854 protein-coding genes, 7 tRNA genes, 1 other RNA gene, 21 pseudogenes, 1 CRISPR repeat array, 2 riboswitches and 1 other annotated feature (1 of these 887 cut by a window edge) are annotated in these 896,540 nt (G+C 68.0%); of the genes and pseudogenes, 405 read left to right on the top strand and 478 right to left on the bottom strand.

The genetic code is table 11. The features are described from left to right. From LOS78_RS05365 to LOS78_RS05340, 6 genes are all read left to right on the top strand, one after another. On the top strand, positions 1–340 hold the 3' portion of the coding sequence (locus LOS78_RS05365; RefSeq protein WP_028711329.1) for an O-acetyl-ADP-ribose deacetylase. Its footprint begins 170 nt before the window's first position; the window shows 340 of its 510 coding nt (coding positions 171–510); its start codon lies beyond the left edge, outside the window; the stop codon is at positions 338–340. A 79-nt stretch (positions 341–419) separates the two neighbouring features. Next, positions 420–2,348, top strand: a complete 1,929-nt coding sequence (locus tag LOS78_RS05360; protein ID WP_230375970.1) for a biotin carboxylase N-terminal domain-containing protein — start codon at positions 420–422, stop codon at positions 2,346–2,348. Beyond that, a complete protein-coding gene (locus LOS78_RS05355) occupies positions 2,345–2,998 on the top strand; it encodes a glutathione S-transferase family protein (protein WP_230375968.1) in 654 nt (217 codons plus the stop codon). Before LOS78_RS05360 ends, LOS78_RS05355 begins: the two co-directional genes overlap by 4 nt. Beyond that, positions 2,985–3,839 carry a hydroxymethylglutaryl-CoA lyase gene (locus LOS78_RS05350; protein WP_230375967.1) on the top strand — a complete coding sequence of 285 codons (855 nt, stop codon included), beginning with the start codon at positions 2,985–2,987 and terminating at the stop codon, positions 3,837–3,839. The genes LOS78_RS05355 and LOS78_RS05350 overlap by 14 nt, the downstream gene beginning before the upstream one ends. Further along, positions 3,836–4,621 (top strand): crotonase/enoyl-CoA hydratase family protein, encoded by a 786-nt coding sequence (locus LOS78_RS05345; protein WP_230375964.1) that lies wholly within the window; start codon positions 3,836–3,838, stop codon positions 4,619–4,621. Before LOS78_RS05350 ends, LOS78_RS05345 begins: the two co-directional genes overlap by 4 nt. A gap of 279 nt (positions 4,622–4,900) precedes the next feature. Beyond that, positions 4,901–6,097, top strand: coding sequence for an MFS transporter (locus tag LOS78_RS05340; protein WP_230375963.1), 1,197 nt, complete (start codon positions 4,901–4,903; stop codon positions 6,095–6,097). Here the strand turns inward: LOS78_RS05340 and LOS78_RS05335 are convergent. After that, a complete protein-coding gene (locus LOS78_RS05335) occupies positions 6,008–6,775 on the bottom strand; it encodes a DUF599 domain-containing protein (protein ID WP_230375962.1) in 768 nt (255 codons plus the stop codon). The genes LOS78_RS05340 and LOS78_RS05335 overlap by 90 nt on opposite strands. 92 nt (positions 6,776–6,867) lie before the next feature. Here LOS78_RS05335 and LOS78_RS05330 point away from each other — a divergent pair, with 92 nt between their 5' ends. Then, on the top strand, positions 6,868–7,110 hold the full coding sequence (locus LOS78_RS05330) for a YdcH family protein (RefSeq protein WP_028711322.1): 243 nt from the start codon (positions 6,868–6,870) through the stop codon (positions 7,108–7,110). 217 nt (positions 7,111–7,327) lie between these two features. Next, a complete protein-coding gene (locus tag LOS78_RS05325; protein WP_028711321.1) occupies positions 7,328–7,774 on the top strand; it encodes an Hsp20 family protein in 447 nt (148 codons plus the stop codon). A 187-nt stretch (positions 7,775–7,961) separates the two neighbouring features. Here LOS78_RS05325 and recR read toward each other — a convergent pair whose 3' ends face one another. From recR to LOS78_RS05305, 4 genes are read right to left on the bottom strand one after another with little or no spacing between them, the layout of a single operon-like run. Then, positions 7,962–8,564, bottom strand: a complete 603-nt coding sequence (gene recR / locus LOS78_RS05320; RefSeq protein WP_028711320.1) for a recombination mediator RecR — start codon at positions 8,562–8,564, stop codon at positions 7,962–7,964. Positions 8,565–8,567: 3 nt separating this feature from the next. Then, positions 8,568–8,909, bottom strand: a complete 342-nt coding sequence (locus tag LOS78_RS05315; protein WP_230375961.1) for a YbaB/EbfC family nucleoid-associated protein — start codon at positions 8,907–8,909, stop codon at positions 8,568–8,570. A 3-nt stretch (positions 8,910–8,912) separates the two neighbouring features. Further along, positions 8,913–10,697, bottom strand: a complete 1,785-nt coding sequence (locus LOS78_RS05310) for a DNA polymerase III subunit gamma/tau (protein WP_230375957.1) — start codon at positions 10,695–10,697, stop codon at positions 8,913–8,915. A gap of 59 nt (positions 10,698–10,756) precedes the next feature. Further along, on the bottom strand, positions 10,757–11,053 hold the full coding sequence (locus LOS78_RS05305) for a DUF2218 domain-containing protein (RefSeq protein ID WP_230375955.1): 297 nt from the start codon (positions 11,051–11,053) through the stop codon (positions 10,757–10,759). Between the two features lie 108 nt (positions 11,054–11,161). Between LOS78_RS05305 and LOS78_RS05300 the strand changes: the two genes are divergently transcribed. The 5 genes from LOS78_RS05300 (at position 11,162) to LOS78_RS05280 (ending at position 15,034) form a co-directional block, all read left to right on the top strand. Further along, positions 11,162–12,124: a serine hydrolase gene (locus LOS78_RS05300; RefSeq protein WP_230375954.1), complete on the top strand. Its 963-nt coding sequence runs from the start codon at positions 11,162–11,164 to the stop codon at positions 12,122–12,124. Positions 12,125–12,248: 124 nt separating this feature from the next. Then, complete coding sequence (locus LOS78_RS05295; RefSeq protein WP_230375953.1) at positions 12,249–14,063, top strand: ABC-F family ATP-binding cassette domain-containing protein; 1,815 nt, start codon at positions 12,249–12,251, stop codon at positions 14,061–14,063. Between the two features lie 203 nt (positions 14,064–14,266). Then, positions 14,267–14,473: a cold-shock protein gene (locus tag LOS78_RS05290; protein ID WP_028711314.1), complete on the top strand. Its 207-nt coding sequence runs from the start codon at positions 14,267–14,269 to the stop codon at positions 14,471–14,473. A gap of 67 nt (positions 14,474–14,540) precedes the next feature. After that, a complete protein-coding gene (locus LOS78_RS05285; protein ID WP_230375949.1) occupies positions 14,541–14,750 on the top strand; it encodes a hypothetical protein in 210 nt (69 codons plus the stop codon). Between the two features lie 134 nt (positions 14,751–14,884). Beyond that, positions 14,885–15,034, top strand: coding sequence for a hypothetical protein (locus LOS78_RS05280; protein WP_156929399.1), 150 nt, complete (start codon positions 14,885–14,887; stop codon positions 15,032–15,034). A 626-nt stretch (positions 15,035–15,660) separates the two neighbouring features. On the opposite strand, the gene groL is transcribed toward LOS78_RS05280, so the two are convergent. Continuing rightward, complete coding sequence (groL, locus tag LOS78_RS05275; RefSeq protein ID WP_028711312.1) at positions 15,661–17,298, bottom strand: chaperonin GroEL; 1,638 nt, start codon at positions 17,296–17,298, stop codon at positions 15,661–15,663. A gap of 38 nt (positions 17,299–17,336) precedes the next feature. Then, a complete protein-coding gene (locus tag LOS78_RS05270) occupies positions 17,337–17,624 on the bottom strand; it encodes a co-chaperone GroES (protein WP_028711311.1) in 288 nt (95 codons plus the stop codon). 197 nt (positions 17,625–17,821) lie between these two features. Here LOS78_RS05270 and LOS78_RS05265 point away from each other — a divergent pair, with 197 nt between their 5' ends. The 10 genes from LOS78_RS05265 (at position 17,822) to LOS78_RS05220 (ending at position 26,066) form a co-directional block, all read left to right on the top strand. Then, on the top strand, positions 17,822–19,123 hold the full coding sequence (locus LOS78_RS05265) for a glycosyltransferase family 4 protein (protein ID WP_028711310.1): 1,302 nt from the start codon (positions 17,822–17,824) through the stop codon (positions 19,121–19,123). A gap of 66 nt (positions 19,124–19,189) precedes the next feature. Beyond that, the gene (locus LOS78_RS05260) at positions 19,190–20,233 is read left to right on the top strand and encodes a TraB/GumN family protein (protein WP_028711309.1); all 1,044 of its coding nucleotides are present in this window, start codon (positions 19,190–19,192) and stop codon (positions 20,231–20,233) included. Next, positions 20,223–20,558, top strand: a complete 336-nt coding sequence (locus LOS78_RS05255; RefSeq protein WP_028711308.1) for a DUF4440 domain-containing protein — start codon at positions 20,223–20,225, stop codon at positions 20,556–20,558. Before LOS78_RS05260 ends, LOS78_RS05255 begins: the two co-directional genes overlap by 11 nt. Then, entirely contained in the window at positions 20,558–21,199 is a 642-nt protein-coding gene (locus LOS78_RS05250) for a DUF1345 domain-containing protein (protein WP_230375948.1), read from the top strand. The genes LOS78_RS05255 and LOS78_RS05250 overlap by 1 nt, the downstream gene beginning before the upstream one ends. A 66-nt stretch (positions 21,200–21,265) precedes the next feature. Continuing rightward, the gene (locus tag LOS78_RS05245; protein ID WP_028711306.1) at positions 21,266–22,186 is read left to right on the top strand and encodes a manganese-dependent inorganic pyrophosphatase; all 921 of its coding nucleotides are present in this window, start codon (positions 21,266–21,268) and stop codon (positions 22,184–22,186) included. A gap of 16 nt (positions 22,187–22,202) precedes the next feature. Further along, positions 22,203–23,072, top strand: coding sequence for a TIGR01459 family HAD-type hydrolase (locus LOS78_RS05240; RefSeq protein WP_230375946.1), 870 nt, complete (start codon positions 22,203–22,205; stop codon positions 23,070–23,072). 108 nt (positions 23,073–23,180) lie between these two features. Next, positions 23,181–23,624 carry a MaoC family dehydratase gene (locus tag LOS78_RS05235; protein ID WP_028711304.1) on the top strand — a complete coding sequence of 148 codons (444 nt, stop codon included), beginning with the start codon at positions 23,181–23,183 and terminating at the stop codon, positions 23,622–23,624. Positions 23,625–23,656: 32 nt separating this feature from the next. Then, on the top strand, positions 23,657–24,586 hold the full coding sequence (locus tag LOS78_RS05230) for a bifunctional riboflavin kinase/FAD synthetase (protein WP_028711303.1): 930 nt from the start codon (positions 23,657–23,659) through the stop codon (positions 24,584–24,586). After that, on the top strand, positions 24,586–25,026 hold the full coding sequence (locus tag LOS78_RS05225; protein WP_028711302.1) for a YcgN family cysteine cluster protein: 441 nt from the start codon (positions 24,586–24,588) through the stop codon (positions 25,024–25,026). Before LOS78_RS05230 ends, LOS78_RS05225 begins: the two co-directional genes overlap by 1 nt. Next, on the top strand, positions 25,023–26,066 hold the full coding sequence (locus LOS78_RS05220; protein WP_230375939.1) for a low specificity L-threonine aldolase: 1,044 nt from the start codon (positions 25,023–25,025) through the stop codon (positions 26,064–26,066). The genes LOS78_RS05225 and LOS78_RS05220 overlap by 4 nt, the downstream gene beginning before the upstream one ends. Here the strand turns inward: LOS78_RS05220 and LOS78_RS05215 are convergent. Genes LOS78_RS05215 through LOS78_RS05205 form a run of 3 tightly spaced genes read right to left on the bottom strand, consistent with a single transcriptional unit; the run spans position 26,063 to position 28,172 of the window. Beyond that, positions 26,063–26,482 (bottom strand): CinA family protein, encoded by a 420-nt coding sequence (locus LOS78_RS05215; RefSeq protein WP_230376971.1) that lies wholly within the window; start codon positions 26,480–26,482, stop codon positions 26,063–26,065. The genes LOS78_RS05220 and LOS78_RS05215 overlap by 4 nt on opposite strands. A 44-nt stretch (positions 26,483–26,526) precedes the next feature. Beyond that, positions 26,527–27,027, bottom strand: coding sequence for a phosphatidylglycerophosphatase A (locus LOS78_RS05210; protein ID WP_028716471.1), 501 nt, complete (start codon positions 27,025–27,027; stop codon positions 26,527–26,529). A 2-nt stretch (positions 27,028–27,029) separates the two neighbouring features. Beyond that, the gene (locus tag LOS78_RS05205) at positions 27,030–28,172 is read right to left on the bottom strand and encodes a bifunctional 2-C-methyl-D-erythritol 4-phosphate cytidylyltransferase/2-C-methyl-D-erythritol 2,4-cyclodiphosphate synthase (protein ID WP_028711298.1); all 1,143 of its coding nucleotides are present in this window, start codon (positions 28,170–28,172) and stop codon (positions 27,030–27,032) included. A 149-nt stretch (positions 28,173–28,321) separates the two neighbouring features. Here LOS78_RS05205 and rpiA point away from each other — a divergent pair, with 149 nt between their 5' ends. Genes rpiA through hflC form a run of 4 tightly spaced genes read left to right on the top strand, consistent with a single transcriptional unit; the run spans position 28,322 to position 32,847 of the window. Then, on the top strand, positions 28,322–29,047 hold the full coding sequence (rpiA, locus tag LOS78_RS05200) for a ribose-5-phosphate isomerase RpiA (protein ID WP_028711297.1): 726 nt from the start codon (positions 28,322–28,324) through the stop codon (positions 29,045–29,047). Further along, positions 29,044–30,444 carry a glutathione-disulfide reductase gene (gorA, locus tag LOS78_RS05195; RefSeq protein ID WP_230375937.1) on the top strand — a complete coding sequence of 467 codons (1,401 nt, stop codon included), beginning with the start codon at positions 29,044–29,046 and terminating at the stop codon, positions 30,442–30,444. Before rpiA ends, gorA begins: the two co-directional genes overlap by 4 nt. A 58-nt stretch (positions 30,445–30,502) precedes the next feature. Further along, entirely contained in the window at positions 30,503–31,732 is a 1,230-nt protein-coding gene (gene hflK / locus LOS78_RS05190) for an FtsH protease activity modulator HflK (protein ID WP_028711295.1), read from the top strand. Further along, entirely contained in the window at positions 31,732–32,847 is a 1,116-nt protein-coding gene (gene hflC, locus LOS78_RS05185) for a protease modulator HflC (protein WP_028711294.1), read from the top strand. Before hflK ends, hflC begins: the two co-directional genes overlap by 1 nt. A 114-nt stretch (positions 32,848–32,961) precedes the next feature. Here the strand turns inward: hflC and LOS78_RS05180 are convergent, their stop codons facing one another. Then, entirely contained in the window at positions 32,962–34,152 is a 1,191-nt protein-coding gene (locus tag LOS78_RS05180; RefSeq protein ID WP_028711293.1) for an AI-2E family transporter, read from the bottom strand. A 167-nt stretch (positions 34,153–34,319) separates the two neighbouring features. After that, positions 34,320–34,451, top strand: a riboswitch (TPP riboswitch). A gap of 66 nt (positions 34,452–34,517) precedes the next feature. On the opposite strand from LOS78_RS05180, the gene LOS78_RS05175 reads away from it, so the two are divergent. Next, complete coding sequence (locus LOS78_RS05175) at positions 34,518–35,159, top strand: TenA family protein (protein WP_230375933.1); 642 nt, start codon at positions 34,518–34,520, stop codon at positions 35,157–35,159. 3 nt (positions 35,160–35,162) lie between these two features. Here the strand turns inward: LOS78_RS05175 and LOS78_RS05170 are convergent, their stop codons facing one another. Together LOS78_RS05170 and LOS78_RS05165 are read right to left on the bottom strand one after the other, a co-directional pair. After that, positions 35,163–35,612: an NUDIX hydrolase gene (locus LOS78_RS05170; RefSeq protein ID WP_230375931.1), complete on the bottom strand. Its 450-nt coding sequence runs from the start codon at positions 35,610–35,612 to the stop codon at positions 35,163–35,165. Between the two features lie 94 nt (positions 35,613–35,706). After that, the gene (locus tag LOS78_RS05165; RefSeq protein ID WP_028711290.1) at positions 35,707–36,027 is read right to left on the bottom strand and encodes an FYDLN acid domain-containing protein; all 321 of its coding nucleotides are present in this window, start codon (positions 36,025–36,027) and stop codon (positions 35,707–35,709) included. A gap of 149 nt (positions 36,028–36,176) precedes the next feature. Here LOS78_RS05165 and LOS78_RS05160 point away from each other — a divergent pair, with 149 nt between their 5' ends. Further along, positions 36,177–36,860: a M48 family metallopeptidase gene (locus LOS78_RS05160; protein WP_230375929.1), complete on the top strand. Its 684-nt coding sequence runs from the start codon at positions 36,177–36,179 to the stop codon at positions 36,858–36,860. A 44-nt stretch (positions 36,861–36,904) separates the two neighbouring features. Continuing rightward, positions 36,905–37,549: a GntR family transcriptional regulator gene (locus LOS78_RS05155; RefSeq protein WP_028711288.1), complete on the top strand. Its 645-nt coding sequence runs from the start codon at positions 36,905–36,907 to the stop codon at positions 37,547–37,549. Between the two features lie 73 nt (positions 37,550–37,622). Here LOS78_RS05155 and LOS78_RS05150 read toward each other — a convergent pair whose 3' ends face one another. From LOS78_RS05150 to scpA, 4 genes are all read right to left on the bottom strand, one after another. Next, positions 37,623–38,939, bottom strand: a complete 1,317-nt coding sequence (locus LOS78_RS05150) for a homoserine dehydrogenase (protein ID WP_028711287.1) — start codon at positions 38,937–38,939, stop codon at positions 37,623–37,625. A gap of 64 nt (positions 38,940–39,003) precedes the next feature. After that, a complete protein-coding gene (locus LOS78_RS05145; RefSeq protein ID WP_028711286.1) occupies positions 39,004–39,537 on the bottom strand; it encodes a hypothetical protein in 534 nt (177 codons plus the stop codon). Between the two features lie 205 nt (positions 39,538–39,742). After that, positions 39,743–40,231, bottom strand: coding sequence for a GNAT family N-acetyltransferase (locus LOS78_RS05140; RefSeq protein ID WP_230375928.1), 489 nt, complete (start codon positions 40,229–40,231; stop codon positions 39,743–39,745). A 118-nt stretch (positions 40,232–40,349) separates the two neighbouring features. Then, positions 40,350–42,494, bottom strand: coding sequence for a methylmalonyl-CoA mutase (gene scpA, locus LOS78_RS05135; RefSeq protein ID WP_028711284.1), 2,145 nt, complete (start codon positions 42,492–42,494; stop codon positions 40,350–40,352). Between the two features lie 57 nt (positions 42,495–42,551). Between scpA and LOS78_RS05130 the strand changes: the two genes are divergently transcribed. Together LOS78_RS05130 and LOS78_RS05125 are read left to right on the top strand one after the other, a co-directional pair. Then, entirely contained in the window at positions 42,552–43,076 is a 525-nt protein-coding gene (locus tag LOS78_RS05130) for a DUF4174 domain-containing protein (protein ID WP_230375926.1), read from the top strand. Between the two features lie 99 nt (positions 43,077–43,175). Continuing rightward, a complete protein-coding gene (locus LOS78_RS05125; RefSeq protein WP_230375925.1) occupies positions 43,176–43,358 on the top strand; it encodes a hypothetical protein in 183 nt (60 codons plus the stop codon). On the opposite strand, the gene LOS78_RS05120 is transcribed toward LOS78_RS05125, so the two are convergent. The 8 genes from LOS78_RS05120 to LOS78_RS05090 all read right to left on the bottom strand — a co-directional run bounded on the left by LOS78_RS05120 (position 43,324) and on the right by LOS78_RS05090 (position 49,926). Next, complete coding sequence (locus tag LOS78_RS05120; protein WP_230375924.1) at positions 43,324–43,983, bottom strand: hypothetical protein; 660 nt, start codon at positions 43,981–43,983, stop codon at positions 43,324–43,326. The genes LOS78_RS05125 and LOS78_RS05120 overlap by 35 nt on opposite strands. A 49-nt stretch (positions 43,984–44,032) precedes the next feature. Next, complete coding sequence (locus LOS78_RS05115) at positions 44,033–46,090, bottom strand: acetyl/propionyl/methylcrotonyl-CoA carboxylase subunit alpha (RefSeq protein WP_028711280.1); 2,058 nt, start codon at positions 46,088–46,090, stop codon at positions 44,033–44,035. 96 nt (positions 46,091–46,186) lie between these two features. Beyond that, complete coding sequence (locus tag LOS78_RS05110; protein WP_028711279.1) at positions 46,187–46,414, bottom strand: hypothetical protein; 228 nt, start codon at positions 46,412–46,414, stop codon at positions 46,187–46,189. Between the two features lie 66 nt (positions 46,415–46,480). Continuing rightward, entirely contained in the window at positions 46,481–46,726 is a 246-nt protein-coding gene (locus LOS78_RS05105) for a hypothetical protein (RefSeq protein ID WP_028711278.1), read from the bottom strand. Positions 46,727–46,883: 157 nt separating this feature from the next. Next, positions 46,884–47,306 carry a hypothetical protein gene (locus LOS78_RS05100; RefSeq protein ID WP_230375921.1) on the bottom strand — a complete coding sequence of 141 codons (423 nt, stop codon included), beginning with the start codon at positions 47,304–47,306 and terminating at the stop codon, positions 46,884–46,886. Between the two features lie 93 nt (positions 47,307–47,399). Next, entirely contained in the window at positions 47,400–47,531 is a 132-nt protein-coding gene (locus LOS78_RS22000) for a hypothetical protein (RefSeq protein ID WP_256380431.1), read from the bottom strand. 184 nt (positions 47,532–47,715) lie between these two features. Further along, positions 47,716–48,369, bottom strand: a complete 654-nt coding sequence (locus tag LOS78_RS05095; RefSeq protein ID WP_230375920.1) for a DUF6497 family protein — start codon at positions 48,367–48,369, stop codon at positions 47,716–47,718. A gap of 24 nt (positions 48,370–48,393) precedes the next feature. Further along, complete coding sequence (locus LOS78_RS05090) at positions 48,394–49,926, bottom strand: acyl-CoA carboxylase subunit beta (RefSeq protein WP_028716477.1); 1,533 nt, start codon at positions 49,924–49,926, stop codon at positions 48,394–48,396. A 158-nt stretch (positions 49,927–50,084) separates the two neighbouring features. Here LOS78_RS05090 and alr point away from each other — a divergent pair, with 158 nt between their 5' ends. The 6 genes from alr to LOS78_RS05060 all read left to right on the top strand — a co-directional run bounded on the left by alr (position 50,085) and on the right by LOS78_RS05060 (position 55,267). Further along, positions 50,085–51,104, top strand: coding sequence for an alanine racemase (gene alr / locus LOS78_RS05085; protein ID WP_230375918.1), 1,020 nt, complete (start codon positions 50,085–50,087; stop codon positions 51,102–51,104). Beyond that, the gene (locus LOS78_RS05080; RefSeq protein ID WP_028711273.1) at positions 51,101–51,859 is read left to right on the top strand and encodes an ABC transporter permease; all 759 of its coding nucleotides are present in this window, start codon (positions 51,101–51,103) and stop codon (positions 51,857–51,859) included. The genes alr and LOS78_RS05080 overlap by 4 nt, the downstream gene beginning before the upstream one ends. Next, positions 51,859–52,596, top strand: a complete 738-nt coding sequence (locus LOS78_RS05075) for an ABC transporter ATP-binding protein (protein ID WP_230375916.1) — start codon at positions 51,859–51,861, stop codon at positions 52,594–52,596. Before LOS78_RS05080 ends, LOS78_RS05075 begins: the two co-directional genes overlap by 1 nt. 115 nt (positions 52,597–52,711) lie before the next feature. After that, entirely contained in the window at positions 52,712–53,821 is a 1,110-nt protein-coding gene (locus LOS78_RS05070; protein WP_036697444.1) for a PhoH family protein, read from the top strand. Continuing rightward, the gene (gene ybeY / locus LOS78_RS05065; RefSeq protein ID WP_051416111.1) at positions 53,814–54,338 is read left to right on the top strand and encodes an rRNA maturation RNase YbeY; all 525 of its coding nucleotides are present in this window, start codon (positions 53,814–53,816) and stop codon (positions 54,336–54,338) included. The genes LOS78_RS05070 and ybeY overlap by 8 nt, the downstream gene beginning before the upstream one ends. After that, positions 54,335–55,267: a CBS domain-containing protein gene (locus LOS78_RS05060; RefSeq protein ID WP_230375914.1), complete on the top strand. Its 933-nt coding sequence runs from the start codon at positions 54,335–54,337 to the stop codon at positions 55,265–55,267. The genes ybeY and LOS78_RS05060 overlap by 4 nt, the downstream gene beginning before the upstream one ends. A 4-nt stretch (positions 55,268–55,271) precedes the next feature. Here the strand turns inward: LOS78_RS05060 and LOS78_RS05055 are convergent, their stop codons facing one another. The 12 genes and pseudogenes from LOS78_RS05055 to LOS78_RS05000 form a co-directional block, all read right to left on the bottom strand. After that, positions 55,272–56,081 (bottom strand): GNAT family N-acetyltransferase, encoded by an 810-nt coding sequence (locus LOS78_RS05055; protein ID WP_230375911.1) that lies wholly within the window; start codon positions 56,079–56,081, stop codon positions 55,272–55,274. Between the two features lie 261 nt (positions 56,082–56,342). Then, complete coding sequence (locus LOS78_RS05050; RefSeq protein WP_230375909.1) at positions 56,343–58,100, bottom strand: Eco57I restriction-modification methylase domain-containing protein; 1,758 nt, start codon at positions 58,098–58,100, stop codon at positions 56,343–56,345. After that, positions 58,097–59,068 (bottom strand): XamI family restriction endonuclease, encoded by a 972-nt coding sequence (locus LOS78_RS05045; RefSeq protein ID WP_230375907.1) that lies wholly within the window; start codon positions 59,066–59,068, stop codon positions 58,097–58,099. Before LOS78_RS05045 ends, LOS78_RS05050 begins: the two co-directional genes overlap by 4 nt. After that, entirely contained in the window at positions 59,058–59,225 is a 168-nt protein-coding gene (locus LOS78_RS05040) for a hypothetical protein (protein WP_230375905.1), read from the bottom strand. The genes LOS78_RS05045 and LOS78_RS05040 overlap by 11 nt, the downstream gene beginning before the upstream one ends. 94 nt (positions 59,226–59,319) lie before the next feature. After that, complete coding sequence (gene trbL / locus LOS78_RS05035) at positions 59,320–60,702, bottom strand: P-type conjugative transfer protein TrbL (RefSeq protein WP_230375904.1); 1,383 nt, start codon at positions 60,700–60,702, stop codon at positions 59,320–59,322. Further along, a complete protein-coding gene (gene trbK, locus LOS78_RS05030; protein ID WP_230375903.1) occupies positions 60,702–60,965 on the bottom strand; it encodes an entry exclusion lipoprotein TrbK in 264 nt (87 codons plus the stop codon). The genes trbL and trbK overlap by 1 nt, the downstream gene beginning before the upstream one ends. 15 nt (positions 60,966–60,980) lie before the next feature. Next, a pseudogene (locus LOS78_RS05025) lies at positions 60,981–61,340 on the bottom strand (conjugal transfer protein TrbJ); the annotation flags it as partial. A gap of 123 nt (positions 61,341–61,463) precedes the next feature. After that, the gene (gene istB / locus LOS78_RS05020; RefSeq protein WP_024843951.1) at positions 61,464–62,192 is read right to left on the bottom strand and encodes an IS21-like element ISPkr1 family helper ATPase IstB; all 729 of its coding nucleotides are present in this window, start codon (positions 62,190–62,192) and stop codon (positions 61,464–61,466) included. After that, positions 62,122–63,690: an IS21 family transposase gene (gene istA / locus LOS78_RS05015; protein ID WP_028717560.1), complete on the bottom strand. Its 1,569-nt coding sequence runs from the start codon at positions 63,688–63,690 to the stop codon at positions 62,122–62,124. The genes istB (LOS78_RS05020) and istA (LOS78_RS05015) overlap by 71 nt, the downstream gene beginning before the upstream one ends. Before the next feature lie 99 nt (positions 63,691–63,789). Continuing rightward, positions 63,790–63,927, bottom strand: a pseudogene (locus tag LOS78_RS05010) (Arm DNA-binding domain-containing protein); the annotation flags it as partial. Positions 63,928–64,232: 305 nt separating this feature from the next. After that, a complete protein-coding gene (gene guaA / locus LOS78_RS05005) occupies positions 64,233–65,792 on the bottom strand; it encodes a glutamine-hydrolyzing GMP synthase (RefSeq protein WP_230375902.1) in 1,560 nt (519 codons plus the stop codon). Between the two features lie 189 nt (positions 65,793–65,981). Beyond that, positions 65,982–66,593: a thiamine phosphate synthase gene (locus LOS78_RS05000; RefSeq protein ID WP_230375900.1), complete on the bottom strand. Its 612-nt coding sequence runs from the start codon at positions 66,591–66,593 to the stop codon at positions 65,982–65,984. 75 nt (positions 66,594–66,668) lie between these two features. Between LOS78_RS05000 and LOS78_RS04995 the strand changes: the two genes are divergently transcribed. Genes LOS78_RS04995 through LOS78_RS04985 form a run of 3 tightly spaced genes read left to right on the top strand, consistent with a single transcriptional unit; the run spans position 66,669 to position 70,079 of the window. Beyond that, entirely contained in the window at positions 66,669–67,409 is a 741-nt protein-coding gene (locus LOS78_RS04995) for an RNA methyltransferase (RefSeq protein ID WP_230375899.1), read from the top strand. A gap of 55 nt (positions 67,410–67,464) precedes the next feature. After that, positions 67,465–68,610 carry a heme A synthase gene (gene ctaA / locus LOS78_RS04990; protein WP_230375898.1) on the top strand — a complete coding sequence of 382 codons (1,146 nt, stop codon included), beginning with the start codon at positions 67,465–67,467 and terminating at the stop codon, positions 68,608–68,610. Continuing rightward, a complete protein-coding gene (locus tag LOS78_RS04985) occupies positions 68,607–70,079 on the top strand; it encodes a carboxypeptidase M32 (RefSeq protein ID WP_028711263.1) in 1,473 nt (490 codons plus the stop codon). Before ctaA ends, LOS78_RS04985 begins: the two co-directional genes overlap by 4 nt. 76 nt (positions 70,080–70,155) lie before the next feature. Here LOS78_RS04985 and LOS78_RS04980 read toward each other — a convergent pair whose 3' ends face one another. The 5 genes from LOS78_RS04980 to LOS78_RS04960 are packed head-to-tail and all read right to left on the bottom strand — an operon-like array spanning position 70,156 to position 74,824. Then, positions 70,156–71,502, bottom strand: coding sequence for a cytochrome P450 (locus LOS78_RS04980; RefSeq protein ID WP_230375897.1), 1,347 nt, complete (start codon positions 71,500–71,502; stop codon positions 70,156–70,158). Then, entirely contained in the window at positions 71,499–72,698 is a 1,200-nt protein-coding gene (locus tag LOS78_RS04975; protein WP_230375895.1) for a hypothetical protein, read from the bottom strand. The genes LOS78_RS04980 and LOS78_RS04975 overlap by 4 nt, the downstream gene beginning before the upstream one ends. A gap of 54 nt (positions 72,699–72,752) precedes the next feature. Continuing rightward, positions 72,753–73,439 (bottom strand): M48 family metallopeptidase, encoded by a 687-nt coding sequence (locus tag LOS78_RS04970; protein ID WP_028711260.1) that lies wholly within the window; start codon positions 73,437–73,439, stop codon positions 72,753–72,755. A 27-nt stretch (positions 73,440–73,466) separates the two neighbouring features. Then, positions 73,467–74,648, bottom strand: a complete 1,182-nt coding sequence (locus LOS78_RS04965; protein WP_230375893.1) for a VWA domain-containing protein — start codon at positions 74,646–74,648, stop codon at positions 73,467–73,469. Then, on the bottom strand, positions 74,648–74,824 hold the full coding sequence (locus LOS78_RS04960; RefSeq protein ID WP_156929398.1) for a hypothetical protein: 177 nt from the start codon (positions 74,822–74,824) through the stop codon (positions 74,648–74,650). Before LOS78_RS04960 ends, LOS78_RS04965 begins: the two co-directional genes overlap by 1 nt. A 107-nt stretch (positions 74,825–74,931) precedes the next feature. Here LOS78_RS04960 and LOS78_RS04955 point away from each other — a divergent pair, with 107 nt between their 5' ends. Continuing rightward, the gene (locus tag LOS78_RS04955) at positions 74,932–76,056 is read left to right on the top strand and encodes a Ppx/GppA phosphatase family protein (protein WP_230375891.1); all 1,125 of its coding nucleotides are present in this window, start codon (positions 74,932–74,934) and stop codon (positions 76,054–76,056) included. 1 nt (position 76,057) lies between these two features. After that, positions 76,058–76,828, top strand: coding sequence for an RlmE family RNA methyltransferase (locus LOS78_RS04950; protein WP_028711257.1), 771 nt, complete (start codon positions 76,058–76,060; stop codon positions 76,826–76,828). Positions 76,829–77,277: 449 nt separating this feature from the next. Here LOS78_RS04950 and LOS78_RS04945 read toward each other — a convergent pair whose 3' ends face one another. Beyond that, complete coding sequence (locus LOS78_RS04945) at positions 77,278–78,360, bottom strand: AraC family transcriptional regulator (RefSeq protein ID WP_230375889.1); 1,083 nt, start codon at positions 78,358–78,360, stop codon at positions 77,278–77,280. Positions 78,361–78,477: 117 nt separating this feature from the next. Further along, entirely contained in the window at positions 78,478–79,362 is an 885-nt protein-coding gene (gene miaA / locus LOS78_RS04940; protein ID WP_230375887.1) for a tRNA (adenosine(37)-N6)-dimethylallyltransferase MiaA, read from the bottom strand. A gap of 86 nt (positions 79,363–79,448) precedes the next feature. Here miaA and pyrH point away from each other — a divergent pair, with 86 nt between their 5' ends. From pyrH to LOS78_RS04900, 8 genes are all read left to right on the top strand, one after another. Next, positions 79,449–80,183, top strand: a complete 735-nt coding sequence (pyrH, locus tag LOS78_RS04935; protein ID WP_028711254.1) for a UMP kinase — start codon at positions 79,449–79,451, stop codon at positions 80,181–80,183. Positions 80,184–80,263: 80 nt separating this feature from the next. Next, entirely contained in the window at positions 80,264–80,827 is a 564-nt protein-coding gene (frr, locus tag LOS78_RS04930) for a ribosome recycling factor (RefSeq protein WP_024844454.1), read from the top strand. Positions 80,828–80,831: 4 nt separating this feature from the next. Beyond that, complete coding sequence (gene uppS / locus LOS78_RS04925) at positions 80,832–81,566, top strand: polyprenyl diphosphate synthase (RefSeq protein WP_028711253.1); 735 nt, start codon at positions 80,832–80,834, stop codon at positions 81,564–81,566. Continuing rightward, positions 81,563–82,417: a phosphatidate cytidylyltransferase gene (locus LOS78_RS04920; RefSeq protein ID WP_230375885.1), complete on the top strand. Its 855-nt coding sequence runs from the start codon at positions 81,563–81,565 to the stop codon at positions 82,415–82,417. Before uppS ends, LOS78_RS04920 begins: the two co-directional genes overlap by 4 nt. A 4-nt stretch (positions 82,418–82,421) precedes the next feature. Continuing rightward, positions 82,422–83,594 (top strand): 1-deoxy-D-xylulose-5-phosphate reductoisomerase, encoded by a 1,173-nt coding sequence (gene dxr, locus LOS78_RS04915; RefSeq protein WP_028716483.1) that lies wholly within the window; start codon positions 82,422–82,424, stop codon positions 83,592–83,594. Then, positions 83,591–84,916: an RIP metalloprotease RseP gene (rseP, locus tag LOS78_RS04910; RefSeq protein WP_230375881.1), complete on the top strand. Its 1,326-nt coding sequence runs from the start codon at positions 83,591–83,593 to the stop codon at positions 84,914–84,916. Before dxr ends, rseP begins: the two co-directional genes overlap by 4 nt. Positions 84,917–85,019: 103 nt before the next feature. After that, positions 85,020–87,356, top strand: a complete 2,337-nt coding sequence (gene bamA / locus LOS78_RS04905) for an outer membrane protein assembly factor BamA (RefSeq protein ID WP_230375879.1) — start codon at positions 85,020–85,022, stop codon at positions 87,354–87,356. Continuing rightward, positions 87,356–88,123, top strand: a complete 768-nt coding sequence (locus LOS78_RS04900) for an OmpH family outer membrane protein (protein WP_230375877.1) — start codon at positions 87,356–87,358, stop codon at positions 88,121–88,123. Before bamA ends, LOS78_RS04900 begins: the two co-directional genes overlap by 1 nt. 126 nt (positions 88,124–88,249) lie before the next feature. Here LOS78_RS04900 and LOS78_RS04895 read toward each other — a convergent pair whose 3' ends face one another. Together LOS78_RS04895 and LOS78_RS04890 are read right to left on the bottom strand one after the other, a co-directional pair. After that, a complete protein-coding gene (locus tag LOS78_RS04895) occupies positions 88,250–89,197 on the bottom strand; it encodes a nucleoside hydrolase (protein ID WP_230375876.1) in 948 nt (315 codons plus the stop codon). Positions 89,198–89,264: 67 nt separating this feature from the next. Continuing rightward, a complete protein-coding gene (locus tag LOS78_RS04890) occupies positions 89,265–91,721 on the bottom strand; it encodes a penicillin acylase family protein (RefSeq protein WP_230375875.1) in 2,457 nt (818 codons plus the stop codon). 129 nt (positions 91,722–91,850) lie between these two features. Between LOS78_RS04890 and LOS78_RS04885 the strand changes: the two genes are divergently transcribed. From LOS78_RS04885 to LOS78_RS04860, 6 genes are all read left to right on the top strand, one after another. Next, on the top strand, positions 91,851–92,717 hold the full coding sequence (locus LOS78_RS04885) for an NAD(P)-dependent oxidoreductase (RefSeq protein ID WP_230375872.1): 867 nt from the start codon (positions 91,851–91,853) through the stop codon (positions 92,715–92,717). Between the two features lie 48 nt (positions 92,718–92,765). Continuing rightward, positions 92,766–92,841: transfer RNA gene (locus tag LOS78_RS04880), tRNA-Val, on the top strand. An 18-nt stretch (positions 92,842–92,859) separates the two neighbouring features. Continuing rightward, positions 92,860–93,921 carry a CaiB/BaiF CoA-transferase family protein gene (locus LOS78_RS04875; protein ID WP_230375870.1) on the top strand — a complete coding sequence of 354 codons (1,062 nt, stop codon included), beginning with the start codon at positions 92,860–92,862 and terminating at the stop codon, positions 93,919–93,921. A gap of 188 nt (positions 93,922–94,109) precedes the next feature. Continuing rightward, positions 94,110–94,532, top strand: a complete 423-nt coding sequence (gene rplU / locus LOS78_RS04870) for a 50S ribosomal protein L21 (protein ID WP_230375868.1) — start codon at positions 94,110–94,112, stop codon at positions 94,530–94,532. Between the two features lie 19 nt (positions 94,533–94,551). Next, complete coding sequence (gene rpmA, locus LOS78_RS04865) at positions 94,552–94,824, top strand: 50S ribosomal protein L27 (RefSeq protein WP_028711243.1); 273 nt, start codon at positions 94,552–94,554, stop codon at positions 94,822–94,824. Positions 94,825–94,933: 109 nt separating this feature from the next. Beyond that, positions 94,934–95,479 (top strand): GNAT family N-acetyltransferase, encoded by a 546-nt coding sequence (locus LOS78_RS04860; RefSeq protein WP_028711242.1) that lies wholly within the window; start codon positions 94,934–94,936, stop codon positions 95,477–95,479. 766 nt (positions 95,480–96,245) lie between these two features. Here LOS78_RS04860 and LOS78_RS04855 read toward each other — a convergent pair. Continuing rightward, positions 96,246–96,752 carry a hypothetical protein gene (locus LOS78_RS04855; RefSeq protein WP_230375866.1) on the bottom strand — a complete coding sequence of 169 codons (507 nt, stop codon included), beginning with the start codon at positions 96,750–96,752 and terminating at the stop codon, positions 96,246–96,248. A 127-nt stretch (positions 96,753–96,879) separates the two neighbouring features. On the opposite strand from LOS78_RS04855, the gene LOS78_RS04850 reads away from it, so the two are divergent. Further along, positions 96,880–97,287 (top strand): SufE family protein, encoded by a 408-nt coding sequence (locus tag LOS78_RS04850; protein WP_028711240.1) that lies wholly within the window; start codon positions 96,880–96,882, stop codon positions 97,285–97,287. Between the two features lie 9 nt (positions 97,288–97,296). Here LOS78_RS04850 and mnmA read toward each other — a convergent pair whose 3' ends face one another. Continuing rightward, entirely contained in the window at positions 97,297–98,466 is a 1,170-nt protein-coding gene (gene mnmA / locus LOS78_RS04845; RefSeq protein WP_230375865.1) for a tRNA 2-thiouridine(34) synthase MnmA, read from the bottom strand. Between the two features lie 167 nt (positions 98,467–98,633). Between mnmA and LOS78_RS04840 the strand changes: the two genes are divergently transcribed. The 4 genes from LOS78_RS04840 to recG all read left to right on the top strand — a co-directional run bounded on the left by LOS78_RS04840 (position 98,634) and on the right by recG (position 104,190). Then, positions 98,634–98,909: a DUF1153 domain-containing protein gene (locus LOS78_RS04840; RefSeq protein ID WP_028716488.1), complete on the top strand. Its 276-nt coding sequence runs from the start codon at positions 98,634–98,636 to the stop codon at positions 98,907–98,909. 92 nt (positions 98,910–99,001) lie between these two features. Further along, positions 99,002–99,718 (top strand): response regulator transcription factor CtrA, encoded by a 717-nt coding sequence (gene ctrA, locus LOS78_RS04835; protein WP_028711237.1) that lies wholly within the window; start codon positions 99,002–99,004, stop codon positions 99,716–99,718. A 102-nt stretch (positions 99,719–99,820) separates the two neighbouring features. Next, positions 99,821–102,103, top strand: a complete 2,283-nt coding sequence (ligA, locus tag LOS78_RS04830; RefSeq protein WP_230375860.1) for an NAD-dependent DNA ligase LigA — start codon at positions 99,821–99,823, stop codon at positions 102,101–102,103. Then, complete coding sequence (recG, locus tag LOS78_RS04825) at positions 102,079–104,190, top strand: ATP-dependent DNA helicase RecG (RefSeq protein WP_230375856.1); 2,112 nt, start codon at positions 102,079–102,081, stop codon at positions 104,188–104,190. The genes ligA and recG overlap by 25 nt, the downstream gene beginning before the upstream one ends. A 371-nt stretch (positions 104,191–104,561) precedes the next feature. Here the strand turns inward: recG and LOS78_RS04820 are convergent, their stop codons facing one another. Continuing rightward, positions 104,562–104,996, bottom strand: a complete 435-nt coding sequence (locus LOS78_RS04820; RefSeq protein ID WP_230375855.1) for an iron-sulfur cluster assembly scaffold protein — start codon at positions 104,994–104,996, stop codon at positions 104,562–104,564. A 60-nt stretch (positions 104,997–105,056) separates the two neighbouring features. Between LOS78_RS04820 and hisI the strand changes: the two genes are divergently transcribed. Then, positions 105,057–105,416, top strand: coding sequence for a phosphoribosyl-AMP cyclohydrolase (gene hisI / locus LOS78_RS04815; protein ID WP_028711233.1), 360 nt, complete (start codon positions 105,057–105,059; stop codon positions 105,414–105,416). Here hisI and gluQRS read toward each other — a convergent pair. From gluQRS to LOS78_RS04800, 3 genes are all read right to left on the bottom strand, one after another. Next, entirely contained in the window at positions 105,405–106,265 is an 861-nt protein-coding gene (gluQRS, locus tag LOS78_RS04810; RefSeq protein ID WP_230375850.1) for a tRNA glutamyl-Q(34) synthetase GluQRS, read from the bottom strand. The two genes, hisI and gluQRS, sit on opposite strands and share 12 nt — an antisense overlap. Then, the gene (gene trmFO, locus LOS78_RS04805) at positions 106,244–107,584 is read right to left on the bottom strand and encodes a methylenetetrahydrofolate--tRNA-(uracil(54)-C(5))-methyltransferase (FADH(2)-oxidizing) TrmFO (protein ID WP_230375845.1); all 1,341 of its coding nucleotides are present in this window, start codon (positions 107,582–107,584) and stop codon (positions 106,244–106,246) included. Before trmFO ends, gluQRS begins: the two co-directional genes overlap by 22 nt. 115 nt (positions 107,585–107,699) lie before the next feature. Then, on the bottom strand, positions 107,700–108,329 hold the full coding sequence (locus LOS78_RS04800; protein WP_028711230.1) for a 50S ribosomal protein L25/general stress protein Ctc: 630 nt from the start codon (positions 108,327–108,329) through the stop codon (positions 107,700–107,702). Positions 108,330–108,512: 183 nt separating this feature from the next. Between LOS78_RS04800 and LOS78_RS04795 the strand changes: the two genes are divergently transcribed. Continuing rightward, positions 108,513–109,505 carry an acyltransferase gene (locus LOS78_RS04795; RefSeq protein WP_230375839.1) on the top strand — a complete coding sequence of 331 codons (993 nt, stop codon included), beginning with the start codon at positions 108,513–108,515 and terminating at the stop codon, positions 109,503–109,505. Positions 109,506–109,511: 6 nt separating this feature from the next. On the opposite strand, the gene LOS78_RS04790 is transcribed toward LOS78_RS04795, so the two are convergent. Next, the gene (locus tag LOS78_RS04790; RefSeq protein WP_230375836.1) at positions 109,512–110,675 is read right to left on the bottom strand and encodes an alpha-hydroxy acid oxidase; all 1,164 of its coding nucleotides are present in this window, start codon (positions 110,673–110,675) and stop codon (positions 109,512–109,514) included. A gap of 9 nt (positions 110,676–110,684) precedes the next feature. Further along, entirely contained in the window at positions 110,685–111,041 is a 357-nt protein-coding gene (locus tag LOS78_RS04785) for a hypothetical protein (protein ID WP_230375835.1), read from the bottom strand. 81 nt (positions 111,042–111,122) lie between these two features. Between LOS78_RS04785 and LOS78_RS04780 the strand changes: the two genes are divergently transcribed. The 3 genes from LOS78_RS04780 (at position 111,123) to rpoD (ending at position 115,804) form a co-directional block, all read left to right on the top strand. Continuing rightward, positions 111,123–111,731 carry a TetR/AcrR family transcriptional regulator gene (locus tag LOS78_RS04780; protein ID WP_230375833.1) on the top strand — a complete coding sequence of 203 codons (609 nt, stop codon included), beginning with the start codon at positions 111,123–111,125 and terminating at the stop codon, positions 111,729–111,731. 16 nt (positions 111,732–111,747) lie between these two features. Further along, positions 111,748–113,676 (top strand): DNA primase, encoded by a 1,929-nt coding sequence (gene dnaG, locus LOS78_RS04775; protein WP_230375832.1) that lies wholly within the window; start codon positions 111,748–111,750, stop codon positions 113,674–113,676. 139 nt (positions 113,677–113,815) lie between these two features. After that, a complete protein-coding gene (gene rpoD / locus LOS78_RS04770) occupies positions 113,816–115,804 on the top strand; it encodes an RNA polymerase sigma factor RpoD (protein WP_028711224.1) in 1,989 nt (662 codons plus the stop codon). Positions 115,805–115,859: 55 nt separating this feature from the next. Here rpoD and LOS78_RS04765 read toward each other — a convergent pair whose 3' ends face one another. Next, positions 115,860–116,408 (bottom strand): NADPH-dependent FMN reductase, encoded by a 549-nt coding sequence (locus LOS78_RS04765; protein WP_230375831.1) that lies wholly within the window; start codon positions 116,406–116,408, stop codon positions 115,860–115,862. A 166-nt stretch (positions 116,409–116,574) separates the two neighbouring features. Between LOS78_RS04765 and rmuC the strand changes: the two genes are divergently transcribed. The 6 genes from rmuC (at position 116,575) to LOS78_RS04735 (ending at position 121,903) form a co-directional block, all read left to right on the top strand. Continuing rightward, complete coding sequence (rmuC, locus tag LOS78_RS04760) at positions 116,575–118,014, top strand: DNA recombination protein RmuC (RefSeq protein ID WP_230375830.1); 1,440 nt, start codon at positions 116,575–116,577, stop codon at positions 118,012–118,014. Beyond that, positions 118,011–118,436: a secondary thiamine-phosphate synthase enzyme YjbQ gene (locus LOS78_RS04755; RefSeq protein ID WP_230375827.1), complete on the top strand. Its 426-nt coding sequence runs from the start codon at positions 118,011–118,013 to the stop codon at positions 118,434–118,436. The genes rmuC and LOS78_RS04755 overlap by 4 nt, the downstream gene beginning before the upstream one ends. A gap of 93 nt (positions 118,437–118,529) precedes the next feature. After that, positions 118,530–119,399: an ABC transporter permease gene (locus LOS78_RS04750; protein ID WP_028711220.1), complete on the top strand. Its 870-nt coding sequence runs from the start codon at positions 118,530–118,532 to the stop codon at positions 119,397–119,399. Further along, positions 119,396–120,202 carry an ABC transporter permease gene (locus LOS78_RS04745; RefSeq protein WP_230375824.1) on the top strand — a complete coding sequence of 269 codons (807 nt, stop codon included), beginning with the start codon at positions 119,396–119,398 and terminating at the stop codon, positions 120,200–120,202. Before LOS78_RS04750 ends, LOS78_RS04745 begins: the two co-directional genes overlap by 4 nt. Before the next feature lie 65 nt (positions 120,203–120,267). Further along, positions 120,268–121,365: an ABC transporter ATP-binding protein gene (locus tag LOS78_RS04740; protein ID WP_230376970.1), complete on the top strand. Its 1,098-nt coding sequence runs from the start codon at positions 120,268–120,270 to the stop codon at positions 121,363–121,365. 97 nt (positions 121,366–121,462) lie between these two features. Further along, the gene (locus LOS78_RS04735; RefSeq protein WP_028711217.1) at positions 121,463–121,903 is read left to right on the top strand and encodes a pore-forming ESAT-6 family protein; all 441 of its coding nucleotides are present in this window, start codon (positions 121,463–121,465) and stop codon (positions 121,901–121,903) included. 88 nt (positions 121,904–121,991) lie between these two features. Here LOS78_RS04735 and LOS78_RS04730 read toward each other — a convergent pair whose 3' ends face one another. Continuing rightward, positions 121,992–122,333 (bottom strand): MmcQ/YjbR family DNA-binding protein, encoded by a 342-nt coding sequence (locus tag LOS78_RS04730; RefSeq protein WP_028711216.1) that lies wholly within the window; start codon positions 122,331–122,333, stop codon positions 121,992–121,994. A gap of 155 nt (positions 122,334–122,488) precedes the next feature. On the opposite strand from LOS78_RS04730, the gene cysS reads away from it, so the two are divergent. Genes cysS through LOS78_RS04715 form a run of 3 tightly spaced genes read left to right on the top strand, consistent with a single transcriptional unit; the run spans position 122,489 to position 126,351 of the window. Next, positions 122,489–123,877 (top strand): cysteine--tRNA ligase, encoded by a 1,389-nt coding sequence (gene cysS, locus LOS78_RS04725; RefSeq protein ID WP_230375823.1) that lies wholly within the window; start codon positions 122,489–122,491, stop codon positions 123,875–123,877. A gap of 33 nt (positions 123,878–123,910) precedes the next feature. Beyond that, on the top strand, positions 123,911–125,533 hold the full coding sequence (gene cimA, locus LOS78_RS04720) for a citramalate synthase (RefSeq protein WP_230375822.1): 1,623 nt from the start codon (positions 123,911–123,913) through the stop codon (positions 125,531–125,533). Then, a complete protein-coding gene (locus LOS78_RS04715) occupies positions 125,530–126,351 on the top strand; it encodes a squalene/phytoene synthase family protein (protein ID WP_230375821.1) in 822 nt (273 codons plus the stop codon). Before cimA ends, LOS78_RS04715 begins: the two co-directional genes overlap by 4 nt. A 48-nt stretch (positions 126,352–126,399) precedes the next feature. Here the strand turns inward: LOS78_RS04715 and eno are convergent, their stop codons facing one another. From eno to LOS78_RS04695, 4 genes are all read right to left on the bottom strand, one after another. After that, positions 126,400–127,677: a phosphopyruvate hydratase gene (eno, locus tag LOS78_RS04710; RefSeq protein WP_230375820.1), complete on the bottom strand. Its 1,278-nt coding sequence runs from the start codon at positions 127,675–127,677 to the stop codon at positions 126,400–126,402. 66 nt (positions 127,678–127,743) lie between these two features. Next, the gene (locus LOS78_RS04705; RefSeq protein ID WP_028711212.1) at positions 127,744–128,526 is read right to left on the bottom strand and encodes an endonuclease/exonuclease/phosphatase family protein; all 783 of its coding nucleotides are present in this window, start codon (positions 128,524–128,526) and stop codon (positions 127,744–127,746) included. Between the two features lie 18 nt (positions 128,527–128,544). Further along, positions 128,545–129,960 carry a YdiU family protein gene (locus tag LOS78_RS04700; protein ID WP_230375818.1) on the bottom strand — a complete coding sequence of 472 codons (1,416 nt, stop codon included), beginning with the start codon at positions 129,958–129,960 and terminating at the stop codon, positions 128,545–128,547. Between the two features lie 61 nt (positions 129,961–130,021). Next, on the bottom strand, positions 130,022–130,360 hold the full coding sequence (locus LOS78_RS04695; protein ID WP_028711210.1) for a multidrug efflux SMR transporter: 339 nt from the start codon (positions 130,358–130,360) through the stop codon (positions 130,022–130,024). Positions 130,361–130,503: 143 nt separating this feature from the next. Here LOS78_RS04695 and obgE point away from each other — a divergent pair, with 143 nt between their 5' ends. Both obgE and proB read left to right on the top strand, forming a co-directional pair. Further along, positions 130,504–131,535 carry a GTPase ObgE gene (gene obgE / locus LOS78_RS04690; RefSeq protein WP_230375817.1) on the top strand — a complete coding sequence of 344 codons (1,032 nt, stop codon included), beginning with the start codon at positions 130,504–130,506 and terminating at the stop codon, positions 131,533–131,535. Continuing rightward, positions 131,523–132,635, top strand: coding sequence for a glutamate 5-kinase (gene proB / locus LOS78_RS04685; protein WP_230375811.1), 1,113 nt, complete (start codon positions 131,523–131,525; stop codon positions 132,633–132,635). Before obgE ends, proB begins: the two co-directional genes overlap by 13 nt. A gap of 136 nt (positions 132,636–132,771) precedes the next feature. Here proB and LOS78_RS04680 read toward each other — a convergent pair whose 3' ends face one another. Beyond that, positions 132,772–133,659 carry a 1-acyl-sn-glycerol-3-phosphate acyltransferase gene (locus tag LOS78_RS04680; protein ID WP_371824695.1) on the bottom strand — a complete coding sequence of 296 codons (888 nt, stop codon included), beginning with the start codon at positions 133,657–133,659 and terminating at the stop codon, positions 132,772–132,774. A gap of 71 nt (positions 133,660–133,730) precedes the next feature. Then, the gene (pepN, locus tag LOS78_RS04675; RefSeq protein WP_230375809.1) at positions 133,731–136,274 is read right to left on the bottom strand and encodes an aminopeptidase N; all 2,544 of its coding nucleotides are present in this window, start codon (positions 136,272–136,274) and stop codon (positions 133,731–133,733) included. Between the two features lie 149 nt (positions 136,275–136,423). Between pepN and LOS78_RS04670 the strand changes: the two genes are divergently transcribed. The 6 genes from LOS78_RS04670 to LOS78_RS04645 all read left to right on the top strand — a co-directional run bounded on the left by LOS78_RS04670 (position 136,424) and on the right by LOS78_RS04645 (position 143,650). Next, positions 136,424–137,068 carry a hypothetical protein gene (locus tag LOS78_RS04670; protein ID WP_230375808.1) on the top strand — a complete coding sequence of 215 codons (645 nt, stop codon included), beginning with the start codon at positions 136,424–136,426 and terminating at the stop codon, positions 137,066–137,068. 171 nt (positions 137,069–137,239) lie between these two features. Next, positions 137,240–139,387, top strand: coding sequence for a malate synthase G (locus LOS78_RS04665; RefSeq protein WP_230375807.1), 2,148 nt, complete (start codon positions 137,240–137,242; stop codon positions 139,385–139,387). Beyond that, on the top strand, positions 139,384–139,833 hold the full coding sequence (locus LOS78_RS04660; RefSeq protein ID WP_230375806.1) for an isoprenylcysteine carboxylmethyltransferase family protein: 450 nt from the start codon (positions 139,384–139,386) through the stop codon (positions 139,831–139,833). Before LOS78_RS04665 ends, LOS78_RS04660 begins: the two co-directional genes overlap by 4 nt. 10 nt (positions 139,834–139,843) lie before the next feature. After that, complete coding sequence (locus LOS78_RS04655; protein ID WP_230375804.1) at positions 139,844–140,524, top strand: D-lyxose/D-mannose family sugar isomerase; 681 nt, start codon at positions 139,844–139,846, stop codon at positions 140,522–140,524. Between the two features lie 95 nt (positions 140,525–140,619). Further along, positions 140,620–142,194, top strand: a complete 1,575-nt coding sequence (locus LOS78_RS04650) for a Re/Si-specific NAD(P)(+) transhydrogenase subunit alpha (RefSeq protein ID WP_230375802.1) — start codon at positions 140,620–140,622, stop codon at positions 142,192–142,194. 13 nt (positions 142,195–142,207) lie between these two features. After that, positions 142,208–143,650, top strand: coding sequence for an NAD(P)(+) transhydrogenase (Re/Si-specific) subunit beta (locus LOS78_RS04645; RefSeq protein WP_230375799.1), 1,443 nt, complete (start codon positions 142,208–142,210; stop codon positions 143,648–143,650). 71 nt (positions 143,651–143,721) lie between these two features. Here LOS78_RS04645 and LOS78_RS04640 read toward each other — a convergent pair whose 3' ends face one another. Both LOS78_RS04640 and LOS78_RS04635 read right to left on the bottom strand, forming a co-directional pair. Continuing rightward, on the bottom strand, positions 143,722–143,988 hold the full coding sequence (locus tag LOS78_RS04640; protein ID WP_028711199.1) for a hypothetical protein: 267 nt from the start codon (positions 143,986–143,988) through the stop codon (positions 143,722–143,724). A 141-nt stretch (positions 143,989–144,129) separates the two neighbouring features. Then, positions 144,130–144,639: a murein L,D-transpeptidase family protein gene (locus tag LOS78_RS04635; RefSeq protein ID WP_028711198.1), complete on the bottom strand. Its 510-nt coding sequence runs from the start codon at positions 144,637–144,639 to the stop codon at positions 144,130–144,132. A 176-nt stretch (positions 144,640–144,815) separates the two neighbouring features. Here LOS78_RS04635 and LOS78_RS04630 point away from each other — a divergent pair, with 176 nt between their 5' ends. Both LOS78_RS04630 and LOS78_RS04625 read left to right on the top strand, forming a co-directional pair. Beyond that, positions 144,816–146,114, top strand: coding sequence for a DUF3422 family protein (locus tag LOS78_RS04630; RefSeq protein WP_230375793.1), 1,299 nt, complete (start codon positions 144,816–144,818; stop codon positions 146,112–146,114). Positions 146,115–146,249: 135 nt separating this feature from the next. Next, a complete protein-coding gene (locus LOS78_RS04625; protein ID WP_230375791.1) occupies positions 146,250–146,594 on the top strand; it encodes an arsenate reductase family protein in 345 nt (114 codons plus the stop codon). Between the two features lie 9 nt (positions 146,595–146,603). Here the strand turns inward: LOS78_RS04625 and LOS78_RS04620 are convergent, their stop codons facing one another. From LOS78_RS04620 to LOS78_RS04580, 9 genes are all read right to left on the bottom strand, one after another. Beyond that, complete coding sequence (locus tag LOS78_RS04620; protein ID WP_230375789.1) at positions 146,604–147,209, bottom strand: YitT family protein; 606 nt, start codon at positions 147,207–147,209, stop codon at positions 146,604–146,606. 55 nt (positions 147,210–147,264) lie between these two features. After that, the gene (locus LOS78_RS04615; RefSeq protein WP_230375787.1) at positions 147,265–148,263 is read right to left on the bottom strand and encodes an ABC transporter substrate-binding protein; all 999 of its coding nucleotides are present in this window, start codon (positions 148,261–148,263) and stop codon (positions 147,265–147,267) included. Positions 148,264–148,341: 78 nt separating this feature from the next. Then, positions 148,342–149,763, bottom strand: coding sequence for a mannose-1-phosphate guanylyltransferase/mannose-6-phosphate isomerase (locus tag LOS78_RS04610; RefSeq protein ID WP_230375785.1), 1,422 nt, complete (start codon positions 149,761–149,763; stop codon positions 148,342–148,344). A 146-nt stretch (positions 149,764–149,909) separates the two neighbouring features. Beyond that, on the bottom strand, positions 149,910–150,857 hold the full coding sequence (locus LOS78_RS04605; protein WP_230375782.1) for a glyoxylate/hydroxypyruvate reductase A: 948 nt from the start codon (positions 150,855–150,857) through the stop codon (positions 149,910–149,912). Then, positions 150,835–151,977 (bottom strand): rod shape-determining protein RodA, encoded by a 1,143-nt coding sequence (gene rodA / locus LOS78_RS04600; protein ID WP_028711191.1) that lies wholly within the window; start codon positions 151,975–151,977, stop codon positions 150,835–150,837. Before rodA ends, LOS78_RS04605 begins: the two co-directional genes overlap by 23 nt. Before the next feature lie 3 nt (positions 151,978–151,980). Next, entirely contained in the window at positions 151,981–153,924 is a 1,944-nt protein-coding gene (gene mrdA / locus LOS78_RS04595; RefSeq protein WP_230375778.1) for a penicillin-binding protein 2, read from the bottom strand. 3 nt (positions 153,925–153,927) lie between these two features. Further along, positions 153,928–154,458, bottom strand: coding sequence for a rod shape-determining protein MreD (locus tag LOS78_RS04590; protein WP_230375777.1), 531 nt, complete (start codon positions 154,456–154,458; stop codon positions 153,928–153,930). Then, complete coding sequence (mreC, locus tag LOS78_RS04585) at positions 154,451–155,383, bottom strand: rod shape-determining protein MreC (protein ID WP_230375774.1); 933 nt, start codon at positions 155,381–155,383, stop codon at positions 154,451–154,453. The genes LOS78_RS04590 and mreC overlap by 8 nt, the downstream gene beginning before the upstream one ends. A gap of 13 nt (positions 155,384–155,396) precedes the next feature. After that, a complete protein-coding gene (locus LOS78_RS04580) occupies positions 155,397–156,431 on the bottom strand; it encodes a rod shape-determining protein (protein ID WP_028711187.1) in 1,035 nt (344 codons plus the stop codon). Between the two features lie 255 nt (positions 156,432–156,686). On the opposite strand from LOS78_RS04580, the gene LOS78_RS04575 reads away from it, so the two are divergent. Continuing rightward, positions 156,687–157,526 carry a putative rhamnosyl transferase gene (locus tag LOS78_RS04575; protein ID WP_230375772.1) on the top strand — a complete coding sequence of 280 codons (840 nt, stop codon included), beginning with the start codon at positions 156,687–156,689 and terminating at the stop codon, positions 157,524–157,526. Positions 157,527–157,559: 33 nt separating this feature from the next. On the opposite strand, the gene LOS78_RS04570 is transcribed toward LOS78_RS04575, so the two are convergent. Continuing rightward, the gene (locus tag LOS78_RS04570) at positions 157,560–159,122 is read right to left on the bottom strand and encodes a 2-isopropylmalate synthase (protein ID WP_028711185.1); all 1,563 of its coding nucleotides are present in this window, start codon (positions 159,120–159,122) and stop codon (positions 157,560–157,562) included. A gap of 347 nt (positions 159,123–159,469) precedes the next feature. Further along, positions 159,470–160,732 carry a phosphoribosylamine--glycine ligase gene (purD, locus tag LOS78_RS04565; RefSeq protein ID WP_230375771.1) on the bottom strand — a complete coding sequence of 421 codons (1,263 nt, stop codon included), beginning with the start codon at positions 160,730–160,732 and terminating at the stop codon, positions 159,470–159,472. 109 nt (positions 160,733–160,841) lie between these two features. Between purD and xseA the strand changes: the two genes are divergently transcribed. Continuing rightward, entirely contained in the window at positions 160,842–162,401 is a 1,560-nt protein-coding gene (gene xseA / locus LOS78_RS04560) for an exodeoxyribonuclease VII large subunit (RefSeq protein WP_230375769.1), read from the top strand. An 83-nt stretch (positions 162,402–162,484) separates the two neighbouring features. Here the strand turns inward: xseA and LOS78_RS04555 are convergent, their stop codons facing one another. The 4 genes from LOS78_RS04555 to LOS78_RS04540 all read right to left on the bottom strand — a co-directional run bounded on the left by LOS78_RS04555 (position 162,485) and on the right by LOS78_RS04540 (position 166,465). Next, positions 162,485–163,744: an MFS transporter gene (locus LOS78_RS04555; RefSeq protein ID WP_371824694.1), complete on the bottom strand. Its 1,260-nt coding sequence runs from the start codon at positions 163,742–163,744 to the stop codon at positions 162,485–162,487. 7 nt (positions 163,745–163,751) lie between these two features. Then, the gene (eda, locus tag LOS78_RS04550; RefSeq protein WP_230375766.1) at positions 163,752–164,390 is read right to left on the bottom strand and encodes a bifunctional 4-hydroxy-2-oxoglutarate aldolase/2-dehydro-3-deoxy-phosphogluconate aldolase; all 639 of its coding nucleotides are present in this window, start codon (positions 164,388–164,390) and stop codon (positions 163,752–163,754) included. A gap of 185 nt (positions 164,391–164,575) precedes the next feature. Continuing rightward, positions 164,576–165,238 carry a DUF1190 domain-containing protein gene (locus tag LOS78_RS04545; RefSeq protein WP_051416108.1) on the bottom strand — a complete coding sequence of 221 codons (663 nt, stop codon included), beginning with the start codon at positions 165,236–165,238 and terminating at the stop codon, positions 164,576–164,578. 3 nt (positions 165,239–165,241) lie between these two features. Continuing rightward, positions 165,242–166,465, bottom strand: a complete 1,224-nt coding sequence (locus LOS78_RS04540; RefSeq protein ID WP_230375765.1) for a glutathionylspermidine synthase family protein — start codon at positions 166,463–166,465, stop codon at positions 165,242–165,244. Positions 166,466–166,795: 330 nt separating this feature from the next. Between LOS78_RS04540 and LOS78_RS04535 the strand changes: the two genes are divergently transcribed. The 5 genes from LOS78_RS04535 to LOS78_RS04515 all read left to right on the top strand — a co-directional run bounded on the left by LOS78_RS04535 (position 166,796) and on the right by LOS78_RS04515 (position 172,053). Further along, the gene (locus tag LOS78_RS04535; RefSeq protein WP_230375764.1) at positions 166,796–168,397 is read left to right on the top strand and encodes an ABC transporter substrate-binding protein; all 1,602 of its coding nucleotides are present in this window, start codon (positions 166,796–166,798) and stop codon (positions 168,395–168,397) included. A gap of 108 nt (positions 168,398–168,505) precedes the next feature. After that, entirely contained in the window at positions 168,506–169,498 is a 993-nt protein-coding gene (locus tag LOS78_RS04530) for an ABC transporter permease (RefSeq protein WP_230376968.1), read from the top strand. Further along, positions 169,495–170,400, top strand: coding sequence for a nickel transporter permease (nikC, locus tag LOS78_RS04525; RefSeq protein WP_230375762.1), 906 nt, complete (start codon positions 169,495–169,497; stop codon positions 170,398–170,400). The genes LOS78_RS04530 and nikC overlap by 4 nt, the downstream gene beginning before the upstream one ends. Beyond that, the gene (locus LOS78_RS04520) at positions 170,397–171,251 is read left to right on the top strand and encodes an ABC transporter ATP-binding protein (RefSeq protein WP_230375760.1); all 855 of its coding nucleotides are present in this window, start codon (positions 170,397–170,399) and stop codon (positions 171,249–171,251) included. Before nikC ends, LOS78_RS04520 begins: the two co-directional genes overlap by 4 nt. A gap of 46 nt (positions 171,252–171,297) precedes the next feature. Then, a complete protein-coding gene (locus LOS78_RS04515) occupies positions 171,298–172,053 on the top strand; it encodes an ABC transporter ATP-binding protein (RefSeq protein WP_230375759.1) in 756 nt (251 codons plus the stop codon). Here LOS78_RS04515 and LOS78_RS04510 read toward each other — a convergent pair. Continuing rightward, complete coding sequence (locus LOS78_RS04510; RefSeq protein WP_230375755.1) at positions 172,050–172,754, bottom strand: VIT family protein; 705 nt, start codon at positions 172,752–172,754, stop codon at positions 172,050–172,052. The genes LOS78_RS04515 and LOS78_RS04510 overlap by 4 nt on opposite strands. Before the next feature lie 126 nt (positions 172,755–172,880). Here LOS78_RS04510 and LOS78_RS04505 point away from each other — a divergent pair, with 126 nt between their 5' ends. Both LOS78_RS04505 and LOS78_RS04500 read left to right on the top strand, forming a co-directional pair. Beyond that, positions 172,881–174,326: an aldehyde dehydrogenase family protein gene (locus tag LOS78_RS04505; protein ID WP_230375753.1), complete on the top strand. Its 1,446-nt coding sequence runs from the start codon at positions 172,881–172,883 to the stop codon at positions 174,324–174,326. A gap of 16 nt (positions 174,327–174,342) precedes the next feature. Continuing rightward, positions 174,343–175,086, top strand: a complete 744-nt coding sequence (locus tag LOS78_RS04500; protein WP_028717571.1) for an SDR family oxidoreductase — start codon at positions 174,343–174,345, stop codon at positions 175,084–175,086. On the opposite strand, the gene LOS78_RS04495 is transcribed toward LOS78_RS04500, so the two are convergent. The 4 genes from LOS78_RS04495 to LOS78_RS04480 are packed head-to-tail and all read right to left on the bottom strand — an operon-like array spanning position 175,083 to position 178,537. Further along, the gene (locus tag LOS78_RS04495) at positions 175,083–175,913 is read right to left on the bottom strand and encodes a metal ABC transporter permease (protein ID WP_230376967.1); all 831 of its coding nucleotides are present in this window, start codon (positions 175,911–175,913) and stop codon (positions 175,083–175,085) included. The genes LOS78_RS04500 and LOS78_RS04495 overlap by 4 nt on opposite strands. Continuing rightward, the gene (locus LOS78_RS04490; RefSeq protein WP_028711169.1) at positions 175,913–176,773 is read right to left on the bottom strand and encodes a metal ABC transporter permease; all 861 of its coding nucleotides are present in this window, start codon (positions 176,771–176,773) and stop codon (positions 175,913–175,915) included. Before LOS78_RS04490 ends, LOS78_RS04495 begins: the two co-directional genes overlap by 1 nt. After that, positions 176,770–177,639, bottom strand: coding sequence for a manganese/iron ABC transporter ATP-binding protein (locus LOS78_RS04485; RefSeq protein ID WP_230375751.1), 870 nt, complete (start codon positions 177,637–177,639; stop codon positions 176,770–176,772). The genes LOS78_RS04490 and LOS78_RS04485 overlap by 4 nt, the downstream gene beginning before the upstream one ends. Continuing rightward, a complete protein-coding gene (locus LOS78_RS04480) occupies positions 177,632–178,537 on the bottom strand; it encodes a metal ABC transporter substrate-binding protein (protein ID WP_230375749.1) in 906 nt (301 codons plus the stop codon). Before LOS78_RS04480 ends, LOS78_RS04485 begins: the two co-directional genes overlap by 8 nt. A 105-nt stretch (positions 178,538–178,642) precedes the next feature. Between LOS78_RS04480 and LOS78_RS04475 the strand changes: the two genes are divergently transcribed. Further along, positions 178,643–179,065, top strand: a complete 423-nt coding sequence (locus LOS78_RS04475) for a Fur family transcriptional regulator (protein ID WP_230375747.1) — start codon at positions 178,643–178,645, stop codon at positions 179,063–179,065. Continuing rightward, positions 179,062–179,421, top strand: coding sequence for a YigZ family protein (locus LOS78_RS04470; RefSeq protein ID WP_198019299.1), 360 nt, complete (start codon positions 179,062–179,064; stop codon positions 179,419–179,421). The genes LOS78_RS04475 and LOS78_RS04470 overlap by 4 nt, the downstream gene beginning before the upstream one ends. Here LOS78_RS04470 and LOS78_RS04465 read toward each other — a convergent pair. Genes LOS78_RS04465 through pth form a run of 3 tightly spaced genes read right to left on the bottom strand, consistent with a single transcriptional unit; the run spans position 179,418 to position 181,551 of the window. After that, positions 179,418–179,792, bottom strand: coding sequence for a DUF2237 family protein (locus LOS78_RS04465; RefSeq protein ID WP_156929395.1), 375 nt, complete (start codon positions 179,790–179,792; stop codon positions 179,418–179,420). The genes LOS78_RS04470 and LOS78_RS04465 overlap by 4 nt on opposite strands. Then, positions 179,792–180,847, bottom strand: coding sequence for a DUF2332 domain-containing protein (locus LOS78_RS04460; protein ID WP_230375745.1), 1,056 nt, complete (start codon positions 180,845–180,847; stop codon positions 179,792–179,794). Before LOS78_RS04460 ends, LOS78_RS04465 begins: the two co-directional genes overlap by 1 nt. Next, entirely contained in the window at positions 180,844–181,551 is a 708-nt protein-coding gene (pth, locus tag LOS78_RS04455; protein WP_230375744.1) for an aminoacyl-tRNA hydrolase, read from the bottom strand. Before pth ends, LOS78_RS04460 begins: the two co-directional genes overlap by 4 nt. 196 nt (positions 181,552–181,747) lie before the next feature. Here pth and LOS78_RS04450 point away from each other — a divergent pair, with 196 nt between their 5' ends. The 5 genes from LOS78_RS04450 (at position 181,748) to LOS78_RS04430 (ending at position 185,691) form a co-directional block, all read left to right on the top strand. Then, complete coding sequence (locus LOS78_RS04450; RefSeq protein WP_230375743.1) at positions 181,748–182,377, top strand: ATP-dependent Clp protease proteolytic subunit; 630 nt, start codon at positions 181,748–181,750, stop codon at positions 182,375–182,377. A 161-nt stretch (positions 182,378–182,538) separates the two neighbouring features. Then, positions 182,539–183,804, top strand: a complete 1,266-nt coding sequence (gene clpX / locus LOS78_RS04445; protein ID WP_028711160.1) for an ATP-dependent Clp protease ATP-binding subunit ClpX — start codon at positions 182,539–182,541, stop codon at positions 183,802–183,804. Between the two features lie 537 nt (positions 183,805–184,341). Further along, positions 184,342–184,716: an NADH:ubiquinone oxidoreductase subunit NDUFA12 gene (locus LOS78_RS04440; RefSeq protein ID WP_230375742.1), complete on the top strand. Its 375-nt coding sequence runs from the start codon at positions 184,342–184,344 to the stop codon at positions 184,714–184,716. 4 nt (positions 184,717–184,720) lie between these two features. Beyond that, positions 184,721–185,191 carry an outer membrane lipid asymmetry maintenance protein MlaD gene (mlaD, locus tag LOS78_RS04435; protein ID WP_028711158.1) on the top strand — a complete coding sequence of 157 codons (471 nt, stop codon included), beginning with the start codon at positions 184,721–184,723 and terminating at the stop codon, positions 185,189–185,191. Continuing rightward, entirely contained in the window at positions 185,188–185,691 is a 504-nt protein-coding gene (locus LOS78_RS04430; RefSeq protein ID WP_230375739.1) for a DUF2155 domain-containing protein, read from the top strand. The genes mlaD and LOS78_RS04430 overlap by 4 nt, the downstream gene beginning before the upstream one ends. Here the strand turns inward: LOS78_RS04430 and aat are convergent. The 6 genes from aat to tkt all read right to left on the bottom strand — a co-directional run bounded on the left by aat (position 185,655) and on the right by tkt (position 192,411). Continuing rightward, a complete protein-coding gene (gene aat / locus LOS78_RS04425; RefSeq protein ID WP_230375737.1) occupies positions 185,655–186,293 on the bottom strand; it encodes a leucyl/phenylalanyl-tRNA--protein transferase in 639 nt (212 codons plus the stop codon). The genes LOS78_RS04430 and aat overlap by 37 nt on opposite strands. Before the next feature lie 35 nt (positions 186,294–186,328). Continuing rightward, a complete protein-coding gene (accC, locus tag LOS78_RS04420) occupies positions 186,329–187,678 on the bottom strand; it encodes an acetyl-CoA carboxylase biotin carboxylase subunit (RefSeq protein ID WP_028711155.1) in 1,350 nt (449 codons plus the stop codon). A 7-nt stretch (positions 187,679–187,685) separates the two neighbouring features. After that, positions 187,686–188,207, bottom strand: a complete 522-nt coding sequence (accB, locus tag LOS78_RS04415; protein ID WP_230375713.1) for an acetyl-CoA carboxylase biotin carboxyl carrier protein — start codon at positions 188,205–188,207, stop codon at positions 187,686–187,688. Between the two features lie 103 nt (positions 188,208–188,310). After that, the gene (locus LOS78_RS04410; RefSeq protein ID WP_051416105.1) at positions 188,311–189,201 is read right to left on the bottom strand and encodes a lysophospholipid acyltransferase family protein; all 891 of its coding nucleotides are present in this window, start codon (positions 189,199–189,201) and stop codon (positions 188,311–188,313) included. Between the two features lie 26 nt (positions 189,202–189,227). Then, the gene (locus LOS78_RS04405) at positions 189,228–190,154 is read right to left on the bottom strand and encodes a DMT family transporter (protein ID WP_230375712.1); all 927 of its coding nucleotides are present in this window, start codon (positions 190,152–190,154) and stop codon (positions 189,228–189,230) included. A gap of 238 nt (positions 190,155–190,392) precedes the next feature. Then, positions 190,393–192,411 (bottom strand): transketolase, encoded by a 2,019-nt coding sequence (tkt, locus tag LOS78_RS04400; RefSeq protein WP_230375709.1) that lies wholly within the window; start codon positions 192,409–192,411, stop codon positions 190,393–190,395. A 93-nt stretch (positions 192,412–192,504) separates the two neighbouring features. Between tkt and LOS78_RS04395 the strand changes: the two genes are divergently transcribed. Next, positions 192,505–194,448, top strand: a complete 1,944-nt coding sequence (locus tag LOS78_RS04395) for a hypothetical protein (protein WP_230375706.1) — start codon at positions 192,505–192,507, stop codon at positions 194,446–194,448. 90 nt (positions 194,449–194,538) lie between these two features. After that, positions 194,539–196,029 (top strand): nucleobase:cation symporter-2 family protein, encoded by a 1,491-nt coding sequence (locus LOS78_RS04390; protein WP_028711149.1) that lies wholly within the window; start codon positions 194,539–194,541, stop codon positions 196,027–196,029. On the opposite strand, the gene LOS78_RS04385 is transcribed toward LOS78_RS04390, so the two are convergent. Genes LOS78_RS04385 through LOS78_RS04370 form a run of 4 tightly spaced genes read right to left on the bottom strand, consistent with a single transcriptional unit; the run spans position 196,023 to position 200,248 of the window. After that, positions 196,023–197,405, bottom strand: a complete 1,383-nt coding sequence (locus LOS78_RS04385) for an HlyC/CorC family transporter (protein ID WP_230375702.1) — start codon at positions 197,403–197,405, stop codon at positions 196,023–196,025. The genes LOS78_RS04390 and LOS78_RS04385 overlap by 7 nt on opposite strands. Continuing rightward, on the bottom strand, positions 197,402–198,373 hold the full coding sequence (locus LOS78_RS04380; protein WP_028711147.1) for a tyrosine recombinase: 972 nt from the start codon (positions 198,371–198,373) through the stop codon (positions 197,402–197,404). The genes LOS78_RS04385 and LOS78_RS04380 overlap by 4 nt, the downstream gene beginning before the upstream one ends. Further along, positions 198,370–200,004, bottom strand: a complete 1,635-nt coding sequence (locus tag LOS78_RS04375) for a hypothetical protein (protein WP_230375692.1) — start codon at positions 200,002–200,004, stop codon at positions 198,370–198,372. Before LOS78_RS04375 ends, LOS78_RS04380 begins: the two co-directional genes overlap by 4 nt. Then, positions 199,991–200,248, bottom strand: coding sequence for a hypothetical protein (locus tag LOS78_RS04370; RefSeq protein ID WP_230375682.1), 258 nt, complete (start codon positions 200,246–200,248; stop codon positions 199,991–199,993). The genes LOS78_RS04375 and LOS78_RS04370 overlap by 14 nt, the downstream gene beginning before the upstream one ends. Positions 200,249–200,374: 126 nt before the next feature. Between LOS78_RS04370 and LOS78_RS04365 the strand changes: the two genes are divergently transcribed. Beyond that, complete coding sequence (locus LOS78_RS04365) at positions 200,375–200,911, top strand: shikimate kinase (protein WP_028711144.1); 537 nt, start codon at positions 200,375–200,377, stop codon at positions 200,909–200,911. Further along, on the top strand, positions 200,908–202,011 hold the full coding sequence (gene aroB / locus LOS78_RS04360) for a 3-dehydroquinate synthase (protein WP_230375680.1): 1,104 nt from the start codon (positions 200,908–200,910) through the stop codon (positions 202,009–202,011). Before LOS78_RS04365 ends, aroB begins: the two co-directional genes overlap by 4 nt. Here aroB and mnhG read toward each other — a convergent pair. The 16 genes from mnhG to proS form a co-directional block, all read right to left on the bottom strand. Continuing rightward, positions 202,008–202,454, bottom strand: coding sequence for a monovalent cation/H(+) antiporter subunit G (gene mnhG / locus LOS78_RS04355; RefSeq protein WP_230375679.1), 447 nt, complete (start codon positions 202,452–202,454; stop codon positions 202,008–202,010). The two genes, aroB and mnhG, sit on opposite strands and share 4 nt — an antisense overlap. Beyond that, positions 202,451–202,732: a K+/H+ antiporter subunit F gene (locus tag LOS78_RS04350; protein WP_028717579.1), complete on the bottom strand. Its 282-nt coding sequence runs from the start codon at positions 202,730–202,732 to the stop codon at positions 202,451–202,453. Before LOS78_RS04350 ends, mnhG begins: the two co-directional genes overlap by 4 nt. After that, positions 202,729–203,217, bottom strand: a complete 489-nt coding sequence (locus tag LOS78_RS04345; RefSeq protein ID WP_028717580.1) for a Na+/H+ antiporter subunit E — start codon at positions 203,215–203,217, stop codon at positions 202,729–202,731. The genes LOS78_RS04350 and LOS78_RS04345 overlap by 4 nt, the downstream gene beginning before the upstream one ends. Beyond that, positions 203,214–204,935, bottom strand: coding sequence for a monovalent cation/H+ antiporter subunit D (locus LOS78_RS04340; protein ID WP_371824693.1), 1,722 nt, complete (start codon positions 204,933–204,935; stop codon positions 203,214–203,216). The genes LOS78_RS04345 and LOS78_RS04340 overlap by 4 nt, the downstream gene beginning before the upstream one ends. Next, the gene (locus tag LOS78_RS04335; RefSeq protein WP_028711139.1) at positions 204,932–205,273 is read right to left on the bottom strand and encodes a Na+/H+ antiporter subunit C; all 342 of its coding nucleotides are present in this window, start codon (positions 205,271–205,273) and stop codon (positions 204,932–204,934) included. The genes LOS78_RS04340 and LOS78_RS04335 overlap by 4 nt, the downstream gene beginning before the upstream one ends. Then, positions 205,264–208,152 carry a monovalent cation/H+ antiporter subunit A gene (locus LOS78_RS04330; protein WP_230375676.1) on the bottom strand — a complete coding sequence of 963 codons (2,889 nt, stop codon included), beginning with the start codon at positions 208,150–208,152 and terminating at the stop codon, positions 205,264–205,266. The genes LOS78_RS04335 and LOS78_RS04330 overlap by 10 nt, the downstream gene beginning before the upstream one ends. Positions 208,153–208,297: 145 nt before the next feature. After that, positions 208,298–209,557: a type III PLP-dependent enzyme gene (locus tag LOS78_RS04325; RefSeq protein WP_230375672.1), complete on the bottom strand. Its 1,260-nt coding sequence runs from the start codon at positions 209,555–209,557 to the stop codon at positions 208,298–208,300. Then, on the bottom strand, positions 209,550–209,786 hold the full coding sequence (locus tag LOS78_RS04320) for an acyl carrier protein (RefSeq protein ID WP_028711136.1): 237 nt from the start codon (positions 209,784–209,786) through the stop codon (positions 209,550–209,552). Before LOS78_RS04320 ends, LOS78_RS04325 begins: the two co-directional genes overlap by 8 nt. 19 nt (positions 209,787–209,805) lie before the next feature. Further along, on the bottom strand, positions 209,806–211,377 hold the full coding sequence (locus tag LOS78_RS04315) for an AMP-binding protein (RefSeq protein WP_230375670.1): 1,572 nt from the start codon (positions 211,375–211,377) through the stop codon (positions 209,806–209,808). After that, complete coding sequence (locus LOS78_RS04310; protein WP_230375663.1) at positions 211,370–211,906, bottom strand: serine O-acetyltransferase; 537 nt, start codon at positions 211,904–211,906, stop codon at positions 211,370–211,372. The genes LOS78_RS04315 and LOS78_RS04310 overlap by 8 nt, the downstream gene beginning before the upstream one ends. A 99-nt stretch (positions 211,907–212,005) precedes the next feature. Next, entirely contained in the window at positions 212,006–213,058 is a 1,053-nt protein-coding gene (locus tag LOS78_RS04305; RefSeq protein WP_230375661.1) for a glycosyltransferase family 61 protein, read from the bottom strand. 63 nt (positions 213,059–213,121) lie between these two features. Beyond that, positions 213,122–214,282 (bottom strand): SGNH/GDSL hydrolase family protein, encoded by a 1,161-nt coding sequence (locus LOS78_RS04300; protein WP_230375659.1) that lies wholly within the window; start codon positions 214,280–214,282, stop codon positions 213,122–213,124. Positions 214,283–214,362: 80 nt separating this feature from the next. Continuing rightward, complete coding sequence (locus tag LOS78_RS04295; protein WP_230375657.1) at positions 214,363–215,532, bottom strand: DegT/DnrJ/EryC1/StrS aminotransferase family protein; 1,170 nt, start codon at positions 215,530–215,532, stop codon at positions 214,363–214,365. Further along, positions 215,529–216,452, bottom strand: a complete 924-nt coding sequence (locus LOS78_RS04290) for a GDP-L-fucose synthase (protein WP_230375656.1) — start codon at positions 216,450–216,452, stop codon at positions 215,529–215,531. The genes LOS78_RS04295 and LOS78_RS04290 overlap by 4 nt, the downstream gene beginning before the upstream one ends. Further along, entirely contained in the window at positions 216,453–217,577 is a 1,125-nt protein-coding gene (gene gmd, locus LOS78_RS04285) for a GDP-mannose 4,6-dehydratase (protein WP_230375654.1), read from the bottom strand. A gap of 186 nt (positions 217,578–217,763) precedes the next feature. Then, positions 217,764–219,116, bottom strand: a complete 1,353-nt coding sequence (gene proS, locus LOS78_RS04280; RefSeq protein ID WP_230375651.1) for a proline--tRNA ligase — start codon at positions 219,114–219,116, stop codon at positions 217,764–217,766. 140 nt (positions 219,117–219,256) lie between these two features. On the opposite strand from proS, the gene LOS78_RS04275 reads away from it, so the two are divergent. The 4 genes from LOS78_RS04275 (at position 219,257) to ppx (ending at position 225,047) form a co-directional block, all read left to right on the top strand. Further along, positions 219,257–220,549 carry an AI-2E family transporter gene (locus LOS78_RS04275; RefSeq protein WP_230375648.1) on the top strand — a complete coding sequence of 431 codons (1,293 nt, stop codon included), beginning with the start codon at positions 219,257–219,259 and terminating at the stop codon, positions 220,547–220,549. 3 nt (positions 220,550–220,552) lie between these two features. Further along, the gene (locus LOS78_RS04270; RefSeq protein WP_230375646.1) at positions 220,553–221,242 is read left to right on the top strand and encodes a DnaA ATPase domain-containing protein; all 690 of its coding nucleotides are present in this window, start codon (positions 220,553–220,555) and stop codon (positions 221,240–221,242) included. A 30-nt stretch (positions 221,243–221,272) separates the two neighbouring features. After that, on the top strand, positions 221,273–223,438 hold the full coding sequence (locus tag LOS78_RS04265) for an RNA degradosome polyphosphate kinase (RefSeq protein ID WP_028711126.1): 2,166 nt from the start codon (positions 221,273–221,275) through the stop codon (positions 223,436–223,438). A 67-nt stretch (positions 223,439–223,505) separates the two neighbouring features. Next, positions 223,506–225,047 carry an exopolyphosphatase gene (ppx, locus tag LOS78_RS04260; protein ID WP_230375642.1) on the top strand — a complete coding sequence of 514 codons (1,542 nt, stop codon included), beginning with the start codon at positions 223,506–223,508 and terminating at the stop codon, positions 225,045–225,047. 179 nt (positions 225,048–225,226) lie between these two features. On the opposite strand, the gene LOS78_RS04255 is transcribed toward ppx, so the two are convergent. Continuing rightward, entirely contained in the window at positions 225,227–226,276 is a 1,050-nt protein-coding gene (locus LOS78_RS04255; RefSeq protein WP_230375640.1) for a dipeptidase, read from the bottom strand. Between the two features lie 114 nt (positions 226,277–226,390). Between LOS78_RS04255 and LOS78_RS04250 the strand changes: the two genes are divergently transcribed. The 3 genes from LOS78_RS04250 (at position 226,391) to LOS78_RS04240 (ending at position 227,845) form a co-directional block, all read left to right on the top strand. Further along, positions 226,391–226,726 carry an antibiotic biosynthesis monooxygenase gene (locus LOS78_RS04250; protein WP_028711123.1) on the top strand — a complete coding sequence of 112 codons (336 nt, stop codon included), beginning with the start codon at positions 226,391–226,393 and terminating at the stop codon, positions 226,724–226,726. 90 nt (positions 226,727–226,816) lie between these two features. Further along, positions 226,817–227,452, top strand: a complete 636-nt coding sequence (parA, locus tag LOS78_RS04245) for a ParA family partition ATPase (protein ID WP_028711122.1) — start codon at positions 226,817–226,819, stop codon at positions 227,450–227,452. Between the two features lie 108 nt (positions 227,453–227,560). Next, entirely contained in the window at positions 227,561–227,845 is a 285-nt protein-coding gene (locus LOS78_RS04240) for an I78 family peptidase inhibitor (RefSeq protein ID WP_028711121.1), read from the top strand. A gap of 86 nt (positions 227,846–227,931) precedes the next feature. On the opposite strand, the gene uvrB is transcribed toward LOS78_RS04240, so the two are convergent. Beyond that, a complete protein-coding gene (uvrB, locus tag LOS78_RS04235) occupies positions 227,932–230,118 on the bottom strand; it encodes an excinuclease ABC subunit UvrB (protein WP_230375627.1) in 2,187 nt (728 codons plus the stop codon). A gap of 187 nt (positions 230,119–230,305) precedes the next feature. Here uvrB and LOS78_RS04230 point away from each other — a divergent pair, with 187 nt between their 5' ends. After that, entirely contained in the window at positions 230,306–230,617 is a 312-nt protein-coding gene (locus LOS78_RS04230; protein WP_028711119.1) for an ETC complex I subunit, read from the top strand. 134 nt (positions 230,618–230,751) lie between these two features. On the opposite strand, the gene LOS78_RS04225 is transcribed toward LOS78_RS04230, so the two are convergent. The 11 genes from LOS78_RS04225 to secG all read right to left on the bottom strand — a co-directional run bounded on the left by LOS78_RS04225 (position 230,752) and on the right by secG (position 240,248). Continuing rightward, complete coding sequence (locus LOS78_RS04225; protein ID WP_028717588.1) at positions 230,752–232,083, bottom strand: glutamine synthetase family protein; 1,332 nt, start codon at positions 232,081–232,083, stop codon at positions 230,752–230,754. Positions 232,084–232,086: 3 nt separating this feature from the next. Continuing rightward, on the bottom strand, positions 232,087–232,914 hold the full coding sequence (locus LOS78_RS04220; protein WP_028711117.1) for an ABC transporter permease: 828 nt from the start codon (positions 232,912–232,914) through the stop codon (positions 232,087–232,089). Beyond that, on the bottom strand, positions 232,911–233,789 hold the full coding sequence (locus LOS78_RS04215; protein ID WP_230375624.1) for an ABC transporter permease: 879 nt from the start codon (positions 233,787–233,789) through the stop codon (positions 232,911–232,913). The genes LOS78_RS04220 and LOS78_RS04215 overlap by 4 nt, the downstream gene beginning before the upstream one ends. Positions 233,790–233,835: 46 nt before the next feature. Then, positions 233,836–234,558 (bottom strand): transporter substrate-binding domain-containing protein, encoded by a 723-nt coding sequence (locus LOS78_RS04210; RefSeq protein ID WP_230375621.1) that lies wholly within the window; start codon positions 234,556–234,558, stop codon positions 233,836–233,838. A 21-nt stretch (positions 234,559–234,579) separates the two neighbouring features. Further along, complete coding sequence (locus tag LOS78_RS04205; protein ID WP_305802564.1) at positions 234,580–235,404, bottom strand: ABC transporter ATP-binding protein; 825 nt, start codon at positions 235,402–235,404, stop codon at positions 234,580–234,582. A 136-nt stretch (positions 235,405–235,540) separates the two neighbouring features. Continuing rightward, positions 235,541–236,002, bottom strand: a complete 462-nt coding sequence (locus tag LOS78_RS04200; RefSeq protein ID WP_028711113.1) for a TerB family tellurite resistance protein — start codon at positions 236,000–236,002, stop codon at positions 235,541–235,543. A 52-nt stretch (positions 236,003–236,054) separates the two neighbouring features. Continuing rightward, on the bottom strand, positions 236,055–236,351 hold the full coding sequence (locus tag LOS78_RS04195; protein WP_230375617.1) for a DUF1330 domain-containing protein: 297 nt from the start codon (positions 236,349–236,351) through the stop codon (positions 236,055–236,057). 70 nt (positions 236,352–236,421) lie between these two features. Continuing rightward, a complete protein-coding gene (gene ppk2 / locus LOS78_RS04190; protein WP_230375615.1) occupies positions 236,422–237,330 on the bottom strand; it encodes a polyphosphate kinase 2 in 909 nt (302 codons plus the stop codon). A gap of 75 nt (positions 237,331–237,405) precedes the next feature. Then, complete coding sequence (locus LOS78_RS04185; RefSeq protein WP_230375590.1) at positions 237,406–237,858, bottom strand: hypothetical protein; 453 nt, start codon at positions 237,856–237,858, stop codon at positions 237,406–237,408. A gap of 48 nt (positions 237,859–237,906) precedes the next feature. Then, positions 237,907–239,550: a CTP synthase gene (locus LOS78_RS04180; RefSeq protein ID WP_028711109.1), complete on the bottom strand. Its 1,644-nt coding sequence runs from the start codon at positions 239,548–239,550 to the stop codon at positions 237,907–237,909. Between the two features lie 146 nt (positions 239,551–239,696). Beyond that, positions 239,697–240,248, bottom strand: coding sequence for a preprotein translocase subunit SecG (gene secG, locus LOS78_RS04175; protein WP_371824692.1), 552 nt, complete (start codon positions 240,246–240,248; stop codon positions 239,697–239,699). Between the two features lie 54 nt (positions 240,249–240,302). Between secG and LOS78_RS04170 the strand changes: the two genes are divergently transcribed. Beyond that, a complete protein-coding gene (locus LOS78_RS04170) occupies positions 240,303–241,736 on the top strand; it encodes a cobyric acid synthase (RefSeq protein WP_230375582.1) in 1,434 nt (477 codons plus the stop codon). Here LOS78_RS04170 and LOS78_RS04165 read toward each other — a convergent pair. The 4 genes from LOS78_RS04165 to gltX all read right to left on the bottom strand — a co-directional run bounded on the left by LOS78_RS04165 (position 241,733) and on the right by gltX (position 245,708). Next, the gene (locus LOS78_RS04165) at positions 241,733–242,386 is read right to left on the bottom strand and encodes an SDR family oxidoreductase (protein WP_028717593.1); all 654 of its coding nucleotides are present in this window, start codon (positions 242,384–242,386) and stop codon (positions 241,733–241,735) included. The two genes, LOS78_RS04170 and LOS78_RS04165, sit on opposite strands and share 4 nt — an antisense overlap. Then, positions 242,383–242,886 (bottom strand): DUF1284 domain-containing protein, encoded by a 504-nt coding sequence (locus LOS78_RS04160; RefSeq protein ID WP_230375581.1) that lies wholly within the window; start codon positions 242,884–242,886, stop codon positions 242,383–242,385. The genes LOS78_RS04165 and LOS78_RS04160 overlap by 4 nt, the downstream gene beginning before the upstream one ends. 68 nt (positions 242,887–242,954) lie before the next feature. Next, positions 242,955–244,247 carry a citrate synthase gene (gene gltA / locus LOS78_RS04155; protein ID WP_028711105.1) on the bottom strand — a complete coding sequence of 431 codons (1,293 nt, stop codon included), beginning with the start codon at positions 244,245–244,247 and terminating at the stop codon, positions 242,955–242,957. Between the two features lie 54 nt (positions 244,248–244,301). Next, the gene (gltX, locus tag LOS78_RS04150; RefSeq protein ID WP_230375572.1) at positions 244,302–245,708 is read right to left on the bottom strand and encodes a glutamate--tRNA ligase; all 1,407 of its coding nucleotides are present in this window, start codon (positions 245,706–245,708) and stop codon (positions 244,302–244,304) included. A gap of 240 nt (positions 245,709–245,948) precedes the next feature. On the opposite strand from gltX, the gene LOS78_RS04145 reads away from it, so the two are divergent. The 3 genes from LOS78_RS04145 (at position 245,949) to LOS78_RS04135 (ending at position 249,606) form a co-directional block, all read left to right on the top strand. Beyond that, positions 245,949–248,006: a ComEC/Rec2 family competence protein gene (locus LOS78_RS04145; protein ID WP_230375566.1), complete on the top strand. Its 2,058-nt coding sequence runs from the start codon at positions 245,949–245,951 to the stop codon at positions 248,004–248,006. A gap of 74 nt (positions 248,007–248,080) precedes the next feature. Next, positions 248,081–248,614 (top strand): heme NO-binding domain-containing protein, encoded by a 534-nt coding sequence (locus tag LOS78_RS04140; protein WP_230375564.1) that lies wholly within the window; start codon positions 248,081–248,083, stop codon positions 248,612–248,614. 41 nt (positions 248,615–248,655) lie between these two features. Then, on the top strand, positions 248,656–249,606 hold the full coding sequence (locus tag LOS78_RS04135) for a GGDEF domain-containing protein (RefSeq protein ID WP_230375555.1): 951 nt from the start codon (positions 248,656–248,658) through the stop codon (positions 249,604–249,606). Between the two features lie 208 nt (positions 249,607–249,814). On the opposite strand, the gene LOS78_RS04130 is transcribed toward LOS78_RS04135, so the two are convergent. Then, a tRNA-Gln gene (locus tag LOS78_RS04130) sits at positions 249,815–249,889 on the bottom strand. 95 nt (positions 249,890–249,984) lie between these two features. Between LOS78_RS04130 and LOS78_RS04125 the strand changes: the two genes are divergently transcribed. After that, positions 249,985–251,193: an NAD(P)/FAD-dependent oxidoreductase gene (locus tag LOS78_RS04125; RefSeq protein WP_230375553.1), complete on the top strand. Its 1,209-nt coding sequence runs from the start codon at positions 249,985–249,987 to the stop codon at positions 251,191–251,193. Here LOS78_RS04125 and kdsA read toward each other — a convergent pair whose 3' ends face one another. The 3 genes from kdsA to LOS78_RS04110 are packed head-to-tail and all read right to left on the bottom strand — an operon-like array spanning position 251,194 to position 254,448. Further along, positions 251,194–252,027: a 3-deoxy-8-phosphooctulonate synthase gene (kdsA, locus tag LOS78_RS04120; protein WP_230375550.1), complete on the bottom strand. Its 834-nt coding sequence runs from the start codon at positions 252,025–252,027 to the stop codon at positions 251,194–251,196. After that, complete coding sequence (locus LOS78_RS04115) at positions 252,024–253,811, bottom strand: capsule biosynthesis protein (RefSeq protein ID WP_230375547.1); 1,788 nt, start codon at positions 253,809–253,811, stop codon at positions 252,024–252,026. Before LOS78_RS04115 ends, kdsA begins: the two co-directional genes overlap by 4 nt. Continuing rightward, complete coding sequence (locus tag LOS78_RS04110) at positions 253,795–254,448, bottom strand: ABC transporter ATP-binding protein (RefSeq protein WP_028714290.1); 654 nt, start codon at positions 254,446–254,448, stop codon at positions 253,795–253,797. The genes LOS78_RS04115 and LOS78_RS04110 overlap by 17 nt, the downstream gene beginning before the upstream one ends. A gap of 201 nt (positions 254,449–254,649) precedes the next feature. Between LOS78_RS04110 and LOS78_RS04105 the strand changes: the two genes are divergently transcribed. Together LOS78_RS04105 and LOS78_RS04100 are read left to right on the top strand one after the other, a co-directional pair. Further along, complete coding sequence (locus LOS78_RS04105; protein WP_028714291.1) at positions 254,650–255,267, top strand: uracil-DNA glycosylase family protein; 618 nt, start codon at positions 254,650–254,652, stop codon at positions 255,265–255,267. Beyond that, positions 255,251–256,003: an SseB family protein gene (locus LOS78_RS04100; RefSeq protein WP_230375546.1), complete on the top strand. Its 753-nt coding sequence runs from the start codon at positions 255,251–255,253 to the stop codon at positions 256,001–256,003. Before LOS78_RS04105 ends, LOS78_RS04100 begins: the two co-directional genes overlap by 17 nt. A 75-nt stretch (positions 256,004–256,078) precedes the next feature. Here the strand turns inward: LOS78_RS04100 and LOS78_RS04095 are convergent, their stop codons facing one another. Next, positions 256,079–256,639, bottom strand: a complete 561-nt coding sequence (locus tag LOS78_RS04095) for a DUF882 domain-containing protein (RefSeq protein ID WP_028714293.1) — start codon at positions 256,637–256,639, stop codon at positions 256,079–256,081. Between the two features lie 305 nt (positions 256,640–256,944). On the opposite strand from LOS78_RS04095, the gene LOS78_RS04090 reads away from it, so the two are divergent. From LOS78_RS04090 to LOS78_RS04070, 5 genes are all read left to right on the top strand, one after another. Continuing rightward, complete coding sequence (locus tag LOS78_RS04090; RefSeq protein WP_230375538.1) at positions 256,945–258,579, top strand: murein L,D-transpeptidase; 1,635 nt, start codon at positions 256,945–256,947, stop codon at positions 258,577–258,579. 26 nt (positions 258,580–258,605) lie between these two features. Next, entirely contained in the window at positions 258,606–259,700 is a 1,095-nt protein-coding gene (gene lpxD / locus LOS78_RS04085; protein ID WP_230375528.1) for a UDP-3-O-(3-hydroxymyristoyl)glucosamine N-acyltransferase, read from the top strand. 46 nt (positions 259,701–259,746) lie between these two features. Beyond that, positions 259,747–260,007 carry an acyl carrier protein gene (locus tag LOS78_RS04080; protein ID WP_028714296.1) on the top strand — a complete coding sequence of 87 codons (261 nt, stop codon included), beginning with the start codon at positions 259,747–259,749 and terminating at the stop codon, positions 260,005–260,007. Between the two features lie 137 nt (positions 260,008–260,144). Next, positions 260,145–261,353: a beta-ketoacyl synthase gene (locus LOS78_RS04075; protein WP_028714297.1), complete on the top strand. Its 1,209-nt coding sequence runs from the start codon at positions 260,145–260,147 to the stop codon at positions 261,351–261,353. A 180-nt stretch (positions 261,354–261,533) separates the two neighbouring features. Then, positions 261,534–261,857 (top strand): 2Fe-2S iron-sulfur cluster-binding protein, encoded by a 324-nt coding sequence (locus LOS78_RS04070; protein ID WP_028714298.1) that lies wholly within the window; start codon positions 261,534–261,536, stop codon positions 261,855–261,857. Positions 261,858–261,875: 18 nt separating this feature from the next. Here LOS78_RS04070 and LOS78_RS04065 read toward each other — a convergent pair whose 3' ends face one another. The 6 genes from LOS78_RS04065 to LOS78_RS04040 form a co-directional block, all read right to left on the bottom strand. Continuing rightward, positions 261,876–262,511: a TetR/AcrR family transcriptional regulator gene (locus LOS78_RS04065; RefSeq protein WP_230375513.1), complete on the bottom strand. Its 636-nt coding sequence runs from the start codon at positions 262,509–262,511 to the stop codon at positions 261,876–261,878. A gap of 84 nt (positions 262,512–262,595) precedes the next feature. Then, on the bottom strand, positions 262,596–264,416 hold the full coding sequence (gene typA / locus LOS78_RS04060; protein ID WP_028714300.1) for a translational GTPase TypA: 1,821 nt from the start codon (positions 264,414–264,416) through the stop codon (positions 262,596–262,598). Between the two features lie 75 nt (positions 264,417–264,491). Further along, positions 264,492–264,647 carry a hypothetical protein gene (locus tag LOS78_RS04055; protein WP_156929530.1) on the bottom strand — a complete coding sequence of 52 codons (156 nt, stop codon included), beginning with the start codon at positions 264,645–264,647 and terminating at the stop codon, positions 264,492–264,494. 19 nt (positions 264,648–264,666) lie between these two features. Next, entirely contained in the window at positions 264,667–265,095 is a 429-nt protein-coding gene (locus LOS78_RS04050; RefSeq protein WP_028714301.1) for a TIGR01244 family sulfur transferase, read from the bottom strand. A gap of 114 nt (positions 265,096–265,209) precedes the next feature. Next, the gene (gph, locus tag LOS78_RS04045) at positions 265,210–265,893 is read right to left on the bottom strand and encodes a phosphoglycolate phosphatase (RefSeq protein WP_230375511.1); all 684 of its coding nucleotides are present in this window, start codon (positions 265,891–265,893) and stop codon (positions 265,210–265,212) included. Beyond that, positions 265,894–266,445 carry a thioredoxin family protein gene (locus LOS78_RS04040; protein WP_230375497.1) on the bottom strand — a complete coding sequence of 184 codons (552 nt, stop codon included), beginning with the start codon at positions 266,443–266,445 and terminating at the stop codon, positions 265,894–265,896. 980 nt (positions 266,446–267,425) lie between these two features. On the opposite strand from LOS78_RS04040, the gene LOS78_RS04035 reads away from it, so the two are divergent. Further along, positions 267,426–267,590, top strand: a complete 165-nt coding sequence (locus LOS78_RS04035; RefSeq protein WP_156929531.1) for a hypothetical protein — start codon at positions 267,426–267,428, stop codon at positions 267,588–267,590. After that, positions 267,587–268,297 carry an AAA family ATPase gene (locus LOS78_RS04030; protein ID WP_051416342.1) on the top strand — a complete coding sequence of 237 codons (711 nt, stop codon included), beginning with the start codon at positions 267,587–267,589 and terminating at the stop codon, positions 268,295–268,297. The genes LOS78_RS04035 and LOS78_RS04030 overlap by 4 nt, the downstream gene beginning before the upstream one ends. On the opposite strand, the gene LOS78_RS22075 is transcribed toward LOS78_RS04030, so the two are convergent. After that, a complete protein-coding gene (locus LOS78_RS22075) occupies positions 268,204–268,443 on the bottom strand; it encodes a DUF4011 domain-containing protein (protein ID WP_371824691.1) in 240 nt (79 codons plus the stop codon). The two genes, LOS78_RS04030 and LOS78_RS22075, sit on opposite strands and share 94 nt — an antisense overlap. 64 nt (positions 268,444–268,507) lie before the next feature. Here LOS78_RS22075 and LOS78_RS04025 point away from each other — a divergent pair, with 64 nt between their 5' ends. The 4 genes from LOS78_RS04025 (at position 268,508) to LOS78_RS04010 (ending at position 271,579) form a co-directional block, all read left to right on the top strand. Next, positions 268,508–269,440, top strand: a complete 933-nt coding sequence (locus tag LOS78_RS04025; protein WP_230375481.1) for an IS5 family transposase — start codon at positions 268,508–268,510, stop codon at positions 269,438–269,440. A gap of 62 nt (positions 269,441–269,502) precedes the next feature. Then, positions 269,503–269,772, top strand: a complete 270-nt coding sequence (locus LOS78_RS04020) for an IS66 family insertion sequence element accessory protein TnpB (RefSeq protein ID WP_230375478.1) — start codon at positions 269,503–269,505, stop codon at positions 269,770–269,772. Then, complete coding sequence (gene tnpB / locus LOS78_RS04015) at positions 269,769–270,116, top strand: IS66 family insertion sequence element accessory protein TnpB (protein WP_028714527.1); 348 nt, start codon at positions 269,769–269,771, stop codon at positions 270,114–270,116. Before LOS78_RS04020 ends, tnpB begins: the two co-directional genes overlap by 4 nt. 59 nt (positions 270,117–270,175) lie before the next feature. After that, the gene (locus tag LOS78_RS04010; protein ID WP_230375465.1) at positions 270,176–271,579 is read left to right on the top strand and encodes an IS66 family transposase; all 1,404 of its coding nucleotides are present in this window, start codon (positions 270,176–270,178) and stop codon (positions 271,577–271,579) included. Here the strand turns inward: LOS78_RS04010 and LOS78_RS04005 are convergent. Further along, positions 271,470–272,654 (bottom strand): IS110 family transposase, encoded by a 1,185-nt coding sequence (locus LOS78_RS04005; RefSeq protein ID WP_230376962.1) that lies wholly within the window; start codon positions 272,652–272,654, stop codon positions 271,470–271,472. The two genes, LOS78_RS04010 and LOS78_RS04005, sit on opposite strands and share 110 nt — an antisense overlap. Positions 272,655–272,913: 259 nt before the next feature. On the opposite strand from LOS78_RS04005, the pseudogene LOS78_RS04000 reads away from it, so the two are divergent. The 3 pseudogenes from LOS78_RS04000 to LOS78_RS03990 all read left to right on the top strand — a co-directional run. Continuing rightward, positions 272,914–273,143, top strand: a pseudogene (locus LOS78_RS04000) (transposase domain-containing protein); the annotation flags it as partial. Positions 273,144–273,241: 98 nt separating this feature from the next. Then, positions 273,242–273,844, top strand: a pseudogene (locus LOS78_RS03995) (IS3 family transposase); the annotation flags it as partial. Between the two features lie 21 nt (positions 273,845–273,865). Beyond that, positions 273,866–274,606: pseudogene (locus tag LOS78_RS03990) on the top strand (IS256 family transposase); the annotation flags it as partial. Between the two features lie 142 nt (positions 274,607–274,748). After that, positions 274,749–275,034: direct repeats of the CRISPR family, unit length 25 nt; unit sequence GGTTTCACGCGCGCGCGAGAGAGAG. A gap of 68 nt (positions 275,035–275,102) precedes the next feature. Here LOS78_RS03990 and LOS78_RS03985 read toward each other — a convergent pair. The 3 genes from LOS78_RS03985 to LOS78_RS03975 form a co-directional block, all read right to left on the bottom strand. Next, entirely contained in the window at positions 275,103–276,200 is a 1,098-nt protein-coding gene (locus LOS78_RS03985; RefSeq protein WP_230375460.1) for an alpha-hydroxy acid oxidase, read from the bottom strand. Further along, complete coding sequence (locus LOS78_RS03980; RefSeq protein ID WP_230375458.1) at positions 276,197–276,880, bottom strand: Fe2+-dependent dioxygenase; 684 nt, start codon at positions 276,878–276,880, stop codon at positions 276,197–276,199. The genes LOS78_RS03985 and LOS78_RS03980 overlap by 4 nt, the downstream gene beginning before the upstream one ends. A 129-nt stretch (positions 276,881–277,009) precedes the next feature. Then, positions 277,010–279,265: a TonB-dependent siderophore receptor gene (locus tag LOS78_RS03975; protein WP_230375455.1), complete on the bottom strand. Its 2,256-nt coding sequence runs from the start codon at positions 279,263–279,265 to the stop codon at positions 277,010–277,012. 377 nt (positions 279,266–279,642) lie between these two features. Beyond that, positions 279,643–279,832: riboswitch (cobalamin riboswitch) on the top strand. Between the two features lie 90 nt (positions 279,833–279,922). Between LOS78_RS03975 and nrdH the strand changes: the two genes are divergently transcribed. The 4 genes from nrdH to nrdF all read left to right on the top strand — a co-directional run bounded on the left by nrdH (position 279,923) and on the right by nrdF (position 283,726). Further along, positions 279,923–280,144 (top strand): glutaredoxin-like protein NrdH, encoded by a 222-nt coding sequence (gene nrdH, locus LOS78_RS03970; RefSeq protein ID WP_028714309.1) that lies wholly within the window; start codon positions 279,923–279,925, stop codon positions 280,142–280,144. A gap of 10 nt (positions 280,145–280,154) precedes the next feature. Beyond that, a complete protein-coding gene (nrdI, locus tag LOS78_RS03965) occupies positions 280,155–280,583 on the top strand; it encodes a class Ib ribonucleoside-diphosphate reductase assembly flavoprotein NrdI (RefSeq protein WP_230375452.1) in 429 nt (142 codons plus the stop codon). Beyond that, the gene (nrdE, locus tag LOS78_RS03960) at positions 280,565–282,691 is read left to right on the top strand and encodes a class 1b ribonucleoside-diphosphate reductase subunit alpha (RefSeq protein WP_230375449.1); all 2,127 of its coding nucleotides are present in this window, start codon (positions 280,565–280,567) and stop codon (positions 282,689–282,691) included. Before nrdI ends, nrdE begins: the two co-directional genes overlap by 19 nt. A gap of 63 nt (positions 282,692–282,754) precedes the next feature. Continuing rightward, positions 282,755–283,726: a class 1b ribonucleoside-diphosphate reductase subunit beta gene (gene nrdF / locus LOS78_RS03955; RefSeq protein WP_028714312.1), complete on the top strand. Its 972-nt coding sequence runs from the start codon at positions 282,755–282,757 to the stop codon at positions 283,724–283,726. Here the strand turns inward: nrdF and LOS78_RS03950 are convergent. Next, positions 283,723–284,688, bottom strand: a complete 966-nt coding sequence (locus tag LOS78_RS03950) for a bile acid:sodium symporter family protein (RefSeq protein WP_230375447.1) — start codon at positions 284,686–284,688, stop codon at positions 283,723–283,725. The two genes, nrdF and LOS78_RS03950, sit on opposite strands and share 4 nt — an antisense overlap. A 145-nt stretch (positions 284,689–284,833) precedes the next feature. Here LOS78_RS03950 and LOS78_RS03945 point away from each other — a divergent pair, with 145 nt between their 5' ends. After that, complete coding sequence (locus tag LOS78_RS03945) at positions 284,834–286,030, top strand: PLP-dependent aminotransferase family protein (protein ID WP_230375445.1); 1,197 nt, start codon at positions 284,834–284,836, stop codon at positions 286,028–286,030. 290 nt (positions 286,031–286,320) lie between these two features. Here the strand turns inward: LOS78_RS03945 and glpK are convergent, their stop codons facing one another. The 8 genes from glpK to glpD form a co-directional block, all read right to left on the bottom strand. Continuing rightward, positions 286,321–287,808 carry a glycerol kinase GlpK gene (gene glpK, locus LOS78_RS03940; protein WP_230375436.1) on the bottom strand — a complete coding sequence of 496 codons (1,488 nt, stop codon included), beginning with the start codon at positions 287,806–287,808 and terminating at the stop codon, positions 286,321–286,323. A gap of 90 nt (positions 287,809–287,898) precedes the next feature. Beyond that, positions 287,899–289,620 carry an ABC transporter substrate-binding protein gene (locus LOS78_RS03935; RefSeq protein ID WP_230375434.1) on the bottom strand — a complete coding sequence of 574 codons (1,722 nt, stop codon included), beginning with the start codon at positions 289,618–289,620 and terminating at the stop codon, positions 287,899–287,901. A 79-nt stretch (positions 289,621–289,699) separates the two neighbouring features. Further along, a complete protein-coding gene (locus LOS78_RS03930) occupies positions 289,700–290,125 on the bottom strand; it encodes a DUF2160 domain-containing protein (RefSeq protein ID WP_230375432.1) in 426 nt (141 codons plus the stop codon). Next, on the bottom strand, positions 290,125–290,928 hold the full coding sequence (locus tag LOS78_RS03925; RefSeq protein ID WP_011750615.1) for a carbohydrate ABC transporter permease: 804 nt from the start codon (positions 290,926–290,928) through the stop codon (positions 290,125–290,127). Before LOS78_RS03925 ends, LOS78_RS03930 begins: the two co-directional genes overlap by 1 nt. Further along, a complete protein-coding gene (locus tag LOS78_RS03920; protein ID WP_028713886.1) occupies positions 290,928–291,815 on the bottom strand; it encodes a carbohydrate ABC transporter permease in 888 nt (295 codons plus the stop codon). Before LOS78_RS03920 ends, LOS78_RS03925 begins: the two co-directional genes overlap by 1 nt. Beyond that, positions 291,815–292,900 carry an ABC transporter ATP-binding protein gene (locus LOS78_RS03915; protein WP_230375430.1) on the bottom strand — a complete coding sequence of 362 codons (1,086 nt, stop codon included), beginning with the start codon at positions 292,898–292,900 and terminating at the stop codon, positions 291,815–291,817. The genes LOS78_RS03920 and LOS78_RS03915 overlap by 1 nt, the downstream gene beginning before the upstream one ends. Before the next feature lies 1 nt (position 292,901). Beyond that, a complete protein-coding gene (locus LOS78_RS03910) occupies positions 292,902–293,981 on the bottom strand; it encodes an ABC transporter ATP-binding protein (RefSeq protein ID WP_230375427.1) in 1,080 nt (359 codons plus the stop codon). Positions 293,982–293,993: 12 nt separating this feature from the next. Then, complete coding sequence (gene glpD, locus LOS78_RS03905) at positions 293,994–295,577, bottom strand: glycerol-3-phosphate dehydrogenase (RefSeq protein WP_230375425.1); 1,584 nt, start codon at positions 295,575–295,577, stop codon at positions 293,994–293,996. Positions 295,578–296,023: 446 nt separating this feature from the next. On the opposite strand from glpD, the gene cysD reads away from it, so the two are divergent. The 12 genes from cysD (at position 296,024) to LOS78_RS03845 (ending at position 311,987) form a co-directional block, all read left to right on the top strand. Then, on the top strand, positions 296,024–296,959 hold the full coding sequence (gene cysD / locus LOS78_RS03900; protein WP_051416303.1) for a sulfate adenylyltransferase subunit CysD: 936 nt from the start codon (positions 296,024–296,026) through the stop codon (positions 296,957–296,959). Position 296,960: 1 nt separating this feature from the next. Next, complete coding sequence (gene cysN / locus LOS78_RS03895) at positions 296,961–298,883, top strand: sulfate adenylyltransferase subunit CysN (RefSeq protein WP_230375423.1); 1,923 nt, start codon at positions 296,961–296,963, stop codon at positions 298,881–298,883. A 559-nt stretch (positions 298,884–299,442) separates the two neighbouring features. Next, positions 299,443–301,254, top strand: a complete 1,812-nt coding sequence (locus LOS78_RS03890; RefSeq protein WP_230375421.1) for a polysaccharide pyruvyl transferase family protein — start codon at positions 299,443–299,445, stop codon at positions 301,252–301,254. A 15-nt stretch (positions 301,255–301,269) separates the two neighbouring features. Then, positions 301,270–302,436: a hypothetical protein gene (locus tag LOS78_RS03885; RefSeq protein ID WP_028713893.1), complete on the top strand. Its 1,167-nt coding sequence runs from the start codon at positions 301,270–301,272 to the stop codon at positions 302,434–302,436. Beyond that, positions 302,436–303,113 carry an ABC transporter ATP-binding protein gene (locus tag LOS78_RS03880; protein ID WP_028713894.1) on the top strand — a complete coding sequence of 226 codons (678 nt, stop codon included), beginning with the start codon at positions 302,436–302,438 and terminating at the stop codon, positions 303,111–303,113. Before LOS78_RS03885 ends, LOS78_RS03880 begins: the two co-directional genes overlap by 1 nt. Positions 303,114–303,129: 16 nt before the next feature. Then, complete coding sequence (locus LOS78_RS03875) at positions 303,130–303,915, top strand: ABC transporter permease (protein WP_230375418.1); 786 nt, start codon at positions 303,130–303,132, stop codon at positions 303,913–303,915. 270 nt (positions 303,916–304,185) lie between these two features. Next, positions 304,186–306,177 carry a polysaccharide pyruvyl transferase family protein gene (locus tag LOS78_RS03870; protein WP_230375414.1) on the top strand — a complete coding sequence of 664 codons (1,992 nt, stop codon included), beginning with the start codon at positions 304,186–304,188 and terminating at the stop codon, positions 306,175–306,177. Positions 306,178–306,190: 13 nt separating this feature from the next. Further along, positions 306,191–306,970, top strand: coding sequence for a class I SAM-dependent methyltransferase (locus LOS78_RS03865; protein ID WP_230375411.1), 780 nt, complete (start codon positions 306,191–306,193; stop codon positions 306,968–306,970). A 71-nt stretch (positions 306,971–307,041) separates the two neighbouring features. Continuing rightward, on the top strand, positions 307,042–308,154 hold the full coding sequence (locus LOS78_RS03860) for a sulfotransferase domain-containing protein (RefSeq protein ID WP_230375409.1): 1,113 nt from the start codon (positions 307,042–307,044) through the stop codon (positions 308,152–308,154). A 136-nt stretch (positions 308,155–308,290) separates the two neighbouring features. Further along, a complete protein-coding gene (locus tag LOS78_RS03855) occupies positions 308,291–310,021 on the top strand; it encodes an FAD-dependent oxidoreductase (RefSeq protein ID WP_230375405.1) in 1,731 nt (576 codons plus the stop codon). 35 nt (positions 310,022–310,056) lie between these two features. Next, on the top strand, positions 310,057–310,572 hold the full coding sequence (locus tag LOS78_RS03850; RefSeq protein ID WP_230375402.1) for a hypothetical protein: 516 nt from the start codon (positions 310,057–310,059) through the stop codon (positions 310,570–310,572). Positions 310,573–310,802: 230 nt separating this feature from the next. Then, complete coding sequence (locus LOS78_RS03845) at positions 310,803–311,987, top strand: hypothetical protein (protein WP_230375399.1); 1,185 nt, start codon at positions 310,803–310,805, stop codon at positions 311,985–311,987. Between the two features lie 16 nt (positions 311,988–312,003). Here LOS78_RS03845 and LOS78_RS03840 read toward each other — a convergent pair whose 3' ends face one another. Next, positions 312,004–313,623: an FAD-dependent oxidoreductase gene (locus LOS78_RS03840; RefSeq protein WP_230375397.1), complete on the bottom strand. Its 1,620-nt coding sequence runs from the start codon at positions 313,621–313,623 to the stop codon at positions 312,004–312,006. A 137-nt stretch (positions 313,624–313,760) separates the two neighbouring features. Here LOS78_RS03840 and LOS78_RS03835 point away from each other — a divergent pair, with 137 nt between their 5' ends. The 9 genes from LOS78_RS03835 to LOS78_RS03795 all read left to right on the top strand — a co-directional run bounded on the left by LOS78_RS03835 (position 313,761) and on the right by LOS78_RS03795 (position 323,099). After that, a complete protein-coding gene (locus tag LOS78_RS03835) occupies positions 313,761–314,441 on the top strand; it encodes a GntR family transcriptional regulator (protein ID WP_028713900.1) in 681 nt (226 codons plus the stop codon). A gap of 24 nt (positions 314,442–314,465) precedes the next feature. Beyond that, on the top strand, positions 314,466–315,446 hold the full coding sequence (locus LOS78_RS03830) for a TRAP transporter substrate-binding protein (protein WP_028713901.1): 981 nt from the start codon (positions 314,466–314,468) through the stop codon (positions 315,444–315,446). Between the two features lie 78 nt (positions 315,447–315,524). Further along, positions 315,525–316,013: a TRAP transporter small permease gene (locus LOS78_RS03825; protein WP_036698818.1), complete on the top strand. Its 489-nt coding sequence runs from the start codon at positions 315,525–315,527 to the stop codon at positions 316,011–316,013. 3 nt (positions 316,014–316,016) lie between these two features. Next, a complete protein-coding gene (locus LOS78_RS03820; protein ID WP_230375383.1) occupies positions 316,017–317,297 on the top strand; it encodes a TRAP transporter large permease in 1,281 nt (426 codons plus the stop codon). Between the two features lies 1 nt (position 317,298). Then, complete coding sequence (locus LOS78_RS03815) at positions 317,299–318,342, top strand: L-idonate 5-dehydrogenase (protein ID WP_230375381.1); 1,044 nt, start codon at positions 317,299–317,301, stop codon at positions 318,340–318,342. Positions 318,343–318,346: 4 nt separating this feature from the next. Next, complete coding sequence (locus tag LOS78_RS03810; RefSeq protein WP_230375380.1) at positions 318,347–319,504, top strand: alpha-hydroxy acid oxidase; 1,158 nt, start codon at positions 318,347–318,349, stop codon at positions 319,502–319,504. Positions 319,505–319,522: 18 nt separating this feature from the next. After that, the gene (gene uxuA / locus LOS78_RS03805) at positions 319,523–320,731 is read left to right on the top strand and encodes a mannonate dehydratase (protein ID WP_230375378.1); all 1,209 of its coding nucleotides are present in this window, start codon (positions 319,523–319,525) and stop codon (positions 320,729–320,731) included. Next, complete coding sequence (locus tag LOS78_RS03800) at positions 320,728–322,176, top strand: mannitol dehydrogenase family protein (RefSeq protein ID WP_230375375.1); 1,449 nt, start codon at positions 320,728–320,730, stop codon at positions 322,174–322,176. The genes uxuA and LOS78_RS03800 overlap by 4 nt, the downstream gene beginning before the upstream one ends. After that, a complete protein-coding gene (locus LOS78_RS03795) occupies positions 322,173–323,099 on the top strand; it encodes a sugar kinase (RefSeq protein WP_230375372.1) in 927 nt (308 codons plus the stop codon). The genes LOS78_RS03800 and LOS78_RS03795 overlap by 4 nt, the downstream gene beginning before the upstream one ends. Here LOS78_RS03795 and LOS78_RS03790 read toward each other — a convergent pair. The 4 genes from LOS78_RS03790 to LOS78_RS03775 are packed head-to-tail and all read right to left on the bottom strand — an operon-like array spanning position 323,096 to position 325,110. After that, positions 323,096–323,575 (bottom strand): DUF6691 family protein, encoded by a 480-nt coding sequence (locus tag LOS78_RS03790; protein ID WP_230375369.1) that lies wholly within the window; start codon positions 323,573–323,575, stop codon positions 323,096–323,098. The two genes, LOS78_RS03795 and LOS78_RS03790, sit on opposite strands and share 4 nt — an antisense overlap. 1 nt (position 323,576) lies before the next feature. Next, positions 323,577–324,017 (bottom strand): YeeE/YedE family protein, encoded by a 441-nt coding sequence (locus LOS78_RS03785; RefSeq protein WP_028713909.1) that lies wholly within the window; start codon positions 324,015–324,017, stop codon positions 323,577–323,579. Further along, positions 324,014–324,217 (bottom strand): DUF2892 domain-containing protein, encoded by a 204-nt coding sequence (locus tag LOS78_RS03780; RefSeq protein ID WP_028713910.1) that lies wholly within the window; start codon positions 324,215–324,217, stop codon positions 324,014–324,016. The genes LOS78_RS03785 and LOS78_RS03780 overlap by 4 nt, the downstream gene beginning before the upstream one ends. 14 nt (positions 324,218–324,231) lie before the next feature. Continuing rightward, on the bottom strand, positions 324,232–325,110 hold the full coding sequence (locus LOS78_RS03775; protein ID WP_028713911.1) for an MBL fold metallo-hydrolase: 879 nt from the start codon (positions 325,108–325,110) through the stop codon (positions 324,232–324,234). Between the two features lie 822 nt (positions 325,111–325,932). On the opposite strand from LOS78_RS03775, the gene LOS78_RS03770 reads away from it, so the two are divergent. Genes LOS78_RS03770 through LOS78_RS03760 form a run of 3 tightly spaced genes read left to right on the top strand, consistent with a single transcriptional unit; the run spans position 325,933 to position 329,982 of the window. Then, positions 325,933–326,961, top strand: coding sequence for a hypothetical protein (locus LOS78_RS03770; RefSeq protein WP_230375366.1), 1,029 nt, complete (start codon positions 325,933–325,935; stop codon positions 326,959–326,961). After that, complete coding sequence (locus tag LOS78_RS03765) at positions 326,958–328,796, top strand: glycosyltransferase (protein ID WP_230375358.1); 1,839 nt, start codon at positions 326,958–326,960, stop codon at positions 328,794–328,796. Before LOS78_RS03770 ends, LOS78_RS03765 begins: the two co-directional genes overlap by 4 nt. 34 nt (positions 328,797–328,830) lie before the next feature. Further along, positions 328,831–329,982 (top strand): UDP-galactopyranose mutase, encoded by a 1,152-nt coding sequence (locus LOS78_RS03760; protein WP_230375348.1) that lies wholly within the window; start codon positions 328,831–328,833, stop codon positions 329,980–329,982. 91 nt (positions 329,983–330,073) lie between these two features. On the opposite strand, the gene LOS78_RS03755 is transcribed toward LOS78_RS03760, so the two are convergent. The 4 genes from LOS78_RS03755 to LOS78_RS03740 form a co-directional block, all read right to left on the bottom strand. Continuing rightward, on the bottom strand, positions 330,074–331,453 hold the full coding sequence (locus LOS78_RS03755; protein ID WP_230375347.1) for an efflux transporter outer membrane subunit: 1,380 nt from the start codon (positions 331,451–331,453) through the stop codon (positions 330,074–330,076). Between the two features lie 101 nt (positions 331,454–331,554). Next, positions 331,555–334,680 (bottom strand): efflux RND transporter permease subunit, encoded by a 3,126-nt coding sequence (locus LOS78_RS03750; protein WP_230375345.1) that lies wholly within the window; start codon positions 334,678–334,680, stop codon positions 331,555–331,557. A gap of 4 nt (positions 334,681–334,684) precedes the next feature. After that, complete coding sequence (locus tag LOS78_RS03745; protein ID WP_230375343.1) at positions 334,685–335,866, bottom strand: efflux RND transporter periplasmic adaptor subunit; 1,182 nt, start codon at positions 335,864–335,866, stop codon at positions 334,685–334,687. 39 nt (positions 335,867–335,905) lie between these two features. Next, on the bottom strand, positions 335,906–336,472 hold the full coding sequence (locus LOS78_RS03740) for a TetR/AcrR family transcriptional regulator (protein ID WP_230375342.1): 567 nt from the start codon (positions 336,470–336,472) through the stop codon (positions 335,906–335,908). 279 nt (positions 336,473–336,751) lie between these two features. Here LOS78_RS03740 and LOS78_RS03735 point away from each other — a divergent pair, with 279 nt between their 5' ends. Then, positions 336,752–337,960 carry an MFS transporter gene (locus tag LOS78_RS03735; RefSeq protein WP_230375341.1) on the top strand — a complete coding sequence of 403 codons (1,209 nt, stop codon included), beginning with the start codon at positions 336,752–336,754 and terminating at the stop codon, positions 337,958–337,960. Positions 337,961–338,084: 124 nt separating this feature from the next. Here the strand turns inward: LOS78_RS03735 and LOS78_RS03730 are convergent, their stop codons facing one another. The 13 genes from LOS78_RS03730 to tauA all read right to left on the bottom strand — a co-directional run bounded on the left by LOS78_RS03730 (position 338,085) and on the right by tauA (position 353,948). Continuing rightward, entirely contained in the window at positions 338,085–338,852 is a 768-nt protein-coding gene (locus LOS78_RS03730; RefSeq protein WP_230375339.1) for an ABC transporter ATP-binding protein, read from the bottom strand. After that, positions 338,849–340,819, bottom strand: coding sequence for a Fe(3+)-hydroxamate ABC transporter permease FhuB (gene fhuB / locus LOS78_RS03725; RefSeq protein WP_230375336.1), 1,971 nt, complete (start codon positions 340,817–340,819; stop codon positions 338,849–338,851). The genes LOS78_RS03730 and fhuB overlap by 4 nt, the downstream gene beginning before the upstream one ends. Continuing rightward, complete coding sequence (locus LOS78_RS03720) at positions 340,816–341,697, bottom strand: ABC transporter substrate-binding protein (RefSeq protein ID WP_028713921.1); 882 nt, start codon at positions 341,695–341,697, stop codon at positions 340,816–340,818. Before LOS78_RS03720 ends, fhuB begins: the two co-directional genes overlap by 4 nt. Continuing rightward, the gene (locus LOS78_RS03715) at positions 341,691–343,835 is read right to left on the bottom strand and encodes a TonB-dependent siderophore receptor (RefSeq protein WP_230375335.1); all 2,145 of its coding nucleotides are present in this window, start codon (positions 343,833–343,835) and stop codon (positions 341,691–341,693) included. Before LOS78_RS03715 ends, LOS78_RS03720 begins: the two co-directional genes overlap by 7 nt. A gap of 86 nt (positions 343,836–343,921) precedes the next feature. After that, complete coding sequence (locus LOS78_RS03710) at positions 343,922–344,821, bottom strand: AraC family transcriptional regulator (RefSeq protein ID WP_230375334.1); 900 nt, start codon at positions 344,819–344,821, stop codon at positions 343,922–343,924. A 478-nt stretch (positions 344,822–345,299) separates the two neighbouring features. Continuing rightward, positions 345,300–346,259, bottom strand: a complete 960-nt coding sequence (pta, locus tag LOS78_RS03705; RefSeq protein WP_230375333.1) for a phosphate acetyltransferase — start codon at positions 346,257–346,259, stop codon at positions 345,300–345,302. A gap of 4 nt (positions 346,260–346,263) precedes the next feature. Continuing rightward, positions 346,264–347,280, bottom strand: coding sequence for a YeiH family protein (locus tag LOS78_RS03700; RefSeq protein ID WP_230375331.1), 1,017 nt, complete (start codon positions 347,278–347,280; stop codon positions 346,264–346,266). Positions 347,281–347,538: 258 nt separating this feature from the next. Then, positions 347,539–349,320 carry a sulfoacetaldehyde acetyltransferase gene (xsc, locus tag LOS78_RS03695; RefSeq protein ID WP_230375329.1) on the bottom strand — a complete coding sequence of 594 codons (1,782 nt, stop codon included), beginning with the start codon at positions 349,318–349,320 and terminating at the stop codon, positions 347,539–347,541. A gap of 12 nt (positions 349,321–349,332) precedes the next feature. Next, a complete protein-coding gene (locus LOS78_RS03690; RefSeq protein WP_230375327.1) occupies positions 349,333–350,724 on the bottom strand; it encodes an FAD-binding oxidoreductase in 1,392 nt (463 codons plus the stop codon). Positions 350,725–350,732: 8 nt separating this feature from the next. Beyond that, positions 350,733–351,149, bottom strand: a complete 417-nt coding sequence (locus LOS78_RS03685; protein WP_028713702.1) for a nuclear transport factor 2 family protein — start codon at positions 351,147–351,149, stop codon at positions 350,733–350,735. Positions 351,150–351,238: 89 nt separating this feature from the next. Further along, positions 351,239–352,066, bottom strand: a complete 828-nt coding sequence (locus LOS78_RS03680) for an ABC transporter permease subunit (protein ID WP_230375322.1) — start codon at positions 352,064–352,066, stop codon at positions 351,239–351,241. Further along, entirely contained in the window at positions 352,059–352,868 is an 810-nt protein-coding gene (locus LOS78_RS03675; RefSeq protein ID WP_024845520.1) for a taurine ABC transporter ATP-binding protein, read from the bottom strand. Before LOS78_RS03675 ends, LOS78_RS03680 begins: the two co-directional genes overlap by 8 nt. A 63-nt stretch (positions 352,869–352,931) precedes the next feature. Further along, positions 352,932–353,948, bottom strand: coding sequence for a taurine ABC transporter substrate-binding protein (gene tauA / locus LOS78_RS03670; RefSeq protein ID WP_230375320.1), 1,017 nt, complete (start codon positions 353,946–353,948; stop codon positions 352,932–352,934). Between the two features lie 168 nt (positions 353,949–354,116). On the opposite strand from tauA, the gene LOS78_RS03665 reads away from it, so the two are divergent. The 5 genes from LOS78_RS03665 to LOS78_RS03645 all read left to right on the top strand — a co-directional run bounded on the left by LOS78_RS03665 (position 354,117) and on the right by LOS78_RS03645 (position 359,592). Beyond that, positions 354,117–355,604, top strand: a complete 1,488-nt coding sequence (locus tag LOS78_RS03665) for a PLP-dependent aminotransferase family protein (protein WP_230375318.1) — start codon at positions 354,117–354,119, stop codon at positions 355,602–355,604. Positions 355,605–356,196: 592 nt separating this feature from the next. Further along, positions 356,197–356,706: a bifunctional 3-hydroxydecanoyl-ACP dehydratase/trans-2-decenoyl-ACP isomerase gene (gene fabA / locus LOS78_RS03660; RefSeq protein ID WP_028713698.1), complete on the top strand. Its 510-nt coding sequence runs from the start codon at positions 356,197–356,199 to the stop codon at positions 356,704–356,706. A 21-nt stretch (positions 356,707–356,727) separates the two neighbouring features. Further along, positions 356,728–357,957 carry a beta-ketoacyl-ACP synthase I gene (fabB, locus tag LOS78_RS03655; RefSeq protein ID WP_230375316.1) on the top strand — a complete coding sequence of 410 codons (1,230 nt, stop codon included), beginning with the start codon at positions 356,728–356,730 and terminating at the stop codon, positions 357,955–357,957. 19 nt (positions 357,958–357,976) lie between these two features. Beyond that, on the top strand, positions 357,977–358,765 hold the full coding sequence (locus LOS78_RS03650; protein ID WP_028713696.1) for an enoyl-ACP reductase: 789 nt from the start codon (positions 357,977–357,979) through the stop codon (positions 358,763–358,765). Then, complete coding sequence (locus tag LOS78_RS03645; protein WP_230375314.1) at positions 358,765–359,592, top strand: alpha/beta fold hydrolase; 828 nt, start codon at positions 358,765–358,767, stop codon at positions 359,590–359,592. Before LOS78_RS03650 ends, LOS78_RS03645 begins: the two co-directional genes overlap by 1 nt. 184 nt (positions 359,593–359,776) lie before the next feature. Here LOS78_RS03645 and putA read toward each other — a convergent pair whose 3' ends face one another. Then, positions 359,777–363,196, bottom strand: a complete 3,420-nt coding sequence (gene putA, locus LOS78_RS03640) for a bifunctional proline dehydrogenase/L-glutamate gamma-semialdehyde dehydrogenase PutA (protein WP_230375312.1) — start codon at positions 363,194–363,196, stop codon at positions 359,777–359,779. 109 nt (positions 363,197–363,305) lie between these two features. Between putA and LOS78_RS03635 the strand changes: the two genes are divergently transcribed. Next, the gene (locus LOS78_RS03635; RefSeq protein ID WP_028713693.1) at positions 363,306–363,770 is read left to right on the top strand and encodes an Lrp/AsnC family transcriptional regulator; all 465 of its coding nucleotides are present in this window, start codon (positions 363,306–363,308) and stop codon (positions 363,768–363,770) included. Here the strand turns inward: LOS78_RS03635 and LOS78_RS03630 are convergent. Further along, positions 363,767–364,801: an Ldh family oxidoreductase gene (locus LOS78_RS03630; protein ID WP_305802559.1), complete on the bottom strand. Its 1,035-nt coding sequence runs from the start codon at positions 364,799–364,801 to the stop codon at positions 363,767–363,769. The two genes, LOS78_RS03635 and LOS78_RS03630, sit on opposite strands and share 4 nt — an antisense overlap. 209 nt (positions 364,802–365,010) lie before the next feature. On the opposite strand from LOS78_RS03630, the gene LOS78_RS03625 reads away from it, so the two are divergent. From LOS78_RS03625 to LOS78_RS03530, 20 genes are all read left to right on the top strand, one after another. Further along, entirely contained in the window at positions 365,011–365,907 is an 897-nt protein-coding gene (locus LOS78_RS03625) for a LysR family transcriptional regulator (RefSeq protein WP_230375311.1), read from the top strand. A 161-nt stretch (positions 365,908–366,068) separates the two neighbouring features. After that, entirely contained in the window at positions 366,069–367,475 is a 1,407-nt protein-coding gene (aspA, locus tag LOS78_RS03620; protein ID WP_036698625.1) for an aspartate ammonia-lyase, read from the top strand. A gap of 336 nt (positions 367,476–367,811) precedes the next feature. Then, entirely contained in the window at positions 367,812–369,386 is a 1,575-nt protein-coding gene (locus LOS78_RS03615; RefSeq protein WP_230375310.1) for a phage tail sheath C-terminal domain-containing protein, read from the top strand. Between the two features lie 12 nt (positions 369,387–369,398). Next, a complete protein-coding gene (locus tag LOS78_RS03610; protein WP_028713688.1) occupies positions 369,399–369,926 on the top strand; it encodes a phage tail protein in 528 nt (175 codons plus the stop codon). 21 nt (positions 369,927–369,947) lie between these two features. Further along, positions 369,948–370,610 carry a hypothetical protein gene (locus LOS78_RS03605; RefSeq protein ID WP_230375306.1) on the top strand — a complete coding sequence of 221 codons (663 nt, stop codon included), beginning with the start codon at positions 369,948–369,950 and terminating at the stop codon, positions 370,608–370,610. Beyond that, on the top strand, positions 370,607–371,347 hold the full coding sequence (locus tag LOS78_RS03600; RefSeq protein WP_230375305.1) for a hypothetical protein: 741 nt from the start codon (positions 370,607–370,609) through the stop codon (positions 371,345–371,347). Before LOS78_RS03605 ends, LOS78_RS03600 begins: the two co-directional genes overlap by 4 nt. Before the next feature lies 1 nt (position 371,348). Continuing rightward, positions 371,349–372,662 (top strand): DUF4255 domain-containing protein, encoded by a 1,314-nt coding sequence (locus tag LOS78_RS03595; protein WP_230375304.1) that lies wholly within the window; start codon positions 371,349–371,351, stop codon positions 372,660–372,662. Continuing rightward, on the top strand, positions 372,659–374,455 hold the full coding sequence (locus LOS78_RS03590) for an AAA family ATPase (protein ID WP_230375303.1): 1,797 nt from the start codon (positions 372,659–372,661) through the stop codon (positions 374,453–374,455). Before LOS78_RS03595 ends, LOS78_RS03590 begins: the two co-directional genes overlap by 4 nt. Next, a complete protein-coding gene (locus LOS78_RS03585; RefSeq protein ID WP_230375302.1) occupies positions 374,452–374,703 on the top strand; it encodes a hypothetical protein in 252 nt (83 codons plus the stop codon). Before LOS78_RS03590 ends, LOS78_RS03585 begins: the two co-directional genes overlap by 4 nt. Continuing rightward, positions 374,700–379,775, top strand: a complete 5,076-nt coding sequence (locus LOS78_RS03580) for a hypothetical protein (RefSeq protein WP_230375301.1) — start codon at positions 374,700–374,702, stop codon at positions 379,773–379,775. The genes LOS78_RS03585 and LOS78_RS03580 overlap by 4 nt, the downstream gene beginning before the upstream one ends. Next, complete coding sequence (locus LOS78_RS03575; protein ID WP_230375300.1) at positions 379,776–380,420, top strand: hypothetical protein; 645 nt, start codon at positions 379,776–379,778, stop codon at positions 380,418–380,420. A gap of 7 nt (positions 380,421–380,427) precedes the next feature. Then, the gene (locus LOS78_RS03570; RefSeq protein WP_051416282.1) at positions 380,428–380,715 is read left to right on the top strand and encodes a tail protein X; all 288 of its coding nucleotides are present in this window, start codon (positions 380,428–380,430) and stop codon (positions 380,713–380,715) included. A gap of 1 nt (position 380,716) precedes the next feature. Beyond that, positions 380,717–381,859 carry a hypothetical protein gene (locus LOS78_RS03565; protein ID WP_230375299.1) on the top strand — a complete coding sequence of 381 codons (1,143 nt, stop codon included), beginning with the start codon at positions 380,717–380,719 and terminating at the stop codon, positions 381,857–381,859. Then, positions 381,856–382,353: a phage baseplate assembly protein V gene (locus LOS78_RS03560; protein WP_028713684.1), complete on the top strand. Its 498-nt coding sequence runs from the start codon at positions 381,856–381,858 to the stop codon at positions 382,351–382,353. The genes LOS78_RS03565 and LOS78_RS03560 overlap by 4 nt, the downstream gene beginning before the upstream one ends. Next, positions 382,353–382,679, top strand: coding sequence for a hypothetical protein (locus tag LOS78_RS03555; protein WP_036698593.1), 327 nt, complete (start codon positions 382,353–382,355; stop codon positions 382,677–382,679). The genes LOS78_RS03560 and LOS78_RS03555 overlap by 1 nt, the downstream gene beginning before the upstream one ends. Beyond that, entirely contained in the window at positions 382,676–383,038 is a 363-nt protein-coding gene (locus LOS78_RS03550; RefSeq protein WP_028713682.1) for a GPW/gp25 family protein, read from the top strand. The genes LOS78_RS03555 and LOS78_RS03550 overlap by 4 nt, the downstream gene beginning before the upstream one ends. 3 nt (positions 383,039–383,041) lie before the next feature. Then, entirely contained in the window at positions 383,042–385,549 is a 2,508-nt protein-coding gene (locus LOS78_RS03545; protein WP_230375298.1) for a baseplate J/gp47 family protein, read from the top strand. After that, entirely contained in the window at positions 385,546–388,200 is a 2,655-nt protein-coding gene (locus tag LOS78_RS03540; protein ID WP_230376945.1) for a putative baseplate assembly protein, read from the top strand. The genes LOS78_RS03545 and LOS78_RS03540 overlap by 4 nt, the downstream gene beginning before the upstream one ends. Continuing rightward, positions 388,197–390,266 (top strand): hypothetical protein, encoded by a 2,070-nt coding sequence (locus LOS78_RS03535; protein ID WP_230376944.1) that lies wholly within the window; start codon positions 388,197–388,199, stop codon positions 390,264–390,266. The genes LOS78_RS03540 and LOS78_RS03535 overlap by 4 nt, the downstream gene beginning before the upstream one ends. A gap of 24 nt (positions 390,267–390,290) precedes the next feature. Beyond that, positions 390,291–393,143: a DUF6519 domain-containing protein gene (locus tag LOS78_RS03530; RefSeq protein ID WP_230376943.1), complete on the top strand. Its 2,853-nt coding sequence runs from the start codon at positions 390,291–390,293 to the stop codon at positions 393,141–393,143. 198 nt (positions 393,144–393,341) lie between these two features. Here the strand turns inward: LOS78_RS03530 and LOS78_RS03525 are convergent, their stop codons facing one another. Beyond that, positions 393,342–394,544 carry a pyridoxal phosphate-dependent aminotransferase gene (locus tag LOS78_RS03525; protein WP_230376942.1) on the bottom strand — a complete coding sequence of 401 codons (1,203 nt, stop codon included), beginning with the start codon at positions 394,542–394,544 and terminating at the stop codon, positions 393,342–393,344. A 70-nt stretch (positions 394,545–394,614) separates the two neighbouring features. On the opposite strand from LOS78_RS03525, the gene LOS78_RS03520 reads away from it, so the two are divergent. Both LOS78_RS03520 and LOS78_RS03515 read left to right on the top strand, forming a co-directional pair. After that, on the top strand, positions 394,615–394,896 hold the full coding sequence (locus tag LOS78_RS03520) for a succinate dehydrogenase assembly factor 2 (RefSeq protein ID WP_028713677.1): 282 nt from the start codon (positions 394,615–394,617) through the stop codon (positions 394,894–394,896). A gap of 91 nt (positions 394,897–394,987) precedes the next feature. Beyond that, entirely contained in the window at positions 394,988–395,503 is a 516-nt protein-coding gene (locus LOS78_RS03515) for a MarR family winged helix-turn-helix transcriptional regulator (protein ID WP_371255997.1), read from the top strand. A gap of 237 nt (positions 395,504–395,740) precedes the next feature. On the opposite strand, the gene LOS78_RS03510 is transcribed toward LOS78_RS03515, so the two are convergent. Continuing rightward, a complete protein-coding gene (locus LOS78_RS03510; protein ID WP_028713675.1) occupies positions 395,741–396,169 on the bottom strand; it encodes a VOC family protein in 429 nt (142 codons plus the stop codon). Between the two features lie 156 nt (positions 396,170–396,325). Here LOS78_RS03510 and thyX point away from each other — a divergent pair, with 156 nt between their 5' ends. Then, positions 396,326–397,231 carry an FAD-dependent thymidylate synthase gene (thyX, locus tag LOS78_RS03505; RefSeq protein WP_028717142.1) on the top strand — a complete coding sequence of 302 codons (906 nt, stop codon included), beginning with the start codon at positions 396,326–396,328 and terminating at the stop codon, positions 397,229–397,231. Between the two features lie 120 nt (positions 397,232–397,351). Then, positions 397,352–398,338 (top strand): BMP family protein, encoded by a 987-nt coding sequence (locus tag LOS78_RS03500; protein ID WP_230376941.1) that lies wholly within the window; start codon positions 397,352–397,354, stop codon positions 398,336–398,338. 20 nt (positions 398,339–398,358) lie between these two features. Here the strand turns inward: LOS78_RS03500 and LOS78_RS03495 are convergent, their stop codons facing one another. Next, on the bottom strand, positions 398,359–399,141 hold the full coding sequence (locus LOS78_RS03495; protein WP_230376940.1) for a 3-hydroxybutyrate dehydrogenase: 783 nt from the start codon (positions 399,139–399,141) through the stop codon (positions 398,359–398,361). A gap of 396 nt (positions 399,142–399,537) precedes the next feature. Here LOS78_RS03495 and LOS78_RS03490 point away from each other — a divergent pair, with 396 nt between their 5' ends. Genes LOS78_RS03490 through LOS78_RS03485 form a run of 3 tightly spaced genes read left to right on the top strand, consistent with a single transcriptional unit; the run spans position 399,538 to position 401,863 of the window. Continuing rightward, positions 399,538–401,394, top strand: a complete 1,857-nt coding sequence (locus LOS78_RS03490; RefSeq protein WP_230376939.1) for an extracellular solute-binding protein — start codon at positions 399,538–399,540, stop codon at positions 401,392–401,394. Beyond that, the gene (locus LOS78_RS21995; RefSeq protein WP_256380445.1) at positions 401,391–401,525 is read left to right on the top strand and encodes a hypothetical protein; all 135 of its coding nucleotides are present in this window, start codon (positions 401,391–401,393) and stop codon (positions 401,523–401,525) included. Before LOS78_RS03490 ends, LOS78_RS21995 begins: the two co-directional genes overlap by 4 nt. Beyond that, positions 401,525–401,863, top strand: a complete 339-nt coding sequence (locus LOS78_RS03485; protein WP_028713670.1) for a hypothetical protein — start codon at positions 401,525–401,527, stop codon at positions 401,861–401,863. The genes LOS78_RS21995 and LOS78_RS03485 overlap by 1 nt, the downstream gene beginning before the upstream one ends. A gap of 349 nt (positions 401,864–402,212) precedes the next feature. On the opposite strand, the gene xth is transcribed toward LOS78_RS03485, so the two are convergent. Together xth and LOS78_RS03475 are read right to left on the bottom strand one after the other, a co-directional pair. Next, on the bottom strand, positions 402,213–402,998 hold the full coding sequence (gene xth, locus LOS78_RS03480; protein ID WP_230376938.1) for an exodeoxyribonuclease III: 786 nt from the start codon (positions 402,996–402,998) through the stop codon (positions 402,213–402,215). Between the two features lie 54 nt (positions 402,999–403,052). Then, the gene (locus tag LOS78_RS03475) at positions 403,053–403,388 is read right to left on the bottom strand and encodes an iron-sulfur cluster assembly accessory protein (protein ID WP_230376936.1); all 336 of its coding nucleotides are present in this window, start codon (positions 403,386–403,388) and stop codon (positions 403,053–403,055) included. Positions 403,389–403,460: 72 nt separating this feature from the next. Between LOS78_RS03475 and LOS78_RS03470 the strand changes: the two genes are divergently transcribed. Continuing rightward, positions 403,461–404,597: a deoxyguanosinetriphosphate triphosphohydrolase gene (locus tag LOS78_RS03470; protein ID WP_028713667.1), complete on the top strand. Its 1,137-nt coding sequence runs from the start codon at positions 403,461–403,463 to the stop codon at positions 404,595–404,597. A gap of 93 nt (positions 404,598–404,690) precedes the next feature. Here the strand turns inward: LOS78_RS03470 and LOS78_RS03465 are convergent, their stop codons facing one another. Both LOS78_RS03465 and LOS78_RS03460 read right to left on the bottom strand, forming a co-directional pair. Then, positions 404,691–405,044, bottom strand: a complete 354-nt coding sequence (locus tag LOS78_RS03465) for a DUF305 domain-containing protein (RefSeq protein ID WP_230376935.1) — start codon at positions 405,042–405,044, stop codon at positions 404,691–404,693. A 70-nt stretch (positions 405,045–405,114) separates the two neighbouring features. Further along, positions 405,115–406,008 carry a DMT family transporter gene (locus tag LOS78_RS03460; protein WP_230376934.1) on the bottom strand — a complete coding sequence of 298 codons (894 nt, stop codon included), beginning with the start codon at positions 406,006–406,008 and terminating at the stop codon, positions 405,115–405,117. 105 nt (positions 406,009–406,113) lie between these two features. Here LOS78_RS03460 and LOS78_RS03455 point away from each other — a divergent pair, with 105 nt between their 5' ends. The 6 genes from LOS78_RS03455 to LOS78_RS03430 all read left to right on the top strand — a co-directional run bounded on the left by LOS78_RS03455 (position 406,114) and on the right by LOS78_RS03430 (position 414,472). Beyond that, entirely contained in the window at positions 406,114–406,536 is a 423-nt protein-coding gene (locus LOS78_RS03455; RefSeq protein ID WP_028713664.1) for an OsmC family protein, read from the top strand. Positions 406,537–407,168: 632 nt separating this feature from the next. Then, on the top strand, positions 407,169–408,389 hold the full coding sequence (locus tag LOS78_RS03450) for an efflux RND transporter periplasmic adaptor subunit (protein ID WP_230376933.1): 1,221 nt from the start codon (positions 407,169–407,171) through the stop codon (positions 408,387–408,389). Between the two features lies 1 nt (position 408,390). Beyond that, positions 408,391–410,346, top strand: coding sequence for a MacB family efflux pump subunit (locus LOS78_RS03445; RefSeq protein ID WP_230376959.1), 1,956 nt, complete (start codon positions 408,391–408,393; stop codon positions 410,344–410,346). A gap of 209 nt (positions 410,347–410,555) precedes the next feature. Further along, complete coding sequence (locus LOS78_RS03440) at positions 410,556–411,686, top strand: carboxylate-amine ligase (protein ID WP_230376932.1); 1,131 nt, start codon at positions 410,556–410,558, stop codon at positions 411,684–411,686. Between the two features lie 104 nt (positions 411,687–411,790). Beyond that, a complete protein-coding gene (locus LOS78_RS03435; protein WP_028713661.1) occupies positions 411,791–412,288 on the top strand; it encodes a superoxide dismutase family protein in 498 nt (165 codons plus the stop codon). A 483-nt stretch (positions 412,289–412,771) separates the two neighbouring features. Further along, positions 412,772–414,472 carry an ABC transporter ATP-binding protein gene (locus LOS78_RS03430; RefSeq protein ID WP_230376931.1) on the top strand — a complete coding sequence of 567 codons (1,701 nt, stop codon included), beginning with the start codon at positions 412,772–412,774 and terminating at the stop codon, positions 414,470–414,472. A gap of 113 nt (positions 414,473–414,585) precedes the next feature. On the opposite strand, the gene LOS78_RS03425 is transcribed toward LOS78_RS03430, so the two are convergent. Then, positions 414,586–416,637, bottom strand: a complete 2,052-nt coding sequence (locus LOS78_RS03425; protein WP_230376930.1) for a TonB-dependent receptor domain-containing protein — start codon at positions 416,635–416,637, stop codon at positions 414,586–414,588. Between the two features lie 150 nt (positions 416,638–416,787). Here LOS78_RS03425 and LOS78_RS03420 point away from each other — a divergent pair, with 150 nt between their 5' ends. Genes LOS78_RS03420 through LOS78_RS03405 form a run of 4 tightly spaced genes read left to right on the top strand, consistent with a single transcriptional unit; the run spans position 416,788 to position 420,549 of the window. Continuing rightward, positions 416,788–417,828, top strand: coding sequence for a hemin-degrading factor (locus LOS78_RS03420; RefSeq protein ID WP_230376929.1), 1,041 nt, complete (start codon positions 416,788–416,790; stop codon positions 417,826–417,828). Further along, positions 417,825–418,703 (top strand): hemin ABC transporter substrate-binding protein, encoded by an 879-nt coding sequence (locus LOS78_RS03415; protein ID WP_230376927.1) that lies wholly within the window; start codon positions 417,825–417,827, stop codon positions 418,701–418,703. The genes LOS78_RS03420 and LOS78_RS03415 overlap by 4 nt, the downstream gene beginning before the upstream one ends. Continuing rightward, entirely contained in the window at positions 418,703–419,779 is a 1,077-nt protein-coding gene (locus LOS78_RS03410) for an iron ABC transporter permease (RefSeq protein WP_230376926.1), read from the top strand. The genes LOS78_RS03415 and LOS78_RS03410 overlap by 1 nt, the downstream gene beginning before the upstream one ends. After that, positions 419,776–420,549 carry a heme ABC transporter ATP-binding protein gene (locus tag LOS78_RS03405; RefSeq protein WP_230376925.1) on the top strand — a complete coding sequence of 258 codons (774 nt, stop codon included), beginning with the start codon at positions 419,776–419,778 and terminating at the stop codon, positions 420,547–420,549. Before LOS78_RS03410 ends, LOS78_RS03405 begins: the two co-directional genes overlap by 4 nt. On the opposite strand, the gene LOS78_RS03400 is transcribed toward LOS78_RS03405, so the two are convergent. Both LOS78_RS03400 and LOS78_RS03395 read right to left on the bottom strand, forming a co-directional pair. Beyond that, the gene (locus LOS78_RS03400) at positions 420,477–421,766 is read right to left on the bottom strand and encodes an ABC transporter substrate-binding protein (RefSeq protein ID WP_230376924.1); all 1,290 of its coding nucleotides are present in this window, start codon (positions 421,764–421,766) and stop codon (positions 420,477–420,479) included. The two genes, LOS78_RS03405 and LOS78_RS03400, sit on opposite strands and share 73 nt — an antisense overlap. Beyond that, complete coding sequence (locus LOS78_RS03395) at positions 421,705–423,813, bottom strand: hypothetical protein (RefSeq protein ID WP_230376923.1); 2,109 nt, start codon at positions 423,811–423,813, stop codon at positions 421,705–421,707. The genes LOS78_RS03400 and LOS78_RS03395 overlap by 62 nt, the downstream gene beginning before the upstream one ends. A gap of 157 nt (positions 423,814–423,970) precedes the next feature. Between LOS78_RS03395 and LOS78_RS03390 the strand changes: the two genes are divergently transcribed. The 4 genes from LOS78_RS03390 to LOS78_RS03375 all read left to right on the top strand — a co-directional run bounded on the left by LOS78_RS03390 (position 423,971) and on the right by LOS78_RS03375 (position 429,265). After that, positions 423,971–424,315, top strand: coding sequence for a hypothetical protein (locus LOS78_RS03390; protein ID WP_230376921.1), 345 nt, complete (start codon positions 423,971–423,973; stop codon positions 424,313–424,315). A gap of 56 nt (positions 424,316–424,371) precedes the next feature. After that, positions 424,372–426,327, top strand: a complete 1,956-nt coding sequence (locus LOS78_RS03385; RefSeq protein WP_230376919.1) for a glucosaminidase domain-containing protein — start codon at positions 424,372–424,374, stop codon at positions 426,325–426,327. Positions 426,328–426,423: 96 nt separating this feature from the next. After that, on the top strand, positions 426,424–427,422 hold the full coding sequence (locus LOS78_RS03380; protein WP_230376917.1) for a zinc-dependent alcohol dehydrogenase family protein: 999 nt from the start codon (positions 426,424–426,426) through the stop codon (positions 427,420–427,422). 64 nt (positions 427,423–427,486) lie between these two features. After that, positions 427,487–429,265 (top strand): alpha/beta hydrolase, encoded by a 1,779-nt coding sequence (locus tag LOS78_RS03375; protein WP_230376915.1) that lies wholly within the window; start codon positions 427,487–427,489, stop codon positions 429,263–429,265. 32 nt (positions 429,266–429,297) lie between these two features. Here LOS78_RS03375 and LOS78_RS03370 read toward each other — a convergent pair whose 3' ends face one another. The 6 genes from LOS78_RS03370 to LOS78_RS03345 form a co-directional block, all read right to left on the bottom strand. Next, positions 429,298–430,401 carry an acetate/propionate family kinase gene (locus LOS78_RS03370; protein WP_230376914.1) on the bottom strand — a complete coding sequence of 368 codons (1,104 nt, stop codon included), beginning with the start codon at positions 430,399–430,401 and terminating at the stop codon, positions 429,298–429,300. After that, on the bottom strand, positions 430,398–431,324 hold the full coding sequence (locus tag LOS78_RS03365) for a bifunctional enoyl-CoA hydratase/phosphate acetyltransferase (protein WP_230376913.1): 927 nt from the start codon (positions 431,322–431,324) through the stop codon (positions 430,398–430,400). Before LOS78_RS03365 ends, LOS78_RS03370 begins: the two co-directional genes overlap by 4 nt. A 426-nt stretch (positions 431,325–431,750) precedes the next feature. Continuing rightward, positions 431,751–433,466: a cation acetate symporter gene (locus LOS78_RS03360; protein ID WP_230376912.1), complete on the bottom strand. Its 1,716-nt coding sequence runs from the start codon at positions 433,464–433,466 to the stop codon at positions 431,751–431,753. Beyond that, positions 433,463–433,771: a DUF485 domain-containing protein gene (locus tag LOS78_RS03355; RefSeq protein WP_028713648.1), complete on the bottom strand. Its 309-nt coding sequence runs from the start codon at positions 433,769–433,771 to the stop codon at positions 433,463–433,465. Before LOS78_RS03355 ends, LOS78_RS03360 begins: the two co-directional genes overlap by 4 nt. 190 nt (positions 433,772–433,961) lie before the next feature. Next, complete coding sequence (acs, locus tag LOS78_RS03350) at positions 433,962–435,917, bottom strand: acetate--CoA ligase (RefSeq protein ID WP_028717134.1); 1,956 nt, start codon at positions 435,915–435,917, stop codon at positions 433,962–433,964. Positions 435,918–436,089: 172 nt separating this feature from the next. Next, a complete protein-coding gene (locus LOS78_RS03345; RefSeq protein WP_230376911.1) occupies positions 436,090–437,016 on the bottom strand; it encodes a LysR family transcriptional regulator in 927 nt (308 codons plus the stop codon). Between the two features lie 160 nt (positions 437,017–437,176). On the opposite strand from LOS78_RS03345, the gene LOS78_RS03340 reads away from it, so the two are divergent. Together LOS78_RS03340 and metB are read left to right on the top strand one after the other, a co-directional pair. Beyond that, entirely contained in the window at positions 437,177–437,815 is a 639-nt protein-coding gene (locus LOS78_RS03340) for a peroxiredoxin (protein ID WP_230376910.1), read from the top strand. A gap of 22 nt (positions 437,816–437,837) precedes the next feature. Then, positions 437,838–439,001 carry a cystathionine gamma-synthase gene (gene metB / locus LOS78_RS03335; protein ID WP_230376909.1) on the top strand — a complete coding sequence of 388 codons (1,164 nt, stop codon included), beginning with the start codon at positions 437,838–437,840 and terminating at the stop codon, positions 438,999–439,001. Between the two features lie 281 nt (positions 439,002–439,282). On the opposite strand, the gene LOS78_RS03330 is transcribed toward metB, so the two are convergent. Genes LOS78_RS03330 through LOS78_RS03295 form a run of 8 tightly spaced genes read right to left on the bottom strand, consistent with a single transcriptional unit; the run spans position 439,283 to position 448,460 of the window. Continuing rightward, positions 439,283–440,209, bottom strand: a complete 927-nt coding sequence (locus LOS78_RS03330; RefSeq protein ID WP_230376908.1) for an FAD:protein FMN transferase — start codon at positions 440,207–440,209, stop codon at positions 439,283–439,285. Beyond that, positions 440,206–440,781: a nitrous oxide reductase accessory protein NosL gene (locus tag LOS78_RS03325; protein WP_230376906.1), complete on the bottom strand. Its 576-nt coding sequence runs from the start codon at positions 440,779–440,781 to the stop codon at positions 440,206–440,208. Before LOS78_RS03325 ends, LOS78_RS03330 begins: the two co-directional genes overlap by 4 nt. After that, positions 440,778–441,602: an ABC transporter permease gene (locus tag LOS78_RS03320; RefSeq protein ID WP_036698743.1), complete on the bottom strand. Its 825-nt coding sequence runs from the start codon at positions 441,600–441,602 to the stop codon at positions 440,778–440,780. The genes LOS78_RS03325 and LOS78_RS03320 overlap by 4 nt, the downstream gene beginning before the upstream one ends. Beyond that, on the bottom strand, positions 441,599–442,498 hold the full coding sequence (locus LOS78_RS03315) for an ABC transporter ATP-binding protein (protein WP_230376904.1): 900 nt from the start codon (positions 442,496–442,498) through the stop codon (positions 441,599–441,601). Before LOS78_RS03315 ends, LOS78_RS03320 begins: the two co-directional genes overlap by 4 nt. Then, positions 442,464–443,795, bottom strand: a complete 1,332-nt coding sequence (locus LOS78_RS03310; protein ID WP_230376902.1) for a nitrous oxide reductase family maturation protein NosD — start codon at positions 443,793–443,795, stop codon at positions 442,464–442,466. Before LOS78_RS03310 ends, LOS78_RS03315 begins: the two co-directional genes overlap by 35 nt. Before the next feature lie 5 nt (positions 443,796–443,800). Beyond that, a complete protein-coding gene (gene nosZ, locus LOS78_RS03305) occupies positions 443,801–445,759 on the bottom strand; it encodes a TAT-dependent nitrous-oxide reductase (RefSeq protein WP_230376901.1) in 1,959 nt (652 codons plus the stop codon). Between the two features lie 17 nt (positions 445,760–445,776). After that, positions 445,777–447,954, bottom strand: a complete 2,178-nt coding sequence (locus LOS78_RS03300; protein ID WP_230376899.1) for a NosR/NirI family protein — start codon at positions 447,952–447,954, stop codon at positions 445,777–445,779. Continuing rightward, positions 447,951–448,460, bottom strand: coding sequence for a hypothetical protein (locus LOS78_RS03295; protein WP_230376898.1), 510 nt, complete (start codon positions 448,458–448,460; stop codon positions 447,951–447,953). Before LOS78_RS03295 ends, LOS78_RS03300 begins: the two co-directional genes overlap by 4 nt. 225 nt (positions 448,461–448,685) lie before the next feature. Here LOS78_RS03295 and LOS78_RS03290 point away from each other — a divergent pair, with 225 nt between their 5' ends. Next, the gene (locus tag LOS78_RS03290) at positions 448,686–449,129 is read left to right on the top strand and encodes a pseudoazurin (RefSeq protein ID WP_028714700.1); all 444 of its coding nucleotides are present in this window, start codon (positions 448,686–448,688) and stop codon (positions 449,127–449,129) included. 151 nt (positions 449,130–449,280) lie between these two features. Next, positions 449,281–449,553: a DUF6522 family protein gene (locus tag LOS78_RS03285; RefSeq protein ID WP_028714701.1), complete on the top strand. Its 273-nt coding sequence runs from the start codon at positions 449,281–449,283 to the stop codon at positions 449,551–449,553. 50 nt (positions 449,554–449,603) lie between these two features. Here the strand turns inward: LOS78_RS03285 and ric are convergent, their stop codons facing one another. The 3 genes from ric to LOS78_RS03270 are packed head-to-tail and all read right to left on the bottom strand — an operon-like array spanning position 449,604 to position 452,312. Continuing rightward, positions 449,604–450,269 carry an iron-sulfur cluster repair di-iron protein gene (ric, locus tag LOS78_RS03280; protein ID WP_028714702.1) on the bottom strand — a complete coding sequence of 222 codons (666 nt, stop codon included), beginning with the start codon at positions 450,267–450,269 and terminating at the stop codon, positions 449,604–449,606. Continuing rightward, entirely contained in the window at positions 450,262–450,846 is a 585-nt protein-coding gene (locus LOS78_RS03275; RefSeq protein ID WP_230376897.1) for a UbiX family flavin prenyltransferase, read from the bottom strand. The genes ric and LOS78_RS03275 overlap by 8 nt, the downstream gene beginning before the upstream one ends. After that, positions 450,843–452,312: a UbiD family decarboxylase gene (locus LOS78_RS03270; protein ID WP_230376896.1), complete on the bottom strand. Its 1,470-nt coding sequence runs from the start codon at positions 452,310–452,312 to the stop codon at positions 450,843–450,845. The genes LOS78_RS03275 and LOS78_RS03270 overlap by 4 nt, the downstream gene beginning before the upstream one ends. A 121-nt stretch (positions 452,313–452,433) precedes the next feature. Here LOS78_RS03270 and LOS78_RS03265 point away from each other — a divergent pair, with 121 nt between their 5' ends. Genes LOS78_RS03265 through LOS78_RS03250 form a run of 4 tightly spaced genes read left to right on the top strand, consistent with a single transcriptional unit; the run spans position 452,434 to position 456,090 of the window. After that, entirely contained in the window at positions 452,434–452,967 is a 534-nt protein-coding gene (locus LOS78_RS03265; protein ID WP_230376894.1) for an SCP2 domain-containing protein, read from the top strand. Continuing rightward, a complete protein-coding gene (locus tag LOS78_RS03260; RefSeq protein WP_230376958.1) occupies positions 452,967–453,959 on the top strand; it encodes a peptidase U32 family protein in 993 nt (330 codons plus the stop codon). Before LOS78_RS03265 ends, LOS78_RS03260 begins: the two co-directional genes overlap by 1 nt. A gap of 2 nt (positions 453,960–453,961) precedes the next feature. Continuing rightward, positions 453,962–454,852, top strand: a complete 891-nt coding sequence (locus tag LOS78_RS03255; RefSeq protein ID WP_230376957.1) for a U32 family peptidase — start codon at positions 453,962–453,964, stop codon at positions 454,850–454,852. 23 nt (positions 454,853–454,875) lie between these two features. Continuing rightward, positions 454,876–456,090 carry an NnrS family protein gene (locus tag LOS78_RS03250; RefSeq protein ID WP_230376893.1) on the top strand — a complete coding sequence of 405 codons (1,215 nt, stop codon included), beginning with the start codon at positions 454,876–454,878 and terminating at the stop codon, positions 456,088–456,090. A gap of 58 nt (positions 456,091–456,148) precedes the next feature. On the opposite strand, the gene LOS78_RS03245 is transcribed toward LOS78_RS03250, so the two are convergent. The 7 genes from LOS78_RS03245 to LOS78_RS03215 are packed head-to-tail and all read right to left on the bottom strand — an operon-like array spanning position 456,149 to position 466,829. After that, complete coding sequence (locus LOS78_RS03245) at positions 456,149–456,661, bottom strand: DUF2478 domain-containing protein (protein WP_230376892.1); 513 nt, start codon at positions 456,659–456,661, stop codon at positions 456,149–456,151. Further along, complete coding sequence (locus tag LOS78_RS03240) at positions 456,661–457,464, bottom strand: peptidyl-prolyl cis-trans isomerase (RefSeq protein ID WP_230376891.1); 804 nt, start codon at positions 457,462–457,464, stop codon at positions 456,661–456,663. The genes LOS78_RS03245 and LOS78_RS03240 overlap by 1 nt, the downstream gene beginning before the upstream one ends. A gap of 5 nt (positions 457,465–457,469) precedes the next feature. Next, entirely contained in the window at positions 457,470–458,156 is a 687-nt protein-coding gene (gene narI, locus LOS78_RS03235) for a respiratory nitrate reductase subunit gamma (protein ID WP_230376890.1), read from the bottom strand. 13 nt (positions 458,157–458,169) lie between these two features. After that, positions 458,170–458,859: a nitrate reductase molybdenum cofactor assembly chaperone gene (gene narJ / locus LOS78_RS03230; protein ID WP_028714712.1), complete on the bottom strand. Its 690-nt coding sequence runs from the start codon at positions 458,857–458,859 to the stop codon at positions 458,170–458,172. Continuing rightward, complete coding sequence (gene narH / locus LOS78_RS03225; protein ID WP_028714713.1) at positions 458,856–460,373, bottom strand: nitrate reductase subunit beta; 1,518 nt, start codon at positions 460,371–460,373, stop codon at positions 458,856–458,858. The genes narJ and narH overlap by 4 nt, the downstream gene beginning before the upstream one ends. Further along, positions 460,370–464,119: a nitrate reductase subunit alpha gene (locus LOS78_RS03220; protein WP_230376889.1), complete on the bottom strand. Its 3,750-nt coding sequence runs from the start codon at positions 464,117–464,119 to the stop codon at positions 460,370–460,372. Before LOS78_RS03220 ends, narH begins: the two co-directional genes overlap by 4 nt. Before the next feature lie 19 nt (positions 464,120–464,138). Further along, on the bottom strand, positions 464,139–466,829 hold the full coding sequence (locus tag LOS78_RS03215) for an MFS transporter (RefSeq protein WP_230376888.1): 2,691 nt from the start codon (positions 466,827–466,829) through the stop codon (positions 464,139–464,141). A 299-nt stretch (positions 466,830–467,128) separates the two neighbouring features. Here LOS78_RS03215 and LOS78_RS03210 point away from each other — a divergent pair, with 299 nt between their 5' ends. The 3 genes from LOS78_RS03210 to LOS78_RS03200 all read left to right on the top strand — a co-directional run bounded on the left by LOS78_RS03210 (position 467,129) and on the right by LOS78_RS03200 (position 470,049). Next, positions 467,129–467,833, top strand: a complete 705-nt coding sequence (locus LOS78_RS03210) for a cyclic nucleotide-binding domain-containing protein (protein WP_230376887.1) — start codon at positions 467,129–467,131, stop codon at positions 467,831–467,833. A 99-nt stretch (positions 467,834–467,932) separates the two neighbouring features. Next, the gene (gene ada / locus LOS78_RS03205) at positions 467,933–468,994 is read left to right on the top strand and encodes a bifunctional DNA-binding transcriptional regulator/O6-methylguanine-DNA methyltransferase Ada (protein WP_230376886.1); all 1,062 of its coding nucleotides are present in this window, start codon (positions 467,933–467,935) and stop codon (positions 468,992–468,994) included. A 74-nt stretch (positions 468,995–469,068) separates the two neighbouring features. Then, the gene (locus tag LOS78_RS03200) at positions 469,069–470,049 is read left to right on the top strand and encodes a siderophore-interacting protein (protein WP_230376885.1); all 981 of its coding nucleotides are present in this window, start codon (positions 469,069–469,071) and stop codon (positions 470,047–470,049) included. Positions 470,050–470,053: 4 nt separating this feature from the next. Here the strand turns inward: LOS78_RS03200 and LOS78_RS03195 are convergent, their stop codons facing one another. Continuing rightward, on the bottom strand, positions 470,054–471,244 hold the full coding sequence (locus LOS78_RS03195) for a multidrug effflux MFS transporter (protein WP_028714719.1): 1,191 nt from the start codon (positions 471,242–471,244) through the stop codon (positions 470,054–470,056). 465 nt (positions 471,245–471,709) lie between these two features. Here LOS78_RS03195 and LOS78_RS03190 point away from each other — a divergent pair, with 465 nt between their 5' ends. From LOS78_RS03190 to larB, 13 genes are all read left to right on the top strand, one after another. Next, positions 471,710–472,330 carry a FadR/GntR family transcriptional regulator gene (locus LOS78_RS03190; protein ID WP_230376884.1) on the top strand — a complete coding sequence of 207 codons (621 nt, stop codon included), beginning with the start codon at positions 471,710–471,712 and terminating at the stop codon, positions 472,328–472,330. Positions 472,331–472,537: 207 nt separating this feature from the next. Then, positions 472,538–473,491 (top strand): asparaginase, encoded by a 954-nt coding sequence (locus LOS78_RS03185; RefSeq protein WP_230376883.1) that lies wholly within the window; start codon positions 472,538–472,540, stop codon positions 473,489–473,491. Between the two features lie 690 nt (positions 473,492–474,181). Then, positions 474,182–474,391 carry a hypothetical protein gene (locus tag LOS78_RS03180; protein WP_230376882.1) on the top strand — a complete coding sequence of 70 codons (210 nt, stop codon included), beginning with the start codon at positions 474,182–474,184 and terminating at the stop codon, positions 474,389–474,391. Positions 474,392–474,545: 154 nt separating this feature from the next. Next, positions 474,546–475,463, top strand: a complete 918-nt coding sequence (gcvA, locus tag LOS78_RS03175; protein ID WP_230376881.1) for a transcriptional regulator GcvA — start codon at positions 474,546–474,548, stop codon at positions 475,461–475,463. A gap of 94 nt (positions 475,464–475,557) precedes the next feature. After that, on the top strand, positions 475,558–476,847 hold the full coding sequence (locus tag LOS78_RS03170; RefSeq protein WP_230376880.1) for an FAD-dependent oxidoreductase: 1,290 nt from the start codon (positions 475,558–475,560) through the stop codon (positions 476,845–476,847). After that, on the top strand, positions 476,844–477,341 hold the full coding sequence (locus tag LOS78_RS03165; RefSeq protein ID WP_230376879.1) for an alcohol dehydrogenase catalytic domain-containing protein: 498 nt from the start codon (positions 476,844–476,846) through the stop codon (positions 477,339–477,341). The genes LOS78_RS03170 and LOS78_RS03165 overlap by 4 nt, the downstream gene beginning before the upstream one ends. After that, a complete protein-coding gene (locus tag LOS78_RS03160) occupies positions 477,328–478,008 on the top strand; it encodes a cupin domain-containing protein (RefSeq protein ID WP_028717281.1) in 681 nt (226 codons plus the stop codon). The genes LOS78_RS03165 and LOS78_RS03160 overlap by 14 nt, the downstream gene beginning before the upstream one ends. Before the next feature lie 343 nt (positions 478,009–478,351). Next, on the top strand, positions 478,352–478,924 hold the full coding sequence (locus LOS78_RS03155) for a hypothetical protein (protein ID WP_051476485.1): 573 nt from the start codon (positions 478,352–478,354) through the stop codon (positions 478,922–478,924). Between the two features lie 196 nt (positions 478,925–479,120). Further along, complete coding sequence (locus LOS78_RS03150; protein WP_230376877.1) at positions 479,121–480,908, top strand: hypothetical protein; 1,788 nt, start codon at positions 479,121–479,123, stop codon at positions 480,906–480,908. Next, positions 480,908–481,432 (top strand): nickel insertion protein, encoded by a 525-nt coding sequence (gene larC, locus LOS78_RS03145; RefSeq protein ID WP_028717283.1) that lies wholly within the window; start codon positions 480,908–480,910, stop codon positions 481,430–481,432. The genes LOS78_RS03150 and larC overlap by 1 nt, the downstream gene beginning before the upstream one ends. Before the next feature lie 29 nt (positions 481,433–481,461). Continuing rightward, positions 481,462–482,736, top strand: a complete 1,275-nt coding sequence (locus LOS78_RS03140) for a LarC family nickel insertion protein (protein ID WP_230376876.1) — start codon at positions 481,462–481,464, stop codon at positions 482,734–482,736. After that, entirely contained in the window at positions 482,736–483,539 is an 804-nt protein-coding gene (locus tag LOS78_RS03135; RefSeq protein ID WP_230376874.1) for an adenine nucleotide alpha hydrolase, read from the top strand. The genes LOS78_RS03140 and LOS78_RS03135 overlap by 1 nt, the downstream gene beginning before the upstream one ends. After that, positions 483,536–484,219, top strand: a complete 684-nt coding sequence (larB, locus tag LOS78_RS03130; protein ID WP_230376873.1) for a nickel pincer cofactor biosynthesis protein LarB — start codon at positions 483,536–483,538, stop codon at positions 484,217–484,219. Before LOS78_RS03135 ends, larB begins: the two co-directional genes overlap by 4 nt. 60 nt (positions 484,220–484,279) lie before the next feature. Here larB and LOS78_RS03125 read toward each other — a convergent pair whose 3' ends face one another. From LOS78_RS03125 to panE, 7 genes are all read right to left on the bottom strand, one after another. Next, entirely contained in the window at positions 484,280–484,555 is a 276-nt protein-coding gene (locus tag LOS78_RS03125) for a YciI family protein (RefSeq protein WP_230376871.1), read from the bottom strand. Between the two features lie 54 nt (positions 484,556–484,609). After that, the gene (locus LOS78_RS03120; RefSeq protein WP_230376869.1) at positions 484,610–484,936 is read right to left on the bottom strand and encodes a sulfite exporter TauE/SafE family protein; all 327 of its coding nucleotides are present in this window, start codon (positions 484,934–484,936) and stop codon (positions 484,610–484,612) included. An 80-nt stretch (positions 484,937–485,016) separates the two neighbouring features. Beyond that, on the bottom strand, positions 485,017–485,883 hold the full coding sequence (locus LOS78_RS03115) for an MBL fold metallo-hydrolase (protein ID WP_230376867.1): 867 nt from the start codon (positions 485,881–485,883) through the stop codon (positions 485,017–485,019). Positions 485,884–485,905: 22 nt separating this feature from the next. Beyond that, a complete protein-coding gene (locus LOS78_RS03110; RefSeq protein ID WP_230376866.1) occupies positions 485,906–488,716 on the bottom strand; it encodes an FAD-binding and (Fe-S)-binding domain-containing protein in 2,811 nt (936 codons plus the stop codon). Positions 488,717–488,721: 5 nt separating this feature from the next. Then, on the bottom strand, positions 488,722–489,564 hold the full coding sequence (sseA, locus tag LOS78_RS03105) for a 3-mercaptopyruvate sulfurtransferase (protein ID WP_230376865.1): 843 nt from the start codon (positions 489,562–489,564) through the stop codon (positions 488,722–488,724). A 32-nt stretch (positions 489,565–489,596) separates the two neighbouring features. After that, positions 489,597–490,787 carry a mandelate racemase/muconate lactonizing enzyme family protein gene (locus tag LOS78_RS03100; protein WP_230376864.1) on the bottom strand — a complete coding sequence of 397 codons (1,191 nt, stop codon included), beginning with the start codon at positions 490,785–490,787 and terminating at the stop codon, positions 489,597–489,599. Positions 490,788–490,826: 39 nt separating this feature from the next. Then, positions 490,827–491,741 (bottom strand): 2-dehydropantoate 2-reductase, encoded by a 915-nt coding sequence (gene panE / locus LOS78_RS03095; RefSeq protein WP_230376862.1) that lies wholly within the window; start codon positions 491,739–491,741, stop codon positions 490,827–490,829. Positions 491,742–492,078: 337 nt separating this feature from the next. Between panE and purU the strand changes: the two genes are divergently transcribed. From purU to LOS78_RS03045, 10 genes and pseudogenes are all read left to right on the top strand, one after another. Then, the gene (purU, locus tag LOS78_RS03090) at positions 492,079–492,933 is read left to right on the top strand and encodes a formyltetrahydrofolate deformylase (RefSeq protein WP_230376860.1); all 855 of its coding nucleotides are present in this window, start codon (positions 492,079–492,081) and stop codon (positions 492,931–492,933) included. A 14-nt stretch (positions 492,934–492,947) separates the two neighbouring features. Continuing rightward, positions 492,948–493,169 (top strand): annotated as a pseudogene (locus LOS78_RS22070) (hypothetical protein); the annotation flags it as partial. Further along, positions 493,166–494,074 carry a fumarylacetoacetate hydrolase family protein gene (locus tag LOS78_RS03080; RefSeq protein WP_230376858.1) on the top strand — a complete coding sequence of 303 codons (909 nt, stop codon included), beginning with the start codon at positions 493,166–493,168 and terminating at the stop codon, positions 494,072–494,074. The pseudogene LOS78_RS22070 and the gene LOS78_RS03080, both read left to right, overlap by 4 nt. Before the next feature lie 83 nt (positions 494,075–494,157). Continuing rightward, the gene (locus LOS78_RS03075; RefSeq protein ID WP_230376856.1) at positions 494,158–495,738 is read left to right on the top strand and encodes an ABC transporter substrate-binding protein; all 1,581 of its coding nucleotides are present in this window, start codon (positions 494,158–494,160) and stop codon (positions 495,736–495,738) included. Further along, positions 495,723–496,754 (top strand): ABC transporter permease, encoded by a 1,032-nt coding sequence (locus tag LOS78_RS03070; RefSeq protein WP_230376855.1) that lies wholly within the window; start codon positions 495,723–495,725, stop codon positions 496,752–496,754. Before LOS78_RS03075 ends, LOS78_RS03070 begins: the two co-directional genes overlap by 16 nt. Then, positions 496,751–497,602, top strand: a complete 852-nt coding sequence (locus LOS78_RS03065; protein WP_230376853.1) for an ABC transporter permease — start codon at positions 496,751–496,753, stop codon at positions 497,600–497,602. Before LOS78_RS03070 ends, LOS78_RS03065 begins: the two co-directional genes overlap by 4 nt. Beyond that, positions 497,599–498,291: an ATP-binding cassette domain-containing protein gene (locus LOS78_RS03060; RefSeq protein WP_230376851.1), complete on the top strand. Its 693-nt coding sequence runs from the start codon at positions 497,599–497,601 to the stop codon at positions 498,289–498,291. Before LOS78_RS03065 ends, LOS78_RS03060 begins: the two co-directional genes overlap by 4 nt. Further along, positions 498,284–498,898: an ABC transporter ATP-binding protein gene (locus LOS78_RS03055; protein WP_230376849.1), complete on the top strand. Its 615-nt coding sequence runs from the start codon at positions 498,284–498,286 to the stop codon at positions 498,896–498,898. The genes LOS78_RS03060 and LOS78_RS03055 overlap by 8 nt, the downstream gene beginning before the upstream one ends. Before the next feature lie 370 nt (positions 498,899–499,268). Next, complete coding sequence (locus LOS78_RS03050; RefSeq protein WP_230376848.1) at positions 499,269–499,853, top strand: cysteine hydrolase family protein; 585 nt, start codon at positions 499,269–499,271, stop codon at positions 499,851–499,853. Between the two features lie 334 nt (positions 499,854–500,187). Then, positions 500,188–500,943 (top strand): hypothetical protein, encoded by a 756-nt coding sequence (locus LOS78_RS03045; RefSeq protein WP_230376847.1) that lies wholly within the window; start codon positions 500,188–500,190, stop codon positions 500,941–500,943. A gap of 1 nt (position 500,944) precedes the next feature. On the opposite strand, the gene LOS78_RS03040 is transcribed toward LOS78_RS03045, so the two are convergent. Both LOS78_RS03040 and LOS78_RS03035 read right to left on the bottom strand, forming a co-directional pair. Continuing rightward, complete coding sequence (locus LOS78_RS03040) at positions 500,945–501,328, bottom strand: hypothetical protein (RefSeq protein WP_230376846.1); 384 nt, start codon at positions 501,326–501,328, stop codon at positions 500,945–500,947. A gap of 54 nt (positions 501,329–501,382) precedes the next feature. Next, positions 501,383–502,780, bottom strand: a complete 1,398-nt coding sequence (locus tag LOS78_RS03035) for a hypothetical protein (RefSeq protein ID WP_230376845.1) — start codon at positions 502,778–502,780, stop codon at positions 501,383–501,385. A gap of 359 nt (positions 502,781–503,139) precedes the next feature. Here LOS78_RS03035 and LOS78_RS03030 point away from each other — a divergent pair, with 359 nt between their 5' ends. Next, positions 503,140–503,382: a hypothetical protein gene (locus tag LOS78_RS03030; RefSeq protein WP_230376844.1), complete on the top strand. Its 243-nt coding sequence runs from the start codon at positions 503,140–503,142 to the stop codon at positions 503,380–503,382. A gap of 99 nt (positions 503,383–503,481) precedes the next feature. After that, positions 503,482–503,955, top strand: coding sequence for a sigma-70 family RNA polymerase sigma factor (locus LOS78_RS03025; protein WP_028712651.1), 474 nt, complete (start codon positions 503,482–503,484; stop codon positions 503,953–503,955). A gap of 898 nt (positions 503,956–504,853) precedes the next feature. Here LOS78_RS03025 and LOS78_RS03020 read toward each other — a convergent pair. Further along, positions 504,854–505,351: a ferritin-like domain-containing protein gene (locus tag LOS78_RS03020; RefSeq protein ID WP_028712650.1), complete on the bottom strand. Its 498-nt coding sequence runs from the start codon at positions 505,349–505,351 to the stop codon at positions 504,854–504,856. 159 nt (positions 505,352–505,510) lie between these two features. Between LOS78_RS03020 and LOS78_RS03015 the strand changes: the two genes are divergently transcribed. Genes LOS78_RS03015 through LOS78_RS03005 form a run of 3 tightly spaced genes read left to right on the top strand, consistent with a single transcriptional unit; the run spans position 505,511 to position 507,305 of the window. Further along, positions 505,511–506,197 (top strand): hypothetical protein, encoded by a 687-nt coding sequence (locus LOS78_RS03015; RefSeq protein WP_230376843.1) that lies wholly within the window; start codon positions 505,511–505,513, stop codon positions 506,195–506,197. Next, the gene (locus LOS78_RS03010; protein WP_230376842.1) at positions 506,194–507,051 is read left to right on the top strand and encodes a glucose 1-dehydrogenase; all 858 of its coding nucleotides are present in this window, start codon (positions 506,194–506,196) and stop codon (positions 507,049–507,051) included. The genes LOS78_RS03015 and LOS78_RS03010 overlap by 4 nt, the downstream gene beginning before the upstream one ends. A gap of 29 nt (positions 507,052–507,080) precedes the next feature. After that, the gene (locus tag LOS78_RS03005) at positions 507,081–507,305 is read left to right on the top strand and encodes a hypothetical protein (protein WP_028712647.1); all 225 of its coding nucleotides are present in this window, start codon (positions 507,081–507,083) and stop codon (positions 507,303–507,305) included. A gap of 289 nt (positions 507,306–507,594) precedes the next feature. Here LOS78_RS03005 and LOS78_RS03000 read toward each other — a convergent pair whose 3' ends face one another. Further along, complete coding sequence (locus tag LOS78_RS03000) at positions 507,595–507,801, bottom strand: hypothetical protein (RefSeq protein ID WP_036697140.1); 207 nt, start codon at positions 507,799–507,801, stop codon at positions 507,595–507,597. 69 nt (positions 507,802–507,870) lie between these two features. After that, positions 507,871–508,167 (bottom strand): PRC-barrel domain-containing protein, encoded by a 297-nt coding sequence (locus LOS78_RS02995; protein WP_028712646.1) that lies wholly within the window; start codon positions 508,165–508,167, stop codon positions 507,871–507,873. A 149-nt stretch (positions 508,168–508,316) separates the two neighbouring features. On the opposite strand from LOS78_RS02995, the gene LOS78_RS02990 reads away from it, so the two are divergent. From LOS78_RS02990 to LOS78_RS02975, 4 genes are all read left to right on the top strand, one after another. Continuing rightward, positions 508,317–509,195 carry a photosystem reaction center protein H gene (locus tag LOS78_RS02990; RefSeq protein WP_230376840.1) on the top strand — a complete coding sequence of 293 codons (879 nt, stop codon included), beginning with the start codon at positions 508,317–508,319 and terminating at the stop codon, positions 509,193–509,195. A gap of 66 nt (positions 509,196–509,261) precedes the next feature. Continuing rightward, positions 509,262–509,771 (top strand): hypothetical protein, encoded by a 510-nt coding sequence (locus LOS78_RS02985; RefSeq protein WP_230376838.1) that lies wholly within the window; start codon positions 509,262–509,264, stop codon positions 509,769–509,771. A gap of 9 nt (positions 509,772–509,780) precedes the next feature. Next, the gene (locus LOS78_RS02980; RefSeq protein WP_028712644.1) at positions 509,781–510,224 is read left to right on the top strand and encodes a DUF421 domain-containing protein; all 444 of its coding nucleotides are present in this window, start codon (positions 509,781–509,783) and stop codon (positions 510,222–510,224) included. Positions 510,225–510,308: 84 nt separating this feature from the next. Then, on the top strand, positions 510,309–511,139 hold the full coding sequence (locus LOS78_RS02975; RefSeq protein ID WP_036697138.1) for a Ku protein: 831 nt from the start codon (positions 510,309–510,311) through the stop codon (positions 511,137–511,139). A 51-nt stretch (positions 511,140–511,190) separates the two neighbouring features. On the opposite strand, the gene LOS78_RS02970 is transcribed toward LOS78_RS02975, so the two are convergent. Then, positions 511,191–512,363: a zinc-dependent alcohol dehydrogenase gene (locus tag LOS78_RS02970; RefSeq protein WP_230376836.1), complete on the bottom strand. Its 1,173-nt coding sequence runs from the start codon at positions 512,361–512,363 to the stop codon at positions 511,191–511,193. Then, positions 512,363–512,992, bottom strand: a complete 630-nt coding sequence (locus tag LOS78_RS02965; protein WP_230376835.1) for a cyclase — start codon at positions 512,990–512,992, stop codon at positions 512,363–512,365. Before LOS78_RS02965 ends, LOS78_RS02970 begins: the two co-directional genes overlap by 1 nt. 201 nt (positions 512,993–513,193) lie before the next feature. Here LOS78_RS02965 and LOS78_RS02960 point away from each other — a divergent pair, with 201 nt between their 5' ends. After that, a complete protein-coding gene (locus LOS78_RS02960) occupies positions 513,194–513,802 on the top strand; it encodes a UdgX family uracil-DNA binding protein (RefSeq protein ID WP_230376833.1) in 609 nt (202 codons plus the stop codon). Between the two features lie 203 nt (positions 513,803–514,005). Continuing rightward, complete coding sequence (ligD, locus tag LOS78_RS02955) at positions 514,006–516,567, top strand: DNA ligase D (RefSeq protein ID WP_230376831.1); 2,562 nt, start codon at positions 514,006–514,008, stop codon at positions 516,565–516,567. On the opposite strand, the gene LOS78_RS02950 is transcribed toward ligD, so the two are convergent. The 4 genes from LOS78_RS02950 to LOS78_RS02935 all read right to left on the bottom strand — a co-directional run bounded on the left by LOS78_RS02950 (position 516,564) and on the right by LOS78_RS02935 (position 519,163). After that, positions 516,564–517,370, bottom strand: coding sequence for a Ku protein (locus tag LOS78_RS02950; protein ID WP_230376830.1), 807 nt, complete (start codon positions 517,368–517,370; stop codon positions 516,564–516,566). The genes ligD and LOS78_RS02950 overlap by 4 nt on opposite strands. Then, positions 517,370–517,648, bottom strand: a complete 279-nt coding sequence (locus LOS78_RS02945; protein ID WP_230376829.1) for a hypothetical protein — start codon at positions 517,646–517,648, stop codon at positions 517,370–517,372. Before LOS78_RS02945 ends, LOS78_RS02950 begins: the two co-directional genes overlap by 1 nt. 634 nt (positions 517,649–518,282) lie before the next feature. Beyond that, positions 518,283–518,650: RNase P RNA component class A (rnpB, locus tag LOS78_RS02940), an RNA gene on the bottom strand. Between the two features lie 156 nt (positions 518,651–518,806). Then, the gene (locus tag LOS78_RS02935) at positions 518,807–519,163 is read right to left on the bottom strand and encodes a helix-turn-helix domain-containing protein (RefSeq protein ID WP_230376828.1); all 357 of its coding nucleotides are present in this window, start codon (positions 519,161–519,163) and stop codon (positions 518,807–518,809) included. Positions 519,164–519,210: 47 nt separating this feature from the next. Here LOS78_RS02935 and LOS78_RS02930 point away from each other — a divergent pair, with 47 nt between their 5' ends. Further along, complete coding sequence (locus LOS78_RS02930; RefSeq protein ID WP_230376826.1) at positions 519,211–520,077, top strand: NAD(P)H-binding protein; 867 nt, start codon at positions 519,211–519,213, stop codon at positions 520,075–520,077. Here LOS78_RS02930 and LOS78_RS02925 read toward each other — a convergent pair. From LOS78_RS02925 to LOS78_RS02905, 5 genes are all read right to left on the bottom strand, one after another. Then, positions 520,074–522,485 carry an ATP-dependent helicase gene (locus LOS78_RS02925; RefSeq protein WP_230376824.1) on the bottom strand — a complete coding sequence of 804 codons (2,412 nt, stop codon included), beginning with the start codon at positions 522,483–522,485 and terminating at the stop codon, positions 520,074–520,076. The genes LOS78_RS02930 and LOS78_RS02925 overlap by 4 nt on opposite strands. Before the next feature lie 59 nt (positions 522,486–522,544). Further along, positions 522,545–523,588 carry a GTP cyclohydrolase FolE2 gene (gene folE2, locus LOS78_RS02920; RefSeq protein ID WP_371824704.1) on the bottom strand — a complete coding sequence of 348 codons (1,044 nt, stop codon included), beginning with the start codon at positions 523,586–523,588 and terminating at the stop codon, positions 522,545–522,547. Between the two features lie 25 nt (positions 523,589–523,613). Further along, positions 523,614–524,810: an O-succinylhomoserine sulfhydrylase gene (gene metZ / locus LOS78_RS02915; RefSeq protein ID WP_230376821.1), complete on the bottom strand. Its 1,197-nt coding sequence runs from the start codon at positions 524,808–524,810 to the stop codon at positions 523,614–523,616. A gap of 70 nt (positions 524,811–524,880) precedes the next feature. Continuing rightward, positions 524,881–525,486 (bottom strand): inner membrane-spanning protein YciB, encoded by a 606-nt coding sequence (locus LOS78_RS02910; RefSeq protein WP_230376820.1) that lies wholly within the window; start codon positions 525,484–525,486, stop codon positions 524,881–524,883. Between the two features lie 67 nt (positions 525,487–525,553). Beyond that, a complete protein-coding gene (locus tag LOS78_RS02905; RefSeq protein WP_230376819.1) occupies positions 525,554–526,636 on the bottom strand; it encodes a thioredoxin family protein in 1,083 nt (360 codons plus the stop codon). A gap of 257 nt (positions 526,637–526,893) precedes the next feature. On the opposite strand from LOS78_RS02905, the gene acnA reads away from it, so the two are divergent. Further along, the gene (gene acnA, locus LOS78_RS02900) at positions 526,894–529,653 is read left to right on the top strand and encodes an aconitate hydratase AcnA (RefSeq protein WP_230376818.1); all 2,760 of its coding nucleotides are present in this window, start codon (positions 526,894–526,896) and stop codon (positions 529,651–529,653) included. Between the two features lie 125 nt (positions 529,654–529,778). Here the strand turns inward: acnA and LOS78_RS02895 are convergent, their stop codons facing one another. Together LOS78_RS02895 and rpsD are read right to left on the bottom strand one after the other, a co-directional pair. Next, positions 529,779–530,384, bottom strand: a complete 606-nt coding sequence (locus LOS78_RS02895) for a hypothetical protein (RefSeq protein ID WP_028712630.1) — start codon at positions 530,382–530,384, stop codon at positions 529,779–529,781. A gap of 204 nt (positions 530,385–530,588) precedes the next feature. Beyond that, the gene (rpsD, locus tag LOS78_RS02890; protein ID WP_230376817.1) at positions 530,589–531,209 is read right to left on the bottom strand and encodes a 30S ribosomal protein S4; all 621 of its coding nucleotides are present in this window, start codon (positions 531,207–531,209) and stop codon (positions 530,589–530,591) included. A gap of 195 nt (positions 531,210–531,404) precedes the next feature. Between rpsD and LOS78_RS02885 the strand changes: the two genes are divergently transcribed. From LOS78_RS02885 to LOS78_RS02865, 5 genes are all read left to right on the top strand, one after another. Next, positions 531,405–531,776, top strand: coding sequence for an iron-sulfur cluster assembly accessory protein (locus LOS78_RS02885; RefSeq protein WP_230376816.1), 372 nt, complete (start codon positions 531,405–531,407; stop codon positions 531,774–531,776). Positions 531,777–531,877: 101 nt separating this feature from the next. After that, positions 531,878–532,612 (top strand): triose-phosphate isomerase, encoded by a 735-nt coding sequence (tpiA, locus tag LOS78_RS02880; protein ID WP_230376814.1) that lies wholly within the window; start codon positions 531,878–531,880, stop codon positions 532,610–532,612. Positions 532,613–532,744: 132 nt separating this feature from the next. Then, positions 532,745–533,791, top strand: coding sequence for a methionine ABC transporter ATP-binding protein (locus tag LOS78_RS02875; protein WP_028712627.1), 1,047 nt, complete (start codon positions 532,745–532,747; stop codon positions 533,789–533,791). Beyond that, the gene (locus LOS78_RS02870; RefSeq protein ID WP_028712626.1) at positions 533,781–534,455 is read left to right on the top strand and encodes a methionine ABC transporter permease; all 675 of its coding nucleotides are present in this window, start codon (positions 533,781–533,783) and stop codon (positions 534,453–534,455) included. Before LOS78_RS02875 ends, LOS78_RS02870 begins: the two co-directional genes overlap by 11 nt. A gap of 16 nt (positions 534,456–534,471) precedes the next feature. Continuing rightward, positions 534,472–535,254, top strand: coding sequence for a MetQ/NlpA family ABC transporter substrate-binding protein (locus tag LOS78_RS02865; RefSeq protein ID WP_230376813.1), 783 nt, complete (start codon positions 534,472–534,474; stop codon positions 535,252–535,254). Positions 535,255–535,364: 110 nt separating this feature from the next. On the opposite strand, the gene LOS78_RS02860 is transcribed toward LOS78_RS02865, so the two are convergent. Both LOS78_RS02860 and LOS78_RS02855 read right to left on the bottom strand, forming a co-directional pair. Beyond that, entirely contained in the window at positions 535,365–536,867 is a 1,503-nt protein-coding gene (locus tag LOS78_RS02860; protein WP_230376812.1) for an acetyl-CoA hydrolase/transferase family protein, read from the bottom strand. Between the two features lie 140 nt (positions 536,868–537,007). Beyond that, positions 537,008–537,433, bottom strand: a complete 426-nt coding sequence (locus LOS78_RS02855; RefSeq protein ID WP_230376811.1) for a DoxX family protein — start codon at positions 537,431–537,433, stop codon at positions 537,008–537,010. A 111-nt stretch (positions 537,434–537,544) separates the two neighbouring features. Between LOS78_RS02855 and LOS78_RS02850 the strand changes: the two genes are divergently transcribed. After that, positions 537,545–538,456 (top strand): LysR family transcriptional regulator, encoded by a 912-nt coding sequence (locus LOS78_RS02850; protein WP_028712622.1) that lies wholly within the window; start codon positions 537,545–537,547, stop codon positions 538,454–538,456. On the opposite strand, the gene LOS78_RS02845 is transcribed toward LOS78_RS02850, so the two are convergent. The 10 genes from LOS78_RS02845 to coxB form a co-directional block, all read right to left on the bottom strand. Further along, entirely contained in the window at positions 538,419–539,819 is a 1,401-nt protein-coding gene (locus LOS78_RS02845; RefSeq protein ID WP_230376810.1) for an FAD-binding oxidoreductase, read from the bottom strand. The two genes, LOS78_RS02850 and LOS78_RS02845, sit on opposite strands and share 38 nt — an antisense overlap. Further along, positions 539,819–540,400: a GNAT family N-acetyltransferase gene (locus LOS78_RS02840; protein WP_028712620.1), complete on the bottom strand. Its 582-nt coding sequence runs from the start codon at positions 540,398–540,400 to the stop codon at positions 539,819–539,821. Before LOS78_RS02840 ends, LOS78_RS02845 begins: the two co-directional genes overlap by 1 nt. Beyond that, complete coding sequence (locus tag LOS78_RS02835) at positions 540,400–541,608, bottom strand: pitrilysin family protein (RefSeq protein WP_230376956.1); 1,209 nt, start codon at positions 541,606–541,608, stop codon at positions 540,400–540,402. The genes LOS78_RS02840 and LOS78_RS02835 overlap by 1 nt, the downstream gene beginning before the upstream one ends. A gap of 53 nt (positions 541,609–541,661) precedes the next feature. Next, on the bottom strand, positions 541,662–543,050 hold the full coding sequence (thrC, locus tag LOS78_RS02830) for a threonine synthase (protein ID WP_028712618.1): 1,389 nt from the start codon (positions 543,048–543,050) through the stop codon (positions 541,662–541,664). 9 nt (positions 543,051–543,059) lie between these two features. Beyond that, positions 543,060–543,731 carry an SURF1 family protein gene (locus LOS78_RS02825; protein WP_028712617.1) on the bottom strand — a complete coding sequence of 224 codons (672 nt, stop codon included), beginning with the start codon at positions 543,729–543,731 and terminating at the stop codon, positions 543,060–543,062. Between the two features lie 65 nt (positions 543,732–543,796). Further along, positions 543,797–544,597 (bottom strand): cytochrome c oxidase subunit 3, encoded by an 801-nt coding sequence (locus tag LOS78_RS02820; RefSeq protein WP_028712616.1) that lies wholly within the window; start codon positions 544,595–544,597, stop codon positions 543,797–543,799. A gap of 34 nt (positions 544,598–544,631) precedes the next feature. Beyond that, the gene (locus tag LOS78_RS02815; RefSeq protein ID WP_028712615.1) at positions 544,632–545,216 is read right to left on the bottom strand and encodes a cytochrome c oxidase assembly protein; all 585 of its coding nucleotides are present in this window, start codon (positions 545,214–545,216) and stop codon (positions 544,632–544,634) included. After that, on the bottom strand, positions 545,213–545,488 hold the full coding sequence (locus tag LOS78_RS02810) for a hypothetical protein (RefSeq protein ID WP_028712614.1): 276 nt from the start codon (positions 545,486–545,488) through the stop codon (positions 545,213–545,215). The genes LOS78_RS02815 and LOS78_RS02810 overlap by 4 nt, the downstream gene beginning before the upstream one ends. After that, on the bottom strand, positions 545,482–546,399 hold the full coding sequence (gene cyoE, locus LOS78_RS02805; protein ID WP_230376809.1) for a heme o synthase: 918 nt from the start codon (positions 546,397–546,399) through the stop codon (positions 545,482–545,484). The genes LOS78_RS02810 and cyoE overlap by 7 nt, the downstream gene beginning before the upstream one ends. Before the next feature lie 9 nt (positions 546,400–546,408). After that, positions 546,409–547,302 (bottom strand): cytochrome c oxidase subunit II, encoded by an 894-nt coding sequence (coxB, locus tag LOS78_RS02800; protein WP_036697134.1) that lies wholly within the window; start codon positions 547,300–547,302, stop codon positions 546,409–546,411. Positions 547,303–547,466: 164 nt separating this feature from the next. Between coxB and tldD the strand changes: the two genes are divergently transcribed. The 3 genes from tldD to LOS78_RS02785 all read left to right on the top strand — a co-directional run bounded on the left by tldD (position 547,467) and on the right by LOS78_RS02785 (position 552,644). Further along, positions 547,467–548,888, top strand: a complete 1,422-nt coding sequence (gene tldD, locus LOS78_RS02795; protein ID WP_230376808.1) for a metalloprotease TldD — start codon at positions 547,467–547,469, stop codon at positions 548,886–548,888. Positions 548,889–548,994: 106 nt separating this feature from the next. Then, positions 548,995–550,275 carry a DNA-processing protein DprA gene (gene dprA / locus LOS78_RS02790; protein ID WP_230376807.1) on the top strand — a complete coding sequence of 427 codons (1,281 nt, stop codon included), beginning with the start codon at positions 548,995–548,997 and terminating at the stop codon, positions 550,273–550,275. 131 nt (positions 550,276–550,406) lie between these two features. Then, positions 550,407–552,644 carry an OmpA family protein gene (locus LOS78_RS02785; RefSeq protein WP_230376805.1) on the top strand — a complete coding sequence of 746 codons (2,238 nt, stop codon included), beginning with the start codon at positions 550,407–550,409 and terminating at the stop codon, positions 552,642–552,644. A 697-nt stretch (positions 552,645–553,341) separates the two neighbouring features. Here LOS78_RS02785 and phoB read toward each other — a convergent pair. The 7 genes from phoB to aroC all read right to left on the bottom strand — a co-directional run bounded on the left by phoB (position 553,342) and on the right by aroC (position 560,558). Continuing rightward, positions 553,342–554,031, bottom strand: a complete 690-nt coding sequence (gene phoB, locus LOS78_RS02780) for a phosphate regulon transcriptional regulator PhoB (RefSeq protein WP_028712608.1) — start codon at positions 554,029–554,031, stop codon at positions 553,342–553,344. 3 nt (positions 554,032–554,034) lie between these two features. Continuing rightward, positions 554,035–554,745, bottom strand: coding sequence for a phosphate signaling complex protein PhoU (phoU, locus tag LOS78_RS02775; protein WP_028712607.1), 711 nt, complete (start codon positions 554,743–554,745; stop codon positions 554,035–554,037). A gap of 17 nt (positions 554,746–554,762) precedes the next feature. Beyond that, positions 554,763–555,560: a phosphate ABC transporter ATP-binding protein PstB gene (pstB, locus tag LOS78_RS02770; RefSeq protein WP_028712606.1), complete on the bottom strand. Its 798-nt coding sequence runs from the start codon at positions 555,558–555,560 to the stop codon at positions 554,763–554,765. A gap of 20 nt (positions 555,561–555,580) precedes the next feature. After that, positions 555,581–556,924, bottom strand: coding sequence for a phosphate ABC transporter permease PstA (gene pstA / locus LOS78_RS02765; RefSeq protein ID WP_230376803.1), 1,344 nt, complete (start codon positions 556,922–556,924; stop codon positions 555,581–555,583). After that, the gene (pstC, locus tag LOS78_RS02760; protein WP_028712604.1) at positions 556,921–558,111 is read right to left on the bottom strand and encodes a phosphate ABC transporter permease subunit PstC; all 1,191 of its coding nucleotides are present in this window, start codon (positions 558,109–558,111) and stop codon (positions 556,921–556,923) included. Before pstC ends, pstA begins: the two co-directional genes overlap by 4 nt. A gap of 61 nt (positions 558,112–558,172) precedes the next feature. Then, positions 558,173–559,201, bottom strand: coding sequence for a substrate-binding domain-containing protein (locus LOS78_RS02755; RefSeq protein WP_028712603.1), 1,029 nt, complete (start codon positions 559,199–559,201; stop codon positions 558,173–558,175). A 256-nt stretch (positions 559,202–559,457) separates the two neighbouring features. Further along, complete coding sequence (gene aroC, locus LOS78_RS02750) at positions 559,458–560,558, bottom strand: chorismate synthase (RefSeq protein WP_230376802.1); 1,101 nt, start codon at positions 560,556–560,558, stop codon at positions 559,458–559,460. Between the two features lie 253 nt (positions 560,559–560,811). On the opposite strand from aroC, the gene LOS78_RS02745 reads away from it, so the two are divergent. Further along, on the top strand, positions 560,812–563,355 hold the full coding sequence (locus tag LOS78_RS02745; RefSeq protein ID WP_230376801.1) for a calcium-binding protein: 2,544 nt from the start codon (positions 560,812–560,814) through the stop codon (positions 563,353–563,355). Positions 563,356–563,508: 153 nt separating this feature from the next. On the opposite strand, the gene carB is transcribed toward LOS78_RS02745, so the two are convergent. The 8 genes from carB to LOS78_RS02705 form a co-directional block, all read right to left on the bottom strand. Then, positions 563,509–566,841 (bottom strand): carbamoyl-phosphate synthase large subunit, encoded by a 3,333-nt coding sequence (carB, locus tag LOS78_RS02740; RefSeq protein ID WP_230376800.1) that lies wholly within the window; start codon positions 566,839–566,841, stop codon positions 563,509–563,511. Positions 566,842–567,030: 189 nt separating this feature from the next. Then, positions 567,031–567,555 (bottom strand): TIGR00645 family protein, encoded by a 525-nt coding sequence (locus LOS78_RS02735; RefSeq protein ID WP_028716352.1) that lies wholly within the window; start codon positions 567,553–567,555, stop codon positions 567,031–567,033. 126 nt (positions 567,556–567,681) lie between these two features. Beyond that, a complete protein-coding gene (locus LOS78_RS02730; RefSeq protein ID WP_084648056.1) occupies positions 567,682–568,401 on the bottom strand; it encodes a sulfate/molybdate ABC transporter ATP-binding protein in 720 nt (239 codons plus the stop codon). A 16-nt stretch (positions 568,402–568,417) separates the two neighbouring features. After that, positions 568,418–569,305, bottom strand: a complete 888-nt coding sequence (gene cysW, locus LOS78_RS02725; RefSeq protein WP_028712599.1) for a sulfate ABC transporter permease subunit CysW — start codon at positions 569,303–569,305, stop codon at positions 568,418–568,420. After that, a complete protein-coding gene (gene cysT, locus LOS78_RS02720; RefSeq protein WP_028716351.1) occupies positions 569,298–570,137 on the bottom strand; it encodes a sulfate ABC transporter permease subunit CysT in 840 nt (279 codons plus the stop codon). The genes cysW and cysT overlap by 8 nt, the downstream gene beginning before the upstream one ends. A 3-nt stretch (positions 570,138–570,140) precedes the next feature. Then, a complete protein-coding gene (locus LOS78_RS02715; protein ID WP_028712597.1) occupies positions 570,141–571,283 on the bottom strand; it encodes a sulfate ABC transporter substrate-binding protein in 1,143 nt (380 codons plus the stop codon). A gap of 332 nt (positions 571,284–571,615) precedes the next feature. After that, entirely contained in the window at positions 571,616–571,978 is a 363-nt protein-coding gene (locus LOS78_RS02710; RefSeq protein ID WP_028712596.1) for a cell division protein ZapA, read from the bottom strand. A gap of 3 nt (positions 571,979–571,981) precedes the next feature. Further along, complete coding sequence (locus LOS78_RS02705) at positions 571,982–572,605, bottom strand: hypothetical protein (RefSeq protein ID WP_230376799.1); 624 nt, start codon at positions 572,603–572,605, stop codon at positions 571,982–571,984. A 179-nt stretch (positions 572,606–572,784) separates the two neighbouring features. On the opposite strand from LOS78_RS02705, the gene hisB reads away from it, so the two are divergent. After that, complete coding sequence (gene hisB, locus LOS78_RS02700) at positions 572,785–573,372, top strand: imidazoleglycerol-phosphate dehydratase HisB (protein ID WP_230376798.1); 588 nt, start codon at positions 572,785–572,787, stop codon at positions 573,370–573,372. Next, positions 573,372–574,001 carry an imidazole glycerol phosphate synthase subunit HisH gene (gene hisH, locus LOS78_RS02695; protein ID WP_028712593.1) on the top strand — a complete coding sequence of 210 codons (630 nt, stop codon included), beginning with the start codon at positions 573,372–573,374 and terminating at the stop codon, positions 573,999–574,001. Before hisB ends, hisH begins: the two co-directional genes overlap by 1 nt. A 70-nt stretch (positions 574,002–574,071) precedes the next feature. Here the strand turns inward: hisH and LOS78_RS02690 are convergent, their stop codons facing one another. Beyond that, entirely contained in the window at positions 574,072–574,458 is a 387-nt protein-coding gene (locus LOS78_RS02690; protein ID WP_230376797.1) for a DUF2147 domain-containing protein, read from the bottom strand. Positions 574,459–574,629: 171 nt separating this feature from the next. On the opposite strand from LOS78_RS02690, the gene hisA reads away from it, so the two are divergent. The 4 genes from hisA to LOS78_RS02670 are packed head-to-tail and all read left to right on the top strand — an operon-like array spanning position 574,630 to position 576,962. Next, a complete protein-coding gene (gene hisA, locus LOS78_RS02685; RefSeq protein ID WP_028712591.1) occupies positions 574,630–575,346 on the top strand; it encodes a 1-(5-phosphoribosyl)-5-[(5-phosphoribosylamino)methylideneamino]imidazole-4-carboxamide isomerase in 717 nt (238 codons plus the stop codon). A gap of 26 nt (positions 575,347–575,372) precedes the next feature. After that, a complete protein-coding gene (gene hisF, locus LOS78_RS02680; protein ID WP_028712590.1) occupies positions 575,373–576,134 on the top strand; it encodes an imidazole glycerol phosphate synthase subunit HisF in 762 nt (253 codons plus the stop codon). Then, positions 576,131–576,457 carry a phosphoribosyl-ATP diphosphatase gene (locus LOS78_RS02675; protein ID WP_028716346.1) on the top strand — a complete coding sequence of 109 codons (327 nt, stop codon included), beginning with the start codon at positions 576,131–576,133 and terminating at the stop codon, positions 576,455–576,457. Before hisF ends, LOS78_RS02675 begins: the two co-directional genes overlap by 4 nt. Positions 576,458–576,461: 4 nt before the next feature. Beyond that, positions 576,462–576,962 (top strand): MgtC/SapB family protein, encoded by a 501-nt coding sequence (locus tag LOS78_RS02670; RefSeq protein WP_028712588.1) that lies wholly within the window; start codon positions 576,462–576,464, stop codon positions 576,960–576,962. Here the strand turns inward: LOS78_RS02670 and rnd are convergent. The 3 genes from rnd to LOS78_RS02655 all read right to left on the bottom strand — a co-directional run bounded on the left by rnd (position 576,959) and on the right by LOS78_RS02655 (position 580,186). Then, on the bottom strand, positions 576,959–578,128 hold the full coding sequence (gene rnd / locus LOS78_RS02665) for a ribonuclease D (RefSeq protein WP_371824707.1): 1,170 nt from the start codon (positions 578,126–578,128) through the stop codon (positions 576,959–576,961). The two genes, LOS78_RS02670 and rnd, sit on opposite strands and share 4 nt — an antisense overlap. A gap of 128 nt (positions 578,129–578,256) precedes the next feature. Continuing rightward, positions 578,257–579,387: a tRNA guanosine(34) transglycosylase Tgt gene (tgt, locus tag LOS78_RS02660; RefSeq protein WP_230376795.1), complete on the bottom strand. Its 1,131-nt coding sequence runs from the start codon at positions 579,385–579,387 to the stop codon at positions 578,257–578,259. 43 nt (positions 579,388–579,430) lie between these two features. Next, positions 579,431–580,186, bottom strand: a complete 756-nt coding sequence (locus tag LOS78_RS02655; protein WP_028712584.1) for a GNAT family N-acetyltransferase — start codon at positions 580,184–580,186, stop codon at positions 579,431–579,433. Between the two features lie 98 nt (positions 580,187–580,284). On the opposite strand from LOS78_RS02655, the gene msrB reads away from it, so the two are divergent. Next, positions 580,285–580,677, top strand: a complete 393-nt coding sequence (gene msrB, locus LOS78_RS02650; RefSeq protein ID WP_028712583.1) for a peptide-methionine (R)-S-oxide reductase MsrB — start codon at positions 580,285–580,287, stop codon at positions 580,675–580,677. A gap of 23 nt (positions 580,678–580,700) precedes the next feature. On the opposite strand, the gene LOS78_RS02645 is transcribed toward msrB, so the two are convergent. Next, entirely contained in the window at positions 580,701–581,156 is a 456-nt protein-coding gene (locus LOS78_RS02645; protein WP_051416190.1) for an outer membrane protein assembly factor BamE, read from the bottom strand. Between the two features lie 114 nt (positions 581,157–581,270). Between LOS78_RS02645 and LOS78_RS02640 the strand changes: the two genes are divergently transcribed. Next, on the top strand, positions 581,271–581,798 hold the full coding sequence (locus tag LOS78_RS02640) for a DUF177 domain-containing protein (RefSeq protein WP_230376794.1): 528 nt from the start codon (positions 581,271–581,273) through the stop codon (positions 581,796–581,798). A 1-nt stretch (position 581,799) separates the two neighbouring features. Here LOS78_RS02640 and betA read toward each other — a convergent pair whose 3' ends face one another. From betA to betI, 3 genes are all read right to left on the bottom strand, one after another. Then, positions 581,800–583,452 carry a choline dehydrogenase gene (gene betA / locus LOS78_RS02635; protein WP_230376793.1) on the bottom strand — a complete coding sequence of 551 codons (1,653 nt, stop codon included), beginning with the start codon at positions 583,450–583,452 and terminating at the stop codon, positions 581,800–581,802. An 81-nt stretch (positions 583,453–583,533) separates the two neighbouring features. Continuing rightward, on the bottom strand, positions 583,534–584,979 hold the full coding sequence (gene betB / locus LOS78_RS02630) for a betaine-aldehyde dehydrogenase (protein ID WP_230376792.1): 1,446 nt from the start codon (positions 584,977–584,979) through the stop codon (positions 583,534–583,536). Then, positions 584,976–585,545 carry a transcriptional regulator BetI gene (betI, locus tag LOS78_RS02625; protein ID WP_028712578.1) on the bottom strand — a complete coding sequence of 190 codons (570 nt, stop codon included), beginning with the start codon at positions 585,543–585,545 and terminating at the stop codon, positions 584,976–584,978. The genes betB and betI overlap by 4 nt, the downstream gene beginning before the upstream one ends. Positions 585,546–585,675: 130 nt before the next feature. On the opposite strand from betI, the gene choX reads away from it, so the two are divergent. The 4 genes from choX (at position 585,676) to LOS78_RS02605 (ending at position 589,248) form a co-directional block, all read left to right on the top strand. After that, positions 585,676–586,629, top strand: a complete 954-nt coding sequence (gene choX, locus LOS78_RS02620) for a choline ABC transporter substrate-binding protein (protein WP_028712577.1) — start codon at positions 585,676–585,678, stop codon at positions 586,627–586,629. A gap of 151 nt (positions 586,630–586,780) precedes the next feature. Then, positions 586,781–587,632, top strand: a complete 852-nt coding sequence (gene choW / locus LOS78_RS02615) for a choline ABC transporter permease subunit (RefSeq protein WP_028712576.1) — start codon at positions 586,781–586,783, stop codon at positions 587,630–587,632. Further along, complete coding sequence (gene choV / locus LOS78_RS02610) at positions 587,625–588,683, top strand: choline ABC transporter ATP-binding protein (protein WP_028712575.1); 1,059 nt, start codon at positions 587,625–587,627, stop codon at positions 588,681–588,683. Before choW ends, choV begins: the two co-directional genes overlap by 8 nt. 343 nt (positions 588,684–589,026) lie before the next feature. Continuing rightward, on the top strand, positions 589,027–589,248 hold the full coding sequence (locus LOS78_RS02605) for a hypothetical protein (protein WP_028712574.1): 222 nt from the start codon (positions 589,027–589,029) through the stop codon (positions 589,246–589,248). Here LOS78_RS02605 and LOS78_RS02600 read toward each other — a convergent pair. Together LOS78_RS02600 and LOS78_RS02595 are read right to left on the bottom strand one after the other, a co-directional pair. After that, the gene (locus LOS78_RS02600; RefSeq protein ID WP_028712573.1) at positions 589,245–590,156 is read right to left on the bottom strand and encodes a DMT family transporter; all 912 of its coding nucleotides are present in this window, start codon (positions 590,154–590,156) and stop codon (positions 589,245–589,247) included. The genes LOS78_RS02605 and LOS78_RS02600 overlap by 4 nt on opposite strands. Positions 590,157–590,194: 38 nt before the next feature. Continuing rightward, complete coding sequence (locus LOS78_RS02595) at positions 590,195–590,791, bottom strand: LysE/ArgO family amino acid transporter (RefSeq protein WP_230376791.1); 597 nt, start codon at positions 590,789–590,791, stop codon at positions 590,195–590,197. An 82-nt stretch (positions 590,792–590,873) separates the two neighbouring features. On the opposite strand from LOS78_RS02595, the gene LOS78_RS02590 reads away from it, so the two are divergent. Continuing rightward, the gene (locus tag LOS78_RS02590; protein WP_230376790.1) at positions 590,874–591,743 is read left to right on the top strand and encodes a LysR family transcriptional regulator ArgP; all 870 of its coding nucleotides are present in this window, start codon (positions 590,874–590,876) and stop codon (positions 591,741–591,743) included. 39 nt (positions 591,744–591,782) lie between these two features. Here the strand turns inward: LOS78_RS02590 and LOS78_RS02585 are convergent, their stop codons facing one another. The 9 genes from LOS78_RS02585 to LOS78_RS02545 all read right to left on the bottom strand — a co-directional run bounded on the left by LOS78_RS02585 (position 591,783) and on the right by LOS78_RS02545 (position 597,576). Next, positions 591,783–592,523 carry a YebC/PmpR family DNA-binding transcriptional regulator gene (locus LOS78_RS02585; RefSeq protein WP_028712570.1) on the bottom strand — a complete coding sequence of 247 codons (741 nt, stop codon included), beginning with the start codon at positions 592,521–592,523 and terminating at the stop codon, positions 591,783–591,785. A gap of 64 nt (positions 592,524–592,587) precedes the next feature. Beyond that, the gene (locus tag LOS78_RS02580; RefSeq protein ID WP_371255954.1) at positions 592,588–592,848 is read right to left on the bottom strand and encodes a ribbon-helix-helix domain-containing protein; all 261 of its coding nucleotides are present in this window, start codon (positions 592,846–592,848) and stop codon (positions 592,588–592,590) included. Further along, positions 592,835–593,038 carry a DUF4169 family protein gene (locus tag LOS78_RS02575; protein WP_028712568.1) on the bottom strand — a complete coding sequence of 68 codons (204 nt, stop codon included), beginning with the start codon at positions 593,036–593,038 and terminating at the stop codon, positions 592,835–592,837. The genes LOS78_RS02580 and LOS78_RS02575 overlap by 14 nt, the downstream gene beginning before the upstream one ends. Position 593,039: 1 nt before the next feature. Further along, entirely contained in the window at positions 593,040–594,437 is a 1,398-nt protein-coding gene (gene fumC, locus LOS78_RS02570; protein ID WP_230376789.1) for a class II fumarate hydratase, read from the bottom strand. A gap of 92 nt (positions 594,438–594,529) precedes the next feature. Next, complete coding sequence (locus LOS78_RS02565; RefSeq protein WP_230376788.1) at positions 594,530–595,003, bottom strand: SspB family protein; 474 nt, start codon at positions 595,001–595,003, stop codon at positions 594,530–594,532. A gap of 165 nt (positions 595,004–595,168) precedes the next feature. After that, positions 595,169–595,245 (bottom strand) — tRNA-Asp (locus LOS78_RS02560). Positions 595,246–595,275: 30 nt separating this feature from the next. Continuing rightward, positions 595,276–595,352, bottom strand: a tRNA-Asp gene (locus LOS78_RS02555). 141 nt (positions 595,353–595,493) lie between these two features. After that, a complete protein-coding gene (locus LOS78_RS02550) occupies positions 595,494–596,315 on the bottom strand; it encodes a PRC-barrel domain-containing protein (protein ID WP_230376787.1) in 822 nt (273 codons plus the stop codon). Between the two features lie 157 nt (positions 596,316–596,472). Beyond that, a complete protein-coding gene (locus LOS78_RS02545) occupies positions 596,473–597,576 on the bottom strand; it encodes an anhydro-N-acetylmuramic acid kinase (protein WP_230376786.1) in 1,104 nt (367 codons plus the stop codon). Between the two features lie 58 nt (positions 597,577–597,634). Here LOS78_RS02545 and tyrS point away from each other — a divergent pair, with 58 nt between their 5' ends. Further along, positions 597,635–598,879, top strand: a complete 1,245-nt coding sequence (gene tyrS, locus LOS78_RS02540; RefSeq protein WP_230376785.1) for a tyrosine--tRNA ligase — start codon at positions 597,635–597,637, stop codon at positions 598,877–598,879. A 122-nt stretch (positions 598,880–599,001) separates the two neighbouring features. Here the strand turns inward: tyrS and LOS78_RS02535 are convergent, their stop codons facing one another. The 4 genes from LOS78_RS02535 to LOS78_RS02520 are packed head-to-tail and all read right to left on the bottom strand — an operon-like array spanning position 599,002 to position 601,231. After that, positions 599,002–599,562, bottom strand: a complete 561-nt coding sequence (locus tag LOS78_RS02535; protein WP_230376784.1) for a DUF2585 domain-containing protein — start codon at positions 599,560–599,562, stop codon at positions 599,002–599,004. A gap of 48 nt (positions 599,563–599,610) precedes the next feature. After that, a complete protein-coding gene (locus tag LOS78_RS02530; protein ID WP_230376783.1) occupies positions 599,611–600,066 on the bottom strand; it encodes a YaiI/YqxD family protein in 456 nt (151 codons plus the stop codon). Positions 600,067–600,126: 60 nt separating this feature from the next. Further along, positions 600,127–600,732 (bottom strand): peptidylprolyl isomerase, encoded by a 606-nt coding sequence (locus LOS78_RS02525; protein ID WP_230376782.1) that lies wholly within the window; start codon positions 600,730–600,732, stop codon positions 600,127–600,129. Then, positions 600,722–601,231 carry a peptidylprolyl isomerase gene (locus LOS78_RS02520; RefSeq protein WP_028712560.1) on the bottom strand — a complete coding sequence of 170 codons (510 nt, stop codon included), beginning with the start codon at positions 601,229–601,231 and terminating at the stop codon, positions 600,722–600,724. Before LOS78_RS02520 ends, LOS78_RS02525 begins: the two co-directional genes overlap by 11 nt. Positions 601,232–601,409: 178 nt before the next feature. Between LOS78_RS02520 and pgk the strand changes: the two genes are divergently transcribed. Continuing rightward, positions 601,410–602,606 carry a phosphoglycerate kinase gene (gene pgk, locus LOS78_RS02515; RefSeq protein WP_230376781.1) on the top strand — a complete coding sequence of 399 codons (1,197 nt, stop codon included), beginning with the start codon at positions 601,410–601,412 and terminating at the stop codon, positions 602,604–602,606. A gap of 44 nt (positions 602,607–602,650) precedes the next feature. On the opposite strand, the gene LOS78_RS02510 is transcribed toward pgk, so the two are convergent. Next, on the bottom strand, positions 602,651–602,836 hold the full coding sequence (locus LOS78_RS02510) for a hypothetical protein (protein ID WP_230376780.1): 186 nt from the start codon (positions 602,834–602,836) through the stop codon (positions 602,651–602,653). 409 nt (positions 602,837–603,245) lie between these two features. Between LOS78_RS02510 and LOS78_RS02505 the strand changes: the two genes are divergently transcribed. Beyond that, positions 603,246–604,175, top strand: a complete 930-nt coding sequence (locus LOS78_RS02505) for a class I fructose-bisphosphate aldolase (protein WP_230376778.1) — start codon at positions 603,246–603,248, stop codon at positions 604,173–604,175. Between the two features lie 128 nt (positions 604,176–604,303). Then, positions 604,304–605,347, top strand: a complete 1,044-nt coding sequence (ftsY, locus tag LOS78_RS02500; RefSeq protein WP_230376776.1) for a signal recognition particle-docking protein FtsY — start codon at positions 604,304–604,306, stop codon at positions 605,345–605,347. A gap of 51 nt (positions 605,348–605,398) precedes the next feature. Here ftsY and LOS78_RS02495 read toward each other — a convergent pair whose 3' ends face one another. Genes LOS78_RS02495 through hisS form a run of 4 tightly spaced genes read right to left on the bottom strand, consistent with a single transcriptional unit; the run spans position 605,399 to position 609,060 of the window. Next, positions 605,399–605,770 (bottom strand): hypothetical protein, encoded by a 372-nt coding sequence (locus LOS78_RS02495; protein WP_230376774.1) that lies wholly within the window; start codon positions 605,768–605,770, stop codon positions 605,399–605,401. Between the two features lie 52 nt (positions 605,771–605,822). Beyond that, positions 605,823–606,500, bottom strand: coding sequence for an ATP phosphoribosyltransferase (gene hisG, locus LOS78_RS02490; RefSeq protein WP_028712554.1), 678 nt, complete (start codon positions 606,498–606,500; stop codon positions 605,823–605,825). Further along, the gene (locus LOS78_RS02485; RefSeq protein WP_230376773.1) at positions 606,497–607,579 is read right to left on the bottom strand and encodes an ATP phosphoribosyltransferase regulatory subunit; all 1,083 of its coding nucleotides are present in this window, start codon (positions 607,577–607,579) and stop codon (positions 606,497–606,499) included. The genes hisG and LOS78_RS02485 overlap by 4 nt, the downstream gene beginning before the upstream one ends. After that, a complete protein-coding gene (gene hisS / locus LOS78_RS02480) occupies positions 607,576–609,060 on the bottom strand; it encodes a histidine--tRNA ligase (RefSeq protein WP_230376771.1) in 1,485 nt (494 codons plus the stop codon). Before hisS ends, LOS78_RS02485 begins: the two co-directional genes overlap by 4 nt. 48 nt (positions 609,061–609,108) lie before the next feature. On the opposite strand from hisS, the gene LOS78_RS02475 reads away from it, so the two are divergent. After that, positions 609,109–609,324 (top strand): SlyX family protein, encoded by a 216-nt coding sequence (locus LOS78_RS02475; protein WP_230376769.1) that lies wholly within the window; start codon positions 609,109–609,111, stop codon positions 609,322–609,324. Between the two features lie 70 nt (positions 609,325–609,394). Here LOS78_RS02475 and LOS78_RS02470 read toward each other — a convergent pair whose 3' ends face one another. The 3 genes from LOS78_RS02470 to LOS78_RS02460 all read right to left on the bottom strand — a co-directional run bounded on the left by LOS78_RS02470 (position 609,395) and on the right by LOS78_RS02460 (position 615,237). Continuing rightward, positions 609,395–609,904: a DUF4177 domain-containing protein gene (locus LOS78_RS02470; RefSeq protein ID WP_230376767.1), complete on the bottom strand. Its 510-nt coding sequence runs from the start codon at positions 609,902–609,904 to the stop codon at positions 609,395–609,397. A 223-nt stretch (positions 609,905–610,127) separates the two neighbouring features. Continuing rightward, the gene (gene gatB, locus LOS78_RS02465; protein ID WP_028716342.1) at positions 610,128–611,642 is read right to left on the bottom strand and encodes an Asp-tRNA(Asn)/Glu-tRNA(Gln) amidotransferase subunit GatB; all 1,515 of its coding nucleotides are present in this window, start codon (positions 611,640–611,642) and stop codon (positions 610,128–610,130) included. A 283-nt stretch (positions 611,643–611,925) separates the two neighbouring features. Next, on the bottom strand, positions 611,926–615,237 hold the full coding sequence (locus LOS78_RS02460) for a hypothetical protein (protein WP_230376766.1): 3,312 nt from the start codon (positions 615,235–615,237) through the stop codon (positions 611,926–611,928). A 148-nt stretch (positions 615,238–615,385) separates the two neighbouring features. On the opposite strand from LOS78_RS02460, the gene LOS78_RS02455 reads away from it, so the two are divergent. Then, positions 615,386–616,219 (top strand): SIMPL domain-containing protein, encoded by an 834-nt coding sequence (locus tag LOS78_RS02455; RefSeq protein WP_230376765.1) that lies wholly within the window; start codon positions 615,386–615,388, stop codon positions 616,217–616,219. Between the two features lie 39 nt (positions 616,220–616,258). Here LOS78_RS02455 and LOS78_RS02450 read toward each other — a convergent pair whose 3' ends face one another. The 3 genes from LOS78_RS02450 to metH form a co-directional block, all read right to left on the bottom strand. After that, the gene (locus tag LOS78_RS02450; RefSeq protein WP_230376764.1) at positions 616,259–617,545 is read right to left on the bottom strand and encodes an O-acetylhomoserine aminocarboxypropyltransferase/cysteine synthase family protein; all 1,287 of its coding nucleotides are present in this window, start codon (positions 617,543–617,545) and stop codon (positions 616,259–616,261) included. A gap of 380 nt (positions 617,546–617,925) precedes the next feature. Further along, positions 617,926–618,012, bottom strand: a tRNA-Leu gene (locus LOS78_RS02445). Positions 618,013–618,090: 78 nt separating this feature from the next. Further along, positions 618,091–621,852: a methionine synthase gene (metH, locus tag LOS78_RS02440; protein WP_230376762.1), complete on the bottom strand. Its 3,762-nt coding sequence runs from the start codon at positions 621,850–621,852 to the stop codon at positions 618,091–618,093. Between the two features lie 231 nt (positions 621,853–622,083). Between metH and lipB the strand changes: the two genes are divergently transcribed. From lipB to LOS78_RS02420, 4 genes are all read left to right on the top strand, one after another. Next, a complete protein-coding gene (gene lipB / locus LOS78_RS02435; protein WP_230376760.1) occupies positions 622,084–622,740 on the top strand; it encodes a lipoyl(octanoyl) transferase LipB in 657 nt (218 codons plus the stop codon). Between the two features lie 140 nt (positions 622,741–622,880). Then, a complete protein-coding gene (locus LOS78_RS02430) occupies positions 622,881–623,354 on the top strand; it encodes a cytochrome c family protein (protein WP_028712543.1) in 474 nt (157 codons plus the stop codon). Between the two features lie 173 nt (positions 623,355–623,527). Beyond that, entirely contained in the window at positions 623,528–625,204 is a 1,677-nt protein-coding gene (ctaD, locus tag LOS78_RS02425) for a cytochrome c oxidase subunit I (protein ID WP_028712542.1), read from the top strand. Between the two features lie 4 nt (positions 625,205–625,208). Then, positions 625,209–625,703, top strand: a complete 495-nt coding sequence (locus tag LOS78_RS02420) for a DUF2244 domain-containing protein (RefSeq protein WP_230376758.1) — start codon at positions 625,209–625,211, stop codon at positions 625,701–625,703. A gap of 245 nt (positions 625,704–625,948) precedes the next feature. Here the strand turns inward: LOS78_RS02420 and LOS78_RS02415 are convergent, their stop codons facing one another. The 3 genes from LOS78_RS02415 to LOS78_RS02405 all read right to left on the bottom strand — a co-directional run bounded on the left by LOS78_RS02415 (position 625,949) and on the right by LOS78_RS02405 (position 630,358). Continuing rightward, a complete protein-coding gene (locus tag LOS78_RS02415) occupies positions 625,949–626,500 on the bottom strand; it encodes a hypothetical protein (protein ID WP_051416188.1) in 552 nt (183 codons plus the stop codon). 191 nt (positions 626,501–626,691) lie between these two features. Next, positions 626,692–629,187, bottom strand: a complete 2,496-nt coding sequence (locus LOS78_RS02410) for an FAD-dependent oxidoreductase (RefSeq protein WP_230376756.1) — start codon at positions 629,185–629,187, stop codon at positions 626,692–626,694. A gap of 160 nt (positions 629,188–629,347) precedes the next feature. Beyond that, on the bottom strand, positions 629,348–630,358 hold the full coding sequence (locus LOS78_RS02405) for a D-glycerate dehydrogenase (RefSeq protein WP_036697122.1): 1,011 nt from the start codon (positions 630,356–630,358) through the stop codon (positions 629,348–629,350). Positions 630,359–630,449: 91 nt separating this feature from the next. On the opposite strand from LOS78_RS02405, the gene LOS78_RS02400 reads away from it, so the two are divergent. After that, the gene (locus LOS78_RS02400; protein WP_230376755.1) at positions 630,450–631,052 is read left to right on the top strand and encodes an SH3 domain-containing protein; all 603 of its coding nucleotides are present in this window, start codon (positions 630,450–630,452) and stop codon (positions 631,050–631,052) included. Between the two features lie 23 nt (positions 631,053–631,075). Here LOS78_RS02400 and LOS78_RS02395 read toward each other — a convergent pair whose 3' ends face one another. The 6 genes from LOS78_RS02395 to infC form a co-directional block, all read right to left on the bottom strand. Continuing rightward, a complete protein-coding gene (locus LOS78_RS02395) occupies positions 631,076–631,852 on the bottom strand; it encodes a class I SAM-dependent methyltransferase (protein ID WP_230376753.1) in 777 nt (258 codons plus the stop codon). A gap of 231 nt (positions 631,853–632,083) precedes the next feature. Next, positions 632,084–632,518 (bottom strand): hypothetical protein, encoded by a 435-nt coding sequence (locus tag LOS78_RS02390; RefSeq protein ID WP_028712537.1) that lies wholly within the window; start codon positions 632,516–632,518, stop codon positions 632,084–632,086. 17 nt (positions 632,519–632,535) lie between these two features. Continuing rightward, complete coding sequence (locus LOS78_RS02385; protein WP_230376752.1) at positions 632,536–634,572, bottom strand: M3 family metallopeptidase; 2,037 nt, start codon at positions 634,570–634,572, stop codon at positions 632,536–632,538. 33 nt (positions 634,573–634,605) lie between these two features. Continuing rightward, a complete protein-coding gene (locus LOS78_RS02380; RefSeq protein WP_371824706.1) occupies positions 634,606–635,640 on the bottom strand; it encodes a ThiF family adenylyltransferase in 1,035 nt (344 codons plus the stop codon). A 22-nt stretch (positions 635,641–635,662) separates the two neighbouring features. Further along, on the bottom strand, positions 635,663–636,124 hold the full coding sequence (gene dut / locus LOS78_RS02375) for a dUTP diphosphatase (protein ID WP_230376750.1): 462 nt from the start codon (positions 636,122–636,124) through the stop codon (positions 635,663–635,665). 12 nt (positions 636,125–636,136) lie between these two features. Beyond that, positions 636,137–636,676 carry a translation initiation factor IF-3 gene (gene infC, locus LOS78_RS02370; RefSeq protein WP_028712654.1) on the bottom strand — a complete coding sequence of 180 codons (540 nt, stop codon included), beginning with the start codon at positions 636,674–636,676 and terminating at the stop codon, positions 636,137–636,139. Positions 636,677–636,910: 234 nt separating this feature from the next. Here infC and LOS78_RS02365 point away from each other — a divergent pair, with 234 nt between their 5' ends. Genes LOS78_RS02365 through LOS78_RS02355 form a run of 3 tightly spaced genes read left to right on the top strand, consistent with a single transcriptional unit; the run spans position 636,911 to position 639,716 of the window. Then, the gene (locus LOS78_RS02365) at positions 636,911–637,534 is read left to right on the top strand and encodes a hypothetical protein (RefSeq protein ID WP_230376749.1); all 624 of its coding nucleotides are present in this window, start codon (positions 636,911–636,913) and stop codon (positions 637,532–637,534) included. After that, the gene (locus LOS78_RS02360) at positions 637,531–638,406 is read left to right on the top strand and encodes a glycosyltransferase family 2 protein (RefSeq protein ID WP_230376748.1); all 876 of its coding nucleotides are present in this window, start codon (positions 637,531–637,533) and stop codon (positions 638,404–638,406) included. Before LOS78_RS02365 ends, LOS78_RS02360 begins: the two co-directional genes overlap by 4 nt. Further along, positions 638,397–639,716, top strand: a complete 1,320-nt coding sequence (locus LOS78_RS02355; protein ID WP_230376746.1) for an anti-phage deoxyguanosine triphosphatase — start codon at positions 638,397–638,399, stop codon at positions 639,714–639,716. Before LOS78_RS02360 ends, LOS78_RS02355 begins: the two co-directional genes overlap by 10 nt. Here the strand turns inward: LOS78_RS02355 and LOS78_RS02350 are convergent. Next, the gene (locus tag LOS78_RS02350; RefSeq protein ID WP_230376744.1) at positions 639,713–641,002 is read right to left on the bottom strand and encodes a sorbosone dehydrogenase family protein; all 1,290 of its coding nucleotides are present in this window, start codon (positions 641,000–641,002) and stop codon (positions 639,713–639,715) included. The genes LOS78_RS02355 and LOS78_RS02350 overlap by 4 nt on opposite strands. A 123-nt stretch (positions 641,003–641,125) precedes the next feature. Between LOS78_RS02350 and LOS78_RS02345 the strand changes: the two genes are divergently transcribed. Continuing rightward, positions 641,126–642,175: an alkane 1-monooxygenase gene (locus LOS78_RS02345; protein WP_230376743.1), complete on the top strand. Its 1,050-nt coding sequence runs from the start codon at positions 641,126–641,128 to the stop codon at positions 642,173–642,175. A 57-nt stretch (positions 642,176–642,232) separates the two neighbouring features. Here the strand turns inward: LOS78_RS02345 and pgi are convergent, their stop codons facing one another. From pgi to LOS78_RS02320, 5 genes are all read right to left on the bottom strand, one after another. Next, the gene (pgi, locus tag LOS78_RS02340) at positions 642,233–643,837 is read right to left on the bottom strand and encodes a glucose-6-phosphate isomerase (protein ID WP_230376742.1); all 1,605 of its coding nucleotides are present in this window, start codon (positions 643,835–643,837) and stop codon (positions 642,233–642,235) included. Between the two features lies 1 nt (position 643,838). Then, a complete protein-coding gene (gene pgl / locus LOS78_RS02335) occupies positions 643,839–644,513 on the bottom strand; it encodes a 6-phosphogluconolactonase (protein WP_036697114.1) in 675 nt (224 codons plus the stop codon). Next, entirely contained in the window at positions 644,510–645,961 is a 1,452-nt protein-coding gene (zwf, locus tag LOS78_RS02330) for a glucose-6-phosphate dehydrogenase (protein ID WP_230376741.1), read from the bottom strand. Before zwf ends, pgl begins: the two co-directional genes overlap by 4 nt. 76 nt (positions 645,962–646,037) lie before the next feature. After that, on the bottom strand, positions 646,038–646,631 hold the full coding sequence (locus LOS78_RS02325) for an RSP_2648 family PIN domain-containing protein (RefSeq protein ID WP_230376740.1): 594 nt from the start codon (positions 646,629–646,631) through the stop codon (positions 646,038–646,040). Beyond that, complete coding sequence (locus tag LOS78_RS02320) at positions 646,628–647,824, bottom strand: RSP_2647 family RNA methyltransferase (RefSeq protein ID WP_230376739.1); 1,197 nt, start codon at positions 647,822–647,824, stop codon at positions 646,628–646,630. The genes LOS78_RS02325 and LOS78_RS02320 overlap by 4 nt, the downstream gene beginning before the upstream one ends. 115 nt (positions 647,825–647,939) lie before the next feature. Here LOS78_RS02320 and edd point away from each other — a divergent pair, with 115 nt between their 5' ends. Next, positions 647,940–649,742: a phosphogluconate dehydratase gene (gene edd / locus LOS78_RS02315; RefSeq protein ID WP_230376738.1), complete on the top strand. Its 1,803-nt coding sequence runs from the start codon at positions 647,940–647,942 to the stop codon at positions 649,740–649,742. A gap of 25 nt (positions 649,743–649,767) precedes the next feature. Here the strand turns inward: edd and LOS78_RS02310 are convergent, their stop codons facing one another. The 7 genes from LOS78_RS02310 to LOS78_RS02280 form a co-directional block, all read right to left on the bottom strand. Beyond that, positions 649,768–650,301: a PAS domain S-box protein gene (locus LOS78_RS02310; RefSeq protein ID WP_230376737.1), complete on the bottom strand. Its 534-nt coding sequence runs from the start codon at positions 650,299–650,301 to the stop codon at positions 649,768–649,770. Between the two features lie 76 nt (positions 650,302–650,377). After that, positions 650,378–650,773 carry a low molecular weight phosphatase family protein gene (locus tag LOS78_RS02305; protein ID WP_230376953.1) on the bottom strand — a complete coding sequence of 132 codons (396 nt, stop codon included), beginning with the start codon at positions 650,771–650,773 and terminating at the stop codon, positions 650,378–650,380. A gap of 66 nt (positions 650,774–650,839) precedes the next feature. Further along, the gene (locus LOS78_RS02300) at positions 650,840–651,328 is read right to left on the bottom strand and encodes a UPF0262 family protein (RefSeq protein ID WP_230376736.1); all 489 of its coding nucleotides are present in this window, start codon (positions 651,326–651,328) and stop codon (positions 650,840–650,842) included. Beyond that, on the bottom strand, positions 651,325–652,635 hold the full coding sequence (gene hisD, locus LOS78_RS02295; protein WP_230376735.1) for a histidinol dehydrogenase: 1,311 nt from the start codon (positions 652,633–652,635) through the stop codon (positions 651,325–651,327). The genes LOS78_RS02300 and hisD overlap by 4 nt, the downstream gene beginning before the upstream one ends. A gap of 228 nt (positions 652,636–652,863) precedes the next feature. Next, positions 652,864–653,343 carry a DUF2948 family protein gene (locus LOS78_RS02290; protein WP_028712520.1) on the bottom strand — a complete coding sequence of 160 codons (480 nt, stop codon included), beginning with the start codon at positions 653,341–653,343 and terminating at the stop codon, positions 652,864–652,866. Continuing rightward, positions 653,336–654,619 carry a UDP-N-acetylglucosamine 1-carboxyvinyltransferase gene (gene murA / locus LOS78_RS02285; protein WP_028712519.1) on the bottom strand — a complete coding sequence of 428 codons (1,284 nt, stop codon included), beginning with the start codon at positions 654,617–654,619 and terminating at the stop codon, positions 653,336–653,338. Before murA ends, LOS78_RS02290 begins: the two co-directional genes overlap by 8 nt. Next, positions 654,620–654,808: a hypothetical protein gene (locus LOS78_RS02280; protein WP_084648050.1), complete on the bottom strand. Its 189-nt coding sequence runs from the start codon at positions 654,806–654,808 to the stop codon at positions 654,620–654,622. It lies immediately after the preceding gene. 143 nt (positions 654,809–654,951) lie between these two features. Between LOS78_RS02280 and LOS78_RS02275 the strand changes: the two genes are divergently transcribed. The 5 genes from LOS78_RS02275 (at position 654,952) to LOS78_RS02255 (ending at position 659,259) form a co-directional block, all read left to right on the top strand. Next, positions 654,952–655,026: transfer RNA gene (locus LOS78_RS02275), tRNA-Thr, on the top strand. Between the two features lie 739 nt (positions 655,027–655,765). Next, positions 655,766–657,604: a calcium-binding protein gene (locus LOS78_RS02270; protein ID WP_084648049.1), complete on the top strand. Its 1,839-nt coding sequence runs from the start codon at positions 655,766–655,768 to the stop codon at positions 657,602–657,604. Positions 657,605–657,796: 192 nt separating this feature from the next. Beyond that, positions 657,797–657,997: a hypothetical protein gene (locus LOS78_RS02265; RefSeq protein WP_156929448.1), complete on the top strand. Its 201-nt coding sequence runs from the start codon at positions 657,797–657,799 to the stop codon at positions 657,995–657,997. A gap of 136 nt (positions 657,998–658,133) precedes the next feature. Further along, the gene (locus LOS78_RS02260) at positions 658,134–658,880 is read left to right on the top strand and encodes a sulfite exporter TauE/SafE family protein (RefSeq protein ID WP_028712518.1); all 747 of its coding nucleotides are present in this window, start codon (positions 658,134–658,136) and stop codon (positions 658,878–658,880) included. Positions 658,881–658,908: 28 nt separating this feature from the next. Then, positions 658,909–659,259 (top strand): RidA family protein, encoded by a 351-nt coding sequence (locus LOS78_RS02255; RefSeq protein ID WP_230376734.1) that lies wholly within the window; start codon positions 658,909–658,911, stop codon positions 659,257–659,259. Here the strand turns inward: LOS78_RS02255 and lpxB are convergent. The 8 genes and pseudogenes from lpxB to LOS78_RS02215 form a co-directional block, all read right to left on the bottom strand. After that, the gene (gene lpxB / locus LOS78_RS02250) at positions 659,234–660,397 is read right to left on the bottom strand and encodes a lipid-A-disaccharide synthase (protein WP_230376733.1); all 1,164 of its coding nucleotides are present in this window, start codon (positions 660,395–660,397) and stop codon (positions 659,234–659,236) included. The two genes, LOS78_RS02255 and lpxB, sit on opposite strands and share 26 nt — an antisense overlap. Positions 660,398–660,556: 159 nt before the next feature. Further along, entirely contained in the window at positions 660,557–661,354 is a 798-nt protein-coding gene (locus LOS78_RS02245; protein WP_028712515.1) for an LpxI family protein, read from the bottom strand. Next, positions 661,351–662,136, bottom strand: coding sequence for an acyl-ACP--UDP-N-acetylglucosamine O-acyltransferase (lpxA, locus tag LOS78_RS02240; protein WP_028712514.1), 786 nt, complete (start codon positions 662,134–662,136; stop codon positions 661,351–661,353). The genes LOS78_RS02245 and lpxA overlap by 4 nt, the downstream gene beginning before the upstream one ends. Then, positions 662,129–662,620 carry a 3-hydroxyacyl-ACP dehydratase FabZ gene (gene fabZ, locus LOS78_RS02235; RefSeq protein WP_051416184.1) on the bottom strand — a complete coding sequence of 164 codons (492 nt, stop codon included), beginning with the start codon at positions 662,618–662,620 and terminating at the stop codon, positions 662,129–662,131. The genes lpxA and fabZ overlap by 8 nt, the downstream gene beginning before the upstream one ends. Positions 662,621–662,685: 65 nt before the next feature. Next, positions 662,686–664,794 carry a hypothetical protein gene (locus LOS78_RS02230; RefSeq protein ID WP_230376725.1) on the bottom strand — a complete coding sequence of 703 codons (2,109 nt, stop codon included), beginning with the start codon at positions 664,792–664,794 and terminating at the stop codon, positions 662,686–662,688. Continuing rightward, positions 664,791–667,540: pseudogene (locus LOS78_RS02225) on the bottom strand (DUF4159 domain-containing protein). Before LOS78_RS02225 ends, LOS78_RS02230 begins: the two are co-directional and overlap by 4 nt. Further along, positions 667,540–668,409 carry a DUF58 domain-containing protein gene (locus LOS78_RS02220; RefSeq protein WP_230376723.1) on the bottom strand — a complete coding sequence of 290 codons (870 nt, stop codon included), beginning with the start codon at positions 668,407–668,409 and terminating at the stop codon, positions 667,540–667,542. Before LOS78_RS02220 ends, LOS78_RS02225 begins: the two are co-directional and overlap by 1 nt. Then, complete coding sequence (locus LOS78_RS02215; protein WP_230376713.1) at positions 668,406–669,407, bottom strand: MoxR family ATPase; 1,002 nt, start codon at positions 669,405–669,407, stop codon at positions 668,406–668,408. The genes LOS78_RS02220 and LOS78_RS02215 overlap by 4 nt, the downstream gene beginning before the upstream one ends. Before the next feature lie 61 nt (positions 669,408–669,468). Between LOS78_RS02215 and LOS78_RS02210 the strand changes: the two genes are divergently transcribed. Next, positions 669,469–670,014, top strand: coding sequence for a DUF1285 domain-containing protein (locus LOS78_RS02210; RefSeq protein WP_230376706.1), 546 nt, complete (start codon positions 669,469–669,471; stop codon positions 670,012–670,014). 2 nt (positions 670,015–670,016) lie between these two features. Beyond that, the gene (locus LOS78_RS02205; protein WP_230376697.1) at positions 670,017–670,772 is read left to right on the top strand and encodes a hydroxypyruvate isomerase family protein; all 756 of its coding nucleotides are present in this window, start codon (positions 670,017–670,019) and stop codon (positions 670,770–670,772) included. A gap of 169 nt (positions 670,773–670,941) precedes the next feature. Here the strand turns inward: LOS78_RS02205 and LOS78_RS02200 are convergent, their stop codons facing one another. From LOS78_RS02200 to LOS78_RS02180, 5 genes are all read right to left on the bottom strand, one after another. Beyond that, complete coding sequence (locus tag LOS78_RS02200) at positions 670,942–671,571, bottom strand: FMN-binding negative transcriptional regulator (protein ID WP_028716331.1); 630 nt, start codon at positions 671,569–671,571, stop codon at positions 670,942–670,944. A gap of 91 nt (positions 671,572–671,662) precedes the next feature. Further along, the gene (locus LOS78_RS02195) at positions 671,663–673,993 is read right to left on the bottom strand and encodes an aldehyde dehydrogenase family protein (protein ID WP_230376695.1); all 2,331 of its coding nucleotides are present in this window, start codon (positions 673,991–673,993) and stop codon (positions 671,663–671,665) included. Positions 673,994–673,995: 2 nt separating this feature from the next. Further along, positions 673,996–674,940 carry a deoxyribose-phosphate aldolase gene (deoC, locus tag LOS78_RS02190; RefSeq protein ID WP_230376678.1) on the bottom strand — a complete coding sequence of 315 codons (945 nt, stop codon included), beginning with the start codon at positions 674,938–674,940 and terminating at the stop codon, positions 673,996–673,998. A gap of 3 nt (positions 674,941–674,943) precedes the next feature. Continuing rightward, entirely contained in the window at positions 674,944–675,603 is a 660-nt protein-coding gene (locus LOS78_RS02185) for a DUF1523 family protein (protein WP_230376676.1), read from the bottom strand. A 10-nt stretch (positions 675,604–675,613) separates the two neighbouring features. Beyond that, positions 675,614–675,895 carry a hypothetical protein gene (locus LOS78_RS02180; RefSeq protein ID WP_028712503.1) on the bottom strand — a complete coding sequence of 94 codons (282 nt, stop codon included), beginning with the start codon at positions 675,893–675,895 and terminating at the stop codon, positions 675,614–675,616. A gap of 104 nt (positions 675,896–675,999) precedes the next feature. Here LOS78_RS02180 and LOS78_RS02175 point away from each other — a divergent pair, with 104 nt between their 5' ends. The 5 genes from LOS78_RS02175 (at position 676,000) to LOS78_RS02155 (ending at position 681,591) form a co-directional block, all read left to right on the top strand. Continuing rightward, the gene (locus LOS78_RS02175; protein WP_230376674.1) at positions 676,000–677,301 is read left to right on the top strand and encodes an acetylornithine deacetylase/succinyl-diaminopimelate desuccinylase family protein; all 1,302 of its coding nucleotides are present in this window, start codon (positions 676,000–676,002) and stop codon (positions 677,299–677,301) included. A gap of 35 nt (positions 677,302–677,336) precedes the next feature. Next, positions 677,337–677,630: a septum formation initiator family protein gene (locus LOS78_RS02170; protein WP_028712501.1), complete on the top strand. Its 294-nt coding sequence runs from the start codon at positions 677,337–677,339 to the stop codon at positions 677,628–677,630. A 223-nt stretch (positions 677,631–677,853) separates the two neighbouring features. After that, complete coding sequence (gene pdhA / locus LOS78_RS02165) at positions 677,854–678,885, top strand: pyruvate dehydrogenase (acetyl-transferring) E1 component subunit alpha (protein WP_028712500.1); 1,032 nt, start codon at positions 677,854–677,856, stop codon at positions 678,883–678,885. A 12-nt stretch (positions 678,886–678,897) separates the two neighbouring features. Next, entirely contained in the window at positions 678,898–680,280 is a 1,383-nt protein-coding gene (locus tag LOS78_RS02160) for a pyruvate dehydrogenase complex E1 component subunit beta (protein WP_230376673.1), read from the top strand. A 12-nt stretch (positions 680,281–680,292) separates the two neighbouring features. Then, the gene (locus LOS78_RS02155) at positions 680,293–681,591 is read left to right on the top strand and encodes a pyruvate dehydrogenase complex dihydrolipoamide acetyltransferase (protein ID WP_230376672.1); all 1,299 of its coding nucleotides are present in this window, start codon (positions 680,293–680,295) and stop codon (positions 681,589–681,591) included. 102 nt (positions 681,592–681,693) lie between these two features. On the opposite strand, the gene LOS78_RS02150 is transcribed toward LOS78_RS02155, so the two are convergent. The 3 genes from LOS78_RS02150 to LOS78_RS02140 form a co-directional block, all read right to left on the bottom strand. Next, positions 681,694–684,750 (bottom strand): efflux RND transporter permease subunit, encoded by a 3,057-nt coding sequence (locus tag LOS78_RS02150; RefSeq protein ID WP_230376671.1) that lies wholly within the window; start codon positions 684,748–684,750, stop codon positions 681,694–681,696. Beyond that, a complete protein-coding gene (locus LOS78_RS02145) occupies positions 684,747–685,913 on the bottom strand; it encodes an efflux RND transporter periplasmic adaptor subunit (protein ID WP_230376670.1) in 1,167 nt (388 codons plus the stop codon). Before LOS78_RS02145 ends, LOS78_RS02150 begins: the two co-directional genes overlap by 4 nt. Before the next feature lie 69 nt (positions 685,914–685,982). Beyond that, on the bottom strand, positions 685,983–686,765 hold the full coding sequence (locus LOS78_RS02140) for a division plane positioning ATPase MipZ (protein ID WP_028712495.1): 783 nt from the start codon (positions 686,763–686,765) through the stop codon (positions 685,983–685,985). A gap of 269 nt (positions 686,766–687,034) precedes the next feature. On the opposite strand from LOS78_RS02140, the gene LOS78_RS02135 reads away from it, so the two are divergent. Together LOS78_RS02135 and LOS78_RS02130 are read left to right on the top strand one after the other, a co-directional pair. Continuing rightward, positions 687,035–687,283: a hypothetical protein gene (locus LOS78_RS02135; RefSeq protein WP_230376669.1), complete on the top strand. Its 249-nt coding sequence runs from the start codon at positions 687,035–687,037 to the stop codon at positions 687,281–687,283. Beyond that, positions 687,280–687,486: a hypothetical protein gene (locus LOS78_RS02130; RefSeq protein WP_028712493.1), complete on the top strand. Its 207-nt coding sequence runs from the start codon at positions 687,280–687,282 to the stop codon at positions 687,484–687,486. Before LOS78_RS02135 ends, LOS78_RS02130 begins: the two co-directional genes overlap by 4 nt. 120 nt (positions 687,487–687,606) lie before the next feature. Here LOS78_RS02130 and rpmE read toward each other — a convergent pair whose 3' ends face one another. From rpmE to ffh, 8 genes are all read right to left on the bottom strand, one after another. Beyond that, complete coding sequence (gene rpmE, locus LOS78_RS02125) at positions 687,607–687,828, bottom strand: 50S ribosomal protein L31 (protein WP_010395846.1); 222 nt, start codon at positions 687,826–687,828, stop codon at positions 687,607–687,609. 11 nt (positions 687,829–687,839) lie between these two features. Next, positions 687,840–688,220, bottom strand: coding sequence for a 50S ribosomal protein L19 (gene rplS / locus LOS78_RS02120; RefSeq protein ID WP_028712492.1), 381 nt, complete (start codon positions 688,218–688,220; stop codon positions 687,840–687,842). A 2-nt stretch (positions 688,221–688,222) separates the two neighbouring features. Then, the gene (gene trmD / locus LOS78_RS02115) at positions 688,223–689,089 is read right to left on the bottom strand and encodes a tRNA (guanosine(37)-N1)-methyltransferase TrmD (protein WP_028712491.1); all 867 of its coding nucleotides are present in this window, start codon (positions 689,087–689,089) and stop codon (positions 688,223–688,225) included. Further along, on the bottom strand, positions 689,086–689,589 hold the full coding sequence (gene rimM, locus LOS78_RS02110) for a ribosome maturation factor RimM (RefSeq protein ID WP_230376668.1): 504 nt from the start codon (positions 689,587–689,589) through the stop codon (positions 689,086–689,088). Before rimM ends, trmD begins: the two co-directional genes overlap by 4 nt. Beyond that, a complete protein-coding gene (gene rpsP, locus LOS78_RS02105) occupies positions 689,589–689,963 on the bottom strand; it encodes a 30S ribosomal protein S16 (protein WP_028712489.1) in 375 nt (124 codons plus the stop codon). The genes rimM and rpsP overlap by 1 nt, the downstream gene beginning before the upstream one ends. A 93-nt stretch (positions 689,964–690,056) precedes the next feature. Further along, the gene (locus LOS78_RS02100; protein ID WP_028712488.1) at positions 690,057–690,353 is read right to left on the bottom strand and encodes a chorismate mutase; all 297 of its coding nucleotides are present in this window, start codon (positions 690,351–690,353) and stop codon (positions 690,057–690,059) included. Positions 690,354–690,413: 60 nt separating this feature from the next. Beyond that, positions 690,414–690,944 (bottom strand): GNAT family N-acetyltransferase, encoded by a 531-nt coding sequence (locus LOS78_RS02095; RefSeq protein WP_230376667.1) that lies wholly within the window; start codon positions 690,942–690,944, stop codon positions 690,414–690,416. Then, on the bottom strand, positions 690,945–692,441 hold the full coding sequence (ffh, locus tag LOS78_RS02090) for a signal recognition particle protein (protein ID WP_230376666.1): 1,497 nt from the start codon (positions 692,439–692,441) through the stop codon (positions 690,945–690,947). 232 nt (positions 692,442–692,673) lie between these two features. Between ffh and LOS78_RS02085 the strand changes: the two genes are divergently transcribed. Then, on the top strand, positions 692,674–693,243 hold the full coding sequence (locus LOS78_RS02085; protein WP_230376665.1) for a peroxidase-related enzyme: 570 nt from the start codon (positions 692,674–692,676) through the stop codon (positions 693,241–693,243). Further along, positions 693,243–694,148, top strand: coding sequence for a DMT family transporter (locus LOS78_RS02080; protein ID WP_230376664.1), 906 nt, complete (start codon positions 693,243–693,245; stop codon positions 694,146–694,148). Before LOS78_RS02085 ends, LOS78_RS02080 begins: the two co-directional genes overlap by 1 nt. Positions 694,149–694,248: 100 nt before the next feature. Here LOS78_RS02080 and LOS78_RS02075 read toward each other — a convergent pair whose 3' ends face one another. Continuing rightward, positions 694,249–696,207, bottom strand: coding sequence for a protein meaA (locus tag LOS78_RS02075; protein WP_028716325.1), 1,959 nt, complete (start codon positions 696,205–696,207; stop codon positions 694,249–694,251). 269 nt (positions 696,208–696,476) lie between these two features. On the opposite strand from LOS78_RS02075, the gene LOS78_RS02070 reads away from it, so the two are divergent. From LOS78_RS02070 to LOS78_RS02055, 4 genes are all read left to right on the top strand, one after another. After that, a complete protein-coding gene (locus tag LOS78_RS02070; RefSeq protein ID WP_230376663.1) occupies positions 696,477–697,349 on the top strand; it encodes an alpha/beta hydrolase in 873 nt (290 codons plus the stop codon). Positions 697,350–697,532: 183 nt separating this feature from the next. Continuing rightward, entirely contained in the window at positions 697,533–698,822 is a 1,290-nt protein-coding gene (gene ccrA / locus LOS78_RS02065) for a crotonyl-CoA carboxylase/reductase (protein WP_028712482.1), read from the top strand. Positions 698,823–699,089: 267 nt separating this feature from the next. Further along, entirely contained in the window at positions 699,090–700,451 is a 1,362-nt protein-coding gene (gdhA, locus tag LOS78_RS02060; RefSeq protein WP_028712481.1) for an NADP-specific glutamate dehydrogenase, read from the top strand. A gap of 95 nt (positions 700,452–700,546) precedes the next feature. Beyond that, positions 700,547–701,152 (top strand): gamma-glutamyl kinase, encoded by a 606-nt coding sequence (locus LOS78_RS02055; protein WP_230376662.1) that lies wholly within the window; start codon positions 700,547–700,549, stop codon positions 701,150–701,152. Here the strand turns inward: LOS78_RS02055 and LOS78_RS02050 are convergent. Beyond that, positions 701,140–701,592 (bottom strand): type II toxin-antitoxin system RatA family toxin, encoded by a 453-nt coding sequence (locus LOS78_RS02050; RefSeq protein WP_028712479.1) that lies wholly within the window; start codon positions 701,590–701,592, stop codon positions 701,140–701,142. The two genes, LOS78_RS02055 and LOS78_RS02050, sit on opposite strands and share 13 nt — an antisense overlap. A gap of 55 nt (positions 701,593–701,647) precedes the next feature. Here LOS78_RS02050 and LOS78_RS02045 point away from each other — a divergent pair, with 55 nt between their 5' ends. Continuing rightward, on the top strand, positions 701,648–701,836 hold the full coding sequence (locus LOS78_RS02045; RefSeq protein WP_028712478.1) for a hypothetical protein: 189 nt from the start codon (positions 701,648–701,650) through the stop codon (positions 701,834–701,836). A gap of 92 nt (positions 701,837–701,928) precedes the next feature. On the opposite strand, the gene LOS78_RS02040 is transcribed toward LOS78_RS02045, so the two are convergent. Continuing rightward, entirely contained in the window at positions 701,929–702,780 is an 852-nt protein-coding gene (locus LOS78_RS02040; RefSeq protein ID WP_230376661.1) for a neutral zinc metallopeptidase, read from the bottom strand. A 131-nt stretch (positions 702,781–702,911) separates the two neighbouring features. Between LOS78_RS02040 and LOS78_RS02035 the strand changes: the two genes are divergently transcribed. The 4 genes from LOS78_RS02035 (at position 702,912) to LOS78_RS02020 (ending at position 708,022) form a co-directional block, all read left to right on the top strand. Beyond that, on the top strand, positions 702,912–703,508 hold the full coding sequence (locus tag LOS78_RS02035; RefSeq protein WP_028712476.1) for a DedA family protein: 597 nt from the start codon (positions 702,912–702,914) through the stop codon (positions 703,506–703,508). Between the two features lie 53 nt (positions 703,509–703,561). Next, positions 703,562–704,056, top strand: coding sequence for a disulfide bond formation protein B (locus LOS78_RS02030; RefSeq protein WP_230376660.1), 495 nt, complete (start codon positions 703,562–703,564; stop codon positions 704,054–704,056). Positions 704,057–704,150: 94 nt separating this feature from the next. Next, positions 704,151–706,895: a DNA gyrase subunit A gene (gene gyrA / locus LOS78_RS02025; RefSeq protein WP_371824703.1), complete on the top strand. Its 2,745-nt coding sequence runs from the start codon at positions 704,151–704,153 to the stop codon at positions 706,893–706,895. 56 nt (positions 706,896–706,951) lie between these two features. Continuing rightward, positions 706,952–708,022 (top strand): AI-2E family transporter, encoded by a 1,071-nt coding sequence (locus LOS78_RS02020; protein ID WP_028712473.1) that lies wholly within the window; start codon positions 706,952–706,954, stop codon positions 708,020–708,022. 85 nt (positions 708,023–708,107) lie between these two features. On the opposite strand, the gene LOS78_RS02015 is transcribed toward LOS78_RS02020, so the two are convergent. Genes LOS78_RS02015 through LOS78_RS02005 form a run of 3 tightly spaced genes read right to left on the bottom strand, consistent with a single transcriptional unit; the run spans position 708,108 to position 712,724 of the window. Continuing rightward, positions 708,108–710,543, bottom strand: a complete 2,436-nt coding sequence (locus LOS78_RS02015) for a DUF3772 domain-containing protein (RefSeq protein WP_230376659.1) — start codon at positions 710,541–710,543, stop codon at positions 708,108–708,110. Positions 710,544–710,551: 8 nt separating this feature from the next. Continuing rightward, positions 710,552–711,583: a cysteine synthase A gene (locus LOS78_RS02010; RefSeq protein ID WP_230376658.1), complete on the bottom strand. Its 1,032-nt coding sequence runs from the start codon at positions 711,581–711,583 to the stop codon at positions 710,552–710,554. A 46-nt stretch (positions 711,584–711,629) separates the two neighbouring features. Beyond that, positions 711,630–712,724: an NUDIX domain-containing protein gene (locus tag LOS78_RS02005; RefSeq protein WP_305802563.1), complete on the bottom strand. Its 1,095-nt coding sequence runs from the start codon at positions 712,722–712,724 to the stop codon at positions 711,630–711,632. 149 nt (positions 712,725–712,873) lie between these two features. Between LOS78_RS02005 and LOS78_RS02000 the strand changes: the two genes are divergently transcribed. From LOS78_RS02000 to LOS78_RS01990, 3 genes are all read left to right on the top strand, one after another. Continuing rightward, a tRNA-Ser gene (locus LOS78_RS02000) sits at positions 712,874–712,963 on the top strand. A gap of 247 nt (positions 712,964–713,210) precedes the next feature. Then, on the top strand, positions 713,211–714,656 hold the full coding sequence (locus LOS78_RS01995; RefSeq protein WP_230376657.1) for a DUF4942 domain-containing protein: 1,446 nt from the start codon (positions 713,211–713,213) through the stop codon (positions 714,654–714,656). Further along, positions 714,649–715,629, top strand: coding sequence for a DUF5131 family protein (locus tag LOS78_RS01990; protein ID WP_230376656.1), 981 nt, complete (start codon positions 714,649–714,651; stop codon positions 715,627–715,629). The genes LOS78_RS01995 and LOS78_RS01990 overlap by 8 nt, the downstream gene beginning before the upstream one ends. A 4-nt stretch (positions 715,630–715,633) precedes the next feature. Here the strand turns inward: LOS78_RS01990 and LOS78_RS01985 are convergent, their stop codons facing one another. Next, a complete protein-coding gene (locus tag LOS78_RS01985) occupies positions 715,634–715,840 on the bottom strand; it encodes a hypothetical protein (RefSeq protein ID WP_230376655.1) in 207 nt (68 codons plus the stop codon). A gap of 79 nt (positions 715,841–715,919) precedes the next feature. On the opposite strand from LOS78_RS01985, the gene LOS78_RS01980 reads away from it, so the two are divergent. From LOS78_RS01980 to LOS78_RS01955, 6 genes are read left to right on the top strand one after another with little or no spacing between them, the layout of a single operon-like run. Then, positions 715,920–716,144, top strand: coding sequence for a hypothetical protein (locus LOS78_RS01980; protein WP_230376654.1), 225 nt, complete (start codon positions 715,920–715,922; stop codon positions 716,142–716,144). A 1-nt stretch (position 716,145) separates the two neighbouring features. Then, a complete protein-coding gene (locus LOS78_RS01975) occupies positions 716,146–716,862 on the top strand; it encodes a hypothetical protein (protein WP_230376653.1) in 717 nt (238 codons plus the stop codon). Next, on the top strand, positions 716,859–717,233 hold the full coding sequence (locus LOS78_RS01970) for an HNH endonuclease (RefSeq protein ID WP_230376652.1): 375 nt from the start codon (positions 716,859–716,861) through the stop codon (positions 717,231–717,233). The genes LOS78_RS01975 and LOS78_RS01970 overlap by 4 nt, the downstream gene beginning before the upstream one ends. 11 nt (positions 717,234–717,244) lie before the next feature. Then, on the top strand, positions 717,245–717,448 hold the full coding sequence (locus LOS78_RS01965; RefSeq protein ID WP_230376651.1) for a hypothetical protein: 204 nt from the start codon (positions 717,245–717,247) through the stop codon (positions 717,446–717,448). Beyond that, positions 717,445–717,735, top strand: coding sequence for a hypothetical protein (locus LOS78_RS01960; RefSeq protein WP_230376650.1), 291 nt, complete (start codon positions 717,445–717,447; stop codon positions 717,733–717,735). Before LOS78_RS01965 ends, LOS78_RS01960 begins: the two co-directional genes overlap by 4 nt. Beyond that, positions 717,732–717,962: a hypothetical protein gene (locus LOS78_RS01955; protein ID WP_230376649.1), complete on the top strand. Its 231-nt coding sequence runs from the start codon at positions 717,732–717,734 to the stop codon at positions 717,960–717,962. Before LOS78_RS01960 ends, LOS78_RS01955 begins: the two co-directional genes overlap by 4 nt. A gap of 178 nt (positions 717,963–718,140) precedes the next feature. Here LOS78_RS01955 and LOS78_RS01950 read toward each other — a convergent pair whose 3' ends face one another. Together LOS78_RS01950 and LOS78_RS01945 are read right to left on the bottom strand one after the other, a co-directional pair. Then, positions 718,141–718,398, bottom strand: a complete 258-nt coding sequence (locus tag LOS78_RS01950; protein ID WP_230376648.1) for a hypothetical protein — start codon at positions 718,396–718,398, stop codon at positions 718,141–718,143. Further along, a complete protein-coding gene (locus LOS78_RS01945; protein WP_230376647.1) occupies positions 718,380–718,733 on the bottom strand; it encodes a hypothetical protein in 354 nt (117 codons plus the stop codon). Before LOS78_RS01945 ends, LOS78_RS01950 begins: the two co-directional genes overlap by 19 nt. Before the next feature lie 102 nt (positions 718,734–718,835). Here LOS78_RS01945 and LOS78_RS01940 point away from each other — a divergent pair, with 102 nt between their 5' ends. Further along, positions 718,836–720,008: a UMUC-like DNA-repair protein gene (locus LOS78_RS01940; RefSeq protein ID WP_230376646.1), complete on the top strand. Its 1,173-nt coding sequence runs from the start codon at positions 718,836–718,838 to the stop codon at positions 720,006–720,008. Positions 720,009–720,024: 16 nt separating this feature from the next. On the opposite strand, the gene LOS78_RS01935 is transcribed toward LOS78_RS01940, so the two are convergent. From LOS78_RS01935 to LOS78_RS01715, 45 genes are all read right to left on the bottom strand, one after another. Further along, positions 720,025–721,704, bottom strand: coding sequence for an ATP-dependent endonuclease (locus LOS78_RS01935; protein WP_230376645.1), 1,680 nt, complete (start codon positions 721,702–721,704; stop codon positions 720,025–720,027). 49 nt (positions 721,705–721,753) lie between these two features. Then, positions 721,754–722,473 carry an SOS response-associated peptidase gene (locus tag LOS78_RS01930; protein ID WP_230376644.1) on the bottom strand — a complete coding sequence of 240 codons (720 nt, stop codon included), beginning with the start codon at positions 722,471–722,473 and terminating at the stop codon, positions 721,754–721,756. Next, the gene (locus LOS78_RS01925; protein WP_230376643.1) at positions 722,470–723,015 is read right to left on the bottom strand and encodes a hypothetical protein; all 546 of its coding nucleotides are present in this window, start codon (positions 723,013–723,015) and stop codon (positions 722,470–722,472) included. The genes LOS78_RS01930 and LOS78_RS01925 overlap by 4 nt, the downstream gene beginning before the upstream one ends. Before the next feature lies 1 nt (position 723,016). Beyond that, positions 723,017–723,751, bottom strand: a complete 735-nt coding sequence (locus LOS78_RS01920; RefSeq protein WP_230376642.1) for a peptidoglycan-binding protein — start codon at positions 723,749–723,751, stop codon at positions 723,017–723,019. Between the two features lie 99 nt (positions 723,752–723,850). Beyond that, positions 723,851–724,219, bottom strand: coding sequence for a hypothetical protein (locus LOS78_RS01915; RefSeq protein ID WP_230376641.1), 369 nt, complete (start codon positions 724,217–724,219; stop codon positions 723,851–723,853). After that, a complete protein-coding gene (locus LOS78_RS01910; protein ID WP_230376640.1) occupies positions 724,216–725,073 on the bottom strand; it encodes a hypothetical protein in 858 nt (285 codons plus the stop codon). Before LOS78_RS01910 ends, LOS78_RS01915 begins: the two co-directional genes overlap by 4 nt. Next, entirely contained in the window at positions 725,073–725,318 is a 246-nt protein-coding gene (locus LOS78_RS01905) for a hypothetical protein (protein WP_230376639.1), read from the bottom strand. The genes LOS78_RS01910 and LOS78_RS01905 overlap by 1 nt, the downstream gene beginning before the upstream one ends. 107 nt (positions 725,319–725,425) lie before the next feature. Then, positions 725,426–726,145 carry a hypothetical protein gene (locus LOS78_RS01900; RefSeq protein WP_230376638.1) on the bottom strand — a complete coding sequence of 240 codons (720 nt, stop codon included), beginning with the start codon at positions 726,143–726,145 and terminating at the stop codon, positions 725,426–725,428. Between the two features lie 10 nt (positions 726,146–726,155). Continuing rightward, positions 726,156–729,908 (bottom strand): hypothetical protein, encoded by a 3,753-nt coding sequence (locus tag LOS78_RS01895; RefSeq protein WP_230376637.1) that lies wholly within the window; start codon positions 729,906–729,908, stop codon positions 726,156–726,158. A gap of 92 nt (positions 729,909–730,000) precedes the next feature. Then, the gene (locus LOS78_RS01890; RefSeq protein WP_230376636.1) at positions 730,001–740,248 is read right to left on the bottom strand and encodes a PLxRFG domain-containing protein; all 10,248 of its coding nucleotides are present in this window, start codon (positions 740,246–740,248) and stop codon (positions 730,001–730,003) included. A gap of 158 nt (positions 740,249–740,406) precedes the next feature. Beyond that, positions 740,407–742,506 carry a hypothetical protein gene (locus tag LOS78_RS01885; RefSeq protein WP_230376635.1) on the bottom strand — a complete coding sequence of 700 codons (2,100 nt, stop codon included), beginning with the start codon at positions 742,504–742,506 and terminating at the stop codon, positions 740,407–740,409. A 12-nt stretch (positions 742,507–742,518) separates the two neighbouring features. After that, positions 742,519–743,262, bottom strand: a complete 744-nt coding sequence (locus LOS78_RS01880; RefSeq protein WP_230376634.1) for a hypothetical protein — start codon at positions 743,260–743,262, stop codon at positions 742,519–742,521. A 1-nt stretch (position 743,263) separates the two neighbouring features. Then, positions 743,264–743,551: a hypothetical protein gene (locus LOS78_RS01875; protein ID WP_230376633.1), complete on the bottom strand. Its 288-nt coding sequence runs from the start codon at positions 743,549–743,551 to the stop codon at positions 743,264–743,266. Then, positions 743,548–744,486, bottom strand: a complete 939-nt coding sequence (locus LOS78_RS01870; RefSeq protein WP_230376632.1) for a tail fiber domain-containing protein — start codon at positions 744,484–744,486, stop codon at positions 743,548–743,550. The genes LOS78_RS01875 and LOS78_RS01870 overlap by 4 nt, the downstream gene beginning before the upstream one ends. Before the next feature lie 13 nt (positions 744,487–744,499). Further along, positions 744,500–744,976, bottom strand: coding sequence for a hypothetical protein (locus LOS78_RS01865; RefSeq protein WP_230376631.1), 477 nt, complete (start codon positions 744,974–744,976; stop codon positions 744,500–744,502). Between the two features lie 12 nt (positions 744,977–744,988). Beyond that, on the bottom strand, positions 744,989–745,402 hold the full coding sequence (locus LOS78_RS01860; protein ID WP_230376630.1) for a tail fiber assembly protein: 414 nt from the start codon (positions 745,400–745,402) through the stop codon (positions 744,989–744,991). Continuing rightward, positions 745,399–746,004 (bottom strand): hypothetical protein, encoded by a 606-nt coding sequence (locus tag LOS78_RS01855; protein WP_230376629.1) that lies wholly within the window; start codon positions 746,002–746,004, stop codon positions 745,399–745,401. Before LOS78_RS01855 ends, LOS78_RS01860 begins: the two co-directional genes overlap by 4 nt. Then, positions 746,001–747,779, bottom strand: a complete 1,779-nt coding sequence (locus LOS78_RS01850) for a hypothetical protein (RefSeq protein WP_230376628.1) — start codon at positions 747,777–747,779, stop codon at positions 746,001–746,003. The genes LOS78_RS01855 and LOS78_RS01850 overlap by 4 nt, the downstream gene beginning before the upstream one ends. Next, positions 747,779–748,435, bottom strand: coding sequence for a hypothetical protein (locus LOS78_RS01845; RefSeq protein WP_230376627.1), 657 nt, complete (start codon positions 748,433–748,435; stop codon positions 747,779–747,781). The genes LOS78_RS01850 and LOS78_RS01845 overlap by 1 nt, the downstream gene beginning before the upstream one ends. A gap of 11 nt (positions 748,436–748,446) precedes the next feature. Next, positions 748,447–749,133, bottom strand: a complete 687-nt coding sequence (locus LOS78_RS01840; protein ID WP_230376626.1) for a DUF6682 family protein — start codon at positions 749,131–749,133, stop codon at positions 748,447–748,449. A 12-nt stretch (positions 749,134–749,145) separates the two neighbouring features. Further along, on the bottom strand, positions 749,146–749,646 hold the full coding sequence (locus LOS78_RS01835; RefSeq protein WP_230376625.1) for a hypothetical protein: 501 nt from the start codon (positions 749,644–749,646) through the stop codon (positions 749,146–749,148). A 62-nt stretch (positions 749,647–749,708) separates the two neighbouring features. Then, complete coding sequence (locus tag LOS78_RS01830; RefSeq protein ID WP_230376624.1) at positions 749,709–750,158, bottom strand: hypothetical protein; 450 nt, start codon at positions 750,156–750,158, stop codon at positions 749,709–749,711. Positions 750,159–750,221: 63 nt separating this feature from the next. Continuing rightward, complete coding sequence (locus tag LOS78_RS01825; protein ID WP_230376623.1) at positions 750,222–751,328, bottom strand: N4-gp56 family major capsid protein; 1,107 nt, start codon at positions 751,326–751,328, stop codon at positions 750,222–750,224. Positions 751,329–751,437: 109 nt separating this feature from the next. After that, on the bottom strand, positions 751,438–751,623 hold the full coding sequence (locus LOS78_RS01820) for a hypothetical protein (RefSeq protein WP_230376622.1): 186 nt from the start codon (positions 751,621–751,623) through the stop codon (positions 751,438–751,440). Between the two features lie 18 nt (positions 751,624–751,641). Further along, positions 751,642–752,706 carry a hypothetical protein gene (locus LOS78_RS01815; protein ID WP_230376621.1) on the bottom strand — a complete coding sequence of 355 codons (1,065 nt, stop codon included), beginning with the start codon at positions 752,704–752,706 and terminating at the stop codon, positions 751,642–751,644. A gap of 1 nt (position 752,707) precedes the next feature. Next, a complete protein-coding gene (locus LOS78_RS01810) occupies positions 752,708–753,016 on the bottom strand; it encodes a hypothetical protein (protein WP_230376620.1) in 309 nt (102 codons plus the stop codon). Beyond that, entirely contained in the window at positions 753,013–755,310 is a 2,298-nt protein-coding gene (locus LOS78_RS01805; RefSeq protein ID WP_230376619.1) for a hypothetical protein, read from the bottom strand. Before LOS78_RS01805 ends, LOS78_RS01810 begins: the two co-directional genes overlap by 4 nt. Continuing rightward, complete coding sequence (locus LOS78_RS01800) at positions 755,297–755,815, bottom strand: hypothetical protein (protein ID WP_230376618.1); 519 nt, start codon at positions 755,813–755,815, stop codon at positions 755,297–755,299. Before LOS78_RS01800 ends, LOS78_RS01805 begins: the two co-directional genes overlap by 14 nt. After that, the gene (locus tag LOS78_RS01795) at positions 755,812–756,036 is read right to left on the bottom strand and encodes a hypothetical protein (protein ID WP_230376617.1); all 225 of its coding nucleotides are present in this window, start codon (positions 756,034–756,036) and stop codon (positions 755,812–755,814) included. Before LOS78_RS01795 ends, LOS78_RS01800 begins: the two co-directional genes overlap by 4 nt. Further along, positions 756,033–756,296 carry a glutaredoxin family protein gene (locus tag LOS78_RS01790; protein ID WP_230376616.1) on the bottom strand — a complete coding sequence of 88 codons (264 nt, stop codon included), beginning with the start codon at positions 756,294–756,296 and terminating at the stop codon, positions 756,033–756,035. The genes LOS78_RS01795 and LOS78_RS01790 overlap by 4 nt, the downstream gene beginning before the upstream one ends. Further along, on the bottom strand, positions 756,293–756,457 hold the full coding sequence (locus LOS78_RS01785) for a hypothetical protein (protein WP_230376615.1): 165 nt from the start codon (positions 756,455–756,457) through the stop codon (positions 756,293–756,295). The genes LOS78_RS01790 and LOS78_RS01785 overlap by 4 nt, the downstream gene beginning before the upstream one ends. Further along, entirely contained in the window at positions 756,454–758,055 is a 1,602-nt protein-coding gene (locus LOS78_RS01780) for a hypothetical protein (RefSeq protein ID WP_230376614.1), read from the bottom strand. The genes LOS78_RS01785 and LOS78_RS01780 overlap by 4 nt, the downstream gene beginning before the upstream one ends. Then, complete coding sequence (locus tag LOS78_RS01775) at positions 758,052–758,672, bottom strand: terminase small subunit (RefSeq protein ID WP_230376613.1); 621 nt, start codon at positions 758,670–758,672, stop codon at positions 758,052–758,054. The genes LOS78_RS01780 and LOS78_RS01775 overlap by 4 nt, the downstream gene beginning before the upstream one ends. A gap of 80 nt (positions 758,673–758,752) precedes the next feature. Further along, positions 758,753–759,472 carry a hypothetical protein gene (locus tag LOS78_RS01770; RefSeq protein ID WP_230376612.1) on the bottom strand — a complete coding sequence of 240 codons (720 nt, stop codon included), beginning with the start codon at positions 759,470–759,472 and terminating at the stop codon, positions 758,753–758,755. 26 nt (positions 759,473–759,498) lie between these two features. After that, complete coding sequence (locus LOS78_RS01765; RefSeq protein WP_230376611.1) at positions 759,499–759,975, bottom strand: hypothetical protein; 477 nt, start codon at positions 759,973–759,975, stop codon at positions 759,499–759,501. Then, positions 759,875–760,765: a hypothetical protein gene (locus tag LOS78_RS01760; RefSeq protein ID WP_230376610.1), complete on the bottom strand. Its 891-nt coding sequence runs from the start codon at positions 760,763–760,765 to the stop codon at positions 759,875–759,877. Before LOS78_RS01760 ends, LOS78_RS01765 begins: the two co-directional genes overlap by 101 nt. Continuing rightward, on the bottom strand, positions 760,765–761,271 hold the full coding sequence (locus tag LOS78_RS01755) for a hypothetical protein (protein ID WP_230376609.1): 507 nt from the start codon (positions 761,269–761,271) through the stop codon (positions 760,765–760,767). The genes LOS78_RS01760 and LOS78_RS01755 overlap by 1 nt, the downstream gene beginning before the upstream one ends. Beyond that, a complete protein-coding gene (locus LOS78_RS01750; protein WP_230376608.1) occupies positions 761,268–761,759 on the bottom strand; it encodes a phage N-6-adenine-methyltransferase in 492 nt (163 codons plus the stop codon). Before LOS78_RS01750 ends, LOS78_RS01755 begins: the two co-directional genes overlap by 4 nt. Next, positions 761,756–762,757, bottom strand: coding sequence for a phosphoadenosine phosphosulfate reductase family protein (locus LOS78_RS01745; RefSeq protein ID WP_230376607.1), 1,002 nt, complete (start codon positions 762,755–762,757; stop codon positions 761,756–761,758). The genes LOS78_RS01750 and LOS78_RS01745 overlap by 4 nt, the downstream gene beginning before the upstream one ends. Further along, positions 762,754–763,464, bottom strand: coding sequence for a hypothetical protein (locus LOS78_RS01740; RefSeq protein ID WP_230376606.1), 711 nt, complete (start codon positions 763,462–763,464; stop codon positions 762,754–762,756). The genes LOS78_RS01745 and LOS78_RS01740 overlap by 4 nt, the downstream gene beginning before the upstream one ends. After that, complete coding sequence (locus LOS78_RS01735; protein ID WP_230376605.1) at positions 763,461–763,985, bottom strand: NUMOD1 domain-containing DNA-binding protein; 525 nt, start codon at positions 763,983–763,985, stop codon at positions 763,461–763,463. Before LOS78_RS01735 ends, LOS78_RS01740 begins: the two co-directional genes overlap by 4 nt. Continuing rightward, positions 763,975–764,184, bottom strand: a complete 210-nt coding sequence (locus tag LOS78_RS01730) for a hypothetical protein (protein ID WP_230376604.1) — start codon at positions 764,182–764,184, stop codon at positions 763,975–763,977. The genes LOS78_RS01735 and LOS78_RS01730 overlap by 11 nt, the downstream gene beginning before the upstream one ends. Positions 764,185–764,194: 10 nt before the next feature. Then, a complete protein-coding gene (locus LOS78_RS01725) occupies positions 764,195–764,509 on the bottom strand; it encodes a hypothetical protein (protein ID WP_230376603.1) in 315 nt (104 codons plus the stop codon). Between the two features lie 11 nt (positions 764,510–764,520). Beyond that, on the bottom strand, positions 764,521–765,081 hold the full coding sequence (locus LOS78_RS01720; protein WP_230376602.1) for an MT-A70 family methyltransferase: 561 nt from the start codon (positions 765,079–765,081) through the stop codon (positions 764,521–764,523). After that, entirely contained in the window at positions 765,078–765,269 is a 192-nt protein-coding gene (locus LOS78_RS01715) for a hypothetical protein (protein WP_230376601.1), read from the bottom strand. Before LOS78_RS01715 ends, LOS78_RS01720 begins: the two co-directional genes overlap by 4 nt. Positions 765,270–765,575: 306 nt before the next feature. Between LOS78_RS01715 and LOS78_RS01710 the strand changes: the two genes are divergently transcribed. From LOS78_RS01710 to LOS78_RS01630, 17 genes are all read left to right on the top strand, one after another. After that, complete coding sequence (locus tag LOS78_RS01710) at positions 765,576–765,944, top strand: hypothetical protein (protein WP_230376600.1); 369 nt, start codon at positions 765,576–765,578, stop codon at positions 765,942–765,944. Between the two features lie 167 nt (positions 765,945–766,111). Continuing rightward, positions 766,112–766,309 (top strand): hypothetical protein, encoded by a 198-nt coding sequence (locus LOS78_RS01705; RefSeq protein WP_230376599.1) that lies wholly within the window; start codon positions 766,112–766,114, stop codon positions 766,307–766,309. Between the two features lie 167 nt (positions 766,310–766,476). After that, positions 766,477–766,818 (top strand): hypothetical protein, encoded by a 342-nt coding sequence (locus LOS78_RS01700; RefSeq protein WP_230376598.1) that lies wholly within the window; start codon positions 766,477–766,479, stop codon positions 766,816–766,818. Between the two features lie 131 nt (positions 766,819–766,949). Continuing rightward, complete coding sequence (locus LOS78_RS01695; protein ID WP_230376597.1) at positions 766,950–767,186, top strand: hypothetical protein; 237 nt, start codon at positions 766,950–766,952, stop codon at positions 767,184–767,186. Continuing rightward, complete coding sequence (locus LOS78_RS01690) at positions 767,183–767,383, top strand: hypothetical protein (protein ID WP_230376596.1); 201 nt, start codon at positions 767,183–767,185, stop codon at positions 767,381–767,383. The genes LOS78_RS01695 and LOS78_RS01690 overlap by 4 nt, the downstream gene beginning before the upstream one ends. After that, complete coding sequence (locus LOS78_RS01685; RefSeq protein WP_230376595.1) at positions 767,380–767,760, top strand: hypothetical protein; 381 nt, start codon at positions 767,380–767,382, stop codon at positions 767,758–767,760. Before LOS78_RS01690 ends, LOS78_RS01685 begins: the two co-directional genes overlap by 4 nt. Before the next feature lie 12 nt (positions 767,761–767,772). After that, positions 767,773–768,051: a hypothetical protein gene (locus tag LOS78_RS01680; protein ID WP_230376594.1), complete on the top strand. Its 279-nt coding sequence runs from the start codon at positions 767,773–767,775 to the stop codon at positions 768,049–768,051. Then, positions 768,051–768,818: a hypothetical protein gene (locus LOS78_RS01675; protein ID WP_230376593.1), complete on the top strand. Its 768-nt coding sequence runs from the start codon at positions 768,051–768,053 to the stop codon at positions 768,816–768,818. The genes LOS78_RS01680 and LOS78_RS01675 overlap by 1 nt, the downstream gene beginning before the upstream one ends. Next, on the top strand, positions 768,818–770,101 hold the full coding sequence (locus LOS78_RS01670; RefSeq protein WP_230376592.1) for a recombinase RecT: 1,284 nt from the start codon (positions 768,818–768,820) through the stop codon (positions 770,099–770,101). The genes LOS78_RS01675 and LOS78_RS01670 overlap by 1 nt, the downstream gene beginning before the upstream one ends. Further along, positions 770,098–770,337: a hypothetical protein gene (locus LOS78_RS01665; RefSeq protein ID WP_230376591.1), complete on the top strand. Its 240-nt coding sequence runs from the start codon at positions 770,098–770,100 to the stop codon at positions 770,335–770,337. The genes LOS78_RS01670 and LOS78_RS01665 overlap by 4 nt, the downstream gene beginning before the upstream one ends. A gap of 47 nt (positions 770,338–770,384) precedes the next feature. After that, on the top strand, positions 770,385–770,756 hold the full coding sequence (locus LOS78_RS01660) for a hypothetical protein (protein WP_230376590.1): 372 nt from the start codon (positions 770,385–770,387) through the stop codon (positions 770,754–770,756). Between the two features lie 11 nt (positions 770,757–770,767). Continuing rightward, entirely contained in the window at positions 770,768–771,745 is a 978-nt protein-coding gene (locus tag LOS78_RS01655; RefSeq protein WP_230376589.1) for a DUF2303 family protein, read from the top strand. After that, positions 771,742–771,963, top strand: coding sequence for a hypothetical protein (locus tag LOS78_RS01650; RefSeq protein ID WP_230376588.1), 222 nt, complete (start codon positions 771,742–771,744; stop codon positions 771,961–771,963). The genes LOS78_RS01655 and LOS78_RS01650 overlap by 4 nt, the downstream gene beginning before the upstream one ends. A gap of 58 nt (positions 771,964–772,021) precedes the next feature. Next, on the top strand, positions 772,022–772,261 hold the full coding sequence (locus tag LOS78_RS01645; RefSeq protein ID WP_230376587.1) for a hypothetical protein: 240 nt from the start codon (positions 772,022–772,024) through the stop codon (positions 772,259–772,261). Then, positions 772,261–772,434, top strand: coding sequence for a hypothetical protein (locus LOS78_RS01640; protein WP_230376586.1), 174 nt, complete (start codon positions 772,261–772,263; stop codon positions 772,432–772,434). Before LOS78_RS01645 ends, LOS78_RS01640 begins: the two co-directional genes overlap by 1 nt. Next, a complete protein-coding gene (locus LOS78_RS01635; RefSeq protein WP_230376585.1) occupies positions 772,434–772,661 on the top strand; it encodes a hypothetical protein in 228 nt (75 codons plus the stop codon). Before LOS78_RS01640 ends, LOS78_RS01635 begins: the two co-directional genes overlap by 1 nt. Continuing rightward, a complete protein-coding gene (locus tag LOS78_RS01630) occupies positions 772,661–772,927 on the top strand; it encodes a hypothetical protein (RefSeq protein ID WP_230376584.1) in 267 nt (88 codons plus the stop codon). Before LOS78_RS01635 ends, LOS78_RS01630 begins: the two co-directional genes overlap by 1 nt. Here the strand turns inward: LOS78_RS01630 and LOS78_RS01625 are convergent. Next, entirely contained in the window at positions 772,924–774,213 is a 1,290-nt protein-coding gene (locus LOS78_RS01625) for a DUF6538 domain-containing protein (RefSeq protein ID WP_230376583.1), read from the bottom strand. The genes LOS78_RS01630 and LOS78_RS01625 overlap by 4 nt on opposite strands. Before the next feature lie 623 nt (positions 774,214–774,836). On the opposite strand from LOS78_RS01625, the gene LOS78_RS01620 reads away from it, so the two are divergent. Together LOS78_RS01620 and LOS78_RS01615 are read left to right on the top strand one after the other, a co-directional pair. Continuing rightward, complete coding sequence (locus tag LOS78_RS01620; protein ID WP_230376582.1) at positions 774,837–775,208, top strand: hypothetical protein; 372 nt, start codon at positions 774,837–774,839, stop codon at positions 775,206–775,208. Positions 775,209–775,270: 62 nt separating this feature from the next. Continuing rightward, positions 775,271–775,471 (top strand): hypothetical protein, encoded by a 201-nt coding sequence (locus LOS78_RS01615; RefSeq protein WP_230376581.1) that lies wholly within the window; start codon positions 775,271–775,273, stop codon positions 775,469–775,471. Between the two features lie 54 nt (positions 775,472–775,525). Here the strand turns inward: LOS78_RS01615 and LOS78_RS01610 are convergent, their stop codons facing one another. After that, positions 775,526–775,996 carry a DUF983 domain-containing protein gene (locus LOS78_RS01610; RefSeq protein ID WP_230376580.1) on the bottom strand — a complete coding sequence of 157 codons (471 nt, stop codon included), beginning with the start codon at positions 775,994–775,996 and terminating at the stop codon, positions 775,526–775,528. A gap of 531 nt (positions 775,997–776,527) precedes the next feature. On the opposite strand from LOS78_RS01610, the pseudogene LOS78_RS01605 reads away from it, so the two are divergent. Then, a pseudogene (locus tag LOS78_RS01605) lies at positions 776,528–776,692 on the top strand (IS5/IS1182 family transposase); the annotation flags it as partial. Here LOS78_RS01605 and LOS78_RS01600 read toward each other — a convergent pair. The 6 genes from LOS78_RS01600 to LOS78_RS01575 all read right to left on the bottom strand — a co-directional run bounded on the left by LOS78_RS01600 (position 776,676) and on the right by LOS78_RS01575 (position 783,574). Next, positions 776,676–777,803: a glycoside hydrolase family 105 protein gene (locus LOS78_RS01600; protein WP_230376579.1), complete on the bottom strand. Its 1,128-nt coding sequence runs from the start codon at positions 777,801–777,803 to the stop codon at positions 776,676–776,678. The pseudogene LOS78_RS01605 and the gene LOS78_RS01600 sit on opposite strands and share 17 nt — an antisense overlap. Continuing rightward, on the bottom strand, positions 777,800–779,344 hold the full coding sequence (locus LOS78_RS01595) for a glycoside hydrolase family 28 protein (RefSeq protein ID WP_230376578.1): 1,545 nt from the start codon (positions 779,342–779,344) through the stop codon (positions 777,800–777,802). The genes LOS78_RS01600 and LOS78_RS01595 overlap by 4 nt, the downstream gene beginning before the upstream one ends. A gap of 70 nt (positions 779,345–779,414) precedes the next feature. Further along, the gene (locus tag LOS78_RS01590) at positions 779,415–780,671 is read right to left on the bottom strand and encodes an ABC transporter substrate-binding protein (RefSeq protein WP_230376577.1); all 1,257 of its coding nucleotides are present in this window, start codon (positions 780,669–780,671) and stop codon (positions 779,415–779,417) included. Between the two features lie 21 nt (positions 780,672–780,692). Next, positions 780,693–781,802 (bottom strand): ABC transporter ATP-binding protein, encoded by a 1,110-nt coding sequence (locus LOS78_RS01585; RefSeq protein WP_230376576.1) that lies wholly within the window; start codon positions 781,800–781,802, stop codon positions 780,693–780,695. Beyond that, positions 781,802–782,683 carry a carbohydrate ABC transporter permease gene (locus LOS78_RS01580; RefSeq protein WP_230376575.1) on the bottom strand — a complete coding sequence of 294 codons (882 nt, stop codon included), beginning with the start codon at positions 782,681–782,683 and terminating at the stop codon, positions 781,802–781,804. The genes LOS78_RS01585 and LOS78_RS01580 overlap by 1 nt, the downstream gene beginning before the upstream one ends. A 9-nt stretch (positions 782,684–782,692) precedes the next feature. Beyond that, positions 782,693–783,574, bottom strand: a complete 882-nt coding sequence (locus tag LOS78_RS01575; protein ID WP_028716297.1) for a carbohydrate ABC transporter permease — start codon at positions 783,572–783,574, stop codon at positions 782,693–782,695. Positions 783,575–783,791: 217 nt separating this feature from the next. On the opposite strand from LOS78_RS01575, the gene LOS78_RS01570 reads away from it, so the two are divergent. Then, complete coding sequence (locus LOS78_RS01570; RefSeq protein WP_230376574.1) at positions 783,792–784,721, top strand: helix-turn-helix domain-containing protein; 930 nt, start codon at positions 783,792–783,794, stop codon at positions 784,719–784,721. Here the strand turns inward: LOS78_RS01570 and LOS78_RS01565 are convergent, their stop codons facing one another. The 5 genes from LOS78_RS01565 to kduI form a co-directional block, all read right to left on the bottom strand. Then, positions 784,722–785,582, bottom strand: a complete 861-nt coding sequence (locus LOS78_RS01565) for an amidohydrolase family protein (protein ID WP_230376573.1) — start codon at positions 785,580–785,582, stop codon at positions 784,722–784,724. Then, a complete protein-coding gene (locus LOS78_RS01560) occupies positions 785,579–786,715 on the bottom strand; it encodes a mandelate racemase/muconate lactonizing enzyme family protein (protein WP_230376572.1) in 1,137 nt (378 codons plus the stop codon). The genes LOS78_RS01565 and LOS78_RS01560 overlap by 4 nt, the downstream gene beginning before the upstream one ends. Before the next feature lie 7 nt (positions 786,716–786,722). Then, on the bottom strand, positions 786,723–787,628 hold the full coding sequence (kdgD, locus tag LOS78_RS01555) for a 5-dehydro-4-deoxyglucarate dehydratase (protein WP_230376571.1): 906 nt from the start codon (positions 787,626–787,628) through the stop codon (positions 786,723–786,725). A 90-nt stretch (positions 787,629–787,718) separates the two neighbouring features. After that, positions 787,719–788,459, bottom strand: coding sequence for a 2-dehydro-3-deoxy-D-gluconate 5-dehydrogenase KduD (kduD, locus tag LOS78_RS01550; protein ID WP_230376570.1), 741 nt, complete (start codon positions 788,457–788,459; stop codon positions 787,719–787,721). Then, a complete protein-coding gene (gene kduI, locus LOS78_RS01545; RefSeq protein WP_028716291.1) occupies positions 788,456–789,280 on the bottom strand; it encodes a 5-dehydro-4-deoxy-D-glucuronate isomerase in 825 nt (274 codons plus the stop codon). Before kduI ends, kduD begins: the two co-directional genes overlap by 4 nt. Before the next feature lie 119 nt (positions 789,281–789,399). Here kduI and LOS78_RS01540 point away from each other — a divergent pair, with 119 nt between their 5' ends. From LOS78_RS01540 to LOS78_RS01490, 11 genes are all read left to right on the top strand, one after another. Beyond that, entirely contained in the window at positions 789,400–790,311 is a 912-nt protein-coding gene (locus LOS78_RS01540; RefSeq protein ID WP_230376569.1) for a sugar kinase, read from the top strand. Beyond that, on the top strand, positions 790,308–791,126 hold the full coding sequence (locus LOS78_RS01535) for an NAD(P)-dependent oxidoreductase (RefSeq protein WP_230376568.1): 819 nt from the start codon (positions 790,308–790,310) through the stop codon (positions 791,124–791,126). The genes LOS78_RS01540 and LOS78_RS01535 overlap by 4 nt, the downstream gene beginning before the upstream one ends. Beyond that, the gene (locus LOS78_RS01530; RefSeq protein ID WP_230376567.1) at positions 791,123–792,637 is read left to right on the top strand and encodes an aldehyde dehydrogenase (NADP(+)); all 1,515 of its coding nucleotides are present in this window, start codon (positions 791,123–791,125) and stop codon (positions 792,635–792,637) included. Before LOS78_RS01535 ends, LOS78_RS01530 begins: the two co-directional genes overlap by 4 nt. 65 nt (positions 792,638–792,702) lie before the next feature. After that, positions 792,703–793,452, top strand: coding sequence for a FadR/GntR family transcriptional regulator (locus LOS78_RS01525; protein ID WP_028716287.1), 750 nt, complete (start codon positions 792,703–792,705; stop codon positions 793,450–793,452). Positions 793,453–793,497: 45 nt separating this feature from the next. Next, positions 793,498–794,580 (top strand): dienelactone hydrolase family protein, encoded by a 1,083-nt coding sequence (locus tag LOS78_RS01520; protein ID WP_230376566.1) that lies wholly within the window; start codon positions 793,498–793,500, stop codon positions 794,578–794,580. A gap of 40 nt (positions 794,581–794,620) precedes the next feature. Continuing rightward, on the top strand, positions 794,621–795,361 hold the full coding sequence (locus LOS78_RS01515) for a FadR/GntR family transcriptional regulator (RefSeq protein WP_084648046.1): 741 nt from the start codon (positions 794,621–794,623) through the stop codon (positions 795,359–795,361). 65 nt (positions 795,362–795,426) lie between these two features. Next, a complete protein-coding gene (locus LOS78_RS01510; RefSeq protein WP_230376565.1) occupies positions 795,427–795,741 on the top strand; it encodes a cupin domain-containing protein in 315 nt (104 codons plus the stop codon). Between the two features lie 109 nt (positions 795,742–795,850). Continuing rightward, the gene (locus tag LOS78_RS01505) at positions 795,851–796,873 is read left to right on the top strand and encodes an ABC transporter permease (RefSeq protein ID WP_230376564.1); all 1,023 of its coding nucleotides are present in this window, start codon (positions 795,851–795,853) and stop codon (positions 796,871–796,873) included. Beyond that, on the top strand, positions 796,870–797,748 hold the full coding sequence (locus tag LOS78_RS01500) for an ABC transporter permease (protein ID WP_028716283.1): 879 nt from the start codon (positions 796,870–796,872) through the stop codon (positions 797,746–797,748). Before LOS78_RS01505 ends, LOS78_RS01500 begins: the two co-directional genes overlap by 4 nt. A gap of 4 nt (positions 797,749–797,752) precedes the next feature. Further along, positions 797,753–798,592 carry an ABC transporter ATP-binding protein gene (locus LOS78_RS01495; protein WP_230376563.1) on the top strand — a complete coding sequence of 280 codons (840 nt, stop codon included), beginning with the start codon at positions 797,753–797,755 and terminating at the stop codon, positions 798,590–798,592. Then, the gene (locus tag LOS78_RS01490) at positions 798,589–799,338 is read left to right on the top strand and encodes an ABC transporter ATP-binding protein (protein WP_028716281.1); all 750 of its coding nucleotides are present in this window, start codon (positions 798,589–798,591) and stop codon (positions 799,336–799,338) included. Before LOS78_RS01495 ends, LOS78_RS01490 begins: the two co-directional genes overlap by 4 nt. Positions 799,339–799,485: 147 nt before the next feature. Here LOS78_RS01490 and LOS78_RS01485 read toward each other — a convergent pair whose 3' ends face one another. The 3 genes from LOS78_RS01485 to LOS78_RS01475 form a co-directional block, all read right to left on the bottom strand. After that, on the bottom strand, positions 799,486–801,084 hold the full coding sequence (locus LOS78_RS01485) for an ABC transporter substrate-binding protein (RefSeq protein WP_230376562.1): 1,599 nt from the start codon (positions 801,082–801,084) through the stop codon (positions 799,486–799,488). Between the two features lie 73 nt (positions 801,085–801,157). After that, positions 801,158–801,787: an SGNH/GDSL hydrolase family protein gene (locus LOS78_RS01480; protein ID WP_230376561.1), complete on the bottom strand. Its 630-nt coding sequence runs from the start codon at positions 801,785–801,787 to the stop codon at positions 801,158–801,160. A gap of 15 nt (positions 801,788–801,802) precedes the next feature. Beyond that, on the bottom strand, positions 801,803–802,951 hold the full coding sequence (locus tag LOS78_RS01475) for a mandelate racemase family protein (protein WP_028716278.1): 1,149 nt from the start codon (positions 802,949–802,951) through the stop codon (positions 801,803–801,805). Between the two features lie 547 nt (positions 802,952–803,498). Between LOS78_RS01475 and LOS78_RS01470 the strand changes: the two genes are divergently transcribed. Continuing rightward, positions 803,499–804,119, top strand: coding sequence for a TetR/AcrR family transcriptional regulator (locus tag LOS78_RS01470; RefSeq protein WP_051476359.1), 621 nt, complete (start codon positions 803,499–803,501; stop codon positions 804,117–804,119). Between the two features lie 63 nt (positions 804,120–804,182). On the opposite strand, the gene LOS78_RS01465 is transcribed toward LOS78_RS01470, so the two are convergent. Further along, on the bottom strand, positions 804,183–805,427 hold the full coding sequence (locus LOS78_RS01465) for an MFS transporter (RefSeq protein ID WP_230376560.1): 1,245 nt from the start codon (positions 805,425–805,427) through the stop codon (positions 804,183–804,185). A gap of 646 nt (positions 805,428–806,073) precedes the next feature. Between LOS78_RS01465 and LOS78_RS01460 the strand changes: the two genes are divergently transcribed. Further along, on the top strand, positions 806,074–807,279 hold the full coding sequence (locus tag LOS78_RS01460) for a GMC oxidoreductase (RefSeq protein WP_230376559.1): 1,206 nt from the start codon (positions 806,074–806,076) through the stop codon (positions 807,277–807,279). Between the two features lie 47 nt (positions 807,280–807,326). Here LOS78_RS01460 and LOS78_RS01455 read toward each other — a convergent pair whose 3' ends face one another. Both LOS78_RS01455 and LOS78_RS01450 read right to left on the bottom strand, forming a co-directional pair. Further along, positions 807,327–807,719: a DUF6379 domain-containing protein gene (locus LOS78_RS01455; protein WP_230376558.1), complete on the bottom strand. Its 393-nt coding sequence runs from the start codon at positions 807,717–807,719 to the stop codon at positions 807,327–807,329. A gap of 11 nt (positions 807,720–807,730) precedes the next feature. Beyond that, positions 807,731–808,729 carry a sugar phosphate isomerase/epimerase gene (locus LOS78_RS01450; protein WP_230376557.1) on the bottom strand — a complete coding sequence of 333 codons (999 nt, stop codon included), beginning with the start codon at positions 808,727–808,729 and terminating at the stop codon, positions 807,731–807,733. Between the two features lie 120 nt (positions 808,730–808,849). Here LOS78_RS01450 and LOS78_RS01445 point away from each other — a divergent pair, with 120 nt between their 5' ends. The 7 genes from LOS78_RS01445 (at position 808,850) to LOS78_RS01415 (ending at position 817,111) form a co-directional block, all read left to right on the top strand. Then, positions 808,850–810,253, top strand: coding sequence for an MFS transporter (locus LOS78_RS01445; RefSeq protein WP_230376556.1), 1,404 nt, complete (start codon positions 808,850–808,852; stop codon positions 810,251–810,253). A 121-nt stretch (positions 810,254–810,374) separates the two neighbouring features. Then, positions 810,375–811,496 (top strand): LLM class flavin-dependent oxidoreductase, encoded by a 1,122-nt coding sequence (locus LOS78_RS01440; RefSeq protein ID WP_028716273.1) that lies wholly within the window; start codon positions 810,375–810,377, stop codon positions 811,494–811,496. Continuing rightward, a complete protein-coding gene (locus LOS78_RS01435) occupies positions 811,493–812,086 on the top strand; it encodes an NADPH-dependent FMN reductase (RefSeq protein WP_230376555.1) in 594 nt (197 codons plus the stop codon). The genes LOS78_RS01440 and LOS78_RS01435 overlap by 4 nt, the downstream gene beginning before the upstream one ends. Further along, on the top strand, positions 812,086–814,452 hold the full coding sequence (locus LOS78_RS01430) for a glycoside hydrolase family 3 protein (RefSeq protein WP_230376554.1): 2,367 nt from the start codon (positions 812,086–812,088) through the stop codon (positions 814,450–814,452). Before LOS78_RS01435 ends, LOS78_RS01430 begins: the two co-directional genes overlap by 1 nt. A 165-nt stretch (positions 814,453–814,617) precedes the next feature. Beyond that, on the top strand, positions 814,618–815,601 hold the full coding sequence (locus tag LOS78_RS01425) for a VOC family protein (RefSeq protein ID WP_230376553.1): 984 nt from the start codon (positions 814,618–814,620) through the stop codon (positions 815,599–815,601). After that, on the top strand, positions 815,598–815,984 hold the full coding sequence (locus LOS78_RS01420) for a Rieske (2Fe-2S) protein (RefSeq protein WP_230376552.1): 387 nt from the start codon (positions 815,598–815,600) through the stop codon (positions 815,982–815,984). Before LOS78_RS01425 ends, LOS78_RS01420 begins: the two co-directional genes overlap by 4 nt. Further along, positions 815,981–817,111, top strand: coding sequence for an FAD-dependent oxidoreductase (locus LOS78_RS01415; protein ID WP_230376551.1), 1,131 nt, complete (start codon positions 815,981–815,983; stop codon positions 817,109–817,111). The genes LOS78_RS01420 and LOS78_RS01415 overlap by 4 nt, the downstream gene beginning before the upstream one ends. A gap of 242 nt (positions 817,112–817,353) precedes the next feature. On the opposite strand, the gene LOS78_RS01410 is transcribed toward LOS78_RS01415, so the two are convergent. The 5 genes from LOS78_RS01410 to LOS78_RS01390 are packed head-to-tail and all read right to left on the bottom strand — an operon-like array spanning position 817,354 to position 822,627. Further along, the gene (locus LOS78_RS01410; RefSeq protein WP_230376550.1) at positions 817,354–818,490 is read right to left on the bottom strand and encodes a Gfo/Idh/MocA family protein; all 1,137 of its coding nucleotides are present in this window, start codon (positions 818,488–818,490) and stop codon (positions 817,354–817,356) included. Beyond that, positions 818,487–819,560 (bottom strand): sugar phosphate isomerase/epimerase, encoded by a 1,074-nt coding sequence (locus LOS78_RS01405; RefSeq protein ID WP_230376549.1) that lies wholly within the window; start codon positions 819,558–819,560, stop codon positions 818,487–818,489. Before LOS78_RS01405 ends, LOS78_RS01410 begins: the two co-directional genes overlap by 4 nt. Positions 819,561–819,611: 51 nt before the next feature. Then, positions 819,612–821,240 (bottom strand): GMC family oxidoreductase, encoded by a 1,629-nt coding sequence (locus tag LOS78_RS01400; protein WP_230376548.1) that lies wholly within the window; start codon positions 821,238–821,240, stop codon positions 819,612–819,614. Between the two features lie 9 nt (positions 821,241–821,249). After that, on the bottom strand, positions 821,250–822,251 hold the full coding sequence (locus LOS78_RS01395; RefSeq protein WP_230376547.1) for a sugar phosphate isomerase/epimerase: 1,002 nt from the start codon (positions 822,249–822,251) through the stop codon (positions 821,250–821,252). A 1-nt stretch (position 822,252) separates the two neighbouring features. Further along, on the bottom strand, positions 822,253–822,627 hold the full coding sequence (locus tag LOS78_RS01390) for a DUF6379 domain-containing protein (protein ID WP_230376546.1): 375 nt from the start codon (positions 822,625–822,627) through the stop codon (positions 822,253–822,255). A 193-nt stretch (positions 822,628–822,820) separates the two neighbouring features. On the opposite strand from LOS78_RS01390, the gene LOS78_RS01385 reads away from it, so the two are divergent. Continuing rightward, positions 822,821–823,528 carry a TetR/AcrR family transcriptional regulator gene (locus tag LOS78_RS01385; RefSeq protein ID WP_230376545.1) on the top strand — a complete coding sequence of 236 codons (708 nt, stop codon included), beginning with the start codon at positions 822,821–822,823 and terminating at the stop codon, positions 823,526–823,528. A 32-nt stretch (positions 823,529–823,560) separates the two neighbouring features. Here the strand turns inward: LOS78_RS01385 and LOS78_RS01380 are convergent, their stop codons facing one another. The 13 genes and pseudogenes from LOS78_RS01380 to LOS78_RS01320 all read right to left on the bottom strand — a co-directional run bounded on the left by LOS78_RS01380 (position 823,561) and on the right by LOS78_RS01320 (position 832,009). Next, positions 823,561–824,334 (bottom strand): cyclase family protein, encoded by a 774-nt coding sequence (locus tag LOS78_RS01380; protein ID WP_028716266.1) that lies wholly within the window; start codon positions 824,332–824,334, stop codon positions 823,561–823,563. Then, entirely contained in the window at positions 824,331–825,290 is a 960-nt protein-coding gene (locus LOS78_RS01375) for a fumarylacetoacetate hydrolase family protein (protein ID WP_230376544.1), read from the bottom strand. Before LOS78_RS01375 ends, LOS78_RS01380 begins: the two co-directional genes overlap by 4 nt. Next, on the bottom strand, positions 825,287–826,447 hold the full coding sequence (locus tag LOS78_RS01370; RefSeq protein WP_230376543.1) for a S9 family peptidase: 1,161 nt from the start codon (positions 826,445–826,447) through the stop codon (positions 825,287–825,289). The genes LOS78_RS01375 and LOS78_RS01370 overlap by 4 nt, the downstream gene beginning before the upstream one ends. Positions 826,448–826,637: 190 nt before the next feature. Then, positions 826,638–827,714, bottom strand: coding sequence for a hypothetical protein (locus LOS78_RS01365; RefSeq protein ID WP_230376542.1), 1,077 nt, complete (start codon positions 827,712–827,714; stop codon positions 826,638–826,640). Between the two features lie 109 nt (positions 827,715–827,823). Then, positions 827,824–828,732, bottom strand: a complete 909-nt coding sequence (locus LOS78_RS01360; RefSeq protein WP_230376541.1) for a LysR family transcriptional regulator — start codon at positions 828,730–828,732, stop codon at positions 827,824–827,826. A 72-nt stretch (positions 828,733–828,804) separates the two neighbouring features. After that, a complete protein-coding gene (locus LOS78_RS01355) occupies positions 828,805–829,143 on the bottom strand; it encodes a DUF2200 family protein (RefSeq protein WP_230376539.1) in 339 nt (112 codons plus the stop codon). Positions 829,144–829,171: 28 nt separating this feature from the next. After that, complete coding sequence (locus LOS78_RS01350; RefSeq protein ID WP_230376537.1) at positions 829,172–829,534, bottom strand: hypothetical protein; 363 nt, start codon at positions 829,532–829,534, stop codon at positions 829,172–829,174. A 217-nt stretch (positions 829,535–829,751) separates the two neighbouring features. Then, a pseudogene (locus LOS78_RS01345) lies at positions 829,752–829,835 on the bottom strand (plasmid pRiA4b ORF-3 family protein); the annotation flags it as partial. A gap of 30 nt (positions 829,836–829,865) precedes the next feature. Beyond that, positions 829,866–830,381: a hypothetical protein gene (locus LOS78_RS01340; protein ID WP_230376536.1), complete on the bottom strand. Its 516-nt coding sequence runs from the start codon at positions 830,379–830,381 to the stop codon at positions 829,866–829,868. A gap of 179 nt (positions 830,382–830,560) precedes the next feature. After that, the gene (locus LOS78_RS01335; RefSeq protein ID WP_230376534.1) at positions 830,561–831,043 is read right to left on the bottom strand and encodes a class I SAM-dependent methyltransferase; all 483 of its coding nucleotides are present in this window, start codon (positions 831,041–831,043) and stop codon (positions 830,561–830,563) included. Beyond that, on the bottom strand, positions 831,001–831,411 hold the full coding sequence (locus tag LOS78_RS01330; protein ID WP_230376532.1) for a VOC family protein: 411 nt from the start codon (positions 831,409–831,411) through the stop codon (positions 831,001–831,003). Before LOS78_RS01330 ends, LOS78_RS01335 begins: the two co-directional genes overlap by 43 nt. Positions 831,412–831,434: 23 nt before the next feature. Next, a complete protein-coding gene (locus tag LOS78_RS01325) occupies positions 831,435–831,656 on the bottom strand; it encodes a hypothetical protein (protein WP_230376530.1) in 222 nt (73 codons plus the stop codon). Between the two features lie 155 nt (positions 831,657–831,811). Next, the gene (locus LOS78_RS01320; RefSeq protein WP_230376529.1) at positions 831,812–832,009 is read right to left on the bottom strand and encodes a DUF1127 domain-containing protein; all 198 of its coding nucleotides are present in this window, start codon (positions 832,007–832,009) and stop codon (positions 831,812–831,814) included. Between the two features lie 363 nt (positions 832,010–832,372). Continuing rightward, positions 832,373–832,430: a sequence feature (sul1 is cis-regulatory element that is thought to sense ions involved in sulfur or methionine metabolism; They are found in Alphaproteobacteria), on the top strand. A gap of 74 nt (positions 832,431–832,504) precedes the next feature. On the opposite strand from LOS78_RS01320, the gene LOS78_RS01315 reads away from it, so the two are divergent. The 6 genes and pseudogenes from LOS78_RS01315 to arsH all read left to right on the top strand — a co-directional run bounded on the left by LOS78_RS01315 (position 832,505) and on the right by arsH (position 837,786). After that, the gene (locus tag LOS78_RS01315) at positions 832,505–833,995 is read left to right on the top strand and encodes a SulP family inorganic anion transporter (RefSeq protein WP_230376527.1); all 1,491 of its coding nucleotides are present in this window, start codon (positions 832,505–832,507) and stop codon (positions 833,993–833,995) included. 692 nt (positions 833,996–834,687) lie between these two features. Further along, positions 834,688–835,050, top strand: coding sequence for a helix-turn-helix transcriptional regulator (locus tag LOS78_RS01310; RefSeq protein WP_024844636.1), 363 nt, complete (start codon positions 834,688–834,690; stop codon positions 835,048–835,050). Continuing rightward, a pseudogene (locus LOS78_RS01305) lies at positions 835,043–835,540 on the top strand (arsenate reductase ArsC); the annotation flags it as partial. The gene LOS78_RS01310 and the pseudogene LOS78_RS01305, both read left to right, overlap by 8 nt. A 30-nt stretch (positions 835,541–835,570) precedes the next feature. Continuing rightward, positions 835,571–835,996 (top strand): arsenate reductase (glutaredoxin), encoded by a 426-nt coding sequence (gene arsC / locus LOS78_RS01300; protein ID WP_230376949.1) that lies wholly within the window; start codon positions 835,571–835,573, stop codon positions 835,994–835,996. Positions 835,997–836,008: 12 nt separating this feature from the next. After that, positions 836,009–837,082: an ACR3 family arsenite efflux transporter gene (gene arsB / locus LOS78_RS01295; RefSeq protein WP_011749402.1), complete on the top strand. Its 1,074-nt coding sequence runs from the start codon at positions 836,009–836,011 to the stop codon at positions 837,080–837,082. After that, entirely contained in the window at positions 837,079–837,786 is a 708-nt protein-coding gene (gene arsH, locus LOS78_RS01290) for an arsenical resistance protein ArsH (RefSeq protein ID WP_011749401.1), read from the top strand. The genes arsB and arsH overlap by 4 nt, the downstream gene beginning before the upstream one ends. A 193-nt stretch (positions 837,787–837,979) precedes the next feature. Here arsH and LOS78_RS01285 read toward each other — a convergent pair. Then, positions 837,980–838,585: pseudogene (locus LOS78_RS01285) on the bottom strand (transposase); the annotation flags it as partial. Positions 838,586–838,877: 292 nt separating this feature from the next. Continuing rightward, entirely contained in the window at positions 838,878–840,050 is a 1,173-nt protein-coding gene (gene ampC / locus LOS78_RS01280) for a class C beta-lactamase (RefSeq protein ID WP_230376526.1), read from the bottom strand. 126 nt (positions 840,051–840,176) lie between these two features. Between ampC and LOS78_RS01275 the strand changes: the two genes are divergently transcribed. Further along, positions 840,177–841,052 carry a LysR family transcriptional regulator gene (locus tag LOS78_RS01275; protein ID WP_230376525.1) on the top strand — a complete coding sequence of 292 codons (876 nt, stop codon included), beginning with the start codon at positions 840,177–840,179 and terminating at the stop codon, positions 841,050–841,052. A gap of 148 nt (positions 841,053–841,200) precedes the next feature. Here LOS78_RS01275 and LOS78_RS01270 read toward each other — a convergent pair. The 9 genes and pseudogenes from LOS78_RS01270 to LOS78_RS01230 all read right to left on the bottom strand — a co-directional run bounded on the left by LOS78_RS01270 (position 841,201) and on the right by LOS78_RS01230 (position 848,471). Then, positions 841,201–842,699 (bottom strand): annotated as a pseudogene (locus LOS78_RS01270) (IS66 family transposase). 59 nt (positions 842,700–842,758) lie between these two features. Continuing rightward, positions 842,759–842,875, bottom strand: a pseudogene (locus LOS78_RS01265) (IS66 family insertion sequence element accessory protein TnpB); the annotation flags it as partial. 14 nt (positions 842,876–842,889) lie between these two features. Next, a complete protein-coding gene (locus tag LOS78_RS01260; RefSeq protein ID WP_230376524.1) occupies positions 842,890–843,405 on the bottom strand; it encodes a TetR/AcrR family transcriptional regulator in 516 nt (171 codons plus the stop codon). Positions 843,406–843,476: 71 nt separating this feature from the next. After that, positions 843,477–843,923, bottom strand: a pseudogene (locus LOS78_RS01255) (FAD-dependent monooxygenase); the annotation flags it as partial. Then, positions 843,818–844,225, bottom strand: a complete 408-nt coding sequence (locus LOS78_RS01250; protein ID WP_230376984.1) for a hypothetical protein — start codon at positions 844,223–844,225, stop codon at positions 843,818–843,820. The pseudogene LOS78_RS01255 and the gene LOS78_RS01250, both read right to left, overlap by 106 nt. 2 nt (positions 844,226–844,227) lie before the next feature. Beyond that, positions 844,228–845,841, bottom strand: coding sequence for an acyl-CoA dehydrogenase family protein (locus LOS78_RS01245; protein WP_230376522.1), 1,614 nt, complete (start codon positions 845,839–845,841; stop codon positions 844,228–844,230). Continuing rightward, a complete protein-coding gene (locus LOS78_RS01240) occupies positions 845,838–846,719 on the bottom strand; it encodes an amidohydrolase family protein (protein WP_305802562.1) in 882 nt (293 codons plus the stop codon). Before LOS78_RS01240 ends, LOS78_RS01245 begins: the two co-directional genes overlap by 4 nt. 13 nt (positions 846,720–846,732) lie before the next feature. Continuing rightward, a complete protein-coding gene (gene mhpT / locus LOS78_RS01235) occupies positions 846,733–847,941 on the bottom strand; it encodes a 3-(3-hydroxy-phenyl)propionate transporter MhpT (protein ID WP_230376521.1) in 1,209 nt (402 codons plus the stop codon). A 53-nt stretch (positions 847,942–847,994) separates the two neighbouring features. Next, positions 847,995–848,471 (bottom strand): MarR family winged helix-turn-helix transcriptional regulator, encoded by a 477-nt coding sequence (locus tag LOS78_RS01230; protein WP_230376519.1) that lies wholly within the window; start codon positions 848,469–848,471, stop codon positions 847,995–847,997. A 139-nt stretch (positions 848,472–848,610) separates the two neighbouring features. On the opposite strand from LOS78_RS01230, the gene LOS78_RS01225 reads away from it, so the two are divergent. The 4 genes and pseudogenes from LOS78_RS01225 to LOS78_RS01210 form a co-directional block, all read left to right on the top strand. Next, the gene (locus LOS78_RS01225) at positions 848,611–850,062 is read left to right on the top strand and encodes an aldehyde dehydrogenase (RefSeq protein ID WP_230376518.1); all 1,452 of its coding nucleotides are present in this window, start codon (positions 848,611–848,613) and stop codon (positions 850,060–850,062) included. Positions 850,063–850,143: 81 nt separating this feature from the next. Continuing rightward, complete coding sequence (locus tag LOS78_RS01220) at positions 850,144–850,971, top strand: p-hydroxycinnamoyl CoA hydratase/lyase (protein ID WP_230376517.1); 828 nt, start codon at positions 850,144–850,146, stop codon at positions 850,969–850,971. A 24-nt stretch (positions 850,972–850,995) separates the two neighbouring features. Continuing rightward, entirely contained in the window at positions 850,996–852,483 is a 1,488-nt protein-coding gene (locus LOS78_RS01215; protein ID WP_230376516.1) for an AMP-binding protein, read from the top strand. A gap of 221 nt (positions 852,484–852,704) precedes the next feature. Then, a pseudogene (locus LOS78_RS01210) lies at positions 852,705–852,868 on the top strand (IS5/IS1182 family transposase); the annotation flags it as partial. A gap of 159 nt (positions 852,869–853,027) precedes the next feature. On the opposite strand, the gene LOS78_RS01205 reads toward LOS78_RS01210, so the two are convergent. The 3 genes from LOS78_RS01205 to LOS78_RS01195 all read right to left on the bottom strand — a co-directional run bounded on the left by LOS78_RS01205 (position 853,028) and on the right by LOS78_RS01195 (position 855,961). Beyond that, positions 853,028–854,857: an SLC13 family permease gene (locus LOS78_RS01205; protein ID WP_230376515.1), complete on the bottom strand. Its 1,830-nt coding sequence runs from the start codon at positions 854,855–854,857 to the stop codon at positions 853,028–853,030. A 574-nt stretch (positions 854,858–855,431) separates the two neighbouring features. Next, positions 855,432–855,731: a CcdB family protein gene (locus LOS78_RS01200; RefSeq protein ID WP_230376510.1), complete on the bottom strand. Its 300-nt coding sequence runs from the start codon at positions 855,729–855,731 to the stop codon at positions 855,432–855,434. Further along, on the bottom strand, positions 855,731–855,961 hold the full coding sequence (locus tag LOS78_RS01195; RefSeq protein ID WP_230376509.1) for a type II toxin-antitoxin system CcdA family antitoxin: 231 nt from the start codon (positions 855,959–855,961) through the stop codon (positions 855,731–855,733). Before LOS78_RS01195 ends, LOS78_RS01200 begins: the two co-directional genes overlap by 1 nt. On the opposite strand from LOS78_RS01195, the gene LOS78_RS01190 reads away from it, so the two are divergent. After that, positions 855,960–856,187 (top strand): hypothetical protein, encoded by a 228-nt coding sequence (locus LOS78_RS01190; protein WP_230376508.1) that lies wholly within the window; start codon positions 855,960–855,962, stop codon positions 856,185–856,187. The two genes, LOS78_RS01195 and LOS78_RS01190, sit on opposite strands and share 2 nt — an antisense overlap. A 192-nt stretch (positions 856,188–856,379) precedes the next feature. Then, positions 856,380–857,087: pseudogene (locus LOS78_RS01185) on the top strand (type I restriction-modification system subunit M N-terminal domain-containing protein); the annotation flags it as partial. Positions 857,088–857,327: 240 nt separating this feature from the next. On the opposite strand, the pseudogene LOS78_RS01180 reads toward LOS78_RS01185, so the two are convergent. Beyond that, a pseudogene (locus tag LOS78_RS01180) lies at positions 857,328–857,525 on the bottom strand (transposase); the annotation flags it as partial. Between the two features lie 224 nt (positions 857,526–857,749). Here LOS78_RS01180 and LOS78_RS01175 point away from each other — a divergent pair. Further along, a protein-coding gene (locus LOS78_RS01175; RefSeq protein WP_371824702.1) for an IS5 family transposase occupies positions 857,750–858,465 on the top strand; the annotation gives its coding sequence in 2 pieces (ribosomal slippage) (positions 857,750–858,070 and positions 858,073–858,465; 714 coding nt in all). Positions 858,466–858,572: 107 nt separating this feature from the next. Here the strand turns inward: LOS78_RS01175 and istB (LOS78_RS01170) are convergent. After that, complete coding sequence (gene istB, locus LOS78_RS01170; protein ID WP_024843951.1) at positions 858,573–859,301, bottom strand: IS21-like element ISPkr1 family helper ATPase IstB; 729 nt, start codon at positions 859,299–859,301, stop codon at positions 858,573–858,575. Continuing rightward, on the bottom strand, positions 859,231–860,799 hold the full coding sequence (gene istA / locus LOS78_RS01165) for an IS21 family transposase (protein WP_028717560.1): 1,569 nt from the start codon (positions 860,797–860,799) through the stop codon (positions 859,231–859,233). The genes istB (LOS78_RS01170) and istA (LOS78_RS01165) overlap by 71 nt, the downstream gene beginning before the upstream one ends. Positions 860,800–861,222: 423 nt before the next feature. Here istA (LOS78_RS01165) and LOS78_RS22065 point away from each other — a divergent pair, with 423 nt between their 5' ends. After that, a complete protein-coding gene (locus LOS78_RS22065) occupies positions 861,223–861,354 on the top strand; it encodes a transposase (protein WP_198019401.1) in 132 nt (43 codons plus the stop codon). A gap of 121 nt (positions 861,355–861,475) precedes the next feature. After that, positions 861,476–861,862, top strand: a pseudogene (locus tag LOS78_RS01160) (transposase); the annotation flags it as partial. A 147-nt stretch (positions 861,863–862,009) separates the two neighbouring features. Here LOS78_RS01160 and LOS78_RS01155 read toward each other — a convergent pair. The 7 genes from LOS78_RS01155 to LOS78_RS01125 form a co-directional block, all read right to left on the bottom strand. Beyond that, the gene (locus tag LOS78_RS01155; protein WP_036714651.1) at positions 862,010–862,270 is read right to left on the bottom strand and encodes a hypothetical protein; all 261 of its coding nucleotides are present in this window, start codon (positions 862,268–862,270) and stop codon (positions 862,010–862,012) included. 155 nt (positions 862,271–862,425) lie between these two features. Continuing rightward, positions 862,426–864,195, bottom strand: coding sequence for an alpha/beta fold hydrolase (locus tag LOS78_RS01150; RefSeq protein WP_028714576.1), 1,770 nt, complete (start codon positions 864,193–864,195; stop codon positions 862,426–862,428). Between the two features lie 341 nt (positions 864,196–864,536). Continuing rightward, positions 864,537–866,159, bottom strand: coding sequence for an ABC transporter ATP-binding protein (locus tag LOS78_RS01145; RefSeq protein WP_028714575.1), 1,623 nt, complete (start codon positions 866,157–866,159; stop codon positions 864,537–864,539). Further along, positions 866,152–867,066, bottom strand: a complete 915-nt coding sequence (locus LOS78_RS01140; RefSeq protein ID WP_028714574.1) for an ABC transporter permease — start codon at positions 867,064–867,066, stop codon at positions 866,152–866,154. Before LOS78_RS01140 ends, LOS78_RS01145 begins: the two co-directional genes overlap by 8 nt. A 3-nt stretch (positions 867,067–867,069) precedes the next feature. Further along, positions 867,070–867,984, bottom strand: coding sequence for an ABC transporter permease (locus LOS78_RS01135; RefSeq protein ID WP_028714573.1), 915 nt, complete (start codon positions 867,982–867,984; stop codon positions 867,070–867,072). 52 nt (positions 867,985–868,036) lie between these two features. Next, positions 868,037–869,539: an ABC transporter substrate-binding protein gene (locus LOS78_RS01130; protein WP_147427940.1), complete on the bottom strand. Its 1,503-nt coding sequence runs from the start codon at positions 869,537–869,539 to the stop codon at positions 868,037–868,039. A 28-nt stretch (positions 869,540–869,567) separates the two neighbouring features. Next, positions 869,568–870,449, bottom strand: a complete 882-nt coding sequence (locus LOS78_RS01125; RefSeq protein WP_230376507.1) for a DMT family transporter — start codon at positions 870,447–870,449, stop codon at positions 869,568–869,570. Positions 870,450–870,694: 245 nt separating this feature from the next. On the opposite strand from LOS78_RS01125, the gene LOS78_RS01120 reads away from it, so the two are divergent. The 7 genes and pseudogenes from LOS78_RS01120 to LOS78_RS01090 form a co-directional block, all read left to right on the top strand. Continuing rightward, positions 870,695–871,882, top strand: coding sequence for an exo-alpha-sialidase (locus tag LOS78_RS01120; protein ID WP_028714570.1), 1,188 nt, complete (start codon positions 870,695–870,697; stop codon positions 871,880–871,882). Then, positions 871,879–872,829 (top strand): 4-hydroxythreonine-4-phosphate dehydrogenase PdxA, encoded by a 951-nt coding sequence (gene pdxA, locus LOS78_RS01115; RefSeq protein WP_028714569.1) that lies wholly within the window; start codon positions 871,879–871,881, stop codon positions 872,827–872,829. The genes LOS78_RS01120 and pdxA overlap by 4 nt, the downstream gene beginning before the upstream one ends. Then, positions 872,826–873,737 carry a dihydrodipicolinate synthase family protein gene (locus LOS78_RS01110; RefSeq protein WP_028714568.1) on the top strand — a complete coding sequence of 304 codons (912 nt, stop codon included), beginning with the start codon at positions 872,826–872,828 and terminating at the stop codon, positions 873,735–873,737. The genes pdxA and LOS78_RS01110 overlap by 4 nt, the downstream gene beginning before the upstream one ends. Further along, positions 873,734–874,843 carry an iron-containing alcohol dehydrogenase gene (locus tag LOS78_RS01105; RefSeq protein WP_176224566.1) on the top strand — a complete coding sequence of 370 codons (1,110 nt, stop codon included), beginning with the start codon at positions 873,734–873,736 and terminating at the stop codon, positions 874,841–874,843. Before LOS78_RS01110 ends, LOS78_RS01105 begins: the two co-directional genes overlap by 4 nt. 11 nt (positions 874,844–874,854) lie before the next feature. Beyond that, positions 874,855–875,871: a four-carbon acid sugar kinase family protein gene (locus LOS78_RS01100; RefSeq protein ID WP_028714566.1), complete on the top strand. Its 1,017-nt coding sequence runs from the start codon at positions 874,855–874,857 to the stop codon at positions 875,869–875,871. After that, positions 875,871–876,629, top strand: a complete 759-nt coding sequence (locus tag LOS78_RS01095; RefSeq protein WP_010397930.1) for a FadR/GntR family transcriptional regulator — start codon at positions 875,871–875,873, stop codon at positions 876,627–876,629. The genes LOS78_RS01100 and LOS78_RS01095 overlap by 1 nt, the downstream gene beginning before the upstream one ends. Positions 876,630–877,154: 525 nt before the next feature. Beyond that, a pseudogene (locus tag LOS78_RS01090) lies at positions 877,155–877,295 on the top strand (IS256 family transposase); the annotation flags it as partial. A 2-nt stretch (positions 877,296–877,297) separates the two neighbouring features. Here the strand turns inward: LOS78_RS01090 and LOS78_RS01085 are convergent. Then, positions 877,298–878,079 (bottom strand): IS5 family transposase gene (locus LOS78_RS01085; protein ID WP_085999836.1). Its coding sequence is split into 2 segments (ribosomal slippage): positions 877,298–877,737 and positions 877,737–878,079, totalling 783 coding nucleotides; the frame shifts between segments, so codons are not numbered across the junction. A gap of 343 nt (positions 878,080–878,422) precedes the next feature. On the opposite strand from LOS78_RS01085, the gene LOS78_RS01080 reads away from it, so the two are divergent. The 5 genes and pseudogenes from LOS78_RS01080 to LOS78_RS01060 form a co-directional block, all read left to right on the top strand. Next, complete coding sequence (locus LOS78_RS01080; protein ID WP_230376505.1) at positions 878,423–879,310, top strand: LysR family transcriptional regulator; 888 nt, start codon at positions 878,423–878,425, stop codon at positions 879,308–879,310. Between the two features lie 188 nt (positions 879,311–879,498). Next, on the top strand, positions 879,499–880,497 hold the full coding sequence (trbB, locus tag LOS78_RS01075; RefSeq protein WP_230376504.1) for a P-type conjugative transfer ATPase TrbB: 999 nt from the start codon (positions 879,499–879,501) through the stop codon (positions 880,495–880,497). Next, positions 880,494–880,826 carry a TrbC/VirB2 family protein gene (locus LOS78_RS01070; RefSeq protein ID WP_230376501.1) on the top strand — a complete coding sequence of 111 codons (333 nt, stop codon included), beginning with the start codon at positions 880,494–880,496 and terminating at the stop codon, positions 880,824–880,826. The genes trbB and LOS78_RS01070 overlap by 4 nt, the downstream gene beginning before the upstream one ends. After that, positions 880,826–881,074: pseudogene (locus LOS78_RS01065) on the top strand (VirB3 family type IV secretion system protein); the annotation flags it as partial. The gene LOS78_RS01070 and the pseudogene LOS78_RS01065, both read left to right, overlap by 1 nt. Then, positions 881,063–881,194 (top strand): annotated as a pseudogene (locus LOS78_RS01060) (DUF2274 domain-containing protein); the annotation flags it as partial. The pseudogenes LOS78_RS01065 and LOS78_RS01060, both read left to right, overlap by 12 nt. Before the next feature lie 98 nt (positions 881,195–881,292). On the opposite strand, the gene LOS78_RS01055 reads toward LOS78_RS01060, so the two are convergent. Genes LOS78_RS01055 through LOS78_RS01035 form a run of 5 tightly spaced genes read right to left on the bottom strand, consistent with a single transcriptional unit; the run spans position 881,293 to position 885,842 of the window. Next, on the bottom strand, positions 881,293–882,582 hold the full coding sequence (locus LOS78_RS01055) for a TRAP transporter large permease (protein WP_230376500.1): 1,290 nt from the start codon (positions 882,580–882,582) through the stop codon (positions 881,293–881,295). Between the two features lies 1 nt (position 882,583). Next, positions 882,584–883,090: a TRAP transporter small permease gene (locus LOS78_RS01050; protein ID WP_230376499.1), complete on the bottom strand. Its 507-nt coding sequence runs from the start codon at positions 883,088–883,090 to the stop codon at positions 882,584–882,586. 31 nt (positions 883,091–883,121) lie between these two features. Further along, positions 883,122–884,108 (bottom strand): TRAP transporter substrate-binding protein DctP, encoded by a 987-nt coding sequence (gene dctP / locus LOS78_RS01045; protein WP_230376498.1) that lies wholly within the window; start codon positions 884,106–884,108, stop codon positions 883,122–883,124. Positions 884,109–884,160: 52 nt separating this feature from the next. Beyond that, positions 884,161–885,480 (bottom strand): FAD-binding oxidoreductase, encoded by a 1,320-nt coding sequence (locus LOS78_RS01040; protein ID WP_230376497.1) that lies wholly within the window; start codon positions 885,478–885,480, stop codon positions 884,161–884,163. Continuing rightward, entirely contained in the window at positions 885,477–885,842 is a 366-nt protein-coding gene (locus tag LOS78_RS01035) for an ethanolamine utilization protein EutQ (protein WP_230376496.1), read from the bottom strand. The genes LOS78_RS01040 and LOS78_RS01035 overlap by 4 nt, the downstream gene beginning before the upstream one ends. 103 nt (positions 885,843–885,945) lie before the next feature. Here LOS78_RS01035 and LOS78_RS01030 point away from each other — a divergent pair, with 103 nt between their 5' ends. Then, the gene (locus LOS78_RS01030) at positions 885,946–886,635 is read left to right on the top strand and encodes a TetR/AcrR family transcriptional regulator (RefSeq protein ID WP_230376495.1); all 690 of its coding nucleotides are present in this window, start codon (positions 885,946–885,948) and stop codon (positions 886,633–886,635) included. A gap of 153 nt (positions 886,636–886,788) precedes the next feature. Here LOS78_RS01030 and LOS78_RS01025 read toward each other — a convergent pair whose 3' ends face one another. From LOS78_RS01025 to LOS78_RS00975, 11 genes are all read right to left on the bottom strand, one after another. Beyond that, positions 886,789–887,205, bottom strand: a complete 417-nt coding sequence (locus tag LOS78_RS01025) for a CopG family transcriptional regulator (protein ID WP_230376494.1) — start codon at positions 887,203–887,205, stop codon at positions 886,789–886,791. Positions 887,206–887,208: 3 nt separating this feature from the next. Continuing rightward, a complete protein-coding gene (locus tag LOS78_RS01020) occupies positions 887,209–889,230 on the bottom strand; it encodes a conjugal transfer protein TraG (RefSeq protein WP_230376493.1) in 2,022 nt (673 codons plus the stop codon). A gap of 175 nt (positions 889,231–889,405) precedes the next feature. Next, positions 889,406–889,840, bottom strand: a complete 435-nt coding sequence (locus LOS78_RS01015; RefSeq protein WP_230376492.1) for a PIN domain-containing protein — start codon at positions 889,838–889,840, stop codon at positions 889,406–889,408. A 3-nt stretch (positions 889,841–889,843) separates the two neighbouring features. Next, positions 889,844–890,095, bottom strand: a complete 252-nt coding sequence (locus LOS78_RS01010) for a type II toxin-antitoxin system Phd/YefM family antitoxin (protein ID WP_230376491.1) — start codon at positions 890,093–890,095, stop codon at positions 889,844–889,846. Between the two features lie 68 nt (positions 890,096–890,163). Beyond that, a complete protein-coding gene (locus LOS78_RS01005; protein ID WP_230376490.1) occupies positions 890,164–891,900 on the bottom strand; it encodes a VirD2 family relaxase/mobilization nuclease in 1,737 nt (578 codons plus the stop codon). Positions 891,901–892,147: 247 nt separating this feature from the next. Beyond that, a complete protein-coding gene (locus LOS78_RS01000) occupies positions 892,148–892,726 on the bottom strand; it encodes a hypothetical protein (protein ID WP_230376489.1) in 579 nt (192 codons plus the stop codon). A 49-nt stretch (positions 892,727–892,775) separates the two neighbouring features. Then, positions 892,776–893,603, bottom strand: a complete 828-nt coding sequence (locus LOS78_RS00995; RefSeq protein ID WP_230376488.1) for a lytic transglycosylase domain-containing protein — start codon at positions 893,601–893,603, stop codon at positions 892,776–892,778. 3 nt (positions 893,604–893,606) lie between these two features. Further along, a complete protein-coding gene (locus LOS78_RS00990; protein ID WP_112888738.1) occupies positions 893,607–893,942 on the bottom strand; it encodes a DUF736 domain-containing protein in 336 nt (111 codons plus the stop codon). Positions 893,943–893,976: 34 nt separating this feature from the next. Further along, positions 893,977–894,543, bottom strand: a complete 567-nt coding sequence (locus LOS78_RS00985) for a S26 family signal peptidase (protein WP_230376487.1) — start codon at positions 894,541–894,543, stop codon at positions 893,977–893,979. After that, entirely contained in the window at positions 894,540–895,985 is a 1,446-nt protein-coding gene (locus tag LOS78_RS00980) for a DNA cytosine methyltransferase (protein ID WP_230376486.1), read from the bottom strand. Before LOS78_RS00980 ends, LOS78_RS00985 begins: the two co-directional genes overlap by 4 nt. Next, a complete protein-coding gene (locus LOS78_RS00975) occupies positions 895,982–896,482 on the bottom strand; it encodes a DUF2840 domain-containing protein (RefSeq protein WP_230376485.1) in 501 nt (166 codons plus the stop codon). Before LOS78_RS00975 ends, LOS78_RS00980 begins: the two co-directional genes overlap by 4 nt. Between the last annotated feature and the right edge of the window lie 58 nt (positions 896,483–896,540).

Here is an 896,540-nt window from a genome sequence, read left to right as displayed (position 1 = left end):
CCCGACCGGCGAGGCCCGCATCACCCGCGGCTACGCCCTGCCGGCCCGCTACGTGATCCATGCCGTCGGCCCGGTCTGGCGGGGCGGCGGGGCGGAGGAGGACGCGCTGCTCGCCAGCGCCTATCGCCACAGCCTGCTCCTCGCCCAGGCCCATGACCTCGCCCGCATCGCCTTCCCGGCGATCTCGACCGGCATCTACGGCTTCCCGGCCGACCGCGCCGCCCGCATCGCCGTGGCCACCATCCTCGGCCACGGCGCCGGCCTCGAAGTCACGCTGGTCGGCTTCGACGCCGCCAGCCACGCCACGCTCCGCCGGGCGGTGGACGAGGCCCGCCGATGATTTCTCCGTTTCCCAAATACTCCACGGGGGTCCGGGGGTGTGAAACCCCCGGCGCCGCCCGCGCCACGAGGAGCCGCCCATGTTCCAGAAGATCCTGATCGCCAACCGCGGCGAGATCGCCTGCCGGGTCATCGACACCGCCCGCAAGCTGGGCGTGCGGACCGCCGCGGTCTATTCCGAGGCCGACCGCGGCGCGCGCCACGTCGCCATGGCCGACGAGGCCGTTCCCATCGGCGGCCCGGCGCCCCGGGACAGCTACCTGCGCGGCGACGTCATCATCCAGGCCGCGCGCGAGACCGGCGCGCAGGCCATCCATCCCGGCTATGGCTTCCTCAGCGAGAACCCGGATTTCGTCGATGCGGTGAATGCGGCGGGTCTGGTCTTCATCGGCCCCTCGGCGCAGGCGATCCGCAAGATGGGCCTCAAGGACGCGGCCAAGGCGCTGATGGCCGAGGCCGGCGTGCCGGTCGTGCCGGGCTATCACGGCGAGAACCAGGAGGCGGAGCACCTCCAGGCCCAGGCCGACGCGATCGGCTATCCGGTGCTGATCAAGGCTGTGGCCGGCGGCGGCGGCAAGGGCATGCGGCTGGTCGAGCGCGCGCGGGATTTCCCCGCCGCGCTGCACTCCGCGCAGGGCGAGGCCGCCACCGCCTTCGGCAACCCGGCGGTTCTGATCGAGAAATACATCCGGCAGCCGCGCCATATCGAGGTGCAGGTCTTCGGCGACGGGACCCGCGCGCTGCACCTGTTCGAACGCGACTGTTCGCTTCAACGCCGCCACCAGAAGGTGATCGAGGAAGCCCCGGCCCCCGGCATGACCCCCGAGATGCGGGCCGCCATGGGCGCGGCCGCCACCCGCGCCGCCGAGGCCATCGGCTATGCCGGCGCCGGCACCGTCGAATTCATCGTCGACGGCAGCCAGGGCCTGCGCCCCGACGGTTTCTGGTTCATGGAGATGAACACCCGCCTGCAGGTCGAGCATCCGGTGACCGAACTGATCACCGGCGTCGATCTGGTCGAATGGCAGCTGCGCGTCGCCAGCGGCGAGTCCCTGCCGGCGCGGCAGGAGGACCTGACCATCACCGGCCATGCCTTCGAGGCCCGGCTCTATGCCGAGGACGTGCCCGCGGGTTTCCTGCCCGCCACCGGAACCCTTGCGCATCTGCGCTTTCCCGACCATGCCCGGATCGAGACCGGGGTGCGGCCCGGCGACACCATCTCGCCCTGGTATGATCCGATGATCGCCAAGATCGTCACCCATGGCGCGACGCGCGCCATCGCGCTGCGGGCGCTGGAATCGGCGCTGGTCGATACCGAGGTGGCGGGCTCGGTCACCAATGTCGATTTCCTCATCGCGCTGACCCGGCACGAGGGTTTCGGCAAGGGCGAGGTCGATACCGGCCTGATCGCCCGCGACCTTCAGGCGCTGGTCGCCGCCGCCGAGCCCGATCCGCGGGCGAAGGCGCTGGCGGTCCTCGGCCTTGCCGGGCTCGACGATCCCCGGATCCGCGGCGGCATCACCCTCTGGCAGCCGCTGCGCCGCACCATCGCCTGGGAGGGCGGCGAGGCGGTGCTGGAGGTGCTCGGCCCCGGCGCCGCCCGCGTGACGCTGGAGGGCAGCACGCATGAGATCGGCTATGAGGGGGGGCGCTGGTGGGTCGACGGCAGCCCGCGCCGCTCGCGCATCGTCAACCATGCGGCGGGAAGCAGCGTCTTCGGCGGCCGCTCGCTGACGCTCGCCCCCCTCGACCCGCTGGCCCGCGGCGGCGAGGAGGCGGGCGGCGGCATGACGCTTTCGCCCATGCCCGGCCTCGTCAAGGCGATCTTCGTCGAGCCGGGGCAGGAGGTGGCGGCGGGCGAGCCTCTGGCGATCCTCGAGGCGATGAAGATGGAGCATACGCTGACCGCCGCCCGCGCGGGCAAGGTGGCCGAGGTGCTGGCGGCCGCCGGCGATCAGGTCGAGGCCGGCGCCGCCCTGATCCGGCTGGAGGAGGAAGAAGACGCATGATCCTGCATCACGTGCCCGGCTCGCGCTCGATGCGCGTGCTCTGGCTGATCGAGGAACTGGGGCTCGATTGCGAATTGCGGCTCTGGTCGCTGACCGATGGCGGCCTGCGCAGTCCCGAATTCCGCGCCCTGTCGCCGGCCGGCCGCATCCCGGCGCTGGAGGTGGACGGCCGCGCCATCTTCGAATCCGGCGCCATCCTGCAATACCTGACCGAGCGCGAGGGCAGGCTGGCCCCGAAACCCGGCGAGCCCGAGCGCGGCGATTTCCTGGAATGGGTGCATTTCGCCGAGACGCAGGCGAATATCCTGCAGGCCCTGAACATCCACCATATCTTCCTGCGGCCCGAAAGCGCGCGCTCGATCCCGCTGATGCGCCTCGACACGAAACGGCTGGCCGTGACCGCCCGGGCGCTGGACGATCATCTGGCGGGGCGCGAGACGCTGCTCTCCGGGTTTTCCGCCGCCGATTGCATGCTGGGCTTCAATATCGAGGCGCTGTTCCGCTTCCTGCCCGCCGCCGACCACCCGGCGCTGGCGGCCTATCGCGACCGCATGACGGCGCGCCCCGCCTATCGCCGCGCCGCCACCCGCGCCGGGGGCGACGCGATCTATGACCGCGATTTCTACGAGGTGCCCGATGTCCCGGGTTGAGATCTTCGAAGTCGGCCCGCGCGACGGGCTGCAGAACGAAAAGCGCCCGATCCCGGCGGCGGAAAAGATCGCGCTGGTCGACCTGCTGTCGCAGGCCGGCTTCCGGCGCATCGAGGTGACCAGCTTCGTGCCGCCGAAATGGGTGCCGCAGATGGCTGATGCGGCCGAGGTCATGGCCGGCATCGCCCGCCGGCCCGGCATCCGCTACGCGGTGCTGACCCCGAACCTGCGCGGCTACGAGGCGGCGCGCGCGGCCGGCGCCGACGAGGTGGCGATCTTCGCCTCGGCCTCGGAAGGCTTCTCGCGCGCCAACCTGAACGCCAGCATCGCCGAAAGCCTGGAACGCTTCGCCCCGGTGGCCGAGGCGGCGCGGGCCGACGGCATTCCGCTGCGCGGCTATGTCTCGGTGGTGACGGATTGCCCCTTCGACGGGCCGGTGCCGCCCGCGAATGTCGCCCGCGTCGCGGCCGCCCTGCGCGACATGGGCTGCTACGAGGTCAGCCTGGGCGACACCATCGGCCAGGGCCGGCCCGAGACCATCGACGCCATGCTCTCCGCCGTGCTGCAGGAACTGCCGCCCGACAGGCTGGCCGGCCATTACCACGACACCGCCGGCCGGGCGCTGGAGAATATCGACGCGAGCCTGGCGCGCGGGCTGCGGGTCTTCGACGCCGCTGTGGGGGGCCTGGGCGGCTGCCCCTATGCGCCGGGCGCCGCCGGCAATGTCGCGACGGAAAAGGTCGCCGCGCATCTGGCCGCGCAGGGCCACGACACCGGGCTCGACCTCGCGGTGGTCGACGAGGCCGCCGCCATGGCGCGCGCGATGAGAGGAGGAGCATGATGGAGACGATCCGCATCGATACCGACGCCCGCGGCGTGGCGCATCTGTGGCTGGCGCGCGCGGACAAGCACAATGCGTTGTCGGCGCAGATGATCCGCGAATTGACCGAAGCCGCCCGGGCGCTCGGCGCCGATCCGGCGGTGCGCGTCGTGGTGCTGGCGGCCGAGGGCAAGAGCTTCTGCGCCGGCGGCGATCTGGGCTGGATGCAGGAGCAGATGCGCGCCGATGCCGAGACCCGCCGGGCCGGCGCCCGCGAGCTCGCCATGATGCTGAACGCGCTGAACACCCTGCCGAAACCGCTGATCGGCCGGGTGCAGGGCAACGCCTTCGGCGGCGGCATCGGCATGATCTCGGTCTGCGACCTGGCCGTGGCGGTGCCCGAGGCGCGCTTCGGCCTGACCGAGACGCGGCTCGGCCTGATCCCCGCCACCATCGGCCCCTATGTTCTGGCGCGGATGGGCGAGGACAAGGCGCGGCGCGTCTTCATGTCCGCCCGCCTCTTCGGCGCCGAGGAGGCGATGCGGCTGAACCTGCTGGCAAGCCTTGCCGATGCCGAGACCCTGGACGCGGCCGTCGAGGCCGAGGTGGTGCCCTATCTCTCCTGCGCCCCCGGCGCGGTGGCGGCGGCCAAGCGCCTGATCCGCCGCCTCGGCCCCCCCGTCGGCGAGGCCGAGATCGAGGCCAGCATCCAGGCCCTCGTCGATGTCTGGGAGGGCGACGAGGCGCCCGAGGGCATCGCCGCCTTCTTCGACAGGCGCAAGCCGCGCTGGCAGTCCGGCTGAGGCGCCGGCCGGGGCAGCTTCACCGTTTTCCAAGTACTCATTCCGGAAAGCGACCCGAGCCGGGGCGGCAATGTCGGGCCTGCAGATCGACGCCGCGCCGGCTGGCCCTGCCGCTTTCGAGTATTTGAAAACGGTGAAGACGGGCGCAGCGCGCTTTCCGCAGCCTTGCGCCTTTTGCATGTCTGGACTTCGCCGGACCCGGCTTGGCGGCATATGGTCGCATCTGTTAACGCTATCGGGCCTTTGCTTTCCCCACATGCCAGCCCGGAAGGTGCCGCCATGCCGCCGCAGCCGAATCTCAAGCTTGCCATTCTTGCCCTTGGTCTTGGCGCTTTCGCCATCGGAACATCGGAATTCGCCGCCATGGGGCTTCTGCCCTGGTATGCCGGCGATCTCGGCATCACCGAGCCGCAGGCGGGCCATGTGGTGTCCGCCTATGCGCTGGGCGTGGTGGTGGGCGCGCCGGTCACCTCGATCCTGGGCGCCCGGCTGCCGCGGCGGCGCTATCTGGCGGCGCTGATCGCGGTCTATGGCGCGATGAACCTGCTGGCGGCGGTGTTGCCGGGCTATGGCACGCTGGTCGGCACGCGCTTCCTGGCCGGGCTGCCGCATGGCGGCTTCCTGGGCGTGGCCATGCTGTTCGCCGCCGATGCCCTGCCCCGCGAGCAGCGTGCCAAGGGGGTGACTCAGGTGCTTCTGGGCCTGACCATCGCCAATATCGCCGGGGTGCCGCTGGCCGGCATCCTGGGGCAGGGCTTCGGCTGGCGCTGGGGCTTCGCGCTGCCGGGCGTGCTGGCGCTGCTGGCCGGCTGGCTGATCCTGCGGCTGGCGCCGCGGGTCGGCGCGCCGAAGGACGCGCGGCCGTTTGACGAGCTCAAGGCGCTGGGAAATCCGGCGGTGGTGCTGATCCTGCTGGTCGGGGCCATCGGCTTCGGCGGGCTGTTTGCGGTCTATTCCTATCTCTCGGCCGCGATCCTGGCGACGACGCAGCCGCCGGGCTGGGCGATTCCGGCCACGCTTTCGGCCTTCGGCATCGGCGGCACCCTGGGCAGCATCGTCGCGGCGCGGCTGACCATGCGCTATGGCAGCTGGGGCGCGGCGTTGCAGCTGATGCTGTTCATGGCGGCGGCGCAGGCTTTCGCGGCCTATGCGGTGGGCGACTGGGTGCTGATGCTGGCATCCTCGGTCGCGCTGGGGCTGGGCTCGGGCATGGTGGTGCCGCTGCAGACCCGGCTGATGGACGTGGCAGGCCGGGCGCAGAGCATGGCCGCCGCGATGAATCACGCCGCCTTCAACGCCGCCAATGCGCTGGGGCCCTGGCTGGCGGGCCTGGCGCTGTCGGCGGGCTGGGGCTGGCGTTCTTCGGGCGTGGTGGCGGTGGCGCTGTCAGCGGCGGGGCTGGTCGCCCTCGGCCTCGCCTGGCAGCGGGCCCGTCTCGCCGGGCACCAGCTGCAGGAGCGCCCGGCGCGAGTGTGAGGCGAATTCCCGCCGCCACGAGATGAAGAGCACATAGCTGGTGGCCAGGAACAGGCCCAGCGGCCCCGCCAGCCAGCCGAGCGCTCCCAGCGCGAAATAGACGCAGCGCAGCCCCGAGTTGAAGCTTTTCGCCGCGGTGATGTTGATGTCGGCGGCCTGCATGGCCAGCGGCATGGCGCGCGGGTCCTCGGGCTCGTTCGGGACCGAGGCCATGATGATCGCGCAATAGCCGAACAGCCGGTGCGACCAGACGAAGCGCAAGAGCGCGTTGGCCACGAAGAACAGCACCACGACGATCTTGATTTCCCATTTCAGCGCCGGGACATGGCCCAGGTCGAACTGGCGCGCCACTCCGGCAAGCTGGTCGGTATTGCCGATCAGCGCCAGCCCGCCGCCCACCGCGATCAGGCAGGCCGAGGCGAAGAAGGCGGTCCCCTCGCGCAGCGTCGTCAGGATATTGCTGTCGAAGATGCGCGGGTCGCGTGTGATGAATTGTCGCATCCACTCGCGGCGATAGGCCTTCATCAGCACCGAGACCGAGGGATGGCGGCGCGGCGGGCGCTCGGTGATCCAGCCGATGCCGAACCAGGCCAGGAAAAGCCAGAGCAATGCGGCGAGATCCGCCGGCGACAGGGGGCCCAGCACCAGGGGCGCGATCGGGGATGAGTTCGGATTCATGGCGCGGTTCTACCCCTGCGGTCTTGCTGTTGCCAGCCGGCGTTCCGGCGGCTATCCAATGGCCGGTTATCTTTGTCCCGGAGTATAATGATATGGCAGCACCCCACGCCATCCACGAGGAATTTCCGAACGATACGGCGCGCATTCACGAGCTGAAGGTCTCGGACGCGCATTTCGCCCGCCTGCTGGCGGAATATGACGAGGTGAACGACCAGGTGGCGGGCGCCGAAAGCCGCCACACCCCGATGTCGGAAGAGGCGGAGACCGCCCTGCGCAAGCAGCGCGCCGCGCTGAAGGACGAGATCGCCCGCATGCTGGCCGGCGCCAGCGCCTGATGCCGGATCTGGCCGCGGGCCGTCAGGCGGCCGCGGCGCCATGAACGACGGGCGCGCGGCGGGTCCGCGCCCCCTTTCCGGCCCGCGGTTCCGGGCTTGAAAGCCGCAACGCGCATTCCTACCTGAAATCCTGCCGGACGGCCCTTGCGGCGCCGGCGGACCTGCCCGCCCGGATCGGGGGGCAAGCCTTTGTATCGCTTTGATGAAAGGATGCGAAATGCGCAACTTCGACCTGACTCCGCTTTATCGTGCTTCGGTCGGCTTCGACCGCATGGCCGATGTCATGGACCGTGCCCTCTCGGCCGATATCGCGAGCTATCCCCCCTACAATATCGAAAAGACCGGCGAGAACGCCTATCGCATCTCGATCGCCGTCGCCGGCTTCGCGGCCGACGACCTGAGCGTCGAGGTCAAGGACGGCGCCGTCATCGTCTCGGGCAAGAAGGCCGCCGAGGACGAAGGCCGCAGCTATCTGCATCGCGGCATCGCCACCCGCGCCTTCGAACGCCGCTTTACCCTGGCCGATCATGTCCGCGTCGAGGGCGCGAGCCATGAGGACGGCATGCTGAACATCGACCTGGTGCGCGAGATCCCCGAGGCGCTGAAGCCACGCCGGATCGAGATCGCCAAGCCGGCGAAGGCGGTGGAAAAGCTGGACGCCTGAGCTTCGGTTTAAGGAGGCGGGGGCGCCGCCCCCGCACCCCCGGAGTATTTGAAAAACGGAGAAAGTCAGGGGGCGCCGGTTGCAGCGCCCCTTTTGTCATGCGCGCTGCCGGCCCCTTTTCAGGCGTCTTTCTCTGTTTCAAAAATACCCCGGGGTCCGGGGCGGAGCCCCGGCGCGGCGGGTGCCGCTAGAGCCTGCGGCGGGCGCGCAGCGCCGCGGTGATGGTGCCGTCGTCGAGATAGTCGAGCTCGCCGCCGATGGGCACGCCCTGCGCCAGGCCGGTGACGGCGACGCCGGTCTGGGCCAGCGCCTCGGCGATGTAATGCGCGGTGGTCTGGCCCTCGATGGTGGCTGAAAGGGCGAGGATGACCTCGGTGACGTTTTCCTCGGCGATGCGGGCGATCAGCTGCGGGATGCGCAGGTCCTCGGGGCCGATCTCGTCCAGCGCCGAAAGGCTGCCGCCCAGCACGTGATAGCGGCCGTGGAAGGCGCGGCCGCGTTCCAGGGCCCAGAGGTCGGCCACGTCGGTCACCACGCAGATCTCGCCGGTGGCGCGGGCCGGGTCCTCGCAGATCGCGCAGATATCGGACTGGGTGATGTTGCCGCAGACCAGGCATTCGCGGGCGTTTTCCGCCACGCTGGCCATCAGCGCCGCCAGCTGCGCCATCTGTCCGGCGCGGCGGCGGATCAGCTGCAGCACGATGCGCCGCGCCGAGCGCGGCCCGAGCCCCGGCAGCCGCGCCATGGTGGCGATCAGCGTCTCGATCTCGTCGCCGGAGGCGGGCGGCATCGGTCAGAAGGGCATCTTCATGTCGGCCGGCAGGCCGAGTTCGCGGGTCAGGCGGGCCATTTCCTCGGCGGTCTTGTCCTGGGCGCGGCGCTGCGCGTCCTTGATCGCGGCCAGGATCAGGTCCTCGACCACCTCCTTGTCCTCGGCCTTGAAGATCGAGGGATCGATGTCGAGCGCCGTCAGCTCGCCCTTGGCCGTCGCGGTGGCCTTGACCAGACCGGCCCCGGCCTCGCCGGTGACGGTCAGGCGCGCCAGCCCCTCCTGCATCTCGGTCATCTTGCCCTGCATCTGCTGGGCGGCTTCCATCATCTTGGACAGATCCATGTCGCCAAGGCCCTTGAACATCGCCTAATCCTCGTCCTCGAAAGGGTCCCATTCCTCGACCTCGGCCACCGGGCCTTCGGTCAGCTCATGCGGGGATGTATCCTCGCCCGCCGGTTTTTCAACCGCGGCCGGCATCGGGACAGGCCGGATCCGGGTGATCTTCGCGCCGGGGAAGGCGGCGAAGATCGCCTGCACCGTCGGGTTCTGCATGGCGCGGGCGCGGGCGGCGGCCTCGCGCGCGGCGCGCTGTTCGCTGATCGTCGGCTCGCCGGGTTCCGAGGTCACCGTCACCGCCCAGCGATGGCCGCCGGTCCAGCCGCGCAGCCGTTCCGCCAGCCGCTGCGCAAAGTCGCGCGGCGCGTCGTCGGTGGGCTGGAACTCGATCCGGCCCGGCGAATAGCGCACCAGGCGCAGGTGATCCTCGACATCCAGCAGAAGCTTCATGTCGCGCATGCGCCGGATCAGCTCCAGCACCGATTCGAAATCGGGAAAACCGGCCAGCGCGTCGGGCGAGACCGCCAGCGCCGCGGCGCTGCCGTCCTGGCGGACGGCGACCGGGGCGCGGGGGGCGGCGGCGCGGGGCGCATCCTGGCGCGCCTCGCCGCGCGCGGCGGGCGGTGCGGCGCTGCGGCTGAACGCGCCCGCCGCGGCGCTGGCCTGAACCTTGCGGATCAGCGCCTCGGGGTCGGGCAGGTCGGCGACATGGGTCAGGCGGATGATCGCCATCTCGGCCGCCATCATGGCGTTCGGGGCCTGGCCCACCTCCTCGAGCGCCTTGAGCAGCATCTGCCACAACCGGGTCAGCGCCCGCATCGGCACCTTTTCCGCGATCTGCTGGCCGCGGGCGCGCTCGTCCGGGCCGATGGTGGGGTCGGCCAGCGCCTCGGGGGTGATCTTCACGATCGAGACCCAATGCGTGATCTCGGCCAGGTCGCGCAGCACCGCCATCGGGTCGGCGCCATCGGCATATTGCGCCTGCAATTCGGCCAGCGCCTCGGCCGCCGCGCCGCGCAGGATCATGTCGAACAGGTCGAGCACCCGGCCACGGTCGGCCAGCCCCAGCATGGCCCGGACCTGCGCCGCCGTCGTCTCGCCCGCGCCGTGGCTGATGGCCTGGTCCAGAAGGCTGGTCGCGTCGCGGGCCGAGCCCTCGGCGGCGCGGGTGATCAGCGCCAGCGCGTCGTCGGTGATCTGCGCGCCTTCGGCCGAGGCGATGCGGCGCAGCAGCGCGATCATCACCTCGGGCTCGATGCGGCGCAGGTCGAAGCGCTGGCAGCGCGACAGCACCGTCACCGGCACCTTGCGGATTTCCGTGGTGGCGAAGATGAATTTCACATGCGGCGGCGGTTCCTCCAGCGTCTTCAGAAGCGCGTTGAAGGCGCTGGTGGACAGCATGTGGACTTCGTCGATGATATAGATCTTGTAGCGCGCCGAGGCCGCGCGATAGTGAACCGATTCAATGATTTCCCGGATATCGTTCACACCGGTTCTAGATGCGGCGTCCATCTCCATCACGTCGACATGCCGGCCTTCGGAGATCGCCACGCAATGCTCGCAGACCCCGCAGGGTTCGGTCGTCGGGCCGCCCTGGCCGTCCGGGCCGGTGCAGTTCAGCCCCTTGGCGATGATGCGCGCGGTGGTGGTCTTGCCGGTGCCGCGGATGCCGGTCATCACGAAGGCCTGGGCGATGCGGTCCGCCGCGAAGGCGTTCTTCAGCGTGCGGACCATGGCGTCTTGGCCGACCAGATCGGCAAAGGTCTCGGGGCGGTATTTCCGCGCCAGCACTTGATAGGTCTGTTCTTCGCTCATGCACCGGCCTTTCGTGATCGGCGCAGATTAGCGGCCCGGCCCCGGGGCGGCAACCGCCCTCAGGCCGGTTGCCAGTCGAAGGCCAGCTCTTCGCGGAAGGCGAAGCGGGCGATGTGGCTGTCGACGATGTGGCGCATATGCGCGGTGGTCTCCTCGGGGGCCTCCAGCCGGATCTCCAGCGCCTCGGGCGTGGCGGTCAGCGTCACGGTGCGGTCCTCGGGCATGGCGATGCGGCCGCGGCTCGCGTCGAACTCGACCTCGAACTTGTGCGCCCAGTGCTTGCAGAGCTGTTGCAGGTAGCGGCTGGCATTCGGCGTCGCCACGCGGCAGGTCGAAAGGATGACGGTCTGGGACATAGGCTTTCCTGTCTTGCGGGTCCGGCTGGCGGCGGCTGGCGGACATGAAAGGGGTCACGAATGGGTGAGCCTGCTCGGCCCGGACCCGGTGTCTCCCATATAACCCGGATGAAGCGACGTTCAATCCTGCTGGCCCTGCCTCTTCTGGCGATGCCGCGCCTGATGCGCGGCGCGCCCACCGCGGTGCTGGAGGCGGTGGACCTGCCGCAGCTGCGCGCCATCGCCGTCTGGCGCGACGGCGAGGAGGTGGCGGCGCGCGGCTTCGGCGGCTTCACCCCGGACAGGCCGACCAACATCAAGTCGGCCTCGAAATCCATCGTCTCGGCCCTGGCCGGCATCGCCATCGCGCGCGGGCTGTTTTCCGGCACCGACCAGAGGGTGGCCGAACTGCTGCGCGCCGACCTGCCTGCCGATCCCGATCCGCGCCTCGCCCGGCTGACGCTGGGTCATCTTCTGTCGATGCAGGCGGGGCTGGAACGGCAGTCGGGGCCGAATTACGGGGCCTGGGTCAGCAGCCGCAACTGGGTGCGCGCGGCGCTGGCCGCGCCCTTCGTCGCCGATCCCGGGCAGGGGATGCTCTATTCCACCGCCTCGACGCATCTGGTCTCGGCCATGCTGGCGCGGGCCTCCGGGCGCTCGACCCTGGCGCTGGCGCGCGACTGGCTGGAGATTCCCGGCTTTTCCATCGCCGCCTGGGACCGCGATCCGCAGGGCATCCATCTGGGCGGCAACCAGATGGCGATGAGCACCCGCAGCCTGCTCTCCTTCGGCGCCGCCTATGCCGCGGGCGGGCAGGGGGTGATCCCGCCGGGCTGGATCGCGGAAAGCTGGCGGCCGCGCACCCGCTCGATCTTCAACGGCGAGGAATATGGCTATGGCTGGTTCATCAGCCGCATCGCCGGCCGGCCGGTGCGTTACGGCTGGGGCTATGGCGGGCAGATGATCTATGTCTTTCCGGGGACCGTGCCGGTCGCCATCGCCATGACCTCGGATCCCGACCAGCCCTCGGCGCGCTCGGGCTATCGCCGCGACCTGCACGCGCTGGCCGGCCGGCTGGTGGCGGCGCTGTGATTCCTGCACGGCTTCTCTGTTTCAAAATACCCCGGGGGAGGCCCGCAGGGCCGGGGGCAGAGCCCCCTTCCGCCCACATCCGTCCCCCGTTGACCCGGCCAGCGGCGCGGCCTATCTGCGGGCCATGGCACGCGCTCCGCTTCTGCAACTCACCGATATTTCCCTGACCTTCGGCGGCAATCCCGTCTTTGACGGGCTGGACCTGACCGTCCAGCAAGGCGACCGGCTGGCGCTGGTCGGCCGCAACGGCTCGGGCAAGTCGACGCTGATGAAGGTCATGGCCGGGCTGGTCGAGCCCGATGCCGGCCAAGTCATCACCCCCGCCGGCACCCGCGTCGGCTATATGGAGCAGGACCCGGACCTGTCGGCTTTCGCCACCCTGGGCGATTTCGCGCGCGCCGACCTTGGCGATGCCGAGGGCTACCGCGTCGAGATGGCGGCCGAGGGGCTGAAATTCGACCCCGACCGCCCGGTCGCCACCGCCTCGGGCGGCGAGCGGCGGCGGGCGGCGCTGGCCCGGCTGCTGGCCGAGGCGCCGGAACTCATGCTGCTGGACGAGCCGACCAACCATCTCGACATCGAGGCGATCGGCTGGCTCGAGGAGCAGCTTGCGGCAACCAGGGCGGGTTTCGTGCTGATCTCGCACGACCGGGCCTTCCTGCGGGCGCTGACCCGGGCGACGCTGTGGATCGACCGCGGCGAGGTGCGCCGCCAGGACCGGGGCTTCGAACATTTCGAGGATTGGCGCGAAACCGTCTGGGCGGCCGAGGACGAGGCGCGCCACAAGCTCGACCGCAAGATCAAGGCCGAGGCCCGCTGGGCGGTCGAGGGCATCAGCGCCCGGCGCAAGCGCAACCAGGGCCGGGTCCGCGCCCTGGCGGCGCTGCGCGAGGAGCGCGCCGGCCAGATCCGCCGCCAGGGCACCGCGGCCATGGAACTGGACGCGGGGCCGCAATCCGGCAAGCGGGTGATCGACGCCAAGGGGATTTCCAAGTCCTTCGGCGAGCGGGTGATCCTGAAACCCTTCGACCTGCGGGTGCTGCGTGGCGACCGGGTGGCCTTCGTCGGCCCGAACGGCGTCGGCAAGACCACGCTGATCAAGATTCTGACCGGCGAGATCGCGCCCGATACCGGCATCGTCAAGCACGGCACCAATCTGGAAATCGCGGTCTTCGACCAGGCGCGCAGCGCCATAGACGAGACGGTGACGCTGTGGGACGCGCTGGCGGGCGATCCGTCCATGCGGGTCTCGGGACGCTCGGACCAGGTCATGGTCCGCGGCAATCCGCGCCATGTCGTCGCCTATCTCAAGGATTTCCTGTTCGACGAGGCACAGGCGCGGGCGCCGGTCGGCAGCCTCTCGGGCGGCGAGAAGGCGCGGCTCTTGCTGGCGCGGATCATGGCGAAACCCTCGAACCTGCTGGTGCTGGACGAGCCGACCAACGATCTGGACGTGGAAACGCTGGACCTCTTGCAGGACATCCTTGGCGATTACGACGGCACCGTGCTGCTGGTCAGCCACGACCGCGACTTCATCGACCGGGTGGCCACCACCACCGTGGCGATGGAGGGCGACGGCCGCGCCGTGATCTATCCCGGCGGCTGGTCGGACTATCGCGCGCAGCGCCCCGATACCGCGCCCGCGCCCGAGGCGGCGAAGCCGGCGGCGGCGGCCGCGGCAAGGCCCGCGCTGAAGCCCGCGGCCGAACGCGCCGGGCTGAGCTTTACCGAGAGGAAGCGGCTGGAGGCGCTGCCCGCGATCATCGAGCGGCTGGAGGCCGAGATCGGCAAGCTGACCGCATTCCTCGCCCAGCCCGACCTGTTCCAGACCGCCCCGGCGAAATTCGCCAAGGCCAGCGCAGGGCTGGCCGAGCGCCAGCAGGCGCTGGCCGCCGCGGAAGAGGAATGGCTGGAGCTGGCCGGCCGCGACGAGGGCTGAGCGGCTTCGCGCCGGCGGGTTTTCGGCGGCGCGGAGAACAAAGATAGTTTCGCCCCTTGCATTTCGGCCCGATGCGCGCCATGTAATGCTGGCTACGTTATTTCTTCCGCATCCTGTCTCCTTCCGGCTTCAGACTGTGTTACGATCTGACTAAGCCGGGTCGCCGCATGTCGCGGGCGACAATCCATGAAGGAGATATCACGATGGCCAACGGCACCGTGAAATGGTTCAACAGCACCAAAGGCTTCGGCTTCATCGCTCCGGCGAACGGCGGCAAGGATGTGTTCGTGCACATCTCGGCGCTCGAGCGGGCGAATATCCAGCATCTGGCCGACGGCCAGTCCGTGACCTTTGAAATCGAGACCGGCCGCGACGGCCGCCAGTCGGCGCGCGATCTGGCGCTGGCCTGATTTCGGCAAGCCGATTGCGACAAGGGGACCGGCCGATCCTGGCCGGGCCCATCCTGCGGAGGCTGGCATGGCACCCAAGGACAGACTGAAAGGGCTTTTCCGCGCGCCGGCGCCGCTGACCGCGATGGACCGGACGACCTCGGAAGCCCGGCAGATCATCAGCGAGCAGACCCGGCGCCGTGAGGAACTGACTGCCAGCCTGCGCGCCGCGCGGCTGGCCCGAGAGGCCTCGGACGCCGCCAAGGGCTCCGCGCCCACCGGCAAGCGCAAGAAGTAAGGCGCAGGCCAGGGCAGCCGTTTCGGCCCGCCCGCAATGTTTCCAGGATCGTGGTTCGTCCCCCCGACATCCTTCGCCCCTTGCGGGTCGCGGGTCGGGTGGGGCTGCCCAATAACACAAGAAAAGGCAAGACAATGGCAAGAACGCCCAACAGACGCGCGAACCGCAGGAAGATCACGCAAAGGCATCAGGACAAGCGCCGGCTGGCGATCATGTTCCTGAACAAGCAGAACGATGCCTCGGCGGTTGCCGAATGCGACCGCAAGGCAGCCGGGGCGCGATAGCCCCGAACCGCCGGGTTCCCGTCGCGCAACGGTCCGCGGGCCGAGAAGGGGCGAAGGGACTCGCCCGGCAGCGGATCACCCCGCGGCAGCCGAGCTGCCGGGGGCTTTGGCAGATCCGCAGCCACGAACTTCCCATCCGATCAGAACCCAGGCAAATCCTGCCGCCTCATGGTGCCGGGCTGCCCCGGCGATAGGCCGCGGCCGGTTTTGGGCGTGATCGGGGCCAGCCCGCCGTTTTCCGTGACGCCGTGGTCCGGCAGGGAAAGGACGGTGCAAGGTCAGGTCGATCCCGCCCATCTGTCGTTCCCGTCCAGGCTCCCGTCAGCCTGATGAACGGCCGGCGCAGGTCATGCCCACGACCGACAGCCACCAACAAATCGGCAGACAAGGCGGCCTCGATCACCAGCGCCCCCTTCGATGCCGCGGACCGGCGGCGATATTGGCGTGCCCGGTCGCCGAGGCTGACGATCCCCCCGACACCGACACCCGATTCAGCGTGCTCGATGCGACCTGAAGGCGCTCTTTTTGCTGCGTTTTCGGGGGTGAGGCGATGGGATGCCGGCTGCCGATATGAAGAAGGCCGCCCCTTTCGGGACGGCCCAATGCTTCGCCAAAGGCGGGGCTGCTTACATCATGCCGCCCATGCCGCCCATGTCGGGCATGCCGCCGGCCGGAGCTTTCGGCTCGGGCTTCTCGGCGATCATGGCTTCGGTGGTGATCAGCAGGCCGGCGACCGAGGCGGCGTCTTCCAGCGCGGTGCGCACGACTTTCGCCGGGTCGATCACGCCGAACTTGAACATGTCGCCATATTCTTCGGTCTGGGCGTTGAAGCCGAAGGCCTTGTCCGAGGATTCGCGCACCTTGCCGGCCACCACGGCGCCGTCCACGCCGGCGTTCTCGGCGATCTGGCGCATCGGGGCTTCCAGCGCGCGACGGATGATCGCAATGCCGGCTTCCTGGTCCGAGTTCGCGCCGGTCAGGCCTTCCAGGGCCTTGGCGCCCTGCACCAGGGCCACGCCGCCGCCGACCACGATGCCTTCCTGCACCGCCGCGCGGGTCGCGTTCAGCGCGTCGTCGACGCGGTCCTTGCGCTCCTTGACCTCGATCTCGGTCATGCCGCCGACGCGGATGACGGCGACGCCGCCGGCCAGTTTCGCGACACGCTCCTGCAGCTTCTCGCGGTCGTAGTCCGAGGTGGTTTCCTCGATCTGCTGGCGGATCTGCGACACGCGGGCCTCGATCTCGGCCTTCTCACCGGCACCGTCGACGATGGTGGTGTTGTCCTTGTTGATCGAGATCTTCTTGGCGCGGCCGAGCATGTCGATGGTGACGTTTTCCAGCTTCATGCCTAGGTCTTCCGAGATCACCTGGCCGCCGGTCAGGATCGCGATGTCCTGCAGCATGGCCTTGCGGCGGTCGCCGAAGCCCGGAGCCTTGACGGCGGCGATCTTCAGGCCGCCGCGCAGCTTGTTGACGACCAGCGTGGCCAGCGCCTCGCCCTCGACGTCCTCGGCCACGATCAGCAGCGGCTTCTGCGACTGGATCACCGATTCCAGCAGCGGGACCATCGGCTGCAGCGACGACAGCTTCTTCTCGTGCAGCAGGATGTAGGCATCCTCCAGCTCGGCGATCATCTTGTCGGCATTGGTCACGAAATAGGGCGAGAGGTAGCCGCGGTCGAACTGCATGCCTTCGACGACCTCGACCTCGGTCTCCATGCCCTTGTTCTCTTCGACGGTGATCACACCCTCGTTGCCGACGCGCTGCATGGCTTCGGCGATCTGCTGGCCGATGAAGCTTTCGCCGTTGGCCGAGATGGTGCCGACCTGCGCCACTTCGGACGAGTCGTTGACCGGACGGGCGGCGGCCTTGATGGCCTCGACCACTTTCGCGGTGGCAACGTCGATGCCGCGCTTCAGGTCCATCGGGTTCATGCCGGCGGCGACCGCCTTCATGCCCTCTTTCACGATGGCCTGGGCCAGCACGGTGGCGGTGGTGGTGCCGTCGCCGGCCTCGTCATTGGTGCGCGAAGCGACTTCGCGGACCATCTGGGCGCCCATGTTCTCGAACTTGTCCGAGAGCTCGATCTCCTTGGCGACCGAGACGCCGTCCTTGGTGATGCGCGGCGCGCCGAAGGACTTGTCGATCACCACGTTGCGGCCTTTCGGGCCCAGCGTCACCTTGACCGCATCGGCCAGGATGTTCACGCCCTTCAGCATGCGGTCGCGGGCGTCGGTGTTGAACTTGACTTCTTTCGCAGCCATTTGAATCGCTCCTTGAATGGGTTATCTGGAAGGGACGATCAGGCGATGATGCCCAGGATGTCGCTTTCCTTCATGATCAGCAGCTCTTCGCCGTCGATCGTGACCTCGGTGCCCGACCATTTGCCGAAGAGCACCCGGTCGCCGGCCTTGACCGCGGGCGCGATCAGTTCGCCCGAATCCTTGCGCGCGCCTTCGCCGGCGGCGATGATCTCGCCCTCGGCGGGTTTCTCTTTCGCGCTGTCGGGGATGATCAGGCCGCCCTTGGTCTTTTCGTCCGACTGGACGCGACGGACCAGAACGCGGTCATGCAGCGGTTTGAAAGCCATTGTAGAACACTCCGGTGTTTCAGGTTGCAGTGTTGCAGCTGTTGGCACTCGGCTCCGGTGAGTGCCAATGACGCCCATCTAGGCGCGTGCGCGCGGGCTGTCAACGGTCCACGATCGGGAAATTTCATCGCGAAATCCGCTTGACGCGCTTTCTGCGCCGCGGCTAGGCCGAAGGGGAAGCAGCGCGGGCGGAACTGATGGTGGAACGGCGTCTGAAGGCCCTTGTCATTGCCGAGGCGGCGAACCCCGAATGGGTCTCGGTCCCGCTGGTCGGCTGGTCGCTGGCCCATGCGCTGCGCGCGGTGGCCGATGTCCATATCGTCACCCAGGTCCGCAACCGCGAGGCGATCCTGCGCGCCGGCCTGGTCGAGGGGCGCGACTTCACCGCCATCGACAGCGAGAAGCTGGCCGCGCCGATGTGGCGGCTGGCCGAGCGGCTCAGCATGGGCAAGGGCGTTGGCTGGACCATGAAGACCGCGGTCTCGACCCTGGGCTACGGCTATTTCGAGCGGCTGGTCTGGCGCGCCTTCGGCGAGCGGATCCGCGCCGGCGCATATGACGTCGTGCATCGGGTGACGCCGCTGACGCCCACCGCGAACAGCCGCATCGCGCCGCTCTGCGCCCGCGCCGGCGTGCCTTTCGTGCTGGGACCGCTGAACGGCGGCGTCCCCTGGCCCCGGGGCTTCGACAGCGAGCGGCGGCGGGAAAAGGAATGGCTGTCCTATGTGCGCGGCGCCTACAAGGCGCTGCCGGGCAGGGGGGCGATGCTGCGCCATGCCGCGGCGATCATCTGCGGCTCGATGCACACCCTGGGCGAGATCCCGGCGCGGTACCGCCACAAGACCGTCTGGCTGCCCGAGAACGCCATCGATCCCGCGCGCTTCAGCCTGACCGCGCCCCAGCCCGGGACCCTGCCGCTGCGCGGCTGCTTCATCGGCCGCCTCGTGCCCTACAAGGGGGCCGACATGGCGGTCGAGGCGGCGCTGCCGCTGCTGCGCGCCGGGCAGCTGACGCTGGATATCGTCGGCGACGGGCCGCAGGGCGACAGCCTGCGCGCGATGGTGGCGCGCGAGGGGGTGGAGCAGGCGGTCCGGTTCCACGGCTGGCTGCCGCACGAGCAGGTGCAGGGCGTCGCGTCGCAGGCGCAGCTGCTGGTCTTTCCCTCGGTGCGGGAATTCGGCGGCGGGGTGGTGCTGGAGGCGATGGCGCTCGGCGTGGTGCCGGTGGTCGCGGATTACGCCGGGCCGGGCGAGCTGGTCGATCAGGCGACCGGCTTTCGCATTCCCATGGGCAGCCGGGCCGAGCTGGTGGCGGGACTGCGCGCGCGGCTCGAGGCCATCGCCGCCGATCCGGCGGTGCTGCCGGGGATGGCGGCGGCGGCGCAGGCCCGCGTCATGCGCGATTTCACCTGGTCCGCCAAGGCCGCGCAGGTCGAGCGCATCTGGCGCGCGGTGGCCGCCGGGGCGCCGCCGCCGCAGGAACTGCCGCTGCCCGGCTAGGCTGGCGCCGCCAGCGCGCCCGTGCCATGCTGCCCGCCACATGTCGATGCTGCTGGAACCGAACAGATGCGCCTCAAGCCGATCCTGACCGCCCTGCTTGCCGCCGCCGCCCTGGCCCTGCCCGCGGCGGCGCAGGACTGCGTGGGGCAGAACCTGTTCGAGCGCATGACGCCGGAACGGCGGGCCGAGCTGGACGCCGCGGCCGAGGGCGTGCCCTATCGCCACGGCCTGTTCTGGCGCGCCGAGAAGGGCGACCGGCGGGTCACGCTGCTGGGCACCTATCACTTCGCCGATCCGCGCCATGACCTGACCATGCGGCATTTCGGCCCCGAGATCGACGCGGCAGCCCTGCTGCTGGTCGAGGCCGGCCCCGAGGAAGAGGCGCGGCTGGCCGAGGCCATGACCTCGGACCCCTCCCTGCTGGTCGATCCCGAGGGGCCGACCCTGCCCGAGCGGCTGACGGAGGCGGAATGGAAATCGCTTGCCGCGGCGCTCGAGGCGCGGGGCCTGCCGGCGGTCATCGCCAGCCGGCTGCGGCCCTGGTATGTGGCGGTGATGCTGGGCGTCTCGCCCTGCATGATGCGGGTGATCGAGGAAAAGGGCGATCCCGGCGGCCTGGATCACCTTCTGGTCGGGCGTGCCGAGGCCGCCGGCGTGCCGGTCCGGGCGCTGGAGCCCTGGGACACGGTCTTCACCCTTTTCGAGGGCATGACCCCCAAGGAGGAAGAGGACATGATCCGCGCCGCCATGCCCGCCGCGCAATATGCCGACGATTACGCGGTGACGCTGGCGGATACCTATTTCGCCGGCGACAGCTGGAAGATCTGGGAATTCGGCCGCTTCGACGCCTATGACCATTCCGGGCTGACCCGGGCCGAGATCGACGGGCAGATGCGGCTGGCGCAGGAAAAGCTGATGGACCAGCGGAACGAAAGCTGGATCGAACCCATTGAACAGGCAGCGGCCGAGGCGGCCGGGCAGGGCAAGGCCGTGGTCGTCGGCTTCGGCGCGCTGCACCTGCCGGGCGAGCATGGCGTGCTGCGATTGCTGGAAAACAGGGGCTGGACCATCAGCCCGATCACGGTGGAGGGGAAAGGCGATGGCGGATGAGCTCTGGCGCGAGGAACGCGAATTCTGGCTGGCGGGCGTGGCCGAGGCGGCGCGCAAGCTGGACGGGTCCTGCCTGATGGCCTTTGCGCCCACGGGCATCCTGAATCGCGCCGCGGCGGTCGCCGCCCTGCAATCCGCCCCGCGCTGGCAAGAGGTGACCATGGCCGAGCGCGCCAGCATCGAGACCGACGAGGTCTGCGTGCTGGCCTATCACGCCACCGCCCGCCGCGCCGGGGCCGAGACCTATCGCGCGCTTTGCACCACGACCTGGATCCGCCGCGCCGGCGACTGGCGCATCCTTCAGCACCAGCAGACCCGGGTCTGATGCTGCAGGACCTGCGCAGGCATCTGCGCTTCCTGCTCAGCTTCGCGCTTGGCCTGGCGGCCGGGCTGGCCTTCTACCGGCTGCAGGCCGTGGACCGGCTGCTGATCTTCTCGGTGCTGTTCTGCGCTGCCTATCTGGCGCTGACCGGGCTGCTGATGCGCGGCATCGGCGCCGAGGAGCTGCGCCGGCAGGCCGACCGCGACGACGAGAGCATGGTGCTGATCGTGCCGCTGGCGGGCGGCGCGGTGGCGATCAGCCTGGCCGCCATCCTGCTGACGATCCGCGACCCCCATGCCGGGATCGCGCTGCGCCCGATGCTGGCCCTGGCCTCGGTGCCGCTGGGCTGGGCGATGATCCACACCGTCATGGCCTTCCACTATGCCAGCCTGTGGTATGCGCGCGGGCCGGACGGGACAGAGGCGCGGGGACTGGGCTTTCCCGGCCTTGCCCATGGCGGGGATGCGGGGATCTGGGATTTCCTCTATTACAGCTTCACGCTGGGCATGGCGGCCCAGACCGCCGACGTGACGGCGCAGAGCACGCGGATGCGGCGGGTGACGCTGTTCCATTCCGCCTTCTCGTTCTTCTACAACACGGTGCTGCTGGCGCTGGCGGTGAACGCGGCGGTCTCGCTGGGTTGATAGACATTGCCGGGCCGCGCCCCTATAACGCCGGCGAATTTTCCGCCCAAGCTTCAGGGGATCCCCATGATCAAGGTTTTCGGCCACAAGGCCCCCGACACCGATTCGACCGGCTCGCCCATCATCTGGGCCTGGTATCTGTCCGAGGTGCGCAAGACCCCGGCCAAACCCGTGCTGCAGGGCGAGCCGAACACCGAAGCCGCCTGGATGCTGGCGAAATGGGGCCTCGACAAGCCCGAGATCATCGCGGATGTGGCGCCGGGCGAGCAATGCGTGGTGGTGGACACCAACAACCCCGCCGAGCTGCCCGATTCGCTGGCCGAGGCCGATGTGATCGAGATCATCGACCACCACCTGCTGGCCGGCGGTATCAAGACCCGCCTGCCGATCAACATCACCATCCGGCCGCTGGCCTGCACCGCGACGATCATGCACGACCTGATCGGCGACGAGGACCTGGCCCGCGCGCCCCGCGCCGTCAAGGGCGCCATGCTGACCTGCATCCTGTCGGACACGCTGGAATTCCGCAGCCCGACCACCACCCCGCATGACCGCTTCGTGGCCGAGAAGCTGGCGAAGGACCTGGGCGTCTCGATCCCCGATTATGCCGCCGAGATGTTCGCGGCCAAGTCCGACGTCTCGGCCTTTACCGAGGAGGCGCTGCTGCGCATGGACAGCAAGGAATACGCGCTCGGCGGCAAGCAGCTGCGCGTCTCGGTGCTGGAGACCACGGCGCCGCAGGTGCTGCTGGATCGCAAGGACGCGCTGATCGCCGCCATGCCGGCCGTGGCCGCCGCCGACGGCGCCGACGAGGTGCTGCTGTTCATCGTCGACATCCTGAACGAGGAAGCCACCCTCCTGGTGCCGAACGACTTCGTGAAGCAGGTCGCCGAGAAAAGCTTCAACGCTGCCGTCTCGGGCGACACGGTGGTGCTGCCCGGCATCATGTCGCGCAAGAAGCAGATCATCCCGGCGCTGGCCGTCTGACCCGAAGGGCCCTTCCATGACGCAGATCATCCGCGCGCTCGACGAGATCGCGCTGAACTACGACGTGCTGTTCTGTGACCTCTGGGGTTGCCTGCACAATGGCGTCGCGGCCTTTCCCGCCGCCGTCGCCGCGCTGCAGGGCTTCCGCGCGAATGGCGGGCGGGTGGTGCTGCTGACCAATGCGCCGCGGCCGCAGCAATACGTGGCCGCGCAGCTTGACCGCATGGGCGTGCCGCGCGACGCCTGGGACGCCATCGTCAGCTCGGGCGACGCGGCGCAGGATGCGATGTTCGCCGGTGCCGTCGGCCGCCGCGTCTGGGCCATCGCCCAGCCCAAGGACGAGGGCTTCTTTGCCGATATCCCCGAGGAATGGCGCGACGCCCCGCCGATCGCCCGCGTGCCTCTGGAAGAGGCCGAGGGCATCGTCTGCTGCGGGTTGTTCGACGACCTGACCGAGGTGCCCGAGGATTATCGCGGCCGGCTGATGCTGGCGCGCGAACGCGGGCTGAAGCTGCTTTGCGCCAATCCCGATGTGGTGGTGGACATGGGCGAAAAGCGGCTTTACTGCGCCGGGGCGCTGGCCGAGCTTTACGAGGATCTGGGCGGCACGTCGCTTTACTTCGGCAAGCCGCATCCGCCGATCTACGACCTGGCGCGCCGCCGGCTGGGGCTGGAGGACAATGCCCGCATCCTGGCCATCGGCGACGGCATCGCCACCGACATCGCCGGCGCCGCGGGCGAGGGGCTGGATGCGCTGTTCGTGACCGGGGGCCTCGGCTTCGACCAGTTCGGCCCGGATGTCGAGAATCCCGACCCGGCCCGGCTTGCCGAATGGCTGGCGCTGCGCTCGCAGGATCCGGCCTACAGCATCGGCCGGCTGCGCTGAACGGTTCGGTAACAATCAGTCTTTCTGGCTGGTGACTGTGTTATTTTGTTGCGCGATGGTGTTTTTGCTGCTATGCAGCATGGAGCCACTCATCGGGAGCACTGAATGATGCTGGACAACCTGCCGCGCGGCACGATCGTCATCGAGGATCTCGAGGTCGGGATGATGCGCTACCTGCAGAAGGTAGTGACCGACGAGGATATCGAGATGTTCGCCAAGGTCTCGACCGACCGCAATCCGGTGCATCTGGACGAGGCCTATGCGCAGGACACCATCTTCGAGGGCCGCATCGCCCATGGCATGCTGACGGCCGGGCTGATCTCGGCGGTGATCGGCGAGCAGCTGCCCGGCCATGGCACGGTCTATCTGGGCCAGACGCTGAAATTCATGGCTCCGGTGCGGCCGGGCGATCTGGTGCGCGCCGAGGTCACGGTCGAGGCGATCGACCATACAAAGCGCCGCGTGACCCTTGCAACCCGCTGCCTTGTCGGTGATACGGTCGTCCTGAAAGGTGAGGCCGTCGTCCTGGCGCCAAGCCGTAAATTCGACTGACAGGGCCGGCCTTCGGCCCATCGGGGGCCCGATTGCGCATCCATCACGACTGGAAAGCTCTGCCGCTCGATGCCCGCGGGGCCACCGTCGCCATGGGCAATTTCGACGGCGTGCATCTTGGCCATCGCTCGGTGATCGACGCGGCGCGGGCCGCCTGCGACGCGCCCCTGGGCGTCATCACCTTCGAGCCGCATCCGCGCGAGTTCTTCGCGCCCGAAGGCCCCGCCTTCCGGCTGATGAACGCGGAATCGCGGGCGAACCGGCTGGCGCGGCTGGGCGTGGACCATCTTTACGAACTGCCCTTCGACGCGGTGCTGGCCGGGCTTTCGCCCGAGGGCTTCGCGCGCGAGGTGCTGGTCGACGGGCTGGGCGTGCGCCATATCACCGTGGGCGCGGATTTCTGCTTCGGCCGCAAGCGTTCCGGCAATGCGCAGGTCCTGGCGCGGCTGGGGCGAGAGCTGGGCTTCGGCGTCACCGTCGCGCCGCTGGTCGGCAATGGCGAGGTGGAATACAGTTCGACCGCGATCCGCAAGGCGCTGGCCGAGGGCCGTACCCGCGAGGCCGAGCGCATGCTGGGCCATTGGCACCGCATCGACGGCGAGGTGCTGCACGGCGACAAGCGCGGCCGCGACCTGGGCTATCCGACCGCGAACATGGCGGTGGAGGGGCTGCACCTGCCGGCACTGGGCATCTATGCCGTCCTGGTCGATGTGCTGACCGGGCCGGACCGCGGCAGCTACAAGGGCGTGGCCAGCCTCGGCGTGCGGCCGATGTTCGGCGAGAACCGGCCCAATCTGGAAGTGCATATCTTCGATTTCGCCGCCGATCTCTATGGTCAGCACCTTTCGGTGGCGCTGGTCGAATATCTGCGCCCCGAGGCGAAGTTCGACGGCCTGCCGGCGCTGATCGCGCAGATGGACCGCGACAGCGCCCAGGCGCGCGAGATCCTGGCGACCCGCTGATGCGCCCCCGGTTCTGGGAGCTGCCGCTGGCCAGCCTCGATCAGCAGGAATGGGAGGCGCTATGCGACGGCTGCGGCAAGTGCTGCCTCAACAAGATCGAATACGAGGATACCGGCGAGCTGGCCTTTACCCGCGTCGCCTGCCGGTTGCTCGACGGCCAGTCCTGCCAATGCATGAGCTATGCCAACCGCCATGATTTCGTCCCCGATTGCGTGGTCCTGACCCCGAAGAAGCTCAAGGATATCGCCTGGTGGCTGCCTTCGACCTGCGCCTACAGGTTGCGCGCCGAGGGCAAGCCGCTCTACGACTGGCACTACCTGATTTCGGGGGATCGCGAATCGGTGCACCGCGCCGGCGCCTCGGTGCGCGGCTGGACCGTCAGCGAGCTTACGGTGACCGAGGACGACTGGGACGAGTATATCATCGAGGATCTGGCATGAACTTTGCCTCGGACAATGCGGGGGGCGTGCATCCCCGCATCATGGCGGCGCTGGCGGCCGCGAATGAAGGCCATCTGCCCTCCTATGGCGGCGACAGCGTCACCCGCGCGGCGCAGGACCGCGTGCGCGAGCTGTTCGATGCGCCCGAGGCGGCGGTGCATTTCGTGCCCACCGGCACCGCGGCCAATGCGCTGGCGCTGTCGCTGCTCTCGCCCGGCTGGGGCAAGATCTTCTGCCATGCCGACGCGCATGTGCAGACCAGCGAGGCCGGGGCGCCGGAATTCTTCACCGCCGGCGCGAAGCTGGTCCCGGTGCCCGGCACCGGCGGCAAGATCACCCCCGAGGCGCTGGCCGAGGCGCTGCATGTCCACGGCCGCGACGCGGTCCATGCCGGGCGCAATGCGGCGCTGACCCTGACCAACGCCACCGAATGGGGCACGGTCTACGGCCCGGACGAGGTCGCGGCGCTGGCGGGGCTGGCGCGCGAACACGGGCTGGGCGTGCATATGGACGGGGCGCGCTTCGCCAATGCGCTGGCCAGCCTCGACGTCTCGCCCGCCGACCTGACCTGGCGGGCGGGGGTCGACATCCTGTCGCTGGGCGGCACCAAGAACGGCTGCATGGGCGTCGAGACGGTGGTGATCTTCGACCCGGCGCTTTCCGAGGAGTTCGAGTTCCGCCGCAAGCGCGCCGGGGCGCTGATCTCGAAGCACCGCTTCCTTTCGGCGCAGGTCCTGGCCTGGCTTGAGGGTGAGCTGTGGCTGCAGCTGGCGCGGCATGCCAATGCCATGGCGCATGAGCTGGCGCTGGGTCTGGCGCGGCTGCCGGGGGTGCGCATCGATCAGCGCGTCGAGTCGAACGCGGTCTTTGCCACCATCCCGCGCGAATTGCATGGCCGGGCCTGCGCCAGCGGCATCTGCTATCACCTCTGGCCGCATACCCAGGATGCCGAGGGCGAGGAGCCGGTCTCGATCCGGCTGGTCTGCGGCTGGGACACGCGGCTGGACGACGTGACCGCGGCCCTGCGGGCGCTGGCCTAGAGCAGCGCCGCCTTCAGCAGCGCCAGCGCGTGCTCGACCGTGGCGGCGCGCACCGCGGCGCGGCCGCGCGGGCCGAATTCCACCGTTTCCGTCCGCACGCCGCCCGCATCGGCAAGGCCGAAGCAGACCCGGCCCTCGGGCTTGTGTTCCGACCCGCCCGGCCCGGCGATGCCGGTGACGGCGACCGCGACGCCGGCCTGCGAGCGCGCCAGCGCGCCTTGGGCCATCTCGGCGGCGATCTCCTCGCTGACCGCACCATGCGTCTCCAGCGTCTCGGGGCGGATGCCCAGCATCTCGATCTTGGCGGCGTTGGAATAGGTGACGAAGCCCCGGTCCACCGCATCCGAGGAGCCCGGCACATCGGTCAGCCGCCCGGCGATCAGCCCGCCGGTGCAGCTTTCCGCCGTGGCGATCATCACCCCGCGCTTGCGTGCCAGATCAAGGATTTCCGCGGGATCGGTCACGACAGCATCGGCTCCAGCAGCGCATGGTAAAGCCCGGCCAGCATGACCGAGACCAGCCCGGCGAACAACCCGGCCCAGAGGTCGTCCAGCATCACCCCCGCCGCGCCGCCGCGCCGGTCGGCCCGGCCCACCAGCCAGGGCTTCCAGATGTCGAAGAGCCGGAACAGCAGGAAGGGCGCGACGAAACCGGGCCAGGCATCCAGGATCGAAACGCCGTGCCGCGCCAGCGGGATCACCGTGAAGCTCATGGCCAGCCACTGGCCCGCGACCTCATCGATGACGATCCAGGACGGGTCCTTGTCGGCGCTGCCCTCCAGCACCCGCGGCACCGCCCAGAAGCCCAAGAGCACCGCCAGCACCACGCCGGCCGGCACCAGCCAGGGGCTGAGCCATTCATGGGCCGCCACCCCCAGCGCCACGGCCGCCGCCGAACCCCAGGTGCCCGGCGCGGGGCGCAGGTGGCCGATGCCGAAGAAGCTCGCGATCATCCGTTCCATCGTCACCCCCCGACCAGCGTGGCGGTGGCGATGGCGGCGATGCCTTCCTCGCGCCCGGTAAAGCCCAGCCGTTCCGAGGTGGTGGCCTTGACGCTGACCCGGTCGGGCTCGACGCCGATGATTTCGGACAGGCGCAGCGCCATGGCGCCGGCATGCGGGCCGACCTTGGGCCGCTCGCAGATCAGCGTCACGTCGGCATTCGAGATCTCATAGCCCATCTGCCGGGCCAGCATCGCGGCGTGGCGCAGGAAGATGTGGCTTTCCGCGCCCTTCCATTGCGGGTCCGAGGGCGGGAAATGCCGGCCGATATCGCCCTGCGCCAGCGCGCCATAAAGCGCGTCGGTCAGGGCATGCATCCCCACATCGGCATCGGAATGGCCCAAGAGCGCCTTGTCATGCGGGATCTTTACCCCGCAAAGCCAGACATGGTCGCCTTCGGTAAAGGCGTGCACGTCGAAACCGTTGCCAAGCCGGATGTCCATCGCGTCCCCCAGGATACGCTCGGCCCGGGCGAAATCGCCGGGCCAGGTCAGTTTCAGATTGTCCTCGTCGCCCGGCGTCACGGCGACGGGCAGGCCGGCACGGATCGCCAGTTCCACGTCATCCGCCGCGCCCCCGGGATGGGCGCGATGCGCGGCCAGGATGGCGTCCAGCGCGAAACCCTGCGGGGTCTGGGCGCGGAACAGCCCCTCGCGGCTGGCGGTGGCGGCGACGCGCCCGTCCTCGGCCCGCCAGAGCGCATCGGTGACCGGCAGGGCGGGGGCGGCGGCGGGGCTGCCCGCCTCCAGCGCCTCGATGACGCCGGCGATCACGCGGGGCGAGACCAGCGGCCGGGCGCCGTCATGGATCAGCACATGGGTGACGCCGCTGCCCTCCAGGCTCTCCAGCGCCGCGCGCACGCTGTCGCTGCGCGTGGCGCCGCCCGCGACCAGCACGACCGGGCCGGCAAGCTCGGCCACGCCGCGCGCCATGTCCTCGGGCGCCAGCGTCACCACGATGCGCGGGAAGCCGGCAAAGGCGGCGATGCTGCGCTCCAGCACGGTTTGCCCGGCAAGAGGGCGCCATTGCTTGGGCGGGCCGTCTCCGGCGCGGGTGCCGCGGCCGGCGGCGGTGATGATGGCGGCATATGTGGCGGGTATCGTCATGGCCGCCAGATTTAGGTCAGCCGCCGCCCCGAGGCAATCGCCGCAAGGCAGGCGTTTCGTCGCGGCCAAAAGACGCAGCCGGCAGTAGCCCATGGCGCGGCTTCTGCGTATAAGGACGCGAGCCTGCCATTCTGCCAAGGACCCCTGCCATGACCGACCCCGCCATCGCCGACCTTTCCAAGGATGCCGCCGCCCGTGCCGCCGTGGCGCTGGTCGAGCCGGGGATGCGGCTGGGCCTGGGCACCGGCTCGACCGCCGCGATCTTCGTGCGCCGCCTCGCGCAGCGGGTCAGGGAGGAAGGCTTCGAGCTGCGCTGCGCCGCGACCTCGAAGGCGACGGCCGAACTGGCGGGTGCGCTGGGGCTGAAGGTCGAGGAGCTGGACGATATCGGCTGGCTGGACCTGACCATCGACGGCGCCGACGAGGTGGACCCGGACCTGAACCTGATCAAGGGCGGCGGGGCGGCGCATCTGCGCGAAAAGATCGTCGCCACCGCTTCGGACCGCATGGTGGTCATCGCCGACCAGGGCAAGGTGGTGGACAGGCTGGGCGCCTTTCACCTGCCGGTCGAGGTGATTCCCTTCGGCTGGCAGGCCACGAAGACGCTGATCCAGCGGGCGCTGGACCGGCTGGACCTGACCCGGCGCCCGATCCTGCTGCGCAAGCGCGGCGAGCAGACGCTGCTGACCGACGAGGGCAACCTGATCCTGGACCTGGCGCTGGAATCCATCCCGGACGCCGAGGAACTGGCGGCCGAGCTGTCCTCCATCGCCGGGGTGGTTGAACACGGGCTTTTCCTGAATATCTGCGAGCTTGCGATCATCGGCTGCCCGGACGGCTCGGTGGTGGAACTGCGGCGCGAGGACATGGCATGAAATTCGACTACGACCTTTTCGTCATCGGCGGCGGCTCGGGCGGGGTGCGCGCGGCGCGGATCGCGGCCAGCGAATACGGCGCCCGCGTCGGCCTGGCCGAGGAAAGCCGCATGGGCGGCACCTGCGTCATCCGCGGCTGCGTGCCCAAGAAGCTGATGATCTTCGCCTCGCAGGCCGGGGCGGCCGCGGCCGAATCGCGCGGCTATGGCTGGCAGGGCGCCAGCGAGGGCCGCTTCGACTGGGCCGAGTTCCACGGCAAGCTCGGGCGCGAGCTCGACCGGCTGGAGGGCGCCTATACCTCGGGGCTGGTCAATGCCGGGGTCGATGTGCATATCCAGCGCGCCCGGCTGCACGACGCCCATACGGTCGAGCTGGCGGACGGCCAGCGCCTGACGGCCAAGCATATCCTGATCGCGGTCGGCGGCCGGCCGCAGCGCCCCGACATTCCGGGCAAGGAGCTGGGGCTGATCTCGGACGACCTGTTCACGATGGAAAATCTGCCGGGCCGGATGCTGGTGGTGGGCGGCGGCTTCATCGCCTGCGAATTCGCCACCATCCTGCAGGGCCTCGGCTGCGCCACCGCGCTGGCCTATCGCGGCGATGCGGTGCTGCGCGGCTTCGATGCCGAGATGCGCCGCCATGTCACCGAGCAGCTGCGCGCCATCGGCGTCGATGTGCGGCTGAACACCAATCCGGTGCGGCTGGACCGCGAGGGGGCGGCCATCCGCGCCACCTTCGAGGACGACAGCAGCGAGATCTTCGACGCGGTGATGTTCGCCACCGGCCGCGCGCCCTATACCAAGGGGCTGGGGCTCGAGGAGGCGGGCGTCCGGCTGGGCCGCAAGGGCGAGGTCCTGGTGGACGAATGGTCGCAAAGCTCGGTGCCCTCGATCTATGCCGTCGGCGACGTGACCGACCGGGTGAACCTGACCCCGGTGGCGATCCGCGAGGGGCACAGCTTCGCCGACACGGTCTTCGGCGCCCGGCCCCGCAAGGTCGATCACCGGCTGGTGGCGGGGGCGGTCTATACCCGCCCGCATGAGCTGGCGACCATCGGCCTGACCGAGGAGGAGGCCGAGGCCTGCGGTCCCGCCGACATCTATGTCGCCAGCTTCCGGCCCATGCGCTCGCTTTTCGCCGGCTCGGATGCGCGGGCGGTGATGAAGCTGGTGGTGGATGCCGCAACCGACAAGGTGCTGGGCTGCCACATCTTCGGCCCCGAGGCGGGCGAGATGATCCAGATGGTCGCGGTGCCGATGGGCATGGGCGCCACCAAGGCCGATTTCGACGCCGCCATCGCCGTGCATCCGACCCTGGCCGAAGAGCTTGTGACCATGCGCAGGCCCACCCGCCGGGTCGGGGCGGCAAATCTGGACAAACCCGTCGCATCGGCTTGATTTTCCGGCCGAAGCCACCAGTTTCAACCACACGGACGTAAAGCGAGGCACGAGATTTATGGCAGGACAAGGCCCCTGGGGCGGCGGCGGAGATGATGGCAAGGGCGGCAGAGAGCCGCCGCAGGGGGGCGGCCAGCGTCCCTGGGGCGGGCCGGGGGGCGGCAAGGACGACCGTCCGCAGGGGCCGCGCCGGGGCGACCAGATCCCCGAGATCGAGGAACTGGTGCGCAAGGGCCAGGACCGTCTGCGGGTGCTGATGGGCGGCAAGGGGCCGGGCGGCGGCAATCGCGGCGGCGGTCCGCGCCGTCCGCAGGGCCCGCAATTCCAGATGAACCGCGGCACCTGGGGCATCGCGGCGCTTGCCGTCGTGGCGCTTTGGGCCTTTTCCAGCTTCTACACCGTCAAGCCCGAGGAACGCGCGGTCGAGCTGCTGTTCGGCAAGCCCGTCGGCACCGGCGAGCCGGGCCTCAACTTCGCGCCCTGGCCGGTCGTCACCGCCGAGGTGGTGCAGGTCTCGGGCGAACGGACCACGGAAATCGGCACCGGCCGCGCGGGGCCGATGGATTCGGGGCTGATGCTGACCCGCGACCAGAACATCGTGGACATGGCCTATCAGGTGGTCTGGAACATCTCGGACCCCGAGAAATTCCTGTTCAACCTCGCCGATCCCGAGGACACGATCCGCGCGGTTTCGGAATCGGCCATGCGCGACATCGTGGCGCGGTCCGAACTGGCGCCGATCCTGAACCGCGACCGCGGCGCCATCGCCGACGACCTCAAGCTGGCGGTGCAGAACACGCTGAACGCCTATGAGGCGGGGATCAACGTGCTGCGCGTCAACTTGGACCGCGCCGACCCGCCGCGCGAGGTGATCGACAGCTTCCGCGAGGTGCAGGCCGCCCAGCAGGAACGCGACCGGCTGGAGAAAGAGGCCGACGCCTATGCGAACCGCGTGCTGGCCAGCGCCCGGGGCGAGGCCGCCGCCGTGATCGAACGCGCCGAGGCCTATCGCGCCGAGGCGGTGAACACCGCCGAGGGCGAGGCCGCGCGCTTCAACTCGGTCTATGACGAATATGTGAAGGCGCCGGAGGTGACGCGCCGCCGGATGTATCTGGAGACCATGGAGAAGGTTCTGGGCGGGGTGAACAAGGTCATCCTCGACGGCGAGGCGGGGCCGGGCGTGGTGCCCTATCTGCCGCTGGATCAGTTGCGCAGCGGGGCGCCGGCTTCCGGCAACCGCAATACGGGCAACGCCAATTCGGGCAACACCAGCGGGGGGAACCAGTGATGAACCGTGCAATCTCGCTTCTGGCGCTGCCCTTCCTGGTCGTGGTGGCGGTCCTGGTCATCTCCTCGCTCTATATCGTCGATGTGCGTGAAAAGGCGCTTGTCCTGCGCTTCGGCGAAGTGGTCGACGTGCGCGAGGAGCCGGGCCTGGGCGTCAAGGTGCCCTTCCTCGACAATGTGGTGAAATACGACGCCCGCATCCTCGGCCTGCCGACCCCGCCGATGGAGGTCACGCCGCTGGACGACCGCCGTCTGGTGGTCGATGCCTTCGCGCGCTGGCAGATCACCGACGTGGTGCAGTTCCGCCGCGCGGTGGGTGCGGGCGGCATCGAATTCGCGCAGCGCCGGCTTGAGCCGATCGTGACCAATGCGATCCGGCAGGTGCTGGGCTCGGTGCCCTCGACCACGGTGCTGTCGGACGACCGGACGCCGTTGATGAATCGCATCCGCGACCTGTCGCGCGACGATGCCCGCGACCTGGGCATCCGCGTCATCGACGTGCGCCTGACCCGCACCGACCTGCCCGAGCAGAACCTGACCGCGACCTATGCCCGGATGCGTGCCGAGCGCGAGCGCGAGGCCGCCGACGAGATCGCCCGCGGTGGCGAGGCCGCGCAGCGCGTCCGCGCCGCCGCCGACCGCACCGTGGTCGAGCTGACCTCCGAGGCGCGGAAGCGCGCCGAGGTGGTGCGCGGCGAAGCCGATGCCCGCCGCAACGCCATCTATGCCGATGCCTTCGGCCGCGACCCCGAGTTCTTTGCCTTCACCCGCTCGATGACCTCCTATGAGCGGGCGCTGCGGGGCGAGAACAGCTCGCTGGTGATCCAGCCGCAGGGCGAGTTCTTCGACTACCTGCGCAACGACGGGGCCGACCGGGCCAATCCGGTGCCGGTGCCCCGGCCGGCCTCGACCCCCGCCGCGGACGAGGACGAAGCCGAGGCCGAGAGCTCGGGCGCGATCGCACCCGGCGAGGCCGTCGCCCCGACCGAGACCAATCGCGAGGGCGAGCCGCTGGGCGCCGGTGCCGGCGTGACGCTGACGCCGCTGCCGGAATCGCTGGCCGCGCCGCCGCAGGAGGACCCCGTGGTGCCTCCGGCGCCGCTTCCGGCGGATTGATCGGGACGCCGGCCCCGACGGAAGCCCGGCAGCAACAGGAAAGGCGGGACGCATCTGCGCCCCGCCTTTTTCCATGTTCCGCCGTTCATGCGCCGGGGGCCGGTCAGGCCCCGGTCATTCCAGGCCGATCAGCTTGCTGTCCTGCCGCTGCTCTTCTTCGGCAAGCTCGCGCTGCCATTCCCGCCAGATCGAGACCAGCAGCGCCATCAGCACCGGGCCGACGAACAGCCCGACGATGCCCATGGTCTTGACCCCGCCGATCAGGCCGAAAAAGGTCGGCAGGAACGGCAGCTTGACCGGGCCGCCGACCAGAACCGGGCGGATGGTCTTGTCCACCACGAACAGCTCGCAGGTGCCCCAGACGAACAGCGCCGCCCCCTCGACGGGCGAGCCGCTGGCCACCAGATAGGCCGAGACCAGGGTGAAGGACAGCGGCGCGCCGCCCGGGATCAGCGCCATGAAGCCGGTGATCACCCCGAAGGTCACCGGCGAGGGCACGCCGGCCAGCCAATAGGCCACGCCCAGGATCACCCCCTCGCCGATGGCGATCAGGGTCATGCCCGTCACGGTCGAGCTGATCGTCGCGGGCACGACGCGCGACAGCCTGCTCCAGCGGTCGGGCAGGATGCGGCGGCCGACCTGGTCGATCTGCGCCACGATCTTGTCGCCGTCGCGATACAGCACGAACAGGGTAATCAGCATGAACAGCAAGGTCAGCGCCAGATGGAAGGCCAGCGTCCCCGCCGTCACCGCGCCGCGATAGATCGCCCCGATATTCGAGCCGCTGACCAGCTGCACGATCTCGCTGATGCCGCCGGGCCGGCCGATATAGGTCTGCCAGTTCTCGTCCAGCCAGTCGCCGACCTGCGGCAGCTCGACCATCCAGCCCGGCGTCGGCGCGCCTGAGCTGTTGACCACGATCGCCCAGTTGATCCAGTCGCGCAGCTCGCGGAAGGCATAGATCAGCGCCATGGCGATGGGGATCAGCAGGAAGCAGACCAGCACCAGCACCAGCACCGTCGCCGCCCCGGTGCGGCCCAGGTTCAGCTGGCGGGCGGCGCGCTCGCGCAGGGGCCAGCTGGCCAGCGCGATCACCATGGCCGCCAGCACCGGCACCAGGAAGCCGTGGAAGAAATAGATCGAGGCCGCCACGATGGCCAGCAGCAGCCAGCGCGCGGCCGAGATATTGGTCAGAAGCGGCGGCCGGTGCAGGCGCAGCCCGACCTGTTTCGGGCTCTGCCGCGAGGCGGCGGGATCGTTCAGTTCTGTCGCGGTCGTGGGTTTCGGCATTTCGCCCGTCGTCATGGTCCCGGTCCTGACTGCGGGCGGGTAGCGCCCGCCCTGCGGCAACGAGATAACATCTCGCCCCCGGCTGCAAGACGCAATGCCGCGCCGCAGCCGGCCGGTTCCGGATTTCGCGGCTCACGATCTTGTGGGCAGGCCGTGACAGCCGCCGCGCCGCGCGCTAGTCTGGCGCCACCAAGGGGAGTCCCGGCAAGGGGCTGAGAGACCGCTGGCCTCGATCGACCCGACGACGGGCGGCGCGGTGACCCTTCGAACCTGATCCGGATCATGCCGGCGAAGGGATGGGAAGGATGCGCCTGTCTTTTGCCGGCCTCACCGCGAGGCCGAACTGCAACCCGGTCTCGCCCCAAGCCATGAGGGCCCCGATGACCGAGAGCTTTTTCGAAACCCTGCGCCGGGAATGCGCCGCGGACTGGACCGCCGCCGTCGAGCACCGCTTCGTGCGCGAGCTGTTCGCCGGCAGCATCGCGGATGCGGCGATGGCGCGTTACCTGGTGCAGGATCACCGCTTTCTCGACGCCTTCCTGACGCTTCTGGGCGCGGCCATCGCCTCGGCCGACCGCTTCGAATCGCGGCTGCGCTTCGGGCGTTTCGCCGGCATGGTCTCGGGCGAGGAAAACGACTATTTCCTGCGCGCCTTCGCGGCGCTCGGCGTGGACGAGGCGGATCGCGCCGCCACCCCCGACAGCGCGCCCACCGCGGGGTTCCAGGCGCTGATGCGCGAAGCGGCGGCGACGCGCAGCTATCCCGCCGTGCTGGCGGTGTTGAACGTGGCCGAGGGGCTTTACCTTGACTGGGCCAGCCGCGCGCCGCAGCCGCTGCCCGAGCGTTTCGTCCATGCCGAATGGATCACGCTGCACGACAATGCCTTCTTCCGGGATTTCGTCGGCTTCCTGCGCGAGGAGTTCGACCGGGCCGGGCCCGGAGCGGTGGATCAGGCGCGCGACTTCTTCCGGCGCGCCGTCACGCTGGAACGGGCGTTTTTCGACGAGGTCTACGCGGCCTGACGGTCAATCCTCGACGATCTCGATCTCGGGCGGGCTGCCGGGCGGCCCGTTCGCGCGATAGTCCAGCACGATACGCGGCAGCGCGGCCGGGGCCAGCCGCTCGCCGGTATGGCGCATCTCGGGCAGGCTCCACCAGCGGAATTCGCGGATGGCGCCGGCCTCGGGCGCGTTCCGGATCACCGGCACGAAATCCGGGGTCTCGATCAGGAAATAGTCCTCGGACTGCCGCCAGCGGCGCTGCCGCAGCGTCATCGCGACGCGGCGGCGCCAGACCAGCGGGCCAAGCGCGGGCAGGGCGAAGCCCAGTTCCTCGGCCAGTTCGCGGCGCAGGGTCTGCTCGGCGGTCTCGCCGGGCTCGGCGCCGCCGCCGGGGGTGATCCACCAGTCGCCGGTGCCGTAATCGACGCGCATCAGCAGCACCCGGTCGTCCGGGGTCAGCAAGATGGCGCGCATGGCCTGTCTGTCGATGATCCGCATCTTCGGCCGCCAAAGGAAAGGCCCCGGCCGCGGGTCGCGTTCCGGGGCCTGGACCAGTCGGGACGAGGGCTTATTCGTCGTCGCTCTCGGGCACGTCGGCGATGTCGTCCAGCGACATGTCGCCGTCGTCGTCGTCGTCCAGCAGATCGTCGTCCAGATCGCCGGTATCGGCGTCGTCGTCCAGATCCTCGTCATCGACCAGATCGGTCTGGTCCTCTTCCCGCGCCGCGGTCTTTTCCGAGATCAGCGAGCGCGAGCGGCCGTTGGTCAGGCTTTCCAGCGTGAATTCTGCGCCGCAGGCGGGGCAGGTCATCGGGTCGTTTCTCAGGTCGTAGAAGCGCGTGGCGCAATGGGGGCAAAGGCGTTTCGTGCCCCATTCCTCTTTGGGCATGGTATTCTCTTTTTCTGCCGCGTTCAGGTAAATCCGCTGTCCCCTGCCATAGCCGCGCGGGGCTGTCAAAGCCTTTTCCCCTTGCGGGCGGGTGGCGGTGCAGGGGAAAGATGGGGCAACAGGCGGACCATCGCAAGATGCGGGACAAGATGGACAGGATTCTGGTCGGAGGCGACATTCCGGTGACGCTGCGGCGCTCGGCCCGGGCGCGGCGCATGACGCTGCGCGTGGCGCGGGCGGGGGGCGAGGTGGTGCTGACCCTGCCCAGCCGCACCAGCCTTTCGGACGGCCGCGCCTTTGCCGAGTCGCGGGCCGAGTGGCTGCGCCGCACCCGGGCCGAAATGCCGGCGCTGCAGCTTGCCGAGCATGGCGCGCTGCTGCCGGTCGAGGGGCGGCTGCGCCGCATCACCCCGGCCGGCACGCGCCGGGTCGAGCTGACCGACGAGGCGCTGCTGGTGCCGCAGGCCCGGCCGGCCGGCGTGGTGGTGGAAGTCTGGCTGAAGCATCTGGCGCAGGCCCGGCTGGTCGCGGCCTGCGACCGCCACGCGGCGGCGCTGGGGCGTGGCTTCCGGGCGCTGGCGCTGCGCGACACGCGCTCGCGCTGGGGCAGCTGCACCCATGACGGGCGGTTGATGTTCTCGTGGCGCCTCGCCATGGCGCCGCCCGAGGTGCTGGACTATGTCGCGGCGCATGAGGTGGCGCATCTGGCGCATATGGACCATTCGCCGGCCTTCTGGGCCGCGACCGGGCGGCTGATGCCGGATTACGCGCGCCACCGCGCCTGGCTGCGCAGGCACGGCCACGAGCTGCTGGCCTGGCGGTTCCGCCTCTGACGTGCGGACTTGACGGCGCCCGGTTTTGTGATCACAGCTGGCGCATGACTGCTTCGCGTTCCTCGGAAAGTTCCGCCCATGAGCGGCTTTATCGCAACCTGCGCCAGCGCATCATGCTGGGCGAACTGCCGCCCGGCCTGGCGCTGACCCTGCGCGGCATCGCCGCCGAGCATCGCGTCTCGATGACCCCGGCGCGCGAGGCGGTGCGGCGGCTGGTGGCCGAGGGGGCGCTGTCGCTCTCCTCCTCGGGGCGGATCACCACGCCGGAGCTTTCGGTCGAGCGCATCGAGGAACTGGCGGCGCTGCGCGGGCTGATCGAGCCGGAACTGGCCGCCCGCGCCCTGCCGCGCGCCCATCAGGCGCTGATCGAGCGCATGGCGGTGATCAACGCCGCCATCGGCGAGGCGGCGGAAAGCCATGACGCGATCGGCTATATCCGCACCAACCTGGAATTCCACCGGCTGCTCTACCTGCGCGCCCAGGCGCCGGCGATGCTGGCCATCGTCGAGACGGTCTGGCTGCAGCTCGGCCCGACCATGCGCGCGCTCTACGGCCGGGTCAAGCGCAACGAGCCGCCGCGCCATCACCGCATGATCCTGGCCTCGCTGCGCGCCGGGGACGAGCCGGGGCTGCGGCTGGCGGTCCGGGCCGACGTGACCCACGGCCTGCGCCACCTGGGCACGGCCTGAACCCGGCGCGGCCATTTCTTCGTTACAGAAATCCCCGAATCCGGCAGCGCGGGCGGGCGCGGCCGGCGCCGGATCAGACCTCCTCGATCCGCAGCTCGACCGGCTCGCCGGCGATGACGCCGGTGCGGGGCAGGGCCTCGATGGCGTGGTCGATGGCCTCGGGGGTGGTCTTGTGGGTGACGATCAGCACCGGCGCGATGCCCTCGCTGTGGGAATGGCCGTATTGCCGCATGCGGTCGATCGAGATGCCGCTGTCGCCCAGCACCGAGGCCACCTTGGCCAGCGCCCCCGGCTTGTCGGTCAGCTGCAGGCGGATGTAATAGGCCGCCGGCACCGCCGTGCGCGCCGGTTGCGGGCTGGCCAGCGTCTCGGCGGGCTGGCCGAAGCTCGGCATCCTGACGCCGCGCGCGATCTCGACCACGTCTGACATCACCGCGCTGGCGGTCGGGCCCTCGCCGGCGCCGGCGCCGCGCAGCACGATCTGGCCGACCGCATCGCCCTCGATCACCACCATGTTGGTGCCGCCCTGCAATTGCCCCAAGGGGCTGTCGGCGGGCACGAGGCAGGGCGACATGCGCTGTTCCAGCCCGCGCCCGGTCATCTGTGCCACCCCCAGCAGCTTGATGCGATAGCCCATGTCGGCGGCGCGGCGGATGTCGTCGATGCTGACCCGCTCGATGCCCTCGATCTCGACCGCGTCGAAGCTGGGGCGGGTGCCGAAGGCGATGGCGGCCAGGATGGCCAGCTTGTGGCTGGCGTCGATGCCGCCCACGTCCAGCGTCGGGTCGGCCTCCAGATAGCCCAGCTGCCGCGCCTCCTCGAAGACCGTCTCATAGGGCAGGCCGGCGCTTTCCATCCGGGTCAGGATATAGTTGCAGGTGCCGTTCATCACCCCCATGACGCGGCGGATCTCGTTGCCGGAAAGCGACTCGGTCATGGTCTTGATCACCGGGATGCCCCCGGCCACGGCGGCCTCGAAGCGGATCACCCGGCCATGGGCCTCGGCCAGTTCCGCCAGCTCCTGGCCGTGGATCGCCAGCAGCGCCTTGTTGGCGGTCACCACATCCTTGCCGGCGCGCAACGCGGCGGTCACTGCCTCGCGGGCGATGCCCTCGTCGCCGCCGATCAGCTCGACCAGGACGTCCACGTCCTCGCGCAGCGCCAGGGCGCGGGCGTCGTCTTCCCAGGCATAGCCGGACAGGTCCAGGTCGCGGTTCTTCATCCGGTCGCGGGCGCTGACGGCGGTGATGGCGATGGGCCGGCCGGCGCGCAGGCCCAGCAGGGCGGCGTGTTTCTGGATGATCTTGACGGTGCCGGTGCCGACCGTCCCGAGACCAGCGATGCCGAGACGAAGCGGAGAGGCGTTTTGCCCCTGGTTCTGGGCGGACATATGAAACTCTTATCTATGGACGAAGCGGTGTTAGCGGATGGCGCGCGGGCTTGCAACGCAAGGCTTACGCCTCGTCGTCCCCGGCCCAATAGCCTTGCACGCCGGTGGCGCGCATCACCCGCAGCACCCGGGTGCCGATCTCGACCGTCTCCTCGCGGATGCGGTTCAGGTCGTCGATGCCCAGCGGATCGCGCTGCACCTCGCCCCTGGTGCTGACGAAGGCCGGATGCCAGCGCCCGCGATGCTCGGTCGGACGCCAGGAGGCATGGCAGAGCAGGTTGCGCAGCAGCCGGATCTCGGCCAGCCGGTCGGTGATGCGGCTGCGGTCGCGCAAGCCGGGATAGCGGCTCATGGCGGCGTCCAGCTGCTCGATCAGCGTGCCCATGGAATCATCGGCGACGGCGCCCATGCGGGTCAGCCAGGTCTGCAGCTCGGCCTCGGTCAGGTCGTCGGCCAGCCGGGCGCGGTCGAGCGCATAGATGGTGCGCTTGATGATCTCCTCCAGCCAGCCGAAATTCGCCACGCATTGCCCCAGCGCGGCGGCGAAATCCGGCGGCAGGGTGTAATGGGTCTCGGGCGGCGCGCCTATCCTCGCCATGGCCCACCGATGCGGCCGGGGGGCGGGGGCCTGCGGCCTCGGCCCGCGTCCCGCGGGGCCGGGGGAAGGACCCCGACGGATGGATCGCGCACCGGGTCTCCCTCGCCGGTGATGCCGGTGATCCGCCTGCCCCGTCCGTTGTCCATCCTGCCTCCGCGTTCCGGGCGCGAGTGTTCCACAGCGTCCGGCGACAGGCAAGGCGCGGTCAGAGGATCTTCTGCAGCAGCACCAGGTCCAGCCAGCGGCCGAACTTGCGCCCGGCCTGCCGCACAAGCCCGGCCGGCCCATAGCCGATGGCGCGGTGAAAGGCGATCGCGGCCTCGTTCTCGGCCGAGACGGCGGCGATCATGCCATGCGCGCCGGCGGCGCGGGCGTGATCCTCCAGCGCCGCCATCAGCGCCCGGCCGACCCCGCGCCTGCGCGCGGCCGCCGCCAGGATGATGGTGTGCTCCATGCAATGCGCATAGCCGTTGCCGCTGCGGAACTGGTCATAGCTCGCCAGCCCCAGCACCTCGCCCGCCTCTTCGGCGACCAGGAACGCCCGCCCCGCCGCCCGGCGCCCGGCGATCATGCGCGCCAGCCCCTCCGCGGTCTTCTCCTCGCTCGAGAAGGTGACCGTCGTCTCGCGGATCAGCGGATTCCAGAAATCCAGGATGGCGGCCAGGTCGCGCTCCTCGGCAGGTCGGATGATCATGGGCTTGCTCCGGTTGGAAGCCGCGGCCCGATCCCTCGCGCGGCGGCTGGCCATCTTCTCTGTTTCACAAATACCCATGCAACGGCGCCGGCAAGAGGCGCCGTTGCCGGCGGGGCGCCTAGGCCGCCCGCGCCTCGCGGATCAGGCTCAGGATGTCGCGCGCCGCCGAGGGGATGTTGGTCCCCGGCCCGAAGATCGCCTTCACCCCGGCCTTCTTCAGGAAATCGTAATCCTGCTGCGGGATGACGCCGCCGCAGATCACGATGATGTCGCCGGCGCCCTGGTCCTTCAAGGCCGCGATCAGCTTCGGCGCCAGGGTCTTGTGGCCCGCCGCCTGAGACGAGATGCCCACCACATGCACGTCGTTGTCGATGGCGTCCTGCGCGGCTTCCTCGGGGGTCTGGAACAGCGGCCCCACATCGACGTCGAAGCCGATATCGGCGAAGGCGGTGGCGATCACCTTGGCGCCGCGGTCATGGCCGTCCTGGCCCATCTTGACCACCAGCATGCGCGGGCGGCGACCCTCCTGCTCGGCGAAGGTCTCGACGTCGCGCTGGATCTGCGCGAAATCGTCGTCGCCCTCATAGGCGGCGCCATAGACGCCGGCCAGCGTCTTAACCTCGGCCCGGTGGCGGCCGAATTCCTTCTCCATCGCCATGCTGATCTCTCCCACGCTGGCCCGGGCGCGCGCGGCCTCGACCGCCGCCTCGAGCAGGTTGCCGCCTTCCTTGGCCCGGCGCGTCAGCTCGTCCAGCGCCGCCTGGCATTTCGCCTCGTCCCGCGCCGCGCGCATCGCCTGCAGCCGGGCGATCTGCGCCTCGCGCACCTTCATGTTGTCGATGTCGAGGATGTCGATCGGGTCTTCCTTGGCCAGCCGATACTTGTTCACCCCGACGATCACCTCGTCGCCGCGGTCGATCATGGCCTGGCGGCGGGCGGCGCTTTCCTCGATGCGCAGCTTGGGCATCCCCGAGGCCACGGCCTTGGTCATGCCGCCCATGGCCTCGACCTCCTCGATCAGCGCCCAGGCCTTCTCGGCCAGCTCATGGGTCAGGCTCTCGACGTAATAGGAACCCGCCAGCGGATCGACGACATGTGTGATGCCGGTCTCTTCCTGCAGGATCAGCTGGGTGTTGCGGGCGATGCGGGCGCTGAACTCGGTCGGCAGCGCGATGGCCTCGTCCAGCGCGTTGGTGTGCAGCGACTGCGTGCCGCCAAGCGCCGCGGCCATCGCCTCGTAGGCGGTGCGCACCACGTTGTTGTAGGGGTCCTGTTCCTGCAGGCTGACGCCCGAGGTCTGGCAATGCGTGCGCAGCATCAGGCTGCCCGGCTTCTTCGGGTCGAACTCCTTCATGATGCGCGTCCACAGCAGGCGCGCGGCGCGCAGCTTGGCCGCCTCCATGAAGAAATTCATGCCGATGGCGAAGAAGAAGGACAGCCGCCCGGCAAACTGGTCCACGTCCATGCCGGCCTTCAAAGCGGCACGGACATATTCGCGCCCGTCGGCCAGCGTATAGGCCAGCTCCTGCACCAGGTTCGCGCCCGCCTCCTGCATGTGATAGCCCGAGATCGAGATCGAGTTGAACCTGGGCATCTCGTTCGAGGTGTATTCGATGATGTCCGCGATGATCCGCATCGAGGGCTCGGGCGGATAGATATAGGTGTTGCGGACCATGAACTCCTTGAGGATGTCGTTCTGGATGGTCCCGGACAGCACGGCGCGGGAATGGCCCTGTTCCTCGCCCGTCACGATGAAATTGGCCAGCACCGGGATCACCGCGCCGTTCATGGTCATGGACACGGAAACTTTATCCAGCGGGATGCCGTCGAACAGGATCTTCATGTCCTCGACGCTGTCGATGGCGACGCCGGCCTTGCCCACGTCGCCCTCGACCCGGGGATGGTCGCTGTCATAGCCGCGATGCGTGGCCAGGTCGAAGGCGACCGAGACGCCCTGCTGGCCCGCCGCCAGCGCCTTGCGATAGAAGGCGTTCGATTCCTCGGCAGTGGAAAACCCCGCATATTGCCGGATGGTCCAGGGCCGGCCGGCATACATGGTGGCGCGCGGGCCGCGGGTATAGGGCTCGATCCCGGGCAGGCTGCCCAGATGCGGCAGGTCGCGGACGTCCTCTTCGGTATAGAGCGGCTTGACCTCGATTCCCTCCAGCGTGTGCCAGGTCAGGCTGTCCGGATCGGCGCCTTTCAGCTCCTTGCTGGCGAGCCTGCGCCATTCCTCCAGGGAGGCTTTCGTGTTTTCGCTCATCTTGCATCCTTTCCCATGGCCCCTCTGCTCTTATATGAAGAGAGAGTAGAGGGGGCGATGAAACTGAAACGGTTGATTTTTCTGGCGGCGGTGCCGCTTCTGGCGGCGATGGGGCCCAGGCCCGAGGGCGAGGCCGACGGCCATCGCCCGTATGTCCGCGGCGAAGTGCCCGCCGCGCGCAGCGAAGGCACGGCCGCGCCCGCCGGGCCGGCAGAGCGCGAACTGACCGTGCTGCCGGCGGCCGAGGCCGACCCGGCGGAATTCATGTGGCAGGCCCGGCCGGTGGTGATCTTTGCCGATACGGCGGCCGACCCGGCCTTCGTCGAGCAGCTGACCGCCCTGCAGCGCGATCCGGCGCCGCTCTTGGCCCGCGACGTGGTGGTGGTGACCGATACCGACCCGGCCACGGCCAGCGTCTGGCGCCGGCAATTGCGCCCCGAGGGGTTTTCGCTGGTGCTGATGGACAAGGACGGCCAGGTCAAGCAGCGCAAGCCCGTGCCCTGGTCGGTGCGCGAGATCACCCGCGCCATCGACAAGTTCCCGCTGCGCCTGCGCGAGATCGGCCGGGCCGGGCTGCCATAGGATGTTGCGAAAATCGCAACTCCTTCATTGCGACAAGGGGCTTGACGCCTTATCTTGAGGCCAGGGCAGACGTGCTGCCCGCTGCAAAGGAGCTGTGCCATGGCGAAATCGTCCCTGACGCGCGTGACCGACGAGGCCGCTCCGCCCCGGCCGCGCAAGCCGGACACGGCCACCGAACAGGTGATCGATCGGCTGCGCCGCACCCGCAGCGCGAATGAAATCACCAGCGTCATCGGCCTGAAGCCCATCAGAGGCCGCTCCGGTCCGAAGATCGCCTATTGAGGCGATCACGCAGCCCGGCCAATTCGCCGGGCAAGGTGGCGGCGATCAGCCGGGCCGCATCCTCGCGCTGCTTGCGCAGCATGGCCTGGATCTCGGCCTCGCCGCCGCGCAGGCTGGCGGTCAGCACTTCCAGGACGTCCAGCCCGGCCTCGCGCGCTTCCTGGTTCAGCAGGATATAGTCCAGCATCATGTCGGCCGCGCTCTCGGGACGGCTGCGGGCCATGCGGCGGATGGATTCGGCCATGGAATCCATGACCGCGATCAGCCGGTAATAGATGACCACCGGGTCGATCACACCCCCCGGCAGCAGGTGGATGTCCGGCAGCACGGCGCGAAAGATGCGGTCGTTGCCGCTATGGGCGATGACCAGGCCGGCATTGCCTTCCTCGATCTGCGACAGCAGCGTGTCAAAGCGCCCGTCCTGCACCTGGCGCTCCAGCGCGACGACATGGGCGCGCACCTCGGCCAGCAGCGCGCGCTGCATGTCATCGACCCGCTCGGCCCGCAGCTTGGCATCGCGGCGGCGGTTCTGGAAGGCGACGACCCACCAGCCCGTGGCGATGAACAGCCCGGCGATCACCGCCTGCTGTGCATGGGGGCTGAGATAGTCGTCGAAAACCGGCATGATCCCCGATCCCTTGGCCGGGCGCTGGCGGGCGCCCGGCGGTTGCCTGTCACTCGAACTCGATGATCACGTCATCGACCTTGAGGCTTTCGCCCGGCTGGGCGTTGACGGATTTCACCACCGCCTTCCTTTCGGCGCGCAGGATGTTTTCCATCTTCATCGCCTCGACCGTGGCCAGCGCCTGGCCTTCCTGCACCTCGTCGCCGGTCTCGACATTGATCCGCACGATCAGGCCCGGCATCGGGCAGAGCAGGAATTTCGAGGTGTCCGGCGGCAGTTTCTCGGGCATCAGCCGCGCCAGCTCGGCGGCGCGCGGGCGGCGGACATAGGTCTTCAGGTCCGCGCCCCGCACCCGCAGCCGGAAGCCCGAGGGCAGCCGGTCCACCTTCATCACCAGCGGCGAGCCGTCGACGGACAGCCGTGCCAGCGACTGCCCCGGCAGCCAGTCGCTTTCGACGCGCAGCTTGCGCCCGTCGATCTCGACCGTCGAGCCCTGGCGGTCGGCGGTGATGCGCACCGGGATCTCCTTGCCGGCGACGAAGACGACCCAATGCTCGCCGACATGGCGCTCGTGATTGTCGAGCCGGCCCGAAATGCGGGCGCGCCGGATCTCGGCCACGCGATGCATGGCCGCGGCCGAGGCGGCGACGCGGGTGATCTCGGCATCGGGCAGCGTCGCGCCCAGGAAGCCGTCGGGATATTCCTCGGCGATGAAGGCGGTCGAGATGTCGCCCGAGACGAATTTCGGATGGTCCATCACCGCCGACAGGAAAGGCAGGTTGTGGCCGATGCCCTCGACCTCGAACTCGTCCAGCGCCAGCCGCATCTGCTCGATGGCGGCCTCGCGGGTCGGTGCCCAGGTGCAGAGCTTGGCGATCATCGGGTCGTAATACATGCTGATCTCGCCGCCCTCGTAGACGCCGGTATCGTTGCGCACCCCGGTCGCGGCGACCGGCGGATGGTCGCCGGGATGGGCGGGCACCCAGCGGTCGGCCTCGACCATCGGCCCGGCGGCGGTCTCGGCCGGCGGGCGATAGCGGGTCAGCCGGCCGATCGAGGGCAGGAAGTTGCGATAGGGATCCTCGGCATAGAGCCGGCTTTCGATGGCCCAGCCGTTGATCTTCAGGTCCGCCTGGGCGAAGGGCAGGGGCTCGCCCGCCGCGACGCGGATCATCTGCTCGACCAGGTCGATGCCGGTGATCAGCTCGGTCACCGGATGCTCGACCTGCAGGCGGGTGTTCATTTCCAGGAAATAGAAGTTCTTGTCGGCATCGACGATGAATTCGACCGTGCCGGCGCTGGTATAGCCCACCGCCTTGGCCAGCGCGCAGGCCTGCTCGCCCATGGCCCTGCGGGTCGCCTCGTCGAGGAAGGGCGAGGGGGCTTCCTCGATCACCTTCTGGTTGCGGCGCTGGATCGAGCATTCGCGCTCGTGCAGGTAGACGCAATTGCCGTGCTTGTCGGCCAGCACCTGGATCTCGATATGGCGCGGCTGGGTGACGAATTTCTCGATGAAGATGCGGTCGTCGCCGAAGCTGTTCGCCGCCTCGTTCTTCGAGGATTCGAAGCCCTCGCGCGCCTCCTGATCGTTCCAGGCGATGCGCATGCCCTTGCCGCCGCCGCCGGCGCTGGCCTTGATCATCACCGGATAGCCGATCTGCCCCGAGATCTTCACCGCCTCATCGGCATCGGCGATCAGGCCCATATAGCCCGGAACCGTGCTGACCCCGGCCTCCTGCGCCAGTTTCTTCGAGGTGATCTTGTCACCCATCGCCTCGATGGCGGGCGAGGGCGGGCCGATGAAGGTGACGCCTTCCTTCTCCAGCGCCTCGGCGAATTTCATGTTCTCGGACAGGAAGCCGTAGCCGGGATGCACCGCCTCGGCCCCGGTCTGCCGGATCGCCTCCATGATCTTGTCGATCACGATATAGGACTGGTTTGCGGGGGGCGGGCCGATATGGATAGCCTCGTCGGCCATCTTGACATGCAGCGCGTTGCGGTCGGCGTCGGAATAGACGGCGACGGTCTGGATGCCCATCTTCTTGGCGGTCTTGATGACCCGGCAGGCGATCTCGCCCCGGTTGGCGATCAGGATTTTCTTGAACATGCTTCTTTCCCTTGGGGCAGATCCCGGACGTGAAAAAGCCGCCCCGGCAGGGTGCCGGGACGGCCTGAAAACGGCAATGGGTTATGGCCGCGCGGCTTAGTAGCGGCGGTTCGGCTCGCAGAGGCGGACGTCGTCGCAAAGCGCGCCGGCGGCAGCGCCGATGGCCGCGCCCTTGGCGACGTTATGGCCGCCGACATAGGCAGCGGTTGCGCCGACGCCGGCGCCGATGAGGCCGCGGTCCATGTCGGTCGGGTTGATGCCTTGGGTGCAGCCGGCCAGGCCGAACAGGCCAAGGCCGAGCGCGAGGACGAGTTTCTTGGACATCTCGTTTGCTCCGGGATGCGGGCTGCGGCGCGGGCGGTCTGCCCTGCGCTGTCGGCCCTGTTGAAATCAGTAGCGGCGCTGGCAGACGCCAGCGTCGTCGCAAAGCGCGCCGCCAGCCGCGCCGATGAGCGCGCCGGTGGCAACGTCACCGTCGATGATCTTTGCCACGGCCGCACCGGCCAGCGCCCCGCCGGCCGCGCGCTGCGCGTCGGGCGAGAGGGTCGCGCCGCCGCCATAGCCCTGTTCGCAGGCGGCAAGGCCGGCGACCAGCAGGACCGCGCCGGAAAGACGGAGGATGACGGATTTTTGCATAGCTTTTTGCCTGTATTATGGACCCGGTTACGGGCCGTTGATGAGAGAGGTGCCCACAATATTGCATGCAGCATTTCGGGAAGAAACTGACAACGGTGTGAAAACGCGTCACTACGCGGCAATCCGCCCATCCGCGGCCCGTCCGTTCCCTGGCCGATCATCGACGCGGGTCCTCGTCTTCGTCGTCCCAGTCCTCGTCGTCCCAATCGGCCTCGTCCCAGTCGAATTCCGGGGCGTCCTCGGCGAAGAGTTCCGGAAAGCCTGCCTCGGCGCGCTTCAGGTCCACGCGCAGCAGCTGGTCGTAATCGGTGGGATCAAGCTTGCCGACCGGCACCACCTCGCGCCCGATCAGCCAGGACAGCCGCCCGGCGTCGAGATTGCCGCGCTGAAAGGGTTCCTCGCCGAAATGCTCGATCAGCGCGGCCAGAAAGGCGGTATCGGCGCGGCGGTCGGCCGGCTTGCGGTCGCGATAGCGCTCGCGCCGGACCAGGGGGGTCGCCCCCTTCTTGTTGGCGCGGCGGATGGTGAACTGGAAATCGGTGCCGGGAAGGCGGCCCGGAAAGCCGCGATGCTTCAGCATGTCTTGCCCCCTTGGATGATTGCGTGATCGCGCGGGGGGCGGGCGGGACGCGGATGGCGCGGGCCGCCTTGCAGCCCGCGCGCGGCCAATGGCTCAGTTGGCGCCGTATTTGCCCTGGAAGACCGGCTCGGGCTGGACCGGAATCGGGGTGACTTCGGGCTCTTTCTTGGCGCAGGCCGCGGCGAGGCCAACGAGAACGAGGGCCAGTGCAAGCTTCTTCGACATGTCGTCGTGCTCCTGTAATGCGGGACGCTTGCGTCCCGACTGCTCGGTTGAGATTCGGCCGCCCCATGCGGCCGCGGCGCCATCATAGCCAGCGCCGCGCAGTGCCGACAGGCACCCCGCAGGCAGGCGGGCGCTGCTGCGGGCGGCTGTGGCAGGCTTGCATCAGGGCGCGGGGAAACGGCCATCACCACGGCTCCCATTCGCAGACGTCGCGGTCGGGAGGCAGGCGGAAGGCCTCGAACAGCTGCACCGCCTCGGGGTCCAGCGCCCCGAAGGGCAGTTCGCGATCCGAAAGGCTGATGATGATCTGGCTGGGCCGCGGCGCGGGCGCGGCGATGCGGGGCAGGGCCCAGTTCTCGCACAGCCAGACGATATCGTCATGCACCGGGTCCTGGGCCAGCACATCGGGCGCGGCGGGCAGCACCGGCTCGCCGATCAGCGCGTCCGCGGCCTGCTCGTCGGCTTCGTCGGGGATATCGGCCTCGGTCAGATCCTCCAGCGCCGCGGGGTCGATCAGCCCGTCATCGGGCTCGGCGCCCCCGGTCTCGCCGCTTTCGGTGTCGATCTCGATCGGGCCGCGGGCCTCGTCATCCGCGAAATCCGTGGCCGGGCCGCTGGTCGCCGGCACGCGCTGCGCCAGGTCGGGCATGACGAAGCGGAAGCGATAGGTCAGGCCGAAGCCGCCGGCATCGTCGTGCCGCGTCTCCTGCCAGCGCACCACGGCGCCCGAGGGCAGGGTGATGTCGCCCGCGGTATCCTGCGCCAGCGCAGCGCCCGCTGCCCCGGCCAGAACGGCCGGAGGCACCAGCGCAAAGCCGATCGCCGCAAGTCCCGACATGCTTCCTCCCTCGGTCGTCCGCCGTTACAGCGGGATGTTGTCGTGCTTCTTCCAGGGGTTCGACAGCTTCTTGCCGCGCAGGCTGGCAAAGGCGCGCGCCACGCGGCGGCGCGTCGAATGCGGCTGGATCACTTCGTCGATGAAGCCCTTTTCGGCGGCTACGAAGGGATTGGCGAAGCGGTCCTCGTAATCCTTGGTGCGCGAGGCGATCTTTTCGGCATCGCCGAGCTCGCTGCGATACAGGATCTCGACCGCGCCCTTGGCGCCCATCACCGCGATTTCCGCCGTGGGCCAGGCATAGTTGAAATCGCCGCGCAGGTGCTTGGAGGCCATGACGTCATAGGCGCCGCCATAGGCCTTGCGGGTGATGACGGTCACCTTCGGCACCGTCGCCTCGCCATAGGCAAAGAGCAGCTTCGCGCCGTGCTTGATGACGCCGCCATATTCCTGCCCGGTGCCCGGCAGGAAGCCCGGCACGTCGACGAAGGTCAGGATCGGGATCTCGAAGGCGTCGCAGAAGCGCACGAAGCGCGCCGCCTTGCGCGAACTGTCGATGTCGAGGCAGCCGGCCAGCACCATCGGCTGGTTGGCGACCACGCCGACGGTCTGGCCCTCGATGCGGATGAAGCCGGTGATGATATTGGCGGCGAAATCCTTCTGGATCTCGTAGAAATCGCCCTCGTCCGCGACCTTCAGGATCAGTTCCTTCATGTCATAGGGCTGGTTCGGGTTGTCGGGGATCAGCGTGTCGAGGCTGGGCTCGATCCGGTTCGGGTCGTCGAAGAACGGCCGGGTCGGCGCCTTCTCGCGGTTGTTGAGCGGCAAGAGGTCGACCAGCCGGCGGATTTCCGACATCGCCTCGACGTCGTTTTCAAAGGCGCCGTCGGCGACCGAGGATTTCTTGGTATGGGTCGAGGCGCCGCCCAGCTGCTCGGCCGTCACCACCTCGTTCGTCACCGTCTTGACCACGTCGGGGCCGGTCACGAACATGTAGGAGGTGTCCTTGACCATGAAGATGAAGTCGGTCATCGCCGGCGAATAGACCGCGCCGCCGGCGCAGGGGCCCATGATGACGCTGATCTGCGGCACCACGCCCGAGGCCATGATGTTGCGCTGGAACACGTCCGCGTAACCGGCGAGGCTGGCCACGCCCTCCTGGATGCGCGCGCCGCCCGAATCGTTCAGCCCGATCACCGGGGCGCCGTTCTGCACCGCCATGTCCATGATCTTGCAGATCTTCTGCGCATGGGTTTCCGACAGCGAGCCGCCGAAGACGGTGAAGTCCTGCGAAAACACATAGACCATGCGGCCGTTGATCGTGCCCCAGCCGGTGACGACGCCGTCGCCATAGGGGCGGTCCTCCTCCATGCCGAAATCGGTCGAGCGGTGGCGGACGAACATGTCGAATTCCTCGAAGGAGCCCTCGTCCAGCAGCAGCTCGAGCCGCTCGCGCGCGGTCAGCTTGCCGCGGGCGTGCTGGGCGTCGATGCGCCGCTGCCCGCCGCCCAGCCGCGCATCGCGGCGGCGCGATTCCAGTTCGCCGAGGATGTCCTTCATGAGCCGTCTCCCTTTGGGTTTGGCGCAAACTATCGGCTCGGCGCCCATGCGGGAAGCAGAAAGGCGAAAATTTGCAAAATATGCTAGCCAATTGCGCTGCAAATAGCAAAATTGGCAAAAGCCTTGACGCCGCCATGGGCAAGAGCCATGCCGCTGCCATGGGACTCGTCATCGATATTCCGGCCATCGTGGCCAACTGGAAGGCGCTTGCGGCCAAGGCCCCCGGCGCGCGGGCGGCGGCCGTCGTCAAGGCCGACGCCTATGGGCTGGGCGCGGATCGCGTGGCGCCGGCGCTTCATGCGGCAGGCGTGCGGGATTTCTTCGTGGCTCTGGCCTCGGAGGGACAGGCGATCCGGCCGCTTCTGCCCGAGGATGCGCGTATCTTCGTGCTGTCGGGCCATATGGAGGGCGCCGACCTGGCCGGGCTGATTCCGCTGCTGAACAGCCCCGAGCAGTTCTTTCGCGACCGGGCGCTGCGGCCGCGCGGAGCCTTCGGCATCCAGCTTGACAGCGGCATGAACCGGCTGGGCTTCGAGCCCGGCGAATGGGCCGCGGTCCGGGCCGAGGCGCTGGCCGGCGGGCCGGCTCTGATCATGTCGCACCTGGCCTGCGCCGACGAGCCGGACCATGCGGCCAATGCCCGGCAACTCGCCGCCTTCCGCGCCATGACCGAGGGCGTGGCCGCGCCGCGCTCGCTGGCGGCGACGGGGGGCATCCTGCTGGGGCCGGACTATCATTTCGACCTGGTGCGGCCCGGCATCGGGCTTTACGGCGGCGAGCCCTTTGGCGATGCGCAGCCGGTGGTCACGCTGGCGCTGCCGGTGATCCAGACGCGCGAGGTGAAACCCGGCGAATCCGTGGGCTACGGCTATGCCTGGACCGCCGCGCGCCCGTCGCGGGTGGCGACGGTGGCCGCAGGCTATGCCGACGGGCTGGCGCGGGCCCTGGCGCGGGACGGCAAGCTGAGCCTTTGGGCCGGCGAGCGCGCCTGCCCGGTGATCGGCCGCATCTCGATGGACCTGATCACCGTCGACGTGACCGACCTGCCCGACGTGCCGCCGGCGCTGGAGATCCTGAATGCCCGGCAGGGCGTCGACGACCTGGCGGCGCTGTCCGGCACCATCGGCTACGAGATCCTGACCTCGCTCGGCCGGCGCTACGAGCGTCGCTGGCTGTGAACCCGATCCGGCTGACCGGCAGGGCGGCGATCGGCCTTGCCCGGATGACGGGCCGGGTGGCGATCTTTGCCGCCCGCGGGCTGGCGCGTGCCGGGCAGCACCCGGCGGAGCTGGCGCGGCAGGTCATGCAGATCGGCTGGCTGTCGCTGCCGGTGGTGGGGCTGACGGCGCTGTTCACCGGCGCGGCGCTGGCCCTGCAGATCCATTCCGGGGGCGAACGTTTCCAGGCCGGGGACGTGGTGCCCGCCATCGTCGCCATCGGCATGGCGCGCGAACTGGGCCCGGTGCTGGGCGGGCTGATGGTCGCGGCCCGGGTCGCCAGCGCCATCGCGGCCGAGCTGGGCACCATGCGGGTGACCGAGCAGATCGACGCGCTGGTGACGCTGTCCACCGATCCCATGGGCTGGCTGGTCTCGCCCCGGCTCTGGGCGGCGCTTCTGTGCGTGCCGGTTCTGGTGGGCGTCGGCGACGTGATCGGCATCATGGGCGGCTGGTTGATCGGGGTGAATGCGCTGGGGTTCAACTCGGCGCTCTACCTGTCCAATTCCTGGGCCTATCTGGAAAGCTGGGACGTGGTCTCGGGCCTGCTGAAGGGCGCGGTCTTCGGGCTGATCGTGGCGCTGTCGGGCTGCTGGTTCGGCATGACGGCCGCCGGCGGCGCGGCCGGGGTCGGACGGGCGACGACCAATGCCGTGGTCGCGGCCTCGGTTGGCATCCTCGCTGCCAATTTCGCGCTGACGGGGCTGTTCTTCTGATGCTCTCGGTGCGCGGCCTGTGCAAAGCCTATGGCGCCAAGCGGGTGCTGGACGGCGTGGACCTGGACCTGGCCGAGGGCGAAAGCCTGGTGGTCATCGGCGGCTCGGGCACCGGCAAGTCGGTGCTCCTGCGCTGTATCCTGGGGCTGGAGACGCCCGATGCCGGCGCGATCCTGTGGCAGGGCCGGCCGCTGGCCGGGCAGCGGGGCGCGTTCATGGAGCATTTCGGCATGCTGTTCCAGAACGCGGCGCTGTTCGACAGCCTGCCCGTCTGGCGCAACGTCGCCTTTCGGCTGCTGCGGACCATGCCCAGGGCACGCGCCCGCGCCATCGCCGTGGAAAAGCTGGCCCGCGTCGGCCTTGGCCCCGAGGTGGCCGATCTTTACCCGGCCGAGCTGTCGGGGGGCATGCGCAAGCGCGCCGGGTTGGCCCGCGCCATCGCCGCCGACCCGAAGGTGATCTTCTTCGACGAGCCGACGACCGGGCTGGACCCGATCCGGGCGGCGGCGATCAACGCGCTGATCCGCGGCATCGTGGACGAGACCGGCGCCACCGCCATCACCATCACCCATGACATGAGCTCGGTGCGCAGCATCGCCGACCGCGTGGCGCTGCTGGACCGAGGGCGGGTCCGCTGGCAGGGCGGGGTCGCCGAAATGGACGCGGCCGAGGACGACTACCTGCGGGATTTCGTCGCAGGCCGGGCCCGCCCCATGGCGCGGGGTCCCGGCGCGTGATGCCCGTTTTTCCGCCGAATCGGCTGCAAATCCAAAACAGCGGGGCCGCCCCCCTTGTGCGAATCCCGCGCAGTTGCAACCATGAGTTACTGAGAATCCCACCTCGGAGACGAATTTGGGTCTGACCCCTACGCATCCCGCGACCGCGACCCCCGGCGAAACCCTGCTGGAATTTCACGACAACCGGCTGCTGATCGACCTGTGCGGCCCGCATGACCGCTATCTCGCCCGCATCGAGGAGGCGCTAAAGGTGCATATCCTGCGACGCGGCAACCTCTTGTCGGTCGTCGGCCCCGTCGAGGCCCAGGCCGAGGCGGCGCAGGTGCTGCGCGCGCTTTACGCCAGGCTGGAACAGGGCCGCCCGGTCGAGATGGCCGAGGTCGAGGCGGCGCTGCGCATGGGCAGCGAGACGGTGACCGAAGGGCCCAGCCCGGCCGAGCAGCTGGAGATGTTCCAGACCGGCCCGATCGAGCTGCGCACCCGCAAGAAGACCGTCGAGCCGCGCACCGACGCGCAAAAGGAATACGTCCGCGCGCTTTTCGCCAACGAGCTGGCCTTCGGCATCGGCCCGGCCGGCACCGGCAAGACCTATCTGGCGGTGGCGGTGGGCGTGACCATGCTGATCGGCGGCCATGTCGACCGCATCATCCTGTCGCGCCCGGCCGTCGAGGCGGGCGAGCGGCTGGGCTTCCTGCCCGGCGACATGAAGGAGAAGGTCGATCCCTACATGCAGCCGCTCTATGACGCGCTGAACGATTTCCTGCCCAGCAAGCAGATGCAGAAGCTGATGGAGGAAAAGCGCATCGAGATCGCGCCCCTGGCATTCATGCGCGGCCGGACGCTGTCGAACAGCTTCGTGGTGCTGGACGAGGCGCAGAACGCCACCACCATGCAGATGAAGATGTTCCTGACCCGGCTGGGCGAGGGCTCGCGCATGGTCGTGACCGGCGACCGCACCCAGATCGACCTGCCGCGCGGCGTGCATTCCGGCCTGGTCGATGCCGAGAAGATCCTCAAGAACATCAAGGGCATCAGCTTCAGCTATTTCACCGCCAAGGACGTGGTGCGCCATTCGCTGGTCGCCCGCATCATCGAGGCCTACGACGCCGAGGCCGAGGCGGCGCTGGCCCGCGGCGAGATCTTCGACGAGCGCGGCCAGCGCATCCCCCGCCGCGAGCCGCGGCTGGCGGGCGGCGGCATGGCAGGAGGGGCGGGCGATGCCTGAGGCCGGAACCGCCCGCGACGAGGCGCCGGAGATCGTCGACATCGTGCTGGAGGACGACCGCTGGGAGGATGCCGGCCTGCCCGCCATGGCCGAGCGCGCCGCCCGCGCCGTGGGCGAATGGCTGGACCTGGGCGCGTTCCAGGTGGTGGTCATGGGCTGCGACGACGCCCGCATCGCCGCGCTGAACGCCGAGTTCCGCGGCAAGCCCAAGCCGACGAATGTGCTGAGCTGGCCCTCGACCGAGTTCGAGCCGCGCGCCCCGGGCGCCCGCCCCGAGCCGCCCGGGGACGAGGAGCTGGGCGATATCGCCATTTCCTACGACACCTGCCTGCGCGAGGCCGAGGCGCAGGGCAAGCCCTTCGCCGATCACGCCACGCATCTTCTTGTCCATGCAATGCTGCATCTTGCAGGATATGACCATATCGACGACGAGGATGCCGAAACCATGGAGGATGCCGAACGCTCGATCCTGGGCAGGCTGGGCATCCCCGATCCTTATCTGGAACACGAGACATGAGTAACGACCGAAGTCCCGACACGCCCGTCTCTGCCGAACCCGCCTCATGGGCGGATGGCATCGGCGGGGACGGGCGTGACCTGCCGCAATCGCGCGGCTTTCTGGGGCGCATCCTCGGCGCCCTGGGCGGCGGAGAGCCCGAGCCGGAAGGCGCCGAGGATCGCGACAAGGGGCCGGCCGCCGCCCCGGCGGGCGTGCCTGGCATGGTCAACCTGCGGCGGATGCGCGTCGATGACGTCGCCATTCCCAAGGCGGAAATCGCCGCCGCCCCGGTGACCGCCAGCCTGCCGGAGCTGGTCGAGATGTTCCGCGAGCACGGCTTTTCCCGCATCCCGGTGTTTCGCGGCACGCTCGACAGTCCGCTGGGGCTGATCCATCTCAAGGATCTGGCGCTGAAATACGGCTTCGGCGCCCAGGTCCCGGTCAAGTTCGCGCTGCGCCCGATGCTGCGGCCGCTGCTTTACGTGCCGCCCTCGATGCCCATCGGCGTGCTCCTGCAGCAGATGCAGCAGAAGCGCATCCACATGGCGCTGGTGATCGACGAATATGGCGGCGTGGACGGGCTGGTCACCATCGAGGACCTGATCGAGCAGGTCATCGGCGAGATCGAGGACGAGCATGACGAGATCGAGGGCGGCCTGGTCATCCAGGAAAAGCCCGGGCAATGGCTGATCCAGGCCCGCGCCGCGCTTGAGGATGTCGAGGCGCAGACCGGGCTGCGCCTTGCCACCGACGAGGAAGAGGAAGAAATCGACACGCTGGGCGGGCTGATCTTCATGCTGACCGGTCGCGTGCCGGTGCGCGGCGAGGTGATCCCGCATGAAAGCGGCGCCGAATTCGAGATCGTCGACGCCGATCCGCGCCGGGTCAAGCGCGTGCGGCTCCGGCTGCCGCAGCAGGAGCCACCGCCGGCCGAGACCGAAAGCTGAAGCGTCAGAGCGCGGCGAAGGCCGGGGCGTGGGCGATGCGGCTGCCTGCGGGCAGCTGCGGCCCCAGCGCCATCAGATGCGGCCCGGCATAGGGCGAATCCAGCTCGGCCGGCGCAAAGCCGAAGCGGCCGTAATAGGCCGGGTCGCCCAGGACCACGATGGTATGGCCGTCGAATGCGGCAAGCGCGGCACGGACCAGCGCCTCGCCGATGCCGCGCGACTGCACGGCGGGATGCACGGCCAGCGGCGCCAGCGCCAGCGCCGGCGCCTCGGCCCGAAGCGGCGACAGGGCGACATGGCCGACGAGGGTGCCTCCCGCCTCGGCGACCAGCGACAGGGCAAGGCTGCCCTCGGCCCGCAAAGCCTCGACCAGGCGCGCCTCGTCCTCGCCGCCGAAGGCGCGGGTCAGCAGGTCCGAGACGGCGGCGCGGTCATGCGCCATCTCGGCCCGCAGGCGCGGCATCGGTTCGCTGCGGGTGAAATCGCGCCGGATGCCATGGCTCTCGCGGCCCCAGCGGCTGTCCTTCAACCGGTCGCGATGCGCCTGGAAGGCGGCCTCGTCGGCATAAAGCTCGTTCAGTTCCCAGACCAGCGGATCCTCGGCCTGGGCAAGGTCGAAGCGCAGGTTGCCGGGCTCGGCCCGGCTCAGTTCGGCATGTTCGGTCAGCAGGTCCAGCGCCAGCAGCATCTGCGCGGCGTCCTGGCAGATCAGCCGGCCCGAAAGCGAGACCAGCGGCCGGTCCAGCCGGATCTCCTCGCCGCCCAAAGCCACAGGGGGGGCGGGGTTGTGGTTATGTCCGCAGGCGCAACTCATGGCAGGATCCTTGTTGTGAACGGTTGCCGCAATGGCAGGCCGGGGGGAACCGGCAGCGTTCCCGGGGCCGAAGCCGTTAGCGGCGGCAACCTTATCGGGCGGCATTAAGCCGGCCTTGTCAATTTGCAAAGCCGCGCCTTGCGCCGGATGCGGCCCCCGAAACGAAAAGGGCAGCCCCTCGGCTGCCCTTCGGGGTCACTCCCACTCTATTATAAATAGCGTTAAAAAATACTTTTATTTCAGAGCTGTACGTGGGCAAGCCTACCCGGTACCACGAGAAATACCATGCTCAGCTTTACCATTAAAAAGCTGCGCTTCACGATCTTTCCGATTTCGAGCTATCGCTTCGGAAACAGCTTCACCCTCGCGTAGTCCATACAGCTCGCGAGCGTTAGTCGTTGAGATAAACGCCGGCAGGTCGGTACTTAAGCTCTCATCGTCCAGAAAGGCAGGCTCAAACATCTCCACTTGCTTCCCTTGAGGAGCGAGTTGAGGTAGGCAGCGAATCAGTCCATCGACACTGACACTTCGTAGCTCCCTTGGCTCCATCTTATGAAGCCCACCGCCATAAACTCGACCGCTTCCAAGTAGCTCCTCTGAGGTAATAGCATTGAGAAACTCCCAGATGCTTCGCTTCAGGTCTAAATCAGAATCAAGAAGACTCGCCAAGCTCGGCTTCGGATAAAGAAGTAGATATGTGTTGCAGGCAGTAGCACGCGAGTGATTGAGGAAAAACCGGAAGGGTCGCTTTCCCTCTTTCTGCCTACCCATATACGTACACAGAAAGGGCGCGGCAGGTCGCTTCTCCTGCGCATACCAAGGTGAGCGTGAACGACATAGGTAGCCTTCTGCAACAGGCTTTTCACCAACGGTTCCCTTGTCGAGATAGGCTTTCAAGGCGGGATATCGACATGCGATCTCGGACTCCGAAAGACGAGTATCGAGCAAGAAAAGTTGCTTTTCGAGCATCGGAATGCCGTCCTCATCAGCCAGTATCTCATCGTTGGGCAGATAACGGGCACTCGGTAAAACCGGCGTAAAGCATTCGAAAGGCAAGCCCCTCTCATCAATTTGGGAGCGGGTCATTATGAAGAAACTGTTATCGCCCGTTGCCAGGCCGCGCTTCACCTCAAACAAGTCACCAATAGTAGTGCGCCCTTTAGCAGCAGCACCGTCCGCCATCGGGTAACGGGTCCATTTGGGCTCTAGCTGGAGCAAAGCGGCAGAAACTCTTCGCTGCATGGCAGGGGCAGCCAGCGTGCCACCGTAGCTGAAAAGGACCTCATGGTTTTTGGGCGGCTTCGCGTTCCGGAACCACACAACAGCGGATGAGACAAGCGCATCCGCGAACTGCGCGTCGGCCGGATCAAAACGATGAATTTGCAGGAGAGTCACCTTATTTAAAAGGTATTGCTTGACCTGTTTGCCATAATTCACGTCCATAAACTCGCTGGGAATCAACCAACCAGCGACACCCCCCTCCTCCATCCAAGGATGGGATAGCCCCATAAAATAACAGTAAAGACCGGAAAGCCCATTGATCCGGACGCCGCAGGCTGCTTCGGTGCCGAGCTGAAGACGGGTCTTAGTTTCGGAATCAAGATGATGATGCCTTACGTAGGGCGGGTTGCAGATAATGACGTTCGCCCTCTCATGCCTTCCTGGTTGCGCTTGTGTAAAGTCACCAAGCCTCAGGTCTAAGGCATGCTCCTTCCACAATTCTTGAGCAGGGCCATAATAGTGCGAATCGACCTCGAAGCCGGTGGCGCGCTCAATCTGCTCGGCTGGCGTCGTAGCAAGCAAAGCGGAATAGAATGAGCCGGTACCAATTCCGGGGTCGAGAAAACGAACACGCTCACCCGGTGGAAGAAGGTTAACGCCATGGGAAACAATTTCCCTCGCGAGCGTAGTCGGGGTAGCAAACTGGCCCATGCGATTGCGATCTTCAGAGGTTTTCTGTTCATCAAGCAAGGCTTGAAGATTGAGCCGCTTAGCCTCAATCCTATCCCACTCGGTCATAAACCAAACCCCTCCAGATCATCGATACGGTGCTCCCACACCCAATCAATACCTTCAGCAGCCTCGTAACCAAGATAACCACTATCGAAGTATCCGCACAAAAAGAGGATGAACTCTATCGGTCGTATATGTCCGTAGGTTGCACGGAGCTGGTTGACCTTCTGGGCCTCTTCCTTACGGCGCTTGTTGGTGTTGGTGAAGTCACCTGCAGACTTGGCTTCGATCAACAGCGGATAATCGCCCTTTGTCGCAGACTTCCGCATAACCACAGTGTCAACGGGGATATTAATGCTTGCATCGCCGCCTTCACCGTTGGTTACTGGTATATTCATGCGGAAACTGTAGGTCCCTGGGGGCATAGTGTCGAAAGTGACATTCGACCGTGCAGGGAGCTGGGAATATCCTCGCTCCTCTAGCCAATTAGCGATATAGGCAAGCTGCCTTTGTTCCTGAGCATTGCGGATGATCGGGTTTGCTACAGAGCCACAAAGACGGTCGGCAACGATGGTAGCAGCGCGATGGATTTCGACTTCAGTCGCTGGGGCTGAACGCTTCATCCACACAAAAATGTCGGGGTCAGCCAGTCGTTCGATGACGGCTGCCATCTTTACCAGTTCGCGATCAATATCAGCGGCAGCCATCCGAACAGGAAGCTGTTTTTCTTTCTCCATCCTTTTGACCATACTGCTGGACACGCCTGCCAGCCCGATAAGTCTATCCACAGCTAATGGGGGGCAAGTTGACATCCGCAAAGTCGGCAGGACACCCGGCCATTTGCGAAGAATTTCAGGACGAATGTTGGTCAAGTTCTCGGTAGACTTAAGAGTCTCCTCGACGTCCTTAGTGGTCTGGATACGAGTTTCCCTAAAGGCAGTCGGCGCGAAATTTATGAACCAGTCATTGTACATATCAACTGAACGCGCTATGTCAGCCTTCCAGAGATGAGGCTTATCAAGGTTAACCGGCATTCTGCATCTTCTTAGTCTTTTGATAGGCGTCCCACATGCGCTCAAAGAGCTTGCGAATGGATATTCCCTCACGAACAGCTTCCTCCTTGACCTTCAAGGCCAGGGAGGGAGTCATGCTGACCCCTATGATTTTTCTAGGTTTTATGTTGTCGGCCATAGGCACCTCTCAAATATATCTAATCGGACCTTGAGGCATTGTCGACAAGTCGACTCGGCAGGTCAACGAGATTCAGGAAAAAGAGGCGCGTCGGTCACACCTCCCGCTTAGTGTTGCCGTCGCTTTCACCGCCCAAGCTATTACCGCCAAAGGAATGCGAGCTTTCACGGATCGTAGATGCCAAACGACCACCGACTGTATCAGCCACACGTTCTTTGAATTTCTCAGCCATCATCGAGCCAGCGCCCTTGACCAAATTTCCGACTGCCCCCGCAGAAAGGCTTGCTGCCTGTTTGATGCCGCCACCAGGGCTGCCGGCGTTACCACCAAAGCCAGCCGCTTGAGCAAACGGTGTACTGCCGGTATCGCTGCCATCTCCTGAGTTAGCTCCACCGCTACCAACACTGCTGCTCGACATTCCTCCCATGCTGGGCATGTCGCCTCCGCTCGACATCGAGGCTTGTGCCTTATCGAACGCCGCCTTGATGGCTGAACCGCCACCCGCCAGGTTTGCAGCACCACCCATGACGGCTGAACCTGCCACGCTTGCTGCGCCCGCTGCCATTCCAGCCGCCCCCATAACGGCACCTACCGCAGCTCCAGTACCGAAGTTGCCGATGCCGCCGGCAGACCCGATGCTGGACCCGGTGACAATTCCGGCTACCATCGGTGGCACCCGGTTAACCAGTGACAACAACGCCATGCAGAACACCAACATGACGCCCAGCTCTTCGAAGTTGAGCACGTTCTGGTTCATCCTGGTGTAGAAGGTCGACAGCATGTCGTTACCAATGCCAACCAGCAGCACCATGGTGATGATCTGAACGGCAACGCCAAGGACGGTCTTGTAGTAGTTGATCGCCATGTCTGAAGTCCAGCGCGATCCGCCGAACCCCAGGAAGAAGATGCCCGCGTAGGCCATTAGCCAGGCCGCAACAAGCATCAGCAGCATGTTGACGGCGACCAGACCCAGAAGAAGCATAATCGCCGCGCTTAGCACCGCACCCACCAGGCTATCGACCGGCGACCAAGCTGATAGGTTGTTGACGGCTTGCTTCCAGATCATAAAGCCTACGTCGACGATGCCGGACGGCGTGACCGAGGACACGCCAGCCGCCTGCTCACCGATTCTGGCCAATGATTGGATGATCGAGTTGGCAAACGCCGGCCCATTGACCAGCAGCCACCAGAAGAAGCCAGTGAAGATGATGAAACGGACCAGCTCCGCGAAGAACTCGCCAATGTCTGCTTTGCGCAAGGCCATCATTCCGAACGTCCAGACCATCGAGATCACCACCAGCGTCCAGAACAGCCACGACGCAGCATCGATAATCACGTGCTGCCAACTGGCTGCTCGGGTGGCGTAATCGGTTACTACCTGGTCGAGAATCCCTTGGTTGGTCAGGTTTGCACTGGCGAGGCTCGAATGCAGCACCAGGACCCCGCCGCTCAGGATTGCTCTAGTCATGGTCTTCATCAGTTGCCCTCCCGATGTTGCGGCTCGGTCAACTCCAGCCAGTTAAGCGGCTGCTCTGTGGGGGCAATGCCGCTGCCTGCCGGCCGGCGCGAGCACAACCCGGCAAATGTCTCCCGAGTTGTCTTGTCCTGGATCTTCATGATCTCTCCCATCTGGCAGTTGGCATCGTTCACCTCCGGCATGGTCGGGGCGGGTGGGGTGTTGTCGCAGCCAGTGATGGCGAGAAGGAAGCCTGCCAGCATCGGAATAGTTAATTTGTTCATGGGTGCCTCTCCTTGTCAGCGGGCCAGTTCGAGCCAGTTCTTGGGACTGTTGGTCGGCGCTATCCGCGATTCGGTGGAAGCGGCATGGGCAGCCTGTTGTTTCGCATCGAGGTCGGCCTCGGCTTGCATCCGTGTTGCAATGACCTGGTGCTGTGCAAGCAACATGGCACGCATCTGCAAGAGCTGATTGGCCTGCTGGCTGGCAAGCTGGTTGGCATAGCCGAGGGCCTGCATTTGTCCGTCCGCACCCTGCGCGCTGTGCTGGAGACGTTCCAGTGTGCGGGCGTCTGATTGCAGCGCATCTTGCTGCTGTTTCAGGGTATGGAACAGGTCATCATTGGCGCGCTTCTGGCTTTCGCTCCCCAGACTGTCAATCGGCACGCAACTTTGACCCCCTTTCGGCGCCCAATAATGACCCCGCTTGGTCAGCACGGGTAGCTGGCCCGATGCGGTGTAGCCTCCATACAGCGCAACCGGATCGGGCCAGCGGCGTCTCGGTCATTCCCGCGTCTTGAAGCGCCAGCTCTCGTTGCCGGTCTCGACGATGTCACAGTGATGGGTCAGTCGGTCGAGGAGCGCCGTTGTCATCTTCGCGTCTCCGAAGACGGTCGGCCATTCGCCGAAGTCGAGGTTCGTCGTCACGATGATCGAGGTGCGTTCGTAAAGGCGACTGATGAGGTGGAACAGGAGCTGGCCACCCGTCTGGGCGAACGGCAGATATCCCAACTCGTCGAGGATCAGGAAGTCGAGGCGGCACAGGAGATCCGCAGTGCGTCCCTGTCGGTCGGCGCGGGCTTCGGCGTCCAGCTTGTTCACCAGGTCCACGACGTTGAAGAAGCGGCCGCGCTTGCCACGGCGGATGCAGGCCCGGGCGATGCTGACGGCAAGGTGGGATTTGCCGGTCCCGGTGCCGCCGATGAGGACGACGTTACGCTGATGCTCGAGGAACTCTCCGGAGGCCAGATCGCGCACCAGCGTTTCGTTTACGGGCGTGTCTTCGAAGCTGAACTCGTCGACTTCCTTGGCCAAGGGCAGCTTGGCGATGGTCATCTGGTATTTGATCGAGCGAGCTTGTTTCTCGCTGATCTCGGCGTTCAGCAGGTCGCCCACGATTTGCTGCGGTTCGTGCTGTCGCTTCACCGCCGTGGCGATGATCTCATCGTAGGCGGCCTTCATGCCGTAGAGCTTCAACTGGCCCATCGCGTCCAGCACCTGTGATCTTTCCATGGCGGGGTCTCCTGAGGCTGTCGTAGCGTTTGCAGTCGGCCACGGGCTCGCAGGTCAGGCGCAACGCGTCCGGCGTGGCGATGGTCAACGGAGGTGGTGGCTCGCGATGTCGGGCCAGGATGTTCAGAACGACCGATGCCGCCGGGGCGCCTTCGGTCAGGGCCTCGACGCAGGCAGCCTCGACGGCTTCCAGTCCATCCGTTGGGATCATGCTCAGGATCTGGACCATCTGACGGTCACCGTTCGGCACGCGCCCCAGCTTACGCTGGACGCGTCGTATCGCCGGCGGCAGTTCCCATTCCTTGAAGGGAGCGCCGTTTCGAAGGGCGCCGGGCTTGCGGGCCAGCACCGGGATGTAGTGCAGCGGGTCATAGATGGCCTTGTCGCGCCCGAAGGCGCGGTCGTGCCGGCCGACGATCTTGCCGTCCTGCCAGACCTCGACCCGCTCGGCATAGGCGCGGATCTCGACCGGACGGCCGACGGCGCGACCATCGACCGAGTAGCGGTTCTTGTCGAACCTAACGAGGCAGGTCTTGGACACCGAGGCCGGCACGGCATGGAATCCGTCGAAAGGGCCGACGTAGGGCACCAGGCTCGCCCGCTCATCCTGGAACACGTCCCAGATTGTCCGATCACGCAATTCCTGGTGCGGATGGGCCTTGGCCCAGGCAATACAGCGATCCTGAAGCCAGGCGTTGAGTTCCGCGTAGCTCTTGAAGCGCGGCCGCGGCACGAAGAACCGCCGCCGGACAACGCCAACCTGGTTCTCTACTTGTCCCTTCTCCCAGCCGGACGCGGGGGTGCAGGCGACGGGATCGACAAGGTAGTGTCCGCACATCTGCTGGAACCGGCGATTATACGCGCGGTCGCGGCCGACGAAGATCGTGTCCACCGCCGTCTTCATGTTGTCGTAGATCCCACGCGCACAGGCGCCGCCGAAGAAGGCAAAGGCCTTGTCATGGGCATCGAACACCATTTCCTGCGTCTCTCGCGGGTAGGCCCGGACGAATAGCATCCGGCTATGACAAAGCCGGACGTGAGCCACCTTCACCGTGGTGGTCACGCCGTCGATCAGAACGACCTCGTGACTCCAGTCGAACTGGTAGGCTTCACCCGGATCGAAGCTCAGTGGCACATAGGCGGCGGCTGACGCTTCCTGCTCCGCCTGCGACCACGAAGCCGCATAGCGTCGGACCGCGTCGTAGCCGCCGTCATATCCGAGGGCCCTGAGCTCTTCGAAAATCCGGATGCGGGTCAGCCGCTCGCGCTTCGGCTTGCGCGCATTCGCCGCCAGCATCTCGTCGAGCTTGCCTTTCCAGGGACCGATCTTCGGCTGCGGTTGGACGGTTCGCTCGTAAGTCATCTCCGTTGCGCCGGACCGGATCACCTTCCGAACCGTGTTCCGCGATACCCGCAGCTCTCGGCAGATATGCTTGATCGACTTCTTGTCCTGGAAATACGCCCGGCGGATCTTCGCAATCGTCTCCACAACCAGCATCCCACACTGTGCCCCCCGATAGCCTCGGAGGCATCATGACCATCAGCGTAAGGGGGTCATTTTTGGAAGCCGATTACCCCGTTACGGGGTCAATTTTGCACGCCGGTTCACAGAGTAGTTGTAACGAAAGGAGATCGAGCCGGCTGGAGTCACAGCCGCATAAAGACCATCCCGATCATTCACCTTGTAGAGCTTGTCCCGAGGCTTGAGGTTGCGCAGCTTGGTATCAGTCAGCATTGTCCTTCTCCTTTCTCAATTTTGATACCATGCTGAAAAACACCGAAAAAACGCGCCATTTCTCCATATAAAACAATGGGTTATTAAGTTTTGATACCATGCTCTCACAAAAAACTTCAGCATGGTATCGGCATCTGCCATGGTATCGCCAGCCGATAGTACCAGCTTTAATGCCATGCTCAAGCGGTGCTTGACACTTCCTTCTGTTGCCAGACCCTGCCAGAATAAAATACAAAAAAGCCCGCAGTTACGCGGGCTTCAGAGCATTTTATGCCGTCAGGTGCCTGACTTTGCCAGACGCCGGATCATTCCCACTCGATGGTGCCCGGCGGCTTCGAGGTGATGTCATAGGTGCAGCGGTTGATGCCCTTGACCTCGTTGATGATCCGCGTCGCGGTCTCGCCCAGGAACTCGTGGCTGAACGGATAGTAATCCGCCGTCATGCCGTCCACCGAGGTCACCGCCCGCAGCGCGCAGGCATAGTCATAGGTGCGCCCGTCGCCCATCACGCCCACGGTGCGCACCGGCAGGATGGCGACGAAGGCCTGCCAGATCTCGTCGTAAAGCCCGTGCTTGCGGATCTGGTCGATGAAGACCGCATCGGCCTTGCGCAGGATGTCCAGCTTGTCGCGGGTGATCTCTCCGGGGCAGCGGATGGCGAGGCCGGGGCCGGGGAAGGGGTGGCGGCCGATGAATTTCTCGGGCAGGCCCAGCTCGCGGCCGAGCGCGCGCACCTCGTCCTTGAAGAGCTCGCGCAAGGGCTCGACCAGCTTCAGCCCCATCTTCTCGGGCAGGCCACCGACATTGTGGTGGCTCTTGATGGTGACCGAGGGGCCGCCCGAGAAGCTGACCGATTCGATCACGTCCGGGTAAAGCGTGCCCTGGGCCAGGAATTCCGCGCCCTCGATCCCGCTCGCGTATTTCTGGAACACGTCGATGAACAGCTTGCCGATGGTCTTGCGCTTGACCTCCGGGTCGGCGACGCCCTCCAGCGCGGACAGGAACAGCTCGCTCTCGTCGGCATGGATCAGCGGGATGTTGTAATTGTCGCGGAACATGGTCACGACTTCCTCGGCCTCGTTCAGCCGCAAAAGCCCGTGATCGACGAAGACGCAGGTCAGCTGGTCGCCGATCGCCTCGTGGATCAGCACCGCGGCGACCGAGCTGTCGACGCCGCCCGAAAGCCCGCAGATGACGCGCTTGTCGCCCACCTGCTCGCGGATCTTGCGGATCGCCTCCTGGCGATAGCTGGCCATGGTCCAGTCGCCGGTAAAGCCGGCCATGCGCACGAAATTCTCCAGCATGCGGCGGCCGTTCGGGGTGTGATGCACTTCGGGATGGAACTGCACGGCGAAGAATTTGCGCGCTTCGTCCGCGATCATGGCGAAGGGAGCGTTGGGCGAAGTGCCGATGACCTCGAAACCGGGCGCGAGCTGCGTCACCCGGTCGCCGTGGCTCATCCAGACTTCCTCGCGGCCGGTGTCGAACAGGCCGGCGAAGATGCCGTCGCCCTTGTGGCCCTCGGCGGGTGCGATGAAGGCGCGGCCGTATTCGGCGTGATGGCCCGATTCGACGCGGCCGCCCAGCTGCTCCATCATCACCTGCTGGCCATAGCAGATGCCGAAGACCGGGACCTGCAGCTCGAACAGGCTCTGCGGCGCGCGCGGCGAATCCGCCTGGGTGACGGAGGCGGGACCGCCCGACAGGATCACGGCCTGCGGGCCGAAGTCTTTCAGGAAGGCGTCGTCCACCGCGTTGAACGGGTGGATTTCGCAATAGACGTTCAGCTCGCGCAGGCGGCGCGCAATCAGCTGCGTGACCTGGGAGCCGAAATCGATGATGAGAAGGCGCTGATGCTGGGTCATGGCAAGGCTTTAGGCCGCGGCAATGCGCTTCGCAAGAGGGCTGACGCATCGCCGGCTGCAGCGCCGCCGGGGGTATTTGAAAAACAGAGAAGGCCGGCCGTCGCGCCTCTACCGACGGTGCGGTCCAGTCGGGGCCAGTCGTCTTCTCTGTTTTTCAAATACCCCCGGCAAGAGCTGCCACCGGCACCTTCAGCGCCAGAGATGCCCCAAGGCTTCGACCGGATCCGGTTCCGCCCAGATCTCTGCCCCCAGGGCGATGAAGTCGGTCAGCGGCGCCAACTGGCCGATCAGCGCCGGGGTCAGGGCGCCCTCGGCGACCACCGGGATCTCGATCATCTCGGACCACCACTGGAACAGGTCCAGCGGCGCCGTCTCGCCCTGGCCGAGCGCCGTGGCGCCGCAGGGGCCGAAGCTGACGTAATCCGCCCCGGCCTCGGCCGCGTTCATGCCGTCATGGCGCGAGGTTCCGCAGAAGGCGCCGACGATGGCGTCCTGGCCCAGCTCCTTGCGGGCATGGCGCACGCCGCGCGCGCCGTTGCTCAGGTGCACGCCGTCCAGCCCGTGGCGTTGCGCCAGCTGCACATGGTCCTCGATCACCACCGCCACGTCGCGGGCATGGGCGATCTCGCGCGCGAGATCTGCGATGCGGCCCAGCTCCTCCTCGGTGCCGGCGCCGGGGATGCGCAGGCAGGCGACGGGAAAGCGGTCCATGACCTCGGCCAGCATCGGCCCCAGCGTCGAGGCGGCAGCGCCGACCGGGGTGATCAGGTAGAGTTGCGGCGTGTTGGGCTGGTCTGTCATGGCGCTGTCATCCCTCGTGTTCCGTCCGCAGATAGCGCAGCGCCGCGCGCCTTGCCAGTAGGTCTGCGGAAGGATATGGCCGCGCGCATGGAACCCGCGATCATTCTCGTCCGCCCGCAGATGGGCGAAAACATCGGCGCGGCCGCGCGCGCCATGCTGAATTTCGGCCTGACCGACATGCGGCTGGTGGCGCCGCGCGACGGCTGGCCGAACCCGCGCGCCGTGGCCATGGCCTCGGGCGCCGCCGGCCGGGTGCTGGACCGGGCGCGGGTGTTCGCCACGCTGGCCGAGGCCATGGCGGACGTGGATCACGCCTATGCCACCACCGCGCGCGGGCGCGAGTTGACCAAGCCGGTCCTGACCCCGGCCACGGCCATGGCCGATGCCCGCGAGCGGGTGGCGCAGGGCGGCCGGGTGGCGGTGATCTTCGGTCCCGAGCGCGCCGGGCTGGAGAACGAGGATGTGGCGCGGGCCAATGCCATCATCACCGTGCCGGTCAATCCCGCCTTTCCCTCGCTGAACCTGGCGCAGGCGGTGCTGCTGACCGGTTATGAATGGGCGCAGGACAGCCTGCCGCCCCAGCCCGCCCCGCAGGGCCGCCGTCCCGATGGCGAGGCGCCCGCGACGCGGCTCGAGATCGAGCGTCTGGCCGATCACTGGGAGGAGCGGCTGGTCGAGGCCGGCTTCTTCTTCCCGCCCGAGAAGGCGCCGGCGATGAAGCTGACGCTGCGCAACCTTTGGTCGCGCCTGCCGCTGACCCGGGCAGACACGCGCATCTTCCACGGCATGCTGCGGCAGTTGATCCGTCGCGGCTGATTGATTTCCGGGCGCGCGCGGGCCAAGGTCGCGCCCGATCGAGAAGGAAGCTGACATGGCAAGACGTCCCGTCTTTCAGGAAGTCACCGAGACGACCCCGCAGAGCACGCCGCCCGCAGGCGGCATGATCGACGCCGGCAACAAGGGCGCGCGCGGCGCGATCCGCATCTGGCTGATCGTGCTGTTTGTCATGGTCGCGGCGATGATCGCGCTTGGCGGCGCGACGCGGCTGACCGGCTCGGGCCTGTCGATCACCGAATGGAAGCCGGTGACCGGCGCGATCCCGCCGATGGACGCCGCCGCCTGGCAGGCCGAGTTCGACAAATACCGGCAGATCCCGCAGTTCCAGCTGGTCAATTCCGACATGGACCTGGCCAGCTTCAAGCGGATCTACTGGTGGGAATGGTCGCACCGGCTGCTGGGGCGGCTGGTGGGGCTGGTCTGGGCGCTGGGTTTCCTGTTCTTCCTGGCGACGAAGCGCATCCCCGCGGGCTGGACGCCGCGGCTGCTGTTGCTGGGCGTGCTGGGCGGCGCCCAGGGGGCCATCGGCTGGTGGATGGTGCATTCGGGCCTGTCGGGTGAGATGGTGCGGGTGGCCTCCTATCGGCTGGCGACGCATCTCGGGCTGGCCTTCGCCATTCTCGGGCTGATCGCCTGGTATGTGCTGGCCCTGTCGCGCTCCGAGGCGGCGCTTCTGCGCGCCCGGCGGGCGGGCGAGGCGAAGCTTTTCTCGATGACCACCGGGCTGATGCACCTGGCCTTCGTCCAGATCCTGCTGGGGGCGCTGGTCGCGGGGATCGATGCCGGGCGCATGTATACCGGCTGGCCGACCATGGGCGGAGAATGGATTCCGTCGGCGATCTGGGACGCGGCCCTGGGTTGGCGGAATTTCTTCGAAAACCCGGCTCTGGTGCAGTTCATCCACCGCATGACCGGCTATCTGCTGGCGATTTTCGCCGTGGTGGTGTTCCTGCGCGCCCGCCGCTCGCCGCATCCGGTGACGCGCGGCGCCTATGCCGCGATGCTGGCCGCCTTGGCGGTGCAGGTGCTTTTGGGCATCATGAACGTGCTGCACGCCTCGCCGCTGCCTTTGGCACTGGCGCATCAGATCGGAGCCGTGGCACTGTTTACGCTGATCCTGCGCGCGCGCCACCATGCGCGCTATCCTTTTGAAACCTCGGTCCGGGGGACTGTCCGATGAGCGCCTTCGACGAACTTCTCGCCTTCCAGCGCCAGACCGAGGCGCTGTCCTCGGTTGCCGAGCGGCTGGCCTGGGACCAGGAAACCGTGATGCCGCGCGGCGCCGTCGAACAGCGCGCCGAGGAAATGGCGGCGATGGAATCGGTGCTGCACGAGCGGCGCACCGATCCGCGCCTGGGCGAATGGCTGGACCAGGCCGAGCCCGAGGATGACGAGGATGCCCGCATCATCGAGCTGATCGCGCGCGATCATCGCCGCGCCTCGCGCATTCCCGCGCGGCTGGCGACGGAACTGGCGCGGCAGACCTCGCTGGCGCAGGGCATCTGGGCCGAGGCCCGTGCCAAGGACGCGCCCGAGGATTTCCTGCCGGTGCTGAACGACATCCTGATGCTCAAGCGCGAGGAGGCGGCGGCGCTGGCCGATGGCGGCGATCTCTACGACGCGCTGCTGGACGATTACGAGCCGGGCACCACCCAGGCCGAGATCGCGCGGCTTTTCGACGCGATGCGGCCGCGGCTGGTGGCGCTGCGCGAGGACGTGCTGGGCGCCGACTACCAGCCGCAGCCGCTGACCGGGCATTTCCCGCAGGAAACCCAGCTGCGCCTGGCCCGCACCTGCGCCACCGCCTTCGGCTACGACTGGACGCGCGGGCGCATGGACATCGCCGTCCACCCGTTCAGCTCGGGGCGCTGGCAGGACAGCCGCATCACCACCCGGGTGGTCGAGACCGACCCGTTCAATTGCCTTTATTCCACCATCCACGAGGTCGGGCATTCCAGCTACGAGCTGGGCATCGACCCCGATTATGCCTTCACGCCGCTGGGCCGCGGCGTCTCGATGGGCGCGCATGAAAGCCAGAGCCGGATCTACGAGAACCAGATCGGCCGCAGCCGCGCCTTTACCGGCTGGCTCTACCGGCGCATGTCGGATGCCTTCGGCGGCCTGTCGCTGCCGGACGCGGATGCCTTCTATGCCACGGTGAACCGCGTCACGCCCGGCTTCATCCGCACGGAATCCGACGAGGTGCAATACAATCTGCACATCATGCTGCGCTTTGATATCGAACGCGACCTGATCGCCGGGCGGCTGGATGTCGAGGATCTGGTCGAGGCCTGGAACGCCCGTTTCCTCAAGGATTTCGGCGTCGCGGTGGACCGGCCGGCCAATGGCGTGTTGCAGGACGTGCATTGGGCTGTGGGGCTGTTTGGCTATTTCCCCACCTATGCGCTGGGGAATGTCTATGCCGGCTGCCTGCATGCCGCGCTGCGCGCCGCGGTCCCCGATCTCGACGAGGCGCTGGCGCGCGGCGAGGCCGACCCGGCGGTGGAATGGCTGCGCGAGAACATGCAGCGCCATGGCGGGCTTTATCCGCCGCGCGAGCTGATCGAGCGCGCTACCGGCGCCGATGTCAGCGAGAAGCCGCTTCTCGACTACCTGGAGGAGAAATTCTCGGCCATCTACCGGCTTTGAGCTTGGGCTAGAGTATTTGGAAAACGGTGAAGGAGGGCCGCAGCGCCTTGGCTTTCACCGTTTTTCAAGTACTCATTCAACGTTTCGACAGGCGCAAGTGGATGCCGTTCTTGCCCCGCAGCGTCAGGCGCATGATCGGCACGGGTCTTTCGGGTCCGGGTTCCAGCCGGTAGGCCCCGACCAGGGCCGAGAGGATCAGCGGCCCCTCGATCATCGCGAAGCCGGCGCCCGGGCAGGCGCGCGGGCCGGCCGAGAAGGGGATGAAGGCGTCGCGCTGGCAGGCCTTGCCGTTCTCGGTCTCCCAGCGGCCGGGGTCGAACCGGTCGGGATTGTCCCATAGCCGTTCATGGCGGTGCAGGTGCCAGGGCGACAGCACCAGCTGCGCGCCTTGGGGGGCCTTGCGGCCGCGCAGGCTCTCGGCCCGGGCGCATTGCCGCACGGTCATGGCGACGGGCGGGTAGAGCCGCAGCGCCTCGCGGAAGACGGCGCGGGCCAGCGGCAGGTTGCGGACCGTGCCGAAATCGGCGGCGAGGTTCTGCCGCGCCTCCTTGGCCAGCCGGTCCTGACAGTCCGGGCTTTCCGCCAGCAGGTAAAGCGCCCAGGCCAGGGCCGAGGCGCCGGTCTCGTGGCCGGCGAGGAAGAAGGTCGCGACCTCGTCGATCATCTCGGCTTCGCTGAAGGTCCGGCCGGTCTGCGGGTCGGGGGTGGTCATGATCTTGGTGGCGAGGTCTGGCGGCGCGGTGCCGGCGGCGATCTCGGCGGCGCGGGCCGCGACCAGCTGGCGGATCAGGCCGCGGATGCGGCGCGCCGTCTCGCGCACCCGGCGGGTGTGCAGCCGCGCCCAGCGGGGCAGGGCCATCAGCCCGCCCAGGTTGACCATCGGCTGCGCCTCCTGATGCTCGCGGAAGGCTTGGAAGACCTGGGCGGCGGTCGCATCCTCGATCGGGATCGAGAACAGGGTGCGGAAGATCACGTCGGCGGCGACATGGCTGGTCTGGGGTTCGATGTCGATCTCGGTCCCGTTGGCCAGCGGCGCCAGCCGGGCCACGCCGGCCTGGGCCGCATCCCACATCGCCGGGAAGGCCTCGCGCAGCCTTCCGCCCTCGAAGGCGGGGTCGATGATGCGGCGCTGGCGCAGCCAGGTCTCGCCGTTCGAGATGAAGCTGGAATTGCCGAGCAGCGGCTGCAGCCCCGCCGCCATGCGCGGCGATTTCGGGAAGTCCATCGGCCGCTTCTTCAGGATCAGCTCGACCAGCGCCGGATCGTTGCAGGTGAAGCTGTGGATGAAGGGGCCGCGGAACTCGGCCATCCAGGCGCGATAGAGCCGGTCGGATTGCGCCGACAGGATGTCGCGCCGGAAGTCGCGGATGAAGCGCCAGACCGAACCGCGGCCCTGCCGCGCCGGGGGCTTGGGCGGGATCATGTCATCGTCCAGCGGTTCACGGCCCGCGCGATCCGGCCCGGCGAATGGCCGCGCCCGGCGAAGCGCCGGCCAAGCGTCAAGGGCCCGGCAGTGATGGCGAAATAGTCGTAATCGCCCGGCCGGTCGAAGGCGCAGAGATACTGGAAATGCAGCCGGAACCAGCGCCCGCGCAGCGCGCGCCGCTTTTCGGGAGAGAGCGTGCGGGTGAAGGCGGCGGAAAGCACCAGCGGATGGCGGCGATCCGGCGGCTCGACGCCCGAGACCGCGACCGGATCGCAGAGGCCGAACGAGCAGGCATCGCCCGGCGCGGTGACGTCTACCCAGTCCAGTTCCTCGCGCGCCGAGAGAAAGCGCAGGTCGGCGCGCAGCCGGTTCGCGCGCGGCAGGAACGACGCCATCGGCACGACATGGCCCAGCGAGAGATAGGAGAGGCGGGGCCCTGACGCCGGCACCCGGCCCGAGCGGATCAGGTCCGCCAGCACCGAGACGCCCAGATAGGCGCCCGAGCTGTGGCCGACCACCAGCACCTCGTCCCAGTCGCCCGCCAGCACCTCGGCGATGCGGTCGGCGAATTGCGCCAGCCGCGCCTCGAGCGCCGGGGGATAGGCGCCTTGTCCCTGGGCGGTGAAGGCATAGTCATGCATCAGATACCAGGCGAAGATCTTGCCGTCGATGCGCCGCCACAGATGCAGCCCGGCCCAGGTCAGCCCCAGCATGACAGGCCCGCCCAGCCACCAGCCGAGCCCGGTCAGTCGCCCCAGCGCCCAGCCGATCAGCGCCCCGGCCAGCGCCGAGACCAGCAGCTGCGCCAGCAGCACAACCACCGGGTAGAGCGCCGCGATCACCGGGCCGCGACGCAGCCGCATCAGCCGGAACAGCGCCCCCGAGCCGATATAGGCCCAGGCGGTGCGGAACAGCTGGCCATAGGTCGCGAGGATGCCCTGGCCCATCGAGCCCTGCACGATGTCGGCCCAGACCAGCACCTCGAACTCGGCCTCGGCCTGCCGGCCGGCGAAATCGCCCAGGACGCCCCAGCCGAAGCCGTTGCGGTCGCGGCGCGGGCCGAAGGTCAGCCCGTAGCCCGAGATGCGTGCCTGTTCTGCCCCCTCGCGCTTGTAAAGCTCGCGATAGCGGCGGGGCGGGATCGGGTCATAGCCCGGGATGTAGAGCACGCGGCGGCGAAAGGGGCGGGTCATGAAATAAACGCTTGCTTGCGCAGGCAGAATAGCCCATCCGCGCGGGCCCGCAAGTCAGGCCGCGCCCCAGCGCGCCTCGAGCTTCTCGATGGCGGCGATGCGCGCCTCGGCCGGGGGGTGCGAGAGCAGCCAGGCCGGTGCGCCCGCCCGGCCCCCGCCCGCCAGCCGGTCCAGCTTGCGAAACAGGCTTTTCTGCGGCGCGGTGCCCAGCCCGGCCTTGACCATCAGCGCGCTGGCGAAGGCGTCGGCCTCGAACTCGTCCTGGCGCGACAGCCGGGCGGCGATGGCGCTGGCGGCGATATTGGCGATCCAGACGCCGATGCCGGGCAGGAAGCGGCCCAGCACGCCCGCCAGCACCATGCGCACCACGTTCTGGCCGGCGAAATCCACCATGCGGCGACGGGTATGGCCGTGGGCGACATGGCCCAGCTCATGCGCGATGACCGATGCCAGCTCGGCCTCGGTCACCTCGCCACGGTCCAGCCGGTCGAGGAAGCCGCGGGTCAGGAAGATGCGGCCGTCGGGTGCGGCCAGCCCGTTCACATGGCCGACCTCGTAGACATGGGCCCGCACCTCGGGCAGGTCCATGGCCCGGCCCAGCCGCTCCAGCATCGGCAGCAGCCGGGGATGGCGCAGCGGCGTGGACTTGGCGTTCAGCTCGGCCTTCAGCCGCCATGCGGAAAAGAACCACATCGCGGCGGCATAAAGCAGGATCAGCAGGATCGGCGTGAGCTTCAGCATGCCGCCAATATGGGGGGTGTGGCGGGATCAGCCAAGGAGGCGCATGGCCTGGGTCAGCCCCTCCAGCGTCAGGGGCTGCATGCGGTCCTCGAAGATCTCGCGGATCATGGCGATGGACCGGGTATGGCCCCAATGCGCGCGCGGCACCGGGTTCAGCCAGACATGGTCGGGCCAGGTCTCGCGCAGGCGGCGCAGCCAGGTCTCGCCCGATTCGGGGTTCCAATGCTCGTTGGCGCCGCCGGGGATGGCGATCTCATAGGGCGACATCGAGGCGTCGCCGACGAAGATCGCCTTGTAGTCGCGGCCGAAGCGGTTGATGACCTCCCAGGTCGGCGTCGTCTCGGTCCAGCGGCGGCGGTTGTCCTTCCACAGTGCTTCATAGACGCAGTTGTGGAAATAGAAATGCTCCAGGTGCTTGAACTCGGCGCGGGCGGCCGAGAACAGCTCGTCCACCAGCCGGGAATGGTCGTCCATGCTGCCGCCGGCATCCAGGAACAGCAGCACCTTCACGGCATTGTGTCGCTCGGGCCGGGTCTGCACGTCGATATAGCCGTGCTCGGCGCTGGCGCGGATGGTGCCGGGCAGGTCCAGCTCCTCCAGCGCACCGTGGCGGGCCCATTGCCGCAGCCGCTTCAGCGCCACCTTGATGTTGCGGGTGCCAAGCTCGACCGAATCGTCGAAATCGCGGAATTCGCGCTTGTCCCAGACCTTGACCGCGCGGCGGTGGCGGCTCTCGTGCTGGCCGATCCGCACGCCCTCCGGGTTGTAGCCATAGGCGCCGAAGGGCGAGGTGCCGGCGGTGCCGATCCACTTGTTGCCGCCCTGGTGGCGGCCCTGCTGCTCGGCCAGCCGTTCGCGCAGGCGCTTCATCAGCTCCTCGAAACTGCCGGCGCCCTCGACCGCGGCGCGCTCCTCGGGCGTCAAGAGCTTCTCGGCCAGCTTTTCCAGCCATTCGCGCGGGATCGAGACCTCGTTCACCAGCGCCTCGACGGGGATCTCGTCAAGGCCCGAGAAGGCTTCGGCAAAGGCGCGGTCGAACCGGTCGATATGCGCCTCGTTCTTGACCAGGGTGGCGCGGGCGAGGTGATAGAAGCCCTCGGGCGTCCAGTCCGACAGCCCGGCCTGCAGCCCCGCGAGCAGGTCCAGGTATTCCCGCAGGCTGGCCGGCACCCCATGGCGGCGCAGACTGTCGAGGAAGGGCCGGAACATCAGCCCATCCGGCTGAGGAATATGGTGAGGAATATCCCCAGCACGGTCAGCGCCAGGGCATGGGCGGCGGCATATTGCAGCTTGTCGGCGCGGCTGCCGCCGGCTTTCGCGGCGCGCATCCAGCCGATCGCTGCGCCAAGGATGAATGCGGCGATCACGATCATGGGGCAGGGCATAGCCCGCCCCCGCGCCCCTGTCGAGGGGCAGGCCCCTGAACGCCCCCCTTGAAGGCGTGGCGGGCGCAGGTTACTTTCGGACCAACTTGTTATCGGAGGGCGTGACCATGGCGCCCAGGCGTCCTGCGGGTGCGGACGCGTTCCCGAGAAAAACGGTCGAGCCTTTCGCCACCCGCCCGGCCGAGGACGGGCTGCTCTATGCGGCCTTGGATCTTGGCACGAACAGCTGCCGGATGCTGATTGCCCGCCCCGCGGGCAGCCAGTTCCAGGTGGTCGACAGTTTCTCGAAGCCGGTCCAGCTGGGCCACGGCCTCGAGGCATCAGGCAGGCTGTCGCGTCCCTCGATGGCGCGGACGGTGCATGCCCTGCAGGTGTGCCGGCGCAAGCTCGAGGCGCACAAGGTCACGCGCATGCGCCTGGTCGCGACCGAGGCTTGCCGGCGGGCGCGCAACAGCCGCGACTTCCTGCGCATGATCCGGCGCGAGACCGGGCTGCCGGTCGAGATCATCGACGCCGAGGAGGAGGCGCGGCTGGCGGTGATCTCCTGCGCGCCGCTGGTCAGCCAGCGCACCGAGCAATTGCTGGTCGTCGATATCGGCGGCGGCTCGACCGAGCTGGTCTGGATCGACCTCGAGGATGTCGAGCCCAAGGAACGGTCGCGCGCCATCATGCGGCTGGGCGACGGCTTTCGCGATCCCCTGCCGGGCGGGGCGCGGGTGGTGGATTGGATCAGCGTGCCGCTGGGCGTCGCCACGTTGCGCGACCAGTTCGAGGATGTCGAGGACGATCAGGGCCGCTTCGCGCTGATGTCCTGGCATTTCGAGGAGATGCTGGCGGATTTCACGCCCTATTCCCTGGCCCAGACCATGGAGGAAGGCTTCCAGATCATCGGCACCTCGGGCACGGTGACGACGGTGGCGGCCAGCCATCTGGGCCTGCGCCGCTATGACCGGACCAAGGTGGACGGGCTGACCATGACCTCGGCGCAGATCGACCGGGTGATCCGCGACTACCTGGCGCTTGGACCCGAGGGGCGGCGCGCCGATCCCCGCATCGGGCGCGAGCGCCACGCGCTGATCATGTCGGGCGCCGCGATCCTGCAGACGCTGATGCGGGTCTGGCCGACGACGCGGCTGTCGGTCGCGGATCGCGGCCTGCGCGAGGGGCTGCTTTATGCGCAGATGGTCAAGGACGGGGTGCTGGCCCCGGATGGCATGAACGGGGTGGCATGAGATGAGCGACGACAAGAAGCCGGGTTCGGGACGCAAGAGCTCGGGCCGCGGCCAGCGCGACCTGCGGGTGCGGGTGAAATCGGCCAAGGGGCGCAAGCTGTCGAGCACGCTCTGGCTGGAGCGGCAGCTGAACGATCCCTATGTCGCGAGGGCGAAGCGCGAGGGCTATCGCGGCCGCGCCGCCTACAAGATCCTGGAGCTGGACGACAAGTATCGCTTCCTGGTGCCGGGCGCGCGGGTGGTCGATCTGGGCTGCGCGCCCGGCGGCTGGTGCCAGGTGGCGGTGGCGCGCGTCAACGCGCTTGGCGAGAAGCCCGGCAAGAAGGTCGGCAGGGTGCTGGGCGTGGACCTGCAGGAGGTGGATCCCATCGCCGGGGCCGAGATCCATCAGCTGGACTTCCTGTCGGACGGCGCGGACGAGCAGGTCAAGGCCTGGCTGGGCGGGCGCGCCGATGTGGTGATGTCGGACATGGCGGCGGCCTCGTCCGGGCACAAGGGCACCGACCACCTGCGCATCGTGGCGCTGGTCGAGGCGGCGGCGCAGCTGGCCTTCGACGTGCTGGAGCCGGGCGGCACCTTCGTCGCCAAGGTGCTGGCGGGCGGGGCCGAGACCGAGATGCAGGCCATGCTCAAGCGCAATTTCCGCAAGGTGGCGAATGTGAAACCGCCGGCCAGCCGCTCGGATTCCTCGGAGAAATTCGTGGTGGCGCAAGGGTTCCGGGGCCGGGGGGACGAGGCTGCCCCAGAGGGCGGGCCGGCTGATCCGGACTGAGGCGGCTGTGCCGCGCCGCGAGATTCGCGGAGGCGCGGGGTTCGAGCACGGCGGCGCCGGATATGGCGTCGTCCAAGGCAACAGGCCGGGGGATCCGGTCTGAGTGTCCGGCGCGTGCCGAAGCGGCCCCGCAACGGATCGAAGCGGCAGGCATCCCCCGCGGCCGGGGGCGGGCTTGTCCGTTCCGCGCCGGCAAGCCAGGCAGCCGACAATCGTGGCACTGGCAGGGTTCATCAAGGCGGGGAAAGGCCGGGCTGGACAAGCCGGTTCGCCTGACTCCACCGCTCCGGCTTCGGCAGGTTTGCGCGGCTTGCGGTGCGGCTTCGGGCGCGACGCGCTCTTTGGCGCATGGGCCCCGTGCCGCGTTCCGTGCTGCACGCCGGCGGGCGACCGTGATGGCGCAGCGGCCCCGGGATGGCGGAGAGGCGGTTCCGAACCTTTCGGCCCCATCAGCCGGGATCGCCGGGCGGGACGCCGCGGGCGTCCCGCATCAGCGCGCGATAGGCTTCGGGCGTGCGGCCGGTCGCGGCCTGGAAGGCGCGCATGAAATGGCCAAGCCCGGCATAGCCCAGCTCCTCGGCGATCTCGGGGATCGGCTTGGCGCTGGCGCGCAGCGCCTCGGTCGCGGCTTGCAGCCGCAGGTCGTAGAGCAGGTCCAGCGCGCCGCGCCCCCGGCTCTGGCGGCAGGCGCGGTCCAGATGCGCCTGCGTGCAGCCCAGCCGCCCGGCCATTTCCGCGATGGTCTGGCTGCGGTCGAGCTCTTGCCGGGCGAGTTGCAGGAAGCGTTCGGTCAGCGGCCGCGCCTCGGCGATGCTGTCGCCGCGCGGTTCGGGCCGGCCCGGCCGGTCCTCAAGCCGGGACAGCGCCACCGCGATCAGGCCCAGTTGATGGCGCGTCGCCTCGTCGCCCCCGGGATGGCGCGCCGCTCCCTCGGCCAGGGCGAGGATGGCGGGGCCCAGAATCCCGGCATCCTCGGGCGCGGGCAGGCCGCAGCGAAAGCCCCGGGGCAGAGGCTGGTCGCGGAACCAGTCGGGCGGGATCAGCAGCGCCTGGCCCGCGACATCCGGCGGCGGCTTCAGCGAAAAGGCGGTGCCGGCGGGAATGAAGGCCAGGCGCCCGCCGGTGACGGGGCGGTTGTGGCGCGGAAACTGCACCGTGACCATGCCCGAGCCGGGCCGGATCAGCACATGATCGCCGCGGACGCGCGGGGCGGGCGGGGCGGTCCGGCTGCGCGTGGCGCCGCCCCAATGGAAGCCGGAAAGCGGAATCAGCCGCAAGCCGTCGCCGGGCCGGCCCCGGGGCAGGGCGCGCGGAGCAGGCCGGTCCGGCGCGGCCTCGGTCGTGCCGGCGACGGTCGGGGCCAGGACCGAGGGCCTTTGCGCCTGCGCCGCCGCCGGCTGCGATTCGCGCTGCAACCGGGGGTCGTGCTCGGCCGGTTCCATGATCCCCGGCGCGGTGATGCCGGCCGCCAGCAGCCGGGCCGCCGCGGGATCGGAATCGGTGCTGTCGAAGGCGCGAAAGGCTTTGTTCATAAGGGCGCGGCTTTCAGCAAATCCATAAACACAACCTAGACTCCGGGCGCGGGTTCCCGAAGCGTTTACACAGCTTATGGTTGCCAAAAGTTTAATATGTCTCTTTTTCGTGACGGCTCAGCGGCCGGTCTCGATCCAGCGCCAGTCGCGCATCCGGCCGCGAAAGAAGCTGCGCTGCGCCTTGGCATATTGCCGGGTGGCGGTGATCGCCCGCTCTGCCGCCTCGTCGAGGTCGAGCGCGCCTTGCAGATGCGCCACCAGCTCGGGCGCGCCGATGGCCTTGGCCCAGAGCGCGTCGGGGGTCCAATGCGGCAGCATCGCCCGCACCTCCTCCAGCGCGCCCTGGTCGAGCATCAGGCGAAAGCGCCGGGCGATGCGCCCGGCCAGCCAGTCGCGGTCGGATTGCAGCACCAGCCGATGCGCGGCGTCAGGCGCGATCAGTGGCGGCGGCGTTTCCGCCTGCCATGCGGCGATGCCGCGGCCCGTGGTCCTGAGCACCTCCCAGGCGCGCTGCACGCGCACCGGGTTCTGCAGGTCGATGCGCGCGCGGGTCGGCGAATCGAGCCCGGCGATCATCTGCGCCAGCCCGTCGGGTTCGCGCAGAAGCGCGTCGGCGCGGGCGCGGATCTCGGGCGGGGTGGGCGGGATGACGGCCAGCCCGCGGGTCAGCGCGTTCAGGTATAGGCCTGTGCCGCCGACCACGATCAGCCGGCCGCGCAGCGCCGCGACCTCGGCCAGCCATTCGCCCACGGAATAAAGCCGCCCCGGCGCGACATGGCCGTAGAGCGCATGCGGCGCGCGGGCCTCGTCCTCGGCCGGCGGACGCGCGGTCAGCACCCGCCAGCAGGACCAGACCTGCAGCGCATCGGCATTGACCACGGTGCCGCCCTGCGTCTCGGCGATCTGCAGCGCCAGCGCGGATTTGCCGCTGGCGGTCGGCCCGGCGATCAGCACATGACGCGCGGGATCGAGCTCGGCCAGGATCTGGTGACGCAGGGTCATTTCGGCATCCGTCGGCGGCGGTTGAACATGGGGCCTGTTTGCGACATTTTGCGCGCCGATGAAACTCCCGCGAAAAAGGTGAACCCATGTCGGAAAGCGCGTCCAAGACCCCCGGAAGCTATTCGCGCGTCATGCTGAAGATTTCGGGCGAGGCGCTGATGGGCGACCAGGGCTACGGCCTGCATCCGCCGACCGTCGCCCGCATCGCGCAGGAGGTCAAATCCGTCCATGACATGGGCATCGAGATCTGCATGGTCATCGGCGGCGGCAACATCTTCCGCGGGCTGCAGGGCAGCGCCCAGGGCATGGAGCGGGCGACCGCCGACTACATGGGCATGCTCGCCACGGTGATGAACGCGCTGGCCATGCAGGCGGCGCTGGAGGCGCTGAAGATCCACACCCGGGTGATCTCGGCCATCCGCATGGACGAGGTCTGCGAGCCCTATATCCGCCGCCGCGCCGTCCGCCACCTGGAAAAGAAGCGCGTCTGCATCTTCGCCGCCGGCACCGGCAACCCCTATTTCACCACCGACACCGCCGCCACCCTGCGCGCCAACGAGATGAATTGCGAGGCGATCTTCAAGGGCACCAAGGTCGACGGCGTCTATGACAAGGACCCGAACAAGTTCGCGGATGCCAAGCGCTACGAGGACGTGACCTATGACGAGGTGCTGCAGAAGCATCTGGGGGTCATGGACGCTTCGGCCATCGCGCTGGCGCGCGACAACGACCTGCCGATCATCGTCTTCTCGCTGGACGAGCCGGGCGGTTTCCGGGGGATTCTGGCCGGCAGCGGCACATATACGCGCGTGCACGGGTAAAATCCCCGTATAGGCTTTGCCATGCGGGCGTGGCTCGGCTAAAAGCCCTGAAAACCACAGCACAGAGGCCATGACCGAGCATGTCCGACGAGATCGAGATCGATACCGACGACCTGGAACGCCGCATGAAGGGCGCGATGGAATCCCTGCGCCATGAATTCGCGTCGCTGCGCACCGGCCGCGCCTCGGCCAGCATGGTCGAGCCGATCATGGTCGATGCCTATGGCTCGCCCACGCCGATCAACCAGATCGGCACGGTGAACGTGCCCGAGCCGCGCATGGTCACGATCAACATCTGGGACAAGGCGCTGGTCGGCAAGGCCGAGAAGGCGATCCGCGAATCGGGCCTGGGCATCAACCCGCAGCTCAACGGCACCATCATCATGCTGCCGATCCCCGAGCTGAACGAGGAGCGCCGGCGCGAGCTGACCCGCGTCGCCGCGCAATATGCCGAACATGCCCGCGTCGCCATCCGCAACGTGCGCCGCGACGGCATGGACCAGATCAAGAAGGCCAAGTCCTCGGGCATGTCCGAAGACGACCAGAAGTTCTGGGAAACCGCGGTGCAGGAGCTGACCGACAAGATGATCGCCTCGGTCGACCAGGCGCTCGAGGCGAAGCAAGCCGAAATCATGCAGGTCTGATCGCATGGCCGAGATCGCAGCCAGCCTGGCGAAGTCCGAGGGACAGGGACAGCGGCCCCGTCACGTCGCCATCATCATGGATGGCAACGGCCGCTGGGCCAAGAACCGGGGCTGGCCGCGCCTCGTCGGCCATCGGCGCGGCGCCGAGCGCGTCAAGCAGATCGTCCGCGCCTGCCCCGATCTCGGGGTGAACTGGCTGACGGTCTATGCCTTCTCGACCGAGAACTGGAAACGCTCGACCGAGGAGGTGCTGGGCCTGATGGCCATCTTCGCCCGCTATATCGAGCGCGAGGCCGACGGGCTTTCCGCCGAGGGCGTGCGCATGCGCTTCATCGGCGGGCGCGAGCGGCTGGAGCCCAAGCTGCAGCGGCTGATGAACGGGATCGAGGCGCGCACCGCCGGCAACACCCGGCTGAACCTGACCGTGGCGATCAATTACGGCGGCCGGGACGAGCTGACCCGGGCGGCAGCGCGGCTGGCGGCCCGCATCGCCCGCGGCGAGATCGCCGAGCCGACCGAGGCCGATCTGGCCGATTGCCTGGACACCGCCGGCCATCCCGATCCCGATCTGGTGATCCGCACCTCGGGCGAGACCCGGACCTCGAATTTCCTGCCCTTCCAGGCCGCCTATTCGGAATATGAGTTCACGCCGACGCTCTGGCCGGATTTCACGCCCGACCACCTGGCCGAGATCCTGGACCGCTACGGGCTGCGCGAGCGGCGCTTCGGCGGCGCATGAGCGGCAAGGGGCCACAGCCGGGCCGGTTGCGCGGCGCCCTGCAGCGCGGGCGCGACAAATGGGCCGACCTCTGGCCGCGCGTCCTGTCGGGCGCGGTGCTGGCGGTGCTGGGGCTCTTGCTGCTGCTGTCCTCGGGGCTGTGGATCCGGCTGGGCGTCTCGGCCGTCATCGGCGTGATGATGTGGGAGCTGGCGCGGCTGACCGGCTGGCGCCACCCCGAGTTCCACAGCCCGCGCCATCCGGTGCTGATCGGCATCTTGTCGGGGCTGGTGATGGTGGCGATGCTGGTGTTGCCCGGCGACTGGCCCCTGGCGCTGGCGCTGGTGCCGATGCTGGCCGGCTGGCACGGCACGCATGAGCACGAGCGGCCGGCCTATCTGCTGTTCACCCTGGCGATCCTGGGCTCGGGCTATGCGCTGGTGGTGATCCGCGAGGTGATGGGCCTGCCCACCCTGGCCTGGATCGTCGGCACCGTGGTGCTGTCCGACCTGCTGGGCTATTTCGCCGGCCGCAAGCTGGGCGGGCCGCGCTTCTGGCCGGCGATCAGCCCCAAGAAGACCTGGAGCGGCACCGTGGCCGGCTGGGCCGGCGCGCTGGCTCTGGCTCTGACGCTGGTGCTGGCCGGGCAGGCGCCCTGGCCGGTGCTGATCCTCGGTCCGCTGATCGCGGTGGCCGGGCAGTTCGGCGACATCGCGGAAAGCTGGCTCAAGCGCCGGGTCGGGGTCAAGGACAGTTCCGAGCTGATCCCCGGCCATGGCGGCGCCATGGACCGGTTCGACGCCATGGCGGGGGCGCTGCTGGTGGCGCTGGTTCTGCTGGTCGTCAATCTCTTGCCAGTGATCGGAGGCTGAGACGATGCGCAGCATATCGGTGCTGGGCGCGACCGGGTCGGTCGGCGAAAGCGCGTTCGATCTGTTGATGCGGGCCGGCGGGCCGGAGCGATTCCGCACCATCGCCCTGACCGGCGGCGGCAATGTCGCGCGCCTGGCCCAGATGGCTCGGGCGCTGCGGGCCGGGATCGCTGTCACCGCCTGGCCGGAATGCCTGCCCGCGCTGCGCGCGGCGCTGGCCGGCAGCGGCATCGAGGCCGCGGCCGGGGCCGACGCCGTCGCCGAGGCGGCCGCCCGTCCGGCCGACTGGACGCTGTCCGCCATCGTCGGCGCGGCGGGCCTGCCGCCGGGGCTGGAGGTGCTCAAGCGCGGCGGCACGCTGGCGCTCGCCAACAAGGAAACCCTGGTCGCCGCCGGGCCGCTGGTTATGGCCCGCGCCCGCGAGACCGGCGCGCGGATCCTGCCGGTCGATTCCGAACATTCCGCGATCTTTCAGGCGCTTCAGGGCGAAGATCTCGATTCCGTCGAGCATGTGACCATCACCGCTTCGGGCGGCGCCTTCCGCGACTGGCCGCTGGAGCGGCTGGCGCAGGCCACGGTGGCCGAGGCCAGCCGGCATCCGAACTGGGACATGGGCCAACGCATCACCATCGACAGCGCCAGCATGTTCAACAAGGCGCTGGAGGTCATCGAGGCACATGAATTCTTCGGCCTCGGCATTGACCGGCTGCGGGTGCTGGTGCATCCGCAATCGATCATCCACGCCATGGTCACGCATCGCGACGGCGGCAGCATCGCGCATCTGGGGGCGCCGGACATGCGCCACGCCATCGGCTATGCGCTGAACTGGCCGGCGCGCGCCGCCCTGCCGGTGCCGGCGCTGGATCTGGCGGCGCTCGGCAGCCTGACCTTTGCCGAGCCGGACGAGGCGCGCTGGCCGGCGCTGCGCCTGGCGCGCGAGGCGATCACCGCCGGCGGCGCTGCCGGTGCGGTGCTGAACGCCGCCAAGGAGCAGGCGCTGGACGACTTCATCGCCGGCCGCATCCGCTTTACCGACATGGCCCCGGCGGTCGAGCACGCGCTGGAACAGGCCGCGCGCGAGCCCGGCTTCGCCCGAAGCCCGCGCGATCTCGGCGAGGTGCTGCACTGGGACGGTTTCGCCCGGCGGGCGGCGGCGCAATGGCAGGGGGCGGCATGAGCGTGGCTCTGGACATGATGGGCGGCTTCCTGTGGACGGCGGCGGCCTTCATCGTGGCGCTGTCGGTCATCGTCACCGTGCACGAATACGGCCATTACATCATCGGCCGGCTCTGCGGCATCAAGGCCGAGGTGTTTTCGCTGGGCTTCGGGCCCCGGCTCGCCGCGCGGCGCGACCGGCACGGCACGGTCTGGCAGGTGGCGGCGATCCCGCTGGGCGGCTATGTGCGCTTTCTGGGCGATGCCGATGCGGCCAGCGCCGGCTCGGTGCCGGTCGAACCGGCCCGCGCGCGCCAGAGCCTGACCGGCGCGCCGCTCTGGGCGCGCTTCGCCACCGTGGCGGCGGGGCCGGCGTTCAACTTCGCCCTGTCGATCCTGGTCTTTGCCGGCATGGCGATCTGGCAGGGCCTGCCGGTCGACGAGGTCGAGGTCGGCCGCCTGCACCCGACCCCTCCGGGGGTCGAGATGCAGCTGCAACCCGGCGACCGCATCCTGGCGCTGGACGGCCGGCCGGTCGCGAGCTGGCGCGATCTGGGCGCGGCGGCGGCCGAGCTGCCCTCGCAGCCCGTCCATGACTGGACCGTGCTGCGCGACGGCGCCGAAATCACCGTGCCCGGCCCCGATCCCATGCCGCCGCTGGTCACCGGCATCGCGCCGCGCAGCCCGGCGGCCTCGGCGGGGCTGAAGCCGGGCGACGTGATCCTGGCCATCGACGGCGCGCCGGTCTCGCGCTTCGACGAGCTGCGGGCGCATGTGGCCGAGGCCGAGGGCCGGCCGGTGCTGCTGAAGGTCTGGCGCGAGGGCGAGGGCGTGGCCGATTATACCCTGGCCGCGCGCGAGCAGGACCTGCCCACGGATGACGGCTATACCCGGCGCTGGCTGATCGGCGTGACCGGCGGCGGCACCTATTTCGAGCCGGCGACCCGTCCGGCCGGCCTGGCCGAGGCGCTGGGGATCGGCGCCGCGCGCACCTGGGACATCATCGCCTCGTCGGTCTCGGGGCTCTGGGCGATGATCAGCGGGCAGATCGGCAGCTGCAACCTCGGCGGCGCCATCTCGATCGCCGAGACCACGGGGCAGGCGGCCTCGGCGGGCGGCGGCAATTTCATCTGGTGGATCGCGGTGCTGTCGGCTGCCATCGGTTTCCTGAACCTGCTGCCGGTGCCGGTGCTGGATGGCGGGCACCTGATGTTCTATCTCTACGAGGCGGTGGCGGGCCGGCGGCCGTCGGACCGGGTGATGGACATCCTGTCGGCTCTGGGGCTGGCGGCGGTGCTGTCGCTGATGGTTCTGGGCCTCACCAACGATCTTTTCTGCCCCTGACCGGCCCTGACCTTTTGACAGTCCCGCCCGCTTCGCTGTATCCATCGGGGCAAATCCGGTGGGGCCAACCCGCCGGGCAACGCATTACTCGCGAGGGGCGGCGATGACGGACAGGAAACTCGGCAAGGGCGCACTGGCGCTGATCTCGGCGTTGGCAGTGGCCGCGCCTGTCGCAATGACGGCCGTGCCCGCCTCGGCCTATGTCTTCAGCAACGTGCGGATCGAGGGCAACCAGCGGATCGAACCCGCGACCATCCTGTCCCATCTGGACCTGCCGCGCGGCCAGGACGTTTCGGCGGGGGCGCTGAACGACGCGCTGCAGCGGCTGCAGAATTCCGGCCTGTTCGAGACGGTCGAGCTGGTGCCCTCGGGCGGCACGCTGGTGGTGCGGGTGGCGGAATATCCCACCATCAACACCATCGCCTTCGAGGGCAACAAGCGGCTCAAGGACGAGAACCTGGCCGAGATCGTCAAGTCCCAGTCGCGCCGGGTCTATTCGCCCGCCCAGGCCGAGGCCGACGCCGCCGCGATCAGCCAGGTCTATGCCTCGCAGGGGCGCCTGGCCGCCCGGGTCGATCCGCGCATCATCCGCCGCGGCAGCAACCAGGTCGATCTGGTCTTCGAGATCCGCGAAGGCGACGTGACCGAGATCGAGCGCATCGGCTTCGTCGGCAACCGGGCCTTTTCCGACCGCCGGTTGCGCAACGTGCTGCAGACCAAGCAGGCCGGCATCCTGCGCACCTTCATCCGCCGCGACACCTTCGCCCCCGACCGCATCGCGCTGGACGAGAAGCTGCTGACCGATTTCTACCGCTCGCGCGGCTATGCCGATTTCCGCGTCCAGGCCGTGGCGCCCGAACTGGCGCGCGAACGCGACGCCTTCTACATCACCTTCCAGATCCAGGAAGGCCCGCGCTATACCTTCGGCAATGTCACCACCGTCAGCGAGATTCCGGGCGTCGATGCGGCCGAGTTCGGGGCCCAGAACCGGGTCAAGCGCGGCGCCGTCTACAACCCCACCGTGATCGACACCACCATCCGCCGGATGGAGGCGCTGGCGCTGCGCAAGGGGCTGGACTTCGTCAATATCGAGCCGCGCATCACCCGCAACGAGCGCAACCAGACGCTGGACCTGACCTTCGCCCTGACCCGCGGCCAGCGCGTCTTCGTCGAGCGCATCGACATCGAAGGCAACACCACCACGCTTGACGAGGTGATCCGCCGCCAGTTCACCACGGTGGAAGGCGACCCCTTCAACCCGCGCGAGATCCGCAATTCCGCCGAGCGGCTGCGGGCGCTGGAATATTTCTCGGACGTGCAGGCCGAAAGCCGTCCCGGATCGTCGCCCGAGCAGGTCATCGTCGACGTGAACGTCGAGGAGCAGCCGACCGGCAGCCTGAGCTTCGGCGTCAGCTACGGCGTGGCCAGCGGCGTGGGCTTCAACGCCGCGCTGTCGGAAAAGAACTTCCTGGGCCGCGGGCAGGAGGTGAGCCTGTCCTTCGCCACCGGCTCGGGCACGCAATCCTCGGGCCTGACCTTCATCGAGCCGTATTTCCTGGGCCGCAACCTCAAGGCGCGGGCGCAGGTCTGGTACAACACCACCGACCGGCTGAATTCGGATTACAACACCCGCACCGTGGGCGTGCTGACCGGGATGGAGTTCCCGATCTCGGAAAACGGCCGGCTCGAACTGCGCTACAAGCTCAGCAAGGACACGCTCTTCGACGTGGACCCGATCCATGTCGATCCGGAAAGCGGCCGCATCGCCGGCTCGTCGCCGATCCTCTACAACGAGCAGGGCGGTTTCTTCACCTCGGCGGTCGGCTATACCTACAGCTATGACAGCCGCATCGCCGGGCTCGATCCGCTGACCAGCTATCGGCTGCGCTTCAGCCAGGATTATGCCGGCCTGGGCGGCGACGTGAAATCGGTCACCAGCACGCTTTACGCGGGCGTCGAAAGCCGGGCCTGGCGCGAAAGCGTGACCATGCTGGCCGAGTTCGAGGCGGGCGCCGTGCATATGCTGGACGACCAGAGCAGCCGGTTCATGAACCGCTTTACCGGCAACAGCAAGGTCCGCGGCTTCGAGCCGAACGGCTTCGGCCCGCGCGACCTCGAGGCGCCGAACCAGGACGCGCTTGGCGGCAACTATTTCTGGGCGCTGCGCACCGAGCTGCAGTTCCCGCTGGGCCTGCCCGAGGAATACGGCATCACCGGCGGCCTGTTCGCCGATGCCGGTTCGGTCTGGGGGCTGGACAACCGCATCGGCGCCAATGGCGTCGAGGTCGACGACGGCATGAAGATCCGCGCCGCGATCGGCGCCTCGGTCTTCTGGACCACGCCGATCGGGCCGCTGCGCTTCAACTTCGCCAAGGCCCTCAAGAAAGAGGACTATGACGAAGAGCAGGCCTTCGACCTGACCATCTCGACCCGGTTCTGATGCTCCGGCGGCGGGGCATCGCGGCGTTCCTGGCGCTGGCTGCCCTGCTGGCAGCCGGGCCCGGCGCTCTGGCCCAGCAGCAGGGCGCATCGCCGCCCCCTGCCGACTCTCCCGGCCGTTCGGTGCCGCCCATCGTCGTGGACACGCCGCCGCCCAACGGCGATGCGGTGCTGCCGGTGCTCACGCTGGACCAGGATACGCTTTACCTGCGGTCGCAATGGGGCCAGCGCGTGCAGGACGAGCTGGAGCAGCGCGGGCGCGAGATCGCGGCCGAAAACGACCGTCTGGCCGATCAATTCTCGGCCGAGGAGCAGCAGCTGACCGCCCTGCGCCAGACCCTGCCGCCAGACGAGTTCCGCCAGCGCGCCGACGAATTCGACAAGCGCGTGGTCGAGGTCCGCCGCGCCCGCGACGCCGCCGCCCGCGAATTGCAGGCCGAGGCGGATGAGGAACGCCAGGCCTTCTTCCGTGCCGCGCTGCCGGTGCTGGCGGCGCTGATGCGCGAGCGGGGCGCGGTGGTGGTTCTGGACCAGCGCGCGATCTTCGTCGCCGCGCAAGCCATCGACGTCACCGAGCTGCTGATCGAGCGCATGGACCGCGAGGTGGGGCCGGGCCCCTTGGATGAGCCGGCCGAAAGCGAGGCGCCGGACCCCGCCACGCCCGGCGAAGCGCCTGCCGAGGCCCCGGCCGAAGCACCTGCGGAAGCGCCCGGGGAGGGCGGCCCGCAGCCGGAGGCGCCGGATACGCCCGAGGCGGCGGAGCAGTAGGCGGCGGATGTCCAGCCTCGCCGCTACGGCTGCGGCCGGAGCCGACCGGCGGGCCGGGGCAATGGCGAGGCGCGGATTTTCTGCCGCATTCCGGCCCCGGGGGCGGCAGGCGTCCGGAACGCGGACCTAGCCGACGCGGCGGTCCAGCGCGCCGATGCGTTCCGTCAGCAGGGAAAAGAAGCCCTGCGGCTCGACATCGCGGATGAAGGTGGCGTTCGGGGTCCGTCCGCTGACCCGCCACCAATCGGCGACGGTCATGCCCAGCGTGTATTCGCCCTGAGTCTCGATCTCGACATTGATGTAGCGGCCCGAGAACAGCTCGGGCTTCAGGAGCCAGGCGATGGTGCAGGGGTCGTGCAGGGGGGCGCCCTCGCTGCCGTATTTCTCGCGGTCGAAACGCTCGAAGAAATCGGTCCAGCTGGCGACCGCCTGGCCGACCCGGCCCATGGCGCGCATGCCCTCGACCCAGGCGCGGCTGGTCAGGGCGCGGTGCGTCACGTCCAGCGGCATCACCGTCAGCGGCGCGCCGCTGGCAAAGACCAGTTTTGCCGCCTCGGGATCGACATAGATGTTGAACTCGGCGGTGGGGGTGATGTTGCCGACCTCGAAATAGGCGCCGCCCATCAGCACGATCTCCTGCACGCGCGGGACAATGTCGGGCGCGCGCCGGAAGGCGGTGGCGATATTGGTCAGCGGGCCGATCGGCACCAGGGTGACGCTGCCCGGCTTCTCGCGGCGCAGGGTCTCGATCAGGAAGTCCACGGCATGGCCCGGGGCAAGGGGCATGGCCGGCTCGGGCAGGGTGACGCCGTCGAGCCCGGTCTTGCCGTGCACGTGCTCGGCGGTGACCAGCTGGCGGCTGAGCGGCGCGTCGCAGCCGGCATGGACCGGCAGGTCCGGGCGGCCGGCCAGCTCGCAGACCATCCGGGCGTTCCGCTCGGTGTGGTGCAGCGGCACGTTGCCGGCGACCACGCTGAGGCCCAGCACCTCCAGCTCGGGGCTGGCCAGCGCCAGCAGGATGGCGACCGCGTCGTCCTGGCCCGGATCGGTGTCGATGATGATCTTGCGCGCCATGGGTTTCCCTTTGCTGCGTTTGCGGGGGCAGGGAAGCCCGGCCGGAGCCGGGATGCAAGCCCCCTTTCTAGCCGCCGGCCGGCCGCAGATGGGTGATGCCCGCAGCTGCCGCGCGCGCCAGCGCCGGGTCGAGCGACATCACCACATATTCGCCGCGCCGCCACAGCTCGGCCATGTCGTCGTAATGGCGCGAGAGCGGATGGCCGGACTGCCCGGTCGAGATGATGAAGACCGAGCTGTCGGGATCGGCCAGGTCATAGACCCCGCGATAGGCCGCGCCCGTTACGTTCAGCCAGGGATTGCGGCCATGGCCGAGGAACCCGGCCTGGGCGATGGTGGAACTGCCGCCCGAGGTCGGCTGGATCAGGTTCACGATGTAAGAGATGCCGCGCATGTCCCCCAGCGCCGGATGGACGTGCCGGGCGCGGTGCAGGTCGCCCCAGCGCCAGCTGGCGAGGTCGGGCCCGAAGCGCGCGACCAGATCCAGCAGCGCCGCGTCCAGCGCCTGCCGGGCGATCTGGGTGCAGGTCTCGACCGGGGCGGATTGCCGGATGTCGCACCAGGCCGAGGCGCCTCCGATGTCGCGGAATACCCGGTCGATGAAATCGGGATAGAGCTGGGTCAGCGCGTCGGCCAGCGGCCCGAGATCGTCGCGCACCAGCCGGTCCTGCAGCGCCCGCATCCAGGCGGCATAGATCATCGGCTCGGGCAGGTGCTCGCTCATGGCGCCGTCCCAATTGGCCAGCAGCGCCAGCGCGTCCTGGCGCAGCCGTTCGGGCGTGCCCTGGGCGGCGGGCTCGCCGGTGAACCACAGCTCGGCGCCGACCAGCGGCAGCAGGGCGCGGGCGACCGGGCTGACGATGTCGTTCTGCGCGGCGATGAAGCTGTCGCGGGAATGCACCTCGCGCGTGTCGATCAGATGGCGTAGCCGGTTCAGCCGGTGGCCGTCGCCCCAGTCATGGCCAAGCCCGCCCGCGCCCGGCGGCGCCGCGCCGGTCGCGGCCACGATGCCGCTTTCCGGGCTGAGCCGGGTCAGCTCGGCGGGGGCGGGGCTGAGCCCCTGCCAGCGGTTCTCGGCGATCCAGCCCGGCGCGGGCAGGCGTCCCGCCGTCTGGTGGCCCGGCGGGCGATGCGGCACGGCGCCGGCCAGGACCTCGCCCACGCCTTGCGCGTCGGCCAGCGTCACCGTCAGGGCCGGGGCGATCATCTCGCGCAGCGCCCCGGCCGCCGCCTGCCGGTCCTGCGCCCGCATCAGCCCGATCAGCGCCGTCATGCTGCGGTCGTTGCCATAGCCGCCGGTCCAGGCCAGCGCCGCGACATGGCCGGCGGGCAGGATGGTGGCGATGTCCAGATGCGCGCCGGGAATGACCGGGCCGTTTTCCGTCTCGCGCAGGGTGATGGTCTGCGGCTCGGCGCCGCGGATGCGCAGGGTCTCGCGCCGGGTGGTGAATTCGGTCCAGCCGCTCGCGCCGCGATAGCGGTTCGGGTCGCCGGGCTGCACTTCCTCGATATACAGGTCCTGGTCGTCGATCTGCGCCGAGGTGATGCCCCAGGCAAGGCCGGTGTTGCGCCCGGACAGCACGGCGGGAATGCCGGGGATGGTGCCGCCGATCACCCCGCCCGAGCGAAGCTCGATCCGCGCCAGATACCACAGGCCCGGCGCGGTCAGGGCGAATTGCGGGTCGTTGGCCAGAAGCGCGCCGCCCGCCGCCGTGCGCCCGGCCGCGGCGGCAAAGCCGTTGGCCGAGGCGCCCGCCGCCGGCGCGAGGTAGCCCGCCAGCGTCGCGGTCCAGTCCCGTGGCCCGGTGCCGCGTTCCGGCGCGGCGAATCGCGCGCCGGGGAATAATGTGGCATAGGCCGGCAGGGGCGGCTCTCCGCGCATCGCGACCAGCTCCTGCCCGCGTTCGGGGACGGCCAGAGACAGCCGCGCCCGCAGCACCTCGCGCCGCATCTGCACGCTGGACGAGGCGGCCAGCAGCTTCAGGATCGCCAGCGAATCCGCCGGTTCCCAATAGGCGATATCCTCGGGATAGAGGAAGAATTCCGGCGCGCCGCGCCCGCGCGCGCCCAGGTTGACCTGTTCGATCCAGGCATTGACGCCCTCGGCATAGGCCTGCAGCGCCTCCAGCACCTCGGGGTCCTGCGCCTGAAGCGAGGCGCGGGCGTTGCGGTAAAGCCCCAGCCGCCGCGCCAGGTCGTCGGCCGAAAGCGCGCCGATGCCATAGATCTCGGCCAGCCGGCCCTGCGCGGCGCGGCGCAGGACGGTCATCTGGAACAGCCGGTCCTGCGCATGGGCAAGGCCAAGCGCGAAGAACACGTCGCGGTCGCTTTCCCCGAAGATATGCGGCACGTCCTCGGTGGTGCGCACGATCTCGACCGGGGCCGAGATGCCCTGGACCGCATAGCTGCCGTCGTAATCGGGCAGCGAGCGGATGGCGAAATACCAGGCCAGCGCCACCAGCGCGACGGTCAGAAAGATCAGCCCGACCGTCAGGCGCACAAGCCAGCGGAAAAGTGTCACCATGAAAAGGCGCGGTCCCGAGCTTGGGCGCGAGAGGTTGACCCCCGCGCCGGGTGATGAAATTCATCGGGGTGAATAGGGCAGGGCGCGTGCCGGATCAACGCGCCTTTACCAGATGAGGGAGAGAATCTGATGGCACGCGTGGCATTTCTGGGACTTGGGGTGATGGGCTTTCCCATGGCGGGGCACCTGGCCGCCGCCGGGCACGAGGTGACGGTCTGGAACCGTAGCCCCGCCAAGGCCGAGGCCTGGGCCGGGCGCCACAAGGGCCGTGTGGCGGCCACCGCTCGCGAGGCGGCCGAGGGCGCGGAATTCGTCATGGCCTGCGTCGGCAATGACGACGACCTGCGCCAGGTCTGCCTGGGCGAGGCCGGTGCCTTTGCCGGCATGGGCAAGGGCGCGGTCTTCGTCGATCACACCACGGTTTCGGCGGCGGTGACGCGCGAGCTTTCGGCGCTGGCGGCCGAGGCGGGGCTGGGCTTCGTCGACGCACCGGTCTCGGGCGGGCAGGCGGGGGCCGAGAACGGCCAGCTTTCGGTGATGTGCGGCGGCACGCCGGCCGATTACGCCCAGGCCGAGCCGGTGATCGCCGCCTATGCCAAGATCTGCAGGCTCATGGGCCCCTCGGGCGCGGGGCAGCTGACCAAGATGTGCAACCAGATCGCCATTGCCGGGCTGGTGCAGGGCCTGTCGGAATCGCTGCATTTCGCCGAGAAGGCGGGGCTGTCGATCCCCGAGGTGGTCGAGGTCATCAGCCAGGGCGCCGCCGGCAGCTGGCAGATGGCGAACCGTCACCAGACCATGGCCGAGAACCGCTTCGACTTCGGCTTCGCGGTGGACTGGATGCGCAAGGACCTGGCCATCTGCCTCGCCGCCGCGGACGAGACCGGCGCCAGCCTGCCGGTGACGGCGCTGGTCGACCAGTTCTACAAGGAGGTGCAGGCCATGGGCGGCGGGCGCTGGGACACCTCGTCGCTGATCGCGAGGCTGCGCAAGTGACGCCCGCGCTTGCCAAGGGCGCGGGGATCGCGCTATCAGCCGGCTCGGGGGCGGTTAGCTCAGTTGGTAGAGCGTCTCGTTTACACCGAGAATGCCGGGGGTTCGAGTCCCTCACCGCCCACCACTCTCCCGGAGCCCGGCCATGAGCGGAACCCTGTCCAGCCTGCGCATCGTCGAGATCGCCGGCATCGGCCCCACGCCCTTTTCTGCCATGTGGCTGGCCGATCACGGCGCGCAGGTGGTCCGCATCGCCCGGCCCGGCTCGCCGCAGATCTTTCCGATGAAGCGGGACGTGCTGGATCGCGGCCGTGACTGGCTGGAGCTGGACCTGAAATCGCCCGAGGGCCGCGGGATCGCGCGCGGCCTGATCCTGCGCGCCGATGCGGTGATCGAGGGCATGCGCCCCGGCGTGATGGAGCGGCTGGGCCTCGGCCCCGGGGATTTCCCGGAAAACCCGCGGCTGGTCTATGGCCGGATGACCGGCTGGGGGCAGACCGGCCCGCTGGCGCATTCCGCCGGCCACGACCTGACCTATCTGGCGATCACCGGCGCGCTTTCCGCCATCGGCCCGCGCGATCACCCGGTGCCGCCGCTGAACCTGGTCGGCGATTTCGCCGCCGGCTCGATGTATCTGGTCGCCGGCATGCTGGCGGCGATCCTGCGGGCGCGCGAGACCGGGCGGGGACAGGTGGTCGATGCCGCCATCACCGACGGGGTGGCGCATCTGATGGCGATGATCTCGGGGCTGCGCGTCAACGGGCTCTGGCGCGACGAGCGCCAGGCGAACCTGCTGGACGGCGGCGCGCCCTATTACAGCTGCTATCCCTGCGCCTGCGGCGGCTTCCTCGCCGTCGGCGCCATCGAGCCGCAGTTCTGGGCCGAGCTGGTCCGGCGTCTGGGGCTTTCCGAAGCCGATCTGCCCGACCGTAGCGATCCGGCGAACTGGACCGCGCTGCGCGAGACCCTGGCGGCGCGGATCGCCACACGCAGCCGCGACGACTGGGCGGCCGAGCTGGAGGGGACGGATGCCTGCGCCGCTCCGGTGCTCTCCATCGCCGAGGCGCCGAGCCATGCGCATAACCGGGCGCGCGGGGCCTATCTGGGCGATGATCCGCGCCCGGCGCCGCTTTTGTTGCGCGAGCCGGCCAGCCTGCGCGAGGGGCGGCGGCTCTCGGCGGAGGAGGCGCGCGATCTGTGGCGCTGAGCCGCCATTCCTGTTGACTTGCCCGGCCGAATCCGCGATATACCCGCGACCGGCCGGGCGCATGTCCGTTGCCGGCATCATATTTTGAATCTCACCCGGGAATGGGTGCGCTGTCCGAAGGCGGGGCCTGGCCCCATCAACATCCGCGATGCGGGGCCGAAGGACGCGGCAGAGCAAGGAAAGACGGAATGTTCGCAGTTCTCAAGACGGGCGGCAAGCAGTACCGGGTTCAGGCCGGCGACGTGCTGCGCGTCGAAAAGCTGAACGCCGAAGCCGGCGACAAGGTCCAGTTCAACGACGTGCTGATGATCGGCGCCACCGTGGGCGCGCCGCTGGTCGCGGGTGCGGCCGTGCAGGCCGAGGTCATCGACACCATCAAGGCCGACAAGGTCATTACCTATGTCAAGCGCCGCCGGAAGCATTCCTCGCAGCGCACCCGCGGCCATCGCCAGCAGCTGACGCTGGTCCGCATCACCGAGCTGCTTGAAAAGGGCGGCGACAAGACCGATGTGAAACCTGCCGTCGGCGCCCGCACCAAGCTCGAGGCGGCCGAACAACCGGCGAAAGCCAAGAAGTCGAAAGCCGAAGCCTCGGCCGAAGACGCCAACTGAGGCAGAAGGAGACTGAGCCATGGCACATAAGAAAGCAGGCGGTTCGTCCCGCAACGGCCGCGATTCGGCCGGTCGTCGTCTCGGCGTGAAACTCTATGGCGGCCAGCAGGCCGTCGCCGGCAACATCATCGTGCGTCAGCGCGGCACCACCTGGTGGCCGGGCCAGAACGTCGGCATGGGCCGCGACCATACGCTGTTCGCGCTGACGGACGGCCAGGTGACTTTCAAGAAGGGCCTCAAGGGCCGCACCTTCATTTCCGTGCTTCCCGCCAATGTCGAGGCCGCCGAGTAAGCCGATTTTAACACTCGGGTGCTAAAAGGGGATCGGCCGCAGCCGGTCCCCTTCGCGTTTTCGGAATCCGCACCCATATCATTGCGAGTAATTGGGGGAGAATAGAGACATGAACGAATTGATTGCCTCGGATGCGCGGCAGATCGAGATCGTGACCGAGCGTTTCGTCCTGCGCCCGCTTCGGGCGTCGGATGCGGGGCTCATCGCGCATTACACTGCCGATCGACGCGTGGCCGAGGGAACCCGTTCGATCCCGCACCCCTTGCCGCCCGGCGCGGCCGAAGCCTATGTCCGCCGCGCCATGTCGGCCGACCGGGACGAGGATGTCTGGGCCATCGACGGTTCGGCCAACAAGCTGGCCGAGCTGCTGGGCGTGGTCTCGCTGACCCGGATCGACAAGGAACAGTCCGAATTGGGCTTCTGGATCGGCGCGGGGTTCTGGAATACCGGCTTCGCGACCGAGGCGGTCTCGGCCCTGGTCGAGGCGAACCCGCACCGCTCGCGCACCCTGTTCGCCGAGGCGTTCCAGGACAATCCCGGCTCGGCCCGGGTGCTCACCAATTGCGGCTTCGAATATCTCGGCGATGCCGAAAGCTGGTCGGTGGCACGCGATGCGCGGGTACCGACCTGGACCTATCTGCGCAAGATGTCCTGACCGCCAAGCCCGCGTGGCGCGCGCAGAAGCCTGCCCGCGCCGCGAAGGCCGGGTCGGGCAATTAGGCCCCGGCCTTGCGAGCAGGGCCGGGGCGCGTGCGGCTGTTCGCACGGGCTTTCCGGCCCGGACTGGCCGCTCTCCAAGGGGCATCCCCTTGTCCGGGGCGGGCTCAAAGCTCGGCAAACATCTTCTCGCCTTTTGGCCCGAAGAGCGCGCGGCATCACCAGCGGAGCTTTCTTCCACCCTTCCGTCGCAGCAGCGCGTCTCAAAACAGCCCGCAAGGCCCCGAAGCGCGCCGGCCGGAGGAGGCTGTTCCGCAATCGCTATAGCCCTCCTCTGCGGTGCCCCCCTGCCGGCGCCATTGCCCCGAGCAACTGCGCGTGCCGGCCTCCGCCGCAGCAGCGCGAAACGACCAATCCTGCATCACCCAGGGGCGTCCGGCCGTTTCACCCCAGCCCGGGAATATGCGGCCCGGGCCGCCCGCTGTCCCGGGGGAGGCCAGGCATCAAGACCGGCAGGGCCGGCCGGCATCCGCCTTGTCCCTCGCCGCACCCGAAATCGGGCCCGCCATCTGGCCTGACCCGGACGGTCCGTCAAGGCTTCGATCAGACCGGCTCGGCCCTGCCGGAAGCCCGCCGTCCCAAGCTGCGGCGCAGTTGTGCCCTACCCGGGCTTTCTCTGTTTCATAAATACCATGTCGCGACCGTGCCGCAAAACCCGCGGCTGCCGGTGTTTCCGGCTCCGCAGCCCGCTCCGCCTGTGACCCTCAGCGCCGCAGGCTTACGGAATTGCTCGCGCCCGAGATCACCACCTCGCGCAGATCCGGCAGGACGGCATTCGGGATGACCAGCGCCACCGTTGCCGCATCGGCAAGCGGATTGGCCGGGTTGGCCGCGGCGAAGGTGTCGGGTTGCGGCGGCTTGCCGACCAGACGCAGGCGCAGCACGCCGTTCTCGTCCGGGCGGATGCGTCCCTTGGGCATGGGAACCTCGGTCACCAGCGCCAGGTCCCACCAGGCCTTGCTGGCGGCCAGCCCGGTCACGACCAGCATCCGCCCCTCGTAGAGCGGTTCCCACCTCGCTCCGGTGACATGGGCCAGCGGCACGCGGCCGTCATTCACCGTGGTCGGATAGCCGCCCTCGGGCTCCAGCGTCTGCGTCTGCGGCGCGCTGCCGAACCAGCGCATCGGGTTCCAGCTGCTGTCTCCCATGCGGCCGCAGCCCGCCAGCACCAGCGCCGCACAGGCAAGAATGCCCAAGGTTCCTGACCGCATGAAGCCTGCCCCCGTTTTCCCGCTTCTTTGCGGCAGTGATAGGCCAAGATGCGCGGGGGCGAAAGCCTCTTTGACCTCGCCGACCCATCGCGCTATGCAAGATCGCCCGACGCGAGAGGATGCCCCGATGGCCACGCCCGCCTTTGAAGAGATCGCCGAGACCTTCGATTTTCTCGAGGACTGGGAAGAGCGCTATCGCCATGTCATCGAGCTGGGCAAGGCGATGCCGCCCATGGACCCCTCGCTGCAGGTGCCCGCCACCAAGGTCGAGGGCTGCGCCAGCCAGGTCTGGATCATGCCCCGGATCGAGGGCGGCCATTTCGATTTCCAGGGCGACAGCGATGCGCTGATCGTGCGCGGGCTGATCGCCATCCTGCACGCGCTTTATTCCGGCGTGCCGGTGCGCGAGGTGCCGGCGATCGACGCCAGCGCCGAGCTTGGCCGGCTGGGGCTGGAGGAACATCTTTCGGCGCAGCGGTCCAACGGGTTGCGCGCCATGGTCGAGCGCATCCGGCTGCTGGCCGCAGCGGCCTGAACCCGACTGTCAGCCGCCGCGCCGGTGCGAGATCCAGCCGCCGCCCAGCACGCGGCTGCCCTCGGTGGCATAGAACACGCAGGCCTGGCCGGGGCTGACGCCTTCTTCCGGGGCCAGCAGTTCGACCTCGGCGCGCCGCTCGCCGGTCACGCGCAGGATTGCCGGCCGCGGCGGCCGGGTCGAGCGGATGCGGGCGGTGATGGCGATCTCGCCCTCGAAGGGCGCGTCGCCCAGCCAGTTCACCTCGGTTACCGGCACGATCTTCGTCGCCAGCGCCTGCTTGGGGCCGACGACGACCCGCCGCGTCTCGGGCTCCAGCCGCACGACATAGAGCGGATCGCCGAGGCCGCCGATGCCCAGGCCGCGGCGCTGGCCGATGGTGTAATGGATCACGCCGCGATGCGTGCCCAGCACATTGCCGTCCATGTCCACGATCTCGCCCGGATCGGCCGAGCCGGGGCGCAGCTTCTCGATCACGCTGGCGTAATTGCCGTCCGGCACGAAGCAGATGTCCTGGCTGTCGGGCTTGTCGGCGACCGACAGCCCGTATTGCGCCGCCAGCGCCCGGGTCTCGGCCTTGCTGGCCAGGCCGCCCAGCGGGAAACGCAGGAAATCCAGCTGCTCCTGGGTGGTCGAGAACAGGAAATAGCTCTGGTCGCGGGCGGGATCGGCGGCCATGTGCAATTCGGCGCCCTTCGCGCCGTCGAAGCGGCGGATGTAATGCCCCGTCGCCATGCAATCGGCATCGAGTTCGCGCGCGGTCTGCAAGAGATCGCGGAACTTGACCCGCTCGTTGCAGCGGATGCAGGGCACCGGGGTGGCGCCGGCCAGATAGGCGTCGGCGAATTCCTCGATCACCGATTCCCGGAACTTGTTCTCGTAATCCAGCACGTAATGCGGAAAGCCGATGCGCTCGGCCACCCGGCGGGCGTCGTGGATGTCCTGCCCGGCGCAGCAGGCGCCCTTTTTCGCCAGCGCCGCACCGTGGTCGTAAAGCTGCAGCGTCACGCCGATCACGTCATAGCCCTGCGCCGCCAGCATCGCCGCCACCACCGAGCTGTCGACGCCGCCGGACATGGCGACGACCACGCGCGTCTGCGCCGGGGGCTTGGCAAAGCCCAGCGAGTTCACGGTCGAATCGGGTGCGGCCGGGCGCAGAGAGGAAGCTGGCGCTGTCATGGATCGTCCTTTCGCGGGGGCGCATGTCGTCCGGGCCCCGCAGTTCCCAACATTTATAGGAAAAATCCGGCAATTCTCAAGGGCGGGGAGCGGAAAAACCCGGCGTGACTTCACCTCGACTTAAGAAGTTTGCGGCAGAACGGGGCAAGGAAGACAAGGACTTGCCGATGTTTCTGAAGAAAACCCCCGGCCCGCGCACCGCGATCCTGCCCGATGGCAGCATTCTGTCCCTGGCCGACCTGCCCGATCCGCAGACCCGCTGGGTGGCCAGCCGCAAGGCGGCGGTCGTGGATGCCGTGCAATATGGGCTGCTGGCGCGGGAGGAGGCGATTCGCCGCTACGGCCTGACCGAGGAGGAGTTCGACGCCTGGGCCAGCGCCTTTCGCCGTCACGGACGCAATGCGCTGAAAATCACGCAGTTGCAGAGATTTCGGCAACCGTAAGTTGAGACATATTTGATGATTTATCCGGTAACGTGATATTAACCTTTTGCGGAGAAATTTTACCAGTCGTCTGGTTAGCAAGGGGAAAAGACATGCGAATCCTTCTCGTGGAGGATGATCCGACCACGGCCCGCAGCATCGAGCTGATGCTGACTCATGCGAGCTATAATGTTTATCGCACCGATATGGGCGAGGAAGGCATCGACCTGGCCAAGCTCTATGACTACGATCTGATCCTGCTGGATCTGGACCTGCCGGACATGCACGGGATGGAGGTGCTGCGGCAGATTCGCATGTCGCGCATCGATACGCCGATCCTGATCCTGACCGGCTCGGACGATACCGAAAGCAAGCTGCGCGGCTTCGGCTTCGGCGCCGACGACTACATGACCAAGCCCTTCAACCGCGACGAGCTGATCGCCCGCATCCAGGCCATCATCCGCCGCTCCAAGGGGCACAGCCAGTCGGTGATCCGCACCGGCGATATGGTGGTGAACCTGGACGCGCGCTCGGTCGAGGTGGGCGGGCGGCCGGTCAACCTGACCGGCAAGGAATACCAGATCCTGGAACTGCTCAGCCTGCGCAAGGGCACGACGCTGACCAAGGAGATGTTCCTCAACCATCTCTATGGCGGCATGGACGAGCCCGAGCTGAAGATCATCGACGTCTTCGTCTGCAAGCTGCGCAAGAAGCTGGCCGCGGCGATGAACGGCGAAAGCCATATCGAGACTGTCTGGGGCAGGGGCTATGTCCTGCGCGATCCGGTGGTCGAGACGCCGAACCCCGAACGCATGGCGCTGCGCGCCTGACGCGGCCCGCGCGGCCGGGTGCTGGACAATCCGGCCCCGGCCCCGCTATCACCTTTCCCCGGATCATGGCCCGCAAGGGCCGGCAGGCAGGCGGAGGGCAGGATGGCCGGAGAAGACGAGGAGCAGGCTGTTCCCGCAGCGGAATCGGCCCGGCCACCGGTCTCCGGTCTGGATGCAGGGGCAGCGGCCGAGGAGCATGCGCGGCTGAGCGAACTGGTGGCGCGCGCCAACCTGGCCTATTACCAGCAGGACGCGCCCTTCATCAGCGACGCGGAATACGATGCCGGCAAGCGTCGGCTCGAAGAGATCGAGGCGCGCTTCCCCCAGCTTGCGCATCCGGCCAGCCCGACGGCGCAGGTCGGGGCCGCGCCCGACACCCGCTTCGCCAAGATCCCGCATCGCCTGCCGATGCTGTCGCTGGAAAACGGCTTCAGCCAGGGCGATGTCGAGGCTTTCGTGCAGCGGGTGCGCTCGTTCCTGAACCTCGCGCCCGGCACGGTGCTGGAGATCACCGCCGAGCCGAAGATCGACGGGTTGTCGCTGTCCCTGCGCTACGAGGGCGGGCGACTGATCCAGGCCGCCACCCGCGGCGACGGCGCGGTGGGCGAGAACGTGACCGCCAACGCCCGCACCATCGCCGACATTCCCGAGCGACTTGCCGGCGACGGCTGGCCCGAGGTGCTGGAGATCCGCGGCGAAGTCTACATGTCGCATGCGGATTTCGAGACGCTGAACCAGTCCGACAGCGGCCGGGTCTTTGCCAACCCGCGCAATGCGGCGGCGGGCTCGCTGCGCCAGCTCGACCCTGCGGTGACGGCGGCGCGGCCGCTGCGTTTCTTCGCCTATGCCTGGGGCGAGGTCAGCGCGCCCTTCGCCGACACGCAGATGGAAGCGGTGCGGCGGATGCAGGATTTCGGCTTCCAGACCAATCCGCTGACCCGGATCTGCGCCTCGGTTCAGGACATGCTGGCCGCCTGGGCTGAGATCGAGCAGATGCGCGCGACGCTTGGCTATGACATCGATGGCGTGGTCTACAAGGTGAACGACCTCGGCTATCAGGCGCGGCTCGGCATGCGCTCGACCACGCCGCGATGGGCGCTGGCGCACAAGTTCCCGGCCGAGCGCGCCTGGACCCGGCTGGAAGCCATCGACATCCAGGTCGGCCGCACCGGCGCGCTGAGCCCGGTGGCGCGGCTGCATCCGGTGACGGTGGGCGGCGTCGTCGTCTCGAACGCCACGCTGCACAACGAGGATTACATCGCCGGCCGCGGCGCCGACGGCAGCGAGATCCGCGGCGGCAAGGACATCCGCATCGGCGACTGGGTCGAGGTCTATCGCGCCGGCGACGTGATCCCCAAGGTCGCGGACGTGGACCTGGCCAAGCGCCCGCCCGAGTCGGTTCCCTATGCTTTCCCCGAGACCTGCCCGGAATGCGGCTCGCCCGCCATAAGGGAAGAGGGCGACTCGGTCCGGCGCTGCACCGGCGGGCTGATCTGCCCGGCCCAGGCGGTCGAGAAGCTGCGCCATTTCGTCTCGCGCGCCGCCTTCGACATCGAGGGGCTGGGCGCCAAGCTGGTCGAAGAGCTGTTCCGCGACGGCTGGATCGCCGAGCCGGCCGACATCTTCACCCTGCAGGACCGCTACGGCCCCGGCCAGCTGACCCAGCTGAAGAACCGTGAGGGCTGGGGCGAGAAAAGCGCCGCCAGCCTGTTCCAAGCCATCAAGAAGCGCCGCGAGATCCCGCTGGCGCGGCTGCTTTTCGCCCTTGGCATCCGTCATGTCGGCGAGGTTGCGGCGCAGGATCTCGCCCGCCATTACGGCAGCTGGGAGGCGCTGGAGGCGGCGCTCGACACCGCGCGCCCGGCGGCTGTGGCGCATCGCCTGGCCGAAGAGGCGGCCCAGGTTGAGCGCGCGGCGGCCGCGGCCGAAGGCCGCCGTGCCCGGCCATCCGAGGCGCGCGCCGCGGCGCTGGCGCAGGTCGATCTGCCGCCCAAGGCCAGCGCGGCCTGGGCCGGGCTGATCGCCGCCGACGGCATCGGCCCGGTGCTGGCCATGTCGCTGTCGGACGCCTTCGCCAATGCGCGCGAGCGGGCGGCGATCGACCGGCTGGTTGGCTTTCTGACCGTGCTGCCGCCCGAGAAGCGCGCCGCCGACAGCGCCATCACCGGCAAGACCCTGGTCTTTACCGGCACGCTGGAAAAGATGACGCGGGCCGAGGCCAAGGCGCGGGCCGAGGCGCTTGGCGCCCATGTCGCGGGCTCGGTCTCGGCCAAGACCGACCTGCTGATCGCCGGCCCCGGCGCCGGATCGAAGGCGAAGAAGGCCGCCGAACTGGGCATCAAGGTTATCGACGAGGACGAATGGCTGGCGATCGCCCAGGGGTGACGGGCCGCCCGCCGGCGCTGTTTCCGCTGTTCGCGGGTGTCGAGACCCTGCCCGGAGTCGGCCTGCGCGCGGCCGAGGCCTTTGCCCAGATGGGCGTGACGCGGCTGCGCGACCTGATCCTGACCCTGCCGCATTCCGGCATCCGCCGCCGCCCGATCGCCCGGCTGGCCGATGCCCGCCCGCCCGAGATCGTCACCGTTGCGATCACCGTGCAGCGCCACAGCCCGCCCACGGCCAAGGGCCGGCCCTGGCGGGTGCATTGCTCGGACGGCAGCGCCGACCTGCAGCTGGTCTTTTTCCATCCGCGCAAGGACTGGATCGAAAGCCAGCTGCCTTTGGGCGCGCGGCGGCTGGTTTCCGGCAAGATCGAGCTGTTCGACGGCATGGCGCAGATGGTGCATCCCGACCATATCGGCGCCGAAGGCTCGGTGCCGCCGCCGGATTTCGAGCCGGTCTATCCGCTCTCGGGCCGGCTGACTCAGGGTGTGGTGCAAAAGGCGGTGGGGGCCGCGATGGGGCGGCTGCCGCAGGCGGGGGAATGGATCGACGCCTCGGTCCTGGCGCGCGAGGGTTGGCCGGCCTGGGCCGAGGCGCTGGCCCGCGCCCATGCGCCGGAAGGGCCGGCCGGCCTGTCGCCGACCGATCCGGCACGCGCCCGGCTGGCCTATGACGAGCTGTTCGCGCATCAGATGACCCTGGCGCTCTTGCGCCGCGACCGGCGGCGGCAGGCGGGGCTGGCCACGCAGGGCGACGGGCATCTGCGCGCCAAGGTGCTGGCCGGGCTGCCCTGGCCGCCGACCGGGGCGCAGGCCCGCGCGGTCGAGGAGATCGCCGGTGACATGGCCGCGCCGCGGCGGATGAACCGGCTGTTGCAGGGCGATGTCGGGGCCGGCAAGACGCTGGTCGCCTTCCTCGCGCTGCTGGTCGCGGTCGAGGCGGGCGGGCAGGGCGTGCTGATGGCCCCGACCGAGATCCTGGCCCGCCAGCATTTCCGCGCGCTGGAGCCGCTGGCGCGGCTGGCCGGCATCCGGCTGGAGGCGCTGACCGGCCGCGACAAGGGCGACGCCCGCACCAATATCCTGACCGACCTGGCCGAGGGGCGGATCGACATTCTGGTCGGCACCCATGCGGTGATCCAGAAATCGGTCGAATTCCACGACCTGCGGCTGGCCATCGTCGACGAACAGCACCGCTTCGGCGTCAACCAGCGCATGGAACTGGGCGCCAAGGGCGGGCATCTGCCGCCCGACATGCTGGTGATGACGGCAACACCGATCCCGCGATCCTTGGCGCTGGCGCAATTCGGCGACATGGACTTGTCGGTGCTGGACGAAAAGCCCGCTGGCCGGCAGCCGGTCCGCACCACGGTGGTCTCGGACGCGCGCATGGCCGAAGTGGTGGAGCATCTGGCCCGGGCGCTCGACACCGGCGCCCGGGCCTATTGGGTCTGCCCGCTGGTCGAGGAGAGCGAGGCCATCGACCTGACCGCGGCCGAGGCGCGCTTCCAGGAGCTGCGGGCGCGGTTCGGCGAGCAGGTGCGGCTGGTTCACGGCCAGATGCCGCCGGAGGAACGCGACGCGGCGATGGCCGATTTCGCCGCCGGCCGGGCGCGCATCCTGGTCGCGACCACGGTGATCGAGGTCGGCGTCGACGTGCCCGAGGCGACGATCATGGTGATCGAGCGCGCCGAAAGCTTCGGCCTGGCGCAGCTGCATCAGCTGCGCGGCCGGGTCGGGCGCGGCTCGGGCGCCTCAAGCTGCCTGCTGATGTATCACGAGCCGCTGTCCGAGACCGGGCGGCGGCGCCTGACCATCCTGCGCGAGACCGAGGACGGCTTCCGCATCGCCGAGGAGGATCTGGCGATGCGCGGCGCCGGCGACGTGATCGGCACCGCGCAATCCGGCCTGCCGCGGTTCCGCATCGCCGACCTGGAACGCCAGGCCGGGCTGATGGCGCTGGCGCGCAAGGACGCGCAGAGCTTCCTGGAGCGCGACCCGGCCATGGAGAGCGGGCGCGGCCAGGCCGTGCGGCTGCTGCTGTGGCTGATGGAGCAGGATCGCGCCATCCGACTGATCAGCGCCGGATAGATGTTCGCAGGAGGTTCTTAAAAAGTTCTTTACTTTGTTCGCAACTCATGAGAACAAACCATAAACGAACTGTGGAGAGACCTCATGACCCGCGAATCCCTCTCTGACCTGCTCGGCACCGTCGCGATTTCGGTGACCGCGATCATCCTGTTTTCGCTGCCCTCGATCCTGGCGGCCTGATCCTCACTGCCCCGCGCAATCGACGGCCCTTCGCCTGGGGCCGGAACCTTCCCCCGGACGATCATGCGCGCAACTGCCGGTCCCTTGCGGGCCGGCTTTTCTTTTTCGCCTCCGGCGGGAGTATTTGGAAAACGGTGAAGGCGGGCGGGGCGCGCCTCCGGCGGGGGTATTTGGGGGAACGAAGAAGCCGGTCAGGCCGAGGCGTCGATGGCGCCGAGCAGCGCCTCCCAGGCCAGCAGGATCGAGGCGTGGCGGTTCGGGAAGTCGCGGGCGGGCAGCAGGGCTTCCAGTTCCTCGAAGGGCGGCGCAGGGGCGGGGCCGTCGGATTTCAGCATGGCCTGCAATGCGTCGCGGGCGCGGGCGATCTCGTCGCGGGTGCGGCCGAGCGCAGTGCGGCCCAGAACCCCGGCAGAAGCCTGGCCCAGGGCGCAGGCCCGCACCTCCTGCGCGAAATCGGCGATGCGGCCGTCCCGCAGCGCCACATGCGCCGTGACCGAGGAGCCGCATTGCGGCGAGCGGCGATGCGCGCTGCCCGTGGCATGGTCGAGCTTGCCCAGATGCGGGATGTCCGAGGCCAGCGCCAGGATGCGCCGCGAATAGAGCTGCATCAGGTCGCTGTCGGACATGGTCTTTTCCCTTGCTGCCGTCGGGTCTAGATAGGTGCGGTGCAGCCGAAAGGAAAGCCGATGTTCGACCCTGCCAGCCTGAAATATGACGCGAACGGGCTGATTCCCGCCATCGCGCAGGATCATCGCAGCGGCGAGGTGCTGATGATGGCCTGGATGAATGCCGAAGCCGTCCGACAGACGCTGGAGAGCGGGCGGGTGACTTATTGGTCACGCTCGCGCCAGGGCTTCTGGGTCAAGGGCGAAAGCTCGGGCCATGTGCAGAAGCTGGTCGAGCTGCGGCTGGATTGCGACCGCGACTGTCTGCTGCTGCTGGTCGACCAGCATGGGCCGGCCTGCCACACCAACCGGCGCAGCTGTTTCTACACCGCTATCCGCGAGGGGAAAGAGGTCGAGATCATGGCGCCGTCAGAAGCCTAGCTGGCGGCGGATCTGCGCGGCGCTGGTGCCTTCGTCGCGGAAAAGCTTCAGCGCGCGGGCGTCGTCCCGCTTGGCGAGGCGCTTGCCCTGCTCGTCCCGGATCAGCCGGTGGTGGTGGTAGCGTGGCGTCGGAAGCTCCAGCAATTTCTGAAGAATGATATGGATATATGTTGAATCCAAAAGATCTTTCCCGCGCGTCACCAGGGTGATGCCTTGGGCGGCATCGTCCACCACCACCGCCAGGTGGTAGCTGGTGCCCATGCCGCGCCGTGCCAGCACCACGTCGCCGATCCCGGCGACGAAGTCCCGCGCGGTGAGGCGATGCGGCAGCCCGGGGGCGATGTTCTGGTCGAGAAAGACGATCTCGTCAAGCCCGAGATGGTCGAGCGCCTGGGCGGCGTTCAGGCGGATGGCGTCGTCCGGCCCGGCCTCGGCCATAGAACGGTGGCGGCAGGTGCCGGGATAGACCGGGCCGTCAGGGCCGATCACGGCCGCGCCCTCTTGCGGGGCCGAGAGCGCGGCGCGGATATCGGCGCGGCGGCAGCGGCAGGGATAGGTCAGGCCCAGCCCCGCCAGCCGGTCCAGCGCCGCCTGATAGGCGGGCAGGCGTTCGGACTGGCGCATGACCGGCTGCGGCCAGTCGAGGCCCAGCCAGTGCAGGTCCTCGGCGATCAGCGCCTCGTATTCCGGGCGGCAGCGACTTTGGTCGATATCCTCGATGCGCAGCAGGAACTGGCCGGGATCGGCAAGGCGCGCGGCGGTCAGGGCCGCGAAGGCATGGCCCAGATGCAGCGGCCCGGTCGGCGAGGGGGCGAACCGCGTCCAGTTCAACTCTGCCCCGCAAGCCATTGCCGGAAATCGGCTTTCGCGCGGTCGGTATAGGCCGGGTAGCGGTCCTTGCGCCCCTTGCGGCCGCCGCGCATCGCGTCCAGCGGCGGGTAGAGGCCGAAATTCACGTTCATCGGCTGGAAGGTCCTGGCATCCGCGCCGCCGGTGATGTGATTGACCAGCGCACCCATCGAGGTGGTGGCTGGCGGCGGCGGCAGGTCGCGCCCTAGCGCCTCGGCCGCGGCCATGCGGCCAGCGAGCAGACCCATGGCGGCGGATTCGACATAGCCCTCGACCCCTGTCACCTGGCCGGCGAAGCGCAGGTTCGGGCGCGCGCGCAGCCGCAACCGGTCGTCGATCAGCCGCGGCGAATTCAGGAAACTGTTGCGGTGGATGCCGCCCAGCCGCGCGAAGCTGGCATTCTGCAATCCGGGAATACGGCGGAAAACATCCACTTGCGCGCCGTATTTCATCTTTGTCTGGAAGCCGACGATATTGTAGAGCGTCCCCAGCGCATTATCGCGGCGCAGCTGCACCACGGCATGGGGTTTTTCGGCCGGGTTATGGGCGTTGGTCAGGCCCACGGGTTTCATCGGACCGTGGCGCAGGGTCTCGCGGCCGCGTTCGGCCATGATCTCGATCGGCAGGCAGCCGTCGAAATAGCCGGCCGTTTCCCCCTCGTGGAACTCGGTCTTGTCGGCGGCGAGCAGCGCGTCGATGAAGCCCTCGTAATCCGCGCGCGTCATCGGGCAGTTGATATAGGCGGTGCGCTCTTCCTCGGTCTCGCCCTTGTCGTAGCGGCTTTGCCGCCAGCAGATCGACATGTCGATGCTGTCGGCATGGACGATGGGGGCGATAGCGTCGAAGAAGGCGAGCGAGCCCTCGCCGGTCAGGTTGCGGATCGACTGGCCGAGCGCCTCGGAGGTCAGCGGGCCGGTGGCGACGATCCAGCGCCCCTCGCAGGGCAGCTCGCAGATCTCGCCCGGCGCGAAGCTGACCAGCGGCTCGTCGCGCAACGCCCGGGTCACGGCCTGCGAGAAGGCGTCGCGGTCCACGGCCAACGCGCCGCCGGCGGGCAGGCGGTGACGTTCGGCCATGGCCATGATGAGCCCGCCCGCGACCCGCATTTCCCAATGCAGCTGGCCCACGGCGTTCATGCGGTCGTCGTCCGAGCGGAAGCTGTTCGAGCAGACCATCTCGGCGCAATCGCCGGTGCGGTGGGCGAAGGTCGCGACCTGGGGCCGCATCTCGTGCAGCACCACGGGCACGCCGGCGCGGGCGATCTGCCAGGCGGCTTCGGACCCGGCAAGGCCGGCGCCGATGATATGGATCGGTTCCATGCGTTTCCCCTTCGCGTCAGGCGCGATGTCCTAGCAATCGCCGGGCCCGGCGGCAAGAGAAAGGGCGGCGCCCGCAGGGGTGCCGCCCGATGTGATTCGCAGCTGAAGCCGGCGATCAGGCCTCGGTGGCCTCGTCTTCGGCGGCTGCGGCTTCCTCGTTATCGGCCGAGCGCAGGCCCGAGGGCGCGGCGATGTTGGCGATGACGAAGTTGCGGTCGATGGTCGGCTTCACGCCGGCCGGCAGCACCACGTCGTTGATGTGGATGGTGTCGCCGATCTGCTTGCCGGTCAGGTCCACGGTGATCTGCTCGGGGATGTCCGAGGCGGTCACGACCAGCTCGACCTCGGGGCGCACCACGACCAGCGTGCCGCCGCGCTTGAGGCCGGGGGCGGCGTCGTGATTTTCAAAGTTCACGTGGATGAACAGGTTCACGCGGGTGTTGCGGTGCAGGCGCATGAAGTCGATATGCGTCGGCAGGTCCTTGACCACGTCGCGCTGGACGCCGCGGCAGACGACGCGCACGTCGTCCTGGCCCTCGACCTTCAGGTTCCACAGCGTGGACATGAAGCGGCCGGCGCGCAGTTTGGTCAGCAGCGAGTTGAACTCGATTTGGATCGGCTGCGGCTCCTTGCCGTCGCCATAAACGATGCCGGGCACCTTGCCTTCGCGGCGAGCTTGGCGGGCGGCCCCCTTGCCTGTCCCCGCGCGTGCCTCGGCCACCAGATCCGGGATCTCTTTGGCCATGATGGTATTCCTTTGCTAAGCGTTCGCGGCCATCCTCCAAGGGTGCATGGCCGAAGCCGCGCCTATAGCGCGACGTCATTCGGATGTGAAGCGAAAAAACAGTTGCATGCCGCGGGAAAAATGCTTGTCAGATAGTCCTCGCTGGTTGCAAAGCTTGCGCCAGTGGGGGTCGGGGTTTTCGCGTTGCATCGTATTCATTCGCTGGACTATCTCAAGCTGGGATTGGCGGTCCTGGTCGCCTTTGCGCATACCTACTGGTTGCAGACCAACATGACGCCGCGGCTGTTCATGATCGGCAACGGGCTGATGCGGGTCATGGTGCCGACCTTCTGCATCGTGGCGGGCTATTTCCTCTATTCGGCGGTGGCGCGCGGCAAGGGCGTCAAGTGGCTGTGGCGCGTCGCGGCGCTCTACCTGTTCTGGATGGCGGTCTATCTGCCCTTCTGGCTGGATCAGGTGCATGGGCTCGGCTCGCTGGTCAAGACCTTGGCCTGGGGCTATTTCCACCTGTGGTTCATGGCCGGCATCCTGGTCGCGGGCGCGGTGATCCTGCTTCTGCGCGGCTTTGCCCGCAAGCTGGCGCCGGCCTATGAATACCGCATCCTGCTGGCGGCGGTGGCGGTCTGCGCCGTGATCGGGCTGGTGCTGCAATATGTCGCCCTGTCCGGGGTCATGCAGATCGGCGTGAAGAAATTCTCGAACGGGCTGTTCATGTGCTTCCCCTTCGTGGCGATCGGCTATCTCTGCGGCCGCCGCGTGGCCCGGCTGGGGATGGAGGGGCTGCCGCCGCGCTGGCTGGTGCTGGCCTGCACCCTTGGCGGGGCCGGGCTGCTGATGATCGAGGCCTGGCTGGTCCAGGCCTGGCGCAGCGATCAGGTGATGCTGGACATCCCCGTCAGCGCCTATGTCGCGGCGCCGGCGCTGTTCATGGCGACGCTCGGCACCGCCATGCCTCCGCCGCCGATCCGGCTGGATCCGATCTCGGCCATGATCTATTTCATGCATGTGATGGCGCTGTTCCTGGCCAATGCTTTGGGGGTGCGGGACCTGGCCGGGCTCATGCTGTTCGGCGTCGGGCTGCCGACCCTCGCGGCGCTGCTGCTGGGCCGGCTGCCGATCCCCGGCTTCGGCAAGGACAAGCGGCAAAGGCAGGAGCATCATCCCGCCCGGCCCTGAACGGGCTCAGGCCCAGGGCTGCAGGAAATCCGGCGGCACCAGCAGGTTGTGGCGGCCGAGGGCCTTCACGTCCCGCTCGCCGCACAGCGCCATGGTGATGTCCAGCTCCTTGCGGATCACCTCGAGCGCCGCGGTCACGCCCGCCTCGCCCATGGCGCCCAGCCCGTAGACGAAGGCGCGGCCGATATGGGTGGCATGCGCCCCCATCGCCAGCGCCTTCAGCACGTCCTGGCCCGAGCGGATGCCGCTGTCGAGATGGATCTCGACCCGGTCGCCCACTGCCTTGACGATCTCGGGCAGCATGCGGATCGAGCTGACAGCGCCGTCCAGCTGCCGGCCGCCATGGTTGCTGACGATGATCGCATCGGCGCCGAAATCGGCGGCCATGCGGGCGTCCTCGGGATCGTTGATGCCCTTGAGGATCAGCTTGCCGCCCCAGAGGTCGCGGATGCGGGCGACCTTGCCCCAGTCGAGCTGCGGGTCGAACTGCTCGGCCGTCCAGGCGATCAGCGACGAGGGATCGCCCACGCCCTTGGCATGGCCGACGATATTGCCGAAGAAGCGGCGCTTCGTGCGCAGCATCTCGATGCCCCAGCGCCATTTCGTCGCCAGGTCCAGCAGCACCGGCAGGGTCAGCCGGGGGGGCGCCGACAGGCCGTTCTTCAGGTCCTTGTGGCGCTGGCCGAGGATCTGCAGGTCCAGCGTCAGCACCAGCGCCGAGCAATGGGCGCGCCGGGCCCGCTCGATGATCGCCTCAAGGAATTCCTGGTCGCGCATGACGTAGAGCTGGAACCAGAACGGCGCCTGCACCGCCTCGGCCACGTCCTCGATCGAGCAGATCGACATGGTGGACAGCGTGAAGGGCACGCCAAAGGCCTTCGCGGCGCGCGCCGCCTTGATCTCGCCATCGGCGCATTGCATGCCGGTCATGCCGACCGGGGCCAGGGCCACCGGCATGGCGACCCGTTCCCCGATCATCGTGCTTTCGGTGCTGCGCCCCGTCATGTCCACCGCGACGCGCTGGCGCAGCTTGATGCGCTGGAAATCCGTGCAGTTCTCGCGGAAGGTGCTCTCGCTATAGCTGCCGCTTTCGGCATAGTCGTAGAACATGCGCGGCACGCGCCGGCGATAGATGGCCTTGAGGTCGTCGATGCAGGTGATGACCGGCATGGGCTCTCCTTAATCCGGCGCGCAACCGGCGTCGCCCTCGGGGCAGTCGCCGGACAGGGATTGTTGCGACAGCGCCGTGGCGCGGGCGCGCAGCGCCTCGGCGCGGCGCCGCAACTCGGCGTCGTTGGCCACCGGCCCCGCGGCAGAGCGGCCCGCCAGCACCCGCCCGCGCGCGTCCAGCGCGCCGCCGACCGCCGTCGGGTCCTGGGCGGCGTCTGCGGCATGGCCGGGCAGGGCGGGCTCGGCCAGCAGCCGGTCGGTCGGCATCAGCGCGGGATAGTCGCCGCCGGCATCGCCGCAGCCGGCCAGCATCGCCAGCGCCAGCACGCCCCAGATCCGCCCCATGCCGTTCCCCCGCCTTTCCATGCGCCGGACCATAGGCCCAGGGCGGCGGCGGGGGCAAGATGCGGTCTTTACCTTGCCGCGGGTCGCCGCCTAGAAGGCGGCATGGCAAGGACCCAGGGCTCAAGGGCAGAGATCACCGGACCGCTGATCCGCGACACGGCGCGCAAGCTGTTCGCGCGCCACGGCTATGCGGCGGTCTCGATGCGGCAGATCGCGGCCGAGGTGGGGGTGCAGGTCGGCGCGCTTTACGCCTACACGCCCGACAAGCAGGCGCTGCTGGCCGACCTGCTGCGGGTGCATATGGAGGAACTGCTGGCCGCCTGGCGCGACGATCCCGCGCGCCCGGCGCTGGTCCGGCTGGAAACCTTCCTGCGCTTTCACATCCAGACCAGCCTGGAGCGTCCCGAGGCGGTGTTCCTGTCCTATATGGAGCTGCGCAACCTGACGCCCGAGAACCGCGCCGAGATCGCTGCCCTGCGCCGCCGCTACGAGGACGCGCTGGAGGCGATCCTGATCGCCGGCGAGGCCGAGGGCGCGATGACGGTGCCCGACACGCGGCTGGCCACCATGGCGCTGATCGCCATGCTGACAGGCGTCACCAACTGGTATCGCGAGGGCGGGCGGCTGGACCAGGAGCGGGTGGTCGCGGTCTATTGGGAACTGGTGCGCGGGGCCGTCGGTGCGAATCCCCTTTTCAACCGGCGGTCCTGATCCGATATAAGACGGCATGAGCCTGCCGCCCCAGTTCCTCGACGAAATCCGCGCCCGCGTGCCCTTGTCGCGGGTGATCGGCCGCAAGGTGGTCTGGGACCTGCGGCGCTCGAATCAGGCCAAGGGCGACTGGTGGGCGCCCTGTCCCTTCCACGGGGAAAAGACCGCCTCCTTCCATGTCGACGACCAGAAGGGCTTTTATTACTGCTTCGGCTGCCACGCGAAAGGCGACGCGCTGACCTTCCTGCGCGAGGCCGAGGGCATGGGCTTCCTGGAAGCAGTGGAACTGCTGGCCTCCGAGGCCGGCCTGCAGATGCCCGAGCGCGACCCGCGCCAGGTGCAGCGCGCCGACCGCCGCACGGAACTGGTCGAGGTGATGGAACAGGCGGTGCGCTGGTTCCGCCTGCAGCTGGGCATGGGCGTGGCCGAGCAGGCGCGCGCCTATCTGGCCCGCCGCGGGCTGGACGAGGCTGCCTGCGAACGCTTCGGCATCGGCTTTGCCCCGGACCAGCGCCAGGGCCTGTTCAACGCCCTGCGCGCCAAGGGCATCGCCGAGGCGCTGATCGTCGAGGCCGGGCTGGCGGCCAAGCCCGACGACGGCGGCGCGCCCTTCGACCGCTTCCGCGGCCGCATCACCTTCCCGATCCGCGACGGGCGCGGGCGCTGCATTGCCTTCGGCGGCCGGGCGATGGACCCGAACGCGCGGGCGAAATACCTGAACTCTCCCGAGACGCCGCTCTTCGACAAGGGCCGCAACCTCTACAATATCGGCCCGGCGCGGGCGGCGGTGGCCAAGGGCAAGCCGCTGGTGGTGGCCGAGGGCTACATGGACGTGATCGCCCTGGTCCGCGCCGGGTTCGAGGGCGCGGTGGCGCCGCTGGGCACCGCCATCACCGAGGACCAGCTGCGGCTGATGTGGCGCATCTCGCCCGAGCCTGTGATCGCGCTCGATGGCGACGAGGCGGGGCTGCGCGCGGCGATGCGGCTGATCGACCTGGCGCTGCCGATGACCGGGCCGGGGCAGGCGCTGCGCTTTGCCTTCCTGCCGCAGGGGCTGGACCCCGACGACCTGATCCGCGCCCGCGGCGCCGGCGCCATGGCGGCGGTGCTGGACGAGGCGCGGCCGCTGGTCGACCTGCTCTGGCGGCGCGAGACCGAGGGCCGGGTCTTCGACAGCCCCGAACGCCGCGCGGCGCTGGACAAGGCGCTTGGCGAGGCGGTGGCGAAGATCCCCGACAAGGACACCCGCGACCATTATCATGCGGTGCTGCGCAACCTGAAATGGCAGCTCTTCGGCAACCGCCGCCGCGATGCCGCCCCGGCGCGCCCGCCGCGCGAGGGCTGGCAGGGGCAGGCGCGCAATCCGCGCTTCCAGCCCGTCGCGCCGGCGGCGCCGACGCGCGCCTCGCGCCTGTCCTCGCCCGAAGCCGGCGAGCATGAGGCGGAACGGCTGATCGAGGCCATGGTGCTGGCGATCTGCGCCACCTATCCCGGCCTGATCGCCCCGGTCGAATCGCGGCTGGAACGGCTGGAGCCGCAGGATGCCGACCGGGCGGCGCTGATCCACGACCTGCTTTCCGGCACCCAGTCGCAGGCGGGGCAGCGCGCCCTTGAAAGCATCATGGCCGACCCCCATGTGAGGGCGGCTCCGGCCATCCTGCGCCCGCATGACGGCGATGCCGCGGCGGGCATCCTGGCCAACGCCCTTGACCGGATCGAGGCCCGCCGTGCCGCGCGCGAGGAAATCGCCCGCGCCGAGGCCGAGATCGAGGGGCTGGCGGATGAGGGGCTGACCTGGCGCATGGCGCAATCCGCCCGCGCCCGGCAGCAGGCCGATCACCCGTCGCTGGCCGATCTGTCGGATCTGGGCGAGGACAGCGACAGCTACAGGGCCATCCTGGACGCGGCCCTGAAGAACGAGATCTGGCGCAAGCCGCGCCGCTGACAGGCGCGAATCGCCGGCGCCGAATCACCTTGGCCGGGGCCGGGCCGCGGGCTTTGAATCCCCCCGCGATTCGGATAGAACCGGCCGATAGCCGATCCCGATTCGCTGATTCGCGAATCACCGCTTCAAGGGAGCCAGCATGGCAGCCAACGACGACGACCAGAAGCCCGACACCAAGGACGACGATCATTCGCTGGACATGTCGCAGGCTGCGGTCAAGCGCATGATCGCCGAAGGGCGTGAGCGCGGCTTCATCACCTATGACCAGCTCAATGCCGTCCTGCCGCCCGAACAGGTCAGCTCGGATCAGATCGAGGACGTGATGTCCATGCTGTCCGAAATGGACATCCGCGTGGTCGAGACCGACGAGGAGGCCGAGGAGGCCGAGCAGGGCGGCGAGCTGGCCACCACCGGCTCGGGCTCGCGCGAGATCGCCGTCGCCACCGCCGAGACCGAGAAGCTGGACCGCACCGACGACCCGGTGCGCATGTATCTGCGCGAGATGGGTTCGGTCGAGCTTCTGTCGCGCGAGGGCGAGATCGCCATCGCCAAGCGCATCGAGGCCGGCCGCAACACCATGATCGCCGGGCTTTGCGAAAGCCCGCTGACCTTCAAGGCCATCACCATGTGGCGCCAGGAGCTTCTGGACGAGGACATCCTGCTGCGCGACGTGATCGACCTCGAAACCACCTTCGGCCGCTCGATGGACGAGGAGGGCGAGGAAGAGGAGGTGCTGCCGACCGACACCCGCCCGGCCGCCAATTCCGGCGGCGCGCCCCGCGAAGAGGAAGAACTGGACGCCGACGGCAATCCGATGGGCCGGGGCGAGGACGACGAGGATGACGACGACGGCCAGAACCTGTCGCTGGCCGCGATGGAAGCCTCGCTGAAGCCCAAGGTGCTGGAGACGCTGGAGGCGATCGCCCGGGGCTACGAAGAGCTGGCGCATATGCAGGACAACCGCATGTCCGCCACGCTGAACGAGGACGGCACCTTCTCGGCCGCGCAGGAGAACGCCTATCAGGAACTGCGCTCGCGCATCGTGGCGCTGGTGAACGAGCTGCACCTGCACAACAACCGCATCGAGGCGCTGGTCGATCAGATCTACGGCATCAACCGCCGCATCGTCACCATCGATTCCAACATGGTGAAGCTGGCCGATGCCGCCCGCATCAACCGCCGCGAATTCATCGACGCCTATCGCGGCAGCGAGCTCGACCCGACCTGGGTCGACCGGATGATGGAGCACAAGGGCCGCGGCTGGCAGGCGCTGTTCGAGAAGTCCCGCAGCCAGGTGGAAAACCTGCGCGCCGAGATGGCCATGGTCGGCCAGCATGTCGGCGTCGATATCGAGGAATTCCGCCGCATCGTCAGCCAAGTTCAGCGCGGCGAGAAGGAATCGCGCCAGGCCAAGAAGGAAATGGTCGAGGCGAACCTGCGGCTGGTGATCTCGATCGCCAAGAAATACACGAACAGGGGCCTGCAATTCCTTGATCTTATTCAGGAAGGCAATATCGGCCTGATGAAGGCCGTGGACAAGTTCGAGTATCGCCGCGGCTACAAGTTCTCGACCTATGCCACCTGGTGGATCCGCCAGGCCATTACCCGCTCCATCGCCGACCAGGCCCGCACCATCCGCATCCCGGTGCACATGATCGAGACGATCAACAAGCTGGTGCGCACCGGCCGCCAGATGCTGCACGAGATCGGTCGCGAACCCACGCCCGAGGAACTGGCCGAAAAGCTGCAGATGCCGCTGGAAAAGGTCCGCAAGGTGATGAAGATCGCCAAGGAGCCGATCTCGCTCGAAACCCCCATCGGGGACGAGGAGGACAGCCAACTCGGCGATTTCATCGAGGACAAGAATGCCGTCCTGCCGCTGGACAGCGCCATTCAGGAAAACCTGAAGGAGACCACCACGCGGGTGCTGGCATCGCTGACGCCGCGCGAGGAGCGGGTGCTGCGCATGCGCTTCGGCATCGGCATGAACACCGACCACACGCTGGAAGAGGTCGGCCAGCAGTTCAGCGTCACGCGCGAGCGTATCCGCCAGATCGAGGCCAAGGCGCTGCGCAAGCTCAAGCATCCCAGCCGGTCGCGCAAGCTGCGGTCCTTCCTGGACCAGTAACCGCCGGGATCAGGGAAAAGGCCGCGCCCTCGGGCGCGGCCTTTTCATGTCGCGCTCAGCCGTGCTTCTCGATCCAGTCCGCGAAGGCATCGACGAAGCCTTGCAGGAATTTCGCGGTCTTTTCGTCGGCGACGCTTCCATCGGCGGCATAGGCTTCGGCATGCCACTGGATATAGGCCTCGGGCATGCTCATCATCACCGTGCCGACATGGAGCAGGTCGTTCTTCAGCCGCGCCTGCGCCAGCGCCGCGCCGATCACCCCGGGCGAGGTGCCGGTCACGGCCGCGGGCTTGCCCTTCCACGAGTTCTGGCCATAGGGCCGGGTGCCCCAATCGATGGCGTTCTTGATCACGCCGGGATAGCTGCGGTTGTATTCCGGCGTGATCGCCAGCACCGCGTCGGAATGCTCGACACGGTCCTTGATCCGCAGCACCGATTCGGGCGGCGCGGCCCAGAGATCCTCGTCGTAATGCGGCAGATCGCCGATATGCAGCAGGTGGAACTGCAACCGGCCCTCGGCCAGTTTCTGCAATGCCTTCATCAGCCTGTGGTTGAGCGATTCCTTGCGGAGCGAGCCCACCATGACGGCGACGGTCTTGACCATGCCGGTTCTCCTCTTGCGGTTTTCCGGCGCAGGCTAGGGGCGCGATCCGGGCAAGGAAAGAGGGCGGCGCGCTTGCATTCTGGGGGGAAAAGGTGAACAGTGACGGCCAAGCGGCGCATGACCGCGGACCGGAAAGGCGCAAGGGCCGATGGGCGAGGCGGAAAACATGCAGGCATGGTTGGCGGATGCGGGCAATCTGCGATTGTTGCTGATCGCGGCGCTGGCGGCCTTGGCCTGCTGCCTCGTTGCGCTGTGGCGAACGCGGCGTTCGGCAGAAACGGCCGCCACGCTGGCCCGGGGGCGCGAGGCCGAATTGCAGGCGCGTCTTGAGGCCGAGGCGGCCGAGCTGCACGGCCAGCGGCTTGCCGTCGGCCGGCTGGAGACGCGGGCGGAATCGCAGGCGCTGCGGTTGCAGGAGCTGATCGAGGAGCGCGACGGGCTGACCGATGCGCTGCATCGCGAACGCCAGCAGGTCTCGCGCCTCGAACGCGAGCTGGCCGAGACCCGGCTCGCAGCACAGAAGGACCGCGAGGCGGCCGAGCGCGACATTGCCACCCTGCGCGAGCTGCGCGAGGAGATGACCGGACAGTTCCGCCTGCTGGCCAACGAGACGCTGAAATCCCAGGGCAGCGAGATGCAGAAGGCGCATGGCGAGCAGCTTTCGGCGCTGCTGACCCCGTTCCGCGATCAGGTGCACCGCTTCCAGACCGAGCTGCAGGCCCGCAACAAGGCCACCGACGAGGAGCGCGCCCGGCTGCGCGAGCAGATCGAATACCTGCACAAGCGGTCCGAGGACATCTCGCGCGAGGCGGTGGCGCTGACCCGGGCGCTGAAGGGCGACAGCCAGAAGCGCGGCGCCTGGGGCGAGATGATCCTGGAACGCATCCTGGAGGATTCCGGCCTGATCGCCGGCACGCATTACGACACGCAGTCGAGCCATCGCGACGCCGACGGCAAGCTGTGGCGGCCCGACGTGATTGTGAAGATGCCTCAGAAGAAGCTTCTGGTGATCGACAGCAAGGTCTCGCTGAACGCCTATGAAGAGGCGGTGAATGCCGAGGACATGCCGACCCGCGACGCCGCGCTGCGCCGGCATGTCGCCTCGGTCCGCGCCCATGTCGCCGGGCTGGCGGCCAAGGGCTATCAGGCGATCGACGAGGGCTCGGTCGATTACGTGCTGATGTTCATTCCCGTCGAAGGCGCGTTTTCCGAGGCGCTGCGCGTCGATCCCGACCTGGCGCGGCATGCGATGGAGAACCGGGTGGGGCTGGCGACGCCGACCACGCTGATGCTGACGCTGCGCACCGTCGACCACATCTGGACGGTCGAGCGGCGCGAATCGAACGCCATGCAGATCGCCGCCCGCGCCGGCCAGCTTTACGACAAGCTGCACGGCTTCGTCTCGGCCGTCGAGGATGTCGGCACCGCGCTGGAGCGGGCGCAGAAAAGCCATGCCACCGCCATGGACCGGCTGACGCGCGGCCCGGGCAATGTGATCCGCCAGGCCGAGATGCTGCGCGAACTGGGCGCGCGCACGCAGAAGCGCATCGGCCTGGACCATGACGGCGCCGCGCTGCTGGAAGCGCCCGGCGAGGCGGCGGAATGAGCGCGACCCGCTTCGCCATCCAGACCCGCGGCCCGGCCTGCCACGACTTCACCGCCGAGGTCGCCGGCTGGCTGCGCGGCATCGGCGCGGTGGACGGGGTGGTGACGCTGTTCGTGCGCCATACCTCCTGCTCGCTGCTGGTGCAGGAAAACGCCGACCCGGATGTGCAGCGCGATCTGCTGGCCTGGCTCGACCGCATCGCGCCTCCGGCCGATCATCCCGCGATGCATTACCTGACGCATCGGGCCGAGGGGCCGGACGACATGCCGGCGCATCTCAAGGCGGCGATCCTGCCGGTCAGCCTGCAGATCCCGGTCGCGCATGGCCGGATGGAACTGGGCAGCTGGCAGGGCATCTATCTGGTCGAGCATCGGGCACGCCCGCATCGCCGCGAGGTGGCGGCGCATTTCCAGGCGGCCTGAGGCCGGCTCGCCGCGCCGCAGGAAAACCCTTTTCCTCGCGGCGCGGATATGGAAACCTGCCACCCCAAGCGACAGGGATTCACAGGGCGGGGCATGGCGTCAGGAAACCGATCTCAGACGGCTCAGGGCCTGACCCTGATCGCGCCGCCGCTGGCCTATGCCGTGCTGGTGCTGGCGGCGCCGCTGCTGACCATCCTGGCCTATTCCTTCTTCAAGGACGGCTACCTGACGGTGATCCGCGAATTCACGCTGGAGAACTACCGCGCCGTCTGGGCCGATCCGATCTTTCACCGCATCATGCTGCGCTCGCTGGTGGTGGCGGCGCTGGTCACGCTGGCGACGGTGGTGCTGGCCTTTCCGGTGGCCTATTTCCTGTCCTTCGCCGTCGCGCCGCAGAAAAAGGCCATGTGGCTGTTTCTGATCACCATCCCGTTCTGGACCAGCTACCTGATCCGGGTTTTCCTGTGGAAGGTGATCCTGGGCTATAACGGCGTCATCAATTCTGGCCTCAAGACGCTGGGCATCATCGAGCAGCCGCTGACCTTCATCCTCTACAACGTGAATTCGATGGTCATCACGCTGGCCCATGCCTATGCGCCCTTCGCCATCCTGCCGATCTTCATCGCGCTGGAAAAGATCGACCGCTCGCTTCTGGAGGCCGGGCGCGACCTGGGCGAAAGCCGCGCCATGACCTTCTGGCGCGTCACCCTGCCGCTGGCCATGCCCGGCGTGGTGGCGGCGGCGCTGATCGTCTTCATCCCGACCATCGGCGATTATGTCACCCCGGCGCTGATCGGCGGCGGCAAGATCCCGATGATCGCCAATATGATCCAGGCGCAGATGCTCGACCTCGACAACCGGCCGATGGGCTCGGCGCTGGCGGTGACCGCCATGCTGATCGTGGCGGTCATCAGCCTGGTCTTCATCGCCCTGAACCGCCGCTTCCTGAAGGTGCGGCAATGAAGGGCGGGGGGCTGCGCGCCTATGCGCTGATCTATCTGCTGTTCCTTTACGCGCCGATCCTGCTTCTGCCGATCTTTGCCTTCAATTCCGGCACGATCATCGCCTTTCCGCTGCGGGGCTTCACCACGGAATGGTTCGCGCAGATGTGGGGCAACGCCTCGCTGCGCCGGGCGCTGACCAATTCGCTGACCATCGCCGTCAGCGCCTCGATCCTGGCGACCTGCCTTGGCATCTTCGCCGCGCGCGCCTCGACCCGGTTCGAGTTTCCGGGCAAGGGGCCGATCATGGGGCTGATCATGCTGCCCCTGGTGCTGCCCGAGATCATCGTCTCGATCTCGCTTCTGGTGGTGCTCCTGTCGCTGGGGGTCAAGCTCAGCATCCTGACGGTGATCATCGGCCATACGCTGATCTGCATGCCCTATGCGACGGTGATCCTGTCCACCGCCTTCAACTCGCTCGACCGGTCGCTGGAGGAGGCGGCCTATGACCTGGGCGAGACGCGGATCAGCGCCTTCCGGCTGGTGATCCTGCCGCTGGTCATGCCGGGCATCATCTCGTCGCTGCTGATGAGCTTCACCATCAGCCTCGACGAGTTCATCATCGCCTTCTTCCTGGCCGGGAACGAGCCGACGCTGCCCACCTATATCTTCAGCCAGCTGCGCTTTCCCAAGCAGATCCCGATGATCATGGCGCTGGGGACGGTGCTGGTGGTCATGTCGATCCTGCTTCTGACCGTCGCCGAATATTTCCGCCGCCGCGGCATCGCGAAAACCGGCGCCAAGGATACCGGAGGTTTCCTGTGACGACCCCAAACCCGGGCCCGAAAACCACCGCCGCCCATCGCGCCGCCATGGCCGGCGCGAAGCCGATGATCGAGATCCGCGAGGTGCAGAAGCATTACGGGGATTATCACGCCCTGCGCGGCATCGACCTGACCATCCGGGCGGGCGAGTTCTTTTCGCTGCTGGGCCCCTCGGGCTGCGGCAAGACCACGCTTCTGCGCACCATCGCCGGGTTCGAGGACATCTCCTCGGGCGTGGTGTTGATCGACGGGCAGGACATGCAGGACGTGCCGGCGAACCGGCGGCCGACGAACATGGTATTCCAGTCCTATGCCATCTTCCCGCATCTGACCGTGGCCGAGAATGTCGGCTTCGGGCTACGCCGCGATCCGCGCCCGCGCGCCGAGAAGGCGGCGGCGGTCGATGAGGCGCTGGAGATGGTCGGGCTCAAGGGCTATGGCGCCCGCGCCAGCCATGCGCTGTCCGGTGGGCAGCGCCAGCGGGTGGCGCTGGCCCGGGCGCTGATCCTGAAGCCCAAGGTGCTGCTGCTCGATGAGCCGCTTTCGGCGCTGGACCGCAAGATGCGCGAGCAGATGCAGGTCGAGCTGATCAAGCTGCAGCGCCAGGTCGGCATCACCTTCGTTCTGGTCACCCATGATCAGGAAGAGGCGCTGGTCATGTCCGACCGCATCGCGGTGATGTTCGAGGGCCAGATCGCCCAGCTCGACGGGCCCGAGGCGCTTTATGCCCGCCCCACCAGCCGCCGGGTGGCGAATTTCATCGGCGTGATGAACTTCCTGCCGGCGCGGGTGCTGGGCGAGACCGGCGAGGCCGTGCAGATCGAGGCGCCGGGCCTGGGCCGCGTCGATATTCCCCTGGCCAATGTCAGCCGCGCCGATCCGGGCGACGACGGCCCCTCGATCGGCTTCCGGCCCGAGGCGGTCTCGCTGGTGGCGCCCGGCGCGCAGGGCACGAACCGGGTGGCCGAAGGGGTGATCGACGAGGTCGTCTATTACGGCGACATGACCTATTACGACGTGCGGCTGGACGGCTCGGGCTCGTTCGACGGCCAGGCCCGCCCGGTGCGCATCGCCATGCGCAACGTCTTCGGTCGCGAGGTGCAGGATGTCGGCACCCGCGCGAATGTGAGCTGGTCCCCGGGCTCGCTGGTGCTTTTCCGCTGATCCGGCGGGAAGGCGGCCGCGGCATTCCGCCGACCCGGTTTGCGGCCCCGGCTGGGGCGTGCCACAGTCCCGGCACACGCAACAGACGGAGATCGAGATGATCGCACGTTTCGCAATTCTGCCCGCCCTGGCCCTTGGCCTGACCGCAGGCGTCGCCCTGGCGCAAGAAGCGCCTGCCCCGGCCGATCCCGCCGCCCCGGCGACGACCGAGGCGCCGGCCGCCGTGCCCGCGCAGGACGATGGCGCCGCCTATGAAAGCGCGCGCAACCAGCTGGGCGTCCTGGGCTATTGCCAGGAGAAGGGCCATATCGACGGCAAGGCGGTCGAGATCCAGACCAAGCTTCTGGCGATGATCCCGGCGGGCGACGCGGCCCGGGGCGATGCGGCCGAAGCCAAGGGCAAGGAAGGCACCGTCGCGGCCATGGGCGTCGAGCGCACGCTGGCCGATGCCGCGGCCGAGCAGAACACCACCGAAGAGGCGCTGTGCCAGCAGATGGAGGCGCTGCTGCAGCAGCTGGCCTCGCAGGTTCCGGCCTGACGCCTGGCTTTCGGCGGGGGCCAGTCGCTCGGCCCCTGCCTCTGGCCGGTTCCCTCGCCCTTGCGGGAAAGGGAGCCGGCCGTTTTCGTCACAAGGGCGGCAGCGCGGCCTGGACCTTCTTCGGCAGCTTGCCGCGCACCAGCCGGTAGGAATGGCGGATGCGGTGCGCCAGTTCGTCCGGGGCCGAATCGAGCGGCAGGGCGACCCAGCTGCGATGCAGATAGGCCGCGCGCTCGGCCACGCCGGTCTCGATCAGGAATTCGGCCATCTCGACGCTGTCGGTCTTGACCGAGACATGGGTGCCGACGGTGCCGGTCACCGCGAAGGTCTTGCCGCCGATCTTCCAGCAATCATGGCCGCCGCCCCAGGGATCCGACCATTCGGACCCGGGCTGCGCGGCGCAGATCTCGTTGACCAGTTCGCGGCTCATGGCCCGAGTTTTGCAGCCTCTCTTGGCATAGGCAAGACAATGCGTTATGGCGGGCGCATGAAGGCAGGAACCGCCACCATCCGCTGCATCATTACCGGCTGAAATTTCAGGCGGGCGGTTCACGGTGACCAGTTGACGCCCGCAAAGGGGAAGTCATGGTCGAGATCAGGCTGACGAATACCAGGACGCGGCGGAAAGAGACGTTCCGGCCCATCGATCCGCAAAACGTGCGGCTCTATCTCTGCGGGCCGACGGTCTATGACCGGGCGCATCTGGGCAATGCCCGGCCGGTGGTGGTGATCGACGTGCTGGTGCGGCTGCTGCGCCATGCCTACGGCGCGGATCACGTCACCTATGTGCGCAACTTCACCGACGTCGACGACAAGATCAACGCCGCTGCCCTGGCCCGCAAGGAGGCCGGCGCCCTGGGCACGCTGGAGGCGCTGATCCGCGAGCGCACGCAGGAAACCATCGGCTGGTATCATGCCGACATGGATGCGCTGGGGGCGGAGCGTCCGGACCATGAGCCCCGCGCCACCGATTACATCGCCCAGATGATCGCCATGATCGAGACCTTGATCGCCGGCGGCCATGCCTATGCGCGCGACGGCCATGTGCTGTTCCGGGTGCGCAGCTTTGCCGATTACGGCCAGCTCTCGGGGCGTTCGGTCGACGACATGATCGCCGGCGCCCGGGTCGAGGTCGCGCCCTTCAAGGAAGACCCGATGGACTTCGTGCTGTGGAAGCCCTCGGACGACGAACTGCCGGGCTGGGACAGCCCCTGGGGCCGGGGCCGCCCGGGCTGGCATATCGAATGCTCGGCCATGTCCTACGAACTGCTGGGCGAAAGCTTCGACATCCATGCCGGCGGCATCGACCTGCAATTCCCGCATCACGAGAACGAGATCGCGCAAAGCTGCTGCGCCCATCCGCACGGGGATTTCGCCCGCGTCTGGCTGCATAACGAGATGCTGCAGGTCGAGGGCAAGAAGATGTCCAAGTCCCTGGGCAATTTCTTCACCGTCCGCGACCTTCTGGATCAGGGCATCCCGGGCGAGGTGATCCGCTTCGTGCTGCTGTCCACGCATTACCGCAAGCCGATGGACTGGACGGCCGAGAAGGCGCGCGAGGCCGAGGCCGTGCTGCGCAAGTGGCGCGGCCTTGTCGCGGGCATCGACCCCGCGCCAAGCCCGGCCCCCGCCGTCCTCTCCGCGCTTGCCGACGACCTGAATACCGCGGGGGCGATCGCGGCCTTGCACGAGATGGCGGGGCAGGGCGATGCGCCCGGGCTGCTTGCCGGCGCCCGGATGCTGGGGCTGCTGACCGAGGAACTGGCCGGCTGGATCGCTGCAGGTCCCGACCTGTCGCCCTGGGCCGGGCGCATGACGGCCTTGCGGGCCGAGGCCAAGGCCAGCAAGGATTTCTCGGCCGTCGATGCGCTCAAGCAGCGCCTGCTTTCCGCCGGGGTCGAGGTCCGCATGGGGCCGGCCGGGGTCGAGCTTCTGCCCGGCCCGGATTTCGACGCCGCGAAACTGCCCGAATAACCGCATGCCAGCCAGCCGAAAGGGGCCGCCCCGATGACGCGCCAGCGCCTTTACCTTTACGACACCACGCTGCGCGACGGGCAGCAGACCCAGGGCGTGCAGTTTTCCGCCGCCGAGAAGGCCGAGATCGCGCAGATGCTGGACCGGTTGGGCGTGGATTACATCGAGGGCGGCTGGCCGGGCGCCAACCCGACCGACAGCGATTTCTTCGCCCAGGCGCCGGCGACCCGCGCCACCATGACCGCCTTCGGCATGACCAAGCGCGCCGGTCGCTCGGCCGATAACGACGACGTGCTGGCGGCGGTGATGAACGCGGGCACCCGCGCGGTCTGCCTGGTCGGCAAGACGCATCCCTTCCATGTCCGCGAGGCGCTGGGGATCTCGCTGGAGGAGAACCTCGAAAACATCCGCGTCTCGGTCGCGCATCTGGTGGCCCAAGGGCGCGAGGCGCTGTTCGATGCCGAGCATTTCTTCGACGGCCATGCCGAGGACCCGGATTACGCGCTGGCCTGCCTGCATGCGGCGCGGGAGGCGGGCGCGCGCTGGATCGTGCTGTGCGACACCAATGGCGGCACCCTGCCCGAGCGGGTGGGGCAAGTGACCCGTGCGGTGATCGCCGGCGGCATCCCGGGCGAGCGGCTGGGCATCCATTGCCATGACGATACCGGCAATGCCGTGGCCTGCACCCTGGCCGCCGTCGATGCCGGCGCGCGCCAGGTCCAGGGCACGCTGAACGGGTTGGGCGAGCGCTGCGGCAATGCCAGCCTGACCAGCATCATCCCGACCCTGCTGCTGAAGGAGCCCTATCGCTCGGCGCTGGAAACCGGGATTTCGGCCGAGGGGCTGGCTGGCCTGACCCGCATCTCGCGCCGGCTGGACGAGATATTGAACCGCGCGCCCAGCCGCGGCGCGCCCTATGTCGGCAGTTCGGCCTTCGCCCACAAGGCCGGGCTGCATGCCAGCGCCATCCTGAAAAATCCGGCGACCTACGAGCATGTCGATCCGGCCACCGTGGGCAACGAGCGTATCATCCCGATGTCGAACCAGGCCGGGCAGTCGAACCTGCGCGCCCGTCTGGCCGAGGCGGGGATCGAGGTCGGCCGCGACGATCCGGCGCTGGCGCGCATCCTCGATCTGGTCAAGGCGCGCGAGGATGCCGGCTATGCCTATGACGGCGCCCAGGCCAGTTTCGAGCTGCTGGCCCTGGCCGAGCTGGGCCGGATGCAGCACTATTTCTCGGTCGAGCGCTACCGCGTCACCGTCGAGCGGCGCCGGAACGCGCTGGGGCGGCGCATCTCGGTCTCGGAAGCCGTGGTGGTGGTGCAGATCGGTGGTGAGCGCATGCTCTCGGTCAGCGAGAGCATGGATGCCGAGGGGCATGACCGCGGCCCGGTCAACGCGCTGTGGCGGGCGCTGGCCAAGGATCTGGGCCCCTACCAGGCCGCCATCGACGACATGCATCTGGTGGATTTCCGCGTCCGCATCACCGGCGAAGGGGTCGAGGCGACGACGCGGGTCATCATCGACAGCGCCGACGGCCATGGCAACCGCTGGTCCACCGTCGGCGTGTCGCCCAACATCGTCGATGCCAGTTTCGAGGCGCTGGTCGATGCGATCCGCTGGAAGCTGATCCGCGACAGGGTGGCGCCGGCATGAGCCTTGACGACTGCGCCCAGGCATTGCGCGACCACGATCCCGACCGTTTCGGCATCTGCCTGCTGGTGCCGGCCGAGGCGCGGCCGAAGCTCATGTCGCTTTATGCGCTGAACCTGGAACTGGCGCGGGCGCCGCTCGCCTCGGCCGAGCCGCTGATCGCCGAGATGCGGCTGCAATGGTGGATCGAGCGGCTGGAGGAGATCGGCGCCGGCAAGCCGCAAGCGCATGAATTGCTGACGCCGCTGGCCGAAGCCTGGGGGCCGCGCGCTGCCGCCTTCGCCGTGCTGGCCGAAGCCCGCCGCCGGGATGCGGCGCGCGAGCCGCTGGTCGGGCCGGATGCCGTCGCCGGTTATGTGCGGGATACGGCGGTGCCGCTGGCGCAATTCGCGGCCGAGGCCCTGGGCCGGGGTGGCGCCGGGGGCTTCGCGCCCCCGGACCCCCGCGGGATATTTGGGCAAGAAAGAAATGCAGGGCCCGCGGCAAGGGTGGTCGCCGCCCAGGCCGAAGGCGTGGGGCTGGCGCATTGGCTGGCCGCGCTGCCGGCCTTGCAGGGGCTGGGGCTGGGGCTTTGGGATCCCTCGGCCGGGGTGTTGGGGCAGATTGCCGGCCAGGCCCGCGCGAAACTCGCCGAGGCGAAGGCGCAGCGCCGCCATGTGCCGCGCCGGCTGGCGCCGGTGCTGTTTGCTGGCGCGGGGACCCGGGCGGTGCTGCAGGCGGCGCCGCGGGGGATCGAGGCGCTGGCCGGCGCCGGGCCTTCGGAATTCCGCCGCCGGCTTGCGCTTGGCGCCTTTGCGCTGACGCATCGCTGGTGGATATGAAAAGGGCGGCCAGCGGGGCCGCCCTTCGTCATTCGGGTGTCGCGGGGCTCAGCCGCGCAGGATGGATTTCCCGGCATATTCGGCGGCGGCGCCCAGCATTTCCTCGATGCGGATCAGCTGGTTGTATTTCGCCAGCCGGTCCGAGCGCGCAAGCGAGCCGGTCTTGATCTGGCCGCAATTCGTCGCCACGGCCAGGTCGGCGATGGTGGCGTCCTCGGTCTCGCCCGAGCGGTGCGACATCACCGAGGTATAGCGCGCCCGGTCGGCCATGCGCACCGCGTCCAGCGTCTCGGTCAGGGTGCCGATCTGGTTGACCTTGACCAGCAGCGAGTTGCCGCAGCCCTTGGCGATGCCTTCGGCCAGACGCGCCGGGTTGGTCACGAAGAGGTCGTCGCCGACCAGCTGCACCCGGCCGCCCAGCGTGTCGGTCAAGAGCTTCCAGCCGTCCCAGTCGTCCTCGGCGCAGCCGTCCTCGATCGACAGGATCGGGTAGTCGTTGCAGAGCGCCTCAAGGTAGGCGACGTTCTCGGCCGGGGTCAGCGACTTGCCCTCGCCGGCCATCTCGTATTTGCCGCCCTTGAAATATTCGGTCGAGGCGCAGTCCAGCGCCAGCATGATGTCGTCGCCGGGCTGGTAGCCGGCCTTCTCGATGGCCTTGAGGATGAAGTCCAGCGCGTCGCGGGTGCTGGAGAGGTTCGGCGCGAAGCCGCCCTCGTCGCCGACGCCGGTGGCGAGGCCAGCCGAGGACAGTTCCTTCTTCAGCGTGTGGAACACTTCCGAGCCCATGCGCACGGCCTCGCGGATGTTCTCCGCCGCGACCGGCATGATCATGAATTCCTGGATGTCGATCGGGTTGTCGGCATGTTCGCCGCCGTTGATGATGTTCATCATCGGCACCGGCAGCACGCGGGCGCCCGCGCCGCCGACATAGCGGTAGAGCGGCTGCGAGCAGGCCTCGGCCGCGGCCTTGGCCACCGCCAGCGACACGCCCAGGATGGCATTGGCACCCAGCCGGCCCTTGTTCGGGGTGCCGTCCAGCTCGATCATCATGCGGTCGATGGCGACCTGCTCGGTCGCATCCTCGCCGATCAGGTTCTCGGCGATCTCGCCGTTGACGGCGGCGACGGCCTCCAGCACGCCCTTGCCCAGGTAGCGGGCCTTGTCGCCGTCGCGCTTTTCCACCGCCTCATGCGCGCCGGTCGAGGCGCCCGAAGGAACCGCCGCCCGGCCCATGGTGCCGTCTTCCAGCGTCACATCGACCTCGACCGTCGGATTGCCCCGGCTGTCCAGTATCTCGCGCGCGAATATGTCGATGATGGCCGTCATGTCTGCGTCCCTCTTCCTGACAGGTGTTGGCGGCTGTTTAGCCGACGGGGCCGGGACGGGAAAGCGTCATTCTGTCCCGGCAATCCCATCCTGGCCGGGAATGCGCGAGGTGATGCGCGCCGGGTGATAGCCGCAGGGCACCTCCTCATGCGCGTTGACCGCCAGGTCGGCCCAGACCGGCAGATGGTCAGAGGCCTGCCGCGCGGTCTCGTTGTCGAGGACGCCGCAATCCAGCACCTCGATGCTGCGCGAGACGGCGAAGCGGTCATAGCGCAGGCGCGGGAAGGGCGCGGGCCAGCTGGGGCCCGGGGTGACGACGCGCAGCGCCTCCAGCGCCTCGAGCCCGCGCGAATCGTGCCATTCGTTGAAATCGCCGGTCAGCGCCATCCGGTCGTGGCCGATACGCCGGGCCTGGGCGATGATGCGCGACAGCTGCGCGCGGCGCGACGAGCGGATCAGCCCCAGATGCACCGCCACCACCGTCAGCCCCGGCAGGCGCAGCACCAGCGCGCCGCGCGGTTCGATCCCCGGCAGCGGCAGGCGGCGGATCGCCGCCTTGTCGCGCAGTTCCGGCCGCAACAGGATGGTCTGCCCGTGCCAGCCCAGCGAATTCTCGCCGGTGCCGATGAACGGGGCGGGCACCATGCCGGTGGTCTTTTCGATCAGCTTGCGCGGCAGCGCCTCGGGCCGGGCGCCGAAGCGGAAATCCACCTCTTGCAGGGCGATCACGTCGGCGCCCAGTTCGGCGATGACGGCAAGGTTGCGTTCGGGTGCGTGCGGGCCGGTCATGCCGCGGCACTTGTGCAGGTTGTAGCTGGCCAGTCTCAGTTGGTCGGGGCTTTTCGGCATGGGGCCTTTCGCTGCTGCTCAGGTGCCGCAGAAGGTGCGGCGGACGATCTCCTCGGGCGCCGGGGCCAGCGCATAGGGCTGCCATTCCGGCCGGTCCTCGAAGGGCGCGCGCAACGCCGCGTCGAGCGCGTGGAAGGGCGCGTAATCGCCCTCGCGCCCGGCGGCGATGGCTTCCTCGATGCGGTGGTTGCGCGGGATGCGGCGCGGATTGGCGCGGGCCATGACCGCTGCGGCGTCCGGCAGGTCGCGGATGCGCGCCTGCCAGCCCTCGGCCCAGGCGTCGAACTGCTGGGGCGCGGCGAATTCCTCGCGCGCGCGACCGTCCGCCAGCCCGGCGAAGCTGCGGGTGAAATCCGCCTCCTCGGCCGCCATCAGCGTCAAGAGCCGCTCGATCAGCGCGCGATCCTCGGGGCGCGGCGCGGCGATGCCCAGCTTGGCGGCGAAGCGTTTCAGCCATTCGGCCTGATAGAGGTCCGGGAAGCTGTGGACGATGCGCGTCGCCTCGGCCACCGCCGCCTCGTCATTGCCCATCAGCGGCACCAGGCAGCTGGCGAATTGCGCCAGGTTCCAGACCGCGATGTTCGGCTGCTCGTTCCAGGCATAGCGGCCATGGGCGTCGATCGAGCTGAATACCTTGTCGGGCCGGTAGCCGTCCATGAAGGCGCAGGGGCCGTAGTCGATGGTCTCGCCCGAGATCGACATGTTGTCGGTATTCATCACCCCGTGGATGAAGCCGAGCGCCATCCAGCCGGCGATGGTGGCCGCCTGCCGCTCGACCACGCGCTGCAGCAGGTCCGCCGCGCCGGATGCCTCGGGATAGTGCCGGGCGATGACGTGATCGGCCAGCAGCTGCAGCCGCTCGCGGTCGCCGCGGGCGGCGTAGAATTCGAAGGTGCCGACGCGGATATGGCTGGAAGCGACGCGGGTCAGCACCGCGCCGGGCAGCAGCGTCTCGCGGATCACCGTCTCGCCGGTGGTGACGGCGGCCAATGCCCGCGTCGTCGGGATGCCGAAGGCGGCCATGAACTCGCTGACCAGGTATTCGCGCAGCACCGGGCCCAGCCAGGCCCGGCCGTCGCCGCGGCGCGAGAAGGGCGTCGGGCCCGCGCCCTTCAGCTGGATGTCGAAGCGCGCGCCGTCCGGCGCCACCACCTCGCCCAGCAGCACCGCGCGCCCATCGCCCAGCTGCGGCACGAAGCCGCCGAACTGGTGGCCGGCATAGGCCTGGGCGATGGGCTCGGCCCCTTCGGGCAGGTCGTTGCCGGCCAGCATCGCCACCCCTTCGGGTCCGGCAAGCCAATCGGCATCGAGGCCGAGACGCTCGGCCAGCGGCCGGTTCAGCGCCACCAGCTTCGGGTCGCGCACCGGCGTCGGACGGGTGCGGGTGAAGAAACCTTCCGGCAGTCGGGCATAGCTGTTGTCGAAGTGGATCATCGCGCCCTCCATTCGAACATTATCTAGACCCGATTGCCGGAATGTTAAGGGCGGATCGGGTTCAATGCGTCACGCTGCCCGAGAACAGGTTCACGATGACGACACCCGCGACGATCATGGTCAGCCCGACCACCGCCGCGAAATCCAGCCTCTGGCCAAAGACGAAAAGCCCGATCAGCGAGACCAGCACGATCCCCAGCCCGCTCCAGATCGCATAGGCGATGCCCAGCGGCATGGCCCGGAGCGCCAGCGACAGGAAATAGAACGATGCCGCATAGCACAGCCCCATCAGCAGCGTGGGCACCAGCCGGGTGAACTGTTCGCTGCGTTGCAGGAAGGTGGTGCCGACAACCTCCAGGGTGATGGCGGTGAAAAGCGTGGCATAGGTCAGGACCGGCATGGCGTCTCCACAGGTTCGTCGCCGGCCCATCTAGCCAGAGGCACGAGGGAAAGTCACGCCGTCCCGGCAGCGCGCCCTTGAACCGAATGGCCCAAGCGCGTATCCCACCCTCTGCCCCGTTTCCGCCGCAAGGATGCCGCCCCGTGAAATTTCTCGATCTCGCCAAGGTCTATGTCCGCTCGGGCGGCGGGGGCGCGGGCTGCGTGTCCTTCCGCCGCGAGAAATTCATCGAATATGGCGGGCCGGACGGCGGCGACGGCGGCAAGGGCGGCGATGTCTGGGCCGAGGCGGTGGATGGGCTGAACACGCTGATCGACTTCCGCTTCCAGCAGCATTTCTTCGCCAGGTCCGGCGGGCACGGCATGGGCGCACAGCGCACCGGCGCCAGCGGGGACGATATCGTGCTGCGTGTCCCGGTCGGCACCGAGATCCTCGAGGAGGATCAGGAGACGGTGATCGCCGACCTGACCGAGCCCGGACAGCGCGTGCTGCTGGCCCGGGGCGGTAATGGCGGCTTCGGCAACCTGCATTTCAAAAGCTCGACCAACCGGGCGCCGCGCCACGCCAATCCCGGCCAGCCGGGGGTGGAGCGCACGCTGTGGCTGCGGCTGAAGCTGATCGCCGATGCCGGGCTGGTGGGGCTGCCGAATGCCGGGAAATCGACCTTCCTGTCGGCGGTGTCGAACGCCCGGCCCAAGATCGCCGACTATCCCTTCACCACGCTGCACCCGAACCTGGGCGTGGTCGGCGTGGACGGGCATGAATTCGTCATGGCCGACATCCCCGGCCTGATCGAGGGGGCAAGCGAGGGCAGGGGCCTCGGCGATCAGTTCCTGGGCCATGTCGAGCGTTCGCGCGTGCTTCTGCATCTGGTCGACGGCACCGCCGAAGATGTGGCGCAGGACGCCCGCACCATCCTGACCGAGCTTGCGGCCTATTCCCCGGCGCTGGCGGAAAAGCCGCGGGTGACGGCGCTGAACAAGATCGACGCGCTCGACCCCGAGACGCTGGCCGAGCGCAAGGCGGCGCTGGAGGCCGAGATCGGCGGCCCGGTCCTGCTGATGTCCGGCGTCTCGCGCGAAGGCGTGACCGAGGTCCTGCGCGCGCTCTGGGCGCGGATCGCTCCCTCGCGCAAGCCGGCCGAGGATCGGGAAGACAAGCCGTGGCAGCCGTGACGCCGGAACTGGGCCGCGCGCAGCGGCTGGTGGTCAAGATCGGCTCGGCGCTGCTGGTGAACGGCGCGGGGCTGCGCGCCGAATGGCTGCGCGCGCTTTGCGACGACGTGGCCCAGGCGCGGGCGCGGGGCACGGATGTGGTGCTGGTCTCCTCGGGCGCCATCGCGCTGGGGCGGCAGGTGCTGGGCCTGTCCGCCGGCCCCCTGCGGGTCGAACAGTCGCAGGCAGCGGCGGCGGTGGGCCAGATCAAGCTGGCCCGCGCCTATGAGGAGGCGCTGGCCCCGCATGGCGTCAAGACCGCGCAGCTGCTGGTGACGCTGGACGACACCACCGACCGCCGCCGTTACCTCAACAGCCGCGCCACCATGCAGACGCTGCTGGGCCTCGGCGTGGTGCCGATCGTGAACGAGAACGACACCGTGGCCACCGACGAGATCCGCTTCGGCGACAACGACCGGCTGGCGGCGCAGATCGCGGTGACCTGCGGGGCCGACCAGCTCTTGCTGCTGTCGGACGTGGACGGGCTCTATACCGCCAATCCCAAGACCGACCCCTCTGCGCGCCACCTGCCGGTGGTCGAACAGATCACGCCGGAGATCGAGGCCATGGGCGGCGACCCGATCTCGGGCGTCAGCAAGGGCGGCATGAAGACCAAGCTCTTGGCGGCGCGCACGGCGGTGGCGGGCGGCTGCGCCATGGCCATCGCCGAGGGCTCGGTCCTGAACCCGCTCTCGGCCGTCGCGAATGGCGCGCGCGTGACCTGGTTCCTGCCCGATACCGACCCGCAGGCGGCGCGCAAGCGCTGGATCGCGGCGATGAAGCCCAAGGGCGAGATCACCGTCGACGCCGGCGCGGCGCGGGCGCTGGGGCAGGGCAAGTCGCTGCTGCCGGCCGGCGTGGCCGCCGTCTCGGGCCGCTTCGGCCGCGGCGATCCGGTGGTGGTGCAGGACGGCAAGGGCGCGCGTCTGGCCTGCGGCCTCGTGCGCTATTCCTCGACCGAGGCGCGCGCCATCGCCGGCCACCGCAGCGACGAGATCGAGGGCATCCTGGGCTATCCCGGCCGCGCCGCGCTGATCCATCGCGACGACATGGTGGTGTGAGCCCCGTTTTCGCACCAAGCTTGGGCGTCACGGTCGCAGGAGTATTTTGGGAAACGGTGAAGGGCATTGGCGCCGCACCGCTTTTCACCGTTTCCCAAATACTCCTGCGAGTTTTCAGTCCCGGCGGCGTCGCCCCTCACTCGATCGGGCGCGGCTTGGCGAGCGCGTGGCGGCGCTGGAACAGCCCGCGGATCTGCGACATGCGCACGGCGTTCTGGCCCGGCGCGGGCAGGGCCAGAACCGCGTCCCGCAGCAGCGCGATGCCGTCCTCGCTGCGGCCGGGCAGCGACGCGGCCGGGATCGGGGGGCCGATGGTCACGCGGAAGGGCTGGCCCGCCTTGTTCAGCACCTCGTTGAACAGCGTCACGTCGCGCAGCGTCGGGTGGATCGCGTCGAGCAGGTAGAACAGCGCCGAGTTCCGGGCGCGGATGCGCAGCGGGATGATCGGCGCGTCGAACTTCTTCGCGATCATTGCCGCGCTGGCCATCCAGGGCCGTTCGTGCAGCGTCAGGCCGCGGCGCTTGGCCAGCCGGCCCGAGGGAAAGATCAGGCCGATCCGCCCGCGTCCCAGCGCCTCGCGCGTGTAATCCATGGTGGCGCGGGTCTTGGCGTGGCTGCGCTTTTCGACGCGCCATTCCACCGGGGCGATCAGGCTGTCGAATTGCGGCAGGATGCGCAGGATGTCGTGATTGGCATAGACGAACAGGTCGTCGCGCACCGCCGCGATCACCGCGTTCAGCATGATGCCGTCGGCGATGCCGGTCGGGTGGTTCGAGACGATCAGCGCCGGGCCGGTGGCCGGGATATGCTCGAGTCCCTCGACCCGCAGGTCGCGCAGGATCAGCGCGGCAATGCGGCGCATGACCTCGTCCGTCGGCAGGTCGCGGTATTCGGCCGCCAGGTCCAGCGTGCGCGGATAGCGCAGGAGCCACATCAGCGCCCGACGCGCCAGAGCGTGGTGCCTCCGGCCCGAAAAAAGCCAGGGCGCCCGCTCGGCAATCAGCGGATCGAGACGGCGTTTCATGTCCTCGCGGGCATCCATGGGGCCAGTATTGCCGCGCCCGCCGGATACCCGCAAGGGTGGTTCGACCGGGGTCAGGCGCCACCGGCAAGGATGCGCGTAACCATCTCGGAGGTATTGCGCGACAGCCCGGGCATGGCGGCCAGCCGGCCGAGCGCGGCGCGGGCATGGGCCTGCCTGCCGGCATCGTAGCGCGTCCAGGTCTCGAAGGCCGAGCACAGGCGCGCCGTGGTCTGCGGGTTCACCGGATCGAGCCGCATCAGCCAGTCCACGGTGAAATCGTAGCCCGAGCCGTCGGCGGCGTGGAAGGCGGCATGGTTCGCGGTCAGCCCGCCGATCAGGGCGCGGAAGCGGTTGGGGTTCTTCCAGTCGAAATCCGGCCGCGCGGCAAGGTCGCGGGCGCGGGCCACGGCGCGGCCGGGCGCGGCGCGCAGCGGCTGGACCATGAACCACTTGTCCATGACCAGCCGGTTCCCGGCGAATTCCCGCGCAAAGGCGGCAAGCGCCTCGGCATCCCGGCCGGCGGCGATCAGGCATTCCAGCGCCCCCTGCCGCTCGGTCATGTTCGAGGCGGCGTCGAACAGCGCCTCGGCCCGCGCGCCGCCGTCGATGCGCGACAGCAGGCCCAGGCAGGCCAGGCGCAGGCTGCGCCGCGCCGCGCCCTCGGCATCGGGCCGGTAGGGGCCGGGGGTCTGCATCGCCTCGTAGAGCCGGGCCAGCGCCGGCTCATGCGTTTGGGCGATGTCGCGGGCCAGCGCCTCGCGCCCGGCATGGATGGCGTCGGGGTCGGGGATCTGGCCGCGGGCGGCGATGGTCGTCGCGATCTCTTCCTCGCCGGGCAGCGCCAGGCAGAGCGCGGCGAAGGCGGGGTCGGCCTCGGCATCGTCCAGCAGCCCGCCGATGGCGCGGCTGAACCCGGTGCCGCCTTCGCCCCCGGCGGCCCGCGCGATCAGCCCGTCCAGCGCCAGATCGTGGCCGGCCTGCCAGCGCGCATAGGGGTCGGTGTCATGCGCCAGCAGCAGCGCCTGCTCGTCCGCGGCGATCTCGCGCGCGACCGTCACCGGCGCCGAGAAGCCGCGCAGCAGCGAGACCACCGGCCGCGCGCCCAGCCCGTCGAAATGGAAGCTCTGCTCGGCCTCGGTCATCTCCAGCACCGTGGTCGGCAGCACCTCGTCGCCATTGGGGCCGATCAGGCCGAGCGCGATGGGAATGACCCGCGGCGGCTTTTCCGGCTGGCCGGGGGTGGGCGCGGTCTCCTGGCGGAAATTCAGGGTAAGCCGGCCGTTCTGCCAGTCCTCGGAGAGCGCCAGCCGGGGCGTGCCGGCATCGGTATACCAGTGCTTGAACTGGGTCAGGTCGCGGCCGGTGGCGTCCTCGAAGACCTTGATCCAGTCCTCGATGGTGCAGGCCTGGCCGTCATGGCGGTCGAAATACAGGTCGAGCGCGCGGCGATAGCCCTGATCGCCCACCAGCCGCTTGAGCATGCCGATGACCTCGGCGCCCTTTTCATAGACCGTGGCGGTGTAGAAATTGTTGATCTCCTGGTAATGATCGGGGCGCGGCGGATGCGCCAAGGGGCCCGCATCCTCGCGGAACTGGCGGGCGCGCAGGGTCTGCACGTCATGGATGCGCTTGACCGCGGCCGAGCGCATGTCGCTGGTGAACTGCTGGTCGCGGAACACCGTCAGCCCTTCCTTCAGGCAAAGCTGGAACCAGTCGCGGCAGGTGATGCGGTTGCCGGTCCAGTTGTGGAAATATTCATGGCCGATCACGCCCTCGATGCGCTCGTAATCGCCGTCGGTCGCGGTCTCGGCACTGGCCAGCACCAGCTTGGAGTTGAAGATGTTCAGCCCCTTGTTCTCCATCGCGCCCATGTTGAAATCGTCCACCGCGACGATGTTGAACACGTCGAGATCGTATTCGCGCCCGTAGGCCTCTTCGTCCCATTTCATCGAGCGGATCAGCGATTCCATCGCATAGCCGGCGCGGTCCTGGTCGCCGGGGCGCACCCAGACGTTCAGCGCCACCTTGCGGCCCGACATGGTGGTGAAGCTGTCCGGGACCGCCACCAGATCCCCCGCGACCAGCGCGAACAGATAGGCGGGCTTCGGCCAGGGATCGTGCCAGACGGCCTGGCCCGGCGCCTGCGAGACCGGGTTGCCGTTCGACAAGAGCACCGGCTTGTCCGAGCGGATGGTGACGCGGAAGGGCGCCATCACGTCCGGGCGGTCGGGATACCAGGTGATGTGGCGGAAACCCTCGGCCTCGCATTGCGTGCAGAACATGCCGCCCGACAGGTAAAGCCCCTCCAGCGCGGTATTCGCCTCGGGGTCGATCTCGACCTCGGCGGCGAAGGTGAAGGCGTCGGGCAGGTCGGCGGCGGGGATCACCAGCCGCTCGCCCGCGGCTTGCGCGGGGTCGAGCGGGCGGCCGTCGATCGCCAGCGACAGCGTCTTCAGCCCGGCCCCGTCCAGCACCAGGTCGCCCGCGCCCTTGCGGCGGAAGTCGATCTGCGAGCGCACCCGCGTCGCGCGGGGGACGAGGTCGAATTCCAGCCGGGTCTCGGCGATCTCGTAGGGATAGGGGCGCCAGTCGGCGAGATATTGCGTGACGGTCATGCGGCACCTTCCGGGCAGGTGAAAAAAATCGACGGCACAGGGGAACTTGTGCGAAACCCAAGTGTTAGACGCAGGATAGCCGGGTCGCAAGCCGGGGTCCGTCCCGGCCGACCAGCAGCAAGCGCCAACCAGAAGAGCGAGGAACAAGCATGGCCCATTACGACCCGAACGATCCGAAACGGACGGAAGGCACCGATCCGCAACGCCCGGCCGCCGCGCCCGAAACCTATGTCGAGCCGGTCGAGCGTCGCGCCTCGCCGCTGCCGCTGATCATCGGCATCCTGCTGGCCCTGGCCATCGCCTATTTCGTGCTGCAGTATTTCATGGGCCGCGACCAGGGCGCGACCACCACCGGCGAGGATGCCGCGGTGACCACCACCGAACCCGTCGACGGCGCCACCACCGAGCCGATCGGCACCACGACCGAGCCCGCCGCCGACGCGGCCTCGGATGCGGCGACCGCCGCCGAGGATGCCGCCGAAGCCGCGGGAGAAGCCGCCAGCGAGGCCGCCACCGCCGCCGAGGATGCCGCAGATGCCGCCGGCACCGCGGTGAACGACGCGGTCGAGGACGCCACCAGCGCGGCCGGCGAAGCCGCCCAGGACGCCGCCGAAGCCGCGGGCGAGGCCGCGACCTCTGCACAGGAAGCCGCCGAGAGCGCCGCCGAGGCGACGGGCGAGGCGATGCAGGACGCCGGCGAGGCGCTGGACGACGCCATCACCGTGGAAGAGCCGGAGACCACCACGCCTCCGGCCGGTGAAACCACCACCACGCCGCCGCCGGCCAACAACTGATCGCCCCTTGGGGCTGCACGCCGCCGTCCGGTCCTCCGGGCGGCGGATTTTCAATTTATCCGCAAGAGTGAATTGCGGAACGCTTGAGGATCGGGCCGGTTGAAACGGGCGGCCGTTTGGCATACCACGGTGCACCAAGCCAGCCGGACATTTGAAGCAAGGGGAAATGCCATGGGTCGCGTGGAAAAGGCAGGATTGCGGGTCGACGAGACGCTTGCCGCCTTCATCAACGAACGTGCGCTGCCCGGCAGCGGCGTCGAGCCGCGCCGTTTCTGGGAAGGGCTCTCGACTTTGATCCATGAGTTCGGCCCCCGCAACCGGGCGCTGTTGGACAAGCGCGACGAGCTGCAATCGGCCATCGACGCCTGGCATATCGCCCATCGCGCCGAGCCGAAGGATGCCGGCGCATACCGCGATTTCCTGACCGAGATCGGCTATCTGGTCCCCGAGGGCGAGGATTTCCAGATCGAGACCCCCGAGACCGATCCGGAATTCTCCAGCATCGCGGGGCCGCAACTGGTGGTGCCGATCACCAATGCGCGCTACGCGCTGAACGCCGCCAATGCCCGCTGGGGCAGCCTTTATGACGCCCTTTACGGCACCGATGCCCTGGGCGACCTGCCGCAGGGCAAGGGCTACGACGCCGCGCGCGGCGACCGGGTGATCGCCTGGGGCCGCGATTTCCTCGACACCGCCGCGCCGCTGGCCGAGGGCTCCTGGGACGGGATCGACGGGCTGTCGGTCAGGAATGGCGCGCTGGTCCCGGCACTGCGCGACGCCGCCAAGTTCGCCGGTCATCGCGGCGAGGCCGAAAATCCGACCGACATCTTCCTGAAGAACCACGGGCTGCTGATCCGCATCGTCCTCGATCCGTCCACCTCGGTCGGCGGGCAGGACAAGGCCGGCATCGCGGACATCGTGATCGAATCGGCGCTGTCGGCGATCATGGATTGCGAGGATTCCGTCGCCTGCGTCGACGGCGCGGACAAGGCGCTGGCCTATGCCAACTGGCTGGGCCTGATGGACGGCACCCTGGCCGAAGAGGTCGAGAAGGGCGGCAAGACCTTCACCCGCCGCCTGAACCCGGACGTGACCTTCACCGCGCCCGACGGCTCGGAGGTCACCGCCAAGGGCCGGGCGCTGATGCTGGTGCGCAATGTCGGCCACCTGATGACCACCCCGGCCGTGCTGGACCGCGAGGGCAACGAGGTCTTCGAGGGCCTGCTGGACGCCATGGTCACCACGCTTTGCGCCAAGCGCGACCTGGACCGCGCGGGGCCGAAGAACTCGGTCACGCAGTCGATCTATGTGGTCAAGCCCAAGATGCACGGGCCGGAGGAAGTCACCTTCGCCTCCGAGACCTTCGATTTCGTCGAGGAGGTGCTGGGCCTGCCGCGTCACACCGTCAAGCTGGGCATCATGGACGAGGAGCGCCGCACCTCGGCCAATCTCAAGGAATGCATCCGTGCCGCGAAGCACCGGGTGGCCTTCATCAATACCGGCTTCCTCGACCGCACCGGGGACGAGATCCACACCTCGATGGAGGCGGGCGCCATGCTCGCCAAGGGCGAGATGAAGACCCAGCCCTGGATTTCCGCCTATGAGGACCGCAACGTCGATATCGGTCTGGCCTGCGGGCTGGCCGGCAAGGCGCAGATCGGCAAGGGCATGTGGGCGATCCCGGACCGCATGGCCGAGATGCTCGAGCAGAAGATCGCCCATCCCATGGCCGGCGCCAACACCGCCTGGGTGCCCAGCCCGACCGCAGCGACCCTGCACGCGACGCATTACCACAAGGTCGACGTCTTCGCCCGCCAGGCGCAGATCGCGGCCCTGCGCCGGCCCGCGCGGCTGGATGACCTGCTGACCATCCCCCTGGCCGGCGGCCGCAACTACAGCGAGGAGGAGATCGCCCGCGAGCTGGAGAACAATTGCCAGGGCATCCTTGGCTATGTGGTGCGCTGGATTGACCAGGGGGTCGGCTGCTCGAAGGTGCCGGACATCAACGACGTGGGCCTGATGGAGGACCGCGCCACGCTGCGCATCTCGGCCCAGTCGCTGGCGAACTGGCTGCATCACGGCATCGTCACCGACCGGCAGGTCATGGATGCCTTCCGCAAGATGGCCGCGGTGGTGGACCGCCAGAACGCCGGCGACCCGGCCTATCTGCCCATGGCGCCCGGCTATGACGGCGTGGCCTTCCAGGCGGCCTGCGACCTGGTCTTCCTGGGCCGCATGCAGCCCTCGGGCTATACCGAGCCGGTGCTGCATGCCCGCCGCCTGCAGGCCAAGGCCGAGCGGGCGCAGCAGGCCGCGTGATCGTCGCGCGGCTGGCCGCCCTGCCGCCGGTCTGGCTGGCGCTTTTCGCGCTGGCCGGGGCGGGGGCGGGATGGCTGATCCCGCTGCCCCTGCCCGGAGGGCTGCGCGGGGCGGGTCTGGTCCTGATCGGTGCCGCGCTGGCGCTGATGCTCTGGGCGGCGCTGACAATGGCGCGGGCCCGCACCACCGTCATGCCCGGCCGCCGGCCCGAGGCGCTGGTGACCGGCGGACCGTTCCGCTTCTCGCGCAATCCGATCTATCTGGGCGACGTGATTCTGCTGGCCGGGCTGATGCTGGCGCTGGCGGCGCCCGCGGGGCTGTTGGTGGTGCCGGCCTTTGCCCTGTTCCTGCAGCGCCGCTTCATCCTGCGCGAAGAGGCGGTGATTGCCGCGGCTTTCGGTTCCGCCTATGACCGCTATAGGATGCAGGTCAGGCGCTGGATCTAGGGAGGTCATCATGGAACGCACGCGCATCAACCGCATCATGGCCGAGGCGGCCGAGCTGATCGGCAAGGCAGGCTTCCACCTGCCGCCCTTCGCGCATTGGAGCCCCGAGGAGTTCCGCGCCCGCGCCACCCCCGCCATCCGCGAGGGGCGGCTGGGCTGGGACATCACCGATTACGGCCAGGGCGATTTCGACCGGCTCGGTCTGTTTCTTTTTACCCTGCGCAATGGCCGGCTGGCCGACCTGCAGGCCGGGCGGGGCATGGTCTATGCCGAAAAGCTGCTGATTTCGCAGGAAAACCAGATCAGCCCGATGCATACCCATGTCATCAAGACCGAGGATATCATCAACCGCTGGGGCGCCACCCTGGCCATCCGGCTCTGCGGTTCGGACGCGCAGGGCCGCATGGACCGCAATGCGCCTTGCCGGGTCGATTGCGACGGCATCCCGCGCGAGGTGGCGGCGGGCGGGGTGCTGCGGCTGGGGCCGGGCGAATCCGTGACCCTGCGGCCCGGGGACTGGCATGAATTCTGGGCCGAGGGCGGGCCGGTGCTGATCGGCGAGGTCTCGACGGTAAACGACGATCTGACCGACAATATCTTCGCGGCCCCCATCGGCAGGTTCGCGAATGTCGTCGAGGACGAGGCGCCGCTGCACCTTCTGGTCAGCGATTACGATTCTGACGTGACGTAACATTTCCGGATCGCTCCCGCCGTCACGCCCTTGTGAAAGATTATTGCGCTCTGCTATGGGGGACGTTGGAAGTCGCTAACAGGGGAGATCGCCTGGTGAAGATCGGCGGATTGAGAGAGCGTTTTGGGGGTGAGGCGCGTGTTGCGGTGACTCCGTCCTCTGCGGCGCATCTGCAGAAGCTTGGGCATGAGGTTTACGTCGAGGCGGGCGCCGGGGTTCGTGCGGGGTTTTCGGACGCGGCCTATGAGGCGGCCGGGGTCGCGGTTCTGCCGGACGCCGCGGCGCTGATCGGCGCGGTGGACGTGGTGGTCAAGGTGCGGCCGCCCGAGCCCGGGGAACTGCGGCAGATGCGGCGCGGCCAGGTGCTGATCTCGCATTTCTGGCCGGCGCAGAACCCGGACCTGCTGGAGCTGGCGCGCGAGCAGGGCGTCACCGCCATCGCCATGGACATGGTGCCGCGCATCTCGCGGGCGCAGAAGATGGATGCGCTGAGCTCGATGGCCAATATCGCCGGCTACCGGGCGGTGATCGAGGCGGCGAACAATTTCGGCCGCTTCTTCACCGGCCAGGTGACGGCGGCGGGCAAGGTGCCGCCGGCCAAGGTGCTGGTGGTGGGCGCCGGCGTCGCCGGGCTTGCCGCCATCGGCGCCGCGGTCAGCCTGGGCGCGCAGGTCCATGCCTTCGACGTGCGCCCCGAGGTGGCCGAGCAGATCGAATCGATGGGCGCGGAATTCGTCTATCTGGACTTCCAGGACCAGGTGCAGGACGGGGCCGCCACCGGCGGCTATGCCGCGCCCTCCTCGCCCGAGTTCCGCGAAAAGCAGCTCGAGAAGTTCCGCGAACTGGCGCCCGAGATGGACATCGTCATCACCACGGCGCTGATCCCCGGCCGCGACGCGCCGAAGCTGTGGACCGCCGACATGGTCGCGGCGATGAAGACCGGCTCGGTCATCGTCGACCTGGCGGCCGAGCGCGGCGGCAATTGCGAGCTGACCGTCCCGGACGAGCGCATCGTCACCGAAAACGGCGTGGTGGTGATCGGCTATACCGATTTCCCGTCGAGGATGGGGGCGCAAGCCTCTGTACTTTATGGCAACAACATCCGCCACATGCTCTCGGACCTGACGCCGGGCAAGGACGGCGTCATCGTCCAGAACATGGAGGACGACGTGATCCGCGGCTCGACCGTCACCCATGACGGCGACGTGACCTGGCCGCCGCCGCCGCCCAAGGTCGCGGCCATCGCCGCCGCGAAGCCCAAGGAAAAGCCCAAGGAGCCGACCCCCGAGGAACGGCGCGCGCAGGAAATCGCCGCCTTCCGCGCCCAGACCCGCAGCCAGGTGACGCTGCTCGGCGCGGGGGCGGTGCTGATGCTGCTGGTGGGGCTGTTCGCGCCCGCAAGCTTCCTGTCGCATTTCATCGTCTTCGTGCTGGCGGTCTTCGTCGGCTTCCAGGTGATCTGGAACGTCAGCCATTCGCTGCACACGCCCTTGATGGCGATCACCAACGCCATCTCCTCGATCATCATCGTCGGCGCGCTGCTGCAGATCGGCTCGGGCGGCTGGCTGGTGGTGCTTCTGGCGGCGCTGTCGGTGCTGATGGCGGGCGTCAACATCTTCGGCGGCTTCCTGGTCACGCGCCGGATGCTCGCCATGTTCCAGAAGTCGTAAGGGGAGAGGGCGCATGGAATACGGATTCACCACCGCCGCCTATGTGGTCGCGGCCGTGCTGTTCATCCTGTCCCTGGGCGGGCTCTCGGGCCAGGAAAGCGCCAAGCGCGCGGTCTGGTACGGCATCGCGGCCATGGCGCTGGCGGTGGTCGCGACGCTGATCGGGCCGGGCTATGGCAATTGGGGGCTGACGCTGGTCATGCTGGCCATCGGCGGCGCCGTGGGCTGGGTCGTGGCCAAGCGGGTGCAGATGACCGAGATGCCGCAGCTGGTCGCGGCCATGCACAGCCTGGTCGGCCTGGCCGCGGTGCTGATCGGCTTCAACGCCCAGTTCGAGCTGGCGCGGGTGATCCGCGCCCGCGCCACGGATGCCGCCGCGCATTTCGAGGGCTTCGCCGCGGTGCTGGCGCACAAGACCCCGGCCGAGATCGCCATGCTGAAGGTCGAGGTCTTCCTGGGCATCTTCATCGGCGCGGTGACCTTCACCGGCTCGGTGGTGGCCTTCGGCAAGCTGGCGGGCAAGATCGACGGCAAGCCCCGCAAGCTGCCGGGCGGGCATATGCTGAACGCCGGCGCGGCGGCGCTGTCGGTGCTGCTGGGCATCCTCTATTGCGCCGGGATCGGGCCGGCGGTGCCGTGGCTGCTGCTGATCACGCTGCTGGCCTTCTTCATCGGCTATCACCTGATCATGGGCATCGGCGGCGCCGACATGCCGGTGGTGGTGTCGATGCTGAACAGCTATTCCGGCTGGGCGGCGGCGGCGATCGGCTTCACGCTGGGCAACGACCTGTTGATCGTGGTGGGCGCGCTGGTCGGCTCCTCGGGTGCGATCCTGAGCTACATCATGTGCAAGGCGATGAACCGCAATTTCGTCAGCGTGATCCTGGGCGGCTTCGGCGGCGAGGCGGGCCCGGCGATGGAGATCGAGGGCGAGCAGGTGGCCATCGACGCCGACAGCGTGGCGGCGGCCTTGAACGATGCCGACGAGATCATCATCGTGCCGGGCTATGGCATGGCGGTGGCGCAGGCGCAGCAATCGGTGTCGGAGCTGACCCGCAAGCTGCGCGCCAAGGGCAAGACCGTGCGCTTCGCCATCCATCCGGTGGCGGGCCGCCTGCCGGGGCACATGAACGTGCTCCTGGCCGAGGCCAAGGTGCCCTATGACATCGTGCTGGAGATGGACGAGATCAACGAGGATTTCCCCTCGACCGACGTGGCGATCGTGATCGGCTCGAACGACATCGTGAACCCGGCGGCGCAGGAGGACCCCAACAGCCCCATCGCCGGCATGCCGGTGCTGGAGGTGTGGAAGGCCAAGCAGGTCTTCGTCAGCAAGCGCGGCCAGGGCACCGGCTATTCCGGCATCGAGAACCCGCTCTTCTACAAGGAAAACACCCGCATGTTCTACGGCGACGCAAAGAAATCCATCGACCAGCTCCTGCCCATGATCGAGTGAGGGGGGAATGACGAAAGCGGGCCGCGAGGCCCGCTTTTTCATATCCGCGCCTTTAGTCCCGGGTCCCGGCTTCAGATCGCATCCAGCATCGACTTGATGACATCGGTGGGCAGGGCGGGATGCAGTGCCAGCTTGCGGGTGCGCTTGCCCTTGCGCGGGATCAGCAGCGCGCAGCGCGTGGCAAGCGCAAGCGAGCCCTCGCCCGACTGGGCGATGGCCCCCGCCCGCCAGCGCGAATGCGGACCGAAACGCATGATGCTTTCGATGGTGCCGGGCACATAGCCCTCGGTCTCGGCCGAATCGATCAGGGCGTCGTGGATGATGGGGGGCAGATACATGGGCGCCGGCATTCGAGGATCAACATTTCAGACATGTGTTAATCCGCGGCGGCCGCGATGAGTATATGCCCTTTTGAACAGGTCTGCCATACAAGCCATGCGCGTATCGCGCCGGCCCGGTTCGTCCGCTGGCCGAAAGGCTCAGGGCGTGATCAGGATCGGCGTGCCGTCGCGCACCATGGCGTAGATATCCTCGACCTCGGCATCGGTGACGGAGATGCAGCCGGCCGTCCAGTCGTGGCGCAGCTTGGAGAGCGCCCGCCCCTCGGGGCCCTGGCCATGGATGAAGATGTCGCTGCCGGCGCTGCGCCCGATGGCTGCCGCCAGGGCCTTGTCCTGCGCATTGGGATAGGAGATCCCGATGGACAGGTGGTAGCGGCTGTCGGGATTGCGGCGGTCGATGAAATAGAGCCCCTCGGGGGTCTTGCCGTCGCCCTCGAACTGCTTGTGGCCTATGGGCTCGTTGCCCAGCCCGATGCGATAGGCTTTCAGCACCGTATTGCCGCTGAGCAGCAGCATCTGCCGCGCGCCCTTGTTGACCACGACCTGCGTGACCGGAGGGCCGGAATAGGTCTTGAACTTGCTGGGCGCGCAGGCGGCAAGCCCAAGGATAAGCGCGATGGCGCAGATGCGACTCAGCCAGCCTGTCATGCGATGCCCTCGATCCGGTGTTTTGCCTTATTTTGCCTGTCCCGCGCCCGCTGGGCAATGCGGCAGGCTTCACGAAATCCTGATGCGCCGGGCGGCGGCGTGGCAGATTTGCCAGCGCCGCGAAATCGCCGGGCTTTCCTGTTGCGGGAAAGATGGCCGCGGCTAATCATGCGGCCATGAACGACGAAGACGAACACCCCCAGCGTTACGCCCTGGTGAACGAGTTGCATGCCCGGCCCTCGCCGCGGCTTCGGGCGCCCTGCACCGCGGTCTTTCTGGCGATCAAGGAGCCGCGCGACGCCGCCAACCGCGACCGGGCCCGGGACGTGGCGCATCTGGCCGAGCTTTGCGCCCGGCACGGCGCGCCGCGCCCCGACACCAGCGCCGGGCATTACGCGGCGCAGCTGGGCCGCCATCAGCTGCGCTGGGAAAGCCATACCGAGTTCGTCACCTATGCCGCCTTCGCGCCCGGCCTGCCGCCGCGGCCCTTCGACCCCTCGGCCGGGGCGATCTTTCCGCATGACTGGCAGCACCACGCGCCGGGCAAGCGCATTGCCGCGGTGATGATCCAGGTCGATATCCTGCCGGACGATCCGGCCGACATCCTGCCGCGCCTGTCGGAATGGTTCGCGGCCGACAGCATGGCCTCGGTCTGGGTGCTGGAGGAGGCGGCGGTGGTGGCCGGCGATTTCCGCATCGATCCGGCCGGCTGGATGCGCTTTGCGCTGTTCGTCAAGCCCGGCACCCAATCGGGCCGGATCGGCCGCATCGTCCAGCGCCTGCTGGATCTCGAAACCTATCGCGCCATGTCCATGCTGGGCCTGGGCCGCGCCCGCGAACTGACCCGGCAGTTGAACGCGCTGGACCCGCAGCTCAGCGACATCGTCCAGGGCATGAGCGACGACAGCCGCCCCGCCGACGCGGTGCTGCAAGACCTGCTCTCGGTCTCGACCCGGCTGGAGAGCGCGGCGACCCAGCACGCCTTCCGCTTCGGCGCCAATGCGGCCTATGAGGCCATCGTCATGGACCGCGTCGCCTCGCTGCGCGAGTCGCGCTTTCTCGGCGGGCAGATGCTGACCGAGTTCATGGCGCGGCGCTATCTGCCCGCCATGCGGACCGCGAAATCGGCCGAGAAGCGGCTCTCGGCCATGCTGGACCGCAGCGAGCGCGCCGGCGAGCTGCTGCGCACCCGCGTCGACGTGCAGCGCAGCGCCCAGAATCAGGAGTTGATGCAGCGCATGGACCGCCGCGCCGACCTGCAATTGCGGCTGCAGCACACGGTCGAGGGGCTGTCGGTCGTGGCGATCAGCTATTACGCGGTCGGCCTGCTGGGCTATGCGCTTTATCCGCTGGCCCATGCGCTGCATATCGACAAGGCGGTGCTGGTCGCGGCGCTGACGCCGGTCGCGGTGCTTGGCGTCTGGCTGGGCATGCGGCGCATCCGGGCGCGGCTGCATGACGGCAGCGGCCACTAGCGCCGGCCGCGGGCTTGGCCGATAAGGCGCGCAATCCGTGACCCGAAGAAGGAGAGAATCGGTGAGACAGGCCCTTTCCCTTTGCGCGGTGCTGGCCCTTGCGGCCTGCGGCGTGCCCCTGGTGCCCTTCGTCTGATGGCGGGGCGGCTCATGATGTATGGCCTCGGCCATTGCTCGACCTGCCAGAAGGCGCAGGCCGAGCTGGAGGCCGCGGGCTGGCAGGTCGAATTCCGCGACGTGGCCAAGGCGCCGCTGGACCGGGAGGAATGGCAGCGCATGATCGCCGAGTTCGGCGAGAAGCTGGTCAACCGCGCCAGCCTGACCTGGCGCGGCATGTCCGAGGAGGAGCGCGCAGGCACGCCCCTGCAGATGCTTTCGGCCAAGCCCTCGCTGATGAAGCGCCCGGCCATCGTCCAGGACAACAAGCGCCTGCTGGGCTGGACCGCGAACGTCAAGCGCGCGCTGGGGGTGGCGGCCTAGGCCGCCCCTTCACACGACATAGCGGTCGCGGCGGTGGTTGATCGCGATCACCAGGTTCAGCACCAGCGCGCCCAGAAAGGACCAGGCGACGCTTTGCCAGTCGCGCAGCATCAGCGCCGCCAGGAACAGGCAGGCGTCGAAGATCAGCTGCGTCCAGCCGGCGCGAAAGCCTGTCGCGTCCTGCAGATACAGCGCCACGATGCCGATCCCGCCCAGCGAGGCGCCGTGCCGGAACAGCGCCAGCAGCGCCGAACCGGTCAGGAATCCGACCAGCACCGCGCCCACCGCGGGATGGACATGGCCGAATTCCAGCCCGGCCGGCAGGACCGCGACCAGGACCGACATCGCCGCCACGGCGATGAAGGTCTTGAGCATGAAGCCCAGCCCCAGCCGCCGGTAGCCCAGCCAGTAGAAGGGCAGGTTCACCACGAAGAACACCGGCGCGAAGCCCCAGCCGGTGGCATAGGAGATCAGGATCGCCAGCCCCGCCGTCTGGCCGGTGACGAAGCCCAGATGGGTCAGCAGCAGCACGCCGGTCGCGGCCATGAAGCTGCCATAGGCCAGACCTTGCGCGTCCTCGATCGGGCTGTGGCGGCGGGGGGATGTGTCGCTCATCCGCCCCTCTTGCCCGCGGCGGCGAGGGGCGGCAAGGGGGGCGGGCTGGGACGGATCAGCGCAGGGGCGTGACGTCGGGTCCCTCGGCGGCAACGGCGGCAGCCTCGGCCGGGGCCGCCTTCCGCGAGATCCGGGCGGTGAAGGCGTCGCTCGGGTCGCGGCGCAGCACGGCCTGGGACCCGCCGACGCGCAGGGCCTCGACCGTGCGGCGGTATTCCGCCTCGTCCAGCGCCCCGCCGGCCGAAAGCAGCGGGCCGATCCGGCGCAGCATTGCGGCCTGCCGCTGCACCGCCGCCTCGTCCGGATCGGGGCCGAGGATCAGCCGCGCGGTTTCCTCGGGATTTTCCGCCGCCTCGCGCCAGCCCTTCATGCTGGCGCGCAGAAATCCCGCCAGTTGCGCCTCGGCCTCGGGCCCGGCCAGCTGCCCGGCAAGAACGTAAAGCCCGTCCTCAAGCACCGAGGCGCCCTGGTCCCGCGGGTCGAGCTCGATCAGGCCCTCGCCCGGCAGCGGGTCGTAGCTCAGCGTGCTGATGCAGGCAGCCTGCTTCTGGCGCAGCATCTCGGCGCCCGGCCATTGCGCCAGCAGCGCGACGCCGGACAGGCTGTCGTCGGGGACCAGTCCCAGCCGGTTCAGCCAGGCCCGCAGCGGATAGTCCGTGCCCCCGAACCAGCTGCCGATGGTCTTGCCGCGCAGATCGGCGGCGCCGGCCACGCCCGTCTCGCGCAGGCAGGTCAGCCGGAGCGCCGGATGGGCGAAGATCTGGCCGATATTGACCACCGGCAGGCCGTTTTCCCGCGCCAGCAGCGCGGTGGGCAGCCATTCCACCGCCAGGTCCGCCTCGCCCCGCGCCAGCGCCTCGAAGGGCGGCGCGCCGTCGGCGGGGCGCAGGGTGACGGTCAGCCCTTCCTCGGCATAATGGCCGCGCGCCTCGGCCAGCAGGAAGCCGGCGGATTCTGCCAGGGCCGGGCCGCGCAGCTGCACGGTCAGTTCCCCGGCCCGTGCAGTCAGCGCGGCCAGCGTCAGGGCCAGGGCGGGAAGCAGGGATTTCGTCATCCGTCTCATCGCCGGCCATGGTTAGACGGCCCGGTTCAGCGGCGCAAGCAATCGCGCCGCACGATGCCGCGAGCGGCGTCAGTCGCGCGAATAGATGTCCTCGTAGCGCACGATGTCGTCCTCGCCCAGATAGGCGCCGGTCTGCACCTCGATCAGCACCATCGGCACCTTGCCGGGATTCTCCATCCGGTGCACGGCGCCCAGCGGCACATAGATCGACTGGTTCTCGGTCACCAGCGTCTCGGTGTCGTTCACCGTCACCCGCGCCGTGCCGCTGACCACGATCCAGTGCTCCGAACGGTGGAAATGCGATTGCAGCGACAGCGCGCCGCCCGGGTTGACCACGATGCGCTTGACCTGGAAGCGGTCGGCCAGCGCCAGCGTCTCGAACCAGCCCCAGGGGCGGTGGTCGCGCAGGAAGGTCTCGGCCTGCCGGGCGCCCTTGGCCTTCAGCGCCGAGACCGCCTTCCTGACCTCTTGCGCGCGGTCCATGCCGGCGACCAGCACCGCGTCCTTGGTGGCAACGACCATCACGTCCTTCAGCCCGATGCCCACCACCTCCATCCCCTCGTCCTGCGAGCGCAGCAGCACGTTGTCGCAATCGATGGCGGTCGAGCGGCGGTCGGTGACGGCGCCGCGTTCGGCCGGCGCGGCGGCCTGCGCCTCGTGCCAGACCGCGTCCCAGCCGCCAAGATCCGACCAATAGCCCGAAAAGCGCACCACCGACAGATTGTCGGCCTTTTCCAGCACCGCGTAATCCACCGAGCGGTCGGGCAGCTGCTCCCAGGGCTCGGGCGCCAGCCGCAGGAAGCCGAGATCCGTCTGGGCCTCGGCCAGCGCCGCCTCGACGGGGGGCAGGTATTCCGGCGCATGGGCCCTGAACGCCTCGACCATCGTTCGGGCGGCAAACAGGAAGATCCCGGCATTCCACAGGAAATTGCCCTGCGCGATCATCTGCGCCGCTTTCTCGGCATCGGGCTTCTCGACGAAGCGTTTCAGCACCAGCGGGCCTTCGCCCTCGTCCTCGGCCTCCATGTAGCCATAGCCGGTTTCGGGCCGGGTGGGGGCGATGCCGAAGGTGACGATGCGGCCCGCCTGCGCGGCGGGCAGGCCCAGATCGACGGCGCGGCCGAAGGCCTCGGCATCGGGCACCACATGGTCCGAGGGCGCGACCAGCAGCACCGCATCGGGGTCCTTTTCGGCGGCGCTCAGCGCGGCGGCCAGGATGGCGGGGGCGGTGTTGCGGCCAGCGGGCTCGATCAGGATGGCCGCGGGCGCGATGCCGATCTGGTCCAGCTGCTCGGCGACGATGAAGCGGAAATCGGCATTGGTCATCACCAGCGGCGCGCCGTAGCGCGGACCGTGAAGCCGGCGGGCCGAGGCCTGGAACAGGCTTTCCTCGCCCACCAAGGGCGCGAATTGCTTGGGAAAGCTCTTGCGCGAGACGGGCCACAGCCGGGTGCCCGATCCTCCGGCCAGCAGAACAGGGGTGATCGTCATGAAAATCGCTCCATCGGCCCGGGGGCCGTTTCATCCGCTTTCGTTATCCGCCGGCAGCCTTTCGCGCGCAACTTGCGCAAACCGTCAGGGCGGCGGGGCGTGGTCCCCGGAATAGCATGCCGGGCCCGAAGCGGCAAATCCGCCGGTCAATAGCCCCGCGCCCGGTCCACCAGATGCAGCAGCGGCTGGCCGCGCATGGCGCGGCGCAGGTTCTCGGCCGCGACCGGCGCGGCGCTGGAGGGCCGGGTCTCGGCCGCCACATGCGGGGTGACGGTGATGCGCGGATGGCGCCAGAACGGATGTTCTGGCGGCAAGGGTTCGTGCCGGAACACGTCCAGCACCGCGCGCGCCGCCGGGTCGCGGTCCAGCGCCGCGATCAGCGCCGGTTCGTCGATCAGCGTGCCGCGCCCGGCATTGATGATCGTCGCGCCCGCCGGCAGCAGCGCCAGCCGTTCGGCGTTCAGCAGGTCGCGGGTCTCGGCCGTGTCGGGTAGCAGGCAGACCAGGATCTCGGCGCGGCGCAGGGCCTCGGGCAGGGCCGCGCCGGGCAGGACCTCGATCCCCGGCACGGCGCGGCCGGATGCGGACCAGCCGGTGACCCGGAAACCCAGCCCCGCCAAGGCCGAGGCCACGGCCCGCCCCAGTTCGCCCATGCCCAGCACGGTGACGCCGCGCCCGGCGGCCAGCGGCGGGGTCAGGTGGTTGCGCCAGACCCCGTCCTGCGCATGGCGGTCCATGCCCAGATGCGCCCGCAGCGCCCAGCCGGTGCAATATTCCACCATGCCCTGCGCCAGGCCCGGATCGACCATCCGGCACAGCGGCTGCGTCAGGGTCGGGTTGGTCACGATGCGCTCGACCCCCGCCCAGAGGCTTTGCACGACGCGGGCGCGGGTGAAGGGAGTGAAATCCAGCGTGGCGCCGTCCTCGGGATAGCCGGGCGCATAGATCAGCGCGTCGAAACCGGCCGGATCGCCGTCGCGGCGCAGATCCATCTCGGGGCAGGCGGCACGCAGGGCGGGCGCCCAGGCGTCCCACAGCCGGGCAGGGGCGGCGAACAGCACCCGCATCCGGTCAGCCCCGCGGCCGGTGGACATGGGCCGATTGCACGATGCCGAAGGCCATCAGCAGGATCATCAGCGAGGTCCCCCCATAGCTGACCAGCGGCAGGGGCGAGCCCTTGGCGGGCAGCATCCCCATCACCGTGGCCATGTTGATCGAGAAATACAGGAAGAACGTCCCGGCGATGCCGATGGTCATCAGGCTGGCGAAGCGGTCGCGGTTGGTCAGGGCCGAATACATGCAGAAGCCCAGGATCAGCACATAGAGCATCAGCAGCGAGCCGGCGCCGACAAAGCCGAATTCCTCGGCCAGCGAGGTGAAGATGAAGTCGGTATGCTTCTCGGGCAGGAAGTTCAGCCGCGACTGCGTGCCCTGCATGAAGCCGCGCCCCGACCAGCCGCCCGATCCCAGCGCGATCTGCGCCTGGGCGATGTTGTAGCCGGCCCCCAGCGGGTCCGAGCTTGGGTCGAGGAAGGTGTCGATGCGGCGGAACTGGTAATCGTGCAGCAATTGCCAGTCGGTGCCCCGGCTCTCCATCACCGCGGTGATGCCGGCGACGACGATGGCGACGACGCCGGCGAAATACCACAGGCTGACGCCGGCGGCGAACATGACGATGCCGCCCCCGGCGATCAGCATGATCGAGGTGCCGAGGTCGGGCTGCATCAGCACCAGCCCGGTCGGCAGCAGGATCAGGATCACCGGGATCAGCACCCAGAACGGGCGCGAGACCTTTTCGACCGGCAGCCAGTCGTAATAGGCGGCCAGCGTCATCACGAAGGCCACCTTGGTCAGCTCGGACGGCTGGATGCGGATCGGCCCCAGCACCAGCCAGCGCTGCGCGCCCATGCCGACATGGCCGATCACCTCGACCAGGATCAGCAGGCCCACGCAGATCACGTAAGAGGCCACCGAGATCGAGCGCCAGAACCAGATCGGCACGAAGGCCAGCGCGAACATCAGCACCATGCCGACGGCGAAGCGTTCCATCTGCGGCCCGGCCCATCGGTCCATCTCGCCGCCCGAGACGGAATAGAGCATCAGGAAACCGATGCAGCTGACGGCGGTGACCAGAAAGACCAGCGGCCAGTTCAGATGCAGGATCTTGCGCCAGCCGGTCGGCACCTGTGCGACGTGATAGTCGAGATAGCTCATGCGTCAGGCCTTTGCGCGCTCTTGCCCCTTGCGGGCCGAGGGGATCAGGTTCATGCGCGACCACATCTCCTGCACCTTGGCGCGCTCGCCCTCGGGATAGGCGGAAAGCGGCGGCAGCCCGTCCGCCAGCGCGTAAAGCAGGATGTCGCGGGCGATGGGCGCGGCCACGGCCGAGCCGCCGCCGCCATGCTCGACCACCACCGAGACCGCATAGCGCGGCATGTCATAGGGCGCGAAGCAGACGAACAGCGCATGGTCCCGCCGGTTCCAGGGCAGCTGCTCGTTCGAGATGACCCCGCGGGCGCGTTCGGCGGCGGTGATGTTGCGCACCTGCGAGGTGCCGGTCTTGCCCGCCATCTGCCATTCCGGCGCGATGATGCGTGAGCGCCGCGCCGTGCCGTGGCTGCCGTTCATCACCGCGTCCATGCCGGCCCGCGCCGTGCGCAGGTGCAGCGGGTTGATGTCCAGCTCCGGCCATTCCGGCAGCGGCTCGGCCTGGCCGTCGATGGCGCGCACCAGCCGCGGCGCCACCGCCCGCCCCGTCGCCACCCGCGCCGTCATCACCGCCAGTTGCAGCGGCGAGGCCAGCACATAGCCCTGGCCGATCGAGGCGTTGAGCGAATCGCCGACCTGCCATTCCTGGGAATAGCGCGCCCGCTTCCAGGCGCGGTCGGGGGCGATGCCCTCGGCGATGGCAGACATCGGCAGCTCGTGGCGCACGCCGATGCCCAGCTTGCGCGCCATGGCGGCGATGCGGTCGATGCCGACGCGCTGCGCCAGCTCGTAGTAATAGACGTCGCAGGACTGTTCGAGGCTGCGCACCGCATCGATGGTGCCGTGGCCGCCCCGGCTCCAGCAATGGAAGCGGCGGCCGGCGACCTGGGTATAGCCCGGGCAGAAGAAGCGCGAGCCGGGATTGATCACCCCGGATTCCAGCCCGGCCAGCAGCGTCACCATCTTGAAGGTCGAGCCGGGCGGATAGACGCCCTGCACGGTCTTGTCGGCCAGCGGCCGGTGGTCGTGGTTCATCAGCGCCCGGTAATCCGGCCCCGAGATGCCGCGCACGAACTTGTTCGGGTCGAAGACCGGCGAGGACGAGATGGCCAGGATGTCGCCATTGGTCACGTCCATCACCACGGCGGCGGCGCTTTCGTTGCCCAGCCGCTGGGTGGCGTAATTCTGCAGCCCGGCGTCCAGCGTGGTCTGCACCGTGGCGCCCTGCTGGCCTTCCTGCCGCGACAGCTCGCGCATCTCGCGCCCGGCGCTGTTCACCTCGACCCGGCGCGAGCCGGCCTTGCCGCGCAGCGACTCCTCCAGCTTGGCCTCCATGCCGACCTTGCCCAGCTGGAACTCGGGCAGGCGCAGCACCGGGTCCGGATCCTCGATCTTCGACAGGTCGTAATCCGAGACCGGGCCGACATAGCCCAGCACATGCGCGAAATCGCCGGCGCGCGGATAGCTGCGCGACAGGCCCGCCTCGGGCGTGACGCCCGGCAGGGCGGGGGCGTTGAGCGCGATCGAGGAAAACTCGGCCCAGCTCAGCCGGTCGGCGACCAGCACCGGGGTGACGGCGCTGCGCTTGCGGATCTCTTCCAGGATCTCGGCGGCTTGGCGGTCGGACATCGGGATGATGTGACGCAGCCGGGCGATCACGGTCGAGATGTCGCCGGCCTCCTCGCGGGTCAGGGTGACGCGGTAGTTCTGCTCGTTCCCGGCGATGATCGTGCCGTGGCGGTCCAGGATCAGCCCGCGCGCCGGCGGCAGCAGCCGGATCTTGATCGAATTGCCGTCCGACAGCATGCGATACTGGTCGGCATGCTCGATCTGCATCGAGCGCAGCTTCAGCCCCAGTGCCGAGACCACCGCTGCCTGGATCGCCCCCAGCATCAGCACCCGGCGGGTGATGAGGCGGCTGCTTTCGGCGATTTCGCGTTCCGACTTGCGCATGGCTCAGCGATGCCTCGTGTCTCGTTCGGCGCGGCCACGCGGCAGGCCCAGCACCCAGCCGGCAAGCCCCGCGACCAGCGGATAGGCCGCGACCGTGGCGATGTATTGCAGGATCACCTGCCCGAAGGGCGGCAGGGGCAGGAAGAAGATCACCAGCAGGAAGCGGTTCGCCACCATCATCAAGGCCAGAAGCATCGCCACGCGCAACCATTCAACCATGAAAGGCAGCTCTCGCCAACGCTGCTCGCGCTTGCGGGCGGCCTCGGTGCCGATCACGGCCAGCGCTGCGCCCAGCCCGATGGGGTGAAGCAGCAGGATGTCCTCGATCAGGAACAGGACGGCGATGGTCAGCACCGGGACCTGTTCGGGGCGGCGCAGCACCCAGACCAGCGCCAGGCACAGCCCCAGGTCCGGCCCCGGCCAGCCGATGCGGCCCGGCGCCAGCGGCAGCAGCCGCCAGAACAGGATCGCCAGGAACAGCGCCACGAACAGCGCCTGTCCCAGCAGCCGCTGGCGGCGGGCCGGCTCAATCATCCGCGGCCTCGGCCTCGGCGCCGGCCGCTTGCAGGTCGGACAGCGGCGGCAGCGGCGGGCCGATGAAATCGGCGCTCGGCGGCGGGATCAGCAGTCCGGTATCCGAGAGTTGCTCGGCCGGGTGGCTGCGCAGCACCCGCAGGAATTCCAGCCGCCCGTAATCGGCGGCCAGCCGCACCCGCAGCCGGCCGTCGCTGGCCAGCGCCACCTGGCCGACCGGCAGGCCCGGCGGGAACACGCCGCCGTCGCCCGAGCTGACCACCCGGTCGCCGGGGCGCAGGTTCTCGGGGCTTTCGATGAAGTCCAGCGCCGGCAGGGCGGTGTTGTCGCCGGTCAGCAGCGCGTGCTGGCCCGAGGGCAGGATGGTCACCGGGATGCGGCTGGAGGGATCGGTCAGCAGCATGACCCGGCTGGTGGTCTGCCCGACGCCCGAGATGCGCCCGACGAGCCCCAGCCCGTCCATGGTCGCCCAGCCGTCCAGGATGCCGTCGCGCGCGCCGACGTTCAGCAGCACCGATTGCCGGAAGGCCGTGCCGCTGTCGGTCAGCACCACCCCCGAGACCGAGGTCAGGGCCGGATCGATCCGCACGCTGTTCTGCGCCAGCAGCTTGGCGTTTTCCTGCTCCAGCTGCACGGCGGCCTCTTTCCAGGCCGACATCTTCTGCAGCTCGCGGCGCAATTCCTGATTCTGCTCGTAGAGCCGGGCATAGGACTGGAAGCCCGCCACCATGCGCGAGACCCGGGTCACCGGCGCCATCACCCAGTCGAAGCTGGGCACGAAGCGGTCGATGAAGGCCGCGCGCATGCGTTCGGCCCTGGGACTGTCGATCTGCCAGAACAGGAACACCGCCAGCAGGAACAGCACCAGCAGCGAAACCAGGATGCGGCGGACCGGAGCCGCGTAATCAGGGCCCTTGCGCGCCATGGGCCGAACCCGCTCAGCTGTCGTAATCGATCACGTGGCGCAGCTGCTTCTCGAATTCAAGGGCCTTGCCGGTGCCCAGCGCCACGCAGCTCATCGGCTGGTCGGCCAAGCTGATCATCAGCCCGGTCTGTTCGCGCAGCGCCAGGTCCAGCTCGCCCAGCATGGCGCCGCCGCCGGTCAACATCACGCCGCGGTCCACGATGTCGGCGGCAAGATCCGGCGGCGTCGCCTCCAGCGCCACCATCACCGATTCGCAGATCTGCTGCACCGGCTCGGCCAGCGCCTCGGCGACCATGGCCTGGGTGATCTCCATCTCCTTGGGGATGCCGTTCAGAAGGTCACGGCCGCGCACCATGATCGTGGCGCCGCGCCCGTCGTCGGGCATGCGGGCGGTGCCGATCTGGGTCTTGACCCGCTCGGCCGTCGATTCGCCGATCAGCAGGTTGTGGTTGCGGCGCAGGTAGTTGATCAGCGCGTCATCCATGCGGTCGCCGCCGATGCGGACCGAACGGGCATAGACCACGTCGCCCAGGGACAGCACGGCGACCTCGGTGGTGCCGCCGCCGATATCCACGACCATGCTGCCGGTCGGCTCGGTGATCGGCATGCCGGCGCCGATGGCGGCGGCGATGGGTTCCGCGATCAGCCCGGCGCGGCGGGCACCGGCCGAGAGCACCGACTGGCGGATGGCGCGCTTCTCGACCGGGGTGGCGCCATGCGGCACGCAGACGATGATCTTCGGCTTCGAGAAGGTGGTGCGCTTGAATACCTTCTTGATGAAATGCTTGATCATTTCCTCGGCGCTGTCGAAATCGGCGATCACGCCCTCGCGCATCGGCCGGATGGCCTCGATGCTGCCCGGGGTGCGGCCCAGCATCAGCTTGGCGTCCTCGCCCACGGCCAGCACCTGCTTCTTGCCGTCCTTGACGTGATAGGCGACGACCGAAGGCTCGTTCAGGATGATGCCCTTGCCCTTGACATAGACCAGCGTGTTCGCGGTCCCCAGGTCGATCGCGATATCGGTGGAAAACAACCCGCCAAAGGCCATGTGACTACCCCTTCTGCCGTCCCTGCCATGACGGCCGTTTTCGCCGTTCTTTGCGAACGGACATTGCCCGATTGCCCCGGCGAGTCGCCCCCGCCAAGGTGTTGGACATATAGGCCGGGGCCGGGCTGGGGAAAACCAGAAAATTCCATTCCGCCGATGTCGTGGCGGCGATCCGCGGGCCCTGCCGCGTCGCTTGACCGGGCAGCGCCGCCTGCTAGGCTGCCGCCGGTTCTGGTCGCCAGGAAGGGGCAGGGTTTGCGGGACGATATCGTGGGGATCTGCCGCTTTTCCTTCCTGGGGAAATGCGACTGGGCCGAGACTGCCGGGCAGGGCGGCAACGCCCCCGCGCTGATGGCGCGGCGCCGCGCCATGCTCTACGCGCCCGAGCGGCTGGCGCGCCGCTTCGCCGCCTTCGAGACGCTCTGCCTGCCCTCGGTCAGGGCGCAGACCGACGCGGATTTCCGCTTCTGGATCCTGACCTCGCCCGAGATGCCGCGCGAATGGCTGGAGCGGCTGCGCGATCTTTGCGCAGGCCTGCCGCAGATCCGGCTGATCGTCTCGGACAAGCGCGAGACGGTGAACGCGCTGCGCGAGCCGCTGCGCGAGGCGGCCGATGCGGCCGGCCGGCCGGTGATCCAGTTCCGCGTCGACGACGACGACGCCTTCAGCCGCCACCATGTCGCCCGCATCCGCGGCCATGCAAGGCGCTTTTCAGACCTGCCGGCCTTCGCTCTCAGCTATCCGCAGGGCCTGGTCATGGGCAGCTACGAGGGCGAGCCGATCAGCTACTGGCGCGCGCATCAGCCCTTCCTGGGCGCCGGCGCGGCGGTGCGGATGCGCGGCGCGGGCCGCTGCATCTATGCCTACAACCATTTCCAGCTGCCCAAGCATTTCCCGGCCTTCACCGATATCGGCGGGCTCGGCTATCTGCAGACCCGCTGGGACGAGGGCGATTCCGTCGCCACCATCGTCGCGAAATTCCCGAAATGGTTCCAGCGGCTGGACCCGGACGCCTTCCAGCAGGCGCTGGCCGAGGATTTCCCCTTCCTGCAGGGCGTCGACCTGGGCTTCGTGGAACGCAAGGGGGCGGCCTGACAGCCGCCCCCTCTTACGCCATTTCGTGGCGGATCAGTGCGAATACATGCTGACCTGCTTGGCGTCGGCGCCTTCGCCGACCATGTCGCGGCGCACCTTCAGCCGGTTCAGCGCGCCGACATAGGCCTTCACGCTGGCCAGGATGGTGTCGGTATCCGAGGCCTGGCCGGTGGCGATGCGGCCTTCCTCCTCCATGCGCACGCTGACGGTGGCCTGGGCATCGGTGCCCTCGGTCACCGCATGGACCTGATACAGCTGCAGATGCGCCTTGTGCGGCCAGATCGCCTTGACGGCGTTGAAACAGGCATCGACCGGGCCGTCGCCGGTGGCATGGACGGTCTTTTCCTCGCCGCCGACCGTCATGGTCAGGTCGGCCGACTGCCCGTCCGTGCCGCAGACCACGCGCAGGTGCTTCACCTGCAGGTAATCGTGCTCGGTATTGGCGGCGCTGTCCTGCATCAGCGCCACCAGGTCGTCGTCGTAGATCTCTTTCTTGCGGTCGGCCAGGGCCTTGAAGCGCACGAAGATGTCCTTCAGCTGGTTGTCGCCCAGCTCATAGCCCAGGTCGCGCAGTTTCGAGCGCAGCGCGGCGCGGCCCGAATGCTTGCCCATGGCGATATTGGCCTCGTTCAGGCCGATATCGGCGGGGCGCATGATCTCGAAGGTCTCGACATTCTTCAGCACGCCGTCCTGGTGGATGCCGGATTCGTGCAGGAAGGCGTTCTTGCCGACGATGGCCTTGTTGAACTGCACCGGAAAGCCCGAGACCTGGCTGACCCGACGCGAGATGCCCATGATCTTCGTCGTGTCGATGCCGGTCGTATAGGGCATGATGTCGTGGCGCACCTTCAGCGCCATCACCACCTCTTCCAGCGCGGTGTTGCCGGCCCGCTCGCCCAGCCCGTTGATGGTGCATTCGATCTGCCGCGCGCCGGCCTCGACGGCGGCCAGGGCATTGGCGGTCGCCATGCCCAGGTCGTTGTGGCAATGCGTGGCGAAGACCACCCCGTCGGCGCCCGGCACCCGTTCCAGCAGCATGCGGATCAGCGCGGCCGATTCGCGCGGCGCGGTATAGCCCACGGTGTCGGGGATGTTGATGGTGGTGGCGCCGGCCTTGATGGCGATCTCGACCACCCGGCACAGGTAGTCGTGCTCGGTCCGGGTGGCGTCCATCGGCGACCATTGCACGTCGTCGCACAGGTTGCGGGCATGGCTCACGGTCTGCTCGATCCGCTCGGCCATCTGGTCCATGTCCAGGTTCGGGATGGCCCGGTGCAGGGGCGAGGTGCCGATAAAGGTGTGGATGCGCGGGCGCTTGGCGTGCCTCACCGCCTCCCAGCAGCGGTCGATATCGGGGAACTGGGCGCGGGCCAGGCCGCAGATCACACTGTTCTGCGCCTGCTTGGCGATCTCGCTCACGGCGGCGAAATCGCCCTCCGAGGCGATGGGAAAGCCCGCCTCGATGATGTCCACGCCCATCTCGTCCAGCATCTGGGCGATTTCCAGCTTCTCGGCATGGGTCATGGTGGCGCCGGGCGATTGCTCGCCGTCGCGCAGGGTGGTGTCAAAGATCAAGACGCGGTTCGGATCGGTCATGTCGGTTCTTTCTTACGCGGGAATTCGGGGTTCAGAAGCCAAGCCGGGCGCGAACCAGACTGAGCGGCGGCCCGGAAGACCCGCTCAGCGCAGCGTAAGAAGAAGCAGACCGCGGAGGTTCACGGCAATACGCGCGCCATCATGCGCGTGCGGGGCCGTGGCAATGATCTGCTGCATCCGAGTCATGGCGCGAACTATAAGACCCGCGCCACCGGCTTGAAAAGACGAAAAACACGCTGCCGCAGCAATTTCCCGCCCCGCAGCCGGCACGGGCGTTGCCGCCCCGCACCGCCGCCTGCTTCACCGTTTTCCAAATACTCCTGCGCCCGTGCCGCCGGTGCGGCAGCTCAAAGCGCGCGCCAGCCGATGTCGCGGCGGCAGAAGCCCCCCGGCCAGTCAATGGCATCGGCCAGCGCATAGGCGCGCGCATGCGCCTCGGCTAGGGTGGCGCCGCGCCCGGTTGCCGCCAGCACCCGGCCGCCCGTGGCGACGATCTGCCCGTCGCGGCGCGCGGTGCCGGCATGGAAGACCATGCGGAAACTGTCCTCGGCCAGCGCGTCGAGCCCGCGGATGGCGCTGCCCTTCTCATGGCTGCCGGGATAGCCCTTCGCGGCCAGCACCACGGTCAGGGCATGGTCGTCGGCCCAGCTGACCGAGGCCGTGCCCAGCCGGCCCTCGGCGCAGGCCAGGATCAGGTCCAGCGCCTGGGCGCCCAGCCGCATCATCAGCACCTGGCATTCCGGGTCGCCGAAGCGGACATTGTATTCCACCAGCCGCGCCCGCCCGTCCCGGATCATCAGCCCGGCATAAAGCACGCCCTGGAACGGCGTGCCGCGCCGCGCCATCTCGGCCACCGTGGGGCGGACGATCTCGGCCATGACCGCATCCTGGATCTCCGCCGTCAGCACCGGGGCCGGGGAATAGGCGCCCATGCCGCCGGTATTCGGTCCGGTATCGCCGTCGCCCACGCGCTTGTGGTCCTGCGCCGTGCCGATCGGCAGGCAGTCCACCCCGTCGCAAAGCACGAAGAAGCTCGCCTCCTCGCCTTCCATGAATTCCTCGATCACCACCTCGGCCCCGGCCGCGCCGAAGGCGCCGCCGAAGGCGTCATCGATGGCGGCGATGGCCTCGGCCTCGGTCATGGCCACGGTCACGCCCTTGCCGGCGGCCAGCCCGTCGGCCTTGACGACGATGGGCGCCCCCTGCGCGCGGATATAGGCCCGCGCCGGCTCGGCGGCGTCGAAGCGCGCCCAGGCGGCAGTCGGCGCGCCGCAGGCGTCGCAAACCTCCTTGGTGAAGGCTTTCGAGGCTTCCAGCATCGCCGCCGCCCGGGACGGGCCGAAGACCAGGATGCCCGCCGCCCGCAGCTCGTCGGCGACGCCCGCTGCCAGGGGCGCCTCGGGGCCGATCACCACCAGGTCGATGGCGTTCTCCTCGCAAAAGCCGATCACGGCGGGGCCGGACAGGATGTCCAGATCCGCCAGCCGCGCCAGCGGCTCCATTCCGGCATTGCCCGGCGCGACGAACAGCCGGTCGCATTTCGGATTCTGCCGGATCGCCCAGGCCAGCGCATGTTCGCGCCCGCCGCTGCCGAGGATCAGGATGTTCATGCGGAAAGGCCCCTTTGCGAATGGTCCCGCGCCTTCTAGGAACTGGCCCGGCCCGGATCAATCCCCCAAGCCCCTTGATCCCGCCCGCGCCCCGCGCCACAACCGGGCCATGGAGCTTTTCGAAGACACGCCCGCCAGCAACGCCCATGAATTCACCGTCTCGGAAATCTCGGGCGCGGTGAAGCGCGTGATCGAGGGCGAGTTCGGCCGCGTCCGCGTGCGCGGCGAGATCGGCCGCGTCTCGCGCCCCTCCTCGGGGCATCTCTATTTCGACCTCAAGGACGAACGCGCCTGCATCGCCGCCGTCACTTGGAAGGGCCAGGCCGCGCGTCTCTCGACCCGACCCGAGGAGGGGATCGAGGTCATCGCCACCGGCCGGCTGACCACCTTTCCCGGCCAGTCGAAATATCAGCTGATCGTCGAGGAGATCGAGCCCGCCGGCGCCGGCGCGCTGATGATGATGCTGGAAAAGCGCCGCAAGGCGCTGGCGGCCGAGGGGCTGTTCGACGAATCGCGCAAGCGGCCGCTGCCCTACCTGCCGCGGGTGATCGGCGTCGTGACCTCGCCCTCGGGCGCGGTGATCCGCGACATCCTGCACAGGTTGCGCGACCGTTTCCCGACGCGGGTGCTGATCTGGCCGGTGGCGGTGCAGGGCGAGGGCTGCGCGCCGCAGGTCGCCGCCGCGATCCAGGGCTTCAACGCGCTGCCCGGGGACGGGCCGATCCCGCGCCCCGAGCTGATCATCGTCGCGCGCGGCGGCGGCAGCCTGGAAGACCTGTGGGGCTTCAACGAGGAAGCCGTGGTCCGCGCCGCGGCGGCCAGCGACATCCCGCTGATCTCGGCCGTGGGGCACGAGACCGACACCACGCTGATCGACTTCGCCGCGGACCGCCGGGCGCCGACGCCGACCGCGGCCGCCGAGATGGCGGTGCCGGTGCGCGCCGAACTGGCCGCCCGGCTGGCCGAGATGCGGGCGCGGATCATGCGCGCCGCCCAGACCGGCAACCAGCGCCAGCGCCAGCGGCTGGCCGACCTGGGCCGGGCGCTCGGCCGGCCGCAGGCGCTGACCGATCCGGCGCGGCAGCGCTTCGACCTGTTCGCCGAACGGCTGGAACCGGCGCTGCGCGGCTTCGTGCGCGCCCGCCGCGACCGGCTGAACGCGCTGCCGCTGTCGCTCTCGGCATTGCGCGCCATGCTGCGCAACCGGCGCGAGGCGCTGCAGGCCCATCGGCAGCGCCTGCCGCTCTGCCTGGCCCGGCTGCGGCAGCGCAAGGCCGAGCGCCTGGCCGATCTGGGCCAGCGGCTGGAACGTGCCCGGTCGCGGATGCTGGGCGACAGCGCCCGGCAGATTGCCCGCGACCGGAACGCCCTGGACCAGCTCGGCACGCGTCTCGCCGCCGGCGCCGCGCGCATCCTGCCGCCGCGCCGCGAGACGCTGGAGCGGCTGGACCGCCTGCGCCAGACGCTGGGCTATCGCGAGACCCTGCGCCGCGGCTTCGCGGTCGTCCACGGCCCCGCGGGCCTGATCACCGCCGCTGCCGAGGCGGCGCAAACCCCGCGCTTCGAGATCGAGTTCCTCGACGGCCGCATGGCGGCGCGCTCCGACGCGCCCCCGGCCAAGCCGGCCCGCAGGCCAAGGCAGCCCAGGGACCAGAAATCCCTGTTCTAGCTTCTTTCTTGCCCAAATATCCCGGGGGAGCGTCTGGCGCACCCCGTCGAGGGGTGCGGCAGGCGCGGGGGGCAGAGCCCCCCTTACCGCGCGATCTCCCGCGGCCGCAGCATCAGCCAGAGCAGCGCCCCGCCGGCCAGCACCAGGAAGGGCAGCATGGCCAGGTTGACCGCGCTCCAGCCCGCCTGGGCCGAGCCGCCCATGCAGTTCATCAGCCCGCCCGAGGACAGCGAGGCCAGGAACACGCCGGAAAACACCACGGCGTCGTTCAGGCCCTGCACCCGCTCGCGCTCCTCGGGGCGATAGGCGCGGGTCAGCATGGCGGTGGCGCCGATATAGCCGAAGTTCCAGCCCAGCCCGAGCAGGATCATGGCCAGGAAGAAATGCGTGAGCTCCACCCCCGACAGCGCCACCGCGCCGGCGCCGGCCAGGATCGCCAGGCCCAGCATGACGATGCGCGTGGCGCCGAAACGGGCGATCAGATGGCCGGTGAAGAACGAGGGCGCGAACATCGCCAGCACATGGCCCGAGACGATGTTCGCCGCGTCCGCCGTGGCGAAGCCGCAGCCGACCACCGCCAGCGGCGCCGAGGTCATCACCAGGTTCATCAGCGCATAGGAGACCATGCCGCAGATCATCGCCACGGCGATCTGCGGCACGCGCAGCAGCGCGCCCAGCGGCCGGCCTTGGGCGCGGCCCCTGGCGGGCGCGGGCGGGCGCGGGATGTCGAGAAAGGCGAAGATCACCGGCCCGAGCAGGTTCAGCCCGATGATGGCGGCATAGGTGGCGAGGAAGGGGATGGCGGTCAGCTCGGCGGTCAGGCGCACCAGGACCGGGCCGGTGAAGGCGGCGGCAAGCCCCCCGGCCAGCACCCAGGAAATGGCGCGCGATTGGAACTCGGGCGGGGCGCAATCGGTGGCGGCGAAGCGGAAGAAGCCCTGCGCCGCCATATAGACCCCGGTGAACAGCGCGCTGGCGGTGAAAAGCCAGAAATTGCCCGCCGACAGCGCATAGGCGGCAATCCCCGCCCCCAGCGCCGCCGAGCCGCAGGAGAGCAGGAACCCCGCCCGCCGCCCATGCCGGCGCATGAATCCCGAAAGCGGCCGGGCCGACAGCGCCGAGCCCAGGATCATCATCGACAGGGGCAGAGTGGCGATGCAGGGATTGGGGCTGAGCATCTGGCCCGCCAGCCCGCCGACGATGAAGATCATCGACATCTGCGCCCCCAAAAGCGCCTGGGCCAGCAGCAGCACGACGACATTGCGCCGGGCGCGGCGCATGGCGTCGGAACCGGTCAGGACCGGCTGGCCATCGCCGGGGGTGGTCGCGTCGGGGGCGGTCATCGCAGGCTCATCTCAGCGCGAAAGCCTCGCGGGCGCGGGTTTCGATGGCCGCCCAATCGCCGGCGGCGACATCGGCATCCGGCGCGATCCAGCTGCCGCCGACGCAGACCACGTTCGGCAGCGCCAGGTAGTCCGGGGCGTTCTGCGGGGTCACGCCCCCGGTCGGGCAGAAGCTGACCTGCGGCAGCGGCCCGGCCAGGGATTTCAGCGATTTCGCCCCGCCCGCCGCCTCGGCAGGGAAGAATTTCAGCATGGAATAGCCCAGTTCCATCGCCCGCATCATCTCGGAGGCGGTGACGGCGCCGGGCAGGAGCGGCAGGCCGATCTCCTCGCAGGCCCGGGCCAGCCGCTCGGTCAGGCCGGGCGAGACGGCGAAGCTGGCCCCGGCATCCTTGGCGCGCCTTGCGTCCTCGGGGGTCAGCACCGTGCCGGCGCCGACATGGCCGCCCTGGACCTTGGCCATTTCGCGGATGACGTCGAGCGCGGCGGGGGTGCGCAGGGTCACCTCGAGCACCGGCAGGCCGCCGGCCACCAGGGCCGTGGCCAGCCCCTCGGCGCGGCCGGCATCGCCCACGACCAGGACCGGGATCACCGGGGCGAGTTCGCAAAGCGCGCGGGTGTTCTGGGACTGGGTCTCGGGGGTCATGGCGGGGCCTCGTTCTTGCGGAAACTGCCGGCAGGTTGCGCTTTTCCGCGCGGTTGCGCAAGGGCTCGTGTTAGCGTTAACTGCCGTCCTGGTCGGCGGCTTTGCCGGGGAAGGGGGCTGTCCGCCCCCTCTTGCGGCTGGCGCCGCAATTCACCCCCGAGGATATTTCGGCAAGAAAGAAACCCTCAGCCGCCGAAACTGCTGCGGCCGCCCGAGCGTGCGGTGGCCGAGGCGCCGAAGCCGCCGCGCTGGCTGACCTGGGCCGCGCTCATCGGCGGCTTGCCGATGGTCGAGGGCGCGCGCTGGAAGGTCGTGGCCGGCACCTTGCCGGCGCCGCGGTTGCTGGCGAAGCTCTGGTCGCCCTTGGGGGTCGAATAGCGCCCGTCGGCGGTGTTCACCATCGGCTGCGAGGAGATGCCGCCGCCGCGCGACAGCATCGAGCCCATCATGTAGCCGACCAGCAGCGGCATGAAGGAAAAGCCGCCGCCGGAATTCTGCGCCTCCTGCGTCTGCGTTGGGTCGCCGCCGCAATTGCCGGCGCCATGCTCCTGCTCGCACAGTTCCTTCGATTCGTAGCGCGGCGCGGTTTCCAGGAATTCCTGCCGGGCGGCGGCGAAGTTCTGGCGGCAGTCCTCCTCGGTGAACCACAGGGTTTCCTGCTTGCTGGCGGCGATGCAGCTTTCCAGGTCGGGAAAGCTTTGCGCGTCCATGCGGTCGTCCTCGCAGCCGGCCAGCGCCAGGGTGGCGGTTCCGGCCAGCACCAGCGCGACATGGCGGCCGCGCTTGCGAAGGCTGTGGCTGCGGGCGGGACGGGGGACGGGGTTGGAACGGGAAAATGCGTCGGTCATGGATCAGCCCTCGATGAAATGCGGCTTGAAGCGCGACAGGTTGTGGGTGATGCGCGAGCGATCCTCGCGCAGGCCGAGGCCGCAGCAGTTTTCGCCGACGATCCAGGCGCCGAGCACCGGGTGGAAGCCGCCGAAATCCGGGAGGGGCGCCAGGCCCTGCAGGATCATCGGGTGGTGCGAATAGCTGTCGTCGCCGGTGCGCGCCGTTTCGCGGCCCTGTTCGTGGATGACGACCCCCGCGCCCTCGCGCGAGAAGATCGGCTTGGTCACATGGCCGCGCGCCAGCGCGTCGCGCGCCGCCTCGAAGGCCTCGGCCACGGCGGGGGCGGGGCTGCCGCCGGACAGCGCGTCCTGCACATCCGCGAGGAAGAAGGCCGGCAGCAGGTTCGGATGGCCGGGGAACATCTGCCAGAGCAGCGGCAGGATGGCCTTGTTCGACAGGATCGCCTTCCAGGGCGGCTCGATGAAGCGGGTGCCCGAGCTTTGCAGATGCGCGGCGAAATCGTCGCGCAGCATGTCCTCCCAGGGGTAGAGCTTGAAGAGCGTGCCGATGACGCGGGATTGCTCGTCGGCGAACTGGCCCTCCTCGGTCAGGCCGATCTGCCGGAGCGCGGTGAAATGCGCGCCCAGGCCCGCCTCGCGCGCGGCCCAGGCCAGGGTCTCGACGGTGGCGTAATCCTCGGGGTTGTCGGGATCGGCGGCGAAATGCACCTCCTCGCCGTCGGCGCAGATCTGCGTCCAGCGCGCCACGATCGCCTCGTGGATGCTGTTGAACTGGTCGCAATCCTCGCCCAGCACCCCCGCCGCCTGTTGCTGTTCGAACCAGAGCCACTGGAAGCTGGCGGATTCGTAGAGCGAGGTCGGCGTGTCGGCATTGTATTCCAGCAGCTTCGCCGGGCCGCTGCCGTCATAGGCGAGGTCCATGCGGCCATAGAGCTCGGGTTCGCCGCGCGCCCAGCTCGATGCGATCAGGTCCCAGTGCTGGCGCGGGATGTCCAGCCGGGTCAGCCAGGCCTCGTCGCGGACGGTGCGGTCCACCGCCTCGCGGCACAGCGCATGCAGCTCGGTGGCGGGGGCCTCGATATCCTCCTCGATCTGGCGCAGGGTGAAGCGATAGGCGCTGGTCTCGTCCCAATAGGGCTCGCCGCCCATGTCGGCGAAGGTGAAGCCGAGCTCCTTGGCCTCGTCGCGCCAGCCGGGCCGTTCGGGAAGGGTGCGTTTTTCCATGGTCTCTCCTTCCGCCCGAGATAGGGCGGTGGGCCGGGCGGGCGCAACCCCGCATGGCGATTTTCGGGCGCGGTCCGCCGACGCGGGCCCGGCGGCCGGCGCGGCAAGGCGCCGCGGGGCGGGGCGGTTATCCGTCGCGGCCTTCGCCCGCGGCCGGGCCCCGCCAGCGCCGGCCCGTCGGGACCGGAAGCGCGCCGGACGGCGGCGGCGGCGCGGCGCGGGAAAATCTCGGGACCGGCACGCGGGGCTTGCGGCAGGCCGGGCTTCGCGCCAATCTGCTACCATTCCAGCCCCGCGAGCGACGGGGCGCGACAACAGGGATGATCCATCATGCAGAACCGTTTCCCGCTTCGCGCGCTGCTTCTGGCTTCGGCCATGTCTCTGGGGGTGGCGGCGCCGGCCGCCTGGGCCGAGACCCCTGCCGACACGCTGGTCATCGCCCATCAGATTGACGACATCATCAGCCTCGATCCCGGGCAGAGCTTCGAATTCTCGGGGCAGGACGTGGTTCACAGCCTCTATGACCGGCTGGTCGATTTCGACCCGCTGGACCTGAATGCCGGCATCAAGCCCAGCCTCGCGGAAAGCTGGGAGGTCAGCGAGGACGGCAAGACCATCACCCTGACCATGCGCGAGGGGGTGAAGTTCCATTCCGGCAATCCGGTGCGGGCCGAGGACGCCGCCTGGTCGCTGCAGCGCGCCGTCAAGCTGAACAAGTCGCCGGCCTTCATCCTGAACCAGTTCGGCTTCACCGCCGAGAACGTGGACGAGCGCGTGACCTTCGACGGCAACAGGCTGATCCTGCAGCTGGACCAGCCCTATGCGCAAAGCTTCGTGCTGAACTGCCTGGCCTCCGAGGTCGGCTCGGTCATCGACAAGGAAACCGCGATGAGCCATGCCGAGGGCGAGGATTTCGGCAATGCCTGGCTGTCCACCAACGGCGCGGGCTCGGGGCCCTACACCCTGACCGCCTGGCGGCCGAACGAGGCGGTGCAGCTGGCCGCCAACGAGGAATACTGGCAGGGCGCGCCGGTGATGAAGCGAGTGATCGTGCGCCATGTGCAGGAGAGCAGCGCCCAGCGGCTGCTGCTGGAACAGGGCGATATCGACGTGGCCCGCAACCTGACCCCGACGGATGTCGATGGCATCGCCGGCAACGACAGGCTGAAGGTCGCGGACGAGCTGCGCGGCCGCATCCTCTACATGGGGCTGAGCCAGAAGGATCCGCTGCTGTCCCGGCCCGAAATGGTCGAGGCGATGAAATACCTGATCGACTACGCGGGCATGGAGTCGAGTTTCCTCAAGGGCCAGTGGAAGGTGCATCAGAACTTCCTGCCCGAGGGCTATCTGGGCGCCTCGGACGAGAACCTCTGGACCCATGACATCGAGAAGGCCCGCCAGATCCTGACCGATGCCGGCATCACCTCGGGCACGGTCAAGACCATCGTGCGCGACATCCGCGAATATGTCGACGCGGCCCAGACCCTGCAGGCGGCCATGGCGCAGGTCGGCCTGACGCTGGAGATCCAGCAGATGACCGGGGCGCAGGTGCTCGACGCCTATCGCGCCCGGCAGGTGCCGATCTTCATCGGCGAATGGGGCCCGGATTACGCCGATCCGAACACCAATGCCTCGACCTTCGCCCATAACCCGAACAATGCCGACGATGCCGGCCTGTCGCAGCTGGCCTGGCGCAACAGCTGGGCGGTGCCCGAGGAGATGAATCGCGCCGTCGAGGCCGCCACGCTGGAGGGCGACACCGACAAGCGCGTGCAGATGTATCTGGACATCCAGAGCCAGTATCGAGAGATCGCACCGATCATCCCGATGTTCCAGAAGATCGAGCAGGTGGCGATGCAGCAGAACGTGCAGAACTGGACCTCGGGCGGTTCGGTCACCTCGGTCAACTATCGGCAGGTGACGAAGGAATAAGGCGTGGTCCATCCCGACCTGACCGGTCCGCCGGGACAGGGCGCGCCGCCCCCGGCGGGCGGCGCGACCCCCGGCCGGGGCGCGCGGCTGCGGCGCCGGGCGCGAAGCCTGGGCGGCATCCTGCTGTCGCTGGCGCTGACGCTGCTTGGCCTGTTGCTGGTCACCTTCGTCATCGGCCGGGTCATGCCGATCGACCCGGTGCTGAAGGTGGTGGGCGAGCGCGCGACACAGGCGCAATATGACGCGGCCTTCCAGGCCATGGGACTGGACAAGCCGATCTGGCAGCAGTTCCTGCGCTACATGGCCGAGGTGCTGCAGGGCGATTTCGGCCGCTCGATCTCGACCGGGCATCCGGTGGCGCAGGACCTGCGGCGGGTGTTCCCGGCGACGGTCGAGCTGGCGACGCTGGGCACGCTGATCGGCGTCTGCGTGGGCGTGCCCTTGGGCGTGGTCGCCGCGGCGCGCCGGGGTGGCTGGATCGACCAGATCGCCCGCGTGGTGGCTCTGGTGGGCTATTCCATGCCGATCTTCTGGCTGGGGCTGATGGGGCTCTTGCTGTTCTACGGCATCCTCGGCTGGGTCGGCGGGCCGGGCCGGCAGGGCATCATATACGACGGCATGGTGCCGACCGTCACCGGGCTGATCCTGGTCGACAGCCTGGCCGCCGGCGACTGGGCCGCCTTCCGCGACGCCTTTAGCCATATCGTGCTGCCGGCCAGCCTGCTGGGCTATTTCAGCCTCGCCTATATCAGCCGCATGACGCGCAGCTTCATGCTGGAGCAGCTTTCGGCGGAATATGTCGTCACCGCCCGCGTCAAGGGCCTGTCCGAGCGGCGGGTGGTCTGGGGCCATGCCTTCCGCAACATCCTTGTGCCGCTGATCACGGTGATCGCGCTCAGCTTCGGCTCGCTTCTGGAAGGGTCGGTGCTGACCGAGATCGTGTTCTCCTGGCCCGGCATCGGCCAATACATCACCAAGGCGCTGCTGGCCGGCGACATGAACGCGGTGCTGGGCGGCACGGTGGTGGTCGGCACCTGCTTCGTGGCGCTGAACCTGCTGTCCGACATCCTCTACCGCCTGCTGGACCCGAGGGCGACATGACCGAGACGACCCGCGCATGGCTTCTGTCCGACGCGCCGCAGACCCGGCGGCAGGCGCGGCTGGGGGCGATCTACCAGGGCTGGCTGACCTTTCGCGCCAACCGGCTGGCCATGGTCGGGCTGGCGATCCTGGTCCTGCTGGTGCTGGTCGCCGCCTTCGCGCCCTGGATCGCGCCGCAGAATCCCTATGCCCAGAACCTGGCCGAGCGGCTGAAGCCGCCTTCGGCGCAGCACTGGCTGGGCACGGACGCGCTGGGCCGGGACATCCTGTCGCGGCTGATCCATGGCTCGCGCGTGACGCTGTTCATCGTCGGCACGGTGGCGCTGATCGCGCCGGTGATCGGGCTTTTCGTCGGCACGGTGGCGGGTTTCGCCGGCGGCTGGGTCGATCAGGTGCTGATGCGCATCACCGACATCTTCCTGGCCTTCCCCAAGCTGATCCTGGCGCTGGCCTTCGTCGCGGCGCTCGGCCCCGGCATCGGCAACGCGGTCCTTGCGCTGGCGATCACCTCATGGCCGCCCTATGCGCGCCTGGCGCGGGCCGAGACGCTGACCATCCGCAATGCCGACTATATCGCCGCCGCCCGGCTGCAGGGCGCAGGGCCGCTGCGGCTGCTGATCGGCCATGTCTGGCCGCTCTGCGTCAGCTCGCTGATCGTACGGGTGGCGCTGGACATGGCGGGGATCATCCTCTCCGCCGCCGGGCTGGGCTTCCTTGGCCTCGGCGCGCAGCCGCCGATGCCGGAATGGGGGGCGATGATCTCGGACGGGCGCACCTATATCCTGGACTTCTGGTGGGTCGCGGCCATGCCCGGCATGGCGATCTTTGTCGTCAGCCTGGCCTTCAACCTGCTCGGCGACGGCTTGCGCGACGTGCTGGACCCCAAGGGAGGCCGGGAATGACCCCGCTGCTTTCCGTCCGGGACCTGCGCGTCAGCTTCCCGACCCGCTCGGGCCGTTTCGAGGCGGTGCGCGGCGTCAGCTTCGACCTTGGCCGCGAAAGGCTGGGCGTGGTCGGCGAAAGCGGCTCGGGCAAGTCGATGACCGGCCGCGCCATCCTCGGCCTGGTGCGTCCGCCGGGCACGGTCGCGGCCGGGCGCATGGAGCTTGGCGGCCAATCGATCCTGAACCTGCCCGAGCGGCGCATGCGCCGGTTGCGCGGCGCGCGCATCAGCATGGTGATGCAGGACCCCAAGTTCAGCCTGAACCCGGTGATGACCGTGGGCCGGCAGATCATGGAGGGCTACCGGCTGCATAGCGGCGAAAGCCGCGCCGCGGCCCGCGACAAGGCGCTGGAAATGCTGCGCGCCGTGCAGATCCGCGATCCCGAGCGGGTCTTTCACGCCTATCCGCACGAGGTCTCGGGCGGCATGGGCCAGCGGATCATGATCGCGATGATGCTGGCCCCGGACCCCGAGATCCTGATCGCGGACGAGCCGACCTCGGCGCTGGACGTCTCGGTCAGGAACGAGGTGCTGCGCATCCTGGACCGGCTGGTCTCTGCCCGCGGCATGGGGCTGATCTTCATCAGCCACGACCTGAACCTGGTGGCGCAGTTCTGCGACCGCGTCCTCATCATGTATGCCGGCCGCGTGGTCGAGGAACTGCCCGCCCGCGACCTGCATGCCGCGAAACACCCCTATACCCAAGGCCTCCTGAACAGCCTGCCGCGGCTCGACCGGCCGGTGGACCGGCTCGCGGTCCTGCAAAGGCAACAGGGCTGGCGCGACGCCCCGCCGGCGGGAGCCCCGTGATGGCTCTTCACCGTTTTCCAAATACTCATCCGCCCCGGTGCCGCCCATGCTGACGGTCGAGAATCTGGACGTCTGGTTCGGCCATGCGCCCGAGCGCGTCGATGCGGTCCGATCCGCCAGCTTTACCGTCGCGCGGGGCGAAAGCTTCGGCCTCGTCGGCGAAAGCGGCTCGGGCAAGTCGACCATCCTGCGCGCCATCGCCGGGCTGATCGACAGCTGGTCCGGCCGCATCGAGGTGGCGGGAGAGGCCATTGCCGGCCGCCGCCGCTCGCGCGGCTTCCACAAGACGGTGCAGATGGTGTTCCAGGATCCCTATGCCAGCCTGCATCCGCGCCATTCCGTGGACCGGGTCCTGTCGGAAACCCTGCGCCTGCAGGGCATGGACGGCATCGACCGGCGCATCGCCCGGCTTCTGGACCAGGTCGGGCTGGGGCAGGGCTTCCGCTTCCGCTATCCGCATCAGCTGTCCGGCGGCCAGCGCCAGCGCGTCGCCATCGCCCGGGCGCTGGCCGCCGAGCCGAAACTGCTGCTGCTGGACGAGCCGACCTCGGCGCTGGATGTCAGCGTGCAGGCCGAGATCCTGAACCTGCTCTGCGATATCCGGGCCGAACGCGGGCTGACCTATGTGATGGTCAGCCACGACCTGGCGGTGGTGGCACATATGTGCGACCGGCTGGCGGTGATGCGCGAAGGCCGGATCGTCGAAGAGATGGATGCCGCCGCCCTGCGCGCCCGCCGGGCGCGGGGCGATTACGCCCGGGCGCTGATCGCCGCCAGCACCGGCTACAGCCGCGACGCCTAGACCGCCACCCCGACCAGCTTGCCGATCCCGGCGGTGACCGCCAGCGCCACGATGCCGCCCAGGATCACCCGCAGCGCCGCCCGGCCGGGCGGCGCGCCGCCGGCCCAGGCCCCCAGCGCGCCCAGCACCCCCAGCGCCGCCACCACGGCGACCAGCACGCTGGCGATGACCGCGCCGCCCGGCGCCAGGATCGCCGCCAGCAGCGGCACCGCCGCCGCGATGCTGAAGGTCGCGGCCGAGGCCAGCGCCGCCTGCAGCGGGTTGGCGTTCGAGGCCTCGCTGAGCCCCAGCTCGTCGCGCACATGCGCGGCCAGCGCGTCATGCTCGGTCACCTCGCGCGCGGCCTGCAGGGCGGTGCCGGGCGTCATGCCCCGCGATTCGTAGATCGCGGCCAGCTCGTGCAGCTCTTCCTCGGGCATCTCGCGCAGGGCTGCATGCTCGCGGGCGATATCGGCGCGCTCGGTATCCGATTGCGAGCTGACCGAGACATATTCGCCCATGGCCATGGACATCGCCCCGGCGACCAGCCCGGCCAGCCCGGCGATCAGGATCGCCTCGGGCCCCGGATCGGCCGCCGCCACCCCGACGATCAGCGCCCCCACCGAGACGATGCCGTCATTCGCCCCCAGCACCGAGGCGCGCAGCCAGCCCATGCGGCTGACGTAATGCGGATCGTCGGGATGGGCGCTCGGCTGGGTCATCTGGGTCCTCGGCTATTGCTGTTTCGGGCCAGCTTAACGGCCCGGACCGCATTTGCCAGCCTTGCGTCCCGCGACCGGCGCCGTCACGCTGGCGGCGGACGAATCCCGCCGAAAAGGAGGCAAAGAATGCAGCACGGCCCGACCCTGCCGCCCGCGCGGAACCTGATCGGCGGCGCCTGGCTGCCGGCTGCCTCGGGACGCGAGATGCCGATGATCTCGCCCATCGACGGCCGGCCCTTCGCCGCCATCGCCGATTCCGGGCCGGAGGATGTCGACGCCGCAATCCGCGCCGCCCGCGCCGCCTTCGAGGGGGATTGGGGCCGGCTGACCGCCGCCGAGCGCGGCCGGCTGATGCTGCGCCTGGCCCTGCGCATCGAGGCCGAGGCCGAGGCGCTTGCCCGGCTGGAAACCCACGACAACGGCAAGCCCGTCGCCCAGTCCCGTGCCGACATGGCGGCGCTGGCGCGCTATTTCGAATATTACGGCGGTGCGGCGGACAAGCTGCATGGCGAGGTGATCCCGTTCCTGAACGGCTATGACGTGACGGCGCTGCGCGAGCCGCATGGCGTCACCGGCCATATCATCCCCTGGAACTATCCGGTGCAGATCTTCGGCCGCTCGGTCGGGGCGGCGCTGGCCATGGGCAATGCGACGGTGACCAAGCCGGCCGAGGATGCCTGCCTGACCATCCTGCGCATCGGCGAACTGGCGGCCGAGACCGGCTTTCCGCCCGGCGCCATCAACATCGTCACCGGGCGCGGCGCGGTGGCAGGGCAGGCGCTGGCCGAGCATCCCGGCGTCGATTTCATCAGCTTCACCGGCTCGCCCGAGGTCGGGCAGGCCATCCAGATCGCGGCGGCGCGCAACCACATTCCCTGCACGCTGGAACTGGGCGGCAAGTCGCCGCAGATCGTCTTCGAGGATGCCGATCTTGAGGCCGCGGCCCCGGTCATCGTCAACGCCATCGTGCAGAACGGTGGCCAGACCTGCTCGGCCGGCTCGCGCGTGCTGATCCAGCGCGGCATCTGGGACCGGCTGATGGCGATGCTGGCCGAACGCTTCGCCGCGGTCGTGGCCGGGCCGGCCGAGGGCGCGCTGCTGGGCCCGCTGATCTCGGCCCGGCAGAAGGCGCGGGTCGAACGTTACATCGCCGAGGCCGCAGCCCCGCTGATCGCGCGCGGTGCCGTGGCCGCGGATGCGCCGGCGGCGGGCTTCTATGTCGCGCCGGCGCTGTTCGGGCCGGTCGATCCCCAAAGCCCGCTGGCGCAGGAAGAGATCTTCGGCCCGGTGCTGGCCGCCATCCCCTTCGACACCGAGGCCGAGGCGGTGGCCATCGCCAACGGCACCGAATACGGGCTGGTCGCCGGCATCTGGACGCGCGACGGCGACCGGCAGGCGCGCATGGCCCGCGCCATGCGCTGCGGGCAGGTCTTCATCAACGGCTACGGCGCCGGCGGCGGGATCGAACTGCCCTTCGGCGGGGTGCGCAAATCCGGCCATGGGCGCGAAAAGGGCTTCGTTGCCCTTTACGAATTCTCGCGGCTGAAAACCGTCGTTCATCGTTTCGCATAAAAAAGGGGAAGAGATCATGCGGCTTCAGGGCAAGACGGCATTGGTGACCGGCGGCGGTTCGGGCTTCGGGCGCGGCATTGCCGAGCGTTTCGCGCGCGAGGGCGCGCGGGTGGCGGTGCTGGACATCAACGCCGACACCGCCGGGGCGGTGGCCTCGGGCATCGAGGGCCTCGCCATCCCCTGCGACGTGAGCCGGGGCGATCAGGTCCGCGCGGCGGTGGAGAAGGCGCGCGAGAGCTTCGGCAGCCTCGACATCGTGGTGAACAATGCCGGCTGGACCACGCCGAACGGCCCGCTGCTCGACACCGACGAGGCGGCGTTCCGCAAGATCTACGACATCAACGTGCTGTCGATCTTTCACATGACCCATGCCGTGCTGCCGCATTGGCGGGCGCGCGGGCAGGGGGTGATGATCAATGTCAGCTCGACTGCCGGCATAAGGCCGCGTCCGGGGCTGAGCTGGTATAACTCCTCGAAAGGCGCGGTGAACACCCTGACCCGCAGCCTGGCGGCGGAACTGGCGCCCGAGGGCATCCGGGTGAACGCCATCGCCCCGGTGATGGGCGAGACCGGGATGCTGGAGCGGTTCATGGGCTGCGAGGACACGCCCGAGAACCGCGCCCGCTTCCTTGCCACCATCCCGCTGGGCCGGCTGTCGACGCCGCGCGACATCGCCAACGCGGCGCTTTACCTCGCCTCGGACGAGGCCGATTTCATCACCGGCGTCATCCTCGAGGTCGATGGCGGGCGGACGGTCTAGCCCGCTGCCTGCGCGCGCCGCGTGGCGATGCTGCGCCACAGGAAGGCCAGCACGAACAGCGCCGTCAGCACCAGCACGATGGTCGGTGCAGGCGCGCTGTTCAGCCAGAAGCTGGCCCAGACCCCGCTGACCGCCGCGAAGGCCGCGACGCCGACCGCGGTGGCCAGCATGGCCGGCAGCCGCCGCGTGACCAGGAAGGCCACCGCCCCCGGCGCGATCAGCAGCGCCACCGCCAGGATGATGCCGACCGCGCTGAGCATGGCGACGACGGTGGCCGAGATCATGGCAAGCAGCCCGTAATTCAGCACGGCCAGCGCCAGCCCCGAGACCCGCGCCTGCACCGGGTCGAAGGCCAGAAGCGCGAAGTCCCGCCATTTCAGCACCAGCGCCAGCCCGACCACGGCCGAGATGCCGCCGGCCAGCCGCAGGTCTTCGGGGCCGACGCCCAGCATGTTGCCGAACAGGATGTGATCCAGGTGCAGGTCGGTCCGGATGGCGGTGTAAAGCACCACCCCCAGCCCGAACATGCCCGACATGACCACGCCCAGCACCGTGTCGGCCTTGACCCGGCTGTTGCCCTGCAGCCAGCCCGACAGCATGGCGCAGCCCAGCCCGGCCAGGAAGGCGCCAAGGATCAGCGGCAGGCCGGCGACATGGGCCAGCACCACGCCCGGCAGCACCGCATGGCTGACGGCATCGCCCATCAGCGACCAGCCCTTGAGCACCAGGAAGCAGGACAGAAGCCCGGCGGGCAGGGCGATCATCAGCCCGATCAGCGCCGCGTCGCGCATGAAGGGAAAGGAAAACGGCAGCAGCAGCCAGTCCATCATGCGGCCTCCTCCAGCGCCGCGCGGGCCCGGCGGCGGGCGGCGAGCAGGCCGTGCTTGGGCGCCAGCAGGAAGACGGCCAGGAAGATCAGCGTCTGCAGGCAGACGATCACCCCGCCGGTCGCGCCGTCGAGGAAGAACGAGACATAGGCCCCCAGTGCCGAGGTGGTCGAGCCGATGGCCACCGAGATCAGGATCAGCCGCGGAAAGCGGTCGGTCAGCAGATAGGCGGTCGCGCCCGGCGTCACCACCAGCGCCACGACCAGGAAGGCGCCGACGGTCTGCATCGCCGCCACCGTGCAGGCCGAAAGCAGGGTGAAGAACAGCACCTTCAGCGCCTGCGGGTTCAGCCCGACGGTGCGGGCATGGCTCTCGTCGAAGAACACCACCATCAGGTCGCGCCATTTCGCCGCCAGGATCAGCAGCGAAAGGCCGCCGATCAGCGCCAGCTGCAGCGTGTCGCCGGGGGTGATCGCCAGGATGTTGCCCATGGTGATGGTCTGCACGCTGACCGCCATCGGATTGAGCGAGACCATGAACAGCCCCAGCCCGAAGAAGCCGGTGAAGATCAGCCCGATGATCGCGTCCTCGCGCAATCCGCTGCGCTTGTTCAGGAACAGCATGGTCAGCGCGGCAAGCCCGCCCGACAGGAACGCCCCCAGCGCGAAGGGCAGGCCCAGCATGTAGGCCCCGGCGACGCCCGGCACGATGGAATGCGACAGCGCGTCGCCGATCAGCGACCAGCCTTTGAGCATCAGATAGGCCGAGAGGAAGGCGCAGACCCCGCCGACCAGGGCCGAGACCCAGATCGCATTGGTCATGTAGCCGTATTCGAAGGGCACCAGCAGCGTGCGGATCATTTCGAGGCCGCCTCTTCCTCGCGCGCGCTGCGCTGCCTGTCGTCGTAGAAGACCAGCGGCCGCTCGTCGTCCGACAGCACGGTCAGCGCGCGCGGATCGTCGTCGTCATGCAGGCGCCGCCCGCCCAGCACGAAATGCCGCAGCACGCCGCCGAAGGCCAGGCGCAGGTTGTCGGGGGTAAAGACCTCGGCCGTCGGCCCATGGGCCAGCACGGTGTTCTTCACCAGCACCACCCGGTCGCAATATTCCGGCACCGAGCCGAGGTCGTGGGTCGAGACCAGCATGACCCGTCCCTCCTCCCGCATCTGCTGCAACAGCGCGATGATGGCGGATTCGGTCTTGACGTCCACGCCGGTGAAGGGCTCGTCCAGCAGGATGACCCGGGCGCCCTGCGCCAAGGCCCGGGCCAGGAAGACGCGCTTCTTCTGCCCGCCCGAAAGCTCGCCGATCTGGCGGTGGCGGAAATCCTGCATGTTCACGCGCGCCAGCGCCTCGTCCACGGCGCAGCGGTCCTCGGGCCGCGCGCGGCGCAGGAAGCCCATATGGCCGTAGCGGCCCATCATCACCACGTCCTCGACCAGCACCGGGAAGGTCCAGTCCACCTCCTCGGCCTGCGGGACATAGGCGATCAGGTTCCGGCGCAGCGCCTGCGGCACGGTCAGGCCCAGCACCCGCACCTTGCCGGCGGCGGCCGGCACGAAGCCCATCAGCGCCTTGAACAGCGTGGATTTCCCCGAGCCGTTCACCCCCACCAGCGCCGTGACCGAGGCTTGCGGCACCGAAAAGCTGGCATCGCGCAAGGCGGTGAAGCCGTTGCGATAGGCCACCGTCAGGTTGGATACCGCGATGCCGGGGGCGTCATCCATCGGACAGCCCCTTGACGATGGTCTCGGACGTCACGCGCAGCAGGTCCAGATAGGTCGGCACCGGCCCGTCCGGATCGGACAGGCTGTCGACGTAAAGCACGCCGCCATAGCGCGCCCCGGTCTCGGCGGCGATCTGCCGGGCCGGGCGGTCCGAGACGGTGCTTTCCGAGAACACCACCGGAATCCGGTGCTGCTTGATCGCATCGACGACGCGGCGCACCTGCTGGGGTGTGCCCTGGGCATCGGCGTTGATCGGCCACAGGAACAGCTCGTTCAGGTGGAAATCGCGCGCAAGGTAAGAGAAGGCGCCCTCCGATGTCACCAGCCAGCGCCGTTCCTCGGGCAGGGCGCGGGCGGCGTCGCGCAGCGGACCGATGGTGCGCGCGATCTCGCCCTTGTAGCGGCCGGCATTGGCGCGATAGCTGCCCTCGCCCTCGGGATCGACCTGGGACAGGGCGGCGGCGATGTTGTCCACATAGACCAGCGCCGTATCCAGCGCCATCCAGGCATGCGGGTTGGGCTTGCCGTCGTATTGCCCGCCCGAGATCGGCATCGGTTCGATCCTCTCGGTCAGCGTGGCCGAGGGCAGGTCGCCCAGGTTGCGCAGGAACTGCTCGAACCACAGCTCGAGGTTCAGCCCGTTGCGCAGGATCAGGCGGGCGTCGCGGGCGCCGATCAGGTCGCTGGGCGTCGGTTCGTAATTGTGGATCTCGGCCCCCGGCTTGGTGATCGAGACCACCTCGGCCCGGTCGCCCGCCACGTTGCGCGCCATGTCGGCGATGATGGTGAAGGTGGTCGCCACCTTGAGCCGGCCCGCCTGCGCCAGCGCCGGGGCGGGAAGGATGGCGGGGGCGGCAAGCCCGGCAAGGGCCGTGGTCAGGAATGTTCTGCGTTTCATGATCCGATTCTTCTGCTCTGGGCCTCGTTCTGCCGCTGTTATCTGCGAATGATTCTCAACTGTCAAGCCAGTTGCAATTTCTTCGCATCTGGGCCAGAAAACCGCATGGAGATCGAGCCCCGTGCCCAAGCCTTCGAGGACGCGCTGCGCCGTGCCGGCGTGCGCATCACCCGCCAGCGCGCCGCGCTGCTGCGGGTGCTGGCGGCGGCCGAGGATCATCCCGACGCGACGCAGCTGCATCAGCGGGCGACGGCCGCCGGGGCAGGGGTGTCGCTGGCGACGGTCTATCGCACGCTTTCCGCGCTCGAAGCGCAGGGCGTGATCCAGAAGCTGGAATTCGAGGGCGAGCCGGCGCGGTTCGAGCCCGCCGACGGCACCCATCACGACCACATGATCGACGTCGAGACCGGCGAGGTGATGGAATTCGTCAACGAGCGTATCGAGCGGCTGCAGGCCGAGATCGCCGCCGAGATGGGCTACGAGATCGTCCGCCACCGGCTGGAGCTTTACGTCCGGCGCCGCCGATGAGCCTGACGGTCTTCGACAAGATCATCTCGGATCGCGGCTCGCGCTATGCGGTGTCGGGCGGGCCGGCGCGGACCCGGGCCGAGGCCGAGGCGCTGCTGGCCGAGCTGAAGCGCAACAAGCGTTTCGCCAAGGCCACGCATAACAGCTGGGCCGCGATCCTGTCGGGCGAGGCGCTGCGCGACGACGACGGCGAAAGCGGCGCCGGCCAGATCATCCTGCAGATGCTGGAACGCGCCGGGCTGACCGACCATGTGGTGATCGTGACGCGCTGGTATGGCGGCAAGCATCTGGGCGGCGACCGCTTTCGCCACGTCGTCGATGCGGTGCGGCATTATCTGGCGCAGAGCGGGCGCTAGCCTTCGCGTCCGACCGCATGGGCCTGCAGCAGCTCCAGCGGCACGATCTCCAGCGTGCGGGCATGGGTGGCCTCCAGCACCACCTCGGGCGCGGCGAATTCCTGCGCCGCCTGCAGGAAGCGGGCAGCGCAAAGGCACCAGCGGTCGCCCGGCTTCAGCCCCGGAAAGCGGAATTCGGGCCGCGGCGTGCTCAGGTCGTTGCCCAGGTATTTCGACAGCGCCAGGAACTCGGCGGTGACGATGACGCAGACCGTGTGCCGGCCGCGATCCTCGGGGCCGGTATTGCAGCAGCCGTCGCGGAAGAATCCGGTCAGCGGCGCGGTCGAGCAGGTCTCGAGCCTGCCGCCAAGAACGTTGAGCGCGGGGTCCATCACAGGGTCTCCTTCGGCTGCCAGCCGATCCAGCGGCCGTGGAAATCCGCCCGGCCGAGGCTCCATTCGCGCATCCCGCCGCCGCTCCAGAGTCGCAGGACCAGCGCCGCGCCCTCGCCGCCATCGGCCTCCATCGACAGATGCGCCAGCGGCCGGTCGGGACTTGCCCCGTCCCCGGCGGCCCGCAGCGCGGATTCGACGAGCGCCCGCGTGGGGGCGGGAAAATACTGCGCCGCCACGGTATGATAGACAAGCCTGCCATGCGCGCAAGGCTCGGCAAGCCGGGCCGCGAGCCATGCGCCGGCATCGCCGCGATCCACCTGCGGCGGATGCCGCCCGGCCAGCGCCAGCGCCGCCTGCATCCGCTCCAGCCGCGCCCGCTGATCCGCCCAGACATAGGCCAGCAGCCGCAAACCGTCCCGCGCCGGGTCCAGCGGGTTCAGGTCCACGCCGCGGGCCGCGCCGATCGCCAGAGCCGCTGGGGCCGGGGCCGCGCCGCGCCATTGCGGGTTCAGCCAGACGGACTCCCCCTCGTCGGCCAGCAGGGACGGGGCGTATTCCTCTGCATCCCCAAGCCGGTAGCGTGGAAAGTTCAGGTTGAGTCCCGCGCTGGCGCCCAGCTCCAGCAGGTCGAAGCGGCGCCCGGGCAGCAGGGCGCCGATAAACCAGCAGGCCGCGATCAGCGCCGCGGCCCGGGCGACCTCGTTGGTCTGCGGCGCATGCTCGACCCATTCGAGCATATGCGCTTCATCGCGATGAATTGCCTGTGAAATCCTGTCATGCAGCCGGTCATCGTCGGGTTCGGCATAGGCCTGGGCGAGTTCCGGGTCGCGTCCGGTCAGGACCAGCGCGTGCAGCGCCCCGCAAAGCCGCAGCGGCACCGAGTCGGCGCGGTGGCTGGCATCGCCGGGCCATGTCCGCACCCGGCGCGCCAGCGCCCCGTCATCCCCGGCCAGGATCAGCGCCAGCTGCTCGCAGACCCGCGCCGTCAGGGGAGAGCCGAGCGCGCGGCAGGCTTCGGCCTGCAGGGCGAATGCCGCGCGCCAGGCGGTCACCGGAACCGCTCGGTCAGCGCCCTCAGGCGGTCGGAAAGGCTGGGCGGCTCGGCGGCGGAATCGTTGGCGGGTTTCGCCGCGGGCTTGGCCGGCGACGCCTTGCCGGGAAGGTCCGGCCGCGTGCCGCTGTTGCGCGCCGGCGCCACCCGCGCCGCGACCGCGTTCATGAAGCGCGCATCCTCGCCGGCGGCCAGCGCCGCCGCCCCGTCCGAGATGCCGCGCAGCAGGTCGTCCAGCCCGGCCTGCTCGGCCTTGGCGAAATCCGACAGCACGTAGCCGGCGACGCGGTCCTTGTCGCCGGGATGGCCGATGCCGATGCGCAGCCGGCGATAGCCCTCGCCGATATGCTGGTGCAGCGAGCGCAGCCCGTTATGCCCGGCATGTCCGCCGCCGGTCTTGAGCCGCACCTTGCCCGGCGCGAGGTCCAGCTCGTCATGCAGCACGATCACGTCCTGGGGCGCGAGCTTCAGATAGCGCATCGCCTCGCCGACCGACTGGCCGGACAGGTTCATGAAGGTGCCGGGCTTGAGCAGGGCGACCCGCTCCTCGCCCAGCCGGCCCTCGCAAACCTCGCCCTGGAAGCGGCTGCGCCAGGGGGGGAAGCCGTGGTCCGAGGCGATGCGCTCCACCGCCATGAAGCCCACATTGTGCCGGTTGGCTGCGTATTTCGCGCCCGGATTGCCCAGGCCGACGATCAGTTTCATGCGTCTCTCCGTCGCTCGGGCGCCAGATTACCGGCCTGGCCGAAAAGGGGCAAATTTTATCGCTCTCTTGTCCTCGCGGCCCGGCGTTACTAAGACTCTGTCAACCTTTCGCGTCTAAGAGCGGTCCCGGGGGACAAGGCCCTTGGGACGAATCGCGAAACGGGCAGGCCAGGCAGGGACAAAAGCAAGGACAGACATGCACGATCCGGCAGAATTCTACATGAACACGCTCGTCCCCATGGTCGTCGAACAGACCAGCCGCGGCGAACGTGCCTATGACATCTTCTCGCGCCTGCTGAAGGAAAGGATCATCTTCCTCTCCGGCCCGGTGCATGACGGCATGGCGACGCTGATCTCGGCGCAGCTCCTGTTCCTTGAGGCGGAGAACCCGACCAAGGACATCAGCATGTATATCAACAGCCCCGGCGGCGTGGTGACCGCGGGCCTGTCGATCTATGACACGATGCAATACATCAGGCCGCGCGTCTCGACCCTGGTGGTCGGGCAGGCGGCCTCGATGGGCTCGCTGCTTCTGTGCGCCGGCCAGCCGGGGCATCGCTTCTCGCTTCCGAACAGCCGCATCATGGTGCACCAGCCCTCGGGCGGCTTCCAGGGCCAGGCCACCGACATCCTGATCCACGCGCGCGAGACCGAAAAGCTCAAGCGCCGCCTGAACGAGATCTATGTCGCTCATACCGGCCGCACCCTGGAGGAAGTCGAGGAGGCGCTGGAGCGCGACCGCTTCATGTCGCCCCAAGAGGCCAAGGACTGGGGTCTGATCGACGAGATCCTGACGGCGCGCGGCAAGGCCGAGCCGGACAAGTGATCACGGCTTCGGGAAGCTGCCGGGGCTGGCGTTTTGGGGATTGTGACGGGCCGGGGTGGCTCGTAACATGATGGCGACGCGGGACGTGGTCCGACCATGTCCGAAACAGGCGGTCGTCCGGCGCTTTTGCCGGGCCTCCGGGGCAATACGAGGATGAACTGATGGCCAATCCGACCGGCGGCGACAGCAAGAACACGCTCTACTGCAGCTTCTGCGGCAAGAGCCAGCATGAGGTGCGCAAGCTGATTGCCGGTCCGACCGTGTTCATCTGCGATGAATGCGTCGAGCTTTGCATGGACATCATCCGCGAAGAGACCAAGACTTCGGCGTTGAAGTCCGGCGACGGCGTGCCCAGCCCGCGCGAGATCTGCAACGTGCTGGACGATTACGTCATCGGCCAGGAACATGCCAAGCGCGTGCTCTCGGTCGCGGTGCACAACCACTACAAGCGGCTGAACCACAGCTCCAAGAGCGATATCGAGCTGGCGAAGTCGAACATCCTGCTGATCGGCCCGACCGGCTGCGGCAAGACGCTGCTGGCCCAGACGCTGGCGCGCATCCTGGACGTGCCCTTCACCATGGCCGACGCCACCACGCTGACCGAGGCCGGCTATGTCGGCGAGGATGTGGAAAACATCATCCTGAAGCTGCTGCAGGCCAGCGAATACAATGTCGAGCGGGCGCAGCGCGGCATCGTCTATATCGACGAGGTCGACAAGATCACCCGCAAGTCCGACAATCCCTCGATCACCCGCGACGTCTCGGGCGAGGGCGTGCAGCAGGCGCTGCTGAAGATCATGGAGGGCACGGTCGCCTCGGTGCCGCCCCAGGGCGGGCGCAAGCATCCGCAGCAGGAATTCCTGCAGGTGGACACGACCAACATCCTGTTCATCTGCGGCGGCGCCTTCGCCGGGCTGGACCGCATCATCGCGCAGCGCAACAAGGGCACGGCGATGGGCTTCGGCGCCGCGGTCAAGGAAGACGACGACAAGGGCGTGGGCGAGCTCTTCAAGCAGCTCGAACCCGAGGATCTGCTGAAATTCGGCCTGATCCCGGAATTCGTCGGCCGCCTGCCGGTCATCGCCACCCTGGGCGACCTGGACGAATCGGCGCTGATCACCATCCTGACCCAGCCCAAGAACGCGCTGGTCAAGCAGTATCAGCGGCTCTTCGATCTGGAGGGCGTGAAGCTGACCTTCACCGAGGATGCGCTGACCGCCATCGCCCGCCGCGCCATCAAGCGCAAGACCGGCGCCCGCGGGCTGCGCTCGATCATGGAGGACATTCTGCTCGACACCATGTTCGACCTGCCCGGCATGGACAGCGTCGAGGAGGTGGTGGTCAACGAGGAGGCGGTGGACAATCCCACGGCCAAGCCGCTGCTGATCCACACGGATGCGAAAAAGGAAACCGCGACCGCGGGCTGACGCGCGACGCGGGCGCAGCAACGGGCCAGAAGGGGCGGGGCGCGCGCAAGCTGCGGCAACGGTCCTTGCCAGGGCGCCGGGAGGACTCGCGCCATCATCGGCCGTGCCGCCAGCATTGCCGGCTGTTCGCGCAAGTTCGCCTTCGCGCAAGCGTGTCGATCGCGTGGATGGTCAGCACGGCCGGCGCCGCATGTCGCGGCCGCAGGCTGTGGGCGGGGTGCTGAGCTTGCCGAGAAACCGCAGCCGCCGCGCCGCCGATGAAGGATGCGACCGGTCTTGGGTCAGGATCGCTTTGCCGCTCGCGGCGCCGCGTGGTCGGCGGCCGCTTCGGGCGTTTACTGTGGCGGCGTGGCCGGTTGGGACAGGCGAAACGCCTCGGCGCCGTAACGGGCAGGGCGGGCACCGCTTGTCGGGGCTCGCGGCCGGCGAGGCCCTGCGGCGATCCGTCCGCCGGCGGCTGGCGGTCCAAGCCTCTCTGGACCTTGGCCGCAACTTGCGCCATATCTCGGCCGACACCCTATGAAGAGGTTCGCACCCATGTCGTTTCTGCTTCGCTTTCTGACCTGGTGGAACAGCCAGACCCTGAACACCCAGGTCTGGACCAAGCTTTACGGCGCAAAGGTCGGAGAGGACGATCAGGGCAACATCTATTACCAGTCCCGCGACAGCAAGCGGCGCTGGGTGATCTATAACGGCGAAGCCGAGGCGAGCCGGGTGTCGCCGGAATGGCACGGCTGGCTGCACCACACCTTCCAGGAGCCGCCGACCAGCGAGCCGCTGGCCCACAAGCCTTGGGAAAAGCCGCATGAGCCGAACCAGACCGGCACGCCGGCGGCCTATCATCCGGCCGGTTCGCTCTATCGTGCCCAGCCGGTCGAGCGCCGCGACTACGACGCCTGGCAGCCCGAGTAAGCCCATGAACAGCGCCGCGGAACGAGCCGAGCTTTGGGTTGGCGCGGCCGTTCTGGCCGTGGCGGCCGGCTTTCTGGTCTGGTCCACCTCGGGCGGCAGCCGGCTCGCCGCGCAGCTGGGCGGCGGCTATGAGCTGCGCGCGGCCTTTCCCAATGTCGACGGCATCGAGGTCGGCACCGATGTGCGGGTGGCGGGCGTCCGGGTCGGGCGGGTCGTCGCCGTCGACCTGAACCCGCAGACCTATCTGGCCGAGGCGCGGCTGCGCCTGCCCGAATCCATCCGCCTGCCCGCCGACAGCGCCGCGCTGATCCAGTCGGACGGGCTGCTGGGCGGCGCCTATATCGAGCTGCAGCCCGGCGGGGCGCCCGAGGACCTCGAGCCCGGCGCCGAGATCGAGGATGTGCAGGGCGCGGTCAGCCTGATCTCGCTGATGATGAAATTCGTGGATTCGCAAAGTTCGGAGGACGGCCAATGACGCATCTTTTGCCCCGCGCCTGCCTGTGCCTGCTGCTGGCCGCCGGCCCCGCCCTGGCCCAGTCTCCCGAGGAGGAGGACCTGGCCGAGGATCAGCAACTGATGGTCGATCCGGCCTTCAGCGACGACCCCGAGGCGGTGGTCCCGGCCGAGCCCTCGGCAGCCGAGCGTCAGCGGGCGGCCGAGCAGGCCCGGGGCCCGGAAACCGCGCGCGGCAGCGGCGCGCAGCTGCGCGGGCTCGACAAGATCACCGGCAGGACCGAGGATTTCACCCTGACCGTGGGGGAATCGGTCGCCTTCGGCCGGCTCGAGGTCAACCTGGCCGAATGCCGCTATCCGGCCGCCGACCCGACCTCGGACGCCTATGCCGAGCTGACGATCACCGACAGCCGGGCCAATGCGCGGCTGTTCGCCGGCTGGATGATCGCCTCGTCCCCGGCGCTCTCGGCGCTGGACGATTCGCGTTACGATGTCTGGGTGATTTCCTGCACCAGGGCTTGAAGCCCGGGCAGCGCATGCGCGGTGAAATCCGCCCGGACCTGCAGCGCCGCCGCCAGCCGCCGGCGATAATCCATCCGCATGATGGTCTGCCCGCCCATCGAGGCCAGGTGCGGGCTGGGATATTGCGTGTCCCACAGCGTGAAGCCGCAGCGCGCCAGATGCGAGGACATCCAGATCAGCGCCGCCTTTGAGGCATTGGTCCGGCGCGAGAACATGCTTTCGGCAAAGAAGGCCCCGCCCAGCGTCAGCCCGAACATGCCGCCGATCAGCGCGTCGCCGGCGCGGATCTCCAGCGAATGCGCGTGCCCCATGCGGAACAGGTCCCGGTAGAGCGCGAAGAGCGGCGCGTTGATCCAGGTCTCGGCCCGGTCGGCGCAGCCCTCGACGACGCCCGCGAAGTCCTGGTCGATGGTCGCCCGCCAGTCGCAGCGCCGCAGAAAGCGCCGCATCGAGCGCGAGACATGCACCCCGCCCACCGGCAGGATGCCGCGCAGCGCCGGCTCGAACCAGTAGAGCTGCGAATCCGTGGCGGATTGCGCCATCGGGAACACGCCCTGGGCATAGGCGGCCAGCATCCGTTCGGCGGTCAGGCCCCCGCTCATGCGCAGGGCCTCTGTCGCGCCGGCAGCCGCATCGGTCAGGCGGCGGCCATCTCGGCCAGCCAGCGTTCCAGCCAGTGGATCGAATAATCGCCGCGCTGGATGTCGGGATTCTCGATCAGCGCCCGGAACAGCGGCACGGTGGTGTCGATCCCGTCCACGATCAGCTCGCCGAGCGCCCGGTTCAGCCGCGCCAGCGCCTCTTCCCGGTCGCGGCCGTGCACGATCAGCTTGCCGATCAGGCTGTCGTAGAAGGGCGGGATGCGATAGCCGTCATAGATCGCCGAATCCATCCGCACGCCCAGCCCCCCGGGCGCGTGATATTGCGAGATGGTGCCGGGCGAGGGGGTGAAGTTCGGCAGTTTCTCGGCATTGATCCGCACCTCGATGGCATGGCCGGAGATCTTCAGATCCTCCTGGCGGAACTCCATCTCTTCGCCGGCGGCGACCAGGATCTGCTGGCGCACCAGATCGACGCCGAAGATCGCCTCGGTCACGGGATGCTCGACCTGCAGGCGGGTGTTCATCTCGATGAAATAGAATTCGCCGTCCTCGAACAGGAACTCGATGGTGCCGGCGCCGCGATAGCCGATCTTGGCCATGGCATTGGCGCAGATGCCGCCGATCCGGGCGCGCTGCTCGGCGGTGATGACCGGGCCGGGGGCTTCCTCCAGCACCTTCTGGTGGCGGCGCTGCAGCGAACAGTCGCGCTCGCCCAGATGCACCGCGCGGCCGCGACCGTCGCCGAAGACCTGGATCTCGATATGGCGCGGGCGCTGCAGGTATTTCTCGATATAGACCTCGTCATTGCCGAAGGCCGCCTTGGCCTCGGCACGGGCGGTGCGGAAGGCGTTTTCCAGCGCGGCCTCGTCATGGGCGACCTTCATGCCGCGCCCGCCGCCGCCGGCGGTGGCCTTGATGATGACCGGATAGCCGATCCGGGCGGCGATCTGCCGGGCCGCGGCCACGTCCGCCACCCCGCCGTCCGAGCCGGGCACCACCGGAATGCCCAGCGATTTCGCGGTTTCCTTGGCGGTGATCTTGTCGCCCATGATGCGGATATGTTCCGCCGAAGGGCCGATGAAGGTGATGCCGTGATCCTCGACCATCTGCACGAAGCCGGCATTCTCGGAGAGGAAGCCATAGCCGGGATGGATGGCCTGGGCACCGGTAATCTCGCAGGCCGAGATGATGGCCGGCTGCGACAGGTAGCTGTCGGTCGAGGGCGGCGGACCGATGCAGACCGATTCGTCGGCCATGCGCACATGCATGGCATCGGCATCGGCGGTGGAATGCACCGCAACCGAGGCGATGCCCATCTCGCGGCAGGCGCGGATCACGCGAAGCGCGATCTCGCCGCGGTTGGCGATCAGGATCTTGTCGAACATCCCGGCCTCACTCGACGACCATCAGGGGGGCGCCGAATTCGACCGGGCTGCCGTCGTCGACCAGGATGCGCTTGACCGTGCCCGAGCGGGGCGAGGGGATATGATTCATGGTCTTCATCGCCTCGACGATCATCAGCGTCTCGCCCTCCTTCACCTGCTGGCCGATGCTGACGAAGGGCGTCGCGCCGGGCTCGGGCGCCAGATAGGCGGTGCCGACCATGGGCGAGGTGACGACGCCGGGCAGGCTGGCCGGGTCCTCGTTGCCGGTCGGGGCCGGGGCGGCGGAAGCCGCGGGGGCGGCCGGAGCGGCGGGCGCCGGGGCGGCGGCGGGCGCGGCCATGGCCTGGATGATCTGCTTGTTCTGCTTGGAGAGGCTGACGGTCAGCCGGTCGTTCTCGTCATATTCGCGCTTGACGGTCAGCTCGGTCAGCTCGTTGCGATTGAGCAGTTCGGCCAGGGCTTGGATGAAGGCGACATCGCCCTCGTGATGGCGCTTCTCGTGACCAGCGTTCTTGGATTCGTCGCTCATGCCGTCCTCTGGATGTCGTTGTCGGGGCCCGCGTTCTGCTTGCGCGGCGGATTTGGGCGTTCTTATAGACCGGTGGACAACCCAAGGGAAAGGGATTCGCCGCCTAGCCCCTGCGTTTCCAGCGCCGGTGCACCCAGAACCATTGCTCCATATGGGCGCGGACCAGCCGCTCCAGATCGTCGTTCAGCGCCTGCATCATGGCCGCGGCTTCGCCATGCGGCACCGGCGCGCCGACCTCGACCCGGAAGCTCAGCCCGTCGGGTTGGCGCACCCCGGCGATGGGCAGGATCAGCGCGTCATAGCGCAGCGCCAGCTCGGCCGGGGTCAGCACGGTCCTGGACGGCAGGCCGAAGAAGCGCAGCTCGGCGCCGTGATCGTCGAACTGGTCGAAGCCCAGGGCCAGCCAGCCGCCGCCCTTCAGAAAACGCAGCATCGCGGCCAGCCCGGCGCGGCCGCGCGGGAACATCGGCTGCGAGATGGCGTTCAGCGCCGGGATGTAATGGCGGTTGAATGCTTCGTTGTTCATCGGCCGGTAGAGCGCGCCGACCGGCCAGCCGCGCCCGGCCAGCGCCGCGCGCATGGCGTCGTAATTGCCGAAATGCGCGGCGGCCAAGATGACGGGCCGGCCCGCCGCGGCCGCCTGCTCCAGCGCCGGAAGCCCGGGCCCGGTCAGCGGATCCGAGGCGCGGATGCGGTCGGTGAACTCCTCGCCCGAATAGGTCTCGGCCAGCGAGCGGCCGGCATTGTCCGGCACGGCGCGGGTCAGGCGGCGGATCTCGGCCGGGGGCAGGTCGGGGCAGGCCATGGCGAGATTGGCGCGGATGCGCCTGCGCCAGCCGGCAAGCGGGCCCAGGACATGGGCGAAGAACCAGCCCATGACCGGGATGCGCCGTTCGTAGGGCAGGATGCGGGCCAGGCCCATCAGCGCCAGAAAGGCGCCGTTGGCGATGCGGTCGCGCAGGCTGATGGGCTCGGGGGTTTCGGTCTCGCTCATCGCGGTCCTGCCTTCTGGGCTTCGATTCACGCGGGCCGGTGCATGGCGCGGGCCTCGCGCATCCAGACATATATGCCAGCGGCCACGATGATCAACGCGCCGACAAGGGTCCAGAGGTCGGGCAGGGTGCCCCAGAACAGCCAGCCCCAGAGCCCGGCCCAGATCAGCCCGGTATAGCCGAAGGGGGCGATGGCGGCGGCCTCGGCCAGCGAGAAGGCCCGGATCAGCAGCGTCTGCGCCGCGGTGCCGAGCCCGCCGAGCAGCAGGAAGGCCCAGATGTCGCCCGCCGCGATGGGCTGCCAGAAGAACGGCACCGCCAGGGTAGTGAGGATCGAGCCGACCAGCGCCGACCAGAGGACCGAGGTCGCGGTGGAATCGCTCCGCGCGATGCGGGTCAGGATCGCGCCGGCGGCATAGGTGAAGGCCGCGACCAGCGCCAGCAGCGCCGCGGGATGGAAGACCCCGGCGCCGGGGCGGATGATGATCAGCGCGCCGCAAAGCGCGGCAAGGATGCCGAGGATGCGCCGGATGCCGATGGATTCGCCCAGGAAGATCGCGGCGCCCAGCGTGATCAACACCGGGTTGATGTCCATGATCGCGGTGGCCTCGGCCAGGCCGATGAATTGCAAGGCGCTGAAGAACAGCAGGATCGAGCCGAGCTGCGTCACGCCGCGGAAGAACTGCACCACCGGGCGCCGGGTGGCCAGGGCGCTGCGCAGCCGCGGCGCGAAGATGACCGCGACGATGGCCAGGTTGGTGACGAAGCGCACCCAAACCACCTGCACCGGATGGTAGAGCGTCGAGAGATGCTTGCCGGTCGCATCCATCAGCGTGAACAGGAAGATCGCCAGCAGCAGGAGCAGGATGCCGCGCAGCTGCGTGGACCGCGCGGGATCGCCCGCGGGCGCGAGGATCGGCGGCAAGGCGCCGGGGCTGGGTTGGGGCGGTGTCATGGCGGGTCCCTCTTGTCCCCGGGGTTATGCCCGCGGGCGGCGGCGGGGTCCATGGGGGGCGGCGCGAGGGCCGGGCCGCGCCGTCGCATGAGTATTTGGGAAACGGTGAAAGGCAGCCGTGGCGGCTTTCCCGGAGCGCCGGGGCATGGGTATTCGGGGGAACGAAGAAGCCGGCGGGATGGGACGGGCCGGCGGGATGGGAGGGGGCCGCGCCGGGGCGGGCGCGGCCCGTAAGTGCTTAGCCGAGCAGGCGGCGGGCCTCGGCGACGGCGGCCTCGGCGGTGATGCCGAACTCCTTGTAGAGCGTGGGCGCCGGGGCCGAGGCGCCGAAACCGGTCATGCCGATGAAGCCCGAGGTCTCCTCGCGCCCGCGCTCGCCCAGAAGCAGCCAGTCCCAGGGCTGGCGCACCGCGGCCTCGATGGCGATGCGCACGGTGCCGGCCGGCAGCACCTGCTGGCGATATTCGGCCTCCTGGTCGCGGAAGAGCTCCATCGACGGCACCGAGACCACGCGGGTCGGCACGCCCTCGGCCTCGAGCGTCTCGCGCGCGGCCACGGCGATTTCCACCTCGGAGCCCGAGGCCATCAGGATCACCCGGGGCGCGGCGCTGGCCTCGCGCAGCACATAGGCGCCCCTGGCGGTCAGGTTCTCGCCCGCATCCTCGCGCAGCAGCGGCAGGTTCTGGCGCGACAGCGCCATGACCGTCGGGGTCGATTCGCTCGACAGCGCGATTTCCCAGGCCTCGGCGGTCTCGATCAGGTCGCAGGGGCGCAGGGTCAGCGTGTTGGGGGTGGCGCGGCAGATCGCCAGATGCTCGACCGGCTGGTGGGTCGGGCCGTCCTCGCCCAGGCCGATGCTGTCATGGGTCATGACATAGGTCACCGGCAGGCCCATCAGCGCCGAAAGCCGCATGGCGCCGCGCGCATAGTCGGTGAAGCACATGAAGGTGCCGCCATAGGGGCGCAGCCCGCCATGCAGCCAGATGCCGTTCATCGCCGCGGCCATGCCGTGTTCGCGGATGCCGTAATGGACATAGCGGCCCTTGCGGTTTTCCGGGATGAAGATGCCCAGATCCTTGGTCTTGGTGTTGTTCGAGCCGGTCAGGTCCGCCGAGCCGCCCAGCGTCTCGGGCAGTTCGGGGTTCACCACCTCCAGCACCATCTCGCTGGCCTTGCGGGTCGCGACCTTGGGCTTGCTGGCCAGCGCCTGTTCCTTGAGCGCCGCGATGGTGGGCGCCAGCCGGTCGCTGACGCCGCCCGAGATGCGGCGGGCGAATTCGTCGCGGTTCTCGGCCGCATCGACGCGGGCCGCCCAGGCCTCGCGCTCGGCCCGGCCGCGGGCGCCGATGGCGCGCCAGTCGGCCAGGATGTCCTCGGGCACGGTGAAGGCGGGCGAATCCCAGCCCAGCACCTCGCGCGCGGCGGAGATCTCGGACGCCCCCAGCGCCGAGCCGTGCACGCCCGAGCTGTCCTGCTTGTTCGGCGCGCCGTAGCCGATGATGGTCTTGCAGGCGACGAGGACCGGGCGGTCGTCCTTGCCGCTGGCGGCATCGGCCAGCGCGCGCTCGATATCGGCGGGGTCGTGGCCGTCGCAGGAAAGGGTGCGCCAGCCCGAGGCTTCGAAGCGTTTCAGTTGGTCCGTCGAATCCGACAGCGACACCCGGCCGTCGATGGTGATGTCGTTATTGTCCCAGAGCACGATCAGGTTCTTCAGCTTCTGGTGGCCGGCCAGACCGACGGCTTCCTGGCTGATGCCCTCCATCAGGCAGCCGTCGCCGGCGATGACCCAGGTCTTGTGGCTGCACAGCGCCTCGCCGAACTGGGCGCGCATCGCCTCTTCGGCGATGGCGAAGCCGACGGCGGTGGCGATGCCCTGGCCCAGCGGGCCGGTCGTCGTCTCGACGCCCTCGGCATGGCCGAATTCCGGATGGCCGGCGGTGATCGAGCCCCATTGCCGGAAATTGCGGATCTGGTCGATCGACATCTGCTCGTATCCGGTCAGGTAGAGCAGCGAATAGATCAGCATCGAACCGTGGCCGGCCGACAGCACGAAGCGGTCGCGGTCGAACCAGTTCGGCGCGGCGGCGTCGAATTTCAGGTGGTTGCGGAACAGGACTGTGGCGACGTCGGCCATGCCCATCGGCATGCCGGGATGGCCCGAATTCGCGGCCTCGACGGCGTCCATCGAGAGGGCGCGGATGGCGTTTGCGAGACGCCAGTGAGCGGGATCGGCCTTGCGGCGGGCGGCGATGTCCATATCGGGATTCCGTGCTGTTGTGTGGCGGCACGCCCTGATAGGCAGGAGGGCGGGCGGTTGCAAGCCGCAAGGGCGGCGAAGGGGCGGTTTCGCATGACGAAGGACCATGCCATCATCGGTTTCCGGCAGGATCGGATCGGCGCGCGGCTGATCTGCCTGCTCAATGTCATGCGCCTGTCGCGCAAGTTCGGCGTCCCCGGCCGCTATCTCTGGCTCTCGGAGCCCGAGGGTCCCTATCCCGAACTGGCCGATCCCCGCGATTTCCTGGCCCCCGATTTCGTGGCCGCGCATATCGACATCGTCGCGCGCCCGCCCGGCCGGACGGGCCTGCGCAACCTTCCCGCCGTGGCGCCGGGCATGAACAGCGCCGGCTTCGCCCGCAGCTTGGCCGAGGGACGGCGCTATGAATGCGACGCCATGTCCGAGATCATCCGCTTCATGGACGAAACCGAGGCGGATGCCGCAGAGGGCCTGCGCGCGGCCGCGGCGGAGCTTGCCCTGTCGCCGCGGCTGACGCGTGCCTTGGCGCGGGCCCGGCGCATCCTGGCGCAGGCCGGCGGCGGCCAGCCCGCCGCCATCCATGTGCGGCGCGGCGACATCCTGGACGGCGATCCCTGGTCCTATTCCTCCTGGGCGTCGAAATATGTGCCCGACGAGTTCTTCCGCGCCTTCGTCGCCCGCGCCGAAGGGCCGGTCATCGCCTTTTCCGACACGCCTGCGGCGGTCGAGCATCTGCGCCAGGGCGATCCGCGCCTGGTGCCCGTGCACGAGCTGCTGAAGGCCGGCGCCCTGTCCGCGGCCGAGCGCGACCTGCTTGAGCTCTTGCTGATGGCCGGCTGCGCCGAGGTCGGGGCGCCCAGCCACAGCGCATTCTCGCGTGCGGCGGCGATGATCGGGCATTGCCGCATCGTGGCCCTGCCGGCCGCGCTGCAGGCCGGGCCGCGGCTTGCGGCCTATGATGCGCTTCTGGACCGGGTGATCGCGCGGCCCGACAGTTTCTTCGCGCCCGGCGATCTGGCGCAGAGCGTCAGCTATGCCGCGCGCCATGCCGCAAGCTGCGGGCGCGGCGGCGAACTGGTCGACGCGCTGGCCGGGCGCCGCGACCTGCTGGAGCGGTTCCCGTTTCTTTACAGGGAGCTGGCCCTGGCCGCCTGGTCGGCGCGACGCAGGCAGAAGGCGCGGCGGTTGGCGCAGCAGGGCCTTGACGCGCCCTTGATGCGCAACCGCGACAAGCCGCAATGCCGGCAGGTGCTGCTGGTGACCGGCGAGCAGGGGCCGGAGCTCGAGGCCGACTTTCTCGGCATGCTCTTCACCGGCCGCGCGGCCGAGGGCCCGATCATGCCGGCGCTGGCGCATCGGCTGATCCGCGGCGGCGGCCCCGCCGCCCGGGCGCTGTGCTATGCGCCCGACCTGCTGCCCAGCCATGCCCAGCCGGATCCGGAGAATGGCAAGGGAAGGCTCCTGCCGCTCTGGACGCTGCGCATCGACTGGTCGGAATTCGTCCGAGACCCCGGCCCGCAGCGCGAATTGCTGCTTTGGCCCGACCTTTGGCGCAAGATCGCACCGGGGGCGGAAAAGCTGCAGCAGATCGAGGCGGCGCTGGCCCGGGGCGAAAGCCCTGGGCTTGACGAAAGGGATGCGGCCTGGCTGGGCTTTTGCGCCTCGGTCCTGCGGCTGCATGGCCGGCTGAACCGGGCCTTCGCGCTGCTGCACTGGCTGGATGCGGCGCGGCCCGCGCAGATGCTGACCCACAAGCGGCTGGCCGATGCCTGCTTCGCCGCCGGCAATCGCAAGGCCGGCGACCGCTGGCTGGGCTCGGCGCTGGCGCTGGCGCCCGACCAGCCAATGCTGCGCCTGTCCGCCGCCCTGCGCGCCGCCGAGGCGCAGGACGGCGCGCGCGCCGAGGCGCATCTGCAGGCGGCCCGGGCGGCCTGGCCCGGGCTGGGCCTGACCGAGACCCTGGGCCGCGCGCTGCGCAGGCAGATGCCTGCCGGCGCGCCCGCCTGCGCCGCAGAACCCGGCGCGACGCCGGGCTGACCGCGTCTGCGTCACAAAGGATTTGCCAAAACCCCGCTGGCCAAGCAATCTGGCAGAAAAAGCAATGCCTTTCGGCAACAGGGGGAAATGATGGCACGAGTTGCGACATCCGCGGTCGACCCGGTCGACGAGATCCTGCCGCCGGTCCGCATGGCGACATTGGGCCTGCAGCACGTCTTGGTGATGTATGCCGGCGCGGTGGCCGTGCCGCTGATCGTCGGCCGGGCGCTGAAGCTCTCGCCCGAGGACGTGGCCTTCCTGATCTCGGCCGACCTGTTCTGCTGCGGCATCGCCACCATCATCCAGTCGCTGGGCATGACGCGCTGGTTCGGCATCCAGCTGCCGGTGATGATGGGGGTGACCTTCGCCTCGGTCGGGCCGATGGTGGCGATGGCGAATGCCTATCCGGGACCGGAGGGCGCGCGGATGATCTTCGGCGCCATCATCGGCGCGGGGATCGTCGCCATGATCCTGGCGCCCTTCGTCGGCCGGATGCTGAAATTCTTTCCGCCGCTGGTCACCGGCACGATCATCCTGGTGATCGGCGTGACGCTGATGCGGGTGGGGATCAACTGGATCTTTGGCAACCCGGTCGGGCCGACCGCACCCAAGGTCGTGGACCCGGTCGCCATGGGCTGGCTGAACCAGCTGAAGGAGCTGGCCGGGACCGGCGCCGTCCCGGCCCTGCCGGACGGCTTTGCCCCGGCGCCCAGCGTGCAGAACCCGCTTTACGCCCAGCCCGTCAACATCGTCATCTCCGGGGTGGTGCTGGTGGCGATCCTGCTGATCGCGCGCTTCGGCCGCGGTTTCGTCGCCAATATCGCGGTGCTGCTGGGCATGCTGATCGGCGCGGCGCTGACCATCGCCCTGGGCCAGATGACCTTCGAGAAGGTCGCCGAAGCGCATTGGTTCGGCATCGTCACCCCCTTCCATTTCGGCACGCCGATCTTCGATCCGGTGCTGATCGTGACCATGGTTCTGGTGATGATCGTGGTGATGATCGAATCGACGGGCATGTTCCTGGCGCTCGGCGACATGACCGGCCGCGAGATCACCCCGCAGCGGCTGAGCGCCGGGCTGCGCACCGACGGCCTCGGCACGCTGATCGGCGGCATCTTCAACACCTTCCCCTATACCTCCTTCAGCCAGAACGTCGGCCTTGTCGGCGTCACCGGCATCAAGAGCCGCTATATCTGCGTCGCCGGCGGGCTGATCCTGATCCTGTTCGGGCTGGTGCCCAAGATGGGCGCGGCGGTGGAATCGCTGCCGACCCCGGTGCTGGGCGGGGCGGGGCTCGTCATGTTCGGCATGGTGGCGGCGACGGGGATCCGCATCCTCTCGACGGTGGATTTCGCCGGCAACCGCAACAACCTGTTCGTGGTGGCGGTGGCGCTTGGCTTCGGGATGATCCCGCTGATCGCGCCCGATTTCAAGCAATGGATGCCGCATGCCATCCACCCGCTGGTCGAATCGGGCATCCTGCTGGCCACCATCGCGGCGGTGGCGCTGAATGCCTTCTTCAACGGCACCGGCGGCGATGTCGAGGACGCCAAGCGCGCCGCCAGCATGGCCGATCACTGATCGGCGGCGGGCTCGCCGGTCGGGGCCGCCTCGGCCAGCGGCCGGATGCGCAGCCGGGTGACGCGGTTCTCGCGCCGCGCAACGACTTCGAAACGGTAGCCCTGGAACGAGAACACCTGGCCCGGTGTCGGGATCGACTGGGCCATGTGGATCACCAGGCCGGCGACGGTATTGGCCTCGTCGTCGGGCAGCGACCAGTCCAGCGCCCGGTTCAGGTCGCGGATGGTCATGGCGCCGTCGACCAGATAGTCGCCCTGGGCGTTCGGCACCAGCGACTGCGCGGCCTCCATGTCATGCTCGTCGGTGATCTCGCCCACGATCTCCTCGAGGATGTCTTCCAGCGTGATCAGCCCGCGCAGGCTGCCGTATTCGTCCACCACCAGCGCGAAATGCGTGCGCCGTTTCAGGAATTCGCGCATCTGCTCGTCCAGCGAGGTGGTGTCGGGCACGAAATAGGGCGGCATGGCGGTGCTGAGCACGTCGAAGTTGCGCAGCGCCTCGGGGCCGCTGTCCTGCAGCGCCTTGCGCACTCCGCGCAACAGGTCCTTGGCATGGATCACGCCGACGACGTTCTCGCGCTCGCCGCGATAGACGGGCAGGCGGGTATGCGGGCTTTTCAGCACCCGGTCCAGCACCTCATCGGCGGAAAGGTCGGCGTCGATCATCTCGATCCGCGACCGGTGCAGCATGATCTCCTCGACCGAGCGGTCGCCGAGGTCCAGCGCGCCCATCAGCCGGTCGCGCTCCTCCTTCTGCACGGCGCCGCTGGACTGGGCGATGGCCAGCGCGCCGGCGATCTCTTCCTGGACGGAAAAGACGGGGCCGGAATCGTCGGCGCGCACCCCGAACAGGGCCAGGATGCCGCGCACCACCAGCCGCACCACCATGACCACCGGGGCGAGGATGCGGGTGCTGATGCCGATCGGGCGGGCGACGCGGCTGGCCAGGTCCTCGGGCGCCAGGATGGCATAGGTCTTGGGCAGCACCTCGGAAAAGACCAGCACCAGCGCGGTCATCACCAGCGTCGCCGCCGCCACGCCGCCCGAGCCCAGCAGCCGGGTGAACAGCGCCGTCGCCAGGCTGGCGGCCAGGATGTTGACGACATTGTTGCCCAGCAGGATCGAGCCGATCAGGCTTTCGCTGTCCTCGGTCACCTCCAGCGCCTTTTGCGCGCCCGCATCGCCCTTGTCGGCGCGCGCCCGCAGCTTGCTGCGACTCGAGGCGGTCAAAGCGGTCTCGGAGCCCGAGAAGAAGGCCGAGAGGGCCAGCAGCACCAGGATCGCCGCGCCGGTCAGCCAGAAGGCCAGGTCGTAGTCCGCCGACCCGGCGGCAGGCGCAGGGACGGCGGCGGCCGCTGCCGTGGCCAGGGCGATCATGGCGCTTTCCCGTTGCGGCCGCGCCGCGCCAGCGGATGGTGGTTCAGCACCAGGTCGCGCATCCGCCCGTCCATGACATGGGTATAGATCTCGGTCGTGCCCAGATCGGCATGGCCCAGCAGCGTCTGGATGGCGCGCAGGTCGGCGCCGCCTTCCAGAAGATGCGTGGCGAAGGCGTGGCGGATCACATGCGGCGAGACGCGGGCCGGGTCGATCCCGGCCGCCAGCGCCAGCTGGCCCAGCAGGTTGTTCATCGCCTGCCGGGTCATGTGCCCTTCGCGGCTGGCGGCGGGGAACAGCCAGCGCGCGCCCTTGCCGGCGACCAGCCGGCCCAGCGGGCTTTCGGCGGGGGCCTCGTCGCGGCGCTTCAGCCAGGCGGCGAGCGCCCGGCGGGCCGGATCGCTCAGCGGCACCATGCGCTCCTTGCCGCCCTTGCCCCGGATGAGCAGCAGCGCCGGATCGCCCCGGCAGGCGCCGACCGGCAGCGACACCAGCTCGCTTACCCGCATGCCGGTGGCATAGATCAGCTCGACCAGCGCCAGGTTGCGCGCGCGCTCGGTCTCGTTGCGGCCGATGCGGGGCAGGGCGTCCAGCATGGCCTGCACCTCGGCGCGGTCCAGCACCTTGGGCAGGCGCTGCATCCGGCCCGGCCCGCTGATGCGGCAGGCCGGATCGTCCTCGCGCCAATCTTCTTCGAGCGCGAAGCGGAACAGCTGCCGGATCGCCGACAGCCGCCGCGCCCGCGTCGCCCGCGACAGGCCCTGGGCGTCGCAATGAAGCAGGTAGTCCTCGATCCCGTCGCGGGTGACGGTCAGCAGGCTGCCGCCGCGCGCCGCAAGCCAGCCGGCGAAATCCTTCAGGTCGCGGCCATAGGCCAGCAGCGTGTTGCGCGCCGCCCCCGCCTCGGCCGCCTGCGCGTCGAGAAAGGCCGAGATCCGGCCCTGATCGCCAAGCCGGCCGCCGCTCACGGTGCGCCGCCGCCCGGTCCGGGCGTCATCACCGGGGCCAGGACCAGCTCGACCGCGGCCTGACGCGCGATCTCCTGCTGGCCCAGCACCCGCAGCACGCGCAGGCCCTGCGCCGCGCGCGGCAGGTCACCGTCAAGCCCGGCATCCACGTCGGCAAGGGCGGCCAGCAGCGCCTCGCCCCGGCGGTTTGCCAGGATCAGCTGCGCCGCGCCCTGCGGCAGGTCCTGTTCCGAAGGGCCCAGAAAGGCGGGGAAAAGCTGCGCCGCGCGCGGCTCGCCCTCGCCCGGGGGCGGCGCGGATTCGGGCTCGCCCTCGGCGAAGCGCAAGAGCCACAGATCGAAGGGCTCGGCATCGGCGGGCGGGCTCTGCGCCACCTGCGGCTGCGCGGCCTGCAGCGCCAGCCAGAGCGCGATCTGCCCGGGCCTGCCGTCCAGCCCCAGCGCCCCGACCTCGGCCCCGACCATATCGGCCAGCGCCGGGCCGAGGCCGGCCTGGACCATGGCGTCGAAGGCGGCGGGCAGGGTCCGCGCCACCGCATCCGCGTCGCGCAGCAGCAGCGCATCGGCCAGCGCCTGCACGGCGGCGGCGCGGTCCCAGACCCCGCCCGAGGCGGCGGGCTTCTGCTCCAGATAGATCATGCGCAGCTGCGAGGCCGGGATGGCGCCGGCCCGCGCCAGCCGCTCGGCCGCGTCCAGCCGGGCCTTCCAGCCCTCGTTCTGGTCCAGGTCGGCCAGGGCGAAGGCCAGCGGCAGGCTGGACGAGGACAGGGGCTGGCCGATCGCCTCGTGCAGGCGCAGCTCCAGCGGCGTCACCACCTGCGGCGGCACCAGCTCCTCGCTGCTGTCGGAATAGCCGTCGTCGAGATATTGCGCCAGCAGCGCCGCCATCTGCGGGTCGATCCGGCCCATGGTTTCGGCGCCGTGAAAGACCAGCGCGGCGGCGGTCCAGTCGCCGCCGAGCGCCAGGCAGAAGATCCGTGCCGGGAAGCTGGGGGCGACCCCGGGGGTGCGGTCCATGATCTCGCAGGCATGCGCCTCGTCGCCGGACAGCAGCGCGATGTCGAAAAGGCGCCGGAAGCGCTCCGGATCGCCGGGACCGGCCGCCTTCAGCAGCTCCTTGGCGGCGCCGGTCGCGCCCATGTCCAGAAGCTTGTCCACGCGCGCCAGGAACAGCGCGCCTTCCTGCCCGGCCTCGGTCCGGGGCGGGCGCAGCTGTGCGGCCAGCAGCCGCCGCTCCAGCCGCCGCAGCGCCGGCAGGCGCGGGTTCGAGCTGCGGATCAGCCGCACCAGCACCGCCGCGTCGCTGTCGCCCCAGAGATCCGCCGGCAGTCCCGCCGCCCGGGGCGAGACGGTGCCCTTGCCGTCGGGATTGCCCTCGCCCAGCCGGGTCACGCCGACCGGCTCGACCGCGCCGGTCGGGGCGATGTCGCGCTTGGACCGGCGCTTGAGTTCGGGCGGCCGCGGATCGCCGGGCCGCCATGAGGAGATGCTGCCCGGCTCCTGCACGCTGCCCGACAGCCAGTCGCTGGCCGAAAGCGGCGGTTTGGCCCCGGCCGGCTGGGCCAGCGCCAGCCCCGCCGCCACGGCGCAGATCAGGGCGCGGGCAAGGCCGGAGCTGTCAGTCGAGGTCATCTTGCCCAGCCCCCGCATCGGCCCCGGACGGGCCGGCATCGCCGGCCGCCGCGGCGGTTGCGGTTCCGGCAGGATTGCCGGCGGCGGCCTCGGCGGCCGGGGCCGGGGTCTCGGCGCCCAGGTCCAGCTCGACCGGCATCCGCATCTCGCGCGGGTCCGAGCTCATGTCGCCGAAATAGGCATAGCCGGCCAGGCCCGCCAGAATCAGGATGACCAGAACCACCACCACCTTCAAAAGCCGCATGAAATGCCCCTTCCGCCTCGATCAGGAATGCCGGTCTGCTGCCGGCTCGCGCGAAATATATATGGCATTTCCCGAAAGATCACGCCATCAGTCACTCCGGTTGCAAAAGGCGGGATGCGGGTGGTGATGCGGCGTAACATCGTGCTGATCGGGATGATGGGGGCGGGAAAGACCGCGATCGGGGGCGAGCTTGCGCGCCGCCTGCGCCGGCCGTTCCACGACACCGACGCCGAGATCGAGCGCGCCGCCGCGATGACCATCCCGGAAATCTTTGCCCGCGACGGCGAGGAGTTCTTCCGAGCCCGCGAATCGGAGGTGCTGGGCCGGGTGCTGGCCTCGGGCCCCGGCATCGTCTCGACCGGCGGCGGCGCCTGGCTGCGCCCCGAGAACCGTGCCCGCATCGGCGGCGAAGGCGTCTCGGTCTGGCTGGACTGTGATCTCGAGACGCTCTGGCACCGGGTCCGGCACCGGCCGACCCGGCCCCTGCTGCAGACCCCCGACCCGCGCGGCACGCTCGAGCGGCTGCTGGCCGAGCGCAGCCCGGTCTATGCGCTGGCCGATATCCGCGTCCCCGCGCAACGCGGCGACAGCATCGAGCAGACGGCAAATCGCGTGCTGGCCGCCATCGGCGCGCATGATCCGGCGATCCTGGAGGATAAATGAGCATCGACACCGTTCACGTGGATCTGGGCGCGCGTTCCTATGACGTGCGCATCGGCCAGGGCCTGCTGGCGCGCGCCGGCGACGAGATCGTCGCGCTGGCCGGCAAGCGCCGCGTCGCCATCCTGACCGACGAGACGGTCGCCGGCCTGCACCTGCCGGCGCTGCGCGAGGCGCTGGCCCGGCACGGCATCGCGGCGCCGGCGCTGGCCTTGCCCGCGGGCGAGGCCACGAAATCCTGGGCCGAGCTGGGCCGCGCCGTGGAATGGCTGCTGGCGCAGAAGGTCGAGCGCAAGGATCTGGTCATCGCGCTTGGCGGCGGGGTGATCGGCGATCTGGCCGGATTCGCCGCCGCGATCCTGCGCCGCGGCGTACGCTTCGTGCAGATTCCGACCACGCTGCTGGCGCAGGTTGACAGCTCGGTGGGCGGCAAGACCGGCATCAACAGCCCGCAGGGCAAGAACCTGATCGGCGCCTTCCACCAGCCTGCGCTGGTCCTGGCCGATATCGACGTGCTGGGCACGCTGGCGCCGCGCGATTTCCGCGCCGGCTATGGCGAGGTGGCGAAATACGGGCTTCTGGGCGACGAGGATTTCTTCGGCTGGCTCGAGGCCAATGCCACGGCGCTGGCCCGCGATCCGGCGTTGCGCCAGCGCGCCGTGCGCCATTCGGTGGCGATGAAGGCCGGCATCGTCCAGCGCGACGAGACCGAGCAGGGCGAGCGCGCGCTGCTGAATCTGGGCCATACCTTCGGCCATGCGCTGGAATCGGCGACCGGCTATTCCGACCGGCTTCTGCATGGCGAAGGCGTGGCCATCGGCTGCACCCTGGCCTTCGAGCTGTCCGCGCGGATGGGCCTGTGCAGCCAGGAGGCGCCGTCGCGCGTCGCCGCGCATTTCGCCGCCATGGGCCTGCCGGCGCGCATCCGCGACATTCCGGGCGAGCTGCCGGACGACGAGGCGCTGATCGCGCTGATGGCGCAGGACAAGAAGGTGCAGAACGGAAAGCTGCGCTTCGTCCTGGCGCGCGGCATCGGCCAGGCCTTCGTCACCGATGCGGTCCAGCCGACGCTGCTGCGGCAGGTCCTGGCGGACTCGCGCTAGGGTCGCGGCTCTCCGGTCTCGGCCCCGGCCTCCGCATCGGTTCCCGCCTCGGCTTCGGCCTCGATATCGTCGAGGGGCGGCGGTTCGGTGCGGCGGCGGGGCGGCACCGCCTCGTTATGGCCCAGCTTGCGGTCGCGGTCCCGGCGCAGCGCGGCGCGGCCCAGCATCAGCAGGGTGATCGGCGTGGTGGCCATGATGAAGATGCCGATCATCAGCTCGTGCACCACCGCCCGCCCCTCGGCCAGCGAGAACATCAGCATCGAGGCCAGGATGATCAGCAGCGTGCCGTAGCTGTAGCCCAGCGTCGGCGCGTGCAGCCGCTGGTAGAAGCTTTTCAGCCGCACCAGCCCGACCCCGCCCAGCAGGGTCAGCGTGGCCCCGATCACCACGAACAGCGCCACGACAAGCGCGGCCCAGGGCGGCAGCTGGTGCAGATGCGTCATTCGATCACCTCGCCGCGCATCAGGAACTTGGCCGCGCAGACCGTGGTGACGAAGCCCAGCACGGCGATGACCAGCGCGCCCTCGAAGAAGAAGACATTGCCGTTGACCATGCCGATGACCAGAAACAGCAGCATGGCGTTGATATACATGGTATCCAGCCCCAGCACGCGATCCTGGGCGCGCGGGCCGCGCAGCATGCGCCAGCAAGCCAGCGCCAGCGCCAGGATCAGGGCGATCTGGGCATAGCCCAGGGCGAAACGCAGGATCTCGGCGGTCATTCGAATATCTCCATCAGCAGCGTCTCGTAGCGGTCGTGGATCAGGCTCTGCCAGTCGGCGTCGCTGCGCAGGTCGAGGACATGCAGCAGCAGCCGTCCTTCCTCCTGGTCGAACTCGATCCAGGCGGTGCCGGGCGTGCCGGTCAGGATGATCGCCAGCACCGCGATGGCATTGGGGTCGCGCAGGGCCAGGGTCAACTCGACGAAGCCCGAATTGTATTTCGGATGGTCGGGCCCCAGGAGCAGCACCCGCGCCACGGTGATGTTCGAGCGCAGGATGTCCACCGCCACGATCGCCATCAGCTTCGGGATCGCCAGCCAGCGCCGGAATACCGGCTTCGGCGGGTGCAGATGCTCGACCGACCAGCCCGCCCCCAGCGCGATCAGCGTGCCGAGCAGCAGATGGCCCAGGGTGAAGGCGGTCAGGAACAGCCACATCACCACCAGCGCGGCCGAGAGCAGGGGATGGGGCACGAGCCGGCTCATTCCGTCTCCTCCCCGTCGTTGCCGGGCTGCGGATCGGGGGCAAGGTTCTGCACCGGGGCCGAGCGAATGTCCTGCGCCTCGGCCAGAACCGCCTTGCGATAGACGCCGGGCTCGAGCAGCGCACTGGCGGTGGCGCTGGTATAGCCCAGCAGCGCCTCGGACCGCACGGTCTGCACCGCGATCATGCCCAAGAGCATGACCACCGGCACGACCTCGAGCGCCAGGATGCGCGGCGTCGGACCCTCTTCGGCCCAGAAGCGCCGGATGCCGAAGCGCATCAGCGAGATCAGCGCCCCGAGGCCGGACAGGATCAGCATGGCGGCATAGGTCCACAGGATCAGCGGCAGATGGCCGGCGGCAGGCAGGTTGTCCTGCACCGCACCGCGCAGGATGGCGAACTTGCCGATGAAGCCGGGCATCGGCGGCAGGCCGGCGATCATCGCCGCCACCAGGCTGAAGCAGATGGCCATGGTCAGCCAGCTGACCGTGCGATGGCTGGCCGGGGCCGGGGCGTCCTCGACCGTGTCCAGGCCCATCGGCGCCCAGCGTTCGCTGAGCGGGTCGAAGCCGTCCCCCTCGGTTGGGGCGTCGTCGTCGCCCTCGTCGTTGCGGCTGACCGGCTCGGCGATCAGGAAGAAGGCCGAGATCGCCGCGGTCGAGCCGACCATGTAGTAAAGCGCGCCCCCCAGCATCGAGCTGCCGCCGCCGGCCTGGGCGAAGCCGATCGAGGCCAGAACCGTGCCCGAGGAGATGATCGCCAGATAGCCGCCCTTGCGCGACAGGTCCGGAGTGCCGAGGATGCCGATCATGCCGAAGCCCATGGTCAGCACGCCGCCGATCATCAGCACCGGCGCGCCGAACCCCGCCGACGGCCCCGCATCCGGCCCCAGCACCAGCAGCGACAGCCGCAGGATGACATAGATCCCGACCTTGGTCATGATCGCCATGATCGCCGCCGCGGGCGGCGAGGCCGAGCCATAGGTCGAGGGCAGCCAGAAGCACAGCGGCCAGGCGGCCGCCTTGATCAGGAAGGCCAGCCCCAGGAAGGTGGCGGCGGCATGGAACAGCAGCCGCTCGGCATCGTTGAGCCAGTAGAGCGCCCGGCCGATATCGGCCATGTTCAGCGTGCCGGTGGTGCCGTAGACCAGCGCCACCCCGATCAGGAAGAACAGCGAGGCGGCGAGGTTCACCGCCAGGTAATGCAGCCCGGCCTTGATCCGCTCGGGGCCCGAGCCGTGCAGCATCAGACCGTAGGAGGCGGCCAGCATCACCTCGAAGAAGACGAAGAGGTTGAACAGGTCCCCGGTCAGGAACGAACCGTTGACCCCGGCCAGCAGGAACTGGAACATGCTGTGGTAATGCTGGCCCTTGCCGTGCCAGCCGGCGGCGGCATAGATCAGCGAAGGCGCAGCCAGCAGCGCCGTCAGCATCACCATCATCGCCGACAGCCGGTCCAGCACCAGCACGATGCCGATGGGCACCGGCCAGTCGCCCAGCCGGTAGAGCCCGACCACGGTGCCGCCCTGTTCGGTGGCGGATTTCACGTCGGCCATCAGCTCGACCGAGGCGAGGAAGGTCAGCCCGACCGCCACGAGCCCCATGATCAGCTTGGTCTGCCGGTTGCGGTCGCTGTAGAACAGCATGACCGCCCCCGCCACCAGCGGGATCAGGATCGGCGCGATCATCAGATGGTCGGGCGTGGTGCCGTTGTTCATCATTCGCGCTCCCTGCCGTCGACATGGTCGGTGCCGCTTACCCCGCGCGAGGCGATCATCAGGACGAGAAACAGCGCGGTGGTGGCGAAGCTGATGACGATGGCGGTCAGCACCAGCGCCTGCGGCAACGGGTCGGCATAGGCGGTCGGATCGACGAAGCCGCCCTTGGGCATGATCGGCGCGGCGCCGACATAGAGCCGGCCCATGGCGAAGATGAACAGGTTCACGCCATAGGCCAGCAGGCACAGCCCGACGATGACCTGATAGGAGCGCGGGCGCAGCAGCAGCCAGACGCCGGAGCCGACCAGCACGCCGATGGCAAGGGCCAGGATCAGTTCCATTCGCTCGTCTCCTCGCTGGCTTCGGCCGTCCGGGCGCGGGGGGCGACGCGCAGCGACTGGTGGGCGATGGCGATCAGCATCAGCACGATGGCGCCCAGCACCAGCGAGAACACCCCGAAATCGAACAGCATCGCGGTCGAGAACGGCACCTTGCCGATCACCGGGATGTCCAGATACTGCGCATGCGCGCTGAGGAAGGGATAGCCGAAGATCCAGGACCCGGCCCCCACCGCCGCCGAGATGGTCAGCCCCGAGGCCATCCAGCGCACCGGCAGCACGGTGATCCGCGCCTCGACCCAGCGCACATTGGCGGCGACATATTGCAGCAGCAGGCCCACCGCCAAGGTGACGCCGGCGGCGAAGCCCCCGCCCGGCAGGTCATGGCCGCGGAAGAACAGATAGGCCGACAGCGCGATGATCGGCGCGAACATCCATTGCATCAGCACCGAGGGCACGAAAAGATAGGCTTCTAGCGCCTGTTCCTCGGCGTCGAGCTGCGGGCGCGGGCGCTCGACGCTTTCCGGCGCCGGGCGGAAGCGGCGCAAGAGCGCATAGACCGTCAGCCCGACGATGGCGAGCACGGTGATCTCGCCGAAGGTGTCGAAGGCGCGGAAATCGACCAGGATGACGTTGACGACATTGGTGCCGCCGCCCTCGACATAGGCGTTGCGCAGGAACCAGTCGCCGACCGAGGCGCCGGGCGGGGTCAGCAGCACCGCCAGCGCCAGCGCCGTCATGCCGGTGCCGCAGGCCAGCGCGATCAGCAGGTCGCGGCTGCGGCGTGCCCGGGCGACCAGCGTGTTGTCGCCGGGGATCTCCTCGTCGCGCTTGGGCAGCCAGCGCAGGCCCAGCAGCAAGAGCGTGGTGGTGGCGATCTCGACCAGCAGCTGGGTCACGGCCAGGTCGGGGGCCGAGAGCCAGACGAAGGTGGCGCAGGTCACCAGCCCGGCGCCGCCCATCAGCACCAGGGCCGCGAAACGGTGATACTTGGCCTGCCAGGCGGCGCCGACGGCGCAGGTGCCGCCGACCAGCCACAACAGGGCAAAGACCAGCTCGCTGGCGCCGATCTCGGGCATCGGCACGTTCCAGTCCAGCAGGCGCAGCACGAACCAGGACCCGGCCAACGACAGCAGCACCATGACCCGCAGCTGCGTCTGCAGCGTGTTGGTGGAGAGCACCCGCAACGCGAATCGCGGCAGGCGGATGGTGAAGGCCTGCAGCAGCCAGTCGAAGCCGCGCGCGAAGTCCAGCCGCCGCATCAGCCGCGTGCCGTCCTCGCCCGAATCGATCAGCCGGCGCGGCAGCAGATAGAGCAGCGCGCCCAGCGACATGGCGATCAGGCTCATGATCAGGGGCGGGGTGACGCCGTGCCAGACCTTCAGGCTGAAATGCGGCAGTTCCGGGCCGACCACGGCCATGCTGGCGGTCTGCAGCCAGATGCCCAGCACCTGCTGCGGGAACATGCCGACCGCAAGGCAGATCGCCACCAGGATCGCCACCGGAAGGCGCATCAGCAGCGGCGGCTCGTGCGGTTCCCGCGGCAGGTCGGTGGCGGTGGGGCCGAAGAACACGGTGACGATGAAGCGCAGCGAATAGGCGGCGCTGAACGCCCCGGCCAGCACCGCGACATAGGGCGCGAAATTGTCGAGCGAGCCGCCGTTGTTCCAGACATAGGTCGCCTCGAAGAACATCTCCTTCGACAGGAAGCCGTTGAGCAGCGGCACCCCGGCCATGGCGCCCGAGGCGATGATCGCCAGCGTCGCCGTGACCGGCATCACCCGGGCCAGGCCCGACAGGCGGCGCATGTCGCGGGTGCCGGTCTCGTGGTCGATGATGCCGGCGGCCATGAACAGCGAGGCCTTGAAGACCGCATGGTTGACGATGTGGAACACCGCCGCGATCAGCGCGAAGGGGCTGCCGATCCCGGCCAGCGCGGTGATCAGGCCCAGGTGGCTGATGGTCGAATAGGCCAGCAGTCCCTTGAGGTCGTGGCGGAACAGCGCCACCACCGCGCCCAGCAGCAGCGTGGTCATGCCGATGCCGGTGACGATCTGGAACCAGGCATCCGTGCCCCCCAGAGCCGGATGGAAGCGCAGCAGCACGAAGACCCCGGCCTTCACCATGGTCGCCGAATGCAGATAGGCCGAGACCGGAGTGGGCGCCGCCATGGCGTTGGGCAGCCAGAAGTGGAACGGGAACTGCGCCGATTTGGTGAAGGCGCCCAGCACGAACAGGATCAGCACCGCGGGATAAAGCCGGTGGCTGGTGATCTGCGGCCCCGCGGCCAGCACCGCGTCCAGGTCGTAGCTGCCGGCGATCTGGCCCAGGATGATCATCGCCACCATCAGGCACAGCCCGCCCGAGGCGGTCACGATCAGCGACATCCGCGCCCCGTCGCGGGCGTCCTGCCGCTGGAACCAGTAGCCGATCAGCAGGAAGGACACGATGCTGGTCAGTTCCCAGAACACCACCAGCATGATGATGTTGCCCGACAGCAGAAGCCCCGACATGGCGCCGGAAAAGGCCAGCAGGCAGGAATAAAGCCGCGGCACCGGGTCGTCGGGAGACATGTAATAGCGCGCATAGAGGATGACGAGAAAGCCGATCCCCGCCACCAGCACCATGAACAGCCAGGAAAAGCCGTCGATCCGGAAGGTCAGGTCCAGCCCGATCGAGCTGACCCAGTGGAAGGTGCCGGTGATGTGCTGCCCCTCGGTCACGGCGGGATAGAGCACGCCCAGGATCACCAGGACGACGATCATCGTCAGCCCGGCCAGCCAGGCTTCGGCGTTGCGTGCCCCTATGGGAAGCGTGGCCGCCAGGGCGGCCGACACGAATGGCGTCAGAACAAGCAAGAGCAACAGGTTCTGTTCGACCATCGTGTTCCTTTTCCGGTTCGGGGTGCGCGCAGATAATAGACGCGCAGGCCCGGAAAACACAACCGACCGGGTCGAGAAAAACGACGCAAAAATCCAAGATCAGGAATATTTTATCGCGCTGCCGCGCAAGGCGCCGCGCCGGGGCCTAGCGGTCCCGGATTCGCGTCACGTCGCGCATCTGACCGCCGGTGACCAGCACCTCGACGGGCGTGGGATGGCTGATGAAATGCAGCGGGCTGGCGGTCGGCCCATAGGCGCCGCAGGCATGGATGGCGATCAGGTCGCCTTCCTCCAGCCGCGGCAGCGCCACGCTGCCGCCCAGCTTGTCGATCGAGGTGCAGAGCGGGCCGGAAATATCCTGCTTCTCCTCGGGCCGCGCGCCGTTCTCGTCGCCGCCCACCCGGTGCATGACGTAATTGCGCCGCAGCACCATGCCGAAATTGCCCGAGGCCGCGAGGTTGCCGTTCAGCCCGCCGTCGCAGATGGCGATTCGCGTGCCGCGCGATTGCTTGACCGAGACGACGCGGGTCAGGAACCGGCCCGCCGGCCCGACCAGGTAGCGGCCCAGTTCCAGCACCAGCCGGGTCGCGGGAAATTGCGCGGCGAAGGCGTCGAGTTCGGGGCCGATCTCGGCCGCGATGGCGGCGAGGTCCAGCGCGCTGTCGCCGGGGTGGTAGGGGATGCCCAGCCCGGCGCCGAAGATCAGCTTCTCGGGGTTCAGGTCCAGCGCCGCGCAGGTGTCGGAAAACACCTGCATGAAGATGCGCCAGTTCTCGCAGATCGCCTCGGGCTTGAGGCATTGCGTGCCGGAATAGATGTGCAGCCCGATGATGCGCAGGTTCGGCAGGGCGGCGATCTGCGGCAGGATCTCGGCCGCGTCCTCGACATCGATGCCGAAGGGGCTGGGCCGGCCGGCCATCTGGTCGCCGAAGCCCTTGGGCACCCGCGCCGGCGCGATGCGGATCAGCACCGGCTGGACGCGGCCCAGCTCGGCGGCGATGGCATCGGCCAGCCGCGCCTCGCGCAGGCTTTCCAGCACCAGCTCGCCCAGGCCCGCCCCGATGGCGGGGCGCAGCTCGGCATCGCGCTTGGCCGGGCCGGTGAAGCTGACCTTCGCCGCATCCCAGCCCGCCTCCCGGCTCAGCGCGAATTCGCCGCCCGAGGAGATGTCGAGATAGTCCAGCCGGCCCCGCATCCAGTCCAGCAGGGCCGGGTTCGGGTTGCTCTTGACCGCGAAGCTGACGGCGAACCAGCGCCCCAGATGCGCGCGCAGATGCGCGAGCCGGGCCTCGATCTCGTCGGTGGCATAGACATAGGCGGGGGTGCCGAAACGCGCGGCGGCCTCGGCCAGCTGCCGGTCCAGCGCGGCCGGATCGGTCGCCGGATCAGTCGCCGCATCAGTCAAGGGATTGCACATAGGCGAGGATGGCGTCGACCGTGTCGAAATTGTCCAGCGTCACGTCGCCCGGCTGCACCCGCACGCCGGCATGCTGCTCGACGAAGGAAATCAGCCCGACCATCGCCACCGAATCCAGCATCCCGGTCGAGAAGAGTTCGGTATCGCCCTCCAGCGGCGTGTCGATGTTCAGCTCGCTGCGGATGTAGCGGATCAGCTCGTCCTTGCTCAGGCTCATGGATTCAATGCCTTTCTGGTCAGTTCTGCAATGCGGCCTTGGCGGCGGAAATGATGGCGGGGCGGTCCAGCTTGCCGCTGGCGGTGCGCGGCATGGCGCCCTGCCAGGGATGGTATCGCTGCGGACGCATGTAATGCGGCATCGCCCGGGCGCAATGCGCGGCCAGCGCGGTTTCGTCGGCCTGCGGCAGATAGGTCACGACCGCGTGAACCGCCTGGCCCAGATCGGCATCCTCGACCCCGAAGGCCACCACGTCGGTCACCAGCCCGCTTTGCGAGATCGCATCCTCGACCTCGGTCGGCGACAGGCGAAAGCCGAGCGTCTTGATCATCTCGTCCATGCGGCTGACGAACCACAGGTCGCCGTCCTCGTCGACGCGCACCAGATCGCCCGACCAGACCACCGGCTCGTCGCCCAGCAGATGCGCCAGTTCGGGGCAGGGGCGGATCTTCTGTGCCGTCACCTCGGGCTTTTCCCAATAGCCCATGCTGACCAGCGGGCCGGCATGGACCAGCTCGCCCTGTTCGCCGGGACCGGCCGGGCCCTCGCCATGCTTGACGGCGAAGACCTGCGCGTTCGGGATCTGCCGGCCGATCGAGCCCATCTTGGCCGCGAATTTCTCGGGCGGCAGATAGGTCGAGCGGAAGGCCTCGGTCAGCCCATACATCAGGTAGATGTCGACGCCCGGGAATACCTGCGGCAGCAGCTCCAGGATGTTCGGGGGGATCTTGCCGCCGGTATTGGTGATGCGCCGCAGCGCCGGCAGGTCGGTCGGGCGGTCCACCAGCAGCCGCACGATCTGGTTCCACAGGGGCGGCACGCCGGCGATTCCCGTCACCGATTCGGCCTGGGCCATGCGGATGATCTCGGCCGGCATGGTCAGCGGCTGGTGCACCACCGTCCCGCCCGTCAGCAGCATGGTGGTCAGCTGGTTCAGCCCGGCGTCGAAACTGTAGGGCAGCACCGAAAGCAGCCGGTCGCTTTCGTCCAGCCCCAGATAGTCCGCGACCGAGATGGCGCCCACGCGGATGTTGCGGTGGCTGAGCATCACCCCCTTGGGCGCGCCGGTCGAGCCCGAGGTGTAGATGATCATCGCCAATCCGCGCGGGTCGGGTTCGTCGGGCGCGGAAGCCTGGTCGGCGGCAAGCGCCCCCCAGGGGTCCGCGCCCTGGACAAGGCCCTCGGCCTTGCCCTGAACAAGATAGGCTGTGCCCTTTGGCAAGGCATGTTCGCCCACGAGCGCCTCCAGCGCGTTGCGGGGCAGGATCACCGCGCGCGCCCGGCTGTCGCGGGCGACATAGGCCAGCTGCGCGGGTGTCCAGCGGATGTTCACGTTGACGACCACGGCGCCCATCTTCCAGGCGCCGAACATGGCCGCGACCTCGTCGATGCCCTTGCGCAGATGCACGATCACCCGGTCGCCGGGCCGGATGCCGCGCCGGACCAGCCAGTCGGCGACGCGCCCGGCCTCGGCCGCCAGTTCGGCATAGGTGACCGCGCGGCCCTGATCCACGGCGGCGGTCTTGCCCGGGCGGGCGGGCAGGTTGTCGGCCAGCAGGCGCCACATGCTGCGGTCGAAATCGTCACTCATGGGCGGGGGCCTTCTTCCTGGCGGCAAAGATCGGCAGGCTGGGATAGATCTTGGCGGGAGAGCCGATCACCACCGAATCCGGCGGCACATTGGTCGTCACCGCGGTATTGGCGCCGATCCGCACCCGGTCCCCGATGGTGATCGGGCCCAGCACGCAGGAATTCACGCCGATGAACACGTCGTCGCCGATCACCGGCGCGCCCGGGCCCATATTGGTGCCGATGGTGACGTTGTGCATCACCCCGCAGCGGTCGCCGATGACCACGTCGGGATGGATGGACAGCGAGCCCTCGGCATGGATGATGTGGAAATCCTTGCCCAGCCGCACCTGCGGCGGGATCCAGACCTTGGTCACGTTCAGGATCAGCACCTTCATCAGCGCGTAGGGCTTGCTGGCCAGCCAGCGCAGCAGCGGATTCTTCAGCCCGATGGCCCAACGGCCGTAGCGATAGACGGCAAGCGAGACGAAGGCGGGTTCGGTCAGCGAACGGCCGTGTCGTCTGTAGTCGTCCCGGAGAGTTTCAAACATCACCATACACTTGTTTAATGACTTCGGCGGGAAATAAGCTCGCCCGGCCCCATATTCCGATCTCTCGCCGCAAACTCAACCTGACTGTTAGGACGGGTTTCAGGGGTTTTCGGCGGCGATCAGGTCCAGGGTGCGCCGAATCTGGTCCCATTCGACCCGGTAGCCGCCCGCCGTTCCCTCGCCGACCACCATGGCGTAGCGCTGCTGCCAGCAATCCGTCAGCAGCTTCAGCGAGGTCGTCACCCGGTCCGCCGGCTGCAGCGTCAGCACCGTGCCGCCCGGGGCCATGGCGACCACGCCATGGGCGAGCTGGCTGCCCTCGACGCCCACCACCAGCCGGGCGGCGCCCGCCGCCTCGGCCATCTGGTCGGCGTCGTGGCGGTCGATATAGAGCGTGCGGAAACCGTATTCGGCCTCCAGCCGCTCGGCGATCTCGGCCTCGTTCTCCAGGATGCGGGCATCGCCGCTGGCGCCGCGGAAGATGAAGACGCCGGGCAGGGGCTTCAGCGCGCGGTCCTTGAGGATGCGGGCGCGATTCTCTTGCGCGCGGGCGCGGCGGTGGCTGTTGTTGTGCAGGTCGTCGAACAGGATCAATTCGTCGAAATGCGCATCGCCGATGCGCCGGGGCGTCATGTCCAGCAATTCCTCGTAACGCGCGATATGGCCGCCGCGGGCAGGGGCAGAGGTTGCGGGCGCGCCGGCCGCCTCGGCCAGACGATAGGCGAGGCAGTCGTTCAAGAGCCAGTTGCCGAACCAGCGGTTGCCGATCCAGCTTTCGTAAAGCGCGCCCGACAGGCTTTCGCGCGGGCGGGCATAGGTCAGGCCGGAATGCCTGCGCTGGCGCAGGTGACGCTCGCCCCCCAGGGCATGCAGCACGCCGTCGACGAAATCGACGTCGCGAAAGCGGTAGCCCATGGTCGGCGGCGTGCGCTCGGCGGGGTCGCCCTGCATCTGCGCCAGAATGTCGGGCAGGGCGCCGAATTCGGTGCGCGCGATATGGTCGATCTGGTCGGGCAGCCAGATGCCCGGCGTGATCTCGACCACCTCGGCGGGGCAGATCTCCCAGCGTTCGACGGCGGTGTCGAAGAAATCCGCCTGGCCCAGACCGAAAAGACGACGCAGGCGGTTATGGATCGGTCTGAGGGAATGCATGGCGGCTCGGCTGGGCAGGTTCGGGACGAGTTTGAGGTCGCAAGGCGGCGCGTGCAAGCGGGATCAGCCGCTTCCGCCGGAATCCGGCGCCGTCAACGCCTGGATCAGCGTCCTGGCGATCATGGCATGGTCCGCGGCGGAAGGGTGCCACAGGCAGGCATTGCGTTTCGGGTCGCCCAGAACGACCAGCCGGTTGGCAATGCCCCTGGCGGTCAGCAGGTCCGAGGCGCTGCGATGCGCCTCGACCAGTTCGGGCCCGTATTCGCCGAAGGCAAGCAGGACGATCTGCGCACCGGGATTTTCCTGCATGCGGGCGGCGGCGAAATCGGCCAGCGCCGGGGCGAAATCACGGCGCAGCTGGCTCGGGTCGCTCCAGCGTTCGCCCGGAGCGAGCGCCGAGCCGAAGACATTCGAGCCGAGCGCGATGACGACGATATCGGCCTGGCGCTGGGGCAGGGCGGTCGCTTCGGCATCCCCCGGCAGGGCCAGCGGATAGAGCCGCTCCATGGTGCGCTCGGGGTCGGCGCCGCCATAGTTGCGCAAGAGCCCGATGCCCGAGCGGGCGACCATCCGGTAATCCGCATCCAGCGCCGCCGCCACCTGCGGGCCGAAGCTGCGGCTGGTATCGGTGGCGGCATAGACCTCCTCCTCGCTGCAATCGCGGCGCTCGGCGGTATTGGCGAAGCCCAGCGTGTCGGAATCGCCGATGAACTCGATCAGCCTCGGGACGGGCTCGGGCGGAGGCAGCGCCGCGGCCGAGCCGTACAGGAAGAAGCCGCCGAACAGCGCCGGTTCCCAGGATTCGCTGATCTTTTCGGCGCGGACCTCGTGCGGGCCGGGGGCCAGCCCCTCGATTCGCAAGTCCTGCCGGCCCGGGCGCGAAAGCTCGACCGCCTCGCCGTCCAGGATCACCCGCCAGCGATTGACCGCATCGTCGAAGCGCAGGGTGATTCCCGTCCCCGCGAACCGGGCCGAGGCGTGGAACCCTGGCCATTCGTGGCGATAGCCTTCGCCCGAGGAATCGGCCGCTACGCGGCCCGTCACCTGGGCAGGCAGGGCGGTCAACCGGGGCTGCGGCGCGACCAGCCGCGCCTGGAAGCCCAGGCCTTCGGCGAGGAGGAGCTGCGGCACCGGCGTCGCCGGGCGCGGCGGTTCTGGCCAGGCGACAAACGCGACCAGCGCGGCGAGCCCCAGGCCGAAAACCCCGGCGCCGATCCGTTTCATCCGTCCCGCACTCATGACCACCCATCCGCCGCCCGCATTCACGATCCTGACCAGGCCCTGCCGGCAAGTCCAGCGTCCGGTCAGGCGCGGAACCCGGCCAGAATCCCGACCGCGTCCCGGATGTCATAATGATGATTGCCGATGAAGAAACCGTTAAGGTCGATCTCCTCGGCATGGGTCATCGGCCCGTGCAGGCTGTGATCCATTAGCCGCAGCACGGGATTTTTCGTAAAATTGCCGCTGACGATGGGCCGGGCCTCGAATCCCAGCGCCTCGAGCCGGCCCAGAACCTTGCGCCGCGCAAGGCCCGTTTCCGGCCGCAGCACCAGCGAAAATCCGAACCAGCTGCTTTCGCCGGTCTCGCGCTGGATGCGGAACAGCGGATGATCCGCCATCGCCTGCTGCCAGAGCGCGCCGTTCGCGCGCCGCCCCTCGATCAGCCGCGGCAGCTTGGCCAGCTGCGCCCGCCCCAGCGCCCCCGACATCTCCAGCGGGCGCAGGTTGTAGCCGGGCAGGACGAAGCGGAAGCTTTCCTCGAAGGGATCGTCGCTCTTCTCGCCGGTGACGCGGTTGAATTTCGGCAGGTTGCGCGTCCAGCCATGCGCCCGCAGCGCCAGCAGGATATGGTAAAGCTCCTCGTCGTCGGTGACGACCAGCCCGCCCTCCATGGTCGAGATATGGTGCGAGAAGAAGGTGGAAAACGTCCCCATCACCCCGAATGTGCCGCATTGCCGGCCGCCGAAGGTGGCGCCCATCGATTCGCAATTGTCCTCGATCAGCACGATGCTGCGCTCGCGGATAAGGGCGCGGATCGCGTCGAAATCGTTGGGATTGCCCAGCAGGTTCACCGCCATGACGGCGCGGGTGCGCTCGGTGATCGCCCCGGCCAGCGCGGCCAGGTCATAATTCAGCGTCTCGCGGTCGATATCGACGAATTTCAGATGCAGCCCGTATTGGTGCAGCGGAAAGAAGGTGGTGGACCAGGAGACCGCCGGCACGATCACCTCGTCCCCCGGCGCCAGCCGCAGGGCGGGGTTCTGGGTATGGCGCAGCGCCGCCACCATGGCGAGATTGGCCGAGGAACCCGAATTCACCATCACCGCGTAACGGCTGCCGGTGAAGCGGGCGAATTCTGCCTCGAAGGCCGCGACCTCGGGCCCCATGGAAAAGCGATCCGAATCGATCACCCGCTGCAGCGCCGCCCGTTCCGCCTCGTCCCAGCTGGAGGTGGCAAGGGGAAAGCGGCTCATGGCTGCTGCTCCAGATACCAGGCATAGGTGGCGGCGATGCCCTCGCGCAGCCCGGTCCGCGGCGCCCAGCCCCATTCCGCCTGCCGCGCCACGGACAGGAGCTTGCGCCGCATGCCCACCGGCTTGCCCAGGTCGTGGGTGAAGCGGCCCTGCCAGCCGATCACCTCGGCCACGATGCGGTAATAATCGGCGATGGCGTGATCGTCCCCCGGCCCGACATTCATCACCGGCGGCAGAACCGAGGGATCGGCCAGCGCCCGCAGGATCGCCTCGGCCAGGTCGCCGACATACATGAACTCGCGCCGCGCCGTGCCGTCTCCCCAGATCTCGACCGTCTCATGGCCCTCGACCCGGGCACGGTGGATCTTGTGGATGATCGCCGGCAGCAGATGCGACTGCCGGGGGTCGAACTTGTCATGCGGGCCATAGAGGTTGCAGGGGATCAGCGTGCGCCATTGCAGACCGCGATCCTCGCGGCAGGCATAGTCCACCAGCCGCATCGCCAGGATCTTGGCCAGCGCATAGCCCTCGTTGGTGGGCTCCAGCGCGCCGGTCAGGATCTGTTCCTCGGACAGGTCGCGGCCCAGTTCGCGCGGATAGACGCAGCTCGAACTCAGGTTGATCAGCACCGGCACCCCGGCCTCGCGGCAGGCGGTGACGAGGTTCAGGCCGATCCGGGCGTTTTCGGCCAGGAACCGCACCGGCTCGGCCATGTTGGCCTGGATGCCGCCGACCACGCCCGCGGCGTGGACCACCGCGTCGGGGCGATGCCGCGCCAGCCAGTCGCGCAGGGCGCGGTCGTCGCACAGGTCCAACTCGGCCCGCGAGGGCGCCAGCAGCTCCCAGGCGGCGATGCCCGGATGGGCGCGCAGGTTCCGCCCGACCATGCCGTTTCCGCCGGTGACGAACAGCCGTGCCATCTAGCGCCCCCCGGCCGAGACCGGCAGGCCCAGCCCGTGACGCTTCAGCAGCGCATGGCGGCGCGCCACCTGCAGATCGGCGGCGACCATCTCGGCGATCATCTCGCGCAGGCCGGTCTCGGGCCGCCAGCCCAGTTGCTGATGCGCCTTGGCCGCGTCGCCCAGCAGGCTCGCCACCTCGGCGGGGCGGAAATATTTCGGATCCACCCGCATCACCACGTCGCCCCGCCCGACCGCCGGCGCGAGGTCGCCGGAAACCGAGGCGACCACGGCAACCTCGTCCACGCCCGCACCGCGGAACTCCAGCGCGATGCCCAGCTCTTCCGCGGCCCAGATCAGGAACTGGCGCACGGAATGCTGCTCGCCGGTGGCGATGACGTAATCGTCGGGCGCGTCGCATTGCAACATCAGCCATTGCATCCGCACATAGTCGCGGGCATGGCCCCAGTCGCGCAGCGCGTCCAGGTTGCCCATGTAGAGGCAGCTTTCCACCCCCTGCGCGATATTCGCCAGCCCGCGGGTGATCTTGCGGGTGACGAAGGTCTCGCCGCGGCGCGGGCTTTCGTGGTTGAACAGGATGCCGTTGCAGGCGAAAAGCCCGTAGGCCTCGCGATAGTTCACCGTGATCCAATAGGCATAAAGCTTGGCCACGGCATAGGGGCTGCGGGGATGGAAGGGCGTGCGCTCGGTCTGCGGCGTCTCGCGCACCAGCCCGTAAAGCTCCGAGCTCGAGGCCTGGTAATAGCGCGTCACCCCCTCCAGCCCCAGGAAGCGGATCGCCTCCAGAAGCCGCAGCGCCCCCAGCCCATCCACGTCGGCAGTATATTCCGGCGCCTCGAAACTGACCGCGACATGGGACTGCGCGCCCAGGTTATAGACCTCGTCGGGCCGCACCTCGGCCATGATCCGGGTCAGGCTGGAGCTGTCGGTCAGATCCCCGTAATGCAGGAAGAAGCGCGGCGCGGCCTCATGCGGGTCCTGGAAGATGTGATCGATGCGCTGGGTGTTGAAGGACGAGGCGCGGCGCTTGATGCCATGCACCTCATAGCCCTTTTCCAGCAGGAACTCGGCCAGATAGGAGCCGTCCTGCCCGGTCACCCCGGTGATGAGCGCCTTCTTCACCATCCATCCTCCTGGCCGGGCTTCTTTGCTCTTCAAATACCCATGCGACCGCGCAAGCTTCGCTGTCCTCCGGGTATTTTCAGAGCAAAGAAGACACAGGCGCGGCCCCAAGATCCTTCTGCCCGGCGCCCGCTTTCACCGTTTTTCAAATACTCCCGCGGCCGCACCACCGGCACGGCCGCCCGATCTTCATAGCGCCGCGTCGAAGACCGGCCGGTAGATCTCCTTCAGCCGCGCCACCGCCTCCTGCGGCGACATCTCGATCGACTCGCCGGTGCGGCGCGCGGTCAGCTCGACCTTGTTCGCAGCCAGGCCGCGCGGCCCGACGGTGATCCGCCAGGGCAGGCCGATCAGGTCCATGGTGGCGAATTTCGCCCCCGCGCGCTCGTCGCGGTCGTCATAAAGCGGGTCCAGCCCCTGCGCCTTCAGCTCGGCGTAAAGCGCCTCGCAGGCCCCGTCGGTCGAGGCGTCGCCCTGCTTGAGGTTGACGATGCCGACATGGAAGGGCGTCACGCCCTCGGGCCAGACGATGCCCTTGTCGTCATGGCTGGCCTCGATGATCGCGCCCAGCAGGCGGCTGACGCCGATGCCGTGCGAACCCATATGCACCGGCACGCGCTGGCCGTCCGGGCCGACCACCGTGGCGCCCATCGGCTCGGAATACTTGGTGCCGAAATAGAAGATCTGCCCGACCTCGATGCCGCGCGCCTGGCGGCGGCGGGCCTCGGGAACCTGCTCGAACAGCGCCGGGTCGTGGGTCTCGTCGGTGCGGGCGTAGCGGCTCGTGAATTCCTCAAGCACCGCCTGGCATTGTTCCACGCTGTCATAGTCGATGGCGCGGTCGCCGAATTTCAGGTCGGTGATCTCGCTGTCGTAGAAGACCTCGGATTCGCCGGTCTCGGCCAGCACCAGGAATTCATGGGTATAGTCGCCGCCGATCGGGCCGCCGTCCGCGCGCATCGGGATGGCCTGCAGCCCCATGCGCTCATAGCTGCGCAGATAGCTGACCAGGTGGCGATTATAGGCGTGCAGCGCGTCCTCTTTCGTCAGGTCGAAATTGTAGCCGTCCTTCATCAGGAATTCGCGGCCGCGCATGACGCCGAAGCGCGGGCGGATCTCGTCGCGGAACTTCCACTGGATGTGATACAGCGTCAGCGGCAGGTCCTTGTAGCTGTTCACATGCGACCGGAAGATGTCGGTGATCATCTCCTCGTTCGTGGGGCCATAGAGCAGGTCGCGCTTGTGGCGGTCCTTGATGCGCAGCATCTCCTCGCCGTAATCGTCATAGCGGCCGCTCTCGCGCCACAGGTCGGCCGCCTGCAGGGTCGGCATCAGCATGGCGATATGGCCGGCGCGGGCCTGTTCCTCATGCACGATCTGCTCGATGCGCCTGAGCACCTTGAAGCCCAGCGGCAGCCAGGAATAGATGCCCGCCGCCTGCTGCTTGATCATGCCGGCGCGCAGCATCAGCCGGTGGCTGACGATCTGGGCCTCTTTGGGGTCTTCCTTCAGGACGGGCATGAAATAGCGCGTGAGACGCATGGCGAAATCCTCGATATGGCCGGCACGGGTTAGCGCAGAGCGTCCGGCGGGGCAACGCCCTTCCTTGCAAGCGGCGGCGGGACCGTCCACATAGGAACGCGGACGCGAGGACGGGAGCGACAAGACCCATGCAATTGCCGGTGCAGAAACAGATCCTGTATTGGGGCGGGGCGCTGGCCGTCCTGCTGCTGGCGCTCTGGGGGCTGGGCAATGCCATCATGCCCTTCATCATGGGCGCGGCGGTGGCCTATCTCTTCGACCCGCTGGCCGACCGGCTGGAGCGGCTGGGCCTGTCGCGCACCGCCGCGGTCGTCATCATCACGCTTTGCGGCCTGCTGCTGGTGGTGGCGCTGTTTTTGCTGCTGGTGCCGGTGCTGGTGCGCCAGACCACGGCGCTGATCGAGACGGCGCCGCAGATGTTCCAGCAGCTGCAGCGGTTCCTGATGACCCGCTTTCCCGAGATCTTCACCGAGGGCAGCCCGGTCAACACCGCGCTGACCAACATGGGCCAGCAGATCAGCGAGCGCGGCGGTCAGCTGGTCAGCACCGTGCTGGGCTCGGTCATGGGCGTGGTCAGCATGGTCATGCTGGTGGTGATCGTGCCGGTCGTGGCCTTCTACCTGCTGCTCGACTGGGACAACATGGTGGACCGGCTGGACGAGCTGCTGCCGCGCGAGCATGCCGGCACCATCCGCCGCCTGGGGCATGAGATCGATGCGGCGCTGTCGGGTTTCGTGCGCGGGCAGGGCATGGTGATCCTGATCCTGGGCACCTTCTATTCGGTCTGCCTGGGCCTGATCGGGCTGCCCTTCGGGGTGGCGATCGGGGTGATCGCCGCCTCGCTCTCGTTCATCCCCTATGTCGGCGTGGTGATCGGCGGCGTGACCGCCATCGGCGTGGCGCTGTTTTCCTTCTGGGGCGAGCCGGTCTGGATCGGCGCAGTGATCGCGGTCTTCGTCCTGGGCCAGATCGTCGAGGGCAACTACCTGCAGCCCAAGATCGTCGGCGGCCATGTCGGGCTGCATCCGGTCTGGCTGATGCTGGCCCTGACCGTCTTCGGCACGCTGTTCGGCTTCGTCGGCCTTCTGGTCGCGGTGCCGGCGGCGGCGGCGCTTGGCGTGCTGGTGCGCTTCGGCGTCGGTCGCTACAAGGAAAGCGCGCTTTACACCGGGCGCGAGGTCCCCTCGCCGCCCCCGCCGCCGACGCTGGTCGAACTGGTGCCGCGCGGCACCTCCGAGCGCGCGCGCCAGCTGGCGCAGATGTCGCGCGACGTGGCGGTGGCCGAGATCCAGCGCGAGGAGCATCTGGCGCATCTGCTGGAGGAGCACCAGCACCGCCAGGAGGCCGGCGTGGTCCCCGATGTCGAAGGCCCGCCCTCGCCCTCGGAACTCTGGGCCGAGGCCCGCGAGAGCCGGGAAGGCAAGGGCGGCTGAACGGTGGCAAGGCAGCTGACCCTGGACCTGACGATGCCGCCGGCCTCGTCGCGCGACGATTTCCTGATTACCGCCGCCAATCGCGACGCGCTGGCCATGCTGGACGCGCCCGAGCGCTGGCCGCAGGGGCGTCTGCTGCTGATCGGCGGTCCCGGATCGGGCAAGTCGCATCTGGTCGGCTTCTGGGCGGCCGAACATGGTGCCCCCGTCAGCCACGGCTGGACGCTGTCGCCCGACGCCGTGGACGAGCTGGTCCGGCCGGGCGGCGCTCTGGTCGTCGAGGACGCGCATGAGATCGGCGGCAACGCCACGGCCGAGCAGGGGCTGTTCCATCTGTGGAACCTCGCCGGTGCGCGGCAGGCGCTGCTGCTGATCACCGCGCGCACGGCGCCGCGCGACTGGGGCGTGGCGCTGCCCGACCTGCGCTCGCGGCTGGAGACGGCGGCGCAGGCGGTGCTCGGCCCGCCCGACGACGCGCTGCTGCCGGCGGTGCTGGTCAAGCTGTTCGCGGACCGCCAGATCCAGGTCGCGCCCGAGGTGGTGGACTGGCTGGTGCTGCGCATGGAGCGCGACCTGGGCCTAGCCCGCCGCCTGGTTGCCGCCATCGACCGCGAATCGCTGGCCGACCGCCGCGCCATCACCCGGCGCCTGGCCGCCGAGCTTCTGGACAAGCTCACCCCTGCCGACGCATGATCCGCCGGCATTTCCCTAGCCCGCAGTGACATGACCCAAGCCGATTTCCTGAAATCCCCATTTCCCGCCCCGCGCGCGCTGCCCGATGGCACGCCCGAGGGGTCGGCGCGCTTCTTCAACCGCGAGATCAGCTGGCTCGCCTTCAACTGGCGGGTGCTGGACGAGGCGCGCAACCCGCGCGTGCCGCTGCTGGAGCGGCTGCGCTTCCTGTCGATCTCGGCCACCAATCTGGACGAGTTCTACACCGTCCGCGTCGCCGGCCTGCGCGAACTGGTGCGCGAGGGCAACACCACCCTTTCCGATGACGGGCTGACCGCGGCCGAGCAGCTGGCGCTGGTCAATGCCGATGCGCGCCGGCTGATGGGCGCGCAGCAGGCGGTCTGGAACGGGTTGCGCCGCGAGATGGAGCAGGCCGACATCGCCATCCTGTCGCGCGGCCGCGTGACCCGCGCCGAGGAGGAATTCCTGCGCCGGCATTTCATGGATCAGGTATTCCCGGTGCTGTCGCCGCTGGCCATCGACCCGGCCCATCCCTTTCCCTTCATCCCGAACGCGGGCTTTTCGCTGGCGCTGGAGCTGGCGCGGGAAAGCGACGGCCAGCAGATGCAGGCGCTGCTGCCGATCCCGCAGCAGATCGCCCGTTTCATCCCGCTGCCGGGCGGCAAGCGGTTCCTGCGGCTGGAAGACCTGCTGCTCATGCATCTGCCCAGCCTGTTCCCCGGCTATCGCGACATCGGCCATTGCGCCTTCCGCGTGCTGCGCGACAGCGATCTTGAGGTCGAGGAAGAGGCCGAGGACCTGGTGCGCGAATTCGAGACCGCGCTGAAGCGCCGCCGCCGCGGCAGCGTCATCCGGCTGAAGATCACCGCCGGCGCACCCGACCGGCTGCGCCGGCTGATCATGGAGGAGCTGGACGTCGATCCCGAGGAGGTGGTCGAGGTCGAGGGCCTGTTGGGCATGGCCGACCTGCGCGAACTGGTGCTGGACAGCCGCCGCGACCTGCAATGGCCCAGCTTCACCCCGCGGGTGCCGGAACGCGTGCAGGACCATGACGGCGACATGTTCGCGGCCATCCGGCAAAAGGACATGCTGCTGCATCACCCCTACGAGACCTTCGACATGGTGGTGCGCTTCCTGGCGCAGGCCGCGCGCGATCCGGACGTGCTGGCGATCAAGCAGACGCTCTACCGCACCTCGCGCGACAGCCCGATCGTCGACGCGCTTTGCGAGGCGGCCGAATCGGGCAAGTCGGTGACGGCGCTGGTCGAGCTGAAGGCGCGCTTCGACGAGGCCGCCAACATCCGCCAGTCGCGGCGGCTGGAACGCTCGGGCGCGCATGTCGTCTATGGCTTCATGCAATACAAGACCCATGCCAAGATCAGCGCCGTGGTGCGGCGCGAGGGCGACCAGCTGGTGACCTATACCCATTTCGGCACCGGCAACTATCATCCGATCACCGCGCGCATCTATACCGACCTGTCGCTGTTCACCTGCGATCCGGCGCTGGGGCGCGACGCCTCCAAGGTGTTCAACTTCCTGTCCGGCTATGTGCAGCCGGACGGGCTGGAGAACATGGCGATCTCGCCCATCGATCTCAAGGAGACCCTGCTGGAGCTGATCGCCCGCGAGGCCGAGTTCGCCCGCCGCGGCCGGCAGGCCGAGATCTGGGCCAAGATGAACAGCCTGATCGAAAAGGACGTGATCGAGGCGCTTTATGCCGCCAGCCAGGCGGGCGTCCGGATCAACCTGGTGATCCGCGGCATCTGCGGGCTGCGGCCCGGCATCGCCGGCCTGTCGGAAAACATCCGGGTGAAGTCCATCGTCGGGCGCTTTCTGGAACATTCGCGGATCGTCTGCTTCGGCAACGGCTTCGGCCTGCCCTCCAAGCGCGCCCGGGTCTTCATCAGCTCGGCCGACTGGATGGGTCGCAACCTGAACCGCCGGGTCGAGACGCTGATCGAATGCTTCAACGAGACGGTGAAGGCGCAGATCACCAGCCAGGTCATGGCCGCGAACATGGCGGACGAGGCGCAAAGCTGGCTTTTGCAACCCGACGGGCGCTATCTGCGCTATCTGCCGGCGGGGCGGGACGACCTGTTCTGCTGTCACAGGTTCTTCATGGAAAACCCCTCATTGTCGGGACGCGGCAGCGCGGGTGCCCGTGACGTTCCGGCTTTGATGCACTCGACGGATTGACGCGAAGGGGGCAATTGCCCCATCCAAGGCGCGCGCCCGGCGCGGTAACGGAATCGAGAGGAACCCGATGAACGGCATCTTGACCGCAAGCGGAGAAACCATCGAACCCTTCGGGCGCTCGCTGTTCGAGCGGGCCTCGGAACGGGCGCTGAGCCGGGTGGGCGTGGTCGATGTCGGTTCGAACTCGATCCGCATGGTGGTGTTCGATGGCGCGGCGCGCTCGCCTGCCTATTTCTACAACGAAAAGGTCATGGCCGGGCTGGGGCAGGGGCTGGCCACCACCGGCCGGCTGAATCCCGAGGGCGTGCGCCGCGGCATGGCGGCCCTGCGCCGCTTTGCCGTGCTGGCCGACAGCATGGGCATCAAGCCGCTGACCTGCGTCGCCACCGCTGCCGTCCGCGAGGCCGAGGACGGCCCCGCCTTCCGCAAGGCGGTCGAGAAGGAGACGGGGCTGAAGCTGCTGGTCATCGACGGCGAGGAAGAGGCGCGGCTGTCGGCGCAGGGCGTGCTGCTGGGCTGGCCGGATGCCAGGGGCCTGGTCTGCGACATCGGCGGCAACTCGATGGAGCTGGCCGAGGTGGCGAACGGCAAGGTCGGCCGCCGCATCTCGACGCCGCTGGGCCCGTTCCGGCTGCAGCAGGTCAAGGGCGGCGCCTCGGGCCTGCGCGACCATATCCGGGACACCATCGAAAAGGCCGCCGCCCGGCTGGGCCGGGGGCACGACCAGATCTATCTGGTCGGCGGCTCGTGGCGCGCCATCGCCCGGCTGGACATGGAGCGGGCGAAATATCCGATGACGGTGCTGCACGAATATCGCATGTCGCCCGATGCCGTCGCCGAAACGGTGAAATGGATCGCCGGTAAATCCGTCTCCGAGATGCGGGCGATGACCGGCATCTCGCAAAGCCGGATGGAGCTGGTGCCGCTGGCCAGCCAGGTGCTGCGCCAGCTGGTGCAGAGCATGCAGCCGAAATCGCTGGCCGTTTCGTCCTATGGCATCCGCGAGGGGCTGCTCTACGAGCAGATGCCGGCCGGGCTGCGCTCGCGCGATCCGCTGATCGAGGCGGCGCGCTTCGCCGAGCGGCAGATGGCGCGGATGCCGGGCTTCGGCAAGCGGCTCTATCAGTTCCTCGAGCCGCTGTTCGGCGACCTGCCGACCGAGCGCGACCGGCTGGTCAAGGCCGCCTGCCTGCTGCACGACACGACCTGGCGCACGCATCCCGATTATCGCGCCGATGCCTGTTTCGACAATGTGACGCGGGCCAACATGGCGGCGCTGTCGCATCCCGAGCGGGTGTTTCTGGGCCTGTCGCTCTTGCATCGCTACAAGAACAGCCGCGCCAACTCGCCCATGGCGCCGCTTTTCGCGCTGCTCTCGGAGAAGGAGATCCGCGAGGCCGAGGTTCTGGGCAAGGCGATGCGCTTCGGCGCCATGTTCTCGGTCAAGGACCCGGCCGAGGCGGGGACGCTGAAGCTGCAGCCCAGGAAGAAGCAGTTGGAGCTGAAGCTGACCCGGACCGGCCGGGCGCTGCTGGGCGAGGTGGCCGAGGCGCGGTTCCGCGCGCTGGCCGAGGCGCTGGGAGTCGCGCCGGTGGTGACGCAGGGCTGACCGGCCGGCCGCTCGCGGCCGCCATCCTGTCCGAACCGACAACTTCCCCGCGCCGGCCGCTCGTGGCATTCCTGCGCTCACGGGGGCGACGATCCCGGTGTTGTTGCCAAGTGTCTGGTTTCGGATCGACAGCCCCCGACGACTTCCGGACGGCGAGGGCGGTGACGAGGGCGGGGCGTTCAGGCGCCCCAGGTCCTTTCCAGCACCGAAAGCCAGTTCCTCCAGGCGATCTTTTCGACCAGGTCGCGGCCGTAGCCATGCGCCTGCATCGCCTGCAGAAGCTTCGGCAGCGCCGAGGCGTCGGCCAGGTCCTCGGGCATGTCGGCGCCGTCGAAATCCGAGCCGAGCGCGACGCCGTCCTCGCCCAGCAAGGACAGGAGATGGTCCAGATGGCGCAGCATGATCCCGAACCCCTGCATCGGCTCGCGCCGCCCCTCGGGATGCAGGAAGCCGACGGCAAAATTCAGCCCGACCAGCCCGCCCGATTCGGCGATCATCCGCAGCTGGCGGTCAGTCAGGTTGCGCGAACTGGGCGCGACGGCATGGGCGCAGCTGTGGCTGGCGACCAGCGGCGCATCCGAAAGCCGCGCCACATCGTCGACGCCCTTTTCGTTCAGATGCGACAGGTCCAGCATGATGCGCAGCCGGTTGCATTCGCGCACCAGATCCTTGCCCGCCTCGGTCAGCCCCGGCCCGGTATCGGGCGAGGCGGGGAAGGCAAAGGGCACGCCATGGCCGTAGCGCGTCGGCCGCGACCAGACCGGCCCCAGCGAACGCAGGCCCATCGCGTGCCAGACATGCAGCGCGTCCAGGTCGGGGATCGGCTCGGCCCCCTCGATATGCAGGATCGCGGCGATGCGGCCGGCCTCGATGCTGGCGCGCAGTTCGGCGGCCGTGCGGCAGATGTCCAGCATGCCGCTCCGCGCCATCGCCATCAGCTGCCCGGCCTGGGCGATGGCATGGGGCAGGGCCTCGGCGGCCGGCACCTCGGGTGGCAGGTCCAGGGCGAAGGGCGGGTTCTTCTTCAGCATTGCCGCCACCGCGTCGTCGGGACCGGCGGGCGAGGGCGTCCAGATGGCGAAGAAGCCGCCGGCGAAGCCGCCCGCCTTCATTCGCGGCAGGTCCAGGTGGCCGGTTCCGTCGCCCTGAAGCCAGAGCCGGTCGCGGCCGGGCCCCGCAGCCACCATGCGCTGCAGGAAATCGTTGTGACCGTCGAAGACCGGAATCATGGCATCTCCTTCTTGCTGGGGCGCCGCCACCATGGCGCGAACGGAAAACCGCTGCAACCTGCCGCGCTTCGCCGTAAGCTGGGGCCACAGCTAGGCAAGCAGGAGCCCAAAGCCATGACCCGCATCGACAAGGAATTCTCCGGCCAGACCGTGATCTGCACCTTCGAGGTGACGCCCGGAACCGCGCATGACGTGCTGGACGCGCTGAACGATGCCTATGACCAGGTGATCCGCCACCAGCCCGGCTACGTCTCGGGCGCGGTGCATCTGAACGACGCCCAGACCCGCATCTGCACCTATTCGCAGTGGCGCGACCGGCGCGACTATCAGGCCATGCTGCGCCACCCCGAGATGCGCAGCCGCAACCGCGCCATCCACGGCATGTGCCGCCATTTCGAGCCGGTGATGTACGAGGTGGTCGATACCTGGCAGGTACATGGCCACGGCTGATGCTGCGGCTGCGAAAAAGCCGTGCATTGCGCCGGCTTACCCCCTAGTCTGGCGGAAAACAGTCGGGCGGAAGCCGGAACGGAGGGGCTCATGGCGGGACGCATCATTACCATTGCCCAGCAGAAGGGCGGCTCGGGCAAGACCACCATCGCGGTCAACCTGGCGGTGGCCCTGCGCGGGCGCGGCCATTCCGTCGCCCTGCTGGACACCGATCCGCAGGGCAGCATGGGGCGCTGGTTCCTGGAGCGGCTGGAGCGGCTTGGCGAAGACGAGGCGTTGGAATTCACCACCTCCTCGGCCTGGGGCGCCAGCTACGAATCCGACAAGCTGAAGAAACGCTTCGATTTCGTCATCATCGATACGCCGCCCAAGATCGACAGCGACCTGCGCCCGGCGCTGCGCGTGGCCGATCTGGTGCTGGTGCCGGTGGCGACCAGCCATGTCGACCTGTGGGCGACCGAGGGCGTGCTGGACCTGGCCCGGCGCGAGAAATGCGACACGCTGATCGTGCTGAACCGCACCCGCTCGCATGCCCGGCTGACCGGCGAGGTGGCCGAGGGGGCCGCCGCTCTGGGGGCCGATGTGGCGGCGGCGCAGCTCGCCAACCGCGTCGCCTATGCCGAGGCGCTGGGGCAGGGGCTGGGTGCGGGCGAGCGGGCGCGCAACGCCACCGCCCGGGCCGAGATCGATGCGCTGGCGGAAGAGGTGCTGGCGAGCCTGGGCTGAGCCTGGGCCGCCATCCGCGGAAATCCGCCGGCCGGGACGGGGGCGGGAAACCATCGGCTGCGCTGGGGCGTTGGCGGGGCAGCAAGTCCAGACTCTCATGAGGTCAAGATGAAACTCCCGCTTTCCCTTGCCGTTCTGGCAGCTCCGCTCGCTTTGGCCGCCTGCACCCCGGAAGCCCCGCCGCCCGAGCCGCCGCTGGCCTCGGCCGACCCCTGCGGCGCGGCGCGCTACAGCCACCTGATCGGCCAGACCTCGCCCACCATCACCGTGCCCGAAGGGCAGATGTATCGCATCGCCCGCGAGGATCAGCCGATGACCATGGAGATGATCCAGGATCGCCTGACCTTCATCGTGGACAACCGCGGCAAGCTGCTTTCGGTCAGCTGCAGCTGACCGGCCCTGCGCCGCCGGACCAGCTTCCGGTGCCTTGACCGGCGGAAGCGGGGTGCGGGAAAGGTCCGCCCCGACGCGGCCGCGGATCAGCTGCGGCGGCGCGACCGCTTGTTGCCGCCGCGCTGGCCGGCGCGCCCGGCGGTCGAGCGTCCCGAGGATTTGACCGCCGCCTCGGCCGCCTCCTCGATGGCGGATTGCCGGGCCAGCGGGTCGTCGGCCACGGCCAGCTCCACCGCCTCCAACCGCTTGACCTCGTCGCGCAGCCGCGCGGCCTCCTCGAATTCCAGGTTCTCGGCCGCCTTGCGCATCTGCGCCCGCAGCGCGTCCAGATGCGCCGCCAGATTGGCGCCGACCAGCGGCTTCTCGACCCGCGTCGTGATGCGCGCCTGATCGGTATCGCCCTGCCACAGCCCGGCCAGCACGTCCTCGACATTCTTCCGCACGGTCTGCGGCGTGATCCCATGCGCTTCGTTATAGGCGATCTGCTTCTGGCGCCGGCGCTCGGTCTCGGCCATGGCGCGTTCCATGCTGCCGGTGATGCGGTCGGCATACATGATGACGCGGCCGTCGGCGTTGCGCGCCGCCCGGCCGATGGTCTGGATCAGCGAGGTTTCCGAGCGCAGGAACCCCTCCTTGTCGGCATCGAGGATCGCCACCAGCCCGCATTCGGGAATGTCCAGCCCCTCGCGCAGCAGGTTGATGCCGACCAGCACGTCGAAGGCCCCCAGCCGCAGGTCGCGCAGGATCTCGATGCGCTCGATCGTGTCGATGTCGCTGTGCATGTAGCGCACGCGAATGCCCTGTTCGTGCAGGTATTCGGTCAGGTCCTCGGCCATGCGCTTGGTCAGCGTGGTGACCAGCGTGCGATAGCCTTGCGCCGCGACCTTGCGCACCTCGTCCAGCAGATCGTCCACCTGCATCTCGACCGGGCGGATCTCGACCTGCGGATCCAGAAGGCCGGTGGGGCGGATGACCTGCTCGGTGAAGACGCCGCCGGTCTGGTCCAGCTCCCATTGCGCCGGCGTGGCGCTGACAAAGACGGATTGCGGCCGCATCGCGTCCCATTCCTCGAATTTCAGCGGCCGGTTGTCCATGCAGCTGGGCAGGCGGAAGCCATGCTCGGCCAGGGTGAACTTGCGCCGGAAGTCGCCGCGATACATGCCGCCGATCTGCGGCACCGAGACATGCGATTCGTCGGCAAAGACGATGGCGTTGTCGGGGATGAACTCGAACAGCGTCGGCGGCGGCTCGCCCGGCGCACGGCCGGTCAGATAGCGGGAATAGTTCTCGATCCCGTTGCAAACGCCTGTCGCTTCAAGCATTTCCAGGTCGAAATTCGTGCGCTGCTCCAGCCGCTGGGCTTCCAGCAGCTTGCCCTCGTCGGTCAGCTGTTTCAGCCGTGCCTGAAGTTCGGCCCGTATCCCCTTGATTGCCTGCTGCAATGTCGGGCGCGGGGTGACGTAGTGGCTGTTGGCATAGATGCGGATCTGCTGGAAGCTGTCGGTCTTGGCGCCGGTCAGCGGATCGAATTCGGTAATCGATTCAAGCTCGTTTCCGAAAAAGTCGAATCGCCAGGCCCGGTCTTCCAGGTGGGCCGGCCAGACCTCGATCACATCGCCGCGCACCCGGAAGCCGCCGCGCTGGAAGGCGGCGTCGAGGCGGCGGTATTGCTGCGCCACCAGTTCGGCCAGGAATTCGCGCTGATCGTAGAGCTGGCCGACCACCATGTCCTGGGTCATCGCCGAATAGGTCTCGACCGAGCCGATGCCGTAGATGCAGCTGACCGAGGCGACGATGATCACGTCGTCGCGCTCCAGCAGCGCCCGGGTGGCCGAATGGCGCATCCGGTCGATGGCCTCGTTGATCTGCGATTCCTTCTCGATATAGGTGTCGGAACGCGGCACATAGGCTTCGGGCTGATAGTAGTCGTAATAGCTGACGAAATATTCCACGGCGTTGTCGGGAAAGAAGCCCTTGAATTCGCCGTATAATTGCGCCGCCAAGGTCTTGTTCGGAGCCAGGATGATGGCGGGGCGCTGGGTTTCCTCGATCACCTTGGCCATGGTGAAGGTCTTGCCGGTGCCGGTGGCGCCCAGCAGCACCTGGTCGCGCTCGCCCGCCATCACGCCCTGCGCCAGCTCGGCGATGGCGGTGGGCTGGTCGCCGGCGGGCTGGAATTCGGAACGCATGACGAAGCGCCTGCCGCCCTCGAGCTTGGGCCGGGTCACCTCGGGAAAGCGCGCGATGGGGGCGTTGGTGTTGTTGTGACCCATGGTTTCACCTTTGTTCCTGCCCGGGTGAATCTGGCGCATTCGCGCCGCGATGCAACCCCGGGACGCGAATATTGCGCAGTTTCGCCGCGCCAGGCCGGCCGGCATGGTGGGAATCGCGCGACGAGCATCTTGATCGCCCGCCCTGCATCGGGGATAAGGCGACAAGCAAGAACAGAGGGTTCCCGCCATGCGTGTCCGCATCTACAAGCCCGCCCGCAACGCCATGCAATCCGGCACGGCCCGCAGCAAGAACTGGGTTCTGGACTTTCCGCCCGCCGATCCGCGCGCCATCGATCCGCTGATGGGCTGGACCAGCAGCGACGACACCCAGAGCCAGGTTCGCCTGCGCTTCGAAACCCGCAAGCAGGCCGAGGACTATGCCCGCGAGCATGGCCTGGACTACGAGGTGATCGAGCCGCATACCCGCGCCCCGAACATCCGGCCCCGCGGCTATGGCGAGAATTTCGCCAGCGACCGCCGCGCGCCCTGGACGCATTGAGCGCGCCTCCGGATTCGGGTATTTGCAAAACAGAGAAGGCCGGGGCGTCGCGCCCCGGCTTCTTCGTTCCCTGAAGGCTCGAATCCCTGACGCGGCCACGGCTGGCTTGGCTGCGGCTTGATCCGCAGCCGTCTTCAGACGGTGTCGAGATAAAGCTCGACCGTCTCCTCGTCCGAAAGCTCGGCCATGTAGCGCAGTTCCTGCCGCTTGGTCATGACGAAATTCTCGATCAGATGCGCCGGAAAGACGCGCTTGATCTCGGGCGAGGCGGCGAAGGCGTCGATGGCCTCGCCCCAGCTGCCGGGAAGCTGTTCCAGTCCCAGCTCATAGGCATTGCCCTTGATCGGCGGCGGCGGCTCGGCCTTGTCCTCGATGCCGTTCAGCGCCGCGCCCAGCACCGCCGCGACGGTCAGATAGGGATTCACGTCGCCGCCGGCCACGCGATGCTCGATCCGCCGCGCCTTGGGGCCCGAGGAGGGGATGCGGATGGCCGAGGTCCGGTTCTCATAGGCCCAGCCGATGCCGGTCGGCGCATGGGCGTTGGGTACCAGCCGGTCGTAGCTGTTCTCGTGCGGGGCGAACAGCAGGGTCGAGCCGGGCATGGCCGCCAGGCAGCCGGCGACGGCATGGCGCAGCACCTCCGAGCCCTCGTCGCCGCCATTGTCGAAGACGTTGCGGCCCTGCCGGTCCAGTACCGAGAAATGCATGTGCATGCCCGAACCGTTCCATTCCTCGTAGGGCTTGGCCATGAAGGAGCCGGCAAAGCCGTATTGCCGCGCCAGCCCCTTGACCAGCAGCTTGAACAGCCAGGCGTCGTCGGCGGCTTTCAGCGGGTCGGGCTGGTGCATCAGGTTGATCTCGAACTGGCCCGGAGCGGCTTCCGAGATCGCGGTATCGGCGGGAATGTCCATCGCCTCGCAGGCGTCATAGAGCGCGGTGAAGAAGCGGTCGAAGGCGTCGAGGGCGCGCAGGCTCAGCGTCTCGGCCCCGGTGCGGCGCTTGCCCGAGCGTGGGCTGGGCGGCACGCGCAGCTGGCCGCCGGAATCGTCGATCAGGAAGAATTCCAGCTCGGTCGCCACCACCGGGGTCAGGCCGGCGGCCTTGTAGCGATCCACGACGCGGGCCAGCGCCTGGCGCGGGTCGCCCTCATAGGGGCGGCCGTCCAGGTGGAACATCCAGATCGGCAGAAGGCCGGTCGGCGCCTCCAGCCAGGGCATGGGCATGAAGCCGCGCTCGGTCGGCAGCAGCAAGCCGTCGGGGTCGCCGGCCTGGAAGACCAGCGGGCTGTCCTCGATATCCTCGCCCCAGATGTCCATGTTCAGCACCGAGAACGGAAATTTCGTGCCCTCGGTCAGGACCTTGTCGGCGAAACGTGCCGGAACCCGCTTGCCGCGCGCCACACCGTTGAGGTCGGCGGCCGCGATGCGGATGGTCTTGACGTCGGGATGCTCGCGCAGCCAGTCCATGGATCACCTGATGAGATTGGGCCTGTAACGGATCTTCTTCGCCGCGCCGGGAAGATGGCGGTTCAGCCTGCGGTTGGCGAGACCGAACAGCGCGATCAGGCCGATCGTCAGCAGGACGAAATAGGCCGCGACGATCGGATAGGCGATGAAGGGATTGAAGGTCTTGTCCGCGAAATAGCTGGCGTAATAAAGCGCGTCGCCCCGCTGCTGAAAGGCCGGAAAACCCGAAAAGAACACCAGCGTCGTGGCATGGAACAGAAAGATCGCCTCGTTGGTATAGGCCGGCCAGGCCAGACGCATCGCGGTCGGCCAGACCACGCGGCGATAGCGGGTCCAGCCGGTCATGCCATAGGCGTCGGCGGCCTCCAGCTCGCCCTTGGGCAGGTTGCGCAGCGCGCCGTAGAAGATCTCGGCCGAATAGGCGGCGGTGTTCAGCACCAGCACAAGCAGCGCCCCGGCCCAGGCCCGCGTCATCCAGCTGGTCTGCACGGTGATGCCGAAGACGTCGATGCCGGCGCGCGGCAGCTGCACCAGCAGCTCATAGGCCAGGAAGAACTGGATGAAGAGCGGGCTGCCGCGGAACAGGAAGATGAACCACTCGGCCGGCTTGCGGACCCAGCGATTGCCGCTGGCCTTGGCCACGGCCAGCAGATTGGCGAGGAAGAAGCCGAAAAACAGCGCCAGCGCCGCGAAATAGATGTTCCAGATCAGCCCCGAGCCGATCAGCGTGACCTGCTCGCAAAGCGTGAACCCGCTGCGCGGCAAGAGCCTTTCGCCGATGCCGATGGCGCGCAGCCCGTAATCCTGGATGGTCTGCAGGCACTGGCTCATGTCGCGGCCTTTCGCATCGCCTCGCCGGCGGCGGTGGCCTGGCCGGCCGAGAGCCGCGCCCGGATACGGTCGAAGATCCGTTCCGAGCCCCAGGTCATCAGCAGGTAGAACACCAGGATGGCGAGGAAATAGTAAAGCCGCCAGTCGGGATGCGGATAGGCATAGGCGCGGGTCTTGGCGCCGCCCAGCTCGCGCGCCCAGTAGACGATGTCCTCGACCCCCAGCACGAACAGCAGCGGCGTGGACTTGATCAGGATCATCCACAGATTGGCGAGGCCCGGCAGGGCATAGGTCCACATCTGCGGGATCAGGATGCGCCGGTTCACCTGCCGCGGGCTCATGCCATAGGCCTCGGCGGTTTCCAGCTGGGCACGGGGCACGGCGTTCATCGCGCCATGCAGCACATTGGCGGCGAAGGCCCCGAAGACCACCGAAAAGGCGATCACCGCCAGGAAGATGCCATAGAGCTGATGCACCCATTCCGGCGAGGTCGAGAGTGGCAGCTTGGCCGCCGCGCAGACGATGAACTCGTTGCCCTGCCGCACCGGCACCGAAGGGTCGCAATAGACGCGCGAGCGCAGCCATTCCAGGCCCTGGTCCAGTGCGATGGGTACGAAAAGGAAGAAGATGATGTCGGGCACGCCGCGCACCATCGAGGTATAGATGCGCCCGAACCAGCGCAGCGGCGTCATGCGCGAGCGCGCGGCCAGCGCGCCGCCGAACCCGAAAAGCAGCGCCGCCGGCGCGGTGACGGCCAGGAGCAGCAGCACCGTGCCGAAGGACAGGTAGAACAGCATGTGATTGCCGGTCGTCAGATAGCATGACAACCAGGCAAGCCCTTGCAGGGCGGAAGGGTCGGTGCAGTAGGAAAACATCGTGCCGCCGGTTGGGCCGCCGCGGGATTGCCGCGGCGGCGTCAGGTCATTCGTAGGTCTGCGCGTCCTCGCCGAAATGCTTCTTGATCAGCTCGTTCAGGCTGCCGTCCTGCTTCATCGCGCCGATCGCCGCGTTCAGCTTTTCGCGCAGCTCGTTGTCGGACTGGCGCACGCCGATGCCGATGCCCTCGTCCAGCCGGACCTGCTCGCCGACGAAGATCAGGTCCTCGCTGTCCTCGACGAAGGGGCGCATGACCTCGTGGTCGCCGAAGGCCGCGTCGGCCTCGCCATTGCGGACGGCGGCGAAGACCTGGTCGATATTCGGATATTCCAGCATCGTGGCCTGCGTATCGGCGATATGGGAGGCCTGGACCGTCCCGATCTGGACCGCGACGATGCCGGTTTCCAGATTGGCCCCCTCTTCAAGCGCGACATAGGACGAGGGCGCGGGGGGCAGATAGTTCTCGGTGAAGGCGATGGCCTGCTTGCGCTCTTCGTTGATGCTCATCGCCGCCATGATCGCGTCGTAATTCGACGAGACGAGGTTCGGGATGATCGAATCCCAGTCGTTCTTGACCCAGGTGCATTGCAGTTCGGCGCGCTGGCACAGCTCGTTGCCCAGCTCGACCTCGAACCCGGCCACCTGCCCCTGATCGTTGATGAAGTTGTAGGGAGGATAGGCGCCCTCGGTGGCGATGCGCACCGTCTGCGCCACACCCATGCTCGTGGTCAGGGCCAGCGCCGCGGCTGCAAGCATGATCTTCTTCATTTCAACTCTCCTGTTGGTTTTTCATTCGGCCATGGACGCGCTCAGGAACTGGCGCAGCCGTTCGGAGCGCGGCGCGCCGAAAAGCTGCGCCGGCGGCCCCTCTTCCTCGATCCGGCCCTGATGCAGGAAGACGACGTGGTCGCTGACATCGGCCGCCAGCCGCATGTCATGGGTGACCAGCAGCATGGTGCAATGCTCGGTAGCCAGCGCCTTGATGACGCGCACCACCTCCTGCTGCAATTCCGGGTCCAGCGCGCTGGTCGGCTCGTCCAGAAGCAGCGCCTTGGGCTCCATGCAGAGCGCGCGGGCGATGGCGGCGCGCTGCTGCTGGCCGCCCGACAGCTGCGCGGGCCAGGCGTCGGCCTTGTCGCCGATGCCGACCTTGGCCAGCAATTCGCGCGCCCGCACCTCGACCTCGGCCGGGCTGCGCTTCAGCACATGGACCGGCGCCTCCATCACGTTCTGCAGGATGGTCATGTGCGACCACAGGTTGAACTGCTGGAACACCATGGACAGGTTGGTGCGCAGCCGCGTGACCTGGGCGCGGTCGGCGGGCACCCGCGCCAGCCCGGTGCCGCGCCAGCGCACAGCCTCGCCCTCGAACAGGATCTCGCCCTGCTGGCTGTCCTCGAGCAGGTTGCAGCAGCGCAAGAGCGTCGACTTGCCCGAGCCGGAAGAGCCGATCAGGCTGATGACATGGCCGCGCGGGGCGGTCAGGCTGACGCCCTTGATGACCTGCAGCGGGCCATAGGCCTTGTGCAGGTCCCGGATTTCTATCACCGGCACGCGGGCCGAAGCGCGGGCCGAAGCGGGGGCCGAAGCGGGGGCCGGATGGGCGGCGGCCATGGTCGGTTCTGTCTGGCTCATGCGGATATGAGGCGATATTTGCCGGGCGATTGCAACGCTTTCCTCGCCGGCTTTCCTGTCGGGGCCGGGGGGACCCGGGGAGGGCCGGCGACGGGCGGATGGCGGGGATGCGGGCTCATTCCTCGGACAGGCCCAGCCCCACCAGCGCCCTTTGCCGGGCCAGCGCCGAATCGCGGTCGTTCACGCCGAGAAGCCCCGCGACCAGCCGCACGAGCGATTCCTCGTCGGCGTTGCGGTTTCCGTCGGCATAGGCGACCTCCCACATGGCGGCGATGATCTCCTGCCGGTCCAGCAGGTCCACCCGTTCCTTGATGATGCGGGTGAAACGCACGGTATCGGGGGCCTCGGCCTCGATCATCTCGGCCGCCGCGCGCCGTTCGGCTGCCTCGGCGGCGCCAAGGCCCCGGCGCCGGGCCAGCACCTGGTCGATGCGCTGCTGCTCGGCCTTGCCGTAGTGATCGTCGGCGCGGGCCAGGCGGACCAGCAGGGATGCGACGGCGACCTCGGCATCCTGCCCGTGCAGGTGCGAGGATTCGGGGGCGTCGATGAAAAGGCGGCTTAGAAGATTGCGGAACATGGCCGGATATTAAGGCATTTTCGCGCCGCAACAATATGGCGGGCGAAATTTGTCAGGCAGGTTCCCAGCCCTCGACGATGGCGAGGTCGGCGACCGAGCAGGGCTGCCGCAGCGCCAGCGCCGCCTGGTATTCCGGACTGTGATAGCAGGCGCGGGCGGTCTCCAGGTCGGCGAATTCGACCACCACGGTGCGGGGGCGCATCTGGCCCTCGACCACCTCCAGCGCGCCGCCGCGCACCAGGAAGCGCGCGCCGTATTTCCGGAAGGCCGCCGCATTGGCCTGGCGATAGGCCTCGTATGCGGCGGGGTCGTCGACCGTGACATGGCCGATCCAATAAGCTTTGGGCATGGCTGGCTCCTTGCGGCTGTTGCGTGCCGATCATGCCGCGCAAGGGCGCAGCCGCAAGCCCGATCCCGCCCTAGTAACGTTGCGGCACGTAGAGCTCGGGCGGCAGCACCTCGCGCTCGTAATCCGGGTTGAAGACCCGGTCGGGCAGGGTGATCTCCTCATGCGGCACCGGCTCATAGGGGACCATGGTCAGCAGATGCGCCATGCAGTTCAGCCGCGCCCGCTTCTTGTCGTTGCCGGGCACGATATACCAGGGGGCCTCGGGGATGTTGGTGCGCTCGAACATCTCTTCCTTGGCCTTGGTGTAATCCTCCCAGCGGACGCGGGATTGCAGGTCCATCGGCGACAGCTTCCACTGCTTCAGCGGGTCGTGGATGCGCATCAGGAAGCGCATCTGCTGTTCCTCGTCGGTGATCGAGAACCAGTATTTCACCAGCCGGATGCCGGAACGCACCAACATGCGCTCGAATTCCGGCACGTCGTCGAAGAATTGCTGCACCTGGTCCTCGGTCGCGAAGCCCATCACCCGCTCGACCCCGGCGCGGTTGTACCAGCTGCGGTCGAAGAGCACGATCTCGCCCCCCGCCGGCAGGTGCGGCACGTAGCGCTGGAAATACCATTGCGTCTTTTCGCGGTCCGAGGGCGCGGGCAGCGCCACCACGCGGGCGACACGCGGGTTCAGCCGCTGGGTGATGCGCTTGATCGCGCCGCCCTTGCCGGCGCTGTCGCGGCCCTCGAAGATGACCACGACCTTTTCCTTGTGATGCGCCACCCAGTCCTGAAGCTTGATCATCTCTGCCTGAAGCCGCAGCAGCTCGCGGAAATAATCGGCGCGCGGCATCTGGTCGGGATGGGTCTGGCGATAGATGCGCGCGATCTCCTGCGACAGGACGGCGTCCTCCATCTCGATCTCGAAATCCTCGTCGAGCGTGTCCTGAAGTTCGGCTTCGAGCCAATCCTTGGGTGTCTGGTCCTGCATGGGGATCTCCTGCTGCGCTTGCCCGCGATCTAGCCTCGCAATGTGACAATCCGGTGTCATGGCCGCGCGGCCCGGCTAGAACAGCCCGGCGCAGTCGCGGATGATGCCAAAGGCGAAGCCGCCGCCGCTGGCATCCGCCACCGTGCCGCACCAGCGCCCGTCGCTGGAAAACAGGCTCTTGCTGCCCCTGGGCCGGTAGGCGACGCGCTTGCCGGTCACGGTGAACAGGTTCAGCGTGCCCGCGCCGTTCGGCGCGTAATAGCCCACCACCGTGCCGTCCGAGGTGAAGATCACCCGCTTCTCATTGGTCGGGTTGCGCGGCGAATTGGCATAGCTCGATCCGCTGTTGGCCGAGCTGGCCGCAGAATTCGCCGCCGCATGCGGCGAGTTCGACTGCCGCGCGGGCTGGTTCTGCGGCGCGCCGGGGCCAAGGTCGAAGGGCAGGCGCGTCTGGTCGAGCAGGAACAGCGGCGCATCCGCAAGCGCGGGGGCGGCGCAAAGCATCAGGATCGGCAAGGCAAGGCGCATGTCGGGACCGTTCGTCTGGGTCCCGGCATTATGGCGCGGTGCGGCGGCTCAGACCAGCCGCTCGTTCTCCATCGCCGCGCGGACGAAGCCGGCGAACAGCGGCGCGGGCTCGAAGGGCTTCGACTTCAGCTCGGGATGCGACTGCACGCCGATGAACCAGGGATGGTCGCGGTATTCCACCACCTCGGGCAGCCGCCCGTCCGGCGACATGCCCGAGAAGCTGAGGCCCGCCGCCTCGAGCTGCTCGCGGTATTTCGCATCCACCTCGTAGCGGTGGCGGTGGCGGTCCTCGATCTCCAGCGCGCCGTCATAGACCTCCGAGATCTTCGAGCCCGGTTGCAGCACGGCGGTATAGGCGCCCAGCCGCATGGTGCCGCCCTTGTCGTCGGTCAGCTTGCGCTGCACGGTGTAATTGCCCTGCACCCATTCCTTGAGGTGATAGACGACCGGCGTGAAGCGGGTCTTTCCGGCCTCGTGGTCGAATTCCTCGGAGCCCGCGTCGGGCATGTCGGCAAGGTTGCGCGCCGCCTCGATCACCGCCATCTGCATGCCCAGGCAGATGCCGAGATAGGGCACCTTCTTCTCGCGCGCGTAGCGGGCCGCGGCGATCATGCCCTCGGTGCCGCGCTCGCCGAAACCGCCGGGCACGATGATGCCGTGATAGCCGTCCAGCAGATGCGCGCCTTCGCCCTCCAGCTTCTCGCTGTCCACCCAATCGGCCTTGACCCGGACGCGATTGGCCATGCCGCCATGGGTCAGCGCCTCGGCGATGGATTTGTAGGCATCTTCCAGCTGGGTATATTTGCCGACCACGGCGATGCGGACCTGGCCCTCGGCATTCTCCAGCCGGTCCATGACGTCTTCCCAGCGGCTCAGGTCGGGGCGCGGGGCGGGACTGATCTGGAAGGCGTCCAGCACCGCCTGGTCGAGGCCGGCGCGGTGATAGGCCAGCGGCGCCTCGTAGATCGACTTCAGGTCATAGGCCGGGATCACCGCATCGGGGCGGACGTTGCAGAACAGCGCGATCTTGGCGCGTTCCTTTTCCGGGATCGGCTGCTCGCTGCGGCAGACCAGCACGTCCGGGGCGATGCCGATCGAGCGCAGCTCCTTGACCGAATGCTGGGTCGGCTTGGTCTTCAGCTCGCCGCTGGCGGCCAGCCAGGGCAGCAGCGTCAGGTGCATGAAGATGCAGCGCCCGCGCGGGCGGTCCTGCGCGAATTGCCGGATCGCCTCGAAGAAGGGCAGGCCCTCGATGTCGCCGACCGTGCCGCCGATCTCGCAGAGCATGAAATCGACCTCGTCCTCGCCGATGGCGAGGAAGTCCTTGATCTCGTTGGTGACGTGCGGGATGACCTGGATGGTCTTGCCCAGATAGGCGCCGCGGCGCTCCTTCTCCAGCACGTTGGAATAGATGCGGCCGGAGGAGACCGAGTCGGTCTTGCGCGCCGAGACCCCGGTGAAGCGTTCGTAATGGCCCAGGTCCAGGTCTGTCTCGGCGCCGTCGTCGGTGACGAAGACCTCGCCATGCTCGAAGGGGCTCATCGTGCCGGGATCGACGTTCAGATAGGGGTCGAGCTTGCGCAGCCGGACGGTGAAGCCGCGCGCCTGCAACAGCGCCCCCAGCGCCGCCGATGCCAGCCCCTTGCCGAGCGAAGAAACCACACCGCCGGTGATGAAGATGTAACGCGCCATCGAGGCCCCCGTGAGAAATCCAATAGAAGATCGCGGCCCGAATCTGGGCGGCATCACGGGACTCGAGTCATATCCGATTTATCCCGTGGCCGCAACGGACCGCAAATTGTGGTAAGGGGCGCCTGTCGCGCCCCCAAGTTGTGGTGTCAGTTATTGGCCGGGGCCGGCGCATCCGCTGGCGCGTCCGGGGCCGGCGTCTCGGCCGGAGCCTCTGCCGCCGGCGGCGTCACCGGGGCGGTCGCGGGCGCGCTGCCCTCGCCCTCGGCGGGCGCGGCGGGCGTCTGGGCCGGGGTCTCGGTCGCGGGCGTGGGCGGCGTCACCGGCTGGCCGGCGCCCGGAACCACGGGCTGGCCCGCGCCGGGCGGCGGGGCGTAGTCGCCGATGCCGGGCAGGCTGGTCGCCGGCGCGGGCTGCGAGCCGCCGAGGTTCAGCTGGTCCACGATCGAGCCGCTGGAGGCGTTCTGCGCGGCGATCAGGGTCAGCGTCATCGAGGTGATGATGAAGCCGATGGCAAAGATCCAGGTCAGGCGCGACAGCGCGTTCGCTGCCTGGCGGCCGGTCATCACGCCGCTGCCTCCGCCGCTGCCCATGCCAAGGCCGCCACCTTCGGACCGCTGCAGCAGCACCACCCCGATCAGAAGCACGGCGAGGATCAGATGCACGGTAAGAACGACGTTTTCCACCACGGGGCCTTTCATTCAGCGACGCGCCTATCTAGTCACCAAGGCACGGATTGGCAAGCGGGGGCGGGCATGGGCGCGCTGATGATCCAGGGCACCGGGTCGAATGTGGGAAAATCCCTGCTGGTGGCGGGATTGTGCCGGGCGGCAAGGCGGCGCGGAATCGCCGTGGCGCCCTTCAAGCCGCAGAACATGTCGAACAATGCCGCCGTGACCCCGGACGGGGGCGAGATCGGCCGGGCGCAGGCGCTTCAGGCGCGGGCGGCGGGCCTGGCGCCCTCGGTCCACATGAACCCGGTGCTGCTGAAGCCCGAGACCGACCGGGCCGCGCAGGTGGTGGTGCAGGGCCGTGCCGTGACGCGGGCGGCGGCGGCGGATTACGGCGCGCTGAAGGCGCAGCTGATGGGCGCGGTGCTGGACAGTTTCGCCCGGCTGCGCGCCGCGCATGATCTGGTGCTGGTCGAGGGCGCGGGCAGCCCGGCCGAGGTCAACCTGCGTGCCCGCGACATCGCCAATATGGGTTTTGCCCGTGCCGCCGGCGTGCCGGTGGTGCTGGCCGGCGACATCGACCGCGGCGGCGTGATCGCGCAGGTCGTTGGCACGCAGGCGGTGATCGACCCGGAGGATGCCGCGATGATCCGCGGCTTCCTGATCAACCGCTTCCGCGGCGATCCGTCCCTCTTCGATGCCGGCCGCGCCTTCATCGCCGAGCGCACCGGCTGGCCGGACCTCGGCCTTGTGCCCTGGTTCCCCGATGCCGCGCTTCTGCCGGCCGAGGATGCGGTGGACCTGCGCCGCATCTCGGGCATGGGCGGGCTGCATATCGCCTGCCCGATGCTGTCGCGCATCGCCAATTTCGACGATCTCGACCCGCTCGCGGCCGAGCCGGGGGTGCGGCTGACCATGGTGCCGCCCGGTCGGGCCCTGCCGGGGGATGCCGATCTGGTGATCCTGCCGGGCACGAAATCGACGCGCGGCGACCTGGCCTTCCTGCGCGAGCAGGGCTGGGACATCGACCTTTTCGCGCATCTGCGGCGCGGCGGCCGGGTTTTGGGCATCTGCGGCGGCTATCAGATGCTGGGGCGCTGGGTCCACGACCCCGGCGGCCATGACGGCGACCCCGGCAGCACCCCCGGCCTGGGCCTGCTGGAGGTCGAGACCCGCATGGCGTCCGAGAAGCGGCTGACGCGGATCGCAGGCACGGCCTTCGGCCAGCCGGTCGAGGGTTACGAGATCCATATGGGCCGCACCGAGGGGCCTGATTGCGCCCGCCCCTTCGCCCATATCCCCGCGCCGGACGGCGCCACCAGCCCCGACGGCCGCGTCGCCGGCACCTATCTGCACGGGCTGTTTTCCGGCGATGCCTTCCGCGCCGCCTGGCTGGCCGGGTTCGGCGCCGCCTCGGCCCTGGATTACGGCGCCGGCGTCGAGGATGTTCTGGACCGGCTGGCCGTGCATCTGGAAGCGCATCTGGACATCGATGCGCTTTTCGCGCTGGCGCGCTAGAGGATCTCGGCCAGGATGCGCTCGGCCTCGACCTGACAGGGGGTCAGGCGGGCGCGGTCCTCGCCGGGGAAGAAGCGGGCGCGCAGCGCGGTCGGCATCGGTGCCGGCTCGGCGATGACCACGCGAGGACCGAGCGTCTCGTTCTCGGCCTGCCAGCTGCGGGCCAGGGCGATCTGGCCGGCCTTGGTGGCGCCGTAGCTGCCGAAGAACTTCTGCCCCGCCCGCCTGTCGTCGAAGAACAGTGCCGTGCCCTTGCGGGCGCGCAGCAGCGGCTCGATCAGCCCGATCAGCCCGCGCGTGGCGACGAGGTTCAGATCGACCGATTTCTGGAAATCCTTGCCGTCGATATGCCCGGCCGGCGACAGCGGTGCGGCATGGATCGCGCAATGCGCCCAAAGGTCCAGCCCGCCCCAGCGGCCCATGACGGCCTGCACCATCTGCACCATGGCCTCGGGCTGGCCGACATCCATCGGCGCCAGCGTCGCCGCGCCGCCGGCCTTGCGGATGCGGTCGTCCAGTTCCTCCAGCGCGCCGGTGGTGCGGGCGACGGCAAGGATGTGCCAGCCCCGGCCGGCAAGGGTTTCGGCCAAAGCGGCGCCAAGGCCGCGCGAGGCGCCGGTGATCAGCGCGATTTTGTCATGCTCGGTCATGGCGCCGATTTCGCATCCGCGCAGCGGTCGCGCAAGCCCCGAAGCGCAGCCTTCGCGGCGGGTGCGTCATCGTGCCCGTCCCAGGCAGCAGGCTGATCCGGCGGGAAAATTCCCCGGCCGGCCTCGGCCCGCTGCAGATCCGCCAGCGCCGACTGGCACATGCCCAGATCGAGCCATTGGCAGCCCGAGCAGATCCGGCCGAGATCCCCGGGCCGCAACCGCGCGGTGGCGCGGGCCTGCGCCTCGGCCCAGGTCATGCGCTGGCCCGAACGGATGCCGAGCGCGGCGGCATGGCGCCTGTCGAGCCGGCCGATCCGGTCGTCCGCGGCGCAGCCCATGCCGCGCCGCGACGGGCAGGGACGGCAGATCGCATCCGCCATGACGGTGAAGACCACCGGCGTCTGCGGATCGGCCCGCAGCCGCCCCAGCACGATGGCGTTCATGTTCTCGGTGAATTCCGGCGAATAGCCGCTGCCCCGCCAGCCGATCGCGCAAAGCACGTGATGCGGGCGCAGCAGAACGGCCCCGGAACTGTTCCGGGGCCGGTCCTGATCCTGTTCCCGCTCGCTCAGCGGGCGTCCAGCGGCTTGTAGTCCCGCCGCGGCGAGCCGACGTAGAGCTGGCGCGGCCGGCCGATCTTGTTCTGCGGATCGGCGATCATCTCCTTCCACTGCGAGATCCAGCCGACGGTGCGCGACAGGGCGAAGATCGGCGTGAACATCGAGGTCGGGAAGCCCATGGCTTCCAGGATGATGCCGGAATAGAAGTCCACGTTCGGATAGAGCTTCTTCGAGACGAAATACTCGTCCTCCAGCGCGATCCGCTCCAGCTCCTTGGCGACCTGCAGCGTCGGGTTGTTCTGGACGCCCAGAAGGTCCAGCACCTCGTCGGCCGATTCCTTCATCACCTTGGCGCGCGGGTCGAAGTTCTTGTAGACCCGATGGCCGAAGCCCATCAGCCGGAACGGATCGTTCTTGTCCTTGGCGCGGGCGATGAATTCCGGGATGCGCTCGACCGAGCCGATCTCGCGCAGCATCTCCAGGCAGGCCTGGTTGGCGCCGCCATGCGCCGGGCCCCAGAGGCAGGCGATGCCGGCGGCGATGCAGGCGAAGGGGTTCGCGCCCGAGGAACCGGCCAGCCGCACGGTCGAGGTCGAGGCGTTCTGCTCGTGATCGGCGTGCAGCGTGAAGATGCGGTCCATGGCGCGAGACAGCGCCGGATCGACATGATAGGGCTCGGCCGGGACCGAGAAGCACATGTGCAGGAAGTTGCTGGCATAATCCAGCTCGTTCCGCGGATAGACGAAGGGCTGGCCCAGCGAATACTTGTAGGCCATGGCGGCGATGGTCGGCACCTTGGCGATCAGCCGGATCGAGGCGATCTCGCGCTGCACCGGGTCGTTGATGTCGATCGAGTCGTGATAGAAGGCCGACATGGCGCCGACGACGCCGACCATGGTCGCCATCGGGTGGCTGTCGCGGCGGAAGCCGCGGAAGAAGTTGTGCATCTGCTCATGCACCATGGTGTGGCGCGTGACGCGGGTCTCGAAATCCACCAGCTGGTCCTGGGTGGGCAGTTCGCCGTAGAGCAGCAGATAGCAGACTTCCAGGTAATGGGACTGGTCGGCCAGCTGCTCGATCGGGTAGCCGCGATACCACAGCTCGCCCTTGTCGCCGTCGATATAAGTGATCGTCGAATCGCAGGATGCGGTCGAGGTGAAGCCGGGGTCGTAGGTGAAGACGTCCGCCTCGCTGTAGAGCTTGCGGATGTCGAGGACATCCGGTCCCGCAGTCGGGGACAGGACCGCGAGTTCGTAGTCCTTGCCCGCGAGATGCAGTCTTGCGGCTTTCTGTTCTGCCATTCCCAGTTCCTTTCACCTGTCTCCGGCCCTCGGGCCGGGTGATGGGCGCGGGTCTCAGCCCGCCTGATCCTGCAGCCGGGCCAGCGTTTCATCGCGGCCAAGCGCCAACATCATATCGAACACGCTGGGGGTCGAACTGCGCCCCGCGAGGGCCGCACGAAGCGGCGCCGCCACCTTGCCCAGCCCCAGCCCGTGCGACTCGCCAATCCGCTTGGCCGCCGCCTCGAGTTCGTCGCGCTCCCAGCTAGCATTCTGCACCGCGGCAGTCAATTCGTTCAGTATACGACGGGATACAATATCCAGCGCGGCTGCCGCCTTCTCCTCGACCTGGACCGGGCGGCCGATCAGCGCGAAATGCGCCTGATCCAGCAGCGCGGGCAGGGTTTTCGCCTTGGCCTTCAGCGCCCCAAGCGCCGGGCGCAGCCAGGAGATCTGCCGGTCGTTCAGCGGTTCGGCGCCGGTTGCGGCGCGGAAGGCGGCGATTTCGTCCAGCAGCTCGGCATCGCTCATCCGCGCGATATGCCAGCCGCTGACATGTTCCAGCTTCTTGAAGTCCAGCCGGGCGGGGGCCTTTCCGATGCCGTCGAGGTCGAACCAGGCCCGGGCCTGCGCGTCGTCGAAGAGCTCGTCGTCGCCATGGCTCCAGCCCAGCCGCGCGAGATAGTTGCGCATGGCCGCCGCCGGATAGCCCATCGCCGCATATTCGTGCAGGCCCACGGCGCCGTGGCGCTTGGACAGCTTCTTGCCGTCGGTGCCGTGGATCAGCGGGATATGGGCAAAGACCGGGATCTCCCAGCCCATCGCCTGATAGATCTGGATCTGCCGCGCGGCGTTGGTCAGGTGGTCGTCGCCGCGGATCACATGGGTCACGCCCATGTCGTGATCGTCCACCACCACCGCCAGCATGTAGGTCGGCGTCCCGTCCGAGCGCAGCAGCACCATGTCGTCGAGCTGCGCATTGCCGAAGGTCACGTCGCCCTGCACCGCGTCATGCACCACCGTCTCGCCATCGCGCGGCGCCTTCAGCCGGATCGCATAGGGCGCATCGGGAAGGCTTGCCGGATCGGCGTCGCGCCAGGGCGACAGGAACAGGGTCGAGCGGCCCTCGGCCTTGGCCCGTTCGCGAAACGCCTCGATCTCCTCGGCGGTCGAGAAGCATTTGTAGGCCGTGCCGTCCTCCAGCATGGTCCGGGCGACCTCGGCGTGGCGCTCGCGCCCGGCGAACTGGCTGACCGGCTCGCCGTCCCAGTCGAGGCCGAGCCAGCGCAGGCCCTGCAGAATCGCCTCGGTCGCCTCGGGGGTCGAGCGGGCGCGGTCGGTATCCTCGATGCGCAGCAGGAACTTTCCGTCCCGGCCGCGGGCATAAAGCCAGTTGAACAGCGCCGTCCGCGCCCCGCCGATATGCAGGTAGCCGGTGGGCGAGGGGGCGAAACGGGTCACGACGGGGCGGGAATCAGTCATCGGGGGTCCGGTCAGTCCAGAAAACAGGGGCATTGGCTGTGCCGTTAACCGTTTCGAAAGGGACGGCATGCCAATCTTGGCGCCAGAGATACGCAAGTGGCACGACAAGGACAAGTTTCGGTGACGGAATCGATGAACGCCTCGCTGATACGGCGGCCGGCATCGCCTGCTCGCGGCGGGCGGCGGGCGGCGGCTGCGCGCCGGCCTTCGGTCACTATCCGGGCCGGGCTTCTGCCCTGGATGCCCGTCTGGCTTTCGCTGGGCATCGGCGGCTGGTTCCTGCTGCCGGACGAGCCCGGCGCCGGCTTCTATTCGGCGCTGGTGCTGGTTGGCGGGCTGTGCCTGTTGCTGCCGGTCCTGGCGATGCGGCTGGCCGATGCCGGACGGCTCGGCTGGATCTGGACCGACCGGCTGCGGCTGGCGGCCCTTGCGCTGCTGGTGGTCGCCCTCGGGGCCGGGCTTGCCGGGCTGCGGGCGCATATGGTCGCCGCCCCGGTGCTGGAATTCCGTTATTACGGCCCGGTCGAGGGGCGGGTGATCGGCATCGACCGCTCGGCGCGCGACCGGATGCGCCTGCTGCTCGATCAGGTGCAGTTGCAGCGGGTGCCGCCCGGGCGGACGCCGGCGCGGGTGCGGATCTCGCTGCTTGAGCCGGGGGACCTGCCGGTTCCCGGCCAGCGCGTGATGCTGACCGCGCATCTCGGGCCGCCCTCCGGCCCATCCGAGCCGGGCGGGTTCGATTTCCGTCGCCTGGCCTGGTTCGCGCGGCTGGGGGCGGTGGGCTATGCCCGCACGCCGGTCCTGACCGTCGAGCGGCCCGCCGAGGGTGGCACCCTGGCGCTGCATCGCATCCGCATGTCGCTTTCCGAGGCCATACGCGAGCGGATCGGCGGCCAGGCCGGCGCGGTCGCGGCGGCGCTGATGACCGGCGACCGCTCGGGCATCGCCGAGCGGACCAACCAGATCATGCGCGATTCGAATCTTTATCACATCGTGTCGATCTCGGGCCTGCACATGAGCATGCTGGCCGGATTCGTTTACGCCGCGCTGCGGCTCTCGGGCGTGGCGATGCAGGGGGTCGGCGGCCCCCGCGCCCTGCCGGCGCACAAGCTCGCAGCGGCGGGGGCGCTTGGCGCCTCGGCGCTCTATCTCTGGCTTTCGGGCGGCGGGGTGGCGACCGAGCGGTCCTTCATCATGGTGGCGGTGATGCTGCTGGCGATCATCGCCGACCGCCGCGCGGTGTCGCTGCGCACCGTCGCCGTCGCCGCAGGCATCGTGCTGGTGCTGACCCCCGAGGCGCTGACCGAGCCCGGCTTCCAGATGAGCTTTGCCGCCACGGTGGCGCTGATCCTGGTGCAGGAGCCCTGGATGCGGCTTTCCACGCGGCTGCCTTGGTGGACACGGCCGGCGCTGATGCTCTTCGTCTCCTCGTTCGTGGCCGGCATGGCGACCGCACCCATCGCGGCCGCGCATTTCGGCCGCATGACGCAGTATGGCCTGCTGGCCAACATGATGGTCGTGCCGGTGGTCGGGGTGCTGGTGATGCCCGGCGGCGTCTTCGCCGCGTTGCTGGCGCCGCTGGGCCTGGCACAGCCGGCGCTGTGGCTGATGGGGCTGGGCACCCGCTGGATGCTGGCGGTCGCGCAATGGATATCGGAACTGGAGCGCTCGGTCACATTGGTCCCGGCCGCGCCGCGGCTCGTCCTGCCGCTGATGGCGGCCGGGGCAGCGATGATCCTGCTGGGGCCGGTCGGCGGCGGCGGGCGGCGCGCGCTCCTGCTGCTGCGGCGCGCAACGGGCGGCGTGCTGCTGGTCGCCTCGGCTTTGCTCTGGCTGGGCGCGAAGCGGCCCGACATCCTGATCTCGGCCGAGGGCGACGCGGTGGCGGTGATGACGCCGGCGGGCAGGGCGCCCTCGAAGGCGCGAGGAGGCAGCTTTGCCGTTGCGAATTGGCTCGAAGCCGATGGCGATGCCGCAGACCAGACCGCCGCGGCTGCGCGGCCGCTCTGGCAAGGCACGGCCTCGGACCGCTGGGCAGAGCTCGGGCAACCCGACGGGCGGGTGCCGATCCGGCATCTGACCGGCAAGGCTGCGCGGGGCGATGCCGAAACCCATTGCCCTCCGGGCGGCATTCTGGTGGCGGACGGCAATCTCGCGACAGGCACCGGTTCCCCGCCATGCCTGGTTCTCGACGCCGCCTATCTGCGGCGGCACGGGGCCTTGGCGATATTCCTCGGCGCCGATGGGCTTGCGCTTGTCTCGGCCGATGGAACGGGGCGCGGGCGGCTTTGGCACTGACATGCCGCGACGGCGGATTTTCAACCGGATCTGAAGAAATGCATGGTCTCGTCAATCGTTGCATCGAATTGTTCATGCGCGGCACTTACGGTCCGGGCCTTTGGGAAAAGGTCACGCGCGAGGTCGGCGTCGATCCGGAAGGCTTCCTGACCTGGAGCACCGGCCCCGACAAGGTCACCTATTCGATCGTGATCGCCTCGGCCCGATTGCTGGACAAATCCGTGGGCGAATTTCTCGAGGATATCGGGGCCTGGCTGACCCGGCAGGAGGATATCCGCAGATTGCTCCGCTTCAGCGGTTCGACCTTCGAGGAATTCGTCGAATCCCTGCGGGAACTGCCCGGTCGCATCAGGCTGGTGATCCCGGATTTCCAGCTCCCGGCCCTGGCGGTCACCTCGCCGACGGCCGGGCGCTATCACATCGCGGCAAGCGCGCATCAGCCCGGCCTGCTGCGCGTGGTCGCAGGCATGCTGCGCGGCATGGCGGATGACTATGGCGCGCTGGCGATCATTTCCGTGATGCGCGACTGCATAGACATTGACGTCGCCCTGTCCGACTATTCCGGGAAACGCCGCTTCGTGCTTTCCCATCCGCAGGTGGCGTCTTGATCGAGGTCCGGCTCGATATTCTTCGGCAGGTGGCGGCCCTCATGCCGATGCATCTGGCCATAGACCGGCGCGGCCGCATCCTGTCCCGGGGCAAGACCCTGGAGAAGGTGGTGGGCAATGCCGCGAGGCTGGACGAGGTCTTCGCCTGCACCGACCAGATCGGCCAGAGCATCGGCTTTGATCGGGCATTCGCCCGGCTGGGCTCGGGAGAGCGGGTGTTTCTACAGATGAAGCGCCATCAGGGGATTTCGCTGCGCGGCCAAGGGGTCGCGCTGTCGTGCGACCTGATCGTCCTGAACCTGGGATTCGGCATCGCGCTGTCCCTGGCCGTCCGCGAGTTCGGGCTGACGGATTCCGATTTCCCGCCCTCGGATCTGGCCATCGAATTCCTGTTCCTGCATGAGGCCAACCGCGCTGCGCTGTCCGAACTGTCCCGGGTCAATGCCCGCCTGGAACGGGCGCGGGAGAATGCGCAGATCCTGTCGATTACCGACCCCCTGACCGGCCTTTTGAACCGGCGCGGGTTCGAGGCCGAATTCGCGAGGGCCTTCGAGCAGCGCGAGGACAACCCCTTCGCGCTCGTGCATCTGGATCTCGACCATTTCAAGGAGGTGAACGATCGTCTCGGCCATGCCGCGGGCGACCGTGTGCTGACCGAGGTCGCGGCGGTCCTGTCTTCCGAGGTCCGGACCAGCGACAAGGTTTGCCGCGTCGGCGGGGACGAGTTCCTGCTGCTGATCTTTTCGCATCGCGCGCGCGCGGACATATTGCGGGTCTGCCGGCGGATCATCGAAAGGATCGAGGCGATGCGCTTTCATCCGTCCTCGGCCCGGGTCTCTGCCAGCATCGGCGTGGCGGTTTCCGACCTGCTGTCCCAGGCCCGGCCTGATCTGCTGTTCGACATGGCGGATTCGGCGCTGTATCACGCCAAGTCGAACGGGAAGGGCAAGGCGCTCCTGTGGGGCGGCCCGACGAAGGCAGTAGGCGCATGACAGCGCAGGCCGGTGCTCTGCCGCTTGGTCACGGGATCGTCTGCAGTTGGAGTTTCGGCTAGGTTCCCCTGGCCGGATCACGTGCGGTCTGCCCCTCCAGGCATACCCGTGATCCACGACGATCCTGCTGCCTGTCAAACTAATGACGGCACAGGCGAAAGTCTGGGTCAGCGACCATAATTTAGATTTAACAAAGACTTAGATGAATTGGCTGGGGCGGTAGGATTCGAACCTACGGTACACGGTACCAAAAACCGTTGCCTTACCACTTGGCCACGCCCCAACTGTGGGGGCGTATCTAGCCAAGGCCGTGCAGGGGCGCAAGAGGCAAAACGGAAAAATCTTGTGGCCCCGGCGCAGGCACTCTATGCGCCGCGCATGGAACAGGTGGACACAGTCATTCTTGGCGCCGGCGCGGCCGGGCTTTTCTGCGCCGGCTCGATCCTGCAGCAGGCGGGCGAGGGGGCGGGGCGGGTCGTGGTTCTGGATCACGCCCGCGCGCCGGGCGAAAAGATTCGCATCTCTGGCGGTGGACGCTGCAACTTCACCAATCTTGCGACCGCGCTCGACCGCTTCGTCTCGGGCAATCCGCGTTTCGCGGCCTCGGCGCTGGCGGGCTTCACGCCGGCCGATTTCCTTGCCATGGTCGAAGCATCCGGCATCGCCTGGCACGAAAAGACGCTCGGCCAATTGTTTTGTGACGACAGCGCCCGGCAGATCATCGACATGCTGCTGCATCGGATGCGCGGCGCCGAGTTGCGTCTCGAAACTGCAGTGCAGCAGGTCGAGCCGGCGGGGCAGGGCTTCCTGGTCGGGACGGCACGCGGGCCGCTGGCGGCACGCCGGGTGGTGGTGTCGACGGGGGGAAAGTCGATTCCCAAGATGGGCGCAACGGGCATCGGCTACGAGATCGCCGCCCGGTTCGGGCTTTCGCTGATCGAGCCGAGACCGGGGCTGGTGCCGCTGACCTTCGCCCAGCAGGACCTGGACCTTTGCCGGCCCCTGGCCGGGCTGTCGGTCCTGGCCGAGGTCAGCCATGGCAGCGGCCGGCGGCGCCGTCTGTTCCGGGACGGGCTGCTGTTCACCCATCGCGGGCTGTCGGGGCCGGCGATCCTGCAGATCTCGAGCTTCTGGCGCCCGGGAGAGGATATCACCGTCGATCTGGCCCCCGACGCGGATATCGCCACCGGCCTGCGCGAGATCCGCGGCCAGGGCGGCCGCCTTGCCGTGGCCACGGCGCTGGCGCGCTGGCTGCCCGCGCGGCTGGCCGAGGCGGTCTCGGCCGAGGTGGGCCTGGCCGGGGCGCGGCTGGCGGATCAGGGGAATGCCGCGCTGGACCGGCTCGCCGCGCGGATCAACCGCTGGAATCTGCGGCCGGTCGGCTCGGAAGGCTGGCGGACGGCCGAGGTCACGGTGGGCGGGGTCGATACGCGGGCGCTCGATTCCCGGACCATGCAGGCAAGATCCATTCCCGGGCTCTATTTCATCGGCGAGGTGGTCGATGTCACCGGCTGGCTGGGCGGTTACAACTTCCAATGGGCCTGGGCCTCCGGCCATGCGGCGGCGCGGGCCATCGCGGCCGGCTGATCAGCCCATCACCGGGTCAAGCTTGGCCAGCGCGTCGAAGCGCATCAGCGAGGCGATCAGTGCCGGCATCCGCTCGAGATGGATCATGTTCGGCCCGTCCGAGGGCGCGTTGTCCGGATCCTGATGCGTCTCGATGAAGACGCCGGCCACGCCGATCGCCACCGCCGCCCGCGCCATGACCGGCGCGAATTCGCGCTGCCCGCCGGACGAGCCGCCCTGACCGCCGGGCTGCTGCACGGAATGGGTCGCGTCCATGACCACCGGCCAGCCGGTCCGCGCCATGATCGGCAGGCTGCGCATGTCGGCGACCAGCGTGTTGTAGCCGAAGCTGACGCCGCGTTCGGTCAGCAGGATGCGTTCGTTCCCGGTCGAGGCGACCTTCTCGGCAACATTGGGCATGTCCCAGGGCGCCAGGAACTGGCCCTTCTTGATGTTCACCGCCGCCCGGGTCTCGCCCGCCGCCAGCAGCAGGTCGGTCTGGCGCGACAGGAAGGCCGGGATCTGGATGATATCGACCACGGCTCCGGCCAGGCGCGCCTGTTCGATATCATGCACATCGGTCAGCACGGGACAGCCGATGCGGCTGCGCACCTCGTCCAGCATGCGCAGGCCTTCGTCGATGCCGATGCCGCGCCGGCCCTTGAGCGAGGTGCGGTTGGCCTTGTCGTAGCTGGCCTTGAACACGAAGCCGGCCCCCGCCTTGGCGCAGGCCCCGGCGACGGTCTCGGCGATCATCAGCGCATGGTCCAGGGTTTCTAGCTGGCAGGGGCCGGCGATCAGCACCAGGGGCAGATCGTTTCCGAAAGTGACGTTGCCGATCGGGACATGTTTCATGAGGATACCTGTTCGCGCAGGATCGAGGCGGTCAGCGATAGCATCAGATAGATGCCGGAAAACACCAGGAAGGCCACGATCGTGTTCTGGAAAGCCTTGGGATAGGTCGCCTCGTCCGGCGGCACCGGCGCCACCGAGAGCGAAAGATAGCGGACCTGCTTGTTCGCCTCGATCCGCGCGTTCTCCATCTGCGCGGCGGCGGCGGCCAGCAGCTCCTGCCGGGTCAGCAGGTCGGATTCGGCGATGCGGATCTCGCCCGAGATGGCGGCCAGCGAGCCGCGGGCGCTGTTGCCCTCGGTCAGCTGGCTGCGGGTCTGGGCCAGCATTTCCTCGAGCCGGCTGATATCGCCGGTAACGCCGGCGACGCGGCTGGGATTGGGACGGGCGTTGGATTGCAGCTGCCCGAGCTCGAGCTTCTTCTCGGCCAGTTGCCGTTCGAGTTCGGCGATATGGCCCATGATGACGCCGCCCTCGGCCACCGGGTCGAGCACCCCCAGCTTCTGCTGCAACTCCTGCACGCGGCGCTGCGCCTGCTGCACCTTGGCCTCGGCATCCTGATAGCTTTCGACCGCGCCCTTCATCTGATCCTCGCGCAGGCGGGCCGTCATCTGGTCCACCTGTTCTTCGGCATATTCGATCAGCGCCAGGGCGAAATCCTGCGAAAGCTGGGGATTTGGCGCAATCACCTCCATGTTCAGCACCCCCTCGGTCGGATCGTAGCCGATCTTCACCGAGTTGCGATAGAGCTTGTAGGCCTGTTCGTTGCTCGCCACGGGCGGCAGGCGCAGGATGGGGTCGATGGCCGGATCCTGGAAGGCGCGCTTGAATCCCAGATCCTTGTCGAGACGCATCATCGCGTCGCGCGAGGTCAGATAGCTTTGCACCGAGATCGAATCGGGATTGGTCGCCAGCTGCGTGCCGCTGAACAGCCCGCCAAGGCTGCCGGCGCTGGATTTCTCGGCCTGCTGGATCTGGAACTGCGACACCGTGGCGTAAAGCGGCGTCGCGACGAAGAAGTAATACCAGCCCGCGATCAGCGTCGGCAGGGCGACGAAGGCGGCCAGCCGCGCCAGCAGCATCAGCAGCTTGCGCCGCCGCCGGCGGGCGATGTCCTGCTGGATGCGGATGATCTCGGCGGCGCGGCGATCCTCGGTCAGCGCCTCTCGCGAGGGAAGCTGGGTCGTGCCCGGCGGCAGCGGCGTGATCTCGGTCCCGCGGCCGCGGCGGGCGGGGCTGGAGTTGCGGGTCGGCACCGGCATGTTGGCCGAGGGCGAGGCCGCGCCGGCCTGCGCCTGCGCCTGGGCCCGCGCGCCCTCTTCCGAGAGGATCTTGCCCACCGAGGTGCGGTGAAAGGGATCGATGCCGCGGTCGCGCAGCATGACGATCGCCTCGTAATCGGATTCGACCTCGATCTCGTGCATGGCGGCGATGCGGCGGGCCATGCGCAGCTGGCGGTCGGTCAGGTTCTCGGCCCGCACCGCGGCGATGCGTTCGGCCATGGGCGTCGTGTCCTGGAGCGCCGCGCCTTGGGGTGTCGGGCCTTGGGGCGCCGTGTCCCGGGGCGCGGGCGTCTCGGCGCCGGGAAAGCGCATGTCGCCGAAACCGTCATCGTTGCCGGCGAAAAGCTGCTCGCCCGCCTGTTCGGGCGGGGCGGCCTGGCTGCGCCTGTGCCGTTCGACCTGCACCTTGCGCGCCGTTTCGACCGCGTCACCGTCCTGGCTGACCGCCAGAACAGATTCCTCGCGGCTGATGCGATAGGCGCGGGCCTTAGGCGGTGTAGTCATAATACTGCTTGGCCTCTTCGAGGGTTTCGAACTGATATAACCTGCCGTCGCGCAGGACGGCAGCGCAATTGCAGAATTTTTCAATGGTTTGCGCCTGATGCGACACCACCACCACGGTGGCGGATTTCAGGCGGTCGTAAAGCACCGAGCCGGCCTTGCGGTTGAATTCGGCATCCGTGGTGCTGGGCATGCCCTCGTCGATCAAATAGACGTCGAATTCCAGCGCCAGCATCAGCGAAAAGGTGAAGCGCGCCCGCATGCCGGCGCTGTAGGTGCCGACGGGCATGTCGAAATATTCGTCGATATCGCAGAGCCAGCGGCAGAAGGCCTCGACATAATCCGGGTCGAGACCATAGATGCGTGCGATGAAGCGCGCATTCTCGTTGGCGCTGAGCGTCGCGGTGATGCCGCCCATGAAGCCCAGCGGGAACGAGACCCGGCAATCGGTGCGGATCGTGCCTTCGTCGGGCTTTTCCAGGCCGCACATCATGTTGATGATCGTGGTCTTGCCAGTGCCGTTCGGCGCCAGGATGCCCATCGACCGCCCCAGGTCGATCCGGAACGAAGCACGGTCGAGGATCACCTTGCGCTGGGTCCCGGTCCAGAACGACTTGGAGACATTGTCGAATTCGATCATCTGGCCGTCCTGATCCCCGCACGCCGCGCAGGCTGGCAATGGTTACGACACGAAACATCCGCCGCCGCCGGAACGCCCCGGCCGCGGCAGGCGGACAATATGTCCGGGCGCCCGCGCTGTCCACCATGGCGTGCAATGCTTTATATATCGTGAAGGGGCGCGGGTCTTTTTTGCCGGGCGCCGCGCGCCTATCTGGCGATCATGTCCTCTTCTGCCAGCCTTGTCCGCGAGATATCCGCCTGCCGGCTTTGCGCGCCGCGCTTCGCCCTGACCGCGACGGCGCACAGTCCGCGCCCGGTGGCCTGGTTCCGGCCCGGCGCACGCATCCTGATCGTGGGCCAGGCGCCGGGCATGCAGGTGCATCTGCAGGGGCGGCCCTTCGCGGACCGCTCGGGCGACCGGCTTCGCGACTGGATCGGCGTGCCGGCCGAGACCTTCTACGACCGCTCGCGCATCGCCATCGTGCCCATGGCCTTCTGCTTTCCGGGCTATGACGCCAAGGGTTCGGACCTGCCGCCGCCGCCGATCTGCGCCCGGACCTGGCGCGAGCGGGTGATGGCCGAACTGGCCCCCCGGCTGACGCTGCTGGTCGGCGGCCATGCGCAACGCTGGCATCTGGGCGCGGCGGCAAAGGCCGGGGTGACGGCGACGGTCTCCGGCTGGCGCGATCACGCGCCGCACATCTTTCCCTTGCCTCATCCGTCCTGGCGCAATACCGCGTGGCTGCGGCGCAATCCCTGGTTCCAGGCCGAGCTGCTGCCGGAATTGCGCGCTGCCGTTGCCGCCCTGTTGAGAGAGCCCGATGACCCCGCTGGATGAGCTTTGCAAGGTTCCTTTTCACGAGGCCGACGCCCCCGCCCGCGCCCGCATCCTGTCTCGCCTGGCCGATACCGAGCTGTTCGCCGCGCTGGTGGCCGAGCCGGCCGGAGACCGTGCCGAGCTGCGGCTGTTCGACCTGCCCGAGGGCCGGTTTGCCCTGGCCTGCGACCGCGAGGATCGGCTGGCGGGCTTCGTCGGTGGGCCGGTCGCCTATGTCGCCCTGCCGGGCCGCGTCCTTGCCGCGGCCCTGGCCGAGGAGGGGCAGGGGCTGCTTCTCAACCCCGGCCACGGCTCGCAGCTGATGCTGGATGCCGAGGTGCTGGCCTGGCTGGGGTGGGCGCTTGCGGCGCGGCCCAGCATGGCGGGGGCCGAGGCGGCGCGGCGGCTGGGCGCGCCCTCGGCCGAGGCGGTGGCGCTGCTGGCCGAGCCGCTGGCGCAGCGGTTGGGCGACATGGCGGGGCTGGTCGGACGGCTGGCCCTGGTCGCGGCGGAATGGCGGGACGGGCGGCGCAACCACGCGCTGATCCTTGCCGGCGTCGATCCGGCGCATGAGGCGGCGGTCGCCAAGGCGCTGGCCGAATTGCTGGCCTTTCTGCCCGAACTGCCCGGCGGGGTCGATATCGGCTTTGCCGCGCCGGGGCTGCCGCCGGGCGCGCTGGTGCTGGAGCCGCCGCCCCCGGCGCCGGCGCCCGAGCCGCCGCGCCGCGATCCCTCGGCGCCGCCGCGGCTGCGCTAGCGCCGCGCGGGCAAACGAAAACCCGCCCCAAGGGGCGGGTCTTTGCGTGATCACCGCGATTTGACCGATCGCGAGTCAGGCGCCCCAATGGCGGATCGGACCGCAGTCCATATGGACGAAATTCGAGCGCGAGTATTTGCCGACGCCGCCTGCATTGCAGGCCGCCGCGGCCTTGTACATCTGCGAGACCGAGCGCGATTTCAGGCGCAGGTCGGCAGCCTTGCCCACCATGTGCAGCGAGTTCCTGGCCACGCCCGAGGAGCGCGAGCGCAGCATGGCATTGGTCTGCGGCGAGCGGTAGCCCGACAGCATCATGTAGGGTTCGTTGGTTTGCAGCAGCCGGTGAGAGGCTGCGGCGATGTCGATCGTGCGCGGGTCGAAGCCGATAGCCTGGCCCGTCCGCCAGTCGCGCATGAAGATGTTGATTTCATTCAGGGCATCCCGGATATACTTGCCTTCGACCCAGTAGACGGTGTCGATGCTTTCGCCCGTGCGCCCCGAATACATGCGGATGCGGCGAATGTCGCCGGCGCCCCGCAAAAGTCCGAAGGCATTGGCCATAACCGGCGCTGCTGCCACCGTCGTCGCCGCGAAGACACCGAGGATGCCCCGACGCGAGATAGTTTCAAACGTCATGTCAGATCGCCTGTCCTGCTTTCGTTGTTTTGCCGCCCGTTGAACGGCACGCCCCGGTTTAGCCGGGACCGGTTAAGAATATGTCACCAGCGCGCGAGCCGAGGGAAGCTTTTCGTTCCATGCGCGGCGGAGTTCCGCCATTCTCGGCAAAAATCCGCCGACGATAAGCCGATTCGGAACCGGAGCCCAAGTTTTTGCGCGGCCGTGCCTGCGCTGCATCAGTGACGCAAGAAAAAAACGCCGCTCGCTGGACCGGAATCGTTGCCGATGCGAAGATTTCCGCCACAGAGAAAAGGATGCGTTCCGTGCCACTTTCCGGGTTGATTCGTGCGCTGGTTGTTCTGGCGGTGCTGGCGGTGCTGCCGCGCCCTGCCGTGGCGCAGGGTCTGGACGCCGCGCCCGTGGCCGCGCTTCCGGCGCCGCGGCTGGCCTTTTCCGAAGCCGAGATGCGTCTGGCCGAGCGGGTCGCCGCCCATCCGGGCCTGGCGGATTTCTACGGCAGCAACGGGCTGAAGCCGGTCTTCCTGGGGGCAGGGGGGGCGGCGCGCCGCGCCGCGCTGATCGAGGCGGTGGGACAGGCGGCCTCGCACGGGCTGCCGGCGGGCCGCTATCGTCCGGCCGTGCTGCGGCAGCTCGACCGCGACGGGGCCGGGACGGTCGAGGCCGAGCTTCGCTTCGCCCGCAGCTTCGCGGACTGGAGCCACGACGTCACCGGCGGCATTCTCGATCCGCGCCGGGTCGAGCCGGGAATCAAGCGCGAGGTGCAGCGCCCGCGCACCGGCGATCTGCTGCGCGCATTCGCCCGCGCCGCCGATCCCGCCGCGATGCTGGCCGGCCTGCCGCCGCAGGATCCGCGCTACGAGGCGCTGCGCCAGGCGCTGGCCCGGCAGTCGCGGCTGGTCGCGCCGGCCGATGCGCCGCGGGTGCCCGAGGGGCTCTGGCGCGAGGGGGTCAGCGATCCCGCCGTCGCGGCGCTGCGGGTGCGTCTGGCCTCGGTGGATTTCGCCGCGCCCGCCACGGGCAGTCCGCTGACCTTCGACGCGCCGCTGGCGCAGGCGGTCGCGGCCTATCAGCAGGCGGCCGGTCTGCCGGCCGATGGCGTGGCGGGACCGCGCACCGTGGCACGGCTCAACCGCGGCACCGGCCCCGAGGCCGAGGCGATCCTGGTCGCGCTGGAGCGCATGCGCTGGATGGCCGGCCACGACCTGAACGCCCGGCACGTCTGGGTGAACCTGCCCGAGTTCAACGCCCGTATCTACGAGAACGGGCAGGAGGTGTTCGAGACCCGCGTGGTCATCGGCAAGGCCAATCGCGAATTCGAGACGCCCGAGTTCAGCGAGACGATGAAATACATGGTGGTCAATCCGCGCTGGAACGTGCCGCGCTCGATCACCGTCAAGGAATACCTGCCGCGGCTGCAGGCCAACCGCCATGCGGTCGGCCATCTCGACGTGGTGGACGGGGCGGGCAATGTCATCCCGCGCGACCGCATCGATTTCCGCAAGTATACGGCCAAGACCTTTCCCTACCGGATGCGGCAGAAACCCAGCGACGACAATGCGCTGGGGCAGGTCAAGTTCATGTTCCCCAATCCCTGGAACATCTATCTGCACGACACGCCGACCAAGCATCTGTTCAACCAGTCCAGCCGCGCCTATTCGCATGGCTGCATCCGCGTCGGCCGGCCCGTCGACCTGGCGCATGAGCTGCTGAAGGGTCAGGTCGAAAGCCCCGAGGCGGTGTTCGCCAAGGCGCTGAAATCCGGGCGCGAGACCTATCTGAACCTGCGCCCGCCCGTGCCGGTGCATCTGGTCTATTTCACCGCCTTCCCGGACCAGACCGGCCAGATCCGGCGCTTCCCGGATATCTATGGCCGCGACGCGCTGGTGCATGCGGCGCTGGTCAAGGCCGGGCTGGATTCCGCGGCCGGGGATGAATAGATGAACCCCGAAGCAAGGGGAAACGCATGACACTGACCATCGCCGAACTGGCCCGCGCGCTGGATGCCCGCCTCTGGGGCGACGGCAGCCTGATCGTCAACGGCGCGGCCGAAGCCGGGCAGGCGCGCGCGGACCAGATCGCGCTCGCGACCTCGCCCGCCTATGCCGAGAAGCTGAGCCCCGGCGGCATGGCCCTGCTGGCCGAGGGAACCGACCCCGAGGCGCTGGGACTGCGAGCGGCCATCCTGGTCGGGCGGCCGCGGCTGGCCATGGCGGGGCTGACCCGCGCCTTCGATCCCGGCCCCGGCATCGCGCCCGGCATCCATGCCAGCGCGGTGATCGACCCCACGGCCGAGCTGCCCGAGGACGCCGCCATCGGTCCCTTCGTGGTCATCGGGCCGCGGGTGCGGATCGGGGCGGGGGCGCGTATCGCCTCGCATGTCTCGATCGGCGCCGATACGGTGATCGGCCGCGACGCGCTGATCCATCCCGGCGTGCGCATCGCCCATGGCGTGACCATCGGCGACCGGGTGATCCTGAACCCCGGCGTCTCGCTGGGCGCGGACGGGTTTTCCTTCGTCACGCCCGAGAAATCCGGCGTTGAGGAGATCCGCCAATCCCTGGGCGAGCGGGCCGAGATCCGCCAGCAGCACTGGACCCGCATCCATTCCCTGGGCGGGCTGGAGATCGGCGACGATGTCGAGATCGGCGCCAATTCCACCGTGGACCGCGGCACCATCCGCGCCACCCGCATCGGCCGCGGCACCAAGATCGACAACCTCGTGCAGGTCGGCCATAATTGCATCGTGGGCGAGGATTGCCTGCTTTGCGGCCTTGTCGGCGTCGCCGGCTCGGCCCGGATCGGCAACCGCGTGGTGTTGGGCGGGCAGGTCGGCGTCTCGGACAACATCTTCGTCGGCGACGATGTGATCGCGGGGGGCGCGACCAAGATCTTCACCAATGCCCCCGCCGGCCGGGTGCTGCTGGGCAGCCCGGCGGTGCGGATGGAAACCCATGTCGAGGCGCAGAAGAACATCCGCCGCCTGCCGCGACTTTATGCGCAGGTGGCCGAGCTTCGCGAAACTGTTAAGAAACTGCTCGACAAGGACGGTGCAGAATAGCATTTCCGCAGGCAAGCGTCTGCGACCGGACAGAACGGAGGCCGAGATGACAGAAATCCGCGACCGCATCATCCAGATCGTCGCAGAGCAGGCGATGCTGGACCCGTCCGAGCTGAAGCTCGAGATGTCGCCGCAAGACATCGGCATCGACAGCCTGGGCCTGGTCGAATCCATCTTCGCCATCGAGGAGGCGTTCGACATCTCGGTGCCCTTCAACGCCAACGAGCCCGAGAAATCCGAGTTCGACATATCGAGCCTCGGCGCCATCATCGGCGCCGTGGAAAAGCTGGTCGCTGAAAAGGCATGAACGCCAAGAAGAACAAGGGCGAGAGGCCGCCGAAATCCCCGCGCAAGCCCGGCAAGGTCAAGGGCAAGGTCAAGAGCGCGACCAAGATCGCCCGCACCGTGCTGGGCCGGGTCATCATGGGCCGGCACGGCAACGGCATGCGCCGCGTCGCCATCACCGGCATGGGCACGATCAACGCGCTGGGGCGCGATGTGCCCTCGACGCTGGAGGCGATGCGCGAGGGCCGTTGCGGCATCGGCCCGCTGGAGTTCCGCGATGTCGAGCGGCTGGCGATCCGCATCGGCGGCCAGGTCCGCGACTGGGAGGCGGAGACCTATTTCAACCGCCAGCAGATCGTCCTCTATGACAAGTTCACCCAGTTCACGCTGCTGGCCGCGCGCGAGGCGGTGGCGCAGTCGGGGCTGGTCTTCGAGGGCGAGCTGGGCCTGCGCGCGGGCGTGGTCCTGGGCACCGCCGCCGGCGGCATGAACACCTGGGACGAGAATTACCGCACCGTCTATGAAGAGGGGAAGAACCGCGTCCATCCTTTCGTGGTGCCGAAGCTGATGAACAACGCCGCCTGCTCGCATCTGAGCATGGAATACGGGTTGCTGGGGCCCAGCTTCACCGTGGCCACCGCCTGCGCCAGCTCCAATCACGCCATGGGCCTGGCCTTCAACATGGTGCGCTCGGGGGCGGCGACGGTGATGCTGACCGGCGGGTCCGAGGCGATGCTGTGCTTCGGCGGCGTCAAGGCCTGGGAGGGGCTGCGCGTCATGTCCAAGGATGCCTGCCGGCCGTTCTCGGCCACCCGCAACGGCATGGTGCAGGGCGAGGGGGCGGGCGTCTTCGTCTTCGAGGACTGGGAGCATGCGGCGGCGCGCGGCGCCGATATCCTGGCCGAGGTGGTGGGATTCTCGATGTCGGCCGATGCGCAGGACATCGTCATGCCCTCGGCCATCGGCGCCGAGCGCACCATCACCGGCGCCATGCTGGATGCGCATATGCGTCCCGAGGAGGTCGGCTATATCAACGCCCATGGCACCGGCACGGCGGCGAACGACAAGACCGAATGTGCCGCCGTCGCCCATGCCTTCGGCCATCATGCCGACCGGCTGATGATCTCCTCGACCAAGTCGATGCATGGCCATCTGATCGGCGGTACCGGCGCGGTCGAGCTTCTGGCCTGCATCATGGCGCTGCGCGACGGCGTGATCGCCCCGACCATCGGCTATGAGGAGCCGGACCCGGAATGCGCGCTGGACGTGGTGCCGAACGAGGCGCGCGAGGCGAAGGTCGAGGCGGTGCTGTCGAATGCCTTCGCCTTCGGCGGGCTCAATGCGGTGATCGCGCTGCGCAAGGTGTGAGCCTAGCGGGGGGCTCTGCCCCCCGCGCCGCGCCTGCCCCTCGACGGGGCAGGCGCGGCGCGCCCCCCGGGATATTTGAGCAAGAAAGAAGCCGGAGAGGTTCGTTCCAAGGGCAATGCCGGGGCTTTTCTCTGCCGGCGCAATGACCTATCTGCGGAGGGAAGCGCAAGGAAGGCACCCATGGCCAAGATCACCTATATCGAGCACAACGGCACCGCCCATGAGATCGACGTCAAACCCGGCATGACCGTGATGGAGGGCGCACGCGACAACGGCGTTCCCGGCATTGACGCCGATTGCGGCGGCGCCTGCGCCTGTTCGACCTGCCATGCCTATGTGGCGCCGGATTGGGTCGACCGGCTGCCGGCCAAGGAACCGATGGAGGAGGACATGCTGGATTTCGCCTGGCAGCCCGATCCCGAGCGGTCGCGGCTGACCTGCCAGATCAAGGTGACGCCCGAGCTGGACGGGTTGGTGCTGCATCTGCCCGAGCGGCAGATCTGACCCGCCCACGGCCCGCCTTCAGGCGGTTGCGCGGCTTTCGGGCGCGTTGGCCCTGACCAGGTTGTCCATGAACTCGGTGAAGATCCTTTCGGCGAGTTCGCGGGTCGAGCGGGGATCGCCGTCGAACCAGGGATCGGTGCTGCGGGTCAGGAACATCATGTTTCCCCCCTTGACCAGGCAATGCAGCATCATGGTCAGGATTTCGACATCCGCTTCCTCGGACAGGATGCCCAGCCGCTGCGCCTCGCTGAACTTGCGGTGATAGAGGTCGCGCATCGAACTGGTATAGCGATGCAGCGCGCTGTCGGGCCGGATGGCGCCGTTCAGCCCGTTCACCAGCAGCCGGAACAGGGTCGGATTGCTCTCGGCCCAGTTCAGGTAGCTGTGGCCGATCGAATGCATCTGCGCGATCGGGTCGCTGGTATCGGCCTCAATGACCCCCTGGCGCAGAGCATCGTTCAGCAATGTGACCGCGTGATAGATCAGCCCTTCATGCAGCTCTTCGGTCGAACTGAACATGGTGCGGATCTCTTCCGGACTCGCATCGGCGCGTGCCGCCAGATCGCCCGGGTCGGAGGGAAGGTGACCGGTTTCCTCCAGGTGTTCCTGGGCGGCGAAAATCAAGGTCTGATAAATATTGCCCCGGCTTTCCATCAGCCGCTCCCGAACCATTCGTCTCAAATCTATCAGACTTCCGACAATGCGGAAGTCTGTAATCTAATAGAAAGGGAGATAAATTCAGCCTTCGGCGCGGGATTGGCGCTTGCGCTCGTGCGGGTCCAGGTAGCGCTTGCGCAGGCGGATGCTTTTCGGCGTCACCTCGACCAGCTCGTCGTCGTCGATATAGGCGATGGCTTCCTCCAGCGACATGCGCACCGGGGGAGTCAGCCGCACCGCCTCGTCCGTGCCCGAAGCGCGGACGTTGGTCAACTTCTTGCCTTTGAGCGGGTTCACTTCCAGGTCGTTGTCGCGCGAATGCTCGCCGATGATCATGCCCTGATAGACCTGTTCCTGCGCGCCGATGAACATCTTGCCGCGTTCTTCCAGGTTCCACAGCGCATAGGCCACGGAGACGCCGTCCTCCATCGAGATCAGCACGCCCTGGCGGCGGCCCTGGATCGGGCCCTTGTAGGGCGCCCAGCTGTGGAAGATGCGGTTCAGCACGCCATTGCCGCGGGTGTCGGTCATGAACTCGCCCTGATAGCCGATCAACCCGCGCGAGGGCACATGCGCGACGATGCGAGTCTTGCCATGGCCGGCGGGCTTCATCTCGACGAGGTCGCCCTTGCGCGCCCCGGTCAGCTTGTCGATCACCGCGCCGGTATATTCGTCGTCGACATCGATGATGGCTTCCTCGATCGGCTCGTGGCGCACGCCGTCGATGTCGCGGAAGATCACCCGCGGGCGCGAGATCGACAGCTCGAACCCCTCGCGGCGCATGTTCTCGATCAGCACGCCCATCTGCAATTCGCCGCGGCCCGAGACCACGAAGGCGTCGCCGCCGGGCGTGTCCTCGACCTTGATCGCGACATTGGTCTCGGCTTCCTTCATCAGCCGCTCGCGAATCACCCGCGACTGCACCTTGTTGCCGTCGCGGCCGGCCAGCGGGCTGTCGTTGATGCCGAAGGTGACGCTGATGGTCGGCGGGTCGATGGGCTGGGCGGGCAGGGCGGTCTCGACCTCCAGCGCGCAGAGCGTGTCGGCCACCGTGGCCTTGGACATGCCGGCGATGGTGACGATGTCGCCGGCCACCGCCTCGTCGATGGGCTGCTGGGTCAGGCCGCGGAAGGCCAGCACCTTCGAGATGCGGAACTGCTCGATGCGCTCGCCGTCGCGCGACAGCGCCTTGATGGTGTCGCCGGGTTTCGCGCGGCCGGCCTCGACCCGGCCGGTCAGGATGCGGCCGATGAACGGGTCGGCGCCCAGCGTGGTGGCCAGCATCTGGAAGGGCTCGTCCTGGCGCGCGATCTGCTTCGGCGCCTCGACATGGCGCAGCACCAGGTCGAAAAGGGCCGACATGTCCTTGCGCGGCCCGTCCAGCGTCTCGTCGGCCCAGCCGCCGATGCCAGAGGCGTAAAGATGCGGAAAATCAAGCTGCTCGTCGCTGGCGCCCAGGTTCGCGAACAGGTCGAAAACCTCGTTCAGCGCATTGTCCGGGTCGGCGGCGGGCTTGTCGACCTTGTTCAGCACCACGATGGGCTTCAGGCCAAGCGCCAGCGCCTTGGAGGTCACGAATTTGGTCTGCGGCATGGGACCTTCCGCCGCATCGACCAGCAGGCAGACCCCGTCCACCATCGACAGGATGCGCTCGACCTCGCCGCCGAAATCGGCGTGGCCGGGGGTATCGACGATGTTGATGCGGGTGCCCTTCCACTCTACCGAGGTGGCCTTGGCCAGGATGGTGATGCCACGCTCGCGCTCGATGTCGTTGCTGTCCATCACCCGCTCGGCCACGGCCTGGTTTTCGCGGAAGCTGCCCGACTGCTTCAGAAGCTGGTCGACCAGCGTGGTCTTGCCGTGGTCGACATGGGCGATGATCGCGATATTGCGGATGTCCATAGGGGGCCTTTATCAGAATTTGCGCCCCCGGTAACGCAGAGGGGCGCGAAAGGCCAGCGTCAATCGCAAATGACGTCAGCGCAGGCCCAGAAGTCCCAGGATGAACAGCACCACGACGACGAGGCCGACAAGATAGATGATCGAGTTCATGGCAATTCCTCCCTTGGGCCTGCCGGGCGGGCGATCCGTCCGGTCGCGGGCTGCGGCATGGTAACCCGCCGGACTGGCCAAGGTTCCAGCCCGATATCGGTCAGACGTCCTGGCGGGCCAGCGATTCGAGCAGCGGCCGGACGCCCGACAGGTCGTATCCGGCCCGCGCGGCGGTCTCGATCAGGTCCTCGACCGGCTCCTGCCCGGCGCGCGCCAAAGCCCAGAGCACGGTCGAGCGGTTTCCCGAGCGACAATAGGCCAGCTTGGGACCCGGCGCGGCCAAGGCTTCGGCTTGGGCCGTGATCATCTGCGGCGTGATCTGGCCGGGGGTGAAGGGGTTGAAGTGATAGTCCAGCCCGGCCGCCTCGGCCGCCGCGCGCATCGCCTCGTGATCCTCGTCGGGGCCGACCTCGTCATCGGGGCGGTTGTTGATCAGCACGCGAAAGCCCGCCTCGGCCAGCGCCGGCAGATCCTCGGGACGGATCTGGGCCGAGACGGCGAGGTCGGGGGTCAGTTGACGCAGGTCCATGCGGGGCTCCTTGGGCGTTCGGTCGGGGGCGTTCGGTCGGGCCGGGGTGGCGGCATGCGGCGACGGATCGTCCCGTTTCGCCGCGCTGTCAAGCGCCGCGGCACGCCGGCGGTCCTAGCCGACGGCCGAGACCTCTTCGACCAGCAGCGGCAGGCGGATGAAATCGTCGAACGTGCCGTGATGCGCCAGCTGCTCGACCGGCGTCTTGCGATAGCCGCGGGTGAACAGCAGGAAGGGCACGCCGGTATTGCGGGCGCATTCCTCGTCGAATTCGCTGTCGCCGACATAGACGCCGCGCGGCCTGTCGGGATCGGCGCCAAGCCCGGCAAAGGTCGCCCGCAGCGGCGCCGGATCGGGCTTGCGCTGCGGCAGGGAATCGCCGCCGATCACCATGCTGAACAGCTGGGCGATGCCGAAATGGTCCAGGATCGCCCGCGTCGGCCCAAGAGGCTTGTTGGTGCAAAGCCCCAGCGGATAGCCGCGATCCGCCAGAACCCCCAAGGCCTCGGTAACATTGGGATAAAGCCGGGTCAGCCCGGTGGCGTCGTGATAGCGGGTCATGAACGAGGCGACCAGATCGCGATGCGCCTCGACCGGCAGCGCGGTGGTGGCGATGACCCGGCGCCAGAGCAGATCGACGCCGCCCCCGACGAAGCCGCGGACCTGATCCAGCGTCAGGGGCGCGACGCCATGCAGGCGCAGCACCGCATTCACGCAGGCATGGATGTCGGGCACGCTGTCGATCAGCGTGCCGTCAAGGTCGAAAACCACGGGGCAGGGGGCAAAGCAGATGGTCATTCACGCCTTCCATTTGATCGAGCAGCCCATCGAGGGCACCTGTTCGCGCGGACCCTGCCCGGTTTCGGCGATCTGCGCCATGGCCTCGAACAGGTCGCGCCGCGCATCCGGCGGCGCCGGGTTGCGGCCCGAGGCGTCCAGCCGGCCGCGATACTGCAGCTCGCCTTCGGCATTGTAGCCGAAGAAATCCGGCGTGCATTCGGCGCCATAGGCGCGCGCGATGTCCTGGCTTTCGTCATAGAGATAAGGAAAGGTGAAGCCGTGCTTCAGCGCCTCGGCCTTCATGTGCTCGGGCGCGTCCTGCGGATATTCGCTGACATCGTTGGCCGAGATCGCCACGACGCCGATGCCGCGCTGCTGCAATTGGGCCGCGTCGCGCTGGATGCGGTCGATGACGGCCTGCACATAGGGGCAATGGTTGCAGATGAACATGACCAGCGTGCCGCGCGGTCCGGCGATGTCGCGGAACGACACCAGATGCCCATCGGGGTCCGGCAGGGTGAAATCCGGCGCCTTGGCGCCAAAATCGCAGACGGGAGGACGAACGGCCATCTGATCTCCTCGGGTTGCGGCCTTTGCCTGTCAGGGCAGCGGAAGGTGGTGGATTCGCCTGTGCAGACTAGGATGCGCAAGCGCGGAAAGAAAGAGGCGCCGGCCCACACGACGCCGCCATGCTGCAATGGTTTCTCGCAGGCCACCCTGTGGCGGCATTGCTCGAACAGCTGCGCCGCGGCTGAGCAACAGTCTTCCGGGCCAGCGCCAGCGCGCTTGCCCGGTCGCTTCTGGCCAGAGCCGGAAGCCTTGCTGCTTGCGTGGCGGGTCGAACGTGGTCCGTACATGAGCCCGAGGCTTGGCCAAGCTCAGGCCGCATCGACCGACGTGAAGGCCAAGCCGACCTGGCATGACAATTGATGACATAATTTGGATTATCGATATTTCAGGTGTGGAACTCAGGTAGATGTCGAACAACCGAAATAATGACCGTTCGGGCCCCTTTTTTGTCCTTGCTACAACCAATTATTGTCCACCGCTTCGACTGATCTTTGCATAATCAAGTAATTTCAATGCATTGGTTGGAAACGCTCAATCACCGCTTGTGGCCGTGATTTGCCGCCCAGGCCCGGACCCGGCCCGTTGACCACCGAGGCAAGGCCCGGCAAGGTCGTGTTAATCCGTTCCGGAGCGGTGGCGCGGCCTGACGGCTGCCGGATCTTCGGAGTTTCCGAACCCTCCCAATTCCGCCGGAAAGTGCCGCTTTTCCGAACGGCGGAGCCGTGTCTCGAAGGTGATTGCGATGCCGCAACATGAGTTTCATCAAGGCTTTGCTGGCAGGCGTCAGGGCCAACAACGCCCTCTCATGGTCCTGGCGCAATCACCACCCTGCCCCGATCATATTCCCGCTCACATGCGCCGGGTGAAAACCCGCCGGCATTCGTCCGTGCGACCCCTGCCCTGCAGCCATCTAATCCTGACTTACTGCCTGGCCAAGTGTTTGCCGGCCGCCGGTCGCACTTTGCCGAAAGGAATCCCGCATGTCGCGCATCCCGTTCCTTCTCGTCCGGACTTTCAACCCCGAAGAAACGCTCGCGTCGCTCGAGGATCGGTTCCTCCGGCATTTGGGTAAACTGTGCGGCGTGGACCCTTTCGCCGATAAAGCCTGGGAGCGCACTGAGCCGGAAACCGAAGAGCCCCCATGATCCGTATCGCTGACCGGCACCGGATCCGTCGACGGATCAAGCGTATCATGGAGCCGCGGAACGCGATCAGCGGGTTCGACCGCCTGAAGATCGAAGACCGTGCCCGGCTGAAAAAGCTGCACGACGGTGTCCGGCTCGTCGGCATCGTTTCGGAAGCCCATGCCGACGAGATCGCGGTCCGGTTGCACGGTGAACTCCCCTGGCTCACCCCTGCTTCCGAGTCCGTCTGGTGGTCGTTGCGCCGCTCGGTCCGCGATGGCCTTCCCGGTGTCAGACTGGAGCCGCTGCTCCTGGACGGCCCTCCGGGCATCGGCAAATCGGCTTGGGCACGCCATCTGGCGAACCTGCTCGGCACGTCGATCATCGAGATCGACGCCACGAACGAGAGCGCCAGCTTCGGCATCGTGGGGGCGCAGCGCGACTGGGGCAACTCAGCGCCGGGCCGAGTGCTGTCAGACATGCTCCGGCACAAGGTGGGCAACCCCATCGCGGTAATCGATGAAATCGAAAAGGCCGGCAGGCCCATTTCCATGAAAGGCAGCGTCTTCGACCTCCCCTCCGCCTTGCTGCCGCTGCTCGAGCCCTCGACGGCCCGACGCTGGACCTGTCCCTATCATGAACTCCCCTTCGATATGGGCTGGATCGGCTGGGTGCTGACCTCCAACGATGCCAACTTGCTGCCGGAGCCTCTCAGCCGAATCCCATGAATCGGATCCAGGACATTCTCGAGCGACAGGTTTGTCGCGAAATCCTCTGGTCGTGCCCGCAGGCGGAACCGTTCCCCGGCCGTGCCACGTTCCAGCGAGACCGGGATCAGCAGCAGCGGCGCGTGACGGATATCCCGCACTCTCATCGGCTCTGTTGCACAAATCCCGTCAGGGATTCAGATCGTGAATCCAGGGTGGTAGCTGTGATGTATGAGCAGACCCACACCGCCAACCTACAGGACCAGAAACTGGCCAGCCTACAATGAAGCGCTCAAGCGCCGGGGCTCGCTGACGATCTGGTTCGACCCCGAGATGAGCTGGGATGCCGTGCCGACGGGGAGGCGTGGCCGCCAGCAGACCTACAGCGATACTGCCATTCAGAGCTGCCTGACGATGAAGGTGCTATTCGGCATGGCGCTCCGGCAGACGACCGGGTTCGTCGAGAGCCTGCTGCGTCTGGTTGGCCTCGACGGGACGGTGCCTGACTTCAGCACACTGTCCCGCCGCCAGAAGACCTTGGCTGTGAACATCCCGTATCGCGGCTCCAAAGGGCCGCTGCACCTGCTGATCGACAGCACAGGAATCAAGGTCGAGGGCGAAGGCGAGTGGCACGCTCGCAAGCATGGTGGCCCCAAACGGCGGGTCTGGCGCAAGATCCACCTTGGGATCGACGAGGAAACGCTAGAGATCCGGGCTGTCGAGATCACCGGGAGCAACGTCGGCGATGCGCCGATCCTACCTGACCTTCTCGACCAGATCCCGGAGGACCAGGAAATCGGTAGCGTCACGGCAGATGGCGCCTACGACACGCGCAAGTGCCACGATGCGATTGCAGATCGCGGAGCCCATGCCGTCATCCCACCGCGCAGGAACGCGAAGACCTGGAAGACCATCACCGCTGGAGCCGTCGCGCGCAACGAGGCCCTCCGGGCGTCCAGGTATCTCGGCCGCACCCTGTGGCGACGATGGAGTGGATACCACCGCCGGAGCCGCATCGAGACGAAGATGCATTGTGTCAAACTGCTGGGCCAGCGGCTCATGGCAAGGGACTTCGACCGTCAGGTCGCCGAGTTCCAGATCCGCATCGCCGTCCTGAACGGCTACACCGCGCTCGGCATCCCGGTCACGGAAGCTGTAGGATAAGTCTGTCCGGGGAGGGGGTAACCGCGCCCATCACCTGAGTTATGCAACAGAGCCTAGCGCAGGTGGCGCGACGCTACGCGGTCAATGCGAACCTGATCTTCAAGTGGTTGCGCGATCCCCGCTTTGCGCCCGACCCGGCGTCGGTTCCGGCCTCGTCGGAGGAGGCGCGGTTTTTGCCGGTAGAGATAGTCGCGGAAGAGCAAGCACCTGCGGCAGCGCCTGTCGCCGAGAACCGCATCGAGATCGAGCTGGCCGGCGGTCACCGGATGCGGATCAGCGGGAGCTATGATCCCGAGGCGCTGGCGCGGCTGATCCGGGGTCTCACGGCGTGATCCCGGTTCCGGCCACTACGAGGGTCTGGCTGGCGGCCGGGGTGACGGACATGCGCAAGGGCTTTGCAGCGCTCGCGGCGCAGGCCGAGGCCGTGCTGAAGCAGGACCCGTTCGCCGGGCATCTGTTCGTGTTCCGCGGTCGCCGGGGCGATCTAGTGAAGGTGATCTGGTGGGATGGCCAGGGGGCCTGCATGTTCATGAAGCGGCTGGAGAAGGGACGGTTCGTCTGGCCCTCGGCGAAGGAAGGCAAGGTGGCGCTGACGCCGGCGCAGCTGTCGATGCTCCTGGAAGGGATCGACTGGCGCGCGCCGGAGCGGACCTGGAGGCCCTTGGCGGCAGGCTAATCCAAGGGGCATGCAATCGCAGGATTCCCACAAGGAATCCCGTGAGATAGACTTCTCCCATGCTCGATCACACCCTGACCCTGCCGGACGACCCCGAGGAGCTTCGCAGCTTCACCGCGCGGCTTCTGGCCGAGGTGAAGGCGCAGGCGATCCTGATCGAGAAGCTGCGCCACCAGTTGGCCGGGCACCGGGCGCAGCGGTTCGGAGCCTCGTCGGGGACGGCCGAGCAGCTGCAACTGGCGCTCGAGACCAGCGAGATCGCCGCTGCCGCGATGACGGCGCGGATGAAGCTGCCGGACATCGAGGAGAAGGACCGCCCCAAGCGCCGGCCGATCCCGGATCACATCCCGCGGATGGAAGTGGAACTGACCCCGGGCGCCGAGGCCTGCGCCGATTGCGGCGGGCGGCTGCGCCGGATCGGCGAGGATGTGACCGAAGAGCTGGAGTATGTGCCGGGACGCTTCATCGTGAACCGGATCGTGCGGCCCCGGCTGACCTGCGCCTGCTGCGAACGGTTCGTCCAGGCCCCGCTGCCGACGCGCCCCATCGAGCGCGGCCGTCCCGGGCCTGGCCTGCTGGCCCATGTCCTGGCCAGTAAATATGCCGACCATCTTCCCCTCTATCGCCAGAGCCAGATCTTCGAGCGCGAAGGTATCGACCTCGACCGCTCTACTCTGGCGGACTGGGTCGGCAAGACCACCGCCCTGCTGGAACCGCTGTCCGAGGCCATCGGGCGCCATGTCCTGTCGGCCGAAGCGATCTTCGTGGATGACACGCCCGTTCAGATGCTGGCGCCGGGCACCGGCAAGACCCAGACCGCGCGGCTCTGGACCTATGCCCGTGACGAGCGCCCCTGGGGCGGGGATGCTCCACCAGCGGCATGGTATCGGTTCTCCGGCGACCGGAAGGGCCAGCACCCCAAGGATCACCTCGCCCGGTTCCGCGGCTGGATGCATGCCGATGGCTATGCCGGGTTCGAGGACCTCTATCGCTCCGGAGCCATCCGCGAAGTTGCCTGCATGGCTCATGTCCGGCGCAAGTTCGTCGACATCCACCGGTCGCAGGCGTCCCCCATCGCCGAAGAGGCCATCGCCCGGATCGCCCAGCTCTACGCCGTCGAGAAGGAGGCCCGAGGCTCGCCGCCTGACCCTCGCGCGCAACTCCGCCGCGCCCATGCCGCCCCGGTCTTCGACGATCTCGAGGTCTGGCTGGCCATGCAGCTCACCACGATCTCGGGTAAATCCCCACTCGCGGCCGCCATCCGCTATGCGCTAACTCGCATGGAGCGCCTGCCCCCTACCTTGATCACGGCATCCTCGAGCTCGACACGGATGTTGTTGAACAGCCCCTTTCTCAGACCTTGTGCGGTTTTGGTGGCTTGTCTCTCCACGTTTGGGCCATGCGGGCATAGGCCGCTTCCGCCTGCGCGACGAGTTCCATCTCTCGGTGACGAATTTCCTTGATCCAATAGTCGTGGCCCGGACCTGCTGGTCCATGAGCCCGTGGGGCACCGGCGCGCAACTCGAGTTTCCGCATCTTCATCGCGACGAAGGCCGGTCGCGCCCATCGATAGGGGGCCTCCTTTGTCAGCAGCTGCCAGATCAACGCTGCAATCTTGCGCGCGGTCGCGACGGCGGCGACGTTGTGCCCCTTGCGATCCTTGATCCGGAGAAAGAAGGCCCGCAGCGGTCCCGGCATGGAAGCGGCCGACCAAGCGGCCTCTATCAGCATGGTGCGCCCGATCGTATTCCCCTGCTTCGAGATCCGACCATGGATGGCGCCGCGATCGCCGGACTGCCGGATCCGGGGTGTCAGCCCGAAATAGCTTGCAAGGCGATCGGGTGCGGAGAAGCGGGAGATGTCGCCGATCGCGGCAATGACCGCCGTGGCGACCGCAACATTGATGCCGGCGATGCTCATCAACTTGCGCATGCGGCTGTCGTCGAGCGCGATACCCGCCAGTGCCTGATCCAGTTTCGCCAGCTTCCCTTCCAGCCAGTCCAGTTCATCCAGATGCCTGATCAGCAGATCGCGCTCTGCCTTCGGCAGCGGTGCCGAGGCCAGCCATCGCCTGCCGCCTTTGCCGAACAGGTGTCCGGCATATTTGGCGACGAGGTTCGCATGCAGGACAGCCTGGACCCGGCTCTTGACCCGGCGGATCGATCTCACCGCCGCTGCGCGTTCGGAAACGAGGCGCCGCAGATTCAGCGTCCGGTCATCTGCGGCCCAGACCTCCGGCAGGAAGCCTGCGGCATGAAGCTGCGCCAGGATTCTGGCGTCCACCTTGTCGGTCTTGACCCGCGCATGGGCGATGGCCTTCACCTGCAGCGGGTTTGCGATGACGACCCGCGCCACAAAAGGAGTCAGAAGCCTGACGATGGCCGCAGTATTGCCCGTCGCCTCCAGAACGACCTCGTCATCCGGACGCAGGGTCTGTCCGAAAGCCACCACCGCGTCATGATCAAGATCGATCCTGACATCTGTCGTGCTTCCATCCTCAAGGATCGCAACCTGCGCGAAGCTTCGATGAACATCCATTCCTATGGATCGCATGCAAAATCCTCCCTGTTGCCGATGGAGGAGTGCGCGGGCTGTGCGACATCTACGGATACGCGCTCACAGCGCAGACGGGATAGTCGCAGGGGCGGCCAGATAACAACGCGAGCTCGCAGCTCAAAGTCAATTCGGCCTGCCCGCTTCTTCGCACTCCGACGCCCCTGTCCCGACACGGCAACTCTACCATGACCAGGTCAGAGTCGCGTGCTGTTCGATGGGCGCCGAGAACAGCATGCCCGATAACAACGCCGCCGAACGCGCAATGCGCGCCATAGCCCTCGGGCGGAAGAACTACCTCTTCTTCGGATCAGAAGCGGGCGGCAAGACAGCTGCCATCGCCTACACGCTGATCGAAACCGCCAAGCTCAACGCAATCGATCCCGCGCCTGGCTCGCCGACACCATCGCCCGCATCCCAGACTACAGGATCACCAAGGTCGACGACCTGCTGCCCTGGCGATGGAACGGGTAGCGGTCAGGCCGGACGGTTACCCTTGCCCGGAGCAAATCGATATTTGCACGGCCATACATCTGGCGTTTCAGCGTCTTCAGGCGATTGATCTGACCCTCGGTCTGCCCGTTCGACCAGGACTCCCGCAACGCGGCCGCTATGGCGGCAAGCCGTCGATCGTGGTCGACAACACGCTTGATCGGCAGTTCGACGTCGAGGCGCCAGACAGGGTTTGGGTGACTGATATTATCTATATCCGAACGCAGGAGGGCTTTGCCTATCTTGCTGTGGTCATCGACCTCTACTCCCGGCGTGTGGTCGGCTGGTCGATGCAGAGCCGCCAGACAACAGATGTCGTCCTGCAGGCCTTGCTGATGGCCGTCTGGCGGCGCAAGCCGAAGAGCAAGGTGTTGATCCATTCCGATCAGGGTAGCCAGTTCACCAGCATGGACTGGGCTGCCTTCCTGCGCGCCCACAATCTTGAGCATTCGATGAGCCGCCGCGGCAACTGTCACGACAACGCCGTCGCCGAAAGCTTCTTCAACCTGCTCAAGCGCGAACGGATCAGGCGAAGAACCTACCGGACACGCGAAGAGGCAAGGCAGGACGTGTTCGATTACATCGAGATGTTCTACAACTCGAAGCGCAAGCATGCGAAGAACGGGATGCTGTCGCCCGCCGAGTTCGAGCGACGGCAGATGATGAGACGTGAAGGCGTCTAAGAAACTCGGGGCTATTCAACGCGGGTGAAGATCCGCGATGCCGGCAGCCGGACAGTGAAGAACAAGGCCGTCTAGGGGGGCTTGGGCGTCACCCGCGACGGCCTGCGCGAGGTTCTGGGCCTGTGGACCGCGGAGAATGAGGGCGCCAAATTCTGGCTCTCGGTGATGAACGAACTGAAGAACCGCGGGCTCCAGGACATCCTGATCGCGGTCGTGGACGGGCTGAAGGGCTTTCCTGAGGCGATCACCGCTGCCTTTCCGGAGACCATGGTCCAGGCCTGCCCTCGCCATGGTCTTTCGGACCAGTGGCGTTCCCATGGCTCGATGCATCTGGTTCGCCACAGCCTGAACTTCTGCTCATGGAAGGACCGCGAGGCGGTGGCGGCCGACCTGCGCCGGATCTACGGGGCCACGACCGCCGACATGGCCGCCGGCGAGCGCGATGCTTTCGAGGGGAAATGGGCCGCGAAATACGCCTCCATTGCCCCGGCCTGGCGGCGGTCGTGGCAGGAGGTGATCCCGTTCCTCGCCTTCGATCCGGCAATCCGAAAGGTGGTTTATACAACCAACGCCATCGAGAGCCTGAACCGCGTGATCCGGAAATCGATCAAGACACGCGGCTCGTTCCCGACCGATGATGCCGCCACCAGGCTGATCTACCTGGCGATCCGCAGCTTCGAGAAAGATGGCTGCAACGTCCGGGAATGGTTTGCGGCCCGCAACCAGTTCGCCATAATGCTCGGCGAGCGCTTCTCCGCTTGAGTATCTGAAACCCCATGGGACGGGCCAGATACACAGAATTCAGGATACTCCCGCTGCCAAGGCAAAAAGGAGAGGCAGGATTGAAGGCGCACTTCCTTGTTCGACCGCAAGGGTTCAGAGGCAGCTGGGACGACCGCCGCGCAACTGCGGTTTCACGCGCGCGAGAGAGAGAGGGCCCCTGCCCCTTGAGAAATTGGCGGGCTGCCATGTCTGGTTTCACGCGCGCGCGAGAGAGAGCTTCCGGTCTGCACGGATATGGCGGTTTCCGGGGCATGTCTGGTTTCACGCGCGCGCGAGAGAGAGCCTGCAGCACGCCGTCGATGCGGAACTCGGTAGTATGTCTGGTTTCACGCGCGCGAGAGAGAGAGCCCCGTATCCGGTGCCGCGATCATCGCCAGCAGATGGTTTCACGCGCGCGCGAGAGAGAGAGAGAGGGCGACGCGGCCCGCCGGCCCAACACTCGGCAAGCTGGCAGGATGAGCCCAGGCGCCGCGCATCAGCGACCGGCATCTGCGGGCCAGAGCACGGATGCATCGATCTCGGCCAGGCGGCGGCGCCCGGTCAGCGCCATGGCGACCTCGAGTTCCGCACGAAGAATGGTCAGCATATGCGCCACCCCGGCCGCGCCCCCTACCGCCAGGGCGTGGATCTGCGGCCTTCCGACCAGCACTGCCGCAGCCCCGAATGCCAGGGCTTTCAGCGCATCGGTGCCGCGCCGGATGCCGCCATCGCAGAGCACCGGGATGCGGCCCGCCAGCTCCCGAACCACGACGGGCAGCGCCTCGGCCGTTGCGGGCAGCGTGTCGAGCGCCCGGCCGCCATGGTTCGAGACGATCACGCCATCCACCCCGGCCTCGACCGCGCGACCGGCGTCATGCGCCGACATGACGCCCTTCAGCAGCAGCGGCAGCCGGGACTGCGACTTCAGCCAGCCGATATCCTCCCAACGTGGCGCCTGGTCCAGCAGGCCAAGGAAGGTCGCAGCCCGCCCCGGCTCGCTGCGGATATGCGGCGGGCGCAAGCCGTCCAGGTTGACGGCGCGCAGTCCCTCGGGCAGGGCGAATCCGGCACGGGTCTCCATGTTGCGGAGGCCGTTCACCGGCGCGTCCACGGTCACGACCAGCGCGCGATAGCCCGCCGCTTCGGCCCGGCGGACCAGCGACAGCGTGTCTGCGGGCTCGGGCTGCATGTAGAGTTGGAACCACAAAGGCCCCTGCGCGCGGGCGGCGATCTCTTCGAGCGAGAGGCCGGATTGGGTCGAGACCACCATCAGGCTGCCGGCCGCCGCGGCGCCAAGCGCGGTCGCATGTTCGGCCTCGGCATGGGCGAGGCCGTGAAAGGCCACCGGCGCCAGCAGGTAGGGATGCGGCAGGTCCAGGCCGAAAAGCCGCAGGCCGGTATGCGCCCCCCGCATGTCGCAAAGCAGGCGCGATTGCAGCCTGATCCCCCGCCAGGCGGCAAGGTTGGCCTGTGCCGTCAGCCCGTCCGCGCCGGCGCCATCGACATAGGCCCGCACCGGCGCGGGCAGGATGGCTGCGGCCAGGCGCTGATAATCCTCCAGCGCCACCACGTCGGGCGGAATGGCCTGCGTCAAATCTCGGACCAGAGGCGGATCATGTTGTGATAATGCGCCGTGAGGCCGGTCACCGCCGGATCGTCGTCGGGCAGCATCGCGCGGATGCGCATGATCGACTGGTCGAGGTCATAGAGCATGTGCCGCCGCCAGTCGTCCTTGACCATCGATTGCGCCCAGAAGAACGATGCCCAACGCGAGCCGCGCGTCACAGCCGTCACCGAATGCAGCGAGGTGGCGGGATAGATCACGGCATGGCCCGCCGGCAGCTTGACGCGATGCTCGCCATAGGTGTCGTGCACGACCAGTTCGCCGCCGTCGTAATCCTCGGGCGGGGTCAGGAAAACCGTGGTCGAGACATCGGTGCGGATGCGCTGGCCGGTGCCGGGGACCATGCGGATCGAGCCGTCCACGTGGGCGCCGAAGGTCATGCCCTCGTCATAGCGGTTGAACATCGGCGGCAGCACATGCAGGGGCAATGCGGCCGAGGAATAGACCGGACTGCGCCCCAGCGCCCGCAGGACGATGCCGCTGAGCTCGCGCGCCACCGGGCTGTCCACCGGCACCTGCAGGTTCTTCTTGACCTTGGCCGCCTGGTCGCCAGCGGTGCTGCGGCCGTCGACCCAGTCGGTGCCCTCCAACACCTGCCGGATATAGGCGACTTCTTCGGGCGTCAGCAGGTCCGGAATGGTGACGAGCATGGGATTCTCCTGCGGTGCATCGAGGCGCAGGATAGAACCGGCGCCCCGGGAAGTTAAGCGTTTCTGTCGGTTATTTTGGCGCCAGCCGCGTCAAGGGCGACCGACAGGCCGCCCCTGCGGGTTGATGCCTCAGAACGCGTGCTTCAGCGTCAGCACGTAGTTCCGCCCCGGCTCGATATTGGCGAATTGCCCGCTATGCGAGTCGGTATAGATCTGGCGGTCGAAGACGTTGTTGACATTGAATTGCAGCGCCGTTTCTTCGGTCAGCTTGTAGGCGGCCATCAGGTCGGTGCGCCAGCTCGACGGCAGCCCGGCATCGGCATCGCCGTTCTGCGAATAGCTGGCCATGCGCTTGCCCGTATAGGTCACGCCGCCGCCCAGCGTCAGTTCCGGACTGTAGTCATAAGTCGTCCACAGCGAGAAGCTGTTGCGCGGGATCTTCACGACCTGCCGGCCGGTGCCGGGGTTCGGATAGGGATCGCCGCCGCCGCGCGGGGTGGTCCAGCCGCCGTCCTTCAGCTTGACGTCCTGATAGACATAGCCGCCCCAGATGCCCCAGCGCTCTGTTATCTGGCCGGCAAAGCCCAGCTCGACGCCCTTGGCGGTGGTCTTGCCGATATTCTCGGTCTCGCCCAGCGAGTTGGTGACGCGGGCATTGTCCTTCTCGGTCCTGAACAGCGCCGCGCTCAGCTGAAGCTGGTCGTTCAGCACCAGCCATTTCGTGCCGATCTCGTAATTCACGCTGTGCTCGGGATCGAGGCTGTCCAGATCGTCCGAGGCATTGCTGCCGCCGGTGCCCGCGCCCTCCCCGGCCGGGTTCGAAGAGCTGCTGACCGAGGCGTAGACCGAGCCGTTCGGCGCCGGCTTGTAGACCACGCCCAGCATTCCGTTCAGGAAGTCGGAATCGTTGCGATGGCTTTCGCGCGGATTCTCGTCGGTGGCGTGGGTGACGCTGTTGACGCTGTAATCGTCCCAGCGCAGGCCCACCGTCGCCTCCCATTGCGGGGTGAACGTGATGGTGTCCAGCGCGTAGATGCCGCGCGACTTGGTGGTGCTGTAGCCCGTATCGCCGCCGCGCTCGATGCTGCCGCCCCAGGGTGCGCCGGCATCCGGATGCTCGTAGGGCGAGGTCGGCATCGGATCGGGGTTGACCACCGTCAGCCGGCGGGTGGTGGCGCGGGAATTGGCGATGTCCACGCCGACCGCAAAGCTGTGCTCGACGCCCCCGGCCTGCACTTCGCCCGAAAGCTGGGCGTTGAACGACACGGTCTCGTTCACCCGGTCCGAAGCCTTGGAGCTGCGCGACACCAGCCCGTCGCTGCCCGAGGTCGGCGAGGTCACGACATAGGTATTGGTGTCGCGCGCCTTGCGCAGCGCCGTGGTCAGCCGCAGGCTGTCCGAGAATGCGTGCTCGAACTTCAGGTAGCCCGAGGCGGATTCCACGTCGCGGAAATCGCGCGCATGCAGGCCATAGAAGGTATCGGGATCGACATCGGCCGGCAGGAACGGGTCGATGCGGGTGCCCGAGCCGCGCCGCCATTCGGCAGGCGTGGTGGCATTCGACATCGGCACGCCATAATCGGGCGTATCCTCGTCCTTGTAGTAATAGAGCCCGGCGGTGATCTTGCTGTCATCGGTCAGCCGATAGCTGAAGCTCGGCGCCACGCCGAACCGCTTGGACTCGACACCGTCGCGCCCGCCCAGATCGTCGGCGCGCTGCCCCATCAGGTTCAGGCGCAGGCCGAGGGCGCCGAATTCGCGGTTCGAATCCAGCGTGCCGCGGACATAGTTGCCGGTTCCGTAGGACAGCGCCACCTCGTCAAAGGCGCCCGGCTGCGGGGTCTTGCTGTTCAGGCTGATGGTGCCGCCGGTCGAACCGGCGCCGGAATAGACGCCGCCCGGCCCCTTGTTGATCTCGATCGATTCCAGGTTGAAGGCCTCGTATTGCGTGCGCGAGGCGTTGCGCATGCCGTCGATCAGCAGGTCCTGGCTGGCCTCGAAGCCGCGGATATAGGGGCGCACGCCCTGCGGCACGCCGCCCTCGCCCGCGCCCAGCGTGACGCCGGGCGTGGTGCGCAGCACGTCGGCGACCGAGGTCTGGCCGCGCTCCTCGATCTCGCGCGCAGTGACGACGGTGACCGAGCGCGGGGTGTCGAGCAGCGGCGCGGTGGCCTTGTCCGAGGTGCTTTCGGTGACCTTGTAGCTTGTCTCGGCCTCGTTGCCCTGCTGGCGGCGGATGACCACCGTGTCCAGGGTGACGGTGTCCTGCGCCTGTGCAGGGCCGGCCACGCCGGCCGAGATGGCCAGCACCGGCAGCAGGCCCAGGGTCGGCAGCAATTGCGCTGCGCCCCCCGTGACCGGCGGTTTCGGATGGGACTTGTTCATGGATTGCTCCCGGCACAAAAGAAATCGCTGCCATCCACGAGGATGGAAGCGACAGGGACGTGCTGGCTCAGCAGAGTGGCTTGCGGTGAAACGAGCCGGGAGGGGGAGCAGTCGCCCCCCTGTCCTGGCCGCGCGTGATCCATGCAAGAGGGTTAATTGTCGCAAATTGTCAAACGACGCTGCGTAAAATCCCGGATCGGCAGGCCCGACTGTTGCAGTGATTCAACAATCCGGATGCTCGCCCGTCGGAAAAGGTGCCGCAACCCTCGGCCGGGATGCCGACGGCACCACCCCGGCGATGTTCGGCGGTCCACCAGATGTTCCGATGGGCGGGCAGTTTCCCACTAGATGTGGATTGACCTGCGTGGCGGAGCGTGGCTAACTGCAGGGGTCATGGTTACCTCCGGGGCGACTCGGGGATCAACAGGGAAGCCGGTGCAAGGCCGGCACTGCCCCCGCAGCTGTAAGCGGAGAGCGACGCTGGAATGCCACTGGGGCCAGCCCCGGGAAGGCCAGCCAAGCCGGGACCCGCGAGTCAGAAGACCTGCCATGGCGCGAAAGGACGAAACCGTGCGGCGGGCGCGGGGCTGAAGCGGTTCCGATGGCGCGGTCATCGGGCGCGGCCCCTGCTTGCCGACAGAAAGAAGGAGCAGAGGCATGACCATCACCGTTTATTCCAAGCCCGCCTGCGTGCAATGCACCGCCACGACCCGGGCGCTCGAGGCGCGCGGCCTGCCCTATCAGCTGGTCGACCTGACCGAGGATGAGGCGGCGATGGAACTGGTCACCTCGCTCGGCTATCGCCAGGCGCCCGTCGTCGTCGCCGGCGAGGCGCATTGGGCGGGTTTCCGGCCCGACATGATCGGCCGGCTGTCCTGAACGCGCGGCCATGGGCGGGCACCGGGGCGAACTGGTCTATTATTCCTCGGGCTCGGGGAACACGGCGCGCTTCATGGCGCGGCTGGGGCTGCCCGCGCTCCGCATCCCGGTCTCGCCGTGCGAGATCCTGCCCGAGCCCGGCCGGCCCTACGTGCTGATCTGCCCGACCTATGCCGATGGCGAGGGGCGGGGCGCGGTGCCGAAACAGGTCATCCGCTTCCTGAACGACCCCGGGCGCCGCGCGCTGCTGCGCGGCGTGATCGGCGCCGGCAACCGCAATTTCGGCGCCACCTTCGCCCTGTCGGCGAGGGTCATTTCTGCTAAATGCGACGTCCCCGTGCTCTATCGATTCGAGCTGGCGGGCGACGACAACGATCTTTCCCGCGTCCGGGCGGGGCTTGAGAAATTCTGGGGGACGGAATGCTTGACAATGGCGTAAAGGCCGAGCTGGACTATCACGCGCTGAACGCGATGCTGAACCTTTACGACGGCGAGGGCCGCATCCGCTTCGAGGCGGATCGCAAGGCCGCGCGGCAATATTTCCTGCAGCATGTCAACCAGAATACCGTGTTCTTCCACAATCTCGACGAGAAGCTGCGCTATCTCGTCGACGAAGGCTATTACGAGCCCGAGGTGCTGGACCAGTATTCGCGCAATTTCCAGCGCGCGATCTGGGATGCTGCCTATGCGCGGAAGTTCCGCTTCCCGACCTTCCTCGGCGCCTTCAAGTATTACACCAGCTATACGCTGAAGACCCGCGACGGCCAGCGTTACCTGGAACGCTACGAGGACCGGGTGGTCATGGTCGCCCTGACGCTGGCGCGCGGCGACGAGGCGCTGGCCATGCGCTTCATGGAGGAGATGCTCTCGGGCCGCTTCCAGCCGGCGACGCCCACGTTCCTCAATGCCGGCAAGAAGTCCCGGGGCGAGCTGATCTCGTGCTTCCTGCTGCGGCTGGAAGACAACATGGAGAGCATCGGCCGCTCGATCAACTCGGCCTTGCAGCTCTCGAAGCGCGGCGGCGGCGTGGCGCTGATGCTGACCAACCTGCGAGAGGCCGGCGCACCGATCAAGGGGATCGAGAACCAGTCCTCGGGCGTCATCCCGGTGATGAAACTGCTGGAGGACAGCTTCAGCTATGCCAACCAGCTGGGCGCGCGGCAGGGCGCGGGCGCGGTCTATCTGAACGCGCATCACCCCGACATCCTGCGCTTTCTGGACACCAAGCGCGAGAATGCCGACGAGAAGATCCGCATCAAGACGCTGTCCCTGGGCGTGGTGATCCCCGACGTGACCTTCGAGCTCGCCAAGCGCAACGAGGACATGTATCTGTTCTCGCCCCATGACGTGGAGCGGGTCTACGGCCTGCCCTTCTCGGAGATTTCCGTCACCGAGAAATATGCCGAGATGGTCGACGACAAGCGCATCAGGAAGAAGAAGATCAATGCCCGCGCCTTCTTCCAGACCCTGGCCGAGATCCAGTTCGAGAGCGGCTATCCCTATATCATGTTCGAGGACACGGTGAACCGCGCCAACCCGGTCGCCGGCCGCATCAGCATGTCGAACCTGTGCAGCGAGATCCTGCAGGTGAACGAGGCGAGCACGTTCAACGAAGATCTGAGCTATTCCCATTTGGGAACTGATATCTCATGCAATCTCGGATCACTGAACATCGCCGCGACCATGGACGGGCCGGATTTCGGCGCGACCGTCGAGGCGGCGATCCGGGCGCTGACCGCGGTGTCGGAGATGTCGGCTATCGACGCCGTGCCCTCGATCCGGCGCGGCAATGACGAGGCCCATGCCGTGGGCCTGGGCCAGATGAACCTGCACGGCTTCCTGGCGCGCGAGCGCATCCATTACGGCAGCCCCGAAGGGATCGAGTTCACCTCGGTCTATTTCGCCGCGGTGGCCTATCACGCCATCCGCGCCTCGAACCTGCTTGCCCAGGAAAAGGGCCGGACGTTCAAGGATTTCGAGAAGTCGAAATATGCCGACGGCTCGTTTTTCGACAAATATGTCACGCGCGACTGGCTGCCCTCGCTGCCCGAGGTCGCCCGGGTCTTCGAGGGCATCGCCCTGCCCACGCGCGAAGATTGGGCCATGCTGCGGGAATCGGTGATGCGGCACGGGCTTTACAACCGCAACCTGCAGGCGGTGCCGCCCACCGGCTCGATCAGCTACATCAACAACTCGACCAGTTCGATCCACCCGATCGTCGCCAGGATCGAGATCCGCAAGGAAGGCAAGATCGGCCGCGTCTACTATCCCGCGGCCTTCATGACCAACGAGAACCTGGACTATTACCGCGACGCCTACGAGATCGGTCCCGAGGCGATCATCGATACCTATGCGGCGGCGACCGAACATGTCGACCAGGGCCTGTCGCTGACGCTGTTCTTCCCGGCCGAGGCCACCACGCGCGACATCAACCGCGCCCAGATCTACGCTTGGAAGAAGGGCATCAAGACCATCTATTACATCCGGCTGCGCCAGACCGCGCTGGAAGGCACCGAGGTGCAGGGCTGCGTCTCCTGCACGCTTTGAGCCGGGGGTTTCACACCCCCGGACCCCCGTGGGATATTTAGACAAGAAAGAAAGGTTCTTCGGATGAAGGATCATGCCCTGCGCACGCCCTTGCGGGCGATCAACTGGAACCGGCTGGAGGACGAGAAGGACCTGGAGGTCTGGAACCGGCTGACCGTGAATTTCTGGCTGCCCGAGAAGGTGCCGCTGTCCAACGACGTACAGAGCTGGGCCACGCTGCGGCCAGAGGAGCGCGAACTGACCATCCGGGTGTTTACCGGGCTGACGCTTCTGGACACCATCCAGAACACCGTGGGCGCGCCTGCGATGATGCCCGATGCGCTGACCCCGCATGAAGAGGCGGTCTTGTCGAACATCGCCTTCATGGAGGCGGTGCATGCGCGCAGCTATTCCTCGATCTTCTCGACGCTGTGCCTGACGCCCGAGGTGGACGCCGCCTTCCGCTGGGCCGAGGAGAACCCGCATCTGCAGCAGAAGGCGCGGCTGGTGCTGGAGGAATACAAGGCCGGCTCGGACCCGCTGAAGCGCAAGATCGCCAGCGTGTTCCTGGAAAGCTTCCTGTTCTATTCCGGCTTCTACCTGCCGATGTACTGGTCGAGCCGCGCCAAGCTGACCAATACCGCCGACCTGATCCGGCTGATCATCCGCGACGAGGCGGTGCATGGCTATTACATCGGCTATAAATACCAGCGCGGACTGGAGCGGCTGGGCGAGGCCGAGCGCGCGGCGCTGAAGGATTTCGCCTTCGCGCTGATCTTCGATCTCTACGACATCGAGGCGAAATACACCGCCGAGCTTTACGACGGCATCGGGCTGACCGAGGACGTCAAGGCCTTCCTGCATTACAACGCCAACAAGGCCTTGCAGAACCTGGGCTACGAGGCGCTGTTCCCGCCGCAGGCCTGCGAGGTCAACCCGGCGATCATGGCCGCCCTGTCGCCGGACAGCGAGAACCACGATTTCTTCAGCGGCTCGGGGTCGAGCTATGTCATCGGCAAGGCGGTGGCGACCGAGGACGAGGACTGGAATTTCTAGGGTCGGTTCCGCGCCAGCCGCTGCGCGATGGCCGAGCAGACCAGCAGCTGCGTCATGTGATAGATCATCACCGGCAGCACGATCGCACCCACCGCCGCGGCCGGAAAGATGGCCGTGGCGATGGGCAGCCCGCTGGCGAGGCTTTTGGTCGAGCCGCAGAAGAACAGCACCGCCTGGTCCTGGGGCGGCAGGCGGAACAGCCGCCCGGCACCGACCATGCCCCCCATGACCAAGGCCAGCAGCAGCGCGGTGACCAGGAAGCACAGCACCAGCCCCGGCACCGGGATCGCCGACCAGATGCCGGCGACGGTGCCGGCGCCGAAGGCGGAATAGACGATCAGCAGGATCGAGCCCCGGTCCACCACCATGGTCAGCAGCCGGTGGCGCTGGACGAAGCCGCCGATCCAGCGCCGCAGCAATTGCCCGGCGACGAAGGGCAGCAGGATCTGCACGGCGATCTTCTCGATGGCGTCGAGGCTGGCGCCGCCGCCCTCCTGATGCAGAAGATGCGTGACCAGCAGCGGCGTCAGCACCACGCCCACCAGGTTCGACAGCGAGGCCGCGCAGATCGCCGCCGGCACGTTGCCGCCCGCGATCGAGGTGAAGGCGATCGAGCTTTGCACCGTCGAGGGCAGCACGGCGAGAAACAGCAGCCCCAGCGCCAGCTGTGGTCCCAGCACGCCGCCGAACAGCGCGGCCAGCAAAATGCCCAGGGCCGGAAACAGCGCATAGGTGGCGGCGAAGGTCAGGCCTTGAAGCCGCAGGTTCAAGAGCCCCGCCCGCACCGAGGCCGGATCCAGCTTGGCGCCGTAGAGAAAGAACAGCAGCGTCACCGCCCAGAAGGTGGCGCCGCGCAGGATCTCGGCCGCGATGCCGCGGGCGGGCAGGACCAGCCCCAGCAGCACCATGCCGATCAGCAGCAGCATGTAGGTGTCGATGCCGATCCGTTTCAGTGCCTGCATTCCCTGCCCCTTCGCGCTGTCGCGCCCCTGTCTGATATACATCCGGGCCGGGCACAAGCCGGGGCGCGGCGCAAAGGCACGACCCTTGCCCCGCTGGCAAAAAACGGTCACAGCAGGATCATGCCCCGATGAAACGGTTCCGACGATGCGCCCCGCTTTTGCCCCCTGGCTGTCTTGCAGCAACGATGTGACCTCGGTCTTTCTGGCGGCGGGACAGGTGCCCGATCTGGTCAACCTTGCCGGCGGCCTGCCCGAGCCCTCGGTCTGGCCGGTCGAGGAACTGGCCGATCTTGCCGCCGAGGCGATCCGCAACCACCCCGACGAGACGCTGGGCTATGGTCCGATCCCCGGCCTGCCGGCGCTGCGCGACCTGATCGCCGCCCGCTTCTCGACCGAGGCGCTGCGGCTTTCGCGCGAGAACGTGCTGATCACCACCGGCGGCATGCAGGCGCTGGAACTGACGGGCAAGGTGCTGTTGCAGCCGGGCGGGCTGGTCGCGGCGCAAAGCCCGGCCTATCTGGGGGCCCTCGACGCCTGGATGCCGCATGCGCCGCGTTACCGGGCCATGCGGATCGAGAGCAATGGTTTCGACCCCCATGCCGCGCTGGCGGGGGCGCAATTCGCCTATACGGTGCCGAATTTCTCGAATCCCAGCGGCCGGCTGGTGGCCCTGCCCGAGCGGCAGGCGCTGGTCGCCGCTGCCCATGCCACCGGCACCTGGCTGATCGAGGACGACCCTTATGGCGCGCTTTACTATGAGGGCGAGCCCCTGCCCCGGCTGCTCGACCTGTCGGGGGCCGAGCGGCCCGGGCCCTATGACGGCCCGGTGGTCTATATGGGGTCGCTCTCCAAGGAACTGGTGCCGGGGCTGCGCATCGGCTGGGTGATCGCCGCGCCCGAGATGATCGCGGCGCTGGCCACCGCCAAGCAGGGCTCGGACATGTGCACCAGCGGGCTGTCGCAAATGCTGGCGCTGCGGGCGTTGCAGGCGGGCATGACCGACCGCATCCGTCCCGAGGTGCTGGCGATCTATCGCGCCCGGCGCGACGCGCTTTGCGCCGCGATGCAGCAGCATCTGGCCGGGGACCTGGACTGGCAGGTGCCGGTTGGCGGCATGTTCGTCTGGGCGACGGCGCGCGATCCGCGGCTGGATACCGACCGGCTGCTGCATCATGCGATGGCCGAGGGGGTGTGCATCTCGCCCTCCAGCGTCTTCGACCCCGAGGGGCTTGACCGCCGCTCGCTGCGGATCAACTTCACCCTGAACCCGCCCGAGCGGCTGGAGGAGGGCTGTCGGCGGCTTGCCCGCGCCATCCGCGCCGCACTGGCCGAGCCGGGCTGAGCGCGCCAGCCCGGCCAGAAAGGCGGCAGGGCCAGCAGCTTCGCGGCATCTCTGGATAAGGCGCGACAGGACCGGGCCTCATCGCCCCTTGCCCGCCTACCGGAGCGCGCCGCAGCCACCAGACCGAAGCTCGCCCATCCGCTTCGGCGCCGTTTGGGAACGTAGCGGCGGAAGGCGGAGCCGGACCATGGCGCAGACCCGGATCATCGCCGGGGCGTTCTGCGCCTGGCCGCGGCCGAAGATCACCCGGCCCGGCAGGGCAAAGGAAAACCCGCTCATGCCGTCCCCGCTCATGCCGCCCCCATCGTCGCTTCCACGGCGCTTTTCCACCTTGCGTATCGGGCCTCGCGCTCGCCCTCGGCCATGGCGGGCTCGAAGCGGCGCTCCAAGGCCCAGGCGCGGGCGAAATCCTCGGGCGGCGGGCACAGACCCGCCTGCAGCCCCGCCAGATAGCCCGCGCCAAGCGCCGTCGTCTCGGTCACCCGCGGACGGTCCACCGGCGCGCCCAGGATGTCGGCCAGGAACCGCATGGTCCAGTCGCTCGCCGCCATGCCGCCATCCACCCGCAGCACCCCCGCAGCCGCGCCCGGCCAGTCCGCCCGCATCGCCTCCCACAGGTCGCGGGTCTGGAAGCCCACGCTCTCCAGCGCCGCCCGCGCCAGCTCCGCCGGGCCCGAGTTCCGCGTCAGCCCGAACACCGCGCCCCGGCAGTCCGGCCGCCAATAGGGCGCCCCCAGCCCGGTGAAGGCCGGCACCAGGACCAGCTCCTGCCCCGGATCCGCCGCCTCGGCCAGACCCTGCGTCTCGGCCGCCGAACGGATGATCCCCAGCCCGTCGCGCAGCCATTGCACCACCGCCCCGGCCACGAAGATCGAGCCCTCCAGCGCATAGCTCGTCCGGCCCCCCAGCCGGTAGGCGATGGTGGTCAGCAGCCGGTTCTTCGAGGCCACCATCTCCTCCCCGGTGTTCAGCAGCGCGAAGCAGCCGGTGCCATAGGTCGCTTTCATCATCCCGGGCGCGAAACAGGCCTGGCCCACCGTCGCCGCCTGCTGGTCGCCGGCGACGCCCAGGATCGGGATCTCGCGCCCGAACAGGTCGGCCCGCGCCATGCCGAAATCGGCGGCGCAGTCGCGCACCTCGGGCAGCAAGGCCATGGGGATGTCGAAAAGCGCGCAGATATCCTCGTCCCAGCGGTTCTCGGCGATGTTGTAAAGCAGGGTGCGGGCGGCATTGGTGGCGTCGGTGGCATGGGTGCGGCCCCCGGTCAGGTTCCAGATCAGCCAGCTGTCGACGGTGCCGAAGGCGAGCTCGCCGCGCCGGGCGCGGGTGCGGGCGCCGTCGATATTGTCGAGCAGCCATTTCAGCTTCGAGCCCGAGAAATACGGGTCGAGCAGCAGCCCGGTGCGGGCGGCGATCATCGGCTCGTGCCCCTCGGCCCTGAGCCGGTCGCAAAGGGCGGCGGTGCGGCGGTCCTGCCAGACGATGGCGCGGTGCAGCGGCCGGCCGGTCCTGCGGTCCCAGAGGAGCGTGGTCTCGCGCTGGTTGGTGATGCCGATGGCGGCGATGTCGCCGGCATGCAGCCCGGCCTTCTCCACCGCCGCGCGGGCAACCCCCGCAACGCTGACCCAAAGATCCGAAGCATCGTGCTCGACCCAGCCGGAAGACGGGAAATGCTGCGGGAATTCCCTTTGCGCCGCGGCGACGGGGTTCAGCCCGGTGTCGAAGATGACGGCGCGCGACGAGGTCGTGCCCTGGTCGATGGCAAGGATGTGGGTCATGGCGATTTCCGGAATGTCGTCGATCCGGCGCATAGAGACGGCCGGGGAACGAAGGATGGGGGCGAGGCCCGGCCCCGCCCCCGCCAGGCGTCACTGCCAGGACTTGATCAGCTCGTCATAGGAGATCGTCTCGCCTTGCGGCTTTTCGTTCTCCAGCGGTCCGACGGGAGAACCCTCGGCGTCCAGCCATTCCTGCGGGTCCTTTTCCTCGTTCAGCTGGGGGCCCAGGTCGCCCTGCACGCCGGACCGCTCCAGCCGGGCCAGAACCCGCTCCTGCTCGGCGCAGAGCGAATCCAGCGCCTCCTGCGGGGTCTTGGCGCCGGAAAGCGCGTCGCCGATGTTCTGCCACCAGAGCTGCGCGAGCTTGGGATAGTCCGGGATGTTGGTCCCGGTCGGCGACCATTGCACGCGGGCGGGGGAGCGGTAGAACTCGACAAGCCCGCCAAGCTGCGGCGCGCGCTCGGTGAAGGACTGGTCCTGGATCGTGGACTCGCGGATGAAGGTCAGCCCGACATGGGATTTCTTCACATCTACGGTTTTCGAGGTCACGAATTGCGCATAGAGCCATGCGGCCTGCGCGCGATCCACCGGCGTCGATTTCATCAGCGTCCAGGAGCCCACGTCCTGATAGCCGATCTTGGTGCCCTCGGACCAATAGGCGCCGTGCGGGCTGGGCGCCATGCGCCATTTCGGCGTGCCGTCCTCGTTCATCACCGGCGTGCCGGGCTTGACCATATCGGCGGTGAAGGCGGTGTACCAGAACATCTGCTGGGCGATGTCGCCGCGCGCCGGGACGGGGCCGGCCTCGCCGAAGGTCATGCCCATGGCCTCGGGCGGGGTGTAGTTCTTGAGCCAGTCGATGGCCTTGGTCACGGCATAGACCGCCGCCGCGTCATTGGTCGCGCCGCCGCGCGCCACGCAGGAGCCCACGGGACGCGAGTTCTCGTCGACGCGGATGCCCCATTCGTCGACCGGCAGGCCGTTCGGCTCGCCCTTGTCGCCCATGCCGGCCATGGACATCCAGGCATCGGTATAGCGCCAGCCCAGGGACGGGTCCTTCTTGCCGTAGTCCATGTTGCCCCAGGCTCTGGTGGGGCCGCCCTCGATATAGGACATGTCGCGGCCGGTGAAGAATGCGGCGATATCCTCATAGGCCGACCAGTTGACCGGCACGCCGAGGTCGTAGCCGTATTCGGCCTTGAAATCCTCTTGCGTCTTGGCGTCGCTGAACCAGTCGTAGCGGAACCAGTAGAGGTTGGCGAACTGCTGGTCGGGCAGTTGGTAAAGATCGCCGTCCGGCGCGGTGGTGAACTCCAGCCCGATGAAATCGTCGAGGTCCAGCGTCGGGCTGGTGAAGTCCTTGCCCTCCTCCTCCATCCACTTGGTCAGGCTGCGGGCCTGCTGATAGCGCCAATGCGTGCCGATCAGGTCGCTGTCGTTGACATAGGCGTCATAGATGTTCTCGCCGGTCTGCATCTGGGTCTGCAGTTTCTCGACCACGTCGCCCTCGCCGATCAGGTCGTGGGTGACCTTGATGCCGGTGATGGCGGTGAAGGCCGGGGCCAGCACCTTGGCCTCGTATTCATGCGTGGTGATGGTTTCCGAGACCACCTTGATCTCCATCCCCGCCAGCGGCTGCGCGGCGTCGATGAACCACTGCATCTCCTTCTCCTGGTCCTCGCGCGAGAGCGAGGAGAGGTCGCCGATCTCGGCGTCGAGAAACCTCTTCGCCGCCTCCATATCCGCCCAGGCGGGCGCCCCCATGACCATCAGCGCAAGCGCCATGGCCGTGGTCCTTTGCATCGGTCTCATGTTTTCCTCCCTTGGAATGAGACGTTGATCCTTGCGCCCCGGGCAATCGCCGCTGCCCCTGGGGCCGGTTCGAACCCGGTCAGACCCAGCGGAACACCGCCGCGGCATAGACGAGGCAGAGCGCAAGCCCCCACCACAGCGGCGGGCCTGCGAAGAACAGCCAGCCCAGGCAGATGAAGGCCGAGCCGAGAAGCGAGATGAACAGCCGGTCGCCGCGCGTCGTCTCGATGCGCAGGGTGCCGCGGCGCGGGGTTTCGGGAAACCGGATGGCGAGGATGGTGAACAGAACCAGCAGGCTGGCGATCACCCAGAAGAACAGCGCCACCGGAAAGGTCCAGGCCATCCAGCCGCCGGGGACCATCGGCGCGGTCCAGTCCCTGGCGCCGTCCTCGGCCGGCGTGGCCCAGACCAGCAGGGCCAGGATGGCGCCCATCAGGATGGCGGCCCCGGCATAGATGGCGGGCCAGGCCTTGCGCTTGTGCGTCGGGATGGCGGCGTCGGACATCAGACCCTCCCCAGGGCGAAGCCCTTGGCGATGTAGTTGCGGACAAACCAGATCACCAGCGCACCGGGTATGATGGTCAGCACCCCCGCCGCCGCCAGCACGCCCCAATCCATGCCGCTGGCGGAAACCGTGCGCGTCATCGTCGCCGCGATGGGCTTGGCGTTCACCGAGGTCAGGGTGCGCGAAAGCAGCAGCTCGACCCAGCTGAACATGAAGCAGAAGAAGGCGGCGACCCCGATCCCGCTGGCGATCAGCGGCATGAAGATCTTCACGAAGAAGCGCGGGAAGCTGTAGCCGTCGATATAGGCGGTCTCGTCGATCTCCTTTGGGACGCCGCGCATGAAGCCCTCGAGGATCCAGACCGCCAGCGGCACGTTGAACAGGCAATGCGCCAGCGCCACCGCGATATGGGTGTCGAACAGCCCGACCGAGGAATAAAGCTGGAAGAAGGGCAGCGCGAAGACCGCCGGCGGCGACATGCGGTTGGTCAAGAGCCAGAAGAACAGGTGCTTGTCGCCCATGAAGCTGTAGCGGCTGAAGGCATAGGCGGCCGGCAGCGCCACGGCGATGGAAATCACCGTGTTCATAACCACATAGATGATGGAGTTCACGTAACCCATATACCAGCTGGGATCAGTCAGGATCACCCGGTAGTTCCGCAGCGTAAGGTTGTGCGGATAAAGGCTGAAGGTGCCGGTGATCTCGGCATTGGTCTTCAGGCTCATGTTGACCAGCCAGTAGATCGGGATCAGCAGGAACAGCAGGTAAAGCACCATCACCAGGGCAGAGGGTTTGACGCGCATCACATGGCCTCCGGGATGTCGGACTGGCTGCGGTCCATGCTGGTCATCACGGTGTAGAACACCCAGCTGACCAGCAGGATGACCAGGAAATACATCAGGCTGAAGGCTGCCGCCGGGCCCAAGTCGAACTGTCCCACCGCCATCTTCACCAGGTCGATGGACAGGAAGGTGGTCGAGTTGCCGGGTCCGCCGCCGGTGACGACGAAGGGCTCGGTATAGATCATGAAGCTGTCCATGAAGCGCAGCAGCACGGCGATCAGCAGCACGCCCTTCATCTTGGGCAGCTCGATATAGCGGAACACCGCCCAGCGGCTGGCCTGGTCTATCTTGGCGGCCTGGTAATAGGCCTGCGGGATGGATTGCAGCCCGGCATAGCAGAGCAGCGCCACGAGGCTGGTCCAGTGCCAGACATCCATGACGATCACGGTGATCCAGGCGTCCAGCGGATCGTTGGTGTAGTTATAGTCGAACCCCAGCGCCGCCAGCCCCCGGCCCAGCAGGCCGATATCGGTGCGGCCGAAGATCTGCCAGATCGTGCCCACCACGTTGAAGGGGATCAGCAAGGGCAGCGCCATCAGCACCAGCACCAGGCTGGACCAGAAGCCCTTCTTGGGCATGTTCAGCGCCACGAAGATGCCCAGCGGCACCTCGATCGCCAGGATGATGGCGGAAAACAGCGCCTGTCGTCCCAGCGCCCCGTGCAGGCGCGAGGAGTGGATCATCTCGTCGAACCATTCCAGGCCGGCCCAGAAGAATTCGTTGTTCCCGAACGTGTCGTTGAAAGCGTAGTTCACCACCGTCATCAGCGGGATCACCGCCGAGAAGGCGACGACGGCCAGCACCGGCAGGACCAGGAACCAGGCCTTGTTGTTCTGGGTCTTTTCCATCAGGCCGCCCCCTCCCCCTGCGGCGCCACGCGCCAGTCGTCGGCATAGACGTTGATCTTGCCCGGCGCGAATGCGACCTGCGGCAGGCCCTCGACCGGCATGCCCTCGGGCATGACCACGTTCAGCGGCCGGCCCGCCACCTCGCCGCGCACCAGCCGGTGGCGACCCACATCCTCGACGCGGCGGATGGTCAACGGCAGCCCGCCGCTGGCCACCAGCGCGGCATGTTCGGGGCGGATGCCGATCTGCACCCGGCCGGCGGCGGGGGCGTAATGCCCACCCAGCGCCACCACCTCGCCGCCGGGCAGCAGGGCGCGGTCGCCCCGCACCTCGGCATCGAGGAAGTTCATCCCGGGCGAGCCGATGAAATAGCCGACGAAGGTATGGGCGGGCTTTTCGAACAGCTCCTCGGGCGTGCCCATCTGCACCACGCGGCCCTCATACATGACCACCACCTTCTGGGCGAAGGTCAGCGCCTCGGTCTGGTCGTGGGTGACATAGATCATGGTATGGCCGAACTGCCGGTGCAGCTGCTTGAGCTGGGTGCGCAGTTCCCATTTCATCTGCGGGTCGATGACGGTCAGCGGCTCGTCGAACAGGATCGCGTTCACGTCCTCGCGCACCATGCCGCGGCCAAGCGAGATCTTCTGCTTGGCGTCGGCGGTCAGGCCCTGCGCCTTGCGCGACAGCATCGCCTCCATGCCGATCATCCGGGCGATCTGGTCCACGCGCGCCTTGATATAGGCGGCGTCCTTGCCGCGGTTCTTCAGCGGAAAGGCCAGGTTGTCGCGCACGGTCATGGTGTCGTAGACCACCGGAAACTGGAACACCTGGGCGATGTTGCGCTCGGCCGTCGGCGCGTCGGTCACGTCGCGGTCGTTAAACAGCACCCGGCCGTGGCTGGGGGTCAGCAGCCCTGAGATGATGTTCAGAAGCGTGGTCTTGCCGCAGCCCGACGAGCCCAGCAGCGCATAGGCGCCGCCGTCCTGCCAGACATGGTCCATCTCCTTCAGCGCATAATCCGCTTCCGACTTCGGATGCGGGTTGTAGCTGTGGGCGAGGTTCTTGAGCGTGATCTGCGCCATGTCAGGCCGCCCTCGCATAGGCGGCCGGGGCGGCAAGCCGCTCGGACGCGTCGAACAGGTAGACATGCGCCGGGTCCAGCCAGACCGAAAGCGGCTGGCCGGCGGTCAGCAGGTGCACGCCCTCGACCAGCCCGACCCAGCGGTCGGCGCCGTGCTCGACATGGACGAAGGTTTCCGAGCCGGTGATCTCGGTCCCGACGAGCGTGCAGGCGAATTCGACCGCCGCCGGGCCGTGCCGGGTCAGCGACAGATGGTTGGCGCGGAACCCGGCCAGATAGGCGCCGTCGGCCAGGTCGGCGAAACTGCCCGAGGCCAGCGCGCTTTCGCCGAAGCTGACGGCATCGCCCTGCTTGCGGGCGCCGACGAAATTCATCGGCGGATCGCTGAAGACCCGCGCCGTGGTCGCATCGACCGGCTGGCGATAGACGGCGGGCGTCGGGCCGAACTGCGTCACCCGGCCCTGCCACAGCGTCGCGGTCTGGCCGCCCAGCAGCAGCGCCTCTTCGGGCTCGGTGGTGGCATAGACGAAGATCGCGCCGGAGGCCTCGAAGATGCGCGGGATCTCGACCCGCAATTCCTCGCGCAGCTTGTAGTCGAGATTCGCCAGCGGCTCGTCCAGCAGCACCAGCCCGGCGCCCTTGACCAGCGCGCGCGCCAGCGCGCAGCGCTGCTGCTGGCCGCCCGACAGTTCCAGCGGCTTGCGGGCCAGCATGGGCGTCAGGCGCAGCATCTCGGCGGTCTCGCGCACCTTGCGGTCGATCTCGTTCCGCGGCCGGCCCAGGATGCGCAGCGGCGAGGCGATGTTCTCATAGACCGAAAGGCCGGGATAGTTGATGAACTGCTGGTAGACCATGGCGACGCCGCGGTCCTGCACCCGTTGCCCGGTCACGTCCTGCCCGTTCCAGAGGATGCGGCCGGTCGAAGGCTGGTCCAGCCCCGCCATCAGCCGCATCAGGCTGGTCTTGCCGGACAGCGTCGGCCCCAGCAGCACGTTCATGGTGCCCCTTTGCAAGGTCAGGCTGGTGGGATGGATATGCACCCTTCCCCCGACCGACCGGGACACGCCCTGCAATTCCAGCAAAGCCTTCCTCCCCTATTCCGCCGCCGGATGGGCGGCATGCCGCTTGTCCACGAACGCCTCCAGTTCGCGGCGCTGTTCCTCGTTCATGTGCAGGCCCAGCTTGGTGCGCCGCCACAGGATGTCCTGGGCGCTCTGGGCGAATTCGTTGCGGATCAGCCAGTTCACCTCGGTCTCGGTCAGCCCGGCGCCGAAGTCGCGACCCAACGCCGCCATGCTTTCGGCGCCGTTCAGCAGCAGGAAGGCCTCGGTGCCGTAGGTGCGCATCAGCCGGCGGGCAAGCCGCGGCGACAGGAACGGATAGCTGGCCTGCAGCTGCGCGACCAGATCCTCGGCCCCGTCCACCGGAAAATCGCCGCCCGGCAGCGGCACCCGCGCCGTCCAGTCGCCGCCGGCCTGCGGAAAGAAGGGCGCGAGCTTGGCCAGCGCGCTTTCCGCCAGCCGCCGATAGGTGGTGATCTTGCCGCCGAACACGTTGAGCAGCGGCGCACCGCCCTCATCGAGGCTGAGCACATAGTCCCGCGTCGCCGCCGTGGCCGATTTGGCCCCGTCATTATAAAGCGGCCGCACCCCGGAATAGGTCCAGACCACCTGGTCGGGCGTCACCGCCTTGGCGAAATACTGGCTGGCGAAGGCGCAGAGATAATCGCGCTCGGCATCCGAGCAGCGCGCCTCGCCCGGCGGGCCCTGATGGTCCATGTCGGTGGTGCCGATCAGGGTGAAATCCTCCTCGAAGGGGATGGAGAAGATGATCCGCCCGTCCTCGCCCTGGAAGAAATAGCAGCGGTCGTGATCGTAAAGCCGCGGCACGACGATATGGCTGCCACGCACCAGCCGCACCCCTTCCGAGGACTGGATATGCGCGACGTTGCGGATCACCGCCTCGACCCAAGGCCCGCCGGCATTGACCAGCGCGCGGGCGTGGTGGATGCGCACGCCCTCCGGCCCCTCGGTGGTGATGCGCCACAGCCCGCCCGCCCGCTCGGCATGGGTGACGCGGGTGCGGGTCAGGATCGCGGCGCCGCGCGCCTGCGCATCGCGGGCATTCAGCACCACCAGCCGGGAATCCTGCACCCAGCAGTCGGAATATTCCCAGCCGAGCCGGAAGCCCGGCTTCAGCGGCGCGGCCAGCGGGTCGCGGGACAGGTCCAGCCGCCTGGTGCCCGGCAGAATCCTGCGCCCGCCCAGATTGTCGTAAAGGAACAACCCCAGCCGGATCAGCCAGGCCGGCCGGCGGCCCCGCAGCCAGGGCATGGCGAAGGACAAGAGCCGCGAGGTGGGCGTGTCGCTTTCGAACCGCATCTGCGGCGAATAGGGCAGCACGAAGCGCATCGGCCATGAGATATGCGGCATGGCGACCAGCAGCGTCTCGCGTTCCTCCAGCGCCTCGCGCACCAGCCGGAACTCGAAGAACTCCAGATAGCGCAGCCCGCCGTGGAACAGCTTGGTCGAGGCCGAAGAGGTCGCCTGCGCCAGATCGCCCATCTCGGCCAGGGTGACCGAAAGCCCGCGCCCGGCCGCGTCGCGCGCGATGCCGCAGCCGTTGATTCCGCCGCCGATGATGAAAAGGTCGGCCTCGGGCCGCGCTGGTGCTGACACGCCGATCCCTCCCCCGTCGTTTCGCGCCTGTCGATAGCGAAAAGGTGTAACGGCTGCGTGATTCCCGTCAAGCGAAAATTTTCGTTTATGATCGTTTTTGCGGAAATCGAATGTTCGGGCGCGGCATTGCGGCGAATCTTGTTGGAAAGTGCAGCGTCAGAGGCGCAAGAACGGCAAAATGCCGCGCGTTTCCGTGGGGCTGCCTCGGCGCAGGCATCGCAAGGGCGGTCAGATACGAACCCAAACGAACATTACCGAAAAGAAAGCCGCGGGTGGAACCACGGTCTGGCGAAACCGGTCGGCAGGCCCGGCCCGTCCGCGGATTCCGCGATGCAGCGGAACGGTGGTCCTTTCCGTGGTCGCAGCGCCGTTTCAGGCTCCGTTGGTCTTGGTCTTGCTGCGAAAATCTGGCAAAGGACGCGCATCCAAGAACAAGGGCCACCCAGATGAACAGCCAATCCGTCATACATACCGGGGGTCAGGCGGCCACGCTGACCCATCTCCAGCGCCTGGAGGCCGAAAGCATCCAGATCATGCGCGAGGTGGTCGCCACGGCCGACAACCCGGTGATGCTGTATTCCGTGGGCAAGGATTCTGCCTGCATGCTGCATCTGGCGAAGAAGGCGTTCTATCCGGCCCCGCCGCCCTTCCCGCTTCTGCATGTCGACACCACCTGGAAGTTCCGCGCCATGTACGAGCTGCGCGACCGCGCCGCGGCCGAGGCCGGCATGGAATTGATTGTCCACCACAACCCCGAGGCGATGGAAAAGGGCATCAACCCCTTCGACCACGGCAGCCTGCATACCGACATGTGGAAGACCGACGGGCTGAAGCAGGCGCTGAGCAAGTTCAATTTCGACGTGGCCTTCGGCGGCGCCCGCCGCGACGAGGAGAAGTCGCGCGCCAAGGAGCGGGTGTTCTCGTTCCGCTCGGCCAACCACCGCTGGGACCCCAAGAACCAGCGCCCCGAGCTGTGGAAGCTTTACAACACCCGCAAGGGCAAGGGCGAATCGATCCGGGTCTTCCCGCTGTCGAACTGGACCGAGCTGGACATCTGGCAATACATCCACCTGGAAGGCATCGACATCGTGCCGCTGTATTTCAGCGAGCCGCGCCCGGTCGTGGAACGCGACGGCCTGCTTATCATGGTCGATGACGACCGCTTCCCGCTGCGCGACGGCGAGCAGCCGGTGATGAAATCGGTGCGCTTCCGCACGCTGGGCTGCTATCCGCTGACCGGTGCGGTGGAATCCGACGCCCGCACCCTGCCCGAGGTCATCCAGGAAATGCTGCTGACCACCACGTCCGAGCGCCAGGGCCGCGCCATCGACCACGACCAGTCCGCGTCGATGGAGAAGAAGAAGCAAGAGGGGTATTTCTGAAATGAACCTTCAAGACAAAGACCCCGTCTACGTCACCGAGGCGCTGATCGCCGAGGATATCGACGCCTATCTGCTGAAGCACCAGCACAAGACCATGCTGCGCTTCATCACCTGCGGTTCGGTCGACGACGGCAAGTCGACGCTGATCGGCCGGCTGCTCTATGACAGCAAGATGATCTTCGAGGACCAGCTGGCCAGCCTGGAAAACGATTCGAAGGTCGTGGGCACCCAGGGCGGCGAGATCGACTTCGCCCTGCTGGTCGACGGCCTGGCGGCCGAGCGCGAACAGGGCATCACCATCGACGTGGCCTATCGCTTCTTTGCCACCGACAAGCGCAAGTTCATCGTCGCCGACACCCCCGGCCATGAGCAATATACGCGCAACATGGTCACCGGCGCCTCGACCGCCGACCTCGCGGTGATCCTGATCGACGCGCGCGAGGGCGTGCTGACCCAGACGCGGCGGCACAGCTATCTGGTGAACCTGCTCGGCATCAAGAACGTGGTGCTGGCGGTGAACAAGATGGACCTGGTCGATTACTCGGCCGAGCGGTTCTACGAGATCGTCGCGGATTATTCGCATTTCGCCAAGCAGATCGGCATGGACAGCTTCCTGCCGATCCCGATCTCGGGGCTCAAGGGCGACAATATCGTCAGCCACAGCGACAACATGCACTGGTATCAGGGCCCGACGCTGCTGGGCCATCTGGAAGAGGCGCCGGTCAGCGACACGCGCATGCTGGACCAGCCGTTCCGCATGGCGGTGCAATGGGTGAACCGGCCGAACCTGGATTTCCGCGGCTTCGCCGGCCAGATCGGCGCCGGCGCGGTGCGGCCGGGCGACGCGATCCGGGTGCTGCCCTCGGGCAAGACCACCACGGTCAAGTCGATCGTCACCTATGACGGCGATCTGGACCAGGCGGTCGCCGGCCAGTCGGTGACGCTGACCTTCGCCGACGAGATCGACTGCTCGCGCGGCGACGTGATCGTGCAATCGGACCAGCCCTGCGAGGTCGCCGACCAGTTCGAGGCGACGCTGGTCTGGATGGCCGAGCAGGAGATGCTGCCGGGCCGCCCCTACCTGCTGAAGATCGGCACCCAGACCGTCACCGCCACCGTCACCGAGCCGAAATACGAGGTCAACGTCAACACGCTGGAGCATCTGGCCAGCAAGACCCTGGGGCTGAACGCGATCGGGGTGGTCAACATCTCGACCGACCGGCCGATCCCCTTCGAGGCCTATGCCCAGAACCCCGACCTTGGCGGCTTCATCCTGATCGACCGCATGACCAATGCCACGGTGGCGGCGGGGATGATTCATTTCGCGCTGCGCCGGTCGCAGAACATCCACTGGCAGGCGCTGGACGTGAACCGCGAGGCCCATGCGGCGCTGAAGAACCAGAAGCCCGCCGTGGTCTGGTTCACCGGCCTGTCCGGCTCGGGCAAGTCGACCATCGCCAATATCGTCGAGAAAAAGCTGCATGCGCTTGGCAAGCACACCTTCCTGCTGGATGGCGACAACATCCGCCACGGGCTGAACCGCGACCTGGGCTTTACCGATGCCGACCGGGTGGAGAACATCCGCCGCGTCGGCGAGGTGGCGAAGCTGATGACCGATGCGGGGCTGATCGTGCTGACCGCGTTCATCTCGCCCTTCCGCTCGGAACGGCAGATGGTGCGCGACCTGATGGCGCCGGGCGAATTCGTCGAGGTCTTCGTCGACACGCCGCTGGAAGTGGCCGAGGCGCGCGACGTCAAGGGCCTCTACAAGAAGGCGCGCGCGGGCCAGCTGAAGAACTTCACCGGCATCGACAGCCCCTATGAACAGCCCCAGCAGGCCGAAATCACAGTCAACACCGTCGACCTGACCCCGGAGGACGCCGCCGAGCGCATCGTGCAATATGTCCTGCGCGAAATGAGCTGACGGCCGCACCATGCAAGGCGGGCGGGCGGCAAATCGCCCGCCCGCTCCTCCATCCGCAGCGATTTCCGGAAACCGGCCCGCCGGGGTGGCCCGCAAGCTTCGACCGGGAATCTCCGCGGGATTTCGGCTGCCGCGCGCCAGCAAACCGGCGCGGCAGGCCCGCGACTCTGTCGCCGCGATCCGGCGCTTTCCCCGGCTTGCAGGCCACCTGCCGGGCCATGGTCTGGCATAAGACGCCGGAAGGAACGCGCATTGGGCGGATTTCCGCCCAGATTTGACCCTGCCGGACAGGCGGTTTGGTGGTCACCGTGGGCGGCCTGCCACAGCGTGCCGCGCGGACAAATTCGGCTTTATCGACAGCGCGTTGGAAATCCTTCTGCATTCAGGGCATTCTGCATTCTTTTGATGCTGAAGCATTTGTGAACCCGGCAAAGCCCTGCCTTTTTTCGCAGTCTCGGTTGCAGGAACTGAACGATTCAGTTTAACAACGCCTCGTATCGGCCGACTTGTTTCGGTCCCTTTTGGCCAACCTGACGAACGCCTGAAACGAGACACAGACATGCCTTTCGGCGGACCGCTTCCAGCAGACGTCCTGTTCTGCTCGTTCCACACACCTGACGACTATTACGCACAGTCAGCGCAGAACCTGCGTCGTTCGCTGGACCGGCTGGGCATCGCCCATGAGATCGCCGAGGTTCCCAAGGCGCCCGGCGAGGAATGGCTGGAGATCTGCCGCAAGAAGATCCCGTTCCTGTACTCGGTCTGCGAGAGCAATCCGAAGCGCAAGATCTTCTGGATCGACGTGGATTGCGACATCGACTACCTGCCGGATTTCGTCTCGGGCTTCTCGGCCGACATCATCGGCTTCCAGCGCGGTTTCGGCCATCCCATGCGGATCGGCTATGCCAACAGCGCGCGCTTCTGGGAGCCGTGCTTCTGGGGCATCAACACCACGGCCGCCGCACGCAACTACATCCGCGACGCCCGCGCCGCCTGCGAAACCATGACGATGCGCGCCACGGACGATTTCTTCTTCGAGGAAGCCTGGCGCAAGAACGCCGATCAGCTGACCTTCCAGATGATTCCCTCGTCCATGCTGCTGGGGCGCGCCGACCTGCCCGACAGCGGCCGCCGGCCGTTCTTCTATTTCGGTTCCAGCGGCAATGTCGCCACCTTCAAGGGGCTGGCCGCCCAGCACAGCCGCTCGACGGCGGCGGCGCGCGCCCTGTCAGGCGGGGCAAAGCCGAAATCGGTCGCGTTGCAGGCCGCGCGCCGCCTGCAGGGCGCCCTGCCCCGCCGGGTCGCGGTGCCGCTGCGGCGGCTGTCGGACAGCATCGGGCTGACGGAATACCTGTCGCCCACCATGCCGGCCTCGCGCGAACTGTCGCAGCGCAGCATCTACAATCTGGTCCATGAGGCCCGCAGCGGCAATCGCGAGGCGGTCGAGGCCCGCATCGCCGATATCTCGTCCCGCCGGCTGCTGGGCAAGACCGACCGGGTGGTGATCGGGGCGGCGATGGCCTTCCTGGACCATGTCACCAGCGGAACCGGCGCGCCGCTGCCGTTGCTGTGGTGGGACAAGCCTTATCCGGGCAATTACGGCGACTGGCTGTCGCCGCTGATCCTGCAGGCCCATGCCGGCAGGCCGGTGCGCTTCCAGCGCCATGACGAGATCGGCGCCGGGCCGCATCTGATGGCCGTCGGTTCGATCGGGCGCTTCGCGCAGAAAAGCTCGATCCTGGTCGGCACCGGCTTCAGCCGCGCCGATACCGAGATCGCGCCCGATGCGACCTATATCTCCTTGCGGGGGCCGCATTCGGCGCAGCTGGTCGCCGAGGCGGGCGGGCCGCGCGTCGAACGCTTCGGCGATCCGGCGGCGATCCTGCCCCGGTTGATCCCGCTGGAACGGCCGCAGGCGACGAACGGGCGCCTGGCGCTGGTGCGCCATTTCGCGCATCGCAAGCTGTCGCTGCGGCTGCCCGAGCAGGTGGACGAGCTTTCGGTGCTGCTGTCGCGCCGCGCCGATATCGAGTCGCTGATCGGCACGCTGCTGCAATATGATGCGGTGCTGACCAGCGCGATGCATGTCTACATCACCTGCCATGCCTATGGCATCCCGGTCGGGCTGATCACCTTCGAGGGCTTCGAGGACGCTGTCGCCGGCGACCGGATCAAGTATCGCGACTACGCCGCCGGCGTCGGGCTGCCCGAACGCCTGCCGCAGACGGTGGGCCTGGACCTGCGTCATCGCGCGCTGACCGACCTGGTCGAGCATGACCGCATTTCCGAGGCGGCGATGGATGACATCGAATCCGCCCTGACAGAGGCCGTCGCGGCCTATGACCGCGCCGCCCGTCCCTTGATGCAATAACGATCGGAACGGCTCGTGAAAGATCTGGAAACTCCGCAGCGCACACAGCCCGCCAACCCGCGTGTCCTGCCTCCGGTCGGCCGCTCGGGCTGGAAGCGGGTTCATACGCTGGTGCTGGCCAGCTTCCTGCTGGTCTTTGCGCTGCCTTCGCTGCTTGTCGCGACCTACATGTTCCTGATCGCGAAGGACCAGTATGTCTCCGAGGTCTCTTTCGTGGTCCGCGACGAAGAGACGCCGAACCTGGGGCTGCTGGCCGGATTCGGCCTGTCCTCGGTGGGCAACACGACCACGGATGCGCAGATCCTCTACAAATACCTGCGCAGCCCGAACTTCGTCGCCCAGCTCGACCGCGAGTTGGACCTGCGGGCGATGTTCACCAAGCCCAAGGGCGACCCGGTCTTCACGCTGCGTGAGGGATCGAGCCAGGAGCAGCTGGTGGATTACTGGCGGCGGATGGTCACCATCAGCGTCGATTCGGCAACCGGCATGATCGAGATCGAGGTGCGCGCCTTTACCTCCGAGGACGCCCACCGCATCGCGCAGGGCATCCACAAGGCCGCCGGCCGCCTGGTCAACGCCGTCTCGGACGAGGCGCGCGACAATTCGCTGCGCTACGCCCAACGCGACCTCGCCAAGACCGAGGATGACCTGGCCAAGGCCCGCGTGGCGCTGGCGCGCTTCCGCGACAAGTACAAGCTGATCGACCCGCAATCGGTGGTGAACATCAATGCCTCGGTGGTCACCAGCCTGTCGCAGGAACTGACCGAGGCCATGGTCCAGGTCGAGACCCTGCGCAACCAGGGCACCGCCGATGTCCGCCTGACCCAGGCCCAGCTGCGCGTCGATGTGCTCAAGCGCCGGATCGAGCAGGAACAGCAGAGCTATGCCACCAGCGCGCCCAGCGATGTCAGCTTCAGCTCGGTGGTGGACGAATACACCAAGCTGCAGCTGGACCTGGAACTGGCCGAGAAAAGCTATGCGCTCGCGCTGTCGGGGGTCGAGGGCGCCCGCGCCAAGTCCGAACAGGACAGCCGCTACCTCGCGACCTTCGTCGAGCCCACCCTGGCCGAGACGGCCACCCGCCCGCGGCGGCTGATGATCACGCTTCTTGCCGTCACCTTCATCTTCATCGGCTGGCTCAGCCTCGTGCTGATCGGCTATAGCAACCGCGACCGACACTGATGATCCGGCTGGAGAACCTGTCGAAAAGCTTCACGGTCAACGGGCGCACCACGGTCGTGGCGCGCGACGTGAACGTGACCTTCCCGACGGGAACCAGCGTCGGCCTGCTGGGCCATAACGGCGCCGGCAAATCGACGCTGCTGCGGATCATCGCCGGCGTTATCCGGCCCGATCGCGGGCGGGTGGTGACCACCGGCACCGTATCCTGGCCGGTGGGCTTTGCCGGCAGCTTCCATCCCGACCTGACCGGCGCGCAGAACACCCGCTTCATCGCCCGGGTCTATAATGTCGATGCCGACAAGCTGCTGGCCTTCGTCGCGCATTTCTCGGATCTGGGGCATCACCTCTACCTGCCCTTCGGGCATTACTCGTCGGGGATGCGCTCGCGGCTGGCCTTCGGCGTGTCGATGGGCATCCATTTCGACACCTATCTGGTGGACGAGGTGACCTCGGTCGGGGACGGCAATTTCCGCGACAAGAGCCAGAGCTATTTCCGCAACCGCCTGAAGAACAGCGGTGCCATCATGGTGACACATTCCATGCGCATGATCCGCGCGGTCTGCGATTCTGCCGCGGTGCTGCACAAGGGGCAGCTGACCTATTTCGAGGATGTCGAGCAGGCCATCGAGGTGCACCAAGCCAATATCGGCGCCAGCGGCGTGGACGACGAGGACTGACGCGATGCAAGCCCTGATGCCCCAACATCACCCCCTGACCCGGATGCCGGCGCTGCGCACCATCTTCGCGCTGATCTTCCGCGAGATGTCGACCTCTTACGGCAAGTCGCCGGGCGGGTTCATCTGGACCGTGCTGGAGCCGGTGGGCGGCATCGCGCTGCTGACCATCATCTTTTCGCTGGGCGTGCGGGTGCCGCCGATGGGGTCCAGCTTTGCGCTGTTCTATGCCTCGGGGCTGCTGCCCTTCATCATGTTCCTCGACATCAGCCGCAAGATCGCGCAATCGCTGTCCTTCTCGAAGCAGCTGCTGTTCTATCCCGGCGTGACCTTCGTCGATGCGATCATCGCGCGCTTCGTGCTGGCCTGCATGATCCAGGCGCTGGTCTTCGTGATCGTGCTGACCGGCATCATCTATTACGACGATATCGAGCTGATCGTGAACCTGCCCCGCATCATGCTGGCCTTCCTGATGGCCGCCGGGCTGGCGCTCGGCGTGGGCTGCATGAACTGCTTCCTGATGCGGCGCTTTCCCGTCTGGGCCAACATCTGGGGGATCATCACCCGGCCGCTGTTCCTGCTGTCGTGCATCTTCATGTCCTTCGACAGCATTCCGATGCCCTATCGCGATTATGTCTGGTTCAACCCGCTGATCCATATCGTCGGCACCAGCCGCTCGGGGTTCTATTCGACCTATCGCGCCGAATATGTCGAGCCGCTCTATGTCATCACCATCGCCGCGGTGCTGTTCGCCGCCGGCCTGGCGCTGCTGACCAAATGGCACCGCGATCTGGCGCAGCGATGAAATGCGCGGCCATGGCGGTGCCATGGCCAAGCCCGGAAGCCGGCCCTTGCGCCGGACCGAAATACCCGCCCCAGCGACGGCATCCCCGTGCCGTGCCAGGGTCTTGGCCAGCCCGTCACCCCCGCAGCGAAAGCGGGACCGCCGGGCTTGGTTTCCGGATTGATCCGGAAAGGTAAGATACTGATTTTTTTGTTTATACATAATCCTCCTCCCCTCCCTATTGCCGTCGCGTCTGCGGCAGGTGAAACCTCTCAAGGAAAAGCTGCTCCCATGACCGAAACAAGCGCCAACACCAACCTCTTCCAGCCCTCCCCAACCCCCGTCTCGGTGCGCCTGGCCAAGAAGCTGTTGCCCGAAGCCCTGCTACGTTATGTCCGCCGCCGCGGCGAGGTGGCCAGCCAGCGCATCACCATCGTCAGCTTCTATACCGAGGGCGGCTATTACGAAGAAAAGGCCAACGAGCTGCGCGCCCGCTGCGACGAGCTGGGCATGCTGCACGACATCCAGCCCATCACCTTTCCCGAAGGCACGAGCTGGAGCGAGATCTGCCGCGCCAAGGTCCGCTTCTATCGCAAGATGCTACTCAAGCATCGCAGCACGATCATGTGGGTCGACGTGGACACCAAGCTGCTGCGCAATGTCGATAACCTGGCCAGCCGCGCCTATGACATCGCGGCCTTCATGCGCGGATTCCGCTTCCTGCCGCAGGAAAATTTCTCGCTTTACGCCCGCCGCTTCCATCCGGGCTATCTGATCCTGAACTACACCCGCGAGACGCTGGAACTGCTTTACGAATGCAAGCGGGTCGAACGCGAAACCGAGGGCGATTTCACCGACGACTACATCCTCGAAGAGGCCTTCCGGCGCACCAGCGCCCGGCCGCGGCTGCTTGTGCTGTCGCCCAATGACGTCGTCCGCCCGCAGGATTCTGAAAATCCCGGCGCCTACTTCCTGCATGGCGACAGCGGAAACGTCAAGGAATTCAAGGGAAAGGTGCTTCAGCACACCCCCGACATCATGCGTCCCGAAAGCCAGAAGGCGGTCATTCTGGACCTGATCTCCGACGCGGCCCGGGCGGGGCGGCGGACGCTGGTCTGCGACTATTTCCACGCCCTGCTGTCGCGCGATCCCGAGGATTACGCCAGCTATCACCGGCTGCTCGAGATCTCGGCCAAGTTCAAGGACCCTTCGGTGCTGAAGGCCAATCTGGCGCGCTATCGCGACAACGAGCATCTTCACCCCTATGCGCTGCGCTTCCAGCTCTTGCAGGCGATCGATCAGAAGGCATGGGCCCGCGCGGACGAGCTGTTCTCCGAGATCCTGCTGACCGGCAACGAGGCGGTCATCAGCTTCTCGCGCAGCCGGCTGTTCCGCGCCTCGCTCGACCGGCGGGCGGAACAGCGCGGCATCGAGCCCTCGCGGCGGGTCAAGCTGTTCTGGTGGGAACAGCCCTATCCCGGCAACCTGGGCGACATCGTGAACCCCTATATCGTCGAGAAGGTCACCGGCATTCCCCCGGAATGGGCGGGCCGCGGCATCGGGCTCTGCGCCATCGGTTCGGTCATCAAATACGCCCGCGAGGGCAGCCGGGTCTGGGGCAGCGGCACGCCGAATTCTCGCGACACCCTGGCGGCAGGGGCGCATTATCACGCGGTGCGCGGCCCGCTGACCCGCGACCTGGTCATCGCCAACGGCGGCACCTGCCCCGAGGTCTATGGCGATCCGGCCTGGCTGCTGCCGATCCTCTATCCGCGCACGGCCAAGCCGCGCCACAAGACCGGGCTGATCCTGCATTTCACCCATGAAGAGATGGCGACCCCGGTCGATCCGGCCGTCAAGCGCATCGACATCCGCCGTCTCGGCTATGACGAGATCGAGGCCTTCCTGGACGAGATGCACGATTGCGAGCGCATCGTCTCCTCCTCGCTGCATGGCGTGATCATCGCGCAGGCCTACGGCATTCCCGCCTGCCTGGCGACGGTCACCTCGTCCAGCACCCAGATCCACGGCGACGGCATCAAGTTCGACGACTATTACCAGTCGATCGGCCATGAGCGCGCGCCCGAGGCGGTGGACCTGTCGCAATTCGCCGGCCTTGATCCGGACACCATCCCGGCCGAGCGTTTCCTGCTGGCCCGCAAGCCCATCGACATCGCGGCCCTGCTGGCGGCGGCGCCCTTCGAGGCCCTGCCCGAGGTGACCCGCGCCGCCGGGGAATGGATGGCAAGCTGGCAGGCCGGACCCGTCCCGGCCAGGACCTGAAAGAACCCGATATATGGATCAATCCCACAAAGAGGGCGAACCGGCCCCCACCCCTGTCGCCGCCCCCGCCGGGGCCGGGGAAAGCCGGTTCGCCGTCACCTATCTGCGCGAGAACTCGCCGACCTGGGACCGCGCGCGGTTCCGGGCGGTGCTGGGAGGCGAGATCGAGCCCGAGACCCAGGCCGAGATCGGCCGGCGGCGGACGGCGCTGCGCAACTATGCGCCCAGCCCCCTGCACCGTTCTTACGGCGGCAAGTCCCATGCCGGGCGCGAGGGGCCGGGCCTGGTCACCTCGGACATTCTGGCGATCTCGCCCGCCTATGGCGCCGTGCTCTACAATCTGGCGCGCAGCATCGAGGCGGGGCTGATCCTCGAGGCAGGCGCGGGTTTCGGCATTTCGTCGATGTATCTGGCCGCGGCCGCCCGCCGGGCCGAAGGCGGCACGCTGCTCTCCTTCGAGATCTCGGATTATGCCGAGATCGCCCAGGCTTCGGTCAACCTGATCGATCCCGGCTCGCGGGTGGTGCAAGGCGATTTCGCCTGTTTTCCCTCCTATCTGGCCGGTGCGGCCGAGGTGGATCTGGCCTTCATCGATGCGGTGCATGAAAAGGACGCCATGCTGCGCAGCTTTCGTTCCCTGATCGGTTGGATGGCGCGGCGATCCATGATCATCGTGGACGATCTGTCCTATTCCGAATCCTCGCGCGAGGCCTTTCGCTGCATGATGCGCATGGAGCACCATGATTTCGTCTGTATCGTGAATCGGCGGTTCGGAGTGCTGATCAAGGGATAGGCGGGTGCGCGTCGGAAAAACGCAACCAGAGCTTGCGAGTGATAGAAAAATAAAAGCCGGAAGGTAGGATTGTGAAGCGTATCTTTTTACATATCGGCCAGCCGAAGTGCGGGACGACCGCAATACAGCGGGCTTTTGCAGAACATAGTGATTCCGCGGAAAACCGCATTGTGTACTATCCTCGTAAAGGCCGGTATGTCAGGAAGCTGGTCGCACATCACAATCTGGCCTATGAACTATATGCGCCGAAATCGTTTCTACCGGCTCGTGGAAGCTGGGCGGATCTGGAGGAAGAGGTCAGGTCCACGGGCGCAGACAACATATTGCTGTCCAGTGAAGCCTTTAGAAGATTTCTGGCCAATACTGTTGCTGCGAAGTTCAGAAAGCATTTCGCCGATTATGATTGCAAGGTGATCCTCTATCTTCGTCCTCAATGGGACTATATAGAATCCGGATATAATCAGCTGCTCAGGTTTGGCCGACATAGCGGAACGATAGATGAATTCTACCAGGAGCAGGGGGCGAAGATAACGGAATACAAGGGCATCGTCACCGCTTGGGGAAAGGCGATAGGTCACGAAAACATCATCTGCCTGCCTTTCGACAAGGAAGCCAAGACGAATGGCATCGTCAGTCACATGCTGAAATATGCTCTCAAGCTGGATGTCGAGATGCCGGATTCCGATATCGTAAATAAGAGGTTTGGTCTGAAAGCATTAAGTGCTATCCGATATTGCTCGGGAAAATACATCCGTGAAACCGGAGAGATGGCACTTCCTGTCAGATACATCGTGATGATCTCCGATCTCTTTCGACACTACCCCGGAGAAGTCAATGATTTCACCTTCATGAAGCCGGAACTGCGTCGGAAAATCTATCAGGACTCGCTGGAAACCAATCATTGGCTTGCAGTACGCTACCGTGGATTCGCGACCTCGGAATTCCTTTCTTGCAGTCCCTCGGGAAAAGATAACACAGTCGCCGAACTACCCGCATTGACCAAGGAAGAGCGGGAAATATGTGACAGTCTTGTCCGAGCCGCTGCTAGAGGCCGGCTCGTATTGCGATACAGCAACGGACAACGTATCGCCCAGAAATGGTGGGAAGGCAGACCTTCGATCTTGAATCTCAGATCCTGGAAACCCGACAGAAGAGCTTTTCGGCCTGGTGAGCGACCCGGCTAGCCTTGCAGCCAGGCTGACGTCATCTGCTTATAAGACAGGCAAGATGTCGGAAGGTCTTCCTTACTCTTAAGCGCGGCTGACCCCAAATCCGACTTACCGCTGCACGACCCGGAGCGCGCAGTTCAGGAGCGACATGATGAGAAAATTCGACGTCTTTGTCCACGGCGCCACTCCGTCGGGGATTTTCTCCGCCATCGTATGCGCGCGGGCGGGAAAATCCGTCGTGATTCAGGCACCGGAATCGTCAATCGGCGGCATGATCACCGGCGGCCTCGGCATCACGGATGCTCCGCATCGATTCAAGAACTGGGCCGGCGGGGTCGTCGAGGAATTTACCGACGCGGTTTCCTCGATCACCGGTTATAACGCTTCAAGCTTCCTGCAGTGGAACTTTCCGCCTTCCGTGGCGCACCGGGTATTGTCCCGGATGATCCGTGCAGAACCGAATATCGTTCTGGCGTTGGGTGAAACCATCACGCAGGTCATCCGCAATGAGATCGTGGACCAGGACGGCCAACCGGACAGCGCCGTTGCGGAACGCGGAACCCGCATCGCCGCGATAGCCACGGAAGGATGTTCCTGGCTGCGAAAGCCGGGAAAAGGCGGGCTCTATGCCGCAAAGGTCTATATCGATGCCAGCTATAATGGCGGCCTCATGGCTGCCGCAAACGTGCCCTGGAGAATTGGCCGCGAGGCGGCCTCGCAATTTGGCGAAGACTATGCGGGCGCCAATCCCGGCTGCGTCACCGAGCGCACTTACGATGTCGTCGATGAGAAAGGCAATCTCACCAAATACGGCGGCTGGCGCGCATTCGAACCCAAGGGCAGCGCCGATCGCAGAAGCATGGCGATGGGCTTCAGGAATTGCATCACCAACATTCCCGGCGATTCCAACCTGAGATTTCCTGCTCCTCCAGGGTTTGATATAAGAGATTTCTCTGACGAAGTCAGATTAGCGCAGAAAGCAGGAAGCATCAGAATAAATACTCGCGAGCATGCTTATCGTCCTATATACAGGGCAACCTATGATGCTGAAAAGGCAAAGCTCGCCATTCCAAACTTCTTGCAACTCGGTGAGCAAGAACGGCAGAATACTTGGTTGAGACTTTCCAGCATCAAAGAGATGACGGAATATCGCGACAAATTTTCGGCCAATGGCAGCGATATTCGCGGAGAAGTCTCATCGGAATACTCTGAAGCAACTGATAAGCGCCGACATGAGATTCGCGAGTTTTTAGCCTATCGAGAACTGGGAAGGCTGCATATCTTTCAGCAGCGATTCGAGGTTCCACAAGTAGTAAGACGAAATTTTTCTATGTGGGGGCTCTGTGCTGACGAGTGGCAGGACGACTATATCCTCACCCCTGGCTGGCCTTCCGAACTTTATCAACGGGAAGGTCGTCGTCTTGTTGGACAGGTAACGATCAATTTTTGGCACGCAGTGTACGAGGTGAATTGGGAGGATAGTATTGCTGTAGGACAGTACATCCTTGATTCAAAGGCTAAAACACAGACAGCGCGCCCATTCGGAGGTACGAAATTTGAAGGACATTTGGCAGTAAAGACCTTTCAAGACGCCAATGGGGCCGAGGTGCATGCGGGAAATGCAAACTACATCACCGTTCCGCTGCGGGCGGTGGTTCCTCCGGTCGGGGAATGCGACAACCTTATCGTCAGTTGGGGCATATCGGCCAGCGAGGTTGCCTTTACCGCCATCAGGCTGGAGCCCTTCCTGTCCGCAGTGGGCGAAGCCTGCGGCCATGTCGCGCTGACCAGTCTGGAAATGGAGGTTCCGCCGGCGAAACTGTCTTACGCGCCGGTTCAGAATCGCCTCAAGAAGGCCGGCCTGACGATTACTCGCTTCTGATGCTTCTGATGTTCAAGAACAGGATGGCAAGAAACATGGATAACGTCAAAAAGGCGGGCCGCAGGGAAACGCAAGCCTTCACGACCGGAGGCCCGGGCTTGACGATCGTTTCGCCGGATGGCCGTTCCGGTGCGGCGCATTTCATCGTCGAAAGCCCGAATTTTCCCTTCGGAATCGGCGATGTGGATATTTCCAGTGACCAGGAACAGGCCATCGAACTGCAGGCGCAGGGGAAATATATCATCGACAATATCACCATCTGGGCCCCTGCGCGCATTGAGCCGGGCGCCGCGCTGTTGACCCTTCGAACGCTCGACCAGAAAAGAGGCGGCGGCCTGCTGCTGGTGGAAAATGCGGATCTGGGCAGGCTGGCCGAAAAGAATGCCATCCATGATTTCCCGATCCGGCTGGGAGAATGGCAGGAGGCGCCGTATCTTTACGCGCAGGTTTCGCCGCAAGGAATTGGCACGGTCCGGGTCCAGATTTACGGCCGCATTCTTTCCCTCGCGGACCATCACGCGCGCAGCTCCTATCGGGATCGCCTTCGGTAAAGCCCGAGCGGGCGCCTTGCTCTGTCGCATGGATATTTCCCACCGCCGCAAGCGCCGCTTTTGATTAATATGTATATGATACATTTGTCTGCATTTCGACGCTTTCTGGCGCTCTCTAAAATATCATTCTGATTACGGCTGAAACTTGGTTATTGTCGCAAGCGTAATCGAACTGTGTCGTTCACCAGCACGAAGGTTATCCGCAGGAACAGTTCCGACAGGAATTCAGGATGCTGGATGCAGTCAGAAGGCTCTGCCGGGTCGTGGCACAGGAAGGCGTCACCGGTGCCATCAACCGGGTCCGATACCGTCGCGACGACCGGCTGATGCGCGAGATCAGCGCCCCTTCCGGCCAGCCCATGGCGCTTGCCGGCCAGGGGGCGCTGAAGGCGCGGTTTCAGGCCGAGCTTGCGCGCCACGGGCTTCTGGCCGCCGCCTCGGCCGGCTGCCGCACGATCGTTTTCAACCCCGGCGCTGCCGAGCTTGGCGCGGGGGATCTGGCCGCGGCCGTGCTGGACGACGACTATCTTGCGGCGGCCGGACCGCAGGACGGCGCGATCCAGGCGCTGCTGGCATCGGGCTGCGCGATGATCGTCGGTTCGGAGGAAGGCCTGCGCCGCGGGCTGGCGCTGGGGGCGGCGCTGCCCGACATCACCCTGGTCCCCGACCGGGCTCCGGGACACCAGACAAGGCTGGCCATCGGGCGCTGGCTCGCCTATGCCGGCGCCCTTGATCCCGCCCGCTATCTGGAGGAGGTGCTGGCCTTTGCACCGCCGATCGGCGACCGCGCGCATATCTGCATCAGCCTGCCGGAATATCTGCAAAGGCGCGACAGTTTCCGGCAGGGCAATCCGGCCGGCTTCCGCTTCTTCGACGGCATCCGCCTGCTGCCCGCCTGGAAGGGCTGCGCCTGGAGCTACAAGACCGTCGCCGCCAAGGCGCTGCAATCCGGGGCGGAGCGCCTGACCATCTGCGAGGACGACGCCTTCTTCAGCCCGGATTTCCCGCAATATTGCGCGGCGATCCACCGTTATCTGGACCGCGCCGACTGGGACGTCTTCAACGGCGTGATGACCCGGATCGACGGCAAGCCCAAGATCAGCCTGCGCAGGCGGCTGGGCGACAACCACATCATCCACACGCCGCACATGATGGGCATGGTGTTCAACGTCTATAACCGCATCGCGCTGGAATGGATGGCGGACTGGTCCCCCGATGCCGGGGATGCGAGCACGAATACCATCGACGAATGGCTCAACAGCATGCCGGGGCTGCGGGTGGTCTCGGCCGTGCCCTTCATCGCCGGCCATCGCGAGGACGTGCATTCCACCATCTTCGGCTTCAAGAACCAGCGCTACAGCGGCATGATCCGCGCGACCGAGCGCGAGATCCTGTCGCAGGTCGAATCCCGCTGACTGCCCGGGCGGCGGATCACCCGGCCGTCTTCCCCTGCCCGGGCAGCTTGCGGCGATATCCGGCGATCTTGCGGCGCAGCCGTGCCCGGATGAAGGTGGCCGAGGGCCATTGCCGGAACCGTGCCTGACGCAGTTCCACCACCGACCGGCCCCGGATCTCGTGCGCGGGGACACCGTGCCGGTCGGCAAGATGGGCCATCATGGCGGCCGCGGCCCCCAGTTCCATCCAGGTCGGCTCCATGCGGATCGAACTGAAGGCGACATGGCTGGCCGAGACGCCGCAGACCGAGAAGAAGTTCCGGCAATCATCGGGATGCGCCAGGATGATCCAGCCCGGCAGGGCATAGCGATGGGCGCTATGTGAAAAGAACATCCCCTCGCGCAGGACATTGGTCCCGGTGTGGTTCACCTGCCAGCGCACCGGCTTGCAGTCCAGATGGTATTTGCCGATGCAGATGGCGTCGGCCGGATCGCCGCCGCCGCCTTCGATGTCCTGCTGGCGAAAGACATGCGCGCCGACAAGCCTGCGGCCCTCGCGCACATAGACCTCGGGGGGCAGATGGCCCGAATCGGCATATTCGTCCGCGGGCAGGCCGAACTGGCCGAAAAACCGCCGCAGGCGGACGGGCACCGAATCGTCGTTCTGGATGAAGTGCAGCAGCGCCTGGGTATAACGCGCGAAATCCTGGGTCAGCGCCTTGCGGCGCTCCATCGAAGCATTCACCCATTCCTGCGTCAGCGCCGGATTGTTCAGCGGCGCGGCCGGGCCGGAATTCATGTCGAACTTGCCGTTCGGCAGCTCGTTCAGCTTGAAATAGGCCGATTGGAAGGTCGTGCCCTGCATCGGGATGGCTTTCGAGGTGATCCGCCCGGCCCGGATCAGCAGCCCAAGGCGGCGGAACAACGCGAAGTTGCGGAAATCGAAATCCTCGGGCGCGGTGATCGGCAAGCGGTTTTCGGGCCGGTTGGTCAGCGTGGGGCGGATGCAATAGCTTTGCAGCCGGTCGTCGCCCGTTCCCGGTTCGGCAGGGGGCGACCAGGGCAGGACATAGGGCAGCGGCCGGCCATCCTGCCGCGGGTCGATCGCCGCCTTGGGCTGCCAGGGCAGAAGCGGGCCGAACGGCTGCCGTCCGGCCAGGCTTTCGCCGAACTCGCTGGCGGATTCGCGGCCCAGCCGGTGACGGATGCCGGCAAGGTGCATCAGGTCGCCCTCGTAAGAGGCATCGACCCACCAGCGTGACGACACCTGCCGGCCGTCGCTCAGCCGGCATTCCGCCAGGCGCGGTCCCTCGCGGCGGATGCCGCCGATGTCGCAATGCAGCGCCAGTTCGACGCCGCTGCGCGCCAGCATGGCGCGAAAGACCTTCAGCGCCATGCTGCTTTCGATGCGGACCGGCAGGTGCGGCATGGCATATTCGTCGCGCACCGCCCGGAAGAACTCCAGCGGAACCCCGGTGATCAAGCCGCTGTTGAGCGTGTCGGCGGCGTTCAGCCCCGAGGTCATCATGCCGCCCACCCGCCCCGAGGGCTCGACCAGCAGGGTGCGCAGCTTCAGCCGCGCGGCGGTGATCGCCGCGACGATGCCGGCGGGCGTGGCGCGATAGACCAGGAAATCATAGGGCTGGCTGACGGTCATGGCCGGCTTTCGTGCCACAGATCCGTGCGGATGGAAAGCCGCCCTGCCGGTTTTTCCGGCGGCGTCTCGATGGGGGAATGCATTTTTGATTTACTAGTATGCAAGTATGCGATACTTTACTGCTCGGGAGGTGATTCATGTCCATGCAGCCGAATATCGACTTCACGCTTTCGACCGCGCCGCAGGTCCATGAATGGCTGCGCGATGCGATCCTGCGCGGCGCCCTGCCCCCCGGCACCCGCCTGAGCGAGACCGAGATCGCCAACCAGATCGGCGTCAGCCGCCAGCCGGTGCGCGAGGCCTTCATCCGCCTGACCTCGGACGGGCTGGCCGAGGTGCGGCCCCAGCGCGGCACCTATATCAGCCGCATCTCGCTTTCGGCGGTGCTCTCGGCGCGGCTGATCCGCGAGGCCGTGGAAAGCGATCTGGTCCGCATGCTGGCCGAACAGGCCGACGAGCGGCTGCTGACCCGCCTGGATGCCGAGATCGACGAGCAGCGCGAGGCCGTGGCGCGCGACGATGCCGAAACCTTCGTCCGGCTCGACGACCGCTTCCACCGCCTGCTTGCGGTGGCGGCCGGGCAAGAGGCGGTCTGGGTCGTGCTGGAGGGGCTGAAGTCGCAGATGAACCGTCTGCGCTACATCACCGCGCGCACCTTCGACATCCAGAAGCTGATCGGCCAGCATGCCGAGATCGTCGAGGGCCTGCGCAATCACGACCCGGCCCTGGCCGAGCAGGCCATGCGCCGCCATCTGCGCGAGTTGCTGAACGACCTGCCCGAAATCTCGCGCAGCCGCCCCGAACTTTTCATTCCCTGACCCGCATCATCCCGGAGGAGAACGATGATCACCCTGAACCGTCGCCGCTTTGCGGCGCTGGCCGTGGCATGCCTGACCGCCGCTTCCGCCATGGGCGCCTCTGCCGCCGAACTGACGCTGAAGCTCGGCCATCTCGCCAACGAACAGAACTCCTGGCACAAGGCGTCGCTGAAATTCGCCGAGGAACTGGCGACACTGACCGAGGGCCGCATCGCCGTCGAGGTCTTTCCCAACGACTCGCTGGGCCGCGAGATGGACCTCATCAACGGCATGCAGCTGGGCACGGTCGAGATGACCATCACCGGCGAAAGCCTGCAGAACTGGGCGCCCATGGCGGCGCTGCTGGCCATTCCCTATGCCTACCAGTCGCTTGAACACATGGACGAGGTCGCCGGCGGCGAGATCGGCAAAGAGATCGAGGCGCAGATCATCGAACGCGCCCAGGTCCGCCCCATCGCCTATTTCGCCCGCGGCGCGCGCAACCTGACCGCCAACCGCGCCATTACCAGCCCGGCCGAGCTGAATCGCATGCGCATGCGGGTGCCGAACGTGCCGCTGTTTGTCGACACCTGGACCGCGCTCGGCGCGCAGCCGACGCCGATGGCCTTCTCGGAGGTGTTCACCTCGCTGCAGAACGGCACCATCGACGGGCAGGAAAACCCGCTGGCGCTGATCCAGGCCGCCTCGCTGAACGAGGTGCAGAGCCATGTGAACCTGACCGAGCATGTGCGGGGCTGGATCTATCTGACCGTGGCCGAGCAGGTCTGGCAGCGCCTGTCCGAAGAGGATCAGGGCCACATGCTGGAAGCCGCCCGCCGCGCCCAGGAGTTCGAGCGCCAGCAGTTCCTGCAGGACGAGGACGCCATCCGCGCCGATCTGGAGGCCAAGGGCATGACCTTCGTCGAAACCGATCAGGCGGCCTTTGCCGAGGGCTCGCGCGAGGCTGTCATCAACAGCGTCGACGAAAGCATCCGGCCCATCGTCCAGGACCTGTTCAACAATTAACCGGCCCGGTCGCGGCGCGCACCGCGCATGCCGCGACTTGCCGACAAGGGTTTGAAGCAGATGAAAAATCTGGCTCTAATGCAACGCATTCTCGCGGCGGTCTGCCGGTTTGCGGTGGGCATCGCCTTCTTCGTGCTGATCGCGGTGGTCACGCTGCAGATCACCACCCGGACCTTCGGCCTGCCCTCGCCGGTCTGGACCGAGGAACTGTCGCGCTACCTGCTGCTCTACATGACCGCCTTCGGCATCGGCCTGTCGCTGATGACGGGCGAGCTGGTGAACGTGGACCTGCTGCAAGAGACGGTCTCGGAAAGCAAGGCCTGGTGGATGCGCCTGATCGCGGCGGTCTGCACGGCGGCGCTTGGCGCGGTGATGGTCTGGCCGGCCTGGAAATTCACCCAGATCGGGGCCTTCCAGCGCGCGCCCAGCCTGCGCTGGCCGATGGACATCATCCACGCCTCGGTGCTGGTGCTGTCCGTCCTGCTTTGCCTGTTCGCCCTGCTGCGCGTGATCGGCATGATCGCCGGCACCGATGACGGGCGGCCCCACCTTGCCGAGGAAGCCTGATCCATGGACCTTTTCCTGCTTCTGACCACCTTCATCGTGACGCTGGCGCTTGGCGTGCCGGTCGCGGTCTGCTTGGGGCTGGCCTCGCTGGCCTATATCCTGTCGGCGGGCCTGCCGGTCGTCATCATCCCGCAGCGCATGTATGCGGGCATGGACGTCTTCGTGCTGCTCTGCATTCCCGGCTTCATCCTGGCCGGCAACCTGATGAATTTCGGCGGCATCACCGAACGCATCATCCGCCTGGCCAATGCCATGGTGGGCTGGATGCGCGGCGGGCTGGCCATGGCGAACGTCGCGGATTCGATGATGTTCGGCGGCGTCTCGGGCACGGCGGTCGCCGATGTCGCGGCGACCGGCGGCGTGATGATCCCCGGCATGAAGAAATCCGGCTATCCCGGCGATTTCGCTGCTGCGATCACCGCCGCCTCGGCCACGGTTGGCCCGATGCTGCCGCCCAGCGTGCCGATGATCATCGTCGGCGCCCTGTCGGGCATCTCGGTCGGCCAGCTGTTCCTTGCCGGCGCGGTGCCGGGCGTGCTGATGGGCATCGGCATGGCGATCACCTGCTATATCCTGGCCGTGCGCCGCAACTATCCGCGCCAGCAATGGCAGGGCTTCGGCGAGCTGGTCGCGGCCTTCCTCGCCGCCTTCTGGGCGCTGGCCATGACCGGGCTGATCATCGGCGGGTTGCTGACCGGCATCGCCACCCCGACCGAGACCGCCATCGTCGCCTGCCTTTACGCCTTTGTCGTCGGCGCCTTCGTCTATCGCGAGTTGCCGATCCGCGCGGTGCCGCGCATCGTCGTCAACAGCGCCGTCTCCTCGGCCGGCATCCTGGCGCTGGTGGGTTTCGCCAATGTCTTCGGCTCGATCCTGGCCTCCGAGCGCATCCCGCAGATGCTGGTCAGCAGCGTGCTGGCGATCACCGACAACCCGATCCTGGTCATCCTGCTGATCAACGTGCTGCTGCTGTGCATCGGCATGTTCATGGAGACCATCGCCGCGCTGATCATCCTGTTCGTGCCGCTGCTTGGGCTGGCGACCAGCGTCGGCATCGAGCCGCTGCATTTCGCCACCTTCGCGGTCCTGAACCTGATGATCGGCCTGACCACGCCGCCGGTCGGGGTCTGCCTGTTCGTCGCCTGCAACATCGCCCGCGAGCCCTTGGCCAAGGTGATCAGCGCGGTCATTCCCTTCCTGATCTCGAACATCATCGTGCTGCTGCTGGTCTCCTATTACCCGCCCTTCGCAACCTGGCTGCCGACGACGCTGATGGGGAACTGACATGACCGGGAACATCGCCTGCCGCCTGCATGCGGCCCACGACCTGCGGATCGAGCCCCTGCCCGATCCGCAACCCGCCGAGGGCGCTGCCCTGATCCGCGTGCTGCGGGGCGGCATCTGCGGCTCGGACCTGCATTACTACCATGACGGCGGCTTCGGCCCGGTCCGGGTGCGCGAGCCCATCGTGCTGGGCCACGAAGCCGCGGGCGTTGTCGAGGCCGCGCCCGAAGGCTCGGGCCTCGGGGCCGGCCAACTGGTCGCGCTGTCGCCCTCGCGCCCCTGCGGCGAATGCGAATATTGCCGCGCGGGCGCCGAGCGGCATTGCCTGGTCATGCGCTTCAACGGCTCGGCCATGCGCTTCCCGCATGAGAACGGCTTCTTTCGCAGCCGGCTCTATCATCCCGTCGGGCAGTGCCTGCCGCTGCCCGACGGGGCAGACGCCGCAGCCGCGGCGGGGGCCGAGCCGCTGGCCGTCTGCCTGCACGCGCTGAGCATGGCGCCCGACCTGGCCGGCCAGCGGGTGCTGGTCACCGGCGCCGGGCCCATCGGCGCGATCTGCACCGCGCTGGCCCGCCTGCGCGGCGCGGCCGAGATCGTGGTGACGGATGTGCAGGACTTCACGCTGGACATCGCCCGCCGCATGGGCGCCGACCGGGCGGTGAACGTGGCCGAACAGCCCGACGCGCTGGCCGATCTGGCCGAGGGCAAGGGCCGCATCGACGTGGTGCTGGAATGCTCGGCCAATCCCCATGCCATCGCGCAGGCCATCGGCGTGACGCGGCCGCAGGGCACCGTGGTGCAGATCGGCGTTGGCGGCACCCTGCCCCTGCCCCTGAACCTGATCGTCGCCAAGGAGCTGCGCCTGGTCGGCACCCACCGCTTCGACCGCGAGTTCGCGCAGGCCGTGCGCATGATCGGCGCGGGCGAGATCGACCTGTCGCCCATGGTCACGCAAGTCCTGCCCGCGGCCGAAGCGCAGCGCGCCTTCGATCTTGCCGGCGACCGGGCGCAGGCGGTCAAGGTGCAGCTGGATTTCGGGGTCTGAACCCATGCCGGTCATCACCGAGATCGAGGATCTGCGCCGCCTGCACCGGCGGCGCGTCCCGCGCATGTTCTACGATTACGTGGATGTCGGCGCCTGGACCGGCGGCACCTATCGCGCCAACCGCGCCGATTTCGAACGCATCCTGCTGCGCCAGCGCGTGGCCCGGAACATCGACGCCCGAACCCTTGCCACCACCATGTTGGGCCAGCCGGTCTCGATGCCCCTGGCCCTGGCTCCGGTGGGCCTGTTGGGCATGCAGCACCCGGACGGAGAAATCCACGCCGCCCGCGCCGCGCAGGCCGCCGGCGTGCCCTTTACGCTATCGACCATGTCGATGTGTTCGCTGGAGGATATCGCGCAGGCGACGGGGGCGCCGTTCTGGTTCCAGCTCTACACCCTGCGGGACGAGGAGTTCCTGGAGAACATCCTCGACCGCGCCCGCCGGGCCGGGGTCACGGCGCTGGTGCTGACGCTGGACCTGACCATCCAGGGCCAGCGCCACAAGGATCTGAAGAACCGCATGACCGCGCCGCCCCGGCTGACGCTGCCGAACCTGATCGACATCGCCCTGCATCCCCGCTGGGCGTTGGGGATGCTGGGCACGCGTCGGCGCAGCTTCGGCAATATCGTCGGCCATGCCCGGGGCGTCGAAAGCCTGGGCGACCTGATGGACTGGACCGCGCGCCAGTTCGACCAGCGGCTGGACTGGAATCGGGTCGAGCAGATCATCCGCAAATGGGGCGGGCTGGTGATCCTCAAGGGCATCAACGACCCCGAGGACGCGCGGCGCGCGCTGGATACCGGCTGCGACGCGATCCTGGTCTCGAACCATGGCGGGCGGCAGCTGGACGGCGCCCCCTCGACCATCCGCACGCTGCCCGCGATCCGCCGGGCGGTCGGCCCGGACTTTCCGCTTTATCTCGACGGCGGCATCCAGTCGGGACAGGAGGCGCTGAAGGCCATCGCCAGCGGCGCGAACGGCGTCTTTGTCGGCCGCGCCTTCACCTATGGGCTGGGCGCCATGGGGCAAAGGGGCGTCGAGGCGGCGCTGGCCATCCTGCGCCGCGAAATGGACATCACCATGGCGCTTTGCGGCGTCAACGACATCAAGGATTTCGGTCCCGGCTGCCTGTGGCCCGACGACCGCGGCAATGCCGCCTGAAGAACAAGGAAAACGTGAATGCGACATACCTGGCGCTGGTTCGGCCCCAAGGATCGGGTCTCGATCGACGACATGCTGCAGGCGGGGGTGCAGGGCGTTGTGACCGCCCTGCACCACGTCCCGACCGGAACCGTCTGGCCCCCCGAGGAAATCGCCCGCCGGCAGGCCGAGCTGGCGGTGATGACCGACGGCGCGCCCTCGGGCCTGAAATGGGAGGTGGTCGAAAGCCTGCCGGTCAGCGAGGCGATCAAGACCCAGACCGGCGACTGGCGGGCGCATGTCGCCAACTGGATCACCTCGATGCGGCACCTGAAGGAGGCGGGGATCGAGGTGATCTGCTACAATTTCATGCCGGTGCTGGACTGGACCCGCACCGACCTGGCCTGGCGGCGCCCGAACGGCGCGCGCTGCATGCGCTTCGACTTCACCGATTTCGCCGCCTTCGACATTCATATCCTGCAGCGCAAGGGCGCGGCCGAGGATTTCCCCGAGGAGGTGCGCGAGGAAGCCGCCCGCCGCTTCGCCCGGATGGACGAGGCCCGGCGCGAAGAGCTGGCCGGCAACGTGGTCTTCGGCCTGCCCGGCGCGGCCGAGCATTTCACCCTGCAGGACGTGCGGGCGCTGCTGGACAGCTATGCCCCCGTCACCGACGCGGTGCTGCGTCGGCATTTCCACGACTTCCTGGAACAGGTCGTCCCCGTCGCGCAAGAAATCGGGGTGCGGCTGTGCTGCCATCCCGACGACCCGCCCTTCGGCCTGCTGGGCCTGCCGCGCGTCATGTCCACCGAGGCGGATTACGCCGAGCGCATGGCCGCCGTGGATCTGCCGGCGAACGGCATCACGCTCTGCTCGGGCTCGCTGGGGGCGCGGCCGGACAACGACCTGCCGGGCATGATGGCGCGGCTGGGCGACCGGGTGCATTTCCTGCACCTGCGCAACGTGCGCCGCGACACGGACGCGATCCGGGGCTCGTTCTTCGAGGACGAGCATCTGGGCGGCCAAACCGACATGGTGGCGCTGGTCGCCGCCGTCCTGCGAGAGGAGGCCAAGCGCCGCGCCGCCGGCCGCGCCGATGCCGTGATCCCGATGCGCCCCGACCACGGGCAGGACATCCTGGACGATATCGGCCGCGGCGGCCAGCCCGGCTATCCCGCCATCGGCCGGCTCAAGGGCCTGGCGGAACTGCGCGGGGTCGAACTGGCGCTGAGCCACGGGGCGCGGCCATGAGTCCGCGCCTGACCGGACTGGCCGACCTGCCGCCCGGAGTCGCGCGGCCGCGCTATGACCGCGCGGCGCATGGCATGGGCATCCTGCATCTGGGGCTGGGCGCCTTTCACCGCGCGCATCAGGCGGTTCATACCGATGACGCGCTGGCGGCCGAGGGCGGCGACTGGCGCATCCTCGGCGCCAACCTGCGCAGCCGCGACGTCCCGGATGCGCTGAACGCGCAGGACGGGCTTTTCACCGTGCTGGAGCGGTCCGAAAGCGACCGGGCGCGGGTGATCGGCGCGCATGGCCCGGCCATCGGCGGCGACGCAGCGGCGATCCTGCGCGCAGCCTGTGATCCGGCGATCCGCATCCTGTCACTGACCGTCTCGGAAAAGGCTTACGGGATCGACCGCGCCGCCATGGATGCCGATCCGGCCCATCCGGCGGTGGCCGCCGACCTGGCGCAGCCGCAGGCGCCGCAGGGCGTGCTGGGCATCATCACCGCGGCCCTGGCGGCGCGGCGCGAGACCGGGGCCGCACCCTTCACGGTGCTCAGCTGCGACAACCTGCCGGACAACGGCGCCTTGCTGCGCGCCGGCGTGCTGGGCTTTGCCCGCCGCCGCGATCCCGGCCTGGCGGGCTGGATCGCCGATCATGCCGCCTTTCCGGCGACCATGGTGGACCGCATCACCCCGGCCACGACCGAGCGCACCCTGGCCGATGTCGAGGCGCTGACCGGCCATCGCGACCTGGCCTGCGTCGAGACCGAGCCCTTCAGCCAATGGGTGATCGAGGACCATTTCCCGCAAGGCCGCCCGGCATGGGAGGCCGGCGGCGCGCTGTTCGTCCAGGACGTGCGCCCCCATGAGGCGATGAAGCTGCGCATGCTGAACGGCAGCCATTCGCTGATCGCCTATGCCGGGCAGCTGCTGGACCTGCTCCATGTCCGCGACGTCATGGCCGATCCGGCGCTGACGGCGCTGGTCCGTCGCCACATGCGGGCGGCGGGCGCGACCCTGCCGCAGGGCGCCGGGCTCGACCCCGAAGCCTATGCCGCGGCGCTGCTGGCGCGCTTCGCCAACCCGGCCATCGCCCACCAGACCCGCCAGATCGCCATGGACGGCACCGAAAAGCTGCCGCAACGCTGGTTCGCCCCCGCGGCCGGGGCGCTGCAGGCCGGCGGCGACGCCCGCCCCTTCGCCTTCGCCACCGCGATCTGGCTGGCCTGGCTGGCGGCGCAGCAGCAGGCCCCGGACGATCCGCGCGGCGCGGTGCTGCTGGACCTGGCCCGCAAGGCGGGCGAAGACGACGCGACCCTGACCCGTTCGGTCCTGACGCTGCCGGGACTGGCGCCGCCTGCGCTGGTCGGGGATGCCGGCTTCACCGAGGCGGTGTGCCGGACCGTCACCCATATCCGCCGCAACGGGCTGCGCGCGGCCATGGCGAAGGAACTGGCATCGTGACCGGCCAGGCGATCCTTTCCATCGGCGAGGCGATGGTCGAGCTGTCGCCCTCGGGCCGGGACGGGCTGTGGCGGCTGGGCATCGCCGGCGACACGCTGAACACGGCTTGGTATCTGCGCCGCCTGCTGCCGGCGGATTGGCGCGTCGCCTATTGCAGCCGCGTCGGCACCGGCGAGTTCTCGCAGCAGATGGTCGATTTCCTGACCGCCGAGGGGATCGACGCCGCCCATGTCGGGCGCGACCCAAGCCGCGAGATCGCGCTCTACGCCATCTCGCTGAAGGATGGCGAGCGCAGCTTCAGCTATTGGCGCGACACCTCGGCGGCCAAGGGGCTGGCCGACGATCCGGCCGCGCTGGTCGCGGCGCTGCAAGGCGTGGCCATCGCCTATGTCTCGGGCATCACCCTGGGCATCCTGCCCGAGGCCGGCCGCGCCGCACTGATCGCGGCGCTGAAGGCCGCCCGTGCGGCGGGCACACAGGTGGTCTTCGACACCAACCTGCGGCCCAAGCTGTGGCCGGACATCCCCACCATGCGCCGCGAGATCGAGGCGGCGGCGGCCATCGCCGACCTGGTCCTGCCCAGCTTCGACGACGAGCGCGGCTTCTTCGGCGATGCCGATCCGCAGGCGACGGTGGCGCGCTACCTCGCTTGCGGGGCCGGGCAGGTCGTGGTCAAGGCCGGCGGCGATCCGGTGCTCTATGGCGGGAACGAGGGCGCGGGGCTGGTCGAGGACCTGCCGCGCGAGGTGCCGGTGGACACGACCTCGGCCGGGGACAGCTTCAACGCGGGCTATCTGGCGGCCCGGCTTCGGGGCGCCGACATCCCCGCCGCGATCCGCGCCGCCCACGATCTGAGCCGCAGGGTCATCCGCCATCGCGGCGCGCTGGTGCGCGAGGCGTTGCCCCCGGGGCCGGCCGATTAGCGCCGCGCCCTGCCCCGCAGCTGACCCGCGGCCCCCTGGCCCGGGCCGGTGGCGGACCGGCCTGCACCGCGCCCGCGCAGCAGCCGCGCCAAGGCGATGCCGGCCAGCATGGCCGCGACGAAGACCACCGGCTCGGGGCGCAGCAGGCCAAGCGCCGGGATCGCGCCGCCCGGGCAAAAGCCGGCGATGCCCCAGCCGATCCCGAACAGCGCCGAACCCCCGACCAGAGCCGCATCGATGTCGCGCCGGGCCGGCAGGTGGAAGCGGTCGCCGCAGAGCGGCGCGGACCGCTTCAGCACCATGCGGTAGCCGATGAAGGTCACCGCTAGGGCGCCCCCCATGACAAAGGCCAGCGAAGGGTCCCAGCTGCCGGCGAGGTCGAAGAAGTTCAGCACCTTGGCCGGGTTTATCATGCCCGATACGGCGATCCCGGCGCCGAAGATCAGGCCGATCAGCAGGGCGGAAAGCACAGGCATCTCAGAACCCCCCGATCACATGGCGAATGACATGGACGGTGACGCCGGTGGCCAGCATGAAGGTCAGGGTGGCCACGACCGAACGCCGGGAAAGCCGCGCCATGCCGCAGACGCCGTGCCCCGAGGTGCAGCCGCCGCCGATGCCCGCCCCCAGCCCGACGGCGAAGCCGCCGATCGCCGTCCAGATCGGCGGCGACGGGCTGGCGAAGGGGATCGCCATGCCCGCCACCGCCGCCAGCAGCAGCGGCGCGACCGCCGCCCCCGCCAGAAAGGCCAGCCGCCAGCCGCGCCCGCCTGCCTCGGGGCCGGATGCCGGTCCCAGCAGACCCGAGACGATCCCGGTCATGCCGGCGATGCGCCCGTGCAGCGCCATCAGCAGCACCGCCGCCAGCCCGATCAGCGCCCCGCCCAGGGCGGATTGCCAGGGCGTGAACTCGGTCATTCCTTGCCCCCCCGGCGGATGCCCAGCAGCGACCAGACCGGGCAAAAGCGTATCGCGCCGGTGACCAGCAGCACCAGGCCGGCGACCACCGATACCCAGGTCCACAGGCTGGACAGCCCGACGAGGAACGGCAGGACCACCAGCAGGACGCCGAGGATCAGCCGCAGGACGCGTTCGGGGGTTCCGATATTGATCTGCATCTCTTGTTCCTTTCTCACTCCCAGGGGGCCTGCAGCAGGCCGAGCGGGATCTTAAGATAGCGCCTTCCATTGGATTCGGGCTCGGGCAGGCGCCCGGCATTGATGTTGACCTGCAGGGCATGCAGGATCAGCTTGGGCATCGGCAGGGTCCGGTCGCGGGCCTCGCGCGCGGCGACGAATTCCGCCTCGCTGCGATGTCGCGCCATGTGGATGTTTGCGGTCTTCTGCTCGGCCACCGTCGATTCCCAGCGCGGCTCGCGCCCGCCCTCGCAATAGTCGTGGCCGGTGAAGAGCCGCGTGTCGTCCGGCAGGGCCAGGATGGCCTGGATCGAGCGCCACAGCCCATGCGCGTCGCCGCCGGGGAAATCGGCGCGGGCGGTGCCGCTGTCGGGCATGAACAGCGTGTCATGCACGAAGGCCGCGTCGCCGATCACATAGGTGATCGAGGCCAGCGTATGGCCGGGCGAGAACATCACGCGCGCCGGGATATTGCCGAGCTCGAAGCTTTCGCCCTCGGCGAAAAGCCTGTCCCATTGCGAACCGTCCGTCGGGAAGTCGGGCCAGTTGTAATAGCCTTTCCACAGTTTCTGCACCTCCACCACCTTCTCGCCGATGGCGGTGGGCGCGCCGGTCTTGCGCCTGAGATAGTCGGCGGCCGAGAAATGGTCGGCATGGGGATGGGTGTCCAGGATCCACTGCACCTCATAGCCCTTCTCGGCGATGAAACCGAGGATGCGGTCCGCCTCGATGGTCGCGGTGGCGCCGGATTTCTCGTCATAGTCCAGCACCGGATCGACGATCGCGCATTTCCCGGTTTCCGGATCGGCCACGACATATTGCACCGAACCGGTGCGGGACTCGTAAAAGCCGGTCACTTCAGGGGCATTGGCCATGGAATCGCCTCGCTTCTGCTGCATGTGTCGATGGGCATTCACGCCGGTTCGCAGATTGTCTATTCGATATTGCGAATATATGCAATGAAAAGCTTCGGCCCCGGGCAGGCGCCTCCCCCGGGGCCGCCCGCCCTGCTTTTGGTCGGCTGCCTCCAACTGGGGCGAGTGCCGGCGGTCAGCGGAGACAGGCGTCTTGCGGGGACCCGCAGGTTCGTCGCAGGGCGGGAACGGGTTCGCTTCGCAGGCGGACCGTCGCCGGGGCAAGCGGCCAGAGCCGCCAGGGGTGAAGCCGTATCGCAAAAGCCGGCCCATGGGCCCGTCCCGGCCCCTCGCCCCAGATAGGCGATGATCGCCTGCGCGATCACTCCCGCGCGGAGGCATGACGGGCCGGATTGCGTGATGCCGGTGGTCAGGACGGAAAGCGCAGTCGGGCGCCGCGGCCTGGCCGACCCGCCTGGGAAACCGCCGACAGAGGCATCCGCCGCGCGGGGCCTTCGAGGCCATGGGACGAGAAGGCAGGCAAAACGCATCAAAGCCGGCGCGGACGGCTTTCCGGGGCCAAGCAGCAAGCCATTGGTGCTTTCCTCCGCTGCCATAATGGGCTAAATCCCCGGACTGCGGGGCCGAGATGGCGCTGCCGCATCCCGAACCCCCTGCTCGAGACCAGACCCTGTGACCCAAGCCCTTCGCATCCCCTCTCTCCCCGGTCATGAAAAGTTCGGCTCCGGCTTGCAGGGCGGTTCTTCGAATCGTCAGATGCAAGGACCGGATTTCGTCTGGACCAAAAAGTGTCCTGCCAGCCATCAGCGTGCCATCTGAACCATGAAAGTGATCTGCCATATCGGCCACCCCAAGACCGCCTCGACATTCTTGCAAAATACCTGCGCCCAGAATGCGGGATGGCTGCGCGGCCATGGCATACTCTATCCGGACATGCTGGTGCCTGACGTCAATCACATCAGCCTGCTATATGCATGTGCGAACTATATCTCGGTCTTTGCGCGCGACTACGGTATTGAATCGCTAGAGGAGGCAAGAGAGTTTGGCACGAAGCTGAGCGCGCATCTGCGACGGCAAATCGACGAGGCGAACGGAGAAATCCATACCGTCCTGCTTTCCTCCGAGAACCTGACAGCCAATATCAGCGGCCCGCAGGGTGTCCAGAATCTCGCAGACTTTCTCTCCGAGATTTTCGACGAAGTCCGGATCCTGGTCTATCTGCGGCGGCAGGACGATGCCTTGCTCAGCATGTATGGGGAATACATGAGGCGCGGTTTTGGAGGCATGACCTTCGACAGCTTCGTCGATGAGGCGCTCGGCAATACCGTGATGGTCCCCTACATTTTCCACCGCAGGATTCTCGAATTCTGGAATGAATCCTTCGGTCGGGATCGGGTAACGGTGCGCATCTTCGACCGCGACGAGTTGGTAGGCCAAGACATCCTGACCGATTTCTTCGATGTCGTGTTTTCCGGAAACCCGCCCGACATGTCGCAGCTTCGGCGCAGCGCCAATGACAATACCGGACTGTCTGCGCCCGCGCTCGAATTCCTGCGTCAGATGCACCCCTTTATTTCTTATCATTGGAACGGAAAGCCCAACCCGCTGCGGCAAAGGCTGCAAGGACGGATCGAAACCCTGCCGGTCGAGCCGCGCGCACGTCTTTCGCGTGAACAGTCCGAGCGCATCATGGCCCGTTTTTCCAGCGCCAACGAATGGGTCAGGACAACGTATTTCCCGGACAAGCCGGCACCCCTTTTCCCCCCACGACGCAGGGAAGACCCGACCAGCAACCTCGGGCAAATCACCATCTCCGAATTCGCTCAGTTCACCGGACATATGTTGTTATGATCCAGCCCGAGTCTGTCCCCTTTCACACCCTGCAATTCCTGCTCTGGCCCGAGGTCGGGATATCGACCGAGCATCTGCTCTACATGCGGCTCGGCGGCGCGGCGGCCTATTCCGGCGCGACGCGCAGCATCTGCTTTTCCGCTGGCGGACTGGCGGAGTTCAACACCGCCGCCAATCTGTTCAACCTGGGGAAATGGCGCCGGCATTGCGGACTTTCCGACCTCGGCCTGCGGCTCGAGGGCGAAGGGCGGTTCGAACTCGTGGTGTTCCAGGTCCTCGCGGAACGCTCGTGGGAGCGGCCGGTGAACGAGATCGTCGAGCTGACACCAGGCCAGCCCTTCCGGCTGGACCTGACCCCGCTGCTCTTGCCCGAACCCGTGGGGCTGGTCTGCTTCTCGCTGCGCGCGCTTGGCGAGGGCAGGCTGGCCGGCGCCGCCTGGGAAAGCCGGCAGGCACCCAGGCGGCAACCGCAACTGGCGCTCTCCATCACCACCTTCCGGCGCGAGGAGGCGGTCCGCGCCAGCGTCGCCCGGTTCGAGTCCTTCATGGCCGAGACGCCGCTGGCACCGCATCTGCACCTGATCGTGGTCGATAACGGGCGTAGCGCGGGGATTCGTCCCTCGAACCATGTCACGCCCATCGACAACGAAAATCTCGGCGGTTCGGGCGGCTTCGCCCGCGGCCTGATCGAGGCCGAGGCCCGCGGCGCCACGCATTGTCTGTTCATGGACGACGACGCCTCGGTCCATATGGGCGCGGTCGAGCGGACCTGGACCTTCCTCGCCCATGCGACCGATCCCAGGACCGCCGTGGCGGGCGGCATGACCATGGCCAACCACCGCTGGGCGCTATGGGAAAGCGGCGCCCTTTTCGAACGGCACTGCCAGCCGCAATGGCTGGGCACCGACCTGCGCAATTTCGACCAGGTCTCGCGCATGGAAATGGAATCCACCGCGGACAAGCCGCAGAACTTCTATGGCGGCTGGTGGTATTTCGCCTTTCCCGTCGCCCTGACGAAATACCGGCCCTTCCCGTTCTTCGTGCGCGGCGACGATGTCAGCTTCTCGATCGCCAACGATTTCGACATCGTGACCCTGCCGGGGGTGGTCTGCTTCCAGGATGCCGATTTCTCGGACAAGGAATCGCTGCAGACGCTCTATCTGGACCTGCGCAGCCATATCGTGCATCACCTCGCCCTGCCGCAAATGGATATCGGCCTGTTCAAGACCCTGACCATGCCGGCCTGGTTCTTCCTGCGCAGCCTGTTCCAATGCCATTACGAAACCCTCGCGGCGCTGAACTTCGCGGTCGAGGACGTGATGCGCGGCCCGGCCTTCTTTGCCGCCAATGCCGACATGGCGGAACGGCGCGCGACCCTCGCCGCCTTGCGCAAGGACGAGGCCTGGGCGCCGCTTCGGGGCAGGCCGCCGCGGTCGCGCATCCGCTTCAACCCGCACCGGCTTCTGCCGCGGCTGTTGATGAAGGCCACGTTGAACGGGCATCTGCTGCCCTTCTTCCGGCTTTACGGCAACCAGCTGGTGCTGCGGTCGAGCCAGCGCGGCCAGATCCGCCACACCTGGGGGGCGGCCCGGATCACCTATCTCAGCGCCGACGGCAGCCAAAGCTTTACCGTGCGCCATTCCAAGCGCGCCGCGCTGCGCGAAGGCTGGCGGATGCTGAGGAACGGCTTGCGGCTGATGCGGGACTATCCCCGGCTCAAGGCGGAATGGCGCGAGGGCTATGCGGAACTCGCCAGCACCGGGTTCTGGACCGCCCGGCTGGGGATCGAAGCCCCGCCCGCCGCGCCCGGCACCACCCACATGGCTGCGCAATAAGCCGGCCCCATTTCCAACCGTTTCGGAGAGTCCCATGGCGAAACATTGTCTGATGGTGGGCGCGGGCCTGTCCGGCGCGGTGATCGGGCGCATGCTGGCCGAGGCCGGGCACCAGGTCACCGTGGCGGACGCGCGGCCGCATGTCGCCGGCAATTGCCACACCACCCGCGACGCGGCGACCGGCGTCATGGTGCATGTCTACGGGCCGCATATCTTCCACACCGACGACGCCGAGGTCTGGGACTATGTCAACCGGTTCGAGACCTTCCTGCCCTACAAGAACCGGGTCAAGACCACCTCGCAGGGCGCGGTCTATTCATTGCCGGTGAACCTGCACACCATCAACCAGTTCTTCGGCAAGACCCTGCGCCCGGACGAGGCCCGCGCCTTCATCGAGGGCAAGGCCGACCGCTCGATCAGCGATCCGCAGACCTTCGAGGAACAGGCGCTGCGCTTCGTCGGCCCCGAGCTCTACGAGGCCTTCTTCAAGGGCTACACGCTGAAGCAATGGGGCTGCTCGCCGACCGCGCTGCCGGCCTCGATCCTGAAGCGGCTGCCGGTGCGCTTCAACTATGACGACAATTATTTCTTCCACAGGTTCCAGGGCATGCCGGAAAACGGCTACACCGCCCTGGTCGAACGCATCCTGGACCATCCCGGCATCACGGTGCGGCTGAACACCGCGGTCAGCCGCACAGAGGCCGCCGATTACGATCACGTCTTCTATTCCGGCCCCATCGACGGCTGGTTCGGCTATGAACTGGGCCGGCTGGGCTATCGCACGCTGGATTTCGAACGGTTCGATTACCAGGGCGACTGGCAGGGCTGCGCGGTGATGAATTACGGCGACGTGGACGTGCCCTGGACGCGCATCACCGAACACAAGCATTTCGCGCCCTGGGAAGAGCATGACGGCTCGGTGCTCTATCGCGAATTCTCGCGCGAATGCGGGCCCGAGGACATCCCCTATTACCCGATCCGGCTGGTGGCGGAAAAGGCGATGCTGGCCGATTACGTCGCGCGGGCCGAGGCCGAGCCGAACGTCACCTTCGTGGGGCGGCTGGGCACCTATCGCTATCTGGATATGGACGTGACCATCCGCGAGGCGCTGGACTGCGGCCGGCGCTATCTGGCGGCGCTGGAGGCGGGCGAAAGAATGCCCGCCTTCGCGGTCGATCCGCTGTAGACACGCCCTCGCCGTACCGTGCGACGGGCGGCCGGTTCCGGGCCCCCGCGTTTTCAAGCGGGCCGTAAGCCGGCCAGACCGGCCGGCGCCGTCAGGAAACCGGCAGACCCACCCCGCCCGCCGAAGCCGCGCTGAGCGCGACGAAATTCAACGCCTGCTGGCGCACGGCGGCGGCCAGTTCCTGCCGGGCCGACAGCAGGCTGCGCTCGGCATCCAGAACCGGGAAGAAATCCGCCTCGCCCAGCTCGTAAGAGCTGCGGGTCAGCCCGACCGTCTCGCGCGCATTCTCGACCAGCCGCGCCTGCGCGGCGACGGCGCGGGCGTCGCGGTTATAGCCGGCCAGCGCGTTCTCGACCTCCTCGACCGCGCCCAGCACCGAAGCCTGCCAAGCCAGCCGCGCCTGTTCCGCCCGCGCCTGCGCGGCAGAAAGCTGCGCCTGGTTAGCGCCGCCCGAGAACAGCGGCACCGAGATCTGCGGTCCGAAGCCCCAGCTTTTGCTGCTGCCACCGCCGGCGATATTCGTCGGCGTGACCGAACCGGACAGCGTGAGCTTGGGATAGAAGGCCGCCTGCGCCTCGCCCACATCGGCGGCGGCGGCGGCGAGGTTGCGTTCGGCCATGCGCACGTCCGGGCGCACCCGGACCACGTCGGCCGGCACGCCGACGCTGGCGCTGTAGCGGGCGCGCGGCTGGCCGCCGCCCTTGCGCAGCTGCGCGGCGATATCGGCGCTGCGCCCGGCGGTCAGCGTGGCCAGCCGGTTCACCGACTGGTCGAAGCCGACCTCCAGCCCGGGCAGGGCCGCCTCGGCCTGCGCCACCAACTGCTCGGCCTGCAACACCTCCAGCCGCGAGACGCTGCCGAAGGCGTCCTGGGTGCGGGTCATCTCCAGCGTGCGGCGGCGGCTTTCCAGACTCTGCCGGGTCAGGGCCAGCGCCTCCTGGTAATAGCGCGCATCGACATAGGCCGAGGCGATGGCGCTGGCCACGGTCAACCGCGCCACCTCGGCCGAAAGATAGGCCGCGTCCAGCCGGGCCGAGGCGCCCTGCCGCGCCGCGCGGTTCTGGCCGAACAGATCGACCAGCCAGGACACGCCCAGCGTGGCCGAGCTGCTTTCGACGATGCCCGTCTCGTTGCGGTTGCGCCCGGCCGAGCTCTGCGCATCGACCTGCGGCAGGTCGCTGGCCCCGACCAGGCGGGCATTGGCCTGCGCCTCGCGGATGGTGGCGACGGCGGTCTGCACGTCCAGATTGCGCTTGAGCCCGGCGGCGATCAGCGCGTCCAGCTGCCTGTCGCGAAAGGCCGCCCACCAGGCATTGGAGCCGGCGCGGCGGGCCGGGGAATTGGCGGCGAAAGCGCCGGCCACCTCGGCCCGGGGCGCGGTATAGCTGACCGGGTTGCAGGCGGCGAGCGCAAGGGTCGAGGCCAGCCCGCCCAGCAGGCCGCGGCGGGAAAGAGGCATGGTCTGGATCATCCGAAACTCTCTGGTTGACGCGGCCCGGGACGGGGTCGCGGAAAGGGGAATGGCGGCACGGGCGGGCTTGGTCCCGCCCGTGCCTGCGGCGGCGCCGGAGCCTAGCCCGCCGTATCGGCCTGCGGCCCGGCCACCGTCCTGCCGCCGGTCAGCCGGCTGACCGCGCCCAGCACGAAGACGAAGAACACCGGCACGAAGAACACCGCCAGCACCGTGGCCGCGACCATGCCGCCGATCACCCCGGTTCCGATGGCGTTCTGGCTCGCTGCCGAGGGGCCGGTGGCGATGGCCAAGGGCACCACGCCCAGCGTGAACGCGAGCGAGGTCATCAGGATCGGCCGAAAGCGCAGCTTCGCCGCCGTCACCGCCGCTTCGATCAGGCTTTGCCCCTGTTCGCGCAGGTCCTTGGCGAATTCCACGATCAGGATGGCGTTCTTGGCCGAAAGCCCGATGATGGCGATCAGCCCGACCTTGAAATAGATGTCGTTGGGCATGTCGCGCAGCATGACCGCGACGACGCAGCCCAGGACGCCCAGCGGCACCACCAGCATCACGGAAAGCGGGATCGACCAGCTTTCGTAAAGCCCGGACAGCAGCAGGAAGACGAACAGGATGCTCATCGCGTAAAGCAGCGTCGCCTGCGACCCGGCCTGGATCTCCTCCAGCGACTGCCCGGTCCATTCATAGCCGAAGCCCTGCGGCAGTTCGGCCGCCAGCCGCTCCATCTCGGCCATGGCGGCGCCGGAACTGTAGCCCGGCCCGGCCGCGCCGGCGATGCGGACCGCCGGATAGCCGTTATAGCTGACGACCTGCGACGGCCCCTGCTCCCATGTCACGCTGGCGAAGGAGGAGAAGGGCACCATGCCGCCACCCGCGTTGCGCACGGTCAGCTTCAGGATGTCTTCGGCCTGCATGCGCGAGTCGTCCTCGGCCTGCATGACCACGCGCTGCATCTTCCCGGCATTGGGGAAGTCGTTGATATAGGCCGAGCCCAGGTATTGCGAGATCGTCGCCGAGATGTCGGCGAAGGTCACGCCGAAGGCATTGGCCTTTTCGCGGTCGATGGTGACGAAGACCTGCGCGGCCGAGGGCAGCCCCTCGATACGCAGCCCGGTGGCGATGCCGTTTTCCTGCGCCTTGGCGATGATCTGCTGGGCGGCGGCCAGCAGCGCCTCCTGCCCCTGCCCGCCGCGGTCCTGCAGGCGGAAGCTGAAGCCGCCGGTGGCGCCGAAGCCGGGGATCGGCGGCGGCGACAGCGCGAAGGCCTGCGCGTCCTGATAGCCGAACATCTGCATGTTCGCGGCGTTGGCGATGTCCTGCGCCGATTGCTCGCGCTCGGCCCAGTCCTTGAAGGTGACGAACATCAGCCCGGCATTGGGCCCCTGCCCCGAAAAGCTGAAGCCGCGGATCGCCACCGTGTTCTCGACGGCCTCGTTCTGCTGGAACATCTGCGTGGCCTGGGCCAGCACCTCGTCGGTGCGGTTCGAACTGGCCGTGGCCGGGGTCTGGATGTCGGCGATGATGAAGCCCTGGTCCTCGTTCGGCAGGAAGCTGGTCGGCAGGCGCAGGAAGCCCATGCCGGTGGCCGCGACCAGCACCAGATAGAACCCCATCATCACCAGCCGCCGCCGCGTGACCAGCCCGACCGCGCGGGTGTAACGCTCGGTCAGCCGGTCGAAATTGCGGTTGAACCAGCCGAAGAAGCCCTTCCTTTCGTGATGGCCGCTGATCGGCTTCAGGAAGGTCGCGCAAAGCGCCGGGGTCAGCGTCAGCGCCAGGAAGGCCGAGAACAGGATCGACACCACCATGGTCAGCGCGAATTGCCGATAGATGATGCCCGACGAGCCGGGGAAGAACGCCATCGGCACGAAAACCGCCGCCAGGACCAGCGTGATGCCGATGATGGCGCCCGAGATCTGGCCCATGGCCTTTTCCGTCGCCTCGCGCGGCGGCAGCCCTTCGGTCGCCATGATGCGCTCGACGTTCTCGATCACCACGATGGCGTCATCGACCAGGATGCCGATGGCTAGCACCATGGCGAACATGGTCAGCACGTTGATCGAGAATCCCGCCGTCAGCATGACCGCCACCGTCCCCATCAGCGCGATGGGCACGACGATGGTCGGGATGATGGTATAGCGGAAATTCTGCAGGAACAGGAACATCACCACGAAGACCAGCGCCATCGCCTCGACCAGCGTGTGCAGCACCTTCTCGATGGATGCCTCGACGAAGGGGGTGGTGTCATAGGGGATGGTATAGCTGACGCCGTCGGGGAAGAACCGCGACAGCTCCTCCATCTTCTGATGCACCGCTTCCGAGGTGTTCAGCGCGTTGCCGGTGGCCGAAAGCTGGATCCCCAGCGCCGCCGCCGGCTTGCCGTCGATGCGCGAGGCGAAACTATAGGTCTCGGCACCGACCTCCAGCCGGGCCACGTCGCGCAAGAGCACGGTCGAGCCGTCGGGATTGGCGCGCAGCACGATCTTGCCGAATTCGTCCACATCGTCCAGCTGCCCCTTGATCAGCACGGTCGCAGTCAGCTGCTGGCCGATGGGGTTCGGGTCCGCCCCGACCTTGCCGGCCGCGACCTGCGCGTTCTGCGCCCGCACCGCCGCGACGATCTCGGCCGAGCTGAGGTTCAGCCCGGTCATCTTGGCCGGATCGACCCAGATGCGCAGCGCCCGTTCCGGGGCAAAGACCTGCGCCCGGCCCACGCCCTCGATGCGGCGGATCTCGCCCACCACGTTGCGGTTCAGGTAGTCGCCGAGCGCGATGTCACCCATCGCCCCGTCATCCGAGGTCAGCGCCACCATCATCAGGAAGCCGGTGCCCGCCTCTTCGATCAGCACGCCCTGATCGACCACGCTTTGCGGCAAAAGCGGCTCGACGCGGGCCACGGCATTCTGCACGTCGACCTGGGCGCGGGCGATGTCGGTGCCCGGCTCGAAAGTCGCGGTGATCGACATGGCCCCGGAGGAATCCGAGACCGATTCGTAATAGGCCAGGCCCTCGACGCCATTCAGCTCGTCCTCGATGGGCTGGGCGACGGCGCGGTTGATCTCGCCCGGCGCGGCGCCGGTATAGGCGGTCGAGATGGTGATCTGCGGCCAGGCCACCTGCGGATATTGCGCGATGGGCATCATCGGCAGCGCGATCACCCCGGCGATGACGATGAAGATCGAGATCACCCAGGCCAGCACCGGCCGGTGAATGAAGAACCGTGCCATCGGCCTACTCCTGCGCCGGGGCCGGGGCGGCCGCGGCGGCGCCGGCCGGCACCGGCGGCTGGGCCGCGTCCACGGGCTGCGGCACCACCTTGGCGTCGGGGTAAAGCTTCTGCGCCCCCATGACCACGACCCGGTCGCCCGGCTTCAGCCCGCTTTCCACCAGCCAGCGGTTGTCGGTGGTCTGGCCCAGGGTCACGTCGCGGCGCTCGACCGTTTCGTCGTCCTTCAGCGCATAGACATAGGCTTGGCCCGACTGGTCGCGCTGCACCGCCATCTGCGGCACGGTCAGGGCGTTGTCGCGCACCGCCTGCTCGATCCGCACCCGCACGTAAAGCCCGGGCAGCAACTCGCCCTCGGGGTTCGGGAACTCGGCGCGCAGGGTGATCTGCCCGGTCGAGCTGTCCACGCTGGCTTCCGAAAACAGCAGCTTGCCGGGATGGGCATATTCGCTGCCGTCGTCGAAGATCAGCCGCACCTCGGCCGCATCGGCCGAGGTCATGGCCAGCTGCCCCGCCGCCAGCGCGCGGCGCAGCGCGAACAGTTCGGACGAGGACTGGGTGAAGTCCACATAGACCGGGTCGAGCTGCTGGATGGTCGCCATGATATCGGTCTGGGCATTGACCAGCGCGCCCTCGGTCACCAGCGCCCGGCCGACCACGCCGGCGATGGGCGCCGTGACCTCGGTATAGGAGCGGTTCAACTGCGCCTCCTGCAGCGAGGCGCGGGCGATGGCCACATCCGCCTGGGCCTGGGCCAGCGCGGTGGCGGCATTGTCCAGATCGACCCCCGCCGTCACCTTGCGCTCGCGCAGGGCGCGGGCACGCTTTTCCTGGTCTGCGGCGTTCAGCGCCGTGGCCTCGGCCCGGGCCAGCGCACCCTCGGCGCTGGCGACGCGCACGTCATAGGGGGCGGGATCGATGCGATACAGCACGTCGCCCGCTTCGACCTTGCCGCCCTGTTCGAAAACGCGCTCGATCACGATGCCGCCGACGCGCGGCCGCACCTCGGCGACGCGGGTCGCGGCCACGCGGCCGGGCAATTCGTTCACCACCGGCAGCGCCTCGGGTGTCATCTCCTGCACGCTGACCTGCGGCGGCGGAAGCTGCTGCGCGGCCAGCGGCGAGGCCGCCATCAGGCAGCAAAGCACAAGCCCGGCGGAAACGCCGGGGGAAAATCTCATCGTCATGGATCGGTCTTTCCTGGGAAGCTGAATATGGGGGAGGGATCAGTCTCCGGCTGCGCCGGGGTCGCTTTCCACGACCGCCATCAATTCGTCGAGGATGTCATTGCGGGTTTCCTGGTCGAAACGGTGAAAGCCGAAATATTCGAGGAATTCCATACCGTGCAGGGTCAGAAGCGCCATCAGCATCCGCCGCCGGTCGCCGGCCTGGGCCGCGACCGTCTCGGCATCGCCGGCCAGCATCTCGCGCATGATCTCGCGACATTCCGCGTGTTCGCCCATGCTGGTGCTGATCAGCATCGCCATGTCCAGCTCTTCGTCGGTCGGCACGCGCCGGCACTCATCGATCAGCGCGCGCAGCCGGGCATTGGGCTGGCCCTCGTGCCGGGCACGGATATCGACGAAACGCGCCTGGTGCTGGGCCATCTTGTGACGGATGAAGGCGGCGAGCAGCCCGGCCTTGCTGTCGCAGTCATAGACCACGCTGGACTTGCTGATCCCCGCTTCCTTGGCGACGGCATCGATGCTGAGCCCGGCAATGCCCGAACGGCGCGCCACCCGCTCGATGGCGGCCATCAGCTCGTCGCGATCGATGCTGCGCTTGCGTCCCATGGCCGGCTCCAGAATTTCAATACGACCGTTCGTTTATAATTCTGCGGCGGACCTGTCAAGCGGCCTGCCGGCGGCCTGCCCCGCAGGGATCTTCGCGACTGGCCGGCTGCCCGAATCTGCCCACGGTCCAGTTCCCCGTCTTCGACCCGGCGGATGGCGCGGGACAGCGGCGTGGCGTTGCAGAACTCGGCCGCCCTTGCCCATGCCGCGCTTTCGGGCCACAGATATGGCCCGAGGCGCCGGACATTCTCCCGGCCACTGCACGGAAAGCTTGCCGACATGACCACCGCCACCATGACCGCCGCCCGCGCCAGAACCCATGTGACCGTGCTGGTCATGCTGGGCCTGACGCATCTGCTGAACGACATGATGCAGTCGCTGATCCCCGCCGCCTATCCGATCCTCAAGGAGGCCTATGCGCTGGATTTCGTTCAGATCGGCATGATCACCCTGACCTTCCAGATCGCCGGATCGCTGCTGCAGCCGGTGATCGGCATGGTGACGGACCGCGACCCGGCGCCCTACTCTCCGGTGGCGGGCATGATGTTCACCCTCTCGGGCCTGGTCAGCCTGGCCTTTGCCCACAGCTACGGCGTCATCCTGGTCTCGGTGGCGCTGATCGGCATCGGCTCGTCGATCTTCCACCCCGAGGCGACGCGGATGGCGCGCTATGCGGCGGGCGGCCGGCAGGGGCTGGCGCAGGGCATCTTCCAGGTCGGCGGGCAGGCGGGCGGGGCGCTGGGACCGGTCTTCGCGGCGCTGATCATCGTGCCCTGGGGCCAGCCCAGCCTGGCATGGTTCGCCGTCGCCGCGCTGATGGCCATGATGCTGCTGGTCTGGATCGGCAGCCGCCAGCGGCAGATCAGCGCCGAATTCGTGGCGATGCGCTCGGCTGCCCGCAAGGACGGGCGCGGCCACGTCTCGCACGCGCCCCTGACCATCGGCATCGGGCTGGTGGTGCTGACGCTGCTGATGTTCTCCAAGAACGCTTATGGCGAGAGCTTCCGTTCATTCTACACCTTCTATCTGATGGACCGCTTCGGCTTGTCGATCCCCTCGGCGCAGATGATGCTGTTCGTCTTCCTGCTGGCTTCGGCAGCGGGGGCGTTGATCGGCGGCATTGTCGGCGACCGCATCGGCCGCTATCGCATCATCTGGATCTCGGTGCTGGGGCCGTTGCCGCTGACGCTGGTGCTGCCCTATGCCGACCTGTTCTGGACCGGGGTGCTGACGGTGGCGATCAACCTGATCATGGCCAGCGCCTTCGCCTCGATCCTGATCTATGCGATGGAGCTGCTGCCGGGCCGCATCGGGCTGATCGGCGGGCTGTTCTATGGGTTGAACTTCGGCCTTGGCGGCATCGCGGCGGCGATCCTCGGCGGTCTGGCCGACAGCTACGGCGTCGAGGCGGTCTATAGGCTATGCTCCTTCCTGCCGCTGGCCGGGCTGCTCGCCTGGTTCCTGCCCCGGATCGACGAGGGGCATTAGCCCCTCTTCCATGGCCTGCACCAGCCGCGAGACCTGCGTCGGGCGCCAGGCGGTTCGCTGGAGGTGGCATGCGCCGGAATCGCAGCCCCGGGCGGTGCGGGGATCCGCAGGAAGGACCGGCGACCTAGCGCGGCAAGGCGAAGGCATGGCCGTCATGCGTTGCGACATGCATGGGCAGGCCATAGATCTCCAGCAGCGCCTCGGGCGTCATCAGCGCGCCGATGGGGCCGTCCAGCAGCAGCCTGCCGGAACCAAGCGCGACCACATGGTCGCAATAGCGCGCCGCCATGTTCAGGTCGTGCAGCACGACGATGGCCGACAACCCCTCGTCCCGGCACATGCCATGCACCAGGTCCAGCACCTCGACCTGATGCGCGACGTCGAGCGCCGAGATCGGCTCGTCCAGCAGCAGCGTCCGCGCGCCCTGCGCCAGCATCATCGCGATCCAGCTGCGCTGGCGTTCGCCGCCCGACAGGGTATCGACCAGGCGGCCGCGCAGATGGCCGACATGGCAGCGGGCGATGGCGGCATCGACGGCGGCGTGATCCTGCGCGCGGAAGCGGCCAAGCGCGCCGCGCCAAGGAAAGCGGCCAAGCGCCACCAGTTCCTCGACCAGCATCCCTTCGGCCGGCGGCGTGACCTGCGGCAGATAGGCCAGGTCGCGGGCCAGGTCGCGCGGCGACCAGTCCGCCAGATCGCGGCCGGCATAGGCGATGCGTCCGGCCGAGGGCCGGTTCTGCCCCGAGATCAGCTTCAGCAGCGTCGATTTTCCCGAACCGTTGCGCCCGATCAGGGCCGTGACCATGCCGGGGCGGATCTGCAGGTCCAGCCCCTCGATCAGCCGGCGGCCCGGCACGTCATAGGTGACGCCCGACAGGGTGAAAAGCGTCATGCGGAGGTCCTTTTCATCAGCATGATGAACAGCCAGGGCGCGCCGATCAGCGTGGCGAACAGCCCCAGCGGCAGGTCATAGGGATAGCTGGCGGTGCGTGCCCCGAAGGCAGCGAGCAGCATCAGCACCGCGCCCAGCAGCCAGCTTCCGGCGCAGAAGGGCGCGGCGCGGGCAAGGCCCATGCTGCGCGCCAGATGCGGCGCCATCAGGCCGACGAAGCTGACCGGGCCGACCAGCATCGTCGCCGCCCCGGTGGCCAGCCCCGCCAGCAGGATCAGCCCCAGCCGCACCTGCGCCAGCGGCAGGCCGAGCGCGCGGCCGACCTCGCCGCCGAGCGGCAGGATCTCGAGCCAGCGGGCGGCAGCGACCAGCGCGGCCAGCAGCGCCAGCGCCAGCCCGGCCAAGGCGGCGGCGCCCGGGGGCGAGACCTGCGAGGCGCTGCCCGCCAGCCAGCCCAGGATCACCCAGGCCGAGCGGTCGTCCGAAGCCATGATCGCGCCCAGCACCGCCGAGGCCAGCGCGCCGATGGCCAGCCCCGCCAGCAGCAGGCGCGCGGGCGCCAGATCGGCGCGCATCGCATAGCCCGCCAGCCCCGCCAGCGCCAGGGCACCCCCCGCCGAGGTTCCCAGCGCCAGCATCATCGGACCGGCGCCGCCGAAGGCCATGACCGTGATCGCATAGCCCAGCGAGGCGCCCCCGGTCACGCCCAGCACCTCGGGCGCCGCCATGGGGTTTGCGGTCAGCCGTTGCAGGATCGCCCCCGCCCCGGCCAGCAACGCGCCCGCCGAGGCGGCCGCCAGGATCGCGGCGGCGCGCAGGGGCAGGAAGGTCTCGCGCAGTTCCGCGGGCATGAAGCCCCAGCCCTCCGGCCCGCGGCCGCCGAACAGCGTCAGCACCGCCAGCATCAGGCAGGCGGCGGCCAGCCCCGCCAGCAGCCGCCCGGGACGGGCGGCGCGGTGGCTGCGGCGGTCGCCCTCTTCGGCCCGCTGCGGCACCTGCGCCTTCATCCGGGGCAGCAGCCAGATCAGCAGCGGCCCGCCGATCAGCCCGGTCAGCGCGCCGGTGGGCAGGCTCGGGCCGCCCGCGGCCGACACGGCCAGCAGCAGGCCGTCGGCCAGCGACAGCACCAGCGCCCCCGCCACCGGCGCCAGCATCAGGCGCTGAAGCAGCGTCCGCGCGCCCAGGCTGCGGGCGATGGCCGGTGCGGCAAGCCCGACGAAGCCGACCAGCCCGATCTCGGCCGAGACCAGGGCCGAAAGGGCAACCGCCAGCAGCAGGGTCGCGAAGCGCAGGGGCGCCAGCCGCAGGCCAAGCCCATGCGCGCCCTCGGGGCCCAGAGACATGACCATCAGCGGCCGCGCCAGCCCCGCCGCCAGCAGCAGCGCCGGGACCAGCGCCAGCGCCATGTGCCGGCTGCCCGACCAGTCCACCTGCGCCATGGAGCCGCCGTTCCACATCACCAGCGACAGCAGGTAATGCCCCTGCGCCAGCGTCAGCGCGGTCGCCACGGCCGAGGCCAGCAGCCCGACCAGCATGCCGGCGATGGTCACGGTGACCGGCGCGAACCCTCGCCGCGCCCCCAGCGCCATGACCAGAACGGTGGCCGCCCCTGCCCCCGCCAGCGCGATGGGCAGGTTGCCCGCCACCAGCCAATCCGGCGCGAAGATCGTCGCCGCCACGATCGCCAGCTGCGCGCCCGAGGCCGTGCCCAGCGTCGTCGGATCGGCCAGCGGATTGCGCAGCACCGCCTGCATCAGCGCCCCGGCCAGTCCCAGCGCCGCGCCCGCCAGCAAGGCCAGGACCCCGCGCGGCATCAGCCCATAGGCCAGCAGGATCTGCTGGACCGTCATGTCCGAGGTCCGCCAAGGCAGGGCGGGCCAGTCGGCCGGCGGCAGGGCCGACAGCGCGGCAATGCTCCACAGCGCCAGCGCCGTGACGCCCCCCGCGGCCAGGATGGCTCGATTCACGCCCGGGCCTCCAGCGCGGCGACAAGCTCATGCGCGAAGCGCAGCGCCGAGGGGATGCCGGCGAAGGGCCGCAGTTCCGGCAGGCGGTGGACCCGCCCGGCCTTGACCGGCGGCAGGCTGTTCCACAGGGCCGCCGAACCCAGCCCGCGTTCGGCCTGGGGCGGGATCCGGCCCACGATGACCAGCCGGGCCTCGGGGTATTCGGCAAGCTTTTCCAGCGGCACCGGGGCGGCGAAGGCGAAGCTGGTGCGCGCCGCCCAGGCGTTGCGCAGCCCGATGGCCTCGAGCGCGCCGCTGAACAGGCTGTCGGTGCCGAAGACGCGGATATGGCGGGAATCGCCCAGCTGGAACATCAGGCAGGCACGGTCGGCAAAGGGCGCCGCGCGGCCCGCGAGCATGGCGAATTCGGCCTGCGCGGCGGCCTGTGCGCGCGGCCCGGCGGCGGGATCGCCCAGCCGCTCCGCCAGTTCCCCCAGCACGGCCATCACCTTGGGAAAGGCGGGCTCGCCGGCCACATAAAGCGCGCGGGTAAAGACCGGCGCGATGCGTTCCAGGCGCGGCTGGATCGCGCTGTAATAGCTGGAGGACAGGATCAGGTCGGGCGCGACGAGGCTCAGCGCCTCGAGATTGGGCGCCCCGCGCAGGCCGAGATCGACGGTGCTCTGCGGCGGCTGCGCCGCGGCGGCGTCGCGAAAGCCGATCAGCTCGGCCAGCGCCGCGGGCGGGTGGCCAAGCGCCATCGCGGTCTCGGCCATCGCCCAGTCCACGGCCGCCAGCCGCAATCCGCCAGCCGCAAAAGCCGGCAACGCCCCTCCGGCCAGCCCGCAGGCGGCGGCCAGAAAGGCGCGTCGGCTGAACCCGCAGGCGGCTGTCACCATCGACGGCTCAGGCTGGCCTGCACGGTGCGCCCGTCGCCGTAATAGCTGGAATTCAGCCCCACGGCCGAGATATAGGCCTCGTCCGTCAGGTTGTTCACGTTCAGCCGGCCGATCACGCCGTTCTCCCATTCGTAGCTGGCGCCCAGATCCACCAGCGTCACCGCCTCCAGCCGCTCGGTATTCGCATCCGAGGCCCAGCGAGAGCCGATATAGCGCAGGCCGCCGCCCAGTTGCAGCCCCTGCATCGGGCCGGACTGGAATTCATGCGACAGCCAGAGGCTTGCGGCGTGGCGCGGCGTGTTGGCCAACTCGTTGCCGTCGTTCTCGCCCGAGATGTCGGTCGAGGCATAGGTATAGGCGCCCTTGACCGACCAGCCCTGGCCGAACTCGGCCACGCCTTCCAGTTCCAGCCCGCGGATGCGCGCCTCGCCGATCTGGCGGACGCCGGTGATGGTGCCGCCTTCGACCTCTTCGGTGACGGACGTATTGCGGTCGGTCTCGCGCAGGTCATAGAGCGCGGCGGTGAACAGCCCGTCGAAGGCGGTGGGCTCGTATTTGGCCCCAAGCTCCCACTGCTTGCCGTGGGTGGGCTCCAGCGGGTTGTTGTCGATGTCGAAACCCGGCTGCGGCAGATACGAGGTCGAATAGGCGGCATAGACCGAAACCCCGTTGTCCCACAGATAGCCCAAGCCCAGATGGCCGGTCAGCTGCCGGTCTTCGCGGGCGTAATCGGTGGTGCCGAAATTCGTCACGCTCTGACCCTCTTGCCGGGTCCATTCGTATCGCAGCCCCGCCGTCGCGCGCCAGTTGCCGAATTCGATCTCGTCCAGCGCATAAAGGCCGACCTGCGTCGCATCGACCGACTTGTCCGCCGTATACCACGGGGCGGGCACGGTGATGCCGCCATAGGAGGGCGCGGCATAGTCGATCGGGGCGATGGTGGAAAAGCCGGTATAGGCGCGCTCGCGCAGCTTTTGCGCGTCGATGCCGAAAGTCAGCGCATGCGTCACCGCCCCGGTCTCGGCGCTGCCCGCCAGCCGCAGGTCGGTGGCGATGGCGCGGAAGTTTTCCCGCTGGGTGATGACGCCCCGCCCGACCGAGGTGCCGGTCAGCCCGCTGATATACACGCTGTCATAATCCCAGTCGAAATCGGTATAGCGCAGCGTGTTGTTCAGCCGCCAGCCATTGCCGAAATCATGCGTCAGGCCGAAGCTCAGCGTGCCCATCTTGCGGTCGCTGTCATTGACCGACTTGTCGCCGAAATAGAACTCGCGCAGATCCTTGGCATCGACCTGCCCGATCAGCCCGCTCGGCACCCCCGTGGGCGAGATCGGCGCATCGCCGTGATAGCTGGCCATGAATTCCAGCTCGGTCGCGTCGCTCAGCGCATAGCTGGCCGACAGGCCCAGATAGCCGCGCTTGCTGTCGATTTCCTCGACATCGGTCCGGCTGTTGCCGCCCTTGGCGGTGACGCGATAGGCGAAGCGGTCGTCCACGACCCGGTTCGCATCGCCATAGACCGAGGCCGAGCCCTTGCTGTCGGCGCTGAAGCCCAGCTCGGTGAAATCGCCGTCCGCCTGCGCCCGCTTCTGGATCATGTTGACCAGCCCCGCGGGCGTCCCCGCGCCGTAAAGCACCGAGGCCGGTCCGCGCAGCACCTCGACCCGCTCCAGCCCGTAAAGCTCGAAGGCGGGCGCGCTGGTCGGGAACTGGGTCGAACGCATCAGCCGCAGCCCGTCCAGGAACTTGTCGTTCTCGAGGTTGAAGCCGCGCAGGAACAGGCTGTCGAAGCGCGGATCGCCGCCATAGTTCTCGGTGACGATCCCGGCCGAATAGCTCAGCGCCTCGGACAGGTTGGTCGCGCCCTGCTCTTCGATCTGCGCGCGCGGCACGACCGAGACGGAGGATTGCGTCTCCAGCAGCGGCCGGCCGGTCTTGGTGGTGGCCGAGGACCGCGCCACCCTGCCCTCCAGCGGCGCGTTCGGATTCTGGAAGCCTTCGATCGTCACGGCATCCAGAACGATCGCGCCGACGAAGGTGTCGCGGCGGGTTTCCTTTTCCTCCTCCTGCGCCAAGGCACAGGGTGCCGTCATGGCGATCACGCTGGCGCTCAGGAAAAGCGGGGCGACTCTGTTCATCCTGATCATCGATCCATCCTGGAAAATTTCCGAGTCTTTAACTGCGATTTTCCGACGCTGTCTTGATCCAGAGTGCTGGGATTTGTTCAGGACTCCTGAAAATTGCTCCTGCGCCAGACCGAAGGCGGCATGCCGTTCGCGGCCCGGAACACCCGCGACAGATGCGCCTGATCGGCAAATCCCGTGGCATAGGCGATATCGGCAAGCGAGCGGGCAGGATCGCGCATCATGTCCTGGGCCGCCTTCAACCTCACGCGGCTCTGCCACCGCTGCGGCGTTTCGTTCTGGGACTGCTTGAAGCAATGCGAGAAACGGCTTTCCGACAGACCCGCGGCCCGCGCCATTTCGGCAAGCGGAACGTGCCGGCTCAGATTTTCGTGCAGATGGCGCTCGACCGCCGCAAACCGCCGCGCCGAGAGGCCGCCGCTTGCCGTGCAAGGTCCGTCGTTCTCGGCGCAGGCCTGGGTCGCGAAGATCTCGGCCAGCGTCGCGGAAAGCAGCGCATCGATCAGCATGTCGCCCCGGCTGGGCTTGCGGACCTCGTCCGAGGCCAGCCGGCCCAGATCCGCCAGCTTGTCGCTCGGGCCAAGCAGGCGGGGCCGCGTCAGGTCCGCCCTGACATCCGCTGCCGCAAGTCTTTGATGCAACGCGCTGCTTTCCATATGGAAATCCAGATGGGACTTTTCATGGTCCGCCTCGATCCGGCTCCATAACGGCATGCCCGGCGGCATATAGAACGCCTGGATGCCGCGATATTCGGCAAGATCCCCGCCGATGCGCATCATCACCGGCGGCGGCTGCTTGCCAAGCAGGATGACGATGCGCGGATCGGGCGCGATATAGAATCCGCCGCCGCCTTCGTCGCCCCTGACCGACCAGACATCGGCGATCGCCCCGCCAAAGCGGCGATAGCAAAGCGGCGCCAGCGTCCGCAGCCCATGGATGCGGGTTTCCATCCGGGGTCGGAACTCTCTGTTGGCCTGCATGTTTCCTGCCCGCCCTCGCTATCGGAAGACCATCCGGACGCGGATATCCACGGTCGTCATCACCGGGCATTGTTTACTGAAATACTATGAATTGGCAAGCCGCTTCTCCGGACGACCGAAGCCGCCATGCGGCGCCGCATGGCCCGGGAACAGGGCATGGTCTGCGGCCCGCGCCGGACCCGCGACGCCATCACGGCCGAGGTGGGGATGCCGGGTCCCGGCCGGGATGCTGGCCGTCACCCGCCCGCCATGCGCGGAGGGCGGGATCGCAGTCCGGCTCCGGCCTTGTCGGGCCGGCCTCGGCGCAGCAGGTAGCGGCTGGGCGCCGCGCGGGGATCGCCTTTCCGGCCCGTATGCCCCGCGCCGGACGGATCGTCACGGCGTCCCCGGACGGATCAGGCGATCCGGCGGGACGTCCTCGCCGCATCCCGCATGATCGGAGCTTCGCGGGGGGTCGCAGTCCTTGCCATCTTCCGGCTCATATTTGAGTTTGCATGGCGGTTATTGCTGTTGCATTGACGATATCGTTGACGGAGCATCCTCTGGAGAGGTCGTTTGCTGGTTTGGCGAGGCCCTGGAGGATGGGTCCGATGGCGATGAGGCCGCCCAGGCGCTGGGCGATCTTGTAGCCGATATTGCCCGAGGCCAGGTCGGGAAAGACGAAGACGTTCGGCCGGCCGGTCAGGCGGCTTGCCGGGGCCTTCCTCGCCCGGATCGCCTCGTCCAGCGCCGCGTCGAACTGCAGCTCGCCGTCGACCTCCAGATCCGGGGCGGCGGCGCGGATCAGCGCCAGCGCCTCGCGCAGCCGCCCCAGGCTGGGATGATCGGCCGAGCCGGCGGTCGAGAAGGACAAGAGCGCCACCCGCGGCGTCTCGGCCAGGAGCCGCCGGCAGCTCTCGGCCGCCGACAGCGCGATGGCGGCGAGCTCGGCCGCGTCGGGCTGGATCACCAGCCCGCAATCGGCAAAGATCATGCCGCCCCGGACCGGCGCCCCGGGCCCGCAGGACAGCATCAGGAAGAAGCTCGACACGATCCCGGCATCGGGGGCCCGGCCGATGACCTGCAGGGCCGCGCGCACCGTGTCGGCGGTGGTGGCGACCGCGCCGCCCACCGTGCCGTCGGCCTGGCCCAGCCGCACCCGCATCGCCGCCTGGCGGATCGGGTCGCGCATCTCGGAAAGCGCGCGTTCGGCGGTCATGCCCTTGGCGGCGCGCAGCCGGTGCCAGTGGTCGGCCAGCTCGGCCAGGTCGGGCGCGCCCGCCGGGTCTATGCGGCCCACGCCGGGGATCTCGGGCCCGCCCAGCAGGGTGACGCGGGCCAGCCCCTCGGCCACCAGCCGGCGGGCGGCCTCGGCGACGCGCGGGTCCCCGCCCTCGGGCAGGATGATGTGGCGGTCCAGGGCCTTCGCGGCCTCGTGGATGCGCTCGAGCGGTTTCATGGCACTACCCCCAGAAATGCAGGCCGGCGACGACGAAGACGCCCAGGAACACGGTCTCGGCCACGATCAGCGCGATGGCGCCGCCCCCGACCTCGAGCATCCTGCCGAGCGAGGTCTTGATGCCGACCGCGGCGATCGAGATCAGCAGCGCCCAGCGGGAAAGCTGCCCGGCAAGCGCCGAGACCGGCTGCGGGATCAGCCCGGCGCTGTTCAGCGCCGCCAGCGCCAGGAAGCCCAGCACGAAGCCCGGCAAGAGCGGCGGCGCCTTGCCGCCCCCGGCATCGGCCAGCCCGCGCGCCCGGATCGCCAGCGAGAAGCACAGCACCACCGGCGCCAGCATCGAGACGCGGATCAGCTTGACCAGCGTCGCGGTCTCGCCGGCCTCGGGGCCGACCGAGAAGCCGGCGCCGACCACCTGGGCCACGTCGTGGATGGTGCCGCCCAAAAAGACGCCGCTGTCGCGCGCCGTGAAGCCGAAGGCGTTCGACAGCATCGGGTAGAGCACCATGGCCAGGGTCGAGAGCACGGTGACCGAGAGCACGGTGAAGACCAGGTCGCGCTCGGATTTCTCGTGCCGGGGCAGGACCGCGGCGATGGCCATGGCCGCCGAGGCGCCGCAGATCGCCACCGCGCCGCCGGTCAGCAGCGCGAAGCGCCAGCCGCGGCCGACGAGGCGGGTGGCGAGGAGCGCGAAGAGGATGGTCAGCACCACCCCCGCGACCACCAGCGCGATGGCGCGCGGCCCCAGCCCGCTCAGCATCTCGACCGAGATCCGCGCGCCGAGCAGCGCCACCCCGAGCCGCAGCACGGTGCGGGCGGTGAAGGCGATGCCGGGCGCGGTGCGGGTGCCCTCCTCGGCCAGGAAGTTCAGCGCCAGGCCCAGGAGCAGCGCCAGCAGCATGGCCGGGGCGCCGTAATGGTCCGACAGGAACTGCGCCGTGGCCGCGACCAGCGCCGAGACCGCGAAGCCCGGGAAGGCCTCGCCGAGCAGGCTGCGCGAAGGGATCAGGGTGGTCATCATCGTCGTCACCGGGATGCGGGGATGGGGCCGGGGCGGGGGCCGCGCCGGGTCGTCGTCGGAAGGGCGTCATGCGCCCCGGGAGAGGGCCTCATGGGCGGGTGTGTCCGGCGGTCCTGCGGTCCTTCCCGGCCGCCGAGGGGGGCGCTGCCCCCCTCGCGCTTGCCCGGCCCCCTCGACGGGGCCCGGCAAGCGCCCCCCGGAGTATTTGGGAAACGGTGAAAGCCAGGGGGCGCCGGCGCCCTGCGCCGCCTTTCCGCGTCAGGCCGCGCCCTTTTGCGGGCGCATGTCGGCCGGGTCGATGCCGGCCACCACCACCGGCTTCTTCATCGCGTCGCGGCGGAAGGGCTCGCCCAGCTCCTGGTTCAGCAGCACCTCGATGAAGGTGGTCTCGCCGTCCCGCATCTGCCGCTCGACCGCCTCGTGCAGGGCCGCGGTCAGCTCCTCCTGCGACTTGACCTGCACGCCGACGAGCCCGCAGGCCCGGGCGATGCCGGCATAGGAGGTGTCGCGGTCGAGCTCGGTGCCGACGAAGTTGTTGTCGTACCACAGCGTCGTGTTGCGCTTTTCCGCGCCCCATTGGTAGTTGCGGAAGATCACCATGGTGATCGCCGGCCAGTCCGCGCGCCCGCAGGCGGTCATCTCGTTCATCGAGATGCCGAAGGCGCCGTCGCCGGCAAAGCCGATCACCGGCACCTCGGGATTGCCGATCTTGGCGCCCAGGATCGCCGGGAAGCCGTAGCCGCAGGGACCGAAGAGCCCCGGCGCCAGGTATTTGCGCCCGGCCTCGAAGCTTGGATAGGCATTGCCGATGGCGCAGTTGTTGCCGATGTCCGAGCTGACGATCGCCTCCTTCGGCACCGCCTGCATGATCGCCCGCCAGGCCTGGCGCGGGCTCATCAGCCCGGCGTCGCGGACCCGCGCCTCGGCGTTCCATTCGGTGCCCGGATCGTCCTCCTCGTGGTCGAGGCTCGAAAGCTCCTGCGCCCAGCGGGACTTGGTCTGCGCGATGAGATCCTTGCGTTCCTGCCGTCCGGCATCGCCCGCCGCGGGGGCGAGCTGCGCCAGGACGGCGCGCGCCACCTTGGCCGCATCGCCCTGGATGCCCACCGTGACCTTCTTGGTCAGGCCGATGCGGTCGGCATTGATGTCGACCTGGATGATCCTGGCCTCCTTCGGCCAGTAGTCGATGCCGTAGCCCGGCAGGGTCGAGAACGGGTTCAATCGCGTCCCCAGCGCCAGCACCACATCGGCCTTCTGGATGATCTCCATCCCGGCCTTCGAGCCGTTGTAGCCCAGCGGCCCCATGGCCAGCGGGTGGCTGCCCGGGAAGCTGTCATTGTGCTGGTAATTGCTGCAGACCGGCGCATCCAGCCGCTCGGCCAGCTTCACCAGATCCGGGATCGCCCCCGACAGCACCACCCCGGCGCCCGACAGGATGACCGGGAAGCTGGCCTCGCTGAGCAGCCTTGCCGCCTCGGCCACCGCCTGCTCGCCGCCCGCGGGCCGCTCGAAGGCCACCACCTGCGGCAGTTCCACGTCGATCACCTGGGTCCAGAAGTCGCGCGGGATGTTGATCTGCGCCGGCGCCGAGTTGCGCCAGGCCTGCATGATCACCCGGTTCAGCACCTCGGGGATGCGGCTCGCGTCGCGCACCTCCTCCTGGTAGCAGACGCAATCGGCAAAGAGCCGCATCTGCTCCATCTCCTGGAAGCCGCCCTGGCCGATGGTCCGGTTCGCCGCCTGCGGCGTCACCAGCAGAAGCGGCGTGTGGTTCCAGTAGGCGGTCTTCACCGGCGTCACGAAGCCCGTCACCCCGGGGCCGTTCTGCGCGATCGCCATCGACATCTTGCCGGTCGAGCGCGTGAACCCGTCCGCCATCAGACCCGCATTCGTCTCATGCGCGCAGTCCCAGAACCTGATCCCAGCCTTCGGAAACAGATCCGACACAGGCATCATCGCAGAGCCGATGATCCCGAAAGCATGCTCGATCCCGTGAAGCTGCAATACCTTAACAAAAGATTCCTCAGTCGTCATTCGCATGGCGATGGCTCCTTATCTGCGCTCGTCGCGATAGTGGTAAAACTTGTAGAGGCCCCATTGGCCCAGCCGCCGGAACGGCGTCTTCCAGCCTTCGTGGGGCAATTCGGAGTTGAAGATCGGCAGCGTGGGCAAGGCCTCGCCCGCGACCAGCTGCGCCATGCGCCGCCCGGCCATGGCGGAATACATCACGCCGTTTCCGCCATAGCCCAAGGCGTAGAAGGCGCCCGGCAGGTCCGGCAGGCCGGTGATGCGCGGCATCATGTCATGGCTGACATCCACCCAGCCCCACCAGCTGTAATCGAGCTCGATGCCGCGCAGCGCCGGGAACTTGCGCGCCATGCCCTCTTTCAGCGCGTTCAGATGCGCGGGGTTCGCGGCGTCGCGGCCGGTGATGGCGGCGCGCGAGCCGATCTGCAGCCGGTTGTCGGGCAGCAGGCGGTAGTAATGCCGCAGCGTCCGGGTGTCGGTCAGCGGCGAGAGCTTGCGGATGCCGACCGCTTCCAGCTCGCCCGGGGTCAGCACGCGGGTGACGATGCTGTTCGACATGATCGGCATCAGCCGGTCCCGGAGCCGCGGGTGCAGGCCGCGCGGCGCATAGGCGGCCGTTGCCACCGCCACCCGCTTCGCCCGCACCGTGCCGCCGGGCGTGCGCAGGTGATGCAGACCATTTCGGTAGTCCCAGCCCTGCACCGGGCTGTCGACATGCACTTTCGCGCCCAATTCGCGGGCAAGGCGCAGATAGCCGAAGGCCAGCTTCGCGGCATGGATGCCGACGCCGTCCGCCTCCCACATGGCGCCATGCGCCTCCTGGTCGCGCACCACGGTCCGGTGCAGCTCGTCGCGCGAGATCATCCGGGCATCGTAGCCGAAGGTGTCGCGCAGCAGCGCCGCCTCCTTCTCCAGCGCCGGCATCACCCCGGCCTTGTGGGCGATGTAGTAATGCCCGCCATCCTGCGGATCGCAGTCAATCGCATGGTCACGGATCAGGCCGCGGAACAGCTCGAACCCCTCGCAGACCTCGGCATGCAGGCGCTTCGCCACCTCGAGGCCCCAGCGTTCGATCCACTGGCTGCGCTTGAGCCGGCCCGAGCTGACCTGGGCCTGGCCGCCGTTGCGGGTCGAGCAACCATAGGCGACGCCGTTCGCTTCCAGCACCGTGGCCTTGATGCCGTGCATCTTGGCCAGGTGGATGGCGCAGGACAGGCCCGTATAGCCCGAGCCGATCACCACCACGTCGGCATCCATGTCGCGCGTCACCGGGCCGTCGTCCGGCGGCGGGGTGCCGGCGGTGCCGATCCAGTAGGTCGGCGCGTAATCGCTGCGCGGACCCAGGCCGCGCGCCGTGATGGGATCATAGAACGGGTCAAAGGGGAGCGAGCCCGGACGTTTCTCGATCGCCTGCATGGCCGTCCTCATTTCCCGGCAAGGGCGGAAGCGGAGGCGGGAATGGCCGGGCGCTGCTTGCGGATCGCCTGCTTCTCGACGATCCGGCCGTCGCGGATGCGGAACAGGTCGACACCCTGCACCTCGGTCCGGCTGCCGTCCGGGTTGGTGGCGCGGAAGGTCCATTGCGAGACGCCGCGCGTGCCGTCCTCGGACAGGAAATGCGTGTGGTCGGCCCATTCGACGTCCGGCATCGTGGTCCAGACCGCCTCGAAGGCCCTGGCGATGGCCGCCTTGCCCTCGACCTTGTTTCCGTATTCGTGCTCGCCGGCGACGGTGTAGAACACGCAGTCCTCGGCGAAATGGGTCATCACGCCGTCGATGTCATGGCGGTTGAAGGCGTCGAAGGTGGCCTTCAGGTCGTCGGCGGTCAGCTTGCGGGTCATCGGTGGATACTCCTCTCCCGGTCGGTGGCGCGCGGGCGCGCCTCCGGGACGTTTCGGGTGAATGGTGGCGGGTCAGGTCCGGGGCCGGATCAGACCTTGCCCTTCCAGGGGATCAGCGCCCGCTCGATGCGGCGGATCAGCAGGTCGAAGGCAAAGGCGAGGATGCCGATCACGATGATGCCCATGATCACGGCGTCGCTGGCGAGATACTCGGCCGAGTTCAGCACCATGAAACCGAGGCCGCGATGGGCGGCGACCATCTCGGCCGCGACCAGCGTCGTCCAGCCCACGCCGATGCCGATGCGCATGCCGGTGAAGATCTCGGGCAGCGCGGCCTTGAGGATGACGTGGAAGATCACCTGCAGCTTGCTGGCGCCCATGGCATAGGCGGCATGGATCTGCTCGATCGAGACCGAGCGCACGCCGGCCCGCGCCGCGATGGCCATGGGGGCGAAGATCGCCAGGAAGATCAGGAAGACCTTGGGAAACTCGCCGATGCCCAGCCAGATGATGATCAGCGGCAGATAGGCCAGCGGCGGCAGCGGCCGGTAGAATTCGATGATCGGGTCCAGAAGGCCGCGGATCACCCGGTTCACCCCCATCAGGATGCCGACCGGCACCGCGATGGCCAGCGCCAGGGAGAAGGCGCCCAGCACCCGGCCGAGGCTGGCCAGCGTGTGCTGGGCCAGGGTCGAGTTCGACACGCCCTCGGTCGCGGCCAGCACGAACTTGCCCCAGACCGCGGCCGGCGCGGGGAGGAACAGCGGCCGAACCCAGCCCATGCCGGTGACCAGGAACCACAGCGCGATCAGGGCAAGCGCGGTGACCAGGCTGATGATGGCGCTGGAGCCGTCGCCCGGGGCGCCGTAGGATACGCCGGGACGGGCCGGGCGCGCTCTCGTCAGCCGCTCAAGCATGGATCTTTTCCCGCTCGCCGGCGCGTTCGTCACCATAGATGATGCCAAGGATCTGCTCCCTCATTTCGATGAAGTCGGGACTGGACTTGATGGCACGGGCATTGCCCTCGGCCAAAAAGCGGCGGTTGAAGTCCAGCTCGTAGGTATGGGTGATGCGGCCCGGCCGCGGCGACATGACGATCAGCCGCGAGCCGAGGAACAGCGCCTCCTCGACGCTGTGGGTGATGAAGAAATACATCTTGTCGGTCTGCTGCCAGATCTGCAGCAAGAGTTCCTGCACCGTCTCGCGGGTCAGCGCGTCCAGCGCCGCCATCGGCTCGTCCATCAGCAGCATGGCCGGGTCGCAGGTCAGGGCGCGGGCGATGCCGACGCGCTGCTGCATGCCGCCCGAGAGGTGATAGATCATGTGCTTGTGGAAGTCCTGCAGGCCGACCAGCGCCAGGTTCTTGACCGCGCGCTCGCGCCGGGTCCTGGCGTCGACGCCCTGCAGCTTCAGGCCGAATTCGACATTGTCGATGACGTTCAGCCAGGGCAGCAGCGCGTGTTTCTGGAACACCACGCCGCGGTCGGCGCCGGGGCCTGTGACCGGGCGGCCGCCCAGGGTGATCTGCCCGGCCGAGGGCGCCATGAACCCGGCCATCAGGTTCAGAAGCGTGGTCTTGCCGCAGCCCGAGGCACCCAGCGCCACGACGAAATCGCCGCTCTTGACCTCGAGGTTCACGCCTTTCAGCGCGGTGACCGGGGCGCCCTTGTGGTGGCCGGGGTAGATCAGGCTGACGTCGGAAACTTTCAGTGTCTGCATATCAGCGGTCTTTCCGAGAAAGGGGTTGAAGGCGAGGGATGCGGCCCCGAGGGGGCCGGTCGCCTATTGCGCCGCGGCCTGGGCGAAGCTCGCGTTCACGAAGGGGGCGTAATCCTCCAGCGCGGCGTCGATCTGCTTCTGCTCGACCAGGAACCGGGCGCTTTCGCTGAGCGCGCGCACCGCCCCGCCGGTCAGCCAGGTCTCGGATGCCTGCTCGGCCGCGTCGGGAAAGGACAGCATGTTCAGCGCCTGGACCGTGCCGGCGGCATCGCCGCCGATCATCTTGACGATGCCGGCGACCTGCGGGGAATCCTCGGTCCAGGCCGCCTTGTCGGCATTGTAATCGGCATAGGCCCCGGCCAGCGCCTTGGTGAAGGCCGCCATGAATTCCGGGTTCTCGGCCGCGAATTTCTTGTCCGCCACCAGCCCGTCGAAGGTCGGCACGCTGGCCGCGCCGATCTGCTCGCTGTCGGCGATCACCGCGCCTTCCTTCATCAGCTCGGTCAGCACCGGCGGCCAGACATAGGCGGCATCGATGTCGCCGCGCTGCCAGGCGGCCAGGATCTGCGGCGGCTTCATGTTCAGGATGTTGACGCCGCGCGGGTCGATCTTCCAGACCTGATCCATGCCGACGAGCAGATGGAAATGCGCGGTCGAGACGAAGGGCACGGCGACCTTCTTGCCGGTCAGGTCCTCGGGCTTCTCGATGCCCGAGCCGTTGCGGGCGACCAGCGCCTCGGACTTGCCGATATTGTCGAGGATCCAGAACAGCTCGAACTCGACCCCCCGCGTGGCCGCGGCGGCGATGCCGGTCGAGCCGATCACCCCCACCGGCACGTTGCCCGAGGCCAGCGCGGTCGAGATGTCGCCGCCCGAGGAGAACTGCCGCCAGTCGATCTTGTAGCCCGCCTCCTTGGCGGCCGCGTCCAGCCGGCCATCGGCGATGGCGGCGATGAAGGGCCCGACGATCTGCTGGTAGCCGACCACCACCGTGGTCTCGGCATGGGCGGGGGCCAGGCCGAAGCCGGCGCCAAAGGTCATCGCGGCCAGGAAGGCTCCGGCCCGGGTCATGTCGGTCATTTCTGTGACTCCCTGTCTTTCGGTTGTTGGTCTTGCGACGCGGCCAAGCCCTTGGGCCCGGCCTCGTCTGTATTGGCCTTGCAGCTCTGCACGGCTGCTTCTTGCGACAAAATGTTGCAGGTGACGCGGCGTAACGATATGTCCAGTTGAAACCAAAGCTAGGTCCAGATGAGCGACCGGATTCCCGTCGAGATGTTCTTTCTGCGCGATGGCGAGGCAGGCACGCTGCAGGCGCGGCTGGCGGCGGCCATCGTGCGGGCCATCCTGGAGACGCGGGCACGGCCGGGCACCCGGCTGCCCTCGTCGCGGGGGCTGGCCGAAACGCTCGGCATCTCGCGCATGACGGTGACGCTGGTCTATCAGGAACTGATCAGCCAGGGCTATCTGGAAACCCGGCCGCGTTCCGGCATCATGGTGGCCGCCACCGTGCCGCATCGGCGGCTGAAGATGCAAGAGCCGCTGCCGCGCGAGACCGCGCTCGACTGGGACAGCTGGCTGCCCGAGCAGCCGCCGCGCCAGCGGGTGATCCGCAAGCCGGCGAACTGGCGCGATTTCCGCTATCCCTTCATCTACGGCCAAAGCGATCCGGCGCTGTTCGACCACAACGCCTGGCGCGACTGCGCCCGCCGCGCCTGGGGCACGCGGGATTTCGGCGAGCTGGCCTCGGATCTCTACGGCGCCGACGATCCGATGCTGATCGACTACATCTGCTCGCATTCCCTGCCGCGGCGCGGCATCCAGGCCGATCCGGACGAGGTGCTGGTGACGCTGGGCGCGCAGAACGCGCTGTTCATCACCGTCGAGCTTCTGGCGCGCGGCGACCGGCTGGCGGTGACCGAGGACCCCGGCTATCCCGATTTCGCCGAGACGCTGCGCCGCGCCCACAGCCCGACCACCTTCCTCGACGTGGACGAGGGCGGGCTGAACCCGGAGCTGCTGCCGCAGGGCACGCGGCTGGTGATCGTCACGCCCAGCCACAACATTCCGACCGGCGCCACCATGCCCCTGGCCCGGCGCCGCGACCTTTTGGCCCGCGCCGCCGCGCATGACTTCCTGATCGTCGAGGACGATTACGATTTCGAGATGTCCTATCTGGCGCCGCCGGCCCCGGCGCTGAAATCGCTCGATCGCGCCGGGCGGGTGATCTATATCGGCAGCTTCTCGAAATCGCTGTTTCCGGGGCTGCGCATCGGCTACATGGTCGCCCCTGCCCCGCTGATCGCCCGGGCGCGCGCGCTGCGCGCCATCATGCTGCGCCACCCGCCGAACCACCTGCAGAGGATCACCGCCTATTTCCTGGCGCTGGGCCATTACGACGCGCATATCGTGCGGCTGCGCGGGGCGCTGAAACGCCGGCGCGCGCTGATGGAGGAGGCGCTGGCCGCCACACCGCTGCGCATCGCCGGGGCGGCGCGCTCGGGCGGGTCGAGCCTGTGGATCGAGGGGCCGGAAGGCATCGACAGCAGCCTTCTCGCCACGCGGCTGCAAGCCGACAGCGTGCTGATCGAACCGGGCGAGGTGTTTTTCGAGACGCCGCCCGCGCCCTGCCGCTTCTTTCGGCTGGGCTATTCCTCGATCCGCGAGGGCGAGATCGCGCCGGGAATCGCCCTGATCGCCCGCTGCGCCATGGAACTGGCGGCCGAACAGGCGGGATGACGGGCCGGTGGAGCGGTCCCAGGGCGGCAGCGCCCGCCGGAAGCGGCGGCGGACCAACCGCGCGGGGCGGTGCGCATCCGGCGAAGGCGCCGGCGCCGCGCGGCTTTCCGAAGGAGGGCCAGATGCCGCGCCGCGCCCCGGAAAAGGGGGCTTTGCCCGCGCGCGTTCCGCGCTCCCCCAGGATATTTGGACAAGAAAGAAGGCCGAAGGGACCGGCGGCGGCTTCGGATCGATATTCCTGGCGGCTTGAAGCCCGGGGAAGGCGTCGTTGGATGCGTCCAGAGACAGGTGCCTTGCTACGGGCGGTCCACGCCAAGGCTGCCGCCGGGCCGTGCATCGGCGCCTTGGCGCGCGTGGAGGGCGCGACGGCGACGGGTCCGTCGCGCCGGTTTTGCAGCAGAGGCGGCCGGATCGTGCCGCGGCATTTCCCGCTCTGGCGTCGGCGGGCAAGCCTGTGCAAAGACCGGGAAACCCTGTGCCCTTGCGCCTTGCCGGGGCGGAATGATAGACCGAAAGGCAAGTGTCGCGCGGGGCTCGCCCGGCGGTGGCCAGCACAGATAACGCAACGTCGGACCAAGGGGAAAACACGCGCATGACGATGACACGGACCAGCTTTGACAAGGAAGATCTGCTGGCCTGCGCCCGTGGCGAACTGTTCGGCCCCGGAAATGCCCAACTCCCCGAACCGCCGATGCTGATGATGGATCGCATCACCGACATCTCGGCCGATGCCGGGCCGCATGGCAAGGGCCATGTCACCGCCGAATTCGACATCCATCCCGACCTGTGGTTCTTTGCCTGCCATTTTCCCGGCAACCCGATCATGCCGGGCTGCCTGGGCCTCGACGGGCTCTGGCAGCTCACCGGCTTCAACCTGGGCTGGCGCGGCTGGCAGGGGCGCGGCTATGCGCTGGGGGTGGGCGAGGTCAAGCTGACCGGCATGGTCCGCCCCGACCGCAAGCTCTTGCGCTATCACGTCGATTTCACCAAGGCGGTGCAGACCCGCCGCCTGACCATGGGGGTCGCCGACGGCCGCGTCGAGGCCGATGGCGAAACCATCTACGAGGTCAAGGACATGAAAGTGGCCCTGTCGGCCGCCTGATCCATGAACAAGGAGCACGCCATGCGGCGCGTCGTCATCACCGGGCTGGGCATCGTCTCTCCCATCGGCAACAACGCCACCGAGGTCACCGAGAGCCTGCGCGCGGGCCGCTCGGGCATCGTCTTCGCCCCCGAATATGCCGAGCACGGCTTCCGCAGCCAGGTCCACGGCATGCCGGACATCGTGCTCGAGGACCATGTCGACAAGCGCAACCTGCGCTTCATGGGCGCGGGCGCGGCCTATAACTTCATCGCCATGCAGCAGGCGATCGAGGATGCGGGCCTGGCGCCCGAGGATGTCTCGAACGAGCGCACCGGCCTGGTCATGGGCTCGGGCGGACCTTCGACCGCGAACCTGTTCGAGGCGCATCGCACCGTGATCGAGAAGGGCGCGCCCAAGCGCATGGGGCCCTTCATGGTGACGCGCTGCATGTCCTCGACCAATTCGGCCTGCCTGGCCACGCCCTTCAGGATCAAGGGCGTGAACTATTCGATCACCTCGGCCTGCTCGACCTCGGCGCATTGCATCGGCAACGGCACCGAACTGATCCAGATGGGCAAGCAGGACATCGTCTTCGCCGGCGGCGGCGAAGAGCTGGACTGGACGCTCAGCTGCCTGTTCGATGCCATGGGCGCCATGTCGTCCAAGTATAACGATACGCCGCAAACCGCCTCGCGCCCCTTCGACGCGACCCGCGACGGCTTCGTCATCGCCGGCGGCGCCGGGGTGGTGGTGCTGGAGGAGCTGGGCCACGCCCTGGCCCGCGGCGCCCGGATCTATGCCGAGGTCACCGGCTACGGGGCCACCAGCGACGGCTATGACATGGTCGCGCCTTCCGGGGAGGGCGGAGAACGCTCGATGCGGCTGGCGCTGTCCACGCTGCCCGAGGGGCGCCGCGTCAGCTATGTCAATGCGCACGGCACCTCGACCCCGGTGGGCGATGTGGGCGAGATCAAGGCATTGCGCCGGGTCTTCGGCGAAGGCGCCGTGCCGCCGGTTTCCTCGACCAAATCCCTCACCGGCCATTCTCTGGGCGCGACCGGCGTGCACGAGGCGATCTATTCGCTGCTGATGATGCAGCAGGGCTTCATCGCCGCCTCGGCCAATATCGCCGCGCTGGACCCCGAGATCCGGCCCGAGGAGATCGCGCAAGCCCGCCTGGACGATGTCGATTTCGATAGCATCCTTTCCAACAGTTTCGGTTTTGGCGGCACCAACGCCACGCTGCTCCTGTCGAAATACCGCGAATAAACCAAGAAAAGGTAAAGCCATGGGCGAATTGTTGAAAGGAAAGCGCGGCCTGGTGATGGGGGTCGCGAATGACCGCTCGATCGCATGGGGAATCGCCCGGGCGCTGGCCGGCGAGGGGGCGGAGCTGGCCTTTACCTATCAGGGCGAAGCTTTCGGCAAGCGGGTCGAGCCCCTGGCCGCCGCGCTGGGTTCGGACTTCCTGATGGATGTCGATGTGCTGGACGACGAATCGCTCGACCGCGCCTTTGCCACGCTGGATTCGCGCTGGGGCGGGCTGGACTTCCTGGTTCACGCCGTCGCCTATTCGGACAAGAACGAGCTGACCGGGCGCTTCATCAACACGACCCGGGACAACTTCAAGAACTCCTTGACGATTTCCTGCTATTCGCTGATCGACCTGGCCCGGCGGGCCCAGCCCCTGATGTCGAATGGCGGCTCGATCATCACCCTGACCTATGCCGGATCGAACCGGGTCACGCCGTTCTACAACGTCATGGGGGTGGCCAAGGCCGCACTGGAATCCTCGGTTCGCTACCTGGCCAACGACCTGGGCCCCGAGGGGATTCGCGTCAACGCCATCAGCCCCGGCCCGATGAAGACGCTGGCCGGCGCGGCCATCGGCGGCGCACGCAAGACCTATCGCCATACCGAAGCGAACGCCCCCCTGCGCGCCAATGCCACGCTGGAGGCGATCGGCGGCACGGCGGTCTGGCTCTGCTCGGACTGGGGCGCCTGCACCACCGGCGAGGTCGTGCTGGTCGATGGCGGCTATCACGTGCTGGGCATGCCGCAGTCGGAAAACCTCTGATGACCCTTCGATTCTACCGGGCGGAGGATGGCGCGCGGCTGGCCTATCGCGACGCGGGCGAGGGCCTGCCGGTTCTGGCGCTGCCCGGCCTGACCCGCACGGGGCGGGATTTCGACTATGTGGCGCCGCATCTGGCCGGCCTGCGGCTGATCCGGCCGGATTATCGCGGCCGCGGCGCGTCGGACTGGACCGGCGCGGACAGCTACACCATCCCGCAGGAGGCCAGGGACGTTCTGGCGCTGCTGGACCATCTGGGGATCGACCGGGCGGCGATCCTGGGCACCTCTCGCGGCGGCCTCATCGGCATGGTTCTGGCGGCGACGGCGCCGGACCGGGTGCTGGGCCTGTGCCTCAACGACGTGGGGCCGGCCCTGCAGCGTGGCGGACTTGCGAAGATCTGCGACTATATCGGACGCAATCCCGCCGGCACCAGCCTGGCCGATCTGGCGCAGCGCCTGCCCGCCGCCATGCCCGGCTTTGCCAATGTGCCGCCCTCCCGCTGGCTGGAAGAGGCCGAGCGGCATTATGTCGAAACGCCCGAGGGTCTGCGCATCAATTACGATCCGGCGCTGCGCGATGCGTTTCTCGCGGCCTTCGGCGGGCCCGAGGTCGATCTGTGGCCGCTTTTCGACGCGGCAGCGAAGCTGCCTCTGGCGCTGATCCGCGGGGCCAATTCCGAGCTGCTCTCGCATGACACCGCGGCCGAGATGCAGCGCAGGCGGCCCGACATGATCCTGGCCGACGTGCCGGATCGCGGCCATATCCCCTATCTCGACGAACCCGAAGCCGTGGCGGCGATCAACGCCTGGCTGGCCCGGATGGGCTGACCGCCGACGGGCGGGATGAGCGACGCCTTGGCGGCCATACTTCCGCGCAATCACCGCGACGGGTGATCGCCGCGGGTCGGCGCGGCGTCGCGCCCGGCTCCTGCGACCTGGCCCATGGTCTCGCCCTGCCCTTCGCCCGGCCGGGCAAGGCGCGGGCATCGCATGGGCCCGCGCGGGGCGGAGGTCACCCTGCCAGCAATGCGGCGTTGCCCCCTGCTGCGGTGGTGTCGACGCAAAGGTGGCGCTCATGCGCGACATGGGTCAGGTCGGGCATGGCGGTGACCAACTGCACGATCTCGCCCTCGCGCGCGGCAAGGGCCTCGGCATAGGCGCGGCCCTGTGCCTCGTCGCCCCACCAGAGCACGGCGGAAAGCTGCGGCAGCCGGGTCAGCGCCTCGGGCGGCAGTGCGCCATCGGCACCGACGGCCTGCCCGCCAAGCGCCTCGACCGCCGCCACCTGCGCCGCCACGGCCTCGGCCCCGGGTCCGAGGCACAGCACCGGCGGGCGGCTATGCGCGGTCAGGCGGTTCAGCTCTCCGGTCGGGCCGGGCATCAGGCGCTCCTCGATCTTCTTCGGGGCCGCGCCGGCCAGCGCGCCGCGCAGCCGGGCCTCGTCGGCCTGGCCCTGCCATGCCCCTGCGGAAACCGAAGGTGCGGCGGGCGCGAAGAAGCGCGGCACATAGCGCGGCCCGCCGGCCTTGGGCCCGGTGCCCGACAGCCCCTCGCCGCCGAAGGGCTGGCTGCCCACCACGGCGCCGATCTGGTTGCGATTGACGTAGATATTGCCGACATGGATGGCGTCCGAGACCTCTTGCACGCGCGAGTCGATGCGGGTGTGCAGCCCGAAGGTCAGGCCGAAGCCGCGGGCGTTGATCTCGGCGATCACCTGGTCCAGCTGGTCGCCCCTGAAGGTCGCGACATGGAGGACGGGGCCGAAGATCTCGCGTTCCAGGTCATTGATGCCCGAGACCTTCAGCAGGGTGGGCGGGATGAAATAGCCCCGCGACGGCACCGCCAGCTTGTGCAGCACGCGGTTTGCATTGGCGGCGATGTAATCGGCGATTTCCTTTTGCGCGCCGGGGTCGATCACCGGGCCGACATCGGTGGTCAGATCCCAGGGGTCGCCGACGCGCAGCTCGTCCATGGCGCCCTTGATCATCTGGATCAGATGCGGCGCCACGTCCTCCTGCACATAAAGGCAGCGCAGCGCAGAACAGCGCTGGCCGGCCGAGCGGAAGGCCGAGTTCACGATGTCGCGCACCGCCTGTTCCGGTAGCGCGGTACTGTCCACGATCATCGCGTTCAGCCCGCCGGTCTCGGCAATCAGCGGCGTGCCGGGCGCCAGGTTCGCGGCCATGGTGCGGGCGATGGTCTGCGCGGTCTCGGTCGAGCCGGTAAAGACCAGCCCCGCGACGCGCGGGTCCGAGGTCATCGCGGTGCCGACCACGCTGCCGCGGCCGGGCAGCAGTTGCAGCGCGGTTTTGGGAACGCCCGCCTGATGCAGCAGGCCGATGGCATAGGCGGCAATGATCGGCGTCGGCTCGGCCGGCTTGGCGATCACCGCATTGCCGGCCATCAGCGCCGCCGCGATCTGGCCGGTGAAGATCGCCAGCGGGAAGTTCCACGGGCTGATCGCGCCGACGATGCCGCGCGGGGCATCGGAGCAATTCTCGCCCTCGGCAGCGTAATAGCGCAGGAAGTCCACCGCCTCGCGCAGTTCGGCCACCGCATCGGCCAGCGACTTGCCGGCCTCGCGGCCGAGAATGCCGAAAATCGGGCCGTAATGGTCTTCGTAAAGATCGGCGGCGCGGCGCAGCACCGCGGCGCGTTCCGCCGCCGGCGCGTCCCAGATGCGCGCATCGTCGATGGCGCGGGCGGCGGTCTCGGCATCGACCATCATCACCCGGGCGATCTTTTCCCCCGTCGCCGGGTTGACGACATCCTGCATCTTGCCCGTGGGTTCCGAGACGGTCAGCGGCATCGCATCCGGGATTGCCACGTCGCGGGCGGCATAGATACGGGCCAGCATTTCCTCGTCGGTCAGGTCGAAGCCGGTCGAGTTCCGGCGCGAGGCCCCGAACAGCGCATCGGGCGCCACCAGCGACCGCGGCGGACGGGCCTCGGCCAGCGCCTCGAACGGGTCGCGGGCGACTTCTTCCGGCGAGACCGCCTCATCCACGATCTGGTGCACGAAGCTGGAATTGGCGCCGTTCTCCAGCAGGCGGCGCACCAGATAGGCCAGCAGGTCGCGATGCGCGCCGACGGGCGCATAGATGCGGCAGCGGGCGTTGTGGTCGCGCAGCACGATGTCGTGCAGCCGCTCGCCCATGCCGTGCAGGCGCTGGAACTCGAAGCGGATATCGCCCGCCATCTCCAGGATCGCCGCGACGGTATGGGCGTTATGGGTGGCGAATTGCGGATAGATGCGGTCGGCATAGCCGATCAGCTTGCGGGCATTGGCGATATAGCTGACATCGGTGGCCACCTTGCTGGTGAACAGCGGAAAGCCGGGGAAGCCCTCGACCTGCGCCCGCTTGATCTCGGTGTCCCAATAGGCGCCCTTGACCAGCCGCACCATGATGCGCCGGTCCAGCCGCGTGGCGGTTTCATAAAGCCAGTCGATCACCTGCCCGGCGCGCTTGCCATAGGCCTGCACCACGACGCCGAACCCGTCCCAGCCGGCCAGCGAGGGATCGGCCAGCACCGCCTCGATCACCTTCAAGGACAGCACCAGCCGGTCCTGTTCCTCGGCGTCGATGTTCATGCCCATGCCGGCGGCCTTGGCCTGCCGCGCCAGCTTCAGCACCACTGGCACCAGCTCGGTCATCACCCGGGCCTCCTGCGCCACCTCATAGCGCGGATGCAGGGCGGACAGCTTGATCGAGATGCCGGGGTTCTCCTCGACCGAGCCCCTGGTGCAGGCTTTCGCAATCGCCGCGATGGCGTCGGAATAGGCGCGGTCGTAGCGCGCGGCGTCGGCCCCGGTCATCGCCGCCTCGCCCAGCATGTCATAGCTGTAGGTGAAGCCCTGCGCCTCGCGTTTCGCGGCGCGTTCCAGCGCCGCCTCGATGGTCTGGCCCAGCACGAATTGCCGGCCCATCTCCTTCATCGCCCGGCCGACGGCGGTGCGGATCACCGGCTCGCCCAGCCGCCGCACCGCGCGGCGCAGAGTGCCGGCGATCCCGGCCTGGTCGTCGTCCAGCACCTTGCCGGTCAGCATCAGGGCCCAGGTCGAGGCATTGACCAGCGACGAGGACGCCTCGCCCAGATGCCTGCCCCAGTCCGAAGGCGCGATCTTGTCCTCGATCAGCGCATCGATGGTCATCCGGTCGGGGACACGCAGCATCGCCTCGGCCAGGCACATCAGCGCCACGCCCTCGCGCGTGGACAGCCCGTATTCGGCCAGGAAATGCTCCATCATCGTGGGCTTCGCCTCGTCACGGATGCGGCGCACCAGATCGGCGGCCCGGCGCGTGATCGCGGCCCGCTGGCCGGCGCCCAGCCCCGCCTGCGCGACCAGCCGGTTCAGCAGTTCCGCCTCGTCGGCGAATTTCGCCTGGGCGGAAAACACGTCCGAAAGCCCGATGGGGTTGACACGAGTCATGCCGATCTCCTTATTCGATGCGACAGTATTATCAGATGCGGGCTAGGCGGTGCGCCTGAAGATGGGCCACTTTCTAGGCTGTTGGAACAAATTCGAGGCGATTTTCAGAATGGACCTGAACCTGGACGCGCAGGACCGCAAGATCCTGGCGGAACTGACCGAGAATGCCCGAATCCCGATCGCCGAGCTGGCGCGGCGGGTCGGGCTCTCCAAGACCCCGGTGGCGCAGCGCATCAAGCATCTGGAAGAGATCGGGCTGATCACCGGCTATCGCGCCATCCTGTCGCCCCTGAAGCTGGGCCTGACCCATGTGACCTATGTCGAGGTCAGCATGAACGACACCCGCGAACATGCGCTGCAGCAGTTCAACGCCGCCGTCCGGGCCATCCCCGAGGTCGAGGAATGCTACATGATCGCCGGCAGCTGCGACTATCTGATGAAGGTCCGCTCGCGCGACATGGCCGATTTCCGCCGCATCCTGGCCGAGAAGATCTCGGTCCTGCCTCATGTCAGCAACACCTCCAGCCATGTCTCGATGGAGGCGGTGGTCGAGCAGAACTGGACCGCCCTCTAGCCGAGCGCAGCCAGCCCCTCGCGCTGGAAACGCTCGATCAGCGCCAGTTCCTCGGCGTTCAGCGCGATGCCCTCGGCCTCGGATCGCGCGCGGGCGGCAAGGCGGCGCTGGCCGGGCAGGCGCGCGCCCTGCCCCAGGATGGCGTCGAACAGCGCCTCGGCCCGGGCCAGCGGATCGCCCGGCCGGCCGGCGGCGAAGCGCGCGGGCGAAAAGGCCAGGATCAGTTCGCCATGTTTCGGCGCCAGGCTAAGCGTGCCCAGTTCCTCCAGCGCGCCCTGGCTGGTCAGGTCGCCGATCATCACCCCCGCCAGCAGCTCGACCATGGTCGAGAGGGCCGAACCCTTGTGCCCGCCAAAGGGCAGCATGGCGCCGGAAAGCGCCGCCTCGGCATCGGTGGTCGGCGCGCCTTCGGCATCCAGCGCCCAGCCCTCGGGCAAGGGCTCGCCGGCCCCCGCCAGAAGCTCGATCTCGCCCCGGGCGACGCAGGAGGTGGCGAAGTCGAAGACGTAAGGCGCGGCCCCCGGCCGGGGCCAGCCGAAGGCGATGGGATTGGTGCCCAGAAGCGGCTTCGCGCCCCCCGCCGGGGCAACGGCGGCGTAGCTGGGACACATGGCCAGAGCGGCAAGGCCGCGCGCCGCCAGCGCCTCGACTTCGGGCCACAGCGCCGAGAAATGCACGCAGTCGTTGATGACCAGCGCCGCGAGCCCCAGCTTTTCGGCCCGGCCCGCCAGCGCCGGCAGGCCCAGCTCGAAGGCGGCAGGGGAAAAGCCGCCATCCGCCGCGACGCGGATCACTGCGCTGCCCTCGTCGATCAGCTCGGGTCGGGCGCCGGGCGAAACCTTGCCGACCGCCAGCGTGCGCAGGCAACCTTCGATGCGATAGATGCCGTGCGATTTGGCGCCGTCGCGCTCGGCGACGGTGATGATGCGGGCGATGGCATCGGCCTGCTGGGCGTTGAAGCCCGCGCGCATGAAAAGCGACTCGACCATCCGGCCAAGTTCGGCCACCGACACCATCGTCACTTCGCCCATGCGCCCATCCCTTGTCTGGTGCGGGCCAGAAAACCGGATTTTCCGGTCCGGGGCAAGCGTTCAGGACCGGGCCCTGCCCCAGAGGCCGGCATCGCGGACCAGCATCCGCGCCCCGGCCAGCGTTGCGGTGATCGTCTCACCCGCGCGGCCGCAATCGTCTGTGGCGCGTCCGCGACGCCTCGGCTAAAGCGACGGGAAAAGGGGGGCGCATGGACTTCAAGTGGCTCGAGGATTTCCTGGTGCTGGCCGAGACGCACAGCTTCTCGCGTTCGGCCGAGCTGCGCGGCGTCACGCAAAGCGCCTTCAGCCGCCGCATCCGCGCGCTCGAGGAATGGCTGGGCACCGACCTGCTGTCGCGCGACAGCTATCCGGTGACGCTGACCCCGGAAGGCGTGCTGTTCCGCGAGACGGCCGAGGAGGCGGTGCGCATGATCAACGCCCGCCGCGCCGAGTTCCGTGATCATGCCCGAAGCCGCGGCGGCGAGATCTCGTTCGTGGCGCTGCACAGCCTGACCGTGACCTTCCTGCCGGGCTGGCTGATGCGGCTGAAGGCGGCGGCGGGGCAGATGACCAGCCGCGTCAAGCCCGAGAATTTCGACCGCTGCATCGGGGCGCTGACCGAGGGCGGCTATGATTTCTTCCTGACCTACGCCCATCCGCAGGTGAACATCCCGCTGGACCCGTCGGGCTATCCGCATCTGGTGGTCGGCCATGACAGCCTGGTCGCCGTCGCCCGCCCGGGCTGGCCCGAGGAATGGCTGACCGAAGGCATGCCGATGCTGAAATATTCCCGCGGCTCGTTCCTGAACGCCATGGCGCGCATCGCGCTGGCCCAGCCCGGCGCGCCCAAGGTCTATGTCGCCCATACCGACGAAGCCAGCATGGCCGAGGCGATGAAAAGCATGGCGGTGGCCGGTCACGGCATGGTCTGGCTGCCCCGCCTGCTGGTCGAGGCCGAGATCGCCACCGGCCGGCTGGAAATCGTCGCCCCCGAACTGCCGATGGAGATCCGGCTTTACCGCAATGCCGCCCGCGGGCGCGGCATCACCGGCCGGGTCTGGCAGGCGGCGCGCGAGCTGGGCGAAGGTTATGCAGAATCGGAATAACCCAGCGCGACTTGGCATTGGAAAATTCGCGCAAGCCTGCCTAAATCTTTGACACATGGGGCACAACCGGGCCCCGTCATCGCAACAGTTCCGACAGCATGCGCGCCGCGCGCCAGGTCCGCCGTCCCGGCGGGGCCTGCGCGCCTGCGCCCGAGGTGACCATGAAAAAGACCCGCATCGAACATGACCTGCTTGGCGACCGCGAGGTGCCCGCCGACGCCTATTGGGGCGTCCACACCCTGCGCGCCGTCGAGAATTTCCCGATCTCGGGCCGTCCGATCGGTGAAATTCCCGAACTGATCCGCGCGCTGGCCGCGATCAAGCAGGCGGCCGCGCTGGCCAATGCCGATCTGCGCCTGCTTTCGCCCGAGCGCCGCGACGCCATCGTCGCCGCCTGCGAGGAAATCCGCGCGGGCCGGCTGCACGACCAGTTCGTCGTCGACCAGATCCAGGGCGGCGCCGGCACCTCGACCAACATGAACGCCAACGAGGTGATCGCCAACCGGGCGCTGGAGCTCATGGGCCATGCCAAGGGCGAATACCAATACCTGCACCCGAACGAGCATGTGAACATGAGCCAGTCGACCAACGACGTCTATCCGACGGCGCTGCGCCTGGCCTCGTGGAAGGGGCTGCAGAAGCTGATCGGCGCGCTGGCCTCGCTGCGCGGCGCCTTCGCCGAGAAGGCGGTCGAGTTCGCCGACATCCTGAAGATGGGCCGCACCCAGCTGCAGGAAGCGGTGCCGATGACCCTGGGCCAGGAGTTCAACACCTATGCCATCATGATCGGCGAGGACGAGGCGCGGCTGGCCGAGGTCTCGCAACTGGTCTGCGAGATCAACCTGGGCGCCACCGCCATCGGCACCGGCATCACCGCGCATCCCGAATATGCCGAACGGGTGCGGGCGCGGCTGGCCGAGATCACCGTGATCCCGGTGGTCACCGCCGCCGACCTGGTCGAGGCGACGCAGGATTGCGGCTGCTTCGTGCAGGTCTCGGGCGTGCTGAAGCGGGTGGCGGTCAAGCTCAGCAAGACCTGCAACGACCTGCGGCTGCTGTCCTCGGGCCCGCGCGCCGGCTTCAACGAGATCAACCTGCCGGCGAAACAGGCCGGCTCCTCGATCATGCCGGGCAAGGTCAACCCGGTGATCCCCGAGGTGATGAACCAGGTCTGCTTCGAGGTGATCGGCAACGACATGACCATCACCATGGCGGCCGAGGGCGGCCAGCTGCAGCTGAACGCCTTCGAGCCGGTGATCGCCTACAGCCTGTTCCGCTCGGTCGATCACCTGGTCGCCGGCTGCGCCACGCTGCAGGAGAATTGCGTCAAGGGCATCACCGCCAACCGCGACGTGCTGAAGGAATCCGTGCGCCGGTCCATCGGCATCGTCACGGCGTTGAACCCCTATATCGGCTATGCCGCCGCCACCGAGGTCGCGACCGAGGCGCATCTGACCGGCCGCGGCGTCTACGAGCTGGTGCTGGAAAAGGGCCTGCTGCCCAAGGAGCGGCTGGATGCCATCCTGCGCCCGGAAAGCCTGACCCGCCCGCAGCTTTTCGTCGCCTGAGATACAACCGCCGGCCGACTCGGCCCTGGCCCCGACCTGACCCTTTTCAGGCCGGGGCCTTGGCATTTTCTTGTTGCAACGCACGGATTTCCGGAAAACCGCGCCGTCAATTCCGTTGCGTCAAGCCCCGAGTTTTGCTAGCGTTCACGCAATAGGTATTTCCTTCTTGAGAATCCAGCACGGGGCTGCCCTCCCCGTTGCCAAGTCGATCGGCGCAAGGTCGTATCCTCCCCGGATGTGCATGTGCAGGCGGGATGGTCCGGCCGAACAGGTCTGACATCGTTCGCAACGCATCCCGCCGCCATCCGCGCCGGGTCATTCAGCGAGGGCTCCCCCATGCTCGACACTCCCGGCGTCTATGTCCAGGAAATCCCCAGCGGTAGCGCGCCGATCGCCGGCGTGGCGACCTCGAATACCGCCTTCATCGGCGTTCTCGGGCAAGGCCCGGTCGGCCGTGCCACCCGCGTCACCTCATGGGGCGAATTCGAGCGGGTCTTCGGCGGGCTGCATCCGCAATGCGAGACCAGCTATGCGGTGCGCAACTATTTCCTGAACGGCGGCAACATTGCCTTCATCGTGCGCGCATCGAACGGCGCCACCCCCGCCTCGGTGCTGCTGCCGCCGAACAATGCCGGGCTGACGCTGGCGGCCTCGTCCCCCGGCGCCTGGGGCAACAGCCTGCGCATCGGCGTGGCGCGGGCGGGCGGGGCGGGCGTCACCAGCTTCGACCTGCTGGTGCGGCTTTACCGCGGCAATGACGTGATCCGCGAGGAATCCTACAGCGGCCTGTCGGTGAACAGCGCCCATCCGCGCTATGTGACGCGGGTGCTGGCCGCGGAAAGCCAGCTGGTCAGCGTCAGTGCCCATGCCAATGGCAACCTGCCCAATGCCACGCAATCGGGGGGCAGCGACGTGACCACGCTGGACGGGTTGCGCCAGCTTGGCGCGGCGGCGCTGGCGGCCATGACCACGCAGGGCGCCGACGGCACCCTGCCCGGCGATACCGACGCCTGGCAGAACCTGGCGGTGAACGCGCTGGGGGCCGGCATCGACGCGCTGGACGCCATCGTGCCGGACGTGTTCAACCTGATGTGCCTGCCCGATCTGTCGGTGCTGGGCCATGCCCGCCGCGCGGTGGCGGCGCAGGTCTACCAGCGTGCCTATGCCTATTGCGAGCGGCATTTCGCCTTCCTGATCGTCGATCCGCTGGAGGGCACCACCCGCGCCAATATCCTGGAATGGACCGCCGCGCTGGGGGGCACGATCCGGCGCAACGCGGCGCTGTATTTCCCCAAGCTGACGGCGCCCGACCCGCTGAACCCGACGCAGAACCGCAATTTCGCCCCCTCGGGTCCGGCGGCGGGCATCATCGCCCGCACCGATGCGACGCGCGGGGTCTGGAAAGCGCCGGCCGGCACCGCGGCGGGCGTCGCCGGCGGCCGGCCGGTCGATGTGATGACCGACCCGCAGCAGGGACCGCTGAACGTGCAGGGCATCAACGTGATCCGCACCTTCCCGGTCTACAACACCGTGGTCTGGGGCGCGCGCACGCTGGACGGGGCGGATGCGCTGGCCTCGGAATGGAAATACGTCCCGGTGCGCCGGCTGGCGCTCTATATCGAGAACAGCCTGCTGCGCGGGTTGCAATGGGTGGTGTTCGAGCCGAATGACGAGCCGCTCTGGGCCTCGGTGCGGCTGAACGTCACCGGCTTCATGTCGCAGCTGCACCGGCAGGGCGCCTTCCAGGGCGCCTCGGCCCGCGACGCCTTCCTGGTGAAATGCGACGGCGAGACCACCACCCAGGCCGACATCAACCTGGGCATCCTGAACATCTATGTCGGCTTCGCCCCGGTCCGCCCGGCCGAATTCGTCATGCTGCGCATCCAGCAGCGCCTGCAAACCACGAACTAAGGGGGTCCGACCATGGCACAGTTCAGCATCAACGCCACCCGCTTCGACCCCTACAAGAACTTCAAGTTCCGGGTGAAATGGGACGGCCGCTATGTCGCCGGCATCTCGAAGGTCTCGGCCTTGAAACGCACCACCGAGGTGGTCGAGCATCGCGAGGGCGGCGATCCGTCCGTCTCGCGCCGCAGCCCCGGCCGCACCAGCTTCGAGGCGATCACGCTGGAGCGCGGCGTCACCCATGACGTCGAGTTCGAGCAATGGGCGAACAAGGTCTGGAACTACGGCTCGGGCCTGGGCGCCGAGGTTTCCCTGCGCGATTTCCGCAAGGACCTGGTGATCGACCTTTACAACGAGGCCGGGCAGCTGGCGCTCTCCTATCGCGTGTTCCGGGCCTGGGTGTCGGAATACCAGGCACTGCCGGAACTCGACGCCAATGCCAATGCCGTCGCCATCCAGTCGATCAAGCTGGAGAACGAGGGCTGGGAACGCGACTACGACGTCGCCGAACCCAGCGAGATTTCCTTCCTGGAGCCGGCGGTCTGACGCCATGATCGGGGAAGCACCATGCTGGACGGCGACGCGCTCCTTGACCTCTACCAGCGCGGCCGGGCGGGCGATGCGCTAGGCCGCGCCGCGCTGCTCGGCCGCGCCGCCGCCGGGGCGGGCGCCGAGACGCTGCCCTTGGGCGAGCTCGACCGCCGCATCTGGGCGCTGCGCACGCGGCTTCTGGCGGACATGGCCAGGCCGGCAGCCGACGAGGCGGTCTGCACCTGCCCCGCCTGCGGCGCGCGGCTGGAATTCACCCTGCCCGCCGATTTCGTTCCCCCCCCAGCGGTTGCCCAGACCGTCGCGGTAGAGTGGCGGGGGAAAACCCATCTGCTGCGCCTGCCCTGCCTTGCCGATTTCGGCCCGCAGGGTTTGCGGCTTCAGGCGCTGGGGACGGCGCCCTGGCACGATCCCGGCTTTGCGGCGCTGGCGGCCGAGGCATTGCAGGCCGCCGATCCGGCGCTTGGCCTGACGCTGGCCATGGACTGCCCGGAATGCGGCGCGGCGCTGGACGAGGGCTTCGATCCCGCCGCCTGGCTCTGGGCCGAGATCGAGGACATGGCCCGCGGGTTGCTCGACGAGGTGGTGCGGCTGGCCCGCGCCTTCGGCTGGTCCGAGCGCGAGATCCTCGCCATGCCGCCGGCGCGTCGCGCGCTTTATCTCGCCGAGGTGGCGCCATGACCCTGTTCGACACCCTCAGCCGCCGCTTCCTGCAGCCGCCGGCGATCCTGCCCCGCCCACGCCAGCGCTTCGAGGGGGATGCCCCGGATGCGGGCTTCTCCGAGGAGACGGCGGAACGCCTCGCCGCCCCGCCACGCCCGCCGCTGCCGCGGACCGAGCCGCCGCGCCCGCCGACACCCGCCCCGGCGCCGAAGCCGGCAGCGCCGGTTGCCGAGGCTTTGCCGCAACGGCGCGCCCCGGCGCCGCAAGCCCAGCCGCACCCCGCGCCGGCCCATGCGCCCGCCCCGGTCGCCCGGGATGCACCGCAGGCGCCGGGCATCATGATCGAGCCAGTTCCGCGCCCCGGCGATGCGCCGACGCCCCCTGCCGCGGAAGCCCCCGCGCCCCAGCCGACGCAGGGGCCGCCCGAACCCCGCACCAGAGCCGCGCCGGAGGAGCCGCGCCGGCCGGCCGAACCGCGCCAGCCCCGCGCGCCGCAGACCGTCGAGCCGCCTGCCCCGCCCCGGATGCGCGTCAGCCCGGCCGCACCCGAGCCCGCCAGCGCGCCCGAAACCGCGCCGCCCGCGCCGGTCCCGCAAACCCCCCCGAAAGTCGAGATCCATATCGGCCGGATCGAGGTCGCCGCCGCGAAACCGCCGCCCGCCCCGCCCCCGCAAGCCGCAAGGCCCGGCCCCGCCCCGCGCCCCGCGACGCCGGCCCGGCCCGGCCTGACCGACTATCTCGGATGGAAGCGATAGGATGTCGAACGCGCTCGCCATAGCCGCCGTGACCGCGATCCTGAGGGACCGGCTGAATGACGGGCTGCTCAATGCCAACCTGGATTCCATCGGCCAGTTCAGCGTCACTTCCTCGCCCCCCGACCGGCTCGAGGACGACGCCGAGCCGGCCAACCGGCTGAACATCTACCTGTGGAACGTCACCCGCAACGCCGCCTGGTCCAGCCGGCGCCTGCCGGCCCGCAGCGCCTCGGGGGCGCGCATCGACAATCCCTGGCTGGCGCTGGACCTGCATTACATCCTGACCGCCACCGGCGCCGAGGACCTGAATGCCGAGATATTGCTGGGCTACGGCATGCAGGTGCTGCACGAGACCCCCGTGCTGACCCGCGCCGACATCCGCGCCTCGCTGGGCGGCGCCGATCCGGCGGTGGATGCGAGCCTCTTGCCGGCGCCGCTGCGGCTGCTGGTCGCCGCGGATCTCGCCGAACAGTTCGAGCAGATCCGCGTGACGCAAGCCGTGCCGGAAAGCCGCGACCTCGGCCAGATCGAGGCGCTGAGCAACATCTGGTCGGCCTTTTCCGCGCCCTTGCGGGCCTCGGCGCTGTATCAGGTGGCCTGCGTGCTGATCGAAAGCCGCCGCCCGGCGCGCTCGGCCCTGCCGGTGCTGACCATCGGCGGCCGCACCGCGCCCCTGCAGGCACCGCGCATCCTGCGGGTGGCGGCGCTGCCCGGCGGCGCGGGGACGCTTCCCGACCCGATGGCCGCGATCCTGCCCGGCAGCTGGGTGGCGGCCGAGGGCACGGCGCTGGCCGCCGAACGGATGCGGGTCATGCTGGGCGGGCGGTCGATCCCCGTCGCGGCGGCGAATGTCGACGCGCGGCGCATCGACCTGCAGCTGCCCGCCGACCAGCCGGCCGGCATCGCCCGGCTGATGGTCGATCACCTGTTCGAGCCTGCGCCCGGCCAGGCAGAGCGGCTTTGGGAAAGCTCGAACGCCCTGCCCTTCGCCATCGCGCCGGTGGTGACGGCGGTGGCGCGGGCCGGCACGGTGGCCGCCGGCCGCTTCACGGGCAGCGTGACGCTGACCCTGGGCCATCCGGTGGGCGAGCGGCAGACGGCGGCGCTGCTTTTCAACCCGCTGCCGGGGGGATCGGCGCCGGCCTTCTCGGTCCCGGCGCGGCTGGTCGAGGGCAGCACCGACCGCATCCGCGCCGATCTGGCCGGCGTGGTCGCAGCCGGTTATGTCGTGCGGGCCGAGATCGACGGCGCCGCCAGCCTGCCCACGCTGGGGCCGCAGGGCTTCGACGGGCCGGTCGCGGATCTGGACCCATGACCCGGCACCAGACCATATCCGCCGCCGCGCGGCAGGCACGGGCGCTGGAGCTGGCCGGCCGCCACGCCATGGCGCTGCTGCAAGGCGAACCGGCCGGGCCGCTGCTGGCGCAGCTCGAAGACCTCTCGGCCCTTGGGCCGGTGGCGCTCTTGCAGATCGCCCGGCGCTTCGGCCTGTCGGCGCTGGATCTCGACCTGTTCTGCCTGATCGCCGCGCCCGAGCTGGGCATCGAACCCGCCGCCGCCCTGGCCGCGCATCCGCTGGCCCAGCATGGCCGCGCCACCCCGGCGCTGTGCGGCATGGTGCTGGGACCCGAGGCCGGCCCGGCGCTCTCTGCCGCCGCGCTGTTGCGCCAGGGGGCACTGGTCGAGGCGCTGCCGGGCCATGGGTTTGCGCAGCGGCTGCTGGCGGTGCCCGAGGCGGTGGCCTCGGCCCTGATCGGCGCGCCGGTCCCCGATCCGGCGCTGGCCCCGGCGCTTTCACCCTGTCCTGCCGCGCCGCATCCGCAGGCGGGCGCGCTGGCCGAGGCGCTGCTGAAGGCGCGCGCGGAAAACCCGGCGCCGATCCTGCACCTGGCCACCGCCGACCCGGCCGAGGCCGGCGCGCTGGCCGCCGAGGCCGCGGCCGGGCTGGGCCTGCACCTGGCGGCGCTGGAGCCGCGGCTGCTGCCGCAGGACCTCGACCCGGCCCGCGCGGCGCAACTGCTCAACCGCGACGTGGTGCTGACCGAAACGGCCATGCTGATCCCCGCGACGCCCGAGGGCTGCCTGATCGCCGACCGGCTGCTGGGACCTTGCCTGCTCTGGGGCATCGACCCGCATCGCACGCAGCGGCCCCGCGCCAGCCTTATCCCGGCCCGCGCCGCCCCGCTGCCCGGCAGCGAAATGGCGGATGCGCGGGCCAGCCACGCCACCGGCCTGGCCCCCGACCTGCCGGCGCTGATCCGCGCCCGCGCCGCGCAGGGGCTTGAGGGGCTGGCGCAGCGCATCGAGCCGCAGGCGCGCTGGGACGACCTGGTCCTGCCGCCCGCCCAGCTTCAGCAATTGCGCCAGCTTGCCGCCTGCCGCCGCCATGGGCCGCTTGTGCTGGACGATTGGGGCTTTCGTGCCAAGTCGGCGCGCGGGCTGGCGCTGACCGCGCTGTTCAGCGGTCCCTCGGGCACCGGCAAGACCATGGCGGCCGAGATCCTGGCCCGCGAATTGTGCGAGGATGGCGGCGCGCTGGCGCTCTACCGCGTCGATCTGGCGGCGCTGACCTCGAAATATATCGGCGAGACGCAGAAGAACATCGGCCGCATCTTCGACGCCGCCGAAGATGCCGGGGCGGTGCTGCTTTTCGACGAGGGCGAGGCGATCTTCGCCCGCCGCTCGCCTGAGGTGAAGGACAGCCACGACCGCCATGCCAATTCCGAGACCTCCTATCTGCTGCAACGGCTGGAAAGCTATGCCGGCATCGCCATCGTGACCACGAACCTGCGCGCGGCGGTGGACGACGCCTTCCTGCGCCGCTTCCGCGCGGTGATCGACTTCCCCTTCCCCGACGCCGCGCAGCGCGCGCTGATCTGGCGCGCGGTGCTGCCCGAGGCGCTGCCGCGCGACGCCATCGACTTCGACGCGCTGGCCCGGCTGGCGGTCACCGGCGGCTTCATCCGCTCGATCGCGCTGACCGCCGCCTGGCTGGCCGCCGAAAGCGGCGGACGGCTGGGCATGGCGCATCTGGAGCGCGCGGCGCGGCAGGAATACATGAAGCTCGGCAAGCCGCTCTCCGAGGCGGAACTGCGGGGCTTCCGATGAGTGGCGCGGTCACCCTGCATATCGGCGCGCTGGCCCTGCCCGGCCTGTCCGAGGCCGAGGCCGCCCGCGCCGCCCGCGCCTTCGAGGCCGAGCTGGCGGCGCTTCTGGAACGCCACGGCCTGCCGCCCGGCATCCGCCCTGCCGACCTGGAGCGCATCGACCTGGGCCGGCTGCCCGTCGGCGCCGGCACGCCCGAGGCGATGGGCCGCGAACTGGCCCGGGCGCTGCTGCGGAGGCTGGGGCCATGAGCGCGCTGCGCAAGCCTGCCGCGCCCGAACCGGCGCCGCGCGAGCCGGCCCGCGCCAGGCCGCGCTGGAAGGTGGTGGTCGCGCCGCCCCGGACTGAGGCGGCCGAGGCCCCGGACCATATCCCTCTGGAGCGGCTGCGCCAGGCCGCGGCGCCGGGGCTGCATCGCGCCGACCTGCCCTTCCGCCCGGCGCTGGAGGCGATGTTCGGTGCGCTGCCGCCGGTCGAGGTGCTGGCCGGCGCCCCGGTCGAGGCGGCGCTGGACCGCAAGGGCGCCGAGGCGGCGGCGCAGGACGGCGTGCTGTTCCTGCGCCGCGACGCGGCCCTGCCGGTCGTCGCGCATGAGCTGGCGCATGTGCTGCAATCCCGCGCCCCGCGGCAGGACGCCAAGACAAGCCCCGAGGCCGAGGCGCAGCGGATCGAGCTGCAGGCGCGGCTCGGCGCCCCCCCGCCGCCGGTCGCGGCGCGGCTGGCCCCCGGCACCATCGCCTTCCGCATGCAGGGCGCGCAGGACCCGGTCCCTCAGCCCGATCCGCCCGCCGCCGTGCCGCCCGAGCCGGCACCCGAACAGCCGGGCCCGCCGCTGGCGGAGCATGTCCCGCCAAGCGCGCAGCCCGCAGCCGATGCGCCGGAGACGGTCGCGCCGGAACAGCTCGGCCCGGCGCCCGAACCCGATCTCGGCGCCGAGACCGAGGCCGCCGCGGCCGAGGCGGAAGCGGCCAGCGCGGCGCTGGAGGCGGCGCAGGACGCCGATGCAGTGATGGCGGCCTTTGCCGCCGCGCCGCCCTCGGTCAAGGCGCGCGAGGCGGCGGGGCTGGGCGCGCGGATCGAAGCCGCCTCGGCCCGCGCCCGCGCCGCCGAGGATGCCGCCCTGCCGGAATTGCGGGCCGAGATGGCGCCGGGCGAGCCGCTTCCCGCCGCCCCGCCGGTCGCAGCCCCCGCCGCCACGGCCGGGGCGCTGGAGGCCCAGACGCCGCCGCCCGCGCCGCTGCCCGATCTGGCGCCGACCCCGGACCCCGGCCAGGCGGCCGCCAATGCCAGCCTCGGCCCGCTCTTCGAGCGCGATTTCACCGCCGGCGACCCGCAATCGCTGGAGCGCAGCTTCGACCGGGTCCAGACCCGCGACGGGCAGGTGGCGACCTCGGCCGGGGCGCGCCCCGAGGTGCCGCTGGCCGGCGAGACCGATCCGGCCCGTGTCGCGGACCAGGAGGCCGCCGCCGGCACGCAGGCGACCGAGGCCGGCACTGCCGCCGCGCGCGCCGTGATCGACGGCCCCGGCCCCGAGCAGGCGCAGCTGCGCGAGATGTCGGAGAGCTTCGCCCTGCCGCCGCGCCCGGCGCCCGAACCCGCGCCGGCCCTGCCCCCGGTCGAGGGCGCCGCCGCCTTCGCCGCCCAGCCGCTGGACGCGACCACGGTGGCGCTGTTCGACCGCGCGCATGGCCCGGCGATGCAGGAATCGCTCGGCCAGGCGCAGGCCGATCTGGACGCCGCCTCCCAGAGCCGCGAGACCGGGCGCGAGGCGGAGCTGGCCCATGCCGAGGCGGAGCAGGCGCGGCTGAACGCCGAGGCCGATCATGCGCAGCGCGACGAGGTGATCGCCCGGCGCGCCGACATCCAGTCCGCCCGGCAGGACGCGCTGGACCAGCAGGCCGGCCATGTCTCGGACCTGCGCGACGAGGCGGCCTCGGCCCGCAGCGAGGCCCGCGGCGAGGTGGATGCCGAGGTCGGCCGCGTTGAAACCCGCATCGACGCCGATTTCGCCCAGGCCGAGCGCGAGGCCGAGGCCGAGGTGGCGCAGGGCGAAACCCGCGCGCAAGCCAGCCGCGACGAGGCCGAGCGCGAATCCGAGAACCAGAGCTGGTGGGACCGCGCCGTCAACTGGGTCAAGGCGCAGCTCGAACGGCTGACCGCCGCGATCAATGCGATCTTCGACGCGGTGCGCGCCGCCGTGCGCGACATCATCGAGGCGGTGAAATCGGCGGCGCTGGCGCTGATCGACGCCGCCGCCGGGCTGATCAAGGGCATCATCGAGGCTTTCGGGGCGCTGCTGAAGACCCTGGTGAACCGGCTGCTGGCCGAATATTTCCCCGCCATCGCCGCGGCGCTGAACGCCGCCATCGACGCGGCGGTGACGGCGGCGACCGCGGCCATCGACCGCATCGCCAATGCGCTGAAGGCCGGCATCGAATTCCTGATGAACGCGCTGGCCGCGGCGCTGGACGCGCTGCTGGCGGCCTGGCAGGCGGCGGTCAACGCGGCGCTGGCGCTGGCCCAGGCGGCGCTGTCGGGCGACTGGGCGGCGCTGGCCCGGCTGATCCTGTCGCCGATCCTGATGGCGCTGGGGATCCAGCCCGACGCCTTCTTCCAGCTTTTCGCCCGCGCCGCGCAGGCCATCGACCTGATCGTCGCCAATCCCGGCGGCTTCGTGCAGAACCTGCTGGAGGCGGTCAAGGGCGGCATCCAGCGCTTTGCCGACAATTTCCGCCGCCACCTGATCGCCGGCATCATCCTGTGGCTGACCGGCCCGCTCGGCCGCGGCATCACCATGCCGGCGGAATTCGATCTCTGGGGCCTTCTGGACGTGGCGCGCCAGGCGCTCGGCCTGACCTTGGAGACCGTGCGCCGCGTCGCTGTGCGCGTGCTGGGCGAAAGCGCCGTGCAGAAGATCGAATACGTGCTGAGCTATGTGCGGGCGCTGATCACCGGCGGCTGGCAGGGTCTGTGGGAACAGCTGACCAGCGACCTTGCGATGCTGCGCGACATGGTGCTGGACCAGCTCAAGACCTTCCTGCTGGAAAGGGTGGTGCTGGCCTCGATCATGTGGCTGGCCGGCATGTTCAACCCGGTCGGGGCGCTGGTGAAGCTGGTGATGACGATCTGGAACTTCATCCAGTTCCTGCGCACCCAGCTCGCCCGCATCTTCGCCGTGGTGCAGACCGTGATCAATACCATCTGGGAGATCGCCACCGGCGCGCTGGAGCCGCCGATGCGCGGGGTCGAGCAGGTGCTGGCGCGGCTGCTGCCGGTGGTGCTGGACCTGCTGGCGCGGCTGATCGGCGTCTCGGGCATCCCCGAGAAGGTGCAGGAGGTGCTGCGCGCCGTGCGGCTGAAGATCGAGACGGCGCTGGAAAACCTGATGCGCCGGGTGCTGGCCGCCTTCGGCATAGAGGGCAGACAGGCCGAGACCCCCGCCGCCGGCCAGATCATGGCGCCGATCCATTTCCGCGCCGGTTCCGAAGCCCACACCCTGCTGATCGAGGACGAGGGCGAGACGGTGCGCCCCGTCATCCGCTCGGACCCGACGCCCCTAGTCGCCTGGCTGGACGGCCGGCTGGGCCAGCCCTTCACCGATTACGCGGCGCAGAAGAACTGGCGCGGCGTGGTGCTGGCGAACAAGCGCGCCGAGCTCGAGGCGCTGATCGCCGCCGCCAAGGCCGAGGAGGCGCAGCTGGACGCCCAGGCCGAGCTGACCGAGGACGCGGTGAACGCGGCCCAGGCCGAGGGCGCCTCGGACGCCGTCAAGGCCGAGGCCGCCGCCAAGGCGCAGGAGACGCAGGCCAAGGGCGAGCAGACGAAAAGCGCCGTGGCGCGGGTGCTGGAATTCTTCGGCATCAGCATCGTGCCGCTGGACCAGAAATTCGCCCCCGAGCTTGAGGCGATGGCCCCCTCGCTGTCCGAGAACCTGCGCCGCTACGTGCTGCCCAATCTGGACGTGGCGCGCTATACGCCGCTGGACTGGCGCGGCTTCGCCACCATGCTGGCCGGCGACGGCAGCGCGACCGAGCCCTGGCGGCGGCCGGCCAATGCCACGGGCGCCGCCCGGCGCTTCACCGGCGGCGGTTTCGACGCGGCCGTCTCGGCCGAGGCGCGGCGGCTGGCCAAGGCGCTGAGCCTGCCGAATGCCGATACCTTCCTCGGCGCCGAACCGGCATTCGACCCGGCGCGGGTCGGGCAGCTTTTCGGCGACCATCTGACGCGGCGGCTGAACGAGGGCGGCGCGACGCTGGCGATCACCGACCAGCTTCTGGCCGGCGGCGGGCCGGATTATCCGGCGCTGATGACGGCGCTGGCCACGCCGCTCTCCGAGGCGGTGACCGCCATGTGCAGCGCCGGGGCCGACAGCCACGACCACGCCTTCGAGCAGGTGACGGGCAGCTATTTCCGGACGGTGATCGTCGATCAGTTCGACAGCGTGATGACGCAGGGCGGCTGGGGCACCTATTACCAGGACGACGCCATGAACGCCGCCGGCAGCGGCGAGGGCGGGGTGACGAAGCCGCTGGGCCATTTCGTGCGCCCCGACCCGACCGGCAAGGCCGGCTCGAAACGCGCGGCGCGGAACGGCCAGCGGCTGGCCGACGCGGTCAGGGGCGCCGATCCCGGCCAGCACGAATGGATCGCCTCGCGCTTCGCGGCGCAGATCATCCGCAACGCCGCCGACGATGTCGAGCGCGGCGAGACCGAGCGGCTGCGCGGGCTGTGCGAGCTGATCCAGTTCCAGCACCGCGTCCGCACGCCCACCAGGCAGCTGATCTTCGCGCCCGAAGGTCCCTATCCGGCGCAGAAGGTGGTCATCAGCTATCAGGCCTATGGCCACCGCATGGACCCGGAATGGAAGGACACGCCCGAGAACCGCCTGCCCGAGGCGCGGCGCGCGGAATGGTATCCGCCGGGCAGCCCGCATCAGGGCGCGCGCATCGGCATCATGCAGGGCCATCCCGGCGCCATCTATGCCCGCGTCAGCGGCGGCGTCCCCAGCGCCGAGATCAAGCAGCAGACCGCCGGTCACGGCATCTGGGACCAGGCGCTGGAGGGGATCGTGGCCCGCGACCTCTCGGACGGCACGGTCTATTTCAGCGAGATGCACCAGATGGCCGAGAACATCGTCCGCTTCTTCCGGCTGACGGTCTGGAACGGCGAGACGCTGCCCGAGGGCGGCTCGGCCTACGGCGAATATTTCAACTCGGGACAGCAGGCCGAAAGCCTGTCGGCGCTGGCCGCCGAGTATCGCGGCTATTTCCCGAATTTCGAGGCCACCCTGCAGGCCCAGATCGACCAGGTGAGGAGCGCCTAGATGTCCGGCTATTCCCGCTCGCCCCGCTTGCTGAAAGGCGCCATCGTCGCCTTCCGCCCGCCGGTGCCGCTGCCCGAGGTGATCCCCTTCCAGATCAACCCGGAAAGCCTGCAACGGACCATCGAGGCCAATGCCGCCGAAAGCGAGGGCGGCGCCGACAGCTTCCGCCTGGCCGGCGCCCCGAAGGAGGTCATCAAGGTCGAGGCGGTGCTGGACGCCAGCGACGACCTGGAAAAGGGCGAGGCCGAGGAACTTGGCCTGCATCCGCGCCTGGCGCAGCTGGAGACGCTGCTTTACCCCGCCGCCTCGACCGTCATCGCCAATGCGGTGCTGCTGCGCCTGGGCACGGTCGAGATCCTGCCCGCCAGCGGCCCCTTCACCGTGTTCATCTGGGGCAAGACCCGCATCCTGCCGGTGCGACTGAAATCCCTGTCGATCACCGAGGAAGCCTATGACCCCCGGCTGAACCCGATCCGGGCCAAGGTGTCGATGGATCTGGCGGTGCTCAGCTATTCGGACCTGGAAAGCAGCCATCCCGGCTATGCCATGTTCCTCAGCCACCAGCTGGTCAAGGAAACCATGGCCATGGTCGGGCGCATCAACTCGCTGGGCTCGGTTCTGGGCTCGGACGTGAAGATAATGTGAGGGCGCCATGATCGACCGCGACTCCCGCTATGCCAAATCCGCCGTCCTGCACCTGACCGATGCGCAGGGGCGCGACATCGCCTATCTGGACCGCCGCATCATCCCCGACGCGCCGCGCATCGCCGCGCGCATCGCGGTCGCGGATGGCGACCGGCTGGACCTGGTGGCGCATCGCGCCTATGGCGACGCGCGCCAGTCCTGGCGGGTGATGGACGCCAATCCCGACCCCGAGCCGCTGGCGCTGGCCGACATCCCCGGCCGCCGCCTGAACCTGACCCAGCCGGGGGAGGCGTGACATGCTGCAGGAGCTGATCGGGGTCCGCCTGACGCTGCTGGCCGGAACGGGCCTGCCCCGGCCGCTGCCGGCCGAGCTGATGGAGCGCTTCGTCTCGGCCGAGGTGGCGATCTCGGACCGCGAGGTCTCGGGCTTCGAGCTGGTTTTCGACGCCATCCGCGCCCCGGCGCTGGCGGGGGTGTTCCCGATCATGGCCGAACCGGCGCTGAAGGCGGGATCGCGTATCGTGCTGACGGCGGTGATGGGCCTGATGCCGGTGGTGCTGATCGACGGCATCGTCGAGACGGCCGAGTTCAAGCCGGCGCAATCGGCCGGCCCGGCGCGGCTGCAGCTGCGCGGCAAGGACCTGAGCTTCGTCATGGACCGCGAGGAGCGCGAGACCACCCACCCCGCCCAGGGCCCGGGCGAGATCGCCAGCATGATCCTGCTGCGCTACATGCAATATGGCATCGTGCCGATGGTCATCCCGCCGATGACGGTGGACCGGCCGAACCCGACCGAGCGGGTGCCGATGCAGCGCGGCACCGATTTCGCCTATCTCAAGGACCTGGCGGCGGCGCATGACCGCATCTTCACCATCATCCCCGGCCCGGTGCCGCTGACCTCGACTGGCTATTGGGGGCCGCCGCCGCGCATCGGCCTGCCGCAGCGCGCCATCACCACCGACATGGGGCCGGACAGCAACGTCTCGGGGCTGAGCTTCGAGAACGCGGCGGGCGAGGCGGCCGAGGTCCAGGGCCAGGTGCAGGACCCGGCCACCGGCCAGACCATGCCGGTGCGCTCGACCATGGCGCTGCGGCCGCCGCTGGCCGCGCAGCCCTCGATCTCCAATCGCGCCACGGTCCGGACCAACCTGTTCCAGACCGGAGGCGCGCCATCCGCCGCGCAGGCCATGGGCGAGGCGCAGGCGCAATCCGACGCCACCACCGACACGGTCAAGGTGACGGGCGATCTGGATACCGCGCGCTATGGCGCGATCCTGTCGCCGCGCGGGCTGGTCGGGCTGCGCGGCGCGGGGCTGGACAATGACGGGCTTTATTACGTGCAAAGCGTGATTCACAAGATCTCGCGCGGCGCGTGGACGCAATCCTTCACCCTGAACCGGGAGGGCACGGGAACCACCGTGCCCATGGTGCTGCCATGAACGAACAGACGACGCGCGCCGGCTATTTCGGCAAGTATCGCGGCACGGTGTCGAACAACACCGACCCGCTGCAAAAGGGCCGGTTGCAGGTGCAGGTGCCGGCCGTCTACGGCACCAACACGCTGAACTGGGCCATGCCCTCGGTGCCCTTCGCCGGCTCGGGCGTCGGCTTCTACCTGATCCCGCCCGTGGGCGCCAATATCTGGGTCGAGTTCGAGGGCGGCAATATCGACGCCCCCATCTGGTCCGGCTGCTTCTGGGGCGAGGGCGAATGCCCCGGCCAGACGCCGATGGTCAAGATCATCAAGACCCAGGCCGCCACGATCACCCTGGACGAGGTGAATTCCTCGGCCCCGCTGGTGATCGAGACCACCGCCGGCAACCGCATCACCATCACTGCGCAGGGCATCACGCTGGAAAGCTCGGGCGGCGCCAAGGTCGAGCTTTCGGGGCCCAAGGTCACGGTGAACTCGGGCGCATTGGAGGTGACGTGATGACCAACCTTCTGCACATGGGCGCGACGATCCTGTGCCCGCATGGCGGACAGGCGCAGCCCGGCTCCAGCTCGACCCGCGTGCAGCTGGGCGGCCAGCCGGCGGTGACGGTGGCGCATATGATGACCATTGCGGGCTGCTCGTTCTCGACGCCGGACGGGCCGAAGCCCTGCACGCAGGTGCAATGGACCACGCCCGCGACCCGCGTGACGATCGAGGGCAGCCCGGCGCTGCTGTCTTCCTCGGGCGGCATCTGCATCGGCGCGGCCGGACCCGCCGGCCCGCCGCAGGTCGTGGCGCAGCAGGTCAGGGTGACAGGACAATGACCGATCTTTCCGCCCCCTTCCGCATCGACGGCACCGGCCGCACCGCCACCACCGGCGACGCCCGCCGCCATGCCCGCGACCTGATCGAGGCGGTCTTGTTCACCGCCCCGGGCGAGCGGGTGAACCGGCCCGATTTCGGCTCGGGCCTGCTTGAGATGCTGTTCGACACCAACAACCAGGCGCTGGAGACCGCCGCCGATTTCCTGATCCAGTCGGCGATCCAGAAACACCTGTCCGAGATCCTGACCGTCTCGGAACTGCGCCTGCGCCGCGACGAGGGGCTGCTGGAGATCACCCTCTCCTATGTCCTGCGCGACACCGGCGAGACGGTCAGCGACACCTTCACGCGCGAGGTCTAGGCCATGGCACGCTCGGAAAGCTTCCTGGACGAAAGGCGCGAAAGGCTCGCCGCTTCGGCCGCGCGGGTGAACGGCATCGCCGGGATCGAGGTCGATGCCGGCGACATGACCCGGCTGGTGCTGCGCTTCGTCCATCCGCTGCCCGGCCAGCCGAACGGACGGCCGACCGCGCCGGCGCTGCGGCCCTCGGACCTGCTGGTCGAGGGCGGCGACCGCATCCGCGGCGTCAGTGTCATCAGTGCCGAGGCGTCGGGGCGCGAGCTGCGGCTGCGGGTGAACCGGGCGGGCGATTTCTCGACCTACCGGCTGCGCATCCGCGACGGGCTGCCGGGCTGGGACCCGATCCTGCGCGAGATCCGCTTCGCCTTCCGGCTGCATTGCGACACCGGCGATTGCGCCGCGCCGCCCCCCGCCCCCGAGCGGCCGGCCGAGCCGCCGCAGATCGATTACCTGGCGCGCGACTATGACAGTTATCGCCGGCTGATGCTGGACCGCATGGCGGTCAGCGTGCCGGACTGGACCGAGCGCAACCCGGCCGACCTGGGCGTGGCGCTGGTCGAATGGCTGGCCTTTATCGGCGACGCGCTCAGCTACCGGCTGGACCATGTCGGCACCGAATACGCGCTGCAGACGGCGCGGCTGCGGGTCTCGGCCGCGCGCCATGCCCGGCTGGTCGGCTACCGGATGCATAACGGCGCCAGCGCGCGGGTGCTGGCGCAACTGCGGCTGGCGCCGGGCGTGACGGATTTCACCCTGCCCGACCAGGGCGTGGCCTTCCTGACCCGCTCGGACAGCGACGGCGAGGCGGTGATCCCGCTGGCCGCCGCGCAGGCGGCGGTCGAGACCGGCGCCGTGGCCTTCGAGCCGCTGGCGCCCGCCGCCCTGCGCGCCGCCCATCACCGCATCGCCCTGCATCATTGGGGCGATGCCCAGGCGGTGCTGGCGCGGGGGGCCACCTTCTGCGACCTGCGCGACCCGGACCAGGCGCTGCAACTGGCGGCGGGCGACCTGCTGGTGCTGGTGCAAAACCGCGACCCGGTGACGCGGCGGCTGTCCGACGCCGATCCCGGCGCGCGTCAGGCGGTGCGGCTGACCGCCCCGCCCGAGATGCTGACCGATCCGCTGGAACTGCTGCCGCCGCCCGGCGGCGGTGCCGCGCAGCCGCTGCGGGTCTGGCGCATTCGCTGGGGGGCCGCGGACGCGCTACGCTTCGATCTGGACCACGGCGCAACCGAAGGCGAGCCGATGGCGCTGGCGCTTGGCAATATCGTGCTGGCCGATCACGGCCTGACCCTGCCCGACCCGGCGACCGACCAGCCGCTGGCCGAGCCGCTAGGCCTTGCCCCCGACCTGACCGACCCCGAAGAGCCGCCCGCCCCCGGCCAGCCCGACGAGCCGAAGTCGCTGGCGGCGCTGGACCGGCCGCGGCCCTTCCATCCGCGCCTTGCCCGCCGCGACCTGAGCTTCGCGGTGCCGCCGGACGGCGGCGCGGCCCCGGCGGCCGAGCTGCTGCGGGTCGATCCGGCACGGGCGGTGGCGCAGATCACCCTGCGCTCGACCGACGAGAGCGACCGCTGGTTGCCGGTGCCGGACCTGCTGGGCCAGCCCCCCGATGCGCTGGTCTTCGTCCCCGAGGTCGAGGCCGACGGCACCACCCGGCTGCGCTTCGGCCAGCCGCAGGGCGCCTCGCCCAGCCTGAACGGCAAGACGCCGCGGCCCGGCGACGGCTTCACCGCCAGCTATCGCGTCGGCCATGGCCGCGCCGGCAATATCGGCGCCGGGGCGCTGGCGCGGGTCGCGGCCTCGGGCGCGGTGGCGGCCAATGTCGCCGGCGCGACAAACCCGCTGCCCGCCGCCGGTGGCGCGGAACGCGAGACCGTGGCGGAAGTGCGCCAGCGCGCGCCGGTCGGCTTCCACCTGCAAAGGCGCGCGGTGACGCTGGCCGATTACGAGGCGCTGCTGGACGCCCATCCCGAGGTGCAGCGCGCCACCGCCCGCAAGCGCTGGCTGGGCGGCTGGCCGGCGATCTTCCTGACCGTGGACCGGGTGGCCGGCCTGCCGGTGGATCAGCCGTTCCGGCAGATGCTGCTCGACTATCTCGAGCCCTATCGGATGATGGGCCACGACCTGACCGTGGACGCGCCGATCCTGGTGCCGCTGACCATCGCCATCCGCGCCTGCGCCGAAGCCGACGCCTTTGCCGACAAGGTGGCCGAGGCGCTGGCCGCGCGCTTTTCCGCCGGGCTGGCCGAAGACGGGCGGCCGGGCTTCTTCCATCCCGACAACGTGACCTTCGGCAGCCGCATCTATCTGAGCCATATCTACCGCGCCGGGCTCGATGTGCCGGGGGTGGCCGACCTGCGCGTCACCGCCTTCGGCCGCTCGGGCCAGCCCGATGCCAGCGCCGAGGGCGTGCTGGATTTCGGCCCGCGCGAGATCCCGGTGCTGTCGAACGACCCGAACCGCCCCGGCGAGGGACGGCTGACCATCGAGACGAGGGGGGGCAGATGAGCAGCGTCAAACCCACGCCGGAACCGATCGCCAACCGTGCCGGCCTGCCGGCGCTGCGCGCCCGCGCCGGCACGCATCCGACCTTCCTGGCCGCGCTGCGCCGCGGGCTGGCGGACGGCAACCGCCCCGGCCTGTCCGAGCTGCGCAGCCGCGACCGGGACGACTTCACCCTGGGCCTGCTGGACGCCTGGGCGGCCACGCTGGACACGCTGACCTTCTATGCCGAGCGGCAGGCGAACGAGGCCTATCTGCGCACCGCGACCCGGCGCGAAAGCGTCCGCGCCCATGCCAGGCTGATCGGCTACGAGCTTGCCCCGGCCAAGGCGGCCTCGTGCCATCTGGTCTTCGAGGCCGAGCCCCATGACGCGCCCGAGGCGGTGCTGGACTATCCGCCGGGCCTGCAGGTGCGCTCGATCCCGCGCGACGGCGAGCTGCCGCAGCTGTTCGAGACCGTCGAGCCGCTGCTGGCGCGCGCCGAATGGAACGCCATGCGGCCGCTGATGGCCTGGCCGCAGATCCTGGCCGCCGGCGCCGAGGAGATCCAGCTGGCGCCGGACGCGCCGCGCCTGGCGCTTGGCGATCCGCTGCTGCTGATGCAGGGCGAGGTGCCGGTGGCCACCGGGTCGGGCGATCAGGCCGGGTTCCTGCGCCGGGTCTCGGGCCTGCGCGACGGCATCGGCGGGCGGCGCATCCTGGCGCTGCGCAGCGATCCCGCCAGTCAGCCGCCCTACAGCTTCCAGCCGATCCTGCAGGCCATCTGGATGCCGGGGCTGGCCTTCTCGACCAGCAGCATGGTGGCGCTGCTGGCCGGGCACAGCTGGTCGGTGGCGACGCTGGCCAGCGCCAGCAATTTCCACAGCCTGACCCCGCGCGAGATGCGGCAGGCGGTGCAGGCCTCGGATTTCCGGGCCGAGGGGCCGATCCGCCCGGCAATGCTGCGCATCCGCGCCGGGTTCTTCGGCAATACCGCCGCGGTCAAGCTGCTGCCGGCGAATTCCGGGATCGGCGCGCCGGGGGCGGTCACCGCCACCGCAGGCCAGGTGGGCGACACGCCGCCGGGCAACCGCGCCTTTCTCTATCTCGACCGCGACTATCCCGAGATCACCGCCGGCCAGGGCCTGCTGATCCGCAATGCCGCGAACGAGGCCTGGCTGCGCATCCATGCCGCCGAGACCCAGGGCGTCGAGGCCTACGGCCTTGCGGCCAAGGTCACGCGGCTGGAGGTCGACGACAAGGGGCTGGCGCCGGACGGCACGCTGATCGCGCTGTCGGGCTTCACCACCCGCGGCAGCATTGCCCATGCCCTGCCCGAGCCGCTGCCGCTGGCCGACCTGCCGATCACCGATCCGGTCGGGCAGGCCGCGGGCGCGCTCGGCGCCGATCAGGTCGAGATCGCGACGCCCGAGCTGCAGCTGATGCCCGGCAAGGTGCTGGCCATCACCGGCGAGCGCGCTGATCTGGCCGGCGTCGCGGCGGCCGAGATCCGGGTGCTGGCGCAGAACCTGATCGTCGGGGACCATTCGCTGCTGACCTTTACCCAGCCGCTGGCGCATCGCTATGTCCGCGCCACGGTGCGCCTCTCGGCCAATGTGGCGCTGGCCACGCATGGCGAGACGGTGGCCGAGGTGCTGGGCGACGGCGACGCCACCCGGACCTTCCAGCGCTTCAGGCTGAAATCCGGGCCGCTGACCCATGTCTCGGCCCGCAACGCGCGCGGCATGGTCCCGGCGATCGAGGTGCGGGTCAACCGCATCCGCTGGGACCTGGTGGAGGATTTCCGCGCCGCCGGGCCGCAGGACCGGGTCTGGCTGCTGCGCATCGAGGAGGACGGCAGCGCCCATGTCGTTTTCGGCGACGGGCTGCGCGGCGCCCGCCTGCCCACCGGACAGGGCAATGTCGAAGCGGTCTATCGGCGCGGCGCCGGACTGTCCGGCCATCTGGAGGCCGGGCAGCTGTCGCTGCTGGCTACCAAGCCCACCGGGCTGAAGGCGGTGACGAACCCCCTGCCCCCCGCCGGCGGCGCCGATGCCGAGCGGCTGGAGGATGCGCGCCGCAACGCGCCCATGGGCGTCCTGACGCTGGGCCGCGCCGTGTCCTTGCGGGATTACGAGGATTTCGCCCGCGGCTTCGCCGCCGTGGCCAAGGCGCGGGCCGACTGGACCTTCGACGGCTTCGCCCGCCCGATCCTGGTCACCGTCGCCGGACAGGGCGGCGCCATCCTGCCCGAGGCCGGCGACGACATGCAGAACCTGCGCGCCGCGCTGCTGGCGGCGGGCGAAGCCGACCTGCGCGTCGGCCTGCGCAATTACCGCCCGGTCGGCTTCGGCCTGGCGGCGCGGCTCTTCGCCGATCCCGGCCACATGCCCGAGGACGTGATCGAGGCCGCGCGCCGGACGGTGCTGGCGGCGTTTTCCTTCGATGCGCGCGAGCTGGGGCAAGGCGTCAGCCAGGCGCAGGTCATCGGCGCGCTGCAATCGGCGCCGGGCGTGGTCGGGGTCGATCTGGACGCGCTCTATACCGGCGACACGCCGCAATTGCGCCCGCGCCTGACCGCCGCGCTCGGCCGGCCCGACCTTGCCGGGGCGCTGCCGGTCGCGGCGGAACTGCTGACGCTGGATCCCACCCGGCTGCATCTGGAGGTGGCGGCATGAAACTGACGACCGAGGACATCTTCGCCCTGCTGCCCGCCTATATGCGGCTGCGCGACGCGGCCGAGGGCGCGGCGGTCAAGGGCCGGCTCGATCCAACCGACGCGCGCGAGGCGCAGGATTTCGGCCCGCTGCGCACGCTTGCCTCGCTGATCGCGCGCGAGGCGCAGGTGGTGGACGAGCAGATCGCCCGGCTTTACAACGATGCCTTCATCGAGACCTGCGCGCCCTGGGTGGTGCCCTATCTGGGCGATCTGCTGGGCGTGCGGGGCCTGGGCGAAATCCCCGAGGGGCTGGACCTGCGCGCCCGCGTCGCCGATGCGCTGGCCCTGCGCGCGCGCAAGGGCACGCTGCGGGCGCTGGAACACGCCGCCTCGGAAAGCGCCAACCTGCCGGTGCTGGCGGTGGAATACGGCCGCAAGCTGGTGCATGCGCAGTCGATGCGCCTGACGCATCCCGCCATGGGCGCGGCGGTGGATTTCCGCGACAAGCCGGGGCTGGCGCGGATCGGCGCGGCCTATGAGCGCGCCTCGCGCGGGGTCGAGGTCCGGCGCATCGACACGCGTGGCGGGCGCTGGAACCTGGGCAATGTCGGGCTGCATGTCTGGCGGCTGCGGCCCTGGCCGATCAGCAACCATCAGGTCAGCCCGGTGGTCGCGGGCCGGCGCGCCTTCCGCTTCCATCCGCTGGGCTGCGACGCGCAGCTTTTCGACCGCGCCCAGGCCCGGCCGCCCATCGAGCAGCCGATGCGCGAATCCGCCCTGCCGATCCCGATCAGCCGCGCGCTGATGGCCGAGGATCCCGGCCGCTTCTATGGCGAGGGCCGGGCGATCCGGGTCTTCGTCGGCAATGCCGAGGTGCCGCTGGCCGAGATCCGCGCCGCCCATCTGGGCGACCGCGCCGGCGGCGGCACCGAGCCGTGGAACCGCGCCCCCCTGCCCGACCGCACCCTGATCGACCCGGAACTGGGCCGGCTGGTGGTCGGCGCGAACCGCCCCGGCCCGGTGCGCGTCACCTGCCGTTTCGCCCGCCCCTCCGAGATCGGCGGCGGCGAGCATGACCGATCGGCCTCGATCGGCTCGGTCGAGGATGCGGTGGCGATCCCGCCCTCGGTGGTCATCGCCACCCGCATCGCCGAGAACGGCAGCATTGGCACCTTCCTGCTGGAACAGAGCACGCATTACCGCTCGGGCGGCAGCATCGCGGTGCCGGATGGCGGCGTGCTGCGGCTGATCGCCGCCGAGGGACGCTTCCCGACCCTGCGGCTTTCCGCGCCCCTCACCATCACCCTGGGCCGCGCTGCGCGGGTGGAGCTGAACGGGCTGCGGATGCATGGCGGCATGCTGCGCATCCGCGGCAATGCCAATGCGCCCGGCACGCTGGTCCTGCGCGACTGCACGCTGGTGCCGGGGCTGGGGCTAGACCGGCTGGGCAACCCGGTCTCGCCCGGCGAGGTCTCGCTGCTGATCGAGGCGACGGGCATGGCGCTGAGCTGCGAGCGGGTGGTGACCGGGCCGGTGCGGCTGGCCTCGGATGTCGAGGCGGGCTTCGCCGATTGCATCATCGACGCCGGCAGCGGCGCGGCGCGGGCGGTCTTCGCGGCGCCGAATGCGCTGCGCCACGTCCTCAGCCTGACCCGCTGCACGCTGCGCGGCCGGGTCGAGACCGACGGCTTCACCGGCGGCCTGACCGCCGAGGAAGAGACCGCCGAGGGTCTGCCCGCCACCACCGACACGCTGTTCCTGGGCGCCGCCCCGGCGGTGACGGCAGCGCGTCGGCAGGTCGGCTGCATCCGCTTTTCGCTGGTTCCCGAGGGGTCGCTGGTGCCGCGGCTTTATCGCTGCATCCGCGGCCCGGCCCCGGTCTTCGCCAGCCTGCGCTATGCGGATCCCGGCTATTTCCTGCTGGCCCCCGGCACGCCCGACGCATTGCGCCGCGGGGCCGAGAATGGCGGCGAGATCGGCGCCCATAACCGCGCCGCCCTGACCGTCCGCGACGACAACATCGCCCGCAGCATCGAGGATTTCCTGCGCTTCGGCCATGCCGCGGGGGTCTTCCATGAAAGCTGACGCGCCCAGAACGAGGAGGTTGACATGACCGGAGATTTTTCACGCTGGCGCGGCCCGAACGCGAAGCATCGCGGCTATTCGGGCGTGCTGATGCAGCAGGGCCGGCTTTACACCGACTCGGACTGGAACGAAAACACGGCCATCCAGACCGAGCGCATGGAAAGCGCGCTTGCCCGCATCATCGGGCCGGGCGGCACGCCCAAGGCCGCGCCGGGCTTCGCCATCACCGCCGGCGCGGGCGGCTTCGGCATCGGCGCCGGCAGCTATTGGGTGGATGGCGTCCGGGTCGAGAACCCGGCGCCCGTCTCCTATGCCGACCAGGGCGGCGGGCTGAACCTGGAGCCGCTGGCCGAGATCGTGCAGGACGGCGCCGAGATGCTGATCCATCTGGAGCTGCGCAAGGATGAGGTCTCGGCGCTGCAGGACGGGCTGCTGGCCGATCCGGCGCTGTCGGGCGTCGATACCGCGGTGCGCGAGCGCGCGCATTGGCGCGTCGCCATCCGCCCGGTGACGCTGACCGATGCCGAGCGCGCCGAGATCGTCGCGCGCGCCGGCTGCGGCCATGCCCCGGACTTTCCCGACTGGCGGCCCGGCACCGGCCGGATGAGCGCCGGCACCGCCCCCGCCGCCGACCTGCCCGACGACAGCGACTGCCTGATCCCGCCCGATGCCGGCTATCTGAGCCAGGAGAACCAGCTTTACCGCGTCCAGATCGTCCGGGGCGGCACGCGGGCGCAGGCGCGCTTCGTCTGGTCGCGCGAGAACGGCGCGGTCGCCGCGCGGCTCGGCCGCAACGAGGGCGGCGAGTTCATCCTGCTGGGCGCGCGCGAGGACGAGGCGCTGGGTTTCCCCTCGGGCGGCTGGGTCGAGGTGCAGGACGACCGCGACGCGGCGCTTGGCCGGCCAGGCACCTTCACCCGCATGACCCTGACCGAGGGCGTGGCGACCTTCTCGCCCGGCATCGGCAATTTCGACCAGATGGTGAACCCGCGTATCCGGCGCTGGGACCATGGCGGCGCCTCGGCGCTCGGCCTGCCGCTGACGGGCGCGCCGACCCTGCTGGAGCGCGGCGTGCAGGTCGCCTTCACCGATGGCAGCTATGTCGCGGGCGACGCCTGGATGTTCGAGGCCCGCGCCGCCACCGGCGCGGTGGTCTGGCCGCCCTATCCCGGCGCGGCGGACGAAGCGGTGCCGCCGATGACCTGGGGCGTGCGGCGGGTGCCGCTGGCGCTGGCGCGGCGCGCGGGCGACGGCATCGCGCAGGTGATCGACCTGCGCGCCACCTTCCCGGCGCTGACCTGCCTGCAGGCCGAGGATGTCGGCTATGACGACAGCGCCACCGGGCTGGGCGCCGAGACCGTGCAGGAGGCGATCGAGGCGCTGGCCGGCCGCTCGGGCCAAGGGCTTTGCACGGCGCTGGTGCGCAACCGCGACGAGCTGCGCGCCGCCGTCGAGGCGCTGCGCCCCGGCCAGAGCATCCGGCTGTGCCTGACCGGCGGGAATTTCCAGCTGCAGCAGACGCTGCGCCTTGAGCGGCTGGGCCATGTCATCGTGCAGGGCACCGGGCCGCAGACCGTGGTCTCGGTCGCCGAGGGCGAGGCGGCGCTGCTGTTCCGGGGCTGCGCCTCGGTGCGGGTCGCGGACCTGTCGGTCAATGGCGGGCCCAACGGCGATGGCGGGCGGCGCGGCGGCCGCCATGGCGCGCTGACCATGCTGGGCTGCGGCGACATCAGCGTCGAGCGGGTGCGGGCGCGCTGCCGGCCGGGGCCGGACCGCGCTTCGGCCTGCATCGCCAGCATCGGCGCGCTGGGACGGCGGCAGGAGGTGCGGGTGCGCGACTGCGCCTTCAAGGTCGGCCAGGCGCAGATCGGCCTGCTGATCGTCGGCGCCTGGCGTGCGGTCGTGCAGGACAACAGCTTCGTCCCGCTGCCCGGCCGCGAAGGCAGCGCGGCGCTGCGGCTGGCGACCGACCGTCGCATTCTGGCGCGGATCCGCCGGGGCCTGCTGCGCTTCAGCAGCCTTGACGTGCAGCCCGACCTGACGGCCTATCAGACCGACGGGCGACAGCTGCAGGGCCGGCCGATCTCGCTCCCCGAGCTGATCTTCGGCGGCTCGCTGGGCGAGGTGCCGCTTTACCGCCGCGGCACGGTGATCCTGCGCGGCGATCCCGAGGTGCTGCGGCTGCTGGCGACGCTGGCCCCGGGCGGCGCGCGCGGCCGCATCACCGAGCCGGCCGAGATGCGGCGGCGCATCTCGAACCTGATCACCGAGGCGGCGGCGAACCAGGGCCGGGTCGTCTTCAACGGCCGGCCGCTGCGGCTGCTGCGCCCCGAGATCTTTCGCACCGCGGCAGACGCCTATATCGGCGAGGCCATCTGCATCGCCGGCCCCGCCGTCGAAGAGGCGCAGGTCAGCGGCAATCGCATCGAGGGCGCCGATTGCGGCATCCGCATCGCCGCCTCGTCTGCGCGGGACGAGGTGCCGCCGCGCTGGCGCGACCACCGGCCGGGCAATGCCATCCGCCATGCGCTTGTCAACGGCAACACCATCCTGCTGCGCCCGGCCAGCACCGCCACCCCGGCCTTCGGCCTGTTCATGGGCCATGGCGACCGGCTGCTGGCCAGCCAGAACAGCGTGCTGGGCGAGGACCAGCCGCTTCGGGGCGGCCTGCCTTCCCCGCATTTCGGCTTTTGCCAGTTCGGCTGGCGCGGCGATCAACTGGTCTGGTCCGAAAACCGCGCCGCACAGCTGACCAACGGCTTCGCGGTGATCCCCGCCCTGCGCGAGGCCCGGGCGGGGATCTGGCGGCTGCGCGACAATGCCGCGCCCGACACGCTGCGCGCCTATGTCGTCGCCGCCGGCGTGGCGATCAGCTAGAAAAACGCTTTGGCAACAGCCGGCTGCATGCTAGGATTTTTCCGTCGAAGGCGGTCTTTGATCGTCACAGGTAGCCAAGCGCGAGATATGCGTCGCGAGTCGCTGTTCAGTCTCAAGTCGTAAGGTGCTGTTCGAATCATCCGGAGACATGGATGAGGCGGGACATACCCGCCTCTACCCATTTTCAGGACTGCATCTTCAGCGCAGCCCCTCGCAGAACCCCTTGATCCGTGCGCAGGCGTCCGTCAGCACCGCGTCCGAGGTGGCGTAGGAGATGCGGAAATGCGGCGCAAGCCCGAAGGCCGCGCCGAAGACCACCGCCACCCCGGTCTCGTCCAGCAGCGCGGTGGCGAAGGTCTCGTCGTCGGCGATGACCGTGCCGCCGGCCGAGGTCTTGCCGATCAGCGCCGAAATCGAGGGATAGACGTAGAACGCCCCCTGCGGCACCGGGCAGACGATGCCGGGGCAGGCGTTCAGCCCCGCGACCACCAAGTCGCGGCGGCGCTGGAAGACGGCACGGCTTTCCGCGATGTAATCCTGCGGCCCCTGCAGCGCGGCCAGCGCCGCATATTGGCTGATCGAGCAGGGATTCGAGGTCGATTGCGATTGCAGCTTGGCCATGGCGCGGATCAGCTCCTCGGGCCCGGCCCCATAGCCGATGCGCCAGCCGGTCATGGCATAGGCCTTGCTGACGCCGTTCATGGTCAGGGTGCGGGATTTCAGCCCCGGCTCGACCTGCGCCGGAGTGACGAAGCGAAAATCGTCGAAGACCAGATGCTCATAGATGTCGTCCGACAGCACCCAGACCTGCGGGTGGCGCATCAGCACCTCGGTCAGCCCGCGCAGGTGCTCTTCGCCATAGCCCGCGCCGGTCGGATTCGAGGGCGAGTTCAGGATCAGCCATTTCGTCCGCGGCGTGATCGCCGCTTCCAGCTGTTCTGGGGTGATGCGATAGCCGTTCTGCATGGCGCCCTCGATCACCACCGGCGTACCGCCGGCCAGCAGCACCATGTCGGGATAGCTGACCCAATAGGGCGCGGGGATGATCACCTCGTCGCCCGGGTTCAGCGTCGCCATCAGCGCATTGTAGAGGATCTGCTTGCCGCCGGTGCCGACCGTCACCTGAGCGGGCGCATAGTCCAGCCCGTTTTCCCGCGCGAACTTGTCGCAGATGGCGCGTTTCAGTTCCAGGATGCCGTCCACCGCGGTATAGCGGGTATGACCGGCGTCGATGGCGGCCTTGGCGGCCTCGCGGATATGCGCGGGGGTGTCGAAATCCGGCTCGCCGGCGGACAGGCTGATGATGTCCCGGCCCTCGGCGGCCAGGTCGCGGGCGCGGCCGGTGATGGCGATGGTGGGCGAGGGTTTGACGCGGGCGAGCGTCTGCGACAAAAAGCTCATCGAATTCATCCTGCGGCTGGGTCGCCTCGTCATAGGCGCCCCCCCGCGGACAGGCAAGCCGGGGACGAGCATGGACGAGCATGAGGCAAGGCTGAAACGGTTGCGGATGCGCAGCTGGCGGCGGGGCACCAAGGAGATGGACCTGATCCTGGGCCCCTTCGCCGACAGCGAACTGGCCGGGCTGGGCCCCGAGGAGCTGGACCTCTACGAGGCCGTGCTGGCCGAGAACGACCAGGACCTTTATCCCTGGATCACCGCGCGGCTGGGCGATGCCCGGCCGGGACCCGCGCCGCTTCTGCCCATGCTGGACCGGGTGGCGGCCTTTGCCCATGCCCGGCTGACCCGGAAATAGCCGCAATTTTAGCGAACCGCGCCGGGATTAACCGAAGATTGGGAAATATGCGGCATGGTGGCGGAAACGAGGCCATCAACGGAACCCGCATATGCAACAGCGCAGCTCTGCCCAAACGGTGCCCGCCCTGCGGCCCATGCCGCGGACCGGCCGGACCGAGGCTTATCTGGAAAGCCTGCAGATGCTCGAGCGTCTGCACCGGCTTCTGCTGGATCTGGTCAAGGACGAATTCGAGCGGCTGGGCCGGTCCGAGCTGACGCCGGTGCAGGCGCTGCTGATCTACAATCTCGGCACCTCCGAGGTGACGGCGGGCGAGTTGCGCTCGCGCGGGATGTATCAGGGCTCGAACGTGTCCTACAATCTCAAGAAGCTGGTCGAGCTGGGCTATGTCCATCACGAGCGCTGCGAGATGGACCGCCGCTCGGTCCGCGTGCGGCTGACCCCCGCCGGGCAGGAGGTGCGCGATTGCGTGGCGCGGCTGTTCATGCGCCATGCCGAGGGGCTGGACCTGTCCGGCGTGCTCGACGATCCGCCCATCGAGACGGTGAACCTGCAATGGCGGCGGGTCGAACGCTTCTGGGCGGAACAGATCCGCTACATCTACTGAAAGCGCCGCTGCCGAACGCGCCGCCGGGATGCATGGCCCGGCCGCGCCATCATGCCCGGCCCGACGCGAATCGGCCCAAGGGGCCTCTTCCCGCCGGCCGATCCTGGGGGCGTCGGGCCGGGCATGATCCTGGCGGCACAGCTACCGCGCGAAAAGGCGGGCCGCCGCGGGAAAGAGCGGCCGCCAAGCGACAGGGCCGCGCCATCCGCGCGGCGCTTTGCGCTTGCGGGCCGGCGCCTACCAGTGGCCGGTATTCTCCATGCTGGCCCAGGGTTCCTGCGGCGGCAGATGCTCGCCTTCCTGCAGCAGCTCGATCGAGATGTTGTCGGGGCTGCGCACGAAGGCCATGTGCCCGTCGCGCGGCGGCCGGTTGATGGTCACGCCCGCATCCATCAGCTTCTGGCACATCTCGTAGATGTTCTCGACCCGATAGGCGAGATGGCCGAAATGCCGGCTGTCCGAGGGCAGGCCCTCGTCCCCGTCCCAGTTCCAGGTCAGTTCGACCGGGCATTCCGGCTGGCCGGGCGGCGCCATGAAGACCAAGGTGAAGCGCCCCTTCTCATTGTCGATGCGCCGCGTCTCCTCAAGCCCGAGCAGGCGGAAGAACGCCATCGTCTTTTCGAGATCGAGCACGCGGACCATGGTGTGCAGATAGCGGACCTTCATCGTCATCCCTTTCCCTTTCGTCGCCGCCAGACTGGCATGCCGGCGGCCTGACCGCAATGTGGGACGATTGGCTGCACCTGCGGCGCCCATACTGCCGGTTGATTGAATCACCCGTCGGTGCCACAAGATATGCCCAACAGCACGAAGGATTCCGCCATGCCCCTGACCCCCGAACAACAGGCCGAGATCGACGAGTTGCGCGCCCACCCGCGCCCCACCCTGCGCGCCGTCTCCGAGGGGATGGAGCGTCATCTCTACAAGGCGCATCCGGTGCTGGACCACGGGCTGGTGCGGGTCATCGACTACATGGGCGACGACGGCGCGATCACCCAGGCCGCGCGCGTGAGCTATGGCCGCGGCACCAAGTCGGTCAGCAACGACGAGGGGTTGATCCGCTATCTGATGCGGCACTGGCACTCAACCCCCTTCGAGATGTGCGAGGTCAAGTTCCACGTCAAGCTGCCGGTCTTCGTCGCCCGGCAATGGATCCGCCACCGCACCGCCAACGTGAACGAATATTCGGCGCGCTACTCGATCCTGGACCGCGAATTCTACATCCCGGCGCCCGAGCACCTCGCCGCGCAATCGACGGTGAACAACCAGGGCCGCGGCCAGGTCCTGGAGGGCGACGAGGCCGCCCGCGTCCTGGACCTGCTGCGCGAGGACGCGATGCGCAGCTATGACCATTACGAGGCGATGCTGAGCCAGGAAGGCCAGCAGGGTCTGGCGCGTGAGCTTGCCCGCATGAACCTGCCGGCGAATGTCTATACGCAATGGTATTGGAAGGTGGACCTGCACAATCTGTTCCATTTCCTGCGCCTGCGCGCCGATGCCCATGCGCAATACGAGATCCGCGCCTATGCCGAGGCCATCTGCGGCATCGTCCGGGACTGGGTGCCCTTCGCCTATGCCGCCTTCGAGGATTACCGGCTGGGCGGGGTGCAGCTTTCCGCCAGGGGCGTCGAGGTCTTGCGCCGCCGGCTGGCGGGCGAAGAGGTCACGCAGGAGAACAGCGGCATGAGCAAGGGCGAGTGGCGCGAGTTCGAGGCGGTCTGGGGGTGAACCGAGTTGCGACGATTTTCATTATTTCGTTGCGACAGCCTCAAATTCCTGTGCGTTGACGCGACGTCATCCAAGACTTCCCCTGTCGGAACCCGAAGCCGATAAAGGACAGCGAACAGGATGAATACGACAATTCGGCTGGCTTTGGCCGCCTCGCTTCTGGCGAGCGGCGCCAGCCACGCCCAGGACGGCACGCTTTCGATCGCCATGCTCATTCCAGGCAAGATCGACGATAACGGTTTCATGGAGGCCGGCTATAACGGCCTTCTGAAGATCGAGAAGCAGTTCGGCGCACAGATCGCCTATATCGATCAGGTGCAGCCGGAACAGGACCAGCTGGAAGAGGCGCTGCGCACCCTGGCCCGGAAAACCCCCGACATGGTCATCGCCCATGGCGGCCAGAACAACGAGGCCGCCAGGGCCGTCGCAGCCGAGTTCCCGGAGATTCCCTTCGTCGTGGTCCAGGGCGGCGTCACCGGACCGAACCTGTCGAGCTACGAAGTGCTGCAGGAGCACAGCGCCTGGCTCGGCGGCGCGGCCGCGGGGCTGTTGACGCAGTCCGGCGTGGTCGGCCACATCTCAGGCATCCGGGTGACGCCGGGGCTGAAGGGGCGCGGCGGCTTCTACAACGGGCTGATGCATACCAGGCCCGGCGCGAAATTCCTGACGATCTTTGCCGGCAACCAGGACGATACCGAACTGGCCGCGCGGGTGGCCAAGGCCCAGACCGACCAGGGCGCCGACATCATCTTCACCATGCTGAACGCCGGCCGCCAGGGCGCCACCGACGCCATGCGCGCAGCCGGCGCGAAGCAGATCGGCAATGTCATCGACTGGACCAAGGTCGAGCCCGATGTCTTCATCGCTTCGGCCATCGCCGATGTCAGCATTCCCAGCGTGCAGGCGGTGCAGGATCTGGTGGACGGCACATGGAAGCCCGAAACCGTCAAGCATATGGGGCTGGAAAACCCCGAGGCGGTTTCGCTGACCCTGTCCGATGCCGTCCCGGCCGAGATCCGCGGCCAGATCGACACCCTGCGCGAGCAGATCGTAAAGGGAGAGATCGCGGTCTCGACCGAATATTCCGGGCCGGAACTGGAGATGTGACCAGCGGGTCGGGGCGGCGCCTAGAGCGCCGTCCACCCCCCGTCGACCGAAATCGTCGTACCGGTGATCTGCTCCGCCGCCGGCGAGCACAGGAAGACCGCCGTGCCGCCCATCTGCTCGACCGTGGCGAATTGCCCCGAGGGCTGGCGCTGCAGCATGACCTTGGCGATCACCTCCTCGCGGCTCATGTTGTGGGTCTTCATCTGGTCGGGGATCTGCTTTTCCACGATGGGGGTCAGCACATAGCCGGGGCAGACGGCGTTGCAGGTGATCGGCTCCTTCGCGGTCTCCAGCGCCGTCACCTTGGTCAGGCCGACGATGCCGTGCTTGGCCGCGACATAGGCCGACTTGTATTCGCTGGCCGTCAGACCGTGCGCCGAGGCGATGTTGATCACCCTGCCCCAGCCGGCCTGGCGCATCAGCGGCAGCGCCGCCGCCGTGGTGTGAAAGGCGGAGCTCAGGTTGATGGCGATGATCGCGTCCCATTTCTCGGCCGGGAAGTCCGGGATCGGCGCGACATGCTGGATGCCGGCATTGTTCACCAGGATGTCGCAGGCGCCAGCCTTCTCGATCAGGGCGCGGCAGTCGGCGCCCTTGGACATGTCGGCCTGGATATAGCGCACCTTGACGCCATGCTCGGCGGCAAGGCTTTCGGCCAGCGCGTGATCCTCGGCCGCGTCGGTGAAGCTGTTCAGCACGAGATCCGCGCCCGCCCGCGCCAGCTCATGCGCGATGCCAAGCCCGATCCCCGAATTGGAGCCCGTCACCACCGCCGTCTTGCCGCCAAGGAATTTCTCGAACATCGCCGCCTCCACGTCCGCGTTGCTGTTGCGGCCGCAGCATGGGGAAAAAGCCGGCGCCGCACAAGCTTGGACGCCAGGGGCCCGCGGGGTGCAGGAATCCGGCAAGACCGCACATTCCGTTCACTTTTTCGCGTGATCGATTCCCCCGGCCGGCGCGGACCCGTCCGGGACGGCGGACGGCCGGGAAAAGCCGCAAAATCCCCAAGAAAAAAGCGCCCGCACGAGGCGGGCGCAAGTCATGAGGCAGGTTTCATACAGGCAAGAAACCTATCGAGCAGTGCCTTATCTATACGCTTTTCCCCCCATGAGTCCAAGGCGTAAGTTTGCCTCATGGTGAACGGGCGGCTAATCTGCGCGCGGACAGGATCAACGACCCGGAAATCAGGGCAATCGAGCATGCGATTCTTCAAATTTACTAACGAATCCGCGATCTGGCGGCGAATCGCGCTGTGCCTGTGTGTTGCATCCATGCCGCTGGCAAGCCCTGCCGAACCCATGCATGCCATTGCAATGTATGGAGAACCTGCGCTGCCGCCCGGCTTCACCCACCTGCCCTATGCCAATCCCGAGGCACCCAAGGGCGGCACGATTCGCCTGGCCGAGACGGGCAGCTTCGATTCGCTCAATCCGTGGATCCTGATGGGCAATCCGGTCTGGCCGATCTTCACCCAGCCGGGGCTGCTGGCCGAGTCGCTGATGACCCGCTCGATCGACGAGCCCTTCACGCTTTACGGCCTCCTGGCCGAAAGCGTCGAGACCGATGCCGAGCGCAGCTGGGTCGAATTCACCCTGCGGCCCGAGGCCCGGTTCTCGGACGGCACGCCGGTGACCATCGAGGACGTGCTGTGGTCCTATGAGGTGCTGGGGACCAAGGGGCATCCGCGCTATACCGCCGTCTGGTCCAAGGTCGAGACCATGGAACAGACCGGCCCGCGCTCGGTCCGCTTCAGCTTCAACACCCCCGACCGCGAGCTGTCGATGCTGATGGGCATGCGGCCGATCCTGAAAAAGGCGCAATGGGAAGGGCGCGATTTCAGCCAGTCCAGCCTGATGGTCCCCATCGGCTCGGGCCCCTATGTCATCGACAAGGTGGATCCCGGCCGCGCGATCACCTTCCGCCGCAATCCGGACTATTGGGGGCGCGATCTGGCCGTCAGCCGGGGCCTGCATAATTTCGACGTGATCCGCTACGACTATTTCGGCGATGCCTCGGCCATGTTCGAGGCCTTCAAGGCCGGCGAGATCGATGTCTGGCGCGAGCTGGTCGCGGCGCGCTGGGACCGCGACTTCGATTTCCCCGCCATGCGCGACGGCCGGATGGTGAAATCCGAGATCCCGCACAGCCGCCCCTCGGGGATCATGGGGCTGGTGATGAACACCCGCAATCCGCTGTTCGCGGACTGGCGGGTGCGGCAGGCGATGATCGAGGCCTTCAACCACCGCTTCATCAACATGACGCTGACCGGCGGCAAGGACCCGCGCATCACCAGCTATTTCGCCAATTCCGAACTGGCGATGCAGCCCGGCCCGGCCAGCGGACGCGAGGCCGAGCTGCTCGCCCCCTTCGCGGACCAGCTGCCGCCCGGCACCGTTGACGGCTACGCCCTGCCCGAGGGCGGCGAGCGTGCCATCGACCGCAAGGGCATCCGCGCCGCGCTGGACCTGCTCGGCGAGGCGGGCTGGACCGTCCAGCAGGGCGAGCTGCGCGACGCCCAGGGCCGCCCCTTCAGCTTCGAGATCCTGCTGAACCAGTCCGGCAGCGCCATGCGCACCAGCGCCGAGATGCGGCAGATCGTCGACATCTTCGTGCAATCGCTGCGCAACCTGGGCATCCGCCCCAAGGTGACGCTGCTCGATTCGGCGCAATATGTGGAACGCACCAACAACTACCAGTTCGACATGACCTGGTACGAGCGCGGGCTGTCGCTCTCGCCCGGCAACGAGCAGCGGCTTTACTGGGGTCGCGAGGGCGTGACCAAGCCGGGCAGCCGCAACTGGATGGGCATGGACAGCCCCGCCGCCGAGGCGATGATCGCCGAGATGGGCCAGGCCCGCACGCATGAGGGTTATGTCGCCGCGGTCAGGGCCCTTGACCGGATCTTAACCGCCGGACGCTATGTCATCCCGGTCAGCTATTCACGGATTTCCCGCTTGGCCCATCGCGCCGACCTGGATTATCCTGAAAACACGCCGCTTTACGGTGACTGGCCCGGCTTCATGCCAGAAACCTGGTGGCAGGAGGAAAGAGAATGAAATTCAGTCGGATCGCAACCGTCCTGATCGTCCTGGCGCTTGCCGCGTGCAATACCGTGGCCGGCGTCGGCGAGGACATCACCGGCGCCTCGCGCCTGGTTCAGGGCGGGCTTGGCGGAGGAGGCTACTGATGAAATGGGTGCACGTCCGCGACAACTGGCCCGCCTTCTTCGAGGCCATCGTCGAGAAATGGCCCACGGCCGATGAAAGCGACCTGGAGGAGATCGACGGCGACCAGCGCGCCTTCATCGCCTATATCGCCGAGGTCACCGGGCAGGAGATCGACGAGACCAAGGACGAGATCCGCGAATGGCTGGCGGGCGAGATCCCCTCGGACATCGTCATGGACCCGATCCACGACAATCATTCGATCAAGCTTTCCTCGAAATATGTCGGCGAGGGCGAGGACGAATATGACGACGACGCCCGGTTCGGCGATGACGACGAGGTCCCGGACGACGGCGACTGAGCACAGCCTTCGGCCGGCCCCGACGGGCCTGCCGCGCCGCGGGGCCCGGCCGCGATGATCCGGGGCGCGCGGACGGCTGGTCCCCCTCCTGACGGCTGGCCCCGTCCTGACGCGATCCGCCTTCCCATCGCCGCAGCGGCGAAAGCCGGGGCCGCACCGGCTCCGGAAGGCGGGAACCGCACCCGACCGCCAGCCGGGCCGAGCGTTCCGCGGCCAGCCCCATGCCCGGCGAGGCCGGCGGACCAGCGAGTCCACTCCTCCGGCGTTGCCCGGAATGCCCGCCCGGCTCCCGTTCTCCCAATACTCTCGGGGAGTCCGGGGGCGAAGCGCCCCGGCTGCTCCAGGACCGTCAGGCATCGAGGTCGATCCAGACCGGGACGTGATCGCTGGGCTTCTCCTTGGCGCGCTCGTCGCGGTCGATACCCAGGTCGATCAGCAGATCGGCGGCTTGCGGCGACAGCAGCACATGATCGATGCGGATGCCGTTGTCTCTCTGCCAGGCGCCCGCCTGGTAGTCCCAGAAGGTGAAGGGGCCGCGCGTGCCGTCCGGATGGCGCAGGCGCACCGCATCCGCCCAGCCGTCGAAGACGATCCGGCGCAGCGCGGCACGGCTTTCGGGCTGGAACAGCGCGTCGTCCCGCCATTTCTCGGGAAAGGCGGCGTCACGCGGCTCGGGGATGACGTTGTAGTCGCCCAGCATCACCGCGGGCATCTCGGTCGCCAGCAGCGCCTTGGCCCGGGCGCGCAGCCGCTCCATCCAGACCAGCTTGTAGTCGAATTTCGGCCCCGGCTGCGGGTTGCCGTTCGGCAGGTAGAGCCCGGCGACGCGCAGGGCGCGGTGGCCCACCACCGTCGCCTCGATATAGCGGGCCTGCTCGTCGCCGTCGTCGCCCGGCAGGCCGCGGCTCACATCCTCAAGCGGCTGCTTCGACAGGATGGCGACGCCGTTGAAGCCCTTCTGGCCATGCGTCTCGATGTTGTAGCCCAGATCGGCGATCGGCTCGCGCGGGAAGCCCTCGTCCTGGCACTTGATCTCCTGCAGCACGACCACGTCGGGCTGCGCCTCGGAAAGCCAGCCGGTCAGGGTTTCGATGCGGGCGCGGACGCCGTTGATGTTGAATGTCGCGATCTTCATGCGTGCGAGACTAGCGGGCCGCGCCGGTTCGCGCCAGATCAGATCGGGGCCGGATCAGATCGAGAAGGAGGTGCCGCAGCCGCAGGACGAGCTGGCATTCGGGTTGTCGATGGTGAAGCGGGCGCCGATCAGCTCGTCCGCGAAGTCGATGACCGCGCCGGCCAGGAAGGGCAGCGAGACCGGATCGACCACCACGCTCTGGCCGCCGCCCTGCAGCACCAGATCGTCCTCGGCCGGGTCGTCCAGCCGGATGTCGTATTGAAAGCCCGAGCAGCCGCCGCCCGCCACCGCGACCCGCAAGGGCCGGGCGGGGCCGTCGCCATTGATCTCGGCCAGGCGCGCAAAGGCGCGCTCGGTGACCTTGGGGGGCAGGTTCAGACCTGTGTTCATGGGGCGTTCCCGTTTCCGTCGTCCGGCATGGAATATAGGGTTCGCCGCGAAGCCCCGCAAGGAAGCGACAAGATGATGGCACCCTATGCCTGCCAGCCAGAAGAAAGCCGCGGCCGCCGCTGGCCCGAGCGCATGTCCACCTTCCGCAGCCCCTGGCAGCGCGACCGCGACCGCATCATCCATTCCAGCGCCTTTCGCCGGCTGAAGCACAAGACCCAGGTCTTCGTCGAGCACGAGGGCGACTATTACCGCACCCGCCTGACCCATACGATCGAGGTGGCGCAGGTCGCCCGCACCATCGCCGGCACGCTGGGGCTGAACACCGACCTGGCCGAGACCGTGGCGCTCGCCCATGACCTGGGCCACCCGCCCTTCGGCCATACCGGCGAGGATGCTCTGGCGGCGCTGATGGCGCCCTATGGCGGCTTCGACCACAATGCCCAGGCGCTGCGCATCGTGACCCGGCTGGAACGGCATTACGCGGATTTCGACGGGCTGAACCTGACCTGGGAAAGCCTCGAGGGCATCGCCAAGCACAACGGGCCGGTGACGGGCGATCTGCCCTATGCGCTGGCCGAGGTGAACGCCGAATGGGACCTGGAGCTGCACAGCAATGCCAGCGCCGAGGCCCAGGTCGCGGCGGTGGCCGACGACGTGGCCTATAACCACCACGACCTGCATGACGGGCTGCGCGCCGGGCTGTTCACCGAGGAGGATCTGGCGCAGCTGCCGGTGGTGGGCGAGGCCCTTGCCGAGGTCGACGCGCTGCATCCCGGGCTCGAGCCGATGCGGCGGCGGCACGAGGCGCTGCGCCGGGTCTTCGGCATCATGGTCGAGGACGTGATCGCCGTGGCGCAGAACCGCCTCGCCAGCCTGCAGCCGCAGAGCGTGCAGGAGATCCGCGACATGGAGGGGCCGATCATCCGCTTCTCCAAGCCGCTCTACCAGAATCTCAAGGCGATCAAGCTGTTCCTGTTCCAGCGCATGTATCGCGCCCCCTCGGTGGTGATCGAGAGGAAGCGCGTGACCGAGATGCTGAACGGGCTGTTTCCGCTGTTCTTGAACGACCCCTCGAAGATGCCCGAGCATTGGTTCACGGCCGCCGAGGCCGCCGGGGACGAGACCGGCCGGGCGCGGGTGGTTCTGGATTACGTCGCCGGCATGACCGACCGCTTCGCCATCCAGGAGGCGCAGCGCCTGCTGGGCTGAGGGAAGGGGGGCTTTGCCCCCCGCCGGCCCTGCCCCCTCGACGGGGGCCGGGCCGGCTCCCCCCAGGATATTTGGGCAAGAAAGAAGGGCGGGCTATTCGGCCGTGTCGTGTTCCTGCAGCCATTGCCGCATCATCTCGATCTCGGCCTGCTGAGCGTTGATGACCTCTTCGGCCAGCTTGCGGACCTGCGGGTCCTGGCCGTGTTCCAGCGCGACCCGGGCCATGTCGATGGCGCCCTGGTGATGCGGGATCATGCCGCGCATGAAATCGACGTCGGCATTGCCGCTGTAGTCGATCATCATGTCCTGATGCATCCGCTCCATCGCCTGCCGGTAGCCGGCGGTCGAGGGGCTGTCGTCATGCCCGGCGTGATCCCCGGCCGAATGGTCCTGGGCGGCGGCGGGCAGGGCGATGAGCGCGGCAAGGGTGAAGGTGGCAAGGCGCATGGCTTTCTCCTGTCGTGGCAACGCGCCAGAGAGAAGCGCGGCAGGGCGCGGGGGGCAAATGACAAACCCGTCAACGCAGGAAGATCAGCGCCATGCCCAGCACCGCCAGCAGCGCCCCGGCCCAGGAGGTCGCCGAGGGCCGCGCCCCGATCATCGCCCAGAGCACCGGCAGGATCAGCACCGGAGACAGCGCCGAGAGCGTCGAGACGATGCCGACCTTGCCGCCCTGCAGCGCAAACATCAGCAGCGTCATGCCGATCACCATGGCGATCAGGCCCGACAGCGCGGTCAGCAGCAGCACGCGCGGCGTCGGGGCCGCGCGCGGCTGCACCGCGCGGATCGGCAGGGCCATCAGCAGGGCCAGGCAGGCGACCGCCACGCCCACCCGCACCAGCGAGGCGACATAGGGATCGAATCCCGTCGCCATCACCGGCCGCGCGATCAGCGATCCCAGCGCCTGCCCCGCCGCCGCCATGAGCCCGAAGCCCGCCGCGACCCAGACCGAGCCCTGCACCGTCTCGAACCGGTGCCCGCCCGAGCGGCCGGGCCGGCCCAGCACCGCCATGGCCACGCCGAGGGTGGACAGCATTACCCCCAGAACCGCCGGCAGCGACAATTGCTCGCCCAGGGCCAGCCAGCCCATCAGCGCCGCCATCGGAGCGTTCAGGGCGAAGAGCGCCCCCGAGCGCCTTGGTCCCAGCCGGATCAGCGCGACGTAAAGCAGCGTATCGCCCAGGAAGATGCCGATCACGCCCGAGAGCGACAGCCGCCAAAGGTCCTCGGCCGAAATGCCCTGCCAGCGCCCGGTGGCGACCACGATCGCCGCCAGCATGGCCGCGACCATGGCCTGGCGCAGCCGGTTGAAGCCGAAGGCCCCCAGCGCCTGCGCCGCCGATTGCGACAGGATGCCGGTGATGGCCCAGCAGGCCGCCGCGCCCAACGCCGCAAGTTCATGCACCGGCATGCGGTTTTTTCTCCCCCTCGTTCTGCACGGGATAGGCCGGCGATTGAACCCGCGCAAGGGATCGCGCGTTCAGCCGGCAGGTCACGGCAGAAAAGGAGAACGGCGATGATCGTGAATTCCGGTTCGGCGAAATGGGAGGGCGGGCTCAAGGACGGCAAGGGGGCGCTGTCCACCAAGTCCGGGGCGCTGAGCAACCAGCCCTATGGCTTCAACACCCGCTTCGAGGGGCTGCCCGGCACCAATCCCGAGGAACTGATCGGCGCGGCCCATGCCGCCTGCTTCAGCATGGCCCTGTCGATGATCCTGCAGGAGGCGGGGATCGGCAATGTGAAGATCGAGACCACCTCGGAGATCGGGCTGGCCAAGGAGGGTGACGGTTTCGCCATCAAGACCGCGCATCTGAACACCCGGATCTGGGGCGACGGCGACAAGGCGGTGATCGAGGACTGCGCCCGCAAGGCCGAAAAGGGCTGCCCGGTCAGCAAGGTGCTGAATGCCGAGGTGACCATGGACGTGACGGTGGGCTAGGGCCGGGAGGCCGGAACGCGATCCCGCGAGGGCGCGCGGCGCGAGTCGCGTCCCCGCCCCGTGGGTGATTCCGCCATCCGGCAACTGCCGCGGCATATGGCAGGTGGACGGTGATGCCTCCTGCAACTGCGGCGCCAGGACGGCGGCAATGCCGGCTGGCGGGCGGCCAGGGGCGGGGCGAGCTTCACCCGGCCGGGCCGCTTGCCGTCGTCACCACCGCTGTCAAGAATCTGCCCGGTTTTCGAAGCTCGGACGGGCGGGACGATCCACCCGGAGCGGGAGCCCGCTACGGCGCGACCTCGGGCGGCAGGCTGCGTCGACCTTGCCGCGGGTCTCGCCGGAGGAAGCGACGGCCCCCTCGGGAGCCCTCGGCGGCTGCGCCGGGCTGGACAGGAATCGCCATCGAGGGCGGGCCGGCCATGCCCCGGCGCCTCGGGGCGACGACGGGCATCGAGCCCGCTGCCGGGCGCTGTCCCGACAGCACGGAAAGATGACCCATTTGATACAATTGCGCAGTCGCGCAGGGCGGCGGCGCGCGCTACAAGCGCGCGAAGCGGCGCCCGGCACCCGGTGCGTCTTCATCCTTGTCGCCCGGCGCGCAGGCGGTCCGGCCGACTGTCATGGAGCATCGCATGCGCAAGCCTGTCGCCCTTGTCCTGATCCTTGCGGCCCTGGCCGCGGCTCTGGCCGTTCTCGCCGGCCTGGCCGAAGGAAAATCCGCAACTCCGAATTATCTGAGCGCCCGGGTCAGCCGCGGCGATGTCGAGGTTTCGGTCCTGGCCGAGGGGCGGCTGAAGCCGCAGAACCTCGTCGCCGTGGGGGCGCAGGTCTCGGGGCGGATCACGGAACTGGCGGCGGGGCTGGGCCAGCGGGTGGAGCAGGGCGACCTGATCGCCCAGATCGACTCCGTCCAGCAGGCGAACGAATTGCGCACCGCCAAGGCCGCCCTGGCCAATCTCAGGGCGCAGATGGCCGAGCGCCAGGCCGTGCTGACGCTGGCGGAAAAAACCATGGAGCGCCAGCAGAGCCTGATCCGCTCGGCCGCCGCCGCGCGCAGCAGCTTCGAGAGCGCCGAGCAGGAGGTCGAGGTCGCCCGCGCCCAGATCGCCGCGCTCGAAGCGCAGATCGCCCAGGCCGAGGTGGCCATCGAGATCGCACAGACCAATCTCGACTATGCCCGCATCACCGCGCCCATCGACGGCACCGTGCTGGCCATCGTCAGCCAGGCCGGGCAGACGGTGAACGCGGTGCAATCCTCGCCCACCATCGTGGTGCTGGGGCAACTGGATCGCATGGACGTGCATGCCGAGATCTCGGAGGCGGATATCGGCAAGGTGCAGGCCGGCCAGAAGGTGCGCTTCGTCCTGCTCGACGACAGCGGCAGCAGCTACGAGGGCGTGCTGGCCTCGATCGCGCCGGCGCCGCAGAGCATCGTCAACGACAGCGCCATCCAGGGCGGCAGCACCGACAGCAGCAGCACCGCGATCTATTACACCGGCATCATCCCGGTGGCCAATCCCGACGGCCGGCTGCGCAGCTACATGACCGCGCAGGTCAGCATCATCCTGGGCGCGGCGCAGGACGTGCTGACCATCCCCGCCAATGCGCTTGGCCGGCGCAACCCGGACGGCAGCCACGAGGTCCGGGTGCTGGCCGAAGGCGGCGGGATCGAGACCCGGAATGTCCGGATCGGCCTCAACGACAAGGTGGTGGCCGAGGTGGTCTCGGGCCTTGACGAGGGCGAGCGGGTGATCACCGGCGAGCCGGGGGCCGGCCCGGCAACAGGCGCGGGCTCGGGCGGCGGCGCCGGCCGCAGCGGCCGGGGGCGCATGATGGGTCCGCTGGGTGGCTGAGATGGGCGCCCCGCTGATCCGGCTGCGCGGCATCGGCCGCGCCTACCCTTCGGGCGAGAGCAGGCTGCAGGTGCTGCAGGACATCGATCTCGACATCGCGCGGGGCGAGTTCGTGGCCATCATGGGCGCATCGGGCTCGGGGAAATCGACGCTGATGAACATCCTGGGCTGCCTCGACCGGCCCAGCTCGGGCAGCTACCTCTTGGACGGGCGCGAGGTGGCGCAGCGCGATTCCGGCGCGCTGGCGGCGCTGCGCCGCGAGTTCTTCGGCTTCATCTTCCAGCGCTACCACCTGCTGGCCGAGATGACGGCGCTGGGCAATGTCGAGGTGCCGGCGATCTATCGCGGCCTGCCCGCCGAGGCGCGCCGCGCCAAGGCCCGCGCCCTGCTGGACCGGCTGGGCCTGGGCGACCGGCTGGGCCACAAGCCGGGCCAGCTTTCGGGCGGCCAGCAGCAGCGCGTCTCGATCGCCCGGGCGCTGATCAACGACGCGCGGGTGATCCTGGCGGACGAGCCGACCGGGGCGCTGGACAGCCGCAGCGGCGACGAGGTGCTGGGCATTCTCGAACAGCTGAACGCCGAGGGCCGCACCGTGGTCATCGTCACCCACGACCCGAAGGTCGCGGCGCGGGCGCATCGCGTGGTCGAGATCGCCGACGGCCGCATCATCGCCGACCGCCGGCCCCCGCGCGCCACGCCCGCACCCGCCACCCCGCCGTCCCCCGGGGAAGCCGGCGGAGCCGGCCGCGCCGCCGCCCCGGTGCTGGGCCGGCTGGCCGAGGCGCTGCGCATGGCGGTGCTGGCCATGCGCGCCCACAAGCTGCGCAGCTTCCTGACCATGCTGGGCATCATCATCGGCATCGCCTCGGTGGTCTCGGTGGTGGCGCTTGGCGAGGGGTCGCGGCGGCAGGTGCTGCAAAACATCGCCGGGCTGGGCACGAACACGCTGCAGATCATGCCGGGGCGGGATTTCGGCGACATGCGCTCGGGGCGGGTGACGACGCTGGTCATGGCGGACGGCGCGGCGCTGGCGCGCCAGCCCTGGGTCGCCTCGGTCAGCCCGACGGTCAGCACCAGCCAGACCCTGCGCCACGGCGCCACCGAGGCCAGCGCCCAGATCAGCGGCGTGGGCGAGCAGTATTTCGACGTGGCCGGCATCAGGTTGACCGAGGGCCGCGCCTTCGACGCCGGCGACGTGGCCGCGATGACCCAGAACGTGGTCATCGACCAGAACACCCGCCAGAGCCTGTTCGGCGACGGCCAGGCGCTGGGGCGGACCTTCATGGCGGGCAAGGTGCCCCTGCGGGTGATCGGCGTGGCCGAGGTGCAGAACCGCGGCCCCGGCGGCAGCGCCAGCCTGGGGGTCTATGCGCCCTATACCACGGTGCAGGCGCGCTATCTGGGCACCACCAGCGTCAGCGGCCTGACGCTGCGGGTGGCCGACGAGGTGGACATGGCGCTGGCCGAGCAGTCGGTGACCGAGATGCTGATCCAGCGCCACGGCAGCAAGGATTTCTTTATCGTCAACAACGACCAGATCCGCGAGGCCATCACCTCGACCACGCAGACGCTGGCGCTGCTGATCGCGGCGATCGCGGTGATCTCGCTTCTTGTCGGCGGCATCGGGGTGATGAACATCATGCTGGTCTCGGTCACCGAGCGCATCGGCGAGATCGGGCTGCGCATGGCGGTCGGCGCCCGGCGCGGCGACATCCGCGCGCAGTTCCTGATCGAGGCGGTGCTGGTCTGCGTCATCGGCGGCGCGGCGGGCATCCTGGCCGCGCTCGGCTTCGGCCTGGCCTTCGAGCGGCTGAGCAGCGATTTCACCTTGGTCCATTCGCCGCTGGCGATGGCGGCGGCGCTGGCCAGCTCCTGCGGCATCGGGCTGGTCTTCGGCTACCTGCCCGCCGTGAACGCCGCCAAGCTCGACCCCGTCGCGGCGCTGGCCAAGGGGTAGGATCGGCGCCCGGCCGCCGGCCGTGCCCGTGCCCGCATGGCAGCAGCGGCGACGCTATCGAAGGCATGGCGGCTCCGTTCGGCCGACCTGCGCCATGCGGATCGGGGCCGCGCGACCGCCTGACCGGCCGCGCCGGGCCGAGCCGCCGGAACAGACCGCCCCCCTGCCCGGTTAAGGCCGGTAAACTCCTGACAAGGAAAGGGCCTGCCATGGCGGAAGACATCCCGTTCTCTCTGGGCATCGAAGAGGAATACCTGCTGGTCGATGCCCGGACCGGCGAGGTGCGCGAGGCCCCCGACGCTCTGGTCGCGGCCTGCAAGGCCGAGCTGGCCGATCAGGTCAGCCAGGAATTCCTGCGCTGCCAGATCGAGATCGGCACGCCCGTTTCCGCCGATGTGGCCGAGGCGCGCGCGCATCTGGCCCGGCTGCGCGGCAGCATCGCGCGGCAAGCCGCCGAATTCGGCCTGGCGCCGATCTCGGTCGCTTGCCATCCGGTCGCCGACTGGCGCGACCAGGACCATACCGACAAGGACCGCTACAACCGGATCTCGCAAGAGATGGGCGGCGTGGCGCGGCGCATGCTGATCTGCGGCATGCATGTCCATGTCGGCATTCCCGACCAGGCCATGCGCATCGACCTGATGAACCAGCTGTCCTGGTTCCTGCCGCATCTGCTGGCGCTTTCCGCCTCCAGCCCGTTCTGGCAGGGCGAGGATACGCTGCTGGCCTCGTATCGCACCACGGTCTTTGCCGGCTATCCCCGCACCGGCCTGCCGCCGCGCCTGGGCAGCTGGGACGAGTTCGAGCGTTCGGTCAAGGCGCTGACCGAGGTCGGCATCATCGAGGACGGCAGCAAGATCTGGTGGGACCTGCGGCCCTCGTCGCGCTTTCCCACGCTTGAGACCCGGATCTGCGACGCCTGCCCGCGGCTGGACGACACGATGACCCTGGTGGCGCTGGTGCAGGCCACGCTGCGCATGTTGTGGCGGCTGTCGCGGAAGAACCTGCGCTGGCGGCAATACGACAATTTCCTGCTGGGCGAGAACCGCTGGCGCGCGATCCGCTACGGGCTGACCGAGGGGCTGATCGATTTCGGCACCCGGCGCATCATCCCCTTCGACCAGACCGCCGAGGACTGGCTGGCCGCGATCTCCGAGGATGCCGATGCGCTGGATTGCCAGCCGGCCGTGGCCGGGATGCGCGACATGATCGCGCGCGGCTCGGCCGCCGAACAGCAGCGGGCCGTCTTCGCGGCCGCACTGGCCGCCGGCGCGACGCGCGAGGAAGCCTTTCGCGAGGTCGTGCTGTGGCTGATCGAGGCGTTTCGCAGCGACCTGTAAAGCCGGGCATGCCGCGGCGACGGGGGCGGCGATTTCCCCGCCGCCGGGAACAAAGCCGGCAGGCGCGGGTTGCCTCGGCGACATCGACTGGACAGGAGGACGCGATGAAACGATCCTTGATGCTGCTTGGCCTTGCCCTGCTGCCGGCCGCGGCGCAGGCGCAGGACGCCACGGCGAAATTCCTCGACGCCCAGGGTCAGGAGGCCGGATCGGCGACCTTGACCGCGACCCCGAACGGCGTGCTGATCGAGGCCGAGGTAACCGGCCTGCCGCCCAGCAGCTGGCTTGCCTTCCACATCCACGAAACCGGGACATGCGACCACAGCACCGGCCACGAATCCGCCGGCGGGCATTTCAACCCTTCCGGGACGCCGCATGGCGTGCTGGCCGAAGGCGGCCCGCATGCCGGCGACATGCCCAATATCTGGTCCGATGCCGAGGGCACGGCGCGCGTCCAGGTCTTCAACCCCTTGGTCACCCTGGCCGAGGGCGAGAATGCCGTCCAGGGCCGGGCGCTGATGGTCCATGCCGGCCCCGACGACCACCAGACCCAGCCCAGCGGCGGCGCCGGCGACCGGCTGGCCTGCGCGGTGATCGAATAGGCCGGCATCGCGCGGCGCAGCGCGAGCTGCGGCGCGCGCCCTCCCCTTTCCGCCCCCCCCCCCGCCGGGGTTCCCGGACCGGCCGAAGCCCGGGCCGCCGCAGCGACCGCCACGGGCCAGGGCGACGGTTTCCGCCGCCGCTCGGCCCGACGACGGCCCCGGAAACGGCGGGCGCCCGCGCGCGGCAAGCCTCGCGCCGAGGGCCTTGCTTCCGGCGCCATGCCCTGAAATCGCGGTCCTCGCCAGGCGCGGCCGCACCCCGGCGGCGCGCGAGGAACCGAGGTGCTTCCCCTTGCCCTCCGAATATGTCACGGACGGGGTTGCAGCGCCGTCATCGCCATGCGCGGGTCCGCGGGCCGGCGCCTGGGCGACGGGCTCTGCCGGCCGGGCGCGAGCCGCGGCCCGGGCCGATGCGGGCGCTGCGCCGCGCGGATGCGGTCCGGCCGTCTTCCGTGCCTGACGAAGGGATATGAAGGGACTGCCATGCTGCGCGCATTCTTCGCCTATTATCGCCCCTGGATGGGGCTCTTCTGGCTGGATTTCGGCTGCGCGGTGCTGTCGGGCCTGCTGGAGCTGGCCTTTCCGCTGGCCGTCACCGCCTTCATCGACCACCTGCTGCCCAGGGGCGACTGGGGGCTGACCATGCTGGCGGCGGCGGGGCTGCTGGGGCTTTACGCGCTGAATGCCGGGCTGATGGCGATCGTCACCTATTGGGGCCACAAGCTGGGCATCAATATCGAGACCGAGATGCGCGCCCGCGCCTTCGACCACCTGACCCGGCTGTCCTGGCGCTGGTATGACCGCGCCCGCACCGGCAAGCTGGTCGCCCGCGTCACCCGCGACCTCGAGGAGATCGGCGAGGTCGCCCATCACGGCCCCGAGGATGCCTTCATCGCCATCATGACCTTCTTCGGCGCCTTCGCGCTGATGTTCGCGATCAACCCGCAACTGGCGCTGATCGTGGCGCTGGTGGTGCCGGCGATGCTGGCGCTGGTCATCATCTATGGCGGCCGCATGACCCGGACCTGGCAGGCGATCTATTCCCGCGTCGGCGACTTCAACGTCCGCCTGGAAGAGGCGCTCGGCGGCGTCCGCGTCGTGCAGGCCTTCGGCAACGAGGCGCATGAATCCGGGCTTTTCGCCACCGACAACCAGCGTTACCGCGCCGCCAAGCTCGACGCCTATCGCATCATGGCCGGCTCGCTGGCGCTGCAATACATGGGGCTGCGGCTGGTGCAGGTCGTGGTCATGGTGGCGGGCGCCGGCTTCGTGCTGGCGGGCGAGCTGACCACCGGCGGCTTCGTCGGCTTCCTGCTGCTGGTCGGCGTCTTCTACCGGCCGCTGGAAAAGATCGCCGCGGTGATCGAGACCTATCCGCGCGGCATCGCCGGCTTCCGCCGCTATCAGGAGCTGCTGGCGACCGAGCCCGAGATCCGCGACGCCCCGGACGCCGTCCCCGCCCCGGCGCTGAAGGGCGACATCCGCTTCGAGGGCGTCAGCTTCGCCTATGACGGCGACCGCCCGATCCTGCGCGATATCGACCTGACCATCCGCGCCGGCGAGACGGTGGCCTTCGTCGGCCCTTCGGGGGCCGGCAAGACCACGCTGCTGGCGCTGCTGCCGCGCTTCTACCAGCCGACGCGGGGCCGCATCAGCGTGGACGGCATCGCGCTGGACCAGATGCAGCTGCACAGCCTGCGCCGCCAGATCGGGCTGGTCAGCCAGGACGTGTTCCTGTTCGGCGGCACGCTGCGCGAGAACATCGCCTATGGCCGGCTGGGCGCCTCGGACGCCGAGATCCTCGATGCGGCGCGGCAGGCCCAGCTTGGCCCGCTGATCGAAAGCCTGCCCGAGGGGCTGGGCACCGTGGTCGGCGAGCGCGGCGTGATGCTGTCGGGCGGGCAGAAGCAGCGCGTGGCCATCGCCCGGGCCTTCCTGAAGAACCCGCCGATCCTGATCCTGGACGAGGCGACCTCGGCGCTGGACAGCCAGACCGAGCGCGAGATCCAGTCGGCGCTGGACGCGCTGGCCGTGGGGCGCACCACCCTGGTCATCGCGCATCGGCTGGGCACCATCCGCCATGCCGACCGCATCGTCGTCATGCAGGAGGGCCGCATCGTCGAGGCGGGCGAGCACGGCGCGCTGATCGCCAAGGGCGGGGTCTATGCCCGGCTTGCGGGGTGATCGCGCAGCGGAAGCGTCGCGGCGGAGTATTTGAAAAACGGTGAAGACCGGACCCCGGAAAGGCGGCCGGCCTTGCGGGCCGGTCGCCATGCCCCCGGCGCCGGCAGGGCGGATCAGAAGCTGCGCGAGACCGACAGCTTGACATTCCGCCCCGGCGCCGGGCCGCTGAGCCAGGAGGCCGGCGTGTAGTCGCGGTCGGCGATGTTGTCGATGCCCATATGCACCTCGATCCCGGCCGCGGCCCCGGATTGCGGCGCCCAGGTGGCAAAGACGTCATGCACGCCATAGCCGGCGCGATGCGTGCCATCCGCCTTGTCGCGACCCCTGGCCAGCGTGCTGCGCAGCCCCAGCCGCCAGGCATCGCCGGCCTGCCAGATCGCCTGCAGCGTCACGCGGTCGTTGGGCAGCGTGTCGAGCACCGTGCCGTCCTGATCCTCGCCCTCGGCCACCGAGACCGCGGCGCCGAACTCCCAGGCGTCGCGCGTATAGCTGGCCTCCAGCTCGCCGCCCCGCAGATAGGCGCGGTCGATATTGGTGAAATGGGCCGCCGGTCCCGCGCCCGAGCGGGCGATCATGTCGGTGATGTGATTGCGGAACAGCGTGAGCTTCATCACCGCCTCGTCGCCCTCGGCAAACAGCCCATTGCCGCGATAGGAGATCCCGGCTTCGAGGTTCTTGCCCTTCTCGTCCTTCAGGTTCGGGTTCGGCGCCGTCGCCATCGAGCCGTCGTAGAGCTCGTCCACCGTCGGCATCCGGTTCACGAAGGCGACGGAGCCGAAGACCGACCACTGCCCGTCCAGCCTGTAGATCGCCGCGACCTGCGGCTCGACCGCCTCGAAGCTGCGCTCTTCGGCGGCGAAGCCGACGGTGTCCTTGGGCTCGGTGCGCTGCCTTTCGTAGCGCAGGCCCGAATTGACCGTCAGCCTGTCCCAGGTCACTTCCGAGAGGGCATAGACCCCCCAGGCGCGGGTGAAGCCCTCGGGATGCGAGGCCGAGGGCACGCTGGACGACCGATCCTGCTTGAGCAGCTCGAAGCCGGTGGTCAGGGCATGATCATGGCCGGCGCCCGACAGGTCTGCCACGTTGGCCAGCTTGAACTTCCACAGGCGATAGTCGCGCCGCCCCAGCAGCGAGGGCATGATCGGCTCGTCCGGGTCGTCGCCCTGCCGCACGTCCTTCATGGTGTTGGTATAGGACAGCGTGGCCGTCACATCGACATAGCGGTTGTCGTCCGGGTTCCAGCCCCAGATCAGCCGCGCGGTCTGGTCGCGGGTGGTGATGTCGCCGACGCCCCAGCCGGAGAAGCCCGGAAACAGCCCCACCTGCGCCCCTTCCAGCTGGTTGAAATCCTGGTTCTCGCCCTTGGCCTCCAGATGCTGGTAGGAAAAGGCGACATGGTGATCGCCGAAGGTCTTCCTCGCCTTCAGCAGCAGGTTCGGCGTCCTGGAGTTCGAGCGGATGCTGGTATTGCCCTCCGCATCCTTGGTATCGCCCAGCTTGCGCCAGGCGAAGGCGGCCAGCGCCTCGAAATCCTCGGCCGGGCGCCAGCCGAGCGCGACGCTGCCCAAGGCCGTGTCGGGGTTGCTGGCATAGCCCAGCTTGGCCTTGCCGCCGAAGCTCTGGCCCTCGGCGATCAGGTCGCCGGCCTCGATCGTCTCCATGGCGATCACCCCGCCGAGCGCGCCCGAGCCGTAAAGCGTGGACGAGCCGGGGCCGCGCAGCACCTCGACCTGGCGCAGGAAGTCCGGCTCGACGAAGAGCGCGCCCTGGCGGTAGGATTCGAAATATTTCTCCTCGCCGTCGATCAGCTGGACGATCCCGGATTCCGAGGCCGCGGCGCCCGAGGAACCGAAGCCGCGGATGTTGAAGCCCTGGCCGAAGAAGCTGCCCGACCCGACGCCGGCAACCCCCGGCACCGTCGCCAGAACCTCGCCGATATGCACCGGCTCGATATCCGCAAGCTGCTGGCCGTCCACGACCGAGACCGATTGCGGCACCTCGGACGCCACCTTGGGCTTGCCGGCGCGCAGCACGATCTGGTCCAGCACATAGGCGGGCCGCGCGGCCTCGGCACGTTCCTGCGCCTGCAGCGGAAGGGTCAGGCTCAAGGCGGTCAGGCAGGTGGTTCCGGCCAGAAACGCGCCGCGAATTCTGTGGCGTGACATGTGATCCCCGTCGTCATCTCGTGAAACTGTTCGCTGGCCACGGGGCTGGCATCTTGCGCGGGGTAAAATAATCTTAGTAAAACTGTCAATGATTCCTTGCGCATCGCCCCGGGCCGAACCGGGCGTGCAGCAGCAGCGAAAGGCACCGCGATGACCAAGCATTCCCCGGCGGATCTGCGCCGCATCCAGGCCGAGGACAGCGGCCGCCCCTATGACCTGGCCGAACGGCTGGGCGTCCCCGAGGCCGCGCTGGTCGCGGCGCGGGTCGGCCATGGCGCGACCCGCATCGACCCCCTGCCCGGCCGGCTGATCCCGCAGGTGCAGGCCCTGGGCGAGGTGATGGCCCTGACCCGCAACCGGTCCTGCGTGATCGAGAAGCTCGGCACCTACAACGACTTCCACGATGGCGAACATGCCGCCATGACCCTTGACCCCGAGATCGACCTGCGCATCTTTCCGCGCCACTGGCTGCATGCCTTCGCCGTCGAATCCGAGGTCGGGACCGCCAGCCGCCGGTCGATCCAGGTCTTCGACGCGGCAGGCGACGCGGTCCACAAGATCCACCTGCGCGAGGGCTCGGACCTGACCGCCTGGGAAACGCTGCGTCGCGACCTGGCGCTGCCGGACCAGTCGGACGCGGGCCGCTTCGAGCCGCGGGCGCCGGTCGAGCCGCCGAAGGCCAGCGCCGAGCGCGCGGAGGCGCTGCGCCGGGAATGGGCGGCGATGACCGACACGCATCAGTTCAACATCCTGATCCGCCGGCTCAAGATGAACCGGCTGGGCGCCTATCGCGTCGCCGGGGCGCCGCTGGTGCGGCCGCTGGCGGTCGGGGCCGTGCCCGCCCTGCTGGAGCGCGTCCATGCCGGGGGCGTGGGGGTGATGTTCTTCGTCGGCAACATGGGCTGCATCGAGATCCATTCCGGACCCATCCATTCGCTGAAGCCCATGGGGCCATGGCTGAACGTCATGGACCCGCGCTTCAACCTGCACCTGCGCGGCGATCACGTCGCCGAGGTCTGGGCGGTGGACAAGCCCACCAAGCGCGGACCGGCGATCTCGGTCGAGGCCTTCGACGCCGAGGGGGCGCTGATCTTCCAATGCTTCGGATTGCGCCCGGAAAAGGGCGGCGATGCCGAAGAATGGGCGGCGCTGGTCGCCGACCTGCCGGCGCTGGCCGAGGCCGCGGCATGAAACGGCTGGCGCTGGCGCTGATCCTGCTGGCCGGCCCGGCCTTGGCGGACAGCCATCCCGAGGCGCGGCGCGTGCTGGCCCTGGGCGGCTCGGTGACCGAGATCGTCTATGCGCTTGGCGAGGAATCGCGGCTGATCGGCCGCGACACCACCTCGAACTGGCCGCCCGAGGCCAATGCCCTGCCCGATGTCGGCTATGTCCGCGCGCTGTCACCCGAAGGCGTGCTGTCGGTCGGGCCCGACCTTATCGTCGCCGAGGACGGCGCCGGGCCGCCCGAGGCGGTCGCGGTGCTGAAATCGGCCGGGGTGGCCTTCGTCAGCGTCGAGGAACGCTTTGATGCCGAGGGCGTGCTGGACAAGGTCGATGCGGTCGCCGAGGCGCTCGGCGTGCCCGACAAGGGCCGCGTGCTGCACGAGAAGCTGGCGGCGGACCTGCAGGCGGCCCTGGGCCGGGCGCAGGCGGTGACGGGCGAGCCGAAAAAGGTGCTGTTCGTGCTGTCCCTGCAGGGCGGGCGGGTCATGGCCGGCGGCGCCGACACGGCGGCGGACGGCATCATCCGGCTGGCCGGGGCGCGCAACGCCATGCCGGGCGTCCAGGGCTACAAGCCCGTCACCGACGAGGCGGTGATCGAGGCCGCGCCCGACGTGATCCTGATGATGCGGCGCGGCGACGCGCAGGCGGACGCGGATGCCAATGGCGGCAGCAGCCATACGGCGGCGAAACAGGCGGTGCTGGCCGTGCCGGCGCTGGCCCAGACCCCGGCGGGACGCGACGGGGCGGTGGTGATGATGGACGGGCTGAAACTGCTGGGCTTCGGCCCGCGCACCGGCGAGGCGGCGGTCGAGCTGCACGACCTGATCTATGCGGGGTCGTGATGGCGGCCCTGTCGCCCGAACTTCGCCCCCAGCGGCTGGACGGAGACCGCAGCCACCGCGCCCGCCGGCTGGGGCTGTTCCTGGCGCTGCTTCTGGCCGTGGTGGCGGTGATCTCGCTGGGCTGGGGCGCCTCGGGGACCTCGCTCATGCGGGCGGTCTCGGACCTGCTGGCGGGGCGCGAGCTTGTGATGCAGGACCGGGTGGTGCTGCTGGACATCCGCCTGCCGCGCGTGCTGATGGGCATCTTCGTCGGCGCCTCGCTGGCGGTCTCGGGCGCGGTGATGCAGGGGCTGTTCCGCAACCCGCTGGCCGATCCGGGCATCGTCGGCGTCAGCTCGGGCGCCTCGCTGGGCGCGATCCTCGCCATCGTGCTGGGCGGCGCGCTGCCGGGCTGGGTCGCGGCGTTCTTCGGCTGGTATCTGGTGCCCGTCGCCGCCTTCATCGGCGGCTGGCTGACCACCATGGCGCTTTACCGCATCGCCACCCGGCGCGGGCGCACCTCGGTCGCAACCATGCTGCTGGCCGGAATCGCGCTGGGGGCGATCATGGCGGCGCTGTCGGGGCTGGTGATCCTGCGCGCCAATGACCGCGAGCTGCGCGACCTGACCTTCTGGGGGCTGGGCTCGCTGGCTGGGACGAACTGGCCCAAGCTCTTGGCCGGGGCGCCGATCATGGCGCTGGCGCTGATCTCCGCCCCTTGGCTCGCGCGCGGCCTGAACGCGCTGGCGCTGGGAGAGGCGGCGGCCGGCCATGTCGGCATCCGGGTGCAGAAGGTCAAGAACCGCGCCATCCTGACCGTGGCGGGGGCCACCGGCGCCGCCGTCGCCGTCTCGGGCGGCATCGGCTTCGTCGGCATCGTCGTGCCGCACCTGCTGCGGCTGGCCAGCGGACCGGACCACCGCTGGCTGCTGGTCAATTCGGCGCTTCTGGGCGCGGTGACGCTGCTTCTGGCCGACATGGTCAGCCGCACCGTCATCGCCCCGGCCGAACTGCCCATCGGCATCGTCACCGCCATCATGGGCGGGCCGTTCTTCCTGTGGATCCTGCTGCGCAACCGGGGGGTGCTGGACCTGTGAGCCTGATCGCCGCCGACATTCATGTCAGCCTTGGCCGTAAGCCGATCCTGCACGGCGTCTCGATCACGGCGCGGGCGGGCGAGATCACCGCCATCGTCGGGCCGAACGGCTCGGGCAAGACCACGCTGCTGCGCAGCCTGACCGGAGAGCTGCCCTGCCGGGGCCGCATCACCCTGAACGGGCAGGACATGGCCCGCATGTCGCCCGAGGAGCTGGCGCGCCGGCGGGGCGTGCTGCCGCAAGCGGCCGCGCTGTCCTTTCCCTTCACCGTGGCCGAGGTGGTGCGCATCGGCATCGAGGCGCGCGGCGAGCACGCCGATGCGCTGGTGCCTCGGGCACTGGCGGCGGTCGATCTGGCGGACTTCTCCGGCCGGCTTTATCAGGAGCTTTCGGGCGGCGAGCAGCAGCGGGTGCAGCTGGCGCGCGTGCTGGCGCAGGTCTGGCAGCCGCTGGAGGCCGACGGCCCGCGCTGGCTGATGCTGGACGAACCGGTCAGCAGCCTCGACATCGCGCATCAGCTGACGGTGATGCGGCTTGCCGCCGGCTACGCGCAGGCGGGCGGCGGCGTGGTGGCGGTCATGCACGACCTGAACCTGACCGCGCTTTTCGCCCAGAAGCTGGTGCTGATGAAAGGCGGCCGCGTGCTGTGCCAGGGCCGCCCCGAGGAGGTGCTGACCGACGAGGCGCTGTCGCATGCCTATGGCTGTTCGTTGCGGGTCAATGCCGTCCCCGAGGCCGGTGTCTGGGTTTTGCCGCATGCGGCGGCCTGAAAGCCCGGGATCTGGCACCTGTCAGGAATGGTGTTGATGCGGAACAGCATGGTCAGCAGCGGCGACGAGGCCTCGGAAGGGAAATGGGCGCGATAGATGCGCTCGACGGTCCGGTCGGCGAACATGCTGTAGATGGCCCAGTTCATCTGGCGCGGAAACTCGGCATGATTGTGCGACGACATGATCAGCGCATAGGGCTCGTAACTGGCCGCGCCCCTGGCCGCCTGGCTGTCGCAGATGGTGTCGGCCGGCTTTTCCGCCGCTTCCGCCGCCTTTTCCTGTTGGTTCTTCTGGTTCGCCACCTGCCCTGACGAGCTCGGGGCGTCAGAACCTGTCTTCGGGGCCGCGCCGCCCGCCGCCTTCTCCGCCTGCCGGGCGATCATCGCGCGCACGATCTCGGCATCGCCGTAATAGCGGTCCAGCCTGCCCTCGCAGAAGGCGGCGGCCGCCAACTGGTGCGAATCAAACGCCTTGGAACGCACCTTGACGTCCTGGCGCAGCATCGTCTCGGGCAGTTCCTGCCTGAGCACCGCCTCGATGGTCGCGCCCCGGACGAAACCCCAGACCTCCTCGCGCACCGGCGGCGCGGCATCCGCCGCCTTGCTGTCCCCGGGCGCATAGAGCAGCATCCGGAAAGTCTCGCCCAGCCAGTTGGGAGTAACGGGTTCCTTGGTGTCGGGAGACTCTTGCTTCGGGGCGCGGCGTTCGCGCAGCTTTTCGCCCGGCTCGAAATAGGTGCCGTTGGCGATGAAGATGATCGGCGAGAAGGACAGCGATTCCACCAAGGATTTCTCCGTGATGTCCTTCGTTGGTTTCTCCCGGGCTTCCTTCTTGAGAGATGGCACCGTGTGGTAAATACGGTCCAGGGTGATGGTCGTGGGGTCGCACAGCAGGTCGATGGTCTTGGAACCCATGTCCAGGAACTGCGTGCGCCCGTCGGCATTCAGCTGCTCGGTCACGAAATGATAGCCGGCCCGGGTGACGGCCGCGATGCAAAGATCCCACAGGAAGCCGACATAGGTGTTGTCACGGGCGTTGCGGGACACGAAGGGCGGCACGTCGTCGCGCACGCCGATGACGATCACCTCTCGCGCCAGCGCCGCGGGACAGATCAGCAGCGCCTGGAGGGCCAGCAGCGCGGCAAGGCGGGCGATCCTAGGCATCGTGCGGCTCTCGGTCCGGATGGGTGCGGGACCCGGCCGATGCCGTCCCTGCAATCTGCGGGGGCCGCGGCGACCGCCGCACCAGCGCCGCGGCCAGGCAGAACATCACCGCCAGCCCGATCAGGCCCGAGAACAGCACGGAATAGAAGATCAGCCCCCGGTCCACCGAGTCGATCGCCGTGCGCGTGCTGTAGGACAGCGCGATCAGCGCCGTGAAATAGCGCGAGATCCCCCCCGTCGCCGCCATGATCAGCCCCCCGACGATGCCCCATTCCCAGGCAAAGCGCAGGCGGCTGTGCTGCGGCTCCAGCCGGTGACGGGTGTCGTCCATCAGCCAAAGCACCATCAGCGCCAGAACCACCCCGCGCAGGGCGCGCGGCGCCTGATAGTCGAAATCCACCTTGAACGCGGCCAACTGGACCCAGAGATCGCCCTTCGTCCAGCCGGTTTCGTTGCGCAGCGCCGCGATCCAGGAATTGGTGCCGATGACGAACATGGTCGAGACGAACCAGGCCAGCACCGCGATCAGCAGAATCTGGGGCAGCCTGTCGGTCCAGTCCGAGCGCGCCAGGTCGTGCCAGGTGCCGCGCGGGCGCCGGGTGTCGCGCACCGCCAGCGCCACGACCAGGGGAATCAGATAGGTGTTGAACGAGGTGGCCAGCAATTCGAAGCTGCGGCCATAGAAGCTGATCTGCTGGATGCCGCGTTTTCCCCAGTTTTCCAGCTCGCGCTCATAGACGTTCAATGTCCCGGCCCAGAGCAGGCAGGCCACGACCACGATGCCGAAAGTCCAGACCAGCGCCTTTTGCGTGGCCTGCCGGCGCAGCTCGGGCAGGTTGTCGCTGAGGATCGGCCGCAGGAATTCTTCCAGCACCTGCTCGGCCTCGGCCTGCTGGAGGCCGCGCGCGCCGAGGGCGGACGAAGCATGTCCGAATTGCAGCATGTCGTGTTCGACGTAAAGCGCCAGCAGGGTGCAGAAATCCTCGGCCAGTTCCTCGGTCTGGCGGGTCAGGGCACGCCAGCCGCCCGGCGCCACGATCTCGTTGCCGGGCTTGTCGGTCTCTTCGCCCTCGCGGGCGGCGGCGCCGTTCTGCGCCGCCTTCTCGTCCAGCCGCACCCGTTCGTCCAGCGCCAGCACCAGCCGCCCGGTGCGGATCTTCAGATCCTCCTCCAGCCGCCTGAACATCTCGCGGTCATGCGCGCGCAGCACCGGCAGCCGCCGTTCAAGCAGCCAGGCGTCGCAGGCGAAGATGATGCGCAGGTCGTTTTCGAAGGTCTCGGGATCGGGCAGCAGGCCGCGCGCCTGCGACACGGCGAAATAGCGCCCGAGCCGCAGCCAGTCCTCTTGCGGCAGCAGAAACCCGCCCTTGGACCGATCCGCAGCCGTGTCCCGGGCGGGTGCCGTGGCAGCCGTGACCTCTGCCGGCGGCGGCTGGCGGAAGCCGAAATAACGCCCCAGCCCCAGCCGGTCCCGCCGGCTCGGCAAGCCGCCGCCCGGCCGGTCCTCGGACGGGTCCGCGGGCTGATCGCGGACGGGCGCCGCGGGCGGGGACGGCAGGCGGAAATTGCCCTGGCGCAGCTTTTCGCTGGCGACGGCGACCTGGGTCGGAATGCCGGCCAGCCGGTGGGCCGCGTGGCGCATCCAGTCCTCGACGCGGTTGAGCAACTGGAAGCGCGGCAGCACCCCGACCATGATCAGCGCCACCGACAGCGATATCTGCGGCGAGATACCGTTTCTGATCGCGGTCTCTCCGGCCGGGCCGAGCTGCTGCATGGCGAGACCGGCGGCATCCGAGCCGGTGATCTGGCTCAGCGCCTTGGGCAGGTCCGTGGCGCCGATCCCGGGATCGAGCGGGATGCCGCCCAGCACCGGCAGCACCTCGGCATAGGCGCAAAGGAAGAAATAGATCGCCAGCAGCGAGACCGCATAAATCAGATATGCCTGCAGGACGACCTGCCGGGCGCGCAGATGATCGGCCGACAGAAGGTTGACCAGACGCTCCAGCTGCCCGGAATTCTCGAATGAGACCCGATTGAAACGCTCATAAGAAAACACAGCCACGATCGCCGCCCCGAAAAGCAGCGCAACCACTTCCTGCATGTTACGGCCTCAAGAAAATGAGGTCTGTCCTAACGGCATTGCTCGACGGCGGGGCGGCAGGCGCTTTGCGCCGATACCTGGGCCGTGACACCGGCAAGAACAACCAGAGCGAGAACCAAGCTTTTCATAACCCACTTCCTTTTATAAAGGAAACTGCGTGGATTATGCGCGTTTTCTTCAAGAATTTCAACTGGACTCCTGCGGGCTGCGTTCCGACCGCCGCCGGCTTTCGCAAAATCCGATAGCTGAATCTTTCTATTTCCAATCAAATGGTTTCAATTCGTTCCTGCGAAAAATACGCTTCCGCCAAGAAAAACCGCATCGCGCAAGCTGGAAAGCCGCGGCATGGGCGGCGACTCGGATGGGGCCCGCCGTCCGCCGGGCCGGAAAAGGCGCTGCATTCATCCGGGACGGGCGCCCGATGCCCGGGTTCGGGACGAATATCGCCGATTGTCCAAAGCGATTGACGAAATTCCAAGTCGGATCAACTATTGCGCAATAAGCCTTTTGCGACTCACCGATAATCCTTCCCCGACTCGGCTTCACAAGGAGGCTGACATGACATTGATTGACCAATCGGGACTGATCGGAAAAACGCGCGACCGACCCATCTGCAAGGAGCTGGAGACCGTCTTGCGCGGCGCCGGCCTGGCGGCGGGGATCGAGAGGATCCTGATCACCTCGGGCGGCCAGCCCGGCAGCGGCGGGCGGCGCACCGGCTCGACCCGCCACGACGGCGGGCGCGCCGCGGACCTGCAGCTGATCGCCGGCGGCCGCACGCTGAGCTTTTCGGACAGCCAGCCCGACCCGGCGCTGCGCAAGTTCGTCATCGCCGCCGCCGCGCAGGGTGCCACGGGCATCGGCGCGGGGACGGGCTACATGGGTGCGCATACGCTGCATGTCGGCTTCGGCACCACGCCCTCGGATCCGCGGCGCATCGTCTGGGGCGCCGGCGGCCGCGCGGTCAATGCCCCGCAATGGCTGCGCGACGCGGCGAATGACGGCTGGCACAGGCCGCCCGCCTGGGCCATGGTCTCGGACCAGCCCGAGGACCTGCCCGAGGACAGCGATACGCTGCTGGACGCCGCGGCCGAGGACGATGCCGATGCCGCCGCGCCCGCCGGCGACCTGCCGGCCCTGCCCGCTTTGCCGCCGCGCTTCGGCATCGAGGTGATCCGCGCCGCCCAGGCCTCGCAACGGCGCTGGGGCGTGCCGGCCTCGGTCACGCTGGCGCAATGGGCGCTGGAAAGCGATTACGGCGCGCGCATGCCGGCGCGGTCGAACAACCCCTTCGGGATCAAGGCGGTCGGCAACCAGCCCAGCGTCGCCTCGTGGACGGTCGAGTTCCAGAACGGCACGCCCGGCCGCCGGCGCGAGCCCTTCCGGGTCTTTGCCAGCCTGGAGGACGCCTTTGCCGAACATGGCCGGTTGCTGGCCCAGTCGCGCCATTACACCCGCGCCCGCCAGTTCCTGAACGATCCCGACCGTTTCGCGGATGCCCTGACCGGCGTCTACGCGACCGACCCGCAATATGGCGCCAAGCTGCGCTCGATCATGCGCAAGAACGACCTTTACGCCTTCGACATCCCCGGCGACCTGCCGGCCGTCCGCGAACCCGCGCCGCCCTTGCGCAGGGGCGACGACGACCCGATGCGGGTCAGGCTGCTGCAAGAACGGCTGACCGCGCTCGGCTACAAGCTGGGGCGGATCGACGGCATCTTCGGCTCGCTGACCGCGGCGGCGCTGCTGGCCTTTCAGCACGACAACGGCCTGCCGACCACCGGCGTGCTGGACGCGGCCACCGAGGAGCGGTTGCAGACCGCCCGGCCCAGGCCGCTGGACGAACGCCGCCTGACCGCCACCGAAAAGCAGCTGGCCGAGGACGGTTCGGTCATCACCCGCGACGCCCGGCGCGGCCGCGTGCTCAGCTGGGCGACGGCGATCCTGGGCGCCTTCGGCATCGGCAACCGCGCCGTGGTCAACGCGGCCGGCGGCGCCGAGGGCGCGGTCCTGCCCACCGCCCTGCCCGCCACCGCCCTGCCCGACGGGCTGGCGCCCTTCCTGGCCGAGATCCAGGCACTGGACAGCGGCAATGCCGCCGCCCAGGCCGCGCGGCTTTCGGCCGAGGCGGCGCGGCTGAACGAGCAGCTGCGCAGCCTGCCGGCGGCCGCGGTCCCGCGCGAGCTGACCGATATCCTGGCCGCGCTGCGCCCCGAGGCGCTTGGCGACCCGGCGCTAGCCCGCGCGCTCGGCCGGCTGGTCGAGCAGGGCGGCGCCGGCAGCGGGCTGCGCACCGTGCTGGACCTGCTGCCGGGCTTCTTCCAGGACGGTTCGGTGCTGCAGACCGCCATGCGGGGCGTGGCGACGTTCGGCGACAGCCTGCTGCCGAATTTTGCCGGCTCGGCCCTGCTGCTGGGCATCGGCCTGTTCGGCCGCCACCTGGCCAACGGCATCGCGGCGGCGCGGGTCAGGGACCACCGGACGGCCGGCAACCTCAACCCGCTGCGCGGCTGACGGCGCCCCTTTTTGCCGCGATCCCGGACCGCGACTTAAGGCCGCGCCCATTTACAAGCGCGGCCCATCATCCGCATATTGGACATGACCCGGAGGATGGGAGACGCCCGGATGCATGCCATGGTGCTGGAACGGATCGGCGCGCCGCTGGTCTGGACCGAGCTTCCCGACCGCGACCCCGGCCCCGGCCAGATCCGGGTCCGCGTGCTGGCCTGCGGCGTCTGCCGCACCGACCTCCATGTCATCGACGGCGAATTGCCCGATCCGGTGCTGCCGATCATTCCCGGCCACGAGATCGTCGGCCGGATCGAGGCGCTCGGCCCCGGGGTGGACGGCCTGCGGGTGGGCCAGCGGGTCGGCATTCCCTGGCTGGGCCACAGCTGCGGCTGCTGCCGCTATTGCCGGGACGGGCAGGAAAACCTTTGCGATGCGCCGGGCTTCACCGGCTATACCCGCGATGGCGGCTATGCGACCGCGGCGATCGCCGATGCGCGCTTCGCCTTTCCGCTGGGCGAGGCTGGCGACGAGGTGGCGCTGGCGCCGCTGCTCTGCGCCGGGCTGATCGGCTGGCGCGCGCTGGTGATCGCGGGCAAGGCCGAGCGGCTGGGACTATACGGTTTCGGCGCGGCGGCGCATATCGTCGCCCAGGTGGCACGATGGCAGGGCCGCGCGGTGCATGCCTTCACCCGGCCGGGCGACCTGCGCGCGCAGGATTTCGCGCGTAGGCTGGGTGCGGTCTGGGCCGGCGGCTCGGATCAGGCGCCGCCCGAGGCGCTGGACGCCGCGATCATCTTCGCGCCGGTGGGCGCTCTGGTTCCCGCCGCGCTGCGGGCGGTGCGCAAGGGCGGCCGCGTGGTCTGCGCCGGCATCCATATGAGCGACATTCCCGCCTTTCCCTATGCGCTGCTCTGGCATGAACGCCAGATCGCCTCGGTCGCCAATCTGACGCGGCAGGACGGGCTGGATTTCCTGGGCCTCGCGCCCCGCATCGGCATCGTGACCGAAACCAAGACCTACCCGCTGCGCGAGGCCAATCGCGCGCTGGACGACCTGCGCGCCGGCCGTTTCGACGGCGCGGCGGTGCTCGTGCCGTAAACCGCCGGGCGCGGCTGCGCCCGGCCAGACCCATATCCGACCGGGAGCCGCAGCGATGAACGACATGAAACCTCCGCCCCCCGCCGCCCCCGAGCGGCCTGACAGGTCGGACAGGCCCGGCGCCGAAAGCTATCGCACCCTGGACCGCCTGCGCGAGGCGGCCACCGCCGGCTTCAGCACCGGACTGTCGCCGGTGGCGCTCGGCATGGCGCTTTTCGACTGGTCGGCGCATCTGGCCGCCGCGCCAGGCAAGCGGCTGGAACTGGCCGACAAGGCCCGGCGCGACGCGGCCGGGCTGCTGGCCCAGGCCGCCGCCCTTGCCGCCGATCCGCAAGCCGAGCCGATGATCCGCCCGCCGCCGCAGGACCGGCGCTTCCAGTCCGAGGCCTGGCGCCAGCCGCCCTTCAGCCTCTGGGCGCAGGGGTTCCTGCTGACGCAGCAATGGTGGCGCGACGCCACCCATGGCGTCCCCGGCGTCAGCCCGCATCACGAGAACCTGCTCTCGGCCCTGGCGCAGCAATGGCTCGACATGGTCTCGCCGGCGAACCTGCCCTTCACCAATCCCGAGATCATCGCCCGCAGCATCCGCAGCGGCGGGCTGAACCATCTGGCCGGGTTGCGCAACTGGGCCGAGGACATGGCGCGGCTGGCGGCCGGCAAGCCGCCGGTCGGGGCCGAGCGGTTCCGCGTCGGCCATGAGGTCGCGGCGACGCCCGGCACGGTGGTGTTCCGCAATCATCTGGTCGAATTGATCCAATACGCCCCCGCGACCGGAACCGTGCTGGCCGAGCCGGTGCTGCTGGTCCCGGCCTGGATCATGAAATACTACATCCTGGACCTGTCGCCGGAAAACTCGCTGGTCCGGCATCTGGTCCGGGCGGGGCATACGGTGTTCTGCCTGTCCTGGCGCAACCCGACGGCCGAGGACCGCGACCTGACGCTGGACGATTATCGCAGCCTCGGGGTGATGGCGGCGGTGGATGCGGTCTCGGCCATCCTGCCCGGGCGGCGCATCCATGCGGCGGGCTATTGCCTGGGCGGCACGCTGCTGGCCATCGCGGCGGCGGCCATGGCCGGGGCGCGGGACGACCGGCTGGCCTCGGTCTCGCTGCTGGCGGCGCAGACGGATTTCACCGAGCCGGGCGACCTGGGGCTGTTCATCGACCACGACCAGCTGCATGTGCTGGAAAGCCTGATGTGGCAGCGCGGCTATCTGACGGCCGAGCAGATGCTGGGCGCCTTCCGCTTCCTGCGCTCGGACGAGCTGATCTGGTCGCGCATGGTGCGCAGCTATCTGATGGGCGAGCGCGATCCGATGACCGACATGGCCGCCTGGGCCACGGATTCGACCCGCATGCCCTGCCGCATGCAGGGCGAATATCTGCGCCGGTTCTATCTGGAAAACGCGCTGGCCACCGACCGGCTGACGGCAGAGGGCCGCCCGGTGGCGCTGCGCAACCTGCGCGCGCCGATCTTCGCCGTGGGCACCGAGGACGATTACGTCGCGCCCTGGCAATCGGTCTATCGGCTGCATTACCTCAGCGATGCCGAGCTGACCTTCGTGCTGGCGGGCGAAGGGCACAATACCGGCATCATCTTCGACCCCGCCCGGCCCGGCAGCCATTACCGCATCGCCAGCCGCGAGCGCGACGGCGCCTGCCTCTGCCCCGAGGACTGGGCACGCGCTGCGGCGATGCGCCAGGGCTCGTGGTGGCCGGCCTGGAGCGACTGGCTGGCGCAGCATTCCAGCGCCGGGCGCGTGGCCCCGCCGGCCATGGGCGCGGCCGAGGCGGGCTATCCGCCGCTGGAAGAGGCGCCGGGCAGCTATGTCCGGCAGCGGTGACCCGCCCTGCCCTGCGCCGGCGCGGCGCGGGGTCAAAGCAGCAGGGCGGCCTCCATCGCCATCATCCGCTCTTCGTTGGCGGGGATGACCATGCTGGTGAATTTGCCCAGCGGCGCCATGTGCCGCAGGATCGCCTCGCGCACCGGGGTGGCGTTCTCGCCGATGCCGCCGGTGAAGATCATCGCGTCGATCCCGCCCAGCGAGACCGCCATGGCCGCCGCCGCCTGGGCGCATTTCAGCGCGAAGAAATCCAGCGCGAAGCGCGATTGCGGCTTGCCGTCCTTCAGCAGCGCCGCGACGTCGTTCGACCGGCCCGACATGCCCAGCAGGCCCGAGCGGTTGTAGATCAGGTCCTCGATCTCTTCCGGCGCCATGCCGAAGCTGCGCTGCATGAGCAGGATGGCCCCGGGATCGACGGCGCCCGAGCGGGTGCCCATCGGGATGCCGTCCACCGCCGTCATGCCCATGGTGGTGTCGATGCTGCGCCCCTCGTGCATGGCGCAGAGGCTGGCGCCATTGCCCAGATGCGCCGCGACGACCCGGCCGCGATGCAGCCAGGGCAGGTTCTCGGCCAGCACATGCGCGATCCACTGATAGGACAGGCCGTGAAAGCCATAGCGGCGGATGCCCTGCTCGAACATCGGCTCGGGGAGGGCGAAATGGGTGAACAGGGGATCGCGGCCGGCATGGAAGGCGGTGTCGAAGCAGGCCAGGTTCGGCACCCCCTCGCCGAACAGCCGGCGGGCGGCGGCGATGGCCGCCAGCCCGTGCGGCTGGTGCAGCGGCGCCAGCGGGACCAGTTCCTGCAGGTCCTGCAGCACCTGCGGCGTGACCGGGGTCGAACGGGTATAGGCCGTCCCTCCATGCACGATGCGATGCGCCACCGCCTCGATGCGCCAGCCCTCGTCATGCGCATCCAGGAAATCCAGCACCGCCTGCAGCGCGGCGGCATGGTCGCCGCCGGCGGCGAGGGGGGTGCGGCGCTCCGGCTCGCCGGTCAGCGCCGCGGCCAGTTCGGCATCGGCGCCGATGCGGCTGACCGCGCCCCGCGCCATGAGCGACAGCCCGTCGCGGGCGAAGACGCGGAACTTCAGGCTGGACGAGCCGGCATTGAGGGTCAGGATCGCCGGGATCATTTCACCAGCCCCCGCCGGCGCGCATCCGCCATCAGCACGGCCAGCGCGGTGGAGAGCATGCGGGCGCGCACGGAATCGGCGCGGCTGGTCAGGACCACCGGCACCCGCGCGCCCAGCACGATCCCCGCCGCGTCGGCGCCGCCCATGAAGACCAGCTGCTTGGCCAGCATGTTGCCCGATTCGATATCGGGGACCAGCAGGATGTCGGCCTGCCCCGCCACCGGCGAGACGATGCCCTTTTCCCGGGCCGCCGCCGGGCTGATCGCATTGTCGAAGGCCAGCGGCCCGTCCAGTTCGGCATCCTCGATCTGGCCGCGATCGGCCATCTTGCACAGCGCCGCCGCGTCCAGCGTGGCCTGCATCTTGGGATTGACCGTCTCGACCGCGGCGAGGATCGCGACCTTGGGCCGGGCCGGGCCCCACAGCAGGCGCCAAAGGACGATGGCATTGTGCAGGATGTCTGCCTTGACCATCAGGTCGGGCGCGATGTTGACCGCCGCGTCGGTGATGATGAAGGGGCGCGGATAATCCTCGGTCAGCATCAGGAAGGCATGGCTGATGCGCCGCTCGGTGCGCAGCCCGCATTGCGGATGGATCACCGCGCCCAGCAGCTCGTCGGAATGCAGCGAGCCCTTCACGATGGCGCCGACCTGGCCCGCCGCGGCCATCTGTGCGGCACGGGCGGCGGCGGCGTGGCTGTGTTCGGTATCGACGATCTCATAGGCGTCGGGGGCCTGGCCGGCCTCGATCAGCGCGGCGGCAATGCGGGCGGCGGGGCCGATCAGCACCGGCTCGATCAGCCCGGCGGCCACCGCATCGCCCACCGCCTCGAAGACGGAATGCTGCACCGGATGGACCACGGCGGTGCGCAGGGGCGGCAGTCCGGCACAGCGGTCGATGATGGCTTGATAGGCGTCGGTCATAGCTGTCCTTCCGTGCTGGCGCACTCCGCTGGCGCTTCAGTCTGCCCCCGGATCGCGTTCCGGGACAAGCCATGGAAAGACCGATATGTCTGTGTCTGGCAAGCAAAAAACGCCGTTCGCCTGCGTCTTTGCAGTGCGGCGACTGGCCGCGGGCGCGCTCGGGCGGTCCCGAGGGGGCGCACCATCCCGGCCCGCGGGTCCGATCACCGGCCGCAGCGAGCCTCGGACAGGGCCGGATCGGCCCGGATCGCCGCAAGGGTCCGGCAGGTCGGGCGGCATGATGTCCGGCAACGCAAGCCCGGGATGGCGTCCCGAACCCGGCGCGGGGCGCCGGGCGTCGCGCCGGCCGCAGGGGCGGACACCGTCCCCGACCCGATCCGGGTCCGGGACGGCAAGACGGCCCGCCCCGAAGGGCGGGCCGGCGTTTCAGTGCGACGAGGCCTCTGCCGCGCCGATCCCGGTTTCCGAGCGCACCTGCTGGGCCAGGAAGCCCGCCCGGTCGATCCGCGCCCGCATGCCGTTGTCCATCTTGGACACCAGCCAGATGCCCAGGAAGGCCAGCGTCATCGAGAACAGCGCCGGAGAGGTGTAGGGGAAGGGCGCCGAACCGGCCGGGTTGCCCAGCGTCGCCTCCCAGACCGAGGGCGACAGCACCGTCAGCACCACCGAGGAGATCAGCCCCAGGAAGCCGCCGACCACCGCGCCGCGGGTCGTGCAATCCTTCCACAGCACCGACATGAACAGCACCGGGAAGTTGGCCGATGCGGCCACCGCGAAGGCCAGCGACACCATGAAGGCGATGTTCTGGTTCTTGAAGGCGATGCCCAGCACGATCGCGACCAGGCCCAGCACCAGCGTGGTGATGCGCGAGACGCGCAGCTCGCTGCCCGGCGCGGGATTGCCGTTCTTGATCACGGTCGCATAGAGGTCGTGGCTGACCGCCGAGGCGCCGGAAAGCGTCAGGCCGGCGACCACCGCCAGGATGGTGGCGAAGGCCACGGCCGAGATGAAGCCCAGGAAGACGTTGCCGCCCACCGCCTGCGCCAGATGCACCGCCGCCATGTTCGAGCCGCCGACCAGCGCGCCGGAGCCGTCCAGGAATTCTGGATTGGTCAGCACGAAGGTGATGGCGCCGAAGCCGATGATGAAGGTCAAGAGGTAGAAATAGCCGATCCAGCCGGTCGCCCACATCACCGACTTGCGCGCTTCCTTGGCGCTGGGAACGGTGAAGAAGCGCATCAGGATATGCGGCAGGCCGGCGGTGCCGAACATCAGCGCCATGCCGAAGCTGATGGCCGAGATCGGGTCCTTGATGAAGGTGCCCGGACCCATGATCGACTGGCCGGCCGTTGCCGCATCCTCGGCGCTGGCGCCGCCGCTGGCGGCAAGCTCGGCCTTGACGCGCACGGCGTCGGCGAACATCGCCTCGGGGCTGAAGCCGTAATGCCACATGACCATGAAGGACATGAAGGACGCGCCGCCCAGCAGCAGGCAGGCCTTGATGATCTGCACCCAGGTCGTCGCGGTCATGCCGCCGAACAGCACATAGATCATCATCAGCGCGCCGACGATCACCACCGCGATCCAGTAGTCCAGCCCGAACAGCAGCTGGATCAGCGAACCCGCGCCCACCATCTGCGCGATCAGGTAGAAGGCCACCACGACCAGCGTGCCCGAGGCGGCGAAGATGCGCACCGGGGTCTGGGCAAAGCGGAAGGCCGCCACGTCGGCAAAGGTGAAGCGGCCCAGGTTGCGCAGCCGCTCGGCCATCAGGAAGGTCAGGATCGGCCAGCCGACCAGGAAGCCGATCGAATAGATCAGCCCGTCATAGCCCGAGATCATCACCGCGGCCGAGATCCCCAGGAAGGATGCCGCCGACATGTAGTCCCCGGCGATGGCGAGCCCGTTCTGGAAGCCGGTGATACCGCCGCCGGCGGTATAGAAATCCGCCGCCGACTTGGTCTTCGACGCCGCCCATTTGGTGATGTAGAGCGTGCCCAGCACGAAGACCGCGAACATGACGATGGCGGTCCAGTTCGTCGCCTGCTTCTCGGCGCCCTGGATCACGTCGGCGGCCATGGCCGCGCCGGGCGCGGCCAGAAGCGCGGCCGCCAAGCCGCAGCGCAGGATATTGCGATTCATTTCAGCGCCTCCTGCCGGACCTTCTCGCTGAGCTCGTCGAACTCGCTGTTGGCGCGGCGCACATAGATGCCGGTGATGATGATGGTGAAGACGATCACGCCGAAGCCCAGGGGAATGCCCCAGGTCATGACGCCGTCGCCGATCCGCGCGGCGAGCAGTTCCTTGTCGAAGGCAATCAGCAGGATATAGCCGTAATAGACAACGAGCATCGCGATCGTCAGAATCCAGCCGTAGCGGGATCGCTTCGCTTTCAGCAATTGATAATTCGGATCTGCGGCGATCCGTTCGACCAGGTCTTCTTGCATCGGGGTCGTGCTCCTCCACTGCCACGATCTGGGCTTTCTCGGCCGCGCCGGCGGAATTGCCGGCGAGACGAATTTTTCGGTAGCGGGCCGGCGGCGGACTCTCGGGCCAAGCCGGGACCGGTCGCGGGCGACGCTGGCGCCCGCGCTAGCCGGTATTGCCTGCGGGCGCTTCCGGCGCCCGCGCTTTTCCTCAGTGCCGGTTCATTCTGTTTTCGATGAGTTCGTCGACGACGGCGGGGTCTGCGAGGGTGGAGATGTCGCCGAGGGCGGCGAAATCGTCCTCGGCGATCTTGCGCAGGATGCGGCGCATGATCTTGCCCGAACGCGTCTTCGGAAGACCCGGCGCCCATTGGATCAGGTCCGGCTTGGCGATCGGCCCGATCTCGGTGCGCACCCATTTCTCCAGGTCGGCGCGCAGCTCGTCGCTGGGCTCCACCCCGTTCATCAGCGTCACATAGGCATAGATGCCCTGGCCCTTCAGCGGATGCGGATAGCCCACAACCGCCGCCTCGGCCACCTTCTCATGCGCCACCAGCGCCGATTCCACCTCGGCCGTCCCCATCCGGTGGCCCGAGACGTTGATCACGTCATCCACCCGCCCGGTGATCCAGTAATAGCCGTCCTCGTCCCGCCGGCAGCCGTCGCCGGTGAAGTAATAGCCCGGATATTGCTGGAAATAGGTCTCCATGAAACGCTGGTGGTCGCCCCAGACCGTGCGCATCTGACCCGGCCAGCTGTCGGCGATGCACAGCACCCCCTCGGCCGGGTCGCCCTCCTGCACCGCCCCGCTCGCGGCATCCAGAACCACCGGCCGGACCCCGAAGAAGGGCAGCGTCGCCGAACCCGGCTTGGTCTCGATGGCGCCCGGCAGCGAGGTGATCATGTGGCCCCCCGTCTCGGTCTGCCACCAGGTGTCCACGATCGGGCAGCGCCCCTTGCCGACATGCCGGTCGTACCAGACCCAGGCCTCGGGGTTGATCGGCTCGCCCACCGTGCCCAGCACCCGCAGGCTGGACAGGTCGTATTTCTCGACCCATTCCGGCCCCTGCCCCATCAGCGCCCGGATCGCGGTCGGCGCGGTGTAGAACTGGTTGACCTTGTGCTTCTCGCAGACCGCCCAGAAGCGGCCGGCATCGGGCCAGGTCGGCACCCCCTCGAACATCAGCGTCGTGGCGCCGTTGGCCAGCGGGCCGTAGACGATGTAGCTGTGCCCGGTCACCCAGCCCACGTCCGCCGTGCACCAGAACACGTCGCCGTCGCGATAGTCGAAGACGTATCGATGCGTGATCGCCGCGAACAGCAGGTAGCCGCCGGTGGAATGCACCACCCCCTTGGGCTTGCCGGTCGAGCCCGAGGTGTAAAGGATGAACAGCGGATCCTCGGCCCCCATCGGCCGCGGCGGGCAGTCGGGGCTGACCTCCTCCATCAGCTTCAGCACGTCCACGTCGCGCCCCTCGATCCAGGTGGTCTGGTCGCCGGTATGCTTGACCACCAGGCAGCGCACCCGGTCCGAGCAATGCAGAAGCGCCGCGTCGGTGTTCGACTTCAGCGCCGTCTTGCGGCCGCCGCGCGGCGCGGTGTCGGCGGTGATCACCAGCTTGGCGCCGCTGTCGTTGATGCGGTTGGCCAGCGCGTCGGGCGAGAAGCCGGCGAAGACGATGGAATGGATGGCGCCGATGCGCGCGCAGGCCAGCATGGCATAGGCCGCCTCGGGGATCATCGGCAGGTAGATCACCACCCGGTCGCCGCGCATCACCCCCTGCGACAAGAGCACGTTGGCGAAGCGGTTCACCTTGTCGGACAGCTCGGCATAGGTGATGTGGCGCGCCGGCCGGGCCGGGTCGTCCGGCTCGAAGATGATCGCGGTCTGGTTCGCCCGCTCGGGCAGGTGGCGGTCGACGCAGTTCACCGAGGCGTTCAGCACCCCGTCCTCGAACCATTTGATCGAGACCCGGCCCATGGTGAAATCCGTGTCCTTCACCCGGGAATAGGGCTCGATCCAGTCGAGCCGCAGACCCTCGCGCCCCCAGAACCCCTCGGGATCCGAGAGCGATTCGGCATAGAGCCGCGCATAATCCCCAGGCCCCGCATGCGCAGCAGCAAAGCCAGACGGAACAGGATGTTTCTCAAGCGATTCAATGGACATGGCGCGCCTCCTCTACTCGCGACAGGATCGGTCCGCGACGCTCTCACCCTCCTCAAGGTGCCGCAAGCGAGCGTCCGAATGCCGATTGGCCGTGATGTTAACAGTAATCTTTATTTTTCGTAAACCATTTTTTTAAAAAGGGAATTTTGTAAATTCATTGACGACGATAAGCTTATTTTTGTAAATTATTCACAGGATCGTCAGCAGACCGGGGGTACGGCCACTGACGCGCCGCGATCTCGGTCGCCCGCCGCAGGCTCGGCGGCGCGGCGGCGACGGCCTTCAGCCCGGTCCTGACCCGGTCCAGCACCTCGCCATCGGCGCGCTCGGCATAGACCATATGCGTCGAATGCGAGAATTCCGGCGCACCGGGCACCAGCGACAGCCGTCCCACGGCCAGGAAGGGCCGGACGATCCCAAGCCGGAAATAGCCGCAGCCGCCCACCGTCAGCAGATAGGTCAGCGCCAGAGGCCCCAGCGAGATCGACACGGGCGGGCTGAGATCGGGAAACGAGGTCTCGAAACTGGCGGCGAAATTCGGCCCCCAGTCGACATGGATGAAATCCTCGGCCGCGAAGCGCCCATCCGCGGCGCTGCTGACCAGCACCAGCTTTTCCTCGGCCAGCAATTCGTTGACGAGGTTCGGCGCATGGGGCGGGTTGTAGAGCACCGCCACATCCATCGAGCCCTCCTGCACCCGCGCCATCAGGCTGGCCGGGCCGTCCACTTCGGCCCGCAGCGCGATGTCCGGGCATTCGCGGCGCATCCAGATCAGCCAGTCGGCCAGCAGCGGATGCCACAGGCTCAGCTCTCCGCCCAGATGGACGCCGGCGCTGCGGCCGGGCGGCAGGGCGACCTGCTGGCGTGCCCGTTCCCACAATTGCAGCATGGCGGTGGCATGGCGCACCAGCCGCTCGCCCGAGGGCGTCAGCCGCGCGCCGGCCTTGTTGCGGATGAACAGCCGTCGGCCCAGGCTGTTCTCGAGCGTGCGGATGCGGGCGCTGACCGCGGTCTGGGTGATGTTCAGCCGGTCGGCGGCGGCGACGAAGCTGCCGGAATGCACGACCTCGAGAAAGGTGCGGGCCTGATTGGTGTCCATGAAATAAGAACAAAATTATTTCTGATAACCGCAATATAATGAATTTGCCTGTGCCATGCCAGAGTGCCATCTTGCCCGGGGAACAGGGCCGCCCGCGCCGCGCTTCGCAGGCGCGGCGGGGCCGACGCCCCTGGACGACGAAGATCGAAAGGACATCACCATGTCGCTGCAACTGGGCCAGATCGCGCCCGATTTCGAACAGGACAGCACCGAGGGTCCCATCCGCTTCCACGACTGGCTGGGGGAAGCCTGGGGCGTCCTGTTCAGCCATCCCAAGAACTTCACCCCGGTCTGCACCACCGAGCTGGGCGAGGTCGCCCGGCTGAAGCCCGAATGGGACAAGCGCGGCGTCAAGCCGCTGGGCCTGTCGGTCGATCCGCTCTCGGCGCATGGCGAATGGTCCCGGGACATCGCCGAGACCCAGGGCCATGCGCTGAACTTCCCGCTGCTCGCCGATGCGGACGGCCGGGTCGCGCGGCTTTACGGCATGATCCACCCGGAAAGCGATCCGACGCTGACGGTGCGGGCGGTCTATGTCATCGATCCGGCGAAAAGGATCCGGCTGGTCCTGACCTATCCGCCAAGCTCGGGCCGCAATTTCGCCGAGATCCTGCGCGCCATCGACAGCCTGCAGCTGACCGATGCCGAAAAGGTCGCGACCCCTGTGAACTGGAATCCGGGCCAGCCCGTCATCATCCCCGCCAGCCTGTCCGATGCCGAGGCCGGGCAGCGTTATCCGCAGGGCTGGCGGACCCTGCGCCCCTATCTGCGCGTCGTCGATCTGGCTGCGCAGGACTGACCGACCCGGAAAGGAGCCCGCGATGGCAGAGGATGAGTTGAGCGACCGCAGCATCGCGGCAGCCCATGGCGTCGGCGGCCGCGACCGTTTTGGCGCCATCGTGCCGCCGATCTATCTCAGCACCAGCTATGCCTTTGCCGGCTTCGACCGGACGCGCGGCTATGACTATACCCGTGCCGGCAATCCCAGCCGCGACCTGCTGGCCGAAACGCTGGCCGGGCTGGAGCATGGCGCGGGGGCGGTGGTCACCTCCTCGGGCATGGCGGCGCTGGACCTGCTCTTGGCGCAGGTGCCGCCGGGCGGGACGATCGTCGCGCCGCATGACTGTTATGGCGGCACGCAGCGCCTGCTGACGGCGCGGCGCGACCGCGGCGCCTTCCGGCTGGCGCTGGTCGATCCCGCCGACCCTGCCGCCATGGAGGCCGCGCTGGCCGAGCGCCCGGCGCTTCTGCTGATCGAAACGCCCAGCAATCCCTTGATGCGGGTGACGGACATCGCCGCGCTGGCCGCGCTGGCGCATGGGGCCGGGGCGAAAGTGGCGGTGGACAACACCTTCCTGTCGCCGGCCTTGCAGCAGCCCTTGCTGCTCGGCGCGGATTTCGTGGTCCATTCCACGACCAAATATCTCAACGGCCATTCCGACGTGCTGGGCGGCGCAGTGGTGGCGGCACGGGCCGAGGATGCCGGCGCGCTGGCGGAATGGGCGAACATCACCGGCAGCGTCGGCTCTCCGTTCGACGCCTTCCTGACCCTGCGCGGCATCCGCACGCTTTTCGCCCGCATTGCCCAGCAGCAGGCCAGCGCCATGGCGGTAGCGGAGTTCCTGCGCGACCGGCCCGAGGTGGCGGCGGTGCATTATCCCGGCCTGCCCGAGCATCCCGGCCATGCGCTTGCCGGCCGCCAGCAGCGCGGCTTCGGCGCCATGCTCAGCTTCGAGCTGCGGGGCGGGCTGCCGGCCGTGCGCCGCTTCGTCGAGGCGGTCCGGGTCTTCACGCTGGCGGATTCGCTTGGCGGGGTGGAAAGCCTGATCGCCCATCCGGCGACCATGACCCATGTCAGCATGGGCGCCGAGGCGCGGCGCGGCGCCGGGATCGGCGACGGGCTGCTGCGGCTGTCGGTCGGGCTCGAGGACGAGCGCGACCTGCTCGGCGGACTCGATGCGGGCTTCGGGGCGCTCGGCGCGTAATCGCGGCTGTGCGGCCCGGTCAAGCGCGGACGCGCCGGGCCCCGCACACATGTCGCGCCAAGATCGCCGTCCGGCGGATCCCGACCGGCAGCAGCCTCATCGCCTGCAATTCGCTGCTGCGCGGACCGGATGGATGCGCCGCGCGAAGCCCGGGCCCGGCGGCCGCGGCCCCGCAGGAACAGCAGGCCACAGGCATGTGCGCCGTCGGGGGCGGCCGTGCAGCGTGATGTTCATGCATGATGCGGAAAGCTTGCGCGCCGCCGGGCCGTTTCCCTGCCCCCTCAGCCGCGGCCGGTTCCGTGCGGATGCGCGGCCTCTATCCGGGTGCCCGGAACCCCGGCCAGCAGCCTTTCCAGCGCCGGACGATCCGCGGTCAGGCAGGCAGCCGTGGACAGCGCATCGGCCAGCGCCGCGCCGGGTGCCGAGATGCTGACCGAGCGCCAGGCGGGGGGCGCCGGCATTCCGCTGCGCGGATCGAGGATATGGCCGTCGCGTCCGGCGGCGTCGAAACAGGTGCCCAGCGGCGCCGAGGTCGCCAGCGCCCGGGCGCGCAGGCCCACCGCACCACCCCCGGCCAGCCGCACCGGCCATTCCGTGCCGTCGGGCCGGGCGCCTAGGGCCCGCAACTCGCCGGTATCGATCAGGATGTCGTCCAGCCCCTCGGCCTTAAGCAGCGAGGCGACGCGATCGGCGACATAGCCCTGCCCGATGCCGTTCAGCGTGATCGCCATTCCCGGCTCCAGCGCGATGCGTGCCGCGTCCAGCCGCAGGCGCCGCCAGCCGGTGCGGGCCAGCGCCTCGCGCCGCGCCTGCCACGAGGGGCGGCGTCCCGCCGCAGCGGCCTCGGCCCAGAGCGACCAGAGCGGCTGCACGGTCGGATCGAACAGCCCGCCGCTGGCGCGATGCACCGTCCCGGCCAGAGACAGGCATTCAAGCAGTTCGAAGGGCGGCGCATCCAGCGCCCCCTCGCGGTTCAGGCGGGAAAGCGCGCTGTCCGGGCGATAGAGGCTGAGGATGTTTTCCAGCCGGTCGATCTCGGCCAGGCAGCGGGCGGTGATCGCCTCGGCCTCCGGGTGGTCGATGCGGATCGAGGCACGGGCGCCGAGCGCCTGCCCGACCCAATGCCGGCCCGGCTGGGCGCGCGAGGCCGCAGGCAGCAGCGCCATGGCGGCGGTGATGGTCAGAAAGCGACGGCGGGACAAGGTCATGTCGCGGGCTCCTCGGGTTGGCTCAGCGCGCGCAGGCGTTCAAGGAAATCGGCGTCCGAACCGCTGTCGGGCGCGGTTTCCTCGGGCGTCAGCACCATCTCGTCGGGGATCGCGTCAAGCGTCATCACCTGCCCGCCATGGGCGGCGGCAAAGGCCCCGGCAGCCTCGCGGCTGGAGAAGGGCACCGCCTCGGGCGCGCCCATGCCGCCCATGCGGGCCGAGCCCATGACGTAGAAGGCGTCGCCGGCGGGAATCCAGTTGCCCTCTCCCGGCTCTTCCCAGCTTGCGCCTGCCCTGCCCATGTCGTTGACATGGATGGCCAGGATCGGGTGGCTCTGTTCCGGCATCCTCGCATAGGCGATGGCGTCGCGGACCTGGCTGAAGAACAGGGGCGTGCCCGGCATCCCCTCCAGATGCACCTGCGCCTTGGGGCCGGGATGCTCCAGCAGGTTCATCTGGCAGAAATGGCCCAGCGTCTGGGCGTTCAGCTCGACCGGGGCGGTGTCCTGCGCCACCTCCTCGCGGCAGGCGGCAAGGCCCAGCAGCAGCACCAGCAGAAGCGCATGTCTCATGGCGTGACCTTTCGGAATGCGGCAATGGCAAGGCCAAGCGCGGCCAGCGGCCAGGCCAGGACCGACAGCGCCGATTGCCAGAGCGGGATGGTCGCTGCGGCCCCGCCCACGCCGGCGGCGGCGGCGGTGGCCTCGGCGGCCGAGAGGTTGAACAGGCGGAAAGCATCGGCGGGGTTGGCCAGCAGCGCGACCGGCAGCACCTCGGTGGTGAAGCCGCCGCCGCCATCGGCGACGATCAGCGCCAGCAGGCCCAGGTCGTAAAGCACCACCAGCCCCAGCCACAGCCCGACCGCCAGACCCGCCGCGCCCGAGGGCCGCCGCGCGATGCTGGACAGCGCATAGCCCGCGCCGAGGAAGGTGGCGCCCAGCAGGGTCGAGCTCCACATCAGCCGCCACAGCGCCGGGAGGCCGGCGGTCGAGGCCGGATCGGTCCAGACCGCCGCCAGCGCCGCCGCGCCGTAGCCGGCCCCGACCGCCAGCGCCAGGATCGCCATATGCGCGACCAGCTTGCCCGCCAGCACCTCGGCCCGCGCCACCGGATAGGTCAGAAGCAGGGGCAGCGTGCCGCGCTCGACCTCGCCGGCGACGGCGTCGAAACTCATCAGCAGCGCCAGCAGCGGCACCAGATAGACGGCCAGCGAGGTCAGCGAGGCCACGACAACCGACAGCCGGTCGGCGCCGATGTCGCCGGTCGGCGCGGCGCCGGCCGCCGCCAGCACCAGCGCGAAGACCACCATCAGCCCGGTGGCGATGGCCACCCAGCGGTTGCGCAGCGCGATGCGGAACTCCAGCGCCGCGGTGGAAAGGATGCGGCGGATCATTGCCCGTCCCTCCGGCTGAAATGGCTGTAGATGTCCTCGAGGCTGGGCGGGATCACGTCCAGATCGGCGACCTGCCCGCCCAGCCCGGCGATGCGGGCCAGCAGGCCCAGCTTTTCGTCCTGGGCGCAGGCCAGGTGCAGCGTGCCGTCGCCCGCCAGCCGCGCCTGCGGCAGCGCATCGGCCAGCGCCCCCGCCGCGCCCTCGGCGGGCGTCACCGTCAGCCCGACCGGCAGGGCGGCGCGGCGGCGCAGCTCCGCCAGCGTGCCCTCGGCCACCAGACGGCCCTGCGACAGGATCAGGATGCGGTCGGTGCGGGCCTCGACCTCGGTCAGCACATGCGAGGACAGCAGGATCGCCGCCCCTTCGGCCGCCAGCCCGTCGAGCAGCGCATAGAAATCGCGCCGCGACACCGGGTCGAGCCCCGAGGTCGGCTCGTCCAGCACCAGCAGCCGCGGTCGCCCGATCAGGGTCTGGGCCAGGCCGACGCGCTGGCGCATGCCCTTGGAATAGGTGCCGATGCGGCGACGCGCGGCCTTGGCCAGCCCGACCCGCTCCAGCAGTTCCATGGCCCGGCGCGGGCTTTCGCCGCGCAGGGACAGGTAATGGCGGATCTGCTCCTCTCCGGTCAGGGCCGGGTGGAAGGCGGCGTTTTCCGGCAGATAGGCCACCTGCATGCGCGCCTGGGCCGAACCGGGCGCGGCGCCGCAGACGCGCACCTCGCCGGCATCGAACGGGATCAGGCCCAAGATGATCTTCATCATCGTGGATTTTCCGGCTCCGTTATGGCCCAGCAGCGCGACGCGCATGCCCGGCCCGAGGTCCAGCGAGACCTCGGCCAGGGCCTCGACGCTTTGGAAGCGCTTAGTGAGACGCGAGATCGTCAGGGTCGATATCATCGTAAGTTCCTTTTGCCCAACGCCCGGCGGCCTCGGCCTCATAGGCCGCGATCTCGGGCGGGACGGGGATGGTCAGGGGCCGCATCAGCGGCGCGCTGTCCTGCACGCCGCCCGGCAGGGTGGCGGGAAAGCTCTGCTGGCTCCAGCGGATCAGCTGCACGGCAGGGGCGCCGGTCAGGAGTGCGGCGGCAGGCTGCGACCACAGGATGTGGTCCATCAGGTCGTTGGGGCGATAGACCCCGTCGGCGATGCCGTCGCCGTTCAGGTCGAAGCCCGGATGGTCGGACCAGAAATTGCCGCGCCCCTCGTGGCTCCATTCGATATGGCGGGTGCCCACGTATTTCACCTGCTCGCGATTGCCGATGAAGGCGTTGCCGCTCAGCACGTTGCGCTCGGACCCGGCGGTGAAATGGATGCCGATGCCGCAATCCTGGAAACGGTTGTTCCAGATCAGGTTCTTGTGCGCGTTATAGATGAACAAGCATTTCCGGGAACCGCCGCGGATCAGGTTGCCGGTCACGTCGGCATTGTTGGCATAGTTCAGCATCAGGCCGTGCTCGCGGTCGCCCAGGCTGCGGTTGTCGCGGATCACCGCCCGGTCCGAGAACATGATGGCGAAGCCCAGATGGTTGCCGATGCTGACATTGCCCGAAACCTCGGTATTGCGGGTATACATGAAATGCACGGCAAAGCGCAGGTCGCGAAACAGGTTGTCGCGATAGAAGCTGTCGGCGCTGGCATTCGAGAAGATGCCGTCGCGGCCGAAGCGGACGCTGTTGCCCTGAACCAGCGCGCCGGGGCTGTTCCAGACATAGATGCCGTTGCCGCGCTCGTTCATGCGGGGGTCGCGGGTGCCGATGATCTCGTTGCCGACGATCCTGGCGTCGCGGCCGCCATGCAGGTCGATGCCGTGCATGTTCCCGGTCAGCCGCAGCCCCAGCACCTGCGCCCGGTCGGCGCCCTTGAGGATCTTGACCCCGGCGTCGAGGTCCTTGTTCGCCATGCCCGAGCCGGTGACCGAAAAGCCCTGCAAGGTGACGTCGGGGGCGGCGATGGTGACGACCGTGCCCTGCCCCTGCCCGTCCACGACGGCGGCGCGGCCGCCGGCGATGGTCAGCGGCCGGTCGATGGTGACGGGGCCGGCATGGACCCCGTCCTGAAGCCGCAGCACATCGCCGGGGGCGGCCCCGGCGATGGCCCTGGCCAGGCTGCCCGCGCCCGGCGCCACGGCATGCTCGGCCGCAAGCGCGGGCCAGGCAATGAGCAGGGCGAGGGCAAGGGTCAGCAGGCCGCGCATCGGGTTCAGGCCTCCCTCGGCTCGACCAGCATGCGGCCGCGCATTTCCATGTGCAGCGCATGGCAGAACCATTGGCAGTAATACCAATAGACGCCGGGATTGGCGGCGGTGAAGGTGACCGAGGCAGTCATCTGCGGCCCGATCTCGATGGCGACGCCGTGATTGCCCATCGTGAAGCCATGCGTCAGGTCGTCGATCTCGTCCAGGTTGGTGACGATCACCGTGACCTCGTCGCCCTCTTTCACGGTAAAGCTCTCGACCGAGAAGCTGGGCGCGACGCTGGACATGTAGACCCGCACCTTGTTGCCGTCGCGGATCACCTCCTCGGTCCAGTTGTCGAGGTCGACGCCATCGGCCTCGGCCTGGGCGCGGGTCTCGGCCCACATCGGGTCGTTGCGGTCCCAGACCGATTTGATGTTCGACAGGATCGAGGGATGCACGGCGATGGCGTCATGCGGCTCGGCAAAGGTCGGGCCGTCATGGACCAGCACCATCTTGTCGCCCGAGATGTCGATCAGCTGGTCGTTCTCCGGCTTCAGCGGCCCGACGTTCAGGAAACGGTCCTTCGAGAACTTGGACAGGCAGACCAGCCAGTCGTTGGTGGCGTCCAGCGTCTCGCCCATCACGGTCTTCAGGTGGCCGGGCTGGTAATGCACGTCCAGCTTGTCCTTGATCGGATCGACCTTCTCGCCGGCATAGGCGCGGATTGCGTCCTCGATGTTCCACTTGACCACCTGGCTGTCGAGGAACAGCGAGGTATAGGCGTTGCCGCGCCCGTCGAAGGCGGTGTGCAGCGGGCCGAGGCCCAGCTCCGGCTCGGCCACCACGGCGCTGCGCGGCTCGGCGTTCTCGTAGAACAGCGCGTCGAACCGGGTCACGTCCAGCACCGTCACCGTGGGCGACAGCTTGCCGGCGACGCACAGGTGCTTGCGGTCCGGCGCCATGTTGCAGCCATGCGGGTTGTTGGCGATCGGAATGTAGCGGGTGAAGAGGCTGTTCGCCTCTTTCCGGCCGTCCAGCACCTTGACGCCGTTCACTTCCTGATACTCGCCCGCGGCGACGGCCTTTTCGATCTCGGCGATGTTGAAGACGACGATGTGATCCATCTCGGCCGCCGTCATCTCGGCCAGGGTCAGGCCCTTTTCCGAGTTGTAGGAGGTCGAGAAGGCCCATTTGCCCTCATAATCGGCATCGCAGTTGTCGAGGTTGCCCGAGACCAGCACCTGCCAGGCGACTTCCCACTTGTCGGCATCGACGGCGGTAAAGACGTTCACATACTGATCGACGTTCTCCATGTTGGTGCCGTCGTTGACCAGCGGCGCCTCGTCCTCGCCGTTGCAGAACACATAGTTGCTGCGCGGCCATTTCTGCGGCCGCAGGCCGTGGATGCCCTTGGCGTTGGGGATCTCGAGGATGGCGTCGCATTTCATCACGTCGCAGCGCACCCGCGCCACGCGGGTATTGGCCTTGTCGTTCATGAACAGGAAGCGACCGTCATACTTGCCCTCGGTGAAGGACATGTGGACGTGGTGCAGGTCGCCGTTGTCATGGATGCGCTTGCCGTTGGCGGCGAGGTATTTCTTCGTCCGCTCGCTCATCGTGCGCTGGTGGATGCGGATCGATTCGTTGGTCTGGCCCCAGCCGGTGGCCGAGCAGCGGTTGAAGACCGGCACCCGCATCAGCTCGCGCATCGAGGGAATGCCGAGGATGCGCATCTCGCCGCTCTGGCCCGAGGACCAGAAGCCGTAATAGCTGTCGAGCTGGCCGGGCGCCACCGCGCCATCGGCGCCGGCGGCCAGCACCGCGCCGCTGCCGGCGACGCTCGCGACCCCCGCCGTGCCAAGGCCGAGCGCCGCCGGCCCCAGGGCCAGCCGTCCGCCGAACGCGCCGGCCATGGCCGCGCCCCCGGCCGTCGCACCCAAGAGCGCGCGGCGGCTGAGACCCTTTTCCTGTTTCGATTCCATGATCGAACTCCTTCTGGTTAAGCTTCAATCTTGCGGGCGGCGTTGGGATGGCCGGCCGGCGGCTGGCCCAGCTTGGGCATGCTGCCGGCGGCCACGGCCTCGCGCCGCTTCAATTTCTTGATCACCACCGGGCAGGTGGTCTCGGACTGGTAGAGCACCTGGCAATGCAGGCAGTTGATGCATTCGTTGGGATTGATCTCGCCCGTGGGGTGGATCGACTGCACGGGGCATTGCCGGGCGCAGGTCTGGCAGGGATTGCCGCATTCGTGATAGCGCTTGAGCCAGTCGAACATGCGCATCCGGGCCGGAATCGCCAGCGCCGCGCCCAAGGGGCACAGATAGCGGCAATAGAACCGCTCGACGAAAAGCCCGGCGATCAGCAACGCCGCCGCATAGGCCACGAAAGGCCAGGCCCGAACGAAATTCAGGATGATCGCGGTCTTGAAGGGCTCGACCTCGGCCAGATGCTCGGCCTGCTCCACGCTCATCAGCGAGACGCCGAAAAGGCCCAGGAAGATCATGTATTTGACCGGCCAGAGCCGCTCGTGCAGCCCCCATGGCAGGGTCCATTGCGGGATGCGCAGCTTGCGCGCGATCTGGTTCGTCAGCTCTTGCAGCGCGCCGAAGGGGCAAAGCCAGCCGCAATAGGCCCCCCGGCCCCAGAAGAGCAGCGCCGCCGCGACCGCGAACCACAGGATGAAGGTCAGCGGATCGAGCAGGAAGGCCTGCCAGCTGAAGCCGTTCACCAGGCTGCCGAACAGCGCCATCAGGTTCACCACCGACAGCTGCGCATTGGCATACCAGCCCAGAAACACCAGCGTCACGGTCAGGAAGCCCATGCGGAAGACATAGAAGGCGCGCTCGTTGCGGGTGGCGAAGCTCTGGAAGAAGAACACCCCGGTCAGCACCAGCAGCATGGCGCCGAGCCCGGCGATCTTGGGCTTGGAATCCAGCCAGATGCGCCTCCACAGCTCGGCCTGGGCCTGGCTCTCGTCGGGCTGGGCCGCGGGCGCCGCGGCCTGGGGCGCGGCCACGCCGCGCAGGTATCTCTGCGGCAGCTGATAACCCAGGTCGAAGGTGTGGAAGACCTTGTCGATCGGCCCGACCTCGCGCTGGACCAGTAACTGGATGCGGAAGGGCTTCGTCGGATCGAAACCCGAGGCGGCGGGGATCTTGAACAGGTCCATCTCGGCGAAGTCCGGCGCGCCCTCGGCGGCGATGGCGTTCATGCGCCGGTGGTCGCGGTCGCGGAAGCGGACCGAGATGTCGTCCTGGATCAGCACGATGCGATCGAAGATGCCGCCGCGCACATAGCCCGAGCCCTTGAAGCTGTAGAGCCCGCGCCCCATCACCGCGATGGCCTGGTCGCCCGGTTCCAGCCAGCTTTTCAGGTTCGCATCCTGCGCAGCGCCCAGCAGCGCCCCGCCGATGGCGGGGACCGAGACCAGCCCGGCCTGCATCTCGATGAAGGTGGTCTCCGGCGGCTGTGCCAGCGCGCGCTCGGCGGCGCGCGCGTCGGGATTGGCGGCGAAGGCGGCGTTCACCTGGCCGACATCCAGCGACAGCCGGCGCAGCGTGCCGTCGCCCTCCATCTCGTGCCAGTCGGCGGGCGGGGCGGCCTCGGGATCGATCTCGAATGTCGGGCCGGTCGCCGCGGCTTCGGGGGCAAGGCCGCCAAGACCCAGCGCGCGCGCGACCTTCAGGCCCGAGCGGACGATGGAATCGTCGATCACCATCACCGTGACCGTGGCGCCCGAGATGATCTCGACCTCATGCGCGGTGCCGCCCGAACGGGCCTCGGCCACCAGGTCGAGGCCCTGATAGCCTTCGACCAGCGCCTTGACCTTGGCTTCGGGGATGCCGATCAGCACGATGGGCTCGGAATGCTTGACCAGCCGGACGCCGGCGATCTTCGCATCCCGGTCCAGCGCCACCAGCGTATGGATGGGCTTGCCGGAATAGCCGGTGGTGCCGACGAAATCCGAGGTGACGAAGGCATGGGCGACGGTCTCGCCGCCCTTCAGCACCGGCGCGACGGCCAGATCCGGGCGGATCGGCCCGAAACCCTCGGCGCCGGGCACCAGATCGGCCGCGTTCTGCTCCGGCAGAAGCTGGGCCAGCACGCTTTCGGCGGCCGCTGGCAGCGCCGGCAGCATCAGCAGCGCAAGGGCGAGGACAAGGCGAAGGATCTTCATGCTCGGGCATCCATGGCAAATGCCCGGGCCCCGCGCTTCGTTAGGCGCGGCTCGGCCGCATCCGGCCGAAGGCTTTCGCCCGCAGGCGACAGGACCGTGACGGTCCGGGCAGAAAGGAAAAGTGGCGGGCCGCGCGCCAGCACCATCAGCGGCCGGCCCGCGCCGCGGACCTGCGCCCCCGGCAGCGGCCCGGCCTGGCGCAGCCATTGTCCCGGCCCCGCCGGCAGGCACGGCTCGGGGCCGGCGGCCAGCATGGGGGGATGGCAGACCGGGCAGTCGCGGCATTCCTGCGGCGCAGGATGTTCGTTGCCCTCGGCGTCCAGCCAGACCGTCCGGGCATGGCCCTCGGCGCAAAGCACGACCTCCTGCAGCGGCCCGGTCAGCGCCGCCGCCAGATGCGCCGGCATGGCGGCGCCGGTCCCTGCCCATCCCGCCAGCAACAGCAGCAGGATCGCGGCAAGGGTGATGGGGGATCGGGCCCGGTTATGGTTCGCGCGGCGGCACATGCCCCCCGTCTATGCCCCGGCCCCGCACTCCGCGTTGATTTAGGTCAAGCAATGCGACCCGAGGCCGGAAAAGCGACAGCCGGTCGCAGCTGCGACAATCTGTCAAGCCAAGAGCCCAAGCTTTTCCCTCGGCATTTGACATTGCTCAAGCTGCGGGCCGCGGAAAGGGTCTAGGAAAACGGGCGAAGGGCGGGTTTGCCGCCCGGACCACCCAAGGAGAACACGATGTTCCACAAATCCCTCGCCGCTGCCGCCGGAGCCCTGCTGGCGCTTGGTCTTGCCGCCCCCGCATTCGCCGAAACCCATGACGTGCACATGCTCAACAAGGGCGAAGCCGGCCCCATGGTGTTCGAACCGGCCTTTGTCCGGGCCGAGCCGGGCGACGTGATCAACTTCATCCCGACCGACAAGAGCCACAATGTCGAAGCCATCAAGGAGATCCTGCCCGAAGGCGTGGAAACCTTCAAAAGCAAGATCAACGAGGCCTATACGCTGACCGTCACCGAGCCCGGCCTGTATGGCGTGAAATGCACGCCGCATTTCGGCATGGGCATGGTGGCGCTGGTGCAGGTCGGCGACGAGCCGGCGAATCTCGACGCGGCCAAGACGGCGAAGATGCCCAAGAAGGCGCGCGAGCGCCTGGATGCCGAACTGGCGCAGGTCAACTGACCCGGCGGCCAGCAGCAGCGGAAGGCGCGGCGCGACCGGGGTCGCCCGCGCCTTGTTTTTGACAAAAGTCAGGCGGAACGCCCCGCCCGGCCATGGCAAAACGCCGCGCGGGTCCCCATATCCCGGCCATGACGATCACGGGGAAGCAGCCATGGACAGGATCGACTTGACCGAAAGCGGTTTCGTGGTCGAGGCGCAGGAACTGGCCTCGGCCTTCGGGCTCGATCCCGGCCGGGTGCCCGAGCTGCTGCGCGAGAACCGCATCACCACCCGCTGCGAGACCGGCGAGGGCGAGGATGCCGGCCGCCACCGCCTGACCTTCTTTTTCCGCGGCCAGGCGCTGCGTCTGACCATCGACGCAGCGGGCACGATCCTGAAGCGCGCCCGCTTCGCCATCCCGACCCGCACCCCCGCGGGGGGCTGAACGCCGGGCAAGGCCCCGGCGCCGCGGCGCCGAGGGCCCGCGCGGCCCGGTCAGGCCGCCAGCACGCGCGGGAACAGCACTTCTTCCTCCAGATGGATATGGGCGACCACGTCGTCGCAAAGCTTGCGCAAGCCGGTATATAGCGCCGTCCACGAGCCGCAGGCGCCGACCGGCAGGGTCAGGCCATGGGTGACATGCTCGATCCGGCGCAGCTGGCTGCCAGTATCCTCATGCTCGGCCTGCATGATGCGGATCGGCCCGGCCAGCATGGCGCCGGCGCCCTGCAGGATGGCGGGGAACAGCACCGTCTCTTCCTTGGCCATATGCGATTCGAGCTCGTCGCGCAGTGCCAGCAGCGCCTCGGTCAGGCCCAGGGGCGCCTCGTCATGGTCGCCATGCACCGTCTCGACCCGCTGGGCGAGGCCGATCAGCCAGGCCAGCTCCTCGCGATGGGTGTCGTGATAGCGCGTCAGGATGTGGTCGATCAGCGCCGGTGTCTCGGCCGGCGCGTCGCGCCCGGCGCGGTCGATCAGCGCCTGCAGCTCGGCGGTCAGCGCCGGCAGGGCTGCGCCGGCCTTGGCCGCGGCCTCGGCCAGGGGAAGGTTGCCGCCGCAGCAGAAGCTGATGCCGGCGCGGCGAAAGACCTCGGCGGCGCCGGGCAGCCGGGCGGCGATGTCGCCGACGATGCTGTCGGGGGCAAGGGTGATCTCAGTCATGGCGCTCTCCATCGGTTTGGGCAGGGGTCCAGGCCCGGGCGAGCGGCGGGCCGAGGCGCAGCAGATCGACCGCGCGGGCGGCGATCTGGGCGGTGGCTTCGGCCAGGCTCTGCGGACGCAGGTAAAAGGCCGGCACGGGTGGCAGGATCACCGCGCCCATCCGGGTCGCGGCCTGCATGTTTTCCAGATGCGCCAGCGTCAGCGGCGCCTCGCGCGCCAGCAGGACCAGCGGCCGGCGCTCCTTCAGTTGCACCGAGGCGGCGCGTGTCAGCAGCCCGTCGTCGAAACCATGCGCGATGGCGGCAAGGCTGCGCATCGAGCAGGGCGCGACGATCATGCCGGCGACCGGACAGGAGCCCGAGGCGATCCCGGCCCCCAGGTCGCGCTGCGCATGTACGCGCGTGGCCAGCGCCTGCAGGTCGCGCAGCGCGCCGGGGCCGGCCTCTTCGGCCAGCGTGCGCTCGGCCATGGCCGAGACGACCAGATCGATCTCGGCCCCGGCGCGGGTCAGCGCACGGGCGCAATCCAGCGCCAGCACCGCGCCCGAGGCGCCGGAAACGCCCAGCACCACCCTCATGGCAGCACCGTGGCAAGCAGCGCCTCGGCCCGCGCCTCATGGGCGGGGTCAAGCTGCATGACCCGGCCCCATTCCCGCCCGGTCTCGGCGCCGATCTTGGTGGTGGCGTCCAGCCCCAGCTTGCCCGCCAGCCCCTCGATGGGCGAGGCGAAGTCGAGGTAGTCCATCGGGGTGCGGTCGATCAGCATCGCATCGCGCCCCGGGTCCATCCGGGTCGAGATCGCCCAGGCGATATCGTCCCAGTTGCGCACGTCGATGTCGCGGTCCACCACGACGACCAGCTTGGTATAGCTGAATTGCGGCAACATCCCCCACAGCGCCATCATCACCCGCCGCGCCTGGCCGGGATAGCGCTTGTCGATCGCCACCACCGCCATGCGATAGGAACAGGCGGCGGGCGGCAGCCACAGGTCGGTGACCTCGGGGATCTGGGCGCGGATCACCGGCAGGGCGAGCTCGTTGAACAGCTCGCCGATGACCGAGGGCTCGTCGGGCGGCCGGCCGGTGACGGTCGAGAGATAAAGCGGCTCGTCGCGGCAGGTGATGCGGCTGACGCGCATGACCGGGAAGGGTTCGACGGCATTGTAATAGCCGGTATGGTCGCCGAAGGGGCCTTCGGGCGCCGTCTCGCCCGGATGGATCCAGCCCTCGACGATCACCTCCGCCCGGGCGGGCACCATCAGCGGCACGGTCTGCGCCGCGACCAGTTCCGCCCGCGCACCGCGCAGCACGCCGGAAAAGCCCAGCTCGGACACCGTCTCGGGCAAGGGCAGCGCGGCGGCCAGCAGCAGCGCCGGATCGGCGCCAAGTGCGATGGCGACCGGCATCGGCTCACCCGCCCGCGCCCAGCTGCGGTGATGCGCCGCCCCGCCGCGATGCGCCAGCCAGCGCAGGATCAGCCGGTCCGGCCCCAGCACCTGCGCGCGATAGACGCCCAGGTTGTAGCGCGCCAGGTCCTCGGCCCGGCTGTCCTGCGGCCGCGTCAGCACCACCGGCCAGGTGATCAGCGGCCCGCCATCCCCGGGCCAGGGCGTCTGCACGGGCAGCGAATCGAGGCCGGGCAGCGCGGCCTCCTGCACCGGGCCGTTGCGCATGAGCTTCGGGCGCGTCGCCAGCGCCGCCCGCAGCATCGGCCAGCGCGACATGGCGTCGCGCATGCCCTCGACCGGGGCCGGGCTGCGCAAGGCGGCGAGGAATGCGCCGAAGCCCGCGATCTCGTCGGGCTGCAGCCCCAGCCCGGCCGCGACCCGCGCCCTGGTGCCGAACAGGTTGGCGACGACCGGAATGCGCGATTCCCCGGGCCGGTCGAAGCGCAGCGCCGGCCCGCCGCGGCGCAGGCAGGCCAACTGCACCGCGGTCATCTCATGGCGGGGCGAGACGGGCTCGGCGATGCGCGCAAGCTCGCCCCGCGCCTCCAGCCAGGCAAGAAAGGCCCGCAGATCGGGGAAGGAGGGAAGGCTGCGCATCGAAGGCTCCGGCAGGCCCGCGGCAAGGCGGGCGGGTCATGGGTCAAGCTAGGCGAGGAATTCTGGCCGGGGCTTGACGAAGATCAATCACAGCGCCGATTGACCGGCCTAGACCTTGGACATGACCCAGCGCCCCGCCCTGACGCCGCTGCTGATGCGGCTTCCGCCCCCGCCCCTTGCCCGCCGGGCCCTTGGCTTGGCCCTGACGGCATTCCTGCGCCGCATCGCCGCCCGCCGGCCCGCAATCCTGTCGCGGCTCGGCCCGCATGGCCGGGCGCGCTTCCTGCTCGATGTCAGCGACGGGCCCTTCCTGCTGCTGATGGAGCCCGAGGCGCGGCGGCTGTCCGCCCATTCGCGCCGCGCGCCCGAACCGGCGCATGACGCCGCGATCCGGGGCGGGCTGGCCGCCTTCCTCGCCATGCTGCACGGCGCCGAGGACGGCGATGCGCTGTTCTTTTCCGGCGATCTGCAGATTTCCGGCGACACTTCGGCGGTGCTGGCGCTGCGCAATGCGCTGGACGATGCCGAACTGGACCTGACCGAGGAACTGGCGACGCTTTCCGGCCGGCCGCTGGACCGCTGGCTGCGCCGCGGCTCGGATCTCGTCGCCCGCAAAAGCGGGCTGGTCCTGTCCCGGCAGGAGGTGACGCCATGATGGAACTGGTCTGCCCCGCCGGGACCCCGGCAGCCTTGCGCGCAGCGGTCGATGCCGGCGCGCACACGGTCTATTGCGGCTTTGCCGACGAGACGAACGCCCGCAACTTCCCCGGCCTGAACTTCAGCCGCGAGGAACTGGCCGAGGGCGTGGCCTATGCCCATGCGCGCGGCGCGCATGTGCTGGTGGCGATCAACACCTTCCCGCGCGCCGGCGACCAGACGCTGTGGCACCGCGCCGTGGCCGACGCCGCCCGGCTGGGCGCCGATGCGGTGATCCTGGCCGATCTGGGCCTGATCGCCCATGCGGCCGAGGCCCATCCCGGCCTGCGGCTGCACCTGTCGGTGCAGGCCGCCGCCGCCAATCCCGACGCGATCAACTTCTATGCCCGGACCTTCGGCATCCGCCGGGTGGTGCTGCCACGCGTGCTGTCGGTCGAGGAGATCACCGCCATCAACCGCGAGATCGACGTGGAAACCGAGGTCTTCGTCTTCGGCGGGCTCTGCGTGATGGCCGAGGGGCGCTGCTCGCTCTCCTCCTATGCCACGGGGCTGTCGCCGAACATGAACGGCGTCTGCTCGCCCGCAAGCCACGTCGCCTATGCCGATGTCGGCGGCAATCACGAGGCGCGGCTGGGCGATTTCCTGATCCACCGCACGCCCAAGGGCATGCCGGTGCCCTATCCGACGCTGTGCAAGGGCTGCTTCACCTCGCCCGACGGCAAGGGGGACAGCCAGACCGGCCATATCTTCGAGGATCCGGTCAGCCTGGACGCGACCCGGCTGATCCCGGCGCTGCAGAAGGCCGGGGTCCGCGCCTTGAAGATCGAGGGGCGGCAGCGCTCGCGCGCCTATGTGGCGCAGGTGGTGCGCGCCTTCCGCGCCGCCGTCGAGGCCGCCGAACAGGGCGCGCCCATGCCCGAGGGACTGCTTGCGCGGCTGACCGAGGGCCAGGCCGCGACCACCGGCGCCTATGCCAAGACCTGGAGATGACCATGGACCTGACCGTCGGCCCCATCGCCTTTTTCTGGAACGCGGACCAGGTCCGCGACTTCTACCGGAGCCTGGCCGAAACCCCCGTCAAGCGGGTGGTGATCGGCGAATGGGTCTGCTCGAAGCGCCTGCCCTTCTGGCAGCACGAGATCCCCGCCGCGGTCGAGGTGCTGCAAGCCGCCGGCAAGGAGGTGGCGCTGTCCACGCTGACGCTGATCACGCTCAAGCGCGAGCGCCGGCAGACGGCCGAGCTGTTCGCCTCGGGCCTGCCGGTCGAGATCGCGGACCTGACCGCGCTCGAACACCTGCCCGAGGGTGCGCCCTTCTGGGTCGGCCCCACGGTCAACGTCTATAACGAGGGCACGCTGGAATGGCTGGCGTCGCGAGGCGCGCGCCGCATCTGCCTGCCGCCCGAGCTGCCGCTGGACTCGGTCGCGCATCTTGCTCGTGCCGGGGCCGATGCGGGCGTCGCGGTCGAGGTCTGGGGCCATGGCCGGGCGCCGCTGGCGATCTCGGGGCGCTGCTATCACGCGCGGCTGCACGACCGCGCCAAGGACAGCTGCCAGTTCGTCTGCGCCGAAGACCCCGACGGCCGCACGGTCGAGACGCTGGAGGGCCAGCCCTTCCTGACCGTGAACGGCGTCCAGACGCTGAGCTATACGCATATGAGCGTCGCGGGACAGATCGGCGCCCTGCGCGAGGCCCGCATCGGCGCGCTGCGGCTGTCGCCGCAACCGGGCGATTTCACGGCCGTGGCCGGGCTTTACGCGCGCCTGCTGGACAGCGGGCTTTCCGCGCGCGATGCCCTGGCCGACCTGCGCCGCATCCAGCCCGGCGCGGTGTTCTCGCAGGGCTTCCTCGAGGCGCGCGCCGGTGCCGCCGCCTGCCCCTGATCCATGTCTGACGGAGACGCGCGATGTCCACCTCGGAACGCATGCGCAATTATCGCGGCCCGGTGCTGTTCAGCTACGGTTTCCGGCCGTTCTTCCTGCTCTCGGCGCTTTGGGCGGCGCTGGCCATGGCGATCTGGGTCGCCATGCTCGGCGGGGCCGAGATCCTGCCGCTGGCCTTCGACCCGTTCAGCTGGCACGCCCATGAATTCCTTTACGGCTACCTGGCCGGGGTCATCGCCGGCTTCCTGCTGACGGCGGTACCGAACTGGACCGGGCGGCTGCCGGTGATGGGCACGCCCCTGGCCGGGCTGGTCGGGCTGTGGCTTCTGGGCCGGGTCGCGGTCGCGGCCTCGGGGCTGATCGACTGGCGGCTGGTGATGCTGGCCGATCTGGCGCTGGGGCTGGCATTGCTGGCCTTTCTTGCGCGCGAGGTCCTGCGCGGCCGGAACTGGCGCAACCTGCCGGTGCTGGCGCTGCTGGGCCTGTTCACCGCCGGCAACGCGCTGTTTCATCTTGAGGCCGCCCGCGGCGGCGCGGCCTTCGAGGGCCTGGGCATGCGCCTTGGACTGGCCGCGGCGCTGATCCTGATCGCGCTGATCGGCGGACGGATCATCCCCAGCTTCACCCGCAACTGGCTGGCGGCGCGCGGCGCCGGGCGCCTGCCGGCCGCCTTTGGTCGCGGCGACGGTGCGGTGCTGGGCCTGACGGCGCTGACGCTGGCCGGCTTCGTCGCCGCGCCCGACGCTTCCGCCATGCCCTGGCTGATGCTGGCCTGCGGCGCGGCGCATCTGTGGCGGCTGGCGCGCTGGCAGGGCGCGCAGACCGGGGCCGAGCCGCTGCTCTGGGTGCTGCACCTGGCCTATGCCCTGCTGGCGCTCGGCTTCTGGGCCGAGGCGGCGGCGGGTTTCGGGCTGCTCGCGGCGGCGCCGGCGCGGCATGTCTGGCTGGCCGGCACCATCGGGCTGATGACCTTGGCGGTGATGAGCCGTGCGAGCCTTGGCCATAGCGGCCGGGCCCTGCATGCCGGGCGCGGCACCACGGCGCTTTATCTGGCGCTTCTCGGTTCGGTGGCGCTGCGGCTGCTGGCCGGACTGCTTCCGGTGCAGGTCTGGCTGCTGCATCTGTCGGGCACGCTGTGGCTGCTGGCCTTCGGCGGCTTCGCCCTGCTTTACCTGCCGGTGCTGGCGGGGCCGAAGATCGCCAGGAAGCCGGTCTCGGGGCCGGGCCGCACCGCCTGACGAGAAAGCCAAAAGGCCCGGTCCGAGGACCGGGCCTTTTCGCCATGGGGGTCTTGCCTCAGGCGGGATGCGGCGCGCAGGCCGCCCGGCACCAGTCCAGCACCATCGCCTCATCGGCGGGAAGCGGCGTGGCAATCCCGTCGGCGAAGGCCCGGAAGGCCGGCAGGTTCAGCCCGTTCACCCCGGCCAGGACCGGGATGCCGCGCGACAGCGCCTCGGCGATCAGCGGCGCAAAGCCGCGCCCCTCGGATTCCTGCTTGCCGAACTTGTTGACCAGCAGCAGGTCGGCACCGGGCAGCGCCGCGGCGACGCCCAGCACCGCCGCCTCAAGGACCCCCGCATCCAGCCGGCAGCCGCGCGCACCGTCGCCGCGATCCTCGCTGATGCGCAGCACCGGGCCGTCGGGCAGCACCCGCAGGTCCATGTCGCATTTGATGCGCCCCTCGCGCCGCGGGTTGGTCTGCACCGTCCCGGCCAGCCGCAGCCCCGCCGCCTGCGCCCGTCCGGCGATGGCGGCGAGGAAGCGGTCGTTGGCGCCGCGCCCGGGCAGGCTGACATAGGCCAGCCGCATCAGATGCCCCCATCGCGCCAGAAGGAGACGCCGGAGATCCTGGCCCCCGCGACCAGCCGGTCCACATAGGCGCGGCTGGCGCGCAGCCAGGCCGCCTTGTCATGCGCCTGGCGCAGCTGCGGCAGCACGGCTGCGAAAGGCAGCACCTCGCCCCGCGCCCGGGCGTCGAGGCGGATGACATGCAGGCCGTAGCGCGTCTCGGCCAGCGCCAGCGTCCCCTCCTCCATGCCGGCCAGCACGGCATCGAACTCGGGCACGGTATCGCCCGAGCTCAGCTGCCCCAGCATCCCGCCGGCGGTCTTCGACGAACAGGCGCTGTGATGCGCGGCCAGTTCGGCAAAGCGGCGCGGCGCGGCGCTCAGCTCGGCCAGCACCGCCTCGGCCCGGGCGCGCGCCTCGGCACGCGCCGGGGCGTCGTCCGGCGCGGCGGCGAACAGGATATGCGCCGCCTCGTAGAGCGAGGGCGCGCGGAACTGTTCGGGATGGGCGGCGTAATGCGCGGCCAGCGCCGCCTCGTCTGCGGGCTCGGGACGGATGGCCCGGTCCAGCAGGGCGCGGATCGCCGCCTCCTCCTCGGTCTCCCACTGGCCGGGGGCAAGCTCGGCCGGCTCGGCGGCGATGCCCCGGGCGCGCGCCTCTTGCAACAGAAGCTCGCGCACCGCCAGCGCCCGCGCGGCGGCCCGCCAGGCATGGCCGGGCTTGCCCTTGGGCGCGGGATGGTTCTGCGCCTCGGCCGCAATGCGGCCGGGGTCGATGGTCACGCCGTTCACGACGACCGGCGGCAAGAGCGGTTTCATCTGCATCGCCGTCACTCCGCCGGATGACGCCTGGAGCGCACGATCTGATAGCCCGGCCGCCACAGATAGCGCAGCGGGGCCGAGATCATGTGCACCAGCCGGGTGAAGGGGAACAGCAGGAAGATGGTCAGGCCCAGCAGGATATGCAGCTTGAAGAGCCAATGCACATTGGCCAGATGCTCGGCCGCCCCGGCGCGGAAATAGGCGATGCCCTGCGCCCAGGACATCAGCAGCGTCATTTCATGCCCGTCCAGATGCTGCATCGAGACCAGGATGGTCATGAGCCCCAGCACCAGCTGCGCGACCAGCAGCACCAGGATGCCGGTATCGGCCAGGGTGGTATGGGCGCGCACCCGCGGATCGTAAAGCCGGCGATGCAGCAGCATCCCGCCGCCGACCAGCGCCATGACCCCGGCGATGCCGCCTGCGGTCATGGCCAGCACCTGCTTGGCGCCATGGCTGATGCCGATGGCGTCGAAGACCGCGATCGGGGTCAGAAGCCCGACCAGATGGCCGAAGAAGATCACCAGCACGCCGACATGGAACAGGACCGAGCCGATGACGAATTGCCGCCGCCGCAGGATCTGGCTGGATTTCGACTTCCAGCTGAACGGGTCCTGATCGTAGCGGATGATCGAGCCGAGGATCATCACCGTGATGGCGATATAGGGGTAGATGCCGAAAAGGAAGTTGTTCATCTGCGCCTCCTGCTCATTGCGCCGGGTTGGGGACGCGCGGGGCGTCCATGCGGGCCAGGATGTCGCGGCTGACCGGGCAGCCGGCATTGGGATCGGGGCCGAAAGTGACCTGCGCCTCCTCCCAGACGGCATCGAGCGCCGCCAGATCCTCGGGGTCGTCGTCGGGGACGGCGGCCAGGTCCTCGGGCAGTTCGGCGGGCTCGGTCACCACCAGCGCGACCAGCGCGGCAAGCACGGCGGCATAGGCCGTCTCGCGCCGGGTCAGACGCTCGGCCAGCGCGACGAGGATGGGCGCGGCATCGGCCAGAAGCGCCTCGGCCTCGGGCAAGGGCCGGGTCGACAGGTATTCCAGCAGCACCGGCAGATGGTCGGGCAGCTCCGACCCCGCCAGATCGAAGCCGCCGGCGCGATAGGTCTCGAGCAGGTCCACCATGGCGCCGCCGCGGTCGCGGCCTTCGCCGTGCACATGCTCGAACAGGTTCAGCGACAGGCTGCGCGAGCGGTCGAAGAGCAGCACATAGCGTTCCTGCAGGTCGTAGAGGTCGCCCTGCCGCAGTTCCTGCAGCAGCTGGCCGAGTTCTTCCATGCGCTTGGGGCCAAGCAGCCCCTCGGCATGCAGCACGGCGTCGATTTCGGGCAGCGCGGCGATCAGCTCCTCGCCGGGATAGGAAAGCAGCGCCGAAAGGGCCTTGAAGCTTTTCATGCGATGAACTCCTGCGGGCTGCGGAACTTCTTGCCGCCGAAAAGCGAGGGGCTGTTGCCGGACGAGCAGCCATGCCCGTCGGTAAAGCCGCAGCCGCCGCGCAGGTCATAGGCGTCCTCGACGATCTCGCGATGCGTGGTCGGGATGACGAAGCGGTCCTCGTAATTGGCGATGGCGAGCAGGTGATACATCTCGTCGATCTGCTGCGGGGTCAGGCCGACGCGCTTGGCGACGCCCAGATTCACCACACCGTCGATGGTCTTCGAGCGCATGTAGCTGCGCATGGCCAGCATCCGCTCCAGCGCCGCCGCCACCGGCGCCTCGTCGCCCGCGGTCAGCATGTTCGCCAGGTAGCGCAGCGGGATGCGCAGGCTGCGCACGTCGGGCATGTCGTCCTGCGCGGCGATCTTGCCCGCCTCGGCGGCGTTCTGGATCGGCGACAGCGGCGGCACATACCAGACCATCGGCAGGGTGCGGTATTCGGGATGCAGGGGGAAGGCGATCTTCCACTCCATCGCCATCTTCCAGATCGGCGATTTCTGCGCGCCCCTGATCCAGTCCTCGGGCACGCCCTCGGCGCGGGCGGCAGCGATCACCTCGGGGTCATTGGGGTCCAGGAAGACGCCGAGCTGCGCGTCGTAAAGGTCCATCTCGCTTTCGGATGCGGCCGCCTCGGCGATCTTGTCGGCATCGTAAAGCATCACGCCCAGATAGCGGATGCGGCCGACGCAGGTTTCCGAACAGACCGTGGGCTGGCCCGATTCAAGGCGCGGATAGCACAGGATGCATTTTTCCGACTTCCCGGTGGACCAGTTGTAATAGATCTTCTTGTAGGGGCAGCCCGAGACGCACATCCGCCAGCCCCGGCACTTGTCCTGGTCGATCAGCACCACGCCGTCCTCCTCGCGCTTGTAGATCGCGCCCGAGGGGCAGGAGGCGACGCAGGCCGGATTGAGGCAATGCTCGCACAGCCTCGGCAGATACATCATGAAGGTGTTTTCATATTCCCCGTAGATGTCCTTCTGCACGCCCTCGAAATTATAGTCCTTGCTGCGTTTCTCGAACTCGCCGCCCAGGATTTCCTCCCAGTTCGGGCCCCATTCGATCTTCTCCATCCGCTGGCCGCTGATCTTCGAACGCGGCCGGGCGGTCGGGAAGGCCTGCATCTCGGGCGCGGATTTCAGGTGATCGTAGTCGAAATCGAAGGGCTCGTAGAAATCGTCGATCTCGGGCAGGTCGGGATTGGCGAAGATATTCGCCAGGATCCGCCACTTGCCGCCCTGCCTGGGTTGCAGATGGCCGGATTTCGTCCGCACCCAGCCGCCGTTCCAGCGCCTCTGGTTCTCCCAATCCTTGGGATAGCCGATGCCGGGCTTGGTCTCGACATTGTTGAACCAAGCGTATTCGACGCCCTCGCGCGAGGTCCAGACGTTCTTGCAGGTCACCGAGCAGGTATGGCAGCCGATACACTTGTCCAGGTTCAGCACCATGCCGATTTGCGCACGCACTTTCATTCCGCTGCCTCCGTCGCTTGGGTTGCGGGCTGATCGAGCCAGTCGACCTTGTTCATCTTGCGGACGATGACGAATTCGTCCCGGTTGGCCCCCACCGTGCCGTAATAGTTGAAGCCATAGGCCAGCTGCGCATAGCCGCCGATCATATGGGTCGGCTTCAGCACGATGCGGGTGACCGAGTTGTGGATGCCGCCGCGCTTGCCGGTGATCTGGCTGCCGGGCGTGTTCACGATCTTTTCCTGCGCGTGATACATGAACATGCTGCCTTCCTTCATGCGCTGGCTGACCACCGCGCGGGCGGCGATCACGCCGTTGCTGTTGAAGACCTCGACCCAGTCGTTATCGACCAGCCCGGCCTTCTGCGCGTCGATCTCCGAGATCCAGACCACCGGGCCGCCCCGGTTCAGCGTCAGCATCAGCAGGTTGTCGGAATAGGTGGAATGGATGCCCCATTTCTGGTGCGGGGTCAGGAAGTTCAGCACCACGTGCTTCTCGCCGGCGGCCAGCGATTTCCGGGCATCCGCGCCGATGGTCTTCAGATCGACCGGCGGGCGCCAGGTGACGAAGGCCTCGCCAAAGGCGCGCATCCATTCGTGGTCCTGATAAAGCTGCTGGCGGCCGGTGACGGTGCGCCACGGGATCAGCTCGTGCACGTTGGTCCAGCCGGCATTGTAGCAGACCTCCTCGCTTTCGATGCCCGACCAGGTGGGCGAGGAGATGATCTTCCTCGGCTGGGCGGCGATGTCGCGGAAGCGGATCTTCTCGTCCTCCTTGACCTCGGCCAGGTGCTTGTGGTCGAGCCCGGTGGCGCGGCCAAGCGCCTGCCAGGCCTTGACCGCCACCTCGCCATTGGTCTCGGGGGCCAGCATCAGCACCACTTCGGCGGCATCGATGGCCGTCTCGATCCGCGCCATGCCCTTGGTCGGGCCCTCTTCGGTCACCCGACCGTTGAGCGCCTGCAGGTGATGCACCTCGTCCCTGGTGTCCCAGCTGATACCCTTGCCGCCATTGCCCAGCTTCTCCATCAGCGGCCCCAGCGCGGTGAAGCGCCGGTAGAGGTTCGGATAGTCGCGCGTCACCTCGATATAGGCCGGCGCGGTCTTGCCGGGGATCAGCTCGCATTCGCCCCGCTTCCAGTCCTGCACGAAGGGCTGGGCGATCTCGCCGGGGCTGTCATGCTGCAGGGGCAGCTGCACCACGTCCGTCTCGACCCCCAGCACCTCGGGCGCGATCTCCGAGAACTTGCGGGCGATGGACTTGAAGATCTCCCAGTCGGTCCGCGATTCGTAGGCCGGGTCCACCGCCGCCTGCAGCGGGTGGATGAACGGATGCATGTCCGAGGTGTTCATGTCGTCCTTTTCGTACCAGCTGGCGGTCGGCAGGACGATGTCGGCATAGACCGCGGTGGTGGACATGCGGAAGTCGATGGTGACCAGCAGGTCCAGCTTGCCCTCGGGCGCCCGGTCGTGCCAGGCGGCCTCGACGGGCTTCACGCCGCCTTCCTCGCCCAGGTCCTTGCCCTGCACGCCGTGATCGGTGCCCAGAAGGTGCTTGAGGAAATACTCGTGCCCCTTGCCCGAGGACCCCAGCAGGTTCGAGCGCCAGACGAACAGGTTCCGCGGCCAGTTCTCGGGCGCGTCCGGGTCCTCGCAGGACATTTCCAGCCGGCCGGATTTCAACTCGCGGGCGACGTAATCCTTGACCGCGATGCCCTCGGCCTTGGCGGCGCGGCCCACCTCCAGCGGGTTCTGGCGCAGCTGTGGCGCCGAGGGCAGCCAGCCCATCCGCTCGGCCCGGATGTTGTAATCGATCAGGCTCAGCCGGTCCCAGTCGCCTGCCGGCGCGGTGGGCGAGAGGATCTCCCTGGCGCTCACCGTCTCGTAGCGCCACTGGTCGGTATGGGCGTAGAAGGCCGAGGTCGAATTCATGTGCCGCGGCGGCCGCGCCCAGTCCAGCGCGAAGGCCAGCGCCGTCCAGCCGGTCTGCGGGCGCAGCTTTTCCTGGCCGACGTAATGCGCCCAGCCGCCGCCGGACTGGCCGACGCAGCCGCACATCACCAGCATGTTGATGACGGCGCGATAGTTCATGTCCATGTGGAACCAGTGGTTCATCGCCGCGCCGATGATGACCATCGACCGCCCGCTGGTCTTTTCGGCATTGGCGGCGAATTCCCGCGCCACCTGGATGATCTTGTCGCGGCGCACGCCGGTGATGCGCTCGGCCCAGGCCGGGGTGAAGGGCACGTCGGCGTCATAGTCGCGCGCGACGTTCCCGCCGCCCAGGCCGCGGTCGAGGCCGTAGTTCGCGCAGATGAGGTCGAAGACCGTGGCGACCAGCGCCTCCTCGCCATTGGCGAGGGTCAGGCGCTTGACCGGAACGTTGCGGGTCAGCACCGCGCCGCGGTCGTCCACCGCGAAGCCGTTGGTCGCGGCACCGCCGAAATAGGGGAAATCGACGCCGGCGACATCGTCGCGATCCTCGTCGAGCACCAGGCTCATCTTCAGCCGGACCTCGTCCCCGCCCGCCTTCTGCTCCAGGTTCCAGCGCCCCTCCTCGCCCCAGCGGAAGCCCACGGAACCGTTCGGGACCACGATGCGGTCCGTGGTCTCGTCGATGGCGACCGTCTTCCATTCCGGGTTGTTCGCCTGCCCCAGCGCGCCGTCGAAATCGCTGGCGCGCAGCTGGCGGCCGGGGATGAGGCGGCCGTCGCGTTCCTCCAGCCGCACCAGCATCGGCATGTCGGAATAGCGGCGGCAGTAATCCTCGAAATACTCGGCCTGCCGGTCCAGGTGGAATTCGCGCAGGATGACATGGCCGAAGGCCATGCCAAGCGCCGCGTCGGTGCCCTGCTTGGCGTTCAGCCAGATGTCGCCGAATTTCGCGGCCTCGGAATAGTCGGGGCAGATCACCGCCGACTTGGTGCCGCGATAGCGCGCCTCGGTATAGAAATGCGCGTCGGGCGTGCGGGTCTGCGGCACGTTCGAGCCCCAGAGCAGCAGGTAGCCCGCGTTGTACCAATCCGCGCTTTCGGGAACGTCGGTCTGCTCGCCCCAGGTCTGGGGCGAGGCAGGCGGCAGGTCGCAATACCAGTCATAGAAGGACATGCAGGTCCCGCCCAGAAGCGACAGGTAGCGCGTGCCGGCGGCATAGGAGACCATCGACATGGCCGGGATCGGCGAGAAGCCGAAGACCCGGTCGGGGCCGTAGGTCCGGGCGGTATAGGCATTGGCGGCGGCGACGATCTCGGTCGCCTCGTCCCAGGTCGCGCGCACGAAACCGCCCTTGCCGCGGATGCGGGTATAGCTTTCGCGCGCGGCCGGGTCGGTCTGGATCGCGGTCCAGGCCTGGATGGGCGTCATGGTCTTGCGCTTCTCGCGCCAGAGCCGCATCAGCCGGCCGCGGATCAGCGGCGTCTTCACCCGGTTCGCGGAATAGAGATACCAGCTGTAGGAGGCGCCGCGCGCGCAGCCGCGCGGCTCGTGGTTGGGCAGGTCCGGCCGGGTGCGGGGATAGTCGGTCTGCTGCGTCTCCCAGGTGACGATCCCGGACTTGACGTAGATCTTCCACGAACAGGAACCGGTGCAGTTGACCCCGTGGGTCGAGCGGACGATCTTGTCGTGCCGCCAGCGCGAGCGATAGGTGTCCTCCCAGTCGCGGTTCTCGGTCGTGGTCTGGCCATGCCCTTCCGCGAACACGTCCTTGCGGGCGGGTTTCAGGAAGTTCAGGCGGTCCAGCAGATGGCTCATGGCTGTCTCCTTGGAATTCTCAGGCAGGGGTGGCGGCGCCGGCGGGGGCGCGGCCGCGTTCGATGTCGTGCAGAAGGCCGCCCGGCCGGGTGTAGAAGACCCAGGTCACGGCAAGGCAGAGCACATAGAAGCCCAGGAAGCCCCAGAGCGCGCCAAGCGCCGATCCGGTCAGCGCGATCGAGCTGCCGTAGGCCTTGGGGATGAAGAAGCCGCCATAGGCCCCGATCGCGCTGGTGAAGGCGATGATCGCGGCGGATTCGCGGTCCGACTGGCGGCGGCGATCCTCGGGCGACAGCTGCGGCTCCAGCCGGGCGATCTCCTTGCGCATGATGACGGGGATCATCTGGAAGGTCGAGGAATTGCCGACCCCGGTAAAGAAGAACAGCGCCATGAAACCCGCGAAGAAGCCGGCGAAGGACAGCGCCTGCAGCGACAGGATGACCAGCGCGACCGAGGCGATCATGCCGGCAAAGACCCAGAAGGTCACCCGCCCGCCGCCGACCCGGTCCGCCAGCCAGCCGGTGCCGGCCCGGCTGAGCGCGCCGACCAGCGGCCCCAGGAACACGAATTGCAGCGCGTTCACCTCGGGGAAGGCCAGGCCGGTCAGCAGCGGGAAGCCCGCCGAATAGCCGATGAAGCTGCCGAAGGTGCCGATGTAAAGCAGGCACATCACCCAGTTGTGCTTGCGGGTGAAGATTACCGCCTGCTCGCGGAAGCTGGCGCGGGCGTCGGCGATGTCGTTCATGCCCAGCCAGGCCGCCACGGTCGAGGCGATGATGAAGGGCACCCAGACGAATCCGGCGTTCTGCATCCACAGCCGGCCGCCGTCCGAAAGCTCTTGCGGGGCGCCGCCCATGGCACCGAAGACGCCCATGGTGATGACGATGGGCACCAGAAACTGCATCACCGAGACGCCCAGGTTGCCGAGGCCGGCGTTCAGCCCCATGGCGCTGCCCTTTTCCGATTTCGGGAAGAAGAAGCTGATATTGGCCATGGACGAGGCGAAATTGGCCCCGCCGAGCCCGCACAGCAGCGCCAGCGCGACGAAGATCAGATAGGGCGTCGTCGGATCCTGCACCGCATAGCCGATGCCCATGGCCGGGATCAGCAGCGAGGCGGTGGAAAGCGTCGTCCACAGCCGCCCGCCGAAGATCGGCACCATGAAGCTGTAGAAGATGCGCAGCGTGGCCCCGGACAGCGCCGGCAGCGCCGCCAGCCAGAACAGCTGGTCCTGGCTGAAGCCGAAGCCGATCTGCGGCAGCTTGGCCACCACAACCGACCAGACCATCCAGACCGCGAAGGCCAGCAGCAGCGCCGGAATCGAGATCCACAGGTTGCGCCTGGCGATCCGGCGGCCCTTTTCGGACCAGAATGCCGGGTCCTCGGGACGCCAGTCGTCCAGCACGCGCGGCATCACCGTGCGCTCGGGGTCATGCACCTCGGCCAGTTCGGGAAAGTTCGGCAGCCGGTCCAGGGCCCGGCCCTGCGCCTGCCGCTCCATGGCGCGGATCGAGAGGTGCATCCAGCCCATGGACACCACCACGACCAGCAAGAGCAAGGCGAAGCACGAGGTCCAGATGCCGGTCAGGTCCAGCAGCGCGCCGAAGACGATGGGCAGGACGAAGCCGCCAAGGCCGCCGATCATGCCGACCAGCCCGCCCACCGCACCGACATGGTTCGGGTAATAGACCGGGATGTGCTTGAAGATCGCGGCCTTGCCCAGGCTCATGAAGAAGCCCAGTGCAAACAGCGTGACCACGAAGGGCCACAGCCCCATCTCGGTCGAGAACGAGATCGGCCCGTCCATGCCGCGGATGGTGTAGTCGGTCGGCGGATAGGACAGCATGAACAGGAACAGCGCGCTGAAGCCGAAGGTCCAGTACATCACCGTGCGCGCGCCGAAGCGGTCCGACAGGATGCCGCCATAGGCGCGAAAGATGCTGGCCGACAGGCTGAAGGCCGCCGCCGCCATGCCGGCGACCCGCAGATCGACGCCGTAAACCTGCGTCAGGTAATGCGGCAGCCACAGCGCCAGGGCGACGAAGCCGCCGAAGACGAAGAAATAGTAAAGCGCGAAGCGCCAGACCTGCAGCCTTTTCAGCGGCGCGAACTGCTCGGCCAAACTGGGCGCGGCGATGCCCTCGGCACGGCGCGCCTCGAAATCGGGGTCGTCGCGCGCGACCAGCAGGAAGACCACGCCCATCAGCGCGATGCCCACCGCCCAGATCTGCGCCACGGCCTGCCAGCCCCAGGCCACCAGGATGAAGGGGGCGATGAACTTGGTCACCGCCGCGCCGACATTGCCCATGCCGAAGATGCCGAGCGCCGTCCCCTGCCGCTGGGCCGGGAACCATTTCGAGACATAGGCGACGCCGATGATGAAGGAACCGCCCGCCAGACCGACGCCAAGCGCGGCCAGCAGGAAGCCCGCATAGCTCTCGGCCCAGGTCAGCGCCCAGGTGGCAAGGCCGGTGAACAGCATCTGCAGCGAAAACACCAGCCGCCCGCCGTAACGCTCGGTCCAGACGCCGAGGATCAGCCGGATCAGCGAGCCGGTCAGGATGGGTGTGGCGATCAGCACGCCATATTCGAACTCGGTCAGGCCGAGCTCGTCCTTGATGGTGATGCCGATGATGGAGAAGATCGTCCAGACGGCGAAGCACAGCGTGAAGGCGGTGGTGCTGAGCCACAGCGCCTTCTGCTGCTGCATCGGGGACGGGGATCGTGGGTCCGACATGGCGGATGCTCCGATTGGGTCTTTCGCGCGCCGTTCTGCGGCTCACCCATCACGCGGCCGGCGGGGCAGGTTTGATCTGGGTCAACTTCTGCGCTGCGGAGCGGCAAAACCGACCGGATTTCGCTTTTGTGCCGGGACGCCCTGCAAATTATCCAGGCGTGGCTGCGGTTTCATGTCGCGGCCATATGACAAATGCCTGCTCTCTGATTGACGAAAATCAAGATCAATGCCAGACAGGAGGCGATTCCGCAGCCACTCCCAAGGACAGCCCCATGCGCGAAGAGGACCGCAACGACATCCGCAACCTGCCGCTGTTCCGCGACATGACCAGCCCGGCCTTCGACGCGCTGCTGCATGCGGCCTATGACCAGGTCTTTCCCGCGCAGCTCGAGCTGATCCGCCAGGGCGAGGGCGCGAATTTCCTGCATGTGGTGCTGGAAGGCGCGGTCGAGCTTTATGCCCACTGGCAGGGACGCGACACCACCATGGCCGTGGTCCAGCCGGTCGCCACCTTCATCCTGGCCGCCTGCATGCGCGACGCGCCCTATCTGATGTCGGCGCGCACCCTGCAACGCTCGCGCATCGTGCTGATCCCGGCGGTGGACGTGCGCGCGGCCTTCGCCCGCGATCCCGGCTTTGCGCTGGCCACGGTGCAAGAGCTGTCCGAGGGCTATCGCAACCTCGTGCGCCATGCCAAGAACCTCAAGCTGCGCAACGCCCGCGAAAGGCTGGGGGCCTATCTGCTGCAGCGGTTCTCGGCCGCCGGGGGCGCGCAGGGTTTCGTTCTGCCGCAGGAAAAGCGGCTGCTGGCCTCGTATTTGGGGATGACGCCGGAAAGCCTCTCGCGCGCCTTCCGGGCGCTGCGCGAGCATGGCGTGCATATCGACGGCATGCGCGTCACCATCACCGACCTGGGGGCGCTGACGGATCTGGTCCGTCCCGACAGCCTGCTGGACACGGCGCTGAACATTCCCTGACCCGCGACGGCGGAATTCGGCCGCAAGCGGCGGAGTGCGGCGGTCCCGCCCGCGCCCTAGATATGATAGCAGGAATGACGCAGCAGAAAGGTTCCTGCCATGGATCACGCCCCGATTCCCACCGAAAGCGATCCGCGCTGGCAGCAGGTGCTGGCGCGCGACGCGGCGGCCGATGGCGCCTTCGTCTATGCCGTGCGCACCACCGGGGTCTATTGCCGCCCCTCCTGCCCGTCCCGGCGGGCCAAGCCGCAGAACGTAACCCTCTATGCCTCGCCCGATCAGGCCGAAGCGGCGGGCTTTCGTCCCTGCCGGCGCTGCAATCCCCGCGGCGCCTCGGTGGCCGAGGCCAATGCGGCGCTGGTCGCCGCGGCCTGCCGGCTGATCGAGGACTCGGACACGCCGCCTAGCCTCGGGGCGCTGGCCGAGGCCGCGGGCCTCAGCCCGTTCCATTTTCACCGCCAGTTCAAGGCCGCGACCGGACTGACGCCGCGCGCCTATGCCGCCGCGCATCGCGCCGGCCGGCTGCGCGCCCGGCTGGCCGATAGCGCCAGCGTCACCGGCGCGATCTACGAGGCGGGCTTCAGCTCGAACAGCCGCTTCTATGAGGGCGCCGACGGGATGCTGGGCATGACGGTCTCGGCCTGGCGCAAGGGCGGCGCGGGGGCCGAGATCCGCTTCGCGCTGGGGCAATGCGCGCTTGGCGCCATCCTGGTCGCGCAAAGCCGGCGCGGCATCTGCGCCATCGCGCTTGGCGACGACCCCGAGGCGCTGCTGCGCGACTTCCAGGACCGTTTCCCCGCCGCCACGCTGATCGGCGGCGACCCGGAATTCGAGACCCTCGTCGCCCGCGTCGTCGGCTTTGTCGAAGCACCCGGGATCGGGCTGGACCTGCCGCTGGACATCCGCGGCACCGCCTTCCAGCAGCGGGTCTGGCAGGCCCTGCGCCAGATCCCGCCCGGCGCCACCGCCAGCTATGCCGAGATCGCCCGCCGCATCGGCGCGCCGCAGGCCAGCCGCGCCGTGGCGCAAGCCTGCGCCGCGAACGACATCGCCGTCGCCATCCCCTGCCACCGGGTGGTGCGCAGCGACGGCGCGCTGTCGGGCTATCGCTGGGGCGTGGCGCGCAAGCGCGCCCTGCTCGACCGCGAGGGCGCGGCATAGCCCCGGGACATATTGCCGAGAGTTTTTCTTGGGTATATATCCGTCCCGACCTGCGCCATGCGGAAGGACGCGCCATGTTCCTGATCAGACCCTATCGCAGCACCGGGACGCTCGGCTCGGCCGCGGGCGCGGCCGCCGCCGCGCTGAAGGCTCGCGCCGCCGAATGGGAGATCGAGGCGATCGAGACCGCCGACAGCCTGACGCTGCATCTGTGGGGCTGCGAAATGGCGCTGATCCGCGACGGCGACACGGCGAGGATCGAGCTCAGCGCGCCGGAAAAGCGACTGATCGGCAACCTGCAGGACACCGCCACCACGCTGTTCGACGAGTTGGGCTTGTCCATCGGCTGGGACAGGGTCGAGACGGGGGCGCTGGCCCCCGGCCTGTCGCTGATGCGGGTGGTCGGCGTCAGCCCGCGCACGCCCGGCTTCCTGCGCGTCCGCGTCGCCGGCGAGGACGCCGCCCGTTTCGGCCAGGGCTCGCTGCATTTCCGCCTGCTGCTGCCGCCGAAGGGACGCATCCCGCTGTGGCCGCGCATCGCCGCCAGCGGCCGCACCGTCTGGCCCGAGGGGCCGGACGCGCCGCATCGCGCCGTCTATACCGTGGCCGCGCAGCGGGACGACTGGGTGGATTTCGACATCTTCCGCCATGCGGCCAGCCCGACCTGCGACTGGGCGGATCGCGCCCGGCCCGGCGATCCGGTCGGGCTGATCGGGCCCGGCGGCGGCGGTTGCCCCGAGGCCGGCCGGCTGTGGCTCTTTGGCGACGAAACCGCCCTGCCCGCCATCGCCCGGATGCTGGAACAGGCGCGGGGCGAGGTTCATGCCTTCCTGCGCGCCGCGCCCGAGGATCTGGCCGAACTGGCCCGCGACCCGCGCGTCAGCCGCTGCGACGACCTGCTGGCGGCGCTGGACGCCGCCGGCTTCGATGCGGCGCAGGAGAACCGCCATGTCTGGTTCGCCGGCCCCGCGCATGAGGCGCGCGAGGCGCGGCGGCGGCTTGCCGCGCGCGGACTGGCCAAGCGCGAATTCACCGCCGCCGCCTATTGGGGCTGACGCCTCAGGCCAGGATGCGCAGCCGCGGCAGCGAGGCCGCCGCCGCCCCCCAGGCCAGCGCCGCGCAAAGCGTGATCGCCGGCACCATGGTCGCCGCGGTATTGTCCAGGAAGGGCCCGGTCACCGCGATCATCAGCCCTCCGGTCAGCATCTGCAGCGTGCCGCCCAGCGACGAGGCGAGCCCGGCGATGTCGGGATGCGGGTCCAGCGACATGACCATGGCCGTCGGCATCACCAGCCCCAGGCAGGCATTGGCCAGGAACAGCCCCGCGATCACCACGGGCAGCGCGTCGAAGCCCGCCAGCACCACCAGCGACAGGGCCAGCGACAGCCCGGCAAAGCCGGTGATCGCCAGAGAGATCACCCGCTCCATCCCGAAGCGTTCCGCCAGCCGGCCGGCGAATTGCGAGGCCGAGAAGAAGCCGATGGCATTCACCGCGAAGGCCAGCGAGAACCCGGTCGGGCTAAGCCCGTATTGCCGCGTATAGACGAAGCTCGCCGAGGCCAGGAACACGAAGAAGCTGGCCATGCCGAAGCCGCCGATCATGGTCAGGCCCAGAAAGCGCCGGTCGGCCAGCAGCCGCCGCGCCCCCGCCGCCATGGCCGCAAGGCGCACGGGCCGGCGCCGCTCGGCCGGCAGGGTCTCGGGCAGCGCGAACAGGATCAGCCCCAGGCTCAGCAGCGCCGCCGCGGCCAGCACGGCGAAGATCTCGCGCCAGCCGCCGAAGGCCAGCACCGCCGATCCGGTCAGCGGCGCCAGCATGGGCGAGACCGAGATCACGATCATGATCGCCGCCATCATCTTGGCCGCCGCGGGTCCGGTCGCCATGTCGCGGATCACCGCACGCGGCACCGCCATCAGCGTCGCCGCACCCAGGCCCTGCAGGGCGCGGGCGGCGATCAGCCAGCCGATGGTCGGTGCCAGGCTCGCCGCCACGGTGGCGACCAGAAAGATCGACACGCCGATCACCAGCGGCTTCTTGCGCCCGACCGCATCGGCCATCGGGCCGTAGATCATCTGGGCGAAGCCGAAGACGATGAAATACGAGGTCAGCGTCAGCGCCGCCCCGGCCTCGGTGGTGTGCAGGTCGCTGGCCACTTGCGGCAGCGCCGGCAGATACATGTCGATCGCGAAGGGACCGACGGCGGAAAGCAGGCCCAGAAGCAGGGCCATGCGAAACAGGGGATCGCGCATGGGAAAACCCGTGGATATATCAGATATGAGGATTGCGGACGCAGAATCGCGCCAAGGACCGTTCGCCGCCGCAGGCGCCCTGCCTGCCACAGCGCCGCGCCGGGCGCAACCCCGTCCCGCCGGCCGGAATTGATAAATGTTCAGAATGCCCGGATTCGGGCTTCCCAAGCCCGGCAGCGCCCGGCAGGATGAAAACACGATTTTTCCCGGATTCTGAACGCGGAGCACGCGGATGAGGATCTATCACCTTATCTTCATGGCGCAGGTGGCTGGTCTGCTGGGGCTGCTGGGCGCCGCCGTCCTGTACTGGTAAAAATTGCGGCCTCCGTCGCCATGGCTTGACAGGTGCGCCTGACATGCAACATTGGCGCCATGAACAAAGTGGCTGATTGGTTGTCCCATAAGAGCCCGGTCAGTCGGAAAAACGCCGCCGAGACGGTGTTCGAGGATCTGCGAGGCGCAATATTGGCCGGCCGCTTGCCGGTCGGCATCCGGCTGCCTTCCGAGGCGAAGCTGGCCGAGCATTACGGCGTCAGCCGGCCGATCATCCGCGAGGCGATGCGCTCGCTGCAGACGCTGGGGCTGACGCGCAGCCGCAGCGGCAGCGGCAGTTTCGTGATCTCGGACCGGCAGGCGCCGGAACTCGCCTATGGCAATTACTCGGCGCGCGAACTGATCGAGGCGCGGCCCTTCATCGAGATCCCCGCCGCCGGCTGGGCCGCCCTGCGCCGCAACGAAGACGACATGGCCCGGCTTCTGCAGCTGTGCGACAGCATGGAACGGCAGGAGGACGCGCTGAAATGGGTGCGGCTGGATTCGGATTTCCACTGCCTGATCGCCCAGGCCGCCCGCAACCGGCTTTTCGCCCGCATCGTCACCGATTCCCGCGACGCGCTGATGCGCCAGTCCGAGCTGGTGAACCTGATGGCGGACCGGCGCGTGACCTCGAATCACGAACATCGCCGCATCGCCGAGGCGATCGCCGCCGGCTCCGAGGACGAGGCCCGCACCGCGATGCGCGACCACCTGCACGAAGTCGAGCAGGCGATGACCTGGATCATCGGCCAGCAGCCCGCCAATGCGTGATCTTCCGCCCGGCACCCGGCCGGCGCAACAATGCATCGCCCGAACGGCCCCCTGACGCAAGATCACGCATCATGCCGCGACCAAGGTGACTTGACCCCGACGCCCGCTGTGGTAATCGAAGCTGTCAGACAGATTGCGGCGGGCGGGCATGCCCCTACCTCGCCGCGGGTCTGCAAGGGGGGATTGCGCGACCATGCGGCTCGACACGTGACCGGAACCGGACAGAAATCGCTGCTGGCAGTGCTTGCCACCGGCGGCACCATTGCCAGCAGCCGCGGCGCGGACGGCGCCGCGCGGCCGCGGCTGGGGGCCGGGGACCTGCTGGCGCTGCTGCCGCCCATGGCGGTCGAGCTGCGCCCGCGCGAGGTGCTGGCCAAGGATTCCGCCAGCCTGACGCTTTCCGACATGCAGCGCATCAGCGACGCGGTGGCGGCCGAGCTGGCCGACCCCCGCATCGCCGGCATCGTGGCGCTGCACGGCACCGATGCGATGGAGGAAACCGCGCTGCTGGTGCAGCTGCAACACGCGCCGCGCAAGCCGGTGGTGTTCACCGGCGCGCAATTCGCCTCGGATCACCCGCGTTCGGACGGGGGGCGCAACCTAGCCGATGCGGTCCGCGCGGCGCTGCGGCCGGCGGCCGGGCCAGGCGTCACCCTGGCTTTCGGCGGCCGGATGTTCCCGGCCTGGGGGCTTTACAAGTTCACCTCGGACGCGCCGGACGCCTTCCGCCGCGTGGCCGAAGAGGGCGCGACCGTCACCCGGCCCCTGCCCGCGCCGGTCGGCGGCTTCCGCGTCGATATCGTCGCCACCCATCCCGGCAGCGACGGTCTGCATCTCGAGGCCAGCCTGGCCGCCGGGGCGCGGGGCATCGTCATTTCGGCGCTGGGTTCGGGCAATGCGACAGCCGAGCTGGTCGCGGCCATCGCGCGCGCCAAGGCCCAGGGCGTCGTGGTGGTGGTCTCCAGCCGCGTGCCCGAAGGGCTGCTGTCGCCGATCTATGGCGGCGGTGGCGGCGGTCACGACATGCGGCGCGCGGGCGCCATCCACGCCCGGCTGCTGCGCCCCGGACAGGCGCGCATCCTGCTGGCGGCGATGCTGGCCAATCGCTGCACCGAGACGGAAATCGCCCAAGCCTTCGAATCCGCGCCGCAGACGGTGTAATATCACGTCATATCAATCTAATGCGATTGATATAGAAAGTATTTTCCAGGCGTGATTCAGGCTCCTTGAGAAGCCCCTGACAATGAGCAGCCCGCCTGTCTGGCCGAGCCGCAGATGGCCCGGCTTCGGCCACAGGGGCCCAGCAACGGCGCGCGACCGGTCGGCGACCTCAGGAAGCTGTTCTTTCCCCGGACTTCGCCGATCCTAGGAGAGGAACACTGTCCCTAGCCGGCCGCGAGGCATTGCGGAACCTGGCCGAGGCCCTGAACATCGCCCGCCACGACAGCATCGAAGATACACGCACCGTCTATTGCGGGACGTTTGCGAAACCCCTTGCGTGCGGGCTGCATGTCGGCCGGAACCGCGCGGCCTATTCCGCGCGCCGCGACCGGATGATCGCGGCGCTGGACCGTGAACTGCCTGCCGAATGCACTTCACCCGGTCCGAGGGCGGGATGTCCGTCTGAATGACCTTTCGATCCGTCCCTCGATGCCGCGCGGCTCCCCGAGCTGATGCTGGCGGTGCGGCAGGGCCATCGGCTCGCGGAAAGCCAGACCGTCCGGCCCGAGGCTCTGGTGAACGAGACTCTGATCACCGTGCCGGTTCCGGTCGAGCGGCTGGACATCTTCACGCGCTTCCTGCTGCCCGCCCGTCCTCCCGGCCCGGCATATCACCGCGGAATCCATCGACATGATGCTGCAGCTGGTCGCCGCCGGCCGCTGCATCACGGTGCTTCCCGATTGGCTTTTGCGCGAAGCGGCCGCGAGCATGCCGATCCGACTGCTGAAAATCGGCTACCAGGGCCTGCACAAAAGCATCAACCTGGGCACCCGCGCCGGCGAAAGCCGGATCGAACACATGGCCGGATTCTTTCGGCTCGTGCGCTCCGTTGAGCCCTGACGCGCAGGCTTGGCGAATGCCGCCCGTCGTCCCATTCGCCCGGTATGCGACCCGATGTGCTATATGCTGACCAAGGCGTGCAGCACGCCGTAGCAAGGTCAGCCCGACAGGAGTAGGTGCCCTGAACAGAAAATCCCCGGTCTATCTGAACGCCTTGCGCGCTTTCGAGGCCAGCGCCCGGCATGGCAGCTTTTCGGGCGCGGCGGCAGAGCTCAATGTCACGCCCGCCGCCGTCGGACAGATGGTGCGCGGACTGGAGGATTGGTTGGGTCACCCGCTTTTCCACCGCAGCCCGACAGGCAAGGCGCGGCTGACCGCCACCGATGCGGCCGAGCGCGCCCTGCCGGACATTCGCGCCGGCCTCGACCGGCTGGGCATCGGGCTGGAACGGCTGCGCGAGGTCACGACGGGCGGCATCCTGAACGTCACCGTCAGCCCCGCCTTCGCCGCCAAATGGCTGCTGCCGCGCATCGACCGCTTTCAGGCCCGGTGCCCCGATACCGATATCCGCCTGGAGACCAGCCTGAAGCTGGCCGATTACGCGGCGCAGGGAATCGATGTCGGGATCCGCTACGGCAAGGGCGACTGGCCCGGCCTCGTCGCCGAAAAGCTGATGGACGAGGAGGTCTTTCCCGTCTGTGCCAGCCGCTTCCGCGAGCGGCACAACCTGACCGCTCCTGCCGACCTGCTTCGCGCGACTTTGATCCACGATCATTCCGTCGACCCCGCCCTGGGCTTCGTCACCTGGGAGAGATGGCTGCGAGCCGCCGGCGTGACGGACGAGGCGCCGCAGCGCGGCATGGGCATCAACAACTCCGCATCCGTGCTTCAGGCCGTGATCGAGGGCCGCGGGGTGGCGCTGGCCCGCAGCATCCTGGCGCATGATGACCTGGCCGCCGGACGGTTGTGCCGGCTGTTCCCGCAAGTGCATGTGCCGTCGAAACTGGCCTATTACGTCGTCCATCGCCGCGAATATGCGGCCCTGCCGAAGCTGAAGACCTTCAGGGACTGGCTGTTCGAGGAAGCCGCAGCCACGCTGCGCTGCACGGCGGGCCGCTTTCGCTCGGGATAGTTTTTCTTTTCCGCGGTCAAGAAAGTCTCGTTTGTCAAATCCCCATCGCCGGACACATGTGGAAGCTTCCATTCCGTGACGCAGAGGGATGACAATGGGCAACATCCAGGACCGGGCAGTCTACCTCTATGCGATGGAGGCGCTTCGGTCGGCGCGGCCCTGGTCTATTCAAGCCGAGTTTTCGATGCCCCCGACGCGCCTGGAAAATGAGGTCCTGGCCGAGAAGGCGAGCATGGCGCCGGGAGGCCGCCCCGGTTCCGTCGTGGCGGATGGGCCGCGACGCTTGCCTGTCCTGATTCTCGGCGGTGGGCTTTCCGGCCTCACCGCCGCGTGGCACCTCTATCGCGCGGGCGTCGGGTTCCTGCTGGTCGAGGCGCGCGACCGGCTGGGCGGTCGTATCCTGACGGCCGGCGCGAATGGGTTGCCCGCCTCGGACGCGTTCGATCTCGGCCCCTCGTGGTTCTGGCCCGACATGCATGCCGGCATGGACCGCGTCGTCAGGGAACTGGGCCTTGCCGCCTTCGCGCAGGCCAGCGAAGGGTCGCTGCTGTTCCAGCGCGCGGGCAGCGCGGCGCCCGAGCGTTATCCGACGATGCGGCAGGAGCCGGCCTCGATGCGGCTGGCCGGCGGCACCGGCGCGATCATCGCGGCACTGGCCGCTCGGCTGCCGGCCGACAGCATTCGCCTTGGTCTCCGCGTCGACCGGATCACCCGCACCGAGAATGGCGTCGCCGCGCATGTCGCGGGCTCGCCCGAACCGATCACGGCCGCCCATGTCATCTGCGCGCTGCCGCCGCGCCTGCTGGCCGGGACCATGGCCCTGGACCCCGCGCCCGAGCCCCGAACCCTTGCCCTCTGGCGCGCTACGCCCACATGGATGGCGCCGCATGCCAAGTTCTTCGCGATCTACGACCGTCCCTTCTGGCGGGATGCCGGGCTGTCGGGCACGGCGCATAGCCAGATCGGCCCGCTGGTCGAAATCCACGACGCGACCACGGCTTCGGGCACGGCGGCGCTGTTCGGTTTCGTGGGCGTTCCGGCAGCCCATCGGTCGCAGGCGGGGCGTGATGCGGTCATCGTGGCAAGCGTTGCGCAACTGGGGCAGCTGTTCGGGCCAAATGCACTCGCCCCTCAAGCCACACTCTACAAGGACTGGGCCGCCGACCCGCTGACCGCGACGCCGCTGGACCAGGCCGCCGGAGACCATCCCCTCGGCGGCAAGCGCGACTGGAGCGGCGACATCTGGCAGGATAGCCTGACGCTTGCGGGCAGCGAAACGGCCATCCACGACCCCGGCTATCTCGCCGGCGCCATCGAGGCCGGAGAACGCGCCGCCGCCGCGCTGATCCGCCAGCACCTCAAGCACAGGAGCGCAAAGCCGTGACAGCCACCTATCGCGCCATGCAGATCGCAGAACCGGGCCGGCTGGAGCTGGTCGAGCGGCCTGTCCCGCAGCCGCAGCCCGGCCATGTCCTCATCGCGGTCGAGGCCTGCGGGATTTGCGGCGCGGACAGCGGCGATATCGAGCATGGCACGCCCGGCCGCATCCCCGGCCATGAGGTCGTCGGCCGCATCGCGAAGCTGGGCGAAGGCGTGCCCCCAATCTGGCGCATCGGCCAGCGCGTCGGGGTCGGCCGGTTCGGCGGCCATTGCGAAACCTGCCGCGAATGCCGCCGGGGCCGGTTCCACCTGTGCCGCAACCAGCCCGTCCTCGGCGCATCCTGCGATGGCGGCTATGCCGAGATGACCGGCGCGCGCCCGATGATCGAGACCATGCCGCTGGAGCGCGCCATGGAGGCCTATCGGAAAATGCGCTCGGGGGATGTGAAATTCAGGATGGTCCTGACGATGAAGGAGCATGCACATGCGCATCAATGACGACCTGACGCAGCCGGTTCTGGTGCAATCCGCCGAACTGGACTGGATGCCCAGCCCCGCAGCGGGGGTGGACCGGCGGATGCTGTATCGCCTGGGCGACGAGGTGGCGCGGGCGACCTCGCTGGTCCGCTATGCGCCGGGCAGCGCCTTTCTCCGCCATATCCACAGCGGCGGCGAGGAAATCCTTGTCCTCGAGGGCACCTTCCAGGACGAGCATGGCGACTATCCCGCGGGCAGCTATTTCCGCAATCCGCCCGGCACCTCGCATGTGCCCGCCTCGCAGGACGGCTGCACGATCTTCGTCAGGCTCTGGCAATACCGCGCGGGCGACAACCTGCAGGTCGTGCGCCAGCCCGGCGAGGGCGAAACTGTTGCCCCTCGCCCCGGCGCCAGCGCAGCACGGCTGCTGTTCGAGGATGCGGCCGAGCGTGTTACCGTCGAGGACTGGCAGCCCGATGCCGATATCACCGTCGAGAACCCGCGCGGGCTGGAGTTCCTCGTCCTGTCGGGCAGCCTGGCCATCGGCGACGAAACGCTGGAGGCGCAGGGCTGGGGCCGCTTCCCCTCAGGGCAGGCTCTCAGGGCCACCGCCGGGGCGAATGGCGCGCAGATCTGGATCAAGGACGCACCGCTTCAACACCCGGATGTATTGCCGATGCCCGACTAACTTCGGGAATCGTCGGCCCAGACGCCCTATCGGCGCCCAGCCATTCCAGCAGCGCGCCGCCCTCGGGACGAAAGGATCGTCCTGCCGTCCGAGACGGCATCCAGTCGCTCCGGCGGCGCGCAGGAAACAGTTATTGAAACACCTCCTCAGGCCCTTGGGGGCCTTGAAACGACCGGGGCGGTCAACCACCGGGAAAGGACCAGAATGTCGGATCACCACCATACCGCGCCGAGAAACACCTGGATGCTCACGGCCGCCCAATCGCTTGGCGGCGCCAGCACGCCTATCGTGGTGTCCCTTGGCGGTCTAGGTCAGCCAGCAACTGTCCTCGAACCCGGCGCTGGTGACCCTGCCGGTCAGCCTGCTGAACCTGGGGCTGGCGCTGGGGACGATCCCGGCGGCCGTGGCGATGCGCCATTTCGGCCGGCGTTCCAGCTATGTCTTCGGTGCCATGATCGGCATGCTGGCCGGGCTGGTTGCCACGACGGGCATCGTCTGGGCCAGCTTCCTGATCTTCTGCGCCGGCACCTTCCTGGCCGGTTTCTACTCGGCCTATGTGCAAAGCTACCGCTTCGCCGCAACCGACGGTCTTGGCGGGCATGACCGGGAAAGGGCCATCGCGCGGGTGATGCTGGGCGGCCTCGCCGCCGCGATCATCGGCCCGCAACTGGTGATCTGGACGCGGGAGGCGCTGCCCGGCCATGCCTTCGCGGGGCCCGAAGAACGCGGCAAGGCGCAAGGGGTCAACGACTTTGTGGTTTTCGGCGCCGTGGCCTGCGCATCCTTCTTCTCCGGCTCGCTTCTTCACAGCTCGGGCTGGGGCACGGTCAACCGGATGGTCTTTCCGGCGGTCGCCTTCGTGCTCGCACCTCTGCTCTGGCGTGCGACCCGAACCAGAAACGCGGCGGTCCGCTGAGCGCGATCATATAAACTCATGAAGGTTGAAATCTTTTCGCGGTCTTGTCGAAGAAAGATGGATTACACCGTGTCTTGAAGGCCGAAACCCAGGGCGACCGGAAATGTGCGCCCGGCCATCTTCCCGTGAAACCCCGAGGATGCCGGGCAGAGTACTTGAAATTGTCTGAACCGCAGGCATGCGGTGGGAGGAACAGATGGACAAGACATCCGATCAGCAGCGCGAAAAGGTCATCCTGGCCTCGGTCATGGCGGCGGCATCGAACCCCGGCTGGCTGACCAGCGACCGGGTCGAGGCCCTGACCGGAGGCCATGGGATGCTCAACATCCCCGTCGTCGCGGTCTGCAACGTGATCGCGACCGAGCTGCGCCGCGGCGTCAGCCCCGAGGTGAAATTCGCCGATGCCGTCCACCAGCCGATTGACGACCTGCTGGCCAAGGCGATCAAGGTGGCGAAGGACGGCGGCGCGGACGGCGCCAACGCGGCGCTGATCGCCGCGACGATCCTTTACCTGGTCGGCGCGAATGCGCAGGTCGGCATCCCGGCGGGCAACCGCAAGCTGGGCTCCTCGGCGCGCATGATCGCGGGGGTCAGCCGCTCGGGCCTTGCCGCGGTGCCGACGGCCAAGATGAACAACAAGATCTCGGGCTTCGCCGCGGTCTCGGCGGTCTATGACGCGATGATGAAGGGCAAGCTGTCGCCGATCCAGGGCCGCGACATCCCCGAGGGCGTCGGCGGCGGCGTGATGGTCGGGCACGGCGCCCTGGGCGAGGATTTCATCTTCCCCGGCATGGCCGAAAAAGGCGCCGCCATCGGCACCAAGGCGATGATGGACGCCATGTCCGGCGCCGGCATGCCCAGCCAGAAATTTCTGTCGGCGCTGTTCGGCGCCGCCGCCATCCTGGAGATCATCCATCCCGACGCCGATGTGCGCGAGGAATACGGCCCCTATGGCAAGGTCACGAGCGCCTATGTCGCCGGCCTGTCCGCCGTGCGCACCGCCGGACTGCCGGAAAAGCTGCATGTCCGGATCACCGGCAAGGAAGTCGATACCGGCAAGCTGATCGGCGACCTGGGCCTGATCCTCAAGGATATCGGCGGGCCGACCGTGATCGGCATCATGGCGCTGGACGAGATCATCTCGGTCTTCGAAGAGGGGATCTGCGGCGCCGGCGCCGGCCCGGTGAACCCGCCGCTTGGCCATGTCTGCGGCGATGCGGTGATCGCGCTCTTGTGCCTGCTGGAGGACGGCTCGACCGAGCAATCGGTCGCCAAGGCGCTGCGCGAGCGCAGGCTGGCGACCAGCTTCGACCCCGACACCGCGATGATCGCCATGAACATCATCGGCCGCAAGGCCACGCAGGTCTGCAACGGGCCGGTAACGGATGCGCTGATCATCGCCTCGACGCCGGTGCTGACGCGGGTGCTTTATGACCGCGCCAGCCGCACCTATGACGAGCTGTCCGCGGGCAAGAGCCTGGGCGACATCGTCCGCGAACTGGACCATGAACGCCAGCTGCGGGTCGAAAAGCGCGGCGCCGAGGCGCTGACCAGGGCCAAGGGCAAGACGGTCAAGGTGCATTTCACCAGGATCGCCAAGGGCGCGCGCCGCTCCAGCAAGATGGCGGCGCGCTGGCTGGCCTTCGACCCGGCGCTGGACGCCGAGGTGACGCTGGGGGACGAGACCATCCGCATGGAAGGCGTCATCAACGCCGTCGTCCCCGAGGTCGCGCAGGGCATCGGCAAGGAACGCGCGCCGTTCCTCTCGGTGCTTGCGCCCATCGCCAGCGAGCTGCTGCTGGCCGGCAACGTGATCGTCAACGTCACCGTTCCGGCGGTGGTGGCGGCGGCCATGGGCAAGATGTCGCCCTCGGACGCGGCGCTTGAGGCGCAGACGGCCGGCATCATCTCGGCCGGCATCCCGGGCACCAAGGCCAAGGCCGAGGCCGCCGCCCTGGTGGCCGTCGAGACCATGGCACTGTGATGGCGGATACCGGCGTCATCCTGCTGATGGCCCAGATCGACGACGCGCCCGGCGAATTGCTGGGGCGCGTCATCAGCCAGATGGCCGACATGGGCGCCCGAAACGTCCAGCTGCTGTCGAGCCTGGGCAAGAAGGGGCGTCCCGGCTACGTGCTGCTGGTCGACATCGAGGCCGGGGACGAGGCGGAATTCGCCGTGCTTCTGGCGGCCGAGCTGGGGATCTGGGGCTATCGCGTGCTGGAATCGCAGCACAAGCATTTCGACATCCGCCGCTATCAGACCCGGCTGGAGCTGCGCTGGAATGGCACCAGCCGCCGCTTTCCGCTGCGCATCAAGCGCATCCTCAGCGATGGCGTGTTCATGCGCGCCAAGGCAGAACACGACGATCTGGCGGCGATCTGCGCCGCCATGGCCGAGGACAGACCCATCCCCCTGGCGGTGCTGAAGGCGGCAGCGGAAACGGCGGTGGGCACGATCGAGCCGCCGGACATCCTTGCCGTCGATCTGGACGAGCCGGCCCGCTAGACTGGGCATGATTGGAAAGGAACGCGCAGATGCATATCCATCTTGACGCCCTGGGCGGGGTCGCGGGCGACATGTTCGTGGCCGCCCTGCTGGACGCCTGGCCCGACCTGGCCGGCGAGGTGCAGGCCAATCTGCGGCTGGCCGGGTTGGACGCCGATGTGCATGCCGAACCCGTGGCCCATGACGACGGGGTGCTGACCGGGCATCGCTTCGTCGTGACGAAGAACGGCAAGACCGACGGTCACGCCCAAGCGCATGACCATCCTCACGACCACGACCATGGGCACGGGCACCATCATCACGGGCATCACCCCCACGCCGACGACCACCACGGCCACCATCACCACACCCATTGGCGCGAGTGGCGGGCCAGCCTTCAGGCCAGCGGCCTGCCCGAGCCGGTCAAGCAGGCGGCCATCGGCATCTTTCACGAACTCGCCACGGCCGAGGCGCAGGTCCATGGCAAGGAACTCGACGCCGTCGCCTTTCACGAGGTCGGCAACTGGGATTCCATCGCCGACATCGTCGCCGCCGCCACCCTGATCGTGGGCGCCGGCGCGACCGGCTGGTCGGTCGGCTCGCTGCCTCTGGGCCGGGGCTGGATCGAGACTGAGCATGGCCGCCTGCCGGTCCCCGCCCCGGCCACCACCCTGCTGCTGCGCGGCTTCACCTTCCACGACGACGGCCACCCCGGCGAACGGATCACGCCGACGGGTGCCGCCATCCTGCGCTATCTGGCGCCGGCACCGGGCATCGGCGCCAGCCCGCGCCGGCTTGCGCGCAGCGGGATCGGCTTCGGCACCCGCCGCTTTCAAGGCATGAGCAACGTCCTGCGCGTCCTGGCCCTGACCGATGAGGATGGTCGAACCGAGGATCGCGTCGGCGTCATCCAGTTCGAGATCGACGATCAGAGCGGCGAGGAACTGGCCGCCGCGCTGGACCGGATCCGCGCCGATCCCACCGTCATCGACGTGACCCAAAGCCTTGCCATCGGCAAGAAGGGCCGGATGATGGCCGCCATCCAGGTCCTGACCCGGCCCGAGGCCGTCGCCCGGGTCAGCGCGCTTTGCTTTCGCCAGACGACCACGCTGGGCCTGCGCAGCCGGATCGAGGCCCGGGCAATTCTTCCGCGCCGCGCCGTGACCGCCGAGGGCGGCATCCGCGTCAAGCTGGCCGAGCGCCCCGGCGGCACCACCGCCAAGGCCGAGATCGACGATGCCGCGACCGCCGACAGCCAGAAGCAACGCGCCGAGCTGCGGCGGGCCGCCGAGGCGCAGGCATTGCAGGAAAAGGTGAAAGACTGATGCAAACCGCGGATTTCCTTAGCCGGCTGCATGGGGTTTTCGACAGCGCCGGGCCGGCCGCCGTGGCGGTCTCGGGCGGCGTCGACAGCATGACACTGGCCTATGTCGCGCATCGAGCCATGGGCAGGGACGTGACCATGTTCCACGCCTCGTCCCCTGCCGTGCCGCAGGCGGCAACGGCGCGCATCCGGGACTATGCGGCCCGCCACGGCTGGCAGTTGCGCATCGTGGACGCGGGCGAGTTTTCGGATGAAAGATACCTTTCAAACCCCTCGAACCGTTGCTTTTTCTGCAAATCGAACCTTTACGGCACGCTGGCCGGGCATACCGAAGCGCAGCTGTTTTCAGGCACCAACATGGACGATCTGGGCGATTGGCGCCCCGGTCTGAAGGCCGCCGAGGCCAACCATGTGCGCCATCCTTTCGTCGAGGCGGGCATGACCAAGGCCGATGTGCGCGCCATGGCGGCCGCGCATGGGCTGCACGACCTGGCCGAGATGCCCTCGGCCCCCTGCCTGTCCAGCCGGATCGAGACCGCGCTGCGCATCGAGCCGCAGACGCTGCACGCCGTGGACCGCATCGAGACCCTGCTGCGCGACGAACTGGCGCCAAGGACCGTGCGCTGCCGCGTCCGCGCTACGGGGGTGGTGGTCGAGCTTGATCCCGCCGCCCTGTCGCGGCTTTCTCCCGAACACCAACGGGCCTTGACGCAAAAGATCGGCGCAGCCTTCGGCAGCGACCGGCCCGTCCTGTTCCAGGGCTATACGCGCGGCAGCGCCTTTCTTCGCGAGCAAACCGAATGACCGAGATCCGACTGGACTTTCAACGGCACGAGCGTGTCGGCTTTGGCGAAGCCATCCTCTGCGCCCGGAAATCGGATGCGCAGCTGGCGACGATCATGGACCATGTGTTCGAGCGCGGCGAAAGCTGCCTCATGACACGGCTTGAACAGGACGTCTTCGAACGCTTCCCGGCCGATCACCGGGCGCGGCTGGATTACGACCCGATCTCGCGCATCGGCTATTTCAACTGGACCCCACCCGAAGCGCCTGGCCCCGCGCAGATCGCCGTCGTCTCGGCCGGCAGTTCCGACATGCCGCAGGCGGCCGAGGTCATCCGCACCCTGACCTATCTGGGTGCCCCGACGCAGCAATTCATCGATATCGGCGTGGCCGGCCTGTGGCGCCTGCTGGGCAATGTCGAGGAGCTGCAGAAATTCCCGGTGATCGTCGCGGTCGCCGGCATGGACGGCGCCCTGCCAAGCGTGCTGGGCGGGCTGGTGCCGGGGGTGATCATCTGCCTGCCCACCTCAACCGGCTATGGAGCATCTCATGGCGGGCAGACGGCGCTGAACGCGGCGCTGGCCTCATGTGCGCCGGGGCTGACGGTGGTCAATATCGATAACGGCTATGGCGCCGCCTGCGCGGCCTACCGGGCGCTGAACATGATCCGCAAGGCCGCAGCCCTGGCTGAGAGGCGCTGACGGCGGAAGGCGCAGCTTTTTCCAAGCTGCGCCTTCCTGGCAATACAGGCTGGGACAGGCCTATTGCCCGATCACCTTCTTCCACTCGCGAATGGCGACGGATTCGAACAGGCCCGCCTGCGCGTAAGGATCTTGCGCGGCCCACTGGCTCGCCGCTTCGATATCCTCATGCTCGACGACCAGGATGCTGCCGCAGGGTGTCTGCCCCTCATCCAGCAGCGGCCCGGCGATATAGACGCCGGGGGTGGAATCCAGCCATTCCAGATGGGCCGGGCGGTTGGCCATGCGGATGTCCAGCGCATCGGGCTTGTCGGTGCAGATGAAGGCAAAGAGCATGGGTTTCTCCTTTTGGTTGTCCGGGAAGCCCCGGTCCTGGTTGAAGCGAAGGGGTCAGCCCGCCAGCCCCGCGGCGCGGCGGACCAGCATGTAGATCGCGACCAGCACGACCAACGCGGCGAAACCCGTGTGCAGGCTGCCCCTGCGCGTGGACAGATGCCGCGCCAGTCGCGCCCCCAGCATCCCGCCCGATAAGCCGCCGACCACGAAGACCCGCGCCAGCGGCCAGTCGACATGGCCCACGCGTGCATAGTTCAGCGCCGTGGTCAGCCCGAAGGCCGTCACCGCGACCAGTGACAAGGCGACGGCAATACCGGCCGCGCCGGCGCCGAGGATGACGACTTCATGGTGCAGGGCGGCTGTGGCGGTGGGATCAGGCATGAATCCTCCGTTCGCGGCATGGCGACCTTGATTTCGTGGGTTTCCAGGGATGCAGGCGCCCGCGATGCTGCGCCCCGCCGTCAAAGCTCGTTCAGCGGCACCTTGAGATGGCGCTTGCCCTTTTCGTCGGGCTCGGGAAGGGCGCCGGCCTTCATGTTGACCTGAAGCGAGGGGATGATCAGGCGCGGCATTCCCAGCGTGGCGTCGCGGGCCTCGCGCATGGCGACGAATTCATCCTCGGTCACGCCGTCGTGGACATGGATATTGTGGGCGCGCTGCTCGGCCACGGTGGTCTCATTGCGGATGTCGCGCCCGTTGGGGCCGTAATCATGGCACATGAACAGCCGCGTCGCGGGCAGCAGGTCCAGCACCCGCCGGATCGAGCGGTAAAGCATCCGCGCATCGCCGCCCGGAAAATCGGCCCGCGCCGTGCCGCCGTCAGGCATGAACAGCGTGTCGCCCACGAAAGCCGCATCGCCGATCACATAGGTCAGGCAGGCAGGCGTATGGCCCGGCGTGTGCATGACGCGGCACTCCATCGTGCCGATCCGGAAAATGTCTCCGTCCCGAAACAGCGGGTCGAATTGCGATCCGTCGCGACGGAACTCGGTGCCTTCGTTGAAGACCTTGCCGAAGGTCTCCTGCACCACGGTGATCTGCTGGCCGATGCCGATCTTGCCGCCAAGCGCCTGTTGCAGATAGGGCGCGGCAGACAGGTGATCGGCATGGACATGGGTCTCCAGCAGCCATTCCAGCCGCAACCCCTGCTCGCGCACGCGGGCGATGATGCGGTCGGCGGAATCGTAAGACAGTCGACCCGCCGCATAATCCAGGTCCAGCACGGAATCGACAATCGCGCAGGCGTCGGACCCCGGATCACGGACGATATAGGAGAAGGTGTTCGTCGCTTCGTCGAAGAAGGCTTCGACCTGGGGGGATGACGTCATTCTGTCCTCCATCGTTATGGGACTACAGGGCGGGATCGCTGCACCAGTCCAGCAGATAGGCGATCGACTGGTAGGGACGGCCGGAATGCTCGGACAGCCCGATCTCGCAGGTGATGCTGGTCGAATAGCCGCGCGTGACCCGTTCCGGCAGCTTGTCGCGCAGGGTCCGCAGGGCGCTGGCGTTCAGTTCCGGCACCTCGAAACCCTTATTGCCGGCAAAGCCGCAGCATTCGATATCGGGCGGCACGATCACCTCCTCGGCGCAGGCTTCGGCAAGGGCCAGCAGCCGGTCGGCCTGCCCCATCTTGCGGGTGCTGCAGGTGATATGCAGCGCAATGCTGCCTGCACGGCGGCGGATGGACAGGCGCGGCAGGACCAGTTCCGCCAGCGCCTCGGTCACGTCCATCGGGCGCATGTCCTCGGCCAGTTCCTGCCGCATGCGGAAACTGCAGGGACTGGTGTCCGAGACGACGATGCCGCCGCCTTGGGCCCGCAGATGCCCCTCAAGCCGGATGGCGCTGTCCCTTGCGGCTTGCGGATAGCCCTTGCTGGCGAAGGGCTGGCCGCAGCATTGCCCCTCGCCAGCCGGGGTAATGCGGACCGGGTAGCCCGCGCGCCGGAACAGCACCGCCAGAACGTCCCAGAGCGGGCGGGGGTCGGGCATGCCGCGGACGGGCGCGGCAACGGTGCTGACGCAGCTTCGAAACAGCAGGATCTGCGGCAGGTCCGCATCCGGGGCCTCGCCTGCGGGATCGCGCAGGGCAGGCGCGGGCCTGGGCAGCCAAGGCGTCCATTGCGGCACCCTGCTGCCCGAGACGCGGCGCAGTCCCCGCGTGATGCCGGTCATCGCGCCTTTGCCCAACACGACATAGGCGCGGTCGCTGGTCCAAAGCCCGGCCTTGGCGGCCTTCATCACCGCGCCCAGTTGCCGCTCGGCCGCATGGGCAAGGCCGCGCCCGGCAGCACCGTGGCGGAGGGCGCGGCGGCTGCGCATCATCTCGCCCGTGTCGATGCCCACGGGGCAGCTCATGGCACAGAGCCCGTCGCCCGCACAGGTATCCACGGCGGCATAATCATAGCTTTTGTCGAAACTGGCATCCTGCGCGCCGCGCGCCAGCGCACGCGTCGCGACGATTCGCTGGCGCGGCGTGGTGGTCAGCGCGCGCGAGGGGCAGACCGGCTCGCAAAAGCCGCATTCGATACATTTGTCGATCAGCGGATCGGCCACCGGCAGGGATTTCAGCGCCTTGAGATAGATCTGGGGGTCGTCGGACAGGATCACGCCGGGATTCAGCACGCCCGCCGGATCGAAGGCGCGCTTGATGCGCCGCATCAATTCGTAAGCCTTGCTGCCCCATTCCAGCTCCACGAAGGGCGCCATCGCCCGCCCCGTGCCGTGTTCCGCCTTCAGCGAGCCGTGGAAACGGTTCGAGACCAGTTCCGCCACCTCGTCGATCAGCCGGGCATAGCGGGCGATGTCCTCGGGACTGTTGAAGGCTTGGGAAAAGACGAAATGCAGGTTGCCGTCCAGCGCATGGCCGAAGATCACCGCATCGCCGTAATCCAGCCGGTCGAAGATTTCGCGAATGGCAAGGGCGGCTTCGGCAAGGCTGTCGATGGGAACGGCGATATCCTCGACGATCACCGTCGAGCCGGGCGCGCGCATGCCGCCCACGGCGGGCAGCAGCCCCTTGCGCACGTTCCAGTAAGCCGCATAGGTCCGCGGGTCTTGCGAAAAGCGCACCGGCTCCAGCGGCGCGAAGGGCGCGATGGCCGCCGTCACCGATCGCATCTGCGCGGCAAGGGCCTCGGCGTCGTCGGCGCGCAGGTCGACCAGCAGCGCGGCGGTGCCCCGCGGCATATGCGCGAAGCTGTCGGGTACGCCGGGCTGGCCAAGCGCCGAGCGCAGCGATGCGTAATCCATCATCTCGACCGCCGAGACCGGCTGCGCCTTGAGCGCGGTGGCCGCCGAACAGGCGATCCGCACATCCGCGAAAAAGACCAGCGCCGCCGATTGCTTCGGGGGCGCGGGCACGGTTTCCAGCGTCACCTCGCAGATGAAGGCCAGCGTGCCCTCGGATCCGACGATCAGGTGCTGGAGGATCTCGAACGGGTCATCGTAATCGACCAGCGCGTTCAGCGAATAGCCGGTGGTGTTCTTGATCGCGAACTTGCGCCGGATCAGCGCGCCCAGTTCGGCGTCGTCCCGCACCGCGCGGGCAAGCGCGGCCAGTTCGTCCAGCAGCGCGCCATGGCTGGCCCGGAAGGCGCGGCGGCTTTCGGGATCGGCGGTGTCCAGCGTTGTCCCGTCCGCCAGCACCAGCCGCATGGAGCGCAGGGTGCGATAGCTGTTCTGTTCCGTCCCGCAGCACATGCCGCTGGAATTGTTGGCGATGATCCCGCCGATCATCGCCGCCGAGATCGAGGCCGGGTCGGGGCCGATCTTGCGCCGGTGCCGCGCCAGCCGCGCATTGGCCTGCGCCCCGATCAGGCCGGGGCCCATGCGCACGCTTGCGGCATCCTCGTCCGCCTCGAACCGGCGCCAGCCGTTCGGGCCCATCTTGACCAGCACGCTGTCGGTCACGCTCTGCCCCGACAGGCTGGTGCCCGCCGCGCGGAAGGTGATCGGGACGCCCGTGCGGCTGGCCGCGCGGCAGATGGCGACCACCTCGTCCTCGGTCTCGACCAGGATCACCGCGCGGGGCAGCAGGCTGTAGGGGCTGGCATCGGCACCGTGAACGGTGCGCGAAAACGCGTCCAGCAGGAATCGCCCGGCAGGCACCACCTGCCGGACGGCTGCCGCGAAGCCGTCGAAATCGGTTTCCGGCAGCATGTCCCTCATTTCCCGGTCGCGACCGGCGTATCGCCCGGCATGCCCCATTCGGCCCAGGAGCCATCATAGACCGCCACATCGTCCTTGCCCGCCAGATGCAGGCCGAAGGCCAGCGCGCAGGCCGTCACGCCCGAGCCGCAGGAGGCGATGACGGGCCGCTCCATGTCCAGCCCGGCCTGCCGGAAGACCTGCGCGATCTCTGACGGCGATTTCATCCTTCCGGTCTCCGGATCGGTCATGCGGTCGAAGGGCACATTCAGGCTGCCCGGCACATGGCCCGAGCGCAGGCCGGGGCGGGCCTCCTTCTCCTCGGCGGCGAAGCGCGCGGCGGAACGCGCATCGACCAGATCGCGGGCCTTGCTGTCGATATTGGCCAGCACATCGGCCTTCGAGGCGACGGCGGCTGGGTTGAGCTGTGCCCGATAGCTGGCGGCGGGCCGCGCCGCCACCTCGGTTGTCACCGGCCGCCCCTCGGCCATCCAGGCCTTCAGCCCGCCGTCAAGGATCGCGAGTTTGCGATGGCCGAAGCTGCGAAACATCCACCAGGCGCGCCCCGCCGACATCAGGCCGGGGGTGTCGTAGATCACCACCATCGTATCGTTGGAAATCCCCAAGGCGCCCACGGTGCGGGCGAATTCAGCCTCGGAAGGCATCATATGGGGCAGCGGGTTGCCGGCATCGGCCACCGTGTCCACGTCGAAGAACTGCGCGGTGGGGATGTGGCGCTCGGCGAATTCCTCGGGCGCGGTCGGCGTCGCGCCGGGCAGCTTGAAGGACGCGTCCAGCAGCACAACCTGCGGATCGTCCAGGTGATCGGCAAGCCAGGCGGTGGTGACGAGCGAAGTCATGAGGGTTCCTTTCCTGTCGGATCGGCGGTGCCTTACAGCGCCACATCCTGCCGGATCATCTGGCGTTCGGCGGCGGCGGTGAAATCCATGCCGAAGCCGGGGGCGGTCGGCACCTCGAAGCGGCCATTCACGGGTTGCAGGTCCTGCTCGAACAGGTCGCGGTTGGTGTGCTTCAGGGCGAAGGTGTGATGCTCGTGGATCTCGAAGTTCGGGATTGCCGCTTCCAGTTGCAGCCCGATGGCCGTGGCCAGGGGCGAGCCGCAGATATGCGCCTGCACCCCCACGTCGTAGGCATGGGCCAGATGCGCGATCTTGAACGCTTCCGAGATTCCGCCGACCAGTCCGACATCGGGCTGGATCATGTCCACGGCCCCGCCTTCCAGGTAGGGCATGAAGCCCCAGCGGGTATAAAGCTTTTCGCCCGTCGCGATCGGGATGTCCGAGCGCCGCGCGACCTTCATATGGGCGTGGGTGCTGTTGTAATGCGTGGGTTCCTCGATGAAGAGGATGCCCAGATCCTTCGCCAGTTCCGAAACCTGCAACGCCCCGGCCGAGGAGCTGAAGGAATGCAGCTCGATGATGATGTCGCAATCCGGGCCGACGCCTTCGCGGATGGCCTCCAGCCGGGCGCGGAACAGCCTGCGCTCCTCGGGCGTGAACAGCCCGCGGACATTGGGGTTCCGGACGCCGGTCGGATCGACCATGATCGGATCGACCTTGACGCAGTCATAGCCCTCGGCACGCGCGGCCTGCGCAACCTCGCGATATTCACCGGGCTGGCCGCGCGGCACCACCGCCACATCGTCCCAGCCGAATTGCAGCTGGCTGGCATAGCAGCGCAGCGGCTTGGGCGTCGCCGCCCCCAGCAGGCGATGGACCGGCTTGCCAAGCGCCCGGCCCTTGATGTCCCACAGCGCGGCGTCCAGCGCGCTCATCGCGCCGAAGATCACCGGCCCGCCGCCCTCGCCCCAGAACGAGCGGCGCAGCATGGTTTCCCAGACGGTCTCAGTGTCGAAAGGATCGCGGCCCAGCACGAAACGCTCGGCCAGGGTCAGGATCATGGGCGCCGCGGCGGGGGCGCCGGTGCCGAAGGGCATGCCGACCTCGCCCAGCCCGGTGATGCCCTCGTCGGTATGGACGCGGGCGAAGACATGGCGCCAGGACGGGATGCCCACCTGCCCGGATTGCTCGATCTCGATGGCTTCGACCTTGACGACCTTCATGCGTCTCTCCTTGGTTTTCGGGCGGGCGGCGGTCTGTTCTCAGCGGCTCGCATCGTAGACGCGCAGCGACACGGCGGCGGCGCGCAGCAGCGGCACCTCGACCCCCTTGGCCTCGGCCTTTTCGACCATGTCGCCCAGGATCTGCTCGGCCTCGACCGGGCCGCCGGATTTCATGTCGCGATACATCGAGGCGGTCAGCTTCGAGTCCGGGTTGGTCAGCGACGATACGACCCGCGCCGCTTCCTGCTCAGTCGGGGCATGGCCATAAGCGCCGGCGACAGCCAGCGCCTCGTTGCAAAGCGCCGTGGCCGAGCGCACACCGCCGGGGACCGAGGCGACCTGCCCGACCGCGCCGCCAAGCAGGCAGGTGATCCCGCCGAGCGCGGCGAGGTTGACCCATTTGTCCCACATGATCTGCATGATCCGGTCCGAGGATTCCGCCGAGAAGCCCGCCCCCTGCATGATGGTGTCAAGTGCCCGCATGCGGTCGCTGATCGTGCCGTCGCGCTCGCCATAGACGAGGCTCTGGACCTCAGCCATCTGCACGATCTGGCCCTTGTCGTTGAGTTCCGCCACCACGCGGCAGGCCCCGCCCAGCACCGGCTTTTCGCCGAAGCTCTCCACAAGCCGCTCGATATGGCGCATGCCGTTCAGGGCGGGCAGGATCATCGTGCCGGGGCCGACCGCGGGGGCGAAATCCTCCATCGCGCCGTCCAGCGTATAGGCCTTCACGCTGAGCAGGATCAGGTCATAGGGTCCGTCGATCTGCGCGGCCTCGACAAGCTGCGGCCGGATCGTCAGGTCGCCATGCGGGCTGACCACCTGCATGCCCTCGCGCCGCAACTGTTCCGCCCGACGCGCGCGGACCAGGAAGGTCACGTCGCGCCCCGCAGCCGCCAGCCGCGCCCCGAAATATCCGCCGACGGCCCCTGCGCCAACGACCAGTATCCTCATCCCGCTTTCCTCCGCGCTTGGTCCGATCGGGCGGCCATCGCAGCCCTTTTTGCGTCTTGCAGTCAGGCCAAGGTTCTGCGCCCGCCCCTCCATTCCAACAACCGCAATAATAATGCGCCCCGTTGAATTTTTTTGAGAAGCCTTGCCCGGGCCCTACCCATATACCTTGCGAAACCTTGCGGGAGGGGCATGAGACTGCGGCATTTATTGCGCGCCTTGTCCAGGAGTTTCCATCGGCTGGAGGACGCCAAATCCAAGATAAAACCCATCGGGAGGCACTCCGATATGAATAGGGGCGCTTTTCAAATATCCGCCCGATCAAAAAGGACCGGCTTTGATGTCTGAAAAAGAATATATCCTGACCTTGTCCTGCGATGACCAGCCGGGCATCGTCGCCACCGTCACGGGACGGCTGGCCGATTTCGGCGGCAATATCCTGGAAAGCGCGCAGTTCGGCGACCGCACCACGGGCCGCTTCTTTCTGCGCATCCGCTTTGCCTGTCCCGGCGACAAGACCAAGGACGCGATCCGGCACGCCCTGACCCCCGCGGTCTCGCGCTTCGGGCTGCAGCTGAACCTCTACGAGGCCGACCGGCTGCCCAGGATCATCGTCATGGTCTCGCGCTTCGACCATTGTTTCGAACATCTGCTGTACCAGATCCGGGTCGGCTGGCTGAAAGCCGAGATCGTCGCGGTCGTCTCGAACCACGAAGACGCGCGCGCCTCGGCCGAGGCGGCGGGCCTGCCCTATCACCACTGGCCGGTCACCAAGGAAAACAAGGCCGAGCAGGAAAAGCGCCTGCAGGACTTGGCCGACAGCACCGGCGCCGACCTCATCGTCCTGGCGCGCTATATGCAAGTGCTTTCGAACAGTTTCTCCAAGGCGCAGTTCGGGCGGATCATCAATATCCACCATTCCTTCCTGCCCAGTTTCAAGGGCGCCAACCCCTATCACCAAGCCTATGATCGCGGCGTCAAAAGCATCGGCGCGACCGCCCATTACGTCACGGCCGATCTGGACGAGGGCCCGATCATCGAGCAGCAGACCGAGCGCGTCAGCCACACATTGTCCGCCGACGATCTGGTGGCCGTGGGCCGCGATATCGAGACGCGCGTGCTGGCCAAGGCCGTCAAGCTGCATCTGGAACGGCGCGTCTTCCTGAACGGCCATCGCACCGTGGTCTTCGAATGAGCGCGCGCGTCATCGACGGCAAGGCTTGCGCCGCGCGGCTGACGGGAAACATCGCCGAGGCCGCCGGGGCTCTTGCCGGCCGCACCGGCACCGCACCGGGTCCGGGCGGCGTGGGTCCGATGACCATCGCCTGCCTGCTGCTCAACACGCTGCGCGCGGCGCATCGCCAGCTGAACCTGCCCGATCCCGCCCTTGGGACAGGCACCGCCCCCCTTGCAACGGAGACCATGCCATGAAGATCCTTCAATTCAAAAGCGGCAAGACCCTGCGGCTGGGCATCTGCGAGGGCGAGCAGGTCGTCGTTCTGGCCGCCGCCCTTGCGGCGCTGCGTCCCGATGCGACGGCCGAGCAGATGGCGGCGGTCGCCTCGACCTTCGATCTGCTGAATGCCGAGGGCGGGCTGGACCTGGCCGCCGATCTGGTCAGCGAGGCGCTGGCCAGGCCCGATGCCGCCCATGTCCTGCCACTGGCCTCGCTGGAACTGGGCGCGCCGATCACCCGTCCCGAAAAGATCATCGGCGTCGGCTCGAACTATTACGACCATCTGGAAGAGATGGGCCATGACGTGCCGCAAATCATCACGAATTTCCCGATGTATGGCAACGCGCTGGTCGGCACCTCGGACCCGATCATCATCCCGCGCAACAGCGAGATGATCGGCTGGGAGGCCGAGCTGGTGCTGGTCATCGGCCGAAAGGCGCGCTTCGTGGAAAGGGAAGACGCGATGGACTACCTGCTGGGCTATTCCTGCGGCAACGAGGTGGTCGTCGTCGATCACATGCGCGCCGACCGCCAGCTCTTGCGCGGCAAGACGCAGGACAGCCATGCGCCGATGGGACCGTGGATCGTCACCAAGGACGAGGTGGGCGACCCTTCGGACCTGAACATCCGGCTAAGCGTGAACGGCGAAGAAAAGCAGAACGGCTCGACCGCGGGGATGGTCTTCGACATTCCGACGATCATCTCGTTCTTCAGCCAGTATTTCACGCTGCGGCCCGGCGACGTGATCTTTACCGGCACCCCCGCCGGCGGCAGCATCGGGATGAAGCCGCCGCAATGGCTGAAACCCGGCGACCATGTCGAGGTCGAGATCGAGCGCGTCGGCCGCCTGGTGAACGACTGCGTGGCCGAGAAGGTCTGACCTCCCATTGCTGGCCGGCTCCCTTGCCGGGACCGGCCAGAGCCGCAGAGAGATTGCCTATCCAGCCCGGAGAGCCCCAGCCCATGCCCCAAAGACAGTCCAACCCATTTTCGCATATCGTGGCCTTGGGGGTTTTCGCGGCGCTGGCGATCGCACCGGCGGCAGGCTTCTCCGCCCCGAAGACCAGCCTTGTCCTGGCCATCGGCGGCGAGCCGGAAACCGGCTTCGATCCCCTGCTGGGCTGGGGCGCCTATGGTCATCCGCTGTTCCAGTCCACGCTGCTGCGGCGCGATGCGGACCTGGCCATCCAGCCCGACCTGGCGACGGAATGGCACCTGTCCGAGGACCGGCTGACATGGACGGTGACGATCCGCGACGACGCCCGCTTCTCGGACGGCACGCCGCTGACGGCGCGCGACGTGGCCTTCACCTTCGAGCAGGGCAAGACCTCGGCCGGCGGGCTGGACCTGTCGGTGCTGGACAGCGCAAGCGCCACCGACGACCGCACCGTGGTCTTTCGGCTGAAGAAGCCGTGGATCACCTTCGTCGAGAACTTCCTGACGCTGGGCATCCTGCCTGCCGCCTCTTACGGCCCCGATTACGGCCGCCATCCCATCGGCTCGGGGCCTTACCGCTTCGTGTCCTGGCGCGAGGGCGAGCAGCTGATCGTCGAAAGGAATCCCGAATATTACGGCAAGCAGCCGGCATTCGACCGCCTGACCTTCCTGTTCACCGGCGAGGCCGCCGGCCTGGCGGCGGCGCAGGCGGGCGCGGTCGATATAGTTTCGGTTCCTGCCCCGCTTGCCGGCAACCCGCCCCAGAAATTCCGCGCCGTCCCCGTGCCGACCGTGGACAATCGCGGGCTGAGCCTGCCGTTTCTTCCCCCGCAGGATGAGCTCTCGCCCGCAGGGGGCAAGCTCGGCAATGCCGTGACCTCTGACAAGGCGATCCGGCAGGCCATCAATATCGGCCTCGACCGTGAGGCCATCGTCGAGGTCGCCCTGCACGGCCACGGCACCCCGGCATGGGGCCCGGCGGACGGGCTGCCCTGGCAGGGTCGGGACGACAGCCTGTCCTTTGATCTGGCGGGCGCCAAACGGCTGCTGGACGATGCGGGCTGGGTGGAAGGCAAGGACGGCATCCGCGTGAAGGGCGGCATCCGCGCCGCCTTTCCGATCCACTATCCCGCCTCGGATTCCACCCGGCAGATGCTGGCGGAAACCACCGCCGAGCTGCTGCGCCCGCTGGGGATCGAGGCCACGCCCAAGGGCGGCTCGTGGAGCAGCATCGAAAAGGTGATGCATGCCGAGCCGGTCGTCTTCGGCTTCGGCAGCCATTCACCCTATCAGCTGTTTGCGCTTTATGACGGTGCGCTGGCGGGGGTCGAATACCTGAACCCGACCTATTACGCCAATCCCAGGGTAGACGCGCTTTTCGCGGAAGCGCAGGCCGCGCCGTCGCTGGAGCAATCCTATCCGCTCTGGTCCGCCGCGGCCGCCGAATACGGCGTCAGGGGCGATGCGGCATGGGCGTGGCTGGTCAATCTGGACCATGTCTATTTCGTCGGCGAATGCCTCGACCTGGGCCGGACCCAGGTCGAGCCGCATGGCCATGGCTGGCCGATCACCGCATCATTGGCGGAATGGACATGGACCTGCCCATGATGCTGGCGGGCCGCGGTCTGGGCAGGATCATCGCCCTGCGCCTGATGCGGCTGGGGCTGCTGTTGCTGGCTGCGGCGGCGGCGGCTTTCGCGCTGATGAAGCTCTCGCCCGTCGACCCGGTCGATGCCTATCTGGGCCCCGCCATCGCGCGTCTGGGCCCCGAGCAGAAGGCGCTGATCGCCGCCGCATGGGGGCTGGACCAGCCCGTCCTTGCCCAGTTCACCCGCTGGCTGACCCGCATCCTGTCGGGCGATGCGGGCTGGAGCACCGCCTATGGCGCCCCGGTCCGCACCGTGCTGGCCGAGCGTATCCTGCCTTCGCTGCTGCTGACCCTGCCCGCCTGGCTGCTGTCGGGCGTGCTGGGCTTCGGCCTGGGCATCACGGCGGGGATCCGCGAAGGATCGCTGCCCGACCGGATCATCCGCATCTATGCCTATGTGACGGCCTCGGCCCCGACCTTCTGGGTGGCGCTGCTGGCGCTGACCCTGTTCTCGGTCAATCTGGGCTGGACGCCGCTTTGCTGTTCGGGCCCGATCGGCGCGCTGCCGCAAGAGGTGACATGGGTCCAGAGGTTGCATCACCTGATCCTGCCGCTTGCGGTCCTGTCGCTCTTGGGGATCGCGCAGATCGCGCTGCATACCCGCGCCAAGGTGGCCGAGCTGATGAAAGCCGATCACGTCCTTTTCGCGCTGGCCCAGGGCGCGCGGCCGGGCGACATCGCCCGGCGCAGCATCGCGCGCAATGCCGCCCTGCCGGCGCTGACCATCTTCTTCGCCTCCATCGGTGAAATCCTCGGCGGTGCGGTTCTGGCCGAGCAGGTCTTCGCCTATCCCGGCCTTGGCCGCGCCACGGTCGAGGCGGCGATGAAGGGCGATGTGCCGCTGCTGCTGGCCATTACCCTGCTGGCAACGCTGGTGGTCTCGACCGGCAACATGCTGGCCGATATCCTCTACCGCATCGTGGATCCGCGCATGCGCGGCCCGGCCCCCGTCCTGCGGGAGGCAAGCGAGGGATGAGCAGCATCGAGACCGCCCCGCGCCCCCGGCGCCGGCCCGCCGCCCTGCCCGTCCATCTGCTGCGCCCGGCGCTTGGATTGCTGCTGCTGGCGGCGCTGGGGATCGCGGCGGCGCTGATCGGCGACAGCGCGATGCGCACCGATTTCCAGGCGCGCTTCCAGCCGCCCGCCCTGGCCCATCCCTTCGGCACCGACCAGCTGGGGCGCGACATGCTGGCCCGGACCCTTGCCGGGCTTGGGGTCAGCATGCAGGTGGGATTCGCCGCAGCCACCATTTCCACCATCGTGGCCATCCTGCTGGCGCTGGCCGCGGGACTGCATCGCGCCACCGACGCGGCGGTGTCCTTCGTGATCGACCTGTTCCTGGGCCTGCCGCATCTGGTCCTGCTGGTGCTTTTGTCCTTCGTCTTCGGGGGCGGCACGCAGGCGGTCATCCTGGCGGTGGCGCTGACGCACTGGCCGCGCCTCAGCCGGGTCCTGCGCGCCGAGCTGATGCAGGTGCAGGCGTCGGACTACGTCCGCAGCTCTTACGCACTTGGCCGCTCGCGCGGCTTCGTCCTGCTGCGCCATGTCCTGCCGCATCTGCTGCCGCAGGCGGTCGTCGGCTTCATCCTGCTGTTCCCCCACGCGATCCTGCACGAGGCCGGGCTGACCTTCCTCGGCTTCGGGCTGGAGCCCTCGCGCCCCGCCATCGGCATCCTGCTGGCCGATGCCATGAAGACGCTGGCGGCGGGGCGATGGTGGCTGGCGCTGTTCCCCGGCCTCTGCCTGCTGGGGCTGGTCCTGGCCTTCGATGGCGTCGGCAATGCCGTGCGCCGGGCGCTGGACCCAAGGAGCGCGGCTCCATGACCCACCTGCTGGAAATCCGCAATCTGTCGCTGCGCTTTCCCTGCGGCGGCATGCCGCTGGAGGACGTCACGCTGACCGCCCGCCCTGGCGAAATGATGGCCATCGTCGGCGCCTCGGGCGCAGGCAAAAGCCTGCTGGCACGCGCCGTCCTGCACCTGCTGCCCGCCAATGCGCGGATGGGCGGCAATATCCGGCTGAACGGCATCCCCCTCTCCCCCGCCACGGCGGCGGGGATGCGCGGCAGGGTGCTGGCGCTGGTGCCACAATCGGTGACCTTCCTCGACCCGCTGGCGACGGTGGGACAGCAGATCCGCTGGGCCGCCAGGCGGGCCGGGCTGCCGCGCGGCTTCCCGGTCGACCAGGCCCTGGCCCGCGTCGGCCTGCCGCCCGAGGTGGCCAGGCTCTATCCCGGCGCAATCTCGGCCGGCATGGCGCGGCGCGTGCTGCGGCGACTGCGCGCGCTGGCCGATGCCGGGCGCACGGTCGTCGTCATCACCCATGATCTGGTCACCGCCCTGCCCTATGCCGACCGTGTCGCGGTCATGCGCGACGGCCGCATCCTGGCCGAGGAGCGCGCCGCAGCCTTTTCCGGCGACGGCAGCGCCCTGCTGTCGGACTGGAGCCGCAGGCTGTGGAACGCGCTGCCGCAGAACGCTTTCGACACAGCCGGCAGGTCCACCCATGCTTGAAGCCCGCGGCCTCTGCTATCGCCACGATCCCCGCCTGCCCCTGATCGAGGATATCTCGCTGAAGATCGCGTCGGGCGAGATCCTGGGTTTGTCCGGCCCGTCCGGCTGCGGAAAATCGACGCTTGCCCGTCTGCTTGCCGGCTACCTGCGGCCGCTGGCGGGACAGGTTTTGCTGGACGGCGCGCCGGCAGCCCGGGGCGGGCCTTCGCCGGTCCAGTATCTGCCGCAGAGCCCGATCCAGACCATGAACCCGCGCTGGCGCATCGGGCGCATCATCGCCGAAGGCGCGCCCCCCGCTCCCGCGCTTGCCGCAAAGCTGGGGGTGGAGCCCGGCTGGACGACCCGCTTCCCGCATGAGCTGTCCGGCGGACAGCTCATGCGGGTCGCCTTGCTCCGGGCAGTGGCGATCAGTCCGCGCTTCCTGATCGCGGATGAAATCAGCGCGCCGCTGGACGCGGTCGCGCAAGCCGAGCTATGGCATGTCCTGCTGGGTCTGGCCCGGGAAACGGGTATTGGCATCCTGGCGATCAGCCATGACGAAGCACTGCTGTCGCGCATCGCCACGCGCCGGATCGGCTTTGCGGACCGGATGGCCGCAATCAGCTGAAGGCCGCCGCGTAAATCTGCAATAGCACCATTTTCCCCTGAACAGCGAGGAAACAGATGCCCTCATTCCCGCCCTGGCATCTGGAACCGGCCACCGGGCGCGAATGACCTGGCCATCCGGAATGATCCGGCCCGCAGCGGACGGGGGATAGGATCTGCGGCCCATCGACGGAATCCGGTTGCCGATCGCCGCACCGGCTTCCAGCCGCCCCCGCCTGCAGGCAGGGCCGGGAAACCACCCTGCGCCAGCGCAACGCCGGCGGCTGCCTCGCGGAACGGGCGCGGCGGAACAATTTCCCTGCGCATCCGTTTCTGCCCGGAAGAGGCGGCCAGCGGAATCGGCAATGGGACAGGCACTCAGATTCGGCCCGATGGGTCCCGAGACCCTGCATCTTTGCATCGATATGCAGCGGCTCTTCGCCCCCGGCTCGCCCTGGGCGGTGCCCTGGATCGAAAGGATCCTGCCCGTGGTCGCCACGCTGGTGACGGCGCGGCCCGAGCGCACGCTCTTCACGCGCTTCATCCCGCCCGCGCGGCTCGACGCGGCACCCGGCAGCTGGGCGCGCTATTACGCGCAATGGCCCGAGATGCTGCGCGAGCGGCTGGACGGCGAATGGCTGGAGCTGCTGCCGGAACTGGCCCGGCATGCGCCGCCTGCGCGGGTGATCGACAAGCCGGTCTATTCGCCTTGGCACGACGGCGGGCTGCACCGCCTGCTGCGCGGGGCCGGGATCACCACGCTGGTGGTCACCGGCGGCGAGACCGATGTCTGCGTGCTCGCCACCGTGCTGGGCGCCGTCGATCTGGGCTACCGGGTGATCCTTGTCGGCGATGCGGTCTGCTCCTCGACCGACCGGGGCCATGACGCGGCGATGACGCTGTACCGCCGGCGCTTCTCGCAGCAGGTCGAGACCGCGCTGCTGGCCGAGGTGCTCGAGGCCTGGTCGGCGGGCTGAGGCCGGGAACAAGCCCGCGCCCGGCAGGTTTCCGTTCCGGGCCCCGGAGGCGGGGCCGCCCGGCAGGCCCGCAGGAGGATTCGATGTCCGCAGCACGCATCAAGACCCGGAAGCAGAAGCGCCTTCCCATCCCGATCATCGCGGCGGCGGGTTTCCTCCGGTGCTGCGACGACGGAGCGGCTGGTGCGCCGCAACCGATGCGCAGGGGCGGCGCCGGCAGGGACGCCGCCCACCGCCCGGATCGCCCCCGACCGGGGCGGGCCGCCCAAGCGGAACGCCCCGGCAACGAACCCGGAGCGCCGCATGCCCCCCTGGCCGGCCATAGGGGCTGACGATGCCCGGCCGGAAGCTCCCCTCATGCATTCCCCCGGCCGGGATCGGGCATTTCTACCGCAATGCCGACCTGCACGGGCTGTGCCTGGCGCTGTGGGAAGAGGGCGGGCCCGGCAGCGATTCGGTGGCGGAATACCTGCGCGACGCCGGCGCCTCGGTCGAGGTGCTGGTGAATGACGCGCCCCCGTCCGTCTCGCCGGCCCTGCCGCCGATGATGGCGCGGCACCGCCTCTCTGCCTTCTGGACCGCGGAGGAGCAGGCTGAGATCCCCGTAGCCGGCGCCGGGGCGATGGCCGTGACGCTCGAACGCCCGGACCTGATGCAGGTCGACGCGGCGGTGCTGAATCTGCGCGAGCCCGCGGCGCTGGCGCACAGCCTGCAGGCGGCAGGCATCCCCTTCGTCATGTTCACCGCAGGGCCCGAGCTGCATCCGGGCCTCTATCCGCATGGCAGCTGCGTGCCGCGCCGGGACGGTCCCGAGGCGCTGGCCTCGGCCGTCCTGCTGCACAGCGCGCTTTACCATGCCGGCCTGTGCTGCACGCCCGAGATGACGGTGACGGAGATGATGCCGCGGCTGCGCGCCATGGCCCGCTTCCTGGTGCAGGATGCGGCGCTGGCCGACGACCTGGTGGCCGATGCGCTGGAACAGGCCCTGGCCCTTCTTCCGCATCTCTGCTCCGAGCGCGACATCGGCGCGCTCCTCGTGCTTCTTCTTGAGCGGATTTGGGTTCGGCAGAAACTCTCCCGTCCGACGTGATTCAGTTTTGGCTGTTTGCGCGGATGAGGATGGCTGTGATGATGATCAGCAGCAGGATGGCGAGGACGGCGAGCCTCTGCGGCAGGGGGCGCGGGCCGGGGTTGCGGCGGGCGCGGGCGCCCTGGGCCAGCTCGGCGCGGCGCGCCAGGCGCAGCTGCTCGCGGCTGACCGGGGTGCCCGCCGCCTCGTCGTCGGTGCCCAGCGGCGCCGCCGCCGGGTCGGGAAAGCCCAGCTTGTCGCCGGTCCGGCCGGCGTCGATCTCGGCGCGCAGCCGCAAGGGATTGGCGCCGCGGCTCTCCTCCGGCCGCTTTCCTGCTTCCGTCTCCGGCCCGGGCGCGCGCGCCTTCTCCATCGCCTTCTCCGTCGCCTTCTCCGGCCTGCTCATCGATCCGGTCCCACGGGGCGGAAAGGGGGCCTTGCGGCCCCCTCTCGCCCGGGTTCAGCGGCGCCCGCGCGAGGCATGGCGCCGGTCGTCGTCATCGTCGCGGCGATGGTCCCAGCCGCGGCGTGCCGCCTCGGCATGGCCCTCGGGATCGCCGAACCAGCCGCCCTGGCCGCCCTGGCCCTGGCCGCGCCCATAATCGTCGTCGCGCCCGCGCGAGGCATAGCGCCGGTCGTCGTCATAGCGCCGCGAGGAGGCGTAGCGGCGGTCGTCGTCGTCGCTCACGAAGCGGCCGCGGCTGTCGCGCTCGCGGTCGTCGTCCCGGCGCGACGCGCCCTGCCCGGCGCCCCGGCCGCGCGAGCCGTAGCGGTCGTCGTCATCGTCGCGGCGGTGGTCCCAGCCGCGGCGTGCCGCCTCGGCATGGCCCTCGGGGTCGCCGAACCAGCCGCCCTGGCCGCGGTCGCGCCCATAATCGTCGTCGCGCCCGCGCGAAGCATAGCGACGGTCGTCGTCGTAGCGCCGCGAGGAGGCGTAGCGGCGGTCGTCGTCGTAGCGCCGCGAGGAGGCATAGCGGCGGTCGTCGTCGTCGCTCGCGAAGCGGCCGCGGCTGTCGCGCTCGCGGTCGTCGTCCCGGCCCGACGCGCCCCGCCCGGAGCCCCGCCCGCGCGAGCCATGGCGGTCGTCGTCGTCGCTGACGAAGCGGCCGCGCTCGTCGCGCTCGGGCATGTTCGAATTCCTCGGCATGATATCCTCCTGATTTGCCGTAAGGTGCCGCGGTTGCGGCGTCGCCGCGCCGTCCTGCCCGGACAGCGCCGTCATGCAGGCGCGGATGCGCCTGCCCAGGGCCGCGGGCTCCACCCCCGCGGCCCTGGCCTTGGCAAGAAGGCCGCTGCGCGGCTTCTCCTCGCGTTCGACGATCCCGCCGATCATCCGGGCCGCGACGCGCAGCCCGGCCAGCGCCAGCGGCCCGTCCAGGTCCCGCCCGGCCCGGCCGAGCAGGAACGACACCAGATCCGCCTCGACGGCGTTCTCGGTCAGCAGCGGGAATTCCTGCAGCCCCGCCTCGGCGGCGGCGTCGTAGAGCAGCCGATGCGCCCCGGCATGCCGCGCCCAGGCCTCGGCCAGGCGCGGCAGCACGGCTTCGGCCTTTTCGGCATCGGCCACCCCGGCGCATTCGCCCAGAAGCGCGCGCAGGGCCTTGTGATGGCCGCGCAGCGCGGCGAAGCCGTCGCCCCGGCCATCCGCCTGATCCTGATCCTGATCCTGATCTTGCTCCTGATCTTGATCTTGCTCCTGATCCGGCTGCTCCTGATCCGCCTGGTCCTGGCCGGATTGCGCGCCCGATTGCGGCCCCGATTGCGGCCCCGATTGCGTCCGGGCCCGATCCTCCGGCCCGCCCTCCTGCCCGCCCTCCTGCCGGCGCCTGCTGCCGGAGGTCTCCGTCTCACGCGCCATGTGATGCCTCCATCTGATGCCCCTCCATGCTGTGGGGCCGATGAACCGGCAGGGGGCGCAAATGTTCCCGCCCCGGCCCAGGCCGCCGCGGCGACGGCAGGGGCCGGAAGGCAGGGAAAGGAACGGGGGCCGCCGGGGCCACCCCCCCTCCGCAAGCCGCCGCAAGCCGCCGCAAGTCCTTGGAACGCAAGGCCCCCGGAACGCCAGGCCCCCGGCGGCGCCCCGCCCGCATCGCCCGAATGTGAGCGGGAGGGCGCGTCCCGTTCTGCAACACTGCCGGAATATGCAGGTTGCAGAGGGTCGCCAAGCGGCGACGATCGATTAAGATATGTCAACTCGCCTGGAAGATGGAGACCCCGATGGCCAACGCTGAAGGCGGCCCCGCCGTCGATCCCGAGCCGGACCCCGAACTGGACAGGGCCCTGGCCGACCTGCTGGCGCAGACCGAGAAGGAGCCGGTCTCGCCGCGGCTGCGCGAACTGGCCAGGCGGCTCGAGACGGCGCTCGAGGACGCCCGCCACCGCCGCGCCGGCCCCGGCAAGGCCGCCGGCAATGGCCCCGGCGATGGCGGCGGTCCCGGCAAGGGCGGCGGCGCCCGCTAGCCCCGGCCGCTTTCCGCCCGGCCGCGCTTTCGCGCGGAACCATCCCCCCGTCCCGGCATTGACTCGGCGTCGCCACCTCGAGGATCGCGAAGGACCGTCATGTCGGACGACATACTCGGACATATCCCAGCCCTCCGGGCCTATTCGCGCGCCCTGTGCAGGTCGGTCCCCGATGCCGAGGACCTGGTCCAGGAGACCCTGCTGCGCGCCATCGAGAACGCCCATCGCTACCGGCCCGGCACCAACATGCGCGCCTGGCTGTTCACCATCATGCGCAACCGCTTCCTGACCAATTGCCAGAAGGCCGCGCGCGAGCGCACCGGGGCGGCGGATTGCGCCTCGCTGCTGGCGCAGGTCAGGCCCGGGCAGGAATGGCACCTGCAGGCGACCGAGCTGCAGGCGGCGCTGCGCGAGATGCCGCGGCATTACCGCGAGGCGATCATCCTGGTCGGGGCGCTCGGCGAGACCTATCTCGACGCCGCCCGCATCCTCGACTGCGACATCGGCACCATCAAGAGCCGGGTGAACCGGGCGCGTTCGATGCTGCGACGGGTGCTGGAGCCGGCGCTCTGACCCGACCCCCGGGCCGACCCGGGCCCCGGGCGCCTGGGCCGGGGCATGGTCATGGCCAGGGCCGGGCGGCTCGCCGGAAGGACGGGCGGGGAACCGGCGCGGGAACATATGCGGGGAAGACGGGCCGGGAACATTTGGAGCCTGGAACATTTGCCCGGCCGGGCGGTTTCCCGCCTTCCCGGAGGCAGCCGGCACGCCCTGCGGAAGTTCCCCTCGCGCGCCGCCGGTCCGCGGCCCGGGGGCAGGCGCGCCGCGCCGGGCGGTTCCGCCGGCCGCGCGCGCGCCCCTCGGGGCCGCGGCGGGCGCCGGCCCTGCCGGGGTCGGGGCGCGGCCGCCACGCCGCCGCCCGGCCGCATCCGGAGGACCCGGAGCGGCGGGCCGGCAGGCCGGCGGCGGCCGCGTCCCGATTGAGGCGGCCAGAACGAGGCGGCCAGAATGAGGTGGAGCGTTCGAGAGGGCCGATCGAGGCGCGGCCGAGCAGGGCGAGGCGAATGATGCCGGCCGACGGGTCCGGCCGTGCGTTCGGCCCTGTGCGTTCGGCCTCGTGCGTTCGGCCTTGTGGCCCCGCCTTGCCGGAGGGCCGCCGGCGTGCCCCGCCCTCCTGCGTTTGCGGCCTTCCGCATCCCCCGCCGGCTTTGCCTCCGCGCCGGTGCCGCCGCCGTCCTGCCCGGGCTTGCCGGCCCAAGGGGGCGTCGCGCCGCGGCCGAGCCTGGAGGCCCTCAGGTCCCGCTTCAGGACCGGGCCCGGGCTACTCCCCTCCGGTCCTGGCCGCCCTCCTGCCCGGGACGTTCCCCGGAGGGGGACGCCTCATGCCGCGGCCATCCTGCGCACCCCGCCTGCGGCGGGCATGCGTTTCCCGGCACCGATGCCTGCCTCGCCGCCCCGCCGGAGGCCCGCCTCAGGCCGGCTCGACCGCGTCGCGGTTGGCCTCGCTCTCGGCGATCTCGGTCAGCAGCTCGTCGGTCTGCGATTCCTCCTCCAGCGTCTGCTCCAGAAGCGCCGCCGCCTCCTTCAGCCCCAGCTGCCGCGCCCATTGCCGCAGCGTGCCGTAGCGGGCGATCTCGTAATGCTCCACCGCCTGGGCGGCGGCGATCAGCCCGGCATCCAGCGCCGGGGCGCCCTTGAAGGCCGCCAGGACCTCCTCGCCCTCCTCGATGATGCCGTCGATGGCCGGGCAGGTCTTGCCCCGCGCCGGCTTGCCCAGAAGCTCGAACACCTGCTGCAGCCGCTCCACATGCGTCTCGCTCTGCTCGCGGTGCTGCTCGAAGGCCTCGCGCAGCCGCTCGGACTGCGCCCCGCGCGCCATCTTCGGCAGCGCCTTCACGATCTGCCGCTCGGCATAATAGATGTCCTTCAGCGTGTCGTGGAAAAGATCGTCGAGGACCTTGTCGGGCATCGGATGTCTCCTTCCTGAAAAAAAACAGCCCCGGAACCCGGAGCCGCGACGCAATCAACAAAACCAAGGCAAAGATGTTCCACGGAACAATCAGAAGAGAAAAAGGTTCAGAAAGCCCGAAGCAGAAAAGCAGGAGCCGAAATGCAAGGCACCCGACCAATGCGGCGGTTCGACATCGGCTGGCCCCTTGCCGCGACGATGGCGGCAATCGCCTCGGCCGCGATGCTGGGCGCGCTTGCCGCCGCGCGCGGCCTGCCGCCATGGATCGCCATCAACGCAACCAGCCATGTGCTGCACGGCCCCGCCGCCGCGACCGAGCCGGCGCTGGATCTGGCCCATACCGGCCTGGGCGCCGTCATCCATGTCGCCTCGTGCTTCTTCTGGGCGGCGGTTGCGGTGCTGCTGGCCCGGCGCGCGCGAGGCGGCGGCATGGGGCTGGCCTGGCTGGCCGGCCTAGGGACCGCCGCCCTGGCCGGGCTGGTGGATTACGGCCTGATGCCGGCGCGCCTGCGCCCGGGATGGGAGCTGGTGCTGCCGCCCGCGGGCGTCGGGCTGGGCCTGCTCGCGCTGGGGGTCGGCCTGTCGCTGGGCCTGATCGCGGCCGAGGCGATCGGCAGCCGCGCGCCGGAACCCCAGGGCCGGCGGGCCCGTTCCCCCCGCGGCCCCGGAGCCGCGCCGCCGCCCCTTTCGGCCGTCGAGCGGCTGCGCCGGCCGGCGCCGCATGTGCTCGACCAGCGCCAGCAACGCATGGACCCGGCCGGCGCGGTCACCGAGGACCCGAACCGCCAAGGCGACGGCAACAAGCAGCCCGGCGCCCCCAACCCCGACGAAAGGCCCGACCGATGAGCGATTATCCCAAGCCACCCTTTCCCGAGCAGCAGCAGGACCTGCCCGGCAGCTTCCGGAAGATGGACCCGCGCCCGGACCATGGCGAGGAGAGCTGGAAGGGCGCCGGCCGGCTGGAGGGCAAGGTGGCGCTGATCACCGGCGGAGACAGCGGCATCGGCCGCGCCGTCGCCATCGCCTATGCCCGCGAGGGCGCCGATCTTGCGCTGTCCTGGCTCAACGAGACAGAGGATGCCGCCAGCACCGCCGAACTGGTGCGCGAGGCCGGGCGCAACTGCCTGTCCATCCCCGGCGACATCGCCGATCCCGACCATTGCCGCAAGATCGTCGCCGAGGTGGTCGAACGCTTCGGCCGCATCGACATCCTGGTCAACAATGCCGCGCATCAGGCGCTGTTCGACAGCATCGAGGAGATCCCGGACGAGGAATGGCGCCACACCTTCGCGGTCAATATCGACGCGATCTTCCACCTGACCAAGGCGGCGGTGCCGCATATGCCCGAGGGCGCGGCGATCATCAACACCGCCTCGATCAATGCCGACAAGCCCAATCCCAAGCTCTTGGCCTATGCCACCACCAAGGGCGCGATCCAGAATTTCACCACCGGGCTGGCGCAGATGCTGGCCGGGCGCGGCATAAGGGTGAACGCGGTGGCGCCGGGGCCGGTCTGGACGCCGCTGATCCCGGCCAGCATGTCGCCCGAAGAGGTGGCGAAGTTCGGCGCCAACTATCCGATGCAGCGCCCGGCCCAGCCGGTCGAGCTGGCCTCGGCCTATGTGATGCTGGCCGAACCGATGTCGAGCTATGTCTCGGGCGCCACCATCCCCGTCACCGGCGGCATGCCGATGATCTGAGGCCCAGAACCCGAAGAAGGAGTGCAGTCATGAGCAACCGTCCGCTGGTCTTCGTCTGCGGCCTCGCCGCCGGCTTCGCGCTGAAGGGGCTGTGCGATGCGCTGGCGCGCCCGGCCCCGCGGGGCGCGGCGGGGCGGCGGGACATCCGCCCCGCCGGCCGCCGCCGGATGGAAAATCCGCCGCGCGACTGGGACATCGTCGACGAGCAGAGCGACGAATCCTTTCCCGCCAGCGATCCGCCCGGGAATTACTGAAGGGGCGGCGCCGCGCAAGATGGGGCGCAAGGTCGGCAGCGCGGCGTCGGGCGGCCTAGGACCCGCAGCAGATCCGAACGGCGCTCTGCCGGCGCGGCCGGTGCCGGGGGCTGTCTGCCCCCGGACCCCCGAGGATATTTTGACAAGAAAGAACATGACCCTGGCCGGCGCGCGGCCGGCAATGGCGCGGGCTTGCGCAGGCGGGCGCCCTACGCATGGATGACCCCGGCCCGGCCGATGCCGGGTCGGGGCCATGTTTCCGGTCAGGGCCGGGCAAGCCCGGCGGGTCCTATTCCCCCCTGTTCGTGACGGGGTCGTTCTGGCGGGCCTTGCGGTCGCCCGCCTCGCGGTTCTGGCCGCCGGCATTGGGCTCGTCCGAGCCCGGCATCTGCCGCGGGTTCAGCACAGGATCGGCATTGCCCATCTTCAGGTCCTGGGCCCGCTTGCGCACGTTGAACTTGGTGTTTTCCTCTTGCGGATCGAATGTCTTGCCCATGGCAGGATCCTCCTGGTTTGCGGCGGCCGGCCCCTTGACGGGCCGGCGCGGGGATGCGTCAGCGAGGCGTCACTCGCGATGCTCCGGCATCTCCTTCAGCTCGTCCTTGGTCCAGCGCGTGACGGCATGCACGCTGTTGCTGGCGTCGCGCATGAAATCCAGGTCGCGGGCGGGCACGGCCACCGGCTTCGACCCGATTCCCAGGAAACCGCCGACATCGATCACCACCAGCGTGTCGCCGCCGGTGCCGTGGACATGCGAGACATGGCCGATCCGCTCGTCGCCCGGGCCGTAGACGGTGGCCCCGGTCAGCGCGGCCTCGGTCAACTCGTCCTCGCGCAGGCGAATATGGGTGCTGTGGTCCATTCCGATCCCTCCTCTGCATTCTCGGGTTGGGTGGTTCCAACAGGGCCGCTGCCGATCTGTTCCATAACGCTGCCGTGAGGAGGGCGGCTGGAACATTTTCCGCCGCAACCGGTTCACGGCCCGTCAACCCGCATCCGGAGGAGGAAAAGATGAGACATCTGTTCGTCACCACCGCCCTTGCCGCCGCGCTGAGCGTCGCGGCGGCCCACGCCCAGGACACCCCGACGCCAGAGGCCCCGGCGCCAGAGGCCGACAGCCCGCAGGCCGACACCCAACCGGTGCCGATGGGACAGGAGAGCGCCCCCGCCCTGGAGCCCGCACCGATCATCACCCCGCCCGACGGCTATGTCGAAGGCGACGTGGTGCTGACGACCGAGAACCTGGAGGGCGCCACCGTCTACGACGCCAGCGGCGAGGAGATCGGCGAGGTGCATGGGCTGGTCTTTGCCAACGGCACCACCTCGCTGCAAGGCGGCGATGCCGGCGCCGCCACCGCCCCCGACGCCACATCCGAGACCGCCCCCGCGGCCACGACCGAGGCGCCGGCCGAAGCCCCGGCGGATACGACCACCGGCGCGGCCACCGATACGACGACCGACACGACCGCCGGCGCGGCGGACAGCCCGGCCGATTCCGCCAGTCCCGACGGCGCGGCGCCGATGACCGAGTCGGATTCCAGCAATGTCGCCACCGGCACCGATACCGGCGACACCGACCGGATGGAGAACATCGGCTCGGATGCCGGCACCATCACGCCCACCGACGCCACCACGCCCCCGGCGCAGGCCCCGACCGATGCCCAGGCGGATGCCCAGGCCGAAGGCATGGGCGCGGCCGAGATCAGCCATGCCATCATCGATGTCGGCGGCTTCCTGGGCATGGGAGAGCATCGCGTCGCGGTGCCGGTCGGCGATCTGGTGGTCTATCGCAAGGATACCGACCTGCGCATCTATCTGCCCTGGACGCGCGAGCAGCTCGAGGCGCTGCCGGAATTCGACGAGGACGGCCCTGTCCCCGCCACCCAGTAACGGCGAAAGCGCGATGCGTCGTCCGCGGCCCTGGCCGGGGACGACCTGTCCGGGGAGGATCGCCCGATGGCCAAGGAACCGGCCGCCCCGCCCCTGCGCGCGGACGGCCTGCAGATCGAGGAGGACCGCGCCTTCCAGCGCCGGTTCTGGCGGGCGCAGCGCCTCGCCTGGCTGGCCTTCGCCGCGGCCTGCCTTGTGGCGCTGCTGGGCCTGACCGGCAGCGGCGGCGCCTTCCAGAAATCCGTCATGCGCTTCGACGGCGCGCGGGTCGAGTTCCCCCGCATCAGCCGCTGGGAAGGGCCCGACGAGTTGAAGGTCCGTTTCGAGCGCCCCGCCCCCTCGCACGGCCTGCGCATCGGGCGGGACTTCCTCGACCGTTTCTCGGTCGAGCGCATCCAGCCCGAGCCGGAGCGGAGCACGCTGTCCGGCGCCGCGCAGAGCTTCGTCTTTGCGGCCGAGGGGGAGGACCCGCGGACCGTGACGCTGGACATTCGGGCGAAGCATTTCGGCTGGACGCGCCTCGAGGTCGGGATCGGCGCGGAAACCCGGACCGCCCGCATCCTGATCCTGCCGTGAGGGCCGCCGATGGACTCCGTGATCCGAGGCATTGCGATCTATCTGGTCCTGCTGGCCATGACCCGGCTGTCCGGGCGCCGCACGCTGGCGCAGACCACGCCCTTCGATTTCGTCCTGCTTCTCATCATCGCCGAGACGACGCAGCAGGCGCTGCTGGGCGACGACTTCTCGATCGTGAATGCGGTGGTGCTGATGATCACGCTGGTGACCGTCGACGTGATCCTGTCCTTTGCCAAGATGCGCTCGGCGCGGCTGGCGCTCTGGCTGGACGGAACGCCCACGGTGCTGATGAGCCGGGGCGAGATCGACCGCGAGGCGCTGACGCGCGCGCGCGTCAGCCCGGCCGATATCCTGGAAGCCGCGCGCGTGCAGCACGGCCTCGCCACGCTGCGGGAGATCGACGCCGCGGTGCTGGAAATCAGCGGGGCGATCAGCATCATCCCGCGAAAGTAGCCCCGGCATGATCCGCGGCGCCGGAACCCCCGTTTCACCCGGGGCGTTGGTCATCGTTGCGGATTTCCACGAAGGACGCGCGCCATGGCCCCCAGGGCGATCTGGAAAGGACTGCTGAAGATCGCCGAGCTGAGCTGCCCGGTGGCGTTGCATGCCGCCGCCTCGACCTCGGAGCGCATCGCCTTTCACACGCTGAACCGCGCCACCGGCCACCGGGTGCGGCGGCAGTTCGTGGACGGCACCACCGGAAAGCCGGTCGAGAAGGACGATCAGGTCAAGGGCTACGAGGTCGGCGAGGGCGATTACGTCGTCCTGGATCCCGAGGAGATCGCCGCCGCCGTCCCGGAAAGCGACAAGACGCTGGCCGTGGCCAGCTTCGTCGCCTGCGGCGACATCGACGACGTCTATTTCGACCGGCCCTATTACCTGACCCCGGCCGACCGGCCCGCCGAGGAGGCCTTCGCCCTGATCCGCGAAGGCATGCGCCGCAAGAAGGTGGCGGCGCTGGCGCGGGCGGTGCTGTTCCGGCGCGTGCGCACGGTGCTGATCCGCGCCCATGGCCCCGGCATGATCGCGACGACGCTGAATTTCGACTATGAGGTGCGCTCGGCCGCAGAAGCCTTCCGCGATGTCTCGGCCGTGAAGATCAAGGGCGAGATGCTGGACCTGGCCGAGCATATCATCGCCACCAAGATGGGCGAATTCGACATCGCCGGTTTCGAGGACCGCTACGAGGCGGCGCTGGCCGATCTGGTCCGGGCCAAGCTGGAGGGGCGCCGGATCGCGCCCAGGAAACCGGCGCCGCGCGAAAAGGTCGTGGACCTGATGGCGGCGCTGCGCGAAAGCGCCGGGCGGGGCGCGAAAAAGCCGGCGGCGCGGAAGAAGCCCGCCGCGCGCCAGCGCAAAAGCGGCTAAGCCGGGCCTCCGCGAGGCGGGCGGCCAGGCGCAGAACCGCCCGCGCCGGCCTCAGCGGGGTTTCAGCACCACCTTGGTCCATTCGTCCTGATTGTCGCGGAAGTTCCTGTAGCCCGTGGCGGCGTCCTCCAGCGACAGGCGATGCGAGATCAGGAAGGTGGTGTCGATCTGCCCTTCGAGGATGCGTTGCAGCAGATCCTGCCCGTATTTCTGCACATGCGTCTGGCCGGCGCGGATCTGCAGGCCCTTCTCCATCAGCGCCCCCAGCGGGAACTTGTCGGCAAAGCCCCCATAGACGCCCGGCACCGACACCCGGCCGCCCTTGCGCACCGCGAGCAGCGCCATGCGCAGCACATGCGCCCGGTCCACGCCGATGCCCACCTTCTGCTTGGCGGTGTCCAGCAGGTTGTCCGGCGCAAAGCCGTGGCTCTCCATGCCGACGGCGTCGATCACCGCATCCGGGCCGATGCCGCCGGTCATCTCCAGCAGCGCCTCCAGCACATGGCTGTGGCGATAGTCGATCACCCTGGCGCCCAGATCACGCGCCAGCCGCAGCCGGTTGGGATGATGGTCGATCGCGATGACCTGCTCTGCCCCCATCAGCAGCGCCGACTGGACGGTGAACAGGCCCACCGGGCCGCAGCCCCAGACCGCCACGCTGTCGCCCGGCTGGATCTGCGCGTTCTCGGCCGCCATCCAGCCGGTCGGCAGGATATCGGACAGGAACAGCACCTGCTCGTCCGGGACCCCGTCCGGCACCACGATGGGACCGACATCGGAAAACGGCACCCGCACATATTCCGCCTGCCCGCCCGGATAGCCGCCGGTCAGGTGCGAATAGCCGAAAAGCCCGCTCATCGCATGGCCATAGAGCAATTCCGACGCCTCCTGCGCCTCGACCGGGTTGGAATTGTCGCAGGCCGAGAACTGGCCCTGCGCGCAGAAGAAGCAGCTGCCGCAAGAGATGGTGAAGGGCACCACCACCCGCTGGCCCGGCTTCAGCGTCGAGCCGGGCCCGGTCTCGACCACCCGGCCCATGAATTCATGGCCGAGCACGTCGCCCGGCCGCAGGCCCGGGATCACCCCGTCATAGAGATGCAGGTCCGAGCCGCAGATCGCCGTCGCGGTCACCTCGATGATCGCGTCGCGCGGATTGACGATCCGGGGATCGGGGACGGTATCCACCCGCACGTCGTGTTTTCCCTGCCAGGTCAAGGCGCGCATCACGAATCCCTCCGATTGTCCGCCGTGGCGATTTCGCCGGTTTCCAGCAGCATCTTCAGGCGCTTCAGCGCCTGCCGGCAAAGCCGTCCGGGATCGGTGCCGCCCAGCCGGGCCGCCCAGTGCCCGGGCAGGCCCCAAGGCGGCCGCCAGGCGATATGCGCCTCGACCTCGGTGCCCCGGCCGGCCGGGGCGTCGCGAAGCTGGAGCTTGGCCTCGACGTCGATCCCGGAGCCGTCCACGGACCGCCAGGCCAGGATTTCGCCCGCGCGTTCCTCGACCAGCCGCGTCTCGACCTCGATCTCGCCCGAGGGGGTGGCGAGGATCCACGCCATCCGGTCCTCCGACAGCGGCCGGACCTTCAGCCCGCCGCCGAAAATCCGGTTCAGCTGCGCGGGATCGCGCCATGGCGCATGGACGGCGCTGCGGGGCGCGGCAATCGTGACGGTCCGCCCGACCACCTGATAGCCGCCGAAATCCAGCCGCCGCGCCGCGCGGCCCGGCGCGTCGTCCGAACGGTGCCCGCCCGTCGACCGCCTCCACAGCAGCATCCCCGCACCCAGCGACAACGCCGCCGCGCAGGCCAGCACGGCGAGGTCCCTGTGGCGCGCATTCCTGTCCTGTCCGGGCATCCTTTCCTCCTTCGCGGCCCCTCCTTCACGGCAATGGGCCGCCGGCTTCGGGACGGCGATGGGAACCGCCGGGGCGCCGGTTTGTTCCCGCGAGAGCCGCAGGGCCCGGGCGGCGGGAACATCCCGCCCCGGCATCCGTTGAGCAGCCAGAGCCCGAGGCGGCCAAAGCGGCCCGATGCCGGGCGGCAAGGAGGAGACCCGATGTCCGAGGCGGAAGTCGAGGCCGCGACCCTCGGCGCGCTGGCCGAGGCCGAGGCGAACTGCACGCGCTGCCCGCTTTATCGCGACGCGACGCAGGTCGTGCCGGGCGAGGGCCACCGGCAGGCGCGCATGATGGTCGTGGGCGAGCAGCCGGGCGACAAGGAGGATCTGGCCGGCCGCCCCTTCGTCGGCCCGGCGGGCCGCCTCTTCGACCAGACCCTGGCCGAGGCGGGCATCCCGCGCGACCAGATCTTCGTGACCAATGCCGTCAAGCATTTCAAGTTCGAGCCGCGCGGCAAGCGGCGTCTGCACCGCAGCCCGAATGCCGGCGAGATCGACCGCTGCAAATGGTGGCTGGGGCAGGAGCTGAAGCTGGTCGCCCCCGCCGTTCTGGTGGCCATGGGGGCGACGGCGCTTCGCAGCCTGCTGGGCCGTCCGGTGTCGATCTCGTCGCTGCGCGGCAAGACCGGCCGCATCGAGGACGGCATCCCGATGATCGCGACGATCCATCCCTCATGGCTGCTGCGCATCCGCGATTCCGCGGCGCGCGAAACGGAAAGGCAACTGTTCCTTGCCGATCTGCGCCGCGCCTGGCGGCTGGCGGGATGAGCGGCGGCCCCTCCCTGCCCCTTGCCCGGGGAACAAACGGCCCGCGGGAACGGTTGGAAGGAATGTCGCGGTTCCCGCCAAGCGCCCGGGACTGGAAAGGGAGAGCCAGGATGACATCGCCCGTTGCCGGCCATGCCGACCGACCGGCCCTTGCGGATCGCCGGCGCGCAGGACCCGCGCCCGAAAGCGTCGGCGGTTAGGCCATGGCGCTGGAGACCTATCGCAAGAAGCGGGATTTCTCGGCGACGCCCGAGCCGCGCGGCGGGCGGCGGCGCAAGGCCGGCAACGCCTTCGTCATCCAGAAACATGCCGCGACCCGGCTGCATTACGACTTCCGGCTGGAGCTGGACGGCGTGCTGAAAAGCTGGGCCGTCGCCAAGGGCCCCAGCCTGGTGCCCGGCGAAAAGCGCCTGGCGGTGCATGTCGAGGACCATCCGCTGGAATACGGCGATTTCGAAGGCACCATCCCCAAGGGCGAATATGGCGGCGGCACCGTCATCCTGTGGGATCGCGGCACCTGGACGCCCGAGGGCGATCCGCATCAGGGCTATGCCAAAGGCCATCTGGAGTTCACGCTGCAGGGCGAAAAGCTGGGCGGGCGCTGGCATCTGGTCCGCATGCGCGGCAAGCCGCGCGAGAAGCGCGAGAACTGGCTGCTCATCAAGGGCGAGGACGATTTCGCGCGCGGCGAGGACGCGCCGGACATCCTCGACCAGCGACCGGAATCGGTCAAGACCGGCCGGGTGATCGCGGATGTCGCGGGCGAGGCGCCGGGCTGGTCCTCGAAGACCGGCCGCATCCGCAAATCGGCCGGCCGGGCGAAAAAGCCCGCCGCAGACCCCGACCCGCAGCCCGACCCGCAGCCCGCCCCGGAGCCGCCCGAGCCCGCGGCGGTCAAGGGTGCGCGCAAGGCGCCGATGCCGGGCTTTATCGAGCCGATGCTGGCCACGCTGGTCTCGGCCGCGCCGCAGGGCGAACGCTGGCTGCACGAGATCAAGTTCGACGGCTACCGCCTGCTGGCCCACATCGAGGCCGGGCGGGTCAAGCTTCTGACCCGCAGCGGGCTGGACTGGACCGCGCGCTTCGGCAAGGCCGTGCCGGCGGCGCTGCGCGACCTGCCCGCCGGCGCCGCCATCCTCGACGGCGAGCTGGTGGTCGAGACCGATGCCGGCGCCTCGGATTTCTCGGCGCTTCAGGCCGATCTGAGCGCCGGCCGCGCCGACCGCTTCGTGTTCTACGCCTTCGACCTGCTGCATCTGGACGGCTACGACCTGCGCGCCGTGCCCCTGGTCGAGCGCAAGGCGCTGCTGGCGCGGCTTCTGGGCGAGGCCGCCGGCGTCCTGCGCCTGAGCAGCCATTTCGAGGAAAGCGGCGCGCTGGTCCTGCGCCATGCCTGCCGGCTGAGCCTGGAGGGGATCGTGTCGAAGCTGCGCGACAGCCCCTATCGCGCCGGGCGCGGCCGGTCCTGGGTCAAATCGAAATGCTCGGCCCGGCAGGAATTCGTCGTGGCAGGCTACGTGCCCTCGTCGGTATCGCGCAGGGCCATCGGCTCGCTGATCCTTGGCGTTTACGAGAATGGCGAATTGCAGCATGTCGGCCGGGTCGGCACCGGGTTTTCCGGCGCCGTGGCCGAGGATCTGTTCCGCCGGCTGGACCGGATGCGCATCCCCAAAAGCCCCTTCGCCGCCCGCCTGACGGCGGAGGAGGCGCGGCAGGCCCGCTATGTCCGCCCCGAGCTGGTGGCCGAGGTCGAGTTCCGCGCCTGGACCGCCGACGGCCATCTGCGCCACGCCTCGTTCCGCGGCCTGCGCGAGGACAAGCCCGCGACCGAGATCGTGCGCGAGACCGCCAGGCCCGCCGCGAAGCCCGCTGCCCCGCAGCGCCGCCGGGTGCGGCTGACCCACCCGGACCGGCTTTACTGGCCCGAGGAAGGCGTCACGAAAGAAGGGCTCGCCGACTATTACGCCGAGATCTGGCGCCATATCGCGCCCTGGATCACCGGCCGGCCGCTGGCGCTGCTGCGCTGCCCGAACGGCATCGCGGGCGAGAAATTCTTTCAGAAACACGCCTGGAAGGGACTCAGCCCGCATATCGTCCAGGTGCAGGATCCGAAGGACCCCGCCGGCGAGCCGCTGATCGCGATCGAGGACCTGGACGGGCTGATGGGGCTGGTGCAATCCGCGGCGCTGGAGATCCACCCCTGGGGCGCGACCATCGCCGATTGGGAGCGCCCCGACATGATCACCATGGACCTCGATCCGGGCGAGGCGGTGGAATGGCCCGCCGTGGTCGCGGCCGCGCGCGAACTGCGCCAGCGGCTGGAGGACCACGGCCTCGCCGCTTTCGTCAAGACCTCGGGCGGCAAGGGGCTGCATGTCGTCGCGCCCCTGCGGCCGCGGGCGGAATGGCCGGCGGTCAAGACCTTCACCAAGGCGCTGGCCGATGCCATGGCCGCCGACGATCCGGACCGCTACGTCTCGACCATCAGCAAGGCCAAGCGGCGCGGCAAGATCCTGATCGACTATCTGCGCAACCAGCGCGGCGCCACCGCCGTCGCCGCCTATTCCACCCGCGCCCGGCCCGGCGCCGCCGTCTCGGCGCCGCTGCGCTGGGACGAGCTTGACGCCGGCATCGGCCCGGCCTGGTTCACCCTGCAGAACATGCCGACGCGGCTGGCTACGCTCGCCTCGGATCCGTGGGAGGGCTTCCGCGCCGCCGCCGCACCGCTGGAAGCGCCGCGCACCCGGCGCAGGAAGGCCGGCTAGCGCCGCCGGCCCTTGCTTTCCGAGGCGATGCTTTTCTTCAGCGCATCCATGATGTTGATGACATTGCCCGGCGCGGCGGGCTTCTCGGCCTTCGGTTTCGCCGCCCGCTTGCGCCCTTTGGTCTTGGCGGCGATGATCTCCAGAAGCTTGTCCTGCACCGGGTCGGCGACCATGGCCGGGTCCCAGGGCGCGCTGCGCTCGTCGATCAGCCGGGTGACCAGCTTCAGCAGCCCGGCATCGACCTTCCCCTCGCCGATCTGGTCGAAATAATCGGCGTCGGGCCGCACCTCGTCGCCATAGCGCAGGGTCCAGAGCACGATGCCCTTGTCGCGCGGCTCCAGCATCACCGCGCGTTCGCGGCGATAAAGCACCAGCCGCGAGATGCCCACCGTCCCGGTCGAGCCCATGGCGTCGCGGATCACGCAATAGGCCTCTTCGCCGATGGGATCGTCGGGGATCAGGTAATGCGGCTTGTCATACCAGATCCAGCCGATGGAATCCGAGGGCACGAACATGTCGATATCGATGGTCCGGGTGCTTTCCAGCGCCACCGCCTCGATCTCGTCATCCTCCAGCAGCACATGCTCGTCCTCGCCCCGGGGATAGCCCTTGACCTCGTCCTCCTCGGCCACGGGCTTGCCGGTTTCGGCATCGACATAGCGGCTGAGGACGCGATTGCCGGTTTTCGCATTCAGGGTGTGGAAGCGAACCTTCTCGCCCTCGCCGGTGGCCGGCATCATCGAGACCGGACAGGTGACCAGCGACAGCTTCAGATAGCCTTTCCAGAACGAACGCGGCGCCATCAGGGTTCGTCGCGTATCGGCTCGTCATCCGGGCGCCGGTCGGGCAGGTCGTCCTCCTCCGCGCCCTCGCGATTGCCGACATGGTCGTGGTGCTGCTGGTTCTGCACATGCCGGCTGTCCAGTCCGCGCTGCTGGGAATGCCGCGCGGTGTCGCGGTTCGACAGGACCTCGTTCTCGGGCAGGCCCTCGGCCGTGTCCGGGGTCATGCCGCCCGAGGCGTCGCCCTTGCCCTGATCCTGCTGCCCTGCCCCGAATTTCTTGCGGCTTGCATGGGCCATGAGGCTTTCCTCCTGCATCTGGAATCGTGATGCCGGCTCAACCCCCGGACGGGCCGCAATGTTCCCGCCGAGGGCCGGCCCGACGGCGGCGCGGTCTCACAGCTTTCGCTGCCGGGCATGACGGTCGAGCTGGTGGAGTTGCCGGCTGCGGACGCGCGGCGGCGATTACGGTCGCGACGTCCGGCGCGGCCTGATCACCGGGGCGGTGCTGGACGAGGCCGACCCGGCAACGGCGCGCGCGCTGGCGCTGCGCCTTGGCCAGCAGATGGACGAGGCGCTGGCCGGCCGCGACGCGCTGGTCACCGCGACGACGCTGCAGACCGCGCCGGCCTTACCGGTTTTGCCGATGGCGCGGCCTGGACACCGGTGCGGACCCTGCCCTTCAACCGGGCATCCGGCGATCAGCCTGCCCTGCGGCATGGCGGGCGGATTGCCCATCTGCATGCGGATCGTCGGCTGCCATCGCGACGAGGCTGGCCGAGGCGTGAGCCCCGCATCTTGGCTTCCCCGCCCTCGGTCGTGGTTCGGGACGAGATCGAGGCCCCTGCCCGAGGGCCGGGCGACAGACCTGCTCGCCGGACAGGGCCGGGTTCTGGCTGCGCCTTGCCTTGCGGATAACATTTCAGGAAGGAAATTGCGCGGATGGCCTGTAAGCCGGATTTTGTTCCGGGGTCGCCCCCTTCGATGACCATTCCTCTGGCCCCGCCATTGCTGACGGGATCTAGCTGCCAACCCGGACCTGCTGGGGCGAAGGCGGCCCTGTCTTGCGACGCGCGGTCCCTATTCGGCATTGCTCCCGGTGGGGCTTGCCGTGCCGGGACTGTTGCCAGCCCCGCGGTGGGCTCTTACCCCACCGTTTCACCCTTGCCCATGCACGCATGGGCGGTCTCTTCTCTGTGGCGCTTTCCCTGGGGTTGCCCCCGCCGGGCGTTACCCGGCACCGTGCCTTCATGGAGTCCGGACTTTCCTCGACGTTGCCGCCGCGGTCATCCGGCCATCCGCGCGAGGCTCAGATAGGCCCTGGGGCGCGAAGGGTCAAGCGCCGGGGTGGCGGCACGGGTGCAGGGGTATTTGAGAAACAGAGAAGCCATGGGCGCCGCGCCCTGCTTCTTCGTTTTCCAAAGACCCATCTTGCGATGTCGGCCGCCGGCGATCCGGTCAGGACTCGGGCCAGTTTCGGGCGATGCTGGGCAGGTTGTCCTCGATCCAGTCGAGCAGCGCGCCGACGCGGGCCGCCGCCTGCTGGCCCAGGGGCGTCAGTTCGTATTCCACATGCGGCGGCACGGTGCCGAAGTCGCGGCGCAGCACCATGCCGTCGGTTTCCAGCCCCTGCAGGGTCTGCGCCAGCATCCGCTCGCTGACGCCGCCGATACGCTTGCGCAAGCCGCCGAAGCGTTGCGGGCCGCCGCTCAACGCCCACAGCACCAGCATGCCCCAGCGCCCGGTCAGGCGCCGCAGCACGTCGCGCGACGGGCATTCCGCCGCCAGCAAGTTTCCGCGCTCGAAATTCTGCATACTAACATTTCCGTTCGTACTTACGGACCGTAAGTTAGGCGCCTATCTTGCCCGGCGCAAGAAGGAGAAACCCCACGACCATTGCCGTCACCGGAGCCACCGGCCAGCTGGGCCGCCTGACCATCGAGAAGCTGAAGACCCTGCTGCCCGCGGGCGAGATCGTCGCCCTGGCGCGCTCGCCGGAAAAGGCCGAGCTGGGCGTCGAGACCCGCGCCTTCGACTATGATCGCCCCGAGACGCTGGCGCCGGCGCTGGCCGGCGTCGCGCGGCTGGTGCTGATTTCTTCGAGCGAGGTCGGCAAGCGCGAAGCGCAGCACCGCGCCGTGATCGCGGCGGCCAAGGCTGCCGGCGTCGGGCAGATCGTCTATACCAGTCTGCTGCATGCCGACCGCTCGCCCCTGTCGCTGGCGGACGAACATGTGGCGACCGAGGCGGCGCTGGCGGAATCCGGCATTCCGCATGTGATCCTGCGCAATGGCTGGTATGCTGAGAATTATACCGGCGCGGTTCCGGCCGCCTTGCAGCACGGCGCGCTGATCGGGGCGGCGGGCGCGGGCCGGATCTCGGGCGCGGCGCGGGCGGATTATGCCGATGCCGCGGCGATCGTGGCCGCGGATGGCAGCCATGCCGGCAAGACCTATGAGCTGGCCGGCGACGACGCCTGGACTCTGGCCGATCTTGCCGCCGAGGTCTCGCGCCAGAGCGGCAAGGACATCCCCTATCGCAACCTCTCCGAGGCGGATCATGCCGCGGCGCTGGTCGCGGCCGGGCTGCCGGAGGGGCTGGCGGCGGCGATCGCCGGTTGGGACGTGGGCGCAAGCCAGGGCGCGCTGTTCGAGGACGGCCGGCAGCTGTCGGCGCTGATCGGACGGCCGACCACGCCCTTGGCGGATGTGGTGCGCGCCGCGCTCTAGAAGGGCACGTCGTCGGTGGACGCGCCCGACGAGCCACCCGAGGCGGGCTGCACATAGCCCGCCTTGATGGTCTTGAAGCCGGTCGGGAATTCGACGGTCAGCGTGTCCTCGGCAATGCCCATGACCGTGCCGTTGCCGAATTTCTGGTGGAACACCCGGTCGCCGACCGCAAACCGCGCCGCCGGCTCGGCATCGATCACCACCGGCGTGCGGTGCACGGGCTGCGCCCGCTGGGCGGAGCGTTCCTGCATCCGCTTCCAGCCCGGCGAATTGTAGACATCCGCCCGCGCCGCGCGTTCGTGCATCACCGATTGCGCAAAGGGCTGGGCCGCCGCGCCATAGCCGCCGCCGTAAAGGCCGGGCGGCGTCAGCACCTCGACATGATCCTCGGGCAGTTCGTCGATGAAGCGCGAGGGCAGCGACGACTGCCATTGCCCATACATCCGGCGATTGCCGGCGAAGCTGATCGTCACCAGTTCCTCGCCGCGGGTGATGCCGACATAGGCCAGGCGCCGCTCTTCCTCGAGCCCCTTCATGCCCGACTCGTCCATGCTGCGCTGGCTGGGGAACAGCCCGTCCTCCCATCCCGGCAGGAAGACGATGGGATATTCCAGCCCCTTGGCGGCGTGCAGCGTCATGATCGAGACCTCCTCGGACTGCTCGCCCTTGTCATTGTCCATGACCAGCGCGACATGTTCGAGGAAACCCTGGAGGTTCTCGAATTCCTCCAGCGCCTTGACCAGTTCCTTCAGGTTGTCCAGCCGCCCCGGCGCATCGGGCGACTTGTCGTTCTGCCACATGGCGGTATAGCCGGATTCGTCCAGGATGCGCTCGGCCAGCTCGACATGGTTCACCGAGGCGTCCAGCGCATCGGCATGCCAGCGGCCCATGGCCTCGGTGAACTGCCGCAGCGCCCCTGCCCCCTTGCCGCCAAGCGCGCCGGTGGCGACGGCCGAGGCCGCGCCTTCCAAGAGCGACAGGCCGCGTTCCCGCGCCTCGATCTGGATCTTCTGCACCGCCTTGTCGCCCAAGCCGCGCTTGGGCACGTTCACGATGCGCTCGAAGGCCAGGTCGTCGGTGGGGCTGACCGCCAGCCGGAAATAGGCCATGGCATCGCGGATCTCGGCCCGCTCGTAGAAGCGGGGACCGCCGATCACCCGGTAAGGCAATCCGATGGTCATGAAACGGTCCTCGAAGGCCCGCATCTGGTGGCTGGCGCGCACGAGGATGGCGATGTCGTTCAGGCTGCGCTGGCCGATGCTGTGACGATGGCCGCCGTGGAAGGCCTCGATCTCCTCGCCGATCCAGCGCGCCTCGGCCTCGCTGTCCCAATGGCCGATCAGGCGGACGCGCTCGCCCTCCTCGGCCTCGGTCCACAGCGTCTTGCCCAGCCGCCCCTTGTTGGCCGCGATCAGCCCCGAGGCGGCGGCGAGGATATGCGGGGTCGAGCGATAGTTCTGTTCCAGCCGGATCACCTGCGCGCCGGGGAAATCGCTTTCGAAGCGCAGGATATTGCCGACCTCGGCGCCGCGCCAGCCATAGATCGACTGGTCGTCGTCGCCGACGCAGCAGATGTTGCGATGCGCCTGCGCCAACAGCCGCAGCCACATGTATTGCGCGACGTTGGTGTCCTGGTATTCGTCCACGAGAATATAGCGGAAACGGTCCTGCCAGGTCCGCAGCACGTCGGGATGCGCCTGGAACAGGTTGACGCAATGCATCAGCAGGTCGCCGAAATCGACCGCGTTCAGTTCCAGCAACCGGCGCTGATAGGCGGCGTAAAGCCGCCCGCCGCGGCCGTCGAAGGCGCGTTCCTCGCCCTTGGGCAGCTTTGCCGGGGACAGGCAGCGGTTCTTCCAGCCGTCGATCAGATGCGCGAGCTGCCGCGCCGGCCAGCGCTTTTCGTCGATGTTCTCGGCCTGGATCAGCTGCTTGAGCAGCCGGATCTGGTCGTCGGTGTCCAGAATGGTGAAGCTGGGCTTCAGGTGCAGCTCGCCGTCGCCGATCAGTTCGGCATGGCGGCGCAGGATCTTGACGCTGATCGAGTGGAAGGTGCCGAGCCAGGGCATGCCCTCGACCATCTCGCCCAGGAGCCGGCCGATGCGGTCCTTCATCTCGCGCGCGGCCTTGTTGGTGAAGGTCACGGCCAGAATCTGTCCGGGCCGGGCGAGGCCCAGGTTCAGCAGATGCGCGATGCGCGTGGTCAGGGCGCGGGTCTTGCCGGTGCCGGCACCCGCAAGCAGCAGGACCGGGCCGTCCAGCGCCTCGACGGCCGCGCGTTGCGCCGGGTTCAACCCATCCAGATAGGGCGTCGGCCGTGCGCCCATGGCACGCTGGGACAGCGGCCCTTTCTGCGGCACCGGCGCGGCTGCGGCCTCGAAGGCATCCGAGTCGTCGAAATTGCTCATGCCCGCACCATAGCCGCTGCCGGCGCGTCGGGAAAGCCCGTGTTCACGCCTTGTTCACATCAGGCCCGCAAACCGGCGAAGATCGCGGGATCGAGGCTGGCATGGGCGAAGGTCTCGCCCTGGGTCAGCACCGAGACCGCGTCATGCGAATGCAGCGATTCCTGGTGGCTGGCGACGACGCGGAAATCGCCGATGCGCGGCTCGGCCATCAGCTCGCCGGCAAAGGCGCGCACCGCATCCTCGACGAAGATCGGATTGGCGGCGTTCAGCTCGGCAAAGGCCTGCTCGTCCTCGCGCTTGACCATGACCTGGGTTTCGGTGGCGACGGCGCGGCGGCACAGCGCCACCATGTCCTCGAACCAGAGGGTGTCGCCCTGCATCACCACCGAGATCCGGGCGATGCTGCGCTGCGAATGCGGCGTGGCCAGCTGGCCGCGCATCTGCCGGGCATGTTCGCTGAGTTCCAGCGAGCAGGGGCAGGTCGAGGAATAGACATAGTCGAAATGCATGATCCGCAGCCGTTGCCCGGCCTTTTCGACCAGTTCCAGCGCGATGTCGTAATATTGCCAGCCCGTCAGGCCCGAGCGCAGCGATTCGACCCGCATCGGATAGCTGAGCCGCATCTGGATGCGGGCGTCGAAACTGTCCAGGTCGGATTTGTAATCCTCGAGCGCCGCCTCGAGCACGCCCATCGAGAACTGCTTTTCCGCATGGGCATAGAACGAGCGCATGATGCGGCTCATGTTGATGCCCTTGCGGTCGGCCTCCAGGCTGACGGTGCCGGTAACCGAGGTCTCCAGCGTGATCTCGCCGCCGTGATCCGCCGAATCGGGCGGGGTCTGGTAGCGGATGGGCAGGCGGAAATTCGAGATGCCGACATGCTGGATCGGCGCGCGGGCGCCGACGATCAGGCTGGCCGGACCGTTCTGCAGGTCCGGCAGGCTGGCCTTGTAGCTGTCGTCGACCCGGAAATCGGCCGGATATTCGCGGTTCAGCGCCGGATAGGCACGGTCGGTGGCAACGGGGCGGGCCTCGGTCATGGTCGTCCTCGCTTGGCGGTCGGCAACAATCTGGGGACTCGGGACCAGAAAGGAAAGAGGCACCCGGCAAGTTCAGGTGCCCCCTATATCAGGCCAGCGACTGGCGGATGTCCGCGATCAGGTCTCCGGCATCCTCCAGCCCGATGGACAGGCGCAGCAGGCCGGGCGTGATGCCAAGGCCCAGCCGCACCTCTTCGGACAGGCGCTGGTGGGTGGTGGTGGCGGGATGGGTGACGATGGATTTCGCATCGCCCAGGTTGTTCGAGATCTGGAAGATGCGCATGCGGTTCATCGCCGCGAAGGCCGCCTCCTTGCTGCCCAGGTCGATGGCGACCATGGTGCCGCCCGCCCCCATCTGGCGCTGCACCAGGTCGTGCTGGGGGTGATCGGCCAGGCCGGGATAGATCACCCGGGCAAGCTTCGGCTCGGCCTTCAGCTCGGTCGCGATGCGCAGCGCGCTGTCGGTCTGGGCGCGCACCCGCAGCTCCATCGTCGCCAGCCCGTTCAGCATCATCCAGGCGTTGAAGGGGCTGATCGCGCCGCCGGTATGCTTCAGATAGGGCTCGGCCACCTCGCGCACGAACTGGCGCGTGCCGCAGATCACCCCGCCCAGGCAGCGGCCCGAGCCGTCGATATGCTTGGTCGCGGAATAGACCACCACGTCGGCGCCCTGTTCGACGGCGCGGGAATAGACCGGGGTGGCGAAGACATTGTCCACCACCACCAGCGCCCCGACCGCATGGGCCAGGTCCGCCACGCCGGCGATGTCGACCACCTCCAGCGTCGGATTCGACACCGACTCGAAGAATACCGCCTTCGTCTCGGGCCGGATCGCGGCGCGCCATTGCTCCAGATCGGTGCCGTCCACATAGGAGACCTCGACCCCGAAGCGGGCCAGCACGTCGAGCACATAGAGGCAGGAGCCGAACAGCGCCCGAGACGAGACGATGTGATCGCCCGGCTTGACGAAGCACATCAGCGCGCCGTTGACCGCCGCCATGCCGCTGGCGGTGGCGAAGGCGTCCTCGGTCCCCTCCAGATCGGCGATGCGGTCCTCGAACATGCGCGAGGTCGGGTTGCCGTAGCGGGCATAGATGAACTCGTCCGGGCCGGTCTGGATGAAGCGGGCCTCGGCCTGCTCGGCGCTGTCATAGGAGAAGCCCTGGGTCATGAACAGCGCCTCGGCCATCTCGCCATACTGGCTGCGCCGGATGCCGTGATGGACGGCGCGCGTGCGCGGATGCAGAGGCTGGTTCGACTCCTGGGCCTTCGACTCCTGGGACATGGGCTCGCTCCTGATGGTCAGGAGGTCCGGTTACTCCCGCCGGGCCAGCCGTGCAAGGGTGCAGCGGGCGCTATTCGCCGTCGCGGGGCTGGGCGTGGCGCTCGAACAGGCGGGAATTGGCGACGAAGAACACCACCATGATCGCCGGCAGGCCGAAGGTCTTGAAGTTCACCCAGGCGGTTTCCGACATCAGGCGCCAGACCGCCTCGTTCGCGGCGGCAAGGCCCAAAAACAGCGCCACCATGCGCAGGGTCAGGATGCGCCAGCCCTCGGCATTCATCGGCAGGGCCTCGGACATGACCAGCTCCAGCCAGTTGCGGCGCCGGGCCAGGCTGATGCCCAGCAGGGCGGCGAAGATCAGGTAGATGATCGTCGGCTTCATCTTGAAGAAGCGGGGATCGTTCAGCCAGACCGACAACCCCCCGAAGACCACGACCAGCACCAGCGTGGCGATCTGCATGGGCGACAGCCTGCCCGTCAGCCGCCACAGCGCCAGGGTGCTGAGCACCAGCACCGGGATGAAGACCAGCGTCGCCAGGATGAAGCCGGAATGGTCCCGGCCCGCCAGCGTGACCGCATGGTCGCGGAAGCGCGAGAAGACGAGGAAGAACAGGATCAGCGGGCCGAATTCCAGCGCGGCCTTGAGCCAGGGATTGATCTTGCGGGCTTCGGTCAAGGCGGATTCCTCTTATGCTCGGGTGGCGGGGTTTTGCCCCGAGGGCGGCCGCGGCGCAAGCGGCGCGTCAGTCCAGCCGGATCGCCGCCAGGATCGGACCGCTGGCCGAGCGCGGATCGCCCTGCCCCAGCTCCTGCGCCAGGATGGCGTGGCGGGTATCGTCGGGAAAGTCGGCGCTGTTCTGGCTGTCGCGCCTGACGGTCATGCGCAGGGGCGTGCGGCCGTCCCATTCGGCGATGCGTTCGGCGGCCAGCACCACGTTGCGGTAGTCCAGCGCGATGCCGCGGTTCTCGCCGGCCTTGATCGCGACCTTGCGATGCGGCGCATAGCGCACCAGGATGATCGCCACCCGGTCGGCGATGGGGCCGCGCGGCGTCAGCTCGATGCGGTAGCCCTCCTTGCCCGGGCTGGAGGAGAACATGACCGGCGCCGGGCGCGCCATCTGGGTCTGCAGCAGGCCCATCAGCTCGGCCGGACGCAGCGCGATCAGCGTATCGGTGCCGCCGACGATCAGTTGCGGGGTATAGATCGCCCGCTCGCCGGTCTGATGGGCATAGGCCTGCTGGCGGCGGGTGAATTCCGGCCGGGCGAAATCATCGGCCCAGCCGAGATAATCCCAGTAATCGACATGCCATGACAGCGCCAGCACGTCCTCGCGGTCGGCCAGATCCGCCAGCATCTCGTCCGCCGGCGGGCATGAGGAGCAGCCCTGCGAGGTGAAGAGCTCGACCACCACCGGCGGATGGCCCACCGGCCCCATCATGCGGCTGCGCGGCTGCGCCTCGGCGAAAGAGACGATGCCGGGCGCCGACAGCGTCTCGGGATGCATGGCGGGCGGCATCATCTCGGCCGGGACGCCGGGCGCGTCCTTGGGCGCCTCGATCAGGCCGATGACGCCGTCATCCTCTTCCTCCTCCGCAAAGGCCGGCGGCAAGGGCCAGTCCGAAACCTCGTCGGACAGGAAGTCCCGGTCCGGGCCGGGCATGGAGGAGGCCGCAGGCGCCGGCGCCGGACCGGCCGGGGCGTCCTGCGCCCATGCCGGCGCCGCCAGTCCGGCCAGCAGCATCCAGGCCGCGCAGGCCAGGCCCGGCCAGGATATCGCCCGTCTGTCCTGCCCCCGGTCCGTCATCTCGATGCGCGCTGCCGCCATTTTGTCCGTTTTCCCGGCCTTCCGATCCGCATCAGGTAAACCGCCCGGCACAGGAACGACAAATCAATGCTTTGTTAGCGCGCCGTTCCCGCCGTGTGACCGTGATGCAAAACCCACATCTTGCAAGTGCAGCGAAATTTTGGCATACAATTGCATACAAACCTTGTCCCGCCCCCTTGATCCCCATGCCGAAAAGGGGCAAATGACAGGCGGAACCGCCATTCAGCCACCTTTTTGCAAGGATAGGGAGCCGAGTCATGCCCATCGAAACCGGAACAGACACCGCAAAGACGCGCCGCCAGCTTCAGGTGGGCTCTCAGAGCTATGCCTATTACTCGATCGACGCCGCGACCCAGGCCGGCCTGGGCGATTTCTCGAAGCTGCCGGCCTCGCTGAAGGTGGTGCTGGAGAACCTGCTGCGCTTCGAGGACGGCGGCCGCACGGTCAGCGTGGAGGACATCAGGGCCTTCGCCGAATGGGCGCGGCAAGGCGGCCAGAACCCGCGCGAGATCGCCTATCGCCCGGCCCGGGTGCTGATGCAGGACTTTACCGGCGTCCCGGCGGTGGTGGACCTGGCGGCGATGCGCGACGGCATCAAGGCGCTTGGCGGCGACGCGCAAAAGATCAACCCGCTGAACCCGGTGGATCTGGTCATCGACCATTCGGTGATGATCGACGATTTCGGCAATCCCCGCGCCTTCCAGCGCAATGTCGAGCTGGAATATGAACGGAACCTGGAACGCTACACCTTCCTGAAATGGGGCCAGAACGCGTTCAACAACTTCCGCGTGGTGCCGCCCGGCACCGGCATCTGCCATCAGGTGAACCTGGAATACCTGGCCCAGACCGTCTGGACCGATACCGACCAGGCGGGCGAGACCGTCGCCTATCCCGACACGCTGGTCGGCACCGACAGCCACACCACCATGGTCAACGGCCTGGCCGTGCTGGGCTGGGGCGTCGGCGGCATCGAGGCCGAGGCGGCGATGCTGGGCCAGCCGGTGTCGATGCTGATCCCCGAGGTCGTGGGCTTCAAGCTGACCGGCAGGATGATGGAGGGCACCACGGCGACCGACCTGGTGCTGAAGGTCGTCCAGATGCTGCGCAAGAAGGGCGTGGTCGGCAAGTTCGTCGAATTCTACGGCGAGGGGCTGGACCACCTGCCGCTGGCGGACCGCGCCACCATCGCCAACATGGCCCCCGAATACGGCGCCACCTGCGGCTTCTTCCCCATCGACAACGAGACGCTGCGCTACCTGCGCAACACCGGCCGCGACGAGGAGCGCATCGCCCTGGTCGAGGCCTATGCCAAGCAGAACGGCTTCTGGCGCGGCGCGGATTACGAGCCGGTCTATACCGACACGCTGCATCTGGACATGAGCGACATCGTCCCGGCGATCTCGGGTCCGAAGCGCCCGCAGGACTACACGCCGCTGAACCTCGCCGCCCGGGCCTTCTACAAGACCGTGGCCGAATACCGCGGCGTGGACATGTCGGCCGCGGCCGAAGAGATGGTCGAGGAAGGCGGCGGCGTGGCCGCAGCCTCGGGCACCGACGTGCGCAAGACCGTGGCGGTCGAGGGCAAGGACTACACCATCCGCGACGGTTCGGTGGTGATCGCGGCGATCACCTCCTGCACCAACACCTCGAACCCCTATGTGATGATCGGCGCCGGCCTGGTGGCGCGCAAGGCCCGCGCGCTCGGCCTGACCCGCAAGCCCTGGGTCAAGACCTCGCTCGCGCCCGGCTCGCAGGTGGTGGGCGAATACCTGGAGGCAGCGGGTCTGCAGGAGGATCTGGACGCGCTCGGCTTCAACCTGGTCGGCTATGGCTGCACCACCTGCATCGGCAATTCGGGGCCCTTGGGCGATGCGGCAATCTCCAAGGCGATCCATGACAACGACCTGGTCGCGACCGCGGTGCTGTCGGGCAACCGCAACTTCGAGGGCCGCATCTCGCCCGACGTGCGCGCCAACTACCTGGCCTCGCCGCCGCTGGTCGTGGCCTATGCCATTGCCGGCGACGTGAACATCAACCTGACCAAGGACCCGATCGGCCAGACGCCCGAGGGCAAGGACGTCTACCTGAAGGACATCTGGCCGACCGCGCAGGAAGTCGCGGAACTGGTCGAGGCCACCGTCACCCGCGAGGCGTTCCAGAAGAAATATGCCGACGTGTTCAAGGGCGACGAGCGCTGGCAGGCGGTCGAGGTCACCGACAGCGAGACCTATGACTGGCCGCCGACCTCGACCTATATCCAGAACCCGCCCTATTTCCGCGGCATGTCCAAGGAGCCCGGCCAGATCGACGATATCCAGGGCGCCCGCATCCTGGCGATCCTGGGCGACATGATCACCACCGACCACATCTCGCCCGCCGGCTCGTTCAAGCCGACCACCCCGGCCGGCAAATACCTGACCGAGCGGCAGGTCGCGCCCAAGGACTTCAACAGCTACGGCTCGCGCCGCGGCAACCACGAGGTCATGATGCGCGGCACCTTCGCCAATATCCGCATCCGCAACGAGATGCTGGACGGGGTCGAGGGCGGCTATACCCTGGGCCCGGACGGGCAGCAGACCTCGATCTTCGACGCCTCGATGGCCTATCAGGCGCAGGGCACGCCGCTGGTCATCTTCGGCGGCGTCGAATACGGCGCCGGCTCGTCGCGCGACTGGGCGGCCAAGGGCACCAACCTGCTGGGCGTCAAGGCGGTCATCGCCGAGAGCTTCGAGCGCATCCACCGCTCGAACCTGGTCGGCATGGGCGTGATCCCCTTCGAGTTCACGGGCGGCGAGAACCGCAAGACCCTGGGGCTCAAGGGCGACGAGGTGATCTCGATCGACGGGCTGGCCGGCGAGTTCAAGCCGCTGTCGCAGGTCGCCTGCACCATCCGCTATGCCGATGGCAGCGAGAAGGTGATCCAGCTCAAGGCCCGGGTCGATACCGAGGTCGAGATCGAATATCTCGAAAACGGCGGCGTGCTGCATTACGTGCTGCGCAACCTGGCCAAGGCCTGATCCGCATCACGGGGCAAGTGTCGCGGGCCGTCCCTTCGGGGGCGGCCTTTTCGCTTGTGGGGCCGCTGCGGGAGTATTTGGAAAACGGTGAAGCGCCACGGGGCAGCGAGCATGGCTGCGCGGCACTATTCCTCGGCGCAATACCACATGGTGCCGCCCACGGCGGCCGAGCCGATGACCAGCGAGCCGACCGCCACCGGCGAGGCCGCCATGCCCATGGCCGCCGCCCCCGCTGCCTCCAGCGTGCCGACCATCTGGCCCGAGCCCGCCGCCAGGATCGCGGCGCCGGGCCGCTGCGTCACCGCGTCGTAGCCCGCCACCGCCAGCGCGTTGGCATTGCGGAAGGTCGCCTGCCGCGCCGAATTCACCCGTTCGCAGAAGGTCTTGCGGCACAGGGCATTGCCCTTGCGCGGGCCTTTCTGCGCGCCGATATAGGTGTCGTTCTGCTTGTCCCAGAGCAGGCAATAGCTGCCGTCATCACCCATGGCGTTGCGCCGCAGGATCTCGCGCAGGGTGACATAGCCGGGGCACGAGATCCGTCCCCAGCCCGAAAAGTTCTTCTCGAGCCGCCCGACATTCTCGCGGAATTCGGCATCGCGGACATAGTTGATCTCGGTCTTTTCGCCGGCGATGGAGGTCTCGCAGGTCCAGAGCCGCTCGTCCCTGGCGGGCTTCTCCTGCGCCGCAACGGGCAGCGCCAGCACCACCATCAAAACCGCCACAAGCCGCATCGCATCCTCCGAGATTTGCCCGTAGAGCTCTCATTCCAGACCGCAGGCAGGCGCTGCAATCCACAGGATCGTTACCGGCCCCGGTTGTGGCCTTGGGGGCACGGCCCCGCCTTCTCTGTTTTCCAAAATACCCCTGCGGCCGCGCCGCAAAGGAAAAGGCCGCCCCCGAAGGGACGGCCCTGCAACCCGTCTGACCCGAAAGGATCAGTTCTTCGCGTAGAATTCGACGACCAGGTTCGGCTCCATCTGCACGGCATAGGGCACGTCGCCCAGGGCCGGGGTGCGCACGAAACTCGCGGTCATCTTGTTGTGGTCCACTTCCAGGTAGTCCGGCACGTCGCGCTCGGCCAGGCCGACCGATTCCAGCACGATGGCCAGCTGGCGCGACCGCTCGCGGATCGAGACGACGTCGCCCTCTTTCACGCGATAGGAGGCGATGTTCACGCGCTTGCCGTTCACCTCGACATGGCCGTGGTTCACGAACTGGCGGGCGGCGAAGATGGTCGGCACGAACTTGGCGCGATAGATCACCGCGTCCAGGCGACGCTCCAGCAGGCCGATCAGGTTCTCGCCGGTGTCGCCCTTGACGCGCTCGGCTTCCGCATAGATGCGGCGGAACTGCTTCTCGGTCAGGTCGCCGTAATAGCCCTTCAGCTTCTGCTTGGCGCGCAGCTGGGTGCCGAAATCCGACAGCTTGCCCTTGCGGCGCTGGCCGTGCTGGCCGGGGCCGTATTCGCGGCGGTTGAGCGGCGACTTGGCGCGGCCCCAGATGTTCTCGCCCATGCGGCGGTCGATCTTGTACTTGGCAGCGGTGCGTTTGGTCATCGCTGATCTCCTTCTTTATGTTATGTTCTCGAAGGGCGTTGTCCTTTGGCGTAATGCCCGACAGGATTCCCCTTGCGGGGTCCACCAACACCAATGAAGCGGCGCTTATAGCCGTCCCGCGCCCGGTGTCAAGCACCCCTTGAGCGGCGGCCCCGTTGCTCCTAAATGAGAGACAGCGAACAGAAAAGGCCCGAGATGTTTTCGATCCCCGGCAAATCCCCCGTGACCATCACCCAGGCGGCCGAGCGGCAGATCGCCCGGCTGATGGCCCAGAAATCCGCCAGCGGCCTGCGCATCGGCCTGAAGAAGGGCGGCTGCGCCGGCATGGAATACACCATGGAGCTGGCCGAGACCGCCTCGCCCGGCGACGAGGTGGTCGAACAGGGTGCGGCGCGGGTGCTGATCGCCCCCACCGCGCAGATGTTCCTGTTCGGGACCGAGATCGACTATGAAACCGGCCTGCTGGAATCCGGCTTCAGGTTCCGCAACCCGAACGTCACCGACAGCTGCGGCTGCGGCGAATCGGTCAGCTTCGCGGCGCTCGAAGGGTCGCGCGCCAAGACCTGAGGGTTTTTCCGGCGCGTTAGCGCCCACATCGCCCTGCCCGTCTTGATCGCGGGAAAGCCCCGGCCTAATCCCCTGTCAGACCAAGAGAGAGGGAGAGGCTGATGGCCCCGCGCAAACTCGCCGCCGGCAACTGGAAGATGAACGGAACCCTGGCCTCGCTGGCCGAGATCGACCGGCTGCTGGCCGAACACCCGGCGCCCGGCTGCGACCTGCTGGTCTGCCCGCCCGCCACGCTGATCCATGCCATGGCGGCCAAGGGCATCGCCACCGGCGGCCAGGACTGCCACGCGAAAGCCTCGGGCGCCCATACCGGCGACATCGCCGCCGCGCAGCTGAAGGACGCCGGCGCCAGCCACGTCATCCTCGGCCATTCCGAGCGCCGCACCGATCATGCCGAAACCGACGCCCAGGTCGCCGCCAAATCCGTCGCCGCGCATGAGGCCGGCCTGGTCGCGGTGATCTGCGTCGGCGAGACCGAGGCGCAGCGCGATGCGGGCCAGACGCTGGACGTGATCGCGGCACAGCTGGCTGGCTCGGTCCCGGATGGCGCCACGGCCGCCAACACGGTGATCGCCTATGAACCGGTCTGGGCCATCGGCACCGGCCGCACGCCCACCTCCGAGCAGATCGCCGAGGTGCATGTTCTGATACGCGAGCGCCTCTCGGCGCGTTTCGCCGACGGGGCCGACTTCGCCCTGCTCTATGGCGGCTCGGTCAAGCCCGGCAATGCGGCCGAAATCTTCGCCATCCCGCATGTGAACGGCGCGCTGGTCGGCGGCGCCAGCCTCAAGGCGGAGGATTTCGGCCCGATCATCGCCGCGCTTTCCGCAGCGTAACGCCCACGAAAAGAACGCCATTCCATCCGGCCGGCCCGGTTTGGGATGGCATTGCCGTTTTGGCGAACGCCTGCCCCTTGCCAAGCCCGGCCCGGCAGGCATAGGTCTCGCCTGACATTCAAGGCAGGGGCGATGACAGGGCCGGCAATCTCATTCCAGGGCGTGACGCGCCGCTATCCGCAAAAGGGCGGCAGCGACGTGGTGGCGCTGCACGACATCTGGCTGGACGTGCCGCAGGGCGCGATCACCGGCATCATCGGCCGATCCGGCGCCGGCAAGTCGACGCTGCTGCGCATGGTGAACGGGCTGGAGCGCCCCAGCGCCGGCAAGGTGATCGTGAACGAGCGCGACGTGGGCGCCGCCTCGGATGCGAGCCTGCGCCGCATCCGCCGCGAGGTCGGGATGATCTTCCAGCATTTCAACCTGCTGGCCAGCCGCACCGTGGCCGAGAACATCGCCCTGCCGCTGGAGATCGCCGGCGAGGACCGCGCAAAGATCGCGCCCCGTGTCACGGAGCTGATCGAGCGCGTCGGCCTGACCGCGCAGGCCGGGCGCTATCCGGCCGAGCTTTCCGGCGGGCAGAAGCAGCGCGTCGGTATCGCCCGGGCCTTGGCCACCGGGCCGCGCGTGCTGCTGTCGGACGAGGCGACCTCGGCCCTCGACCCTGACACCACCCGGCAGGTGCTGGACCTGCTGCAAGCCATCAACCGCGAGCTTGGCCTGACCATCCTGCTGATCACCCACGAAATGGCGGTGGTGCGCGACATCTGCAGCCATGTCGCGGTGATCGAGGGCGGCCGCATCGTCGAGACGGGCGAGACCTACGCGGTGTTCTCGAAACCCGCGCATGCCACCACGCGCTCCTTCCTGACCGGGGTCACCGGCGTCGCGGTGCCGCAATTCGTCGCCGGCCAGATGCGGGACGCGCCGCAGGGCCCCGAGGCCGAGGCGGTGGTGCAGGTCACCTTCATCGGCAGCCATGCGACCGACCCGATGCTGGCGCGGCTGACCTCGGAACGCGGGGTCAGCGTCAACATCCTGGCCGGCGCCATCGAAGAGATCGGCACCCGGCCCTTCGGCAGCCTGATCGTCGCCCTGCCCGCCCAGCGGCTGGAGGAATCGCGCCGCTTCCTGGAAGAACACGGGCTTCTGACCGAGGTGCTTGGCTATGTCGGCTAACCTGATCCCGATCCTCTGGCAGGCGACGCTGCAGACGCTCTACATGGTCGCCATGTCCACGCTGCTCGGCACGCTGATCGGCGGACCGCTGGGCGTGTTCCTGGCCACATCGCGCCGGGGCGAGCTGCTCTCGGCGCCCTGGCTGAACACCGTGCTGGGGCTGGTCGTGAACGCGGCGCGCTCGACGCCCTTCATCATCCTGGTGGTGGCGATCATCCCCTTCACGCGGCTGATCGCCGGCACCTCGATCGGCACCACGGCCGCCATCGTGCCGCTGACCATCGCGGCCGCCCCCTTCATCGCCCGCCTCATCGAGACCGCCATCCGCGAGGTCGATGCCGGCCTGATCGAGGCCGCCCGGGCCATGGGCGCGACGCCCGGCCAGATCGTGCGCAAGGTGCTGATCCCCGAGGCGATGCCCGGCATCATCCTGGGCCTGACGCTCGCCGTGGTCAGCCTGATCGGCTATTCCGCCATGGTCGGCGCCGTCGGCGGCGAGGGCCTGGGCGATCTCGGCATCCGCTACGGCTACCAGCGCTTCATGCCCGAGGTGATGCTGGCCGTGGTCGTGATCCTGATCGTGCTGGTGCAACTGGTGCAATCGGCCGGCGAATGGATCGCCGCCCGTTTCGACAAGCGCGCGCCCCGCAACCGGGGCCGATAACCTGAAAGGACATCCCATGCGCAAATTCAGCCTTGCCGCCCTGACCTCGGCCCTCGCCCTCGCCGCCGGCATGGCCGCGGCCGAGGAAATCAAGGTCGGCGTCTCTCCGGGCGAACATGGCGAGATCATGGAAGAGGTCGCCAAGGTCGCCAAGGACAAGGGCCTGACCATCGACATCGTCGAATTCACCGATTACGTGGTGCCGAACCAGGCGCTGGCCGATGGCGACCTGCAGGCCAACAGCTTCCAGCACCAGCCCTATCTGGACAACCAGATCAAGGATCGCGGCTTCGCGCTGGTCAGCATCGCCAAGACCATCACCACTCCGATGGGGGTCTATTCGCAAAAGCTGAAATCGCTGGACGAGCTGCCCGAAGGCGCCAAGGTCGCGATTCCGAACGACCCGACCAATGGCGGCCGCGCGCTGCTGATCCTGCAGGACAAGGGCGTGATCACGCTGGCCGACGGCACCGGCCTCACCCCCTCGCCGCTGGACGTGACCGGGAATCCCAAGAACCTGCGCTTCCTCGAACTCGAGGCCGCGCAGCTGCCGCGCGCGCTGGCCGATGCCGACATCGCCATCATCAACACCAACTATGCCCTGGATGCCGGCCTCAACCCGAACGAGGACGCCATCGCCATGGAAAAGGCCGACAGCCCCTATGCCAACATCATCGTGGTGCGCCAGGGCAACGAGGACGCCCCCTGGGCCAAGCAACTGGTCGAAGCCTATCACGACCCGGCGGTGAAGCAGTTCATCGAGGAGAAATACCAGGGCGCCGTCATCCCGGCCTGGTGACCTTCTCGGTTTCCCAAATACCCCGGGGGAGTCGCGGCACGCGACGGGGGGCAGAGCCCCCACCCCCCGCGCCACAAGGAAACGCCCCGCCGATGCCGCGGGGCGTTTCCTCATTCCGGCCTCATGCTGCCGGTGCGGCGCAGCCGGTCGTGCCAGGACAGCGCCTCCTCGATCAGATGCGGCGTATGCCCGCCCCGCGCCAGCGCCCGGTCGTGGTAATCCGCCAGCGCATCCCGCCATTCCGGGGCCACGCAGTTCTGCAGGACCACCCGCGCCCGCTCGCGCGGCGCAAGGCCGCGCAGGTCGGCCAGCCCCTGCTCGGTGACCAGGATGTCCACGTCATGCTCGGTATGGTCGACATGGCTGACCATCGGCACCACCGAGGAGATGGCCCCGTCCTTGGCCATGGATTTCGTCACGAAAACCGACAGATAGGCGTTCCTCGCGAAATCCCCCGAACCGCCGATGCCGTTCATCATCTGCGTGCCCATGACATGGGTCGAGTTCACGTTGCCGTAAAGGTCGAATTCCAGCGCCGTGTTGATGCAGATCAGCCCCAGCCGCCGCACCACCTCGGGGTGGTTCGAGATCTCCTGCGGACGCAGCACCAGCCGCGGCTTGAACTCGTGGAACCGCACCATCACCTCGCGGTATTTCGGCGCCGACAGCGTGATCGAGGAACCCGAGGCAAAGACCATCTTGCCCGTATCCATCAGGTCGAAGGTCGAATCCTGCAGGACTTCGGAATACATCGTCAGGTCGTGGAACGGGCTGTCGATGAAACCGTGCAGCACCGCGTTGGCGATGGTGCCGATGCCGGCCTGCAGCGGGTGCAGGTGGCCCGGCATCCGGGACTGCGCCACCTCGTGTTTCAGGAATTCGGTCAGGTGGCCGGCGATCGCGCGGGTCTCCGCGTCCGGGTCCAGCACAGTCGAGGAACTGTCCAGCTTCGTCGAGACGACGATGGCCGCGATGCGCTCGGGCGGCACCGGGATGAAGGGAAAGCCGACCCGGCTTTCCGGCGTCACCACCGGGATCGGCGTGCGGGTGGGGCGATAGGTGGGGATATAGATGTCGTGCAGCCCCTCCAGCGCCTCGGGCTGGCTCAGGTTGATCTCGACGATCACCTTCTCGGCCAGCAGCGCGAAGCTTGCCGAGTTGCCGACCGAGGTGGTGGGAACGATGCCGCCGGTCTCGGTGATCGCCACCGCCTCGACGATGGCGATGTCCACCGGCGGCAGCTGGCAGGTGCGCAGCTGCTCGACCGTCTCGGAAAGGTGCTGGTCGATATACATCACCTCGCCGGCGTTGATCGCGCGCCGCAGCGCCGGGTCGGACATGAAGGGGATGCGGCGCGACAGCACCTGCGCTTCGGCCAGGGTCTTGTCGAGGTCGTTGCCAAGCGAGGCCCCGGTCATCAGTGTCACCTTCAGCGGCTCGCGCCTGGCGCGTTCGGCCAGCGCCAGGGGCACCGCCTTGGCCTCGCCGGCGCGGGTAAAGCCCGACATGCCCAGCACCATGCCGTCGCGGATCAGGCTTGCGGCCTGCTCGGCGCTGACCACGCGCTCGCGCAGGGCCTTGTGGCGGATGCGGTGAAGGTGATCCTCGGTCATGGCAGCCTCCCTGATCTGGGCGGGATGATTAGGGCCTCCGCGCAGCAGTGACAAATCAACCCAGCCATGCACGCAAGGAAAGGCCGGCCCGAAGGCCGGCCCTGGCAAGATCGTTTCGCGCAGGGCTCAGCGGCGAGGGCTCAGCGACGCCGGCCCAGCGACCAGGCCCCGTCGCCCAGCAGCGCCAGCGCCACCATGGTCACGGCCCAGAGCACCGGATATTCCCAGCCGCCGCCCGGATTGCTGAAGGTGAAGCCCGCGCCGCCATGGCCGAACCAGGCCGCGCCCAGCAGCACGGCGGCCAGCGCCAGCGCGACCTGGCGGGTGAAGATGCCGGCGATCAGCGCCAGCCCGCCCAGGATCTCGGCCAGCATGGTCAGCGGGCCAAGCATGCCCGGCAGGCCGATGGACTGGAAATAGCCGGCTGTGCCCGAGGGGGTGAAGACCAGCAGCTTGATCAGCCCATGGACCAGGAACCAGATCCCGGTCGAGACCCGCAGGATGAAGGCGGCGATGTCGGCATTGCGCTCGGCCAGGGCCGGGGCGCTTGGGCTAAGGTCAGTCATGATGTGTTTCCTTGCAACTGTTCGCATGTCCGTTGCCCGACAGATAGCCCTTGGCGATTGTCGCGAAAATTGCCATATTCATGGAAATATTGTCGCCGATACGGGGATGAAATGGACAGGATCGACGGCATCCGCGCCTTTGTTGCCGTGGTCGATGCCGGCTCGTTCACCCGGGCGGGCGAGCGGCTGGGGATCTCGAACAAGCTGGTCAGCAAATATGTCGCGGCGCTGGAAGGGCAGCAGGGCGTCACGCTTCTGAACCGCACCACCCGCGCCCTGTCGCTGACCCCGGCGGGCGAGCGTTACCTTGCGGCGGCGCGCCGGGTGCTGGCGGCGGTCGAGGAACTGGACGCGCAGGCCCATGCCGAGGAAGGGATGCTGACTGGACGGCTGCGCATCAGCGCCCCGGTGGCCTTCGGCGAGATGTTCGCCACCACCCTGACCCGCGACTTCACCGCCGGCCATCCTGGGATCGAGATCGACCTGAACCTGACCGACCGCTATGTCGATCTGGCGGCCGAGGGCTTCGACCTGGCGCTGCGCATCGGCCAGCTGGCCGATTCCAGCCTGATCGCCCGCCGCATCGGCCAGGCCGAGGCCTGGGCGGTGGCGAGCCCCGCCTATCTGGACAGGCATCCGCGCCCCGCCCGTCCCGAGGAACTGCGCGAGCATGTGAACATCCGCGACAGCAATACGCAGAATCCCGGCCGGGCGATCTTCCTGATCGAGGGCAAGGCGGTCAGCATCCCCCTGCCCGGCCGCATCACCGTGAACAGCGCCCAGGCGGTGCGGAAACTGGTGCTGGAGGGCGAGGGCGTGGCGCTGATCCCCAGCTTCGTCGTGGCGCAGGACGTGGCCCAGGGCCGGCTGCAGCGGCTGCTGCCGGATTTCCTGCGGCCGCAGCTGGACATCCAGGCGCTCTACCTGCCGCAGCCCTTCATGCCGCCGCGGCTTTCTGCCTATCTGGATCACCTTCGGGCGCGGCTTACGCCGCTGCTGAAAGCACCGCGCCCGGATTCATGATGCCCAGCGGGTCCAGCGTGGCCTTGATCGCCCGCATGGCCTTGAGCCGCGCCGGATCGCCCCAGCGTTCCAGGTCGCCGACCTTCAGCCGTCCGACCCCGTGCTCGGCCGAGAAGGAACCGCCGCGATCCACCACCATCTGATGCACCAGAAGCGACAGCGCCTTGCGCCGGTCGTCGTAATCCGCGCGATTGCGGCCCGGCGCCGGGAACAGGTTGTAGTGCAGGTTGCCGTCGCCCAGATGCCCGAAGCAGTTGATGCGCAGCCCCTCGCCCGCAAGCCGCGCGCCGGCCTCGCGGATGAAGCCGGCGATTTCCGACAGCGGCAGGCTGATGTCATGGCTGGCGACGGCGCCGATGCGGCGGTTCGCCTCGGGGATATGTTCGCGCAGGTGCCAGAAACCGGCCGCCTGCGCCCCCGATTGCGCGATCACCCCGTCGGAGACCAGGCCGCGCTCCATGGCGTCGATCAGCAGCCCTTCGAGCGCCGCCTCGGGGGCCAGCCCCTCGGGCAGGCCGACCTCGATCAGCACCGACCATTCGGCGCCGGGCAGCGGCTGGCGGATCTCGGGCAGCACCTCGGCCAGGAAGGCCAGCCCCTGGCCGCCGATCAGCTCGAAGGCGGTGACGCCGCCGGCCATGCGCCCCTCGGCCAGCGACAAGAGCGTCAGCGCCGCCTCGGGCGAGGGCACCTGCAGCATGGCGGTGCCGATCCCCGGCGGCGGCACCACCAGCTTGAGGCTGGCGGCGGTGACGATGCCCAGCGTGCCCTCGGCCCCGATCAAGAGGTCGCGCAGGTCGTAGCCGGTATTGTCCTTGCGCAGCCGCTTCAGGTCGTGGACGATGGACCCGTCGGGCAGCACCGCCTCGATCCCCAGGCACAGCGCCCGGACGGTGCCATAGCGCAGCGCGGTGACGCCGCCGGCATTGGTCGCAAGGCAGCCGCCGATGGCCGCGGTGCCCTGACTGGCCAGCGACAGCGGGAACAGCCGCCCCGCCGCTTCCGCCGCGTCGCGCACGGCCTGCAGGGTCATGCCGGCCTCGGCCACCAGCACGTTCTCTTCGGGCCAGATGCCGCGCAGCGCGGTCATCCGCTCCAGCGACAGGATCAGCGGCACAGGGCCATCCGGCATGACCTGCCCCGAGACCAGGCCGGTGCCGCCGCCGCGCGGGACGATGGCGACGCGGGCCTCGGCGCAGGCACGGACCACGGCGGCGGCCTCATCCGTGCTGCGCGGCGCGGCGACCAGCCCGGCCCGGCCCAGATAGCGGCCGCGCGGCTCCTCCAGATAGGCGGGCGTCACCTCGCGCAGCACGCCTTCGGGCAGGCGCGCGGCCAGCGTTTCGTCGGCGGGATTCAGCATCAGCGCACCTCGGTCTTGCCGCGTCGGTCGTGGCGCAGGTTGGCGTAAAGCACATGGTTGCGCCAGCGGCCGTTGATCTGCAGATAGCTTTGCGCCACGCCTTCATACTTGAAGCCGGAACGTTCCAGCACCCCGCGCGAGGGGGTGTTCTCGGGCAGGCAGGCGGCCTCGATGCGGCTCAGGTCCATCCCAGTGAAGGCGTGCTGCACCAGCGCGCCGATGGCCTCGCGCATATAGCCCTGCCGGGCGAAGGGCTGGCCGATCCAATAGCCGATGGTCGCCGATTGCGCCGGGCCGCGGCGGATATTGTCCAGCGTGATCGCGCCCAAAAGCGTGCCGTCGCGCCGGATCAGGAACAAGGGCAGCGCCGTGCCGTTGCGGCTGGCGCGCTGCGCCCAATAGACCCGGTTGGTGAAGCTGCGCTTGGTCAGGTGGTCGGGCGCCCAGACCGGCTCCCACGGGGTCAGGAAGGCGCGGCTTTCGATGCGCAGCGCCATCCAGGCCCCGAAATCCGCATGCGCCGGCAGGCGCAGCACCATCCGCTCGGTTTCCAGGCGCGGCGGACGGCGGCGCGAGAACATCAGGCGGCAAGCCTTTCGGCCAGCACCTCGCGCGAGGGCGCGCCCTCGACCGGCCCGTAAAGCGCCAGCGCCGGGCGGGCATGGGCGATCAGATGCTCGGCATGGGCGCGGATATCGGCGACGCTGACCGCGTCGATGCGCTCGGCCACCTCGGCGGGATCGGGCACCCGGCCCCAGATCGAGAGCGAGCGCGCCATGCGCTCGGCCTGCCCGGTCGGGCTTTCCAGCCCCATCAGCAGCCCGGCCTTGAGCTGCGCCCGCGCGCGGGCCACCTCGGCCTCGGTCATGTCCTCGGCCGACCGCTTCAGCTCGTCCACGGTCAGCGTCGCCAGGTCGGCGATCTGCTCGCCCGAGGTGCCGGCATAGATCGTCACCATGCCAGTATCGTCATGGAAGCCGCTTTGCGCGAAGATCGAATAGCACAGGCCCTTTTCCTCGCGCAGCTTCTGGAACAGGCGCGAGGACATGCCGCCCCCCACCGCCGAAGTCCAGATCTGCGCGGCGTAGAAATCCGGCGCCTGATAGCCCGGCCCCTCGAAGGCCAACGCGAAATGCGCCTGCTCCAGCCCCTTGACGCGGCGGGCCTCGGCGCCCTGCCAGCGGGCGGGCTCGCGCGTGGTCAGCTTGCGGGCCGGCAGATGGCCGAAGATCGCCTCGACCTGGCGCAGGATGCGGTCATGGTCCACCGCGCCGGCGGCGGCGACGATCATGCGCTCGGGGCCGTAATGCTCGGTGATGAAGCCCGACAGGTCGGCGCGCTCGAAGCGGCTGACCCGCTCGGCCGGGCCCAGGATGGTGCGGCCCATGGGCTGGTCGGGATAGGCCGCCTCTTGCAGCCAGTCGAAGATCACGTCGTCGGGCGTGTCCAGCGCCTGGCCGATCTCTTGCAGGATCACGCCGCGCTCGACCTCGATCTCGCGCTTGTCGAAAACCGGATTCATCACGATGTCCGAAATGACGTCCAGCGCCAGCTCGACATCCCCCGCCAGCACCCGCGCGTAATAGGAGGTCACGTCGCGCGAGGTATAGGCGTTGATATAGCCGCCGACATTCTCGATCGACTCGACGATCTCCAGCGCGCTGCGCCGGGCGGTGCCCTTGAAGGCCATGTGTTCCAGGAAATGGGCGATGCCGTTCTGCTCGGCGCGCTCGTCGCGGCAGCCGGCATTGACCCAGATGCCGATGGCGGCGGAATGCAGGCCGGGCATGTCGCGGCTGACGACGCGCAGGCCGTTGGGCAAGGTGCTGATGCGGATCTGATTCAAGCTGTTCTCCGTTCAAGGATCAGCGATTTAATGGCCTCGGCGTCGTTTGCAATACGGGTGATGCGCTCGTCGCGGTCGAAAAGGTCGGCCATATGCGGGGGCAGAGGCGGGCGGATGCCCACGGCGGCCTCGACCGCATCGGGGAATTTCGCCGGATGCGCGGTCGAAAGCGAGATCATCGGCACGCCCGGCCGCAGATGCTCGCGCGCCACCTTCACGGCGACGGCGGTATGCGGGCAGATCACCTCGCCCGTCTCCGCGCGGATGGTGGCGATCATCGCGGTGGTTTCCTCCTCGGAGGCGCGGCCCGAGACATAGGTCTCGCGCAGCGCCTGCAGCGCGCCCTGGCTGATGGCGAAGCCGCCGGATTTCAGCTCCTCCATCAGCGCCGCCACGGCATTGCCGTCATGGCCGTAGGCCAGCCACAGCGCGCGCTCGAAGTTCGAGCTGACCTGGATATCCATCGAGGGGCTGATCGAGGGCGCGACCGTGCCCACCCGGTATTCGCCGCCGGTCAGCGCCCGGTGCAGGATGTCGTTCTGGTTGGTGGCCACGACCAGCCGGCCGATGGGCAGGCCCATGGCCTTGGCGATGGAGCCGGCGAAGACATCGCCGAAATTGCCGGTCGGCACGGTGAAGTCCACCGCGCGGCCCGGCGCGCCCAGGCTGACGGCGGCGGTGAAGTAATAGACGATCTGCGCCAGCACCCGCGCCCAGTTGATCGAGTTCACGCCCGCAAGCCCGACCGCGTCGCGGAAGCCGTGGTCGTTGAACAGGTCCTTCAGCCGCGCCTGGCAGTCGTCGAATGTGCCGTCGACGGCCAGCGCGTGGACATTGGCCTCCGCGGGCGTGGACATCTGCCGGCGCTGCACCTCGCTGACGCGGCCATGCGGATACATGATGAACACGTCCACGTTGGGCAGGCCCTTGAACGCCTCGATGGCGGCCGAGCCGGTATCGCCCGAGGTCGCGCCCAGGATCGTGACCCGCTGCCCCGAGCGGGCCAGCGCCAGCTGGAACAGCTGGCCGATCAGCTGCATGGCGAAGTCCTTGAAGGCCAGCGTGGGGCCGTGGAACAGCTCTAGCAGGTGATGGCCGGGGGCAAGCTGGACCAGCGGCGCGCGGGCGATGTGGTCGAAGGCCTGATAGGCGCGGGCGATGGCATCCCGCAGCTCGGCATCGCTGAAGCTTTCGCCGACGAAGGGGCTGGTGACGCGGCGCGCGACCTCCTCATAGGGCAGGCCCTCGAAGCGGGCGATCTCCTCGGCCGAGAACATCGGGATCGCCTCGGGCAGATACAGCCCGCCGTCCCGCGCCAGCCCGGTCATCATCGCCTGTTCGAAGTCCAGGACCGGAGCCCGCCCCCGAGTCGAAACGTAACGCATCGCGTCCCCCTAGAATTGCCGCTGCCTGATACGCCAGATCAGCGCCACTGTCATCCCTGCCCAGACCGCAGCGATCATGAACCATTGCACGGCATAGCTCAGGTGATTGTTCGGGATGCCCTCGACCGCCACCGGGATCGGCGCGACGCCCTGCGCATCGCCGCGGACCTCGGCCGCGACCACCAGGATCGGCTCGGTCCCCAGCTGCGCGGCCATGGCGGGCACGTCGCGGGCGAACCAGACATTCTCGGCCAGGTTGGGCGCGGGCGTGGCGCTGCCCTTCTCGTCGGGCCAGTGCAGGTTGCCCGCCACCTCCAGCCGCGTGGGCGGGCGCGGGTCGCGCTTGTGGTCCTGGTCGACGAAGCCGCGGTCAAGCAGGATCTTGCGCCCGTCATCGGTGACGAAGCCCGAGACGACCTGATAGCCGCCGCCCGACTCGCGCGTGCCGGAGAGCACGTCGATCTCCTCGCCCGTGGTCTGGCCCGAGACCAGCACCGGCAGATATTTCATCGACGGGTCCACCGCCGCGGGCAGGGGCACGGGCCGGCCCTCGATCCGGCTCTGGATCTGGGCGATCATGCCCTCCTTCCAGTCCAGCCGCTTGAGCTGCCAGAGGCCAAGCGAGATCAGGATGGCGCAGCCCGCCACGCCGACGATCAGCGGGAACAGGTAACGGCGCATGGGCGGGCCTCCAAAGCAAACGGCGCGGGAACTCCTGCCCCGCGCCGTGGAAATGTCAGTCGGGATCAGCGGCCCCAGATATAGATCACGACGAAGAGGAACAGCCAGACCACGTCGACGAAGTGCCAGTACCAGGCGGCGGCCTCGAAGCCGACATGCTGCTGCTGGGTCATCTGGCCGCGCAGCAGGCGGATCAGGCAGACGAACAGGAAGATCGTGCCGATGATGACATGCGCGCCGTGGAAGCCGGTGGCCATGTAGAAGGTGCCGGCATAGACCGTGTCGGCCAGGCCGAAGGCGGCATGGCTGTATTCATAGGCCTGCAGGCCGGTGAAGCAGATGCCCAGGATCACCGCGACGATCAGGCCGTTGATCGTGGTCTTGCGGTCGCCCTCGTGCACGAAGGCGTGGTGGGCCCAGGTCACGGCGACACCCGAAAGCAGCAGGATCAGCGTGTTGATCAGCGGCAGGTGCCAGGGGTCGAAGGTGACGATGCCTTCCGGCGGCCAGACGCCGTCCTTGATCGGGCTGTCCGGCCCCATCGGATACATGGCGTTCTTGATGAAGGCCCAGAACCAGGCGACGAAGAACATCACCTCGGACATGATGAACAGGATGAAGCCGTATTGCAGGCCGATGCGCACGACCGGGGTATGTTCGCCCGACTCGCCCTCGCGCACCACGTCCGCCCACCAGCCGAACATCACATAGAGCACGCCCACCAGGCCGATCAGGAACAGCCAGGGCGCGCCGCCCTTCATCCACATGACCGCCCCGGTCAGCATCACGAAGGCGCCGACCGCGCCGAGGAAGGGCCAGATCGATGGCGGCAGAATCTGATAGTCGTGGTTCTTTACATGGGCCATGGCTGCATTCCCGGCTGTTGCTGGTTCTTGTTGCTCAGTTTACGGTCGGTTCCGTCTTCCGGTCCAGCGCCGCCTGTTTCGGCGCCGGCGGATCGGTCCGGTGGAAGGTATAGGACAGGGTGATGTCGCGGATGCGGCCCGCGTCGCGGTCTTTGACCAGATCGGCATCGACGAAGAAGCTGACCGGCATCTCGACCCGCTCACCCGGTTGCAGCACCTGCTCGGTAAAGCAGAAGCATTCGATCTTGTTGAAGAAATAGCCGGCGGCATCCGGCGCCACGTTATAGCTGGCCGTGCCGGTGACGGGCTCGTCGGTATTGTTGATCGCCTCGTAGAAGGCGATGGCGTTCTCGCCGATCTTCAGTTCGATCTCGCGCTGCATCGGACGGAAGGTCCAGCCGAGATTGGGATCGACATTGGCGTCGAAGCGCACGCGGATCTTTTCGTCCAGCACGGTGTCCGAGGCCGCCTCGGCCACGTTGGTGGTGCCGCCGAAGCCGGTCACCTTGCAGAACCAGGAATAGAACGGCACCGCCGCCCAGCTGAGCGCGCCCATCAGCACCACGACGCCGGCCAGCATGGCCACGGTGCGGCCGTTCGATCTTGGCTTGTCGGTCATTGGCCTGCCTCCTGCGGCGCGCCCTGCCCGGCGGCCGGGACGCCCGGCGCCGCGACGGGCGCGGGATTGCGCGCCGGCGGGTTCGGATCCTCGGGCAGCATCGAGGCGCGCGGGCGGTGGTCGTAGCCCTGCATCATGTCGCCCTGGGTGATCTTGACCACCGAGAGCCCGAAGACCAGCGCCACGAAGGCCAGCAGCACGACCAGAAGGCCGATGTTGCGGCTGCGCCGGCGCTTGTGCAATTCGTGTTCGACCTGGGGCAGCATCACCATCCCCCCACCCAATGCTGGATCAGCAGCGCCAGGAAATGCAGGAAGGTGTAATAAAGCGACAGGCGGAAATAGCGCTTCTCGACCTTGTAGCCGTCGGCCCGGGCCTCGTCCTCGCTGCGGCGCAGGATGCGCCAGCCGCCGGCGATGAACAGCGCGTTCAGCACCACCGAGACCGCCAGGTAGAGCGGCCCGCCGACCGAGGTGAAGCCCAGCCAGATCGCGAAGGGCGCCAGCACCAGCGTATAGGCGAAGATGTGGCGGCGCGTCACCTTGCGGCCGTGGGTCACGGTCAGCATCGGCACGCCGGCCTTGGAGTAATCCTCCTTCATGAACAGCGCCAGGGCCCAGAAATGCGGCGGCGTCCAGAAGAAGATCAGCGCGAACATCAGAAGCGATTCCAGGCTGATGCCGCCGGTGGCGCAGGCCCAGCCGATCATCGGCGGGAAGGCCCCGGCCGCGCCGCCGATGACGATGTTCTGCGGCGTCGAGCGCTTCAGCCAGATCGTATAGACCACGGCATAGAAGAAGATGGTGAAGGCCAGGAACCCGGCCGCGAACCAGTTCGCCGCCAGCCCCAGCATCATCACCGACAGGCCGGACAGGGCGATGCCGACCGCCAGCGCCTCCTGCGGGGCGACGCGGCCCGAAGGCACGGGACGGCCCGCGGTCCGCTTCATCACCGCGTCGATATCGGCGTCATACCACATGTTGAGGGCGCCCGAAGCGCCGCCCCCCAGCGCGATGAACAGCACCGCGCAGAAGGCGACGAAGGGGTTGACCGGCTGCGGGGCGATCCACAGCCCGACGAAGGCCGTGAACACCACCAGGGACATGACCCGCGGCTTCAGCAGCGCGACATAGTCGCCGAAGCCCGCCTCTGCGGGCCCCTCATATGCGTTGATATCGGCCACGGCCCGACCTTACTCCGCCGAAGCCAGCTGGACGGGCTTGGCCGGCAGGTAATCCGAGGCGTCGGCGGCGAATTCTTCCTTCGCACCGGCCAGCCAGGCGTCGTATTTCTCCTGGCTGACGGCCTTGACCACGATGGGCATATAGGCGTGGTTGATGCCGCAAAGTTCCGAGCACTGGCCGAAATAGACGCCTTCCTCATCGACCGAGAACCACAGCTGCGCGATGCGGCCCGGCACGGCGTCCTGCTTGACGGCGAAGGCCGGGACGGTCCAGGCGTGGATCACGTCGGTCGCGGTCACCTGGACCAGCACCTTCTTGCCGACCGGCACCACGACCGGGTTGTCGGTGGCCAGCAGGTATTCGTCCTCGGAGTAACCGGCATCGGCCAGCGCGTCCTTCTCCAGCATCAGCGCGTCGAAGGCCACGCCGTCATTGGGATATTCATAGGACCAGTACCACTGGTGGCCGATGGCCTTGATCACCAGGTCCGGGTCGTTGGGCATTTCCTGGCTGCGGAACAGGATCGGCAGCGAGAAGGCGCCGATGGCCACCAGGATCAGCACCGGAACCAGGGTCCAGATCACCTCGATCGGGGTGTTGTGGGTGAAGCGCGCCGGCACCGGATTCGCCCGGCGGTTGTAGCGGACGATGCAGATCAGCAGCAGAAGGCAGACGAAGATCGTCACGGCGGTGATGATGTAGAGCACGAAATGATCCAGCCATTGCTGGTCATGCGCCAGCGGGCTGGATGCCGGCTGGAAGCCCATGCCGCCGTTCACCGGCTTGCCGATCACGGGCAGGTCGCCCAGCACGTCCTGCGCCATGGCCGGAACGGCCGTCATCGTCGCAAGTCCAAGGCCCGTCACCGCCGCAAATCCGCGGCGCATCGTCGCAATCGCCATCTTCCCATCCCGTTGCCTACAGTGCCGCCGGCAGGCCATGGTCTTGCGGCCCGGCCGGCATCGGTGCTGCACCAGAACCATATCTTACCCCGGCGGGCAAGCCATACCTATCGACTTCCGACCAAAAAACCCCTAGGCGAGGCAGGAAGGCAAGGACAGGTTCCATGACAGACGCTTCGTTTTCGCCCTTCCGCACGCATCTCGACCATGACCGCGCGCTGCGCATCCTGCGCGACGCCCTGTCCGGGGCCGACGACGGCGAGCTGTTCCTGGAACGCTCGCGATCCGAGGCGCTGGTCTATGACGACGGCCGCCTGCGCACCGCCAGCTACGATGCCGAGCAGGGCTTCGGCCTGCGCGCCGTGCGCGGCGAGGTCACCGGCTACGCCCATTCGACCGAGATCGACGAGGCGTCGCTGAAGACGGCCGCCGAGACCGTGCGCCTTGCGGTGGGCGGCGGCGGCGGCACGCTGGCCCTGCCCCCGGAGGGCGAGATCCGGCCGCTTTATGCCGCCATCGATCCGGCCGAGGCCGTGCCCTTCGCCGCCCGCGTGGCGCTGCTGCGGGAAATCGACGCCTTTGCGCGCGGGCTCGACCCGCGGGTGGTGCAGGTCTCGGCCAGCATCGCCACCTCGGTGCAGGAGGTGGCGATCCTGCGCCCCGAGGGCGGGCTTGCCACCGACATCCGGCCGATGGCGCGGCTGAACGTCTCGGTGATCGTGGAATCCAACGCCCGCCGCGAATCGGGAACCGCCGGCGGCGGCGGCCGCGTCGCGCTGGAAGGACTGATCGCGCCCGAGCACTGGCAGGGGCTGACGCGCGAGGCGCTGCGCATCGCGCTGGTCAACCTGCGCTCGGTCCCCGCGCCCGCCGGGGTGATGGATGTGGTGCTGGGCCCCGGCTGGCCCGGCATCCTGCTGCACGAGGCCGTCGGCCACGGGCTGGAAGGGGATTTCAACCGCAAGGGCCATTCCGCCTTCGCCGGGCTGATGGGCCAACGCGTCGCGGCGCCGGGCGTGACCGTGGTGGACGACGGCACCATCCCGGACCGGCGCGGCTCGATCTCGGTCGATGACGAGGGCACGGCGCCCGGCCGCAACGTGCTGATCGAGGACGGGATTCTGGTCGGCTACATGCAGGACCGCCAGAACGCCCGGCTGATGGGGGTGGCGCCGACCGGCAACGGCCGGCGGCAGAGCTATGCCCATGCGCCGATGCCGCGCATGACCAATACCTTCATGCTGGCAGGGCCGGACGACCCGGCCTCGATCCTCGCCGGGCTCGAGGACGGGATCTATGCGGTGGGTTTCGGCGGCGGCCAGGTGGATATCACCAACGGCAAGTTCGTGTTTTCCTGCACCGAGGCCTATCGCGTCAGGAACGGCCAGGTCGGCGACCCGATCCGCGGCGCGACGCTGATCGGCGACGGCGCCACCGCCTTGCAGCAGATCCGCGCCATCGGCAACGACCTGTCTCTGGACCCGGGAATCGGCAATTGCGGCAAGCAGGGACAATGGGTCCCGGTCGGAGTCGGCCTGCCCACGCTGCGCATCGGCGGGCTGACCATCGGCGGCTCTGCCTCATAATCCGGTTTTGTTTCAAAGCGTTGAAAGAAATTTTTCCCGGCTAACCCATTCTTAACCATTGCCATGCGATGACTCGGCCTGCGGATGAGGCACAGGCAGGGACATGATGGCAAGACCGCTTTCTTTCGACCCCCACCACACCCCACTCACCCCGAAGGGGAACGGGCTCGCCGCCCTGCGCCTCATCCGCTCTCGCAAGGTCGGGCCCGCGACCTTCCACCGGCTGCTGGCCGAACATGGCAGCGCCGAAGCGGCGCTGGCTGCCCTGCCCCGGATCGCGCAAGCCGCGGGCATCGCCGATTACACCCCCTGCCCGGCGGCCGCGGCCGAGGCCGAGATCGCGGCCGGCCATCGCGCCGGCGCCCGGCTGCTGGCCTGGGACGACCCGGATTATCCCGCCCTGCTGCGCGAGGTGGCCGAGGCGCCGCCGGTCCTGTGGCTGCGCGGCGACGCTTCCGTGCTGACGCGCATGCCGGTGGCGGTGATCGGGGCGCGCAATGCCTCGTCGCTGGGCCTGCGCATGGCGCGCGGCCTGGCCTCGGGCCTGTCGCAATCGGGCGCGGTGGTCGTCGCGGGGCTGGCGCGCGGCATCGACACCGTCGCGCATGAGGCGGCGCTGGCAACCGGCACCATCGCGGTCATGGCCGGGGGCATCGACAGGATCTATCCGGCTGAAAATGCCGCGCTGGCCGAGGCGATCTGCGAAACCGGCCTGCTCGTCACCGAGCAGCCGCCGGGGACCGAGCCGGTGGCCCGGCATTTCCCGGCCCGCAACCGCATCATCTCTGGCCTCGCGCGCGCCGTGGTGGTGGTCGAGGCGGCGCATCGCTCGGGCAGCCTGATCACCGCGCGCTGCGCGCTGGACCAGGGCCGCGAGGTGATGGCGGTGCCCGGCCATCCGATGGACGCGCGGGCGGGCGGCTGCAATACGCTGATCCGCGACGGCGCGGTGCTGGTGCGCAATTCGGCCGATGTGCTGGCCGCCCTGCAATCGAACGGCCAGGCGGCCGGGGAGGCGACTGGGGAAGCGACCGGGGCGACAGCTTCGGCGCCGGGCGCCGCCGCGGCCCCCTCGCCCGTTCCGGCGCCTGTCCCGGCCCGGACCGGGGCGCGGACCCTGCAACCGGCCGCCGTCGCGCGCCGGCTTGCCGAGCTGGGCCACGGCCTGCGCCGCAAGCCGGCCGAAACCCTGCCCTGCCAGGGTGGCCCGGTGAATCTCGAAGCGCGGATCCTGGCCCGGCTCGGCCCCAGCCCGACGGACGAGAACCTGCTGATCCGCGACCTGGGCCTGCCGGCCGCCGTTCTGGCCCCCGCCCTGCTGACGCTGGAGCTTTCCGGCCGCGTCCAGCGCCTGGCCGGCGGCAAGCTGGCGCTGACCGGCGCCTGAACCCGGCGCCGGGCCGCTTCCGGAGCGCAGCGCGGAACAGCCGATCACGGGACGGTCACGGCCATGTTTGGGAACCGCGCCCCGCACCGAAGGTTGACTGGCCATCACGCGACCATCGGAAGAGGACCGACATGCGGCGCATCTACAAGACGACGACTGCGATCGTGACCTGCCTGTCCCTGATTGCCCCGCAGCTGGCGGCGGCGCAGGACCAGCAGGCGCAGGAGGAGGGTGGGCAGCTTATCCTGCCAAGGGACCAGGCCGGCCAGTCCGACGACGATCAGGCGCAGGAGCCCCGTGCCGAGGAAAGCGGCGAGGCAGGGGCCGGACAAGCGCAGGAAGAACCCGAGGAGCCGCAAGCGGAGGCTGCCGGGAACGCGGCCGAGCCCGATGCGCCGGCCCAGGACGGCCCGGCCGGGCTGCCGCAGGCCGGACAGCAGGCCGAGCAACCGCAAAGCGGGGCTGACGCCGCACCCGAGGATCCGCAGGCACCATCGGCCGCGGACGCTCCGGCGGCCAAGCCCGAGGTGACGCAGGCCGAGGAGCCGCGTCCCAAGCCGCCGGTGGTCGAAGCCGATGAGCCGGCCCCGAGACCCGGGACCGGCGCGGGCGAACAGCAGCAGGCCTCGCCCCCCGCCGCCAAGCCCGACACGCCCGAAACCGTCACCGGCGCCGATCCCTCGCCCGAGCAGCGGCCGCAGCAGGACGCACCCGCGCCGGAAGCGGCGTCTCCGGCCGGATCCGAGCCGTCCCTGGATGCCGAGGCGCTGCAGGAAGCACGCGAACCCGCGCCGGGCGAGCCGCAGACCGAGCAACCGTCCCCGCAGCAGGCGGAACCCGCCGCCCAGCCCCAGAACGGCGCGGAACAGCAGCAACAGGCCCGCGAAGGCCAGCCCGACGCCGAGCGTCCGCAAACGCTGGACGCGCAGGAGCTCGAGCAGCGCTTGCAGGAGCAGGTCGAGGGTCAGCCCGAATCCGGTCAGTCCCAGTCTGGCGAGTCTGAGCCCGATGCACAGCGCGCGGTGGACGGCGAGCAGCCGGATGCGCAGGAGTTGGAACGCCGCTTGCAGGAACAGGCCGGCCAGGCCGAGCCGCAGCCCGGCCAACCCCAGCCGGGCGAAGCCCAGCCCGGCGAGCAGCAGGCCGAGGACGGCCAGCAACCCGATCAGCAGGAGCTCGAGCGCCGCTTGCAAGAGCAGGCCGGCCAGACCGAGCCGCAGTCCGGCGAAGCCGCCGAGGTGCAGGCGCCCGAGGCGCAGGTCCAGCCGAATGCCGTGGCGCAGCGCGCCGCCGAGCAGGGCGCGGCCGCCGCGGCCGCCGCTCTGGCCGCCAGCGCCGAAGGGGGCGAGGGCGAAGTGAACGAAATGCAGATCACCGACGACAACGCGCGCAGTTCGGCCGAGGAATTCGCCACCTCGGTCGCCCAGGCTTTGCAGGAACAGCAGCGCGCCGCCGAGGCCGGGTCCGAGGAAGTCCGCCGCGACGATGACGACAAGGGGAAGGACATCGCCAAGATGCTCCTGGCCGGGGCGGCGGGCTTTGCGGTCGGCCAGATGCTGTCCAACGACCGGCAGGTGGCGCTGAACACTGGCGACCGCGTGGTGGTGACCCTGCCCGACGGCAGCCAGCAGGTGATCAAGGACGACAACGCCCTGCTCTACCAGCCCGGCTCGAACGTGCGGACGGAAACCTTCGGGGACGGCTCGACCCGCACCACGGTGCTGCGCGCGGATGGCAGCCGCGTCGTCACCATCCGCGACGCGAACATGAACATCCTGCGCCGCACGCTTGTCCGCGCCGATGGCAGCGAGACGCGGCTGATCGACGACACCGCGGCGGAGCCGGTGCAGATCTCGGCCCTGCCCGCGCCGCCGCCGGTCCGCATCAACCGCGAGCGCATGGACGAGGCGGCGCTGCGCGAGGCCCTGCGGCGCGAGGCGGCGATCGACCGGCGCTTCAGCCTGGGCCAGATCCGCGACATCCCCGAGGTGCGCGCCCTAGTCGCCCCGGTGAACGTGCCCGAGATCACCTTCGACACCGGCTCCTCGGCCATCACCCCGGACCAGGCGCAGCAACTCGCGACGCTGGGCAAGGTGATCCGCGACAGCATCGACCAGAACCCGCGCGAGATCTACATGATCGAGGGCTATACCGACGCCGTCGGCTCGGATGCCGCCAATCTGGCCTTGTCCGACCGCCGCGCGGAATCGGTGGCGCTGGCGCTGACGGAATATTTCCAGGTGCCGCCGGAAAACATGGTGGTGCAGGGCTATGGCGAGCAGTTCCTGCTGATCCCGACCGACGGGCCGGAGCGGCAGAACCGCCGTGTCGCCGTGCGCCGGATCACCGATCTGCTGGCGCAGAACTGACTGCCGGGCCTTGCGGTCCCGGGGTTCGTCAAGCCCCGGGACCGCGGGATGGAAGCGAAGCAAGCCGCGGGGACGGGTCCCGCGGCTGACGGCTGCTTTCTTCACGACCCCACCAAATCGGAACGGCACGCCACGAAGCGCCAGCCATCGGAGAGACGATGGTTTGGCGCTTCGAGCAATTCTCCTCGCCCGAGAACCGGTTCTCTCTTGCCTGCATATGCCCGGCCGAGGCAGAAGACCCTCGGCTAGGGCATGGCCGACCTCCACAAGCACCGGGGGGCCAACTCGCGGTATCCCGCCAGCCGGGCGAGGCGCGCCGGAGGCTCGCCGTGCCGGCTTCCGCGGCCGGAAAACGTGACGGGACGTGATCGGCCGGCAACGAACCGCCCGCGATGCGCTGAAGGTCGTGTCGTCCAAGGTGGAGATTCGCGCTTGCCATGCGGCGGATCAGCAGCCCGCCTAGGGGAACCCAAGGCGGTCCGCCGGCGCCCCTCTGCGGAGGCGGGGCCCGCCGCGGGTCTGCCGGTTCAGGAACGGGGCAGACCCTCGGCCCCGGGGTTCGCGGCTCGGCACTCCCCGGCAGGAGGGGTGAATCCGGAAATCCCGTGCTGCGACGCGGCCGCACCGGCCCCACATGCAGGCCGGGACGCGCCGGCAAAGGGCCGGAAACGGCGGCTGTCCGGTTCCGGCCGGGCGCTCAGCCCAGCGAATAGCCGGTGCCGCGCACCGTGCGCACCGGGTTGTCGCCGCCATAGGCCATGAGCGCCTTGCGCAGCCGGCCGACATGGACGTCGATGGTGCGGGTGTCGACATAGATGTCGCGGCCCCAGACCCGGTCCAGCAATTGCTCGCGCGTCCAGACCCGGCCGGGCTTTTCCATCAGGGTCGAGAGCAGCCGGAACTCGGTCGGACCCAGATGCAGCGGCTGGCCGGCGCGGAACACCCGATGCTCGGCCGCATCCAGGATGATGTCGCCGAAGCTCAGCCGCTCGCCCATCGAGGCCGGGCGGGTGCGGCGCAGCTGGGTGCGCAGCCGCGCCATCAGCTCGACCACGGAATAGGGCTTGACCACGTAATCGTCGGCGCCGGTCTCCAGCCCGCGCACCCGGTCCACCTCCTCTGACCGGGCCGAAAGCATGATGATCGGGATCTGCCGGGTCGAGGGATCGGCCTTGACCCGGCGGCAGACCTCGATGCCCGAGACGTTGGGCAGCATCCAGTCCAGCACGATCAGGTCGGGCTGTTCCTCGGCCACCAGCAGCATCGCCTCGTCGCCGTTCTCGGCCAGCACCACGTCGAAGCCCTCGGCCTCGAGATTGTATTTCAGCACCTCGCGCTGTGCGCCTTCGTCCTCGACGACCAGAACACAGGGTTGGGTCTGTGCCATGGATCAGGCCCCCTCCATGCGCGGCACGCTTTCCCCCTTGGGACGCGGGTCCTCGGGCAGCTCGCCGGTGGCCAGATAGATCACCTGCTCGGCGATGCCGGTGGCGTGGTCGCCCATGCGCTCGATGTTCTTGGCGATGAAATGCAGGTGCATGCAGGCGGTGATGTTGCGCGGATCCTCCATCATATGGGTCAGGAACTCGCGGAACAGCGCGTTATACATCTGGTCCACTTCCAGGTCGCGCTTGCGCACGTCGGCGGCCAGCGCCGCGTCGCGCTGGATATAGCTGTCCAGGGCGTCCTTCATCATCGCCTCGACCGTGGCGGACATGCGCCGCAGCGCCATGCCGGCGCCCTCGATGGCGGGCATCTCGGCCAGCACGTCGCTGCGCTTGGCGATGTTCTTGGCGTAATCGCCCACCCGCTCGAGGATATGCGAGATCTTGATGACCGACAGCACCATGCGCAGGTCGGTGGCCCGCGGCGCGCGCAGCGCGATCAGCCGCGCGGCTTCCTCGTTGATCTGATGCTCCAGCGCGTCGATGGCCTTGTCGCGGCGGCGGATGTCGTCGGCCAGCTCGCCGTCGCGGGTCTCCAGCGCGATGGCGGCGTCGTGGATGGCGCTTTCGACCATGCCGCCCATCTTGACCACCAGCGCCTGCACGGTTTCCAGATCGCGGTCGAAGGCCGAGAGGATATGCCGTTCGTTGTTCATGTCTTTTCCTTTCCGGCCTAGCCGATGCGGCCCGAGATGTAGCTTTCGGTCCGCGGATCGCGCGGATTGGTGAAGATGTCGTCGGTATTGCCGTATTCCACCAGATTGCCGAGGTGGAAGAAGGCGGTCTTCTGGCTGACGCGCGCCGCCTGCTGCATGGAATGGGTCACGATCACCACCGAGAATTCGGCGCGCAGCTGGTCGATCAGCTCCTCGACCTGGCTGGTGGCGATCGGGTCCAGCGCCGAACAGGGCTCGTCCATCAACAGCACCTCGGGCTGGGTCGCCACGGCGCGGGCGATGCAGAGCCGCTGCTGCTGGCCGCCGGACAGGCCGGTGCCGGGCTCCTGCAGCCGGTCCTTGACCTCGTTCCACAGCGCCGCGCCGCGCAGCGACTTCTCGACGATCTCGTCCAGCTCGGCGCGGTTGCGCGCCAGGCCGTGGATGCGCGGGCCATAGGCCACATTGTCATAGATCGATTTCGGGAAGGGGTTCGGCTTCTGGAACACCATGCCGACGCGGGCGCGCAGCTGCACCGGGTCGACCCGCCTGTCGTAGATGTCCTCGCCGTCCAGCGTGATCCGGCCCTCGACCCGGCTGTTCTCGATGGTGTCGTTCATGCGGTTCAGGCAGCGCAGGAAGGTCGATTTCCCGCAGCCCGAGGGACCGATGAAGGCGGTCACGGTCTTGTCCAGCAGGTCGACGTCCACATCCTTGATCGCCTGCTTCTCGCCGTAATAGACCTGCACATCCCGGGCCGAGATCTTGATTTCCGTCTGGTCCACGCTGCGCTCCAGAAGTCTCATGTCGTTCATATCGGGTCTCCTTCCCGGATTTACCACCGGCGCTCGAACTTGCGGCGCAGATAGATGGCGAGGAGGTTCATGCAGAGCAGGAACACCAGCAGCACGATGATCGCCCCCGAGGCGCGCTCGATGAAGGCGGGGTCGGCGCGCTGGGTCCAGTTGTAGACCTGGACCGGCAGGGCCGAGGCCGGCTCGAACAACCCGTCCGGCGGCGCCGAGGGGACGTTGCGGACAAAGGCCACCATGCCGATCAGCAGTAGCGGCGCGGTTTCGCCAAGCGCCTGCGCCAGGCCGATGATGGTGCCGGTCAGGATGCCCGGCATGGCCAGCGGCAGGACGTGGTGGAACACCGACTGCATCTTCGAGGCCCCCACCCCCAGCGCCGCGTCGCGGATCGAGGGCGGCACCGCCTTCAGTGCCGCGCGGGTGGCGATGATGATGGTGGGCAGCGTCATCAGCGTCAACACCAGGCCGCCGACGATGGGCGCCGATTGCGGCAGGCCGGCGAAGTTGATGAAGGCGGCCAGGCCCAGGATGCCGAAGACGATCGAGGGCACGGCGGCGAGGTTCGAGATGTTGACCTCGATGATATCGGTCCAGCGGTTCTTCGGCGCGAATTCCTCCAGGTAGATCGAGGCGGCGACGCCGATCGGCACCGCCAGCACCAGCACCACCAGCATCATGTAGAACGAGCCGAGGATGGCGATGCCGACCCCCGCCGCCTCGGGGCGCTGGTCCGAGGCGTCGGGGCTGGTCAGGAAGGACCAGTTCCACTGCGTCGCCAGCATGCCCTGCGCCTTGAGCGCATCGGCCAGCTGCAGCTGCGCCGGCGAGGTATTGGCATCGCGCGCCGCGCTCTCCATGCTGACGCGGCCCTTGTAATAGCCGTCCACCCGGCCGTTCACCAGCACCCGGGTCTCGACGGTCTGGCCGATCAGTTCGGGGTCGGCCAGCACGCGGTTGCGCAGCTGGGCCGACGCCTCCTTGGAGATCAGGCCCGAAACATCCTTGTCGGACAGGTCGGCCGCGGCGATGCCCTTGTCGGCGATGGCCTGTTGCAGCGATTGCTCCAAGATCCTGCCATAGGTCAGGGTCAGGACCTTGCGGATTTCGGCGGGGTCGCGGTTGCCGGTCTTGTCGAGCTGCGCGGCGTCCAGCGTCACCGGGATTTCCAGATAGGTCTGGCGAAAGGCCCCGATCCCGCCGGTCAGGATGGTAAAGAGCAGGATCACCAGCATGACCATCGAGATCACGATGGCGGCCAGGCCATAGGCGCGGAACCGCGCCTCGGCGGCATTGCGCTTGCGGGTCCGCGGATCGGCGGCCAGCAGCGAGGGCCGGGGCTGCGCGCCGTGAAGGGTTGCGTCGCTCATTCGTACTGCTCCCGGTATTTGCGCACGACGTAGAGGGCGACGATGTTCAGCCCCAGCGTGATGACGAAAAGGGTCAGGCCAAGCGCGAAGGCGACCAGCGTCTCGGGCGCGGCGAAGTCGTTGTCGCCGGTCAGCTGGCTGACGATCTTGACGGTGATCGTGGTCATGGCCTCGAACGGGTTCAGGTCCATGCGGGCGGCGGCGCCCGCGCCCAGCACGACGATCATCGTCTCGCCGATGGCGCGCGAGGCGGCCAGTAGCACGGCGCCGACGATGCCCGGCAGCGCCGCGGGCAGCACCACCTTGCGCACGGTTTCCGACTGCGTCGAGCCGAGGCCGAGCGCGCCGTCGCGCAGGGATTGCGGCACGGCGTTGATGATGTCGTCCGAAAGCGAGCTGACGAAGGGGATCAGCATGATCCCCATGACCAGGCCCGCGGTCATCACCGACGACCCGGAATTGCCCAGCCCCAGCGGCTGGGCGAACCAGTCGCGCAGCATCGGGCCCACGGTGATCAGCGCGAAAAGGCCGTAGACGATGGTCGGGATGCCGGCGAGCACCTCGATCATCGGCTTGGCGAGGCTGCGCAGCCGGGGCGAGGCGTATTCGGACATGTAGATCGCCGCGAACAGCCCGATCGGCACCGACACGACCAGCGCGATCAGCGAGATGTAGAGCGTGCCCCAAAGCAGCGGCAGGATGCCCAGCTGCGAGCCGCCGCCGAAGCGCGGCGACCAGGTGGCGCCAAAGAAGAACTCCTGCCAGGGATATTGCCGGAAGAAGTGCCCGGTCTCGAACAGCATCGAGAAGACGATCCCGGCGGTGGTCAGGATGGCGATGCTGGAGCACAGGATCAGCAGGCCCTTGACCATGCCTTCGACGGCATTGCGGGCCCGGAAACCGGGCGCGCTGCGGACCAGCGCCAGGCCAAGCCCGGCCGCGGCCAGGATCAGCGCCAGGATCGCCACCGGCGTCGCATCCGCGGCCGGCTGCACGAAGCGCCAGATGGCGATCAGGAACAGCGCCGGCAGCGCCGTCAGCAGCGCGGCGTTCCAGCCGTGATAGCTGGGCCGCGAATGCAGCCGCCGCACGTCGCCCCCGGCCAGCGCGACGACGCGCGCGCGGGTGACAAGATAGCCCGCGCCGGCAAGGGCAAGGACGATCAGCAAGGTCCATGAGACAGGCATGTGAGCCCTCGGAACAGGGAAACGGAAGCGGCGCGGGAACCCTGTCCCCGCGCCCTGCAGGTCATTCGGCGAGGATCGCCTCTTCGGCGACGGCCGCCTGGGTCGCGGCCAGTTCCGGATCCGCCACCAGCCCGTAGGCGGCCAGCGGCCCTTCCGGCCCGGCCAGCTCGTCCGAGACGAAGAATTCCGCAAATTCCTTCAGCCCCTGGATCTCGCCGATATGCTGTTTCTTGACATAGAAGAACAGCGGCCGCGAGACCGGGTATTCGCCCGCGGCGATGGTCTCGGTCGAGGGCGTCACGCCGCCCATGGTCGCGACCTTCAGCTTGTCGGTGTTGTTTTCATAGAAGGACAGGCCGAAGACGCCGATGCCGTGCTTGGCCGACTGGATGCGGGCCAGCGTCTCGGTATAGTCGCCGTCGATATCCACCGACTTGCCGTCGGTGCGCAGGTCGAGGCAGGCCTTGGCCGCGGCATCCTCGCCCAGCTCGGCCTTGAAAACCTCGGCGGCGCCGGATTCCTCGCAGCCGGCGGCGATCACCTTTTCCTCGAAGACTTCGCGGGTGCCGTGCTTGGTGCCGGGCACGAAGGCCAGGATCTCCTGGTCCGGCAGGTCGGCGCGGATCTCGTTCCACTTGGTGGCGGTGTTGTTCACCACCTTGCCGTCCTTGACCACCTTGGCGGCCAGCGCGTTGAACCAGTCGGCGGCGGTGAAGGCGAAGTCGTTGCTGCCGATGTCGCTGGCGAAGACGATGCCGTCATAGCCGATGCGGACCTCCATGATATCGGTCACGCCGGCGGCCTTGCAGGCCTCCTTCTCGCTGTCCTTGATCGGACGGCTGGCATTGGCGATGTCGATGGTGTTCTCGCCCACGCCTTCGCAGAATTTCTTCAGCCCGGCCGACGAGCCGCCCGATTCGACGACCGGAACCGGAAAGTCGGTATTCTCGCCGAAGGCCTCGGCGACGATGGTGGCATAGGGCAGCACCGTGGACGAGCCCGAGATCTGGATCTGGTCGCGGGCGGCGGCGGCAGTGGCCGAGGCAGCGATCACGGCCAGCGCCGACACGGTGAATTTCGCGGATTTCATAGGATCACTCCTGACATTTCCATGAGGCCGTTGCGGCCTGACCGCTCTCTAGAACGGCGATGCGACGGTTATGCGAAAGGAATGTGTCAGTTGCGTAACAATCGCGGCCGCCGCAGGAGTATTTGCAAAACGGTGAAAACCGGACGAGCCATGCGTCCCCGGCTTTCTCTGTTTTCCAAATACCCCAAGGGATGAATTGGCCCGCGCAGCGGGACAAGAGGGGAACAGCGTTCCCCTCCTGGGCCGCGCGCCGGGCCTAGCCGATGCGGCCGCGCTGGCCGCCGGTCTGCGCCCGGTCGAGCAGCAGGTGGTCCAGGATCACGCAGGCCGCCATGGCCTCGGCGATGGGCACGGCGCGGATGCCGACGCAAGGATCGTGCCGGCCCTTGGTGATCAGCTCGATCTCCTCGCCCTTCCGGTTGATGGTGCGCCGCGGCGTCAGGATGGAGCTGGTCGGCTTGACGGCGAATCGCACCAGGATGTCCTGCCCGGTCGAAATGCCGCCCAGAATCCCCCCGGCATGGTTCGAAAGGTAGCGCGGCCCGTCATTGCCCATGCGGATCTCGTCGGCATTCCGGGTGCCGGTCAGGACGGCGGCGGCCATGCCCTCGCCGATCTCGACGCCCTTCACGGCATTGATCGACATCATCGCGGCGGCCAGGTCGGTGTCCAGCTTGGCATAGACCGGCGCGCCCAGCCCGGCCGGGCAGCCCTGGATCAGCACCTCGACGGCGGCGCCGACGCTGTCCTGCGCCTTGCGGATGGCGTTCAGATAATCCTCCCAGGCCGGCACGGCGCCGGCATCGGGCAAGAAGAACGGGTTCCTGCCGATCTCGGCGGCGTCGAAATTCGTCCGGTCCAGATGCAGATCGCCCATCTGCACCATGTAGCCGGTGATCCGCAGCCCCGGCACCAGATCGCGCAGCACCGCCTGCGCCACGCCCCCGGCCGCGACCCGCGCCGCCGTCTCGCGCGCGCTGGACCGCCCGCCGCCGCGATAGTCGCGGATGCCGTATTTCAGGTGATAGGCGATATCGGCATGGCCGGGACGGAAGGCCTCGGCGATCTCGCCGTAATCCTTGCTGCGCTGGTCGGTGTTCTCGATCATCAACTGGATCGGGGTGCCGGTGGTCCTGCCCTCGAACACGCCCGAGAGGATGCGCACCCGATCCGGCTCCTGCCGCTGGGTGGTGAATTTCGAACTGCCGGGCCGCCGCCGGTCCAGGAACTGCTGGATCCAGGCCTCGTCCAGCGCCACGCCGGGCGGGCAGCCGTCCACGGTGGCGCCAAGCGCCGGGCCATGGCTCTCGCCCCAGGTGGTGAAGGTGAAGACGCGACCGAAGGTATTGAAGCTCATGGTTGCCGGACCCCCTTTTATGCCTGCGATAGCGGCGCGCGGGGCAAGGGGCAATCCCCAGCCCGGCCGCGCAGCGACTCGGCGGCCCAGGCCGGCGGCCGGAGCCGGCGCCGCACATCGCGGAAAATCCGCGAAATTCCGCTTTCCTGTCAGGGACTAAGCCGGTTTCACGCCGCCTTCACACCGTCGGGAGCAATGTCGGGATCGCGAGGCATGCCGCCCCGTCCATGACATGAGACGACAGGAGGAAGAGATGCCTACCGGAACGAATGGCAACGACACCATGATCGGCACGTCTGCCAGCGAAATCTTCGACGCCCTGGGAGGGAACGATTATGTCCTGGGCCAGGGCGGCAACGACACCATCTATGGCGGCTCCGGCAACGACTACCTGTCGGGCGGAGACGGCCACGACTACATCCATGCCGGGACGGGCGTCGATACCGTGCATGGCTGGAACGACAACGACACGATCGTTTCCAGCGGCTATGGCCAGTATTACGGCGATGCCGGGAACGATTACATCTATGCCGGGGCCGGCGGCGGCGAGACGCTGGACGGCGGCACCGGGATCGACTGGCTGAACACGGCCAGCTGGAACGGCAATTACTCGGTGAACCTTTCCACCGGGGCAACGAATTTCAGCTTCGAAAGCTTTGTGAACTTCGAGAACATCTATTCGGGCTCGGGGAACGATACGCTTTATGGCACCGATGGCGCCAACAGCATGTATGGCAATGGTGGTAACGATTACATCTACGGGTATGCCGGCAACGACTATATTTCAGGCGGCGCCGGCAACGACTATCTCCACGCCGGGACCGGAACCGATACGCTTCTGGGCGGGGATGGCAATGACACGCTCGTCTCCGGCGGGGCCGGACAGTATTTCGGCGATGCCGGGGACGATTACATCTATGCCGGGCTGGGTGTCAGCGAAACGCTGAACGGCGGCACCGGCACCGATTGGCTGAACACGACGACCTATAGCGGGGCCTATTCGATCAACCTGGCCACGGGCGGGACGAACTTCACCGGCGAGAGCTTCGTGAATTTCGAGAATGTCTATTCCGGCTCCGGCAATGACACGCTGCTCGGCACCAGCGGCGCCAATACCATGTATGGCAATGCCGGGAACGATTCGATCTCGGGCCTGGGCGGCAATGACTATATTTCCGGCGGCGAGGGCAATGACTACCTGAACGCCGGCACCGGCACGGATACGATCTGGGGCGGGAACGGCAATGACACGCTGGTTTCCAGCGGCGCGGGCCAGTATTACGGCCAGGCGGGGAACGACTATGTCTATGCCGGGCTGGGTGTCAGCGAAACCCTTGACGGCGGCGGCGACACGGACTGGCTGAACACCGCCACCTATGCCGGGGCCTATCTCGTCAATCTGGCGACGGGGGCCACGAACTTCACCGGCGAAAGTTTCGTGAACTTCGAGAATGTCTATTCCGGCTCCGGCAATGACACGCTGCTCGGCACCAGCGGCGCCAACATCATGCATGGCAATGCCGGAAACGATTCGATTTCGGGCCTTGCGGGCAATGATTACCTGTCCGGCGGCGCCGGGAACGATTACCTGAACGCGGGCACCGGCACGGATACGGTCCGGGGCGGCGCGGATAGCGACACCATCGTCTCCAGCGGCTATGGCCAGTATTTCGGCGAGGCCGGCAATGACTATATTTATGCCGGCAATGGCGGGGGCGAGACCCTGGACGGCGGGGCCGGTGTCGACTGGCTGAACACCGCCGCCTGGAGCGGGGCCTATGCCATCAACATGGCGACCGGCGCCACGAATTACAGCGGCGAAAGCTTCGTCAATTTCGAGAACCTCTCTTCGGGTTCCGGCAACGACACGCTCTCGGGCACGGCGGCGGCGAACACGATCCAGGGCAATGGCGGCAATGACGTCATCAGCGGGCTTGGCGGCAATGACGTGCTTTACGGCGGCGCGGGCAACGACCTGCTGACCGGCGGCGCCGGAAACGATCTGATCTACGGCGGCGCCGGCAATGACACGCTGGAGGCGAGTTCGGGCACAGGCACGCTTTATGGCGGCGCCGGCAACGACCGGCTGGTCTCGAGCGGCGCAGGCTTCTACGCCGGCGAGGCGGGCAACGACACCATCCTGGCCGGGCTGGGTTCGAACGAGACCCTGAACGGCGGGGCCGGCATCGACATGCTGGATGCCCGCAGCTTCACCGGGGCCTATCTCGTCAACCTGGGCAGCGGCGCGACCAATTTCGCCGGCGAAAGCTTCGTCAACTTCGAGAACGTGATGACCGCGGGCGGCAATGATTCGCTCTATGGGACGGCGGGCGCGAACCTGATGAATGCCGGGGCCGGCAACGACCTGCTCTTCGGCTACGAGGGCAATGACACGCTGCAGGGCGCCGCCGGCAGCGACACGCTGATCGGCGGGATAGGCGCGGATTCGCTCAACGGCGGCGGCGGGGCCGACACCTTCCGCTTCGGCGCGCTGAACCATTCGAACGCGGCGGCGGGCATCGACGTCATCAATGGTTTCGACGGCGCGGGCCTTGCGGCCGGCGACCGGATAGACCTTTCGGGCATCGACGCGAATGCGCTGGTGGCCGGAAACCAAGCCTTTGTATTCAATGGAACAACCGCGGGAGGCGCGGGAACGGTATGGCTTACGAACAACGGCACCGAGACCTGGCTCAGGGCCAATGTCGACAATGACGCGGATGCCGAGCTGATCATCCGCATCGCCGACGGCGCGACCACGGCCGGGCAGTATGTCGCAGCTGACTTCCTGCTTTGAAGTCGAGATCCCCTGCGCCCCTCCCCCAGCGCAGGCGGCCGGCGAGGGGTGCGGTCCGCCGGGACCGCACCCCTTTTTCCTGCCGCGCGCCGGCGCAAGGACGATGGCCGCGCCCTTCCCGGCGCGGCCATTCGCATCGGCGTCGCAGGTGGTTCAGGCCTGCAGGCTTCTGACCCCGACCTCGCCTTCGCCGCGCGACCGGATCGCCGCCACCGCCGCGATGCTGCCTGCCGCCGTGGTGTAATAGGGGATCTTGTCGTTCAGCGCCACGGCGCGGATCTCGCGCGAATCGGCGATGGCCTGGGCGCCTTCGGTGGTGTTCAGCACCATGGCGATCTCGCCGTTCTTCAGCCGGTCGACAATGTTTGGGCGGCCTTCATAGACCTTGTTCACCAGCTCGGTCTCGACGCCGGCGCCGCGCAGGAATTCGGCGGTGCCGCGGGTGGCGACCAGCTTGAAGCCCATGGCGGTCAGCTCTCGCGCCGCCTCGGCCAGCTCGGCGGTCTTGTCGGCGTCGCGGACCGAAACGAAGACCAGGCCCTCGGAGGGCAGTTGCGTCCCCGCCCCCATCTGCGCCTTGAGGAAGGCGCGGGCGAAGGTGCGGTCCCAGCCCATCACCTCGCCGGTCGAGCGCATTTCCGGCCCCAGCAGCGTGTCGACGCCGGGGAAGCGGGCGAAGGGCAGCACCGCCTCCTTGACCGAGAACCAGGGCGTGTTCGGGTCGGCGAGCGTCAGCGGATCGGCGAAGGGCAGCGGGTCGTCTGGGCCGACGCCCGCCGGATAGGCCGGACGGGTCGGGAAGTTCGCCATCGGCTCGCCGGCCATCAGCCGGGCGGCGATCGAGGCGATGGCGCTGTCGGTGGCCTTGGCGACGAAGGGCACGGTGCGGCTGGCGCGCGGGTTCACCTCAAGCACATAGATCGCGCCATCCTTCAGCGCGAATTGCACGTTCATCAGCCCGACGACGTTCAGCGCCTTGGCCATCGCCTCGGTCTGGGTCTTGAGTTCCGCGATGGTCTCGGCATCCAGCGTATGCGGCGGCAGCGAGCAGGCCGAGTCGCCGGAATGCACGCCGGCCTCCTCGATATGCTCCATGATGCCGGCGACATGCACGGTCTTGCCGTCGGAAAGCGCGTCCACGTCGACCTCGATGGCGCCCGAAAGGTAGCTGTCGAGCAGCACCGGGCTGTCGCCCGAGACCTGCACCGCCTCGCGGATGTAGCGGTTGAGCTGATCCATGTCGCGCACGATCTCCATCGCGCGGCCGCCAAGCACGTAGGACGGGCGGATGACCAGCGGGAAGCCGATGCGCTGCGCGATCTCGATGGCCTCGGCGTCGCTATGGGCGATGCCGTTGACGGGCTGTTTCAGGCCCAGGTCGTTGAGCAGCTTCTGGAAGCGCTCGCGGTCCTCGGCCAGGTCGATGGCGTCGGGGGTGGTGCCGAGGATCGGGATGCCCTCCTCCTCCAGCGCGTTCGCCAGTTTCAAGGGCGTCTGGCCGCCGAACTGGACGATGACGCCGTGCAGCGTGCCGTTCTCCTGCTCGATGCGCAGGATCTCCAGCACATGCTCCAGCGTCAGCGGCTCGAAATACAGCCGGTCCGAGGTGTCGTAGTCGGTGGACACGGTCTCGGGGTTGCAGTTGACCATGATCGTCTCGTAGCCGGCCTTGGTCAGCGCGAAACAGGCGTGGCAGCAGCAATAGTCGAACTCGATGCCCTGGCCGATGCGGTTCGGACCGCCGCCCAGGATCACAACCTTCTTGCGGTCGCTGGGACGGGCCTCGTTTTCCACGTCGCCCATCGCCGGGGCTTCGTAGGTCGAATACATATAGGGGGTCTGCGCCTCGAACTCGGCGGCGCAGGTGTCGATGCGCTTGAAGACCGGGTGCAGGTCATGGGCGCGGCGGGCCTTGCGCACCTCGGCCTCGGGCTGGCCGGACAAAGCCGCCAGCCGGGCATCGGTAAAGCCCATCATCTTCAGCCGGCGCAGCCCGTCCAGGTCGGCCGGCAGGCCGCCCGCGCGCACCGCGTCCTCGGCCTCGACGATCTCGCGCAGGCGGGACAGGAACCAGGGATCGAAGGCGGTCGCATGCTGGATCTCGTCGTCGGAGAGCCCGTGGCGCATGGCCTGGGCGATCAGCCGCAGCCGGTCGGGGGTCTGGGCGCTGATCGCCTTGACGATGGCGGCCTTGTCGGGCGCGCCGGGGATCTCGATATCGTCAAGGCCGGTCAGGCCGTTCTCCATCGAGGCCAGCGCCTTTTGCAGCGATTCGTGGAAGCTGCGGCCGATGGCCATGACCTCGCCCACGGATTTCATCGCCGTGGTCAGCTCGGGCTTCGAGCCGGGGAACTTCTCGAAGGCGAAGCGCGGGATCTTGGTCACGACATAGTCGATGGACGGCTCGAAGCTCGCCGGCGTGACCTTGGTGATGTCGTTGTCCAGCTCGTCCAGCGTATAGCCCACCGCCAGCTTGGCGGCGATCTTGGCGATGGGGAAGCCGGTGGCCTTCGAGGCCAGCGCCGAGGAGCGCGACACGCGCGGGTTCATCTCGATCACCACCATGCGGCCGTCCTTGGGGTTGATCGCCCATTGCACGTTCGAGCCGCCGGTCTCGACCCCGATCTCGCGCAGCACGGCGATCGAGCCGTTGCGCATGCGCTGATATTCACGGTCGGTCAGCGTCAGCGCCGGGGCGACGGTGATCGAGTCGCCGGTATGCACCCCCATCGGATCGACGTTCTCGATCGAGCAGACGATGATGGCGTTGTCGGCGCGGTCGCGCACGACCTCCATCTCGTATTCCTTCCAGCCCAGCAGGCTCTCGTCCACCAGCACCTGCGCCACGGGCGAGGCTTCCAGCCCGGACCGCACGATGCGCTCGTAATCGTCGCGGTTATAGGCGACGCCGCCGCCGGTGCCGCCCAGGGTGAAGGCGGGGCGGATGATGGCGGGCAGGCCGATCTCCTCCAGCGCCTCCATGGCCATCGAAACCCCGGCCGCGATGTCATAGCGGCCGTTCGGATGCTTCGGCGCCGCGACGATGGTGGCGCGCGGGTTCTCCAGGCCGATGCGGTCCATGGCCTCGCGGAACAGCTTGCGGTCCTCGGCCATCTCGATGGCGGCGCGCTGCGCCCCGATCAGCTCGACGCCATAGCGGTTCAGCACGCCCATATCGGCCAGCGCCAGCGCGGTGTTCAGCCCGGTCTGCCCGCCCATGGTCGGCAAAAGCGCGTCCGGCCGTTCCTTGGCGATGATCTTTTCCACCACCTCGGGGGTGATGGGCTCGATATAGGTCGCATCCGCCATCTCGGGATCGGTCATGATCGTGGCGGGGTTCGAGTTCACCAGGATGACCCGATAGCCCTCCTCGCGCAGGGCCTTGCAGGCCTGGGCGCCGGAATAGTCGAATTCGCAGGCCTGCCCGATGACGATGGGACCGGCACCGATGATCAGGATGGATTTGATATCGGTTCTCTTCGGCATGGCGGTCCCTCGGGCTGGCGGCTGATAAATCGTCCGGGGTTATAGCCATGGCGGGCAAAGTCGCAAGGGTCCGCACCGCCCGCCCGGCCAAAAATCCGCGGCACGCGAAAGGGGCGCCCCGCCGACGCGGCGCCCCTGCCCTTCTCTGTTTCCCAAATACCCATGCGACCGCGCCACCGGCGCGACGGCTCAGCCCTGCGCCGCCTTCGCCTTCTTCAGCGTCTTGCCGTGGTTCGAGATCCAGTCCATCGCCGCCAGCAGCACGCCCGAGACCACGAAGACCAGGTGGATCACCACCATCCAGCGGATCTGTTCGGGGGCATATTTGCTGACATCCATGAACACCTTCAGCAGATGGATGCCCGAGATCGCCACGATCGAGGCCACCAGCTTCAGCTTCAGCCCCGAGAAATCCACCTCGCCCTGCCAGTTCGGCCGGTCCTCGTGCTCGCTCAGGTCCATGCGGCTGACGAAATTCTCGTAGCCCGAGAAGATCACGATCAGCAGCAGGTTGGCGGCCAGGCTCAGGTCGATCAGCGCCAGCACGCCCAGCACCGCGTCGTTCACGGTCATCACCGGCAGGATCTGCACCAGGTGCCAGAATTCCAGCGCAAAGACCCAAAGCAGGATCAGCAGGGACAGCGCCAATCCGACATAGATCGGCGCCATCATCCAGCGGCTGGCGAAAAGGCTGCGTTCAAGAAGGCGTTCCATCATGTCTCCTGCACGGGTTCCGAAAGCCCTCATCTAGGCACGCCGCAGCGCGGCGAAAAGCCCCCGCCGCAGCCATGCCGCGACGGGGGCTTCTTCGTTCCCCGAACACTCGTGAACCCGGCCGCCTCAGGCGTCGATGAACTCGCGCACGAAGGGCGTCGCCGGCCGGGCGCGGATGTCCTGCGGGCGGCCGACCTGTTCGATCCGGCCCATGGACATCACCACCACCAGGTCGGCAAGCTCCATGGCCTCGTCCTGGTCATGGGTGACGAAAACCGTGGTCAGGCCGGTGGTGTCGTGGATCTCGCGCAGCCCCTGGCGCAGCTCCTTGCGCACCCGGGCGTCGAGCGCGCCGAAGGGCTCGTCGAGCAGCAGCATGCGCGGCTCGATGGCCAGCGCACGGGCCAGGGCCACGCGCTGGCGCTGGCCGCCCGACAACTGGCTGGGGAAGCGTTTGGCGATCTGCGGCAGCTGGATCAGCTCAAGCAGCTTTGTCACCCGGCGCTCGATCTCGGCCTGCGGCGGGCGGGTGCGGCGCGGGCGGGCGCGCAGACCATAGGCGATATTCTCGAACACGGTCATGTGCCGGAACAGCGCATAGCTCTGGAAGACGAATCCGGCGCGGCGCTCCTGCACCGTCAGCCCGGTCGCGTCCTGCCCGTCGAAGAGCACCCGGCCCGAGGTGGGGAATTCCAGCCCGCCCAGGATGCGCAGAAGCGTGGTCTTGCCCGAGCCGGAGGGCCCCAAAAGCGCCACCAGCGCCCCCGAGGGGATGGCGAGGCTGACCGGGTGCAGCGCCGTCGTCGAACCGAAGCTCTTGGCGATTTCGTCGATTTCGATATGCATGATGGACCTCGATTGTTCAGTGCCGGCGGCCGGCGGCCAGCTGGTCGGCATGGCGCCATTCCAGCAGGGTCTTCAGCGCCAGCGTCAGCAGCCCCAGAGCCGCCAGCACCGCGGCCAGGCTGAAGGCCGCGACCGAGAGATATTCGTTGTAGAGCATCTCGATGGTGATCGGCATGGTGGCGGTCTGGCCGCGGATCTTGCCCGAGACCACGGCCACGGCGCCGAATTCCCCCATGGCGCGGGCATTGCACAGCAGCACGCCGTAAAGCAGCGCCCATTTGATGTTGGGCAGCGTCACGGTCAGGAAGGCGCGCCAGCCCGAGGCGCCCAGCGTCAGCGCCGCCTCCTCCTCGGCCCGGCCCTGTTCGATCATCACCGGGATCAGCTCGCGCGCCACGAAGGGGAAGGTGACGAAGATCGAGGCCAGCACGATCCCCGGCAGGGCGAAGATGATCGGGAAGCCGCTGGCGACCAGCCAGCCGCCGATCAGGCTGTTGGTGCCGAACAAGAGCACCAGCGCCAGGCCCGCCACCACCGGCGAGATGGAAAACGGCAGGTCGATCAGCGTGATCAGGAAAGCCTTGCCGCGAAAGTCGAACTTGGTGATCGTCCAGGCGGCGGCGATGCCGAAGACGGCGTTCACCGGCACCGAGATCGCCGCGACGATCAGCGTCAGCCGGATGGCCGAGGTCGCCTCGGGCCGGGCCAGGGAGGCGAGCGCCTGCCCGGCCCCCCGCGCCAGGGCCTCGGCAAAGACGATGGCCAGCGGCGCCACGACCAGGACGGCCAGCCCGCCCAGCGCCAGCGCGATCAGCACGATGCGGGCGGCCCGGCTTTCCTCGGTCACCGGGCGCCATTTCGCGGGTCTTTCGATGGCGGGAACGTGCAGCGCGCCGTCAGACATGACCGATCCTCCTCCGGCTCCAGATCTGGATCAGGTTGATCGCCAGCAGCATGGTGAAGGAAATCAGCAGCATGGCGATGCCGATGGCCGCAGCCCCGTCATAGTCGAACTCCTCGAGCTTGATGACGATCAGCAGCGGCGCGATCTCGGTCTTCATCGGCAGGTTGCCGGCGATGAAGATGACCGAGCCGTATTCGCCGACCGCGCGCGCCAGAGACAGCGCGAAGCCGGTCAGCGCCGCGGGCAGCAGCATGGGCAGGATCACCCGGCGCAGGGTGTAGAACCGCCCCGCCCCCAGCGTGGCCGAGGCTTCCTCGACCTCCTGCTCGATCTCGGCGATCACCGGCTGCACGGTGCGGGTGACGAAGGGCAGGCCGACGAAGATCAGCGCGATCAGGATGCCCCATTGCGTATAGGCGATCTTGCCGCCCAGATCCCGGGCGATGCCGCCGAAGATGCCGTTCGGCGCGTAAAGCGCGGTCAGCGCGATGCCCGCCACCGCGGTCGGCAGGGCGAAGGGCAGATCGACCAGCGCATCGACCAGCCGGCGGCCCGGGAAGTCATAGCGCGCCAGCACCCAGGCCAGCAGCGTGCCGAAGACCAGATTGAACAGCGCGGCAAAGAAGGCCAGCCGGAAGGACAGATACAGCGCCGCCCAGACCCGCGGCGTGTTGATGGTGGCCCAGACCGCCTCGGGTCCGTAGCTGATCCCGCGCGCCAGCAGCGCGCCGACCGGCAGGATGACGATCAGCGACAGCATGGCCAGGGTAATGCCCATGCCGAGGCCAAAGCCCGGCATGGGGGATTTCTGCAAGCGAAGCGCCAGCGCCATCGGTCATTGCCCCGAATAGATCTGGTCGAACGTGCCGCCGTCGCCGAAATGCTCGGGCTGGGCCTGTTTCCAGCCGCCGAAATCGGCGATGGTCACCAGATCCAGCTCGGGGAAGCGCGCCACGTCCTCGGGATTGGCGGCGCTGTCGTCCCAGGCGCGATAATAGTGCTTGAAGGCCAGCGCCTGCCCCTCGGGCGAATAGAGGAAGTCCAGATAGGCATCGGCCAGCGCCTTCTGCTCGTCATCGGCGATGTTCTTGTCCACGATGGCCACCGGCGGCTCAGCCAGGATCGAGACCGAGGGCACGACGATGTCGAACCGGTCCTCGCCCAGCTCGTTCAGCGCCAGATAGGCCTCGTTTTCCCAGGCCAGCAGCACGTCGCCGATCTCGCGCTGGGTGAAGGTGGTGGTCGAGCCGCGCGCGCCGCTGTCCAGCACCGGGACGTGCTTGAACAGCTCGCCCACGAAGGTCTTGGGGTCCTGGCCGTTCTTCTGCGCCCAGGCCCAGGCGGCCAGATAATTCCAGCGCGCCCCGCCGCTGGTCTTGGGGTTCGGCGTGATCACCTCGACGCCCTCCTTGACCAGATCGCCCCAGTCCTGGATGCCCTTGGGATTGCCCTCGCGCACCAGGAAGACGATGGTCGAGGTATAGGGCGAGCTGTTATGCGGCAGTCGCGACTGCCAATCCTCGGGCAGAAGACCGCGGGACGCGATCTGGTCGATATCCGAGGCCAGCGCCAGCGTCACCACCTGCGCCTTGAGCCCGTCGATCACCGAGCGCGCCTGCGCGCCCGAGCCGCCATGCGACGTCTCGATGGTCGGCGCCGCATGCCCCTCGGCCTGCCATTTCGCCGAGAAGGCGGCGTTCACCTCGCGGTAAAGCTCGCGGGTCGGGTCGTAGCTGACATTCAGCAGCGTATTGTCGGCATGAACCTGCCCGGCCAGACCCAGCCCGGCCACGGTCGCCGCCACGGCCATCACACCCCGCATCGAAAGACCCAGGCAGCGGCCCCAGAAACCGGGATTCAGCGGATAGCCGGTCATGCGCTTGGTGCCGTCCTCGACCGTGATGCGGCCGTCCAGATGGCGGCGGATCACCCGGCCATGGGCCAGCTGGCTGTCGGTCACGCGAATGGTGCGGATCATGGTGCCTTGTCCTCTTTACTCTGCCACGAGGGCTCTCCTCATGACCGTAATTACGACAGGCTTTATCGTTTATTTCAAGAGAAAAGACGCGTTAAACCATCGTTTTTAATATTGATGTATTTCAATATGTTACGCTTCCATTTCTGCTCCATGCCGGGAATTGTTCGCCCGATCCCGCCCAAGGCGGAAAGAATCCCGGCTCCTCGCCGGCGGATTCGCCCCGGACAGCGAACCCCGGCAAGGGAACATGCGAACAGGCAGCCCGCGCATCATCGGCGCGGCCTGTTCTTCACCGATTCTTCAAATACTCATGGGACGGCGCGGGCGGGGGATCAGCCCGCCGTCTGGTCCTCGGCCTTCTGGGCCAGGGCCTCGGCCCGCGCCGCCAGTTCGGCCATGGCCTCGGCGAGGCTTTCGGGCACCACCGGCACCTCGACGCGCTGCGGATTGGTCTTCAGCCGCGCCAGTTCGCGTTCCAGCGAGGCGACGCGATCCTCCAGCGCCGAGGTGCGGTCGGCCAGCATCAGCCCCGACAACAGCAGCAGCCGCGGCTCGGGCATGCGGCCGGCCTGTTCCAGGATCACCCGCGCCTCGGCATCCAGAAGGCCCGCGGCGCGTTTCAGCAGCCGCTCCTCGCCCTCCTGGCAGGCCAGCGTATAGGATTTGTGCCCGATCGTGAAATCGACTTCGGCCATGGCTCAGCCCCTTTCCCCGTCCAGATTGGCGCCTTCCCGGGCCAGGTCGCCGGCCGGCTCCTCGCTCCGCCCCGCCGGCTCGGCCGGGCCGTCCTCGACCGGCGCGGCGGTTCCGGTTTCGGACGCACCTGCCGGCCCCGCCTGCGGCGGCAGGTCGATCATCCGGTCCAGCGCGTCGATGATCTCGCCCATCTGCGCGATCTCGGCAGAGCGGGCGGCGCGCAGCGATTCGATCTCGGCCTCCAGCGCCCGGCGGGTCTCGTCCGGCGACTCGCCGCCGCCCTGGGCCGCGATCAGGGCGCGGTTGGCCTCGGCCAAGGCCTCGTTCGCGGCCGAGAGCCGGGCGGCTTCCTGCCCGGCATGGACCAGCCGCTGATGCGCCTCGGCCAGCCGCGCCTCGCAGTCGGCCAGCATGGCCGCCTGGCGCTCGTGCAGCGCGGCAAGGTCTTGCGAGAGGCGCTGATTTTCGGCCTGAATCTCGCGCAGCCGCGCCTCGGCGCCTTCGGCATCGCCGGCCGGGGGTCCGGAGGCGGTGCGGCGCGCCAGGTCCGCACGGTCGAGGAATTGGTCGATGCGGTCCAGGGCCGCGATCAGCCGCTTTTCGCTGGCGTTCAGGTCGTCTCTCATCGGCCGGGATCCTTTCGGGTCGCTTGTCCTTGCGGGTCGCCCTTGTGGGTCGCTTGTCACTTTTTGGCATTGCATCGGCCATATGACAAGGATGGGTGCGGTTTCCCGCCGCATCCCGCGCTTTTCAGCCGCCGGATCGGGTCCTATAAGGCGGCGAGCCTGATGAGGAGAGACGCCAGATGCGCCGCGCAAAGATCACCCGCGACACGGCCGAAACGCAGATCGAGGTCGAGCTGGACCTGGACGGCAGCGGCCGCTACGACAACCGCACCGGCGTCGGCTTCTTCGATCACATGCTGGACCAGCTGGCGCGGCATTCGCTGATCGACCTGACGGTGCGGGCCAAGGGCGACATGCATGTCGACGACCACCACACGGTCGAGGATACCGGCATCGCCATCGGCCAGGCCTTGGCCCGGGCGCTGGGGGACAAGAAGGGCATCCGGCGCTATGGCGCCTTCCACCTGGCGATGGACGATGCGCTGGTGCGCGCTGCGCTGGACCTGTCGGCGCGGCCTTATCTGGTCTGGAACGTGGATTTCCCGGCGCAGAAGATCGGCAGCTTCGACACCGAGCTGGTGCGGGAATTCTTCCAGGCGCTTTCGACCCATGGCGGGATCACGCTGCATGTGGACCGCCTCCACGGGCTGAACGCCCATCACATCGCCGAGGCCGCCTTCAAGGCCGTGGCTCGCGCCCTGCGCGAGGCGGTCGAGCCCGACCCGCGCATGGCGGGCGTGCTGCCCTCGACCAAGGGCGCGCTGTGATGCGCGTCGCGCTGGTCGATTACGACAGCGGCAACCTGCATTCGGCCGAGAAGGCCTTCGCGCTGATGGGGCGCGAGGCCGGGGCCGAGGTCGTGGTGACCTCCGATCCCGCGGTGGTGGCCCGCGCCGAGCGCATCGTGCTGCCGGGCGACGGTGCCTTTCCGGCCTGCCGGGCGGCGCTCGACGCCGTGCCGGGCATGGTCGAGGCGCTGCGCGAGGCGGTGCTGGACCGTGCCGTGCCCTTCATGGGCATCTGCGTCGGCATGCAGATGCTGGCCGAGATCGGCCATGAATATCGCGATACCGCCGGGCTGGGCTGGATCGGCGGCGAGATCGAGGCCATCGACGCCCCCGGCCTGAAGGTGCCGCATATGGGCTGGAACGACCTGACGGTGCTGCGCCCACATCCGCTGCTGGACGGCATCGCCACCGGCGACCATGCCTATTTCGTGCATAGCTGGCAATTCCGCGTCGCCGATCCGGCGCATCTGCTGGCCACGGCGGATTACGGCGGCCCAGTGACGGCGGTGGTCGGGAAGGGCAATATCGTCGGCACCCAGTTCCATCCCGAGAAGTCGCAGGCCGTCGGGCTGCGGATCATCGGCAATTTCCTGCGCTGGCGCCCGTGAGGGCCGCCGGTGCCGGGGGCTGTCTGCCCCCGGACCCCCGAGGATATTTGGACAAGAAAGAAGCCGGGGCCTATTTTACCTGGACCCAGCGCTGCGTCTTGCAGAACACCGCGATGCAGCCCGAGACGCTCAGCGTCTTGCCGCTGAGCTGCATCTTCGACTTGTAGGTCTTGTCCGCGCCCGGGTCCCAGATCGTGCCGCCCGAGAACTTGCCGCCGCCCTCGTCGGTCATGCCGGCGACGATGTTCTTGCCGGTATGGGGCGAGCTGATTTCCTTCCCGGCCTTGTCGAAGCTCTTGATCAGCTTGCCGCAATATTTGCCGCCGCAGTCGTAGAACTGCACCATGCCGACATTGCCGTCGTCATTGGGCTGGGTCTGGAAGATGCCGCTGATGCCTTCGGCCTGGGCGGCGGCGCCGGCGAGCGCGAGCGATGCGGCAAGAGCCAGTGTTCTCATGGTGATTCCCCTCCCTTGGGGTCCTGTTGGCGGGTTGTGGTCCCGGGCGCAGGATGCGGGCGCCCGCCCCCGCCGATCAAGCCTGACGTGAGGTCGCGGCTTCGGGTGCCGGGGCCTTTCGGATCGGCGCCGGCTGTGGCAAAGGGGCGCCACGCTATCAGGAGAGATGCGATGATCCTTTATCCCGCGATCGACCTCAAGGACGGCAATTGCGTGCGCCTGCTGCGCGGCGACATGGAGGCGGCGACCGTCTTCGGCTCGGACCCCGCCGCGCAGGCCCGCGCCTTTCAGGATGCCGGAGCGGAATGGCTGCATCTGGTCGATCTGAACGGCGCATTCGCCGGCAAGCCGGTGAACGCCGCCGCGGTCGAGGCGATCCTGGCCGCCATCGAGGTGCCGGCCCAGCTGGGCGGCGGCATCCGCGACATGGCGACCATCGAGGCCTGGCTGGAGCGCGGGCTGGCGCGGGTGATCCTGGGCACGGTGGCGGTCGAGCAGCCGGCGCTGGTGCACGAGGCGGCGATGGCCTTTCCCGGCAAGATCGCCGTCGGCATCGACGCCCGCGGCGGCCGGGTAGCGACGCGCGGCTGGGCCGAGGAGACCGACGTGATGGCCGTCGACCTGGCGCATCGCTTCGAGGACGCCGGCGTCGCCGCGATCATCTATACCGATATCGACCGCGACGGCGCCATGGCCGGCCCCAACATCGCCGCGACCGAGGCGCTGGCCCGGGCGGTGAACATTCCGGTCATCGCCTCGGGCGGGGTTTCCTCGATGCAGGACCTGATGGCGCTGCGCGCGACCGGGGTCATTGCCGGCGCCATCTCGGGCCGGGCGCTTTACGACGGCGCCATCGACCTGAACGCGGCGCTGAAGGCGCTGGCCTGACGACGCGGGGCGAGGTAACAAGGCCCATGCTCAAGACCCGTGTGATCCCCTGCCTGGATGTCGCCGATGGCCGCGTGGTCAAGGGCGTGAATTTCGTCGATCTCGTCGATGCCGGCGATCCGGTCGAGGCGGCGCGCGCCTATGACGCCGCCGGCGCGGACGAGATCTGTTTCCTCGACATCCATGCCACGCATGAGAATCGCGGCACCATGTACGACCTGGTGACGCGCACCGCCGAGGCCTGCTTCGTGCCGCTGACCGTGGGCGGCGGCGTGCGCAGCCACCAGGACGTGCGGGCGCTGCTGCTGGCCGGCGCGGACAAGGTCAGCTTCAACTCGGCCGCCGTGGCCAATCCCGACGTGATCGCCGAAGCCGCCGACCGTTTCGGCAGCCAGTGCATCGTCTGCGCCATCGACGCCAAGACCGTGGCGCCGGGGAAGTGGGAGATCTTCACCCATGGCGGCCGCAAGCCCACCGGCATCGACGCGGTGGAATTCGCCCGCACCGTGGCCGCCAAGGGCGCGGGCGAGATCCTGCTGACCAGCATGGACCGCGACGGCACCAAGTCGGGCTTCAACATTCCGCTGACCCGCGCCGTCGCCGATGCGGTGAACGTGCCGGTGATCGCCTCGGGCGGGGTCGGGATGCTGGAGCATCTGGCCGAGGGCGTGCTGGAGGGCCATGCCTCGGCGGTGCTGGCGGCCTCGATCTTCCATTTCGGCACCTTCACCGTGGCCGAGGCCAAGGCACATCTGGCCGCCGCCGGCATTCCCGTGAGGCTGACATGAGCGGCCCCGCGCAGACTGGAATGCAGCGCCTGGCCGAGACCATCGCGGCACGCAAGGGCGCCGATCCCGAGACCAGCTGGACCGCCAAGCTGCTGGCGAAGGGCCCGGAGAAATGCGCCGAGAAATTCGGCGAGGAAGCCGTCGAGGCGATCATCGAGGCGGTCAAGGGCGACCGCGAGCGGCTGATCTCCGAGGCCGCAGATACGCTTTACCACCTGCTGGTCATGCTGGCGGCGCGCGACGTGACGCTTTCGGACGTGGAAAATGAACTCGACCGCCGCGAGGGGCGTTCGGGGATCGAGGAAAAAGCGTCTCGAAAGTGACAACATGCTGGACATGCTGGCGGGCGAGTTCTCGCGCCCCATGAGCCTGCCCGCCAGCGTGGTCGCCCTGCGGCTGACCATGGCGGTTCTGCTTGGCGGGGTGATCGGCTGGGAGCGCGAGGTCAAGTCGCGCGCCGCCGGGCTGCGCACGCATATGCTGATCGCGCTGGCGGCGGCCTGCTTCACGCTGGTGGCGATGGAACTGGTCAATTTCACCCCGGAGAACGAGAGTCAGCAGCGCACCGACCCCTTGCGGCTGATCGAGGCGGTGACCGCGGGCGTGGCCTTTCTGGCCGCGGGCTCGATCGTCATCAACAAGGGCAATGTGCGCGGCATCACCACAGGCGCCTCGATGTGGCTGTGCGGCGCCATCGGGCTGTGCTGCGGAACCGGCGACCTGCGGCTGGCACTGATGGCCACCGGCATGGCGATGGTGGTGCTGTATCTGATCCGGGTGGCGATCAGCCCCGCCGCCCGCGAAGTGGCCGGCGGCGACGAGGATTAGGGACAGGGCACCACCTTGACCGCACCGCCCTGGGCGGAAAGCGCGATCTCGCCCGTCGCCAGCCGCAGCGCGTCGCGGCCGAAGACCTCGGCCCGCCAGCCATGCAGCGCCGGCAGGTCGCGCGCGCCCGAGGCGATGGCGTCCAGATCGGCGGCCGAGGCGATCAGCCGCGGCGCCACGCCCGCTGCATCGGCCTTGGCTTTCAGCAATACGCGCAGAAGGTCGGCCAGCGCCGCATTGCCTGGCCGGCCCGGTTCCTCGGGCGCGGGCTTGGGCAGGTCGCGGGCCTCGACCCCCGCCTTGACCGCGGCGAGGATGCCGTTGGCGATCTCGCCCCGGCGCGCGTCGCGCAGAAGCAGCCGCGACTTGGCCAGATCGGCCTCGGTCAACGGCTTGGTCGAGGCCAGCTCGATCAGCGCATCGTCCTTGAACACCCGGGCGCGGGGAATGTCGCGTTCCTGCGCATAGGTCTCGCGGAAGCGCGCGAGTTCGCGCACCACGGCCAGGAAGCGCGGCGAGCCGGAGCGGGTGCGCACCCGCTCCCACGCCTCTTCCGGACGGGTGATGTAGGTTTCGGGATTCAGAAGCACCGCGACCTCTTCGGCCAGCCAGGGCGCCCGGCCGGTCTTGTCGAGCTGGGCCGAGAGGAATTCGTAGATCGCCCGCAGATGCGTCACGTCGGCCAGCGCATAGGCCGCCTGCGCCTCCGAGAGCGGCCGGTGCGACCAGTCGGTGAAGCGCGAGCTCTTGTCCAAGGGCTGGCGGGCGATCTTCTTGACCAGCGTCTCGTAGCCGACCTGCTCGCCGAAGCCGCAGACCATGGCGGCGATCTGGGTGTCGAAAAGCGGGTCGGGCATGACGCCGGCATCGTGGAAGAAGATCTCCAGATCCTGCCGCGCGGCGTGGAAGACCTTGACCGTCGCCTTGTGGCGGAACAGGTCGTAGAGCGGCTCCAGCGACAGCCCCTCGGCCAGAGGGTCGATCAGCACCGCGGCGCCGCCCGCCGCCTTGGCGGCCGAGGCCGGCGGCAGCGCCGCCTGGATCAGGCAGAGCTTGGAATAATAGGTCCGCTCGCGCAGGAATTCGGTGTCGAGCGTGACATAGGGCTGGGCCTTGGCCAGTTCACAGAATTCGGCCAGTTCGGCCGTGGTGGCGATGGTGCGGATCTCGGTCTTGCGGTCGGTCTGTGCAGTGGCTGGCATAGGGCTCTTTCAAGGGGCGGCGGGTCATCCGCCGGGCGATTCCCTCCGGCAATATCGAAGGTTCGCAGAAATTCAAGGCATTACCCGGCGTTTCACAAAGGTTCTATGTCGCCCTGTGCCCGCATTGCCTCGAATTCGGCCACGAATGCGGCCAGGGTGCCGCGGGCGATGGCCTCGCGCAGCCCGGCCATCAGCTCCTGGAAGTAATGCAGGTTGTGCCAGGTCAGCAGCATGCCCGAGATCATCTCGCCGGCGCGGAAGACATGGTGCAGATAGGCGCGGGAATAGCCGGTGCAAGCCGGGCAGTTGCAGTTTTCATCCAGCGGGCGCGGGTCGTCGGCATGGCGCGCGTTCTTGACATTGACCTGGCCGCGCCGGGTCCAGGCCTGCCCGGTGCGGCCAGAGCGCGAGGGCAGCACGCAATCCATCATGTCCACGCCGCGCAGCACCGCGCCGACGATGTCGTCGGGCTTGCCGACGCCCATCAGGTAGCGCGGCTTGTCCTCGGGCAGGAAGCCGGGGGCATAGTCCAGCACGCCGAACATCGCCTCCTGCCCCTCGCCCACGGCGAGGCCGCCGATGGCGTATCCCTCGAAGCCGATGGATTTCAGAGCCTCGGCCGATTCCTCGCGCAGCTCGCGGGTGACGCCGCCCTGCATGATGCCGAAAAGCGCGTGGCCGGGCCGGTCGCCGAAGGCGTCGCGGCTGCGCTGCGCCCAGCGCATCGACATGCGCATGGATTTCGCCACCACCTCCTCGGAGGCGGGCAGGGCCGGGCATTCGTCGAAGGCCATGACGATGTCCGAGCCCAGCAGGCGCTGGATCTCCATGCTGGTCTCGGGCGACAGGAAATGCTTGGAGCCGTCGACATGGCTGGAAAAGGTCACGCCCTCTTCGGTCAGCTTGCGCAGGCTGGACAGCGACATGACCTGAAAGCCACCCGAATCGGTCAGGATCGGGCGCGGCCAGTTCATGAACCGGTGCAACCCGCCCAGCCGGGCGATGCGTTCGGCGCCGGGGCGCAGCATCAGGTGATAGGTGTTGCCCAGCAGGATGTCGGCGCCGGTGGCGCGCACCGATTCGGGCAGCATGGCCTTGACCGTGGCGGCGGTGCCGACCGGCATGAAGGCGGGGGTGCGGATCTCGCCGCGCGGCGTGTGGATCACACCGCTGCGGGCGCGGCCGTCGGTGGCCGAAACGGAGAAATGGAATCTGTCGCTCATGCCCGCGCAGATAGGCGGTTTCGCAGCCGGATGCAAAGCCGGCCTACATCCCCGCCGCGCGCAAGAGTTTCGCGCGTCCGGGGGGAATGGCGCGGATCTCCAGCCCGGTGAAGACATGCAGCGTGTCCAGCTGCCGGTCCACCACCGCATGATCGCTGACCCAGCCCCCCATGGCGAGGTATGAGCGCAGAAGCGGCGGCATCGCCGCCATGGCGCGGCGTGGGTCGGCCTTGCGCAGCCGCAGCGCCCGGGCAAAGCGAAAGACCTGCGGCGCCTTCACCCGCGGCAGCCAGCGCTTCGGCGCCAGATGCCGCTCGCGCAGCATGGCAAAGGCGTCCTCGTAGCCATGGGTGTCGGTGCCCATGAAGCTGGAACAGCCGAACAGCATCTCGACGTCCTCCTCGTCCACATGCCGCGCCAGCGCCCCCCAGGCGAGGCGCAATATGTCCGGGTCCTGCCATTCGGGATGGATGCAGAATCGGCCGATCTCGACCATGCGGCCGCGGAAATCGCGCAAACGGGACAGGTTGTAATAGCGCGCCGAATAGCTGTCGCCGATCTCGGCCCCGCCGGACAGGGTCAGCATGCGGAAGCAGGCGACCAGCCGGCCCGAGGCACCGTCGCGAATCAGCACATGGGCGCAGCGATCGTCGTAATCGTCGGCATCCAGCGCCTCCGCTGCCTCGGCATCCCGGCCCCGGCCGCGAAAGCACAGCCAGCGCAGCCGCTGCGCCTCGCGGATCTGCCCTGCGCTCTCGGCGAAACCGATCTCGTAGCGGCCCTTGCTGAGTGACATCATGGCGCCCTGCCCGTCCGTGAACTGGCCCCGATCCGACTTGTTACCGCCCATCCTGCGCCTATCTTGTAACAGCAGCATAGCAGGATTGAAGGGCCAAGATGTCGGAACGGATCATCAAGACGGAAGCGGAATGGCGGGCGCAGCTGGACCCGGAAACCTATCGCGTCACCCGGCAGGCCGGAACCGAGCGGCCGTTCTCGCATCCGGGCTTCCCGCAGGGGCCGGGCCATTACGAATGCGTCTGCTGCGGGGCGCGGCTCTTCGACGGCGACGCCAAGTTCGAAAGCCATTGCGGCTGGCCCAGCTTTTCCCGGCCCGGGGGCAGGATCGACGAGCATCGCGACACCAGCCACGGCATGATCCGCACCGAGGTGCGCTGCCACCGCTGCGATGCGCATCTGGGCCATGTCTTTCCCGACGGGCCCCCGCCGACCGGGCTGCGCTATTGCATCAACGGCGTGGCGCTGCGCTTCGTGCCCGAGCCGGGCTGAGCGCCCGCGGCCTCCCGCGCCGGTCAGTCGCGCAACAGGTCGCTGGCCTGGACGCGGCCGACATTGCCCAGCAGCTGGCGGACCAGGCCGAGGCTGGCGACCCCGGTATCGGTCACGCGCCGCGACAGCACCACGACCCGGCCGCGCTCCAGCCCGAAATGCTCGACATTGCTGACCACGCCGTTCTCGGCAAAGCTGACGGCCACCACCTGGCGGTCGATCTCGCGCGGCTGCCGGGGCCCGTAGAACTCCCAGCGCGAGCCGACGTAATACCAGGCCGAGCCGGTCAGCAGCCCCTGGGCCGAGGGCCGGCCGATCAGCCCCTCAAGCTGGGATTGCGAGGTCTGGCCGACCACGACCTGGGCCAGCTGTTCCTGGGGCGGAACATAGCCATGGTTGCGATAGGTGGCCTGGCAGGCGGAAAGGCCAAGAGGCGCGGCCAATGCGAAACCCATGAGCTGCCGCCGGGAAATCTTCATCTTCTCTCTGTCCCCTTACGCGCCTGTTGACGCCGCGCGACCGGCTTAGCAAACTCATGCCCCGCGCTCAAGAATATCCAGACCCAGGGCAAGTCCGCCCGCGAAAGGCCACCGATGACCGATTCCAAAGCCCCGCAGACCCGGTTCCGGGTGGCCCACCTGAACCCGCGCCAGCCGACCGGTTTCGCGCTGGCCCCCGATGCCGCGGCGCGCGCGGCGCTGGCGGCCGAGCTGGGACTGAACGCCCTGCCCCGGCTGCGCTTTTCCGGCAGCATCCGCGCCGTCTCCAGCGACGCCTGGGAGGTGACGGGCACGCTTGCCGCCCGCGTCGTGCAGCCCTGCGTGGTGACGCTGGCCCCGGTCGCGACCAGCCTGCAGGAAGAGGTGCATCGCCTGTTCTCGCCCCATGCCGCCGCCCCCGAGGGCGACGAGGTCGAGATGCCCGATGACGAGCTCGAGCCGCTGGGGCAGTTCATCGATATCGAAGCGATCATGGTCGAGGCCCTGGCGCTGGCGCTGCCGCTCTATCCGCGCGCCGAAGGGGCCGCGCTGGACGCGCCCGAACCCGAGCCCGCGGCCGAGACCCGCAAGCCCTTCGCCGGGCTCGCGGACTTGTTGAAACACCCGAAGAACGGATCGTAACCTAAGCGGAACGCTGGGTTATCTGCCAGTTCGGCGAAATCTCGGGCCCCAGGTTCAGCGGCGCCAGCATCCCCTGGCCCAGGATATGGTCGGCGGCCTTCTCGCCGGTCATGATCGAGGGCGCGTTCAGGTTGCCATTGGTGATGCGCGGAAAGATCGAGCTGTCGGCGACGCGCAGCCCCTCGACCCCGATCACCCGCAGCTCGGGATCGACCACCGCCATGTCGTCGTCCCGCCGGCCCATGCGCGCCGTGCCGCAGGGGTGAAAGGCCGACTCGGCATGCTCGCGGATGAAGGCGTCGATCTGATCGTCGCTCACCACATCCTCGCCGGGCTGGATCTCGTAGCCCTTGTATTCCGCAAAGGCCGGCTGCTCGAAGATCTCGCGGGTCAGCCGCACGCAGGCGCGGAACTCGGCCCAGTCGTCGGGATGCGACATGTAGTTGAAGCGGATCTCGGGCGCCTGTTTCGGATCGGCCGATTTCAGCCGCACCGTGCCGCGCGACTTGGACCGCATCGGCCCGACATGGACCTGGAAGCCATGCCCCTCGGCCGCCGCCCTGCCGTCATAGCGCACGGCAAGCGGCAGGAAGTGATACTGGATGTCCGGATATTCCACCCCGGCGGCCGAACGGATGAAGCCGCAGCTCTCGAACTGGTTCGAGGCGCCCAGCCCCGTCCCCGTCGCCAGCCATTGCGCCCCGATCGAGCCTTTCCCCCACAGGTTCCAGTGCTTGTAAAGCGTGATGGGCTTGGTCGCGGTATATTGCATGTAGACCTCCAGGTGATCCTGCAGGTTCGCCCCCACCCCGGGCCGGTCCGCCCTGACCTCGACGCCATGTTCGCGCAGGTGGTCCGCCGGCCCGATGCCCGACAGCATCAGCAGCTTCGGCGTGTTGATCGAGCTGGCCGAAAGGATCACCTCATGTTTCGCCCGGAACACATTGACACCGCGGGTATTCCTGACCTCGACGCCGACCGCGCGGCCATCCTCGAAGACCACGCGCTGCGCCAGCCCGCGCCGCAGCCGCAAGCGGCCGGTGGCCTGCGCCGGGCGCAGATAGGCATTGGCGGCCGACCAGCGCCGGCCTTCCCAGATCGTCGCCTCCATGGCGCCGAAACCCTCCTGCCGGGCGCCGTTGTAATCCTCGGTCGTCGGATAGCCGGCCTCGCGCCCGGCGCGGATGAAGGCGTTGAACAGCGGGTTCTTGCGCGAGCCGCGGGTCACATGCAGCGGCCCCTCGGTGCCGCGATAGTCGCTGACCGCGCCATGCGAGCTTTCCATGCGCTTGAAATAGGGCAGCACATCGGCATAGGCCCAGCCGTCGGCGCCGCTCTCGGCCCAGAAGTCGAAATCCCGGGCATGGCCGCGCACGAAGACCATGCCGTTGATCGAGGACGAGCCCCCGACCACCTTGCCGCGCGGCGTCACCAGCCGGCGCCCGCCCAGATGCGGCTCGGGCTCGGACGAAAACCCCCAGTCATAGCGGCGCATGTTCATCGGATAGGACAGCGCCGCCGGCATCTGGATGAAGGGCCCGACATCGCTGCCGCCATATTCGATGATGTCCACCCGCTTGCCGGCCATCACCAGCCGATAGGCCAGCGCGCAGCCGGCCGAGCCGGCGCCGACGATGACGTAATCCGGGATCATGCCCTGACCTCCTGCACCGCCCTGCGGGCTTTCTCTGTTTTCCAAATACCCATGCCCACCGCGCCACAGGCGCGGCGCCGATCAATAGGGCGCATCGACGCCTCCCATGCCGACATAGACCGATTTCAGCTGCGAATAATGCTCGATGGCCGCGGCCGAGTTCTCGCGGCCGATCCCCGACAGCTTGACGCCGCCGAAGGGCGCCTCGACCGGGGTCAGGTTATAGGCGTTGATCCAGGTGGTTCCGGCCTGCAGCGCCGCCGCCATCCGGTGGCCGCGCGCCAGGTCGCGGGTGAACACCCCCGCCGCCAGCCCATAGGGCGAGGCGTTGGCGCGGGCGACCACCTCCTCCTCGGTCGCGAAGCCCAGCACCGACATGACCGGACCGAAGATCTCCTCGCGCACGATCCACATCTCGTCCGAAGCATCGGCGAAGACGGTGGGCGGGACAAAGGCGCCCTCGCCCGGGCCGCCGCAGACCAGCCGCGCGCCCTCCTCGCGGCCGCGGGCGATGGCGGCGCGGATCTTCGCCGCCTGGGCCAGGCTGACGATGGGGCCGTGCTGGGTTTCCCCGTCCAGCGGATCGCCGATCCGGACCTTCGCCACCCGCTCGGCCAGCCGGTCCAGGAAGGCGGGCAGGATGCCTTCCTGCACGAAGACCCGGGTGCCGTTCGAGCAGATCTGCCCCGAGGAATAGAAATTCGCCAGCATCGCCGCGCCGACTGCATCGTCCAGCGAGGCATCGTCGAAGACGATCAGCGGCGACTTGCCGCCCAGTTCCATGGTGACATGGCGCATGCCCTCGGCCGCCGCGGCATAGACCTTCTGCCCGGTCGCGACCGAGCCGGTCAGCGACACCTTGGCGACGCGCGGGTCCGTGACCAGCGCCGCCCCGACCGCGCCGCGTCCCTGCACGACGTTGAAGATGCCGGCCGGCAGCCCGGCCTCGGTCAGGATCTCGGCCAGTTTCAGGGCGCCCAGCGGCGTTTCCTCGCTGGGCTTGAAGACCATGGCATTGCCCATGGCCAGGGCCGGCGCCGCCTTCCAGCAGGCGATCTGGCTGGGGTAGTTCCAGGCGCCGATGCCGGCGCAGACCCCCAGCGCCTCGCGGATCGTATAGACGAAATCCCCGCCCAGCGGGATCGCCTGCCCGGTCACCGTCGGCGCCAGCCCGCCGAAATATTCCAGCGCATCGGCGCCCGATGGCCAGTCGGCCACCCGCGTCTCCTGGATCGGCTTGCCGGTGTCCAGGGTTTCGAGCCGCGCCAGTTCCTCGGCCCGCTCGCGGATGATCTGCGCCGCCCGGATCAGCACCCGGCCGCGCTCGACCGGGCGCAGCGCCGCCCAGGCCGGCTGGGCGGCGGCGGCCGCGGCGGTGGCGCGGGTCACCTGGTCGCGGGCCGCCTCGCGCAGATGCGCGATGACCTCGCCGGTATAGGGGTAATGCACCGGCAAGGCCTCGCCCTCGCCCTCGACGAAGGCGCCGTCGATGTAAAGGCTTGCGGCCGGTTGCACGTCATGGCTCATGGCAACACCTTCTCCAGATAATCCAGCGTCATGCGTTCGGCGGCGGCGGCATCGGCCTCGTTGGACAGCGCCGCGCGCAGGTAAAGCCCGTCGATCAGCGCCCCCAGCGTGCGGGCGATGCGTTCGGCCCCCGCGCCGGCCAGCGGCCGCAGCGCCACCAGCAGATTCGAGCTGAGCCGCCGGTGATAGACGCGCAGAAGCCGCGCCGCCTCGGGCTCGACCAGCGCCAGCGCATAGAAGTTCAGCCAGGCGGCGATGGTGTCGCGCTCGAAATTGGCGCCGTCGAAACTCGCAGCGACGATGGCGTCCAGCCGCTGGCGCGGGGTCACCGCCCCCTTCAGCGCCGCCCGGGTCGAGGCACCGTATTGCGCCAGGATATGCCGCATCGCCGCCAGGAAGATCCGCTCCTTCGAGCCGAAATAGTGATGCGCCAGCGCCGAGGACATGCCCGCCTCGCGCGCGATCTGCGCCACGGTCACGTCCAGAGAGCCCGCGCGCCCCACGGTGGCGATTGCGGCGTTGATCAGCGCCGCCTTTCGGATAGGTTCAGCACCAAGCTTGGGCATGACAGGACACCGTTTTGCCGTTTCGTTCGAAAATTCGCGCAAGAGACCCGCATCTGGCAGATCTTTGATTGACTCGTCAATCAATAAAAGCCTTAATTGACTCACCAGTCAACAAACCAGGGAGATAAAGATGACATTTCGCCGCACCGCCGCAGCTCTTGCCGCCGGGTTGGTCGCATCGCTCGCCACGACCGGCATTGCTGCGGCAGAAGAGCCGATGGCGTGCCGCAAGGTCGTCTTCTCGGATGTCGGCTGGACCGATATCACCGCCACCACGGCGCTGGCCACGACCGTGCTGCAGGGGCTGGGCTACCAGACCGAAATCAAGATCCTGTCGGTGCCGGTGACCTATACCGCGATGGCCAAGGACGATGTGGACGTGTTCCTGGGCAACTGGATGCCGACGATGGAGGCCGATATCGCCCCCTATCGCGAGGCCGGCACGGTCGAGATCGTGCGCACCAACCTGACCGGCGCAAAATACACTCTGGCGACCAACAAGGCCGGGGCCGAGCTCGGCATCGACGACTTCGGCAAGATCGCCGCGCAGAAGGACGCCCTGGAGGGCAAGATCTACGCCATCGAACCCGGCAATGACGGCAACCGCCTGCTGCTGGAAATGGTGGCCGAGAACAAGTTCGACCTCGGCACCTTCGAGGTCGTCGAAAGCAGCGAACAGGGCATGCTGGCACAGGTTTCCCGCGCCGACGCCTCGGGCAAGCCGGTGGTCTTCCTCGGCTGGGAACCGCATCCGATGAACGCCCAGTTCGAGATGACCTATCTGGCCGGCGGGGACGATGTCTTCGGCCCGGATTTCGGCGGCGCGCGGGTCGATACCAACACCCGCACCGGCTATGTCGAGGAATGCCCGAATGTCGGCAAATTCCTGCAGAACCTGGAATTCAGTCTGCCCATGGAGAACGAGGTCATGGGCCTTATCCTGAACGACGGCGAGGCCCCGGCCGACGCGGCGCTGAAATGGCTGAAGGCCAACCCGGACGCGGCGAAGCCCTGGCTGGCCGGCGTGACCGCGGCGGATGGCGGCGATGCCGCCGCGGCCCTGGACAAGCTCCTGTCCCGGTAAGGGGCCGGCCCTTGCCCGCGCCGTCCTGTTCATGGGACGGTTCCATCCACCCTGACCGGGACCAGCCGCCCGGGGTCCCGGCACCGCGTCACCCCGGCGCATGCCGCCCCCCGAGCCCCGATCATCCCGCACGGCAGAAAGAAAGGGACGCATGGACCAACTGACTGCACTTCTGACCGATACGAAGATCCCGGTGGGCAGGACCGCCAAGGCGATCTTCGACTGGCTGAACGCCAATGCCGCATTCATCTTCAACGCCATCTCGAAGCTGCTCGACGGGCTGATCAACGGCATCCTGAGAATGCTGGAATTCCCGCATCCGCTGATCTTCACCCTGCTGGCCGTGGCGCTGACCTGGGCCCTGCAGCGCAACTGGAAGACCTGCCTGCTGGTGGGGCTGGGCTTCCTGTTCATCCTCAACCAGGGCTATTGGGACGAGACCATGCAATCGCTGACGCTGGTGCTGTCGGCCTGCGTGGTCTGCATGGCGATCGGCGTGCCCATCGGCATCGCCGCCGCGCACCGGCCCCGGCTCTACGCCTGGATGCGCCCGGTGCTGGACCTGATGCAGACGCTGCCGACCTTCGTCTACCTGATCCCGGCCATCGTCTTTTTCGGCATCGGCATGGTGCCGGGGCTGATCGCGACGGTGATCTTCGTGCTGCCGGCCCCGATCCGGCTGACGCATCTGGGCATCAGCTCGACCCCCAAGGCGCTGGTCGAAGCCGCCATCGCCTTCGGCGCCACCCCGCGCCAGCTGCTGTGGAAGGTCGAGCTGCCCTCGGCCACCTCGCAGATCATGGCGGGGCTGAACCAGACCATCATGCTGTCACTGTCGATGGTGGTGATCGCGGCGCTGGTCGGCGCCTCGGGCCTGGGGGTGCCGGTGGTGCGGGCACTGAACAGCGTGAACACGTCGCTGGGATTCGAAAGCGGCTTCATCATCGTGGTGGTCGCGATCATGCTGGACCGGATGCTGCGGGTAAGGGGGCACGATGACTGAGCGCATGGACGCCGCGCGCAACGCGGTCGAATTCGACAACGTGAACATCGTCTTCGGCGACGCGCCCCAGGCCGCGCTGCCGCTGATGGACCAGGGGCTGGAACGCGGCCCGATCAAGGCCGAGACCGGCCAGGTGCTGGGCGTGCACAATTGCTCGCTGGCCGTGCGCGAGGGCGAGATCCTGGTGCTGATGGGGCTCTCCGGCTCGGGCAAGTCCACGCTGCTGCGGGCGGTGAACGGGCTCAACGCGGTCTGCCGCGGCGAGGTGCGGATCTGGGACGGCGACCGCATGGCTTCGGTCACCAAGGCCTCGGGCGCCGAACTGCGCCGGCTGCGGCGCGAGCGCATCGCCATGGTCTTCCAGCAATTCGGCCTGCTGCCCTGGCGCTCGGTGCGCGAAAACGTGGGCCTCGGGCTGGAACTCGCCGGCATCCCCGCCGCCGAACGGCGCAAGCGCGTCGATGCGCAGCTGGCCACGGTCGGCCTGACCGAATGGGCCGAGCGCAAGGTGGGCGATCTCTCGGGCGGCATGCAGCAGCGCGTGGGCCTGGCCCGCGCCTTCGCCACCGAGGCGCCGATCCTGCTGATGGACGAGCCCTTCTCGGCGCTCGACCCGCTGATCCGCAACCGGCTGCAGGACGAGCTGCTGGAGTTGCAGGAGCGGTTCCGCCGCACCATTGTCTTCGTCAGCCACGACCTCGACGAGGCGTTCCGCATCGGCAACCGCATCGCGCTGATGGAGGGCGGCCGCATCGTGCAGGTCGGCACCGCGCGCGAGATCATCGCCAATCCGGTCAATGCCTATGTCGAGGATTTCGTCGCCCACATGAACCCGCTGGCGGTGCTGACCGCCGAGGACATGGCCGAGCCCGGCGATCTGGCGGGCGAGCCCATCGACCGCGAGACCCCGGTGCGCGAGGTCATCCAGATGATGACCGAAACCGGCGCCGATGCGCTGGCCCTGCAGGGCGGCGGAAAGGTGACGCGGCAGGGCATCATGTCCCGGCTGGTCTCGCGGCGCGGCCAGGGCGGCGGCGCGGTCGAACACTGAACCATCCCCTGTTGCAGCAAGACCATGGCCCGCCCCGCAATCTCCGCGGGGCGGGTTGCCTCGAATCGCGCGATGTGCCTATCAAGGGCCCTGTTCCGCAACCTCGACAGAAAGGGCACCGGCATGACCACCATTCCCGCCGCTTCGGCCGCCGCCTTTCGCGGGGTGAACCGACGCCAGGACCGGCGTTGACGGAACCCGTTCAGGGCATCCCTCTCCGGGACTGAGCTTCCCCATCTTCGCCGACGGCCGCCGCCCCGCGATGTCGCAGGGGCGCTGCCCGTCGCCTTTTCGACCATCGCAACATGAGGGCCGCACCGTGCAGAGCGGGCGGCTGGACAGGATGACCCTTGCAACCATCCGTGCCGCGCGGGAGCTCCGCGCGCCCCTGGACGAACTGATCGAGACCCACGGGCTGCTGCGCGTCAGCCTGGCGCTGCTGCGCGCCGCCCTGCGGCGGGGCGGCAGGCGGCCGCCGCCGGTCCACACGCTTCCCGACCACCTGCTGCGCGACATCGGGATCGAGCCCGAGCGGCGCGGCCGGAACTACTGGGACCTGCGCTAGTCGCGGGTCGCGCCGGGCGGCGGGGTGACCAGGCCCCGCCGCAGCCGCGCCTCGCGCCAGGTGATATAGCTGATCGCGCCGATCATGAGAGCGCCGCCGACCAGCACCCACAGGTCGACCGGCTCGGCAAAGACCAGCGCGCCCAGCAGGCTGGCCCAGATCAGCTGCAGCAGCGTCACCGGCTGCGTCACCGTCAGCGGCGCCGAGACGAAGGCGCGGGTCATGGCGTAATGCCCGGCCGTGGCGAACAGCGCGGTGCAGGCCAGCACCGCGCATTGCAGCAGGCTGGGCGGCACCCAATGCAGCGCCGCGATGGGCGCAAGCCCGATGCAGACCGTCAGCGACATCATCGCCACCACGACCGAGGCCGGCACATGCTCGGACAGCCGCTTGGCGACCAGGTAGGACAGGCCGAAGGTGACCGAGGCGCCGAGCTGCGCCAGGTGGCCGGGTTCCAGCGCCCGGATGCCGGGCCGCAGCACGATCATCGCCCCCGCCAGCGCCACGGCGATGGCCAGCGCCCGCCGCCAGGACACGCGCTCGCCCATCAGCAGCGCCGCGCCGACCGTCACCACGATGGGGTTGAGAAAGCCGATGGCGGTGACCTCGGCCACGGTGATGCGCGCCATGGCGTAGAACCACAGGATCACCGCCAGCACATGCAGCCCGCCGCGCAGCGCGAACAGCGCCCAGATGCGCGGGGTGAAGCCGCGCCGCAGCGCCGGCCCCAGGGCCGGGACCAGCAGCAGCAGGCCGAAGGCGAAACGGATGAAGGCCCCCTCGGCCGCCGGCAACGCCTCGCCCAGCCAGCGCACGGTACCGTTGACGCCCACGAAGCACAGTCCGGCCGCCAGCATCCAGAAGATGCCGCTCAGGTCGCTGCGTGTCTTGGCCGGGCCCTGCGTCATCCTGCCGCCATGCCCTGTCGCCCGGCCGGGCGCAAGGGTCAGCCGTTCAGCACCAGTCCCAGCGCGATCGACCACATCACCAGCCCGACCAGCCCGTCCAGCACCCGCCAGGCCAGCGGCCGCGCGAACAGGGGCGACAGCCAGCACGCGCCATAGCCCAGCGAAAAGAAGAAGATCACCGAGGCGGACACCGCCCCGGCGACGAAGCCCGATTTGTCCTCCCATCCCGCCGAGATCGAGCCGATCAGCACCACCGTATCCAGCCAGACATGCGGGTTGAGCCAGGTCAGCGCCGCCAGCACCCCCAGCGTGGCGGCCAGGCCGGCGGCCCCCTGCCCGGCCCGCAGGCTCTCGCCGCCCCGCCATGCGGCGCGAAAGGCCCGCGCGCCATAGGCCAGCAGGAACGCCGCCCCGCCCCAGCGCATCGCCTCCAGGAACCACGGCGCGCGGGCGGCCAACGCCCCGGCGCCCAGCACCCCCGCGGTGATCAGCACCGCATCCGACAGCGCGCAAAAAGCGCAGGTCGCCAGCACATGACGGCGCATCAGCCCCTGCTTCAGCACGAAGGCGTTCTGCGCCCCGATGGCGACGATCAGCGACAGGGCGGTGCCCAGACCGGCAAGATAGGCATGCATGCAGCTCTCCTTTCGTCCCGTCTTGCCGACACGACCGCCTTCAGGCAAATTCAAAATTATTACCCAGATTAAGGCTGGCTTCATGCTCGACTATGCCGCGCTCAGCGCCCTGTCCGAGATCATCCGTCGCGGCAGCTTCGAAGCGGCGGCCGCGGCGCTCGGCGTCACGCCCTCGGCGGTCTCGCAGCGCATCAAGGGGCTCGAGGAGCGGCTGGGCCAGGTGCTGATCCATCGCGGCCCGCCCGCCACCGGCACCCAGACAGGGCTGCGGCTGATGCAGCATCTCGACCAGGTGCGGCTTCTGGAAAGCACGCTCGCGGCCGGGCTGCAGCCATCCGCCGGCCCGGCGGTGCTGCGGCTGGCGGTGAATGCCGACAGCCTCGCCACCTGGTTTCCGCCGGTGATGGCGGCGCTGCCGGTACTCTACGACCTGGTGCTGGACGACCAGGACCATGCCCGCGACTGGCTGCGGCAGGGCCAGGTCTCGGCGGCGATCAGTTCGGACCCCGACCCGGTGCCGGGCTGCGACGCGCTGCCCTTGGGCGCGATGCGCTACCAGGCGCTGGCGACACCGGATTTCCTCGCCCGGCATTTCCCGCACGGCGTGATCGAACCCGCCCTGCGCGCAGCCCCGGCGATCATCTTCAACGCCAAGGACGCGCTGCAATCCCGCTGGGCCGAACAGGCCACCGGCCGGCGCCTGCACCTGCCCGGCCACCGGATCCCGGCCTCGGAACCCTTCGCCCGCGCGGTGGAGCTCGGCCTCGGCTGGGGCATGATCCCGGAAAGCATGGCCGCCCCGGCGCTGCGCCAGGGCCGGCTGCGCCCGCTGGTCCCCGGCCTGCCGCTGGACGTGGCGCTGCATTGGCACGTGCAGCGCGCCATGGCCCCCGCCCTCGCCCCCCTGACCGCCGCCATAAGAAAAAGGGCCGCAGCAGAACTGCGACCCTGACTTCTCTGTTTGCCAAATACCCCCGCCGGAGGCGGAAGCTCAAAGCTGCGCCGCCACATCCTCGGGAATGTCGAAATTCCCGGTGACGTTCTGCACGTCGTCGTCCTCCTCCAGCGCGTCCAGCAGCTTCATCAGCTTCTGCGCCGTCTCCAGGTCGATCTCGGTCGGCGCCTGCGGCTTCCAGATCAGCTTGGCATGTTCGGATTCGCCCAGGCTGGCCTCCAGCGCATTCGAGACTTCGGCCAGGTCGGTGTCCGAGGTATAGATCCAGTGCCCGTCCTCGTCGCTCTCGACATCCTCGGCCCCGGCCTCGATGGCGGCCAGCATCACCGTGTCGGCATCGCCGGCATCAGGCTTGTAGAGGATCTCGCCCTTGCGGTCGAACATGAAGCTGACCGAGCCGGTCTGCCCCAGGTCGCCGCCGTATTTGGTGAAATAGCTGCGCACGTTGGACGCGGTGCGGTTGCGGTTGTCGGTCATCGCCTCGACGATGATGGCGATGCCGTTCGGGCCGTAGCCCTCATAGCGGATCTCGTCGTAATTCTCGGCATCGCCGCCCTGCGACTTCTTGATGGCGCGGTCGATCACGTCCTTCGGCATCGAGTTCGACTTGGCTTCCTTCACCGCTAGGCGAAGGCGCGGGTTCTTGTCGGGGTCGGGGTCGCCCATCTTGGCGGCGACGGTGATTTCTTTGGCCAGTTTCGAAAACAGCTTCGAGCGCAGCTTGTCCTGCTTGCCCTTGCGATGCTGGATATTGGCCCATTTGGAATGGCCTGCCATGGTATTTCCCAGAATTTGGATATGTGCAGCGGCTTTTAGTCAGCCGGGGGCCGGGCCGCAAGCATTACGCCCGATTCCGGACGATCTCGGCCAGCACATAGAGCCGCAGCGCCGTGGCCAGCCCCACCTCGGGCGGGCGGGCTGCGTCGATCTCGGCGATCAGCGTCGCGGTGGTGCGGCCAGCGGCGCGGGCCAGTTCGCGCAGCTCGCGCCAGAAGGCATCCTCGAGGCTGACCGAGGTGCGGTGCCCGCCGATGGTGACCGAGCGTTTGACCGGCGCGGACATCGGCGGCAGCGCCAGGGGCATCAGCTCAATCATCGCCATGCCCGGGATCCTCGCGGCGGTGCTGGTCCAGATGCCGGGCGGCCCGCGCGACCGCGTCCTCCTCGGCCAGCCTCTGGGCCTTGCTGCGGCCGAACCTGGCCGCATTCTCCTCGCCCTGCCGGCGGGCGGCGTCGCGGGCGGCGTTCTTGCGCGCCGCCCTCAGGTTGATGACCTTGCCGGGGCCGGTCACATCAATCCTCGGGACCGATCATCTGCTCGGGGCGGACGATGCGGTCGAAGGTCTCGCCATCGACGAAGCCCAGCGCGATCGCCTCCTCGCGCAGCGTGGTGCCGTTCTTATGCGCGGTCTTGGCCACCTTGGTCGCGTTGTCATAGCCGATGGTCGGCGCCAGCGCCGTCACCAGCATCAGCGATTCCTGCATCAGCTTCTCGATGCGCGGGATGTTCGCCTCGGTGCCGACCACCATGTTGTCGGTGAAGGACCCCGCCGCATCGCCCAGCAGCTGCATGGATTGCAGCACGTTGTAAGACATCATCGGGTTGTAGACGTTCAGCTCGAAATGGCCCTGCGAGCCGGCAAAGCCGATGGCGGCGTCATTGCCCATGACATGGGCGCAGACCATGGTCAGCGCCTCGGCCTGTGTCGGGTTCACCTTGCCCGGCATGATCGACGAACCCGGCTCGTTTTCCGGCAGGATCAGCTCGCCCAGGCCCGAGCGCGGGCCCGAGCCCAGCAGCCGCATGTCGTTGGCGATCTTGAACAGGCTTGCCGCCACCGTCTTCAGCGCGCCCGAGAAGAACACCATCGCGTCATGCGCCGCCAGCGCCTCGAACTTGTTCGGCGCGGTGACGAAGGGCAGATCGGTGATCTCGGCGATCTTGGCGGCGATGGCCGTGTCCCAGCCCTTCTTGGTGTTCAGCCCGGTGCCGACGGCGGTGCCGCCCTGCGCCAGCTCGTAGATGTCGCCAAGCGCCAGCTTCACCCGCTCGATCCCCTTGGCGACCTGATGCGCATAGCCGCCGAATTCCTGGCCCAGCGTCAGCGGCGTGGCGTCCTGGGTATGGGTGCGGCCGATCTTGATGATGTCCTTGAATTCCCCGGACTTCGCCACCAGCGCCTTGTGCAGCTTTTCCAGCCCCGGCAGCAGCACGTCGCGCGCCTGCATGGCGATGGCGACATGCATGGCGGTCGGGAAGGTGTCGTTCGAGGACTGGCCCATGTTTACATGGTCGTTCGGATGCACGGGCTTCTTCGAGCCCATCTCGCCGCCCAGGATCTCGATGGCGCGGTTCGAGATCACCTCGTTCGCGTTCATGTTCGACTGCGTGCCCGATCCGGTCTGCCAGACCACCAGCGGGAAGTTGTCGTCGAACTTGCCGGCGACCACTTCCGAGGCCGCCTGCACCATGGCCTTGCCGATCTCGGGGTCCAGCTTGCCGCTGGCCATGTTCACCTCGGCCGCGGCCTGCTTGATCACCCCCAGGGCGCGGATGATCGCCACCGGCTGCTTCTCCCAGCCGATGGGGAAGTTCTGGATCGAGCGTTGCGTCTGCGCGCCCCAATACTTGTCGGCAGGCACCTCCAGCGGGCCGAAGCTGTCGGTCTCGGTGCGGGTGGTCTTGGTCATGGCATGCTCCCTCACGGTGTTGTGGGGGTTCTAGGCCCGATGGCAGGGATTCGCAATCGGCATGCCGTGGTATGCCATGCGCTAACAGCGTCTTACTTGCGCCATTTGTCCAGGCTGACCACCTCGGCGCCGCCCTTCGGCCCGTCCTCATCCGGACCGTCGGGCTCGGCCTCCTGCTCTGCCTCGATCTCCTCGTCCTCGTCCTCATCCTCTTCGTGGTTCTCGAATCGCAGGCCGAATTCGACCGAAGGGTCCACGAAGGTGCGCAGCGCGTCGAAGGGAATATAAAGCGGCTCGGGCGAGTTGCCGAAGTTCAGCGTGATGTGGAAGCCATCCGGCGTGACCGAAAGATTCTCGAACCAGTGCTGGATGACGATGGTCATCTCCTCGGGATAACGCTCGCGCAGCCAGTCGGCCATCTCGACATCCGAATCGCGGGTGTCGAAGGTGATGAAGAAATGATGCTCGCCGGGCAGCCCCTCTTTTGCGACCGCCTGCAGCACATCCGCGATCAGCCGCTGCATGGCCCGGTGCATCATTCCGCCGTAATCTATTCCGCGTGCCATGGCGTCCTCCGTCGTGATTGGGGGCCAGCATAGGGAAATGAGGCCGCTTGAAAAGCCCCTTGCGCCGCTCCCGGGCAGGACCGCCAGCCGGCTTCTTCGTTCGCCAAATGCCCAAAAAGCCGCGCCGGAAGCGCGGCTGCAAAGCCATGGGATCATGGGGAAAGATGGCGCGGTTGACGGGGCTCGAACCCGCGACCCCCGGCGTGACAGGCCGGTACTCTAACCAACTGAGCTACAACCGCGCATCTTTTCGGCGATAGGCAATGTGGTGGTGGCGCGGTTGACGGGGCTCGAACCCGCGACCCCCGGCGTGACAGGCCGGTACTCTAACCAACTGAGCTACAACCGCGCAGACCACTTCCCCGGATCGCCGTCCGGGGTGCGAGGGGGTTTACGCACGGGGCCGGGCGGCGTCAAGGCCGTTCTTGCGCAAAAATGCAGGGGCGCCCCGAAAGGCGCCCCCATTCCGTCCGGAAAACCGCCGCAAGGCTTATTTCCGCACGGTCTTCTCGTCGAAATCCGGCAGGGCTTCCAGCTCGGCCTTGGTGTAGTTGGTGGCGAAGAAGGTGTCGTTGCCGATGGTCACCAGATGGATGGCATCCACGCCCAGCAGGACCTTCTTGGCGCCGATGCCCAGGAAGCCGCCGATATCGGCGACATAGCCGACGACCTGGCCCGAATCATCCAGCACGACGTCGTTCACCTTGGCGATGTCCTGCCATTCGGCCGGGCGTTCCTCGACCGCAGGATCGACCCATTCGGTGGTCGACGGCTCGTTGGTGGTCCAGATCCGGCGGCTGGTCAGCCAGCTCGACAGCACGCCCGGCTCGGCTTCCGAGATGGCCGGCGGGTTGACGTCGGGCGGCGTGACCGGCGCCTCGGCGGCCGCGTCCGCGGCGGCATCGGCAGCGTCGCTTGCGGCATCGGCGGCATCCTCGGCGGCGCCGGCGGCATCCTCGGCCGCGCCCTCGGCCGCCTCGGGCACCGCATCGCCGGCGGGTGCATCCGGGGCCATTCCGGTTTCCGCGGCAGCCCCGGTCGCATCATTGGCGGCGTCGCTGGCCGCATCGGCGGCCTGGGCCGCATCATCGGCGGCCTGGGCAGCGGCGTCGCCGGTTTCCTCGGCAGCCTGATCGGCAGCCTGCTCCGCCTGATCGGCGGCCTGCTCGGCCTGATCGGCGGCGCTTTCCGCCGCGGTCGCGGCGTCCTCGACCTGCTCGGCCGGCATCTCGGCAGGCGGGGTGGTCTCGGTCTGAGCAAAGACGGGACTGGCAAGCGCCAAGGTGGCGGCGGCGATGACAAGAGGTTTCATGGACGATGTCCTTTCCGGTTGTCGTTGTTACGGATGGCGCTAGACCGCCATATGTCCGCCCAACGCCCGCATTCGCGGCATCGTTCCCATGAAATGGTGCCGAAACAATCACAAGGCGGAAATCCGCCCGTGATCCTGCCGCGAATCCGGCCCGGCTTCAGCGCCGCGCCGGATGGCTGATCCGGCCGCCGCAGACCGGCCCCGGCGCGCCGGTGGTGCCGGGCCCCGAGGTCGGCAACCCCCGCAGCACCCGCACCGCCAGCCAGCCGAAGGCCTGCGCTTCGAGCATGTCGCCGTCCAGCCCCGCCGCCTCGACCGGCGCGACGCGGGCCGGCAGGCGCGCCGCCAGCGCCGCCATCATCGCCGCGTTGTGCCGGCCGCCGCCGCAGACCAGCACCCGTTCGGGCGCCCGGTCCAGGGCCGCCAGCCCCGCCGCCACCGCCGCCGCCGCTGCATGGGTCAGCGTCGCTGCCGCGTCGGCATCGGAAAGGCCCGCCACCTCGGCCGCCAGCGCCGGGAAGGCGTCGCGGTCCAGCGATTTCGGCACCGGCCGGGCGAAATGCGGATGGCACAGGAAGCGGGCGATGACCGCCTCGTCCGGGCGGCCCTGCAGGGCCAGCCGCCCGCCCTCGTCCCGTGCCAGCCCCCGCCGGGCGCGCATCAGGTCGTTCACGGGCGCATTGGCCGGGCCGGTGTCGAAGGCGATGCAGGCCCCCGGCGCCTCGGGCACGCCGGCGGCGGGATCCACGAAGGTCAGGTTGCCCACGCCGCCCAGGTTCAGGAAGGCGACCGGGGCGCGGGGCAGAAGCCCCTGCCCCATCGCCCATTCCGCGCAGGCCCAATGGAAGAAGGGCGCAAGCGGCGCACCCTCGCCACCCTGCCGCACGTCCTCGGAGCGGAAATCCCAGACGACCGGCCGGTCCAGCCGCCGCGCCAGCGCCGCCCCGTCGCCGGCCTGATGCGTGCCCCATCCCCCGGGATCATGCGCCAGCGTCTGGCCGTGATAGCCGACCAGCTCCGCCTCGGGGAAGCCTTCGGCCAGCGCGGCATGGGCGGCGACGGACAGCGCCGCCGCCTCGGCCACGTCGGGCCCGCCCGGCCATTGCCCCAGCGCCGCGTGCAGCAGACCCGATTCATTGCCGGAATAGGCGCGATAGGCGCTGCGGCCGAAGCCGGCGATGTGCCGCCCGTCCGTCTCGATCATCGCCGCGTCCACCCCGTCCAGCGAGGTCCCCGACATCATCCCCAGCGCCCGGATCATCCTGCTTTCCCTTCGGCCTTTCCCCCGGTATATCCGCGCCATTCGAAAGGAACAGCCCATGACCTACCGTGCCAAATCCGATTTCCTGAACGTGATGATCGAACGCGGCTATCTGGCGGACTGCACCGACATGCAGGCGCTGGACGACGCCCTGATCGACGGCCCGGTGACGGCATATATCGGTTATGACGCGACGGCGGCCAGCCTGCATGTCGGGCACCTGCTGAACATCATGATGCTGCGCTGGTTCCAGAAGACCGGCAACCGCCCGATCACGCTGATGGGCGGCGGCACCACCAAGGTCGGCGACCCGTCCTTCCGGTCCGAGGAACGCCCGCTGCTGACCCCGCAGGCGATCCAGGCGAATATCGACGGCATGCAGCAGGTCTTCGCCCGCTACCTCGACTATGGCGAAGGGCGCGCGACGATGCTCAACAATGCCGAATGGCTGGACGGGCTGAACTACCTGGATTTCCTGCGCGACATCGGCCGGCATTTCTCGGTCAACCGGATGCTCAGCTTCGAATCGGTCAAGTCGCGGCTGGACCGCGAGCAGTCGCTGAGCTTCCTCGAATTCAACTACATGATCCTGCAGGCCTACGACTTCCTCGAGCTTTACCGGCGCTATGGCTGCCGGCTGCAGATGGGCGGCTCGGACCAGTGGGGCAATATCGTCAACGGCATCGACCTGACCCGCCGCGTGCTGGATGCCGAGATCTGGGGCCTGACCTCGCCCTTGCTGACCACCTCGGACGGGCGCAAGATGGGCAAATCGGCCGGCGGCGCGGTCTGGCTGAACGGCGCCATGCTGTCGCCCTACGAGTTCTGGCAGTTCTGGCGCAACACCACCGACGCCGATGTCGGCCGCTTCCTGAAGCTCTATACCGAGCTTCCGGTCGAGGAATGCGACCGCCTCGGCCGGCTTTCCGGCTCCGAGATCAACGCCGCCAAGATCATCCTCGCCAATGAGGTCACGACGCTGCTGCACGGCGCCGAAGCCGCCGCCTCGGCCGAGGCGACCGCCCGCGAGGTCTTCGAGCAGGGCGGCGCCGGCGGCGATCTGGAGGTGGTGACCATCGGCGCCGATGCCCTGGCCTCGGGCCTGACGGTGGTGCAACTGCTGGCGCAGACCGGCATCACCGCCTCGGGCAAGGAGGCCAAGCGCCTGATCGCCGAGGGCGGGCTGCGGCTGAACAACGAGGCCGTGTCCGATCCCCAGCTTGCCGTGGATGCGGCGCTGATCGGCGACGGGCTGAAGGTCTCGGTCGGCAAGAAGAAGCACCGCATGGTGCAGGTGGGGTAAGCAGGAAGGCCGGGGCGCGCGACTTCTTCGTGCCCCAAATACCGCAGCGACAGGGCCGGGAAGCCCTGTCGCCCGCCCTCTACCGTTCGAATGCCAAGCGGGGGGTGTCTGCTGCCGCTTTCTCACCTGCCCTGCCAGGCCCTCACCGCCTCCAGCGGCCAGAGCAGCATCAGCACGTTCAGCGCCAGCCCGTCGCGGATCAGCCAGGTGGTCAGCGCCTCGAAGCCGATCACCATGGCGACAGAGGCCCAGACCGGCAGCCGCGCCGCCAGCACGAAGCCCAGCACCATCGCCAGGATGTCCGCCACCGAATTGACCACGCTGTCGCCGTAATAGTCCAGCGAGATGGTCACCGCGCGGTAGCGCTCGATGATCGCGTCGGAATTCTCGACGATCTCCCAGGCGGATTCGACCAGCGTCGCGATCGCCAGCCGCCAGCCGAAAGACAGGCGCCGCGCCACCAGCCACAGCCCTGCATAGAACAGCAGCCCGTGGATGATGTGCGAGGGCGTATACCAGTCGGTCAGATGCTGCGAATTCTCGGAACTCATCGTCTCGCCGTGCCAGAGCTTGACGAAGCCGCATTTGCAGATCGGCTCGCGCCCGATCCAGAGCAGCCAGGCCGCGGCCAGGAGGATGATGAGGAAGGTGGCCCAGTAAGGGGCGGATCGGCGCGTAAACATGGGGCGAGGTGAAATCATCTTCGCGGCGCGCTGTCCATGGCCCGCACACTAGCCGGTCCGCAGCGCCGCCGCCATCACCCGGTCCAGCGATTGCAGGAACCGCGCCCGCTCGGCCTTGCCGAAACCGCCGCCGCGGCCCTGGTGGAACGGGTCGGCGGCGCGGATGTCCTGCATCAGGTCGCGGGTGGCCAGCCGCGGGCCGATATTGGCCGGCGTCAGCACCTCGCCGTCGGGCTGCACGACCTGCGCACCGGCCTTGAGGCAGCGGTCCGCCAGCGGCAGGTCGGTGGTGACCACCACGTCGCCCGGGCCGCAATGCGCCGCGATCCACTGGTCGGCCGCATCCGGCCCCTCGGGCACGATCACCAGCGACAGCAGCGGATTGGCCGGCGGCCGCAGCCCGCCATTGCAGACCAGCACCATCGGCACGCGCAGCCGGGTCGCGACCCGTTCGGCCTCGGGTTTGACCGGGCAGGCGTCGGCGTCGATGTAAAGCGTGGTCATGTGGGGACTCCTTGAAGAAAAGCCCCGCGCGGGGCGGGGCTTTCGGGTCGGGCGGCGGGCTTATTCCTCGACCGTCACCTTGACCATGTAGTCGGGCTCGACCACCGAGCCGTTGGCGGCGGGATCGCCCTTCTTGATCGCGTTCAGCACATCCCAGCCATCGACCAGCTGGCCGACCACGGTATATTGCCCGTCAAGGAAGGTCGCCGGCGCCAGGTCGATGAAGAACTGGCTGTTGGCCGAATTCGGGTCCTGCGCCCGCGCCATGCCCACGGTGCCGGCCTGGAAGCTGACATCGTTGAACTCGGCCTGCAGGTCCGGCATGTTCGAGCCGCCCATGCCGGCCCGCGCGGTGTCGCCACCATGCTTGCCGAACTCGACATCGCCGGTCTGGGCCATGAAGCCGTCGATCACGCGGTGGAACACCACCCCGTCATAGGCGCCGGACTTCGCCAGCGTCACCAGCCGCTCGACATGCTTCGGTGCCTTGTCGTTATAGAGGTCCAGGACGATACGGCCCTTGGCGTTCCCCTTGGCATCGGCGACCTCGATCACCAGGTTCGGGCCGGGGCCGTCGGTGACGCCCGGCAGACCCTCGGCCAGGACCGGATGGGCGGCCGCGCCGGCGGCCAGCAGCAGGGCGGAAGCCAGCAGCTTACTGCGCATCGGCCGCCACCTTCACCGAGATCATCCGGTCGGGATTCGCCGGCGGCTCGCCGCGGGCGATCTTGTCGACATGCTCCATGCCCTCGATGACCCGGCCATAGACGGTATATTGCCCGTTCAGGAAATGGTTGTCCTTGAAGTTGATGAAGAACTGGCTGTTGGCGCTGTTCGGGTTCATCGAACGCGCCGCGCCCAGCGTGCCGCGGTCATGCGGCAGGCGCGAGAACTCGGCCGGCAGGTCCGGCAGGTCCGAGCCGCCGGTGCCGGCGCGGCCCGGGTTGTAGTTGTTTTCCATATTGGCATGTTCCACGTCGCCGGTCTGGGCCATGAAGCCCTCGATCACGCGGTGGAAGGCCACATTGTCGTATTTCCCGGCCCGGGCCAGTTCCTTCATGCGCTCGACATGTTTCGGGGCGACATCGGGCAGCAGCTCGATCACCACCGGGCCGTCCTTCAGCTCGATGATGACCGTGTTCTCGGGATCCTTGATCTCGGCCATGGGGGTCTCCTTCTGATGGCTTGGGCAAAGGCATAAGCATTTCGCTTCGCCCATACAACGCCGCCATTGCCCCCGGCGGTTCGCCGCCGTCCATGATTGCGGGGCCGGTTGACGAAAATGTCATGATGCGGGAAAACCGCGCACGGGCGCCAAAGCCCATCAGGAAAGGGACGAGACCATGGCGGATTTCAACACGATCGACGACCTGGAGCTTGACGGCAAGGTGGTGCTTGTCCGCGTGGACGTGAACGTCCCGGTCGAGAACGGCCAGGTCACCGACGCCACCCGGATCGAAAAGATCGTCCCGACCGTCAAGGACATCCAGGCCCGGGGCGGCATCCCGGTGCTGCTGGCGCATTTCGACCGCCCCAAGGGCCAGCGCGTCGAGTCGATGAGCCTGAAGGTGGTGATCCCGGCGCTGGAAAAGGCGCTCGGCCAGCCGGTGAAGTTCGCCGAGGAAGCCATCGGCGGCCCCGCCAAGCGCGCCGTGGCCGATCTTGCCAAGGGCGACGTGCTCCTGCTGGAGAATACCCGCTTCTATCCCGGCGAGGAAACCAATGACGCGACCTTCGCCGCCTCGCTGGCGGCGCTGGGTCAGGCCTATGTGAACGACGCCTTCTCGGCCGCGCATCGGGCGCATGCCTCGACCGAGGGCATCGCGCGGCTTCTGCCGGCCGCCGCCGGCCGGCTGATGGAGGCGGAGCTGAAGGCGCTGGACGCCGCGCTCGGCAATCCGCAGCGCCCGGTGGTGGCGGTGGTCGGCGGCGCCAAGGTCTCGACCAAGCTCGACCTGCTCGGCAATCTGATCGAGAAGGTGGACCATCTGGTCATCGGCGGCGGCATGGCGAACACCTTCCTGGTCGCCCAGGGCATCGAGGTCGGCAAGTCGCTGGCCGAGCGCGACATGGCCGACACCGCGCGCGACATCCTCGAGAAGGCCGGCAAGACCGGCTGCACCATCCACCTGCCGGTGGACGTGGTGGTGGCGCGGGAATTCAAGGCCGGCGCGGCAAGCGAGACGGTGGCGGCCGAGGCCTGCCCCGCCGATGCGATGATCCTCGACGCCGGCCCGGCAACCGTGGCGAAGATCCGCGAAGTGTTCGAAACCTGCCGCACGCTGATCTGGAACGGCCCGCTCGGCGCCTTCGAGATCCCGCCCTTCGACGCCGCGACCAATGCCGCCGCACAGGAAGCGGCGCGGCTGACGCGCGAGGACAAGCTGATCTCGGTCGCCGGCGGCGGCGACACGGTGGCGGCGCTGAACAAGGCCGGCGTCTCGGGCGATTTCACCTTCATCTCGACCGCCGGCGGCGCCTTCCTGGAATGGATGGAGGGCAAGGAACTGCCGGGCGTGGCGGCGCTGCAGAAACGCTGACGGCAGGCAGGGGGCGGCCGCGCGGCCGCCTGCCCGGCGCCGCCTCAGTCCTGCGCAGCAGGCTGGGCGGGCGGGTCGGCGCGCGGCGCGTCGCCCTGTTTCCCGGACCCGGCGGTGATGAACAGGATGAGCGCGATCACCGCCACGATCACCGCCACGCCCATGCCGATGATCGGCACCAGATGACGGCGGGCGGCCCGTTCACGGTCGGGGTCGGGATCGTCGGGCATGGGCGCCTCCTCTTCGATCAACCCTGCCTCGACGGCCCGGTTCCCGTCAAGGTTGTGCGGCAGGACGCAGGATCCGTTCCCCCTGACGGGGCGGGCTCGATCGCCAGGGCCGCGGAGATCGCGGCGGGCGGCAGGTCGCGCCGGCATCACGCGAGTCGGTATCGAGGGACAGATAGCGAGAAAAAGGGCCCCGATCGAGACCAGGGAGGCCGGCCCCGCACCAAGGGAAACGGCGGTTCTGGCGGATTGGTTCGGGAATGCCGCCGCGGTCTTCGTCTGCCCCCGGGAAGCCCGGAAATTCCGACCTCGCAACAGCGCCGGACCGCCGCCGCCGGTTCCGTTAGCGCAATCGCGATTGCCCTCGGCGACGAGTCTGTTAATCAGCCCGCATTCAGACATGGAGTTCCCGATGCAGATGACCGATACCGTCCGCAAGATCCTCGCCAATTACGAGGGCGAAGCGCCGGGTGTGAAGGCACAGCTGGCCCGCATGCTGATGACCGGCAAGCTGGCCGGCACCGGCAAGATGATCATCCTGCCCGTGGACCAGGGGTTCGAGCACGGCCCGGCGCGCAGCTTTGCACCGAACCCGGCCGGCTACGACCCGCATTACCACTATCAGCTGGCCATCGACGCCGGGCTGAACGCCTATGCCGCGCCGCTGGGCATGATCGAGGCGGGCGCCGACACCTTCGCCGGCCAGATCCCGACCATTCTCAAGGTGAACTCGGCCAATTCGTTGATGTCGGACACGGCCGGCAAGAACCAGGCGATCACCGCCTCGGTGGACGACGCGCTGCGGCTGGGCTGCTCGGCCATCGGCTTCACCATCTATCCGGGTTCGGACATGGCGCTCGACATGATCGAGGAGATCGTCGAGATGCGCAAGGAAGCCGCAGCCAAGGGCGTGGCGACGGTGATCTGGTCCTATCCGCGCGGCGAGGCGATCAGCAAGGACGGCGAGACCGCCATCGACATCGCCGCCTATGCCGCCCAGATCGCGGCGCTGATCGGCGCGCATGTCATCAAGATCAAGCTCTCGACCGACCACCTGGAACTGGACGAGGCGAAGAAGGTCTACGAGGCCAAGGGCATCGACATCTCGACCCAGGCCAAGCGCGTGGCGCATTGCATGCAGTCGGCCTTCAACGGCCGGCGCATCGTGGTGTTCTCGGGCGGCGCGGCCAAGGGCGCGGATGCGGTCTATGACGACGCCCGCGCCATCCGCGACGGCGGCGGCAACGGCTCGATCATCGGCCGCAACAGCTTTCAGCGCTCGCGCGAGGATGCGCTGGACATGCTGCAGAAGCTGGTCGACATCTATCTGGGCAAGGCCTGAGCGCCGTGGGGGCGCTGCCCCCACACCCCCGGGATATTTCGACAAGAAAGAAGGGCGCTTCGCAGGCGCCCTTTTCCTTTGGCCGCGGAACGCCTAGTCTCTTGCGCCACAGGCAGAAGGATGGGTGCATGGCGTTTTTCTCGAAACTGCGCGAGCGGCTGACGCGGTCCTCGTCGAAGATCGGCGCGGGGCTGGATGACATCGTGTCCGAAGGTGCCGAACCGGAAAGCGCCACGCCGGCACCGCCCGCGGCCCCGGCCCCGCAAGCCCCGATCTCCGACACGCCCGCCAAGCCCGGGCTTCTCGGCCGCATCTTCGGCCAGGCCGTCACGGCCGAGCCGCGCCGCGAGCTGGACGACGAGATGCTGGAGCAGCTCGAGGAGATGCTGATCCAGGCCGACATGGGCGTCGAAACGGCGCTGCGCGTCACCGCCAATATCGCCGAAGGCCGCATGGGCCGCCGCATTTCGGCCACCGAGCTGAAAGAGCTGCTGGCCGAGGAGATCGCCCGCATCATGACCCCGGTCGCCAGGCCCCTGCCCCTCTATCCCAAGCGGCCGCAGGTGGTGCTGGTGGTGGGGGTGAACGGCTCGGGCAAGACCACCACCATCGGCAAGCTCGCCAGCCAGTTCAAGGCGGCGGGCAAGAAAGTGGTGATCGCGGCCGGCGACACGTTCCGCGCCGCCGCCGTCGAGCAATTGCAGGTGTGGGGCCGGCGCGCCGGCGTGCCGGTGATGACCGCGCCCGAGGGCTCGGACCCCGCCAGCCTCGCCTTTGACGCCATGACCCGGGCCGAGGCCGAGGGCGCCGACCTGCTGATGATCGACACTGCCGGCCGCTTGCAGAATCGCCAGGACCTGATGGAGGAGTTGGCCAAGATCGTCCGCGTCATCCGCAAGAAGGACCCTTCGGCGCCGCACAACACCCTGCTGGTGCTGGACGCCACCACCGGCCAGAACGCGCTGAGCCAGGTCGAGACCTTCCAGAAGCTCGCCGATGTCTCGGGCCTGGTCATGACCAAGCTGGACGGCACCGCCCGCGGCGGCGTTCTTGTGGCCCTGGCCGACCGCTTCGGCCTGCCGATCCATGCCATCGGCGTGGGCGAGCAGATCGACGATCTCGACGCCTTCGACGCCCGAGACTTCGCGCGGGCCTTGGTCGGGCTCGACTGAAGCTTTCTCTGTTTTTCAAATACCCATGCGGCCGCGCGACAGGCGCGGCGGTCACGGCTTGACCAGATGCGCGTCCGTCCGGGTGTCCTCGACCGGCGCGACATTGCCCGCCGCATCGGCCTGCGGCTCGACCACTTCCTGCGGCGGCGTGAAGGGCGCGGTCAGCTCGGCGGTTCCGGCCTGCTTGTCATAGATGCAGACGTAACGATCCACCCCGCCATCGGCCAGCGTGGTGATCAGCAGCGCCGCGCCATAGCTTTCCGAACCGAAGGGGTTGACCTCGATGGCCGTCTCGCCCGCTTCGGGGGCCAGCGCGGTGCAGGCTGTCTCGACATCCTGGCGGAACTGCTCCCAGGCCTCCTCGGAGGCGGCGAGCGCGGGGCTTGCGGACAGGATCAGCATCAGGGCGGCCAAGCGCATCATCTTTCTCCGTCACAGGTGGCGAGGCACAACGCCCCTGCCCCGCCCGAGGTTTCTAGAGCCCGAGCCGTGCCGCGAAATCCCGCACCTCGGCCTCGTCCCCCGCCGCCAGCGAGCGCAAGAGCGTCGCCTGCGAGCGCAGGATGGGTTCCTCGCCGATGATCTTCAGGTGGTTGGCGCGCAGCGTCTCGCCCGAGGAGGTGATGTCGGCGATGGCCTCGGCGGTCAGGTTGGCCACCGTGCCCTCGGTCGCGCCCTGGCTGTCGACCAGCTGGTAATCCGCGACCTCCTGCGCCGAGAGCCAGGCGCGCACCAGCCGGTGATACTTGGTAGCGATGCGCAGGCGGAAACCGTGCTCGGCACGGAAATCGCGGGCGATGGTGGCGAAATCGTCCAGGGTCTCGCAATCCGACCAGCAGGCTGGCACGGCCAGGATCAGGTCGGCATGGCCGAAGCCCATCGGCGCCAGTTCCTCGACATGGCTGCGCCAGCCGGCCAGCTTCTCGCGGATCAGGTCGGTGCCGGTCACGCCCAGATGGATGCGGCCGGCCATGAGCTCGCGCGGGATCTCGCCCGCCGAAAGCAGCACCAGCGCCACGTCCCCGGCCCCGTCGACCCGGCCGGCATATTCGCGCTCGGACCCGGCGCGCGACAGGGTCACGCCGCGGGCGGCGAACCAGTCGAAGCACTGCTCCATCAGCCGCCCCTTGGACGGCACGCCCAGCCGGATCATGCTGCTTTCCCCAAGATCTGGCCCCCCAGTTCATGGACCAGCCCCGGCCGGATGATGCCGCCCACCGCCGGGATCGAGCGGCCCTGCGCCTGGCCCAGAACCGCCGCCAGCGCGTCGTAGCGCCCGCCCGAGGCGACGGGCGGCCAGTCCTCGCGCCCGGCCGCCGCGAAGCTGAAGGTCATGCCGTCGTAATATTCCATCGTGTGCCGGCCATGGCTGGCGTCGAAATGCACCTGGCTCACGTCGATGCCGCGCGCGGACAGCGCCGCCAGGTTGCGTTCCAGCCGATCCACCGCCTCGGCGATATCGGGGATCTCGGCCGCCAGCCCGCGCAGCTGCCGCAGCGCCTCGGGGGCCGGGGCCTGGATGGCGAACAGCCGCTCCAGCCGCTCGACCCATTGCGGCGGCAGCGGCGCCTCGGCGGCATCGCTGCGCAGCCGGTCGATGCGGGCCTGCATCTCGGCCGGCGAACGCAGGCCGGTCCAGGGCGCGGCGGTTTCGGGAAAGCCGCGGGCCTCGGCCGGCGCGGCGAAGCGCGCCAGCGCCTTGGCAAAGCGCCGCGGCCGCCAGATGTGGTGCAAAAGCGCGGCCCGGCGCGCGCCCGACAGCGGCAGGGCGCGCACCGCGTCCATCAGCAGGTCCATGTCGCCCATGCTAGCCTGCAGCTTCAGGGGCGCGAGGATGTCGTGAAACAGCGCGAAGACCTCGGCATCGGCGTCCGGGTCGCGGGCGAAAAGCTCGAAACCGGCCTGCAGGTATTCGTTGTCGCGCGGATGCTCGGGGCGCGTCTCGCCATGGTCCTGCTTGCGGAACACCTCGCCCAGATAGCAATAGCGCGCCGGCTCGGCGCCGCTGGCCATGTGCATCTGCACCACCGGCACGGTGAAGTCGGGGCGCAGCATCATCTCGCCGCGGATCGGGTCCTGGGTCACATAGGCGCGGGCGCGGATGTCCTCGCCATAGAGGTCCAGCAAGGTCTCGGCCGGCAGCAGCAGGTCGGGCGCGACCTCCTCGGCCCCGGCGGCGCGGAAGGCGGCAAGGATCTGCTGGCCGATGGCCTGTTTCTCGCGCTTGCTCATCCCAGGATGCGCCGGACTTCGGAGACCAGATCGGCGCGGGCCACTTCGGTCTGGGCGGGCTGGGCCTTCCATTCCTCGTGGCTGGCCTGGGCCGCGATCTTCGCCCCCAGGATCAGGTCCTTGACCTGCACCACGCCGCGCGCCGCCTCGTCGCCGCCCTGGATGACGGCGACCGGGGCATTGCGCTTGTCGGCATATTTCAGCTGGTTGCCGAAGTTCTTCGGGTTGCCCAGATAGACCTCGGCGCGGATGCCGGCCGCGCGCAGTTCCGCCGCCATGGCCTGGTAATCGGCCATGCGCTCGCGGTCCATGACGGTGACGACGACCGGGCCCGGCTCGGCCCCGCCCATCAGCCCCTTGGCGCGCAGGGCGGCCAGCAGCCGGTCCACGCCGATGGAGACGCCGGTCGCGGGCACCTTCTGGCCGGTGAAGCGTTCCACCAGCCCGTCATAGCGCCCGCCGCCGGCGACCGAGCCGAACTGGCGCTTGCGGCCCTTGTCGTCGAGGATCTCGAAGGTCAGCTCGGCCTCGAAGACCGGGCCGGTGTAATAGCCCAGGCCGCGCACGATCGAGGGGTCGATGACGGCGCGATCCTCGCCCACGCCCATGGCGGTAAGCATCCCGGCGATCCGGGCCAGTTCGTCCACGCCCTCGGCGCCCACGGTCGAGGCGCCGACGGCGGCGCGCAGGTTTTGCAGCGTCGCGGCGTTGTCCGCGCCCTTCGAGGTCAGGAAGGCCAGCACCGGACCGGCCTGTTCCGGGCTCAGGCCCACGCCCTCGATGAAGGCGCCGGACTCGTCCTTGCGGCCGGTGGTGAGCAACTGGCGCACGCCTTCCTCGCCGACCTTGTCGAACTTGTCGATGGTGCGCAGCACGTCGTCGGCAGGCTTGCCCTCGGCCACACCCGTGGATTCCAGGATGCCGTTCAGCACCTTGCGGTTGTTGATGCGGATCAGGTAGTCGCCGCGGGCGATGCCGGCATGTTCCAAGGCCGCCGCCAGCATGGCGCAGATCTCGGCATCCGCGGCGACCGAGGCCGAGCCCACGGTATCGGCGTCGCATTGGTAGAACTGGCGGAAGCGGCCCGGCCCCGGCTTTTCATTGCGCCAGACCGGGCCCATGGCATAGCGGCGATAGGGGCTGGGCAGGTCGTTGCGGAACTGCGCGGCGACGCGGGCCAGCGGCGCGGTCAGGTCATAGCGCAGCGCCAGCCAGTCGCCGGCGCCGCCACCCGGCACCTCCGCCTCTTGCCAGGCAAAGACGCCGGCATTGGGGCGGTCCACATCGGGCAGGAACTTTCCCAGCGCCTCGACGGTTTCCACGGCACTGGTTTCGAGCGGCTCGAAGCCGTGGCGATGATAGATCTCGGCGATGCGGTCGAGCATCTGCTTGCGCTCGGTCACATCCGCGCCGAAATAGTCGCGGAACCCCTTGGGCGTCTCGGCCTTGGGACGGGGCTGTTTCTTCTGATCTTTCGCCATGGTTTGCCTCGGGCTTTTCCATGCGGCGGTCTAACGGATGGAGGATGAATGGACAAGCAGACGAAGGAACGCATCGAGCGGCTGGAGGAAGCCGTGGCCTATCTGGCGCGCACCGTCGAGGATCTGTCGGGCATCGTGGCCCGGCAGGAAAGCGAGATCGCCCGGCTGGCGCGCCATGTCGGCATGCTGATGGAGCGCGAGGCCGAACGCGAATCCGAGGCGGGAACGGTGCCGCTGGCGGACCAGCGGCCGCCGCATTGGTGAGGGCCTGAGGGGCGCTGCCCCTCGCCCCCGTGCCGGGGGCTCACCCCGGAGTATTTGGAAAACGGAGAAATCAGCGGCTGGCCGGGCCGAGGCGCGGGCCGGCCGGGGCCGGGGCGTGCGGCGCGGTCAGCGGCGGCTCGGCGGCGCGGGCACGGGTATGGTTGCCGGGCGCGGCCAACGGCGCGGGCTTGGGGGTGGCGCGCATCGGCTGGCTGAAGGGGCCGCGCGCCGGCTGCTGGGCGGTGCCGGCCGGGGTTTCCTCGGCTGCGGGTTCCATGGCGGGAGGTTCGGCGGGCTGCGGCTCGGCCGTGGCGGCCGGCTGGGGGAGCTGCTGCCGGCCGGGCGCGGCGAGAGCGCGGCGGAAGATCAGCAGGTTGTGATAGACCGTGGTTCGGCTGGTCAGGCCCGAGCGTTCCTCGGCCGGCAGTGTCTCGGCCCGGACATAGTCCCAGCCGTCGCGGGCCATGTCGTTCAGCACATCGGTCAGCGTGGCGGCGAAACGCTCGATCCCGGATTTCGCGCCCCGGACCTTTTCGCCGCGGGCGGGTGCGGGGATGACGGTGTATTCGTAGCTGCTCATGCGGATGCCTTTCCTTTGGGCCGAAGGTTAGGCGAGATGGCCGGCCAAGGGAAGCGGGCTGCGCAATGCCGGCGCGTGTCGCCCGCTGCACATGTTCGGGAGCGGAAGGACGCAAAGCCGGCCGCGATGGGCCTGCCTAGACCCGGACGGCGAGGGCGGGCGGGGACGCCGCCCGGCCCATGCGGATGGGCGGGGCGCACCGTCTCGGGACGCCCCTGACAAGTCAGCCGCCCAGCTTCTTCGCCACCAGCTCGTTCACCGCCGCCGGGTTGGCCTTGCCACCGGTCGCCTTCAGCACCTGGCCGACGAACCAGCCGGCCAGCTTGGGGTTGGCCTTGGCCTTTTCCACCTGCGCCGGGTTCGCGGCGATGATCTCGTCCACCGCCGCCTCGATGGCGCCGAGGTCGGTGACCTGCTTCATGCCGCGCGATTCCACGATCTCGGCCGGGTCGCCGCCCTCGGTCCAGAGGATCTCGAACAGCTCCTTGGCGATCTTGCCCGAGATCGCGCCCGAGCCGATCAGGTCGATCACCCCGCCGAGCTGGGCGGCGGAGACCGGCGAGGTCTCGACGCTCAGCCCTTCCTTGTTCAGCCGGCCGAACAGCTCGTTGATCACCCAGTTCGCTGCCATCTTGCCGTCGCGGCCGGCGGCCACCTGCTCGAAGTAATCGGCGCTTTCGACCTCGGCGGTCAGCACGCCGGCGTCGTATTCCGACAGGCCGAGCTCCTTGACGAAGCGCGCCTTCTTCTCGTCGGGCAGTTCCGGCATGGCGGCGGCGATGCCGTCCACCCAGTCCTGCTCGATCTCGAGCGGCAAGAGGTCGGGATCGGGGAAATAGCGATAGTCGTGGGCTTCCTCCTTCGAGCGCATCGAGCGGGTCTCGCCGCGGTCGGGATCGTAGAGCCGGGTTTCCTGCACAACCGTGCCGCCGTCCTCGATGATGGCGATCTGGCGGCGGGCCTCGTATTCGATGGCGGCCTGGATGAAGCGCAGCGAGTTCATGTTCTTGATCTCGCAGCGGGTGCCGAGATGGCTGAAATCGCCGGTTTCCTGATAACGCTCATAGGCGCCGGGGGCGCAGACCGAGACGTTCACGTCGGCGCGCAGGTTGCCGTTCTGCATGTTGCCGTCGCAGGTGCCGAGGTAGCGCATGATCTGGCGCAGCTTGGCGACATAGGCCGCCGCCTCCTCCGGCCCGCGGATGTCTGGGCGGCTGACGATCTCCATCAGCGCCACGCCGGTGCGGTTCAGGTCGACGAAGGACATGTTCGGGTCCATGTCGTGGATCGACTTGCCGGCATCCTGTTCCAGGTGGATGCGCTCGATCCTGACGCGGCGGGCGATGCCGGGGGCCATGTCCACGATCACCTCGCCCTCGCCCACGATGGGGTGGTAGAGCTGGCTGATCTGGTAGCCCTGCGGCAGGTCCGGATAGAAATAGTTCTTGCGGTCGAAGGCCGAGACCAGGTTGATCCGCGCCTTGAGGCCGAGGCCGGTCTTGACCGCCTGCGCCACGCAGAATTCGTTGATCACCGGCAGCATGCCCGGCATGGCGGCGTCGACGAAGGCGACATGGCTGTTCGGCTCGGCGCCGAAGCCGGTCGAGGCGCCGGAAAACAGCTTGGCGTTCGAGGCGACCTGGGCATGGACCTCCAGCCCGATGACCAGTTCCCAGTCCTGTTTCGCGCCCTGAATGATCTTCGGTTCCGGGGCGGTATAGGTCAGATGGTCGAGCATGGCATTTTCCCTGGCAAGGCTGCCCAGCCTTCTAGGCGCTTGGGGCGGGGCTCGCAAGAGCCGGGACCGGCGAGCCGGCGACGCGAACCGCACCGCGGCGCTGTGCGGGGCATGCCGTCGGCGAAGGCGGGGCGACGGCGAAGGGGGGGCGACGGCGGCAGGCAGATGGCCGTATCCGCAAGCAGCGGGTCGGGACAGGTGCAGGGCCTCGCGCGGGCGGCAGGTGCCGGTCCGCGCTGCCTCGGCTCACAGCGGACGCGCGACCGGCGGGACGGGGGCCGGATCAGCGGCCGTCCAGCATCCGCAATTCATGGGTGCGGCCCGCCTTGACATAGGTCAGCCGCCCGTCGCCGATCGAGTTGATGGTGCCGCCGTCGATGCGGTCGCCGAGCCGCACGGTCACCACCTTGCCGTTGCGCAGCCGGATCAGCGCCCGGCTGGCCTTGCCGGCGCCGATGATGCCGATGACCGTGGTGCGGCCCAGGTCGAGGCCGCGCGCCTGGGTGGCCGCCTTGGCCACCGTGGCGGTGGTCGCGCCCTTGCCCACGGCGCCGGCGGCGATCTCGGGCTCGTTGTCGATCTCGGGCGGCTTGTAATCCTGGCGCCGGGCGCGGGCGGCGCGTTCCTCGGCCTCGGCCTGGGCGCGGGCGCGGGCCTCGGCCTGGGCGCGGGCCTCGGCCTCGGCCTTGGCGTCGGCGGCGGCACGGGCGCGGATGCGGGCCTCGGCCTGGGCCTGCAGCTGCTCGTCGAGGGCGCGGCGCGCGGCCAGTTCGGCCTCGCTGGGTCCGGGGGCGGCCGGCGGCGCGGCCTCGGGGGCGGCGGGCGGAACGGCAGCGGGGGCGGCCGCCGCTTCGGGGGCGGCATCGCTGCGCCGGGGCGGCAGCGGCGACGAGGCCAGGGCGGAAAGCTGCACCCCGCCCGGCGTGGCCGGCGAAGCCTCGACCGCGGCCGAGATCGCCGCCTCGACCGCCTGGCCCGAGACGGCTGCCGCACCGGGCCGGGCCCGCGGGCGCGCCGAGCCATGCAAAAGCCCGCCCGAATCCCGGGCGGGCGCGGCAGCGGGGGCGGCGGCGCGTTCGGGCTTGTCCGGTGGCGGCGTGGTCGCCGACCTCAGCGCGTCGTCGATGGCCGAAGGGCTGACGGCATCGCTGGCCGTGCCCGGCTTGCGCTGCGGCCGGACCTGGGCAAGACGCTCGCCCGGCGGCGGCGCGGCGCGCAGCGACACCAGACCCGAGCGCCCCAGATCGCGGATCAGCATCCGCAGATGCTGCCGTTCGTCCGGGGTCAGCCCGTCGGCCCCGCCGCTGCCGGAAGGACCGGGCGAAAGCTCGGGGGCCGAGCCTTCGGGACGCGAGGGCGGCCGGGCCGAGCCGCGCAGCGCGGCGCTGCTGGTCGTGGCGACGGGCTGGGCGCTGGCCGGGGCGGCCGCGACGGGGGCCGCCGGGGCCGCGGGCGCGGGCGCGGCGCGGCGGCTGCGCTCGGGCGGACGGGCGCTGGTGACGGGCCGGGCCTGCCGCTGGCTCGCCTCGAAGGGCAGCGGGTTCGCGGGCAGGTTGGGCGCGGTGTCGGCGCGCGGCACGCTGGCCTGCGGCGTGGTGCGCCGCGGCGCCAGTTGCGGCCGGGCCGAGCTGGTCAGCCGGGTGGCGGCCGGCCGGGTCTGCGCAGCGGCCGGCGCAGGGTTCCGCGATGCCGCCGGTGCCGCTGCGGGCCGGGCCGAGACGACGGTCCGGGCCGGAACGGTGGCGGAAATGCCGGCCTGAGACGGGGCCGGATCCGCCGGCGCAGGGGCCGAAGCCGGCGCCGAGGAGGAGATCACCGCGGCGGCGACGGCGGTCCCGGCAACCAGAACGCGACGCTGCTCTTCCTCGGTCAGGGCCGAAACCGGCGCGACATGCGTTGCGGCGGGCAGGACGACACCGGCCGGGGCGGCATCGGGCTGCGGCGCGGCGGACGGCAGCGGCGCGGCCGCCGGCTGCAAGGCAGCGGTCGGGACCGGGGCGGGGGCTGGGTCGGGATCGGCGGCCGCAGCCGGGGCCGGCGCGGCGGCTGCGTCGGGGGCCGGGTCGGGCTCGGCCGGGGCCGGTGCGGACGGAACGGGCTGCGCCGGCGCGGCCTGCTCGGCGGGGGCGATGGCGGCAAGCTGACCGCCCTGCCTCTCCGGAACCAGGAAGGCCCAGATCAGGATCAGGCCCAGGACCAGCACGCCCAGCATGGCGACCAGTCCCAGAAGCCCGCCGCGCTCGCCCGGGCGGCGGGGCGGAACCGGGGCGGCGCCGACGGGCCGGGCCTGACGGGCGCCGGCGGCGCGGTCATGCACGGCACGCGCGCGCGCGTTCAGAGCCGCCGAGCCGGCAGGGCCGGCCGGTGGAACGGCGCGCGAGGCCGATGTCCCGGCCACAGCGGTTTCCGCGACCGGGGCGGCCTCGGCCTGCGGCGCGGCCGGGGCGGAATCTTCCTCCGGCTCGCCGGGCTTGGGCGCAGGGCCGATTGCCGCAGTTGCGAGGGGTTCGGGCTGCTGCCGCGGCTCGGCGGGGTCGGCATCCGCCGCCTGGGTCGGGGGCGCAACCGGATCGGGGCCGGCGACCAGAGCCTCGGCGGCAGGGGCGGGTTCGGCGGCAGGGGTTTCGGCCTCTGGCGCCGCTTCGGCAGGGATGGGCCCGGCAGGGGATGGCGGCGCGGCCGAAGCCGGGCCGTCAAGCGGCGCGGCCGGACCCGCAACAACCTCCGCGTCCGGGCTGGGCGCGGCCGCGTCCACCGGCGACGGCGCTGCGGCGGGTTGCGATTCCTCGTCCGACGACTGTGCCGCGGGTTCTTGGGCTTGCCGGGCCGGCGCGGTCGAAGCCTCGCCATCTTCCGGCGGGGACAACGGCCCGTCCGAGGGCGGTGCGGGCGGGTCCCCGGCCGCGATTTCCTCGTCCGGGTCCTCGGCCTGATCGCCGCCGAGATCCAGCGCGTCCCCCGCCTCGGAGGGTTCCTCCTCGATCAGCAGCGCCGAAGCGGTCACCGCCGCCTGCGCCGGATCGACCTGCGGACGGGCACGTGCCGCAGGCTCCAGCACGAAGACCGGCTCGCCCGGATAGAGATCCGGGGCAGGAGTCGCGCAATAGCCCTGCCCCTCGAACCCGTATTGCATGGCGAAATCGTGGGCCTCGCGCAGGGTCTGCCGGGCCACGGCGGCGACGCGCACGCTGTCGCCGTCGCCCTCCCAGTCGAAGGCCAGGTCGTCGATGGCATAGGGGGTCAGCCCGTCCAGCGCCCGGCCCACGGCGCGCGCGCGGTCGGCGCCGGGCGCGACGGTCAGCGTGGTATAAAGGATCTGGTCGTCGGGAATGACCAGCGTGACCGGCAGCGCCGCCTCGATTCCGGCGCCGGTCGCCATGGCGCGCAGGCGGGTGAATTCCTCGCGGAAGCTGGCGGAAGCGAAATCGACCGAACCCAGATGCCGCCAGTTCGCGCCGCCCTGACCGCCGGTCCGGTCGCGGCGCTGCAGATGCACGGCATCCTCGCTGAAAGAGAGAGCGTATTCGGTAACGGAATCAAGCGACATCGACAGGCTTTGCTTTCGGTTCCGGGCGCCGGGGCGCATCTTGGTCATTGGTCCCTTCGGACTAACCCAGAACGCGATCCGTGAAAAGCAGAACACCGGATTGTGAGGCATCCGGAACGAAATTCCGGGGTTATACGGGCTCATGAGGACAATCGCGCGACCGCACCGCTCCGGCGCGCCAAGGAGAAACCACCCGATGCCCCAATTCCGACCCCTGATCGCCGCCGCGACGCTGATCGTTCTGGGCGCTGGCCCGCTGCTCGCGCAGCCCGCCCCGCCCGACGCCCCGCCGCTGCCCGCACCTATGGGACATCATGGCATGAAACATTCCCCCATCGCCCGGCTGACCGTGACCGGCCAGGGCCAGGCCACGGCCCAGCCCGACATGGCCACGATCACCCTGGGCGTCAGCACCCGCGCCGCCACCGCCGCCGAGGCCATGGCGCAGAACGCCGAACAGCAGGCCAAGGTCATCGAGGCGCTGAAGGCCGAGGGCATCGAGGCGCGCGACATCCAGACCTCGGGGCTGAACCTGTCGCCGGTGATCGACTATCAGGACGGCCAGCCGCCGAAACTGACCGGCTACGGCGCGCAGAACAGCGTCACCGTGCGGGTGCGCGACATCGCCGGGCTGGGCGCGGTGCTGGACAAGCTGGTTGCCTCGGGCGCCAATGAGATCAGCGGCATCGGCTTCTCGCGCGAGGACATGGCCGAGGCCGAGGACCAGGCCCGCATCGAGGCGGTGGCGGATGCGCGCCGCCGCGCCGAGGTGATGGCCGAGGCGGCAGGGATGCGGCTCGGCCGGCTGATCTCGCTGTCGGATGTGCAGATGGGCGGCGGGCCGCGGCCGATGATGGCCATGCGCGCCGAGGCGGCCGGCGCCGCCGACACGCCGATCGAGGCGGGCGAGCTGGCCGTCAGCGCCAATGTCACCGCCGTCTTCGCCATGCAGCCGGCCGATGCACCGGAAGGCGGCGAGCCGCCGGCGCCCGAGGGCGAAGGCGAGGCCGAGGAAGCCCCGGCGAACTGACCAAGGCGGGCGGCGCAGCGATGCGCCGCCCGTTCCGCCTCAGGCAGTGGCGGCGGCCAGCGCCTGATCCAGGTCGGCGATGATGTCCGCTGCGTCCTCGATGCCGATCGACAGCCGCACCACATCCGGCCCCGCCCCGGCCGCGATCTTCTGCTCGTCCGTCAGCTGGCTGTGCGTGGTCGAGGCGGAATGGATCACCAGCGAGCGCGAGTCGCCCAGATTCGCCACGTGGCTGAACAGCTTGAGGTTGTCGACCAGCTTCACCGCCGCGTCATAGCCGCCCCTGATCGCAAAGGTGAACAGCGCCCCCGCCCCCTTGGGATAGACCCGCCGCGCCGTTGCGTTCCAGGGCGACGACGCCAGCCCCGCATAGGTGACCGAGGTGACGCGCGGATCCTTCTCCAGCCATTCCGCGACCTTCTGCGCATTCTCGACATGGCGCGCCATGCGCAGGCCCAGCGTCTCGATGCCCATCAGCGTGTAATGCGCGGCCTGCGGGTTCATGGTCATGCCCAGGTCGCGCAGCCCGATGGCGATGCCGTGGAAGGTATAGGCCAGCGCGCCGAAGGTCTCGTGGAACCTCAGCCCGTGATAGGCGGGCTCGGGTTCCGACAGGCTGGGGAACTTGCCCGAGGCCGACCAGTCGAACTTGCCCGAATCCACGATCACGCCGCCGGTCACCGTGCCGTTGCCGGTCATGTATTTGGTCAGGCTGTGCACGACCAGCGTCGCGCCCATCTCGATGGGCTTGCACAGCCAGGGCGTGGCCAGGGTGTTGTCGACGATCAGCGGCAGGCCGGCCTCGTCCGCAACCTTCGCGACCGCCGGGATATCGGTGACATAACCGCCGGGATTGCTGATCGATTCACAGAAGATGGCGCGGGTGTCGTCGTCGATGGCGGCGCGCAGCGCGTCGAGATCGTCCAGGTCGACGAATTTGCACGACCAGCCGAAGCGCCTGATGGTCTGGCTGAACTGGGTGATGGTGCCGCCGTAAAGCCGGGTCGAGGCGATGATGTTCCGCCCCGGTCCCATCAGCGGGAACAGCGCCATGATCTGCGCCGCATGGCCCGAGGAGCAGCAGACCGCGCCGGCCCCGCCCTCCAGCCCGGCCACGCGCGCCTGCAGCGCCGCGACGGTCGGGTTGGTCAGGCGGGAATAGATATAGCCGACCTCCTGCAGGCCGAAGAGCCGCGCGGCATGGGCGGCGTCCTTGAAGACAAAGGCGGTGGTCTGATAGATCGGCACCTGCCGCGCCCCGGTCGCCGGGTCGGGCGCGCTGCCTGCATGGATGGCGGTGGTGTCGAAACCCCAATTCTCGGACATGGAAACTCTCCCCTGGTTCGGGGCAGAGACTAGGCGCAAGCCATGGCGGAAATCCACGGAAATCGGCGCCAGGCCGCGCGGAAAGAACACCATGATGTCGCAGGAAGTCCCTGGAGAAAGACCGTTTTCCAGAATGCTTTCCCAAGGAAAGCCTTCCATCTCGCCGGCGTCTTTCCTGCCCCGGCATGCGCGGCTTCAGGACCTCCGGCACCGCTGCGGGGACCGTCTCCAGCCCTTCTTTCTTGCCCAAATATCCTGGGGGAGTCCCGCAGGGACGGGGGCAACGCCCCCTCTCGCCCGGCACGGACCGCCAGCGGATGCCATGCCCCTTAGGGCTGACGCCGCGATCACGCGCAAGCACTTGATATGCAAGGGAAATATGGTGCGGTCGAGAAGACTCGAACTTCCACTCCGGTTAAGGAACAGCGACCTCAACGCTGCGCGTCTACCAATTCCGCCACGACCGCACGTCCGTAGGCCCGCGTCTCATAGACGCTTGCGCGGCGGATGAAAAGGGCATTTTTTCGCCCGCCGCGGGTTTCTTTTCACTCGGCCGCGACCGCCGCCTGCGGGGTGTAGTTCAGGATCGGCGCCAGCCAGCGTTCCGCCTCGCGCACCGACATGCCCTTTCGCTCGGCATAGTCCAGCACCTGGTCGTGCTCGACCTTGGCGACGCCGAAATAATAGGCCTCGGGATGGCCGATATAGAGGCCCGAGACCGAGGCGCCGGGCCACATCGCCATCGACTCGGTCAGCTCGACCCCGGTCGCCGCGGTGGCGTCGAGCAGCCGGAACAGCGTCACCTTCTCGGTATGGTCGGGCTGGGCCGGATAGCCGGGCGCCGGGCGGATGCCCTTGTAGGGCTCGGCGATCAGTTCCTCGGGGGTGAAGCTTTCCTCGGCATAGCCCCAGTATTGCCGCCGCACCCGTTCATGCATCATCTCGGCCAGCGCCTCGGCGAAGCGGTCGGCCAGCGCCTGCACCAGGATGGCCGAGAAATCGTCATGCGCGGCCTTGAACCGGTCGGCGATCTGCTGCTCCTCGCCGCCCGCTGTCACGACGAAACCGCCGACATAGTCGCGGATGCCCTCGGGGGCGACGAAATCGGCCAGCGCCACGTTCGGGCGGCCGTCGCGCTTGCTCACCTGCTGGCGCAGGGTGTGCAGGGTCGCCAGCGGGGCGGCGCGATCCTCGCCGGTGAACAGCCGGATGTCGTCGCCGACCCGGTTCGCCGGCCAGAAGCCGACGACCGCGCGCGGGCGGAACCATTGCTCGTCGATGATGCGCTGCAGCATGGCCTGCGCATCGGCAAAGAGCTGCCGCGCCACCGCGCCCTGCTTCTCGTCCTCGAGGATGCGCGGATAGACGCCCTTCAGCTCCCAGGTCTGGAAGAACGGCGTCCAGTCGATATAGCGGGCGATCTCGGCCAGGTCGAAATCCTCGATCACCCGCGGGCCGAGGAATTCCGGCGTCCTGGCCTCGAACCCCGACCAGTCGATCCGCAGCGCATTCCCGCGGGCGGCTGCCAGCGGCAGGCGCTTCTTGTCCGCCTCGGCCCGGGCGTGCTTGTTGGCCACGTCCATGTATTCGCTGCGGATCGTCTCGACATAGGCATTTTTCTGGCCGGACAGCAGGCTGCCCACCACCCCCACCGCGCGGCTGGCGTCGGTGACATAGACCGCCTGGCCCCTGGCATAGCGCGGATGGATCTTGACGGCGGTATGCACGCGCGACGTGGTGGCGCCGCCGATCAGCAGCGGGATGTCGAAACCCTCGCGCTCCATTTCGCTCGCAACATGCACCATCTCGTCCAGCGAGGGGGTGATGAGGCCGGACAGGCCGATGATGTCCACCTTCTCGGCCTTGGCGGTTTCCAGGATCCTGGTCGCCGGCACCATCACGCCCAGGTCGATGATCTCGTAATTGTTGCAGGCCAGCACGACGCCGACGATGTTCTTGCCGATGTCGTGCACGTCGCCCTTGACCGTCGCCATCAGCACCTTGCCGGCGCTCGAGGAACCGCCCGCGCCGCCCGCCGCGGCCTTCTCGGCCTCCATATGGGGCAGCAGATGCGCCACGGCCTGCTTCATCACCCGGGCCGATTTCACCACCTGCGGCAGGAACATCTTGCCCGAGCCGAAAAGATCGCCCACGACGTTCATGCCCGCCATCAGCGGCCCCTCGATCACGTGCAGCGGGCGCTCGGCCTTCAGCCGCGCCTCCTCGGTATCCTCGTCGATATATTCGGTGATGCCGTTGACCAGGGCGTGTTCCAGCCGCTTCTCGACCGGCCAACTGCGCCAGGTCAGGTCCTTTTCGCGCGCCTTGGCGCCGCCTTCGCCGCGGAAGCGCTCGGCGATCTCCAGCATGTTCTCGGTCGCGGTGCCGCCGGCCCTGGGCTTGCGGTTCAGCACCACGTCCTCGCAGGCCTCGCGCAGGCCCGGGTCGATCTGGTCATAGACCGCCAGCTGGCCGGCATTGACGATGCCCATGTCCATCCCCGCCTGGATGGCGTGATAGAGGAACACGGCATGCATCGCCTCGCGCACCGGCTCGTTGCCGCGGAAGCTGAAGCTGAGGTTCGAGACCCCGCCCGAGACATGCACATGTGGCAGGGACTGGGTGATGCGCCGGGTTGCGCCGATGAAATCGAGCCCGTAATTGTCATGCTCCTCGATGCCCGTCGCCACCGCGAAGATGTTCGGGTCGAAGATGATGTCCTCGGGCGGGAAACCGACCTCGTTCACCAGCAGGTCATAGGCGCGCGCGCAGATCTCGACCTTGCGGTTCTCGGTATCGGCCTGGCCCGTCTCGTCGAAGGCCATCACCACCACGGCGGCGCCGTAGCGCCGGCAAAGCCGGGCCTGGGCCAGGAAGCTCTCCTCGCCCTCCTTGAGGCTGATCGAGTTCACGATGGCCTTGCCCTGCACGCATTTCAGCCCGGCCTCGATCACCTCCCATTTCGAGCTGTCGACCATCACCGGCACGCGGGCGATGTCCGGCTCGGCCGCGATCAGGTTCAGGTAGTCGATCATCGCCTGCTTCGAATCGATCAGCCCCTCGTCCATGTTGACGTCGATGATCTGGGCGCCGTTCTCGACCTGGTCGCGGGCCACGTCCAGCGCCGCGGCATAGTCGCCGTTGGTGATCAGCTTGCGGAATTTCGCGGACCCGGTGACATTCGTCCGCTCGCCCACGTTGACGAAGGGGATGTCGTCGGTCTTGACGAAGGGCTCCAGCCCCGACAGGCGCAGGCGCGGCTCGATCTCGGGGATCGCGCGCGGCGGCAGGTCGGCCACGGCGCGGGCGATGGCGGCGATATGCTCGGGGGTCGAGCCGCAGCAGCCGCCGACCACGTTCACCAGCCCCTCGCGGGCGAATTCGGCGACCTGCGCGGCCATCTCCTCGGGCGATTCGTCGTATTGGCCCATCTCGTTCGGCAGGCCGGCATTGGGATAGGCGCAGATCAGCGTGTCGGCGACGCCGGAAAGCTCGGCCAGATGCGGGCGCATGGCTGCGGCGCCGAGCGCGCAGTTCAGCCCGATGGTGACCGGCGCGGCATGGCGCATGGAATACCAGAAGGCGGTCGGGGTCTGGCCCGAAAGCGTGCGCCCGGACAGGTCGGTGATGGTGCCCGAGATCATCACCGGCAGGCGCTGGCCCTTCTCCTCGAACACCTCCTCGCAGGCAAAGATCGCGGCCTTGGCGTTCAGCGTGTCGAAGATGGTCTCGATCAGGATCAGGTCGGCGCCGCCGTCGACCAGCCCGCGCAGCTGCTCGGCATAGGCGATGCGCAGATCGTCGAAGGTGACGGCGCGATAGCCGGGATTGTTCACGTCCGGGCTGATGGAGGCGGTGCGGTTGGTCGGCCCCAGCGCGCCGGCGACCCAGCGCGGCCGCCCGTCCTCGGCGGTGGCACGGTCCAGCGCCCGGCGCGCGATGCGGGCACCGTGGAGGTTCAGATCGTAAACCGCGGATTCCATGCCGTAATCGGCCTGGGCGATGGTGGTCGAGGAAAAGGTGTTGGTCTCGACGATATCGGCGCCCGCCTTGGCATAGCGGTAATGGATCTCCTCGATCGCCTTGGGCTGGGTCAGGTTCAACAGGTCGTTGTTGCCCTGCTGGGGATGCTCGCCCGGCGCGGGCGGATGGCAGCCGCAGGCGCAGCCGCCGCCATGGCCGCGGAAATCGTCTTCCTTCAGGCCAAGCTGCTGGATCTGCGTCCCCATCGCGCCGTCGAGGATCAGGATACGGTCGCGCGCAGCCGCGCGCAGGGCGTCGAAGACGGGGGAAAGGGGCAAGGTCATGTGTCGGTCCGCGCGTTTCACTGAATGTGCTGTATAACCACAGTTCTTCCGTTAGTGAAATTCAACATCTGCAGAATGATCATGCACAGGATTCATCATCGGATGCTCGTGCTTCTTTCTTGTGGAAATATCCTCGGGGGTGTGGGGGCAGACAGCCCCCACCGCGACGGCCCGGCCGGAACCGACCGCGCCCCCTTGCGACGGCCCCTCGCCCGGACTATCTCGCCGCACATGACCGAATGGATCACCGCCCCCGGCCTGACCGATTACCGCGAAGCCACAGCCTTCATGGAGGCGCGCGCCGCCGCCATCGCCGAGGGCCGGGCGGGCGAGCTGGTCTGGCTGGTCGAGCATCCGCCGCTCTACACCGCCGGCACCTCGGCCCGTGCCACCGACCTGCTGGAGGCGCGCTTCCCGGTGCACGAGACCGGGCGCGGCGGGCAATATACCTATCACGGGCCCGGCCAGCGCGTCGTCTATGTCATGCTGGACCTGAACCGCCGCGGCCGCGACGTGCGCGCCTTCGTCAAGGCGCTCGAATCCTGGGTCATCGACGCGCTGGCCGAGTTCAACCTGAAGGGCGAGATCCGCGACGGCCGGGTCGGCGTCTGGATCGCCCGGCCCGACAAGGCGCCCCTGTCCGACGGCTCCATGCGCGAGGACAAGATCGCCGCCATCGGCGTCAAGCTGCGCAAATGGGTCAGCTTCCACGGCATCGCCATCAACGTGGAGCCGGAGCTGAGCCATTATGCCGGCATCGTGCCCTGCGGCATCCAGGGGCACGGCGTGACCAGCCTGGTCGACATGGGCCTGCCGGTCGGCATGGGCGATCTGGACGACGCGCTGCGCCGCACCTTCCCGCGGAACTTCCCGCCGCTCGCCGGCTGATTTTCGCCCTGCGACATATTCACCCTTGCCGGTTCTGCGACCTTTTTCCGGTATTCCGCAGGCTTGACGCATGATAGCCCTGTCTGGCGGGAAGCGGAGAGGTCCGACCCCGGAGGAGAACGATACCCAGAGGAAACGCGATGAAGATCAGCATCTACGCCACTCTCGCCGCAATCAGCCTCGCCCTGCCTGCCGCCGCCCAGGATGCGGGCGACCCGGCCAAGGGCGAGAACGAGTTCAAGAAATGCAAGGCCTGCCACATGGTCCAGGCCCCGGACGGCACCGACATCGTCAAGGGCGGCAAGACCGGGCCGAACCTCTACGGCGTGGTCGGGCGCCAGGCCGGCACCGAAGAAGGTTTCAAATATTCCGAGGCGCTGATCAAGCTGGGCGAGGCCGGCGAGGTCTGGACCACGGAGGACCTGGCCGGCTACATCACCGACCCGAACAAATATGTCGAGGAAAAGGTGGGCGACAAGTCGCTCAAGACCAAGATGACCTTCAAGCTGGCGAAGAACCAGGCCGATATCGTGGCCTTCCTCGCGCAGCATTCGCCCGATGCGGGGGGCGAGGCAGGCGCCGAGGCGGAACCGGCCGAAGCCGAAGCGAACTGACGCCTTCGCCGCCGCGAAGGCCCGGCAATCACGCCCCCGGCGCGCCGCAAAAGCGCACGGGGGCGTGTTTTTTACTGCTTTCCGCGCATTGCGAGGGGTAGGATTGTGGTCTAGAACCAACGTGAGTCCGCCGGCCCCCGCGCCGGCCAGCCGCATGTCTAGGGAGTCCACGCATGGCAGACGCAGCCGTTCACGGCCACGGTGACCATCATGACACCCGCGGGTTCTTCACCCGCTGGTTCATGTCAACAAACCACAAGGATATCGGTATCCTGTACCTGTTCACGGCCGGCGTCGTCGGCCTGATCTCGGTATGCTTCACCGTCTACATGCGGATGGAGCTGCAGCATCCCGGCGTGCAATACATGTGCCTCGAAGGCGCCCGCTTCATCGCCGACGCCTCGGCGGAATGCACCCCGAACGGCCATCTGTGGAACGTCATGATCACCTATCACGGCGTGCTCATGATGTTCTTCGTCGTCATCCCGGCCCTGTTCGGCGGTTTCGGCAACTATTTCATGCCGCTGCACATCGGCGCCCCGGACATGGCCTTCCCGCGGCTGAACAACCTTTCCTACTGGATGTATGTCTGCGGCGTCGCGCTGGGGATCGCCTCGCTTCTGGCGCCGGGCGGCTCGGACCAGCCGGGCTCGGGCGTGGGCTGGGTGCTCTACCCGCCGCTCTCGACCACCGAGTCGGGCTATTCCATGGATCTGGCGATCTTTGCCGTCCACGTCTCGGGCGCCAGCTCGATCCTGGGCGCGATCAACATCATCACCACCTTCCTGAACATGCGCGCCCCCGGCATGACGCTGTTCAAGGTGCCGCTGTTCGCCTGGTCGGTCTTCATCACCGCCTGGCTGATCCTGCTGTCGCTGCCGGTCCTGGCGGGCGCCATCACCATGCTGCTGATGGACCGCAACTTCGGCACGCATTTCTTCGACCCCGCGGGCGGCGGCGACCCGGTGCTCTACCAGCACATCCTGTGGTTCTTCGGCCACCCCGAGGTCTATATCATCATCCTGCCCGGCTTCGGCATCATCAGCCACGTGATCTCGACCTTCGCGCGCAAGCCGATCTTCGGCTACCTGCCGATGGTGCTGGCCATGGCGGCGATCGGCATCCTGGGCTTCGTAGTCTGGGCGCACCACATGTATACCGCCGGCATGTCGCTGACCCAGCAGGCCTATTTCATGCTGGCGACCATGACCATCGCCGTGCCGACCGGCATCAAGGTCTTTTCGTGGATCGCCACCATGTGGGGCGGCTCGATCGAGTTCAAGACGCCGATGCTCTGGGCCTTCGGCTTCCTGTTCCTGTTCACCGTCGGCGGCGTGACCGGCGTGGTGCTGAGCCAGGCGCCGCTGGACCGGGTCTATCACGACACCTATTACGTCGTGGCCCACTTCCACTATGTGATGTCGCTGGGCGCGGTCTTCGGCATCTTCGCCGGGGTCTATTACTGGATCGGCAAGATGTCGGGCCGGCAATATCCGGAATGGGCGGGCCAGCTGCATTTCTGGATGATGTTCATCGGCTCGAACCTGATCTTCTTCCCGCAGCACTTCCTGGGCCGCCAGGGCATGCCGCGGCGCTATATCGACTATCCGGTCGAGTTCGCCTACTGGAACAACATCTCGTCGATCGGCGCCTATATCTCCTTCGCGTCCTTCCTGTTCTTCATCGGCATCGTGTTCTACACGCTCTTCGCCGGCAAGCGCGTCAACGTGCCGAACTACTGGAACGAGCATGCCGACACGCTGGAATGGACCCTGCCCTCGCCGCCGCCCGAGCACACCTTCGAGCAGCTGCCGAAGCGCGAGGACTGGGATCGCGCACACGCGCACTGATCCGATGCCCTATGCATGGCACGATACGGCCCCGGAGGATTCCGGGGCCGTTTCCTATCGGCTGGAAGTCTGGCCGCATCGCTCGCTGCCGCGGCGCGGCTTCGTCTGGGTGATCGGCCTGACCGCCGCCGGGCTGGCGCTGCCCCTGCTGGCGGTGGTCGGCACGACGGTGCTGTGGGGGCTGCTGCCCTTTGCCGCGCTGGCGGTCTGGGCGCTGTGGCACGCCATCCGGCGCAGCTATGGCACCGCGCATGAGGTGATGCTGCTCGACCGCGACCGGCTGATCCTGACCCGCAGCGATCCGGGACGCGAGGACCGGATCTGGCGGACCAACCCCTATTGGGTGCGCGCGAGCCTGCGGCCGGGCGGGCCGGTCGAGGATTACCTGGTGCTGACCGACGGCAAGCGCGAGGTCGAGCTGGGCGCCTTCCTCTCGCCCGAGGAACGGCTGGCCTTGCGGGACGAGCTGCAGCGGCGGCTGGCCGGGTTGCGGGGCTAGCATCGCGCTTGGGCCAAGGCGCTCGGGCGGATCGATGGCAGGACCATCCATATGCGCCAGCATATCGGCCGCCTGCGAATGACTCGTCTTTCGGCTATCGGCGGGCCATGCGGTGGCGCAACAAGTCCGGAATATATGCATTCGGCCGAGCGCGCCCTGTCATTGACGCGCTCTGCGAATGGAAACCGCCCGGGGATCTTCCCGGGCGGACATCCGTTCAGGTGCAGATCGGATGCGCCGGGCGGTCAGAACCGGAAACCTGCCAGGATCTGCGTGCTTTCGCCGGTCGCGCGCAGGCCGATGGTGAAGCTTTGCATGGACAGGGTCACGACCGCGCCGAAGTTGCCCTTGTAGTCGGTATCCGGTTCCGCATCTGCATAGCACTGATAGCCGAGATAGGAATCGGGACAATCCGCGAAGGATTCCCGCGCCCCAAGCAAAAGCGCCGCATCCGCGCGGAAACGCCCGTTATCCATCACATTGCCGCCGATCAGGAAGTTATACGATGTCGCCTGTTTCGGCCGGTCGTTCATTCCCCAGGTCGAATCGAGCATGGTTCCCTCGCGACCGATATCAAAGCCGAGAATCAGTTTGCTGTCGGCCCGCTGATGCATGAAGCCAATCGAAAACGGCGTGTCGTCGTTTTCCAGCGGAGCATCGCCGTCGGCGCGTCCCGCCCCGATATAGAAGGTGTTGCGCAGGGCCGATCCCCGCTGGCCGTAATCGTCTTGCGCATGGGCAAAACCCGCGGAAATGGCAAGCGGCAGGCAAAGGCACAGAATTCCAGAAATCTTCATATTGCTACTCATTGTCTTCACGAAGGCGGCTTTCCCCTAGCAGGGAAAATTCCACGGAAGAACCGGACATTTCGCGCAATTCTTCGCAATTTTTAACGGCATAGGACGGATTTCCCGCGCGGGGGTTCAACCAGATGAAAAAAAGGCCCGCGCGCGGCGGGCCTTTCTTCCTGGGGCGGCTGGGGAGGAGGTCAGCCGTCCACCCGGATCACCTTGTTTTCGGGGTCGTAGGGGCTGTCCTCGGTCACCACCGCGTCCCACAGCTGGCGCTGCATGCGAAGCTTGAGCCGGGTGCCCGGCTCGGCCAGATCGGGGCGGACATAGCCCATGCCGATGGACTTGCCGAAGGCCGCCGACCAGCCGCCCGAGGTCAGCCGCCCGATCTTCTCGGTCCCCTCCGGGGTGTAAAGCGCCTCGCGGCCCCAGGGGTCGGCATCGTCCGGCCCGTCGATCAGCAGCGTCACGCATTTCGAGCGGATGCCCTTCGCCAGCATCGCCTGCTTGCCGTTGAATTCCTTGTCCAGATCGACGAAGCGGTCCAGGCCCGCCTCGAGCGGCGTCGCGTCGCGGCCCAGTTCGGTGCCGAAGGCGCGATAGGATTTCTCCTGGCGCAGCCAGTTCTGGGCGCGGGCGCCGACCAGCTTCAGCCCATGCTTCTCGCCCGCCGCGACCAGCTGGTCCCAGAGATAGCGGCCGAACTCGATCGGGTGATGCAACTCCCAGCCCAGCTCGCCGGTATAGGCGACGCGGATGGCGCGGACGGGGCACATGCCCAGCTCGATATTGCGCATCGACAGCCAGGGGAAACGCTTGTTGCCCAGCACCGTCGCGGGGTCGGCGTCGCGCACCAGCTCTTTGAGGATGGCGCGGCTGTTCGGGCCGGCGAGGGCGAAGACGCCCCATTGCGTGGTGACGTCCTGCACGATCACCTGGCCGAATTCGCCCTCCATCTCCTCGGCCATCTTGCGCAGGTGGTCGCCGTCGTAATCTGCCCAGGCACCGGCCGAGATCAGGTAGTAGTCGTCCTCGGCCAGCCGCACGATGGTGTATTCGGTCCGCGTCGTGCCGGCCTCGGTCAGGGCATAGGTCAGGTTGATGCGGCCGACCTTGGGCAGCTTGTTGGTGGTGAACCAGTCAAGGAAGGCCGTCGCCCCCTTGCCATGGACGCGATGCTTGGCGAAGGCCGAGGCGTCGATCAGCCCGGCGGCACCCCGGATCGCCTCGGCCTCGGCCTTGGCATATTGCCACCAGCCGCCGCGGCGGAAGCTGCGGCTGGCATGGTCGTCGAAACCGGCGGGCGCGTAATAGTTCGGCCGCTCCCAGCCGTTCACCTGGCCGAATTGCGCGCCGGCTTCCTTCTGCCGGTCATAGGCGGGCGCGGTGCGCAGCGGGCGGCAGGCTTCGCGCTCCTCGTCGGGGTGGTGCAGGACGAAGACGTGCTCATAGGATTCCTCGTTCTTGCGCGCGGCGTATTCGGTGGTCATCCAGCCGCCGAAGCGACGGGGATCGAGGCTCGCCATGTCGATCTCGGCCTCGCCCTCGGTCATCATCTGCGCCAGGTAATGGCCGGTGCCGCCCGCGGCGGTGATGCCGAAGCTGAAGCCCTCGGCCAGCCACATGTTGCGCAGGCCGGGCGCCGGGCCGACCAGCGGGTTGCCGTCGGGCGTGTAGCAGATCGGGCCGTTGAAATCGTCCTTGAGGCCCACGGTTTCCGAGGTGGGAAGCCGGTGGATCATCGACATGTATTCCTCTTCGATCCGCTCCAGATCCAGCGGGAACAGGTCGGCGCGGAAGCTTTCCGGCACGTCGTAGAGGAAGCGCGCCGGGGCATTGCGCTCATAGGGGCCCAGGATCCAGCCGCCGCGTTCCTCGCGGACATACCATTTGGCGTCCGCATCGCGCAGCACCGGGTGCTCGGGGTTGCCCTCGGCGCGCCATTTGACCAGCGCCGGGTCGGGCTCGGTCACGATATACTGGTGCTCGACCGGGATGGCGGGGATCTTGATGCCCAGCAGCCGCGCGGTGCGCTGCGCATGGTTGCCGGTCGCGGTCACGACATGTTCGGCGCGGATCTCGAACTGCTCGCCCGAGGGGACCAGGTTGCCGCCCTTCTCGACCATCTTCTCGCAGGTGACGATCCATTCCTCGCCGGTCCATCGGTAGCCGTTGACCTGGATCTTGCGCTCGATGCTGGCGCCCGCCATGCGCGCGGCCCGCGCCATGGCCTGGGTGACGTCGGCGGGGTTGATATAGCCGTCGGTCGGGTGGAACAGCGCGCCCTTCAGGTCCTCGGTGCGGACGAGCGGCCAGCGGTCCTTGATCTGCTGGGGGGTCAGGAATTCATGCTCGATGCCCACCGTCTCGGCGGTGGCGGAATAGAGCATGTATTCGTCCATCCGCGCATCGGTCTGCGCCATGCGCAGGTTGCCGCAGCGGGTAAAGCCGGCGTTCAGCCCGGTCTCGGCCTCGAGCCCGGCATAGAGCTTGACCGAATAGTCGTGAATATGGCTGGTCGCATAGCCCATGTTGAACAGCGGCAGCAGGCCCGCGGCATGCCAGGTCGAGCCCGCCGTCAGCTCGTCCCGCTCGACCAGCATCGTCTCCCAGCCCGCACGCGCCAGATGCAGCGCGATGCCGCAGCCGACGGCGCCGCCTCCGACCACAAGGGCCTTCACATGGGTTTTCATCGCAAGCGACTCCTTATTCCGCGCATGGGCTACCTGTGCCGATTAGAGCCCGAACCGCGCGCCGGGCCCGCATTCCCGGCGACATGTTCTTGGCCAAAAACGACATGGCGCATCCGGGCGGTCCGGCAAAGCAAACGCCCCGGAAAACCGGGGCGCATCGTCACAGCATCGAGGGCACCACAAGGTCCGGCGGCCGGTGGCCGTCGGCAAAGGTCTTGATGTTGATGATCACCTTCTCGCCCATCTCGATGCGGCCCTCGATGGTGGCCGAGCCCATATGCGGCAGCAGCACGACATTGGGCAGCTCGCGCAGCCGCGGGTTGATCTCGTGCCCATGCTCGAAAACGTCGAGGCCGGCGCCGGCGATCTCGCCCGTGCGCAGCATCCGGGTCAGGGCGTTCTCGTCGATCACCTCGCCGCGCGAGGTGTTGATGACCACGGCCGAGGGCTTGAGCAGCTTCAGCCGCCGCGCATTCAGCAGGTGGAAGGTCGAGGGCGTATGCGGCGCGTTCACCGAGATGATGTCCATGCGCGCCAGCATCTGGTCCAGGCTTTCCCAATAGGTGGCCTGCAGCTCGGCCTCGATCTCGGGGCGCAGGCGGCGGCGGTTGTGGTAATGCACCTGCATGCCGAAGACATTGGCGCGCCGCGCCACCGCCTGGCCGATGCGTCCCATGCCGAGGATGCCCAGGCGCCGGCCGCCCAGCCGCCCGCCCAGATGCGCGGTCGGCGACCAGCCCTTCCAGCGGCCGGCCTGCATCTCGGCCATGCCCTCGGGCAGGCGGCGGGTCACGCCCAGGATCAGCGCCATGACCACATCCGCCGTGTCCTCGGTCACCACGCCGGGCGTGTTGGTGACCAGGATGCCGCGCTGGCGGGCGGAATGGACGTCGATATGGTCCACGCCGGCGCCGTAATTGGCGATCAGCTTCAGCTTCTCGCCCGCCTGGGCCAGCATGGCGGCGTCGATATGGTCCGTCACCGTCGGCACCAGCACGTCCGAGACGCGCATGGCGGCAACCAGCTCGTCGCGACTCATCTTGCGGTCGTCGGCGTTCAGCGACACGTCGAAAAGCTCGGACATCCGGGTCTCGACCGCCTCGGGCAGGCGGCGGGTCACGGTAACTTTAAGGCGCGAGCGGGTCGGATCGGTCGCTTGGACGGCTGGCATGGTCGCTCCTCTCTTCCAAAGCCGGGCGGCTTTTGGCAAAGTGCCCGCGATGCGGGGCAGGCACAAGACCCCGAACAAGCAGGACGGGCAGATGAAGCAAGGACAGGCCTGGCTCGGCGCCGCGATATTGGCGGCGGCGACGTGTCTCGGGACGGCAACGCTGGCGCAAACCACCGATCCGGGCGAGAACCTGGACGCCAGGCAGGTGCCCGGGGTTTCCGCCGATGCGGCGATCAGTCGCCATCAGGACGGCAAGCGCGACCCGAACCGCGGGTCGGTGACCAACCTGCCGCTGCCGCGCTATGTCAGCCTGAAGGGCGGCGAGGGCAATGCCCGGCGCGGCCCCAGCCTGTCGCATCGCATCGACTGGGTGTTCCGCCATGCCGGCATGCCGCTGCGCGTGGTGGCCGAGTTCGGCCATTGGCGCCGGGTCGAGGATCAGGACGGCGCCGGCGGCTGGGTGCATTATTCGCTGCTGTCGGGCGTGCGCACCGCCATCGTGACCAAGGACATGCTGGACCTGCTGGCGCGGCCCGATCCGCGCGGCAACGTGGTGGCGCGGGCCGAGGCGGGGGCCATCGTGCGGCTGCATGAATGCACCGTCGACTGGTGCCGGGTCTCGGGCGGCGGCGAAAAGGGCTGGGTGCCCAAGACCGCGATCTGGGGCGTGGACGCGGACGAGATCCGCGACTGAGCGGGCCGCGGGACCGCCGCCGCTCAGCCGGCCTTGCGGATCACCACATGCCCCAGCGAGATGCGCATCCAGTCGAAGCGCGAGGCGCGCGGCGTGCCGGTGCCGAAACTCGGATGGGTCATGTCCTCGGCCCCGCATTCGTCGACCAGTTCCTTGACGAAACCGACCATGCCGCGGTCGTGGCCGTGGAAGCGCCGCCGCACCAGGTTCCAGCGCATCCAGCCGGTCGCCTTGCGCAGCGGATAGACCGCCTGCACCAGCCCCGATTTGTGCAGCCGGTCAAGCAGCCTTTCATGGGCGGAAAGCTCCGGCGGGTGGGGGCGATAATGCTTCCCGTCCGGATATTGCGGCCAATATCCGGTGCCCCAATCCTCGATGAAATAATATCCGCCCGGCTTGAGGTGGTTTTCAAAGAGATGCCAGAAACAGATGCGGGACAATTGCCCGACATGCGAGGCGTCGTCGATGATGACGTCGAAACCCTCGGGCGCACGCTCGGCCGCGATGCGGTCCAGCAGCGCCTTGTCCTGCTGCTCGCCGACATAGCAGCGCACCCGGCCGCTGTCGAAACGGGCGTCGCAGGGATTGATGTCCAACCCGGTGATTTCGGCATGGGGCAGCCAGGTTTCCCAGTATTTCAGCGAATCGCCGCGGGCAATGCCCAATTCCATGAATCTCAGCGGCTGATGCCTGAGAGGGCCGATATATCTTTCGTAATTCACGAAATAATGCTCGAGCCCCATCTTGTCGATCGGCACCTCGTCGACACTTTTCATCGAGACCACGTTGGAAACCGCCATGTCTTTCCCCTGTTGACCGATTGCCGGGAATTCTCCTCACGTCTGCTCGGGGAAAGGATAGGGTGCGCGCGGCCGGCCCAGCAAGGAATTCGCGTCCTCCTGCCGGAATATACGGGCCGACACCGCCTTATCCGCGTCGAGGGCCGTGGCGGCGCCCCTTGCGGTTGCAAGATCGGCGCAAGGAAGGCCGCCCCGCGGGAGGGGCGGCCGGTCGAGAGGCCGCGAACGGCCTTACATCGTCTGGCCGACCAGCGAATCGCTGCTGGCGGTGGCCCGCATGCATTGGTGATAGGTCAGGGTGATCGAATCCTCGGTCAGCCGCAGCACGCCGGGCCGGAGCTGCAGGTCGACGACCCGGTTGCCGCCGCTCGGCGAGCCGTCGCAGGACAGCGTCACGCGGGTGCGGTTCACCTGCTGTTCGGAATTCGCCACGGTGCAGGTCGAACCCGGGAAGATGAACTTGTTGCCGTCGATCACCAGGCTCTTGTCGCTGGCGACGTCGCCGCAATTCGATTCCAGCAGGTTGTAGGTGCCGTTCAGCGCATTGCTCTGCGCGATTGGGCCTGGCGTGGGTTCGGGATTGGCGGGGGCGGTCTGGTCGCAGGCCGCGACGATGCCCAGCGTGGCCACCGCGGCCACGGCAAAAAGCGGTTTGCGGAAAATCATGGTGGTCTCCCTTGTTGTCAGCCGGTCTCGGCCAGAAGGCCGCGTCCTTTCAACAAAGCGTGAACCCCCGGTTTTCGTTCCCTGAATTTCAACCAAAGTTCGTCGGCCGGCAAAGAATCGCCTTTGGAAAGAATCCATTGCTCCAGCCGCCGCGCGGTTTCCGGGTCGAAGGCGTCGCCCTTTTCCAGGAAAGCCTCGAAAGCGTCCGCATCCATCACCTCGGACCACATGTAGCTGTAATAGCCGGCGCTGTAGCCGTCGCCGGAAAACACATGCGCGAAATGCGGCGTGGCGTGGCGCATCGGAACAGCCGCCGGCGCGCCCAGATCGGCCAGCACCTCGGCCTGCCGCGCCATGGGGTCGGCAGGCGGCGCACCGCGATGGAAGGCCAGATCGACCAGCGCGCTTTCCAGATATTCGGTCGTGGCGAAACCCTGATCGGCATTGCGCGCCGCCAGGATGCGGTCGCGCAGATCGGCAGGCAGCGGCGCGCCGGTCTCGGCATGGCGGGCGTGGCGGTCCAGCACCTCGGGCTGTTCCAGCCAATGCTCGAACAGCTGGCTGGGCAATTCGACGAAATCCCGCGCGACCGAGGTGCCCGACATCGAGGGCCAGGTCACGTCCGACAGGATGTGATGCAGCGCGTGGCCGAATTCGTGGAACAGCGTATGCGCATCGTCCCAGGACAGATAGGCCGGCTGGCCATCCGCCTCGGGCGGGGTGAAGTTGCAGATATTGATGACGATGGGGCGCTGCCCGCCGCCGATCTTGTGCTGCTGCTGCAGCGAGGAACACCAGGCGCCCGAACGCTTGCTGGGCCGGGCGAAGTAATCGCCGACGAAGACGGCGAGGCGCCGGCCGTCGCGCGTCACCTCCCAGGCCCGGGCCTCGGGCGACCAGAGCGGCGCCTCGAACTCGCGCATCTCGATGCCGAACAGCCGCCGGGCCGTGTCGAAGACCGCGCCGAGCATGGCCTCCAGCGTCAGGTAGGGCTTGACCTCGGCCTCGTCCAGATCGTGCTCGGCCTTGCGCCGCCGCTCGGCGTAGAAGCGCCAGTCCCAGGGCTCCAGCGCGCCGTTCACCCCGTCCTCGCGCAGCATCTCGGTCAGCCGGGCGGCATCGGCCTCGACCCGGGCCCTGGCGGCGGCCCAGACCTCGGTCAGCAGCGCCTCGACGTTTTCGGCCGTCTTCGCCATCTCGGGCTCCAGCTTGTAGCTGGCGAAATCCGCATAGCCCAGAAGCCGGGCGCGCTCGTGGCGCAATTGCAGGATCTCGGCGGCGATGGGGCGGTTGTCCGTCGCGGCCCCGCCCGCGCCCTGGCCGGAACCGCGCGCGGTCCAGGCCCGCCAGGCAGCCTCGCGCAGGGCGCGTTCCTCGGAATATTCCAGGAAGGGCACGATCAGCGAGCGGTTCAGCGTCACCACCTGCCCCGGCATCCCGCGTTCTCGCGCCGCCGCCCGCATGGCGCGGACCAGCCAGTCCGGCAGGCCGGCCAGCTGGTCGTCGGCCATGGCCATGACGAAGTCGCGCTCGTCCGTCAGCACGTTCTGGGCGAATTCGGTGGACAGCACCGCCAGCCGTTCGCGGATCGCCATCATGCGCTCGCGCGCCGCGCCGGTCAGGCCCGCGCCGGCCCGGCGCAGCCCGCGCAGGGTCAGCTCGGTCAGGCGGCGGTCCTCGGGCGACAGCTCGTCGGCATCCTGCATCACCGCCTCGACCCGGTCGAACAGCCGCGGGTCCATGCTGACCTTGCTGCCATGCGCGGCCAGACGCGGGGCGATCCGGCGCTGCAGATCCTCGCGCGCCGGGTTGGAATCGACCCCGGTCAGGGTGAAGAAGACGGCGCAAAGCCGGTTCAGCGGCTCCTCGGCGGTTTCAAGCGCGGCGACGGTATTGCCGAAGCTGGGCGGCTCGGGATTGGCGGCGATGGCCTCGACCGCCTCTTCGGCCAGTTTCAGGCAGGCATCGAAGGCCGGGTCGAAATCCTCGTCGCGGATCAGGTCGAAACGCGGCAGGCCCAGGGGGCCGGTCCAATGCGTCAGTTCGGGGTTCATGCGAGCCTCCTTTTCCGGTTGGCCGCGAGTGTTTCAGCCTGCGCGGAAATGTCCAGAGCCGCAGGTCGGGCAATCGGCCCGTCGCGCGATCTTCATCAGCCGATTCTCGCCATAGAGCCCGTCAAAGATCAGCATGCGGCCGCGCAGGGGCTCGCCGCTGCCTGCAATCAGCTTGATCGCCTCCAGCGCCATCAGGCTGCCGACGACGCCCGGCAGCGGCCCGACGACGCCCGCCTCGGCGCAGGCCGGCGCAAGGCCCGGCGCCGGCGCCTGGGGGAAGGTGCAGGTCATGCAGGGGGCGCCGTTGCTGGGATCCCAGACCGTCACCTGCCCCTCCCATTGCGCGATGGCGCCGGCCACCAGCGGCACGCCCGCCGCGACGCAGGCCGCGTTCACCGCGACCCGCGAGGCGAATGTGTCGGTGCCGTCCAGCACCAGGTCGTGCTCGGCGACCAGTGCGGCATCGGCTTCGGTGACGCGGCGGTTCAGCGCCACGACCGCGACATGCGGGTTCAGCGCCAGCATCGCATCGCGCGCCGCCTCGGCCTTGGGACGGCTGTCGTCGGCGCTGCGGAAGATCACCTGCCGCTGCAGGTTCGACAGGCCGACGCGGTCGTCGTCGGCGACGGTGATCCGCCCGACGCCGGCCGCCGCCAGATACAGGCAGACCGGCGCCCCCAGCCCACCCGCGCCGACGACCAGCACGTGGGCGCGCTTCAGCGCCGCCTGTCCCGGCCCGCCCAGCTCGCGCAGCACGATATGGCGGGCATAGCGGTCCAGTTCAGGATCGGACAGCGGGCCGGATTGCGGGGGCGGTTGCGGGGATTCGGGCAGGGGGACGGCGCGGCGATGCAGCTGCCGCAGCAGCAGGCGATAGCCCAGCACCAGCGCCACCACGCCGCCGCTCAGCGCCCAGAGACGGGCATCGCCGCCGACCAGGCGTGCGGCCGCGCTGCCGGGCGCCAGCACCAGGGCCGCGATGGCCGCCAGCCACAGCGCCGCCACGCCGGCCCAGCCGCGCCAGTCCGGCCAGCCGAGCAGGCGCGCCGCGACCAGCACGGCGAGCATGAGGGCAAGAATCAGCACAGGCTCAGGCCCGCCCGGTCGAGCCGAAGCCGCCTTCGCCGCGCGCGGTCTCCTCCAGCGCCTCGGCCGCGACCCAGGCGGCGCGGGTCACCGGGACGACGACGGCCTGGGCGATGCGCTCGCCATGGTGGACGGTATAGGGCAGCGGGCCGAGGTTGATCATGATCACCCCCAGCGGCCCGCGATAGTCGCTGTCGATGGTGCCGGGGGTGTTGGGCAGGGTCACCCCGTGCTTCAGCGCCAGGCTGGAGCGCGGGCGGACCTGCATCTCGTAGCCTTCGGGGATCTGCACGCGCAGCCCGGTCGGCACCAGTCGGATCTGGCCGGGATCGAGCACCAGCTCGCCCCCGCCCAGATCGGCGCGCAGGTCGGCACCGGCCGCGCCCGGGGTCTGGTATTCGGGAAGGGGCAGCGCCGGGTCGGCGCCCGGTTCGCGCAGAACCAGAATCGTCACCTCGGCAGCCATCCCAGAGCCCCTTTATTTCGGCGAGATCATCATGATCATCTGGCGCCCTTCCAGCTTGGGCATCGATTCGACCTTGCCCGCCTCGCCGATATCGGCGGCGACGCGGTTCAGAAGCTCGAGCCCCAATTGCTGGTGCGCCATTTCGCGGCCCCGGAAGCGCAGGGTGATCTTGACCTTGTCGCCCTCGGCCAGGAACTTCATCACCGAGCGCATCTTGACGTCGTAATCATGGGTATCGGTCCCGGGACGGAACTTGATCTCCTTGATCTCGATGATCTTCTGCTTCTTGCGGGCCTCGGCCTCGCGCTTTTGCTGTTCATACTTGAACTTGCCCAGGTCCATGATCTTGCAGACCGGGGGCGTGGCATTCGGCGAGATCTCGACAAGATCCAGCCCGGCTTCCTGTGCAAGCTCCAGACCGCGGGCGGGTGTCACGACACCGATATTCTCGCCTTCGGGACCGATCAGGCGGATTTCGGCGACTCGGATGCGCTCGTTGACGCGGGGGCCGGTGTCACGGGGGGGCGGAGCGTTATGCGGTCTGCGGGCTATGGCTGTCTTCCTTGTATTGCCGGGGTTTCGCGCGGTTAAATAGTCCTGCGCAGGCGCATTTTCAACCGGATTCGATGGGGCGGAGCAAGGTTTGCCGACCCCCGCCCCAGTTTCGCGCGTCGGTTGACCCGCGCCCCCGCGTCCGGCCCGCGCCGGCGCCGCCAGGACGCTTTTCCCCCCTGCAACGGCATGGCATAGAGGGCATGAGGCGCCGCAGCCCTGACGGAGAAACCGATGCAGAAAATCCTGGCCGTGATCGTGATTCTTGCCCTGGCGCTTGGCGGGCTTTGGCTCTGGAACGGCGGCCACCTAGCCCGGCCGACCGCAACCGCGCCCGAAGCGCCGCCGCCCGCGCCCGAGCAGAGCGCCGCGCAGGACAAGGCCAATGCCGCTGCCGATGCCGCTGCCGACGCGGCAGCCATCGCCACCGATGCGGCGGCCGAGGCCTCGGCCGCGGCCGAGCAGGCGGCGGTCGGTCCGGCCGGCTCTGCCGCCGAGCAGGCCGAGGCCGCAGCCGAAGCGGCCATCGCCGCCGCCGACCGCGCCGCGGATGCCGCGGCCACCGCCAGCGCCACGCCGGAACAGGCCGAGGCCGCAGCCATCGCCGCCGGGACCGCCGCCCGCGAGGCCGCCATGGCCACGCGCGAGGCCGGCAGCGCCGCCGGCGAGGCGGCCGGGATCGACGCCGCCCTGACCCCGCAGGGCTTCGACGCCGCCCGTGTGCGCGCCATCATCGACGCATCGGCGCTCTCGGACGAACGCAAGGCGGCGCTGGCCGCCCTGCTGGACCGCGCCGCCCAGGAGGACCCGGCGGCGCTGGCACAGGTGCTTGAGCAGATCAGGGCCGCCTTGCCATGAGCTTTCCCGGCCTGGACGATTTCCTCAGAAGCGCGCGCGACCGGCTGGCCAAGGGGCCGATCGCGCTTTTGCTGGTCGAGGACGAGGCGGTCCTGCAGCAGACGCTGGCGCATCACCTCAAGGCCGGGTTCAAGCTGATCCTGGCGCTGTCGCCCGAACCGCTGCCCGCCCATGCCATCCCCGACGGCGGCGGCGAAAGGATCGTCAACCTGCGCCACGATTCCCGGCGCGGACGTGCCCATGTCGCGGCGGTCAATGCGCTGATCGAGGCGGCGCCGGCCGATACCTGGCTTTACTACGGCTATAATGCGGAATTCCTGTTCTATCCGTTTTCGGAAAGCCGCACCGTGGGCGAGATGCTGGCCTTTCACGCCGAAGAGCGCCGGCGGGCCATGCTAACCTATGTCGTCGACCTCTACGCCCCGGACCTGGAGCGTTTCCCCGACGCGGTCAGCCTGAACGAGGCGATGTTCGACCGCACCGGCTATTACGCGCTCGGCCGCACGGACCGCGAGGGCCGGCACAAGGAGCGGCAGCTGGACTTCCACGGCGGACTGCGCTGGCGGTTCGAGGAGCACATGCCGCCCGACCGCCGCCGCATCGACCGGATCGCGCTGTTCCGCAGCCAGCCCGGGCTGCGGCTGCTGCCCGACCATCGCTTCAACGTCGAGGAATACAACACCTATGCCTGCCCCTGGCACAACAACCTGACGGCGGCCATCGCGTCCTTCCGGGTGGCCAAGGCGCTGGCGAAGAACCCCGGCTCGCGCGGGCATATCCAGACCTTCCGCTGGCGGAACTCGCATCCCTTCCGCTGGAATTCGCAACAGCTGATGGACCTGGGCCTGATGGAGCCGGGCCAGTGGTTCTAGACCCCGCCTGGCTGGCCCGGCGCGAGGCCCGCCGCCGCCCCGCCGACGATTTCCGCGACGAGGGCGACGTGGATTATGCCCGCGTCATCCATTCCGCCGGGTTTCGCCGGCTGCAGGGCAAGACGCAGATCCTGAACCTGGGCGACAGCGATTTCTACCGCACCCGCCTGACCCATTCGCTGGAGGTGGCGCAGATCGCCGGCGGGCTGGTCCAGCAATTGCAGGGGACATTCCCCCACCATCCCGCCACGGCCGCCCTGCCCGGCCGCAGCATGATCCAGGCCATCGCCTGCGCGCATGACCTGGGCCATCCGCCCTTCGGCCATGGCGGCGAGGTGGCGCTGAACTGGTGCATGCGGGATGCCGGCGGTTTCGAGGGCAATGGCCAGACCCTGCGCCTGCTGGCGCAACCGGCCGATGCGGCGCCCGAGCCCGGCGTGAACCTGACGCGCCGCAGCCTGCTGGGGGTGCTGAAATATCCCGCAAGCTGGTCGCGGCTGCAGAACCCGGCGCTGCGCCCGCGCCTGCACGACACGCTCTCGGTGCTGCGCAGCATCGACGCGGCGGCCTCGACGCCGCCGAAATGCCATCTCGACGGCGAGACGGGCGTGGTGGACTGGATCCTTGCCCCGCTTGTCCCCGAGGACCGGCTGCGCTTTGTCGCGGTCCGGCCGCGGGCCGGCGGCCATGCCACGACGCTGCACAAGTCGCTGGATTGCAGCATCATGGATGTGGCCGACGACATCGCCTATGGCGTCCACGACCTCGAGGACGCCGTCGCGCTGGGGCTGGTCTCGGCCGAGGAATTCCGCGCCGCGGTGACGCCGGAACTCGCCGACGCCTTCGACCATGGCGGATTGATGGCGCAGCTGTTCGGCCCGCCTGCGGCCCGCAAGAGCTGCATCGGCGCGCTGGTGCATCATTTCATCGGCGCCGTCCGCTTCCGCGAGGAGCCCGGTTTCCGCGAGCCGCTGCTGCGCCATCGCGTCGAGCTGGCCGAGACGCCGCGCCGCCTCCTGGGTGCGCTGAAGGGTTTCATCTTCGACCGGGTGATCCGCAGCGCCGGAGTGCAGCAGCTGGAATTCAAGGGCCAGGCGATGGTGGTCGAGGTCTTCGAGGCGCTGCGCTCGGACCCCGAACGGCTGCTGCCCGGCGAATGGCGCGCGCGCTTCGCCGAGGCCGAGGGCGAAAGCGGCAACGGCCTGCGCATCATCTGCGATTGCGTCGCCGCCATGACCGACACCGCCTTGCTGCGGACCTATGAGCGGCTGTTCGCCCCGCGCATGGGCTCGGTCTTCGACCGGCTCTAGGCGGCGCTGACCCGCCAGATCACGTCGCCCACGTCATCGGCCATCAGAAGCGACCTGCCGTCCGGGCCGATGGCAACGCCGACCGGGCGGCCATAGGAATATTTCTCGTCCTCGGACAGGAAGCCCCAGAGGATGTCGCGCGGCGGCCCCGAGGGGCGGCCGTCCCGGAAGGGCACGAAGATCAGCTTGTAGCCTGACAGCGTCGAGCGGTTCCAGGACCCGTGCTGGCCGATCACCATGCCGTCCGGAAAGCCCGGCAGCGTGCCCTCGGGCATCCAGCACAGGCCGAGTGAGGCGGTATGCCCGCCCAGGGCGTAATCGGGGGTGAGGGCCCGGGCGACCTCGGCCGGATCCTGCGGCACGCGGTCGTCCACGGTCCGGCCCCAATAGCAATAGGGCCAGCCGTAGAAACCGCCTTCCTGCACCGAGGTCAGGTAGTCGGGCGGCGTCTCGTCCCCCAGCCCGTCGCGCTCGTTCACCACGGTCCAGAGCGCGCCGGTCATGGGCTCCCAGGCCATGCCGACCGGGTTGCGCAGACCCGAGGCGAAGATCCGGGCCTTGCCAGTTTCCAGATCCAGCTCCCAGATCGCGGCGCGGCCTTCCTCGGCCTCCATGCCTTCGTCGGCGATATTGGTCAGCGAGCCGACGCCGCAATAAAGCCGCTTGCGGTCGGGCGAGACGATCAGGCTGCGCGTCCAGTGGCCGCCGGGCTTGAACTCGACCAGCCGCCGGCCCGGCCCGTCGAGGCGGATCGCGCCCGGCTCGTAGGCGAAGGCCACGATGCCGTCGGTATTGCCGACGAAGAAGGTGTCACCGACCAAGGCCATGCCGAAGGGCTGGCGCTGGCCCTCCAGGAAGACCTCGCGCGTTTCGGCCACGCCGTCGCCGTCGCCGTCGCGCCACAGCGTGATGCGGTTGGCGCTGGTTCCCAGCGCCCGGGCGCGGCGCATGGTGGCCTGCGCGGCGCGGTCGAGCAGCGATTTCGGCGGGCTCGCCTCTTGCAGCGCCTCGGCCACCAGCACGTCGCCATTGGGCAGCACCTCGATCCAGCGCGGATGCTGCAGTTCGCGGGCGAAGGCGTTGACGCGCAGGCCGGGCGCGGCCTTGGGCAGCTGTCCCGGCGCCCAGCCCCGCGCGGTGGGCATCTTCAGGGTCATGATGCCCTGTTTCTTCGCCTCGGGGATCGCCGGGCTGCTGCCGAAGGCGGCCGTCCTGGGTGCGCCCATGCGTCGCACCAGCATCATCGCGCCGCCCACGAATGCCGTCGCCTTCGCCAGAAAATCCATGGGTTTCCTTCCTGTTTGCGCCAACAAGGCTAGCCGCGGGACGGCAAGGGTCAATCCCCGAATGCACGTCCCGGTGGTCCGGCCGGCAAAAACCGGCTATAGGCGCGAAAAACTGGTGCCGCCATGCCCGCTCCCTTCGACAGACCGGCCTCGGTCGCGGCCTTCGCGCTTTTCGCCCTGCTGCCCGGCCTGCTGCTGGCCGCGGCTTGCCTGTTCGGGGGGCCGTGGATCTGGGCGGCGCTGATCTGGATGGGCGGGGCCAGCCAGATCGTCGACACGGTGATCGCGCGCGGCTTCGCCGATCCCGGCCGCGACGAGGCACCGCCCGGGACCGACCTGCTGTCGGTGCTGCTGGCGCTGCTGCATTTCCTGCTGCTGCTGGTGGGCGGGCTGGCCGCGCTGTTGCAGCCGGAGCTGGGCATGGCCTCGCGCATCGCCCTGTTCCTGGGGCTGGGGCTGTTCTTCGGCCAGGTCTCGAACTCGAACGCGCACGAGCTGATCCATCGCGGTTCGCGCGCGCTGTTCCGGCTGGGCGCGGCGGTCTATGTGACGCTGCTCTTCGGTCATCACAGCTCGGCGCACCGGCTGGTGCATCACCGCCATGTCGCGACGCCGCTGGATCCGAACTCGGCCCGGCTGGGCGAGAGCTTCTGGCATTTCTTCCCCCGCGCCTGGGCCGGATCGTTCCGCGCCGGGCTGGCGGCCGAACGGGCGCTGTCGGCGGCCAGGCCCGACCGGCCGAACCCCTATCTGGTCTGGATCGGCGGCGGGCTGGCCTGCTGTACGGTGGTGCTGCTGGTCTTGGGCCCTGCCGGGCTGGGCTGGTACCTGGGGCTTTGCCTTTATGCGCAGATGCAGATGATGCTGGCCGATTACGTCCAGCATTACGGGCTGGAGCGCGCCCGGCGCGCGGACGGGCGCTATGAGCCGGTCGGACCGCGCCACAGCTGGGACGCGCCGCATTTCCTGTCCTCGCTGATGATGGTGAATGCGCCGCGCCATTCCGACCACCACGCCCATCCCGGCCGCGCCTATCCGGCGCTGCGGCTGGAGCGGGCCGGGAAACCGCGGCCGATGCTGCCCTGGTCGCTGCCGGTGATGGCGGCCCTTGCCATGTGGCCGCGGATCTGGCGGCGGGTCATGGACCGGCGGGTCATGCGGATGCGGGGCTGAACGGGCAAGGGCGGCGCGGTTGGCGCCGCCCTTGGGTATTTGGAGAGCGAAGAAGTCTTAGCCCCGCGCCTCGCGGATCAGCGCCGCAAGATGCTCGGTCGAGGGGTCGTGGCCGGGGGCGGGCTGGCCGTCCAGCAGCGGCGCCACCTTCAGGGCCAGTTCCTTGCCGAGTTCGACCCCCCATTGGTCGAAGCTGTTGATGCCCAGGATGACGCCCTCGGCGAAGACCCGATGCTCGTAGAGCGCGACGATCTGGCCCAGCGTGTAGGGGTCGAGTTCCGGGATCAGCAAAGTGGTCGAGGGGCGGTTGCCGGGGAAGACGCGGTGGCAGGCCTGGCGTTCCAGCTCGGCGCCGGTCAGGCCCCTGGCCTGCATGAGCGCGCGGGCCTCGTCCAGCGAGCGGCCGCGCATCAGCGCCTCGGATTGCGCGAGGCAGTTGGCGATCAGCAGCAGGTGATGATGCGCAAGCTCGGGCTCGTGTCCGCGGGCGGCGACGATGAATTCGCAGGGCACGATGGCGGTGCCTTGGTGGATCAGCTGATAGAAGGCGTGCTGGCCATTGGTGCCCGGCTCGCCCCAGACCACCGGGCCCGAGGGGACGGTCAGGTCGCTGCCGTCCATGGCCACGCGCTTGCCGTTCGATTCCATTTCCAGCTGCTGCAGATAGGCCGGTAGGCGGCCGAGGCGGTTGTCATAGGGCAGCACGGCGCGGGTGCCGTAGCCGCAGATCTGGTGGTGCCAGATGCCGACCAGCGCCAGGATCACCGGCAGGTTTTCCGCCAGCGGCGCCCGGCGGAAATGCCGGTCCATGGCCGCGCCGCCGGCCAGGAAGCGGTCGAACTGCTCGGGCCCGATGGCGATCATCAGCGACAGGCCGATCGGTCCCCACATGGAATAGCGGCCGCCGACCCAATCCTCGAAACCGAAGACGCGGGCCTCGTCGATGCCCCATTCGGCGGTCCGGGCGGTGGCCGAGGACAGCGCGGCGAATTGCGCCGCCGGCTGCGCCACGGTCTTCGCCATCCAGTCCAGCGCGGTTTTCGCGTTGGTCATGGTCTCGATGGTGGTGAAGGTCTTGGAGGCGACGATCACCAGCGTCGTCGCGGGGTCGAGCCGGACAATGGTATCGGCGATGTCCGCCCCGTCCACGTTCGAGACGAAATGCACCCGCGGGCCGTCATGCCAGGGCGAAAGCGCCCGCGTCGCCATGGCCGGGCCGAGGTCCGAGCCGCCGATGCCGATATTGACCACATCGGTGATCTTGCCGCCCTGCCCCGCGAAGCTGCCGTCGCGGACGGCATCGGCAAAGGCGCGCATGCGGGCATGGGTGGCGCGCACCTCAGGCATGACGTCGCGGCCGTCCACCGTTACGCTGGCGTCGAGATTGCGCAGCGCGGTGTGCAGCACGGCGCGATCCTCGGTCTCGTTGATGCGCTGGCCGGTGAACATGGCCTCGCGGCGTTCCGGAACCGGCGCGGCGAGGTCCAGCAGCAGGTCGCGGGCGCGCGCGTCGATGGTGGTCTTGGACCAGTCCAGCACCAGCCCTTCGGCGCTGGTCGAAAAGGCGGCGGCGCGGGCCGGATCGGCGGCGAACAGCGCCTCGATCCGCAGCGCGCCCTGGGAGTTGCGGTATTCGGTCAGTCTGGTCCAGGTATCGGTCATCTCACTCTGCCCAATGCACGGTGATGTCGCCAAGAAAGGCGCGGATCGGCGCCTCGGTCGGGTCGAGGCCTTGCGCGCGCTCGAAAGCCTCGCGCTTGTCGGCGCCGGCGATCAGCAGATGGGTGTTGATCGCGCCCTTCAGCGCCGAGGCGGTCAGGGTGATCCGCGGCTCGTCCTTGATGCTGTTGACGGCCATCACCGGCGGCGCGTCGGAGGCCAGCGCCAGAACGGTCTCGGAAGCCGCGGGAAACAGGCTTGCCGTATGCATGTCGGTGCCCATGCCCAAAAGCAGCACGGTCAGCGGCAGATGCGGGGCGATGGCCTCGGACAGGGCCGGCACCGCATCCTCGGGGCGCTCGTCGCCGGTATAGAGGTCAAGGTAATTGGCCGCCGCAGCCTTGTCCTTCAGCAGGTGACGGCGCAGCAGCCGGCCATTCGAACGGACATGCTCGCCATCCACCCAGCGTTCGTCGTTGAGCAGCACGGTGACGCGCGGCCAGTCGATCTCGCTGCCTGAAAGATAGTCGTAAAGCGGCGCCGGGGTGGTGCCGCCCGGCACGCAGAGGCTGGCGCCGTCGTTCACCCGCAGATGCTGCGACAGCTGGCCCGCCAGCCGGTCGGCCAGCGCCAGGAACAGCATCTCGCGGTCGGCATATTCGATGAACTCCATGGTCATGGCCTGATCTCCCTCCAGCGGCGGTTGTCGCGATGCAGCAGGCGCAGCGCCTCCTCGGGGCCGCTGGAACCGGGATCGTAGGGCTCGGGCCGTTTCGATCCGGCCTCCCAGGCGGCGATGATCGGGTCGGTCCAGGCCCAGGCGGCCTCGACCTCGTCGCCGCGCATGAACAGGGTCTGGTTGCCGCGGATCACGTCCATGATCAGCCGCTCATAGGCGTCCGGCATGTCCGTGCCATCGGCCCCCAGCGCAACCGCGAAGCTCATGTCCAGCGGCACCTGCACCAGGCGCATGCCGCCCGGCCCCGGCTCCTTGATCATCACGGTCAGGTGCATGCCCTCGTTCGGCTGCAGCTTGATGACCAGCTGGTTGGCCTTGTGCGTGCCGCCATCGTCGAAGATCGAATGCGGCGGCTCTTTGAAGGTCACGACGATCTCGCTGGTGCGCGCGCGCAGCCGCTTGCCGGTGCGCAGGTAGAAGGGCGTGCCGGTCCAGCGCCAGTTGGCGATCCGCACCTTCAGCGCCACGAAGCTTTCGGTGCGCGAGAGCGGATTCTCGGCATCCTCCAGATAGCCCGGGCCCTCGGGGCCGGCTAGATACTGGCCGCGCACGATATCCTCGGGGGCAAGCGGTTCCAGGGCGCGGATCACCTTGAGCTTCTCGTCGCGCACCGCGCCGGGATCGAAATGATAGGGCGGCTCCATGGCGGTCAGGCACAGCAGCTGCATCAGGTGGTTCTGCACCATGTCCCGCATGGCGCCGGAATGGTCGTAATATTCGCCGCGCCCGCCGACGCCCACCGTCTCGGCCACGGTGATCTGGACATGGTCCACATATTGCGCGTTCCACAGCGGCTCGAACAGGATGTTGGCGAAGCGCACCGCCATCAGGTTCTGGACGGTTTCCTTGCCCAGGTAATGGTCGATCCGGTAGATCTGGCTTTCGTCGAAATGCCGGGCCAGCGTCGCGTTCAGAGCGCGCGCGGTGGCGAGGTCCCGGCCGAAGGGCTTTTCGACCACGATGCGGCTCTCGGCATCGGCGATGCCGTTGCCGGCCAGACGCTCGGCGATATCGCCGAACAGCGCCGGCGCCACCGAGAAGTAGAAGGCATGCACCACCCCCGGCCGCACCCGCGCCTTGAGCTCGGCCCAGCCGTCGGTGCCGCGCGCGTCGATGGCGACATAGCCCAGCATGTCCAGGAAGGCCGCAAGCTGCGCCTGATCCTGGTCTGGGCCGATGAACTCCTCGATCGCGGCACGCATCTCGGTGCGGAACGCTTCGTCGTCCTGGCGGGTGCGGGCCGCGCCGATGATGCGGGCGCTGGCCGGCACCTGCCCCGCCATGAACCGCCGATAGAGGCCGGGCACGATCTTGCGCCGGGCCAGGTCGCCGGTGGCGCCAAAGATCACCAGGTCGAAATCCTCAACCGGAATGATGCGTGAAACCATCGCTGCCTCCTCATCGCTGATCTGCCGATTAGCCGATGTTAGCGGTAACATCAAGTCCTGCAATCCGATCCTCATTTCAGTCCTGGCCCCGTCGGGGGAAGGTATCCGCCGAATGCGACGGAAATGTCGCGGTTTCCGGGCTTTCCAGCCGGGCAATGGCCTTGGCAAGGCGCGGCAGCCGGGCGCGCCGCATCAATTCCTTGCGGCCGAGCTCGCCTCCGGCGGCGCGAGCCCGGGCCTCGGTGGCCTCGATGGCCGCCAGCACGGCGTCGGGCGCCCTCAGGTAAAGGTCGCGCAGGAATTCATCGGGATGAATCGCCCGCAATCCGACCGAGGCCAGCGCACGGGATGGAAAGTCGCGCAGATTCGCGGTGATGACGCTGTCGGCCCCGGCCGCCAGCGCGCATTCGACCACATGCCGGTCGGCCGGATCGGGCAGGTCGAGGCCGCCTGCCGCCTGCCCCGGCTCGACCAGCGCCTGCGGAAAGCGCGATTCCAGCAGCGCGATCTCGACCCCGGCCTCGGCGCCCTGGCGGGTGGCGGCATGGCGCCACTCGTCCAGGATGCGGCGCGACCAGACCGGCTGGAACAGCCCCGCCGCCGCCGTGTCGATCAGGATTTCCCGCAACACGGTCGGGAACAGCACGCAGGCGTCCAGAACCGCCCTCATCCGTCCAGCCGGAAGAACAGCGCCTTGAGATAGCCGGTCTCAGCCAGCTGGGGCAGCGTCGGATGGTCCGGCCCGGCCTGGCCGGTATGCAGCAGCTGCATCCGCCGCCCGCCGCGGCCGATGCCGCGGGCGCTGGCATTGCGAAAGGCGGCCAGGTCGGCGGCATGGCTGCAGGAACACAGACCCAGATAGCCGCCCGGCGCCACCAGCGGCGCGGCCAGCTTCGCCACCCGCTCATAGGCGCGCAGGCCCGCCTCCAGCGCCGGTTTCGAGGGCGCGAAGGCCGGCGGATCGCAGATCACCAGGTCGAAACGTGCGCCCTCGGCGGCCAGCGCCTCCATCTGCTCGAAGGCGTCGCCCTGGCGGGTGGCCAGCCGCGCCTCGGCCCCCATGGCGCGCGCGCCGCCCCGCGCCAGGTCCAGCGCCGCGGCCGAGCCGTCCACGCAGGTGGCATGGGCCGCCCCCGCCGCCAGCGCCGCCAGGCCGAAGCCGCCGACATGCGAGAACACGTCCAGCACGCGCTGGCCGCGCGCCAGCCGCTGCGCAAAGGCATGGTTGGGGCGCTGGTCATAGAACAGCCCGGTCTTCTGCCCCTGCGTCAGGTCGGCGAGGTAGATCGCGCCGTTCATCGGCACCTCGACCGGGCCGGGGACCTCGCCCGACAGCAGCTCCATCCGCTCGGGCAGGCCCTCGAGCCCGCGCGCCCGGCCCTGCCCGTTCAGGATCACTGTCGAGACGCCCGCGACCTGGCGCAGCGCCGCGGCGATCTCCTCGACCATTCGTTCGGCCCAGGCGGCATTGGGCTGGATCACTGCGGCATCGCCGAAACGGTCGATGATGGTGCCGGGCAGCCCGTCGGCCTCGGCGTGGACCAGCCGGTAGAAGGGCGCGTCGAACAGCCGTTCGCGCAGCGCCAGCGCCCGCTGCAACCGCGCGGCGATCCAGTCGCGGCTGATCCGCACCTGCGGGTCGGGGTCCATGACGCGGGCGATGATCTTCGATTCGGGGTTTACCGTCACCAGCCCCAGCGGCCGGCGCTCGGCATCCTCTAGCAGGGCGAAGCTGCCGGGCGGGATCGCCCGGGTGCGCCGGTCGGTCACCAGCTCGTCGGCAAAGACCCAGGGAAAGCCGTGGCGGATCGCCTGCGGCTTGGATTTCGGGCGCAATCGGATGATGGGCAGATCGGCGGTCATGGCGGCCTCGTGCAAAACGCGGCAGGATTGCCACGGCAAGCGTCCGCGGACAAGAGGAGGCCGGTTGCAATGTTACCGCTAACAGGATACATTGGCGCCAAAGGAGAAGCGAGCCATGACCCTGCACGCCACCATCGACCGGGTGACCGACCGCATCCGCGAGCGTTCGATCCATAGCCGCAGCGCCTATCTGACCAAGATCGCCCGCGCCGCCGAAGAAGGGCCGCGCCGCGCCCATCTGTCCTGCGGCAACCAGGCCCATGCCTATGCCGCCATGCCCGACAAGCAGGATCTTGCCACCACCCGCAAGCCCAACATCGGCATCGTCACCGCCTATAACGACATGCTCTCGGCCCACCAGCCCTATGAGCGTTACCCTGACCTGATCCGGCAGGCCGCCCATGCCGCCGGGGCGACGGCGCAGGTGGCGGGGGGGGTGCCGGCGATGTGCGACGGCGTGACCCAGGGCCGGCCGGGGATGGAGCTGTCGCTGTTTTCCCGCGACGTGATCGCGCTCGCCTCGGGCGTGGCGCTGACGCATGACGTCTTCGACGCGGCGCTTTACCTCGGCGTCTGCGACAAGATCGTGCCGGGGCTGATCATCGCTGCCGGCACTTTCGGCCATATCCCGGCGGTCTTCGTGCCGGCCGGGCCGATGCCCTCGGGCCTGCCCAATGACGAGAAATCCAAGGTCCGCCAGCAATTCGCCACCGGCGAGGTCGGGCGCGAGGCGCTGATGGCAGCCGAGATGGCCAGCTATCACGCGCCGGGAACCTGCACCTTCTACGGCACGGCGAACACCAACCAGATGCTGATGGAGTTCATGGGCCTGCACCTGCCCGGTTCCAGCTTCGTCAATCCGAACACGCCCCTGCGCGAGGCGCTGACCAGCGCCGCCGTGCAGCGCGCCGCCGCGATCACCCGGCTGGGCAACGACTATCTGCCGGCGGGCGAGGTGCTGGACGAGCGCGTCTTCGTCAACGGCATCGTCGGGCTGATGGCCACCGGCGGCTCGACCAACCTGGTGCTGCACCTGCCGGCGATGGCACGGGCAGCGGGGGTGATCCTGGACCTCGAGGATTTCCACGACCTGTCCGAGACCGTGCCGCTGATGGCCCGGGTCTATCCCAACGGGCTGGCCGACGTGAACCATTTCCACGCCGCCGGCGGGCTCGGCTTCATGATCGGGCAGTTGCTCGAGGCCGGGCTGCTGCATCCCGACGTCAAGACCATCGCCGGCGGCGGGCTCGATCAATATGCCAGCGAGCCGAAGCTGAAGGACGGCCGGATCGAATGGGTCGAGGGCGCGCGCGAGACGCTGAACGACAAGATCCTGCGCCCGGCCGGCAATCCTTTCGCCGCCACCGGCGGGCTGAAGCAGCTGTCCGGCAATCTGGGCCGCGGCGTCATCAAGGTTTCGGCCGTGGCGCCCGAGCGCCATGTCATCGAGGCCCCGGCCCGCGTCTTCGCCGACCAGGAAGAGGTCAAGGCCGCCTTCAAGCGCGGCGAATTCACCGAGGACGTGATCGTCATCGTCCGCTTCCAGGGCCCGCGTGCCAACGGCATGCCCGAATTGCATTCGCTGACCCCGACGCTGGCGGTGCTGCAGGATCGCGGGCTGCGGGTGGCGCTGGTCACCGACGGCCGCATGTCCGGCGCCTCGGGAAAGGTTCCGGCGGCGATCCACATCTCGCCCGAGGCCGCCGATGGCGGGCCGCTGGCGCGGGTGCGGGACGGCGATCTTGTCCGGCTCGACGCGGTGCAGGGCACGCTGACCTGCCTGACCGAGGGCTTCGAGGAGCGCGCGCCGGCGGAACACGATCCTTCGCATTCGGCCGAAGGGCTGGGGCGGGAACTCTTCGCCGCCTTCCGCCGCCATGTCGGCCCGGCCACCGAGGGCGCGGCAGTGGTCGTCTGACCCGCCTGTGGACCGGTGCGGCGGATCAATGCTCGCCGCGCGTTGCGAGCAGCAGGCCAGCCTCGGCCTCGGCAGCGTCCGCCGGCCGCGGCCATGGACCGCCGGGCATGCGGCGCGGCAGACGGATCACCTGTCCCATGCCGGCCGCCACCTCGGGCAGCACAAGGCGTAGCGGCCCGGCATCCTCGGCCGCTTCGCGCAGGAACAGCACGTTCAGGCAGACCTGTCCCGCATCGTCGCGGATCGGGCAGATGCGGGCGTCCACCCGGAACCGCCGCCCCGACTTGGTCAATTGCGCCAGCCCATGAATGCGCGATTCGCGTCCCCCCGGCGTCTCCAGAACCTGCCGCAGCCGGTCCGGCGCCTTTTCCGAGGGATCCAGAAGGATGACCACCGGCCGGCCGATCAGCTCTTCCCTGCGATAGCCGCACATGCCGAGGCAGGTCTGGTTGACCGCCACGATATGCCCCCCAAGATCGAGGACGAGCACCGCGCGATGCGTGCCCATCGCGCGCATGGCCCATTCGAGGTCGTGGTCAAGCCGCTGGATGTCGGTCATCCGGAACTCCTGCAAAGGGTTTCCGGCAGCATCGCGCCAAGAGGCTAAGATTCCGTTAGCGCGCAGAGAATTTTTCTCAAGCTTCGGTCGGCGGACCGAAACGCTCGATCATCCGCTTGCGGATCTGGTCGCGCACGGTGCGGTAAAGCGCCAGCTTGGCCTCGCGCCCCTCGGCCAGGCCGCTGGGGTCCATGATCGGCCAATATTCCACGTCCAGATGAGAAACCCTCGTCAGCTCAAGGGCTTGCCTCTGGCTGGCCGGCGACAGCGCGATCACCAGGTCGAAGCTGCTCAGATCGTCGCCCCAGGCCTTCATCTCCTCGAAGGAGCGCGAGCGATGGGTGGACAGCTCGACGCCGATCTCCTTGCAGACTGCGATGGCGAAGCCGTCGATCTCCATGTCGTTCCTGACCCCCGCCGACTGCACATAGGCGGCGCGGCCGTAGAACTTCTTCATCATTCCCTCGGCCATGGGCGAACGGATGGCGTTGTGATCGCAGCAGAACAGCACCGAATGGGGGATCTGTCCGGCCACGAATCACCCCGGGATGAGCGCGCAGATCAGCGTGAACAGGCGCCGCGCGGTGTCGATATCAACCTCGGCCTTGCCCTCCAGCCGCTCCTGCAGGGTGCGGGCGCCCTCGTTGTGGATGCCGCGCCGGGCCATGTCGATCGCCTCGATCTGCGCCGGCGGCAGGCGCTTCACAGCGTCGAAATAGCTGGTGCAGATCTGGAAGTAATCCTTGACCGTCTGCCGGAACGGACCCAGCGACAGGTGGAACTCGGCCACCTTGCCGCCGGATTCGGTGGCGATGTCGAAGACCAGCCGCTTTTCGCGCACCGCCAGGGCCAGCGCATAGGGACCGGCGGGAACCTCCTGCCCGTCGCGGCCGGGCAGGACGAAGCTGTTATCCTCGAGCAGGTCGAAGACCGCGACGCGGCGATCCTGCTCGATCTCGGGCGTGGCCGGAGGCAGCGCGCTGTCGTCGATGTCGATCCGGCACAGCCGGTCGGTGGGCTGGCTCATGACGTCCCCCCGTTCAGTGCCGCCAGCCGCGCCGAGACCGAGCGGCCATGCGCCGAAAGCCCTTCGGATTCGGCCAGCCGCACCGCGGACGGACCGATCGCCCCCAGCGCCTCGGGCGACAGCCGGGCCATGGTGGTGCGCTTGAGGAAATCCATCACCGACAGGCCGGACGAGAACCGCGCCGACCGCGCCGTGGGCAGGACGTGATTCGGGCCGCTGACATAATCGCCCACCGCCTCGGGCGTCCAGCCGCCCAGGAAGATCGCCCCGGCATGGCGGGTCTTTTCCGCCAGCGCCTCGGGGTCGTCCACGCAAAGCTCCAGATGCTCGGGCGCCAGCCGGTCCGAGAGCGCCGCCGCCTCGTCGAGGTCGCGGGTCACGATCACCGTGCCATAGTCGCGCCAGCTCGCCCCCGCCACCGCGGCGCGCGGCAGGGTCGGCAGCAGCCGCTCCACCTCGGCCACCACGGCGCGGGCCAGCGCCTCGTCCGGGGTGATCAGGATCGACTGGGCATCGGCATCATGCTCGGCCTGCGCCAGCAGGTCCAAGGCCAGCCATTCCGGGTTCTGCGCGCCTTGGGCGATGATCAGCACCTCGGAGGGCCCCGCGATCATGTCGATGCCGACGCGGCCGAAGACCTGCCGCTTGGCCGCCGCGACATAGGCGTTGCCGGGGCCGGTGATCTTGTCCACCGGGCGAATGGTCTCGGTACCATAGGCCAGGGCGGCGATCGCCTGTGCGCCGCCGATGCGATAGATCTCGTCCACCCCGGCCAGCTCGGCCGCCAGCAGCACCAGCGGGTTCACCACACCGTCGGGGGTCGGCACGCAGATCACCAGCCGCTCGACTCCCGCCACCCGCGCCGGGATGGCGTTCATCAGCACCGAGGAGGGATAGCTCGCCTGCCCGCCCGGCACATAGAGGCCGGCGGCCGCGACTGGCGTCCAGCGCCAGCCCAGAGTCGCGCCCTCGGGATCGGTCCAGCTGAGGTCGTCGGGCATCTGCCTTGCGTGATAAGCGCGGATGCGGTTCGCGGCCATGGCCAGCGCGGCGCGATCCTCGGCCGAGACCTTCGCGATCTCGGCGGCGATTTCCTCCTTCGAGAAAGCCAGCGTCTCCGCCGTCAGCGCCAGGCGGTCGAAACGCCCGGTCAGCTTGACCAAGGCGGCATCGCCCCGGCCGCGCACATCGGCGATGATCGCCGCCACGGCATCGTTCACGTCCGCCGCATCCTCGCGCTTCATGGACAGAAGCGCCGAGAAGCGTTCGGCAAAATCGGGTTGGGCGGTCGACAGATGGATGGGCATGGCTCGGGCCTTCAATGACCCGACCTTGTTAGCGGCTGCGGCCAAGGGGCTCAAGCGGCTATGGCCCGACCGAACCTGCTCGTTCAGCGGCGGTTGCGCGGTGGGATTCGAGTATTTGTGAAACGGTGAAAGCCCTTTCCGGAAGAGCAAATTTGGCGTTTCACCGTTTTTCAAATACTCATGCAGCCGCGCAATCCTCGCGCCCTCCGGGAAGCAGGCGCCGCGGGGTCAGCTGTCCGGATGCTGCGGCGCACGTCGCGAGGGGGCGATATAAGGTCGCGTCACGTCGCGCAGCTCGACATTCAGGCATTCCGCCTCGACGGCCAGCGTGCCGTCGCCGGCAAACTGCAGCAGCAGCAGGCCCGTGCCGTCCTCGCCCGCCTGCCATGTCACAGTCAGCAACTCCAGGATCAGGTCCTTGTCCGTGCGGTCGATCCCGTCGCTCTGCACCCGCCGCACGTCCGAGACCAGCAGCACCGCGCGCACCCGCTCATAGGGGCGGCCGTCGCGGCGGGCGAGATCGGCATCCTCCCAGCGGAAGCGGTTCAGGAGCAGGGCGAGCTGCCGGTGGCGGCCGTCATAGGCGATCTCGGTCACCGGCAGGATCGCGTCCTGCACCAGCGCCGAGATCACGGTCAGGTCGTCGGCATCGCTGGCCAGCAGCGCCAGGGGTGCGGGATCGGCATCGGTGAAACGGGCGTCAGCCATCGGCGGGAACCTCCTTGATGCGTTCGATATCGGCGCCGACGCCGCGCAGCTTGCGCACGACCTTCTCGTAGCCGCGGTCGAGGTGATAGACGCGGCTGACGATGGTCTCGCCCTCGGCGGCGAGCCCGGCGAGAATCAGGCTGACCGAGGCGCGCAGGTCGGTCGCCATCACCGGGGCGCCGCGCAGCTTCTCGACGCCATGGACGGTGGCATGGCCGCCATGGACCTCGATCCGGGCGCCCATGCGCGCCAGTTCCGGGGCATGCATGAAGCGGTTCTCGAAGATCTTCTCCTCCAGAACCGAGCTGCCCTCGGCGGTGCAAAGCAACGCCATCATCTGCGCCTGCAGGTCGGTCGGGAAGCCGGGAAAGGGTTCGGTCACCACGTCCACGGCGCGCACCCGGCCGTTCTTGCGCGAGACCTTGAGGCCGCGGGCGGTCTCGACCACCTCCACGCCGGCCGCGTCCAGCTTTTCGCAGAAGGCGGCGACCAGGTCGATGCGGCCGCCGAGGCATTCCACCTCTCCGCCGCAGATCGCCGGGGCGAGCATGTAGGTGCCCAGCTCGATCCGGTCCGTCACCACCGGATGCGTGGCGCCGCCAAGCGCCTGCACGCCCTCGACGGTGATGGTCGATGTCCCCTCGCCCTCGATCTGCGCGCCCATGCGGCGCAGGCATTCGGCCAGGTCGACGATCTCGGGCTCGCGTGCGGCATTGTTGATGACGGTGGTGCCGCGGGCCAGCGTCGCCGCCATCAGCGCGTTCTCGGTCGCGCCCACCGAGACCAGCGGAAAGTCGATCACCGCGCCCTTCAGCCCGCCCGAAGGCGCCTTGGCATGGACATAGCCCTCGCGCAGGTCGAGTTCCGCCCCCATCGCCTCCAGCGCGCGCAGGTGCAGGTCGACCGGGCGGGCGCCGATGGCGCAGCCGCCGGGCAGCGAGACCACGGCATGGCCGTCGCGCGCCAGCATCGGCCCCAGCACCAGGATCGAGGCACGCATCTTGCGCACGATGTCGTAATCGGCCCGATGGCTGGTCAGGTCGTGGCTCGACAGCGCCAGCACCTGCCCGTCCTGAAGACTCGCGACCTCGGCCCCCAGCGACTGCAGAAGCGCGGTCATGGTGCGGATGTCCGAGAGCCGGGGCGCATTGGTCAGCGTCAGCGGCTGATCGGTCAGCAGCGTCGCCGGCATCAGCGTCAGGCAGGCATTCTTGGCGCCGGCGATCGGGATCTCGCCCCTGAGCGGCCCGTTACCCCTTACAATGATCTGGTCCATCTAATCCTCGTTCCCGGGCGTCTGGCCGTTTGCCGGCATCTCTGGCCCGTGCTGCTCGTTCGTCATGTCTTCTGCCGTCCCGGCCCGCGCGCGGCCCTGCGCCTTGCGCCGCGCGAGATTGGCCCGCAGCGCCGCCTTAAGCCGCGCTTCGCGTGTATCTCCCTTGGGATCGCGGGGTGTTTTCGTCATGCCTCCTGTTAGCGTCCTTGCCGGCTTGCGTCCAGCAGCGGCTGGGCCGGCCGGGCCGGATCGGCGACGATTGGCGAAATGCATTTTTCCGACACTTCCCCCTTGCGCGCCCGGCGCAGTCGGTCTAAAGCCCCGCCCACGATGCTGCGGTAGCTCAGTGGTAGAGCACTCCCTTGGTAAGGGAGAGGTCGAGAGTTCAATCCTCTCTCGCAGCACCATTTATCCACATATTACAAATAGATGGGCGCGGAACCACACGGATTCCAAAAGCTCACTGCGGAATTTGTGAGAGGACCCATCGTTCTCCTGTGCTATCCGCACATACGCGGATTCGCGACGTTCCTCGTAAATCAGCCGCCATGCATCGCCCTCATGGGTGCCGTGAGCCCGCGATCAGCTTTGCCATCGCGGCGGCCAAGGCGGCCTCCCGGCGCGCGCGCATCCGTCCTCTGCCCGCTTCGGTGCCTTCGCAGGTCTGCTTGCCGCTGTCGGAGGACGAGATCCCGTCTTTGACAGCCCGGATCACACAAGCCTCTTCCAAGCGTCGATGGCATAGGACCGCATGCCTCCCGCCTCTGCCGAACAACGACTGGTTTATCTGCTGGCTTTGACGCGCTCAGGCGCCGGCAAGAGGTTCTTCGGCGAACGCTAAAAGCACAAGAATTGATGAAAATTTAACGACTTTTCCACCGGAAATTATAATATATTATACGGAAAGGGCTTGATCGCAAACCGCAATGCAACGCCCGCTCTTATAATCCTATCAAATTACTGAACCTGTCGATGGACGAGAAAGGCGCTCTGCAAGGAGCGCCTTATCGTTATTCCTTGCCGCACAGATCAACCGTTAAATTTCTCTTCAATTTATAAACTGTTAACGGATTGCCGTTAACACTCTGTTAACCCACGGCTGGCCATGGTGCACGGACAACATCCACCACGGAAAAAGGGCTTCCCATGACTGCGCAATTCCACGATGGCCATCACCCCGGTCATGGAGGGGGCGGCACAGCCGGCTCGGAATACACCATCGATTCACGCAACGGCGGCGCTAAGCACGGCCACGGAACCGACGGGGATGACACGTTTTTTGTCAGGACGGATGGCCAGACCAAAAATCAGATTCATATCCATGCGGAGGGCGGAAACGATACCTTCCGGCTCGATATGGGCGTGATCGGATCGCGCTTCATTCAGCACGGGCATCATATTTTCGCCGAAGCGGGGCGTGATCGGTTTTTCTTCGACAACCTTGCCAATATGAAGGGAACGGTGGTCGGCAGGCTGGACGATTTTGACGGGAGCTCGGATGAGATCTGGATCGCCAACCAGCGGCTCGATCTGCATAATCCTGGCGCCATTACCGGTTTCGACGTGTCCATTGTCAGCTATCTTGGACAACAATGGCTGCAAATTTTCAATCAGCAGGGCGGACGTGCCTTATACGCCCTCGAGGGCGCGCGGCAGGTCAAGAATGCCAACGGGATGTGGCAGGATGAGGAGCATTTCCTGACCTGGGACCATGTCCTTCCCGATGTGCTTCCGGTTGTTCGCTATGAGAACCCGGTGAACTTCCTTCCAACGCATATGACCTCGCAATTCAATCCGGCGCGCATCGTTTCCATATCTGCAAGCTTGTCCGAGAATTTGAATCTTCAGGGCGGAATTGCCAATGAACTGATCGTCGCTCAACGCGGGCACGACCTGATCAATGGCGGCGCCGGAAACGACTATATCCGGGCCCATATGGGCAACGACACCGTCTATGGCGGCGACGGCAACGACCTGATCGAGGGCGACAAGGGCTTTGACCTGATATTCGGCGGCCCTGGGCATGACACAATCTCGGGCGGGTCCGATGCGGATACCCTGCACGGAGGAGACGGGCACGATCTCATCTTCGGGGGATCCGAGAATGACATCATCTTCGGCGGCAATGGCAATGACCGGCTGCACGGCGGCCCTGGCGACGATACGGTCAGAGGCGAGGCGGGCAATGATCTGATCCATGGCAACAGCGGCAAGGACTTCCTTTCCGGAGGCGCCGGAGACGATACCATTTTTGCCGGCGCCGGAAATGATTACGTCGAAGGCGGCAACGGTCTGGACGAACTGCACGGCGGCGATGGCGCCGACACCATCTACGGCAATCTCGGCAACGATTCGATTTTTGGCGGCGCCGGCAACGACCTCATCCACGCGGGGGATGGCAACGACTTCGCCCGCGGCGGCATAGGGGACGACACGATCTACGGCGGCGCCGGCGCGGATCTTCTGCTCGGCCTGGAAGGCAATGATCTTCTCCAGGGCGGTCCTGGAAGGGATTCGCTGCATGGTGGCATGGGCAATGACGTGCTTTACGGCGGCGCCGACAGCGACATCCTGTTCGGCAACCAGGGGAACGACACGCTGCGCGGTGGCGACGGCGATGACAACCTGACCGGCGGCCTGGGAAAGGACTGGCTGTATGGCGGTGCCGGCGCGGACAGTTTCATCTTCAGGGATGTGCTCGACTCTGCAGCAGGCGCCGAGCGCGACCTGATCATGGATTTCAATCGCGCCGAGGGGGATGTGATCGACCTGCGGCTGATCGATGCAAACAGCGCCGCAGCCGGCGATCACGCCTTCACGTTCATCGGTGACCGGGGGTTCAGCAACACCGCCGGCCAACTCCGATATGAGGCGCAAGGGGCCAATCTCGTCATTTACGGCGATGTCAATGGCGACGGAAGGGCCGACTTCTCGGTGCAGGTCAACGGCCTGTCGTCGATATCCGCCGACGACTTCCTGCTGTGATGCCTGACCGCACCGGTGAACCGATTTCCGTTTTCGGTTTCCCTGGCCTGAGCGGATGCTAGTTCCGAACCACGGGTGGTGCGGGCCCCGACCATTGGCTCCGGTTCCGGCGGCTCTCGCAGCCGGGCAATCAGGCGGGCCGGTGGCGGCAGTGGCGCCGCCCAGCCAGCGAGCCTGCGGAAGATTTCGCCGTTGAGCTTCGTCGCTCTGCATCGAAGCTCCTCGGGTGCAGCCCGGTCCGCACGGGCAGCCCGGCCGGGGAACCATCGCCCCCACGCCGCGTTCCGCCTTCGACCAGAAAGGGAGAGAACAAAAATGAAGGGCATCATCGCCTGGCTTCTTGGCGTTCCGATCTTCGTGATCATCCTGCTGTACCTGACCGGCATCTTCTGACCGGGGCCAGGCTCGACTGCGCATGATGCGCCCGGAGCCCGTCTCCGGGCGTTTTCCTTGTCGGCGCCGCATGGCTGGACGCCCCGGAACCGCAAGGCTAAGCATGGGCGCCCGACACGATCTGGAGCCGCCCCGAATGACCGAGATATTGCTGATGCTTGCCGCAGGCTTCCTGGGCGGAATGCTGAACGCCGTCGCCGGCGGCGGCACCTTCATCACCTTTCCTGCCCTGGTCGCCAGCGGCGTGCCGGTGGTCTCGGCCAATGCCACCAGCACGGTCGCGGCCCTGCCGGGCTATCTGTCCGCCGCACTGGGTTTCCGCAACGAGATCGCGCAGATCGATCGCGCCCTGGTGCTGCGGCTGACCTTCTGGACGCTGGTCGGCGGCATCGTCGGCTCCTGCCTGCTGCTGGTCTCGTCGAACCAGGCCTTTGCGTTGCTGGTGCCCTTCCTGCTGCTGGCGGCGACCTCGGTCTTCATCTGGGGCGCGCAGGTGCGGGAATGGGCGGCGCAGCACCGCAACGCGGTCGCGCCCTTCGGCGCCGGGACCATGGTGCCGGTGGCGATCTATGGCGGCTATTTCAACGGCGGGCTGGGCATCGTCCTGCTGGCGCTCTTCGCGCTTTGGGGCATGACCCAGTTGAACCAGATGAACGGGCTGAAGAACTGGCTGTCCTTCGCGCTGTCGGTGATCTCCTTCGCGATCTTCGCCGCGGGCGGGCAGGTCGCCTGGTGGCCGGCGGCGGTGATGAGCCTCGGAACCATCCTCGGCGGCTATCTGGGCGCCCCGGTGGCGCGGCGCATCCCAGTCCACGCATTGCGGGCATTGATCGCGGCCATCGGCTTTGGCATGACGGCGCTGTTCCTCTGGCGGCTCTTCTGACGCCGGCCCAACCCCGAAAGGATTTTCCATGTCCGAAATCAAGCGCATCGAGACCGGCCCCCGCATGAGCCAGGCGGTCGTCCATAACGGCACCGTCTACCTGGCGGGCCAGGTCGGCAAGCCCGGCGAATCGGTAACCGAGCAGACCCGCGCGGTGCTGGCCCAGATCGACCGGCTGCTGGCAGAATGCGGCTCGGACAAGACCCGCATCCTCTCGGCCCAGATCTGGCTGGCCGACATGGCCGATTTCGCCGAGATGAACGCCGTCTGGGAGGCCTGGGTCGCGCCCGGCCACGCCCCGGCCCGCGCCACCGGCGAATCGGCGCTGGCGACGCCCGACTACAAGGTCGAGATCATCGTGGTCGCGGCGCAGAGCTGATCGCCGCCATGACCGAACGCGCGGCGCGCAGGCCGGGAGGCTCGCCGCCGCGCCCCAGCCGCTGCATGGTCAGCGCCATGGCTTCGCGCTGCATAGCGCGTTCGTCGGGATCCTCGACCAGCCGATAAAGCGCCTGCGACATCGGCCCCGGCTGGCAGTTGCGGCCAAGATATTCCGGCACCGCGCGGGTCTCGCTGACCAGGTTGACCAGCGTCACCGTGTCGGTCCTCAGCAACAGCCCGATGATCAGCCGGCTGAGCGGCGCCACGTCATAGCCGATCACCATGGGCACGTCGTTGGCGGCCAGATCCAGGCTGACCGTGCCCGATGCCGCCAGCGCCAGATCGGCCGCGGCAAAGGCCGCGCGCCTCTCCTCGGGCCGCTCGACCACCACCGGCGCGGTCGGCCAGCGCCGCGCCATCTCGCGCACCAGCACCGAGACGCCGCGCACGGTCGGGATCACTACGCGAATCTCGGGCACCCGGTCACGCAGCCGGATCAGCGCCTCGTCGAAGCGCGGGCCCAGCCGCCCCACTTCGGTCCGGCGCGAGCCCGGCAGGCACAAGACCAGCGGCGCATCCGGCGCGATGCCGTTCGCGGCACGAAACGCCGCCGCCTCGGCCTCGCCCGCCACCGGCTCGGCGACGATGGGATGGCCGACGAAATCGCAACTCATGCCGGCGGCCTGCATCAGCGGCGGCTCGAAGGGCAGGATCGCCAGCACATGGTCGATGACCTCGGCCATCTTCCTGGCCCGCCCCGGCCGCCAGGCCCAGACCGAGGGCGCGACGTAATGGATGGTGCGCAGATCCGGGGCCAGCGCCCGCGCCTGGCGTGCCACGCGCAGGCAGAAATCCGGGCTGTCGATGGTGACCAGCACGTCGGGCCGGGCCTCGGCGACGGCACGGGCGGTCTCGGCGATGCGGGCCTTCAGCGCGCGGTATTTCGGCAGCACCTCCCAGATGCCCATCAGGCTCAGCTCTTCCATCGGGAAACGGCTCTCGAGGCCCTGCGCCGCCATGGCGGGGCCGCCCACACCCAGGAACTCGGCCGCTGGATCGAGACTTTTCAGCCCCGTCATCAGGGCACCGCCCAGGTTGTCGCCCGAGGGCTCGCCGGCGATCAGGAAGAATTTCATCGCGCCGCTCCGCTTGCCATGCCCTGACATGGGTATTTGAAAAACAGAGAAGCGATCCGGACTTCTTCGTACCCCACATAACCTCCTGCCGCTTTCGCGTCACTTGAGTATTTGGAAACGGTGAAGCAAGCCACTTTCACCGTTTCCCAAATACTCATGTCACCCGCGCGCCCAGAGAAACAGCCCCGCGGCTTCGGCGCGACGCATTGCCTCGGCTCGTTCCAGCAGGATAACGCTGCCCGCCTCCCAGGCGATCCCGGCCAGCCCGGCCCCGGCGGCCTGGGTGACGGTATCGGGGCCGATGGTCGGCAGGTCGATGCGCCGGTCCTGGCCGGGCTTGGGCGCCTTGTAGAGCACGCCGCCCGGCCCTTTCGGGTCGGGTTTCAGCCCGGCATGGAGGCGGGCGAATTCCAGCATCGCCTGGGTGCCCGGCAGCGCCTCGACGGCAAGGCAGAGCCCCTGCGCCACCACGGCGCCCTGGCCGATGTCGAGCGCGCCGAGGCCGGCGACGATCTCGGCGGCGCGGGCGGCATCCTTCTGGTCGCGCGGGCTCGGCTCGCCCGCCAGAACACCTTCCCCCGGCACCAGATCGGGAAGGATCTGGTCTACAGAGCAAATGGATATGCCGGCCTCCTCGAAGACGTCCAGGACCGCACGCAGCGCCGCGTCGTCGCCGGACTGCATCCCCATCAGGATGCGCGGCACGATGGTCAGGGTGCGGGGGTCGAAAAGCTCGGGCTCGATCTTCGGGCGGCGGATGGCGCCGGCGAAGACCGCCTGCGTCACGCCCTGGTCGGCCAGCTCGTCCAGGAAGGGCACCAGCCGTTCCAGGCGGAAGGGCTTCGCCTCGAGCTGCGGTTTCAGGTTGTCCAGCGCATAGACCAGCGGCTGGTCCAGCGCGGCGGCGATGGCGGGGGCAAGGCGGCCCTCGCCGGCGATCAGGGCGATGCGGCTCATGGATGGGGCGCCAGGAAGCTGCGGTCCGAGGGGCCGAGGATGAAGTCCAGCACCTCGCGCACCATCGGCCCGTTCTCGGCCTCGGCCAGATGCCGGGCGGTGTCGCGGAAACTGCCCCGGCCCAGCTGCGCCAGCATGTCGCGCAGCGCGTGGATTTCCTCGCGCGAGGCGCCGCGGCGCTTCAGTCCCACCAGGTTCAGCCCGTCCAGGTGGCCGCGCGGCCCCTGCACCAGGCCGAAGGGGATCACGTCGGCCGTCACCATGGTCACCGCGCCGATCATCGCGCCGCGGCCGATGCGCACCCATTGGTGCACGCCGGACAGGCCGCCGACGATCACGTCGTCCTCGAGCACGCAATGGCCGGCCACCGAAGCGTTGTTGACCAGGATCACCCGGTCGCCGATCCGGCAATCATGCGCCACATGGCTGCCCGCCATGAAAAGGCCGTCGTCGCCGATGCGGGTGACGCTGCCGCCGCCCTCGGTGCCGGGGTTCATGGTGACATATTCGCGGATGCGGTTGCGGGCGCCGATCTCCAGCCGGGTGCGCTCGCCGCGGAACTTCAGGTCCTGCGGCACCTCGCCCAGCGAGGCGAAGGGGAAGACCACGGTTTCGTCGCCGATCGCGGTCTCGCCCGCCACAACGACATGGGATTTCAGCACCACGCCCCGGCCGAGGACGACCTCGGGGCCGAGGACGCAGAAGGGACCGATCTCGCATCCCTCGCCGATCTTCGCGGCGGGGTCCACGACGGCCGAGGGATGGACGCGGGTTTCAGCCATTGTCGCCACGGTTCAGCATGGCCATGACCTCGGCCTCGGCGGCGAGCTGGCCGTTGACCATGGCGCGGCCCTCGAATTTCCAGATCTTGCCACCGCCGCGCAGGGTCTTCATGTGCAGTTCCAGCACGTCGCCCGGCACCACCTTCTGGCGGAAGCGGCATTTGTCGATGGACATGAAATAGGTGCCCATCCCCTTGCCGGCGAGGTCCAGCGTCACCCCCACCAGCACCGCCGCGGCCTGGGCCATGGCCTCGATGATCAGCACGCCGGGCATCACCGGCTCCTGCGGGAAATGCCCTTCGAAATGCGGCTCGTTCGAGGTCACGTTCTTGACCCCGACGCAGCTTTCGCCCGGCACGATGTCGCGGACCCGGTCCACCAGCAGGAAGGGATAGCGATGCGGCAGGATGCGCTTGATCATCGCCAGATCGACTTCGGTCGGCGGGATATAGGCGGTCTGGTCATCGTTCGGGGCGGCGGCCATGCGATCCTCTTGGAATGTTTTCATTTGCCTAGCAACGGGGCGCGATCTTGGCAAGTTTCGCGGCGTCAGCCCCCTGCGGCCGTCCGGCGCCCGCGGCCTTCCGACAGCCAGCCCGCCAGCGCCAGCCCGGCGATCAGCGCGAGCCAAGCCCAGCCGGGCAACAGCGGGCGATGCGTCATGCCGCTGACCGAGGCCGCCTCGCGCGGGATGATGGCGATCCACGGACCGCCGACGCCCTGCCCATGCGCCGGCCGGCCCTCGCGCACCGTGCGCAGGCCGGGCATGCCGTCCGAAAGCCGCAGCACCGCCCCCTGCGTCGCCTCGGCCAGCGGTCCGAGAACCGCGCCCGAGGCCACGGTTTCCTCGAATTCGCGCGGCGCGGCGGGGCCAAGCGCCAGGACGCGGGTGATATCGCCATCCGCCAGCCGGTAAAGCCCCGGTCCCGGCGCCGTCCAGCGCGCGGTGAAGCGGCCCGGCCCGGCCTCGGCCAGCGCGACCTCCTCGGTCTCGCCGTCGGGGCGGGTGATGCGGACCGGGCCGGCGGTCACGTTCATGGTGCGGCGGGTGATGGTCACCGTCAGGTCGCCGCCGACATCGGCCAGCAACGCCTCTTCCTCCAGCTCCGGCTCCTGCATCGACCAATGGGCGATGCGGCGCAGCAGTTCCAGCTGCGGCCCGCCGCCCTCGAAGCCGCGGCCCCAGAGCCAGACCTGATCCGAGGTCAGCATCGCCACCCGCCCCTCGCCCACGCGGCTAAGCAGCAGCAGCGGCTCGTCCCGCGCGCCGCTCAGCACCACCTGGGCACGCGGATCGGGGATCACCTGCGACATGCGCAGCCAGCGGCCCCAATGGCTTTCCGAACCCTCGGCCGGCGCGCCGGGCAGGCCGGCCGTGACCGGGTGGCGCTGGCCCTCCTCGGTCAGGCGCGGCAGATAGGGCTCGTCATAGACCCGGCCGGTGGGGCGCGCGGGCAGGATCGCGCCCAGGGGCGACAGGTTCAGGCTCTCCACCGAGGACATCTCGGGGCCCGCCGAGACCAGGATGGCGCCGCCCTCTTCGACATAGCGGCGGATATTGTCGTAATATTGCGGCAGCAGGATGCCGCGCACCCGGTAGCGGTCGAAGATGATCAGGTCGAAATCCCGGATCCGCTCCATGAACAGCTCCTGGGTCGGAAAGGCGATCAGCGACATCTCGTCGACCGGGACCCCGTCCATCTTGTCCGGCGGCCGCAGGATGGTGAAATGGATCAGGTCAACATTCGCATCCGATTTCAACAGGTTGCGCCAGGTTCGTTCCCCTGCGTGCGGCGCGCCCGAGACCAGCAGCACCCGCAGCCGGTCGCGCACGCCCTGGATCTGCACGGCGGCCGAGTTGTTGCGGTCGGTCAGTTCCGGCACCTCGGACTCGGGCGCGTCGAATGCGATCGAGACCACGTTCTGCCCGGCATGCTTCGGCACCACCGGCAGGTCCAGCGCCACGCCGGGCGGCAGGTCGAGCGCGCGCATCTCCTCTCCGTCCAGCAGGATGCGAAGCCGGGCGGGGGTCTGCGCCACCTCGGGCGGAACCGCGCCCTGGTCCTCGACGCGCAGGCGGATGGTGACGGGCTTGCCGATCAGCCCGTAGGCCGGGGCCTCCTCGATCACCAGCCGGCGATCCCAGTCGCCCGCCTGCCCGGTCAGCAGCACATGCACCGGGGCCGGGGCCGAGGCGGGGACCATCGGCGCGTCATGGGCCAGCCCGTCGGTGACCGCGATCACGCCGGCGACACGGGTCTGCGGCTCGGCGGCCAGAGCCCGGGTCAACGCGGTGCCGATCTGGGTGCCGTCCGGGTCGTCGGCCACGGTCACGCGGCGGATCTCGGTATCAGGCAGCGCGGAAAGCTGGCGGGTCAGTTCCTCGACCGCCGCGTCGGTCTGTTCGCCGCGGCCCGGCAGCGCCTGGCTGGCGCTGCGGTCGTCCAGCAGGATGACGATGTCCGACAGCTTGCTGCGGATGCCCGATTCCAGCGCCGGCCCGGCCAGGGCGGCCGCGGCCGCCAGCCCGGCGATCCCGCGCCAGGCCCAGCCGCGCAAGCCCCGCCACAGCGACCACAAGGCCACCAGCAGCGCCAGCACGGCCAGCGCCGCGACCAAGGGCCAGGGCAGCAGCGGATCGAAGGTCAGGCCGCTCATTGCACGACCTCCTCCTGCCGCAGCCGCTCCAGCAGGGCGGGCACATGCACCTGGTCGGATTTGTAGTTCCCGGTCAGCACATACATGATCAGGTTGACGCCGAAGCGATAGGCCATCTCGCGCTGGCGTTCGCCCTCGAAGCCCGAGCCGATGCTGAACATGGGCAGGCCGTTCTCATTCACCGCCCAGGCCTCGGCCCAGGCATTGCCGCCGATGACGACCGGAGAGACGCCGTCGTTGAGGTTGCGGAAAGGCACGCCCTCGGCCGCCTCGGCGCCGGCGGGGGGCGCCTCGGCCCAGACCTCGCGGCCCTGATAGCGGCCGGGAAAATCCCCGAGCAGGTAATAGCTGCGGGTCAGGACGTGATCGGAGGGGATGGGCGCCAGCGGCGGGATGTCCAGCGGCGCGGCCAGCGCCTGCAGCGCCGCGCCGCCATCCGGCCCGCCCAGCCCGGCGATATCGCCGTCCCGGGTGTCGAACAGGATCATCCCGCCCGAGCGCAGGAAATGGTTCAGCCGCACATAGGCCTGCGGCGAGGGCGGCGCCTGCGCCTCGGTCACCGGCCAATAGAGAAAGGTCAGCAGCGACAGGTCGTCCTGCTCGGGGTCGATGCCGATGGGCTCGCCCGGCTCGACGGTGGTGCGGGCGGTCAGCACCTGCGACAGGCCGCGCAGGCCCGCCTCCGTGGCGGCATCGACCTCGGCATCGCCGGTGACGATATAGGCCAGCGCGACCTCGTCGGCGGCACGCACCAGCCGGGGATCGGGGTCGTCCTGCGCCCAGAGGGCGGTGGCCCAGAGCAGCGCGGCAAGGATTGCAGGCCATCTCATGCCAGCGCCCCCCGCCTGCCGCGCGCCAGCCAGGCGCTGCCCAGCGCGTCCAGCGCCAGAAGTGCTGCGGCCAGCGCGATCAGCCAGCCGCGCAGGTCCAGCCCCGGCGCCTGCGCCGCGCGCTCGATACGGGCGCCGGGCCAGTCGGCCGGCGCGATCGGCCCGCCGGCGTTCAGCGCCGCCATGCGCTCGCCGCCGCGGTAAAGCCCGGCGGGCGCGCCGGGCGCCGGGCCGCGCGCGAAATCGGCGGCAGCGACCGGCGCCGGATCCTGCGGCTCGGTCGGGTGGCCGAAGCCGTCCAGCACCAGCTCGGGCAGCCAGAAGGGCTGTTCGGCACGGTCGGCCCCGGGCGCGGCGGCGCTGGCCCGCGCGCTGCGCACCAGCCGGTCCAGCATCTCGACGAACAGGCCCGAAATCGCCAGGTTCGACCATTCCGCGTTCGCCGTGGTGTGAAACAGGACCAGTTGCCCCTGTCCCAGCGGCGCGCGGGTGACCAGCGGCGTGCCGTCCGAAAGCTGGGCGATGGTGCGGTCCGCAAGATCGGGCGAAGGCTCGGCCAGCAATTGGGCGCGCACCGTCGCGTCGCCCCGCACCGAAAGCCCGGCAAAGGGCCCGTCGGCGGCAAAGGGCGCGACGGTGCGCGGATCGCCCCAGCTCAGCGCGCCGCCGATATCGCGCCCGCCGGCGCGCAGGCGCACGGGCAAGAGCGGTTCCTCGCTCAGCCGCTCGGAAGCCGCCATGCGCGGGCCGGAGAAGCGGATCAGCAGCCCGCCCTGCTCGACCCAGTCGCGCAAGCCCTGGGTCTCGGCCAGCCCGAACTGGTCGGCCAGCACGATCACGTCGGGCGAGGCTTGCAATACGTCGCCCAGCCCGCCCTCGATCAGGTCGGTGGTCGGGCCCAGCGCCCGGCGCAGGTAATGCAGGGGCGAAAGCAGCCGCTGGCCTTCGCTGGCGCGGTCGTCGCCGACCAGCGCCACCTTGCGCCGGCGCAAGGAGTCATCGGCCAGCACCACCGCCCCGGCCGAGGCGTGGCCCTCGACCTCGAAGCGGGTGATGCGGTTGCGCAGCTCCGAAGGCAGGGCGATGGGCACCAGCCGGCTGGTGCCCCCCTGATCCTCCGCTTCCTCGCCGGGCTGCAGCCGCGCCAGCTCGCGCGGGGTGCCCTGCGGATCGAGGCCGATGGCCAGCACCTCGGACGTGGCAGCCCCGGTCGAACGCAGCCGCAGCGCCGGCTGGTCGCCCGGCACCAGCTCCAGCGACTGGCGGGGTCCCTGCGGCGGCACCACGGTGACGCTGCCGCGCCCGGACAGCGCCGACAGCCATTCCACCCGGCCGGGATGGTCCAGCCCGTCGCTGAGCCACAGCACCGACAGGGCGCCGGGCGCGCCGGCCAGCACCGCCTCGGGATCCGAGGGGTAGCGCGTCTCCCACGCCGCGGGGCGCAGGGCGCGCAGTTGCGCGGCAAGCTCGGTCGCGGGCAGGAAGGGCAGCGCGCCCTCGGCCCGGCCGTCGCCCACCAGCAGCGCCGCCGGCCGGCCCTCGGCCCCCGCCTGGTCCAGCGCGCGCAGGGCGCGGGCCTGGCGCTGCGGCCAATCGGGCGCGGCGGCCCAGCCGGCATCCATCACGATCAGCAGGGGGCCCTGCCCGCCCTGGTCCGGCGAGGGCTTCCACATCGGGCCGGCAAAGCCCAGGATCAGCGCCGCGATCGCCAGCACACGCAGCAGAAGCAGCCACCAGGGCGTGTGCCGCGCCACCGGATGCGGATCCCTGAGCCCCAGAAGCAGCCGCGTGCCCGGAAACCGCACCAGCTTCGGCGAGGGCGGCATGGCGCGAAGGATCAGCCACAGCACCGGCAGCGCCGCCAGCGCCGCGAGGATCCAGGGCGTCAGGAAGCCGATGGGACCGATCAGCAGCATCAGCCCTCCAGCACCGACCAGAGCCAGAGCAGCGCCTGCGAGGGCGGGGCCCCGGTGTCATGCATGCCGAAATGCCAGCCCGCCGTGGCGGCGGCGCGCGACAGCACCTCGCGCCGCTCGGCCAGCCGCGCCAGATAGGCCGTGCGCAGCCCGCCCGCGTCGCGCGTGTCATGGCGCAGCGCGCCCGAGGCCGAACGGAACAGCACCGCCCCCCGCCAGGGAAAGCCGTCCTCGTCGGGATCCAGCACCTGCATCAGCACGCCCTGCACCCCCAGGCCGGCGGCGCGGGCAAGATAGTCCAGAACCGGCTGCGGATCGCCCAGGAAATCGTCGAACAGAACGATCCGCTGGCCGGGACGCAGGGCCTCGGCCGGGGGGGCGTCCTCGTCGCGGTCCAGCGCCGGGCGGGCGACCAGCGCCTCGGCCATGCGCTCGGCCTGCAGGCGGCCGGGGCGCGGCGGCTGGCCGGCCAGCGCCACGCGCTCGCCCCCGGCCAGCAGCGCCATGGCCAGCGCCAGCGCCAGCAGCTCGGCCCGGTCGCGCTTGGCTTGCCGGTCCGCGCCGCCGGCGTAATCCATGCCCGCCGCGGCCGAGACCCAGATCGCCGCCGATTGCGCCACCTGCGCCTCGCGGTCGCGGACGAATTGCGCATCCGACCGCGCCGAGCGGCGCCAGTCGATGCTGCGTGCCGTGTCGCCCGCCGTGGCGGGGCGGTATTGCCAGAAATCCTCGCCCATGCCGGCACGGCGCTGGCCATGCGCCCCCGGCACCAGCGCCGCCGCCAGCCGCTCGGCCGACAGCATCAGCGCCGGCAAGGCGGCCGAGGCAGCCTCGGCCCGGGCGCGAAGCTGATCGGCCGCGGGTCTCACGCCGCCGCCCGCATCCGGTCGTCGAGCAGGCGCGCGATAACCCCCTCGATGGTCTCGCCGCGGGCGCGGGCGGCGAAGCTCAGCGCCATGCGGTGACGCAGCACCGGGGCGGCCATGGCTTCCACGTCGTCCAGCGTCGGCGCAAAGCGGCCGTTCAGCGCGGCGCGGGCGCGCGTGACCAGGGTCAGCGCCTGCGCGGCGCGCGGCCCCGGCCCCCAGACCAGGGTGTCGGCCATCCAGCCCGGCGCCTCGGGCGCGCCGGGCCGTGCCGCCCGCACCAGATCGAGGATCGCGTTCAGCACCGTCTCGCCCACCGGCATGCGCCGGATCAGCGCCTGCGCCGCGACCAGCCCCGCCGCGTCGAAAACGGCATGCGCCTCGCCCTGTTCGGTCCCGGTCGTCGCCAGCAGGATGGCGCGCTCGGTGTCGCGGTCGGGATAGTCCACGTCGATCTGCAGAAGGAAACGGTCCAGCTGCGCCTCGGGCAGCGGATAGGTGCCCTCCTGCTCGATCGGGTTCTGGGTGGCAAGGACGTGGAAGGGCCGGCCCAGCGGGCGATGCTCGCCGCCGATGGTGACCTCGCCCTCCTGCATGGCCTGCAGCAGCGCGGATTGCGTGCGCGGGCTGGCCCGGTTGATCTCGTCGGCCATCAGAAGCTGGGTAAAGACCGGCCCCTCGATGAAGCGGAAGGCGCGGGTGCCGTCGGGCCGGATGTCCAGCACCTCGGAGCCCAGGATGTCGGCCGGCATCAGGTCGGGGGTGAACTGGATGCGCGCGGTATCGAGGCCCAGCACGGTGGCCAGCGTATCGACCAGCATGGTCTTGCCCAGGCCCGGCTGGCCGACCAGCAGCGCATGCCCCCCCGACAGGATCGCGGCCAGAACCTGCTCGACCACGGCATGCTGGCCGACGAAGCGGTGCTCGACACTGGCGCGGGCCTGCGCCAGGCGGTCGGTCAGCGTCAGGACTTCGGAAACCAGTTTCTCATTCTCGGCCATGACAACGCCCCGTTTCTGTTCTAGGACAACATAAAGGCAGGGGTGACGGGGTCCACAGGGAATGGAGGAAAAGACTGACAATGCCGTGAGCGATGCGGCCGGAATCGCCGCCGCGGCCAGCCGCGCCTCGAAAAAGGGGCCGCCGCCGGTGCATCTGTGGAATCCGCCCTTCTGCGGCGATCTGGACATGGAAATCCGCGCCGACGGCAGCTGGTTCTACAACGGCACCCCCATTGGCCGGCCGGAAATGGTGCGGCTCTTCGCCTCGATCCTGAAGCGCGAGGGTAACGATTACTTTCTGGTCACCCCGGTCGAAAAGGTCGGCATCCGCGTGGTCGATGCGCCCTTCATCGCCGTGGACGCCGAAATCGGCGAGACCATCGTCTTCACCACCAATGTGGGCGACCGGGTGACGGCCGGCCCCGGGCATGCGATCGAGCTGCGCGGGACGGCCGAGGACCCCCGTCCCTATGTCCATATCCGCCGCGGTCTTTGGGCGCTGATCGACCGCAAGACATTCTACCGACTGGCCGATGCGGCTATGCCCGGCGAAAACGGGCGTATGGAAGTGCGATCGGGAGGGACGGCCTTTCCTCTGGAGCCCTGATCATGGCGCGATTCGCCGCCAATCTGACCTATCTGTTCACCGAACTGCCCATGCTGCAACGCTTCGCCGCCGCAAGGCGGGCGGGCTTTCACGGGGTCGAGATCCTGTTTCCCTATGATCTCGCGGTCAAGGAGCTGGCCCAGGCCGCGCAGGCGGCGGGGGTGGAGTTCGTGCTGATGAACACGCCGCCGCCGAACTGGGCCGGCGGCCCGCGCGGCTTCGCCGCCGAGCCGGGCAACGAGACCCGGTTTCGCAGCGACTTCGACCGCGCCCTGCGCTTTGCCAAGGCGCTGGGGGTGCAGCACCTGCACGTGATGGCCGGCAAGGCCGAAGGGCCCGAGGCGCGGCGCAGCTTCGTCGAGAACCTGACATGGGCCTGCCGCCGGGCGCCGCGCGCCAGCCTGACCATCGAGCCGATGAACCGCACCGACATGCCGGGCTATTACCTCGACAGTTTCGACCTCGCGGCCGAGATCATCGATGCGGTCGGCGCGGCCAATCTGGGGCTGCAATTCGACGCCTACCAGGCGCAGATGATCCATGGCGACGCGCTGGCGGTCTGGGAACGCCATGCCGCGCGGGTGCGGCATATCCAGATCGCCGGCTGTCCCGGACGGCACGAGCCGCGCCAGGGCGATATCGACTTCGCCGAATTGCTGCGCGCCGTCGACGGCGCGGGCTATCGGGGCTGGGTCGGGGCGGAATACACCCCCCGCACCTCGACCGAGGCCGGGTTGCGCTGGCTGCGCTCGGCTTAAGATCGGGGCGGGGCGTGGTTCAGGCGCGATCCGCCCGGGTGGCCGGGCGGGGGGCGCTTGATCGCCGCAGGCCGCCGCGGCGCCGAAGCCGGACAAGCGCCGCAGGACGTCTTGCCGGCCTTCGCGCCCGCCGCAAATCCGGCCTTTCCGGCAGGGTCGCCTGCGCGGGTCAATCCTTGCCTGGCAGGCGCCGGGCCATCCGTTCGGCCAAGGCCTCGTGCCCGCTGGCCTGCAGCCCGGCGATCGCGCCCAGATAGTCGCGCGCCTCGCGGTTCTGGCTGAGCTTCGATTTCGCCAGCGTCCTGCGCACCGCAATGCGGAAGGCGACGATGCCGCCCAGCATCTGCTGCAGGTAATCGGCCGGCGCATCGGCCATGCGCCAAGCCTCGGGCCCGTTCAGGCGGCGCTCGTGGTTGCGGGTCAACAGGCCGACCGCGGCGCGCTTGGCATGCTCGTCATGCTGGAAGGTGATGCCGCCATAGACATGAACCACCTGATAATTCCAGGTCGGGACGTGCCGGTGATGCTCGGGCTTGCTGGGATAGAAATTCGGCGAGACATAGGCATCCTCGCCGCGAAAGATCGCCAGCACCTCCTGCCCGTCGGGGATCAGCCGGTGCATGTCGTTGGCCAAGGCCACATGGCCGATCAGCGTGCCGTCCGGCGCGGCGAGCAGCGGGATATGGTTGGCGATCAGCCCCTCATCCGTCTGCGCCACGATACAGGCCAGAGGCGCGGCCTGAATGACCGCGGCGATCTCATCGGGGCTGATCTCCTGGAAATGCGGGGGGACATACATGCGGCGATTCCGATGCTGAGGCAGTCCGATTGTACCCCCCGGGGCGCAGCGATGACAACGCCATGCGCCGCCCGCGACCGGGCCAGCGCCGCTAATAGGCCGCGCTGCCGGTGCCGGCGGGAAGCGCGCCATAGGGCAGCCAGATGGTCTTGCTGCGGCTGGCGGCACGCAGAAATTCCCGGCCCTGCGCCTGCGGGCCGCTCCAGTCGCGGGACGCTGGGGTCCAGACCGGGATCAGGGTCTCGGCCGCGGCGCGCTGCAGTTCGGCCAGCCCCTCGCCCTGCCCGGCGTGCCAGATCGCCGAGACGCCGTCATGCGCGGCCAGCACCCCCGCCAGCGCATCGCGCGGGCCGGTGACGATATTGACCACGCCGCCCGGAACGTCCGAGCAGGCCAGGACCTGCGCCAGTGTCAGGGCCGCCATCGGCCGGTCCTGCGAGGGGATCGCCACCACGGCATTGCCCATGGCGATGGCCGGCAGCACCAGCGCCATGAAACCGGCGAGCGGCGCGGCGGTGGGTGCGACCAGCCCCATGACGCCATGCGGCTCGGGCTGGACATGGCACAGGTGGCCGGGCTTGGCCGAAACCGTGGCGCCGTCGTATTTGTCGGCAAAACCGGCATAGAAGAAGCAGCGGCGGATGGCGGCATCGACCTCGGCCGGGCTGGCGTAACCGGCGAATTGGGCACGGCGCTGCGCCAGATTCTCGGCCAGGAAATACAGCACCTGCGCCCGGCCGTGACCGCCCAGGCCCTGCCATTTCGGCAGCGCGGACCCCGCCGCCTCGACCGCGTTGCGGATGTCCTTGCGATTGCCCAGCGGCACCAGCTCGTCCTGTGCAAGGTAGCTCGCACCGCCGTCCGGCCGCTTCTGCGCGCCGCCGATATAAAGCTTGACGGTGCGGTCGATCCCGGCGCTTTCCTCGGACACCTCGGCCGGGGCGATGTCCGCCGGCACCGGGTCGCGCTGCGCGGCGACGGGGGCGGCAAGATAGTCCAGCATCCCCTCGCGCCCGCCCTCGCGGCCATAGCCCGAATCGCGCATGCCGCCAAAGGGCGCGGCCGCGTCGAAGAGGTTGGCGCAATTCACCCAGACCACGCCGGCCTTGATCCGGGCCGCCATGTCGGTCGCCACCGTGGCGCTTTCCGACCAGACCGAGGCCGCCAGCCCGTAGCGGGTGTTGTTGGCCAGGTCCGCCGCCTCGTCCGGGGTGCGGAAGGTCGAGAGCGTGGCGATGGGGCCGAAGATCTCCTCGACCATGCCGGGATTGGCGGGGGCGATGTTTCGCAGATAGCCCGGCGCGATGAAGCAACCCGGCGCCGCCGCGCCGCCGACCAGTTCCGCCCCGGCGGCGGTCGCCCGGTCGAGGATGCGCAGGATGCGGTCCTTTTGCACCGGGTTGACGATGGCGCCCACATCGGTGGACTTGTCGAGCGGCGCGCCAAGCCGCAGCTTGCCCATCCGCGCCCGCAACAGCGCCTCGAAGCGCGCGGCGACCGCTTCGGCGACCAGGATGCGCGAGCCGGCGCAGCAGACCTCGCCCTGGTTGAACCAGACCCCGTCGACCACACCCTCGACGGCGGCGTCCAGGTCGGCATCCTCCATGACCACGAAAGGCGACTTGCCACCCAGTTCCAGCGTCAGCCGCTTGCCCGAGCCGGCCACGGCGCGGGCAATACCGCGCCCGACCTCGGTCGAGCCGGTGAAGGCGATCTTGTCCACCGGGGCCGCGACCAGCGCCGCGCCGGTCTCGCCGTCGCCGGTGACGATGTTGACCACCCCGGCGGGCAGGCCGACATGGGCGCAGATCTCGGCAAAGGCCAGCGCGGTCAGCGGCGTCAATTCGGCGGGCTTCAGCACCACGGTATTGCCGGCGGCCAGCGCCGGCGCCACCTTCCAGGCCAGCATCAGCAGCGGGAAATTCCACGGGATGATCTGGCCGCATACGCCCAGCGGGCCATGGCCGGGAAACTCGGTCTCGGCCAGTTCGGCCCAGCCGGCATGATGGTAGAAATGCCGCACCACCAGCGGCACATCGATGTCGCGGCTTTCGCGGATCGGCTTGCCGTTGTCGAGCGTTTCCAGCACCGCCAGGAACCGCTCGCGCTTCTGGATCGTCCGGGCGATGGCATAGAGAAAGCGCGCCCGCACATGGCCGGGCATGGCCCCCCAGCCGCGCTGCGCCCGGCGGGCGGCACGCACCGCCTTCATCACGTCGCGGGCGGTGCCCTGCGTCACCTGCGCCAGCTCCTCGCCGGTCGAGGGATCGCCGCTGGCGAAGGTCTCGCCCGGCCGGGTGAAGCGCCCGGCGATGAAATGGCCGAAGCGGCCGCGTTCGCGCAGCCAGTCGCGGACGGCAGAGGCATCCTCGGGCGCGGGGCCGTATTCCATGCTTTCCATGATCTCGCTTACCTTCGGCATGTTCACCCCGCGGCCAGACGATGGGCGGCAGCGTAGCGCCCGGTGACGTGATGGGAAATCTGCCGCTCGATATCGGCCAGAAGCGAGCTGGCGCCGATGCGGAACAGATCCGCCCGCAGCCAGTCGCGGCCCAGTTCCTCGGCCATCAGCACCTGCCAGTTCAGCGCGTCCTTCGCCGTCTTCAGCCCGCCCGCCGGCTTGAAGCCCACGGCAAAGCCGGTCCGGTCGCGATAGTCGCGGATCGCGCGCAGCATGACCAGCGACACCGGCAGCGTGGCGTTCACCGGCTCCTTCCCGGTCGAGGTCTTGATGAAATCGGCGCCGGCCTGCATGGCGACATGGCTGGCCTTGGCGACATTGCCCAAGGTCTTGAGCTCGCCCGTCGCCAGGATCGCCTTCATCCGGGCATGGCCGCAAGCCTCGCGCATCTCGCAGATCTCGTCGTAAAGCGCCGCCCATTCCCCGCGCAGCACCAGCGCGCGGGAAATCACGATGTCGATCTCATCCGCGCCCTGATCCAGCGCATAGCGGATCTCGGCCAGCCGCAGGTCGAGCGGCATCAGCCCGGCGGGAAAGCCGGTCGCAACCGAGGCCACCGGGATCGCCGTGCCCTGCAAGGCGCGTTTCGCCGCCGCCACCATGGTCGGATAGACGCAGACCGCGCCGGTGGTCAGATGCTCGACCCCCAGCGCCGCCAACTGGCCCGCATCGACCGGCTGGCGCGCCTTGGCGCACAGCCGCGCCACACGGTCGGGCGTGTCGTCGCCCGCCAGCGTGGTCAGGTCGATGCAGCGCACCGCGTTCAGCAGCCAGGCCGCCTGCCATTCCTTCTTCAGGCTGCGGCGGGCGGTCAGGCTTGCGGCACGGCGCTCGGCCGCCGGGGTGTTGACCTGGATGGTCTCGAACCAGTCGAGGCTGAAATCGGTGCCGGGGTTCTTGCGGTCCATGGCTCAGCGCCCCCGCAGCCCGTCCCACCAGCGCCGCATGCGCCCGCGCGCCCGGTCGCGGGCCGCGTCCGCCCGGGCGTCGAGCCGGTCCCAGGCCGCATCGGCGGAGCGCACGGCCGGGTCGATGGTCCGCTCGCGGAACTGGTTCCACATGCGCCAGAGCAGGAACAAGAGCGCCCCCAGGATCAGCAGGATGATCTGCGCCGCCCAGTTGAAGGGCTTCACCTCGGGCCCCGCCACCGGCTTGATCGAGATGGCGTTGGGATAGACCGAAAGCCAGGCGATGCGCCAGCCGTAAGAGGTCACGCTGACCCATTCGGGATTGGCCGCGGTCGAGCGCAGGTCCGTCGCCTGCGCATGCAGGTTCGAGCTGTCGTATTTGAAATAGGGCGGCCAGATCCAGCCGGTATCCTCGTTGCGATAGACATAGGGCTTGCCGTTCGGGCGCACCGTGTCGATGAAGCGCACGTCGCGCTGCCCCTGGGCGTTCTGAACCGTGCCGGTGTCGGGCGAGGCATAGAAGAACGCATTCGCGCCGATGTCGGTCAGGCGGTTGTAGGTGTTGGTGATGCGGACCGTCTGCTTCGAGGGCAGCGTGTAGTCCAGGAATGAAAAGACCGCGATCCCGAAGATCACCCCAAGGACGGTCAGGAACCAGCGCATCGGCGCCCCCTCAATTGTAGTTCACGATCACGATGATCACGACGATCGCGACCACCGGCAGGACCAGCACCAGCCCGACGAGCCGCGCCCGCAGGGTCTTGCTGAAGCCCACCATCGAACGCCGCACGAACTCGGCGCGTTCCGGGGACGGGCCCGCGCGCTCGGGATGGCGGCGATCCCATTCCTTTTCAAGCTCTTCCCGGCGCAGGCTGCGGATATAGATCCAGATCAGCGCGTAGAAGATCAGCTCGACGATCAGGACCATGCCGATCAGGCGAAGAAAGGCGATCATCGGGCCGACCCTGGTTGCGAAAAGCCTGCCCCATGGAAGGCCCCCGCGCCGCGACTGTCAATGACCCCATTGCGGCGCCGCCGCGCCCGGCCTAGCCTTGCGCCATGGACGCCCTTGCCCGTGAGATCGAGAACCGCCGCGACGACCTGGTCCGCCTGACCCGGGATCTGATCCGCATCCCGACGCTGAACCCGCCGGGCCGCAACTATCGCGAGATCTGCGAATACCTGCAGGCCCGGCTGGCGCCGCAGGGCTGGGCCTGCGAACTGATCCGCGCCCATGGCGCGCCCGGCGACAGCGAAGCCTTTCCGCGCTGGAACCTGGTCGCCCGCCATCGGGGCGACCCGCCCGGCGAATGCGTGCATTTCAACAGCCATCACGACGTGGTCGAGGTCGGCCATGGCTGGAGCCGCGATCCCTTCGCCGCGGAACTGGAGGGCGGCCGCATCTATGGCCGCGGCGCCTGTGACATGAAGGGGGGCTTGGCCGCCAGCATCATCGCGGCCGAGGCCTTCATCGCGCTTTACCCCGACCATCCCGGCCAGATCGAGATCAGCGCCACCGCGGACGAGGAATCGGGCGGTTTCGGCGGCGTGGCCTATCTTGCCGAACAGGGCGCCTTCGCCCATGTCGGCCATGTCATCATCCCCGAGCCGCTGCACAAGGACCGCATCTGCCTGGGCCATCGCGGCGTCTGGTGGGCCGAGATCGAGACGCATGGCCGCATCGCCCATGGCTCGATGCCCTTCCTGGGCGACAGCGCCATCCGCCACATGGGCGCGGTGCTGGAAGAAATGGAGCGCACGCTGTTCCCGCTGCTGATGACCAAGCGGACCCAGATGCCGGTGATCCCCGAAGGCGCGCGGAACTCGACCCTGAACATCAACTCGATCCATGGCGGCGAGCCGGATCACGGCCCGGACTTCACCGGCCTGCCGGCGCCCTGCGTCGCCGACCGCTGCCGCATCGTGATCGACCGCCGCTTCCTGATCGAGGAGGAGCTCTCGGAAGTAAAGCGCGAGGTCACCGCCCTGCTCGAACAGGTCAGGGCGCAACGCCCCGGATTCTCCTATGAAATCCGCGACCTGTTCGAGGTGATCCCCAGCATGACCGATCGCGAGGCGCCGGTGGTGCGCTCGACCGCCGCCGCCATCGAACGGGTGCTGGGCCGCGAGGCCGGCTATGTGGTCAGCCCCGGCACCTACGACCAGAAACATATCGACCGCATCGGCAAGCTGAAAAACTGCATTGCCTACGGCCCCGGCGTGCTGGACCTGGCGCACCAGCCCGACGAATGGGTGGGGGTGGACGATATGCGGGATTCCGCCCGGGTCATGGCCCTGGTGCTCGACGACATCCTGCGCGGCCCCGCGGGGGATTCCCCCCGCCCCGCGCCTGTGGCATGATCGCCCGAAACCAGCGAGCAGCCGCCGAGCAGCCTATGACCCAACGCCTGTCGATCAGCGCCATCATCTTCTTCGTCGTGATGATCCTTCTGGGCGTCTATTTCGCCTACGCGGCGGTGCAGGGCCCCTCGGGCATCCTGCGGCGGGTGCAGCTGCAGGCCGAAACGCAGGAACTGGTCCAGCAGCGCGACAAGCTGCAGGCCGAAGTGGACCGGATGCGCAACCTGACCCGGCGCCTGTCGGACGACTATCTCGACCTCGACCTGCTGGACGAACGCGCCCGCGACGTGCTGGGCCTGGTGCGCGCCGACGAGATCATCATCCGCTGAGCCTCCCGCAGACATCGGCCGCGCCTTCTCTGTTGCCCAAATACCCCTGCGCCCGCGCCCCAGGACGCGGCGATGCCCCCTGCGCGCCTCGACTATTTCCCCGGCGCAAGCGGCTTTCCGCATCTGCCCTCTGGACGGATGCACGAGTCCGGTTTACTTCCCCCGAAAGCTTCGCCTAGAATTAGTTTAACGCTGAACTATCCCCGCCCCGAGGAGGAGGCCCATGGTCAGAAAGCCCGCAGCCAGGCAGAACACGTCCAACGTGTCCAAGGACGAGCTGCTCAAATACTACCGCGACATGCTGTTGATCCGGCGATTCGAGGAAAAGGCCGGCCAGCTTTACGGCATGGGCCTGATCGGTGGCTTCTGCCATCTCTATATCGGGCAGGAGGCCGTCGTCGTCGGCCTCGAAGCCGCCGCCAAGGAAGGCGACAAGCGCATCACCTCCTATCGCGACCACGGCCACATGCTGGCCTGCGGCATGGAAGCCCGCGGCGTGATGGCCGAGCTGACCGGCCGCATCGGCGGCTATTCCAAGGGCAAGGGCGGCTCGATGCACATGTTCAGCCGCGAGAAGCATTTCTACGGCGGCCACGGCATCGTCGCGGCGCAGGTGCCGCTGGGTGCCGGCCTGGCCTTCGCCGACAAGTATCTCGGCAACGACAACGTCACCTTCGTTTATTTCGGCGACGGCGCCTCGAACCAGGGCCAGGTCTACGAGACCTACAACATGGCCGAGCTCTGGGAACTGCCGGTGGTCTTCGTCATCGAGAACAACCAGTATGCCATGGGCACCTCGATGAAGCGTTCGACCAAGTCGACCACGCTCTTCGGCCGCGGCGAATCCTTCGGCATCAAGGGCGAACAGGTGGACGGCATGGACGTGCTGGCGGTCAAGGCCGCGGGCGAGAAGGCCGTGGCGCATTGCCGCGCCGGCAAGGGGCCCTACATCCTCGAAGTCATGACCTATCGCTATCGCGGCCATTCCATGTCCGACCCGGCGAAATACCGCACCCGCGAGGAAGTGCAGAAGATGCGCGACGAGCGCGACGCCATCGAGCATGTGCGCGAGTTGCTGCTGACCGGCAAGCACGCCTCCGAAGAGGACCTCAAGGCCATCGACAAGGAAATCAAGGATATCGTGAACGATTCCGCCGAATTCGCCAAGGAAAGCCCCGAGCCGCCGCTGGAAGAGCTCTGGACCGATATCTACGCCAAGGAAGTGCCGCAGGGCGGCGCGGAACAGAACGCCTGAGGGGAGGGAACCATGGCAACCGAAATCCTGATGCCCGCCCTGTCGCCGACCATGGAAGAAGGCACGCTGGCCAAATGGCTGGTCAAGGAAGGCGATAGCGTGAAATCCGGCGACATCCTCGCCGAGATCGAGACCGACAAGGCCACGATGGAGTTCGAGGCCGTCGACGAGGGCATCCTCGGCAAGCTGCTGATCGCCGAGGGCACCCAGGGGGTCAAGGTCAACACCCCCATCGCCGTGCTGGTCGAGGAAGGCGAATCCGCCGATGCCGTCCCGGCGCCGAAGGCCGAGGCGCCCGCCGAGGCCCCACCCGCCGAGGCCAGGGCCGAGGCTCCGTCCGCCCCGGCCGAGGCGGCCGCTCCTGCCCCGGCTCCGGTCGCGGACCAGTCGCCCGACTGGCCGGAAGGCACGCCGATGAAGACCATGACCGTGCGCGAGGCCCTGCGCGAGGCCATGGAAGAGGAAATGACCCGCGACGAGACCGTCTTCCTGATGGGCGAGGAAGTCGGCGAATACCAGGGCGCCTACAAGATCAGCCAGGGCCTTCTGGACAAGTTCGGCCCGCGCCGCGTGGTCGATACGCCGATCTCGGAAATCGGCTTTGCCGGCATCGGCACCGGCGCCGCCATGGCCGGGCTGCGCCCGATCGTCGAGTTCATGACCTTCAACTTCGCCATGCAGGCCATCGACCATATCATCAACTCGGCCGCCAAGACGCTTTACATGTCCGGCGGCCAGATGGGCTGCCCCATCGTCTTCCGCGGCCCGAACGGCGCTGCCGCCCGGGTGGCGGCCCAGCACAGCCAGGATTACGCGGCCTGGTATGCGCAGATCCCCGGCCTCAAGGTGGTGATGCCCTATTCGGCGGCCGATGCGAAGGGCCTGCTGAAGCAGGCGATCCGCGACCCGAACCCGGTGATCTTCCTGGAAAACGAGATCCTCTACGGCCGCAGCTTCGAGGTGCCGGATCTTGACGATTTCACCATCCCCTTCGGCAAGGCGAAGATCGTGCGCCCCGGCAAGGACGTGACCCTGGTCAGCTTCGGCATCGGCATGGTCCATGCGCTCGAAGCCGCCGAGAAACTGGCGTCGGAAGGCATCGAGGCAGAGGTGATCGACCTGCGCACCCTGCGCCCCATCGATTACGCCACGCTGATCGAATCGGTAAAGCGCACCAACCGTTGCGTGACGGTGGAGGAAGGCTTCCCGGTCGCCTCGATCGGCAACCACCTTTCGGCCCATATCATGGAGAACGCCTTCGACTATCTCGACGCGCCGGTGATCAACTGCACCGGCAAGGACGTGCCCATGCCCTATGCCGCGAACCTTGAAAAGCACGCGCTGATCACCTCGGACGAGGTCGTGGCCGCGGTCAAGAAAGTCACCTACCGTTAAGGAGCGAGCGAGATGCCGACAGAAATCCTGATGCCCGCGCTTTCTCCGACCATGGAAGAGGGCACGCTGGCCAAATGGCTGGTCAAAGAGGGCGACGAGGTCAAATCCGGCGACATCCTGGCCGAGATCGAGACCGACAAGGCCACGATGGAATTCGAGGCCGTCGACGAAGGCAAGCTGGGCAAGATCCTGATCGCCGAGGGCACGGCAGGGGTCAAGGTCAACACCCCCATCGCGGTGCTGCTGGAGGAGGGCGAATCCGCCGACGACATCGGCGCGGCGCCGAAGGCGGAAGCCAGGCCCGAGGCGACGAAAGCCGAAGCCGCCCCGGCACCGGCGGCAGCCGCGGCCCCTGCCCCGGCCGCGCCGAAATCGGCCGAGGGCGGGCGCATCTTCGCCTCGCCCCTGGCGCGGCGCATTGCGGCAGAAAAGGGCATCGACCTCGCCTCGGTCCAGGGCTCGGGCCCGCATGGCCGCATCGTCAAGGCGGATGTCGAGGGCGCCAAGCCCGGCGCGGCCAAGCCTGCCGCCGCCGATGCCCCGAAAGCCGCCGCTCCTGCCCCGGCGGCCGCAGCCCCCGCCGGCCCCTCCGCGGAAACCATCCTCAAGATCTATGCCGACCGCGAGACCGAGGAGGTGGCGCTGGACGGCATGCGCCGCACCATCGCCGCGCGCCTGTCGGAAGCCAAGCAGACCATCCCGCATTTCTACCTGCGCCGGTCCGCGAAGCTCGACGAGCTGATGAAGTTCCGCGCCATGCTGAACAAGCAGCTGGAATCGCGGGGCGTGAAGCTGTCGGTGAACGACTTCATCATCAAGGCCTGCGCGCTGGCCCTGCAAGAGGTGCCGGATGCGAACGCGGTCTGGGCGGGCGACCGGATCCTGAAGCTGAAGCCTTCGGACGTGGCTGTCGCGGTGGCGATCGAAGGCGGGCTCTTCACCCCGGTGCTGAAGGACGCGCAGCAAAAGACGCTGTCCGCCCTTTCGGCCGAGATGAAGGACCTGGCCAACCGCGCCAAGACCAAGAAGCTCGCGCCCCACGAATACCAGGGCGGCAGCTTCGCCATCTCCAACCTCGGCATGTTCGGGATCGAGAATTTCGACGCGGTGATCAACCCGCCGCATGGCGCGATCCTCGCCGTCGGTGCCGGCATCCAGACCCCGGTGGTCGAGAATGGCGAGGTGGTGGTCCGCAACGTCATGTCGATGACCCTCTCGGTCGACCACCGGGTGATCGACGGGGCCCTCGGCGCCCAGCTGCTGGAAGCCATCGTCAAGCACCTGGAAAACCCGATGGGCATGCTGGCCTGATCCGGGCAGCATGAACCGCAAAGGGGGCCGGCGGCCCCCTTTCTTCTTTCTTGTCCAAATATCCCGCGGGGGTCCGGGGGCGCGAAGCCCCCGGCAGCGGCCTCACTCGCCCGCCGCCTCCGGCGCCGCGTTCAGCCCGATCCGCCGCCGCAGCCAGCGCGCCACCCGCACCTGCCCGCCATGAATGACCGAGAACAGCGACGGCACGAACAGCAGCGACAGCAGCGTCGAAAGCAGCAGCCCCCCGATCACCGCGATGGCCATGGGCGAGCTGAACTCGGCCCCCTCGCCGGTGCCGAGGGCCGAGGGCACCATGCCCGCCGTCATGGCAATGGTGGTCATCACGATGGGCCGGGCCCGCTTGTGCACCGCATCCAGGATCGCCACACGCTTCTCCGTGCCCTGGTCCATGGAGCTGACGGCGAATTCCACCAGCATGATGGCGTTCTTGGTCACGATGCCCATCAGCATCAGGAAGCCGATCACCACCGCCATGCTGATGGAGTTGCCGGTCAGGAACAGCGCCAGGATCGCGCCGCCGATGGCCAGCGGCAGCGACATCAGGATCGAGACCGGGGTGACGAAATTGTGGAACAAGAGCACCAGCACCACATAGGTCAGCAGCACGCCCGAGATCATCGCCACGGTGAAGGCCTGGAACACCTCGGCCATGATCTCGGCATCGCCCGAAGGCTGGATCTGGGTTCCCGCCGGCAGCTCCACCTGGCTCTGCAAGGCCGTGACCTGCGCGTTCACCGGCCCCAGCAGCGCCCCGCCCGCCAGGTTCGCCGACACCGTGGTGCGATAGCGCCGGTCGTAGCGCCCGATCTCGGTCGCCCCGGCCGAGATCGACACATCCGCCACCACCTCCAGCGGCACCTGCCCGGCCGAGCTTGGCACCCGCAGGTTGCGCACCGTCATCAGGTCGCGCCGGGCGGTCTCGTCCAGCCGCACCATGATCGGGATCTGCTTGTCGCCGGTGTTGAACTTGGCCAGGTTCGATTCCGTGTCACCCAGCGTCGCCACCCGCAGCGTCGTCGCCAGCGCGCTGGCGGTGACGCCCAGCTGCGCCGCGACCTCGGGGCGCGGATGGATCTGGATCTCGGGCCGCTGCAGGCTGGCCGAGGATGTGACCCCCTCCAGCGTGGACAGGGTCTTCATCGCCGCCATCAGCCGCTCGGCCGCCTCGGCCGCGCCCTCCTCGCTGTCCCCAAGGACCGAGACCTGCAGGTCGGCATTGCCCTCTTCGTTCTGGAAGTTGATCCGCAGGTCCGGAACCTGCGACAGGTCGCGCTTCAACTCGTCCTCGATGACGAAGCTCGACCGCTCGCGCTCTTCCTTGGGGCCGTAATTGACCATCAGCTTGGCCTTGGCCACGTCGTCCTCTCCGCCATTGACGAAGACCGAGCGCACCTCGGGCACCGCGCCGATGCGCTGCGAGATCATCCGCGCCGCCGCCTCGGTTTCCGACACCGTGGCGCCGGGCGGCAATTCGATGGTGATCTGGCTGCGGCCGACATCCGAGGCCGGGATGAATTCGGTCGGCAGCAGCGTGGCGGAAAAGATCGAGCCGGCAAAGACCCCCAGCCCCATCAGCAGCGTCAGGCCGCGATGGCGTAGCGTCCAGGCCAGCACCGCCATCAGCGTCCGCAGCACCGGCCCGTCGCGCTCCTCGGCCAGGCGGGTGTTGTCGCGCAGGAAATAGGCGGCCAGCATCGGCGTGATCAGCCGCGCCACCAGAAGCGAGAACAGCACCGAAACCGCGACGGTCAAGCCGAATTGCTTGAAATACTGGCCCGGGATCCCGCCCATGAAGCTGACCGGGGCAAAGACCGCGACGATCGAGAAGCTGATGGCGATGACGGTCAGGCCGATCTCGTTCGCGGCCTCCATGCTGGCCTCATAGGCGGGAACGCCCATGTTGATGTGCCGCACGATGTTTTCGATCTCGACGATGGCGTCGTCGACCAGGATGCCGGTGACAAGGGTGATCGCCAGCAGGCTGATGCCGTTCAGCGTGAAGCCCAGCCAATGCATGACGAAGAAGGTCGGGATGATCGACAGGGGCAGCGCCACGGCGGCGATCAGCGTCGCCCGCCAGTTCCTCAGGAACAGGAACACCACCACCACCGCCAGCGCCGCGCCCTCGTAGAGCGTCTCCATCGTGGAATGGTAGCTGCCCGAGGTATAGGTCGTCGCATCGTCGATCAGGGTGATGCGGGTGCCGGGATTGCGCGCCTCGATCTCGGCGATGCGGGCCTTGGTGCCGTCGCCGGCCTCCAGATCGGATTCGCCGCTGGCGCGGAAGACGCCGAAGGCGACCACGGGCTGGCCGTCGAGCAGCGCGAACTTGCGTTCCTCGCTGGCGCCGTCGGTGACGCTGCCCAGCTGGTCCAGCCGCACCGTGCGCCCGCCCCCGATCAGGATCGGCGTCGCGGCCAGCCGGGCCACGTCGCCCGCCGATCCCAGCGCGCGGATGGAATATTCCGTGCCGGCCAGATCGCCCCGGCCGCCGCCCATGTCGATGTTCTTGGCCCGCAGCTGGTCCGAGATCTCGGCAGCCGTCAGCCCGAAGGCCATGATGCGGTCGGGGTCCAGCTCGACATTGATCTGGCGGTCGGCGCCGCCGATGCGGGTGATGCTGGCGACGCCCGGCACGGTGGACAGGTCCCGCGACACCACGTCGTCGACGAAATCCGACAGCTGCTCGATGCTCATGCCGGAATTGCTGACGGCATAGGTCAGGATCGCCATGCCGCTGACGTCGATGCGGTGGATCAGCGGCTCGACGATGGATTCCGGCAGGTCGGCGCGGACATTGGCCACCGCGTCCTTGACGTCGTTGACGGCGCGGTCGGTATCGGTTTCCAGCTCGAACTCGACATAGATGCGGGCCGAACTGTCGGTCGCGGACGAGGTGATGTGCCGCACGCCGGTGATCGAGGCGATGGAATCCTCGATGGGCTGGATCACCTGCCGCGTCAGCTCGCTGGGGGCGGCGCCGGGCTGGCTGACCACGACGCTGACCAGCGGCAGGTCGATATTCGGCATGGCCGTGACCGCCAGCCGGCTGAAGCTGTAGAACCCCATCAGCATCAGCACGAGGAAGATCGCGATGGGCGGCACCGGATGGCGTATGGACCAGGCCGAGAAGTTCATGGCGCCGCCCGCACCTGATCGCCGCTGCGGAAGAAGGCGCCGGCCCGGGCCACCACCGTCTCGCCGGCCGCGATGCCTTCGACGATCTCGCGCCGGCCTTGCCAGAGCAGGCCGGCGCGAACCTCGCGCGCCTCGATCCGACCGTCCTTGACCACCTGCACCCGCTCGCCCGAGGCATCCGCCAGGATGGCCGAGCTGGGCACGGTCACCGCCTCGCGCCGGTCGGTGATGATCCAGCCGCTGGCGAAAAGTCCCGGACGCAGGCGCGGGTCGGGCTCCAGTGCGATCCGCGCCAGGCCAAGCCGCGTCACCGGATCGACGGCGGCCGGCACCAGCCGCAGCTTGCCCTCGACGCGGCCAAGACCCGCGACCGCAATCTCGGCCGTATCGCCCGGCTTCAGCTGGCTCAGCGCGGTCTCGATCACGTCGGCCTCAAGCTCGACCTCGCCGCCGGCGATCAGGGTGAACAGCGGCTCGCCTCCGGCGCCGGGGATGGCCCCCCGCCGGGCGGTCCGCGCCACCACCACGCCATCGACCGGCGCGACGATGCGGGCATGGTCCAGGTTCAGCCGCGCGATGCGCTGCGCCGCCGCGGCCTGGGCCTGCGCCGCCCGCGCCACGCCCAGCCCGTCCGAGGCCGAGGCCGAGGCCGCCCGCGCCGAAGCCTCGGTGGCGATGGCCTGATCCAGCACCGCCTGGCTGGCATTGCCGCTTTGCCGCAGGCTGCGGGTGCGCTCCAGCGCCGCGACGGCCTGGGTCAGGCTGGCCTCGGCGCTGGCGATCTGGCTTTCGGCCTGCCGCACCCCGGCCTCGGCGCGCTGATATTCGGCCTCGGCCTGGGCCAGCTGCGCCGACAGCACGTCCTCGGACAGCCGCGCCAGCACCTGCCCGGCCTTGACCCGGTCGCCGACCTCCGCCTCGATGCCGGTGATCTCGTGCCCCGAGACGAGAGCATGGACCTGCACCTCCTGCCGCGCCACCAGCGAGCCCGAGACCGGCACCCGCGCCTCGATCCAGCTGCGCTCGGCGGTGGCCAGTGTCACCACGGGCAGTTCCATCTGCTCGACCGCGCCCGCGGTCTCGGCCATGACCATGCCGGCCGGTCCCAGGGACGGGGCAAGCGCCAGCATCGCGATCCGGGTGATCCGGCAGGCTGCCGTCATCGTCCCCTCCAAACCAATCTGCGGCGCAACATAGTCGCGCCTGCCCCCGGCAACAATGCCAGCCGGGTTTCAGAAGGAAACGCTGACGCCGGGTAGGTTCAACTCGCCGATCAGGTCGCGCAGTTCCTGCCGCGCGGCGATGTTGGACATGCTGAGCTGTTCCGTGCCGATATCCTTGAGGTCGAGAAGCGTCAATCCGCGCGGAAACAGCTCGCGGAAGATCACCCGCTCGGAAAAACCGGGCGCCACGCGGAAGCCGATGCGCCTGGACAGGTTCGCCAGCGCGCCGCCGACCTTGCGCTTGTTGTGCATCGCCTGCGTGCCCAGCCGGTTGCGCAGCACCAGCCAGTCGATCGGCCCCGCCCCCGCCTCGCCGCGCAGCTGGCGGGCGGACCAGACCATCTCGGCATAGATCGAAGGCCCGAGGATCTTGCCCTCGGGCGACAGCCGCGCCAGCAGGTCGAAATCGACGAAACTGTCGTTCATCGGCGTGATCAGCGTATCGGCCAGCGTATGCGCCATCTGGCTGAGCTTCGTATGCGACCCGGGACAGTCCAGCAGGATGAAGTCGCATTCGGCATCCAGCGCCGCGACCGCCTGCGACAGCGGGTCCGGGCCGCCGGGAATCTCGGGCTGCAGATGGCCCAGCAGCGGCATCGGCAGATCCAGCCCCTCGCGTTGCGCGAAGGCGGCGCGGTTCTCGAGATAGCGGCCGAAGCTGCGCTGGCGCACGTCCAGATCCAGCGCCCCGACCCGGTGGCCCATGCGCGCCAGCGCGGTCGCCACATGCATCGAGGTCGTGGACTTGCCCGAACCGCCCTTTTCGTTGCCGACGACGATGATATGCGCCACGAATCCCCCTGCGATGCCCGCCGCTTACGCGCCGGACCATAGGCCGCGGCAGCCGCGATGAAAAGCGCCCAGGCCGGCGAATCGCCGGGGCCGCATCCTTTTCGCGCCGGGCCGGAGCAGGGCCACGCACCCCGCAAACGCCTGTTCCGGCGCCATTCTTTCATCACGACTTGATTGGTCGATATTTATCTTGAAAAACACGATCGGATATGTCGTTATATAGCCATGCCGGAGTCATCCGGCGGGGTCAGCCAGGGAGGGAGCCAGAGATGACCGTGCTGAACCATCTGTCGGCCTTTGCTGAACATGCGCTGCGGGCCGCCATGCCCGCCGCCCCCCGCTATGCGGTCAGCCTGATCGACCGCCGCACCGGCAAACCGCATCGCATCTCGGACATACCGCTGCGCCTGATCACCGGCGCGCCTTTCGAGACCACGTGCGAGCTGATGCGCCACCGCGACCCGTCGCGCTGGGACACCGCCATCCATCGCCTCGACCGGAAAGGAGCGATCCGATGATCCATGCCATTTTCCCCAAGCCGAACCGCGGCTTTGCCACCATCGCCCTGTCGGCGCATCAAAGCGCGCAGGGTCCGGTGCTGCGCGAATATCGCGACGGCCGCGTGGTGATCGACACCGGCCGCGGCCAGCTGACCGGCCTGCCGCTGAACCGGGCCCCGCGTGCGCCGGTCTGGATGCCGATCTTCGGCCTGGCCTATTGAATCGCCGATCCGACGCGCACCCGGCCCTTCGCGCCGCGCCGGCAGCGGGCCGCCCACCACCCGCCCAACGAAAAACGCCGCCCCTTGGGGCGGCGTTTGCATTGCGGTCCGGGTCCGGGATCAGAAGCCCAGGCCGGCGTATTTGTTCTTGAACTTCGACACGCGGCCGCCGGTGTCCATCAGCTTGGCCGAGCCGCCGGTCCAGGCGGGGTGCGAGGTCGGGTCGATGTCCAGCGACATGGTGTCGCCTTCCTTGCCCCAGGTCGAACGCACCTGATAGGTGGTGCCGTCGGTCATCTTGACCTCGATCAGGTGATAGTCGGGATGGATGTCTGCTTTCATGGCGCGTCTCCTCAGGCCTGAGCGTCGGCTTTGGGCTTGTAGTTGCTGACCTCGGCGATACGGGCCGATTTGCCGCGGCGATCGCGCAGGTAATACAGCTTGGCGCGGCGGACCCGGCCGCGGCGCACCACGGTGATCGAGTCGATATTGGTCGAGTAGAGCGGGAAGACACGCTCGACGCCCTCGCCGAACGAGATCTTGCGCACGGTGAACGAGGCGCCGATGCCGCCGCCCTTGCGCGAGATGACCACGCCTTCGTAGTTCTGCACGCGGGTGCGGGTGCCTTCGGTCACCTTGTAGCCGACGCGGACGGTGTCGCCGGCCTTGAAATCGGGGATGTCCTTGCCGAGCGCGGCGATCTGCTCGGCTTCCAACTGGGCGATCAGGTTCATCGCTATGGTTCCTCTTGATGCTCGCGGTAGCCCCGCGATTGGTCTGATGCGCCCGAGAGCTGTCGGTCCTTTGCCGGGTCCATACGAGTTTCCTCATATGCCCGCCACAGGTCGGGGCGGCGTTCCTTGGTCAGCCTTTCGGCCATGTCGCGCCGCCAACTGGCAATAGCCGCGTGATTGCCGGACAAAAGCACTTCCGGGATCGCGCGGCCTTCCCAAAGGGCGGGCTTCGTGTACTGCGGATGTTCAAGCAGGCCGCCATGGTCCGGGGAAAAGGATTCCTCGGCCAGAGACTCCTGATTCCCCAGCACGCGCGGTATAAGGCGAACCGTCGCGTCGATCAAGACCTGAGCCGCCAGTTCCCCGCCGGTCAGGACATAGTCGCCGATGCTGATCTCCTCGATGCCATGGGCGTCCAGCACCCGCTGGTCCACGCCCTCGAACCGGCCGCAGATCAGGGTCATGCCCGGGCCCTTGGCCAGCTGCCGCGCCCGCGCCTGGGTGAAGGGCCTGCCGCGCGGCGAAAGATAGATCACCGGCAGGTCCCCGCCCGCCTCGCGCAATGCCGCATCCATCACGTCGGGGCGGATCACCATGCCGGCGCCGCCGCCGGCGGGCGTGTCGTCCACGTTGCGGTGGCGGCCGATGCCGAAGGGGCGCAGGTCGATGCTGCGCAGGTTCCACAGCCCCTCCGACAGCGCCCTTCCGGTCAGGGAAAGCCCCAGAACGCCCGGGAAAGCCTCGGGGAAAAGCGTGATGACCTGTGCGGTCCATGCGCCCCTGACCTGCGGCTCGGCCATCAGATCGCGCGGCTGCGTGCTGGCCCGGATCGACAGCCGGCCGTGGGATTTCATCGCCCCGCCGGTCATTCCTGGTCTTCCGGCGGGTCGGCGACGATGCGCCCGGCGGCGATGTCCACCGTCGGCACGAAGGCGCGGGTAAAGGGCAAAAGCAGCGCCTGCCCGCGGCCGGCGCCGTGGATTTCCAGAATATCGCCCGCGCCGTGATCGTAGATCGCCCGGACCTTGCCCAGCAGCGCGCCACCAGTGTCATAGACCGACAGGCCGATCAGGTCGGCATGGTAGAATTCGTCGTCCGGCAGCGCCGGAAGCCTGTCGCGGTCGGCCCAGAGGGTGACGCCCTTCAGCGCCTCGGCCTGTTCCCGCGTCTCGACGCCCGACAGCCGGGCGCCAAGCCCGCCCGTCACCGGCCGCGTCAGGCGGACGGTGAACGAGCGGCTGCCGTCTTCGGTGTAAAGCGGGGCATAGGCGGCAATATCGTTGGGCTGCGAGGTGAAGCTCTTCAGCCTCACCTCGCCCCGGACGCCGAAGGCACCCGCGATCGCTCCGACGCAGACCCGCTCGGCCATTATTCCGAAGCGGCTTCTTCGGCCGGGGCGTTGGCCGCGGCTTCACGGGCGGCGCGCTTCTCGGCGCGTTCCTTGGCGGCCTTGCCGGGCTCGCCCTTCTTCAGGTTCTTGCGCTCGGATTTCTCTTTCACGCCGGCGGCTTCCAGGAAGCGGGCGACGCGGTCGGTCGGCTGCGCGCCCTGGGCCAGCCAGTATTGCACCCGCTCGAGGTTCATCTTGATGCGCTCTTCCGAATCCTTGGGCAGGAGCGGGTTGTAGGTGCCCAGCTTCTCGATGAAGCGGCCGTCGCGCGGCATGCGCGAGTCCGAGGCGACGATGGCGTAATGGGGGCGTTTCTTCGAGCCACCACGGGCCAGGCGGATTTTCATTGCCATTGCGTTTCTCCTTTGGAATGGCGGGGTTGCAGGATGCGCCGGAGCGCAGCCTACGGGTCGGGTTGCGGTTGGCAGGCTGCGTCTTGACGCATCCTAGGCGTGGTATCGTTCATGATGCCGGATCACTTCGGCGATCACGAAGTTCAGGAATTTGCGCGCGAATTCCGGGTCGAGATCGGCCTCGCGCGCGAGGCGTTCCAGCCGCTCGATCTGCTGCGCCTCGCGGGCGGGATCGGACGGCGGAAGGTCGTGTTCGGCCTTGAGGCGGCCGACGGACTGGGTGTGCTTGAACCGCTCGGCAAGCGTATAGACCAGGATCGCATCCAGCCGGTCGATGCTGGCGCGATGCTCCTTGAGCAGCGTCGCGGCGCGGGCGGTCGGGTCACTCATTCGGGTCTCCGCTGGCTGAAATCTGGCTGCAGGGGGCATGTGCGCCGCCGAAGGACTTGCTCATGCCGCGCCCCTCATCGGATGGCGATAGACGAGGCAGGGTTCCTTGCCGGGATGCGCCGCATCCGGGTCGCGCACCGCGCCAAGCCTCTCGGCCAGGGCGGCCGAGCGGGCATTGGCGGGCAGGATATAGCTGACGGCGGTGGTCCAGCCGAGCTGCCGGGCGGCGAAGTCGCGGGCGGCCAGCGCCGCCTCATGCGCGATGCCCCTGCCCTCGGCCGCGACGTCCCAGAGCGTCCAGCCCAGCTCGTGCTCGGGCCAACCATCCGGGAACCAGGGCCCGACCAAGCCGAGCGGTGCGCCGCCGTCGCGATCCGTCACCACGAAGGAGCCGAAGCCGCGCAGCACCCAATGGCCGACGATATGGCCGAAGGCCCGCCATGCCTGTCCCGGCTCGACCATCGGCCCGCCGATCCAGCGCGCCCGCTCGCCGATGGCGAAATCGCGCCATGCCCGCCAGTCGCCGGCCTGCGGGGCACGCAGGACCAGTCGCTCGGTCGTCAGCACGGGCGTGTCGGAGAGCGTGACCACTTATTTCTTCCCGAACAGTCCCGAGAGTCCGCCGGGCAGGTTCAGCTTGCCCAGATCGCCGCCCAGCCCCTTGGGGTCCTGCAACATCTTCGTGGCCTCGGCCATCTTGGCCGGATCGACATTGGCCATGTCGGGCAGCCCGCCGCCCTTGCCGGTCATGGCGCGCATGGCCTGTTTCAGCATGCCGCCCTTGCCCATCTTGCCGAGCTTCTTCATCGTGTCGGCCATCTGCTTCTGCATCTTCAGCAGCTTGTTCAGTTCCGACACTTCCATGCCGGCGCCGGCGGCGATGCGCTTCTTGCGGCTGGCCTGCAGGATGTCCGGATTGGCGCGTTCCTTCTTGGTCATCGAATTGATCAGCGCGATCTGGCGCTTGATCGCCTTGTCGTCGAAGCCGGCGGCCTCGGCCTGCTTGGCCATCTTGCCCATGCCCGGCATCATGCCCATGATCGACTGCATGCCGCCCATCTTGAGCATCTGCTCAAGCTGGCCCCGCAGATCGTTCATGTTGAACATGCCCTTCTGGAAGCGCCGCATCATGCGCTCGGCCTGCTCGACCTCCAGCACTTCCTGCGCCTTCTCGACCAGGGCGACGATATCGCCCATGCCGAGGATGCGGCCGGCGACGCGCTGCGCGTCGAAGGCTTCCAGCGCGTCCATCTTTTCGCCAAGGCCGACGAAGCGGATCGGCTTGCCGGTCACGGCACGCATCGACAGCGCAGCACCACCGCGGCCGTCGCCGTCCATCCGGGTCAGCACGACGCCCGAGATGCCGACCTTGCCGTCGAATTCGCCGGCGACGTTCACCGCGTCCTGGCCGGTCAGGCCGTCGACGACCAGCAGCGTCTCGCGCGGGTTCGCCACGTCGCGGACCGCCTGCACCTCGTCCATCAGCACTTCGTCGATATGCAGCCGGCCGGCGGTGTCGAGCATATAGACGTCATAGCCGCCCAGCGTCGCCTGCTGCTTGGCGCGTCTGGCGATCTGCACGGCATTCTCGCCCGGCACGATCGGCAGCGTATCGACGCCGATCTGCTGGCCCAGGATCGCCAGCTGTTCCATGGCGGCGGGACGGTTGGTGTCCAGCGAGGCCATCAGCACGCGCTTCTTCTCGCGGTCCTTCAGGCGCTTCGCCAGCTTCGCCGTGGTGGTGGTCTTGCCCGAGCCCTGAAGCCCGACCATCAGGATCGGCGCCGGCGGGTTGTCGATCCTCAGCGCGTCGGGCTCATCCTCGCCCTGCAGGACCTTGATCAGCTCGTCATGGACGATCTTCACGACCTGCTGGCCGGGAGTGATCGACTTGGTGACCGCGGCGCCGGTGGCCTTCTGCGTCACCGATTTCACGAAGCTGCGCGCCACCGGCAGCGAGACGTCGGCCTCCAGCAGCGCGACGCGCACCTCGCGCATGGCGGCGGCGACGTCCTCCTCGGACAGCGCACCCTGCTTGGTCAGCCGGTCGAAGACGCCGCCAAGGCGGTCGGACAGGTTTTCAAACATCGGCGGCCCTCCTGATGGTTGCCGTTGCCCCGGATGTGGGACGCGAATAAACAGTGACGCCCCCGTGGGCGCAACGCGCTGACGGGGGGCGATCCCCGGCGGGCGGGGACCGGAAGGGCGGACCTTCCGGGAATCCCGGCGTGGATAGGCGCAATGGCCCGCGGAGTCAAGCGCGGCCCGGTTGACCCTGCCCCGGCTTTGGTGAAAACCTCGGCCCCCGGAGGACCGAGCCATGACCCATCCCATCAGCCGCTTTCCCGTGCCCTCGCTTGACGAGATGCCCGAGGACATCGCCACGCGCATCCGCAAGGTGGCCGAGAAATCCGGCTTCGTGCCGAACGTCTTCCTGGCGCTGGCGCATCGCCCGGACGAGTTCCGCGCCTTCTTCGCCTATCACGACGCGCTGATGGAGCGCGAGTCGGGCCTGACCAAGGCCGAGCGCGAGCTGATCGTGGTCGCCACCTCGGGGCTGAACCAGTGCCAGTATTGCGTGGTGGCGCATGGCGCGATCCTGCGCATCCGCGCGAAGAATGCCTTCATCGCCGACCAGGCGGCGGTGAACTGGCGCAAGGCCGACCTCACGCCGCGCGAACGCGCCATGCTGGCCTATGCCGAGAAGGTGGCGCTGAACGCCCAGCAGATCGGCAAGGCGGATCACCAGGCGCTGCGCGAGGCCGGCTTCGACCAGGACGAGATCTGGGACATCGGCGCCATCGCCGCCTTCTTCGGCATGTCGAACCGGCTGGTGAATGCCGGCGACATCCGGCCGAACGACGAATTCTACATGCTGGGCCGCGGCTGATGGCCGAACTGTCCGCGGTGCCGCAGATGCGGCGCGAGGCGCTGCAGGGCCATGCGGCGATGCTGCTGTTCTCGGCCGCGATCGCCGGCTCGTTCTCGCTCGGCGCGCGGGCGGCGAACCTGATCGACCCGGCGGCGATCTCGGCGGCGCGCTTCGCCATCGCAGCGGGCGTGGTCGGCGGCGTGGCCCTTGCCGGCCCCGGCATCCCGCGCGCAAGCTTTCGGGCACCCTGGCGCTACCTTCTGCTGGGCGGGCTTTTCGCCGCCTATTTCGTGCTGATGTTCGAGGGGCTCAAGACCGCTCTGCCGGTCTCGGCGGCGGCGGTGTTCACGTTGACGCCGCTGATGTCGGCGGGCTTCGGCTGGCTTCTGATGCGTCAGCGCATGACCGGGCGCATCGCCGTGGCGCTGGCGCTGGGGGCGGCGGGCTCGCTCTGGGTGATCTTCGGCGGCGACGCGGCGGCGCTGATGCGGCTGGAATTCGGCCGCGGCGAGGCGATCTACCTGGTCGGCTGCGCGGCGCATGCGCTCTATACGCCGATGGTGCGGCGGCTGAACCGCGGCGAGACGCCGATCGTGTCGACCTTCGCCACGCTCTGCGCAGGCGGGCTGATCCTGCTGGTCTGGGGCGGAGAGGCGATCCTGCGCACCGATTGGGCGCATCTGCCGGCCATCGTCTGGGTGACGCTGCTCTATGTGGCGATCTTCGCCAGCGCGCTGACCACGGCGCTGGTGCAATTCGCCACCATGCGCCTGCCCTCCTCCAAGGTGATGGCCTATACCTATCTGACCCCGGCCTGGGTGATCGGGCTCGAGGCCGCATTGACCCGTGGCCTGCCGCCGCTCGCCGTGCTGCCCGGGGTGCTGGCGACCGTCGCCGCGCTGCTTCTGCTGCTGAAGGACTGACGGCGCGGCCGCGATTTGGGTATTTGCACAACAGAGAAGCCGAGGGCACCGCTCCCGGACTTCTTCGTTCCTCAAATACCCATGCGGCCTTGCCACCGGATCAGGCGACCGCCTCCTCGGGCTCGACCAGGGCCACGATATCCATCATGATCCGGTTGAGCTCGAAATCCTTGGGCGTATAGACCCGCGCCACGCCCATCTTCAGCAGCCGGGCCGCGTCCTCGTCGGGGATGATGCCGCCTACCACCACCGGGACATGCGAAAGACCGGCGGCTCGCATGCGCTCCATCAGTTCCTCGATCAGCGGCAGGTGGCTGCCCGACAGGATCGACAGGCCGACGACATGGGCATTGTCCTCGGCGGCGCGCGTCACGATCTGCTCGGGCGTCAGGCGGATGCCTTCATAGGTGATGTCCATGCCGCAATCGCGGGCGCGGAAGGCGATCTGCTCGGCGCCGTTGGAATGGCCGTCGAGCCCGGGCTTGCCGACCAGGAATTTCAGCCGCCGGCCCAGGCGGCGGCTGACGGCGTCCACCGCCTCGCGGATCGGCTCCAGCCCCTCGGTGCGGTTGGACGGGCTGGCCGAGACGCCGGTCGGGCCGCGATATTCGCCGTGCACCTGGCGCATCACCGCCGCCCATTCGCCGGTCGTCGCACCCGCCTTGGCCGCGGCGATGGAAAACGGCATGACGTTCTGGCCCCTCTGCGCGGCATCGCGCAGCGCGGCGAGGGCGGTCTCGACGGCCGCCTCGTCGCGCGCCTGCCGCCAGGCGTTCAGCCGGGCGATCTGGTCCTGCTCGACCGCCGGATCGACGACCATGATGCCGCCGTCGCCCGCGGTCAGCGGCGAGGGCTCGCCCTGCTGCCAGCGATTGACGCCCACGACCACCGTTTCGTTGGCCTCGATCCGGTTCAACCGCTCGGCGTTGGATTCGACCAGCCGCGACTTCATGTATTCGATGGCGGCAATGGCGCCGCCCATTTCGTCCAGCGTCGCCAGCTCCGCGCGGGCGCCGGATTTCAGCTCCTCGACCTTGGCGGCGATGGCCGGGTTGCCGTCGAAGAGGTCGCCATATTCCAGCAGGTCGGTTTCATAGGCGACGATCTGCTGCATCCTTAGCGACCATTGCTGGTCCCAGGGGCGCGGCAGGCCCAGCGCCTCGTTCCAGGCCGGCAGCTGCACCGCGCGGGCGCGGGCATTCTTCGACAGCACCACCGCCAGCATCTCCAGCAGGATGCGATAGACGTTGTTCTCCGGCTGCTGCTCGGTCAGGCCCAGCGAGTTCACCTGCACGCCATAGCGGAAGCGGCGGTATTTTTCCTCCTCGATGCCATAGCGGGTACGGCAGATCTCGTCCCAGAGTTCGGTGAAGGCGCGCATCTTGCACATCTCGGTCACGAAGCGGATGCCGGCGTTCACGAAGAAGCTGATGCGCCCGACCATGGCCGGGAAATCCTGCGGCTCGACCTTGGTTTTCAGATCGTCGAGCACCGCGATGCCCGTGGCCAGCGCATAGGCCAGCTCCTGCTCGGGCGTCGCCCCCGCCTCTTGCAGGTGGTAGGAGCAGACGTTCATCGGGTTCCATTTCGGCAGGTGCTTCGCCGTATAGGCCGCGACGTCGGTGATCATCCGCAGCGAGGGCTTCGGCGGGCAGATATAGGTGCCGCGCGACAGGTATTCCTTGATGATGTCGTTCTGCACCGTGCCTTGCAGCTTGGTGACATCTGCACCCTGCTCCTCGGCCACGGCGATATAGAGCGACAAGAGCCAGGGCGCGGTGGCGTTGATGGTCATCGAGGTGTTCATCTGTTCCAGCGGGATCTGGTCGAACAGCGCCCGCATGTCGCCCAGGTGGCAGATCGGCACGCCGACCTTGCCGACCTCTCCCCGCGCCAGGACATGGTCGCTGTCATAGCCGGTCTGCGTCGGCAGGTCGAAGGCCACCGACAGGCCGGTCTGCCCCTTGGCAAGGTTGCCCCGATAAAGTGCGTTGGATTTCTCGGCGGTCGAATGGCCCGCATAGGTGCGGAAGAGCCAGGGTTTGTCTTTCTCGGCCACGGGATTTCCCTCGCAACATTATTACGACAGGCATAGCGATAGCGTAATAATCCTGCCCGGTCAATTCGCCGCATCGCAGAGAGAACCTGACGCTGCGGTCGGTGCGATGTTCTCGGTCGATGCCGTGGAAAACGGCAGAAAACCGGGAAAACCTGCGGCCGGGGCAAATAATGCAGTTGCAGCGTTGGCGGCGGGAAGGGCGGATGCTAGCCTTGGCCCCGACGGACGAGGCCCACGGACGAGGCCCATCGACAGGAACGGAGCGCGCCATGGTGCTGACCCGCCGCTCGACTCTTGGGATCCTGGCCGCTCTGGCGGCTCGGCCGGCCGGGGCGCGGCCCGGATTGCACGATTTGGCCTATTCCGATGCCTCGCCCCGCAACCGGCTGGACATCCATCTGCCGCAGGGCGGCGGACCTTTCCCCTGGCTGCTCGACCTGCATGGCGGCGGCTTCCGCGCCGGCGACAAGCGGCTCTTGCCGGTGCCGCCCGAGCTGCTGCGGGCAGGAATCGCCGTGATCCGAATGAATTACCGGCTGTCGAATGAGGCGCTCTGGCCGGCGCAGGAACAGGATGTGCTGGCCGCTCTGGACTTCCTGCGCCGTGACGGGCCCGATCTGGGCCTGAAGCCGGGGCGCGGCGCCTTGGGCGGGCGTTCGGCCGGGGCGTTCCTGGCGGTCTCGGCGGCGCTGACGCTGGCGATGCAGGGCCGGCCGCCGCGCGCGGTGGTCGATTTCTACGGGCCGATGGACTTCGGCAGCATGGATGCCGACATGGCGCGGCTGGGCGGCGAGCCCAGACGCCTGCCCGCCGATTCGCCGCAAAGCGCCGAATCGCTGCTGGTCGGCTATGCCGTGGGCCAGCGCCGAGACGAGGCGACGGCGCTGTCGCCGGTCGGCCGGCTGGGCGCCATGCGCCCCGGCACGCCGCTGCCGCCGCTGATGATCCGCCACGGGGCAGAAGACCGCATCGTTCCGCCGGGCCAGGCGCGGCGCCTGCGCGAGGCCTGGCTGGCGATCAATCCCGGTGCGGCTGTGGATTTCGCCATTCTGCCCGATGAGCGCCATGGCAGCGCCGGTTTCACGGCTACCCGCACGCAAGAGGCGCTGGCCGGTTTCCTGCTGCGGCATCTGGCGGGGTAAAGACGCCCGATCTGCGCTGCATTGCGGCGCCTCGCAAATCCGTTACGACAGATTATTATAATTTCTGCATCTGGAATGTTGCATTGTTGCGCGGACGATCTTACAACCTGCCCTGTAACCCGCGCTGATTCTGCGCCGCGGCGGAACCCCCGGCGCAAGGAGGCGGCAAGAGAGGACTCTGAGATGGCCCTGGACCAACCGACCCCGATCGCGCCCTATGACGCACCGGAAAAGGACCTTTACGAGATCGGCGAGATGCCGCCTCTGGGCTATGTGCCCAAGCAGATGTACGCTTGGGCGATCCGGCGCGAACGCCATGGCGAGCCCGACAAGGCCATGCAGGTCGAGGTGGTCGAGACGCCGCCCATCGACAGCAACGAGGTGCTGGTCCTGGTGATGGCGGCGGGCGTCAATTACAACGGCATCTGGGCTGGCCTGGGCGTTCCGATCAGCCCCTTCGACGGGCATGGCGCGCCCTATCACATCGCCGGTTCCGACGCCTCGGGCATCGTCTGGGCGGTGGGCGACAAGGTCAAGAACTGGAAGGTCGGCGACGAGGTCGTCATCCACTGCAACCAGGACGACGGCAACGACGAGGAATGCAACGGCGGCGACCCGATGTATTCGCCCAGCCAGCGCATCTGGGGCTATGAGACGCCGGACGGCAGCTTCGCGCAATTCACTCGCGTCCAGGCCCAGCAGCTGATGAAGCGGCCCCGCCACCTGACCTGGGAGGAATCGGCCTGCTACACGCTGACGCTGGCCACCGCCTACCGGATGCTGTTCGGCCACGAGCCGCATGAGCTGAAGCCGGGCATGAACGTGCTGGTCTGGGGCGCCTCGGGCGGGCTTGGCAGCTTCGCCATCCAGCTGATCAACGCGGCGGGGGCGAACGCCATCGGCGTCATCAGCGACGAGGACAAGCGCGAATTCGTCATGTCGCTGGGCGCCAAGGGCGTCATCAACCGCAAGGACTTCAAGTGCTGGGGCCAGCTGCCCACGGTGAACACCCCCGAATACAAGGAGTGGTTCGCCGAGGCGCGCAAGTTCGGCAAGGCGATCTGGGACATCACCGGCAAGGGCGTGAACGTCGACATCGTCTTCGAGCACCCGGGCGAGGCGACCTTCCCCGTCTCGACCCTGGTCTGCAAGAAGGGCGGCATGGTGGTGATCTGCGCCGGCACCTCGGGCTTCAACTGCACCTTCGACGTGCGCTACATGTGGATGCACCAGAAGCGCCTGCAGGGCAGCCACTTCGCGCATCTGAAACAGGCCAGCGCCGCCAACAAGCTGATGCTGGAACGCCGCATCGATCCCTGCATGTCCGAGGTCTTCCCCTGGGCGGAAATCCCGCAGGCGCATCTGAAGATGCTGCGCAACCAGCACAAGCCCGGCAACATGGCGGTGCTGGTGCAGTCGCCGGTCACCGGCCTGCGCACCTTCGAGGACGCGCTGGAGGCGGGGCGGCGCTGACCCGGCCCCCGGCGCATGCCGACCGCCCGGCGCGGGGAGGCGCCGGGCGGTCTTTTCGTTTGCGGAAAGGCGCGGAAAAGCCTGCTGCTCTGTCAACAGGCAGAACAAAATCGCGTTACTCTTTGATATTTACCGATTTATTATCGGGTCGGCACAGCATTCCGCCGAAAACTTCGGCATTTTGCCCAAATATTGCGCCTGCCCCATTCAAACTGCCTGAACCTTGGGCTAAGGAGCCTTCCGACCCCAAGGGAAGGATTCCGCGACATGCCGCAGATCGATGACAAGCTTGCCCCCATCTACGAGGAGGTGGTCCGCCGCAACGCCGGCGAGCCCGAGTTCCATCAGGCCGTGCGCGAGGTGCTGGAAAGCCTGGGCCGGGTGGTCGCCAAGCGCCCGGACTACCTCGAAGACGCGCTGATCGAGCGCATCTGCGAGCCCGAGCGCCAGATCATCTTCCGCGTGCCGTGGACCGACGACAAGGGCCGCGTGCAGATCAATCGCGGCTTCCGGGTGCAGTTCTCCTCGGCCATGGGCCCCTACAAGGGCGGCCTGCGCTTCCACCCCTCGGTGAACGTGGGCATCATCAAGTTCCTCGGCTTCGAACAGATCTTCAAGAACGCGCTGACCGGTCTGCCCATCGGCGGCGGCAAGGGCGGCTCGGACTTCGATCCCAAGGGCCGCTCGGACGGCGAGATCATGCGCTTCTGCCAAAGCTTCATGACCGAGCTTTACCGCCACCTGGGCGAATATACCGACGTGCCGGCCGGCGATATCGGCGTCGGCGCGCGCGAGATCGGCTATATGTTCGGCCAGTACAAGCGCCTGACCAACCGCTACGAGGCCGGCGTGCTGACCGGCAAGGGGCTGTTCTACGGCGGCTCGCTGGCCCGCAAGGAAGCGACCGGCTACGGCAACACCTATTTCACCCAGGCCATGCTGAAGACCGGCGGCACCGATTTCGACGGCAAGACGGTCGTGGTCTCGGGCTCGGGCAACGTCGCGATCTACACCATCGAGAAGGTGCAGGAATTCGGCGGCAAGGTCATCGCCTGCTCGGACAGCTCTGGCTATATCGTGGACGAGTCCGGCATCGACCTGGCGCTAGTCAAGGAAATCAAGGAGGTGCGCCGCGGCCGCATTTCGCAATACGTCCGGATGAAAGGCGAAGGCAACGGCGCCTATTTCGTGAAATCCGGCGAGGGCTCGATCTGGGACGTGGCCTGCGAGGTCGCCATGCCCTCGGCCACGCAGAACGAGCTGACCGGCAAGGACGCGGCCAAGCTGGTCAAGAACGGCGTCACGGCGGTCGGCGAGGGCGCGAACATGCCCTGCACCCCCGAGGCGATCCGCGCCTTCCAGCAGGCCGGCGTCAAGTTCGGCCCCGGCAAGGCGGCGAATGCCGGCGGCGTCGCCACCTCGGCGCTGGAGATGCAGCAGAACGCCTCGCGCGACCGCTGGTCCTTCGAGAAGACCGAGGCGAAGCTGGCCGAGATCATGCGCGACATCCATGACAGCTGCTACAGCACGGCCGAGGAATTCGGCGCCCCGGGCGATTACGTGATCGGCGCCAACATCGCCGGCTTCATCCGCGTGGCCGAGCCGATGCGCGCCTTCGGCGTGATCTGATCCCCTGCGCGGGCCGGCACCCCCGGCCCGCCTTGCCAGCCCGGGACACGCCCGCTAATGCGCGGGGGTGTTTTCGTCCATGGGTTGTCCTGTTCATGCTGATCTTTCTCAAGCCCCGCCTCGTGCTGCTTTCGGTCCCCAAGACCGGCACCACCGCGCTGGAAGAGGCGCTTTCGCCGCAGGCCGAGATCGCCTTCCGCTCGCGCCCGGAAATCAAGCACCTGAACCTGCGGCAATATCTCAACCGCATCCGGCCGCTGCTGAACCCGCTGGGCGGGCCGGAATTCGAGACGGTGGCGGTGGTGCGCGAGCCGCTGGACTGGCTGCGCAGCTGGTATCGCTTCCGCGCCCGCGACGGGCTGATCGGCCATGCGAACAGCACCGCCCATGTCAGCTTCGAGGCGTTCGCCGCCGATTACCTGCGGCCGGGGAACCGGCCCGAATACGCCCGGCTGGGCCGGCAGTCGGAATTCCTGATCGACCATGACGGCGCCATCGCGGTCGATCACGTCTTCCGCTACGAGGCGATGCCGGCGCTGGTCGAATTCCTGTCGCAGCGCCTCGGCACCCGGATCGCGCTGCGGCGCAGGAACGTCTCGCCCCAGGCCACGACCGACCTGCCGCCGGCGGCCGAGGCGCGGCTGCGCGAGGCGCTGGCGCCGGAATACGCGATCTGGCAGGCCGCCCGTCAGGTCCCGTAAAGCGCCTTGGCCCGGTCCTCGAAGGCCCGGACGATGCGCGACATCGCCTCGCCGAAGACCACGCCGATCACCTTGCCGAGAATGGCGTTGCGGAATTCGAAATCGACGAAGAACTCCACCCTGCAGCCGCCTTCCGGCAGGTCCGCGAAGCTCCAGCCGCTGCGCAGATACTTGAACGGCCCGTCCAGATATTCGGTGTCGATGCGCCTGGTCTCGGGCCACAAGGTCACGCGAGAGCCGAATCGTTCGCGGAACACCTTGAAACTGATGACCAGGTCAGCCTCGACCACTTCGCTGCCCGAAGCGCCGGGCCGGCGCGCGCGGATGCGGGCGGCGGTGTTCCAGGGCAGGAACTCGGGATATCTTTCGATATCGGCCACCAGCGCATACATCTGGTCGGCGGTATAGGGCAGGATGCGGCTGTCGCTGTGCTGGGGCAAGGAAATCGTCCGGGGCCGTATTCGTTTCGGGCAGCACTAGCAAAGGAAAGGGGCGATGAACAACCTCATCTGGCTGATCCGGGCTTCACGCTGGGCAAGACACCCGCCGAAGCCGCGCACCGTGATGCTGGTGCTCGCCATCATCGCGGCGGGCCTGCTGCTGGCGGGGCTGGAACATTTCGGGCTCTGGCCGGACTGGGCGACCATGGACCGGCCACGCGGCCTGCACCTACAGCGCCCGTAAGGCCGCTCCGGCCCCCTTTCCTCATACCCCCGCAACGGCGTCCTCAAGCCCAGCGCCCGGCTTCTTCGTTCGGCAAATACCCAAGCGGCCGCCTACATCCCGGCCGCCTTGAACGTGTCGCATTGCGCCATCTGCCCCGAGGCGAAGCCGCGCTTGAACCAGGTCTGGCGCTCGGCGGCCGAGCCATGGGTGAAGGCGTCGGGCACCACCGCGCGGCCGGCGCTTTCCATCAGCGTATCGTCGCCCACGGCGGCAGCGGCGTTGATCGCCTCGTCGATGTCGCCCTCCTCGATGCTGCCGAACTGCTCGCTGGCCTGCCTTGCCCAGATCCCGGCATAGCAATCCGCCTGCAGCTCGGTCAGCACCGAAAGCCGGTTCGAATCGCGCTGGCCGACCCGGGCGCGCAGCCCGTTCACCTCGCCCAGCGTTCCGGTCAGGTTCTGCACGTGATGGCCGATCTCATGCGCGATGACATAGGCATAGGCGAAATCGCCTCCCGCCCCCATCTTGCCGGCCATCACCCGGAAGAAATCCGTGTCCAGATAGACCTTGCGGTCCCCCGGGCAGTAGAACGGCCCCATCGCCGCCGAGGCGCCGCCGCAGGCCGACTGCACCGCGCCCGAGAACAGCACAAGGCCCGGCTCCTGATAGCGCATCCCCGCCTGGTCGGGCAGCACGCCGGCCCAGACCTCCTCGGTATCGGCCAGCACCACCGAGACGAACTGGCCGATCTCGCGCTCTTCCTGGGTCAGCTCGCGCGGCTCGCCCGGCCGGCCGCCATCATCGATGGCGCCGACGATGGGCGAGATGTCGATGCCGAAGAAATAGCCCACCGCCAGCACCACCAGAACGCCGACGACGCCCATGCCGCCCGCGCCCGCCGCCCGGCCCATGCCGCGCCGGTCCTCGACATTCCGGCTGCCGCGTCTGCCCCGCCATTCCATCCGCCACCCTCCCCGCCGCGATCCGGCCCTTCACGCCAAGGTTACCGCAACCTCGTCCCGGCGCAACACCCGCGCAGGGTTGACAGTTCCGGCCCCAGCCCGCAGCAGGGTCCGAAACGAAAGGGGCAGGCATGTTCGACTGGGTGGTTTCGACGATCGAGAGCTGGGGCTATCTCGGCGTGCTGATGCTGATGGTGGCCGAGAACGTCTTTCCGCCCATCCCCTCCGAGGTGATCATGCCGCTGGCCGGCTTCCTGGCCGGCAGCGGCCGCATGTCGCTGACCCTGACCATCCTGGTCGGCACCATCGGCTCGGTCCTGGGCACGCTGATGTGGTATTACATCGGCCTCTGGTTCGGCGAGGAGCGGCTGAAGCGCTTCGCCGCCCGCCATGGCCGTCTGCTGACGCTCTCGCCCTCGGATATCGACGCGGCGCATGACTGGTTCCAGCGCCATGGCGCCATGGCGGTGTTCTTCGGCCGCATGATCCCGGCCATTCGGACGCTGATCTCGGTTCCCGCCGGGCTGGCACGCATGCCGATGTGGAAATTCCTGCTCTATACCGTGATCGGCAGCGCGCTCTGGACCGGGGTGCTGACATTCGCCGGGCTGATGCTGCACGAAAACTATGCGCTGGTCGCGGATTGGGTCGATCCGCTGTCCAAGCTGGTGGTGGTGGCAGTGGTGGCGATCTATCTTTACCGCGTCGTCACCTGGAAGCCGCATTGAGTTCACGCGATTGGCACTTGCCGGCCGCCGCGCGCGGTCCTAACCGAAAGCCCATGAACGGATTTTCGAGCAAGCATATCGCCGTGACCGCCGGCGCGGGTTCCGCCGCCCTGCTGGCCGCCGCGCTGACCTTCCAGAGCCTCGGCTATGCGCCCTGCGAGCTCTGCATCCTGCAACGCTGGCCGCATCTGGTCGCCGCGATCATCGGCGGGCTGATCTGGTTCTTCGGCTGGAAACGCTGGCTGGCGGCGCTGGGGCTGATCGCCGCGCTTTGCGCCACCGGCCTCGCCATCTACCACGCCGGGGTCGAGTTGCAGATCTGGCAGGGACCGCAGCATTGCTCGGGCGGCGTGTCCGGGCTGGCCACCATGTCCACGCAGGACCTGATGGCGGCGCTGCAGCAGGCGCCGGTGGTGCGTTGCGACGAGGTGGCCTGGAGCCTGTTCGGCATCTCGATGGCGGGCTGGAACGCCATTCTCTCGGCCGGGCTTGCGGCGCTGTGGCTGGCTTCGGTCCGCGGCCGCCGGCGCGAGGCCGGGCTGGCCTGAGGCGGGATTTCCCGCCCGGCCGCGCCCCGTCAAGATTGCACCCAAGGCGGGTATGGGATAGACCCATGCCCAACAAGATCTTGAGGTTTCCCCCGTGGCTGACATCCCTGAAAACGACGACGATACCCCCGAGAACGGCGGATCGGAGCGCGCCGTGATGCATCACGACGGCCCGGTGATCGACATCTCGCACGAGATGCGCTCCTCCTATCTCGACTATGCCATGTCGGTGATCGTCAGCCGGGCGATTCCCGACCTGCGCGACGGGCTGAAGCCGGTGCATCGCCGGGTGCTCTTCGCCATGCACGAGACCGGCAACACCCATGACAAGCCCTATCGCAAGTCGGCCCGCCCGGTCGGCGACACCATGGGTAAGTATCACCCGCATGGCGACGCCTCGATCTACGACGCGCTGGTGCGGATGGCGCAGGACTTTTCCATGTCTCTGCCGCTTCTGGACGGCCAGGGCAATTTCGGCAGCATGGACGGCGACAGCCCGGCAGCCATGCGCTATACCGAGGTGCGGATGGACAAGCCCTCGGCCTATCTGCTGATGGATATCGACAAGGACACCGTCGATTTCCAGGACAATTACGACGGCAAGGACCGCGAGCCGACCGTGCTGCCGGCGCGTTTCCCGAACATGCTGGTCAACGGCGCCGGCGGCATCGCCGTCGGCATGGCGACCAACATCCCGCCGCACAACCTGGGCGAGGTCGTGGACGCCACGCTGGCGCTGATCGAGAACCCGGACCTGCCGACCGAGCGGCTGCTGGAGATCGTGCCCGGCCCGGACTTCCCGACCGGCGGCATCATCCTGGGCCGCTCGGGCGTGCGCAAGGCCTATCTGGAAGGGCGCGGCAGCATCGTCGTGCGGGCCAAGACCCGGATCGAGGAGACCCGCGCCGGCCGTCAGGCGATCATCCTCGACGAGATCCCCTTCCAGGTGAACAAGGCGACGCTGATCGAGAAGATCGCCGAGCTTGCCAAGGAAAAGCGCATCGAGGGCATCGCCCATGTGCAGGACGAATCCGACCGCGTCGGCGTGCGGGTGGTGATCGAGCTGAAGCGCGACGCCACCGCCGAGGTGGTGCTGAACCAGCTGTTCCGCTTTACCCCCATGCAGACCAGCTTCGGCGCCAACATGCTGGCGCTGAACGGCGGCCGGCCCGAGCAGCTGACGCTGCGCGACTTCCTGACGCATTTCATCGCCTTCCGCGAGGAGGTGGTCGCCCGCCGCACCGCCTATGAGCTGAAGAAGGCGCGCGAGCGGGCGCATGTGCTCTGCGGCCTTGCCGTCGCGGTCTCGAACGTGGACGAGGTGGTGGCGACGATCCGCAGCTCGGCCGACGCCGCCGAGGCGCGGGCGCGGCTGATGGAGCGGCGCTGGCCGGCGCATGAGATCGTGGAATACCTGCGGCTGATCGACGACCCGCTGCATCCGGTGAACGAGGACGGCACCTACAACCTGTCCGAGACCCAGGCCCGCGCCATCCTGGAACTTCGCCTGCAGCGCCTGACCCAGCTGGGCGTGCAGGAGGTCACCGACGAGCTGAAGACGCTGGCCGATTCCATCCGGGAATTCCTGGCCATCCTCGCCTCGCGCGAGCGGATCATGGGCATCATCTCGAACGAGCTGACCGAGGTGAAGACCCTCTTCGCCGTGCCGCGCCGGACCGAGATCACCGACTGGGCCGGCGATCTGGACGACGAGGACCTGATCGAGCGCGAGGACATGGTCGTCACCATCACCTCGGGCGGCTATATCAAGCGCACGGCCCTGGCCGAGTTCCGCAGCCAGCGCCGCGGCGGCAAGGGCCTGTCCAGCATGGCGACGAAAGAGGACGACGTGGTGACGACCCTGTTCGTCGCCAATACCCATACGGAACTGCTGTTCTTCACCACCGACGGCATGGTCTATCGGATGAAGACCTGGCGGCTACCCTTGGGCGGGCGGACCGCCAAGGGCAAGGCCATCGTCAATATCCTGCCGATCCAGCCCGGGGTTTCCATCGCCGCGCTGATGCCGGTCGATGCGCCGCAAAGCGAATGGGACGGCTACCAGGTGATCTTCGCCACCTCGGAAGGCGACGTGCGCCGCAACGCGCTGTCGGATTTCGCCAATGTCATGCGCAACGGCAAGATCGCCATGAAGCTGCCCGAAGGGGTCGAGCTGATCGGCGCCCGCATGGCGACCGAGAATGACGACGTGATGCTGGTCACCGCCGCCGGCCGGGCGATCCGCTTCCCGACCACCGACGTGCGGGTGTTCAAGGGCCGCGATTCCACCGGCGTGCGCGGCATCCGGCTGGTGAACGACGGCGACAAGGTGGTCAGCATGTCGGTGATCCGGCATTTCGAGGCCGGGTCCGAAGAACGCGCCGCCTATCTGAAGATGCGCCGCGCCGTGGCCGGCGCGCTGGACGACGGCGCCGAGGAGGACGAGGACGAGGATGCCGTGGCCGAGACCGCGATCTCGCAGGAACGCTATGCCGAGATGTCGGCCGCCGAGGAGCTGATCCTGACCATCACCGCCAAGGGCGCCGGCAAGATCAGTTCGTCGCACGACTATCCGCTGCGCGGCCGCGGCGGCCAGGGCGTCATGGCGATGGACAAGGCCATGCGCGGCGGGCCGCTGGTCGCGAGCTTCCCGGTCGAGGGCGACGACCAGATCATGCTGGCGACCTCGACCGGCCAATCGATCCGGGTGCCGGTCGAGGGCATCAGCTTCCGCTCGCGCTCTGCCGGCGGCGTGCGCGTCTTCAGCACCGCACCCGGCGAGGAGGTGGTTTCTGTTGCCCGCATCGCCGAGAATGGCGAGGATGAGGCCGAAGCCTGAGACGGGGCCGGGGCGCGCGCATCGCGCCCTGCCGCCGACAGCATGAGGGGATGGGATTGAACGGGCGGGACTCGCATCTGGGCGAGCGGTTGCAGACCGGCTTTCTGGGCGTGATCGCCTTTGGCCTGATCCTGTTCCTGCTGGTGCAGGCGCGCTTCATCCTCATCTGCCTGGTGCTGGCCATCATCATCTTCTCGCTGACCAGCGACGCGATTTCCGCCTTTGCAAGGCTGAAGGTGCCGAACTGGCTGGCGACGACGCTGGCGCTGATCGCCATCGCCATCGGCCTGCTCTGGGCGGCGACGGCGGTGGTGGCGCAGGTGAACGAGGTGGTCTCGACCTCGATCGCCTATGCCGACCGGGCGCAGGCGGCGCTGGCGCGGCTCAGCCAGCGCTGGGGGCCGAACGTGCAGGAGGCGATCAGCACCTTCATGGGCAATATCGATGTCGCCGGCTGGATCCGCTCGGCGGCGGCGCAGGCGTCGAACCTGATCTCGGGCTCGGTGCTGATCCTCACCTTCGTCGGCTTCATGTTCAGCGAAAGGATCTGGTTCCCGATCAAGATCGAGCGCCTGACCGGCGACCCGGACCAGGCCCGGCAGGTGCTGGAGACGGTCCACAAGATCATGCGGCGGGTGAACCGCTATCTGGTGGTCAAGGCGGCGATCAGCGCCGTCACGGCGGCGCTGATCTGGACAATCTTCCGGGTGCAGGGGCTGGAACTGGCCGGGGCGGTGGCCATGCTGACCTTCATCCTGAACTTCATCCCGACGCTGGGCTCGATCGCGGCCACGGTCATCACCATAGCCATGGTGCTGGCGCAGACCGGCGACCCGGCAACGACGCTGACCGTGGGCGGGCTGACCGTGGCGGTGCAATTCATCATCGGCAATGTCTTCGATCCGATGCTGCTGGGTCAGACGCTGCGGCTGTCCTCCTTTGGCATCGTGCTGTCGCTGGCGTTCTGGGGCGTGGTCTGGGGCATCGCCGGCACCTTCCTGGCCGTGCCGATCATGGTGGCGATCATGATCGTCTGCGCCCAGATCCCCTGGCTGCGCCCGGTGGCGATCATGCTTTCGCAAGAGGGCCTGCCCGAACAGGAGCCGCCCAGCGGCCTGCGCCGCTAGGCGCAAGAGGCGGGCGCGGCGCCGGCTTGAACCGGACGGGGCCTGGGGCGCGGCCGGCGGACCATGCGCAAGGCGCGGCGCCTTCTCAGCTGCTGCGGCCGGTCGGGTCTTCTTCGTCCTGCGGGCCGACGGAGGAGAGGGCGGCAGGCGCCTCGCCCTCGGCCTGGTGCAGGTAGATATCCTGCGCGCCTCGCGCGCTGCCGGGCAGCGCGATCCCCGCCGCGGCAAAGCGTTCCAGGATCTGATGATTGATCTCGGAGACGATCGAGGTGCCGCCGTTGATGTCGGAAAGCACGGCGCGCAGTTCGTAATTCTGTCCCGTGGGCGTGATGCTGCGCAACAGCACCGCCGGGGGCGGGTTCACCAACACCGTCGGCTGGTCCTCGGCGATCTCGCGCAAAAGCGCGGCCACCTGCCGGCTGTCGGCCGTCACCCCCACCGTGATCGGCACGATGATCCGCCCGGCCAGGCTGCCGCGCGTCCAGTTGGTGACCGGCTGGGTGATCAGGTTCGAATTCGGCACGATCACCTGGGTGCGGTCGAAGGTCTGGATCTGGGTGGCCCGCACCGCCATCTTCTTGACGATGCCCTGCTGGCCGCCGACCTCGATCCAGTCGCCGACCGCGATGGGCCGCTCGACCAGCAGGATGATGCCCGACACGAAGTTCGACACCACCTGCTGCATGCCGAAACCGATGCCGACCGACAGCGCACCGGCGACGAAGGCCAGCGAGGTCAGGTCGATCCCGGCCGAGGTGACGGCAAAGACCGCCGCCAGCGCCACGCCGACATAGCCGATCATCGAGGAGACCGCGTTCTGCCCGCCCGCATCCAGCCGGGTCTTGGGCAGGATCGAGCTGCGGAAGGCGCCCTGCACGAAATTGGTCAGGAAATAGCCGATGGCAAAGACGATCAGGAAGGTCAGGATCGCCATCGGCGACAGCCGCACGCCGCCGAAGGCGAAGCCCTGCTGCGCCTTGCTCCAGGCCTCGGCCAGGTCGCTGGCGCGGGCGCCCCAGATCAGCGCGAAAAGCGGCAGCGACAGCAGGATCAGCGCAAAGCCGACCAGCACCGGCATCAGCGCGTCGCGCGCCGACTGGTCGCCGCCCTTGGCCATGGCGTAGAAGTCGGCAGTGAAGTCCTGCAGGATGATCAGCAGCCCGACCAGCGCCAGGGTCAGCACCAGCGCCCAGAGCAGCGCGTTGCCCGCCGTGACATAGCCCGCCGCCACCAGAACCGGCGCGACCAGCGCCGCCAGCCGCCCCACCATGGCAAGGAAGCTGACCACGCGGATGCGGTAATCCGGCGTGTCCGAGCCCTCGGCCGCCCGCAGCCCGCGCAGCATGTTGCAAAGCTGGAACAGGCAGAAGGCGCCGAACAGCACCAGCAGGAAGTGCCAGACCCCGGCCGAAGCCTCGCCAAGGCGCTGGGGCACGGTATCGGTGTCGTTCTGGCTGTTGAAGCCGGAAAGCGGCAGGATGGAGCGGGCGAAAAGCTGGTGCAGCGCCAGGGCCGAGGCCAGCAGCGTGGCCCGCAGCCGCGCTTTGGCGCAGTGCTCCTCGCTCATCGGCAGCGGCGGCTGCACGGCGGTGTCGGGCGCGGGGAACAGCCGGCGCGCCAGCCAGATGCCGCCGAAGAAGGACAGCCCCGCCGCCGGCACCGATCGCAAGAGCGGCATGCCCCACTCTTCCAGCAGATCGGTCGAGGCCAGCGCCGCCGCAAACAGGATCACCCCGATCAGCGGGATGGCGATCTGACCCAGAGAGACGCCGAAGATCAGCGCCGCCCGCGACCGCTCGCTGGCGCGCGCCGACAGCCGCGACGGCAGGGAATCGACCCAGTGCCGGCCGCGCGACAGCAGCAGCAGGGCCACCAGCAGGAAGCCGCCGATCAGCGGCAGGCGCGCGGTAAAGCCGCTCATGCCGCCGGTGCTGTCCCAGCGGTTGCGCGCCTCGGCATAGATCTGGCCGGCGACATGGCCCGCCTCGGCCATGGCCGGTCCCCAGTTGGCCGGGTTCAGCGGCGAGGGCGTCTTGCGGATCAGCGCGAAGGTCTGGCGGGCGCGCAGGGTCTGGTCGATCTGGGTGACGATGCCGTCGGCCCGCCCGTAGGATTCCACCGCCTGCAACCCCGGTGCCTGCAGGGTCGAGAGCTGCTCGTTCAGCTCCTTGCGGCGGGCGGCGATGTCCTCGGATTCCGTCTGGCCCTCGGCCGGGGGCGGGCCGAGCGCGGCGATCTGTTCCTTCAGCGTGGCGATCCGCGTGGCGTTGATGCCCTGCGCCGCCTTAAGCCGCTCGCGCCATTTCACCACCTCGTCGCGGATGGTCTGCAGCCGGACGTCATTGGCCGAGCCGGATTCCAGGATCTGCTCGGCCTGCTCGGCCAGCTTGTTCCAGGCGGCGAAATCCGGGGCCTCGGCCTCTTGCTGCGCCAGCACCGGCAGGCTGAAGGCCAGCAGGAACACGGCCAGCAGCGTCGCAAGGCGGGGCAGCGCGGCAAGGCGGGACGAAAGGCGGGGCATGGGGCGGGTCAGTCCTGATACACCTCGGGCAGGTCCGCCGGCTGGCGCGTCATCCATTCCGGCACCGGCAGGCCCTTGGCCCGCAGGAAGTCGGGGTTGAAGAGCTTGGTCTGGTAACGCGTGCCATAGTCGCAAAGCACCGTCACGATGGTGTGACCGGGACCCATGTCCTTCGCCATGCGGATCGCGCCGGCAACGTTTATTCCCGACGAGCCGCCCAGGCAGAGCCCCTCGTATTCCAGCAGGTCGAAGATCACCGGCAGCGCCTCGGCATCCGGGATGCGATAGGCGAAATCCGGGGTGAAGCCTTCGAGATTCGCGGTGATGCGGCCTTGGCCGATGCCCTCGGTGATCGAGGAACCGGGCGATTCGAACTTGCCCTCGGTATAGAAGCTGTAAAGCGCCGCGCCCTCGGGATCGGCCAGGCCCATCTTGACGCCCTTGGGCTGCAAGGCCATGGCGACGCCCGCCAGCGTCCCGCCCGAACCGACCGCGCAGACGAAGCCGTCCACGCGGCCGCCCGTCTGTTCCCAGATCTCGGGGCCGGTGGTTTCCAGATGCGCCTGGCGGTTGGCGACATTGTCGAACTGGTTGGCCCAGATGGCGCCGTTCGGCTCGGACCTGGCCAGCTCCTCGGCCAGGCGGCCGGAATAGCGCACGTAGTTGTTGGGGTTCTTGTAGGGCTGCGCAGGCACCTCGACCAGCTCGGCCCCGGCCAGGCGCAGCATGTCCTTTTTCTCCTGGCTCTGCGTCTCGGGGATCACGATGACCGAGCGGAAGCCCATCGAGGCGCCGACCAGCGCCAGGCCGATGCCGGTATTGCCCGCCGTGCCCTCGACGATGGTGCCGCCCGGCTTCAGCTCGCCCCGCTCCAGCGCGTCCTTGATGATATAGAGCGCGGCGCGATCCTTGACCGACTGGCCCGGGTTCATGAACTCGGCCTTGCCCAGGATCTCGCAGCCGGTCTCTTCCGAGGCGCGACGCAGCCGGATCAGGGGAGTGTTGCCGATGGCAGAGGCGAGGTCGGGGCAGATGCGCATGGGCTTGGCCTTTCGCAGGATGTTCCCGCCCGGTTTACACGCCGCCCTATGACGGCGGCAACCCCGCCGGGGCGGTCTCTGCCTCCAGCCCCAGTTCACGGCGGATTTCGTGGCGGCGCAGTTCCAGCCACAGCGCCAGGTTCAGAAGCGGTCCGTTGCGGATCTCGCCCGCCAGCGCCATGCGGGTCAGCTCGGCCCGCGGGATCAGATGCGAGCGGATATCCTCGTCCTCGGCCGCAAGCCCGCCCAGCCCGGCGCTGTCGTCCGGCAGGTCGGCGATGCCGACATAGAGATAAAGGTATTCCGCCACCGCCCCGGGGCTGGGATAGTTGTGCGGCGCCGGGAACAGGCGCGTCACGGCGATGCCGGTTTCCTCGACCGCCTCGCGCCGGGCGGCCTGTTCCGGGGTCTCGCCGGCATCGACGCGGCCGGCCACGGTCTCGTAAAGCCATGGCTGCGCGTCGCCGCGTGCCAAGGGTCCGGCGCGCAGCTGGTCGATCAGCATGACCCGGTCGCGCAGCGGGTCCCAGGGCAGGACGACGGTCGCATCGCCCGAGACGAAGACCGCGCGCAGCAACGGCGGCGTCCAGCCGCCATCGTTGCGGTGCTGGCTGAGCCGGATCGCCTCGACCGAGAAATAGTCGGCATAGGGCTCCTCGACCGAATCGATGCGGGTCCGGTCGATGGCGGCAGGCCCCACATGCGGCAGGCCCGCGGTCTCGGCCAGGGCGCGCTGGCGCGAGGCGACCCAGCTGGCGATCATCGGCAGGCGCTTGCGGATCGCCTCGGCCGGCTGGTCCCAGGGCAGGGCCAGCACCCTGTCTGCCATCGCGGCCGCCAGTTCGGGCTGCCATCCGGATGCGGCCTCGGCCGGCTCGCCCAGGCCCAGCACCTCCCGGCCCTCATGCCGCTGCGGCGCCAGGCCGAAGATCGCGGCATAGCGGCGCAGGGTCGGCGTCCAGTCGGCCTGCCAGAGCGGCAGGCTGTCGCTGCCCACGGCCAGGCGGGGCCAGCCGTCCGCCGCGATCCCGGCCATGCGGCCGCCGATCAGCCTGCCCTGCAACGGTTCGGCCTCGATGGCTTGCGGGGCCAGGCGGGCCCGCAGGAGCGGATGCGCCAGCGGCCCGATCAGCAGCGGCATGGCCGCGGTCCCCGGATGCTTTCGGCCTGCCCGGCCCTGCCTGTTTCTGCCATGATCCCTCCAAGGGACAAAATTTTCGCGGTTTTCGCGCGAAGCCCCTTGCGCTTCAACCCCCGCCCGTCTAAATCGCCGCCACCACCCGAAAGCGCGGAGAGGTGCCGGAGTGGTCGAACGGGGCGGTCTCGAAAACCGTTGAGCCTTCACGGGTTCCGTGGGTTCGAATCCCACCCTCTCCGCCACTTTCCCCAGCAGCATCAGCAAAAACAGCCGCTTAGGCAAAGACAGTGGCCCGTTTTGTGTCCCAAAACGTGACCCAATCCAGCCGCTTTCGGAACGCCCGAACCGCCGCGGGGAATTGCCCGTAGCGGTGGTGATCTGCGACCGAACCGGCCGGGGCCGCGCGGTCTATCCCGGCCAGTCGGTTGCAGCCGTCGCCGCGCGCCTCGGGGCGGTGGACTGGACCAGCGAGCCCGTGGGAGTGCGGGCATGAACGCTCACATCTTCACCGGGTCCGAGGTCGCGACGAAGCGCGCCGCCTTGAGCATCAGCGAACTGGTTGCCGAATATGAGGACAAGCGTGCCGCGCTGCCCGTGGCGCTGGAGGCGTTCGAGGCCGCGACGGATGCGCTCAAATCGGCGGCGACGATGCGCGGCACCTGGGGCCAGGTCTCCATTGACCCGAGGGCGCCCTATGAATCGTTGCTGGCCGACAGCCTGCTGAAATCGGCATGGCGCCACGTCTATGAGGTCGGCGGGTTCGAGCGCATCGCCAGCGCCGAGGACAAGCGGCGCTTCGACCAGCTGTTCGCCGCGCCGCCGGCGTTCACCGAGGAAAACGTCTGGTCGGTATTCGAGAAATACCGCAACCCGCGCGCCGCGATCCTGCGGGGCATGGCCGAGGTATTCTGCCAGCTCGATCCGGCTTTCCGCTCGCACGAGCGGATGAAGATCGGCGTGAAGGGCCTGCCCAAGCGTGTGATTCTCAGCTGCTTGGCGGGCTATGGTTCATGGGGCCGGGACCGATTGCGCGACATCCTGAACGCGTTGGCCGCCTATCAGGGTCTCCCGCTTGTAGATCATTCCGAGCTGTCTCTTGCCATTGAGCATGACGGCGAGGTCTGGCGAGAAGGCCGCACCATCCCCGATCCCTACGAGGCGCGGCAGGCCGAGCGCATGAGGAAACGTCTCGCCGCCAAGGGGCTGGACCAGTCGAAGGCGGTGGCCGAGAAGATCAAGGAACATGTCATCCCGAAGCGCGGCGTCTGGCTCAAGACGTTCCAGAACGGGAACGGCCACCTGTTCTTTGGCCCCGAGGCCTTGGCCGACATCAACCGGGCCCTGGCCGAATACTACGGCGAGGTGCTGCCCGACTGCCAGGATGACGATGCTCGGCCGACCAAGCAGCGCGCCAGCACGGCGGTCAGCAAGGATCTGCAATATTACGCGACGCCGACCTCGGTGGTGGATCGGGTTCTGGCCGGCCTGCGCTATCGGATGCAGGGCCAGCGCGTGCTGGAGCCTTCCTGCGGCTGCGGGCGCTTCCTCGATGCCCTGCGCGCCGCCGGCGCCGAGGTGATCGGCTGCGAGGTGGACCCGGTTCGCGCCGCGATGTGCGAGGCCAAGGGGCATGCCGTGATCCGGGCCAATTTCCTCGAGACCGTGCCGACTGCCGACTTTGACCAGGTGATCATGAACCCGCCCTTCTACGGCCGGCACTATGCCAAGCATGTGCGGCACGCGCTGCGGTTCCTCAAGCCCGGCGGCCGGCTGACCGCGATCCTGCCCGCCTCGGCGCGCTACGATCATGGCGAGCTGGATGACCTGCACCCGCATTGGGATGACCTGCCGGTCGGGTCGTTCACCGGATCCGGCACCAACATCAACACGACCGTCGCGACGATCTATGCGCCGAAGGAACCGCGCCATGGCTGAGAACAGCAACATCGAGTGGACGCACCACACGTTCAACCCGTGGATCGGATGCCAGAAGGTCGGGCCGGGCTGCGACCATTGCTATGCCGAATCGTGGGACGCGCGCGGGCTCCAGCAGCGCGAGACGCGCTGGGGGCCGCACGCCGCCCGGACGCGCACCAGCGCCGCGAACTGGCGCAAACCCTTGTCGTGGGACCGGGCGGCCGCCGCCGGCGAACGGCACCGCGTTTTCTGCGCCTCGCTGGCCGATGTCTTCGACAATCACGCGTCGATCTTACCGGAATGGCGGGCAGATCTGTGGCAGCTGATCTGGGACACGCCGCATCTCGACTGGATGCTGCTGACCAAGCGGCCCGGCAACATCGTCAAGATGCTGCCGCGGGGCTGGCGCAACGGCTGGTCGAATGTCTGGCTGGGCTGCACGGTGGTCAACCAGGCCGAGGCCGACCGGGACATCCCGAAGCTGCTGGAGGTGCCGGCGACGGTGCGGTTTCTGTCCATGGAGCCGCTGCTGGGGCCGGTGGATCTGCGGTCATGGATTGGATCGCACCCCTATATTGGCACCTCGACCTATGCCGGGCTGGACGGCCTGCGGCGCTGCGATCTTTCGGGAAACACAGGGCTGCTCGACCTCGTGATCGTCGGCGGCGAGAGCGGGCCCGGCGCGCGGCCGATGCACCCGGATTGGGCGCGGTCCCTGCGCGACCAGTGCCAGGCCGCTGGCGTGGCGTTCCATTTCAAGCAATGGGGCGAGTGGGGACCAGGTGCGACCCGCGACACGCCCGCCGACCGAGCCGAGCAAGTCGGCACTTTGTGGTCAGTCAGCACCGTATTCGGCGGCCCTGCATACCTTGCAATCCGCGAAGGGGACATTTCCCAGCTGATGGAACGGTTCGGCAAGAAAGCCGCCGGCCGGCTGCTGGACGGCCGCACCTGGGACGAGATGCCGGGGGCTCATAATGCCCGGTCGTGATCGCCTAGCTGCCCGGCAGCACCGCCGACATTTCAACGTCGATGTCATCGGGCTCAAGACCAGCAGCAGCAGGGTGGCTTCCAACAAGCGCGGCCCGGACTGTCCCGGCCATCGAGCCCATGCCTTGATCAGCGGTGTCCTCAATCGTGCCCGTGTGGATGAGCGCTCCATCGTCTCTGCGGCGGGCCGTGTAGCGATATGTCGTCGTCATGGCGGTGAACCTCCCAGGTCGATGTTTAGCATCGCAGCGAGGGCAGCGCGCTGTCCACCGATTTCGGCGGGCGAACGGCATGCCTGACCGGATCTCCTGCTGCATGCCCGGCTGCCGCCGCAGCTGCCTGAACAAGCTCGGCTGGTCCGAATGGATCTGCCAGCGGCACTGGTCAGCCGTCCCGAAGGACATGCGCCGCGCCTATGCCGCCGTGAAACGGCGCCGCAAGGGCCCGGCCGCAATCGACCGCATCTGGCGGCGCTGCAAGAGCGCCGCGCTCCGCGAAGCACTCATGGGGTTCTGATATGACCGACCGTCCCATCCTCTTTTCCGCGCCGATGGTCCGCGCGATCCTGCGAGAGATCGGGGCGCCCGGCACCGGCAAGACCCAGACGCGCCGGCTGCTGAAGCGGCCGAGCGATCATTTCCATGCGAGCTATACCCAAGCCGAGATCAGCGGACTTTCTGGACATGTCCGCTGGTGGGATGGCTCTACCGGACATGCCGGGCGGTCGGTGCGCCTGCCTTATTCCCCCGACGACCGACTCTGGGTGCGCGAGGCGTGGGCAGCGGGCGCGTGTGCGAACGGTCTGGCCCCAAGCTGCCTGCATCCGGCCTTCTGGCTCCGCGACAATGGCGGGCTCTGGTATGCTGCTGACGAGGCAGAGCCAGCGCACCCGGTCACCCCCAAGGGCCCGAACCGCCCCGGCATCCACATGCCCCGCTGGGCGAGCCGCCTGACCCTGCACGTCACCGATGTGCGCGTGCAGCGGTTGCAGGACATCAGCGAGGACGACGCACGGGCCGAGGGCATCGAGCACGGCCAGGACCGGTCCCGGGGGAACGTCATTGCATGGCGTGACTATCTGGATCGCGGCGGCAAGTGCGGCACGGCTATCGCGTCTTTCCGGTCCCTCTGGGATAGCCTGAACGCCGAGCGCGCGCCCTGGGCCAGCAACCCCTGGGTGGTTGCGGTCACGTTCCGCCCGGTGCTGGGGAACATTGACCGGGTGGCGGCATGAGCCGCCCCGTCCCCGAATGGTGGGGCGCGCGGCCCGAGACGGCCCCGCCTCGGCGCGTCAAGCTGCGGATCCTCGACCGGCAGGGCGACTGCTGCGCCGAGTGCGGCCGGCAGTTCGGCCCCGCCTGCCCGCCTGAGTTCGACCATGAACGCGCGCTGGTGAACGGCGGCGAGAACCGGGAACGCAACCTGCGTGCCCTCTGCCCCTTCTGCCACAAGCCCAAGACCGCCAGCGACGTGGCCGAGAAGGCCAAGGTCGCCCGCGTCCGGGCCAAGCACCTAGGGCTGAAAGAAAAGCCGCGCGTCCCGGTCGGGGGCTGGGCCGCGCTGAAGTTCAAACGCATGCCCGATGGCCGGGTGGTGCCGAGGTGAAAGGAAAGACGATGGCGAACTATGGGCGCGGCTGGGGCGACGGATACGGGTCGCAAAGCACCGAGTCGGTCGAAGCGCATTGGGACCGGGAAGCAAAGGCCGAAGGCGATCACGCCTGGCTAGACCGCTCGCCCCGGCAGAAGCGGTTGCAGGCCGAACAGGGCCTGACGGCCGGTGAATACGCGGACGAAAACCAGGAAGGCGGTGCGGCATGATCGACGTGGCGAAGATGACGCCGGCCGAGTTGCTGGGGCTGCACGACAGGTTCATGGACGGTGCGCAGCTGTCAGAGGCCGAGAAGATCGCTGCTGACCTGATCGCACTGGCCGCTTCCTTTGGGGCGGCTGCGTTCGCGCGGCACCCGGGTTGCGAGGGTGGCGCGACGCACGCCATGCTGCGCGCGTTCCTGACGGCGCTTGTCGATCCGATGCACCCCGGCCTCGACTATCTGCGGCAAGATCCGGCGGCGGCCGTGTCGGCCCGTGAAGGCGGTGCGGCATGAGGATCGGCCCGACAGACGGCAACCTCGACGCGCTGAACCGGCACCTGGCCGAGATCGAGGCGGGCGCCCCCGGCGAGGAAGAAGGCGCGATCTGCAACCGGGACGGATGCGGCGGAACGATGGGCTGGCCCGAGGTCGAGGGGTGCAGCTGCCACGTCAGCCCGCCCTGCGGCGCTTGCGAGAATAACCCCCTGACCTGCGATAAATGCGGGGCCGAGGTGGAATAGGGCGGGATGCGCCCGGCGGTTACTGTCTCGCCGAAGCATCTGGGATCAGACGGCGAGTGCCCGGTTATGGCAACCACAACCCCGTCATGGCACGGCCCCATTTCGACTCCTGGGGGCGCGGTGCCTGAAATGCTAAAGCCCCGGCGTAACACCGGGGCTTTCTTTTGAAAGAGGCGGGTCACAGCCCTGCCAGCGACGGCTGATCCACGATCTGGATTTGCAGGAACGTGTCATCGACGACGCTCGTCTGCACCCAGACGGTGATGGGCTTCTCGTGACGAGTCTTGCGCACATCGACCATCCAGCGATCCAAGCCGAGATGACGCATGCCCTTCACTTCGCTGCCGGGGATGGCGACACTGAGTTCTTCGGCAATGAGATCTTCCGGCGTCGCGTCATAGGCCATAAGCCTGCAGTTCAGCGGTCGTAATTGCATCGTCTCTCTCCCTCATTGTGCGCCTGGAGGCGGGCACCGATGCCCATCCGCAGCGCGGTTGCGATCCGTTTCAGTTCGGCATAGCGCAGGCCGCCATTCGGCTGGCCAAGAGCCCTGCCCCATGCAGAGGCCAGCATCGCGCCCTTTGGGTGCGCGCCGGCAGCAAGAGCCAGTGCAGCTTCCAGTTCGGGATCGCCGCGCAGGTCCTCGGCCAACGTGTCGATGACAGCGCCATCAAGGCGCCGCATGGCCGCCTCAAGCGCCTCATCATCGGCGATCTGTTCCGACCACGCCCCGCCGAAGGCGACGTTTCCGAGCTGCTGCTTCCTGTCCATTTCGTCCTCTTGCCGTATGAGAACAATTATAGAACAAACGGCACGGAACACCACAATCAGAAATCGTTAGAAATGGGCCCTTTCCGCACGCTCTACATCGACATGAACAGCTTCTTCGCCTCGGTCGAGCAGCAACTGAACCCTGCGATTCGCGGCCGGCCGGTGGCGATCACCGCCATGGAGAATGAGAAAGGCTGCTGCGTCGCGGCCAGCTATGAGGCCAAGGCTTTCGGCGTGAAAACAGGGACCAGCGTGCCGGATGCGCGCGCACTCTGCCCCGGCATCGTGTTCCTGCCCTCGCGGCATCGGCTCTATGTCCGGTTCAATCTGCGCGTGGCGGCCGTGCTGGACCGGTTTGCAGAGCTGGAGCGGATCCGTTCGGTGGACGAGTTCCAGATCGTGCTGTCGGGGGACGCGACCGAGCTTGCCGGCGCCCGCGCGCTGGTGGCACGGCTAAAGGCGGCCGTGGCGGCCGAGGTCGGGGAATGCCTGCGCTTCTCGGCCGGGATTGGCCCGAACCATCTGCTGGCCAAGATCGCGGGCAAGCTGGAGAAGCCGAACGGCTGCCAGCATCTCGGCCCCGACAACATGCCCGACCGGATCGCGCATCTGGCGCTGGACGATCTGCCCGGCATCTCGCGCTCGATGCGCGCCCGACTGGAGGCGGCCGGCGTTCGGGACATGATGTCGCTCTGCCGCCTCGACCCGCGCCACGCCCGGGCGATATGGCGCAGCGTCGAGGGTGAGCGGTTCGTCCGATCGCTGCAGGGCGAGCCCATTCCCCTGGTCAAGACGCAGCGCGGCGGCTTCGGTAACAGCAAGGTTCTGGCGCCCGAGTTCAGGGCCCCGGCCGAAGCCTATCTCGTCTCGCGCTGGCTGATCGAGAAGGCCGCCGCCCGGTTGCGGCGTGACGGGCGGGTGGCCAGCAGCTTCGCGCTGCACCTCGCGCCGATGGGCGGTGCGGCGTGGGCGCGGTCCATCCGCTGCGCCCCGACGCAGGACACGCTGGAATTCATGCGGATCAACCGCGCGCTTTGGCGGCAGGCGTGGCCGGTGATCCGCCGGCGAAAGCTGGCTGCCATCGGCGTGCATCTGGGCGACGTGGACTTCCTGACCTCACGCACTGGCGATCTGCTGCTGCCTGTCGCACCGGCCGAGCAGACTCGAGGCGAGCGCGCTTCGGCTGCAGCGGATTTCATCAACCAACGGTTCGGGCCGGGGACGATCCGGTTCGGTCTCAACCGGCCGCATCCGGGGTTCTTTGAGCGAGGTTAGGCACAAGGAAAGCCATTCAAGACTTCTTTTGCAGTAATTCCTTCAGATCCTTGGCAATCTCTCCATTAATGGGAAGCTTCATTAAAGCGGGAAGACCGATTTTATACTCTTTGTGCACTATTGCCGCGACAGCTTTGAGTAACTTTTTCCCCATAACGGTCCCCGCGTAATAATCACGGTCCAGCTCACGAGACACTTCCTCATGGCTAGGCGTCCCCGAACCGCCGGGGTAGAATCTATCACTTTTATTTATCTGAGCCCGCTTTTCTTGGAACTTCTTCCTGTCCTTCGCATCATTCCAAGCCTTCGACAAGACATCCTCGGCTTCCTCCTCTGAAATTCCAAGGCTATCGATGAGATGTTCCCTGCTACATAGATAACCTTCGATATCAGACGGTCCCGTAACCCAAAGATCACATCCACTATCGTCGAATTTAGAAACCAGCTTGTCCTTTTCTTTCTTGGTCATAAAGTCGCCGTCGCGATGTATTATCAACTTGGAAACGCCTAAAATTGACTTCAACGCCTTCGCCCCTTCCGCGCTAGGCAGGTTTTCCACGCCATATACAGGCCAGATTGCTGTTGTTCTGCTGCACTGCGGCCATTGATCCAAAATCTCCTGCAGTAATGGTGTATTCTCGTCCTCCGTAATCAACAGAGTTGATTTATCCAAAAGCCCCCACCCCATCTGCTCGCGAATTTTGTGTTGGTTCTGAGCAACTCCGCCATTATGAAGCCACGCCAAACGCACGTCTGATGATGATGTTCTGATTATATGGGGACTGTGAGTTGTTAGGATAACTTGAGTATCGAAGTCTCTTGCGGCTTCTTCGATAGCCCTAATTAACTTTTCCTGTCGATCAGGGTGCAAATGTGCGTCCGGCTCGTCGATAAGAAGAACGCTTGGCCGGAAAAGTATCAGATAAGCAAAAATCTGTATGACCTGAAGGGCTCCAGTTCCAGCGAGTTCTAATGGAGCAAAGTACTCTGCACCCATATTTTCCGTATTAATCACAGCTTCTATATCGAAGTTGTCGCCCTCATCAAATCGAACCTCTATCCTTGTCGGACCGAGAATTTTTGATGCCCATTCACAAAGAGATTCCAGTCCACTCTCGTTTTCCATTTTTATGAGAAGCAGTATATTTCTCAAAACGCTATTTGCGTCCCCGCTCGCCGCACTACGAAAGACCGGCTGTCTACTTTTCTTCTCCTCCCTTGACGGTATGCCAGCCAATCCCGGGATGTAAGCCGAAAATGGTTTTTTTCTATCAGCTAGATGTATATATAAATCTCCGGGCAGCCGACTTTCGCCGCGAAGGTCGATTTGAATAGCGTCGTTTCTACCTCTTTTAATTGGTATTCGACCAACGGTATTCTGACTTCCGTCAACCTCCAAAGTAACAAATACCGATATATTTTCTAGATCACCTCTACCTTCTCTCAACTCCTTATTGTGACCAACCACCTTGGCGTCCGGTGTCGGGAAATAGTCCAGTGCGTGCGCCGCTACACTTCGGGCCTGGTTGTTTTGGACTTTCGGATCAGCAACACACCTACACGCCCAATGCAACGCCTGCAGGAACGACGATTTTCCCGAACTATTCTGCCCCACAAGAATAGTAACATCCGCCAAGTCGATCTTAGCCTTATCTATCGCTTTAAAATTTTCAACTGTAACTGACTTCAGCCGCAATTTTTTCTCTCGATCTACTGCCTTAGGGTATTCGACAAATGGGCGTCTATTAAACGGCGGAGGAAAGAACGTTCAGCGCATTGCTTGGTAGTGGCCGCTGAAGCATTCTGACAGTTTCCCAAGGCTCTGTGAGCCACGCTTCCCACTCGCCGGGCGTGGTCAGGATCACCGGCATGGCCTTGGGGTGGATCCGCCCGACCTCGGCGTTCGGCTGACAGGTGAGAAACCCGAACAGATCATCGGTGGTCTCGCCGTCTTTGACCTTGCGGATCGAGGTCCAGCCCCGCGTCTCGATCCCGGCGAAGAAGATCGGCTCGCCATCGACCGGCTCAAACCAGACTGGCTTGTGGTCCTTGCCCGGCTCGCTGAAGCGCACCACCGGCACCAAGCATCGATGCTCCGGCCCGAGCCACCGGCGCCAGTGCGGCGACGATACGTTACGGATATTGGTCACGCCGCTGTCGCGCTTCGACGCAGGCAGATACTTCGGCGGCGTCGGCATGCCCCACCGCGCCTGTGCGATCTCTGGACCGTCCTCGCCGTGCCGGATGATCGGCGCCAGCCGGTCGGGATACACATCCTCATGCCATGGCGCGTTGCCGGTGCGGTCACGCGCCGGGAAGATCTGGCGCACCTCATCGGCAGATGGCCGCGTTGTGAATAGATTGCACATGGCGCCAGCATGAATGCCGGCCTGAATTTTGCATAGCCCCAAAAGCAAAAGCCCCGCTTCGTGCGGGGCTTTTCTCTGTCCTGTGGTGGTGATCACGTCGCGGGCAAGCCAGCCTTGCGCAGCGCGCCGGTCAGCGCGTCCACGGCAGCGCCGGTGGCTTCTTTCACCTTCGCCTGCGCCACCTGCTCCAGCTTTGCCTTGGCCAGATCGGTCAGCACCTCGGGGCTCGGCTTCAGGCTGCCGATGGCATCGGGCACACTCTGCTTGATGTAGCGCAGGATCAGGTCGATGGCGGCCTTGCCGGTCAGCTCGTGTTTCATCGCCAGCTGCGCGCCGGTCAGCAGTGCGGAATGCAGCGCCTCGCGATAGCGGGCCTCGATCTCGATGCCCCATTTCCGGCGCGCGGCGGCGGCGGCCCAGCCGATGATCCCGGTCAGCGCCAGCCCGATCAGGTCGATGATGCCGGGCGATGCGGCGGCGATGAAGGTATCGAGCGCGCCGGCGGCGGCCGGAAGCGGGACCAGCATCAGCGCAATCAGCACATAGGCGAGAGGACGGCCGCCGGGCTCGCGGATCGCCCACCACATCAGCGCGGCGACGGTGATGGCCACGATGGCCAGCAGGGAGAAAAGCAGCATGTCAGTTCCTTTCGAGAGAGGCCCAAGTCGCCGGGCCGGCAATCCCATCCGCGAGGAGCTGATGGGCTTTCTGGTGCGCGATGACCGCGGCCTGGGTGGCCGGGCCGAAAATGCGGTCTTGGGTGATGCCGAGCAGTCGTTGCAGGTCACCCACATCCGCGCCGGTCGAGCCGCGGCGCAGGACGGGGCGCGTCGGAGCCGGGCCAGGCGTCGCGACCACCGGCGCCGCGCCCATGGCGGCGCGGATCTTCTCGCGCAGCATGTCCCCGATCAGCACCGGGTCGCGACTGTCCAGGATGCCGTAGGGGTCATAGTCGAAGTCCCATTTCCCGGCCTGGGTCACGCCCAACGTGATCTGAACCTCGGCATGTGAAAGCACGGTCTGGCGTGTGACCTCGATGCCATATTCGAGGCACAATCGGCCGGCTTCGACGATGAAGGCATCCATCTGCAGGCGCGTCGGGAACGCCCGGCAAGCCCGCGGGTCGCCCCATTGCGCGTCGGCCATGGCCGCCAGCGCCAAGCCGATGGCGCCGCCGTTCAGGTTGCGGGTGTGCGCGGCATAGGTGCCCGGTGCCAGCTTCCGGCCGATGGCATTGGCGCTGATCGGGAACTTGCCGTCCAGCACCTTGCCCGAACCGGTCACCATGCGGTGATAGTGCTGCAAGTCGAAGGCCGAGGGCTCCAGCGCGCCGGCGCTGTGATGCATCACGATACGGTTGATGTGCGCTGACATTCGACCTCCTATATCCAGCAGATGATGAGCCATGCGGCGACGCACGCGCCGCCAAAGAGCCAAGTCTTGCGTTCCTCGCGTAGCCAGCAGCGCAGCCAATCAGGCATCGGGCTGCCCCCCACCGTTGATGCGCCGGACATGGGCCTCGAACATCCCCATGATCAGCTTGGCGAGGCTCATGCCGATGATCCCCGTGGCGAAACCGGCCGTGTTCTGCACATCGCCCTTCATCTCGCCGAACCAGCTTTCAAGAACGGCCATTGTGATCGGCGTGGCGTAGCGAGCCATGAGCGTGCCGACGATGATCGATACGATGCCATCCCGGATGCGACGACGCTCCGACATGAGCCAGCGCACCAAGCCACCAGCCGCGCCCGCCAATGCGGCCCTGCCGGCTTCGCCGGTGATCCACGCCCCGACCAGGGCGGCATTGACGATGATCTGGTCGAACCAGTTCGGCTCATTCATGGGGGAGGCTCCGGGCTCGGCAGGGGATTGGTCGCAACGGGATACGGCCCAATGACCGTAGAGCCGCCGAGACCGGTCATTTCGTAATCGCTCAGGATGTCCCAGGCGGTATTCACCAGCCCGATCATCTCGGCGTTCCAGCCGGCGTCGTCCTCGGGGCGTTCTCCAATCAGGAACATGCGGACCATCTGGCCCATGGCATTGTTCATCTGGTTCGGGGCCGGAAACACAGGCGTTTTCAGGTGCAATCCGTCCGCATAGACGCTGGCCGGTGCGAACTGTTCGATCATCGCGCGGACCATGACCGGCACCGGAATGGCGTAGACCGGGATCGTGATCTCGGGCCGGGCGCGCAGCCAGTTGAGCCAATATTGCACCTTGGCAAGCGCGTCGGCGTCGATGTTCACACCCTCGGGGCTATGCGGGATATAGATCCCCATCAGCGCGCAGCCCTTGGCCTGCGCGGTCAGGGCATACCAATAGAGGTGCTGCAGGGTCTCGATGCCTTGGGCGCTGGCGGGGTCGGCCAGTCCTGTTTCCAGATCGCCGATCTCGGTAACGATCAGCGCGCCGCTGTAATCGGCCGTCCGGTCAGCGCCGTCCGCATCCCACCGGGATTTCAGACTGCTGAACCCGTCATAGTTGATGTGGAGGTCGCCGGTCCAATAGGCGCCGAGATTGCCGAAGTCGCCGCCGTCAACCGCCTGCTGCAGGAAACTGTGCGCTGAAAAGCCGAGGCCATCGGTAGCCGGGACCGTCACGCGCGCCGGCACCGCGCCGCCGCCGCGTCGGCCGAGCGTCGATGCGGACAGCGCGCCTCGCCATATCGGATCTTTGCCGCCGATCAGGAACATCAGCCGATGCTTTCGATCACCAGCACGCCGCCCAGGGCGGTTTCAGGACGGATGAACCCGGCCTGGCCGTTCTTGATCGGGATCGCCTCGCCGGGCTGCAGAACCCAGCCCGCGGTGTCGCCCGGCGCGGCCTTGAAGGTGACGCGAAGCGGAGCGATGCGGCACTGCGCCGCAACGTCTTCGGTCGGGACAGGCAGGGCTTTCCAGCCCTGCTGATCGGCGGTGGTGTCGGAATAATCCGGCATGGACATGTCCTCTTGCGGTGAAGCAAGGGCGCACGTCCTATGTGCCCGTATGGTGTGGTTCTACCAGATGCGGTGACCCGTGCAAAGGGTCCGCATCCCGCCGCGTCTCATTCCACCCATTTAAGCAGGGTATCGAGTTCATCGGTCGTGGGGACATGCCGCCAGACCCCGACGCGCTGCATCCAGGCCCGCAGCGAGGGCGAGGTAGCCGAAATCCCGCCGAGGATCAGGCTCGGCAGATTGGCACCCTCCGCGCCCGCATAGGAGACCGGGGCCATGCCGGGGACGTGCAGCGTGTAGTCGGAGCCCGAGGCGACATAGACGGCACCGATATCCGCGACATCTGCCGGCACGTCGCGGTCCAAATTGTTGCTGGTGGCGAGCACCTGGGCGCGGAGGTAGTTGTTGCCGGCGGTGTAGCGATACATGAGCCGGTGCAGCGGGGTCGGGCAGACCCAGATGTATTGGCTATCGACAGCCACGGCGGCGGCCGACATGCGGATCTTGCAGGCAATGGTCAGCGATGGGGCGGCGCCGATCTGTTCGCCCCCGAGGGTCATGGTCGCCTCGGCCGCATCACCCGCGGCATTGAACATGCGCAGGCCGTTGCCGGTATAGGTCGGCCGACGCGCCGCTGTGGCCTGGATGAACTGCCGGCCGAGCGCCCCGGTCCAGGCCGACACCCGGCCGTCTGTATTCGTTACGCTGTCGGCCGTGGCATGCCAATAATCGACCGGCGCCGGGATGTCGGCAAGCAATTCCTCCAGCGTTTTGACCACTCCGAAATGAGTGCCCTCGGGTGCCGAGAAGTCGAACTTGATGCGCATATCTGTCTCCTCAGAAGGTCAGGGTAAAGCTGGGCACCCAGCGGTAGAGATCGACGCCCGGCAACAGTTTTGACGGCCAGACATCGGAGGTCCGCAGCAGCCCGCGATGCGCGGTCCACATGTTGCCAGCAAAGCCGGTGACGTTCTGCTTTTGCATGGCGTAGCGGACACCGGTCGGGGCCGCGTCGCAGTCCAGGATGACCTGCCGGCCCCGGATCTGCATGCCGGTGATCGCGGCGCCGAGGGCTTCGAACCCGGCATAGGCGTCGATTCCCTCGCCCCCGTAGCGGGCGGGATCATGCAGCACCAGGTATTCGCCGGGGCGCAGGCTGTCGAAGTCCAGAACGATTTGCGATCCCGTGACCCGGGCCTTCGGCCGATGAATGGTCCAGGGGCGTCCCGCCTCGACCTCTGCTATAGCGCGGCCCTTCACCTCCTGGAACTGGATGGTCCAATAGGCGTCAGGATGCACGTTATTGTCGGCGATCTGGTAGGCGTATTCCGGGGTCGCCATCACGCCGCCGCCGGCCTCGCAGAAGGCCAGCATCTCGTCGCAGACGAACCAGTTGGCGGATGCATGCGTCGTGTTGGCGTTGCCGGCCGGCTGCGACATGATGAACAGGGCCGGCCCCTCGGCGCCAAGGCTCGCCAGCAACGCGCGCATGTCGCGCTGATAACGCCACAGCGCAGCCTCGTATTGCCCGGCTGGATAGGACTGCGCCGAGGTGCCATGCACCCAATCGTGCCACGGGACCGTCAGCGTTTTGCCCTGCGTCGCTGCTTGCGCCACGACCTGCTGATACCAGTATTCGAGGTTTCCCCATGCCGTGGTCGAGCCGCTGCCGGTCTCTGGATCGGGGTCCAGATCCTCGATGGTGATGCCGCTGACACCATGGCATTGCGTGATGATCGGCACCATCGGCAGCCCGAGGTCGCGCCGATAGGCGTTAACGATATAGGCCAGCGGCGCAGCGGCCGACACGACTGACGTGGACGGGGTGGCGGCCGCGACGCCCGTCGCCGGCACCGAGGTGTTGTAACCCTGCGAGCGCGGCATATCGAGAGTCGTGATTGGCACAGCGTCGCCGCGCACGGTGCCCGTCAGCATCAGGGCATGTGTCGGGTCCACCCGCGCCATAAACTCTGCCATTGTGACCGCGCTACCGCTCCATGGGCCGCCGACAGACAGCGATTGCCCGTTGACCGAGATCGCCTGCCATGCGGTGGTGGACAGGGCGTTGCCGTGAGGGTCCAGCAGGCCCAGGCCCACGGCTTTCTGGATCTCGCGGCGCGTGAATTCTTCGGACATGATCATGTCCTGGCCATCCGCCCGCATGACCCGCAGCGCACGGTCGCCCTCGTCCCGCTCCAGCACGCGGACCCCGGCCCCTTCGTCGGTCGCGGCATCCACCTCCAGATCGGGCATGCTCAACGCACGCGGGACCGCATCTGCGACCGTCCAGTCATCGAGATGGGCGCGCAGACCCGTCGCCGACCACCCGAGCATGGCGTGGTCATCGTCGTCCCACGCCCACCAGGCCACCTGCTCATCGCCCTGGTCCCGAGCGACGCTTTCATAGGGAGCGTCGATCTCGGCGCGCACGCCAGCGGCAATCTGGATCGCGGCCTCGGTCTCGGACGGCTGCACCTGAATCGTGACTGGCGCGGCATTCGTCCTGCCATATTGCAGCCGTCGCCCGTGCCCCGTGGATGTGCCGCCAGCCGGGCCGGCTGCTCCCTCCGTCCACCAGATATCCATGGCGACCGTGCTTGCACCCGCATCAATGATCGGAACAAATGATGCCTTGTAGAGCGAAGCCGGGCGCGGGTTCAGCACGCCGGTCATGTTCCAGGCGATCTGGGTCCACGATCCGTCCTCGAACACGCCGAAATAGAGTTGCCCATTCCCCCGGTCGAACAGGAGACAGCCGAGCTTGTCTCCGATCCACTTCACCTCTTGATGATGGGGCGTCGTGAATCCCGACAGGTCGGTGGTGGCGCCGTCCAGCGTCCACGGGCCATAGAGAGACGGCGCGGTCCAGTGATGCATCACGGGGCGGTTGATGACCCACATGTGCCAGACCCCGGTGGCGGGGTCGAAAATCACGGTCGGCGCCAGCATGATCTGCTGATCGGCCGCGATGCGCATGATTTCCCGCGGCTCCGACCAAGCATAGCCGTTCCGGGTCGTGCGACACATCAGCACCACATCCGAATTGGCCTCGCTGGTGTCGCCCTCGGATCGGGGCTGATAGAGCCGCCAGCCGACGATCAACTCACCGGTGCGCGGATCGTGGGTGATGAAGGTGTCGCTGTTATAAGCGCCGGTGACGGCGGGCTTCATCGCGAGCGGTTGCGGTGCGCCGCCCAGGAACGTCCAGTTCACCCGGTCGTTCGAGCCGTAGACGAATGGATCCTCCAGCGACGGCCCGGTCGGATAGGCCGTGATGGCGCAGATGTATCGCCAGCCGCAGAACTCGCTGAACGTTTCAACGACACAGGGATGGATCACGTTCTCTGGCGGCGTGTAGGTGGTCAGCAGATTGCAGGCCGCCACCGGCAGCGGCGCTGTCACCTGGCCAAGCCATTCGGTGCCCACGGTCAGCGAATAATCCCGGTAGAGGTCGAGCGGCGGCGCCGCACCAGCACCGTCGCGCAGATCGTGAAACTCGGGCAGGCTGGCGTGTAGGCGAGGGGTCCGGCGACGCGAGGCACCATAGCCCCGGACGCTCGACACAATGTCCAGCGGCGTGCCGGTCTGAGCGCCGGCGACAATGGGACCGATCACATTTGAGATCGCCCAGCCCATGTTGGTGGCCGGGCCTCGGGTCCGAAAGCGCAGATACCTGCCGAGCAGCCCCTCTGGCACGGTGTAGGTGTCGCCGGACCCGACCACCGACCAGCCTTGGGCGCCGTCCCCAGTGTCGCTGACCTGCCAATTGACTTCCATGTCCGCGGCAACGCCATAGTCCGCCTTCAGTTTGGCGAAGGTGTCCGGCTCGCCGACGATCATCGGATGAGCCGCGGAACCGCCGAGATGCAGGGAGTATTCGACACCCCAATAGGGCGTGCCGGGGAACAGCGGGTCGTTGTTCGGCTCGGCGCGGGACCGAACATTGAGGCGATCCCCCTCGACGCTGAAGACGCGATGGACCTGCGCCGGCGGGGGATTGGCCCCCAGCAGCGTCGCGGCATCCTCGCGGCTGCTGAACAGCCGCGGCGTCCGGAACTCGGACTGGCGCGTGTCGAGGACGCGAAGCCACCAGCGGCCGTCGCTCGACTGTTTCAGATCGTCCAGTTCGATCCCGTCGCTCGGTGCCGCAGTCACCTCCCATATCTGGGCGCCATTGACATGCGTCAGCGCCATGGCGCGCGATGCCGGGATCGCCTGGCCGCTGGGCGAACCGACATTCAGCGCGAATGGCGAGGACTCCGCGAGGGTCAGGCGCGCCTTGATGGCGGCCGTGTCCTCGGAGAGATACCACCACAGGCCATCCGCCGTCTGGACATGGATGGCCGGGTCGGGCGTGCCCGGCGGTGAAGCCATGCGGCGCCAGGTAATGTGTCCCGCATTCGTCGCGACGCTGACCTGATCGGTGCCGGCCGGCGGCGTCTGGTTCGCCAGATTGCTATCCGAGGTGTGCCAGATGCGTCCGTTGTTCAGGTTATTTGTCAGAGACGTGCCAAGCGCACCGACTTGGCTCGAGATCTGGTTTTCGAGATACGGAAGCGCAGACGCCTTGAGCAGCGTATGATCGGCCATAGGAGTTCCCTTAGCGAGGTGCCAGGGGCGCACGTCCTATGTGCCCGTTTTCATGGCCAACCTATCAGATTGGCCATGAGCTGGTCCAGCGCTCAGTGAACGGGCGGGGCCACCTGCTCGCGAAGGTGCCGATCCAGTCGCGGGTTCAGGTTCACCCCGCCTTGCGTGAGCCGGCTCATGCGCTGGCGCGAAGAGATGGATTGGCGCAGGCTGTCGGCCGTGATGGGATAGAATGGATATCGCACATTCCATTCCCGCACCCGCGTCGCGAGTGCCGGAGTAACGCCCTCACCGTCCTTGATGGATCGGGCAATATCGGCGGTGATGGTTTTGCGCTGGCGCTCCAGCTTGAGTTCCTGGTTCTTCAGCCAGTTGTTCGCGCGGTAGCGTTCCGAAATCTCGCCCGGCGTGAAGCCGAGTGCGGTCACCAGCGCCTGATACGGGTTCACCCGCTCGAGGATCGGATCGCCGTGATAGGTGGTCACGCCGTCCCCGACATAGCGCACGGTCTTGAGCAGATCACCGGCGAAGTTCGGGACCATCTTTTCGCCCCCTCGCAGCCATTGGCCATCGGCCAGCATGCTTGCGCCGGTCAGGACGCTTCCACCGATGCCGGCGACCGGGCCGGCGACCTGCTCGACGTAATAGGACCAGAGGTCTTTTCCCTCCAGATCCCTCTGGGGCGAGCGGAACCAAAGATCGGGCATGCCGATGCGGTTTGTCAGGTCCATGTCGAGGACGGTCCCCGGCACCCCGTTCAGCACCATCCCCATGATCCAGTTCCAGGCCGCCACGCCGGCGCCGTCGCCCTCGATCAGCAGCGCGTCCTGCAAAAAGTTCTCGAAATCGTCGTCGTCGCCGGGCAGCACCGCACCCAGCAGCATGGACAGGATGCCGAAGCCCCAGACACCCTTGATGCCGGCATGGGCGAACATCGAAAGCGAGATGCCGATCAGCTGGGCCCGCGCCTCGCGCCGCGTCTCGGCGTCGGCGCCGGCAAACGCCTGGTGGGTGTCCCGGAACAGCCGATAGAGCATGTTCACGGTAAAGTTGCGGAACGTGGTCAAGATCTTGCCCATGTCCGACTGCATCACGCGCGGCCGGCTGGTGTTCTGGTAATCGAAATGAACCTTCCAGACCTGCCGGCTGGCCTCGTCCACCGCCTCGGCCTGTCCCAAGCCTTCGGCGCGCGCCATGCGATAGGCAGCGAGAAATGTCACCTCGCGGTTCATGCGTTCGGTGTGATGGAAGCCCCAGCCGATGACACGCATCACCTTCTCGCGGGTCGGATTGTATTCGAGGCCCGATTCCGCCACCGCGGCCAAGTCGTGCGATTGTGTCTTGTCGAGAACGCCCCGGTCATAGCCGGCCTTCATCGCCGCCTTTTCGTCGGCCGTCAGGCGCTCCGAACGCTCGGCCCAGCCGCGGCCGGCGCCGAAATCGCGCAGCGCGCGGCCCAGCTCTGCCACGGTGCCGGTCACGCCGGCGCGGCGGAAGCGGGTGGCCATCAACGGAACCCCGACGATGGTGGTCTGCGACAGGTTGACGATGGCCGAAGCCGGGCTCATGCCCAGATACCAGACGAAGGCCAGGCCCGAGGCCGAGGACACCAGCGGATTGTTGGTCGGGGACATGGTGAAGGCGTGCCGCTGGCGCATTTCGCGCACGACGAACCCGGCCCGGTTCGGGTTCGCGTCCTGCTTGGCCTGATCCTCGGCATCATCCAGCGAATCTTCCATTTCCAACCCGTAGCGCAACCGCGCGGTCTGATGGGCGCCGTGGAACATCGCCGAGGAAAAGGCCCGGATCGCATCCTTGTTGAACCCGAGCCGGCCCTTGCGGTGAATCCGGGCCGTCCTGACGGACTGGTCCGGCAGCGTCTCGAGCCAGCGTTGCCAGACCGCATCCATCATCTCGTCGGACGCGCCGGCGTCGGCCAGCAGGCTTTCGACCTCGGCGACGAACGTGGGATCGACCTTGCCCTTCAGGTTCGCGTCACCGCCCAGCACGCCATGCTCGACCGCCCCCATGCCTCGTTCTGTTGCCGTCTGAATCCAGGCCCTCTGCTCGCGCTCGGTCTGGAATCGGCTGAAGGACGTGACCTTGCCTTCCGAGTCCCTGATCGTGACGAAATAATTGCCGAACCTGGCGAGAGGGAAATATGGCCCGGCCAACCTGTTGGACTCGAACATCTGGCGAAGCTGCTGCAGCCGGGCGCCGCCGCCCCGCGCCGCGCGGGCATGGGCGTCGGTCTTGCGCTTGTTCGCCTTTTCCAGGGCCTCGGCCCGTGCCTGGCCCGTCAAGCCCTCGTCTCTGATACGCTGCAGTTCCTTGCGATGCTCGCGATCCGCGCGCTTGACCGCGATCCGCGACGCTGTGCGGATGTTGCTCATCAGGGCTGCGTCTTGCTCGTCCGCCATGGCCGCATATTCATCGCGCACCTGCTGGTAGAGGTCGCGGAACTCGGCGGGCAGCGCATCGAAATCGGCCCGGAGCCGATGCCAGGTGCGCTCACGGTCGTTCGCCTCGCTCAGCTTGATCTGCGCCCATTCCGATTGTGCCGGCGACGGGCGGCCGGCCAGAACGCGCCGCGCCTCATCATCCACCGGACGGCGCCACGATCCTTCCCGGCTGGGATCGACACCGGCCAAGGTGCTGGCGTGCATCAGGTCCATCAGGGCGTCGTTGGCCTCGGGGTTCTTCCTGGCCTTGCGGGTCCAGCCGTCCACCACGGCCGCAGCCCGGGCTTGCCAGTCATTGCGCCACGCATCCATAGCCTGTTTCTCGCGCAGGTATTTCTGCGCCGCCGGCATGCCCTTTCCCAATTCCTCGAACAGCGGATGCCCTGGCACGAGCGAAAGGATATTCCAGGTGTCGTTCCGACCCATGGCGTCGGTCAGCAAGGACGAGAAGAAGCCAGAGGCGTTCTTCCAGTGCAGGTTACCGATCATCCCCAGCGCCCGGCCCTTGGACCGTGACAGCTGCGCCTTGATGGCGCCCATGTCGCGTTGCTCTTTGGATGGCGCATCCACCGTGCCGTCGCGGCCGCCGCCGGGTCCAGCCGGCCCGCGCCCGCCCACTTCGCCCGAGGCGATCCGCTCCATGATGTGAGCCGCATCTTGGAAACCGTCGCCGCGCAGTGCCGATGCCATCGCCCGGAAGAAGGACCGGATGCGCTCCAGAGCGGCACGCAGCGGCCCGGGCGGATTCGCGTCGCGGTCCCGAGCCCAGTCCGCATACATCTCCGCGATCATTTCCTCGGTCTGACCGACCGTCGAAAGGTCTGCATAGGCCGTCTCGACCGCGCGGCGCAGAGTCGCGCTGCTGCGAGCCGCCCGCGCCAGCACTCGCCATTCCTCGGGCGTGAACAGGCCATAGCGGCGCCCCCAGAGCGCGGCGTCGCGCAACGCATGGATGATCTCGTGGCGCATGACGTGCCTGGGGTCGGCAGCTCCGGCGTCCACCGTGATGGCGCCGCCGCGATAGGAACCGGTGACTGGCACTTCGGCGGCCGTCAGCAGGCCGCGGACAACCTTAGGAGAGACACGCCCCGCCAGCCCGTGCCGGCGCAGAACATCGGAGACGGTTTCAGCGATTCCGCGTAGAGCCGAGGCGGGCACCGGGTTGATTTTGGGGCCGTCTACGCTTAAATTCAGCTTGTCAGCGCCGATTTGTAATTCTGGCTCCGCTCGGCCCAGCCGGGCGTCCATCGAGCCCTCCGCGGTTCGGGCGCTGACATCTGCACCAAGGTTCAGGTCGTAGAATTTCCGACCATCTTCCATTTCCCGAACAACGATATGAACTTGCTTCTGATCGCCCCCGACCGAGATCGTGGCAACGAACCGATGGAATGCCTTCATCCCTTGGCGGCCGTAGCGATCCATCTCGGCGACCCCGATCCGCTGAGCGTTCGCGATGATGGCTTCCAGCCCCGGAACCGCGCGCAGCAGATAGTCGAGGCGCTTGCCGCCGATCTTCCCGCTGGCGACGCGCGTGAAGCGGATTTCCCACCCCGTTTCCTTGTTGATGACGGACTTGCCCTGCAGGTTTTCGCGATACCAGTTGCGCGCCTTGCGCTGCAAATCCAGCATGTCAGACCATTCGCCCAACTCGTTGCCGGCCAGCGTCGCCACAGGCTCGCGCATGTCACGCTGATATAGTTCGACGCCCCGGTCGGTTTCGCGTGTCTGGATGGCGTTGAACAGGGCGTCGAAGGCGGGGCGCACGACCTCGATCTCGTCGGGCTTGAGGTAAGGATAGCTGTCGCCAAGCCCGGACAGTTCGGCCTTCATCTGCCAGGCAGTGCCCTCAACCACATTCGCGAGATAGTCGTTGGCGATGCTCTGGTCTTGCAGCTTTGCGATGACATAGGACTCGAAGGCGCGGGCGTGCATCTCGATTCCGGTGGACCAGTATGCCTTGCTGCGGGTCTTGTCGATGTTGGCCGAGCGGGTCTTGAGGCCGGTTTTGGCGATAGCGCGGCGCAGCACCACAAGGGCGTCCATGACTTCGGGCCGCACGCCCTCGACGCGGGCGCCGGTGCCGACCGCGCGATCTGTGATGTAGTTGCCCTTCTTGTCGGTCGCGGCGCGAGCGAAATAGTTGTCGAAGGCGTGAAACCATTCATGCGCCAGCGAACCGGCGCCGTTCATCTTCGTCAGGTTGATGACCACCTGGTCGGGTTCGTAATGGGCCGCCGCTGGCGACACCCCGCCCGTGCCGCGCGCGCCGAAGGCCAAGCCCAGCGTGCCGTTCAGCGAGAGGGCGCGGGGTGGAATATCCAGCACGCCGGCCAGGTCCATCAGCGCGTCGAAGGCATCGTTCAGATCCTGCTGCCGGCGCCCGCCCCCGACCCAATTCCCGAACTGCACGCCGCGGAATCCGAAGGTCTCGCCGAAGACCTCGGGCGTCACATCGGCGCCGCTGCGATGGTCGATCCCCACGCGCGGAGCGTTCTCGGGCTTCCTGTCAGCCGGAATGTCGCGCAGGCGGTCCAGCTGCTCCTGCAGCGCCTCGGATTCCTCGGCGACGATGCGGCGCGCCTCCTTGATGGCCTCGCTGCGGCCCATCCCGTCGATGCGGCGCAGCTGGATGTAGCTGCTGCCGATCTTGGTCCCGACCGTGAAGAACCTGCCGCCGTCATGTGAATGGATCAGCCATTTCCGGGCCTTCGACGCCTTTGCCTGCTGCTGGTCCAGCCCGCCATAGGCCTGCTTGAACTGCTCGATCGCACCCGCCTCGGTCTCGGCCCGGGCTATGGTCCGCGGCATGTTCGAGAACGCCGTCGCCTTCGCCTTCTGAGAAACCTCCCAGAACGTCTTGGGCGGGTTGTAGCGCGTCCCGGCCAGCATCGTATAGCTGACCTGGCCGAACGTCATGCCCTTGAGGCTCTTGCCGTGGCCGGCCGCCTCGTAGAGTTTCATCTGGCCCATGATGTCGCCCGTGGCTCGGTTGCCACCAGCCAGAAGGGCGTCGCGCAGGCGCTCTTGGGAAACCTTTCCGTCCATCACGTCGCGGGCGAGGCCGCGCATCGCTGTCACCGCCTCGACCCATCCGCTGAGCCGCCAGGATTTCTGCGGCTTGCTCGGGATGCTGTCGCGCGCGGCGCGGATGAACGACACCTTCCACGGCTCGACCCCGGCCGCGATCAGCTTTTCGTAATCCGGCGCGGGCCAGGACTTCGACAGCGGCTCAGCCGATACATCGACCTCGGCCGCGTCCCGCATCTGGTCGGCATAGCTGGCCCACACGTCCTTCCGTGCGCCGGTGATCTTCTCGCCGAAGTCCTCGATTTTGCTGCCCTTGGCCGGATCGGCTGGGGCCGCAGGCGCGCTGAACAGATCATTCTGGGTATCGAACAGCGGCCCGGCGTCACCGTCATTGCCGCCGGCGCGGCGGATCTTGGACTGCTGCTGGCGCGCCTGCATCTCCGACCGGGTGCGGTCCGCATCGGCCTGCTGTGCCTGCGCTTCGCTGCGTTCCGCGCCAGGGATCACCGTCTGGGGCTTGCCGTCTGCGCCGGATTCGGTCGCGGGCGCTGCAACACGCTCGCGCTCGACCTTGGTGTATTCCAGACGGTCCTGTGTCGCGCGGGTGTTTCCGAAGCGGATGAACTCAGACAGCGCAAAATCAGTCCGATCCGGGATTCCCCGGAGCTGGGCCTTCATACGATAGGGGACTTCCCCGCGGAAGAAGGAGTAGCGAACCAGGTAGTCACCGGGCTCAATCCCATTTTCTTCGGCCATCTCTGGGGTGACGGTGATCGTTTCGTCCTGGGCGGGATCGTGCTGCGCCTTCTCGCGCAGCCAATCGACGGCAGAATTGCCTGCCTCGGTCGCGGGCGTTACGCCGGCGCGCTGGCCTTCGCGATCCGCTCCGCGTTCTTCCGCAGGCAGCCGTCCAGGATCGCTACTCGCCGGCTCGCCTCCGTCCTCGCGGATTCGCTCCGCGCCGGATCGTTCGCCGCCGTCAGCATCTCCGAACGGGATTTCTCCCAATCCGCTTTCCGTTGCTCGTAGATCGTCATCAATCGGCCTCCGGCTGGCGGTTTCGACCACGAGCGCGTCGATGTCGCCGCCGCCTCGGATCAGGGTTTCGATAATATCCGCGCGCTCGGATTCGGTCAAAGCACCAGGCGCATATTTCGCAAGAAAATCATCGACCGCGCCCTCGACGCCACTGCGGCGCTCATCCGCCGGCCTGGGATCGTCGGCAGGCGACACGATGACGTGATCCGCTTCTTGCGCCCGGGCATGATCGGCCGCTTCCTCGCGGGCCCGGACCTCCTGCTGCAGAACGGCCTGCTCGCCCAGGGGCTGCGGCCGGCCCGCAACTTCCTCGACCAGCGCCTCGATGATGCGACCGGGGTCGAGATAGATGCCATCGTCGGAGCGGCCGACCAGTGCCTCAAGGTCAGGGTGATCGGCGGCAGGGATGTTGTCGAGATCCGTGTGCCCTGCCCTGCGCCACAGACCCGGCGCGGTGCGGCTGTTGACGCCCCGGTGCCGCAGTTCTTCCGCGGCCTTGCCACGGGGATAGATGCCCCCGAGTTGCTGGGCGACATAGTTCATCAGTGGGCGCTTCTGGGGCGCCGGCGCGGGTTTTTCTGCCGCGGCGCGCCTGGCCCGCATTGAAACCGGCTTCTTGGTGTTCCCGTTCGCGAGCCAGTCTTTCAGATCGGCCACGGTCATTTTCTTGATGCCGCCCAGGCGATCCGCACCGCGCCCGTCCGAAAACGCGGCCCCGTGCGCCGCCCGCGCCTCTGCCGCACTGTCGAAGCCCAGCATCACCTTGGCTTCGTCATAGGCCCCGGTCTCGGCATCCACCTGGTCGATGACATAGGCATGCGGCGCGTCCGGGTTCTCGCCCATGTAGAAATCGACGTGATCGCCGTCCGCTCCCTCGGTGCGCTTGAAATAGCCGTAATGCGCCGGCATGGTCACGGACCATTCCGTGCCGTCTGGGCCGGTGCCGCGGCGCTCGCTGCCCCGTGCGTTCTCGATGGTCAGATCGAGCCCGTTCCAGCGCGTATGGCCCTTGCGATAGTTCCCGGCCTCTTTCTGGCCATCGGTCGGTTCGGGATGCGCCTCGGCGGCGGCCGCGTCGATCTTGCTGGGCGGCATGGCCACCGGGCCGCGCACCAAGGCGCGATCCTCGGGCAAGGTGCTATGAACGCGGCGCTCGCCCGCCGGCACCCATTCGTCGTCGCGCTGCTCGACCGCTTCGACGGTAATTGCTCCGGCCTTCGGGTCGAATGAGACGACGCGGTCATGCCCGCCGCCGTAGCTGGGAACGATATTGCCGGGCGCGAAATAGTCGGCGATGGCACGGCCCCGCGTGCGGCTGTTCATCTTCTTCCCGCGCCAGGGCCATTCCTGCGCCGCTTGTTGCGCGCTCGCGCGAGACAAATCGGCTTGTTGCTCACGAACAGCCGGTTCGCTCACATCAACACCAGCGCCACCCGGTGAGTTCAGTGATCCGCGAAGTTCCCCGGGGTCATCTGCCACATCCAGACCGCCCAGACCGCCAGGTCCAGGCTGCTGCCCTTCCGCACCGGCGGGCATCCCTGCCGCAGCCATGCCCTGATCTTCCGGGCCTCCCGCTTGCTCAACACCCCGGCCCGGCGGAGGTCCTTCACTGCCGATTGCGCCGACATCATCCATCCGAACGCCGGCATCACGGTTCCTTGCATCGGGCGCTTGCCCTGTGCCGCTGGGTTCCACATTTGCGGGTGCCTCCTGCTGGGTTGGGGTCGCGGGGCGCAGAGGTGCGGGCAGCGCCTTCCCCGCCGCCTTTGCCTCGGCCTCGGCGCGCTTCTGTTCCGCCTCGATCTGCGCGACCGCATCGCGGCCCGCGTCGAACTGTTCCGGGGTCAGGTCGATTTCCCGGCCCTGGACACGCACACGCGCGCCGCTGTCGGTCTCGCCCAGGAACACGCCGTCGATGATCTGGCCCGATGCCGGATCTCCGAAGCGAACCGCGCTGCCCGGCTTCTGGTCCGGGAAGCGGGCTGGCGGCGCCGGGAGCGCCGGCGGCGTAGCGGCGGCGATGCCTTGCGCGATCCGCTCGACCGGGCCGGCGGGGGCGGCCGGCCCCGGAACGATGGGATTCGTCGCTGCCGCGCCGGGCACGACCGAGAGGGAGGCTTCGCTTCCCGGCGCGGCAACTGCACCGGCCCCGCTGCCGTCAGGGCCGGTATCGGAAATCAATGGAAACTCGGTGAACTCGCCCTCGATCTCGGGCAGAACCGGCGCATCGGCCGGCAGGTCCATGGTATCGGGCTGCGCCGTGAAGGCCCTCACGGCTTCCGCGGCCGGATCGACCTGGGGCACCGGCGGCGGCTCGGTCGGTCGGAACTGCGCGCCGGCCCCGGATTGATCCGCAGCAGCGCGGCGCGGGTTGCTGGGATCGCGGTCGAAGCTGCCCGGCTCCTGCCGGGTGGACGACTGGCCGAAGATCGTGCCGCCGCTTCCCGGCGCCGGCAGAAGCGGCACATCCGGTTCCGCCATAGCATCAGTCGTGTCGCCGGGATCGGATGGCAACCCGGCCTGCTCTCGATCCGTCTCGCCTCGGCTGACCAGGCCGGCCCCAACGCCCATGCCGCCGCCGGTCATGGCACCTAGCAGGAAATTCGCGAACGAATCCTGCTGGGTGTTCACCACGCCGCCCGTCGCCTGTTCGATCCCGGCTGCCGACGCCATGCCCTCGACGGCTTCCTGAACCCCTTCCTCCAGCGCGCCGGCCGCGCCCTTCTTGATCGCTCGCGCCGCCCGCCCGCCAGCGTTCAGCACGCCCTCGGCGCCGCGCATGATCCGGTTGGTCGCGGCGCCACCCAAGGCCCCGGGCACCATCTGCCATGCCCCGGATTCGGATTCCGTTTGGCGGGCCAATTCTTCGGCCGCATCCTCGTGCGACATGCCCTGATCGCGCAGCGCCCGATAACCGGGCAGCGCCTCGATATAGGCGGGCCCTGCCTCGCCTTCACGGCCCCGCGCATGCTCAACGAACTCGCGGCCGGACTCCGCGCCTTCCCCTGCCGCCGACAGTGCGCCGAAGGCGGCGGCCCCGGCGGGCCCGGGCATCGCGACAATGGGAGCCATGGAGCCGAGGCCCTGCGCGGTCTGCAGCAGCGCGCCGCGAACAGACGGATCGTCGCCCAAGGTCCACGACGATGGGTCCAGCAGCTCGCCGCCGGGTTGGAACCCTTCCAGGGCGCGTTGACCCCGCTCGGAGATGGTGCCGCGCAGATCGTCACCGACGCCGCGCACCGCATCGGCCGCAGCGCGCGAGCCGCTACGCACCACGGATTCGCCCTGGACCGTGGCAGGATCGCCGCCGGCTGCCTCGATCTCGTGGCGTGCGCCCTGTCGCATTCCATCGTCAACGATGGCCCCGAGCGACTGCACCGCGCCACCGGCGGCATTGATCGCGCCGGCGCCGAAGGACTTCGCGAAGTCGGCGAAATCGGTCCCGATGCCCGGTTCCCGCGGCGGCTCGACCGGCTCGGGATAAAGTTCGTCGGCAATGTCATAGCTGCGGTTCATCAGCCCGGCGGCGCGCTCCGCATCACCGGCCAGCTCGGCAACCGCATCCTCGATCTTCGCCCCTGCCGCCAGCTTTTCGCCGAGGAAGGCCGCGTGGCGCCGCGCCTTGTCCAGATCGCCCGCACCACCACTGGCCTCGTCCAGAGCGATCAGCACATTCGCCGGAACATTGGTTTCGCGAGACAAGCTTTCGAACGCCGATTTCGGATCGGGCTTCTGTTCCGGCGTGGGCCGCTGGACCCCAAGGGATTGCAGAGCATGGGAAAGCGGCGAAGTGCCGGAGACGGTGACAGCCATAGGAACCCCAAAGGATTGGAATGGGGGCGCCACGTCCTATGATGCCGTGCCCCGGTTATCGCACAAGGGGCACGGTGGGGCAATTGTCGATGCCGGTGACTGACAGATCAACCTGTGGGAGATTTGCTGCAGGCTCGGGAATACGGGAACACCACCTGCTACTGACCGCGCCGCGCCACCACGGGCGGGATTGCGGCGGCCGGATCTTCCGCGCTGGATGGCCCCTCGGTCATGAGGCGCTGCGCCTCGGCCATGGCCTCGTCCCATGTCATGGGCGGGGGCACATCCGCATCGGCACCGGTCAGCATCGCCGCTTCACGGGCCTCCTTCGCCGCGGCCTGGCTCTTGGCGAACATATCCCGGGCAAGATCCACGGTCTTGGCATAGTTGGTGGTGATCAGGTCATTTGCGACCTTCTGGCGTTGCTCATCGGCCTTCAGCAGCGCCTCTTGCTGCGCCTGCAGCCGCGCTTGCGATGCCTCGAACGCCTTCTCCGGCGACGTGATCCACGCCGCCTTCTGGATGAAGCCGTCGATGCTGTCGGTCTGGGTGAACTCTCGCCCCGTCGCCTGGTCGCGCATCGTCAGGGTGACGCCGACGACTTCACCGGCTTCGTCCTTGATGAGGGCGCTCTTTTCCTTCACCACGTCCATGCCATCGTCGAAATAGCCCGAGGCATTGTAGGCGTCCATGAATGCATCTGCCGCGCCATCGGAATCGCCCTGAAGGGCGGCAAAAATGCCCCTGCCCCATGCCGTCATGCCTTCCTGCGCGCGGCTGTCCTTCACCCACTTGTCGAAGTTCTGGGCATCGGCCAGCCGGCCTTGGCGCATCAATTCTCGGATCACCAGCGGCGCGCCGTTCTCGCGATATGATTCCATGTAGGTTTTTGCCGCCTTCTCGCGCTGGGGCTGCGTCATGGGCCGGGACTTGGATACGCCCAGCACGGCCGCCGGCACAGCCTCGGTCGCTGCCTTCATCGCCGGGCTTTTCGTGACCTCGTCCATGACCCGCGCCGCGCTGTCTGACGTGGCCTTGGCGCTTTCCGACGCCGCATCGCCGGCGGCGGCCGGCGCGTGCTTCGGCGCCGGCGCTTTCGCGGGCTGGGAGCGGGTGGCGGTGGATCGAATGGCGCCCCAGGACTGCGCCAACGGGGTGGCCATGCTTTCCCTGCTCCCGTCGCGGTTCAGGTCCACACGCTGCGGCGCCCCGATCAGATCCTCGCCCGTGGCGTAGCGCGACGCCGCCTGCAGCGGGGCATTAATGCGCTGGACGGAGCCAATCGCCTGGTTGGCCACCATTTCGCCGGTGCGGGCCAGGGTGTCGTTCGCTGCACGCCGGCCGAGCCGGCCGGCCCGATCCAGGTCTCGGACCAGGTTGCCCTCTTCGCCCCAGTTATAGGGCATATCGAGCGCCGTATTCGCGTCGATCTCGCGCTGCTGGGCGACCCGGTCGGTGCTGGTTGCGAGCTTGCCGGCCTTGGCCGCTTCCAGCAGCGCCCGCTTTTCCTCGTCGGTGCGCGGGGCGCGGTTGGCTATGAACATCCCATCGGGCCGCACCCGCAGTAGATCGACATAGCCCGTGGATGCGAGCGGGCGCGGGCCGCCAGGCGTTGCCCGCGCGGTGCGGAATTCCTCTATCGCCTGGGCGCGATCATCGGAGGCCGCGGGCCGCACCGCCCCCAGCGCGGGCCTGGTCGCCGCACCGGCGGCCTCCGCGGGATCAACTGCGGAGCTCTGGGGGCGACGCGCGACCGTAGGAGTTGCCGGGGCGGGTTGCCCGGATCGATGCTCTGCAATGGCTTGGGCACGATCATCGGCCGCTGCGGGACGGATCGCGTCCAAAACCGGCGTGGTTGCCGCGCGCTGAGCATCGGCGATCTGTTGGGCCAGCAACCCTCCCCCGCTGGTCGAGACGGTCGCGGGGTCGAGGCTAGCCGAGAGATCGGGAGCGCGGGCACCCTCCATGCCGGCCGCAGCCGCCTGATCGGCCTGGGAAAGCACGCCGCGAAGCGACTGGCTGTCGCCCCAATCCAGATCGGTCTGGCGAATGGCTTGGCGGCGGGCGGTGTTCAGTAAGCCGCCCGTCTCGAGGTCCATCTCGTGCGATTGCTGGGCGCGGGCCTCGGCGTTCTCGCGCAGCTCGTCGATGCGTTTCTGCCGGGCTTGGTCGATCTTGCGATCTTCCCAGCCGTGTTTGACCTGCCGGCCCCCGATGAACCCGTTGACCGCGGCCTGAAGTGCATTCCCGATTGCCATGGTGCGTCTCCTTTACGACCTGATCGCGCCCAGGGCGGGCTGATGCTTTGCGATGATGCTTTCGATGGCCGCATCAACATCGGCGTCGGGGGCCTTGCTGAACCCGACCCATTCCTGCCGCAGAGCGGCGCGCCGCGCCGCCGGATCGGAGACGCCTTTGACGCGGTTCCAGGCAAGGTGGTCAACCATTGCCTGCTGGACCTCGGGCGAGAACACCGTATCCCCAGACAGACCCATCGCCTTCGCGGCGTTGCGTCGCGTGGTGCCGACGATCTGGCCGAACCCAACCGGAGTTGCGACGACGCCCCCGTTACGCTCGGCCACCCATTGCCCATATTCCTTGTCGAAGGCATCGAGTTCGTCGAGAGTCATCTGCGACGGACGAACCCCGGCAAAGCGGCCGCCTTCGTTCTGCGCATGGCCATAGAGCGTGTCGAAATCGCCCGCACCTTCATACCGTTTGAGCAGCCCGGCCAGGCTGTTGTCCCCGCCCGCCGTCCCGCCACTGGACGAGGGGCGCCCGAACCCGATCGATCCGCCACCCCTGCCCTGGCCCATGGCGATGGCGCCCGTGAGGTCGCGGATCGCGCCGAGCATGGGCATCATGGACGCGGCCGAAGCGTCCTGCTTTTCCATGACCGACAACAGGCGGTCGTTCATCGCGTTGGTCTTTTCCCGCTCCGCATCGGCCTTCTTCGACCGGCGCGCCTGGTCGAAACCCTCGACGAATGCACCGAATGACGTTCCGAATGCCATGCTATTCCCCCGATGATCCGGACGATTGCTGACCCGCGGGGGCAACGCGGTCTCGCCCCCTGAAATCCGCCCACCGGCCCCCGCCTTGGGCCACGAACTGCGCGAAGCTCATTCCCTGCGGCGAACCAGCGGTCAGAGGCAGGCCGTCGCCCGTCCAGCGGAAGTCGGAGAATCCACCGCCACCGCCCGCGACGAACTGGGCAAAACTCGTGGGACGATTCAACGGCTGTGGTGTCGCGCTGGACGCTTCCCTTCGGATCGCGCCCCACGGGAACTGCATGATGCTCATGCCGCTTTCCTCTCCCTCGACAGATGATCAACCTTCTTGTCCAGATCGCGGATCGCGCCCATCGTAACGCCCAGGGCGCTGATCACGTCGATGGTCTTGCCGTCCCCCTGCCCCGTCGCCGCTGCAAAGTCCTCGGCGTAGGGGCCGATATGCGCCTGGCCGTCACCCATGCCTTCCTTGTAGCGCCATTTCTCGACCGGCATCTTGCGGATCGCCCCCAGCGCAACACCATCCGGCAACGGCGTCTTGTCAGTCTTCGCGTCCTTCGACGACAGCATCATGCCGGCGACAGTTCCAAGGCCGCCCATGAGGCTGCTCATGCTGTTCTGGTTCGCCTGCCAGCTTTGCAGCTGCTGGTTATATTGCGTGTTCAGCAGCTGCCCTTGCTGGCCAAATCCATGCATGGCACCGGCGCCACCGGCCTGGATCGCGCCGTTCGACAATCCCATGCTGGTGGCCGGGTTGACGGCCAGCCCCGAGCCCATGTTGATGGCGTTCGCCTGCTTGGCCTCGGCCTCTTGCTCGATCCGGCGGCGCGCAACGTTCTGGGCACCGGCAGCCGCAAGGCCTTCGTTCAGCGACGCCTCTCGGGCCCCGGCGTTGAACCGACCTGAATTGGGGTTGATGCCCATGGCCATCGCCTGCCGCACCCGGGCACCCTCGGCATTAGCGGCCTGCTGACGCACGTCTGCGACCGCCTGCTGCGCGGCCTCATTCTTGCGCGCCGCGCTGTCCCAAGTCTGCGCTTCCCTGATGTAACTGTCCTGGAGCGGGCGGAACACCGTCTCCCAGCGTTCGCGGTCGGCCGCAGCCCACTCGTTGGTGATATCGGCCTGATCCCGCATCCAGCCCAGCATGGCTTCGCCGGTCTCCGCGCTTTTCAGGGCGGCAAGGCCGATGTTCGGATCTGGATCAGGTGCGCTTCCGCCGCCCATGGTCTTTCCTTTCCTATTCCGTCTGCACGACTTCCGGTTCGGCCCGCTTGACCTGCGCCATGACCGCATCTCGGCTCAGGCTTGACACGATCACATCGCCGCCATCCGCCAGTGCGCCGTTCTCGCGGTGCTGAATCTGGAACCCGATCTTGAGCAGGCCGCAGATGGCCCTGACGTTCTCGACGGGCGTTTTCGTGATCACCCGGTCGAGATTGAACAGCTTGGGGTGAAACGCCACCGTGATCCCCATCTGGATGATCTCCAGCGAGACGGGCCGGTTGAACGCCATGCCGAAATGGAACTCGGCGCTATGGTTCGGCCGGAATGCCTCGAACACCAGCACCGCCTTCAGATAATCCGGATTCCCCTCGAAACCGCTCTGGTAAGCGGCAATGGCGCGCGCGTCCTCCATGAAGCCGGGGCTCTGGGTCAGCGCCATCGCGGTGGCCAGGATCTGCTTCTGGCTGGTGGTGACGAATTTCGTGCTCATGCCGATTCCTCTCTATACGGCCGGCGGCAGCGGCCAATCGGGGTTGCGGGGGTTCTGGGTCGCGGCGGGCAAATCCCGGAGCGTCTGTCGATAGGTGCGCCACGCGTCCAGCTGCTCGGCAGAGAGCGGGGCGTCCGAGGCCTGGGTCCAATCGCAGGAGCGGAGTCGCGCGTCGCGCTCGCGCCGCAACTCGTCCCAGCATTCCTTTTCGGATCGAGGGTCGATCCATGCGCCGGCGGCGGGCGAGAAGTGAAGGCGGGGGCCGGGGCTGGGCGGCACGGGTTTGGCCGTGCCATCGGCGGCGATGAAGATCGCACCCGGATCGGTGCCGTCCTGGACCTCGACAAAGGTCACGCCGTTCGCCGGGGGCTGCGATCCGACGATGGTGCAGTCTGCATCGGTATTGGTCCAGGCGTAAGCCATCATTGCGCCCCCGAGATCACAAGGCGCCCGGCGCGAATGTAGAAGCCCGCGGCGGCCGTGGTTTCATTGTCGGCATCGAACGCATAGGCGCGCACCTCGATGGTCGGGGCCACGTTCGGGGTGTTGAAGACGCAGGTCAGGGAAAAGGGCACCATCGAGCTGATTCCCTCGGCGGGGTCGGAGATCTTCGCGCCGATGCGGACGTGCGCGGCTTGCGTGCCATTGACCAGCATCACGATGTCGCCGAACGACCGCGAGACGTGGGTGTTGTCGAAAAATCCCTCGAACGCCGCGACGAAACCGCCGTCCTCGAATCCCGCGACGGTCTCCGAAAGGATCGTCAGGGGATTGGACTGCGTGCGCGAGTTACCCACCAGAACATCTGCGACAGAGAAGGACGTGATGCCGTAAATGCCGCTGGCCTCGGCCGCGGCCTTCCGCGCTTGCTTGATCGCTTCCAGCCTCGCAACCTTCAGCGCGTCGGCCAGCAGATTCGGCATGTCGCCGTGCCGCACGGCATGGTTCTCCTTCGGCCCCCGTTCGCCCAGCAGCTCTTGCGTGCGGGTGGCCTGGATCTCGCGGGGCTGGTTGATGGCGCGCTTCATACCCAGAGTTCCTCTGCGCTCTGCGCCATGGCGAGCCGCATGATCTCGGCGGTGCCGCTGATCTCGATCTGCCATTGCCGGCATTTCACGCTGGGAACGCGCTGCACCTTGTTCGCGGCGGTCTCGGCCGTGTGGATCAAGGCCCCGTCGCCGTAGAGCCGGATGCGAAAGTTCTCCGAGGCGCCCGCGCCGATGCGTATGGTCAGGGCGTTCGTCGTTTCGGAGACGAAGTTGGCAGTCGGAACGTCCACGACCAGATCATGGGGGTCTGGGTCTATCCCGACCTGCAGATTGCCCAGAGCGATGGCCAATTGGTCCTCGGCCAGGACAACCATGTCTGTGCGCTGCGCCGGCGTCGAACTCTCCGCGGCTTCGATCATGATGGCAGAGAAGCCGATAGGATCGGTGAAGCGGAACGGCTTGGACCTCCAGACGAAGTTTTCGGCAGCAGCGCCAGGGGCATCGAAACGGTTGATCTGGGTCCCGTTCGGTTCCAGCATGAACAGGTCGTTTGTCGTGGGGTCGTTCCAGAACAGGCGGACCCAACGCGTGAATCGGGTCAGCGTCGCCTGGCCATCGCCCGGGTCCACGATATAGCCGTTCCGGGCGCCCGACGCGGTCTGAAAGCTGAAGATATAGGCTTGGCCGTATCGGCCGGCGCGAATATCGGATGGTGTCAGGGCATCCCATTCGTCCTTTGACCACAGGCTTTGCGAGATCAGTTGCGCCCCTGCCTCGCTGATCTGCACCAGCCCGTCATTCGAGGCGTAGATCGCGCTCGTTCCAAGGTCCACGATGGAGTCGGCAGATACGCATGGCAGGATGGTTTCCATCTTGGTCTGCGCCATGCTCTCGGGGTGCAAGCCCTGGACGATATAGGGCATGCCCTTGGTCAGCACGATCAGCGAGGTGCCTGACGCGACCATGCCGACGATCTCGTAATCCAGATAGAGCCGATAGGACTCGGGCCAGGCATGGGGCTGGTAGGGCTCGCAGAACAGCAGTTCGCGATTTCGGAAGGCCGCCATGATCCCGTTCGGCATGCCGGTCAGGCCCCGGATGTTGCCTGGTGCCGTCGAAAAGTGCTTCGTGGGGCACGGCTCCTGGATGTCGTTTACGCCCCACACGTCCTGGAAGGTGTCGGTGCCCGGACCCATCCCGACTTGCGCGATGAAATAGAGGTCGGTGACGCCGGCGGCGCTGGTCTGGCTGCGATAGATCCGCTTGGCGGCGATGAACCGGTTGTTGATCTGGACCGATTGCGGCAAGCCGGACAGCGTGATGGTCCGCCCCTCATTGAATTTCACACCGACGCTCAGGTTCGACGGGGCCGTTTCTTCGCCAAAGGTGGACACCAGCGTGTAGGCATATTTCACGATCTCGGCCAGATCGTTATCCACCGGGCCGCTGCCGGACACAGCGGGTGCCGCGACGACGCGCGAAAACGAGAGGGGATATTCAGCATCTACCGAACCGACCGGCCCGGCTATGACGGCGCCCGTTCCATTGTCGCGGGTGGCATAGAGACGGTCATCGGCCACCGGCCCCGGCACGAACGACGCGCGCGAGGGATAGGCATACCAGTTGCCCTTGTGTCGATAGAGCGAAAAGGACGAGGCCGGCAGCGTAAACTCGGGCGCAATGGTCCGCATGGGCCGCAGCGTTCCGCCGGTCAGTTTCAGGTTGCTGGCTTCGACCGCATTGGGATCGGGCAGATAGGCCGGGTCTTTCCGGGGGATCTCGCCGCTGAAGTTCTGGAGCGTGAGCCGGACCATCAGAACCACCGCGACATGTTGCGGATCGGGGCGCGCTGCTGGCCGCGCATGTTCCATCGGAACGCGCTGTCCAACTTCTCCCGGAAGCGGGCCTCGTATTTCGCCGCTTCCTTCTTGTCGGTCCACGGCTCGTCCGGGATGCTCAACAGTGCCGCCAGAGCCCCGGCGGCGATTGTGGCGCCGTGCATGTCCACCAGGAAATCGGGCACCACGTTGTAGCGGTCGAACAGCGGGCTTTCCGGATCGGTCCCATACTGGCTGCCCGTCAGCGGTTTGAGGAACACCGAAATCTCAAGCGATCCGGGTTCGAAAGGCAGCACCCGGACCTCGTTCGGCGCCGTCTGGGTGATATACTCCGGTCGGCCTTCCGGCGCGGCCCCGATGGTGCTGAACTGCACCGGCGTCAGCTTCTTGCCGTTGATCTCGGCGAACTCGATTTCATGGATCGCCGCGGTGTCGGGCGCAACCATGACGCCGACCCCGGCCGAACCCTCGGGCAGCGAGACAGTGGTGAGATGGCGCCATGCCCGCGACCGCTCGCAGAACTCGATAGCGGCGAAGCGCGCGTGCTGCTCGGCCAGGAAATCAGGACATTCCGGGCAGAACGGCAGGATCAGCGGAAGGAATGCCGCCGTGCGCTTCATGGTGACGGGCATGGTGGCTCACCTCACTGTGCCGGGGCGCCATAAACGGAAGCGAGGCTCATCGCGCCCTGCGCCAACCCGAGCCCCTGCAACGCGGCCTGCGCCAGACCAAGATGCGCCTGCGCCCGTTGCGCCGCATCCGGGGCGGCGCTGTCTTTCGAGAAGGCCCGGAACAGCACCAGATCCAGCAGGATTCCCTGATAAATGTCATCGAAGGGAACCACTGTGGTATAGCTGGACACGTCCAGAACGCCGGTGCTGGGCAAGGGAATCGGGACCGGCACGAAACCGACAATAGCTTCGATGGAACCGGAGCCGGTGTTTCCCGGCACGACATAGAACTCGCGCAGGCTCATGGGGTCTTGCAGCACCATGTCCACGACAGCGTGGAACGGCAAGCCCGAGGTGCTGTGCCAGTCGGGGATCTGGGCATCGAGGATCTCGCGTCGCGCCAGCGTCCTGATGGCCTTGCCCCCGGTGTTGCGGACGGCCTTGTGCATCATGGTATAGGTCGCCGGCAGGGTCTGCTTGGTGCCCTGCACCAGGCTCAGCGTCGCGGTGGCGGATGTGGCATTCGGCTTGACGGTGACGATGGCGCGCATGCCCTCGTTCAGCCAGTCCCGCAACTCGGTCGCGGTCCAGTGCACCGCATCGCCATCCTGCAGGATGGTCGATGCCCGGCGCATCACATCGGCGGCGGTGAAGGCCATGCGTCGATCTCCTTACTTGCTGGTTTCGGCCAGGGCGGCGAGGATCTGCGCTTCCATGTTCTCGCGCAGCATGTTGGCGTGGGGCTTCCGTCCGATCAGCTTCTCGAACTCGGCGCGGATCTCGTCGTCGGAGAGATCGGCCAGTTGCGATGCCTCGCCCTCGTCCTCGTCGTCCTCGTCGGGCTCGTCCGGATCGGTGCCTTCCGGCTCGGCGGCCGGCTCTGCATCACCGGTCGGCGCGGGCGTGGCGGCTGCAGAGGTCAGCGCCGAGAAATCGGCGTTCGGGAACTGCGCTTTCAGCACCGCCATGGCCTCGTCCAGCGAAACCTGCTGGAGCGGCAGCGGGTCGAGCGAGCGATAGCCCTCGGGGATGCCCAGGAACACCTTGGCATGGTCCGGGTTCTCGACCTCGGCCACGTGCCGATCCAGTTCATCGGGCTTGAAGTGATAGCGCGTCGTGCCCAGCGTCACCTTGGTTCCGCCGTCGCGCTTCAGGATGCTTTCGATTTTCACGGGGAGTCTCCTAGAGGGATGGGTGGCCGGCGTGCAGATGCACGCCGGGCCGGAACGGTGGATCAGGCGAAGCCGGTGACGTAGCTGATGCGGAAATGCAGCTTGGTTGCCGGGTTTGCCGCGACGTTGGCGGAGGGGCGAACCCCGATGGAGCGGATCGAATCCGTTACGGCCAGCGCGGCCAGCGCCGGGATGGCCGCTTCAGCCTTGTCGCCAGCCGCCACGGCATTGAACAGTTCGTTGCCCAGAGTGCGGGCCGGATCGCTCGACCCGAACTCCCCGGACATGAATCCGACCGTGAAGGTGGTCGCGCCCGTGCCAGAACCGATCATCTCGATGGAGACGATCTTGCAATAGGGAGGCAGCGCTGCAAGCTCGAGGATGTCGGTGGAGGCGACGGCTTCGCTGAACTCGTGCGTGATGATGGTGGTGACGGGTTGGTGCGCCACATAAGGCGACGGCATCTGGCGGCGCGCCATGCCCCCGGTGATCTTGGACTTCTTGATTGCCATGAGCGGATTCCTTGATGGCGGGTTGCGGAAGGAAAGCCCGGCGCGGGGCCGGGCCTTCGATCATCAGGCCGCGATGGCCGGGTTGGGGTCGGTGGCGGCGGTATCCACGGCCACGACGCCATAGTCGTAGCCATTGAACCGGGTCTTTTTCGCCCCGGCGATGACGCCGGCGTAGATGGCGACGCGGTTCTTGGCGTCCTTCAGCTCTTCTTCCCACTGGAAGCGGGTGCCGTTTCCGGCCTCGCCATAGGCCACCACGCCAGCCTGGGCGCCCATGAACAGCGCACGGGCCGCGCCCACGTTGCCGCCGGCGCCGTAGTTGCTGAAGTAGCGCACGTTCTCGTGCTGGTGCAGCACGATGTCGCTGAGCATGCCCAGGCCGCCCTTGCAGAACGGGCTGCTGCGGCCCTCGGCCGTGGCCAGCGCCTTCTGGATGTCGCCCCAGGACAACTCGCCCTTCTCGGTCATCAGCGAGTGAGCCTGCCAGGGGTTCATCAGCAGCACGAAGTGCTTGCCGCCGCCCTCGACGGTCACGGGGGACATGCGGGTCACGTCCGGGTTCTTGGTGGCCATCATGCGCGGCATGGTCGCGAGACGCTGGATCAGGTCACGCGACATGGTGTCGGCCGCGGTCAGGGTCGCGGCCGAGGTCGCGGCGCCGCCATAGACCATGTGATAGGCGTCGGGGGCCTGCACCGCGTTGCCGGCGAATGCGGTCTTGACCTTGGCATCGGGGTTGGTGCCGGCCAGCGTGCCCGACAGATAGACGAAGAACAGTTCGTCGAACCATTCGGCGGTGTAGCGGGACACGGCACGCTTCGCGGCCTGGCGCAGATCGTGCAGCGTGCGCTTGCGCGACATGCGGCCGCCGGCGTCGGCGCCCTTCCGGGCCTGGTCGATCTTCACCTCGTCCTGATAGAAGGACAGGTTTTCCTCTTTGCCTTCGACGACATCATCGCCGTAGGTCATTTCGCCGCGCAGGTTCATCAGCAGGTCGAACTTGACGGTATCGCCCGCGTCGCCTTCCAGCTCCGATTTGCGCTCGATGATGTTGGAGTCGTCCTTCCCGATGAAGCGGGAGAAGAACATCAGCTTTTCGGTATCGCTCGCGAGGGCGGTGGCCCACCGCTTCACGGCTTGGGGCGAACCCACGCCAATCGTGGTCTGCATAGGAGGCTCCTTTTGATCACAGACACAAGGTTTGCGATCAGCCACGTCCTATGACAGATCAGTGCCCTAGCCTTACCACAGGCCCCGGCATCACCGCAACTGCCGGCGGTCAGTCGGAGCGCGGATGTTGCGTCCCCCCGCGCAGGGCATCGCCGGTGTCGATCTGGATATCCAGGTCGCGGGGCGCGTCCACGGCCAGTTTCGCCCGTTCGCCGATCTTGTGGATGTAGACGGTCACGTCCGGGCCGATCCTGACGAGGATCGGCGCATCGGTGCGAACGCGAGTGATTTTCATGGTGGACGCGCCCCTTCCTCACAGGCCCTTCAGGTAGGCTTCCTGTTCTTCCGGGCTGAGCCGGCTGAACTCGCGTTCCCGGTCCAGTCCGCTTTTCTCGCGGTCGATGGCTGCGAACTTGCTGTCATCGGCCTCGGTTTCGGTCGCCGCCGTGACATTGCCCAGCGTCTGCACCGGATCGGGTCGCTTGCCCTGCTTGGCGGCCTTGTCCTTAGCGGCCTCGCGCGCCTGGTCGGCCTTGTCCTTCGCCTCCTTGGCGGGCTTCTGCTGCTGGCCATAGCCGGGAATGTCGGCCCCGGTCTGTTGCTGGACATAGGCCCGGACCATCTGGGCGCCGGCCTCGATGCGCTGGTTCATCGACATGCCGGCATATCGCTGATCCCGCGCGATGCTTTTCAGCGCAGTGTCGAGCATGGTCAGGTAGCTGTTGCCCTGCAGCTCGGGGATGGGATCGTTGCTCCGGAACACGGGATTCGCCTCGAGGAAGCGATCCACCTTGCCGAACCAGGCGTCCTCGACTTCCTTGATGGCACGCGCTTCCTCGCGCTCCGCGTCCTTCAGCTCGGCCTTGGCATCGGCGATATGGTCGGCGAGCGCCTCCAGCTTTTCCTGATACTCGTCGTCGGACAGGTCGCCGTCGCTCCAGGACTCGCGCAGCTTGCGCTTTTCCTCGGCTGCGCCGTCGATCACCGCCTTGGCCTGGCTCACGTCGCGGGGCTGGTAGACCGGATCGGGGGTGTCGTCGGCCGGTGCCGCGGCAGCAGGTTCGGCGGCTTTGGCCGCGTCACCGGCTTCGGCTTCTGCCTTGTCGTCGTCATCACCCTTGTCCTCATCGCCGTCATCATCGCCGGTCTCGCCCTTCTCGTCGTCGGAATCGTCGGGATCATCCTCGCCCGCCTCAGCCTTGGCCGGCGCGTCGGGCAGCTTGACCAAGGGATCGTCACCCTCGGCGAGCTTGGCGATTTCCTCGTCGGAGAGTGCGGCCTGCAATTCCTCCAGCGTGAACGCCGGCGGCAGCCCCATGGCTTTCAGGTCATCGTCGCTGGCGTCCAGAAGGTTCGTGGATTCGGTGGTGGTGTTCATGTCACACGCCTTTCGTCGGTTCGCCCGGGCCGGCCGCCTGCGCCGCCCAGAACATGGCTTCCTGGATCTTCGTCTTGGCCAGCGAGGCCTCGCGGGACGAATGCTGCACCGTCAGCGCATCGAGCGCGTCGGCGAGCAGCGTGGCGACATTGCGGCCCGTATTCGCGGGCGTGACGGTCGCGGCGATCATGTTGACCGCTTCCGTCGCGCTCAGTGCGGGCGCGATGCTGTTCCGGGTGGTGACGGTCCAAGAGCCGTTGCTCTTGCGCTCCAAGGTGATCACGTCGAGGGTTTCGAGATGGGCATTCATTGCTGCATCATTCCTTGTGCTGCGGGGTCGGGGGATTGCGGCGCGGGCAGCGCCTCGGGAACGGGTGTCTCCGAAACGGGCATTCCCGCTTCGGTGGGCTGGGCCCCGCCCTGGGCGGCCTCGCCGGTGGCAAGGGCGTCCTCGCGGGCCATGTCGATCATGGCATCCACGGCAGCGCCCACGGCCGGGGCGCCGGCGATCTGGATCGCGGCCTCGATGGCCTTCTTCAGCTGGTCGAGGTTGTCGCTGCGCAGGCCCATGAAGCCGCGCGCCGTCTCCATTCGCAGCTTGGCCGCCTTGGCTTCCCGCTCGCCCAGCTCGGCCTCTGCGGCGCGCTGCGCCATCTCGGCCTGCTTGGCCTGCTCGGCCTGCCGCGCCATGGTCTCGGGGCTCGGATTGTTCGGATCTTCGTCGGGATCGGCCACGCCGGTCATCTGCCGGATGCGCTTCACCAGTTCGTCGCGCTTCGGCACGTCCAGCGCCTCGATCACCAGGTCGAGGCAGGTCATGACGATCTGCGGCGCCGTCGAGGCCAGCTTGCCCATCAGGTCGAGCAACTGTTCGGCCTGGGCCTGACGGGTGGTGGCGCGCCAATCTTCCTCGGCGATCACGAAGTCGGCCTTGAAAAGGCTGATCGCGTTGCTGAACGACCCGTCATTGATCTCGACATACTGAGGGTTGCCCCGGGCATCGGTGATGCGGAACGACTGCCGATCGGTGTAGAACTGTTCGATGTTGACCAGCTTCTTCTCGCCGTGCAGGCGCAAGGAGAAGCGCAGGTTGTCGAAGAACATGCTGGTCGCCAGTTGGCCCTGATCCTGCCGGGCCGTGATCGCCTTGCCCGAGGTCGCGTTCGTCTTGCGGCCCAGGTTCTCGTCGGTCACGCCGCCCACCTGCTGGATCATCTGGGCGTCCATCTTCATCAGGTCGATGTGGGCCGCGGCGATGTCGGCGCCGGCTTCGATCCGCGGATCGGGATAGCCGGGGCGGCTGACGATCACCGCGTCGGGCCGGCCGGCCTCGTTCCGCAGTTCCTCGATATCATCGACCGCGCCCTCCTTGACGAAGGTGCGCACGGTGGACAGGTGGTGCAGCGCCTTGCTGGCGCGCTTGTTCAGGTCGCGCTGGATGTCGCGCAAGCCGCGGATCATGCCATAGGGCATGCCGTCCCTGCCCCGCCGGTAGCCCCAGATCGGGGTGAAGGGGAATCGGTTGTGCCGATACGGCGACTGCCGAACCTCGAGCAGACCCTTTTCGGTCATCAGCGCGACGTGCATCACCTCGCGCGGACGCTCGACCAGGCTGGCCCGGCCCGTCTCCAGCTCCCACCAGTGGCCCTCGGACCATGGATCGAACAGCTCTCCCTGGAATTCGCCGCCGCGCATCACCTGCACGTTGACCGGGCGCTTGAACCACATTTCGATGACGCGGATTCGGCGGCGCATGTCATAGCCGCCGCTGGTGAAACCCGAGGATGACCGGCTGTCGTCCTCGACGCTATCCATGGGCTCGTCGGCGAAGTCGGACAGACCCGAGGCCATGATCCGGCTCTCGGTCGATATCTCCAGCAGGCCGCGCCGGCCGGGCCAGAGTGCGGCGGCAATGTCGAGGTCCAGCCATTTCGTGCGGGTGACGTAGCGCGCATCGGACAGGTCGAGCCGGGTGCAGCGCGAGTCCCACAGCATGTTGCGCCAGGTCTCGTAGCGGTCGAACACGATGGGCCCATCGGTCGGATCGCCCTCGCCGGTCTCGAGCCAGCCAATGCCGACCTTCACCGCATCGGCGAAGGCCAGCGCGTTCTGGTCGTTGGTGTGGTTCTCGTCCCGCAGGTGGCGCAGCAGCTCGTCCTTGCGCGTGGCGGCGTCCAGCCCTTCCTTGCGCCGGGGCAGAATCTTGTAATCCACCGCGGCGCGGCGCTGGCTGCCCAGCACCCAATTGATGGTGGTCTGGATCAGGTTGAAAACGATGGGGGTCTGGCCGCGCTCCTGCAGGATGGCGATTTCCTCGGCCGTCCACTGGATATGGTCGAACATATCCTCGTCCTGCGCCATGTCGGCGCGGTTCTCCCATTGCCGGTCCAGCTCGTAGCGGTAGAGGTTCAGCAGCCGGGCATGCAGCGCGACGGCGTCGGCCCGGTCCAGCGGGTGCTGATCCGCGACTCTGCCGGCATGGTCGATGCGCTTCTGCTGGGCCAAGGCCCCGTCGCGCTTGAACACGACCTCTCCGGGCCGCTGGAAGTTCTGGCCCTTGCGCCCGGTGATGGGCCCGGATGCGCTGAAATCAATGTCGAACATGGGAAGCGACAACCTCGATCTGCTGGATGGTTTTGCCGGTTTCCCTCTCGGTGATGGTCACGTCGCCAATCGGCATGGCGCTGTGCTTGATGGCCGCCTTCGGGGGCAGAGGCGGCATCGACCACAGGTCGCGCAAGCGCGACTGGATCGCGTCGAATATGCGGAACACATCCGGCATGTTGCCGGGCGTGCCGGGCAGCGCGCCGGTTGCGGTCCACTGGAAGATGTTGAAAGCCTGCTGCTGGGTGTCGCCCAGCTCGACCGTCCATTTCCACATGTCGCGCTGCAGGATAATGCAGGGCTTGGCCCGGTCCCGGGCGCCGGCGCGGCGCTGGATGGGCTTGGCGGCGTCCATCAGCACCAGGCACGGTTCGGACTGCCGCGTATGGGGGTCCATATACCAGGTGCCGATGATCCGGATGCCGCGGTGGACGTGCTGGAAGTGGATATGCTCCAGATCGAGCACGGGCGCGCGGTCGAGCGATAGGATGCCGGGGGCTTTCATTCCCCACCTCCGATCATATCGAGCTTGGCCCGCTCCATCAGGATCAGGGCTTCACCGGCGTTGCAGTTTCCCGAGACCCAGCGTTCGCCGCCGGGCAGCGTCCCTAGAATGACCAGTTCGGTGAAGCCCTGCCCCTTTGCGGCATCCAAAATTTCGTCGGGGTCGAAGCGATAGCCTTCACCGATGGAGACGGGCTGGAGCTTGCAGATATCGGCCGTCATTCCTCGACCTCCTGCATGCGCAGCTGGCCGGCCAGGTCGGCGATGCGATCCAGCTGGAAGCCACCCCAATGCTCTGAGGCGTCCCCGTCCTGCACCAGCACCACAGGCACGGTCAGGTAGCCCAAGCCCTTGATGGCCTCGAGCGCGGCATCGTCGGCCATCACGTTGACGGTCTCGAATGGCACACCCCGGCTTTCCAGCGCGTGCTTCGTGGCGCTGCACGGCCCGCAGCCGGGCTTGCTGTAGAGCGTGACCTTCATTCCGGCGCTCCCTGCGGCTTCCCAGTGCGCTCCCGGTGCAGATCCTCGTGGGCTTCCTCGATCTCGCGACGGGTGTGTGCGGCCAGATCGTCGTCACGCTGGGCGGCGCGCACTGTGGCCAGAAAGCCGGGCCGTTCGGGGCCGGGTGGATAGACGCTCATGCGGTCATACCTCCTGCGCGGCGCGGCTTCTTCCGGCGCTCGCCTGTTGCGTGGCTGGGTTGGAATCCTTGCGCCCATTGGCGCAGCGCGTCGGGCGCTTCGCTGTGTCCGTCCTGCTTCTCGGGTTCGTCGATGAAGGCGCCGAGACGGGTGTTGAACTTCTTCTTGTAGAGGGCGAGGTGTTCGAGACCTTCCTTGCAGCCCGCCTCATCGAACCAGGCTTCGGGGAACCGGGTGCGCAGGATCTCGATACCGGCCTGGAAGTCATGGACGCGGGGCACGACCTCCCATTTCCAGTCCGGGCGCAGTTCCATCAGCATGTCGAGCGGCGCACCGATCTTGTCGGCCAGCTGGCGCTGCTGCATCGCGTCATGCGGCAGCAGCATGCGACCGAACACCCAGCCCGTGGCGCCGAGCTGGTTGACGTAGTGGCTGTAGCCCTTGCCCCAATCCTCGATGTAGCGGATGAAATGCGTGGCCAGACCGACCTGCTGGAAGCACCAGATGCCCGTGCCATCGCCGGCGCCGATATCCCAGCAGGTGTGAACCGGCAGCCCGGGCAGATATGGCACATTGCCGATCCGCCCCGCAGCGCGCGCCGCGTCCAGCTGCACGGTGAGATAGGTGCCCTCGGTCGAGCGCGCCCAGCACTCGGCCGGCGTGCTGGGCATCTCCTGGAACATCTTCTGCTGGTCGCCGCTGAACCGGTTTTCCAGCGTCAGGACATACCAGGCGCGCTGGGGCATGCTGAGCTGGTGGCCCGTTTCGACCTCCAGCTTGTCGAAATAGGCATGCTGCTTGAGGCTGATGCGGGCATGCTGCGGGTCGGCGACATAGCCGGGGTCGAGATACCATGGGAAGAAATGGAACCGGAACTGGCCCGGGCCGGCCTCGATGCGCGCCTTAGCCATTTTCTCGGCCCTCGTCGCGATCTCGAAGAACTCGCCTTCCTGTCCCTCGGCCGTGGACTCGATTGTGGCGATCCCCGAGGCGGGCACGGCCGGCAGCGCGCCGGTGACGATCTCGCGCGCCTTCTCTGGCGTCTTTTTCGCGATCTTCCCCATCTCGCTGATGTGCAGGAAATGGATGGTCGAGCCTCGCATCGTCGTTGCGACGCGCAGGGCGCTGTTGTTGTGACCGAACAGCAGTTCCTTGGCCGACTCCCGCGCCAGAGGCATGCGCAGCCGCAAGGGCTCCGGCAGGTGCGCATAGGCGAATTTCACCTTGTCCCGCAGGATCTCCGCAGCCACGTCCAGATCTTGCGCGATGATGCCGCACCGCTGGTTCGGCACCCACAGCGCCCGGTCGAGCGCCAGGATGCTGGCCTGCGTCGTGAACCCGAGCTGCCGCGCCTTCAGGATGACGTTCAGGTTGTGCAGCGAGTGCAGGAACCGGATCTGGTTGATGTTCGGCAGGAAGGGCGAGATGGTCACCGGCGGCTCGCCACCGTCCGTGGCCTCGCCCTTGATCATGATCTTGTAGAGGACGCCGGAGCAGATCCGCCACCACGGATCGGCCAGGCAGCGCGCCCATTCCTGTGGCGTCTTGGGCGCGGGAAGCGGCTCCGATCTGGGCTTGGTCCAGTCCCATCGGCTCATTCATCGGCGCCCTCGAGCGCTGTGGTGGCCATGGAGCGCGGCGCGAGCGGTAGGGTGGTGCCCTGGGCGGCTTCGATCAGCTGCGCCAGCCCATCCGCGACCTGCTTGTTGTCCTTCTCGAACATGCCGAGGTGCCGCATCAGCTTTTCGATGGCGGCGCCCTTGTCATGCATCTTGATCTTGAAGGTGCCCTTGTCGGTCATGCTGACCTCGGCGATGGCGCCGGTGATCGAGCGCGGCAGGCGGCTGCTGTCGATGACCGAGATCGTCGGGCGCAGGATGGCCTCGCCGTTCGGCAGGGTCATCGGCAGCCCTTCGCTGTCCTCGACCTCGGCCATGCCCCAGGTCAGCACGTCGCTGATATCTGCGCGGACGATGTTGGCCAGCTGCTCAACGATCTCGTCGGCCTCGATGCTGGCGCGGGCGACCTTGGCGGCGGTCAAGCGGGCGATCTCAGCCTGAATCCTCGGATCCTGCATCATGTCGGCGGCGTGTCGCCCCGCGGTGCGCTCGGCATAGCCGGCCCGGCGCGCGGCAGCCGACGCGTTCAGATCAATGCAAAATTCCCGGCAGAATGCCAGTTGGCGTGCGTTCAGGCTGTCCTTCGGTGCCGGCATGTCGTCTCAGGCTTGGCGGATTCTGGGTCACGTTTTGGGTCACATTATCCGCCAAACCTATCCTCGCGCAATGGGCGAGTTCAGAACGCCGGTGCCTGGTCGCGCTCCAGCATCCAGCGCAGCGCGTCCCGGACCTGCTCACGGGTGAAGCGATTTCCGTTGGCGTTGGTGCGGTCCACGAGCTTGTTGAACCGCTGCCGGATGTGGCTCGCGCTGAACTCCATCACGTCTGCGATCAGCTTTTCGGTCTGACCGTCAATGGCGCGCTCGATCATCTCGAGGTCCTGCTCGAAGCCCCATTTCGAGCCGCAGGGGCCGATCTTGGTGATGTGCTGCACCACGCTCAGCAGATCGGCCGGGATCTCCCTTCCCTGCCAGAACGGTGCGGTATCGGAACGCACTGCCCGGCGCCCCACGTCCATGGCAGCGGAAAGCGCATCCTCGGACAGCGGTTTCAGCGCGGGCGACAGCGGCACGTGGTCTTTGTCCTCGTCGTTGCGACAGGCCACCTCGGCCGGGTCGATCCGCTTGCCACCCAGCATGAAGCCGGTGCCGGTCGTAACGGCATCTCTGAACAGCTTGGAGATGACCGTTTCATCTGGACCGGACGCCATATCGGCCCCCGCCGTGACGGCCTTGTCGGCATCGACCACGGCGATAGCGACGCCCGTGGCGGCCTCATAGGCGGCGACGCCGCGGGCGAGGTCCGAGAGTGCCAGGGCCATCTTCCCGGCTTCCTCGGCGGCTTGCGTGAGGTCTGCGGCGCCCATGGGGCGCGTGATGGGCATGAGGTTGCGCATGTTATGTTATCTCCTTACAGGATTTTTCAGGAATCGCTGGGCGTGATGCCGTTGATGGTCTTGGCGGCGAGTGGATCGCGAAGACCGGCTTCGGCCAGGATGGCGCGCCGGCGTTCGTCGCTGATGCGCTCTTTCGGGGACTCGACCGGCGGGGCGAGCGCGGCGCGGGTTTGGTCGACCATAGCTTTGCCCCAGCCATCCTTGAGAATTCCCAGTATATGCCCAGGGTTAGGCTTCTTGTTCGGGTTCGTTTCGCGCCATTTCCGCATCGCCCAGCGGATTTGGTCGACCTTCCAGTTTTCCAGTTCGTCGCACCAGTCCGCGAGGATCATCGCCCTTTGGCGATCTGGCATGTCGTCGCGCCAGTAGCCGCTGAGGATGGTTTCCACGACCTCCGCAATCTCAGCGCGATGGCGCGCGAGCTGTTGCGGCGGCAAGGATGATGCGTTGATGGCGGTCAGCGGCGGTAGCTTCGCGCCGGTCACGGGCAGGTTGGCGGTCATGGTTCACCTCGTCTGACGGTGCGGGTTGGAGGGGAGGTTCGGCCTGGCGCGCAGCTTCGCGCCGCATGGCCTTGTCGAAATATCGAAGGGTGCTTGGCGGGCCGTCGCGTTTGGCGGCCATGGTCTCGCGGATCACGATCAGGATGGCGTCGCGTGTCAGCCCGAGGTCGCGTTGCCATCGCTCGGCAAGCTCCATGTCCACCCTGCTGCAGATCTGTTTGCCGCCCGGTCCTGTCAGGCCAGACGGGCTGACGCCCAAGGCGTCGAGCATTTGCTCGCGGAAGGTCGGGGCGTCGGGCATCGGCTCGCGCGCCTGCGCGTAACCACCACCATCTATATTCCCTTCCCTTTCCCCTTCCCCTTCCCCTTCCGCTTGTGCAAGATCGTGACGCGTGGGTGACGCGTCATTCACGCGTGGCGCAGGCGTCGAATAATCAGGAATATCAGGCGCTTGCGGTGGCTCCGGCAGTTTGCTGTCGGATTCGCGGTTATTGATCACCTGGTGGCGGCTGAAGCCCGGGACATAGCCGTAATCCTTACCGGCGACGCGATACCTGACGACAAATCCACGCGTGGCCAACGCGTCAAGCACGCGTGAAAAATCGACATCATCATACGGCAGAACATCGGTCTTGATGGCTCGAGGACGCCATTCGAAGCGGCCTTCCCTGTCACAGACAGTCCAGATGCCAGCAAAGGCGAGCCGAAGGGGCAAGCCCGTTTCCTGTTCGGCATCGAACAGATCCTCGTGCTTGAAGAATTCGGGTTTTATGGTTCGGATGCGCGCCATCAGATCACCTCCATCCGGACGATCACCGCGCCGTCGCGGCACGGGTCGCCGCGCTCGACGCTGGCATCGAACCGGCTGTCATCGACGCCCAAGGCGCGGGCGATTGTGTCGCGGGCCGCTTTCAGGGCACCGGTCAGACCGTCATCGTCCCAGCGGTGCCGCGCGGGCGGGCAGGCAATCCAGCGGACCCGGATCGTCCCGGGCGCGACGGTGATGTGGTGGTATCCAACCACAATGCAGGCGTTGGCCGCCGCTTTGACCATGGCGCGCTTCGCGCGATAGCTGTGCGTCCAGTGCCGCCCCTTCTGGCGGTTCGGCCACAACTCGGTCGGCGGCCAAGGCAAGATGATCTGGGGCAGCTGGGACGCCGGCGCTGGCCGGCGGCGCGTGACGGCGAGCATCTGGTCCAGCGCGTCGGGCTTGCGCTGACGCGCGGGCCGCTTCGCCTTCGGGATGCCCGGGGCGCTCCCATCGTAGGGGCGCATGATGCGGGTGACGGGTTTCATGCTGCAATCCTCCGCATGACAGCGCCAAGGCCGCTGCCTTCGGCCCGCACCAAAGCGCAGACAGCGCGATCACCAGCGGCGAAAAGCGTCGTCCCGGTGCCGGGCGATTTGCCGACCGACCCGTCTGGTCGCTCGAATTTCACCTTGCCGGCGATGAACAGTGTGGCATCGGCGCGGCGGTTTGCGTCCTGCCACCAAGGCGCGGAAGTGCGATCCGGCGTCAGGGCGATGCCGTTGCCGTGCTGGAAGAACCTGTCCAGCCATGGCACCAGCCCATTACGACCGCCAAATGGCGGGTTCATCCAGATGAAGCCTGCCCACGCCCGCTCCAAGCTGCGATCATAAATCCACGAGTCTGTCGGGACGTGACTTGGCCCATTAAATGGTGCTGCCACATCCAGATCGAAGGTTTCGCCCAGAGCGTCGAAGATATAGGCAGGCGTATACCATTCGTCCGACGCGCCGAGGCAGGGTTCCCAAGAACTCATTCGCACAGCCCATATTGAGAGGAGCAGGAAAGCGCCTCGTCCTCGGCGAACGCGGCATCGAGCAGGTTGAACTGGCGGCCGCCGCGATCCGTGCGCGCCCAATCCGCGACCTGGCGGGCGGTGGGCCATTGCGTGGTGGCGCTGGCCGCGTTGCGGGCCTCGCGATCTTCGATGCGGCTGATTTGCTTGGCGAGCGCAGCCCCTTCCGGGGTCACATCGGCGGCGAAGAACGTCCCGCAGCCGCGCTTGCTCGACTCGGCGCAGATCGCTTCCCATTCAGCGATCCGGTCGATGGCCTCGGGGAAGCGGAGCGCGATGGCGCGGATCTCGCCCTTGCTGGCGTTGATGCAGGGGAAGCAGCCGACGCGACCCATGCCCTGCAGGTAGAGCGGGTTCGGATCTAGCCCGTGCGCGGCGGCATAGCCGAACACGTTCTCGGCCGACCAGTTGATCAGCGGCCGATAGAACCGCATGGCATGCAGCCCGGGCGTCCTCACGGTCTGCCACATGGGCGCATTGCGCCGCGCCAGGCTCTCGGCGCGGCGGACGCCCAGCCATTGCACCACGGGGCCGGCCCGGCGCGCGGGGTCGATAACCTGCTTGCCGATGGGCTCTGATTTCAGAAATTCGGTGCAGAACTGCGCCCGACGCGACGGGAACCGGCCTTTCCACAGGCACAGGTCGAGGAACGGAATGCCGGTTGGCTGGAGCACGGCGATGGCACGATCCACCACCGCCTGCGGCACACCCTTGGCCGGCCAGTGCGCGGCGATGTAGGCGCGCTTCTTGGCCATCCGTTCGCTGAAATCGGCCCGGTAGATCTCAACCTGGGGGCCCCCGGTGCGTTCGGCCAGCCGCTCGGCATATTCGATTGTGACGGGATGCTCGTTGCCCGTATCGGCCATGACCGCCCGGAACGGCACCCCGCGCTGGAGCGCCAGCAGGTAGCAGGCCGTCGAGTCCTTGCCGCCGCTGATGTTGACGATGTGCTGGATCATGCCGCCATCCTCTCGGCTGCATATCCGCCCCACTGCGCGGCCATCGCCGCCGCAAGGCCGGGAAAAAATCGCGACCGATCCGCCTTGCGGTTCGGCCCCGGCGCCGCGCGGTGGATCTCGTCGCGTGCCGTGCTGCCATCCAGTGTGCCGGTCGGCTTGAGCTTGGGCAGGCCGCGAAGCCACAGGCAGGTGCGCTTTTTCACGTTGTCCGGGCCGGCTTCGTCGCACCCGAACTGCCACGGCTGGACGCTCTGCGCGAACGGCTGATAGCCGCGGATGCGGACCTTGGCGTGCTTGTGCATCACAGGGTTCTCGACCGCGACGCGCGGGATTGGGGCGTTCCAGCAGACGCTGAATAACTCGGCGCCTTCGTCCAGCAGCCGCCACATGACGGCCAGCTTCATCTCGCGCGTCATGCTCGACCAACGCGCCTTCTCGAAATCCGTCGCCTCGTCGGGCGGGTTCTTCGGCGGCTCGGACAGCCAGCGAACCCCGCTATTCGCAAGCCGGGTGCAGGGCGGATGCATCACCGCCAGCAGATCCCAGCCATCATGCAGCAGGTCGCGCACATCCCCGACGATGTGACGGTTGCTGCGGTCCTCGGCCGGCATCAGATCACAGGACCATGCGTCGTGGCCGAGATCGGCAAAGGCGCGACGCACGATGCCGCTGCATTCGCAGGCGATCAACACACGGAGCGCGGTCATTCTGCGGCCATCCTCGCTGCCGCGGCCGCTGCGTCGGCGCGCATCAGGGCGACCAGAAGCTTGTCCGACACGGCTGGCGACATGCCGCGGGTCATCGCCTTGTAGAGGCCTGGATAGCCCACGCCGAGATAGTCGGCCGCCGCCTTGATGCTGCGGAACTTGCGCCCATGGATCAGACAAGGAGTGGAATGGTGGCCGCCCTTGTTGCGGTTCGGGCCCTTGTATCCCACGCCGACAAGATCGCAGTGCCCGTGCTTCGACAGGTGTCCGCTGATCGTGCTGGGCATCACGCCAAGCGCGCGAGCGGCGGCGGTGATGGACGGGTAAACGGTCCCCCGAACGGAGACTGGCACGACCACGGTGCTATTCTGGCTACGCGAGCCAGCCACACCGGCGATCCATCGCGCACGCCAGCGCCGCTGCCGTTCCGTTTCCGCGGATCGGCATGCATCGCATCGACATTTGTGCCGGATATAGGCGGTGCTGGTGCCGTGCTTGATCGGCTTCGTTCTAGGAGCCATCGTCCTTCAGTTCCTCGATGTAGCGGAAGCCGGGATGATCTTCGGCGATGCGCAGGCGCTTCGCGGCCACGCCCTTCGCCCATATCTCCGCGGCTTCATGGAATTTCAGCCGGGCCCGGCGGGCCGCGTCGCCCAGGTCCAGGCGCTCGGCCCGGATCGCGGCGTAGAAGCGGCGCGCCTGCTCATAGCTGACGGTCACCGGCTGGCCCTTATTCGTATTGACCAGCGAGAACGGCGCCGAGCTGGCGGGCAAAGTCCTCGGCCTCGCGAACGAATCCGACCTCGTGCCTGGGCCGGTCGTTAAGGTCGAGCCGGCTCGTCCGCAGGGCCGACGCCCATTTCTCGTCGCGCAGCAGTCGGATCATGCGGGACATCTCGATCCCCAACTCTGCCGCGATCTGTTCGCGGGTGACGTTCCCGCCCTCGCGCTGCGCGATCTGCCAGGCGCGGAACTGGAGCGTGCGGGTCTTGGGATTGAAAAGCTGGTGCCGGGCCGGCGCGACGGTCGTGGTCTGCATGTTCATGTGACTGTCCCCTATGGCATGGTGATGTGCGCCGGCTCGAACCGGCTGGTTTCATTGCCCCAGACGGTCCAGCCGGGGCGTTCGCGGCGCGCGAAAAGCTCGATCTTCCGCAGGTCGGGCAGTCGTGCGTCGATGATTTCGGGAATCCATTCCGGCTTGCGGCTATGCTCGCGCCGCGTGCCGGGGATGATGCTGGTCGGGAAGAGCGCCGGCATGGGGCACGGAAAGCGGCCGCGCTTGGCGATGATGCAGGGCTCGTGCCGGTTCCGAGCCCAATAACCCGTGCCGATCCTGCCCTTGTCCCAGACCAAGCGAGAGATCGGTTTGAAGCCCCAGGCCGAGATCACCTCATTGGCCCGATGCTCATGCGGCACCGTGATCCAGAGCAACAGCAGCGCCTGATCCGCGACGATCTCCCGCACCGGCATGGCGGCGACGTCCTCGACCGTCATGGTGGGATAGTGCCGGCGGCAGTTCCGGCCCGGCTTCGCGGCGCTATTGCTGGCGAACTTCCACGCCGGGTCGGCATAGACGATCTGCCAGCCGCCCTCAACTTGCGGCAGCGCCGTCATGGCCTGGCCGCCCGCCGGCGTGATTCGGCGACGATCAGGCCGAGCAGCCGCTTCTGATGCAGGTCAGCGAAGATCGCCCGAGCCTCAGCCACGGGAAAATCATGCTGGACCGCGGCGTCCTCATAGCCCAGGCCTGCCATCAGCGCCCCGGCCACCAACATGCGCTTGTCTTGCGGTGCCTCGGTCATCGCTCTTCCCCCGCAAAGGCCGGGACGAAGGCCGAAGGCGGAACGTCAAAGCCGATGGCATGACCGGCTTTGATCAGTTTCTCGGCATGCTCACGGGGGATGACTCCGTCCGTGCCGCCCTTGTCTTTCGGCTGCGTCCATTTCCACGGGCGAGTGCGGTGAACCCCGCAGATTCGCGCCACGGCAGCACAACCGCCGAATGTTCTGATGATAGATTGAGCAGGTTCCATGTCGCCATTGTAGCGATGACGGCTACAATGGGCAACGGGCATTGTAGCTATTTTGGCAACTGACACTTGTAGCCGCATGCGCTACAAATCGGCCATGGCTGGAATAGCAAAATACAAGAGCCGACCGGCATCGCCCATGAACCAATGGGTGCGCGATGCATTGGAAGCGGCAAATATGACCCAACAAGCCCTTGCGGATGCGCTAAGCCGCGTGGAAGGGCTGGGAACCTATGACCGCTCCATGGTCCACAAGATGACCGGCAGTCGGCGGGTTCGCGGCGAGGAAGCCGTAGCGATATCCCAGATCACGGGACATCCCTTGCCCGAGAGCGAGGACGATCTGGAATTCGAGCAGATGTATCGGAAGCTTTCACAAGAGAATCGGACCGTGATTCGGACGATTGTTCGGAATCTTCTTGGCGGTCAAAAAGACCGCGGACAATGACAAGCAGCGCTTGCTTCTGTGTTGTCGGCAGCAGTTTGAAGCCTTCGGTAGCCATGTCGTCCGTCATATGCAGCAGTCCTTCCCTGAGGGAACAATAGGTGAACAGATTACGCCGGTCTAGGCGTTTTGAGCGATAATCCGCCGAGGAAAGATAAAGGAGTAACCCAATGAGCGGCATCGAGAAGGTTGTCGCAGCCGCCTTGTTCGGTGGCTGCCTCGCCGCCCTGACTGTGGTGCTGGCCGTGGCCATCGGCGGCGACCGGCAATTCCTCGTTGCGATTCTCGATCAGCCGCTCAGGTGGCTGGATTGGCCGGCATGCGTCGGCGCAGTCGGCGCAGCAGCTCACCGATTCACGAAACTCTAGCCGCACCCCTGATTCTCTCCGCAATTGTTGCGCCTCCTGCCACGCGACAGTCCGTCGCGCGCATATTATCACCTCAGTTGTAGCTATCATAGCTACAATAGGCGTTGCGCATTGTAGCGATTGCAGCTACAACGATTCCTAACGGCACATGCCTTGGGAGCGCAACGATGCACACCAGCACAACATCCGATTTCCTTCACCCTGAGCTGCACGCGGCCCGTGAAACGGTTCGCTATCCCGCTCTGCTGCGGTCGCGCTCGGCGCGTAGCCGGGCGCGGCTTCGCGAGGCCTGCGCCTACCTGAAGCGGTCCGGCGACTGGATCGACCACCGCCAGGCCGAGTGGCTGGAACAAGCCCTCGACGCAGAGGAAGAGCGGGCCCGCGATCTGTGGATCAAGATCGGCGGCGGCGCCATCTGGTGCGTGGTCATCTTCGGCACCGTGATCATGGGCCCGACCCTCGTTGCAATGCTGATCCGCGGCGCGGCCGGCATGGTCTGGGGGCAGTGATGGCCACCAAGAAGCGGTTCGTTTGCGAAAAATGCGGGGGCACCGGCAGCGTGACCTGGGGTCGCTGCTACGAATGCAAGGGCCGGGGCAGCTTTGCCTCAAGCCCGGAACAGCGCGCCAAGGCGCAGCGCATGCGGCTGACCAGCCGCCGCGCCGGTGCGCAGCAGGAAAACCGGAACCAGTCGATCTATCTCGGCGTGATGAACCGCGAGTGCAACGACCCGCTGTTCGTTCAGATGCGCCAGGATCATGACGCCGGCCGGGTGTGGACCCCGGCGCAGATCTCGACGGCACGCGAAAAGCTGCGCGGCATCCGAGAGGCGCGGCGCCTGGTGGGAAGCCCCGTGATCGAAAGGAGGCCCGCATGAGGACCGATTTCGAGAACCTGCCCGAGGGGCGGGCCGTGATCCTGCATCCCAGCGAGGCGAATTTCCTGCACCGCGAGCCGGTGCGCGCCGAGCGGCACGGCTTCTACATCTTCTGCGAGGGATCGGACCCTACCGAGGGTGCCGACTATTCCATGCGCGATGTGCCGGCCTTCTGCCGCGGCTGGGAGGCGGCATGATCCGTCAGCCCTCCGACCTGGATGCCGCCTACTCCTGGTGGCGTCGCAGCGTCGCCGGCGAGCGGGTGCCCCGGTTCGAGGACGAACCGATGCCCGGCTACTACAAGCGCCGCATGGTCCGGGGCGGCCCGTTCGTGCCCGTGGCGATCTGGCTGGAGCAGCCCATCGACCCCGAAACCGGCGAGCTGACCGCGCCCGAGGAACTGCGGGCCATCGCGAACGGCCGCCCGGTCGATCCGATGCACGTCTGGGCCTACGCCCGGCCGATTTCCGAATCCGAATACGACGCGCTCACGGGAGTCCGTGAACGCTTCTCCGAGATGGCGGCCACACATGTCGCCGTCGATCTGGGGGCCATGGCCCCAATCCGTCCCTGACAGGAGGTCACATTGGACGACAACCGCACGGTTCAGCAGCACCTTCAAGCCTGCGCCAAGATGGAAAGTCTCATCACCGACAGCAACGCGCTGTTGAACCGCTTGTCGAACATGCTTCAGCAGACGCGGTCGATCCTCGAGGCGCTGCGCGAATACCAGCACCCGAAGATCAGGATGGATCTGCCCTACAGCATGCGCCGCAACGACAGTAATCAGCGCGATATCTGTCCCGGCGACTTGATCGAGCTGCACATCAAGCAGATCAACGCGCTGCTGGGGGATCGGGCCTGATGCTGGACGATAGCCCACAGGCCGGCCCCGGTCACAACAACCCGCCGCCCGATCTGCCCTTCGACCTGGCGGCGTATCAGCCGCTCGAGCAGCGCGCCCGCGAGATCGCCGATGCCGGCGCCGACTGGATCAAGCTGCCCAAGATCGAGAACGAGGAACAGGCCCAGAAGGCGAACGACTTCCTGGCGCAGGTCCGCAAGGTCGAGAAGGAAGCCGAGGCCGAGCGCAAGGTGCAGAAGGCACCTCACGACGCGCGGGCCAAAGCCGTGGACGTGGCCTTTAAGCGGCTGACCGATCCGCTCTCGAAGATCGTCGGGCCGGTCAAAGCGAAGCTGCTGGCCTTCGCCGAAGCCAAGGCCGAGGCCGAGCGGCTGGAGAAAGCCAGACGGGCTGAGGAAGCTCGGAAGGCGGCAGAGGAAGCCGAGCGCCTGAAAGCTCAGGCCGAGGAACGCGGTGACGTGTTCGGCCAGGCCGAGGCCGAGGCTGCGGCGAAGGATGCCGAGAAGATGGCGAGGTCCGCGGCCAAGGAAACCAAGACACAGGTGAAATCGGCCACCGGCGGGGGGCGGACGATGGCGGTCCGCACCAGCTACGTCGCTACCATCGAAAACATGAACAAGGCGTTCGGCTGGTTCCGCGACCATGAGCGCTACGGCCAGGCCATGCGCGAGCTGATGGTTCGCATGGCCGAGGCCGAGCGCCGCAGCGCCGAAGGGGTGAACGAGATCCCCGGCGTCATCTTCACCGAGGAAAGGAGCATCGCCTGATGAACGCGCCTACCCTTCCGGCCGCCAAGCGGCCCCTGCGGCAAGTTACCAACGTCCGCGAAATGCTGGTCAACGACCAGGCCAAGGGCCAGCTGGCCGCCGTCGCCGCGGCCCACATGAAACCCGAGCGGATGATGCGCCTCATGGCGAACGCGTTGCGCGTCACCCCGAAGCTGGGCGAGTGCAACCCGCTCTCGCTGCTAGGCGCTATGATGCAGTGCGCCAGCCTGGGGTTGGAGCCTAATACTGTTCTCGGCCACGCCTACCTGATCCCGTTCGATCGCAAGGAGAAGAACAAGAAAACCGGACGCTGGGAGGTGGTGGAAACCAATGTCCAGCTGATCATCGGATACAAGGGCTATATCGACTTGGCGCGCAGGTCGGGCCACATCACGTCGATTGCCGCCGGCATTCACTACAGCGACGACGAAGCCACCGGCGGCCTCTGGGAATACGAGGAAGGCACGGAATCCCGGCTGCGCCACCGCGCCGGCGCGCAAGAAGGCCAGAAGCTACATGCCTATGCCATCGCCAAGTTCCGCGACGGTGGCCACGCCTATGTCGTCTTGCCCTGGGCGAAGGTGATGAAGATACGGGACGGATCGCAAGGCTGGCAGGCCGCGGTTCGCACCGCCGAGCAATACAACAAGCCGATCAACAGCCCCTGGGCGACGCATGAGGACGAGATGGCGCAGAAGACCGCCATCCGCGCCCTGGCGAAGTTCCTGCCCCTGTCCACCGAGTTCCGTGACGGTCTGGAAGCCGATGGCGCCCGCGCGGATTACATGGGCTTTGCCATGAACCCGACCGCCGGCCTCGATGCCCAACCGGAATACGACAGCGATCTTTCGGGGCAGATGATCGACCACGACCCGGAGACGGGCGAGGTCCAGCAGGTCGAGGATCAGCGCGCCGGGCAGCAAACCATGCCGCAGGACCGTGAGAAGGCCTCGGCGCCGGCGACGCGCCGCAAGCAGGCGGCCCGCACCGACAGCACCCCCTACTCCGAAGGGGGGCCACGGGGCGGGCAGCAAGACGCCTCGCAGGGCGCGCTGGACATGAGCGCCGAGACCGACAGCAAGGCCGAGCCGGCGCCCGAGGGGTTTGATCAGTTCATCGAGCATGTCGATGCCCTGATCTCGGACGAGATGAACGATGGCATGTCGCTGCAGGAGGTTCTGGACCTGCACGATGGTCAGCTCGCCCAGATCAAGAAGCACGCGCCCGACCGGCACGCCCAGATGCTGAAATCCTACCAGGACTTTGCAAGGGGCGCGCAATGAGCGGTCGCGGCGACAAGCCGGCCGGCCCCGCCCTGACCTGGCCCTATTCGCAGCAGAAGCCTGCGGAGGCGCCGGTGGCGGCCGGTTCCGGGGTCTGGACCCGCAGCGACGGCACCAAGGTCCAGATGGCCGACATGAACCCGTATCACCGCGCCGCCGCGATCAAGAAGGCCGAGCGCGACGGGGACAGGGCGCTGGCCGACCAACTGCGCGCCTCTGGCGCCCTGCCGGAATAACCCCTTGCCCGGCCCTCGGCCGGGCTCCATCCCGAAAGGAGAACCTTGTGTCCAGCACTTCCCCTGTCCTGCGCTCCATAGACCAGCTTCTTGGGCTGGCCGATGGCGGCGACTACCTGCCCGATCTGCTCGACCGGATCGAAGCGAACAATATCGAGATGCGGCAGCATGCGCAGGACTATGCCACCGCCGCCACGTCCTCGATCACGGTCAAGATCACCCAGAAATGCGACCGCTTCGGACAGATCGAACTGGTGATCGAAGACAAGATCGTCGGGCCCAAGCCGCCGAAGCACAAGGCTGTCGGCTGGATGACCGGCACCGGCGGCGTCACCACCCACAACCCGGCTCAAAGCCGCATGGAAATCCGCGACGCCGGTGAAGGTCGGCGCGAACTCCAAATCCGCAACGCTGAATAAGGGATCACAGCATGGAAGTCACGGAACAGAAGAACATCGCCGAGTCGATCATCGAGACGATGAAGGAGCTGGGGCATGTGCAGACCATTTCGGAGCCCTATGAGGGCCAGGAACTGACCGCCCCGACCATCGTGGCTGTGCCCGCGGGGCTGGAGGTCAAAGACCTGACCGCGCATCATGTCCAGACTCTGGAACGGCTGAAGCCGCTGCGCCGCACCGGCACGGCGCGGCTGGCCGATCTGGACAGCTTCATTGCATGGGTGAACCGCTTTTCGGGAGAGGAATCCACAATCTTCGCCCAGGTCCACCCCGCGCCGAAGCTGACGGCGGTGATCGACTATCACGGCGAGGGCGCCCCGGTCGTGGATCACGCCACCCGCGACCCGCTGGCCAACGCCTGCAAGCACCGCGCCACCTATGACTTCCCCCTGTCGCAGGAATGGAAGCTGTGGAACGCGATCCACGACAAGCCGCTGGGCAAAGACGAGTTCGGCGAGTTCATCGAGGCCAACGCGAAAGACCTGCTGGACCCGACGCCCTATCTGCTTGGTCAAGGCAAAGGCGAGCCCGAGACCTGGGAAGCCCGCATGGCCGACATTGCCGCGAAGGTGCAGGGCCGGTTCGGCCAGTATGCCGCGCTGGTGCAGCTGTCGCGCAGCTTCCAAGTCTACGAAACCGGTCACCTGCAGGTGACGACGAACCGCGACACAGGCGAATCCCAGGTCCAGTTCCTGAACGAACACCGCGAAATGGACGGCGCCCCGCTGCGCATCCCGAACCTGTTTATGATCGCGATCCCGGTGTTCGAGGAAGGCGCACTCTACCGGCTCCCGGTGCGCTTCCGCTACCGCAAGTCGGGCGACAGCGTGAAGTTCATCGTCTCGCTCTACAACGCCGATGTCGCGCTGCGCGACGCGGCGCGGGAAGCGATCGAGACCGCCCGGGCCGCGACCAACCTGCCGGTCCTGATGGGTGCGCCGGAAGCATGAGCCACCCCGCCAAGTTCTGGATGGTCAAAGGCGATGGCCCGGCGAGCGCGATGCACGGCACGCGGGAGGCCGCCGAGGGCGAAGCTGCAAGGCTTGCCCGGATGAATCCCGGCACGCTGTTCTTCGTGATGGAGGCCGTCGCTTGCCACCGCCGCGTCGAGGTTGAGCGCATCGCCCTCGATGGCAAGCCCGATCCCCGAGACGAACTCCCCTTTTGACGTTCCGGTCACCGGCCCTGCGGGGCCGGCATCCAGAGCGACAAGCAAGGATACCGACATGCTGAAATGCATCTTCATCGCCGGCAACCTGTTCATCGTCTCGCCTGATGGCGAGCGCGCGGCGAACATCTCCATGGCGCAGAGCGTCCGCAGCACCAGCGCCGGTGACGCGCTGATCGTGACCGGGATGGATCGGTCCACCATCATCGCCCTGCCCCGGGCGATGACGGCCGAACAGGCCATTCGCGATTGCGATGCGGTCGCCACGGCCGAAGTCGTGAAGATGGAGGCGTTCTGATGGAGGAAAAGTTCACCACCGTCGAGATCGGCCGCAGCACCTGGCAGGGCCCGGCCGAGGAAGCGCCGCGGCGCGCCGACCTCTGCGCCTCGGGCCAGCAGGTGCGGGCGCTGTGGTGGCCCTACTATCTCGCCAAAGCCGCCGCCCGCCGCACCGGACATGGAGGCGAATAATGCCCCTTGACGGAACCAGCCAGCGGATCAGCCCGGCCTTCATCGCCGATCTGGAACGGGCGCATCTGATCCTGGCTCGCGTGGTGGAGCAGGACATTGCCGCTCTGCCTATCTTCGAGCGGCTGGACGCCGAATTGCTGGCGGCTCGTGCCGATCTGGCGGCCCGGCGCATGGATGATCCTATCGCCCGCGCCCGTGCGCTGGCACAGGCCAGGAAGGCGAACTGATGGCTGATTTCTTTGACCGTCTGGTGGCGGTCTGCGCGCCAGAGATCGCTGCAGCGGTGAAAACCAACGATGCGGATCGCGCGGCCGCCATGATCGAGGGCCTGGCAACCATGCTGGGTCGCACCATCGCCCGCGCCGCCGGCGGCGATGCCCGTGAGATCGAGAAAATCCTGATGGGCTGCGAACAGCACATCGCGGCCGAAGCGGCCGGCGTCGCCGGCCTCATCAACCTGCAAGAGACGTTACGCGCCCGGCGCGGGGGCTAAAGCGCCAGAGGCAGCATCAGGCCGTGAACGAACTCCATATCGCCGCCTTTGCCGTATTTCTCGCGCTTCAGCCCGTGGCCCATCAGATCGCGCCGGATGCGCTCGTCCACGCCGCCCATCAGCATCCGATCCTCGAACGAATGCCGCAGGCCGTAGAGTGAATGCGCTGGCGTTTCGAGCAGCTTGTTCTCGGTCAGGAACTTATTGACCACAGCGCTCAGGCCCGCACTGTTTGCGGCATAGCGCGGAAATCCGTTCTTCATTGCCTTGAACGCATCCAGGCTGATGCCGGTCAGCGGGATATAACGCTCCGAATGCTCGTTCTTCAGCGCCCGGTTCCTGTTCGGCTGGATCAGGATATGCGGAACCTTCCCTTCCAGCTTGATTTCTTCGGGGAGCAGGCCGGCCCCTTCGCTCGGGCGATAGCCGGTGTTCACCATGCCGAGCAGAATATAGCGCGCGTCGGCGTTCAGCCCGTCCAATGCCCCCGGCGCCAGGATCTTTTCCCTGATCCAGTCATCGGCAAAGGGAAGCCTGGTGCGCTTCTTGGCCTTCGAGTCCTTAAGCGGAACGCCCTTCACGGAATAGGTTAACGGAATCTGCTTGACCTGCGCGATAGCCGTCCACATCGCGTTCAGATAGGTAATGTCCTTGTTAGCGCTGGCCGAGAGGTATTTCCCGGCCGCCACATCAGCCAGCAGGGCGGCGCGAAAACGGAACCAATCGTCGGTGGTCACGTCCGCCAGGTTCTTGTCGCCAACTGCGGCGATCCAGTTCTTCGTCGCCTTCAGCCGTGGCGCCCGGTGTCGCCGCAGTTGATCCGGGCTCTTCCCGAGAACGCGATCACCGGCGACATTGTAAAATTCATCGACGGCCTCGGACACTGTTACAGTCGGGACGGGGACGAGCCCCAGCGCTGCGTCGGCTTCCTTCATGTCCAGCCGGCCGCGCTTGTCCACCACGGATTTGGCGCGAGCCACGATTTCCGCGACAGGGAGTCGGGCAACGTCAGCCGCATCGAGGTAGCGATAGCCGCGCCTCTTTGCGAGGTTGCGCGCCGCCCTCATCCTCGCGTCGCCATCCTCTACTTGGCCGTCCAGCTTTGCTTCCCACGCCTCGATCATCTGAGCCCAGACCTCGGGTGCCTTGCGGCGCGCAACCTCCATGCTGTCGGTCGCGAGCGACAGCTTGACGAATGTTCTGGAATCAATCGAAGCGTAGCGCTTCGGCACCCTCATTCGGATATAGTAGGTATCGCCGCGAAGGATGGGGGTCAGCTTTTTCATGCCTGGATCATGCCTGCCGTCATGCAAAGTTCAATAGTTGACGTGCGCCAATTTGTGACCCAATATGTGACCCAATACAACCGATTTCTCGGGCGTCCCAATCGGGGCTCGGAAATATTTAAAGCAAATTCAAGTCGCTAGGAAGGCGTCATGTTGAAAAGTTGCAATCCCACCCTCTCCGCCACACTACATTGATTTCATTTCAGAAAATCTAAGGCTCAGGCAAATCCCATCACAAGCCCCGCCATTGTGAACCGCGGTCGCGGGTGACCAGATGGAGCCGACTACGCCCTGAGCTTCCCCATCCCCTCCGCCTCGCGGACATTGATCGAGATGCGCACGGGTAGCTGCTTTGCCGTCTTTGAGCTCCCTTCCCCTGCCGACCGCGGCGCGCAGACCGCTCCATGGAGCTTTTGCAAAGGCCACAAAAGCCCAGTCAGCAAGCCCGGGATTGCCTGCTTTTGGCAGCAATCATCCTGCGATTCCGCGAATCTCGGCCGTCGGATCGACAGAAGGGCAGCCCGGCTTCTTGCGGCAGCGGTGCATCGCAACCCGCTGCGATTTCGTCGCGAGAGGCGAGCCGAAGCCTTGTGTCCCGGCCGGGTATGTGGATCAGTCGAAGCATGACGGACGCACAGGCTCCTCAGACGGCGATCCCATCGCATGCGGCGAGGCTATGGCTGGCCCTGCTGCTGGTTCTGCTGGTCGTCATGTTGCCCGGACCACAAGTCACCGCGGCGGCCAGCCAGTCCCAGCAACTGAGCAAACCGACCCTGGCCCTGACGGCGATCCATGGACGCGACCTGATCGCCCGCAAGGATGCGGTGCAGATCCGCCCGCTGGCCGCAGCTGCGCTGCCGCCGTCGGAGCCCCCACCGCCACTGCCGCGCATAGCGGCGGCGCTCGCCTTCGCCGATCACCCGCAAATCGGTCTGTGCGCCGGCGCGCTGGTTCCCTGGGCCCGCGCGCCGCCGTCCTTTCGCATGACCGCCTGACATCGCTCTGCCACCGATTCCGGGCTGGCAGATCATGACCCTTGCGTTCACGAGGACGACAGATGAATTCCCATGAAGACGAACCGGCGGCACGCCGGACGCCGTTTGCCGAAAATCCAAAGACCGGCGTTGCACCGCCTGAGCCCGCAGAGCCGCCCGCAACCGGACAGGTCCAGTCCGGCAAGGCTGTGCTGCTGAACTGGTGCATCATGCTCGCCGGCTTTGGCGCCATTGCCGCTGCCGCCTATTGGCTGCTCGGGTGAGGCGACGCCCCTGCGGACATCGGTCCGCAGGGGCGGTCCCGGGCCAGCGCAGGGTCAAGCGCCTCTGTCCTGCTCATGCTTGGCCCACAAATAGCCGACGAACGCCCCCTTCACGAGGCGCAGAATGATCAAGGTCAGCAGGGTCATCGCCACCCCCACCACGATCAGCAGCGTCACCGGGTCTGGCCGATAGATCGCCCAGGTGAAGCCGATCATCGGGATCAGCAGCAGGAGCATGATGGTCATGGTGAAGAAAGCCGGACCATCTGCGGCCCGATAGAGCCCCAACGGTTCGCCGCATAAGTCGCACTCTTGCACGATGGTCAGATATCCCTTGAACAGCCGGCCCTTGCCGCAATGCGGGCACCTGCCCATCAGCCCTCTTGCCGCCGCGGCCCGCTCGTCCCGTTCCTCTGTCATGGTTGTTCGCTCCGATTGCTCCTGCCAGAGAGGAACGTCATGGAACGGGGTTTGGATGCCGGGACACCCGCGGCAAAGAGGATGTTTGTCGCGCGCATTGCACATGCCGCAACCCTCGATACGCTTCGAAGCCAAGTCCATGCCCGCCGAGGTCGGGAACTGCTACGCCGCGAATCCTAGTATGTCTGCAATTTCGCGCCCAAGCTGGGAGAATGGCAGCATAGGGCTTCGCGCGTCACCTGCTCACGCACAGGCTCACCGCGTGCTGCTGCGCTTGCATCGCCCCCTATGGGCTTGTTCACCGCCCTTCCGGGACAAGACGGGAAATCAGGAGCGAGGCGGAATGCAGCAACGCCGCTCCAGCATGTCATGCACCTGGCTCCTGCCGCTGGTCCGTTTCGCCGGCGATCTGCCTGGCGTTTCTGCCGCCGTGAAGCTTGCAGCGCCGCTTGCCCGGCTCGGACTTGCAGCGGCAGGGCGCTCCCTTCCGCGGACCACAGGCGACAGGGCGGGTTGCCTCGGGCTGGGATTTTTGGGGCCAACATGGCGGCAGAACATGCCAGCAACGACAACGGAGCCGCGGCCATGCCGAACGGCCCGGCCTGCCGCGACATGACTTCTGGCAGACCGGGCGGCAAGGCTATCCGATACGACAGACGCGGGCCCAGACGCCGAAACCGGATCCAGATCAAGTTCAACAGATCGGGGGAGTGGCGCCGGATCGCAACCCGCTAGGACAGATGCGCCAGAGCCTTTCTTTCGGCCCTCGCTCCCGCCGCGGCCGTCATGTTCCGGCTTTGAGGATCAATGGGGCTTGACCCTTGCGAATAAGCCGCGCTGCCTCGGCCGCAGCCATCATCAGCGGCCCGACGCCCTTGGCATCATCGGCCACCACCGCTTCGGTGAGGTAATAGCCGGGCGAGCCGTCGCGATAACGGCCCGAAAAGCCGCCGAGCCCTGCGACATGGCAGATGCCGGTCAGCTGCGGGCGGCCGTCCACGGGTGCAACCCGCAGTTCGAGCGCGGCCAGCGCGCGCAGCCCCGCCTGGCGCAGACACTCGGACTCGGCACCCGCGACCAGCCCGAGCCGCGCGGCGCGCAGGAAGGCATAGGCGAACATGGCCGAGGCCGAGCTCTCCTCGTAATTCCCGCCCAACTCGGGCTGGTCCAGCACCTGCGGCCAAAGACCCGACCCGGCCTGCCGGTTCGCCAGCGCCCGCAGCATCGCCACGCAGCGCCCATGCAGGCTGGCAGTGGCCGCGTCGTGCGGCAGAATCGCCAGCACGTCGACCAGCGCCATGGCCAGCCAGCCCATTGCCCGCGCCCAGACCGCCGAAGACCGGCCGGTGACCGGATCGGCCCAGGCCTGGGTCCGGCTGTCGTCATAGCCATGCGCGTAAAGCCCGCCCGGCACCGCCGTCAGCACCAGCGCGGTGGCGAATTGCAGCAGCGCATCGGTGATCCGGGGGCTTTCCCCGGTGGCCTGCGCATATTCGATCTGGAACGGCAGGCCCATATAAAGCCCGTCCAGCCAGAGCTGATGCGGATAGCGCTGCTTGTGCCAGTAATTGCCGGCCGGGATGCGCGGTTGCCGATCCAGCTGTCCGATCAGATGTCGCGCCGCCGCCATGTAGCGTGCATCGCCGGTCTGGCGGGCCAACGGAAACAGCACCCGGCCGGCAAGGATGTTGTCTATGTTGAAATCCTCGGCCGCGAAGCCCTGCAGCGCGCCGTCCGGCGCGATCTGGGCATCGATCAAACGGTGCAGATGCGCGGTCCAGCGCTCCTCGCCGGTTGCCTCGGCCAGAAGCTGCAAGCCGCGATAGATGCAGCCGTCCTCATAGCACCAGGGCCCACCCTTGTAGGGCTGGTAAGCCGTGGCGAAACGGTCGAAATAGGCGGAAAGGCTCATCGTTCTGGCTCATCTGGGGAAAGGGTGATGGGGGTGGGATCGATCAGGGCGGGATCGTCGCAATCGATCTGCGCCGCCTCGGCGCTGATCCCGGCATGGCGCATGGCGCGAACCCGGTCGGCCATGATCGGAGAGGTCGCGCACGCCTCGGGGTCAAGCGACAGGATGCGCAGGTTGCGGATTCGGATATTGCGGATCGGCGCTTCGGGCAGGCCCAGAAAGCAGCCGGCGGCATGGGCCAGGCCCTGGACCTCGACATCCTCAATGGTGATGCCGTCGATCAGCGGCGTCCGTTCGGTGACCGGGGCGGGTGCGCGGCTTTGCACCCAGTCGGCATGGCCGTCGTGGTCGCAGAAATAATGCGCATTCGCGGCCAGCGCGGTCTCGACCCCTTGCATCCGCACCCGGCGGAAGGTGATGTCGGTGACCGCCCCCCCGCGCCCGCGCCGGGTCTTCAGCCGCAGGCCGCGGTCGGTGCCGATCATGGCGCAATCCTCGACCAGCACCTCATGCACGCCGCCCGACATTTCCGAGCCGATGACCAGCCCGCCATGGCCGCGCTCCATCAGGCAATGGCGGATGGTGACGCCGCGCGTCTCGGAGAGGTGGTCGGCCTCGCCCGCATCGCCGCGCTTGCCGGCCTTGACCGCGATGCAATCGTCGCCGACGGAAAAGCGGACGCCCTCGATCCGCACGTCGCGGCACATTTCGGGGTTGAACCCGTCGGTATTGGGACTGTCGGCCGGCGCCTCGATCGCCAGGCCAAAGGCGGACAGCCTCTGGCAGCCTTGCGGATGCAGGCTCCAGCTGGGTGCATTGCGCAGGGTGAAGCCCAGCAGCGTGACGTCCCGGCAATCGACCAGATGCAGCCCGCGCGGACGGCGGGCTCCGCCGCGGGTGTCCTTGGGCCAGGACCACCAATCGCCCTGCCCGCCCGAGCCGTCCAGCGTGCCGGGCCCCTCGATCACCAGCCGCTCGGCTGCGACGGCGTGCAGCGGCGCCTTGAAACAGGCGGCGGGCAAACCCTCCCAACTGCCGAGCATGCGGCCGTCCGGCGCCCGCGCGGGCAGGACCGGCCAGTCCGTGCGATCCGAGGGCGCACGCAGCACCGCCCCGGCCGAGAGATGCAGGATCATATCCGACCGCAGCGCCACCGGCGTGGCGAGCCAATCGCCGGGCGGCAGGACCACCGTGCCGCCCGGCGGCAGCGCCGCGATGGCGGATTGCAGAGCCCGGGCATTGGCCCGCGCCGCGCCCAGGTCCGCAAGGCCCGACGCCGGCAAAAGATCCGGCGCCACCGTCCCGGCACAGGGCGGGGTTGCGAAAGCGACCGGCGCGAAACCCTCGACCTCCAGCCGCCAGTCGCGGCCGGGGGTCAGCGCGTCCAACACCAGCACCGCCCGGTCGGTGCGCCCGACCCGCGGGACATCACCGCCCGACAGCCGCCAGCCGCGCGGTTCGGGCAGATTGTAAAGCGCGCCGGCAACAGCCAGCCGCAGCGCCGCGCAGCGCGGCGTGACGGTCAGAACAACGGGTATCATGGTCTTCCTGTGGATGGCCGCTGAAGCGGGAACGCTTGCGGCGGGCAAGCGCAGCGTCAGTTATCAGGCGTCAGTCGTATTCAACCAGGACGTCGTTGGTGCCGTCGATGATCTGCTGCGCGGCATCCAGCGCGTCGATCTGGCCATAGGCATATTCTTCCAGGGTATCAATGAAATTGCCCCGCACCTCGGGATGCTCGTTGAAGGGCGAGATGGTCGGGCCGCTCGCCGCCATGGCGATCGCATTGGCCGCGGCGACATTCGGATCGCCCTTGCCTTGCAGCAGCGCCTGCGCCGCCTTCGAGGCCGGCAGGCCGCGGCTGTCGTCCAGCGCCAGGACGCCTTCGGGCTCGTTGACCAGGCAGTTCAGGATCTGCGCCGCCGCCTCGGGATGCTTGGAGTTCTTCGAGATCGCCAGCAGCATCGACGGCTTGCGATAGACGCCGTCGGTCACCGCCCCGTCGATGCGCAGCATCGGCACCGATTTCAGCACCTGCCCGTCCTGCAGCGGGTCGGCGTATTTCGACCAGGTGCTGTCCCATTCATAGGAGCCGGCAATCTTGCCCGCCGCCCATTGCGGTTTCTCGAACAGGTTGACATTGCCCTCGGAGGCCTCTTCCTTTTGCGACTTGATCGCGCCGATCTCGACCAGACGGCCCAGGAAGCCGATGCCGTCGGCCAGTTCCTCGGAGGTCCAGGCGACGCGGTTGGTCGCGGGATCGACCAGGTCCTTGCCGGTCTTCTGCACCACGACCAGCGTGACCAGAAGCTGCGCGGTTTCCTTGACCGCGTTGAAGGTGAAGGTGTCCTGCCCCAGCTTTTCCTTGATGACCGGCGTCGCGGCCATCAACTCGCCCCAGGTCTTCGGCAGCGGCACGCCGGCCTTTTCGAAGGTGGTGGTGTTGAACAGGAACACCCGCCCGGTGGTCGAAACCGGGATGCCCTGCACCACGCCGTTCATCGAGGCCGAGGCGAGTTCATCCTCGGTGTACTGGCTCAGGTCCAGGGCCGGAAACTGGCGCAGGTCGGCGAAGCCGGTGCCGTTGCGGGAAAACAGCGGCAGCCAGGGCCAGTTGACCTGCAGGATGTCGGCCTCGGTCCCGCCGGCCATCTGTGTGGTCAGCTTTTCCAGGTAACCGTCGAAGCCGGTGAATTCCCCCTTGATCCTGTGGCCGTGCTTGGCGCCGCAGGCCTGCAGCGCGGCCTGGGTCGCGACATGTCGGCTGTCACCGCCCCACCAGGACATGCGCAGCTCATCCGCCATCACGGCTTGGCCCGAGACCAGTGCGGTGCAGGTCAGCGCGGCAGCAAATCGGTTCAATCTCATGTGGTCCTCCTCGGATCGGGGTCAGGCCGCGATGCTGCCCTCCCGCAGCGAGACGTTACGGCCGTCGTCCTTGTTGAAGATGTGGGTATGCTCGGGCGCGGGGCGCAGATGGACGCGGTCCGACTGGCCCAGCCGTTCGTACTCGGCAACGCCGATCACGGCGACCAGCTTCCGCCCCTCGAGGTCGGCGTGCAGATAGACCTCGTGGCCCATGAATTCGGCATTGGTCAGCCGCGCCGCAAGCCCGGTTTCGGCCAGCGCCAGATGCTGCGGGCGGATGCCCAGAACCGCATCGGCGGGCCGTTCCGAAAGCCGCACGGCCACCTCGGGTCCAAGCGCCAGGCGCTGGGTGCCGATGACGAAATCGCTGCCCTCCAGATGGCCGTCGATCAGGTTCATCTCGGGGCTGCCGATGAAACCCGCGACGAACAGGTTCGCCGGGCGGGTGTAAAGCGCCTTCGGGGTCGCGACCTGCATGATCCGCCCGGCCTGCATCACGCAGATGCGGTCGCCCATGGTCATCGCCTCGGTCTGGTCGTGGGTCACGTAGATCACCGTCGAGGAAAGGCCCTCGGCCTTGAGCCGCCGGTGCAGGTCGGTGATCCGCACCCGCATGCTGGCCCGCAGCTTGGCGTCGAGGTTCGACAGGGGCTCGTCAAACAGGAACACGCCCGGCTTCTTGATCAGCGCCCGGCCCAGGGCGACGCGTTGCGCCTGCCCGCCCGACAGCTGCTTGGGCAGCCGGTCCAGCAGCGGCTCGATCTCCAGGATGCGGGCGACATCGGCGATGGCCGCCTCGATCTCGGGCTTGGGCTTGCCGGCGATCTTGAGGCCAAAGGCCAGGTTGCCGCGCACCTTCATATGCGGGTAAAGCGCATAGTTCTGGAACACCATGGCAATGGAGCGCTTGCCGGGCGGCAGATCGTTCACGCGGGTGTCGCCGATCACAACCTCGCCGCCGGTGATCTCTTCAAGCCCGGCGACCATGCGCAGGGTGGTCGACTTCGCGCAGCCCGATGGGCCGACGAAAACCATGAACTCGCCATCCGCGATGTCGAGGTTGATGCCATGCACGGCCTTCACGCCGCCGCCATAGACCTTTTCCAGATTGTTCAGCTGAACGCGTGCCATTAGCCCTTCACCCCGCCGGAAGAGATGCCCTCGATGAAATAGCGCTGCGCGGCGAAGAAGATGATCAGCGCCGGCGCGATGGTCAGGACCGACATCGCCAGGATGCGGTTCCATTCGAAGGCTTCGGTTGTGTCGATGGAAAGTTTCAGCGCGAGGCTGACCGGATATTTGTCGACCGAGCTGATATAGATCAGCGGGCCCAGGAAGTCGTTCATGGTCCACATGAACTGAAACAGGCAGACCGAGATCAGCGCCGGCGCCAGCATCGGCACCACGATATAGACCAGCGTCTGCAAGGAATTCGCCCCGTCCACGCGCGCCGCTTCCTCCATGTCGCCGGGTAGCGAGCGCAGGAACTGCACCAGCATGAAGACGAAGAAGGCATCGCCTGCCATTGCCGAGGGCACCCAGAGCGGCAGGAAACTGTCGAGCCAGCCCAGGTCGCGGAACAGCATGTATTGGGGGATGCGCGTCACCACGTTCGGCAGCAGCAGGATGGCGATGACGCTGGTAAACAGCAGCTTCTTGAACGGAAAATCGAAGCGCGCAAAGGCATAGGCCGCCATCGTGCAGCTGATCGCCGTGCCGATGACCTTGGGCAGGATGATCAGAAACGAGTTCCAGAAGAACCGCCCGAAAGTGTGGGGGGTCGAGGTCTGCCAGCCCTTCGCATAGCCGTCCAGCGTCGGGTCCTGGGGAACGAAACCCGCGCCCGAGAAGATCTCGGAATTGGTCTTGAACGAGGCACCGACCAGCCAGATCAGCGGGTAGAGCATCACCAGCCCCACTGCGAACAGCAGCACATAACGCAGCGCGGTCGAGATCAGGCGCAGCCGGGCGCGGCGCGCGGCCTGGTATTCGTTGAATGCAACAATATCCATGACCGCCCCTCAGCTCCGCTTGTCGCCGGCGTAATAGACCCACTTCTTCGAGGACCAGAACGCCAGCAGGGTCAGCACCATGATGATGGCGAACAGCACCCAGGCGATGGCCGAGGCGTAGCCCATGTTGAATTTCTTGAAAGCCTCGTCATAGATGTAGAGCGGCAGGAAATAGGTCGATTTCAGCGGGCCGCCCTGGGTGATGATATAGGGGCCGTTGAACTCCTGGAACGCCTGGACCATCTGCATGATGAGGTTGAAGAAAATGACCGGCGTCAGCAGGGGCAGCGTGATCGAGAAGAAGACCCGGGTCTTCGAGGCGCCGTCGATGGCCGCGGCCTCGTAAAGCGAGCGGTCGATGCTTTGCAGGGCAGCCAGGAAGATCACCATGGCCGAGCCGAATTGCCAGCAACGCAGCAGCGTGATGGTGAAGAGCGCATTCCCGGGGTCGCCGAACCAGTCCACCGGGCCAAGGCCGATCAGCCCGAGCGCCATGTTCGCCAGCCCCTCGGTCGCGAAGATATAGCGCCAGAGCACCGCGATGGCGATCGAGCCGCCCAGGATCGAGGGCACGTAGAAGGCGGTGCGGAAAAAACCGATGAAGCGCAGCTTGTAGTTCAGGATCGCCGCGATGAACAGCGCGAAGGCCAGCTTCAGCGGCACCGTGGCGAACACATAGATCAACGTGACATTCAGCGACTTCCAGAACGTGCGGTCGCGGCTGAACAACCTTTCGAAATTGTCGAAGCCGACCCATCGCGGCGCGGACATCAGGTCGTATTTCGTGAAGGCCAGATACAACGACGCAACGAAGGGAATCGCGGTAAAGATCAGCAGGCCGATGATATAGGGCATCATATAGGCCAGACCAAAAACGCGCTGGCCCTTCATGACGCCCGCCCTGCCGTCCGGCCGCCCGCCTGCGACCACTCTCGGCAAATGCTGGAAGTATCTGGCAATTTCTTCTCCCCTAGTCCCAGCCGCGGCAAAGACCGGAAGCCCCGTCCCGGACTGCGGCTTCCCAACCCGGCATGCGGCACGCTTTCGCGTCAGGGGTGACTAGACGGCATTTTCCTGCGACATTGAATTGACGGATCCGGAGAAAAAGATGGACGAAATCGAAGGTGGTATCCTGGCGGCGATTCCGGCCTCGGCGCTGGTGCTGTCGCTGACCCGCTCGGCCATCAAGATGGAGCATTCCAGCACCTGGTCCATCGACAAGGAAAACCCGGTCGACGATCTGGTGATCTGTCTTTCCGGCAGCGGCCGCTACCTGATCGACGGGGCGCCGCGGCTGATGCAGCCGGGCGATGCGATGCTGATCGCGCGCGGGCAAAGGTTCCAGGGCTGGAACGAAGGCCCCGAGATCTATCGCGGCGTGGCGCAGCATTTCACGCTGAGCCTGCACGGCCGGCACGACCTGCTGACGCAGATGGAACTGCGCCCGCAGGTGCGGCTGTCGCGCTGGTCGCTGCTGGAGCCGATGGTGCGGCACTACCGGCAAAGCGCGCCGCCCGCCTCGGTCACGCTGGGGCAGCATCATCTGTTCATGGTGCTGCTGATCGCCTTCATCGAGGATGCCTTCATCCGCTGGCGCCGCGATGCCGCCTATCCGATGGCGGGCACCGATGCGATGGATCTCGCGGTGATGAAGGCCGCGACCATGATCGCCGCCAATCCGGTGGCCGAGGGCATCGCCGCCCAGGCGGTCGAGGCCGCGCCCTACAATGCCGATTATTTCCTGCGCGAATTCCAGAAGCGCATCGGCCTGACGCCGCGCAAATATCAGGAACAGCAGCGGATGGAGCGCGCGATGCACCACCTGGAGGCCGGGATGTCAGTCGGCGCCACCGCGGCCGAACTGGGCTATGCCGATCCCTATTATTTCTCGCGCATGTTCAAGCGGATGACGGGGCTGTCGCCGCGCGACCACATGCGTCGGGTCGAGCGCAGCCGGCACGGCCGGCTTCTCGCGCTGGACGAGCCCGACCAAGCTGCCCGGCTGGCCGCCATGGCCAAGGCCGGGCCGGCCGGGTGATCAGACGGGCGGCAGGCGATATAGGTCGATGGGATTGCGCACCAGGACCCGGTCGCGGCACCCCTCGGGCAGCCAGCCCAACACCAGTTCGGCCAGCGCCACCTCGTCGGGATAGTCCGCGCTGTTCCGGACGCCGTTATGCGGCCAGTTGGTCCCCCAGACGATGCGCTCGGGCGCATGGGCCGCGATGCGGCGCGAGGATGCGGCCACATCGGCATAGGGCCAGCTCTCGCGGCTGCTTTCATAGACGCCGGCGAATTTGAACCAGCAATTGCCGCGGTCGATCAGCCGCAGCACCGCCTCGATCTCGGCGCTGTCCGGGGTGACGCCGCGAAAGAACTTGCCGTGGTGGTCGAAGACCCAGCGCGAGCGCAGCGCCTGCAATCGCGGCAAGTGATCCAGCAGGTCCGAACCGTCGAACTGCACCGCAATCATCCATCCCGCGTCATGGGCAATGGCATCGACCGCCTCAAGCTGGTCCAGTCCCGCGGCCCCGCCGGGCAGATCCATGATGCGCGCGCCGACGATGCGCCGCGCGGCGAGATCCGCGATCTGCGCCGGAGTGATCTCGGGCGTGACGACTGCCACGCCCCAGGCACATTCGCCCATCGCCTCCAGGCAGGCCAGAAGGTTTGCGTTGTCGCGCTGATGCGCATTGCCCTGGGTGACGATGACCCGGTCCAGCCCCATCCAGCGCATGACGCTGCGATAGGCCGCGGGGCCGGGCAAGGGATCCTGCGGCAGGCCGGGCCCGCCCGGCTGCGCGGGAAAGCCCGGCAGATACATATGCATCTGCGTATCCGTCGCGCCACGCGGAAAGGGCGGCGCAGGCGGGGCGCCGGTCAGCTTGCGGGTGATCATGCGTCCCTCATGCGGAATTCGGTGAGCGCGTCGCGGTTCACCTCGATGCCGAGGCCGGGGCCGTCGGGGATCGCCACCACACCCTGCTGGGCCTCGATCGGCGTAGTCAGCACGGCCTGGCGGAAGGGGTTGTGGGTGCGGTCGAATTCCAAGATCGGCTCGACCGGATTCATGCGCACCGGGTCCGGCACCATCGCCGCCATGAATTGCAGCGCCGCCGCGATCTGGACGCCGGTGCCCCAGACATGCGGCACCACCCGCACGCCATGCAGGCTGGCCAGGGTGGCGATCTTCTGCACCTCGGAGAAACCGCCCGCGCCGCAGAGGTCAGGCTGCAGGATGTCCACTGCCCGCTGTTCGATGGCCGGCCACATACCCCAGCGGGAATGCCATGTCTCGCCTCCGGCGACCGGAATCGGCTGGCCTGCCCGCACGGCGCGATAGGCCGACAACTGTTCGGGCACGACCGGCTCTTCAAACCAGTCGATGCCGCATTCGGCGGCGGCCTGGCCCAGCCGGATCGCCTCGGTGACGCTATAGCCGTGATTGGCGTCGATCATCAGCCGCATCCCGGGGCCGATGGCCTCGCGCACGGCGCGAATCACGCGCAGATCCTCGGCCACATCGAAGCCGATCTTGATCTTGCAGGCGTGAAAACCCTGCGCCCGACGCTCGGCCATCTCGCCGGCATTGTCCTCGACCCGATCCACGCCGTCGCGCTTGAAACTGCCGGTGGCATAAGCGCGCACGCGGTCGCGCCAGCGCCCGCCCAGCAGGACCGCGACCGGCTGGCCCAGGACCTTGCCCTTGACGTCCCACAGCGCAATGTCGATGCCTGACAGCGCCGTCACCGCCAGCCCGCGCTGGCCCTGGTCGCGCAACGCATTGTAAAGCACCGCCCAAAGCCTTTCGGTTTCCAGCGGATTCTGTCCGACCAGCCAGCCCGCATAGGCTTGGACCACTGCCGCGTTCGGGCGCGCCGGGCCAAGGCATTCGCCCCAGCCCACCGTGCCGTCGTCGCATTCCACCTCGACCAGAACATGCGCCCGGCGGTCAAAGCGCATCGAGGCACTTTCGAACGGCACCTCCAGCCGATGTTCCAGCAGATGGGTGCGGACGGCGGCAATCCTCATGGCGGCCTCAGCGTTTCCAGGGGGCGATCAGGGCGGCAAGATCGGCTTGGTCGCGTTCGGTCAGGTCCGTCAGCGGCGAGCGCACCGGCCCGGCGTCGAAACCCTGCAGACGGACCCCGGCCTTGACGGCGGAAACGGCATAGCCCTTGGCGCGGCTGCGGATCTCCATGAAGGGATAGAAGAACTCGTTCAGGATCCGCTCGCAATTGTCGCGCTCGCCGGCGCGCAGCGAGGCGTAGAATTCATTCGCCAGCCCCGGCACGAAGTTGAACACCGCCGAGGAATAGGTGGTGAAGCCCGCGCCCAGATAGGCCTCGGCGAACAGCTCGGCCGTGGGCATGCCGCCCAGATACATCAGCCGGTCGCCCATCTTGGCGGTGATCTGGCGCACCAGGCCGATGTCGCCGGTGCCGTCCTTGAAGCCGATCAGGTTCGGGCATTCGTCGCAGAGCCGCGCCAGCGTGTCGGCCTGCAGCACGGCATTGTCGCGGTTATAGACCATCACCCCGAAATCGACCGACTGGCAGACCTTGCGGACATGCTGGAACAGCCCCTCTTGCGGGGCGTCGATCAGGTAATGCGGCAAAAGCAGGATGCCGTCGGCGCCGATCTTCTGGACCGATTGCGCGATCTCGACCGCCATCTCGGTGCCATAGCCGCAGCCGGAGACGATGGCGGTGTCGCCCGCTACCTCCTTCGCGGCGGCGACGATCTCCGGCACCTCTCGCGGGGTCAGCGAAAAGAATTCGCCCGTGCCGCCGGCGGCGAACAGCACCGGCGCCCTGTAGCCTGCCAGCCATTCGACATGCGCGCGATAGGGATCAGGAGCGAAGCGCCCCCCCGCGTCGAAGGCGGTGACGGGAAAGGACAGCAGACCGGAGCCGAGCTTGGCCTTGAGCGCATTCGGAGTCATGTCGGTAATTCCTCTGACTGGAAGATTTCGCTCCAAAGACCATGCGGCGATAAAGTTGTCAATGATTCATCATATGATTTGTATGATGAATCATCGCGCCAGCCAGCCGCCATCGACGTTCAGCACGGCACCGTGCACATAAGCAGCCGCCTCCGAACACAAATAGACCGCCGTGCCGGCGATATCCTCGGGCCGGCCCCAGCGCCCGGCCGGAATGCGCTCGAGAATCGCGCGCGAGCGGTCGGGGTCGTTCCGCAGCGCCTCGGTGTTGCTGGTCTCGATATAGCCCGGGGCGATGGCGTTCACGTTGATGCCCCGGGCCGCCCATTCATTCGCCATCAGCTTGGTCAACCCGGCAACGCCATGTTTCGAGGCGGTATAGCTCGGCACCCGGATCCCGCCCTGGAAGGACAGCAGCGAGGCGATGTTGACGATCTTGCCCGCCCGTCCCTGCGCCATCGCCTCACGCGCGAAGGCCTGACAGGTGAAGAACAACGCCTTGAGGTTCACATCGATCACGTCGTCCCAATCGGCCTCGGTGAAATCGAGCGAATCGGCGCGGCGAATGATGCCGGCGTTGTTGACCAGGATGCTGTAGTCCGCACCCGCGAACAGGTCCCGCGCCGCCATCGGATCGGCAAAATCGATGCGCAGCTCGGATCCGGTGCCGCCCCCCTCGGCAATCAGGGCCAGGGTCTGGGCGCAGTCGCGGCGGGCGGCGCAGACCACCTCGGCCCCGGCCCGCGCCAGCCCGAGTGCGATCGCTTGGCCAAGCCCGGTGTTGGCGCCAGTCACCAGCGCCTTATGTCCTTGCAAGGAAAAGGGATTCACCGCAGATCCTCCGGCTGGATGAAGTCCATGTCGGTATAGTCGACATTGTCGCCGGCCATCGCCCAGATGAAGGTATAGGAGCCGATCCCGGCCCCGGAATGGATCGACCAGGGCGGCGAAATCGCGCCCTCCTCATTGCCGATGAACAGGTGCCGGGTCTCTTGCGGCTCTCCCATCAGGTGCAGGACGCGGGATTTCTCGTCCATGCCGAAATACAGATAGGCCTCCATGCGGCGGTCGTGGATATGGCTCGGGATCGTGTTCCAGACCGAACCGTCCTCGAGTGAGGTATAGCCCAGGATCAGCTGGCAGCTTTCCATCACCAGCGGGTGAATGAACTGGTTGATCGTGCGCTTGTTCGAGGTTTCGGCCGCGCCCAGCTTGACCTCCTTGCTGTCGGCCAGCGTCACCAGCCGATGCGGATAAGCATGATGCGCGGGGCAGGAGGTGATGTAGAAGCGCCCCTCGCCCGCGAAAGTGACCGCGCCGGCACCCATGCCCAGGTAGAGCACGTCGCCGCGCTGCAGGGTCCAGGTCTGGCCTGAGGCCGAGACGGTGCCGGTGGCGCCGATGTTCACGATGCCCATCTCGCGCCGGTCCAGGAAAGAGGGCGTGCGGGTCTCGGCCACCTCATCCAGCACCAGACTGCCGCCCGCCGGCACGGCGCCGCCCATCACGAAGCGGTCGTAATGGGTATAGATCAGGCGAATCTGGCCTTCGACAAACATGCCATCGGCCAGGAAATGCCGGCGCAGGGTGGGGGTATCCATGGTCTTGGCAAGGTCGGGGTGGACAGCCTGACGGGTTTCGACGGTCAGCATGGGTTCCTCCGGAAAGACAAATATCATATCTATTGACACTTGTCATACGATATGTTTTCCAAGTCAAGCGGGATGACGGCCGGGCGCCAAGGCGCTTTCGCAGGCCAAAAGGAGGGGTCATGCGTTTCCTTGCTCTGGGCGAGGTGATGATCGAGCTTTCGAACGCGGGCGAGGACCTGTGGCGGCAGAGGTTGGCCGGCGACACGTTCAACACCGCTTTCTACCTGGCGGCGCTGCGACCGGACTGGCGCGTGGGCTATGCCACGCGGCTGGGACAGGATGCGATGTCGGATCAGGCGCTGGCGGAAATCGCGGCGGCCGGCCTGCGGACCGATCGCATCACCCGCGACCCGGAGCGCGGGATCGGCCTCTACATGATCGCGCTGCAGAAGGACGGCGAGCGCAGCTTCGCCTATTGGCGCGGCCAGTCGGCGGCGCGGCTGATGGCCGACGACCCGGACTGGCTGCGCGACACCTGCGGCGGTGCCGACACGCTCTATCTCTCGGGCATCACCCTGGCGATTCTCGCGCCCGATGCCCGTGCACGGCTCTTGTCGGCCCTGCGTGGCCGCCACGTGATCTTCGATCCGAACATCCGCCCGCAGCTGTGGGAATCTGCCGAGGCCGCGCGCCAGGCGATCACCGCCGCCGCCGGGCTGTCGCGTATCGTTCTGCCCAGCTTTGACGACGAGGCTGCGGCTTTCGGCGACGCGGACCCGCAGGCCACCGCGGCGCGCTATGCCGCCGCCGGCGCGGCCGAGATCGTGGTCAAGAACGGCAACGGCCCTCTGGCGCTGCGGTCGAACGGCCAAAGCCTGGAACTGCCCGCGCCGGTGCCGGTGCGGCCGGTGGACACGACCGGCGCCGGCGACAGTTTCAACGCGGGCTATCTGGCCGCGCGTCTGGATGGCGCCGACCCGATACGCGCGGTCGCCGCCGGCCAGCGCCTGGCCGCATTGGTGGTCCAGCATCCCGGCGCTTTGCTGCCGCGCCCCGTCCTTGACGCTTTCCTGCTGGAGAACGCCGCATGAACCAGCCGCTGATGAACCGACTTCTGCTCACCGGCGCCGCGGGCGGTTTGGGTCGCGCGCTGCGCGCCCGGCTGGCACCGCTGGCGCGGACGATCCGGCTGGCCGATATCGCGCCCATCGCCGACCCGGCCCCGCATGAAGAGATCGTGACCTGCGACCTGGCCGATGCCGGGGCGGTGGACCGCATGGTCCAGGGCTGCGACGGCATCGTGCATTTCGGCGGCGTCTCGGTCGAAATGCCGTTCCCCCCGATCCTGCAGGCCAATATCCTGGGACTCTATAACCTCTATGAAGCCGCCCGCCGGCACGGACAGCCGCGCATCCTGTTCGCCAGCTCGAACCACACCGTCGGTTTCTGGAAACAGACCGACCGGCTGGGCCCCGACACCACGCTGCGCCCGGACAGCCTCTATGGCGTCTCCAAGGTTTTCGGCGAGGCGCTGGCCCGAATGTATTTCGAGAAATTCGGCCAGGAGACCGCGCTGGTCCGCGTCGGCTCGGCCACGCCCGCGCCCGAGGATCATCGCATGCTGGCCAGCTGGCTGTCGCATGACGATCTGCTGTCCCTGATCGAGGCGGTGTTCCGCGTCGAGCGGCTGGGTTGCCCGGTCATCTGGGGCGCCTCGGCCAATACGCAGGGCTGGTGGGACAACAGTCATCTGGATTGGCTGGGCTGGACACCGCGCGACAATGCCGAAACCTTCCGCGCGAAGATCGAGGCGACCGTGCCCCGTCCCGCGCCCGACGAGGCGGTGGCACTGTACCAGGGCGGCATATTCACAGAATATCCCATTTATCAGGAAAAAGACGCATGACCTTCACCCCCCACGGCAAGCATCTGCTCGCCGGCGAATGGATCGCCAGCGAGCGGCGTTTCACCAGCGAGCCCGCCCACGGTCCGGCGCATGAATTCGGCATCGGCACCCCCGCTCTGGTCGCCCGCGCCTGCGAGGCAGCCGAGGACGCCTTCTGGACCTACGGCTATACGTCGCGCGAAACCCGCGCCGCCTTCCTCGACGCCATCGCCGACGAGATCGAGGCCCGCGCCGAAGCCATCACCCAGATCGGCAGCCAGGAAACCGGCCTGCCCGAGGCACGGTTGCAGGGCGAGCGCGGCCGCACCACCGGCCAGCTGCGGCTGTTCGCCGACCATATCCGCAAGGGCGACTACCTCGACCGCCGCCACGATCCCGCCCAGCCCGACCGCCAGCCCGCACCGCGTCCCGACATCCGCATGGTGCAGCGCCCCATCGGCCCGGTCGCCGTCTTCGGCGCCTCGAATTTCCCGCTGGCCTTCTCGACCGCCGGCGGCGACACCGCCGCCGCGCTGGCCGCCGGCTGCCCGGTCGTCGTCAAGGGCCATTCCGCCCATCCCGGCACCGGCGAGATCGTCGCCGAGGCGATCCATGCCGCCATCGCCGCCTGCGGCATCCATCCCGGTACCTTCAGCCTGATCCAGAGCGGCGACCGCCAGGTGGGCGCGGCGCTGGTCACCCATCCGCTGATCAAGGCCGTGGGCTTCACCGGCAGCCTTGCCGGGGGCCGGGCGCTCTTCGACCTCTGCGCCGCGCGGCCCGAGCCGATCCCGTTCTTCGGCGAGTTGGGCTCGGTCAATCCGATGTTCATCCTGCCCGAGGCCGCCCGCACTCGCGGCGCGGAAATCGGCAAGGGCTGGGCCGCATCGCTGACCATGGGCGCCGGCCAGTTCTGCACCAATCCCGGCATCGCGGTGATCGGCACCGGCGAGGCCGGCGACGCCTTCGTCAAGGCGGCAGCCGACGCGCTGGCACAGGTCGGCCCGCAACTCATGCTGACCGACGGCATCGCGCGCGCCTATCGCGACGGCAAGCAGCGGTTCGAGACTCGCAATGCCGTGAAACCGCTTGTTTCGACGCAAAGCGAAGGCCGCGAGGCACGCCCGAACCTTTATGAGACCGACGCCGCCAGCTATCTGCAGGACCACGCATTGGGCGAGGAGGTCTTCGGCCCGCTGGGTCTGGTGATCCGGGTTTCCGGCGCGGACGAAATGGCGCGGCTCGCCCGTGGCCTCAACGGCCAGTTGACCGCGACCCTCCACATGGACGATGCCGACCTGGCCGAAGCGCAATCCCTGCTGCCCGTGCTGGAGCGCAAGGCCGGCCGCGTGCTGGTCAACGGCTTTCCGACCGGGGTCGAGGTGTGCGACGCCATGGTCCATGGCGGCCCCTACCCCGCCAGCACCAATTTCGGCGCCACCTCGGTCGGCACCCTGTCGATCCGCCGTTTCCTGCGCCCCGTCAGCTACCAGAACTTCCCGGTGGCGCTGGTGCCCGAAGTCGAAGCGTGACAACATCGTGCCGCGCCCGGACCGGGGCGCGCCATTCCTAGCCCGCAACCGCACCGGACCCGCGCATGACCCAGCCCCCGTCCTCCCCTGCACCGACCCCGGCACCAGCGCCGCCGGGCCAGACGCTGGTTACCCAGGTACGCGAGGCGATCCGGGCACAGATCGCCAAGGGCAGCTACAAGCCCGGCGACCGGCTGCCTTCGGAGGCGCGGCTGACCCAGGAATTCGGGGTCAGCCGGACGGTGATCCGCGAAGCAGTGGCGGCGCTGCAATCCGAACGGCTGCTGGAGCCCCGCCAGGGCGCCGGAGTCTTCGTGCTGGAACCGCCCGCGCCCGAGGGGCTGGCCTTTCGCAACCTCGATCTGGCGCGGGTCTCGTCGCTGATCGAAATGCTGGAACTGCGCACCGCCGTCGAAGGCGACGCCGCCGGCTTTGCGGCCTTGCGCCGCTCGCCCGCGCAGGAGGAAAAGATCATCGAAGCCTTTGACGAGCTGCGCACCCGCGGCCGCGCCGGCCAACCCACGGCAGAGGCCGATTTCCGCTTTCACCTGGCCATCGCCGAGGCGGCCAACAACCCGCGCTTCCCCGAATTCCTGCAGCTGATTGGCACCGCGGTCATTCCACGCCGCGCCATCAGCAGCGAAGGCGAGATGCTGACGCCGCCCGATTACCTGGCTGTCCTGGACCGCGAGCATGAAGAGATCCTCTCTGCGATCCAGGCCAATGACGAGGAGGCGGCCCGCGCCGCGATGCGGCTGCACCTGCGCAACGGCCAGCAGCGTTATCGGCAATACCTGCGCGCCCTGCGCCGCTGAGGCCGGATAATGGCAACCGGGGAAAGCGGCGCCCACCAGGACGCAATGCCAATCTCCCCCGGCAATCTGGTCCCCGCGCTGCTGGCCCATGCGGCGCGGCGCGGTTTTCGACGCGCCCTGGCCGCGGAGGAGGATGCAGCGGCATGGCGGGACCGCACCCTGCCCCATGTCCGCGAATTGATCCTGCCGGACCTGCCGTCCGTCGATGCCGCGCCCGTCGTGCTGACCGAGGCGGATCGCGGCGACCATGTCGTGCGGCTGTTGCGGCTGACTCTGGCCGAAGGCCTGACCGCCCCTGCGCTGCTGGCCTTGCCCAAGGGGGAGGGTCCCTTTCCGGCGGTGCTGGCGCTGCACGACCACGGCTCGGAATTCCGCATCGGCAAGGAGAAATGTCTGGCCCCGCCCGGCCCGGTGCCGCCGGTGGCACAAGCGTGGTGGGACCGTTTCTTCGGCGGCGCCCCCTTTGGCACCGCACTGCTGCGGCGCGGCTTCGCGGTTCTCTCCGTCGACGCGCTGAGTTGGGGCGGGCGGCAAGGCCAGGGCTACCAAGCGCAGCAGGCGCTGGCGGCCAATCTGATGAACATCGGCCTGACTCCCGCCGGGCTGATGGCTTGGGAGGACATGCGTGCGGCGGAATATCTGGCCTCGATCCCGCAAGTCGACCCGGCGCGCATTGCAGCGGTCGGCTTTTCCATGGGGGCGTTCCGGGCCTGGCAGGTGGCCGCGCTGTCGCCGCATGTCGGCGCCATGGTCGCCGCGTGCTGGATGGCCAGCCTGCCCGGCCTGTTGGTCGAAGGCAACAACCATATCCGCGGTCAATCCGCCTGGTGGATGACGCATCCACTGCTGTTCCGCGATCTGGACATTCCCGACCTGGCGGCACTGGCGGCGCCGAAACCCGCCTGCTTCCAGACCGGGACCGAGGATACGCTGTTTCCCGCCGCAGCCGTGGACCCTGCCTTCGATCGGCTGGCGCAGGTCTGGGCCGCACATGGCGCCGGGCATCGGTTGCAGGCCCGACGCTTCGCGGGCGGGCATCACTTCCGGCCCGACCGGCAAGAAACTGCCTTCGGCTGGCTGCAGAAAACCCTGTCCCTGGGCTTGCCTGCCCGGTCCGGTTCGGGCTAGCTATGGCGTGAAAGATGTCAGACAACCAGCAGGAAGCCAGATGACAGACATGGCCAAGGTGTCGATGCAGGACGGCACGGGTTCGCTTTCGGCGCGGCTGGGCGTCAAGCTGCGCCATGCGCTGGGGACGGGGCAGTATCGGCCGGGCGACAAGCTGCCCAGCGAGGCTGAGCTGACCCGGATCTATTCCGTCAGCCGCACCGTTGTGCGCGAGGCCATCGCCGCCCTGCGATCTGACGGGCTGGTCGAGGCGCGCCGGGGTGCCGGCGTCTTCGTGTTGGACCCCTCGACCCGGCCGGGCCGGGCGTTCGACGACCTGACGACGCAGCGGATCTCCTCGGTCATCGAATTGCTGGAACTGCGCACCGCCTGCGAGATCGAGGCGGCGGCCTTTGCCGCCACGCGCCGCTCGGCCGTGCAGCTCGAGGAAATCTATGACGCCCATGCCACGGTCGAGTCCTGCCTTCGCGCCGGGCAGCCGACCCGCGATGCCGATTTCGCCTTCCACCTGGCCATCGCCGACGCAACCCAGAACCGGCGCTTTTCCGAGTTCCTGCAACTGATCCGCTCGGGCATCATTCCGCGCGGAGAGTTGCAGGGCGGCGCACCGGGCGCGCGGCCCAAGGATTACAACAAGCATCTGCTGGAAGAGCATCAGCGCATCGTCGATGCCATCGCCAGCGGCGACGCCGACGCGGCGCGCGACCGCATGCGCGAACATCTGCGCGGCAGCCTGGAACGCTATCAGGAATTGCTGCGGGCCGGGCGCCGCCAGCCCTGACCAATCTTGTATGATATATTTTGATAGGTTATAGGTTCAATTATCATCCAAGAAAGGCATGCCCTATGACCCTGCCCACTTATCCCGTCCGTGAACCCGATCCCGGTGTCCGCCGCCAGGTGCTGGCCGAATCGGCGGCGCAGATGGTGGTTTCTTTTCGATTCGAGACCGGCGCCAAGGGAAAGCTGCACAGCCATCCGCATGTGCAATCGACCTATGTCGCGAAGGGACGCTTCGAATTCTACCGCGACGGCCAGAGCTACCAGCTGTCGGCCGGCGACAGCCTGGTGATCCCCTCGGGCATCGAACATGGCTGCATCTGCCTGGAACAGGGTGAATTGATCGACTGTTTCTCGCCGCGCCGGGACGATTTTCTGTGACTTCTGCTTGACTCCCCGCATCCTGAATGACAGGTATACTTAACTTGTAGGATAAGTTGTCGTTTCTGTCAGAATCGTCCGCGCGGGCGCCATGACGCCGGGGGGAACCATGACCGCATCTCGTCTTCGCCTGAAACAGGTGACCGAGCAGGTCGCGACCATTGCGATCACGCTGTTCGGCCTGTTGCTTCTGACCTTCGTCATCGGGCGCATGATGCCCGCCGACCCTGTCAGGGCCATCGTGGGCGAGGACGCCTCGCGCGAGACCTATGAGATGGTCTATCGGCAACTGGGCCTGGACCAGCCGGTCTGGATGCAGTTCCTGCGCTATCTGGGCGATGTCTTCACCGGAAATTTCGGCACCTCGATCCGTACCGGCCAGCCGGTAATCCAGGACATCCTGCATGTCATGCCCGCTACCATCGAACTGGCGACGCTCGCCATCCTGATCGGCGCCGGCCTCGGGATCCCGCTGGGCGTGGTCGCGGCGGTGAACAAGGACAAATGGCCCGATCACCTCGTGCGGGTGTTCAGCTTGTTCGGCCATTCCATGCCGATCTTCTGGACCGGGATGATCGCGCTGCTGATCTTCTATGCCGGGCTGGGCTGGGTCGGCGGCTCGGGCCGGATGGAGCAGTTCTACATCGGCCTGGTGGACGAGCACACCGGCTTCCTGCTGATCGACAGCGCGCTGGCCGGCGAATGGGACGTATTCTGGTCGGCGGTCAACCACCTGATCCTGCCAGCAGCACTGCTGGGCTATTCCTCGTCGGCCTATATCACCCGGATGACGCGCAGCTTCATGCTTGACCAACTCGGACAGGAATACATGACCACCGCAAGGGTCAAGGGCCTGTCGCGCGGGCAGACCATCTGGCGCCACGCCTTCGGCAACATCAAGGTGCAGCTGGTGACGATCATCGCCCTGGCCTATGGCAGCCTGCTGGAGGGCGCGGTGCTGATCGAGACGGTCTTCGCCTGGCCCGGCTTCGGCCAGTATCTGACCAGCAACCTGATCATCGGCGACATGAACGCGGTGATGACCTGCGTGCTGATCGTCGGCGTGATCTTCATCGTGCTGAACCTGCTTTCCGACATCCTGTATCGGCTGTTCGATCCGAGGACGAAATGACGACCATCACCCAACGCTTGCCGGCGCCGGTGCTGGCGCTGAAGAATATCGTTGCCTTCCTGTGGCGGACGCCGACCTCGGCCTTCGGGCTGCTGGTGCTGGGGACGCTGATCCTGACGGCGCTGTTTGCGCCGCTGATCGCGACGCACGACCCCTATGTGCAGGACCTGAACAACGTGCTGCAGCCGCCCGGCAACGGCCACCTGTTCGGCACGGACGAGCTGGGCCGCGACATCTTCAGCCGGCTGGTCTGGGGGTCGCGCATCACGCTGCGGATCATCTTCCTGGTCTCGATCGTGGTCGGTCCGCTGGGCCTGCTGGTGGGCACCACCGCCGGCTATATCGGCGGCCGCTTCGACACGATCCTGATGCGGATCACCGACATCTTCCTTTCCTTCCCCAGCCTGATCCTGTCGCTGGCCTTCGTCGCCGCGCTGGGGCCCAGCCTGAACAACGCCATCATTGCCATCGGCCTGACCGCCTGGCCGCCCATCGCCCGGCTCGCCCGGGCCGAGACGCTGACCTTTCGCAAGGCCGACTATATCTCGGCCGCGCGGCTGCAGGGCGCCTCGGCCATGCGCATCATCGTGAAATCGATCATGCCGATGTGCCTGCCTTCGGTGTTGATCCGGCTGACGCTGAACATGGCGACGGTGATCCTGACCGCCGCCGGTCTGGGCTTCCTGGGCCTCGGGGCGCAGCCGCCACTGCCGGAATGGGGCGCGATGATCGCCACCGGCCGGCGCTACATGATCGACAGCTGGTGGCTGGTCACCTTCCCCGGCCTCGCCATCCTGTGCGTCAGCCTGGCCTTCAACCTGCTGGGCGACGGGCTGCGCGACGCGCTGGATCCCAAACAGGTCAACCGGAGGTAAGCCGATGGAAAAGCCGATCCTTGACGTGAAGAACCTCTCGATCCGCTATCCCGGCGCGCCTTCGGACGCCGTGCGCGGCGTCAGCTTCTCGCTGGGATGCGAGCGGCTGGGCATCGTCGGCGAAAGCGGCTCGGGCAAGTCCACTGTAGGCCGGGCGATCCTGCGCCTGCTGCCGGGGGCCGAGATCCGCGCCGACGCGTTGCGCTTTCAGGACATGGACCTGCTGACCCTGACCGAGACCGAGATGCTGAAAGTGCGCGGCCGGCGCATGTCGATGATCCTGCAGGATCCCAAGTTCAGCCTGAACCCGATCCAGCGTGTCGGGCACCAGGTCGCGGAAACCTATCTGCGGCATTTCAAATGTTCCAAGGCCGAGGCCAGGGCCAAGGTGCTGGAGATGCTGGCCGCCGTGAAGATCCGCGACCCCGAGCGGGTGCATGATCTCTACCCGCACGAGATTTCCGGCGGCATGGGACAGCGCGTGATGATCGCCATGATGCTGCTGGCCGATCCAGACCTGGTCATCGCCGACGAACCGACCAGCGCGCTGGACGTGACCGTGCGGCTGCAGGTCCTGAACATCCTGGACGGTCTGGTGCGCGACCGGGGCATCGGGCTGATCATGATCAGCCACGACCTGAATCTGGTGCGCAATTTCTGCGATCGGGTGCTGATCATGTATGCCGGCCGCGTGGTCGAGGTCTTGCAGGCCGGCGCCTTCGACCGCGCCCGCCACCCCTATACCCGCGGGCTTTTGGCCGCACAGCCGCGCATCGGCGGCGGCCGGGCGCCGCTGGCGGTTCTGGACCGGCGGCCGGAATGGAAAGAGGAGCCGCTGGCATGACCGTCGCAGTCGAAATCCGCGACCTGGAGATCTCCTTCGGCCTGACACGGGTGCTGCCCGGCGTCAGTTTCGACGTGCGGCCGGGCGAATGCTTCGGCCTGGTCGGCGAAAGCGGCTCGGGCAAGTCGACGGTCTTGCGCTGCATCTCGTTGCTGAACGATTTCTGGACCGGGCGGGTCGGCATAGGCGGCCGCGACATTCGCAGCCTGCCGGTGCGCGAACGCTGCCGGATGCTGCAGATGGTGTTCCAAGACCCCTATGGCAGCCTGCATCCGCGCCAGTCGGTCCGCACCGCGCTAGCCGAGCCGCTGCGGATCCACGGCCTGGACGACCCGCAGCGCCGCATGCGGCAGGCCATGGTGGATGTCGGCCTGCCGATCGATTTCCTCGACCGTTTCCCGCATCAGCTCTCGGGCGGCCAGCGCCAGCGCGTCGCCATTGCCCGAGCGCTGATCCTCGAGCCGCAGCTGCTGCTTCTGGACGAGCCGACTTCGGCGCTGGACGTTTCGGTGCAGGCCGAGATCCTGAACCTGCTGTCACGACTGCGCGAGGAGCGCGGCTTCACCTATATCATGGTCACCCATGACCTGGCGGTGGTCGACCACATGTGCGACCGCTTTGCCATCATGCTGCATGGCGAGATCACCGAGGTCCTGCCGCGCGAGGCGATCCCCGGCAATGGCGCCACGCATCCCTATGCCCGAGAATTGATCGCAGCCTCGCTGGAATACGAAGGCCAGGTCTGACCCCCCTCGCCGCCATGGAAAAAGGGGCCGCACATCGTGGTGCGGTCCTTTTGCTTTGCGGGGCGCCCCGCGGCAGGCCGGGCAAACGGAAAAGGGCGCAACCGTCGAAAGGGTTGCGCCCGCGATCCGGCCAGGAGGATCGAGAGATCAGCGCTCCTTGGTCACCACCTCGAAGCGGGTCAGCCAGGGATTGACGATCAGCCCATGCACATCCGCCTGAAAAGCCGCCGTATCCACCGTCTCCGAGAAGGGCAGGATCGACATGACAGTCTGATCCATATAGGCTTGGATATCCTCGTATTTCTTCTTCTGCGTCTCCAGGTCGCGCTCCAGAAGCGCATCCTCGATCATGCCGTTGAGCTTTTCGTCAAAGAAGCTGGTGCGCCAGCCCTGGTAATTGGTCAGCTTGGCCTCATCGGAATTGTCGGGATTGAAGGCGAGCGCCCGCAGGTTGCTATCGGGATGCGGCTGCTGGCCGCCGCCGCCCCGACCAACCAGCAGTTCGAAGTTGCGGTCGCGCATGGCGCCATAGATCTGGTCGCCGGAACCGGTGATCAGCTCGGCCTGGATGCCGGCCTGCGCCAGGGTGTTCTGAATCGCGGTGCCCGCCTTCAGGAACGGTTCCTCGGACAGCACCCGCAATGTGGTCTTGAAACCGTCGGGATAACCTGCCTCGGCCAGCAGGGCCTTGGCCTTTTCCACGTCCAGCTTGTAGCCGGGATCCGGCAATTGGCCCAACGCACCGGTGGTGATCGGCCGCTGGTGCAGCTTGCCATAATAGGGCATCACCGCCTTGTCCAACCCGTCATAGTCGATCAGCAGGCGCAGCGCCTCACGCACCTTGCGGTCGGCGAAACGCGGATCCTTCATCGAGACCGCCAGATAGTAGAACCCGGCGCCGGGTGTGGATTCGATCTTGATCCTGTCGTTGCTCTCCAGCGCCTTCAGGTCGGGGGCCAGCAGCGAATAGCCGACGTCGATATCGCCCTGTTCCAGCATCAGGCGCTGGGATTGCGATTCCGGCAGGTGGCGCATCAGCACGCGCTTCATCGCCGGCACCTCGCCCCAGTAGTCATCGTTGCGCGACAGGATGATATATTCGTTCGAGGCCCATCTGGTCAGCGTGAACGGCCCGGAGCCGGCCGAGTTCAGCGTCAGCCATTTCGCGCCCAGATCGCCGCCCTGCTCGTTCTCCAGCACCGTCTTGCTGTCCAGGATCGAGCCGGGCCCGTTCTGCGCCAGGACCATCAGGATCAGCTTCGGATCGTCCGGCTCGGGCAGGTTCAGAACGAAGGTATGGTCGTCCTGGGCCACGAACAGCCTGTCTGCGGCCTCGGCCGTATAGCCGCGCGATTTCAGGAAGGACGATTGCGCCAGATTCAACGTCAGCAGGCGCTTCAGACTGAAGACCACGTCCTGCGCCGTGACCGGGTTGCCCGAGGCGAAGACCGCGTCCGGCCGCAGCCTGAAGGTGATCTTCATCCGGTCGGGCGAGACCTCCCAGCTTTCGGCCAGGCGCGGATGCAGGTCCCTGCCATCGGGCGACAGCACGACCAGCGTGTCATAGATGTTGTTGAGCACCTGCACCGTCTCGCGTCCGGTGATGGCGGCGGGGTCGAGCGTCAGGATATTGCTCATGACGGTGGCGACGATCAGCTGGTCGTCGGGCGTCTCGGCCAGGGTCGCCACGGGCGTGGCACCGCAGAACAGGGCGGCCAGCGCCACCGATGCGAAAAGATGTCTCATGCTTCCTCCCATGGACCGCGATCCAGGCTCGCGGCGTGCCGACTGCGGAAATCTCCGCAATTCCTTCCATTCGCTATTCGATCAGCGCCCGCACCGGGGCGACCAGCGCCCGGCCCAGCGCCGCCGACTGATCCGCCTCCAGGTGAACGCCATCGACCGGGGACGGTCCGACAACCTGCGCCGCATCGAAGAAGCCACAATCGAGCTGCTGCGCCAGCGCGGCATAAAGCGGGCCCAGGCGCCGCGATTCCGCGATCTCGCGCCCGCCGGCCGGCGGCAGCTCGCCCGCCATGCCGCAATGCGGTGGCGCGACGATCAGCACCTTCGGGCACGCGTTGCGGGGCTTGTAGGGGAAAGTCTCGATGATTTCGACCAGGCGTCGCATGCCGGCCTGGGCACCGACCGCCCGGCCGCCATGCACCGCCTTCAGGTCGTTGGTGCCCAGCATCAGGATAACCAGGTCCAGCGGCATGGCAGCCGCCAGCGCCTGCGGCAGCGATCTGGCGCCGTTGCGACAGGCCGGCCCGCCATGATCCTCCCGGCAGGTGGTGCGCCCGCCGATGCCGTCGCCGATGACGCGGGCCCGGCCGCCCAGCCCTGCCTCCAGCACGCGCGGCCATTGGGCCTCCGCCGGGTGGCGCAGCCCCGTCGCCGGGTCCGCGCCCCATGTCAGGCTGTCACCGAAGGCCAGGATCTCCTTCATCTTCAGCCCTCTCGCCTAGCGCACGCGATTGTTTTCGATGAAGTCGAAGTCGATGTCCTCGCCCAAGCCGGGGCGGTCGGGGACATGCACATAGCCCTCGCCGTCCATCGGGTCCGAGAGCTGCCGGAGATAATCGAAACCGTCGTCATATTCCAGGAAGGGATGCAGCAGCCCGCGCTCGTACCAGCGGCAGTTCTTGGTGGCGGCGACGACATGCAGGTTCATCGCGGTATTGCCGTGCACCTCGCATTCCATGCCAAAGGCCTCGGCCAGGTGCATGGTCTTGAGCGCCGGGGTGATGCCGCCCACGTCGTTCACGCCGGTGCGCAGGATGTCGCAGGCACCGGCCTTGATCCATTCCGCGCGGTGCCAATGCTTGCCCGCTGCGCTTTCCGGGCCGATCACCGGAATGTCCAGATTGTCGGCCAGCCACTTGTATGACGACATGGACTGCTCGTCCATAGGTTCCTCGATCCAGTCGAAGCCCAGCTTTTCCAAACCGCGGCCCAGCGCCAGCGCGTCGCTGCGCGGATACCAATGGAAGGCGTCGATCATCAGGCGGATGTCCGGCCCGACCGCCTCGCGCACCGCGGCGCAGGCCTTGAGGTCCATCTTCACGTCGGGTGCCCAGCTGACCGGGGGCATCCAGGTGTGCAGCTTGATGCCCTTGTAACCGCGCTTGACCAGGGTTTCGGCGAAACGGCCGTAATCCTCGGGTGTGGCAAGCCCCCCCTCCATCTCGTCGCCGCACATGATGCTGCCATAGGCCAGCACCTTGTCGCGATACCCGCCGATCAGCTTGTAGACCGGCTGGTTCAGGGCCCGCCCCGCCAGATCCCACAGCGCGCAATCGACTACGGCCAGCGTCCGGTCGGTCAGCTGCGCCGCCGAGCCGCGCTGCCAGTGCGCCAGATCCTGCCACAACCGCTCCCGGTCGCGGGCATCCTGTCCGACAAGAACCTTTCGGACGAACTTCTCGATCACATGCGGGCGAACGATTTCCGGCGCGGTAAAGGAATGGCCTTCGTGGCCGTCTTCAGTGCGGATGGTCAGCATCGCCTGCTCGATCTGATGAGCCGGGCCAGGATGAGCGTGACCCGCGCTATCGGAATGGCGGCGCGTGGTGGTCAGGAACACCCGAACCTCAACATCGGATATGATCATGGTCCGCCCCCGTTCTGCATGTTGCTTGATTCCGTTATGTCAAACATCTTCTAGTTTTCTATATGCTATATTGTCAATAGTTGTATTATAACTTTGCTTCAATCTGGACTCCCGGGCGACCAGCCGCGACCTGCTGGAGGGATGGTCCCGCGCCTGCTGCCCGGCATCGCGCCAGTCCAGTTGCGCGCTCCTTCCGTTATCCCGGTTACCGGAAGGGGGGCAGCGCAGATCGCCCGAGGATCCGATCAGATCGCCAGCGAGCCGCGCTACTTTGCCGCCGCGTTGCTGGACAACCAGTTATGGCCCCAGGGTGTCGGTTTGCTCATGCCCCCGACAGCCAATTCGCAACGCGAGTCCCCTGTCTTCGGGCAAAGGGACCCGGACCGTCCCCGACCCGCACCGTTAGTTGTTGCCGGTCAATTGACCCCATCGCCGTGATCGTGCTTGAAATTGGAGCGAAGATTCCAGAGCATCTCATTTTTCTCGGATAGCCATGCCAACAACTCCCTCCGACATCGCAGCCATATCGCAAGCAGTCAGCGATGCCGTGACCAGGCGCCCGCCGCAACAGGCCCGCAGCCGGCGCTCGCAGGCCAAGGTGCTGGCCGCCGCCCGGCGTTTGCTGGAGGAAGAGGGCTATGAAGGGCTGACGCTGCAAAAGGTCTCACGCCAGTCGGGGGTCTCTATCGGTTCGATCTATGGCCGGTTCACCGGCAAGGACGAGCTGATGCACGCCGTGCAGGCGGTGGTAATGGAGGAGTTGGGGCTGGCGCATCGTTCGCTGCTGGACCCCTCGCGCTGGACCGGCGTACCGCTGCGCCAGCTGGTGCCCCAGCTTTTCGATGGCTTCGCCGATCTGTTGCGGCAATTTGCACCGATCCTGCGCCAGATGATGCTGCGCGCCACGCAGGACGCGGAAATCAGCCGTGTCGGCACCGAAGCCTATCAGTCGTTCATCACCCAGGCGATGGCGGTGCTGATGCAATGCGAAGGCGAAGTGCGGCGCGAGCCCCGCGACGAGGCGCTTCGCTTTGCCCTGTTCGCCGCCTTCTCGATCTATCGCAACCACCTCGGCTTCGGATCGGACAAGGGCGAGATGCCGGATATCGAATGGGCGGCGCTGAAACGCCAGACCAACGACATGGTCATCAGCTATCTTCTGGGCTGACAAACGGCCGGCATGCAAACGCCGCCGGAACGAACCGGCGGCGCGGCAGGGAAGGCATCACGCTCAGTGCGCTGCAGCCGGGGCGGCGGCCTGACGCGCGGCCTTCATGCGGCGGGTCTTGCCGATGCCGGCCAGGATCAGCGCCACTGCGATCGCCAGCGACACCGGGCCGAAGGTGCGGAAGGGCAGCAGCACGTCCCCGCCACCTATTTCGCGCACGGCGCTGAAGAACAGCGGGCTGACGAACATGCCGGCAAAGAAGGCGCTGCACCAGCAGCCCATGACCCGGCCGCGATGCTGCGGCCCGAACAGCGTCGAGACCCAGAAGATCATCGCGCTGATCGCCATGCCGGCGCCGATCTGCTGCACGAAGGCCGAGACGCCCATCTGCACCACGTTGGTCGAGAGGCCGACGCCGATCATGCCCAGGCCGACCAGCAGCAGCACGATGCCCAGAACCTGCTCGGAAGAAATCAGCCGCGAGATATAGCCGAAGACCAGCGCACCGACAGGCACCGCAAGGCTGGCGAGCGACATCATCACGCCGATGCGCTCGGGCGATGCGCCGTCCAGCGAATGGAAGGCCGAGCCGCCGTTGATCGTGTAGATGTAATACAGCGCGGCGATGACAAAGGTCAGGACCATGACACCGATCATCCGGCCCCAGGGGAAGACGGTGTCATCGATCTCTGGCTCGTCGGCATGGCGCTCCTGCCCGGTCGGTTCATACATCCAGATATACATGGCGATGAACAGCACGAAGGCCGAGGCATAGATCCAGAACGCGCCGTTCCAGACGATGCCGGTCAGATAGCCTGACAATGCATAGACCATGGTGCCAAGTGCCGGGCCAATCACGCCCTGAACGGTCAGCCAGATGCGGCGACCGCGCATGTCGAAATAATCCAGCAGCATGGTGTTGGCCATGGTCAGCACCACCGCCTCGGACAGGCCGACACCCAGCCGGCTGATGAAGATCGGCAGCAGGCTGTCCACGTAAAGCGGCACCGTGCCGCAGATGCCGTAAAGCAGCGTCGCGCCCAAGAGCAGCGGCCGGCGGCCCAGCCGGTCGGCGAACCAGCCGGCAAAGGACGCGGTCAGCGCGATCATAAGGCCCGGCGCGGTGATCATCAGCGGGATCAATGTCCGCGCATGGGGCACATTGTCGAAATGCTGGATCAGGCTCGGCACCGCCGGCACCAACGAGATGATCGCCAGGATCGGCAGAAACGAGGTCAGCGCCATGACCAGCCCCTGCGGGATGCCGGCCTTGCGTTTAACCCCGGTCGACGGGTGTTCGGTTGACAAAACGTGTTCCTCCTCGAAAAGCGCGGGGCGGCTTACCGCCGCCGGCCGGGTCTCTGCAGGCGGCGCGTGCCGGCATAGCAGGCGCCCGCTTGAATCTGTCTGAGGATCGGCCCCGATGCTCGGCATGGCCGCGCGCGGCTGCGTCAATCGGTCGCTCCTCCTCCCTTCCGGCGGAATTACAACGCGCGGAACCGAATCGGAAATCATAACGGCACATGAGTGTATTCAGAATATGAATACTAATTTTGGTTGAGCTGGCAAGCTCATGAATACATTGTTGCACCGGATCAATTTTCCTTGGCTGCGACCCGCTTCTAGGGTGCGGCCGTCACGAATCGAAAGGGAGGTCAAGTGTCACATTTCGAAGTGCTGATCGTGGGCAGCGGGCCGGTAGGATCGGCGTTTGCCCGCCATCTCGCCGCCCGGGGCGCCGGCCGGAACATGCTGATGGTCGAGGCCGGCGCCGATCTGCAGCTCTCGGGCGGCGCCAACATGCGCAACCTGCCGCCCGAGGAACGCGAGGCCGCCTATGCCCAAGCCCGGGCCTTTCCCCTCGCCCGTGTGGGCGACATGCCCGAGGGCGCGTTGAAGGCCCGGCCGGGCACTTTCCTGGCTCGGCCGGACGCCCCTGCCCGGCGACCCGGGCATGCCTGCCGCCGCGATGTCGTCGAACCTCGGCGGCATGGGGGCGCATTGGACCTGCGCCTGCCCGCGCCCCGGCGACAGCGAATGCATCGGCTTCCTCGACCCGGAGCGGATGGACGCGGCACTGACGCGGGCCGAGGAATACCTTTCGGTAACGCAAAAGGGTTTCCCCGAGACCCGCGCCACCCGCCACGTCGTCAGCCGGTTGCGCGAAGCCTTCGGCGCCGGCCGCAGCCCCGAGCGCCAGCCGCAGCCGATGCCGCTGGCCTGTCGTCCCGACGGCGACCGGCCGAAATGGGCCGGTGTGGACATGGTGCTTGGTCCCCTCGCCACGCCCGAGGGCCGCGCCAGCGCCGGGGTCGGGCTGCGCAGCGGCACGCTCTGCCGCCGCCTTCTCACCGAGGGCAACCGTGTCACCGGCGCCGAGCTGGTGGATCTGGCCAGCGGCCGGATCGAGAGGATCAGCGCCGGCGCGGTGATGGTCGCGGGCGACGCGCTGCGCACGCCGCAATTGCTGCATGCCTCGGGCATCCGGCCCGCCGCGCTGGGGCGCTGGCTGAACGACCAGCCGCAGGTCATCGCCCTGATCGAGCTGGACCTGGAAACCGGAACCCGCGCCGAGGAGAGGGCCCTGATGGACGGCCGCGACGGGGTTTCCGGCGTCAGCTGGCTGCCGTTCCACGACCCCGAGTTCCCGTTCCACGCGCAACTGATGCAGATGGACACCTCACCCATCGCGCTGCCGCCCCTGCCCGATGGCACGACGCGGCCTGTGGTCGGGTTGGGATTGTTCCTGGCCAAGGACGTGCAGGAGGACGACCGCATCGTCTTTGACGAGGCGACAGACGCCTTGGGAATGCCGCGCTTCCGGCTGGACTATCGCCTGACCGAGCGGGACCGGGCGCGGGTCGAACTGGCGATGGACTGGGCAGAGCGCATCGGCGCCGCATTGGGCCGCCTCGTGCCGGGTGGCGCGCCGATGCTGCTGCCCGCCGGCAGCTCGCTGCATTATCAGGGCACGCATCGCATTGGCCCGGCGGATGACGGCAGCTCGGTCTGCGATGCCGAGGGGCGGGTCTGGGGCTATGACAACCTCTATCTGGGCGGAAACGGCGCCATCCCGACCGCCACCGCCTGCAACCCGACGTTGACCGCCGTGGCCTTGGCGCTCCTGGCGGCGGATCGGGTCATCGAGCGGCACCTGTAAGCAAAGGCCCCGGCAGATCGCCGGGGCCTTTCTCGTTGGCGGAAGGCTCAGCCCTCCAGTGTCAGCTCGGTCTCATGCGCGGTGGTGGGCACGAAGGGCAGGTAGGAAATCCGCAGCCGCTCGGCCAGCTTCAGCTTGTGCTTGCCAGGCGCCAGGCCGCCCGGACGGGTCACCACGATCTCGGCCTTCTCGCCGAAATCCCAGCGGTCGTCATGGACGGTTTCCAGCTGGTCCAGCGTCCAGCTGCGGCCACGCAGGGACAGGCGCACGGCCTCGCGCGGCACGGCTTCGCCGTCCACGGTCACGGCCAGGTCCTCGATCATCGACAGGCCCAGGCCGCGGTAATAGGGCAGCCGCGCCAGGAAACGGAAGCCGGCGACCTGCCCGCTCTCGGTCACGTTGCGAAAGCCCTCGGGACAGATGATGTGCTGATCGAACATGATGTCTCTCCTCAGGCCGGAACGGTTTCGCCAAGCAGGCGCGCGAACATTTGCTGCTGCCGCCGGACCAGGCCGAGGCTGTCCACCTCCTGCACGTCCTCGATCCAGCGGTTGCCCTCGTATTCCGAGCAGAGATAGCCCCGATAGCCCCCCTGCTTCAGCACCGCGACGACCTCGTCATAGGGGATCGACCATTCCTGGCCGTCCTCGGTCATCTCGTAGAACTTGGCGTGGATATTGTGGATGCGCGGCATGAACTCCAGCATCCGGCGCGGTTCATAGGCGGCGTTGTGGCGCAGGGTCTCGACCATGGCCATCTGCGGGCCCGAGCCCCATCGCTGCATCACGTCCAGCACGACATATTCCGCCAGCCGCCGGTCCTCATAGGCTTTTTCGATGAAATCCGCGGCATCGCGCGGGCAGCCGTTGCGAATGAAGCGTTCCTTCCAGACGCGCGGGAAGCGGTGCAGGAACATGCCCATGTCGGGCAGGAAGCCAAGCGCCGTGCTGCCGGACTTTTCATAGGCCTCGGCGTGGCGGATGATCCAGGGGTGGTCGAAATGCAGGGGCGCGTGGACCTCCAGCAGGATCGTCACGCCCGCCTCTTCCGCATAGGGTGCGGCCGCGACCAGAACCTCGGGTTCGACCGAGACCAGCGAGCGGATATAGGGCGCACCCAGCCGGCGGGCGAGTTCGATATCCTTGCGGACGCTGGCCACCTGTTCGTCGAAGGGCATCATCCTGCCCTTGTAACGTTTATAATCCAGCATGAAATCGTGACAGACCGGCACCGTGCCGTAAGCCGCCATCAGCCGGTGCCATTCGGCAATGCCTGCCTCGGGCATGCCGCGTTCGGGCCAACCGGCGAAGGTCTGCTCGCCCACCACCTCGATGCCCATCGCGCCCATCGCGGCGCATTCGCGGATGCAATCCTCCAGGCTCATGCGCCCGAGGAAGGTGTCGTTCTGAAAACTGTAAAGGCTGACGCCCCGCTTGATCTGGTGCTCCATCGCGGCCCCTCCCCGGGCCTGCCGTTCACGGCTGGACAAATATAAATCAGAATACTATTTCTAATAGTAATGCGGCGGACCGGCTGTCAAGCATCCGCGCCACAACCTCCGGTGAAAGAAATGATCCTGAACGAACGCCAGCGCAGCATGGCCGTCGCCGTCGTCGGTGCGGCCCTGGTGCTGGAGATCATGGATGGCTCCATCATCAACGTGGCCATTCCCCAGTTGCAGCAATCGCTTGGCGCCAGCGGACCGCAAATCGGCTGGGTGTCCTCGGGTTATGCGTTCTTTTTCGCCGCCCTGCTGATCGCGGGCGGGCGGCTGGGCGACATTCTGGGATACCGGCGCATGTTCATGGCCGGAATGACCGGATTCGGACTGGCCTCGGCCGGCTGCGGGCTGGCCGGCTCGGCCGAGATGCTGATTGCCATGCGCATCCTGCAAGGCGCGGCGGCAGCGATGATGGGACCGCAGGTGCTGTCCATCGTCCAGGTGCTTTATGCGCCGCACGAGCGTTTCAAGGTCATGGGCATCTTTGGCCTGATCGGCGGCGCCGCGGGCATCCTGGGCCCGATCATCGGCGGGCTGCTGATGCGGCTCGACCTGTTCGGGCTGGGCTGGCGGCCGATCTTCCTTGTCAACGTGCCGGTGGTCGCGCTGGCGCTGGTGCTGGCCCGGCGCGTGCTGCCCAAGGGCGGCTCGGCCGAGGCGCGCGGGCTGGACGGCAAAGGGCTCGCGCTCGCCCTGCCCGGGCTGGCGGCGCTGCTGTTCCCGCTGATCGAGGGGCCGCGCCTGGGCTGGCCGCCGCCTCTGCGGCTGCTGCCGCTGCTGGCGGTGCTGCTGCTGGTGCTGTGCTGGCGTCACCTGCGGCAGAGGGCGGCCGCGAACCGGACGGTGCTGGTGCCGCCGGCGCTGTTCGGGGACGGGCTGCTGCTGACCGGGCTGGCGATGGTCATGCTGTACACCACCGGGACCGGGGCGCTGCTGCTGTCGGCCTCGGTCGCGCTGCAGCGCGGGCTGGGCTTCGACGTGCTGCAGACCGCGCTGATCCATATCCCCTTCGCGGCGGGTGCGGCGTTCTCGATCGCGCTGCTCGGGCGCAGGCTGCTGCCGATCCTGGGGCGCAGGATGATGCTGATCGGCGCCGCCAGCCAGATCTGCGGGCTGCTTTTGCTGTCGGAGGGCATGGCCGCGGCGGATCTGTGGCGCATTGGGGTCGGTTTTGCACTCTGCGGCAGCGGCATGGGGCTGATCTCGGCCCCGTTGCCGGCCTTTTGCTTCGTGCGCGTGCCGCCCGCGCAGGCCGGCGCGGCCTCGGGCCTGTTCACCACCTGTCAGCAACTGGGCATGGCGCTTGGCGTGGCGACGCTGGGCACCGCCTTCCTGGCGGCGTTGGACGGCGGCGCCGATCCGGCCCGCGCCTTTGCCACGCTGGCACTGTGGCAGATCGGCCTGCTGGTGGCGGTTGCGGCACTCAGCCGGCTGATCCCGGCGCGCGCGCACCTGGCCGCCACCACGGCCTGAGCCAATTCTAGAATCAGAATCTTCATTCTTGATTCTTGACAGAATCGCGCCCTCAAATATAGAACGACAATTCTAATTATCTGCACGGCCTTTCCCGGCCGTCCTTCGGGAGGAAAATCCAATGAAATTCTCGCTTTTCCTGAACGCCCGCGCCACGGCGCCGGACCAGGACCGCTTCGTCATGCAATCGGTCGTCGCCCATGCCCTGTCCGCCGAAGCCGCCGGATTCGAGGCCGTCTTTACCCCCGACCACCATTTCACCGGCTATGCCCCCTGGGCCTCGGACCCGATGATGTTCGCGGCCTGGCTGGCGCCGCAGTTCAAGAAAAAGACCACGCTGGGCTTTTCTGTCACCTCGGTGCCGCTGCACAGCCCGGTGCGCTTTGCCGAACGGGTGAACCTGCTGGACCAGATCAACGACGGCCGCGTGCTGATCGGCGTCGGTTCCGGCACCACCCCCGAAGAGATGATCGGCTTCGGCGTGAACTACAAGCAAGCGTCGGAAATCTCGGATCGCAACCTGGAGATCGCGGAACGGCTCTGGGCCAAGCAGCCCGAGGACCCGCCGGTCGAATACGAGAACGGCCCCTACAAGGGCCGCGTGCTGCAGCGCATCGCACCGGCCGCCTACAGCAAAGGCCATGCTCCGCTGATGCCGGTGGCGCTGAAGGATGCCTCGGCCCGGCGCGCGGCGGAACACGGCTGGCCCGCCTTTATCCCGGCCTTCACGCCCCCGATGATCAACAACCTGGAACCGCTCAGGCACGTCACCACGCATTTCACCAAATATCGCGACCTGTTGCTGGCCGCCGGCCACGACCAAGCCACGCTCGACCACGCGCTTGGCTGGACCACCCACACCTATCAATGCGTCCATGTCGCCGAGTCCGCCGACCAGGCCCGCGAAGAACTGGAAGTAATCCTGCGCGCCTATCAGGACGCCGTGAACCGCGAGAACGAATTCGCCAAGAAGGCCGAATCCAACGAGGCCAACACCAAGACCGACAAGATCTCCGACGCGCTCAGCGACGAATGGATCGCGACCTGGTGTCTCTATGGCACGCCGGAACAGGTGATCGAGCATCTGCAACCCTATGCCGATCTGGGCATCGGCAACGTGCTCTGCGGCACCACCACCGGCCCGCTGACGCAAGAGCGGCTGGACTTCGCCGAGCAGACCGTGCGCCTGATGGGCCGGCACGTCATCCCGCATTTCGCGGCCAAGCAGGCGGTGCCGGCATGATCCGGCCGCTGATCGTCGGCTTCGGCGGCACCACCCGCCCCGGCTCGTCGGGCGAAAGGCTGGTGCGCGCGGCCTTGGCCGCCTGCGAGGCCGGGGGCGCCGAGACCCGCCTTTTCGGCGGAGATTTCCTCGCCGAACTGCCGCATTACGCCCCCGAGCGGCCCGAGCGCAGCCCGCGCCAGACCGAATTCGTCGAGGCGGTCCGGCACTGCGACGGCATCGTCATCGGCACGCCGGCCTATCACGCCGGCATCTCGGGCCTGGTCAAGAACGCGCTCGACCTGCTCGAAGACCTGCACGGCGACGCGCGGGTCTATTTCGACGATCGCCCCGTGGGGCTGATCGTCTCGGCCGCGGGCTGGCAGGGCGCCGGGGTCACGCTTTCGGCGCTGCGCGACATGGTGCATGCGATGCGCGGCTGGCCCACGCCGATCGGGGTCACGGTGAACACGCTGGCCGGCCCGGTCTTTGCCGAGAACGGCAGCGTATCGGATGCGCAGCTGACCGCGACCATCGCCGCGCAGGCCGACCAGATCATGCGCTTTGCCCGCGCCTTCAAGGCGCGGCACGATATGAAGGGGGCCGCCTGATGTCCGGACTGAGCACCGATGACAAGGCTCTGCTGACCGCCGGCGGCGCCATGTGGTCCACCGCCACGCCCGGCGACGTGCCGGCGCTGACCATGGCGGACGGGCCGATGGGCGTCGCCTCGGGGCGCGTCGATGAACGCGACGTGGCGGTGCTGACCCCGGCGCCGGTGGCGCTTGGCGCCAGCTGGGACCCGGACCTGGTGCGCCGCATCGGCGCCGTGGTCGGGGCCGAGGCCGCGCGCTCGGGCGTCGATGCGCTTCTGGCGCCGAACCTGAACCTGCCGCGCTCGCCGCTGTGCGGGCGGGCCTTCGAATATTTCTCGGAGGATCCGTGGCTGACCGGCGCGCTTGGCCGCGCCTGGGTCGAGGGCCTGCAGGCGCAGGGCGTCGGCGCCATTCCCAAGCACGTCACCTGCAACGACAGCGAGACCGACCGCAATCAGGTCGATGTCCAAGTGGACGAGGCCGCGCTGCGCGAGGTCTACATGCTGCCCTTTGAGATGGCCCTGGCCGCGCAACCGGCGGGTTTCCTGATGGCCTATAACAAGGTCAACGGCAGCTATTGCTCGGAAAACGCCCTGCTGATGAACCAGATCATCAAGCAGGAATGGAGTTTTGCCGGCCTTCTGGTCTCGGACTGGTTCGGGGTGCAGGATGGTCTGGCCGCGACCCGCGCCGGGCTGGACCTGGAGATGCCGGGACCCGGCCGCCAGATGGGCAGCCATGTCACCGCCATGGTGGCCGGGGGCAAGGTCGCGCCCGCGCGGCTGGAGGATGCCGCAAGCCGCGTCGAGCGAACCGCCCGCCGTTTTGCCGGCAAGGGCCAGACCGCGCCCCTTGACCGTGCAACGCTGGTCGAAGCCGCCGCCGCCGGCATGGTGCTGTTGAAGAATGACGGCGGGCTGCTGCCGCTGGACCCCGCGCGGCATCCGAAGGTGGCGTTGGTCGGGCCGAACTGGTTCGCGCCCTGCTATCAGGGCGGCACATTCGCCAAGATCGCCATCGACCCCGACCTGCCTACCCCCGGCCAGGCGGTGACGCAGGCGCTGGCCGGCTGCGCGGTCAGTTTCGCGCAGGGCTGCCTGCCGAAAGCGATCCTGCCGCCGATGCGCGTCACCCCGGCCCAGGACCTGCCCAACAGCCGCGGCTGCGGCATGGTGGTCAGCTATTACGACACGCAGGATTTCGACCGCCCGCCGGTGGCGCAGGAAACCCGCGACACCAATTCGCTGACCTGGTTTGCCCGCACCGGCATCGCCGCAGTGCTGGACAAACCCGCCGGCATCCGCGCCGAGGGCATCTTTACCCCCGACCACCCCGGCGCGCATGTCATCTGCGCCGGCGGCACCGGCGCCATCCGCGTGCTGGTCGACGGGGTCGAGCTGCATCGCAACGACACCACCTATGCCCCCGCCGACATCATGGGCCGGCTGAAATCGGGCGAAGCCGACCGGGTCGAGATCGACTTCCCCGACCGCGCCCCGCGCCGCATCACCATCGAGCTGCGCTATCCCCCGGCCTATGTGCAGGGGCTGTGGTATGGCATCGAGGGCCCCGAACGTGCCGAGGCCATGCTGGCCGAGGCCGAGACCGCCGCGCACGACTCTGATCTGGTTCTGCTGATGCTGGGCGAAACCTCGGATGCCAGCGTCGAATCCAGGGACCGCGACAGCACCGCCCTGCCCGCACGGCAACTCGAACTGCTGCGCCGCGTGACCGCCGCCAATCCGCAGACCGTGGCCATCGTCAACGTCGGCCATGCGCTTGATCTGTCCTTCGCGGATCAGGTGCCGGGGCTGATGCTGGCGCTGTATCCCGGGCAGGAATTCGCCGCCGCCCTGGCGGAGGTGATCCTGGGCGCGCGCGAACCGGCCGGCCGGCTGGCCTTCAGCATCGCGGCGCAGGACGGTGACTATCCGGCCTTTGCCCTGCAACCCGATGCGCAGGGCCGGCTCGGCTATGCCGAGGGCCGGCTGATCGGCTATCGCGGCATGATGGCCGCCGGCAAGGCGCCGCGGTTCGGGCTGGGCGAGGGCATGGGCTATGCCAGCCCGGCGCTGGCCGAGGCGCGGCTGACCGGGGACGACCGGGTGGCGTTGCGGCTGACCAATGCCGCGCGCCGTGCCGGCAAGGCGGTGGCACAGCTTTACGCCCGCCTGCCGGGCGAGGATTTCGCCAGCCTGATCGGCTATGCCACCGCCACCGTCCCGGCCGAGGGCAGCGCCGAGATCGAGATCGCCCCCGACCTGCGTCCGCTGCGGCGCTGGCAGGGCGACGGCTGGCTGCTGCCGGACAGCGTCCAGCTGCATGCCGGCCTGTCCCTGCGCGAAGCCATGGCCAGACCGCCGCTGGTTCTGCGCCTCTGAACCGTCGGGGGCGGTCGCGGTATCGCCCCCGACCCATTCACGAAATCACTTTTGCAGATTTATCGAGATGATTTCATGAATGTCCTTTTTCCCCTTACAAGCCACAGCATCCGGCGGGGTCGTGCCCGCCGCACCATCCCGCAGGGCAGGCATCAGGAGGAGCACATGCGCATCATCGGACCCGACTATCTGGTCTTTGGCGTCGAGGATCTGGCCGGATCCGCGCGCTATCTTGAGGATTTCGGCCTGACCCCGGTCGATCTCGATGAAACCGGCGGCCTGTTCGAGGCGCTGGACGGCACCGGCGTCATCATCCGCCACCGCGACGACCCACGCCTGCCCGCGCCGCTGCCGACCCGCAACATGCTGCGCCAGCAGGTCTATGGCGTCGAGGATGCCGCTGCGCTCGACGAGATCGAGGCCGAAATGTCCAGGGACCGCCGCGTCACCCGGCTGGCCGATGGCTCGATCGAGTTCCAGGACTGCCTGGATTTCCAGGTCAAGTTCCAGGTCACCAAGCGCCGCACGCTGAACATGCCTGCGGAAAGGATCAACGCTCCCGGCGCCCCGGCGCAGCGCGGCCCGAACGAGCTTGGGGTGTGGGACGACATGCCGGCCCAGCCTCGCACACTCAGCCACGTCGTGCTGTTCGTCCCCGACCTGCCGAAAATGGTCGACTTCTATACCCAGCGCCTGGGCTTCGTCATCACCGACGTGCTGGAAAATGCCGGGCCCTTCCTGCGCCCGCGCTCGAATGACGATCATCACACGCATTTCTTCATCCGCACGCCCGCCTACATGCAGGGCTGCGAGCACCTGGCCTTCCACATGGGAGGCCCGACCGAGCTGATGGTGGCAGGCGACCGCTTCATCCGCAAGGGCTACCAGTCCTTCTGGGGGCCGGGCCGGCACAGGTTCGGCTCGAACTGGTTCTGGTATTTCAACAGCCCGCTCGGCTGCCATTTCGAATATGACGCCGACATGGACAAGCACGACGACAGCTGGGTCGCGCGGCAGGCACCGAACGGCCCCGAGGCATCGCAGATCTTCCTGCTGCAATGGCGCGAGAAATGGGCGCCCGGCGGCGGTCCCGAGGGACAGGACGGTTCGCTGCCGGCCGGCATGTCCAAGCCCGGCGCAGGCCATTGAGGACAATCGGGGCCGAGTTCCTGCCTCTCTGTCACCGCGACGATGTGGCCATCGGCGCGGCGCGGGGCTTCCTGCCCGCACCCGGCGCACGGCGCAAGATCATCGTGCTGAACCGGGGCGAGGGGCGGTTCCTGGCCTATTGGGACGCCTGTCCGCATTACACCGGCGGCACGCCGATGGCCTGGCGGGCGGACGCCTATCTCAGCGGCGACGGACGGCACCTGTCCTGCCACGCCCATGGCGCGCTCTTCGACATCGAGACGGGCGATTGCATCGACGGCCCCTGCCTGGGGCGCAGACTGACCAGAGTTCCGCTGGTGATGGCCCCGGATGGCATGATCCATGTCCCCGCCCATCTCGCCGGCAAAGGGAGGGAGACATGACGGCAGCAAGCAAGGTTCTGGTGATCGGCGGCGGCTTTTCCGGCATGTCCGCCGCGATCATGATGGCGCGCGGCGGCATCGCGGTGGATCTGGCCGAGATCGATCCCGGCTGGCGCAGCTATGGCGCTGGCATCAGCCTGCACGGCGCCACGCTGCGCGCGTTCCGGACGCTGGGCGTGCTCGACAGGTTCTGCGAGACCGGCGCGGTGACCGACGGGCTGGTGATCCGCAAGCCGCATAATGACGAGGTGATCACCCGCATCCCGACCCCGCCTGCGCCGGGCGTGGACCTGCCGGGCAATGCCGCGATCATGCGCCCGGCGCTGGCCGCGATCCTGTCGCAGGCAACGCGCGAGGCCGGGGTGAACGTGCGGCTGGGTTGCAGCTTTGCCGGCATCGTGCAGGACGCGGATGGCGTGGACGTGAGCTTTGCCGACGGAAGCAGCGCGCGCTATGATGCGGTGATCGGGGCCGACGGCCTTTATTCGGCCACGCGCCAGGCGCTGATGCCCGACGCGCCCAGCCCCCGCTTCATGGGTCAGGCCGTGTGGCGCGCGGAACTGCCGACGCCCGAAGGCGTCGACACGCTGAACATGTGGCTGGGCCGGGGCGTCAAGGCCGGCATCAACCCGGTCGGCCAGGGCCGCAGCTATATCTTCCTGACCGAGGACAAGCCGGAAAACGACTGGATCGACGAATCCGAGCTGCTGCCGAGGATGCAGGCGCTGCTGGCGCGCTTCCCCTCGCCCATCCTGTCGGGGGTGTCGGCGGGGCTTTCGACCGACAGCCGGCTGATCTATCGCCCGCTGGAAGGGATGCTGCTGCCGCAGCCCTGGTCCGTCGGCCGCGTCATGCTGATCGGCGACGCGGTGCATGCGACCACCCCGCACCTTGGCGCCGGCGCCTGCATCGGCATGGAGGACGGCATCACCATCGCCGAGGAACTGCTGGCCCGAGCCAGCGTGACCGGGGCCTTTGCCGCGCATGAGGCACGTCGCTGGGAACGCTGCCGCATGGTGGTCGAGAACTCGGCGCGGCTGTCCGAGATCGAGATCACCGGCGGCGACCAGAACGAACACAATGCCATCATGGGCCGCTCGGTCGTGGCCCTCACCGAAGCAATCTGAGGACGCGAACGAGAGGAAAATCCGCGAATCCAAGGCCGGCCCGGACCCTGCTGGGGCAAGGACCTGCCCGGCCCGATCGCCGAAATCAAGCGGGGCTGTGACGGAAAGGTCGGGGTGGCAGAGAACCTGGGCCGCTACCGACCGCGCCTGCCCTCCTCAGAAAAAGCCGCGGGGCCGACCCTGCGGCTGTTCCCGTTCCGGCCGGTCGGGAGGAGCGCGAACAGCCGGATACTCGGACCGGGTCAGATTTCGACCCAGCCCGCATCCCGGGCCGCGCTGTCCAGGCAGGCGGCGATGAAGCGCATCCCCAGCATGCCGTCGGCGATGCCCGGGACATGCACGCCCTCGGGCGCAGGCGCGCCCGCGTCATGCGCCCGGATCAACGCGGCAGCCTCGGCATAGATGGTCGCGAATGCCTCCAGATAGCCCTCGGGGTGGCCGGCCGGCACGCGCAGGTTGCGGCTGCCTGCCGGCGTCGCCCCGGCACCGCCGCGGGTGATGATCCGGCGGGTCTCGCCAAAGCGGCTGAAGCGCATCTCGTTGGGGCTTTCCTGCGCCCATTCCAGCCCGCCCTTGTCGCCATAGACCCGCAGCCGCAGCGCGTTCTCATTGCCGACCGCGACCTGGCTGGCCCAGAGCGTGCCGCGCGCGCCCGAGGCGTAGCGCAGCATCACCTGCGCATCGTCATCGACGCGGCGGCCGGGGACGAAGCTGCTGAGCTCGGCCGCCAGATGCGTCGGCGCCTCGCCGGTGACATAGCAGGCAAGGTTCAGCGCATGGGTCCCGATATCGCCGATGGCGCCGCCGCCCGCGCGCGCCGGATCGGTGCGCCAGTCGGCCTGCTTGTTGTCCGCGCCGGCCGGTTCGGCCAGCCAGTCCTGCGCATATTCGACATGGACCGAGCGGATGGTCCCCAGATCCCCCCGCGCCACCATCTCGCGCGCCTGCCGCACCAGCGGATAGCCGGTGTAATTGTGGGTGAGCACGAACAGCTTGCCCGAACCCGCCGCCACGGTCTCGAGCTGCCGCGCCTCGTCCATCGAGGCGGCGAGCGGCTTGTCGCAGATGACATGGATGCCGGCCTGCAGAAAGGCGATGGCGGGGGCGACATGCATGTGGTTGGGGGTGACGATGGCCACGGCGTCGACGCCGTCCAGCCGGGCGGCCTCGGCCCGGGCCATGTCCGCGAAATCGGCATAGCTGCGGGCCGGGTCGATGCCCAGATCCACCGCCGATTGCGCCGCGCGCTGCGGGTCTGACGACAGCGCCCCCGCAACCAGATCCCATTGCCCGTCGATGCGCGCCGCGATGCGATGGACGCCGCCGATGAAGGCACCGCGCCCGCCGCCGACCATGCCCAGGCGAAGCCTACGGCTCATGCGCGTCCTCCCTGCAGCAGACCCAGCATGGCGGCGATCTGCTGCCCGTCGACGCCGCTGGCGGCGAAATCGTCGAAGGTCTTGCCGGTGACCTCGATGATATGCCGCGCGATGAAGGGCGCCCCCTCGGCCGCGCCCTGCTCTGGCGATTTCAGGCAGCATTCCCATTCCAGCACCGCCCAGCCGTCATAGGCGTATTGCGCCAGCTTCGAGAAGATGGCGGGGAAATCCACCTGCCCGTCACCCAGGCTGCGGAAGCGTCCGGCGCGCTTCGCCCAGGGCTGATAGCCGGAATAGACACCCTGACGGCCGTCCGGATTGAACTCGGCATCCTTGGCGTGAAAAGCGCAGATGCGGTCATGATACCGGTCGATGAACGCCAGGTAATCCAGCTGTTGCAGCAGGAAATGCGAGGGGTCGTAGTTGATCCGCGCCCGCTCGTGACCGCCGACGGCGTCCAGGAACATCTCGTAGGTCGCGCCGTCGAAAACATCCTCGCCGGGGTGGAGCTCGAAGCCGATGGTGACGCCCTGCTCCTCATAGGCATCCAGGATCGGGGTCCAGCGGCGGCCCAGCTCGGCAAAGGCTTCCTCGATCAACCCGGCCGGGCGCTGCGGCCAGGGATAGAGATAGGGAAAGGCCAGCGAGCCGGTGAAGCTGACCGAGTTGTCGAGGCCGAGGCGGCGCGAGACCAGGGCGGCCTTCTTCATCTGGTCGATGGCCCATTCGGTGCGACCGGCCGGATTGCCGCGCAGCGCCGTCGGCGCGAAGCCGTCGAAGGCCAGATCATAGGCCGGGTTCACCGCGACAAGCTGGCCTTGCAGATGGGTCGAGAGCTCGGTGATCGCCACGCCCGCATCGGCGCAGATGCCGCGGATCTCGTCGCAATAGGCTTCGCTGTCATGGGCACGGTTCAGGTCGAAGAATCGCGCGTCGGTCGTGGGCAGCTGCACGCCCTTGTAGCCAAGGCTCGCCGCCCATTTCGTGATGCCTTGCAGGCTGTCGAACGGCGCGGCATCGCCGGCAAATTGCGCCAGGAACAGGCCCGGCCCCTTCATGGTCTTGGACATTCCATCCCTCAATTGTCGCTCAAGAGCGGCCCGGCAAGGCCGCCCGACTGGTCAGGCACACGCGTCCTGCAGGATCAGCTCGGCCGCACGCACCGCGATGGCCATGGCCGGGCCGTTCGTGTTGCCCGAAACCGTCGTCGGCATGGTCGAGCAATCGACTACCCGCAGCCCCCGCACCCCATGCACCCGGCATCGGCTGTCCAGAACCGAAGTCTCGGGATCGGTGCCCATGGAACAGGTGCCGGTGCCGTGCAGCCCGGGGCTGAGCATCCATTTCAGCTCTTCGGCGACGGCGTCCTCGGACTGGTATCCCGGGCCCGGCACCCGCTCCTTGCCGACAAAGGGCTTCAGCGGCTCGCTCGCCGCCATGCGGCGCAGGGTCGCGACCAGTTCGACGGCCATCTTGCGGTCGTAACCCTCGGGGTCGCTCCACCAGCCGGCCTCGACCTCGGGCGGCGCGTCCGGGTCGGGAGAGGTGATCGCCACCGAGCCGAGGCTCTTCGGCCGCAGGTGAAAGCCCGAGAACATGATCCCCGGCTCGTCCGAGATCGGGCCGCGCCCGGGTTCGGATTTCATCTCTTTCGACGAGCGCATGGCGAAGGGCCCCGCGCCCAGTTGGAAATCGGGCCATTCCCGGTCGCCGTCGGGGGCGTAGAGCATGGTGATCGGCATCCCCACCCGCGCCAGCTTGCCGGTCCGGGTCAGGAAATATTGCAGCGCGTTCTTGTAGAGGCGCCAGCCCCTGAACTCGCAGTTCATGCCCGGATCGCCATGCAGGTCATAGGTCAGAGTGACCATGGCATGGTCCGACAGGTTGCGCCCCACGGCCTTCAGGGGCGCCTTGACCGGAATGCCGTGCCGCGCCAGCAGCTCGGGATCGCCCACGCCCGAGAGTTGCAGGATCTTGGGCGAGGTATAGACCCCGGCCGAGAGGATGACATCGCGGGTCGCCTCGAAGGTGACCTTGCGGCCGTTCTGGCGGCATTCGACGCCGGTGGCGCGGCTGTCCTTGATCAGCACGCGGTCGACCAGCGTATCGGTCACGATGGTCAGGTTCGGCCGGCTCTTGCGGATCGGCGCCAGAAACGCCTCGTAGGAGGAGGCGCGCACCGCCCGGCGGTTCACGGTGAACTGCGACCAGCCCATGCCGTCGGTCCTGGGCGCGTTGATGTCGTCCAGCCATTTCAGACCAAGCGTCTCGCCCGCCTTGACGATGGCCTCCATCACCTTCGAGCGATAGGTGGACATGGTGATCTGCAAGGGGCCGTTCCTGCCGCGCGTCCTGTCGGCGCCCTTTTCGCGATAGTTTTCCATCCATTCGAAACAGGGCAGCATCTGCGACCAGGACCATTCGTGCAGGCCGCTCTGGCCCCAGTTGTCATAGTCGCGCGCCATGCCGCGCAGATACCAGGTGCCGTTCACCGCCGAAGAGCCGCCAAGGCCGCGGCCATAGGTCCATGTCTCGGCCGGGCGACCCAGCTGCGGCTTGATCGGGAAGAACCAGAAAAACCTTGGGTTGCCGAAGATCTTCATGAAACCGCCCGGCATCTTGATGAAGCGGTCCTGATTGTCGCCGCCGGCCTCGATCAGCAGAACCCGGTTGCCGGGGTCCTCGGACAGGCGATTGGCCAGCACGCAGCCCGACGAGCCGGCGCCGACGATGATGTAGTCATAGGCCATCCTGCCGCCTCACGCATGTTTCGCGATGATGTCGCGGCACATCCGGTGCCAAGCCTCGATGCGCGGCAGGGCGGCCTTGTCATTGACCATGTGGCCTTCCCATTCGCAGGACATCGTGCCGCTGAAGCCGTTGTCCAGAAACACCTTCAGCGTCTTGTCATAGTCGATGGCGGCTTCGCGCCCCTCGGCGTCGATGTCGTAGAACTTGCCGTGGATGTGGAAGCATTGCGGCATGATCTCGGCCCAGACGGCCGGATCGACGCGGTTGATGATGCCAAAGATGATCATCAGCTCGACGCCGTGGCGATCCTCGATGCCGTTCTGCGCGCACCAGCCCATGAAGACGCCGAAGCGCTGGAAGGGCTCGTAGCTGTCGTCATGCCAGATTTCCAGCGCCTTCCGGATGGCGCTTTCCGGCGCGCCGACCACGTTGCGGAAATAATCGACATGGATCTGCGGCACGTCGCGGGCGGTGGCGCCGAAATCGGGAATGAAGCCCAGCATCTCGCTGTCCACCTCGGCATACATCTCGCGATAGGCGATGATGTCGGGATGGCTGGGACTGTGCGGAGCGTGGATTTCCAGCCCCAGCCTGACGCCCAGCCTCTCGGCCAGCGGCACGCAGCGGCGGATCACGGCGGGGGTCGCGGTGTTCTGGTAGCGCACGGCGCGGAAGCCCAGTTTCGCAGCCGAGCGGATCTGGCGTTCGTGATAATCCACCATCGCGTCGTCCGTGATGGGCTGGTTCGGCTTCATGAAGCGGTCGGCATTGATGCCCAGGCAATTCGCGGTCTGCGAGGTTTCTGCCATCACCGCCTGGAAGGCGTCCGCCTCGGCGTCCGAGACATCGGGGAAGCTGCGGAAGGACTGGAAGCCCACCACCTCGATCTGCGTGCCCAGCTTTTTCTCGTCCACCAGCCGGATCATGTCCTGCCAGCTCATCTGCCGGCCGTGGCATTCATTGGTGAAGGAATAGATCGAGGTGCCGAGTTCGATATGCGCTTTGGTCATGTCAGTTGGCCTTCATCCGGGCGATGCCGCGCGACTTGCGGCGGAAATCGGCGATATAAGGGGGGTAGAAGGACAGGGTCACATCGACCTCGTGTTCCCCTCCGGCGGCGACAGCCTGATCGGCGACCAGCACCAGGCTGTCCTGCACGAACCAGTATTCCCCGGTCAGATCGGCCATCTCGGCCAGCGGGCGCAGCTTGCCGTTCAGTTCGAAACGCAGCTTTTCCCCGGGGATATCGGAACCGTCGATGCGCAGCCCGTCCAGCTGGATCACCGACAGCGGCAGGCTGCGATACCAGGGCAGCCGCAGGCCGATCGCCAGCCCATCGGGCCGGGCGACAAGGCTCTGCGCCTCAAGCAGCACATTGGTCATCATGTCGGGTCTCCTCCTGAATCCGGGGACGCGGGTGCGCGCCCTTAAAAATGAGTGCGCTCATTCCTTGCGAGCAAACCCGCCGGCTGTCAAATTCAATGGATCCATTCAACAGTATTCACCAAATTAATATGATCTTGATTTATTGCCGGTTTGACAGCACCCCACCCATGCGACAAGTTGCGCCTGATCATGAATGAGCACGGTCATCCCGATGAAGCATGAACAGCTCTCACGTACCGAGATCGGCAAGCGCGACAAGCTGCGCCGCATTCGCGAGGCATCGCGGGCGCTTTTCCTGTCGCGCGGCTATGAAGAGGCGACCATCCGCGAAATCGCGCGGCTGGCCGAGGTGGCGCAGGGCACGCTGTTTCTCTATGCCGCTTCCAAGCGTGACCTGCTGTTCATGCTGTATAACGACATCATCGAGGCCGCCGCCGCCGAAAGCCTGGCCGTGCCCCATGCCGAGCTGTCGCTGGCCGAGGCGCTGATGCACATCGTCTTGGCCAATGTGCAGGCCTATACCGCCGACATCGCCATTGCCCGGCTGGGGCTCGTCAACCTGAACCTCTATGACGATTCCGACCAGGCCAGCCGTTTCGTTGCGCTGCATGGAACCGTCACCGATCTGGTCGCCCGCCTGCTGCGCGAGGGGCGCCAGGACGGCAGGCTCAGCGCCGATTTCGACGTCGAGCTGATCGCCGGCATGGTCATCTCGGTCATGGTGGAAGGGCTCAAGACCTATCTCCGCGCCGACCTCCCAGACATTGCCCGGATGATGCGCGACACGCATGGCCAGATCGCGGTGATCCTGCGCGGCCTGGGCGCCGGGCCGGAAACGCTGGTGATCCGCGACCAGCGGATCGCCGGCTGGCTGGTCAGCCCGCGCCCTGAAGGGGCATGAGAAAGCCGCCAAGCCCCGAGCCCCTTCGGGGTTCAGTCCTCGATGATCGCCACGGGGCGGCACCAGCCGGCCGAACCGCGCTCGACCTTGACCGGGAAACACATGACCTGAAAGCCGTGGTCAGGCAGCTGGTCGAGGTTCGCGAGTTTCTCCATGTGGCAATAGATCGTCTCGGCCCCGGCCTTGTGGCCCTCCCAGAACAGCTCCCACTGTCCGGTGGCGATGGCCTTCTGCGCCACGCCCATCAGCGGCGCGTCCCAGCTCCAGGCGTCGGTGCCGCAGACGCGCATGCCGCGGCTGGTCATCCACAAGGTCGCCTCGCGACCGATGCCGCAGCCGGCGGCGATATAATCGTCCCGACCGTAAAGCGCGCCGGCGCGGGTGTTGACCAGCACGATCTCGCCCGGTTGCAGCACATGGCCGATGCGCTGGAATTCGGCCTCGATCTCGCCGGCAGTGACGACATGGCCGTCGGGCATGGCACGGAAGTCCAGCTTGACCCCGGGCCCCATGCACCAGTCCAGCGGGATCTCGTCGATGGTCAGGGCGCGCTCGCCGCGGTTCATCGTCGGGTGATAGTGAAAAGGCGCATCCAGATGCGTGCCGTTGTGCGTGGTCAGGGTCAACCGCTCGATGGCGGCGCCCTTGCCGTCCAGCTGGTGCTCGACCGGGACGCCGAACATCTGCTGATATTCCAGCGCGCCGGCGTCATGGTCCTTGTATTCGATCCTGGGTCCCAGCCCCGGCGGATCCGAGCGGAAGCGGTCGGTCAGGGTCACGGACAGGTCGACGATGCGCCGGGTCATGGCTTCACCACCTTCTGGTCGATCACGCCGAACAGCGGCGTGCCGTCGCGCAGGGTGCATTCCATCCGCACCCGGTCGCCGAAGCGCATGAAGCCGGTCTGCGGCGCGCCCTGGTCCAGCATCTCGATGGCGCGGCGCTCGGCGATGCAGGAGGAACCGACCTTGCGGAAATCCGGGTTCGAGACCGTGCCCGAGCCCAGAACCGTGCCCGCCACCAGTTCACGGGTGCGGGCGGCATGGGCGACCAGTTCGTCGAAGCCGTAGGTCATGGCATGGCCCTCGGCCCGGCCGAAGCGGGCGCCGTTCCAGTCGACCGCCAGCGGCAGGTCGACGCGGTGGTCGTGCCAAGCCCTGCCCAGTTCGTCCGGTGTCACCGCGACGGGCGCCATGGCGCTGGCGGGCTTGGCCTGCACCCAGCCGAAGCCGGTCTTCATCTCGATGGGCGCGATGCTGCGCAAGGACCAATCATTGATCAGCACGATCAAGCGGATATGCGCCGCCGCCGTCGCCGCATCGGCGCCCATCGGCACGCGCGACAGGATCACACCGAATTCTCCCTCGAAATCGATGCCGTCCTCCTCGGAGGGCAAGGCCACATCCTCGGTCCCGGACAGGAAACGGTCCGACAGGCCCTGATACATCAACGGCCGGCCCTTGGGATTCGGCGGCAGGTCGAAGACCTGCTGCATCAGTTCGCCATGGCTTTCATAGGCCGAGCCATCCAGCCATTGCCAGGCGCGCGGCAAGGGCGCCAGCGCGGCGGCCGGGTCGAAGGGCTGGCCGCCGCCGCCATTCAGCGCCTCATATTGCGCGATCAGGGCGCCGGACAGCCCCTCCCAATCCTCGATCAGCGCCTGAAGCGTCGGAACCTCGGCCGGGGCGCAATGCGTCAGGTCGCGGCTGACCACATGCAGCCGCCCGTCCCGGGTGCCGTCGGGCAGGGTCGCCAGCTTCATGCCAGCCGCCCGCCCAGCGTTTCCGCAAACCAGTCGGCGATGAAATTGCGGCCATAGGTCATGTTGTCGGCGCCGACATGCTCGACCCCGCCCTCGCGGTCGGTAAAGATCTTCAGCGCGCGACGCGGCGCGTTGGTCAGCTGGTCATAGGCCTGATGCGCATATTCCAGCCCGATCTGGCGGTCGTTGGCGCCATGGGTGACCAGGAAGGGCACGCGGATCTTTTCCATCACGCCGTTCAGGTTGAAGCCTTCGGCCTTGGCCAGGAAGTCCTCCATGTCCCCGGCGCCGAATACCCACATGACATGGTTCCAGTAATGCGGCACCGGGTTCTCGCCCTCGCGCTTCAGGCGCTTTTGCTGCACCTCGGCCCAGTTGTGGTTGGCGCCCCAGACCGCGCCCGAGGCGAAACGCGGCTCGAACGCGCAGACGCGGGGGGCATAATAGCCGCCCAGCGAGATGCCGGTGATGCCGATGCGGGCGGCATCCACATCCTCGCGCGCCGCCAGCCAGTCATAGACCGCGCTGCCCCATATCTCGCTGTCGAAATGAGCATGCATGCCCTGCAGGCGCAGGCTTTCGCCAGTGCCGGGCTGGTCGACGCAAAGCGTGGCGATGCCGCGCCGGGCCAGCGCATGCGGCAGCCGCGACCAGTAGAGCAGCTCCTTGCAGCTATCGAGCCCGTTCAGATAAACCACCGCCGGCGCCGGGCCTTCGACGCCCTCGGCGGGGGTGTAGAGCACCGGGATCACCTTGTCGCCATAGGGCACCTCGAAGCGGGTCACCTTGTCCCCGGCATATTGCGTCCCGCGCTGGAAGGCGTCGAGCCCCTTGCGGTAGGTCTCCATCCGCCCGGGGGTGCCCTGACCCTGCATGCGCTCGGCGAGGATGTAATACAGCGCGGCGCGCTGCAGCTTGTCACCGGCCGAGAGCAGCCGGCCTTGCCCCTCCTCCTCGGCTGCGATGCCGGCAAGGCGATCCGCGACCCGCACCCATTCGCGCATGAAATCGGCGGTGCCTGCATCCTCGCCGGCCTTGGCCTTGTCCAGAAGCGGCTGGCACATGTCCATGATCTCGCCGATCTCGGCCCCGCTGGCCAGCGCGATCGAGATCGTCAGGTTCCAGACATAATTCGGGAAATAATTGAACATCGCCATTGCGCGCTTCCTTCCGTGGCTGACTTGCCAGGGCCGCGAGACCCTTGGCGAACACGGGCCGGTGCTGGAGGCCGGCCCGTGGTGTTTCTTCATGTGCTGGCGAATGTTGAGACGCCGCGATAAGCCATAGCGACCGCCGCCATATTTCTGAAATTGAATTCGGAAATTCCGTGCATTCACATAGGAAATGCTAGAACCGGTAGCGCATGGCCAGTTCGAAGGCCCCGCCCCGCTCGGGCACCGAGACCGGCGGCTCATAGGCATCGTCGAAGCCTTCATAATAGCCGTAGCCATTATCCCAGCCCGCAAACAGGTCCAGCTTCTCGGTCACGCCATAGCGCCCTTCCAGCGCCAGCCCGCCTTGGGTGTCGGCACCGAATTTCAGCTCCCACGGCTCGGTGCCGAAGTTCAGGCCGAAGATGCCGATGTGGTCATGCAAATAGGGGTTGCGCATGTCCGAGAAGCCCATGCCGATGCTTTTCAGCCGCAAAGCGTTGCCCTTGGGCGCGTTGTAGAAGGCCAGGTACTGGTCGCGATACCAGGTCCATTTGCCCTCTCGCATCTGGCGCAGCCCCATCAGCATGAAGTCGCCGGCCACCACCCGCGCGCCCAGCACCAGGTCGCCCAGGTTGTTGCCCTGCAGGAAGATGCCGTTCCGTCCAAAGCCGTATTCCAGCTTGGCGTCGCCCCAGGGTTGCTCGTCCAGCATGTCGTCGGCATGGAAGGGGCCATAGCGGCGCAGCGGGTCCAGGGTGACCGTCAGCCCGACCGGACCCAGCTTATTGTCATAGCGCAGATAGGCATCGGGAAACACCTTGTAGACGGTGCCGTCCGAGGCCCGGGCCGCCTTGCTGGCGAAAACGTCGCGATAGGCGGGCGCCGTGCCCATATAGACGTTGAAGCCGCCGCGGTTGAACCAGTCGCCATCCGCGAAAGGACGGTTTTCCCAGGGCTTGAAGCTGCCCGCTTCGAGCTTTCCCCATTCCTTCATGTCCAGCGTGGCGCGGAAATCGACATGGTTGTCGTCGAGATAGTCGATCTCGTCCTGGAACGAACGCAGGTTCAGCCGCAGCAACCCGTCCAAGTCCCAGCCATTGTCAAATGTGGTGGTATAGGTGCCATCGAGCGTCCCCAGCCCATAGGCGCCATCCTCGACCCCCGCGCTGCCCCAGCCCAGAATGACCTCGCCGCCGAGCTTGAATTCGGCATGAGCGGATGTGGTCGCGGCCATCGCAATGACGGCCGCGGCAAAGAGATGCCGGTCCAAGTGTTTCTTCCTCCCTCAGAAAACTTGACTGTTGCCAAGAACAACAAGCGGCCCGGAAAGGAAAATTTACTTTGAAGCCTGCGGGTATTTATAGAATCAATATTCTATTTTATGGGCACATGTCGTCGACGCAGGCCCGCACCAGCCCCCGCAGCCAGACCAGCCCCGGATCGCGTTCGCGGTGGCCCAGCCATTGCATGGTCTGGCTGAGCCGCGGCAGGGCGACGGGCGGATCGAACAGCACGAAATCGCCGCTTGCCGCCGCCTTCTGCCCCAACCGCCTCTGCAAAAGCGCGATGCGGTCAGTGCCGCGCACGAGATCGGGAATGGAGTTGAAGGCATAGGTCGTCACCACCGGGCTCAGCTTCAGCCCGGCCTCGCGCGCCGCGATGACGGCAAAGCTCTCCTGCCCCGAGAAGGGTTCCATCACCACATGCGGCGCGCCGGTGATGCGCTCCAGGTCCATGACCTTGCCGGCATGACTGCTGCGGGCGCAGGCAATGACGCAGATGTCATCCTGATACAGCGTCTCGCCGACGCTGCTATCGGCGGCGGTGAAATCGGGGGCGATCAGCAGGTCGATCTCGCCCCGCTCCAGCAGCTTGCCGGGCGTAGCGTGCTGCGGGCGAAAGTTCACCCGCACCAGCGGCGCCTCATCGGCCAGGCGCTGCACCAGCGCCGCGCCCAGGACCGCCAGGGAATAGTCCGACAGCGCGATCGTCAGCTCGCGCGTACTGGTGCGGGGATCGAATTGCGGGCTGGTGATGACGGTGGATTCGATGCGCAGCATGACATCGCGCAACGGGTCGCGAATGGTCTCGGCAAAGGGCGAGAGCTCCATCCGCCGCCCGACCTGGATCAGCAGCGGGTCATCGAAATAGGTGCGCAGACGGGCCAGCGCATTGCTCATCGCCGATTGGGTGATGAACATTTCCTCGGCGGCTTTCGACACGTTGCAGGTGCGCAGCAGCACATCCAGCGCGGCCAGCAGATTCATGTCGAGCTTCTTGAACCGCATTTCTCTCCTCCTCGCGTTGACCACCTGGGCCAGTGCGACCGGATATCGCTGACGTGAATACTCCCTTGGCTCTTAGCTAGCCCATGGCGATGGGCAGATACAAGAATATCTGTTCTTGTTTTGGCGCAAGCTGCTGAAGAAGTCGGGGAGTCGGAAGGGGGGCCTCGCGAGTGGTCGAGCGCGGTGCCCTTGATCAGGGAACGCGCCAGATTCATGCGCGGAGCCTCGACGAGAATGTCTTGAAATCCGTCCGGTCTTCCAGCCGGGCCGCCAGTTGCTCGGGCTATAGCCAGTCAGCCAGCAGATGATCTCATCGACCTCAACCCTAGTCCGGCCCTTCTTCTCTGCCTTGGCCACGTAATGCGGATGGACGCTGGCAAAGCTGGTGGTGAAGATCCTGTGCCTGGTCATCCTGCCTCCCGGGTTCCGGCGATGCGCATCATCCCTCACCGAACCGTCCCTGCGCGTCGGGCCAGGTCCAGATAGTCTCGTCGGCGAGGATCGCATCCACGACCGCTTCCGCCCTTGGTCTGGCGCTCGGACTATCGGCCATTCCCATGTGTCGGGTTTCCATCTCGACCAGGAAGGCGACGACCTCGTCGCGGGGCGTTCCCCGGCGCAGTTGCGAGGCAGCCGCGATCAGATAGCTGTCGTATTCGTCCGCAAAGGACAGGTTGACTTCGTCGTCCCACCTGCCCGGCCGGCTTTCCGGGTCCAGCAAGCCGATGGGATCCCAGAGCGTCCAGCCGATATCGCGCAGCTTCGACAGCTTGATCCTGGGTTGCGGTGCGATCTCGGTCATGGGTCTGTCGGGGCAAGGGTTGAACGGATGGGCCAGCTTCGCACAGGCTGACGATGGGTCGCAACGGGAGCCAACCCTTCGGCGCCTTCGGCTTCGGCTGATGCAGCCGGCGCCGCGCGTTCGCACGAAAGGCATTGCGCAGATCCTTGTTGATCAGATCGAGATCGAACCATTCCGGATGGAAATGCCCGCCTGCCCATCGCAGCGTGGAGCGATGCTCCTCGTGCGCCGGGTCGCGGATGATGTCGAGGAAATCCTCATAGCCCCGCGGCCTGCCGACGTCCTCGGGCGGTCTCGCCAAAGATCACTCGAACAATCCGCCGACCCTGGTTTAGACCTTCTCCACGAAAGCCGCTGTCCGCCCAGCATCGGTCTTGTATTGCTTTCCCAAGATCTGCCGGTGCTCGATGATCCGGCTCACCGTCAGGCGGCAGGCCGCGTCGGAGGGATGCAGGGGCCGCGCCGCCCGTTCCTCCAGCTTGGCCATCGCCCCGGACGACGAAAAAACCTTGCGGATGGCGATATGGCCGAGCGGCTGGTTCTCAAGCAGGAACATCTCGAGCCAGGCGCCGTTATACGCGTTCTCGAAGCCGATGACGGATCGGTTGGCACCGAGGGCATAGATTGTGACCAGGCCACCCTGCGCCATCGGATCTATCGTCTCAGGGATTAACATATCGGCAATCTCGTAGCGCCCGAGCAGCCAGCGCATGACCAGATCCGGCTCACCGCGCAGGGCCGCGGGCAGATCCTCGGCGCGGCCCGACCGGAGGTCGGGAAGCAGCGCGGTATCGAGGCAGCGCCACTGGCCGGTCGCCACGCAATGGAAGGTCAGCAGGAAACGCATCGTCCGCATGCCCCTTGTTCTGTTTTCGCCGCCGGTCGGTCACAAGCCGAGCTAGGTACAGGGGCTTTGGCATGCAAGGGAGCGCGGTGACGCTGCGACAACCTGCCCGAGGGGCGCCCCCCTGCCCCCCGCCATGCACCGGAACGCGAAACGCGTTTCCGGTTGCACAAGCCGAATCGTCACCGCCCTCGCAGCCCGATCTCCCGAAGCGGATGCCCCGTCTCGATGAACAGCCGCCCCGTCGGTTTCAATACCGCCCGCAATCGTTCAAGGGCGCGTTGCTCGATATCCGGGTGACGACCGTCCAGCGCCCCGACACGTATCGCGAAGGCGATGTCGAAAGGCTCTTCACCCGGCGGCAGCTCGAAATCCTCGATCGCCGCTCGCAGGAACCGCAGGCGGCCGGTGGCGATTTCCGCCTTCGATCCGGCAACCGCGCTTTCGATCGCCCTGACCGAGCGGTCGATGGCCAGGATAAAGCCGTTGCCCACACGTCGGGAAACCTCGCGGGCCGCCACGCCCGGGCCGCAGCCGATCTCCAGCACCCGGTGGCCCGGTGCCAGCGGCAGGGCGTCCACGAAACAGGCGATCCGGTTCGAAATCCGCGGTGCCATGATGCTCAGGTCTTGTCGGTCACCTTCGGCCACCAGGTGCCGAAGCACCACAGGTTGCCTTCCGGGTCGCGGCAGATGAATTCGCGGCTGCCATAGTCGCGGTCGGTCAGCCCTTCCTCGATCGCCGCGCCGGCGGCCTGGGCGCGGGCGAACATCGCGTCAGCGTCATCCACGGCGATATAGAGCGACTTGCCGCCCTGCGCCGAGGGCGGGCCCACCATCTCGCCATAGGCGTCCGCCTTGTCGTCGCCGCACATGATCATGGACGAGCCGAAGGCCAGTTCGGCATGGGCGACCTTGCCGTCCTCCATGTATTTCGCATGGATGGTGAAGCCGAAGGCCTTTTCCAGCCAGTCGATCATCGCCGCCGCGTTGCGGAAGCGGAAGGTCGGGTAGATGCGTGGAGCCTCAAGCATGCTGTCCTCCTGTCCTTGACGGCCTAGGGTGCCATACCGTCTTCGGCACCGGTCAAGCCGTCGGCCTCGATGGGGCGGTAGTTCACCGGCATCTGGTCCATCGCCGGATCATAGCCGGAAACGCCCTTGCCGTCAGGTGTGCGATGCAGCGCCGGACACCGTCTGCGCCATGACATCCCGGAGGATCTCCGAATGCGACAGCGCGCGGCGATCGGCTCAGGGCGATGCCGCAGATCGACCGCCATCTCCTCCGTTTCCCCGATCGCCCGGCCTTGGACATGATGGCGAGCGTTTATCGCATGACCGGGATTCCGAGCATGCCAAACCTCGGTTTTCCATCACCCGCGCATGAAAAAACCCCGAGGCATAGCCGCGGGGTCCGTTCATCGATTGGATGGCCTCAGAGGCCGCGGGCGACGCGCTCGATATCGCCGCGGGTCAGGCCGATATCGGTCAGTTCCCGATCCGTCAGCCGGTGCAGTTCGCGGCGGGTGATGCGGGCGTCGTTCCAGGCGGCGGCCATCGCGGTCACGCGGACAAAAACCTGGCCCAGGCCACCGGCAGCAGCACGGCTATGGCTCATCTCGACAGCGGACATCTCGGCACCTTTTTCCTCTTGCCCATCCGGCGGGCATGTTTCGGACAAGGCGGATATAGGCTGGGCAGCTGACGGGAAGTAGCCGTGATACCGGCAAACCAGCCATGCATTCCGCGCTGCAGCATGGGCTGCGGACGGGCGGGCAGAAATCACATCCCGACCCAAACCGAACATTTCTACCTGCTCCGTTGCGGATCGACATTTTCCGCGACGACCGCCCAGGCGGGGCGTGGGGAAAGCGTCTTCGCCAAAGCAGCGGCGGAGACAGGGTTGAAATGCCGACAGGATCGCTGGCGTCCGCTCCGGTTCTGCTGTTCCGGGTTGCCAATGCGACATGTTTGCGCATAACAGCCAACCGAAACGCATGGAGCCGGGTGCAACTCCCGGCTGGCTCTTCCGGCCGCCGATCCGCCGGACAACCCGAACCTACACCCCAAGATCGAAAACTCGACATGCGGCCCCATTCCGGGCCCTGATCGGTCAGGAACGGATGACATGATTTCACTTGATGCCTACCGGACCCAATGGTTCGGCAATATCCGCGGCGACCTGCTGGCCGGGCTGGTCGTGGCGCTGGCGCTGATCCCCGAAGCCATCGCCTTTTCCATCATCGCCGGCGTGGACCCGAAGGTCGGGCTTTACGCCAGCTTCTCCATCGCGGTGCTGGTCGCCTTCACCGGCGGGCGGCCGGGCATGATCTCGGCTGCCACGGCTGCAACGGCGGTGCTGATGGTCACGCTGGTGCGCGACCACGGGCTGCAATACCTCCTGGCCGCCACCGTGCTGGCCGGGCTGATCCAGATCGGCGCCGGGCTGCTGCGCCTGGGTTTCGTCATGCGCTATGTGTCGAAATCGGTGATGACCGGCTTCGTCAACGCGCTGGCGATCCTGATCTTCCTGGCGCAACTGCCGGAACTGGACCCGTCCAGGGTCAGCTGGCTGACCTATGTTCTGGTCGCGGCCGGACTGGCCATCATCTACCTGTTTCCGCTGCTGACCAGGGCGATCCCTTCGCCGCTGGTCGCCATCGTCGTGCTGACGGCGCTGTCGATGGCCTTCGGCTGGGACGTGCGCACCGTGGGCGACATGGGCGCGCTGCCCGATACGCTGCCGGTCTTCATGATTCCGCAAATCCCGCTGACGGGGCAGACGCTGCTGATCGTCCTGCCTTATTCGCTGGCCATCGCCGTGGTGGGCCTGCTTGAAAGCCTGATGACGCAGAACCTGGTCGATGAACTGACCGACACGAAATCGGACCGCAACCAGGAATGCATCGGCCAGGGAATCGCCAATGCCGCCACCGGCTTCATCGGCGGCATGGCCGGCTGCGCCATGATCGGGCAGAGCATGATCAACGTGAAATCCGGCGGACGCGGGCGGCTTTCGACCTTTACCGCCGGTTTCGTGCTGCTGATCCTGGTGGTGTTTCTGGGGGAATGGGTGGCGCAGATCCCGATGCCCGCGCTGGTGGCGATCATGGTCATGGTGTCGGGCGGCACCTTTTCCTGGTCTTCGCTGAAGAACCTGCGGACCCATCCGCGGTCCTCCTCGGTGGTGATGCTGGCGACCGTGGCGGCGGTGGTCTGGACCCACAACCTCGCCCTCGGGGTGCTGGCTGGCGTGCTGCTCTCGGGTATCTTCTTTGCCGCCAAGATCGCGCAGCTGTTCAAGGTCACGACCCATGTCACCCCCGATGGCCGGCTGCGCAGCTATGTGATCGAGGGGCAGCTGTTCTATGGCTCGGTCGAGGATTTCATGGCGGCTTTCGACTTCAACGAGGCGGTCGAGAAGGTGATCATCGACGTCAGCCGCGCCCATATCTGGGACATTTCCTCGGTGCAGGCGCTGGACATGGCGGTGCTGAAGTTCCGCCGCGACGGGGCCGAGGTCGAGATCGTCGGCATGAACGAAGCATCGGAAACCATCGTCGACAGGCTTGCCATCCATGACAAGCCCGGCGCGATGGACAGGCTGATGGCGCATTGAGGGAGGAAAGCATGAGCGAAGAACCGCAGAAGATCGTCGCGCTTGTCGATGCTCGGCCTATTCGGCCAGCGTCTGCGACCACGCCGCCTGGCTGTCGGGCCGCACCGGCGCGCCGATCGAGTTGATCCATGTGCTGGGCCGCCGCGAGGCACCAGCGAGGCCGGACCTGTCCGGCGCCATCGCGCTTGGCGCCCGCATTGCCTTGCTGGAGGAACGCGGCAGGGATCATGGCCGAGACCGCGATTCTGCCGGGGCCGCCGGAAACCGCGCTTGGCAAGCTGGTGGATGAGGCGGCCTTCGACATGCTGGTCATGGGGGTTACGGCCATTCGCGCATCCGCAGCCTGATCATCGGCTCCACCACGACCGCCATGATCCGATCCTGCAAGGTGCCCGTCCTCCTGATGCGCTGACCTCGTTCCGCCGGCATCATCCCGCCTCGGCGAGAGGAGGCGGGGGCATCCGAACCGCGCTGCAATGCGGCACTGCCGCATCCGGACGGCCGTTTTACGATGCCCCTCCTCCGGAAGCGGGCAAGCCAAGTCCGAGCAAGGGCAGTGACTGCGACCCCGCATCTCGTCACCACGACGGTTGCAGCCGTTCGCAGCGGCGCAGGATATCACCCCGTCATTTCAACTTGCGTTGATCAATCCCGACGCATTATATATCAACATATCTTGAGAGGTTGATTCGATGGAAGAGCAACGCGCCCTTGCCGGCTTCGCGGCGCTGTCGCAGGAAACCCGGCTGCGCATCGTCCGGCTGTTGGTCAAGGCCGGGCCAGAGGGCATGGCGGCCGGGGCCATCGGCGAGGCTCTGGGCGGCGCCAGCACCTCGCGGCTGTCGTTTCACCTGGCACATCTCGAACATGCCGGGCTGATCCGGTCCCGGCGCGAGGGGCGCTTCATCATCTACAGCGCCGTCTTTGCGACGCTGGCCGGGCTGATCGCATTCCTGATGCGCGATTGCTGCGACGGCCACCCCGAGATCTGCGCGCCGGTCGCGGCCGCGCTGTCCTGTTCCTGTGAACCCGGCAAGGATGCCCTGCATGGCTGACGCCTCGCCTCGTGTCTTCAACGTGCTGTTTCTCTGCACCGGCAACTCCGCCCGCTCGATCATCGCCGAAAGCGTGCTGCGCAAGGAGGGCGGCGCGCGGTTCCTGGCCTTCTCGGCCGGCAGCCAGCCGAAGGGAGAGGTGCATCCGCGGACCCTGAAGATCCTGCAGAACTACCATTACCCGACCGAAGGGCTGCGCTCGAAAAGCTGGGACGAATTCGCCGGGCCCGACGCGCCGGTGATGGATTTCGTCTTCACCGTTTGCGACGACGCGGCGGGCGAGGCCTGTCCCTATTGGCCGGGCCAGCCGATGACGGCGCATTGGGGCCTTCCAGACCCGGCAGCCGCGACCGGCAGCGAATTGCAGCGCGACATGGCCTTCGTCGAGACGCTGCGCTACATGAAGGCGCGCATCCAGGCCTTTGCCGCCCTGCCGATCGGCACCCTGGACCGCGCCAGCCTCGTCTCCAGGCTGCACGAGATCGGACGCTCCGAAGGCGCGACCGGGGCGGCGGACGGCATGGACGTCGTGATCTATCACAACCCGGACTGCGGCACCTCGCGCAACGTGCTGGCCATGATCCGCAATGCCGGGATCGAGCCGCATGTGGTGGAATACCTCAAGACACCGCCCTCGCGCGCGATGTTGGAACAGCTGATCGCCCGCATGGGCATCGCCCCGCGCGATCTGCTGCGCCAGAAAGGCACGCCCTATGCCGAGCTTGGCCTGGACGACCCGGCGCTGACCGACGCCGCGCTGATCGACGCGATGCTGGCGCATCCGGTGCTGATCAACCGCCCCACCGTGGTCAGCCCCAGGGGGGTGCGGCTTTGCCGGCCTTCGGAGCAGGTGCTGGATTTGCTGCCACCGCAGCAAGCGGCTTTCAGCAAGGAAGACGGCGAGCAGGTCGTGGATGCCCAGGGCAACCGCATCCGCCCGGCCTGAAAGGAATAGGTGATGACCCCCGACCGCCCGGCCCGCCGGCTTTCCTTTCTCGACCGCTACCTGACCTTGTGGATCTTCGCGGCCATGGCGATCGGCATCCTGCTGGGCACGCTGTTCTCCGGCCTGCCGGATGCGCTGAACGCCATGGCGGTGGGCTCGACCAATATCCCCATCGCCATCGGCCTGATCCTGATGATGTATCCGCCGCTGGCCAAGGTCCGCTACGAGGACCTGCCCCGGGTCTTTGCCGACAAGCGCGTGCTGATGCTGTCGCTGGTGCAGAACTGGCTGATCGGGCCGGTGCTGATGTTTGCGCTGGCGGTGATCTTCCTGCGCGACCAGCCGGAATACATGACCGGGCTGATCCTGATCGGCCTGGCGCGCTGCATCGCCATGGTGCTGGTCTGGAACCAGCTGGCGCGCGGCGACGGGCAATATGTCGCCGGGCTGGTAGCGTTCAACTCGATCTTCCAGATCCTGTTCTTCTCGACCTATGCCTGGCTGTTCCTGACCGTGCTTCCACCCCTGTTCGGGCTGGAAGGCAGCGTGATCGAGGTGGGTTTCCGGACGGTGACCGAGGCGGTGCTGATCTACCTGGGCATCCCCTTCGCCGCCGGGTTCCTGACCCGGCATGTGCTGATCGCGCGCAAGGGCGACGCTTGGTATCAGAACGTATTCCTGCCGAGGATCGGCCCGATCACGCTGGCCGCGCTGCTTTTCACCATCGTGGCGATGTTCAGCCTGAAGGGCGGCGACGTGCTGCGCCTGCCGCTCGACACGATCAGGATCGCTATCCCGCTGGTGCTGTATTTCGCCATCCAGTTCGTCGTCAGCTTCGCCATGGGCCGCCTGATCGCCCGGGACTATCCGCGCAGCACCGCCATCGCCTTCACCGCCGCCGGCAACAACTTCGAGCTGGCCATCGCCGTCGCCATCGCCGCCTATGGGCTGGCCTCGCCCGTGGCCTTCGCCGCGGTCATCGGCCCGCTGGTCGAGGTGCCGGTTCTGATCCTTCTGGTCAACGCCGCCCTGTGGCTGGGCCGCCGCTGGTTCCCCGCAGCAACCCCGCAAGAGGCCCGCGCATGATCCCCGACTTGCCGAACCTGTCGCCCGGTGCGGTCCACCAGCCGGACCTGCCCCCGGTTCCGCGCGCAACCCATCCGCCGCGCATCCTGCTGCTCTATGGCTCGCTGCGGGAACGCTCCTACAGCCGCTTCGCCACGCTGGAGGCCGAGCGCCTGCTGCGGCATTTCGGTTGCGAGACGCGGGTGTTCCACGCCAATGGCCTGCCGCTGCCCGAGGATGCCGACCCGTCGCATCCCAAGGTGCAGGAGCTGCGCGATCTGTGCCTGTGGTCCGAGGGCCAGGTCTGGACCAGCCCGGAACGCCACGGCGCGATGACCGGGGTGATGAAATCACAGATCGACTGGATCCCCTTGTCGATGGGGGCGATCCGTCCGACGCAGGGCCGCACGCTGGCGGTGATGCAGGTCTCGGGCGGCTCGCAGAGCTTCAATGCGGTGAACCAGATGCGGGTGCTGGGCCGCTGGATGCGGATGCTGACGATCCCCAACCAGTCCTCGGTCGCCAGGGCGTATCAGGAGTTCGACGAGGCCGGCCGCATGCGGCCGTCGAGCTATTACGACCGCATCGTCGACGTTATGGAGGAACTGGTGAAGTTCACCCTGGCGACCCGCGACCTGTCGGCCTTCCTGACCGACCGATACAGCGAGCGCAAGGAAGCCGCGGCAAAGCTCGAGGAACGGGTAAACCTCAAGGCTGCGACATGAGGCTGGAGAGGCCCGATATCGGGGGCAGATCGCGAGGACGCAGCCGGATTGTGCCAAGAGCGAGTGATCGGGTCTGAACCGGGTATGGAAAGCTCTCCAACGCTGCATTCCCGCGTTTGGTGCCGCGGCGCCTATCATCCGGGGAGTATCCTGAATTCTGTGTATCTGGCCCGTCCCATGGGGTTTCAGATACTCAAGCGGCGAAGCGCTCGCCGAACATTATGGCGAACTGGTTGCGGGGGGCAAACCATTCCGGACGTTGCGGCCATCTTTCTGAAGCTGCGGACCGCCAGGTAGATCAGCCTGGTGGCGGCATCATCGGTCGGGAACGAGCCGCGTGTCTTGATCGATTTCCGGATCACGCGGTTCAGGCTCTCGATGGCGTTGGTCGTATAAATCACCTTTCGGATTGCCGGATCGAAGGCGAGGAACGGGATCACCTCCTGCCACGACCGCCGCCAGGCCGGGGCAATGGAGGCGTATTTCGCGGCCCATTTTCCCCTCGAAAGCATCGAGCTCGGCGGCGGCCATGTCGGCGGTCGTGGCCCCGTAGATCCGGCGCAGGTCGGCCGCCACCGCCTCGCGGTCCTTCCATGAGCAGAAGTTCAGGCTGTGGCGAACCAGATGCATCGAGCCATGGGAACGCCATTGGTCCGAGAGCCCCTGGCGAGGGCAGGTCTGGACCATGGCCTCCGGAAAGGCAGCGGTGATCGCCTCCCTTCAGCCCGTCCACGACCGCGATCAGGATGTCCTGGAGCCCGCGGTTCTTCAGCTCGTTCATCACCGAGAGCCAGAATTCCTTCGAGATCGACATGCATGCTTCCTTTCCGTAAAGCATGGAACGGATCGGCTATACACAGAAAATCTGACACTCTCATCATCCGTCAGCTTTGGTCTGTCCTCAAGCAGAGTCGGCCCAAAGCTTACGGTCACCCCGAAGGCCCTCAATGCAGCGACCAGCATCAGGCGGCCGAAGGCAAACGTCGCTCTTCAGCCTTCATGGCAACGCCCCAAGCTCGACCTTGAGGTTGCATGCTCCGACTTACATGCCTTTCGATACGGTCCGAAGGCCGGCAAAAACCAAGAATACATCAAGGCTGGGTTCGCTGTCCTGTCTCCAGAACGGCCTCGATCAGGGCCAGTCCGGCATCCACGCGGGCGGGATTGGGAATGTTGCGATTGGCCAGGATGACCAGGCCCAGGTCCTCGTCCGGGATGAAGGCGACATAGCCCCCGAAGCCGTTGGTCGATCCGGTCTTGCTGAACAGCACTGCCTGATCGGACAGATCGGGCTGGTCCAACCGGGTCGCGGGCTGGCTTTCCATCACCATCTCGGCCGCATTCCCGGCCAGCAGCTGATCGCGGGAAACCGGCCAGGGATAGCGTTCCCAGATCATCGCCTGTTGGAAATGCTGTGTTCCCGTCCGGCCCGCATGCGCCTGCGCCACAGCCTCGCGCAGCTTAAGCGGGACGTCCGCGTCGCCCAGGTTGATCCGCAGGAAGCGCAGCATGTCCTGCAGGTCCGACTTCAGACCATAGGCCTCGTCGTCGAGCATCCCGGGATTGACCCGGATGGCGCTGTCGTCCCGGCGCGAATAGCCCCAGGCATAGCGCCGCATCTCTGCCTCCGGCACATCGACATGGGTGCTGTCCAGCCTCAGCGGCTGCAGGAGATGGGCGCGCAGCGCCTCGGCATAGGGTTCGCCGAAGGCCCGGGCGGCGATCCGTCCCAGAAGGCCAATGCTGACATTCGAATAGGACCGCTCGCCCTGGCCCGGCACCGGCTGCCAGTCCTGAAGCCAGCGCATCAGCGTGCCGTCGTCGCCGGCCTCATCCGGCACCTGCAGAGGCAGGCCGCCGGTCTGATGGGTGGCGAGGTCCATCAGCGAGACCGAGCCGATCGCGCTGCCTTTCAACTCCGGCAGATGCGCCGCAACCGGATCGGCCAGCGACAGGCGTCTCTCTTGCGCGGCCAGCGCGGCCAGCGTCACGTTGAAGGTCTTGCTGATCGAACCCAGTTCGAACAGCGTCTCGGCCGTGACGGGCACGGCGGCCGCGCGGTCGGCCATGCCGGCGGTATAGACATAGTCCTGCCCCCGCCAGGTGATGCCTACGGCAAGGCCGGGAATGTCATGCTCGGCGATGACGGGGGCGAAGATCCCGGCCGCCATCTGCTGGAACTCGGCCTCGCTCATCGCCGAGGCCGGCATGGCAAGGCCCGCTGCGATCAGGCCAAGGCCCGCGCATCCATAATTCATATTCATGTTTCTGCTCTGCTCATATCGGGGCGGCCCGGCTGCGGCCGCCATGCGCCGAGTTAAGGCGAAACGGCAACAGGACACAAACGATGATATTTCACTTCTGCCATGAGATAATCTAATTTCGGCGGCATGGATCGCCCGCAACTTCCCCTGAATGCCCTGCGCGCCTTCGAGGTGGCCTCGCGCCATCTGAACCTGACCCGCGCCGCCATCGAGCTTTGCGTGACGCAGGCGGCGCTGAGCCACCAGATCCGCGGGCTGGAAGAGCGCCTGGGGGTCACGCTGTTCCGCCGCGTCCCGCGCGGGCTGGTGCTGACCGAAGAGGGGATCATGCTGGCCCCGGTCCTGACCCGGATCTTCGACGAGATGTCCGGGACGCTGGACCGCTTTTCCGCCGGGCACTATCACGAGACGATCAACCTGGGCGTCGTCAGCAGCTTCGCCACGGAATGGCTGATCCCGCGCCTTGCGGATTTCCAGCGGCTCCACCCCTTTCTGGACCTGCGCATCCACACGAACAACAACCGCGTCGACCTGGCCGGCGAAGGGCTGGATCTGGCGGTGCGGTTCGGCGACGGCAGCTGGCACGGCGTGGCGGCGACCAGGCTGATGGGCGGCGCGATGATGGCGGTATGCGGCCCCGACCTGGCCGGGCGCCTGCGCAGGGTCGAGGACCTTCTGTCGGTGCCCCTGCTGCGATCCTATCGCGCGAATGAATGGGAGCGGTGGTTCGCCAGCCAGGGACTGCCGGCGCCGCAGCTGCGCGGCCCGGTCTTCGACAGCTCGCTGGCCATCGCTGAAATGGCCGCCCGGTCCCATGGGGTGGGGCTGGTGCCGGTGGCGCTGTTTTCGCCCTGGATCCAGGCCGGACGGTTGGCCCGGCCGTTCGAGGCCGAGCTTGCGGCGGGCGATTACTGGCTGACCCGCTTGCACGCCAGCCCCGAAACCACCGGGCAAGGCGCATTGCGGGAATGGCTCGTGGCGCGTTGCGAGGATGTCGCGTGACTGGATTGACGAGGCCGAAGACAGCATGATCACTTCCTTCGCCCGCGGCCTTAGGAGGGATTACGCCGCCATCGCAGCCGCGTTGCGGGAGTCCTGGTCGAACGGGCAGACCGAGGGTCAGATCAATCGTAACCGTCCGGCCTGACCGCTACCCGTTCCATCGCCAGGGCAGCAGGTCGTCGACCTTGGTGATCCTGTAGTCTGGGATGCGGGCGATGGTGTCGGCGAGCCAGGCGTGGGGATCGATTGCGTTGAGCTTGGCGGTTTCGATCAGCGTGTAGGCGATGGCAGCTGTCTTGCCGCCCGCTTCTGATCCGAAGAAGAGGTAGTTCTTCCGCCCGAGGGCTATGGCGCGCATTGCGCGTTCGGCGGCGTTGTTGTCGAGCTCGAGGATGCCGTGATCAAGGTAGGGGGCAGGCGCTCCATGCGAGTTAGCGCATAGCGGATGGCGGCCGCGAGTGGGGATTTACCCGAGATCGTGGTGAGCTGCATGGCCAGCCAGACCTCGAGATCGTCGAAGACCGGGGCGGCATGGGCGCGGCGGAGTTGCGCGCGAGGGTCAGGCGGCGAGCCTCGGGCCTCCTTCTCGACGGCGTAGAGCTGGGCGATCCGGGCGATGGCCTCTTCGGCGATGGGGGACGCCTGCGACCGGTGGATGTCGACGAACTTGCGCCGGACATGAGCCATGCAGGCAACTTCGCGGATGGCTCCGGAGCGATAGAGGTCCTCGAACCCGGCATAGCCATCGGCATGCATCCAGCCGCGGAACCGGGCGAGGTGATCCTTGGGGTGCTGGCCCTTCCGGTCGCCGGAGAACCGATACCATGCCGCTGGTGGAGCATCCCCGCCCCAGGGGCGCTCGTCACGGGCATAGGTCCAGAGCCGCGCGGTCTGGGTCTTGCCGGTGCCCGGCGCCAGCATCTGAACGGGCGTGTCATCCACGAAGATCGCTTCGGCCGACAGGACATGGCGCCCGATGGCCTCGGACAGCGGTTCCAGCAGGGCGGTGGTCTTGCCGACCCAGTCCGCCAGAGTAGAGCGGTCGAGGTCGATACCTTCGCGCTCGAAGATCTGGCTCTGGCGATAGAGGGGAAGATGGTCGGCATATTTACTGGCCAGGACATGGGCCAGCAGGCCAGGCCCGGGACGGCCGCGCTCGATGGGGCGCGTCGGCAGCGGGGCCTGGACGAACCGTTCGCAGCAGGCGCAGGTCAGCCGGGGCCGCACGATCCGGTTCACGATGAAGCGTCCCGGCACATACTCCAGCTCTTCGGTCACATCCTCGCCGATCCGGCGCAGCCGCCCGCCGCAATCGGCGCAGGCCTCGGCGCCCGGGGTCAGTTCCACTTCCATCCGCGGGATGTGATCCGGGATCGGCCGGCGCTTGGGGCGGTCCTTCTCCTCGATGTCCGGCAGCTTCATCCGCGCCGTCATCGCGGCAGCGGCGATCTCGCTGGTCTCGAGCGCCAGTTGCAGCTGCTCGGCCGTCTCCGACGAGGCTCCGAACCGCTGCGCCCGGTGCCCGGCCAACTGGTGGCGCAGCTTCTCGATCAGGATCGCCTGCGCCTTCACCTCGGCCAGAAGCCGCGCGGTGAAGCTGCGAAGCTCCTCGGGGTCGTCCGGCAAGGTCAGGGTGTGATCGAGCATGGGAGAAGTCTATCTCACGGGATTCCTTGTGGGAATCCTGCGATTGCATGCCCCTTGGATTAGCCTGCCGCCAAGGGCCTCCAGGTCCGCTCCGGCGCGCGCCAGTCGATCCCTTCCAGGAGCATCGACAGCTGCGCCGGCGTCAGCGCCACCTTGCCTTCCTTCGCCGAGGGCCACCATGAAAGCTTCCTCAGGAGCGCCCCGCCGGGCATGTGAGGTAGGCCAGGACCATCCTCCGACACTCGCCTGCAAATCTCGCTGTCGACAGGCTGGCAGGATGCTGCTCGAGCGCACGGTGCGCGGCGGTTTCCAGCAGGGCCTCAAGCATCACCGCCGCCTCTGCCGGGTCGAGATCGGCGGCCAGTTCGCCCGCATGGCGCCGCAACTTTTCCTCGATCAGTGCCGCGATCCGGGCGCTGAGCGCCTTCCTGTGATCGCCACGACCGACGCGTGGCGCGATCTCGATCAGCACCTTGTGGAGCCGTGGATCGTGCGGGTGGCTCTCGAAAGCGGTCGCGACAAGCGCGTCGACCGTCTCGACCAGCGTATCGCCTGGTCCTGCCGCAATCGCCCGGGCGAAACGCGCAGCAAAGATCTCGCCGTAATGATCGACCACCGCCGCCGCCAGCGCCTGCTTGTTCGGATAATACTGGTAGAGCGAGCCGACGCTGACCCCTGCCCGCTCCGCCACCATCGCGGTGGTCATCCGCTCGAACCCGGCATGCACCAGAACCTGAGCGGTCGCCTCGATGATGGCGCGAACCGTGGCCTGCGCCCGGCTTTCTCGATCGAGGGGCCGGTGACCAGCCCTGCCGCGGCCTGGGCGGGGATGCGGCGGCGGAACGCGGCCCAGAAGCGGTCGTCGGGCCAGTCCTCGACCCGGTCGCTCAGCGGCACCTGCACGTAATAGCGCACGAGATTGTGGTTGCGCATCGAGGCCAGCGCGAAGCCATGCGGCGAATTGGCATAGATCAGCTCGTCGGCGACCGGCGGCGTGCGCGACAGGATGCCCAGCCAGCCGAAGGGATAGACCCGCTCGAATTCGCGGCGCCGATCCTCGGGGATGGTCTTGCGTGAGACGCCGTGAAAGCCGTCGCAGCCCGCGACATAGGCGCAGCTCAGGCGGTGGCGCCGGCCGTCCTGCGTGTATTCCACCGCCGCCTGCGGCCCGTCGAGGTCGAGGATGCGCACATCCTCGACGCCGTGCAGGATGGTCGTGCCCAGCCGCCCGCCGCCCGGCCGGCGATCTGGCGCGCCACCTGTTCCAGCGTGGCAAGGCCCGGCGTCGCGGCGGCCTGCCGGCGGGTCATGCCGACCGCGCCGGACAGGAACCTTGCTCCGGTCGGGAACTCGACCAGCAAGCCGCGCTCGACCTCGTCCAGCACCACCCCGCGCGAGATGAACCACAGGCTGTCCGAGGCCAGGCAGATCCCCCGCCGCAGCGCCAGCGAGACCAGATAGGCATCGACCGAGGCGCGGATCAGCACCGTCGCAGGCGGCAGGATCAGCCAAGTAAGCGGCTTCATGTTCAACGCTGGGCGCTGCCCTGCTGTGGCATCCCTGCCAGCGCCAGTGCAACCAGATCTGCCTGATGGCGCAAACGGATTGGGTGGAGCGCCGTTTGCCGAGCACACAGATGCGTAAGCCGCGCGGGATTGGGGGCCAGTTCCGCAACCTCGTTCAACCTCTGCCAGACTGCCGCCATGGCGGCCTCGATCGTCAGCAGCATGAAGGCATGCGCTGCACCGGCCGGGTCCGGAGCCGCCTGCATCCGCTTGCACGCGGTCTCCCAGATCGCGCGGGTTTCGGGCAGGGGGTCCAGGAACTCGGCGAAGGCTCTTGCCGCCGCCCCGTCCGCCTGCTTGAGCAGCCGCGTTGCCAGAGCCAAGGCGTGAATGCCGTTCGCGCCTTCATAGATCGTGGTGATCCGAGCGTCGCGCAGTGCCTGCTCGACGCGGTATTCGCGCAAGTAGCCGTAGCCGCCCATCACCTGAATGGCGAGATTGGCAGCAGCGACGCCCGCTTCGGTGCAGGCGAACTTGCAGACCGGGGTCAGAATATCAACCAGGCCCGGGCGCTCGCTCAATTCCAGCTCCACCAGGGCGCGATAGGTCAGCGCCCGTCCGCCGATGGCGAGTGCGTCGGCATCGTCCAGCATGCGTTGTACATCGGGATGCGCCTCCAGCATCGCGGGCGCGCCTCCGACCCGGCCCTGGCGGCGCGTCGCGGCATAGGCACGCGCGATGTGACTGGCGCGGGCGGCATGGGCCACGCCCTGCAAGGCCACGTCCAGCCGCGCATGGTTCATCATCGTGAACATGGCCGTCAACCCGTCGCCTTCAGCCGCCAGCAGTTCGGCAGGGACGTTGTCGAACAGCATCTGGCAAGTCGGAGAGCCGTGCAGGCCCAGCTTTTCCTCGATCCGGGTAACGGATACCGGCAGGGGCTTGCCGTCGTCATCGTGAGAGGGGACCAGAAACAGGCTAAGCCCTTTGACCCCGCTTGCGGCATCGCCGGTGCGGGCCAGGACCAGATGCAGGATGCGGGGCGTCAGGTCGTGATCGCCACCCGAGATAAAGATCTTTTCGCCTTCGATCCGCCAGCCCTCGCCGTCGCGATACGCGCGGCAACGGATGCCCGAGAGGTCCGAGCCGGCCCCGGCCTCCGTCAGCGCCATGGTCGCCAGCCAATCGCCGGACGCGAGGCGCGGCAGCCACAGGGCCTTCTGATCGTCGGTCCCGAACCGGGTGATGGTGCGCGCCGCGCCCGCTACCAGCCCGGTGATCATCTGGAACGCGTGCGAGGCTCCGGCCAGAATTTCAGTCACGGCACCCGCGACAGGGGCGGGCATCCCCTGCCCGCCTGCCGCTTCGGGCAGGGTCAGCGCGGGCCAGCCCTGATCGGCAAAGCCGCGATAGGCGGCGACCAGCCCGGCGGGCATCCTGACCCGGCCGTCCTCGATCCGACAGCCCTGCAAGTCGGCGGCCTCGTCGGCGGGCGCAACCTCGGCTTCGGCAAAGCGGGCGAACTGAGTCACGATCTCGCGCACGAGATCCTCGTCCCAGCCAGGCAGGCGCCCAGCCTCGGCGACGTGTTCCAGCGAAAAGAGGATGTCATCGACAGGGGCGGCAAAGGGGGTCATCCGGCTTGCTCCAGGCCCAGCAGGCGGGCGGCATTGTCCTTGAGGATTTTCGGGCGGTTTTCGGGCTTGATCGGCAAGGCTTCGAACTCTGCAAGCCAGCCCTCGGGCGCAATCATCGGCCAGTCCGATCCGAACAGGACGCGATCCTTCAGCAAGGAATCAGCGTATCGAATCAGGATCGGCGGAAAATATCTGGGCCGCCAGCCGGACAGGTCGATCCAGACATTGGGCTTGTGCGTGGCGACGGCCAGCGCCTCCTCCTGCCAGGGGAAGGAGGGATGCGCCATGACGATGGGCATGTCGGGGAAATCCGCCGCCACATCATCGAGATGGATCGGATTCGAATATTTCAGCCGCATGCCGTTTCCGCCGCGCATGCCCGCGCCGACGCCGGTCTGGCCGGTGTGGAACAGGGCCGGCAGGCCGGATTCGGCGATCGCCTCATAGAGCGGCCAGGCCATGCGGTCGTTGGGATAGAATCCCTGCATGGTCGGATGGAACTTGAAGCCGCGAATGCCGTGGTCGGCGATCAGCCGCCGTGCCTCGCGCGCGCCCATGCGGCCGCGGGCCGGGTCGATGGAGGCGAAGGGGATCAGGATGTCGGCGTGGCGGGCGCAGGCCTCGGCCACCTCCTCGTTGGCATAGCGGCGATAGCCGGTCTCGCGCTCGGCATCGACGGGAAAGATCACCGCCGCAATCCGCTGGGCGCGATAATGCGCCGCCGTTTCGTCAATGGTCGGCGGGTGCTGCCATGGCGCGCGGAAATAGCGCGCCATGGCCGATTGCAGATCGTCATAGCCGTCATCGGCATGGCAGCCGCAGGGCTCCTCGGCATGGGTGTGAAAATCGATGGCCCGCACGGCCGCCAGGTCGATCATGGCAAGCTCCGGCTCAGGCAGGTTGTGCGGCGGCCCGGCGGCGCATCAGCAGCACCACCGTGGTCAGGCCGGCGACCAGCGTGATCGGCACCAGCGCCACCATCACGTCCGAGGGCGTGAAGCCCGCCGCAACCAGCGCACCCGCCAGCAGCGGCCCGGCGATAGAGCCCAGCCGGCCGACGGCGACCGCGGTGCCGACGCCGGTGCCGCGGATCTCGAACGGGTAGCATTGCGGCGCGATGCCGTAGAGGATGGCCTGCACGCAGAGGATCGCGCCCCCGACCAGCGCGCCGCCGATCAGCATCAGCGCCAGGTTCGCGGGCAGCATCGCCAGCATCAGCAGGGCCGCGGCCGCGGCGGCAAAGCACAGGGCCACCGGGCCGACAGGCCGGGCGCGGTCCAGCATGCGGCCGCCGATCAGGCTGCCCAGGACGCCGCCGATGTTGAACAGTATCTGCACCGTCGAGGCTTCCGAACGCTCAAGCCCGCGCGACACCAGAAGCTGCGGCATCCAGTTCAGCAGCAGATAGACGACCAGCAGACCCAGGAAGAAGGACAGCCACAGCGCCGCCGTGGTGGCCAGCGTGCCCGGCGCGAAGACCTGCGACAGCGCGCCGGTGGCGGATTTCACCTCGGCCTTCACCACCGCCAGCGGCGGCAGCATGAATTGCACGAAGGGCACCAGGATCAGCGGCAGGATGCCGCCCACCAGGAAGATCGTATGCCAGTCGCCGCCATGCAGGCCCAGCATCGACACGCCGCTGGCGATGGCGCCGCCCAGGGGAATGCCGGCATACATGATCGAGACCGCCTTGCCGCGATTGGCCGGATTGGTCGATTCCGCGGCGATGTTGACCAGGTTCGGCAGCGCCCCGCCCAAGCCGATGCCGGTCAGGAAGCGCATGACGACCAGCTGCTCGAAACTGGCGGTATAGGCGGTGGCGATGGAAAAGACGCCAAAGGCCACCAGCGCGATCGCCAGCCCGGTGCGGCGACCCCAGGCATCGGCGATGCGCCCGCCGGCCAGCGCGCCGAAGATCAGCCCGAAGGTGGCCGAGGAAAAGAACAGCCCGATCTGTTGCGGCGTCAGGCTGAAGGCGGGGGCCAGCTTCGGCACGGCGACTCCGGCGGCCTGCAGGTCGAAGCCCTCGATGACGGCAGCCAGAAAGGCAAGCGTCAGCGCCCGCCCCCCGCCGTGGCGGTGGTCAGTGATGGTCTGCATGGATTCCTCCCTTGGGCGGGGCCTCTTCTCCCCGCGAATGATGCGGCGGGGGCCTAGCCCTCGCCGTCCTCTCTCCAGATGATGGCCAGCATGCGGCGCAATTCAGCGCGTTCAGCCGGGGTCAGACCGGCCAGCATCCTGTCCTCATGCGCGCCGACCAGACCCAACATGCGCTGCGCCTCTTCCCGGCCTTTGGCGGTCGGGAACAGGCGCTGGATGCGGTTGTCGTCGGGATCGGCCTCGCGCAGGAACAGCCCGCGCGATTCCAGTTCGGCCAGCACCGACACGATATTGGCGCGCTGCATGCGCAGGATGCGGCAGATCTCGGCCGAGCTGACGCCGGGCCATTCGGTGATGGTCAGCAGCACGCTCATCGACACGGTGCGCAGCCCTGCGGCCTCCAGCGCGGCATTGGCGCCGTGCAGGTCCCAGGACGAGGCGCGCTTCAGGTGATAGCCGATCAGATCGCGCAGCTGCAGGGGCGATTCGGCCCCGGTTTCCTGCGCTTTCTTCAAGGATTCTCCGGACATGCCTGCCTCCCCCGGGGTGTCTTCGATGGCACTGAAAATAATGCTATGCAATATAACAGTCAATCGCTATGTTACATAGCAGTTGGCTTGGTGTGCGATTCGGTTCACGCTGCCGGCCATGCCTTGGAGGAGGAAAAGCATGAGTTTCGTCAGCATGAAGATCGCGGGCGCCGACCGTGTCGCCTCGGACGGCCGCACGTTCCGCCGGCTGAACCCGATCACCGGCGCGGTGGCCAGCGAGGCCCCGGCCGCCAGCGTCGCCGATGCGGTGGCCGCGGCCGATGCCGCAGCGGCCGCGTTCCCGGCCTGGGCCGCGCTGGGTCCCAATGCCCGGCGCGCGGCGCTGTTGAAGGCTGCCGATGCGCTGGCCGCCAAGGGCGACGCCTTCGTTGCCGCCATGGCCGACGAAACCGGCGCGACCGAGCCCTGGGCGCGGTTCAATGTCATGATCGCTTCGTCCATGCTGCGCGAGGCCGCCGCCCTGACCACCCAGGTCGCGGGCGAGGTCATCCCCTCTGACAAGCCCGGCTGCATGGCGATGGCGATCCGAGAGCCGGCCGGCGTCTGCCTGGGCATCGCGCCCTGGAACGCGCCGGTGATCCTCGGCGTGCGGGCCTTGGCGACGCCCTTGGCCTGCGGCAATGCCGTGGTGTTCAAGGCCTCGGAAATCTGCCCGCGCACCCACGGGTTGATCGTCGAGGCGCTGGACGAGGGCGGCTTGCCAGCCGGTCTGGTCAGCCTGGTCACCAACGCCCCCGAAGACGCGGGCGAGATCGTCGGCGCGCTGATCGATCACCCGGCGGTGCGGCGCATCAATTTCACCGGTTCGACCAAGGTCGGCCGGATCATCGCCGAACGGGCGGCGCGGCAGCTGAAGCCTTGCCTGCTGGAGCTGGGCGGCAAGGCGCCGTTCCTGGTGCTGAAGGACGCCGATCTGGACGAGGCGGTCAAGGCCGCGATCTTCGGCGCCTTCTTCAACCAGGGCCAGATCTGCATGTCGACCGAGCGGATCATCCTGGCGCCCGAGATCGCCGATGACTTCGTCGCCCGCTTCACCAAGCGCGCCGCCGCGCTGAAGGCCGGCGATCCGCGCGACGGAAGCGCGCCGCTGGGTGCCGTGGTCGATGCTCATACCGTCGAGAAGGTCACGGCGCTGATCGAGGACGCACGCGGAAAGGGCGCCGAGATCCATTCCGCCGGCGCCGCCGAGGGCGTGCTGATGCCGGCGCAGGTCGTGGACCGCGTGACCGAAACGATGCGCATCGCCACCGAGGAAAGCTTCGGCCCCATGGTCGCGATCTTCCGCGCACGGGACGAAGATGACGCCATCCGCATCGCCAATGCCACCGAATACGGCCTGTCGGCGGCGGTGTTCTCGAAAGACATCGCCCGCGCCATGACGGTCGCGCGGCAGATCAGGTCCGGCATCTGCCACATCAACGGCCCGACCGTGCATGACGAGGCGCAGATGCCCTTCGGCGGCACCAAGGACTCGGGCTATGGCCGTTTCGGCGGCAAGGCCGGCATCGCCGAATTCACCGAACTGCGCTGGATCACCATCGAGACCCAGCCGGGCCATTACCCGCTATAAACCTTCGATCCCCATGCTGCCGGATGCCCGCGCCGAATCCTTCGGCGCGGGCCGGCACCGCACATCCCGAAAGGACCCCCAATGGCAAATGATCACGACACCGTCGCCTATGACATCAAGGATGGCATCGCCTGGCTGCGCTTCAACCGCCCCGACAAGCGCAACGCCATGTCGCCCACCCTGAACCGCGCCATGATGGAGGCGCTGGACGAGCTGGAATTCCGCGAAGACGTCGGCGTGCTGGTGCTGACCGGTGAGGGCTCGGCCTGGACCGCCGGCATGGACCTCAAGGAATATTTCCGCGAGACCGAGGCGCAGGGCCTGAAGGGCACCCGCAAGGCGCAGCGTGAATCCTATGGCTGGTGGCGCCGGCTGCGCTGGTATCAGAAGCCGACCATCGCCATGGTCAACGGCTGGTGCTTCGGCGGCGGCTATGGCCCGCTGTTCGCCTGCGACCTGGCCTTCTGCGCGGACGAGGCGAAGTTCGGCCTGTCGGAAATTAACTGGGGCATCCTGCCCGGCGGCGGCGCGACCAAGGTGGCGGTGGAGCTGCTGCCCTTCCGCAAGGCGATGTATCACGCCATGCTGGGCGAGCCGATCAACGGCAAGACCGCCGCCGACTGGGGGCTGGTCAACGAATCCTTGCCGTTGGCCCAGCTCAAGGAGCGGGTGATCCAGGTCGCGAATATCCTTCTGGAGAAGAACCCGGTCGCTCTGAAGGCGACCAAGGATGCCGTGCGCCGCGTCGGTCTGATGACCTATGACGATGCCGAGGATTACCTGGTCCGCGCCCAGGAAGCGGCCAATTCCTACGACAACGAGGGCCGTAAGGAGGGCATCCGCCAGTTCATCGACGAAAAGAGCTACAAGCCCGGCCTTGGCGCCTATGACAAGAGCCGGCAGGGCTGAAGCCGGGAAAGGGAGGAGGACATCATGCTCGATTTCATCTCGCCCGACCCGGTCGCGCTGCATGCGCGGCTGCGGCCGCAGGCGGTGGCGGCCGTCGATCTGGCGACCGGGCGGCGCTGGAGCTATGACGATCTTGATCGCGACATCCAACGGGCGGTCGCGGTGCTGGCCGCGCGCGGCATAGACCGCGGCGACCGGGTGGCGGCGCTGGCCCGCAACAGCGTGCAGCAGGTCATCCTGCAACAGGCGCTGATGCGCATCGGCGCGATCTTCGTGCCGCTGAACCGGCGGCTGTCGCTGCCAGAGCTGGCGCGGCTGATGCTGGACTGCACGCCGCGCCTGCTGGTCGCCGACCAGGACCTTCCGGACCTGCCGCCGGGCTGCGCCGCGACGACCATGGCGGAATTTGCCGCAGCCCTGGACGCGGCACAGCCCGCGCCGCGCTGCCCGCCGCATTCGGGGCTGGATTGCTGCATCATCCTGTACACGTCGGGCACATCCGGGACGCCCAAGGGGGCGATGCTGACCTCGCAATTCCTGCTGGCGACGGCGGTGAACTTCAACGTCCTGGGCGAGGTGGACACCGGCGCCGTGTTCCTCTGCGACAGCCCGATGTTCCATGTCATCGGCATCGTCACGCAGATCTGGCCACCGCTGCTGCGCGGCGGGCGCATCCTGGTCTCGCCCGGTTTCGACGCCGAGCGGACCAACGACCGGCTGGCCGATGCCGATCTGGCGGTGACGCATTACTTCTGCGTGCCGCAGATGGCCGAGGCGCTGCGCCATGCACCGAACTTCGCCCCCGGCCGCTGGACCCGGCTCAAGGCGCTGTTCACCGGCGGCGCGCCGAACCCGCCCGCGCATATCCGCTGGTGGCTGGATCAGGGCGTGCGCATGGTGGACGGCTATGGCATGACCGAGACCGGCACCACGCTGGGCATGCCGCTGAACCCGGAGCTGATCCGTAACAAGGCCGGCGCCGTCGGCCTGCCGGGGCCGCTGACCACGGTGCGGCTGGTCGACGAGGCGGGCCGCGACGTGCCCGACGGCACCGCGGGCGAGATCCTGATCTTCGGCCTGAACGTCATCCCCGGCTACTGGAACCGTCCCGAGGAACGCGACCGCGCCTTTACCCCCGACGGCTGGATCCGCACCGGCGACATCGGCATCCGCGACGCGGACGGCTTCATCAGCATCGCGGATCGCAAGAAGGACATGTTCATCTCGGGCGGCGAGAACGTCTATCCGGTCGAGGTCGAGGCCGCGCTGGTCGAACATGCCGCCGTGCGCGAAGTCGCCGTAATCGGCATCCCCGATGCGCGCTGGGGCGAGGTCGGCTGCGCCTTCATCGTGCCCGCGCCCGGCAGAGCCCCGACGCCGGAAGAGCTGACCACGCATTGCCAGCGCCTGATCGCCCGTTACAAGGTGCCCAAGCAGTTCCGCATCATCGAAAGCCTGCCCCGCACCGGCTCGGGCAAGGTAATGAAGCATGTGCTGAAACAGGGCATCTGATCACGGGGCGGCATTCAGGGTTTCGGGGACCCCCGCGTCATGTTCGGGGCGCCTCAAACCCGTGATCGGATAAGCCTGCAATCCTTTGAGGGAAAATCACATGGCCATCAGGCCATGTTTTGGAGCGGCGGCGGCGCTTGTCCTGTTGCCCATGACAGCGTTTGCGCAACCGCATTGCAAAGACCTGAAAGGCCGGAGCGATGAGGGCGCGGCGGTTTCGCAAGCGCATCAAGCACGACAAGCGCCGCTACAAACGCCGCATCCGCATCAAGATCATGTTCGGCAGACCCAAGGATTGGCGCCGCGTCGCCACTCGTCACGACAGATATCCAAAGGTCCTCCTCTCCCCATAGCCCTCGCCGCAACTGTCATGTTCCGGCTCTGAAAAGCAATGAGTCTGGACCCTGAAGGCCGCTTCGGGGAATCCGCACAGCAGCGTCCCGCCAAGTGCAAATGGCAGGCATGGGCAGACCTTGCCTGAAGGCGTGCCAGCATTCGCAGCCGTTCGTTTCGACCTTGCAGCGCCCATCGGGTCGCCCTGAAATCACCCCGGATGGAACGGGAAGATCACCGGCACCAGCCCGATCGCGACAGCGAGGACGATGGCGACCAGCGGCATTCCGATCCGCGTGAAATCCCAGAACCTGTAGCCGCCCGGACCTATGACCAGGGTGTTGACAGGCGAGGACACCGGCGTCAGGAAGGCGGCCGATGCCGCCAGCGCCACGGTCATCGCGAAAGGATAGGGCGACACCCCGAGGTCGGAGGCGAGCGCCAGCGCGACCGGCCCCATCAATACCGCGGTCGCCGTGTTCGAGATGAACAGACCCAGCATGGCCGTGGTCACGAAGATCACCGCCAGCGCGGCGCGGGGCGCCGACTCCCCGACCATGATCCGCAGCGCCTCGGCCGCCAGGTCGATGCCGCCCGTCTTCTGAAGCGCCAGCGAGAACGGCAACATGCCGATGATCAGCACCAGGCTCTGCCAGTGGATCGAACGATAGGCCGAGGCCATGTCGACACAGCCGAAAAGCCCCATCAGCAGGCAGCCGATCAGCGCCGCCAGCACGTTGGGGACGATGCCGGTCATCATCATCACGACGACCAGGGCCAGGATGGCGATGGCGGGAACGGCGCGGAAAGGCGCCTCCAGCAATTCGTCGATCTCTCCCGGCAGGGCCAGCACGACCAGGTCCCGGCCCTGATGGACCTGCCGGATGCGGCTCCAGGGACCGACCGACAGCAGCACGTCGCCACCGCGCAGGACGGTCCGCGCATCGACATCCCCGATCGGCTGGTTGTCGCGGCGCAGGCCGACGACCGCAAGGCCATGGACCGACCGGAACCGCGACTGCGCGATGCTTCTGCCGACAAGCGGCGAGTCGGGCGGCACGATCAGCTCGGCCATGCCGATCTCTTGCGCGTGATCGGTGAAGTAGCGCCCCGAGATGGGCAGCCGGCGCAGCCCGTGGCTGCTGCAGAACGCCTCGATATCCGTGCCTTCCCCGAACACGTCCAGGAACAGGGCGTCCTCGGCCTGCAGGATGGTCTCGGCCCGCGGCTGGATCAGCCGCCGGCCATAGGTGGTCGACCGCTCGATGCCCAGGATGTTGATCCCCGCCGTGCCGCGCAGATCCAGCTGGTCCAGCCGCTTGCCGACCAGCCCCGACCGGGCCGACAGCTGCAGGCGGAACTCGCGCCCGGCCAGGCCATAGCTGGCGATCCAGTCGGCAAGCCTTGGCCGGCGGCTGTCCGCAGCCGGGCTTTCCGCCGCCAGCCAGCGCCGGGCGACCAGCATGTAGCCGATCCCCAGCAGCAGGATCGGCAGCCCGAACGGCGTGAAGTCGAAAAAGCCGAAGCCCTGATACCCCTCGCGCCGGAGCAGGCTGTCAAGCACGAGGTTCGGGGCCGTGGCGACCAGCGTCATCATCCCGCTGATCAGCGCCGCCGCGCTCAGCGGCATCATCAGCCGCCCCGGGGCCACCCCGATCTTCGCCGCGATCCGCAGCACGATGGGGATGAAGATCGCGACCACGCCGGTCGAGCTCATGAAGGCGCCGATCCCGGCAGCGGCCGCCATCAGCAGCGTGATCAGCCGCATCTCGGACGCGCCGGCATGGCGCACCAGCAGATCACCGGTGCGCTGCGCGACCCCGGTGCGCACAAGCGCCTCGCCCAGAACGAAAAGTGCCGCGATCAGGATGACATTGGGGTCGCTGAAGCCGGCCAGCGCCTCGTCGAGGGTGATGATGCCGGTCAGCGGCAGCGCCACCAGGGCCAGGATCGCGACCACGTCCATGCGCGGCCGGTTCAGCGCGAACATCGCAATCGCCGCAGCCAGCAGCACCAGGACAATCAGCAGTTCCGTCGCCATCTTCCCGCCTCTCGGACATGTCTCGTTTCCGGCTGCGCGCAGCATGCGGCCGGGCCGACCTTCGGCAAGGCGACCCTCCGGCGTCAAGTCGCCTGCCGGAAAGGCGTGACGCCGCCGTCTTCGGGCCGGCCAGGATTGCCGTTTGGAATGGTCTGCCCGGATCCTGCTCGAATCTCCGCCCGAGGGAGCGCTGCTTCGCCGCGTGACGATGGTCATTCCGGGGGGCCTGTCCTCAGCTGCCGGTCGAGGCCGCGGAAACCTCCCGGCGCAACCAATCCAGATAATCGCTGATCGCGCCCTCGTCTCGCTTGCAATAGGACCATTTCAGGTGCTTGCGCACCGTGATGAATTCCCCCTGCCTGAGAATGTCCAGATGCCTGCCGGCCGTCGGCTGGGCAACCCGATCCACCAAGTGCCGCGAACACATGGTTTATATGGATGTTTGGGATCTGTTTGGTTGCGGGGCGCGCATTGGACACTGTTTCGCAATGTCGAGGGCGCTCAATCTCTCTGCAGCGCATCCATGCCAAGTAAGCTCTCGCAGCGGCACCGATGCACCCCCATTGGTGCGCTCTCAAAATCCCTGATAGAGGAAGTCAAGCGCGCGGGTCACCACTTCGGACTGTCGAGCCAACGTCCCTGCCGGTCGGCGAAGCAGGCTGGTGGGCACGGCAGAGAGAAACTGTGTCGCCATGACATGGGGAATCTCATGGATGTCAAACACGGGGTTGAGGATCGTTGCTGGCCTTGGCGCGTGATCGCGCGGCATCAGGGGCACAACGATCCGCGTGTTCAGATCCGACAGCAGATCGCTTTGTACATCCAGAAGATAGCCGCCCTGGTCCGGATTCCGATACAGATCGAACCGCGCCATCAGAAAGGACGATAGGCTGCCAAGGGCAAGCCTTTTTCATCGACCCAGGCATTCGAAGCGGCCAAGGCTTCCGCATTCTCCTGCCGCCACCGCTCGGCACGCGCTTCATGCACAGCCTGACGCAGCCCTGCTTCGGCGGCACGCGACAGGTTGATGCCGAGTGCGCGAGCATCGCTCAGCAGCGATTGATCGAGTGACAGGTTTGCCGCCCGGCGACCAGATTGGGCCATGATCATCCTCCATATCGCCGGCCAATATATGCGCATGAAAGATGCAAGGCAAGAATGCGCATCATTTCAGTGCGACCTCGCACGGATGACCACCACAATCGCCCGCTCCGGTGTTCATCATCCAGCGCCGGCGCCGGACCCGGTGATCGCACAGCTTGTCGAGCGCCTAGCCAACGAGCGGCACTGGCGGCTGGCCAAAATAGAAGCTCTGATTCGGGATGCGTAATCAGCCGGAATTGGACGATCCTCCTGTGCAAGAAGGTTCCGGCAGGACGGCTAAACGGCGGCGTTCACGACATCGCTGAAATCCCATCTTCAATTCCCGTACGCGCTCCTGAGGGTCAACCTCCCATCACGGCCCCCGTTGAGCATCCTGTGCGCAACTTCTACTGTCGCCGAAAACCGCAAGGGGGACAGGATGCTGACAGGACCGATCCGCAACCAAATCGACCAGATATGGAACGCCTTCTGGTCGGGTGGTGTCTCGAACCCGCTTTCGGTCATCGAGCAGCTGACATTTCTCATGTTCATCAAGCGGCTCGACGACCTGCACACGGTCGAGGAAAGCAAGGCCGAGATGCTGGGCCCGCCGATGGAGCGCCGTATCTTCCCCGAAGGCGCGGACCCCAAGGGTGAACCCTATGACAACCTCCGCTGGTCGCGCTTCAGGAATTTCGAGGCGCGCGAGATGATGCGGATCGTGGACGAACACGTCTTCCCCTTCCTGCGCGCGATGGGCGAGGCGGGTTCCTCTTACGGCACCCATATGAAGGACGCGCGGCTGGGGTTCTCGAACCCCAACCTGCTGGCCAAGGTCGTGCAGATGCTGGACGACATCCCCATGGACGACCGCGACACCAAGGGCGACGTCTATGAATACATGCTGGGCAAGATCGCCAGCGCCGGGCAGAATGGCCAGTTCCGCACGCCGCGCCACATCATTCAGTTGATGGTCCACCTGATGGCGCCGCAGCCCACCGATACGATCTGCGACCCGGCGGCGGGCACCTGCGGCTTTCTGGTCGCGGCCGGCGAATACCTGCGCGACCACCATCCGCAGATGCTGCGCAACCGCGAACAGCGCGAGCATTTCCATAACCGCATGTTCCACGGCTTCGACTTCGACAGCACGATGCTGCGCATCGGCGCGATGAACATGGTGCTGCACGGGGTCGAGAACCCGGACGATCCGCACCAGCCTGTCGGCATCGATCGACAGGGCAACGCTCAACCGCCGCCCGTTGGCCAGCGTGATCTCGATCCGATCGCTGGCCTCCGCCGCTGGCGGCTTGCCCGGGAACTCCGGCTGCGGCTCCGCCGCGATCTCCACCGGCGAAAATGCAGTGGGGCCGCCCTCCAGCAGACCCTTGTGATAAGCCCGGCGCCACTGCGTCAGCAGCGCCCGCGATATCCCGTACCGACGCGCAACCGCAGACCCCTGACGGTGCCCGCGATAGCTCTCCTCGACGATGCGAAGCTTCACCGCATCCGTCCACGTCCGACGTCGGCCAAGCTCGCCCGCCGGAAGGACCTCGAATTGTGAAATGACCTTAGCGCATGACATAACGCATGCCTTAAGTCATGAAGCTAACCCGATGCAGACGGCCCACGGCGGAACCTTACAAGCTAATCGCTGCGGTATCGCTTGTTTCGATGTTGAGCATCGGCGCCGCCTGCGCCCAGGACAGCGCGCAACTGGAACAGTTCCCGATCCGCGACGACTAGGGTCAGGATGCATTGATTTCTGTTGCGCTGCGTGATTCACGCCTCCGAAAACGGAGCGGTGACATGAGCGATCTCTTCTGGCTGACCGACGCGCAGATGGCGCGCCTGGCTCCCTTCTTTCCCAGGTCGCACGGGAAGCCCCGGGTTGAAGACAGACGGGTGCTGAGCGGGATTATTTTCATCAATCGCAATGGCTTGCGTTGGCGCGATGCGCCCGCCGCGTATGGCCCACATAAGACGCTCTACAGCCGGTGGAAGCGTTGGAGCGAAAAGGGCATCTTCGCGCGGATGATGGCCGGGCTGGCAGCGGAACACGGCGAGAAAACGACCGTGATGATCGACGCAACATACCTCAAGGCCCATCGAACGGCGACCAGCATGGCCGCCAAAAAGGGGGGCGTGGTCGCCTGATCGGTCGAACCAAAGGCGGTATGAACACCAAGCTGCACGCCATCTGCGACAGTCAGGGCCGACCGATCGACCTGTTCGTCACCGCTGGACAGGTCAGCGATTATATCGGCGCTCGGGCCCTGCTGAGTGGCCTGCCAAACGTCAAATGGCTACTCGGGGATCGTGGCTATGACGCTGACTGGTTCAGAGAAGCGTTGCAGGACAAGGGGATACGTGCCTGCATCCCAGGCCGGAAGAAACGCAAGACGCCGATCAAATACGATAAGCGGAGATACAAGCGGCGTAACCGCATCGAGATCATGTTCGGCAGGCTCAAGGACTGGAGGCGCGTCGCGACCCGCTATGTGTCAATCGGCACGCAACTTTGACCCCCTTTCGGCGCCCAATAATGACCCCGCTTGGTCAGCACGGGTAGCTGGCCCGATGCGGTGTAGCCTCCATACAGCGCAACCGGATCGGGCCAGCGGCGTCTCGGTCATTCCCGCGTCTTGAAGCGCCAGCTCTCGTTGCCGGTCTCGACGATGTCACAGTGATGGGTCAGTCGGTCGAGGAGCGCCGTTGTCATCTTCGCGTCTCCGAAGACGGTCGGCCATTCGCCGAAGTCGAGGTTCGTCGTCACGATGATCGAGGTGCGTTCGTAAAGGCGACTGATGAGGTGGAACAGGAGCTGGCCACCCGTCTGGGCGAACGGCAGATATCCCAACTCGTCGAGGATCAGGAAGTCGAGGCGGCACAGGAGATCCGCAGTGCGTCCCTGTCGGTCGGCGCGGGCTTCGGCGTCCAGCTTGTTCACCAGGTCCACGACGTTGAAGAAGCGGCCGCGCTTGCCACGGCGGATGCAGGCCCGGGCGATGCTGACGGCAAGGTGGGATTTGCCGGTCCCGGTGCCGCCGATGAGGACGACGTTACGCTGATGCTCGAGGAACTCTCCGGAGGCCAGATCGCGCACCAGCGTTTCGTTTACGGGCGTGTCTTCGAAGCTGAACTCGTCGACTTCCTTGGCCAAGGGCAGCTTGGCGATGGTCATCTGGTATTTGATCGAGCGAGCTTGTTTCTCGCTGATCTCGGCGTTCAGCAGGTCGCCCACGATTTGCTGCGGTTCGTGCTGTCGCTTCACCGCCGTGGCGATGATCTCATCGTAGGCGGCCTTCATGCCGTAGAGCTTCAACTGGCCCATCGCGTCCAGCACCTGTGATCTTTCCATGGCGGGGTCTCCTGAGGCTGTCGTAGCGTTTGCAGTCGGCCACGGGCTCGCAGGTCAGGCGCAACGCGTCCGGCGTGGCGATGGTCAACGGAGGTGGTGGCTCGCGATGTCGGGCCAGGATGTTCAGAACGACCGATGCCGCCGGGGCGCCTTCGGTCAGGGCCTCGACGCAGGCAGCCTCGACGGCTTCCAGTCCATCCGTTGGGATCATGCTCAGGATCTGGACCATCTGACGGTCACCGTTCGGCACGCGCCCCAGCTTACGCTGGACGCGTCGTATCGCCGGCGGCAGTTCCCATTCCTTGAAGGGAGCGCCGTTTCGAAGGGCGCCGGGCTTGCGGGCCAGCACCGGGATGTAGTGCAGCGGGTCATAGATGGCCTTGTCGCGCCCGAAGGCGCGGTCGTGCCGGCCGACGATCTTGCCGTCCTGCCAGACCTCGACCCGCTCGGCATAGGCGCGGATCTCGACCGGACGGCCGACGGCGCGACCATCGACCGAGTAGCGGTTCTTGTCGAACCTAACGAGGCAGGTCTTGGACACCGAGGCCGGCACGGCATGGAATCCGTCGAAAGGGCCGACGTAGGGCACCAGGCTCGCCCGCTCATCCTGGAACACGTCCCAGATTGTCCGATCACGCAATTCCTGGTGCGGATGGGCCTTGGCCCAGGCAATACAGCGATCCTGAAGCCAGGCGTTGAGTTCCGCGTAGCTCTTGAAGCGCGGCCGCGGCACGAAGAACCGCCGCCGGACAACGCCAACCTGGTTCTCTACTTGTCCCTTCTCCCAGCCGGACGCGGGGGTGCAGGCGACGGGATCGACAAGGTAGTGTCCGCACATCTGCTGGAACCGGCGATTATACGCGCGGTCGCGGCCGACGAAGATCGTGTCCACCGCCGTCTTCATGTTGTCGTAGATCCCACGCGCACAGGCGCCGCCGAAGAAGGCAAAGGCCTTGTCATGGGCATCGAACACCATTTCCTGCGTCTCTCGCGGGTAGGCCCGGACGAACAGCATCCGGCTATGACAAAGCCGGACGTGAGCCACCTTCACCGTGGTGGTCACGCCGTCGATCAGAACGACCTCGTGACTCCAGTCGAACTGGTAGGCTTCACCCGGATCGAAGCTCAGTGGCACATAGGCGGCGGCTGACGCTTCCTGCTCCGCCTGCGACCACGAAGCCGCATAGCGTCGGACCGCGTCGTAGCCGCCGTCATATCCGAGGGCCCTGAGCTCTTCGAAAATCCGGATGCGGGTCAGCCGCTCGCGCTTCGGCTTGCGCGCATTCGCCGCCAGCATCTCGTCGAGCTTGCCTTTCCAGGGACCGATCTTCGGCTGCGGTTGGACGGTTCGCTCGTAAGTCATCTCCGTTGCGCCGGACCGGATCACCTTCCGAACCGTGTTCCGCGATACCCGCAGCTCTCGGCAGATATGCTTGATCGACTTCTTGTCCTGGAAATACGCCCGGCGGATCTTCGCAATCGTCTCCACAACCAGCATCCCACACTGTGCCCCCCGATAGCCTCGGAGGCATCATGACCATCAGCGTAAGGGGGTCATTTTTGGAAGCCGATTACCCCGTTACGGGGTCAATTTTGCACGCCGGTTCACACCGCTATGACCGATGCCCCAAGGTCTTCCTCTCAGCCATCGCCCTCGCGGCTCTCGTCATCTATTGGTTATGAATCCTGACCCTAGAAATGCGGCTTGGGACAGGACGGACGGTGTCGGTGAAGGAGATCAGAAGCAGCTTTCTGGGTATCCGTCCTTTGCGTCCCATTCAGATTTGCGGTTTCCGACCTGCGGCTGAGGGGCGATTTTTCTTCTGAAGTTTCAGAAGGGTGTCGGAATGGCGGAGATGGATTTGTTGGGCAGTTCGAGGTTGGGGAGGCTCGACGGAGCAACCGGCATTGGCCTGACGATGTGAAGGCGCGGATTGTCGCAAAGACTTTCAAACCTGGGGCGACGGTGGCGGCTGTAACACGGCGTCATGACGGGCAGCCCCACCACCATCTTTTGGAATGGCGAAGCCGTGCAGGCGGAAGCTCTGTTTGAGGGGCTGGTGGCGCGGCCGGTTGCGCGGCGCGTTGCGAGACCGACTGCGGCGGGGTGATCCGTCGGGTATATTTTGACTTGTTTTAATGGGCTTTCCGGTCCGGATCGGATAGGGAGGCATATGTCGCAGCCTATCGATCTCAGCTTGTTTCCCGATCTGCCTTCCGAGGTAAGGAAGGCATTTGCGGCGATGCAGTTCGAGCTATCGGTCGAACGGGCGGCCCGCCAGCACGAGCAGGCGGCGGTGGTCGAGAAGGACACCTTCATCATCGAATTGAAGGCCCTGATCGAACGGCTGGAAGGCCAGGTTCAGGATTACCGGCACACGAAGTTCGGGCCTAAATCGGAGAAGCTGGATCCGGCGCAGCTGTAACTAGCGCTGGAAGACCAGGAGACCGCCATCGCCGAGACGCAGGCGCAGGCGCAGGCGCAGACCACCGCGCTCGAAGCGAGGATCGCGACCAGGGAACCCGATCCCGAGAAGCGCCAGCCTCGGGGGGCTGCAGCCGCAGCTTACCCTTCTCTGCTAAGCGGGTCGAAACATGGCTCAGAATGATGCACTGCAAACCGCATTCCCTGCCGATGGGAAGAAGTGACGATATTCCAAAAACTAAGACGGAGAAAATGGCCCGAAAACCCGGTGCTGCCGGCTTGTTCAGGCAGCCTGATTCCTCAGGGAGTTTTCGATGTAACGAAGCGCCCCGAGGGCCATATCGGCGGTTACCCGCGCAGCGACAGCGTCACCTTGCCCAGAGGCGATCCTTGCCAGATGCCTGTGTAGCGTCTCGACGGAAAGCACGCCATCTTCCCTCAACCTAACAAGGGCGATCTGCCCGATGGTGAAGGCTGCCATGTCTGGATTGGCCACGTATTCCGGGGCCCGGCGGGGCGGCCGCATGATGGTTGCGTCGCTCATCAATCCCTCCTTGCATTGCAAAGCCGTCAGCCCAAAGATCGGTCTGGCGCTCAATATCCAAGCTGAACAATTTATTACGCACCAACCGTGCGCCCTGCGCGGTCGCTCTAGAGGATGGCGAACCGCGTTGTCATACGCCGAATGGTGTATGCAGCTCAGTTTCGGTGTGCCGCGGCGATGATGCGATCCAGAATGAGGTCATTGCGCTGATAAAAAACCAACTCGGCCGCATCGGTGACGGGCTCGACGGTGATCAGGGGATTGATCCTTTCCAACTGCCTGCACGCAGCCAGATCGATGCCGGGATCTTCGGTGGGCGCCAGATATCGCATGGGTATGAGCAACTCGCGCAGCGCGGTGTCCATGCGGTGGCGTGAAAGCTGCAACTCCCGAACAAAGGTCGCGTGGCCCTGTTTCAGCAGATGTTCACAGGCGTTCCGGATCAATGCCGTCCAATCGGGGTTGCGCACCGTTTGCTGGTTCAGCGGCGTATGGCGGAAGGCGCGTTCCAGATACCAGTCCAGGCCGTGCTGGCGCATCATCCGGTGTCCCGATTTGGCCATCAGTTCGGCGACCCATGGCGCACTGTCTGCGAGTTGCAGCATGATGCGTTGAATCTGCGGCAAGCGCTGGACTCCCGAAGGGTCGATCCCGGACGAGAAACCGACTGCCAGTATCCCGTGGAAGCGCGTGGGATTTGCCACCGCTTCGACGACCAGAGGCAAGGTGCCGCTGGCCAATCCGACGCCAAGGCAAGGGCGGCCGATGACCTGGTCGAGAAAGACCCGCAATGCGACAAGATTGTCGCTCATCACATCAAGCGAGGAGTCCATGGTGCTGTTCCCGTGACCGGGTCGCGACGGAACATAGAGGCAGATGCCCGCGTCGCGCAGCCGGGCCTCTCCATCGCCCGGCAGCAGATAGGTCATCGGCAATCCCCGCAGCATGACCACGGGGATGCCCCGCTTCGCGCCCATCCAGGTCCAGGCGATCTTGCGGCCATCGGGCATCTCGATCAGCTTTTCGCGGCCCAGGGGATCGTGCCAGACAGGGGCTTCGCCCCGAAGCCCGACATGTTCACGGCTGGCGATCATGGCCAGCAGGCGCATCAGGTCGATATTCGAGGGGGCGCCCATCTTGGCCATGATCGTCTTGATCTGGGTGCGCACCGTCAGCAGCGACACGCCTCGCTCTATCGCGATCGATTCGAGGTTGCGCAGACGAAAGAACAGATGCGCGACCTCGGATTCGGCCTGCGTCAGGCCGAAGGCCTGTTGCAAGCGCTCGGCGATCCGCGGCCCCCAGGCGATTTCCAGGGAACGGATGGCGATATGGGCGCCGCTCTGGCCCGGCACGCGGATCAGGTAGCCCTCGGCCAGGAAGGATTCGCCATAGCCCTCGGTGGCCGGCAGGATCGTCAGGATTGCTTGCGCCGCGTTGCCCTGACCGGTGGCGGCACGCAACAGGGCACGATAGTCCTCCAGAGAATTCGGCGCGATGACTGCAGCGTCCATGAACGCGCCCTGGCGCTTGCCGAACGCGCGTTCGCCCGCAATGTTGATGACCGCGACATTGCCGTTTGGAGACAGCACAGTCGCCGGTCCCGGCACTTCGGAAACCGCCAGTTTCAGCGGGTCGTTCTCGGTCGGGACGTCCAGCTTTTCCAAGGTGTTGCGGAAGGTCAGCAACTGGCTGAACAGCCCCTTGGAGACTTTGGGATGCTCGGCATCTCCGCCGGACGATGCGAGCTTGGCTTCCCAACTCGCCACCATCTCATCGAAAGCATGCTCATCGATGATCGAGCGATAGGTGCTGGCGATGATGTTCAGATCGATATCGTCGTCCGAACTCTGGCCTTCGCTCAACTGAGGCGACAGAAAGAAATGCTGATCGGCCAGTAGCGTCCTGGATTTGGAATCGGGCATGAGCAGGCCTTTTTCAGGCGGACCCTTCCCACATTGCATTTTGCCCGGCTGCTTTCAACCGGGACGGACGTGGTATCGGAATGACGCCAAGGGCGGCGCTTCAGCGATCCCGCCTATCTTTGACCCTCACCACAAACTTGGCACGGTTCATCCCCTGACAACGGGGCTTATCGTAGTTTAGCGTATTCTGGCGTAGGTTCCGCTCCAGGGCATGCAACCAACGATACTTGCGATTGGTCGAACAGCAGGTGCCAAAACTTGCCGCGTAGCATATCCGCACTGGGCATCGGGACGATGCCGATCAGGTCAAACGGCCCGAGTAAGCCGTTCCGCGCGACCTTTCAGCCTGCCGCCATCGCCAGGCGCGCGGCCCGGCGTTCGGCCTGCACATCCGGGTCGGGGTCCAGTCCCGCCGCCAGCAGCGCCTGCGTATAGGGTTGGCGCGGGTTGTCGAAGATCTGGCGCACGGTGCCTGCCTCGACCACCCTGCCCTTCTGCATCACCATGACGTGATCGGCGAAGTCGCGCACCACCGGCAGGTCATGGGCAATGAAGATGAAGGCGATGCCCAGGGACTTGCGCAGCCCGTCCAGCAGCTCGATCACCTGCGCCTGGACCGACACGTCCAGCGCCGAGACCGCCTCGTCGCAGATGATCAGTTCCGGCTCCAGCGCCAACGCGCGGGCGATGGCGATGCGCTGGCGCTGCCCGCCCGAGAACTGGTGCGGATAGCGCCCGGCCATCTCGGGCTTCAGCCCGACCTGATGCAGCAATTCGGCCACGCGGGCCTTCCATTTCGACCGGGGCAGGATGCCGGGATGGATGACCCAGCCCTCGGTGATCAGCTGCCAGACGGTCATGCGCGGGTTGAGGCTTTGCGTCGGGTCCTGGAACACCATCTGCAAGTCGCGGCGCAGCACGAACAGCTGGCGTTCCGGCATGGAAAACAGGTCCTGGCCCTTCCACAGGGCCTGGCCGCCAGTTGGCTCCTCCAGCCGCAGCAGCATCTTGGCCACGGTCGATTTGCCCGAGCCGCTTTCGCCGACGATGGCCAGGGTCTCGCCCGCCATCAGGTCGAAGGAGACATCCTCGACGGCGGCGAAATCGCCATAGACCTTGCGCGCATTGCGCACCGACAGCACCGGCTCGGCGGGCGGCAGCGGGTCGTGCATCGCGCCCTTGCCAGGCGCCGCACCGATCAGCTTGCGGGTATAGGGATGGGCGGGGTTGCGATAGACCTGCCGCGTGTCGCCGGTCTCGACCACCTCGCCCGCATTCATCACCACGACGCGGTCGGCGATCTCGGCCACGACGCCAAGGTCGTGGGTGATGATCAGCACGCCCATGCCGGTTTCCTGCTGCAATTCCTCCAACAGGGCCAGGACCTCGGCCTGAACGGTCACGTCCAGCGCGGTGGTGGGCTCGTCCGCGATCAGCAGGTCGGGCTTCAGCGCCAAGGCCATCGCGATCATCAGCCGCTGGCGCTGCCCGCCCGAGAACTGATGCGGATATTTCCCCATCGAGCCCTCGGGGTCCGGGATGCCGACGCGGCCCAACAGCCGCAAGGCCTCGGCCCGCGCCTTCGACCGGGCCATGCCGTGGGTGGTCATCGTCTCGACGATCTGCCAGCCGACGGTATAGACCGGGTTCAGATGGCTCAGCGGGTCCTGGAAGATCATCGCGATCTTGTGGCCGTTGACCTTGCGGCGTTCCGAGGCGCTCAGCTTCAGCAGGTCGCGGCCCTCGAAGATGATCTGGCCGCTGGTGATCCTGCCCGGCGGCATGTCGATCAGGTCCATGATCGCCGAGGACGACACCGACTTGCCCGAGCCGCTTTCGCCCAGGATCGCCAGCGTCTCGCCCCGGTCCAGATCGAAGCTGACATTCCTGACCGCGCGGACGGTGCCGGCCGCCGTGTGAAACTCGACCGACAGGTCTTTCACCTGCAACATCGGCTCAGCCATTCCTGCGCCCCCTCATTTCAAGCCGCCAGCGTTGGGTCGGGTCCAGCGCGATGCGCATCCAGCCCGACAGCAGGTTCAACGACAGCGTGGTCAGGATGATCGCAAGGCCCGGCCAGAAGGACAGCCACCACGCGGTCGTCAGATATTGCCGCCCCTGGCTGATCATCAGCCCCCAGGTGATTTCCGGCGGCTGGATGCCGATGCCGAGGAAGGACAGAGAGCTTTCCGCCAGCATAACGAAGGCGAAATCCAGCGTGGCGATGGTCATCAGCGTCGGCAGCACCACCGGCAGGATATGGCGGAAGACGATCCGCCGGGACGAGGCGCCCATCACCTTGGCGGCCTGCACGAACATCCGCTCGCGCACCTCCAGCACCTCGGCGCGGGTGGTGCGCAGATAGACCGGGATGCGGGTGATCGCCAGCACGATCACCAGGTTCAGGATCGACGGCCCCAGGATATACAGCACCACCACCGCCAGCAGCAGCGACGGAAACGACATGATCACATCGGCCAGCCGCATGATCACCTGCCCGGTGCGCGGCCCGGCATAGCCCGCGACCAGCCCCAGCACCGTCCCGATCAGGGCCGAGAAGAACACCGCGCCCCCGGCCACCATCATCGTGTTCTGGGTCGCGACGATGATCCGCGCCAGCAGCGGGCGGCCAAGCGCATCCGCGCCCAGGATCCACAGCCAGCCGCGTTCCCACTCGAAGGGCGGCGCGTTGCGCCCGCGCAGGTTCTGCTTTTGCGCCACCTCGCCCAGCCACGAGGGGCCGATCAGCGCGAGGACCAGCACCAGCGTCAGGAACAGCACCGCCGCCAGCGCGAACTTGTCGGCCCAGAGCATGCGGGCGAAACGGACCAGCGGCTTCGGCTCGTCGGGAATGATGTCGATGCTGGTCATGGCTCAATACCGGATGCGCGGATCGAGCAGCGCATAAGCCAGGTCGATCAGCAGGTTCATGATGAAGATGGCGATGGCGGTGACCATGATCGCCGCCAGCACGACGTTGAAATCGCGTTGCAGGATGGAATCGATCATCAGCTTGCCGACGCCGGGAAAGCCGAAGATCGTCTCGATCACCACCGCGCCGTTCAGCAGCGCCGCCGCCTGATCGCCGATCACGGTGATGACCGGCAGCATGGCGTTGCGCAGCGCGTGGACGAAGATGATCGGGCGCGTCCTCACGCCCTTGGCCCGCGCGGTCTTCACATAGGCCGAGGACAGCGCGTTGATCATCGAGCCGCGCACCACCTGCACGATCAGCCCGAAGGGGCGGATGAACAGCACCCCGATGGGCAGAATCCAGTGCCAGAGGCTGCCCGTCCCCGAGGTCGGCAGCCAGCCCAGCCCCACGGAAAAGACCACGATGGCGACGATGGCCACCCAGAAATCCGGCGCCGAGGCCCCGATCAGCGAGGTCAGCGAGGCGATGCGGTCGAAGAACCCGCCCACCCGGAACGCCGCCAGAGAGCCGACGACGATGGCCGCCCCCGTCACCAGCGTCATGGTGATGACGGCCAGTTGCAGCGTCCACAGGAAGGCCTCGCTGACCACCTCGAAGGCCGGGCGCGCGCGGCGCACGGAATCGCCGAAATCCAGATGCAGCAGGTCCCAGACATAGCGACCGAACTGCACCAGCAGCGGATCGTTCAGCCCGTGTATCTCGCGGAACTGCCGGCGCATCTCCTCGGAGGCTTCCGAGGGCAGGTAGAGCGCCGCCGGATCGCCCGTCAGCCGCGACAGGAAGAAAACGGCGACGACCAGCAGGATCAGCGAGATCAGGCTGGCGAAGGCGCGTTTGCGTATGAAACTCATCATGGCCGAAGGCTCCGGTCGTTTGGGCGGGGATGGCCCCCGCCCGGCTGTCAGGTCACTTGAAGGCGATATCCGCCAGCGGAAGCTGCGAATTCGTCGCCATCGTCGGCTTCCAGTCCAGGCGCTCGTTCACGCGGCTGAAGCCGACCATGTGGAACAGCAGCAGGTCGGCCACCACCTCGTCGTGCAGATAGGCGTGAAGCTCCTTCCACAGCGCCTCGCGCTCGTCCCCGGTCGCGGCCTGCGCGCGGTTGATCAGATCGTCGACCTTGGGATCGCTGATCCCCGACTGCCGCCCGTCCGAGGCATATTTGAAATACATCGAGAAGGACGGATCGCCGCGCGAGTTGTCATGCATGGCGACGACCACCATCGGCCCGCGGCCTTCCGGGTAAGGCTTGGAGTAAAGCTTCTCGAACTCGGCCACTTCGTAGAATTGCAGCTCGACGGTGAAGCCCGCCTCTTGCAGCATCTGCTGGACCGCCTCCAGGATTTCCACGTTGTTGGGGAAATTCGCGGTGCGGCCGATCAGAGTGATCGGCGTATCGACGGCGACGCCGTCGGCCTTGGCTTCCTCCAGCAGGCGCGCGGCCTCCTCGGGGTCGTAGGGCCAGACCTCGACGCTCTCGTTCCAGCCAAGCGTGGGGGGCGGATAGACGGCGCTGGCCAGCAGCGCGCCCTCGGGGACCAGCGTGCCGATGAAGGCCTCGCGGTCGATGGCCAGGTTCAGCGCCTTGCGCACCCGCAGGTCGTCGAAGGGCGCGACCGAGTGATCCAGCCGGCCATAGACCGTCTCGCTGTCCAGATAGGAAAAATCGGTCGCCGGATTGGTCGCGTCCAGCGCCGCGATCGAGGGCGAAATGTCGGCCTCGCCCGTCGCCACCATCGCCGCGCGAACCGCAGGATCGGCCCGGAACAGATAGGTCGCCCCGGTCACCGCGGGCATCTCGCCCCAGTAATCGTCGCGCTGGCTCAGCACGATGCGCTGGCCCGGCGTCCATTCGGTCAGGGTATAGGGGCCGGTGCCGATGGGCTCGCGCACGAATTCGATCGGCGTTTCCTCGGGCACGATCGAGATCAGGGTCAGCAGCAGGGGCAGGATCGGCTGCTGGGGATCGGCCTTGAAGTCGATGGTATGGTCGTCCACCACCTCGGCCTCGATGGTCATGCCGCCGAAATAGCGCGGCACCTCGCAGGTGATCGAGGGGTCCATCGCCCGGTCGAAGGAATGCTTCACGTCACGCGCGTCGAAACCCGTCCCATCGGAAAAGGTCACGCCCTGCCGCAGGTGGAAGCGCCAGGAACCGTCCTCCAGCTGTTCCCAGCTTTCGGCCAGCTTCGGCTGCAACCCACCGCCCTCGCGCAGGTCCAGGAAGGCCAGCGTCTCGTTGATGTTCTGAAGCGTCACCCGCCCGATATTCGAGCGCGTGGACATGCAGGGCTCCAGCAGGTCCACCTCCTCGTTCAGCACGATGCGGACGGTGCTGTCCTGCGCGAAAGCCGGGGTCAGCATCGTCGCGACGGCAAGCGTCCCCCATATCAAGGATCTTTTGATCATTCGTTCCTCCCGTGGATATCGGATCAATTCATTCGACGGCTCTTGCGCGGCGCGAGGCGCGGGACGCGATCAGGGCCGCAAGGCAGATCAGCACGCCGCCGATCCAGACCGAGGGCTTCGCCACTTCCGAAAACAGCAGATAGCCCAGCACGGCGACCAGCGGCAGCCGCAGGAAATCGACCGGCGCGACGATGGACGCATCGGCCAGGCTGAAGGCATGGGTCATCAGCGCCATGCAGCCTGCGCCCAGAACGCCTTGCAATGCCAGCAGGCCCAGCTGTCCGGCGCTCGGCATGGTCAGGAATGGCAGCGCCAGCAGGAAGGCCAGCGGGACGGTCAGCAGCAGGTTCCAGATCACCAGCGTCGCCGTCCGGTCGCCCGAGGACATGCTTTTCAGCATCAGCTGGATCACCGCCTGCACCACGGCCCCGATCAGCGCGAAGCCGATCGCCGGCGTCAGGCCGGCACCGGCCGGTCCGGCCACCAGGAACGCCCCGCAAAAGCCGGTGGCGACGGCCAGGATCTTCAACCCGCCCAGCCTTTCGCCCAGCATCAGCGATGCGCCAAGCACCACGAAGATCGGCGAGGTGAAGGCGATGGCCGTCACATCCGTCAGCGGTCCCTGCGCGAAGGCGGCAAAGAATGCGACCAGTGCGACCAGCTTCAGCGCCGCACGGATCAGATGCTGGCGCAGCGGATAGGCCGATTCCAGCACCGAGGGCCGCATCACCGCCATCGGCAGAACCGCCAGCGCGCCGAACAGGGCGCGGGTGAAGGCAATCATCATCGGATGAACGCCGCCGTCCAGCTGCCGCACGATGGCGGCATCGACGGCAGAAAGCGCGGCACCCATCGCCGCCAGCCCGACCGCCAGCATCGCTGTCCCGCCTCGTGCAACCGTCCAGGCCATGCCCCCTCCGAAAACCCGCGCCGACACCCCTCCAGCACGGTTGCCGAACCATCGGACAGGCCATCAATTTTGTCAATAAAAAATCCCCAGAAGATCACGGCCTCATGATGCTCGCATTTATATAACTGTTTTTACTTAATTAATTTACACAACGCGCAACGCATTCATTCAGTTTTTCATCTTTCAACTTGACAACTGCTTTCGTTATGCGCTGTCTTCCCGTCAATTCGACGCAGGAGGAGCATATGCGACCAGAGGATATCGCGCAGCGCATGGACGGGCGCCTGACCAGCGCCGCGGAGGGGATGCAGCAGGCATTCCTGCCCTCGCCCATGGTGCAGAATCATGCCGCATTCCTGTCGCTGGCCGATGACGGCGCGCTGATCTGTGCCTGGTTCGGCGGCACGCTGGAGGGCAAGTCGGACATCTCGATCCATGCCTCGGTGCTGCTGCCCGGCGCGGATGCGTGGGGACCCGCGCAAAGGCTCAGCCACGATCCCGATCACTCGGAACAGAACCCGGTGATCTTCGCTGCACCCGATGGCGGGCTGTGGCTGTTCCACACCTCGCAACCCTCGGGCAATCAGGACCAGTGCCGCATCCGCATGGCGGCGCTCAACCGCGACGGGGTGGCGATCACCGCCGAGGAGGGGCGCTTCCTCGACCTGCCGCGCGGCTGTTTCGTGCGCGCCCCGGTCCGGCTGCGCGACGACGGCGCCTGGCTGCTGCCGATCTTCCGCTGCGTTCAGCGCCCCGGCCGGAAATGGAACGGCAGCCACGACACCGCCGCGATGGGCGTCTCGATGGATGGCGGGCAAAGCTGGCGGCTGGAGGACGTGCCGGACTCTGTCGGCTCGGTCCATATGAGCCCGGTCGATCTGGGCGAAGGGCGCATGGCCGCCTTCTATCGCCGCCGCCAGTCCGATTTCGTCCACCGCTCGGACAGCGCGGATGGCGGGCACAGCTGGGCCGCGCCGGTGGCGACGGACGTGCCGAACAACAATTCCTCGATCGCCGCCATCACCCTGCGCGACGGGCGGATCGCGATGATCTGCAACCCGGTCAATGCCGCGATGTCGCCCGACCGCCGCGCCTCGCTGTATGACGAGCTGGGCGAGGAGGACGACCGCCCGGACGCCGATCCCGCAGGCGGCTGCACCCCGATCTGGGGCGTACCGCGCGCGCCGGTGACGATCTGCATCTCCAGCGACGGCGGGCGAACCTTCCCGCGGCGTTACCTGGTCGAGGACGGGCCGGGCACCTGCACCTCGAACGATTCCACCGACGGGCGCAACAAGGAAATGTCCTATCCCTGGCTGCTGGAAGGCCCGGACGGCACCCTGCACCTCGCCTATACCTACCACCGCCGCGCCATCAAATACCTGCAACTGCAACCTGGCTGGGAAAGCCGCCTTTCGGAGGCTCTGACATGAGCGACATCATCGGCATCACCATGGGCGACCCCGCCGGCGTCGGCCCCGAGATCAGCGTCAGGGCGCTGGCCGACATGTCGCCCGAGGACCGGGCGCGGACGCTGATCTATGGCAACCGCGCCACTCTGGAGGCCGCGAAGGCGGTCGCAGGCATCGAGCTGGACCTGGCCGAGCGGGTGGTGAACATCGACTATGACGGCGCCCCCCTGCCCTGGGGGCAACTGTCCCCGGTCGCGGGCGACGCGGCCTTCCGCTTCATCGAACGCGCCGTCCAGGACGCGCAGGCCGGCCGGATCGGCTGCATCGTCACCGCGCCCATCAACAAGGAGGCGCTGAACGCCGCCGGCCATCACTATGACGGCCATACCGGCATGTTGCGCAGCCTGACAGGGGCCGAGGCCGCCTATATGCTGCTGGCGTCCGAGCGGCTGAAGGTCATCCATGTCTCGACCCATGTTTCGCTGAAGGACGCCATCGCCCGCGCCACGACCGAGCGGGTGCTGGCCACGATCCGCGCGGGCAACGCCCATCTGAAGCGCATCGGCGTCAGTGCGCCACGCATCGCGGTCGCCGGGATCAACCCCCATTGCGGCGAGAACGGGCTGTTCGGGACCGAGGACGCCGACCAGATCGCCCCCGCCATCGCCGCCGCCCGCGCCGAGGGGATCGACGCCTACGGCCCGATCTCGGCCGATACCGTGTTCCACCGCGCCTATTCCGGCGCATTCGACCTGGTGGTCGCGCAGTATCACGACCAGGGCCATATCCCGATCAAGCTGGTGGCTTTCGACACGGCGGTGAACGTCTCGGTCGAGTTGCCCATCGACCGCACCTCGGTCGATCACGGCACCGCCTTCGACATCGCGGGCCAGGGCGTCGCCGATCACGGCAACATGAATTCCGCCATCGCCTATGCCCGCAAACTGGTTTCCGGAGGATCGAGATGAGCTTCGCCATCGAGGGCGTCTATTGCGCCGCCGCCACGCCCCTGAAAGCCGACGGCACCCCCGACCTGCCCCTGTTCGGCGCCCATGCCAAGGCACTGATCGAGGAAGGCTGCCACGGCATCGCCATGCTGGGCTCGACCGGCGAGGCGAACAGCTTCTCCGTGCGCGAGCGCATGGACCTGCTGGAAGCCGCGATCGCCGGCGGCACCCGGCCCGACCAGATGCTGCCCGGCACCTCGTCCTGCGCGGTGACGGATGCGGTCGAGCTGACCCGCCACGCGGTGCAGGCGGGCGTCAAGGGCGTGGTGCTGCTGCCGCCCTTCTATTACACTGCCTTCAGCGATGAAAGCCTGTTCCGCTTCTATGCCTCGATCATCGAAAAGGTCGCGGATGATCGGCTGAAGGTGATCCTCTACCACATCCCGATGCTGACCGGCGTACCGATCAGCCATGAATTGATCGCGATGCTGGTCGAGGCCTTCCCCGATACCGTCATCGGCATCAAGGACAGCGACGGCAAGATCGAGAACATGCACGCGATGGCCGCCCGCTTCCCCGGTTTCGCCGTGCTGGCCGGGGCCGATCCGCTGCTGCTGCCGGTCCTGCAAGGCGGCGGCGCGGGCTGCATCACCGCCAGTTCCAACCTCGTCGCGCGGGAATTGCGGGTGGTTTACGACCATTGGAACGACCCGGCGAAGGCCGCCGAGGTGAAGGCCGCGCAGGACGTGATCGTCGCGTGGCGCAACCTGACCAACAGCTACACCCAGCTTCCCACCGTCAAGACCATGCTGGCCCGGCGCCGCGGCGACATGGGCTGGATGAACGTGCACCCACCCTTCTCGCCCCTCTCCGAGGGCGAGGCCGCGAAGGTCTGGGCCGTCATGGACGAATTGGAGAGCAAGGCATGAGCATGAGCCGCATCATCACCCTGCATCAGCCGAAACGGCTGGAAATCGGTGCGGGCGCCTCGGCCCGCACCGGCGCATGGGCGCATGACGCGCGGAATGTCCTGGTCATCGCCAGCCCGCATACCGCCGGTTTCGCGGACAGGCTGGGGCTTGCGGGCCAGGTCTCGGTCTTCGACGCCATTCCGGGCGAGCCCGACATCGCGACCTTCGACGCCGCCATCGCCGCCGCGCGCGAGGCCCGGCCCGACCTGGTGATCGGGCTTGGCGGCGGCTCGGTCATGGACGTGGCCAAGTTGGTCGCGGCGATGTGGGACGGCGAGCAGTCGCTGGCCGATGTCGCCGGCCCGAACCGGGTCTCGGGGCGCCGCTCCGGCCTTGTGCAGGTCGCGACCACGGCGGGCACCGGGTCCGAGGCGGGCATCCGCGCGCTGATCACCGATCCCGGCAAGGGCAACAAGATCGCGGTGGAAAGCCCGCATCTGATCGCCGACCTGGCGGTGCTGGACCCCGAGCTGACCTTCTCGGTCCCGCCTGCGGTGACGGCCGCGACTGGGATCGACGCGATGGCCCATTGCGTCGAGGCCTTCACCAACCGCAACGCCCATCCGGTGATCGACGGCTTCGCCCGCATGGGGATCGGCCTCGTCGGCCGCTACCTTGCACGCGCCGTCCGCGACGGTTCCGACACCGAGGCGCGCGAGGGGATGATGCTGGCATCCTTCTACGGCGGCATCTGCCTTGGCCCGGTCAACACCGCGGCGGGACATGCGCTGTCCTATCCGCTTGGCACGCTGCTGCACCTGCCGCACGGGCTGGCCAATGCGATCATCTTCCCGCATGTGCTGGCCTTCAACGAACCCGTGGCCCAGGCCAAGACCGCCGAGATCGTGGCCGCCCTGGGACTTGGCGAAGGCGATCTTCTGACCCGCGCCCATGCCTTCTGCGCGGATCTGGGGGTCGAGATGCGGCTGTCCGCGCATGGCGCGACCGAGGACCAGCTGCCCCGCTTCGCCAGTGACGCCCATGCCATCCGCCGCCTGATGGACAACAACCCCCGCGACATGACGCCCAAGGAGGTTCTGGCCATCTATCGCGCCGCTTTCTAGGGCGCGCGCCGATGAAGCTGTGCATCATCGCCGACGACCTGACCGGCGCGCTGGACAGCGCCGCGCCCTTCGCCGGGCGCGGGCTGGCAGTCCAGGTCGCGCTGTCGCCCGAGGCGGTGGCCTCGGTCGCGGCAAGCGGCGCGCAGGTGATGGCGGTCAGCACCCGCTCGCGCGATGGCACCAAGGACGCGGCGCGCAAGGCGATGGCGCAGGTCGTGGCGGCGCTGCCCGCAGGCGTGCCAGTCCTGAAGAAGATCGATTCGCGGCTGAAGGGGCATGTCGCCGCCGAACTCGCGGTGCTGGACCCGGCGCGGATGCTGGTCGCCCCCGCCATTCCCGATTTCGGGCGGATCACGCAGGCCGGCCATGTCGGGGGCTACGGCGTCGCCCGGCCCCTTTCCATCGCCGAAGCCCTTGGCCCGCTGGCCGGCCGCGCCGTCATCCCCGACGTGACCAGCGCCACTGAGTTGGCCGCCGCGCTGGACAGGACGCAACCGGGCGACCTGCTGGTCGGCGCGCGCGGGCTGGCCGAGGCGCTGGCGATCCGCATGACCGGGCAGCCCGCAGCCACGCCGGTCCTGCCGCGCGCCGCGCGCAGCCTGCTGGTCATCGGCTCTCGCGATCCGATCACGGTGGAACAGGCACGACAGGTGCAGGCCTCGGGACTGGCGGCGGTCCTGCCCGCCCCCGCGGGCGAAGCGGTACCAGACGCCACCGCGCCGCATCTGCTGGTGCAGGCAGTGGCGGGGCAGGCCACGCGAACCGGATCGCAGGTCGCCGAAGCCCTGGCCCGCAGCGTCCATCCCCGGCTTACCGCCGGTCGGCAGGCGCTGCTCTTGTCCGGCGGCGCGACTGCCGAGGCGGTGCTGGCGCATATGGGCATCACCTCGCTGCGGCTTGCGGGCGAATGCCTGCCTGGGTTAGCTGTGGCATATGGGGGCGAAATCAGCATCATCGCCAAATCCGGGGGCTTCGGCGCGGCCGATACCCTCGCCACCTTGCTGGAGATGTTTCGGGGGCAGAACTGATGGCGGAGCCGGAAAAGCGGGCGCGGAAATCCCTCAGCGAGATCGTCTTCGAACGGATGGAACGGGCGATCAAGTCGGGCTCTTATCGCCCCGACGAAAGACTGCCGACCGAACATGACCTGGCCGCCGAATTCGAGGTCTCGCGCCCCGTGATCCGCGATGCGCTGAAAAAGCTGCGCGAGCGCGGCCTGATCTATTCGCGCCAGGGCGCGGGCAGTTTCGTGCGCACCATCGGGTTGAAGCAGCCGCTCGGCTTCGGGCCGCTGGAAAACGTCTCGGACCTGCTCAGCTGCTATGAGTTCCGCCTGACGCTGGAACCCGCCGCCGCCGCCTGCGCGGCCGAGCGGCGCGACGACGCCGCGCTGGAACGGATCGCCGCCGCGCTGGAGCTGATGCGCGACGCCACCAACCGCCAGAGCCACCGCGAGGATGCCGATTTCCAGTTCCACCTGGCCATCGCGATCGCGTCCGAGAACAGCTATTTCTCGATCGCGATGGAGGCGCTGAAGGACCATATCGCCGTCGGAATGCGCTTCCACGGCGCCTCGGTCAAGCGCGAGGCCAGCGGGCTGGCGCGGGTCTTCGACGAGCATGCGGGGATCTTCGAGGCGATCCGGCTGCAGGACGGTGCCCGCGCGCGCGACCTGATGCGCGATCACCTGACCCATTCGCGCGACCGGCTGTTCACAAGGCGCAAGCCCGCCCTCGTCTCCGACGCCGGCAACGGCCCGCCGCTGGCCACCCAAGGCCAGCCCTGACAGCGGGCATGCCGTGTTTCCGCTGTTCGCAAAATTCCTCGACCTGCTTTTCCTCGCCCAGACCCCGCAGCAAGAGCGCAGCGCCAGTTAAAGCAAATCGGGCAGACAGAGCCCCGGACGCTCCTCAGCTAGTCGGGGTCCCGGCGTACGACCCATAGTGCCCGATCCAGCTCGCCTCGTAATTTGTCAACGGCGGCGCAAAAGTCGGCCATGGCGGCGGAGCAAAACCAGGCCAGTTGGTGAGGGTGTGCGCCATGGCACGCGCGCTTTCCACATACCCAAGCGTTCCGGGGCGGCTTCCTGGTTGCGCGCAGAGCCGGCGAAAGAGGGCCCGTCAAAGCCAACAGCCCGGAAGTAGGCAGCCTTCGAGATCGAGCGAGTGTATCGGTCACCCACTGGATCAGCACGAACCCGGTCGACGCCGAACTTGCGAGCCTGGCTGACTGCCCACGAAGAATGCCCGCAACAGCGTTTGCCAACCCAGTCCAGGATCGATTTCCCGCAGCACCACAGCGGAATCGTCACCGGACGTCAAACCCGATCGAGAGCACCTTCGCCACCGTCCGGCACCGCACCCGGCGAACCAAGGGCTGCCTGAGCCGAAAGACCGGGCTCGCCATGGCCTTCCGGCTGATGATGTCGGCGCAGAAGAAATGGCGAAAGCTAGGTCATGTTGACAAATGGCGGAGCCAGAGCCTGATGCAGGCGACGTCGACGAAGCCAAGGAAGCTTTCGGCGGTTTTGTCGTAGCGGGTTGCAAGGCGGCGGCTATTTTTCAGCTTGTTGAAGCAGCGCTCGACCATGTTGCGCAGGGTGTAGATGGTCATGTCGACAGCCTTGCGCACCCTTCGGTTCCTTCGCATCGGTATCATGGGCAGGGCGTTGCGGCTCTCGATGTCTTCCCGAATTTTATCAGAGTCATAGCCCCTGTCGGCGACCAGAACTGCTGGTTGCGGCAGGTTGTCGGCCATCACCATATCATAGCCGGTGTAGTCGGAATCCTGCCCCGGCGTGATCTCGGTCCTCATCGGGAGGCCTGCGCCGTTGACGCGGAGATGGATCTTGGTCGAGAAGCCACCTCTCGAACGGCCAAGAGCCTCTTTCGGAGTCCCCCTTTTGCGCCCGCCGCATGATGATGGGCGCGGATCACAGTGCTATCAACCATCTGGAGCTTGTCTGGCGCGATCCCAGCGTGGTTCAGCGCATCCAGGATATCCTCCCACAGTCCCGCCAAAGTCCAGCGGCGGAACTGACGGTAGACCGAGGACCACTTGCCAAACTCTTCGGGCAGATCGCGCCATGGCGCACCAGTCCTTGCGATCCAGAATATACCATTCAGAACAAGACGATGGTCCGCAGGTTTCCGCCCGTTAGGGTGCCGGACGGCACGAATGAAGCCCTCGAAGAAGGTCCACTCATCGTCGGATATCAGGTTGCGTGCCAAGTTCATCTCCCACGTAGAGATGAGCTTGAATCATAGGACGACTGCCAGAGGAATCCCTTTTGTCAACACGACCTATAAACTGCTGATGACGGAAGCTTCACCGTTGTTCAAGAAGCTTTCGGCAGCGTGATCCATCATTCTGATTGGCGCAAGGGGGCCTCCCCTTGCCTTTCCCTCATTTTTACGCCCAGTCGACCGAACTACAGCCTCAACCTGCCCATTGTCGGTCCTCTTCCGCTTCCACGGCCGCGCTGAGCACTTTGTCGCTACTGCCGTTTCTGAATTCGGTCAGGTGGCGCACCAGCAAGAACGAGCATAATAACCTTTCGGGAAGGAGGAATAGCAAGCTATGGACCTTCGCCATCTCCGCTATGTCGTCGCGACAGCCCGCAACGGCAGTTTCAGCTCAGCAGCGCTGGAGCTGGAGGTCCAGCAGCCGATCGTAAGCCGGCGGATCCGCGAACTCGAGGAGGAGCTCGGCACCGCGCTGTTCGATCGGTCCACCGCGGGCGCGAAACTGACCCCGGTCGGCGAGGATTTTACCGCCATGGCCGCGCGTATTCTGGACGATTTCCAGCGGCTGGCCGATCGCACACGGGCCGCCGTGGATGGACGGCGCGGCAGCGTATCGCTGGGGTTCTACAAATCACTCTCCTCGGGAGGTTTCCGCAACGCCCTGCACCGGTGCCGCAAGAACCATCCCGATATCGGCCTCGACCTGTTGGAAGCGCCTTTCGTCGAACTGATGGCCGATCTCCATTCCGGCAAGCTCGATGTCGCGGTCATCCTCGGCGATCCGGACCGCTGCCCGGTGCTGAACACCATGGCGATCGGCACCGAGCAATTGATGGTTGCCCTGCCGGAAGATCATCCGCTGGCCGAAAATCCTGTCGTCTACTGGTCCGATCTCAAGGGAGAGCGGTTCCTGATCTCGCATCAGGATCCCGGATCCGACATCCGCAACATCCTGATCGCCAAGCTGGCCGCACCATCGGACGGGCCCGAGATCGCCAACCTGCATCTGAGCCGCGAGAGCATCCTCAGCCTGGTTGGCGCAGGCGAAGGCATCAGCCTGCAATGCGAATGCGCGAGTGGCCTGACGGGTCTCGGGGCGGTGTTCCGGCCCGTACACGACGGCAACGGCGCAACCCGGATCGGCTATATCGCTTGCTGGCATCCTGATAATGGCAACCCGGCGCTGCAAACCTTTCTCGAAGCGTTGAAATCGGGAACCTGAGTCGTTTGGGGAGACAGCTTTCCATCATATGTCAGGCAGCCGTGCCGCAGGTTTCCCGTATTTTTTCGCTCCCCTACGCTCCTCTTCGATTTTGAGAAGACAACTGTTGCGCCGCTGCGTTTTGAGGCTCTTTTAGTCGACCCCATCCGGGGCCTTCCTCTCGCCGCCCCGGGGAAACGGGGGACGGGATGGCAGGTTCGGACCATATCGAGGCAAGGGTGGAGCGCGGCGCCCGCATGCTCCGCACCGCGCTCGGGCCTGCCATCTCCGCCCTCTTGCGGGATCCCGACATCGTCGAGGTGATGCTGAACCCGGACGGCCGGATCTGGGTCGACCGGCTGCGCGACGGGTTGGCGGAAACCGGCCAGGTCCTGTCCCCAGCCGACGGCGAACGGATCATCCGGCTGGTCGCGCATCATGTCGGCGCCGAGGTCCATACCCGGTCTCCGCGCGTCTCGGCCGAACTGCCGGAAACCGGCGAGCGCTTCGAGGGGCTGCTGCCGCCGGTGGTCGCAGCCCCGGCCTTCGCCATCCGCAAGCCCGCCGTCGCTGTGTTCACCTTGGACGATTACGTCACCGCCGGGATCATGACCCGGATGCAGGCCGAGGCGCTGCGGCTTGGCGTGGCGACCCGCGCCAATATCCTCGTCGCCGGCGGCACCTCGACCGGCAAGACCACGCTGACCAATGCGCTGCTGGCCGAGGTGGCGAAGACCTCGGACCGCGTCGTCATCATCGAGGACACCCGCGAGCTGCAATGCGCCGCGCCGAACCTGGTGGCGATGCGCACCAAGGACGGCATCGCCAGCCTGTCCGATCTGGTGCGCTCCTCCCTGCGCCTGCGCCCCGACCGCATCCCGATCGGCGAGGTGCGCGGCGCCGAGGCGCTGGATCTGCTCAAGGCCTGGGGCACCGGCCATCCGGGCGGCATCGGCACGATCCATGCCGGATCGGGGATCGGTGCGCTGCGCCGCCTCGAACAGCTGATCCAGGAAGCCGTGGTCACCGTGCCACGCGCCCTGATCGCCGAAACCATCGATCTGGTCGCGGTGCTGTCCGGACGCGGGTCCGCGCGGCGGCTGGCCGAACTGGTCCGCGTCGACGGGCTGGGGCCGGACGGCGACTACAGCATCGCTTCCGTCATTCCCGACATCTCTATTCCCCACGACACCGGAGAATCCCAATGATCCGTCGCACCTTCTGCATCCGCCCTTATATCGCAACCGCTGCCACATTCGCCTGGACCAGCCTCGTCCTTGCACCGGCCGCCCATGCCGCCGGTTCGTCGATGCCCTGGGAGGCGCCGCTGCAATCGATCCTCGATTCCGTCGAGGGGCCGGTGGCCAAGATCGTCGCGGTGATCATCATCATCGTGACCGGGTTGACGCTGGCCTTCGGCGATACCGGCGGCGGCTTCCGGCGGCTGATCCAGATCGTCTTCGGCATCTCCATCGCCTTTGCGGCCAGTTCTTTCTTCCTCAGCTTCTTCAGCTTCGGCGGCGGAGCCTTGGTGTAATGACGACGGCGTTCGAGCAGCTTTCCGAGGTGCCCGGCTTCACGGTGCCGGTGCACCGCGCGCTGACCGAGCCGATCCTGCTCGGCGGCGCGCCACGGAGCATCGCCATCCTGAACGGCACCCTGGCCGGCGCGGTCGGCCTGGGGCTGCAGCTCTGGCTGCCCGGCCTGCTGATCTGGGCGGTCGGCCACATCGCCGCAGTCTGGGCCGCGAAACGTGATCCGCTCTTCGTCGAGGTCGGGAGGCGCCAGGGGCCGGTCGCGCCGCAGAAGCTTGTCGTGCCGATGCTGGAGCGGTTCCTCGCCTCGGATCGCGGGTTTGCGAAAGCAAGGCGGAACGTCAATGCTGGGCGCAGGACCGAGGACTGAACGATATTAGCCCAGCCAACACCTGCGGCTTAGGCACGCATACCAAATGTCGTCCTGCGTGTTGAGGATCACCTCCTCCGGCAGTAAGCCCACCTCGCCTAAAGCAATCCCAGCCAGCGCGGCAGTGCCAGCGAAAGCGCGGGGATGAAGGTCGTCAGGACCATCACCGGCAAGGCGACGAAGGCCATCATGCGCAGGGCGGGACCGACCGCCTGATGGACCGAAGCGCGTCCGATCCGGCAGGCCATGAAAAGCACCGGCGCCATCGGCGGGCTGTTCGCGCCGATCACCACCGAGGTCGCGACGATGGCGGCGAAATGCACCGGATGCACCTCGACCGACACCATCAGCGGCAGCAGCAGCGGGGCGATCACTACCGTGACCGAGACATCGTCGATCAGCGCCCCCGCGATGATCAGGAACACGTTCACCAGGATCATGACGCCGATCGGATTGCTGACCAGCGATGCCACCAGCTCCGTCAGATCCTGCGGAATGCGCTCGGCCACGAGGATGCGGCCGATCACGAAGGAAAACAGCAGGATCAGCACGATGGAGCCGGTGGTCTCGGCTGCCGCCACCGTGCTGTCGCGCAGCCGCGCCAGGCTCATGTCGCGATAGACGAAGAGGCCGATCAGGACCGCGGCGAGAACGGCGAAGGCCGCCGCCTCGGTCGGCGTGAAGAACCCGCCATAGATGCCGCCGATGATGATGACCGGCAGCGAAAAGGCGGGGATGGTGCGCAGGGTGATGCGCCATTTCTCTGCGGCCGGGATCCGGCGCGGGTCATGGATCTCGTGGATGCGGCGGCCGATCTGGGCGCGGTTGAAGATCATCAGCCCGATCATCAGCACGATCCCCGGCACGATCGAGGCCGCGAAGCAGGCCGCCACCGATTGCTGGGTCGCCACTGCGAACAGGATCATGGTGATCGACGGCGGGATAAGGATGCCCAGAAGCGAGGAAATCCCCAGCAGCGCCGCCGAATAGCCGCGCGGATAGCCGCGTTCGGCCATGGGGTCGATCATCAGCGTGCCGATGGCCGCCACTGCTGCGGTGGCCGTCCCGGCGATGGCGCCGAACACGCCCGCCGCCCCGACCATGGCATTGCCGAGCCCGCCCCGCCGCCGCCCGATCGCCATCTCGATGCAGGCGACCAGGCGGTTCGCGATGCCCCCCGACTGCATCAGGTAGCCCGCAAGGATGAACAGCGGCAGGGCCAGCAGGATCACCGAGTTCAGCGACCGGAAGCCCTGCAACATCAGCGTGTTGAGATTGGCGTCATAGATCCAGGCCAAGGCCGCGACGACGCCGGCGAAGGACCATGCGACGGGAAGGCCGATCCCCAGAAGAACCAGGAGCAGCCCCAGAACCAGTAAAGCCTCCATGTCAGGCTCCCTTGCCGGATTGGGCGATCTGAAGGCCTGCGCGGGCGATGTCGCGCAGGGCGTAGAGGACGGCGGATACCGCGGCGAGAGCCAGCGGCGCCTGCGCATACCACAGCGGCAGGTTCAGGACCGGGATGATCTGCGGCCGCTTCATCCCCCAGGCCAACATCTTCCACACCCAGAGCGCGAAGATCGCCGCGATGACCAGTGTCAGAACCGCGACGACAAGGCCATGGATCGCCTTGGCGCGGGGCGCGCGCAGCGATGTCGCGAGGAAATCCACGACCAGATGCTCGGACCGCCGCGAGGCCATGACCGCGCCCGCCATGTAAAGCCACATGGCAGCAAGCAGGCTCGCTTCGTGCATGCCCAGCAGCGACTGGCTGAAGAAGACGCGAAAGATCACCAGCGCCACCAGCGACAGGGTGACGATGGCGCTGGTCGCCAGGATGACGACCTGCAAGAGCCAGGCAAAGGCCCGGTCGGCCATGGCAAGAAAGGCGATCACGCGAACCTCCATGCGGCGAGGGTGACGAGGATCACTCGGCGGCGGCGTTCTGGCGGACGAGGTCCAGAAGCTCGGCGCCGATCATCGCCTCCATCTTGGGCCAGACCGCCTCTCGCACGGTCTTGCTCAGCGCTGCCAGTTCCTCGGGGCTCGGCTCGACATAGGTATGGCCCAGCTTCTTCCATGCCTCGACATAGCCCTCGTCGGAGCGGCGGGCGGCGTCGAACTGCGCCAGCATGACCTTTTCCGCCCCAGCGGCGACGGCCTGCTGCTGCTCGGGCGAGAGCCCGTCCCAGGTTTCCTGGTTCGCGGTCAGGATGCCCGTCAGGAACTGCTGCCGGCTGTGGACGTAATCGGTCAGCACGTCGCCGAAATATTCGTAGTCGTAGAAGATCACGTTGGCGCTGTCGCCGTCGACGACCCCGGTCTGGATGGCCGAGTAGAGTTCGCCCCAGTCGATGGTCGCGGTCTGATAGCCCATGGCGGCGATGGTTTCGGTAAAGGGCGAGACCGGCGGGACGCGCACCTTGAAGGCCCTGGCGGCCTCGAGCGTGGTGGCGTGGCCGCCCTTGGTGCCGACGCCGTTGAAACCCTCGGGCCAGGCACCGAGGTATTTCAGCCCGGTATCGGCATAGACCTCGGACAGCGCCGTGCTGAGCCAGCCGTCCTTGCCATAGGCGGCCAGGGCATCATCCCAGTCGGTGAACATGTAGGGCGTATAGATCAGCGAGATGCGCTGGTCGTATGAGGTCATCGGCCAGTTCAGCATCAGATCGACATCGCCGGCCATGAGCAGGTCGAAGACCTCCTGCTGGCCGCCCAACTCGTTCTGATAGAAGATCTCGACCTTCAACGCGCCGTCGGTGGCGGTCTCGATCTCCTTGGCCCAGGCCTCGATGGCATTGCCCGCATCCGAGCCTTTCGCGCCGGAATCGGTCGCCATCTTCAGGGTTTCCGCCATCGCAGGCATGGCTGCCGCGCCGGAGGCCAGCGCCGCGAGCAGCACTGCGGCCGTCATTCCATTCGTCTTTCTGACCATTCCCTTCTCCTCCCCAGGAAGCGGGCCTTCTTCAGGCCTCGTGTCGGTTCTTGAAAATCTCATAGGCGAAACGCCCCCTCACGCCGATGTCCAGGAAAGGCCGCGGCGGCACCGGCGACGGCGTGCCAAGGCCGATCATGTCCGAGATCAGCGGATCGTCCTCGCCAAGCGCCATGGCCGCGGCCAGCCGGCCGCTGATCGTGCCCTTGGCGACGCCGACGGCGTTCTGGCAGACTGCGCTCCAGACGTTCGGGGCGACCTGTCCGAAGCCCGGCGCGCCGTTGCGCGACAGGCAGATATAGCCGGTCCAGGTATGCTCCATGGTGACGCCCCGCAGCATCGGGAAGCGTTCGTCGAACAGGCGCTGGTGCTTGGCCCGGATCTTCAGCCGGCGTTCGTCGGACTGGCGCAGGCCGGGGCAGAAATGGATGTTCTGCCGGATCAGGATGCGGCGATCGTTGGTATAGCGCATGGTGATACCGGCAAAGGCATTGGCCGGGGTCGAGCCCCAGGGCGCGATATTGCCGAAGGCCGCCTGCTCGGCCGGCGTCAGGCGGCGCGTCAGGCTGGCATGGGCGGCGAAGTTCAGCAGCCTGCCCCTCCAGAAGCCGAAGCGCATGGCCAGGCCGTTCACCGCCAGGATGGCCTTGGGCGCCCGGACCGAACCATGTGCGGTCCTCAGCGTGATGGTCGGGCCGAAATCCGCCTCCAGAACCGGGCAATTCTCGTAAAGCGCGACGTTTTCCGGCAGGGTGTCGCCCAAGCCCCGGTTCAGCGCCGCCGGGTTCAGAAGCACCGTGCCGGGCGTATAGACCGAGGCCGCGAAATGCCGCGTGCCCAGGCGCCGGGCGGTTTCCCCGGCATCCAGCCATTCGTAAGGCTCGCCCAGCCGCTGCAATTCCTTGACCGTGGGCCGCAGGACCTGCTCGGCCCCGCGGTCGGAACTGGCGGTATGATACTTGCCGTCCTCGCTCCAGTCGCAGGCGATACCGTGGCGCTGCACGCATTCGCGCAGCGAGGCGATCCCCGCGCGGGCAAGGCGCAGATAGGCCCGACCCTTGGCCAGTTCCTCGAGCGAGGAGCCGACATTATGCGGCAGGTCGATGGCAAAGCCCGAATTGCGGCCGGAGGCGCCTTCGCCCAGCTGCTGCGCGTCGAACACCACGATCTTCGCATGGGGGCGCAACTCGGCCAGACGGCGCGCAGCCCCCAGCCCGGCATAGCCCGCGCCGATCACCACGACATCGGCGGTGATGTCTTTGGACAGCGACGGCCGGGGCTGGCGCGGCGGCAGAAGCGCGGACCAGCCATTGGTGCGGTCGTCCTTGGGAAGCAGCGAGATCCGCGTCATGCAGCCGCCTCTGTGGCCCAGCTTGCAGGCTGGAGGCTGTAGAACACCAGCGCATCCTCCGAGACATAGCGCACCTCGGTGCCGGCGGGCAGCCAGATGGTGTCCATGGGCCCGGCTTCCAGCCGGCCCTGCGGCGTTTCGACCGCGAAGGACCCCGAGATGACCAGGATCAGTTCGTCGTATTTCACCTGCCAGGGAATGTCCGCATCCCGAAACCGGGCAAAGCCGCCCGCAAGTTCGCTGCGATCCGCCAGGCCGGCGACCTCCGCGACCTCGGCCATCGCGGGATAGGCGAAACGCGGCTGGAAATGCAGATCGGAAAAGCGGTTCAGGCGCGGCGGCGCCTTGTCGGCATTCGTCATCTTTCTCTTCCCCCCGGACATGCCATCTGTTCTGGTGCAGAAAGCAATCGCCCAGCACCATACAGTGGTGTATTGGAAGATACAGACGTGTATGGAGCAGTCAATGAAAAAGCGCCAGCTGATAGAGCGTGTCAGCAAGGAAGCCGAGGAGGATCATGCCCAGCCCCGGCTGACACGCGCGGACTGGCTGGAAAAAGCCCTGGAAATGCTGATCGAAAACGGCATCGACGCGGTCAGGATCACCCGGCTTGCGGATCTGCTGGGGGTGACGCGCGGCAGCTTCTACTGGCACTTTGCCGACCGCAACGAATTGCTGGAGGCCATGCTGGACGTGTGGCAGCAGTCCAACACGGCCAGCATCATCCAAGCCGCGACTGCGCCGGGCACGCTTCAGGACCGCATCCTGGCCCTGTTCATCTGCTGGCTGGATCCCGAACTGTTCGATCCGCGGCTCGACTTCGCCGTGCGCGACTGGGCGCGGGGCGATGCCGCGCTTCAGGCGGTCATCGCGCAGTCGGACCAGCAGCGCATGGACGCGCTGATCGCCATGTTCGCGGCCCATGGCTTTGCCGAACGCCAGGCGATCATCCGGGCCCGCAACTTCTATTATACGCAGATGGGATATTACGCGCTGAACGTGCGCGAGCCGCTGTCGGTGCGGCTGTCCTATGTCGCCACCTATTTCGAGACCTATACCGACGAAAAGCTGGACCCGCAGGCAGAGGCCGATTTTCGCCAGAAGGTCATCGCGCGAAAAGAGCTGTGGGGCGACGAGCGCATACCTGTTCGTTGATCGAGCCGATGCATGCGCGCTTGGCTCGATTTAAGCTGGAAGAGGATACCGCGGCCTGGATACGGCTCCCAGATCTGCCATCCGATTGGTCTGTCGTTTTGACCCATCGGATTCCATTGCAGAAATTCCTGCAATGCCCGCCGGTGCATCCGATCACGCCTGATCAGAATCGCCCGGCACCTCCTGCCGGAGCCTCGGCCCGCCGGCGAGACGCCGACCTAGGGCCTCAAGGAAGCGGTCGTAGCGTTCGCCGCCCTGCGCCCGCGCCGCAGCATCGGGCGGTGCCGGGGTCGCGGTCAGCCAAGATCGCATGAAGATCGCGAAGGCCTCGTTGGCAATGCCGATGTCGCGCTCCAGCCGCTGAATGCTGCGGTCGATGCGGTCGAGCCGCCGGGTCATCGCCGCCTCCTGCCGCTCGTCAGCATCGGGGGTGAGGAAGGAGGCGATGGCCGCTTCGGCGACGAGGGAGCGGGATTTCCCGCGCCGGTCGGCATAATCGGCCAGCAGCAGCATCAGCTCGGGGTCCAGATAGACCGAGAGGCGTTTCTTCTTGTCGGCATGTTCCGGCATGGCTCAAAGTTCCAACCCGTCGTCCTGGTTCATCGAGATCTGGCGCGCGACCCGGCGCATGTCGCGGGCCAGCCCCCTGTTACGGACCGCCTGCTGCTCGGGGGCCTCGAAATCGGGATCGAACTCGTTCTCCGGGAGCGTTACCGGTTCGGGCACGATGTCCTGATACGGCTCCAACCCCGGTTCGCGGCGCAGCCCGGCATTGTCCGAGTACCCGGACGAATTGGTGTCGACGTGGGCAAGCGCGGCATTCGGCACGGCGGCGGCATCAGCCCCCTGCCCCGCATCCGGCCTTGGCGGCTGCAGTCCGGTCCAATCGTCCGGCAGCGCGGATCGCACCATCTCGCGCGGATCGGGCGGCGACAGCATCCGCTCCCTGAAGCGCGGATCGGCATAGTAGCGCGCCTTCCTGGCCCGGATCGGCGGGGTGCCGGCGACCATGACGATCTCGTCCTCCGGCGGCAGCTGCATCACCTCGCCGGGGGTGAGCAGCGGCCGGGCGGTCTCGGAACGCGAGACCATGATATGTCCGAGCCAGGGTGCCAGGCGGTGCCCGGCATAGTTCTTCATCGCCTTCATCTCGGTGGCGGTGCCGAGCGCGTCCGAGACCCGCTTCGCGGTCCTCTCGTCGTTGGTGGCGAAGCTGACCCGGACATGGCAGTTGTCGAGGATCGCGTTGTTCGGGCCATAGGCCTTCTCGATCTGGTTCAGAGACTGCGCGATCAGGAAGGACTTGATGCCGTATCCGGCCATGAAGGCCAGGGCGGATTCGAAGAAGTCGAGCCGGCCGAGGGCCGGGAACTCGTCCAGCAACATCAGCACCCTGTGCCTGCGGTCTTCTGCGTGCAGATCCTCGGTCAGCCTGCGCCCGATCTGGTTCAGCACCAGCCGGATCAGCGGCTTGGTCCGCGAGATGTCCGAGGGCGGCACCACCAGATAAAGCGTTGAGGGCGTCTCACCCGCGATCAGATCGGCGATGCGCCAGTCGCAATGCGATGTCACCGCCGCCACGACCGGGTCGCGATAGAGGCCGAGGAACGACATCGCCGTCGACAGCACGCCGGAGCGCTCGTTCTCGGATTTGTTCAGCAGTTCCCGCGCGGCGCTGGCGATCACCGGATGCGGCCCGGCCTCGTCCAGATGCGGGGTCTTCATCATCGCCGCCAGCGTCGCCTCGATGGACCGGCGCGGATCGGAGAGGAAGGCGGCGACGCGCGCGAGGGTCTTGTCCTTCTCGGCATAGAGCACATGCAGGATGACGCCGACCAGCAGGGCGTGGCTGGTCTTTTCCCAGTGGTTGCGCTTCTCCAGCGAACCTTCGGGATCGACCAGGATATCGGCGATGTTCTGGACGTCTCGCACCTCCCATTCCCCGCGGCGCACCTCCAGCAAGGGATTGTAGGGCGAGGAGGCCGGATTGGTCGGATCGAACAGAAGGACCCGGCCGTGCCTGGTCCTGAACCCGGCGGTCAGCTGCCAGTTCTCGCCCTTGATGTCGTGGACGATGGCCGAGCCGGGCCAGGTCAGCAGGGTCGGCACCACCAGCCCGACGCCCTTGCCGGAGCGGGTCGGGGCGAAGCAGAGCACATGCTCCGGCCCGTCGTGGCGCAGATAGTCCTGATCGTATCGCCCCAGCACCACGCCGTCGGGGCCGAGCAGCCCCGCCCGCTCGATCTCGGCCCGCCCTGCCCAGCGTGCCGAGCCGTAGGTGTCGACATCGGCGGCCTCGCGGGCCCGCCAGACCGACATCAGGATGGCGACGGCAATGGCGAGAAAGCCGCCAGAGGCGGCGACGATGCCGCCCTCGACAAAGATGCGCGGGGCATAGGCGTCATAAAAGTACCACCACCAGAACAGGGCCGGCGGGTAATAGACCGGGATACCATACAGATCGAACCAGGGCGGGCCGAGCTGGGGCTGGAAACCGAGCCGCCAGGCCGCCCATTGCGTGCCGGACCAGACCGAGATCAGTACGATCAGGAAGACGACGAGGATCTGGCCCCAGAGGATCTTCGTGCCGGACAAGGCGGTTCCAGGCTCCCTGCAGGTATCCGATGCAATGAGGAAAACCCACCTGTCGCAGGATTCAACCGCAATCCCTAGGCGGGTCGCGGGCCGGCGCAGGGCTGCGTAAAAATACTTGCAGGATGCGGCGACCCGCCAGTCAGCGCTGGTTCTGCCTTCCCATCACCCGCTGCCGCTATGCGGGCAGTTCCTTCAGTGGATTGACATAAGGCACTCCCAGCGGCTCGAAGTGCCGTTCGTTGGCGGTCAGCACCGTCAAGCCGTGCGCGGCCGCCGTCGCGGCAATGGCGATGTCCTCGAAACCCGGATCATGGGCGCGCGCCCGGTCGAGGAGCGCCCCGGCCTGACGGGCCTCCTCGATGCCGAAGGGCAGGATCCGGCTGGCATAGAAATGCTCGATGGCGGCGAGCCAGCGGCGCAGCGCAGGTGCCTTGGTGCTGGCGCCGATCCTGACCGCACGGGCGATGCCGGCCTCGATCTCGGCGATGGTGATGGCCGAGAGATAGAGCCGGTCGCTCTGGGCGCGCATCCAGACCGCAAGAGCCTCCGCATCGGCATCGCGCCGCATCGGCGCGGAGGCCGAGAGAATATTGGTGTCGAGCAGATACAAGCTTCAGAAGCCCGTGTCCCGCAGCGCCCGTGCAGGCTTGCGGGCGCGTTCGGGAATGTCCTCCGGCTCGCCGGGGAAAGCCAGCAGCAGATCGGCGAAATCCGGCACCCGGGAGATGCGCTGCCATTCCTCGAAGGAGAGCAGCACCGCTTCCTTGCGGCCGTGCCGGGTGATGACCGTCGGCTCGCCCGCCACGGCCTGATCGACCACGGCGGACAGCGTCGCCTTCGCATCCCGCAACTGGAGTTCCTTCATGGTCGATCCTCATGATGACTATCTGTAGTCATATGGGGTTGCGACATAGACCGTCAAGGTGAGCGGCCCTACAATCCCAACCCGCGCTTGCGGCCGAAGCTCCAGTCCATACCACCATCCGCACGGGCCACGCCGGAGACATGCTGGCCCAGATGCCGTTCGAGCGAGGGCGTCCAGGGCACCAGCTTGAAGCCCAGCCCGTCGTCGATCATGGCGAAGCGACCCGAGGCCAAGGCAAAGCGCCGCCGGTAGGTGCCCGCAATGGTGTCGCCACCGGCCGTCCGGTCGAACGGCAGACCGGTCTCGTGGGTGAGCCTCTCCACCAGATCACCGACCTCGCGCTCGCGCAGCCGGTCCAGCAACCGCCGGGCAAAGACGACGCGGCCGCCCTGCCGCTCGGCCAGACCCTCCCCGATCAGATGCTCCGCGCGCCGCGTCATCGCCTGCCGCACCTCGGCACCGAAACCGGCCTCCGACAGCGGTACGGGATCGCGGGCCACCGTCTGGCGGTCGAGCCAGGTGGAACCATTGGCGGTCACCTGGGCGCGGATATCCAGATCGGAGCGGACGGCCAGCGCGGTGCGGCGCTCGCCGCGCGCATCCTCGTATCTGCGCAACTCGACGATGGAGCCGGGCGCGCTGTCGCCGGCGGCGTCGAGATGCGGCAGCCGGATGTGATGGGTGCGGCCGTCCACGCCGTCGATCACCGCATAGGCGCTGCCCTTCAACTCGTCGTCATGGCCGCGCTCGACCAGCCGGCCGAGGATCGGGCCATCGGCCTCGCCGGCGAAGACGTAGTCCGAGACTCCGCGCTCGATCCCCTGCCCCGACAGCGCGCGGTGGATGCGCTTGATGACGTCGCCGCGCTCGCCGAGGTCGCGCAGCATGGTCTCGGCCTCGGGCCTGATCATCCATTGCGCCCGCCCGACCCGATCGGCCAGGCCGAGGCGTTCCAGATGCCGCAGCCGGCCGATCTTCTGCGGCAGGAAATCGTCCCGCGGGCAGTCGATGCCCAGCGCCATGTCGATGACGCCAGACTTGCCGGCATCCCGGAGAAGCTGGCGGTCGAGCGCGGTCCAGCGTTCCGCCTCGACCTGCCGCATCAGGCCGCGGCGGATCTCATGGTCATGGCGCGGCCCCAGTTCCCGGGTGATCAGGTCCTGCGCCCGGTCGCGCAACCCTTCCCGGATATAGTCGCGGGAGATGACCAGATCCTTGCCGTCATCGGCGCGTCCCCGCAGGATGACATGGACATGGGGATTGTCGGTGTTCCAGTGATCGACGGCGATCCAGTCCAAATCCGTGCCGAGGTCCCTTTCCACCTGCGCCATGAAGTCCCGGGTGAAACGCTTCAGGTCCGCCATGTCGGCGGCATCCTCGGGCGAGACGATGACACGGAAATGATGCCGGTCGTCCTCGCTGCGCTCGGCGAAGTCCCTGATGTCCGCATCGTCGGTGTGCGGACCAAACATGCGGGCCTTCTCGCCGTCGCGGGTGACGCCGTCGCGGCCGAGATAGCCCAGATGCCGGGGCAGCGCCGCGGCCTGCGCGACTCTGCGGACCACCCGGACCTTCACAGTGCAGAGCCGGGTGCGGCGGGTAATCAGCCTGTTGGCGCGGACGGCCGCAGTTCGGCCCCGGCCGAAGCGCGAGGCCCCCGGCGACACGATCCTGCCGCTGCGCGACACGCGCCCGCCGGCCTTCTGCGCGGCGGCGAGCGCCTGGGCCACGAAAGGCCGGGCACGCTGGCTGCGGCTGGAGCGGATCCGTCCCGGACGGATGCGAAAATCGTCCTCGCTGCTCATGGGCCGATTTCCTGCGAGGTGCGGGATTCGCTCAAGGACCTGCATAATCCGGAAAGCTGCGAGGTGCGGTTTGGCGTCGCGAGGTGCGCAGAACCCTCGAAACCCCGGCAAACACCCCCGACCGCCCGGCCCGCACATCGCGGGCTTTTATCTTGCATGTTTTCTGAAGGCGGCGTGGCCCCAAGGGCCGCGCCGCCCGTTCCTGCGCTGTTGTACGCTACAGCGCGATTTCCCCGATAAACGCTCATCACGAGCCTCCTGGACGGGATCGCCCGCGGCGGGCGCTGTCGGGCTGAGGAAAATCGGGCAGAGGATCGTCCGGCAGGGTGAATTTCCGTTGCCAGGAATGCCATGCGGCGGTGACGGCGCCGGTGCCGGGAAACAGGTCATCGAGCGTATCCTCGGGCCGCGCAGCGACCATCTCGAAGGCCCAATGGCAGACGGCTTCCGGCTTGGCGCCGGTCAGCCCGCGGCGCAGGGTAATGCTCTCCTGGAGCCAGTCGCGCAGGACCAGCCGCTTGCTGACCGCAGGCTTGCGCGCGGCTTTGACGATCACCGGCTCCCAGGCATAAGCGACCGGCACGTTGCGCTTGAAGGCGGCGAAACCCTTCACCCAGGCCATCCACCGGGCGCCCGTCGGCTCGACCAGCGGTGCGAGAACGGCGAACGAGCGCGGTGTCGCGGCGGCATGCAGGATCCAGCCGTCGTAATCCCGTTCGAGCCGCGCGATCAGTGCCGCATGATCAACCTCGCCGGCGTAATCGGACCGGTCGCGGTAGAGATGTGCGCAGCCGATATAGGGCGGGTCCGCATAGGCGATCTTCATCTGTTGCGCTCTTTGCAAATGGGAGTGACCGAACTGGTGGAATGATTTTTCATTGCACGGCTCCTGCATCGGAACGGCGCACGAACCGGCCATCGGATTGCGGCGCGCGGGCGTCTGAAGCGGTGTCGGACCGTTCGGCAGGCGGTTCCGGACCGGCAGCCAATGCGCCATCGTACTGCGGTTGTTCTGCATCGGACCGGCGGACGAACAGACCGCCGGGCTGGGGTCGTGCCGAATCCAGACCGCCGGTCATGTTGCCGGCGAAGAGCGGTGCCTCGCGCCAGTCGGCTGGCGGCGCAGGAGCGAAACCGGCGCCGGGCAGCGGCTCGCCGCCCAGCATTGATTCGAGCGCGGCGACGTAGGCACGGGTCTCGGCCGGTAGGGCCCGGCCTGAGACCAGATATTCGTCGTAGCGGCCCGGCCCGGCATTGTAGGCCGCCAGCATGCCGGAGATGGTGCCGTAGCGGTCGTGCATCTCGCGCAGATAGGCGGCGCCCGCAAAAATGTTGTCGCGCGGATCGAACGGATCGCTGCCGAGTGCATGGCGGGCGCGCAGCGCCGCCCATGTCTCCGGCATGATCTGCATCAGGCCCATGGCGCCCTTGGGCGACACCGCGCGCGGATTACCCCGGCTTTCGACATGGCGCACGGCGCGGATCCAGGCGGGCGTAATGCCGAAGCGCCGCGAGGCTTCCGCGACATGGGCGGCGAAAGGATCGCTGTTCTGCTGCTCGACAGGATGCGTGGGCGGCACGGGCTGCGCCAGCAAGCCGGCAGTCGGGGCGACGGCGAAACTCAGGCCGGAAAGAAGAAGGACGGCGAAGCGGCGGGCGGCACCAGCCCGCCCGTTGTCATGTTGATGAACGAATATCCGCATGGCTCAATCCCGCTCGTCGCGCTTTCTCGGGCGCGACCAGTGCAGGCTCCACATCCGGCCCTGCTCGTCCGACTGGAACAACCTGGCGCGGATCGGCTGCACGAAGACGGGATCGTCCAAGGCGACCGAGATGTATGTCCCGGCCTTCTCGCCGCTATGCGTCCAGCCGGCGCCGATCTCCGGACCGTCCTCGCTGACGAAATGAATCCGGTAATCCGGCGCCTTTTCGACATCGGCATTGTGGGTCGGCACGAAGACCAGTGCGAGGTCGAGCGTGACGGTGCGGATGCGGCCCTCGTAGCCGGATTGCGTGCGGGTGAATTCGCCGATCTGTGGCATCATTTGGTCCCTTCGGTTTCGGTTGGTGGTGAAATCAGCTAGGTGGAGAGGCAAGCAGCGGGGGCTGGTCGTGATGACGATCACCTTCGCCGAGCAGCCAGAGCGGGATCGCGCGGCCGATGACGGAAGCGGCGGGGAGCGGGCCGAAATAACGGCCGTCGAGACTGTCGCGGACGCCCGGATTCAACAGGAAGATCTCGTCGCCACCGATCACCCGGCAGCCCTGCCAGATGGGCAAGGGTCGGCCGAGGCTGTCGCATCCGCGCGCCTTGCCGATAGCCTTGCCGTCGACTGTGATCGTGTCACCGCTGCGGCAGACCCGCGTGCCGGGAAGGGCGGCGGCGCGCTTCAGCAGCGGCACGCCGGGGCCGACATAGCCGCGCGCCGTGACGAACTGAGCGAGCGGTCCGGGCGGCGTGACAGCGACCAGATCGCCGATGGTCAGGTCATCGATGGGCCGCAGGGCATAAAGCCCGACCGGCACGCTGGCGGAGGCGTTCCAGATCAGCCGGGGCGCGATCTCGGTGACAGAAACAGCAGCGATCACCAGCACGGCGGCGGCAGTTGCGGCGAGGTATGCGGTGCGGGTTCTGCGGATCATGACGCGCCTCCGCGATCCGCAGGACCGTCGGCGGGTGCATGACCATCCGCACCGGCACTACCGCCGTCTGCGCAGATGGATGCCTCGACTGCGGTGACCGCGTCATTCGGGGATGCGCCGCCGAGGACCGCGTTCAGCGCGGCCTCGCTGCGTAGGATGGCGCGGCCGATGGCCGCGGGGATCTGCGGCACCACCGCATCGCCGAAGGCCTCAACGATCAGACTCGCCGCAGCCGTCCCTTTGCGACTGCCGAGCGCAATGCGCGTGCGAGCCAGCCAGGCGGAAATCCCATCATCCACCCGTATGTGATGGGCAATGCCGCCGTTCCAGTCAGGCCATGGCTCCGCAAGATCGCCGCCAGCGCCCGCGCACCCGCCCATTTGTCCGGCGCCCGGTTGGTCATCGCTCCGTCCATCACCGCGTCCATGGTCGGGGATTTCCGGCGGTCGTAGGCCGGGCTCCAGCCGTCCATCCGGCCGTCCCGCTTCGTCGGCGTCGGCAGGGTCTCGGGCACCCGTCTGTCGAAATGCAGCGCCTCGCCGATCGTCGGTGTGCGGTCGAAACGGTCCTGATCCGAGGTCATCCGGTCCTTCCGCTTGCGCAGCACACTGCCCCGAGGTGCCGCGTTCGCCGTCGGCGTGCCCATCATTCCGGCGTGGCGGCTGTTGTGGCCCTGAAGCTGGCTCAGCAGATCGCCCCGGCCGCCGCGATCCGCATCCGTCTTGCGCGGCGTGGCGAGGATCATCCGCAGCGGATATGTCGATCCCGCCCCGCCGCCGGCGCCGTCCCTCATCCCGTCCGAGGCCATCGGCGTCGGCAGCGGGCGGTTGCGGAACAGATCGGAAAGACCGGATTCCTTCATCGCCCTGCGCGCGCCCGATCCGCCCTCCATCCGCATGCCGCCCTGCTGGGATTGCGACACGGGTGTCGGCAAGCTGCTGCGGGTCGCAGCCGATGAGCCAGGAGCGTTTGCGGACATGGTTGGCGCCGATATCCGCAGCACCCACCACGCATGGCCAGCAGGCGTAGCCGAGCGCTTCCAACTCGTCGAGCAGCCGGTCGGCGCCGCGAGTTCTGAGCAGAGGGCTGTTCTCAAAAGCGAACCAGCGAGGCCGGCATTCTCCGACCAGGCGAACGGCCTCGAGGTAGAGCCCCGAGCGTTCGCCCTCGATCCCCTTGCCCTTCGTGTTGGCACTGGAGATGTCCTGGCAGGGCGGCGATCCGACGACGATGTCGGGCAGGCATCCGAGGTCGGAAACAAGTCGAGCTGCCGTGAGGGTTCGGATATCGTCGTAAAGCCTGACATGCGGGAAGTTCTCCGAATAGAGGATGCGCCGCCATTCCACGATCTCGCAGGCGGCGATGGTGGTGAAACCGGCGCGGTGCAGGCCCAGGGTCCAGCCGCCGGCGCCGCCGCTGAAGAGATCGAGCACGCGCATCATGCCCCCACCTTCCGGCGCTTCAGCCATGCGGCATGCTGGGCCCTGGTGTAGGTCCGGAACGGCTCGCCCGCGACGAGGCGGTTGTGGACATGCCGCCAGTGATCGGGCGAGACCTCGCTGGGATCGATGCCCAGCGCCTCGACGGCATCCACCGCCTGCAGCACCCGCTCGACCTTCGGCCAGCCACTGACCCGCAGCAGGATCTCCGCCCCCGGCTTGACGAAGGGCAGCGTCTGGAACGGCTCGCCCGGCCCGACGGCGCGCAGGATGTCGAGGCGCGAGACCACGGTGCCGTAATCGTTGCCCGCCCAGCGCACGACGGCGAATGTGCTGTCCGGTACGAAGCCGACAGTCCGGCGCTGGCTGTCGATCCGATGTTCGTGGCAGAAGCGTCCGAAGCGCAGCCAGTGCTCGACCCGCTTCTCCTGCCAGATCAGGTCGACAAAGGTGGTCGAGCCAGGATCTGGCCTCGGCTTCTCAGGGTGACGAACACTCATTCCTCACCCCCATTCATGGCACTGCCAGTCCACGAATTAAGGGACAAATCGGTGTTTT

Source organism: Paracoccus sp. MA, from assembly GCF_020990385.1.
In the GTDB taxonomy this organism is placed as follows: domain Bacteria; phylum Pseudomonadota; class Alphaproteobacteria; order Rhodobacterales; family Rhodobacteraceae; genus Paracoccus.
The sequence above is the reverse complement of the archived record's forward strand: the minus strand, read 5'-3'. Positions and strand labels throughout refer to the sequence as shown.

Excerpts from the sequence above, each read along its gene's own strand:
- lipB (WP_230376760.1), top strand. The coding sequence starts at position 622,084 with ATGACCGAATGGATCACCGCCCCCGGCCTGACCGATTACCGCGAAGCC.
- LOS78_RS01405 (WP_230376549.1), bottom strand. The coding sequence starts at position 819,560 with ATGTCCAAGACCATGAAGGGGCCGGGCCTGTTCCTGGCGCAATTTGCC.
- LOS78_RS01225 (WP_230376518.1), top strand. The coding sequence starts at position 848,611 with ATGAGTTTCGTCAGCATGAAGATCGCGGGCGCCGACCGTGTCGCCTCG.
- LOS78_RS21995 (WP_256380445.1), top strand. The coding sequence starts at position 401,391 with ATGAAATTCAGTCGGATCGCAACCGTCCTGATCGTCCTGGCGCTTGCC.
- LOS78_RS04820 (WP_230375855.1), bottom strand. The coding sequence starts at position 104,996 with ATGTCCGACAGCGACCTGATGCAGCTCTATTCGCGGCGCATCCTGGCG.
- LOS78_RS03425 (WP_230376930.1), bottom strand. The coding sequence starts at position 416,637 with ATGTCACGCCACAGAATTCGCGGCGCGTTTCTGGCCGGAACCACCTGC.
- LOS78_RS03140 (WP_230376876.1), top strand. The coding sequence starts at position 481,462 with ATGCATATCCATCTTGACGCCCTGGGCGGGGTCGCGGGCGACATGTTC.
- LOS78_RS02865 (WP_230376813.1), top strand. The coding sequence starts at position 534,472 with ATGCGCAAATTCAGCCTTGCCGCCCTGACCTCGGCCCTCGCCCTCGCC.
- LOS78_RS04430 (WP_230375739.1), top strand. The coding sequence starts at position 185,188 with ATGACGCATCTTTTGCCCCGCGCCTGCCTGTGCCTGCTGCTGGCCGCC.
- LOS78_RS04220 (WP_028711117.1), bottom strand. The coding sequence starts at position 232,914 with ATGAGCCAGTGCCTGCAGACCATCCAGGATTACGGGCTGCGCGCCATC.
- LOS78_RS01000 (WP_230376489.1), bottom strand. The coding sequence starts at position 892,726 with ATGAAGATCGCCTATGCGGACCCGCCCTATATCGGCTGCGCACATCTC.
- LOS78_RS03890 (WP_230375421.1), top strand. The coding sequence starts at position 299,443 with ATGCCTTTCGGCGGACCGCTTCCAGCAGACGTCCTGTTCTGCTCGTTC.
- LOS78_RS01475 (WP_028716278.1), bottom strand. The coding sequence starts at position 802,951 with ATGATCATATCCGATGTTGAGGTTCGGGTGTTCCTGACCACCACGCGC.
- LOS78_RS01150 (WP_028714576.1), bottom strand. The coding sequence starts at position 864,195 with ATGCCCGATTCCAAATCCAGGACGCTACTGGCCGATCAGCATTTCTTT.
- xth (WP_230376938.1), bottom strand. The coding sequence starts at position 402,998 with ATGAAGATCGCGACATTCAACATCAACGGCGTCCGCGCCCGCATCGAA.
- hisF (WP_028712590.1), top strand. The coding sequence starts at position 575,373 with ATGCTCAAGACCCGTGTGATCCCCTGCCTGGATGTCGCCGATGGCCGC.
- LOS78_RS02310 (WP_230376737.1), bottom strand. The coding sequence starts at position 650,301 with ATGACCGACATCCAGCGGCTTGACCACGACCTCGAATGGGCCATGCGC.
- ligA (WP_230375860.1), top strand. The coding sequence starts at position 99,821 with ATGGCCGGAGAAGACGAGGAGCAGGCTGTTCCCGCAGCGGAATCGGCC.
- LOS78_RS04265 (WP_028711126.1), top strand. The coding sequence starts at position 221,273 with ATGACCCAAGCCGATTTCCTGAAATCCCCATTTCCCGCCCCGCGCGCG.
- LOS78_RS01975 (WP_230376653.1), top strand. The coding sequence starts at position 716,146 with ATGACCGACCGTCCCATCCTCTTTTCCGCGCCGATGGTCCGCGCGATC.
- LOS78_RS02205 (WP_230376697.1), top strand. The coding sequence starts at position 670,017 with ATGGCGCGATTCGCCGCCAATCTGACCTATCTGTTCACCGAACTGCCC.
- LOS78_RS04745 (WP_230375824.1), top strand. The coding sequence starts at position 119,396 with ATGAAGGGCGGGGGGCTGCGCGCCTATGCGCTGATCTATCTGCTGTTC.
- LOS78_RS04450 (WP_230375743.1), top strand. The coding sequence starts at position 181,748 with ATGCACGATCCGGCAGAATTCTACATGAACACGCTCGTCCCCATGGTC.
- LOS78_RS02985 (WP_230376838.1), top strand. The coding sequence starts at position 509,262 with ATGGCCAAGGAACCGGCCGCCCCGCCCCTGCGCGCGGACGGCCTGCAG.
- uvrB (WP_230375627.1), bottom strand. The coding sequence starts at position 230,118 with ATGGGTCACAACAACACCAACGCCCCCATCGCGCGCTTTCCCGAGGTG.
- LOS78_RS04730 (WP_028711216.1), bottom strand. The coding sequence starts at position 122,333 with ATGAGCCGCGAACTGGTCAACGAGATCTGCGCCGCGCAGCCCGGGTCC.
- LOS78_RS01655 (WP_230376589.1), top strand. The coding sequence starts at position 770,768 with ATGGAAGTCACGGAACAGAAGAACATCGCCGAGTCGATCATCGAGACG.
- LOS78_RS01205 (WP_230376515.1), bottom strand. The coding sequence starts at position 854,857 with ATGGCGACGGAACTGCTGATTGTCCTGGTGCTGCTGGCTGCGGCGATT.
- LOS78_RS01695 (WP_230376597.1), top strand. The coding sequence starts at position 766,950 with ATGCGGCTGACCAGCCGCCGCGCCGGTGCGCAGCAGGAAAACCGGAAC.
- LOS78_RS01760 (WP_230376610.1), bottom strand. The coding sequence starts at position 760,765 with ATGGCGCGCATCCGAACCATAAAACCCGAATTCTTCAAGCACGAGGAT.
- LOS78_RS02585 (WP_028712570.1), bottom strand. The coding sequence starts at position 592,523 with ATGGCAGGCCATTCCAAATGGGCCAATATCCAGCATCGCAAGGGCAAG.
- trbL (WP_230375904.1), bottom strand. The coding sequence starts at position 60,702 with ATGAAGACCATGACTAGAGCAATCCTGAGCGGCGGGGTCCTGGTGCTG.
- LOS78_RS02155 (WP_230376672.1), top strand. The coding sequence starts at position 680,293 with ATGCCGACAGAAATCCTGATGCCCGCGCTTTCTCCGACCATGGAAGAG.
- LOS78_RS03295 (WP_230376898.1), bottom strand. The coding sequence starts at position 448,460 with ATGTGCCGCCGCGCGAACCATAACCGGGCCCGATCCCCCATCACCCTT.
- LOS78_RS03915 (WP_230375430.1), bottom strand. The coding sequence starts at position 292,900 with ATGGCGCAGATCACGCTCAAGAACCTCGCCCACAGCTACAACCCGCAT.
- LOS78_RS04330 (WP_230375676.1), bottom strand. The coding sequence starts at position 208,152 with ATGGTCGAACAGAACCTGTTGCTCTTGCTTGTTCTGACGCCATTCGTG.
- narH (WP_028714713.1), bottom strand. The coding sequence starts at position 460,373 with ATGAAAGTGCGTGCGCAAATCGGCATGGTGCTGAACCTGGACAAGTGT.
- LOS78_RS03310 (WP_230376902.1), bottom strand. The coding sequence starts at position 443,795 with ATGCGCGGCCTGCTGACCCTTGCCCTCGCCCTGCTCATTGCCTGGCCC.
- LOS78_RS01800 (WP_230376618.1), bottom strand. The coding sequence starts at position 755,815 with ATGAAAGCCCCCGGCATCCTATCGCTCGACCGCGCGCCCGTGCTCGAT.
- LOS78_RS03845 (WP_230375399.1), top strand. The coding sequence starts at position 310,803 with ATGCTGGATGCAGTCAGAAGGCTCTGCCGGGTCGTGGCACAGGAAGGC.
- uppS (WP_028711253.1), top strand. The coding sequence starts at position 80,832 with ATGGCCGAGATCGCAGCCAGCCTGGCGAAGTCCGAGGGACAGGGACAG.
- LOS78_RS05260 (WP_028711309.1), top strand. The coding sequence starts at position 19,190 with ATGCGCCTCAAGCCGATCCTGACCGCCCTGCTTGCCGCCGCCGCCCTG.
- rplS (WP_028712492.1), bottom strand. The coding sequence starts at position 688,220 with ATGAACCTGATCGCCCAGTTGGAAGCCGAGCAGATCGCCGCGCTCGGC.
- LOS78_RS05245 (WP_028711306.1), top strand. The coding sequence starts at position 21,266 with ATGATCAAGGTTTTCGGCCACAAGGCCCCCGACACCGATTCGACCGGC.
- groL (WP_028711312.1), bottom strand. The coding sequence starts at position 17,298 with ATGGCTGCGAAAGAAGTCAAGTTCAACACCGACGCCCGCGACCGCATG.
- LOS78_RS02485 (WP_230376773.1), bottom strand. The coding sequence starts at position 607,579 with ATGAGCAAGCGCGAGAAACAGGCCATCGGCCAGCAGATCCTTGCCGCC.
- LOS78_RS02510 (WP_230376780.1), bottom strand. The coding sequence starts at position 602,836 with ATGCCCGACGATCCCGACCCCGACCGTGAACGGGCCGCCCGCCGTCAT.
- pgk (WP_230376781.1), top strand. The coding sequence starts at position 601,410 with ATGGCGGATTTCAACACGATCGACGACCTGGAGCTTGACGGCAAGGTG.
- LOS78_RS01480 (WP_230376561.1), bottom strand. The coding sequence starts at position 801,787 with ATGAAGGAGATCCTGGCCTTCGGTGACAGCCTGACATGGGGCGCGGAC.
- LOS78_RS01880 (WP_230376634.1), bottom strand. The coding sequence starts at position 743,262 with ATGGCATTCGGAACGTCATTCGGTGCATTCGTCGAGGGTTTCGACCAG.
- LOS78_RS04945 (WP_230375889.1), bottom strand. The coding sequence starts at position 78,360 with ATGAACAAAGCCTTTCGCGCCTTCGACAGCACCGATTCCGATCCCGCG.
- LOS78_RS03710 (WP_230375334.1), bottom strand. The coding sequence starts at position 344,821 with ATGCAGGCCAACAGAGAGTTCCGACCCCGGATGGAAACCCGCATCCAT.
- LOS78_RS03760 (WP_230375348.1), top strand. The coding sequence starts at position 328,831 with ATGGCGAAACATTGTCTGATGGTGGGCGCGGGCCTGTCCGGCGCGGTG.
- LOS78_RS01970 (WP_230376652.1), top strand. The coding sequence starts at position 716,859 with ATGAGCCGCCCCGTCCCCGAATGGTGGGGCGCGCGGCCCGAGACGGCC.
- LOS78_RS02580 (WP_371255954.1), bottom strand. The coding sequence starts at position 592,848 with ATGGCGATGATTGAGCTGATGCCCCTGGCGCTGCCGCCGATGTCCGCG.
- LOS78_RS01395 (WP_230376547.1), bottom strand. The coding sequence starts at position 822,251 with ATGACCAAAGCGCATATCGAACTCGGCACCTCGATCTATTCCTTCACC.
- LOS78_RS01415 (WP_230376551.1), top strand. The coding sequence starts at position 815,981 with ATGACGGCAGCAAGCAAGGTTCTGGTGATCGGCGGCGGCTTTTCCGGC.
- LOS78_RS04195 (WP_230375617.1), bottom strand. The coding sequence starts at position 236,351 with ATGCCCAAAGCTTATTGGATCGGCCATGTCACGGTCGACGACCCCGCC.
- LOS78_RS03300 (WP_230376899.1), bottom strand. The coding sequence starts at position 447,954 with ATGAAGATCCTTCGCCTTGTCCTCGCCCTTGCGCTGCTGATGCTGCCG.
- LOS78_RS03815 (WP_230375381.1), top strand. The coding sequence starts at position 317,299 with ATGACCGGGAACATCGCCTGCCGCCTGCATGCGGCCCACGACCTGCGG.
- aat (WP_230375737.1), bottom strand. The coding sequence starts at position 186,293 with ATGAGCGGGGGCCTGACCGCCGAACGGATGCTGGCCGCCTATGCCCAG.
- LOS78_RS03625 (WP_230375311.1), top strand. The coding sequence starts at position 365,011 with ATGGACTTCAAGTGGCTCGAGGATTTCCTGGTGCTGGCCGAGACGCAC.
- LOS78_RS02870 (WP_028712626.1), top strand. The coding sequence starts at position 533,781 with ATGTCGGCTAACCTGATCCCGATCCTCTGGCAGGCGACGCTGCAGACG.
- LOS78_RS01870 (WP_230376632.1), bottom strand. The coding sequence starts at position 744,486 with ATGGGCGGCGGAAGCGCACCTGATCCAGATCCGAACATCGGCCTTGCC.
- LOS78_RS04250 (WP_028711123.1), top strand. The coding sequence starts at position 226,391 with ATGACCCGCATCGACAAGGAATTCTCCGGCCAGACCGTGATCTGCACC.
- LOS78_RS04105 (WP_028714291.1), top strand. The coding sequence starts at position 254,650 with ATGTCCTCTTCTGCCAGCCTTGTCCGCGAGATATCCGCCTGCCGGCTT.
- betI (WP_028712578.1), bottom strand. The coding sequence starts at position 585,545 with ATGCCCAAGCTTGGTGCTGAACCTATCCGAAAGGCGGCGCTGATCAAC.
- aspA (WP_036698625.1), top strand. The coding sequence starts at position 366,069 with ATGAAAAAGACCCGCATCGAACATGACCTGCTTGGCGACCGCGAGGTG.
- LOS78_RS02280 (WP_084648050.1), bottom strand. The coding sequence starts at position 654,808 with ATGACGAAAACACCCCGCGATCCCAAGGGAGATACACGCGAAGCGCGG.
- pgi (WP_230376742.1), bottom strand. The coding sequence starts at position 643,837 with ATGACCGATACCTGGACCAGACTGACCGAATACCGCAACTCCCAGGGC.
- LOS78_RS01715 (WP_230376601.1), bottom strand. The coding sequence starts at position 765,269 with ATGACCGAGGCACCGCAAGACAAGCGCATGTTGGTGGCCGGGGCGCTG.
- LOS78_RS01505 (WP_230376564.1), top strand. The coding sequence starts at position 795,851 with ATGACCGCATCTCGTCTTCGCCTGAAACAGGTGACCGAGCAGGTCGCG.
- LOS78_RS03115 (WP_230376867.1), bottom strand. The coding sequence starts at position 485,883 with ATGACGTCATCCCCCCAGGTCGAAGCCTTCTTCGACGAAGCGACGAAC.
- LOS78_RS04305 (WP_230375661.1), bottom strand. The coding sequence starts at position 213,058 with ATGCATTCCCTCAGACCGATCCATAACCGCCTGCGTCGTCTTTTCGGT.
- LOS78_RS03055 (WP_230376849.1), top strand. The coding sequence starts at position 498,284 with ATGCTTGAAGCCCGCGGCCTCTGCTATCGCCACGATCCCCGCCTGCCC.
- ampC (WP_230376526.1), bottom strand. The coding sequence starts at position 840,050 with ATGAATATGAATTATGGATGCGCGGGCCTTGGCCTGATCGCAGCGGGC.
- hisH (WP_028712593.1), top strand. The coding sequence starts at position 573,372 with ATGCGCGTCGCGCTGGTCGATTACGACAGCGGCAACCTGCATTCGGCC.
- LOS78_RS04765 (WP_230375831.1), bottom strand. The coding sequence starts at position 116,408 with ATGGTCAAGACCGTCGCCGTCATGGTGGGCTCGCTCCGCAAGGAATCG.
- LOS78_RS03720 (WP_028713921.1), bottom strand. The coding sequence starts at position 341,697 with ATGGTGACAGCCGCCTGCGGGTTCAGCCGACGCGCCTTTCTGGCCGCC.
- LOS78_RS05125 (WP_230375925.1), top strand. The coding sequence starts at position 43,176 with ATGGCGAAATCGTCCCTGACGCGCGTGACCGACGAGGCCGCTCCGCCC.
- LOS78_RS01525 (WP_028716287.1), top strand. The coding sequence starts at position 792,703 with ATGACCCAGCCCCCGTCCTCCCCTGCACCGACCCCGGCACCAGCGCCG.
- LOS78_RS01370 (WP_230376543.1), bottom strand. The coding sequence starts at position 826,447 with ATGGCGATGTTCAATTATTTCCCGAATTATGTCTGGAACCTGACGATC.
- clpX (WP_028711160.1), top strand. The coding sequence starts at position 182,539 with ATGGCCAATCCGACCGGCGGCGACAGCAAGAACACGCTCTACTGCAGC.
- LOS78_RS03110 (WP_230376866.1), bottom strand. The coding sequence starts at position 488,716 with ATGCTGCCGGAAACCGATTTCGACGGCTTCGCGGCAGCCGTCCGGCAG.
- eno (WP_230375820.1), bottom strand. The coding sequence starts at position 127,677 with ATGACGGCCATCATCGACATATTCGCGCGCGAGATACTGGACAGCCGG.
- LOS78_RS03150 (WP_230376877.1), top strand. The coding sequence starts at position 479,121 with ATGGACAAGACATCCGATCAGCAGCGCGAAAAGGTCATCCTGGCCTCG.
- LOS78_RS03410 (WP_230376926.1), top strand. The coding sequence starts at position 418,703 with ATGGCGGCCCTGTCGCCCGAACTTCGCCCCCAGCGGCTGGACGGAGAC.
- LOS78_RS01440 (WP_028716273.1), top strand. The coding sequence starts at position 810,375 with ATGAAATTCTCGCTTTTCCTGAACGCCCGCGCCACGGCGCCGGACCAG.
- LOS78_RS04740 (WP_230376970.1), top strand. The coding sequence starts at position 120,268 with ATGATCGAGATCCGCGAGGTGCAGAAGCATTACGGGGATTATCACGCC.
- LOS78_RS02535 (WP_230376784.1), bottom strand. The coding sequence starts at position 599,562 with ATGTTTACGCGCCGATCCGCCCCTTACTGGGCCACCTTCCTCATCATC.
- LOS78_RS02705 (WP_230376799.1), bottom strand. The coding sequence starts at position 572,605 with ATGAGAGACGACCTGAACGCCAGCGAAAAGCGGCTGATCGCGGCCCTG.
- LOS78_RS03240 (WP_230376891.1), bottom strand. The coding sequence starts at position 457,464 with ATGCAGATGAAACCGCTCTTGCCGCCGGTCGTCGTGAACGGCGTGACC.
- LOS78_RS01010 (WP_230376491.1), bottom strand. The coding sequence starts at position 890,095 with ATGAAGGAACTCCAGTTGCGGGATGCGAAGGCGACGCTGTCCGCCGTG.
- LOS78_RS03470 (WP_028713667.1), top strand. The coding sequence starts at position 403,461 with ATGATGGCACCCTATGCCTGCCAGCCAGAAGAAAGCCGCGGCCGCCGC.
- LOS78_RS03215 (WP_230376888.1), bottom strand. The coding sequence starts at position 466,829 with ATGCAGCAGCAGAAGGCGCTGTGGCTCAGCACCACCGCCTTCACGCTG.
- LOS78_RS04290 (WP_230375656.1), bottom strand. The coding sequence starts at position 216,452 with ATGGCACGGCTGTTCGTCACCGGCGGAAACGGCATGGTCGGGCGGAAC.
- LOS78_RS01770 (WP_230376612.1), bottom strand. The coding sequence starts at position 759,472 with ATGCGCAACCTCATGCCCATCACGCGCCCCATGGGCGCCGCAGACCTC.
- LOS78_RS01620 (WP_230376582.1), top strand. The coding sequence starts at position 774,837 with ATGACGGACGCACAGGCTCCTCAGACGGCGATCCCATCGCATGCGGCG.
- LOS78_RS03665 (WP_230375318.1), top strand. The coding sequence starts at position 354,117 with ATGAGCGACCGGATTCCCGTCGAGATGTTCTTTCTGCGCGATGGCGAG.
- LOS78_RS02415 (WP_051416188.1), bottom strand. The coding sequence starts at position 626,500 with ATGAAGATTTCTGGAATTCTGTGCCTTTGCCTGCCGCTTGCCATTTCC.
- LOS78_RS03325 (WP_230376906.1), bottom strand. The coding sequence starts at position 440,781 with ATGAGACATGCGCTTCTGCTGGTGCTGCTGCTGGGCCTTGCCGCCTGC.
- LOS78_RS01785 (WP_230376615.1), bottom strand. The coding sequence starts at position 756,457 with ATGAGCGTCTATCCACCCGGCCCCGAACGGCCCGGCTTTCTGGCCACA.
- LOS78_RS03690 (WP_230375327.1), bottom strand. The coding sequence starts at position 350,724 with ATGCAGGCGATCGAGAAACGTCCGGGCTCGCTCCCCTTTGACCCGTTC.
- LOS78_RS03585 (WP_230375302.1), top strand. The coding sequence starts at position 374,452 with ATGAGTGGCGCGGTCACCCTGCATATCGGCGCGCTGGCCCTGCCCGGC.
- LOS78_RS03015 (WP_230376843.1), top strand. The coding sequence starts at position 505,511 with ATGCGGCGGTTCGACATCGGCTGGCCCCTTGCCGCGACGATGGCGGCA.
- LOS78_RS02345 (WP_230376743.1), top strand. The coding sequence starts at position 641,126 with ATGCCCGCTCCCTTCGACAGACCGGCCTCGGTCGCGGCCTTCGCGCTT.
- LOS78_RS02525 (WP_230376782.1), bottom strand. The coding sequence starts at position 600,732 with ATGCGCAGTAAGCTGCTGGCTTCCGCCCTGCTGCTGGCCGCCGGCGCG.
- LOS78_RS01750 (WP_230376608.1), bottom strand. The coding sequence starts at position 761,759 with ATGAGTTCTTGGGAACCCTGCCTCGGCGCGTCGGACGAATGGTATACG.
- LOS78_RS02260 (WP_028712518.1), top strand. The coding sequence starts at position 658,134 with ATGACCGAGATATTGCTGATGCTTGCCGCAGGCTTCCTGGGCGGAATG.
- lpxB (WP_230376733.1), bottom strand. The coding sequence starts at position 660,397 with ATGAAATTCTTCCTGATCGCCGGCGAGCCCTCGGGCGACAACCTGGGC.
- LOS78_RS01985 (WP_230376655.1), bottom strand. The coding sequence starts at position 715,840 with ATGACGACGACATATCGCTACACGGCCCGCCGCAGAGACGATGGAGCG.
- fabZ (WP_051416184.1), bottom strand. The coding sequence starts at position 662,620 with ATGGCCGCCGCCCCGAACGATGACCAGACCGCCTATATCCCGCCGACC.
- pstB (WP_028712606.1), bottom strand. The coding sequence starts at position 555,560 with ATGAACGACATGAGACTTCTGGAGCGCAGCGTGGACCAGACGGAAATC.
- trmFO (WP_230375845.1), bottom strand. The coding sequence starts at position 107,584 with ATGGAACCGATCCATATCATCGGCGCCGGCCTTGCCGGGTCCGAAGCC.
- LOS78_RS03265 (WP_230376894.1), top strand. The coding sequence starts at position 452,434 with ATGACCCAGCGCCCCGCCCTGACGCCGCTGCTGATGCGGCTTCCGCCC.
- LOS78_RS03520 (WP_028713677.1), top strand. The coding sequence starts at position 394,615 with ATGGACGAGCATGAGGCAAGGCTGAAACGGTTGCGGATGCGCAGCTGG.
- LOS78_RS01080 (WP_230376505.1), top strand. The coding sequence starts at position 878,423 with ATGGACCTTCGCCATCTCCGCTATGTCGTCGCGACAGCCCGCAACGGC.
- LOS78_RS04225 (WP_028717588.1), bottom strand. The coding sequence starts at position 232,083 with ATGGACTGGCTGCGCGAGCATCCCGACGTCAAGACCATCCGCATCGCG.
- LOS78_RS05240 (WP_230375946.1), top strand. The coding sequence starts at position 22,203 with ATGACGCAGATCATCCGCGCGCTCGACGAGATCGCGCTGAACTACGAC.
- coxB (WP_036697134.1), bottom strand. The coding sequence starts at position 547,302 with ATGGCGATTGCGACGATGCGCCGCGGATTTGCGGCGGTGACGGGCCTT.
- LOS78_RS01230 (WP_230376519.1), bottom strand. The coding sequence starts at position 848,471 with ATGTCCGGAGAATCCTTGAAGAAAGCGCAGGAAACCGGGGCCGAATCG.
- LOS78_RS02160 (WP_230376673.1), top strand. The coding sequence starts at position 678,898 with ATGGCAACCGAAATCCTGATGCCCGCCCTGTCGCCGACCATGGAAGAA.
- LOS78_RS02135 (WP_230376669.1), top strand. The coding sequence starts at position 687,035 with ATGACCGTGCTGAACCATCTGTCGGCCTTTGCTGAACATGCGCTGCGG.
- fumC (WP_230376789.1), bottom strand. The coding sequence starts at position 594,437 with ATGACCAAGACCACCCGCACCGAGACCGACAGCTTCGGCCCGCTGGAG.
- kdgD (WP_230376571.1), bottom strand. The coding sequence starts at position 787,628 with ATGACTCCGAATGCGCTCAAGGCCAAGCTCGGCTCCGGTCTGCTGTCC.
- LOS78_RS04570 (WP_028711185.1), bottom strand. The coding sequence starts at position 159,122 with ATGACCGATCCGAACCGCGTCTTGATCTTTGACACCACCCTGCGCGAC.
- LOS78_RS01360 (WP_230376541.1), bottom strand. The coding sequence starts at position 828,732 with ATGCGGTTCAAGAAGCTCGACATGAATCTGCTGGCCGCGCTGGATGTG.
- LOS78_RS00975 (WP_230376485.1), bottom strand. The coding sequence starts at position 896,482 with ATGAGTGTTCGTCACCCTGAGAAGCCGAGGCCAGATCCTGGCTCGACC.
- LOS78_RS02715 (WP_028712597.1), bottom strand. The coding sequence starts at position 571,283 with ATGATCCGCACCATTCGCGTGACCGACAGCCAGCTGGCCCATGGCCGG.
- nrdF (WP_028714312.1), top strand. The coding sequence starts at position 282,755 with ATGAAGGATCATGCCCTGCGCACGCCCTTGCGGGCGATCAACTGGAAC.
- LOS78_RS04375 (WP_230375692.1), bottom strand. The coding sequence starts at position 200,004 with ATGACCTCGACTGACAGCTCCGGCCTTGCCCGCGCCCTGATCTGCGCC.
- LOS78_RS04475 (WP_230375747.1), top strand. The coding sequence starts at position 178,643 with ATGGAGATCGAGCCCCGTGCCCAAGCCTTCGAGGACGCGCTGCGCCGT.
- LOS78_RS04640 (WP_028711199.1), bottom strand. The coding sequence starts at position 143,988 with ATGTATCTGCCCCCCATCATCCACGACGCCCTGATCGATTCGGCCGAG.
- LOS78_RS03070 (WP_230376855.1), top strand. The coding sequence starts at position 495,723 with ATGGACCTGCCCATGATGCTGGCGGGCCGCGGTCTGGGCAGGATCATC.
- LOS78_RS03125 (WP_230376871.1), bottom strand. The coding sequence starts at position 484,555 with ATGCTCTTTGCCTTCATCTGCACCGACAAGCCCGATGCGCTGGACATC.
- LOS78_RS02015 (WP_230376659.1), bottom strand. The coding sequence starts at position 710,543 with ATGCCCCGCCTTTCGTCCCGCCTTGCCGCGCTGCCCCGCCTTGCGACG.
- LOS78_RS04365 (WP_028711144.1), top strand. The coding sequence starts at position 200,375 with ATGCGGCGTAACATCGTGCTGATCGGGATGATGGGGGCGGGAAAGACC.
- choV (WP_028712575.1), top strand. The coding sequence starts at position 587,625 with ATGACTGAGCGCATGGACGCCGCGCGCAACGCGGTCGAATTCGACAAC.
- LOS78_RS01375 (WP_230376544.1), bottom strand. The coding sequence starts at position 825,290 with ATGAAGCTGGCGACCCTGCCCGACGGCACCCGGGACGGGCGGCTGCAT.
- LOS78_RS05270 (WP_028711311.1), bottom strand. The coding sequence starts at position 17,624 with ATGGCTTTCAAACCGCTGCATGACCGCGTTCTGGTCCGTCGCGTCCAG.
- LOS78_RS04715 (WP_230375821.1), top strand. The coding sequence starts at position 125,530 with ATGAGCCTTGACGACTGCGCCCAGGCATTGCGCGACCACGATCCCGAC.
- LOS78_RS01955 (WP_230376649.1), top strand. The coding sequence starts at position 717,732 with ATGAGGATCGGCCCGACAGACGGCAACCTCGACGCGCTGAACCGGCAC.
- LOS78_RS04790 (WP_230375836.1), bottom strand. The coding sequence starts at position 110,675 with ATGCCGGTCATCACCTGCATCGACGACCTCAAGGCCATCTATCGCCGG.
- LOS78_RS01070 (WP_230376501.1), top strand. The coding sequence starts at position 880,494 with ATGATCCGTCGCACCTTCTGCATCCGCCCTTATATCGCAACCGCTGCC.
- LOS78_RS03160 (WP_028717281.1), top strand. The coding sequence starts at position 477,328 with ATGCGCATCAATGACGACCTGACGCAGCCGGTTCTGGTGCAATCCGCC.
- LOS78_RS03680 (WP_230375322.1), bottom strand. The coding sequence starts at position 352,066 with ATGCTTGAGCGGCTGACGAGAGCGCGCCCGGCCCGTCCCGGCGTATCC.
- LOS78_RS02230 (WP_230376725.1), bottom strand. The coding sequence starts at position 664,794 with ATGAGCGGCCTGACCTTCGATCCGCTGCTGCCCTGGCCCTTGGTCGCG.
- LOS78_RS03490 (WP_230376939.1), top strand. The coding sequence starts at position 399,538 with ATGCGATTCTTCAAATTTACTAACGAATCCGCGATCTGGCGGCGAATC.
- LOS78_RS02595 (WP_230376791.1), bottom strand. The coding sequence starts at position 590,791 with ATGCATGCCTATCTTGCCGGTCTGGGCACCGCCCTGTCGCTGATCGTC.
- LOS78_RS02815 (WP_028712615.1), bottom strand. The coding sequence starts at position 545,216 with ATGACCGACAAGCCAAGATCGAACGGCCGCACCGTGGCCATGCTGGCC.
- LOS78_RS04590 (WP_230375777.1), bottom strand. The coding sequence starts at position 154,458 with ATGATTGAGCCGGCCCGCCGCCAGCGGCTGCTGGGACAGGCGCTGTTC.
- LOS78_RS04695 (WP_028711210.1), bottom strand. The coding sequence starts at position 130,360 with ATGCCGGTCCTGACCTATGCCACGCTTTTCACCGCCATCACCCTGGAG.
- LOS78_RS03485 (WP_028713670.1), top strand. The coding sequence starts at position 401,525 with ATGAAATGGGTGCACGTCCGCGACAACTGGCCCGCCTTCTTCGAGGCC.
- LOS78_RS03685 (WP_028713702.1), bottom strand. The coding sequence starts at position 351,149 with ATGACCCGCAAGCTGACCGCCGACGACCTGAAGGCCACCTTCGACGCC.
- LOS78_RS03870 (WP_230375414.1), top strand. The coding sequence starts at position 304,186 with ATGACCGAAACAAGCGCCAACACCAACCTCTTCCAGCCCTCCCCAACC.
- LOS78_RS05220 (WP_230375939.1), top strand. The coding sequence starts at position 25,023 with ATGAACTTTGCCTCGGACAATGCGGGGGGCGTGCATCCCCGCATCATG.
- LOS78_RS01875 (WP_230376633.1), bottom strand. The coding sequence starts at position 743,551 with ATGAGCATCATGCAGTTCCCGTGGGGCGCGATCCGAAGGGAAGCGTCC.
- LOS78_RS04960 (WP_156929398.1), bottom strand. The coding sequence starts at position 74,824 with ATGCCCTGCCCCATGATCGTGATCGCCGCATTCATCCTTGGCGCAGCG.
- LOS78_RS04050 (WP_028714301.1), bottom strand. The coding sequence starts at position 265,095 with ATGGACCTGCGTCAACTGACCCCCGACCTCGCCGTCTCGGCCCAGATC.
- LOS78_RS03195 (WP_028714719.1), bottom strand. The coding sequence starts at position 471,244 with ATGCGCGATCCCCTGTTTCGCATGGCCCTGCTTCTGGGCCTGCTTTCC.
- arsB (WP_011749402.1), top strand. The coding sequence starts at position 836,009 with ATGACCCCCGACCGCCCGGCCCGCCGGCTTTCCTTTCTCGACCGCTAC.
- LOS78_RS01035 (WP_230376496.1), bottom strand. The coding sequence starts at position 885,842 with ATGACGAATGCCGACAAGGCGCCGCCGCGCCTGAACCGCTTTTCCGAT.
- LOS78_RS01485 (WP_230376562.1), bottom strand. The coding sequence starts at position 801,084 with ATGAGACATCTTTTCGCATCGGTGGCGCTGGCCGCCCTGTTCTGCGGT.
- tkt (WP_230375709.1), bottom strand. The coding sequence starts at position 192,411 with ATGGACATCGCCGCCCGCCGCAAGGCCGATCCCGCTCACTGGCGTCTC.
- LOS78_RS03340 (WP_230376910.1), top strand. The coding sequence starts at position 437,177 with ATGTCGCTGCAACTGGGCCAGATCGCGCCCGATTTCGAACAGGACAGC.
- LOS78_RS04840 (WP_028716488.1), top strand. The coding sequence starts at position 98,634 with ATGTTTCTGAAGAAAACCCCCGGCCCGCGCACCGCGATCCTGCCCGAT.
- LOS78_RS01670 (WP_230376592.1), top strand. The coding sequence starts at position 768,818 with ATGAACGCGCCTACCCTTCCGGCCGCCAAGCGGCCCCTGCGGCAAGTT.
- LOS78_RS04440 (WP_230375742.1), top strand. The coding sequence starts at position 184,342 with ATGTCGTTTCTGCTTCGCTTTCTGACCTGGTGGAACAGCCAGACCCTG.
- LOS78_RS02325 (WP_230376740.1), bottom strand. The coding sequence starts at position 646,631 with ATGAGGGCGGTTCTGGACGCCTGCGTGCTGTTCCCGACCGTGTTGCGG.
- rmuC (WP_230375830.1), top strand. The coding sequence starts at position 116,575 with ATGCAGGCATGGTTGGCGGATGCGGGCAATCTGCGATTGTTGCTGATC.
- LOS78_RS02475 (WP_230376769.1), top strand. The coding sequence starts at position 609,109 with ATGGACAAGCAGACGAAGGAACGCATCGAGCGGCTGGAGGAAGCCGTG.
- LOS78_RS02350 (WP_230376744.1), bottom strand. The coding sequence starts at position 641,002 with ATGGATTTTCTGGCGAAGGCGACGGCATTCGTGGGCGGCGCGATGATG.
- LOS78_RS05325 (WP_028711321.1), top strand. The coding sequence starts at position 7,328 with ATGCGCAACTTCGACCTGACTCCGCTTTATCGTGCTTCGGTCGGCTTC.
- LOS78_RS00980 (WP_230376486.1), bottom strand. The coding sequence starts at position 895,985 with ATGATGCGCGTGCTCGATCTCTTCAGCGGCGGCGCCGGCGGCTGGACC.
- mrdA (WP_230375778.1), bottom strand. The coding sequence starts at position 153,924 with ATGCGCAAGTCGGAACGCGAAATCGCCGAAAGCAGCCGCCTCATCACC.
- mnhG (WP_230375679.1), bottom strand. The coding sequence starts at position 202,454 with ATGACGCATCTGCACCAGCTGCCGCCCTGGGCCGCGCTTGTCGTGGCG.
- LOS78_RS04620 (WP_230375789.1), bottom strand. The coding sequence starts at position 147,209 with ATGAGCGACACATCCCCCCGCCGCCACAGCCCGATCGAGGACGCGCAA.
- LOS78_RS03570 (WP_051416282.1), top strand. The coding sequence starts at position 380,428 with ATGATCGACCGCGACTCCCGCTATGCCAAATCCGCCGTCCTGCACCTG.
- pepN (WP_230375809.1), bottom strand. The coding sequence starts at position 136,274 with ATGACCGTCACGCAATATCTCGCCGACTGGCGCCCCTATCCCTACGAG.
- LOS78_RS05090 (WP_028716477.1), bottom strand. The coding sequence starts at position 49,926 with ATGAAGGACATCCTCGGCGAACTGGAATCGCGCCGCCGCGATGCGCGG.
- LOS78_RS01445 (WP_230376556.1), top strand. The coding sequence starts at position 808,850 with ATGATCCTGAACGAACGCCAGCGCAGCATGGCCGTCGCCGTCGTCGGT.
- LOS78_RS01495 (WP_230376563.1), top strand. The coding sequence starts at position 797,753 with ATGGAAAAGCCGATCCTTGACGTGAAGAACCTCTCGATCCGCTATCCC.
- LOS78_RS03135 (WP_230376874.1), top strand. The coding sequence starts at position 482,736 with ATGCAAACCGCGGATTTCCTTAGCCGGCTGCATGGGGTTTTCGACAGC.
- LOS78_RS01765 (WP_230376611.1), bottom strand. The coding sequence starts at position 759,975 with ATGACCGCCAACCTGCCCGTGACCGGCGCGAAGCTACCGCCGCTGACC.
- hisS (WP_230376771.1), bottom strand. The coding sequence starts at position 609,060 with ATGGCGAAAGATCAGAAGAAACAGCCCCGTCCCAAGGCCGAGACGCCC.
- LOS78_RS01810 (WP_230376620.1), bottom strand. The coding sequence starts at position 753,016 with ATGAATGCCCATCTCGAAACCCTCGACGTGATCACCTTGGAGCGCAAG.
- LOS78_RS04480 (WP_230375749.1), bottom strand. The coding sequence starts at position 178,537 with ATGAAACGCAGAACATTCCTGACCACGGCCCTTGCCGGGCTTGCCGCC.
- LOS78_RS03560 (WP_028713684.1), top strand. The coding sequence starts at position 381,856 with ATGAACGAACAGACGACGCGCGCCGGCTATTTCGGCAAGTATCGCGGC.
- LOS78_RS04240 (WP_028711121.1), top strand. The coding sequence starts at position 227,561 with ATGAAACTCCCGCTTTCCCTTGCCGTTCTGGCAGCTCCGCTCGCTTTG.
- LOS78_RS04040 (WP_230375497.1), bottom strand. The coding sequence starts at position 266,445 with ATGGCCGTTCGTCCTCCCGTCTGCGATTTTGGCGCCAAGGCGCCGGAT.
- LOS78_RS01685 (WP_230376595.1), top strand. The coding sequence starts at position 767,380 with ATGATCCGTCAGCCCTCCGACCTGGATGCCGCCTACTCCTGGTGGCGT.
- LOS78_RS04035 (WP_156929531.1), top strand. The coding sequence starts at position 267,426 with ATGTCGCGCATCCCGTTCCTTCTCGTCCGGACTTTCAACCCCGAAGAA.
- LOS78_RS01380 (WP_028716266.1), bottom strand. The coding sequence starts at position 824,334 with ATGACCCGGCGCATCGTCGACCTGTCCGTGACCCTGACCGACCGCTTC.
- LOS78_RS04030 (WP_051416342.1), top strand. The coding sequence starts at position 267,587 with ATGATCCGTATCGCTGACCGGCACCGGATCCGTCGACGGATCAAGCGT.
- LOS78_RS01625 (WP_230376583.1), bottom strand. The coding sequence starts at position 774,213 with ATGAAAAAGCTGACCCCCATCCTTCGCGGCGATACCTACTATATCCGA.
- LOS78_RS03790 (WP_230375369.1), bottom strand. The coding sequence starts at position 323,575 with ATGCCTGTGCTTTCCGCCCTGCTGATCGGCCTGATCTTCGGCGCCGGG.
- LOS78_RS02530 (WP_230376783.1), bottom strand. The coding sequence starts at position 600,066 with ATGACCACGCTTTACATCGACGCCGACGCCTGCCCGGTCAAACCCGAG.
- LOS78_RS04895 (WP_230375876.1), bottom strand. The coding sequence starts at position 89,197 with ATGGCGCGCAAGATCATCATCGACACCGATCCGGGCCAGGACGACGCG.
- LOS78_RS01310 (WP_024844636.1), top strand. The coding sequence starts at position 834,688 with ATGGAAGAGCAACGCGCCCTTGCCGGCTTCGCGGCGCTGTCGCAGGAA.
- LOS78_RS03615 (WP_230375310.1), top strand. The coding sequence starts at position 367,812 with ATGCTCGACACTCCCGGCGTCTATGTCCAGGAAATCCCCAGCGGTAGC.
- tpiA (WP_230376814.1), top strand. The coding sequence starts at position 531,878 with ATGGCCCCGCGCAAACTCGCCGCCGGCAACTGGAAGATGAACGGAACC.
- LOS78_RS03765 (WP_230375358.1), top strand. The coding sequence starts at position 326,958 with ATGATCCAGCCCGAGTCTGTCCCCTTTCACACCCTGCAATTCCTGCTC.
- ppk2 (WP_230375615.1), bottom strand. The coding sequence starts at position 237,330 with ATGCAGGACCAGACACCCAAGGATTGGCTCGAAGCCGAACTTCAGGAC.
- fabA (WP_028713698.1), top strand. The coding sequence starts at position 356,197 with ATGACGATGACACGGACCAGCTTTGACAAGGAAGATCTGCTGGCCTGC.
- LOS78_RS05340 (WP_230375963.1), top strand. The coding sequence starts at position 4,901 with ATGCCGCCGCAGCCGAATCTCAAGCTTGCCATTCTTGCCCTTGGTCTT.
- LOS78_RS02365 (WP_230376749.1), top strand. The coding sequence starts at position 636,911 with ATGCAGAAAATCCTGGCCGTGATCGTGATTCTTGCCCTGGCGCTTGGC.
- LOS78_RS05335 (WP_230375962.1), bottom strand. The coding sequence starts at position 6,775 with ATGAATCCGAACTCATCCCCGATCGCGCCCCTGGTGCTGGGCCCCCTG.
- LOS78_RS03675 (WP_024845520.1), bottom strand. The coding sequence starts at position 352,868 with ATGCAGACACTGAAAGTTTCCGACGTCAGCCTGATCTACCCCGGCCAC.
- ffh (WP_230376666.1), bottom strand. The coding sequence starts at position 692,441 with ATGTTTGAAAACCTGTCCGACCGCCTTGGCGGCGTCTTCGACCGGCTG.
- LOS78_RS01325 (WP_230376530.1), bottom strand. The coding sequence starts at position 831,656 with ATGGCGGTCGATCTGCGGCATCGCCCTGAGCCGATCGCCGCGCGCTGT.
- LOS78_RS04075 (WP_028714297.1), top strand. The coding sequence starts at position 260,145 with ATGCGCCGCGTCGCCATCACCGGCATGGGCACGATCAACGCGCTGGGG.
- LOS78_RS03420 (WP_230376929.1), top strand. The coding sequence starts at position 416,788 with ATGACCAAGCATTCCCCGGCGGATCTGCGCCGCATCCAGGCCGAGGAC.
- LOS78_RS02520 (WP_028712560.1), bottom strand. The coding sequence starts at position 601,231 with ATGGCCGAGATCAAGGATCCCGAGAACACGGTCATCATCGAGCTGAAG.
- sseA (WP_230376865.1), bottom strand. The coding sequence starts at position 489,564 with ATGACTTCGCTCGTCACCACCGCCTGGCTTGCCGATCACCTGGACGAT.
- LOS78_RS01840 (WP_230376626.1), bottom strand. The coding sequence starts at position 749,133 with ATGGCCTTCACCGCCGCCGATGTGATGCGCCGGGCATCGACCATCCTG.
- trbB (WP_230376504.1), top strand. The coding sequence starts at position 879,499 with ATGGCAGGTTCGGACCATATCGAGGCAAGGGTGGAGCGCGGCGCCCGC.
- LOS78_RS02460 (WP_230376766.1), bottom strand. The coding sequence starts at position 615,237 with ATGACCAAGATGCGCCCCGGCGCCCGGAACCGAAAGCAAAGCCTGTCG.
- LOS78_RS03950 (WP_230375447.1), bottom strand. The coding sequence starts at position 284,688 with ATGCAGGCACTGAAACGGATCGGCATCGACACCTACATGCTGCTGCTG.
- LOS78_RS02975 (WP_036697138.1), top strand. The coding sequence starts at position 510,309 with ATGGCCCCCAGGGCGATCTGGAAAGGACTGCTGAAGATCGCCGAGCTG.
- LOS78_RS02850 (WP_028712622.1), top strand. The coding sequence starts at position 537,545 with ATGGACAGGATCGACGGCATCCGCGCCTTTGTTGCCGTGGTCGATGCC.
- LOS78_RS04230 (WP_028711119.1), top strand. The coding sequence starts at position 230,306 with ATGCGTGTCCGCATCTACAAGCCCGCCCGCAACGCCATGCAATCCGGC.
- cysN (WP_230375423.1), top strand. The coding sequence starts at position 296,961 with ATGAACCTTCAAGACAAAGACCCCGTCTACGTCACCGAGGCGCTGATC.
- edd (WP_230376738.1), top strand. The coding sequence starts at position 647,940 with ATGACCCTGCACGCCACCATCGACCGGGTGACCGACCGCATCCGCGAG.
- LOS78_RS01945 (WP_230376647.1), bottom strand. The coding sequence starts at position 718,733 with ATGGACAGGAAGCAGCAGCTCGGAAACGTCGCCTTCGGCGGGGCGTGG.
- LOS78_RS01220 (WP_230376517.1), top strand. The coding sequence starts at position 850,144 with ATGGCAAATGATCACGACACCGTCGCCTATGACATCAAGGATGGCATC.
- LOS78_RS03980 (WP_230375458.1), bottom strand. The coding sequence starts at position 276,880 with ATGCTCGTCACCATTCCGGACCTGCTGACGCCCGAAGAAGTCGCCTAT.
- LOS78_RS01215 (WP_230376516.1), top strand. The coding sequence starts at position 850,996 with ATGCTCGATTTCATCTCGCCCGACCCGGTCGCGCTGCATGCGCGGCTG.
- pta (WP_230375333.1), bottom strand. The coding sequence starts at position 346,259 with ATGAAACCGCTCGAGCGCATCCACGAGGCCGCGAAGGCCCTGGACCGC.
- LOS78_RS02410 (WP_230376756.1), bottom strand. The coding sequence starts at position 629,187 with ATGAAAACCCATGTGAAGGCCCTTGTGGTCGGAGGCGGCGCCGTCGGC.
- LOS78_RS04615 (WP_230375787.1), bottom strand. The coding sequence starts at position 148,263 with ATGACGAAATCCCTGCTTCCCGCCCTGGCCCTGACGCTGGCCGCGCTG.
- LOS78_RS03290 (WP_028714700.1), top strand. The coding sequence starts at position 448,686 with ATGTTCCACAAATCCCTCGCCGCTGCCGCCGGAGCCCTGCTGGCGCTT.
- LOS78_RS01030 (WP_230376495.1), top strand. The coding sequence starts at position 885,946 with ATGAAAAAGCGCCAGCTGATAGAGCGTGTCAGCAAGGAAGCCGAGGAG.
- LOS78_RS03840 (WP_230375397.1), bottom strand. The coding sequence starts at position 313,623 with ATGACCGTCAGCCAGCCCTATGATTTCCTGGTCTATCGCGCCACGCCC.
- LOS78_RS03320 (WP_036698743.1), bottom strand. The coding sequence starts at position 441,602 with ATGATCCGCCGCATCCTTTCCACCGCGGCGCTGGAGTTCCGCATCGCG.
- LOS78_RS01110 (WP_028714568.1), top strand. The coding sequence starts at position 872,826 with ATGAGCTTCGCCATCGAGGGCGTCTATTGCGCCGCCGCCACGCCCCTG.
- LOS78_RS03800 (WP_230375375.1), top strand. The coding sequence starts at position 320,728 with ATGAGTCCGCGCCTGACCGGACTGGCCGACCTGCCGCCCGGAGTCGCG.
- LOS78_RS03835 (WP_028713900.1), top strand. The coding sequence starts at position 313,761 with ATGTCCATGCAGCCGAATATCGACTTCACGCTTTCGACCGCGCCGCAG.
- choW (WP_028712576.1), top strand. The coding sequence starts at position 586,781 with ATGGACCAACTGACTGCACTTCTGACCGATACGAAGATCCCGGTGGGC.
- LOS78_RS01390 (WP_230376546.1), bottom strand. The coding sequence starts at position 822,627 with ATGATGACCAATGTGCTGCTTGAGGCGCAGAGCCTTGTCGCCCGGCCC.
- istB (WP_024843951.1), bottom strand. The coding sequence starts at position 859,301 with ATGGAAAGATCACAGGTGCTGGACGCGATGGGCCAGTTGAAGCTCTAC.
- LOS78_RS02085 (WP_230376665.1), top strand. The coding sequence starts at position 692,674 with ATGACCCATCCCATCAGCCGCTTTCCCGTGCCCTCGCTTGACGAGATG.
- LOS78_RS01905 (WP_230376639.1), bottom strand. The coding sequence starts at position 725,318 with ATGCCGGATTATTCCGACACCACCGCCGATCAGCAGGGCTGGAAAGCC.
- LOS78_RS03780 (WP_028713910.1), bottom strand. The coding sequence starts at position 324,217 with ATGCAGATCAATATCGGAACCCCCGAACGCGTCCTGCGGCTGATCCTC.
- LOS78_RS03880 (WP_028713894.1), top strand. The coding sequence starts at position 302,436 with ATGATCCGGCTGGAGAACCTGTCGAAAAGCTTCACGGTCAACGGGCGC.
- LOS78_RS03005 (WP_028712647.1), top strand. The coding sequence starts at position 507,081 with ATGAGCAACCGTCCGCTGGTCTTCGTCTGCGGCCTCGCCGCCGGCTTC.
- LOS78_RS01745 (WP_230376607.1), bottom strand. The coding sequence starts at position 762,757 with ATGATCCAGCACATCGTCAACATCAGCGGCGGCAAGGACTCGACGGCC.
- typA (WP_028714300.1), bottom strand. The coding sequence starts at position 264,416 with ATGGACATCCGCAATATCGCGATCATCGCCCATGTCGACCACGGCAAG.
- LOS78_RS00995 (WP_230376488.1), bottom strand. The coding sequence starts at position 893,603 with ATGCGGATATTCGTTCATCAACATGACAACGGGCGGGCTGGTGCCGCC.
- LOS78_RS04510 (WP_230375755.1), bottom strand. The coding sequence starts at position 172,754 with ATGACCCAGCCGAGCGCCCATCCCGACGATCCGCATTACGTCAGCCGC.
- LOS78_RS01850 (WP_230376628.1), bottom strand. The coding sequence starts at position 747,779 with ATGGTCCGGCTCACGCTCCAGAACTTCAGCGGCGAGATCCCCCGGAAA.
- LOS78_RS01130 (WP_147427940.1), bottom strand. The coding sequence starts at position 869,539 with ATGATCAAAAGATCCTTGATATGGGGGACGCTTGCCGTCGCGACGATG.
- LOS78_RS03745 (WP_230375343.1), bottom strand. The coding sequence starts at position 335,866 with ATGACGATGAGATTTTCCCCCGGCGTTTCCGCCGGGCTTGTGCTTTGC.
- LOS78_RS03475 (WP_230376936.1), bottom strand. The coding sequence starts at position 403,388 with ATGAACACAGGTCTGAACCTGCCCCCCAAGGTCACCGAGCGCGCCTTT.
- accB (WP_230375713.1), bottom strand. The coding sequence starts at position 188,207 with ATGAGCGACGAATCCAAGAACGCTGGTCACGAGAAGCGCCATCACGAG.
- LOS78_RS03730 (WP_230375339.1), bottom strand. The coding sequence starts at position 338,852 with ATGACGCTTTTCACCCTGTCGGGCGTCACCTATGACGTGCCGGGCCGC.
- pstA (WP_230376803.1), bottom strand. The coding sequence starts at position 556,924 with ATGAGCGACGCAACCCTTCACGGCGCGCAGCCCCGGCCCTCGCTGCTG.
- LOS78_RS04080 (WP_028714296.1), top strand. The coding sequence starts at position 259,747 with ATGACAGAAATCCGCGACCGCATCATCCAGATCGTCGCAGAGCAGGCG.
- scpA (WP_028711284.1), bottom strand. The coding sequence starts at position 42,494 with ATGAGCGAAAACACGAAAGCCTCCCTGGAGGAATGGCGCAGGCTCGCC.
- LOS78_RS04635 (WP_028711198.1), bottom strand. The coding sequence starts at position 144,639 with ATGACAGGCTGGCTGAGTCGCATCTGCGCCATCGCGCTTATCCTTGGG.
- LOS78_RS02270 (WP_084648049.1), top strand. The coding sequence starts at position 655,766 with ATGACTGCGCAATTCCACGATGGCCATCACCCCGGTCATGGAGGGGGC.
- LOS78_RS01350 (WP_230376537.1), bottom strand. The coding sequence starts at position 829,534 with ATGACCGAGATCGCACCGCAACCCAGGATCAAGCTGTCGAAGCTGCGC.
- purD (WP_230375771.1), bottom strand. The coding sequence starts at position 160,732 with ATGAACATCCTGATCCTCGGCAGCGGCGGGCGCGAACATGCGCTGGCC.
- LOS78_RS02895 (WP_028712630.1), bottom strand. The coding sequence starts at position 530,384 with ATGCGGCTTGTGGCGGTTTTGATGGTGGTGCTGGCGCTGCCCGTTGCG.
- LOS78_RS00985 (WP_230376487.1), bottom strand. The coding sequence starts at position 894,543 with ATGATCCGCAGAACCCGCACCGCATACCTCGCCGCAACTGCCGCCGCC.
- LOS78_RS05045 (WP_230375907.1), bottom strand. The coding sequence starts at position 59,068 with ATGCCGGTTAACCTTGATAAGCCTCATCTCTGGAAGGCTGACATAGCG.
- rpmE (WP_010395846.1), bottom strand. The coding sequence starts at position 687,828 with ATGAAAGCAGACATCCATCCCGACTATCACCTGATCGAGGTCAAGATG.
- LOS78_RS04885 (WP_230375872.1), top strand. The coding sequence starts at position 91,851 with ATGGCACGCGTGGCATTTCTGGGACTTGGGGTGATGGGCTTTCCCATG.
- LOS78_RS01710 (WP_230376600.1), top strand. The coding sequence starts at position 765,576 with ATGCGCTACAAATCGGCCATGGCTGGAATAGCAAAATACAAGAGCCGA.
- LOS78_RS01425 (WP_230376553.1), top strand. The coding sequence starts at position 814,618 with ATGCGCATCATCGGACCCGACTATCTGGTCTTTGGCGTCGAGGATCTG.
- gltA (WP_028711105.1), bottom strand. The coding sequence starts at position 244,247 with ATGGCAGAACAGAAAGCCGCAAGACTGCATCTCGCGGGCAAGGACTAC.
- LOS78_RS01665 (WP_230376591.1), top strand. The coding sequence starts at position 770,098 with ATGAGCGGTCGCGGCGACAAGCCGGCCGGCCCCGCCCTGACCTGGCCC.
- cysT (WP_028716351.1), bottom strand. The coding sequence starts at position 570,137 with ATGGCGCTGGCGCTTCGCTTGCAGAAATCCCCCATGCCGGGCTTTGGC.
- LOS78_RS03100 (WP_230376864.1), bottom strand. The coding sequence starts at position 490,787 with ATGAAGGTCGTCAAGGTCGAAGCCATCGAGATCGAGCAATCCGGGCAG.
- LOS78_RS03820 (WP_230375383.1), top strand. The coding sequence starts at position 316,017 with ATGGACCTTTTCCTGCTTCTGACCACCTTCATCGTGACGCTGGCGCTT.
- LOS78_RS04955 (WP_230375891.1), top strand. The coding sequence starts at position 74,932 with ATGGCGCCCAGGCGTCCTGCGGGTGCGGACGCGTTCCCGAGAAAAACG.
- LOS78_RS01515 (WP_084648046.1), top strand. The coding sequence starts at position 794,621 with ATGACAGACATGGCCAAGGTGTCGATGCAGGACGGCACGGGTTCGCTT.
- LOS78_RS02645 (WP_051416190.1), bottom strand. The coding sequence starts at position 581,156 with ATGAAGATTTCCCGGCGGCAGCTCATGGGTTTCGCATTGGCCGCGCCT.
- LOS78_RS01980 (WP_230376654.1), top strand. The coding sequence starts at position 715,920 with ATGCCTGACCGGATCTCCTGCTGCATGCCCGGCTGCCGCCGCAGCTGC.
- LOS78_RS01630 (WP_230376584.1), top strand. The coding sequence starts at position 772,661 with ATGGCTGATTTCTTTGACCGTCTGGTGGCGGTCTGCGCGCCAGAGATC.
- LOS78_RS03495 (WP_230376940.1), bottom strand. The coding sequence starts at position 399,141 with ATGTTCGAGAAATTCCTTGGCGGCAAGACGGCGGTGGTGACGGGCTCC.
- LOS78_RS01995 (WP_230376657.1), top strand. The coding sequence starts at position 713,211 with ATGAACGCTCACATCTTCACCGGGTCCGAGGTCGCGACGAAGCGCGCC.
- LOS78_RS04900 (WP_230375877.1), top strand. The coding sequence starts at position 87,356 with ATGCTCCGGCGGCGGGGCATCGCGGCGTTCCTGGCGCTGGCTGCCCTG.
- LOS78_RS04115 (WP_230375547.1), bottom strand. The coding sequence starts at position 253,811 with ATGACTACACCGCCTAAGGCCCGCGCCTATCGCATCAGCCGCGAGGAA.
- LOS78_RS03510 (WP_028713675.1), bottom strand. The coding sequence starts at position 396,169 with ATGAAGGTCCGCTATCTGCACACCATGGTCCGCGTGCTCGATCTCGAA.
- LOS78_RS01565 (WP_230376573.1), bottom strand. The coding sequence starts at position 785,582 with ATGATCACCCGCAAGCTGACCGGCGCCCCGCCTGCGCCGCCCTTTCCG.
- larB (WP_230376873.1), top strand. The coding sequence starts at position 483,536 with ATGACCGAGATCCGACTGGACTTTCAACGGCACGAGCGTGTCGGCTTT.
- LOS78_RS05110 (WP_028711279.1), bottom strand. The coding sequence starts at position 46,414 with ATGTCCAAGAAACTCGTCCTCGCGCTCGGCCTTGGCCTGTTCGGCCTG.
- LOS78_RS05250 (WP_230375948.1), top strand. The coding sequence starts at position 20,558 with ATGCTGCAGGACCTGCGCAGGCATCTGCGCTTCCTGCTCAGCTTCGCG.
- LOS78_RS05115 (WP_028711280.1), bottom strand. The coding sequence starts at position 46,090 with ATGTTCAAGAAAATCCTGATCGCCAACCGGGGCGAGATCGCCTGCCGG.
- LOS78_RS01705 (WP_230376599.1), top strand. The coding sequence starts at position 766,112 with ATGAGCGGCATCGAGAAGGTTGTCGCAGCCGCCTTGTTCGGTGGCTGC.
- LOS78_RS03535 (WP_230376944.1), top strand. The coding sequence starts at position 388,197 with ATGAAACTGACGACCGAGGACATCTTCGCCCTGCTGCCCGCCTATATG.
- cysW (WP_028712599.1), bottom strand. The coding sequence starts at position 569,305 with ATGTCTGACGGCGCGCTGCACGTTCCCGCCATCGAAAGACCCGCGAAA.
- xseA (WP_230375769.1), top strand. The coding sequence starts at position 160,842 with ATGGAGCTTTTCGAAGACACGCCCGCCAGCAACGCCCATGAATTCACC.
- LOS78_RS02965 (WP_230376835.1), bottom strand. The coding sequence starts at position 512,992 with ATGCCCGGACAGGACAGGAATGCGCGCCACAGGGACCTCGCCGTGCTG.
- tldD (WP_230376808.1), top strand. The coding sequence starts at position 547,467 with ATGACAGACGCTTCGTTTTCGCCCTTCCGCACGCATCTCGACCATGAC.
- LOS78_RS04645 (WP_230375799.1), top strand. The coding sequence starts at position 142,208 with ATGGAATACGGATTCACCACCGCCGCCTATGTGGTCGCGGCCGTGCTG.
- LOS78_RS03445 (WP_230376959.1), top strand. The coding sequence starts at position 408,391 with ATGGGCGCCCCGCTGATCCGGCTGCGCGGCATCGGCCGCGCCTACCCT.
- rplU (WP_230375868.1), top strand. The coding sequence starts at position 94,110 with ATGTTCGCAGTTCTCAAGACGGGCGGCAAGCAGTACCGGGTTCAGGCC.
- LOS78_RS03920 (WP_028713886.1), bottom strand. The coding sequence starts at position 291,815 with ATGGAAAAGACCCAGAACAACAAGGCCTGGTTCCTGGTCCTGCCGGTG.
- nrdH (WP_028714309.1), top strand. The coding sequence starts at position 279,923 with ATGACCATCACCGTTTATTCCAAGCCCGCCTGCGTGCAATGCACCGCC.
- LOS78_RS01145 (WP_028714575.1), bottom strand. The coding sequence starts at position 866,159 with ATGGCTGAGCCGATGTTGCAGGTGAAAGACCTGTCGGTCGAGTTTCAC.
- LOS78_RS01490 (WP_028716281.1), top strand. The coding sequence starts at position 798,589 with ATGACCGTCGCAGTCGAAATCCGCGACCTGGAGATCTCCTTCGGCCTG.
- LOS78_RS02245 (WP_028712515.1), bottom strand. The coding sequence starts at position 661,354 with ATGAGCCGCATCGCCCTGATCGCCGGCGAGGGCCGCCTTGCCCCCGCC.
- LOS78_RS05040 (WP_230375905.1), bottom strand. The coding sequence starts at position 59,225 with ATGGCCGACAACATAAAACCTAGAAAAATCATAGGGGTCAGCATGACT.
- LOS78_RS01245 (WP_230376522.1), bottom strand. The coding sequence starts at position 845,841 with ATGACCCCCTTTGCCGCCCCTGTCGATGACATCCTCTTTTCGCTGGAA.
- LOS78_RS05235 (WP_028711304.1), top strand. The coding sequence starts at position 23,181 with ATGCTGGACAACCTGCCGCGCGGCACGATCGTCATCGAGGATCTCGAG.
- LOS78_RS02450 (WP_230376764.1), bottom strand. The coding sequence starts at position 617,545 with ATGTCCGAGAATTGGGGTTTCGACACCACCGCCATCCATGCAGGCAGC.
- LOS78_RS04920 (WP_230375885.1), top strand. The coding sequence starts at position 81,563 with ATGAGCGGCAAGGGGCCACAGCCGGGCCGGTTGCGCGGCGCCCTGCAG.
- LOS78_RS03385 (WP_230376919.1), top strand. The coding sequence starts at position 424,372 with ATGACATTGATTGACCAATCGGGACTGATCGGAAAAACGCGCGACCGA.
- LOS78_RS05150 (WP_028711287.1), bottom strand. The coding sequence starts at position 38,939 with ATGTCCGCCCAGAACCAGGGGCAAAACGCCTCTCCGCTTCGTCTCGGC.
- LOS78_RS01460 (WP_230376559.1), top strand. The coding sequence starts at position 806,074 with ATGCCTGCCGCCGCGATGTCGTCGAACCTCGGCGGCATGGGGGCGCAT.
- LOS78_RS01890 (WP_230376636.1), bottom strand. The coding sequence starts at position 740,248 with ATGGCTGTCACCGTCTCCGGCACTTCGCCGCTTTCCCATGCTCTGCAA.
- LOS78_RS02180 (WP_028712503.1), bottom strand. The coding sequence starts at position 675,895 with ATGATCGCCTTTCTTCGCCTGATCGGCATGGTCCTGATCGTCGAGCTG.
- LOS78_RS01610 (WP_230376580.1), bottom strand. The coding sequence starts at position 775,996 with ATGTGCAATGCGCGCGACAAACATCCTCTTTGCCGCGGGTGTCCCGGC.
- LOS78_RS03245 (WP_230376892.1), bottom strand. The coding sequence starts at position 456,661 with ATGCGGCTGGCCTATGTCAGCCTGCCCGGGCGCGGCGCCAACGACCGC.
- LOS78_RS04315 (WP_230375670.1), bottom strand. The coding sequence starts at position 211,377 with ATGAGTGACGATTTCGACCGCAGCATGTGGCGCCTGCTGGCCGACAAC.
- LOS78_RS04100 (WP_230375546.1), top strand. The coding sequence starts at position 255,251 with ATGACCCCGCTGGATGAGCTTTGCAAGGTTCCTTTTCACGAGGCCGAC.
- LOS78_RS01040 (WP_230376497.1), bottom strand. The coding sequence starts at position 885,480 with ATGACGCGGATCTCGCTGCTTCCCAAGGACGACCGCACCAATGGCTGG.
- LOS78_RS01330 (WP_230376532.1), bottom strand. The coding sequence starts at position 831,411 with ATGCTTGAGGCTCCACGCATCTACCCGACCTTCCGCTTCCGCAACGCG.
- LOS78_RS04065 (WP_230375513.1), bottom strand. The coding sequence starts at position 262,511 with ATGGAAAGCCGGGGCAATATTTATCAGACCTTGATTTTCGCCGCCCAG.
- LOS78_RS02990 (WP_230376840.1), top strand. The coding sequence starts at position 508,317 with ATGAGACATCTGTTCGTCACCACCGCCCTTGCCGCCGCGCTGAGCGTC.
- LOS78_RS01320 (WP_230376529.1), bottom strand. The coding sequence starts at position 832,009 with ATGTCCGCTGTCGAGATGAGCCATAGCCGTGCTGCTGCCGGTGGCCTG.
- LOS78_RS03270 (WP_230376896.1), bottom strand. The coding sequence starts at position 452,312 with ATGCGCAGCCTTCCCTCCTTCCCCGATCTGCGGGCCTTTCTTGCCTGG.
- LOS78_RS01260 (WP_230376524.1), bottom strand. The coding sequence starts at position 843,405 with ATGACCACCGCGATGGTGGCGGAGCGGGCAGGGGTCAGCGTCGGCTCG.
- LOS78_RS01140 (WP_028714574.1), bottom strand. The coding sequence starts at position 867,066 with ATGACCAGCATCGACATCATTCCCGACGAGCCGAAGCCGCTGGTCCGT.
- LOS78_RS02430 (WP_028712543.1), top strand. The coding sequence starts at position 622,881 with ATGAAGATCAGCATCTACGCCACTCTCGCCGCAATCAGCCTCGCCCTG.
- LOS78_RS03635 (WP_028713693.1), top strand. The coding sequence starts at position 363,306 with ATGGACCTGAACCTGGACGCGCAGGACCGCAAGATCCTGGCGGAACTG.
- LOS78_RS01860 (WP_230376630.1), bottom strand. The coding sequence starts at position 745,402 with ATGATGGCTTACGCCTGGACCAATACCGATGCAGACTGCACCATCGTC.
- LOS78_RS01190 (WP_230376508.1), top strand. The coding sequence starts at position 855,960 with ATGATCATCCTCCATATCGCCGGCCAATATATGCGCATGAAAGATGCA.
- LOS78_RS02185 (WP_230376676.1), bottom strand. The coding sequence starts at position 675,603 with ATGCGCTGGTTCCTGACCGTCCTTGGGGTGATCTTCGGGATCGCGGTC.
- LOS78_RS03875 (WP_230375418.1), top strand. The coding sequence starts at position 303,130 with ATGCCCCAACATCACCCCCTGACCCGGATGCCGGCGCTGCGCACCATC.
- narJ (WP_028714712.1), bottom strand. The coding sequence starts at position 458,859 with ATGAAAAGCTTCAAGGCCCTTTCGGCGCTGCTTTCCTATCCCGGCGAG.
- LOS78_RS04385 (WP_230375702.1), bottom strand. The coding sequence starts at position 197,405 with ATGATCGCCCTGGCCACGGCAGCGGCCGCCGCCGTCCCTGCGCCTGCC.
- recR (WP_028711320.1), bottom strand. The coding sequence starts at position 8,564 with ATGCCGCCCGCCTCCGGCGACGAGATCGAGACGCTGATCGCCACCATG.
- uxuA (WP_230375378.1), top strand. The coding sequence starts at position 319,523 with ATGCGACATACCTGGCGCTGGTTCGGCCCCAAGGATCGGGTCTCGATC.
- LOS78_RS02980 (WP_028712644.1), top strand. The coding sequence starts at position 509,781 with ATGGACTCCGTGATCCGAGGCATTGCGATCTATCTGGTCCTGCTGGCC.
- rseP (WP_230375881.1), top strand. The coding sequence starts at position 83,591 with ATGAGCGTGGCTCTGGACATGATGGGCGGCTTCCTGTGGACGGCGGCG.
- LOS78_RS05165 (WP_028711290.1), bottom strand. The coding sequence starts at position 36,027 with ATGCCCAAAGAGGAATGGGGCACGAAACGCCTTTGCCCCCATTGCGCC.
- phoB (WP_028712608.1), bottom strand. The coding sequence starts at position 554,031 with ATGGCACAGACCCAACCCTGTGTTCTGGTCGTCGAGGACGAAGGCGCA.
- LOS78_RS05315 (WP_230375961.1), bottom strand. The coding sequence starts at position 8,909 with ATGTTCAAGGGCCTTGGCGACATGGATCTGTCCAAGATGATGGAAGCC.
- LOS78_RS02290 (WP_028712520.1), bottom strand. The coding sequence starts at position 653,343 with ATGGCTGACGCCCGTTTCACCGATGCCGATCCCGCACCCCTGGCGCTG.
- LOS78_RS02055 (WP_230376662.1), top strand. The coding sequence starts at position 700,547 with ATGCTGATCTTTCTCAAGCCCCGCCTCGTGCTGCTTTCGGTCCCCAAG.
- LOS78_RS05255 (WP_028711308.1), top strand. The coding sequence starts at position 20,223 with ATGGCGGATGAGCTCTGGCGCGAGGAACGCGAATTCTGGCTGGCGGGC.
- LOS78_RS01815 (WP_230376621.1), bottom strand. The coding sequence starts at position 752,706 with ATGAACACCACCACCGAATCCACGAACCTTCTGGACGCCAGCGACGAT.
- LOS78_RS03380 (WP_230376917.1), top strand. The coding sequence starts at position 426,424 with ATGGGAGACGCCCGGATGCATGCCATGGTGCTGGAACGGATCGGCGCG.
- tgt (WP_230376795.1), bottom strand. The coding sequence starts at position 579,387 with ATGAGCGACAGATTCCATTTCTCCGTTTCGGCCACCGACGGCCGCGCC.
- arsH (WP_011749401.1), top strand. The coding sequence starts at position 837,079 with ATGATCCCCGACTTGCCGAACCTGTCGCCCGGTGCGGTCCACCAGCCG.
- pgl (WP_036697114.1), bottom strand. The coding sequence starts at position 644,513 with ATGACCATGGAGTTCATCGAATATGCCGACCGCGAGATGCTGTTCCTG.
- LOS78_RS03610 (WP_028713688.1), top strand. The coding sequence starts at position 369,399 with ATGGCACAGTTCAGCATCAACGCCACCCGCTTCGACCCCTACAAGAAC.
- LOS78_RS01820 (WP_230376622.1), bottom strand. The coding sequence starts at position 751,623 with ATGAAAATCACTCGCGTTCGCACCGATGCGCCGATCCTCGTCAGGATC.
- LOS78_RS03450 (WP_230376933.1), top strand. The coding sequence starts at position 407,169 with ATGCGCAAGCCTGTCGCCCTTGTCCTGATCCTTGCGGCCCTGGCCGCG.
- LOS78_RS01435 (WP_230376555.1), top strand. The coding sequence starts at position 811,493 with ATGATCCGGCCGCTGATCGTCGGCTTCGGCGGCACCACCCGCCCCGGC.
- LOS78_RS02820 (WP_028712616.1), bottom strand. The coding sequence starts at position 544,597 with ATGGCCCATGTAAAGAACCACGACTATCAGATTCTGCCGCCATCGATC.
- LOS78_RS04520 (WP_230375760.1), top strand. The coding sequence starts at position 170,397 with ATGACCCCGCTGCTTTCCGTCCGGGACCTGCGCGTCAGCTTCCCGACC.
- dnaG (WP_230375832.1), top strand. The coding sequence starts at position 111,748 with ATGAGCCTGCCGCCCCAGTTCCTCGACGAAATCCGCGCCCGCGTGCCC.
- LOS78_RS01400 (WP_230376548.1), bottom strand. The coding sequence starts at position 821,240 with ATGGCCTATGACTACATCATCGTCGGCGCCGGCTCGTCGGGCTGCGTG.
- LOS78_RS03050 (WP_230376848.1), top strand. The coding sequence starts at position 499,269 with ATGGGTCCCGAGACCCTGCATCTTTGCATCGATATGCAGCGGCTCTTC.
- LOS78_RS04340 (WP_371824693.1), bottom strand. The coding sequence starts at position 204,935 with ATGATGAACAACGGCACCACGCCCGACCATCTGATGATCGCGCCGATC.
- LOS78_RS04965 (WP_230375893.1), bottom strand. The coding sequence starts at position 74,648 with ATGTTCCGGCCCTTCCTCGACAGTCTGCGCCGCCATGGGGTGCCGGCC.
- LOS78_RS01385 (WP_230376545.1), top strand. The coding sequence starts at position 822,821 with ATGAGCACGGTCATCCCGATGAAGCATGAACAGCTCTCACGTACCGAG.
- LOS78_RS03855 (WP_230375405.1), top strand. The coding sequence starts at position 308,291 with ATGAGAAAATTCGACGTCTTTGTCCACGGCGCCACTCCGTCGGGGATT.
- LOS78_RS05225 (WP_028711302.1), top strand. The coding sequence starts at position 24,586 with ATGCGCCCCCGGTTCTGGGAGCTGCCGCTGGCCAGCCTCGATCAGCAG.
- LOS78_RS03000 (WP_036697140.1), bottom strand. The coding sequence starts at position 507,801 with ATGGGCAAGACATTCGATCCGCAAGAGGAAAACACCAAGTTCAACGTG.
- lpxA (WP_028712514.1), bottom strand. The coding sequence starts at position 662,136 with ATGGCTGAAACCCGCGTCCATCCCTCGGCCGTCGTGGACCCCGCCGCG.
- miaA (WP_230375887.1), bottom strand. The coding sequence starts at position 79,362 with ATGACCCTGCGTCACCAGATCCTGGCCGAGCTCGATCCCGCGCGTCAT.
- LOS78_RS01885 (WP_230376635.1), bottom strand. The coding sequence starts at position 742,506 with ATGGCAATCGGGAATGCACTTCAGGCCGCGGTCAACGGGTTCATCGGG.
- LOS78_RS05265 (WP_028711310.1), top strand. The coding sequence starts at position 17,822 with ATGGTGGAACGGCGTCTGAAGGCCCTTGTCATTGCCGAGGCGGCGAAC.
- LOS78_RS03590 (WP_230375303.1), top strand. The coding sequence starts at position 372,659 with ATGACCCGGCACCAGACCATATCCGCCGCCGCGCGGCAGGCACGGGCG.
- LOS78_RS02845 (WP_230376810.1), bottom strand. The coding sequence starts at position 539,819 with ATGCTGAATCCCGCCGACGAAACGCTGGCCGCGCGCCTGCCCGAAGGC.
- LOS78_RS03945 (WP_230375445.1), top strand. The coding sequence starts at position 284,834 with ATGCGCCCCGCTTTTGCCCCCTGGCTGTCTTGCAGCAACGATGTGACC.
- LOS78_RS02045 (WP_028712478.1), top strand. The coding sequence starts at position 701,648 with ATGAACAACCTCATCTGGCTGATCCGGGCTTCACGCTGGGCAAGACAC.
- LOS78_RS04215 (WP_230375624.1), bottom strand. The coding sequence starts at position 233,789 with ATGTTTTCCTACTGCACCGACCCTTCCGCCCTGCAAGGGCTTGCCTGG.
- LOS78_RS02145 (WP_230376670.1), bottom strand. The coding sequence starts at position 685,913 with ATGACGGCAGCCTGCCGGATCACCCGGATCGCGATGCTGGCGCTTGCC.
- guaA (WP_230375902.1), bottom strand. The coding sequence starts at position 65,792 with ATGACCCAGCATCAGCGCCTTCTCATCATCGATTTCGGCTCCCAGGTC.
- LOS78_RS02385 (WP_230376752.1), bottom strand. The coding sequence starts at position 634,572 with ATGAACCCCGAACTGACGCATTGGACCGGCCCCCTGGGCCTGCCGCGT.
- lpxD (WP_230375528.1), top strand. The coding sequence starts at position 258,606 with ATGACACTGACCATCGCCGAACTGGCCCGCGCGCTGGATGCCCGCCTC.
- LOS78_RS02945 (WP_230376829.1), bottom strand. The coding sequence starts at position 517,648 with ATGGCCCATGCAAGCCGCAAGAAATTCGGGGCAGGGCAGCAGGATCAG.
- LOS78_RS05300 (WP_230375954.1), top strand. The coding sequence starts at position 11,162 with ATGAAGCGACGTTCAATCCTGCTGGCCCTGCCTCTTCTGGCGATGCCG.
- LOS78_RS04165 (WP_028717593.1), bottom strand. The coding sequence starts at position 242,386 with ATGACCGAGCATGACAAAATCGCGCTGATCACCGGCGCCTCGCGCGGC.
- LOS78_RS04500 (WP_028717571.1), top strand. The coding sequence starts at position 174,343 with ATGCGGCTTCAGGGCAAGACGGCATTGGTGACCGGCGGCGGTTCGGGC.
- LOS78_RS04295 (WP_230375657.1), bottom strand. The coding sequence starts at position 215,532 with ATGAGCCGCTTTCCCCTTGCCACCTCCAGCTGGGACGAGGCGGAACGG.
- LOS78_RS05210 (WP_028716471.1), bottom strand. The coding sequence starts at position 27,027 with ATGGAACGGATGATCGCGAGCTTCTTCGGCATCGGCCACCTGCGCCCC.
- LOS78_RS03395 (WP_230376923.1), bottom strand. The coding sequence starts at position 423,813 with ATGCAGGAAGTGGTTGCGCTGCTTTTCGGGGCGGCGATCGTGGCTGTG.
- LOS78_RS04555 (WP_371824694.1), bottom strand. The coding sequence starts at position 163,744 with ATGACCGCCCCCGACGCGACCACCCCCGGCGATGGCCAGCCGGTCCTG.
- xsc (WP_230375329.1), bottom strand. The coding sequence starts at position 349,320 with ATGCGAATGACGACTGAGGAATCTTTTGTTAAGGTATTGCAGCTTCAC.
- LOS78_RS02210 (WP_230376706.1), top strand. The coding sequence starts at position 669,469 with ATGGAGGAAAAGACTGACAATGCCGTGAGCGATGCGGCCGGAATCGCC.
- LOS78_RS03025 (WP_028712651.1), top strand. The coding sequence starts at position 503,482 with ATGTCGGACGACATACTCGGACATATCCCAGCCCTCCGGGCCTATTCG.
- mhpT (WP_230376521.1), bottom strand. The coding sequence starts at position 847,941 with ATGCAGACCATCACTGACCACCGCCACGGCGGGGGGCGGGCGCTGACG.
- LOS78_RS03580 (WP_230375301.1), top strand. The coding sequence starts at position 374,700 with ATGAGCGCGCTGCGCAAGCCTGCCGCGCCCGAACCGGCGCCGCGCGAG.
- tauA (WP_230375320.1), bottom strand. The coding sequence starts at position 353,948 with ATGACCGACATGACCCGGGCCGGAGCCTTCCTGGCCGCGATGACCTTT.
- nosZ (WP_230376901.1), bottom strand. The coding sequence starts at position 445,759 with ATGGAATCGAAACAGGAAAAGGGTCTCAGCCGCCGCGCGCTCTTGGGT.
- LOS78_RS04680 (WP_371824695.1), bottom strand. The coding sequence starts at position 133,659 with ATGAAACGCCGTCTCGATCCGCTGATTGCCGAGCGGGCGCCCTGGCTT.
- LOS78_RS03975 (WP_230375455.1), bottom strand. The coding sequence starts at position 279,265 with ATGAACAAGTCCCATCCGAAACCGCCGGTCACGGGGGGCGCAGCGCAA.
- carB (WP_230376800.1), bottom strand. The coding sequence starts at position 566,841 with ATGCCGAAGAGAACCGATATCAAATCCATCCTGATCATCGGTGCCGGT.
- secG (WP_371824692.1), bottom strand. The coding sequence starts at position 240,248 with ATGAAAGGCCCCGTGGTGGAAAACGTCGTTCTTACCGTGCATCTGATC.
- LOS78_RS02360 (WP_230376748.1), top strand. The coding sequence starts at position 637,531 with ATGAGCTTTCCCGGCCTGGACGATTTCCTCAGAAGCGCGCGCGACCGG.
- LOS78_RS04310 (WP_230375663.1), bottom strand. The coding sequence starts at position 211,906 with ATGTTTGAAACTCTCCGGGACGACTACAGACGACACGGCCGTTCGCTG.
- nrdI (WP_230375452.1), top strand. The coding sequence starts at position 280,155 with ATGGGCGGGCACCGGGGCGAACTGGTCTATTATTCCTCGGGCTCGGGG.
- LOS78_RS04875 (WP_230375870.1), top strand. The coding sequence starts at position 92,860 with ATGAGCGGAACCCTGTCCAGCCTGCGCATCGTCGAGATCGCCGGCATC.
- LOS78_RS01560 (WP_230376572.1), bottom strand. The coding sequence starts at position 786,715 with ATGAGGATTGCCGCCGTCCGCACCCATCTGCTGGAACATCGGCTGGAG.
- pdhA (WP_028712500.1), top strand. The coding sequence starts at position 677,854 with ATGGTCAGAAAGCCCGCAGCCAGGCAGAACACGTCCAACGTGTCCAAG.
- LOS78_RS05305 (WP_230375955.1), bottom strand. The coding sequence starts at position 11,053 with ATGTCCCAGACCGTCATCCTTTCGACCTGCCGCGTGGCGACGCCGAAT.
- LOS78_RS03365 (WP_230376913.1), bottom strand. The coding sequence starts at position 431,324 with ATGACCGACGCCTATCAAGCCATCATCGACCGCTGTGCCGGACTGCCG.
- hisI (WP_028711233.1), top strand. The coding sequence starts at position 105,057 with ATGTTCGACCCTGCCAGCCTGAAATATGACGCGAACGGGCTGATTCCC.
- LOS78_RS03020 (WP_028712650.1), bottom strand. The coding sequence starts at position 505,351 with ATGCCCGACAAGGTCCTCGACGATCTTTTCCACGACACGCTGAAGGAC.
- LOS78_RS02455 (WP_230376765.1), top strand. The coding sequence starts at position 615,386 with ATGCCCCAATTCCGACCCCTGATCGCCGCCGCGACGCTGATCGTTCTG.
- LOS78_RS01340 (WP_230376536.1), bottom strand. The coding sequence starts at position 830,381 with ATGCGTTTCCTGCTGACCTTCCATTGCGTGGCGACCGGCCAGTGGCGC.
- LOS78_RS01195 (WP_230376509.1), bottom strand. The coding sequence starts at position 855,961 with ATGGCCCAATCTGGTCGCCGGGCGGCAAACCTGTCACTCGATCAATCG.
- LOS78_RS05140 (WP_230375928.1), bottom strand. The coding sequence starts at position 40,231 with ATGATCATCCGACCTGCCGAGGAGCGCGACCTGGCCGCCATCCTGGAT.
- LOS78_RS03550 (WP_028713682.1), top strand. The coding sequence starts at position 382,676 with ATGACCGATCTTTCCGCCCCCTTCCGCATCGACGGCACCGGCCGCACC.
- ctaA (WP_230375898.1), top strand. The coding sequence starts at position 67,465 with ATGGCAAGACGTCCCGTCTTTCAGGAAGTCACCGAGACGACCCCGCAG.
- ftsY (WP_230376776.1), top strand. The coding sequence starts at position 604,304 with ATGGCGTTTTTCTCGAAACTGCGCGAGCGGCTGACGCGGTCCTCGTCG.
- LOS78_RS01990 (WP_230376656.1), top strand. The coding sequence starts at position 714,649 with ATGGCTGAGAACAGCAACATCGAGTGGACGCACCACACGTTCAACCCG.
- LOS78_RS03030 (WP_230376844.1), top strand. The coding sequence starts at position 503,140 with ATGGCCAACGCTGAAGGCGGCCCCGCCGTCGATCCCGAGCCGGACCCC.
- LOS78_RS03935 (WP_230375434.1), bottom strand. The coding sequence starts at position 289,620 with ATGAGACCGATGCAAAGGACCACGGCCATGGCGCTTGCGCTGATGGTC.
- LOS78_RS04540 (WP_230375765.1), bottom strand. The coding sequence starts at position 166,465 with ATGGAAAAACGCACCCTTCCCGAACGGCCCGGCTGGCGCGACGAGGCC.
- murA (WP_028712519.1), bottom strand. The coding sequence starts at position 654,619 with ATGGACCAGATCATTGTAAGGGGTAACGGGCCGCTCAGGGGCGAGATC.
- LOS78_RS03460 (WP_230376934.1), bottom strand. The coding sequence starts at position 406,008 with ATGCCGGTGCATGAACTTGCGGCGTTGGGCGCGGCGGCCTGCTGGGCC.
- LOS78_RS03850 (WP_230375402.1), top strand. The coding sequence starts at position 310,057 with ATGGATAACGTCAAAAAGGCGGGCCGCAGGGAAACGCAAGCCTTCACG.
- LOS78_RS01585 (WP_230376576.1), bottom strand. The coding sequence starts at position 781,802 with ATGGCACGCGTTCAGCTGAACAATCTGGAAAAGGTCTATGGCGGCGGC.
- LOS78_RS22000 (WP_256380431.1), bottom strand. The coding sequence starts at position 47,531 with ATGTCGAAGAAGCTTGCACTGGCCCTCGTTCTCGTTGGCCTCGCCGCG.
- dut (WP_230376750.1), bottom strand. The coding sequence starts at position 636,124 with ATGGCTGCCGAGGTGACGATTCTGGTTCTGCGCGAACCGGGCGCCGAC.
- dxr (WP_028716483.1), top strand. The coding sequence starts at position 82,422 with ATGCGCAGCATATCGGTGCTGGGCGCGACCGGGTCGGTCGGCGAAAGC.
- LOS78_RS01450 (WP_230376557.1), bottom strand. The coding sequence starts at position 808,729 with ATGGAGCACCAGATCAAGCGGGGCGTCAGCCTTTACAGTTTTCAGAAC.
- LOS78_RS01025 (WP_230376494.1), bottom strand. The coding sequence starts at position 887,205 with ATGCCGGAACATGCCGACAAGAAGAAACGCCTCTCGGTCTATCTGGAC.
- LOS78_RS01895 (WP_230376637.1), bottom strand. The coding sequence starts at position 729,908 with ATGGCCGATCATACGCTGCTCAAGGCGTCTGCGCTTCCGTATCTCGAA.
- LOS78_RS04985 (WP_028711263.1), top strand. The coding sequence starts at position 68,607 with ATGAGCGCCTTCGACGAACTTCTCGCCTTCCAGCGCCAGACCGAGGCG.
- LOS78_RS01845 (WP_230376627.1), bottom strand. The coding sequence starts at position 748,435 with ATGCCCGTCACCATGAAGCGCACGGCGGCATTCCTTCCGCTGATCCTG.
- LOS78_RS03575 (WP_230375300.1), top strand. The coding sequence starts at position 379,776 with ATGTCCGGCTATTCCCGCTCGCCCCGCTTGCTGAAAGGCGCCATCGTC.
- LOS78_RS02100 (WP_028712488.1), bottom strand. The coding sequence starts at position 690,353 with ATGAGTGACCCGACCGCCCGCGCCGCGACGCTGCTCAAGGAGCATCGC.
- LOS78_RS04780 (WP_230375833.1), top strand. The coding sequence starts at position 111,123 with ATGGCAAGGACCCAGGGCTCAAGGGCAGAGATCACCGGACCGCTGATC.
- LOS78_RS05095 (WP_230375920.1), bottom strand. The coding sequence starts at position 48,369 with ATGTCGGGACTTGCGGCGATCGGCTTTGCGCTGGTGCCTCCGGCCGTT.
- ligD (WP_230376831.1), top strand. The coding sequence starts at position 514,006 with ATGGCGCTGGAGACCTATCGCAAGAAGCGGGATTTCTCGGCGACGCCC.
- LOS78_RS02195 (WP_230376695.1), bottom strand. The coding sequence starts at position 673,993 with ATGCCGAAGGTAAGCGAGATCATGGAAAGCATGGAATACGGCCCCGCG.
- LOS78_RS03375 (WP_230376915.1), top strand. The coding sequence starts at position 427,487 with ATGAAACCTCCGCCCCCCGCCGCCCCCGAGCGGCCTGACAGGTCGGAC.
- LOS78_RS03530 (WP_230376943.1), top strand. The coding sequence starts at position 390,291 with ATGACCGGAGATTTTTCACGCTGGCGCGGCCCGAACGCGAAGCATCGC.
- LOS78_RS01615 (WP_230376581.1), top strand. The coding sequence starts at position 775,271 with ATGAATTCCCATGAAGACGAACCGGCGGCACGCCGGACGCCGTTTGCC.
- mnmA (WP_230375865.1), bottom strand. The coding sequence starts at position 98,466 with ATGACAGCGCCAGCTTCCTCTCTGCGCCCGGCCGCACCCGATTCGACC.
- LOS78_RS02670 (WP_028712588.1), top strand. The coding sequence starts at position 576,462 with ATGCTGGACATGCTGGCGGGCGAGTTCTCGCGCCCCATGAGCCTGCCC.
- rpiA (WP_028711297.1), top strand. The coding sequence starts at position 28,322 with ATGACCGACCCCGCCATCGCCGACCTTTCCAAGGATGCCGCCGCCCGT.
- LOS78_RS03750 (WP_230375345.1), bottom strand. The coding sequence starts at position 334,680 with ATGGCACGGTTCTTCATTCACCGGCCGGTGCTGGCCTGGGTGATCTCG.
- LOS78_RS01575 (WP_028716297.1), bottom strand. The coding sequence starts at position 783,574 with ATGAAGGGCCAGCGCGTTTTTGGTCTGGCCTATATGATGCCCTATATC.
- LOS78_RS04535 (WP_230375764.1), top strand. The coding sequence starts at position 166,796 with ATGCAGAACCGTTTCCCGCTTCGCGCGCTGCTTCTGGCTTCGGCCATG.
- LOS78_RS03715 (WP_230375335.1), bottom strand. The coding sequence starts at position 343,835 with ATGAACAGAGTCGCCCCGCTTTTCCTGAGCGCCAGCGTGATCGCCATG.
- LOS78_RS01755 (WP_230376609.1), bottom strand. The coding sequence starts at position 761,271 with ATGAAACCCGTCACCCGCATCATGCGCCCCTACGATGGGAGCGCCCCG.
- LOS78_RS01690 (WP_230376596.1), top strand. The coding sequence starts at position 767,183 with ATGAGGACCGATTTCGAGAACCTGCCCGAGGGGCGGGCCGTGATCCTG.
- LOS78_RS04860 (WP_028711242.1), top strand. The coding sequence starts at position 94,934 with ATGAACGAATTGATTGCCTCGGATGCGCGGCAGATCGAGATCGTGACC.
- LOS78_RS05105 (WP_028711278.1), bottom strand. The coding sequence starts at position 46,726 with ATGCAAAAATCCGTCATCCTCCGTCTTTCCGGCGCGGTCCTGCTGGTC.
- LOS78_RS01580 (WP_230376575.1), bottom strand. The coding sequence starts at position 782,683 with ATGGATATTGTTGCATTCAACGAATACCAGGCCGCGCGCCGCGCCCGG.
- rimM (WP_230376668.1), bottom strand. The coding sequence starts at position 689,589 with ATGGCCGAGCGGGTCTGCGTCGGAGCGATCGCGGGTGCCTTCGGCGTC.
- ctrA (WP_028711237.1), top strand. The coding sequence starts at position 99,002 with ATGCGAATCCTTCTCGTGGAGGATGATCCGACCACGGCCCGCAGCATC.
- LOS78_RS04180 (WP_028711109.1), bottom strand. The coding sequence starts at position 239,550 with ATGGCGCGTTACATCTTCATCACCGGCGGTGTGGTTTCTTCGCTCGGC.
- LOS78_RS04625 (WP_230375791.1), top strand. The coding sequence starts at position 146,250 with ATGGCGGGGCGGCTCATGATGTATGGCCTCGGCCATTGCTCGACCTGC.
- LOS78_RS02745 (WP_230376801.1), top strand. The coding sequence starts at position 560,812 with ATGCCTACCGGAACGAATGGCAACGACACCATGATCGGCACGTCTGCC.
- LOS78_RS04580 (WP_028711187.1), bottom strand. The coding sequence starts at position 156,431 with ATGGCCTTTGGCGGGTTGTTTTCCACCGATATCGCGATCGACCTGGGG.
- LOS78_RS04370 (WP_230375682.1), bottom strand. The coding sequence starts at position 200,248 with ATGCGGCTTTTGAAGGTGGTGGTGGTTCTGGTCATCCTGATTCTGGCG.
- arsC (WP_230376949.1), top strand. The coding sequence starts at position 835,571 with ATGGACGTCGTGATCTATCACAACCCGGACTGCGGCACCTCGCGCAAC.
- LOS78_RS04755 (WP_230375827.1), top strand. The coding sequence starts at position 118,011 with ATGAGCGCGACCCGCTTCGCCATCCAGACCCGCGGCCCGGCCTGCCAC.
- LOS78_RS05055 (WP_230375911.1), bottom strand. The coding sequence starts at position 56,081 with ATGAGTTGCGCCTGCGGACATAACCACAACCCCGCCCCCCCTGTGGCT.
- LOS78_RS04395 (WP_230375706.1), top strand. The coding sequence starts at position 192,505 with ATGACGAAGGACCATGCCATCATCGGTTTCCGGCAGGATCGGATCGGC.
- LOS78_RS05145 (WP_028711286.1), bottom strand. The coding sequence starts at position 39,537 with ATGGCGAGGATAGGCGCGCCGCCCGAGACCCATTACACCCTGCCGCCG.
- LOS78_RS04210 (WP_230375621.1), bottom strand. The coding sequence starts at position 234,558 with ATGAAGAAGATCATGCTTGCAGCCGCGGCGCTGGCCCTGACCACGAGC.
- LOS78_RS04095 (WP_028714293.1), bottom strand. The coding sequence starts at position 256,639 with ATGACGTTTGAAACTATCTCGCGTCGGGGCATCCTCGGTGTCTTCGCG.
- LOS78_RS02550 (WP_230376787.1), bottom strand. The coding sequence starts at position 596,315 with ATGAAACCTCTTGTCATCGCCGCCGCCACCTTGGCGCTTGCCAGTCCC.
- LOS78_RS02300 (WP_230376736.1), bottom strand. The coding sequence starts at position 651,328 with ATGAGCCAGCCCACCGACCGGCTGTGCCGGATCGACATCGACGACAGC.
- LOS78_RS02855 (WP_230376811.1), bottom strand. The coding sequence starts at position 537,433 with ATGACTGACCTTAGCCCAAGCGCCCCGGCCCTGGCCGAGCGCAATGCC.
- LOS78_RS22075 (WP_371824691.1), bottom strand. The coding sequence starts at position 268,443 with ATGAGAGTGCGGGATATCCGTCACGCGCCGCTGCTGCTGATCCCGGTC.
- gluQRS (WP_230375850.1), bottom strand. The coding sequence starts at position 106,265 with ATGGCTTGCGGGGCAGAGTTGAACTGGACGCGGTTCGCCCCCTCGCCG.
- LOS78_RS01120 (WP_028714570.1), top strand. The coding sequence starts at position 870,695 with ATGCGACCAGAGGATATCGCGCAGCGCATGGACGGGCGCCTGACCAGC.
- LOS78_RS05295 (WP_230375953.1), top strand. The coding sequence starts at position 12,249 with ATGGCACGCGCTCCGCTTCTGCAACTCACCGATATTTCCCTGACCTTC.
- pstC (WP_028712604.1), bottom strand. The coding sequence starts at position 558,111 with ATGCCTGTCTCATGGACCTTGCTGATCGTCCTTGCCCTTGCCGGCGCG.
- LOS78_RS02835 (WP_230376956.1), bottom strand. The coding sequence starts at position 541,608 with ATGCCCGGCCTGCATTCCGCCGCCATCGGCATCTGGGTCAATGCCGGC.
- LOS78_RS02785 (WP_230376805.1), top strand. The coding sequence starts at position 550,407 with ATGCGGCGCATCTACAAGACGACGACTGCGATCGTGACCTGCCTGTCC.
- LOS78_RS01910 (WP_230376640.1), bottom strand. The coding sequence starts at position 725,073 with ATGTTCCTGATCGGCGGCAAAGATCCGATATGGCGAGGCGCGCTGTCC.
- bamA (WP_230375879.1), top strand. The coding sequence starts at position 85,020 with ATGACGGACAGGAAACTCGGCAAGGGCGCACTGGCGCTGATCTCGGCG.
- LOS78_RS04390 (WP_028711149.1), top strand. The coding sequence starts at position 194,539 with ATGGCACGAGTTGCGACATCCGCGGTCGACCCGGTCGACGAGATCCTG.
- LOS78_RS05215 (WP_230376971.1), bottom strand. The coding sequence starts at position 26,482 with ATGATCGCCACGGCGGAAAGCTGCACCGGCGGGCTGATCGCCGGGCGG.
- pdxA (WP_028714569.1), top strand. The coding sequence starts at position 871,879 with ATGAGCGACATCATCGGCATCACCATGGGCGACCCCGCCGGCGTCGGC.
- LOS78_RS03770 (WP_230375366.1), top strand. The coding sequence starts at position 325,933 with ATGAAAGTGATCTGCCATATCGGCCACCCCAAGACCGCCTCGACATTC.
- LOS78_RS04850 (WP_028711240.1), top strand. The coding sequence starts at position 96,880 with ATGGCCACGCCCGCCTTTGAAGAGATCGCCGAGACCTTCGATTTTCTC.
- LOS78_RS02605 (WP_028712574.1), top strand. The coding sequence starts at position 589,027 with ATGACCCTTGCAACCATCCGTGCCGCGCGGGAGCTCCGCGCGCCCCTG.
- LOS78_RS02010 (WP_230376658.1), bottom strand. The coding sequence starts at position 711,583 with ATGCGCATCTGCCCCGACCTCGCCTCTGCCATCGGCAACACTCCCCTG.
- deoC (WP_230376678.1), bottom strand. The coding sequence starts at position 674,940 with ATGGACCGCAAGAACCCCGGCACCGATTTCAGCCTCGACTGGTTCGAG.
- LOS78_RS03285 (WP_028714701.1), top strand. The coding sequence starts at position 449,281 with ATGGACAGGATCGACTTGACCGAAAGCGGTTTCGTGGTCGAGGCGCAG.
- LOS78_RS03540 (WP_230376945.1), top strand. The coding sequence starts at position 385,546 with ATGAGCAGCGTCAAACCCACGCCGGAACCGATCGCCAACCGTGCCGGC.
- LOS78_RS04465 (WP_156929395.1), bottom strand. The coding sequence starts at position 179,792 with ATGGACCCCGCGCTCAACGTTCTTGGCGGCAGGCTCGAGACCTGCTCG.
- LOS78_RS02885 (WP_230376816.1), top strand. The coding sequence starts at position 531,405 with ATGTTTTCGATCCCCGGCAAATCCCCCGTGACCATCACCCAGGCGGCC.
- LOS78_RS01640 (WP_230376586.1), top strand. The coding sequence starts at position 772,261 with ATGGAGGAAAAGTTCACCACCGTCGAGATCGGCCGCAGCACCTGGCAG.
- LOS78_RS01795 (WP_230376617.1), bottom strand. The coding sequence starts at position 756,036 with ATGACGGCCGATATCTGCAAGCTCCAGCCCGTCTCCATCGGTGAAGGC.
- LOS78_RS02390 (WP_028712537.1), bottom strand. The coding sequence starts at position 632,518 with ATGATTTTCCGCAAACCGCTTTTTGCCGTGGCCGCGGTGGCCACGCTG.
- hisD (WP_230376735.1), bottom strand. The coding sequence starts at position 652,635 with ATGCCCATCCATCTGTCGACCGCCCAACCCGATTTTGCCGAACGCTTC.
- LOS78_RS05100 (WP_230375921.1), bottom strand. The coding sequence starts at position 47,306 with ATGCTGAAGCATCGCGGCTTTCCGGGCCGCCTTCCCGGCACCGATTTC.
- cimA (WP_230375822.1), top strand. The coding sequence starts at position 123,911 with ATGACGCGCCAGCGCCTTTACCTTTACGACACCACGCTGCGCGACGGG.
- LOS78_RS04670 (WP_230375808.1), top strand. The coding sequence starts at position 136,424 with ATGGCCCATTACGACCCGAACGATCCGAAACGGACGGAAGGCACCGAT.
- rpoD (WP_028711224.1), top strand. The coding sequence starts at position 113,816 with ATGGCAGCCAACGACGACGACCAGAAGCCCGACACCAAGGACGACGAT.
- metZ (WP_230376821.1), bottom strand. The coding sequence starts at position 524,810 with ATGTCCCAGGAGTCGAAGGCCCAGGAGTCGAACCAGCCTCTGCATCCG.
- msrB (WP_028712583.1), top strand. The coding sequence starts at position 580,285 with ATGTCGGAACGGATCATCAAGACGGAAGCGGAATGGCGGGCGCAGCTG.
- LOS78_RS04665 (WP_230375807.1), top strand. The coding sequence starts at position 137,240 with ATGGGTCGCGTGGAAAAGGCAGGATTGCGGGTCGACGAGACGCTTGCC.
- kdsA (WP_230375550.1), bottom strand. The coding sequence starts at position 252,027 with ATGAAACATGTCCCGATCGGCAACGTCACTTTCGGAAACGATCTGCCC.
- LOS78_RS03775 (WP_028713911.1), bottom strand. The coding sequence starts at position 325,110 with ATGGCCAATGCCCCTGAAGTGACCGGCTTTTACGAGTCCCGCACCGGT.
- LOS78_RS03740 (WP_230375342.1), bottom strand. The coding sequence starts at position 336,472 with ATGGGACGCAAGCGCAGCATCGATCGCGACGAGCTGATGGCCGCCATC.
- rpsP (WP_028712489.1), bottom strand. The coding sequence starts at position 689,963 with ATGGCAATGAAAATCCGCCTGGCCCGTGGTGGCTCGAAGAAACGCCCC.
- LOS78_RS03345 (WP_230376911.1), bottom strand. The coding sequence starts at position 437,016 with ATGGACACCAATCAGGCCCGCACCTTTCTCGAGGTCGTGCATTCCGGC.
- LOS78_RS03435 (WP_028713661.1), top strand. The coding sequence starts at position 411,791 with ATGAAACGATCCTTGATGCTGCTTGGCCTTGCCCTGCTGCCGGCCGCG.
- LOS78_RS01520 (WP_230376566.1), top strand. The coding sequence starts at position 793,498 with ATGCCAATCTCCCCCGGCAATCTGGTCCCCGCGCTGCTGGCCCATGCG.
- LOS78_RS03010 (WP_230376842.1), top strand. The coding sequence starts at position 506,194 with ATGAGCGATTATCCCAAGCCACCCTTTCCCGAGCAGCAGCAGGACCTG.
- LOS78_RS01900 (WP_230376638.1), bottom strand. The coding sequence starts at position 726,145 with ATGCGCATCAAGTTCGACTTCTCGGCACCCGAGGGCACTCATTTCGGA.
- LOS78_RS01600 (WP_230376579.1), bottom strand. The coding sequence starts at position 777,803 with ATGAGCCTTTCCGCCTATTTCGACCGTTTCGCCACGGCTTACCAGCCC.
- LOS78_RS03865 (WP_230375411.1), top strand. The coding sequence starts at position 306,191 with ATGGATCAATCCCACAAAGAGGGCGAACCGGCCCCCACCCCTGTCGCC.
- nrdE (WP_230375449.1), top strand. The coding sequence starts at position 280,565 with ATGCTTGACAATGGCGTAAAGGCCGAGCTGGACTATCACGCGCTGAAC.
- istA (WP_028717560.1), bottom strand. The coding sequence starts at position 63,690 with ATGCTGGTTGTGGAGACGATTGCGAAGATCCGCCGGGCGTATTTCCAG.
- gph (WP_230375511.1), bottom strand. The coding sequence starts at position 265,893 with ATGACCATCTGCTTTGCCCCCTGCCCCGTGGTTTTCGACCTTGACGGC.
- acnA (WP_230376818.1), top strand. The coding sequence starts at position 526,894 with ATGCCCATCGAAACCGGAACAGACACCGCAAAGACGCGCCGCCAGCTT.
- istB (WP_024843951.1), bottom strand. The coding sequence starts at position 62,192 with ATGGAAAGATCACAGGTGCTGGACGCGATGGGCCAGTTGAAGCTCTAC.
- LOS78_RS02690 (WP_230376797.1), bottom strand. The coding sequence starts at position 574,458 with ATGAGAACACTGGCTCTTGCCGCATCGCTCGCGCTCGCCGGCGCCGCC.
- gatB (WP_028716342.1), bottom strand. The coding sequence starts at position 611,642 with ATGCTCGACCATCTGACCTATACCGCCCCGGAACCGAAGATCATTCAG.
- metH (WP_230376762.1), bottom strand. The coding sequence starts at position 621,852 with ATGACCTTGCCCCTTTCCCCCGTCTTCGACGCCCTGCGCGCGGCTGCG.
- LOS78_RS01940 (WP_230376646.1), top strand. The coding sequence starts at position 718,836 with ATGAACAGCTTCTTCGCCTCGGTCGAGCAGCAACTGAACCCTGCGATT.
- hisA (WP_028712591.1), top strand. The coding sequence starts at position 574,630 with ATGATCCTTTATCCCGCGATCGACCTCAAGGACGGCAATTGCGTGCGC.
- LOS78_RS05350 (WP_230375967.1), top strand. The coding sequence starts at position 2,985 with ATGTCCCGGGTTGAGATCTTCGAAGTCGGCCCGCGCGACGGGCTGCAG.
- LOS78_RS02600 (WP_028712573.1), bottom strand. The coding sequence starts at position 590,156 with ATGACGCAGGGCCCGGCCAAGACACGCAGCGACCTGAGCGGCATCTTC.
- LOS78_RS02545 (WP_230376786.1), bottom strand. The coding sequence starts at position 597,576 with ATGATCCGGGCGCTGGGGATGATGTCGGGGACCTCGCTGGACGGGGTG.
- LOS78_RS04630 (WP_230375793.1), top strand. The coding sequence starts at position 144,816 with ATGAACGACGAAGACGAACACCCCCAGCGTTACGCCCTGGTGAACGAG.
- LOS78_RS02655 (WP_028712584.1), bottom strand. The coding sequence starts at position 580,186 with ATGATGTCACTCAGCAAGGGCCGCTACGAGATCGGTTTCGCCGAGAGC.
- LOS78_RS05355 (WP_230375968.1), top strand. The coding sequence starts at position 2,345 with ATGATCCTGCATCACGTGCCCGGCTCGCGCTCGATGCGCGTGCTCTGG.
- LOS78_RS03170 (WP_230376880.1), top strand. The coding sequence starts at position 475,558 with ATGGGCAACATCCAGGACCGGGCAGTCTACCTCTATGCGATGGAGGCG.
- zwf (WP_230376741.1), bottom strand. The coding sequence starts at position 645,961 with ATGGTTTCACGCATCATTCCGGTTGAGGATTTCGACCTGGTGATCTTT.
- phoU (WP_028712607.1), bottom strand. The coding sequence starts at position 554,745 with ATGAACAACGAACGGCATATCCTCTCGGCCTTCGACCGCGATCTGGAA.
- LOS78_RS01950 (WP_230376648.1), bottom strand. The coding sequence starts at position 718,398 with ATGCAATTACGACCGCTGAACTGCAGGCTTATGGCCTATGACGCGACG.
- thyX (WP_028717142.1), top strand. The coding sequence starts at position 396,326 with ATGCCCCTGACCCCCGAACAACAGGCCGAGATCGACGAGTTGCGCGCC.
- narI (WP_230376890.1), bottom strand. The coding sequence starts at position 458,156 with ATGAACAACTTCCTTTTCGGCATCTACCCCTATATCGCCATCACGGTG.
- LOS78_RS02470 (WP_230376767.1), bottom strand. The coding sequence starts at position 609,904 with ATGAGCAGCTACGAATACACCGTCATCCCCGCACCCGCCCGCGGCGAA.
- LOS78_RS04070 (WP_028714298.1), top strand. The coding sequence starts at position 261,534 with ATGGCCAAGATCACCTATATCGAGCACAACGGCACCGCCCATGAGATC.
- LOS78_RS04410 (WP_051416105.1), bottom strand. The coding sequence starts at position 189,201 with ATGAGCGAGACCGAAACCCCCGAGCCCATCAGCCTGCGCGACCGCATC.
- ada (WP_230376886.1), top strand. The coding sequence starts at position 467,933 with ATGGATCACGCCCCGATTCCCACCGAAAGCGATCCGCGCTGGCAGCAG.
- LOS78_RS01250 (WP_230376984.1), bottom strand. The coding sequence starts at position 844,225 with ATGAAGCCGCTTACTTGGCTGATCCTGCCGCCTGCGACGGTGCTGATC.
- LOS78_RS02420 (WP_230376758.1), top strand. The coding sequence starts at position 625,209 with ATGCCCTATGCATGGCACGATACGGCCCCGGAGGATTCCGGGGCCGTT.
- LOS78_RS05130 (WP_230375926.1), top strand. The coding sequence starts at position 42,552 with ATGAAACTGAAACGGTTGATTTTTCTGGCGGCGGTGCCGCTTCTGGCG.
- ppx (WP_230375642.1), top strand. The coding sequence starts at position 223,506 with ATGAACGGCATCTTGACCGCAAGCGGAGAAACCATCGAACCCTTCGGG.
- LOS78_RS03525 (WP_230376942.1), bottom strand. The coding sequence starts at position 394,544 with ATGAGCTTTTTGTCGCAGACGCTCGCCCGCGTCAAACCCTCGCCCACC.
- LOS78_RS02675 (WP_028716346.1), top strand. The coding sequence starts at position 576,131 with ATGAGCGGCCCCGCGCAGACTGGAATGCAGCGCCTGGCCGAGACCATC.
- LOS78_RS02860 (WP_230376812.1), bottom strand. The coding sequence starts at position 536,867 with ATGACCGAGGATCACCTTCACCGCATCCGCCACAAGGCCCTGCGCGAG.
- aroB (WP_230375680.1), top strand. The coding sequence starts at position 200,908 with ATGAGCATCGACACCGTTCACGTGGATCTGGGCGCGCGTTCCTATGAC.
- ctaD (WP_028712542.1), top strand. The coding sequence starts at position 623,528 with ATGGCAGACGCAGCCGTTCACGGCCACGGTGACCATCATGACACCCGC.
- LOS78_RS01595 (WP_230376578.1), bottom strand. The coding sequence starts at position 779,344 with ATGATACCCGTTGTTCTGACCGTCACGCCGCGCTGCGCGGCGCTGCGG.
- LOS78_RS02035 (WP_028712476.1), top strand. The coding sequence starts at position 702,912 with ATGTTCGACTGGGTGGTTTCGACGATCGAGAGCTGGGGCTATCTCGGC.
- LOS78_RS01635 (WP_230376585.1), top strand. The coding sequence starts at position 772,434 with ATGCCCCTTGACGGAACCAGCCAGCGGATCAGCCCGGCCTTCATCGCC.
- LOS78_RS05175 (WP_230375933.1), top strand. The coding sequence starts at position 34,518 with ATGACCGAGAGCTTTTTCGAAACCCTGCGCCGGGAATGCGCCGCGGAC.
- LOS78_RS02005 (WP_305802563.1), bottom strand. The coding sequence starts at position 712,724 with ATGCCGCTGCTGATCGGGCCGCTGGCGCATCCGCTCCTGCGGGCCCGC.
- LOS78_RS04470 (WP_198019299.1), top strand. The coding sequence starts at position 179,062 with ATGAGCCTGACGGTCTTCGACAAGATCATCTCGGATCGCGGCTCGCGC.
- LOS78_RS01740 (WP_230376606.1), bottom strand. The coding sequence starts at position 763,464 with ATGACCGCGCTCCGTGTGTTGATCGCCTGCGAATGCAGCGGCATCGTG.
- mreC (WP_230375774.1), bottom strand. The coding sequence starts at position 155,383 with ATGGCGCGCAAGGGCCCTGATTACGCGGCTCCGGTCCGCCGCATCCTG.
- LOS78_RS02320 (WP_230376739.1), bottom strand. The coding sequence starts at position 647,824 with ATGACCGCCGATCTGCCCATCATCCGATTGCGCCCGAAATCCAAGCCG.
- LOS78_RS02935 (WP_230376828.1), bottom strand. The coding sequence starts at position 519,163 with ATGCAGAATTTCGAGCGCGGAAACTTGCTGGCGGCGGAATGCCCGTCG.
- LOS78_RS02950 (WP_230376830.1), bottom strand. The coding sequence starts at position 517,370 with ATGGCGCCGCGTTCGTTCTGGAAAGGCTATCTGAAGCTGTCGCTGGTC.
- LOS78_RS04170 (WP_230375582.1), top strand. The coding sequence starts at position 240,303 with ATGGGCGCGCTGATGATCCAGGGCACCGGGTCGAATGTGGGAAAATCC.
- LOS78_RS01650 (WP_230376588.1), top strand. The coding sequence starts at position 771,742 with ATGAGCCACCCCGCCAAGTTCTGGATGGTCAAAGGCGATGGCCCGGCG.
- LOS78_RS04980 (WP_230375897.1), bottom strand. The coding sequence starts at position 71,502 with ATGATCCCGCCCAAGCCCCCGGCGCGGCAGGGCCGCGGTTCGGTCTGG.
- LOS78_RS03600 (WP_230375305.1), top strand. The coding sequence starts at position 370,607 with ATGACCCTGTTCGACACCCTCAGCCGCCGCTTCCTGCAGCCGCCGGCG.
- LOS78_RS02505 (WP_230376778.1), top strand. The coding sequence starts at position 603,246 with ATGCAGATGACCGATACCGTCCGCAAGATCCTCGCCAATTACGAGGGC.
- LOS78_RS03200 (WP_230376885.1), top strand. The coding sequence starts at position 469,069 with ATGTTCCTGATCAGACCCTATCGCAGCACCGGGACGCTCGGCTCGGCC.
- gltX (WP_230375572.1), bottom strand. The coding sequence starts at position 245,708 with ATGACTGATTCCCGCCCCGTCGTGACCCGTTTCGCCCCCTCGCCCACC.
- LOS78_RS02640 (WP_230376794.1), top strand. The coding sequence starts at position 581,271 with ATGACCGATTCCAAAGCCCCGCAGACCCGGTTCCGGGTGGCCCACCTG.
- LOS78_RS03255 (WP_230376957.1), top strand. The coding sequence starts at position 453,962 with ATGGACCTGACCGTCGGCCCCATCGCCTTTTTCTGGAACGCGGACCAG.
- LOS78_RS05310 (WP_230375957.1), bottom strand. The coding sequence starts at position 10,697 with ATGAGCGAAGAACAGACCTATCAAGTGCTGGCGCGGAAATACCGCCCC.
- LOS78_RS02200 (WP_028716331.1), bottom strand. The coding sequence starts at position 671,571 with ATGTATGTCCCCCCGCATTTCCAGGAGATCAGCCCCGATGAGATCGCC.
- tyrS (WP_230376785.1), top strand. The coding sequence starts at position 597,635 with ATGACCTACCGTGCCAAATCCGATTTCCTGAACGTGATGATCGAACGC.
- LOS78_RS03180 (WP_230376882.1), top strand. The coding sequence starts at position 474,182 with ATGATGCTGCAGCTGGTCGCCGCCGGCCGCTGCATCACGGTGCTTCCC.
- LOS78_RS03080 (WP_230376858.1), top strand. The coding sequence starts at position 493,166 with ATGAAGATCCTTCAATTCAAAAGCGGCAAGACCCTGCGGCTGGGCATC.
- LOS78_RS01825 (WP_230376623.1), bottom strand. The coding sequence starts at position 751,328 with ATGCAGACCACGATTGGCGTGGGTTCGCCCCAAGCCGTGAAGCGGTGG.
- LOS78_RS03700 (WP_230375331.1), bottom strand. The coding sequence starts at position 347,280 with ATGATGACCACCCTGATCCCTTCGCGCAGCCTGCTCGGCGAGGCCTTC.
- LOS78_RS03650 (WP_028713696.1), top strand. The coding sequence starts at position 357,977 with ATGGGCGAATTGTTGAAAGGAAAGCGCGGCCTGGTGATGGGGGTCGCG.
- hflC (WP_028711294.1), top strand. The coding sequence starts at position 31,732 with ATGAACCGTGCAATCTCGCTTCTGGCGCTGCCCTTCCTGGTCGTGGTG.
- LOS78_RS04785 (WP_230375835.1), bottom strand. The coding sequence starts at position 111,041 with ATGGAAAGGCGGGGGAACGGCATGGGGCGGATCTGGGGCGTGCTGGCG.
- hflK (WP_028711295.1), top strand. The coding sequence starts at position 30,503 with ATGGCAGGACAAGGCCCCTGGGGCGGCGGCGGAGATGATGGCAAGGGC.
- LOS78_RS04995 (WP_230375899.1), top strand. The coding sequence starts at position 66,669 with ATGGCCGCGCGCATGGAACCCGCGATCATTCTCGTCCGCCCGCAGATG.
- LOS78_RS01105 (WP_176224566.1), top strand. The coding sequence starts at position 873,734 with ATGAGCATGAGCCGCATCATCACCCTGCATCAGCCGAAACGGCTGGAA.
- LOS78_RS02175 (WP_230376674.1), top strand. The coding sequence starts at position 676,000 with ATGGACGCCCTTGCCCGTGAGATCGAGAACCGCCGCGACGACCTGGTC.
- LOS78_RS04300 (WP_230375659.1), bottom strand. The coding sequence starts at position 214,282 with ATGAAACGGATCGGCGCCGGGGTTTTCGGCCTGGGGCTCGCCGCGCTG.
- LOS78_RS05285 (WP_230375949.1), top strand. The coding sequence starts at position 14,541 with ATGGCACCCAAGGACAGACTGAAAGGGCTTTTCCGCGCGCCGGCGCCG.
- LOS78_RS01315 (WP_230376527.1), top strand. The coding sequence starts at position 832,505 with ATGATTTCACTTGATGCCTACCGGACCCAATGGTTCGGCAATATCCGC.
- aroC (WP_230376802.1), bottom strand. The coding sequence starts at position 560,558 with ATGAGCTTCAATACCTTCGGTCGCGTCTTCACCTTCACCACCTGGGGC.
- LOS78_RS04345 (WP_028717580.1), bottom strand. The coding sequence starts at position 203,217 with ATGAGCCGGCTCGTGCCCCATCCCCTGCTCTCGGCCGCGCTGGTGGTG.
- LOS78_RS04735 (WP_028711217.1), top strand. The coding sequence starts at position 121,463 with ATGATCGCACGTTTCGCAATTCTGCCCGCCCTGGCCCTTGGCCTGACC.
- mlaD (WP_028711158.1), top strand. The coding sequence starts at position 184,721 with ATGAACAGCGCCGCGGAACGAGCCGAGCTTTGGGTTGGCGCGGCCGTT.
- LOS78_RS04700 (WP_230375818.1), bottom strand. The coding sequence starts at position 129,960 with ATGATCCACTTCGACAACAGCTATGCCCGACTGCCGGAAGGTTTCTTC.
- LOS78_RS05290 (WP_028711314.1), top strand. The coding sequence starts at position 14,267 with ATGGCCAACGGCACCGTGAAATGGTTCAACAGCACCAAAGGCTTCGGC.
- LOS78_RS03755 (WP_230375347.1), bottom strand. The coding sequence starts at position 331,453 with ATGATCCAGACCATGCCTCTTTCCCGCCGCGGCCTGCTGGGCGGGCTG.
- LOS78_RS01725 (WP_230376603.1), bottom strand. The coding sequence starts at position 764,509 with ATGAACATGCAGACCACGACCGTCGCGCCGGCCCGGCACCAGCTTTTC.
- LOS78_RS02875 (WP_028712627.1), top strand. The coding sequence starts at position 532,745 with ATGACAGGGCCGGCAATCTCATTCCAGGGCGTGACGCGCCGCTATCCG.
- LOS78_RS04205 (WP_305802564.1), bottom strand. The coding sequence starts at position 235,404 with ATGGCCGCCGCCCATCCGGCCCCCGCTTCGGCCCCCGCTTCGGCCCGC.
- LOS78_RS03545 (WP_230375298.1), top strand. The coding sequence starts at position 383,042 with ATGGCACGCTCGGAAAGCTTCCTGGACGAAAGGCGCGAAAGGCTCGCC.
- accC (WP_028711155.1), bottom strand. The coding sequence starts at position 187,678 with ATGTTCGACAAGATCCTGATCGCCAACCGCGGCGAGATCGCGCTTCGC.
- LOS78_RS01510 (WP_230376565.1), top strand. The coding sequence starts at position 795,427 with ATGACCCTGCCCACTTATCCCGTCCGTGAACCCGATCCCGGTGTCCGC.
- LOS78_RS04705 (WP_028711212.1), bottom strand. The coding sequence starts at position 128,526 with ATGCCGAAAAGCCCCGACCAACTGAGACTGGCCAGCTACAACCTGCAC.
- LOS78_RS05075 (WP_230375916.1), top strand. The coding sequence starts at position 51,859 with ATGCTCTCGGTGCGCGGCCTGTGCAAAGCCTATGGCGCCAAGCGGGTG.
- LOS78_RS04975 (WP_230375895.1), bottom strand. The coding sequence starts at position 72,698 with ATGACCCGCCCCTTTCGCCGCCGCGTGCTCTACATCCCGGGCTATGAC.
- LOS78_RS02825 (WP_028712617.1), bottom strand. The coding sequence starts at position 543,731 with ATGCGCCGTTACCTGTTCCCGCTGATCGTCGGCGTGGCGGGCTGCGCC.
- LOS78_RS03595 (WP_230375304.1), top strand. The coding sequence starts at position 371,349 with ATGTCGAACGCGCTCGCCATAGCCGCCGTGACCGCGATCCTGAGGGAC.
- LOS78_RS03810 (WP_230375380.1), top strand. The coding sequence starts at position 318,347 with ATGCCGGTCATCACCGAGATCGAGGATCTGCGCCGCCTGCACCGGCGG.
- LOS78_RS03825 (WP_036698818.1), top strand. The coding sequence starts at position 315,525 with ATGCAACGCATTCTCGCGGCGGTCTGCCGGTTTGCGGTGGGCATCGCC.
- LOS78_RS01830 (WP_230376624.1), bottom strand. The coding sequence starts at position 750,158 with ATGGCAATCAAGAAGTCCAAGATCACCGGGGGCATGGCGCGCCGCCAG.
- proS (WP_230375651.1), bottom strand. The coding sequence starts at position 219,116 with ATGCGTCTCACGCGCTATTTCATGCCCGTCCTGAAGGAAGACCCCAAA.
- LOS78_RS05345 (WP_230375964.1), top strand. The coding sequence starts at position 3,836 with ATGATGGAGACGATCCGCATCGATACCGACGCCCGCGGCGTGGCGCAT.
- LOS78_RS03250 (WP_230376893.1), top strand. The coding sequence starts at position 454,876 with ATGTCCACCTCGGAACGCATGCGCAATTATCGCGGCCCGGTGCTGTTC.
- LOS78_RS03040 (WP_230376846.1), bottom strand. The coding sequence starts at position 501,328 with ATGAGCAGGCCGGAGAAGGCGACGGAGAAGGCGATGGAGAAGGCGCGC.
- LOS78_RS01005 (WP_230376490.1), bottom strand. The coding sequence starts at position 891,900 with ATGAGCAGCGAGGACGATTTTCGCATCCGTCCGGGACGGATCCGCTCC.
- thrC (WP_028712618.1), bottom strand. The coding sequence starts at position 543,050 with ATGCGTTACGTTTCGACTCGGGGGCGGGCTCCGGTCCTGGACTTCGAA.
- LOS78_RS04350 (WP_028717579.1), bottom strand. The coding sequence starts at position 202,732 with ATGACCGCCGAGATCCTGCGTTTCGCCCTGGGCTATGCCCAGATCGCC.
- ccrA (WP_028712482.1), top strand. The coding sequence starts at position 697,533 with ATGGCCCTGGACCAACCGACCCCGATCGCGCCCTATGACGCACCGGAA.
- LOS78_RS01775 (WP_230376613.1), bottom strand. The coding sequence starts at position 758,672 with ATGCCGGCACCGAAGGACAGCCTGAACGCACGCCAACTGGCATTCTGC.
- glpK (WP_230375436.1), bottom strand. The coding sequence starts at position 287,808 with ATGACCCACATCCTTGCCATCGACCAGGGCACGACCTCGTCGCGCGCC.
- LOS78_RS01530 (WP_230376567.1), top strand. The coding sequence starts at position 791,123 with ATGACCTTCACCCCCCACGGCAAGCATCTGCTCGCCGGCGAATGGATC.
- LOS78_RS02995 (WP_028712646.1), bottom strand. The coding sequence starts at position 508,167 with ATGGACCACAGCACCCATATTCGCCTGCGCGAGGACGAGTTGACCGAG.
- LOS78_RS02905 (WP_230376819.1), bottom strand. The coding sequence starts at position 526,636 with ATGGCGGCAGCGCGCATCGAGATGACGGACCGGGGGCAGGACAGACGG.
- putA (WP_230375312.1), bottom strand. The coding sequence starts at position 363,196 with ATGACTCGTGTCAACCCCATCGGGCTTTCGGACGTGTTTTCCGCCCAG.
- pyrH (WP_028711254.1), top strand. The coding sequence starts at position 79,449 with ATGTCGGAAAGCGCGTCCAAGACCCCCGGAAGCTATTCGCGCGTCATG.
- LOS78_RS02405 (WP_036697122.1), bottom strand. The coding sequence starts at position 630,358 with ATGCCAGCCGTCCAAGCGACCGATCCGACCCGCTCGCGCCTTAAAGTT.
- LOS78_RS03785 (WP_028713909.1), bottom strand. The coding sequence starts at position 324,017 with ATGACCGAGTTCACGCCCTGGCAATCCGCCCTGGGCGGGGCGCTGATC.
- LOS78_RS04505 (WP_230375753.1), top strand. The coding sequence starts at position 172,881 with ATGCAGCACGGCCCGACCCTGCCGCCCGCGCGGAACCTGATCGGCGGC.
- LOS78_RS03630 (WP_305802559.1), bottom strand. The coding sequence starts at position 364,801 with ATGGGCGAAGTGACGATGGTGTCGGTGGCCGAACTTGGCCGGATGGTC.
- cysD (WP_051416303.1), top strand. The coding sequence starts at position 296,024 with ATGAACAGCCAATCCGTCATACATACCGGGGGTCAGGCGGCCACGCTG.
- LOS78_RS03925 (WP_011750615.1), bottom strand. The coding sequence starts at position 290,928 with ATGCGCGTCAAACCCTCTGCCCTGGTGATGGTGCTTTACCTGCTGTTC.
- panE (WP_230376862.1), bottom strand. The coding sequence starts at position 491,741 with ATGAGGATACTGGTCGTTGGCGCAGGGGCCGTCGGCGGATATTTCGGG.
- LOS78_RS05170 (WP_230375931.1), bottom strand. The coding sequence starts at position 35,612 with ATGCGCGCCATCTTGCTGACCCCGGACGACCGGGTGCTGCTGATGCGC.
- LOS78_RS04490 (WP_028711169.1), bottom strand. The coding sequence starts at position 176,773 with ATGATCCGCACGCTGCTGGTGCCCTTCGAATACGGCTACATGACCAAT.
- LOS78_RS01735 (WP_230376605.1), bottom strand. The coding sequence starts at position 763,985 with ATGGCTCCTAGAACGAAGCCGATCAAGCACGGCACCAGCACCGCCTAT.
- LOS78_RS04655 (WP_230375804.1), top strand. The coding sequence starts at position 139,844 with ATGGAACGCACGCGCATCAACCGCATCATGGCCGAGGCGGCCGAGCTG.
- LOS78_RS05060 (WP_230375914.1), top strand. The coding sequence starts at position 54,335 with ATGAGTAACGACCGAAGTCCCGACACGCCCGTCTCTGCCGAACCCGCC.
- LOS78_RS01500 (WP_028716283.1), top strand. The coding sequence starts at position 796,870 with ATGACGACCATCACCCAACGCTTGCCGGCGCCGGTGCTGGCGCTGAAG.
- LOS78_RS03210 (WP_230376887.1), top strand. The coding sequence starts at position 467,129 with ATGCGCGAAGAGGACCGCAACGACATCCGCAACCTGCCGCTGTTCCGC.
- LOS78_RS04950 (WP_028711257.1), top strand. The coding sequence starts at position 76,058 with ATGAGCGACGACAAGAAGCCGGGTTCGGGACGCAAGAGCTCGGGCCGC.
- LOS78_RS04495 (WP_230376967.1), bottom strand. The coding sequence starts at position 175,913 with ATGGACTGGCTGCTGCTGCCGTTTTCCTTTCCCTTCATGCGCGACGCG.
- rodA (WP_028711191.1), bottom strand. The coding sequence starts at position 151,977 with ATGAGCTATCTCGACTATCACGTCGCACAGGTGCCGACCGGCTGGCGC.
- LOS78_RS05160 (WP_230375929.1), top strand. The coding sequence starts at position 36,177 with ATGGACAGGATTCTGGTCGGAGGCGACATTCCGGTGACGCTGCGGCGC.
- LOS78_RS02755 (WP_028712603.1), bottom strand. The coding sequence starts at position 559,201 with ATGAAATCCGCGAAATTCACCGTGTCGGCGCTGGCCGTGATCGCTGCC.
- LOS78_RS03555 (WP_036698593.1), top strand. The coding sequence starts at position 382,353 with ATGACCAACCTTCTGCACATGGGCGCGACGATCCTGTGCCCGCATGGC.
- LOS78_RS02305 (WP_230376953.1), bottom strand. The coding sequence starts at position 650,773 with ATGGCCGAGGGAATGATGAAGAAGTTCTACGGCCGCGCCGCCTATGTG.
- LOS78_RS04135 (WP_230375555.1), top strand. The coding sequence starts at position 248,656 with ATGCCGATGCATCTGGCCATAGACCGGCGCGGCCGCATCCTGTCCCGG.
- purU (WP_230376860.1), top strand. The coding sequence starts at position 492,079 with ATGTCTGAAAAAGAATATATCCTGACCTTGTCCTGCGATGACCAGCCG.
- LOS78_RS01915 (WP_230376641.1), bottom strand. The coding sequence starts at position 724,219 with ATGAATGAGCCGAACTGGTTCGACCAGATCATCGTCAATGCCGCCCTG.
- rpsD (WP_230376817.1), bottom strand. The coding sequence starts at position 531,209 with ATGACCAAACGCACCGCTGCCAAGTACAAGATCGACCGCCGCATGGGC.
- LOS78_RS01570 (WP_230376574.1), top strand. The coding sequence starts at position 783,792 with ATGGACGAAATCGAAGGTGGTATCCTGGCGGCGATTCCGGCCTCGGCG.
- LOS78_RS03360 (WP_230376912.1), bottom strand. The coding sequence starts at position 433,466 with ATGAATCGCAATATCCTGCGCTGCGGCTTGGCGGCCGCGCTTCTGGCC.
- LOS78_RS01535 (WP_230376568.1), top strand. The coding sequence starts at position 790,308 with ATGAACCAGCCGCTGATGAACCGACTTCTGCTCACCGGCGCCGCGGGC.
- LOS78_RS00990 (WP_112888738.1), bottom strand. The coding sequence starts at position 893,942 with ATGCCACAGATCGGCGAATTCACCCGCACGCAATCCGGCTACGAGGGC.
- LOS78_RS04025 (WP_230375481.1), top strand. The coding sequence starts at position 268,508 with ATGAGCAGACCCACACCGCCAACCTACAGGACCAGAAACTGGCCAGCC.
- LOS78_RS02400 (WP_230376755.1), top strand. The coding sequence starts at position 630,450 with ATGAAGCAAGGACAGGCCTGGCTCGGCGCCGCGATATTGGCGGCGGCG.
- LOS78_RS05000 (WP_230375900.1), bottom strand. The coding sequence starts at position 66,593 with ATGACAGACCAGCCCAACACGCCGCAACTCTACCTGATCACCCCGGTC.
- LOS78_RS05280 (WP_156929399.1), top strand. The coding sequence starts at position 14,885 with ATGGCAAGAACGCCCAACAGACGCGCGAACCGCAGGAAGATCACGCAA.
- LOS78_RS04140 (WP_230375564.1), top strand. The coding sequence starts at position 248,081 with ATGCGCGGCACTTACGGTCCGGGCCTTTGGGAAAAGGTCACGCGCGAG.
- LOS78_RS03500 (WP_230376941.1), top strand. The coding sequence starts at position 397,352 with ATGAATACGACAATTCGGCTGGCTTTGGCCGCCTCGCTTCTGGCGAGC.
- LOS78_RS02150 (WP_230376671.1), bottom strand. The coding sequence starts at position 684,750 with ATGAACTTCTCGGCCTGGTCCATACGCCATCCGGTGCCGCCCATCGCG.
- LOS78_RS01055 (WP_230376500.1), bottom strand. The coding sequence starts at position 882,582 with ATGGAGGCTTTACTGGTTCTGGGGCTGCTCCTGGTTCTTCTGGGGATC.
- cysS (WP_230375823.1), top strand. The coding sequence starts at position 122,489 with ATGGTCGAGATCAGGCTGACGAATACCAGGACGCGGCGGAAAGAGACG.
- gorA (WP_230375937.1), top strand. The coding sequence starts at position 29,044 with ATGAAATTCGACTACGACCTTTTCGTCATCGGCGGCGGCTCGGGCGGG.
- istA (WP_028717560.1), bottom strand. The coding sequence starts at position 860,799 with ATGCTGGTTGTGGAGACGATTGCGAAGATCCGCCGGGCGTATTTCCAG.
- LOS78_RS03275 (WP_230376897.1), bottom strand. The coding sequence starts at position 450,846 with ATGAGGGTGGTGCTGGGCGTTTCCGGCGCCTCGGGCGCGGTGCTGGCG.
- LOS78_RS02130 (WP_028712493.1), top strand. The coding sequence starts at position 687,280 with ATGATCCATGCCATTTTCCCCAAGCCGAACCGCGGCTTTGCCACCATC.
- LOS78_RS01925 (WP_230376643.1), bottom strand. The coding sequence starts at position 723,015 with ATGCTGCTTTTCTCCCTGCTGGCCATCGTGGCCATCACCGTCGCCGCG.
- LOS78_RS04610 (WP_230375785.1), bottom strand. The coding sequence starts at position 149,763 with ATGACGATCACCCCTGTTCTGCTGGCCGGAGGATCGGGCACCCGGCTG.
- frr (WP_024844454.1), top strand. The coding sequence starts at position 80,264 with ATGTCCGACGAGATCGAGATCGATACCGACGACCTGGAACGCCGCATG.
- LOS78_RS01135 (WP_028714573.1), bottom strand. The coding sequence starts at position 867,984 with ATGATGAGTTTCATACGCAAACGCGCCTTCGCCAGCCTGATCTCGCTG.
- LOS78_RS03120 (WP_230376869.1), bottom strand. The coding sequence starts at position 484,936 with ATGCCTGATCCCACCGCCACAGCCGCCCTGCACCATGAAGTCGTCATC.
- hisG (WP_028712554.1), bottom strand. The coding sequence starts at position 606,500 with ATGATCCGGCTGGGCGTGCCGTCCAAGGGGCGGCTGATGGAGCAGTGC.
- LOS78_RS04750 (WP_028711220.1), top strand. The coding sequence starts at position 118,530 with ATGGCGTCAGGAAACCGATCTCAGACGGCTCAGGGCCTGACCCTGATC.
- ric (WP_028714702.1), bottom strand. The coding sequence starts at position 450,269 with ATGACTGAGATCACCCTTGCCCCCGACAGCATCGTCGGCGACATCGCC.
- LOS78_RS03045 (WP_230376847.1), top strand. The coding sequence starts at position 500,188 with ATGCCCGGCCGGAAGCTCCCCTCATGCATTCCCCCGGCCGGGATCGGG.
- betB (WP_230376792.1), bottom strand. The coding sequence starts at position 584,979 with ATGAGCCATGACGTGCAACCGGCCGCAAGCCTTTACATCGACGGCGCC.
- LOS78_RS03075 (WP_230376856.1), top strand. The coding sequence starts at position 494,158 with ATGCCCCAAAGACAGTCCAACCCATTTTCGCATATCGTGGCCTTGGGG.
- LOS78_RS01645 (WP_230376587.1), top strand. The coding sequence starts at position 772,022 with ATGCTGAAATGCATCTTCATCGCCGGCAACCTGTTCATCGTCTCGCCT.
- LOS78_RS01920 (WP_230376642.1), bottom strand. The coding sequence starts at position 723,751 with ATGTCAGCGCACATCAACCGTATCGTGATGCATCACAGCGCCGGCGCG.
- LOS78_RS01855 (WP_230376629.1), bottom strand. The coding sequence starts at position 746,004 with ATGAAGCGCGCCATCAACCAGCCCCGCGAGATCCAGGCCACCCGCACG.
- LOS78_RS04255 (WP_230375640.1), bottom strand. The coding sequence starts at position 226,276 with ATGATTCCGGTCTTCGACGGTCACAACGATTTCCTGCAGCGCATGGTG.
- hisB (WP_230376798.1), top strand. The coding sequence starts at position 572,785 with ATGCGCCGCGCAAAGATCACCCGCGACACGGCCGAAACGCAGATCGAG.
- LOS78_RS01200 (WP_230376510.1), bottom strand. The coding sequence starts at position 855,731 with ATGGCGCGGTTCGATCTGTATCGGAATCCGGACCAGGGCGGCTATCTT.
- LOS78_RS02170 (WP_028712501.1), top strand. The coding sequence starts at position 677,337 with ATGACCCAACGCCTGTCGATCAGCGCCATCATCTTCTTCGTCGTGATG.
- LOS78_RS04335 (WP_028711139.1), bottom strand. The coding sequence starts at position 205,273 with ATGGAACTGATCCTGGCCCTTGCCATCGGCGTGCTGGTCGGCTCCGGC.
- LOS78_RS03315 (WP_230376904.1), bottom strand. The coding sequence starts at position 442,498 with ATGATATCGACCCTGACGATCTCGCGTCTCACTAAGCGCTTCCAAAGC.
- LOS78_RS02730 (WP_084648056.1), bottom strand. The coding sequence starts at position 568,401 with ATGCATATCGAAATCGACGAAATCGCCAAGAGCTTCGGTTCGACGACG.
- LOS78_RS01805 (WP_230376619.1), bottom strand. The coding sequence starts at position 755,310 with ATGTTCGACATTGATTTCAGCGCATCCGGGCCCATCACCGGGCGCAAG.
- LOS78_RS03220 (WP_230376889.1), bottom strand. The coding sequence starts at position 464,119 with ATGAGCCATCTGCTGGACCGCCTGAACTTCCTGAAACCCGCCCGCAAG.
- LOS78_RS04545 (WP_051416108.1), bottom strand. The coding sequence starts at position 165,238 with ATGACCGACGCATTTTCCCGTTCCAACCCCGTCCCCCGTCCCGCCCGC.
- gmd (WP_230375654.1), bottom strand. The coding sequence starts at position 217,577 with ATGGTGAAGAAGGCGCTCATCACCGGGGTGACCGGGCAGGACGGCTCC.
- LOS78_RS02840 (WP_028712620.1), bottom strand. The coding sequence starts at position 540,400 with ATGTTCTCGCGCCGCCGTCCGCCGCGCCTGGAAACCGAGCGGATGGTG.
- LOS78_RS04145 (WP_230375566.1), top strand. The coding sequence starts at position 245,949 with ATGCCCGTCTGGCTTTCGCTGGGCATCGGCGGCTGGTTCCTGCTGCCG.
- LOS78_RS01780 (WP_230376614.1), bottom strand. The coding sequence starts at position 758,055 with ATGAGCCGATGGGACTGGACCAAGCCCAGATCGGAGCCGCTTCCCGCG.
- LOS78_RS03035 (WP_230376845.1), bottom strand. The coding sequence starts at position 502,780 with ATGGCGCGTGAGACGGAGACCTCCGGCAGCAGGCGCCGGCAGGAGGGC.
- LOS78_RS03455 (WP_028713664.1), top strand. The coding sequence starts at position 406,114 with ATGATCGTGAATTCCGGTTCGGCGAAATGGGAGGGCGGGCTCAAGGAC.
- LOS78_RS02735 (WP_028716352.1), bottom strand. The coding sequence starts at position 567,555 with ATGGAACGCCTTCTTGAACGCAGCCTTTTCGCCAGCCGCTGGATGATG.
- larC (WP_028717283.1), top strand. The coding sequence starts at position 480,908 with ATGGCGGATACCGGCGTCATCCTGCTGATGGCCCAGATCGACGACGCG.
- LOS78_RS01790 (WP_230376616.1), bottom strand. The coding sequence starts at position 756,296 with ATGAAGGTCACGCTCTACAGCAAGCCCGGCTGCGGGCCGTGCAGCGCC.
- LOS78_RS04185 (WP_230375590.1), bottom strand. The coding sequence starts at position 237,858 with ATGCGCCTTGCCTTGCCGATCCTGATGCTTTGCGCCGCCCCCGCGCTT.
- parA (WP_028711122.1), top strand. The coding sequence starts at position 226,817 with ATGGCGGGACGCATCATTACCATTGCCCAGCAGAAGGGCGGCTCGGGC.
- gdhA (WP_028712481.1), top strand. The coding sequence starts at position 699,090 with ATGCCGCAGATCGATGACAAGCTTGCCCCCATCTACGAGGAGGTGGTC.
- LOS78_RS04010 (WP_230375465.1), top strand. The coding sequence starts at position 270,176 with ATGCTCGATCACACCCTGACCCTGCCGGACGACCCCGAGGAGCTTCGC.
- LOS78_RS02080 (WP_230376664.1), top strand. The coding sequence starts at position 693,243 with ATGGCCGAACTGTCCGCGGTGCCGCAGATGCGGCGCGAGGCGCTGCAG.
- LOS78_RS03830 (WP_028713901.1), top strand. The coding sequence starts at position 314,466 with ATGATCACCCTGAACCGTCGCCGCTTTGCGGCGCTGGCCGTGGCATGC.
- dprA (WP_230376807.1), top strand. The coding sequence starts at position 548,995 with ATGGCAAGACCGCTTTCTTTCGACCCCCACCACACCCCACTCACCCCG.
- LOS78_RS04485 (WP_230375751.1), bottom strand. The coding sequence starts at position 177,639 with ATGGATGACGCCCCCGGCATCGCGGTATCCAACCTGACGGTGGCCTAT.
- LOS78_RS04405 (WP_230375712.1), bottom strand. The coding sequence starts at position 190,154 with ATGACACCGCCCCAACCCAGCCCCGGCGCCTTGCCGCCGATCCTCGCG.
- LOS78_RS05360 (WP_230375970.1), top strand. The coding sequence starts at position 420 with ATGTTCCAGAAGATCCTGATCGCCAACCGCGGCGAGATCGCCTGCCGG.
- LOS78_RS04005 (WP_230376962.1), bottom strand. The coding sequence starts at position 272,654 with ATGGATGTTCATCGAAGCTTCGCGCAGGTTGCGATCCTTGAGGATGGA.
- alr (WP_230375918.1), top strand. The coding sequence starts at position 50,085 with ATGGGACTCGTCATCGATATTCCGGCCATCGTGGCCAACTGGAAGGCG.
- LOS78_RS03735 (WP_230375341.1), top strand. The coding sequence starts at position 336,752 with ATGACCACCGCCACCATGACCGCCGCCCGCGCCAGAACCCATGTGACC.
- LOS78_RS02070 (WP_230376663.1), top strand. The coding sequence starts at position 696,477 with ATGGTGCTGACCCGCCGCTCGACTCTTGGGATCCTGGCCGCTCTGGCG.
- LOS78_RS04970 (WP_028711260.1), bottom strand. The coding sequence starts at position 73,439 with ATGCTGAAGCTCACGCCGATCCTGCTGATCCTGCTTTATGCCGCCGCG.
- kduI (WP_028716291.1), bottom strand. The coding sequence starts at position 789,280 with ATGCTGACCGTCGAAACCCGTCAGGCTGTCCACCCCGACCTTGCCAAG.
- nikC (WP_230375762.1), top strand. The coding sequence starts at position 169,495 with ATGACCGAGACGACCCGCGCATGGCTTCTGTCCGACGCGCCGCAGACC.
- LOS78_RS02970 (WP_230376836.1), bottom strand. The coding sequence starts at position 512,363 with ATGCGCGCCTTGACCTGGCAGGGAAAACACGACGTGCGGGTGGATACC.
- LOS78_RS02040 (WP_230376661.1), bottom strand. The coding sequence starts at position 702,780 with ATGGAATGGCGGGGCAGACGCGGCAGCCGGAATGTCGAGGACCGGCGC.
- LOS78_RS01540 (WP_230376569.1), top strand. The coding sequence starts at position 789,400 with ATGCGTTTCCTTGCTCTGGGCGAGGTGATGATCGAGCTTTCGAACGCG.
- trmD (WP_028712491.1), bottom strand. The coding sequence starts at position 689,089 with ATGACCGGCGGGGCGATGAAATCCCACGGCCGGCTGTCGATCCGGGCC.
- LOS78_RS02925 (WP_230376824.1), bottom strand. The coding sequence starts at position 522,485 with ATGAGCAATTTCGACGACTCGGATGCCTTCGAGGCCGCAGCCGCGCCG.
- metB (WP_230376909.1), top strand. The coding sequence starts at position 437,838 with ATGGCAGAGGATGAGTTGAGCGACCGCAGCATCGCGGCAGCCCATGGC.
- LOS78_RS03930 (WP_230375432.1), bottom strand. The coding sequence starts at position 290,125 with ATGTCCGACGCCGCCATCCCGACGCACAAGCGCAAGGCCTGGCCCGCC.
- LOS78_RS05330 (WP_028711322.1), top strand. The coding sequence starts at position 6,868 with ATGGCAGCACCCCACGCCATCCACGAGGAATTTCCGAACGATACGGCG.
- LOS78_RS03330 (WP_230376908.1), bottom strand. The coding sequence starts at position 440,209 with ATGACCTTGTCCCGCCGTCGCTTTCTGACCATCACCGCCGCCATGGCG.
- LOS78_RS03065 (WP_230376853.1), top strand. The coding sequence starts at position 496,751 with ATGAGCAGCATCGAGACCGCCCCGCGCCCCCGGCGCCGGCCCGCCGCC.
- LOS78_RS03440 (WP_230376932.1), top strand. The coding sequence starts at position 410,556 with ATGGCGGAAGACATCCCGTTCTCTCTGGGCATCGAAGAGGAATACCTG.
- LOS78_RS02255 (WP_230376734.1), top strand. The coding sequence starts at position 658,909 with ATGTCCGAAATCAAGCGCATCGAGACCGGCCCCCGCATGAGCCAGGCG.
- LOS78_RS04110 (WP_028714290.1), bottom strand. The coding sequence starts at position 254,448 with ATGATCGAATTCGACAATGTCTCCAAGTCGTTCTGGACCGGGACCCAG.
- LOS78_RS01965 (WP_230376651.1), top strand. The coding sequence starts at position 717,245 with ATGGCGAACTATGGGCGCGGCTGGGGCGACGGATACGGGTCGCAAAGC.
- LOS78_RS02395 (WP_230376753.1), bottom strand. The coding sequence starts at position 631,852 with ATGGCGGTTTCCAACGTGGTCTCGATGAAAAGTGTCGACGAGGTGCCG.
- dctP (WP_230376498.1), bottom strand. The coding sequence starts at position 884,108 with ATGACGGCCGCAGTGCTGCTCGCGGCGCTGGCCTCCGGCGCGGCAGCC.
- LOS78_RS03355 (WP_028713648.1), bottom strand. The coding sequence starts at position 433,771 with ATGCAAGAAGACCTGGTCGAACGGATCGCCGCAGATCCGAATTATCAA.
- LOS78_RS05050 (WP_230375909.1), bottom strand. The coding sequence starts at position 58,100 with ATGACCGAGTGGGATAGGATTGAGGCTAAGCGGCTCAATCTTCAAGCC.
- LOS78_RS02565 (WP_230376788.1), bottom strand. The coding sequence starts at position 595,003 with ATGGCACGCGGAATAGATTACGGCGGAATGATGCACCGGGCCATGCAG.
- acs (WP_028717134.1), bottom strand. The coding sequence starts at position 435,917 with ATGTCCATTGAATCGCTTGAGAAACATCCTGTTCCGTCTGGCTTTGCT.
- LOS78_RS01095 (WP_010397930.1), top strand. The coding sequence starts at position 875,871 with ATGGCGGAGCCGGAAAAGCGGGCGCGGAAATCCCTCAGCGAGATCGTC.
- LOS78_RS03260 (WP_230376958.1), top strand. The coding sequence starts at position 452,967 with ATGGAACTGGTCTGCCCCGCCGGGACCCCGGCAGCCTTGCGCGCAGCG.
- LOS78_RS01455 (WP_230376558.1), bottom strand. The coding sequence starts at position 807,719 with ATGTTCGATCAGCACATCATCTGTCCCGAGGGCTTTCGCAACGTGACC.
- LOS78_RS01720 (WP_230376602.1), bottom strand. The coding sequence starts at position 765,081 with ATGACGGCGCTGCCGCAAGTTGAGGGCGGCTGGCAGATCGTCTATGCC.
- eda (WP_230375766.1), bottom strand. The coding sequence starts at position 164,390 with ATGACCCCCGAGACCCAGTCCCAGAACACCCGCGCGCTTTGCGAACTC.
- LOS78_RS01430 (WP_230376554.1), top strand. The coding sequence starts at position 812,086 with ATGTCCGGACTGAGCACCGATGACAAGGCTCTGCTGACCGCCGGCGGC.
- trbK (WP_230375903.1), bottom strand. The coding sequence starts at position 60,965 with ATGAACAAATTAACTATTCCGATGCTGGCAGGCTTCCTTCTCGCCATC.
- LOS78_RS05180 (WP_028711293.1), bottom strand. The coding sequence starts at position 34,152 with ATGACGACGGGCGAAATGCCGAAACCCACGACCGCGACAGAACTGAAC.
- fabB (WP_230375316.1), top strand. The coding sequence starts at position 356,728 with ATGCGGCGCGTCGTCATCACCGGGCTGGGCATCGTCTCTCCCATCGGC.
- LOS78_RS01700 (WP_230376598.1), top strand. The coding sequence starts at position 766,477 with ATGCACACCAGCACAACATCCGATTTCCTTCACCCTGAGCTGCACGCG.
- LOS78_RS02810 (WP_028712614.1), bottom strand. The coding sequence starts at position 545,488 with ATGGTGATGCTGCCCCAGGTCGAACACGAATTGCACAAGCGCCGGCGC.
- rpmA (WP_028711243.1), top strand. The coding sequence starts at position 94,552 with ATGGCACATAAGAAAGCAGGCGGTTCGTCCCGCAACGGCCGCGATTCG.
- LOS78_RS01675 (WP_230376593.1), top strand. The coding sequence starts at position 768,051 with ATGCTGGACGATAGCCCACAGGCCGGCCCCGGTCACAACAACCCGCCG.
- LOS78_RS02030 (WP_230376660.1), top strand. The coding sequence starts at position 703,562 with ATGAACGGATTTTCGAGCAAGCATATCGCCGTGACCGCCGGCGCGGGT.
- ybeY (WP_051416111.1), top strand. The coding sequence starts at position 53,814 with ATGCCTGAGGCCGGAACCGCCCGCGACGAGGCGCCGGAGATCGTCGAC.
- LOS78_RS03370 (WP_230376914.1), bottom strand. The coding sequence starts at position 430,401 with ATGATCCCGGCGATCCTGACCCTCAATGCCGGCTCGTCCAGCCTGAAG.
- LOS78_RS02710 (WP_028712596.1), bottom strand. The coding sequence starts at position 571,978 with ATGGCCGAAGTCGATTTCACGATCGGGCACAAATCCTATACGCTGGCC.
- LOS78_RS01100 (WP_028714566.1), top strand. The coding sequence starts at position 874,855 with ATGAAGCTGTGCATCATCGCCGACGACCTGACCGGCGCGCTGGACAGC.
- LOS78_RS01590 (WP_230376577.1), bottom strand. The coding sequence starts at position 780,671 with ATGAGATTGAACCGATTTGCTGCCGCGCTGACCTGCACCGCACTGGTC.
- LOS78_RS04800 (WP_028711230.1), bottom strand. The coding sequence starts at position 108,329 with ATGGCCAAAGAGATCCCGGATCTGGTGGCCGAGGCACGCGCGGGGACA.
- LOS78_RS01275 (WP_230376525.1), top strand. The coding sequence starts at position 840,177 with ATGGATCGCCCGCAACTTCCCCTGAATGCCCTGCGCGCCTTCGAGGTG.
- LOS78_RS01155 (WP_036714651.1), bottom strand. The coding sequence starts at position 862,270 with ATGAGCGACGCAACCATCATGCGGCCGCCCCGCCGGGCCCCGGAATAC.
- LOS78_RS04125 (WP_230375553.1), top strand. The coding sequence starts at position 249,985 with ATGGAACAGGTGGACACAGTCATTCTTGGCGCCGGCGCGGCCGGGCTT.
- LOS78_RS01960 (WP_230376650.1), top strand. The coding sequence starts at position 717,445 with ATGATCGACGTGGCGAAGATGACGCCGGCCGAGTTGCTGGGGCTGCAC.
- recG (WP_230375856.1), top strand. The coding sequence starts at position 102,079 with ATGGCTGGCGATCGCCCAGGGGTGACGGGCCGCCCGCCGGCGCTGTTT.
- LOS78_RS01865 (WP_230376631.1), bottom strand. The coding sequence starts at position 744,976 with ATGAGCACGAAATTCGTCACCACCAGCCAGAAGCAGATCCTGGCCACC.
- LOS78_RS02960 (WP_230376833.1), top strand. The coding sequence starts at position 513,194 with ATGTCCGAGGCGGAAGTCGAGGCCGCGACCCTCGGCGCGCTGGCCGAG.
- LOS78_RS02380 (WP_371824706.1), bottom strand. The coding sequence starts at position 635,640 with ATGCTCGCCGTGCTGGTCGCGGCGCGCCTGCTCGGCTGGCCGGACTGG.
- LOS78_RS03415 (WP_230376927.1), top strand. The coding sequence starts at position 417,825 with ATGAAACGGCTGGCGCTGGCGCTGATCCTGCTGGCCGGCCCGGCCTTG.
- LOS78_RS03605 (WP_230375306.1), top strand. The coding sequence starts at position 369,948 with ATGCTGGACGGCGACGCGCTCCTTGACCTCTACCAGCGCGGCCGGGCG.
- LOS78_RS03565 (WP_230375299.1), top strand. The coding sequence starts at position 380,717 with ATGCTGCAGGAGCTGATCGGGGTCCGCCTGACGCTGCTGGCCGGAACG.
- pth (WP_230375744.1), bottom strand. The coding sequence starts at position 181,551 with ATGAAACTGATCGTCGGCCTGGGCAATCCGGGCGCGAAATACGCAGCC.
- LOS78_RS03060 (WP_230376851.1), top strand. The coding sequence starts at position 497,599 with ATGACCCACCTGCTGGAAATCCGCAATCTGTCGCTGCGCTTTCCCTGC.
- LOS78_RS03430 (WP_230376931.1), top strand. The coding sequence starts at position 412,772 with ATGCTGCGCGCATTCTTCGCCTATTATCGCCCCTGGATGGGGCTCTTC.
- LOS78_RS05120 (WP_230375924.1), bottom strand. The coding sequence starts at position 43,983 with ATGCCGGTTTTCGACGACTATCTCAGCCCCCATGCACAGCAGGCGGTG.
- LOS78_RS03465 (WP_230376935.1), bottom strand. The coding sequence starts at position 405,044 with ATGCGCCTTGCCACCTTCACCCTTGCCGCGCTCATCGCCCTGCCCGCC.
- LOS78_RS01125 (WP_230376507.1), bottom strand. The coding sequence starts at position 870,449 with ATGGCCTGGACGGTTGCACGAGGCGGGACAGCGATGCTGGCGGTCGGG.
- LOS78_RS04515 (WP_230375759.1), top strand. The coding sequence starts at position 171,298 with ATGCTGACGGTCGAGAATCTGGACGTCTGGTTCGGCCATGCGCCCGAG.
- betA (WP_230376793.1), bottom strand. The coding sequence starts at position 583,452 with ATGATCCCGGATTACGTCATCGTCGGCGCCGGCTCGGCCGGCTGCGCG.
- LOS78_RS01240 (WP_305802562.1), bottom strand. The coding sequence starts at position 846,719 with ATGATCGACCTGGCGGCCGTGCGGGCCATCGATTTTCACACCCATGCC.
- LOS78_RS05205 (WP_028711298.1), bottom strand. The coding sequence starts at position 28,172 with ATGACGATACCCGCCACATATGCCGCCATCATCACCGCCGCCGGCCGC.
- LOS78_RS02215 (WP_230376713.1), bottom strand. The coding sequence starts at position 669,407 with ATGGCCGAGAATGAGAAACTGGTTTCCGAAGTCCTGACGCTGACCGAC.
- LOS78_RS04320 (WP_028711136.1), bottom strand. The coding sequence starts at position 209,786 with ATGAGCCTGAGCAAGGACGAGCTGATCCGCTACATCCGCAGCGAGCTG.
- LOS78_RS04200 (WP_028711113.1), bottom strand. The coding sequence starts at position 236,002 with ATGTTCCGCAATCTTCTAAGCCGCCTTTTCATCGACGCCCCCGAATCC.
- LOS78_RS05155 (WP_028711288.1), top strand. The coding sequence starts at position 36,905 with ATGACTGCTTCGCGTTCCTCGGAAAGTTCCGCCCATGAGCGGCTTTAT.
- LOS78_RS03515 (WP_371255997.1), top strand. The coding sequence starts at position 394,988 with ATGCAACAGCGCAGCTCTGCCCAAACGGTGCCCGCCCTGCGGCCCATG.
- LOS78_RS01410 (WP_230376550.1), bottom strand. The coding sequence starts at position 818,490 with ATGAGCCGTAGGCTTCGCCTGGGCATGGTCGGCGGCGGGCGCGGTGCC.
- LOS78_RS02495 (WP_230376774.1), bottom strand. The coding sequence starts at position 605,770 with ATGATGCGCTTGGCCGCCCTGATGCTGATCCTGTCCGCAAGCCCCGCG.
- LOS78_RS03645 (WP_230375314.1), top strand. The coding sequence starts at position 358,765 with ATGACCCTTCGATTCTACCGGGCGGAGGATGGCGCGCGGCTGGCCTAT.
- choX (WP_028712577.1), top strand. The coding sequence starts at position 585,676 with ATGACATTTCGCCGCACCGCCGCAGCTCTTGCCGCCGGGTTGGTCGCA.
- LOS78_RS04605 (WP_230375782.1), bottom strand. The coding sequence starts at position 150,857 with ATGTCCACCGGCCGCGGGGCTGACCGGATGCGGGTGCTGTTCGCCGCC.
- LOS78_RS02590 (WP_230376790.1), top strand. The coding sequence starts at position 590,874 with ATGCTCGACTATGCCGCGCTCAGCGCCCTGTCCGAGATCATCCGTCGC.
- LOS78_RS01355 (WP_230376539.1), bottom strand. The coding sequence starts at position 829,143 with ATGACCAGGCACAGGATCTTCACCACCAGCTTTGCCAGCGTCCATCCG.
- LOS78_RS04855 (WP_230375866.1), bottom strand. The coding sequence starts at position 96,752 with ATGCGGTCAGGAACCTTGGGCATTCTTGCCTGTGCGGCGCTGGTGCTG.
- LOS78_RS04890 (WP_230375875.1), bottom strand. The coding sequence starts at position 91,721 with ATGGTGACACTTTTCCGCTGGCTTGTGCGCCTGACGGTCGGGCTGATC.